This window comes from Kitasatospora sp. cg17-2 (genome assembly GCF_054031055.1).
On record NZ_CM132923.1, the window covers coordinates 5,474,985 to 6,391,077 of the forward strand.

The 916,093-nt window shown below is 73.3% G+C and carries 766 protein-coding genes, 12 tRNA genes, 6 pseudogenes, 1 CRISPR repeat array and 4 riboswitches (1 of these 789 running past the window's edge); of the genes and pseudogenes, 485 read left to right on the top strand and 299 right to left on the bottom strand.

The features are described 5' to 3' along the window. From ACW14Y_RS23085 to ACW14Y_RS23120, 8 genes are all read left to right on the top strand, one after another. Positions 1-11,282, top strand: partial view of a non-ribosomal peptide synthase/polyketide synthase gene (locus tag ACW14Y_RS23085; protein WP_456983291.1) — the final stretch only. 16,420 nt of this gene lie to the left of the window's left edge; only the last 11,282 of its 27,702 coding nucleotides appear in the window; the start codon falls outside the window, past its left edge; it ends in the stop codon at positions 11,280-11,282. Between the two features lie 72 nt (positions 11,283-11,354). Beyond that, positions 11,355-12,251, top strand: a complete 897-nt coding sequence (locus ACW14Y_RS23090) for a diiron oxygenase (RefSeq protein ID WP_340631308.1) — start codon at positions 11,355-11,357, stop codon at positions 12,249-12,251. Between the two features lie 4 nt (positions 12,252-12,255). Continuing rightward, on the top strand, positions 12,256-13,119 hold the full coding sequence (locus ACW14Y_RS23095; RefSeq protein WP_380435941.1) for a class-II aminoacyl-tRNA synthetase family protein: 864 nt from the start codon (positions 12,256-12,258) through the stop codon (positions 13,117-13,119). Between the two features lie 4 nt (positions 13,120-13,123). Beyond that, positions 13,124-13,852, top strand: a complete 729-nt coding sequence (locus tag ACW14Y_RS23100; protein WP_266270947.1) for a holo-ACP synthase — start codon at positions 13,124-13,126, stop codon at positions 13,850-13,852. After that, positions 13,852-14,325 (top strand): MaoC family dehydratase, encoded by a 474-nt coding sequence (locus ACW14Y_RS23105; RefSeq protein WP_456983294.1) that lies wholly within the window; start codon positions 13,852-13,854, stop codon positions 14,323-14,325. The genes ACW14Y_RS23100 and ACW14Y_RS23105 overlap by 1 nt, the downstream gene beginning before the upstream one ends. After that, positions 14,322-15,374 (top strand): pyridoxal-phosphate dependent enzyme, encoded by a 1,053-nt coding sequence (locus ACW14Y_RS23110; RefSeq protein WP_402722943.1) that lies wholly within the window; start codon positions 14,322-14,324, stop codon positions 15,372-15,374. The genes ACW14Y_RS23105 and ACW14Y_RS23110 overlap by 4 nt, the downstream gene beginning before the upstream one ends. Continuing rightward, the gene (gene epsC, locus ACW14Y_RS23115) at positions 15,355-16,002 is read left to right on the top strand and encodes a serine O-acetyltransferase EpsC (RefSeq protein WP_456983296.1); all 648 of its coding nucleotides are present in this window, start codon (positions 15,355-15,357) and stop codon (positions 16,000-16,002) included. Before ACW14Y_RS23110 ends, epsC begins: the two co-directional genes overlap by 20 nt. Continuing rightward, positions 15,980-16,375 carry a carboxymuconolactone decarboxylase family protein gene (locus ACW14Y_RS23120; RefSeq protein WP_266270951.1) on the top strand — a complete coding sequence of 132 codons (396 nt, stop codon included), beginning with the start codon at positions 15,980-15,982 and terminating at the stop codon, positions 16,373-16,375. Before epsC ends, ACW14Y_RS23120 begins: the two co-directional genes overlap by 23 nt. Here the strand turns inward: ACW14Y_RS23120 and ACW14Y_RS23125 are convergent, their stop codons facing one another. The 5 genes from ACW14Y_RS23125 to ACW14Y_RS23145 all read right to left on the bottom strand — a co-directional run bounded on the left by ACW14Y_RS23125 (position 16,376) and on the right by ACW14Y_RS23145 (position 20,595). Next, positions 16,376-16,921: a DUF4097 family beta strand repeat-containing protein gene (locus tag ACW14Y_RS23125; RefSeq protein ID WP_380299553.1), complete on the bottom strand. Its 546-nt coding sequence runs from the start codon at positions 16,919-16,921 to the stop codon at positions 16,376-16,378. A 265-nt stretch (positions 16,922-17,186) separates the two neighbouring features. Further along, positions 17,187-17,831, bottom strand: a complete 645-nt coding sequence (locus ACW14Y_RS23130) for a response regulator transcription factor (RefSeq protein WP_266270953.1) — start codon at positions 17,829-17,831, stop codon at positions 17,187-17,189. Continuing rightward, positions 17,822-19,108 (bottom strand): sensor domain-containing protein, encoded by a 1,287-nt coding sequence (locus ACW14Y_RS23135; RefSeq protein ID WP_456983299.1) that lies wholly within the window; start codon positions 19,106-19,108, stop codon positions 17,822-17,824. The genes ACW14Y_RS23130 and ACW14Y_RS23135 overlap by 10 nt, the downstream gene beginning before the upstream one ends. A gap of 150 nt (positions 19,109-19,258) precedes the next feature. Next, on the bottom strand, positions 19,259-19,465 hold the full coding sequence (locus ACW14Y_RS23140) for a hypothetical protein (protein WP_380385301.1): 207 nt from the start codon (positions 19,463-19,465) through the stop codon (positions 19,259-19,261). A 194-nt stretch (positions 19,466-19,659) separates the two neighbouring features. Then, the gene (locus ACW14Y_RS23145; RefSeq protein ID WP_380299550.1) at positions 19,660-20,595 is read right to left on the bottom strand and encodes a TauD/TfdA family dioxygenase; all 936 of its coding nucleotides are present in this window, start codon (positions 20,593-20,595) and stop codon (positions 19,660-19,662) included. A gap of 181 nt (positions 20,596-20,776) precedes the next feature. On the opposite strand from ACW14Y_RS23145, the gene ACW14Y_RS23150 reads away from it, so the two are divergent. Then, positions 20,777-22,036 (top strand): MFS transporter, encoded by a 1,260-nt coding sequence (locus tag ACW14Y_RS23150; protein ID WP_380385304.1) that lies wholly within the window; start codon positions 20,777-20,779, stop codon positions 22,034-22,036. Positions 22,037-22,177: 141 nt separating this feature from the next. Here ACW14Y_RS23150 and ACW14Y_RS23155 read toward each other — a convergent pair whose 3' ends face one another. The 12 genes from ACW14Y_RS23155 to ACW14Y_RS23210 all read right to left on the bottom strand — a co-directional run bounded on the left by ACW14Y_RS23155 (position 22,178) and on the right by ACW14Y_RS23210 (position 36,893). Further along, positions 22,178-24,028 (bottom strand): BTAD domain-containing putative transcriptional regulator, encoded by a 1,851-nt coding sequence (locus tag ACW14Y_RS23155; RefSeq protein WP_456983302.1) that lies wholly within the window; start codon positions 24,026-24,028, stop codon positions 22,178-22,180. Positions 24,029-24,192: 164 nt separating this feature from the next. Then, positions 24,193-25,167, bottom strand: coding sequence for a LuxR C-terminal-related transcriptional regulator (locus tag ACW14Y_RS23160; protein WP_380299547.1), 975 nt, complete (start codon positions 25,165-25,167; stop codon positions 24,193-24,195). Positions 25,168-25,505: 338 nt separating this feature from the next. Beyond that, a complete protein-coding gene (locus ACW14Y_RS23165; protein WP_266270960.1) occupies positions 25,506-25,994 on the bottom strand; it encodes a YbaK/EbsC family protein in 489 nt (162 codons plus the stop codon). 27 nt (positions 25,995-26,021) lie between these two features. Continuing rightward, positions 26,022-27,113: a zinc-binding dehydrogenase gene (locus ACW14Y_RS23170; RefSeq protein ID WP_266270961.1), complete on the bottom strand. Its 1,092-nt coding sequence runs from the start codon at positions 27,111-27,113 to the stop codon at positions 26,022-26,024. Between the two features lie 32 nt (positions 27,114-27,145). Then, the gene (locus ACW14Y_RS23175) at positions 27,146-27,415 is read right to left on the bottom strand and encodes an acyl carrier protein (protein ID WP_340631321.1); all 270 of its coding nucleotides are present in this window, start codon (positions 27,413-27,415) and stop codon (positions 27,146-27,148) included. A 52-nt stretch (positions 27,416-27,467) separates the two neighbouring features. Continuing rightward, on the bottom strand, positions 27,468-28,460 hold the full coding sequence (locus tag ACW14Y_RS23180; protein ID WP_456983308.1) for an alpha/beta fold hydrolase: 993 nt from the start codon (positions 28,458-28,460) through the stop codon (positions 27,468-27,470). Beyond that, on the bottom strand, positions 28,453-29,904 hold the full coding sequence (locus ACW14Y_RS23185) for a condensation domain-containing protein (protein ID WP_456983310.1): 1,452 nt from the start codon (positions 29,902-29,904) through the stop codon (positions 28,453-28,455). Before ACW14Y_RS23185 ends, ACW14Y_RS23180 begins: the two co-directional genes overlap by 8 nt. A 73-nt stretch (positions 29,905-29,977) precedes the next feature. After that, the gene (locus ACW14Y_RS23190) at positions 29,978-30,763 is read right to left on the bottom strand and encodes an enoyl-CoA hydratase/isomerase family protein (protein ID WP_380299544.1); all 786 of its coding nucleotides are present in this window, start codon (positions 30,761-30,763) and stop codon (positions 29,978-29,980) included. 39 nt (positions 30,764-30,802) lie between these two features. Further along, a complete protein-coding gene (locus ACW14Y_RS23195) occupies positions 30,803-32,524 on the bottom strand; it encodes an acyl-CoA dehydrogenase (protein WP_380299543.1) in 1,722 nt (573 codons plus the stop codon). After that, entirely contained in the window at positions 32,521-34,293 is a 1,773-nt protein-coding gene (locus ACW14Y_RS23200) for an acyl-CoA dehydrogenase family protein (RefSeq protein ID WP_456983313.1), read from the bottom strand. Before ACW14Y_RS23200 ends, ACW14Y_RS23195 begins: the two co-directional genes overlap by 4 nt. Next, positions 34,290-36,053, bottom strand: a complete 1,764-nt coding sequence (locus ACW14Y_RS23205; RefSeq protein ID WP_456983315.1) for a fatty acyl-AMP ligase — start codon at positions 36,051-36,053, stop codon at positions 34,290-34,292. Before ACW14Y_RS23205 ends, ACW14Y_RS23200 begins: the two co-directional genes overlap by 4 nt. A gap of 48 nt (positions 36,054-36,101) precedes the next feature. Beyond that, positions 36,102-36,893 carry a thioesterase II family protein gene (locus ACW14Y_RS23210; RefSeq protein ID WP_380385319.1) on the bottom strand — a complete coding sequence of 264 codons (792 nt, stop codon included), beginning with the start codon at positions 36,891-36,893 and terminating at the stop codon, positions 36,102-36,104. A 210-nt stretch (positions 36,894-37,103) separates the two neighbouring features. Between ACW14Y_RS23210 and ACW14Y_RS23215 the strand changes: the two genes are divergently transcribed. The 6 genes from ACW14Y_RS23215 to ACW14Y_RS23240 all read left to right on the top strand — a co-directional run bounded on the left by ACW14Y_RS23215 (position 37,104) and on the right by ACW14Y_RS23240 (position 52,333). Next, the gene (locus tag ACW14Y_RS23215) at positions 37,104-37,379 is read left to right on the top strand and encodes a hypothetical protein (protein ID WP_456983317.1); all 276 of its coding nucleotides are present in this window, start codon (positions 37,104-37,106) and stop codon (positions 37,377-37,379) included. Between the two features lie 99 nt (positions 37,380-37,478). After that, positions 37,479-38,357, top strand: coding sequence for a sterol desaturase family protein (locus tag ACW14Y_RS23220; RefSeq protein ID WP_380299538.1), 879 nt, complete (start codon positions 37,479-37,481; stop codon positions 38,355-38,357). Between the two features lie 201 nt (positions 38,358-38,558). Continuing rightward, entirely contained in the window at positions 38,559-48,107 is a 9,549-nt protein-coding gene (locus ACW14Y_RS23225) for a non-ribosomal peptide synthetase/type I polyketide synthase (RefSeq protein ID WP_456983320.1), read from the top strand. A gap of 91 nt (positions 48,108-48,198) precedes the next feature. Continuing rightward, positions 48,199-49,389, top strand: coding sequence for a cytochrome P450 (locus ACW14Y_RS23230; protein ID WP_380299536.1), 1,191 nt, complete (start codon positions 48,199-48,201; stop codon positions 49,387-49,389). 95 nt (positions 49,390-49,484) lie between these two features. After that, entirely contained in the window at positions 49,485-51,278 is a 1,794-nt protein-coding gene (locus ACW14Y_RS23235) for a phytoene desaturase family protein (protein WP_456983322.1), read from the top strand. Further along, positions 51,275-52,333: an MDR family NADP-dependent oxidoreductase gene (locus tag ACW14Y_RS23240; protein ID WP_380385325.1), complete on the top strand. Its 1,059-nt coding sequence runs from the start codon at positions 51,275-51,277 to the stop codon at positions 52,331-52,333. Before ACW14Y_RS23235 ends, ACW14Y_RS23240 begins: the two co-directional genes overlap by 4 nt. Positions 52,334-52,409: 76 nt before the next feature. Here the strand turns inward: ACW14Y_RS23240 and ACW14Y_RS23245 are convergent, their stop codons facing one another. The 3 genes from ACW14Y_RS23245 to ACW14Y_RS23255 form a co-directional block, all read right to left on the bottom strand. Continuing rightward, the gene (locus tag ACW14Y_RS23245; RefSeq protein WP_340631335.1) at positions 52,410-52,991 is read right to left on the bottom strand and encodes a TrmH family RNA methyltransferase; all 582 of its coding nucleotides are present in this window, start codon (positions 52,989-52,991) and stop codon (positions 52,410-52,412) included. Continuing rightward, positions 52,988-53,632, bottom strand: coding sequence for a class I SAM-dependent methyltransferase (locus tag ACW14Y_RS23250; protein WP_380299533.1), 645 nt, complete (start codon positions 53,630-53,632; stop codon positions 52,988-52,990). The genes ACW14Y_RS23245 and ACW14Y_RS23250 overlap by 4 nt, the downstream gene beginning before the upstream one ends. A gap of 118 nt (positions 53,633-53,750) precedes the next feature. Next, positions 53,751-54,218 carry a carboxymuconolactone decarboxylase family protein gene (locus tag ACW14Y_RS23255; protein ID WP_380299532.1) on the bottom strand — a complete coding sequence of 156 codons (468 nt, stop codon included), beginning with the start codon at positions 54,216-54,218 and terminating at the stop codon, positions 53,751-53,753. 211 nt (positions 54,219-54,429) lie between these two features. Between ACW14Y_RS23255 and ACW14Y_RS23260 the strand changes: the two genes are divergently transcribed. Then, positions 54,430-54,621 carry a hypothetical protein gene (locus tag ACW14Y_RS23260; RefSeq protein WP_380299531.1) on the top strand — a complete coding sequence of 64 codons (192 nt, stop codon included), beginning with the start codon at positions 54,430-54,432 and terminating at the stop codon, positions 54,619-54,621. Between the two features lie 31 nt (positions 54,622-54,652). Here the strand turns inward: ACW14Y_RS23260 and ACW14Y_RS23265 are convergent, their stop codons facing one another. Then, entirely contained in the window at positions 54,653-57,286 is a 2,634-nt protein-coding gene (locus ACW14Y_RS23265) for a lysylphosphatidylglycerol synthase domain-containing protein (RefSeq protein ID WP_456983326.1), read from the bottom strand. 77 nt (positions 57,287-57,363) lie between these two features. On the opposite strand from ACW14Y_RS23265, the gene ACW14Y_RS23270 reads away from it, so the two are divergent. The 3 genes from ACW14Y_RS23270 to ACW14Y_RS23280 all read left to right on the top strand — a co-directional run bounded on the left by ACW14Y_RS23270 (position 57,364) and on the right by ACW14Y_RS23280 (position 59,199). Then, on the top strand, positions 57,364-57,630 hold the full coding sequence (locus ACW14Y_RS23270) for a UBP-type zinc finger domain-containing protein (RefSeq protein WP_030393619.1): 267 nt from the start codon (positions 57,364-57,366) through the stop codon (positions 57,628-57,630). A gap of 144 nt (positions 57,631-57,774) precedes the next feature. Then, a complete protein-coding gene (locus ACW14Y_RS23275; RefSeq protein ID WP_402722953.1) occupies positions 57,775-58,038 on the top strand; it encodes a hypothetical protein in 264 nt (87 codons plus the stop codon). Between the two features lie 180 nt (positions 58,039-58,218). After that, the gene (locus ACW14Y_RS23280) at positions 58,219-59,199 is read left to right on the top strand and encodes a sigma-70 family RNA polymerase sigma factor (RefSeq protein ID WP_380299528.1); all 981 of its coding nucleotides are present in this window, start codon (positions 58,219-58,221) and stop codon (positions 59,197-59,199) included. Here the strand turns inward: ACW14Y_RS23280 and ACW14Y_RS23285 are convergent. Further along, positions 59,104-59,454: an STAS domain-containing protein gene (locus tag ACW14Y_RS23285; RefSeq protein ID WP_456983329.1), complete on the bottom strand. Its 351-nt coding sequence runs from the start codon at positions 59,452-59,454 to the stop codon at positions 59,104-59,106. The two genes, ACW14Y_RS23280 and ACW14Y_RS23285, sit on opposite strands and share 96 nt — an antisense overlap. A gap of 168 nt (positions 59,455-59,622) precedes the next feature. On the opposite strand from ACW14Y_RS23285, the gene ACW14Y_RS23290 reads away from it, so the two are divergent. After that, positions 59,623-60,060: an SRPBCC family protein gene (locus tag ACW14Y_RS23290; protein WP_380299526.1), complete on the top strand. Its 438-nt coding sequence runs from the start codon at positions 59,623-59,625 to the stop codon at positions 60,058-60,060. Between the two features lie 64 nt (positions 60,061-60,124). Then, entirely contained in the window at positions 60,125-60,616 is a 492-nt protein-coding gene (locus ACW14Y_RS23295) for an NUDIX domain-containing protein (protein WP_051740454.1), read from the top strand. 84 nt (positions 60,617-60,700) lie between these two features. Here the strand turns inward: ACW14Y_RS23295 and ACW14Y_RS23300 are convergent, their stop codons facing one another. The 4 genes from ACW14Y_RS23300 to ACW14Y_RS23315 form a co-directional block, all read right to left on the bottom strand. Continuing rightward, on the bottom strand, positions 60,701-61,462 hold the full coding sequence (locus ACW14Y_RS23300) for a Clp protease N-terminal domain-containing protein (RefSeq protein WP_380299525.1): 762 nt from the start codon (positions 61,460-61,462) through the stop codon (positions 60,701-60,703). Positions 61,463-61,530: 68 nt separating this feature from the next. Next, the gene (locus tag ACW14Y_RS23305) at positions 61,531-62,271 is read right to left on the bottom strand and encodes a tyrosine-protein phosphatase (protein WP_456983333.1); all 741 of its coding nucleotides are present in this window, start codon (positions 62,269-62,271) and stop codon (positions 61,531-61,533) included. Between the two features lie 130 nt (positions 62,272-62,401). Next, complete coding sequence (locus tag ACW14Y_RS23310) at positions 62,402-63,133, bottom strand: VC0807 family protein (RefSeq protein ID WP_456983335.1); 732 nt, start codon at positions 63,131-63,133, stop codon at positions 62,402-62,404. 211 nt (positions 63,134-63,344) lie between these two features. Beyond that, on the bottom strand, positions 63,345-64,037 hold the full coding sequence (locus tag ACW14Y_RS23315) for a hypothetical protein (RefSeq protein ID WP_456983337.1): 693 nt from the start codon (positions 64,035-64,037) through the stop codon (positions 63,345-63,347). Between the two features lie 361 nt (positions 64,038-64,398). On the opposite strand from ACW14Y_RS23315, the gene ACW14Y_RS23320 reads away from it, so the two are divergent. The 3 genes from ACW14Y_RS23320 to ACW14Y_RS23330 all read left to right on the top strand — a co-directional run bounded on the left by ACW14Y_RS23320 (position 64,399) and on the right by ACW14Y_RS23330 (position 68,561). Continuing rightward, positions 64,399-65,250, top strand: coding sequence for an RNA polymerase sigma factor (locus ACW14Y_RS23320; RefSeq protein ID WP_380299563.1), 852 nt, complete (start codon positions 64,399-64,401; stop codon positions 65,248-65,250). Continuing rightward, on the top strand, positions 65,247-66,527 hold the full coding sequence (locus ACW14Y_RS23325; RefSeq protein WP_456983339.1) for a hypothetical protein: 1,281 nt from the start codon (positions 65,247-65,249) through the stop codon (positions 66,525-66,527). The genes ACW14Y_RS23320 and ACW14Y_RS23325 overlap by 4 nt, the downstream gene beginning before the upstream one ends. 486 nt (positions 66,528-67,013) lie before the next feature. Further along, positions 67,014-68,561 (top strand): protein kinase domain-containing protein, encoded by a 1,548-nt coding sequence (locus tag ACW14Y_RS23330; protein ID WP_380385340.1) that lies wholly within the window; start codon positions 67,014-67,016, stop codon positions 68,559-68,561. A gap of 27 nt (positions 68,562-68,588) precedes the next feature. Here ACW14Y_RS23330 and ACW14Y_RS23335 read toward each other — a convergent pair whose 3' ends face one another. The 4 genes from ACW14Y_RS23335 to ACW14Y_RS23350 form a co-directional block, all read right to left on the bottom strand. Continuing rightward, positions 68,589-69,581, bottom strand: coding sequence for an ABC transporter substrate-binding protein (locus ACW14Y_RS23335; RefSeq protein WP_456983341.1), 993 nt, complete (start codon positions 69,579-69,581; stop codon positions 68,589-68,591). A gap of 88 nt (positions 69,582-69,669) precedes the next feature. Continuing rightward, entirely contained in the window at positions 69,670-70,512 is an 843-nt protein-coding gene (locus ACW14Y_RS23340) for an ABC transporter ATP-binding protein (protein WP_380299518.1), read from the bottom strand. Positions 70,513-70,527: 15 nt separating this feature from the next. After that, positions 70,528-71,574, bottom strand: a complete 1,047-nt coding sequence (locus ACW14Y_RS23345; RefSeq protein ID WP_380299517.1) for a FecCD family ABC transporter permease — start codon at positions 71,572-71,574, stop codon at positions 70,528-70,530. Next, a complete protein-coding gene (locus tag ACW14Y_RS23350) occupies positions 71,571-72,599 on the bottom strand; it encodes a FecCD family ABC transporter permease (RefSeq protein WP_380299516.1) in 1,029 nt (342 codons plus the stop codon). Before ACW14Y_RS23350 ends, ACW14Y_RS23345 begins: the two co-directional genes overlap by 4 nt. Positions 72,600-72,752: 153 nt before the next feature. On the opposite strand from ACW14Y_RS23350, the gene ACW14Y_RS23355 reads away from it, so the two are divergent. Beyond that, positions 72,753-73,382, top strand: a complete 630-nt coding sequence (locus ACW14Y_RS23355; RefSeq protein WP_380299515.1) for an HAD family hydrolase — start codon at positions 72,753-72,755, stop codon at positions 73,380-73,382. Between the two features lie 69 nt (positions 73,383-73,451). On the opposite strand, the gene ACW14Y_RS23360 is transcribed toward ACW14Y_RS23355, so the two are convergent. Continuing rightward, positions 73,452-73,706: a hypothetical protein gene (locus tag ACW14Y_RS23360; RefSeq protein ID WP_380299514.1), complete on the bottom strand. Its 255-nt coding sequence runs from the start codon at positions 73,704-73,706 to the stop codon at positions 73,452-73,454. A 503-nt stretch (positions 73,707-74,209) separates the two neighbouring features. On the opposite strand from ACW14Y_RS23360, the gene ACW14Y_RS23365 reads away from it, so the two are divergent. Beyond that, entirely contained in the window at positions 74,210-74,593 is a 384-nt protein-coding gene (locus ACW14Y_RS23365; RefSeq protein ID WP_030393600.1) for a cold-shock protein, read from the top strand. A 39-nt stretch (positions 74,594-74,632) separates the two neighbouring features. Here the strand turns inward: ACW14Y_RS23365 and ACW14Y_RS23370 are convergent, their stop codons facing one another. From ACW14Y_RS23370 to ACW14Y_RS23385, 4 genes are all read right to left on the bottom strand, one after another. Next, positions 74,633-75,478, bottom strand: coding sequence for a 1,4-dihydroxy-6-naphthoate synthase (locus ACW14Y_RS23370; protein WP_456983346.1), 846 nt, complete (start codon positions 75,476-75,478; stop codon positions 74,633-74,635). Next, on the bottom strand, positions 75,471-76,376 hold the full coding sequence (locus tag ACW14Y_RS23375; protein ID WP_456983348.1) for a futalosine hydrolase: 906 nt from the start codon (positions 76,374-76,376) through the stop codon (positions 75,471-75,473). The genes ACW14Y_RS23370 and ACW14Y_RS23375 overlap by 8 nt, the downstream gene beginning before the upstream one ends. 10 nt (positions 76,377-76,386) lie before the next feature. Beyond that, a complete protein-coding gene (locus ACW14Y_RS23380; protein WP_380306856.1) occupies positions 76,387-76,920 on the bottom strand; it encodes a hypothetical protein in 534 nt (177 codons plus the stop codon). A 113-nt stretch (positions 76,921-77,033) separates the two neighbouring features. Next, a complete protein-coding gene (locus ACW14Y_RS23385; RefSeq protein ID WP_380306864.1) occupies positions 77,034-78,428 on the bottom strand; it encodes an MFS transporter in 1,395 nt (464 codons plus the stop codon). A 636-nt stretch (positions 78,429-79,064) separates the two neighbouring features. On the opposite strand from ACW14Y_RS23385, the gene ACW14Y_RS23390 reads away from it, so the two are divergent. Then, the gene (locus ACW14Y_RS23390; protein WP_380306862.1) at positions 79,065-79,949 is read left to right on the top strand and encodes a DUF3027 domain-containing protein; all 885 of its coding nucleotides are present in this window, start codon (positions 79,065-79,067) and stop codon (positions 79,947-79,949) included. 177 nt (positions 79,950-80,126) lie between these two features. Further along, complete coding sequence (locus tag ACW14Y_RS23395) at positions 80,127-83,471, top strand: sacsin N-terminal ATP-binding-like domain-containing protein (RefSeq protein ID WP_456983350.1); 3,345 nt, start codon at positions 80,127-80,129, stop codon at positions 83,469-83,471. Between the two features lie 99 nt (positions 83,472-83,570). Here ACW14Y_RS23395 and ACW14Y_RS23400 read toward each other — a convergent pair whose 3' ends face one another. From ACW14Y_RS23400 to ACW14Y_RS23410, 3 genes are read right to left on the bottom strand one after another with little or no spacing between them, the layout of a single operon-like run. Continuing rightward, the gene (locus ACW14Y_RS23400) at positions 83,571-83,807 is read right to left on the bottom strand and encodes a hypothetical protein (RefSeq protein WP_045937668.1); all 237 of its coding nucleotides are present in this window, start codon (positions 83,805-83,807) and stop codon (positions 83,571-83,573) included. Positions 83,808-83,846: 39 nt separating this feature from the next. Then, positions 83,847-86,492, bottom strand: a complete 2,646-nt coding sequence (locus tag ACW14Y_RS23405; RefSeq protein ID WP_456983352.1) for an HAD-IC family P-type ATPase — start codon at positions 86,490-86,492, stop codon at positions 83,847-83,849. Between the two features lie 52 nt (positions 86,493-86,544). Beyond that, positions 86,545-86,880: a DUF2530 domain-containing protein gene (locus tag ACW14Y_RS23410; protein WP_456983354.1), complete on the bottom strand. Its 336-nt coding sequence runs from the start codon at positions 86,878-86,880 to the stop codon at positions 86,545-86,547. Between the two features lie 245 nt (positions 86,881-87,125). Here ACW14Y_RS23410 and ACW14Y_RS23415 point away from each other — a divergent pair, with 245 nt between their 5' ends. After that, the gene (locus ACW14Y_RS23415) at positions 87,126-88,589 is read left to right on the top strand and encodes an NCS2 family permease (RefSeq protein WP_380306848.1); all 1,464 of its coding nucleotides are present in this window, start codon (positions 87,126-87,128) and stop codon (positions 88,587-88,589) included. Positions 88,590-88,872: 283 nt separating this feature from the next. Here ACW14Y_RS23415 and ACW14Y_RS23420 read toward each other — a convergent pair whose 3' ends face one another. Together ACW14Y_RS23420 and ACW14Y_RS23425 are read right to left on the bottom strand one after the other, a co-directional pair. Next, on the bottom strand, positions 88,873-89,040 hold the full coding sequence (locus tag ACW14Y_RS23420) for a hypothetical protein (RefSeq protein WP_380306846.1): 168 nt from the start codon (positions 89,038-89,040) through the stop codon (positions 88,873-88,875). A 120-nt stretch (positions 89,041-89,160) separates the two neighbouring features. Beyond that, positions 89,161-89,538: a hypothetical protein gene (locus tag ACW14Y_RS23425; RefSeq protein WP_380306844.1), complete on the bottom strand. Its 378-nt coding sequence runs from the start codon at positions 89,536-89,538 to the stop codon at positions 89,161-89,163. A 159-nt stretch (positions 89,539-89,697) separates the two neighbouring features. Here ACW14Y_RS23425 and ACW14Y_RS23430 point away from each other — a divergent pair, with 159 nt between their 5' ends. Further along, a complete protein-coding gene (locus ACW14Y_RS23430; RefSeq protein WP_380306842.1) occupies positions 89,698-90,684 on the top strand; it encodes a LuxR C-terminal-related transcriptional regulator in 987 nt (328 codons plus the stop codon). 134 nt (positions 90,685-90,818) lie between these two features. On the opposite strand, the gene ACW14Y_RS23435 is transcribed toward ACW14Y_RS23430, so the two are convergent. Both ACW14Y_RS23435 and ACW14Y_RS23440 read right to left on the bottom strand, forming a co-directional pair. Beyond that, complete coding sequence (locus ACW14Y_RS23435; RefSeq protein WP_456983356.1) at positions 90,819-91,304, bottom strand: SitI3 family protein; 486 nt, start codon at positions 91,302-91,304, stop codon at positions 90,819-90,821. A 31-nt stretch (positions 91,305-91,335) separates the two neighbouring features. Further along, a complete protein-coding gene (locus tag ACW14Y_RS23440) occupies positions 91,336-91,779 on the bottom strand; it encodes a VOC family protein (protein WP_380306860.1) in 444 nt (147 codons plus the stop codon). A gap of 124 nt (positions 91,780-91,903) precedes the next feature. Here ACW14Y_RS23440 and ACW14Y_RS23445 point away from each other — a divergent pair, with 124 nt between their 5' ends. Then, complete coding sequence (locus tag ACW14Y_RS23445; RefSeq protein WP_266271024.1) at positions 91,904-92,827, top strand: DUF4231 domain-containing protein; 924 nt, start codon at positions 91,904-91,906, stop codon at positions 92,825-92,827. A gap of 62 nt (positions 92,828-92,889) precedes the next feature. Here ACW14Y_RS23445 and ACW14Y_RS23450 read toward each other — a convergent pair whose 3' ends face one another. After that, positions 92,890-93,297 carry a VOC family protein gene (locus ACW14Y_RS23450; protein WP_045937644.1) on the bottom strand — a complete coding sequence of 136 codons (408 nt, stop codon included), beginning with the start codon at positions 93,295-93,297 and terminating at the stop codon, positions 92,890-92,892. A gap of 236 nt (positions 93,298-93,533) precedes the next feature. Here ACW14Y_RS23450 and ACW14Y_RS23455 point away from each other — a divergent pair, with 236 nt between their 5' ends. The 7 genes from ACW14Y_RS23455 (at position 93,534) to ACW14Y_RS23485 (ending at position 100,687) form a co-directional block, all read left to right on the top strand. Then, entirely contained in the window at positions 93,534-94,250 is a 717-nt protein-coding gene (locus tag ACW14Y_RS23455) for a WXG100-like domain-containing protein (RefSeq protein ID WP_380306837.1), read from the top strand. Continuing rightward, positions 94,247-95,221 (top strand): nucleic acid/nucleotide deaminase domain-containing protein, encoded by a 975-nt coding sequence (locus ACW14Y_RS23460; RefSeq protein WP_456983359.1) that lies wholly within the window; start codon positions 94,247-94,249, stop codon positions 95,219-95,221. The genes ACW14Y_RS23455 and ACW14Y_RS23460 overlap by 4 nt, the downstream gene beginning before the upstream one ends. Positions 95,222-95,246: 25 nt before the next feature. Then, positions 95,247-95,798 carry an SUKH-4 family immunity protein gene (locus ACW14Y_RS23465; protein WP_402722968.1) on the top strand — a complete coding sequence of 184 codons (552 nt, stop codon included), beginning with the start codon at positions 95,247-95,249 and terminating at the stop codon, positions 95,796-95,798. Further along, positions 95,795-96,640 carry a nucleic acid/nucleotide deaminase domain-containing protein gene (locus tag ACW14Y_RS23470; RefSeq protein WP_456983361.1) on the top strand — a complete coding sequence of 282 codons (846 nt, stop codon included), beginning with the start codon at positions 95,795-95,797 and terminating at the stop codon, positions 96,638-96,640. The genes ACW14Y_RS23465 and ACW14Y_RS23470 overlap by 4 nt, the downstream gene beginning before the upstream one ends. A gap of 69 nt (positions 96,641-96,709) precedes the next feature. Continuing rightward, positions 96,710-98,473, top strand: a complete 1,764-nt coding sequence (locus ACW14Y_RS23475) for a hypothetical protein (protein ID WP_456983363.1) — start codon at positions 96,710-96,712, stop codon at positions 98,471-98,473. A gap of 112 nt (positions 98,474-98,585) precedes the next feature. Then, entirely contained in the window at positions 98,586-99,020 is a 435-nt protein-coding gene (locus tag ACW14Y_RS23480; protein ID WP_045937638.1) for a MarR family winged helix-turn-helix transcriptional regulator, read from the top strand. 122 nt (positions 99,021-99,142) lie between these two features. Then, positions 99,143-100,687 (top strand): MFS transporter, encoded by a 1,545-nt coding sequence (locus ACW14Y_RS23485; RefSeq protein ID WP_419931239.1) that lies wholly within the window; start codon positions 99,143-99,145, stop codon positions 100,685-100,687. 141 nt (positions 100,688-100,828) lie between these two features. Here ACW14Y_RS23485 and ACW14Y_RS23490 read toward each other — a convergent pair whose 3' ends face one another. After that, positions 100,829-101,347: a GNAT family N-acetyltransferase gene (locus ACW14Y_RS23490; protein ID WP_380306827.1), complete on the bottom strand. Its 519-nt coding sequence runs from the start codon at positions 101,345-101,347 to the stop codon at positions 100,829-100,831. 45 nt (positions 101,348-101,392) lie between these two features. Here ACW14Y_RS23490 and thpR point away from each other — a divergent pair, with 45 nt between their 5' ends. Continuing rightward, positions 101,393-101,983 carry a 2'-5' RNA ligase family protein gene (gene thpR / locus ACW14Y_RS23495; RefSeq protein WP_456983366.1) on the top strand — a complete coding sequence of 197 codons (591 nt, stop codon included), beginning with the start codon at positions 101,393-101,395 and terminating at the stop codon, positions 101,981-101,983. A 37-nt stretch (positions 101,984-102,020) separates the two neighbouring features. On the opposite strand, the gene ACW14Y_RS23500 is transcribed toward thpR, so the two are convergent. Beyond that, positions 102,021-102,617, bottom strand: coding sequence for a TetR/AcrR family transcriptional regulator (locus tag ACW14Y_RS23500; protein ID WP_380385379.1), 597 nt, complete (start codon positions 102,615-102,617; stop codon positions 102,021-102,023). A gap of 111 nt (positions 102,618-102,728) precedes the next feature. Here ACW14Y_RS23500 and ACW14Y_RS23505 point away from each other — a divergent pair, with 111 nt between their 5' ends. After that, complete coding sequence (locus ACW14Y_RS23505) at positions 102,729-103,493, top strand: SDR family NAD(P)-dependent oxidoreductase (protein ID WP_456983369.1); 765 nt, start codon at positions 102,729-102,731, stop codon at positions 103,491-103,493. A gap of 237 nt (positions 103,494-103,730) precedes the next feature. On the opposite strand, the gene serC is transcribed toward ACW14Y_RS23505, so the two are convergent. After that, positions 103,731-104,849 carry a phosphoserine transaminase gene (serC, locus tag ACW14Y_RS23510; protein ID WP_380385382.1) on the bottom strand — a complete coding sequence of 373 codons (1,119 nt, stop codon included), beginning with the start codon at positions 104,847-104,849 and terminating at the stop codon, positions 103,731-103,733. 141 nt (positions 104,850-104,990) lie between these two features. Then, complete coding sequence (locus ACW14Y_RS23515) at positions 104,991-106,091, bottom strand: citrate synthase 2 (RefSeq protein WP_030393571.1); 1,101 nt, start codon at positions 106,089-106,091, stop codon at positions 104,991-104,993. Between the two features lie 416 nt (positions 106,092-106,507). Here ACW14Y_RS23515 and pdxH point away from each other — a divergent pair, with 416 nt between their 5' ends. The 5 genes from pdxH to ACW14Y_RS23540 all read left to right on the top strand — a co-directional run bounded on the left by pdxH (position 106,508) and on the right by ACW14Y_RS23540 (position 115,553). Then, positions 106,508-107,140: a pyridoxamine 5'-phosphate oxidase gene (gene pdxH, locus ACW14Y_RS23520; protein WP_380307132.1), complete on the top strand. Its 633-nt coding sequence runs from the start codon at positions 106,508-106,510 to the stop codon at positions 107,138-107,140. A gap of 232 nt (positions 107,141-107,372) precedes the next feature. Next, positions 107,373-108,896, top strand: a complete 1,524-nt coding sequence (locus ACW14Y_RS23525; protein ID WP_456983372.1) for a TIR-like protein FxsC — start codon at positions 107,373-107,375, stop codon at positions 108,894-108,896. Then, positions 108,893-112,993, top strand: a complete 4,101-nt coding sequence (fxsT, locus tag ACW14Y_RS23530; RefSeq protein ID WP_456983374.1) for an FxSxx-COOH system tetratricopeptide repeat protein — start codon at positions 108,893-108,895, stop codon at positions 112,991-112,993. The genes ACW14Y_RS23525 and fxsT overlap by 4 nt, the downstream gene beginning before the upstream one ends. Before the next feature lie 53 nt (positions 112,994-113,046). Beyond that, the gene (locus tag ACW14Y_RS23535; protein ID WP_456983376.1) at positions 113,047-113,214 is read left to right on the top strand and encodes a hypothetical protein; all 168 of its coding nucleotides are present in this window, start codon (positions 113,047-113,049) and stop codon (positions 113,212-113,214) included. Between the two features lie 41 nt (positions 113,215-113,255). Continuing rightward, the gene (locus tag ACW14Y_RS23540; protein ID WP_456983378.1) at positions 113,256-115,553 is read left to right on the top strand and encodes an FxsB family cyclophane-forming radical SAM/SPASM peptide maturase; all 2,298 of its coding nucleotides are present in this window, start codon (positions 113,256-113,258) and stop codon (positions 115,551-115,553) included. Positions 115,554-115,576: 23 nt separating this feature from the next. Here ACW14Y_RS23540 and ACW14Y_RS23545 read toward each other — a convergent pair whose 3' ends face one another. The 4 genes from ACW14Y_RS23545 to amcB all read right to left on the bottom strand — a co-directional run bounded on the left by ACW14Y_RS23545 (position 115,577) and on the right by amcB (position 118,379). After that, positions 115,577-116,296 carry a hypothetical protein gene (locus tag ACW14Y_RS23545; RefSeq protein WP_380391837.1) on the bottom strand — a complete coding sequence of 240 codons (720 nt, stop codon included), beginning with the start codon at positions 116,294-116,296 and terminating at the stop codon, positions 115,577-115,579. 22 nt (positions 116,297-116,318) lie between these two features. Then, positions 116,319-117,005 carry a pentapeptide repeat-containing protein gene (locus ACW14Y_RS23550; RefSeq protein ID WP_380391833.1) on the bottom strand — a complete coding sequence of 229 codons (687 nt, stop codon included), beginning with the start codon at positions 117,003-117,005 and terminating at the stop codon, positions 116,319-116,321. Positions 117,006-117,066: 61 nt separating this feature from the next. Beyond that, the gene (gene amcA, locus ACW14Y_RS23555; RefSeq protein ID WP_375995634.1) at positions 117,067-117,240 is read right to left on the bottom strand and encodes a multiple cyclophane-containing RiPP AmcA; all 174 of its coding nucleotides are present in this window, start codon (positions 117,238-117,240) and stop codon (positions 117,067-117,069) included. Then, on the bottom strand, positions 117,237-118,379 hold the full coding sequence (gene amcB, locus ACW14Y_RS23560) for a cyclophane-forming radical SAM peptide maturase AmcB (RefSeq protein ID WP_456983381.1): 1,143 nt from the start codon (positions 118,377-118,379) through the stop codon (positions 117,237-117,239). The genes amcA and amcB overlap by 4 nt, the downstream gene beginning before the upstream one ends. A 154-nt stretch (positions 118,380-118,533) precedes the next feature. Between amcB and ACW14Y_RS23565 the strand changes: the two genes are divergently transcribed. The 3 genes from ACW14Y_RS23565 to ACW14Y_RS23575 all read left to right on the top strand — a co-directional run bounded on the left by ACW14Y_RS23565 (position 118,534) and on the right by ACW14Y_RS23575 (position 121,806). Continuing rightward, the gene (locus ACW14Y_RS23565) at positions 118,534-119,739 is read left to right on the top strand and encodes a helix-turn-helix domain-containing protein (protein ID WP_456983383.1); all 1,206 of its coding nucleotides are present in this window, start codon (positions 118,534-118,536) and stop codon (positions 119,737-119,739) included. A gap of 181 nt (positions 119,740-119,920) precedes the next feature. Next, the gene (locus tag ACW14Y_RS23570) at positions 119,921-121,168 is read left to right on the top strand and encodes a sensor histidine kinase (RefSeq protein ID WP_456983385.1); all 1,248 of its coding nucleotides are present in this window, start codon (positions 119,921-119,923) and stop codon (positions 121,166-121,168) included. Next, positions 121,156-121,806: a response regulator transcription factor gene (locus ACW14Y_RS23575; protein WP_380435870.1), complete on the top strand. Its 651-nt coding sequence runs from the start codon at positions 121,156-121,158 to the stop codon at positions 121,804-121,806. The genes ACW14Y_RS23570 and ACW14Y_RS23575 overlap by 13 nt, the downstream gene beginning before the upstream one ends. A 57-nt stretch (positions 121,807-121,863) precedes the next feature. Here ACW14Y_RS23575 and ACW14Y_RS23580 read toward each other — a convergent pair whose 3' ends face one another. Further along, entirely contained in the window at positions 121,864-122,058 is a 195-nt protein-coding gene (locus ACW14Y_RS23580) for a DUF397 domain-containing protein (RefSeq protein ID WP_380391813.1), read from the bottom strand. Between the two features lie 2 nt (positions 122,059-122,060). Beyond that, positions 122,061-122,930, bottom strand: coding sequence for a helix-turn-helix domain-containing protein (locus tag ACW14Y_RS23585; RefSeq protein ID WP_380307111.1), 870 nt, complete (start codon positions 122,928-122,930; stop codon positions 122,061-122,063). A gap of 211 nt (positions 122,931-123,141) precedes the next feature. Here ACW14Y_RS23585 and ACW14Y_RS23590 point away from each other — a divergent pair, with 211 nt between their 5' ends. Further along, positions 123,142-123,519, top strand: coding sequence for an ATP-binding protein (locus ACW14Y_RS23590; RefSeq protein WP_380391810.1), 378 nt, complete (start codon positions 123,142-123,144; stop codon positions 123,517-123,519). Between the two features lie 183 nt (positions 123,520-123,702). After that, positions 123,703-124,665, top strand: coding sequence for a 2-hydroxyacid dehydrogenase (locus tag ACW14Y_RS23595; RefSeq protein ID WP_456983388.1), 963 nt, complete (start codon positions 123,703-123,705; stop codon positions 124,663-124,665). 48 nt (positions 124,666-124,713) lie between these two features. Here the strand turns inward: ACW14Y_RS23595 and ACW14Y_RS23600 are convergent, their stop codons facing one another. Further along, positions 124,714-125,406, bottom strand: a complete 693-nt coding sequence (locus ACW14Y_RS23600) for a TetR/AcrR family transcriptional regulator (RefSeq protein ID WP_456983390.1) — start codon at positions 125,404-125,406, stop codon at positions 124,714-124,716. A 108-nt stretch (positions 125,407-125,514) separates the two neighbouring features. Here ACW14Y_RS23600 and ACW14Y_RS23605 point away from each other — a divergent pair, with 108 nt between their 5' ends. After that, entirely contained in the window at positions 125,515-126,735 is a 1,221-nt protein-coding gene (locus ACW14Y_RS23605; protein WP_456983392.1) for a Rossmann-fold NAD(P)-binding domain-containing protein, read from the top strand. 348 nt (positions 126,736-127,083) lie between these two features. Here ACW14Y_RS23605 and ACW14Y_RS23610 read toward each other — a convergent pair whose 3' ends face one another. Together ACW14Y_RS23610 and ACW14Y_RS23615 are read right to left on the bottom strand one after the other, a co-directional pair. Next, a complete protein-coding gene (locus ACW14Y_RS23610; protein WP_380391801.1) occupies positions 127,084-128,031 on the bottom strand; it encodes a DUF4231 domain-containing protein in 948 nt (315 codons plus the stop codon). A 437-nt stretch (positions 128,032-128,468) separates the two neighbouring features. Then, positions 128,469-129,233 (bottom strand): SIS domain-containing protein, encoded by a 765-nt coding sequence (locus ACW14Y_RS23615; RefSeq protein ID WP_380307125.1) that lies wholly within the window; start codon positions 129,231-129,233, stop codon positions 128,469-128,471. Between the two features lie 221 nt (positions 129,234-129,454). On the opposite strand from ACW14Y_RS23615, the gene ACW14Y_RS23620 reads away from it, so the two are divergent. Further along, complete coding sequence (locus ACW14Y_RS23620; protein WP_380307127.1) at positions 129,455-130,147, top strand: metal-dependent transcriptional regulator; 693 nt, start codon at positions 129,455-129,457, stop codon at positions 130,145-130,147. A 660-nt stretch (positions 130,148-130,807) separates the two neighbouring features. Here ACW14Y_RS23620 and ACW14Y_RS23625 read toward each other — a convergent pair. After that, positions 130,808-131,515 (bottom strand): bifunctional DNA primase/polymerase, encoded by a 708-nt coding sequence (locus ACW14Y_RS23625; protein WP_380307129.1) that lies wholly within the window; start codon positions 131,513-131,515, stop codon positions 130,808-130,810. Positions 131,516-131,841: 326 nt separating this feature from the next. Here ACW14Y_RS23625 and ACW14Y_RS23630 point away from each other — a divergent pair, with 326 nt between their 5' ends. Beyond that, positions 131,842-133,218, top strand: coding sequence for a tetratricopeptide repeat protein (locus ACW14Y_RS23630; protein WP_030393555.1), 1,377 nt, complete (start codon positions 131,842-131,844; stop codon positions 133,216-133,218). A gap of 180 nt (positions 133,219-133,398) precedes the next feature. After that, positions 133,399-134,568 (top strand): hypothetical protein, encoded by a 1,170-nt coding sequence (locus ACW14Y_RS23635; protein WP_456983396.1) that lies wholly within the window; start codon positions 133,399-133,401, stop codon positions 134,566-134,568. A 109-nt stretch (positions 134,569-134,677) separates the two neighbouring features. On the opposite strand, the gene ACW14Y_RS23640 is transcribed toward ACW14Y_RS23635, so the two are convergent. Then, the gene (locus tag ACW14Y_RS23640) at positions 134,678-135,973 is read right to left on the bottom strand and encodes an ABC transporter substrate-binding protein (RefSeq protein ID WP_402722982.1); all 1,296 of its coding nucleotides are present in this window, start codon (positions 135,971-135,973) and stop codon (positions 134,678-134,680) included. A gap of 174 nt (positions 135,974-136,147) precedes the next feature. Here ACW14Y_RS23640 and ACW14Y_RS23645 point away from each other — a divergent pair, with 174 nt between their 5' ends. Continuing rightward, positions 136,148-136,663, top strand: coding sequence for an SCO4402 family protein (locus ACW14Y_RS23645; RefSeq protein WP_380384687.1), 516 nt, complete (start codon positions 136,148-136,150; stop codon positions 136,661-136,663). Positions 136,664-136,818: 155 nt separating this feature from the next. Continuing rightward, entirely contained in the window at positions 136,819-137,685 is an 867-nt protein-coding gene (gene purU, locus ACW14Y_RS23650) for a formyltetrahydrofolate deformylase (protein ID WP_375995611.1), read from the top strand. A gap of 67 nt (positions 137,686-137,752) precedes the next feature. On the opposite strand, the gene ACW14Y_RS23655 is transcribed toward purU, so the two are convergent. Continuing rightward, positions 137,753-138,973, bottom strand: coding sequence for a zf-HC2 domain-containing protein (locus ACW14Y_RS23655; protein ID WP_380384690.1), 1,221 nt, complete (start codon positions 138,971-138,973; stop codon positions 137,753-137,755). Then, on the bottom strand, positions 138,970-139,626 hold the full coding sequence (locus ACW14Y_RS23660) for an RNA polymerase sigma factor (RefSeq protein WP_456983399.1): 657 nt from the start codon (positions 139,624-139,626) through the stop codon (positions 138,970-138,972). Before ACW14Y_RS23660 ends, ACW14Y_RS23655 begins: the two co-directional genes overlap by 4 nt. Positions 139,627-140,188: 562 nt before the next feature. Between ACW14Y_RS23660 and ACW14Y_RS23665 the strand changes: the two genes are divergently transcribed. The 5 genes from ACW14Y_RS23665 to ACW14Y_RS23685 all read left to right on the top strand — a co-directional run bounded on the left by ACW14Y_RS23665 (position 140,189) and on the right by ACW14Y_RS23685 (position 145,045). After that, a complete protein-coding gene (locus ACW14Y_RS23665; protein ID WP_380302893.1) occupies positions 140,189-140,758 on the top strand; it encodes an ATP-binding protein in 570 nt (189 codons plus the stop codon). Between the two features lie 588 nt (positions 140,759-141,346). Continuing rightward, entirely contained in the window at positions 141,347-142,762 is a 1,416-nt protein-coding gene (locus ACW14Y_RS23670) for an MFS transporter (protein WP_456983402.1), read from the top strand. A gap of 74 nt (positions 142,763-142,836) precedes the next feature. Further along, entirely contained in the window at positions 142,837-143,364 is a 528-nt protein-coding gene (locus ACW14Y_RS23675) for a GNAT family N-acetyltransferase (protein ID WP_380435852.1), read from the top strand. 110 nt (positions 143,365-143,474) lie between these two features. After that, positions 143,475-143,849, top strand: coding sequence for a DUF4229 domain-containing protein (locus ACW14Y_RS23680; protein ID WP_380302887.1), 375 nt, complete (start codon positions 143,475-143,477; stop codon positions 143,847-143,849). An 11-nt stretch (positions 143,850-143,860) separates the two neighbouring features. Next, entirely contained in the window at positions 143,861-145,045 is a 1,185-nt protein-coding gene (locus ACW14Y_RS23685; protein ID WP_456983405.1) for a LacI family DNA-binding transcriptional regulator, read from the top strand. Positions 145,046-145,303: 258 nt separating this feature from the next. On the opposite strand, the gene ACW14Y_RS23690 is transcribed toward ACW14Y_RS23685, so the two are convergent. Beyond that, a complete protein-coding gene (locus ACW14Y_RS23690) occupies positions 145,304-146,542 on the bottom strand; it encodes an MFS transporter (RefSeq protein WP_380302883.1) in 1,239 nt (412 codons plus the stop codon). A 436-nt stretch (positions 146,543-146,978) separates the two neighbouring features. Here ACW14Y_RS23690 and ACW14Y_RS23695 point away from each other — a divergent pair, with 436 nt between their 5' ends. Beyond that, positions 146,979-148,334: a dicarboxylate/amino acid:cation symporter gene (locus tag ACW14Y_RS23695; RefSeq protein ID WP_380302881.1), complete on the top strand. Its 1,356-nt coding sequence runs from the start codon at positions 146,979-146,981 to the stop codon at positions 148,332-148,334. A gap of 347 nt (positions 148,335-148,681) precedes the next feature. Here the strand turns inward: ACW14Y_RS23695 and ACW14Y_RS23700 are convergent, their stop codons facing one another. Further along, positions 148,682-148,885 carry a cold-shock protein gene (locus tag ACW14Y_RS23700; RefSeq protein WP_030393541.1) on the bottom strand — a complete coding sequence of 68 codons (204 nt, stop codon included), beginning with the start codon at positions 148,883-148,885 and terminating at the stop codon, positions 148,682-148,684. A gap of 356 nt (positions 148,886-149,241) precedes the next feature. Between ACW14Y_RS23700 and ACW14Y_RS23705 the strand changes: the two genes are divergently transcribed. From ACW14Y_RS23705 to ACW14Y_RS23735, 7 genes are all read left to right on the top strand, one after another. After that, a complete protein-coding gene (locus tag ACW14Y_RS23705; protein ID WP_380384705.1) occupies positions 149,242-150,180 on the top strand; it encodes a menaquinone biosynthetic enzyme MqnA/MqnD family protein in 939 nt (312 codons plus the stop codon). Positions 150,181-150,322: 142 nt separating this feature from the next. Continuing rightward, positions 150,323-152,137, top strand: a complete 1,815-nt coding sequence (locus ACW14Y_RS23710) for a serine/threonine-protein kinase (protein WP_456983408.1) — start codon at positions 150,323-150,325, stop codon at positions 152,135-152,137. Positions 152,138-152,313: 176 nt separating this feature from the next. Next, positions 152,314-153,537, top strand: coding sequence for a cyclic dehypoxanthinyl futalosine synthase (gene mqnC, locus ACW14Y_RS23715; RefSeq protein ID WP_380302875.1), 1,224 nt, complete (start codon positions 152,314-152,316; stop codon positions 153,535-153,537). A gap of 102 nt (positions 153,538-153,639) precedes the next feature. Next, positions 153,640-154,338: a hypothetical protein gene (locus ACW14Y_RS23720; protein ID WP_456983410.1), complete on the top strand. Its 699-nt coding sequence runs from the start codon at positions 153,640-153,642 to the stop codon at positions 154,336-154,338. Positions 154,339-154,656: 318 nt separating this feature from the next. Next, positions 154,657-155,244 carry a hypothetical protein gene (locus ACW14Y_RS23725; protein WP_266271088.1) on the top strand — a complete coding sequence of 196 codons (588 nt, stop codon included), beginning with the start codon at positions 154,657-154,659 and terminating at the stop codon, positions 155,242-155,244. Between the two features lie 248 nt (positions 155,245-155,492). Then, on the top strand, positions 155,493-156,185 hold the full coding sequence (locus tag ACW14Y_RS23730) for a demethylmenaquinone methyltransferase (protein ID WP_266271089.1): 693 nt from the start codon (positions 155,493-155,495) through the stop codon (positions 156,183-156,185). A 235-nt stretch (positions 156,186-156,420) separates the two neighbouring features. Beyond that, complete coding sequence (locus tag ACW14Y_RS23735; protein ID WP_380302902.1) at positions 156,421-157,704, top strand: geranylgeranyl reductase family protein; 1,284 nt, start codon at positions 156,421-156,423, stop codon at positions 157,702-157,704. Between the two features lie 158 nt (positions 157,705-157,862). On the opposite strand, the gene ACW14Y_RS23740 is transcribed toward ACW14Y_RS23735, so the two are convergent. Next, positions 157,863-158,192: a MazG-like family protein gene (locus ACW14Y_RS23740; RefSeq protein WP_380435843.1), complete on the bottom strand. Its 330-nt coding sequence runs from the start codon at positions 158,190-158,192 to the stop codon at positions 157,863-157,865. A gap of 71 nt (positions 158,193-158,263) precedes the next feature. Next, positions 158,264-158,941 (bottom strand): peptidylprolyl isomerase, encoded by a 678-nt coding sequence (locus ACW14Y_RS23745; protein WP_380384712.1) that lies wholly within the window; start codon positions 158,939-158,941, stop codon positions 158,264-158,266. 291 nt (positions 158,942-159,232) lie between these two features. On the opposite strand from ACW14Y_RS23745, the gene ACW14Y_RS23750 reads away from it, so the two are divergent. Beyond that, positions 159,233-160,171 (top strand): DMT family transporter, encoded by a 939-nt coding sequence (locus ACW14Y_RS23750; RefSeq protein ID WP_456983414.1) that lies wholly within the window; start codon positions 159,233-159,235, stop codon positions 160,169-160,171. A 55-nt stretch (positions 160,172-160,226) separates the two neighbouring features. Here the strand turns inward: ACW14Y_RS23750 and ACW14Y_RS23755 are convergent, their stop codons facing one another. Further along, a complete protein-coding gene (locus ACW14Y_RS23755; protein ID WP_380302864.1) occupies positions 160,227-160,895 on the bottom strand; it encodes a hypothetical protein in 669 nt (222 codons plus the stop codon). 185 nt (positions 160,896-161,080) lie between these two features. Here ACW14Y_RS23755 and ACW14Y_RS23760 point away from each other — a divergent pair, with 185 nt between their 5' ends. The 20 genes from ACW14Y_RS23760 to ACW14Y_RS23855 all read left to right on the top strand — a co-directional run bounded on the left by ACW14Y_RS23760 (position 161,081) and on the right by ACW14Y_RS23855 (position 185,226). Continuing rightward, positions 161,081-162,154: a sensor histidine kinase gene (locus ACW14Y_RS23760; protein WP_456983416.1), complete on the top strand. Its 1,074-nt coding sequence runs from the start codon at positions 161,081-161,083 to the stop codon at positions 162,152-162,154. Positions 162,155-162,290: 136 nt separating this feature from the next. Then, complete coding sequence (locus ACW14Y_RS23765) at positions 162,291-163,013, top strand: response regulator (RefSeq protein ID WP_456983418.1); 723 nt, start codon at positions 162,291-162,293, stop codon at positions 163,011-163,013. A gap of 671 nt (positions 163,014-163,684) precedes the next feature. Further along, positions 163,685-164,044: an NADH-quinone oxidoreductase subunit A gene (locus tag ACW14Y_RS23770; protein WP_014137597.1), complete on the top strand. Its 360-nt coding sequence runs from the start codon at positions 163,685-163,687 to the stop codon at positions 164,042-164,044. A gap of 125 nt (positions 164,045-164,169) precedes the next feature. Then, positions 164,170-164,724 (top strand): NuoB/complex I 20 kDa subunit family protein, encoded by a 555-nt coding sequence (locus ACW14Y_RS23775; protein ID WP_355374348.1) that lies wholly within the window; start codon positions 164,170-164,172, stop codon positions 164,722-164,724. Further along, complete coding sequence (locus ACW14Y_RS23780) at positions 164,721-165,434, top strand: NADH-quinone oxidoreductase subunit C (RefSeq protein WP_380384724.1); 714 nt, start codon at positions 164,721-164,723, stop codon at positions 165,432-165,434. The genes ACW14Y_RS23775 and ACW14Y_RS23780 overlap by 4 nt, the downstream gene beginning before the upstream one ends. Continuing rightward, on the top strand, positions 165,434-166,789 hold the full coding sequence (locus ACW14Y_RS23785; protein ID WP_380302856.1) for an NADH-quinone oxidoreductase subunit D: 1,356 nt from the start codon (positions 165,434-165,436) through the stop codon (positions 166,787-166,789). Before ACW14Y_RS23780 ends, ACW14Y_RS23785 begins: the two co-directional genes overlap by 1 nt. Next, positions 166,786-167,616 carry an NADH-quinone oxidoreductase subunit NuoE gene (gene nuoE / locus ACW14Y_RS23790; protein WP_380435835.1) on the top strand — a complete coding sequence of 277 codons (831 nt, stop codon included), beginning with the start codon at positions 166,786-166,788 and terminating at the stop codon, positions 167,614-167,616. The genes ACW14Y_RS23785 and nuoE overlap by 4 nt, the downstream gene beginning before the upstream one ends. Further along, positions 167,616-168,977 carry an NADH-quinone oxidoreductase subunit NuoF gene (nuoF, locus tag ACW14Y_RS23795; RefSeq protein ID WP_380302851.1) on the top strand — a complete coding sequence of 454 codons (1,362 nt, stop codon included), beginning with the start codon at positions 167,616-167,618 and terminating at the stop codon, positions 168,975-168,977. The genes nuoE and nuoF overlap by 1 nt, the downstream gene beginning before the upstream one ends. Beyond that, positions 168,974-171,475 (top strand): NADH-quinone oxidoreductase subunit G, encoded by a 2,502-nt coding sequence (locus ACW14Y_RS23800; RefSeq protein ID WP_456983424.1) that lies wholly within the window; start codon positions 168,974-168,976, stop codon positions 171,473-171,475. Before nuoF ends, ACW14Y_RS23800 begins: the two co-directional genes overlap by 4 nt. Continuing rightward, complete coding sequence (nuoH, locus tag ACW14Y_RS23805) at positions 171,472-172,848, top strand: NADH-quinone oxidoreductase subunit NuoH (RefSeq protein ID WP_380302847.1); 1,377 nt, start codon at positions 171,472-171,474, stop codon at positions 172,846-172,848. Before ACW14Y_RS23800 ends, nuoH begins: the two co-directional genes overlap by 4 nt. A 6-nt stretch (positions 172,849-172,854) precedes the next feature. After that, the gene (gene nuoI, locus ACW14Y_RS23810; protein ID WP_380302845.1) at positions 172,855-173,466 is read left to right on the top strand and encodes an NADH-quinone oxidoreductase subunit NuoI; all 612 of its coding nucleotides are present in this window, start codon (positions 172,855-172,857) and stop codon (positions 173,464-173,466) included. After that, on the top strand, positions 173,463-174,392 hold the full coding sequence (locus ACW14Y_RS23815) for an NADH-quinone oxidoreductase subunit J (protein ID WP_380384730.1): 930 nt from the start codon (positions 173,463-173,465) through the stop codon (positions 174,390-174,392). Before nuoI ends, ACW14Y_RS23815 begins: the two co-directional genes overlap by 4 nt. After that, complete coding sequence (nuoK, locus tag ACW14Y_RS23820; RefSeq protein ID WP_030300898.1) at positions 174,389-174,688, top strand: NADH-quinone oxidoreductase subunit NuoK; 300 nt, start codon at positions 174,389-174,391, stop codon at positions 174,686-174,688. The genes ACW14Y_RS23815 and nuoK overlap by 4 nt, the downstream gene beginning before the upstream one ends. 13 nt (positions 174,689-174,701) lie before the next feature. Next, positions 174,702-176,597 carry an NADH-quinone oxidoreductase subunit L gene (gene nuoL, locus ACW14Y_RS23825; protein ID WP_456983427.1) on the top strand — a complete coding sequence of 632 codons (1,896 nt, stop codon included), beginning with the start codon at positions 174,702-174,704 and terminating at the stop codon, positions 176,595-176,597. A gap of 37 nt (positions 176,598-176,634) precedes the next feature. Next, entirely contained in the window at positions 176,635-178,284 is a 1,650-nt protein-coding gene (locus tag ACW14Y_RS23830; protein ID WP_380302839.1) for an NADH-quinone oxidoreductase subunit M, read from the top strand. Beyond that, on the top strand, positions 178,281-179,918 hold the full coding sequence (nuoN, locus tag ACW14Y_RS23835) for an NADH-quinone oxidoreductase subunit NuoN (RefSeq protein ID WP_380302837.1): 1,638 nt from the start codon (positions 178,281-178,283) through the stop codon (positions 179,916-179,918). Before ACW14Y_RS23830 ends, nuoN begins: the two co-directional genes overlap by 4 nt. 257 nt (positions 179,919-180,175) lie before the next feature. Beyond that, entirely contained in the window at positions 180,176-181,186 is a 1,011-nt protein-coding gene (locus ACW14Y_RS23840) for a polyprenyl synthetase family protein (RefSeq protein ID WP_380302835.1), read from the top strand. A gap of 114 nt (positions 181,187-181,300) precedes the next feature. Then, positions 181,301-181,963, top strand: coding sequence for a response regulator transcription factor (locus tag ACW14Y_RS23845; protein WP_380302833.1), 663 nt, complete (start codon positions 181,301-181,303; stop codon positions 181,961-181,963). 234 nt (positions 181,964-182,197) lie between these two features. Further along, a complete protein-coding gene (locus ACW14Y_RS23850) occupies positions 182,198-184,177 on the top strand; it encodes a 2-oxoacid:acceptor oxidoreductase subunit alpha (protein ID WP_456983431.1) in 1,980 nt (659 codons plus the stop codon). Continuing rightward, positions 184,174-185,226 carry a 2-oxoacid:ferredoxin oxidoreductase subunit beta gene (locus ACW14Y_RS23855; protein ID WP_380302829.1) on the top strand — a complete coding sequence of 351 codons (1,053 nt, stop codon included), beginning with the start codon at positions 184,174-184,176 and terminating at the stop codon, positions 185,224-185,226. The genes ACW14Y_RS23850 and ACW14Y_RS23855 overlap by 4 nt, the downstream gene beginning before the upstream one ends. 113 nt (positions 185,227-185,339) lie before the next feature. On the opposite strand, the gene ACW14Y_RS23860 is transcribed toward ACW14Y_RS23855, so the two are convergent. After that, on the bottom strand, positions 185,340-185,726 hold the full coding sequence (locus tag ACW14Y_RS23860; protein WP_456983433.1) for a VOC family protein: 387 nt from the start codon (positions 185,724-185,726) through the stop codon (positions 185,340-185,342). A gap of 113 nt (positions 185,727-185,839) precedes the next feature. Beyond that, positions 185,840-186,040, bottom strand: coding sequence for a DUF6011 domain-containing protein (locus ACW14Y_RS23865; RefSeq protein ID WP_380313042.1), 201 nt, complete (start codon positions 186,038-186,040; stop codon positions 185,840-185,842). Between the two features lie 52 nt (positions 186,041-186,092). Here ACW14Y_RS23865 and ACW14Y_RS23870 point away from each other — a divergent pair, with 52 nt between their 5' ends. Then, complete coding sequence (locus ACW14Y_RS23870) at positions 186,093-186,860, top strand: TetR/AcrR family transcriptional regulator (RefSeq protein ID WP_456983436.1); 768 nt, start codon at positions 186,093-186,095, stop codon at positions 186,858-186,860. Here the strand turns inward: ACW14Y_RS23870 and ACW14Y_RS23875 are convergent. Further along, a complete protein-coding gene (locus ACW14Y_RS23875) occupies positions 186,847-187,248 on the bottom strand; it encodes a winged helix-turn-helix transcriptional regulator (protein ID WP_380313037.1) in 402 nt (133 codons plus the stop codon). The genes ACW14Y_RS23870 and ACW14Y_RS23875 overlap by 14 nt on opposite strands. Before the next feature lie 139 nt (positions 187,249-187,387). Between ACW14Y_RS23875 and ACW14Y_RS23880 the strand changes: the two genes are divergently transcribed. Further along, positions 187,388-188,236 carry an SDR family oxidoreductase gene (locus ACW14Y_RS23880; RefSeq protein ID WP_456983438.1) on the top strand — a complete coding sequence of 283 codons (849 nt, stop codon included), beginning with the start codon at positions 187,388-187,390 and terminating at the stop codon, positions 188,234-188,236. A 170-nt stretch (positions 188,237-188,406) separates the two neighbouring features. After that, positions 188,407-189,447 carry an EamA family transporter RarD gene (rarD, locus tag ACW14Y_RS23885; RefSeq protein ID WP_456983440.1) on the top strand — a complete coding sequence of 347 codons (1,041 nt, stop codon included), beginning with the start codon at positions 188,407-188,409 and terminating at the stop codon, positions 189,445-189,447. Here the strand turns inward: rarD and ACW14Y_RS23890 are convergent. The 3 genes from ACW14Y_RS23890 to ACW14Y_RS23900 all read right to left on the bottom strand — a co-directional run bounded on the left by ACW14Y_RS23890 (position 189,437) and on the right by ACW14Y_RS23900 (position 192,629). After that, positions 189,437-190,333 carry an ABC transporter permease gene (locus ACW14Y_RS23890; RefSeq protein ID WP_380311649.1) on the bottom strand — a complete coding sequence of 299 codons (897 nt, stop codon included), beginning with the start codon at positions 190,331-190,333 and terminating at the stop codon, positions 189,437-189,439. The genes rarD and ACW14Y_RS23890 overlap by 11 nt on opposite strands. After that, a complete protein-coding gene (locus ACW14Y_RS23895) occupies positions 190,320-191,252 on the bottom strand; it encodes an ABC transporter ATP-binding protein (protein WP_380311651.1) in 933 nt (310 codons plus the stop codon). The genes ACW14Y_RS23890 and ACW14Y_RS23895 overlap by 14 nt, the downstream gene beginning before the upstream one ends. A gap of 105 nt (positions 191,253-191,357) precedes the next feature. Next, complete coding sequence (locus ACW14Y_RS23900) at positions 191,358-192,629, bottom strand: LolA family protein (protein WP_380384752.1); 1,272 nt, start codon at positions 192,627-192,629, stop codon at positions 191,358-191,360. A gap of 188 nt (positions 192,630-192,817) precedes the next feature. Between ACW14Y_RS23900 and ACW14Y_RS23905 the strand changes: the two genes are divergently transcribed. Together ACW14Y_RS23905 and ACW14Y_RS23910 are read left to right on the top strand one after the other, a co-directional pair. Continuing rightward, positions 192,818-195,409: a bifunctional FO biosynthesis protein CofGH gene (locus ACW14Y_RS23905; protein ID WP_456983443.1), complete on the top strand. Its 2,592-nt coding sequence runs from the start codon at positions 192,818-192,820 to the stop codon at positions 195,407-195,409. Between the two features lie 214 nt (positions 195,410-195,623). Beyond that, positions 195,624-196,739 (top strand): ADP-ribosylglycohydrolase family protein, encoded by a 1,116-nt coding sequence (locus ACW14Y_RS23910; RefSeq protein ID WP_030393503.1) that lies wholly within the window; start codon positions 195,624-195,626, stop codon positions 196,737-196,739. Between the two features lie 139 nt (positions 196,740-196,878). Here the strand turns inward: ACW14Y_RS23910 and ACW14Y_RS23915 are convergent, their stop codons facing one another. From ACW14Y_RS23915 to ACW14Y_RS23925, 3 genes are all read right to left on the bottom strand, one after another. Further along, positions 196,879-197,088, bottom strand: coding sequence for a DUF397 domain-containing protein (locus ACW14Y_RS23915; protein ID WP_030393502.1), 210 nt, complete (start codon positions 197,086-197,088; stop codon positions 196,879-196,881). Further along, complete coding sequence (locus tag ACW14Y_RS23920) at positions 197,085-197,948, bottom strand: helix-turn-helix domain-containing protein (RefSeq protein WP_030393501.1); 864 nt, start codon at positions 197,946-197,948, stop codon at positions 197,085-197,087. Before ACW14Y_RS23920 ends, ACW14Y_RS23915 begins: the two co-directional genes overlap by 4 nt. 629 nt (positions 197,949-198,577) lie before the next feature. Then, positions 198,578-199,333: a GOLPH3/VPS74 family protein gene (locus ACW14Y_RS23925; protein WP_030393500.1), complete on the bottom strand. Its 756-nt coding sequence runs from the start codon at positions 199,331-199,333 to the stop codon at positions 198,578-198,580. Between the two features lie 298 nt (positions 199,334-199,631). Here ACW14Y_RS23925 and ACW14Y_RS23930 point away from each other — a divergent pair, with 298 nt between their 5' ends. Beyond that, positions 199,632-202,016: a hypothetical protein gene (locus tag ACW14Y_RS23930; RefSeq protein ID WP_456983447.1), complete on the top strand. Its 2,385-nt coding sequence runs from the start codon at positions 199,632-199,634 to the stop codon at positions 202,014-202,016. Positions 202,017-202,089: 73 nt separating this feature from the next. Here ACW14Y_RS23930 and ACW14Y_RS23935 read toward each other — a convergent pair whose 3' ends face one another. Both ACW14Y_RS23935 and ACW14Y_RS23940 read right to left on the bottom strand, forming a co-directional pair. Continuing rightward, entirely contained in the window at positions 202,090-203,028 is a 939-nt protein-coding gene (locus ACW14Y_RS23935; protein ID WP_380308141.1) for a YhjD/YihY/BrkB family envelope integrity protein, read from the bottom strand. A 147-nt stretch (positions 203,029-203,175) separates the two neighbouring features. Continuing rightward, positions 203,176-204,741, bottom strand: a complete 1,566-nt coding sequence (locus ACW14Y_RS23940) for a glycosyltransferase family 39 protein (RefSeq protein WP_380439749.1) — start codon at positions 204,739-204,741, stop codon at positions 203,176-203,178. 201 nt (positions 204,742-204,942) lie between these two features. On the opposite strand from ACW14Y_RS23940, the gene ACW14Y_RS23945 reads away from it, so the two are divergent. Next, positions 204,943-205,015: transfer RNA gene (locus ACW14Y_RS23945), tRNA-Arg, on the top strand. Positions 205,016-205,079: 64 nt separating this feature from the next. On the opposite strand, the gene ACW14Y_RS23950 is transcribed toward ACW14Y_RS23945, so the two are convergent. The 16 genes from ACW14Y_RS23950 to ACW14Y_RS24025 all read right to left on the bottom strand — a co-directional run bounded on the left by ACW14Y_RS23950 (position 205,080) and on the right by ACW14Y_RS24025 (position 216,200). Next, on the bottom strand, positions 205,080-206,258 hold the full coding sequence (locus ACW14Y_RS23950) for a tyrosine-type recombinase/integrase (protein ID WP_456983450.1): 1,179 nt from the start codon (positions 206,256-206,258) through the stop codon (positions 205,080-205,082). After that, positions 206,258-206,500: an excisionase family DNA-binding protein gene (locus tag ACW14Y_RS23955; protein WP_456983452.1), complete on the bottom strand. Its 243-nt coding sequence runs from the start codon at positions 206,498-206,500 to the stop codon at positions 206,258-206,260. The genes ACW14Y_RS23950 and ACW14Y_RS23955 overlap by 1 nt, the downstream gene beginning before the upstream one ends. A 495-nt stretch (positions 206,501-206,995) precedes the next feature. Beyond that, a complete protein-coding gene (locus tag ACW14Y_RS23960; RefSeq protein ID WP_456988231.1) occupies positions 206,996-208,471 on the bottom strand; it encodes an ATP-binding protein in 1,476 nt (491 codons plus the stop codon). 2 nt (positions 208,472-208,473) lie between these two features. Further along, positions 208,474-209,328, bottom strand: coding sequence for a bifunctional DNA primase/polymerase (locus tag ACW14Y_RS23965; RefSeq protein ID WP_456983454.1), 855 nt, complete (start codon positions 209,326-209,328; stop codon positions 208,474-208,476). A gap of 88 nt (positions 209,329-209,416) precedes the next feature. Continuing rightward, positions 209,417-209,623 (bottom strand): hypothetical protein, encoded by a 207-nt coding sequence (locus tag ACW14Y_RS23970; RefSeq protein WP_456983456.1) that lies wholly within the window; start codon positions 209,621-209,623, stop codon positions 209,417-209,419. Between the two features lie 109 nt (positions 209,624-209,732). Next, positions 209,733-210,446: an SAM-dependent methyltransferase gene (locus ACW14Y_RS23975; RefSeq protein WP_456983458.1), complete on the bottom strand. Its 714-nt coding sequence runs from the start codon at positions 210,444-210,446 to the stop codon at positions 209,733-209,735. A 9-nt stretch (positions 210,447-210,455) separates the two neighbouring features. Further along, the gene (locus ACW14Y_RS23980; protein WP_456983460.1) at positions 210,456-210,722 is read right to left on the bottom strand and encodes a hypothetical protein; all 267 of its coding nucleotides are present in this window, start codon (positions 210,720-210,722) and stop codon (positions 210,456-210,458) included. After that, the gene (locus ACW14Y_RS23985; protein WP_456983462.1) at positions 210,719-210,928 is read right to left on the bottom strand and encodes a hypothetical protein; all 210 of its coding nucleotides are present in this window, start codon (positions 210,926-210,928) and stop codon (positions 210,719-210,721) included. Before ACW14Y_RS23985 ends, ACW14Y_RS23980 begins: the two co-directional genes overlap by 4 nt. A gap of 229 nt (positions 210,929-211,157) precedes the next feature. Next, positions 211,158-213,257 (bottom strand): FtsK/SpoIIIE domain-containing protein, encoded by a 2,100-nt coding sequence (locus ACW14Y_RS23990; RefSeq protein ID WP_456988233.1) that lies wholly within the window; start codon positions 213,255-213,257, stop codon positions 211,158-211,160. A gap of 239 nt (positions 213,258-213,496) precedes the next feature. After that, entirely contained in the window at positions 213,497-213,691 is a 195-nt protein-coding gene (locus ACW14Y_RS23995) for a hypothetical protein (protein WP_402723171.1), read from the bottom strand. A 13-nt stretch (positions 213,692-213,704) separates the two neighbouring features. After that, complete coding sequence (locus ACW14Y_RS24000) at positions 213,705-214,106, bottom strand: hypothetical protein (RefSeq protein WP_456983464.1); 402 nt, start codon at positions 214,104-214,106, stop codon at positions 213,705-213,707. A 19-nt stretch (positions 214,107-214,125) separates the two neighbouring features. Continuing rightward, positions 214,126-214,455: an RRQRL motif-containing zinc-binding protein gene (locus ACW14Y_RS24005; RefSeq protein ID WP_456988235.1), complete on the bottom strand. Its 330-nt coding sequence runs from the start codon at positions 214,453-214,455 to the stop codon at positions 214,126-214,128. A gap of 50 nt (positions 214,456-214,505) precedes the next feature. Next, a complete protein-coding gene (locus ACW14Y_RS24010; protein ID WP_456983466.1) occupies positions 214,506-214,820 on the bottom strand; it encodes a hypothetical protein in 315 nt (104 codons plus the stop codon). Continuing rightward, complete coding sequence (locus ACW14Y_RS24015; RefSeq protein WP_456983468.1) at positions 214,817-215,770, bottom strand: DUF2637 domain-containing protein; 954 nt, start codon at positions 215,768-215,770, stop codon at positions 214,817-214,819. The genes ACW14Y_RS24010 and ACW14Y_RS24015 overlap by 4 nt, the downstream gene beginning before the upstream one ends. Then, the gene (locus tag ACW14Y_RS24020) at positions 215,767-215,916 is read right to left on the bottom strand and encodes a hypothetical protein (protein WP_402723175.1); all 150 of its coding nucleotides are present in this window, start codon (positions 215,914-215,916) and stop codon (positions 215,767-215,769) included. Before ACW14Y_RS24020 ends, ACW14Y_RS24015 begins: the two co-directional genes overlap by 4 nt. Beyond that, on the bottom strand, positions 215,913-216,200 hold the full coding sequence (locus tag ACW14Y_RS24025) for a hypothetical protein (protein WP_456983470.1): 288 nt from the start codon (positions 216,198-216,200) through the stop codon (positions 215,913-215,915). Before ACW14Y_RS24025 ends, ACW14Y_RS24020 begins: the two co-directional genes overlap by 4 nt. A 446-nt stretch (positions 216,201-216,646) precedes the next feature. Between ACW14Y_RS24025 and ACW14Y_RS24030 the strand changes: the two genes are divergently transcribed. After that, positions 216,647-217,417 carry a GntR family transcriptional regulator gene (locus ACW14Y_RS24030; RefSeq protein ID WP_456983472.1) on the top strand — a complete coding sequence of 257 codons (771 nt, stop codon included), beginning with the start codon at positions 216,647-216,649 and terminating at the stop codon, positions 217,415-217,417. After that, a complete protein-coding gene (locus tag ACW14Y_RS24035; RefSeq protein ID WP_456983474.1) occupies positions 217,414-217,968 on the top strand; it encodes a GNAT family N-acetyltransferase in 555 nt (184 codons plus the stop codon). The genes ACW14Y_RS24030 and ACW14Y_RS24035 overlap by 4 nt, the downstream gene beginning before the upstream one ends. 142 nt (positions 217,969-218,110) lie before the next feature. Beyond that, a CRISPR array of direct repeats spans positions 218,111-218,566; the repeat unit is 28 nt; unit sequence ATCGGCCCCGCACACGCGGGGATGGCCC. A 364-nt stretch (positions 218,567-218,930) separates the two neighbouring features. Here ACW14Y_RS24035 and ACW14Y_RS24040 read toward each other — a convergent pair. Further along, positions 218,931-219,815, bottom strand: a complete 885-nt coding sequence (locus ACW14Y_RS24040) for a phosphatase PAP2 family protein (protein WP_380308145.1) — start codon at positions 219,813-219,815, stop codon at positions 218,931-218,933. 396 nt (positions 219,816-220,211) lie between these two features. Here ACW14Y_RS24040 and ACW14Y_RS24045 point away from each other — a divergent pair, with 396 nt between their 5' ends. Then, positions 220,212-221,183: a sigma-70 family RNA polymerase sigma factor gene (locus ACW14Y_RS24045; protein WP_030393495.1), complete on the top strand. Its 972-nt coding sequence runs from the start codon at positions 220,212-220,214 to the stop codon at positions 221,181-221,183. Positions 221,184-221,388: 205 nt separating this feature from the next. After that, on the top strand, positions 221,389-221,655 hold the full coding sequence (locus ACW14Y_RS24050) for a hypothetical protein (RefSeq protein WP_456983477.1): 267 nt from the start codon (positions 221,389-221,391) through the stop codon (positions 221,653-221,655). A 105-nt stretch (positions 221,656-221,760) separates the two neighbouring features. Here ACW14Y_RS24050 and mscL read toward each other — a convergent pair whose 3' ends face one another. The 4 genes from mscL to ACW14Y_RS24070 all read right to left on the bottom strand — a co-directional run bounded on the left by mscL (position 221,761) and on the right by ACW14Y_RS24070 (position 226,470). After that, positions 221,761-222,180, bottom strand: a complete 420-nt coding sequence (gene mscL, locus ACW14Y_RS24055; RefSeq protein WP_266271134.1) for a large conductance mechanosensitive channel protein MscL — start codon at positions 222,178-222,180, stop codon at positions 221,761-221,763. A gap of 626 nt (positions 222,181-222,806) precedes the next feature. Next, the gene (locus ACW14Y_RS24060; protein ID WP_380308149.1) at positions 222,807-223,133 is read right to left on the bottom strand and encodes an FmdB family zinc ribbon protein; all 327 of its coding nucleotides are present in this window, start codon (positions 223,131-223,133) and stop codon (positions 222,807-222,809) included. A 115-nt stretch (positions 223,134-223,248) separates the two neighbouring features. Beyond that, positions 223,249-224,589, bottom strand: a complete 1,341-nt coding sequence (locus ACW14Y_RS24065; RefSeq protein WP_456988237.1) for an MFS transporter — start codon at positions 224,587-224,589, stop codon at positions 223,249-223,251. A 390-nt stretch (positions 224,590-224,979) separates the two neighbouring features. After that, on the bottom strand, positions 224,980-226,470 hold the full coding sequence (locus ACW14Y_RS24070) for a potassium/proton antiporter (RefSeq protein WP_380308151.1): 1,491 nt from the start codon (positions 226,468-226,470) through the stop codon (positions 224,980-224,982). A 331-nt stretch (positions 226,471-226,801) separates the two neighbouring features. Here ACW14Y_RS24070 and ACW14Y_RS24075 point away from each other — a divergent pair, with 331 nt between their 5' ends. Further along, a complete protein-coding gene (locus ACW14Y_RS24075) occupies positions 226,802-229,522 on the top strand; it encodes a penicillin acylase family protein (protein WP_380384766.1) in 2,721 nt (906 codons plus the stop codon). A gap of 77 nt (positions 229,523-229,599) precedes the next feature. Here the strand turns inward: ACW14Y_RS24075 and ACW14Y_RS24080 are convergent, their stop codons facing one another. Next, positions 229,600-230,256: a 5-formyltetrahydrofolate cyclo-ligase gene (locus ACW14Y_RS24080; protein ID WP_456988239.1), complete on the bottom strand. Its 657-nt coding sequence runs from the start codon at positions 230,254-230,256 to the stop codon at positions 229,600-229,602. Positions 230,257-230,361: 105 nt separating this feature from the next. Between ACW14Y_RS24080 and ACW14Y_RS24085 the strand changes: the two genes are divergently transcribed. From ACW14Y_RS24085 to ACW14Y_RS24120, 8 genes are all read left to right on the top strand, one after another. After that, complete coding sequence (locus ACW14Y_RS24085; protein WP_380384771.1) at positions 230,362-231,171, top strand: GGDEF domain-containing protein; 810 nt, start codon at positions 230,362-230,364, stop codon at positions 231,169-231,171. Between the two features lie 161 nt (positions 231,172-231,332). Further along, complete coding sequence (gene galU, locus ACW14Y_RS24090) at positions 231,333-232,253, top strand: UTP--glucose-1-phosphate uridylyltransferase GalU (protein ID WP_380308157.1); 921 nt, start codon at positions 231,333-231,335, stop codon at positions 232,251-232,253. A 27-nt stretch (positions 232,254-232,280) separates the two neighbouring features. Next, positions 232,281-233,636, top strand: coding sequence for a molybdotransferase-like divisome protein Glp (gene glp, locus ACW14Y_RS24095; protein ID WP_456983482.1), 1,356 nt, complete (start codon positions 232,281-232,283; stop codon positions 233,634-233,636). Positions 233,637-233,756: 120 nt separating this feature from the next. Next, a complete protein-coding gene (gene moaC, locus ACW14Y_RS24100) occupies positions 233,757-234,281 on the top strand; it encodes a cyclic pyranopterin monophosphate synthase MoaC (protein WP_380308161.1) in 525 nt (174 codons plus the stop codon). Further along, positions 234,278-234,781 (top strand): MogA/MoaB family molybdenum cofactor biosynthesis protein, encoded by a 504-nt coding sequence (locus tag ACW14Y_RS24105; RefSeq protein ID WP_380308163.1) that lies wholly within the window; start codon positions 234,278-234,280, stop codon positions 234,779-234,781. The genes moaC and ACW14Y_RS24105 overlap by 4 nt, the downstream gene beginning before the upstream one ends. A 38-nt stretch (positions 234,782-234,819) precedes the next feature. Continuing rightward, positions 234,820-235,404, top strand: coding sequence for a GNAT family N-acetyltransferase (locus ACW14Y_RS24110; protein ID WP_402723004.1), 585 nt, complete (start codon positions 234,820-234,822; stop codon positions 235,402-235,404). A gap of 150 nt (positions 235,405-235,554) precedes the next feature. Beyond that, positions 235,555-236,652, top strand: coding sequence for a divisome protein SepX/GlpR (gene sepX / locus ACW14Y_RS24115; RefSeq protein WP_456983485.1), 1,098 nt, complete (start codon positions 235,555-235,557; stop codon positions 236,650-236,652). Positions 236,653-236,811: 159 nt separating this feature from the next. Beyond that, positions 236,812-236,885: transfer RNA gene (locus ACW14Y_RS24120), tRNA-Ala, on the top strand. 214 nt (positions 236,886-237,099) lie between these two features. Here ACW14Y_RS24120 and ACW14Y_RS24125 read toward each other — a convergent pair. Next, positions 237,100-237,972: a peptidase gene (locus tag ACW14Y_RS24125; RefSeq protein ID WP_380384776.1), complete on the bottom strand. Its 873-nt coding sequence runs from the start codon at positions 237,970-237,972 to the stop codon at positions 237,100-237,102. Between the two features lie 2 nt (positions 237,973-237,974). Continuing rightward, positions 237,975-239,291, bottom strand: a complete 1,317-nt coding sequence (locus ACW14Y_RS24130) for a VWA domain-containing protein (RefSeq protein WP_380384779.1) — start codon at positions 239,289-239,291, stop codon at positions 237,975-237,977. Between the two features lie 200 nt (positions 239,292-239,491). Here ACW14Y_RS24130 and ACW14Y_RS24135 point away from each other — a divergent pair, with 200 nt between their 5' ends. From ACW14Y_RS24135 to ACW14Y_RS24150, 4 genes and pseudogenes are all read left to right on the top strand, one after another. After that, positions 239,492-240,823 (top strand): FtsW/RodA/SpoVE family cell cycle protein, encoded by a 1,332-nt coding sequence (locus ACW14Y_RS24135; RefSeq protein ID WP_456983488.1) that lies wholly within the window; start codon positions 239,492-239,494, stop codon positions 240,821-240,823. Positions 240,824-240,903: 80 nt separating this feature from the next. Continuing rightward, a pseudogene (locus tag ACW14Y_RS24140) lies at positions 240,904-242,365 on the top strand (penicillin-binding transpeptidase domain-containing protein). A gap of 252 nt (positions 242,366-242,617) precedes the next feature. Continuing rightward, a complete protein-coding gene (locus ACW14Y_RS24145; protein WP_380306495.1) occupies positions 242,618-244,105 on the top strand; it encodes an amino acid permease in 1,488 nt (495 codons plus the stop codon). A 196-nt stretch (positions 244,106-244,301) separates the two neighbouring features. After that, entirely contained in the window at positions 244,302-245,714 is a 1,413-nt protein-coding gene (locus tag ACW14Y_RS24150; protein ID WP_380306493.1) for a glycosyltransferase 87 family protein, read from the top strand. 61 nt (positions 245,715-245,775) lie between these two features. Here the strand turns inward: ACW14Y_RS24150 and ACW14Y_RS24155 are convergent, their stop codons facing one another. Then, positions 245,776-247,539 (bottom strand): penicillin-binding transpeptidase domain-containing protein, encoded by a 1,764-nt coding sequence (locus ACW14Y_RS24155; RefSeq protein WP_456983491.1) that lies wholly within the window; start codon positions 247,537-247,539, stop codon positions 245,776-245,778. Between the two features lie 191 nt (positions 247,540-247,730). Continuing rightward, positions 247,731-249,662, bottom strand: coding sequence for a phospholipid carrier-dependent glycosyltransferase (locus ACW14Y_RS24160; RefSeq protein WP_456983493.1), 1,932 nt, complete (start codon positions 249,660-249,662; stop codon positions 247,731-247,733). Between the two features lie 106 nt (positions 249,663-249,768). Here ACW14Y_RS24160 and rsmI point away from each other — a divergent pair, with 106 nt between their 5' ends. From rsmI to ACW14Y_RS24200, 8 genes are all read left to right on the top strand, one after another. Continuing rightward, positions 249,769-250,629 carry a 16S rRNA (cytidine(1402)-2'-O)-methyltransferase gene (gene rsmI / locus ACW14Y_RS24165; protein ID WP_266271156.1) on the top strand — a complete coding sequence of 287 codons (861 nt, stop codon included), beginning with the start codon at positions 249,769-249,771 and terminating at the stop codon, positions 250,627-250,629. A 368-nt stretch (positions 250,630-250,997) separates the two neighbouring features. Further along, on the top strand, positions 250,998-251,447 hold the full coding sequence (locus tag ACW14Y_RS24170) for a hypothetical protein (RefSeq protein WP_380306486.1): 450 nt from the start codon (positions 250,998-251,000) through the stop codon (positions 251,445-251,447). A gap of 52 nt (positions 251,448-251,499) precedes the next feature. Then, positions 251,500-253,119: a methionine--tRNA ligase gene (gene metG / locus ACW14Y_RS24175; RefSeq protein WP_380306484.1), complete on the top strand. Its 1,620-nt coding sequence runs from the start codon at positions 251,500-251,502 to the stop codon at positions 253,117-253,119. A 32-nt stretch (positions 253,120-253,151) separates the two neighbouring features. Continuing rightward, entirely contained in the window at positions 253,152-254,030 is an 879-nt protein-coding gene (locus ACW14Y_RS24180) for a TatD family hydrolase (protein WP_456983496.1), read from the top strand. 70 nt (positions 254,031-254,100) lie between these two features. Continuing rightward, positions 254,101-254,724, top strand: a complete 624-nt coding sequence (locus tag ACW14Y_RS24185; RefSeq protein ID WP_380384791.1) for a Uma2 family endonuclease — start codon at positions 254,101-254,103, stop codon at positions 254,722-254,724. 28 nt (positions 254,725-254,752) lie between these two features. Next, positions 254,753-255,622 carry a 16S rRNA (adenine(1518)-N(6)/adenine(1519)-N(6))-dimethyltransferase RsmA gene (rsmA, locus tag ACW14Y_RS24190; RefSeq protein ID WP_456983498.1) on the top strand — a complete coding sequence of 290 codons (870 nt, stop codon included), beginning with the start codon at positions 254,753-254,755 and terminating at the stop codon, positions 255,620-255,622. A gap of 11 nt (positions 255,623-255,633) precedes the next feature. Continuing rightward, entirely contained in the window at positions 255,634-256,569 is a 936-nt protein-coding gene (locus ACW14Y_RS24195) for a 4-(cytidine 5'-diphospho)-2-C-methyl-D-erythritol kinase (protein WP_456983500.1), read from the top strand. A gap of 137 nt (positions 256,570-256,706) precedes the next feature. Then, a complete protein-coding gene (locus ACW14Y_RS24200) occupies positions 256,707-258,554 on the top strand; it encodes an ABC-F family ATP-binding cassette domain-containing protein (protein ID WP_380306476.1) in 1,848 nt (615 codons plus the stop codon). 79 nt (positions 258,555-258,633) lie between these two features. Here ACW14Y_RS24200 and ACW14Y_RS24205 read toward each other — a convergent pair whose 3' ends face one another. Then, a complete protein-coding gene (locus ACW14Y_RS24205; protein ID WP_456983502.1) occupies positions 258,634-260,682 on the bottom strand; it encodes an FUSC family protein in 2,049 nt (682 codons plus the stop codon). A gap of 475 nt (positions 260,683-261,157) precedes the next feature. On the opposite strand from ACW14Y_RS24205, the gene ACW14Y_RS24210 reads away from it, so the two are divergent. The 9 genes from ACW14Y_RS24210 to ACW14Y_RS24250 all read left to right on the top strand — a co-directional run bounded on the left by ACW14Y_RS24210 (position 261,158) and on the right by ACW14Y_RS24250 (position 271,247). Beyond that, complete coding sequence (locus tag ACW14Y_RS24210) at positions 261,158-261,613, top strand: hypothetical protein (RefSeq protein WP_380306472.1); 456 nt, start codon at positions 261,158-261,160, stop codon at positions 261,611-261,613. 43 nt (positions 261,614-261,656) lie between these two features. Continuing rightward, positions 261,657-263,315 carry a hypothetical protein gene (locus tag ACW14Y_RS24215; RefSeq protein WP_456983504.1) on the top strand — a complete coding sequence of 553 codons (1,659 nt, stop codon included), beginning with the start codon at positions 261,657-261,659 and terminating at the stop codon, positions 263,313-263,315. Positions 263,316-263,413: 98 nt separating this feature from the next. Further along, entirely contained in the window at positions 263,414-264,688 is a 1,275-nt protein-coding gene (mycP, locus tag ACW14Y_RS24220) for a type VII secretion-associated serine protease mycosin (RefSeq protein ID WP_456983506.1), read from the top strand. 97 nt (positions 264,689-264,785) lie between these two features. Next, positions 264,786-266,120: an MFS transporter gene (locus tag ACW14Y_RS24225; RefSeq protein WP_380306466.1), complete on the top strand. Its 1,335-nt coding sequence runs from the start codon at positions 264,786-264,788 to the stop codon at positions 266,118-266,120. 65 nt (positions 266,121-266,185) lie between these two features. Further along, positions 266,186-266,258 (top strand) — tRNA-Thr (locus tag ACW14Y_RS24230). Positions 266,259-266,428: 170 nt separating this feature from the next. Then, the gene (locus ACW14Y_RS24235; protein WP_380306464.1) at positions 266,429-267,097 is read left to right on the top strand and encodes a LuxR C-terminal-related transcriptional regulator; all 669 of its coding nucleotides are present in this window, start codon (positions 266,429-266,431) and stop codon (positions 267,095-267,097) included. A gap of 116 nt (positions 267,098-267,213) precedes the next feature. Beyond that, positions 267,214-268,176, top strand: a complete 963-nt coding sequence (gene galE / locus ACW14Y_RS24240; RefSeq protein ID WP_340631454.1) for a UDP-glucose 4-epimerase GalE — start codon at positions 267,214-267,216, stop codon at positions 268,174-268,176. Positions 268,177-268,513: 337 nt separating this feature from the next. Further along, positions 268,514-269,551, top strand: coding sequence for a LuxR C-terminal-related transcriptional regulator (locus tag ACW14Y_RS24245; RefSeq protein ID WP_456983509.1), 1,038 nt, complete (start codon positions 268,514-268,516; stop codon positions 269,549-269,551). 64 nt (positions 269,552-269,615) lie between these two features. Then, positions 269,616-271,247: a polysaccharide biosynthesis protein gene (locus tag ACW14Y_RS24250; protein WP_380311778.1), complete on the top strand. Its 1,632-nt coding sequence runs from the start codon at positions 269,616-269,618 to the stop codon at positions 271,245-271,247. Positions 271,248-271,296: 49 nt separating this feature from the next. On the opposite strand, the gene ACW14Y_RS24255 is transcribed toward ACW14Y_RS24250, so the two are convergent. After that, on the bottom strand, positions 271,297-271,791 hold the full coding sequence (locus tag ACW14Y_RS24255; RefSeq protein WP_030398043.1) for a MarR family winged helix-turn-helix transcriptional regulator: 495 nt from the start codon (positions 271,789-271,791) through the stop codon (positions 271,297-271,299). Positions 271,792-271,900: 109 nt separating this feature from the next. Between ACW14Y_RS24255 and ACW14Y_RS24260 the strand changes: the two genes are divergently transcribed. Next, positions 271,901-272,695, top strand: a complete 795-nt coding sequence (locus tag ACW14Y_RS24260; protein WP_456983512.1) for a methyltransferase domain-containing protein — start codon at positions 271,901-271,903, stop codon at positions 272,693-272,695. A gap of 81 nt (positions 272,696-272,776) precedes the next feature. Here the strand turns inward: ACW14Y_RS24260 and ACW14Y_RS24265 are convergent, their stop codons facing one another. Together ACW14Y_RS24265 and ACW14Y_RS24270 are read right to left on the bottom strand one after the other, a co-directional pair. Further along, the gene (locus tag ACW14Y_RS24265; RefSeq protein ID WP_030398041.1) at positions 272,777-273,379 is read right to left on the bottom strand and encodes a TetR/AcrR family transcriptional regulator; all 603 of its coding nucleotides are present in this window, start codon (positions 273,377-273,379) and stop codon (positions 272,777-272,779) included. A 173-nt stretch (positions 273,380-273,552) separates the two neighbouring features. Continuing rightward, complete coding sequence (locus tag ACW14Y_RS24270; RefSeq protein ID WP_380384816.1) at positions 273,553-274,602, bottom strand: acyl-CoA desaturase; 1,050 nt, start codon at positions 274,600-274,602, stop codon at positions 273,553-273,555. A gap of 245 nt (positions 274,603-274,847) precedes the next feature. On the opposite strand from ACW14Y_RS24270, the gene ACW14Y_RS24275 reads away from it, so the two are divergent. The 8 genes from ACW14Y_RS24275 (at position 274,848) to ACW14Y_RS24310 (ending at position 281,538) form a co-directional block, all read left to right on the top strand. Continuing rightward, positions 274,848-274,921 (top strand) — tRNA-Gln (locus tag ACW14Y_RS24275). A 172-nt stretch (positions 274,922-275,093) separates the two neighbouring features. Beyond that, positions 275,094-276,563 carry a bifunctional UDP-N-acetylglucosamine diphosphorylase/glucosamine-1-phosphate N-acetyltransferase GlmU gene (gene glmU / locus ACW14Y_RS24280; protein WP_456983514.1) on the top strand — a complete coding sequence of 490 codons (1,470 nt, stop codon included), beginning with the start codon at positions 275,094-275,096 and terminating at the stop codon, positions 276,561-276,563. A 203-nt stretch (positions 276,564-276,766) separates the two neighbouring features. Further along, on the top strand, positions 276,767-277,744 hold the full coding sequence (locus ACW14Y_RS24285) for a ribose-phosphate diphosphokinase (protein WP_045941401.1): 978 nt from the start codon (positions 276,767-276,769) through the stop codon (positions 277,742-277,744). A gap of 283 nt (positions 277,745-278,027) precedes the next feature. Then, complete coding sequence (locus ACW14Y_RS24290; RefSeq protein ID WP_380384821.1) at positions 278,028-278,627, top strand: 50S ribosomal protein L25/general stress protein Ctc; 600 nt, start codon at positions 278,028-278,030, stop codon at positions 278,625-278,627. A 187-nt stretch (positions 278,628-278,814) separates the two neighbouring features. Beyond that, positions 278,815-279,396 carry an aminoacyl-tRNA hydrolase gene (gene pth, locus ACW14Y_RS24295; protein WP_380309727.1) on the top strand — a complete coding sequence of 194 codons (582 nt, stop codon included), beginning with the start codon at positions 278,815-278,817 and terminating at the stop codon, positions 279,394-279,396. Between the two features lie 228 nt (positions 279,397-279,624). After that, on the top strand, positions 279,625-279,918 hold the full coding sequence (locus ACW14Y_RS24300; protein WP_380309729.1) for a hypothetical protein: 294 nt from the start codon (positions 279,625-279,627) through the stop codon (positions 279,916-279,918). A gap of 134 nt (positions 279,919-280,052) precedes the next feature. Further along, the gene (locus ACW14Y_RS24305; RefSeq protein WP_380309731.1) at positions 280,053-280,589 is read left to right on the top strand and encodes a SigE family RNA polymerase sigma factor; all 537 of its coding nucleotides are present in this window, start codon (positions 280,053-280,055) and stop codon (positions 280,587-280,589) included. Further along, on the top strand, positions 280,576-281,538 hold the full coding sequence (locus ACW14Y_RS24310; RefSeq protein WP_456983518.1) for a hypothetical protein: 963 nt from the start codon (positions 280,576-280,578) through the stop codon (positions 281,536-281,538). The genes ACW14Y_RS24305 and ACW14Y_RS24310 overlap by 14 nt, the downstream gene beginning before the upstream one ends. A gap of 69 nt (positions 281,539-281,607) precedes the next feature. On the opposite strand, the gene ppc is transcribed toward ACW14Y_RS24310, so the two are convergent. After that, positions 281,608-284,406, bottom strand: a complete 2,799-nt coding sequence (gene ppc, locus ACW14Y_RS24315) for a phosphoenolpyruvate carboxylase (protein ID WP_380309735.1) — start codon at positions 284,404-284,406, stop codon at positions 281,608-281,610. 346 nt (positions 284,407-284,752) lie between these two features. On the opposite strand from ppc, the gene ACW14Y_RS24320 reads away from it, so the two are divergent. After that, a complete protein-coding gene (locus ACW14Y_RS24320; RefSeq protein ID WP_380309737.1) occupies positions 284,753-286,024 on the top strand; it encodes a histidine kinase in 1,272 nt (423 codons plus the stop codon). A gap of 16 nt (positions 286,025-286,040) precedes the next feature. Here ACW14Y_RS24320 and ACW14Y_RS24325 read toward each other — a convergent pair whose 3' ends face one another. Continuing rightward, positions 286,041-286,583 (bottom strand): SUKH-3 domain-containing protein, encoded by a 543-nt coding sequence (locus ACW14Y_RS24325; RefSeq protein WP_380309750.1) that lies wholly within the window; start codon positions 286,581-286,583, stop codon positions 286,041-286,043. A gap of 80 nt (positions 286,584-286,663) precedes the next feature. Then, positions 286,664-287,128, bottom strand: a complete 465-nt coding sequence (locus ACW14Y_RS24330) for a YwqJ-related putative deaminase (protein WP_380309739.1) — start codon at positions 287,126-287,128, stop codon at positions 286,664-286,666. 426 nt (positions 287,129-287,554) lie between these two features. Here ACW14Y_RS24330 and ACW14Y_RS24335 point away from each other — a divergent pair, with 426 nt between their 5' ends. The 7 genes from ACW14Y_RS24335 to ACW14Y_RS24365 all read left to right on the top strand — a co-directional run bounded on the left by ACW14Y_RS24335 (position 287,555) and on the right by ACW14Y_RS24365 (position 298,286). Continuing rightward, a complete protein-coding gene (locus tag ACW14Y_RS24335; protein WP_380309741.1) occupies positions 287,555-288,790 on the top strand; it encodes a Gfo/Idh/MocA family protein in 1,236 nt (411 codons plus the stop codon). Continuing rightward, positions 288,787-289,767 carry an NAD-dependent epimerase/dehydratase family protein gene (locus ACW14Y_RS24340; RefSeq protein WP_380309742.1) on the top strand — a complete coding sequence of 327 codons (981 nt, stop codon included), beginning with the start codon at positions 288,787-288,789 and terminating at the stop codon, positions 289,765-289,767. Before ACW14Y_RS24335 ends, ACW14Y_RS24340 begins: the two co-directional genes overlap by 4 nt. A gap of 218 nt (positions 289,768-289,985) precedes the next feature. Next, positions 289,986-291,098 carry a DegT/DnrJ/EryC1/StrS family aminotransferase gene (locus ACW14Y_RS24345; RefSeq protein WP_380309744.1) on the top strand — a complete coding sequence of 371 codons (1,113 nt, stop codon included), beginning with the start codon at positions 289,986-289,988 and terminating at the stop codon, positions 291,096-291,098. A gap of 139 nt (positions 291,099-291,237) precedes the next feature. Next, positions 291,238-292,353, top strand: a complete 1,116-nt coding sequence (locus tag ACW14Y_RS24350) for a DegT/DnrJ/EryC1/StrS family aminotransferase (RefSeq protein ID WP_380384830.1) — start codon at positions 291,238-291,240, stop codon at positions 292,351-292,353. Between the two features lie 234 nt (positions 292,354-292,587). Then, on the top strand, positions 292,588-293,589 hold the full coding sequence (locus ACW14Y_RS24355) for an SMI1/KNR4 family protein (protein ID WP_380309748.1): 1,002 nt from the start codon (positions 292,588-292,590) through the stop codon (positions 293,587-293,589). Positions 293,590-293,691: 102 nt separating this feature from the next. Continuing rightward, positions 293,692-296,592, top strand: a complete 2,901-nt coding sequence (locus ACW14Y_RS24360; RefSeq protein WP_456983523.1) for an SUKH-4 family immunity protein — start codon at positions 293,692-293,694, stop codon at positions 296,590-296,592. A gap of 266 nt (positions 296,593-296,858) precedes the next feature. Continuing rightward, positions 296,859-298,286: a hypothetical protein gene (locus ACW14Y_RS24365; protein ID WP_456983525.1), complete on the top strand. Its 1,428-nt coding sequence runs from the start codon at positions 296,859-296,861 to the stop codon at positions 298,284-298,286. A gap of 113 nt (positions 298,287-298,399) precedes the next feature. Here ACW14Y_RS24365 and ACW14Y_RS24370 read toward each other — a convergent pair whose 3' ends face one another. Continuing rightward, positions 298,400-299,716 carry a nucleotide sugar dehydrogenase gene (locus tag ACW14Y_RS24370; protein ID WP_380306027.1) on the bottom strand — a complete coding sequence of 439 codons (1,317 nt, stop codon included), beginning with the start codon at positions 299,714-299,716 and terminating at the stop codon, positions 298,400-298,402. Positions 299,717-300,433: 717 nt separating this feature from the next. On the opposite strand from ACW14Y_RS24370, the gene mfd reads away from it, so the two are divergent. Continuing rightward, entirely contained in the window at positions 300,434-304,063 is a 3,630-nt protein-coding gene (gene mfd / locus ACW14Y_RS24375; protein ID WP_380306029.1) for a transcription-repair coupling factor, read from the top strand. Positions 304,064-304,195: 132 nt separating this feature from the next. Here the strand turns inward: mfd and ACW14Y_RS24380 are convergent, their stop codons facing one another. Then, complete coding sequence (locus tag ACW14Y_RS24380; protein ID WP_380306031.1) at positions 304,196-304,870, bottom strand: DUF4352 domain-containing protein; 675 nt, start codon at positions 304,868-304,870, stop codon at positions 304,196-304,198. Positions 304,871-305,084: 214 nt separating this feature from the next. Between ACW14Y_RS24380 and ACW14Y_RS24385 the strand changes: the two genes are divergently transcribed. From ACW14Y_RS24385 to ACW14Y_RS24405, 5 genes are all read left to right on the top strand, one after another. Then, a complete protein-coding gene (locus ACW14Y_RS24385; RefSeq protein WP_456983528.1) occupies positions 305,085-307,286 on the top strand; it encodes an N-6 DNA methylase in 2,202 nt (733 codons plus the stop codon). A gap of 222 nt (positions 307,287-307,508) precedes the next feature. Then, on the top strand, positions 307,509-308,330 hold the full coding sequence (locus ACW14Y_RS24390; protein WP_380306035.1) for a hypothetical protein: 822 nt from the start codon (positions 307,509-307,511) through the stop codon (positions 308,328-308,330). Next, positions 308,327-310,015: a protein kinase domain-containing protein gene (locus ACW14Y_RS24395; RefSeq protein ID WP_456983530.1), complete on the top strand. Its 1,689-nt coding sequence runs from the start codon at positions 308,327-308,329 to the stop codon at positions 310,013-310,015. Before ACW14Y_RS24390 ends, ACW14Y_RS24395 begins: the two co-directional genes overlap by 4 nt. 102 nt (positions 310,016-310,117) lie before the next feature. Next, positions 310,118-311,548: a sensor histidine kinase gene (locus ACW14Y_RS24400; protein ID WP_456983532.1), complete on the top strand. Its 1,431-nt coding sequence runs from the start codon at positions 310,118-310,120 to the stop codon at positions 311,546-311,548. A 7-nt stretch (positions 311,549-311,555) separates the two neighbouring features. Further along, positions 311,556-312,284: a response regulator gene (locus tag ACW14Y_RS24405; protein ID WP_380306041.1), complete on the top strand. Its 729-nt coding sequence runs from the start codon at positions 311,556-311,558 to the stop codon at positions 312,282-312,284. Positions 312,285-312,476: 192 nt separating this feature from the next. Here ACW14Y_RS24405 and ACW14Y_RS24410 read toward each other — a convergent pair. Further along, positions 312,477-312,698 (bottom strand): annotated as a pseudogene (locus ACW14Y_RS24410) (phosphatase PAP2 family protein); the annotation flags it as partial. On the opposite strand from ACW14Y_RS24410, the gene ACW14Y_RS24415 reads away from it, so the two are divergent. From ACW14Y_RS24415 to ACW14Y_RS24425, 3 genes are all read left to right on the top strand, one after another. Then, complete coding sequence (locus ACW14Y_RS24415) at positions 312,601-312,915, top strand: hypothetical protein (protein ID WP_456988423.1); 315 nt, start codon at positions 312,601-312,603, stop codon at positions 312,913-312,915. The pseudogene ACW14Y_RS24410 and the gene ACW14Y_RS24415 sit on opposite strands and share 98 nt — an antisense overlap. A gap of 352 nt (positions 312,916-313,267) precedes the next feature. After that, a complete protein-coding gene (locus tag ACW14Y_RS24420) occupies positions 313,268-313,936 on the top strand; it encodes a hypothetical protein (RefSeq protein WP_456983535.1) in 669 nt (222 codons plus the stop codon). Positions 313,937-314,025: 89 nt separating this feature from the next. Further along, positions 314,026-315,105 (top strand): MazG family protein, encoded by a 1,080-nt coding sequence (locus ACW14Y_RS24425; protein ID WP_456983537.1) that lies wholly within the window; start codon positions 314,026-314,028, stop codon positions 315,103-315,105. A 76-nt stretch (positions 315,106-315,181) separates the two neighbouring features. Here ACW14Y_RS24425 and ACW14Y_RS24430 read toward each other — a convergent pair whose 3' ends face one another. Beyond that, positions 315,182-315,604: an SDR family NAD(P)-dependent oxidoreductase gene (locus tag ACW14Y_RS24430; protein ID WP_380306047.1), complete on the bottom strand. Its 423-nt coding sequence runs from the start codon at positions 315,602-315,604 to the stop codon at positions 315,182-315,184. Positions 315,605-315,868: 264 nt separating this feature from the next. Between ACW14Y_RS24430 and ACW14Y_RS24435 the strand changes: the two genes are divergently transcribed. The 7 genes from ACW14Y_RS24435 to ACW14Y_RS24465 all read left to right on the top strand — a co-directional run bounded on the left by ACW14Y_RS24435 (position 315,869) and on the right by ACW14Y_RS24465 (position 324,136). Next, positions 315,869-317,155: a cytochrome P450 family protein gene (locus ACW14Y_RS24435; protein WP_402725029.1), complete on the top strand. Its 1,287-nt coding sequence runs from the start codon at positions 315,869-315,871 to the stop codon at positions 317,153-317,155. Positions 317,156-317,386: 231 nt separating this feature from the next. Next, positions 317,387-317,535, top strand: a riboswitch (cyclic di-AMP (ydaO/yuaA leader). A gap of 5 nt (positions 317,536-317,540) precedes the next feature. Continuing rightward, complete coding sequence (locus ACW14Y_RS24440; protein WP_456983540.1) at positions 317,541-318,503, top strand: LysM peptidoglycan-binding domain-containing protein; 963 nt, start codon at positions 317,541-317,543, stop codon at positions 318,501-318,503. A 318-nt stretch (positions 318,504-318,821) separates the two neighbouring features. Further along, positions 318,822-320,108 (top strand): phosphopyruvate hydratase, encoded by a 1,287-nt coding sequence (gene eno, locus ACW14Y_RS24445; RefSeq protein WP_380306053.1) that lies wholly within the window; start codon positions 318,822-318,824, stop codon positions 320,106-320,108. Between the two features lie 126 nt (positions 320,109-320,234). Beyond that, the gene (locus ACW14Y_RS24450; RefSeq protein WP_456983542.1) at positions 320,235-320,741 is read left to right on the top strand and encodes an FtsB family cell division protein; all 507 of its coding nucleotides are present in this window, start codon (positions 320,235-320,237) and stop codon (positions 320,739-320,741) included. Continuing rightward, positions 320,713-321,393 carry a DUF501 domain-containing protein gene (locus tag ACW14Y_RS24455; RefSeq protein WP_380306063.1) on the top strand — a complete coding sequence of 227 codons (681 nt, stop codon included), beginning with the start codon at positions 320,713-320,715 and terminating at the stop codon, positions 321,391-321,393. Before ACW14Y_RS24450 ends, ACW14Y_RS24455 begins: the two co-directional genes overlap by 29 nt. After that, the gene (locus ACW14Y_RS24460) at positions 321,390-322,331 is read left to right on the top strand and encodes a Ppx/GppA phosphatase family protein (RefSeq protein WP_380306057.1); all 942 of its coding nucleotides are present in this window, start codon (positions 321,390-321,392) and stop codon (positions 322,329-322,331) included. The genes ACW14Y_RS24455 and ACW14Y_RS24460 overlap by 4 nt, the downstream gene beginning before the upstream one ends. Positions 322,332-322,759: 428 nt before the next feature. After that, positions 322,760-324,136, top strand: coding sequence for an NAD(P)/FAD-dependent oxidoreductase (locus ACW14Y_RS24465; RefSeq protein WP_360021343.1), 1,377 nt, complete (start codon positions 322,760-322,762; stop codon positions 324,134-324,136). Between the two features lie 174 nt (positions 324,137-324,310). Here the strand turns inward: ACW14Y_RS24465 and ACW14Y_RS24470 are convergent, their stop codons facing one another. Further along, positions 324,311-326,869: an ABC transporter permease gene (locus tag ACW14Y_RS24470; RefSeq protein WP_456983545.1), complete on the bottom strand. Its 2,559-nt coding sequence runs from the start codon at positions 326,867-326,869 to the stop codon at positions 324,311-324,313. Between the two features lie 54 nt (positions 326,870-326,923). After that, positions 326,924-327,793, bottom strand: coding sequence for an ABC transporter ATP-binding protein (locus ACW14Y_RS24475; protein WP_456988242.1), 870 nt, complete (start codon positions 327,791-327,793; stop codon positions 326,924-326,926). A 304-nt stretch (positions 327,794-328,097) separates the two neighbouring features. Between ACW14Y_RS24475 and ACW14Y_RS24480 the strand changes: the two genes are divergently transcribed. From ACW14Y_RS24480 to ACW14Y_RS24490, 3 genes are all read left to right on the top strand, one after another. Beyond that, positions 328,098-328,179: transfer RNA gene (locus ACW14Y_RS24480), tRNA-Leu, on the top strand. A 138-nt stretch (positions 328,180-328,317) separates the two neighbouring features. Next, a complete protein-coding gene (locus tag ACW14Y_RS24485; RefSeq protein WP_380313140.1) occupies positions 328,318-329,226 on the top strand; it encodes a Bax inhibitor-1/YccA family protein in 909 nt (302 codons plus the stop codon). Between the two features lie 103 nt (positions 329,227-329,329). Further along, the gene (locus ACW14Y_RS24490; protein ID WP_456983548.1) at positions 329,330-329,734 is read left to right on the top strand and encodes a hypothetical protein; all 405 of its coding nucleotides are present in this window, start codon (positions 329,330-329,332) and stop codon (positions 329,732-329,734) included. 118 nt (positions 329,735-329,852) lie between these two features. On the opposite strand, the gene ACW14Y_RS24495 is transcribed toward ACW14Y_RS24490, so the two are convergent. The 3 genes from ACW14Y_RS24495 to ACW14Y_RS24505 all read right to left on the bottom strand — a co-directional run bounded on the left by ACW14Y_RS24495 (position 329,853) and on the right by ACW14Y_RS24505 (position 333,523). Further along, positions 329,853-330,824 carry a hypothetical protein gene (locus tag ACW14Y_RS24495; protein WP_456983550.1) on the bottom strand — a complete coding sequence of 324 codons (972 nt, stop codon included), beginning with the start codon at positions 330,822-330,824 and terminating at the stop codon, positions 329,853-329,855. A 291-nt stretch (positions 330,825-331,115) separates the two neighbouring features. Then, the gene (locus ACW14Y_RS24500; RefSeq protein WP_402725023.1) at positions 331,116-332,336 is read right to left on the bottom strand and encodes an acetyl-CoA C-acetyltransferase; all 1,221 of its coding nucleotides are present in this window, start codon (positions 332,334-332,336) and stop codon (positions 331,116-331,118) included. A 62-nt stretch (positions 332,337-332,398) separates the two neighbouring features. Continuing rightward, positions 332,399-333,523 (bottom strand): SGNH/GDSL hydrolase family protein, encoded by a 1,125-nt coding sequence (locus ACW14Y_RS24505; protein WP_456983552.1) that lies wholly within the window; start codon positions 333,521-333,523, stop codon positions 332,399-332,401. Positions 333,524-333,910: 387 nt separating this feature from the next. On the opposite strand from ACW14Y_RS24505, the gene ACW14Y_RS24510 reads away from it, so the two are divergent. The 6 genes from ACW14Y_RS24510 to ACW14Y_RS24535 all read left to right on the top strand — a co-directional run bounded on the left by ACW14Y_RS24510 (position 333,911) and on the right by ACW14Y_RS24535 (position 339,773). Continuing rightward, positions 333,911-335,314, top strand: a complete 1,404-nt coding sequence (locus ACW14Y_RS24510; RefSeq protein ID WP_380309760.1) for a cystathionine beta-synthase — start codon at positions 333,911-333,913, stop codon at positions 335,312-335,314. A gap of 496 nt (positions 335,315-335,810) precedes the next feature. Further along, positions 335,811-336,149: a hypothetical protein gene (locus ACW14Y_RS24515; protein WP_380309762.1), complete on the top strand. Its 339-nt coding sequence runs from the start codon at positions 335,811-335,813 to the stop codon at positions 336,147-336,149. A 173-nt stretch (positions 336,150-336,322) separates the two neighbouring features. Then, positions 336,323-337,657 carry a L,D-transpeptidase gene (locus ACW14Y_RS24520; protein ID WP_455583955.1) on the top strand — a complete coding sequence of 445 codons (1,335 nt, stop codon included), beginning with the start codon at positions 336,323-336,325 and terminating at the stop codon, positions 337,655-337,657. A gap of 90 nt (positions 337,658-337,747) precedes the next feature. Beyond that, complete coding sequence (locus ACW14Y_RS24525) at positions 337,748-338,308, top strand: SigE family RNA polymerase sigma factor (protein ID WP_380309766.1); 561 nt, start codon at positions 337,748-337,750, stop codon at positions 338,306-338,308. Then, positions 338,305-339,144 carry a hypothetical protein gene (locus ACW14Y_RS24530; protein WP_456983556.1) on the top strand — a complete coding sequence of 280 codons (840 nt, stop codon included), beginning with the start codon at positions 338,305-338,307 and terminating at the stop codon, positions 339,142-339,144. The genes ACW14Y_RS24525 and ACW14Y_RS24530 overlap by 4 nt, the downstream gene beginning before the upstream one ends. A 113-nt stretch (positions 339,145-339,257) precedes the next feature. Then, positions 339,258-339,773: a DUF1203 domain-containing protein gene (locus ACW14Y_RS24535; protein ID WP_380309770.1), complete on the top strand. Its 516-nt coding sequence runs from the start codon at positions 339,258-339,260 to the stop codon at positions 339,771-339,773. Positions 339,774-339,809: 36 nt separating this feature from the next. Here the strand turns inward: ACW14Y_RS24535 and ACW14Y_RS24540 are convergent, their stop codons facing one another. Continuing rightward, the gene (locus ACW14Y_RS24540; protein WP_266271238.1) at positions 339,810-340,178 is read right to left on the bottom strand and encodes a cupin domain-containing protein; all 369 of its coding nucleotides are present in this window, start codon (positions 340,176-340,178) and stop codon (positions 339,810-339,812) included. A gap of 119 nt (positions 340,179-340,297) precedes the next feature. Beyond that, entirely contained in the window at positions 340,298-340,969 is a 672-nt protein-coding gene (msrA, locus tag ACW14Y_RS24545; RefSeq protein WP_380393356.1) for a peptide-methionine (S)-S-oxide reductase MsrA, read from the bottom strand. Between the two features lie 131 nt (positions 340,970-341,100). Between msrA and ACW14Y_RS24550 the strand changes: the two genes are divergently transcribed. Continuing rightward, positions 341,101-342,258, top strand: a complete 1,158-nt coding sequence (locus tag ACW14Y_RS24550) for a cystathionine gamma-synthase (RefSeq protein WP_266271241.1) — start codon at positions 341,101-341,103, stop codon at positions 342,256-342,258. An 18-nt stretch (positions 342,259-342,276) separates the two neighbouring features. Here the strand turns inward: ACW14Y_RS24550 and ACW14Y_RS24555 are convergent, their stop codons facing one another. Further along, complete coding sequence (locus ACW14Y_RS24555; protein ID WP_380309776.1) at positions 342,277-342,756, bottom strand: MarR family winged helix-turn-helix transcriptional regulator; 480 nt, start codon at positions 342,754-342,756, stop codon at positions 342,277-342,279. Positions 342,757-342,878: 122 nt separating this feature from the next. Between ACW14Y_RS24555 and ilvA the strand changes: the two genes are divergently transcribed. The 3 genes from ilvA to ACW14Y_RS24570 all read left to right on the top strand — a co-directional run bounded on the left by ilvA (position 342,879) and on the right by ACW14Y_RS24570 (position 346,110). Next, positions 342,879-344,090: a threonine ammonia-lyase gene (gene ilvA / locus ACW14Y_RS24560; RefSeq protein ID WP_456983560.1), complete on the top strand. Its 1,212-nt coding sequence runs from the start codon at positions 342,879-342,881 to the stop codon at positions 344,088-344,090. A gap of 135 nt (positions 344,091-344,225) precedes the next feature. Beyond that, the gene (locus ACW14Y_RS24565) at positions 344,226-345,251 is read left to right on the top strand and encodes an ATP-binding cassette domain-containing protein (protein WP_266271244.1); all 1,026 of its coding nucleotides are present in this window, start codon (positions 344,226-344,228) and stop codon (positions 345,249-345,251) included. Between the two features lies 1 nt (position 345,252). Continuing rightward, complete coding sequence (locus tag ACW14Y_RS24570; RefSeq protein ID WP_380309780.1) at positions 345,253-346,110, top strand: ABC transporter permease; 858 nt, start codon at positions 345,253-345,255, stop codon at positions 346,108-346,110. A 97-nt stretch (positions 346,111-346,207) separates the two neighbouring features. Here ACW14Y_RS24570 and greA read toward each other — a convergent pair whose 3' ends face one another. Continuing rightward, positions 346,208-346,708: a transcription elongation factor GreA gene (gene greA, locus ACW14Y_RS24575; protein WP_030397059.1), complete on the bottom strand. Its 501-nt coding sequence runs from the start codon at positions 346,706-346,708 to the stop codon at positions 346,208-346,210. Between the two features lie 339 nt (positions 346,709-347,047). After that, positions 347,048-347,458, bottom strand: a complete 411-nt coding sequence (locus ACW14Y_RS24580; protein ID WP_380309599.1) for a DUF4307 domain-containing protein — start codon at positions 347,456-347,458, stop codon at positions 347,048-347,050. Between the two features lie 237 nt (positions 347,459-347,695). On the opposite strand from ACW14Y_RS24580, the gene mca reads away from it, so the two are divergent. From mca to ACW14Y_RS24605, 5 genes are all read left to right on the top strand, one after another. Further along, positions 347,696-348,601, top strand: coding sequence for a mycothiol conjugate amidase Mca (gene mca, locus ACW14Y_RS24585; RefSeq protein ID WP_456983564.1), 906 nt, complete (start codon positions 347,696-347,698; stop codon positions 348,599-348,601). 49 nt (positions 348,602-348,650) lie between these two features. Beyond that, positions 348,651-348,842 carry a hypothetical protein gene (locus tag ACW14Y_RS24590; RefSeq protein ID WP_380309597.1) on the top strand — a complete coding sequence of 64 codons (192 nt, stop codon included), beginning with the start codon at positions 348,651-348,653 and terminating at the stop codon, positions 348,840-348,842. Between the two features lie 42 nt (positions 348,843-348,884). Continuing rightward, positions 348,885-350,951 carry a thioredoxin domain-containing protein gene (locus ACW14Y_RS24595; protein ID WP_380384854.1) on the top strand — a complete coding sequence of 689 codons (2,067 nt, stop codon included), beginning with the start codon at positions 348,885-348,887 and terminating at the stop codon, positions 350,949-350,951. A 43-nt stretch (positions 350,952-350,994) separates the two neighbouring features. After that, on the top strand, positions 350,995-351,855 hold the full coding sequence (locus ACW14Y_RS24600; protein WP_380309593.1) for a GNAT family N-acetyltransferase: 861 nt from the start codon (positions 350,995-350,997) through the stop codon (positions 351,853-351,855). A 114-nt stretch (positions 351,856-351,969) separates the two neighbouring features. Next, positions 351,970-352,734, top strand: coding sequence for a sterol desaturase family protein (locus ACW14Y_RS24605; protein ID WP_456983567.1), 765 nt, complete (start codon positions 351,970-351,972; stop codon positions 352,732-352,734). A gap of 55 nt (positions 352,735-352,789) precedes the next feature. Here the strand turns inward: ACW14Y_RS24605 and ACW14Y_RS24610 are convergent, their stop codons facing one another. Beyond that, positions 352,790-353,722 carry a hypothetical protein gene (locus ACW14Y_RS24610; RefSeq protein WP_266271253.1) on the bottom strand — a complete coding sequence of 311 codons (933 nt, stop codon included), beginning with the start codon at positions 353,720-353,722 and terminating at the stop codon, positions 352,790-352,792. Between the two features lie 264 nt (positions 353,723-353,986). Here ACW14Y_RS24610 and ACW14Y_RS24615 point away from each other — a divergent pair, with 264 nt between their 5' ends. Then, positions 353,987-354,649, top strand: coding sequence for a papain-like cysteine protease family protein (locus ACW14Y_RS24615; RefSeq protein ID WP_456983569.1), 663 nt, complete (start codon positions 353,987-353,989; stop codon positions 354,647-354,649). A gap of 8 nt (positions 354,650-354,657) precedes the next feature. Continuing rightward, positions 354,658-355,527, top strand: coding sequence for a hypothetical protein (locus ACW14Y_RS24620; RefSeq protein WP_456983571.1), 870 nt, complete (start codon positions 354,658-354,660; stop codon positions 355,525-355,527). A 64-nt stretch (positions 355,528-355,591) separates the two neighbouring features. Here the strand turns inward: ACW14Y_RS24620 and ACW14Y_RS24625 are convergent, their stop codons facing one another. Further along, on the bottom strand, positions 355,592-356,248 hold the full coding sequence (locus ACW14Y_RS24625; RefSeq protein ID WP_456983572.1) for a TetR/AcrR family transcriptional regulator: 657 nt from the start codon (positions 356,246-356,248) through the stop codon (positions 355,592-355,594). An 8-nt stretch (positions 356,249-356,256) separates the two neighbouring features. Further along, a complete protein-coding gene (locus ACW14Y_RS24630; RefSeq protein WP_456983573.1) occupies positions 356,257-357,864 on the bottom strand; it encodes an MFS transporter in 1,608 nt (535 codons plus the stop codon). Between the two features lie 307 nt (positions 357,865-358,171). On the opposite strand from ACW14Y_RS24630, the gene ACW14Y_RS24635 reads away from it, so the two are divergent. Beyond that, positions 358,172-358,759: a hypothetical protein gene (locus tag ACW14Y_RS24635; RefSeq protein ID WP_456983574.1), complete on the top strand. Its 588-nt coding sequence runs from the start codon at positions 358,172-358,174 to the stop codon at positions 358,757-358,759. On the opposite strand, the gene trhA is transcribed toward ACW14Y_RS24635, so the two are convergent. Beyond that, on the bottom strand, positions 358,730-359,404 hold the full coding sequence (gene trhA, locus ACW14Y_RS24640; RefSeq protein ID WP_380309583.1) for a PAQR family membrane homeostasis protein TrhA: 675 nt from the start codon (positions 359,402-359,404) through the stop codon (positions 358,730-358,732). The two genes, ACW14Y_RS24635 and trhA, sit on opposite strands and share 30 nt — an antisense overlap. Positions 359,405-359,688: 284 nt before the next feature. Here trhA and ACW14Y_RS24645 point away from each other — a divergent pair, with 284 nt between their 5' ends. After that, positions 359,689-361,515 carry a phosphoenolpyruvate carboxykinase (GTP) gene (locus ACW14Y_RS24645; RefSeq protein ID WP_380309581.1) on the top strand — a complete coding sequence of 609 codons (1,827 nt, stop codon included), beginning with the start codon at positions 359,689-359,691 and terminating at the stop codon, positions 361,513-361,515. Positions 361,516-361,711: 196 nt separating this feature from the next. Here the strand turns inward: ACW14Y_RS24645 and ACW14Y_RS24650 are convergent, their stop codons facing one another. Both ACW14Y_RS24650 and ACW14Y_RS24655 read right to left on the bottom strand, forming a co-directional pair. Further along, complete coding sequence (locus ACW14Y_RS24650; RefSeq protein WP_380309579.1) at positions 361,712-362,926, bottom strand: pyridoxal phosphate-dependent aminotransferase; 1,215 nt, start codon at positions 362,924-362,926, stop codon at positions 361,712-361,714. Between the two features lie 111 nt (positions 362,927-363,037). Further along, positions 363,038-363,820 (bottom strand): hypothetical protein, encoded by a 783-nt coding sequence (locus ACW14Y_RS24655; protein ID WP_380384868.1) that lies wholly within the window; start codon positions 363,818-363,820, stop codon positions 363,038-363,040. A 151-nt stretch (positions 363,821-363,971) separates the two neighbouring features. On the opposite strand from ACW14Y_RS24655, the gene ACW14Y_RS24660 reads away from it, so the two are divergent. Continuing rightward, complete coding sequence (locus tag ACW14Y_RS24660) at positions 363,972-364,691, top strand: prepilin peptidase (RefSeq protein WP_456983575.1); 720 nt, start codon at positions 363,972-363,974, stop codon at positions 364,689-364,691. 181 nt (positions 364,692-364,872) lie between these two features. On the opposite strand, the gene ACW14Y_RS24665 is transcribed toward ACW14Y_RS24660, so the two are convergent. Continuing rightward, the gene (locus ACW14Y_RS24665) at positions 364,873-366,510 is read right to left on the bottom strand and encodes a chitinase (protein WP_380312793.1); all 1,638 of its coding nucleotides are present in this window, start codon (positions 366,508-366,510) and stop codon (positions 364,873-364,875) included. 418 nt (positions 366,511-366,928) lie between these two features. Here ACW14Y_RS24665 and ACW14Y_RS24670 point away from each other — a divergent pair, with 418 nt between their 5' ends. The 4 genes and pseudogenes from ACW14Y_RS24670 to ACW14Y_RS24685 all read left to right on the top strand — a co-directional run bounded on the left by ACW14Y_RS24670 (position 366,929) and on the right by ACW14Y_RS24685 (position 372,559). Next, positions 366,929-367,723, top strand: a complete 795-nt coding sequence (locus ACW14Y_RS24670) for an isoprenyl transferase (protein WP_266271265.1) — start codon at positions 366,929-366,931, stop codon at positions 367,721-367,723. 312 nt (positions 367,724-368,035) lie between these two features. Beyond that, a pseudogene (locus tag ACW14Y_RS24675) lies at positions 368,036-369,372 on the top strand (PhoH family protein). Between the two features lie 474 nt (positions 369,373-369,846). Further along, positions 369,847-370,617: an aggregation-promoting factor C-terminal-like domain-containing protein gene (locus ACW14Y_RS24680; protein WP_327074096.1), complete on the top strand. Its 771-nt coding sequence runs from the start codon at positions 369,847-369,849 to the stop codon at positions 370,615-370,617. A gap of 457 nt (positions 370,618-371,074) precedes the next feature. Further along, positions 371,075-372,559: an AI-2E family transporter gene (locus ACW14Y_RS24685; protein WP_456983576.1), complete on the top strand. Its 1,485-nt coding sequence runs from the start codon at positions 371,075-371,077 to the stop codon at positions 372,557-372,559. Between the two features lie 73 nt (positions 372,560-372,632). Here ACW14Y_RS24685 and ACW14Y_RS24690 read toward each other — a convergent pair whose 3' ends face one another. Beyond that, positions 372,633-373,175, bottom strand: coding sequence for an alkyl hydroperoxide reductase (locus tag ACW14Y_RS24690; protein ID WP_266271271.1), 543 nt, complete (start codon positions 373,173-373,175; stop codon positions 372,633-372,635). A gap of 3 nt (positions 373,176-373,178) precedes the next feature. Continuing rightward, positions 373,179-373,730: a peroxiredoxin gene (locus ACW14Y_RS24695; protein ID WP_266271272.1), complete on the bottom strand. Its 552-nt coding sequence runs from the start codon at positions 373,728-373,730 to the stop codon at positions 373,179-373,181. Between the two features lie 192 nt (positions 373,731-373,922). On the opposite strand from ACW14Y_RS24695, the gene ACW14Y_RS24700 reads away from it, so the two are divergent. Further along, positions 373,923-374,876 (top strand): LysR substrate-binding domain-containing protein, encoded by a 954-nt coding sequence (locus ACW14Y_RS24700; RefSeq protein ID WP_380311967.1) that lies wholly within the window; start codon positions 373,923-373,925, stop codon positions 374,874-374,876. Positions 374,877-374,940: 64 nt separating this feature from the next. Here ACW14Y_RS24700 and ACW14Y_RS24705 read toward each other — a convergent pair whose 3' ends face one another. Continuing rightward, positions 374,941-375,564 carry a TetR/AcrR family transcriptional regulator gene (locus ACW14Y_RS24705; RefSeq protein WP_380311970.1) on the bottom strand — a complete coding sequence of 208 codons (624 nt, stop codon included), beginning with the start codon at positions 375,562-375,564 and terminating at the stop codon, positions 374,941-374,943. Positions 375,565-375,724: 160 nt separating this feature from the next. Here ACW14Y_RS24705 and ACW14Y_RS24710 point away from each other — a divergent pair, with 160 nt between their 5' ends. Next, on the top strand, positions 375,725-377,923 hold the full coding sequence (locus ACW14Y_RS24710) for an MMPL family transporter (protein ID WP_456983577.1): 2,199 nt from the start codon (positions 375,725-375,727) through the stop codon (positions 377,921-377,923). Positions 377,924-378,003: 80 nt separating this feature from the next. Here the strand turns inward: ACW14Y_RS24710 and ACW14Y_RS24715 are convergent, their stop codons facing one another. The 3 genes from ACW14Y_RS24715 to ACW14Y_RS24725 form a co-directional block, all read right to left on the bottom strand. Continuing rightward, a complete protein-coding gene (locus tag ACW14Y_RS24715) occupies positions 378,004-379,917 on the bottom strand; it encodes a SpoIIE family protein phosphatase (protein ID WP_380442361.1) in 1,914 nt (637 codons plus the stop codon). Positions 379,918-380,035: 118 nt separating this feature from the next. After that, a complete protein-coding gene (locus ACW14Y_RS24720) occupies positions 380,036-380,764 on the bottom strand; it encodes a class I SAM-dependent methyltransferase (protein WP_380311976.1) in 729 nt (242 codons plus the stop codon). 647 nt (positions 380,765-381,411) lie between these two features. Continuing rightward, entirely contained in the window at positions 381,412-384,390 is a 2,979-nt protein-coding gene (locus ACW14Y_RS24725; protein ID WP_380311451.1) for an AfsR/SARP family transcriptional regulator, read from the bottom strand. Positions 384,391-384,607: 217 nt separating this feature from the next. On the opposite strand from ACW14Y_RS24725, the gene ACW14Y_RS24730 reads away from it, so the two are divergent. Further along, entirely contained in the window at positions 384,608-384,862 is a 255-nt protein-coding gene (locus ACW14Y_RS24730) for a hypothetical protein (RefSeq protein WP_380311449.1), read from the top strand. A gap of 515 nt (positions 384,863-385,377) precedes the next feature. Here ACW14Y_RS24730 and ACW14Y_RS24735 read toward each other — a convergent pair. Beyond that, positions 385,378-385,665 carry a hypothetical protein gene (locus ACW14Y_RS24735; protein WP_380384890.1) on the bottom strand — a complete coding sequence of 96 codons (288 nt, stop codon included), beginning with the start codon at positions 385,663-385,665 and terminating at the stop codon, positions 385,378-385,380. Positions 385,666-385,884: 219 nt separating this feature from the next. Between ACW14Y_RS24735 and ACW14Y_RS24740 the strand changes: the two genes are divergently transcribed. Continuing rightward, entirely contained in the window at positions 385,885-386,646 is a 762-nt protein-coding gene (locus ACW14Y_RS24740; protein WP_266271281.1) for a GntR family transcriptional regulator, read from the top strand. Positions 386,647-386,808: 162 nt separating this feature from the next. Here ACW14Y_RS24740 and ACW14Y_RS24745 read toward each other — a convergent pair whose 3' ends face one another. Further along, positions 386,809-388,500, bottom strand: a complete 1,692-nt coding sequence (locus ACW14Y_RS24745) for a fumarate hydratase (protein WP_456983578.1) — start codon at positions 388,498-388,500, stop codon at positions 386,809-386,811. A 222-nt stretch (positions 388,501-388,722) separates the two neighbouring features. Between ACW14Y_RS24745 and ACW14Y_RS24750 the strand changes: the two genes are divergently transcribed. Both ACW14Y_RS24750 and ACW14Y_RS24755 read left to right on the top strand, forming a co-directional pair. Next, positions 388,723-389,448 (top strand): DUF1707 SHOCT-like domain-containing protein, encoded by a 726-nt coding sequence (locus ACW14Y_RS24750; RefSeq protein ID WP_380311453.1) that lies wholly within the window; start codon positions 388,723-388,725, stop codon positions 389,446-389,448. Between the two features lie 441 nt (positions 389,449-389,889). Then, positions 389,890-390,243 (top strand): WhiB family transcriptional regulator, encoded by a 354-nt coding sequence (locus ACW14Y_RS24755; protein ID WP_266271827.1) that lies wholly within the window; start codon positions 389,890-389,892, stop codon positions 390,241-390,243. 182 nt (positions 390,244-390,425) lie between these two features. Here ACW14Y_RS24755 and glpX read toward each other — a convergent pair whose 3' ends face one another. Further along, positions 390,426-391,466 (bottom strand): class II fructose-bisphosphatase, encoded by a 1,041-nt coding sequence (gene glpX, locus ACW14Y_RS24760; RefSeq protein ID WP_266271283.1) that lies wholly within the window; start codon positions 391,464-391,466, stop codon positions 390,426-390,428. Between the two features lie 225 nt (positions 391,467-391,691). On the opposite strand from glpX, the gene ACW14Y_RS24765 reads away from it, so the two are divergent. Continuing rightward, the gene (locus ACW14Y_RS24765; RefSeq protein ID WP_380442367.1) at positions 391,692-392,228 is read left to right on the top strand and encodes a DUF4245 domain-containing protein; all 537 of its coding nucleotides are present in this window, start codon (positions 391,692-391,694) and stop codon (positions 392,226-392,228) included. 160 nt (positions 392,229-392,388) lie between these two features. Here the strand turns inward: ACW14Y_RS24765 and ACW14Y_RS24770 are convergent, their stop codons facing one another. The 4 genes from ACW14Y_RS24770 to ACW14Y_RS24785 form a co-directional block, all read right to left on the bottom strand. Continuing rightward, positions 392,389-392,988 carry a malonic semialdehyde reductase gene (locus ACW14Y_RS24770; RefSeq protein ID WP_380312534.1) on the bottom strand — a complete coding sequence of 200 codons (600 nt, stop codon included), beginning with the start codon at positions 392,986-392,988 and terminating at the stop codon, positions 392,389-392,391. 121 nt (positions 392,989-393,109) lie between these two features. Continuing rightward, positions 393,110-393,370, bottom strand: a complete 261-nt coding sequence (locus ACW14Y_RS24775) for an exodeoxyribonuclease VII small subunit (RefSeq protein WP_380312532.1) — start codon at positions 393,368-393,370, stop codon at positions 393,110-393,112. Between the two features lie 56 nt (positions 393,371-393,426). Continuing rightward, positions 393,427-394,653: an exodeoxyribonuclease VII large subunit gene (gene xseA / locus ACW14Y_RS24780; protein ID WP_456983579.1), complete on the bottom strand. Its 1,227-nt coding sequence runs from the start codon at positions 394,651-394,653 to the stop codon at positions 393,427-393,429. A gap of 10 nt (positions 394,654-394,663) precedes the next feature. Then, entirely contained in the window at positions 394,664-396,034 is a 1,371-nt protein-coding gene (locus ACW14Y_RS24785) for an APC family permease (RefSeq protein ID WP_380442369.1), read from the bottom strand. Between the two features lie 87 nt (positions 396,035-396,121). On the opposite strand from ACW14Y_RS24785, the gene ACW14Y_RS24790 reads away from it, so the two are divergent. Together ACW14Y_RS24790 and ppgK are read left to right on the top strand one after the other, a co-directional pair. Then, positions 396,122-397,099 (top strand): 4-hydroxy-3-methylbut-2-enyl diphosphate reductase, encoded by a 978-nt coding sequence (locus tag ACW14Y_RS24790; protein WP_456983580.1) that lies wholly within the window; start codon positions 396,122-396,124, stop codon positions 397,097-397,099. A gap of 165 nt (positions 397,100-397,264) precedes the next feature. After that, positions 397,265-398,011, top strand: a complete 747-nt coding sequence (ppgK, locus tag ACW14Y_RS24795) for a polyphosphate--glucose phosphotransferase (protein WP_266271289.1) — start codon at positions 397,265-397,267, stop codon at positions 398,009-398,011. Positions 398,012-398,065: 54 nt separating this feature from the next. Here ppgK and ACW14Y_RS24800 read toward each other — a convergent pair whose 3' ends face one another. Beyond that, positions 398,066-398,509, bottom strand: coding sequence for a DUF6542 domain-containing protein (locus tag ACW14Y_RS24800; protein ID WP_380312473.1), 444 nt, complete (start codon positions 398,507-398,509; stop codon positions 398,066-398,068). A 353-nt stretch (positions 398,510-398,862) separates the two neighbouring features. Between ACW14Y_RS24800 and ACW14Y_RS24805 the strand changes: the two genes are divergently transcribed. The 5 genes from ACW14Y_RS24805 to ACW14Y_RS24825 all read left to right on the top strand — a co-directional run bounded on the left by ACW14Y_RS24805 (position 398,863) and on the right by ACW14Y_RS24825 (position 402,573). Next, a complete protein-coding gene (locus ACW14Y_RS24805; RefSeq protein WP_380312471.1) occupies positions 398,863-399,255 on the top strand; it encodes a VOC family protein in 393 nt (130 codons plus the stop codon). Positions 399,256-399,332: 77 nt separating this feature from the next. After that, the gene (gene ychF / locus ACW14Y_RS24810; protein WP_380312469.1) at positions 399,333-400,406 is read left to right on the top strand and encodes a redox-regulated ATPase YchF; all 1,074 of its coding nucleotides are present in this window, start codon (positions 399,333-399,335) and stop codon (positions 400,404-400,406) included. 125 nt (positions 400,407-400,531) lie between these two features. After that, positions 400,532-400,813, top strand: coding sequence for a type II toxin-antitoxin system Phd/YefM family antitoxin (locus ACW14Y_RS24815; protein WP_380312467.1), 282 nt, complete (start codon positions 400,532-400,534; stop codon positions 400,811-400,813). Then, positions 400,810-401,064 (top strand): Txe/YoeB family addiction module toxin, encoded by a 255-nt coding sequence (locus ACW14Y_RS24820; protein ID WP_328955342.1) that lies wholly within the window; start codon positions 400,810-400,812, stop codon positions 401,062-401,064. The genes ACW14Y_RS24815 and ACW14Y_RS24820 overlap by 4 nt, the downstream gene beginning before the upstream one ends. A 171-nt stretch (positions 401,065-401,235) precedes the next feature. After that, positions 401,236-402,573, top strand: a complete 1,338-nt coding sequence (locus ACW14Y_RS24825) for a M20 metallopeptidase family protein (RefSeq protein ID WP_380442373.1) — start codon at positions 401,236-401,238, stop codon at positions 402,571-402,573. Positions 402,574-402,637: 64 nt separating this feature from the next. Here ACW14Y_RS24825 and ACW14Y_RS24830 read toward each other — a convergent pair whose 3' ends face one another. Together ACW14Y_RS24830 and ACW14Y_RS24835 are read right to left on the bottom strand one after the other, a co-directional pair. Next, entirely contained in the window at positions 402,638-403,291 is a 654-nt protein-coding gene (locus ACW14Y_RS24830; protein WP_380312463.1) for an HAD-IA family hydrolase, read from the bottom strand. Between the two features lie 95 nt (positions 403,292-403,386). Beyond that, a pseudogene (locus ACW14Y_RS24835) lies at positions 403,387-404,627 on the bottom strand (dihydrofolate reductase family protein). Positions 404,628-404,798: 171 nt separating this feature from the next. Here ACW14Y_RS24835 and ACW14Y_RS24840 point away from each other — a divergent pair. The 23 genes from ACW14Y_RS24840 to ACW14Y_RS24950 all read left to right on the top strand — a co-directional run bounded on the left by ACW14Y_RS24840 (position 404,799) and on the right by ACW14Y_RS24950 (position 436,171). Continuing rightward, complete coding sequence (locus tag ACW14Y_RS24840) at positions 404,799-405,614, top strand: methyltransferase domain-containing protein (RefSeq protein WP_380441436.1); 816 nt, start codon at positions 404,799-404,801, stop codon at positions 405,612-405,614. Positions 405,615-405,814: 200 nt separating this feature from the next. Continuing rightward, a complete protein-coding gene (locus ACW14Y_RS24845) occupies positions 405,815-407,197 on the top strand; it encodes a DUF4190 domain-containing protein (protein WP_456983581.1) in 1,383 nt (460 codons plus the stop codon). 187 nt (positions 407,198-407,384) lie between these two features. Next, a complete protein-coding gene (locus ACW14Y_RS24850; protein ID WP_456983582.1) occupies positions 407,385-407,567 on the top strand; it encodes a hypothetical protein in 183 nt (60 codons plus the stop codon). A gap of 38 nt (positions 407,568-407,605) precedes the next feature. Beyond that, a complete protein-coding gene (locus ACW14Y_RS24855) occupies positions 407,606-408,025 on the top strand; it encodes a (deoxy)nucleoside triphosphate pyrophosphohydrolase (protein WP_380306015.1) in 420 nt (139 codons plus the stop codon). A 289-nt stretch (positions 408,026-408,314) separates the two neighbouring features. Next, positions 408,315-411,062: a SpoIIE family protein phosphatase gene (locus ACW14Y_RS24860; RefSeq protein ID WP_380441428.1), complete on the top strand. Its 2,748-nt coding sequence runs from the start codon at positions 408,315-408,317 to the stop codon at positions 411,060-411,062. Between the two features lie 210 nt (positions 411,063-411,272). Continuing rightward, positions 411,273-413,876, top strand: a complete 2,604-nt coding sequence (locus ACW14Y_RS24865) for a SpoIIE family protein phosphatase (protein WP_380306011.1) — start codon at positions 411,273-411,275, stop codon at positions 413,874-413,876. 117 nt (positions 413,877-413,993) lie between these two features. Continuing rightward, positions 413,994-415,739: an ABC transporter family substrate-binding protein gene (locus tag ACW14Y_RS24870; protein WP_456983583.1), complete on the top strand. Its 1,746-nt coding sequence runs from the start codon at positions 413,994-413,996 to the stop codon at positions 415,737-415,739. A gap of 240 nt (positions 415,740-415,979) precedes the next feature. Beyond that, positions 415,980-417,848: a translational GTPase TypA gene (typA, locus tag ACW14Y_RS24875; RefSeq protein ID WP_030397120.1), complete on the top strand. Its 1,869-nt coding sequence runs from the start codon at positions 415,980-415,982 to the stop codon at positions 417,846-417,848. A gap of 441 nt (positions 417,849-418,289) precedes the next feature. After that, positions 418,290-419,924, top strand: a complete 1,635-nt coding sequence (locus ACW14Y_RS24880; protein ID WP_380306007.1) for a peptide ABC transporter substrate-binding protein — start codon at positions 418,290-418,292, stop codon at positions 419,922-419,924. A 90-nt stretch (positions 419,925-420,014) separates the two neighbouring features. Beyond that, the gene (locus ACW14Y_RS24885) at positions 420,015-420,959 is read left to right on the top strand and encodes an ABC transporter permease (protein ID WP_093860689.1); all 945 of its coding nucleotides are present in this window, start codon (positions 420,015-420,017) and stop codon (positions 420,957-420,959) included. Beyond that, positions 420,952-421,893 (top strand): ABC transporter permease, encoded by a 942-nt coding sequence (locus tag ACW14Y_RS24890; RefSeq protein WP_266271306.1) that lies wholly within the window; start codon positions 420,952-420,954, stop codon positions 421,891-421,893. Before ACW14Y_RS24885 ends, ACW14Y_RS24890 begins: the two co-directional genes overlap by 8 nt. Before the next feature lie 19 nt (positions 421,894-421,912). Further along, positions 421,913-422,962 (top strand): ABC transporter ATP-binding protein, encoded by a 1,050-nt coding sequence (locus ACW14Y_RS24895; RefSeq protein WP_380306004.1) that lies wholly within the window; start codon positions 421,913-421,915, stop codon positions 422,960-422,962. Further along, entirely contained in the window at positions 422,955-423,971 is a 1,017-nt protein-coding gene (locus tag ACW14Y_RS24900) for an ABC transporter ATP-binding protein (RefSeq protein ID WP_380306002.1), read from the top strand. Before ACW14Y_RS24895 ends, ACW14Y_RS24900 begins: the two co-directional genes overlap by 8 nt. Before the next feature lie 197 nt (positions 423,972-424,168). Then, complete coding sequence (locus ACW14Y_RS24905) at positions 424,169-425,794, top strand: peptide ABC transporter substrate-binding protein (RefSeq protein ID WP_380306000.1); 1,626 nt, start codon at positions 424,169-424,171, stop codon at positions 425,792-425,794. Between the two features lie 85 nt (positions 425,795-425,879). Beyond that, entirely contained in the window at positions 425,880-426,806 is a 927-nt protein-coding gene (locus ACW14Y_RS24910) for an ABC transporter permease (protein ID WP_380305998.1), read from the top strand. Positions 426,807-426,882: 76 nt separating this feature from the next. Next, complete coding sequence (locus ACW14Y_RS24915; protein ID WP_380306021.1) at positions 426,883-427,797, top strand: ABC transporter permease; 915 nt, start codon at positions 426,883-426,885, stop codon at positions 427,795-427,797. 15 nt (positions 427,798-427,812) lie between these two features. Then, positions 427,813-428,865, top strand: a complete 1,053-nt coding sequence (locus ACW14Y_RS24920; RefSeq protein ID WP_380305996.1) for an ABC transporter ATP-binding protein — start codon at positions 427,813-427,815, stop codon at positions 428,863-428,865. Then, positions 428,855-429,958: an ABC transporter ATP-binding protein gene (locus tag ACW14Y_RS24925; protein WP_380384923.1), complete on the top strand. Its 1,104-nt coding sequence runs from the start codon at positions 428,855-428,857 to the stop codon at positions 429,956-429,958. Before ACW14Y_RS24920 ends, ACW14Y_RS24925 begins: the two co-directional genes overlap by 11 nt. Positions 429,959-430,388: 430 nt before the next feature. Then, positions 430,389-432,035 (top strand): peptide ABC transporter substrate-binding protein, encoded by a 1,647-nt coding sequence (locus ACW14Y_RS24930; protein ID WP_380305992.1) that lies wholly within the window; start codon positions 430,389-430,391, stop codon positions 432,033-432,035. Between the two features lie 93 nt (positions 432,036-432,128). Continuing rightward, positions 432,129-433,073: an ABC transporter permease gene (locus tag ACW14Y_RS24935; protein ID WP_030397128.1), complete on the top strand. Its 945-nt coding sequence runs from the start codon at positions 432,129-432,131 to the stop codon at positions 433,071-433,073. Continuing rightward, positions 433,066-434,049 (top strand): ABC transporter permease, encoded by a 984-nt coding sequence (locus ACW14Y_RS24940; protein WP_380305989.1) that lies wholly within the window; start codon positions 433,066-433,068, stop codon positions 434,047-434,049. Before ACW14Y_RS24935 ends, ACW14Y_RS24940 begins: the two co-directional genes overlap by 8 nt. 15 nt (positions 434,050-434,064) lie before the next feature. Beyond that, on the top strand, positions 434,065-435,159 hold the full coding sequence (locus ACW14Y_RS24945; RefSeq protein ID WP_380305987.1) for an ABC transporter ATP-binding protein: 1,095 nt from the start codon (positions 434,065-434,067) through the stop codon (positions 435,157-435,159). Then, entirely contained in the window at positions 435,152-436,171 is a 1,020-nt protein-coding gene (locus ACW14Y_RS24950; RefSeq protein ID WP_043469151.1) for an ABC transporter ATP-binding protein, read from the top strand. The genes ACW14Y_RS24945 and ACW14Y_RS24950 overlap by 8 nt, the downstream gene beginning before the upstream one ends. Positions 436,172-436,243: 72 nt before the next feature. Here the strand turns inward: ACW14Y_RS24950 and ACW14Y_RS24955 are convergent, their stop codons facing one another. From ACW14Y_RS24955 to ACW14Y_RS24975, 5 genes are all read right to left on the bottom strand, one after another. Then, positions 436,244-437,962, bottom strand: a complete 1,719-nt coding sequence (locus ACW14Y_RS24955; RefSeq protein ID WP_380312970.1) for an ABC transporter family substrate-binding protein — start codon at positions 437,960-437,962, stop codon at positions 436,244-436,246. A gap of 115 nt (positions 437,963-438,077) precedes the next feature. Further along, positions 438,078-440,441, bottom strand: coding sequence for a hypothetical protein (locus ACW14Y_RS24960; protein ID WP_456983584.1), 2,364 nt, complete (start codon positions 440,439-440,441; stop codon positions 438,078-438,080). A 230-nt stretch (positions 440,442-440,671) separates the two neighbouring features. Next, complete coding sequence (locus tag ACW14Y_RS24965) at positions 440,672-441,136, bottom strand: DUF6113 family protein (protein WP_234325882.1); 465 nt, start codon at positions 441,134-441,136, stop codon at positions 440,672-440,674. Beyond that, entirely contained in the window at positions 441,133-442,059 is a 927-nt protein-coding gene (mshB, locus tag ACW14Y_RS24970; protein WP_380305279.1) for an N-acetyl-1-D-myo-inositol-2-amino-2-deoxy-alpha-D-glucopyranoside deacetylase, read from the bottom strand. Before mshB ends, ACW14Y_RS24965 begins: the two co-directional genes overlap by 4 nt. Positions 442,060-442,090: 31 nt before the next feature. Next, entirely contained in the window at positions 442,091-442,285 is a 195-nt protein-coding gene (locus ACW14Y_RS24975; RefSeq protein WP_030307746.1) for a DUF2304 family protein, read from the bottom strand. Between the two features lie 303 nt (positions 442,286-442,588). Between ACW14Y_RS24975 and ACW14Y_RS24980 the strand changes: the two genes are divergently transcribed. The 6 genes from ACW14Y_RS24980 to ACW14Y_RS25005 all read left to right on the top strand — a co-directional run bounded on the left by ACW14Y_RS24980 (position 442,589) and on the right by ACW14Y_RS25005 (position 448,922). Continuing rightward, positions 442,589-444,742 (top strand): prolyl oligopeptidase family serine peptidase, encoded by a 2,154-nt coding sequence (locus tag ACW14Y_RS24980; RefSeq protein WP_456983585.1) that lies wholly within the window; start codon positions 442,589-442,591, stop codon positions 444,740-444,742. A 332-nt stretch (positions 444,743-445,074) separates the two neighbouring features. Then, entirely contained in the window at positions 445,075-446,061 is a 987-nt protein-coding gene (locus tag ACW14Y_RS24985) for an ABC transporter ATP-binding protein (protein WP_380384936.1), read from the top strand. Next, positions 446,058-446,780 (top strand): ABC transporter permease, encoded by a 723-nt coding sequence (locus ACW14Y_RS24990; protein ID WP_380384939.1) that lies wholly within the window; start codon positions 446,058-446,060, stop codon positions 446,778-446,780. The genes ACW14Y_RS24985 and ACW14Y_RS24990 overlap by 4 nt, the downstream gene beginning before the upstream one ends. Before the next feature lie 8 nt (positions 446,781-446,788). Continuing rightward, entirely contained in the window at positions 446,789-448,030 is a 1,242-nt protein-coding gene (locus ACW14Y_RS24995) for a sensor histidine kinase (protein ID WP_380305271.1), read from the top strand. Positions 448,031-448,117: 87 nt separating this feature from the next. After that, the gene (locus ACW14Y_RS25000) at positions 448,118-448,246 is read left to right on the top strand and encodes a hypothetical protein (RefSeq protein WP_380305269.1); all 129 of its coding nucleotides are present in this window, start codon (positions 448,118-448,120) and stop codon (positions 448,244-448,246) included. A gap of 43 nt (positions 448,247-448,289) precedes the next feature. Next, a complete protein-coding gene (locus ACW14Y_RS25005; protein ID WP_380305267.1) occupies positions 448,290-448,922 on the top strand; it encodes a response regulator in 633 nt (210 codons plus the stop codon). Between the two features lie 44 nt (positions 448,923-448,966). Here ACW14Y_RS25005 and ACW14Y_RS25010 read toward each other — a convergent pair whose 3' ends face one another. Both ACW14Y_RS25010 and ACW14Y_RS25015 read right to left on the bottom strand, forming a co-directional pair. Further along, positions 448,967-449,848, bottom strand: coding sequence for a transglutaminase family protein (locus ACW14Y_RS25010; protein ID WP_380437631.1), 882 nt, complete (start codon positions 449,846-449,848; stop codon positions 448,967-448,969). A 68-nt stretch (positions 449,849-449,916) separates the two neighbouring features. Beyond that, positions 449,917-450,942: a GNAT family N-acetyltransferase gene (locus tag ACW14Y_RS25015; RefSeq protein ID WP_456983586.1), complete on the bottom strand. Its 1,026-nt coding sequence runs from the start codon at positions 450,940-450,942 to the stop codon at positions 449,917-449,919. A gap of 130 nt (positions 450,943-451,072) precedes the next feature. Here ACW14Y_RS25015 and fdxA point away from each other — a divergent pair, with 130 nt between their 5' ends. Continuing rightward, positions 451,073-451,399: a ferredoxin gene (gene fdxA / locus ACW14Y_RS25020; RefSeq protein WP_030061559.1), complete on the top strand. Its 327-nt coding sequence runs from the start codon at positions 451,073-451,075 to the stop codon at positions 451,397-451,399. A 22-nt stretch (positions 451,400-451,421) separates the two neighbouring features. Further along, on the top strand, positions 451,422-452,573 hold the full coding sequence (gene dapC, locus ACW14Y_RS25025) for a succinyldiaminopimelate transaminase (protein ID WP_380305261.1): 1,152 nt from the start codon (positions 451,422-451,424) through the stop codon (positions 452,571-452,573). A 120-nt stretch (positions 452,574-452,693) separates the two neighbouring features. On the opposite strand, the gene ACW14Y_RS25030 is transcribed toward dapC, so the two are convergent. Together ACW14Y_RS25030 and ACW14Y_RS25035 are read right to left on the bottom strand one after the other, a co-directional pair. Then, positions 452,694-453,479 carry a hypothetical protein gene (locus ACW14Y_RS25030; RefSeq protein WP_380305259.1) on the bottom strand — a complete coding sequence of 262 codons (786 nt, stop codon included), beginning with the start codon at positions 453,477-453,479 and terminating at the stop codon, positions 452,694-452,696. Positions 453,480-453,783: 304 nt separating this feature from the next. Then, positions 453,784-454,812, bottom strand: a complete 1,029-nt coding sequence (locus ACW14Y_RS25035; protein ID WP_456983587.1) for a hypothetical protein — start codon at positions 454,810-454,812, stop codon at positions 453,784-453,786. A gap of 200 nt (positions 454,813-455,012) precedes the next feature. Here ACW14Y_RS25035 and dapE point away from each other — a divergent pair, with 200 nt between their 5' ends. Continuing rightward, a complete protein-coding gene (gene dapE, locus ACW14Y_RS25040; protein WP_380305255.1) occupies positions 455,013-456,086 on the top strand; it encodes a succinyl-diaminopimelate desuccinylase in 1,074 nt (357 codons plus the stop codon). 133 nt (positions 456,087-456,219) lie between these two features. Continuing rightward, positions 456,220-457,029, top strand: a complete 810-nt coding sequence (locus tag ACW14Y_RS25045; RefSeq protein ID WP_380305253.1) for an LOG family protein — start codon at positions 456,220-456,222, stop codon at positions 457,027-457,029. A gap of 7 nt (positions 457,030-457,036) precedes the next feature. Here ACW14Y_RS25045 and folP read toward each other — a convergent pair whose 3' ends face one another. Beyond that, positions 457,037-457,849, bottom strand: coding sequence for a dihydropteroate synthase (folP, locus tag ACW14Y_RS25050; RefSeq protein WP_375921806.1), 813 nt, complete (start codon positions 457,847-457,849; stop codon positions 457,037-457,039). Between the two features lie 158 nt (positions 457,850-458,007). On the opposite strand from folP, the gene ACW14Y_RS25055 reads away from it, so the two are divergent. Next, entirely contained in the window at positions 458,008-458,454 is a 447-nt protein-coding gene (locus ACW14Y_RS25055; protein WP_380305251.1) for a DivIVA domain-containing protein, read from the top strand. Further along, positions 458,451-459,053 (top strand): DNA-3-methyladenine glycosylase I, encoded by a 603-nt coding sequence (locus ACW14Y_RS25060; RefSeq protein ID WP_380305249.1) that lies wholly within the window; start codon positions 458,451-458,453, stop codon positions 459,051-459,053. Before ACW14Y_RS25055 ends, ACW14Y_RS25060 begins: the two co-directional genes overlap by 4 nt. Positions 459,054-459,083: 30 nt before the next feature. Here ACW14Y_RS25060 and ACW14Y_RS25065 read toward each other — a convergent pair whose 3' ends face one another. Further along, positions 459,084-459,884, bottom strand: a complete 801-nt coding sequence (locus tag ACW14Y_RS25065; RefSeq protein WP_380384948.1) for an enoyl-CoA hydratase-related protein — start codon at positions 459,882-459,884, stop codon at positions 459,084-459,086. Between the two features lie 289 nt (positions 459,885-460,173). On the opposite strand from ACW14Y_RS25065, the gene ACW14Y_RS25070 reads away from it, so the two are divergent. Then, positions 460,174-460,341 carry a DUF3117 domain-containing protein gene (locus tag ACW14Y_RS25070; RefSeq protein ID WP_078880497.1) on the top strand — a complete coding sequence of 56 codons (168 nt, stop codon included), beginning with the start codon at positions 460,174-460,176 and terminating at the stop codon, positions 460,339-460,341. 141 nt (positions 460,342-460,482) lie between these two features. Here the strand turns inward: ACW14Y_RS25070 and ACW14Y_RS25075 are convergent, their stop codons facing one another. Beyond that, a complete protein-coding gene (locus ACW14Y_RS25075) occupies positions 460,483-461,115 on the bottom strand; it encodes an O-methyltransferase (RefSeq protein ID WP_093864916.1) in 633 nt (210 codons plus the stop codon). Positions 461,116-461,357: 242 nt separating this feature from the next. On the opposite strand from ACW14Y_RS25075, the gene sigE reads away from it, so the two are divergent. The 4 genes from sigE (at position 461,358) to ACW14Y_RS25095 (ending at position 464,713) form a co-directional block, all read left to right on the top strand. Beyond that, positions 461,358-462,212 carry an RNA polymerase sigma factor SigE gene (gene sigE / locus ACW14Y_RS25080; protein WP_340635704.1) on the top strand — a complete coding sequence of 285 codons (855 nt, stop codon included), beginning with the start codon at positions 461,358-461,360 and terminating at the stop codon, positions 462,210-462,212. After that, on the top strand, positions 462,209-463,216 hold the full coding sequence (locus ACW14Y_RS25085) for a zf-HC2 domain-containing protein (protein ID WP_380384951.1): 1,008 nt from the start codon (positions 462,209-462,211) through the stop codon (positions 463,214-463,216). The genes sigE and ACW14Y_RS25085 overlap by 4 nt, the downstream gene beginning before the upstream one ends. A gap of 140 nt (positions 463,217-463,356) precedes the next feature. Further along, positions 463,357-463,803 (top strand): sec-independent translocase, encoded by a 447-nt coding sequence (locus ACW14Y_RS25090; protein WP_380305244.1) that lies wholly within the window; start codon positions 463,357-463,359, stop codon positions 463,801-463,803. Positions 463,804-464,038: 235 nt separating this feature from the next. Further along, positions 464,039-464,713, top strand: a complete 675-nt coding sequence (locus ACW14Y_RS25095) for a hypothetical protein (protein WP_266271339.1) — start codon at positions 464,039-464,041, stop codon at positions 464,711-464,713. Between the two features lie 134 nt (positions 464,714-464,847). Here ACW14Y_RS25095 and ACW14Y_RS25100 read toward each other — a convergent pair whose 3' ends face one another. The 4 genes from ACW14Y_RS25100 to ACW14Y_RS25115 all read right to left on the bottom strand — a co-directional run bounded on the left by ACW14Y_RS25100 (position 464,848) and on the right by ACW14Y_RS25115 (position 468,889). Then, a complete protein-coding gene (locus ACW14Y_RS25100) occupies positions 464,848-466,086 on the bottom strand; it encodes a tyrosine-type recombinase/integrase (RefSeq protein ID WP_456983588.1) in 1,239 nt (412 codons plus the stop codon). A 209-nt stretch (positions 466,087-466,295) separates the two neighbouring features. Further along, positions 466,296-466,526: a helix-turn-helix domain-containing protein gene (locus tag ACW14Y_RS25105; protein WP_266274495.1), complete on the bottom strand. Its 231-nt coding sequence runs from the start codon at positions 466,524-466,526 to the stop codon at positions 466,296-466,298. Between the two features lie 1,142 nt (positions 466,527-467,668). Further along, positions 467,669-467,980, bottom strand: coding sequence for a helix-turn-helix domain-containing protein (locus ACW14Y_RS25110; RefSeq protein ID WP_456983589.1), 312 nt, complete (start codon positions 467,978-467,980; stop codon positions 467,669-467,671). Between the two features lie 483 nt (positions 467,981-468,463). Then, a complete protein-coding gene (locus ACW14Y_RS25115) occupies positions 468,464-468,889 on the bottom strand; it encodes a hypothetical protein (RefSeq protein ID WP_456983590.1) in 426 nt (141 codons plus the stop codon). Between the two features lie 172 nt (positions 468,890-469,061). On the opposite strand from ACW14Y_RS25115, the gene ACW14Y_RS25120 reads away from it, so the two are divergent. Both ACW14Y_RS25120 and ACW14Y_RS25125 read left to right on the top strand, forming a co-directional pair. Continuing rightward, a complete protein-coding gene (locus tag ACW14Y_RS25120; RefSeq protein WP_456983591.1) occupies positions 469,062-469,439 on the top strand; it encodes a GntR family transcriptional regulator in 378 nt (125 codons plus the stop codon). A 146-nt stretch (positions 469,440-469,585) separates the two neighbouring features. Continuing rightward, positions 469,586-470,821 (top strand): XRE family transcriptional regulator, encoded by a 1,236-nt coding sequence (locus ACW14Y_RS25125; RefSeq protein WP_456983592.1) that lies wholly within the window; start codon positions 469,586-469,588, stop codon positions 470,819-470,821. Between the two features lie 141 nt (positions 470,822-470,962). On the opposite strand, the gene ACW14Y_RS25130 is transcribed toward ACW14Y_RS25125, so the two are convergent. The 5 genes from ACW14Y_RS25130 to ACW14Y_RS25150 form a co-directional block, all read right to left on the bottom strand. After that, on the bottom strand, positions 470,963-471,931 hold the full coding sequence (locus ACW14Y_RS25130; RefSeq protein WP_456983593.1) for a Fic family protein: 969 nt from the start codon (positions 471,929-471,931) through the stop codon (positions 470,963-470,965). Between the two features lie 347 nt (positions 471,932-472,278). Continuing rightward, entirely contained in the window at positions 472,279-473,439 is a 1,161-nt protein-coding gene (locus ACW14Y_RS25135; RefSeq protein ID WP_380305242.1) for an Mrp/NBP35 family ATP-binding protein, read from the bottom strand. Positions 473,440-473,495: 56 nt separating this feature from the next. Then, positions 473,496-474,065, bottom strand: coding sequence for a DUF1003 domain-containing protein (locus ACW14Y_RS25140; protein ID WP_380305283.1), 570 nt, complete (start codon positions 474,063-474,065; stop codon positions 473,496-473,498). Positions 474,066-474,141: 76 nt separating this feature from the next. Next, positions 474,142-475,449, bottom strand: a complete 1,308-nt coding sequence (locus ACW14Y_RS25145; protein ID WP_380384954.1) for a magnesium transporter MgtE N-terminal domain-containing protein — start codon at positions 475,447-475,449, stop codon at positions 474,142-474,144. Positions 475,450-475,637: 188 nt separating this feature from the next. Next, positions 475,638-476,198 (bottom strand): hypothetical protein, encoded by a 561-nt coding sequence (locus ACW14Y_RS25150; protein ID WP_456983594.1) that lies wholly within the window; start codon positions 476,196-476,198, stop codon positions 475,638-475,640. A gap of 123 nt (positions 476,199-476,321) precedes the next feature. Between ACW14Y_RS25150 and ACW14Y_RS25155 the strand changes: the two genes are divergently transcribed. After that, on the top strand, positions 476,322-477,296 hold the full coding sequence (locus tag ACW14Y_RS25155) for a DMT family transporter (RefSeq protein WP_380384957.1): 975 nt from the start codon (positions 476,322-476,324) through the stop codon (positions 477,294-477,296). A gap of 74 nt (positions 477,297-477,370) precedes the next feature. On the opposite strand, the gene corA is transcribed toward ACW14Y_RS25155, so the two are convergent. After that, positions 477,371-478,495, bottom strand: a complete 1,125-nt coding sequence (corA, locus tag ACW14Y_RS25160; RefSeq protein ID WP_053652037.1) for a magnesium/cobalt transporter CorA — start codon at positions 478,493-478,495, stop codon at positions 477,371-477,373. A gap of 498 nt (positions 478,496-478,993) precedes the next feature. Here corA and ACW14Y_RS25165 point away from each other — a divergent pair, with 498 nt between their 5' ends. Continuing rightward, positions 478,994-479,635: a suppressor of fused domain protein gene (locus ACW14Y_RS25165; RefSeq protein ID WP_380305235.1), complete on the top strand. Its 642-nt coding sequence runs from the start codon at positions 478,994-478,996 to the stop codon at positions 479,633-479,635. A 133-nt stretch (positions 479,636-479,768) separates the two neighbouring features. Here the strand turns inward: ACW14Y_RS25165 and ACW14Y_RS25170 are convergent, their stop codons facing one another. The 5 genes from ACW14Y_RS25170 to ACW14Y_RS25190 form a co-directional block, all read right to left on the bottom strand. Continuing rightward, positions 479,769-480,629 carry a PHP domain-containing protein gene (locus tag ACW14Y_RS25170; RefSeq protein ID WP_456983595.1) on the bottom strand — a complete coding sequence of 287 codons (861 nt, stop codon included), beginning with the start codon at positions 480,627-480,629 and terminating at the stop codon, positions 479,769-479,771. A gap of 122 nt (positions 480,630-480,751) precedes the next feature. Then, positions 480,752-481,390 carry a DUF6758 family protein gene (locus ACW14Y_RS25175; RefSeq protein ID WP_375921661.1) on the bottom strand — a complete coding sequence of 213 codons (639 nt, stop codon included), beginning with the start codon at positions 481,388-481,390 and terminating at the stop codon, positions 480,752-480,754. 375 nt (positions 481,391-481,765) lie between these two features. Next, positions 481,766-481,912, bottom strand: coding sequence for a hypothetical protein (locus tag ACW14Y_RS25180; protein WP_266271346.1), 147 nt, complete (start codon positions 481,910-481,912; stop codon positions 481,766-481,768). A 373-nt stretch (positions 481,913-482,285) separates the two neighbouring features. After that, entirely contained in the window at positions 482,286-483,221 is a 936-nt protein-coding gene (locus tag ACW14Y_RS25185) for an alpha/beta fold hydrolase (protein ID WP_456983596.1), read from the bottom strand. A gap of 167 nt (positions 483,222-483,388) precedes the next feature. Further along, the gene (locus ACW14Y_RS25190; protein ID WP_456983597.1) at positions 483,389-485,236 is read right to left on the bottom strand and encodes a DEAD/DEAH box helicase; all 1,848 of its coding nucleotides are present in this window, start codon (positions 485,234-485,236) and stop codon (positions 483,389-483,391) included. Positions 485,237-485,799: 563 nt separating this feature from the next. Here ACW14Y_RS25190 and ACW14Y_RS25195 point away from each other — a divergent pair. After that, complete coding sequence (locus ACW14Y_RS25195) at positions 485,800-486,531, top strand: ferritin-like fold-containing protein (RefSeq protein WP_380311684.1); 732 nt, start codon at positions 485,800-485,802, stop codon at positions 486,529-486,531. A gap of 30 nt (positions 486,532-486,561) precedes the next feature. Here ACW14Y_RS25195 and ACW14Y_RS25200 read toward each other — a convergent pair whose 3' ends face one another. The 3 genes from ACW14Y_RS25200 to ACW14Y_RS25210 form a co-directional block, all read right to left on the bottom strand. After that, positions 486,562-486,909: a hypothetical protein gene (locus tag ACW14Y_RS25200; RefSeq protein WP_380311686.1), complete on the bottom strand. Its 348-nt coding sequence runs from the start codon at positions 486,907-486,909 to the stop codon at positions 486,562-486,564. A 202-nt stretch (positions 486,910-487,111) separates the two neighbouring features. Then, positions 487,112-487,339: a DUF3107 domain-containing protein gene (locus tag ACW14Y_RS25205; protein ID WP_030392940.1), complete on the bottom strand. Its 228-nt coding sequence runs from the start codon at positions 487,337-487,339 to the stop codon at positions 487,112-487,114. A gap of 131 nt (positions 487,340-487,470) precedes the next feature. Then, positions 487,471-488,133, bottom strand: coding sequence for a TetR/AcrR family transcriptional regulator (locus ACW14Y_RS25210; RefSeq protein WP_030392939.1), 663 nt, complete (start codon positions 488,131-488,133; stop codon positions 487,471-487,473). Positions 488,134-488,367: 234 nt separating this feature from the next. On the opposite strand from ACW14Y_RS25210, the gene ACW14Y_RS25215 reads away from it, so the two are divergent. The 5 genes from ACW14Y_RS25215 (at position 488,368) to moeZ (ending at position 495,251) form a co-directional block, all read left to right on the top strand. Beyond that, complete coding sequence (locus ACW14Y_RS25215; protein ID WP_456983598.1) at positions 488,368-489,330, top strand: alpha/beta fold hydrolase; 963 nt, start codon at positions 488,368-488,370, stop codon at positions 489,328-489,330. A 423-nt stretch (positions 489,331-489,753) separates the two neighbouring features. Next, positions 489,754-491,550 (top strand): DUF3492 domain-containing protein, encoded by a 1,797-nt coding sequence (locus ACW14Y_RS25220; protein WP_456983599.1) that lies wholly within the window; start codon positions 489,754-489,756, stop codon positions 491,548-491,550. After that, positions 491,550-492,677 (top strand): hypothetical protein, encoded by a 1,128-nt coding sequence (locus tag ACW14Y_RS25225; protein WP_380437609.1) that lies wholly within the window; start codon positions 491,550-491,552, stop codon positions 492,675-492,677. Before ACW14Y_RS25220 ends, ACW14Y_RS25225 begins: the two co-directional genes overlap by 1 nt. Positions 492,678-492,798: 121 nt before the next feature. Next, positions 492,799-493,800: an NAD-dependent epimerase/dehydratase family protein gene (locus ACW14Y_RS25230; protein ID WP_266271355.1), complete on the top strand. Its 1,002-nt coding sequence runs from the start codon at positions 492,799-492,801 to the stop codon at positions 493,798-493,800. A gap of 272 nt (positions 493,801-494,072) precedes the next feature. Next, on the top strand, positions 494,073-495,251 hold the full coding sequence (moeZ, locus tag ACW14Y_RS25235) for an adenylyltransferase/sulfurtransferase MoeZ (protein ID WP_380303208.1): 1,179 nt from the start codon (positions 494,073-494,075) through the stop codon (positions 495,249-495,251). A gap of 91 nt (positions 495,252-495,342) precedes the next feature. Here moeZ and ACW14Y_RS25240 read toward each other — a convergent pair whose 3' ends face one another. Then, complete coding sequence (locus ACW14Y_RS25240) at positions 495,343-498,093, bottom strand: flippase-like domain-containing protein (RefSeq protein WP_456983600.1); 2,751 nt, start codon at positions 498,091-498,093, stop codon at positions 495,343-495,345. A 134-nt stretch (positions 498,094-498,227) separates the two neighbouring features. Between ACW14Y_RS25240 and ACW14Y_RS25245 the strand changes: the two genes are divergently transcribed. From ACW14Y_RS25245 to ACW14Y_RS25260, 4 genes are all read left to right on the top strand, one after another. After that, positions 498,228-498,575 (top strand): MGMT family protein, encoded by a 348-nt coding sequence (locus ACW14Y_RS25245; protein WP_340635681.1) that lies wholly within the window; start codon positions 498,228-498,230, stop codon positions 498,573-498,575. Positions 498,576-498,722: 147 nt separating this feature from the next. Then, positions 498,723-502,208, top strand: coding sequence for an ATP-dependent helicase (locus ACW14Y_RS25250; RefSeq protein WP_456983601.1), 3,486 nt, complete (start codon positions 498,723-498,725; stop codon positions 502,206-502,208). A 116-nt stretch (positions 502,209-502,324) separates the two neighbouring features. Further along, entirely contained in the window at positions 502,325-505,573 is a 3,249-nt protein-coding gene (locus ACW14Y_RS25255) for a UvrD-helicase domain-containing protein (RefSeq protein ID WP_456983602.1), read from the top strand. A 190-nt stretch (positions 505,574-505,763) separates the two neighbouring features. Beyond that, positions 505,764-507,044 carry a PP2C family protein-serine/threonine phosphatase gene (locus ACW14Y_RS25260; protein ID WP_380303200.1) on the top strand — a complete coding sequence of 427 codons (1,281 nt, stop codon included), beginning with the start codon at positions 505,764-505,766 and terminating at the stop codon, positions 507,042-507,044. Positions 507,045-507,054: 10 nt separating this feature from the next. On the opposite strand, the gene ACW14Y_RS25265 is transcribed toward ACW14Y_RS25260, so the two are convergent. Then, positions 507,055-508,026 carry an endonuclease/exonuclease/phosphatase family protein gene (locus tag ACW14Y_RS25265; protein ID WP_380303198.1) on the bottom strand — a complete coding sequence of 324 codons (972 nt, stop codon included), beginning with the start codon at positions 508,024-508,026 and terminating at the stop codon, positions 507,055-507,057. A 136-nt stretch (positions 508,027-508,162) separates the two neighbouring features. Here ACW14Y_RS25265 and ACW14Y_RS25270 point away from each other — a divergent pair, with 136 nt between their 5' ends. The 6 genes from ACW14Y_RS25270 to ACW14Y_RS25295 all read left to right on the top strand — a co-directional run bounded on the left by ACW14Y_RS25270 (position 508,163) and on the right by ACW14Y_RS25295 (position 516,465). Next, entirely contained in the window at positions 508,163-508,810 is a 648-nt protein-coding gene (locus ACW14Y_RS25270) for a PadR family transcriptional regulator (protein WP_380303196.1), read from the top strand. 215 nt (positions 508,811-509,025) lie between these two features. Then, positions 509,026-509,796, top strand: coding sequence for an ABC transporter ATP-binding protein (locus ACW14Y_RS25275; protein ID WP_380303194.1), 771 nt, complete (start codon positions 509,026-509,028; stop codon positions 509,794-509,796). Further along, positions 509,793-512,669, top strand: coding sequence for an FtsX-like permease family protein (locus ACW14Y_RS25280; protein WP_456983603.1), 2,877 nt, complete (start codon positions 509,793-509,795; stop codon positions 512,667-512,669). Before ACW14Y_RS25275 ends, ACW14Y_RS25280 begins: the two co-directional genes overlap by 4 nt. 189 nt (positions 512,670-512,858) lie before the next feature. Next, positions 512,859-514,271 (top strand): dipeptidase, encoded by a 1,413-nt coding sequence (locus ACW14Y_RS25285; RefSeq protein WP_380303190.1) that lies wholly within the window; start codon positions 512,859-512,861, stop codon positions 514,269-514,271. Between the two features lie 90 nt (positions 514,272-514,361). Further along, positions 514,362-515,312, top strand: a complete 951-nt coding sequence (nudC, locus tag ACW14Y_RS25290) for an NAD(+) diphosphatase (protein WP_380303188.1) — start codon at positions 514,362-514,364, stop codon at positions 515,310-515,312. Between the two features lie 298 nt (positions 515,313-515,610). Beyond that, complete coding sequence (locus tag ACW14Y_RS25295) at positions 515,611-516,465, top strand: GntR family transcriptional regulator (RefSeq protein WP_266312798.1); 855 nt, start codon at positions 515,611-515,613, stop codon at positions 516,463-516,465. 69 nt (positions 516,466-516,534) lie between these two features. Here ACW14Y_RS25295 and ACW14Y_RS25300 read toward each other — a convergent pair whose 3' ends face one another. Further along, positions 516,535-516,792 carry a mycoredoxin gene (locus ACW14Y_RS25300; protein WP_030392921.1) on the bottom strand — a complete coding sequence of 86 codons (258 nt, stop codon included), beginning with the start codon at positions 516,790-516,792 and terminating at the stop codon, positions 516,535-516,537. A 336-nt stretch (positions 516,793-517,128) separates the two neighbouring features. On the opposite strand from ACW14Y_RS25300, the gene ACW14Y_RS25305 reads away from it, so the two are divergent. From ACW14Y_RS25305 to ACW14Y_RS25320, 4 genes are all read left to right on the top strand, one after another. Then, positions 517,129-519,396 (top strand): ATP-dependent DNA helicase UvrD2, encoded by a 2,268-nt coding sequence (locus ACW14Y_RS25305; protein ID WP_380303185.1) that lies wholly within the window; start codon positions 517,129-517,131, stop codon positions 519,394-519,396. 259 nt (positions 519,397-519,655) lie between these two features. Next, positions 519,656-520,126: a hypothetical protein gene (locus ACW14Y_RS25310; protein ID WP_380303183.1), complete on the top strand. Its 471-nt coding sequence runs from the start codon at positions 519,656-519,658 to the stop codon at positions 520,124-520,126. 180 nt (positions 520,127-520,306) lie between these two features. Beyond that, complete coding sequence (locus ACW14Y_RS25315; protein WP_380437651.1) at positions 520,307-520,660, top strand: WhiB family transcriptional regulator; 354 nt, start codon at positions 520,307-520,309, stop codon at positions 520,658-520,660. Continuing rightward, entirely contained in the window at positions 520,657-521,055 is a 399-nt protein-coding gene (locus tag ACW14Y_RS25320; RefSeq protein WP_323184997.1) for a hypothetical protein, read from the top strand. The genes ACW14Y_RS25315 and ACW14Y_RS25320 overlap by 4 nt, the downstream gene beginning before the upstream one ends. Before the next feature lie 221 nt (positions 521,056-521,276). Here ACW14Y_RS25320 and ACW14Y_RS25325 read toward each other — a convergent pair whose 3' ends face one another. From ACW14Y_RS25325 to ACW14Y_RS25335, 3 genes are all read right to left on the bottom strand, one after another. Further along, entirely contained in the window at positions 521,277-522,815 is a 1,539-nt protein-coding gene (locus tag ACW14Y_RS25325) for an ABC1 kinase family protein (protein WP_380443282.1), read from the bottom strand. 178 nt (positions 522,816-522,993) lie between these two features. Then, the gene (locus ACW14Y_RS25330) at positions 522,994-524,517 is read right to left on the bottom strand and encodes an FAD-binding oxidoreductase (protein WP_456983604.1); all 1,524 of its coding nucleotides are present in this window, start codon (positions 524,515-524,517) and stop codon (positions 522,994-522,996) included. Between the two features lie 179 nt (positions 524,518-524,696). After that, entirely contained in the window at positions 524,697-525,785 is a 1,089-nt protein-coding gene (locus ACW14Y_RS25335) for a ThiF family adenylyltransferase (protein WP_380384377.1), read from the bottom strand. A 255-nt stretch (positions 525,786-526,040) separates the two neighbouring features. Here ACW14Y_RS25335 and ACW14Y_RS25340 point away from each other — a divergent pair, with 255 nt between their 5' ends. Then, on the top strand, positions 526,041-526,748 hold the full coding sequence (locus ACW14Y_RS25340; RefSeq protein ID WP_380303173.1) for a M48 metallopeptidase family protein: 708 nt from the start codon (positions 526,041-526,043) through the stop codon (positions 526,746-526,748). A gap of 160 nt (positions 526,749-526,908) precedes the next feature. Here the strand turns inward: ACW14Y_RS25340 and ACW14Y_RS25345 are convergent, their stop codons facing one another. Next, the gene (locus ACW14Y_RS25345; RefSeq protein ID WP_456983605.1) at positions 526,909-527,529 is read right to left on the bottom strand and encodes an NUDIX hydrolase; all 621 of its coding nucleotides are present in this window, start codon (positions 527,527-527,529) and stop codon (positions 526,909-526,911) included. Beyond that, a complete protein-coding gene (locus ACW14Y_RS25350; RefSeq protein WP_456983606.1) occupies positions 527,526-529,085 on the bottom strand; it encodes a zinc-dependent metalloprotease in 1,560 nt (519 codons plus the stop codon). Before ACW14Y_RS25350 ends, ACW14Y_RS25345 begins: the two co-directional genes overlap by 4 nt. Before the next feature lie 209 nt (positions 529,086-529,294). Between ACW14Y_RS25350 and ACW14Y_RS25355 the strand changes: the two genes are divergently transcribed. The 4 genes from ACW14Y_RS25355 to ACW14Y_RS25370 all read left to right on the top strand — a co-directional run bounded on the left by ACW14Y_RS25355 (position 529,295) and on the right by ACW14Y_RS25370 (position 532,616). Next, positions 529,295-530,443: an NAD-dependent epimerase/dehydratase family protein gene (locus tag ACW14Y_RS25355; RefSeq protein ID WP_380303167.1), complete on the top strand. Its 1,149-nt coding sequence runs from the start codon at positions 529,295-529,297 to the stop codon at positions 530,441-530,443. A 157-nt stretch (positions 530,444-530,600) separates the two neighbouring features. Beyond that, positions 530,601-531,041: a molybdenum cofactor biosynthesis protein MoaE gene (locus ACW14Y_RS25360; RefSeq protein WP_380384372.1), complete on the top strand. Its 441-nt coding sequence runs from the start codon at positions 530,601-530,603 to the stop codon at positions 531,039-531,041. 245 nt (positions 531,042-531,286) lie between these two features. Then, on the top strand, positions 531,287-531,475 hold the full coding sequence (locus ACW14Y_RS25365) for a hypothetical protein (protein ID WP_266271379.1): 189 nt from the start codon (positions 531,287-531,289) through the stop codon (positions 531,473-531,475). Between the two features lie 64 nt (positions 531,476-531,539). Beyond that, complete coding sequence (locus ACW14Y_RS25370; protein WP_380303163.1) at positions 531,540-532,616, top strand: YlbL family protein; 1,077 nt, start codon at positions 531,540-531,542, stop codon at positions 532,614-532,616. 148 nt (positions 532,617-532,764) lie between these two features. Here ACW14Y_RS25370 and ACW14Y_RS25375 read toward each other — a convergent pair whose 3' ends face one another. Beyond that, positions 532,765-533,328 carry a PPA1309 family protein gene (locus ACW14Y_RS25375; protein WP_030392906.1) on the bottom strand — a complete coding sequence of 188 codons (564 nt, stop codon included), beginning with the start codon at positions 533,326-533,328 and terminating at the stop codon, positions 532,765-532,767. Positions 533,329-533,543: 215 nt separating this feature from the next. Here ACW14Y_RS25375 and ACW14Y_RS25380 point away from each other — a divergent pair, with 215 nt between their 5' ends. The 3 genes from ACW14Y_RS25380 to ACW14Y_RS25390 all read left to right on the top strand — a co-directional run bounded on the left by ACW14Y_RS25380 (position 533,544) and on the right by ACW14Y_RS25390 (position 538,976). Then, positions 533,544-536,510 carry a UPF0182 family membrane protein gene (locus ACW14Y_RS25380; RefSeq protein ID WP_456983607.1) on the top strand — a complete coding sequence of 989 codons (2,967 nt, stop codon included), beginning with the start codon at positions 533,544-533,546 and terminating at the stop codon, positions 536,508-536,510. Between the two features lie 67 nt (positions 536,511-536,577). Further along, a tRNA-Met gene (locus ACW14Y_RS25385) sits at positions 536,578-536,651 on the top strand. 357 nt (positions 536,652-537,008) lie between these two features. Continuing rightward, positions 537,009-538,976, top strand: a complete 1,968-nt coding sequence (locus ACW14Y_RS25390) for a tetratricopeptide repeat protein (RefSeq protein WP_380303159.1) — start codon at positions 537,009-537,011, stop codon at positions 538,974-538,976. A 37-nt stretch (positions 538,977-539,013) separates the two neighbouring features. On the opposite strand, the gene ACW14Y_RS25395 is transcribed toward ACW14Y_RS25390, so the two are convergent. Beyond that, the gene (locus ACW14Y_RS25395; RefSeq protein ID WP_045939097.1) at positions 539,014-539,433 is read right to left on the bottom strand and encodes a Fur family transcriptional regulator; all 420 of its coding nucleotides are present in this window, start codon (positions 539,431-539,433) and stop codon (positions 539,014-539,016) included. A 104-nt stretch (positions 539,434-539,537) separates the two neighbouring features. Here ACW14Y_RS25395 and ACW14Y_RS25400 point away from each other — a divergent pair, with 104 nt between their 5' ends. After that, complete coding sequence (locus tag ACW14Y_RS25400; protein ID WP_375915297.1) at positions 539,538-541,016, top strand: catalase; 1,479 nt, start codon at positions 539,538-539,540, stop codon at positions 541,014-541,016. Positions 541,017-541,247: 231 nt separating this feature from the next. Here ACW14Y_RS25400 and hisN read toward each other — a convergent pair whose 3' ends face one another. The 5 genes from hisN to ACW14Y_RS25425 form a co-directional block, all read right to left on the bottom strand. After that, positions 541,248-542,045 (bottom strand): histidinol-phosphatase, encoded by a 798-nt coding sequence (hisN, locus tag ACW14Y_RS25405; RefSeq protein WP_380304960.1) that lies wholly within the window; start codon positions 542,043-542,045, stop codon positions 541,248-541,250. A 70-nt stretch (positions 542,046-542,115) separates the two neighbouring features. After that, the gene (locus tag ACW14Y_RS25410; protein ID WP_380304962.1) at positions 542,116-542,439 is read right to left on the bottom strand and encodes a DMT family transporter; all 324 of its coding nucleotides are present in this window, start codon (positions 542,437-542,439) and stop codon (positions 542,116-542,118) included. 163 nt (positions 542,440-542,602) lie between these two features. Continuing rightward, on the bottom strand, positions 542,603-543,658 hold the full coding sequence (gene rsgA, locus ACW14Y_RS25415; protein WP_380304964.1) for a ribosome small subunit-dependent GTPase A: 1,056 nt from the start codon (positions 543,656-543,658) through the stop codon (positions 542,603-542,605). A 15-nt stretch (positions 543,659-543,673) separates the two neighbouring features. After that, positions 543,674-545,005 carry a 3-phosphoshikimate 1-carboxyvinyltransferase gene (gene aroA, locus ACW14Y_RS25420; RefSeq protein WP_380304966.1) on the bottom strand — a complete coding sequence of 444 codons (1,332 nt, stop codon included), beginning with the start codon at positions 545,003-545,005 and terminating at the stop codon, positions 543,674-543,676. Positions 545,006-545,126: 121 nt separating this feature from the next. Continuing rightward, on the bottom strand, positions 545,127-545,843 hold the full coding sequence (locus ACW14Y_RS25425; protein WP_380304968.1) for a M50 family metallopeptidase: 717 nt from the start codon (positions 545,841-545,843) through the stop codon (positions 545,127-545,129). A 117-nt stretch (positions 545,844-545,960) separates the two neighbouring features. On the opposite strand from ACW14Y_RS25425, the gene ACW14Y_RS25430 reads away from it, so the two are divergent. The 8 genes from ACW14Y_RS25430 (at position 545,961) to def (ending at position 554,074) form a co-directional block, all read left to right on the top strand. Next, entirely contained in the window at positions 545,961-546,719 is a 759-nt protein-coding gene (locus ACW14Y_RS25430; RefSeq protein ID WP_380304971.1) for an SOS response-associated peptidase, read from the top strand. Positions 546,720-546,810: 91 nt separating this feature from the next. Next, positions 546,811-547,467 (top strand): alpha/beta hydrolase family protein, encoded by a 657-nt coding sequence (locus tag ACW14Y_RS25435; RefSeq protein WP_456983608.1) that lies wholly within the window; start codon positions 546,811-546,813, stop codon positions 547,465-547,467. Positions 547,468-547,762: 295 nt separating this feature from the next. After that, the gene (locus tag ACW14Y_RS25440; RefSeq protein WP_380305009.1) at positions 547,763-548,506 is read left to right on the top strand and encodes a sigma-70 family RNA polymerase sigma factor; all 744 of its coding nucleotides are present in this window, start codon (positions 547,763-547,765) and stop codon (positions 548,504-548,506) included. Continuing rightward, positions 548,503-548,889, top strand: a complete 387-nt coding sequence (gene rsrA, locus ACW14Y_RS25445) for a mycothiol system anti-sigma-R factor (RefSeq protein ID WP_456983609.1) — start codon at positions 548,503-548,505, stop codon at positions 548,887-548,889. The genes ACW14Y_RS25440 and rsrA overlap by 4 nt, the downstream gene beginning before the upstream one ends. A gap of 305 nt (positions 548,890-549,194) precedes the next feature. Further along, complete coding sequence (locus tag ACW14Y_RS25450; RefSeq protein WP_380436507.1) at positions 549,195-550,712, top strand: HD-GYP domain-containing protein; 1,518 nt, start codon at positions 549,195-549,197, stop codon at positions 550,710-550,712. A gap of 80 nt (positions 550,713-550,792) precedes the next feature. Then, positions 550,793-552,070, top strand: coding sequence for an HD-GYP domain-containing protein (locus ACW14Y_RS25455; RefSeq protein ID WP_340634687.1), 1,278 nt, complete (start codon positions 550,793-550,795; stop codon positions 552,068-552,070). Between the two features lie 333 nt (positions 552,071-552,403). Further along, positions 552,404-553,393: a tetratricopeptide repeat protein gene (locus ACW14Y_RS25460; RefSeq protein ID WP_266271391.1), complete on the top strand. Its 990-nt coding sequence runs from the start codon at positions 552,404-552,406 to the stop codon at positions 553,391-553,393. 42 nt (positions 553,394-553,435) lie between these two features. Next, on the top strand, positions 553,436-554,074 hold the full coding sequence (gene def, locus ACW14Y_RS25465) for a peptide deformylase (protein WP_380304980.1): 639 nt from the start codon (positions 553,436-553,438) through the stop codon (positions 554,072-554,074). 126 nt (positions 554,075-554,200) lie between these two features. On the opposite strand, the gene ACW14Y_RS25470 is transcribed toward def, so the two are convergent. The 8 genes from ACW14Y_RS25470 to ACW14Y_RS25505 form a co-directional block, all read right to left on the bottom strand. Further along, positions 554,201-555,196 carry a ribonucleotide-diphosphate reductase subunit beta gene (locus ACW14Y_RS25470; RefSeq protein ID WP_380305013.1) on the bottom strand — a complete coding sequence of 332 codons (996 nt, stop codon included), beginning with the start codon at positions 555,194-555,196 and terminating at the stop codon, positions 554,201-554,203. Positions 555,197-555,216: 20 nt separating this feature from the next. Then, positions 555,217-557,637 (bottom strand): ribonucleoside-diphosphate reductase subunit alpha, encoded by a 2,421-nt coding sequence (locus ACW14Y_RS25475; RefSeq protein WP_380305016.1) that lies wholly within the window; start codon positions 557,635-557,637, stop codon positions 555,217-555,219. A gap of 185 nt (positions 557,638-557,822) precedes the next feature. Continuing rightward, positions 557,823-557,984, bottom strand: a riboswitch (cobalamin riboswitch). Between the two features lie 61 nt (positions 557,985-558,045). After that, positions 558,046-559,299: a GH12 family glycosyl hydrolase domain-containing protein gene (locus ACW14Y_RS25480; protein ID WP_380304982.1), complete on the bottom strand. Its 1,254-nt coding sequence runs from the start codon at positions 559,297-559,299 to the stop codon at positions 558,046-558,048. Between the two features lie 96 nt (positions 559,300-559,395). Beyond that, positions 559,396-560,799: a glycoside hydrolase family 26 protein gene (locus tag ACW14Y_RS25485; protein WP_456983610.1), complete on the bottom strand. Its 1,404-nt coding sequence runs from the start codon at positions 560,797-560,799 to the stop codon at positions 559,396-559,398. Continuing rightward, entirely contained in the window at positions 560,799-562,832 is a 2,034-nt protein-coding gene (locus ACW14Y_RS25490; RefSeq protein ID WP_380436509.1) for a glycosyltransferase family 2 protein, read from the bottom strand. Before ACW14Y_RS25490 ends, ACW14Y_RS25485 begins: the two co-directional genes overlap by 1 nt. 227 nt (positions 562,833-563,059) lie before the next feature. Beyond that, on the bottom strand, positions 563,060-564,076 hold the full coding sequence (locus ACW14Y_RS25495; protein WP_380304988.1) for a DUF2510 domain-containing protein: 1,017 nt from the start codon (positions 564,074-564,076) through the stop codon (positions 563,060-563,062). Positions 564,077-564,173: 97 nt separating this feature from the next. Further along, the gene (locus tag ACW14Y_RS25500) at positions 564,174-564,668 is read right to left on the bottom strand and encodes a GNAT family N-acetyltransferase (protein WP_380304990.1); all 495 of its coding nucleotides are present in this window, start codon (positions 564,666-564,668) and stop codon (positions 564,174-564,176) included. After that, positions 564,611-564,982: a hypothetical protein gene (locus ACW14Y_RS25505; RefSeq protein WP_380304992.1), complete on the bottom strand. Its 372-nt coding sequence runs from the start codon at positions 564,980-564,982 to the stop codon at positions 564,611-564,613. Before ACW14Y_RS25505 ends, ACW14Y_RS25500 begins: the two co-directional genes overlap by 58 nt. Positions 564,983-565,075: 93 nt before the next feature. Between ACW14Y_RS25505 and ACW14Y_RS25510 the strand changes: the two genes are divergently transcribed. After that, positions 565,076-566,047 (top strand): helix-turn-helix domain-containing protein, encoded by a 972-nt coding sequence (locus ACW14Y_RS25510; protein WP_030392877.1) that lies wholly within the window; start codon positions 565,076-565,078, stop codon positions 566,045-566,047. 47 nt (positions 566,048-566,094) lie between these two features. Here ACW14Y_RS25510 and ACW14Y_RS25515 read toward each other — a convergent pair whose 3' ends face one another. From ACW14Y_RS25515 to ACW14Y_RS25530, 4 genes are all read right to left on the bottom strand, one after another. Next, positions 566,095-566,904 (bottom strand): histidine phosphatase family protein, encoded by an 810-nt coding sequence (locus tag ACW14Y_RS25515; protein ID WP_266271404.1) that lies wholly within the window; start codon positions 566,902-566,904, stop codon positions 566,095-566,097. Positions 566,905-567,072: 168 nt separating this feature from the next. Beyond that, positions 567,073-568,686: a monocarboxylate uptake permease MctP gene (gene mctP / locus ACW14Y_RS25520; RefSeq protein ID WP_380436511.1), complete on the bottom strand. Its 1,614-nt coding sequence runs from the start codon at positions 568,684-568,686 to the stop codon at positions 567,073-567,075. Next, on the bottom strand, positions 568,683-568,964 hold the full coding sequence (locus ACW14Y_RS25525) for a DUF3311 domain-containing protein (protein WP_266312845.1): 282 nt from the start codon (positions 568,962-568,964) through the stop codon (positions 568,683-568,685). The genes mctP and ACW14Y_RS25525 overlap by 4 nt, the downstream gene beginning before the upstream one ends. Before the next feature lie 292 nt (positions 568,965-569,256). Then, positions 569,257-570,054, bottom strand: coding sequence for a GntR family transcriptional regulator (locus ACW14Y_RS25530; RefSeq protein ID WP_266271407.1), 798 nt, complete (start codon positions 570,052-570,054; stop codon positions 569,257-569,259). Positions 570,055-570,390: 336 nt separating this feature from the next. Here ACW14Y_RS25530 and ACW14Y_RS25535 point away from each other — a divergent pair, with 336 nt between their 5' ends. The 7 genes from ACW14Y_RS25535 to ACW14Y_RS25565 all read left to right on the top strand — a co-directional run bounded on the left by ACW14Y_RS25535 (position 570,391) and on the right by ACW14Y_RS25565 (position 580,290). Further along, positions 570,391-571,689, top strand: coding sequence for an extracellular solute-binding protein (locus ACW14Y_RS25535; protein ID WP_380304999.1), 1,299 nt, complete (start codon positions 570,391-570,393; stop codon positions 571,687-571,689). 89 nt (positions 571,690-571,778) lie between these two features. Continuing rightward, positions 571,779-572,807, top strand: a complete 1,029-nt coding sequence (locus ACW14Y_RS25540; RefSeq protein WP_380305001.1) for a carbohydrate ABC transporter permease — start codon at positions 571,779-571,781, stop codon at positions 572,805-572,807. After that, positions 572,804-573,631 (top strand): carbohydrate ABC transporter permease, encoded by an 828-nt coding sequence (locus tag ACW14Y_RS25545; protein ID WP_380305003.1) that lies wholly within the window; start codon positions 572,804-572,806, stop codon positions 573,629-573,631. Before ACW14Y_RS25540 ends, ACW14Y_RS25545 begins: the two co-directional genes overlap by 4 nt. Positions 573,632-573,638: 7 nt before the next feature. Further along, positions 573,639-575,192: a glycoside hydrolase family 3 protein gene (locus tag ACW14Y_RS25550; protein ID WP_380305005.1), complete on the top strand. Its 1,554-nt coding sequence runs from the start codon at positions 573,639-573,641 to the stop codon at positions 575,190-575,192. A gap of 447 nt (positions 575,193-575,639) precedes the next feature. Next, positions 575,640-576,932: an extracellular solute-binding protein gene (locus ACW14Y_RS25555; protein WP_380305018.1), complete on the top strand. Its 1,293-nt coding sequence runs from the start codon at positions 575,640-575,642 to the stop codon at positions 576,930-576,932. A 246-nt stretch (positions 576,933-577,178) separates the two neighbouring features. Further along, positions 577,179-578,231, top strand: a complete 1,053-nt coding sequence (locus ACW14Y_RS25560) for an SIS domain-containing protein (RefSeq protein WP_380305007.1) — start codon at positions 577,179-577,181, stop codon at positions 578,229-578,231. A gap of 538 nt (positions 578,232-578,769) precedes the next feature. Next, entirely contained in the window at positions 578,770-580,290 is a 1,521-nt protein-coding gene (locus ACW14Y_RS25565; RefSeq protein ID WP_266271414.1) for a sensor histidine kinase, read from the top strand. Between the two features lie 469 nt (positions 580,291-580,759). On the opposite strand, the gene ACW14Y_RS25570 is transcribed toward ACW14Y_RS25565, so the two are convergent. Together ACW14Y_RS25570 and ACW14Y_RS25575 are read right to left on the bottom strand one after the other, a co-directional pair. Continuing rightward, positions 580,760-581,011 carry a WhiB family transcriptional regulator gene (locus ACW14Y_RS25570; RefSeq protein ID WP_014138019.1) on the bottom strand — a complete coding sequence of 84 codons (252 nt, stop codon included), beginning with the start codon at positions 581,009-581,011 and terminating at the stop codon, positions 580,760-580,762. 368 nt (positions 581,012-581,379) lie between these two features. Continuing rightward, on the bottom strand, positions 581,380-582,351 hold the full coding sequence (locus ACW14Y_RS25575; RefSeq protein WP_266312852.1) for a diacylglycerol/lipid kinase family protein: 972 nt from the start codon (positions 582,349-582,351) through the stop codon (positions 581,380-581,382). A gap of 50 nt (positions 582,352-582,401) precedes the next feature. On the opposite strand from ACW14Y_RS25575, the gene ACW14Y_RS25580 reads away from it, so the two are divergent. Then, positions 582,402-582,830: a hypothetical protein gene (locus tag ACW14Y_RS25580; protein WP_380312481.1), complete on the top strand. Its 429-nt coding sequence runs from the start codon at positions 582,402-582,404 to the stop codon at positions 582,828-582,830. A gap of 80 nt (positions 582,831-582,910) precedes the next feature. Here ACW14Y_RS25580 and ACW14Y_RS25585 read toward each other — a convergent pair whose 3' ends face one another. The 7 genes from ACW14Y_RS25585 to sodN form a co-directional block, all read right to left on the bottom strand. Beyond that, a complete protein-coding gene (locus tag ACW14Y_RS25585; protein ID WP_266271417.1) occupies positions 582,911-583,978 on the bottom strand; it encodes an RNA polymerase sigma factor SigF in 1,068 nt (355 codons plus the stop codon). A 164-nt stretch (positions 583,979-584,142) separates the two neighbouring features. After that, positions 584,143-584,553 carry an ATP-binding protein gene (locus ACW14Y_RS25590; protein WP_320443374.1) on the bottom strand — a complete coding sequence of 137 codons (411 nt, stop codon included), beginning with the start codon at positions 584,551-584,553 and terminating at the stop codon, positions 584,143-584,145. 313 nt (positions 584,554-584,866) lie between these two features. Continuing rightward, positions 584,867-585,343, bottom strand: a complete 477-nt coding sequence (locus tag ACW14Y_RS25595) for a GNAT family N-acetyltransferase (RefSeq protein ID WP_266271418.1) — start codon at positions 585,341-585,343, stop codon at positions 584,867-584,869. Between the two features lie 70 nt (positions 585,344-585,413). Beyond that, entirely contained in the window at positions 585,414-586,409 is a 996-nt protein-coding gene (locus tag ACW14Y_RS25600) for an ABC transporter substrate-binding protein (RefSeq protein ID WP_380384341.1), read from the bottom strand. 121 nt (positions 586,410-586,530) lie between these two features. Continuing rightward, positions 586,531-587,325 (bottom strand): ABC transporter ATP-binding protein, encoded by a 795-nt coding sequence (locus ACW14Y_RS25605; protein ID WP_456983611.1) that lies wholly within the window; start codon positions 587,323-587,325, stop codon positions 586,531-586,533. Further along, the gene (locus ACW14Y_RS25610) at positions 587,322-588,413 is read right to left on the bottom strand and encodes a FecCD family ABC transporter permease (RefSeq protein WP_266271420.1); all 1,092 of its coding nucleotides are present in this window, start codon (positions 588,411-588,413) and stop codon (positions 587,322-587,324) included. The genes ACW14Y_RS25605 and ACW14Y_RS25610 overlap by 4 nt, the downstream gene beginning before the upstream one ends. Positions 588,414-588,538: 125 nt before the next feature. Further along, positions 588,539-588,601: riboswitch (cobalamin riboswitch) on the bottom strand. A gap of 162 nt (positions 588,602-588,763) precedes the next feature. After that, positions 588,764-589,159, bottom strand: a complete 396-nt coding sequence (gene sodN, locus ACW14Y_RS25615; protein WP_030392857.1) for a superoxide dismutase, Ni — start codon at positions 589,157-589,159, stop codon at positions 588,764-588,766. Between the two features lie 241 nt (positions 589,160-589,400). Between sodN and sodX the strand changes: the two genes are divergently transcribed. Then, a complete protein-coding gene (gene sodX / locus ACW14Y_RS25620; RefSeq protein ID WP_340634550.1) occupies positions 589,401-589,859 on the top strand; it encodes a nickel-type superoxide dismutase maturation protease in 459 nt (152 codons plus the stop codon). A gap of 36 nt (positions 589,860-589,895) precedes the next feature. On the opposite strand, the gene ACW14Y_RS25625 is transcribed toward sodX, so the two are convergent. The 5 genes from ACW14Y_RS25625 to ACW14Y_RS25645 all read right to left on the bottom strand — a co-directional run bounded on the left by ACW14Y_RS25625 (position 589,896) and on the right by ACW14Y_RS25645 (position 594,752). Continuing rightward, positions 589,896-590,483: a CGNR zinc finger domain-containing protein gene (locus ACW14Y_RS25625; protein WP_380308267.1), complete on the bottom strand. Its 588-nt coding sequence runs from the start codon at positions 590,481-590,483 to the stop codon at positions 589,896-589,898. 136 nt (positions 590,484-590,619) lie between these two features. Next, positions 590,620-591,432 (bottom strand): amino acid ABC transporter ATP-binding protein, encoded by an 813-nt coding sequence (locus ACW14Y_RS25630; protein ID WP_380308265.1) that lies wholly within the window; start codon positions 591,430-591,432, stop codon positions 590,620-590,622. After that, positions 591,429-592,340, bottom strand: a complete 912-nt coding sequence (locus tag ACW14Y_RS25635) for an amino acid ABC transporter permease (protein ID WP_375915220.1) — start codon at positions 592,338-592,340, stop codon at positions 591,429-591,431. Before ACW14Y_RS25635 ends, ACW14Y_RS25630 begins: the two co-directional genes overlap by 4 nt. Before the next feature lie 97 nt (positions 592,341-592,437). Then, on the bottom strand, positions 592,438-593,373 hold the full coding sequence (locus ACW14Y_RS25640) for an ABC transporter substrate-binding protein (RefSeq protein WP_030392852.1): 936 nt from the start codon (positions 593,371-593,373) through the stop codon (positions 592,438-592,440). Positions 593,374-593,828: 455 nt separating this feature from the next. Next, positions 593,829-594,752, bottom strand: coding sequence for an ABC transporter substrate-binding protein (locus ACW14Y_RS25645; protein WP_380384165.1), 924 nt, complete (start codon positions 594,750-594,752; stop codon positions 593,829-593,831). Between the two features lie 623 nt (positions 594,753-595,375). On the opposite strand from ACW14Y_RS25645, the gene ACW14Y_RS25650 reads away from it, so the two are divergent. After that, positions 595,376-596,572 carry an NAD(P)-dependent malic enzyme gene (locus tag ACW14Y_RS25650; protein ID WP_266271425.1) on the top strand — a complete coding sequence of 399 codons (1,197 nt, stop codon included), beginning with the start codon at positions 595,376-595,378 and terminating at the stop codon, positions 596,570-596,572. A 95-nt stretch (positions 596,573-596,667) separates the two neighbouring features. Then, positions 596,668-597,630 (top strand): zinc-binding dehydrogenase, encoded by a 963-nt coding sequence (locus tag ACW14Y_RS25655; protein ID WP_266271426.1) that lies wholly within the window; start codon positions 596,668-596,670, stop codon positions 597,628-597,630. Between the two features lie 163 nt (positions 597,631-597,793). Here the strand turns inward: ACW14Y_RS25655 and ACW14Y_RS25660 are convergent, their stop codons facing one another. The 7 genes from ACW14Y_RS25660 to ACW14Y_RS25690 form a co-directional block, all read right to left on the bottom strand. Further along, complete coding sequence (locus ACW14Y_RS25660) at positions 597,794-598,888, bottom strand: PadR family transcriptional regulator (RefSeq protein WP_456983612.1); 1,095 nt, start codon at positions 598,886-598,888, stop codon at positions 597,794-597,796. A 1-nt stretch (position 598,889) separates the two neighbouring features. Then, positions 598,890-599,819, bottom strand: coding sequence for a DUF4097 family beta strand repeat-containing protein (locus ACW14Y_RS25665; RefSeq protein ID WP_380311899.1), 930 nt, complete (start codon positions 599,817-599,819; stop codon positions 598,890-598,892). Positions 599,820-600,017: 198 nt separating this feature from the next. Next, complete coding sequence (locus ACW14Y_RS25670) at positions 600,018-600,197, bottom strand: DUF6104 family protein (RefSeq protein WP_030392846.1); 180 nt, start codon at positions 600,195-600,197, stop codon at positions 600,018-600,020. A 48-nt stretch (positions 600,198-600,245) separates the two neighbouring features. Next, positions 600,246-602,309: a serine/threonine-protein kinase gene (locus tag ACW14Y_RS25675; protein WP_402723479.1), complete on the bottom strand. Its 2,064-nt coding sequence runs from the start codon at positions 602,307-602,309 to the stop codon at positions 600,246-600,248. A 296-nt stretch (positions 602,310-602,605) separates the two neighbouring features. Beyond that, entirely contained in the window at positions 602,606-606,376 is a 3,771-nt protein-coding gene (locus ACW14Y_RS25680; RefSeq protein WP_380436521.1) for a multifunctional oxoglutarate decarboxylase/oxoglutarate dehydrogenase thiamine pyrophosphate-binding subunit/dihydrolipoyllysine-residue succinyltransferase subunit, read from the bottom strand. A gap of 351 nt (positions 606,377-606,727) precedes the next feature. Continuing rightward, a complete protein-coding gene (locus tag ACW14Y_RS25685; RefSeq protein ID WP_380309984.1) occupies positions 606,728-607,858 on the bottom strand; it encodes a sensor histidine kinase in 1,131 nt (376 codons plus the stop codon). Positions 607,859-607,947: 89 nt separating this feature from the next. Continuing rightward, positions 607,948-608,685, bottom strand: coding sequence for a response regulator transcription factor (locus ACW14Y_RS25690; RefSeq protein WP_093864899.1), 738 nt, complete (start codon positions 608,683-608,685; stop codon positions 607,948-607,950). 549 nt (positions 608,686-609,234) lie between these two features. On the opposite strand from ACW14Y_RS25690, the gene ACW14Y_RS25695 reads away from it, so the two are divergent. The 4 genes from ACW14Y_RS25695 (at position 609,235) to ACW14Y_RS25710 (ending at position 614,629) form a co-directional block, all read left to right on the top strand. After that, positions 609,235-610,050, top strand: coding sequence for a rhomboid-like protein (locus ACW14Y_RS25695; RefSeq protein WP_380309986.1), 816 nt, complete (start codon positions 609,235-609,237; stop codon positions 610,048-610,050). 212 nt (positions 610,051-610,262) lie between these two features. Next, positions 610,263-612,701 (top strand): endopeptidase La, encoded by a 2,439-nt coding sequence (lon, locus tag ACW14Y_RS25700; protein WP_380393939.1) that lies wholly within the window; start codon positions 610,263-610,265, stop codon positions 612,699-612,701. Positions 612,702-612,798: 97 nt separating this feature from the next. After that, positions 612,799-613,284 carry a GtrA family protein gene (locus ACW14Y_RS25705; RefSeq protein WP_380309990.1) on the top strand — a complete coding sequence of 162 codons (486 nt, stop codon included), beginning with the start codon at positions 612,799-612,801 and terminating at the stop codon, positions 613,282-613,284. 130 nt (positions 613,285-613,414) lie between these two features. After that, a complete protein-coding gene (locus ACW14Y_RS25710; protein ID WP_380310004.1) occupies positions 613,415-614,629 on the top strand; it encodes an ROK family transcriptional regulator in 1,215 nt (404 codons plus the stop codon). A gap of 16 nt (positions 614,630-614,645) precedes the next feature. Here the strand turns inward: ACW14Y_RS25710 and ACW14Y_RS25715 are convergent, their stop codons facing one another. Next, positions 614,646-615,743: an ABC transporter permease gene (locus ACW14Y_RS25715; protein ID WP_380436525.1), complete on the bottom strand. Its 1,098-nt coding sequence runs from the start codon at positions 615,741-615,743 to the stop codon at positions 614,646-614,648. A 111-nt stretch (positions 615,744-615,854) separates the two neighbouring features. Here ACW14Y_RS25715 and ACW14Y_RS25720 point away from each other — a divergent pair, with 111 nt between their 5' ends. Together ACW14Y_RS25720 and ACW14Y_RS25725 are read left to right on the top strand one after the other, a co-directional pair. Further along, complete coding sequence (locus tag ACW14Y_RS25720) at positions 615,855-616,328, top strand: MarR family winged helix-turn-helix transcriptional regulator (RefSeq protein ID WP_456983613.1); 474 nt, start codon at positions 615,855-615,857, stop codon at positions 616,326-616,328. A gap of 128 nt (positions 616,329-616,456) precedes the next feature. Further along, the gene (locus ACW14Y_RS25725) at positions 616,457-618,010 is read left to right on the top strand and encodes an MDR family MFS transporter (RefSeq protein ID WP_380393947.1); all 1,554 of its coding nucleotides are present in this window, start codon (positions 616,457-616,459) and stop codon (positions 618,008-618,010) included. Positions 618,011-618,384: 374 nt separating this feature from the next. On the opposite strand, the gene ACW14Y_RS25730 is transcribed toward ACW14Y_RS25725, so the two are convergent. Both ACW14Y_RS25730 and ACW14Y_RS25735 read right to left on the bottom strand, forming a co-directional pair. Next, complete coding sequence (locus tag ACW14Y_RS25730) at positions 618,385-618,639, bottom strand: hypothetical protein (protein ID WP_360014872.1); 255 nt, start codon at positions 618,637-618,639, stop codon at positions 618,385-618,387. Positions 618,640-618,668: 29 nt separating this feature from the next. After that, positions 618,669-619,853 carry an inorganic phosphate transporter gene (locus tag ACW14Y_RS25735; RefSeq protein ID WP_380309998.1) on the bottom strand — a complete coding sequence of 395 codons (1,185 nt, stop codon included), beginning with the start codon at positions 619,851-619,853 and terminating at the stop codon, positions 618,669-618,671. 413 nt (positions 619,854-620,266) lie between these two features. Between ACW14Y_RS25735 and ACW14Y_RS25740 the strand changes: the two genes are divergently transcribed. Beyond that, positions 620,267-621,934 carry an NlpC/P60 family protein gene (locus ACW14Y_RS25740; protein ID WP_456983614.1) on the top strand — a complete coding sequence of 556 codons (1,668 nt, stop codon included), beginning with the start codon at positions 620,267-620,269 and terminating at the stop codon, positions 621,932-621,934. A 1,515-nt stretch (positions 621,935-623,449) separates the two neighbouring features. Here the strand turns inward: ACW14Y_RS25740 and ACW14Y_RS25745 are convergent. Genes ACW14Y_RS25745 through ACW14Y_RS25755 form a run of 3 tightly spaced genes read right to left on the bottom strand, consistent with a single transcriptional unit; the run spans position 623,450 to position 624,251 of the window. Then, entirely contained in the window at positions 623,450-623,659 is a 210-nt protein-coding gene (locus ACW14Y_RS25745; RefSeq protein WP_456983615.1) for a hypothetical protein, read from the bottom strand. Then, entirely contained in the window at positions 623,656-623,889 is a 234-nt protein-coding gene (locus ACW14Y_RS25750) for a hypothetical protein (protein ID WP_456983616.1), read from the bottom strand. The genes ACW14Y_RS25745 and ACW14Y_RS25750 overlap by 4 nt, the downstream gene beginning before the upstream one ends. Next, positions 623,886-624,251 (bottom strand): ATP-binding protein, encoded by a 366-nt coding sequence (locus tag ACW14Y_RS25755; protein ID WP_340631300.1) that lies wholly within the window; start codon positions 624,249-624,251, stop codon positions 623,886-623,888. Before ACW14Y_RS25755 ends, ACW14Y_RS25750 begins: the two co-directional genes overlap by 4 nt. 312 nt (positions 624,252-624,563) lie before the next feature. Between ACW14Y_RS25755 and ACW14Y_RS25760 the strand changes: the two genes are divergently transcribed. Then, on the top strand, positions 624,564-625,427 hold the full coding sequence (locus ACW14Y_RS25760) for a helix-turn-helix domain-containing protein (RefSeq protein WP_380436535.1): 864 nt from the start codon (positions 624,564-624,566) through the stop codon (positions 625,425-625,427). Continuing rightward, positions 625,420-625,611 (top strand): DUF397 domain-containing protein, encoded by a 192-nt coding sequence (locus ACW14Y_RS25765; RefSeq protein ID WP_456983617.1) that lies wholly within the window; start codon positions 625,420-625,422, stop codon positions 625,609-625,611. The genes ACW14Y_RS25760 and ACW14Y_RS25765 overlap by 8 nt, the downstream gene beginning before the upstream one ends. Positions 625,612-625,915: 304 nt before the next feature. On the opposite strand, the gene ACW14Y_RS25770 is transcribed toward ACW14Y_RS25765, so the two are convergent. Beyond that, positions 625,916-626,323 (bottom strand): DUF3592 domain-containing protein, encoded by a 408-nt coding sequence (locus tag ACW14Y_RS25770; protein ID WP_456983618.1) that lies wholly within the window; start codon positions 626,321-626,323, stop codon positions 625,916-625,918. Between the two features lie 101 nt (positions 626,324-626,424). On the opposite strand from ACW14Y_RS25770, the gene ACW14Y_RS25775 reads away from it, so the two are divergent. Both ACW14Y_RS25775 and ACW14Y_RS25780 read left to right on the top strand, forming a co-directional pair. Continuing rightward, positions 626,425-626,562, top strand: coding sequence for a hypothetical protein (locus tag ACW14Y_RS25775; protein WP_456983619.1), 138 nt, complete (start codon positions 626,425-626,427; stop codon positions 626,560-626,562). A gap of 231 nt (positions 626,563-626,793) precedes the next feature. Next, entirely contained in the window at positions 626,794-627,279 is a 486-nt protein-coding gene (locus tag ACW14Y_RS25780; RefSeq protein WP_456983620.1) for a DUF6879 family protein, read from the top strand. 120 nt (positions 627,280-627,399) lie between these two features. On the opposite strand, the gene ACW14Y_RS25785 is transcribed toward ACW14Y_RS25780, so the two are convergent. Together ACW14Y_RS25785 and ACW14Y_RS25790 are read right to left on the bottom strand one after the other, a co-directional pair. Beyond that, complete coding sequence (locus ACW14Y_RS25785) at positions 627,400-628,002, bottom strand: CatB-related O-acetyltransferase (protein ID WP_380305639.1); 603 nt, start codon at positions 628,000-628,002, stop codon at positions 627,400-627,402. Between the two features lie 34 nt (positions 628,003-628,036). Next, positions 628,037-630,322, bottom strand: coding sequence for an FdhF/YdeP family oxidoreductase (locus ACW14Y_RS25790; RefSeq protein ID WP_456983621.1), 2,286 nt, complete (start codon positions 630,320-630,322; stop codon positions 628,037-628,039). Between the two features lie 231 nt (positions 630,323-630,553). Here ACW14Y_RS25790 and ACW14Y_RS25795 point away from each other — a divergent pair, with 231 nt between their 5' ends. Continuing rightward, the gene (locus tag ACW14Y_RS25795) at positions 630,554-632,389 is read left to right on the top strand and encodes a protein kinase domain-containing protein (RefSeq protein ID WP_456983622.1); all 1,836 of its coding nucleotides are present in this window, start codon (positions 630,554-630,556) and stop codon (positions 632,387-632,389) included. 22 nt (positions 632,390-632,411) lie between these two features. Here the strand turns inward: ACW14Y_RS25795 and ACW14Y_RS25800 are convergent, their stop codons facing one another. Beyond that, the gene (locus ACW14Y_RS25800; protein WP_456983623.1) at positions 632,412-634,397 is read right to left on the bottom strand and encodes an FAD/NAD(P)-binding protein; all 1,986 of its coding nucleotides are present in this window, start codon (positions 634,395-634,397) and stop codon (positions 632,412-632,414) included. After that, positions 634,394-635,449, bottom strand: coding sequence for an amino acid ABC transporter permease (locus ACW14Y_RS25805; protein ID WP_456983624.1), 1,056 nt, complete (start codon positions 635,447-635,449; stop codon positions 634,394-634,396). The genes ACW14Y_RS25800 and ACW14Y_RS25805 overlap by 4 nt, the downstream gene beginning before the upstream one ends. A 731-nt stretch (positions 635,450-636,180) precedes the next feature. Here ACW14Y_RS25805 and ACW14Y_RS25810 point away from each other — a divergent pair. The 7 genes from ACW14Y_RS25810 (at position 636,181) to ACW14Y_RS25840 (ending at position 643,186) form a co-directional block, all read left to right on the top strand. After that, a complete protein-coding gene (locus ACW14Y_RS25810; RefSeq protein WP_380305649.1) occupies positions 636,181-637,359 on the top strand; it encodes an LLM class flavin-dependent oxidoreductase in 1,179 nt (392 codons plus the stop codon). After that, positions 637,356-637,841, top strand: a complete 486-nt coding sequence (locus ACW14Y_RS25815; RefSeq protein WP_380305651.1) for a GNAT family N-acetyltransferase — start codon at positions 637,356-637,358, stop codon at positions 637,839-637,841. The genes ACW14Y_RS25810 and ACW14Y_RS25815 overlap by 4 nt, the downstream gene beginning before the upstream one ends. A gap of 120 nt (positions 637,842-637,961) precedes the next feature. After that, a complete protein-coding gene (locus tag ACW14Y_RS25820) occupies positions 637,962-638,915 on the top strand; it encodes an ABC transporter substrate-binding protein (protein WP_380305653.1) in 954 nt (317 codons plus the stop codon). Positions 638,916-638,943: 28 nt separating this feature from the next. Then, entirely contained in the window at positions 638,944-639,960 is a 1,017-nt protein-coding gene (locus tag ACW14Y_RS25825) for an amino acid ABC transporter permease (protein WP_380436553.1), read from the top strand. An 80-nt stretch (positions 639,961-640,040) separates the two neighbouring features. Next, positions 640,041-640,793 (top strand): amino acid ABC transporter ATP-binding protein, encoded by a 753-nt coding sequence (locus ACW14Y_RS25830; protein ID WP_380305682.1) that lies wholly within the window; start codon positions 640,041-640,043, stop codon positions 640,791-640,793. Positions 640,794-640,843: 50 nt separating this feature from the next. Continuing rightward, positions 640,844-641,833 (top strand): ABC transporter substrate-binding protein, encoded by a 990-nt coding sequence (locus ACW14Y_RS25835; protein ID WP_340637150.1) that lies wholly within the window; start codon positions 640,844-640,846, stop codon positions 641,831-641,833. A 138-nt stretch (positions 641,834-641,971) separates the two neighbouring features. After that, complete coding sequence (locus ACW14Y_RS25840; RefSeq protein ID WP_380305658.1) at positions 641,972-643,186, top strand: serine/threonine-protein kinase; 1,215 nt, start codon at positions 641,972-641,974, stop codon at positions 643,184-643,186. On the opposite strand, the gene ACW14Y_RS25845 is transcribed toward ACW14Y_RS25840, so the two are convergent. Further along, positions 643,142-643,843 carry an MBL fold metallo-hydrolase gene (locus tag ACW14Y_RS25845; protein WP_380305660.1) on the bottom strand — a complete coding sequence of 234 codons (702 nt, stop codon included), beginning with the start codon at positions 643,841-643,843 and terminating at the stop codon, positions 643,142-643,144. The two genes, ACW14Y_RS25840 and ACW14Y_RS25845, sit on opposite strands and share 45 nt — an antisense overlap. A 300-nt stretch (positions 643,844-644,143) precedes the next feature. Here ACW14Y_RS25845 and ACW14Y_RS25850 point away from each other — a divergent pair, with 300 nt between their 5' ends. Beyond that, on the top strand, positions 644,144-645,004 hold the full coding sequence (locus tag ACW14Y_RS25850; protein WP_380305662.1) for a fumarylacetoacetate hydrolase family protein: 861 nt from the start codon (positions 644,144-644,146) through the stop codon (positions 645,002-645,004). A gap of 134 nt (positions 645,005-645,138) precedes the next feature. Here ACW14Y_RS25850 and ACW14Y_RS25855 read toward each other — a convergent pair whose 3' ends face one another. After that, entirely contained in the window at positions 645,139-645,888 is a 750-nt protein-coding gene (locus ACW14Y_RS25855) for a TetR/AcrR family transcriptional regulator (RefSeq protein ID WP_456983625.1), read from the bottom strand. Positions 645,889-646,131: 243 nt separating this feature from the next. Here ACW14Y_RS25855 and ACW14Y_RS25860 point away from each other — a divergent pair, with 243 nt between their 5' ends. From ACW14Y_RS25860 to ACW14Y_RS25875, 4 genes are all read left to right on the top strand, one after another. Beyond that, entirely contained in the window at positions 646,132-646,821 is a 690-nt protein-coding gene (locus ACW14Y_RS25860; RefSeq protein ID WP_380305666.1) for a rhomboid-like protein, read from the top strand. Positions 646,822-646,905: 84 nt separating this feature from the next. Next, on the top strand, positions 646,906-648,630 hold the full coding sequence (locus tag ACW14Y_RS25865; RefSeq protein WP_456983626.1) for a DUF885 domain-containing protein: 1,725 nt from the start codon (positions 646,906-646,908) through the stop codon (positions 648,628-648,630). 297 nt (positions 648,631-648,927) lie between these two features. Beyond that, the gene (locus tag ACW14Y_RS25870) at positions 648,928-650,394 is read left to right on the top strand and encodes an MFS transporter (protein WP_456988250.1); all 1,467 of its coding nucleotides are present in this window, start codon (positions 648,928-648,930) and stop codon (positions 650,392-650,394) included. Between the two features lie 157 nt (positions 650,395-650,551). Further along, entirely contained in the window at positions 650,552-651,574 is a 1,023-nt protein-coding gene (locus ACW14Y_RS25875; protein WP_456983627.1) for a trypsin-like serine peptidase, read from the top strand. On the opposite strand, the gene ACW14Y_RS25880 is transcribed toward ACW14Y_RS25875, so the two are convergent. Next, positions 651,544-652,245, bottom strand: a complete 702-nt coding sequence (locus ACW14Y_RS25880) for a helix-turn-helix domain-containing protein (protein WP_380387721.1) — start codon at positions 652,243-652,245, stop codon at positions 651,544-651,546. The genes ACW14Y_RS25875 and ACW14Y_RS25880 overlap by 31 nt on opposite strands. Before the next feature lie 442 nt (positions 652,246-652,687). Here ACW14Y_RS25880 and ACW14Y_RS25885 point away from each other — a divergent pair, with 442 nt between their 5' ends. From ACW14Y_RS25885 to ACW14Y_RS25920, 8 genes are all read left to right on the top strand, one after another. Next, positions 652,688-652,957, top strand: coding sequence for a phosphopantetheine-binding protein (locus ACW14Y_RS25885; RefSeq protein WP_266271471.1), 270 nt, complete (start codon positions 652,688-652,690; stop codon positions 652,955-652,957). Next, a complete protein-coding gene (locus ACW14Y_RS25890) occupies positions 652,950-653,786 on the top strand; it encodes an SDR family NAD(P)-dependent oxidoreductase (protein WP_380305674.1) in 837 nt (278 codons plus the stop codon). Before ACW14Y_RS25885 ends, ACW14Y_RS25890 begins: the two co-directional genes overlap by 8 nt. Next, positions 653,783-654,316, top strand: a complete 534-nt coding sequence (locus tag ACW14Y_RS25895) for a hypothetical protein (RefSeq protein ID WP_380305676.1) — start codon at positions 653,783-653,785, stop codon at positions 654,314-654,316. The genes ACW14Y_RS25890 and ACW14Y_RS25895 overlap by 4 nt, the downstream gene beginning before the upstream one ends. Further along, on the top strand, positions 654,313-655,164 hold the full coding sequence (locus tag ACW14Y_RS25900; RefSeq protein WP_380387718.1) for an SDR family NAD(P)-dependent oxidoreductase: 852 nt from the start codon (positions 654,313-654,315) through the stop codon (positions 655,162-655,164). The genes ACW14Y_RS25895 and ACW14Y_RS25900 overlap by 4 nt, the downstream gene beginning before the upstream one ends. A gap of 40 nt (positions 655,165-655,204) precedes the next feature. Continuing rightward, positions 655,205-656,488 carry a beta-ketoacyl synthase N-terminal-like domain-containing protein gene (locus tag ACW14Y_RS25905; RefSeq protein ID WP_456983628.1) on the top strand — a complete coding sequence of 428 codons (1,284 nt, stop codon included), beginning with the start codon at positions 655,205-655,207 and terminating at the stop codon, positions 656,486-656,488. Continuing rightward, positions 656,485-657,795 carry a beta-ketoacyl-[acyl-carrier-protein] synthase family protein gene (locus ACW14Y_RS25910; RefSeq protein WP_380313078.1) on the top strand — a complete coding sequence of 437 codons (1,311 nt, stop codon included), beginning with the start codon at positions 656,485-656,487 and terminating at the stop codon, positions 657,793-657,795. Before ACW14Y_RS25905 ends, ACW14Y_RS25910 begins: the two co-directional genes overlap by 4 nt. Beyond that, on the top strand, positions 657,792-658,499 hold the full coding sequence (locus ACW14Y_RS25915; RefSeq protein WP_402723454.1) for an alpha/beta hydrolase: 708 nt from the start codon (positions 657,792-657,794) through the stop codon (positions 658,497-658,499). Before ACW14Y_RS25910 ends, ACW14Y_RS25915 begins: the two co-directional genes overlap by 4 nt. A gap of 354 nt (positions 658,500-658,853) precedes the next feature. Further along, positions 658,854-659,615, top strand: coding sequence for a ricin-type beta-trefoil lectin domain protein (locus ACW14Y_RS25920; RefSeq protein ID WP_456983629.1), 762 nt, complete (start codon positions 658,854-658,856; stop codon positions 659,613-659,615). Positions 659,616-659,693: 78 nt separating this feature from the next. Here ACW14Y_RS25920 and ACW14Y_RS25925 read toward each other — a convergent pair whose 3' ends face one another. Further along, positions 659,694-661,346 (bottom strand): FUSC family protein, encoded by a 1,653-nt coding sequence (locus tag ACW14Y_RS25925; RefSeq protein ID WP_456988252.1) that lies wholly within the window; start codon positions 661,344-661,346, stop codon positions 659,694-659,696. An 88-nt stretch (positions 661,347-661,434) separates the two neighbouring features. Between ACW14Y_RS25925 and ACW14Y_RS25930 the strand changes: the two genes are divergently transcribed. From ACW14Y_RS25930 to ACW14Y_RS25940, 3 genes are all read left to right on the top strand, one after another. Beyond that, positions 661,435-661,878, top strand: a complete 444-nt coding sequence (locus ACW14Y_RS25930) for a MarR family winged helix-turn-helix transcriptional regulator (RefSeq protein WP_456983630.1) — start codon at positions 661,435-661,437, stop codon at positions 661,876-661,878. 131 nt (positions 661,879-662,009) lie between these two features. After that, positions 662,010-662,693, top strand: coding sequence for a hypothetical protein (locus ACW14Y_RS25935; RefSeq protein WP_380311218.1), 684 nt, complete (start codon positions 662,010-662,012; stop codon positions 662,691-662,693). An 86-nt stretch (positions 662,694-662,779) separates the two neighbouring features. Further along, entirely contained in the window at positions 662,780-663,634 is an 855-nt protein-coding gene (locus ACW14Y_RS25940) for an LppX_LprAFG lipoprotein (RefSeq protein ID WP_456983631.1), read from the top strand. Between the two features lie 155 nt (positions 663,635-663,789). Here ACW14Y_RS25940 and ACW14Y_RS25945 read toward each other — a convergent pair. Further along, a tRNA-Arg gene (locus ACW14Y_RS25945) sits at positions 663,790-663,861 on the bottom strand. Positions 663,862-664,057: 196 nt separating this feature from the next. Between ACW14Y_RS25945 and ACW14Y_RS25950 the strand changes: the two genes are divergently transcribed. From ACW14Y_RS25950 to ACW14Y_RS26075, 26 genes are all read left to right on the top strand, one after another. After that, positions 664,058-664,495 (top strand): response regulator, encoded by a 438-nt coding sequence (locus ACW14Y_RS25950; protein ID WP_093860524.1) that lies wholly within the window; start codon positions 664,058-664,060, stop codon positions 664,493-664,495. A gap of 87 nt (positions 664,496-664,582) precedes the next feature. Further along, entirely contained in the window at positions 664,583-666,238 is a 1,656-nt protein-coding gene (gene argS / locus ACW14Y_RS25955) for an arginine--tRNA ligase (protein WP_380387698.1), read from the top strand. Positions 666,239-666,325: 87 nt separating this feature from the next. Next, positions 666,326-667,720, top strand: a complete 1,395-nt coding sequence (gene lysA, locus ACW14Y_RS25960) for a diaminopimelate decarboxylase (protein WP_376169744.1) — start codon at positions 666,326-666,328, stop codon at positions 667,718-667,720. Between the two features lie 139 nt (positions 667,721-667,859). Further along, entirely contained in the window at positions 667,860-669,152 is a 1,293-nt protein-coding gene (locus ACW14Y_RS25965) for a homoserine dehydrogenase (protein ID WP_266271486.1), read from the top strand. Positions 669,153-669,161: 9 nt separating this feature from the next. Beyond that, a complete protein-coding gene (gene thrC / locus ACW14Y_RS25970; protein WP_340635907.1) occupies positions 669,162-670,259 on the top strand; it encodes a threonine synthase in 1,098 nt (365 codons plus the stop codon). A gap of 381 nt (positions 670,260-670,640) precedes the next feature. After that, positions 670,641-671,576, top strand: a complete 936-nt coding sequence (gene thrB / locus ACW14Y_RS25975; protein ID WP_380300484.1) for a homoserine kinase — start codon at positions 670,641-670,643, stop codon at positions 671,574-671,576. Between the two features lie 604 nt (positions 671,577-672,180). Next, positions 672,181-674,304, top strand: a complete 2,124-nt coding sequence (rho, locus tag ACW14Y_RS25980) for a transcription termination factor Rho (RefSeq protein ID WP_456983632.1) — start codon at positions 672,181-672,183, stop codon at positions 674,302-674,304. 134 nt (positions 674,305-674,438) lie between these two features. Continuing rightward, the gene (locus ACW14Y_RS25985; RefSeq protein ID WP_380300482.1) at positions 674,439-675,602 is read left to right on the top strand and encodes an LCP family protein; all 1,164 of its coding nucleotides are present in this window, start codon (positions 674,439-674,441) and stop codon (positions 675,600-675,602) included. Between the two features lie 166 nt (positions 675,603-675,768). Continuing rightward, on the top strand, positions 675,769-675,990 hold the full coding sequence (rpmE, locus tag ACW14Y_RS25990) for a 50S ribosomal protein L31 (RefSeq protein WP_380300481.1): 222 nt from the start codon (positions 675,769-675,771) through the stop codon (positions 675,988-675,990). Positions 675,991-676,133: 143 nt separating this feature from the next. Beyond that, the gene (gene prfA / locus ACW14Y_RS25995) at positions 676,134-677,210 is read left to right on the top strand and encodes a peptide chain release factor 1 (RefSeq protein WP_380300480.1); all 1,077 of its coding nucleotides are present in this window, start codon (positions 676,134-676,136) and stop codon (positions 677,208-677,210) included. Positions 677,211-677,268: 58 nt separating this feature from the next. After that, entirely contained in the window at positions 677,269-678,135 is an 867-nt protein-coding gene (gene prmC / locus ACW14Y_RS26000) for a peptide chain release factor N(5)-glutamine methyltransferase (RefSeq protein WP_380387693.1), read from the top strand. A 115-nt stretch (positions 678,136-678,250) separates the two neighbouring features. Beyond that, on the top strand, positions 678,251-678,898 hold the full coding sequence (locus tag ACW14Y_RS26005; protein WP_380300479.1) for an L-threonylcarbamoyladenylate synthase: 648 nt from the start codon (positions 678,251-678,253) through the stop codon (positions 678,896-678,898). Positions 678,899-678,945: 47 nt separating this feature from the next. Then, positions 678,946-679,569, top strand: coding sequence for an arsenate reductase/protein-tyrosine-phosphatase family protein (locus ACW14Y_RS26010; protein ID WP_233290170.1), 624 nt, complete (start codon positions 678,946-678,948; stop codon positions 679,567-679,569). Between the two features lie 156 nt (positions 679,570-679,725). Beyond that, positions 679,726-681,000 (top strand): serine hydroxymethyltransferase, encoded by a 1,275-nt coding sequence (locus ACW14Y_RS26015; RefSeq protein ID WP_380387690.1) that lies wholly within the window; start codon positions 679,726-679,728, stop codon positions 680,998-681,000. A gap of 160 nt (positions 681,001-681,160) precedes the next feature. Beyond that, positions 681,161-682,567, top strand: coding sequence for an MraY family glycosyltransferase (locus ACW14Y_RS26020; protein WP_456983633.1), 1,407 nt, complete (start codon positions 681,161-681,163; stop codon positions 682,565-682,567). A gap of 282 nt (positions 682,568-682,849) precedes the next feature. After that, entirely contained in the window at positions 682,850-683,293 is a 444-nt protein-coding gene (locus ACW14Y_RS26025) for a hypothetical protein (protein WP_266271499.1), read from the top strand. 285 nt (positions 683,294-683,578) lie between these two features. Then, on the top strand, positions 683,579-684,391 hold the full coding sequence (atpB, locus tag ACW14Y_RS26030; RefSeq protein ID WP_380300476.1) for a F0F1 ATP synthase subunit A: 813 nt from the start codon (positions 683,579-683,581) through the stop codon (positions 684,389-684,391). Positions 684,392-684,487: 96 nt separating this feature from the next. Continuing rightward, on the top strand, positions 684,488-684,724 hold the full coding sequence (atpE, locus tag ACW14Y_RS26035; protein ID WP_030392786.1) for an ATP synthase F0 subunit C: 237 nt from the start codon (positions 684,488-684,490) through the stop codon (positions 684,722-684,724). A 34-nt stretch (positions 684,725-684,758) separates the two neighbouring features. After that, positions 684,759-685,316: a F0F1 ATP synthase subunit B gene (locus tag ACW14Y_RS26040; protein WP_380300475.1), complete on the top strand. Its 558-nt coding sequence runs from the start codon at positions 684,759-684,761 to the stop codon at positions 685,314-685,316. Then, positions 685,313-686,128: a F0F1 ATP synthase subunit delta gene (locus ACW14Y_RS26045; protein ID WP_380387680.1), complete on the top strand. Its 816-nt coding sequence runs from the start codon at positions 685,313-685,315 to the stop codon at positions 686,126-686,128. The genes ACW14Y_RS26040 and ACW14Y_RS26045 overlap by 4 nt, the downstream gene beginning before the upstream one ends. 155 nt (positions 686,129-686,283) lie before the next feature. Further along, complete coding sequence (gene atpA / locus ACW14Y_RS26050) at positions 686,284-687,858, top strand: F0F1 ATP synthase subunit alpha (protein WP_030392783.1); 1,575 nt, start codon at positions 686,284-686,286, stop codon at positions 687,856-687,858. A gap of 32 nt (positions 687,859-687,890) precedes the next feature. Next, positions 687,891-688,805 carry a F0F1 ATP synthase subunit gamma gene (locus ACW14Y_RS26055; RefSeq protein WP_380300473.1) on the top strand — a complete coding sequence of 305 codons (915 nt, stop codon included), beginning with the start codon at positions 687,891-687,893 and terminating at the stop codon, positions 688,803-688,805. 2 nt (positions 688,806-688,807) lie between these two features. Further along, positions 688,808-690,253 (top strand): F0F1 ATP synthase subunit beta, encoded by a 1,446-nt coding sequence (gene atpD / locus ACW14Y_RS26060; RefSeq protein ID WP_045941625.1) that lies wholly within the window; start codon positions 688,808-688,810, stop codon positions 690,251-690,253. A 186-nt stretch (positions 690,254-690,439) separates the two neighbouring features. Beyond that, positions 690,440-690,823, top strand: coding sequence for a F0F1 ATP synthase subunit epsilon (locus tag ACW14Y_RS26065; protein WP_266271507.1), 384 nt, complete (start codon positions 690,440-690,442; stop codon positions 690,821-690,823). Positions 690,824-690,971: 148 nt separating this feature from the next. Further along, a complete protein-coding gene (locus ACW14Y_RS26070; protein ID WP_030392779.1) occupies positions 690,972-691,472 on the top strand; it encodes a DUF2550 domain-containing protein in 501 nt (166 codons plus the stop codon). 152 nt (positions 691,473-691,624) lie between these two features. Beyond that, positions 691,625-692,197, top strand: a complete 573-nt coding sequence (locus ACW14Y_RS26075) for a cob(I)yrinic acid a,c-diamide adenosyltransferase (protein WP_380300472.1) — start codon at positions 691,625-691,627, stop codon at positions 692,195-692,197. A 76-nt stretch (positions 692,198-692,273) separates the two neighbouring features. Here ACW14Y_RS26075 and ACW14Y_RS26080 read toward each other — a convergent pair whose 3' ends face one another. Beyond that, positions 692,274-692,870 carry a hypothetical protein gene (locus ACW14Y_RS26080; RefSeq protein WP_380300471.1) on the bottom strand — a complete coding sequence of 199 codons (597 nt, stop codon included), beginning with the start codon at positions 692,868-692,870 and terminating at the stop codon, positions 692,274-692,276. 155 nt (positions 692,871-693,025) lie between these two features. Here ACW14Y_RS26080 and ACW14Y_RS26085 point away from each other — a divergent pair, with 155 nt between their 5' ends. From ACW14Y_RS26085 to ACW14Y_RS26105, 5 genes are all read left to right on the top strand, one after another. Further along, a complete protein-coding gene (locus ACW14Y_RS26085; RefSeq protein WP_380387676.1) occupies positions 693,026-694,237 on the top strand; it encodes a sensor histidine kinase in 1,212 nt (403 codons plus the stop codon). Beyond that, on the top strand, positions 694,234-694,884 hold the full coding sequence (locus tag ACW14Y_RS26090; protein WP_380300469.1) for a response regulator: 651 nt from the start codon (positions 694,234-694,236) through the stop codon (positions 694,882-694,884). Before ACW14Y_RS26085 ends, ACW14Y_RS26090 begins: the two co-directional genes overlap by 4 nt. A gap of 197 nt (positions 694,885-695,081) precedes the next feature. Next, complete coding sequence (locus ACW14Y_RS26095) at positions 695,082-695,951, top strand: 3-hydroxyacyl-CoA dehydrogenase family protein (protein ID WP_266271512.1); 870 nt, start codon at positions 695,082-695,084, stop codon at positions 695,949-695,951. Between the two features lie 446 nt (positions 695,952-696,397). Beyond that, positions 696,398-696,730, top strand: a complete 333-nt coding sequence (locus ACW14Y_RS26100) for an STAS domain-containing protein (RefSeq protein WP_380300468.1) — start codon at positions 696,398-696,400, stop codon at positions 696,728-696,730. 187 nt (positions 696,731-696,917) lie between these two features. Next, the gene (locus ACW14Y_RS26105; protein ID WP_456983634.1) at positions 696,918-699,371 is read left to right on the top strand and encodes an ATP-binding protein; all 2,454 of its coding nucleotides are present in this window, start codon (positions 696,918-696,920) and stop codon (positions 699,369-699,371) included. Positions 699,372-699,386: 15 nt separating this feature from the next. On the opposite strand, the gene nucS is transcribed toward ACW14Y_RS26105, so the two are convergent. Beyond that, positions 699,387-700,046 carry an endonuclease NucS gene (gene nucS / locus ACW14Y_RS26110; protein WP_045941615.1) on the bottom strand — a complete coding sequence of 220 codons (660 nt, stop codon included), beginning with the start codon at positions 700,044-700,046 and terminating at the stop codon, positions 699,387-699,389. Between the two features lie 509 nt (positions 700,047-700,555). Here nucS and ACW14Y_RS26115 point away from each other — a divergent pair. Further along, positions 700,556-700,948, top strand: coding sequence for an SCO5389 family protein (locus tag ACW14Y_RS26115; RefSeq protein ID WP_030392770.1), 393 nt, complete (start codon positions 700,556-700,558; stop codon positions 700,946-700,948). 254 nt (positions 700,949-701,202) lie between these two features. Here the strand turns inward: ACW14Y_RS26115 and ACW14Y_RS26120 are convergent, their stop codons facing one another. Further along, on the bottom strand, positions 701,203-702,510 hold the full coding sequence (locus ACW14Y_RS26120) for an LLM class flavin-dependent oxidoreductase (RefSeq protein ID WP_380300466.1): 1,308 nt from the start codon (positions 702,508-702,510) through the stop codon (positions 701,203-701,205). Positions 702,511-702,738: 228 nt separating this feature from the next. Between ACW14Y_RS26120 and ACW14Y_RS26125 the strand changes: the two genes are divergently transcribed. Then, positions 702,739-703,062, top strand: a complete 324-nt coding sequence (locus ACW14Y_RS26125; RefSeq protein ID WP_030392768.1) for a hypothetical protein — start codon at positions 702,739-702,741, stop codon at positions 703,060-703,062. 40 nt (positions 703,063-703,102) lie between these two features. Here ACW14Y_RS26125 and ACW14Y_RS26130 read toward each other — a convergent pair whose 3' ends face one another. Further along, the gene (locus ACW14Y_RS26130; RefSeq protein WP_380300464.1) at positions 703,103-703,867 is read right to left on the bottom strand and encodes an ABC transporter permease subunit; all 765 of its coding nucleotides are present in this window, start codon (positions 703,865-703,867) and stop codon (positions 703,103-703,105) included. A 1-nt stretch (position 703,868) separates the two neighbouring features. After that, on the bottom strand, positions 703,869-704,873 hold the full coding sequence (locus ACW14Y_RS26135) for an ABC transporter ATP-binding protein (protein WP_380300463.1): 1,005 nt from the start codon (positions 704,871-704,873) through the stop codon (positions 703,869-703,871). A gap of 92 nt (positions 704,874-704,965) precedes the next feature. Here ACW14Y_RS26135 and ACW14Y_RS26140 point away from each other — a divergent pair, with 92 nt between their 5' ends. Then, entirely contained in the window at positions 704,966-705,766 is an 801-nt protein-coding gene (locus ACW14Y_RS26140; RefSeq protein WP_380300462.1) for an alpha/beta fold hydrolase, read from the top strand. After that, positions 705,763-706,104, top strand: a complete 342-nt coding sequence (locus ACW14Y_RS26145; RefSeq protein WP_380300461.1) for a hypothetical protein — start codon at positions 705,763-705,765, stop codon at positions 706,102-706,104. Before ACW14Y_RS26140 ends, ACW14Y_RS26145 begins: the two co-directional genes overlap by 4 nt. A 70-nt stretch (positions 706,105-706,174) precedes the next feature. Here the strand turns inward: ACW14Y_RS26145 and ACW14Y_RS26150 are convergent, their stop codons facing one another. From ACW14Y_RS26150 to mce, 3 genes are all read right to left on the bottom strand, one after another. Further along, positions 706,175-707,104, bottom strand: a complete 930-nt coding sequence (locus ACW14Y_RS26150) for a coiled-coil domain-containing protein (RefSeq protein ID WP_030302799.1) — start codon at positions 707,102-707,104, stop codon at positions 706,175-706,177. A 107-nt stretch (positions 707,105-707,211) separates the two neighbouring features. Further along, the gene (locus tag ACW14Y_RS26155) at positions 707,212-711,966 is read right to left on the bottom strand and encodes a hypothetical protein (protein ID WP_456983635.1); all 4,755 of its coding nucleotides are present in this window, start codon (positions 711,964-711,966) and stop codon (positions 707,212-707,214) included. A gap of 556 nt (positions 711,967-712,522) precedes the next feature. Then, positions 712,523-712,966, bottom strand: coding sequence for a methylmalonyl-CoA epimerase (mce, locus tag ACW14Y_RS26160; protein WP_380439526.1), 444 nt, complete (start codon positions 712,964-712,966; stop codon positions 712,523-712,525). A 254-nt stretch (positions 712,967-713,220) separates the two neighbouring features. Between mce and ACW14Y_RS26165 the strand changes: the two genes are divergently transcribed. Together ACW14Y_RS26165 and meaB are read left to right on the top strand one after the other, a co-directional pair. Then, positions 713,221-714,414 carry an acetyl-CoA C-acetyltransferase gene (locus ACW14Y_RS26165; protein WP_380300458.1) on the top strand — a complete coding sequence of 398 codons (1,194 nt, stop codon included), beginning with the start codon at positions 713,221-713,223 and terminating at the stop codon, positions 714,412-714,414. Between the two features lie 86 nt (positions 714,415-714,500). Then, on the top strand, positions 714,501-715,457 hold the full coding sequence (gene meaB, locus ACW14Y_RS26170; protein ID WP_380300457.1) for a methylmalonyl Co-A mutase-associated GTPase MeaB: 957 nt from the start codon (positions 714,501-714,503) through the stop codon (positions 715,455-715,457). A gap of 67 nt (positions 715,458-715,524) precedes the next feature. Here the strand turns inward: meaB and ACW14Y_RS26175 are convergent, their stop codons facing one another. From ACW14Y_RS26175 to ACW14Y_RS26190, 4 genes are all read right to left on the bottom strand, one after another. Beyond that, positions 715,525-716,049: a MarR family winged helix-turn-helix transcriptional regulator gene (locus ACW14Y_RS26175; RefSeq protein WP_380300456.1), complete on the bottom strand. Its 525-nt coding sequence runs from the start codon at positions 716,047-716,049 to the stop codon at positions 715,525-715,527. Between the two features lie 112 nt (positions 716,050-716,161). Next, entirely contained in the window at positions 716,162-716,977 is an 816-nt protein-coding gene (locus ACW14Y_RS26180) for an AIM24 family protein (protein ID WP_380300487.1), read from the bottom strand. A 263-nt stretch (positions 716,978-717,240) separates the two neighbouring features. After that, the gene (locus ACW14Y_RS26185; protein ID WP_266271528.1) at positions 717,241-717,891 is read right to left on the bottom strand and encodes an AIM24 family protein; all 651 of its coding nucleotides are present in this window, start codon (positions 717,889-717,891) and stop codon (positions 717,241-717,243) included. Beyond that, positions 717,891-718,529 carry an AIM24 family protein gene (locus ACW14Y_RS26190; protein ID WP_078879803.1) on the bottom strand — a complete coding sequence of 213 codons (639 nt, stop codon included), beginning with the start codon at positions 718,527-718,529 and terminating at the stop codon, positions 717,891-717,893. Before ACW14Y_RS26190 ends, ACW14Y_RS26185 begins: the two co-directional genes overlap by 1 nt. A gap of 197 nt (positions 718,530-718,726) precedes the next feature. Between ACW14Y_RS26190 and ACW14Y_RS26195 the strand changes: the two genes are divergently transcribed. After that, the gene (locus ACW14Y_RS26195; RefSeq protein WP_380300486.1) at positions 718,727-719,050 is read left to right on the top strand and encodes a DUF3817 domain-containing protein; all 324 of its coding nucleotides are present in this window, start codon (positions 718,727-718,729) and stop codon (positions 719,048-719,050) included. A gap of 107 nt (positions 719,051-719,157) precedes the next feature. Here ACW14Y_RS26195 and ACW14Y_RS26200 read toward each other — a convergent pair whose 3' ends face one another. Next, entirely contained in the window at positions 719,158-720,765 is a 1,608-nt protein-coding gene (locus tag ACW14Y_RS26200; protein ID WP_380389973.1) for a M4 family metallopeptidase, read from the bottom strand. A gap of 456 nt (positions 720,766-721,221) precedes the next feature. Next, a complete protein-coding gene (locus ACW14Y_RS26205) occupies positions 721,222-722,859 on the bottom strand; it encodes a M4 family metallopeptidase (RefSeq protein ID WP_380300454.1) in 1,638 nt (545 codons plus the stop codon). 501 nt (positions 722,860-723,360) lie between these two features. Here ACW14Y_RS26205 and ACW14Y_RS26210 point away from each other — a divergent pair. The 3 genes from ACW14Y_RS26210 (at position 723,361) to ACW14Y_RS26220 (ending at position 726,216) form a co-directional block, all read left to right on the top strand. Then, positions 723,361-723,900, top strand: a complete 540-nt coding sequence (locus ACW14Y_RS26210) for a MarR family winged helix-turn-helix transcriptional regulator (RefSeq protein ID WP_030392752.1) — start codon at positions 723,361-723,363, stop codon at positions 723,898-723,900. A gap of 76 nt (positions 723,901-723,976) precedes the next feature. Further along, the gene (locus ACW14Y_RS26215) at positions 723,977-724,321 is read left to right on the top strand and encodes a DUF3817 domain-containing protein (RefSeq protein WP_380300452.1); all 345 of its coding nucleotides are present in this window, start codon (positions 723,977-723,979) and stop codon (positions 724,319-724,321) included. A gap of 209 nt (positions 724,322-724,530) precedes the next feature. Beyond that, on the top strand, positions 724,531-726,216 hold the full coding sequence (locus ACW14Y_RS26220; protein ID WP_380300451.1) for an acyl-CoA mutase large subunit family protein: 1,686 nt from the start codon (positions 724,531-724,533) through the stop codon (positions 726,214-726,216). A 71-nt stretch (positions 726,217-726,287) separates the two neighbouring features. Here ACW14Y_RS26220 and ACW14Y_RS26225 read toward each other — a convergent pair whose 3' ends face one another. Further along, entirely contained in the window at positions 726,288-726,848 is a 561-nt protein-coding gene (locus ACW14Y_RS26225; protein WP_045941595.1) for a TetR/AcrR family transcriptional regulator, read from the bottom strand. A gap of 538 nt (positions 726,849-727,386) precedes the next feature. Between ACW14Y_RS26225 and trxA the strand changes: the two genes are divergently transcribed. The 4 genes from trxA to ACW14Y_RS26245 all read left to right on the top strand — a co-directional run bounded on the left by trxA (position 727,387) and on the right by ACW14Y_RS26245 (position 731,885). Further along, complete coding sequence (gene trxA / locus ACW14Y_RS26230) at positions 727,387-728,382, top strand: thioredoxin (RefSeq protein WP_380300450.1); 996 nt, start codon at positions 727,387-727,389, stop codon at positions 728,380-728,382. 633 nt (positions 728,383-729,015) lie between these two features. Then, entirely contained in the window at positions 729,016-729,681 is a 666-nt protein-coding gene (locus ACW14Y_RS26235; protein WP_030392747.1) for a DUF6230 family protein, read from the top strand. Positions 729,682-729,807: 126 nt separating this feature from the next. Beyond that, positions 729,808-730,443: a DUF6114 domain-containing protein gene (locus ACW14Y_RS26240; RefSeq protein WP_456983636.1), complete on the top strand. Its 636-nt coding sequence runs from the start codon at positions 729,808-729,810 to the stop codon at positions 730,441-730,443. Continuing rightward, positions 730,440-731,885 (top strand): hypothetical protein, encoded by a 1,446-nt coding sequence (locus ACW14Y_RS26245; RefSeq protein WP_456983637.1) that lies wholly within the window; start codon positions 730,440-730,442, stop codon positions 731,883-731,885. The genes ACW14Y_RS26240 and ACW14Y_RS26245 overlap by 4 nt, the downstream gene beginning before the upstream one ends. Positions 731,886-731,959: 74 nt before the next feature. On the opposite strand, the gene pyk is transcribed toward ACW14Y_RS26245, so the two are convergent. The 8 genes from pyk to ACW14Y_RS26285 form a co-directional block, all read right to left on the bottom strand. Beyond that, positions 731,960-733,387, bottom strand: coding sequence for a pyruvate kinase (pyk, locus tag ACW14Y_RS26250; protein WP_380300447.1), 1,428 nt, complete (start codon positions 733,385-733,387; stop codon positions 731,960-731,962). A 94-nt stretch (positions 733,388-733,481) separates the two neighbouring features. Further along, the gene (locus ACW14Y_RS26255) at positions 733,482-734,714 is read right to left on the bottom strand and encodes an acetate/propionate family kinase (protein WP_402723443.1); all 1,233 of its coding nucleotides are present in this window, start codon (positions 734,712-734,714) and stop codon (positions 733,482-733,484) included. Then, positions 734,707-736,839 (bottom strand): phosphate acetyltransferase, encoded by a 2,133-nt coding sequence (gene pta / locus ACW14Y_RS26260; RefSeq protein WP_380300445.1) that lies wholly within the window; start codon positions 736,837-736,839, stop codon positions 734,707-734,709. The genes ACW14Y_RS26255 and pta overlap by 8 nt, the downstream gene beginning before the upstream one ends. A 152-nt stretch (positions 736,840-736,991) precedes the next feature. Next, positions 736,992-737,663, bottom strand: a complete 672-nt coding sequence (locus ACW14Y_RS26265) for a hypothetical protein (protein ID WP_456983638.1) — start codon at positions 737,661-737,663, stop codon at positions 736,992-736,994. Between the two features lie 146 nt (positions 737,664-737,809). Next, complete coding sequence (gene glgB / locus ACW14Y_RS26270; RefSeq protein WP_456983639.1) at positions 737,810-740,251, bottom strand: 1,4-alpha-glucan branching protein GlgB; 2,442 nt, start codon at positions 740,249-740,251, stop codon at positions 737,810-737,812. Positions 740,252-740,451: 200 nt separating this feature from the next. Continuing rightward, positions 740,452-741,942, bottom strand: coding sequence for a maltokinase N-terminal cap-like domain-containing protein (locus ACW14Y_RS26275; protein ID WP_266312965.1), 1,491 nt, complete (start codon positions 741,940-741,942; stop codon positions 740,452-740,454). A 242-nt stretch (positions 741,943-742,184) separates the two neighbouring features. Then, positions 742,185-743,909, bottom strand: coding sequence for a maltose alpha-D-glucosyltransferase (treS, locus tag ACW14Y_RS26280; protein WP_266271543.1), 1,725 nt, complete (start codon positions 743,907-743,909; stop codon positions 742,185-742,187). After that, on the bottom strand, positions 743,906-745,861 hold the full coding sequence (locus ACW14Y_RS26285; RefSeq protein ID WP_456988255.1) for an alpha-1,4-glucan--maltose-1-phosphate maltosyltransferase: 1,956 nt from the start codon (positions 745,859-745,861) through the stop codon (positions 743,906-743,908). Before ACW14Y_RS26285 ends, treS begins: the two co-directional genes overlap by 4 nt. 1,038 nt (positions 745,862-746,899) lie before the next feature. Between ACW14Y_RS26285 and glgP the strand changes: the two genes are divergently transcribed. Next, positions 746,900-749,563, top strand: coding sequence for an alpha-glucan family phosphorylase (gene glgP / locus ACW14Y_RS26290; protein ID WP_380388764.1), 2,664 nt, complete (start codon positions 746,900-746,902; stop codon positions 749,561-749,563). Between the two features lie 120 nt (positions 749,564-749,683). On the opposite strand, the gene ACW14Y_RS26295 is transcribed toward glgP, so the two are convergent. The 4 genes from ACW14Y_RS26295 to glgX form a co-directional block, all read right to left on the bottom strand. Continuing rightward, positions 749,684-750,436 carry a class I SAM-dependent methyltransferase gene (locus ACW14Y_RS26295; RefSeq protein WP_380388766.1) on the bottom strand — a complete coding sequence of 251 codons (753 nt, stop codon included), beginning with the start codon at positions 750,434-750,436 and terminating at the stop codon, positions 749,684-749,686. A 125-nt stretch (positions 750,437-750,561) separates the two neighbouring features. Continuing rightward, on the bottom strand, positions 750,562-752,415 hold the full coding sequence (locus tag ACW14Y_RS26300) for an ABC transporter ATP-binding protein (protein WP_380439539.1): 1,854 nt from the start codon (positions 752,413-752,415) through the stop codon (positions 750,562-750,564). Beyond that, a complete protein-coding gene (locus tag ACW14Y_RS26305; RefSeq protein WP_456983640.1) occupies positions 752,412-754,271 on the bottom strand; it encodes an ABC transporter ATP-binding protein in 1,860 nt (619 codons plus the stop codon). The genes ACW14Y_RS26300 and ACW14Y_RS26305 overlap by 4 nt, the downstream gene beginning before the upstream one ends. Before the next feature lie 110 nt (positions 754,272-754,381). Continuing rightward, positions 754,382-756,637 carry a glycogen debranching protein GlgX gene (gene glgX / locus ACW14Y_RS26310; protein WP_380299330.1) on the bottom strand — a complete coding sequence of 752 codons (2,256 nt, stop codon included), beginning with the start codon at positions 756,635-756,637 and terminating at the stop codon, positions 754,382-754,384. Positions 756,638-756,876: 239 nt separating this feature from the next. Between glgX and ACW14Y_RS26315 the strand changes: the two genes are divergently transcribed. The 5 genes from ACW14Y_RS26315 (at position 756,877) to ACW14Y_RS26335 (ending at position 763,066) form a co-directional block, all read left to right on the top strand. Then, the gene (locus ACW14Y_RS26315) at positions 756,877-758,232 is read left to right on the top strand and encodes a L,D-transpeptidase (RefSeq protein ID WP_456983641.1); all 1,356 of its coding nucleotides are present in this window, start codon (positions 756,877-756,879) and stop codon (positions 758,230-758,232) included. Between the two features lie 187 nt (positions 758,233-758,419). Continuing rightward, positions 758,420-759,709: a L,D-transpeptidase gene (locus ACW14Y_RS26320; RefSeq protein WP_380299328.1), complete on the top strand. Its 1,290-nt coding sequence runs from the start codon at positions 758,420-758,422 to the stop codon at positions 759,707-759,709. Between the two features lie 175 nt (positions 759,710-759,884). Next, complete coding sequence (locus ACW14Y_RS26325; protein WP_380439547.1) at positions 759,885-761,180, top strand: L,D-transpeptidase; 1,296 nt, start codon at positions 759,885-759,887, stop codon at positions 761,178-761,180. A gap of 178 nt (positions 761,181-761,358) precedes the next feature. Beyond that, the gene (locus ACW14Y_RS26330; protein WP_380299326.1) at positions 761,359-761,856 is read left to right on the top strand and encodes an ATP-binding protein; all 498 of its coding nucleotides are present in this window, start codon (positions 761,359-761,361) and stop codon (positions 761,854-761,856) included. Between the two features lie 439 nt (positions 761,857-762,295). After that, positions 762,296-763,066 (top strand): S1 family peptidase, encoded by a 771-nt coding sequence (locus ACW14Y_RS26335; protein ID WP_380299325.1) that lies wholly within the window; start codon positions 762,296-762,298, stop codon positions 763,064-763,066. A gap of 85 nt (positions 763,067-763,151) precedes the next feature. Here ACW14Y_RS26335 and ACW14Y_RS26340 read toward each other — a convergent pair whose 3' ends face one another. The 4 genes from ACW14Y_RS26340 to gcvT form a co-directional block, all read right to left on the bottom strand. Beyond that, entirely contained in the window at positions 763,152-764,519 is a 1,368-nt protein-coding gene (locus ACW14Y_RS26340) for an L-serine ammonia-lyase (protein WP_380299324.1), read from the bottom strand. 190 nt (positions 764,520-764,709) lie between these two features. Next, positions 764,710-765,978, bottom strand: coding sequence for a serine hydroxymethyltransferase (gene glyA / locus ACW14Y_RS26345; RefSeq protein WP_266271563.1), 1,269 nt, complete (start codon positions 765,976-765,978; stop codon positions 764,710-764,712). 78 nt (positions 765,979-766,056) lie between these two features. Continuing rightward, positions 766,057-766,440: a glycine cleavage system protein GcvH gene (gcvH, locus tag ACW14Y_RS26350; RefSeq protein ID WP_266312977.1), complete on the bottom strand. Its 384-nt coding sequence runs from the start codon at positions 766,438-766,440 to the stop codon at positions 766,057-766,059. 87 nt (positions 766,441-766,527) lie between these two features. Then, positions 766,528-767,649 (bottom strand): glycine cleavage system aminomethyltransferase GcvT, encoded by a 1,122-nt coding sequence (gene gcvT, locus ACW14Y_RS26355; RefSeq protein ID WP_045938960.1) that lies wholly within the window; start codon positions 767,647-767,649, stop codon positions 766,528-766,530. 215 nt (positions 767,650-767,864) lie between these two features. Next, positions 767,865-767,971, bottom strand: a riboswitch (glycine riboswitch). Between the two features lie 260 nt (positions 767,972-768,231). Between gcvT and ACW14Y_RS26360 the strand changes: the two genes are divergently transcribed. The 8 genes from ACW14Y_RS26360 to ACW14Y_RS26395 all read left to right on the top strand — a co-directional run bounded on the left by ACW14Y_RS26360 (position 768,232) and on the right by ACW14Y_RS26395 (position 777,431). Further along, positions 768,232-769,026 (top strand): enhanced serine sensitivity protein SseB, encoded by a 795-nt coding sequence (locus ACW14Y_RS26360; protein ID WP_380299321.1) that lies wholly within the window; start codon positions 768,232-768,234, stop codon positions 769,024-769,026. A 175-nt stretch (positions 769,027-769,201) separates the two neighbouring features. Next, positions 769,202-770,149 (top strand): enhanced serine sensitivity protein SseB C-terminal domain-containing protein, encoded by a 948-nt coding sequence (locus ACW14Y_RS26365; protein WP_380299320.1) that lies wholly within the window; start codon positions 769,202-769,204, stop codon positions 770,147-770,149. Positions 770,150-770,622: 473 nt separating this feature from the next. After that, entirely contained in the window at positions 770,623-771,612 is a 990-nt protein-coding gene (locus tag ACW14Y_RS26370; protein ID WP_045938975.1) for an ABC transporter permease, read from the top strand. A 56-nt stretch (positions 771,613-771,668) separates the two neighbouring features. After that, positions 771,669-773,450 carry an ABC transporter substrate-binding protein gene (locus ACW14Y_RS26375; RefSeq protein WP_456983642.1) on the top strand — a complete coding sequence of 594 codons (1,782 nt, stop codon included), beginning with the start codon at positions 771,669-771,671 and terminating at the stop codon, positions 773,448-773,450. Positions 773,451-773,551: 101 nt separating this feature from the next. Beyond that, positions 773,552-774,562, top strand: a complete 1,011-nt coding sequence (locus ACW14Y_RS26380) for an ABC transporter permease (protein ID WP_030392717.1) — start codon at positions 773,552-773,554, stop codon at positions 774,560-774,562. Then, the gene (locus ACW14Y_RS26385) at positions 774,559-775,629 is read left to right on the top strand and encodes an ABC transporter ATP-binding protein (RefSeq protein ID WP_380299318.1); all 1,071 of its coding nucleotides are present in this window, start codon (positions 774,559-774,561) and stop codon (positions 775,627-775,629) included. Before ACW14Y_RS26380 ends, ACW14Y_RS26385 begins: the two co-directional genes overlap by 4 nt. A 34-nt stretch (positions 775,630-775,663) precedes the next feature. Beyond that, positions 775,664-776,728, top strand: a complete 1,065-nt coding sequence (locus ACW14Y_RS26390) for an ABC transporter ATP-binding protein (protein WP_380299317.1) — start codon at positions 775,664-775,666, stop codon at positions 776,726-776,728. A gap of 43 nt (positions 776,729-776,771) precedes the next feature. Further along, positions 776,772-777,431 carry a trimeric intracellular cation channel family protein gene (locus ACW14Y_RS26395; protein WP_266271570.1) on the top strand — a complete coding sequence of 220 codons (660 nt, stop codon included), beginning with the start codon at positions 776,772-776,774 and terminating at the stop codon, positions 777,429-777,431. Here ACW14Y_RS26395 and ACW14Y_RS26400 read toward each other — a convergent pair. Continuing rightward, positions 777,367-778,122 (bottom strand): IclR family transcriptional regulator, encoded by a 756-nt coding sequence (locus ACW14Y_RS26400; protein ID WP_380299316.1) that lies wholly within the window; start codon positions 778,120-778,122, stop codon positions 777,367-777,369. The genes ACW14Y_RS26395 and ACW14Y_RS26400 overlap by 65 nt on opposite strands. A 294-nt stretch (positions 778,123-778,416) precedes the next feature. Between ACW14Y_RS26400 and ACW14Y_RS26405 the strand changes: the two genes are divergently transcribed. The 25 genes and pseudogenes from ACW14Y_RS26405 (at position 778,417) to cimA (ending at position 814,230) form a co-directional block, all read left to right on the top strand. Continuing rightward, entirely contained in the window at positions 778,417-779,598 is a 1,182-nt protein-coding gene (locus ACW14Y_RS26405; RefSeq protein WP_456983643.1) for a cysteine desulfurase family protein, read from the top strand. A gap of 97 nt (positions 779,599-779,695) precedes the next feature. Further along, positions 779,696-780,835 carry a tRNA 2-thiouridine(34) synthase MnmA gene (gene mnmA / locus ACW14Y_RS26410; protein ID WP_380299314.1) on the top strand — a complete coding sequence of 380 codons (1,140 nt, stop codon included), beginning with the start codon at positions 779,696-779,698 and terminating at the stop codon, positions 780,833-780,835. Between the two features lie 15 nt (positions 780,836-780,850). Beyond that, a complete protein-coding gene (locus tag ACW14Y_RS26415) occupies positions 780,851-781,408 on the top strand; it encodes a Uma2 family endonuclease (RefSeq protein ID WP_456983644.1) in 558 nt (185 codons plus the stop codon). A gap of 56 nt (positions 781,409-781,464) precedes the next feature. After that, positions 781,465-781,989 carry an LOG family protein gene (locus tag ACW14Y_RS26420; protein WP_380299312.1) on the top strand — a complete coding sequence of 175 codons (525 nt, stop codon included), beginning with the start codon at positions 781,465-781,467 and terminating at the stop codon, positions 781,987-781,989. Positions 781,990-782,002: 13 nt separating this feature from the next. Further along, positions 782,003-782,692, top strand: coding sequence for an SDR family oxidoreductase (locus ACW14Y_RS26425; RefSeq protein WP_340635851.1), 690 nt, complete (start codon positions 782,003-782,005; stop codon positions 782,690-782,692). A gap of 110 nt (positions 782,693-782,802) precedes the next feature. Beyond that, on the top strand, positions 782,803-783,831 hold the full coding sequence (locus ACW14Y_RS26430; protein ID WP_380299311.1) for a methionine synthase: 1,029 nt from the start codon (positions 782,803-782,805) through the stop codon (positions 783,829-783,831). Between the two features lie 24 nt (positions 783,832-783,855). After that, positions 783,856-786,339: an NAD-dependent DNA ligase LigA gene (ligA, locus tag ACW14Y_RS26435; RefSeq protein WP_456988257.1), complete on the top strand. Its 2,484-nt coding sequence runs from the start codon at positions 783,856-783,858 to the stop codon at positions 786,337-786,339. Positions 786,340-786,713: 374 nt separating this feature from the next. Further along, positions 786,714-788,369: pseudogene (locus ACW14Y_RS26440) on the top strand (putative bifunctional diguanylate cyclase/phosphodiesterase); the annotation flags it as partial. A gap of 187 nt (positions 788,370-788,556) precedes the next feature. Further along, the gene (gene gatC / locus ACW14Y_RS26445; RefSeq protein ID WP_030302932.1) at positions 788,557-788,853 is read left to right on the top strand and encodes an Asp-tRNA(Asn)/Glu-tRNA(Gln) amidotransferase subunit GatC; all 297 of its coding nucleotides are present in this window, start codon (positions 788,557-788,559) and stop codon (positions 788,851-788,853) included. Positions 788,854-788,856: 3 nt separating this feature from the next. Next, positions 788,857-790,350 (top strand): Asp-tRNA(Asn)/Glu-tRNA(Gln) amidotransferase subunit GatA, encoded by a 1,494-nt coding sequence (gene gatA / locus ACW14Y_RS26450; RefSeq protein ID WP_030392704.1) that lies wholly within the window; start codon positions 788,857-788,859, stop codon positions 790,348-790,350. After that, positions 790,347-790,607: a hypothetical protein gene (locus tag ACW14Y_RS26455; RefSeq protein ID WP_369826134.1), complete on the top strand. Its 261-nt coding sequence runs from the start codon at positions 790,347-790,349 to the stop codon at positions 790,605-790,607. Before gatA ends, ACW14Y_RS26455 begins: the two co-directional genes overlap by 4 nt. A gap of 82 nt (positions 790,608-790,689) precedes the next feature. Beyond that, positions 790,690-792,198, top strand: coding sequence for an Asp-tRNA(Asn)/Glu-tRNA(Gln) amidotransferase subunit GatB (gene gatB, locus ACW14Y_RS26460; protein ID WP_456983645.1), 1,509 nt, complete (start codon positions 790,690-790,692; stop codon positions 792,196-792,198). Positions 792,199-792,421: 223 nt separating this feature from the next. Beyond that, a complete protein-coding gene (locus ACW14Y_RS26465; RefSeq protein WP_266271584.1) occupies positions 792,422-792,583 on the top strand; it encodes a hypothetical protein in 162 nt (53 codons plus the stop codon). Between the two features lie 131 nt (positions 792,584-792,714). Next, the gene (locus ACW14Y_RS26470) at positions 792,715-795,750 is read left to right on the top strand and encodes a helix-turn-helix transcriptional regulator (RefSeq protein WP_380299309.1); all 3,036 of its coding nucleotides are present in this window, start codon (positions 792,715-792,717) and stop codon (positions 795,748-795,750) included. A gap of 600 nt (positions 795,751-796,350) precedes the next feature. Further along, positions 796,351-799,260 (top strand): putative bifunctional diguanylate cyclase/phosphodiesterase, encoded by a 2,910-nt coding sequence (locus ACW14Y_RS26475; RefSeq protein ID WP_380299336.1) that lies wholly within the window; start codon positions 796,351-796,353, stop codon positions 799,258-799,260. A gap of 310 nt (positions 799,261-799,570) precedes the next feature. Next, complete coding sequence (locus ACW14Y_RS26480) at positions 799,571-801,424, top strand: acetolactate synthase large subunit (protein WP_380299308.1); 1,854 nt, start codon at positions 799,571-799,573, stop codon at positions 801,422-801,424. A 35-nt stretch (positions 801,425-801,459) separates the two neighbouring features. Next, complete coding sequence (gene ilvN / locus ACW14Y_RS26485) at positions 801,460-801,984, top strand: acetolactate synthase small subunit (protein WP_030392698.1); 525 nt, start codon at positions 801,460-801,462, stop codon at positions 801,982-801,984. A gap of 130 nt (positions 801,985-802,114) precedes the next feature. Continuing rightward, positions 802,115-803,113, top strand: a complete 999-nt coding sequence (ilvC, locus tag ACW14Y_RS26490) for a ketol-acid reductoisomerase (RefSeq protein ID WP_043468805.1) — start codon at positions 802,115-802,117, stop codon at positions 803,111-803,113. A 256-nt stretch (positions 803,114-803,369) separates the two neighbouring features. Beyond that, positions 803,370-804,953, top strand: coding sequence for a phosphoglycerate dehydrogenase (gene serA, locus ACW14Y_RS26495; protein WP_380299306.1), 1,584 nt, complete (start codon positions 803,370-803,372; stop codon positions 804,951-804,953). 305 nt (positions 804,954-805,258) lie between these two features. Beyond that, positions 805,259-805,417, top strand: coding sequence for a hypothetical protein (locus tag ACW14Y_RS26500; protein ID WP_157855184.1), 159 nt, complete (start codon positions 805,259-805,261; stop codon positions 805,415-805,417). Positions 805,418-805,695: 278 nt separating this feature from the next. Beyond that, complete coding sequence (locus tag ACW14Y_RS26505) at positions 805,696-809,073, top strand: S8 family serine peptidase (RefSeq protein WP_456983646.1); 3,378 nt, start codon at positions 805,696-805,698, stop codon at positions 809,071-809,073. A 104-nt stretch (positions 809,074-809,177) separates the two neighbouring features. Beyond that, on the top strand, positions 809,178-809,756 hold the full coding sequence (locus tag ACW14Y_RS26510) for a Uma2 family endonuclease (protein WP_380299303.1): 579 nt from the start codon (positions 809,178-809,180) through the stop codon (positions 809,754-809,756). A 77-nt stretch (positions 809,757-809,833) separates the two neighbouring features. Next, on the top strand, positions 809,834-810,871 hold the full coding sequence (locus ACW14Y_RS26515; RefSeq protein ID WP_030392693.1) for a 3-isopropylmalate dehydrogenase: 1,038 nt from the start codon (positions 809,834-809,836) through the stop codon (positions 810,869-810,871). Between the two features lie 217 nt (positions 810,872-811,088). Then, a complete protein-coding gene (locus ACW14Y_RS26520; RefSeq protein WP_456983647.1) occupies positions 811,089-812,201 on the top strand; it encodes a branched-chain amino acid aminotransferase in 1,113 nt (370 codons plus the stop codon). 412 nt (positions 812,202-812,613) lie between these two features. Further along, on the top strand, positions 812,614-814,230 hold the full coding sequence (gene cimA / locus ACW14Y_RS26525) for a citramalate synthase (protein WP_456983648.1): 1,617 nt from the start codon (positions 812,614-812,616) through the stop codon (positions 814,228-814,230). Between the two features lie 102 nt (positions 814,231-814,332). On the opposite strand, the gene ACW14Y_RS26530 is transcribed toward cimA, so the two are convergent. The 8 genes from ACW14Y_RS26530 to ACW14Y_RS26565 all read right to left on the bottom strand — a co-directional run bounded on the left by ACW14Y_RS26530 (position 814,333) and on the right by ACW14Y_RS26565 (position 825,573). Then, the gene (locus ACW14Y_RS26530) at positions 814,333-814,917 is read right to left on the bottom strand and encodes a GTP-binding protein (RefSeq protein WP_266271593.1); all 585 of its coding nucleotides are present in this window, start codon (positions 814,915-814,917) and stop codon (positions 814,333-814,335) included. After that, positions 814,898-815,632 (bottom strand): DUF742 domain-containing protein, encoded by a 735-nt coding sequence (locus tag ACW14Y_RS26535; RefSeq protein WP_380299301.1) that lies wholly within the window; start codon positions 815,630-815,632, stop codon positions 814,898-814,900. The genes ACW14Y_RS26530 and ACW14Y_RS26535 overlap by 20 nt, the downstream gene beginning before the upstream one ends. A 161-nt stretch (positions 815,633-815,793) precedes the next feature. Next, entirely contained in the window at positions 815,794-816,207 is a 414-nt protein-coding gene (locus ACW14Y_RS26540) for a roadblock/LC7 domain-containing protein (RefSeq protein ID WP_043468791.1), read from the bottom strand. A 10-nt stretch (positions 816,208-816,217) separates the two neighbouring features. Further along, positions 816,218-819,655: a nitrate- and nitrite sensing domain-containing protein gene (locus ACW14Y_RS26545; RefSeq protein ID WP_380395205.1), complete on the bottom strand. Its 3,438-nt coding sequence runs from the start codon at positions 819,653-819,655 to the stop codon at positions 816,218-816,220. 406 nt (positions 819,656-820,061) lie between these two features. Next, entirely contained in the window at positions 820,062-820,646 is a 585-nt protein-coding gene (locus ACW14Y_RS26550; protein WP_266271593.1) for a GTP-binding protein, read from the bottom strand. Continuing rightward, entirely contained in the window at positions 820,627-821,052 is a 426-nt protein-coding gene (locus ACW14Y_RS26555) for a DUF742 domain-containing protein (RefSeq protein ID WP_030396694.1), read from the bottom strand. Before ACW14Y_RS26555 ends, ACW14Y_RS26550 begins: the two co-directional genes overlap by 20 nt. 161 nt (positions 821,053-821,213) lie before the next feature. Continuing rightward, positions 821,214-821,627 (bottom strand): roadblock/LC7 domain-containing protein, encoded by a 414-nt coding sequence (locus tag ACW14Y_RS26560; protein WP_043468791.1) that lies wholly within the window; start codon positions 821,625-821,627, stop codon positions 821,214-821,216. A 10-nt stretch (positions 821,628-821,637) separates the two neighbouring features. After that, the gene (locus ACW14Y_RS26565) at positions 821,638-825,573 is read right to left on the bottom strand and encodes a sensor histidine kinase (protein WP_456983649.1); all 3,936 of its coding nucleotides are present in this window, start codon (positions 825,571-825,573) and stop codon (positions 821,638-821,640) included. A gap of 628 nt (positions 825,574-826,201) precedes the next feature. On the opposite strand from ACW14Y_RS26565, the gene ACW14Y_RS26570 reads away from it, so the two are divergent. From ACW14Y_RS26570 to ACW14Y_RS26600, 7 genes are all read left to right on the top strand, one after another. After that, positions 826,202-826,420, top strand: coding sequence for a hypothetical protein (locus tag ACW14Y_RS26570; RefSeq protein WP_380299298.1), 219 nt, complete (start codon positions 826,202-826,204; stop codon positions 826,418-826,420). Between the two features lie 229 nt (positions 826,421-826,649). Beyond that, complete coding sequence (locus ACW14Y_RS26575) at positions 826,650-827,450, top strand: fumarylacetoacetate hydrolase family protein (RefSeq protein WP_360019107.1); 801 nt, start codon at positions 826,650-826,652, stop codon at positions 827,448-827,450. A 294-nt stretch (positions 827,451-827,744) separates the two neighbouring features. Next, positions 827,745-827,816, top strand: a tRNA-Gln gene (locus ACW14Y_RS26580). Positions 827,817-827,855: 39 nt separating this feature from the next. Further along, positions 827,856-827,928, top strand: a tRNA-Glu gene (locus ACW14Y_RS26585). 27 nt (positions 827,929-827,955) lie between these two features. Continuing rightward, a tRNA-Glu gene (locus tag ACW14Y_RS26590) sits at positions 827,956-828,028 on the top strand. Between the two features lie 26 nt (positions 828,029-828,054). After that, positions 828,055-828,127, top strand: a tRNA-Glu gene (locus tag ACW14Y_RS26595). 48 nt (positions 828,128-828,175) lie between these two features. Continuing rightward, positions 828,176-828,250 (top strand) — tRNA-Gln (locus ACW14Y_RS26600). 202 nt (positions 828,251-828,452) lie between these two features. Here the strand turns inward: ACW14Y_RS26600 and ACW14Y_RS26605 are convergent. Then, positions 828,453-829,166, bottom strand: a complete 714-nt coding sequence (locus tag ACW14Y_RS26605; protein WP_030306825.1) for an IclR family transcriptional regulator — start codon at positions 829,164-829,166, stop codon at positions 828,453-828,455. Positions 829,167-829,400: 234 nt separating this feature from the next. On the opposite strand from ACW14Y_RS26605, the gene leuC reads away from it, so the two are divergent. The 4 genes from leuC to ACW14Y_RS26625 all read left to right on the top strand — a co-directional run bounded on the left by leuC (position 829,401) and on the right by ACW14Y_RS26625 (position 832,836). Continuing rightward, on the top strand, positions 829,401-830,822 hold the full coding sequence (gene leuC / locus ACW14Y_RS26610; protein ID WP_380299296.1) for a 3-isopropylmalate dehydratase large subunit: 1,422 nt from the start codon (positions 829,401-829,403) through the stop codon (positions 830,820-830,822). A gap of 5 nt (positions 830,823-830,827) precedes the next feature. Beyond that, a complete protein-coding gene (leuD, locus tag ACW14Y_RS26615; protein WP_380299294.1) occupies positions 830,828-831,424 on the top strand; it encodes a 3-isopropylmalate dehydratase small subunit in 597 nt (198 codons plus the stop codon). A 265-nt stretch (positions 831,425-831,689) separates the two neighbouring features. After that, the gene (locus ACW14Y_RS26620; protein ID WP_455583953.1) at positions 831,690-831,956 is read left to right on the top strand and encodes an SCO5555 family protein; all 267 of its coding nucleotides are present in this window, start codon (positions 831,690-831,692) and stop codon (positions 831,954-831,956) included. Positions 831,957-832,089: 133 nt separating this feature from the next. Further along, positions 832,090-832,836, top strand: a complete 747-nt coding sequence (locus tag ACW14Y_RS26625) for an HU family DNA-binding protein (protein ID WP_380299292.1) — start codon at positions 832,090-832,092, stop codon at positions 832,834-832,836. 187 nt (positions 832,837-833,023) lie between these two features. Here ACW14Y_RS26625 and ACW14Y_RS26630 read toward each other — a convergent pair whose 3' ends face one another. Further along, complete coding sequence (locus ACW14Y_RS26630) at positions 833,024-833,245, bottom strand: hypothetical protein (RefSeq protein WP_266271602.1); 222 nt, start codon at positions 833,243-833,245, stop codon at positions 833,024-833,026. 40 nt (positions 833,246-833,285) lie between these two features. Then, positions 833,286-834,008, bottom strand: a complete 723-nt coding sequence (gene cofC, locus ACW14Y_RS26635; RefSeq protein ID WP_380299289.1) for a 2-phospho-L-lactate guanylyltransferase — start codon at positions 834,006-834,008, stop codon at positions 833,286-833,288. Positions 834,009-834,221: 213 nt separating this feature from the next. On the opposite strand from cofC, the gene ACW14Y_RS26640 reads away from it, so the two are divergent. The 3 genes from ACW14Y_RS26640 (at position 834,222) to ACW14Y_RS26650 (ending at position 837,285) form a co-directional block, all read left to right on the top strand. After that, positions 834,222-835,043, top strand: a complete 822-nt coding sequence (locus ACW14Y_RS26640) for a lysophospholipid acyltransferase family protein (RefSeq protein WP_380299287.1) — start codon at positions 834,222-834,224, stop codon at positions 835,041-835,043. After that, a complete protein-coding gene (locus ACW14Y_RS26645) occupies positions 835,040-836,041 on the top strand; it encodes an NAD(P)H-dependent glycerol-3-phosphate dehydrogenase (RefSeq protein ID WP_266271605.1) in 1,002 nt (333 codons plus the stop codon). The genes ACW14Y_RS26640 and ACW14Y_RS26645 overlap by 4 nt, the downstream gene beginning before the upstream one ends. Before the next feature lie 101 nt (positions 836,042-836,142). Further along, positions 836,143-837,285, top strand: coding sequence for a D-alanine--D-alanine ligase family protein (locus ACW14Y_RS26650; protein WP_380299285.1), 1,143 nt, complete (start codon positions 836,143-836,145; stop codon positions 837,283-837,285). Between the two features lie 78 nt (positions 837,286-837,363). On the opposite strand, the gene ACW14Y_RS26655 is transcribed toward ACW14Y_RS26650, so the two are convergent. Then, positions 837,364-837,876: a DUF3515 domain-containing protein gene (locus tag ACW14Y_RS26655; RefSeq protein WP_380299283.1), complete on the bottom strand. Its 513-nt coding sequence runs from the start codon at positions 837,874-837,876 to the stop codon at positions 837,364-837,366. Between the two features lie 20 nt (positions 837,877-837,896). Then, complete coding sequence (locus ACW14Y_RS26660) at positions 837,897-838,130, bottom strand: Lrp/AsnC family transcriptional regulator (RefSeq protein WP_380299281.1); 234 nt, start codon at positions 838,128-838,130, stop codon at positions 837,897-837,899. Between the two features lie 217 nt (positions 838,131-838,347). On the opposite strand from ACW14Y_RS26660, the gene ACW14Y_RS26665 reads away from it, so the two are divergent. From ACW14Y_RS26665 to thiD, 3 genes are all read left to right on the top strand, one after another. Beyond that, positions 838,348-839,313 carry a thiamine-phosphate kinase gene (locus tag ACW14Y_RS26665; protein ID WP_266271608.1) on the top strand — a complete coding sequence of 322 codons (966 nt, stop codon included), beginning with the start codon at positions 838,348-838,350 and terminating at the stop codon, positions 839,311-839,313. Positions 839,314-839,571: 258 nt separating this feature from the next. After that, positions 839,572-840,597, top strand: coding sequence for a 6-phosphofructokinase (locus ACW14Y_RS26670; protein WP_380299278.1), 1,026 nt, complete (start codon positions 839,572-839,574; stop codon positions 840,595-840,597). Between the two features lie 18 nt (positions 840,598-840,615). Next, positions 840,616-841,413: a bifunctional hydroxymethylpyrimidine kinase/phosphomethylpyrimidine kinase gene (gene thiD / locus ACW14Y_RS26675; protein ID WP_456983650.1), complete on the top strand. Its 798-nt coding sequence runs from the start codon at positions 840,616-840,618 to the stop codon at positions 841,411-841,413. Positions 841,414-841,546: 133 nt separating this feature from the next. On the opposite strand, the gene rpmB is transcribed toward thiD, so the two are convergent. Then, the gene (rpmB, locus tag ACW14Y_RS26680; protein ID WP_073813963.1) at positions 841,547-841,732 is read right to left on the bottom strand and encodes a 50S ribosomal protein L28; all 186 of its coding nucleotides are present in this window, start codon (positions 841,730-841,732) and stop codon (positions 841,547-841,549) included. A gap of 285 nt (positions 841,733-842,017) precedes the next feature. Here rpmB and ACW14Y_RS26685 point away from each other — a divergent pair, with 285 nt between their 5' ends. The 10 genes from ACW14Y_RS26685 (at position 842,018) to mutM (ending at position 852,065) form a co-directional block, all read left to right on the top strand. Next, positions 842,018-843,649, top strand: a complete 1,632-nt coding sequence (locus tag ACW14Y_RS26685) for a DAK2 domain-containing protein (protein WP_380299274.1) — start codon at positions 842,018-842,020, stop codon at positions 843,647-843,649. A gap of 85 nt (positions 843,650-843,734) precedes the next feature. Next, positions 843,735-845,969: an ATP-dependent DNA helicase RecG gene (gene recG, locus ACW14Y_RS26690; RefSeq protein ID WP_456983651.1), complete on the top strand. Its 2,235-nt coding sequence runs from the start codon at positions 843,735-843,737 to the stop codon at positions 845,967-845,969. Between the two features lie 151 nt (positions 845,970-846,120). After that, positions 846,121-846,654 (top strand): hypothetical protein, encoded by a 534-nt coding sequence (locus tag ACW14Y_RS26695; protein WP_266271614.1) that lies wholly within the window; start codon positions 846,121-846,123, stop codon positions 846,652-846,654. Positions 846,655-846,770: 116 nt separating this feature from the next. Next, positions 846,771-847,355, top strand: coding sequence for a 16S rRNA (guanine(966)-N(2))-methyltransferase RsmD (rsmD, locus tag ACW14Y_RS26700; protein WP_266271615.1), 585 nt, complete (start codon positions 846,771-846,773; stop codon positions 847,353-847,355). 51 nt (positions 847,356-847,406) lie between these two features. Continuing rightward, positions 847,407-847,898, top strand: a complete 492-nt coding sequence (gene coaD, locus ACW14Y_RS26705) for a pantetheine-phosphate adenylyltransferase (RefSeq protein WP_375927063.1) — start codon at positions 847,407-847,409, stop codon at positions 847,896-847,898. A gap of 226 nt (positions 847,899-848,124) precedes the next feature. After that, on the top strand, positions 848,125-849,330 hold the full coding sequence (locus tag ACW14Y_RS26710) for an ATP synthase F0 subunit B (RefSeq protein WP_380299268.1): 1,206 nt from the start codon (positions 848,125-848,127) through the stop codon (positions 849,328-849,330). A gap of 169 nt (positions 849,331-849,499) precedes the next feature. After that, entirely contained in the window at positions 849,500-850,144 is a 645-nt protein-coding gene (locus ACW14Y_RS26715; RefSeq protein ID WP_266271617.1) for a YceD family protein, read from the top strand. A 2-nt stretch (positions 850,145-850,146) separates the two neighbouring features. Continuing rightward, positions 850,147-850,320, top strand: a complete 174-nt coding sequence (rpmF, locus tag ACW14Y_RS26720; protein WP_030056747.1) for a 50S ribosomal protein L32 — start codon at positions 850,147-850,149, stop codon at positions 850,318-850,320. A gap of 20 nt (positions 850,321-850,340) precedes the next feature. Next, positions 850,341-851,129 (top strand): ribonuclease III, encoded by a 789-nt coding sequence (rnc, locus tag ACW14Y_RS26725; RefSeq protein WP_063772516.1) that lies wholly within the window; start codon positions 850,341-850,343, stop codon positions 851,127-851,129. 57 nt (positions 851,130-851,186) lie between these two features. After that, a complete protein-coding gene (gene mutM / locus ACW14Y_RS26730; protein ID WP_380299265.1) occupies positions 851,187-852,065 on the top strand; it encodes a bifunctional DNA-formamidopyrimidine glycosylase/DNA-(apurinic or apyrimidinic site) lyase in 879 nt (292 codons plus the stop codon). 100 nt (positions 852,066-852,165) lie between these two features. On the opposite strand, the gene ACW14Y_RS26735 is transcribed toward mutM, so the two are convergent. Then, positions 852,166-853,089, bottom strand: a complete 924-nt coding sequence (locus ACW14Y_RS26735) for a DMT family protein (protein ID WP_380299263.1) — start codon at positions 853,087-853,089, stop codon at positions 852,166-852,168. Between the two features lie 305 nt (positions 853,090-853,394). Between ACW14Y_RS26735 and ACW14Y_RS26740 the strand changes: the two genes are divergently transcribed. From ACW14Y_RS26740 to ftsY, 5 genes are all read left to right on the top strand, one after another. Next, positions 853,395-854,765: a hypothetical protein gene (locus ACW14Y_RS26740; RefSeq protein WP_456983652.1), complete on the top strand. Its 1,371-nt coding sequence runs from the start codon at positions 853,395-853,397 to the stop codon at positions 854,763-854,765. Between the two features lie 144 nt (positions 854,766-854,909). Further along, positions 854,910-855,209 (top strand): acylphosphatase, encoded by a 300-nt coding sequence (locus tag ACW14Y_RS26745; RefSeq protein WP_380299259.1) that lies wholly within the window; start codon positions 854,910-854,912, stop codon positions 855,207-855,209. Between the two features lie 414 nt (positions 855,210-855,623). Next, a complete protein-coding gene (locus ACW14Y_RS26750) occupies positions 855,624-855,827 on the top strand; it encodes a hypothetical protein (RefSeq protein ID WP_266271624.1) in 204 nt (67 codons plus the stop codon). A gap of 197 nt (positions 855,828-856,024) precedes the next feature. Next, positions 856,025-859,624, top strand: coding sequence for a chromosome segregation protein SMC (gene smc, locus ACW14Y_RS26755; protein WP_456983653.1), 3,600 nt, complete (start codon positions 856,025-856,027; stop codon positions 859,622-859,624). A gap of 111 nt (positions 859,625-859,735) precedes the next feature. Further along, positions 859,736-860,929: a signal recognition particle-docking protein FtsY gene (gene ftsY / locus ACW14Y_RS26760; RefSeq protein ID WP_380386503.1), complete on the top strand. Its 1,194-nt coding sequence runs from the start codon at positions 859,736-859,738 to the stop codon at positions 860,927-860,929. A gap of 103 nt (positions 860,930-861,032) precedes the next feature. Here the strand turns inward: ftsY and ACW14Y_RS26765 are convergent, their stop codons facing one another. Continuing rightward, on the bottom strand, positions 861,033-861,704 hold the full coding sequence (locus ACW14Y_RS26765) for a bifunctional DNA primase/polymerase (protein WP_380386500.1): 672 nt from the start codon (positions 861,702-861,704) through the stop codon (positions 861,033-861,035). 577 nt (positions 861,705-862,281) lie between these two features. Here ACW14Y_RS26765 and nsdA point away from each other — a divergent pair. The 7 genes from nsdA (at position 862,282) to ftsH (ending at position 872,882) form a co-directional block, all read left to right on the top strand. Continuing rightward, positions 862,282-863,736, top strand: coding sequence for a transcriptional repressor NsdA (nsdA, locus tag ACW14Y_RS26770; protein WP_030396728.1), 1,455 nt, complete (start codon positions 862,282-862,284; stop codon positions 863,734-863,736). 387 nt (positions 863,737-864,123) lie between these two features. Continuing rightward, a complete protein-coding gene (locus ACW14Y_RS26775; protein ID WP_380299250.1) occupies positions 864,124-865,494 on the top strand; it encodes an ammonium transporter in 1,371 nt (456 codons plus the stop codon). Next, positions 865,491-865,829, top strand: a complete 339-nt coding sequence (locus ACW14Y_RS26780; protein ID WP_380299248.1) for a P-II family nitrogen regulator — start codon at positions 865,491-865,493, stop codon at positions 865,827-865,829. The genes ACW14Y_RS26775 and ACW14Y_RS26780 overlap by 4 nt, the downstream gene beginning before the upstream one ends. A 132-nt stretch (positions 865,830-865,961) precedes the next feature. After that, complete coding sequence (locus ACW14Y_RS26785; protein ID WP_456983654.1) at positions 865,962-868,439, top strand: [protein-PII] uridylyltransferase; 2,478 nt, start codon at positions 865,962-865,964, stop codon at positions 868,437-868,439. A 123-nt stretch (positions 868,440-868,562) separates the two neighbouring features. Further along, complete coding sequence (gene ffh / locus ACW14Y_RS26790; RefSeq protein ID WP_380304945.1) at positions 868,563-870,128, top strand: signal recognition particle protein; 1,566 nt, start codon at positions 868,563-868,565, stop codon at positions 870,126-870,128. A 123-nt stretch (positions 870,129-870,251) separates the two neighbouring features. Further along, the gene (locus tag ACW14Y_RS26795) at positions 870,252-870,791 is read left to right on the top strand and encodes a GNAT family N-acetyltransferase (protein WP_053649738.1); all 540 of its coding nucleotides are present in this window, start codon (positions 870,252-870,254) and stop codon (positions 870,789-870,791) included. 174 nt (positions 870,792-870,965) lie between these two features. Next, positions 870,966-872,882 (top strand): ATP-dependent zinc metalloprotease FtsH, encoded by a 1,917-nt coding sequence (ftsH, locus tag ACW14Y_RS26800; RefSeq protein ID WP_380386494.1) that lies wholly within the window; start codon positions 870,966-870,968, stop codon positions 872,880-872,882. Between the two features lie 209 nt (positions 872,883-873,091). Here ftsH and ACW14Y_RS26805 read toward each other — a convergent pair whose 3' ends face one another. Then, positions 873,092-873,892, bottom strand: a complete 801-nt coding sequence (locus tag ACW14Y_RS26805) for a class I SAM-dependent methyltransferase (RefSeq protein ID WP_380437852.1) — start codon at positions 873,890-873,892, stop codon at positions 873,092-873,094. 220 nt (positions 873,893-874,112) lie between these two features. Here ACW14Y_RS26805 and proS point away from each other — a divergent pair, with 220 nt between their 5' ends. The 18 genes from proS to ACW14Y_RS26895 all read left to right on the top strand — a co-directional run bounded on the left by proS (position 874,113) and on the right by ACW14Y_RS26895 (position 891,292). Continuing rightward, positions 874,113-875,525, top strand: a complete 1,413-nt coding sequence (gene proS, locus ACW14Y_RS26810) for a proline--tRNA ligase (protein WP_030396736.1) — start codon at positions 874,113-874,115, stop codon at positions 875,523-875,525. A 560-nt stretch (positions 875,526-876,085) separates the two neighbouring features. Further along, on the top strand, positions 876,086-876,664 hold the full coding sequence (locus ACW14Y_RS26815; RefSeq protein ID WP_266271638.1) for a hypothetical protein: 579 nt from the start codon (positions 876,086-876,088) through the stop codon (positions 876,662-876,664). 521 nt (positions 876,665-877,185) lie between these two features. After that, complete coding sequence (rpsP, locus tag ACW14Y_RS26820; RefSeq protein WP_030396738.1) at positions 877,186-877,608, top strand: 30S ribosomal protein S16; 423 nt, start codon at positions 877,186-877,188, stop codon at positions 877,606-877,608. Between the two features lie 2 nt (positions 877,609-877,610). After that, entirely contained in the window at positions 877,611-877,850 is a 240-nt protein-coding gene (locus tag ACW14Y_RS26825) for an RNA-binding protein (protein WP_030056773.1), read from the top strand. A 132-nt stretch (positions 877,851-877,982) separates the two neighbouring features. Next, a complete protein-coding gene (gene rimM, locus ACW14Y_RS26830) occupies positions 877,983-878,576 on the top strand; it encodes a ribosome maturation factor RimM (RefSeq protein ID WP_380437854.1) in 594 nt (197 codons plus the stop codon). Positions 878,577-878,695: 119 nt separating this feature from the next. Then, positions 878,696-879,514 (top strand): tRNA (guanosine(37)-N1)-methyltransferase TrmD, encoded by an 819-nt coding sequence (gene trmD / locus ACW14Y_RS26835; protein ID WP_380386533.1) that lies wholly within the window; start codon positions 878,696-878,698, stop codon positions 879,512-879,514. A 154-nt stretch (positions 879,515-879,668) separates the two neighbouring features. Further along, on the top strand, positions 879,669-880,019 hold the full coding sequence (rplS, locus tag ACW14Y_RS26840; protein ID WP_030396741.1) for a 50S ribosomal protein L19: 351 nt from the start codon (positions 879,669-879,671) through the stop codon (positions 880,017-880,019). Positions 880,020-880,301: 282 nt separating this feature from the next. Further along, positions 880,302-881,054, top strand: a complete 753-nt coding sequence (gene lepB / locus ACW14Y_RS26845) for a signal peptidase I (RefSeq protein ID WP_456983655.1) — start codon at positions 880,302-880,304, stop codon at positions 881,052-881,054. A gap of 82 nt (positions 881,055-881,136) precedes the next feature. Next, positions 881,137-882,063: a signal peptidase I gene (lepB, locus tag ACW14Y_RS26850; RefSeq protein ID WP_456983656.1), complete on the top strand. Its 927-nt coding sequence runs from the start codon at positions 881,137-881,139 to the stop codon at positions 882,061-882,063. Positions 882,064-882,303: 240 nt separating this feature from the next. Continuing rightward, positions 882,304-883,311 (top strand): signal peptidase I, encoded by a 1,008-nt coding sequence (lepB, locus tag ACW14Y_RS26855; RefSeq protein WP_456983657.1) that lies wholly within the window; start codon positions 882,304-882,306, stop codon positions 883,309-883,311. 148 nt (positions 883,312-883,459) lie between these two features. Then, the gene (gene lepB / locus ACW14Y_RS26860; RefSeq protein ID WP_456983658.1) at positions 883,460-884,209 is read left to right on the top strand and encodes a signal peptidase I; all 750 of its coding nucleotides are present in this window, start codon (positions 883,460-883,462) and stop codon (positions 884,207-884,209) included. Between the two features lie 118 nt (positions 884,210-884,327). Next, positions 884,328-884,801: an NUDIX hydrolase gene (locus ACW14Y_RS26865; protein WP_380386472.1), complete on the top strand. Its 474-nt coding sequence runs from the start codon at positions 884,328-884,330 to the stop codon at positions 884,799-884,801. A gap of 55 nt (positions 884,802-884,856) precedes the next feature. Next, the gene (locus ACW14Y_RS26870) at positions 884,857-885,183 is read left to right on the top strand and encodes a DUF2469 domain-containing protein (RefSeq protein ID WP_030306725.1); all 327 of its coding nucleotides are present in this window, start codon (positions 884,857-884,859) and stop codon (positions 885,181-885,183) included. A 345-nt stretch (positions 885,184-885,528) separates the two neighbouring features. After that, positions 885,529-885,978, top strand: a complete 450-nt coding sequence (locus ACW14Y_RS26875) for a YraN family protein (RefSeq protein WP_380304955.1) — start codon at positions 885,529-885,531, stop codon at positions 885,976-885,978. Beyond that, entirely contained in the window at positions 885,979-887,826 is a 1,848-nt protein-coding gene (locus tag ACW14Y_RS26880) for a YifB family Mg chelatase-like AAA ATPase (protein ID WP_456983659.1), read from the top strand. It begins immediately after the preceding gene. Continuing rightward, positions 887,823-889,115 carry a DNA-processing protein DprA gene (dprA, locus tag ACW14Y_RS26885; protein ID WP_402725001.1) on the top strand — a complete coding sequence of 431 codons (1,293 nt, stop codon included), beginning with the start codon at positions 887,823-887,825 and terminating at the stop codon, positions 889,113-889,115. The genes ACW14Y_RS26880 and dprA overlap by 4 nt, the downstream gene beginning before the upstream one ends. Before the next feature lie 415 nt (positions 889,116-889,530). Beyond that, complete coding sequence (whiG, locus tag ACW14Y_RS26890) at positions 889,531-890,421, top strand: RNA polymerase sigma factor WhiG (protein WP_456988260.1); 891 nt, start codon at positions 889,531-889,533, stop codon at positions 890,419-890,421. Between the two features lie 298 nt (positions 890,422-890,719). Beyond that, entirely contained in the window at positions 890,720-891,292 is a 573-nt protein-coding gene (locus ACW14Y_RS26895) for a TetR/AcrR family transcriptional regulator (RefSeq protein ID WP_380304951.1), read from the top strand. Between the two features lie 178 nt (positions 891,293-891,470). Here the strand turns inward: ACW14Y_RS26895 and ACW14Y_RS26900 are convergent. Next, positions 891,471-892,184: pseudogene (locus tag ACW14Y_RS26900) on the bottom strand (peptidoglycan DD-metalloendopeptidase family protein); the annotation flags it as partial. 515 nt (positions 892,185-892,699) lie between these two features. On the opposite strand from ACW14Y_RS26900, the gene rpsB reads away from it, so the two are divergent. The 5 genes from rpsB (at position 892,700) to ACW14Y_RS26925 (ending at position 897,820) form a co-directional block, all read left to right on the top strand. Next, positions 892,700-893,623 (top strand): 30S ribosomal protein S2, encoded by a 924-nt coding sequence (gene rpsB / locus ACW14Y_RS26905; RefSeq protein ID WP_380386463.1) that lies wholly within the window; start codon positions 892,700-892,702, stop codon positions 893,621-893,623. Between the two features lie 129 nt (positions 893,624-893,752). Next, entirely contained in the window at positions 893,753-894,592 is an 840-nt protein-coding gene (tsf, locus tag ACW14Y_RS26910; RefSeq protein ID WP_340636522.1) for a translation elongation factor Ts, read from the top strand. A gap of 261 nt (positions 894,593-894,853) precedes the next feature. Then, the gene (gene pyrH / locus ACW14Y_RS26915; protein ID WP_030396754.1) at positions 894,854-895,618 is read left to right on the top strand and encodes a UMP kinase; all 765 of its coding nucleotides are present in this window, start codon (positions 894,854-894,856) and stop codon (positions 895,616-895,618) included. 97 nt (positions 895,619-895,715) lie between these two features. Next, a complete protein-coding gene (gene frr / locus ACW14Y_RS26920) occupies positions 895,716-896,273 on the top strand; it encodes a ribosome recycling factor (protein ID WP_030396755.1) in 558 nt (185 codons plus the stop codon). Between the two features lie 344 nt (positions 896,274-896,617). Continuing rightward, the gene (locus tag ACW14Y_RS26925) at positions 896,618-897,820 is read left to right on the top strand and encodes a phosphatidate cytidylyltransferase (RefSeq protein ID WP_402725000.1); all 1,203 of its coding nucleotides are present in this window, start codon (positions 896,618-896,620) and stop codon (positions 897,818-897,820) included. Between the two features lie 184 nt (positions 897,821-898,004). Here the strand turns inward: ACW14Y_RS26925 and ACW14Y_RS26930 are convergent, their stop codons facing one another. The 4 genes from ACW14Y_RS26930 to ACW14Y_RS26945 all read right to left on the bottom strand — a co-directional run bounded on the left by ACW14Y_RS26930 (position 898,005) and on the right by ACW14Y_RS26945 (position 902,073). Then, the gene (locus ACW14Y_RS26930) at positions 898,005-899,246 is read right to left on the bottom strand and encodes a tyrosine-type recombinase/integrase (RefSeq protein WP_456983660.1); all 1,242 of its coding nucleotides are present in this window, start codon (positions 899,244-899,246) and stop codon (positions 898,005-898,007) included. Positions 899,247-899,456: 210 nt separating this feature from the next. Then, entirely contained in the window at positions 899,457-899,687 is a 231-nt protein-coding gene (locus ACW14Y_RS26935) for a helix-turn-helix domain-containing protein (RefSeq protein ID WP_266274495.1), read from the bottom strand. Positions 899,688-900,888: 1,201 nt separating this feature from the next. Continuing rightward, positions 900,889-901,200 carry a helix-turn-helix domain-containing protein gene (locus ACW14Y_RS26940; protein WP_456983661.1) on the bottom strand — a complete coding sequence of 104 codons (312 nt, stop codon included), beginning with the start codon at positions 901,198-901,200 and terminating at the stop codon, positions 900,889-900,891. 447 nt (positions 901,201-901,647) lie between these two features. Further along, complete coding sequence (locus ACW14Y_RS26945) at positions 901,648-902,073, bottom strand: hypothetical protein (protein WP_456983662.1); 426 nt, start codon at positions 902,071-902,073, stop codon at positions 901,648-901,650. A 189-nt stretch (positions 902,074-902,262) separates the two neighbouring features. Between ACW14Y_RS26945 and ACW14Y_RS26950 the strand changes: the two genes are divergently transcribed. The 3 genes from ACW14Y_RS26950 (at position 902,263) to rlmN (ending at position 905,334) form a co-directional block, all read left to right on the top strand. Next, complete coding sequence (locus tag ACW14Y_RS26950; RefSeq protein WP_456983663.1) at positions 902,263-902,643, top strand: GntR family transcriptional regulator; 381 nt, start codon at positions 902,263-902,265, stop codon at positions 902,641-902,643. 245 nt (positions 902,644-902,888) lie between these two features. Further along, positions 902,889-904,094 carry a helix-turn-helix domain-containing protein gene (locus ACW14Y_RS26955; RefSeq protein WP_266274491.1) on the top strand — a complete coding sequence of 402 codons (1,206 nt, stop codon included), beginning with the start codon at positions 902,889-902,891 and terminating at the stop codon, positions 904,092-904,094. Between the two features lie 139 nt (positions 904,095-904,233). After that, positions 904,234-905,334, top strand: coding sequence for a 23S rRNA (adenine(2503)-C(2))-methyltransferase RlmN (gene rlmN, locus ACW14Y_RS26960; protein ID WP_045941285.1), 1,101 nt, complete (start codon positions 904,234-904,236; stop codon positions 905,332-905,334). A 134-nt stretch (positions 905,335-905,468) separates the two neighbouring features. Here rlmN and ACW14Y_RS26965 read toward each other — a convergent pair whose 3' ends face one another. The 4 genes from ACW14Y_RS26965 to ACW14Y_RS26980 form a co-directional block, all read right to left on the bottom strand. After that, positions 905,469-906,620: a hypothetical protein gene (locus ACW14Y_RS26965; RefSeq protein WP_456983664.1), complete on the bottom strand. Its 1,152-nt coding sequence runs from the start codon at positions 906,618-906,620 to the stop codon at positions 905,469-905,471. A gap of 13 nt (positions 906,621-906,633) precedes the next feature. After that, complete coding sequence (locus ACW14Y_RS26970; RefSeq protein WP_380304916.1) at positions 906,634-907,389, bottom strand: ABC transporter ATP-binding protein; 756 nt, start codon at positions 907,387-907,389, stop codon at positions 906,634-906,636. A 308-nt stretch (positions 907,390-907,697) separates the two neighbouring features. Then, positions 907,698-909,092 carry an aspartate aminotransferase family protein gene (locus tag ACW14Y_RS26975; protein ID WP_266274487.1) on the bottom strand — a complete coding sequence of 465 codons (1,395 nt, stop codon included), beginning with the start codon at positions 909,090-909,092 and terminating at the stop codon, positions 907,698-907,700. Further along, positions 909,089-909,562 (bottom strand): Lrp/AsnC family transcriptional regulator, encoded by a 474-nt coding sequence (locus ACW14Y_RS26980; protein WP_030396761.1) that lies wholly within the window; start codon positions 909,560-909,562, stop codon positions 909,089-909,091. The genes ACW14Y_RS26975 and ACW14Y_RS26980 overlap by 4 nt, the downstream gene beginning before the upstream one ends. A 270-nt stretch (positions 909,563-909,832) precedes the next feature. Between ACW14Y_RS26980 and ACW14Y_RS26985 the strand changes: the two genes are divergently transcribed. The 3 genes from ACW14Y_RS26985 to ACW14Y_RS26995 all read left to right on the top strand — a co-directional run bounded on the left by ACW14Y_RS26985 (position 909,833) and on the right by ACW14Y_RS26995 (position 914,171). Further along, positions 909,833-911,308, top strand: a complete 1,476-nt coding sequence (locus ACW14Y_RS26985) for a gamma-aminobutyraldehyde dehydrogenase (protein ID WP_266274486.1) — start codon at positions 909,833-909,835, stop codon at positions 911,306-911,308. 188 nt (positions 911,309-911,496) lie between these two features. After that, the gene (locus tag ACW14Y_RS26990) at positions 911,497-912,855 is read left to right on the top strand and encodes an aspartate aminotransferase family protein (RefSeq protein ID WP_380437872.1); all 1,359 of its coding nucleotides are present in this window, start codon (positions 911,497-911,499) and stop codon (positions 912,853-912,855) included. Positions 912,856-912,953: 98 nt separating this feature from the next. After that, positions 912,954-914,171 carry a polyamine ABC transporter substrate-binding protein gene (locus ACW14Y_RS26995; protein ID WP_380309531.1) on the top strand — a complete coding sequence of 406 codons (1,218 nt, stop codon included), beginning with the start codon at positions 912,954-912,956 and terminating at the stop codon, positions 914,169-914,171. Between the two features lie 84 nt (positions 914,172-914,255). On the opposite strand, the gene ACW14Y_RS27000 is transcribed toward ACW14Y_RS26995, so the two are convergent. Further along, complete coding sequence (locus ACW14Y_RS27000) at positions 914,256-915,905, bottom strand: PucR family transcriptional regulator (protein ID WP_380309533.1); 1,650 nt, start codon at positions 915,903-915,905, stop codon at positions 914,256-914,258. Between the last annotated feature and the right edge of the window lie 188 nt (positions 915,906-916,093).

Consider the following 916,093-nt stretch of genomic DNA (forward strand, 5'->3'; position numbering starts at 1 on the left):
GACCGCTGCTGCGGCTCTCGGTCCACATCGAGTCGGACACGGCCTGGCGGATGACGTTCAGCCACATTCACGCCATCACCGAGGGGTGGAGCTACCACACCCTGCTGATGGAGGTCCTGGCCTGCTACCGCAGTCTGGTCGAGGGTCGCGGCGTCCCCGCGTACGAGGTCCCGGCGGTTCGCTTCGCGGACTTCATCGCCGCCGAGCAGGTCTCGCTGAGCAGCGAGTCCGACCAGTCGTTCTGGCTGGACGTGGTGGACACCCACAGCCCGGCCCAACTCCCGGCAGCCTGGGCCGAGTCGGAGGCTCCGCGTGAGCCGCTGCACCTCCGCGTCCCCTACCTGGACCTGGAGGACGACCTCCGCCGGCTCGCCGTCGACGCGAAGACCTCGCTGAAGAGTGTGCTGCTGGCGGCGCATCTGAAGGTGCTGGGCATGCTGACGGTGGAGGAGTCCTTCCACACGGGTGTGGTCTACCACGGTCGTCTGGAGGCGCCGGGTGCGGACCGGGTGCTGGGCATGCACCTCAACACGCTGCCGTTCCCCGTGAGTCGGGGTGCGGCGCGGACGTGGCGCGAGCTGGTGGAGGGGGTGTACCGGCAGGAGACCGAGATCTGGTCGCACCGGCGTTACCCGCTGCCCGCGATCCAGCGGGCGGCCGGGAACTCGCGTGAGCTGCTGACGATCCTGTTCGAGTACCTGGACTTCCACCTGGTCGACACGGCGGCCGTGGACGTCGACGCGACGATGGTCGACGGCACCAACGAGTTCGCGCTCAACGTGGTCATCTCGCGTGGCAGCTTCGGACTCACCAGCGCGACCGACGTGGTCAGCCGGGAGAACCTGGAGCGGTTGGGCGGGATGTACCGCTCGGTGCTGGAGGCCATGGCGGCCGACCCGGACGGGGACGCCGGTGCGGTGTTCCTGGCGGACGCGGAGCGTTCGCTGCTGCTGGAGGGCTGGGCCTCGGGCGGTCGCGCGGAGCGGCCGGCGGGGACGGTGCTGGACCTGTTCGAGGCGCAGGCCGTCGCGACGCCGGACGCCGTCGCCGTGGTCGCGAGTGGCGTCGAGCTCTCCTACCGGCAGGTGGAGGAGCGGGCCAACCAGGTCGCGCACCACCTGCTCGCGGCCGGTGCGGTCGCGGACTCCCTCGTCGGTGTGTGCCTGGAGCGCGGTCCCGAGCTGGTGCCCGTCCTGCTCGGTATCTGGAAGGCGGGGGCGGCGTACCTGCCGCTGGACCCGACCCTTCCCGCGGAGCGGCGGGCGTTCATCCTGGAGGACACCCGGGCCACCATCCTGGTGACGGACACCGTGAGTGCGTTCGACGGGAGGACTCTGCTCGTCGGCGACCTCATTGGCGGCGACGTCACCGCCCCCGCTCGTGAGACCGACCCCGCGCAGCTCGCCTACGTCATCTACACCTCCGGCTCCACCGGCCGCCCCAAGGGCGTGATGATCCACCACGCCGGTCTCGCCAACTACCTGGCCTGGACGGTGGACACCTACGCCTCGCACGGCACCGGTGGCGCTCCGCTGTTCTCGTCGATCTCGTTCGACCTGGGTATCCCGGACCTGTTCACGCCGCTCATCTGCGGCCAGGCGGTCACGCTTCTCCCCGACGGCATCGACACGGCGTCGCTCGGTGCGGCGCTGGCCGAGGCGGGTCCGTTCAGCTTCGTGAAGCTCACCCCCGGCCACCTGGACCTCCTCACGCACCAGCTGTCCGCCGAGCAGGCCCGTGACCTGGCGGGTGTGGTCATCGCGGCCGGTGACAACTTCCCGGTGAGCTTGGCCGAGCGCTGGCAGCAGCTCGCCGGCGCCGAGGGCACGAAGGTGGCGACGGAGTACGGCCCGACGGAGATCACGATCGGCAACTCCGGTCTGATCATCGACTCCCTGCCGGTGACCGAGGCCATTCCGCTGGGTGCGCCGATCCCGAACACGGGCATGTACGTCCTCACCGAGGACCTGCGGCCGACCCCGATCGGTGTCGCCGGAGAGGTCTACATCGACGGCGCGGGTCTGGCTCGCGGCTACCTCGGCCGTCCGGACCTGACCGCCGAGAAGTTCCTGCCCAACCCGCACGGCCCCGCCGGCTCGCGCCTCTACCGCACGGGTGACCTGGCCCGTTTCCTGCCGGACGGCACCCTGGAGACCCTGGGTCGTATCGACAACCAGGTCAAGATCCGCGGCTACCGCATCGAACTCGGCGAGATCGAGGCCCGCCTGCGCGAACACCCCCACGTCCGCGACGCCGTCGTGGCCGTCCGTACCCTCGGCTCCGGCGAGAAGTCCCTCGTCGCCTACCTCGTCACCACCGACGACACCGCCGAGGCCACCACCCCCGACGTCCGCGCCTTCCTCGCCGAGTCGCTCCCCGACTACATGGTCCCGGCCGCCGTCATGGCCATCGGAAGCATCCCGCTGACCGCCAACGGCAAGGTGGACCACCGCGCCCTGCCGTCCCCCGACCTGGCCGCCTTCGCCGGTGCGGCGTTCGTCGCTCCGCGCACGCCGCTGGAGGAGCGCCTCGCCGCCGTCTGGTCCGAGGTCCTGGGCCTGGCCGAGGTCGGTGTCGAGGACAGCTTCTTCGACCTCGGCGGCGACTCGATCCGGGCTGTGCGCCTGGTCGGCGCCCTGCGCGCCGCCGGGTACGACGTCGCGATCCCGGACGTCTTCCAGCTGAAGACCGTCGCGGCTCTCGCGGGCCGCGTGGCCGGCCAGGAGGCGGGCGCCTCCCTCGTCGAGACCGTGGCGCCGTTCGCCCTGATCGGCGACCGCGACCGGGCCGCCCTCCCGGCAGGCGTCGTGGACGCCTACCCGCTCTCCCAGGTGCAGACCGGCATGCTGATCGAGATGCTGGCCGCCGGGGACGGCAACGTCTACCGCAACATCAACTCCTTCCGGATCCCGGACGCCGAGGTCTTCGACGAGGCCGCGATGCGTGCGGCCCTGGACACCGTCGTGGCCCGCCACGACATCCTGCGGACGACCATGCACCTGGACGGGTTCTCGCAGCCGCTCCAGCTGGTCCACGGGAGCACCGCGGTCCCGCTGGCCGTCCACGACCTGCGCGGTCTGTCGGCCGAGCAGCAGACCGACCGCAGCCTCGCCTTCGTCGCCGACGAGCACGCGGCGGGCTTCGACCTGGCCGCCGGTCCGCTGCTGCGGGTCGCCGTGCACATCGAGGCCGACGACGCGTGGCGGCTCACCTTCAGCCACATCCACGCGACCACGGACGGCTGGACGGTCAACTCGCTGCTGATGGAACTGGTCGGCGTCTACCGCGAGCTGCGCGACGGCCGCGAGCCGGCCGCCTACGAGGCGCCGTCGGTCCGGTTCGCGGACTTCGTCGCCGCCGAGCAGGCCTCGCTGAGCAGCGCGGACGACCAGGCCTTCTGGCAGGGGATCCTGGACACCCACGCCCCGATGGTGCTCCCCACCGCCTGGGCCGACAGCACGGGAGGCGCTGCCCAGCTCAACGAGCGGGTGCCGTTCGCGGACCTGGAGGACGGCCTGCGCAGGCTGGCGACCGCGACCGGGACGGCTCTCAAGAGCGTGCTGTTGGCCGCGCACCTCAAGGTGCTGGGTGCGCTCACGGCCGAGGAGTCCTTCCACACCGGCGTGGTCTACCACGGCCGGCTGGAGGCCCCGGGCTCCGACCGGGTGCTCGGCATGCACCTCAACACCCTGCCGTTCCCGGCCACCCGCGGTGCCCGGACCTGGCACGAGCTGGTCGAGGGCGTGTACGCCCGGGAGACCGAGATCTGGTCGCACCGCCGCTACCCGCTGCCCGCCATCCAGCGCGCAGCCGGGACCACCGGGGCGCAGGAACTGCTGTCGACCGTCTTCGAGTGCCACGACTTCCACCAGGTGGACGCCGGCTCCGTGGACGTCGGCGCGACGCTCGGCGACGGTGCCAACGAGTTCGCCCTCGCGGCGATCGCGGCCGGCGGGCGGATCAACCTCGGGACGTCCGGCGCCGTGATGGGCCGGGCCGAGCTGGCCCGGCTCGGGGCGATGTACCGCTCGGTGCTGGAGGCGATGGCGGCGGACCCGTTCGGTGACGCGACCGGGCCCGTGCTGCCGGAGGTGGACCGCGCGCTGCTGCTGGGCGCGTGGAACGCGCCGGTCGAGCGGCCGGTGACGGCGACCGTGCACGAGCTGTTCGCGGCCGTGGCGGCCGCCTCTCCGGAGGCGGTGGCGCTGACCAGCGGCGAGCTGCACCTGACCTATCGGGAGCTGGACGAGCGGGCCAACCGCATCGCCCACCACTTGGTGGCGGCCGGTGCCGGTCCGGACGTGATCGTCGGTGTCTCGCTGGAGCGCGGCCCCGACCTGGTCCCGACGCTGCTGGGTGTGCTGAAGTCCGGTGCGGCGTACCTGCCGCTGGACCCGGTGAACCCGGCCGAGCGCCTCGCCTACATGCTGGCCGACGCGCAGGCGCCGATCCTGGTCACCCACTCGGGCCTGCCGGAGCTGGACTTCGACGGCACCCGGGTCGTGCTGGACCGCGACGCCGAGGCGATCGAGGCCCGACCGACCACCGCCCCCGCCACGGCGACCGGGCCGGACAACCTGATCTACGTCATCTACACCTCCGGCTCCACCGGCCTGCCCAAGGGCGTCTGCCTCACCCACGCCAACGTGGCCCGCCACTTCGCGGCCACCGCCGGGCAGTTCGGCTTCTCGGCGGCCGACGTGGTCACCCAGTCGCACTCCTACGCCTTCGACGTCTCCGTCTGGGAGATGTGGAGCGCCCTGCTGCACGGCGGCCGCCTCGTGGTGGTGCCGCCGACGGTGAGCCGCTCCCCGGAGGACCTGCTGGACCAGCTGGTCCGCGAGCGGGTTACCGTGCTGCTGCAGACCCCGACGGCGTTCCGCGCGCTCTCCGCCCTGGCGGCGGACGGCGACCCGCGGACGGCCCGGCTGGCGCTGCGGCTCACCGGCTTCGGCGGCGAGCGGCTGGAGCCCTCGGAGCTGCGGCCGTGGGCGGCGGCGGTCGACCTGGACCGCACCGTCCCGGTCAACCTCTACGGTCCGACCGAGACCACCATGCACTGCGCCTACCACCGCCTCGGCGCCGCCGACCTGGCGCACACCGGCCGCAGCGTCATCGGCGGCCCGCTCGGCGACCTGACCGTCCACCTGCTCGACGCGGACGGCAACCTCGTGCCGGTCGGCGTCCCCGGCGAGCTGTACGTCGGCGGCCCGGCGCTGGCCCGCGGCTACCTGAACCGGCCCGGTCTGACCGCCGAGCGCTTCGTGCCGGACCCGTTCGGCCCGGCCGGCGCGCGGCTGTACCGCACCGGCGACCTCGGTCGACGGCTGGCGGACGGCGGCATCGAGTTCCTCGGCCGCGTCGACAGCCAGGTCAAGCTGCGCGGCTACCGGATCGAGCTGGGCGAGATCGAGGCGGCGCTGCGCGAGCACGCCTCGGTGCGCGACGCCGTGGTGACCGTGCACGGGACCGACGGGGGCGAGCGGCTCGCCGCGTACCTGGTCGGCGGGCCGGTCGCGGCGGAGGAGCTGCGCCGCCACCTCGGCAGCAGGCTGCCCGAGTACATGGTCCCGGCCTCGTTCACGGCGATCGAGCGGGTGCCGCTCACCGTCAACGGCAAGACCGACCTGCGGGCCCTGCCCGCGCCGGAGCAGGAGGCGTACGCCGCCGACCTGTTCGTGGCCCCGCGCACGCCGGCCGAGGAGCGGCTCGCGGCGATCTGGGCCGAGGTGCTGGGCCTGCCGCAGGTCGGGGTCGAGGACAGCTTCTTCGACCTCGGCGGCGACTCGATGCGGGTGGTCGGCCTGGTCGGCGCGCTGCGCGCGGCCGGGTACGACCTGACCGTGCCGGACGTGTTCCGGCTGCGCACGGTGGCCGCGCTGGCGGCCGAGGCGGCCGGGCAGGAGGCGACCGGCTCCCTGGTGGAGACGGTGGAGCCGTTCGCCCTGGTCGGCGCCCCGGACCGGGCCGCCCTCCCGGCGGACGTCGTGGACGCCTACCCGCTCACCCAGGTGCAGACCGGCATGCTGATCGAGCTGCTGACGGCCGAGGACGCGGGGCTCTACCACAGCATCAACTCGTTCCGGATCCCCGACAGCAGCCCGTTCTCGGCGGACGCGCTGCGCTGCGCGCTGGACCTGGTGACGGCCCGGCACGAGGTGCTGCGGACCTCCGTCCACCTGGACGGCTTCTCGCAGCCGACGCAGCTGGTGCACTCGGCCGCCGAGGTGCCGCTCGCGGTGCACGACCTGCGCGGCCTGGCCGACGCGGAGCGGGCGGAGCGCGCCGAGGCGTACGTGGCGGCCGAGCGGGCGGCGGGCTTCGAGCTCACGGCCGCGCCGCTGCTGCGGATCGCCGTGCACGTCGAGGGCGCGGACGCGTGGCGGCTGACCGCCAGCCACCTGCACGCCGTCACCGACGGCTGGACGCTGAACTCGCTGCTGATGGAGCTGCTGGAGGTCTACCGGGCCGTCCGGGACGGCCGGGAGCCGGCCGCCCACGAGCCGCCGGCCGTCCGCTACGCCGACTACGTGGCGGCCGAGCTGGCCTCCCTGGCCGACCCCGCCGACCAGGCCTTCTGGCAGCGGGTGGTGGACGAGCACAGCCCGCTGACGCTGCCCGCCGCCTGGGCGGGGGAGCCCGCGGAGGTCGCGGAGCGGCACGGCACCCGGGTGCCGTACGGCGACCTGGAGGAGGGCCTGCGGCGGCTGGCCGCCGGGGCCAGGACCTCGCTGAAGAGCGTGCTGCTGGCCGCGCACCTCAAGGTGCTGGGCGCGCTCACCACCGAGGAGGCGTTCCACACCGGTGTGGTCCACCACGGCCGCCTGGAGGCGCCGGGCGCGGACCGGGTGCTGGGCATGCACCTCAACACCCTGCCGTTCCCGTCCGACCGGGGTGCCCGGACCTGGCACGAGCTGGTGGAGCGGGTGTACCGGCAGGAGGCCGAGGTCTGGTCGCACCGCCGCTACCCGCTGCCCGCGATCCAGCGGGCGACGGGCGGCGCGGCCGGGTCCGGCGGTCCGGGCCGGCTGATCTCGGTGCTCTTCGACCACCAGAACTTCCACCAGGTCGACACCGGGACGGTCGACGTCGACGCCGGTCTCGGCGACGGCGCCACCGAGTTCCCGCTCACCGCGGTGGCCGGCGGCGGGTGGCTCACGCTCAACACCACCACCGAGGTGCTCGGCCGGGCGGAGCTGGCCCGGCTGGCCGCGATGTACCGCTCGGTGCTGGAGGCGATGGCCGCAGACCCGTTCGGCGACGCGGTGGCGGTCCACCTGCCGGCCGGCGAGCGGGAGCGGCTGCTCGCGCTCGGCACGGCCACCGCGCACCGCCCGGCGCTCGGCACCCTGCACGAGGCGTTCGCCGCGCAGGCCGCCCGGACGCCCGACGCGGTCGCGCTGACCGGCGGCGGCACCGAGCTGACCTACCGGGAGCTGAACGAGCGGGCCAACCGGCTCGCCCACCGCCTGGTCGCGCTGGGCGCCGGCCCGGACGCGGTGGTCGGTGTCTCGCTGGAGCGCGACGAGGACCTCGTCCCGACCCTGCTGGGCGTGCTGAAGTCCGGTGCGGCGTACCTGCCGCTGGACCCGGCGAACCCGGTGGAGCGGCTCGGCTACATGCTGGCCGACGCCCGCTCGCCGATCCTGGTGAGCCGGGGCGAGCCGGCGGCCCGGCTGGCGGGCTCCTTCGGGGGCGCGCTGCTGGACCTGGACGAGGAGGCGGCCGCCCTGGCGGCGCAGCCGGCCACCGATCCGGTCACCGCGACCGCGCCGGACCACCTGAGCTGCGTGATCTACACCTCCGGCTCGACCGGTCTGCCCAAGGGCGTGACGCTGACGCACGGCAACGTGCTGCGACTGTTCACCGCGATCCAGGAGCGGATGGGCTTCACCGCCGAGGACGTCAGCGCGCAGTCGCACTCCTACGCCTTCGACTTCTGCGTCCAGGAGATGTGGAGCGCCCTGCTGCACGGCGGCCGCCTGGTGATGGTGCCGCCGCTGGTGGGCCGCTCGCCGGAGGACCTGCTGGACCTGCTGGTCCGGGAGCGGGTCACGGTGCTCTGCCAGATCCCGTCGGCCTTCCGCGGCCTGGCCGGGCTGGCGGGCGCGGGCGATCCGCGGATCGACGAGCTCGCGCTGCGGGCCGTGGTGTTCGGCGGCGAGCGGCTGGAGGTCGCGGAGCTGCGGCCGTGGGTGGACCGGGTCGGCCTGGAGCGGACGATGCTGGTGAACCAGTACGGTCCGACCGAGATCACCGTGCACTGCACGTACCACGTGCTGCGCCCGGAGGACTTCGACCACCCCTCGCGCAGCCTGCTCGGCGCGAACCTGGACGACCTGTCGATCCACCTGCTGGACGCGGCCGGGCACCTGGTGCCGGTCGGCGTGCCGGGCGAGCTGTTCGTCGGCGGCCCGGGCGTGGCCCGGGGCTACCTGGACCGGCCCGGTCTGACCGCCGAGCGCTTCGTGCCGGACCCGTTCGGCCCGGCCGGTGCGCGGATGTACCGCACCGGCGACCTGGGCCGGCGGCTGGCGGACGGCAGCATCGAGTTCCTCAGCCGGGCGGACAACCAGATCAAGATCCGCGGCTACCGGGTCGAGCTGGGCGAGATCGAGGCGGCCCTGCGCGAGCGGCCCGAGCTGCTGGACGCGGTGGTCGTGGTGCGGGCCAACCCGCAGGGCGAGAAGTCGCTGATCGCCTACGTGGTCGGCGACGGCCGGGAGGCCGACCCGGTGCTGCTGCGCAAGCACCTGGCGGAGAGCCTGCCGGAGTACATGGTGCCGTCGGCCTTCGTGGTGCTGGACGCGCTGCCGCTGAACGCCAGCGGGAAGATCAACTTCAGCGCGCTGCCGCAGCCCGACCTGGCGGCCTTCGGGTCCGCCTCCTTCGTGGCCCCGCGCACGCCGGCCGAGGAGCGGCTGGCCGCGATCTGGGCCGAGGTGCTGGGCCTGGCCCGGGTCGGGGTCGAGGACAGCTTCTTCGACCTCGGCGGCGACTCGATGCGGGCGGTGCGCCTGGTCGGCGCGCTGCGGGCGGCCGGGTTCGACGTGTCGATCCCGGACGTGTTCCAGCTGCGCACGATCGCGGCGCTGGCCGGGAAGGCGGCCGGCCTCCCGGGCGGGGAGTCGCTGGTGCGGGCGGTGGCGCCGTTCGCGCTGATCGACGGGCGGGACCGGGCGAAGCTGCCGGCCGACGTGGTCGACGCGTACCCGATGTCGCAGGTGCAGACCGGCATGCTGGTGGAGATGCTGGCCGCCGGATCGCCGCACGGCCGGAGCCTGTACCACAACCTCAACTCGTTCATGATCCGCGACGAGCGGCCGTTCGACGCGGCGGCGCTCCAGCGGGCCGTGGACACCGTGGTCGCCCGGCACGACATCCTGCGCACCTCGATGCACCTGGACGGCTACGCCCGCCCGATGCAGCTGGTGCACGCCACCGCGCCGTACCCGGTGCGGACGGTCGACCTGCGCGGCCTGCCGGAGGCGGAGCAGCTCGCGACCAAGCGCGGATACCTGCGCCAGGAGCAGGAGTTCCGCTTCGACCTGGCCACCGCGCCGCTGATGCGGATCTCGGCCGTGGTCGAGTCGGACGCCGCCTGGCGGCTCAACTTCACCTACAACCACGCCATTTCGGAGGGCTGGAGCTACAACTCGCTGCTGATGGAGGTGCTGGAGTGCTACCGGAGCCTGCGCGACGGGGCCGAGCCGGCGCCGTACGAGGCGCCCGCCGTGCGCTACGCGGACTTCGTCGCCGCCGAGCTGGCCTCGCTGGCCGACCCGGGCGACCAGGCGTTCTGGCAGGAGCTGGTGGACACCCACACCCCGGTGGCGATCCCGGAGGGCTGGGCGCAGGCCGGGGACGCGCCGCGCGGCCACGCCGTGCAGGTGCCGTTCGAGGACCTGGAGGAGGGGCTGCGCCGGCTGGCCGGCGAGGCCCGCACCTCGATGAAGAGCGTGCTGCTCGCCGTCCACCTCAAGGTGCTGGGCATGCTGTCGGCGGAGGAGTCCTTCCACACCGGCGTCGTCTACCACGGCCGTCTCGAGGCGCCGGGCGCGGACCGGGTGCTGGGCATGCACCTCAACACCCTGCCGTTCCCGGCCACCCGGGGCGGCGCGGCGACCTGGCGCGAGCTGGTGGAGCGGGTGTACGCCCGGGAGACCGAGATCTGGTCGCACCGCCGCTACCCGCTGCCCGCGATCCAGCGGGCCGCCGGGAACAGCCGCGAGCTGCTGTCGATCCTGTTCGAGTACCTGGACTTCCACCACGTCGACACCGACACCGTGGACGTCGCGGAGGGCCTGAACGACGGCGTCAACGAGTTCACCCTGAACGTCGTGCCGAACCGGGGCCGGTTCAACCTGAGCACCTCGACCGCCGTCATCGGCGCCGAGCAGCTGGACCGGCTGGGCCGGATGTACCGGCTGGTGCTGGAGGCGATGGCCGCCGACCCGGACGGGGACGCCGCCGCCTCCTACCTGCCGGAGGAGCCCGCCCGGGCGGAGGCCGGGCCGGTCGCGGAGCCGCTCACCCCGGAGCTGTTCGCGGCCCGGGCCGAGGCCGCCCCGGAGGCGACCGCGGTGGTCGTGGACGGCGCCGCCGTCAGCTACCGCGAACTCGCCGACCGGGCCGGGCGGACCGCCCGGCGGCTGCTCGCCGCGGGCGTCCGGCCCGGGGACGAGGTCGGCATCCGCAGCGCCGAGCCGCTGTCCGCCCTGTACGGCATCTGGCAGGCCGGGGCGGTGTACACCGACGCGCCCGCCCCCGGCGGTCCCGTGGTGACGGACGACATCGCGGACGACATCGCGGACGACATCGCGGACGGCGCCGTGGACGGGGGCGCCCCGCTGCCGCCCACCGCGCCGGACCGCGCCGCCTGGACCGTCGACCGGGACGGCACCCGGGTCACGGTGAGCCACCGGGAGCTGCACGCGCTGCTGGAGGCCGGTCGCGGGACCGTCGGCTCCGGCGGCCGGGCGGCCTGGCTGGTGGCCGGGATCACCGGGGCGGACGCGCACCTGGCGCTCACCACCGGCGCCCGCGCGGTGCTGGCCCCGACGGCGGACGCCGCCGCGCTGGTCGACCTGGTCGATCGGCAGCGGATCACCCACCTGCTGGCCGCCCCGGCCGGCTGGGCCGGGCTGCTGGCGGCGGGCTTCGACCACTACGCGGTCACCGCGCTGGTCGACGGCGAGCCCTCGGAGGATCTCGCGGAGGAGCTGCTCGACCGCGCCCAGCGGCTGATCTCCGTGCGCGGCACGGTCGTCGAGGAGATATAGGACCTCTATAGTGCCGCTCCCGAAGATACCCGTGCATGGATTCTCCCCCAACGAATATGGAGCTTCGCGGTCATGAAGACTGCCATCGAAGGATCCGACCGGTTCCGCGAGATTCTGGATCGTCTGGGCCGGATGTCCATCGACGACTACTACAACCCGTACCGGATGTTCGAGTGGCCGGAGGAACTCCCCTCCGACCAGCTGTGGATGAGCAAGGAGCTGATCAGCCTCCACGGCACGCCGGCGTTCGACGAGCTCGACCGGGAGCAGCTGCTGCGGCTCGCCCGCTGGGAGAGCGTCAATTTCTACAGCCTCAATGTGCACGGAATCCGTGAGCTGCTGATCGAGGTCGTCAACCGGGTGCACATGCCCGGATTCGAGGCGCCCTCGGAGTTCTTCCACCACTTCATCGGTGAGGAGAACGAGCACATGTGGTTCTTCGCCGAGTTCTGCCGCCGCTACGGGAAGAAGATCTACCCGTTCCCGCGGGTCAAGACGACCGTCCCCGGCGACGAGGCGACCGAGAACTTCCTGGTCTTCGCGCGGATCCTGCTGTTCGAGGAGATCGTCGACTACTACAACGCCTACATGGCCGACGACGAGACGCTGCCGGAGACGGTCCGCCAGGTCAACCGGATCCACCACCGCGACGAGTCCCGGCACATCGCCTTCGGGCGCGAGCTGGTCTCGCTGCTGTACGCGGAGCTCAAGCGGACCAAGAACGAGGAGGAGCTGGCCGGGGTCGAGCGCTACCTCAAGGAGTACATCCAGTTCTGCCTGCACTCCTTCTACAGCCTCAACGCCTACGAGGACGCCGGCCTGGAGGACCCGCTGGCCGTGCGTGCGGCCGTCATGCGGGACCCGAACCGCCGTGCCTTCGAGCGCAGGATGGTGCGCAAGCCGGTCTCGTTCATGGTCAAGTCCGGCATCTTCAAGGACGCCGAGCTGCTCGCCCCGGCGGCGGTCTGACGCCATGCGGACCGAAACCCTGCACCCGCCGTACAGCACGGAGGGCGGATTCGCGACCCTCGGCCCCGAGCCGACCGAGCTGGTCCGGCTGCTGGACGAGACCTTCCGCGAGTGGGCCCTGCGGGACGGCGCCCGCCCGATGACGGCCCCGGCGCTGCTGCCGGTGGCCGGGCTCGCCAAGCTCGACTTCTACCAGAACTTCCCCCAACTCGCCCTGGTCGCCAGCAGCTTCGACCTCGCCGACGGCCGCCCGGCCCCCGCCGCGGCGGCCGCCGCCGGGGCCGTCCCGGGGGCGGACCTGGACCCGGCGGCGCTCGCCCTGCCCTCCACCGTCTGCTACGGCGTCTACCTGGGCCACGCCGGCACCGTGCTCGCCGAGGACACCTCGGTCACCCTGGTCGGCCAGTGCTTCCGCAACGAGGAGCACTACGACGGGCTGCGCCGGCTGATGTCCTTCCGGATGCGGGAGGTGGTGGCCCTCGGCAGCGCCGGGTTCGCCCAGCGGCACGTCGACCACTACGCGGACCTCACCGAGCGGTTCGCCCGCGCGATCGGCCTGCCGGTGGTCAAGGAGGCCGCGACCGACCCGTTCTTCGACCGGGAGGGCCCGCGGGCCCTGATGCAGCGGCTGATCCCGGTCAAGTACGAGTTCCTGTACGGCGGCACGGCCATCGCCTCGGTCAACACCCACCGCAACTTCTTCGGCGAGCGCTGCGACATCGGCGTCGAGGGGCAGGAGGGACCGGCCTTCACCAGCTGCGTCGGCTTCGGCTTCGAACGCTGGGTGCACGCGCTGGCCGACCACTTCGCCGGGGACTGGGACGCGGCCCTCACCGCCGTCGCCCGTGCGCGGGCCGATGTCGGCTAGGCCGATGTCGGCTGGGCCGAGGCCGGCCCGGGGCACCGACGGGATCCCCGCGGAGGGGGCCGTCCGGGTCGGCGTGGACATCGTCCGCACCGACCGGGTCCGGGACCTCCTGCGCGACCACGGTCCCGGCATTCTGACCACCATGCTGACCGCCCGCGAACTCGCGGACAGCGCCACCGCGGTGGGCCTCGACCTGCTCACCGCGAGCGGGCGGATCGCCGCCAAGGAGGCGGTCTTCAAGCTGCTGCGCGCCCGCGACATCGTGCTCCCGTGGCTGGAGGTCGAGGTCAGCCGGCAGCCCGGCGGCGCCCCCCGGGCGACGCTCAGCGGCCGGATCGCCGCGCTCGCCGAGGAGGCGGGCGTGCACGCCATCGACATCAGCATCAGCCACGACGGGGACTACGCGGTCGCGATGGCGGTCTCCAGCCCGACCCGACCCACCAGACAGGACCGTCCGGCCCCGGACGGCACCGAGAGCGAGGAGGACACCGTGCCGACGCCCATGCAGCGGCTGGAACAGTGGATCCTGGACAAGAATCCGCAGTACACCGAGATCGACCCGGACCTCGACCTGATCGAGAACCGGCTGGTCGACTCGCTGGCCTTCGCCGAGTTCGTCTACCTGCTCGGCCGGCTCACCGAGGTCCCGGTCGACGTCCAGAACCTGGACATCGAGGACTTCCGCACGCTGCGCCGCGTGGCCGACAAGTACCTCCTCGCCGGCGTCGACTGATGGGGGCCGAGATGCGCTACGCGGAGGACTTCGCCCCCGGCGACACCTTCGACCTCGGCAGCGTCGAGGTCGGCGCGGACGAACTGCTGGCGTTCGCCGCCGAGTTCGACCCGCAGCCGTTCCACCTCGGCGAGGAGCTCGGCCGGCGGCACGGCTTCGGCGGACTGATCGCCAGCGGCTGGCACACCGCGGCCATGTTCCAGCGGCTCTACGTCGACGGCCTGCTCAGCGGGGCCGCGGTCGCGGCCTCGCCCGGCGTCGACGAACTGCGCTGGTTCAGCCCGGTGCGGCCCGGCGACGTGCTGCGCGGCACCGCCACCGTGGTCGGCGACCCCGGCCCCTCGCTCAGCCGCCCGGACTGCTCGGTGCTGCGGCACCGCTGCGAACTCACCGACGCCTCGGGCCGCCCGGTGTTCCGGATGACCCTGCACGTGCTGTTCCGCAAACGGCCCCGCGAGGAGGCGAACGCATGACGCGGCTCGACGAGGCACCGGCCGCGGTGGCCGGCGGGCCGAGGATGACCGAACCGGTCACCTCCGGCGCCGCCGGCCTCCCGGACGACACCCCCGTCCTGGAGCGCCACCCGGAGCTGCGGTACTTCCGGGCCCGGCTCGGCGGCACCACCCTGCTGGACGTCCCGGCGCCCGCCGGCGGCGCCCGGATCGTGGCCAAGTGCGAGTTCGAGAACCCCACCGGCTCGGTCAAGGACCGGGTGGCGTACGCGCTGCTCTGCCGCGCCGTGCTGGAGCACGAGGGCCCCGGGCCGCTGAAGCTGCTGGACTACTCCGGCGGCAGCCTGGTCCGCTCCTTCGGGCAGCTGGGCCGGATCACCGGGATCCCGATGCGGTTCGCCGTGCCGAGCACGATCCCGGACAGCTGGCTGCGGCAGATCACCGCCAGCGGGGTGCGGGTCGACCCCGTCCCGGTGGAGCTCGGCATCGCCGGGATCATCGACCGGGCCTTCGCCGTCAAGGCCGAGGACCCGTCCTGGACCCTGCTGCACCAGATGCGCAACGAGGCCAATGTGGCCGTGCACGAGTGGACCACCGGCCAGGAGGTCCTGGCCCAGCTGGACGGCCGCCGGCCCACCCACTGGGTGGCGGCGATCGGCACCGGCGGCACCCTCACCGGTGTCGCCCGGGCGCTGCGCCGGGAGTTCCCGGACCTGGTCGTCCTCGGCAACACCCCCGGCGAGATGCCCTACGGCACCGAGGGCCCGCCCAACGGGCTCACCAAGTTCGCCGGCTCCGGCGGCCTCGGCCACGGGGTGCGCCAGCCCTTCGTGGCGGGACTGGCCGCCGACGCGGACCACCGCAGCGTCGAGTACGGCGCGGCCCTGGACGCGATGGTCCGGTTCGAGGCCCGCACCGGGCTGCGGATCGGCACCTCGGCCGCCGCCAACTGGCAGGTGGCCTGGGAGACGGCGGCGGCGCTCGGCCCCGACGACCTGGTGGTGACGGTGTTCCCGGACGCCGGCGCCGCCGAGGAGTGGGAGCGGGCGTATGCCCGGGCGGCGTCCTGAGCGGCTGCTCGCACGGGCGGTCGCGACCGCCCGCGAGGACCTGGGCGTGATCGTGGCCCGGGACCCGTCGGTGCGGCGGCGCCGGGAGGCGCTGCTGCATCCGGCGCTGCCCGCGCTGTGGACGTACCGGCTCGCGCACGGGCTGCACCTGCGCGGGCACCGGCTGGCCGCCCGGCTGCTCGGCAACCTGGGCCGGCTGGCGTCCGGCGGGGTGGAGATCCACCCCGGGGCGACGCTCGGCCGGCGGGTCTTCGTCGACCACGGTGCCGGGGTGGTGATCGGCGAGATGGCGGTGGTCGGCGACGACGTCACCATCTACCACCAGGTCACCCTCGGCGCCGTGGGCTGGTGGCGCGACAACGGCCGGGCCCCGGGCGCCCGGCGGCACCCCGTGGTCGGGGACCGGGTGGTGCTGGGCGCCGGAGCCACGGTGCTCGGGCCGGTCCTGATCGGCGACGACGCGCTGATCGGCGCCGGGGCCCTGGTCACCGAGGACGTCCCGGCGGGCGCCCGGGTGACCGCACCGCCCGGCCTGGTCACCGTCCGCCGCCCGGGACAGAGCCCGGGACCGACCGCGGAACCGGACCTCATCCTGGAGGAGAGCATTGAGTACGCCGCCGAGCACTGACGACCGGCTGGCCCGGGGCCTGGCCGAAATGGCCAGGATCACCGGCGGGCACACCCCGCACCTCGACGCGGTGGACGGCATCGCGCCGGACCTCGCCCGCTACGCGGTGGAGTTCGCGTTCGGGGACATCTACGCCCGGGGCGGGCTGAGCACCCCGGAGCGCCAGCTGATCACCCTCGGCGTGCTCGCCGCCCTCGGCGACGCCGAACCCCAGCTGGCCGCCCACGTCCGGGCGGCGTTCACGGTGGGCCTGACGGTCGAGCAGGTGGTCGAGGCGGTGATGCACATCGTGCCGTTCGCCGGCTTCCCGCGCGCCCTGAACGCCATGACCGTGGTCGAGCGCGTCGTCGCGGAGCGTGCTGCGACAGGGTGACTACCTGATCGTGATCGCGCCGGCGGCGGTGCGGACGGTGATGGTGCGGGTGGCGTCGCGGACGACCGGCAGGTTGATCTGCGGAGGGGTGCCGGCGGTGCTGCGGGCGTCGATCGAGTACTCGGCCCCGCCGGGCACCGAGAGGTCGGCGCCGCCGTCGCCGGTGGTGATCTCCACACCGGTGGGCGGAGCCGCGAAGGCGGCCCGGACCGTGCCGTTCCCGGTGCTGATCCGGACGCCGGGCGAGCGGCTGCCGGTCACCGTCACGCTGCCCGAGTCGCTGCGCAGCGCCAGCGGGCCGGCCGAGCCGACGACGCTGATCGCCCCGCTGCGGCTGGTCAGGTCCAGTGCCCCGCCGAGGCCGCTCGCGGTGATCTCGCCGGCGGCGGACTCGACCGAGGCGGCCAGCCCGGCCGGCACGGTGACCCGCAACTGCAGGGAGCACACCGTCCCGCACTCGGTCCGGACGAGCACCTCGCCGCCGACGCTGGTGACCGTGACGTCGGGCGCCGTCCCCTGGTAGCTGCCGGTGGCCGAGACCCGCACCACCGAGTCGTCGCCCGGGGTCAGGGCGACCCCGGCGCTGCCGGCCTCGATCCGCAGCCGGGTGCTGTCGGCGGCGTCGGCGCGCAGCGTCCCGGTGTAGCGGCGCTCGGAGGAGAGCAGCGCGACGATCCCCCAGGAGGCGGCGGCGACGGAGAGGGCCAGGACGGCGAGTCCGGCGGTGACGATCCACCGGGCGCGGGCGGGCGTCGTCCCGGGCGGGCCGGGCGGGCCAGGCGGGCCGGGTGGTCCGGGCGGGGTGGTGATCTCAGGCTCCCAGGTAGCGCAGGACGGCCAGCACCCGGCGGTGCCCGCCGTCCACCTTCGGCAGGTCGAGCTTGGTGAAGATGCTGTTGATGTGCTTGCCGACGGCGCTCATGCTGATCGTCAGGCCCTCGGCGATGTCGGTGTTGGACGCGCCCTCGGCCATCAGCTTGAGCACGTCCAGCTCGCGGGCGCTCAGTGCGGCCAGCGGGTCGCGCCGGCCGCCGCGGGCCAGCAACTGCTTGACCACCTCGGGGTCGAGCACGGTCTCCCCGGCGCCGATCCGCTCCAGGGCCGCGACGAAGTCGTCGACGTCGTCGACCCGGTCCTTCAGCAGGTAGCCGATGCCGCTGCCGCCGCTGCCGACGAGTTCGACGGCGTACCGCTCCTCGACGTACTGGGAGAGCACCAGCACCCCGGTCCCGGGCCGTTCGGCGCGGATCGCGAGCGCGGCGCGCAGCCCCTCGTCGACGAAGGTCGGCGGCATCCGGACGTCGGTGACGACGACGTCGGGGCGGTGCTCGGCGACGGCGCGCAGCAGGGCCTCGCCGTCGGCGACGGCGGCGACCACCTCCAGGCCGGCCTCGGTGAGCAGCAGCGCGATGCCCTGCCGCAGCAGGGTGGAGTCCTCGGCGATCACTACCCGCATTGCACATCCACTTCGATCAGGGTCGGTCCGCCCGCGGGGCTGGTCACCCGCAGCCGGCCGTCCACGGCGGCGACCCGTCCGGCCAGTCCGGAGAGCCCGCTGCCCCCGGCGGGGTCGGCGCCCCCGCGGCCGTCGTCGCCGATGGTAACGGTGAGCCGGTCGCCGGCCCGGCGGATCTCCACCCAGGCGTTGCGGGCCCGGGCGTGCTTGGCGACGTTGGTCAGCGCCTCGCTGACCACGAAGTAGGCGACGGACTCGACGGCGGCCGGCGGGCGCGGCTCGGCCCGGACGTCCAGCCGGACGGGGACGGGGGAGCGGGCGGCGACGGCGGAGAGCGCGGCCTCCAGGCCCCGGTCGGTGAGCACCGGCGGGTGCAGGCCGCGGGCGAGGTCGCGCAGTTCGGCGATGGCGGCCCGGGCGTCGGCACGGGCCTGTTCGACGATCTGCCGGGTGTCGTCGTCCCCGCTCTTCCGCAGCCGGGAGACGGCGCGGCCGAGGGTCATCGAGAGGGCTACCAGGCGCTGTTGGGCGCCGTCGTGCAGATCGCGTTCGATCCGGCGGCGCTCCTCCTCGACGGCGCGCACCAGTTGGGCCCGGCTCTCGGTCAGTTCCTCGACCCGGCGGGTGAGTTGCTGGTCCCTGGGCGGGGCGAGCAGGGTCCGGGCGAGGGCAGCGTCCAGGGCGCGCAGGGAGCGGACCGCGGGCGGGGAGAGGAAGAGCCCGGTGAGCGCCGCGGCGAGGGCCACGAGCAGGGCGGTCCCGGTGCTGTCCACGGTGAGCGGGCCGAGCACGGCGTGCCCGTCGGGCAGCCGGGACCAGTAGGCGGGGAGGGCGGTCAGGGTGAGCGGGACGGCCCAGGCGAGGACCGCGCCGCCGTTGGTGAGGACGGACAGCGGCAGCAGGGCGAGGAAGTAGCCGGCCTGCCGCCGGGTGCCCCGGTCGGTGGCGAGGGCCCGGGCGGAGCGCAGCGGGGCGGCGGCGGAGAGCCCGGGGAGCGGTGGGGCGGGGAGGTCGGGGCCGCCGGTGGCGGCGTGCCGGGCGCGTTCTGCGGCGGCGAGGAGGTGCAGGGCCCGGCCGGCCAGGAGGACCACCGGCAGGCCGGTCAGGGCGACGGGCAGCAGGCAGATCCCGACCACCAGGGTGAGCAGGACGGCGAGTCCGGCGAGTGCGGCGAGGCCGTCGGTGGCGAGGTGGGCGCCGGCGCGCCACAGGTCCGGTGCGACCGGTCCCCGGTACGGTCCCCGGGCCGGTCGCGCGGTCCCGCTCGCCGTCGTCACCCGGAATCCCCTCCCCGACCGTCGGCCGGGCGGGTGCCCGGGCCGTTCTCCGACCGCCTGCCGGACGGTGCCCGCGGCGTTCCCCGGGCGGTGTTCCGGGGCCGGGAGCCGTTCCCCCCGGCACACCGGACTCTACGGCCTTTCCGCAGGTCAGTCCCAGCCGTTGTTCATGGCGAGGACGAGGGTGCCGCCCGGGGCGGCGACGGTGGCGGTGACGCCCGGGCCGTCGGCGACGGCGGTGGCGGTCGAGGAGTGGGTGGCCGAGGTGACGGCGGCGGGCCCGGCGAGCACGGCGGCGGCGAGCAGGAGGCCGGCGGCCGGGAAGAGGCGGCGGGCGACGAAGGCGGTGCTGGTCACGATGGAACCCCCAGTGTCGGTGCGTCGGTGTCGTCGATGCACCAGATCCAATGTGTTTGCGGCGGTTTCGCGCGGTTCGGCGCGTTTCCTGCCGTCTGGAATTGATCCTCACACGGGGCGGAACGGGGTGTCAGCAGATCCCGGAGCCATGGTGCTGCCATGGCAGGGTGTTGCCAGGGGGGGCTTTCCGGGGGTCAGTCCGACATGGCCACCAGGACCCGGCGGGCCCCGGTGAACGGGCGCCGTCCGTGTGCGACCAGCACATTGTCGATCAGCAGGACGTCGCCCCGGCGCCAGTCGACGTCGACCGCCGCGGCGAGGCCCCGGTCGCGGACCTGGACCACGTCCTCGGCCGGGATCGGCGAGCCGTCGGCGAAGGCCACCGACTGCGGCAGCTGGTCGGCCGGCAGCAGCCGGGCCAGGGCGGCGGCGGTCTCGTCGCCGAGGGCGGCGGGGTGCCACTGGTCGGACTGGTTGAACCACACCTCGGCGCCGGTGCGCGGGTGGCGGACGGTGGCCGGCCGGTGCTGGGTGACCCGGAGGCCGCCGTCCCGGCGCCACTCGGCCTCCGCGCCGGCGGCGGCGAGGAAGGAGTCCACCCGGTCGCGCTCGTCGGTCTCGAAGGTGTCCTGCCAGCTCTTGCCGAGGCCGAGTCCGCCGTGCAGGTTCTGGGTGTAGCGGACGCCGCCGGCGAAGCGCTCGCGCACCGCGTCGTCCAGCGACTCCAGCCACAGCGCCGCGTCGACCACCGGGGTGGCGCCGCCGGTCTCCGCCGCGGTGACGCAGCAGAAGGCCAGCCGGGTCGGCCAACTGTGCGCGTAGGAGAGCTCGTTGTGCATCGAGATGGTGAACTCGGCCGGGTACTCGGTGGAGGTGTAGACGTTCTTGCCGACCTTGGTGCGCGGGGAGTTGCCGTGCACGTAGGCGAGCCGGTTGGGCAGCAGCCGGTCCAGCACCTCGTCGACCCGCTCCTCGGTCACGCCGAAGCCGCGGAACACCAGCGCCTTCTCCCGGTCGAGCAGCGCCTCCGGGTCGCCCTCGGCGTCGAGCCGGGACAGCAGCCCCTCGACGTCCGCCGCACCGGTCTCCGGGTAGATCTCGTACGGCTTCCAGCCAGTGCCCGTGCCCATCGTCGGGGGCCCCTTCGTTTCGCTCGGCGGCCACCCGGACCGGTGGCCGCCGGACAGGATCGCCGGGGGCCCTATACGCGGCCGATATTCGCGGCGCCGCCCCGGCCGGCGGACCCGGCGCGCCCCGCCCCGCCGTTCGGCCGTATAGGGACGGGATAGGCGGGACGGCCACACTCCGGACATGACCGACCTGATCGCCCCCGGGGCGACCGACGCCGACGGCCGAAACGATCCGCGACCCGATCAACCGCTGCGCGCGAACAAGGACTTCCTCCGACTCTGGATCGGCGCGGGCGTCTCCCGCTTCGGATCCACCGTCAGCATGGTGGCCTACCCGATGCTGGTGCTCTGGCAGACCGGCTCGGCGACCGCCACCGGTGCGGTGGGCTTCGCCGCGACCCTGCCCAATCTGCTGGTCCAGCTGCCGGCCGGGGCACTGGTGGACCGCTGGGACCGCCGCCGGGTGATGCTCTGGTGCGACCTGGTCCGGATGCTGGCCTTCGCCGCCGTGGCGGTGGCGGCCTGGCACGGGGCGGTGTGGCTGCCGCTGGTGCTGGCCGCCGCCTTCGTCGAGGGCACCCTGGGCATCCTGTACGGGACCGCCGAGCAGGCGGCCGTGCGCAGTGTCGTCCCGGTCGGCCAGCTGCCCGCGGCGCTGTCGCAGAACCAGGCCCGGGGGGCGGCGATCGGCCTGCTCGGGCAGCCGCTCAGCGGTCTGGTGTTCACCCTGGTCCGCTGGCTGCCGTTCGCCCTGACGGCGGCGCTCAACGCGCTCGCCGTGGTCTGTCTGCTGCTGATCCGCCGGGATCTGCGCCCGGTCCGGACGGAGCCGCCGAAGCGGCTGCACGTGGACATCAAGGACGGCCTGGTCTGGCTCTGGCGGCGGCGCTTCCTGCGGATCATGACGGGCGTCTTCGCCGGCAGCAACCTGGTGTTCCAGGTGCTGGGCCTGACCCTGATGGTGGTGATCAAGGAGAACGGCGGCACCCCGACGACGCTCGGCGTGGTGTCGGCGGTCGGCGGGACCGGCGCCCTGCTGGGCGCGCTGGCCGCGGGCTGGTGGTCGGCGCGGTTCCGGCTGTACACGACGGCGGTGCTCGGCCACGCGGTCTGGCTGGTGCTGATCCCGCTGCTGGCCGTCCAGCACGACGTGGTGGTGATCGCGGCGGTGGCGACGGTGGTGATGTTCGTCGCCAGCGTGTTCAACGTCTCCGCCGGCGTCTACATGGCGCGGACCACACCGGAGGAGCTGCAGGGGCGGGTGACGGGCACCTCGGCCTTCCTGACCTCGGGGGCGAACGCGCTCGGCTCGCTGCTGGGCGGCTACGCGCTGGCCCACCTCGGAGCCGCCCGGACCGGGCTGGGGATCGGCGTGCTGCTGCTGGTGCTGACCCTGACGGTCGCGCTGAGCCCGACGGTCCGGGCGGAGACCCGCGGCTGAGGTGCGGGCGGTCCGGGCGGCCCGGGAAGTCCGGGAAGGCCGGGGAGTCCCGGAAGTCCGGGAAGACCGGGTGGGGACACGCGGACGCGCCCGGGCCCGGCCGGGGGATCCCACGGCCGGGCCCGGGCGCGCCGGAGCTGCTCAGCCCGTCGGGCGGAGGTTGACCACCGCGCGGGCGAGGCCGCGCCAGGGGTCCGGGTAGTCGTGCCGGGCGTCGTCGCCGAGGCCGGTGGTGAGCAGCAGCACCAGCTCGGGCAGCCGGTAGGCGGACCCGCCGGGCCGCCCGGGGGCGGCGACGGGCTCCAGCAGCCGGGCGTCGACGAGCTCCTCCAGGGCGCCTTCGGCGGTGGCCCCGGGCAGCCGGAGCAGTCGGGCGGCGGCCTCGGCGGGGAAGGCGTCGGTGCCGAACGCGGCCAGCGCGGGCAGGATCCGCCGGGTCCGCTCGTCGACGCCGTCCAGCGAGCGCAGCAGGCTGTCGCGGACCCGGAGTTCGCCGAAGCTCAGCTCGTCGAGCCGGGTGCCGGGGTCGGCCAGCCGGTCGGCCAGCCGGGCGGCGGACCACTGCGGCCGGGCGGCCAGCCGGACCCCGGCGATCCGGACGGCCAGCGGCAGTCCGGCGCAGGCGGCGGTGATCTCCCGGGCGGCCCGGGGGTCGGCCCCGATCCGCTCCCCGGCGACGGCGGCGAGCAGGTCCGTCGACTCCTCCTCGGTGAACGGCGCGAGCACGGTGGTGTCGCGGGCCGAGGCGCCGGTGAGGTGCCGGCGGCTGGTGACGATGAAGGCCGCGTCGGGCCCGGTGGGCATCAGCGCGGTGATCCGGCCGGTGCCGGGCGCGTTGTCGATCAGGACGAGCAGTCGGCGGCCGGCGCTGTGGGTGCGGTAGAGCCGGGTGAGTTCGTCCAGGCCGAGGTCGCGGCCGGCCGGTTCGACGCCGAGCGCGCGCAGGAAGCAGCTCAGCACCTCGGCCGGGTCCTTGGCCGCGCCCTCGCCGTCGCCGAGGTCGGCGTACAGCTGCCCGTCCGGGAACCGCTCGCGCAGCAGGTGCGCGGCGTGCACGGCGAGCGCGGACTTGCCGATGCCGGCCGGTCCGGTGAGGAAGGCGCGCCGGGTGCGGGCGATCGGGTGCGGCTCCACCAGGCGCATCAGCTGGTCGAGTTGCTCCTGCCGGCCGGTGAAGTCGGGCAGGTCCGGCGGCAGCATGGCGGGGGCGGCGGGCCGCAGCGCGACCGGTTCGGCCGCCGGTTCGGGCGCGTTCCGCGCGAGGCTGCCGTCCAGGACGCCCATGTGGACGCCGGTCAGCTCCTCGCCGGGGTCGACGCCGAGTTCCTCCAGGAGGATCCGGCGGCCGGAGTGGAAGACGGCGAGCGCGTCGGACTGCCGGCCGCAGCGGTAGAGGGCGGTCATCAGCTGGGCCCGCAGCCGCTCGCGCATCGGGTGCTCGGCGGTCAGGCTGGTCAGGTCGGGCACCAGCCGGTGGTGCCGGCCGAGGGCCAGCTCGGCCTCGTACCAGTCCTCCAGGGCCGCGAGGTGCAGCTCCTCCAGGCGCGGCCGTTCGACGTCGGCGAGGTGCTCGGTGACATTGGTGAGGGCCGGGCCGCGCACCAGGTCCAGCGCGCTGCGCAGTTCGCGGGCGGCCTCGGCCCAGCGGCGGCCGGCCAGCGCCGTGCGGCCGGCCCCGGCGGAGCGCTCGAACTCGGTGAGGTCGAGCCCGGCCCGGTCGGCCCGCAGCAGGTAGCCGCGCGGGCGGCGGATCAGCTCGACGTCCGGGCCCAGCCGCTTGCGCAGCCGTGAGACGTAGGTGTAGATCTGCGCGCTCATCGTGGTCGGCGGGTCCCACGCCCACAGCATGCTGCTCAGCCGGTCGTCGGAGACGGTCTGCCCGTCGGCGAGGATCAGCGTGGCCAGCACGGTGTGCACCTTCGTGCCGGGCAGTTCGACCATCCTGCCGTCGTCGTCGTGGACCTCCACCGGACCCAGGACACCGAGGTGCATGTCTCCCCCTGCTGTTTGTGGACGATGAGCCGTCGGGCGGGGGGAGCCGGCACCGGTGTGCCGGCTTTCCGCCCAGCAGCGATTCTGTGCGCACATTTCGGCGGGGGGCAGGTGTGGCGACCGTCAGGACCTTGACGTGGCAAGGTGTGGCCACGGGGGGGAACTCAGCCCACGAGGCCCGGGTCGACCCAGCCCTGGAGCAGGGCCATCATTCCGGCCTGGAACTTCGTCCGGGCGCCCAACTGGGCTGCCAGGTCGGCGGTTTCCCGGCGCACGGTGCGCACCGAGACGTCCAGCCGACGGGCGATCATCTCGTCCGTGTAGCCCTTGGCGAGCAGGACCACGATCGCCTGGGAGCGCGGCGACAGCCCCGGTCCCGAGGTGGCGGGCGTGTCGACGGCCGGCTGGGAGCTCTGCCAGACCCGTTCGAAGAGTTCGCAGAGCGCGCTGACCACGCCGTGGCCGCGCAGCACCAGGGCGCCCTTGCGGCTCTCCTCCGGGTCGACCGGGACGATCGCGGTGGCGCGGTCGTAGATCACCATCCGCGGCGGCAGCGTCGGCGCGACCCTGACCTGGGCGCCCTGCTCGGTGAGCCGCCGGGCGTAGGCCATGGTGTCGTTGTCGTTCTTGATGCTCTCCAGGTAGATCGAGCGCATCCGGACGCCGCGGCTCAGCACCGAGGTGTCCAGCGGGCGGCTCGCCTCGATGTTGGCGGGGGACATCGCCCCGGAGGGGACGAAGCCCATGACCTCCTCGGCGCAGCCGGAGGCCAGCGACTCGATCCGCAGCCGGACGGCGTCGATCCCGGTGAGGACCTCGCTGTCCGGATGCTGCCGGGTGTTGGTGAGGTCGGCGTAGTCGGCGACCACTTGGGCCAGCTCGCGCCGGCCGTACTCGACCTCCTCCAGCCGGCGCTGGAGCTCGGCCTCGCGGCGGTCGAGCAGGGAGCGCAGTCCGGCCTCGGGCTCCACCGGCCGCAGCTCCCCGGGCTCCTGCCAGGACGGCCGGACCAGCAGCAGCCGTGCCAGTTCGTCCATGGCGGAGCGGACCTCGGCCTCGGGCCGGCCGAGCCGTTGCGCGATGGCGGCGGTGCCGCTCGTCGGCGCCTTGAGCATTTCCTTGTACACGGCTTCGGTCAACGCATCAAGGCCGAGCGATCTGAGCATTCCCTCGTCCAAAAGTCCGCGAAGTGGAGAAACGGGCGGATCGCCAGGGAATGCGCGGGCAGCATGAAATGGCCTTGCGCGAAGAGTGCGCACGGCGAATCAATCCCCCGGTTGAATCCTTGCCGACCTCGCTCTGAGTCTCTGGTACCGGGCGCTGGGTAGTCAAGCGGAGCGCGATCTCTTGGTTATTTCTTGGGAATCCGCGGCCAGGGCAAAGCGGGCGGGGCCGCGGCGGCGCAATGGTTAATGGGAATTGGCCGGTCGGCGCCCCCGGGGTGAAGGGGCGCCGACCGGCCGGATCCGCCGCCGGATCAGGTGATGGTGACCACCTGCGGGGCGGCGACGCGCAGGTAGTCCGCGGCCGGGATGGCGACCGACCGGTCCAGCCTGGCCGCGTTGAAGTACAGCTCCGGCTCCTCGAAGAGGGCCGGGTCGGCGAGCACCGCGAGCTCGGTGTGGAACGAGAAGGGGGTGATCGTTCCGCTCACCGTGCCGCCGAGTTGCTCGGCGGTGTCCTGGTCGGCGAACTGGGCCCGGCCGCCGCCGCAGGCCCGGGCCACCTGCTTGAGCTTCACCCGGCGGTCACCGGGGACGACGGCGAGCACGTGCCGGTGCGAGGGTGTCGCACCGTTCCTGGTCACGGTGACGACCATGCATTTGGCGGCGGCGGAGAGCTTGTGGCCCCGCAGCTCGCTGGCGTGGACGGTTCGGCCCTCCGGCGGATGGTCCATCAGCCGGTAGGGGACCCGGTCGCGGTCGAACAGGTCGAGCAGTCGCCGGTAGGTGGGTTCAGTGATCACTGGTCCTCCAGATGTGTCGGATCGCGTTCACCGAATGGCTGCACGGTCCAGCGAAGGATCCACGACGATCTTCGCGTGGCGGTCCGGCTCGCCGAGTTCGGCGATGGCTCCGGTCAGACCGTTCAGGCCGGTGGTGCCGGTGATGACGGCACCGGCGTCGATCCGGCCTTCCGCGATTTCGCGCAGGGTCTGCCGGTACTCGGCCGGACTGCTGCCGAAAGAGCCCCTGATGTCCAGCTCCTTGTTGGCGAGCAGTCCGGGGTCGATGGGGTCGGGGCGCAGGCAGACGCCGACCAGGACGATCCTGGCGGCGGCCGGGGCGCCCTCCACGACCCGGGCGAGCATGCCGGGCGCGCCGACACACTCGAAGACGGCGGCCTCGGTGGGGCGCAGGCCCCGGTACTCGGCGGCCATCCGGTCCATCATGCCGGGGATCACCCCGAGCGAGGTCCACCGGTCGTACGGGGACTCCACCGCGGGGTCGATCAGCAGGTCCGCGCCGAGCTGCGCGGCCAGCGCCCGGCGCCGGGGGGAGAAGTCGACGGCGACCACCGGAGCGTGGCCCCGGGCCTTGAGCACCGCGACCACGGCCAGGCCGACCGGGCCCAGGCCGATCACCATGGTGACCGTGCCCGGTGCGAGTTCGGCCCGCCGCACGGCGCGCGCCGCCACCGAGAACGGCTCGGTGAGCGCGGCGGTGTGCGGGTCGAGCCCGTTCGGCACCGGCAGGGTGAAGGCCTCGGAGAGGATCATGTACTCGCCGAAGCCGCCCGGGTAGGCCGGCGTGTAGCCGACGATCCCGGTGCCCTGCGGACCGGCGCCGATCGGCGGGCCGCAGACCACGGTGCCGACCGGCAGCGCCCCGACGGTGCCGGGACCGTAGTCGACGATCTCCGCGGCGAACTCGTGCCCGAGCACCAGCCCGTCGCGGATGTCGTGCGCCGTCCCGCCGGAACGCCGGACGACGTCGTTGAACGCCTCGGGGTCGTCGAGCGCGTGCAGGTCGGATCCGCAGATCCCGCAGGCCAGGGTGCGCACCAGCACCTGCCCGGCCCGGGGCACCGGGTCGGGGACCTCCTCGACGACGAGCTTCCCCGCACGGGTGACGGCTGCGCGCATGTGACCGGCCTCCTGTTTCCGTCGCGTCCGGGTCAGGCCGGGGTCGCCGAGGTGGCCAGGCGCTCCTGGAGCAGACCGACCAGCGCCTCGACGGTCGGGTAGTCCCAGGCGAGGGTCGGCTCGACCTCGATCCCGTACTCGTCCTCGACGTCGCCGCACAGGGCCAGCGCGTAGACGGACTCCAGGCCGTACTCGACCAGCTTGACGTCCGGGGCGATCTGCTCGGCCGGGATCTCCAGGTAGAAGGCGACCCGTTCGGTCAGCCAGGTGGTCAGTTCGGCGGCGGGCGCGGTGGTGCTCATGGTGGACATCTCCATCGGAAGGGGTGGTGATCGGGGTGGTGGTGGGTGCTGGTCAGTCGAGCGCGGAGGCGAACCCGACGAGTGCGGCCGTGACCTCCTCCGGCCGCTCCTGCTGGGTCCAGTGCCCGCAGCCGGGGAGGATCCGGGCCTCCCGCAGCCCGGGTGCCCACAGCCGGAGGTCGTCGGCGAGCCGGGCGTGGTCGAGGTCCCGGACGACGAAGTCGTGGTCCCCGGCCAGGTAGAGCGCGGGCGGTTCGATCCGGGCCCGGTTGAGCGGGGCGGTGAGATCCCAGTTGCGGTGCAGGTTGCGGTACCAGTTGAGGCCGCCGGTGAAGCCGGTGCGGGCGAACTCCCCGGCGTACACGGCGAGGTCGGCCGGGGTCAGCCAGTCGGGCCGCCGGCCGTCCGCCGGGAACAGGTCCAGGAAGCCGCCGTCGGCGGGCACGGCGGGGTCGAAGGTCGGTGCCTCCCCGGAGGTCCCGGCCAGCAGCCGGACCAGTCCGGCCGGCACGTCCCGGCCCAACTCGGCCTCGGCGCGGCCCGGTTCCTGGAAGTACAGCATGTAGAAGCGCTCGCCCACGGCGCGCCGCATCGCCGGCAGCGGCGGCAGGCCGGGCCGGGGCCGGTAGGGGATGCTCATCCCGGCCACGCCGCGGACCAGGTCCGGACGCATCAGCGCGGTGTGCCAGGCGAGTTGCGAACCCCAGTCGTGCCCGGCCAGCACCGCCCGGCGCTCGCCGAGCGCCCCGATCAGGGCGACGACGTCGCCGACCAGGTGGTGGATCGTGTACTGGTCGGCCCCGTCGGGGGAGTCCGTCCGGCCGTAGCCGCGCAGATCGGGGGCGACGGCCCGGAACCCGGCCCCGGCCAGCCCGGTCAGCTGGTGGCGCCAGGAGTACCAGAGCTCGGGGAAGCCGTGCAGCAGCAGGACCAGCGGTCCCTCGCCGGCCTCCGCGACGTGCATGGCGCGCCCGGCCACCCGCAGCGTCCGGTGGGTGACGCCGGGCAGCTCGGGGAACGGAGGCAGCTCCGCGGGCTCAGCCACGGCGGGCCCTCCGTCGCGGGGCGGGCTCCGCGCCGAGGCCCATCAGTCCGGCCAGTTCGGCGTCGTCGACCAGGCGCAGCCGGGCCACCGGGGCGTCGGGGTCGGCCAGCGCGGCGTCGACCGCCCGCAGGAAGTGGCCGGCGAAGCGCTCGACGGTGGCGGGGTCGAACAGGTCCACGTCGTAGCGGAAGTCCACCGCGAGCGAGGAGGCGCTCTGCCGCACGCTCAACGCAAGGTCCAACTGTCCTTCGGCCTGGGGGAGTTCGAACGGGGCGACGGTGAGCCCGGCGAACTCGGCCGGCCGGCCGCCGTCGGCGTCCAGCAGCAGCCGCAGCAGCGGTTCGGGGGTGGCGGTGCCGACCAGGTTGAAGGTGATCCGGCAGAGCGAGGAGCCGGCGCCGGTGCGCGGCCGGTTGACCGTCCGGGTCAGCAGCTCGAACGGGTAGACGGCGGCGCCGAGCCCGGCCTTCACCTGCCGGTCGGCGGCCTCGGCCGCCTGGCGGAAGGTCGTGCCGGGGTCGAAGTCCCCGCGGAAGACCAGGGTGTTGACGAAGTTGCCGACCACCTCGCGGACCGCCGGGCTCATCCGGGTGGTGGTCGGGCAGCCGATCAGGAAGCCGTTCTGCCGGGTGGAGCGGTGCAGCAGGCTCTGGAACGTCCCGAGCAGCACCGAGAACAACGAGACGCCGCTGCCGCGGGCGAGTTCGCGCAGCGCCTCGACCCGGCCGTCCGTCAGGTCGAGGTGGTGGGTGGCGCCGGTCCGGCTCGAACTCGCGGGCCGGGGGCGGTCGGTGGGCAGCTCGGCGGGCGCGGCGTCGGCGCAGACCCGGTGCCAGTGCTGCTCCATCCGCGCCCCGCGCGGCGAGTCCAGCACCATGCGCTCCTTGGCCACGTGGTCGGCGTAGCTGCCCTTCGGCGGCGGGGGCGCGGCCACCGCGAGGTCGTCCGCGGTGGGGCCGTCCGTGTCGCCGCCGGTCAGCCGGCGGTAGCCGTGCAGCAGGTCGCGCACGATGAGCCAGTTGGAGGTGGCGTCGGTGCCGATGTGGTGTCCGGCCATCAGCAGGACGGCGTCCGCCTCGCCCCGGCGCAGCAGGACGAAGCGGAAGGCGCCGTCCCGCTCCAGCCGGAACGGCTCGCGCAGCGCGGCCCGGGCCGCCGCGGCGAGGCCCTCGGGGTCGGCGCCGGGCAGCTCGCGGACCTCCAGGCCCAGCGGGTGGCGCTCCCCGACCAGTCGCACGGCCTGTCCGTCGACCTCCTGGAACACCGAGCGGAGCATGTCGTGCCGCTCGGCGAGCGCCTCGACGGCGGAGCGCAGGGCCGGCAGGTCGACGGCGGAGCGCACGGTCAGCGCGCAGCCGGTGTTGTACACCGCGGCGTCCGGGGCGAGCCGGTAGAGGAACCACAACGCCTGTTGGGCGTGGGAGAGTTGCTGGGGGTCGGTCATCGTCGTCTTCTGTTCCGGGGGTCGGTGTTTCCGGTGTCCGGGGGTCCGGTGGCGGGGGGTCCGGGGGCCGGCGTCAGCGGCCGAGGAAGGCGGGCCGGGCGCCGTCGAGCTGGGCCCGCATGCCGATCCGCTGGTCCTCGGTGGCGAACAGGGCGGTGAACTGCCGTCGTTCGAGGTCGAGTCCGGCGCCCAGCGGCAGGTCGAGGCCGTCGTCCACGGCCCGTTTGGCGGCGGCCAGGGCCGCCGTCGGACCGGCCGCGAACCGCCGGGCGGTGCGCAGCGCGGCCTCGTACACCTCGGGATCGGGCACGGTCTCGTCGACCAGACCGATCCGCAGGGCCTCGGCGGCGGTCAGCCGCGCGCCGGTGAGGATCAGCCGCTTGGCCGGTCCGGCGCCGATCAGCCGGGGCAGCCGCTGGGTGCCGCCGGTGCCGGGGATGACACCCAGCTCGATCTCCGGCAGTCCGAGCACGGCGCCCTCGCCGGCCACCCGCAGGTCGGCGCAGAGGGCCAGCTCCAGACCGCCGCCGAGCGCGTACCCGGTGATCGCGGCGACCACCGGTTTGCCGATCCGGGCCAGCGCGTCCAGGGCGGTGTGCAGCCGGCCGGTGTAGGCGTCCACCTCGGCCGGGCTCCGTTCGGCGAGGTCCTTGACGTCGGCGCCGGAGCCGAAGACCCGCCGCCCGCCGTACAGGACCACCGCGCGGACGGCCGGGTCGGCGTCCAACCGCTCGGCGGCGGCGGTCAGTTCCTCCGGGACCCGGGGGTCGGTGCCGCTGATCCGGGGCCGCAGCAGCCGGACGGTCGCCACCGCCCCGTCCGTCGCGGCGTCCGGTTCGATCCGCAGAAATGTGCCCATGTCTCTCCTCCTCCTCGGGTCCGGGTCCGGTGACGCGGCTCAGGCGAGCTGCCGGCCGACCAGGTCGAAGCCCCGGCCGTCCTGGTGGCGTTCGATCAGCTCGGCGAACACCTCGGGGTGCGCGGCGTCGGCCCCGGGCACCGGCGGGCAGCCGAGCCGGGCGGTCAGCCGGGCGAGCGCGGCGGCGAGCCAGCCGGTGCCGCGCAGGAACGTGCCCGGGTGGTCCGGGTTGTGCAGCCAGACGCCCAGGCAGCTGGCGGCCGCCAGCAGCACCCCGTACCGCTCGGCCAGCCGGAAGCTCACCGGGCCGGCCAGCGGCGTCCGGTCGCGCGGCGCCAGGTCCAGGCAGGACTGCCGCAGGGCGCGGAGCTCGTCCAGCAGCTGGGCGCAGAGCGGTCCGAGCACGGGTTCGGCGGCCAGCCGGGCGGCGGCGTCGACCAGGGTGCCGAGCAGCGGGTCCTCCCGGCCGGCGGTCACCCCGAGCCGGCCGAGGTCCAGCTCGGGCAGGTCCCCGGCCAGGTGGAACAGGGCGGCCGGGGCGGGGCCGTCGGTCAGCCAGCTCTGCCGGGCCAGCCGGGGCAGCTGCGGGATGACGGTGGCCTGGCAGACCGTGCCGCCGGCGTGCACCAGCGAGGCCACCGGCAGGTCCCGGGCGTGCTTCTGGAAGATCCCGTACGGGCCCTCGCGCAGGAACGACCGGGCGCCGAGCACCACCGCGAGCCGGTCGACGGACTCCCGGTAGAGCGTCGGCACCAGGTGCTTGACCGAGGCCGCGTACACGCTGGTGCGCTCGGGCAGCACGTGCAGGGCCCGGCAGACGGTGGTGGTGAAGCAGTCGGCGACCAGCAGGTCGAGGAAGGCCCCGGTGAGGACCGAGCGGGCGTGCGGGAGGTCGGCCACCGCGCGGTGGTAGAGCCGGCGGCCGAGCGCGAAGTCGGTGACGGTGCGCAGCTGCTGGTCCACCGCGCCGAGGGCGGCGGCGGGCAGCACGGCCCGGGTGATCTGGAAGGCGCGCAGGATGGTCTCCATCGCCTCGCCGGTGCCGCCGGCGATCGAGGTGACCGGCAGCGGGCAGTCCCGGAACTCCAGGCCGCCCAGGTACATCGAGCGCACGCCGGAGGTGCGGTAGCGGGGGAGGAAGCGCAGCCGGTCGCGCGGCGCGGCGGCCATGTCGACCAGCACCATCGAGTGGCTGCGGCTGCCCGGTTCCTCGCTGGTGCGGGCGAGCACGGTGACCGCCTCGGCGCGGGCCAGGTTGTTGATGATCTCCTTGCGGCCGTTCAGCACGAGTTCGTCGCGGCGCACCTCGGCCCGGAAGGCGGTGCGGGTCACGTCGTTGCCGGTGCTCAGGTCGGTGTAGGCGGCGGCGATCCGGCCGTTGCCGAGCAGCACCCCGGCCAGCCAGTCCTGCTGCTGGGCGCTGCCCTCGGACCAGACGTTGACCGAGCCGACCAGGTTGCTGGCGCCGTGGCCGAGGGCGAGCGCGCCGTCCCGGCGGAACAGCGGGCGCAGCACCCGGGCCAGCCGGTCGGCCCGGTCGAGCCGCCCGCCGAGCCGGCGCGGTACGAACTCGGCGCCCAGCCCGTAGGCGTCCAGGGCGCGTTCGCCGGCCTGCAGCAGGTCGCCGCGCTCGTCGGCGGCGAGGAAGGCCTCGAAACCGAGCGGGTTGTCCCGGTAGTCCGGGTCGCCGAGCAGGGCCTCCAGCGGGGCCGGGGTGTCCAGGGCGGCGTAGAGCGCGGGGGCGGTCGTGGCGGTGCTCATGCGGCGCCCTTCACCAGGGGGTAGGGGAGCAGGGACGGGAGGGTGCCGGCGCTCAGCTGCTCGGTCAGCGGCGGCACCAGGCGGTCCAGGACGTCGTCCTGCGGGTCGGGGCGGCGGCCGGGGGCGAGCCGCCCCAGCACCCGGGCCAGCGCGGCCTCCAGCCACAGGCCGTCGGCCCACAGTCCGGCGGCGGGGCCGGTGTCCGCCCCGGCGGCGGCGCGGTTGCGCAGCCACAGGTGGACCGCGGCCGAGGCGGCGTAACCGGCGGCGTACCGCTCGGCCAGGACGAAGGCCGCGGCGGGCACCTCGACCGGGGTCGGGCGGTGGGCGGCGAGTTCGACGGCGAGGCCGTCCACGGCGGCCCGGACGGCCTGCGCCCGGTGGGCCAGCGAGGCGGGGACGGTGCCGGCGGCGGCGAGCGCGGTGAGCTCCTCGACGCCGTCGGCCAGCGCCTGGAGCAGGCTGGAGCCGGTCCGGGGCAACAGGGACAGCCGGTCCCGGTCGAAGCCGGGCAGCGGGGCGGCGAGGTCGGTGGCCCCGGCCAGGCCCGCCGCGTCCACCGTGCGACGCTTCAACTGCCGTGCCAGCAGAGGGAACTGGTTGATCAGCGCGTGCAGGTTGACCAGGGTGTTGCCGTCGAAGATGCCGACGATCCGGTGGTCGCGCTGGACCTTCTGGAAGCGGCCGTGCCGGTGGGTGCCGTCGGCGAGCAGCGAGCGGGCGCCGAGCACCGTGCCGAGCCGGGTGATCGCCTCGTCCACCAGGGTGGGGACGAAGTACTTGGTGACGGCGGAGACCACCGCGAGCTCGCCGGTGAGGGCGTGGATGCTGCGGCTGGAGACCAGGGTGACGGCCTCGGCGAGCAGGACGTCGGCGTAGGACTCGCCCAGCATCCGCCGGGTCTGCGGCAGTTCGGCCAGTCGGCGGCCGTAGGACTCGCGCTCCAGGGCGAAGCCCGCGGCCAGGTCGAGCGCGTTGTCGGCGGCGCCCAGCGACAGCGAGGCGCACAGGATCCGGGTCAGCTGCAGGCTCTTGAGGACGGTCTCGGTGCCCGAGCCCTCCGCACCGACCAGGGTGTCGGCCGGTACCTCGGCGTCGGTGAAGGCCACCCCGCTGATGTCGGCGCCCCGGATGCCGTGCAGCCGCACCGCGGGCAGCGGCCGGTACCCGGGCCGGCCCAGCCGCTGCTTGTCGATCATCAGCAGGCTGAAGTCGCGCGCCCCGCCCTCGTCGGCGGTGCGGGCCAGCAGGCAGACCAGGTGGCCCCGGTTGGCGTTGTTGATCAGCCACTTCTCGCCGTTGACCAGGTAGCCGTCGGCGGTGCGGTCGGCCCGGACCTCGCCCGCGAGCAGGTCGCTGCCGTGGTCGCGCTCGGTCAGCCCCCAGGAGACGACCGCGCCGTCCAGCACCGCCGCGGCCAGCTGCTCGGCCTGCTCGCGGCTGCCGCCGACCCAGACCGAGACCGCGCCGAGGAAGGTCTTGCCGTGCGCGATCGCCACCGTCAGGTCGCGGCGGGCGACGGCGCGCATCAGCTGCAGCACCTGCTCGTAGCTGTCCAGGGTGCCGCCGTGCGCGGCGGGCACGTAGTGCGCGGGCAGGCCGAGCACGTCCAGTTCGCGGCAGATCTCGTGCGGGAACTCCTCGCGCTCGTCCAGCGCCGCGCAGCGGGCGTGGGAGAACAGCCGGCCGTCGTCCTCCGGGTCGCCCAGGCGGCGGTCCAGCGCGGCGGCGGTGCGGTGGGCGGCGTGGGTCGCCGCGGCGCGGGTCATTCCGCGCTCACCCCGGCCGGGGCGGCCGCAGGGGCGGCGGTGCGGTAGCGGGCGACGGTGGCCGGGTCGAGGTCCTCGAACAGCGGCTCCAGCTCCCCGGCGACGAACAGTTCGCGCATCAGCGTGCGCCGCACCTTCCCGCTGGTGGTCTTGCGGACCTGGCCGGGGCGCAGCAGCACCAGGTTGGGCACCCGCACCCCGAGCCGCGCCGACAGTTCGCCGCGCACCTGCCGGGCCAGCTCGGCCAGCTCCTCCGGCGTCGCCCTGGGCCGCCGGACCTCCTGGAGGACGACGATCTCCTCGCGGGGCGCCGGCACCGAGCAGACGCTGCCGCTCAGACCCTGGAAGCCCTCGTGCAGGCCGAGCACCTCGCGCTCGATGTCGTGCGGGTACAGGTTGCGGCCGTTGACGATCAGCACCTCCTTGATCCGCCCGGTGACGTAGAGGTGCCCGTCGTGCAGGGCGCCGGTGTCGCCGGTGCGCAGGAAGCCGCGCTCGCCCTCGGCGGTGACGGCGCGGAAGGTCTCCTCGGTGGCCTCCTCGTTGCGCCAGTAGCCGGCCGCGACGCTGCCGCCGCGCACCCAGATCTCGCCGACGCCGCCCTCGGGCAGGGTGGCCCGGGTCCGCGGGTCGACGATCCGCACGTCCAGGTCGTGCACCCGGCCGCTGCTCACCAGGGCCGGGCCCGCGCCGGGGCGCAGCTCCCCGGCGGCCAGGGCGTCGGCGTCGACGGCGGTCAGCACCGGCGGCTCGCCGGGCAGGGTGCCGGAGACGATCAGGGTGGTCTCGGCCATGCCGTAGCAGGGGCTGAAGTGCTCCTGGCGGAAGCCGGCCGGGGCGAAGCGCTCGGCGAAGCGGCGCAGGGTGTCGGCGTGCACGGGCTCGGCACCGCTGCCCGCGCTGACCAGGGTGGAGAAGTCCAGCCCGGCCAGCTGGGCGTCGGTGACCCGGCGGACGCAGAGGTCGTAGGCGAAGTTCGGGGCGACCACGGTGCGGATCCGCTTGGCGCCGATCAGCTCCAGCCACAGGTGCGGGCGGCGCAGGAAGTCCATCGGGGCGAGCTGGTAGGACACCGCGCCGTGGAACAGCGGGGTGAGCAGCATGCCGATCAGGCCCATGTCGTGGTGCTGGGGCAGCCAGGTGCAGGAGCGGCTGCCCGGGTCGACGCCGAAGGCCCGGGTCATCAGCCCGAGGTTGTGGTCGAGCGCGCCGCGGGTGACCATCACGCCCTTGGGCGCGCTGGTCGAGCCGGAGGTGTACTGGATGATCACCAGGGCGTCGGCGGGGACCTCCTCGGCCCGCCAGTGCGGGGCGTCCGGCAGGTCCAGCCCGTCGGTCGCCACGCACGGGACGTCCTCGGCGCCCGCGCGGGTCAGGAACCCGGCGGCGGTCTCCCGGTTGGCCTCGTCGGTCAGCACCAGCCGGACGTCCGCGTCCCGGACGATGCCGTCCGAGCGCGAGCTGTGGCCGCGCTGGGTGCTGGGCTGCGGGGCGGGCACGGCGACCACGCCCGCGTACAGGCAGCCGGCCAGCACGGTGACGAACTCCGGGCCGGTGCCGTACAGCAGCAGCACCCGGTCCCCGACGGCGCAGCGCTCGCGCAGCCAGCGGGCCACGGCCCGGGCCCGGCGGTCCAGTTCGCCGTAGGTCAGCGGCTCCTCGACGAGCCCGCCGGCGGCGGTCCGGACGAAGACCACCGCTTCCCGGTCGGGGATCTCGCGGCCGTGCCGGACCAGCCGGCTCACCAGGTCATCGGGCATCGGGGTGGGCGTCCTCTCGGGTCGTGCGGGGGCGGTCGGTGCGAAGGGTCAGGCGGTGCGGCGGCGGGCCGCGCCCAGGACGCGGTGGAGCCGCAGGTCCGACTGGAGGTGGCCGTTCACATGGGCGAGCAACTGCTGCTCCTGGGCCTGGAGGTAGAAGTGGTCGCCGGGCAGGATCCGCATCTCGAAGGCGCCGCCGGTGTAGTCCGCCCACGCGGACAGCACCTCGGAGGGGCAGCCCTCGTCCTCGGCGCCCGCGTACGCCACCATCGGCGCGCGGTGCCGGGGCGCGTCCGGCACCGCCCGGTAGTCGGCGGAGAGCCGGTAGTCGGCCCGGATGCTCGGCAGCACCAGCTCCAGCAGCATCGGGTCCTCGATCGCGGTGAGCGAGGAGTGGCCGAGCTGCCGCAGCTCGTCGAGGAAGTCGGCGTCGCTCTCGGCCTGGGTCTCCCGGACCCGCAGGTGCGGCGGCTCCGAGCCGGAGACGAAGATCCGCAGCGGCTGGATCCCGTACTCGGCGTCCAGCCGCAGCGCCACCTCGTGCGCGACGACCGAGCCCATGCTGTGCCCGAACAGCGCCAGCGGCACGTCCGCCAGCTGCCGCAGGGCGCCGGCGATGCCGTCGGCCATCGTGTGCACGGAGTCCGCGAAGGGCTCGCCGATCCGGTCCTGCCGGCCCGGGTAGCAGGCCGCCAGCACCTCGATGTCGGCGGGCAGCGAGCGGGCCCAGTCCCGGTAGGCGGTCGGGGCGCCACCGGCGTGCGGGAAGCACACCAGGCGGCAGCTCGGTGCGGCGGTCGCGCGGTAGGAGCGGAACCACCGGGCTGGGGAGTCGGTCATGGGCATCCTTCGGGACCGAGGGAGCGGGCGTCCTGACCACGGTTCCGCCCGCGCCTATATCCCCGCCATATCGGTCCGGGCCGACGGCGGTGTCGCGGTGCCGTGACCCGCACGGGGTGGCGTGATCCACTGCCGCGCGGCGAGACTGCCGCCGAAGGGGGAGGTCGTACGGGGGAACGGACGGAGTGGACCGCCCGGGACGGGAGGACGGTGGAGGTCGACTACCCGGTCCCGGCCCGGACGGTGGTGCTGACCGTGGCCGTGGACGGGCCGGCGGAGATCGCCGTGCTCGCGGGCGGGGCGGACGGCACCGAGCTGTACCGGGGCAAGGGGGCGTGGAGCGTGCTGGCACCCCCGGAGCGTCGAACGTGCCGGGATGATGATTCCGTCATCGAACAATCAATAAAGCCAGGCCCTGGCCGGATCATCGCCCATTCTGGCCAATTATTTGTCTACAGATCATCAGACAAATCGAGAATTCCATGATTCCCCTCGAAAATACCTCGCCATGACTTCGGGGCACCCTTAGTATCTGAACGAACACTTCTGGTGACCGTTCGGCCGTGCGCGGCGAAGGGGGGTGTCATGAGCGAACGGCTTCGAACTGTGCTGCGCCATGTCGCCTACCCGTTCCTGCTGGTCACCCTGGTCGGGATAGCCGTCGCGGCCCTGCGCCTGCGCTGGGACCTCGACCGGGTGAATCAGCTCTTCCTGATCGGCGTGATCGCTTTCATGGCCCTGCTCGAACGTTTGATTCCGTACGAACCGGAATGGTCTCCGAGCGTGCGCGAGTGGGGCTGGTACGGGGTCTACTTCCTGCTGACGATGATCGGCGGAGCACTGTCCCAGGTGCCCGTGGCGGCCCTCGTCGGCTGGTTGGCCCCGCCCCGGTCGGTGCTGCCGCCCTGGGTGGAGATCCCGGCCGCGCTGCTGCTCGGATCGCTGGCCAACTACCTGGTCCACCGCTGGTGCCACACCAGTCCGCGGCTCTGGCGGCTGCACGGCGTCCACCACGTCCCCGACAAGGTGAACGTCGGCAACAACGGGGTCAACCACCTGTTGGACGTGCTGCTCACCCAGGGCGCCGTCCAGCTCGCGCTGGCCGCGGCCGGGTTCTCGGTGCCGACGGTGTTCGTGGTCGGCCTGTTCGTCGTCGCCCAGGGCTACTTCGTGCACGCCAACATCGACGTCCGGATCGGCCCGCTCAACCATGTGCTCGCCGGTCCCGAGCAGCACCGCCTGCACCACAGCACCGATCTGGCGGAGGCCGGGCACTACGGCTCCGACCTGTCGGTGTGGGACCACGTGTTCGGCAGCTTCACCTGGCGGCCCGGCCGCCGGCCGCTCGCGGTGGGGCTGGCGAATCCGGCCGACTTCCCCGCCACCGGCCGGGTGGTCGCCAGCCATCTCCAGGCCTGGCGCCGCCCCGCCCGGGCCGAGGGGTCCCCGACCGGTACCACCTGAGCCGCCCCGTCCGTCCCCGCCCCGCCCTGCCCCGTCCAGCCCACTCCCGTTCCTCTTCCTGCCCCGACCGACTCGCCCCTTCGGCCGACCCGGCTTCCGGTCTGCCCGGACGCCGGCGCGCGGCCGCTGTCCCCCGGCGCGCGCGGCGCTACCGCAGCCCGCCCGCGCGCGCGAACGCAGCGACCCAAGGACTCGACTCCTATGACGGATTCCCGCTTCGTCAGCTCCCCGGACCTCCCCGAACCCTCAGAACGCTCCGACCGTCCCGACCGCTCCGAACGCCCAGCCCCCGGCGGCCCGTCCGCCGGGCCGGGCACCGGCCGGGAGAAGATCGCGATCATCGGGATCGGCTGCCGCCTGCCCGGCGGGGCCAGCGACCACCGCACCTACTGGCAGAACCTCCTCGACGGCAAGGACTGCATCACCCCGACCCCGCGCAGCCGCTACGACGTCGCCACCCTCGGCAGCCGGGACAAGGCCAAGCCCGGCCGGCTGGTCGGCGGCCGGGGCGGCTACATCGACGGCTTCGACGAGTTCGACCCGGCGTTCTTCGGCATCAGCGGCCGCGAGGCCGACCACATGGACCCGCAGCAGCGGAAGCTGCTGGAGGTGGCCTGGGAGGCACTGGAGGACGGCGGGCAGAAGCCGGCCGAGCTGGCGGGCCGTGAGGTCGGCGTCTACGTCGGCGCGTTCACCCTGGACTACAAGATCGTCCAGTTCTCGGACCTCTCCTTCGACACCCTCGCCGCGCACACCGCCACCGGCACGATGATGACGATGGTGTCGAACCGCATCTCGCACTGCTTCGACTTCCGCGGCCCCAGCGTCTCCCTCGACACCGCCTGCTCCTCCTCCCTGGTCGCCGTCCACCTCGCCGTGCAGAGCCTGCAGCGCGGCGAGACCGACCTCGCCCTGGCCGGCGGCACCCTGCTGCACATCGCCCCGCAGTACACGATCGCGGAGACCAAGGGCGGTTTCCTCTCCCCGCAGGGCCGCTCCCGCACCTTCGACGCGGCGGCCGACGGCTACGTCCGGGCCGAGGGCGTCGCGGTGGTCGCGCTCAAGCGGCTCTCCGACGCGCTGCGCGACGGCGACCCGGTGCACGCCGTCGTCATCGGCAGCGGCGTCAACCAGGACGGCCGCACCAACGGCATCACGGTGCCCAACCCGGACGCCCAGGTCAGTCTGATCGAGCGGGTCTGCGCCGAGGCCGGGATCGTCCCCGGCAGCCTCCAGTACGTCGAGGCGCACGGCACCTCCACCCCGGTCGGCGACCCGATCGAGGCCGGCGCCCTGGCCCGGGCCCTCGCCGTCGGGCGCCGCCCGGGCGACAAGTGCTACGTCGGTTCGGTCAAGACCAACATCGGGCACACCGAGTCGGCCTCCGGTCTGGCCGGGCTGATCAAGTCCGCGCTCGCCCTCAAGCACCGGACCGTGCCGCCGCACATCAACCTGGAGCGGCTCAACCCCGCGATCGACCGGGCCTCCCTGCCGTACGAGATCCCGACCGAGGTCACCCCCTGGCCGGACCACGAGGGCCCGGCCCGGGCCGGGGTGAACTCCTTCGGCTTCGGCGGGACCAACGCCCATGTCCTGCTGGAGGCCGCGCCGGAGCCGGTGCCCGCCCCCTTCGACGATGTCGTCACGACCGCCACCGCCGAAGCCGGAACCACCGCGCACGGACCGGCCGCCGGAGGACCGCCCGCCGGCCGCCCGCTCTGGACGGTGCTGCCGCTGACCGCCGGGGAGGCCGCCGCCCTGCCCGAACTGGCCGCCGGGGTCCAGGCCGAACTGGCCGGCGTCCGGGGCGGCAGCCCGGCCCGCCCGGCCGACCTCGGCCACACCCTCGCCCACCGCCGCCAGCACCACGACGCCCGGCTCTCGGTCGTCTACGACGCCCGCGAGCACGCCGCCCGCGCCTCGCTCGACGAGGCCCTCACCGCGCACCTGCGCGGCGAACCGCACCCCCGGGTCCTCACCGGCCACCGCCGCGAGGCCCGGCACCGCCGGCTCGCCTGGGTCTTCACCGGGATGGGCCCGCAGTGGTGGGCGATGGGCCGCCGGCTGTTCGCCACCGAGCCGGTCTACCGGGAGGCCGTCGAGGCGTGCGCCGAGCACCTCGCCGAGCTGGCCGGCTGGTCGCTGATCGACGAACTCACCGCCGACGAGGCGGCGTCCCGGATGGCCGAGACCTGGCTCGCCCAGCCCGCCAACTTCGCCGTCCAGACCGGCCTGGCCGCGCTCTGGCGCAGCCGGGGCGTGCGGCCGGACGCGATCGTCGGCCACTCCACCGGCGAGGTCGCCGCCTTCTACGAGGCCGGGGTCTACGACCTCGCCGACGCGGTCAAGGTGGTGTTCCACCGCAGCCGGCTCCAGCAGGAGCTGGCCGGCACCGGCGGCATGCTCGCGGTCTCGCTCACCGAGGCCGAGGCGCTGCGCCGGATCCGCCCGTACGGGGGCGGGGTCTCGGTCGCCGCCGTGAACAGCCCGACCGCGCTCACCCTCGCCGGGGACGCCCCCGCCCTCGCCGAACTGGCCGCCGCGCTCACCGCCGAGCAGGTCTTCGCCCGGCCGCTGACCGTCGAAGTCCCGTACCACAGCGCCCGGATGGAGCTGATCAAGGACGAGCTGCTGGAGTCGCTCGCCGACATCAAGGCCCGCCCGGCGCAGACCCCGCTCTACCTCACCGGCCGCGAGGGCACCGCACGCGGCACCGAGCTGGACGCCGGGTACTGGTGGCACAACGTCCGCGACAGCGTCCGCTTCCGGCAGGCCGTCGAGCGGCTCGCCGACGACGGCTACGGCGTGTTCCTGGAGATCGGCCCGCACCCGGTGCTCGGCCGCTCGATCCAGGAGACCGTCGAGGCCCACCCGGGCACGGCCGACCGGCCCGAGCCGAGGACCCTGCCCTCGATCCGCCGCCAGGAGGACGAACAGGCCACCTTCACCGCCTCGCTGGCCGCGCTCCACAACCTCGGCGTCGAGGTCGACTGGTCGGTGCTCCAGCCCGCCGGCCGGATCGTGCCGCTGCCCCGCTACCCGTTCCGGCGCGACCGGCACTGGGTCGAGCCGAGGGCGGTCGCCGAGGTCCGGCAGGGGCTGGTCGACCACCCGCTGCTCGGCCGCCGGCTGCCCGGCGCCGAACCGGCCTGGGAGGCCCGGCTGGACGCCGAGGCCCTGCCGTACCTGGAGGACCACCGGATCCAGGGCGACGTGGTGTTCCCGGCCGCGGGCTATCTGGAGATGGCCGTCCAGGCGGTCCGCGCCCTCACCGGCGGGACGGACGCCGCCCTGGCCGACATCGAGCTGCGCAAGGCGCTGCTGCTGCCGGACGACGGGAGCCGCGCCGTCCGGCTCACCCTCTGCGCCGAGCAGGGCACCTTCACCGTCGCCACCGGCGAGGGCGGCGACGGCGGCGAGCGCACCGTGCACGCCGTCGGCACCGTCCGCCCAGGCCAGCGCCGCCGGCCCGGCCGGCCGCTGGACGCGGAGGCGGTCCGCGGGCGGGCGCAACGCCGGCTCGCCGGGCCGGACTGCTACGCCGGACTCGCCGCGCTCGGCTACCACTACGGCCCCGCCTTCCAGGGCATCGAGGAGGTCTGGATCGGTCCCGGCGAGGCCCTCGCCCGGGTCCGCCCGCCCGCCCCGGTCGCCGGGCAGGGCGGGCAGCACCAGGTGCACCCGGTGGTGATGGACGCCTTCTTCCAGACCCTGCTGACGCCCCAGCTGCTGGCCGACCGGCCGGCGGAGGGCCGGGGGATCCGGCTGCCGGTGGCGATCGGGGAGGTCCGGCTGGACGCGGTCGGCGACCGCCCGCTCTGGGTGCACGCCACCGTCACCCGGGACGCCGGCGCCGAACTCCTCGGCGACCTCGCGGTGTACGAGGAGCAGGGCGCCCCGCTCGGCGGGGTCACCGGCTTCCGGGCCGCCGACGTCGAGCGGGCCGCCACCTCGGTCGGCCTCGGCACCATCGACGGCTGGCTCGCCGAACCGGTCTGGACGGAGCTGCCGGCCGCCGGCGACACCCCGGACCTGCTGGCCGAACACCCCGACCACTGGCTGCTGTTCGCCGACGGCGACGGGGTCGCGGACGCCCTGGCCGAGCGGATCGCCGCGCGCGGCGGCAGCTGCCTGCGGGTCCGCCCCGGCCCCGGCTACCGGGCCGCCGCCGACGGCCGCCCGGCCACCGTCGAGCCGGGCTCGGCCGAGGACCTCGCCCGGCTGCTCGCCGACCGGCGGGCCGGGGGCGCCCCCGACCCGGCCGCCGTGGTCCACCTGTGGAACCTCGACCGCCCCGCGCTCGCCACCGCCGACCCCGCCACCGCGGCCGGCCACACCGCCCCCGGGGCCTACAGCCTGGTCGCGCTCGCCGCCCTGCTGGCGGCCGAACTCCCGGACTGCCGCCTCCACGTGGTCACCCGGGCCGCGCAGGCCGCCGCCCCCGGCGAACCCGTCGAGCCCCTCGCCGCCCCGGCCTGGGGCATCACCCGGGTGCTGCGGCACCAGGAGCTCCCCACCCATCAGGGCAAACTCGTCGACCTCCCCGCCCCGGGCGCCGCCCCGGACACCGAGGCCGAGGCGCTGCTGCGCGAGTTCGCGCTGGCCGACGAGGACGAGATCGCGCTGCGCGGCGGCCGGCGACTGACCTGCCGGCTCCGGACCGCCGAGGGGCTCAGCCGCCCGCTGGCGCCGAGGCTGCGGGCGGACGGCGCCTACCTGGTGACCGGGGCGTTCGGGGCGCTCGGGCAGCTGCTCTGCCGCACGCTGGTGAAGCGCGGCGCCCGGCGGCTGATCCTGGTCGGCCGCAGCACGCCGCCGCCGCGCGAGCTGTGGCGCACCCTCGACCCGGAGAGCCGGGACGGTCGGCGGGCGGCCTTCCTGCGCGAGCTGGAGGAGCTCGGGGCCGAGGTCGTCCCGGCCGCGCTGGACGTCACCGACGAGGCCGCGCTGGCCGCCTGGCTGGCCGGGTACCGCCGGCTGGACCGGCCGCCGGTCCGGGGCGTCTTCCACCTCGCCGGGCAGGTCAGGGACACCCTGGTCGGCGAGCTGGGCCGGTCGGACTTCGACGCGGTGTACGGCCCCAAGGTGCTCGGCGCCCTCGCCCTGCACCGGCAGCTGGCCGGGGAGCCGCTCGACCACTTCGTGCTGTTCGCCTCGATCGCCTCCCTGCTGACCACCGCCGGCCAGACCAACTACGCCGCCGGGAACGCCTTCCTGGACGCGCTCGCCCACCACCGCCGGACGCTCGGCCTGCCCGCGCTGAGCCTGGACTGGGGCCCCTGGGCCACCGGGATGATCGAGGAACTCGGCCTGGTCGACCACTACCGGCACAGCCGGGGCATGAGCTCGCTCGCCCCGGAGACCGGTATGGCCGTGCTGGAGCGGGTGCTCGGCCAGGACCGGGCCCAGCTGCTGGTCGCCACCGTGGTCGACTGGCCGGTCTTCCTCTCCTGGTACCCGGCCCCGCCGCCGCTGGTGACCGAACTCGCCGCGGCCGCCCGGGAGTCCGCGCCGGCGGTCGAGCGGACCGGGCTGCTGGACACCCTGCGGACGGCCGGCGAGGAGGAACGGCGGTCGCTGCTCACCGGGCTGTTCGCCGACCTGGCCGCCACCGTGCTGCGGGTGCCGGCCGACCGGATCGACCCGGCCGCCGGTCTCGGCGGCCTCGGGCTGGACTCCCTGCTGGCGATGGAGCTGCGGGCCCGGCTGAGCGGCGAACTCGGGGTCACCCTCCCGGTGGTGGCGCTGCTCGGGAACGCGCCGGTGGCCGAGCTGGTCGCCCGGCTGCACGAGTCGCTGACCGAGCTGCTGGACGAGGAGCCGACCGGTCCGGGAGCGGCTGCGGTGGAGCGCTACGAGGACGAGTCGGCCCACCCGCTGACCCACAACCAGAAGGCGCTCTGGTTCCTCAAGCAGCTCAACCCGGACGGCTTCGCCTACAACATCGGCGGCGCGGTCGAGGTGCGGGTGGAGCTGGAGCCCGAGCTGATGGCGACGGCCTTCCGGGCGATGGTCGAGCGCCACCCGAGCCTGCGGGCGAACTTCGCGCTCGACGCCGGCCGGGCGGTGCAGCGGATCTCCGCCGAGGTGGAGCCGGACTTCGACGTCTTCGACGTCGAGCACCTGGCCTGGGACGACATCCACGCGATGATCGTCCGCGAGTACCGCAGACCGTACGACCTGGAGCGGGACCCGCTGGTGCGGTTCCGGCTGTTCCGGCGCGGCCCGGCCCGCTGGGTGATCATGAAGGCCGTCCACCACATCGTCTCGGACGCGATCTCCACCTTCACCTTCATCGAGGAGCTGCTGGCCGTCTACGAGGGGCTGCGCCGGGGCCGGTCGCCCGAGCTGCCCCCGGTCACCGCCCGCTACCTGGACTTCCTCAACCGGCAGAACGCCTTCCTGGCCGGCCGCGAGGCACCGAGGATGCTGGAGTACTGGCGCTCGCACCTGCCGGCCGAGGTGCCGCTGCTCAGCCTGCCGACGGACAAGCCCCGACCGGCGGTGCAGACCCACAACGGCGCCTCCGAGTTCTTCGTCCTGGACGAGGAGCTCAGCGCCCGGGTCCACGCGCTGGCCCGCGCGCACAACGTCACCGTCTTCATGGTGCTGCTCAGCGCCTACTACCTGCTGCTGCACGCCTACGCGGGCCAGGAGGACATCATCGTCGGCAGCCCGGTGACGGGCCGCACCGACGAGGAGTTCGCCGGCGTCTACGGCTACTTCGTCAACCCGCTGCCGCTGCACGTCTCGCTGGCCGGCGGGCCGACCGTGGCCGAGCTGCTGGAGCGGGTGCGGACCACCGTGCTCGGCGGGCTGGACCACCAGGAGTACCCGTTCGTGCTGCTGGTGGATCAGCTCGGGCTGCAGCACGACCCGAGCCGCTCGGCGGTCTTCCAGGCGATGTTCATCCTGCTGCACCACAAGGTGGCCACCGAGAAGTACGGCTACCACCTGGAGTACATCGAACTCCCCGAGGAGGAGGGTCAGTTCGACCTCACCATGTCCGCCTACGAGGACGAGGCGGAGCGCCGCTTCCACTGCGTCTTCAAGTACAACACCGACCTCTTCCTGCCCGCGACGACGGCGCGGATGGCGCGCCACTACGTCAATCTGCTCGACGCGCTGACCACGGCGGGGCCGGAGCGGGCGGCGACCGGTCTTGAGCTGCTCGGCGAGCGGGAGCGGGCCGTGGTGCTGCGGGAGTGGAGCGGGGCCGACCTGCGGGTGCCGTTCGCCGAGCCGGTCCACGAGCTGGTGCTGCGCGCGGCGGCGGCCGACCCGGCGGCGCCCGCGGTGGCGGTGCCGGCCGAGTCGGGCCCGACCGCCCGGCTGACGTACGGCGAGCTGGCCGGGCGCTCCCGGCGGGCCGCCGCCCGGCTGCGGGCACTGGGCGCGGGGCCGGGCACGGTGGTCGCGCTCTGCCTGGAGAAGTCGCCGGAGCTGATCGTGGCGCTGCTCGCGGTCCTCCGCACCGGCGCGGCCTATCTGCCGCTGGACCCGGGCCACCCGGTGGAGCGGCTGGCGTACCTGGTCGGCCACACCGGGGCCGTCCTGCTGGTCGGCGACGACCGCGAGCGGCTCGGTGGGCTCCCGGCGCGGCTGGTCACCACCGCCGAACTCGGTGCCGACGGGTCCACCGGGGCCGACGACGCCGACGGCGAGGGCTTCGCCGACGTTCCGGTGGGCCTCGACGACCCGGCCTACGTCATCCACACCTCCGGCTCCACCGGCCGTCCCAAGGCGGTGCGGGTCTCCCACGGCAACCTCGCCTCGGCGTACCGGGCCTGGCAGTCCGAGTACCGCCTGGACACCGACGCCAGGACCCACCTCCAGATGGCCGGCCCCGCCTTCGACGTCTTCACCGGCGACGTGGTCCGGGCGCTGTGCTCCGGCGGCACCCTGGTGCTGGTCGGCCGGGAGCTGCTGTTCAACACCGCCCGGCTGTACGAGGTGATGCGCACCGAGCGGGTGGACGCCGCGGAGTTCGTCCCGGCCGTGGTCCGCACCGTGCTGGACCACTGCGAACGCACCGGCCGGGACTTGGCGTTCATGCGGCTGCTGGTGGTCGGCTCGGACGTCTGGAAGGTCGAGGAGTACCGGCGGCTGGGCGCCCTGTGCGGCCCGCGGACCAGGCTGGTCAACTCCTACGGGCTCACCGAGACCACCATCGACAGCGCGTACTTCGAGGGGTCGACGGACGGGCTGGAGGCCAGTCGGATGGTCCCGATCGGGCGGCCGTTCCCGAACAGCTCGTTCCACCTGCTCGACGACCGGGGCCGGCCGGTCCCGCCCGGGGTGACCGGGGAGCTGTGGATCGGCGGCTCCGGGGTGGCGCTCGGCTACCTCGGCGACGAGGAGCAGACGGCCCGCCGCTTCGCCACCCTGCCGCTCGGCGGCGCCGACGGCACCGAGCCGGTTCGGCTCTACCGCACCGGGGACCTCGCCCGCTGGGACGCCGACGGCGGGGTGCACCTGCTCGGCCGGGCCGACTCCCAGATCAAGGTGCGCGGCCACCGGATCGAGCTGGGCGAGATCGAGACCAGGCTGGCCGAATGGCCCGAACTGGCCGGGGCGGTGGTCACCGTCCGGGCGGACCGCGACGGCGAGCACGTGCTCTGCGCGTACTGCGTGCCGGCGCCCGGCCGGACCTTCGACCACCGGGCGCTGCGCCGCCACCTGGCCGGGCAGCTGCCGACCTTCATGATCCCGACCCACTTCACCGAACTGCCCGCGCTGCCGCTCACCGCCAACGGCAAGGTGGACGTGGCGGCGCTGCCCGAGCCCCGGGCGGACGCCGCCGAGGCCGCCGAGCCTCCGGTCACCCTCTACGAGGTCCGGATGGCCGAGCACTGGCGCACCCTGCTCGGCATCGAGGAGCCGGGCCTCCAGCACGACTTCTTCGAGTCGGGCGGCTCCTCGATCCGACTGATCGAGCTGATCCACGGGCTCCAGGCCGAGTTCAACATCAGCATCCCGGTCAGCCAGCTGTTCAAGGTCACCACCCTGCACGGCATGGCGAAGACCGTGGAGCACATCATCACCGGCCGGATCGAGGGCGCCCAGCCCTACCTGGGATTCAACCAGGAGCAGCGGCAGACGCTGTTCTGCTTCCCGCCGGCCGGCGGCCACGGGCTGGTGTACCGGCAGTTCGCGGCGCACCTGCCGGAGTACCGCACGATCGCCTTCAACTACGTCTCCGGGGACGACAAGGTCGACCAGTACGCCGACCTGGTCGAGGCGCTCCAGCCGGAGGGCCCGTGCGCGCTGCTGGGCTACTCGCTCGGCGGCAACCTCGCCTTCGAGGTCGCCAAGGAGCTGGAGCGGCGCGGCCGGGCGGTGCCCAATGTGGTGATCATGGACTCGCACCGGATCCCGGAGTCCTTCGACCTCGCCGACGAGCACCTCCAGGCCTTCGAGACCGAGCTCGCCGAGCACCTGCACCGGCACACCGGCTCCGCCGCCGTCGCCCGGGAGACCCGCGAACAGGCCCGGGACTACCTGCGGTTCTGCAGCCGCACCCCCAACCACGGGGTGGTCGCCGCCACGCTCAGCGTGATCTCCGACGACGAGAAGGTGGCGCTGTACGAGGCCGGCCGGGACGGCGCCTGGCACGGCAGCTCGGCCACCGGGACGGCGGTCTTCAAGGGCTTCGGCACCCACGCCGAGATGCTCGACCGCGAGTTCATCGCCCACAACGCCGGGCTCGCCCGGTCGATCCTCACCGGAGCCGCCACCCATGCGTCCTGAGACGGCCCCCGGGCGGGCCCCGAGCCTGCCCGCCCCCGCACGAGAGCCGGCCCCCGCGGAGCCGGCCCCCGCACGAGAGACGGAACCGACCATGCTCCGGCAGCACCCGCCGCTGACCTACCCGTTCGAGCCCAACGGCCTCGAACTCGACCCCCGCTACGCCGAGTTGCGCGACCGGCCGCTGGTCCGGATCCGGATGCCGTACGGCGACGGCGCCTGGCTCGCCACCCGGTACGAGGACGTCCGGGCGGTGCTCGCCGACCCGAGGTTCAGCCTGGCCGCCGCGATGGGCGAGGACCAGCCCCGGATGCGCCCGGTCTCCCGCACCGGCGCCGGCCTGTTCTCCACCGAACCGCCCGAGCACACCCGGCTGCGCTCGCTGGTGGCCAAGGAGTTCAGCGCCCGCCGGGTGGAGCGGCTGCGGATCCGGGCCGGGGAGCTGGCCGACGAGCTGCTCGACGGCATCCTCGCCGCAGGCGCCCCGGCCGACCTGGTCGAGGACTTCGCGATCCCGATGCCGACCACCATCATCTGCGAGGTGCTCGGCATCCCCGCCGAGGACCACCGGATGCTCTGGCAGTGGGCCGAGACGGTGCTCTCCGCCGTCACCCCGGGCGAGGTGCTCGCGGTCGAGGGGCAGGCGTTCATCGACTACATGGCCGGGGTGCTGGAGCTGCGCGGCCGCGAGCCCGGCGAGGACCTCCTCACCACCCTGGTCCGGGCCTGCCGCGAGCAGCGGCTGATCGGGGAGGAGGAGCTCCTCTCCATCGCCTGCGACCTGCTGATCGCCGGCTTCGTCTCCACCACCAACCAGATCGGCAACTTCTTCCACCAGCTGCTGGTCAATCCCGAGGACCTGGCGCGGCTGCGCGAGCGGCCCGAGCTGATCCCCAGGGCGGTCGAGGAGCTGATGCGGTACGTGCCGCTGCTCACCGGCTTCAGCCTGCCCCGCTACGCCACCGCGGACGTCGAACTGGGCGGGGTGGTGATCCGGGCCGGTGAGGCGGTGATGATCGCGACCGCCGCCGCCAACCGGGACCCGGAGGTGTTCGAGGAGCCGGAGCGGCTGGTCCTCGACCGGCCGGGCAACCCGCACATCGGCTTCGGCCACGGCGTGCACTACTGCATCGGCGCGCACCTCGCCCGGCTGGAGCTCCAGGTGGCGATCGAGCGGGTGCTGACCCGACTGCCCGGCCTGCGGCTGGCCGTCCCCGAGCGCGAACTGCGCTGGAAGGAGGCCTCGATGGTGAACGGTCTGCAGGCGCTCCCGATCGCCTGGTGACCGCCGCCGCGGGCGGCCGGACCAGGCCGGACCGGGCCCGACCAGGCACCACCAGGCACCACCAGGCAAGGCAAGGACCACGAGGAAGGCCAGAAATGGCACGGCAGAAAGACACCGCACCCCGGCGGGAGTCGATGATCGTCATCGGCGGCGGTCTCGGCGGCCTGTCCACCGGGTGCTACGCCCGGATGAACGGCTACCGCACCAGGATCTTCGAGATGCACGAGATCCCCGGCGGCTCCTGCACCGGCTGGGACCGCAGCGACTTCACCTTCGACTGGTGCATCAGCTGGCTGCTCGGCAACGGGCCGGGCAACGAGATGTACCAGATCTGGCTCGAACTGGGCGCGCTCCAGGGCAAGGAGATGCGGCACTTCGACGTCTTCAACATCGTCCGGGGCCGGGACGGCCGGGCGGTCCGCTTCTACTCCGACCCGGACCGGCTGGAGGCGCACCTGCTCGGCCTCTCGCCGGCCGACGCCGCCCCGATCCGCGAGTTCTGCGCCGGGATCCGTACCTTCCGCAGGGCGCTCTCGGCCTATCCGTTCCTCAAGCCGGTCGGGCTGATGGGCCGGCTGGAGCGCTGGCGGATGCTGGCCTCCTTCGCCCCCCACTTCAACACCATCCGCAAGTCGATCACGCTGCTGATGACGGACTTCTCGCAGCGGTTCCGCGACCCGCTGCTGCGCGAGGCGTTCAACTTCATCCTCTACGAGAAGCACCCGGCCTTCCCGGTGCTGCCGTTCTACTTCCAGCTCGCCTCGCACGCCAACCACGCCGCCGGGGTGCCGGAGGGCGGGTCGCTGGCGCTGGCCCGGTCGATCGAGGAGCGCTACCTCGGGCTCGGCGGCGAGATCACCTACAACGCCAAGGTCGAGGAGATCCTGGTCGAGCGGGACCGCGCGGTGGGTGTGCGGCTCAGCGACGGCCGGGAGTTCCGCGCCGACATCGTGGTGTCGGCCGCCGACGGCCACACCACCGTGATGAAGCTGCTCAAGGGCCAGTACCTCAACGACACCTACCGGCGGCTCTACACCTCGCTGATCGACGAGCCGGGCCAGCTGTCGCCCGGGTACGTGTCGCTCTTCCTGGGGCTGCGCAAGCCCTTCCCCGAGGGCGACCCGTGCACCACCCACCTGCTGGGCGAGCGGGAGACGGCCGAGCTGACCGGGATCCGCTGCCCCTCGGTGAACGTGCAGTTCCGCACCCGGCACTACCCGGAGCTGGCGCCGGAGAACTCCACCGTGGTGTTCGCGACGTACTTCTCCGACATCGCCCCCTGGCGGGCGCTGCACGAGGGCCCCGAGCAGTCCTCCCGGGTGCGGCGCGGCGAGGAGCTGCACACCCTGCCGGTCAAGCACGGCCGGGAGTACATGGCGGCCAAGCGCCGGGTCCGCAACGGCATCGTCGGCTTCCTGGACGAGCGCTACCCGGGCTTCAAGGACGCGGTGGCCGTCGCCGACGTGTCCACCCCGCTGACCCAGGTCCGCTACACGGGCGTCTACGACGGCACCTTCCCCGGCTGGAACCCCTTCGTGGAGGGGGCCGAGACGGTGGAGGAGGAGATCAAGAAGAGCGGTCCGGTGCTGCCCGGGCTGTCGAACTTCTACCTCTCCGGGGTCTGGGCGACCATCGGCGGGCTGATCCGGGCGGCCGCCGCCGGACGGCACGTCATGCAGTTCGTCTGCCGGGACGACGGGGTGGAGTTCACCGCCGAGATCGACCGGAGCGCCCCGATGCCGACCCACCTGGTCATCCCGGTGGGCCGGCCCGCGGAGCCGGGGCGGCGGACGGTGCCGCCCGCGAGCAAGGCCGCGAACGGCAAGGACGGCAAGAACAGCGCGGACAACGCGGACAGCGAGAACGTCCAGACGGGAGCCCTGGCATGAGGATCGAGAAGTGGGTGGTCCGGGAGCACCTGGACGGTGTCCCCGACGTCAACCGCGTCTACGAGAAGGTCGTGGAGGACGTCCGGATCGACCTGCGGCCGGACGAGATGCTGTTCCGGACCAGGTACGTCTCGGTGGACCCGTACCAGAACGGCCTGGCACTGGAGACGCCGATCGGCCACCACATGGGCGCCGACTCGATCATGGAGGTGGTCGAGGCCGGTCCGGCGGCGGCGTTCGCGGTCGGGGACCTCGTGCAGGGCTTCGGCGGCTGGCGCACCCACGTCGTCCACAACGGCGCCGAGGAGCTGTGGACGACCGGCATCTTCCCGATGGTGTTCCCGGCCTACCGCCGGCTCGACCCGTCCTGGTACGACGAGCGGCTGCCGGTCTCCACCGCGCTCGGCATCATGGGCGCGCCCGGGATGACGGCCTGGGGCACGCTCACCCGCTTCCTGGAGGTCCGGCCCGGCGACACCGTGGTGGTCAGCGGCGCCTCGGGCTCGATCGGCACCCTGGTGGCCCAGTTGGCGAAGCGGGCCGGCGCCGGCCGGGTGGTCGGCACCACCGGCTCGCCGGGCAAGGCCGAGTACCTGCGCGAGCTGGGCTTCGACGAGGTGGTGCTCTACAGCCAGGGCGACGACGCGGAGAAGGCCCGGCAGGCGCTGCTGCTCGCCGCACCGGACGGCGTCGACCGGTACTTCGACAACCTGGGCGGCACGATCACCGACGCGGTGTTCACGATGCTGAACGTGGACAGCAGGGTGGCGGTCTGCTGGCAGTGGGCGACCACGGTGAACGGTGAGCTGAACGGGCCGAGGCTGCTGCCGTACATCATGTTCCCGCGCACCACGATCCGCGGCATCTTCGCCCAGGAGTGGTTCACCGAGCCGCTGTTGGCGCGGATGCACCAGGAGCTGGGCGGGCTGGTCCGGGACGGGGAGGTCCGCTTCCACCAGACCGTGCACAAGGGCTTCGACGGGATCCCGGCGGCCTACCGCAGCCTCTATCTGGACCGCGAGCACAACCGGGGCAAGGTCCTGGTCGAGGTCTGACCGGGCCGGGAGCCGGCTCGTGCCGAGTTCCGACCCGGTCCGCCGGCGGGAGGGGTGCCCTCCCGCCGGCGGCGGATCACTCGTCGTCGAGGTCGAGGTCGAACGCGCCGGCGTCCGAGCCGTCCGGGGTGCCGGCGATCGCGTACCCCTGGCGGCGCGCCTCGTAGCAGGCCACCGTGGCGGCGGCGGAGACGTTCAGCGAGCCGACCCGGCCCAGCTGGGGCACGAACACCACCTGGTCGCAGAGGGCGAGCGCGTCCGCCGTGATCCCCCGGTCCTCGTGGCCCAGCACGAAGGCGACGGCCGGGGTCAGCTCGGCGGCGAACATCGGCACCGCCTCGTCGGCGAGTTCGAGGCCGACCACCTTGAAGCCGTCGGCCTTGGCCGCGGCCACCGCCTCGGCGACGGTGGGGAAGTGCTCCACCTTCAGGTACTTGTCGGTGCCCATCGCGGCCTTCTGCGCGCCGGAGGAGCGCACCGACGGGGTGTCACCGGTGAGGTAGAGCTTCTCCGCGCCCATCGCGGCGCCGGTCCGGACCACCGAGCCGACGTTGAACGGCGACTGGAGGTTCTCCAGGATCATCGCGAGCCGGAACTCGTTGCCACGACGCCAGGAGCGGTGCAGCCGCTTCAGTTCGGTCCCGCGGAGCTGCTTCACGACGTCGTCCCTCGTCCACTCTCGGGGCCCTCGCCCGCCGTCGGGCGGGGCCGCGCTTCCAGAATCCGGAACCCGTTGACCGAGGTCAGCCGGGTGGTCGGCCAGCCGTGCTCGTTCAGCCACTTCTGCAGCGAGTCCGAGCCGAGGTGCTTCTGCACCACCAGGAAGGCCGAGCCGTCCGGGGTGAGCCGGTCCAGCCACTGCTCCAGCAGCCGCCGCAGCGCCGCCTTGCCGATCCGGATCGGCGGGTTGGAGTAGATCGCCGCGAACCGCAGGTCGGCCGGGACCTCCTCCGGCAGCGCGGCGTGCACATTGCCCAGGCCCAGCGACTCCGCGTTGTCCCGGACCAGGTCCAGGGCGCGGCCGTTGACGTCCACCGCCCAGACCGGGAGCCGCTTGCGGCGGCTCGCCCAGGTCAGCGCGATCGGGCCGTAGCCGCAGCCGATGTCCAGGATCGGGCCGCGCACCCGGGGCGGCGGCGCCTGCTCCAGCAGGATCCGGGTGCCCGGGTCCAGGCGGCTGCGGGAGAAGACGCCCGCGTCGGTGCTGAGCTCCAGGGTGAGGTCCGGCAGGGTGACCGTGATCGGCCGGCGCTCGCTGGCGACCTCGGGTGCACCGGAGAAGTAGTGCGAGCCGGACATGCGTTTCCCCGTCGTTCGTAAGGGCCTCGGGGCCACCGGGAGGTGTGGGTAAGCCCTGCTGGTACGGCTCCGATCGTACCCCGGTGCCCGGCGGGGCCCGTGTCCCGCGAGGCGGGGTTCAGGGCGTCCCGGGGGTCTTGCGGGTGGCGACGTTGATCCGGTTCCAGGCGTTGATGGTGAAGCAGAGCGAGATCAGCCCCGCCAGCTCCGGCTCGGGGAAGAGCTCGGCGGCCCGCCCGTACACCGCGTCGGAGACACCGTCGCCGATGCGGGTGATCTGCTCGGCCAGCGCGAGGGCGGCCCGTTCGCGCTCGCTGTAGACGCCCTCGGGGGCCTCGCGCCAGACCGGGAGCAGATAGATCCGCTCGTCGCTCTCTCCGGCCTTGCGGGCGTCCTTGACGTGCATGTCCAGGCAGTAGGCGCAGCCGTTGAGCTGGGAGGAGCGGACCTGCACCAGCTCGACCAGCGCCGGGTCGAGGCCCTCGCGGGCGGCGGCGTCCAGGGCGATCATCGCCCGGAACACCTTGGGGGCGGTGCGGGCGAAGTCGAGGCGGGCGGTGGGCCGGGGGGTGGCGGTGTTCGTCATGGGTACGAGCCTAGGAACGGGATGCACCCCGGACGTGGTGCATTCCCGGCCCGTTCTCCCGGGTCAATTCCCCGGCCGGACAACACGCCGGGGGTCCGTCGGCGCGTCGCGCCGGGCCGGTGGCCGACGGATACTTCGAGTACCCCGGCGAGCGGGACCCACGGGCCGGGGGAAGCCTCCGGGGAACCTTCGAGGAACGAGGACGGACACCATGCCGCAGAACCACGAGGACTACCTGGACGAGGTCGACGAGGCCGTGGAGTCCGGGAACGGGGTGGCGGAGGACGAGTACGACGAGCTGGCCGAGCGCCGCGCCCTGGGCGCGGACCCGGCCACCGAGGTCGCGGACGTCGCGGAGCAGAGCCGGACCGTCCCGCTGGACGAGGACGAGTACCGGGAGTAGCCGGCCGGGACTCCTGCCGATACCTCGGGGCCTAGAGCGCCTTGCGGCGCTGGAGCCAGGTGAACGCCGCCCAGCCGGGGAGCACCGGCAGGACGAAGGTGAGCAGCCGGAAGAGCACGACGGCGGCCGCCGCGCCGCCGGCCTCCATCGAGGGGGCCAGTTCCAGCAGGCCCACCAGCGCGCTGTCCACGAAGCCCGCCCCGCCGGGGGTCGGGGCCGCGTTCCCGGCCGCGTTCCCGACCAGGAACACCACCCCGACCGAGGCGAAGGACGGTTCCTGCCCGACCGCCCGGGCGCAGCAGTACAGACAGGCGACCAGGGTCAGCGACACCAGCAGCTGCCCGGTGAAGCCGACCGCCAGCCGCCCCGGGTTGCGCAGCAGCTCCACCAGCCGGGGCAGCACCTCGGCGGTCAGCGGGCGCAGCCGGGCGGTCAGCCAGCGCCGGGCCGGCGGCACCGCGGAGACGGAGGCCAGCAGGACGCCCGCCAGCGCGAGGCCGCCGACCACGGCCGGCAGGGCGTCCAGTTCGGAGCTGCCGGGCCCGACACCGGTCAGGTAGACGAACGCGCCGAGCTGGAGCAGGTGCAGGACCAGACCGAGCAGCTGGCCCACGCCGACGCTGGACAGGGCCTGCGCGGTCGGGATGCCGGCCCGCTGGAGGAAGCGGGTGTTCAGCGCGACCCCGCCGACCCCGCCGGGGGAGACCAGCTTGACGAAGGACCCGGCCACCTGGGCGAGCACGGCGTTGCGGAAGTCCAGCCGCTCGGGGACGAAGCCGACGAAGCCCATCGCCCCCGCGACATGGCCGGCGGCCGCGGCCAGCACGGCGAGGGCGAGCCAGAACGGGTCGGCGTCGGCGACGGCCGCGACCGGGTTCCGCTCGGTGGCGAACAGCTGCGGCAGCAGCAGCCACCCGGCCGCCAGGCCGCCGACGACGGCGAGCAGGGTGCGGGGGCGCAGCCGCTCCAGCCGGACCGGCCGGACGGGCGCCTGCGGGCGGCTGCGGAGCACCTCGGCGCGGATCCCGTCCAGCAGGTCGGGGGCCGGGCCCGCGGCGGTCGCGGGGGTGGTGGTCGCGGGGTCGGCGGGCGTCTCCGGGCCGGTGCGCTGCGGGGGCACCCGGGGCGCGGCCGCCGCGGCGTCGCGACGGGCGGCCTGCTTGAGCGCCGCCCGGGTGCCGGCGGTCAGCGCGATGGGCTGGAGCAGCGGCAGGGCGGCGGCGACCGCGTCCGGGCCGAGCACCGACACCGCCGCGCGGACCGAGCGCTCGGCCCCGGTGCGCAGCGCGAGCGTGGTGAGCAGCTGGGCGATGTCGCTGAGCAGCACCAGTTCCCCGGCCGCGATGTCCCCGTCCGCGAGGCCCACCAGGTGCACCGCCCCCGCCGGGTCGACCAGCAGCGCGGAGGGCACCAGCGCGCGGTGCGCGATGGCGCGCCGCTGGAGCAGGGCCAGCTGGCCCCAGACGTCGGCGAGCAGCGCGTCGGTGACCTCCTCGTCGGCCAGCTCGTCCAGGGTGCGGCCGGGCAGCCGCAGGTAGGCGACCAGCGCGGCGTCCCGGCCGAGCTCGGCGGTGGCGGCGACCGGGCGGGTGCGGACCCCGGCGGCGACGGCCGCGTAGGAGAGCAGGGCCTCGTGCTCCAGGCCGGTGCGCAGGGAGCGCAGCGCGCGCGGGTGCGGGGCGGTGCGCAGCCGCAGCCGGCGCCAGACCCGCTGCACCAGGGCGGCGGTGACCGCCTGCCGGTCGAGCAGCTGGACGTCCAGGTCGGGGCGGTCGCCGCGCTGGCGGACCAGGTAGCGGTCCGGGCCGTCCGGGGTGACGGCGACCGGGTGCAGACCGGCCTCGCGCAGGCTGTGCAGCAGCTGACCCGGCCGGGGCCCGGGGTCCGGGGCGCCGACGGCCCAGCGGGTGCCGTGGGCGGCCGTCCAGCCGATCAGCACGCCGAGCAGCAGCGCGGTCGGGGTGGCCGCCCCGGAGGCGATCCCGGCCAGCGCGGACAGGGTGAGCACGGTCCAGGGCACCCGGCGGTCGCGGGCCGCGGAGGCGGTGAGGAAGGCCAGGACGGGCGCCAGGTAGCCGTAGACCGGCTCGGTGTGGGCGAGCGGGCCGCCGGGCAGCGGCCGGGTCAGCGCGGAGACCAGGGAGAACGGCGCGGGGCCGTCGATCCACAGCGCGAAGAGGAGCGTGGCGCCGTACGCCAGGACGGCGGCCAGCACGCCGTCCGCGAGCTGCTGGAGCACGTGCCGCCGGTCGGTCCCGGGGGCGAGCAGCCTGCGGGCGGCCGAGCAGCCGGGCAGGAGCAGGACGGCGGCGGTGGTGAGGCCGGTGGCGACGCCGCCCAGCGGGTGCGGGACCAGGGCGGCGGCGCCGCCGACGTCCTCGGCGAGGCCGTTGGTGGTGGCGCGGGCGTAGTCGGCGGACAGCAGGGTCAGGGCGATCACGACGAGGCCCCCGAGCAGCCGGATCAGCGCGGCCGGCTGCCGGAGCCGGCCGGTGGCGGCTATGCCCGGGCGGTCGGGCGGGGCCGGGGGGTCGGGCGGGCCCGGGGCGGCGCCGGGCGGGCCGTCGGTCGTGCCGTCCGAAGTACCGCCCCCCGTGCTGCCGTCCGTGCCCTCGACCGTGCCGCCGGTCCTGCCACTTGTCGCGTTCCCCGTCGCATCCGCCACGGATGGCATGCTCCCACGAGCCCCCGGCAGCGTGTCTCGGGGCGCGGGGCGGGCCCGCCGTCACTACCCTGCGTCCCATGAGCGCCTGCGAAGACCTCGCCGCCGCACCCCGGGACCTCGCGCCCCTGCCACCCCTGGACGGCTGCGCCGACTGCCTGGCGCAGGGGCGCCGGGACTGGGTGCACCTGCGGCTCTGCCTGGACTGCGGCCGCATCGGCTGCTGCGACTTCTCGCCGCAGCGGCATGCCACCGCGCACTTCCACAACAGTTCCCATCCGGTGATCCGCTCCTACGAGCAGGGGGAGGACTGGCGCTGGTGCTACGTCCACGAGCTCATGGGGTGACGGCCGGGCCGGGTCGGGCTTCCGGCCGGGTTGACGCCCAGGGGCCCGTGGGTTGAGGTGTAACTCCCGACAGATCTGGACATAACGCCCGTACGGCCCTCGGTCGGTGCCTGTCCGGCCGGCGGCCGCCGAAGGGAGCCGACGATGACCAAGCAAACAGCGGGGAGCCCGCACAAGCTCCGCCGCGGCACCCAGGAGCTGCTGGAGCGCCGGGGGATGGCCACGATGCCGATCGCGCTCCCGCCCCGCCTCGCCGGTACCGCGCGGGCCGCCACCGGATCCGCGAGCGCCGCCTTCCGGCACGGCGGCCGGGACTCCGGGACCGCCGTCCCGCACTCCGCGCCCGCGCACCACGCCGAGCTCAAGGGCCACCGCCACCGCGGGGCCGAGAAGCACAGCGCGCACTGAGCCGCCGCGCGCACCGGGCCACCGCACGCACCGGGCAGCCGTGCGCGCCGAACCGCCCGTGCGCCCCGGCCTCCGTCCTGACGCGCGTTCAGGGCCGGTCCGGGGCGCGCGGCGGCGCTGTCGGTGGCCTGCGGTACGTTCGGGGCGATCGACGGCGACGGGCGAGTGGGGGCACGGGCGATGGCCGAGCTGATGACGGAGGAGCCGGTCGAGCTCCAGCTGGAGCGGTACCGGACGGAGTTGACCGGGTACTGCTACCGCATGCTCGGCTCGGTCTTCGAGGCCGAGGACGCCGTCCAGGACACCATGGTCCGGGCCTGGCGCCACCACCGCGGCTTCGAGGGCCGCGCCGCGCTGCGCTCCTGGCTCTACCGGATCGCCACCAACGTCTGTCTGGACGCGCTGAACGGCCGCAACGCCCGGGCCCGCCCGATGGACCTGGCCGGCCCGTCCACCGTGGCCACCGCGACCGACGCCCGGCTGCCCGAGGTCGCCTGGCTCGGCCCGGCGCCGGACGACCGGGTGCTGCCCGAGACGGCCGACCCGGCCGAGGTGGCCGCGCAGCGCGAATCGGTGCGGCTGGCCTTCGTCGCCGCGCTCCAGCGGCTGGCGCCCCGGCAGCGGGCGGTGCTGATCCTGCGCGAGGTGCTCGGCTGGCGGGCCAACGAGGTCGCCGAACTGCTCGGCGTCACCGTCGCCTCCGTGAACAGCGCGCTCCAGCGGGCCCGGGCCGCGCTCGCCGCCGACCCCGCCGCGAGCCGCCCGGCCCCGACCCTGGACGAGGACCACCGGGCCCTGCTGGCCCGGTACGTCGCCGCCTTCGAGGCGTACGACATGGACGGCCTGGCGGCGCTGCTGCACGAGGACGTCACGCTCAACATGCCGCCGTTCGCGCTCTGGCTGACCGGGCGGGCGGACATCCGGGAGTGGATGCTCGGCCCCGGGCACGGCTGCCGGGGCTCCCGGCTGGTGCCGGTGGTGGCCAACGGCAGCCAGGCCTTCGGGCAGTACCGGCCGAGCCCGGCGGGCGGGCACGAGCCGTGGTCGCTGATCGTGCTGGAGGTGTCAGCGGGCCGGATCACCGGGGTCACCAACTTCCTCGACACCGAGGTGCTCTTCCCGCTGTTCGGCCTGCCGCCCCGGCTGGAGGCCGGGGAGTAGCCCGACGCGCCCGCCGTCCTGCTCCCCGCCGTGCTCCTCGTCCGGTTCGACGAGGAGCACGGCGGCCAGCCCGCTGAACGCGAGCAGTTCGCGCAGCGGGCCGTTGGCGTTGCGCAGGACGAGCCGCACGCCGTGCCGGGCCGCGGCGCGCCGCAGCCGGGCCAGGGCGTCGACCACGGCCAGGTCGGGGGCGGCCAGCGCGCCCAGATCACAGATCAACGGAGGAGCGGCGGAGGTGCGGGTCTCGGTCTTCACCCAGGGGAGACCGCCCCGGCGCCCGGGGCTCATCGGCCCGCCGGGAAGTTCTCCGAAAAGTCCTCCGGAAAAACCTCGCCGGGGAGCGATGAGTTTCCGCCCGGCTCCCGGTCTACCTCTCCGGAAGCGCGGCACCGGGCCGCGCACCGAACAGAGGGAACCGCCACCATGACCGAGAACCTCGGCACCCTGTCCATCGTCCGCGAGCTGTCCGCCACCCCGGCCGAGGTGTTCCGCGCGTATGTCGAGCCCGAGCAGTTCGTCCGCTTCTGGGGCCCGGTCGGCACCACCGTCCCGCTGGACACCGTGACCATCGAGCCGGAGGTGGGCGGGCGCTTCGACAGCACGATGGTGCTGGAGGCCACCGGTGACCGCTACCCGGTGCGCGGCCGGTTCACGGCGGTCCGCGAGGGCGAGCTGCTGGAGTTCCTGGAGGAGGGCGTCGGTCTGACCGGCCGGATCACCCTCACCGACCTCGGCGACGGCCGGACCGAGGTGCGGATGGAGCAGGAGAACGTCCCCGCCATGTACCTGGGCCCGGAGGCCGAGGCCGGCCACAACTCCAGCTTCGACCGGCTGGTCGAGCACCTCGCGGCCCGTCGATGAGGCCGGCGGGGCCCGGCTGGCAGAGTGGGGCGCACATCGTCCCAGAGCCCGAGGAGGGCCCGCCGTGCCGGTCGAGCCGTTGAAGTCCCGTGAAGAGTGGTTGGCCTCGTTGCCGCGGATCTACGCGGCCGCGGGCTGCGTCCTGCGGGACGCGTCCGGGCGGATCCTGCTGGTGAAGGCCGGGTACCGGGAGCACTGGCAGTTCCCGGGCGGGACGATCGACCTCGGGGAGGGGCCGGCCGAGTGCGCGGCCCGGGAACTGCTGGAGGAGACCGGCATCGTCCGCGAGGCCGGCGAGCTGCTGGCCATCTCCTGGACCCATCCCTCGGGCGAACTCGACCACCCGGCCGAGCACTTCCTGTTCGACTTCGGCAGCGTCCCGGACGGCACCCCCGTGACCGTCCCGGCCGGCGAACTCGACGACCACCGCTGGGTCGAGGACCGGGAGGCGCTCGAACTCCTGGGCCCGGCGCGCTCGTTGCGACTGCGCGCGGCCCTGGAGGCGAAGGCCGACGGTCGGGTGCGGATCGTCACCACGCACGTGTCGGGTTTCTGACCACGACCGGTGTCCCGGCCGGGACGGTCGCCCCGGCCGGTGTCCCGGGGGCGCGCCCGTCCCGCGGCCCCCGGAACGGTCCGGTCACGCCTGCTCGGCGCCGGTGCCGTCGGTGCCCGGGGCGATGAACGCGGCGAGGATCTCGACGACGAACCGCTCGATCCCCTCCTTCCGCACGCCGAGGTCGTCCAGCACGCCGGCGCCGTTCTCCAGCTCCAGCAGGGCGAGCAGGATGTGCTCGGTGCCGACGTAGTTGTGACCGAGCTTCAGCGCCTCGCGGAAGGTCAGTTCCAGCACCTTCTTCCCCCGGGCGTCGTACGGGATCAGTGCCGGCACCTCGGCGGCCGGGGCGGGCAGCGCCGCCGTCGCGGCGGTGCGCAGCGCCTCCGGGGTGACGCCCTGGTCGACGAGCGCCCGCACGGCCAGGCCGTCGGGCTCGACCAGCAGGCCGAGCAGCAGGTGCTCGGCCCCGATCCCGTCGTTGCCGGCCCGGCGGGCCTCCTCCTGGGAGGCCATCACCACGTGCCGGGCCCGGTCGGTGAACCGGCCGAAGCCCTGGCTGGGGTCGAGGTCGTTGGGCGTGGCCGGGTCCTTGGGCACGAAGCGCTTCTGGGCGGCCTGCTTGCTGACGCCCATGCTGTGGCCGATGTCGGTCCAGGAGGCGCCGGAGCGGCGGGCCTGGTCGACGAAGTGGCCGATCAGGTGGTCCGCGAGCTCGCCGAGGTGGTCGGCCGCGATGACGGCGTCCGAGAGCTGGTCGAGCGCGTCCGGGTGGAGCTTCTTGATCGCGTCGATCAGGTCGTCGAGGCGCAGCGGAGTGCTCTTGGGAACGATCGGATTCTCCATGTCGTCAACCGTAGGTTGTCGATGCCTCTATCGTCAACCATCGGTTGACGATAGGGCGAGTTGGAGTCTCAGGGGGCCAGCAGTCGGCCGCGGACGGCGGTGAGGTCGGCGGTGGGGACGCCGGCGGCCGTCAGCCGGGCGACCGGGTCGAGGTCGACGAGGGCGGCGTGCACGGAGGCCTCGGCGGTGGTGCCGGCCTCGGCGAGGACGGCGTCGATGCGCCGGTACTGGTCCGGGAGGCCGAGCATGCCGTAGAGGGGGCGGACGTTGGGGGCGCTCAGCAGGTAGTCGGCGACGATCTCGGCGGGCTCGACCTCGGCGAGGGCGAGCAGCAGCAGTGCGGCGAGGCCGGTCCGGTCGCGGCCGGCGCCGCAGTGCACGACCAGTCCGCCGGGGCGGGCGCCGGCGATCGTCGCGATCAACTCGGCCGCGGCGTGCGGGCAGTGGTCCAGGTAGGGGCGCAGGGCGAGCGGGGTGCCGTCGAGGTGGCCGTAGGTCCGCCACCAGGCGGGGCCGGCGAGTTCGTCCAGCGGGACGCGGACCAGTTCGACGTCCCCGGGGAGCGGGAGGAGCGGTTTGTACTCCTCGATGTTGCGCAGGTCGACGACGGTGCGCACGCCGTGGTCGAGCAGGGCGTCCCAGCCCTCGGCGGTGAGGCGGTCGAGGTTGTCGGCCCGGGTGATCGCCCGGCGGGTGGTGCGGGCGCCGGTGGTGGTGGGCAGCCCGCCCAGGTCGCGGACGTTGAGGCAGCCGTCCCAGACGAGCGTGCGGTCCTCGGTGGCGGTGGTGCGCGCTTCTGCCCGGCTCATCAGGTTCCCCGTTTTCCTCGGCGAGGGGGTCCCGTTACCCCCTCGTGATGTGGACTACCGGTGGAGCGGGATGGTTCCTCGGATCGTCCGATGATCAGGGTGTGACGATCCGGCAGCGCCCTGTCGCCGCTCAGGCGGCGTCGGCCTCGGCGCGGACCAGCTTCTCCATCGGCTGCGCGGCGGCCTGGCCGAGCACCGAACCGGTGACGATCGCGCCGACCAGCAGCACCGTGGACAGCCACGCCATGGTCGCCACCGGCAGGGTGAAGGCGCCGGCCACCCGGGCCACGCACTCGGCGAGCAGCGCGGAGCCCCAGATCACGGAGAACAGCCGCTCGTAGCGGCGGAACGGCCGCGAACCGGCGGCGAGCCGGTCCCAGGCGGCCTCCCGGGCGGTCTCGCCCTTGGTGAGGAAGGGCCGCAGCGCGGCGGACATCAACGGCCGCGCGGTGAGCGCGGAGCCCAGGATCGCCAGCGCCATGAAGCCGCTGAGCACGGCCTCCTTCGCGAGCATCAGCCGGGCGTCGCCGCTGACGGCGGTGAGCACCAGGCCGACCAGGTTCACCCCGAGCATCAGGGCGGCGAAGCGGTTCAGCGTCCGGTCCTTGACCAGGCCGAGGACGGTCCGGGCGACCGGGAACGCGCTGCTCCAGGCGAGGGCGGCGAACTCGCTGGTCCCGAGGCCGGAGTGGAGGAGGTAGAAGGCGGCGAGCGGGCCGGCGATGTCGACGGCGAGCGGGCGGAGGGCCTTGGCGAGCGGGTGCGGGGCCTTGGCGGCGACGGCCTCGGCGGTGGCGGCGCCGGTGGTGACGGCGTTGGCGACGACGTCGGTGACGGCGCTGGTGGCGGCGATCTGGCTCATGGTGGGTCCTCCCCGGACTGGCTGCTCGGCCGGCGGGCCGTTGCCCGCTCCGCCGTGCCTCCAGTGTTCCGAGCGGGACCCCTCGCCCAGCAGTGCCGTCCGTTGCGGGATCCGCATGACAGTTGTCACGGTGCGCACCGTGACGGTGCCACCGAGCTGCGAAGGCGCCGGGCAGTTGCGCGAGTTGACGAAGTGTCGGCCGGACCGTCCGTCAGGGGCGCTCGAAGTCCCAGAGCGGCCGGCCCAGGGTGTCCGCGCAGTGCACGGTGGTGAAGCGCTCGTCCTCGGCCGACAGGAATCCCCGGGCGACGCCGCGCAGCACCGTGCGCGCGGCCGCGTCCGCCCGGGTCCAGGCGCCGGTCAGCACCAGCACCGCGCCGACCAGCTCCGCGCGCTGGATCCGGGCCACCGGGACGGCCAGCAGCGTGGTGTTGACCTGCTCCAGCTCGTCGGCGGACAGATAGGTCTCGCCGGTGCCGCCACCGCGCTCCCGGTCGAGCCGACGGCGCAGCTCGGGCAGTCCGTAGTGGCGGACGGCGGCCACCGAGTCGTCCAGCGCGACCTGCCAGCGCGGCCCGGGCAGCACCTCCCACCAGACGTCCTCCCGCACCGGGAGCAGCTCGCCGATCCGGGAGCGCCAGGACTCGATGCCGTAGACGGCGGACGGGTCCGGGCGCGGACCGGGGAAGGCCGCGGCGGACCAGTCGGCGCGGCTGACCAGGCTCAGGTCGAAGGTGTAGCGGATCCGCCCGTCGTCGAGCCGCTCGATCACGCCGACCATGGCCCAGTGGGTCGGGTCGGGGAGGGCGAAGGTCCGCCGCCCGCCGGTGAGGCCCAGGAGCCGGAGCGCGGGCGCGAGGTGGTCGCGCAGGCCGCGTTCGTGGAACTCGCGGGCGGTGGTCATGACGGTCCCTGGGGGTCGGGGCAGGCAGTGCTCGGCGGCACCCGGGGCGCGGGAGGGGCAGGGCGCGGGCGGCGGTGGCCGGAACGGATCGTTCACCTCCAACGTAGGCAGGCCGGTGTCCGCGCGGCCGTGGGCGAAGGCCAGCAGGTCACGGGACCTTCGCCCCGCGCGCGGGCCGCCCAAGGGCCCGGCGGCGCGTGCCCGCCGGGCCCGGTACCGCCCGCCGTGCGGCTCCGGCGGCGCGCGCTCGCCGACGACGCGGCGCGGGCTCCCCGCCCCGGCGGCGCCCGCGTTCCGGCCGGGGCCGGACCGGGCAACGGTCGGGCCCACCGGACCGGGGCGTTCGCCCGGATGGCCCATGATGTGGCGGGTGCAGAGTGCAGAACGCCCCGGAGCGGGCACCGACAGCCCCGTCGGCCGGTCCGGACCGGTCACGACGTCAGGCCCGCCCCCCGGCCCGCCCCCGCGCGAGGCCCCCGCCCCCGTCGATCTGACCGAGGCCGTCCGGGCCGCCCGGAGCGGGGACGAGGAGGCCTTCCGACTGCTCTTCCGCAGCGTGCAGCCGGGTCTGCTCCGCTACCTGCGGGTCCTGGTCGGCGGCCGGCCCGAGGACGCCCAGGACGCCGAGGACATCGCCTCCGAGGCGTGGCTCCAGATCGCCCGCGACCTGGGCTCCTTCTCCGGGGACGGCGACGGCTTCCGCGGCTGGGCCGCGACCGTCGCCCGCAACCGGGCCCTGGACCACCTGCGGGCCCGGCGCCGCCGGCCGGTGGCCGACCTGCCGTTCGAGTACCTGGCCGAGCTGGCCGGCGGCGACGACACGGCCGGGGCGGCCCTCGCCGCCGTCGGCACCTCGGACGCGCTGGCGCTGATCTCCAGGCTGCCCCGGGACCAGGCCGAGGCGGTCCTGCTCCGGGTGGTCATGGAGCTGGACGCGAACAGCGCCGCCCAGGTGCTCGGCAAGCGCTCCGGCAGCGTCCGGATGGCCGCGCACCGGGGGCTGAAGCGGCTCGCCGAACTGCTGGAGCAGTCCTTCCCGACAGGTGGGGGCGGTGGTGCGGCAGGTGCCGGGATCCCGGCCTCGCGGTCGGTCCCCGACAACGGTCCGGCGGGCAGCGGGACCGTGCGGCAGGGCCGTGGAAGATCCGCGAGAAAAAGTTCTCCCCAAGGTGTGACAGAACGCCGGGCCGCGACGCTGAAGGACATGAGATGAGCACCAACCGACCCCGTCGGATCGACCGTGACACCGCCGAGCAGCTGCTCGCCGGTGCCGTGGGCGGCCCGCCGGCCGGGCAGGACGCCTCGCTCACCGGCCCGGACGGCAGCACCGGGCGCACGGGGTCCCCCCGGTCCGAAGCCGGACCGGGAGACCGGGTCGCCCGTGTGCTCGCCGCCGCCGCGGCGCCGGCGACGGGTGGCGAACTGGCCGGGGAGGAGGCGGCCGTGGCCGCGTTCCGGGAGGCCCGTCTCGCGTCCGCAGCAGTACCCGCCGCACCCGCACCCGTCCGGAGACGTTCGATGGCCGCCGCCACGCTGACCAGGGCCTTCAGTACGAAGGCCGCTGCCGTCGTGCTCGGTGCCACGGCGCTGGGCGGGGTCGCGGTCGCGGCCGGCACGGGCAATCTGCCGGTGCCCCTGGGAGGCGGTTCGGACCAGCCGCACCGGGGTGTGGCCGCCCCGGACACCTCCGCTCCGTCGGCCACCGCGGCGACCCGGTCCGGGACACCGGCCGCCCGGTCGGCGAACCCGCCGTCCACCCCCGGTCCGACCGGTGGTGCCGGCGGCGGCGCGTCGTCCGCCGGTCCGTCCCGGCCCGGTACCGCCTCCGGCGGCCCGGCGGCCGCGGATCCGTCCGCCGCCGATCCGTCCGGGCCGGAGAAGCGGCCCAAGGAGACGCCCAGCCGCGTCCCGGGGGAGGGCCGGGGGACGTCGAATCCCGTGGTCCACGCGGCCCTGTGCAAGGTGTTCGCCGACCGGGCGGGCAAGGGCGAGCGCCCGAGGCTGCTGGTCGCCGATCCGCAGTTCGGCGCGCTGGTCGCGGAGGCCGGCGGTCCGGACAAGGTGGCGGACTACTGCGCGCGGGCGCTCCGCGGCCCGGGCGACGACGACCACCAGGACGCCCCCGGCCAGGGCTCCGGCTCCGGGGCCACCCGGCCGGGCTCCGGCTCCGGCTCGGGCTCGGGACGGTCCGGCGGCGGCTCCGGGCCGGGCGGCGACAGCCAGGGCGGCTCCGGGCAGGGCAGCAGCAGCCAGGGCGGCACCGGTCAGGGCGGCGACAGCCAGGGCGGCAGGAACAAGGACGGCGACTCCGCGGCCGGCGGCAGCGGTTCGGGTGTCGTTACGGGCAGCGCGGGCAGTAGCGGGAACGGCGACGGCGGCTCCGGCCGCGCGCCGAGGACCGCCACCGTCCCGCCCGCGGCGGACCCGCCCGCGGGACCCGGGCCGGACCGCACGGCACGACCCGACAGCACCCCGGGCAACCGGAGGTGACCCAGAACTCCGGATGAGCGGCGGGCGAATCCCCCCGGGCCCGTCGTTCATCCGGACCGCTCCACCCCGCACCACCGCGGTACCCGCTCCACCGCTCCACCGCAGTACCCGCAGTACCCGCTCCACCCGGACCCCGGGTGGCCGGTCGGCCCCCCCGTGCCCACCGTCCGCCCGGTCGGCCCGACCTGACCGACCGGCGCACCCCGGAACGCGCCGCCGGTCCGGAAGGGCCGGACCCCGCCGGCCCGCCCGCCCGCAGTCAGGGCGGGCCGGCACCCGCTCGACCCGCCGAACCGCACCGATCGTGGCCCTCCACCGGGCCCGACCACGAGCCGGCGGTCGGGGATCCGCTGCCCGGTTCCCCGGCCGCCACCCTTTCCCGGGCGGTCGGCGGCGGACGGGCCGGTCACCCCCGGGGGCTATCGTGCACACGTGCACGAGGCGGTCCGGGACCCCGGGCAGGGCCTCTGAGGGGAGCGGTGCCAGGTGATCGGACGCGCGCTGAACGGGCGCTACGAGCTCGTCGAGATACTCGGCGTCGGCGGCATGGCCACCGTCTGGCGCGGGGTGGACCACGTGCTGGGCCGCCAGGTGGCCGTCAAGGTCCTCAACGGGGGGCTCGCCGACGACCCGAGGTTCGCCGAGCGGTTCGGCCGCGAGGCCCAGCACGCCGCGATGCTGGTCCACCCGAGGATCGCGATGGTCTTCGACTCCGGAGTGGACCAGGGCTCGCCGTACATCGTGATGGAGCTGGTGCAGGGCCGGTCGCTGGCGGTACTGCTGGCGCAGCGCCCGGGGCTGCCGGTCGAGCAGGCGGTCGGGATCGCGGCGGCGGTCTGCGAGGGGCTGGCGCACGCGCACGCGGCGGGCCTGGTGCACCGGGACGTCAAGCCCGGCAACATCATGATCACCCACGACGGCGGGGTGAAGGTGGTGGACTTCGGCATCGCCCGCGCGGGCTCCTCGCACAACCTCACCCAGACCGCCTCGGTGCTCGGCACCGCCGCCTACCTGTCGCCCGAGCAGGCCACCGCGAGTCCGCTGGACGGCCGCACCGACCTGTACGCGGTCGGCTGCGTGCTCACCGAGATGCTCACCGGCGCACCGCCGTTCGAGGCCGAGACCCCGGTGGCGATCGCCTACAAGCACGTCGGCGAGCTGCCGCTGCCGCCCTCGGCCCGGCGGCCCGGCCTGCCGCCCGCCCTGGACGCGGCGGTGCTGCGGCTGCTCGCCAAGCACCCGGCCGACCGCCCCGCCGACGCGGCCGCCGCGCGGGCCGAACTGCTGGCCTGCGTCCCGGGGCTGGTGCCCGCCGATCCGACCACCGAGCTGCTCGCGGCGGCCTTCCCGCAGTCCGCGCAGCCCCTGGGCGACCAGCGGCACACCACCCTCCTGCCGCCGCAGCCGGCGCCGCCGGCCGCGACCTCGGTGATGGCGCCGATTCCGGCCACCGGTCCGGTCCCGGCCGCCGCCCCGTTCCCGGAGGCCGGTCCGGTCCGGGAGGGCCGCCGCCGGCCGATCGTGTTCGGGGCCCTCGGCCTGGCCGGTGTGGCCGGTGCCGCGATGCTCGCGATCACCGCCTTCGACGACCCGTCCACGCCCGCCGCCGCGCCGTCCGCCAGGCCCACCGCGACCGCGCCGGTCACCCCGGCGGCCGCCCCGACGCAGGCCCCGGCCCCGACCCCGACGGCCACCACCCCGTCCTCGACGCCCCCGGCCGCCCCGACCACCCAGCCGCCGCACAACCAGGCCCCGCTGGTGCAGATCAACGCCCTGCGCCAGAGCATCGCGCAGACCCAGGTGGAGAAGGACCGGGCCCGCCAGATCGAGCTGCTCCGCACCCTCGACGAGGCCACCGCCAAGCTCAACGAGGGCCGGCCCGACGACGCCGCGGCCAAGCTGAAGAGCGCCCAGCGCACCGTCCGCGACCTCGCCAAGCGGCACGCCATCGAGGGGCCGACCTACCAGAGCTGGAACTCCCGCCTCTCCTCCCTCATCACCTCCCTCAACGCCACCGCCGACCAGGACGACTGACCCGGCGGCCCCGGGAGGGCGGGCGGGTCAGGCGCCGAGGAAGCGCTGGAGTTCGTCGAGCAGGTAGTTGGCGCCGGTGCAGCCGATGCCCTGGAACCACAGCTGGTCGTCGACGGGGAAGGCGCGGTGGGCCCTGACGGCCTCCAGGGCCTGCCAGCCGGGGCTCGCGAGGGTGGCGGTGAGGCCGTTGCGCTCCGGGTCGCCGTAACCGGCGTAGAGGAGCAGGTCGCCGTCCGCCCGGGCGAGCTGGTCCGGCGGGAGCTCCAGGTCCGCCCGGTCGACGTTCTGGGAGTCCGGGCGGGGGACGCCGACGTCGGCGAGGACGGAGCCGGGGAAGGTCTGCCGGCCGTAGAGCCGGATCCCGCCGCCCTCGACGAAGCGGACCAGGCTGACCTTGCGGCCGCCCGCCCTGGCGTTCCCGAGGGCGGCCGTCACCTGGTTGACGTGCCGCTGGTACGAGGCCATGAACGCCGCCGCGGCGTCCTGCCGGCCGAGCGCCTCGGCGTGGGTCTGCAGGTTCGCCTTCCAGGGCGCGCCGGTGGTGGCGGTGAGGACGGTCGGGGCGATCGCCCGCAGCTCCTCGTAGCGGCCGCCGTCCCGGGACTGGTTGGACAGGACGAGGTCGGGCCGCAGCGCGCGGACGGCGGCGAGGTCCGGGGAGCCGATCGGCCCGACGTAGGCGATCGGGGCGAGCCGGGAGGCGGGCCAGTAGTCGGGGAAGGTCGGGTCCGCCGCCGCCCGGGCCGCGCCGACCGGGGTGATGCCGAGGGTGAGCGCGGAGTCCAGTTCGGCGGTGTCCAGGACGACGACCCGCGCGGGTGCCCCGGGCACGGTGACCGGGCCGTTGGCGGTGGCCACGGTGACGCTCGGTGGCGGGGTGGGGGAGGCGGCCTCGGCGGCGACGGCCCCGAGGTCCATCGGCGGGGGCGCGGCGGGCCGGTCGGTGCAGCCGGTCAGGGCGGCGCCCCCGAGCCCGCCGAGCAGTGCGGTCAGCAGGGTGCGGCGGGTGGTCGGGGACATCGGCACCTCGGGCGGCTCGGACAGCGCAGACGGGCGGAAGGGACACGGCAGCGCGTCGATTATGTCCGAATTGGTGCGTAAAACGTTGCTATGCGTCCACGGTGGCCGCCCACGGCGCGCCCGGCACCACCAGCGGCGTGCCGGTCACCGGGTCCGGCACCACCACCGACTCCAGCCCGAACACCTCGCGCACCAGCTCCGCCGTGACCACCTCGGCCGGCGGTCCCTGGGCGACGATCCGCCCGTCCTTCATCGCCACCAGGTGATCGGCGTACCGGGCGGCCTGGTTGAGGTCGTGCAGCACCGCGACGACCGTCCGGCCGCGTTCCACGTTCAGCCGCCGGACCAGGTCCAGCACCTCCACCTGGTGCGCGATGTCCAGGAAGGTGGTCGGCTCGTCCAGCAGCAGGATGTCCGTGCCCTGGGCGAGCGCCATGGCGATCCAGACCCGCTGCCGCTGCCCGCCGGACAGCTCGTCCACGCCGCGTTCGGCCAGCTCGGCGGTCGAGGTGCGGTCCAGCGCCTCGGCGACGGCGGCCTCGTCCTCCGCGGACCACTGCTGCCACCAGCTCTGGTGCGGCTGGCGGCCGCGCGACACCAGGTCGGCGACCGCGATGCCCTCGGGGGCGGACGGCGACTGCGGCAGCAGCCCGATCCGCCGGGCGATCCGCTTGGTGGGGACGCGGGCCAGCTCCTCGCCGTCCAGCAGCACCGCGCCGCGGACCGGCTTCAGCAGCCGCCCCAGCGCGCGCAGCAGGGTGGACTTGCCGCAGGCGTTCGGGCCGACGATCACCGTCACCCGACCGTCCGGAATCCGCAGGTCGAGCCCCTCGGCGACGGTGCGGGCCTCGTAGGCGAGGGTGAGGTCCCGCGCCTCCAGGCGGTGGGACACCCCCTTCACGGGGTCGGCGGACTCGGTGTCGGGCAGCATCGGGACCTCCACGACTCAGGAACCTCCACGGCGGGAGCGGATCAGCAGCCACATCAGGTACGGCGCGCCGACCAGTCCGGTCACCACACCGACCGGCAGCTCGACGGGCGACAGCAGTCGGCGGGCCAGCAGGTCGGCGAGCACCACGACCAGCGCGCCGGTGAGGGCCGAGCAGAACAGCGGGATCTGCGCCGACCGGGCCAGCCGTACGGCGATCTGCGGGGCCATCAGCGCGACGAAGTCCACCGGCCCGGCGGCGCCCGCCGCGCAGGAGGCGAGCACCACGCCGAGCAGGGCCATGCCGAGCCGGATCCGGTCCAGCCGCAGCCCCAGGCCGACGGCGGTGGCGTCGTCGAAGGAGATCGAGCGCTGGGCCCGCGCCGCCCACAGCGCCACCGGCACGGCGGCCAGCAGCACCCAGGCCAGCCAGCCGGCCTGGTCGTACCCGGAGCCGTTCAGGCTGCCGGTCATCCACACCTTGGCGGCCTGCGCCTGGAAGCCGTCGCCCTTGGTCAGGAACAGCGAGGTCAGCGAGGAGAGCGCGACCGAGACGCCGATGCCGATCAGGACGAAGCGCTGGGCGTGCAGCCCGCGCCGCCAGGCCAGCAGGTACACCAGCAGCCCGGCCGCCAGCCCGCCCGCGACGGCCGCGAACGGCACCTGGCCGGTGGAGTCGACCACGCCGTAGGCCAGCAGGCCGACCACGGTGGCGGTGGCGCCCCAGGAGACGCCGACCACGTCCGGGCTGGCCAGCGGATTGCGGGCGACGGTCTGGATCAGCGCCCCCGCCAGCCCGAACGCGGTGCCGGCCAGCAGTCCGACCACCACCCGGGGCAGCCGGAACTCGCCGACCACCAGCTCGTGCGGGCTCGGCTGCCCGAGCACCACCTTCAGCACCTCGCCGGGCGCCACGGTGGACTCGCCCAGGCAGAGCGAGGCGACGACGGTGACGGCCAGCGCGAGCAGCAGGCCGAGCGCGGCGAGCGCCGAGCGCCGGTGCAGCAGGAACGAGGCCGGTCCGGCCCGCAGCACGGTGTAACCGCGCAGGACGACGGTGCTCATGCCGCCACCACCTTCCGCCGCCGGACCAGCGCGACCAGCACCGGGACGCCGACCAGGGCGGTCATCACCCCGGCCGGCACCTCGGAGGGCGGGAACAGCACCCGGCCGAGCGTGTCGGCGAGCAGCAGCAGCGCGGGGCCGAGCACGGCCGAGAGGGCCAGCACCCAGCGGTGGTCGGCGCCGACCGCCGCGCGCGCGGCGTGCGGCACGGCCAGGCCGACGAAGGCGACCGGTCCCGCCGCCGCGACCGCCGAGCCGGTCAGCACGGTGGCTCCGAGCGCGCCGACCGCCCGGACCGGACCGGTCCGGGCGCCGAGGCCCTTGGCGGTGTCGTCGCCGAGCGCCAGCGCGTCGAGCCCGCGCGCCACCGACAGGACCAGCAGCGTGCCGACGGCCAGGAACGGCAGCAGCTGCCGGGCGACGTCCGCGTCCCGCCCGGAGAGCGAGCCGACGTGCCAGAACCGGAACTGGTCCATGGCGGCCGCGTCGGTGGTGAGCACCAGGGTGTTGAGGGAGGCGATGAACGCGGAGATCGCCGCCCCGGCCAGCGCCAGCTTGACCGGCGCCGTCCCGCCCCGGCCGCGCCCGGCCAGCCCGTACACCAGGACGGTGGCGAGCACCGCGCCGGCGAAGCCGAACCAGACGTAGCCGGTGAGCGTGGAGATCCCGAACACGGAGATCGCCACCACCACGCCGGCCGCCGCGCCCTGGCTGACGCCGAGGATGCCGGGGTCGGCGATCGGGTTGCGGGTGATGCCCTGCATGACGGTGCCGGCGAGGCCGAGCGCCGCGCCCACCGCGAGGCCGACGACGGTGCGCGGCAGCCGCAGTTCGCGGATCACCACGGCGTTGGCGGTGTCCCCGCCGTGCAGCAGGGCGTCGACGGTGTCGCCGAACGGGACGGTGCGGCTGCCGACCGCCAGGCTCAGCAGCACCGCACCGGCCAGCAGGGCCAGCGCGGCGGCGAGCCACAGTATTCGGCGGCGCAGCAGCCGGGCTCTTCCGGGTGCGGTGGTGTCGGTCATGGCTCTCTCTCGCAGATAGCTCAGGCAAACCTAAGTTCCGCGTCGAAGCCGGGGCAAATCCCCCGGCCCGTCCCCCGGCCCGTCCCCCGGCCGTCCCCCGGCCGACTTCCGCCCGGCACCGGCCCGGCCGGGCCGGTTGGATAGCCTGACGGCATGCCTGTGACCTCGGACGCCCCGCTGACCGTGGGTTTCGACCTCGACATGACGTTGCTCGACACCCGGCCCGGGATCCGGGCCACCTATCTGGCGCTGTCCGCCGAGACCGGCACCGCCATCGACGCCGACCTGGTGGTCACCCGGCTCGGGCCGCCGCTCCTCGACGAGCTGCGCAACTGGTTCCCGGCGGAGGAACTGGACGCGGTCGCCCACCGCTACCGCACGCTCTACCGGGACCACGCCTTCGCTCCGACGGTCGCGCTGCCGGGCGCGCACGCCGCCCTGGACGCGGTCCGCGCGCACGGCGGCCGGGTCGCGGTCATCACCGGCAAGTACGAGCCGAACGCCCGGCTCCACCTGGAGCACGCGGGTCTGCGCGCGGACGCGCTGGTCGGCGACCTGTGGGCGGAGACCAAGGGCGTGGCCCTGCGCGAGCACGGCGCCACCGTCTACGTCGGCGACCACCTCGGCGACATCCGGGGTGCCAAGCACGCGGACGCGGTGGCGGTGGGCGTGGCGACCGGCCCGTACGGCGCCGAGGAGCTGCTGGCGGCCGGCGCGGACGTGGTGCTGCCCGACCTCACGGCCTTCCCGGCCTGGCTCGACGGGCACCTGGCCGCCGGCTGAGTCCCGCCCCGACGCCCGGTGCCGAGTCCCGCGCCGACGCCCGGTGCCCAGGCCCGGCGGCGGCCGCCGTCAGGCCTCGGCGCGGACCCGGCGCCGCTGGGCGCGCGCGGAGAGCAGCAGACCGGTCAGGGCGAGCAGGAAGCCGAGCGGCATCAGCATGCTCAGCCAGTAGGCGGCCGACGGCAGCGGCGTCAGGTGCAGGAACAGCGGGACGAAGGTCACCAGGGTGGCGAGCGCGCCGAGTCCGAAGACGATCGTGCCTGCCTTGACGTAGGTCTCGCCTCGGTCGGCGCTCTGGCTGCCGACGCTGCTCGCGCTGCTCACGGGGCTTGCTCCTCTGCGGCGGGGTTCGGCCGCTGCGGCGGGTCCGGCGGCCGTCCCAGTCTCGCAGAGCCGGCCGGGCCGAGGTCCGCCGCGGTACCGCCGGGGCGGCCCCGGAACCGCTTCGCGGGCGAGCGGTCCCGTCACGTTGCGCAGTTTTCCGGGCGCTGGGAGTTTTGATCCCTGCTGGGCGGGGGTATGCAGGCTGTGCCGAGGGGTGCGATCAGTGCGCCCCGTTCTCCCCGACCGGAGGTGTGAGCCAGTGGACAGCGTCGAATCGCGCCCGGGTCATGCCGATTCCGGGTCGCGCGTGACCGTCGGGGCTCCGTACGGAACTTTCGCGGAACGCGGATGAGACAGTGACGGACCGTTAGTCTGCTCCTTACAGTGTGCTGATCGTGCGCGCCCCGCAGGGCGCGTCCCCCAGGGTCGGCCCGCTCTCCCACCACCCAGTGATCCCCGGCCAGGGCCGGGATCCCTCATACCCACATCGAGGACTGTTCGAGATGCCCACCGGCCAGGTCAAGTGGTTCAACGAGACGAAGGGCTTCGGCTTCCTGTCGCGCGACGACGGCGGCGATGTCTTCGTCCACACCAAGGCGCTGCCCGCCGGAATCACGTCGCTCAAGCCGGGGCAGCGGGTCGAGTTCGGCGTGGTCGCCGGGCACCGCGGCGACCAGGCGATGCAGGTCCAGCTGCTGGAGGCGCTGCCCTCGGTGGCCGCCGCCCAGCGCAAGAGCCCGGACGACATGGCGGCGCTGGTCCAGGACCTCATCACGATGATGGACGCGGTACTGCCCGGGCTCCAGCACGGCCGCTACCCGGCCAAGCCGGCCGGGCAGAAGCTCGCCGTCCTGCTGCGCGCGGTCGCCGAGCAGTTCGACGTCTGAGTCACCCGCCCGACCGGCGACGGTCGGGCGGGCGGCCGCTCAGAAGTCCAGCGCGCCCGGGCCGAGCGGGGGGACCAGGCCCTCCGCGGCGGCCCGGGTGAGCAGCGCGCGGACGGCCGCGTGCCCCTCCTCGCCGAGCTCCGCGGTGAATTCGTTGACGTAGAGGGCGATGTGCTGGTCGGCGACGTCCGGGTCCATCTCCTGGGCGTGCTCCAGCACGTACCGACGGCTGGCCTCGGGGTCGTCCCAGGCATGCCGGACGGAGGCGCGGATCGCCTCGGTGAGCGCCCGCAGCCGCTCCGCGCCGAGCGAGCGCCGGGCGATGATGGCGCCGAGCGGGATCGGCAGGCCGGTCTCCCGCTCCCAGGCCTCGCCCATGTCGGCCAGGCTGCGCAGACCGTAGTTCCGGTAGGTGAAGCGGGCCTCGTGGATGACCAGGCCGGCGTCCACCCGGCCGTCCCGCACGGCGGGCATGATCTCGTGGAACGGCAGCACCACGATCCGGCCCAGGCCGCCCGGTACCGCCTTCGCCGCCCACAGCCGGAACAGCAGGTAGGCGGTGGACCGCTCGGAGGGGACGGCGACGGTCTTCCCGCTCAGGTCGTCCCCGCTGTCCGGGCGGGTGAGCACCAGCGGGCCGCAGCCGCGCCCGAGCGCCCCGCCGCAGGGCAGCAGGGTGTACTCGTCCAGCACCCAGGGCAGGGCGGCGTAGCTGACCTTGAGGACGTCCAGCTCGCCGCGCTCGGCCAGGCCGTTGGTGACGTCGATGTCGGCGAAGGTGACCTCGGGGGCGTCGGCGCCCGGGACCAGGCCGTGCGACCAGGCGTGGAAGACGAAGGTGTCGTTGGGGCAGGGCGAGTAGGCGATGCTCAGCCGTTCAGCCACGGCCGGCCTCCTTCGGCGCTCGGCGCGGTCCGGGCGGGTCGGCCCGGTGGGACTGCGGGTGCCCGGCGGCCTGCGGCTCCGCCGCCGTGCCGGCGGACGTGCCGGCCGGCCGGGCCGGGAGAGGGAGGGCGGCGACGGGCAGGGAGGCGACGGGCAGGGCGGCGAAGGCCCGCTCCAGCGCGCCGAGGGCCTCGCCGATCCGCCAGGCGGACCGGTCGCGCGGGCCCACCGGGTTGGAGACGGTGCGCAGCTCGAACGCCGGCACCCCGTGCCGGGCGGCGGCCTCGGCGACCCCGAAGCCCTCCATCGCCTCCGCCACCGCGTCCGGGTGGCGGGCGGTCAGGGCGGCGGCGCGCCCGGCGCTGCCGGTCACGGTGGAGACGGTCAGCACGGTGCCGGTGACCAGGGCGTCCACCCCGGCGGCCCGCAGGGCCCCGGCGACCAGCGCCACGGCGGCCGGTGCCGGGGTGTGCCGGACGGTCCCGAAACCCAGCTCGGTGACGTCGGCGAAGCCCTCCGGGGTCTCGGCGCCCAGGTCGGCGGCGACGATCGCGCCGGCGAGCACGGTGGTGCCGATCGGCGCCCGCGGGGCGAAGCCGCCGGCGATCCCGGCGGAGACCACCAGGTCGTACCGGTCGCCGGTGCACGCGGAGAGCGCCGTGAGCGCGGTGGCGGCGGCGGCCGCCGCGGCGCCCGGGCCGACCCCGCCGGCCAGCACGTCCACCGTCGCGCCGGAGGGGTGCGCGACCCGGTCCAGCGCGCCGCCGGGCAGCGGCACCCGCCGGGCCGGGCCGCCGAGGCCGCGCAGTACGGCCTCGGCCTCGGCCGGTACCGCGACGACGACGAGCAGCCGGGCCCGCGCGGGGCCCGGCTGCTCGTCGGGACGTCGTACCGTCACCGGTCGACCGTCAGCTGTCCTGGGTGTTCAGCTGGAAGTACCACACGCCGTAGATCGCGTCCGGCTGCTTCGGGTCGCTCTCGACGACCGTGACCAGGGTCTTGCCGGAGGAGTTGAGCGCCTTGCTGGCCGGGACCGAGCCCGAGTAGGTGGCGTCCTTGGCCGCCGTGGCCAGGATGAACCGGCCGCCCTGCGCCTGCTGGCCACCGTTGGTGTTGGCCCACCAGCCGCGGTCGGCCACGTCGGGGCTCACGCCGACGCCGATCCGGTCGCTCATGGTGACGTCGGACTTGGGGAGGGTGCCCTCGTCCAGAGCCTTGCCGGCCTTGTCCTGGCACTCCTCCTGCTGCTGGTCGGTCAGCGGCTTGCCCTCGTTGAAGCAGAAGGGGTCCTTGACCGTCGAGGAGTTCCCGACGACCAGCGTGACGCGGTGGTCGCTGATCTCGTGCTGGCTCGACGCGAAGGCGATGGACCCGCCGACCGTACCGGCGGCGATGACGACGACGGCGCCGAGGCCGGCGATGACGCGGGTGCTGAGGCTCATGCGTCAGAGGCTACCGGGCTTTCGCGATCACGCTACGCGGGGGTCGGCAACCGCGTGTTGTGCTCCGGGCCCGGGCCGGACGCCGCCCCGGGCGAGGGCCGGCGGGGCGGCGCTCAGGCCACCCGGGGCGCGGCGGGCCGGTGGCGCACCCCCACCCGCAGGAGCGAGCGGAGCGTCCACAGCAGCACCGCGCCGAGCACGGCCGCGGCCACCGACAGGCCCAGCGCGCCGTTCAGCGGCAGCAGGATGCCGACCGCGCCGCCCGCCACCCACGACATCTGGAGCAGGGTCTCCGAGCGGGCGAAGGCCGAGGTACGCACCGACTCGGGCACGTCCCGCTGGATCAGCGCGTCCAGCGACAGCTTGCCCAGCGAGGCCGCCATACCGGCCACCGCGGCCACCGTCACCACGGTGACGGTGCCGTACCAGAGCGCGGCGGCGGCGGTGGCGCCGCCGGCCAGCAGCAGCATCGCGGTGACCGTCATCTCCGGACTGCGCGGGCGCAGCCAGGAACCGAGCGCCGAACCGATCGCGTTGCCCGTCCCCGCGGCCAGCGCCACCAGGCCGAGCGCCAGGGTCGGCTGCAGGCCGCCGATCGGCTCCTCGCGGAGCAGGAACGCCAGGAACATCACCAGGAAGCCGACCAGCCAGCGCATCGCCGCCATCGCCCGCAGGGCCAGGATCACCGAGGGCCCGACGGTGCGCAGCGAGGCCTTGGGCCGCTGCCCCGCGGCGGGCTCCGGCGCGGGCTCCGGTGCGGGGGAGCTCCGGCCGTGCAGGACGCCGTGGTGGCCCGGCGGGTGCTCCTCGGCGTGCAGCACGGCGCGCTGCTCGCCCTTGGCCGAGTCCACCTTGTGCGGCAGGTGGAAGGCCATCAGGGTGCCCGCCACGAAGACCAGGAAGGCGCCGCGCAGCGGCCAGCCGGGACCGATCAGGTGCAGCAGCCCGCCCACCCCGGCCGCGACCATGGTGGCCAGCAGCCCGGCCAGGGTGACCCGGGAGTTCGCCTTCACCAGCGACAGCCGGCTGGGCAGCAGCCGGGGCACCACGACGCTGCGCACCACCCCGTACGCCTTGGACGCGACCAGGACGCCCAGGGCCTCCGGGTAGAGCGCCAGTCCGCCGCCGGTCACCACGCCGGCCATGGTCCAGGCGAGCACCGCGCGGGCCAGCATCGACATCGCCATGGCGGCCCGGCGGCCGTGCGGCAGCCGGTCCAGCAGCGGGCCGATCACCGGGGCCAGCAGGGCGAACGGCGCCATGGTGACGAGGAGGTAGAGCGCCACCCGGCCGCGGGCCTCGCCGGTCGGCACCGAGAAGAAGATCGTGGAGGCGAGCGCCACGGTGATGAGCATGTCCCCGAAGGCGTTCAGGGCGTGCAGCTCGATCAGCTTCGCCAGGCCGGACTCGCCGGCGCCCTCGGCGGCGGTGGCCCGGCGGATCCGGCGGCCGGTGCCGTGCACCACCTTGCCGGTCCGGGAGCCGGCCGCGGAGGCGGTGCGGACCAGGAAGTGCCGGCGCGGCTCCTCGCCGTCGCCGTCACCGTCGTCCTGTTCGTCGCGCCCGTCCGGACCGCCCCGGTCGTCCGGCGGGTCCTGACCGCCGCCCGCCGCTGTCCCCGCGGGGGCCGGGACCTGGGCGTCCGGGCCGTCCGCGGGGGCGTCGGCCGGTTCTGCCGCGGGCAGTGACGAGGGGTCCACCGGCCGAGGTTCACCCGCGGCGTGGACCGGGGACTGCTGTCGCGGCACGGCGTTCGCTTCGTCGGGGCTGCCGGCCTGCGAGGCGTGCAGTGCGTGCTGCGACGGTTTCTCGTCCGCCACATGCCCATCCTGCCCCAGATTCGGGAGGACGACGCGGGATTCCGCTCCGCGCCGCGCGAGCGGGGGCCGCCGTTCCCGTCCCGGACGCCCCGGATCCACTCCGGAGCGCCCCGGACTGTGCCCGGTGGCCGACCGGCGGGTAGCCTGCCCAGAGTCCGCCCGAGTGCCCGACCGGCGCCGGCGGACCGGACCAGCGGCGCGGCCGGTATCCGCGGCAGGCCGCAGTCGCGCAGAATGGACGAGGGAATCCGAGCCGCGACGGAAAAGGCAACTCGCCGTGGGCGACAGAAGAAATGGGAGAGAATCGACGCCGTGAGTGCAGCGATGCGAAGCCGTACCCCTGATCGGCTCTGTGCCGAGGCCGTCGAACTCGCCCGCCAGGCCGCCGAGGACGCCGTCGGTGCCGAGACTGTCGGGGGGCACCTGGGTGTCCAGGCCGAGACCGACCGTGTCGTGACCCACACCTTCGAGTGCCTGGACGCGGCCTACCGCGGCTGGCACTGGGCGGTCACGGTGGCGCGGGCCCCGAGGGCCAAGAACGTGACGCTGGACGAAGTTGTACTGCTGCCCGGCCCCGACGCCGTCCTGGCCCCGCAGTGGGTGCCGTGGAGCGAGCGGCTGCGCCCGGGCGACATGGGCCCGGGCGACCTGCTCCCCACCGACGCCGACGACGTGCGGCTGGAGCCGGGCTGGACCGGCGAGGACGAGCCCGCGCCGAACTCCGCGGTGGCCCAGGCCGCCCAGGAGGACGTGCTGGTCAGCGACGATCCGGAGGTCCAGCCGGCCCCGGTCCGGGCCCAGATCCGCGCCGTCGCCGACGAGCTGGGCATGGGCCGCAGCCGGGTGCTGTCCCGGCTCGGTCTGCACCTGGCCGCCGACCGCTGGGAGAAGGCGCACGGCGCGCAGACGCCGATGGCGCAGTCCGCCCCGGCCGGCTGTGTCACCTGTGGCTTCCTGATCCCCATCGGCGGCTCGCTGGGCCAGGCCTTCGGGGTCTGCGGCAACGAGTTCGGTCCGGCCGACGGCCAGATCGTCTCCTTCGCCTACGGCTGCGGCGGGCACTCCGAGGCCGCCGTCATCCCGGCCCCGCCGGCCCCGGCCGCGCTGATCCTGGACGAGCTGGTGGTCGAACCGCTGACGCTGCACCCGGACCGGCTCTCCGGCTCGGTGGAGCCGGACGCCCCGGCCGAGGAGCTCGGCCACTCGTAGAGCCCCTGGAGATCGTCACCTTCGACGGCCCGTCCCACCCCGTGGGGCGGGCCGTCGTCGTCCCCGCCCGCCGGCCGGGCGCGCCGCCGGCTCCGGGGCGGTGTCCGGGGCTGTCCCCGCGGCAGGGAAGAATGCCCCCGGTAGGGCACAACAGGGCGGCGGAAGGCGGCAGGTCCAGTGGAACCTCGGATTCTCGGCAGCGGCACGGACGAGCGCCTCGCGGACCCCTTCGGCAGCGCCGAACTGCGCCGCCGGGTGCTGGACGCCTGGGCCGCCTCCCCGGCGAGGTTCCGGGAGGACGCCAACGCCGAGGAGGAGCTGGCCCTCGGCGGCTACCGCGACCGGCTGGTCGTCGAGCTGGCGCAGAACGCCGCCGACGCCGCCGTCCGGGCCGGGCAGGGCCCCGGCCGGCTCCGGCTCACCCTGGCCGACGGCGTGCTGGCCGCCGCGAACACCGGTGCGCCGCTGGACGCGGCGGCCGTCGAGTCGCTCTCCACCCTGCGCGCCTCCTCCAAGCGCGGCGACCGGGACAGCACCGTCGGCCGGTTCGGGGTCGGCTTCGCCGCCGTCCTCGCGGTCACCGACGAGCCCGCCGTGCTCGGCGCGGCCGGCGGTGTGCGCTGGTCCCTCGGCGAGGCCAGGTCGCTGGCCGAGGCGCAGCCCGCCCTCGCCGAGGAGCTGCGCCGCCGGGACGGCCATGTGCCGCTGCTGCGGCTGCCGTTCGCCGCCGAGGGCCCCGCGCCCGACGGGTACGACACGGTGGTGGTGCTGCCGCTGCGCGACGCGGCCGCCGAGGACCTCACCCGCCGGCTGCTGGCCGGCATCGACGACGCGCTGCTGCTCACCCTGCCCGGACTGGCCGAGGTCGTGGTGGAGACCTCGGACGGCACCCGCACCCTGACCCGCTCGGCCGCCGGTCCGCGTCCGGACGCGGCCCTCCCGGCGCCGGCCGGCGGGGTCCCGGGGGCGGAGATCAGCGAGGTCACCATCACCGACGACGCCGACGGGCAGCCGCGGCGCACCGTCTGGCAGACCGTCGGGGCGGCCGGGTCGCTCGATGCCGAGCTGCTGGTCGACCGGCCCACCGAGGAGCGCACCCGCCCGTACTGGACGGTGACCTGGGCGGTGCCGGTCTCCGACGGGGGCGACCCGCAGCGGCCCGCGATCGCCCCGGTGCTGCACGCGCCCACCCCGAGCGACGAGCCGCTCGACCTGCCCGCGCTGCTGATCGCCTCGTACCCGCTGGACTCCACCCGCCGGCACGTCGCCCCCGGCGCGCTCGCCGACTTCCTCACCGAGCGGGCCGCCGACGCCTACGCCGAGCTGCTGCGCGCCCGCGGCGGCGACCTCGGCTCGCTCGGCCTGGTCCCCGGGCCGCTGGGCCGGGGCGCGCTGGACAACGCGCTGCGCGCCGCCGTGCTCTCCCGGCTGCCCGGGACGCCGTTCCTCCCGCACCCGGCCCCGGTCGAGGAGGGCACCCCGGCGCTGCGGCCCCGGGACGCCACGCTGCTGGAGGGCGCGGACGGCTCGGTGGTCGAGGCGCTGGCGCCGATCTTCCCCGGCCTGCTGCCGGCCGGTCTGGAACGCCGCACCGAGCTGCGGGTGCTGAACGTGCGCCGGGTCCCGCTCGCCGAGGTGGTCGACCAGCTGGGCGGCCTGGACCGGGAGCCGGCCTGGTGGCGCAACCTGTACGCGGCGCTCGGCGGGGCCGACCCGGAGGCGCTCGGCGCCCTGCCGGTGCCGCTCGCCGACGGGCGGACGGTGACCGGGCCGCGCCGGGTCCTGCTGCCCTCCGACGCCGCCGACTGGGCGGCCTTCCCCGGCTACCCGGAGGCACTGGCCGACGCGCTCGCGGTGCTCGACCTGCGGCTCGCCCACCCGGAGGCCGCCCACCCGCTGCTGGCCAAGCTGGGCGCGGGCGCGGCCACCCCCACCGGGGTGCTGGACACGCCCGAGGTGCGGGCCGCCGTCCTCCGCTCCTACGAGCTGGCCGAGGACGACCCGGACGCCGCCGCCGACCTCGCCGAGGCCGTCCTGGCGCTCGTCCGGGCGGCCGCGCCGGCCCCCGGCGAGCACCCGTGGCTGGCCCGGCTGGCCCTGCTCGACGACGAGGGCGAGCCCGCCCGGGCCGGTGAACTCCTGCTCCCCGACAGCCCGTTCGCCGCGCTGGCGCGCGAGGACGACGCCGCCTGGGTGGACGACGAGCTGCTGGAGCGCTGGGGCCCCGAGGTGCTCGCCTCGGTCGGCGTGCTCGCCGAGTTCGCGCTGGTCCGGGCCGAGGACGTGGTGCTCGACCCGGACGACCTGGAGCGGCTCGACCCCACCGCGCCCGCCGACCGGGCGGCCGGCGGCCACCCCACCGGGCTGATCGACGAGGCCCCGGACGGCCTGGCCGACTGGGCCGAGGACGCGCTGGAGGCGCTGCACGCCGACGAAGGGGACGCGATCGGCGTCCCGCCGGTCGCCGCCGAGCTGCTCGCCGTCCGCGACCTGGACCTGGTGGACGACGACGCCTGGCCGCAGGCGCTGGCCACGCTGGCCCGCCCGCCGTACCGGGACGCCGTGGTCACCCCCGTCCGCACCCTGCTGCCGGACGGCTCGTACACCGACCTGCCGCCGTACACCGCCTGGTGGCTGCGCGACCACCCGGTGCTGGACGGCCGCGAGCCCGCCGGGCTGCGCGCGGCCGGCGCGGACCCGCTGCTGCGCGGCCTCTACGACGAGGCCCGCACCACCCTGGACGAGCAGTTCCTGCACGCGCTGGGCGTGCGCACCACGCTGACCGCGCTGCTCGCCGAGCCGCACGGCCCCGACGAGGTGCTGGACCGGCTCACCGACCCGGACGCCGAGATCGGGCACCGCCAGCTGCACGGCATCCACAGCGCGCTGGCCCGGGTCGGCACGGACCGGATCGAGGCGCTGGACGTGGTGCGGGCGGTCCCGCCGCTGGACCGGGCCACCGGGCGCCGGCCGGACCGGACCGTGGTGGTGGACGCTACCGAGGCGGTCGTCGCGGACGCCCCCGACCTGGTCGAGCTGCTGCACGACCACCCGCTGCTGCCGGTCGCCCCGGCGCTGGCCGCGGACCTCGCCGAGCGGCTGCACGTCTCGCTGGCCAGCGAGGTGGCCGGCGGGCGGGTGCTCTCCGAGGGTGCGCTGCACCGGGTGCCGGCGGTGGTGCGGGAGCTGCTGCCCGGCTGCCCGGTGGCGTACGAGGAGCACGAGGAGCTGCTGGTGGTCGGCCCGGGCGGGGAGGAGGCGGCCGTCGACTGGCGTTGGGACGGCGCGGCGGACACCCCGGAGGCGCCGTACGACCCGGAGTCGGCCGAGGAGGCCGACGAGGACGACGAGTTCGACCTGCCGCCGGTGCCCGGGCTGCTGCACGCGGCCACCCCGGAGGGCCTGGCCGCGGGCCTGGCCTGGTCGGTGGGGCAGTGGCACCGTCGGTTCGAGGTGCTGGCCGCGCTGAGCGAGCCGGACCGGGCCTACGAGCTGTCCGCGGCCCGGGACTTCGAGGGCTGACGGGGCGCCGGAGCCGGACCCGCCCTCCCCGGGTGTGTCCGGCTCCGGCGCGTCCGGATCCCGCCGCTCAGGAACGGCGTCGCTCAGGAACGGCGTCGGTCAGGACCGGGAGCCGGAGCGGGTCCGGCCGCGGGCGATCATCCGCAGGTAGAGCGCGAGCGTGCTCAGCACCCAGGTGGCGGTGAGCACCGCCGCCACGGCCTTGGTCAGCAGCGGTCCCGGTTCGATGTGCGCGAGCGCACCGGCCCCCACCATCACCCCGGCCAGCAGCCCGGTGGCCAGCAGTCCGCCCAGGAAGGCCGCGAAGGCCTCCAGTTCCCCGCCCCTGCGCCCCATCGCGGTACCCCCCGTCGTCCGAACCCCTCGGTTCGTGGCTCAATCATCGAGCCGGCGCCGCATGATCCGCCAGACCACTTCCAGCAGCAGCCCGGCGGTCACCGCGATGCCCACCCCGAGCCACGGGTCCCGGGTGCCGGACAGCGAGAGCTGGAAGAAGTCGGAGAGCCACGGCACGGTCATCACCAGCGCGAAGCCGCCGCACATGGTGGCGATCAGCAGCACCCGCCACCAGTTGTACGGGCGGGCCACGATCGCCAGCACCCAGATGGCGACCAGGAACAGCGTCAGGGTGGCCACGCTGGTGTCCGATTCGAGGTCGGTGGCGTGGTTGGCCCGGGCCAGCGCGTACGCGGTGAAGGTCGCCGTGCCGGCGATGACGCCGCCCGGGATCGCCAGCCGCAGTACCCGGCGCACGAAGCCGGTGCGGGCGCGCTCGTTGTTGGGCGCGAGCGCCAGGAAGAAGGCCGGCACGCCGATCGTCAGGGTGGACAGCACGGTGGAGTGCCGGGGCAGGAACGGGTACGGCGAGTGGGTGAAGATCACCAGCAGCGCCAGCAGCACCGAGTAGACCGTCTTGACCAGGAACAGCCCGGCCACCCGCTCGATGTTGCCGATCACCCGGCGGCCCTCGGCGACCACCGAGGGCATCACCGCGAAGGAGTTGTTCAGCAGCACGATCTGGGCGACCGCCTTGGTCGCGTCGCTGCCGCTGCCCATCGCCACGCCGATGTCCGCGTCCTTGAGCGCCAGGACGTCGTTGACGCCGTCGCCGGTCATCGCCACGGTGTGCCCGCGCGACTGCAGCGCGGCGACCAGTTCGCGCTTCTGCTGCGGGGTGACCCGGCCGAAGACGGTGGTGCGCTCGGCGAGGTCGGCCAGCGCCTCAGGCTCGCCGGGCAGGGTGCGGGCGTCCACCGGGTGGTCGGCGCCGGGCAGTCCGAGATGGGCGGCGACGGCACCGACCGAGACGGCCGCGTCACCGGAGATCACCTTCGCCGCGACCTGCTGGCTCTCGAAGTAGCGCAGGGTGTCGGCGGCGTCGTCCCGCAGCCGCTGCTGGAGCACCACCAGGGCGAGCGGGCGCAGCCCGGCCGCCGGGTCCGGGGCGTCCAGCGGGACGGGCGCGCGGCCGAGCAGCAGGACCCGCAGGCCCTGGGCGCCCAGCTCGTCGACCTCGGCCAGCGCCGGGTGGCCGGCCGGCAGCAGGACGTCGGGCGCGCCGAGCAGCCAGCTGGCCTCGCCGCCGCGCGGCTCCAGCAGTTGGACGCCGCTCCACTTGCGGGCGGAGGAGAACGGCATCGCCTCGATCACCCGCCAGCCGCCGCGGGCCCCGGGGGCTCCCCGGCCGGCCTCCGGGCCGTCGCCGTCGGGGTGCCGGCCGTCGGCGTACCGGCCGTCCGGGCGCGGGCCGTCCGGGTGCCGGGAGCCGCTGTCCGGGGCGTCCCGGCCGGTGGCGTCCCGGCCGTCGCCGTAGACGTCGATGACGGCCTGCATGGACGCGTTGGGGCGGGCGTCGGCCCCGGCCATCACCGCCAGCGCCTGTTCGACGGTCTCCTTGAGGGTGCCCCGGTCGTCCAGCCTGCCGCGCTCGTCGGTGGCCCCGGCGTCCCCGCCGTCCGCGTCGGCGCCGAGGATCCGCAGGTCCACCAGGTCCATGCCGCCCTCGGTGAGGGTGCCGGTCTTGTCCAGGCAGACGGTGTTCACCCGGGCCAGGCCCTCGATCGCGGGCAGCTCCTGGACCAGGCACTGCTTGCGGCCCAGCCGGATCACCCCGATCGCGAAGGCCACCGAGGTCAGCAGCACCAGGCCCTCGGGCACCATCGGCACGATCCCGGCGATCATCCGGCGGACCGCCTCGCGCCAGTCGCGGCCCTCGACCGCCAACTGGCTGATGATCAGACCGACCGCGGTCGGGATCAGCAGCCAGGTGATGAACCGCAGGATGCTGTCGATGCCGCTGCGCAGCTCCGACTTCACCAGCGTGAACCGGCTGGCCTCCTCGGCCAGCTGCGCCGCGTACGCCTCGCGGCCGACCTTGGTGGCGGTGAAGCTGCCCGCGCCGGCCACCACGAAGCTGCCGGACATCACCTGGTCGCCGGGCTGCTTGAGGACCGGGTCGGGCTCGCCGGTGAGCAGGGACTCGTCGATCTCCAGACCGTCCGCCTCGGTGACCTCGCCGTCGACGATCACCTTGTCGCCGATGCCCAGCAGCACGGTGTCGTCCAGCACGATCCCGCCGACGGCGATCTGTTCGACCGTGCCGTCCCGGCGGACCTGCGGCCGGGCCTCGCCGATCAGCGCGAGGCTGTCCAGGGTCTTCTTGGCGCGCAGCTCCTGGATGATGCCGATCGCCGTGTTGGCGACGATGACCAGGCCGAAGAGACCGTCCTGGATCGGGCCGACGACCAGGATGATCGCGAACATCACGCCGATGATCGCGTTGAAGCGGGTGAAGACGTTGGCCCGGACGATCTCCTGGGTGGAGCGGCTGGAGCGGACCGGTACGTCGTTGACGTCGCCCCGGGCGACCCGTTCGGCCACCTCGGCGGCGGTGAGACCGCCGCGCCGGCCGGGCAGCAGCCCGAGCGGGTGGGCGCCGTCGGGCCTCTCCCCGGCGGGCTTCTCCCCGGCGGTCGGGGCCGAGGTCGGCCGGTCCTCGGCGGGCTGCGCAGGCTGCGTCATGGCACCGACTCTACGGGTGCCTTATGTCCGATGCGTGCTACTAAAGGACTATTCAGTCCGACCGGGTGGCCGGGTCCCCGTCGTTCCCCTCCGGGGCCGTGCGCGCCGTCCCGGCGGCGTCCGTCGGGCCCGTCGCCGCCGCCTCGGCGGCCCGGCTCCGGGCGATGGCGTCCCGGCGGGCCCGGCAGTACCAGAGGCCGATCAGACCGAGGCCGCCGCCGGCCAGGCAGATCCACGGCCAGTTGCCGCGGTCGTGGTCGGAGAGGGTCCCCCAGAACGGGAGCAGGACGACGAACGCCACGAACCAGAGCACCGTCCCGCCGCCGACGATCGCGACATCGTTGGCCTCCAGCGGTGGCGGAGAGGGGTGCGTCGGCGTCTTGGGCATGGGCCCTAGGGTACGGGTGCGGCGGGCGTTCGATCGATTTCCTGTGCGGACTGTCCGGGGACGTGCCGGTCCACTCCGGTCTACGCGCGAAGATAGCGAACGGGCGATCGCGGAACTCATACTTGTCATTCCGGTTGGCCAGGGCATGCCCAGGACCTCGTGCTTCGTGCCCGTCCGATCGGATCGCCCGGCCGCCGTCGCTCGGGCGGCTCCCCCCACTCCTCCGCCCCCACAGAGGACGCAGCATGCCCGTGGCCCAGCCGACCACCGAGTCGCCCGAGCCCGCCCAGCCCGACGCGCCGAAGCCCCCGACCGGCGCCCTGGACCGCTACTTCCGGATCGGCGAGCGCGGCTCCACCCTGCCGCGCGAGATCCGGGGCGGCATCGCCACCTTCTTCACCATGGCCTACATCCTGGTGCTGAACCCGATCATCCTGGCCAGCGCCACCGACATGACCGGCGCCCACCTGGACAACACCCAGCTGGTCACCGCCACCGCCCTCACCGCGGGCCTGACCACGCTGCTCATGGGTGTGGTCGGCAACGTCCCGATCGGCCTGGCCGCCGGGCTCGGCGTCAACACCATCGTCGCCCTCCAGCTCGCGCCGAAGATGACCTGGCCGGACGCGATGGGCATGGTGGTGCTGGCCGGCTTCGCGATCATGATCCTGGTCGCCACCGGCCTGCGCGAGCGGGTGATGAACGCCGTCCCGCTCGGCCTGCGCAAGGGCATCGCCATCGGCATCGGTCTGTTCATCAGCCTGGTCGGCCTGGTCGACGCCGGCTTCGTCACCCGGATGCCCGACGCCGCCCACACCACCGTGCCGCTCCAGCTCGGCACCGGCGGTCACCTGCTCGGCTGGCCGGTCCTGGTCTTCGTGCTCGGCCTGCTGCTGACCCTGGTCCTGATCGTGCGCAAGGTGCCCGGCGCGATCCTGGTCTCCATCGCCGTGATGACCGTCGTCGCCGTCGTCATCGACAAGCTCGCCGACCTGCCCGACAGCGCCTGGGGCCTGACCGTCCCGGCCTGGCCCGGCAGCCCGGTCGCCAAGCCCGACTTCGGCCTGGTCGGCGAGGTCAGCCTGTTCGGCGGCTTCGAGAAGGTCGGCGTCCTGACCGGCGTCCTCTTCGTCTTCACCGTCCTGATGTCCTGCTTCTTCGACGCGATGGGCACCATCCTCGGCGTGGCCGACGAGGCCCACCTGCTGGACGCGAAGGGCGACCTGCCCGGCATCAACAAGGTGCTGATGATCGACGGCATCGCCACCGCGGCGGGCGGCGCGACCTCCTCCTCCGCCAACACCTGCTTCGTCGAGTCCACCGCGGGCGTCGGCGAGGGTGCCCGGACCGGGTTCGCCTCGATCGTCACCGGTGCCCTCTTCCTGGTGGCGCTCTTCTTCTCCCCGCTCGCCAAGATGGTCCCGGCCCAGGCCGCGACCCCCGCCCTGGTCGCCGTCGGCTTCCTGATCCTGGCCAACTCGATCAAGGAGATCGACTGGGCGGACTACACGATCGCGATCCCGGCGTTCCTGACCATCGTGATGATGCCGTTCACCTACAGCATCACCAACGGCATCGGCTTCGGCTTCATCGCCTTCTGCGTGCTGCGCCTCGCCGCCGGCCGCGGCCGCGAGGTGCCGGTCGCGATGTACGCGGTCTCGGCGGTCTTCGCCTTCTACTACCTGATGCCCGCCCTCGGCCTGCTCTGAGGCCGGACGCCGGTAGGTCCCGGGCCCTCTCCGCACCGCGGGGAGGGCCCTCGGCGTTCCGTCCTCCCGATCCCGGGGCGGTCAGGGGCGGGGACGCGGAGGCCGGAGAGCCGGACGGCGCGGACGGCGCGGTGGGTGGTGCCGATGACGCCGGCGGTGGCGGCGACCCGGGCCGGTGGGGTGTTCACGCGCATCGCCTGCGCGGGGCCGGTCCGCATCGGGTCGGGGCTCACGCCCGACGGGGCGGAGGATGTGCTCGGTGCACTGCCGACCGCAGGGCGGGTCAGCCCCAGATGAGGTTCTCGGACGGCGTGGCGGTGGGGGTCGGCGTGCTCAGGGTCGTGGGGGCGGCACCGGCGGAGGTCTGCGAGACGGTGGCGCCCAGGCCGATCACGGCGACGAGGGTGATGGTGGCGACCGCGGCGGTCTTGGCGACGAAGGTGTGGAACATGAGGGTGGTCCTCTCGGGTACGAAGCGGCTGGTTCCCGGAGGCCGCGTCCCGCGGTGGCGCCTCCTCCGGTTGCCGTCCGGGGCCTGGCCCCTTCCGGCTGACACCAGCTTCGTCGCAGCTCAGCGCGGGTGGAAGGGTCTGCCGGTGGACGGAAACGGCCCTGGACCGTTCCGGTCAGGAGTGCCGGAAGCGGCCAGCAGCCGGTCGTAGAACGGGGTGATCAGCGGCACGGCGGCCCGGGCGGCCCGCCACCCCCGCAACGCGGGGAGCGCCGCCAGCGCGCTCCGGCAGAACACGGTCGCCCGCTGCTCGGCCTCGGCGAGGGAGTCGGCGAGGACGTACAGACCGAGCACCGGTTCCGGGACGGCGTCGCGGTGGAGCACCAGGTGTTCGATCCCGTCGCCGGGGCGCACCAGGGCCGACAGGAGATCGCGGGTGTCGGGCGGCAGGGACGGCCCGGGGGCGGCCGACCGCAGGGCGGTGTGCACGAGATACATGGCGTCAAGCGTGCTGAACCGGACCTTCGGTGTGGAGGGTCCTAACCCGGACACATCCGGCCGTGGCCGGAAGCGTCCACCGGAAGGCCGTGGTCAGGGGCTTGATGCGTATGGAAGGATTGAGGACGCATCGCACACGATTTCGTTACGGGGAGCGGAATGCTGACGGCGCTGGGACTGGACGCTGCCTCGGAAGCCGTCTACCGGGCCATGCTGGCCCATTCGGGAGAGGGCGTCGCAGGTGTTGCCGCCCGGCTCTCCCTGAGCGAGGGGGAGGTCCGGGCCGCCCTCGACCACCTCAGCGAGCTGGCCCTGCTGCGCCCCTCCGCGGAGCGGCCCGGTTCCCTGCGCGCGGTCTCCCCGGACGTCGGGATGGAGATCCTGATGGCGCGGCAGCAGGCCGAGCTGGCCGCCGCGCAGGCCAGGATCGAGGCGTCCCGTGCGGCGGCCGCGCAGCTCATCGCCGACTACGCCGACCTGCGGCCGGAGGCGAACACGCCCGACGTCGAGCAGCTGGTCGGCCTGGACCGGATCCGGGACCGGCTGTCCCGCTTCTCCCGGGAGGCGCGCGACGAGATCATGACCTTCGCGCCGGAGGGCGGCCAGAAGCCCGAGCACATCGAGGCGGCCAAGCCGCTCGACCGCACCCTGCTGGAGCGCGGTGTGCGGATGCGCACCATCTACCTGGACAGCGTCCGCAACAGCCCGCACACCGTCGAGTACGTGAACTGGCTGGCGGCCCTGGGCGGCCGGGTGAGCACCGTGCCCGAGCTGCCGACCCGCATGATCATTGTCGACCGCTCGGCCGCCGTCATCCCGGTGCGCAGCGACGACACGGCGGCCGGCGCCGTCGTCCTGACCGGCCAGGGCATGCTGACCGTGCTGTGCGCGCTGTTCGAGAGCGTCTGGGCCGGTGCGCAGCCGCTGGGAGCGGCCGTGCAGCTCGACCGGGACGGCCTCACCGCCCAGGAGCGCACCGCGCTCACCCTGCTCGCGGACGGTCACACCGACGACGCCATCGCCAAGCGGCTGGGCGTCTCCCCGCGTACCGCCCGCCGGATCGCCACCGACCTGATGGAACGCCTGGAGGCCCGCAGCCGCTTCCAGGCCGGCGCCCGCGCGGCCCAGGCGGGCTGGCTGTCGTAGCGGAGCCAGCGGAGCCCGTCTGATCGGCCTGTCGGTCCTGCTCCTGGTGCCCGGCCTGCCGCCGACCCCGGTCCTGTTCGAGGCCCGCACTCCGATCGGAGTGCGGGCCTCGGCACTGCCGGAGAAGGTCGCGCTCAGTCCTCCTCGGAGAACGCGTGCGTCTCGCGGCGGTACGCCTGCGGGACCGCGGCCAGCCGGGCTGGCGTCCAGAGGTCGTCCCGTTCGTCGAGGCCGAGTTCGCCACCACGCCGCAGCAGCCGGACGACCTCGTCGTGGTACTGCAGCACCGCGTCGCCCGGAAGACGGGTCAGCAGGCCCGACACCAGCCGGACGATGTCGTCCTCCTGTCCGGACAGATCGTCGGTCTTGTCCGGCCGGAACGCCACCGAGACGGTCGGTACGACCGCGAGGTCGGTGATCAGCGGATTCCACGGCCTGGGGTCGGCGGCGAACACCCGGACCCAGGTGCCGGACCTGGTGCCGACGCCTTCGCCGAGCAACCGCTCCGGCCTCGTGGCCGAGTCGAACAGCCCGAGGCCCTGTGCGAGGCCGTTCAGCGCACGGGCCACCTGGGCAACGGGCGTCGGCGTGGCCAGATGGAAGCTGTGGGAGATCGACACGGCCGGGAATCCGTCCGGGTGCGCCGGGGGGTCAGTGGACGCAGTACTCGTTGCCCTCGGGGTCCTGCATGACCACCCAGGAACCGCCCGGTTCGGCGACCTCGCGGAGGGTGGTGGCGCCGAGGGATTCCAGCCGGGCGACGGTGGCGGCCCGGGCGTCCGGGCCGGGGTGGAGGTCGAGGTGGAGGCGGTTCTTGCCCTGCTTCGGCTCGGGGACGCGCTGGAAGAGGACACGGCGGCCGAGACCGGTGCCGGAGACGGGGTCGTGCGGGTCCTCCGGGTGGCGGACGGCGGCGAGGGTGAGCCAGGCGTGGCGGCCGTCGACCTCGGTGACCTGGTCCGGGGTGACCGCGCCGGCGGACAGCAGGTTGCCGATCAGGGTGCTGTGGTCCTCGACGGTGTAGTCGAGGGCGGCGCCCCAGAAGGCGGCCTGGCGGTGCGGATCGGCGGCGTCGATGACGAGCTTCCAGTGCATGGGCATGTAACCGGTTATAGGGGTTGTGGAGCCCCCGGGGCAAGAGGAGGTGTCAAGAAGCTCGCGGTGTAGCGGAGTTGACCGGGGGCATACTCCGGGCGAGACGGGGGAGGGGAGCGGTTCGATGGTGCGACAGGATCCGCCGACGGGGGTCGAGGCCCAACTGCTGCCGGAGCTGTTCCGGGCGACCGACCGGGCGTCGATCGCCGGACAGCAGGAGACGCTGCGCTGGTACCGGGGCTTGATCTCGATGCTGGTGGTGGCGGCGGTCGTGGGCTCGCTGCCCGGGCCGGACGACAAGGGCGCCGCCGACATCACGCCGCTGTTCTCGGTGGTGGCGTTCCTGGTGGCCGGGTACTTCTGGGCCCGGCTGCGCCGGGGCAACCCGCAGGCGCGGTGGTACGAGGCGAGGGCGGCCGCCGAGTCGGTGAAGACGCTGGCCTGGAAGTACTCGGTGCGGGCCCGGCCGTTCGAGGGTGACGCGGAGTCGGCGGACGTCGACCGGGTCTACCTGCTCCAGCTGGAGGACGTGCTGCGGGCCTTCGAGGACCCGGCGATCGTGCCGCCGGACGCGGTCGCCGAGATCACCCCGGAGATGCGGCGGGTCCGGGCGGAGTCGCTGACCTCGCGCCGCACGCTCTACCTGCGCACCCGGGTGGAGGGGCAGCGGACGTGGTACCGCTCGCGCGCCGAGTCCTGCGAGTCGCAGGCGGTCACCTGGGGGCTGGCCGTCGCGGCGCTGATCATCGTCGGTGCGGCGGCGGCCGTCGCGCAGGCGACCGGGGCGCTGCAGGTGCACGTCTTCGGGGCCACCTCGGCGGCGGCCGCGTCGGTGATCGCCTGGACCCAGCTGAAGCAGCTCCGCCCGCTGGCGGCGGCCTACCAGCTGGCGGCGCGGGAGCTGGAGAACGTCGGCAACCAGCTGTCCGACCTCGACCTGCGCGGGCCGGACGCCGAGCGGGGCTGGGCCCGGCTGGCGGCCGAGGCGGAGGACGCGGTGTCGCGGGAGCACACCACGTGGCGGGCCAAGCGGGCCTTCCCGCGCTGAGCGGGGCGGGCCTTCCGGCGCTGAGCGGCGCGCCGGTCGGGCCGGGCTGTCCGGTGCTGGGCTCAGGCGTCCAGGGGTGCTAGGCCGAACGGGTGGCCGGCCGGGTCGATCAGCACCTTGAGCGTGCGCCCGTGCTGGTACGTGGGCTCGGTCGCGCCCAGGGCCAGCGCGCGGGCGGTGGCCTCCTCCAGGTCGTCGACGTAGAAGTCCAGGTGGAAGTGCTTGCCGCCGTCCGGCTCCACCCAGGGCTCCGGCCGGTACCCGTTGACCCGGCCGAAGCCGAGCGGGCTGCCGCCCTCGGGGTTGTCCAGGATGGCGAACTGCTCGTCCACGTGCCGGGTCTCCCACCCGAGCAGCTCGCCGTAGAAGGCGGCCAGTGCGACCGGGTCGGCACAGTCGATGGTGACCATGGCGAGGCGGGCGAAGCCGGTGTCGGCCTGCGCGGCCTGCTCGGCGGCGACGTCGGTCATGTCTGCTCGGCCCTTCTGCTGAGGGGTGGTGCGGCGCCGGGGGTCCGCGTGGACCGGGCCCCAGATCCAGCATCGCACCGGGAGTCATCGGGGGCACGGCCAGAGATGTGGGCGAATCGGTCCGGAACGTACTGGATCGCTACAGAATCGGCACTTTCTGAGCATCGGAGCGGCAATGATCAGTTGTATAAACTTTTGATCCAATCGAGGGATTGTTGGTTACGGGGGGTTTCTCGATGGCGATCGAACTGCCCGACGAAGTCGCGACACTGCTGAACTTCATCGGTATCCGCTGGCCTTCGGTCAACGAGGACAGGGTCCGCGAATTCGGCGAGCACATCAAGGAGTTCGCCAAGGGCCTCGAAGAGGTCCACGCTGACTCGACCGCGACGATCCATCAGCTCGGCGGCGCCTACGAGGGCGCGTCCTACCAGGCGCTGGCCGCCAAGTGGGCGCTGATGTCCGACAAGCACTTCAACGAGGTCGTCCAGGCCGCGCACGTGGTCGCGCAGGCGATGGACATCGCCGCCGACGCGATCGTCGCGATGAAGCTGGAGGCGCTCGGCGAACTCATCGTGCTGGCCGCCACCTTCGTCGCCGCCCAGGCCGCCGCGGTGGCGACGGCGGGGCTGGCGGAGGTCGGTGCCGTCGCGGCCCAGCAGGCGGCGCGCAAGCTGATGTCCTACCTGGCGCACCAGTTGCAGGAATACATCGTCGCCCAGGTGGTCGAGGCCGCGCTCAACCCGCTGATCGAGATCGTCGCGGAGGCGGTGTCCGGGCTGGTCTTCGAGGCGGCCGAGGCCGCGGTCAACGGTGGCTCGGTCGGCGCCGCGTTCAAGATCGATCCGGCCGCGGTGGAGGCGCACGCCCGGGCCCTGCACGAGCAGGCCGAGAAGGTCGCCCACCATGCCCAGGTCTTCGGCACCCGGGTGTCGGCGGTGAACTTCGAGTGAGCGACCCCACGGTCAAGGCGCTCAAGAACGTCGCGACGAAGCTCGGCAAGACCCTGTCGGAGGACATGGGCAAGGCCGCCAAGAAGATGTACAAGCAGGCGGGCGACAACCTCAACAAGACCGCCAAGCACCACAAGGACAACGACCACCACACCGCCGGTGACTTCGACGGCAAGGCCAAGGACAAGGCCGCCGAACCGCCGAAGACGGGCAGCGGCGCGGGTGGTGACGGGCCGAAGCCGGCACCGCGGAAGTACTACATCCACGACGACGGCCGGGTCCAGGAGATCAAGGACGGCAAACTCGTCGACCTGCAGAACCCGGACGCTTCCCTCAAGACCGTTCTGGACGGGACCAACGTCAAGGACCCGACCAAGGCGGAGCTGGACAAGCACCACAACGCGAAGAAGTACAAGAAGTCCGAGACGGACGAGGAGGGGAAGCAGAAGCAGGACGAGAAGGTCGTCAGCCAGCGGATCGAGGAGCCGGACGAACTCTCCCGGGCGGTGGAGGAGGCCCGGCGGGCGCAGGGCGACTACGGCGGCAAGAACTACGCCTCGCTCCGGTACCGGGACGAGAAGGGCGAGTTCATCCTGGTCGGCCGGAGCGACTACAACCGGAGCCACTCGGAGCGCTCGATCGGAAAACCGCTGCTCGGGGACAAGGCGGCCAACGTCCGGGAGCTCTACACCGAGCGGGAGCCCTGCCAGGCGGGCCCGAACTGCCAGCGCTGGCTGGGCCGGCACTTCGAGTCCCAGAACCCCGATCTGAAGGTCACCCACGGCGTCGCCTACGACAACAAGATCCCGGCGAACGACCGGGACTGGGCGCACAAGGCCTACCTGAAACAGATCGAGCAGGACCACGCCGCAGGGCAGCACGGTGGCACGATGGGCAGCAAGGACTTCGACGCGCAGGGGCAGCAGGACAAGACGGCCTCGGCCGCGAAGAAGAAGGCCAAGGGTCTGTGACGGTCGAGAACGAAGGATGGACGAGGTGCTGGTAGGGATTGAGTGGCCGGTGGTCGTGGAGCGGGCCACGCCCGGCGACCTGCTGCGGTTCCGCCCCGAGGTGGCGGCGCGGATCTGGCCCGAGGGCGACGGCGCGCGCTTCGTGACCGAGATCGGGATCCCGTTCTCCAACGGGCTCTTCCGGATCCTGGAGGAGTTCGCGGACCGGGACCCGGCCACCCCGGCCCACGCCTTCGAGACCTGGGACTCCGCGCCGGTCGACACGGAACACGGTCGGCTGCAGCCACTGGGCAGCCTGTTCCAGGCGACCGTGTACGTGCACCTCGGCGACGGCACGATCTGGGTCTCGGACCCGGACGCCGAGATCGAGTACGAGCTGGTCCACGGGGACGTCTCCTCGCTGAGCTACCTCGTCTACAAGTTCGAGGTCGAGCGCCCGGGCCCCGACGAGCGCCCGGACCCGAACGACTGGGCCGCGGTGGAGGAGATCGTCCGGGAAGGCATGGAGCGTTGGGACCCGCTGCCGTTCAAGAGCGAGTTCTGGGCGATGTTCGTCGACACCTGGGCCACCCTGTGACCGCCGACGACGGCGACGGATCGGCCGCGCTGCTGGCGCACTTCGGGCCGCGCGGGCTGCGGGCCCTGCCGTTCGCGCCCGCCGGGCCGTTGCGGCACCCGGGGCTGCCGGTGCAGGTGGGGCCGTACTTCCGGGCGGCGGAGGAGGACGACCCGCTGGCGCTCGGGGAGTGGGCCGAGGCGGTCGGCGCGGACGCCGGGCCGGTGGCGGCCCAGCTGCGGATCGGGACGGACGGCGGGGCACAGCTGTACTTCGCGCCGGACCGGTCGGTCCGCGCCCTCCTGCTCGGCGCCGAGCCGCTGGACCTGCCGGTGAGCGGCAGCGTGGCGGCGTTCGCGGCGGGGCTGCTGCTGCTCGACCGGCTGCTGCCGGCGGTCGCCGAGGTGGACCGGCCGGACCGGGCCCTGGCCGCCTACCGGGAGCTGCGGCAGGGCCTGCTGGCCGCGGACCCGACCGCCTTCGACGACCGTGAGGGCTGGTGGCCGCGGGTGCTGGACGACCTGCGGCGGCCGTTGAACATCGACTCCTCGGCGGCCTTCGAGGTGGTCGACGAGCACGGCGCGAAGCGGATCGTCACGGAGGTGGGCGGCCCCGGTCTGCTGCACCCCGAGGAGGCGCTCTGGCACCGGCTGCGGGCCGAGGGCGTGGAGGCCGAGCAGGTCGTCCGGGTGTACTGCGAGCTGGAGCCGTGCCTGATGCCCGGCCACTACTGCGCGCGCTGGCTGGCACGGGAGTTCCCGCAGGCGGAGTTCACCCACAGCTTCGACTACGGCGACACGGCCGAGTCCCGGGAGAGCGGGATCAAGGCACTGATGATCAGCGTGGCCGAGCGGCGCGGCTGAGTCGGGCACGGCCCGGGCGGGGCACAGGTGGGCACGCGGTACGGGAGCACGGGGAGAGGGAAGCGGTCGATGGCGGGGAGCGGGCGGCGGATGCCGCGGCTGGGGGCGGGCCGCAGGCCGGCCGGGCTGGCGTTGCTGGGCTGGCTGGACGATCCGCGGGCGCCGCGGCTGTGCCGGGTGGCCGGGCCGCCCGGGGCCGGCAAGTCGCACCTGCTGGCCTGGCTGGTGCGCGGCTGCACCGGGGCCGACACTCCGGGCGGGCGGCGGATCCACGCCGTGCTGCTCGCCGACGGGGCCACCGTGCGGACGGCCGTCTGGTCGCTGGGACAGCAGCTCGACCTGGTCGCGCACGCCCCGGGACCGCTGATCGCGGCGATCGCGGCGGACAGCCGGCCGACCGTGGTCTGCGTGCCCGGGCTGGACCGGGCCGCGGATCCGGCCGCCCTGGTGACCGAACTGCTCGACCCGCTGCTCCGGCTGCCCGGGGTGCGGCTGGTGGTCGGGGCGGCGACGGACGGCCCGGCCGCCCGGGCCTTCACGGCCGTGCCCGCCCCGGCCGTGCTGGACCTGGGCGAGCCGCAGTGGACGGACCCCGCGCGGTTCGCCGCCTGGGCGGTGGAGCAGGGCGGCGACCCGGCCGCCTACCCGCTGCCGGGCCCGGTCCTCGGGGCGCCCGCCGCCCCGCCCGTCCCGCTGCCGCCGCCGCCCGGGACGGAGCTGCGCTCGCTCGGCGAGGAGGCCCTGTCGGCGCTCTGGACGACGGTGGCCGCGGACCCCGGCCCGCTGGCCGCCGACCCGCTGCTCTACGCGCTCGCCCGCCCGGTCCCGGTGACGGCGGCGGTCGAGCGGCGGGACGACGCGCTGGCCAGGGCCTGGCGGGCCGCGGGACCGGCGGTGATCGAGGAGCCGGACCCGGCGGTGCGGGCGGCGGTGCTGCGCACCCGGCTGCTGGGCGGGGACACCGTCGCCGCGGCGGCCGCGGCCGTGCTGGCGCAGCTGCCGGGGCCCTGGGCCGGGCGCTGGGCCCGCTGGGAGGGCGTCGACCGGGACTGGCCGGGGCCGGCGGTGGCGCTCACGCCCGGGGCGGGGCCGTACGCGGGGCAGGTGCTGGTGGCCGGTCCGACCGGTTCGGTGCGGACCTTCGACGCCGCCACCGGCCGTCACCAGGGCGTGCTGGTGGTGCCCGAGCCGCGCCCGTTGCGGGGGCTGGCGGTGACGGCGGGCGGTTCCGCGGTACTGCTCGACGCCTGGGGGCGGCCGGAGCTGGTGGTGCCGGCCGAGCCCCGGCCGGGCCTGGAACCGTACGGGCTGATGACGGCGCTGGACGCGGTGGGCGCGGTCTCCGGGGACCTCAGCGCGGTGGCGGCGGTCGGCGGGCTGGCGGACTCCGCGCCGGCCCTCGGCGACGCGGCCGGCGCGGTGCACTGGTTCGAGGACGGCAAGGTGCTGAGCGAGCGGCTGCACCACGGGCCGGTGACGGCGCTGGCCGGTACCGCGCTGGGCGGCGGGCCGCTGTCCGATCCGGAGATCCCGCTGCTGGTGAGCGGTGGCTTCGACGGCGCGGTGCGGCTCTGGGGGCCGCGTTCGGCGCCGATGCCCGAGCCCTCCGACCACCGGGGCTGTCCGGTGACGGCGGTGGCGGCCGGGGCGACGGCGGCCGGTCCGGTGGTGGCGGCGGCCTGGTCGGACGGGTTCGTCCGGGTGCGGGACCTGGGGACGGGCGGGGTGCTGGACCTGCGGACCGGCTCGGAGGTGTGGTCGCTGGCACTGGCCGGCACGCTGCTGGTGCTGGGCATGCCGGACGGTCTCGCGGCGGTGGACACCCGGCGCTGACCCGGCGCCGACCTCGGCCGGAACCCTCGCGCGTACCCCGGAAGCGGGGCGCTGAAGCGGCCGAGCGGAAACCAATTTTCTTTAGCGAGAGTAATGACGTAGGCTAAACAACATGCCCGAGATGTCCGAGCAGGACCTCGCAGCCATCAGTCAGCTGCGATCGTCCGCCATGCGCCTCTCCCGTCGACTGCGTCACCAGCGGGTCGAGGAGTCGCTCAGCCCTACCGAGATCGGGGTGCTGGGCACCCTCGCCCGGTGCGGCAGGGCCACGCCGGGCGAGCTCGCCCGGAAGGAGCACGTGCAGCCGCCCTCGATGACCAGGATCGTCGCGATGCTGGAGGAGAAGGGCCTGGTGCGGCGCGAGCCGCACCCGGAGGACCGCCGCCAGGTGGTCGTCAGCAGTACCGAGGAGGCCGAGGCGATCCTGGCCGAGTCCCGCAGCCGGCGCAACGCCTGGCTCGCCGAACTCGCCGAGGGACTCGACGAGGAGGAGTGGGCGAAGCTCCGCGAGGCCGCGCCCGTGCTCTACAAGCTCGCACATCTCTAGGCACAGCTGATTCCGGTAGCCGCCGGAGGACGAAGGAGAACCGCATTACCGCAGGACCGAGGACAGACACCAGGAGCGCGACGGCCGGAGCACCGGCCGCCGCGCCGCGAGGGGAGACCACTGTGACACCGCCGGCCGCCGCCACCGCAGCCGCCACCCGTATCCGGACCGACGAGCAGACCACCGACACCGCCGCGGCGAGCGCCGCGGCCGCCGACACCCAGGCACCCGCCCCGACGGGGCTGCCGGGCAACGGCGACGACGACCCCGACGAACGCACCGCGGCGGAGGACCCCGCCGCTCCCGGCCGCAGCCGCGCGGCCACGTCCCCGAGGACGGCGGATTCGCCGACCGGAGCCCGGTTCACCCGGCCCGGGGGGATGTTCAGCTCACTGAGCGTTCGCAACTACCGCTACTACTTCGCCGGCCAGGTGGTGTCCAACACCGGGACCTGGATGCAGCGCATCGCCCAGGACTGGCTGGTCCTGAGCCTCACCGGCAGCCCGCTCGCGGTCGGCATCACCACCGCGATGCAGTTCCTCCCGATGCTGCTGCTCGGTCTCTTCGGCGGAGTGCTCGCCGACCGGCTGCCCAAGCGCAAGCTGCTGATCGCCACCCAGGGCGCGATGGGCCTGCTGGCCGCCGGCCTCGCCGTGCTGACCGTGGCCGGCGTCGTGACGCCGTACTACGTCTACGCCTTCGCCCTGCTGCTCGGTCTGGTCACCGTGGTCGACAACCCGGCCCGGCAGGCCTTCGTCTCCGAGATGGTCGGCCCGAAGCACCTCGCCAACGCGGTCAGCCTGAACGCCGCCAACTTCCAGACCGCCCGGCTGGTCGGCCCCGCCGTCGCGGGCCTGCTGATCGCCGCGGTCGGCAGCGGCTGGGCGTTCGCGGTGAACGCGCTGTCCTTCGCCGCCGTCATCGGCGGACTGCTCGCCATGCGCGAGAGCGAACTGCGCCCGACCGAGCCGATCGCCCGTGAGAAGGGGCAGTTGCGGGAGGGGCTGCGGTACGTCAAGGAGCGGCCGGAGCTGTTCTGGCCGATGGTGCTGGCCGGCTTCATCGGCACCTTCGGCTTCAACTTCCCGACGCTGCTGTCCGGTTTCGCCACGGACTTCCACGTCGGCGCCGGGCAGTACGGCCTGCTGAACACCGCGATGGCGGTCGGTTCGCTGGCCGGGGCCCTGATCGCGGCCCGCCGGGGCGCGCCCAGGCTGCGCAGACTCGTCGGCGCCGCCCTCGGCTTCGGCGCGCTGGAGGTGCTGGCGGCGTTCGCGCCCGGCTACTGGACCTTCGCGCTGCTGCTCACCCTGATCGGGGTGTTCGGGCTGAGCTTCAACACCTCGGTCAACGCCGCCCTGCAGCTGGGCACCGAGCCCGCGATGCGCGGCCGGGTGATGGGCCTGCTGGTGCTGGTCTTCACCGGCGGAACGCCGATCGGGGCGCCGATCGTGGGCTGGGTCACCGCCTCGTACGGGCCCCGGCTGGGGCTGCTGGCCTGCGGCCTGGTCTCGGCGCTGGCGGCCACCGCGGTCGGTCTGGTGCTGGCCCGCAGCGCGGAGCTGCGGCTGCGTCTCGACCTGCACCCGGGGCGCGGCGGCCGCATCGTCGCCCTGGTGCCGAGGCCGACGGCGGGCGTCAAGCCGGCTCTGGCCACCGCCTGCTGACGGTACGTCAGGCATACTCACGACAGGTCTGGCCCGCCACGAGCGGGTCGGCCCCGGAGCGTCGGACGGCGCTCCGGGGCCGACGGCCGGTCGGCGCCGGCCAGGACTCGTCAGGGCCTGTCGGCGCCGGTCAGGGCCCCGTCAGAGCCGGATCGCCAGGATCTGCCCCTGCCAGAGCCCGGCCGGCTGCTCGACCTCGAAGGACTCGGTCTCGGTGAAGCCGAGCGCCCGGTACTGGCCGACCAGCTTGCGGTCGCCGCCGGCGAAGCAGTCCACCCGCAGCAGGCCGATGCCGCGCCGGCGCGCCTCGTCGAGGGCGTCGGCGATCAGCGCGGCGCCGATGCCGGAGCCCTTGCGGGTCCGGTCGGTCACCAGGTTGCGGATGTACAGCTCGGGCCCGTCCACCGGGGTGGCGTACTCGGGCCGCTCCTCGGACAGCACGCAGGAGCCGACGGCGCGGCCCTCCTCGTCGACCGCGAGCCGGATCAGGAACGGCTCCCGGCCGTACTTGCCGATGTGCTCGACCCGGGCCGGGGTGCCGCTGAAGGAGTGCTCGCCCCACTGGCGGGTGCGGCCCTGGGCGGCCAGCCACTCCACGGCGCCGTCGAGCAGGGACAGGATCTCGGGGATGTCTTCGGGGCCCCCGTTGCGGATCTTCATGAAAACCGTTCTAGTCCAAACCGTCGGCCGGTGGAAGATGTCCCCATGAGGCTCTTCGTGGCGGTACTGCCTCCGGCGGAGGCGTTGCAGGACCTGGTCGACGCGGTGGCGCCGGTGCGCGACCTGCCCGGGGCGGACCGGCTGCGCTGGACGGCGGTCGAGGGCTGGCACCTGACCCTGGCGTTCCTCGGCGAGGTGCCGGCCGAGCGGGTGCCGGAGCTGTCGGCCGGGCTGGCGGCGGTGGCGGCGGTGAATCCGGCGCACCCGTTGCGGCTGGCCGGGTCCGGCCGGTTCGGCGACAAGGTGCTCTGGGCCGGGGTGGAGGGCCGGACATGGGCACTGCGCGGGCTGGCCGAGGCGGTCGCCGGGGCCACCGCGGAGCTGGCCGGCGAGGCGGACGCGTTCAGCTTCCACCCCCATCTGACGCTGGCCAGGGCCGGGTCCTCGCGGGGGCAGCGGCGCGCGGCGCAGCGGGCGGCCGCGGCGGAGCTGGACGGGCTGGCGCGGGCCCTGGAGGGGTACCGCGGGCCGGAGTGGCAGGCCGCCGAGCTGCATCTGATGCAGAGCGAGCAGGGCGGCGGCTTCGCCCACTACGGCTCGCTGGCCTCCTGGCCGCTGGCCCGCTGGGAGGACTGAGCGGGCGGGGCGGGAGAAGCCGGTGGGGGAGGTCCGGTCAGGGCCAGATCCGCATGGCGTCCGCCGCGACCCGCTCCAGTTCGGCGCGGGTCGCGCCGTCGCGGGCGCGCTGCGACATGCCCTGGACCACGGCGGCGGTGAACTGCGCCAGGGCCGCCGGGTCCGTCCCGGCGGGCTCGTGACCGGCCGCGACGTCGGCGCGGATCAGTGATTCCAGGGCGCGGACGTTGGCGTTGCGCAGCTCCCGCACGGCCCCTGTCACCTCGGGCGAGGTGCAGTTGACGGTCGAGCTGATCAGCAGGCAGCCCCACGGGTGCTCGGGGTCGGTCGCCATGGCGGCGGCCTCGCGCAGCATCCGGGCGACGCCGGCCCGGGCGGTCGGCTCCTCGGCGAGCGCGCGGGTCGCGTAGGCGCCGTGGCCCTCCCGGTACCGGTCGACCACCTCGCCGAAGAGGGCGCTCTTGTCGCCGAAGGCCGCGTAGAGGCTCGGCGGGCGGATGCCCATCGCGGTGGTGAGGTCGGCGACCGAGGTCGCCTCGTAGCCGCGTTCCCAGAAGAGCCGCAGGGCCTGCTCCAGGGCGGCCTCGCGGTCGAAGGAGCGCGGGCGGCCGCGCTTCGCGGTGGTGGTGGCCATGCGCCGATTCTATATCGCCCACTACAGAAACCGTGCTACGGTCCTTTCATTAGTGATCACTACAGAAATGGGTGCCGCCGGACGGCCGGCGCCCGGAAGAAGGGGGCGGTCATGTCGAGGTTGACCGGGAGGACGGCGCTGGTGACGGGCGGCAGCCGGGGCATCGGACGGGGCATCGCCGAGCGGCTGGCCTGCGAGGGCGCGCTGGTCGCGGTGCACGGGCGGGACCCGGAGGCGGCCGGACGGACGGCGAAGGAGATCGAGCGGGACGGCGGCCGGGCCTTCGCGGTCGTCGCCGAGCTGGGGGTGCCCGGGGACGCCGAGGCGCTCTGGGCCGCCTTCGACGCCGGGCTGGCCGGGTACGACGGCGGCCACGGGCTGGACATCCTGGTGAACAACGCCGGGATCGGGCAGCCGGGGCGGATCCACGAGGTGGACGAGGCCGCCTACGACCGGGTCTTCGCCGTCAACGCGCGGGCGCCGTTCTTCGTCGTCCGGCACGGCCTGGACCGGCTGCGCGACGGCGGGCGGATCGTCAACGTCTCCTCGGGCGTCACCCGGGTGGCGTTCCCGGAGGCCGTCGCCTACGCGATGACCAAGGGGGCGCTGAACACCCTGACGCTGACCCTCGCCCAGGAGCTGGGGCCGCGCGGGATCACCGTCAACGCGGTGCTGCCGGGCATCGTGGCCACCGACATCAATCCCTGGCTGGCGGACCCGTCGGCGCGGGCCCGGGCGTCCTCGTACTCGGTCTTCGACCGGGTCGCCGAGCCGGCCGACGTGGCGGACGTGGTGGCCTTCCTGGCCTCGGACGACGCCCGCTGGGTCACCGGCCAGAACCTCGACGCCAGCGGCGGATCCAACCTCGGCGTCTGAGCCCGAACCGTGCGGGGGTACTCTCGTTGACCGTGGATCCCAAGACTCGCATGCGAATCGTGACCGGCGCGCTCGTCCTGCTGCTGGTGATCGTGCTGGCCAGCTCCCTTCTCAACCGGTAGCCGCCGGGGCCGGCGGAACGGAAGAGGGGAACGGAAAAGGGCCACCGCCCGGAGGCGGTGGCCCTTCACTTGTGCGGGTGCGGCCGGTCGGAGCCGCCCGGCCGGGTGCTCGGGGTCAGAGCCGCTCGACCACGTGGTCGATGCAGACCGTGAGCGCCTCGACGTCGGCCGGCTCGATCGCCGGGAACATCGCGACCCGCAGCTGGTTGCGGCCGAGCTTGCGGTACGGCTCGGTGTCGACGATGCCATTGGCGCGCAGCGCCTTGGCGACCGCGGCGGCGTCCACCGAGTCGTCGAAGTCGATCGTGCCGACGACCTGGGAGCGCTCGGCCGGGTTCGCCACGAACGGATTGGCGAACGAGGACTTCTCGGCCCAGCCGTACAGCCGGGACGAGGAATCAGCCGTACGGGCGACAGCCCAGTCGAGCCCGCCGTTGCCGTTCAGCCATTCCAGCTGGTCGGCCAGCAGGAACAGGGTGGCGATGGAGGGGGTGTTGTACGTCTGGTCCTTCGACGAGTTGTCGATGGCCGTCGGCAGGTCGAAGAACGGCGGGATGTACCGGCCGGAGCCGGCGATCTCGGCGGCGCGCTCCAGGGCGGCCGGGGAGAACGACGCCAGCCACAGGCCGCCCTCGGAGGCGAAGGACTTCTGCGGGGCGAAGTAGTAGACGTCCGTCTCGGTGATGTCCACCGGCAGGCCGCCGGCGCCCGAGGTGGCGTCGACCAGCACCAGCGAGCCCTGGTCGGCGCCGGCCGGGCGGGCGATCGGCATCGCGACGCCGGTGGAGGTCTCGTTGTGGGTGAGGCCGTAGACGTCCACACCGGCCTCGGCGACCGGCAGCGGGTGGGTGCCGGGCGCGGTCTTGATCACGCTCGGCTCGGCCAGCCAGGGCGCGGCCTTCACGGAGGAGGCGAACTTGGAGGAGAACTCGCCGAAGTCGAGGTGCTGGGACTTCTCGCGTACCAGGCCGAAGGCCGCGATGTCCCAGAAGGCGGTGGACCCGCCGTTGCCGAGTACCACCTGGTATCCCTCGGGCAGGGAGAACAGGCTGCTCACGCCCTCGCGCACACGCTTGACCAGGTTCTTCACCGGGGCCTGGCGGTGGGAGGTGCCGAGCAGGGAGGTCTCGGTGGCGGCGAGGGCACTCAGGGCCTCGGGGCGCACCTTGGAGGGGCCACAGCCGAAACGGCCGTCGGCGGGCTTGATGTCAGCGGGGATCTGGATCTGAGCCACGCGCCGCAGCCTACCGGCCGGGGCGCCCGCGGTTCGACGCCCGTCCGCCCGCTGAGATGCCTCCGACCCGCCCGCGAGCTGCGGAAACAGCGGGTCCGGTCGGTATCCGGACCCGCTGTCGGGGGAGCTGCGACGGGGCTGTCAGCCGCCGATGGCCTCGAAGCCCTCGATGTCGCGGGGGCTGCGCGGGCCGGGGCCGATGTAGCGCGCGGCGGGGCGCACGAGGCGTCCGGTGCGCTTCTGCTCCAGGATGTGCGCCGACCAGCCGGCCGTCCGGGCGCAGGTGAACATCGAGGTGAACATGTGCGCCGGGACCTCGGCGAAGTCCAGCATGATGGCGGCCCAGAACTCGACGTTGGTGGCCAGCACGCGGTCGGGGCGGCGGTTGTGCAGCTCCTCCAGCGCGGCCTTCTCCAGCGCCTCGGCGACCTCGAAGCGCGGCGCGCCGAGCTCCTTGGCGGTGCGGCGCAGCACGCGGGCGCGCGGGTCCTCGGCGCGGTAGACGCGGTGGCCGAAGCCCATCAGGCGCTCGCCCTTGTCCAGGGCGTTCTTGACCCAGGCGGTGGCGTCGCCGGTGCGCTCGATCTCCTCGATCATGCCGAGCACGCGGGACGGCGCGCCGCCGTGCAGCGGGCCGGACATCGCGCCGACGGCGCCGGACAGGGCGGCCGCGACATCGGCGCCGGTGGAGGCGATGACCCGGGCGGTGAACGTGGAGGCGTTCATGCCGTGCTCGGCGGCGGAGGTCCAGTAGGCGTCGATGGCCTTGACGTGCTTCGGGTCCGGCTCGCCGCGCCAGCGGATCATGAACCGCTCGACCACGGTCTCGGCCTTGTCGATCTCGCTCTGCGGGACCATCGGCAGGCCCTGGCCGCGGGCGGACTGGGCGACGTACGACAGCGCCATGACGGCGGCGCGGGCGAGGTCGTCGCGGGCCTGCTCGGCGTCGATGTCGAGCAGCGGCTTGAGGCCCCAGACCGGCGCGAGCATGGCGAGGGCGGACTGCACGTCGACCCGGATGTCGCCGGAGTGCACCGGGATCGGGAACGGCTCGGCGGCCGGCAGGCCGGGGTTGAACTTGCCGTCGACCAGCAGGCCCCAGACGTGACCGAAGGAGACATTGCCAACCAGGTCGTCGATGTCGACGCCTCGGTACCGCAGGGCGCCGCCTTCACGGTCGGGTTCGGCGATCTCGCTCTCGAAAGCGACGACGCCTTCGAGCCCGGGTACGAAGTCGGACATGCACGGCTCCTTCAGTTCTGCGATCGGCGGACCTCCGTGGTGGGGAGGCACACCCGTGACCGAATGGTGGTTGGCACTCGGTGCCAGGGTGACAGGCACGGGGTGCATTGCGCCATACACCACCGTGGTGATGTTTCCCTGGGGCCCGCTTGACTTTTCGCCCGAGGGCCGGTCGTGCCCGGGAAATCTCCGGAACCAAGGGTGCGGTTCAGGACAAATCACCGTACGACGGGCGGCCAAGCGGTGGCGAGTCACCTTATCTCCCACCGGGGTTTGTCCGGAGGTAGCGGTGCCGGTTGCTTGTCGTACGGGATGATGTTGACGTGCAGACCCCGGACCGCGCCCAGTCGACGCCCCTGCCCCCCGCCACCCGGATCCTGGCCGACGAGGCCCGACCCGGACCGGACCTCGCCGTGATGCGCAAGCACTACACGCACGAGGGCCTGGTCGAGGAGGGCCTCGCCGCCGAGCCGATGGGCCAGTTCACCCGGTGGTTCCACGACGCGGACGAGGCCGGGGTGGTGGAGCCCAACGCGATGGTGCTCTCCACCGCCGACGCCGAGGGACGGCCCAGCTCGCGCACGGTGCTGCTCAAGGGGTTCGACGCCCGGGGCTTCGTCTTCTTCACCAACTACGGCTCCCGCAAGGGCGCCGAACTCGCCGTCAACCCGCATGCGGCGCTGCTCTTCCCGTGGATCGCGCTGGCCCGCCAGGTGATCGTCCAGGGCCGGGTGGAGAAGGTCGGCCGGGACGAGACCGCCGCCTACTTCCGCACCCGCCCGCACGGCTCCCAGCTCGGCGCCTGGGCCAGCGAGCAGTCCAGCCCGGTCGCCTCGCGCGAGGTGCTGGAGCAGCGCTACGCGGAGCTGGAGCGGCGCTACCCGGAGGGCGAGGGGGTGCCGGTGCCGCCGTTCTGGGGCGGGTACCGGGTGGTGCCGGAGAGCGTGGAGTTCTGGCAGGGGCGGGAGAACCGGCTGCACGACCGGCTGCGCTTCCTCGTCGACCCGGCTGCCCCGGCGGGCTGGCGGGTGGAGCGGCTCTGCCCGTGAGTCCGGCCGGGCCGTGCCCGCGAGTCCCGCAGGGCGGTGCCCGCGCGCCGGGTCCGGACGTGCCCGCGCGCGCCTCGGTCCGGGCCGTGGCAGCACGCCTCCGACCAGGCCCGTAGCCCCGCCGGGTCGTACTTGTGACGACACCACGACACCTTCCTCCGCGCACCGGCTGACCTTGTGTCAGCCCGCCAGTAAGGTGGGGTCGTTCACCGGCTCGGTGGGGGGTAGTTGGGTGCGGCCGTACTTCTTCTTCAGCTACGCGCGGCGGGACCACCTGGCCGGGGGTGCCTTCGTCGACCAGTTCTTCACCGACCTGCGGGACGAACTGGCGCGGATCGAGCCCGAGGCCGGTCCGGGCGAACTCGCCTACCGGGACACCGAACGCCTCCGGATCGGCGACGACTGGGAGCGGCAGCTCTCCCGGATGCTCGGCGCCAGCCGCACCATGGTCGCCCTCTACTCGCCCGCCTACTTCGCCAGCCCGTACTGCGGCAAGGAGTGGACCGCCTTCGACCGCCGGACGCGGCGCCACGAGGAGCAGACCGGGGAGAGCGTCCCGGCCCTGATCCCCGTCCTGTGGGAGCCGCCGCCCGAGGACCTGCCCGCCGAGGTCCGGCGGATCCAGTACCTCCAGCACGACTTCGGCGCCGAGTACGCCACCGGCGGGCTGCGCCACCTGCTGCGGACCGACCCGCAGGGCACCGCGTACCGCAAGGTGGTGCGGGTGATCGCCGAGCGGATCCGGGAGGCCGCCACCTGGCGGGTCGCCGAGCTGCGGGACCTCGACCTCGGGCAGGTGGAGGGCTGCTTCCCGGTGGAGGAGGTCGCCCCGGTCGCGGTCCGCAGCAGCCTGGTCCGGCTCTTCGTCGCCGCCCGGCGGGCCGGCGACCCGCCCGCCCCGGTCGGCGGGGCCGGTGCGGTCAACGGCGACCGGTTCCCGGCGCAGCGCTCCGAGGCGAACGGCGGGCCGGGCGGTACGGGCGGCCCGGACGGGCCCTACCAGGGCGGCTGGTACGGGCCGCACCCGCGCGACTGGGCGCCGTACCACCCGCCCCGGCTGCCTTCGTTGGCGGTCCAGGCCCAACAGGTGATCACCCGGGCCGGGCACAGCACCAGCCTGGAGACCGTCGGCCCGGACCTCGCCGACGCGCTCGACCGGGCCCGGGAGAACAACGAGGTCAGCGTCCTGCTGGTGGACCCCTGGGCGGCCGGCGCCGAGCCCTTCCGGCAGGCGCTGCGCGACTTCGACCGGCAGAACCACCCGGTCACCGCCGTGCTGCTGCCCGACAGCACCGACGACCCGCCGGCCGGTCCGGCGCGCGCCCGGCTCTGGGAGGGGGTGCGCGAGGTGTTCGCGCGCACCTGGTTGCACCGTTCCGGGCCCGAGCCGCTCTTTCGCATCCACATCCGGCGGGAACGATTCGAGCGTGAGCTGCTCTCGACCGTGACCGTCGCCCAGAACCGCCTGCTCGACCAGCTGGACGACGACCCGGTCGCCGCCCGGGCCCAGTTCGGGCTCGGTCCGGACCCGCGACCGATGCCCGGCCTCACCATCCCGGCCTGGCCGCCCGTTCCGCCGGGGCCGCCCGTTTCCCCCGGGCCGCCCGTCCCGCGCCCGGGGAGCGCCCCCGGAGCGGGGGCGGGCTCCGGAGCGGGAGCCGGTACCGGGGCCGCGCCGGGGCCGAGGGGCACCCTGCGCGAGGAGACCGTGCCCCTGACCAACCGGGCGCCCAGTGAAGGAGAAGCGGACCGATGAGCGTTGAGCACGCCGCCCTCGCGGACCACGGGTCCGCGGCCCTCGCGACCCCCGGCACCGGCACGGTCGTCACCTTCTACTCCTTCAAGGGCGGCACCGGCCGCACCATGGCGCTCGCCAACCTGGGCTGGATCCTGGCCAGTCAGGGCCTGCGCGTGCTCGTGGTCGACTGGGACCTGGAAGCCCCCGGCCTGCACCGCTACTACCACCCGCTGCTGGTCGACCCCGAACTCCACGGCACCGACGGGCTGATCGACATGCTCCGGGCCTACGTCGACGAGGCGCTGCCCGGCCCGGACCGCCGCGGCCCGGGCCCGGAGCCCCGGGAGTGGCTGGCCGTGCCCGGCCGGCTGGAGCAGTACCTGTGCGGCCTGGCCCTCGACCTCCCGGACGGCGGCAAGCTCGACCTCATGCCCGCCGGCCGGCAGAACGCCGCCTACTCGGCCGCCGTCACCAGCTTCAACTGGCGCAGCTTCTACACCCGCGCCGACATCCGCGGCGCGGAGTTCCTGTACGCGCTGCGCGAGCAGTGGACCAGCAGCTACGACTACGTGCTGATCGACAGCAGGACCGGGGTCAGCGACACCTCGGGCATCTGCACCGTGCTGATGCCCGACACCGTCGTCGACTGTTTCACCCTCGGCGCCCAGAGCATCCGCGGCGGCGTCGACGCGGCCCGCGCCATCGTCGACGCCGACGAGCGCGAGATCCGCGTGCTGCCCGTCCCGATGCGGGTCGAGGACGCCGAACGCGCCGGACTCGCGGCCGGGCGCGACCTCGCCCACGACGCCTTCGACCCCTACCTGGAGCGCTGGCTGAGCCCCGAGCGGCGGGCGGAGTACTGGCGCGACGTCGAGGTGCCGTACAAGCCGTTCTACGCCTACGAGGAGGTGCCGGCCACCATCGTCGACCGGCCGCAGCAGGGCCGCAGCCTGCTCGCCGCCTTCGAACGGCTGGCCGCCTGGCTCACCGACGGCCGGGTCAGCGCCCTGCGCCCGCTGCCCGACCTGGCCCGCCGTCGGCTGTACGCCGCGTACCTGCGCACCGGCCGCACCCGCTCCCGCCAGGTGCACGTGAGCTACGCCCCCAAGGACCGGGTGTGGGCCGAGTGGATCTCCGAGACCCTGCGCGGCTTCGGTTACCTGGTCAGCCTGCACAGCGCCGCCGTCCCGCTCGATCCCGGCCCGGCGCACGGCGGCGCGCTGCCCGAGGCCGCCGGACCGCTGGACGGCGACGGCCGGCTGCTCGCCCTGCTCACCCCCGAGTACACCGCCCTGCCGCGCGCCCGGGAGATCTGGCGCCGGCTCACCGGCCAGGCGCCGGTCGGCGACTCCGGCGGCCTGCTCGCCGTGCGGATCGGCGGGGCGGAGGGCATGGAGCCGCCGCAGTTCTCCGGCCACCGGGCCCTGGACCTCGCGCTCGGCTCCGCCGAGCAGGCCGAGGCCCAGCTGTTCGAGCTGATCGGCCCGGCGCCCGGCGCCGGGCGCTGGATGGAGAGCGGCGGGACCGGCGAGACCGCGGTGCCGCACCCGGCCCGGTTCCCGGACGGCCGGCCCTCGGTCCAGGAACTCCCGCCCCGGCTGCCCACCTTCACCGGCCGGATGCGCCTGCTGGAGGCCGTCCGCGACGGCTTCACGGCCGACAGCGACGCCGCGCCCGTCCAGGTGCTCTACGGCATCGGCGGGGTCGGCAAGTCCCAGGCCGCGATCGAGTACGCGCACCGCTTCGCGGCCGGCTACGACGTGCTGTGGTGGGTCCCGGCCCAGCAGCCCGCGGTGATCCCGCAGAAGCTCGCCGAACTCGCCCCCGGCCTCGGCCTGGAGACCGACGGCGACGTCACCAGGACGGCCCGGGCCGTCCTCGACGCGCTGGCCAGCGGCCGGCCGTACCACCGCTGGCTGCTGCTCTTCGACAACGCCGAGGACCCGGAGCTGCTGGACCCCTGGCTGCCCGCCGCCGGACCGGGCGGCCACGTCCTGGTCACCTCCCGCGACCGGCGCTGGGCGCGCCGCCCGGGCCGCACCGAGGTCGAGGTGTTCGACCGGGCGGAGAGCGTCGAACTCGTCCGGCACTTCAACACCGGGGTCGAGCGGGCCGACGCCGAGCGGATCGCCGAACTCCTCGGCGACCTGCCGCTCGCCGTCGGCCAGGCCGCCGCCTGGCTGCAGGAGACGCCGATGCCGGCGGCCACGTACGCGGACCTGCTGGACGAGACGCTCACCGACATCCTCGACCGCTCGGTGCGGGGGGCGCCGGTGGCGGTGGCGGCGGAGGAGGACGTCACCACCGAGGCGGGGGCCGCCGTCACGGTCGCCACCGCCGCCACCTGGCGGATCGCCGGCTCCGACCTGCGCCGGATCAACGCCCCGGCCGCCCGGCTGCTGGAGGTCTGCGGCTTCCTCGGCCCGGAGGCGATCCCGATCTCGCTGCTCTACAGCCCGCCGGTGGTCGAGGCGATCGGTCTGGCTCCGGGCACCTCCGACCAGCGGCTCGCGGTCGGCGAGATCCTGCGGACCGTCAACCAGTACAACCTCGCCCGCTACGACCACACGGCGGGCACGCTGGTCGTGCACCGGATCGTCCAGGCCCTGCTGCGGGAGCAGGTCGGCGAGGCCGACCGGCCGCGGGTCCGCGGCGCGGCGCACCGCGCGCTGGCCCTCGCCGACCCCGGCGACCCGGACGCGCCGCACAACTGGCCCCGGTACGCCGAACTCCTGCCCCACCTGTGGCCGTCGGGGGCGGTCGACTCCACCGACCCCGGCGTCCGGCAGTGGATCGTCAACTCGGTCCGCTACCTGTGGCAGCGCAGCCTGCACGACGCCGGCCGGGAGCTGGCCGAACGGGTGCTGGCGCGGTGGCGCGAGGGGGGATCGCAGGGGGTCGAGGCCGACGTCAAGGTCCAGCTGCTGCGGGTCCAGCTCGGCAACATCCAACGCACCCAGGGTCTGGTCCGGGAGGCGTACGAGACCGACCGGGACGCCTTCGACCGGCTGACGGACCTGCGGGGGAGGGAGCACCGGGACACCTTTCCGGCCGCCACCAGCCTGGGTGGGGACCTCCGGCACCTCGGTCGCTACCAAGAGGCACGGGAGCTGGACGAGGGGACCCTGGTCGCCGCGCGGCGGGTGCTCGGAACCGACCATCCACGCACCCTGATGGCGGAGAACAACCTGGCCGTCTCCATCATGCTGACGGGGGACTTCCCCGAGGCCCTGGCCATCCACGAGGGGCTGTACCTGCGGAAGCTGGAGATCTTCGGCAAGCGCAGCCCGTACACGATCCTCGGCGGCGTCGTCTACGGGCACGTGCTGGGCGAGGTGGGTCGGCTGGACGAGGCCCTGGACCGGCTGGACAAGGCCGTGCGGCGGAGCCGGCAGGTGCTCGGCGAGGACCACGACGAGACCTTGCGCGCCCGTCGGTACCGGAGTGTCGTCCTGCGTCGGCTGGGCCGTCTCCCGACCGCGCTGATCGACGCCGAGGACGTCTACCAGCGCTTGGTGGAACGGCACGGCCCGGACCACCCGGGCGCCGCTTCCGCCGCGGCGAGCCTGGCCTCGGTGCTGGGCGTGCTCGGGGACACCGGACGTGCCGTCGAACTCGCCGAGGAGGCCTACCTGTACCACCGCGACCATCTCGGGACGGGTCACCCCGCCGAGCGTGTGGCGGCGGGCAACTTCGCGGTGGCACTTCGCCGCGCCGGCCAGATCGCGGAGGCCGAGGCGCTCTCCGGGAACGTCCTGGACGACCTGGGGGCGGTGCTCGGGGAGCGTCACCCGTACGTCGGGGTGGCCAGGCTCAATCGGGCCAGCGACCTGGCCCGCAGCGGTAGGTACCCCGAGGCGGTGTCCCAGGCCGAGGCGGCGGCGACGCTGCTCGCCGAGCGGTTCGGGCCGGACCATCCCGACGTCCTGGCGGCCTCCGCCAACGTCGTCCTGGCGCTGACCGCCGTCGGTGAGACGGCGCGGGCGGCCGAACTGCGGGTGAGGACGCTCTTCCGCGCGAGGGCGTTGCCGTACCTGACCGAGGGCCATCCGCTCGCCGAGGCGATCAGGGTCGGCGAGTGGCTGGAGGTGGAGATCGAAATGCCGCTGGTGTGACGGCCGGTCGCTTCGCCCCTCCGGCCACGGGACAGCGAACAGGGAGCGGATCAATGGAATCGCAGATCGCGAAGGAACCGGACGGGCAGGGCCGGGTCGCCGAGCGGCCCGCCCTGGCCGAGCTGGCCAGGCTCGACCCGGGCGAACTGGCCCGGCAGCTGGAGTTGGCCCTGCCGGGTGTGGGTGCCCGATCGGTGGCCTCCTTCAACTCGGCTGTCTGACGAAGTGATTAGTGGGCGTCGGATGCTGGAAATGTCCGGTCATGAGCCCTCATCCGCCGCCGATCACGCAGTTCGTCCTCAAGGTCCACAGCCGGTGCGACCTCGCCTGCGACCACTGCTACGTGTACGAGCACGCCGACACCGGCTGGCGGTCCAGACCGCGGGTCGTCGGGGACGCCGTGCTGGCGCGGGTGGCGGAGCGGATCGGGGAGCACGCGGCCGCGCACGGGCTGACCGCCGTCCGGGTGGTCCTGCACGGCGGTGAACCGTTGCTGGCCGGGCCCGAGGTGTTCCGACGGGCGGCCGGGCTGCTGCGGGCGTCGCTGCCCGAGGTGTGCGAGCTGGACCTGCGGGTGCACACCAACGGCGTCCGGCTGGACGAGGCGTACTGCCGGCTGTTCGACGACCTGGGCATCCGGGTCGGCATCTCGCTGGACGGCGACCGGGCCGCCAACGACCGGCACCGCCGGTTCGCGGACGGCAGGTCCAGCCATCCGCAGGTGCTGCGGGCCGTCGGGCTGCTGCGCCGACCGGGGTTCCGGCATCTGTACGGAGGGCTGCTCTGCACCGTCGACGTGGCGAACGACCCGGTGGCCGTGTACCGGGCGCTCGCCGAACTGGAGCCCCCGGCGGTGGACTTCCTGCTCCCGCACGCCACCTGGGAGCACCCGCCGGAACGCCCGCCCGGTGCGGGCGCGACGCCGTACGCGGACTGGCTGCTGGCGGTGCACGAGCGGTGGGAGGCGGACGGCCGTCCGTTCGCCGTGCGGACCTTCGACTCGGTGCACCGGACGTTGTCGGGGCTGCCCGGCCTGAGCGAGGCGCTCGGGCTGGAGCCGGTGGACCTGGTGGTGCTGGAGACGGACGGGACGTACGAGCAGGCGGACAGCCTGAAGACGGCGTACGACGGCGCGCCGGGGACCGGCATGGACGTCTTCCGGCACAGCCTCGACGAGGTGGCCGGGCACCCGGGCCTGGCCGCGAGGCAGTCGGGTGTGGACGGGCTCAGTGCGGAGTGCCGTGCCTGCCCGGTGGTGCGGTCCTGCGGGGGCGGGCTGTACGCGCACCGGTACCGGGAGGGGTCCTTCGACCATCCGTCGGTGTACTGCGCGGACCTGCGGGCGCTGATCGACGGCCTGGCGTCCCGGGCGGGGGCTGTCCGGCGGCCGGCCGCACCGCCGGTGGATCTCGCGGGGCCGGGGCTCACGGACGAGCAACTGGAAGAACTCGCGGTGGGGTTGGGCAGTCCGGAGACGGTTCGTGCGCTGGCCCGGTCCCAACTGGCGCTCACCCGCACGATGCTGGCCGCCGTGCACGGCTCCTCGGGGGTGGCGCGTTCGGAGGCGTGGGAGCTGCTGGCGGAGTTGGACGGTGCCGAACCGGCTGCCGTGGACGCGGTGTTCGCCCACCCGTACGTCCGGGCCTGGGCGGCCCGGAGGCTGAGCGGCGATCCGGGGGCGGGCCTCGGCACGCTGGCCGAACTGGCGGCGGCCGCGGCGGTGCGGGCGGGGCGGGGGGACGCGGTGGCGGTGCCGGTCCGGGAGGGGGTGCTGCACCTGCCGACGCTGGGGCGGCTGGTGCTGGGCGGGGGAGTGCGGGAGGTGTTGGTGACCGGCGGGCGGGGCGGCTGGACGGCGCGCGCGGATGACGGTGCGGTCGCCGGTCCGGGTGACCCGCGCTGGCAGGCGGTCCGGAGGGTCGGGAAGGGGATCGCGCTGGAGGACGTGGACCCGCAGCGGGGGGTGCACCGGTGGCCGGTGGAGGAGCGGTTGGGTGAGGCCGAGTACCTGCGCTGGGGCGACGATATGTCTCGGGCCGCCGACCTGCTCGACCGTGATCTGCCCGAGTACGCGGCCGGCCTGTGGGCCGGGCTGAGTACGGTCACGCCGTTGCAGCGGAGATCGGACGGGCGCGACGTCAGTTCGGCTGCCCGCCAGGCCTTCGGCGCGGTCGCGATCGCGCGCCCGGGCAGCGCGGAGACGTTGGGGCTGCTGTTGGTGCACGAGTTCCAGCACGTGAAGCTGGGCGCGGTGCTGGACCGGGAGGAACTGTACGACCGGGGTGATACGCGGTTGTTCGAGGCGTTCGGCCTGACGCCGAGGCCGATCGGCTCACTGTTCCAGGCGGTGTACGCGCATTTGGCGGTCACCGCGTTCTGGGGTACCCGCGCCGGTAGGGGGGCGGAGTCGGCCGTGGCCCGCTTCGCGCACTGGCGCGCCCTGACCGACGAAGCCGTGGATCTGCTGGCCGACAGCGGCGCGCTGACCCCGCTGGGGAAGCGCTTCGCCGATGGCGCAAGGGCGTCGGTGGATCCCTGGCTGCGGACCGCCGTGGGGTGACACGAGGCTCGGGGCGACAGGCATCAGACCAGCGATCGGAGGCCACCGCGTGCCCAGTGGCCGAGCCAGAACGCGGCAGTGGACGGCTCGGCTTGGTCCTCGGTGGAGCCGTCGTGGGGCAGCAACTCGGTAGGGGCGACATAGCCCTCCCCGGGGTCGATCCGGAACCGGTAGACGCGGAGCGGGAGTCCGCGGCTGATGTAGGCCCGTAGGTCATCCGTGTGCGGGTATCGCTTCTCGGGTTCGATGTGGAGCGCGGCGCAGATGGCGCGGATGTCGAGGTTGCCGAGCAGGAGGTAGCGGGTGCCGGGGCCAAGGTTGAAGCACAGGCGGCGACGTCCGGTGTGCTTGGCCGAGTAGGGCAGGCGGTCCCAGTTGTCGACGTGGAGGCCGATGCGGCGGCCGTCGCGGTAGTTCGGGGTGGTGGTGAGGGTCCCGGCCGCGCTGGTGGCCCGGCCGAGGTGGACCGCGTCCGGGTCGCCCAGCGGGTCGGCGAGGTTTGCCAGGCTGTCCACTGGGGCCGGGCCGTTGGGCAGCTTCACCAGCTCCACCAGCGTGCTGTCGGCGTGCTGTGCGGTGGGGCGGAAGCCGGCGGCCTCGGCGGTGGAGAGGGGGCGCCAGGGGCCGTCCGGGAGGACGGCCCCTGGCTCGTAGTCCACGTCGTCGTGGGTGGTGCGAACGGCGGCGCTGTCGCAGCGGGCTATGAGAGCGGCAGGGTCGGTGTGAGCGATGGCGAAGGTCACGCGGGTTTCCTCCGGGGCTGGTTCACCGGTCGTCGAGAGTGTCTGCGAAGGTCACGTCGAGTTCGGCGATCAGGGCTTCGGCGAGTTCGGCCTGCTGGGTACGGTCGATGACGACCTTGGCGAGGTGGGCGACGCCGCGAAGGGTGGTCAGGTCGTTGCCGCGAAGATCGAGGCCCTGGTACTTGCCGCGGCCGAACTCGGTCAGCCGCAGAGTGCAGGTGTCCAGGACGGAGCCGGTCAGGTCGCAGCCGGCGAAGGAAGCCTCTGTGAGCACGCATCTGGTGAAGGCGACCGGACCGGTGGCTCGGACCTGTTCGAAAGCCGAGTAGTCCAGCTTGCAGTTGTCGAAAAGGACGTTGTCGAGGGCCGTGCCGGTGATGCTGGCACCCATGATCCTGCAGTTGCGGAAGACGACGCGGGAGAGCTTGCTGTCGGTGACGCGGGCGGCTGCCAGGTCACAGCTGTCGAACTCGACGGAGTCGACACGTACCTGGTCGAGCTGGAAGCGGTCGGCCCGCAGACCGGTGACGCGGCCGGTGATCAGTCGGGTCTCGGCGAGGTCCAGGTCCCGGAGATCGGTGTCGCCGTACTGGAAGTCCTGGACCAGGCCGCGCGCTGACTCCAAGGTGGTGACATTGGACAGGTAGAGGCCGGGTTCGCTCAGGCGCGGCAGGGCCACGGTGACGCGGCCGAGGGTGATGCTGTCCACGGGTCTCCCATCTCGGGGGTGCCGGGCCCGCACCGCGCGGTGCGGGCCCGGCACTGTTCGGCTATTCCTTGTTCGGCCAGTTGTCCCAGGTCGGCCGGTTGTCGAACGACGATCCGGTGTTGTCCCAAGTGGGCCGGTTGTCGAACGGGTCGGCGCTGGGGCCGGCGACGGCGGCACCGGTGAGGTCGGCGATCACGGCGGTGTCGCTGGTGGCCAGGAGTTCGAGCAGGGTCATGCGGCTTGCTCCTCACGGACGGTATCGGACAGGGCGGTGACCAGGGCCTGCCGGGACACGCGGCAGTGGTTCGTCTCGGTGGTGTCCAGGCGGCCGTTCTCGAAGTAGCGATTGCCGGCTTGGGCTCCTCGGCAGAAGCCGAAGAACTGGCAGGTGGCCTCGCACTTGTCCAGGCCGGTCACGAACTCGCGCACGTAACGGAGGTGGTGTGCGCGGTCCAGCATGGAGCCGATGCTCTGCTCCAGGACGTTCCCGGCTCGGAAGTCCTCGTAGGCCGGGTCGGTGATCCCGGCGAGTTCGGGGGAGAGCAGGACGACGTCGCCGTTGGAGGCGACGGTCGGAATCGGGTCGATCAGGGTGCGGTCCCAGTCGGCCTGGCGGCCGTCGCGGACGGCTCGCAGGTAGGCACCGAGCCGGTCGACCTCGCGGACTGTCAGGCCAGGGTGGGCGCGTGACCAGGCGATGGTGCGGCGCCAGAACTCGTGGGCCTGTTCGACGGTCGGCACCGCGCGGTCGGTATTGACGCCCTCCCTCTCCTCCACGTTCAAGCCGACGGAGCGACAGCCGAGGTCGGCCATGAAGTCGAGCAGTGACTCCGGGGCACCGATGCTCTCAGCGCTGACGACCGAGATCGCGGAGAAGCGGACTTCGTGCTCGCGCAGCCGTCCGATGCCCTTCATGATCCGGTCGAAGGCGGGGCGGCCGGACCGGTCCACGCGATGCCGGTTGAGGGCGGCGGGGCCGTCGATGCTGACCCCGATGCGGAAGCCGTACTCGGTGAAGAAGTCGCACCATGCCGGGGTGATCATCACCGCGTTGGTCTGTATCGAGTGCTCGACCAACCCGGCCTGCCGCAGCGGCTCGAACGGGGCCAGCAGCTCGGCGAGCCTGGTCCGACCTACGGTCAGGGGCTCTCCGGCGTGCCAGACGACCTCGACCGGGCGTGGCGAGGTCGTGTCGGTGAACTCGGCGATCGAGCGAGCGACGGCCTCCGAAACGGGTACCGGCATAGGGGTTCGCCGCCTTCGGTGCGGCAGGTAGCAGTAGAAGCAGTTCAGGTCGCACAGGGTGTCGCCCTGGACGATGACCGTGCTGGGGCGGCGGGCGATGCGGTGCCGGTAGCGGGCGAGGGTGTGCATCGTGCGGTCCTCCGGGAGGTATGCGTGCGCACTGGTGCAGTGCTGGCCGGCGTGTTCCACGCCGGCCAGTGGCACCACCTTGGCCGGTGGTGTGTCGCCGAACCAGCTCCGCGTCCTATAGGTCGGCCCTATATTTCGAAGGGCGGCCGAGGAGTTGGACGTGTGGACCCACCCGGATCTGCGAGCCGCGGTGGCGGCCGGGGACTGGCCGGCGGTCCTCAAGAAGTGGCGGGTGCTGACCCGCAGCAGTCAGAGCAGGCTCGGCGCTCTGGTCGGGCTCGCCCAGCCGGATGTGTCGGCGATCGAGAACCGGCGCCGGGAGGTCACCTCGATCGAGGTGCGCCGACGGATCGTCACCGGGTTGGGAGTCCCGGCGGAGCTGTTGACGGGACGGGTCGAGGAGTTGCCGCTGCCCTCGTTGGTGCTCCCCGGGGTCGTGGCCGATCCCGAGGCGGACCGGCTGGTCAGGGTACGGGGCGGGATGCGGCTGGACGCCACCTCGCTGGACGCGGTGGAACGGCTGCTCGCCGAACACCGCCGGGCCGAGGACACCCTCGGAGCACGAGTGATGAACGGCGTGGTCACCGCGCAGTTCACGCAGGTGGCCACGTTCTACGACCAGGCGCGCGGACCGCTGGCCGACCGTCTGGTGAAGATCCTCGCGGAGTACGCGCAGTTCCTGGCGTGGCTGGCGCAGGACCAGGACAACGCCCCGGCCGCGCTCGGCTGGTTCGACCGTTCCTACGACTGGGCGCTGGAGTCCGGATACGGCGACATGGCGGCCACCACCATGAGCATGAAGGCCCACCTGGCATGGTCACAGGGGAACGGCCGTCGCTGCACGCGGCTCGGGGAAGCCGCCGCGGCCACACCGGGTGCGAGTGCGGCGACCAGGGCCATGGCGCTGCAGATGGCCGGCCGTGGACACGCCCTGGACGGTGACGCCGTGAGCGCCTACCGGCGCTTGGACGAGGCCCAGCGGATCATCACCGGCATCGTCGACGCCCCGCCCTGGCTGTACTTCTACGGCGAGTCCTGGTTCGCCGCCCAGCGGGGCATGGCCGAACTGCACCTGGGTCGATGGTCCAGCGCTGTCGACAGCCTTCGGGACGGGCTCGACGGCTTCGGCGCAGGTTTTCGTCGTGACCGTGCCTGGTACGGAGCATGTCTGGCGCACGCCTATGCGGGAGCCGGTGAAGCCGAGCAGGCCCTGGCCTGCGCGCTTGGTGTGCTCACCGACGCCAGTGAGGTCGGCCGACCGCATTCCTGGGGCGAACTGCACACCGTGGCCTCCGTCCTGCTCCGACGAGGTGCCCGGGAGGGGCGAGACCTGGTCGATGCGCTGGCGGTGCTGGACTGAAGCTCAGCGGGGTGTTCCGGGCTGCTCCCGCGCCAACGCGGGAGCAGCCCGGAGCAGCCTCCGAGGCTCCGACCAGGACCTGGAGCGACGGCAGATGGGCTCCTTGGTGGTACTGGTTTCACCATCGAATCGGGTCCTGGGCTCATGGCACCCGCCGGTCGTGGTGCTCTAGGTTCGAGCCGTGACGATTCCTCCCGGGCTGCGGCGCTCGGTCCTTCGGGCACGGCGGGACGCCGGGTTCCTGGCCGTCGGTGTCCTGCCGCACCTGGGGCTGGTGCCGGTGTGGAGCTGGGGCCTGACGACTTCTGTCGAGGCCGGGCACTGGCCGCTCGCGCTGCCCGTCTCGGCCGCCGTGATCCTGCTCTGCGTGCCGGTGCTGACGGCTGTGCAGCGGGCCCGGCACCGGGCGCTGCTCGGTGTGTTCCTCCCCCGGCCGACGCCCGCGCCGGAGCGGCGGTGGTGGTGGGCGGCGGCCGTCCGTTGGCTCCGCGCGCCGCGCACCTGGCGGCAGCTCGGCTACCACCTCCTGCTGGGCCCGGTCCTGGCGGTGTCGGAACTGCTGGTGCTCATGGCACTGCCCGTGGGCCTGGCGGGCGCCACCTGCTCCGCCTGGGCGTGGGCCCTGCCGGTGGAGGTGCGCCAGGAGTGGTTCGGCGTCACGACACAACTGCCGGGCTGGACGCTCGGCGGACTCGTCCTGCTCTGCGCCGTACCGTGGGCGTTGGGGGCGGTGGCCCGCGGCGAGTCGCGGGCGGCGACGGCTCTGCTCGGGCCCAGCCCGGCCCAGCAGCTCCGCGAACGGGTGGACGAGTTGGACCAGAGCCGCACCGACCTGATCGAAGCCGTCGACGCCGAGCGTCGCCGCATCGAGCGCGATCTGCACGACGGCACCCAGCAGCGGTTGGTCTCGCTCGCGGTCAACCTGGGCCTGGCGATGGCCACCCAGCCCGACCTGCCGGCCGGCGCCCGCGAAGCGCTCGCCGGGGCACATCTGGAGGCCAAGCTGGCGATCGAGGAGCTCAACGACCTGGTGCGGGGCTTGCATCCGGCGGTGCTCGACGACCGGGGCCTGGATGCGGCGCTGTCCGGACTGGCCGACCGGGCGCCCCTGCCGGTGCGCCTGCGGGTCGATCTGGCGGAGCGGGCGGCGCCCGCCGTGGAGTCGGTCGCGTACTTCGTGGTCTCGGAGGCGCTGGCCAACGTGACCAAGCACGCCCGCGCGACGCGTGCCGACGTGACCGTCCGGCGGGTCGGCAAGGTGCTGCGGCTGAACATCACCGACGACGGCCGGGGCGGGGCCGACGCCCGCGCCGGTACGGGGCTGAACGGGCTGGCCAAGCGCGTCGGTTCCATCGACGGCACCCTCCAGGTCAGCAGTCCGGTCGGCGGACCGACGACGGTGACGGCGGAGTTGCCGTGCGGGCGGTGATCGCGGAGGACTCGGTGCTGCTGCGGGTCGGCCTGGTCAAGGTGCTGGAGATGGGCGGATTCCAGGTCGCCACCGAAGTCGGGGACGGCGAGGCACTGTTGGCGGCTGTGGCGGAGCACCGGCCCGAACTCGCCCTGGTCGACGTCCGGATGCCGCCGGGCTTCACCGACGAGGGGGTGCGCGCCGCGGTGGAGATCCGTCGGCGCTGGCCGGGGACGGCGGTGGTGCTGCTGTCGCAGTACGTGGAGGAGCGGTACGCGGCCGAGTTGCTCTCCACCAACACCGGCGGCGTCGGCTACCTGCTCAAGCAGCGCGTCGCCGATGTCACGGAGTTCGTGGCGACGGTGCGGCGGGTGGCGGAAGGCGGCACGGCACTGGACCCGCAGGTCATTTCGCAGCTCCTGCTGCGCCGCGACCTCGACCCGCTGGAACGGCTCACCCCGCGTGAGCGCGACGTCCTCGGGGTCATGGCCGAGGGCCGCTCCAACGCCGGTATCGCGCAGGCGCTGGCGGTCGGCGAGAGCGCGGTGGCCAAGCACATCAACAACATCTTCGCCAAACTCGACCTCCCCGCCGCGGATGCGGACCACCGTCGCGTTCTGGCGGTGCTGAGGTTCCTGGCGGCGTCGGGAACGTGACCGGCTGTGCCTGGCGCTGCTCCCGCGCCGACGCGGGAGCAGCCCGGGGAGCGACGGTCAGTGGGTGAGGTGGTCGAATTCGCCGGCCTTGGCACCTTGGAGCCAGGCGGCGAGCTTGGCCTTGGTGGTGGCGATGGTGACTGTGGGGTCGTCGGATTCGCGGATACGGATGAGTTCGCCTTCGGATGCGACTTCGACGCAGTCGGCGGCGTCCCCGCTGTAACTCGACTTCTGCCAGTCGAGGTTTCCCATGGCTACCTCCCCAGGAGTTTGTACCGGATGTGCTGGATCATCCCCCACGAGTCGCGATGGGTGAGAGACGGCCCGGGGGTTGAAGCATCCAAGGACGGGAGTGCCATGCCTTTGAGGCGGTCGAACTTCCGGCGGAACGTGGCCACTGCCTCGGGATCGCCCAGGAACGTCGGACCGTGCGGGTTCTCCAGGAGGACAGTGTCCAGGCGGGTGTGGGGCCCATGCATCAGGAGGAACGCGGTATCGGTGGATGCGTAGACCGTGCAGTCGAACGGGAGGATCTGGATCGTGACGTGCGGCAGGCGTGCCATCTCGATCAGATGGCTCAGCTGTTCGCGCATCACGGCCGGACCTCCGTACGCCATGTGCAGGGCCGCTTCATGGATCACGGCATGGAAGGGCGGGGCGCTCTCCGTCGTGATCAACCGTTGGCGACGGCCCCTGAACTCGACCTTCCTTTCGGTGTATCCGAGGATGACCTCGCTGTATGCCTTGGTCTGCAGGAGGCCGGGAATCAGGTGTGTCTGGTAGCTGCCGAACGACGTGGAAGTGGCTTCGAATTCGGCCAGATCGAGGGATTCCGGCACCACGTGCGGTCGGTACTCGCTCCACCACCCTTTCCCGTTGCTCTGGCACATGGCGACAAGGCCGGCCCGGTAGTCGGGGTCGGTGACGCCGCACGTGTCGAGCCAGAGTGTGAGTCGCTCAAGGTTGAGGCCGAGTCGGCCCGCCTCGGTGTGACTGACGGCGGGGCCCTTCATGCCGAGCAGGTCGCCGATCTCGGCGGCGGACAGTCCTGCGGCATTGCGCAGTCGTCTGAGCTCATCGCCGAACCGGCGCTGACGTTCGCTGATGTCGGTCCTGAAGCCCATGTGCGTGCCTCCTGTGCGGATGAGTGACCTCGCATCCGAAGCGTACCGACTGTAGGGGGGTGAATACAGGGCGTGTTGCATAGTTGAGGTATTAGTGGCTACAGTTGCTATGCACAGCTCGCCGGACGGCTCGTCAGTGGGACGAGCTTGTAGGGCAGTTGATCGTGATCGGCCTCCGGTGAGCGCCCTCACACCCGCAGGGAGCTTCCCCGTGTGTAACCCCAACCTCAACTCCCCCTCCCTCATGCTCGCCCGTCAGTCGTTGCGCGACTCGATGTCGCGCGCCGGGTGGGACGACGCGCGCATCTTCGACGCCGAGCTCGCGCTCGCCGAGCTGATCGTCAACGCCTGGCGGCACGGCCGTACCGCCTCCCCCGTGGTCCTGATCGCCATCGACGGCCTCACCCTCCGGGTCTCGGTCGGCGACGAGAGCCACGACCTCCCCGAACAGCGACGATCCCCCGCGCTCGGCGAACTCGCCGAGTGCGGGCGGGGGCTCCAGCTCGTCGAGGGGCTGACCCAGCGCTGGGGTGCCGATCCCCAGAAGAGAGGCAAGCTCGTCTGGTTCGAGCTGGACTCGGCCGCGTGACCGTCGTCGCCGCCCTCCTCGTCCTCGCCTCGGCGCTGGTCGGAGCGGTGAGCGAGCTGCTGACGCGATCGGTCCGGGACCGGGTCGACCGGGCGGGCAGCACGGTCGACCGGTAAGTGCCATCTATGGCACCCAAGCCCTCGCCCGGGCCGGGCGAGGGCCCACCGCGTAAACTCCGGGCCTGTGAACGAGCAGCCTCCGGTCCTGGTCACCCGTCGTCTCGCGCCCGGTGTCGTCGAGCGCCTCTCCGCGCAGGTCGAGGTCTCCCTGCACGACTCCGAACTGCCGATGAGCCGTGAGGGTCTGCTCGAAGCCGTGCGCGGTCGTCGGGCCCTGATCACCACCCTCGACGAGCGGGTCGATGCCGAGCTGCTGGACGCCGCCGGCCCGGACCTCGCCGTCGTCGCCAACCATGCCGTCGGCTACCACAACGTCGATGTGGCGGCCTGCGCCGAGCGCGGCATCACCGTCACCAACACCCCCGGCGTGCTGACCGCCGCCACCGCCGACATGGCCTGGGCCCTGCTGCTCGCCGCCACCCGCCGGCTCGGCGAGGGGGAGCGGCTGCTGCGCTCCGGTGAGCCGTGGGCCTGGGCGCCGACCTTCATGCTCGGTCTGGAGCTGGCCGGTACCCAGCTGGGCGTGCTCGGTATGGGCCGGATCGGGCAGGCGGTGGCCCGTCGGGCCAAGGGCTTCGACATGCCCGTCCGCTACCACAACCGCAACCCGCTGCCGCCCGAGCAGGCCGACGGCGCCGAGTGGCTGCCGCTGGAGCAACTGCTCTCCACCTCCACCGTTCTGGTGGTGACCTGCCCGCTGAGCGAGGCCACCCGGCACCTGCTGGACGCCCCCCGGCTCGCCCTGCTGCCGCCCGGCGCGGTGGTGGTGTCGATGACCGCCGGGGTCGTCGACGAGGTGGCGCTCGCCGCCGCGCTGGACTCCGGCGCGCTGTTCGCGGCCGCCGTCGACAACTTCGAGCGCGAGCCGGCCGTCCCGCCCGCCCTGCTCGCCCAGGACCGCGCCGTCCTCGCCCCGCACCTGGGCAGCGCCACCGTCCGTACCCGCCAGGCGATGGGCAACCTGGCCGTCGACAACGTCGTCGCCGTCCTCGCCGGCAAGGACCCGGTCACCCCGGTGTCGCGGTAGCGGGGGCCTGTCGTCGGGACGCCCCGGCCTGCGGGCCGGGGCGTCCCCTCATGGGCCGGCGCGTCGGGCGATCAGTGCCTCCAGGCCGTCCAGGATGCGCTCGACCCCGAACGTCAGGGCCTGGTCCCGTCCTTCGGCCGGTGCGGTCATCGCCGCCAGGGTGGCCGGGTAGTCCTCGCCGTGCTCCCGCAGTACTCCGGCGAGGGCTGCGACGAGGTGGGCCTCGGCCTCCGTCCCGCTCGCCCGCGACTGCTGGGCGATGCCGCGGACGTGGCTGGTCAGCAGTACGACGGCGTCGAGCCGCTCGCCGCCGGTGAGGCCCTTGCCGTCCAGTGCGGTGAGGGCGCGTTCCACCCAGGACAGTTCCCCCGGGCCCATCAGGCGCGCGCCCACGGTCGCCTCCAGGAGCCAGGGGTGCCGTGCGAAGGCCAGGTACAGGGCCGTGGACCAGTCGGTCAGGTCCGCGCGCCAGTCGTCGCCCGTGAGTACCGGCGGGGCGGTGACCGCCCGGTCCGTCATCAGGGCGATCAGCTCCGCCTTGCCCGGTACGTACCGGTAGAGCGACATCTTCGTCTTGCCGAGCAGCTCGGCGACGCGCTGCATCGACAGGGCGGCCAGGCCCTCCGCGTCCGCGACCTCGATGCCCGCCCGGGCGATTCCGTCCAGGCTCAGCGCGGGTTTGGGGCCTCGCCGGGGCTGGGCCCGCGGACCCCAGAGCAGCCGTGCCAGTTCGTCCGCCATCGCTTCTCCCGCCCGCCGTCAGGCTTGCCACATCCCAAAACTGTGTCTACCGTACACAACAGCAAACAGCGTCCGCTGGACACAGTTTTGATCGAGGGGTGGAACTCCATGGGCACGAAGGTCCTGATCTCCGGAGCCGGCATCGCCGGACCGGCACTGGCGCTCTGGCTCGGCCGGTACGGCTTCGAGGTGACGGTGGCCGAGGCGGCCCCGCACCTGCGCGGCGGCGGCCAGGCCGTCGACTTCCGCGGCACCACCCACCTGACCGTGTTGGAGCGCATGGGCGTGCTCGACGACCTCCGCCGGATCCGCACCGGCGGCAGCCCGATGCGCTTCGTCGACGAGCGCGGGCGGACCAGGCTGCAACTGCCCTCCGAGTTCGCCGGCGGCGACGTCGAAGTCCTGCGCGGCGACCTCGTCCGCGTGCTGTACGAGCACAGCCGGCCGTTCACCGACTACCGCTTCGGCGAGTCCGTCGGCGAGCTCCGCCAGGACGCCGACGGCGTCCACGTCCGCTTCCGCGGCGGTGAGGCCCGCACCTTCGACCTTGTCGTCGGGGCCGACGGCCTGCACTCCAACGTCCGCCGGCTCGCCCACGGTCCCGAGGAGCGCTACGTCACCCACCTCGGCCACTACGCCGCCGGCTGGTCGTTGCCCAACTACCTGGGCATCGGCCCGGGGGAGGGCTCCGTCGGCCTCAACGTGCCCGGGCGGCTCGCCGCCGTCGGCACCAGCCACCGGGACCCGGAGAGGGCCGCGGCCTTCTTCGTCTTCTCCTCGCCCGCGCTGACGTACGACCGCCATGACCAGGAGCAGCAGAAGGCGATCGTCGGCGGGGCCTTCGCCGGAACGGGCTGGGAGGTGCCGCGGCTCCTGGCTTCCCTGGCCGAGGCCGACGACCTGTACTTCGACTCCATCAGCCGCGCCGACGTCCCGAACTGGTCCACCGGGCGCGTCGCCCTCGTCGGTGACGCCGCCTGCGGGGCCACCATCGGCGGCATGGGCACCGGCACCGCGATCGTCGCCGCGTACGTCCTCGCCGGCGAACTGGCCGCGGCTGCCGGGGACCACACCGCCGCCTTCGCCCGCTACGAGGGCCTCCTGCGCGGATACGCCCGGGGCTGCCAGAAGGGCGGCGACCGCGCGGGCAGGTTCCTCGCCCCCGGCGCCGTCGGGCTGCGGCTGCGCAACTGGTCGCTGGGCCGTCCCCGCATCCTCGACTGGATGATCGAGGAGGGTCGGAAGGCGACCCACCTCGACCTGCCCGACTACCGCCGGTTCGAGACCGCGCGGGGCGGGGGCGGGACGGGTGCCCGGCGGAGCGGTTGACCTCGCGACGGACCTGAGGCGGGCCCGGTCGGGGTGGCCGCGAGAGTCGTCGGGGCCCGGCCGGGGTGATCGCGAGCGGCGGCGGTTCCCGGCCGGGCCCCGGGTCAGGGGGTGGTCAGCTGCTGGACGACGACCGTCGTGGACAGGGCCAGGTTGACGGTGATGAGTACCCACAGTGACCCGAAGAAACAGGGGTGTTCGCCGGATCCGGCGTCCGGCAGGGCGAAACTCTGCCAGGCGGAATGATCATGAAGAGGGGGAATCCGCCGCAGGAACCTGCACATCCGACCTGCAGGAATTCCGCGGCTCCGCCCCGCTCGCCGTCGGCGCGGGCACCCCGGCGCGGCCTCAGTACTCCCGGTCGGCCGCGCCGTTGACCTCGCGACGGGCCTGCCAGGTGGTGTGCTCGCGGGAGACGGCGTCCTCGGCGTCGCGGGAGAAGCGGGCCCAGAGCTCCTCGGCGTCGGGGGAGCCGAGGTCGAGGTGGGCGAGCTGGGCGCGGATCTGGGCCAGTTCGTCGGCGGCCAGGCCGTACGCGGCGGCGAGCGGGCGGTACTGGCGCAACTGGGCCCAGGCGGTGACGGAGGCGGCCACGGCGGAGACGGCGCCGAGGGCGTCGAAGGAGAAGAGCCCCAGCGCCCGCAGCACCGCGAGCACCAGGCCGAGCAGCGGCAGCACCACGCCCGCCACCCCGGTCCAGAAGCCGGCCCGGGCGCAGTAGCGGGACTTGGAGCGGTACCAGTCCTGCTGCACCTGGATCCGTTCGCGCAGGTAGACGTCCCTCCGCAGGGCCAGCGGCTGTTCGCGCAGGGCGCGCATCGCGGGGGTGATCTGGCTCTCGGCGGGCCGGCCGGCCAGGCCGGGGCCGACCGCGCGGCTGCCCCGGAAGGCGTGCAGCACCCGGCCGAGCTGGAGGCCGTACAGACCCTCGGCGTCCGGCAGCGGCCGGGGCGGCGGCTGGACCGCGTCGGCCCGGACGGCGAACTTCCAGGCCAGGGTCTTCACCGACTCGGCGGCGGCCCGGCCCTCGTACCAGAGGCCCTGCGGGTTCTGCCGGCTGGTGACGGCGGAGAGGCCGATCGCGCCGAGGTAGGCGACGGCGGCGAGCCAGGCCCACGGCCGGCCGTCGGCGGAGCCGGCCGTGGCGGCCGCGACCAGCAGCAGCAGTTCGGCGGCGGAGAGCCGGACGGCCCTGTGCTGCCCCTGCTGGGAGGCCGAGTCGGCCGCCCAGAACAGCTCCGGCAGCAGCTCGCGCTCCCGCACCACCCGGTCCGCCCCGCCCGTGCCCGACGTCATCCCGTCCCCCCGCTCGCAGCTCCACCACCCGCCCCGGCGGTTCTGCCCCGGCGGACGGCCCGGTACGCCTGGGCGGGCAGGCCGGTGCGCCCGGGTGGACGGGCCGGGACGGGGTGGGTGGGGCAAGGGCGGCGCGGGTGCGGGGCGCGTCGGCCGGCCCTCCGGCGGACGGGGTGTGCCGCGGGCACGCCGTGGGCACGGCACGGCGGGCCGCGCCGGACGGTCGGCCGGTGCGCCCCCGCGGGCCCGGGCGGCCCCGGCCGTCGCCGCGCGGCGCGCCCCGACGGCCGACGGCGTCCAGGCCGGCCGGCGGGACGGTCGGCCGGGCGGCGTAGCGGGCCCGGTACCGGCCGCCGCGCCCTCCTACGTCGAACGGGCGGGGCGGTGCGGAGAAGTCCCGGAAGGAGGGGGAAGACCCCGGAAGGTCCCGGAAGGAATCAGAACGTGTAGAAGATCCGGTCGGCGTTGTCGGTCATCTGCTTGGCGTTCCACTCGGTGCCGCCGGGCACGTTGCCCGAGCGGAACAGCGGCGGGGCGGCGCCCTCGCCGGCGAGGGCCGCGTCGGCCAGCCGCTCGACCGCCGAGGCGACCACGGCCTGCATCAGCGCGCTGGTGACGATGGTCGAGACCGGGCCGAAGGTGGTCTCGGCCCCGGGGTGGGTCAGCTCGCCGTCGCCGACCGCGATCTTGTTGTCCAGGACGACGTCGCAGTGGTCCTTGAGGTAGGTGCCGGAGGAGTGCCCGGAGGGGACGGCGCCGGGGTAGGCCAGCGAGGTCAGTCCGATCACCTTCAGGCCGCGCTGCCGGGCGTACTGGGCCAGCTCCACGGGCATGGTCTGCCGGCCCGAGAGCGAGATCAGGAAGAGCAGGTCACCGCTGGTGGCGGGGGTGAGGTCCAGGGTGGTGGTGGCCAGTCCGGAGACCCGCTCCAGGGCGCTCGACAGCGGCGCCGGCATCACCGTGACCCCGGCCATGCCGGGGACCTCGAGCAGGTTGATCGGCACCAGCCCGCCGGCCCGGTAGACCACGTCCTGGGCCGCCAGCGAGGAGTGGCCGGCACCGAACGCGAAGACCCGGCGGTTCCCGGCGATCGCCTCGGCGAGCAGGGCGGCGGCCGCGTCGATGTTCTCCGCCTCCTCCGTCCGCACCCGCTGGAGGTGGGCGATCGCGGCCTCGAAGTACCGGCCGACCAGCTCGCTCATCTGCTGCCTTCGCTCTCTGCCGGTGGGGGGCCCGGCCGGGTGGCGCGGCCGAGATGGTCCGGACCGCTGGTGGAGAAAGCTACGGCCAGCACCGTGCTGCCTCACCGGTGCCGCTGTCAACAGGCACGAAATGCCGCCCCCCGAGGGCTGGGGCGGGCCCGGTTGTCGTCGCGGTACGTCAGAATTGGCGATGAGGACCCCGAGGAACGGAGCCAGCGGCGATGTCTGGGCTGATCGACACCACTGAGATGTACCTTCGCACCATCCTGGAGCTGGAGGAGGAGGGCATCACCCCGATGCGCGCCCGGATCGCCGAGCGCCTGGAGCAGAGCGGTCCCACGGTCAGCCAGACGGTAGGCCGGATGGAACGCGACGGGCTGCTCCGGGTCGCGGGCGACCGCCACCTGGAGCTGACCGAGGAGGGCCGACGGCTCGCGGTGCGGGTGATGCGCAAGCACCGCATCGCCGAGTGCCTGCTGGTCGACGTGATCGGGCTGGAGTGGGAGCAGGTGCACGAGGAGGCCTGCCGCTGGGAGCACGTGATGAGCGAGACCGTCGAGCGCAAGGTGCTCGCGATGCTCGGCCACCCGACCCAGTCCCCGTACGGCAACCCGATCCCGGGGCTGGACGAGCTGGGCGACGCCAAGGCCGAGGGCGAGGGCTTCGACGCCGAGCTCGTCCCGCTGGACACCGTGCTGCCGGGCGAGAACGGCGCCGACGTGGTGGTCCGCCGGATCGGCGAGCCGATCCAGACCGACGGCGAGCTGATGCGCACGCTGCGCCGGGCCGGGGTCCGCCCCGGGTCCACGGTGCGGGTGACCGCCGGTGTGGGCGGGGTCATGGTGGGCTCCGGCGACAGCGCGGCCGAGCTGGGCAGGGAGATCGCCGCGCACGTCTTCGTCGCGCAGGCCTGAGGAAGGCGAGCGCGGCCCGGGCGACCGCAGGCCGAGGAGGGCGACCGCGGGCCCGAGAAGGCCCGCGCGGGCCCGCAGCAGGCCCGCAGCAGGCCCGAGCCCCGCGTGCGAACGGCCGCGCGAGAACGGCCGGAAGGGCCCGGTGCTCCCCGTGCACCGGGCCCTTCCGCCTCCCCGCTCCCTCCCGCTCCCGCGCCACCGGCCTCCCCGAACCCGGCCGGTACCGCGGCCCCGCCCTTCCCTCCCGTCCCCTCCGGTTCCCCTCCGTCCCTCCCGTCCGCCTCGCCCGGCTTCCCCGACCGAGCGCCCCGTCCGGCGGCCCCTCACATGGGAATTCCTCCCACTCGGCCGATCATGGCAATCCTTGAGCGTTGTCACTCGTACGAGGGGCTTTCGCCGTTGACCAGCGGGTACACCGAACCCTTATCCGCACATGCGTATGACGGGCCCGGCCTCCGGTGGGAGACAAGGCCCGTCACTCGCGCGCGGGGTCTCGCGCGGCGCACACCCCTCACCCGATCGGCGTAGGGCGGCAGTCCTCGGAAGGGTCGGCCGTCCGGCGGTGCGGCCGTTCGGCCGTTCAGCGGGTCGGCACGGCGGCGGTCCACCGGGCCGGGAGTCGGCCGTCGGTCGCCGCCGGTGCGGCGGTCCGGAGCGCGGTCAGCGCACCGCCGCGGGCTGGGCCGCCTGCGCCGCGGCCGACGGCGCCTCCCGCCCGCAGGCGTAGGCCAGCGGATTGATCAGTTCGGCGGCGTCCGGCAGCCAGCGGTTGAGCGCGGAGGGCGAGCGGGCCCACTGGGCGAAACCGGTCGGGCCGACCCGGGACGGCGGGGCCACCGTCCAGTCGCCCTCGCCCCGGGCCACCAGGTCCAGGCGGGCCGGCGGCCAGCCCAGCTTGCGGAGCATCTCCGGCAGCTTGGCCGCCACCCCGGGCAGCACCAGGAAGTGCAGCCGGCGCCCCGCCCGGCCCTGCGCCGTCGGGACCACCGCCACCGGGCCGAGCTGAAGGCCCATCCGCTCCATCCGGGCCAGCGCCAGGCAGCCCGCCACCTCGGGCACGTCCAGGACGTCGAAGGACCGGCCGGTCGGGAGCAGGATCGACGCCTCCGGGCGCTCCGTCCACCAGCGCCGCACCGCGCCCGGCCCCGCGCTCGCCTTGCGCGCCCAGTCCGCGTCGATCGGGTGGGCGCCGGGCAGCGCGCAGCGGGGCTCGCCGCACGAGCAGCGGGCGGGGCCGTCGCCGTCGATCAGCCAGGCGCCCGGGGCGACCTCCCAGTGACGGGTCTCGGCGTAGCTGACGGCTTCGACGAGCAGCGGGGGCAGTCCTGCGTCGGAGCCCTGGTCGGGGGAGTCGGGGGTGTCTTCCACGGGCTGCTCAACTACCGTGCGTGAGGCGGGTTACGGTCGGGTGCGGGCCGTTCCGCCACGCGGTGGCAATTCACCCGAACCGGTGAGGCGGACCGTGCGGAAGCGCGCCGGGGGGAGGCGGGGTGGGCGCAATGGGGGCGCACGGGAGCATTCTGCCGGGCGCGTGGGGGGTGGGGATCGTCACCGTGGGTATCCCGCTGGCGTTGCTGATCGCTAACCTGGTGTCAGTTTCCTTGAACGGTAGGACAGTCGGCAACTCGGCAACAGAGATCAGCAGAAAGCGTCGCCCGCCGGCCGGGACCGGAGGGTGTGGGGAGGCGAAGCCCATGGCCGCGAGACCACTTGTCGCACGACAGCCCAACGAACGCCTGCAGCAGCTGATCCAGGAGGCCAGCTGCTCCAACGCCGGTCTGGCACGGAGAGTGAACCTCTGCGGTGCCGAGCACGGTCTTGACCTGCGGTACGACAAGACCTCCGTCGCACGCTGGCTCCGCGGCCAGCAACCGCGCGGACAGGCACCGGCGGTGATCGCCGAGGCGCTCGGACGCAAACTGGGGCGCAGTGTGTCGGTCGAGGAGATCGGCATGGCGGACGGCAAGAACCTCAGCTCCGGCATCGGGCTGCAGTTCGCGCCGACGCTGGGCGCCGCACTCGAGCAGGTCTGCGAGCTCTGGCGCAGCGACGTCGGACGCCGGGACTTCCTGACCGGGGCGACGGTGGCGGCCTCCGCCCTGGTCGAGCCCAGCCGGGACTGGCTGATCACCCCGCCGGACCCGGTGGTGGCCCGCAGCGGCGGCACCCGGGTCGGCCCGACCGATGTCGCGGCGATCAAGGCGACCACCGCGATGCTGGTCGACCTGGACCACCGGTTCGGCAGCGGCCACGTCCGCCCGGTCGTGGTGCACTACCTCAACAGCGTGGTCTCCGGACTGCTCGGCGGCTCCTACCGGGAGGAGACGGGCCGCCAGCTCTTCGCGGCGGTCGCGCGGTTGACCGAGCTGGCGGGCTACATGGCGGTGGACACCGGCCAGCCCGGCCTCGCCCAGCGGTACTACATCCAGGCGCTGCGCCTGGCCCAGGCCGCCGACGACCGGGGCTACGGCGGGTACGTGCTGGCGGCCTCGATGAGCCACCTGGCGGCGACCCTGGGCAACCCGAGGGAGATCGCCCAGCTCGCCCGGGCCGCCCAGGAGGGCGCCAGGACGGTCGCCACCCCGACCGCGATGGCGATGTTCTACGCGGCCGAGGCGCGCGGCCACGCCCTGCTCGGCGACGCCCGGGCGTGCGAGGCGGTGGCCGCCAAGGCCCTGGAGATGATGGAGAAGCGCCGCCCGGAGGACGACCCGGACTGGATCGTCCACTTCGACGACGCCTACCTCGCCGACGAACTGGCCCACTGCCACCGGGATCTCGAACAGGCGGGCCAGGCCGAGCACTACGCCCGCCGGGCGCTCGACCTGCACCCGCCGACCCGGGTGCGGCGCCGCGCGGTGGACCTCGTGCTGCTGGCGACGGCTCAGCTCCAGCAGCGGGACGTGGAACGCGCCTGCGAGACGGGCGCGCAGGCGGTCCGGCTGCTGAGCGGTCTGCGCTCCAACCGGGGCGTGGAGTACCTGGACGAGTTCCGCCGCCGGCTGGAGCCGTACCGGGAGCAGCGGGTGGTCCGCGAGTTCCAGGCCAGGGCGGAGGCGGAGGCCGCGTAGGCGCTGGTGGCACGGCGGTACGGAGCGTGCGGGGACGGTGAGGGGCGGACCGCCCACGTGGTCGGCCGGTTCGGTGAACCGGTAGCGTGGGCGCGACGTCCAAGGAACTGTGATGCTCCCAAGAACCGACGAGATGTGGTCCGCCGTCAGCGCGCGGTCGTGCACAGGTGAGGAATCGCGTTGAGCCAGCGCCGCTCGTACCCCAACTCCGGTGACTTCAATCTGGACGACCTGTTCCGTCCGGAGCCGGGGCAGCAACCGGTCCAGCAGCCCGGGCAGCAGCCGGTCCAACAACCGGGCCAGCAGCCGGTCCAGCAGCCCGGGCAGCAACCGTTCCCGCAGCCCGGGCCGCCGCACGGCCAGCAGCCCGCCGCGCCGCCGTACCCGGGACCGCCGTCGGGCCCGCAGCCGGGGCCCTACCCGGGCCAGGCGTCCGGGCAGCCCGAGTACTTCGGTGACAGCGTGCTGCCCACCCAGGCCATGCCGGTCCAGCAGCAGGGGATGCCGGCGCCCGGCTGGGGCGGCGCGGCGCACCCCGGCCACCCGGCCGACCCGGGCCAGGCCACCCAGTACCTGCCGCCGTACCCGGGGGCCGACCCGCAGGGCGCCGGCGGCTACCCGCCGGCCCACCCGGGATACGCCGACGGGCCCGCGGCGGACTACCCGGACCGGTCCGGCGCGGCCCCGGCCGGGCGCGGCGGCGGCCGCTCCTCCAACAAGCTGGTGATCGGCGGCGCGGTGGTCGGCGGTATCGCCGCGGCCGCCCTGGTCGCGGTGCTGATGAGCGGCGGCGACGACAAGCCCGGCACGAAGCCCCAGGCCGCCCCGGCGACCACCGGCGGCGGCACCACCGCCGCCACCTCGCAGCAGGCCCCGGGCCCGACCACCGCCTCCGTCAGCCCGGAGGTCAAGGCGCAGGCCCAGGCGCTCTCGGACCTGCTCGGCACCGCCAACGACAGCCGGCAGGCGGTGATCGGCGCGGTCGCCTCGGTGCAGAAGTGCGAGAAGCTCCCGGAGTCGCAGCAGGCGCTGACCGCCGCGGCCGGCCAGCGGCGGGAGCTGCAGAGCAAGCTCTCCGGGCTGAAGACGGACAAGCTGACCGGCGGTCCGCAGCTGGTCGAGCAGCTGAACGCGGCGTGGGCGGCCTCGGCGACCGCCGACGACGAGTACGCGGCCTGGGCCGGGGACGCGCAGAGCGGCTGCGACCCCAAGAAGAACGACAACCAGCACTACAAGAACGCCGTCGCCGCGAGCGGCACCGCGACCACCGCCAAGAAGCAGGCGGCCGGTCTCTGGAACACCGTCGCGGGCCAGACCTCCCTGCCCACCCGCACCGACGGCGACCTCTGAGTCCACCGCCCTGCCGGGACCGGCGGGGCGACAACGGCGGAGGGCCCGACCACGGACAGTGGTCGGGCCCTCCGCCGTTCCCGGAAGTCCTCCCGGGCAGCGGGTCCGCTCAGGCCGGCGGCTTGCCGCCGGTGAGCACCCAGCGCACATCGACGAAGCCGGGCCGCTGCAGGGTCATCTGGCCGCCCTTGACCACCTGGAAGGTGACCCAGGTGTTCACCAGCCGGGGCGACTCGGTGCTCGGCAGCATGTTGGTGGTGGCCCAGTTCAACGGCGGGGTGAGCCCGACGTCGATCGGCTCGCCGCCGTCCAGCAGGGTGGTCGCGGCCTTGCTGGTGATCGTCTGCCCGGCCGCGGTCAGGCGCTCGGAGATCTGCTTGAACACCTCGTAGGCGACCCAGGTGGTCTGCACCCCCGGGTCGGCCGCGTCGATGTGCCGACCGGAGTCGGCGCGGATCACCGCGCGCAGTCCGTCCCAGATCTTGGCCGACTCCGGCGGGTACCAGCCGGTCACGAAGGCACCGGAGAGCGGGCCGCTGTCGCCGCCGGTGGAGTCGACCACCGACTGCTGCACGCTGCCGATCACCGAGGCGATCCTGGTGTTCTTCGCACCGGTCCGGCGGAAGGCGTCGAGCAGGTTGCCGGTCGGCTCGGCGCCCAGCGCGCTGGTGACGCAGTTGCCGGCCTGGTCGGTGCCGATGGCCTTGCGGACCACCGGGCTGTAGTCGTTGGACTTCTCCGGCGCCTTGACGTCCAGCAGCTTGATCCCGGCCGGCTTGAGCGCGTTGCCGAGGTAGCCGAGCAGGTTGTCGCCGGCCGGGGTGTCCGGGCGGATCAGCGAGACGGCCTTGCAGCCGGCCTCCACCAGCTGGCGGCCGCTGCCGCCGATCAGGGCGGGCATGCCGCCGCCCACCGGGTAGGACAGCGGGCTGCTGAACTCCGGCTGGGACAGTCCGTAGCCGCCGATCAGCGGGATGCCGGCGCGCTCCAGGACGGGCATGAAGTCGTCGCCGAACTGGCTGTAGGAGCCCAGCACCGCGACGGCCTTGGCGTCCACCGCCTGCTGGGCGCAGGCCTTGGCGCCGTCGGCGGTGTTGTGCTCGTTGCAGGTGATCACATTGAGCCGGCGGCCGCCGAGGCCGCCCTTGACGTTGAGGTCCCGGCCGATGGCCTCGGCCAGGGCCGTCATGCCGGGACGGTCGGCCGAGCCGGTGCCGGACGGTGCCCAGGTCATGACGGTGAGGTCGCCACTACCGGTGGCGGCGTCGGCCGGTCCGCCGCACGCGGAGGCCGAGAAGAGGGTGGGAAGCAGCGCCGCGGCGGTCGCGACGGCAGCGATCGGGCGTCGGTTGCGCCGTCCTGCGATCGGGTTCATGGCCTGGGACGAGCCCCTTCGGCTGGTCATGGGTCTTTCCCTCCCGGGGCGCTCTGCTGCGCACCGGTTCCAGCCAATCCCCGGTGCCGCAAGCCGAGAGGGCGGTAAAGCCAACAAACGACCAACGGCGGAGGAACTCCGGGCGTGAACGCGTGTAGATCGGGAGTGGAGCACGAACGGTCGGGGAACGTACGATCGTTGTCCATGTCCGCCAGCACAGAATCTTCGTATCGGTCTGCCCGAAACCCTTCTCGTCCGGGCCACCGCTCCAGCACGATGGGCGGCATGCCGCTCAACGACCTGCCCTGGTGGCGCTGGCGGGCCCGACTCCGCTCGGCCCTGCACATGCTCTCCGACCCCGGGTTCCAGCGGGAGGCCTGGCTGGCCGGCCGTGAGGGGTACGGCGATGTGACCGACGCCGTCTACCGGCTGGTCGAGGACACCTGGCTGGACCGCTGGTCCGCCGAGAAGTACATCGGCACGATCTTCCGGGACGCCGCCGAGGCCACAGTGGTGGACCTCGCGGTGCTGCGGGTCGTGCAGATCCTGCACGAGGTCGGTGCGGACGCGCCGGCCGCCGCCTACCTGGGGCACCAGGACTGGCCGGAGGCGGTCCGGGCGGCCCGGGAGGCGCACGTCCTGCTGGCGGCCAACGACGGCGAGGACCCGGACGCGCCGCCGCGCTCGCTGGACATCCTGCGGATCCTGACCCAGGTCTGACCGGCCCGGGGGCCGGTGGGTGACCGGTCGGCCCGGGCCGGTGCCCGGTGCGGGCCGGTCCGTCCCGGAGTGCGGGCAGCCCGGCTGGGGGCGTCCCGGAGTGTGAAACGCTGGAGCATTCACACCAGCACGAGCTCAGGACGGGATACCCCCACGTGGAACAGCAGCCGGCCAGCGCCCAGTACGTCCTCACGCTGTCCTGCCCCGACAAGCAGGGCATCGTCCACGCGGTCTCCAGCTACCTCTTCATGACCGGGTGCAACATCATCGACAGCCAGCAGTTCGGTGACGGGGACAGCGGGCTGTTCTTCATGCGGGTGCACTTCTCGGCGGTCGAGCCGGTGACCGTCGACAAGCTGAGGGCCAGCTTCGCCGCGATCGGCGCCTCGTTCGGGATGGACTGGCAGATCCACCCGAGCGAGCAGAAGCTGCGGATCGTGCTGATGGTCAGCAAGTTCGGCCACTGCCTGAACGACCTGCTGTTCCGCACCCGGATCGGCGCGCTGCCGGTGGAGATCGCCGCGGTGGTCTCCAACCACACCGACTTCCGCGACCTCACCGAGGGCTACGGCATCCCGTTCCACCACATCCCGGTGACCAGGGAGAACAAGGCCGAGGCCGAGCAGCAGCTGCTGGACCTGGTGGCCAAGGAGAACGTCGAGCTGGTCGTGCTGGCCCGCTACATGCAGGTGCTCTCGGACAACCTCTGCACCGCGCTGTCCGGCAAGGTGATCAACATCCACCACTCCTTCCTGCCGAGCTTCAAGGGCGCCAAGCCGTACCACCAGGCGCACACCCGGGGCGTGAAGCTGATCGGTGCCACCGCGCACTACGTCACCGCCGACCTCGACGAGGGCCCGATCATCGAGCAGGAGGTGGCCCGGGTGACCCACGACGTCACCCCGGACCAGCTGGTCGCGCTCGGGCGGGACGTCGAGTGCCAGGCGCTGGCGCGCGCGGTGAAGTGGCACAGCGAGCACCGGGTGCTGCTGAACGGCAGCCGGACGGTCGTCTTCGCCTGAGCCGGCCGGGCCGTCCGTCCGGTCGGAGCCGTCCGTCCTGTCCGTCCGGTCCGGGCCGTCCGGCTCGCTACGGCCGGGAGAGCAGGGGCGTCGCGCGCAGCACCTCGCGGATCGCGGCCCGGTCGCCGTGCTCGCCGACCGGTACCCGGTCCGGGTCGCGGTGCGCGGCGGCCAGCTGGCAGAACTCCAGCCCGTCCAGCACCATCGCGGCCACCGGCTCGCCGCCGGGCGGACCGGCGTCCGGGCCGTCCAGCGGTATCAGCCACTCGCCGGCCGCCGGGCCGTCGATCACCAGCCGGATCCGTCGGCCGGTCCGGCGCCCGGCACCGGTCCCCGAGCCGTCCGGCCGGGCGTCGTCGGCGCCGCCGAGCGTCGCGCCGGCCGGTTCGGGGCGCGCCGCCCGCTGCCCGGCCAGGGCCAGCGGCAGCATCCGCACCGCCAGGTCGATCATCTGCCGCAGGTGCTGCGGGGCCGGCGGGTCGTACGGATAGGCGACCGCCCGGGCGATGTCCTCGCCGTGCACGTAGCACTCGAAGGCCCGGTCGACGAAGGCGTCCCGCAGCGGGACGGTCGCGAAGCCGAAGTCCACCGGGGTGTTGCCCTGCGGGGCGAGCGCGGCCGAGCGGACCAGTTCGTGGCAGTGCCGGCGCCACCGGGCGCGGATCCGCTGGGGCGGCTGCCCGGACTGCTCGGCGGTGAGCCGGGCGGTGCGTTCGGCGATCCGGGCCCAGGGCGGGCCCGCCTGCGGCGGCACCCGGGGGACGGCGGCGGCCTCCTGTGGCGGGACCCGGCGCACGGCGGTCGGCCCACCGGCGGGGAACGGGCCGCCCGGCACCGGGTCGGGCAGGCCGAGCGCGACGGCCAGGTAGCCGTCCACGGCGGCGAGATGGCACAGGACCTCGGCCGGGCGCAGGTACTCGGTGCCGCCGTGCCAGGGGAGTTCGGCCACCTCCTGCCACTCCTCGGGGCCGAGGTCGCGCAGCAGGGCGTCGAGCTTGGCGGTCTCGGCGGTGTACGGCATGCCCCAGGTGGGCACCGGAAGGTCCGCCGGCCGACGGGTCAGGCACCAGTCGAGCACCTGCTGGCGCAGCGCGCCGGGCTGGTCCAGCGGCTCCTCGACGGAGAGCCAGCCGGCCGCCTCGCGGAGCCGTCCGGCCTCCTCGGCGCACTGCGGGCAGTCGGTCAGGTGGAGTTCGAGTTCGGCGGCCTCGGCGGAGGGGACGGCGCCGAGGGCCCAGGCGCCGAGCAGTGAGCGCAGCGCCTCGTGCCGCTCGTCGGTGGTCGTCACGTCCCTCCGCCCTCCGTCCGTTGCCCGTTCCCGCCGGCCCCCGGCCCCTCCGTGCTCCCGGCGTCCGGGAGCCCGGCGCGCGGATCGCCGGCCGCCGGGGCGGAGGGCCGGTGCCGCTCGCGCTCCTGCTCCAGTTCGGTGGCCAGCAGGGCCAGCCCCAGTCGCATCCGCTGTTTGGCGGCCTGTTCGCTGATCCCGAGCCGACGGGCCGTCTCCTGGTAGGTGCGGCCGTCGTAGTAGGACTCCGCGATCGTCTCACGCAGCGGTTGCGGCAGGGCGGAGACCACGTACTGGACCCGGGCGGCGGTGGCCACCGTCCGGATCTCGTCCTCCTCGGCGGGCCCGGCGTATCCCGCGGCCTCGGCCCGGCGGGCGCGCAGCCGGTCCACCGCGCGACGGTGGGTCAGTGCGCCGAGCCAGGAGCGGAGCGAGCCGCGGGACGGGTCGAACGCCTCGGGGTGCTCCCAGACGTGGGCGAAGACCTCCCGGGTGAGTTGGGCCGCGGCGGACTGGTCGGCCAGTATCCGGCCCGCCAATCCGTGCACCATCGGGGCGAGTTGGTCGTACAGCTCGCCGAGGGCGGTCTCCTCGCCGCGGGCCAGGCGCCGTTGCAGCTGCTCGTCCCGGCGCGGGGCGTCGTCGGTGGTGGCCACCGGTCACCACCCCTCCTGCCGGACCGACCGCTGACGCGTCCACGGTATCCCGGGGTGTTCGGGCGGCGGAGCGATTCGGGGAAGAACGGAGCCCGGTGCTTCGGATGGTCGGATCGTGGGATCTGCCGCCGATCCCGCCGTTGTGCTGTTCGAAGCTGGTTGGACATATGTCGCACGGGTGGTTCGCGAGTGGCGGGCGCGGCGCGAGGGGCGGACGGCGGTAGGTTCGCCTCTGCGTCCGGGGCCGGTCGGAGCGGCCGGGCGATCACCGGTCCGAGGCTCGTCGGAGTGAGCGGGACAGTATGCCCTGCCCCGTCCCCCGATCGCTGGAATATGCCCGAAGCGCTTGCTGCGGTCCGCCGGCCGACTCATCCTGAGGCGTATTCGCGTCGTGGTCGATGAGCGACGGACGAGCCGGTGCGGGCGCACCGCACCGGGCGTGACGTGCGGTGACCCGGCGGACAGCGGCCCGGAGGACGGTGGCCCGGTGCGTACCCGGGCCGGCCGGGCGACCAGGGCCCGGTCGAGACGGTGCCGAACTGCGAGTGCGGGTGGTGGAGCGGTGCAGGTTCTTCAGGTACAGCTGGCGGTGCAGGCGGACCCCGCCGAGGTCGGCCGGGCCCGTCGGTGGGTCCGCTCCCGGCTGCTCAACCACGGCGTGGACCCGGACGCGCCGATCGCCGAGACGGTGGTGCTGGTGGTCTCCGAGCTGGTCACCAACGCCGTGGTGCACACCGGGTGTCCGGCCGTGCTGCGGCTCTGCTTCCCGCTGGGCGACTTCCCCGGCGCGCCACCGGACGGCTCGGCGGCCGGTTCGCCGGGTGCCTGCGCGAGCGGCTTCCCGTCCTCGACCGGTGCCCCGGACGGGGGCGGTGAGGTGCGCGAGGCGGCGACGGTCGGTCCGCTGCGGGTCGAGGTCGCCGACGCCAGCCAGGTCGCCCCCGCGCCCCGGCACGCGGGCGCGGACGTCGACGCCACCAACGGGCGCGGGCTGGAGCTGGTCGAGCTGCTCTGCGACCGCTGGGGCTGGTACCCGGACGGTTCGGGCAAGCGGGTCTGGTGCGAGATCAGCCCGGACGCCCGGCCGGTGGACCCGCTGGCCACCGTCGACTGGGCGGCCCTCGCGCAGTAGGGGCCGGGCCGGGGGAGGGCGTCGGCCGGGCCGGGGGAGGGGCGTCGGGCGGGCCGGGGGAGTGACGTCGGGCAGGCGTCGGCCGACTGCGGAAGGGCCCTGGACGGTCCGTCCGGGCCCCGGTGATCTCCGGGCCGAAAGCTGACGCAACCATTCCGAATTTCCGACAACCCATTGACGTGACGTATCCGACTGATCACGCTTGGGTGCAGCTCTCCGTCGCGAGGGGACGCCGAGGGACACCCGAACGCCGCCGCGGTGCTGCTGTCCAGGGGGATCACGTCAGCAGGGGGGCCGCAGGCAGGGCGGGTCGGGTGACCGTTCCTCGGCGAGTGCGGAGGGCGTCGCACGGGTTCAGGGGCCCGTGCACCGAGGTCGGATGGCGGCCGGCCGTGCCGTGCTCGGGGTGCGCGCGGCTCGCCGCCATTCGATCCACCCAGGGCGGGCGATCCTTTTCGGCCACCGGTCCCGCCCGTCGGAGTACGGACTCCGGGCGGCCGGTTCCCGCCCCCCGGTTGGCCCGATACCGACGAAAGCTGGCAGCCCCGCCCCTCGTCGCGCCACGGCCCCTTCGGGAGACTCGGCCGCGTGAACGAAGCGAACGCCCCCACCGGCACGGCGGCTCCGGCCGGATCCGTCGACCCTGCCGACCTCGCCGGACCCGACACGCTTGCCGACTCCGCCGACTCCGCCGACCCCGTCGGACTTGTCGGCCCGGCGAGCCCGGCCGACCCGGCCCGCGCCCCCCGGGTGCACTACGCCTGGGTGGTGGCCGGAGTCGCCCTGCTGGTACTGCTCGGCTCGGCCGGATTCCGCTCCACGCCCAGTCTGATGATGGACGCGCTGCACACCGAGTTCGGCTGGTCGATGGGCACGATATCCAGCGCCACCTCGGTGAACCTCACCCTCTACGGCCTCACGGCGCCGTTCGCCGCCGCGCTGATGGACCGGTTCGGCGTCCGGCTGATCGTGGTCTGCGCGCTGCTGACCATCTCGGTCGGCTCCGGTCTGACCATGCTGATGCGCGAGCCCTGGCAACTGGTGCTGTGCTGGGGCGTGTTGGTCGGCCTCGGCAGCGGTTCGATGGCCGGGGCGTTCGCCACCACCGTCACCGGCCGCTGGTTCCGGGCCCGGCAGGGACTGGTGACCGGGGTGCTGACGGCCGCCGGGGCGGCGGGCAACCTGGTCTTCCTCCCGCTCGGCGCCTGGCTGGTCCAGGAGCACGGCTGGCGCTCGGCGGTCGTGGTGGTCTCGCTGGCGGCCAGCGCGGTGGCCGTCCCGGTGCTGCTGCTGATGCGCGAGCGGCCCGCCGATCTCGGCCTGCTCCCGTACGGCGCGACCGAGCCCCCGCCCGCCCCGGCGGCCGAGGGGCGCGCGCTGGCCCGTTCGCTGCGGGTACTCAGGGACGCCGCCCGCACCCGGGCCTTCTGGCTGCTGGCCGGGTCCTTCGCGATCTGCGGCGCGACCACCGCCGGGCTGGTCGGCACCCACTTCATCCCGGCCGCCCACGACCACGGCCTCCCGGTCACCACGGCGGCGAGCCTGCTCGCGCTGATCGGCGTCTTCGACGTGATCGGCACCGTCGCCAGCGGCTGGTTCACCGACCGCTTCGACGCCGGACGGCTGCTGGTCGTCTACTACGCGCTGCGCGGGCTCTCGCTGCTCCTGCTGCCGCAGCTGTTCGCCGGCTCGCTGGAGCCGCCGATCCTGGCGTTCGTGATCTTCTACGGACTCGACTGGGTGGCCACCGTCCCGCCGACCGTCGCGCTCTGCCGGCAGTACTTCGGGGAGGACGCGCCGATCGTCTTCGGCTGGGTGCTGGCCTGCCACCAGATCGGCGCCGCGGTGGTGGCCGGCCTGGCCGGGGTCGCCCGGGACACGCTCGGCGACTACGACCTCGCCTGGTACGTGGCGGGCGGGCTCTGCGCCGTCGCGGTGCTGCTCTGCCTCGCCCTGCGGACACCGGGGCGGAGGACGGACCGCGCTGTGCCGGCCCTGAGCTGAGCTGAGCTGGGCAGAGCTGGGCTGGGCAGAGCTGGCCGCCGGAGTGTCGTAAGGGGTGGCTAGGCTCCGGGGACATGACGTTGAGTTTCACCCTGGACCCGGTGTTCGGCCCCGAGCTGCGTGCCGAGGTCATCAGCCTGTGGACGGCCGCCAGCAACGCCGGCGGGGCCGTCGGGTTCGTCCGCCGGGTGACCGAGGAGGAGGTCGGGGCCGCCGGGGCGGCGCAGTTCGCCGGGCTCGCCCCGGCCGGGCCGGACCGGCTGCTGATCGCCCGGGAGACCGGGACCGGGCGGCTGGCCGGACTGCTGGTCCTGCAGTCGATGCGGTTCGGGCCGATGGACCACTGGCGGCTGGTCTCCAAGGTCATGGTCCACCCCGAGCTGCAGGGGCGCGGGTACGGCGCGGCGCTGCTGGCCGAGGCCGAGCGGATCGGCCGGGAATGGGGGCTGGCCGGGCTGAAGCTCCAGGTGCGGGGCGGGCTCGGCCTGGAGTCCTTCTACCTCCGCAGCGGCTACGTCGAGGTCGGCCGGGTGCCCGGTGCCATCCGGGTCGTCCCCGGCGACGACCGGGACGATGTCATCATGTGGCGCGACCTGGGCTGATCACGGCCGCGCCGGGGCGGTCCGGGGCGGGACCCGTTCCCCGCCGGGCCCGTCGGGCATGCTTCACTGGGAGACCGGCCGGTCCCAGCGCAGTGAAGGATGTGTCCCCGGTGAGCAGCAATGTGAGCAAGAAGTCGCACGCCACACTCCGCTACACCTCGATGCGGGTCTCCGTCTTCCTGGGCTGCCTGCTGGTCGCGCTGATCCTCGGCCACTTCCAGGTGATCCCGGTCTCCGGCGAGGCCGGGGTGATCTTCCTCTTCCTGCTGGCCGCCGTCGTCTCGGCGCCGCTCAGCTATGTGCTGCTCAGCCGGCAGCGTGACGAGATGTCGGTCGAGATCTCCGGCCGGGTGGACGGCATCCGGACCCGGACGGCCTCCCGGATCGCCTCGCAGAACGCCGAGGAGGACGCGGTGGACGACGCGCTGCGCGCCGAGGCCGCCAAGGCGCCCGCGGGCCCCGCCGCCTCGGCCCCGCAGAACTGACCCGCGCCACCGTGCCGGAGAACGCCGCGCCGGAGGGCGCGGAGCCGGGGGACGTGGAGCCGGGGGACGTGGAGTCGGCGGACGTGGAGTCGGGGGACGTCGTGCCGGAGGGCGCCGTACCCGAGGGCGCCGCGCCGGGGGAGGCCGTGCCGCCGGGGCGTCCCGGACCGGCCGCCGGGACCTGGCCGGCCCCGGTCCGCCGCCCGACCGGTCGGGACGTCGCCCGTCTGGCCGGGGTCTCGCAGGCCACCGTCTCGCTGGTGTTCTCCGGCTCGGAGGCGGGCCGCCGCGTCTCCGACGCCACCCGTGAGCGGGTCCGGGAGGCCGCCCGCGGCCTCGGCTACCGGCCGCAGGCCGCCGGCCGTCAACTCCGGCTCGGCCGCAGCGGCATGATCCTGCTGGCCGTGCCCAACATCCTCGGCCCGTTCTTCGGCCGGGTGCTGGAGGGCGTCCACGAGGAGGCCGGCAAGCACGGCCTGGCCGTCGTGGTCAGCTCGGGCTGGGGGAGCGCCACCCTCGCCGAGGCCGCCACCACCAGTCGCTTCGACGGCCTGCTGATCTGCTCCCCGGACGACAGCCAGCTCGGCGAACTGCCCGCCGACACCCCCGTCGTCTTCCTGGACGCCGACCCCGGCACCGACCGGGCCCGTCCGACCGTCGAACTGGACGTCGGCGGCGGGATGCGGGCCGCCGTCGCCCACCTCGCCGCCCTCGGCCACCGCCGGATCGCCAGGCTCCGCTCCACCCACGCCGCGTACACCTTCCGGGTCCGCCAGGCGGCCTTCGAGGAGACGGTCCTGGCGCTGGGCCTGGACGCGGTCGAACTCGGTGTCAGCCTGAACGAGGGCCAGGCCGCCGCCCGCGAGGTCGCCCACCGGCTGCTGGAACTGCCGGACCGGCCGCACGCGGTGATCTGCGACGACGACGTGGTCGCCGCCGGCGTCTACCAGGCCGCGGCCGAGCGGGGCCTGCGGGTGCCCGCCGACCTCTCCGTGGTCGGGATCGACAACGTCCCGGTGGCCGCCCTGCTCACCCCGCCGCTCACCACGGTCGACCTGCCCGGTGAGGAACTGGGCCGGGCCGGGGTGGCGGCGCTCGCCGGACTGCTCCGGGGCGAGGCGGTCGCACCCGTGCCGCCGCTCGCCACCTCGCTGGTGCTGCGCTCCTCCACCGCCCCGGTCGCCCGGGAGCACTGACCCCGACGGCCACCCGCTCCGGTCCGCGCGGGCCCCTTCGCTCCCGCCGCCCGGGGCGCACGGGCGCGCGTGCGGGGCGGACGGGCGCGCGGTGCCGGCGCGGACCGGAGTGGTGCGACGAAGTGCCGGCGCGGACCGGAGCGGGCACGACGGCCCGACGACGCGGGCCGGAGCGGGCACGAAAAAAAAGTGGCTGCACCCGTCAGCCAGACCACCGGCCCGACAGGTGCAGCCACGTCCATGGGAATGCGGCGGGCCTCAGCCCACCGGCACCGGTACCGGCTCGGCGGCGGGCAGCGGGTGCGTCCCGGCCGAGGCCCCGCCGACCGGGCGGATCCAGCGGCGGGCGCCGAACAGCAGCAGCCCGCCCAGGCCGATCCCGCCGGCCGCGCAGAGCGCCACCGAGCGCAGCGACCCCTCCGCGAGGTGGCCGGAGACCGCGTAGCCCAGCGAGTTCCCGGTCGCGAAGAGCGTGACCAGCCAGGCGAACGCCTCCGTCACGGTCCCCTGCGGGGCCAGCTCGGCGACCAGCACGAAGGCCGCCGCCAGCAGCGGAGCCAGCGCGATGCCGGAGACGAAGGCGAGGACGGCCATCACGGCCGGGCCCGGGACCAGCACCAGCGGCAGGTAGCTGACGGCCATGCCGAGCGCCATCAGCCAGGTCCGGGTGGCCGTCGAGCTGCGCCACCGCACCGCGCCGTAGGCGAGAGCGCCGAGCAGGCCGCCGAGTGCCGCGAGGGCCAGCAGGCTCCCGGCGCCACCGGGCAGGCCGCTCCCGTGCTGGGCCTCGGCGTAGGCGATGAACAGCACGTTCTGCGCGCCGACCGCCCAGCCGGCGCCGGCCAGGCCGATCAGCAGCAGGACCAGGCCGGGGGAGCGCAGCGGTCCGAGCAGGCCCGCCGAGTGCGCGCGCGGCGGCGCCTGCCAGGCGCGGGCCGGTGCGGTGGTGGCGACCACGAGTGCCCCGGCCAGGCCGAGTCCGGCCGCCACCCAGAGCGCCGTGACCGGGCCGGCGGTGCCCGCGATGCCGGCCACCGCGAGCGGGCCGGCGACGTAGAGGATCTGCTGGGAGGCGGAGTCGAAGGCGTAGGCGGTGTCGAGCTGCTTCTCCTCGACGACGTCCGGCCAGAGCGAGCGCAGGCAGGGTTCGAGCGGGGGCATCGCCAGTCCGGCGACCGCGGCGCCGACGGTGGCGGAGACCGCGGAGGCCGGGGCCAGCGCCAGCAGGGCGTACCCGCCGCCGGCGATCACCGCCGAGACCAGCAGGACGCGCGGCTGCCCGGTGCGGTCCACGATCCGGCCGAGCACCGGCCCGCCGATGGCCGCCGCGATCGCGTACGCGGCGGTGGCCAGCCCGATCCGGCTGTAGGGCGCGCCGGCGTCGCGCAGCGCGAGGGCGATCACCAGGGCGGTCATGCCGGCCGGGAGGCGGCCGAGCAGGGTGCCGAAGAGCAGGCGGCCGACGTGCGGGGCGCGGAGCAGGGCGAGGTAGCCCATGGGCGGGATTCTCCGGTCTGGGCAGGGGGCGGGCGGGGATGCTCTCCAAGTTATACGTATAACTGCTGAGCGGTCAATCGGGCCCGTGCGGAGCGCCTCCCAGGCCCCCTCGGGGGCCCCCGCTGTCGCCCAGGGATCCTTCGCGTCCGGAACTCAAACAACTACTTTGAACATCTCAAACCTTTACTGCTAACGTGTCGCCCATGACCACCTCAGACGCACGTTCGGCGCACGGCCTGGGCTCGCAGCCCGGTGCCGCCCGCGGGCGTCTGTCCGGTGCTGTGGACAGCCCGCGCCGTTGTCGCGCCATGAGCTGTATTCAGGCGGCACGCCCCTGATCGGGGCCGGTTCCCTTCCCGTCCGGCTCCCGCCGTGCCGCCTTTCCCGCCCCCCACCGCCACACCGTCAGTCACGCCTCCCCCGGAGCCGCACCGTCATGTCCACAGCGCCCGAGGCGACCTCGTCGCCGTCCGTGCTCGCCAGAATCCGCAAGACGCCCTTCTGGGCCCAGATCGTCGCCGGCCTCGTGCTCGGCGTCGCCCTCGGTTACCTGGCCCGCGCGGCCGACATCTCCTGGCTGGCCACCACCCTGGAGACCATCGGCCGGATCTTCGTCCAGCTGCTGAAGCTCGCCGTCCCGCCGCTGGTCTTCACCGCGATCCTGGTCAGCGTCGCCAACCTGCGGAACGTCACCAACGCCGCCCGGCTGGCCGTCCGCACCCTGCTCTGGTTCGCGATCACCTCGCTGATCGCGGTGGCCATCGGCCTCGGCCTCGGCCTGCTCACCAACCCGGGCGAGGGCACCAACCTCAAGACCGAGGGCCTCAAGGCGCCGAAGTCCACCGGCAGCTGGATCGACTTCCTCACCGGGATCTTCCCGACCAACATCGTCACCGCCTTCACCGAGGTCGAGGTCCTCCAGATCGTCTTCCTGGCGATCGTGGCCGGCGCCGCGATCATCAAGCTCGGCGCCAAGGCCGAGCCGGTGCTCAAGCTCAGCGAGTCGGTGCTCGAACTGATCCAGACCGCGCTCTGGTGGGTCATCCGGCTCTCGCCGCTCGGCACCCTCGGCCTGATCGGCAAGTCCGTCGCCAAGTACGGCTGGGACCTGCTGGAGCCGTTCGCGACGCTGACCGTCGACGTCTACGTCGGTTGCGCCCTGGTGCTGTTCGGCGTGTACTCGCTGCTGCTGAAGTTCGCCGCCGGCCTCAACCCGGTCAACTTCTTCAAGGGTGCCTGGCCCGCCATCCAGCTGGCCTTCGTCTCCCGCTCCTCGGTCGGCACCCTGCCGGTCACCCGCCGGGTCACCGAGCGGCTCGGCGTCCCGAGCGAGTACGCCTCCTTCGCCGTCCCGTTCGGCGCCACCACCAAGATGGACGGCTGCGCCGCGATCTACCCCTCGCTGGCCGCGATCTTCGTCGCCCAGGTGTACGGCATCGACCTCGGCATCAAGGACTACCTGCTGATCGCCTTCGTCTCGGTGATCGGCTCGGCCGCCACCGCCGGTCTGACCGGTGCGATCGTGATGCTGACGCTGACCCTCTCCACCCTGGGTCTGCCGCTGGAGGGCGTCGGTCTGCTGCTGGCCATCGACCCGATCCTCGACATGGTCCGCACCGCGACCAACGTCGCCGGCCAGGCCCTGGTGCCGATCGTGGTCTCGGCCCGGGAGAAGACGCTCGACCTGGTCGCGTACAACAACCCGGCCGGTGACCTCTACGACGACGCCCCGGCCTCGGCCCGGGCCACCGTTCCGGCCCAGGCCGGCGGCAAGGCCCCCGCGACGGCCTGACGCCCGCCCCGCACGGACGCGGCCCCCTCTCCCGGTGAACGGGCGAGGGGGCCGTTGTCGTACGCGCGTTGTCGTACGCGCGTTGCGGTGCGGGTGTTGTCGTGCGCGCGTTGTCGTACGCGCGAGCGTTGTTGTGCGCGAGCGTTGCCGTGCGCGCGCCCCGGGCATCGCGGGGTGCGGGGCCGCGGGCGGCGGGGCCGTGTCCCGCGCCGGGCCCGGAAAAGGCAGGGGGCCCGCCGAAAGGCGGGCCCCCTTGGGTACTGCTGCTCTTGTGCTCACCGTGACGGCCCTGCGGCCGACGGCGGACCCGACGGGTCCCGAGCGATCAGATCCTCATCGAGGATGATTCAGACAAGGGTGACGTTCTCCGCCTGCGGGCCCTTCGGACCCTGGGTGACGTCGAAGCTGACCGCCTGGTTCTCCTCCAGCGAGCGGAAACCGCTCGCGTTGATGGCGGAGTAGTGGACGAAGACGTCGGGGCCGCCGCCATCCTGGGCGATGAAGCCGAAGCCCTTCTCAGCGTTGAACCACTTGACGGTTCCCTGAGCCATGCCGTTCTCCTTGCGAGGGACGTATCGGGGACCACACCGTGTGGCACCCGGTCCGCTGCGCTGATCGCCCTGCCTCCGGACGGGTCCGGAGTTTTCGATATTGCTGAAAAACTACAAAAAGCCTGCGGTTACATGCTCCGCAGGCTTCAAGTACTGCAAGGGGAATCAAACTGCAACTGAGGGCAACGCTAGCATGCGGCTGCTGTGACGACCAGGGGTGACTTGCGTGCTGGACACCGCGTGTCGTAAGGCGGTTGCGGTGATCGGCACGGTGCGTCACGGAAGGGTGGTGCGGACCTTCCCGACCAGCGGGCATACCCTGCGGGGAGGCGCACGAACAGTAAGGGAGCGGCGCGGTGGCAGTACCGGACGAGGAAACGCGGGAGGCCCGGGAGAACACCCCGGTCCGGCCCCGAGTGGGGCATATTCAGTTCCTGAACTGCGTACCCCTCTACTGGGGGCTGGCCAGGACCGGCAATCTGCTCGACCTGGATCTCACCAAGGACACGCCGGAGAAGCTCAGCGACCAGCTGGTCGCGGGTTCGCTGGACATCGGTCCGATCACCTGTGTGGAGTACCTGCGCCACGCGGACGAACTGCTCGTGCTCCCCGACATCGCCGTGGGCAGCGACGGCCCGGTGATGTCCTGCGTGATCGTCAGCAAGGTGCCGCTCGCCGAGCTGGACGGCCGGAAGGTCGCCCTCGGCTCCACCAGCCGGACCTCCGTCCGGCTCGCCCGCCTGCTGCTGGAGGAGCGGGAGGGGGTGCGGCCGGAGTACTACAGCTGCCCGCCCGACCTGGAGGCGATGCTCGCCGAGGCCGACGCGGCCGTGCTGATCGGCGACCCGGCGCTGCGCGCCTACCTGGGACAGGCGGCCGAACGCGGCCTGACCGTGCACGACCTGGGCGAGATGTGGAAGGAGTGGACCGGGCTGCCGTTCGTCTTCGCCGTCTGGGCCGCCCGCCGCGACTTCGCCGAGCGCCGGCCCGAGCTGACCTCGGCCGTCCACCGCGCCTTCCTGGAGTCCCGGGACCTCTCGCTGGTCGAGGCCCGCGAGGTGGCGACGCACGCGGCCCGCTGGGAGGCCTTCGACGCGGAGGTGCTGGAACGGTACTTCAGCGAGGCCCTGGACTTCTCGCTCGGCGAGCGGCAGTTGGCCGGGGTGGCCGAGTTCGCCCGGCGGGTCGCGCACGACAGCGGGTTCGCACCCGATGTGGCCGTCCGGCTGCTGGAGCCCGCGCCGGTGGAGCCGCTGGAGCCGGCGCTGCTGGAGCCCGCGCCGCTGGTGGTCTGAGCCCGACCCCGCTTCCTCCCGGGACGGCGGGCCGCCCCGGGAGGAAGCGGGTTGTGGCACGGCGTCCGCCCGCCGCCCGATAGCGTCTGCACCCGAGCGGGCCCCGGCGGCGGGCCGGGCGGGTGACGGGAGCGTGCGGGGGATGCAGGCACTGGGAGCGGACGACCCGCGGCAGGTGGGCGCGTACCGGCTGCTGCGCCGGCTCGGCGCGGGCGGCATGGGCCGGGTCTACCTCGGCCGGACGGCGGGCGGCCGCACAGTGGCGGTCAAGGTGGTCCGCGGCGAACTCGCCGAGGACGCCGAGTTCCGGGCCCGGTTCCGGCAGGAGGTGGCCGCCGCCCGCCGGGTCGGCGGGACGTGGACGGCCCCCGTCCTCGACGCGGACACCGAAGGGGCCCACCCCTGGGTGGCCACCGGCTACGTCGCGGGCCCCGCGCTGGGCGGAGCCGTCCGGGAGTACGGGCCGCTGACCGACCCCGCGGTCCGCACGCTGGGCGCCGTCCTGGCCCAGGCGCTGGAGCACGTGCACGGGCTCGGCCTGGTGCACCGGGACGTCAAGCCGTCCAATGTGCTGCTCACCCTGGACGGCCCGAGGCTGATCGACTTCGGCATCGCCCGCGCCCTCGACGCGGCCACCGGGCTCACCCAGTCCGGCTTCGTGGTCGGATCGCCCGGATTCATGTCGCCGGAACAGGCGAACGGCCGCCCGGTCGGGCCGCCCGGCGACGTCTTCTCGCTCGGCGCCGTGCTCGCGTACGCGGCCACCGGGGTGCACCCGTTCGGCGAGGGGGTGAGCGCGGCCGTCCTGCTCTACCGGGTGGTGCACGAGGCACCGGACCTGACCGGGCTGGCCCCCGGGCCGCTGCGCTCGATCGTGCTGGACTGCCTGGCCAAGGACCCTGCCGTCCGGCCGACGCCGCGGCGGCTGCGGGAGCTGCTGGACCCCGACGGCTCGGCGGTCGGCCGGCTGGGGCAGGGCGGCGGGTGGCTGCCGCCGGCGCTGGCGGCCGCGGTGGGGCGCAGTGCGGTGCAGCTGCTGGACCTGGAGGGGCTGGAGCCGGAGGGGGACGCGTCCGTCGGCGGGGTGGCGGTGGAGCGGACGCCGACCTTTGTGACGGGCGGCGGCGGGGCGTCGACGGGGGGCGGTGCTGGGGGCGGTGCCGGGGTCGGGGTCGGGGTCGGGGTGTCGGCCGGGGGCGAGGGGGCTTCGGGGACGGGGACGGGGTCGCGGGAGGTGCCGCCGGTGCCGTCGGTGGCGCCTCGGTCGGGGGTCGCGGACGCGACTCCCCGACGGCGACGGGGTGTGGCGGCGCCGGCGGCCGCCGCGGTGCTGCTGGTGCTCGCGGGAGGCGGGTACGGCGCGTACCTGGCGTGGGGACCGGAGGAGCCGGGCCCGGGGCCGACGGCGACGGCGTCGGGTGCGACCTCGGCCGCCGGTGGGGCGACGGGTGGGGGCACCCAGGCGCCGCCCTCGCCGGTCCGGTCCGTCGCACCGTCCTCGTCGTCCTCGCCGACCGGTTCGTCCTCGTCGTCCCCGTCACCCTCGCCGACCGGTTCGACCGGTTCGTCGGCGACGACCGCGCCGTCGGGGCCGAACGTGGTGCCCGAGGCCTTCCTCGGCACCTGGCGCGGGGACATGGTCACCCAGAAGGGGGTTCCCGCCGGCACCACCACCCTGGTCATCGGCCGGGCCGCGATCGGGCAGGAGGCCACCACCAGCCGCAACGAGCTGACCGGCCTGCTCTCGATCACCTGCGAGGGTGCCTGGACGCTCACCTCGGCCGAGCCGGAGAAGCTGGTCTTCACCTCCCGCCTCGTCCGCTCCTCGCTGCCCGGGGCGTGCACCGGCGGTGCCTACTCCGAGACGCTCACCCTGCAGAAGGACGGCACCGTCCGTTTCGGCTCCGCCGACCCCAACGCCGGGAACCCGTCCGGGACGCTGCGGCGGACGGGCTGACGCAGGGCTCCGAGGGCCCTGGCGTAGGCTGATCCGGATGCGACCCGGTGCCCCGGCACGGAGTCGCCGCACGTCGTAGTACCCGGAGCGGTCGGCACCGTCGAACGGCCCGGAGTACGCGGAGTACCGGTAGTACCGGAAGCACCGGATGTACCCGAGAGAGAGAAGGCCGCAAGGTGTCCGAGCTCGCAGCGACCACCCTCGATGCGCCCAGCACCGACCTGCAGGCCGTCCTCGACCGGGCCGCCGGCGGTGGCCGGATCAGCCCGGAGGAGGCGCTGGAGCTCTACCGCTCGGCCCCCCTGCACGCGCTCGGCTCGGCGGCCGACGCCGTGCGCCGCCGCCGCTACGCCGGTACCGAGCACATCGCGACGTACATCATCGAGCGCAACATCAACTACACCAACGTCTGCGTGACGGCGTGCAAGTTCTGCGCCTTCTACGTGCCGCCGAAGAGCGACAAGGGCTGGTCCCGCGACCTCGAGGAGATCCTGCGCCGCTGCGCGGAGACCGTCGAGCTGGGCGGTACCCAGATCATGTTCCAGGGCGGCCACCACCCGGACTACGGCGTCGAGTACTACGAGCGCGCCTTCTCGGCGATCAAGGCGGACTTCCCGCAGCTGGTCATCCACTCGCTGGGCGCCTCCGAGGTCGACCACATGGCGCGGATCTCGGGCGTCTCGATCGAGGAGGCCATCACCCGGATCCACAAGGCGGGTCTGGACTCCTTCGCCGGTGCCGGGGCCGAGCTGCTGCCCGAGCGCCCGCGCAAGGCGATCGCGCCGCTCAAGGAGTCGGGCGAGCGCTGGCTGGAGATCATGGAGGCCGCCCACAAGCTGGGTGTCGAGTCCACCTCCACCATGCTGATGGGCACCGGCGAGACCAACGCCGAGCGGATCGAGCACCTGCGGATGATCCGCGACGTGCAGGACCGCACCGGCGGCTTCCGCGCCTTCATCCCGTACACCTACCAGCCGCAGAACAACAAGCTCCAGGGTTCGACCCAGGCGACCGTCTTCGAGTACCTGCGGATGATCGCCATCGCCCGCCTGTTCCTCGACAACGTCGCCCACATCCAGGGCTCCTGGCTGACCACCGGCAAGGAGGCCGGCCAGCTGTCGCTGCACTACGGCGCGGACGACCTCGGCTCGGTCATGCTGGAGGAGAACGTGGTCTCGGCGGCCGGTGCCAAGCACCGCTCCAACCTCACCGAGCTGATCCACCTGATCCGGACCGCGGACCGTGTCCCCGCCCAGCGCTCGACCACCTACCAGCACCTGCGGGTGCTGGACGACCCGGCCAACGACCCGGTCGACCCCCGGGTCGCCTCGCACATCGCCTCCACCGCGATCGCGGGCGGCACGGCGCACCCCGAGCTGAAGATCCTCGACAACCGCTGACACCTGGTTGCCGGCACCTGAGCGCCGGTACCTGACCGCCGGCGCCTGACCGCTGGTACCTGACCGCTGACCGCTGATTCCTGCTGAGGCTCCCGCACCGCCGTGCTGACCCTGCACCGGGCCGCTCTCGTGCTGCCCGACCCGGCCGATCCCACCGCCCCGTCCCACGTCGACGGGGCGGTGCTGGTGCGCGACGCGCTGGTCGAGGCGGTCGGCCCGTACCCGGAGCTGGCGGCGGCGCAGCCGACGGCCCGGGTCCGGGACTGGGGTGACGCGCTGCTCGGCCCGGGGCTGCGGCACCCGGACGGGCACCGGCTGCTGGAACGGGCGTACCACCCCGACCCGCGCGAGGAACTCGGGGACGCGCCGGTGCCGGACGGCCTGGTGGGGGAGACGGACGAGGCGCGGTGCGGGGCGAGCGCGCGGCGTGGGCTGCAGCGCATGCTCGGGTTCGGGGTGACGGCGGTGGCCGGGCCGTTCGAGCGTGCCTCGGTACGGACGGCGGTGGCCCGTTCGGGGCTGGTCGCGCTGCCGGGGGCGGGCTCCGCCGAGCCGGTGGGCCTCCCGATGGTGGGCCTTTCGCCGGTTGGCCTTCCGGGCGCGGTGGGCGCGGTGGGGGCGGTGTGGTCGCTGGATCCGCTGGTGGGGCTGTCGTTCGCCGAGGCCGTGCACGGCCGGCTGGTGGTGGGCGGCCGGGCGGACTTCGCGGTGTTCGCGGTCGCCCCCGGTGGGGACGGTCCGAGGGCGGGCGGGTGCCGTGCGACGGTGCTCGGGGGGCGGCTGGTGTTCCGGCGCCGCTGAGCGTCGTCCGCGTCCGTTCGGGTTGTTGGTCCCGCTGTCCGTCGGCGGGCGTTTTCGCGGCGCGTGTCGCCTACTCGTCGGTAGGCGTCCGATTTTTCCCTGGTGGTCCGTACTCCCGTGCGACACAGGAGACTTGCTTCGTATGCCGTCGAACTTCGGCTCCGTCCCGGTGGCCTGATTCTCCCTCCGCCGTGACCTGAAGGCCCGCCAGCGGATAGCATCCGGCTCAGCTCAGTCCGTACCCTCACCACACCTCGCCCGTTCCCGCGGGCGGCGGGGCCCCGTCCCAGGCTCCGAACGCACGCCAGGACAGGAACCATGCGATCCGCGACCGTCCCCCCGCAGCGATCCCCGCGGTTGGGCCGTGGCTGGTACATCACCGCCGTGCTCAGCGCCGTGCTGGCCGTCGGGATGTGCCTGCTGGGGTGGCGTCAGGCCGAGCAGGCCGACCGGATCGGAGCCCACCCGGTGCGGGTCGAGGGCCTGGTGACCCAGCTTCCGGGCGGTGGTGGCTCCTACAGCACCGTCAGCTACCAGGCCGGGGGTCAGCATCACACCGCCACCGCGCTGCCGCTGGCCGACGGTGCCAAGGTCGGCGACGGGGTGTGTCTTGAGCACGCGGCCGACGACCCGCGCGCGGTGCGGATCTGCGGCGACACCTATCCGCAGCCGGTCGGCGTCGGCCTGGCCCGGTTCAGCGTGCCGGTGGCGGTGCTGCTGTTCGCGGTCTGCATGCTGCGGATCCGGCGGCACCGGCGGGCGGTGGCGGTGCGGAGCGGGCAGAACCGGTTCGCCACCACGGTCGCCCTGGCGACCGGTGCGCTGGCCGACGGGATGCCCGCGATAACCCAGGGCAAGCGTTCGCGCCGTCGGCGCCGCTCGGGCGGACGACGCGCCCTGCACTGAGGGCGCGTGGGCGATCCGGGCCCGTGGGGTCCGGGCCTGCGGGGTCGAGTGCTGTGGGGTCGGATGCTGCGGGTCGGGTCCTGTGGGAGTCGGGTGCTGGGAGAGTCGGGTTCTGGGGGCGTGAGGGTGGTTCCGCGCGCCCTCCGAGTGCTTCGAGAACGTGGCCATGGGGGGCCGGTGCTGTTCCCGGACTGTCCGGAAGGCGCCCCCTTGCCCGGATCGCCGGAGCCAGGGTGAACAATGGGGGCGTGACCCGAGCCTCCCTGGACAAGCAGCCGCACGAAGTCGCCGCCATGTTCGACGACGTCGCGGCCAAGTACGACCGCACCAACGACGTGCTCTCGCTCGGCCAGGCCCGCGCCTGGCGCCGCGCGGTGGCCGAGGCGGTGGACGCCGGGCCGGGGGACGTCGTGCTCGACCTGGGGGCCGGTACCGGCACCTCCTCGCTCCCCTTCGCGGAGGCCGGGGCCAAGGTCGTCCCGTGCGACTTCTCGGTCGGCATGCTCGCCGAGGGCAAGCGCCGCCACCCCGAACTGGCGCTGACCGCAGGGGACGCCACCCGACTGCCGTTCGCCGACAACATGTTCGACTCGGTGACGATCTCCTTCGCGCTGCGCAACGTCCACGACACCGAGGCCGCGCTGAGCGAGATGTACCGGGTCACCAAGCCCGGCGGCAAGCTGGTCATCTGCGAGTTCTCGACGCCGACCTGGACGCCGTTCCGGACCGTCTACACCGAGTACCTGATGCGTGCGCTGCCCCCGGTCGCCACTGCGGTGAGCAGCAACCCGGACGCCTACGTCTACCTCGCCGAGTCCATCCGGGAGTGGCCGGACCAGCCCGCGCTGGCCGCCCGGCTCCAGGAGGCCGGCTGGTCCAAGGTGGCCTGGCGCAACCTGACCGGTGGGATCGTCGCCCTGCACCGGGCCCACAAGGTCTGACCGGTCGCCGGCGGCTGGTCGCCGGTCGGCGGTGGCCGGTCGCGGCCGGTCGCGGGTGGTCCAGCCGGTCCGGTCGCCGGTCGGTCGGGCTGGTCAGGCCCGTCGGCGCCCCGCCGGGACCGGCCGAAGCGCCGTCCGCAGCTCATAGACTCGTCCAAGCCCAGCCGCGCCGGCCCCCGCCGGCCGGTCGACCCCCAGCAGGAGTGTGCCCACCGTGTCCGAGACCGCCGTTGACCTGAGCGCAAGCGTTGTGGAGAGCACCGCGGACGTCATCGTGGTCGGCGCGGGCCCGGCCGGCGCCACCACCGCGTACTACCTCGCGCAGGCCGGTCTGGACGTGCTGCTGCTGGAGAAGACCAGCTTCCCCCGGGAGAAGGTCTGCGGCGACGGCCTGACCCCGAGGGCCACCAAGCAGCTGGTGGACATGGGCATCGACGTGTCGACCGAGAACGGCTGGCTGCACAACAAGGGGCTGCGGATCATCGGCGGCGGGATCCGGCTGGAGCTGGACTGGCCCGAGCTGTCGGCCTTCCCGGACTACGGTCTGGTCCGCAAGCGGGCCGACTTCGACGAGCTGCTCGCCCGTCAGGCGGAGAAGGCCGGGGCCCGGCTCTACGAGCGCTGCAACGTCAGTGGCCCGGTGCTGGACGAGCGGACCGGCCGGATCGTCGGTGTCACCGCCAAGCTCGGCGACGAGAAGCGGCCGGTGACCTTCCGCGCCCCGCTGGTCGTGGCGGCCGACGGCAACTCCACCCGGCTCTCGCTCGCCATGGGCCTGCACCGCCGGGAGGACCGCCCGATGGGCGTCGCCTACCGCACCTACTTCACCTCGCCGCGCCACGACGACGACTACCTGGAGTCCTGGCTGGAGCTGTGGGACACCCGGGCCGGGGAGCGCAAGCTGCTGCCCGGCTACGGCTGGGTCTTCGGCATGGGCGACGGCACCTCCAACGTCGGTCTGGGCATCCTCAACTCCTCGCCCGCCTTCGGTGAGCTGGACTGGCGCGAGGTCCTCAAGGCCTGGTGCGCGAGCATGCCGGAGGAGTGGGGCTACACCCCCGAGAACATGACCGACCCGATCCGGGGCGCCGCGCTGCCGATGGCCTTCAACCGGCAGCCGCACTACACCCGAGGCCTGCTGCTGGTCGGCGACGCGGGCGGCATGGTCAACCCGTTCAACGGCGAGGGCATCGCCTACGCGATGGAATCCGGTCAGATCGCCGCCGGGGTGATCGTCCAGGCCCACGCCCGGGTGACCGAGGCCGGTCGGGAGCGCGCGCTCCAGGCCTACCCGCGGATCCTCAAGGACGTCTACGGCGGCTACTACACGCTGGGCCGCGCCTTCGTGAAGCTCATCGGCAACCCGAAGGTCATGCAGCTCGCGACCCAGCGGGGGCTGACCCACCCGATGCTGATGAAGTTCGTCCTCAAGCTCCTGGCCAACCTCACCGACCCGCAGGGCGGCGACGCGATGGACCGCGTCATCAACGGCCTGGCCAAGGTCGCGCCCAACGCCTGACCGACCGGCGGGGGCTCGGGCCCGGCTGCGGGTCCGGCCGCGGGCCCGGCTGCGGGCGCGTCCGGCGGCCTCCCGGCGGCCTCCCGGCGGGCCCGTGCGGGCCCGTGCGGGGGTCCGGGCGCCTGGGGGTGGCGCGGGCGGCCCGGTTCGTCCGGGGCCTACGGCTCGCGGCGGCTGGCGGCGGAGCGGTTCTCGACGTACGTGAGGCGGTCGGCGAAGACCTGGGCGGCGTCGGGGGTGAGCGTGCGGAGCGCGACCAGCGCGGAGAAGACCACGTCGCACAGCTCGTGCTGGACGTCCTCCCAGGTGTGGGTCACGCCCTTGCGCGGATTCTGACCGGTCGCACCGATCACGGCCGCGCTGACCTCGCCCACCTCCTCGGAGAGCTTGAGGATCCGGGCCAGCCGCTCCTCCTGCGGAGGGAGCGGGCTCTCCTGGTCGAGCCAGGCGACCATGTGGTCGACGCTTTCCCAGATCCTGCTGTCCATCGGCACGGCTCCCGTACGGCTCGCGGTCGTGCAGACCACCGTACGGGAGCCCGACCGGCCCCGAAGGTGGCTCAGCGGGTGGAGATCTTCACATTGCGGATGTTCACGGGCAGGGTGGGGAAGCCGTCGCCGGGGTTGTTCTGGTCGTCCTCGCCACCGGCGGCGATCTTCTGCAGGACGTCCAGGCCCGAGGTGATGCGGCCGAAGGGCGTGTAGGCGGGGGAGAGCTTGGTGTCCTTCCAGACGAAGAAGAACTGGCTGCCATTGGTGTTGGGGCCCGCGTTGGCCATCGCGACCGTGCCGGCGGGGTAGGTCGCGCCCTCCAGGTTCTCGTCCGGGAAGGAGTAGCCGGGCCCGCCGCTGCCGGTGCCCGTCGGGTCGCCGCACTGCAGGACGAAGATCCGCTGGGTGGTCAGCCGGTGGCAGTGGCTGCGGTCGAAGTAGTCACGCTCGGCGAGGAAGCGGAACGAGAAGGTCGTGCAGGGCGCCTTGTCGGTGAGGGCCTGGAAGGTGATCGACCCCTGGGTGGTCTTCAGGGTCGCGCTGTAGGGCTTGGCGGCCTTCCGGGCGTCGAAGACCGGGATGCCCTTGAAGTTGTCGGCGGGAACCGCCGGGCTGTAGGTGCAGGTGGTGCCGGCCGCGCCGGTCCCGGCCCCGGCCGAGGGGGTGTCCGCGACGGCGGTGCCGGTGCTCACCACGATCGGCAGAACGGTGGCTGCGGCGATCAACGCCCAGTGCTTCCGGGTCACTTGGCTGGCCTTCCGGGTCGTGAGGGGCGGCTGCATTGTCATGGCGACATCATCCATGTCGGGGTGGAGATCCGGTAGGGGTCGGTGGGAAGGGGTCGGTGGGAGGGGTTCGACAGACGGGGCTCGACAGGCGGGTGCGGGAAGAGCGACATGGCAGGCGCGGGGGAAAACCGTTGATCGGGAACGGCGCGGTGCGCGAGGATGACGGGCGCCTGCTCAACTCCGGGATCCGTCCGACGACGTGCGCGACTCTCGTGTGCCGCTTCCGTTCGCTTCGAGAGGGTCCCGCCCATGCGCGCATCGTCCTCCGCTCTTCTGCGTGATCTGCCGGTACTGCTGGTGGCGGTGGTCTGGGGGTCGAGCTTCCTGGCCGTACAGCGGGTGGCGGAGCCGGACACGGTGGTGGCCATGCTGGTCCTGCGGTTCGGTCTGGTCCTGCCCGTGCTCGGACTGTTCGCCTGGCGCGCGCTGCGGGGGCTGCGGCGTGCCGAGTGGTTGGGCGGGGCCGCCCTCGGGCTGGTGCTCGGTGCGATCTTCCTCCTGGAGACCTTCGGCGCGGTGCACACCTCGGCGACCAATGCCGGCCTGATCATCAGTCTCACGATCGTGTTCACTCCGCTCGCGGAGAGCGCGCTCGCCCGGACGCCACTGCCGCGACCCTTCCTCGCGGCAGCCGGTCTGGCGGTGGTGGGCATCGCGCTGCTGACCGGCGAGGGTGGGCTGCGGGCCCCTTCGGTCGGGGACCTGCTGGTGCTGGGTGCCGCTGTCGTGCGGACGGTCAATGTGCTGGCCACCGCGCGCGTCAAGGCGATCCGGGAGACCGACACACTGGCCGTCACCTGGGTCCAACTGGCGACCGCGACGCTGGTGTTCGCCGCGGTCGCGCCGTTCGTCGGCCCGTCGCCCTGGACGGTCGCGGCCGCGTACGGGCCGGCCCAGTGGGGCTGGCTGCTCCACCTGACGCTGCTCTGCACGCTGTTCGCGTTCTTCGTGCAGATGTGGGCCGTCCGCACCACCTCGCCCTCCAGGGTCAGCCTGCTGCTGGGCACCGAACCGCTCTGGGCCGCGGTGTTCGGCATCACCCTGGCCGGCAACCACCTCGGACCGCTCGCCCTGCTGGGCGGTGCCCTCGTCCTGGTCGGCACCGAGTGGGGCCGCCGGACCGCCTCGGCGCCGCCCCGGGAGGCCGAGTCGGCCGAGCCGGCGGAGCGGGCGTCCGTCCCGGCGTGACCCCGGTCCGGGCCACCTGCGCGGAGCACCCCGCCCCCGACCCTCGTCGGCCCGGTCACCGCCGCCGCCCCAGGGTGCGGCGGGCATAGGCGAAGGTGACCGCGGCGACCAGCGGACCCCAGACGACCATGGGCAGGTAGCAGAGGGTCATGACCACTGCGGCGAGGCCCTGAGGAGCCTCGGGATCGCTCAACTGGTCGGCCCAGCCGCCGAACAGCGCACTCGCCCCGAGGTAGGTCAGCACGGCCGAGCCGATCGCGGCGGGGACGATCGCGGCGATCGGCCGGACGGCGCGGCCGCCGATCAGCGGGATCCACGAAGGGACCACCTCGCCCCAGGGCCGGACCAGCCCCATGGTGAGGAAGGCCAGGAACTCGGCCAGCCCGCTCAGGGTGACGAGGTACACGGTGCCCCAGCCGGGGGTGTTGCCCTCGAAGACCGCGGCCAGCTCCCCGCTGAAGCCGACCGGGATGCCGACGCCGAGGGCGAGCCGCCAGAGCCCGGACGGCACGGTGGTCCAGACAGTGGCCCTGGCGGCCAGCTCGGCCCAGCGGGGGGTGCCGTCCGGACGGACGGCGCGCTTCCGGGCGGCGGCCCGGCGGGAAGCGGCGGCCGTGCCCGGGGTGCCGGTGCCCGGGCCGACTGCTCCGACGCCTGCGACGGGTGTGCTCGCGACGGGTGCGCCGGTGGCGGATGCGGTGGTGACGGATGCGGTGGTGGACATGGTGGCCGACTCCTTCCCGGCCGGCCCCCGTGGCCGGTCCGACGGGATCAAGACTGGCCGTCGGACCCGGGTCGCCATCAGTGCCGATCGGGCTGTTCTGGCTGCTCGAACCGGGTGCGGAAATGTGCCGATCGGCACAGGCGGAGACCTCAGACGATCCGTAGGCTGCTCGCAGGAAGGAGGCGATGATGAGTCAGGTCCTGGCGTTGGCCGCCCCGGCGGTGGTTCTCTGCGGGTGGTTCCTGCGTTCCCGGTTCGGGATCGCGGCGGTGTGCTTGGCGGCCGCTGTGGTCTCCATCGGGGCCACGTTCGGCGCCTGGGCGGCCGGCCGCTGGGCCGAGTCGGAGCGTTGGGCCGGCCTGGTCGGCATGCTCGAACTCGCCTCCCTGCTGGCGCTGGTGGTCCTGACGCTGCGGGCCGAGGGCGGTCGGCGCGGAGCCGTCGCGGCCTGGACGATCGGCGGCGCGGTTGCGCTCTGGCCGTCCCGGTTCGAGGACGCGTCCGGCGCGGTGGGCGCACTGACTCTCTTCGGCTTCGGTTCGGTCTTCTCGTTGCCGGCCGTCCTGATCGGGCTCTACCTGCGCGGGCTGGACGACAACCGGCGGCGCTCGGTGGCTGCGGCCCGGCGCACTCAGCGACTCGAACTTGCCCACGACCTGCACGACTTCGTCGCCCATGACGTCAGTGGCATGGTCGCCCAGGCGCAGGCGGGCACCGTGCTCGCGGCCTTCGACCCGGTGCGGGCCGCAGCTCTGTTCGAGCGGATAGAGCAGGCCGGGTTGCAGGCCCTGGCCTCGCTCGACCGGACGGTCCACCTGCTGCGCAGCGAGGACGGGGACGGTGCGGAGCGCACCCCGCAGCCCGGCCTGGCCGAACTGGTCGAGCTCACCGCGCGGTTCACGGACTCGGGCGACGTGGTGGTGCGACTGGACGCTCCGGCCGAGGAACCGACGGTTCCCCGGGAGGTGGCGGCCACCGCCTACCGGATCGTGGTCGAGGCCCTGACCAATGTGCGGCGGCATGCTCCCGCTGCCCGCGTGGTCGACGTCCGGGTGCGGAGCGAGGGGCGGCGGTTGACGGTACGGGTCCGGGACGACGGCGGTGGGGCCTCGTCGCCGTCCGGGTCGAGGCGGGGTGGTGGCGGCAGTGGCCTGGCAGGTCTGTCTGCCCGGGTGGAGGCCTTGGGCGGCACGCTGAGCGCCGGCCGCGAGGGCAAGGGTTGGCAGGTGGCGGCCACCATGCCCCTGAAGATCGGGTAGTTGCCCCGGGTCCGGGGGACCGGCACCGCCTCACGGGGCGAGGAGCGGCACCGCCGCGACGGCGGGGCTGACAGGTGGGACAGGAGCGGCAGGCGCGGGACAGACGCGCTACGGAGGAACGGAAGGAGGTCGGCCGATGAGCATCCGGGTGCTCCTTGCCGACGACGACGAGGCGATCCGCAGCGCGTACCGGATCATCCTCGACGCGCAGCCCGACATTGAGGTGGTCGACGAGGCCGCGGACGGTGAGGTGGCGGTCGCCCTGGCCGAGCGGCTGCGCCCGGACGTGATCCTCGCCGATATCCGGATGCCCAGGCTGGACGGTCTGGAGCTGACCCGGCGGTTGGGCGGGGAGTTCCGGGTGGTCGTGGTGACCACCTTCGACCTGGACGAATACGTGCACGAGGCGCTCCGTGCCGGGGCGGCGGGCTTTCTGCTCAAGCGCTCGGGGCCCGCGCTGCTCGCGGAGGCGGTCCGGGCCGCTGTGGCGGGGGACGCGTTGATCAGCCCGCAGATCACCGTGCGCCTGCTCCGCCAACTCTCCGGAGGCAGCAGCGGGAGCGGCATCGGAGGAGGCATCGGAAGCGGCAGCACCGGCGGTGCCGCAGGCCGGCGGGAGCGGCGGCCCCTGGGCGGACGGATCGCGGAGAGCGAGCGGATCGGCCCGGTCGAGGAGCTCACCGCACGAGAGAAGGAGATCGCGCGGCTCGTCGCCGACGGCGCCACCAACGGCGAGATCGCGGAGCAACTGTTCATCAGCGCCGGCACGGTGAAGAACCACCTGGCCTCGGTCCAGCGAAAGCTCGGTGCGCGCAATCGGGTCGGAATCGCCGCCTGGGCCTGGGAGAGCGGAGCCTGAGCCACTCCGCCCCGTCGCCCCACCGAGGGGAGGCACCCCAGCCCGCCGCCGACAGGTGACCCGATCAACAACTGCCGGGACAGGGCCGCCCCGGCCCACCGTCGAGAGGCGACCCGGCGCACCTCCGATACACACCCCGACCCACCTCCGAGAGGTGCCTCGGCCCACCTCCGATACGCACCTCTGCCCACCGCCGAGAGGTGCCCCGGTCCACCGCCGGGAGACGCTCCGGCCTGCGCTCGGCGTGCTTGTGAACGAAGGGTCAAGCGGGCGTTCGCGGGGCCGCCACCCCTGAGGGTGAGCCGGTATAACACGTCAACATGACGCCCGGAAATTTGCCTTCCGCTAGACGAAGTTGATATAGGACGACGGCCCTGACCAGCCGCTTCGCAGATAAATGCGACTGCTTGTGACCATTTGACTTCTTTGCGTTGACAACTCTCGTCATGCTCACCTTCATCATGATTCACAAGGTGGCGGAGATCACAAAGATCGTCTTGAACTGCGTGTCGCAGATCACAAGCCGACGGGCATAGGATGCGCTCGTTCCAGGCTTTGTGAACTGCCTCACATGGGGTGGATCCCGGGAACTGGAACGCCGGGTTCACCACAGTGTGACCCGACGGTTCCGATCTGCAGTCAAGGACGACTGGACGGAGGGAGCGGGGGCTATGAATGCCTACGCGCCGATCCTCGTACTCGGTGCCATCGCGGCGGCGTTCGCGGTCGGCTCCGTCGTGATGGCCTCACTGACCGGGCCCAAGCGGTACAACCGGGCCAAGTTGGAGGCGTACGAGTGCGGCATCGAGCCGACCCCGCAGCCCGTGGGCGGCGGTCGGTTCCCGATCAAGTACTACCTGACGGCGATGCTCTTCATCGTCTTCGACATCGAGATCGTCTTTCTCTATCCGTGGGCGGTGAGTTTCGACGCCCTGGGGATCTTCGGACTGGTCGAGATGCTCCTGTTCATCGCCACTGTCTTCGTCGCCTACGCCTACGTCTGGCGGCGCGGCGGCCTGGAGTGGGACTGAGCCGGGGGAGGGGCCGGGTACCGGGCGTCCGTCGGACCTTGTGAACGGGCGGACAAGCCCGAACCGGCGGACGGGCCCGAACGGGTGGGCGAACCACAGGACTTGAGGGCATTGAGAGGGATCTGATGGGAATCGAGGAGAAGCTGCCGAGCGGCTTTCTACTCACGACCGTGGAGACAGCGGCCGGCTGGGTACGCAAGGCGTCGCTCTTCCCGGCCACCTTCGGGCTGGCCTGCTGCGCGATCGAGATGATGACCACCGGCGCGGGCCGCTACGACCTGGCGCGGTTCGGCATGGAGGTGTTCCGGGGTTCGCCCCGGCAGGCCGATCTGATGATCGTGGCGGGTCGGGTGAGCCAGAAGATGGCCCCGGTGCTGCGCCAGGTCTACGACCAGATGGCCAACCCGAAGTGGGTCATCTCGATGGGGGTCTGCGCCTCCTCGGGTGGGATGTTCAACAACTACGCGATCGTGCAGGGCGTCGACCACATCGTCCCGGTGGACATCTACCTGCCCGGCTGCCCGCCGCGTCCGGAGATGCTGATGGACGCGATCCTGAAGCTGCACGACAAGATCCAGCACGAGCCGCTCGGCGCGAACAAGCGCCGTGCCGAGGAGTTGGGCGAGGCGCTCGCGCTGCAGGCCACCCCGGTGAGCGAGATGCGGGGGCTGCTGCGATGAACGAGCAGGTACCCGAGACCCGCCGCGAGCACCCGCACCGCGAGATCCCGGTCGAGGTGGTCGGCCGCCGGCAGGGCATGTTCGGTTCCCAGGGCAGCGGCGACACCTCCGGCTTCGGCGGCCTGGTCGCCCCGGTCGTCCTGCCGGGAGCCAGCGAGCGCCCGTACGGCGGCTGGTTCGACGAGGTCGCCGACGAGTTGGAGGGCGCCCTGGAGGAGCAGGGCCTCGACCCGGCCGAGGTGATCGAGAAGACCGTCGTCGACCGCGCCGAGCTCACCTTCCGGATCGCCCGCGAGCACCTCCTCCGCACCGCGCGCACCCTGCGCGACGACCCGGCGCTGCGGTTCGAGCTCTGCCTCGGCGTGAGCGGCGTGCACTACCCCGGCGACAAGGGCCGCGAACTGCACGCGGTCTACCACCTGCGCTCGATCACCCACGGTCGGCTGATCCGGCTGGAGGTCACCGCGCCGGACGCGGATCCGCGCATCCCGTCCGTGGTGAGCGTCTATCCCACCAACGACTGGCACGAGCGCGAGGCCTACGACTTCTTCGGCCTGGTCTTCGAGGGGCACCCGGCCCTCACCCGGATCATGATGCCGGACGACTGGCTGGGACACCCGCAGCGCAAGGACTACCCGCTCGGCGGCATTCCCGTCGAGTACAAGGGCGCCCAGATCCCGGCGCCCGACCAGCGGAGGTCGTACAGCTGATGAGCACCCAGCACTACGAGGAGACGAACCAGGGCGGCGCGGCCGAGGCAGGCGCCCGGGAAACCACCGAGGGCCGGGTCTTCACGGTCACCGGCGGCGACTGGGGCGAGGTGGTCGATGCGGTGGCCCGCGCCGACGACGAGCGCATCATCGTCAACATGGGCCCCCAGCACCCCTCCACCCACGGGGTGTTGCGGCTGATCCTGGAGATCGACGGCGAGACGGTGACGGAGGCCCGCTGCGGCATCGGCTACCTCCACACCGGCATCGAGAAGAACATGGAGTTCCGCAGCTGGGTCCAGGGCACCACCTTCGTGACCCGCATGGACTACCTGACCCCGCTGTTCAACGAGACCGCCTACTGCCTGGCGGTCGAGAAGCTGCTCGGCATCACCGACGACATCCCGGAGCGGGCCGACGTCATCCGGGTGCTGATGATGGAGCTCAACCGGATCTCCTCCCACCTGGTCTGCCTGGCCACCGGTGGCATGGAGATCGGCTCCACCACCCTGATGATCTACGGCTTCCGCGACCGCGAGCTGATCCTGGACGTCTTCGAGCTGGTCACCGGACTGCGGATGAACCACGCCTACGTCCGCCCGGGCGGCCTCGCCCAGGACCTCCCGCCCGGCGCGGTCGACCAGATCCGCGAGGCCGTGAAGACCATCCGCTCCCGGATGCACGAGTACGACAAACTCGCCACCGGCAACCCGGTGTTCAAGGCCCGCCTGGTCGACGTCGGCTTCCTCGACCTGCCCGGCTGCCTCGCCCTCGGCGCCACCGGCCCCATCCTGCGCGCCACCGGCCTGCCGCACGACCTGCGCAAGACCGACCCGTACTGCGGCTACGAGAACTACGACTTCGAGGTCGCGGTCGCGGACGGCGCCGACTCCTACGGCCGCTTCCTGATCCGGCTGGAGGAGATGAAGCAGTCCCTGCGGATCGTCGAGCAGTGCCTGGACCGGCTGCGCCCCGGTCCGGTCATGGTGGCGGACAAGAAGATCGCCTGGCCGGCCCAACTCGCGGTCGGTCCGGACGGCATGGGCAACTCCCTCGACCACATCCGGAAGATCATGGGCACCTCGATGGAGGCCCTGATCCACCACTTCAAGCTGGTCACCGAGGGCTTCCGGGTCCCGGTCGGCCAGGCCTACGTGGCGGTCGAGTCGCCCAAGGGCGAGCTGGGCGTGCACGTGGTGAGCGACGGCGGGACCCGCCCGTACCGGGTCCACTTCCGGGACCCGTCGTTCACCAATCTGCAGACGATGGCGGCGATGTGCGAGGGCGGCCAGGTGGCCGACGTCATCGTCTCGGTGGCCGGGATCGACCCGGTGATGGGAGGCGTGGACCGGTGACAGACGTCCAACTGGGGATGCCGGCGCTGCCGGCCAAGCCGTACCCCGAGGAGGTGCACGCCCGGCTGGCCGCCGACGCGGCGGAGCTGATCGGCCGCTACCCGGTGGCCCGGTCGGCGCTGCTGCCGCTGCTGCACCTGGTGCAGGCCGAGGAGGGTTTCGTCAGCCGGACCGGCATCCGGTTCTGCGCGGAGCAACTCGACCTCACCACCGCCGAGGTCACCGCCGTCGCCACCTTCTACACCATGTACCGGCGCCGGCCCGCGGGCGAGTACCACGTCGGGGTCTGCACCAACACCCTGTGCGCAGTGCTCGGCGGCGACCAGATCTTCGCCGAGCTCCAGGAGCACCTCGGGATCGCGAACAACGAGACCACCGAGGACGGCCGGATCTCGATCGAGCACATCGAGTGCAACGCCGCCTGCGACTACGCGCCGGTGGTGATGGTCAACTGGGAGTTCTTCGACAACCAGACGCCGGAGAGCGCCAAGCTGCTGGTCGACGACCTGCGCGCGGGCCGTGAGGCCGTCCCCACCCGGGGTGCCCGGCTCTGCTCCTTCAAGGACTCCGCCCGGATCCTGGCCGGCTTCCCCGACGAGCGCCCCGGCGCCGTCGACGAGTCCGGCGCGGGCGGCGCGGCCTCGCTGGCCGGTCTGCGGCTGGCCCGCGGCGAGGCCCTGCCCGGTACCGGCGGCACCCGCGTCGTCTCCCCCCGCCACGAAGGCACCCGCCACGAAGGCACCCGCCACGAGGAGCCGCGCCGCGAGGGCGGATCCGTCGAGGGCGGGTCCGCCGAGGGCACCGGCCAGGAAGGGACCGAAGCGTGATGACCTCCGCCGAGCCGGCCGAGAAGCTGCTCACCCCCGTGCTGTCGGCGTTCTGGGACGACAACCGCCCCTGGACGCTCGCCACCTACCGCCGCCACGCCGGCTACGAGGGACTCAAGGCCGCCCTCGCGATGCCCCCGGACGACGTGATCGCCCTGGTCAAGGACTCCGGTCTGCGCGGCCGCGGCGGCGCGGGCTTCCCCACCGGCCTGAAGTGGCAGTTCATCCCGCAGAACGACGGCAAGCCGCACTACCTGGTGGTCAACGCGGACGAGTCCGAGCCGGGCACCTGCAAGGACATCCCGCTGCTGTTCGCCAACCCGCACTCGCTGATCGAGGGCATGATCATCGCGTCCTACGCGATCCGCTGCGACCACGCCTTCATCTACCTGCGCGGCGAGGTCGTCCCGGTGCTGCGCCGGCTCCAGGCCGCCGTCGCCGAGGCCTACGAGGCCGGGCTGCTCGGCCGGAACATCCTCGGCTCCGGGCTCGACCTGGACATCACCGTCCACGCCGGCGCCGGCGCCTACATCTGCGGCGAGGAGACGGCGCTGCTGGACTCGCTGGAGGGACGCCGGGGCCAGCCCAGGCTGCGCCCGCCGTTCCCGGCCATCGCCGGTCTCTACGCCTGCCCGACCGTGGTGAACAACGTCGAGTCGATCGCCTCGGTGCCGCCGATCCTGGCCCGCGGCAAGGAGTGGTTCAAGGGCCTGGGTACCGAGAAGTCCCCCGGCTTCACGCTCTACTCGCTCTCCGGCCACGTCACCAACCCCGGCCAGTACGAGGCGCCGCTGGGCATCACGCTGCGCCAGCTGCTCGACATCAGCGGCGGCATCCGGACCGGCCACCGGCTCAAGTTCTGGACCCCGGGCGGCTCCTCCACCCCGATGTTCACCGACGAGCACCTCGATGTCCCGCTGGACTACGAGGGCGTCGGCGCGGCCGGCTCGATGCTCGGCACCAAGGCCCTGCAGATCTTCGACGAGACGACCTGCGTGGTCCGCGCCGTCACCCGCTGGACCGAGTTCTACGCCCACGAGTCCTGCGGCAAGTGCACCCCCTGCCGCGAGGGCACCTACTGGCTGGTCCAGCTGCTCAAGCGGATCGAGGCCGGCCAGGGCGTCGAGGGCGACCTGGAGAAGCTCCTCGACATCGCCGACAACATCAACGGCAAGTCCTTCTGCGCCCTGGGCGACGGCGCGGCCAGCCCGATCGTCTCCTCGCTCCAGTACTTCCGGGCCGAGTACGAGCAGCACCTCGCCGAGCGTCGCTGCCCGTTCGACCCGGCCGCCTCCACCGTCTGGGCCGACGGCCCCCGCCCCGGCCACCCGTCCGCCACCGAAAGGGAGGTGCACGCGTGACGATCACAGAGCCATCCACCTCCACGGGCGACAAGGCCGCGGTCGAGCTGGTCACGCTCACCATCGACGGCGTCGAAGTGCAGGTCCCCAAGGGGACCCTGGTGATCAGGGCCGCCGAGCAGATCGGCACCCAGATCCCGCGCTTCTGCGACCACCCGCTGCTCGACCCGGCCGGCGCCTGCCGGCAGTGCATCGTCGAGATCGAGGGCCAGCGCAAGCCGGTCGCCTCCTGCACGATCCCGGTCGCCGAGGGCATGGTGGTGCGCACCCACCTCAGCTCGCCGGTCGCGGAGAAGGCCCAGCGCGGCGTGATGGAGCTGCTGCTGATCAACCACCCGCTGGACTGCCCGGTCTGCGACAAGGGCGGCGAGTGCCCGCTGCAGAACCAGGCGATGTCCACCGGTGACACGGACTCCCGCTTCGAGGGGATGAAGCGCACCTACGAGAAGCCGGTGCCGATCAGCAGCCAGGTGCTGCTGGACCGCGAGCGCTGCGTGCTCTGCGCCCGCTGCACCCGGTTCTCCCAGCAGATCGCCGGGGACCCGTTCATCGACCTGGTCGAGCGCGGAGCCCTCCAGCAGGTCGGCACCGGCGAGGGCGACGACTTCGAGTCGTACTTCTCCGGCAACACCATCCAGATCTGCCCGGTCGGCGCCCTCACCTCGGCGGCTTATCGTTTCCGCTCCCGCCCGTTCGACCTGACCTCCTCGCCGAGCGTCTGCGAGCACTGCTCCTCCGGCTGCGCCCAGCGCACCGACCACCGCCGCGGCAAGGTGCTGCGCCGGCTGGCCGGTGAGGACCCGGCGGTCAACGAGGAGTGGAACTGCGACAAGGGCCGGTTCGCCTTCCGCTACGCCCAGCAGCGGGACCGGATCACCACCCCGCTGGTCCGGCGGGACGGCGAACTCGTCGCCGCCTCCTGGCCGGAGGCGCTGGCCCGGGCCGCCGAGGGACTGCGCGAGGCCCGCACCGGTGTGCTCACCGGCGGCCGGGTCACGGTCGAGGACGCCTACGCGTACGCCAAGTTCGCCCGGGTGGTGCTCGGCACCAACGACGTGGACTTCAGGTCCCGCCCGCACAGCGGCGAGGAGGCGGACTTCCTGGCCGCCGCCGTCGCCGGCCAGGGCGTGGACATCGGCGGAAGCCCCTTCGGCTACGAGGAGCTGGAGGCCGCTCCGGCGGTGCTGCTGCTGGCCCTGGAGCCCGAGGAGGAGTCGCCGATCGTCTTCCTGCGGCTGCGCAAGGCCAACCGGGCCCACGGCCTCACGGTCTTCTCGATCGCCCCGCACGCCTCCCGGGGCCTGGCCAAGCTGCACGGATCGCTGCTGCCGGCCGCCCCCGGCACCGAGGCCGAGTGGCTGGCCGCGCTCGCCGCCGACGAGCCGCTCAACGACGACGCCGGCCGCGCCGCCGAACTGCTCCGCACCCCCGGTGCGGTGATCCTGGTCGGCGAGCGGGCGGCCGCCGCCCCCGGCGCGCTCACCGCCGCTCTGCGGCTGTCGCACGCCACCGGCGCCCGGCTGGCCTGGATCCCCCGCCGGGCCGGTGAGCGCGGCGCGGTCGAGGTCGGCGCGCTGCCGGGCCTGCTGCCCGGCGGCCGTCCGGTCGCCGCGCCGGCCGCCCGGGCCGAGGCCGCCGCCGCCTGGGGCGTGGCCGAGCTCCCGGCCCGTCCCGGCCGGGACACCGAGGACATCCTGTCCGCGGCCCTCGGCGGTGAACTCGGCGCGCTCCTGATCGGTGGCGTCGACCCGGAGGACCTGCCGGACCCGGCCTTGGCCGAGGCGGCGCTGGCCGCCGTCCCGTTCGTGCTCTCGCTGGAGCTGCGCCCGTCCGCCGTCACGGCCCACGCCGACGTGGTGCTGCCGGTGGCCGCGGTGGCCGAGAAGGCCGGCACCTTCCTGGACTGGGAGGGCCGGGTGCGGATGTTCGAGGCCGCGCTCAAGCCGGACCAGCAGATGGGTCGTCATCTGCACCCGGACCTGCGGGTGCTGAACATGCTCGCGGACGCCCTCGGCCACCGGCTCGGCCTGCCCGACGTCCGGGCCGCCCGGCAGGAGCTCGACCGCTTCCTGCCCTGGACGGGAGACCGTCCGGCCGCGCCGGCCGCCCACCCCGGCCTGCTGCCCCGCCCGGCCACCGGCCAGGCCGTCCTGGCCGGGTGGCGGCTGCTGCTCGACCGGGGCTCGCTCCAGGAGGGCGACCCGCACCTGGCCGGCACCCGGCACCCCGCGGTCGCCCGGGTCTCGCCGACCACCGCCGCGGAGATCGGTGCCGCGACCGCGACCGCGCTGCGGCTGACCGGCCCGGCCGGTTCGCTCACCCTGCCGCTGGAGATCGCCGCGGAGATGCCGGACCGCACGGTCTGGATCCCGCTCAACTCCACTCCGGGCGGCGCCTACCGGACGCTCGGCACCACCATCGGCCACCTGGTCACCATCGCCGCCGCCGAGGCCACCGCGCCGGCCGGGACGGCCGGGCCCGAGGAGGAGGAGAAGTGACTCCGAACCCGCACCCGTTCGCCGGACACGGCCCGGCCGCGCTGGCCGAGCTGGCCGCGAACGAGACGCTCGGCTTCTTCGGCCGGGACCCGTGGTGGCTGGTCCTGCTGAAGGCGGTGTTCTGCTTCGGCTTCCTGGTCGGCACGGTCCTCGTGGCGATCGTCTGGGAGCGCAAGGTGGTGGCCTGGATGCAGCTGCGCATCGGGCCCAACCGGCACGGCCCGTGGGGCCTGCTGCAGTCGCTCGCCGACGGCGTGAAGCTGGCGCTCAAGGAAGACCTGGTGGTCACGGGCGCCGACAAGGTGGTCTACATCCTGGCCCCGATCGTCTGCGCCATCCCGGCGTTCATGGCCTTCGCGGTGATCCCCTTCGGCCCGGCCGGCGACGAGATCTCGATCTTCGGCACCCGGACGCCGATGCAGCTCACCGACTTCCCGGTGGCGCTGCTCTACATCCTGGCCACCGCCTCGGTCGGCATCTACGGCATCGTGCTGGCGGGCTGGTCCTCCGGCTCGACCTACCCGCTGCTCGGCGGGATCCGCTCCTCCGCCCAGATGATCAGCTACGAGATCGCGATGGGCCTGTCCTTCGCGGCGGTCTTCATCTACTCCGGCTCGATGTCCACCTCGGAGATCGTCTCCTCGCAGCAGCCGACCTGGTTCGCGGTACTGCTGCCGGTGTCGTTCATCGTCTACATCGTCGCGATGGTCGGTGAGACCAACCGGGCGCCGTTCGACCTCCCGGAGGCCGAGGGCGAGCTGGTCGGCGGCTTCAACACCGAGTACTCCTCGCTGAAGTTCGCGATGTTCATGCTGGCCGAGTACGTCAACATGGTCACCGTCTCGGCGGTCGCCTCCACCCTGTTCCTGGGCGGTTGGCGGGCCCCGTGGCCGGTCTCCACGTTCTGGGAGGGCGCCAACCACGGTTGGTGGCCGCTGCTGTGGATCACCCTCAAGATCCAGCTGCTGCTGTTCTTCTTCATCTGGCTGCGCGGCACCCTGCCCCGGTTCCGCTACGACCAGTTCATGAAGCTCGGCTGGAAGGTGCTGATCCCGGTCTCGCTGGCCTGGCTGGTGATGGTGGCCAGCGTCCGGGCCCTGCGCAACGAGGGCTACGGCTTCGGCGAGGTGGTGCTGTACGTCGGCGCCCCGGTCGGCGCGCTGCTGCTGCTCGGCCTGCTGCGGGACGTCCTGAAGCGCAAGCCGGAACCCGGGTCCGAGGCCCCGCAGGGGGAGTTCGACCCGATGGCCGGCGGCTACCCGGTGCCCCCGCTGCCCGGACAGCAGCTCCCGCCGGTCCCGCGCCGGCGCAGCCGCGCCCCGAAGCAACTGCAGGACGCCCTCAACGGGGCCGACCATTCCGAAGGGAGCTGAACCGAGATGTCGTCCGACCAGAACGCCCGGAACGACCGGTCCGAACGGGCCGACAAGCCGTCCATCCTCGGACCGGCCGCCGGCTTCGGCGTGACCTTCAAGGCCATGTTCAAGAAGCGGCTCACCGAGCAGTACCCGGAGCAGAAGAAGCCCACCGCCCCGCGCTTCCACGGCCGCCACCAGCTGAACCGGCACCCGGACGGCCTGGAGAAGTGCGTCGGCTGCGAGCTGTGCGCCTGGGCCTGCCCGGCCGACGCGATCTACGTCGAGGGCGCGGACAACCGCGACGACGAGCGCTACTCGCCCGGTGAGCGGTACGGGGCGGTCTACCAGATCAACTACGCCCGCTGCATCCTGTGCGGGCTCTGCATCGAGGCCTGCCCGACCCGCGCGCTCACCATGACCAACGAGTACGAGCTCGCGGACTCCTCCCGCCAGGACCTCATCTTCACCAAGGAGCAGCTGCTGGTCGGCCTCTCCGAGGGCATGGTCGACAGCCCGCACTCGATCTTCCCCGGCGCCGACGAGGGCGCCTACTACCGGGGCGAGATCACCGCGGCGGCGCCGGGCACGGTCCGTCAGGAGCCCACCGATCGGGAGAAGGAGGCCCAGTCGTGAGCGCCGCCACCTCGCTGAACCTCGCGGCCGTGACGGGCGCGACCTCCACCGGTGAGGCCGTCCAGTTCTGGGTGCTGGCGGTGATCGCCGTTGGCGGCGCGCTCGGGACGCTGCTGATGCGCAAGGCGGTGCACAGCGCGCTCTGCCTGGCCGCCACCATGCTCGCCCTGGCGGTCTGTTACATGGCCCAGGGCGCGGTGTTCCTGGGCGTGGTGCAGATCGTCGTCTACACCGGCGCGATCATGATGCTCTTCCTGTTCGTGGTGATGCTGGTCGGCGTGACCAGTGCGGACTCGCTGAAGGAGCAGCTGAAGGGCCAGCGGTTCGCCGCCGCGCTCTGCGGCCTCGGCTTCGGCGTGCTGATGGTCGCCGGGATCGCCAACGCCAAGCTGGACACCTTCGCCGGTCTCGGCGAGGCCAATGCCGAGGGCAATGTCCAGGGCCTGGCCCGACTGATCTTCACCAAGTACGTGTGGGCCTTCGAGGTCACCGGTGCGCTGCTGATCACGGCCGCGATCGGGGCCATGGTGCTGACCCACCGCGAGCACGTGAAGGCCCCGAAGACCCAGCGCGAGCTGGCCGCCCAGCGGGTCGCCGACAACATCCAGGTCCCGCCGCTGCCCGCGCCCGGCATCTACGCCCGGCACAACGCGGTGGACATCCCGGCGCTGCTGCCGGACGGCTCGATCGCCGAGGACTCGGTGATGGCGACCCTGCGCGAGCGCGGCCAGATCCGGGACGTCAGCCAGGAGATGCTGGCCCGGATGGCCGAGCTGGAGTCCACCACCGCCGACTGGCTGGGCCGCCCGCCGTCCGAGCGCCCGCCGGTGACCGGCCCGCGCAAGGCCCTGGAGCCGGTGGCCGCCCGTCACCCGGCGCCGGCGAACCGCCCGGCGTCCGACCACGACGAGGAGGGGGCGGAGTGAATCCGGTCAACTACCTCTATCTCTCCGCCCTGTTGTTCACCATCGGCGCCTCCGGCGTGCTGATCCGGCGGAACGCGATCGTCCTTTTCATGTGCGTCGAGCTGATGCTGAACGCCTCCAACCTGGCGCTGGTCACCTTCTCCCGGATGCACGGGAACCTCGACGGCCAGATCATCGCGTTCTTCACCATGGTGGTGGCGGCGGCCGAGGTCGTGGTCGGCCTCGCGATCATCGTCTCGATCTTCCGGACCAGGCATTCCGCTTCGGTCGACGACAGCAACCTGATGAAGCTGTAGGCGGAGGACCTCGGTGAACTCTCTCATTCCACTGCTGGTCGCGGCCCCGCTGGCCGGCGCCGTCCTGCTGCTGCTCGGCGGCCGGGCCTTCGACCGCCTGGGCCACTGGCTGGCCACCGCGCTCGCCGCGCTCTCCTTCGGCTTCGGCCTCACGCTGTTCTCGGACATGCTGGGCCGGGACGCGGAGGACCGTACTCTGACCAAGCACCTGTTCAGCTGGATCCCGGTGAACGGCTTCCAGGCCGACATCTCCTTCCAGCTCGACCAGCTCTCGATGACCTTCGTCCTGCTGATCACCGGCGTCGGCACCCTGATCCACCTCTACTCGGTGGGTTACATGGCGCACGACGAGCGCCGTCGCCGCTTCTTCGCCTATCTGAACCTCTTCCTGGCGGCCATGCTGCTGCTGGTGTTGGCCGACAACTACCTGCTGCTGTACTTCGGCTGGGAGGGCGTGGGCCTCGCCTCCTACCTGCTGATCGGCTTCTGGCAGCACAAGCCGAGCGCCGCCACCGCCGCCAAGAAGGCGTTCATCGTCAACCGCGTCGGCGACATGGGCCTGTCCATCGCGATCATGCTGATGTTCGTCGAGTTCGGCTCCTTCGCCTTCGAGCCGGTGTTCGGCGCCGCGGGCAGCGCGAGCGAGGGCAAGCTGACCGCGATCGGCCTGATGCTGCTGCTCGCCGCCTGCGGCAAGTCCGCTCAGGTGCCGCTGCAGTCCTGGCTCGGGGACGCGATGGAGGGCCCGACCCCGGTCTCCGCGCTGATCCACGCGGCCACCATGGTCACCGCCGGCGTCTACCTGATCACCCGTTCCGGGGCGATCTTCAACCTGGCGCCGGACGCCCAGACCGCCGTGGTGGTGGTCGGCGCGGTCACCCTGCTCTTCGGTGCGATCGTCGGTTGCGCCAAGGACGACATCAAGAAGGCGCTGGCCGGCTCGACCATGTCGCAGATCGGCTACATGATCCTCGCGGCCGGCCTCGGCCCGATCGGCTACGCCTTCGCCATCATGCACCTGGTGACCCACGGCTTCTTCAAGGCCGGGCTCTTCCTCGGTGCCGGGTCGGTCATGCACGGCATGAACGACGAGGTGAACATGCGTCACTACGGTGGCCTGCGGAAGTACATGCCGGTCACCTTCGTCACCTTCGGCCTCGGCTACCTGGCCATCATCGGCTTCCCGGGCCTGTCCGGCTTCTTCTCCAAGGACAAGATCATCGAGGCGGCCTTCGCCAAGGGCGGCACCGAGGGCTGGATCCTCGGCCTGTGCACCCTGGTCGGCGCCGCCGTCACCGCGTTCTACATGACCCGGGTGATGATCCTGACCTTCTTCGGCGAGAAGCGCTGGCAGCCGGACGCCGAGGGCCACGACCCGCACCCGCACGAGTCGCCGAGGACCATGACGATCCCGATGATCGTGCTGGCCTTCGGCTCGGTCTTCGCCGGCGGGCTGTTCGCCTTCCACGAGTCCTTCCTCACCTGGCTGGAGCCGGTCACCGGGCACGAGGAGGGCAACTCCCCGCTCACCCCGTTGGTGGTCACCCTGCTCACCACCGCCTGCATGCTGGTCGGCGTCGCGCTCTCGTACCTCATGTACGGCCGCTCCGCCGTCCCGGTGGTGCCGCCGTACGGCTCCCCGCTCACCCGGGCCGCCCGCCGGGACCTCCTCCAGGACGACTTCAACCACGCCGTCCTGGTCCGTCCCGGTTCGGCGCTGGCCGCGGCGCTGGTCTACTTCGACAGCCGCGGCCTGGACGGTTTCGTCAACGGCCTGGCGGCCACCATCGGCGGCGTCTCCAGCCGGCTGCGGCGGATCCAGAACGGCTACGTCCGCACGTACGCGCTCTCCATGTTCGGCGGCACGCTGGTGCTGGTCGCCACGACTCTCCTGATGAGGTCCGTCTGATGCACCCGGATTACACACATCGTGGGGAGGCCGAGGCATGAGCGTCCTCCTCACCGCCACCTGCGTCGTCCCGGCGGTCGGTGCGGTGGTCACCGCCGCCCTGCCCGCCGGGTCCACCGAGGCGCGGCGGCGGAACACCAAGATCGTGGCGATGGTCTTCTCCGCCGCCACCCTGGCCCTGGCCGGCGCGGTGGCCGCGCGGTTCGACCCGGACGGCGCCCGCTACCAGCTGACCGAGTCCTACAGCTGGATCCGCTCCTTCGGCATCACCTTCGCGCTCGGGGTGGACGGCATCGGCGCCGTCCTCGCCCTGCTCACCGCCGTCCTGGTCCCGGTCGTGCTGCTCGCCTCCTGGCACGACGCGGACCCGGCCCCCGCGCCCCCGGAGGGGTCGTTCGAGAACAGGCGGCGCACCCAGGCGTTCTTCGCCCTGGTGCTGGCGGTGGAGGCGATGGTGATCGTCTCCTTCTACGCCACCGACGTCTTCCTCTTCTACGTCTTCTTCGAAGCCATGCTGATCCCGATGTACTTCCTCATCGGCGGCTTCGGCGACCGGGCGGGCGGCCCCGAGTCGGCCCGCCAGCGCTCCTACGCGGCGGTCAAGTTCCTGCTCTACAACCTGCTCGGCGGCCTGGTCATGCTGGCCGCCGTGATCGGCCTGTACGTGATCGCGCAGGAGCAGGGCCTCGGCACCTTCGACCTGCAGACGCTCACCTCGGCGGTCGCCGACGGCCGGCTGCAGATCGGCGGCACCGCGGAGAAGGCGCTGTTCCTCGGCTTCTTCTTCGCCTTCGCGGTCAAGGCCCCGCTCTGGCCGCTGCACACCTGGCTGCCGAACGCGATGGGCGAGGCCACCGCGGGCACCGCCGTACTGATCACGGCCGTGGTGGACAAGGTCGGCACCTTCGCGATGCTCCGCTTCTGCCTCGGGCTGTTCCCGGACGCCTCGAAGACCTTCGCCCCGGCGATCCTGGTCCTCTCCCTGGTCGGGATCGTCTACGGCGCGCTGCTGGCCATCGGCCAGAAGGACATCAAGCGGCTGGTCGCCTACGCCTCGATCTCGCACTTCGGCTTCATCATCATGGGCATCTTCGCGATGACCAGCCAGGGCCAGAGCGGTGCCACCCTCTACATGGTCAACCACGGCATCTCCACCGCCGCGTGGATGCTGGTGGCCGGCTTCCTGATCTCCCGCCGCGGCTCCCGGCTGATCGCCGACTACGGCGGCGTGCAGAAGGTCGCCCCGGTGCTCGCCGGGACCTTCCTGATCGGCGGGCTGGCCACGCTCTCGCTGCCCGGCCTGGCGCCGTTCGTCAGCGAGTTCCTGGTCCTGGTCGGCACCTTCAGCCGGTACCCCGCGGTCGGCATCGTCGCCACCTTCGGCATCGTGCTCGCCGCGCTGTACGCCCTGCTGCTCTACCAGCGCACCATGACCGGCCCGGTCAAGGAGGAGGTGCGCGGCATGCCGGACCTCAAGGTCCGCGAACTCGCCGTGGTCGCCCCGCTGGTGGCACTGACCGTACTGCTCGGTGTCTATCCGAAGCCGCTCACCGACCTCGTCAACCCGTCGGTGAACGCCACCCTCTCGCAGGTGCACCAGACCGACCCGGCACCGGCGCACCCGGTGTCCGCCGACCACGGGACCGCCCAGGACGGGACCGCCCGCTCAGGAGGTGAGCACAAGTGAGCAGCACCGGATGGCTCGCCGCCGCCGGCGGCAGCACCCAGAGCATCCCCGCGCCGCACATCGAGTACGGCCAGCTGTCGCCGATGCTGGTGGTGTTCGGCGCCGCGGTGGTCGGCATCCTGCTGGAGGCCTTCCTGCCCCGGCGGGTGCGGCACTGGGCCCAGGTGGTGACCGCCCTGGTCGGCCTGGCCGGCGCGTTCGTCGCCGTCCTGGTGCTCGCCGCGCAGGGCTACGGCACCACCAAGGTCGAGGCGGTCGCGATGGGCGCGGTCGCCCTGGACGGCCCGACGCTGTTCCTGCAGGGCGTGATCCTGCTGGTCGCGGTGGTCGCGGTGCTGACCTACGCGGAGCGCCGGCTGGAGCCCAAGGCCGGCGGCGAGCCGGCCGACGCCTTCGCCGCCCAGGCGGCCGCCACCCCCGGCGGCGAGCAGGAGCGCAGCGCGATCCGGGCCGGCTTCACCACCAGTGAGGTCTTCCCTCTCACCATGTTCGCGGTCGGCGGCATGCTGCTGTTCCCCGCCGCCAACGACCTGCTGACCATGTTCGTGGCGCTGGAGGTCTTCTCCCTCCCGCTCTACCTGCTCTGCGCGCTGGCCCGGCGCCGCCGGCTGCTCTCCCAGGAGGCGGCGGTCAAGTACTTCCTGCTCGGTGCCTTCGCCTCGGCGTTCTTCCTGTTCGGCACCGCGCTGCTGTACGGCTACGCGGGCACGGTGCGGCTCGGCGAGATCGCCGAGGTCATCTCCGGGAACGCGCTGCTCAGCCCGGCGCTGGTCTCCTCGACCCAGAACGACGCCCTGCTGCTGGTGGGCCTGGCGATGCTGACGGTCGGTCTGCTCTTCAAGGTCGGCGCGGTGCCGTTCCACTCCTGGACCCCGGACGTCTACCAGGGCGCGCCGACCCCGGTCACCGGCTTCATGGCGGCGGCGACCAAGGTGGCCGCGTTCGGCGCGGTGCTGCGGCTGTTCTACGTGGCCTTCCCGGCGCTGCGGCTGGACTGGCGGCCGGTGCTCTGGGGCGTGGCGATCCTCACCATGGTGGTCGGCGCGGTCCTGGCCGTCACCCAGCAGGACGTGAAGCGGCTGCTCGCCTACTCCTCGATCGCGCACGCCGGGTTCATCCTCACCGGTGTGATCGCCAGCAACCGGCAGGGCGTCGGCTCGGTGCTGTTCTACCTGCTGGCGTACTCCTTCGTGACCCTCGGCGCCTTCGCCGTGGTCACCCTGGTGCGCGACTCCAAGGGCGAGGCCACCCACCTGTCCAGCTGGGCCGGTCTCGGCCGGCGCTCCCCGCTGGTCGCGGCGGTGTTCGCGCTCTTCCTGCTGGCCTTCGCGGGCATCCCGCTGACCTCGGGGTTCACCGGCAAGTTCGCGGTCTTCCAGGCCGCGGCGGCGGGCGGCGCCACTCCGCTGGTGATCGTGGGTGTGCTCAGCTCGGCGGTGGCGGCGTTCTTCTACATCAGGGTCATCGTGCTGATGTTCTTCTCCGACCCGCAGCCGGGCGGCCCGACCGTCGCCGTCCCGAGCGCCTTCACGGCGACCGCGATCGGTGTCGGCGTGCTGGTCACGATCGGGCTCGGACTGCTGCCGCAGTACTTCCTCGATCTCGCCTCGAAGGCAGTGTTCTTCGTCGGCTGACCGTCCGCCGACGGCCCGGCCGAACGCCCCGGCGGCGGCCCGGTCCGACCGCTCCGACGACCGTCCGGGTCGCGCCCCGCGCGCGGCCCGGACGCTTCGTTCGGGTATCCCCGCTGGCCAGCGGGGACGCCCCGCGCATGACAGAGCCGCACGCCCGTGCAGTGATCCACTCGTGACCGGATACCCTGCCTGTATGGCCAGCGGCGGCACTCAGGGACCGGGCCGCTAGATCGACCAGGGACAGAGGAGTGGTCTTCGTGACCGTCGTGGGACCCTTTGGGCTCAGCGTGCAGGACCGCGATCTGACCCGTGACGTCCAGGCCGGGATGGACGCGGTGGAGATCGCGCTCGCCGAGGCCGTCAAGAGCGACGTCCCCTTCATCACCGTCACCGCCAGCCATCTGATGGCCGCGGGCGGGAAGCGCTTCCGTCCGCTGCTGGTGCTGCTGTCCGCCCAGTTCGGCGACGCCGCCGCGACCGGCGTGATCCCGGCCGCCGTCGTGGTCGAGCTCACCCACCTCGCCACGCTGTACCACGACGACGTCATGGACGAGGCCCCGGTGAGACGCGGCGCGCCCAGCGCCAACTCGCGCTGGGACAACTCGGTCGCCATCCTGACCGGCGACTTCCTCTTCTCCCGGGCCTCCCAGGTGCTGGCCGACCTCGGCCCGGAGGCCGTCCGGCTGCAGGCCGACGCGTTCGAGCGGCTGGTCACCGGCCAGATCCTGGAGACCGCCGGCCCCGGCCCGGACGACGACCCGCTCGACCACTACCTGGGTGTGCTGGCCGGCAAGACCGGATCGCTGATCGCCGTCTCCTGCCGGATAGGAGCACTGGCCGCCGGCGCCGAGCCGTGGGTGATCGACATCCTCAGCTCCTTCGGCGAGCGGATCGGGGTCGCGTTCCAGCTGGCCGACGACGTGCTCGACATCGCCAGCGACGGGCACGAGTCCGGCAAGACCCCCGGCACCGACCTGCGCGAGGGCATCGAGACCCTGCCGACCCTGCTGCTGCGGCAGATGCCGGCCGACCCGTCCGACCCCTCCGACACCCGGCTGCGCGAGCTGCTCCACCAGGACCTCGCCGACGACGAGCTGCACGCCGAGACCCTGCGGCTGCTGCGCCGCCACCCGGCCCTGGAGCACGCCCGCCGGGAGACCCTGCGCCACGCCGAGGAGGCCCGCGCGATGCTGGACCCGCTCCCGGACGGTCCGGCCAAGGACGCGCTCCAGGCGCTCTGCGACTCGGTGGCGATCCGCACCATGTGACGCCCGCGGGTGGGCGGTGCGAATTGCCGTCCGGCGTCCCGGTGGTCACCTGGATGGGGGAGACTGACACCCGTCAGCACCGTGTCCGCAGCTCCGCCCATCCGGAAGGCCGCCATGCTTCGCGTCGTCATCGCCGAGGACTCCGTACTGCTGCGGGAGGGTCTGACCCGGCTGCTCACCGACCGGGGCCTGGAGGTCGTGGCCGGTGTGGCGGACGGTGACGCGCTGATCAAGACCATCCACGACCTGGCCGCCACCGACGCGCTGCCCGACGTGGTGGTTTCGGACGTGCGGATGCCCCCCACCCACACCGACGAGGGCCTGCGGGCCTGTGTCACGCTCCGTGCCCGCTATCCGCAGCTCGGCGTGCTGGTGCTTTCGCAGTTCGTCGAGGAGCGCTACGCCTCCGAACTGCTGGCCGGATCCACCCGGGGTGTCGGTTACCTGCTGAAGGACCGGGTCGCCGAGGTGCGCGAGTTCGTGGACGCGGTGGTCCGGGTCGCCGAGGGCGGCACCGCGCTGGACCCGGAGGTCGTCCAGCAGCTGCTCAGCCGCAGCCGCAAGGGCGACGTGCTGGCCGGGCTGACCCCGCGGGAGCGCGAGGTGCTGGGGCTGATGGCGGAGGGCCGGACCAACACCGCGGTGGCCAAGCAGCTGGTGGTCTCGGAGGGCGCGGTGGAGAAGCACGTCAGCAACATCTTCCTCAAGCTGGGTCTGGAACAGAGCCGCGGCGACCACCGACGGGTTCTCGCCGTGCTCACTTATCTGAATTCCTGACCGGCTCGCCGACGGGCCGCCCGCAGCCTCTATTCGCATTCGAACCAACCTTCCCCGGTCGGGTACGGTTCCGGTCGTCCACGGCGTTGTTTATGGGTGCGGCGGTGATTTTCCGCCGCATCGGGGAGTTCCGTCCAAGGCAATCCTTACCCGCATAGGATGCGAGAGGTGCACCAGGCGGACGGGGCACACGGCTCACGCCCGCGGCTGGTGCCCACGAGGAGGTCCGCGGCAGTGACCAGTCAGGTCGATCAGTCAGAAGCAGTGGACGGCTCGGACGGCGACGAGGGCGGGTCCGGGCCCGGCGGGGGCCGCTCCGGCCCTGCCGCGCCGGTCGGTCCGCAGCACCGTGGCGCCAAACCGATCCGCAGGCTGGACCGGGTGATCATCAGATTCGCCGGAGACTCCGGCGACGGCATGCAGCTCACCGGTGACCGCTTCACCTCGGAGACGGCGTCCTTCGGCAACGACCTCTCCACCCTGCCCAACTTCCCGGCCGAGATCCGCGCTCCCGCCGGAACGCTGCCGGGTGTCTCGTCCTTCCAACTCCACTTCGCCGACCACGACATCCTGACCCCGGGGGACGCGCCCAACGTCCTGGTGGCGATGAACCCGGCGGCCCTCAAGGCCAACCTTCCCGACCTCCCGCGCGGCGCGTCGATCATCGTCAACACCGACGAGTTCACCAAGCGCGCGCTGGCCAAGGTCGGCTACGGCGCGGACCCGCTGGGGGACGGTTCGCTGGAGGGCTACCACCTGCACAAGGTGCCGCTCACCACGCTGACCCTGGAGGCCCTCAAGGAGAGCGGCCTCGCCCGCAAGGACGCCGAGCGGGCGAAGAACATGTTCGCGCTGGGCATGCTCTCCTGGATGTACCACCGCCCGACCCACGGCACCGAGGCGTTCCTGCGCACCAAGTTCGCCAAGAAGCCGCAGATCGCCGAGGCCAACATCAGCGCCTTCCGGGCGGGCTGGAACTTCGGCGAGACCACCGAGACCTTCGCGGTCTCCTACGAGGTGCCGCCGGCCAAGCTGCCGCCGGGCCGCTACCGCAACATCTCCGGCAACCTGGCGCTGTCCTACGGCCTGATCGCCGCCTCCCGCCGCTCGGGACTGCCGCTCTACCTGGGCTCCTACCCGATCACCCCGGCCTCCGACATCCTGCACGAGCTGAGCCGGCACAAGAACTTCGGCGTGCGCACCTTCCAGGCCGAGGACGAGATCGCCGGCATCGGCGCGGCCCTGGGCGCGGCCTTCGGCGGCGCGCTCGGCGTGACCACCACCTCCGGCCCGGGCGTGGCCCTGAAGAGCGAGACGATCGGGCTCGCCGTCTCGCTCGAACTCCCGCTGCTGGTGGTGGACATCCAGCGGGGCGGCCCGTCCACCGGTCTGCCGACCAAGACCGAGCAGGCCGACCTGCTGCAGGCGATGTTCGGGCGCAACGGCGAGGCCCCGGTGCCGATCGTGGCCCCGGCCACCCCGGCCGAGTGCTTCGACGCGGCCCTGGAGGCGGCCCGGATCGCGGTCACGTACCGCACCCCGGTCTTCCTGCTCTCGGACGGCTACCTGGCCAACGGATCGGAGCCCTGGCGGATCCCGGAGGTGGACGAACTGCCTGCCATCGAGCCGGACTTCGCCACCGGGCCGAACCGCGAGGACGGCACCTTCTGGCCGTACCTGCGCGATCCGCAGACCCTCGCCCGCCCGTGGGCGGTGCCCGGCACGCCCGGCCTGGAGCACCGGATCGGCGGCATCGAGAAGCAGGACGGCACCGGCAACATCTCCTACGACCCGGCCAACCACGACTTCATGGTCCGCACCCGGCAGGCCAAGGTGGACGGCATCGAGGTACCGGACCTGGAGGTCGACGACCCCTCCGGCGAGGCCCGGGTCCTGGTGCTCGGCTGGGGTTCGACCTACGGCCCGATCACCGCGGCGGTCCGCCGGGTCCGGGCGGACGGCGGCGAGGTCGCCCAGACGCACCTGCGCAACCTCAACCCCTTCCCGGCCAACCTCGGCACGGTGCTGCGGAGTTACGACAAGGTCATCGTCCCCGAGATGAACCTCGGTCAGCTGGCGCTGCTGCTGCGCGGCAAGTACCTGGTGGACGCGCAGTCCTACAACCAGGTGCGCGGACTGCCGTTCAAGGCCGCGCAGTTGGCGGACGTGCTGTGGGCGGCGATCGGCAACCTGGACGAGGAGGACAACCGGTGAGCTCGCAGTTTCCCTCGTTGAAGCTGGTCCCGAAGGCCGAGGCGCCGCAGAGCGCCAAGGAGTTCAAGACCGACCAGGAGGTCCGCTGGTGCCCGGGCTGCGGTGACTACGCGATCCTGGCCGCGGTACAGGCCTTCATGCCGGAGCTGGGGATCAGACGGGAGAACACCGTCTTCGTCTCCGGTATCGGCTGTTCCTCGCGTTTCCCGTACTACATGAACACCTATGGAGTGCACTCGATCCACGGCCGGGCCCCGGCGATCGCCACCGGGCTGGCCTCCTCCCGGCGGGACCTCAGCGTCTGGGTGGTGACCGGCGACGGCGACGCGTTGTCGATCGGTGGAAACCATCTGATCCACGCGCTGCGCCGGAATGTGAATCTGAAGATCCTGCTGTTCAACAACCGTATCTACGGCCTGACCAAGGGGCAGTACTCGCCGACGAGCGAGATCGGGAAGATCACCAAGTCCACCCCGATGGGTTCGCTGGACGCCCCGTTCAACCCGCTCTCGCTGGCCATCGGCGCGGAGGCCACCTTCGTCGCCCGGACCATCGATTCCGACCGCCAGCACCTCCAGTCGGTGCTGCGGGCGGCGGCCGAGCACGAGGGTACGGCGCTGGTCGAGATCTACCAGAACTGCAACATCTTCAACGACGGCGCCTTCGAGGTGCTCAAGGAGCCCGGCACCCGGGACGAGGCGCTGATCCGGCTGGAGCACGGCCGGCCGATCCGGTTCGGGACGGACCTGGCCCGGGGCGTCTTCCGCGGCGCCGACGGCGAACTCACCGTCGGTGAGGTCACGGCCGAGAACGAGTCGGCGGTCCTGGTCCACGACGCCCACGCGGCCGGCCCGGCGACGGCGTTCGCGCTCTCCCGGATCGCCGACGCGGACACCCTGCACCACACCCCGATCGGGGTGCTGCGCGCGGTCCGGCGGCCGGTGTACGACGAACTGATGGCCGACCAGCTGGACACCGCCGTCGCCGACCGGGGCGAGGGCGACCTGGCCGCGCTGCTCGCGGGCGGCGACACCTGGTCGGTCGACTGACCCCGACCGACCGACGGAACGCCCGAACGACCGAACGACCGAACGGCGGCGCCCCCGGCCATTCCAGGCCGGGGGCGCCGCCGTTTACGCTGCTCCGGACGAGGTCGGCGCTGTCAGTGCTGCTGCTCCGCCCACTCCACCAGCTGGACCACGACCCCGTTCGGGTCGGTCACCTGGAACAGCCGCTCCCCCCACGGCTCCTCGCGCAGCGGCATCGTGATCTCCACCCCGGCGGCCCGCAGCCGGGCCTCCTCGGCGGCCACGTCGCCGACCACGAAGGCGAGGATCAGCCCGGCGGCGACCTGGTCGCGGTACTCCTCGGGCAGGACCTCGGTCCCGCGCCGCAGGAAGACGACGTTCACCCCGGCACTCCCGTGCCCGAGCGAAGCGAACCCGTCCGCCGCCATCTGCTCGGCGAACCCGAAGTGCTCCCGCAGGAACGAGGCGGACGCCTCGACGTCCTCGACGGTGAGTGAAACGGCGGAGGAAGTGATCTGCATGGTCGATGGCCCTCTCGTCGACTGTTATCCCGTACGCAGTACACTATACATAGTACGGAGAATGAGGATAGAGTGATGCCGATCACACCCGCAGGCGTTCGCGAAGCGGGCGGTCAGTCCAGCCCGGGCAGGGCCTCCTGGTCGACCTCGTGGCGGGCGACCCGTTCGGCCGGGTCCCGGCACTCGGGGCCGAGGCGCAGGATGCGCGACTCCGGGTCGTGCAGCGGGCGGTGGCAGCGGCGGCAGGTGACCCGGGGGCGGACGACCTCGCGGGTGTCGGTGCCCGGCAGCGGGTCGGGGTCGGCGGTGGTCATGGCTCCGACCGTACCGGCGGGGCCGGAGGGGCGGGCGTGAAAGGATCGGTCCATGGCCAGTGACCGCAGCAGTGCCGGAGACCCGGCGCGCACGCTCGCGCTGCTCTGGGGTGTGTCGGCGGAGGAGAAGCCCGGCCGGCGCGGGCCCCGGCAGGCGAAGTCCCCGGCGGAGATCGCCGCCGCAGCGATCGCGATCGCGGACGCCGAGGGGATGGACGCCGTGACCATGCGGCGGGTGGCCCAGGCGCTCGGCGTCTCACCGATGGCGCTGTACACCTATGTGCCCGGCAAGGCCGAACTGGTCGACCTGATGCTGGACACCGCCTACGCGGACATGCCCCGCACCGCGCCGGCCGGGGGTGGCTGGCGGGCCCGGGTCGCCGCCGTCGCCGAGGACAACCGTGCGCTCCACCGCGCCCACCCGTGGACCGCCGTCGTCGCCACCGGCCGGCCGCCGCTGGGACCGGGCCTGATGGGCAAGTACGAGTACGAGCTGCGCGCCTTCGAGGACTCCGGTCTGTCCGACCTCGACGTGGACGCCGCGCTCACCCATGTGCTCGGCTTCGTCCAGACCTGCGCCCGGATGGCCGCCGACCGGCGTGCCGCGCGGCAGGACAGCGCCATGACCGACGCCCAGTGGTGGGAGGCCAACGCCGAGCTGCTCGCCAGGGTCCTCGACCCCGAGCGCTACCCGGTCGCGGCCCGGGTCGGCGCCGCCGCCGGCGAGGCGCACGGCGCCGCGTACGACCCCGACCACGCCTACACCTTCGGTCTGGCCCGGGTGCTGGACGGACTGGCGGAGCTGGTCAGGCGCGGCTAGCCCGTCCGTCGTACTCCTCGCGCGCGTCACTGACCGCGCACATGCTGGCCTCCACCCAGTGGGCGAGCGCGGACACGTACTCGGCGGCCTCCAGGCCCAGCGGGGTGAGGCTGTAGTCGACCCGGGGCGGGATCACCGGGTGCGCCTCGCGGAGCACGAAGCCGTCCCGCTCCAGGGTCTGCAGGGTCTGCGCGAGCATCTTCTCGCTGACGCCCGACACCCGGCGGCGCAGCTCGCTGAAGCGGTACCCGCGCTCCCGCAGGGCGACCAGTACCAGCACCCCCCAGCGGCTGGTGACGTGCTCCAGCACGCCCCGGGACGGACACATGCGGTCGTAGATGTCGGGTGCGCGGTCGAGCAGGGGCGAGCCCTCTGTCATTACCTCCATGTCAGTACCCTACTTCAAAGTGCGTACTATCCAGAAGTTAGTGCCGTCCTTAGGGTGAGTGTCGAAGCCAACGCGGCTTCGGGACGCGGTATCGGAACGCGGCTCCGGAGCCATCGCCACACCCAAGAGGAGCAGGGACATGTACGTCGTCACCGGAGCCACCGGACAGCTCGGCCGCCTGGTCGTGGAGGGGCTGCTGGCAGCCGTTCCGGCGAACGAGGTCGCGGTGGTGGTGCGTTCCGCCGCCAAGGCCGAGGAGTGGGCGAAGCAGGGCGTGCGCGTCCACGAGGCGGACTACAACCGCCCCGAGACGCTCGCCGGGGTCTTCGCCGCCGGCGACCGGGTGCTGCTCATCTCCGGCAACGAGTTCGGCCGCCGGGCGGCCCAGCACGGTGCGGTGATCGACGCGGCGAAGGCCGCCGGGGTCGCGCTGCTCGCGTACACCAGCATCCTGGGCACGGCCACCTTCGGCCTGGCCGACGAGCACCGGGAGACCGAGGAGGCGCTGCTCGGCTCCGGCCTGCCGTACACCCTGCTGCGCAACGGCTGGTACACCGAGAACTACCTCGGCGACGCCGCCGGCACGGTCGAGCGCGGTGCGGTGGTCGGCAGCGCCGACGACGGCCGGGTGGCCACCGCCCCCCGCCGCGACTACGCCGACGCCGCGGTCGCCGTCCTGGTCGGCGAGGGCCACGAGAACAAGGTCTACGAGCTGAGCGGCGACGCCGCCTGGGGCCTGTCCGAGCTGGCCGCCGAGCTGGCCGGGGCCTCGGGCCGCCCGGTCGAGCACCGGAACGTCACCCCGGCCGAGCACCGGCAGGTGCTGATCGGCGCGGGCATGCCGGAGGGCTACGCCGACGTGTTCGTGGACGTGGACGCCGGTATCGCCCGCGGCGAGCTGGCCACCGCTCCCGGCGACCTGGCCCGGCTGATCGGCCGCCCGACCGTGCCGCTGGCCACGACCGTCCGGGCCGTCCTGGGCGCCTGATCCCCGCCTGCCCGACCCCGGCTCCCCGCCGGCTCCGGCCCCACCGGCGACGGTCCGTCGCGGGTGGGGCCGGGGCATGTCATGACCAAAAACCGAATACGGAGATGACAGGCGCGGCCGCGCCCGCTACCGTCGGCTCGACACTCGCGCGCGCGGAGGGCAGCCGGTCCATGCCAGAGACAACCCAGCAGGAGGTCGGACGCGGCCTCTGGAGCGGATTCGCCGCCTACGGCATATGGGGGCTCTTCCCCCTGTTCTGGCCGCTGCTGGAGCCCGGCGCCGCCGACGACATCCTGGCCAACCGGATGGTCTGGTCCCTGGTCGCGGTGGTCCTGCTGCTGGTCGCCCAGCGGCACTGGGGCTGGATCCGCCCGCTGCTCCGCCAGCCCCGCCGGCTCGCCATGCTGGGCGCCGCCGCCACGGTGATCTCGATCAACTGGGGCGTCTACATCTGGGGCGTCAACACCGGGCACGTGGTGGAGACCAGCCTCGGCTACTTCATCAATCCGCTGGTCACCATCGCCTTCGGCGTCCTGGTGCTCAAGGAGCGGCTGCGCCGGGCCCAGTGGGTGGCGGTCGGCATCGGCGCGCTCGCGGTGGCGGTGCTGGCCGTCGGCTACGGGCGGCCGCCGTGGATCGCGCTGACCCTGGCGTTCTCCTTCGCCACCTACGGGCTGCTGAAGAAGAAGGTCGGGCTGAGCGGGCTGGAGAGCCTGGCCGCCGAGAGCGCCTTCATGTTCCCCTTCGCCCTCGGCTACCTGGTGTACCTGGAGGTCGCCCACCGCGGCACCTTCGGCCACACGGTGGCCGGCGAGTACGGCTGGGGCCACACCGGACTGCTGATGCTCAGCGGGGTGATCACCGCCGTTCCGCTGCTGCTCTTCGGCACGGCGGCCGTCCGGGTGCCGCTGAGCGTGCTCGGGCTGCTCCAGTACCTGGCGCCGGTGTTCCAGTTCCTGATCGGCATCGCGGTCTTCCACGAGTCGATGCCGCCCGCGCGCTGGGCCGGCTTCACCCTGGTGTGGGCCGCGCTGGTGGTGCTCACCTGGGACGCGCTGCGGCGGGTCCGGGCCGACCGGGCCCGGATCGCCGCCGCTGCTGCCACTGCCGCCGCCGCTTCCGCCGGGGCCACCACGGCGACCGGGGCCACCGGGGCGACCGGGGCCACCGGGGCGGCCCCGGCGGCCGACGCCCTGCCGGTCAGGCCGTGATGTCCCGCGCGGTGAACCGCGACCAGGACGCCGAGCCGAACACCGCCACGTAGGCGGCCTGCAGCCCGAGGTTCTTCAGCACCCCGTCCCACTCCATCGGCGCCCGCAGCAGGTCGCCGAAGGTGAGCCAGTGGTGGGTGAAGAGGAACGGCTGGATCGCGTGCAGCTGCGGGAAGCTGTCCAGGATCTGCACGGTGATCACCAGCCCGACCGTCGCCGCCATCGCCGCGATGCCGCTGCCGGTGAGAGTGGAGATGAACAGCCCGATCGCGACCAGCCCGGCCAGTGACGCGGCCACCACCGCGGCCACCAGGACCGCCCGCAGCAGCGCCGACCCCAGGCCGATGGTCTCGCCGGAGATCAGCGTGACGTCGCCCACCGGGAACAGCGCCGCCCCGGTGATCACCGCCGCCGTGGCGACGGTGACCGTCGCCGCCAGGCAGAACACCAGCCCGGCGGTGAACTTGGCGGCCAGCAGCCTGGTCCGCCCGGCCGGCGCCACCAGCAGGTAGCGCAGGGTGCCGGTGGCCGCCTCGCCGGCCACCGAGTCCCCGGCGACCACACCGACCGTCATCGGCAGGAACACCGGCAGCGCCACCGCGAGGGCCGTGAACACCAGGAACAGGCCGTTCTGGGTGACCTGGGCGATGAACGCCGGACCCTCGCCGCCGCGCGGCCCGTCCGTCTCGATCCGGACCACCACACCGATCAGGACCGGCAGCAGGGCCAGGATCCCCAGCAGCACGATGGTCCGCAGTCGGCGGAAGGTCAGCACCAGCTCGCTGCGGAACAGCGCCAGGAACCCGGCCGCCGTCTGCGGGCGCCGTCCTTGCGCCGCCGCGACCGGGGGCACCGCCCCGGCCGGCACCGCCTCAGCCCGCGACATCGAAGCCCTCCCCGGTCAGCGCCACGAAGGCGTCCTCCAATGTGCCCCGCTCCACGCCGAAGCCGTGCACCCGGACCTCCGCCGCGACCAGCGCCGCGCAGAGCCCCGGCAGCGCGTCCTCGGCGAGCGCGCCCAGCTCGCCGTCCACCCGGTTCTCGGTGATCCGGAGTTCGGTGACCTTGTGTGCGAGCAGCACCTCGCCCGCCCGGTGGGTGTCGGGCGTCCGCACCACCAGCCGGCCCCGGGCCCTGGCGGCCAGCTCGGAGACGGTGCCCTGCACCAGCAGCCGGCCGCGCGACATCACGGCGGCGTGGGTGCAGACCTGCTCGATCTCGTCCAGCAGGTGCGAGGAGAGGAAGACCGTGGTGCCCTCGGCCGCGACCTCCCGGATCAGGGCCCGGATCTCCCGCATGCCCTGCGGGTCCAGGCCGTTGGTGGGCTCGTCCAGGACGAGCAGCTCGCGCGGCTGGAGCAGCGCCGAGGCCAGGCCGAGCCGCTGCTTCATGCCCAGCGAGTAGGCGCGGGCCTTCTTTCCGGCCGCGGCGGTCAGCCCCACCCGGTCCAGGGCCTCGGCGACCCGCCGCTGCCTGGTCCCCGGGTCGGCGGTCGGGTCGGCGGCGTCGAACCGGGCGAGGTTGTCCCGGCCGGAGAGGAAGCCGTACAGCGCGGGCCCCTCGATCAGCGCGCCGACCCGGGGCAGCACCGAGGACACCGACTGCGGCATCGGCTCGCCGAGCACCGAGGCGACCCCGGAGGTCGGGGCGATGAGCCCCATCAGCATCCGGATCGTGGTGGTCTTGCCGGAGCCGTTGGGCCCGAGGAAGCCGAAGACGGAGCCCCGGGGGACGCTCAGGTCCAGCCCGTCCACGGCGAGCTGGCCGCCGCGGAACCGCTTGGTCAGGCCCCGGGTGCTGATCACATCGTCGGACCGGTGGGAGGTCGAAGCGGCACGGGGGCCGGGCGCGTCACCGCGCCCGGCCCCCGGCCGGCTCCGTAACGTCCCCCGTTACGGAAGCCTGGGCCACTACTTCACCCCGGCCGCACTCTGCAGCACCGGCAGGGTCACCGCGCCCGCGAACACCCGGCCGTCGTCGGTGACGAGCACGTTCAGCACCTTGGTGCTGATCAGCGAGCCGCCGGCGACCGGCTTGCCGAGCGACTTGACCAGCGAGAGCGGGTTCTGCAGCTTGCCGCCGCCGCCCGGACCGTGCCCGCCCTTGCCGCGCGGGCCCTTGCCCTCGGCCGGGACGAACACGTCGTTGCCGGGCAGCTTGGCGGAGAGCACCGCCGTCCAGCCCTCGCCGATCACGTTCACACCGTCGGCGGCGGCCTTGGCCTCCTCCGGGGTGACCTCGGCGCGCGGCGCGGCGTCGGCCTTGCGCTCCGTCACCTTGGCGCCCTTGGGCACGGTGAACTCGAAGGTCTTCGCGGACGGCGCCGCGAACGAGACATCGGTGAAGTGGACGTCCAGCACGGTGCTGCCGTCCGTCCCCTTGACCACGACCGACAGCGGCACGCCGTTGTCGGCGGCCACCGCGATCCGGACCTCGCCGATCGTCGAACCGGACCCGGTGGGCTTCACGCTCAGCCGGTAGGCCTTCTGCCCGGCCACGTTCGCGGTGCCGTCCACGGCGACGGTGGTGGTGCCCGCGCTCGCGCTCAGGAACTGCTGGGCCGCCTCCTGCGGGGTGGTCGGCACCCCGGTCAGCGGGCCCTTGCCCGGGTGGCCGTCCGCCTTCGCGTCCGGCCGGGCCCCGGTCAGGTGCACGGCCTCGTTGCTGCTGCTGTCCCAGGTCCACACCTGGTCGCCGTTGCGGATCATCTCGTAGCCGGCCAGCTGCTCCAGCAGGCCGATCCGCTGCCGGTCGGGCCCGTCCACCGCGACCCGCAGCCGGTGCTCGCCACCGAGCAGGCCGGTCAGCTTCGCCGTCGGGTCGGCGCCCGACGACTTGCCACCGGAACCCCCGCCCGGGGCGCCGCCGGCGAGGCCGCCGGCCGCGGCACCCAGCAGCTGGCTCGGCACACCGAGGTCGGCCGAGACCGACACCGTGCCGGTCAGCGTCTCCGCCTGGGAGCCGAGCACCTTCGTCACCAGTTGCTCCGCCGTCAGCGCGGGCAGCTCCGGCGGCGAGGAATCCGCCAGCGCCGGTACCAGCCCCACCCCGGCGGCGATCGCGGCCGTGACCGCCAGCGGCACCGCGACGCGCACCAGCGTGCGTCGGCGGGACCGGTAGGGAGCCCCGTCCTGCCACTCGTCCGCCGGGCCGCTGCCCGCGGTCGCCCTGTCGTCCGTCATCCGTCCAACCCCTCCGTCAGTGACCGACTGTCCCTGGGTATCCATTAGACGGTCCCGCGTCGCCCGCGTCATCGCCCTGCAGGGTTGGATCCGGGTCGACCTCGCGTCGCAGCCGACCCTGATGTCCCCTCAGGGTCGTCTCCTCCGAACGTACGAGGAACGTACGTGAACTGGCGTAGGGTCGCGGCATGGACGCATCCAACACTCCGACCGCCAACGCGATGCGCCGCGCCCTGCGCCGCGCCCGGGACGGTGTCGCGCTGGACGCGACCGAGGCGGCGGTACTGCTCCGGGCCAGGGGCGAGGACCTGCGCGACCTCTGCGCCTCCGCCGCCCGGGTCCGCGACGCCGGCCTCGAAGCGGCCGGGCGCCCCGGCGTCATCACCTACTCCAGGAGCGTGTTCATCCCGCTCACCCGGCTCTGCCGGGACAAGTGCCACTACTGCACCTTCGTGACCGTCCCCGGCAAGCTCCGCCGGGCCGGGCACGGGATGTACATGTCCCCGGACGAGGTGCTGGAGGTCGCCCGCAGAGGCGCCGCGCTCGGTTGCAAGGAAGCGCTCATCACCCTCGGCGACAAGCCCGAGGACCGCTGGCCCGAGGCCCGCGAGTGGCTGGACGCGCACGGCTACGACGACACCGTCGCCTACGTCCGGGCCATGTCGATCCGCATCCTGGAGGAGACCGGGCTGCTCCCGCACCTCAACCCCGGGGTGCTGAGCTGGACCGACTTCCAGCGGCTCAAGCCGGTCTCCGCCTCGATGGGGATGATGCTGGAGACCACCGCCACCCGGCTGTGGAGCGAGCCCGGCGGCCCGCACCACGGCTCGCCCGACAAGGAGCCGGCGGTCCGGCTCCGGGTGCTGGAGGACGCCGGCCGCAGCTCGGTGCCGTTCACCAGCGGCCTGCTGATCGGCATCGGCGAGACGTACGAGGAGCGCGCCGAGTCGCTGTTCGCGCTGCGCCGGGTCTCCCGGGCCTACCACGGCATCCAGGAACTGATCCTGCAGAACTTCCGCGCCAAGCCGGACACCGCGATGCGCGGCATGCCGGACGCGGAGCTGGACGAGCTGGTCGCCACCGTCGCGGTGGCCCGGCACATCATGGGCCCCTCCGCCTGTCTGCAGGCGCCGCCGAACCTGGTGGACGGCGAGTACGAGCGGCTGATCGACGCCGGTATCGACGACTGGGGCGGCGTCTCCCCGCTGACGCCCGACCACGTCAACCCGGAGCGCCCCTGGCCGCAGATCGACAGGCTGGCCGAGCGTTCGGCGGCGGCCGGCTTCGAGCTGCGCGAGCGGCTCGCCGTCTACCCCGAGTACGTCCGGCACGGCGAACCCTGGCTGGACCCGCGGGTGCTGCCGCACGTGCGGGCGCTGGCCGACCCGGAGACCGGACTGGCCCGCCCGGACGCGGTGGTCACCGGACACCCCTGGCAGGAGCCGGAGGACCTGCCGGAGTCCTACGGCCGCACCGATCTGCACAGCACCATCGACACCGAGGGCCGGACCGGCGACCGGCGGGCCGACTTCGAGGACGTCTACGGCGACTGGGAGGTGCTGCGGGAGCAGGCCGCCGCCTCGGCCGCCCCCGGCCGGACCGGGGCCCCGGAGCGGCTGGACGACGAGGTCAGGGCCGCCCTCGCGGTGGCGGCCGACGACCCGACCCGGCTCACCGACGAGCAGGCGCTGGCGCTGTTCCAGGCGGACGGCCCGGCCCTGGACGCGCTGTGCCGGATCGCCGACGCCGTCCGCCGGGACGCGGTCGGCGACGAGGTCACCTACTGCGTCACCCGGAACATCAACTTCACCAACGTCTGCTACACCGGCTGCCGGTTCTGCGCCTTCGCCCAGCGCCGCACCGACGCCGACGCCTACAGCCTCTCGCTGGACCAGGTCGCCGACCGGGCCGCGCAGGCCTGGGAGGTCGGCGCCACCGAGGTCTGCATGCAGGGCGGCATCCACCCGGACCTGCCCGGCACCGCCTACTTCGACATCGCCCGGGCGGTGAAGGAGCGGGTCCCGGGGATCCATGTGCACGCCTTCTCGCCGATGGAGGTGGTCAACGGCGCGACCCGGACCGGTCTGTCGATCCGCGACTGGCTGCAGCGGGCCAAGGAGTCCGGCCTGGACAGCATCCCGGGCACGGCCGCCGAGATCCTGGACGACGAGGTCCGCTGGGTGCTCACCAAGGGCAAGCTGCCGGCCGCGACCTGGGTGGAGGTCGTCAGCACCGCGCACGAGCTCGGCCTCCGTTCCTCCTCCACGATGATGTACGGGCACGTGGACACCCCCGCGCACTGGGTGGGCCACCTGCGGCTGCTCGCGGAGATCCAGCAGCGCACCGGCGGCTTCACCGAGTTCGTGACGCTGCCGTTCATCCACACCAACGCCCCGGTCTACCTGGCCGGGATCGCCCGGCCGGGACCGACCGCGCGGGACAACCGCGCGGTGATCGCGATGGCCCGGCTGCTGCTGCACCCGCACATCCCCAACATCCAGACCAGCTGGGTGAAGCTGGGCGCCGAGGGCGCGGCGGAGATGCTCCGCTCGGGCGCCAACGACCTCGGCGGCACGCTGATGGAGGAGACCATCTCGCGGATGGCCGGTTCGGCGTACGGCAGCTACAAGTCGGTCCGGGACCTCCAGGCGATCGCCGAGGCGGTCGGGCGGCCGCACCGGCAGCGGACCACGACCTACGGGGAGGTGCCGGCCGAGCGGCTGGCCGCCGCGCTGGCCTCGGACGGGCACCTGCCCGACCTGCTGCCGCTGGTCGACTGAGCCCGTCCGGCCGCCCGCCGGGCCCCGGCGGGCGTCGGCCCGGCCCGGACCGGGCGAAACCCGGGGAGTCCGGCGGGTGGGCGAACGTCCGGTGGCGATCCGGTGGAGCGGGAACCCTGCCGGGCTGTTCGGGCATTCGAATACAGTGCGAGGGCGCGCGACCGGCCGTGCGTCGCGCGTCCCTCCCGCTCCCGGACGAAAGGCGCTTGCCGTGATGCCACTGTGGTCCCGCGCCCAGCAGCAGGACTTCCGCAGCCGGGTGCGGGGATGCCTGCTCGGCGGAGCGATCGGTGACGCACTCGGCGCGGGCGTCGAGTTCGAGTCCCTGGAGAAGATCCGCGCCGCGCACGGCCCGCTGGGCGTCACGGGGTACGTCCCCGCCTACGGGCGGCTGGGCGCGGTCACCGACGACACCCAGATGGTGCTGTTCACCCTCGACGGGCTGATACGCGCCCACATCCGCCGGGACACCGGCAGCTGGCACCCGCCCACCGACGTCCACCGCGCCTATCTGCGCTGGGCCGTCACCCAGCGGGACTGGGGCCCGGACGAGCGCCGGGACGACCTCGGCTGGCTCGGCCGGGAGGAGTGGCTGTACGCGCAGCGGGCGCCGGGACAGGCCTGTCTGTCCGGTCTCTCCGGGCCGGACGCCGAGCGGCTGGGCACCCTGGAGGCGCCGAAGAACCCGCACTCCAAGGGCTGCGGCACGGTGATGCGGGCGGCGCCGTTCGGGCTGCTGACCACCTGGGAGCCGGGCCTGGTGTTCCAGCTGGCCGTGGAGTGCTCGGTCCTGACCCACGGACACCCCACCGGCTACCTCTCGGCCGGGGCGCTGGCGGTGATCGTCCAGACCGTGGCCCGGGGCGGCACCCTGGAGGAGGGCGTGCACCTGGCGCTCGCGCTGCTGTCCGAGCGGCCGGCGCACGAGGAGACCACGGCGGCGCTGCGGGCCGCGCTGGACGCGGTGCGGGCGGGGGAGCCGTCCGCCGAGCGGGTCGAGGCGCTGGGGGAGGGCTGGGTCGCCGAGGAGGCTTTGGCGATCGGGGTGTACTGCGCGCTGGTCGCGCACGACGTCCGGTCCGGGCTGCTGCTGGCGGTGAACCACTCCGGGGACAGCGACTCCACCGGCGCGGTCTGCGGCAACCTGCTCGGGGTGCTGCACGGTGACACCGCGCTGCCGCCCGGTCTGGTGGCGGGTCTGGAGGGGCGCGGGGCGCTGCTGGAGCTGGCCGACGACTTCGTGCTGGAGCTGATGCACGGGCCCGAGCTGCACAGCCGGGACACCGCCGAGGGCGCGGCCTGGGCGGCCCGCTACCCGGTGCTCGGCTGATCCTCCGCCGCCGGGCCGGGGAGCTCTTGTCGCGGGCATGCCTCCGGACGCCCAGATGCCCGTAGCGGTGGCCGCCGCCCCGGGGGAGGGCGACGGACACCGCTACGGGCACCTGGGCCGGGAACCGGCACGAGGTCGATCAGAGGCTGCCGAACGCTCCGGCACCCGCGGCGGCGGCGAACGCGTTCCAGGCCTCGGGGGAGAAACTCAGCTGCGGTCCCTCCGGGTCCTTGGAGTCACGGACGGCCACCCGGTCGGCGGCCGGCACCCTGATCTCCACACACGCGCCGTTGCCGCCGCTGTGACTGCTCTTGCGCCAGCTCGTCCTGTTCTCGATGGTGGTGCTCATCGGTGGTATCCCTCTTCGATGTCGGCTATCAGTGAGCGGGTCTCCGCCACCCCGAGCGCGGCCGCCCGCAGGTGGTCGTAGAGACTGGTATAGCGGCGCACGTCGGCCTCCTTCTCCAGGTAGAGATCGCTCGTCACCCCTTCGAAGTAGACAACCGTCGAATCGGCTGACTCCGGGAACTCCAGCAGGGAGAATGTCCCGGTCATTCCGGGGTGGGCACCGTGCGAGAACGGTATGACCTGGATGGTGATGTTGGGGCGCTGGCTCAGCTCCAGCATGTGCTTCAGCTGGTGGGCCATCACTTCCTTGCTGCCGACCTCCCGGCGCAGCACGGCCTCGTCTATCACCGTCCACAGACTGCCCAGCGGGTTCTCGCCGTTGACCCGGTCCTGGCGCTTCATCCGGACCTGCACCCGGCGCTGGACGGAGAGGGCGTCGGTGTCCGGCTGGGTGCCCTCGACCACGGCCTGGGCGTACTGCTCGGTCTGCAGCAGCCCGGGCACGAAGGAGGACTCGTAGGCGCGGATCGACGAGGCCTCGGCCTCCAGGCCGATGTAGACGCTGTACGGGGTGGGCATGTCGTTGAAGTCGTGCCACCAGCCGCGCTGCCGGGACTCCCGGGCCATCTCCATCAGGCTGGCCCGCATCGCCTCGTCGGTGACGCTGTAGACGTCGCACAGGTCGCGGACGTCGCGCTGGCTGATGCTGCGGCGGCCGTTCTCCAGGCGGCTGATCTTCGACTGGGAGACCATCAGCCGGCCGGCGACCTCCTCCGCGGTCATCCCCGCCGCGTCCCGGAGCTTGCGCAGCTCCGAGCCGAGGCGTCGACGACGCACCGTGGGATTGATGTTCGCGGACACGTCGGCCTCCGGTCGGACCTCTGGTGATCGTTGGAACGGAAGTCCTCGGAACACGGTGGAAATCTGGATCAACCCCCTGACGTTGTGCAGCATGTCACCCCGGATCAGGTCGGCGCCGGGAAATCCCGCGAGCGCAGTAGAACAGATCATCGGAAAAGCGCTTCGGCGAGACAGTGGGCGCCTCCGGATGGTAGAGGCGCCGCGGTCCGGTCCGGTGGTGGGGCGACGGCGTGACGGATGTGGTGCGGATGCGGCTCGGGGCCGCGCAGGTGCTGGTGGCACGTGCGGGGGCGGTATGCGGCCGGGGGTCCGGGTGGGGGGTGGACCGACTCGGGGGGACGGCGGAGGGGCGGTCGCCCGGCGACTTCCGTCGCGGGCGACCGCCCCTTCTCACTGCCTGGTGATGCCGGGTGCTCGGCGCCCCCGAAGGGCGTGAGCGGTTCGGCGTGCGCTGACGTTCGCGCTGGTGCGCGCTCGGCGCGCGGGGTGGTTCGGGTGCCCGCGGGACCTCGGGCCGAGCGGGGGACCCGGACGGGGGCCCGGGTCCTGGTTCTGGCGGGGGCCCCGGTGCGGCCCCCGGTGTGCTGCCCGGTGCGGTTCCCGGCGGGCGTCCGGCCTCGGCGGGAGCCTCAGCGGACGCCGACGCGGGACGCCGCGACCCGTCCGCCGCCGCTGCCGCGCCCGGCCGCCGAGCGCTGACCGGCCCGGCCTCCCGAGCCCGACGGCGCCGCAGTTGCCTGGGCGGAACGGTTCTGCTGGCTCGGCAGGCCGTTCTGCACGTCCATCACGGCGTGCGCGACCATCCCGCCCAGCGGGTCGTAGCGGATCAGATCGCGCAACCGGGACCGCGAGGACCGGCCCTCGTTGCCCGGGTAGAGGTGCTTGCCCAGACCGACCGAGTGCGCCAGGGCGGCGAGTGCGGCCGTCCGCGGGTCCGGCGGCACGCCGGTGCGGATCGCGGTGTCCAGTCGCTGCTTGATCGCGGCGTTGGTGCAGTCGTCCGACGCCTGGTAGCGGATCGTCGGCAGCACCCCGCACACCTGACCGGGCACGGCGGTCACCATGCCGCAGCGCTCCAGGTGTGCCAGGTAGGTCTGCCGCAGCCCCAGCCGGGGCCCGCCGATCCAGTGCGTGGCGCGGACCGGGCTGCCGCGTCGTCGCAGCAGCTCGAGTGCATGGTCGAGTGTCGGATCACCGGTCGGCCGTGGAAGCACCACGGCGATCCGGTCACCCTCAGGAACGATCCGTCCGGCCAGGGACAGCTCGACGAGCTGTGCCCCGGCGAGTCCGAGGTCGAGGGTCTGCGGCTGCGCAGTGGTGCCCGTGGCCGGGTCCAAAGCGAGCAGCAAGAGTTCCTCGGGAACAGTTCTGCGGCTCTTGCCCATCCAAGCCTCCCCGCGTGGATGGGAAACAGCGTGACGCCTCTCACACGGGCTTGTCGAGTACGCCTCCGAATCGTGACCTTGCGATCGACCGGGGGAACCACCCGTGGCGGGCCCGGCGTCTGACCGTTGAACAGGCCGCGGTGCGGCCGCGCCGCGCTAATAACCGCCGGTCGGGCGGGGTGTGGGCGACCGGATCGGTCGCCGGTGGCGGAGACTGTACAGGTACACGGGGCGGGGTACCGGCTTCCCGAAATCGGGTCGGCCGGTGCCCCGCCGGGCGTTGAGGAGGCTGGGTTACGTGGGCGAGTCCCCCGACAGGGTGCTGCGGGACGGCGATCGGGCGCGGGAACGGGACGGCGGACCGGCCGGGTCCGGCGCGGCCGAGGAGGCGGCCGTGCCGGCGGTGGACCGGGCGGCGGACGAGGTGGCGGACGGGCCGGTGGAGCCGGAGCCGGGCACCGCCGCCGGGCCCGCGGACGCCGTCGACGCCCCGTCCGGCGACACCCCGTCCGGCGACTCGGGCGACGCCCGGGAGGCCGCCCCGGAGCCCGCCGAGGGTGGATCGGGCCGGCCCGCCAAGCCCGCCACGGTGCAGCTGCGCGTCCGGGATTCGGACACCCGGACGACCGCGCTGCGGATGCCCGTGGACCAGGCGACCACGGCGCTGCGCCTGCCGTCGGACGACGCGACCACGGCGCTGCGGATGCCGTCCGACGACGCCACCACCGCGCTTCGCCTGCCGAAGGAGTCGCGCAGGCTGTCCGGGGCCACCGCGATCGGCTCGGCCGAGCGGGCGGAGGAGGCCGACGGGGCCGGGTCCGACGCCCCGGACCGCCCGACCGGCACCGATCCCCGTCTCGCCATTCGGACGCCGCCGACGGTGGCGGCCGGGGCCACCGGGTCCGCCGCCACCGGCCGCACCGAAGCCGAGGCCGAGGACGAGGACGAGAACGAGGCCGAGAACGAGGGCAACGGCGAGGCGGAGCCTGCCGGGAGCGAGGCGGACACCGACGGGCAGCCGGCGTCCGCGGCCGCCCCCGCGTCCGCCGCCCCCGCGTCCGCCGCCCCGGCGACGGCCTCGACGGCCGCCGCGGAACCGGTCGCCCCGGCCGTGCGGGCCGAGAAGTTCGAGAAGCGGGAGGACGCCGAACGGACCCGGATGCTGCGCCTCCCCGCCGCCGCGGGCACCGTCCCGAAGCCGCCCGCCCCGAAGCCGCTCCCGGAGCCCGAGCCCCAGCCCGAACCCCAGCCCGAACCGGAGCCCGGGCCGACCCCGGAGCCGCGCCCCGCCCCGGCCCCCGTGCCGCCGCCCGCGCCCGCGCCCGAACCGCTGCCGCTGCCCGAACCCGCCCCCCTGCCCGACCCCGCGCCCCTGCCGGCCCCCGAACCCGCGCCGCTGCCCTTCCCGGAGTCCACCTCCGAGGCGATGGACGTGCTGGCCACGCTCAACGGCCGGCCGGTCTCGCCGCTGCGTCGCGCGCTCAAGCGGATCACCATCTGGACGGCCTTCCTCGCCGTCGTCCTCGGCGCGGTGGTCACCGCCCAGCTGCTCCGCCCACTGCCGGACACCAAGGTGCGGATGACCGCCGCCGGCGGCTTCGGCTTCGCCGGCGACCCGCTCGACCTGGCCTGGCCCGCCAAGGGCCAGTCGGCCGCCGGGGTGGTCGGGGTCGGCAGCCTGGGCAGCTCGGGCCCGGAGACCCCGGCCTCGATCGCCAGTGTCACCAAGGTCATGAACGCCTACCTCATCCTCCAGGCGCACCCGCTGAAGAAGGGCGAGGGCGGTCCGAAGATCACCGTCGACAAGCAGGCCGCCCAGGAGTCCGGCAACGTCGACGAGTCCCGGGTCACCCTGACCGAGGGGCAGCAGCTCAGCCAGTACCAGGCGCTGGAGCTGCTGATGCTGCCCTCCGCCAACAACGTGGCCCGGCTGCTGGCCCGCTGGGACGCCGGATCGGAGGAGGCGTTCGTGAAGAAGATGAACGACACCGCCGCCGGCTTCGGCATGACCAACACCACCTACACCGACCCGGCCGGCTTCAACGCCGAGACCAAGAGCACGGCCAAGGACCAGCTGAAGCTGGCCGAGCAGGTGATGCAGGACGAGATCTTCCGGCAGATCGTCTCGACCGCGGACACCACCTTCAACAACCAGAAGATCTCCAACACCAACACCCTGATCTCGCCCAAGAACGGCATCATCGGCGTCAAGACCGGCTCCAGCACCCCGGCCGGTGGCTGCCTGATGTGGGCCGCGTTCAAGGACGTCGCCGGTGTGCGGCGCCTGATCCTCGGCGTCACCCTGGGCCAGCCGGCGACCGCCGCCGAGCCCAGCATCCTCAAGGTGGTGCAGAGCGTCAGCGCCAAGCAGATCCAGGCGGCCCAGAACGGGCTCACCGGTCAGACCCTGGCCAAGCAGGGCGACGTGGTCGGCCGGGTCGACGACGGCCTCGGCGGTTCCGTCCCGGTCGTCGCCGCGCAGGACCTCTCGGTGGCCGGCTTCCCCGGCATCACCGGCACCCTGGTGCTGGACCCGCTCAAGGTGGGGCACCGGGTGACGGCCGGGACCCAGGTCGGTGTGCTGCGGTCCGGTGAGGGCGCCAACAAGGTGGAGGTGCCGGTCGTGCTGAAGTCCGACCTCGCCCCGCCGTCCATCCTGGCCCGGCTGACCCGGGCCCTCTGACGCCCTTCGGCCGGTCGCCCCGTCGGCCCGTCGGCCCGGACACCGCGTCCGGGCCGACGGGGCGGGGTCGCGCTCAGGCGCGCGTCCCGCCCCACCGGCCCGGCTCGGTGCGCGAGCCCAGGAACTCGGCGACCGTCTCCTCCTCGGCCACCACCCGGCCCAGCGCGATCGCCAGCGTCACCCCGGTGAACACCACGATCAGCCAGGACAGCGAGGTGAACACCACGCCGTAGGGGCCGAACTGGCCGATGCTGCGGGTCATCGCGTTCGGCAGGTAGATCCGCGAGGCCACGCCGACCCCGACCACCGCCACCCCGCAGAGCACCGCCCCCGGCAGCAGCGGCAGCCAGCGCACCCGGCCGCCCAGCAGCAGGTGCTGGGTCCACCACCAGAGCGCCGTTCCCCCCAGGAAGGTCAGCGGGACGCCGAGCCAGGCGCCCAGACCGAAGCCCTCCCGGACCGGGGTCTGGCACACCAGGCAGACCAGCCAGACCATCAGCCAGACCAGCCAGCGCCAGGCCGCCACCCTGGTGCCCGACTTGGGCAGCTCCCAGCAGCGTTCGCAGACCCGCTGCATGGCCCGGCTGAGCGCCGTCGCCGAGAGCAGGGTCACCAGCGCGCCGAGCACACCGAAGCCGGTGTCGTCCTGGTGGCCGGAGCCGAGCAGTTGCTGGACGGACTGCGCGGCCGCGCCCTGGAGCCCCAGCTCCTTGCGCAGCGAGTGCACCAGCCCGTCCCGGATGGCGGCGGGGGTGAACACCGAGATCACGAACAGTGCGGGCAGGGCGCTCAGGAAGGCCTGTGCCGCCAGCCGGGTCGCGCAGTCCAACAGGTTCACCCGGAACAGCTGGCGCAGGGCGCGGCCCACCAGCGGGACCTGGTGGGGCAGCTCGCGCGCCGTACCCGCCAGGGCCGTCGACCGCCGCTTCCACCGCTCGGTGCGCCGGGCCGCCGGACGTTCCTGCGGAGGCCCCCGCCGCTCGGGAGGCTGCTCGCTCGGCTGCTCGCTCACGGACGGTCCTCCCGACCTGGTCGCCGTGCTCCATGGTCGCCCGGGCCCCGGCGTGCCGCATCCGGGCCGCGCCCCGCAGGTCGGTGGTTCCGCAGGCCGGTGGCCCCGCGCGGGTCGGTGCCCGGCGGGTCGGTGCCCCGCCCGGGGTCAGCGACCGGCGCCGGCCCCCTCCAGCAGGGCGAGCGTCATCCCGCCCAGCGGCGTCACCTGCTGCGGCGGGCCGAACCGGTTCCGCAGGGCGGCCGCCTCGTCGCCGGGCACCTCGGCGAGCGGATCGGTGGTGTCGCCCAGCACGACCAGCCAGGTCCGGGTCCCGGAGCCGGTGCAGTCCGCGGGCCTCGGGCACGGTATCGGGAAGAGGTCCCCGGCCGGGACGGCCCCGCTCGCCACGAACAGGGGATACGGCCGCACCTCGTCCGGCAGGTAGTAGGAGACACCGGGGCCGACCATCGACCAGGCCTGGCCGCCGATCGGCACGGCCAGTCCGTCCCCGGGCCGGTAGCCGGCCGCTATCAGCCGGGCCACCTCCTGGTACGGCTCCTTGGACTGCGCGTGCGACCCCGGGTAGCGCACCAGCGACTGCCGGGGCAGCGCCGTCACCCCGGTCACCGCCACCACACCGACCGCGAGCACCAGCCCGGCCGCCCGCAGCTCCGGCCTGGTCCGGCCGGGCTTGGCCGCCGCCGTCACCGCCGCGTACACGGCGCCGACCCCGCAACCGGCCAGCGCCGCCCAGGCGGGGACCGTGAACAGCAGGTACCGGTCGAGGAAGTACGAGGTGGTGCCGCGCGACAGCACCCAGACCGCCAGTACGGGCAGCACCGCGAGCAGCAGCAACCGCAGCGCCGGACCGCGCCGTCCGGGCAGCACCAGGGCCAGCACCGCCAGCACCAGGAAGACGTGGAACACCCGGGCCGAGCCGAACAGCGGCTCGCCGAAGTGCCACAGCTGGTCCACGCTCGGCCGGGCGAGCCAGCCCAGCTGCCGCTCCGACTGCTGCCGGCCGAGGAGCGCGACCGGCAGCACCGCCACGACCAGGGCGACCAGCACCACCGCCAGGCGGCCGAGCAGCCGCCGCAGCTCCGGACCCCGCGCCCCCCACACGTGGGGCGCGACCAGCGCGGCCTGCCCGGCCAGGGCGCTCAGGGAGACCAGGTGCGCGGCGCCGGCCACCGCCATCGCCAGGCCGTACGCGATCCACCGCCAGGGCGTCGACCGGTCCAGCGCGCGCAGCAGGAACCAGGTCGCGGCCGCGACGGCGCAGGTCACCAGGGCGTAGGAGCGGGCCTCCTGCGCGTACCGGGAGACCAGGGGCACGGTCGCGAAGAGCAGTCCGGCACAGGTGCCCGCGACCCGGCCGCCGAACAGCCGCGCGGCGGTCAGCGCGGTGAACGCGGCCGCGCCCGCCATGGCCAGGACCGAGGGCAGCCGCAGCACCGTCACCGAGTCGCCGAACACCGTGATCCAGCCGTGCAGCAGGACGTAGTAGGTGCCGTTGCTGGCGTCGACGTGCTGCAGCATCCGGAGCAGTTCACCGAGCGGGCGGACGGCGGACGTCCAGGTCGCCACCTCGTCCCGCCACAGGGTGGGGGTCCCCAGCCGGTAGCCGCCGACCACCAGCATCGCCAGCGCCGGGACCAGCCAGGTCGCCGGTCCGGCCACCCGCGCCGCCCGGCGGACGGATCTGTCGTACCACCGCTCGCCCGCCACCATCTGCCGCCCCCGCCTCTGTCCACCGGCCGGACGGCCCCCCGGGGCCGAGGGCCGTCGAGTCCCGTCCTCCCAGGCTAACCGGCGCTCCTGCCGCAGGTCGGGCCACCCCCGGGACCGCTGACCCACCGTCGGCCCCGCCGCCCGGGGCCGTCCCCGCCCAACCCCCTCCACCGATCCGCTAGGCTGTCAGCGGTCTTCCCCGCCTCAGTAGCTCAGGGGATAGAGCACGGCTCTCCTAAAGCCGGTGTCGCAGGTTCGAATCCTGCCTGGGGCACAGCACGAAACGCAGAAAAGGCCCAGGCCAGAGGGTGAATCCCTCCGACCTGGGCCTTTGCCGTTCAGTCCTGCTGGTCACCCCGTGCCACGTCCGTGCCAGAACGCTCCGGTGGAGCCTCCTTCAACAGCTCCCGCTGCACCATCTCGCCCATCCGGTCGGCGATGGCCCGGTCCCGGTCGCTGGACATGTGCTGGTAGATCAACGCGGCCCGCGCGGTGCTGTGCCCCATGCGGATCATGAGTTCCCGGGTGCTCGCGCCGCTCTGCGAGGCCATGGTGTTCCCGGTGTGGCGGAGATCATGGAAGTGCACCTCCATCGGGATGCCCGCACGTTCCTTCGCGGCGGTCCAGTCGTCCCGGAAGTTGCTCCGGCGCAGCCGGCCGCCTCGAGGCCCGATGAACATGTGGCCGTCCGACTCTGCCCCCGCGAAGTGCTCCATGTGGTGCTGCAGGGCATCCACGATGGTGTCCGGGAACGCGACCGGGCGGAACCCCGCGCGGCTCTTCGGCGCCTTGTCGTACAGCTTCCCGTTGTACAGCTCGGCCTGATTCCGGCGGACCCGCAGAAGCCGGGCGCTCAGGTCGACGTCCCGCCGGCGGAGCGCGGCCAGCTCGCCGAACCGCAGCGTGGTGAACGCGGTCACCAGGACCAGCGCCCGCCACCGGGGCGCGATGGCATCGGCGGCGGCGAAGACCTCGGCGACGGACAGGACGGGGCGCTCGGGCACGTCGTAGGTGTCGGCGCCCTTGATCCGGCACGGATTGCGTCGGATCAGCTCATCGTCGTCCACGGCGGTGTTCAGCATGGCCCGAAGCATCTGGTACGCCTTGACCACGGTGGGCTCGCCGACGCCGGACTCCAGCAGGTGGGTCCGCCACGTGCGGACCCGGGCCGGGGTGATGTCCACGAGGAACCTCGGGCCGAGGGTCGGCATGATGTGCAGCCGAAGCGCCGTCTCGTACCGCTCCCGGGTTGTTTCCTCCAGCTTCCGTTCCTTGAGCCACTTGGTCGCGTACTCCCCGAAATTCACCTTCCCGGCGTCCGGGTCGACCCACTTCTCCCGGGTGATGTCGGCTTCGAGCTGGCTCAGCCGGACCTCGGCGTCGGTCTTGGTCGTGTAGGTCTTCTCGTCCGGCCGAAGCTCTCCGGTCAGCGGGTCGCGGTAACGGACCTGCCAGCGGCCGGACGGAAGCTGGCGGACGGAGCCGAAGCGGCGGCGACTGTTCTTCTTGGCGGTCATCAGGCGGCTGTCCTGTTCCTGGTGGAGCGACGGGCGCGGATGGGCTGGACGGTGTTCTCGGCGATGAACTCGGCGACGGCGGCCTCCGGGATGCGGACGTGACGGCCGACCTTCACGAAGGTGATCCGGCGTTCCTCGATCAGCCGGCGAGGGAAGCGTTCGCCGCTGCTCTCCCAGGTGCCGAGGATCTCCGCGACTTCCCGGACGGTGAGAAGCCGGGTCTTGAGCTGCGTTGTGGTCACTGCTGCCCTCCCTGGGCGGTGGCGGGGCGGGGGACGGGTGCTCGTCGCTGGGCGGCGCGGGGTGGATCTCGGGGCGACGGTGGGGCAGCCCCTGGACCGGTGTGCTGTCCGAGGTGGGGATTTCTGCGTCACGTCCGTCATCAGCGTCACGCGGGCTTCTGACCTGCGGGTTTGCCGTGACGCGGCGGTCGGGTGTGCGTCACGGGCTGCGTCACGGCGCGACGCAGCCCGTGACGCAGGTGACGCAGGATGACGCAGGGGCCGTCGTCTGCGTCACGGCCTTCGGTGCTGGCCAGGGGCCGTTTTCCGGCCCGCGTGACGCACGTGACGCAGCGTTCCCCTACTTAGGAAAAAGGTGGGGCTGCCTGTCGTACTTGGGCGTCCCCTCAGGGCGAATGAGGAGCCGCTGCGCGGCACGACCCTTGGGCGGCTTCGCCGAACAGCAAGAAGAGCACGCGGCGCGGAGACCGGTGCTCTTCTTGCTTGTCCCGGCGGTCAGCCCAACTCGGGCTGTTCGTGTGTCGGCGCGGGCGCGGGGCGAGCCATGAGGAGGTAGCGGCCGCCGTGGTCGCGGCCGCTGTCGATCAGGACGCCCCGGGCCGCGAGGGTGGGCTGAAGGCGCTTGAGCCGGTCGGACAGCACCTTGCCGGTGGTCGGCCAGCCCTTCGGCAGGGTGCGGAAGTCGTCGCCGCCGTAGAGGCGCCCGAGGCAGTGCAGCCACTCCGTGGACGTCATGCGCTGCGCGCCGCCCGGCTCGATGGTCTCGGCGTGCCGCAGGACGGTCTGCGCCAACAGGTCGCCCTCGATCACGTCGTCGTTCAGGTCGTCCAGGCTGGTCCGGTAGGCGGTCAGCGCCCCGAATCCGGTCGCGGCGTCGAGCTGGGCGCACAGGTGGGCGAAGTCCGCCATGCGCAGATCGGTCGGGGTCTCCGCGTCGGCGGCGCGGACCTTGACCGTGAGGTCGAGCAGCGACCCGAGCACCATCGGCAGCACCTCCGCGTACTCGGCCCACAGCTCCGCCTCGGTGCGCCTCACCTTCGGCCGCTCCAGCCGCAGCGGCAGCAGCCGTTCGGCGAGGTCGGGGCGAATGACGCCGACGTCGATGCCGGTCAGGAGCAGGGGACGGCGGTAGGCGGAGCGGTGGACGTCCCCGTCCGTGAACAGGGCCCGCTTGACGGACTCGGCGCCGGTCACGATGCAGCACATGGCGTCGGACAGGTCCGGGGTCATGTGGGAGAGGTTGTCCAGGGCAGTGACCCACCCGGCCGCGACGGCCGCGACCAGGTTCTCCTCGTCCTTCGGGGCCCGGCGCAGGTCACCGCTCATGCCTTCGACGATCCGCACCATCATCCGGCCGGCCGTCGACTTCCCGGCGCCCTGCGGTCCGGTGAGGAACGGGGCGGGGACGGGCACCCCGGGCCCGAGGCAGCCGATCAACCAGGCGATGGCCAGGCACTCGGTCTGGGCGTCGGTGAAGTTCGTCAGCCGCAGCAGCAGGTCGATGCCCTTGCCGTCGGTGTCCTTCACCGGCACCGGCAGCTCACCGGTGAGCTGGGTACGCCGCCAGCACACCTCACGCGGGTCCGGGACGACGGTGTCCCAGCCGGTGGGGTGGATGCGCACGGACAGGCCGTCCGAGCGCCCGAGGTCGAGCCACGTCGCCCCGTCGAAACCCGGGGCCACCCGGATGTGGACGGGCTGCACCTCCTCGGTCAGCGCCAGCGCCTCGATGAGGTCCAGCGCCTCCTTCATCGAGGTCCCGTTGAAGACGCCCCGCCCGTCCTTGTAGAGGCCGACAAGGAGTTCCTGGCGGTGGCTGCCGGTAGTGCCCTGGGAGCGGATCGGCCTGGCCACGGGGTGGCCGTTGCGCTGGGCGTAGACGGTGCCGTCGGCGGTGCGGAAGTACCGGAAGTGGGCCTTGGCGTAGTCGGTGATGATCTCGCGCGCGGGGTTCTTCTCGTCCTCGGCCACGGTCACAGCCCCAACCGGATCAAGGCGTTGGCCCACGCGTCGGCGCAGTGCCGGGGCGATTCGCCCTTGGCCTGCGCCACGGCGAACAGCCGCTCCGCGTGGGCCGTGGTCAGGCAGCCGCACCGGCCGTGCGTCGACAGCACCGCCAGGAACGTCCCGAAGACGGTGGCGTGGACGGCGCTGGCGGCCTCGGCGATGCGCTGCTCGGCCATGGCGATGCCCCGCTCCAGGAACGTGCGGGTACGGTGCGGGCACCTCCCGCCCCCGCCCGGGGCGGGCACCGTGACGGACGTCGGCCGGACCGGGGCGGGCTCCCTGACGATGAGGGCGCGCACGACGTCCGGCAGGGCCGCCATGGTGCCCGTGCCGGGGCCGAGCCACCGGGCGTAGGACATGGACGACTTGACGTCCACACCGGGCCGCACCGCGTTGGCGGACGCCATGGCGCCCCGGTAGAGCCAGTGCTCGCCCCGGGTGGTGGGCACGGTCCGGGTGGCGGGCAGGGTCTCGCGCGCCCACTCGATCGCCTGCGCGTTGTCGAGGTCGACGACGGTCACGCCCGCGCCGCCGGGGTGGTAGCCGACGGCGGCCGCTTCCCGCCACGCCCGCGCCCACCCGGGGCCGGTCAGGACGTCGGGGTCGGTGGTGGCGGCGGCCCAGCCGTGGCAGGGCGCCGGGCAGACGCAGGGGCCGGGGGTCTTCATGTTCGGCCGGCCGCCGCACGCGCCGTCGGTGCAGCGCGGGCAGTTGCCGAACGGCACCTTCCCGGCCCGCAGCGGCAGGACGGGCACGCCGGCAGCGGCGAGGGAGAGAGCGGCGAGCAGGTGCTCTCCCCGGATCACGGTCGGATGGGTCATGCTGGGTGGTCTCCTCATCTCGATTGAGCAGGGGAACCGGAGCGGCCGGGGTTCCTTGGCCGGGATGTGCCGGCCGCTCCGGGCAGGGTCAGTTCTCGTCGGGGGTGCCGTACTTGGCGTCCCAGCGGTCGAACGCCTCCTGCTGGATGCGGTCCGCGCGACTCTCCAGCCGCTTGGTGGACTTCCCGCGGCTTTCGGCGCGGACGACGCGCACGCCGATCAGGAACAGGCGGGCGGCGTCGCCCAGGTTGTCGGCGCCCATCTGGCGGGGGTCGAGGTAGGTGCGCTTGGTCATGCGGCCCTCCCGGGGCAATCAGGGGTGGGAGCGGGCTGTCCGTCCCTGGCACCGCCCGCACCCCGCCAGGGGGCGCGGTGCGGGCGGAACCGGGGTCGGCACAGGCCGGTCAGGCGGCCCGCGCGGCCGTGGCGCCGTGCTGGCGGGCGGCCTGGTGCCCGATGAACCGGGTGTAGGCCGGGGGGATGGCTTCGCGCAGGCCGTCGCGGGTGGCCCAGGGCATGCCCATCACGGCTTCGCTGCGGGCGAGGGGGACGTCGGAGAAGTTGCCGACGACGTGCATGAACTCGCCGTCCGCGACGGGGCGGCCCATCTTGGCGTTCGGGGCGGTGTGCTCGGGGTGCTGCGGCGGGGTGATGGTGAGGCCGCCGCCGGGTTCGAAGAGGCGGTGGCGGTAGGTGCGCAGGCCGAACATCGTGCCGCAGAGTGTCACGGGGTCGCGCAGGTCGTCGCGGGCCTCGGTGACGTTCTCGATCACCCACGGGCGCCCGGTGCCCTCCAGCGCGGTCCGGGTGGGGGCGATGAGGCGGGGGTGCTCGCGCTTGTTGATCCGCCAGGTCAGGGACTGGGCCTGGCACGGCGGGGAGGCGTGGACGAAGTCGAACCCGTGGCCGTGCTCGGTGATGAACGCGACGGCGTCGCCCTGCACGAAGCGGAACGGGTAGCGGGGCTGGCCGGTGAGGTCGACGCCGAGGACGTCGTATCCGGCGAGCCAGTAGCCCATGCCGGCGCCGCCCTGGCAGCAGTAGGCGTCCAGGACGGTCATGCCGTTCCACGGGCGGGCGGGCAGCCGGTCGGCGGACGGGCGGACGGTGAAGTCCATGACACCCCCTCAGGCGGCCCGGCGGGCGGCCGGGAAGGGCAGGACGGTGGCGAGCCGGGCGGGCTGGCCGTCGGCTGGGGCGGGAGCGCCTTCGCCGCCGTCGGGCGGGGCGATGGCCTGCCGGGCGGCGCGGTGGGCGGCGGACTCGGCGAGCACCTGCCGGACGGCGGCGGAGTCGGTCTTGTCGCCGCGCTGGGAGATGAGGGTGGCGGCGCCGAGGACGGCGCCGGGGCCGAAGAGGACGGCGGCGGTGATCGCGTCGGTGGTGAGGCTCATCGGATGCCTTCCCGGGTGGCGGTGGCGAGCAGGTCCAGGACCGAAGTGCCGAGGGCGGCGGCGCGCTGCTCGATGCCGGTCCAGGACTCGGGGTCGATGTGGAGCAGGGCCGCGAGGGCGGCGGCCGGCTCACGGTTGGCGGCGGCGGTGAGCGCGTCGCGCAGGTGGACGGCGGCCAGCGGACGGACGCGGACGGGGGTGTTCACGTGGTGGCGCTCCTCTCGTTGCTGGTGGCGGAGAGTGACGGCGTTCGGGCAGGGAGGGAGAGGGGCCCCGGGCCGAAAGGCCGGTTCTCGGGGCCCCCGAGGGGGTGGGGGTGGCGCCTCCCTGCCTCCCTGGCGCGTTGATCTGCGCTGATCAGGGATGGTGTGGGGGTTCAGGGAGGCGTTCAGGGAGAACTCCCTGCCTCCCTTCGGCCTCCCTCTGGCGCGTCGGTTACGCTCCGGCGTCCTCGGTGCGGAGCTGGAGGGCGGATTCGACCTTGGCGCGGGAGACGACCATCTGTCCGTCGGACTTGTAGGGGGCGGCGCCGACCGCGTCCAGCACGGTCTTCAGGTCCCCGAACGTCCACTCCCGGTACCGGCCCGGGTCCCGGGCCGCGAGAGCGGAGAGGACTTCCTGGGTGCGCATCCGCTTCTCGTCGCCGAGCACGGCGGCGACGTCGGCGAGCGGGTCCGCCTCCTCCGGCCGGTCCACGGAGGAGAGGGTGGTGACCCCGTTGCGGCGGGCCTTGGCCCGGCCGGCGATCTCGGCGGCGTGCCCGCCGTCGATGAAGTGCGTGCGGATGGTGATGCTGCTCTGCCCGGGGGCGAGCTTCACGCCGTCACCGGCCACCACCAGCGTGCCCTTGTCGAGCCCCTGGCGGAGCTTGTGCGGGGCGGCGCCGCCGTCCACGGCCTTCTCGCCCAGCGCCATGCGCGCCTGCTCCTCGGTGCCCAGCACGAGCGAGGCGCGGATGTGGGCGCCCTCCCGGACCATCTTGGGCAGGTTCTCGTTGGTCGGGTCCTGCGTGCCCTGCCACAGCAGCACGTTGACCACCCGGCCCTGGTTGTGGAGCTTGCGGGCCGCCATGTAGTACCGGCTGGTGGCCTTGGTCCCGCCGTAGGGGCGCTTGTCCTCCCCGACGGCCGGGCACATGAACGCCACCTGCGCTTCGTCGACCAGCAGGACGATCGGGCGGAACCGTTGGTCGGTGCGGGCCATCTCCCGGGTCACGCCGTCGGTGGCCCCGGACTGCTCCAGCAGCTCGATCCGCCGCTCCATCTCCGCGACGCCCTGCTCCAGCATCTCCGTGGCGGAGATGACGTGCTCGTCGGTCGGCCCCTGGATCAGCACGCTCGCCAGGCCGTCGAACATCCGCCAGTCGCCGGCGCCCTTGAGGTCGGCGACCCGGAACTCCACGCTCGTGTCCAGGGCCAGCCACAGGGCCAGCGCCCGGAGCGCGGCGGTCTTGCCCTGGTTGGACAGGCCCGTGATCAGCAGGTGGCGCTGCAGCAGGGACAGGGCGGCGGCGTCCCCTCGCAGATCCTGCCCCCACGGCGCGCGGCCGTTGTAGAGATCGGCGCTCAGGTCGGGGTCGGTGACCAGCGGCGAGGGGCCGATCGGCTCGTCCAGGGCGCCGCTGTCGGCGATCCACAGGCGCACGGTGCGGGCGGCCTGGGGGATGGTGACGAACACCTCGTGCTCGTGCCGGGCGAGGTTCTCGGCGAGCTTGCGGCGGCGCTTCTGCACCTCCTCCGTGGACACGCCCGAGGGCAGGGTGACGTCCACCTCGACCCCGCATCCGGCGATGCGGATCGGGCCGAGCATCCCGGCCCCGGCGTCGCCCATCTCCCGGATCGCCGACCTGAGCGGGGCGATGCCCAGGTCCCGCAGCGCGGTCACCACCACCGAGGGCGTGATCGGCGCCCCGGCGTCGTCCTTGACCGCGCCCGGCAGGGTCCAGGCCGGGGCGGCCTGGCGGTGCCGGCCGATCGACCACAGGGACAGCAGGACCAGGAACGGCCCCGCCACCACGGCCGGGCCCCACAGGATCCCGATCAGGATCGCGGCCCAGCGGATCAGCTCGATCACGGTCATCGTCGGCGCCACGACCTTGGTGATGTCCTGCTCGGCGATCGCCAGGACGATGCCGAGCAGCAGCAGGGCGCCCTGCGCGGTGCCGAGGGCGAACGCGGCGGCCTTGGCGGCCTGCTGCGGGGCCTTCAGGAGATCCATGCGGCGCTGGTGGCGGGCCGCGCGGAACGCGGCCGCCCTCAACTCCCATTCCATGGCCACCTCGTGCTGGCCGGCGGCCTCCGCCGTGCGCATCATCCGCTCGTAGCGGGCGAGCGTGCGCGCGTCCCACGCCCGCTTCGCGGCGATCACCCCACCGGCCGCGACGTAGGCGCCGTGACGCACGACCAGGCGGGTGGCGGTGCGGGTGCGGTCGTGGGTGAGCACGACCCGTACGGAGCGGCCCCCGCGCACCCACGCCGGCGCCCGCACCGGCCCGCCGTCGGCGGCAGGGGCGGGGGCGGTCTTCGGCAGGACCACGCCCTCCAGCGGGAGGGAAGCCGCGGGAACGGGCCCCGGCTCACTGGGGGCGGGCACGGTGGTGCGGGCGGCGCGGACCTTGGCCAGGTCCACCACCACACCCCCGGACGGGCTGTCCGTGGTGCTGTGCGGCTGGTTCACTGAAGTTCCTTCCTCACTGCGATGTGGTGCGGAAAGGGGCCCGGGACGGCCGGACACGCCGGCAAGCAGGACGGCCGTCCCGGGGTTGGAGCAGGTGGTCAGCGGCCCGTGCGCTTGAGCTCGTGCGCGTGGCACAGCACCGGGGCGTGCATCAGGCCGATCCGGTGGACGGTCCAGCGCCCGGCCGTCAGCGGGCCCGGCGGAACCCCGTCCACGATCCGGCCCGTGCGGCCGACCACGCTCGGGTCGTCCTCGCAGGACACGATCAGCACCTCGTCACCAGCGTTGAACACGGCGGCTCCCCGGTCAGTCGGTCGCGAGGATCGCAGCGAGGGCGGCGGCGGCCTCGGTGGTGGTGATGGGCTCGCCCTTGAGGTGGCCGCTGTACATGGCGCTGGCGCGGCGGGCGACGGAGGCCGGGGTCGCGGTCGGGGCCCCGTTCGCCCACTGGCCGTGGGCGACCAGCTCGTGCGCGGCGTGGCGGGCCATCCGGGCGCGGCTGTCGGCCCGGCGCTTGGCCCGGCGGCGCTCGTTGGCGGCGCGGACGCGCTGCTCGGCGGTCCAGGCGTCCTGCTTGGCGGCGAAGTCGTCGTGGAGCGGGTCACCGGCCGCGCAGGGCTCCATGGTCAGGCACGGCCCGCAGCCGGCGGTGTGCTTGACGGAGAGCTGGAACGCGGTCATGTAGGCGATGAACAGCTGGTCGGACACGGTGTTCTCCTTGTCGGAGTCAGGCAGCAAGCAGGGTGGAGTCGGCGCAGGGCAGGCAGGTGCCGAGGTGCGCGGGCAGGACGTACCCGGCGTCCGTGCCGCAGGTCGGGCAGGTGCGGCGCGCCGCGTTGGCGGCGGCCAGGGCCCGCCGACGGCCCGGCGTCATCGGCCGGACCGGCTTGGCCAGGGCCAGGCGGTAGAGGTAGGCGGGGCGCGGGTCCCTGGTGAGGCGGGAGCGCCACAGGAGCTGGGCGGCGACGGGCTGTCCGCCGGGCCGCAGGCCGAGGGCGCGGAGCTGACGGCGGGTGAGCAGGCCGGGCGGGGCCATGTGCCACGGGTAGGTGGGCATGCCGCCGTGCCGCTCACCGGCCGGGTCCCAGAAGCGGGGCCGGCTCACGGCTACTGGCCGGGGACGTCGGCGACGGCGATCAGCTCCACGGGCACCCCGTGGACCTCGCCGAAGGCGACCAGGCACGCGCCGTGGGGGCAGGCGCTGTAGGCGATCTCGCACGTGTGGAGGTCGAGGGCGGCGCGCCACTGCTCGAAGCGGGCGAGCGAGTCGTGGACCACCAGGGAGACACCCCAGTCCGGGGCCCCGTCGTCGGTCTCGAAGTCGCACACCTCGAACTCGGGCTGCGGCAGGTCCGCGTGCTCGGTGAGGGTCAGCATGAGCGCGTGCGCGGCGTCGGCCTGGTTGGCGGCGAGCGTGGTCATGATGCCTTCTCCTCGGTGGGTTCGGCGGTGGTCCCGGTGTCGTCCTGGCCGGGGTCGGGAACGGCGTGCAGCGCGGGCCGATCCGCCTCGGCGACGGTGGGCGCCGCCTGCTCGGCGCGGTCGGCCTTGAGGGCTTCGCGTACGGTGCGGGCCTTGACGCCCGACGTCCGCAGCTCCACCCGGATCCGGTCGGCGGTCAGCTCGGCGTCCGTCCAGTCGGCCGTGGCCGACCGCGCCTCGGCGAGCAGCTCGTCCGCCGTGCGCTTGGGTCGGATCGTGCGGGCCGCCGCCGGAACGGTGCCGGTCGCCCGTCGGGGCCGTGCCGCCCTCGGGGCGATCGGCTTGGGGGTCGGTGCAGTCGGCTCCGCCACGACGGGCGGAGCGGTCGGCTCGGCGGACGCGGTGGTCGGCGCCGGGGCCGGTTCGGGGTCGGGCGACCGGTACGCCGACCGGTCGGGATCGGCCGCAGCGAATTCGTGCAGCTCAGATACCGACCGTTTCGTCATGGTCTGGTCCGACTTGTCGGCCTTGGGCTTGGCATGCAGCACCTTCGCCACCAGGTCGGACCCGAAGTAGATCGACCCGACCGGCAGGCTGCTGGCGAGCAGGACCAGCGCCCAGTGGGCGGGCGCCCACTCGGCCAGTCGGGTCCGACCGCCCGCGTGGAGTCCGGGCACGAGTCCGTGCACGTAGTTGAGCACCAGCGACGCGGCCGTGTACCCGGCCAGCACCCGCAGCGCGAACCTGCGGTCCGCGTCGGTCAGCACTAGCGCGACGACCAGGGCCAGTGCCATGAGGCCGTCGACCACGAGCGGGTAGACGGTCGCGGCGGTCGGGTCGGCCCCGATCGCCGCCGCGACGTCCCGCAGCGCGTTCCACGAGACGCGGAAGGCCATGGCGGCCACCGCGAGCAGGCCGGAGATCAGCCAGACCTTCCCGGCCCGGCTCACCGCGCGTCTCCCGCCGGGGCGGCGAGCAGCGGGCGGGCGGCCTCACGGGTGATGCGGGCCGCCTCGGCGGCCACGGCGGCGGCGATCCGGGCGGCCTCGGCAGCAGCGGCCGCCCGCGCGGCCTCCGCCCGGGCCTCGGCCGTCACGCCGCCACCCCCGACCGCAGCCGGCGAGCGGCGGTACGCGGACGGGCCAGCGGGACCGGGGCGGACCGCAGCAGCTCGGCGGCGACCGCCGCCGACTCCGGGTCCGACTCCCACAACTCCGCCAGCACCTCACGGGCCACGTCCGTACGCGCCCGGTGCTCGTTCGCGCTCTCACCGGCCACGCCGCCGAACAGCGCCCCGAACGGGTCACTGTCGACGCCGAGCGCCAGCTCAGCGAACTCCAGCGGGGAGCAGGCACGCTGGCCTGCAACAATCGACTTCACGGGTCTACCTCTTCCAGAAGGTGAGGTGGGCCCCAGGGGCTGCCGCGCTCCGGCCAAGGAACGCGCGGCGGCCCCGACTCATGCGGGCCCAGCTACTCGCGATGTACGAGTAGCCATGACCCCCGACCCGCCACAGGCGGCACGGATCGGGGACCAAAGACACTCGTTCTCGTCGCACACTGTTGAGTTCTCAAGGAACAGCTCGTCATCGACAGTCCGTAGGGCGCGCGGCCAAGCCGCCTTCCCCCGACAACTGCCGGGCGTATCCATGCAGGTCACACCTCTTCGAGGCGCGACTCAGTACGAGCATCTTGTGCTCATTGAGCCTCTGGCTCAACTGGTAGGTACAAGCTGCTGAACATGATGCTGCACTCACGGAGCGCGATCGTCAAGCCTGTTGGTTCAACATGTAGGAACCAGTTGACTGGATGCGTCATCATTGAGGCATGAGCACCCAGCCGCTGTACCGTCGCGTGGCCGACAGCCTCCGGAGCGAGATCAGCTCTGGAGCCCTCGCCCCTGGGGCCCGTCTGCCGTCCGAGCGCGAGCTTTGCGACCGCTTCGACGCCTCCCGGAACACTGTCCGCAATGGCCTGAAGGTGCTCGTGTCCGAGGGCCTCATCGCGCCCAGCCAGGGGCTCGGCTACGAGGTCAGGTCGCGCGAGGTCTTCATCCTGAACGCCTCTCGCTTCGAGAACCTGACCTTCCCCCAGAACGGTGACGCCTACAACACCGATGTGACGCAGGCTGGGCGTCAGCCGCACCAGGAATTCCGCGTCGAGATGCAGCCTGCGCCCGTCGAGGTGGCGGAGCAGCTTCGGATCTCGGAGGGTGCGACGACGGTTCTGCGGTTCTGTCACCGCTACGTCGACGGAGTGCCGTGGTCGACCCAGGCCACGAACTACCCGATGTGGCTGGTCGAGAAGGCCCCACGCTTGGCCGAGCCGGGCGACATCGATGAGGGGACGACTCGGTACCTCGCCGGAGTCGGGGTTGAGCAGGTGGGCTACTTCGACGACATCTCGACTCGGATGCCCACGCCCGACGAGAGCAGGCTGCTCCAGACCGGTGACGGCGTTCCGGTGCTCGTCTGGCGTCGCACCGGCTACTCGGCGGACAGGCCGATCCGCTGTACGGTCACGACGCTCCGTGGAGACCTGAACCACATAAACTACGAGATCGGCGACCTGACTGCCCTGCTGGGAGGCGAAAAGTGATCATCGAGACCGCCAGTCCGGCCGACCTTGAGTACCTGCTCGCCGTTCGGCGCGAAGCGGCTGCTTGGCTCCGGACTCTCGGCAGCGACCAGTGGAGTCGCGACTACCCTGCCGACAAGCTGCTGGCCACGATCAAGGCCGGCACTGTCTTCATGCTGCGAGACGGCGCTGAGACGGCTGGCACGATAACCGTCACGCCGGAGGCTGAGCCGGGACTCTGGACTGACGACGAACTTGCTGAGCCGTCCCGATTCGTCAACAAGTTGACCGTGTCGCGCGCCTACGCCGGCCGTGACATTGGCGGACACCTGTTGAACTGGGCGAGCGAGCGAGCCGCCGTCGAGGGAGCCGCGTGGCTTCGGCTGGACGCCTGGACCACGAATGAACGCCTGCAGAAGTACTACCTGGATCACGGGTTCACCCATGTGCGGACAGTCCGCGAGGGCGGTGCTGTGAACGGTGGCCCGCGTGTGTCAGGCTGGCTCGCCCAACGTGCTGCCAGTCGGGCCGGACATGGGTTTACGGACCAGACTCTTCGCGTTGCGGCTTAGCTGACACTGTGCTGTTCAGCACAGACGTGCGAGGGTAGGGGTCATGGTGCTCGGCCTTCAGATCGGCAGGCTCGGCCGAACCGATTATTTTGGCTATGCCTTGCTAGTAACGTCGCAGGTCACGCAGTGCAGGTCACGCAGTATCGGCCCCGCACACGCGGGGATGGCCCGCGGGCCGTCCTCATCGCCTCCCGCACCCGCACATCGGCCCCGCACACGCGGGGATGGCCCTACGACCAGCGCGCCCTCGACTACCTTGCCGCCATCGGCCCCGCACACGCGGGGATGGCCCTGGCATCGCCGCGGAGCGGCGCCTGCGTCACTCATCGGCCCCGCACACGCGGGGATGGCCCCCACCCGATCCCGCAGGCGCCCCGCCCCCACCGATCGGCCCCGCACACGCGGGGATGGCCCCCACCCGATCCCGCAGGCGCCCCGCCCCCACCGATCGGCCCCGCACACGCGGGGATGGCCCCCGGCAGATGTTCGTCAAGTTCAGCCTTGACGGATCGGCCCCGCACACGCGGGGATGGCCCCCGGACCGTCGGCGAGTTGATCGAGGACGTCCGGATCGGCCCTGCATGTGCGGGGATGGCCCCTGGCTGGATCTCCAGGGCATGGACGGGGAGAGATTGGGCCCCGCGTGGCGGGGAGAAGCTGGCCCGTCTGGCGTCGGAACGGCCTAGAAGACCATCGCACTCCCATGCCACAACCGTGCCAGGACGGACGGGAATTCACGGGGAATTGCGGCTGGCAGCGGTACGAGTATGTGGTGGAACGCCAGCACCACTTCGCTGCAGGTCAGGGCAGGTAGGCGACAACTGTGCTCCTAAAGCCGGTGTCGCAGGTTCGAATCCTGCCTGGGGCACAGCGCCGGTTCCGGCGGACGACGCAGTACGCGGGCCCCCTCGGTGTCGACCGAGGGGGCCCGCGGCGTTCCGCCGAGCGGTTGCGGAAGGCGCTCAGCGCAGGAGGCCGTCGGGCCGGTCGGGGACGGGGTCGGCGGCGGGACCGGCCGCGGGGGTGTCCGGGGCCTCGGCCGGAGTGTCGTCGGAGCGGTCGTCCGGGCGGTCGTCCGAGAGGTCGGTGTCGCGGGGTGGGCGGGCGGAGGAGACGAGGACCCGCTGGACACGGGGGCGGGTGCGCCAGTCCACCCGGCGGAAGTCGCGGGCGAGGGCACCGGGGCGGGCGAGTTCGACGAGGACGGTGACGGCGCCGAGGACGATTCCGGCGGCGAGCCAGCCGGCCAGGACGTCGGTGGTCCAGTGGACGCCGAGGAAGACCCGGGAGGCGCCGATCGCGAGGAGGGTCAGGGCGCCGGTCGTGCAGGCGGTGGTCCGGCCGGCGCGGCGGGCCCGGGGCCAGAGCAGGCCGACCAGCACCGCACAGGTGATCGCGGAGGCCATCGCGTGCCCGGAGGGGAAGGCGGGACCGTCGGCGTGTGCGACCGGGTCGGAGAAGGCCGGGCGGTGGCGGCCGAAGGAGAGCTTCAGCACCCACTGGCCGCCCCAGCCGATCAGGGTCTGGGCCGCCACCCAGCCGGCCAGGGTCCGGGCACCGATCAGCCAGAGCCAGAGCGCGACGACGCCGAGGACGGCGCGCATGGTGATCGTCCCGCCGATGTCGGAGAACATCTGCACCGAGGCGGTCCACACGGTGTGATCGGCCGCGTAGCGGTGCAGATCGCCGGTCAGCTCGCGGTCGAACCGGGCGAGCGGGCCCCAGCCGGTCTGCACCAGGGCCGCGAGGGCGGCGAACAGTCCGGCACAACAGACCGCGAGTGCCGCGTGCCGGAGCAGGTGGCGATCACGCGCGGTGATGGTGGGCGAGCTGTTGGTCAGGTGCATGGCTGTCACCTTCCCAGTCGCCTGTGCCGAGCGTGCGCTGCGGTGATAGCGATTTGGCATCTTTTGTGAGGAGGACCTGCGTACGCCGGTGCGGGAGCGCGGGTCCGCGCGGGAACGCGCCCGGCGCCGGCGGGGTTGTGCCTGACGGGGGCCGTGCGCGGGATGCGCCGAAACGGTCCCGAACCGGCACCCGCGGTGCCCGTGCGATCACCCTCCGTTCAGGATCAGGGGCAAATCTCGCAGGATACTGCATCCCTGGAAGAATCTGAGCGACTTGGGAATGTTGTCCGGAATCTGTTCGTTGGATCGTTACGTGTGAGCCCCTCGGGGCCCGCACATCGTGCCCTCCTGGGGGCAGGCAGCCAGAGCTCGGCAACACCAGCAAAGGGAGCAAGCATGGCCACCCGTGCCGTCGTTCGCGACAGGGCCGACCGGACTCGCGCGGCCCGCCCGACCAACTTCGAGGCCGACCGTGACCTGGTCGGCATGTATCTCGACGAGATCGCCAGGACACCCCTGCTCGATGCCGCCGAAGAGGTCGAGCTCTCGCTGCGGATCGAGGCCGGCGTGTACGCCCAGCACCTGCTGGACGAGGGCGGGCTCCCCGAGGGCGTGCAGCGGGAGGAACTGGAGGCGATAGCCGAGGACGCCGAACGCGCCAAGGACGTCTTCATCCGGTCGAACCTCCGTCTCGTGGTCGCCGTCGCCCGGCGCTACCCGCGCAGCGGCCTGCCCTTGCTGGACCTCATCCAGGAGGGCAACGCGGGCCTGGTCCGCGCGGTCGAGAAGTTCGACTACGCCAAGGGCTTCAAGTTCTCCACCTACGCGACGTGGTGGATCCGCCAGGCCATCACCCGGTCGATCGCCGACCAGTCGCGCACCATCCGGCTGCCCGTCCACCTGGTCGAGGAGCTGGGCCGGATCCGGCGGGTGCAGCGGGAGAAGTCGAAGGAGCTGGGCCGTGAGCCCGAGCCGGCCGAGATCGCGGCCGAGCTCGACACCACCGAGACCCGGATCAAGGACGTGCTGGACTGGGCCCGGGACCCGGTCAGTCTGAACATGTCGGTCGACGACGAGGGCGAGACCCAGTTCGGCGACCTGGTCGAGGACACCGGGGCGACGTCCCCCGAGGACGCCGTGATGGTCATGCTCCGCCGCGAGGAGCTGGACGGTCTGATCGGGCGGCTGGACGACCGGACGGCCTCGATCATCCGCTCCCGGTACGGCATGGAGGACGGCCGCGAGCGCACCCTCACCGAGGTGGGCAAGCAGCACGGGCTGACCCGTGAGCGGATCCGCCAGATCGAGAAGCACGCGCTGGCGGAGCTGAAGAAGATCGCCGACCATGCGGGCTTCGAGGCCGCGTAGCGGAGGTGTGCGGAGACGTGGGGCGCGCGGGGTGGCGCGGACGGGGGCGGGCGGGAACGGGCACGGCCCGGTGGGTCCGGTGCGGAGCGGTCCGCACCGGGCCCACCGTCGTCCCGGGGCCGTCCTGGGGCGGTCCCGGGGCCTTCTAGGCTTGGTGGGCGGGGGCGGACGACAACGGGGGACGACGGGAGCGGTGGAGGAGACGATGGCGAAGGACACGACGGCCGGCCGGCCGGACACGGAGCCGGGCACGGAGTCCGGGACGGGGGCCGAGCCGGTACAGGCCGCCCCGAAGGCGCAGCCGGGTGCGGACGCGGCGGCGAAGGCCCGGCTGATCTTCGGCGACCCGCTGGACCGGCAGTCCCGGGACGACACCGACACCGGGTGGGGCGACCGCCCCGGAGCCGGTGAGGGCGGTGGACGGGGGCTGGACTGGTACCTGAGCCAGCGCCCGCCGCACCACGGGGGCTGACCCGGCACGCGGCCGACCCCCGCGGGACCGACCCACCACGCGGACCGGCCCGAGGGGAGCGGGGCCGCCGGGCCCCGGGCGGGTCGGGGCGCGGCGTGGCGGAGGTCAGCCGGCCCGGCTGACCAGGGCGTCGCGGATCTCGGTGAGCAGCAGGACCTCCTTGGCCTCGGCCTCCGCCTGCACCTCGGCCAGGGTCTTGCGCTTGGCGGTGAACCTGGTCATCGGCAGGATGAGGCAGAAGTAGACGACGGCGGCGGTGATCAGGAACTGCAGGGCCGCGCTGAGCACGCTGCCCCAGAGGATGAGGATTCCGGACGTGACCTCACCGGCGGCGGTCACCTCGCAGGGCCCCTTGATGCAGGAGCTGTAGGACGCGAGGTCCTTGGCCCCGAACGCGCCGACGATCGGATTGATCACGCCTTTGACGAAGGCGTTGACGATGCCGGTGAAAGCCGCACCGATGACCACGGCGACGGCCAGGTCGACGACGTTTCCGCGCAGCAGGAATTCCTTGAAGCCCTTCATGCCGCGTGAACGACGAAGTCGTCGGCCGGTTACGGGTGATTTCCTCCCCCCTCCGCCGGACAACCCGTTCGGCCGACGGCCGGTGCCGATTCCGCCGCCCGCGGGGCCGCCCGGGCCGGTCCGAGGGCGAGTGCGGCCGCCACCGCGAGCAGCAGTACGACCGGCACCCGGGGCCCGGACCCCAGCAGCCGCCGGAGCCGGGCGCGCGGCCCGGCCCGACCCCCGATCGGCGGGAACGAGGGCACCGGCTGCCGGGGCGGAACGGACGGCGCGGGGAGCGGCGGGATCAGCAGCGGACGGGGCGAAAGGGCGGACGAATCGGTACGCACGGGCACCTCCACGGTCGGGCTCGGGGCTTGCGGTGCCCACTCTGGGGTGCCTGCGCGGCCACCGGAACTCCCTTTTCCCCACCTGTGGAAAACCCGGGCCTGTGGACAGCGGGGCTCACCCGCAGGGGTGAACCGACCGGCCCGACGCTGACGGAACCCGCCCCCGGCGGAACCTGCCCCCGGCCGGACCCGTCCCCCGGCCGGACCCGCCCCGGAGTACGCGAAAGGCCCGCCGCACCCGTGGAGAACGGGAACGGCGGGCCGTCCGGAAAGCTGCTGCCGCGGCCCGGCAGAAGGTCAGCCGGCCGCCGGAGCGGGGCTGGCCGCCGGGGCCGAGGACCCCGAAGAGCCCGAGGAGCCCGACGAGGACGAGCTCGACGAGGAGCCCGAGGACGACGTCGACGAAGAGGACGACGACGAGCCGGAGCCCACCGAGCTGCTGGAGGAGGAGCGGCTGTCGGTCCGGTAGAAGCCGGAGCCCTTGAAGACGACACCCACCGCCGAGAAGACCTTGCGGAGCCGTCCCTGGCAGTCGGGGCACGTGGTCAGCGCTTCGTCGGTGAACTTCTGCACCGCCTCCAGGCCGTTGCCGCACTCGGTGCACTGGTACTGGTACGTGGGCACTTGTCTTCCTCCTGGCACTCTCGCCTGATGAGTGCTAACGATCCTCAATGATGCGGCATTCCGATGGATCAGTCCAGCGACTCGAATGTGAGATGAGTCGGTTCCGGCCCCGGGGTCAGCCCTTGACGGCCCCCACGAGTGCGGCGGGCGCACTCCGTTCCACCGAGCCGGTGACCACCGTGCTGCGGCTTCCGGCCGGTACCAGCAGCCTCCGCAGCGAGAGCAGGGCGATCAGGCCGAGACCGGCGCCGGCCACCGGCACCAGGAAGCCGACCGTCGGGCCCTGCGCGTCGATCAGCCGCCCGGCGGCCGTCGCACCGGTCGCCAGGCCCAGGCCGATGGCACCGGTCAGCCAGGTGAAGGCCTCGGTCTTGGCGCCGTCCTCGACCAGCGTCTCGACCAGGGTGTAGCCGCTGATCAGGGTGGGCGCGATGGCCAGGCCGCAGACCAGCCCGGCGATCGACAGCGAGACCAGGCCGGGCATCGCCCACAGGGTCGAGCAGCCCAGCACCAGCAGGCCGTAGCTCATGACCATCCGCTGCTGGACCGACCGCCGCCAGGCGACCATGCCGTACAGCACGCCGGCCAGCATCGAGCCGCCGGCGAAGATGCCGTAGACGGTGCCGGCGGCCCCCGGCTGCCCGACCGAGTCGGCGAAGGCGTTCACCGAGACCTGGAGGCCGCCGAAGACGGCGCCCACGCCCAGGAAGGTGCCGGCCAGCAGCCGGACGCCGGGGGAGGCGAGGGCCGAGGCCTGCCGGACGCCGGGCTCGCGCACCACCCGGGCGGGCGCGGTGCGGCGCTGGGCCGCGAAGGCCAGACCGCCGACCAGGGTCAGCGCGGCCTCGGCGATCAGCCCGGTCGAGGGGTTGACCGAGGTGGCCACGGCGGCGGCCAGGATCGGGCCGACGACGAAGGTGAACTCGTCGGTCACGGACTCGAAGGCGAAGGCGGTGCTCACCTTGGCGGCGGAGGACACGGAGGCGCCCTCGGCGGTGAAGGTGGAGATCCAGCGGGCGCGCACCATCGCGCCGATCTGCGGGACGCTCGCACCGGCCGGGGCGGCGGCCAGGAACAGGCTCCAGGCCGGCGCGTGCCCGAGGGCGAGCGCGATCAGGGTGCCGACCGAGGCCGCGTGCACCAGGACGGACGGGACGAGCACGGCGGCCTGGCCGTACCGGTCGGCGAGCCGTCCGGTCTGCGGGCCGATCAGCGCCTGGGCGACGGCGGCGACCGCCGCGACCGTGCTGGCGGTGCCGTACGAGCCGTGGGTGTCCTTGACCAGCAGCAGGATCCCCATGCTGAGCATCGCGTAGGGCAGCCGCGCGAGGAGCGCGGGGGTCAGGAACGTCCAGGCCCCGGGGGTGCGCAGCAGGGTCCCGTAGCCGACCCGGGCGGGCGCGGCGTCCGCGGTGCCCGTGGTGTCGGCGTTGCCCGCGGCGTCAGCCCCGGTCATGGCGTTCTCGGCGTCCTCGACGCTCTCGACCGTTCGGCGGGCCGTCACGGTCGGTCCTTCCTGCTGCCTGGTAGCGCGGCAGGGCATGGGGTGGCCCCGACGGCGCCGAGAGTCGTCCTCTCGCGCGTCGACCGGGGTAGTTACCGGGCCGGTCCGGCGGTGGGCCGGGTCCGGGCCGCGGCCGCCGAGCGGTCGCGCCAACTCTGCTTCAGGCAGATGCTGGGGTGTGGTGTGTCAGCAAAACATGGTTATACGCGCGTAGATGTCGCGCTGAACTCGACACTACAGGACGGATCCAAAGTTGTCCTGTTAAGTCAAGGTGAACTCCGGGCGAGACCTTCAGGTCCTGCGTCCGTTCGGCTCCCGCGTCCGTTCAGGTCCTGCGCCCGTTCAGGTCCTGCGCCCGTTCAGCCAGTCGGCCAGCTTGCCGCCCTTGTCCACGGCCCGCAGCCGCCGCTCGGCCGCCTCGCCGACCTCGTCCGTGGTGACGACCAGCAGTTCGTCCCCGCCGCGCAGCACGGTCGTCCTGTCGGGCACGAAGCTGCTCCCCTCCCGCACCACCAGGGTGACCGCCGCCCCGGTCGGCAGCCGCAGCTCGCCGATCTCCACGCCGGACATCCGGGAGTCCGGCGCCAGCGCGACCGACAGCAGGTGGCCGTGCAGCTTCTCCAGCGGCGCCGACTCGATGCCGAGGTCCTGCCCCATCGAGCCGTCGCCGATCCGCAGGCCCTTGGCGACCCAGGGCAGGGTCGGCCCCTGGAGCAGGGTGAAGACCACGACCAGGATGAAGACGATGTTGAAGACGTGCTGGGCCATCGGCGCGCCGGACACCAGGGGGATGGTGGCCAGCACGATGGGCACCGCCCCGCGCAGGCCGGCCCAGCTGAGCAGGGCCTGCTCGCGCAGCGGCAGCCGGAACGGGGTGAGCGTGAGCACCACCGAGAGCGGCCGGGCCACGAACACCAGCACCGCGCCGATCACCAGCGCCGGCACCACGGCCGAGCCCATCGACTCGGGGGCGCAGAGCAGGCCGAGCAGGACGAACATGCCGATCTGCCCGATCCAGGCCAGGCCGTCGGCGAAGCCCCGGACGGCGGGGCCGTGCGGCAGCTTGGAGTTGCCGAGGATCACCGCGGTGACGTAGACGGCGAGGAAGCCGGAGCCGTGCAGCAGCGCGCCGCCGGCGTAGGCGAGTACGGCGAGGGCCAGGACCGCGATCGGGTAGAGGCCGGAGGACGGCAGGGCGACGCGCTTGACGCCGTACGCGCCGAGCTTGCCGACCGCGAGGCCGACCGCGAGGCCGATCGCCAGCTCGGCGAGGATCGTGCCGATCAGGACGTACCACGGGTCCGGGTCGCCGACGGCGGCGAAGGAGACGACCAGGATGACCACCGGCGCGTCGTTGAAGCCGGACTCGGCCTCCAGCAGGCCGGTCAGCCGGCGCGGCAGCGGCACCGTCCGCAGGACCGAGAAGACGGCCGCGGCGTCCGTGGACGAGACGATCGCGCCGAGCAGCAGCGAGGTGCTCCAGTCCAGGCCGACCAGCCAGTGGGCCCCGGCCGCGGTGACGAAGACGCTGATCCCGACGCCGACGGTGGCGAGCACGGTGGCGGCCCCCATCACGGGTCTGGCCTCGCGCCAGTTGGTCTTGAGGCCGCCCTCGGCCAGGATCACCACCAGGGCCGCGTAGCCGAGTACCTGGGTGAGCTCGGCGTTGTCGAAGGAGATGCCGAGGCCGTTCTGACCGAGCGCCACCCCGATGCCGAGGTAGATCAGCAGACTGGGCAGGCCGGATTTCGTGGAGACGCGCACGGCGACCACCGCGACCAGGAGGATCACGGAGAACTCGAGCAGCAGCTGGTTCAGGTGGTCGACATTCACGCAGGGGCACCTCGGACGTGGCGGGGGCGGACGGGGTCCCGACAGGGGTGGCGACCAGGGGCGCCAATTACTCCCCTTGCGGATCGTTACTCAGTCTAACATTTTGCCATATCTTTAGGTTCACTGGCCACGCGTTTCCTCGGTCCGCGCTTCCGGCCCGTTCCCGGCTCGTTCCCGGCCTCCTTCCGACCGCCTTCTGACCTCCTCCGATCCCACCGTGAGCGTCCCCCGTGCACGGCCGCCAGCCGAGTCGGCCTAATGTGGTGCCCTGTCACGGCCCCGTGCCCTTGACATGTCCGCCCGCCCCCCAGTGAGGACCGCAAGGACCCAGATGCCCCGCTCGAAAAAGTTCCGGCGCGCCCGTCTGATCGTGATCGTGCTGGTCGTACTGCTGGTGGCCGGCGCCGGCTACGGCGGCTACCGAGGGGTGGCCGCGGTCCGCGCGTCCTTCCCGGAGGTCGACGGCAGCGTCAAGGTGGCGGGCATGAGCGCGCCGGTCGACGTGAAGCGGGACGCCAACGGCATCCCCCAGCTCTACGCCGACACCTCCGAGGACCTCTTCCGGGCCCAGGGCTACGTCCAGGCCCAGGACCGGTTCTGGGAGATGGACGTCCGGCGGCACATCACCGCGGGCCGGCTCTCCGAGATGTTCGGCGACAGCCAGGTCGACACCGATTCCATGATCCGCACCATGGGCTGGCGCCAGGTGGCCCAGAAGGAGTTCGACACCCTTCTGAGCGCCGACACCAAGAAGAACCTCCAGGCCTACGCGGAGGGCGTCAACTCCTGGCTCGCCGAGCACCCGGGCGGCTCCGCCGCCTCGGTGGAGTACGGCGTGCTCGGTGTCGTCAACGGCGACTACAAGCCCGAGCAGTGGACCCCGGTCGACTCGGTGGCCTGGCTCAAGGCGATGGCCTGGGACCTCTCCGGGAACCTCCAGGAGGAGATCGACCGCTCGCTGCTGGCCCAGGACTTCAGCCCGGAGAAGATCGCCGAGCTGTACCCGGACTACCCGTACGCGCGCAACGGCACGATCGTGAAGACCGGCACCGTCAACGGCACCACCTACAAGCCGGCCGACGGCTCGGCCCCGGCCGCCCAGGGGACCGCCGCCGGCACCGCCCAGGGCGCCGCCGCCACCTCGGCACTGCTCAAGGGCGTCACCGACCGGATCGACGCGCTGCCCGAGCTGCTCGGCCGCAACGGCCAGGGCATCGGCTCCAACTCCTGGGTGGTGGCCGGCAGCCACACCACCACCGGGAAGCCGCTGCTGGCCAACGACCCGCACCTCGGCCCCGGCCTGCCCTCGGTCTGGTACCAGATGGGCCTGCACTGCCGGGCGGTCTCCCCGACCTGCCAGTACGACGTCTCCGGCTTCACCTTCGCCGGCATGCCCGGTGTGGTCATCGGCCACAACAAGGACATCGCCTGGGGCTTCACCAACCTCGGCGCCGACGTCACCGACCTCTTCCTGGAGAAGGTGACCGGCCCCGAGACCTACCTGGTCGACGGCAAGGAGAAGAAGTTCGAGCTCCGCAAGGAGACCATCAAGGTCGCCGGGGGCGAGGACCGCACCATCACCGTCCGCACCACCGAGACCGGCGCCCCGCTGATCTCCGACCCGAGCACCGAGCAGCAGAACGTCGGCAAGTACGCGCCCAACGGCGCCTCCGCCCCCGACCGGGGCACCGGCGGCTACGGCGTCGCCCTGCAGTGGACCGCGCTGATCCCGGGCCGCACCATGGACGCCGTCTTCGCGCTCGACCGGGCGAAGAACTGGGACGACTTCCAGAAGGCCGCCGCCGACTTCACCGTCCCGTCGCAGAACCTCGTCTACGCCGACGCCAAGAACATCGGCTACCAGGCCCCGGGCTACATCCCGGTGCGCGGCAAGGGCGACGGCCGCTACCCGGCGCCGGGCTGGGACTCCGCCTACCAGTGGAAGAAGGACCCGGTCCCGTTCAGCGCGATGCCCTGGAGCCTCAACCCGAGCAGCGGCTACATCGTCACCGCCAACCAGGCCGTGGTCGACCCGGGCTACAAGCCCGCGCTGACCACCGACTGGGAGTATGGCACCCGGGCCAAGGAGATCACCGACCAGCTGGAGGCCCGGCTGAAGAACAACGGCAAGATCTCGCCGGACGACATGCAGGACATGCAGCTCGACAACACCAGCATCCTGGCCAAGACCCTGGTCCCGATGCTGCTCAAGGTCGAGATCGACGACCCCTACGTGCGCGAGGCGCAGGACCTGCTGAAGGACTGGAACTTCCACCAGGACGCCGATTCGGCCGCCGCCGCCTACTACAACGGCGTCTGGCGCCAGCTGCTCACCCTCGCCTTCGGCCAGAAGTTCCCGGCCGACCTGCGGGCGAAGGAGAACTGCCTGCTGGTCCGCGAGCAGATCGACCCGACCCGGCCGGACAGCAAGTCGAAGATCGTCACCGAGTGCGGCACCCGCGACCCGGGCAAGGCCCAGCCGGACGGCGGCGACCGCTGGAACGAGGTCGTCCGGCAGCAGCTGGAGAAGCCCGACAGCGGCTGGTGGACGTACATCGACTCCCAGCACAAGGAGCAGAAGGGCCTGGACAACCTGCTGCGCGAGGCGATGACCAACGCCCGCCAGGAGCTCACCTCGCTGCTCACCAAGGACATCACCACCTGGAGCTGGGGCCGACTGCACAAGCTGGAGCTGCGGGAGCGCACCATGGGCTCGGACAGCTCCTCGATCGCCTCGGGCGTCGTCCACCAGCTGCTCAACCGGGGCCCCTACCGGCTCTCCGGCGGTTCGGCGGCGGTCGACGCGGCGGGCTGGAACGCGGCCGCCGGGTACCAGGTCGACTGGATCCCCTCGATGCGCATGGTGGTCGACCTGAACGACCTCGACGCCTCGCGCTGGATCATCGTCGGCGGTGCCTCGGGCCATGCCTTCCACGACAACTACAACGACCAGACCGACCTCTGGCTCAAGGGCAAGCTGCTGAGCTGGTCCTTCTCGCCGGACGCGGTCGAGCGGGCGACCAAGCACAAGCTGACGCTGACCGCGGGCTGACGGCCCGCCCGCCCCGAAGCCCCGCGCCCCCGGATCCGTCCGGGGGCGCGGGGCTTCGCCGTGCCGTCCGGCCCGCCTCACCCCAGCCGGTGGGCGCCGGAGGGGGTCAGCGCGAGGTCCACCGGCCGGTCGTGCGGCTCGGCCGGCACCCGCTCCAGCAGCTCGTGCTCGTACAGCAGCACCGCCAGCACCGGCCGCGCGCCGGCCCGCTCCAGCCGGGCCAGCACCCGGTCGTACGAGCCGCCGCCCCGTCCCAGCCGCAGCCCCCGCCGGTCCACCGCCAGCCCCGGCAGCAGCACCAGCCCGGCGCCGGTGACTGCCTCGGGCCCGAGCCGCCCGCCGACCGGCTCCAGCAGGCCGCGCCCGGCCGGGGCCAGCGCCGCCGGTCCCGCGTACTCCGCCCAGTCCAGGTCGTTGTCGGCCAGCAGGACCGGGAGCAGCACCCGCAGCCCGCGCGCCCGCAGCGCGTCCAGCAGCGGGCGGGTGCCCGGCTCGGCGCCCACCGAGACGTACGCGGCCACCGTGGCCGCGGCCCCCGCAGCTCCTGCCCCCGCAGCTCCTGCCCCCGCAGCCCCCGCCTCCGCCGCCCCGGCCTCCCCGACCGGCACAGCGGCGGCCGCCAGCGCGCCGGCGTGCCCGGCCAGGGCCTCGGCGGCCCGCTCCCGGGCTTCGGCCGGAAGTGCTCGCCGCTCGGACAGCAGCCGTGTCCTCAGCTCGCCCTTCTCGTTGTGCATGGGATGGTCCACCGTTCCTCCATCGCTCCGACCACGACCGCTCCGGACCCCTGACGCCTGTGCGACCGGGCCGTCCAGAGCCTGACACGCGGAAGGCAGCCCCCGATGTCCACCCCGCTGCTGGTCCAGGCCCTGGCCGTGCTGAGCGCCCCCGCGCTGGCCGGCGCCGCCGTCCTCGGCGTCCGGCTGCGGCGCGTCGCGGCCCGCGCGGCCCGGCGCGAGACCGGGCTGAGCGAGCGCGTCGCCGAACTGGAGGAGCGCTGCGCCGAACTGGAGCGCACCGCCTCCTGCGACCCGGTCACCGGCGTCTGGAACTACCGGCACCTCCAGCTCACCCTGGACCGGGAGATCGACCGGGCCCGCCGGGCCGAGCAGCACGAGCCGCAGGACGGGCCGCGTCCGCTGGCCGTCCTGCTGCTGGAGATCAACGGCTTCGACGCGGTGGTCGCCGAGCACGGCCGGGTCCGGGCCGGGACGGTGCTGCGCGACCTCGCCCAGCGGCTCGGCATGGAGATCCGCCGCTCCGACACCCTGGGCCGGTACAGCGGCGAGGAGTTCCTGGTGGTGCTGCCGGACACCGGGGCCGAGGGCGCGGCCCAGGTCGCCGACCGCCTGGTCTGGTCGGTCCGCCGCCACCTGCTGCTGGACTGGTCCTCCGGCGAGCGGGCGGACCGCCGCCCGCACGGCAACGGGCTCACCGCCGCGATCGGCCTGGCGGTGCTGCCGGAGGACGGCACCCACGCCGCCGTCCTGCTGCGGTCCGCCGACCGGGCGCTCGCCGCCGCCCGCGCGGCCGGCGGCGACTGCTGGCGCCCGGTCGCCCCGGCGGCGCTTTCCGGAAACGTCCCGGTGGCCGGGGCGGCGGTCGATTCCCCGCAGCCGGACGGAGTCTTCGCAGCCGAACATGACCGTTAGGAAAAGCCGGGTAATCTGTCGCCCTGTGTCGGAGGGGACCCCCTCACCCCGCCCGGCACGTCCCCCTTGCCTGCCATCGCGGCCGGGCCCGGCGACGTGCTGCCCAAGCATCGGTCAACTGTGCCCGGCAGGCGAAATACGTGCCTTAGTAAGGTAAACGCATGACGACGACCAACTCCCGTATCCCGGTCACCAAGGCAGTGGTCCCCGCGGCCGGTCTGGGTACCCGATTCCTGCCGGCCACCAAGGCCACTCCGAAGGAGATGCTGCCCGTCGTCGACAAGCCGGCGATCCAGTACGTCGTCGAGGAGGCGGCCTCCGCGGGCCTGTCCGACATACTGATGGTCACCGGCCGCAACAAGCGTGCCCTCGAGGACCACTTCGACCGCGCCTACGAGCTGGAGGAGCTGCTCGCCCGCAAGGGTGACCAGGACCGCCTCCGCCGGGTCCGCGAGTCCGTCGAACTCGCCAACATGCACTACGTCCGCCAGGGCGACCCCAAGGGCCTCGGCCACGCCGTCTCGGTCGCCGAGCAGCACGTCGCCGGCCAGCCCTTCGCCGTCCTCCTCGGCGACGACCTGATCGACCCGCGCGACCCGCTGCTGTCCCGCATGATCGAGGTCCAGCAGGAGCTCGGCGGCTCGGTCGTCGCCCTGATGGAGGTCGACGCCTCCCAGATCCACCTGTACGGCTGCGCCGCCGTCAAGCCGAGCACCTTCGGCGACGACGTCTTCCAGGTGACCGACCTGGTCGAGAAGCCGGAGACCGCCGAGGCCCCGTCGAACTACGCCGTCATCGGCCGGTACGTGCTCGACCCGTCCGTGTTCGACGTGCTGCGGGACACCCCGCCCGGCCGCGGCGGCGAGATCCAGCTCACCGACGCCCTTCGTGAACTGACCACCCGTCCCTCGGACACCGGCGGCCAGGTCCACGGCGTGCTGTTCAAGGGCCGCCGCTACGACACCGGCGACCGCTCGGACTACCTGCGCGCTATCGTCCGTCTCGCCTCGGAGCGCGAGGACCTCGGGCCGGAGTTCCGCACCTGGCTGCGCGAGTTCGTCGCCACCGAGCTGCAGGACTGACACACCGACAGAGAGCGAGCGCGCCCCATGACCGGGTCCACGGAGAGCGGTACCACCCCCGCAGCCTGCTGCGACGACTCCGCGGACCCGGCCGCGGCCGCCCGCCCCGGCGCCCGTCCGGACGGCCTGTGGACCGTGGACGAGCACCTCGCCGACGTCCTGGCCGCCGTCGGCCCGCTCCCCGCGATCGAGCTCCAACTGCTCGACGCGCAGGGCTGCCGGCTGGCCGAGGACGTCGTCGCCGAGGGCGACCTGCCCCCCTTCGACAACAGCTCGATGGACGGCTACGCCCTGCGCACGCCCGACACCGTCGGCGCGGGCACCGCGTATCCCTCGGTGCTGACCGTGGTCGGCGACATCGCCGCCGGAGCCGGTGAACTCCCCGCCGTGGGCCCCGGCCAGGCCGCCCGGATCATGACCGGCGCGCCCGTCCCGCCCGGCGCCGGGGCCGTCGCCCCGGTCGAGTGGACCGACGGCGGCACCGGCAGCGGCCTGCCCGCCGACGCGATGGCCGCCGCGGTCGAGGGCGAGGAGGTCCGGGTGCTGCGCCCGGTCGCCGAGGGCGCCCACATCCGCCGCCGCGGCAGCGACGTCGCCGCCGGCAGCCGGGTGCTGACCGCCGGCACCCGGCTCGGACCCGCCCAGCTCGGCCTGCTCGCCGCGATCGGCCGGGCCACCGCCACCGTCCGCCCGCGCCCCCGGGTCGTGGTGCTGTCCACCGGCAGCGAGCTGGTCCAGCCCGGCGAGCCGGTCGGTCCCGGGCAGATCTCCGAGTCCAACAGCTTCACCCTCACCGCCGCGGCCCGTGACGCGGGCGCGATCGCCTACCGGGTCGGCGGCGTCCCCGACGACGCGGCCAGGCTGCGCGCCGTGCTGGAGGACCAGCTCGGCCGGGCCGACCTGATCGTCACCAGCGGCGGCGTCAGCGTCGGCGCGTACGACGTGGTCAAGGAGGTCTTCGCGGAGTACGGCGGGGTGGACTTCCGGCGGCTGCGGATGCAGCCCGGCAAGCCGCAGGGCTTCGGCCGGATCGGCCCCGGCGCCGGGGTGCCGCTGCTGGCCCTGCCCGGCAACCCGGTCAGCGCGTACATCTCCTTCGAGCTGTTCGTCCGCCCGGCGATCCGCACCATGCTCGGCGCCGAGGACGTCCACCGCCCCGTGGTCCGGGCGCACTGCCCGGTGGCGCTGCGCTCGCCCGCCGGCCGCCGGCAGTTCCTCCGCGGCCGCTACTCGGCCCCGGACGGCCTGGTGGAACCGGTCGGCGGCGCGGAGTCGCACCTGGTCGGCGCGCTGGCCCGGGCGGACTGCCTGATCACCGTTCCCGAGGACGTCACCGAGCTGCCCGCGGGCAGCCAGGTCGACGTGGTGCTGCTCGGCGGCTGAGCACGGCCGAACTCCCCGCCGCGGCGGGGCCGTCCTACCGTCGTGGCCCCTCCCGCGCCCGGACCGGGACGGGGGGTACGGTAGCGCGGTATTCGACCTGCGCGCCCCCTGGAGCCACCCGTGACCGCCTCACCCCCCGGCGACCGCCTCACCCATGTCGACGAGCAGGGCGCGGCCCGGATGGTCGACGTCTCCGCGAAGGACGTGACCGCCCGGACCGCCGTCGCGGCGGGCCGGGTCCGGGTGTCCCCGCGGGTGGTCGAGCTGCTGCGCGGCGAGGGCGTGCCCAAGGGCGACGCGCTGGCCGTGGCCAGGATCGCCGGGATCATGGGCGCCAAGCGGACGCCCGAGCTGATCCCGCTCTGCCACCCGATCGCGCTCTCCGGGGTGAAGGTCGAGCTGACCGTCGCCGACGACGCGGTGGAGATCACCGCGACCGTCAGGACCACCGACCGGACCGGGGTCGAGATGGAGGCGCTGACCGCCGTCGCGGTGGCCGGCCTCACCGTGATCGACATGGTCAAGGCCGTCGACAAGGGCGCCGCGGTGGAGTCCGTCCGGGTGCTGAGCAAGACCGGCGGCAAGAGCGGTGACTGGACTGCCCAGGAGACCACCCCGGAGACCGCCCCGGAGGGGGAGGAATGAGAGCCCTCGCGGTCACCGTCTCCAACCGCGCCTCGGCCGGCGTCTACGCCGACCGGGGCGGTCCGCTGCTGGTCGAGGGCCTGCGGACGATGGGCTTCGAGGTCGACGGCCCCCGGGTCGTCCCGGACGGCGAACCGGTCGAGGCGGTGCTGCGGGAGGCCGTGGCGGCTGGCTACGACGTGGTGCTGACCACCGGCGGCACCGGCATCTCGCCGAACGACCTCACCCCCGAGATGACCGCCCGGGTGATCGACCGGGAGATCCCCGGCATCCCCGAGGCGATCCGGGCGTACGGACGGGACACGGTGCCCACCGCCGCGCTCTCCCGGGGGCTGGCCGGCCTCGCCGGACGTACCCTGGTCGTCAATCTGCCGGGATCGACCGGCGGCGTCCGGGACGGTCTGGCCGTCCTGGCCCCGCTGCTCGCCCACGCCGTCGACCAGCTCGGCGGCGGGGACCACCCCCGGCCCGACACGGCAGCTTCCGGGAGCGCGCACTGAACGCCGGCTGGCCGGTGGAACTCCACGAGGGGGACGTCGTGCTGCGCCCGATCAGGGCCCGCGACCAGCGCGAGTGGCAGGAGGTCAGCCGTCGCAACCGGGACTGGCTGCGACGCTGGGAGGCCACCGTGCCGCCCGGCCCGGCCGGTCTGGCGGCGGGCCCGCGCCCGACCTTCCGGCAGATGGTCCGCTATCTGCGGGCCGAGGCCTCGGCGGGCCGGATGCTGCCCTTCGTGGTGCTGTACCGGGGCCGGCTGGTGGGCCAGTTGACCGTCGGCGGAATCACCTGGGGGTCGATGTGCTCGGCCAACGTCGGGTACTGGATCGACGAGGCGGTGGCCGGGCGGGGCATCATGCCGACGGCCGTCGCGCTCTCGGTGGACCACTGTTTCCGCACTCTCGGACTGCACCGGATCGAGGTGTGCATCCGGCCGGAGAACGGCCCGAGCCGGCGGGTGGTGGAAAAGCTCGGCTTCCGCTCGGAGGGAATGCGTCCGCGCTATCTGCACATCGACGGCGACTGGCGGGACCACCTGGTGTTCGCGCTCGCCGCCGAGGAGGTCCCGGAGGGGATGCTCGAACGCTGGCGTTCCCTCAGCTCGGGTCGGCGGCCACATAATTGAATGTATGTTCGAATGAAATATCGATATGGCATCGACGCGACGACGGACGGGCACAAATACCGGCAAAATAGTCGGAGAATCAGCTTGATCACACGACACGCCGTGCCAAATTGCTACCGGCCCCTCCTGCACGCCCGTACGGTGTGAATCGTGAGCAGTAGCGGCCTTATCTACGCCGTCATCGTAGGGGCCTGGGCCGCCTATCTGGTGCCGATGTGGCTCCGCAGGCAGGACGAGCTCAACGAGGCGCGCCCGACGGAACGCTTCAGCACCGCCATCCGCCTGCTGGCCGGGCGTTCGGCGCTGGAGCGGCGGGCGTCCCGGGCCCTGGGTGACGAACCGCGTGACGACGAGCAGAGCAATGACGGCCCCCCCGAGCGGGACGAGGCCGCCCCCGACGACCCCGCGGACGCCTCCGCCGGGCGGACGGACGCACCCGCGACCGCCCGGCCGGCGGAGCGCGACCGGGCCGAGCCGAGGCCGGCGCCCCAGGGCGGCGGCCCCGAGCGCCGGGCCCGGCTGCTGGCGCGCCGGCGCCGGATGGTCACCGCGCTGTTCCTGGCCTTCGCGCTGGGAGCGGTGGTCGCGGCCGTGGCCGGTCTGGCCTTCCTGTGGGTCCCCGCGGTCCCGGCCGCGCTGCTGACCCTCTACATCGGGCACCTGCGGCGCCTGGAGCGGCAGCGGTACGCGGTCAAGCTGGACCGCACCCGTGCGGCCCAGGCCGCCGAGCGGCTGCGCAAGCGCGAGCAGCAGCGGGCCGAGGCCGGCCGGGCGGCCGCCGCCCCGGAGCCGGCCCCGGCGGCCGGGCCGGAGCCCCGGACGCCCGCCCCCGGGCGCGGACGCCCGCACCTGCGGCTCGCCACCGAGGCGGACGCCGCGCGGGCGGCCTCCGCCGGGACCCCCGCGGCGAACCCGGTCGGGACCGCCGCCGGGAGGTCGACCGGGGTGTCGGCCGGGGCCTCCGCCGCCTCGGCCTCGGCCGTCGCGGAGGTCACCGAGCACGAGGAGTGGGTCGACGGCATGCGGGAGCGCGGCGCGGCCGGCCCGGACTCCTGGGAGCCGGTGCCCGTCCCGCTGCCGACGTACGTGACCGCGCCGGTGGCTCCCCGGGTCAACCGGGGGCTCGACCTGTCGGCGCCGGGCACCTGGACCGCCGGCCGCCCGGTGGAGTCCCGGAGCACCCCGCTCTTCGACCAGTACGCCGAGCCGTCCGCGCAGGAGCCCCGGCCCCGCGCCGCCAACGAGTAGCACCGACGGTCCCGCGACCGTCCGCCAGGAGGCCCCCGCCGAGCGGGGGCCTCCTCGCGTTCCGCCCCCGGTCCGCCGCCCGTTCCGCCCGGCCGCAGGGGCGTCACCAGGAAGGTGGTCACGGACCCCCTCCGGGAAGTGCTAAAGTTTCTTCTTGTTGGGGCTGTGGCGCAGTCCGGTAGCGCACCTCGTTCGCATCGAGGGGGTCAGGGGTTCGAATCCCCTCAGCTCCACCCAACGGAAGTCCCGCCCGATCGAAAGATCGGGCGGGACTTCTGCGTTGTGGGGGTGCGTCGGGCCGACGGGGGGTCAGCCGGGGTGCCGGGGCGGGCTTCCGGCGGGGTGTGAGACGGATCACATGCGGACCGGCACGGGGACGGGCGGCCGGGAAACGGGTGAGGGCCGGGCCGGAGAGGTCTCCGGTCCGGCCCTCGGGGTCCGGGCGGGTCAGGACTGGCCGGAGCCCGCGTACGGGCCCGGCTGCGGGGCGCCGGACTGCGGCGGCACCGAGCCGTAGCGGGCCGGCCGGCGGCCGCGCGGGTGGCGGGTCAGGGTGTAGCCCGCGACGCCCGCCAGAGCGGCCAGCACACCGCCGGCCAGGGTCCAGAACCAGCGGCTGTTCCAGCCGGAGAACCAGCCGGTGTACCAGTGCTCCTCGGACTCCTCCGGGGCCGCCGCCTTGGCGGTCGCGGCGCCGCCGCCGGCCGGCGGGACCAGCGGGGCCTTGAGCTCGCCGCCCTCCGGCTGGGCGTTGTCCTCGTCGCCCTTGGCCGTCACCCGGAGCTGCACCGAGGCGGCCAGGCCGAGGTCGGGCTGCGGGGCGTCGCCGACCGAGAGCCGGACGTAGTAGGTGCCGGGCAGCGGGTCGCCGGACCACGGCTCGGCCCAGGAGCGGACCTCGCGCAGGGTGCAGCTGAGCGCCAGCGAGCCGGCGGCCTGCTCGGCGGTCGCGTTCTGGGTGCCGTCGGTGCAGGACTGGCGGCGGCGCAGCCCGTCGAACACCTCGACGTTCCAGGTCTGCGGCCCGTGCCGGTCGGCGGACGGGGCCAGCGAGACCGTGAGGTCCACCTTGGCGGTCCGGCCCTCGGCGGCGCCGAAGGCCCAGTACAGGTAGTCGCCGGTGGAGACGTCCACCTTGGCGTCCTGGCCGGGTGCCAGGTTGACGGCGGTCAGGAAGGAGGTGCCGGCCTTGTTGGCCGGGGCCGGGGTGCCGCTCGCGCTCGGCGAGGGCGAGGCGGCGGAGGCGGCCGGGGCCGCGAGCAGGAGCGCCGGGAACACGGCCAGGGCGGCCGCGGCGGTGCGGAGGAAGGTCGTACGCATGGTCAGTTCTCCTGCCAGACAGCGATCCGCCAGCGCGCGATCCAGCCGAACAGCAGGCCGGTCAGCAGGCCGGCCAGGGTGAGCACCAGCAGCAGGATCCAGCCGCGGCCCAGACCCATCGCCGGGCCGTCCGGGGCGGGGGAGGCGGCGGTCAGGTCGACCGTCAGCTCCAGCGGCAGGCCGGGGTCGGCCGCCGCGCCGGCCTGCGGGGCCAGCGAGTTGGAGACGACCAGGCAGACGTTGGTCTCCGGCTTGCCGCTCGGCGAGGCCGACGCGGTGGCGGTGGCGTAGCCCTGGGAGGCGGCGGCCGACCAGCGCAGGCCGGTGGAGACCACGTCGGTGCGGCTGCTGCCGGCGTCGGTGCCGCGGACCAGCTCCTGGCCGGTGGTGCTGGTGGCCTGGAGCAGGACGCCGTAGTCGCGGGCCACCGGGCGGTCCAGGGCGACACTGACCGAGGCGCGCAGCTCCTGGCCGGCCTTGACCGGGACGCGGTAGACGCGGTGCTCGGAGAACTTCTCGCGGTCGCTGTAGACGCCCGGGGTGAGGACCGGGGCGGACTCGCACTTGTCGGTGCCGGCCGTCTTGACCGGGGCGACCGTGTACGTGTCGTTGGAGCGGTCGACCAGCTGCTTCACCTTCTCGGTGAGCTGCTCCTGGGTGCGCACGTCGGTGTAGGTGCCGCCGGTGGCGTTGGCGATGCAGAGCAGCTGCTGGCGGGTCTTGTCGTCGTGGGCCAGGCCCAGGGTGTCGACCACCAGGTGGATGCCCTGGGAGGCGAGTTCGCGGGCGACGTCGCAGGGGTCGGGCGGGGCGCAGGAGTCCTCGCCGTCGGTGATCAGCACCACCCGGCGGGTGGTCTCGCCCTTGCCGAGGTCCTGGGCGGCGCCGCGCAGGGCCAGGCCGATCGGGGTCCAGCCGGTCGGGCGCAGGGTCGCGACCGCGGTCTTGGCCTCGGTCTTGTTGGTCTTCCCGACCGGGAAGAGCTGCTTGGTGTCCAGGCAGCCCTGGGTCTTGTCGTCGCCGGGGTAATTGGCGCCCAGGGTGCGGATGCCGAACTCGGTCTCCGCCGGCAGGGCGTCGATGACGTCGTTCAGCGACTGCTGGGCCACCGCGATGCGGCTCTTGCCCTGGATGTCGGTGGCTCGCATGGAGCCGCTGACGTCCAGGACGAGGTCGACCCGCGGTGCTTCCTTGCCGGCTGCGCCGGCTGATGGTTCGTCGGCATGGGCGGGCAGGCCGCTGAGCAGCGCCCCGCCCGTTATCGCCAGGGCGGCCAGCAGGCTGCCGAGCCTGGCCTTGGGTCGTCGTCCGGTAATCACCCGTCGATCCTAGGGACCATCAGTTCGCCGTGGCCAACGCGAGATGCGGCGGGACACACCGGGTGAACCGGGCGGAATACCCGCACAGTGCTCGTTAGGGTGGCGAAGGTGATGGGGGCGCCGCCCGTCCTCCCCGGTGGTCGTCCCGGCGGCGCCCGCAGCCCCGAACCCCAGGACGGCCCGTGGCGACACCCTCCGCCGTGACGAGAACCGCCGGCCGGCCGCGCCGTACCGTGCCGACCCGGCGCAACACCGAGCTCGCGCTGGTCCTCGCCGCCGTGCTGACCGCCGTGCTCGGCTACGCCGAGGTGGGCCTCAACCTCGACGGCACGGTGCCGGCCGACGCCGGTGAGTACGGGGGCGCGCTGGGGGTGCTCGCGCTGCTGGCGCACGGCGCGGTCCGCTGGCGGGCGCCGTACGCGGACCCGCTGCCGCTGCCGATCGCGGTGCTGCTGAACGGCCTCGGACTGGTCGTCATCTACCGGCTGGACCGGGCCACCCCGGGCAGCGCGGCCCCCACCCAGCTGCTCTGGTCCACCCTCGGGGTGGGGCTGTTCGTCCTGGTGCTGCTCCTGCTGCGGGACCACAAGCGGCTCCAGCGGTACGCGTACATCGGGGCGCTGGTGGCGCTGGTCCTGCTGGTGCTGCCGATCTTCTTCCCGCCGGTGTACGGATCGCGGATCTGGATCACCTTCGGGCCGTTCTCCTTCCAGCCGGGCGAGTTCGCCAAGGTCCTGCTGGCGGTCTTCTTCGCCGCCTACCTGGCGGTGCACCGGGACGCGCTGGCGCTCACCGGGCGGCGGGTGTGGCGGCTGCGGCTGCCGCCCGGGCGGGTGCTCGCGCCGGTGCTGGCGATCTGGGCGGCCTTCGTCGGGGTGCTGGTGCTGGAGACCGATCTCGGCACGTCGCTGCTGTTCTTCGGCCTCTTCGTGGTGATGCTCTACGTGGCCACCGCGCGGACCGGCTGGATCGCCATCGGGCTGTTCCTGGCGGCGGTCGCGGCGGTCGGGGTCGGCTGGCTCTCGCCGCACGTGCACAGCCGGGTCGGGGACTGGCTGGACCCGCTCGGCTCGATCGCCGCCGGGCACGGGGCCAACCAGATCGCCCAGTCCCTGTTCGCATTCGCCTGGGGCGGCGAGCTGGGCGCCGGGCTGGGCGGCGGGCACTCGGCGCTGATCGGCTTCGCCGCGAAGTCCGACTTCATCCTGGCCACCATCGGGGAGGAGCTGGGCCTGACCGGGCTGGTCGCGGTGTTCCTGCTGTACGCGCTGCTGGTGTCGCGCGGGTTCCGGACCGGGATCGCGCTGCGCGACCCGTTCGGGCGGCTGCTGGCGATCGGGCTGGCGGCGCTGGTCGGGCTGCAGGTCTTCGTGGTGGCGGGCGGGGTGCTGGCGCTGATCCCGCTGACCGGCATGACCCTGCCGTTCGTCGCCCAGGGCGGCTCCTCGGTGGTCACCAACTGGGTGATCGTCGCGCTGCTGGTGCGGATGAGCGACATCGCCCGGCGGCCCGCCCCGGGGGAGGGCCGGTGAACGGGCGCGGGAGGGGAAGCGGGCGTCGCGGGGCCGCCGACGGGGGAGGGCCGGGCGGCGGGCCGCAGGGGCTGCCGGGGATCTCCGTGACCGGGCGCCGGGCCGGCACCTTCTGTCTGCTGCTGACCGTGGCGCTGTGCGTCCAGGCCACCCGGGTGCAGGTGTTCCGGGCCGACGAGCTGAACCACAACAGCGCCAACCAGCGGCTCGTCGTCGAGCGGTACTCCCAGCCGCGCGGCAGCATCCGGGTGGGCGCCGACAGCGTCACCGGCTCCGAGCCCACCGGCGGGCGGTACGACTACAAGCGCACCTACACCGACGGGCCGCTGTACGCGGCGGTCACCGGCTACTCCTCGCAGACCTACGGCAACAGCCAGCTGGAGGGGACGGAGGACGCGCTGCTCTCCGGCACCGACAGCCGGCTGGCGAGCTGGGCGGTGTGGGACGCGGTGGCCCGGCGGCAGAACCCCGGCGGGGACGTCCGCACCACCATCGACCGGGCCGCCCAGGAGGCGGCGGTGCGCGGGCTCGGCCGGCAGAAGGGCGCGGTCGCGGCGGTCGAGCCGGCCACCGGGCGGATCCTGGCGCTGGCTTCCACCCCCTCCTACGACCCGGGGAGCTTCGCCGGCACCTCCACCGACGACCGGGAGGCCTGGGAGCCGGCTCCAGGGCGACCCCGACCGGCCGATGCTCAACCGGGCGCTGCGGCAGGCGTACCCGCCCGGCTCGACCTTCAAGGTGGTCACCGCGGCGGCGGCGCTGGAGAGCGGGGTGGTCACCGACGTCGACGCGCCGACCGACACCCCGCACCCCTACCTGCTGCCGGGCACCTCCGTGCCGCTGGTCAACGACTCGGCGGCCTGCGACGAGCCGAACCAGTCGCTGGCCACCGCGATGGTGCTCAGCTGCAACAGCGTGCTCGGCCGGCTCGGGGCCGAGGTCGGCCTGCGGCGGATGGCGGCGGCGGCCGAGGCCTTCGGCTTCAACGAGGCCCGGCTGGACACCCCGGTGCGGGCAGCCAGGTCCAACTTCGACACCCGGATGGACGAGGCGCAGCTGGCGCTCTCCTCGATCGGCCAGTTCGACACCGCCGCCACCCCGCTGGTGATGGCGATGGTCGCGGCGGGCATCGCCAACAACGGCACCGTGATGCGTCCACAGCTTGTGGACGGCCTGACCGCCGCGGACGGCACGGTGGTGCGGTCGGTGCGGCCGTCGGTGTACCGGCAGGCGGTCGGCCCGGGCACCGCCGGGCAGGTGCGGCGGCTGATGGTCGACGCGGTGGAGAACGGCACCGGACGGGCCGCCCGGATCGACGGCGCGGTGGTCGGCGGCAAGACCGGCACCGCCCAGCACGGGGTGGACAACACCGGGACGCCGTACGCCTGGTTCATCGCCTGGGCGGCGCCGGCCGGCTCGGCCGGGGTGCCGCCGGTGGCGGTCGCCGTGGTGGTCGCGGACAGCGACGCGACGGAGGTGACGGGCGGAGGGCTGGCGGCGCCGGTCGCGCGCGCCGTGATGCAGGCGGTGCTGGCCCGATGAGCCCCTTACCGACTGCGGTGACCTGCTGCTTTATCCGCTCGACGAGAGATCCGCCGTTTGCGAAGTGTCCGGTTTGTACATGCCGATGCGACGGTTCGTACAATGCGCGCGCCGTGACTGTTCGTTTGCGACACTGGTGCTTTCGCGCGGTACTGTCCCATCTTTGTTCGGTTGGTCCCCGATGACACCCTTCGGTGTGTTGAGCGACCGGCCACTAGGACACCCTCCCCCGCCTAGAAGGACACCCCCGCTTTGGCCCCCAACACGCTCGGCGCACGCCTCCTCAGGCGCAAGCCCGTCTCCACCCTGATCGCCGAGAGCGAAGGCCGTGAGGGCCCGCCCGCCGGGGCGCCCGAGGAGGGCGGCCGTTCCGGCATCCACCTGCGTCGCTCGATCGGGCTCTGGCAGCTGTCCGCGATCGGCATCGGCGCCACCATCGGCACCGGCATCTTCTTCGTGCTGAACAGCGCCGTGCCGTCGGCCGGCCCGGCCGTCATCCTGTCGTTCGTGATCGCGGCCGTCACCGCCGGCCTCACCGCGCTCTGCTACGCCGAGATGGCCTCCGCGATCCCGGTCAGCGGGTCCTCCTACTCCTACGCCTACGCCACCCTCGGCGAGGGCGTGGCCTTCGCCGTCGGCATCTGCCTGCTGATGGAGTACGGCGTCTCCGCCTCCGCGATCGCGGTCAGCTGGGCCGAGTACCTGAACAAGTTCTTCGACCTGGCGTTCGGCTTCAGGATCCCGGAGGCGATCGCCGGCGCGCCCGACGACACCCACTGGTTCAACCTGCCGGCGCTGCTGCTGGTCGCCATGGTCTGCTTCCTGCTGATCCGCGGCGTCAGCGAGTCGGTCAAGGTCAACACGGCCATGGTGGCCGTCAAGATCCTGATCCTGCTGCTGTTCATCGGGGTCGCGCTGACCGGCTTCCACTCCGGCAACCTGACCCCGTTCATGCCGCTGGGCATCGGCGGCGTCCAGGTCGCGGCCTCCAGCATCTTCTTCTCCTTCATCGGCCTGGACGCCGTGTCCACCGCCGGCGAGGAGGTCAAGAACCCCCGGCGCACCCTGCCGATGGCGATCATCATCTCGCTGGTGGTGGTCACCGTGCTGTACATCCTGGTGGCCCTGGCCGGCATCGGCGCCCAGCCGTGGCAGCAGTTCGACGGCCAGGAGGCGGGCCTCGCCCAGATCCTCCAGGACATCACCGGCCAGAGCTGGCCCGCCATCCTGTTCGCGATCGGCGCCATTGTCTCGATCTTCTCGATCACCCTGGTGGTCATCTACGGCCAGACCCGCATCCTGTACTCGATGGGCCGCGACGGCATGCTGCCCAAGCGCTTCGCCGAGCTCTCGCCGCGCACCGGCACCCCGGTCTGGAACACCATCGTGGTCGGCCTGGGCGTCGGCGTGCTCGCCGCCTTCGTCCCGCTGGCGCGGCTGGCCGACATCACCAGCCTGGGCACCCTGATCGCCTTCTCGGTGGTCTCGATCGGCGTGATCGTGCTGCGCCGCACCCAGCCCGACCTGCCGCGCGGCTTCCGTGTCCCGGGCTACCCGGTCGTCCCGCTGGCCAGCGTCGGCTTCTGCGTCTACCTGATCACCGGGCTGCACGCGGACACCTTCATGGCGGGCGGCGTCGCCCTGGTGATCGCGGTGGCCGTGTACTTCGGCTACAGCATCAAGCACTCCAAGCTGGAGCGGGCCGCGGAGCGGGCGGACGCCGGCTCCACGGTCGGCTGACCGGCCGAGCTGTGGACGGGGCCGCCGGGGGAACAGCCTTCCCCGGGCGGCCCCGTCCATGTCCGCACGGGTGTTCCCGCGGCTGTTCCCGGGCGTTCTCCCGCCGCTGCCCCCGCAGCTGTCCGGGGCCGTGGCGCCGGACACTCGTGTCCTCCGCATGGCGACAGGGCACCGCCCCCGGCCCTAACCTTCCACCATGGTGAGCACCCGCACGCCCGGCTTCTCCCGCCCGCGCGGCCGCTCCACCGGCCGGAGCACGACGCCGACGGCGCCCGTTCCGGCCGTGCCCCCGATCGGAGCCGGACGACCGCCCGGCGACCGGGGCCACCCGCCGTTCCCCCGCCAGCGTGGCGAGGAGGGTCCACCGTCCCCGCCCGATCGGCTGAATCCGGCCCGGCTCGCCGGGCACCGGGGCGTCCAGTTGCTCGGCTGCCTGGTCGCGGCCGGCTGGGCGGCCGGATTCCCGATCGTCTCCGACCTCCCCAACCAGCGCCTGTGGGGCACCCTCGCGGCCCCCGCCTACCTGCTCGCCGGGCTGTTCTGCCTGCTCCTCCCGCGCCGGCTCGCGGCCCGGGCCGGCGCCGCCGCGGCCCTGCTCGGTGCCGTCCTGGTGCCGCTGGTGGTCCTCGTGCTGCAGGGGCGGCACCAGTCCGAGGTGATGGTGGTCGAGCGTTCCGCGCGGCTGCTCTTCAGCACCGGGAGCCCCTACCTGCCGGATCCGGTGGTGGTCACCGACTACAACCCCTACCTGCCGGCGATGTCGCTGTTCGGGGTGCCGAGGGCGCTGCTCGGCGACGGCAACGCCCTCGCCCGGCTGGCCGGCGACGCCCGGATCTGGTTCGCGTTGGCCTTCGTCGTCTGTCTGCTGGCGAGCTGGCGGCTGCTGCGGCCGAGCCGGGACCGCGCCCCGCTGCTGCCGCTGGCCGTGCTCACCGCCTCGCCGCTGGTCGCGCTGGCGCTCGTCGGCGGCGGGGTCGACCTGCCGCTGATCGGCCTCTGCTGTCTGGCGATGGCGCTGGCCGAGCGGGACCGGACGATCGCCGCCGGACTGGTGCTGGCCCTGGCCGGGACGCTGAAGTGGACGGTCTGGCCGGCGCTGCCGGTGGCCGTCCTGCTGCTCTGGCGGCTCTACGGCCGACGGCCCGCCGCCCGGGCCGGGCTGACCGCGCTCGGCGCGGCGTGCGCCGTGATGGTGCCCTACGTGCTGACCCGGGCCGAGCAGCTGCGCGACCAGGTGGTGCGCTTCCCGCTCGGGCTGACCGCGATCCAGACACCGGCCGGCAGCCCGCTGCCCGGCAAGGTGCTGGCCGGTTTCGGGCCCACCGGGCACACCGCCTCGCTGGTGCTGCTGACCGTGGGCGGGCTCGGGGTGACGATCTGGCTGCTGGCCCGGCCGCCGGTCTCCGCGATCGCCGCCGCCGATCTGCTGGCCACCGGGCTGGCGATCGCCTTCATGCTGGCCCCGGCCGGGCGGTTCGGGTACCTGGCGCTGCCGGCGGTGCTGGTGATCTGGCCCCGGCTGGCGGCCCGGCGGTGGAGCGGGGCCCGGCCGCCGCTCCGGCCGGCCTGCCTGCTCAACCGGGCCGGGCCCGTCCTGCCGGTGCGGTAGGACGGGCCCGGTCGGGCTCCGGCGTCCGTCGGCCCGGGGCCGCGGTCCGCCGTTTCGGGGGTCAGCGGTTGCCGGCCGCCTTGATGATCGCGGCGACGGCGGGGCCGGCCGCCTCCACGCCGTGGCCGCCGCCCTCGACCTCGGAGGCGACCGCGAGGTTGCCCCGGTAGGCGGTGAACCAGCTGTTGGTGGTGGCGATGCCGGTGGCCTCGGCCGAGCCGGTCTTGGCGCCCGCGTTGTCGGAGATCCCGGCCATCACGTCCTTGGCGGTGCCGCCGGTGGCGGTGGCGGCCATCATCTGGCGCAGCTTGCCGGCGACGTCGGGGCCGAGGTCCCGGGGGGCCTTCTGCTGCGGCAGCTCGGCGACCAGGATCGGCTGCTTGAAGGAGCCGCTCTGCACGGTGGCCGTGATCGAGGCGATGGCCAGCGGGTTCATCTGGACCTTGCCCTGGCCGATCGACTGCATGGCCTGCTCGTCCTTGTTGGTGCCGGCGTCCGGCACCACCGCGTCGAAGCTGGGCAGACCGGTCTGCCAGTTCAGGCCGATGCCGTACACGTCCTTGGCGGTGGTGGTCAGCGCGCCCGGCTTGAGGCTGGTCAGGCCCTGGTCGATGAAGGCGGTGTTGCAGGAGATCATGAAGTCCTGCTGCAGCGTGTTGTTCGGGTACGCGTCGGGGAACGAGTTCGGGATCTTCTTCGGGTTGCTGCTCAGGGTCGGGCAGGCCACCGGGGTGTCCGGGTTGACCCCGGCCTCCAGCAGGGCGGTGGAGGTGAGGATCTTCAGCGTCGAACCCGGGGCGAGCTGGCCCTGGAAGGCCCGGTTCAGACCGGTGACCGGCGCGTTGGCGAAGGCCAGCACCTGACCGGTGCTGGGCTCGATGGCGACGATCGAGCCCTTCTTGCCGCCCAGGTCGGTCATCGCCTTCTCGGCGGCGGCCTGCAGGGTGTTGTCGATGGTCAGCTTGAACGGCTTCGGGGGCTTCGGGTCGACGATGGTGAACAGCCGGTCGGGCACGCTGTTCTGGTCGGCCGCGTTGGTGATCACCACGCCGGTGCCGTTGTCGCTCTGGTCCTTGTTCTGGTCCGCGAGCAGCTTGGCGACCTTGGCCTGCAGGGTCGGGATCAGCGGGGTGATCGAGGCGCCGGTCAGCGGCTTGTTGTTGCGGTCCACCACGTTGCCGGCGATCGGGGGCAGCGGCTGCACGGCGATCGTCTCGCCGGGGGCCAGGTGCGGGTGGATCACCGAGGGCGCCCAGTGCACGGCCGGGGTGTTGTCGCTCATCTTCACGACGCTCAGGAAGCCGCTGTAGTCCCAGACCCGGTTGGTGCCCTCGAACTCGGCGCGGGCCTTGAAGCCCATCAGCACGCCGGTCGGGGCGGCCGGGGTGGCCGGGGCGGTGGCCGACGGCGAGTCGGTGGCGCCGGGGGCCGGGGTGGTGGCCGGGGGCTTGGCGGCGGTGCTCGGGGTGCCGGTGGCCGAGGCGAACGCCGCCGGGGTGGCCGGGCCGGCCGGGGTCAGGGTGAGCCCGCTCGGCTTCACCTGGTCCCGGAACGCGGTCAGCGCGGTGGTCGCGCCCGCCGGGTCGTCGGTCAGCGAGGCCGCCTTGGCGAGGTCGCCGGCCGCCCACGCGTCCAGGAAGTCCTTGGTGCCGGCGGTCGCCTGCTCGGCGCTCGGGGGCTCGGCGACCACCGTGCGCGCCTTCTTGGCGGCCGGGGCGTCCTTGTCGTCGGAGCCGCCGACGAGGCTGTACGCCCCGTAGCCGCCCGCGGCGAGCACGGCGACGGCCACGCCGGTGATGAGGCCGGTCTTCGCGCCATTGCGCATGGTGATGTTCCCCCAAGGGTCAGGCGGTCGGGCCGCAGCCGGACGTGGCCGGATGCGCGTTCGGGGTCCAGCCTAGGCAGGCCGACTCCGTGCCCCGGCGAAAGGACGGGGTCTTGTGACGGATCTGGTACGTGTCGCGCACCACTCCGGTACGCTCCGCCGCCCGGCACCGCCCCCGGCGCGCCCCGCCGTCAGATCCAGGTGTTGAACCACATCCGCTTGCGCCAGTCCTCCATCGGGATCGTCTCGCCGGTGTACAGGGGGTGGAAGAAGAGGAAGTTCCACATGATCAGCAGCACCACCAGGCCGGCCGCCGCCCCGCCGATGATCCGGCGGTCCCGGGAGGCCCCGGCGGGTCCGACCAGCGCGCCGAGCAGCATGGTCACCGCGAGCACCAGGAAGGGCACGAAGCAGACCGCGTAGAACAGGAAGATCGTCCGCTGCTGGTAGGCGAACCAGGGCAGGTAGCCGGCGGCCAGGCCGCAGAGCACCGCGCCGGCCCGCCAGTCGCGCCGGGCCGCCCACCGCCACAGGCAGTAGACCAGGGCGATCACACCGGTCCACCAGAGCAGCGGGGTGCCGATGCCGAGCACCTCGCGGGCGCACTCGCTCACCGTGCAGCCGGCCGTGCCCTGCTTCGGCGACTCGTAGAAGAACGACACCGGCCGGCCCAGCACCAGCCAGCTCCAGGGGTTCGACTGGTAGGTGTGCGGGTCGCTCAGGTGGGTGTGGAAGTCGTAGACCGTCGAGTGGTAGTGCCAGAGCGCGCGCAGGCCCTCCGGGATCCACGGGAAGTCGGTGGAGCGGCCGACCGCCCAGTCCCGGCCGTAGCCGCCCTGGTTCGGCACCGTGCTGCTGGCGAACCAGCCCCACCAGGAGGCGATGTAGACGGCCACCGGGACGACCACGAGCGAGACGAAGGCCGGCACCGCGTCCCGGACCAGGGTCCACCGGTAGGGGTGGTCGGCCCCGGCCAGCCGGCGCGAGCCCGCGTCCCACAGCACCGTCAGCAGGCCGAAGGCGGCCGCCACGTACAGGCCGCTCCACTTGGTCGCGCAGGTCAGACCGACGCAGACGCCGGCCGCGACGCGGTACGGGCGCCAGCCCAGGTTGAGCCGGTGGGCGATCCCCGCGTCCGGGCCGCCGTCGCCGAGCGCGGTCAGCCGGGCCGCGATCCGGGCCCGGGTGCGGTCGCGGTCCAGCAGCAGGAAGCCGAAGGCGGCGACGATCCAGAACATCACCACCAGGTCCAGCAGCGCGGACCGGCTCATCACGAAGTGCAGGCCGTCCACGGCGAGCAGCAGGCCCGCCACGCAGCCCAGCAGGGTCGAGCGGAACAGCCGGCGGGCGATCCTCGCCAGCATCAGGACCGACAGGGTGCCGAGCAGCGCCACCGCGAACCGCCAGCCGAAGGGGTTCATCCCGAACAGCTGCTCACCGGCGCCGATGATCCACTTGCCGACCGGCGGGTGCACCACGTACGAGGGGTTCGACCGGTAGGGGACCGGGCCGCCGGCCATGATCTGCTCGTTGGCGCCGTCCGGCCAGCTGATCTCGTAGCCGCCGTGCCAGAGCGCGTAGGCGTCCTTGGCGTAGTACGTCTCGTCGAAGACGATCGCGTTCGGCGAGCCCAGGTCGGTGAACCGCAGCACGCCGGCGAACAGCGTCACCGCGAGCGGGCCGAGCCAGCCGGCCCAGCGGCAGAGCCAGGACCACAGCGGCTCCGGAAGGGCGAGGCCGAGCCGGAGCAGCAGCGGGGACGGCGGCACCCGCTTCGGGGTGACGCCCGGGCCGTCCGGCATCGGCGGGACCAGGCGCTCGGCCGTCGTCGCGGCGGGGGCCGGGGCGTAGCCGAACCGGGCCAGGCCGCGCAGCCAGGCGGGGCGCGGCGGGGGCGGGGCGGGTATGGAGCCGTCCGGGGCGTCCGGGGCGGGGCCGCCGGGTTCGTCCGGGCCGCTGGGGCCGTCCGGAGCGTCGGGACCGCCGTCGACGGCCCCGCCGGCCGGGTCGCGCGGGCCCGGCAGGGCGGGCGACGGCTGGTCCGCCAGGACCGGCCCGCCGACGCCACCCCGCGCGGTGAGGTCTGTACCAGTGGGCGTCTGCGCCGCCGTGTCGCCGTTCATCCGCCACATGGTAGGGGTGCGTCATGACGCGGGGACCGCTCCCTCCGAAGCTGCCCGAAACATCACCAAAAGCGCCCGGCGGCCGGTTGCTGGAAGGATGGGGTCCGTGACAGGTGTACTCGTACTGGCAGGAACCCCCATCGGCGACGTCGCGGACGCCCCGCCCAGGCTGCTCACCGAGCTGGCCTCGGCGGACGTCATCGCGGCCGAGGACACCCGGCGGCTGCGCCGGCTCACCCAGGCACTCGGGGTGACCCCGGCCGGGCGGGTGGTCTCCTACTTCGAGGGCAACGAGGTCGGGCGCACCCCCGAGCTCGTCGAGGCGCTGCTCGGCGGGGCCCGCGTCCTGCTGGTCACCGACGCCGGGATGCCGTCCGTCTCCGACCCCGGTTACCGGCTGGTGGCCGCGGCCGTGGCCGCCGACCTCAAGGTGACCGCGGTGCCGGGGCCGTCCGCGGTGCTCACCGCGCTGGCGCTGTCCGGTCTGCCGGTCGACCGGTTCACCTTCGAGGGCTTCCTGCCGCGCAAGACCGGCGACCGGGCCCGGCAGCTGGCCTCGGTCGCCGCCGAGCCGCGCACCATGGTCTTCTTCGAGGCCCCGCACCGGATCGCGGAGGCGCTCGCCGCGATGGCGGAGGCGTTCGGCCCCGAGCGGCCCGCCGCCGTGTGCCGGGAGCTGACCAAGACCTACGAGGAGGTCAAGCGCGGGCCGCTCGGCGAGCTGGCCGCGTGGGCGGCCGAGGGTGTCAGGGGCGAGATCACGGTGGTCGTGGCGGGCGCGCCGCCGGCCGCGCCGAAGGAGCTGGGCCCGGCCGAGCTGGCCCGGCTGGTGGCCGTCCGGGAGGAGGCCGGGGAGCGGCGCAAGGAGGCGATCGCGGCGATCGCGGCCGAACTCTCGCTGCCCAAGCGCGAGGTGTTCGACGCGGTGGTGGCGGCCAAGAACGCCGCCGCGGGCGGGGCCGGCTGAGCGGTCGGCGGGGAGGCGGTCGGGAGGCGGTCGGGAAGGGTCGGGCAATCCGGTCGGGAACGGTCGACGAACGGCAGGGGAACGGTCGGAAAGCGCCCCGACACGCGCCTGAGCTGCGAGTACACACGGTTCGTGGGCGAGGTGCCGCCGGGCCCGCGGGCGCGTACCTTGGAGAGAAGGCCCCGGGTAAACACCCGTCGAGCTGAAGCTTCGGTCGAGGTTCTCGGACAGGACCCACCCTTTCGTATAGGGCTTCCCAACCCCCCTCCAATTCTTCACAAGGCGGGCATCGCCCGGGACGTTCCGGGCATTTCCTGGGATGGAAAGACCCAGCCGGGCGAGCGCCCGGCGGGCGCTGGGAGACGGCTATGAGCGAGACGATCGGTAGCCCCCGCGGTGGCAACGCCCTGAGCGACCCCGGCCCGAGCAGTGCCGGCCCGAGCGGCCCGGCGCACACCCCCGTCGAGACCGTCCGGGAGGCCTACTCCTTCGTGTGCCTGAGCTGCGGGTACGGGTGGGAGCAGGCGTACGACATCGAGCACCACGTGGCCCGGGACGGGCGCGTCGTGTTCGAGTACCACGCCAACGGAGTCCGGGTGCCGTCGCCGCTGCTCAAGCCGGCCTGCCCGGGCTGCGGCGGCCACACCGTCCGGATCATGCGCGAGGGCCGGGTCTCGGCGCAGGACCAGCCGTGGCAGCACGCCCCCGGGTACTCCTCGCACGCGGAGCCGGCCGTCCCGGCCGACGCGGCGCGGCCGGTGCGGACCGCCCCCTCGGGCGGGCGCTGGGCGCGGTTCTGGGCGCGGATGCGGGGCTGACGGTGGTAGCGGCGGTCGGGCCCGGACCCGGGCCCGACTAAGCTTGCCGACCATGGCGGCCACTGCAGACCACAGCACCAACGGGAGCACCACTCCCGCGTACTACGTCACCACCCCGATCTACTACGTCAACGATCGCCCCCACCTGGGCCACGCGTACACCACCGTGGCGGGCGACGTACTGACCCGCTGGCACCGCCAGCGCGGCGAGCGGGTGTGGTACCTGACCGGCACCGACGAGCACGGTCAGAAGATCCTGCGCACCGCGGAGGCCAACGGCGTCACCCCGCAGGAGTGGTGCGACAAGCTGGTCGAGGAGGCGTGGAAGCCCCTCTGGCAGCACCTGGAGATCGCCAACGACGACTTCATCCGCACCACCCAGGAGCGGCACACCGCCCGGGTGCAGGAGTTCGTCCAGGACCTGTTCGACAAGGGCGAGATCTACAAGGGCGGCTACTCCGGCCCGTACTGCGTCGGCTGCGAGGAGTACAAGCTCCCCGCCGAACTGCTCGACGGCGCCACCGAGGACGAGAAGCTCTGCCCGATCCACAAGAAGCCGGTCGAGTGGCTGGAGGAGGAGAACTACTTCTTCCGTCTCTCCGCGTACGGCCCGAAGCTGCTGGAGTTCTACGCCGAGAACCCCGGCTTCATCGCCCCCGAGACGGCCCGCAACGAGGTGCTCCGCTTCGTCGAGCAGGGCCTCCAGGACCTCTCCATCTCCCGCTCCACCTTCGACTGGGGCGTCCCGCTGCCCTGGGACGACAAGCACGTCCTGTACGTGTGGGTGGACGCGCTGCAGAACTACATCACCGCCGCCGGTTACGGCGCCGACCCGGAGCGGTTCGCCGAGCTGTGGCCGGCCTCGGTGCACCTGGTCGGCAAGGACATCCTGCGCTTCCACGCGGTGATCTGGCCCGCGATGCTGATGGCCGCGGGACTGCCGCTGCCGAAGCGGGTCGTCGCCAACGGCTGGCTGATGGTCGGCGGCGAGAAGATGTCGAAGTCCAACCTGACCGGCATCTCGCCCACCGATCTGACCTCGCACTTCGGCGTGGACGCCTACCGCTACTACTTCCTGCGGGCGATCCCGTTCGGCACCGACGGCTCGTTCTCCTGGGAGGACTTCAGCGCCCGGTACACCTCCGAGCTGGCGAACGACTTCGGCAACCTGGCCTCCCGGGTGGCGGCCATGGTCGGCAAGTACTTCGACGGCGTGCTGCCGGCCGCCGCGGCGCCGGGCGCCGCCGAGCAGGCCGTCAGCGAGGGCCTCGCGGCGGCGGTCGCGACCGCCGACCGGAAGATCGGCGAGGAGCTGGACTTCGCCGGCGGGCTCGCGGCGATCTTCGAGTTCGTCAAGCAGGTCAACGGCTACCTCACCGAGCAGGAGCCCTGGAAGGTCGCCAAGGACGACTCGGCCGAGGGCCGGGACCGGCTGGCCACCATCCTCTACACGGCGGCCGAGTCGCTGCGGGCCACCGCGGTGCTGCTCAACCCCGTGATGCCGGCCACCGCCGAGAAGCTCTGGCTCTCGCTCGGCGCGGCCGAGGGCCTGGGCGAGCTCGCCGGCCAGACCGTCGCCCAGGCGGCGCAGTGGGGCCTGCTGCCGGTCGGCTCCACCGTCACCAAGGGCGAGATCCTGTTCCCGCGTCTTGAGGAGAAGCCGGCCGCCTAGGGTTTCTCCCTGGGGCCGGAGGAGGACGACCGATGCCGAAGAAGGACGACGAGCGGTCCACCCCGCCGCCGCTGCCGGCCCCGCTGGCGGTGGCGGTGGCGGACTCGCACACCCATCTGGACATGCAGTCCGGCACCCCCGAGGAGGGCCTCGCCAAGGCCGCCTCGGTCGGGGTGGCCACCGTCGTCCAGGTCGGCTGCGACGTGCCGGGCTCGCGCTGGGCCGCCGAACTGGCGGCCCGGTTCGAGCAGGTGCACGCCGCCGTCGCCCTGCACCCCAACGAGGCGCCGCGGATCTTCCTCGGCGACCCCGACGGGTGGTCCGGGCAGCGGCGCGAGCCGGGCGGGCAGGCCGCGCTCGACGCGGCGCTGGCCGAGATCGACGCGCTCGCGGCGCTGCCGCACGTCCGGGCGGTCGGCGAGACCGGCCTCGACTACTTCCGGACCGGTCCGGAGGGCATGGAGATCCAGAAGGAGTCGTTCCGCCGCCACATCGCGATGGCCAAGCGGCACGGCAAGGCCCTGGTGATCCACGACCGGGACGCCCACGAGGACGTCGTCGCCGTCCTGCTGGAGGAGGGCGCGCCCGAGCGGACCGTCTTCCACTGCTACTCCGGCGACGCGGAGATGGCCAAGGTCTGCGCCGAGCACGGCTGGTACCTCTCCTTCGCCGGCCCGGTCACCTTCAAGGCCAACCAGCCGCTGCGGGACGCCCTCGCGGCCACCCCGCTGGACCGGGTCCTGGTCGAGACCGACGCCCCCTTCCTCACCCCGCACCCCTACCGCGGCCGCCCCAACGCGCCGTACCTGATCCCGGTCACGGTGCGCTCGATGGCGGACACCCTGGGGCTGCACGAGGACGAGCTCGCCACGGCGATCGCGGAGAACACGGCGCGGGCGTTCGGGTACTGAGCCGGTCGAACGAATATCTGGTTCAGGAGAAACGGTTCGGCACTCCTGGCGGCTTCCTAGGCTGGCTAGCATGAGTGCAGTGAGGGAGGTGGCCATGACCGCCATGCCGATCGACGGACCCGTTGAGGATCATCACGAATCGTCGCACCCGCTGTCCCAACTGCGGACGTACGAGCAGGCCAAGCACCTTGATCTGCCGTTCGACTGGGATCTTGTGGACGGAGTCATCGTGGTCCGGGGGCAGACGAATCAGTGGCACGACCAGGTGCGGGACCGGCTCTTCATGGCCATGTTCAACGCGCGGGTCGCGCCCTACGCGGCCAACGTCGAGCGCTGTGTGCTGCTCGACGAGGCCAACACGACCAAGCCGGACGTGGTCGTGTTCGACAAGACCGGCATCGACGTCTTCGAGCTGGAGTGCCTCCCGCCCCGGAACGTGGTGCTCACGGTCGAGGTCGTCTCGCACGGCACCCGGGCCAACGACCGCTTCCGCAAGCCCGGGCAGTACGCCGAGAAGAACATCCCCTACTACTGGCGGGTCGAGCGCGGCGTCGACGACCTGCCGATCGTCCACGAGTTCCACCGGGACGAGGAGAAGGGCGTCTACCTGCCCGTCGCCCAGCACGAGGGCGTGCTGAAGACTGCGGTGCCGTACCCCGTCGAGATCGACCTCGCGGCGGTCGTCGAGCTGTGAGGGGGCGGGGCGCCCGTATCCTTGGCGGGTGAGCACCACCGAACCCACCTCTGACAAACACCTGCTCGGCGCCGCGGACATCCGGGCGCTGGCGGAAGCGTTCGGCGTTCGGCCGACCAAGCAGCGCGGGCAGAACTTCGTCATCGACGGCAATACCGTGCGGCGGATCGTCCGGGCCGCGGAGGTGACCGGCGAGGACACGGTGGTCGAGGTCGGGCCCGGGCTCGGGTCGCTGACCCTCGCGCTGCTGGAGGTCGCCCGGCACGTCACCGCGGTCGAGATCGACCCGGTGCTGGCCCGCCACCTGCCGGACACCGTGGCCGCCCGGATGCCGGGCCAGGTCGACTCCTTCGACCTGGTGTTCAGCGACGCCATGCTGGTCACCGAGCTGCCCGGTCCGGCGCCGACCGCGCTCGTCGCCAACCTGCCGTACAACGTGGCCGTGCCGGTGCTGCTGCACATGCTCGCCACCTTCCCCAGCATCGAGCGGACCCTGGTCATGGTGCAGAGCGAGGTCGCCGACCGGCTCGCCGCCAAGCCGGGCAACAAGGTCTACGGCGTCCCCTCGGTCAAGGCCAACTGGTACGCCGAGGTGAAGCGGGCCGGCGCGATCGGCCGCAACGTCTTCTGGCCCGCCCCCAACGTCGACTCCGGGCTGGTCTCGCTGGTCCGCCACGACCCGCCGAGCACCACCGCGAGCCGCGAGGAGGTGTTCGCGGTCGTCGACGCCGCGTTCGCCCAGCGCCGCAAGACCCTGCGGGCCGCGCTGGCCGGCTGGGCCGGCTCCGCCGCCGGGGCCGAGCAGGCGCTCGCCGCCGCCGGGATCGACCACAAGCTGCGCGGCGAGATGCTCACCGTCGAGCAGTTCGCCGCCATCGCCGAACACAAGCCGGAGTAGAGGGTTTCCCAGTGACCGTCACGGTACGCGTGCCCGCCAAGGTCAACGTCCAGCTCGGGGTCGGCGGACTGCGCGCCGACGGCTTCCACGACCTGGCCAACGTCTTCTTCGCGGTCGCCCTCGGCGACGAGGTGACCGCGACGGCCGGCGAACCCGGCACGGGCGTCACCCTCAGCTGCGCCGGACCGGACGCCGACGCGGTGCCGCTGGACGACAGCAACCTCGCCGCCCGCGCCGCCCGGCTGCTCGCCGCCCACCACGGCCTCGCCGCGACCGACGTCCACCTGCACATCGCCAAGGCCATCCCGGTGGCCGGCGGCATGGCCGGCGGCAGCGCGGACGGCGCGGCCGCGCTGGTCGCCTGCGACGCCCTGTGGGAGCTCGGCACACCCGTCGAGGTGCTGCTGGAGCTCGCCGCCGAACTCGGCTCGGACGTACCGTTCGCCCTGGTCGGCGGCGTCGCCCTGGGCCGCGGCCGGGGCGAGATCCTGGAGCCGCTGCCCGTCGCCGGCAGCTACCACTGGGTCTTCGCCGTCGCCGAGGGCGGCCTGTCGACGCCCTCGGTCTTCCGCGAGTGCGACCGCCTGCGCGAGGAGGCCGGCACCGGCTCCGCCGACACCGAGGTGGCCACCCCCGAGGCCGACCCCGCGCTGCTCGCGGCCCTCGCCGACGGCGACGCCGTCGCCCTGGCCGCCGCGCTGACCAACGACCTCCAGCCGGCCGCCCTGTCGCTGCGCCCCGCCCTCGCCGCCACCCTGCGGGCCGGCACCGAGGCCGGCGCGATCGGCGCCCTGGTCTCCGGCTCCGGGCCGACCTGTGCCTTCCTGGCCAAGGACGCCGACGCCGCCGAGGCCGTCGCGGCCGCGCTGCGGGCCTCCGGCAACTGCCGGGCCGCGCACGCCACGTACGGGCCGGTGCCCGGCGCGGCGGTGACCGCAGCGGAGTAGCGGGGCAGCGGACCGAGCGGCGGGGCGGCGGCGGCCGCCGGCTCGGGCGGGAGGGGAGCCGGGGCGGGCCCACTAGGCTGGGGAGGATCCGGACCTCCGCCCGAGCCCGGACCGTCGAACCCAGGAGCGCAGCACACGTGGCCGTCAATCTCGCCACCATCGAGTCCGTCACGAAGGTGTACGGCACCCGGGCCCTTCTGGACGGGGTCAGCCTCGGCGTCAGCGAGGGGGACCGGATCGGCGTCGTCGGACGCAACGGGGACGGCAAGACCACCCTGATCCGGATGCTCGCCAAGCTGGAGGAGCCGGACGGCGGGCGGATCACCCACGTCGGCGGGGTGGAGATGGCCGTCCTCACCCAGCACGACTCGCTGGACCCGGACGCCACCATCCGGCACGAGGTGATCGCCGGCCGCGCCGACCACGAGTGGCTCGGCGACTCCCGCATCCGCGACATCATCGAGGGCCTCTTCGGCGGCCTCGACCTGCCCGGCTTCCCCGACGGCCTGGACACCGTCATCGGCCCGCTCTCCGGTGGTGAGCGCCGCCGGATCGCCCTCGCCAAGCTGCTGCTCGGCTCGCCCGACCTCATCGTGCTCGACGAGCCCACCAACCACCTCGACGTCGAGGGCATCGCCTGGCTGGCCCAGCACCTCCAGAACCGCCGCTCCGCGCTCGTCTGCGTCACCCACGACCGCTGGTTCCTCGACCAGGTCTGCACCCGGATGTGGGACGTCCAGCACGGCTCGGTGCACGAGTACGAGGGCGGCTACTCCGACTACGTCTTCGCGCGCGCCGAGCGCTCCCGGATCGAGGCCACCGAGGAGCAGAAGCGCCAGAACCTGGCCCGCAAGGAGCTCGCCTGGCTGCGCCGCGGCGCCCCGGCCCGCACCTCCAAGCCGCGCTACCGGATCGAGGCCGCCAACGCGCTCATCGCCGACGTCCCCGAGCCGCGCGACAAGAGCGAGCTGATGAAGTTCGCCAACGCGCGCCTGGGCAGGACCGTCTTCGAGGTCGAGAACATCACGGTGAAGGCCGGCCCGAAGCTGCTGCTGGAGGACGTCACCTGGCAGCTCGGCCCCGGCGACCGGATCGGCCTGCTCGGCGTCAACGGCGCCGGCAAGACCTCGCTGCTGCGGGCGCTGCGCGACGCCTACACCTCGGAGGGCGACGTCCAGCCCGACTCCGGCGTGGTCAAGGTCGGCAAGACGGTGCGGCTGGCGTACCTCTCCCAGGAGGTCGCCGAGCTGGAGCCGACCACCCGGGTGCTGCAGGCCGTCGAGCAGGTCCGCTCCCGGGTCGACCTCGGCAAGGGCCGGGAGATGAGCGCCGGCCAGCTGTGCGAGCAGTTCGGCTTCGGCAAGGACAAGCAGTGGACGCCGGTCGGCGACCTGTCCGGCGGTGAGCGGCGCCGGCTCCAGCTGCTCCGGCTGCTGATGGACGAGCCCAACGTGCTGTTCCTCGACGAGCCCACCAACGACCTCGACATCGAGACGCTGAACCAGCTGGAGGACCTCCTCGACGGCTGGCCCGGTTCGATGATCGTCATCAGCCACGACCGCTTCTTCATCGAGCGGACCACCGACGTGACGTACGCGCTGCTCGGTGACCGGCGGATGCGGATGCTGCCGAACGGCGTCGACGAGTACCTGCAGCGCCGGGCCGCGATGGCGGCCGCCGCCGCTTCGGCCGCGTCGGCCGCTGCCGCGGTGGCCTCCGGCGCGACCGGTGCCGCCGCGGGCGGCGCGGAGGACTCGGCGTCCGCGCTGTCGGGCGGCGACCTGCGGGCGGCGAAGAAGGAGCTGCAGAAGTTGGAGCGCCAGATCGCCAAGCTGGACCAGAAGGAGTCCAAGCTGCACTCCCAGCTCGCCGAGCACGCCGCCGACTTCTCCAAGGTCGCCGAGCTGGACAGCCAGCTGCGGGCGGTCCGGGAGGAGAAGGAGGAGCTGGAGATGACCTGGCTGGAGCTGGCCGAGCAGGTCTGACCGGGAGCGGGGTCTCCGGGGCTCGGGGTCTCCGGGGCCCGGGGGCCCGGGGGCCGGGGCCCCGGCCGGGGCGGTCGGTTCAGCGCGGCGGGCGGCCGGCGAGCAGGGTGTCCAGCTCGTCCGCCGCCCGGCCCAGCGCGCTGCGCGACGGGTCGTGCGGCCGGGTCGGCCGCGCCGCCGCCCCGGTCGGCGGACGGTGCGCGCGCGCCGCGGCCGTCAGTTCGTCCAGCGCCCGGCCGACCCGCTCCACCTCCGCCGGCTCCGGCACCCGCCCGCCGTACCGGCGCTGCGCCGCGAACGCCGCCACCGCACCGCTCAGCCGCTCCAGCGCGGCCGTCGCGGGCAGCCACTCGGCCGCGTGCCGGCCCGTCGGCGGCGGCTCGGCCAGCCCCTGCTCCACCTCCGCGCGGGCGTCCGCGAGCGCCCGGTAGGCCGTCCGCCGCAGCCACACCTCGGACCGGGGCTCCGGCCCGTCCTGCCGCACCACCGAGGCCAGATAGGCCTTCAGCGCCGCCGCCGCGGACACCAGCCGCGGCTCGATCCGGTGCCGCGGCCGTTCCGGCCAGAGCAGATGGCCGAACAGCAGCACGATCGCGCTGGCCAGCACGGTGTCCAGGACGCGGGGCCAGAACTCGGCCGCGCCGTCCTGCCCGCCCAGTTGCAGCAGGACCAGCGCCATCGGTGTCATCACCACGGTGTTCAGCCCGTAGTGCGCCGCCGTCGCGTACGGCAGCAGGGCCACGCAGAGCGCGGCGATCGCGACCAGCGCCCACGGACCGGGAGCCAGCGACAGCACCGCCGCCGTCACCGCCACCCCCAGCACCGTCCCCACCGCACGGCTCACCGAACGCAGGAACACCGAGCCGAGGTCCGGCTTCAGGACGAAGGCGATCGTCATCGGCACCCAGTAGCTCCGGCTCAGCGGCAGCGCGGCCGTCAGCGCCGCTCCCACCGCGATGCACAGCGCCAGCCGCGCCCCGTAGCGGGCCGCTCCGGGCGAGACCAGCCGCACCCGCAGCCGCCACGGGTCCGGCGGGGGCGCGGGAGCCGTGCTCAGTACGGCCTCCCGGCCCGCGACCGTCGCCGCGGCCGCGCGCAGTGCCGCGTCCAGGGCCTGGCGGGACGGCGTGTCCGGCGACCAGTCCGGCACCGGCACCGGTACCTCGACGGAGCCGCGCTCCACCGCGCGGGCGAGCAGGCCGGGCACGGCGGCCACCTCGGGCGGCACCGGCCGCCAGGCCCACAGCAGGCCGGTGGCGGCCTCGGTGGCGGCGAGCGCGGCCCGGTACATCGTGTGGACGCGGTGGGCGGCGGTGTCGGGTGCGGTGTCGGTGTCGGGCGCGGTGCCAGGTTCGGTGCCGGTGCCGGTGCCGGTGCCGGTGCCGGTGTAGGGCGCGGGCGGGTTCCGTGGGTGGCGGGGCAGGGGCGGGAGCACGTCCTGGAGCTGGTTCAGACGGGCGGTCAGCACTTGGCGAGACGCCGACCCCTGCGGAGTCCCCAGGTCCGCGAGCATCCGGCCGAGCGCGTCGTACACGGCGGCGAGCGCGCACACGGCCGGGTCGGCGCCGGGGGCCCGGCGGCGGCCGCGCAGGGGCACACCGAGCAGCAGCACCAGCACCGCACCCGCCGGCAGCACCGCCGCGGCGGCCCACCAGGGGTGCGGCAGCGGCATCCCGCTCCCGAGCGTGGCCGAGACGAGCAGCAGCAGCCCCGCCGCCGAACCGCGCGGGCCCGTCGCACTCAGCGCGCCGGAGACGAACGCCGTCAGCGTCAGCCCGGCGCCCAGGGCGAGCGCGCCGACCTGGGCGTGCTGGAGCGCGCTGCCGATCAGCATGCCGAGCGCCGAGGCCGGTACGGCGGTGGCGATCCGGCGGGCCCGCAGCCGGACCGGCTCGACGCGGTCGTTCATCGTCGCGTGCATCGCACCCAGTCCGGCGAACACCCCGAGGTCCACCCGGTGTGCCAGCAGTCCGGCGGCCAGCGCCAGCGCCATGGCGAGCGCGGCGCGGGCCATCGGCGCCCACGGCAGCGGCGGCCGGGCCGGGCGGGCGGCCCGGGCCCACCAGGGGGTGGCGGGGGTGACGGGGGTGGCGGAGGCGTTCGGGGTGTTGGGGGTGTTGGGGGACATGCGGGGCGTCCGATCCACGGCGGGGCCGGGCCCGGCGAGTGCGGGGCTGGGCGGCGGCCCGGGGCGCTGCTGTGCGACGCTGCGCGGCAGTGGAGGTCTCGTCCGGTCCGACCGGACCAGGTCAGTCTAACGGCGGCCGCCGATCCCCTCGGCGGGCCGTGCGAGGGTGCACGTGTCAAGTTCGTACCGATCGCTTGCAAGCGGGGCACGGGCCCTGCCGGTCCGTCGGGGGCGGTGGCTACGATGATTGAGGCGCCGTCCGTCCCGACGGGCGGACGGTTCTGCCGGACCGATCCGACCGACCTGATCGACGTGATCGACCTGTGCGGCCGGTAGGACCGAGTAGTTGACGGTGTGTGTCGCGGTGCGGCGACCTGCGGGGGCCGCGCCGTGCACGGGGGAGAGGTGGATTGCTGTGCCAGGCGAGGCTGGACCGGGCGGTGCGGGCTGGGCCGATGGCCCCGACGGTGAAGTGATGCCGTGGACGCTGAGCAACAGTTGGATCGGTCGCGTGGTCGGCCAGGTCCAGGTCGACGTCAGCGCCAACGCGCTGGTGGCGGCGTTCGGCTCCAAGGACGTCAAGATCGAGCTCGACACGCTGACCAACTTCAAGAAGAAGGTCGACGCGCTGCTGGCCTCGCTGGAAGGCTCCGAGGCGGCGCAGCACAAGATCAAGGAACAGAAGCTGCTCGCCGGCAACCTCGGTAGTGGGTTCCACGAGTCCGCGGACCTGATCGCCGCGTACGAGAAGACGCACGCGGCGATCGCGCAGCTCTCGAAGTCGTTCGCGGAGCAGATCGACAGGATGAGCAAGGCGGTCGCGCAGACGGCGGGCGGCTACGGCAACAACGAGGAGCACCAGACGGCGGCGGTCAACGCGGTCGCGAAGGGCGCGGACGGCGGCCCGGGGTCGAAGAGCGGTGACTACTGATGGTGCGCATGTCTGAGGGTTCGGCCGGGACGGGGGACAACTGATGGCGGGCGGAACGAATTTCGAAGGAATCAATCATCCGCAGCTCAAGTCCATGGTGGCCGGCAGCGATCCGTCCAAGGTGACCGGTCGCGGCAACCAGCTCAAGGCCGCCGGGCGCGTGCTGGACGAGCTCAGCAAGGCTCTGGCCGCCCATGTGACCCAGATCCAGTGGGAGGGGCCGGCCGCCGAGAGCTTCAAGTCGTGGGCCAGCGACCTGCACAAGTCGGCGTCCATGATCAGCGAGTACTCGAAGGGCGCGGGCGACGCCATGGTGCAGGCCGGGGAGGCTCTGAGCACCGCTAAGACCGGCGTGCCGGAGGTCCCGAGCAAGGACATCGACATGGTGAAGCGGCACGCCGCCCAGCCGTGCCTCAAGCCTTCGCCGTTGAGCATCGCCGGCTTCGGCAACCCGTCCGTGTCCACCGACGCGATCATGAAGAAGGAGGACCCGACCTGGGTCTCCTACATGGAGGCCACGGCGGCGCAGAAGCGGGTGGACACCGCGCACCAGGAAGCCATCCACCAGATGGAGAAGCTGGGGCAGGCGTACGAGGCTGCGACGACCAAGCTGAACTCGCTCACGATGCCCGAGCTTCCGGGAGCTTCCAGTGACGGGCCGAAGGCGGTCGACGGAGGAACGGCTGTGCCGGTGGGGTCCGGTGGCGGACGTTACGGCTCCGGTGGAAGCAGTCGAGGCACTCGCAGCGGGAACACCAGCAGCGGCTACAACCCGCCCTCCGGCGGTGACAGGAGCGGCGGCGGTACCGTGACGCCGCGTCCGCCGGTGCTGGTGACGCCCGGGCCGACGCCGCCGGTGAACGTCACGCCGACGCCGGTGCCGCCGCGGCACGGCACTCCGACGCCGCTGCCGGGCGACCCGAACACGCCGGGTCCGGTGCCGACGGGACCGACGCACCCCGGGGACCGGCCCGGCACGGGGCTCGACAGCCTGCCGACGGTACCGACGCTGCCCGGCCAGACCGGACCGGTGGGTCCCGGAGGCGGTCCCGCGCCGGTGTACCCCCAGGGCGGTGGTCCCGGGCACCCGGGTACGCCCGGTGGCGGGCCCGGCGGGTTCCCCGGCGGAGGGCCGATTCCGTTCGGCGGGACCACTCCGTTTACCGGTGGGACCGGCCCGCTGAAGAGCGGCGGGGGTCCTGTGCCCACTGGCCGGACCGGCGCCGTCGGGGGCAACCTGCCGACGAAGAACGGTGGTCCCGGCGCGAGCAACGGCGGCACGGTCTTCGGGGCGCGTGAGGCCCAGGGCCGGTCCGGCGGGTCGGCCGGCGGCGGCTTCGGCGGTCCGGGTGGCGGGATGCACCAGGGCGGCGGCCACGGCGGTGGTTCGGTCGGCGGTTCGCGTGGTCGGGGCTACAGCTCGACCGGCGGCGGCGTGGTCGGCGGGGCGAAGGGACCGGTGGCCGCCGGGGAGTTCACCCCGGGCGGCAGCGGCCTGCGCAACCGGGCCGCCGCAGCCGGTGCGGCGGCCGCCGAGGGCGCGGCGCGGCCGGGCCAGAACGGCATGATGGCCCCGGGCATGGCGGGCGGCGCGGGCGAGCGGCGCGAGCGCGACCGCCGCAACCGGGCCGACTACCTGCACGAGGACGAGGAGACCTGGACCAGCGGTACTCCGAAGAGCAACCCGGGCGTGATTGAGTAGTCCGGAACGACTGCCCGGCCACTGGAACTCCCGGTGGCCGGGCAGTCCTGCGCGGGGCGCGGTCCCGGCTCGATGGGGAAAGTGACGAGGGAGCAGCGATGCGGCGGACGAACGTACGGGCGCGGGGATTCGCCGCGGCGATGGTGGCGGGCGGGATCGTCGCCGGGCCGGCCGTGGGCCCGGCGCTCGCTGTTGACTCGATCCGCGAGCAGCAGTGGCACCTGGACACCATGAAGGCGCCCGAGATCTGGCAGACGAGCAAGGGCCAGGGGATCACCGTGGCGGTGGTCGACGGCGGCTTCCGGCTCGATCATCCGGACCTCGTCGGTCAACTGCTGCCCGGCAAGGACCTGAGCGGACTGCCCGGTGGGATCGGTGTCGACAGGAGTGGCCACGGCACGGGGATCGTCGGCCTGATCGCGGGATCCGGAAAGGGCCTTGGCGGGAAGGGCGCGTACGGCCTGGCGCCGGGTGCCAAGGTTCTCCCGATCAAGATCAATATCAACGACGACCCGGCGCAGCCGATCGATGCATCCGGCTACCTCAAGCAAGTGAGCCAGGGAATCACGTATGCGGCGGACCAGGGGGCGAAGGTCATCAATGTCTCCTCGGTCGCCGGTTCCTCCGGGGTCTCCGCGGGGGACATCGCCGAACTCGAGAAGTCCGTGCAGTATGCCAACGGCAAGGGGTCGCTGGTTGTCGCGGGTGCTGGAAACAGTGGGCAGGAAGGAAACCCCGCCCTGTATCCCGCCGCACTGCCGAGCATCGTCGCGGTAGCTGCGGCCGACCGGGCCGGAACGGCCACCGACGAGTCCGAGCACGGCCCGCAGATCGACATCGCGGCTCCCGGAGTGGACATCTACACGTCGTGTGTCGCCGAGTCCGGCTACTGCAAGAAGCACGGGACATCCGATGCGACCGCGCTCGTCTCGGCGTCGGCGGCGCTGCTCTGGGCCGCTCACCCCGACTGGGCGCCGAATCAGATCACCAGGGTGCTGATCGGAACGGCGGGGAAGCCGAAGGACGGTTCGAACCGAACGGACTTCATCGGCTACGGGATCGTTCGTCCTCGGGTCGCGCTGACGACACCGGGGGACCCGGGTCCCGCCGATGTGAGCCCGCTGGTCGAGCCCTCGGCCAGCGCGGCCCCGTCGGCGCCGACGCCCTCGGCACCCGCCTCGCCGTCGGCCGAGGCTTCGGCAGCGCAGCCCGCGCCCACCCCGCCGCCCTCCGCCTCCGCCGCGCCGGTGGCGGCGCAGGAGGACAAGGGCTCGCCCCTGGTCCTGGTGGCCGCCGTGGTCGGGGGGCTGGTGCTGGTCGCCGGTGTCGTGGTGCTGCTGCTGCGACGTCGGGGCGCCCCGCACACGCGGTGAGCGGGCGGCGCCGGGGGGCGTGGGGTGCGGGGCGGGGCGCGGGTGTCACCCGGGTGGGCGCTGTCGGGGGTGGGGCGGGGTCGCCAGGGTTGGGGGTATGGGTGCGACGGGGCAGATGCGGCGGGCCGCTGCGGCGGCGCTGATCGGTACGGCGATCGAGTTCTACGACTTCTTCATCTACGGGACGGCGGCCGCGCTCGTCTTCGGGGAAGTCTTCTTTCCCGAACTGGGCACGGTGGGTGCGCTGTTGGCGGCGTTCTCGGTGTACGCGGTGGCGTTCCTGGCGCGGCCGCTCGGGGCGGTGGTGTTCGGGCACTTCGGGGACCGGCTGGGGCGCAAGGCCACGCTGGTGGTGTCGCTGCTGCTGATGGGGCTGTCCACGGCGGTGGTGGGCGTGCTGCCGGGGTTCGCCACGTGGGGGTGGTGGGCGCCGGTGGCGCTGGTGGTGCTGCGGGTGTGTCAGGGGCTGGGGCTGGGCGGGGAGTGGGGCGGGGCGGCGCTGCTGGTGGCGGAGAACGCGCCGGCCGGGCGGCGGGGGCGGTACGGCGCGTATCTGCAGTTGGGGCCGACGACCGGGTTCGTGCTGGCCAACGGGATCTTCCTGGTGCTGCAACTCTGGCTGGACCAGGCGGCGTTCAGGTCCTGGGGCTGGCGGGTGCCGTTCCTGGCGTCGCTGGGGCTGGTGGCGGTGGGGCTGTTCGTGCGGCTGCGGCTGGAGGAGACGCCGCTGTTCCGGGGCGAGGTGCGGACGGGAGCCGAGCGGGCGCCGGTGGTGGAGGTGCTGCGGGGGCACTGGCGGACGGTGCTGCTGGGCTGCGGCGCGATCACCGTGGGGTACGCGCTGTTCTACCTGACCACGACGTACTCGCTGGCGTACGCGACGACGGGGCTCGGGGTGCCGAGCACGGTGGTGCTGTCGATGCTGCTGGCCGGCGCGGTGGGGAAGGGCGTGACGGTGTGGCTGAGCGCGCGGCGCAGTGACGCCTGGGGGCGCAGGCGGACGCTGCAGGGGGCGACGGGGCTGGCGGTGGCGTGGTCGCTGGTGCTGTTCCCGCTGCTGGAGACGGAGCGGCGCGGGCTGATGTTCCTCGCGCTGGCGGGGGCGATGGTGGTACTGGGCTGTCTGCTGGGGCCGTTGGCGGCGTTCCTGCCGGAGCTGTTCCCGACCCGGGTGCGGTACACGGGGGCGGCGCTGACCTACAACCTGGGCGGGGTGGTGGGCGGGGCGACCACGCCGTTGATCGCGACCAGGCTGACCGGGACGTACGGGACGGCGGAGCCGGTCGGCTGGTACCTGGCGGGGTGCGGGGTGGTGGCGCTGCTGTGCCTGCGGCTGCTGCCGGAGACCTGCGGGAGGGACCTCTCGGCGGTGTCCGGGCCGGTCGCGCGGACCGCCGGGACCGATTTCCCATTCCGCCCCCCTGCCGTGTAATGTCTTCCTTGTTCGAGCGAGCGGGCGGAGCGGAAGCGAAGCCGGGGAGTTCGGACAAGCAACAGGCCCCTATAGCTCAGTCGGTAGAGCGTCTCCATGGTAAGGAGAAGGTCTGCGGTTCGATTCCGCATGGGGGCTCGGTCAGGACCCCCGCCATCTAGGCGGGGGTCCTTTTCGTTGTGCTCGCCCGGTGGTGGCGGTGAGACGGTCTGGCAAGTCGGGTACGGAATGCGCTGTGATGGTGCGTCACCGGCCGCCCGGTCCCGCCGGGCGGGGCTGCGGGCGGGACGCCGACCTGGAGGGGTCTCATGGGTGTTCGCCTCGTGGTGGTCGACGACCACCGGTTGTTGGCCGAGGCGCTGGCCACCGCGCTCCAGCTGCGGGGCCACCGGGTGCTCGCGGTGGGTTCGCCGGCCGCGTCGGCGGCCGATCTGGTGGCGGGACGGCGTCCGGAGGTCTGTCTGCTGGGGGTGGCCGCGCCGGCCGACCCGGGGGCGTTCGACGGCTTGCGCAGGATCCGCCGGGAGCGGCCCGAGGTGGCTGTCATCGTGCTCGGCCCGGTGGGTGAACTCCGGGGCGTGGCAGCGGCGTTCGCCTCCGGTGCGGCCGGGTACGTGCCGAGCGACGAGCGGATCGAGGTGGTCGAGCGGGCGATCGCGCGGGCCCGGGCCGGTGAGGCGGCGGTCGCGGTGGAGGTGCTGCGGGGCGCGTTCGACCAGTTGCTGAGGCCGGCGGCGGAACCGGACGACGAGGCGGTCCGGCTGCTGCGGCTGCTCACCCGGCGCGAGGTGCAGGTGCTGGCGCGGATCGCGGACGGCGAGGACACCGCGGCGATCGCGGCGGGGATGCGGATCGCGGCGAGCACGGCCCGGACGCACGTCCAGCGGGTGCTGATGAAGCTCGGCGCGCGGACCCGGCTGGAGGCGGCGGCGGTGGCGGCGCGCACCGGTCTGCTGGACCGGATGGCGCGCGGTTGACGGACGGCCGTTCGATGGTCCGAGCACCCCCGGTGGACAGGGAGAATGGGCCCCAGTCGTACGAACGTCCCCGATGGTCCGCCGACCGCGGACCATCGCCCGCTGGAGGTCTCATCATGAGTAAGTACCTGGTCACGGGTGGCGCCGGCTATGTCGGCAGTGTGGTCGCCGCCCACCTGCTGGAGGCGGGGCACCAGGTGACCGTCCTGGACGACCTCTCGACCGGTTTCCGGGAGGGCGTGCCGGCCGGTGCCGAGTTCGTCGAGGGCCGGATCCAGGAGGCGGGCCGGGTCCTGGACGGGTCCTTCGACGGCGTGCTGCACTTCGCGGCCTCCTCGCAGGTCGGCGAGTCGGTCGTGGACCCGGAGAAGTACTGGCGCAACAACGTGGCCGGTTCGCTGGAGCTGGTCTCCGCGATGCGCGCGGCAGGGGTGCGCAAGCTGGTGTTCTCCTCCACCGCCGCCACCTACGGGGAGCCGGAGTCGGTGCCGATCGCCGAGACCGCCCGCACCGCGCCGACCAACACCTACGGCGCCACCAAGCTGGCCGTGGACCACCTGATCACGAGCGAGGCCGTCGCCCATGGCCTGGCCGCCGTCTCGCTGCGCTACTTCAACGTGGCCGGCGCGTACGGCGCCTACGGCGAGCGCCACGACCCGGAGTCGCACCTGATCCCGCTGGTCTTCCAGGCCGCGCTCGGGCAGCGCGAGCACATCGCGGTGTACGGCGACGACTACCCGACCCCGGACGGCACCTGCATCCGCGACTACATCCACGTCGCGGACCTGGCCGACGCGCACCTGCTGGCCCTGGACGCGGCGAAGCCGGGCGAGCACCTGATCTGCAACCTGGGCAACGGCAGCGGCTTCTCGGTCCACGAGGTGATCGAGTCGGTCAAGCGCGTCACCGGCCGCGAGATCCCGGTGGTGGTCTCCGGCCGCCGCGCCGGCGACCCGGCGGTCCTGGTCGCCTCCGCCGAGCGCGCCCACCAGGCCCTCGGCTGGACCCCGCGCCGCCCGAACCTGGACGACATCGTCGCCGACGCCTGGAAGTTCACCCTGGAGAAGAACGCCGGCTGAGGCACGGGCGACACGCCCCGGGCGCCGCTCCCTCCCGTACGGCGAGGGGGCGGCGCTCCGGCGTTTCCGCCGGGGTGCCCGGAGTCGGCGGGGCACCGTGCCAGGAGGCCGCGCCGAGCACCAAGTCACGCCAATTTCGCACCTCCTGACGAAACTTCACCAAACCCCCACCGAGCCCGCGCCCACCCCGTACGCTGATTCCGGTACCGGTGGGGGTCGGCACCTCGGCCCTTCCGGGCACCCGGGAGGTGAGCGGCGCAGGAGCGCCCGGACGGCGGCGGCGGGACCGGCGCGCCGTACCGGACGCGGGCCGGAGCTGAGCAGGGGGGAAGTGACGATGGGGCGGATCCGCGTCCTGGTGGTCGACGACCACCGGATCTTCGCCGAGGCGCTGGCCGCGGCGCTCGCCGCCGAGCCCGATGTCGAGGTCGGCGCGGCGGGCAGCGCGGCCGCCGCGGAGCGGGCGCTGGAGCGTGCCGCCACCGAGGGGCGGGTGTTCGACGTGGTCCTGGTCGACGCCGACCTCGGGGTGGCGGAGGCCGCGGCCGCCCGCAAGCCCCGCCAGCCGGGCGCCGACCCGCCGGAGGCACTCCGCCGCCGACCACCGGCGACGGTGCCCTCGCCCCGCCGACCGCCGGTGGCCCAGGCCGCCGGACCGCCCGCGACGGCCCTCCCGCCCGGGGCCTCGGGTCCGCCCGGGACCGCCGGCCGTTTTCCGACCGACCGTCGTCCGGCCGCTCATCCGGTCGGCCCGCTCGCGGCGGAACCGCATCCGACGGCACCGGTGATCCCGGTGACCGCCCCGGCGGTCCCCTCGGTCGCTCCGGCCGTCGGCCAGATTCCCGACGGCATCACCCTGCTGGCCCGGCTCCGGCGCCAGCACCCCGGCCTGCGGGCGATCGTCCTGGCCACCGCCGACGATCCGCACCGGGCCGCCCGCGCCCTGCACGCGGGCGCCACCGGCTGGGTGGCCAAGGAGAGTTCGCTGGCCCGGCTGCTGGCGGTGATCAGGGGCGTCCTGCGGGACGAGACCCATCTGCCGCCCGCGCTGCTGACCGGCGTGATCCGCGAACTCACCACCGCCCGCCGGGACCGCACCGAGAGCGAACGGCTGGTCGACACCCTCACCCCGCGGGAGAAGCAGATCCTGCGCTGCATGGTCGCGGGCCTCGGCCGGCAGGCCGTCGCCGAGCGGCTCTACCTCTCCCCGCACACCGTCCGTACGCACATGCAGAACGTCCTCGGCAAGCTCGGGGTGCACTCCACCCTGGCCGCCGTAGCGGTGGCCCGCCGGGCGGGCGTCAGCCCGTCCGAGCTCGCGGCTCCCGCTGTCCCGCCGTCCGTCGCCACGACCACCTCTCCCGGCCCCGGCTGATCCGCCCGTCCTCACCTCAGCACACCGGTTCGGCTCCGTCAGGTCAGGGAATTCCGGAGGACAGATGTCGCCGCACAGTACTTCCGCACGCCCGCACCCGACGCCGCAGGGCGCCGACGAGAGCTCGGACCAGCACGCGAACGCCGCCGCGGGCGCGGGCCCGGAGTCGCCGGAGGGCGCGCCGTCCCCGGCGGCCGTCGGCCGCGCCGCGCTGCCGACGGGGATGCGCACCCTGGTGGTCGGCGCCGGGGCGGCCGGGACCGCGCTGGTGCGCGACCTCGGCCGGGCCCCCGAGTTCGGCCTCGACCCGATCGGCCTGCTGGACGACGACCCGGCCAAGGCCGGGCAGTCGGTGGACACCGTGCCGGTCCTCGGCACGCTCGCCGATCTGACCGCGCTCGCGGTCGAGCACCGCGCCCAGGTGGTGGCGCTGGCGATCCCCGGGCTCGCCCCGCAGCGGGTCCGGGCGCTGGCCACCGCCGCCGCGGCGGCCGGGGCGGCGGTCCGCTACCTGCCGTCCTTCCTGGCCGCGCTGCGCCGCGAGGTGGTCGGCTCGGACATGCGCAGCCTGGACGTCAACCGGCTGATCGGCCGGCACGAGGTCCATGTGGTCTCCGCCGACGTCCGGGACGTGATCGAGGGCCGACGGGTGCTGGTGACCGGCGCGGGCGGCTCGATCGGCAGTGAACTCTGCCGCCAGGTGCACGCGTTCAACCCGAGCGCGCTCTACATGCTGGACCACGACGAGTCCAATCTGCACCGGCTCCAGCTGGAGATCTGGGGCGAGGCGCTGCTCACCGACGAGTCGCTGGTGATCGCCGACATCCGGGACCGGCCGCGGATCCAGCAGATCTTCCGGGACCTGAAGCCCGAGGTGGTCTTCCACGCCGCCGCCCACAAGCACCTGCCGCTGCTGGAGCGCCACCCCAGCGAGGCGGTGAAGTCCAATGTGCTCGGCACCGACCACCTGGTGGAGGCCGCGCTGGCCACCGGCGTCGAGCGGTTCGTGCTGATCTCCACCGACAAGGCGGCCGACCCGACCTCGGTGCTCGGCGCCAGCAAGCGGCTGGCCGAGCTGATCGTCCAGGCCAACGCCAGGGACGCCCGCAACCTGGGCACCGGGGTGTTCTCCGCGGTGCGGTTCGGCAATGTGCTGGGTTCGCGCGGCTCGCTGCTCTCGGTCCTGGCCGAACAGTTCCGCAGCGGCGGGCCGGTGACCGTCACCCACCCCGATGTCACCCGCTTCTTCATGACCATCGAGGAGGCGGTCGGCCTGGTGCTGGAGTCCGGCCGGATGGCGCGCGGCGGCGAGGTGTTCGTACTCGACATGGGCGAGCCGGTGCGGATCGTCGACCTGGTGCACAACTTCGCCGAGCAGGTGCAGCTGGCCCGGGACGAGGTGGAGATCCGCTACACCGGGCTGCGGGCCGGGGAGAAGCTCAACGAGGCGCTGTTCTCGGAGGACGAGGAGCGGCTGGCGACCGAGCACGCCCGGATCTACGCGACCGTCGCGGACACCGCGGGCGGGCCGGAGGACCTCGCCGGCGGGCTGACCGGGCTGTACGGGGCGGCGGCGGTGAACAGCGACGACGAGGTGCGCCGCCGGCTGGCCGAGCTGCTGCCGGGCTACCGGACGCCGGAGCCCGCGCCCGCCCCGGTGCCGGCGCTCAGCACGCCCTACCCGGACGGTTTCTGACCGGACGGGCTCCGGCCGGACGCCTTCCGGCCGGGGCGGGGCCGCTCGCTCAGGGGATGTTGTCGAAGGGGGCGACCAGCTGCCTGAGCAGTCCGGCGAGCTCGCCCTGCTGGGTGGAGGTCAGCTGGGCGAGCAGCTCGCGCTCGTGGGCGAGCAGCCCGGCGAGGGCCTGGTCGGCGCGGTCGCGCCCGTCGTCGGTGAGGCGGACCAGGACGCCGCGCCGGTCGTCCGGGTCGGGCAGCCGCTTGACCAGGCCCTTGCCGGTGAGCCGGTCGATCCGGTTGGTCATGGTGCCGGAGGTGACCAGGGTCTGGGTGAGCAGCTGGCCGGGGGAGAGCTGGTACGGGGAGCCGGCCCGGCGCAGGGCGGTCAGGACGTCGAACTCCCAGGGCTCCAGCCCGTGCTCGGCGAAGGCGGTGCGGCGGGCGCGGTCGAGGTGGCGGGCGAGCCGGCTGACCCGGCTGAGCACTTCGAGCGGTTCCACGTCGAGGTCGGGGCGCTCTCTGCGCCATGCCGCGACCAGCCGATCGACCTCGTCCTCCATGACGATCAGTGTATCGGGGGTTGTGTCGATGTGAAGTCTCTTGACATCGAGAAATCCAGGCTGAAAGCTGGCCGTATATCTTGATGTCGAGATACTTGCGAGGCCGATCATGACTTCCCCCGTCTGGGACCCGCGACAGTACCTGCGCTTCGCCAACGAACGGACCCGCCCGCTGCGCGATCTGCTCGCCCGGGTCCCCGCCCTCCCGAACGAACCGGCCGCCACCGTCCTGGACATCGGGTGCGGGCCCGGCAACTCCACCGCCGTGCTGCGCGAACGCTGGCCCGGGGCCGGGATCACCGGGATCGACAACTCCGCCGAGATGCTCGCCGCCGCCCGCGGCGGGGGCGAACCCAGCGCCGACTACCTGCTCGCCGACGCGGGCGACTACGACCCGGCCGGGGCGGCGCCCGACGCGATCGTCTCCAACGCGACGCTCCAGTGGATCCCCGGGCACCTCGGGCTGCTGCCGCGCTGGGCCGGGGCGCTCCGGGCCGGCGGGGTGATCGCCTTCCAGGTGCCCGGCAACTTCGACGCCCCCAGCCACCTGGCCCTCGCCGAGCTGCGCCGGTCCCCCCGCTGGCGCGGACCGCTCGGGGCGGACGCCACCCGGGCCGGCGTCCACGAGCCCGGCGTCTACCTGGACGCGCTCACCCGGGCCGGTTGCGCCGCCGACGTCTGGGAGACCACCTACAGCACCCTGCTCACCGGGCCGGACCCGGTGCTGGAGTGGGTCAAGGGCACCGCCCTGCGCCCGGTCCTCACCCGGCTCACCGACGAGGACGAACGGTCCGCGTTCCTCGCCGAGTACGGGGCGCTGCTGCGCGCGGCCTACCCGGCCGGGCCGCACGGCACGGTCTTCCCGTTCCGGCGGATCTTCGCCGTCGGGGTGAAGCGGGCCTGACCGCAGGGGTGGAGCGGGCCTGACCGCGGGGGTGGAGCGGGGTCCGGCGGGCCTGGCCCCGGGCGGCCCCGGCGCGGGGCCTCAGGCCTTGCGGTCGCCGACCAGCTTGGGGTGCCGCTCCATCCCCTCCAGGCCGTGCCAGGCCAGGTTCACCAGATGGGCGGCCACCTCGGCCTTGTCCGGCTTGCGCACCTCCAGCCACCACTGGCCGGTCAGCGCGACCATGCCCACCAGCATCTGCGAGTACATCGGGGCCAGCCGCGCGTCGAAGCCCCGGGCCTTGAACTCCAGGCCCAGGATGTCCTCGACCTGGGTGGCGATGTCGCTGATCAGGGAGGCGAAGGTGCCCGTCGACTGGGCGACCGGGGAGTCCCGGACCAGGATCCGGAAGCCGTCCGTCGAGGTGTCGATGTAGTCCATCAGCGCGAACGCCGCCTGCTCCAGCAGCTCGCGCGAGTGCCCCCCGGTCAGCGCCCCCGTCACCATGTCCAGCAGCAGCTGCATCTCGCGGTCGACGACCACGGCGTACAGCCCCTCCTTGCCGCCGAAGTGCTCGTACACCACCGGCTTGGACACCCCGGCCCGCTCGGCGATCTCCTCCACCGAGGTGCCGTCGTAGCCGCGCTCGGCGAACACCGTGCGGCCGATCTCCAGCAGCTGCTCCCGGCGCTGCTTGCCGGTCATCCGCACCCGGCCGCCCCGCCGGCGCGGCGTCGACGCAGCGCCGTCCGCCCCGGCGGTGGCACGCGGACGGCCCTGCGCCGGGTCGGGCGCGGCGTCCGTCCGCGTGCTCCGGTGGCCGCCTGTGCTGTCTGCGCTGCTCCCGTTCACCCCTACATCATGCTGCAGGTGCGCCCTCATGCGGCGCGGCGGGCGGCGATCCGCTGCGCGTCCGGCCAGCGGACGTCCCGGACCCAGCCCGCCAGCTCGAACCAGCGGATCAGCCGGGCCGAGGAGTCGATCTGACCGCGCAGGACGCCGTGCCGGGCCGAGGTGGGGTCGGCGTGGTGCAGGTTGTGCCAGGACTCGCCGCAGGAGAGCACGGCCAGCCACCAGACGTTCCCGGAGCGGTCCCGGGAGCGGAACGGCCGGCTGCCCAGCGCGTGGCAGATCGAGTTGATCGACCAGGTGACGTGGTGCAGCAGCGCCACCCGGACCAGCGAACCCCAGAAGAAGGCGGACAGCGCCCCCTGCCAGGAGAGCGTCACCAGACCGCCGACCAGCGGCGGCAGCAGCATCGAGACGGTGGTCCAGAGCCAGAACAGCCGGGAGATCCGCCTTATGGCCGGGTCGTCGATCAGGTCGGGCGCGTACTTGAGCTGCGGGGTCTGCTCCTCGTCGAAGAGCCAGCCCATGTGCGCCCACCACAGGCCCTTGAGCAGGGCGGGGACGGTCTCGCCGTAGCGCCAGGGCGAGTGCGGGTCGCCGTCCTTGTCGCTGTACCGGTGGTGCTTGCGGTGGTCCGCCACCCAGCGCACCAGCGGGCCCTCGATCGCCAGCGAGCCGGCCACCGCGAGCGCGAGCCGCACCGGCCGGTTGGCCTTGAAGGCGCCGTGGGTGAAGTAGCGGTGGTAGCCGACGGTGATGCCGTGGCAGGTGAGGAAGTACATGACGGTGGCGATCGCGAGATCGGTCCATCCGAGGCCCCACCCCCAGGCCACCGGGACGGCGGCGACCAGGGCGGCGAAGGGCACGGCGATGAACAGCCCCAGCGCGATCCGCTCGGCGGCGCCCTGCTGCTCCCCGCCGCGGGTGGCGGAGAGCAGCTGCGGGTCGGTGCCGCCGACCGGAGCGCCCGCGGCGGCGGGTGCGGCCGGGGCGGAGCGGTCGGGGGTGTCGGGTCCGGGGGGTGAGGTATCGAGGGGGCGCGCGGAATCGGCGTGCGCCTCGCCGGCCTGGATGGTCATGGGTGTCCCTTGAAGGGGGAGAGGACGGAGGCTACGTGTGCGTAACCTACGGAATCGTAGGTTGTTCGCCGCCGCCGAGGGAATACGCCGCCGGGCGGCGCTTGAGTGAATTCACCCGACTGGATGGATGACCTCCCGCGCGCGGGAGGGCCCCCGGGGGAGAGCCGCGAGGAGGTAGATGTGACGGCCCATACCCCGTAGTCTTGGCGCAGCGCGCCCCCCGATGACGGGAGCGGATGCGCCGGTCCCGGATCGTCTAAGGGCAGGACAGCTGGTTTTGGTCCAGCTTATGGGGGTTCGAATCCTCCTCCGGGAGCCATCTGCGGGCCGGTCGGCCCGGCCCGGTTCGTGGCGGCTCCGTGACGACTCCCGGGGCCGGGGGGCCGGAGATCCTCCGCGCACTATCCTCGAAGCCGCCGGGTCGCCGACGTGCGGGTCCCGTCCCCGGCTGCTCTGCCCTCCCCGTGTAACCGAATGAGGAGCCTCCCCCCGTGAGTGCCAATTCGCCTGCCGCCGTTGTCGTGCTCGCCGCCGGTGGCGGGACCAGGATGAAGTCGAACCGTCTGCCGAAGGTGCTGCACGAGGTGTGCGGGCGGTCGCTGGTCGGCCACGCGGTCGCGGCGGCGGAGGAGTTGACGCCCGGGCAGCTGGTCGTGGTGATCGGGCACATGCGGGAGAAGGTCGCCGAGCACCTGGCGGCGCATCACCCGGCGGCCCGGGCGGTGGTCCAGGCCGAGCAGAACGGCACCGGGCACGCCGTGCGCACCGCCCTGGAGGCGCTGGCGGCCGACGGGATCGAGCTCGACGGCACCGTGATCGTCACCACCGGGGACGCCCCGCTGCTGACCGGCGGGACGCTGCGCGCCCTGGCCGGGGCGCACGCGGAGCAGGGCAACGGCGTCACCGTGCTCACCGCCGTGGTTCCGGAGCCGTTCGGCTACGGCCGGATCCTGCGCGACGAGGCGGACGGCGCGGTCGCCGCGATCGTCGAGGAGAAGGACGCCTCGGACGCCCAGCGGGCGATCGACGAGATCAACTCCGGGGTCTTCGCCTTCGACGCCAAGCTGCTGGTGGACGCGCTCGCCGAGGTCACCACGGACAACGCGCAGGGCGAGGAGTACCTGACCGACACCCTGGAGATCCTGCGCCGGGCCGGCCACCGGGTGGGCGCGGTGGTCGCCGCCGACTATCGGGACATCCTCGGCATCAACGACCGGGTGCAGCTGGCGCACGCCCGCCGGCTGCTGAACGACCGGCTGCTGGAGCGGGCGATGCGGGCCGGCGTGACCGTGGTGGACCCGGCGACCACCTGGTTCGACGTCCAGGTCTCCTACGAGCCGGACGCCGTGGTACTGCCCAACACCCAGCTGCAGGGCACGACCCACCTGGGCGAGGGCTCCGAGGTGGGCCCGAACTCCACCCTCAAGGACACCCGGATCGGCGCCGGCGCCCGTGTGAGCAACACCACCGCGGACGGTGCCGAGGTCGGCGAGCTCGCCACCGCCGGCCCCTACGCCTACCTGCGCCCGGGGGCCCGGCTGGCCCGCAAGGCCAAGGTCGGCACCTATGTCGAGGTGAAGAACTCGGAGCTGGGCGAGGGCGCCAAGGTGCCGCACCTCTCCTACATCGGCGACGCGACCATCGGCGAGGGCACCAACGTCGGCGCGGCCTCGGTCACCGTCAACTACGACGGCGTCAACAAGCACCGCACGGTGATCGGGGCGCACTGCCGGACCGGCTCCGACAACATGTTCATCGCCCCGGTGACGATCGGCGACGGCGCCTACACCGCGGCCGGTTCGGTGATCACGAACGACGTGCCGGCCGGCAGCCTCGGGGTGAGCCGGGCGCAGCAGCGGAACATCGCCGGCTGGGTCGAGCGCAAGCGCCCCGGGACCACGTCCGCGCAGGCCGCCGCGGCGGCGGCGGAGACCGCCGCCGAGGTCCCCGCGGAGGGCTGAGCGGAGGGGCGGTGGGCCGGCGGACGGTCCCGGGGCGGACGGTTCGGGCGCGGGCGCGTAACCTTGGGGTCATACGTGCGCCATAGGGCCTACCGCCCCTGTCCCGGCGTACCGACCATTCCCCCGACCCCACTCGCCGGCTGGCGGAAGCCTGCCCTGGGTGCGGTCGGGACCGGTGTCAGCAACGCGAGGAGACGGTGGCAGTGAGCGGGATCACGACGTCGGGCGAGAAGAAACTGAAGCTCTTCTCCGGCCGTGCCCACCCGGAGCTGGCGAGGGAGGTGGCCGCGTCGCTGGGGACCGAACTGGTTCCGACCAAGGCCCTCGACTTCGCCAATGGTGAGATCTACGTCCGCTTCCTGGAGTCGGCGCGTGGCGCCGACTGCTTCGTGATGCAGAGTCACACGGCTCCGATCAACCAGTGGATCATGGAGCAGTTGATCATGATCGATGCTCTGAAGCGGGCCTCCGCCCGGAGCATCACCGCGATCCTGCCGTTCTACGGGTACGCCCGTCAGGACAAGAAGCACCTGGGCCGCGAGCCCATCTCGGCCCGGCTGGTCGCCGACCTGCTGCGCCAGGCCGGCGCCGACCGGCTGATGGCCGTGGACCTGCACACCGCGCAGATCCAGGGCTTCTTCGAGGGTCCGGTGGACCACCTGTTCGCGCTGCCGCTGCTGGCCGACTACGTGGGCGAGCGGGTCGACCGCGCCAAGCTCACCGTGGTCTCGCCGGACGCCGGCCGGGTGAAGGTGGCCGACCAGTGGTGCGACCGGCTGGACGCCCCGCTGGCGATCATCCACAAGCGCCGGGACATCACCCAGGCCAACACCATCCTGTCGGCCGAGGTCGTCGGTGACGTCCAGGACCGGGTCTGCGTCCTGGTGGACGACATGATCGACACCGCCGGCACGATCTGCGCCGCCGCCGACGCGCTGTTCGAGAACGGCGCCGCGGACGTCCTGGTCGCCGCCACCCACGGGGTGCTCTCCGGCCCGGCCGCGGACCGGCTGAAGAACTCCCGGGTCAGCGAGTTCGTGTTCACCAACACCCTGCCGACCCCGGCCTCGCTGCAGCTGGACAAGATCACCACGCTGTCGATCGCCCCGTCCATCGCGGCCGCGATCCGCGAGGTGTTCGAGGAGGGTTCGGTCACGAGCCTCTTCGAGGGCGTGCACTGATCCAGGCCCCAGGGCGGCGCCCCCGGTCCCCTCGGGGCCGGGGGCGCCGCCGATTTCGCGAGAGGCCGAGGTAGCGGTTAGACTCGTGAAACTGCTCGGCGAGGGATGCCGTGCGCCCGCTTCGCGGGGGCGCGATCCGTGATCGACGCGCTGTCGGCTCCGGTGACCCGGGCTTCCGACAGAGTCGTTGCGCCGCCGAGTGACCCCCGTTATGAGGGTGTGGTCCCGGCGGTTTTTCGCGTTGCCTGCACCCCCGCGCCAGCTTTTCACGAGGAGTGCAGTCGTGTCCGAGATCCGCCTTGCCGCCGAGTCCCGCAACGAGTTCGGCAAGGGTGCCGCCCGTCGCGCCCGCCGCGCCGGCTTCGTCCCCGGTGTCGTCTACGGCCACGGCCACGCGCCGGTTCACCTGAACCTGCCCGGCCACGAGCTGATGATGGCCCTGAAGACCCCGAACGCCCTGCTGGTCGTGCCGATCGAGGGCAAGGACGAGTACGTGCTGCCGAAGGCCGTCCAGCGCGAGGCCATCAAGCGCACCATCGAGCACGTCGACCTGCTGCTGGTCAAGCGCGGCGAGAAGGTCACCGTCGAGATCCCGGTCCACACCGAGGGCGAGCTGGCCCCGGGCGGCAACCTGCTGGAGCACGTCCTGCAGGCCCTCCCGATCGAGGCCGAGGCCACCCACCTGCCCGAGTCCGTGACCGTCTCGGTCGAGGGCCTGGAGGCCGGTGCCTCGATCACCGCCGGTGACATCGCGCTGCCCAAGGGCACCACGCTGGCCGTCGAGGCCGACGCCGTCGTGCTGCAGGTCATCGGCGCCCAGGCCTCGCAGGCCGACGCCGACGCCGAGGCCGCCGAGGCCGCCGAGGCCGGCGCCGAGGCCTGAGCCTCCCGCACAGCTTGGTACCGCTGCCCCGGCCGCTCCTCTGGAGCGGCCGGGGCAGCGGCGTGTCCGGGATGATGGCGGTGAACATGACCACGAGGAGCGGCGGTCCGGTGAGCGGGCGCGGCGAGCGGACGGTCGAGAGGTGCGCGCGGGCGGATGCCCTCGCCGAGCGGAGCGGAACGGGCGCATGAGCGACGAATCGTACGAAGGCCCCTGGCTGGTGGTGGGCCTGGGCAACCCCGGGGAGCAGTACGCCCGGAACCGGCACAACATCGGCTTCATGGTGGTCGACCTGCTGGCCGAGCGGATCGGCGCCAGGTTCAAGGCCCACAAGAGCCGGGCCCAGGTCGCCGAGGGCCGGCTGGCGGGCCGGCGCGTGGTCCTGGCCAAGCCGATGACGTTCATGAACCTCTCGGGCGGCCCGGTCACCGCGCTGCGCGACTTCTACAAGGCGCCGGCCTCCGCGCTGGTCGCCGTCCACGACGAGCTGGACATCGACTACGCGGCCCTGCGGCTGAAGACCGGCGGCGGTGACAACGGCCACAACGGGCTGAAGTCGATCACCAAGTCCCTCGGCCCCGACTACCACCGGGTGCGGTGCGGGATCGGCCGGCCGCCGGGCCGGATGGAGGTCGCCGACTTCGTGCTCAAGGACTTCTCCAGCACCGAGCGCAAGGAGCTGGACTGGTTCGTGGACCGCTCGGCGGACGCCGTGGAGGCGCTGCTGACGGAGGGGCTGGAGCGGGCCCAGTCGACGTACAACTCCTGAGCCGGGGTCACGGATCCGTTCGCCGGGGGGCCGGCGGTGGTCGGGCCGCACAACAGTCGTGCAACTTCTGGCCGTCCAAACCTGAACAGGTGTGAGAAGTCGGTACGCATCGGATAGCGTCGGGACAGTACGCGAACGGGGTCTGGGGAGTTCTCGATGCGGAGTTTGCGGCCGGTCCGGCGGTTTCGGCGGATCCGGGTGGTACGGCTGAGGAAGCTCGGACGGCGGGTGGGCAAGGCCGGTGCGCTGGGCACCGCGGGGGCGCTCGGCGCCGCCGGGGTGCTGCTGGGCGGGGCCGGTCCGGCCCACGCCGACCCGGTGTCCGAACCCGGACCGGGTGTGGTGTCCCCGGAGCCGGTCTCGGCGCAGCTCGACCTGGACCTCGATCTCGGCCCCGTGCTCGGCAGCTCGGTCGGCGGTGACGCGGGCCTGCTGGCCGTCGGCGGCGGCCTGGTCGTGGTGGCCGGCGGCGCGGCCCTGTGGGTCCGGCGCCACCGCGCGGGCGAGGCCGGGGAGCAGTAGGACGCGCTGAGCAGGACACCTGACGTGGGACGCGGTCCGGGGGGGCCGGGAGCCGGGACGACCGGATCCCGGCCCCTCCGGCTTTTTCCGCGGACCGTGTCACCCGTTTCCGTCCCGCCGTGCGTCCTGGTGGCATGAAGCGGGAATCGATGCGGTCGGGGGGCCCCGCCGAGGGCACCCGGCCGGACGCGTTCGACGAGTTCGTCTCGGCGCGGTACCAGGCCCTGCTCCGCGGCGCGTTCCTGATCACCGGGGACATCCACGACGCCCGGGACCTGCTGCACGACGCCCTGTCCCGGGTGTACGTGCGGCGCGGGGCGATCCGCGACCCGGGCGCGGTCGAGGGCTACGTCCGCCGGACGATGGTCCGCACCCATGTGTCGCGGTGGCGGCGGACCCGCAGGGAGGTGCTGACCCCCCTGCTGCCGGACGCCCCGGCGGTCGAGGTGGACCCGCGCGACGAGGAACTCGACGCCGCCCTGCGGTCACTGCCGCCCCGTCAGCGCGCGGCGGTGGTGCTCCGGTACTACGCCGACCTGTCGGTGGCCCAGGTGGCCGAGGAGCTCGGCTGCTCCCCGGCGACGGCCAAGACGCATCTGGCACGGGCGATGAAGACGCTTCGGCAGGAGCTGGCACCGGTGAAGGAGATGGTGGGTCATGACGGCCGATGACACGGGCAGGGAACCGGGAGCCGGGGGCCCGTCGGAGCGGGACCGGTTCGAGGACGAGCTGGTCGTCCGGCTCGGGGCGCGGGCGGGCCACGTCGACGGGGGCCCGCCGCTGTCCGAGCTGCGGCGGGCCGGCCGCCGCCGGGCCCGGCGGCGGCTGGTGGTGCGCTCGGCCACGGCGGCCGCGGTGCTGGCGCTGGGGATCGGGACGGTGGCGCAGTTCGGCGGTCCGGCCGACGGCACCGGGGCGGTGGGGCCGGTGGGGCGGCTGCCGACCGCAGGCGGTACGACGAAGCCGGCGACGGGAGTCGTGTCGCCGTTCCCGTCCCGCCCGTCGCGGCCGCCGACCTCCGGCTCGCCCTCGTCGTCGGGACCGGACTACCTGGGGGGGTTGTCGATCTGTCCGGAGGGCCCGGCCTCGCTCCGCCTGGTGCGCTGGGCGGACATGACGGCGACCCCCTCGAACTGGTCGCCCCCGCCCCCTCGGAGCACCCCGCCGACCAGGTCGCCGGATCCCTCGTCGAGCACCAGCGGGGGCCGGCCCAACCGCCACGCGGTCGACGTGCAGTCCGAAATCAGGACGGTCGCGGCGGCGAACTACCCGGACCAGTACTTCGGGACCTGCGTCGACCTCCTGACGAACGAACTGTGGGTGCAGCGCGTCCCCGGGGGCGACCTCGACCAGCAGGTGCTGGCCGCGGTGCCGCACCTGGGTGTGACCGTCCGCTTCGCGGACGTGCCGGCCTCGCGCCGGCACTACCTGGAACTGATGACCCGGATCTGGGAGACCGATCGGGACTACTGGGCGGCCAGGGGGGTGACCGTCCGGGAGGTCAGGCTCGCCGAGGACGGCGCCGGCGTGTCCGTGGTCACCGACCAGGCCGAGGTCGCCCGGGCCGAGATCGTGGCCCGGTACGGCGCCGAGGTCATCGAGGTGCGGCCGGTCGGCTGACCGGCACGGGGAGGGCCCCGCGGCGCGTGTGCACGCGCCGCGGGGCCCTGTGGTGTCCCGGGGGACCGGTCAGCCGGTGTTGCGCAGGCCGGCGGCGATGCCGTTGACGGTCAGCAGCAGCGCGCGGGCGCGCAGCGGGTCCTCCGTGCGGCCGGTGGCGGTCTCCTCGCGCTGCCGGCGCAGCAGCGCGACCTGCAGGTAGGAGATCGGGTCGAGGTAGGCGTCGCGGACCGCGAAGGTCTGCTTGAGCACCGGGTTGTGCTCCAGCAGCTCGCTCTCCCCGGTCAGCCGCAGGACCTCGCGCAGGGTGAGGTCGTGCTCGGCCTGGATCTGCTCGAAGACGTGCTGCAGCTCGGCGGGCACCAGCTGCTCGACGTAGTGGCGGGCGATCCGCAGGTCCGTCTTGGCCAGCGTCATGGCGACGTTGGAGAGGAAGTTGCGGAAGAAGTGCCACTGGCCGTACATCTCGTCCAGCACGTCGCCCAGGCCCGCCTCGCGGGCGGCGGCCAGACCGGCGCCGACGCCGTACCAGCCGGGGACGATCTGGCGGGACTGGGTCCAGCCGAACACCCACGGGATGGCCCGCAGACCGTCCAGGCCGGCGCCCGAGTCGGGGCGGCGGGACGGGCGGGAGCCCAGGTGCAGCGAGGCGAGCTGGTCGACCGGGGTGGCGGCGAAGAAGTACTTCGGCAGGTCCTCCTGCTCGACCAGGGCCCGGTAGGAGGTGTGCGCGGCCTCGGAGACCCGGTCCATCGCGGCGTCCCAGCGGGCCAGCTCCTCGGGGGCCTGGCGCGGGGAGGTGTGCAGCGCGGAGGCGGCCAGCGTGGCGGAGATGGTGAGTTCGAGGTTCTCCCGGGCCAGCGAGGGCAGCAGGTACTTGTCGGAGATGACCTCGCCCTGCTCGGTCACCTTGATCTCGCCCTCCAGGGTGCCCCAGGGCTGGGCCAGGATGGCCTCGTGCGAGGGGCCGCCGCCGCGGCCGACGGTGCCGCCCCGGCCGTGGAAGAGCCGCAGCCGGATGCCGTACCGGTGGGCGACGTCGCGCAGCCGGCGCTGGGCGCGGTGGATCTCCCACTGGGAGGTGGTGATGCCGCCGAACTTGGAGGAGTCGGAGTAGCCGAGCATGACCTCCTGGACGTCGCCGCGCAGCGAGACGAGCAGCCGGTAGGAGGGGTCGGACAGCATCTCGTCGAGGATCCGGTCGGCCTGCTGGAGCTCGTCGGTGGTCTCCAGCAGCGGCACGATGCCGATCTTGGCGATCCCGGCGTGCAGGTCGATCAGGCCGGCCTCGCGGGCCAGCACGGTGGCGGCGAAGACGTCGTCGGCGCCCTGGCACATCGAGATGATGTAGGACTCGACGATCTCGTCGCCGAACCGTTCGAAGCCCTCGCGGACGGTGGTGAAGACGCCGAGGGTCTTGGCGCCGGCGGGGTCCAGCGGGGCCGGGCTGGGGGCGAGCGGGCGGCGCGAGCGCAGCTCCTTGGCGAGCAGCCGCTGGCGGTACTCGCGCGGCATGTCGGCGTAGCGCCAGGCCTCCTCGCCGAGCCGGTCGAAGAGCTGGCCGAGCGCGTGGTGGTGGGCCTCGGCGTGCTCGCGGACGTCCATGGTGGCGAGCTGCAGGCCGAACGCCTCGACGGTGCGGATGGCGCGGGCGAGCCGGCCGTCGGCGATCAGCCCGCCGCGGTGGGCGCGCAGCGAGTCCTGGATCAGCCGCAGGTCGGCGACGAGCTCACGGGTGCCGAGGTAGTCGCGGCCCGCGATGTGCGGGGTCCCGGCGGCCAGCCGCTCGCGGGTGTTCTCCAGCTTGAGCCGGATGCAGGTGGCCTTGAGCCGGTACGGCTCCTCGGCGTTCATCCGCTTGTAGCGGGGGCTCAGTTCGGGCAGCAGCGCGAGGTCGGCGTTGAGCGAGGCGACCAGCTCGGGGGAGGCGCCGGCCAGCCGCTCCGAGGTGGAGAGGGTGCTGCGCAGGTCGTCGATCGCGGCGAGGGCGTCCTTGATGCCGTACTCGTGCTGGAGGTTGAGGACGTCCCAGGTGACCTGCGGGGTGACGTTGGGGTTGCCGTCGCGGTCGCCGCCGATCCAGGTGCCGAAGGTCAGCGGGCGGACGCCCTCGGGGAGCTCCAGGCCGACCCGGGCGAGCTCCTCCTGGAGCTCCTCCAGGACCTGCGGGACGGCGTCGCGGTAGAGCTCGTCCAGGTAGTAGACGGCGTTGCGGGCCTCGTCGGTGGGCTCGGGCCGGGCGATGCGCAGCTCGTCGGTCTGCCACAGCAGGTCGATCACCTCGGCGAGGCGCCGGTCGGCCTGGCGGCGGGCGGAGGAGGTGCGGGCCGGGTCGGCGTGCGAGAGGCCGGCGGCGAGTTCCTCGCGGTGGATGCGGTCGAGCAGCTCGCCGATCCGGCGGAGCTTGTTGAGGACGCTGCGGCGGGCCGCCTCGGTCGGGTGCGCGGTGAAGACCGGGCGGACGGCGAGGTGGGCCAGGGTGTCCCGGAGGTGCTTGGGGTCGGCCTCGGCCAGCTGGTCGGCGGTCTGCGCGAGCAGCGAGCCCTCGCGGGCGCGGCGGGTGGCGAACTCGCGGCCGCGGTGCACCTGCTCGGTGACGTTGGCGAGGTGGAAGTACGTGGAGAAGGCCCGGACCAGCTTGGCGGCGGTGTCCAGGTCGATGTCGGAGAGCAGTTCGGCGGTGGCCTCGCCGTTGGTGCGGCTGAGCAGTCGGACCTGTTCGACCAGGCCGAGCAGCTGGGGGCCTTCCTGGCGGACCAGGGTTTCGCCGAGCAGGTCGCCGAGGCGACGGATGTCCGCGCGCAGCGCGGCGTTGTCGGCGTCGACGGGGGTCGGGCTGTCCGCCGGGCTGGGGACCGGAGCGGTCACGGCTGGCTCCCTCGGGGTGGTGGGGTGTTCGGCAACGGCTCATCGTCACAGGGGCGTCCCGCGTGTGGCGGGTGTGACGCGTGCGGACCGCGCTGTCCGACGCGACCAGCATAGGTGTCGGGAGGTGCGCTGTCCGCGAAGTGGCCGGATGGCGGACAGCCATGCCCCGGGACCGTATGTGGTCTGGACCACTTGCGGTCGGGGTGAAGGTGGCCGGGAGGTGTCGGGGGAGCGGTCCGGCGACAGTCCGGGAAGGGTCGGGCGCGGCGCCGGGGGAGCCGTCGCGGGGCGTGTCCGGCCGCGACCCGGTGGGGTCGGGGCAGGGGCGCGCCGTAGTCTGTGGGGCATGAGCAAGTCGCCTGGGGAGCGCGCGCGGGGCCGGTCGTCGTTCTTGTGGTGGCCGAGGCGGCGCAGCGCCCTCCTGGACGCCGGACTCGCCGCCGTGGCGGCGCTGGAGTGCGCGGCCAGCTCGGTCACGTACATCGGCGGCCGGATCCACCTCAACCTGGCGGCCGAGCTCGGGATCGCGCTGTTCGGCGCGCTGGTCGGCGCCAGCCTGGTGGTCCGCCGGCGCTGGCCCGCCGTGCCGGTGGTGGTGGCGCTGATCGTGATGCCCGGGGTGCCCGGCATGGTGCTGCTGCTGGTGGCGCTGTACACGCTGGCCGCGACCTGGGAGTGGCCCTCGCGCCGCCGCCGGGTGGTGGCGCTCTCCGCGCTCGCCTACGCCGAGACCGCCGGGGTGATCCTGCTCTCGATGGTCGACCCCGGCGATCCGACGATCGAGCAGCCGCCGTTCTGGGGCCAGCTGGTGCTGGCGCTGCTGGTGGCCGCCGGCGCGACCGTGGCCCCGGTGGTGACCGGCCTCTACGTCGGGGCCCGGCGGCGGCTGATCGAGTCGCTGAAGGACCGCGCGCACGGCCTGGAGACCGAGCTGGACCTGCTGGCCGAGCAGGCCAGGGAGCGCGCCCGCCGGGCCCGGCTGGAGGAGCGCACCCGGATCGCCCGGGAGATGCACGACGTGGTCGCGCACCGGGTCTCGCTGATGGTGGTGCACGCCGGGGCGCTGGAGCGGATCGTGGCCAAGGACCCGGACCGGGCGGCGCAGAGCGCCAAGCTGATGGGCGAGGTCGGCCGGCAGGCGCTGAACGAGCTGCGGGAGATCCTCGGCGTGCTGCGGATGTCCGAGGAGAGCGCGGTCGAACCGGACTCGCTGACCGCGCTGCCGCGGCTGGTCGACCAGTCCCGGGCGGCCGGCATGGCCGTCACCCTGACGGTCAGCGGCAGCCGGCAGGAGTTCACCGGCGAGGCCGAGCAGACCGCCTACCGGGTGGTCCAGGAGGGACTGACCAACGCGCACAAGCACGCGGGCGGGGCCCAGGTGTCGGTGCTGCTCGCGTACGCGCCGAACGGCGTCCGGGTCAGCGTGGTGAACGCCTGCCCGGGCGGCGAGCGGGCCTCGGCCGCGCTGCCCAGCGGCGGCAACGGGCTGGTCGGGATGCGCGAGCGGGTGGTCGCGCTCGGGGGCACCTTCTCGGCGGGGCCGGAGCGGGACGGCGGCTTCCGGGTGGAGGCGGTCCTGCCGTCCCGGCTGGCGGTCCGCGAGGACCGCCTGGTCTAGCGCGTTCTCCGGGCCGTCAGGCGTCCTCGGCGGTGCGCAGCCGTTCCGGGGCGGTGCCCAGCACCAGGGCGGAGATCGCCCGGTCGACGCTGTCGCCGAGGTACCACTCGCCGGTGTGGTCCAGGCTGAAGACCCGGCCCTCCTCGTCGATCGCCAGCAGCGCCTGCCCGTACGCCTCCTCGCCCAGCGGGGCGATCCTGGTGTCCAGGGCGCGGCCCAGGTCGGCCAGGGTGCGGGGCTGGTGCAGGCCGCACAGCGGGTCGACCAGGAACGGGGTGCGGGCCAGCTGCCGGCCGGGCCCGGCCAGGTCGAAGGCGAGGCCGCCGAACTCGGCCCAGGCCTCCACCGCCGCCGGGAAGACCGCGTGCGGGACGTCCGTCGCGCCGCCGTGGCCGGCCAGGGTGTCGGCCCACTCCTCGGCCTGCCGGATCTGCCAGCGCCCGGGGTGCCAGCCGGCCGCCTTCAGCTCGGCGGCGACGTCGGCCGGGAAACGGGGACGGGTCCGCGGCGCGGGCGCGGCGAGGGTGGCCGGCGGCGGGGGCGGGCTGGGCGGATTCAGGACGGGCTCCGGTGGTTCGGGGACGGGGGACGGTCGGCGCGCCGGTCGGCCGGCGCGGGCCGGGTGCGGCGGCCGGCGGGTCAGCCGGCGGCGGCCGGGCCGACCGCGACGCTCTGGACGGTGAAGTGCTCCAGCAGCGGCGCGCAGGAGCGGCACGGCGGAGCGTGGGTGCCGTGGGCCGGATCGTGCTCCTCGCGGATCCGGACCGTGGTCAGCCGGGCGCCCTTCAGCGCCTTGCGGGCCTCGTGCAGGCTCATCGGCTTGCGGGCCGCGCGCTTGGAGCGCCGGCCGTCCACCGAGGCCAGGTACTGGGAGAGCAGGACCGCCTCGGGGCAGCGCCCGGTGAAGCGCTCGCGCTGCTCCAGCGGCAGCGCGTCGAGGAACTCGCCGACCAACGGGTGCAGGACGGGGCCGAGGTCCGACTTGGCGCCCGCCAGGGTGTGCACCTCGCCGCCCTTCAGCGACAGCGCGGCGGCGACGGCGGGCAGCAGGCTGTCGCGATGGTGGCGCAGTAGTGGCGGTCCGGCCGGTTGCCCCGTGCTCATGGCGTCGTTCTCCTCCTCGTCTTCCCGCCGGCGTTCCCGTACGTTCTCCCGCTCGCCCTCCGCGTGGTGCAGGGCCGACAGGGGTCAGCCTGTCAAACGACACTGACAACCGCACAACCGGGGTGCGGGACACGGCCGGTCGGACCCGGTCCGGAGGCTCTGGCGGTGGACGGTCACGCGACGTTGGCCGGATCCGCACGGCATCGTCACGACTCGTCCCCGGGTTTCCCGAATCCGCCCCCGGGCGACTGTGGCGGCCGGTAGCGTTCCAGCAGGCGGGCCGAGGGGACGGGCGGTCCGGTGGGGTCGCCGGTGGAAGTGGCAACTCCTTTGCCTGCCATGGTCGTTGTGGTCGGAGGGGCTGGGGGCCCGGGCCGTGCGCCCGCGAGCCGGTGCCCGGCTCCACACAGCAAGGGGGGTCTTGCGATGACTGACACGGAAACCGCCAACGAGGCGCCCGGCGAACACGTGCCCACACCCGGCGCGCCGCCGCAGCCCGCACCGGAGCGCCGGATCGGGATCGCGGTGGTCGGGGCCGGCTACTGGGGCCCGAACCTGGTCCGCAACGCGCAGCAGACGCCGGCGCTGCGCCTGCACTGGCTCTGCGACCTGGACCCGGCGAAGTCCCGCCGGGTGCTCGGCGAGTACAGCACCGTCCGGTCCACCACCTCCTTCGAGGAGGTGCTGGCCGACGAGCGGGTCGCCGCGGTCGCGGTCGCCACGCCGGCCGCCGCGCACTACCGGCTGGTCAGGGCGGCGCTGGAGGCCGGCAAGCACGTCCTGGTGGAGAAGCCGATCACCACCTCCGCCGCGGAGGCCGCCGAACTGGTGGAGCTCGCCGAGCGGCGCGGACTGGTGCTGATGTGCGACCACACCTTCTGCTACACCCCGGTGGTGCGCCGGATCCGCGAGCTCGTGCACGGCGGGGAGCTCGGCGACATCCAGTTCTTCGACTCGGTGCGGATCAACCTCGGGCTGGTCCAGCCGGACGTCGACGTGCTCTGGGACCTCGCCCCGCACGACCTGTCGATCCTGGACTTCGTCCTGCCGCCGGGGGTGGAGCCGGTCGGCGTCTCCGCCCAGGGCGCCGACCCGATCGGCGCCGGCCGGTCCTGCGTCGCCTATCTGACCGTCCGGCTGAGCAACGGCGCGCTGGCGCACTGCCACGTCAACTGGCTCTCGCCGACCAAGGTCCGCACCACCATGATCGGCGGCTCGCGGCGCACCCTGGTCTGGGACGACCTCAACCCGCAGGCCCGGCTGGCGGTCCACGACCGGGGGGTGGACCTCACCCCGCCGGACGAGCTGACCGACGCGATCCGCCACCAGGCCCTGATCTCCTACCGGGTCGGCTCGATGGTCGCCCCCGCGCTGGTCGAGCAGGAGGCGCTGCGCAACGTGATGGCCGAGTTCGCCGCCGCCATCACCGAGGGCCGGGCCCCGCTCACCGACGGCCGCTCCGGCCTGCGGGTGCTCCAGCTGCTGGAGGCGGCCTCGCTCAGCCTCGAACTCGGCGGCGCCACCGTCCCGGTGGGTGTCGGCCTGGACTCCGAGCTGTCCGGGCCGGGCGAGCCGGCAGCCGGCCACGAACCGTCCGCCGGGCCCGACCTGCCCGGCCCGTCCGCCATGTCCGAAGCTCAGGAAAGGGCCGCCACGCGGTGAACGCTGTACAGATCGAGGGCTCGCGCTGCCTGGTGACCGGCGGGGCCGGCACCATCGGCTCCACCGTGGTGGACCAGCTGATCGAGGGCGGCGCCCGCGAGGTGGTCGTGCTCGACAACTTCGTCCGGGGCCGGGAGGCCAACCTCGCGTACGCCCGCGGGATCGCCGCCCCCGGGCAGCTGCGGGTGGTGGACGGCGACATCCGCGACCGCGCCCTGCTGCGCGAACTCCTCGACCCCGGCACCGACCTGCTCTTCCACCTGGCCGCGATCCGGATCACCCAGTGCGCCACCGAGCCCCGGCTCGCCCTGGAGATCATGGTGGACGGCACCTTCGACGTGGTCGAGGCCGCCGCCGAGGTCGGCGTCGGCAAGGTGATCGCCTCGTCCACCGCCTCCGTCTACGGCCTCGCCGAGGTCTTCCCGACACCCGAGAACCACCACCCGTACAACAACGACACCCTGTACGGGGCGGCCAAGGTCTTCAACGAGGGCCTGCTGCGCTCCTTCCACGCCATGTCCGGCCTGGACTACGTCGCGCTGCGCTACTTCAACGTGTACGGGCCCCGGATGGACGTGCACGGCCGGTACACCGAGGTGTTCATCCGCTGGATGGAGCGGATAGCCGCCGGACAGCCGCCGCTGATCTTCGGCGACGGGACCCAGACGATGGACTTCGTCTACACCGAGGACATCGCCCGGGCCAATCTGCTGGCCGCCGCCGCGCCCGTCACCGACCGGGTCTACAACATCGCCAGCGCCAGCGAGGTCTCGCTGCGGGGCCTGGCCGACGCCCTGCTCACCGCGATGGACCGGAGCGACCTGGACGTCGAGCACGGCCCGGCCCGGGGGACCGCCGGCGGCGTGGTGCGGCGGCTCGCGGACATCGGCGCCGCCGAGCGCGACCTCGGCTGGAAGCCCGAACTGGGCCTCGACGAGGGCCTGCGGCGGCTGGTCGGCTGGTGGCGCGAGCAGTAGCCGTTCCGGGCCCGGCCGGGGTCCGCGCCCGGCCGGGCGTCCCGTCCACCGGTCCCGTCCACCGGTCCCGTCCACCGATCACGTCCACCGGTCACATCCACTGACCCGGTCGATCGCCCGCTGACCCGGTCCACCGACCGCTGACCCGGTCCACCGACCACGCCCACCGATCACGTCCGCGCCACGTTCGGAGCACGCCTGTGTCCAGCATCCCCGTCATGATCCCCTGGCTCGGCGAGGAGGAGGCCGAGGCCGCCGCCGAGGCGGTTCGCTCCGGCTGGGTGGCCCAGGGCCCCCGGGTCGCCGCCTTCGAGCGGGCCTTCGCCGAGCACCTCGGCGTCGAGCACGCCGTCGCCGTCTCCTCCTGCACCACCGCGCTGCACCTGGCGCTGATCGGCGCGGGCGTCGGCCCGGGGGACGAGGTGGTCGTCCCCTCGCTCTCCTTCGTCGCCACCGCCAACGCCGTCACCTACGCCGGTGCGGTGCCGGTGTTCGCGGACGTCGACCCGGCCACCGGCAACCTCACCGCCGCGACCGTCGAACCGCTGCTCACCGGGCGGACCAGGGCGGTGATCGCGGTCGACCAGGGCGGGGTGCCGGTCGACCTGGACGGCCTCCGGGCCGCCGTCGGGCCGCACGGCGTCACCGTGGTCGAGGACGCCGCCTGCGGGGCCGGCTCGGTGTACCGGGGCCGTCCCGTCGGCGCGGGCGCCGAACTCGCCGCGTACTCCTTCCACCCGCGCAAGCTGCTCACCACCGGCGAGGGCGGCATGGTCACCTGCCGCGACGGCGAACTCGCGGCGCGGCTGCGGCGGCTGCGCGAGCACGGGATGAGCGTCTCGGCGGCCGACCGGCACGCGGGGGCCGGCGGCGCGAGCGTGCTGGAGACCTACGACGAGATCGGCTTCAACTACCGGATGACCGACATCCAGGCCGCCATCGGCCTGGTGCAGCTGCGCAAGCTGCCCGCCATGGTCGCCCGTCGGCGCGAGCTCGCCGCCCGCTACCGGGAGCTGCTCGCCGGTACCGGCGTGCGGCTGGTCGACGACCCGCCGCACGGCACCACCAACTACCAGTCCTGCTGGGTGCTGCCGCCGGACGGCGCCCCCGACCGGGCCGAACTGCTGGTCCGGCTCGCCGAGGCCGGTGTCTCCGCCCGGCGCGGCATCATGGCCGCCCATCTGGAGGCCCCGTACAAGGGGACCGCCCGGGTCCCGCTGCCCGCCACCGAGCTGCTCACCCGGCGTTCGCTGATCCTGCCGCTGCACCACGCGCTGACCGAGGAGCAGCAGGACCGGGTGGTGGCCGCGCTGAGGTCCGCGCTCGGCTGAGACCGCTGTCCCGCCGCGCCCCCGTTCCACCGCTCCGTCCGTTCCGCCGCTCGTCCGTACCTCCGCTCGTCCGTACCTCCGTTCCGCTGCTCGCAGGTTTCGTACCGACAGGTTCCGACCGGCCCAGGGAGACCACAGGATGACCACCGACCAGCCCGTTCCGCTCGTCGACCTCGCCGCCGCGCACGCCGAGATCGAGGCGGAGGTCAGGGCCGGCTTCGACCGGGTGCTCGCGAGCGGCGGCTACATCAAGGGGCCGGAGGTGGCCGGCTTCGAGGAGGAGTACGCGGCCTTCTCCGACGCCCGGCACTGCGTCGGCGCGGCCAACGGCACCGACGCCCTCGAACTGGCCCTGCGCGCCCTGGACCTGCCGCCCGGCGGCGGCGTGGTGCTGCCCGCCAACACCTTCGTCGCCACCGCGGAGGCCGTCCAGCGGGCCGGTCTGCGCCCGGTCCTGGTCGACGCCGACCCCGACCACCTGCTGATCGACCCGGCCCGGGTCGCCGAGGTGCTGGCGGACGCGGTCGCGCTGCTGCCGGTCCACCTCAACGGCCAGCTCGCCCCGATGGCCGCGCTGCTCGACCTGGCCGGCGACCGCCCGGTGGTGGAGGACGCGGCGCAGTCCCAGGGGGCCCGGCAGGACGGCCGCGCCCGCCACGGCCGGATCTCCGCCACCAGCTTCTACCCCGGCAAGAACCTCGGCGCCTACGGCGACGCGGGGGCCGTGGTGACCGACGACGACGACCTGGCCGCCGCCGTCCGGCTGATCGGAGACCACGGCTCGGCGCGCAAGTACGTCCACGAGCGGTTCGGCTTCAACTCCCGGATGGACGCGCTCCAGGCCGTCGTGCTGCGCGCCAAGCTGCGCCGACTGCCCGCCTGGAACGAGGCCCGCCGGGCCGCCGCCGCCCGCTACGACGTGCTGCTGGCCGGTCTGGACGGCATCACCCCGCCGCGCACCGCGCCCGGCAACGAGCACGTCTGGCACCTGTACGCGGTCCGGGTCGGCGCGGGCGGCGCCCGCCGGGACGCGTTGCTCGCGGCGCTGAACGCGGCCGGGATCGGGGCGGGCGTGCACTACCCGGTGCCGGTCCACCTGCAGCCGGCCTTCCGGCACCTCGGCCGCGGCGAGGGGGCGTTCCCGGTCGCCGAGCGGGCGGCGGCGGAGCTGCTGACCCTGCCGCTGTTCCCGCAGATCACCGCCGGGCAGCAGGAGCGGGTGGTGGAGGCGCTGGCCAAGGCACTGGCGGCCTGAGCCCACCCCGGCCCCCGCTCCGCCCGCTTTTCCGCTCCGCCCCCCTTTCCCGCTCCGCCCGTTTTTCCGCCCCGCCGGTGACCGCTCCGTGCCCTGCCGGTGGCCGTCCCGTGTCCGGTCGGTGCCGGTCCGCGTCCGGTGCCACCGGGCGGGGGACCGGTCCGCGGGCGTACCCCCTACGCTGTTTCCCAACAAGCGCACCGAGAATTTGCAGCAGCCAGTGGGGGCTCCCAGATGACGACAGGTCGGCCCGGCGTCGCCGCCGCACCGAACGCGGCGTACGCAGGTCAGGTGGTGCAGTTCCCGGATCCGGTCCGCGCCGAGCGGCACCCCGCCGGGGTCCGGGTGGACGAGCACGGCCACCCGGACTTCGGCCCGTACGCCGCCGCGGCGGCCGAGGTCGCCGACCCGCCGGCCGGTTTCGGCGTCGACGAGCTCCGGCTGACCGACTACGTCTCGGCCAACGCCGCGCTGTTCACCCAGGGCCACCCGCTCTGGGCCGACCTGGACACCGCCGTCGCCACCCCGCCCGGCTGGACCTGGCACCACGTGGTCGGCCGGGCCGCGCCCGGCTGGCGGCGGATGGAGCTGGTCCCGGTCGAGGTCAAGGCGATGCTGCGGCACCACGGCGGACTCGCCACCTCCTCCGCCGACCACGGTCGGCGCGGCACCCGCCCGTTGCAGGAGAAGCGGGCGGTGCACTTCCCGCTCGCCCTGGACGGCGGCGACCCGATCGGTGTCCCCGAGGACCTCGTGCAGCGGGCCGAGCAGCGGCTGGGCTACCGGTTGCCCGGCGCCTACCGGACCTTCCTCAAGCTCGGCGGCGGCCGCGTCCCGGCCGGGGTGGCGCTCGACCCGGACCTCGGGCTGCTGGTCGACCAGCCCTTCCTGACGCTCACCGAGGAGTACGGCACCGAGGACGTCGTCTACGCCAACAAGTGCCTGCGGGACCACTTCACCAAGGACTACCTGGGCATCGCCTACGCCCAGGGCGGCATCCTGGCGCTGAAGGTGCGCGGCGACCGGATCGGCTCGGTCTGGCTCTGCCTCTACGACGACGCCCGCGACACCGGTGCCCCGGAGTCCCCCGAGGACCGGGTCGAGCGGCTGCTGCTGCCCTGCGGGGACGACTTCGACGCCTTCCTGCTGCGGCTGGCCGGGAGCCCGCCGGAGCTGGAGACGGTCGCCGAGCTGATGGTGAACGGCGGGTTCGCCCGGGCCGTTCCGGTGGGCTGACGTGGCGTTCGCGGTGGAACGCAGGACGGGCCGGGAGACGGACCGGCCGGTCGTCGACGGTGTGGAACGAGCGGGGACGATGGGGACAGGGGTGAACCGGGCGTGGTGACGTACGCGCAGGCGCAGGAGCTCGCCGAGGAGTGGATCAACGGCGGGGTGTCCCGGGAGCGGCAGCGCGAGGTGCGGGTCCGGGAGTTCGACCTGGGCTTCGTCTGCTGGGCGGTGCAGTCCGCCGAGGGCGGGACCGAGACCGAGGGCGAGGCCCGGCTGGTGATCGCCCGGGACTCCGGCGCGAGCACCCTCTGGCCCGCGCTGCCCGTCAACGAGGTGGTCCGGCAGTACGAGGAGACGTACGGGCGGCCGGTCGCGGCCAACCCGGCCGGGGCGGCCCGGCCCGCGCCGGGGCCGGTGGAGGCGACGTCCTTCCTGCTGAGCCCGCCGCAGTGGCTGCAGGAGGCCGGGGCGGCGGCGCTCGCCGCCGAGGCGGAGCGGCTGGGCGCCCCGGCGACCGCCGGGACGCCGGCGTCGGGGGTGCCGGTGGCAGGCGCCGAGCCCGCCGCTTTCACCGTGCCCGCCGCTCCGGCCGAGCCCGCCGCTTTCACCGTGCCCGCCGCTCCGGCCGAGCCCGCCGCTTTCACCGTGCCCGCCGCTCCGGCCGAGCCCGCCGCTTTCACCGAGCCCGCCGAGCCGGCCGTCCGGCCGGTGGCCCCGCCCGCGCCGCCGCTCGACCCGGCACCCGCCGCGCCGCCGACGCCGGGGGTCCGGTTCGGGCGCGCCGACACGCCCGGGCCCGCCGTGCTGACCACGCCGCCGGTCTCCGAGCGCCCCGCCGGGGACGCGCCGACCATGCTCGCCCCGCCGCCCGGCCACGACGAGCCGGCCGGTCCGCCCTCGTACGGCGCGGGCGTCGAGGCGGCGACCGTCCTGCTGCCCGACGGACTGCGCACCAACGGTGCCGGGCTGTCCGGCGAGCCGAGGGCCGGCTCCGAGGCGGCGACCGTGCTGCTGCCCGAGGGCGCTCGGCCGGGTCTCGCCGGTCTGCCGGGTGCGCCGGGTGGTCCGGGGACGCCGGTGCCTGGGACGCCCGTGCCGCCGTCGGTGCCGCCGATGGTGGAGCCCGCGCCGACGCTGCTGGCGCCGCCGGACGGTGTTCCGGGTCTCGCCGGTCTGCCGGGCGCGCCGGGTGGTCCGGGGACGCCCGTGCCGGGCACTCCGGTGCCGCCGTCGGTGCCGCCGATGGTGGAGCCCGCGCCGACGCTGCTGGCGCCGCCGGACGGTCTGCCCGGCCTCGCCGGTCTGCCGGGCGCGCCCGGCGGCCCCGGCACGCCCGCCCCGGGGACTCCCGTCCCGCCGCCCGCCGGCCCGGGGGTCGAGCACGCCGCCACCATGCTGGCCTCGCCCGACGGCCTGCCCGGACTGGCGGGCCTGCCGGGTGCGCCCGGGGCCCCGGTCCCGCCGCCGGTCGGCCCGCCCGCCGAGCCCGCGCCGCCCGGCGCGCTCGGCCGCGCCCCCGGCTCCGCCCCGCCGCCGCCCCCGCCCGCCGCACTGCGCGGTGGAGCGGCCGGTCCCGGCGCGGGCCCGGCGCCCGCCGCGCTCGGCCGCAACCCGGGTTCGGCCCCGCCGCCGCCCCCGCCCGCCGGGCTGCGCGGCGGCTCCGGCCCGGCGGCCTCCGCCGGTTCCGGTGGCCGAGGCGCCTCCAGCGCCCCGCCGCCCCCGCCGCCCGCCGGTCTGCGCGCCGCGGACGGTCCGGCGGCACCGCCCGCCGCCCCGGCCGCCCCCGCCCCCGGCGGGGTGGCGTACGAGCGCACCCAGCTGGCGGGCGCGATCGACCCGGGCACCCCGCCGTCCGGCGGCCCCGCCGTCCCGCCGCCGCCCGGCGCCGGTGCCTCCGGCGCGCCCGTGGCCGGCTACGGCTACCCGGCCGGGCCCGCGCCCGCCGCCGCCCCGGCGCCGGCACCGGTCGCCGCGCCCGCGCCCGTCCCGCCGGCGCCCGTCCCCGGACCGCCGCAGGGCGCCCCGGTGCCGCCCGGTGTGCCCGCGGTCGGCCCGGGCTACTTCGCCGCGCTCAGCTACCGGGGCCCGGACGGGTCGGAGCAGAAGCTGCTGCACCGCAGCGAGCCCGGCACCCCGCACCCGGAGTGGAAGATCCTCCAGGACCTGCGGCGGCTGAACGTGCCGCCGGAGCAGGTGCTGGAGCTCTACACCGAGCTGGAGTCCTGCGACCTGCCCGGCGGCTACTGCCACCGGATGATCGCCGCCTCCTGGCCGAACGTCCGGCTCACCCACACCGCCGACTACGGCCGGGAGCACCACTCCCGGCAGGCCGGCATGGCCCAGCTGCTGGACCACCTGGACGAGCTGCACCAGCTGGCCTCCGGTCCGCAGCGGGTCCGGCCGTTCCGGGTGCCGCTGCCCGCCCCGGGCACCGTCCCGGCGCCGCAGCCGGTCCCGCCGCAGCAGCTCGGCCAGGAGCTCGGCCAGGCCTTCGGGGCGAACGTGTTCCGCTTCGAGCAGCGCGCGGTGGCCCGGCAGGGCGTGCCCGAGCCGGTGGCGCAGACGCTGATGTGGGCGGGTCTGCCGCGCGAGTTCGGACCGTTCTTCTGGGCGCAGGCCCAGGAGGGCCGGCCGATCCCGACGCTCGCCGAGCTGGCGGCCGAACGGGGCCTGGCGGGCGGTCCCGACTTCGGCGGCTACCTGGTGCTGGGCAACGACTACGGCCGGCAGCTGTGTGTGCAGTACGGCACGGCGCACGTGGTCGCGGTGGATCTCGAAGGAACCGGGGAGCCGCCCCGGTTCGTCAACACAGGTGTACCGGAGTTCGTCCGCGCGCTGGCCCTGCTGGGCCGGATGTGGCGGCTGCGGTACGGGCTGACCCCGGACCAGGCCGGTCGCTGGACGACCGACTTCCAGGCTCAGCTGGCCGCGATCGACCCGGCTGCGCTCCAGTCCGCGGACACCTGGTGGGCCGTACTGCTGGAGCAGTTCTGGGACGGCCTGCTCTAGCGGGCAGCCCCGGAACCACGCAGGTGGCCGGGGGCCGTTCCGAGGTCCGGAACGGCCCCTTCGGCGTACCGGTGCGGCGGCGCCTCATTGGGGTTTCGCCATGATCTGCGCAAAATAGGTCAAGAGGATGGTCGCAATCGTCCATCCTCGACATGTTTCGATCCGTTCGACGTTCGAATCCTGACCGGGTTCGCCGACCCGGTTCCCGAGCGGACCGATCCGTCCGATCATGGGCTCCGCAGCCCGCGACACGAGGGGAAGAGCCCATGAGCGACGCCGTCCCCCAGCACGGCTTCACCGTTGCCCGGCGCGGTTACGCGCCCGAGCAGGTCGACCGCGCCCTGACCGTCTTCACCGCGCAGCGGGACGAGGCGTGGGAGCGGCTGAGCGTGCTCGGGTCCGGAATCCGGGAGATGGAACGCCGGCTGGCCGAGGTCCGACAGGCCGCCGCCGATGCCCCGGAACCGGACTACGAGGTGCTCAGCGAGCAGGCCGCCGGGCTGGCCCGGACGGCCGAGAACGAGGCCCGCGCCGTCCGCGACAAGGCCGAGCGCGCGGCCGAGGACCTCCGCGACGAGGTCTACGAGGCCGGACAGGCGGCCGACCGGGCCGCCAAGGAGTACGCGACCGTCACCCGGACCGAGGCCGACGCGGCCGCGCGCCGCACCGACGAGCGCACCCGGGCCGAGGCCGAGACGATCCGGGCCGACACCGACCGCGAGACCCGGTCCGTCCGGGACGCCGCCACCGCGCACGCGGCCCAGGTCCGGGTCGCGGCCGCCGAGGCCTCCGAGCGGGCCGAGGCCAAGCTGGCCGAGCTGCGCCGCAAGGCCGACGAGACCTTCGCCGAGGCGCAGACCACGGCCGACGCCGAGGACGCGGCGATCTCCTCCACCGCCGAGCGGCGGGTCAAGGAGGCCGAGCAGTTCCGGGAGTCGGTGCTCGGCCGGATCAAGCAGAGCGACGCCGAGGCGCAGGCCAGGGCGGACGAGCTGATCGAGCAGGCCCGGCGCGAGGCCGAGCGGATCAACACGGCGACCGAGCGCGAGCACCGCGAGTTCTCCGCCCGGCTGGAGACGGTGCAGCAGCACCTCGACCACATCAAGGCGACGCTGGCCTCGCTCACGGGTGCCGCGGTGGGCGCGATCGAGCCGCTGCCGGCCCCGGTGGCCGAGGGCCTGGTGGTCGAGGTCGGGGCCGACGAGGTCAGGTCCGTCCGGGAGCGGGCCGACGGTGCCCCGGTGGACGCCGCGCCCGTCGACGCCGCCCCGGTCGACGCGGCTCCCTCGGACGCGCCCCCGGTCGACCCGGAGGCGGACACCGGGGAGATCCCGCTGCCCCTCGCCGTCCCCGCCGCCCTGTCCGTCCCGGTGCCCGCGGCCGCCGACCCGAGGGCCGTTCTCCGCAAGGAGCCCGTCCCGGCCCTGCCCGGCGGCAGCGCGCCCGGTTCGGGCGAGGCGGCCACCGCGATGCTCCGGGTCACCCCCGGGCGGGTCGCCCCGGGCCTCGCCACCGGACCGGTCCCGCCGAGGCCGGCCACGCCCCCGCCGGTTCCGGCGGCGGACGGCGGCGAGGCGGCCGACGCCGAGCGCCCGGCCGAGGAGGAGACCAGGATCATCCCGAAGATCGTGATCGTGGACGACGGCGCCGAGTACGGCACCCCGAACACGGTCGCCTACCGCCGTCGGCGCTGACCGCCCGCAGGCGGTCCCGCGCACACCGGGCCCCGAACGCCGAGACGCGTTCGGGGCCCGGCGCGTCGGCGGACCGGACGGAGGCGGACCGGACGCGGACCCGGCGGGACGGCTCAGAGCACCTCGACCGAGGCGCCGCCCGCCAGCCGGCGCCGGCAGTCCAGCACGTACCGGGCGTGCTCGGTGACCGCCCCGTAGTCGAAGTCGTCGTGGTCGGCCAGCAGCACCACCGCGTCCGCCGCCGCCAGCTCCCGGGGGCTCGCCTCCACCCGGTGGACGGCGGCGAAGGGGTCGCCGTGCGGGTCGTGCTCGGCCGCCCGCTGGCCCGGGATCACCGGCTCGGGCACGTGCACCCCGACCACCACGTGCGGATCGGCGGCGCGGACCTCGGCGCCCATCCGGACCAGCAGCTCGGCGACCCGGGCGGCCGGCGTCTCCCGGGCGTCGCCGGTGTTCTTCTTGTACGCCAGCCCCAGCAGCAGCACCCGCGAGCCCTTGACCGAGCGCTGCCGCTCGTTCAGCGCCTCGGCGAGCCGCCGGACCACGTAGTCGGGCATGTGGCTGTTGACGTCGTTGGCCAGCTCGACGAAGCGGAACGACTGGCCGAGCGCCCGTTCCACCCGCCAGGACAGGTAGGACGGGTCGATCGGCAGGCAGTGCCCGCCCACCCCTGGGCCGGGGGTGAAGCGCAGGTAGCCGAACGGCTTGGTGGAGGCGGCGTCGATGGCCTCCCAGACGTCGATCCCCAGATCGTGGGCGAACATCGCCAGCTCGTTGACCAGGGCGATGTTCACATGGCGGAAGGTGTTCTCCAGCAGCTTGGTCAGCTCGGCCTCCTTGCAGGAGGAGACCGGGACGGTCCGGTCGATCAGCCCGCCGTAGAAGCCCTCGACCGCCGCCAGCGAGGCCGGGTCGATCCCGGAGACCACCTTCGGGGTGTTCTCCAGCCGCCAGGTCGGGTTGCCCGGGTCGATCCGCTCGGGGCTGTAGCCGAGGTGGAAGTCCCGCCCGACGGTCAGCCCCGATCCCTGCTCCAGCAGCGGCGCGAGCAGCTCCTCGGTGGTGCCGGGGTAGGTGGTGGACTCCAGGACGACGGTCGCCCCCGGCCGCAGGTGCTGGGCGAGCAGGGCGGCCGAGGCCTCGATGTACGACAGGTCGGGCACGCCGTCGCGCAGCGGCGTCGGCACGGTGATCACCGCGACGTCGAACTCCGCGACGTCCGACGGCTCGGCGGACGGCAGATAGCTCCCGTTCTCCAGCAGCGGCCGCAGCCGCTCGGCCGGGATGTCCTCGACGTAGGACTCGCCGACGGCCAGCCGTTTGATCCGGCGCTCGTCCACGTCGTAGCCGACCACCCGGTGCCCGACCTCGGCCGCGCGGACCGCGAGCGGCAGCCCCACGTAGCCCTGGCCTGCGATGACAACGCGCATGACGAAGAACCCCCTCCATCGCGACGCCCCTGGCCCCTCCGGGCGTCTCCACACGGTCTTCACCACAGGGTAGGGAGCGGGGCCGGACGGCGCGGGCTTTCCCGGGATTGCGCCGAAAGGGGCCGGAAAGGGACGCGGGCCCGCGGTCGGGGCCGGGCGGCACGCGATCGTGACACCGGGTGTGTGGACGGGGAGGGCGGGCGGGGAAAAGAATGAGGCCGAGACCCGTGGCGTCCTCCAGGAAAGGACGCCACGGTTCCCGGCGTGTGGGCGGGCGCCCCCACCCAGGGCCGCCCGGCCTCGCACTCCCGACCCCCATCGGGTGTGCGACCGTGCCCCTCGCAGCCATCCCCCACGGTTGGGTGCGGCGGGCACATTCACCATGGTGCGCGATCTCCATGGACGGGCAGTGACAGGAGTATGTCCAGATCGTGGCAGAACGCGACGATGGGGAAACGGCCCGGCGGAACGCCAGGACCGGCAGCGTGCGGGCGGTGGTTCGTCCGCACCGGATCGCCGGCGGAGCGCCCGCGGACCGTGCGGGTTCCCCGTGCCGGTCGCGCGCCGCCCCGCCCCCGGCCGTGTGCCGCGTGCGCGTCAGCCTCGCGGCGTAGGCTTGACACCCCCGGCCGCACGGCGTGCCGGGCCGTTCGCGCTGCCCCGACGGGCCCAGGGCCCCCGGGCAGCACCTTCCTCGGGACGAAGAAGAGACTCCAGATGAGCCTGACCGGACTGCTCGATGTCGTCGCGCGGGACGCGGCCCTCGCCGAGGCGATCGAGGCCGCGACCGCCACCGGTGCGGCGGCCGGGGGCCGCCGCCATCTCGACCTGGTCGGACCGCCCGCCGCCAGGCCGTTCGCGATCGCCGCGCTGGCCCGCGCGCTCGCCGGGCAGGCGGCCGGGGAGCGGGGCCGTCCGGTGCTGGCCGTCACCGCCACCGGCCGGGAGGCCGAGGACCTCGCCGCCTCGCTCCGCTCACTGCTGCCGCCGGACGCGGTCGCCGAGTTCCCGGCCTGGGAGACGCTGCCGCACGAGCGGCTCTCCCCGCGCTCGGACACGGTCGGCCGTCGGCTCGCGGTGCTGCGCCGGATCGTCCACCCGCGGGTCGACGACCCCGCGGCCGGGCCGGTGCAGGTGATCGTCGCACCGGTCCGCTCGGTGCTGCAGCCGCAGGTGAAGGGGCTGGCCGAACTGGAGCCGGTGGCCGTCCTGCGGGGCGAGTCGCACGATCTGGAGCAGGTCGCCCGGAAGCTGGCCGCGGCCGCCTACTCCCGGGTCGAACTCGTCGAGAAGCGCGGCGAGTTCGCGGTGCGCGGCGGCATCCTGGACGTCTTCCCGCCGACCGAGGAGCACCCGCTGCGGGTGGAGTTCTGGGGCGACGAGGTCGAGGAGATCCGGTTCTTCAAGGTGGCCGACCAGCGCTCGCTGGAGATCGCCGAGCACGGCCTGTGGGCGCCGCCCTGTCGCGAGCTGCTGCTGACCGACGAGGTGCGGGCCCGGGCCGCCGAACTGTCCGCCGAGCACCCGGGCCTGGCCGAGATCCTGGACCGGATCGCCGAGGGCATCGCGGTCGAGGGCATGGAGTCGCTGGCCCCCGTCCTGGTCGAGGACATGGAGCTGCTGGTCGACGTGCTGCCGCTGGGCTCGGTCGCCGTGGTCTGCGACCCCGAGCGGGTCCGCACCCGCGCCACCGACCTGGTGGCGACCAGCCAGGAGTTCCTGCACGCCTCCTGGGTGGCCGCCGCCTCCGGGGGCGACCGGCCCATCGATCTGGAGACCATCGACGTCTCGGCCGCCTCGCTGCGCTCGCTCGCCGAGGTGCGCGAGCACGCCGCCGAGATCGGCCTGCCGTGGTGGTCGGTCAGCCCGTTCGCGACCAGCGACGCCTCGGTGAGCGGGCTGCTGGAGTTCGACACCAACACCCTGACCCTCGGCATGCACGCGGTCGAGGCGTACCGGGGCGACACCGCCCGGGCGATCGCCGACGCCAAGGAGCGGCTGGCCGCCGACTGGCGGGTGGTCATGGTGACCGAGGGCCACGGACCGGCCTCCCGGCTCGCCGAGGTGCTCGGCAACGAGGGCATCGCGGCCCGGCTGGTCGCCGACCTGTCCGAGGCCCCCACCCGGGACGTCGTGCACGTCTCCTGCGGCTCGATCGAGCACGGCTTCGTCGACGAGGCGCTCAAGCTGACCGTGATCACCGAGACCGACCTGTCCGGCCAGCGGTCCTCCACCAAGGACATGCGGCGGATGCCGTCCCGGCGCCGCAACGCGATCGACCCGCTGGCGCTGGTGCCCGGCGACTACGTGGTGCACGAGGCGCACGGCGTCGGCCGGTACGTGGAGATGGTGCAGCGCACCGTGCAGGGCGCCACCCGCGAGTACCTGGTGCTGGAGTACGCGCCGGCCAAGCGGGGGCACCCCGGCGACCGGCTGTTCGTGCCGACCGACCAGCTCGACCAGGTCACCAAGTACGTCGGCGGCGAGGCCCCGACGCTGCACCGGCTGGGCGGCGCGGACTGGGCGAAGACCAAGCAGCGGGCCAAGAAGGCGGTCAAGGAGATCGCCGCCGACCTGATCAAGCTGTACTCGGCCCGGATGGCGGCCCCCGGTCACACCTTCGGCCCGGACACCCCGTGGCAGCGCGAGCTGGAGGACGCCTTCCCCTACGCGGAGACGCCCGACCAGCTGACCACCATCGCCGAGGTCAAGTCGGACATGGAGAAGTCCGTCCCGATGGACCGGCTGATCTGCGGCGACGTCGGCTACGGCAAGACCGAGATCGCGGTGCGGGCGGCGTTCAAGGCGGTGCAGGACGGCAAGCAGGTCGCGGTGCTGGTGCCGACCACGCTGCTGGTGCAGCAGCACTTCTCGACCTTCGCCGAGCGGTACGCCAACTTCCCGGTGAACGTGAAGGCGCTGTCCAGGTTCCAGAGCGACGGCGAGGCCAAGGCCGTACTGGAGGGGCTGTTCGAGGGCTCGGTGGACGTCGTCATCGGCACCCACCGGCTGTTCTCCTCGGAGACCCGCTTCAAGGACCTCGGCCTGGTCATCGTCGACGAGGAGCAGCGCTTCGGCGTCGAGCACAAGGAGCAGCTGAAGAAGCTGCGGGCCAACGTCGACGTGCTCACCATGTCCGCGACCCCGATCCCGCGCACCCTGGAGATGGCGGTCACCGGGATCCGCGAGATGTCCACCATCACCACCCCGCCGGAGGAGCGGCACCCGGTGCTGACCTTCGTCGGCCCCTACGACGAGAAGCAGATCTCGGCCGCGATCCGGCGTGAACTCCTGCGCGAGGGCCAGGTGTTCTACATCCACAACCGGGTCGAGTCGATCGACCGGGCGGCCGCCCGGCTGAAGGAGCTGGTGCCGGAGGCGCGGATCGCCACCGCGCACGGGCAGATGGGCGAGACCCAGCTGGAGAAGGTGGTCGTCGACTTCTGGGAGAAGGAGTTCGACGTCCTGGTGTCGACCACGATCGTCGAGTCCGGCATCGACATCTCCAACGCCAACACCCTGATCGTCGAGCGCGGCGACACCTTCGGCCTCTCCCAGCTGCACCAGTTGCGCGGCCGGGTGGGCCGGGGCCGGGAGCGGGGGTACGCCTACATGCTGTACCCGCCGGAGAAGCCGCTGACCGAGACGGCGCACGAGCGGCTGGCCACCATCGCCCAGCACACCGAGATGGGCGCCGGCATGTACGTCGCGATGAAGGACCTGGAGATCCGCGGCGCGGGCAACCTGCTCGGCGGCGAGCAGTCCGGGCACATCGCGGGTGTCGGCTTCGACCTCTACATGCGGATGGTCGGCGAGGCGGTGGCCGAGTTCCGCGAGTCGCTGGCGGGCGGCGGGGAGGCGGAGGAGGAGCCGCTGGAGGTGAAGATCGAGCTGCCGGTCGACGCCCATGTGCCGCACGACTACGCGCCGGGGGAGCGGCTGCGGCTCCAGGCCTACCGCTCGATCGCGGCGGTCAACTCGGAGGAGGACATCACCCAGGTCCGGGACGAGCTGGTCGACCGGTACGGCAAGCTGCCCGAGCCGGTGGAGAACCTGCTGCTGGTGGCGGCGCTGCGGCTGTACGCGCGGCGGTGCGGCATCGCGGACATCACGCTGCAGGGCTCCAACGTGCGCTTCGGACCGGTCGAGCTGAGGGAGTCGCAGCAGCTGCGGCTGAACCGGCTCTACCCGCGCAGCCAGGTGAAGGCGGCGACCAACCAGCTGCTGGTGCCCCGGCCGTCCACCGGGCGGATCGGTGGCAAGCCGCTGGTCGGGCGGGAGCTGCTGGCCTGGTCCAGGGAGTTCCTGTCGTCGATGTTCGACGACCTGGCGGGGGCGCGGAAGTAGCGGATCCCCCGGCGGTCGGGGGCCCCGGGAGGGGGCCTCGCCGGGTACGGCGGTCTCGGGCGGTGCTGCCCGGGGCCGCCGTCGGCGTTCCTGCGGGTGTTCCGGTGCCCGGCGGTGGGGGTGCCACCGTTGTCAGCCCAGCTTCCACTGGCCGACCTGGTCGGCGAAGCCGTTGTCCAGGGAGAACTGGACCTTGTCGAGCTTGGTGCCGTTCGGCACCTCGAAGACGACGAAGCCCTTGCCCGTCTCGCCGGAGGCGATGTTGGTCGGGGTCTGGAAGGACGGGCCGGCCTTGGTGTCGGCGAGCGTCGGGCCGTACGCCTGGCCCTGGTCGTCGATCACCTTGGCGGCGCTCCACGGGGCCTCGCTGTAGGCCTTGGCTCCGGTCGGCTTGATCTGGAACTGCACGGCGACGTAGTGCTTGCCGTCCGCCGCGGTCAGGTACTCGTTGGTGCTCTGGGCCGGGTCGACCACCTTCAGTGCGGTGACGTCGGCGGTGTTGCCCTTCTCCAGGGTGCTCTTGAGGGCGATGGTGTCGCCGACCTTCGCCGGGGCCTTGGCCGCCTCGGCGGGCTTGCTCTCGGCGGGCTTGCTGTCGGCCGGCTTGGCGGGGGCGGAGGTGGCGGCGCCGGCTGCCGGGGCGGTGGCGGCAGGGGCGGCGGGGGCGGAGGCGGCGGCGGTCTGCTTGGCCTCGGTGGAGACGGACGGGCCGCCGGTCGAGTCGCAGGCCGTCGCGGTGAGGGTGACGAGCGTGGCGCCCAGCAGCAGGGCGGCGGTGCGGCGGGTGCGGCGGGTGGTCGCGGACATCGGGGTCTCCTGTCGTGTCGCCGGGTACGGACCGGCTCTTCGTCCTGTGCGGTGTCGACCTGACCTGCTGTCGACAGGACAGATCACATCATCTGCTGTGAACGATGTCAACGGCTTCTCATGAAACATCTCTGTTCACGTGTGAACCGCCGGAACGGTGCCGCTGACTATGCTGTGTGGCCACACCAGTGCCGTCGCCGACGAAGGAGCCCCCATGCCGGACCGTCCCGAGGTGACCGCGGTCGAGATCGCCCGCCTCGCCGGGGTGGGCCGCGCCGCCGTCAGCAACTGGCGCCGCCGCCACCCCGACTTCCCGCGCCCCGTCGGCGGCACCGACAGCAGCCCGGCCTTCGCGCTCACCGAGGTGGAGTCCTGGCTCCGGTCCCAGGGCAAGATCGCCGAACTGCCGCTGCTGGAGCGGGTCTGGCGACTCGTCGAGACCCTGCGCGACCCGGCCGGCCACCCGGCCGCCCCGCTGGTCCGGGCCGGCGCCGTCCTGCTGCTGCACCACCGCGAACCGGAGCGCTGGGCCGTCCTCGCCGACCAGCCGGACACCAGGCTCGCCACCGCCCTGCCGCGCGCCCTCGCCGACACCGCCCGCACCGTGTTCGGCCCCGAGGCCGTCACCGGCCCCGGCCCCGGCATCGGTGCCGACGGCTCGGACGGCGCCACCGGCCCCGGGCGGCCCGGCCTGTTCGGCTCCACCGAGCTCGACCTCGCCCGGCTGCTCGCCCGGCTGGCCGCCGAGGCCGGCCCGGCCGCCGCCTACGAGCAACTCCTCACCCGGTACGCCGAAGCCAACACCCGCCAGCTCAGCCCCACCCCGCCGGAGGCCGCCGAACTGCTCGCCGCCGTCGCCGGCGTCCCCGCCACCGTGCTCGACCCCGCCACCGGCCTCGGCGCCCTGCTGCTCGCCCTGCCGCCCACCACCGACCGCTACGGCCAGGACACCGACCCGGTCACCGCCGCGCTCGCCCGGCTCAGGCTCGCCCTGCACGCGCCTGCCGACGACCCCACCCCGCTCCCGGTCGACCTCCGCCCCGGCGACGCCCTGCGCGCCGACGCCTACACCGGGCACACCTTCGACGCGGTGCTCTGCCAGCCCCCCTACAACGAGCGGGACTGGGGTCACGACGAGCTGCAGTTCGACCGGCGCTGGCCCGGCGGCCTCGTCCCGCCGCGCGGCGAGTCCGAACTCGCCTGGGTGCTGCACTGCCTCGCCCACACCCGTCCCGGCGGGCTCACCGCCCTGCTGCTCCCGCCGACCGTCGCCGCCCGCCGGGCCGGCCGCCGGGTCCGCGCCGAACTGCTGCGCTCCGGCGCGCTGCGGGCCGTCGTCGCCCTCCCGGCCGGCGCCGCGCCGCCCTACGGGGTGCCGCTGCACCTCTGGGTGCTGCGCGCGCCCCGCCCCGGCGACGACTTCCGCCAGGTGCTGATGCTGGACGCCGCCGCCACCTCGCCCGGCTCCGCCGACCTCGCCGAGGGCGGCCGCGACAAGGTCCGCTGGCCCGAGCTGCGCCGCACCGTCCTGGACGCCTGGCGCGCCTTCGACCTCGCCGCCCGCGAGGGCCTCCCGCTCCCCGAGGACCGGCCCGGCCGGTACCGGACCGTGGCGGCGATCGACCTGCTCGACGACGAGACCGACCTCTCGCCCGCCCGGCACGTCCCGCCGGCCGCCCCGCCCGGCGGCGCCGCCGGGCTCTCCCATCTCGGGGGCCGGCTGACCGAACTGCTGGACGCGCTCGCCGACCCCGGCACGCTGCTGCCCGGGCCGGTGGCCGACCCGGCGCCGGGTGCCGGCGGGGGCGCGGGCGGGGGCGCGGGCCCGGTCGTCACCCTGGGGGAGCTGGTCCGCTCCGGACTCCTGGAGGTGCACTCCTCGGGCGCCGGCGCCCCGGCCCGGCCCGCCGGCACCGACCCGGCCGGCACCCCCGTGCTGACGGACCAGGACCTGGTCACCGGCGCCGCGCCCGGCGCCGTCCTCGACCGGGCCGACGCCGAAGGCACCCCGCTGACCCGGCCCGGCGACGTGCTCGTCCCCGCCCTCGGCGGCGGCGTCGCCCGGGTGGTCGGCCTCGGCGGCCCGCCCGCCGGCGCCGCGCTCGGCCGCCAGCTCCACCTGCTCCGCCCCGACCCGGCCGCCCTCGACCCGGACTTCCTGGCCGGCCACCTGCGCTCCACGGCCGCCGCCCGCCGGGCCGCCAGCCACGCCTCGACGACCACCCGGCTGGACATCCGGCGGGTCGAGCTGCCGCGGCTGCCGATCGCCGAACAGCGCCGCCTCGGCGTTGCCTTCGCCCGGCTCGCCGCCTTCGACGCGATGCTGCAGCAGGCCGCCGCCCTCGGCCACGCCCTCACCCAGGCCGTCACCGATGCCCTCGCCGCCGGCACCGCCGAGCCCCCGTCCGCTCCCTGACGGTCCCTGACAATCGTTCCCTGGCGGCCCCGGGAGCCTGCCTGCACCCGTCGCCGACCGGCTCCGGACGTCGGACCGGCCGACTTCCCACTCCGCCCCGGTGCCGCCGGAGCGGTGCGGGCACGACGGAAGGACTCCGGCCCGACCGGTGCTGGCGGTACGGTGTGCGGAACCGGTTCCGTGATCCGGACGGCAGCCGTCCTCACCCGCTCAGGAGCGCGCATGTCAGGGCAGTACCCCGGGCAGTTCGGCCCACCGCCCGGTGGCGCGCCCGCCGGTGGCATACCCGGCGCCACGCCCCCGCCCTACGGCCGGACCCTGGTCGCCCGGCCCCCGGGCCCCGGTCGGCCGGTCGGCCCGTACGGCGTGGCCGGCCGGATCCTGGTGGTCCTCGCGCCGTTGCTGACCGTCGGTCTGCTCGGCATGGTGCCGTCGCTGCTGCTGGCCGTCCGCCGCCGCCGGGCGTACGACATCCTGGGCGCGGTGGTGTACGCCGGGCTCTTCCTCACCTTCTTCATCTGCGTCGGGGTGGCCGGCAGCTTCGGCAAGGGCGAGGCCCCGACGGCCGACGCGGTCGGCACCACGACGATGGTGCTGATGTGGTTCACCCCGCCGGTGCACTTCCTGCTGATGGACCGCAAGGTGGTCTGGTCGGCGGGTCGCCCCTCCGCACCGGCCGTGGTCGGCGGGCACCCACAGCCGGCCGGGTACGGCTACCCGTCCGCCCAGCCGTACGGCGCCGCGCAGCCCTACCCGTCCGCCCAGCCGTACGGGACGCCGCAGCCGTACGCCCCCGCCCCCGCCCCGACCTACGGCGCCGCTCCCGTCCAGCCCTACGGGACCCCGGCCCCGTACCCGGCACCCGCCCCGGCCTCCTATCCGCAGGCCGCCGAGCCCGGGCAGGCCGCGCAGCCCCCGTACCGGTCCCACCCGCCGGCCCCGGCCGCGGGCCAGGGGGCCTCCGGCGCCGGCCCCGCCACCTCCGACGAACTGCGCGAGCTCGGCGAACTGCTGCGCCGTCAGGCTCGCGAGGACCGCCCGTGACCCTCGCCCGGGTGATCGGCGGCCGCTACCACCTCACCGAGAAGATCGGCCACGGGGGCATGGGCCAGGTCTGGGCCGGCCACGACGAGCGGCTCGCCCGCCCGGTCGCCGTCAAGCTGCTGCGCACCGACCTCCTCCTCGCCGCCGTCGGCACCGACCCGACCACCGCCGACCGGCTCCGGCAGGGCGACGACCTGCGCCGCCGCTTCCTCCGCGAGTGCCGCACCACCGCCGCCCTCGACCACCCGGGCCTGGTCACCGTCTTCGACGCGGGCGAGGAGAACGGTGAGCTGTACCTGGTGATGCAGCGCGTCCCCGGCGTCAGCCTGGCCGACCTCATCGCCGAGGACGCGCCGTTCCCGGTCGAGCGCGCGGTCGCCGTGGCCGCCCAGCTCTGCGCCGCGCTGGCCGCCGTGCACGCGGTGGGGGTCGTCCACCGCGACCTCAAGCCCAGCAATGTGATGGTCCGGGAGGGCGGCCGGACCGTCCTGCTGGACCTCGGCATCGCCACCGCGCTCGATCCCGAGGCCACCCGGCTCACCCTCACCGGCGTCCCGATCGGCAGCCCGTCGTACATGGCGCCGGAACAGGCGCTGTCCGCCGTCGTCGACCCGCGCAGCGACCTGTACGCGCTCGGCTGCCTGCTGCACGAGATGCTGACCGGCGAAGGGCCGTTCCGGGCGCCCACCGCGCTGGGGCTGCTGCGGCGGCACGTCGACGACCCGCCGGTGCCGCTCCGCGACCTGCGGCCCGAGGTGCCGGCCGTGCTGGAGCGGCTCGTGCTCGACCTGCTCGCCAAGCGCCCCGGGGACCGGCCGGCCGACGCCCAGGAGGTGTACGGGCGGCTGCTGCCGCTGCTGCCCGCCGCCGTCGCGGTGCCGCAGCCCCGGTTCGGGCCGCTGCCGGACCCGGCCCGGCCGTACCGGTACCCGCTCCAGCCGCAGCCGCGTCCGGAGGGCGTCGCCCCGGCGGCGCCGCCCCGGGCCGAACCAGCGCCCTTCCTGATCGCCGCCGTGCCGGACCCGTCCGCCCGGGCGCTGCCGCAGGCTCCGCCGATCGCACCCGTACCCGTACCCGTACCTGTCCCAGCACCCGCCCCGCCCGCCCCGGTGGCGGAGGACTTCGCGGCGGCCTGCGCCCGGCTCTCCGACCTGGTCGACGCCGGCCGGCGCCCCGAGGTGCTCGACCTCGCCGCCCGGCTGCTGGCCCGCGGTCGGTCCGAACTCGGCGACGGCGCGGCGATGGTCCGCACTGTCCGGACCATCTACGCCCGCACCCTCCTCCAGGAGCGGCGCCACCACGAGGCCCTGGCCGAGTACCGGGCGCTCGCCGCCACCGCCGAGGGCGGGCCGCACGGCCGACGGGCGCTCGAACCGCGCCACCGGGTGGCCGAGTGCCTGGAACAGCTGGGCCGTGGCGCGGAGGCGCTGACCGAGTACCAGGCCCTGCTCGCGGTGTGGCCGGAGACCGAACCCGAGCGGCTGCTCGACCTCCGGGAACGGGTCGGTGTGCTGCTGGCCTCGCTCGGCGAGACGGAGGCGGCCTGGTCGTGGCTGCTCCAACTGCTCCTCGACCGCGAACGCCGCGACGGCCCGCACCACCCGGCGGTCCGCCGCCTGCGGCAGACCCTCGACACCCTCCGGCCGCACCGCACCGACGCCACCCCCTGGCCCCCGCGCGCCTGACCCTTGCACGCCTGAACCTCGCCCGCCGTCAGGCGACCGTTCCCCGACGGGCATGACTTTCGACAGATCCGCTGCACCGGTGAGGTCCGTAGGGTCGGGCGGATGTGGACGAGAACGTGGTGGGACCGGGGGCTGCTGGCGCTGGCGGCCGGGGCGTTCGGGCTGAGTGCGGTGTCCCTCTGGTGGACGGTGCCGGGCATCGGCGCGGCGTTCGCGGCCGGGGCGCGGACGGAGCGGGTGCGGGAGGCGGTCGCCCTGCTTGTGGCACTGGTCTCGGCCGGGGCACTGGTGACGGTGGTAGCCCCGGACCTGGCGGTGCGGGCGACGTCGGTCGTCTCCGTCCTGGTCTGCGCCGGAATGGCTCCGTGGATGGTGGGCCGGTTCTGGCGGCAGTCGCAGGAACTGGTGCGGGCCGGGTGGGAGCGGGCCGAACGGGCCGAGCACGAGCAGCGGCTGGTGGCCGAGCGGGCGAGGCTGCGCGAACGCGCCCGGATCGCGCAGGACATGCACGACGCGCTGGGCCACGACCTGAGCCTGATCGCCCTGCGGGCCGGTGCGCTCAAGCTGGCGCCCGACCTGGCCCCGCCGCACCGTGAGGCGGCACAGGAGATCCGGGCGGGCGCGGCCGCCGCCGTCGAACGCCTCGGCGAGGTGATCGGCATCCTGCGGGACGACACGGACCCCCGCGTCGACCGGGGCCCGGTCGACGCGGGCGTCCCGCACCTGGTGGCGGAGGCGGCCGCGGCGGGGCTGGACGTCCGGCTGACCGTCGACGGCCGGCCGGACGGGCTGCCGAGGGCGGCCGAGCACGCCGTGTACCGGGTGGTCCAGGAGGCGCTGACCAATGCCGCCAAGCACGCCCCGGCGGCGTCGGTCACGGTGCTGGTGGCCTACACGACGGACGGAGCTCGCGTCCGGGTGCTCGACGGTCCCCGATCGGCGGGCGAGCCGTCGGCCCGAGCCGGGGCGGGAACCGGTGTGCCGGGCCCGGGCGGTCACGGTCTGCTCGGGTTGGCCGAGCGGGTGCGGCTGGCGGGTGGCACCTTCCGCTACGGGCCCCGGGCCGACGGCGCCGGCTTCGAGGTGAGCGCCCACCTGCCCCGGACGAGCGCCCCGACCGTGGCCCCGGCGACGCCGGTCGCGGTGTCGCCGACCCGTGAACTGCGCCTGGCCCGCCGCCGGGTGGGCCGCATGGTGGTCGCGATCGTCCTGGTGCCGCTCTCCGTCGCGGTGCTGCTGACCGCCGTGCTGCAGGGCTGGACGATCCACATCGCCGGGCGGTCCGTGCTCGATCCCGCCGACTACGCCGAACTGCGGGTCGGCCAGGAGCGCTCCACCGTGCAGCGATTTCTGCCGGAACATCAGTTTCCGTACCATCCGTCCGTGGGCAACCCGCCACCCGGTGGAGAGGGAGTGACGTGCGAGTACTACGCGATGACGGCCGAGGCGTTCAACAACGACCGCTCGGGGGACGCGTACCGGCTCTGCTTCCGGGGCGGCGTGCTGATCTCCCTGGACGCCCTGGTCCAATGAGCGCCCGATGAGCGACGGGGGACTGGAGCACGGCGCCCCGGCGCGGATCCGGGTGCTGATCGCGGACGACGAACCGATGGTCAGGGCCGGGGTGCGCGCGGTGCTCGCCACCGATCCGGGCATCGAGATCGTCGCGGAGACCGGGGACGGGCGGGAGGCGGTCGAGCTGCTCCGTCGCCACCGGCCGGACGTCGCGGTGCTGGACATCCGGATGCCGGGCACGGACGGCATCACCGCCGCCGCCGAGATCCGGCGGGTGGGCGTCACCACCAGGACCGGAGCGGCTCCCGGGATCGTCATGCTGACCACCTTCGGTGAGGACGACTACATCCTGCGCGCCCTGAGCGGGGGCGCCAACGGATTCCTGATCAAGTCCGGCGAGCCCGAGGAACTGATCGCCGGGGTGCGTGCGGTGGCCGACGGGGCGGCCTATCTGTCACCCAAGGTGGCCGCCCGGGTGGTGGCCCACCTCGCCGCCACCCGGTCCGGCGGTCCGGCCGACCGCCGGGCCGCGGCCCAGCGGCAGGTGGCCGGGCTGACCGCCCGTGAACGCGATGTGCTGACGCTGGTCGCCGGCGGGCTGTCCAACGGTCAGATCGCCCGCCGGATCGGTGTGGTGGAAGGCACGGTGAAGGCGCACGTCAGCTCCGTCCTGGCCCGGCTGGGAGTGGCCAATCGGGCCGCCGCCGCCGTCCTCGCCCACGAGGCCGGCCTGGTGGCGGGCCCGGCCGGCTGAAACCGGAACCGGAACCGGGGCCGGGGCCGGGGCTGCGGCGCGGGCCGCGGCCGAGGGAGCCAGCAGCAACGGACCGAGCAGCCGAACCCGGCCCGCCGCGCCGACCGCGGCCGTCGCCGAGGGCAGCAGCGCCACCACCACAACCGCCGTGACAGCCCCGCCCAGCGCGGCCCCGGCGGCCACGTCGTGCGGGTAGTGCACGCCTGCGGCCACCCGGAGGGCGGCCGTACCGAGGCCGACCGGGACGACCAGCCACGCCCAGCGCGGCCGTAGCAGCACCAACCCGGTGGCCATGGCGACGGCGAGGGTGGCGTGGTTGCTGGGGAACGACCAGTCGCCCGGCGGCGGGCAGTCGGCGAGTGCGGTGGCCGGAAGGCCGGCCAGGGCCCGGCAGGGGCGCTCCTCGTCCAGCACCAGCTTCAACGCCTCGCTCGCCCCGTACGCGAGCAGGGTGCCGAGGCCGGTCAGCACCGCACCCGCGACGGTGTCGGCGGCCCGCCGCCCGCGTGCCGTCCACCAGGCCAGCGCCAGCAGCAGGCCCAGCACCAGCAGACCGGCCTCGGTGGCGGGCTCCAGCAGGGCGGCAAGGCGGGGCGGGGCGTCGGCGACGGCCTCGGCGACCCGGCGATAGCCGGCCGATGACCAGCCGTGGGCCGGTGGTCCCGCCCCGGCCGCACCACCGCCGGCCGGAGCCAGCCACCCGACCGCACCGGCGCCGATGCCGACGAGCGCCACCGCGAGGACTGTCCTGTTCCTGATCGTGTTCGTCATGACACGGACGGTAGGAGTCGGAGGTGGCTCCCGACCCGACCCGAAAGACAGGGTCCGACCTTGACGATCGTCAGGGTTGACGCGAGCCCGGCGCCGTGTCGGCACCCGCTCGGATGAGCCGTTCGGGGGACGGTCCGCGCTGCCCCGGGCACCCCGCCCTACGCTCGGGGGATCCGTGCCGCCCCGCACCTGCCCGCACCCGGAGACCCGCCATGCACCGTCGCCGGACTGCCACGACCACCACGACCACCAAGACCGCCAGGACCACCACGACCACCAGGACCACGCCCGCCGTCGCCGCCGCCGTCGGCGTCCTGTTCGCCGTCCCCGGGCTGGCCGGGTGCGGCGGGGGCGGCCTGACGCCGGGCACGGCGGCGGTGCTGGACGGGCGGCGGATCCCGGTGGAGGCGGTGGAGGCCAGGGTGGCGGCGCTGCGGAACGCCCCGGGCGGGGTGTCGGCGGACGCCCGGGGGGAGACGGAGGGCCCCGCCCGGCGGGCGGTCACCGAGCTGGTGCTCGACGCGGTGGTGGCCCGCGCGGTCGCGGACCGGGGGCCGGCGGTCGCGGACACCGAGGTGGCGGCCGCTCGGGCGGAGGAGGAACGGCGCCTCGGCGGTGCCGGGCGGCTGGCCCGGGCGCTGGCGGCGCAGGGCGTTCCGGCCGAGGCGATCGACGACCGCCTCGGGCGCGAGCTGGGGATCCGTCGGCTCGCCGCGACCGCCGGGGCGGACGCCGACACCCCGGCGGGCGACGCCGCCGTCCGCCGGATCCTGGCCGCCACGGCCACCGCCCTCCACCTGCGGGTGAACCCCCGCTACGGCACCTGGGACCCGGACCGCGCCGCCCTCGCCCCGGCCGTCCACTCCTGGCCCGCCGGCTGAGGGACCGGTCGCCGGTCCGGCCCCGCACCCGCGCCGACGGCGCGGAAACCCGGCGGCGGGGCCGTCGGACGGCCGGGTAGGTTCGAGGGGTGACGACGAATCCTCCGGGCGCGAAGCTGATCCTCCTCATCACGACCCACCGGGTGGCCCCCGGTCTGCTGTCCTGGCCGGCCTGGGAGGCCCTGCGCTCGGCCGGGCGGGTGCTGGCCGGTGACGCCGCTCACCCGCAGCTGCCGGCCCTGCGGCAGGCGGGTGTCGAGGTGGAGCTCGTGGCGCCGGGCTCCGCCCCAGCCTTGGCCCGGCTGCTGACCGGGGCTGCGGCGGACGGCGCGGCCGGGCACGGGAACCGGGACGCGGCCGGGGACGGTGACGGTGACGGTGACGGGACGACGGTCTGGCTGGGCAGCCCGGACGGCGACCCGGGCCTGACCGACGCGCTGGCCCGGCTCGCGGTCGAGCGCGCCGGCGAGGTGCCGGAGATCGAGGTGCTGCCGGGCTCGTACGACCTGCCGGGCTCCCGGCTGCTGGACCTGGTGTCCGTGATGGACCGCCTCCGTTCGCCCGGCGGCTGCCCGTGGGACGCCGAGCAGACCCACGCCAGCCTGGTGAAGTACCTGGTCGAGGAGGCCTTCGAGCTGGTCGAGGCGATCGAGGAGGGCGACCGCGACACCCTGCGCGAGGAGCTCGGCGACGTGCTGCTCCAGGTCTTCTTCCACTCCCGGATCGCCGAGGAGCACCCCACCGGGGCGTTCTCGATCGACGATGTGGCGGGCGACATCGTCGAGAAGCTGATGTACCGGCACCCGCACGTGTTCGGGGACACCGAGGCGGACGGCGCGGCCGAGGTGGAGGCCAACTGGGAGACGCTCAAGGCGGCCGAGAAGTCGGACCGCGAGTCGGTGCTGGACGGCGTCCCGGCCGGTCTGCCCGCGCTGGCGTACGCGGCGAAGCTGGTGTCGCGGGTGCGCCGGTCCGGGTTCGAGGGCGTGCCGGACGAGCCGTACGAGCTGCCCGCCGAGCTCACGGCGGAGTCCGCCGGCCGGCTGCTGCTCGCCGTGGCGCAGCGTGCGCACGACGCCGGGCTCGATGTGGACGCCGCGCTGCGGGCGGCGGCGCGGGGGTACCGCGACGCGGTGCGCGCCGCCGAGGGCCTGAAGCCCGCCGAGTGACCCGGCCGCCCGACTGACCGGGCGGCCCGCGACCGGCGGCCCGGGCAGCCGGAGCAGCCCCGACCGCCCTGGACCCTCAGGCCGCGGCGACGTCCGCCACCGGACGCCGCTGCGGCGGGACGACCTCGCCGATCGCCTCGCCGACCAGCGCGACGAGTTCGGCGAGCCGCTCCAGATCGAGGTGGTCGGGCAGGTCGGCGAGGGAGACGATCCGCTCGCCGTCCGGTCCGGCCACGCAGAAGAGGTCGATCGGGCCCAGGTGCTTCTCGGCGGTGTCGACCAGCGCGGCGACATCGCTGGGGCGGCGGACGTCGCCGCACACCCCGACGACCGGGCAGCCCGGCCGGTCGAGTTCGGTGGCGAGGTCCTCGGCGACCCCGCTCCGCTGGTCGGCGATCAGCATCCCGGCGGCTCCCGCCGCGGTGAAGCGGCGGGCGAGGCCCGCCCCCGACCCGCCGTCGAGTACCGCGATCACGATGACCGCACCGGTGACCCGCATGGCCCTGCTCCTCCCTGTGGGCGGCTCCGCACCGGCGCCCACGGACATCTTGCGGAGGATCGTAGGCACGACCGGATCCTCCGCAACAGCAATTACCCCTCAGGTGACCAGACTCACGCCTGCTCCGGCCCACCGTCACCGGAACGATGTCCGGAGCGATCGGCGGGCGGCGGGAACAGCGATCGGAACGGCGCCCGGAACGGCAGTGGGAACGGCGGCGCCCACGGTGCGCTGCCGGGGGTGCGCCCGGGATACCGTCGACCCATGCCAGCTCAGCCCGATTCCGCCCGTCCGCCCCTGTTCACCTGGGAGTTCGCCGCCGACCCGTACCCGGCGTACGCGTGGCTGCGCGAGCACCGACCGGTGCACCGGACCACCCTGCCCAGCGGGGTGGACGCCTGGCTGGTGACCCGGTACGCGGACGCCCGCCAGGCGCTCGCGGACAGCCGGCTCTCCAAGAACCCGGCGCACCACACCGAGCAGGCCCACCGCACCGGCCGGGTCGGCATCCCGGGCGAGCGCCAGGCCGACCTGATGACGCACCTGCTGAACATCGACCCGCCGGACCACACCCGGCTGCGCCGTCTGGTGTCGAAGGCCTTCACCCCGCGCCGGGTGGCCGCCTTCGAGCCCCGGGTGCAGCAGCTGACCGACCGGCTGATCGACGGCTTCGCGACGCGCGGATCCGCCGACCTCATCCACGAGTTCGCCTTCCCGCTCCCCATCTACGCGATCTGCGACCTGCTCGGGGTGCCGGCCGAGGACCAGGACGACTTCCGGGACTGGGCCGGGATGATGATCCGGCACGGCGGCGGCCAACGCGGCGGTGTGGGGCGGGCGGTGAAGCGGATGCGGGCCTACCTCGCGGAGCTGATCCACCGCAAGCGCGCGGATCCCGGGGACGACCTGATCTCGGGGCTCATCCGGGCCAGCGACCACGGCGAGCACCTCACCGAGAACGAGGCCGCGGCGATGGCCTTCATCCTGCTCTTCGCGGGGTTCGAGACGACGGTGAACCTGATCGGCAACGGCGTCTACGCGCTGCTGCGCAATCCGGGGCAGCGGGCCCTGCTCCAGGAGTCGATCGGGCGCGGCGAGAGCGCGCTGCTGGAGACCGGGATCGAGGAACTCCTTCGCTACGACGGCCCGGTGGAGATGGCCACCTGGCGGTTCGCGACGAGTCCGCTGACCATCGGCGGGGTGGAGATCCCGGTCGGCGACCCGGTGCTGGTGGTGCTCGCGGCGGCGGACCGGGACCCGGCGCGGTTCGCGGACGAGAACACCCTCGACCTGGCCCGGGCGGACAACCCGCACCTGGGCTTCGGGCACGGCATCCACTACTGCATCGGCGCCCCGCTGGCGCGCCTGGAGGGGCGGGCCGCGCTGACCACCCTGCTGTCCCGGCTGCCGGACCTCCGGCTCGCCGCGGATCCGGAGGAACTGCGCTGGCGCGGTGGTCTGATCATGCGCGGACTTCGTGAACTTCCGGTGGAATTCACGCCGGAAGCGACCTCGGTGACAACCTCCGCCGACCCCTCGGCAGTTCATTGAGGGGGGCTCACGACACGCTGACGCCGAGTCTCCACGGCCAGGAACCGACCGGCGTGAATCTCCATCAACCCGGACATACCTCTTCGGTTGGTAGGCAATCCATCACCTGACGTGATTTCCGTGTGATAGCGGCGATATGAGCTTGTGATTGCTCTGAAGATCTGTCTACTCTCCGGGGAGCCCGCGGAAGCGGGTCCCGTGCGCGGAACGCCGAGTCCTGCCCGCCGCGTCACCGGAAACCGACCAGAACCCTGGGCAGGGGCGGGGGAACCAGGTCTTGCGCCGTCTCCCACGGCTTGGGGTGAAGCCGCCTCCGCGCGGCCGGGCCACCTCCCGGTCCGAACCCGACAGCTCACCTCGCAGGCGTGCGGAGAGGGACTTCCTCATGCTGTTCGTCGGAACCGGCCGTCATCGTCGCCGCACCCAGACCGAGAAGGCCATCGCCGTCGCCGGTGTCGCCGGCGTCGGGCTGGCGATGCCGATCCTCACCGCCACCGGCGCCTCGGCCGCCCCGGCCTCGACCTGGGACGCCGTCGCCCAGTGCGAGAGCGGGGGCAACTGGGGCATCAACACCGGCAACGGCTTCTACGGCGGCCTGCAGTTCACCTCCAGCACCTGGAAGGCGTTCGGCGGCACCTCGTACGCGCCGCAGGCCAACCAGGCATCGAAGGCGGCGCAGATCACCGTCGCCGAGAAGGTGCTGGCCTCGCAGGGTCCGGGCGCCTGGCCGGTGTGCTCCAAGAAGGCTGGCCTGAGCAAGGGCGGTGCCCCGGCGGCGGTCGACACCTCGACGGACGCCGCCCCGGCCGCCCCGAAGCCGCAGGCCCCGCAGGCGCAGATCGAGCAGCAGGCCCCGAAGGCCGCGCCGAAGCACGCCGCCCCCAAGTCGCAGGCCCCGCAGGCCCAGCAGGCTCCGCAGACCCAGCAGTACGCGCCGAAGCACGCCGCCCAGCCGGCGCCGCAGGTCCAGCAGCAGGCGCAGCAGCAGACCCAGTCGCAGGCGCCGTCGTTCTCCGGCCGGTCCGGCTGGGACGCCGACGCCAAGGTGTTCTGGTACCAGAACAACGGCGCCTGGTACTGGACCAGCCACCAGGGCGTGTACCAGCAGTACGCGGGTCAGGGCACCGCCGCCGCACCGCAGCAGGCGCAGCAGACCCGGCAGGCCCCGCAGGTCCAGCAGGCGCAGGGCGGCCAGGGCTACACCGTCCGCGACGGCGACACGCTCGCCGGGATCGCGACCGCGCAGGGTGTCCAGGGCGGCTGGCAGGCCCTGTACGACGGCAACCGCGGCACCGTCGGCGGCGACCCGGACCTGATCGTCCCCGGCCAGGTCCTCGCCCTCGGCTGACGCCCGCGCCCACTGGCCGCCCGGCCGCCTGCCCTCCTGCCGGCCCGTCACCGGACAGGCGGACAGGCGGCCGGGCGGGCAGGTCCGTCGGACCGGCCCGTTCCGCCCCCGTTCCGCCGCCGGTCCGTCCCGCGGCGTCCGCGGCCGGGCAACCAGGTGAACTACCGGTGGGTAGCACGGCCACACGCTGAGACGGAGCCGAGGTCGACGTGGCCCGGACAGCCGGTGCGGTTAGGCTCTGGTCGTAACGACTCCGCAATCGTCCGGTCGACGGCACCCCACTGTCAGCCGGTACCTGCTTCCGCTAGGAGATGCCTCGTGCCGTCCATCGATGTCGTCGTAGCCCGTGAGATTCTCGACTCGCGCGGCAACCCCACGGTCGAGGTCGAGGTCGGCCTCGACGACGGCAGCACCGGCCGTGCCGCTGTCCCGTCGGGTGCCTCCACCGGTGCCTTCGAGGCCCTGGAGCTCCGCGACGGCGACAAGAACCGCTACTTCGGCAAGGGCGTGGAGAAGGCCGTCCTGGCCGTCATCGAGCAGATCGGCCCGGAGCTGGTCGGCTACGACGCCACCGAGCAGCGCCTGATCGACCAGGCCATGCTCGACCTGGACGCCACCCCGGACAAGTCCTCGCTCGGCGCCAACGCCATCCTGGGCGTCTCGCTGGCCGTCGCGCACGCCGCCTCCGAGGCCAGCGACCTGCCGCTGTTCCGCTACCTGGGCGGCCCGAACGCGCACGTCCTGCCGGTCCCGATGATGAACATCCTCAACGGCGGCTCGCACGCGGACTCCAACGTCGACATCCAGGAGTTCATGATCGCTCCGATCGGCGCGGAGTCCTTCTCCGAGGCCGTCCGCTGGGGCGTCGAGGTCTACCACACGCTCAAGGGCGTGCTGAAGGAGCGCGGCCTCTCCACCGGTCTGGGCGACGAGGGCGGCTTCGCCCCGAACCTGGACTCCAACCGCGAGGCCCTCGACCTCATCGTCGAGGCCATCCAGAAGGCCGGCTACGTGCCGGGCAAGGACATCGCGCTGGCCCTGGACGTCGCCGCCTCCGAGTTCTTCGAGGACGGCGCCTACCAGTTCGAGGGCAAGGGCCTGACCTCCGCCGAGCTGATCGAGTACTACGCCGGCCTGGTCGCCGCCTACCCGCTGGTCTCGATCGAGGACCCGCTGGACGAGTCGGACTGGGACGGCTGGAAGGCCATGACCGAGAAGCTGGGCGACAAGGTCCAGCTGGTCGGCGACGACCTGTTCGTCACCAACCCGGCCCGCCTGGCCCGCGGCATCGAGACCGGCACCGCCAACGCGCTGCTGGTGAAGGTCAACCAGATCGGTTCGCTGACCGAGACCCTGGACGCCGTCGAGCTGGCCCAGCGCAACGGCTACCGCTGCATGATGTCCCACCGCTCCGGCGAGACCGAGGACGTCACCATCGCCGACCTGGCCGTCGCCACCAACTGCGGCCAGATCAAGACCGGTGCCCCGGCCCGCTCCGAGCGCGTCGCCAAGTACAACCAGCTGCTGCGCATCGAGGAGATCCTCGACGACGCCGCCGAGTACGCCGGCCGCGGCGCCTTCCCGCGGTTCAAGCACGAGGGCTGACCCGCCCGGCCGCCCGAGTGGCGCACGCCTGACCGGTGCCCCGCCGTTCACCCCGTAGGGTGGACGGCGGGGCACCGTCGCGACCAGGAGGGGACACCGGAGATGGCAGGCTGGAGGATCCCGGGCTTGGCGGCCCGGCCTCGGTTCACGAGCCGGGCGACCGTCCTGGTCCTCGTGCTCTGCTCGCTGGTGGCGATCCTGGCCTACCCGACCCGGCAGTTCATCTCGCAGCGCTCCGAGATCACGGCGCAGCGCGCCCGGGCCGAGCACGCCCGGCAGCAGGTCGAGCAGCTGCGCCGGGAGAAGGCCCGCTGGCAGGACCCGGAGTACGTCAAGGCGCAGGCCAGGAGCAGGCTGCACTACGCGATGCCGGGGGAGACCCCGTACATCGCGGTCGACCCGGCCGCCCAGGACCGGGCGAAGTCCTCGCTGGGCGCGCCGCCGCCCGTGCAGGGCCCGGCCGCCGGGGCGGTCAAGGCCGCCAGGCCCTGGTACGCCAGTGTCTGGGACTCCGTGGACGCCGCTGCCGCCGCCCCTGCGACCCCCGCGACCCCCGCTGCCCCGGCGCAGCCCGCCCCTTCCTCACCACCCGCCCCCGTCCCCGCTGGAGACAGCTCCTCCCATGACCACTGAGAACCACCCCACCGTCTCCGACCAGGACGTCGCGGCCATCGCCGCGCAGCTCGGCCGGGTCCCGCGCGGTCTGCGCGGCGTCGCCCACCGCTGCCCGTGCGGCAACCCGGACGTCGTCGAGACGGCCCCCCGACTGCCGGACGGCACGCCGTTCCCGACGCTGTACTACCTGACCTGCCCCAAGGCCGCCTCGCTGATCGGCACCCTGGAGGCGGACGGCGTGATGAAGGAGCAGAGCGCCCGGCTCGCCGAGGACCCGGAGCTGGCCTCGGCCTACCGGGAGGCGCACGAGGACTACATCGCCCGCCGGGACGCCATCGAGGTGCTGGAGGGCTTCCCGAGCGCCGGCGGCATGCCGGACCGGGTCAAGTGCCTGCACGTGCTGGTCGGCCACTCGCTGGCGGCCGGCGAGGGCGTCAACCCGCTGGGCGACGAGGCGATCGGCATGCTGGAGGACTGGTGGGCCAAGGGCCCGTGCGTGTCCCCGGCGGAGGTCGAGGCGGCCGGTGGGCGGGTGCTCCGCAACCGGGCCAAGGCGCAGGACCACGAGGCCGTGATCGCGGCCAAGGAGCAGAAGACCGCCGACCGTGCCGCCAAGCGCGCGGCGCAGGAGGCGGGCGGGGCGGACGAGGCAGGGGAGGCCGGGGCATGAGCACGACCAGGGTGGCCGCGATCGACTGCGGGACCAATTCGATCCGGCTGCTGGTCGCCGATCTCGACCCGGGGACGGGGGAGATCACCGACCTGGACCGGCGGATGATCATCAACCGGCTGGGCCAGGGCGTCGACCGCACCGGCCGGCTGCACCCGGACGCGCTGGAGCGCACCTTCGCGGCCTGCCGGGAGTACGCCGAGGTGATCTCCGGCTTCGGCGTCGGCCCGGAGCGGATCCGCTTCGTCGCCACCAGTGCCTCCCGGGACGCCGAGAACAGCGCCGAGTACATCGACGGCGTGCGGGCGGCCCTGGGGGTCGAGCCCGAGGTGGTCAGCGGTGAGGAGGAGGCGCACCTCTCCTTCGTGGGCGCCACCAAGGAGCTCACCGGCGGCACCTTCGCCACCCCGTATCTGGTCTTCGACCTGGGCGGCGGCTCGACCGAGTTCGTGCTCGGGGCCGAGGACGTCGAGGCGGCCCGCTCGGTGGACATCGGCTGCGTCCGGCTGACCGAGCGGCACTTCGGCGGCGCCGAGCTGCCCTCGGACGAGCAGATCGCCGAGGCGCGGGCGCATGTGCGGGCGGAGCTGGACCGGGCCGAGGAGGCCGTCCCGCTGACCGGTGCGGCGACCCTGGTCGGCCTGGCCGGGACGGTCACCACCATCTCGGCGATCGCCCAGGACCTGCCCCGGTACGACTCGGAGGCGATCCACCACTCGCGGATCTCCCGTGAGCGGGTCGCCGAGATCGCGGACCGGCTGCTGCACGCCACCCACGCGGAGCGGGCGGCGATCCCGTCGATGCACCCCGGCCGGGTGGACGTGATCGCGGCCGGCGCGCTGGAACTGCTGGAGATCATGGCGCGGACGGGCGCCGCCGAGGTGGTCGTCAGCGAGCACGACATCCTGGACGGCATCGCCTGGAGTATCGCCCGCTGACCAGGCACGAGGCTTACCGTTCCGGCCCCGGAGGCCCCTCGGGGGTCCCGGGGCCGGGGCGCGCCCGGGGCCGTGCGAAAAACTTCGTGAATTTCTTCACATGGGGATCCGCCCGTTCGCCGCGCTGGACGGTCCGGTCCGTCCGATATGTGGGACCGAAGGCTCGCTCGGCGTGATAACCGCTGGATCGTAGGTTCTGACCCGTCAGGGGTTTGAAAATCGAAATCCCGTGTGGGAACCAGGCCCCGTCATGGATCGTTGCTGCTCAGCGGGGCCGTCGTCACGGGCGTGCCCACCGGGGGGCCGGGATGGCCGTGAAGTGTCGGCCGGGGGGTCGAAACGGGGGCGCGAAGTGTAGCAGAGGGGGTCCGTCCGCTTGTGAGCGGGCTCACGAAGGCTGCTCCGAACGGTGCTGGATACTTTCGGATATGAGCACCACGGAGCGTCCTCGCATCCTCATTGTCGGCGGTGGTTACGTCGGCCTGTATGCCGCGATGCGCATCCTCAAGAAGATGCGCTACGGCGAAGCGACCGTCACGGTCGTGGACCCGCGGTCGTACATGACGTACCTGCCCTTCCTCCCCGAGGCGGCCGGCGGCAACGTCGCGCCCCGCAACCTCGTCGCGCCCCTGCGCACCGCGCTGAAGAACGCGGAGGTGCTCACCGGTGCGGTCACCGGTGTGGACCACGAGCGCAAGATCGCGACCATCCAGCCGTCGGCCGGCGACTCGTACGAGCTGCCCTTCGACTACCTCGTCGTCGCGACCGGGTCGGTCTCCCGCACCTTCCCGATCCCGGGTCTGGCCGAGCACGGCATCGGCATGAAGACCGTGGAGGAGGCCATCGCCCTCCGCAACCACGTCATGGCGCAGCTGGACAAGGCCGAGTCCACCACGGACGAGGCCATCCGCCGCAAGGCGCTGACCTTCGTGATCATCGGCGGCGGCTTCGCCGGCGTCGAGACGATCGCCGAGATCGAGGACATGGCGCGCGACGCCGCCAAGATCTACAAGACGGTCAGCCGCGACGACATGCGCTTCATCGTGGTCGAGGCCGCCAACCGGATCCTCCCGGAGATGGGCCCGGACCTCGGTCTGTGGACCAAGGAGAAGCTCGAAGAGCGCAACATCGAGGTCTACATCGAGACCTCGATGGACTCCTGCGTCGACGGCCACGTCGTGCTGAAGAACGGCATGGAGACGGACGCCTCCACCATCGTGTGGACGGCCGGCGTGAAGCCGAACCCGGTGCTGGCCCAGTTCGGCCTGCCGCTGGGCCCGCGCGGCCACGTCGACACCGCGCCGACCCTCCAGGTCCAGGGCTTCGACTACGTCTGGGCCGCCGGCGACAACGCCCAGGTGCCGGACCTCGCCGCGGGCGAGGGCGCCTGGTGCCCGCCGAACGCGCAGCACGCCGTGCGCCAGGCCGCCGTCCTCGGTGACAACGTGATCTCCGGCATGCGGGGCTTCCCGCAGCAGGAGTACAAGCACAAGAACCTGGGCGCGGTCGCCGGCCTCGGCCTGCACAAGGGTGTCGCGATCCTCTTCGGCAAGTACAAGCTGAAGGGCCGTCCGGCCTGGTGGTTCCACCGCCTGTACCACGGCGCGATGGTCCCCACCGTCAACCGCAAGGTCCGCGTCTTCACCGACTGGACCCTCGCCGTCTTCCTGAAGCGCGAGATGGTCGGCCTCTCCCAGATGGAGAACCCGTACCAGCCGATCCAGGAGGTCACGGCGCCCACCAAGCGCCCCGCCGTCGAGGCCGCGAAGCCGGCCGCCGACAAGGAGCTGGCCACCAGCAAGTAGCGACTACGGATCCCGGTGTGGGAGCACCGGGTATGAGTCGGAGGCCCTCCGCCCGGCAGCGTTGCCGGACCACGACCTCCGTGGTGCTCAGCCGGCTGTAAGAGTCGGGCGGAGTACAGAAGCAGCAGAAGGCCCCTGCCGAACCCGGCAGGGGCCTTCGTGCTGTGTGCGAGGTCAGTCCGTCTTGATGCTGTCCAGGATGTCCAGCCCGGCGGCCCGGCGGGCCGGCCAGAAGGCGGCCACCACGCCGACCAGGCCGGCCAGGGCCAGGAAGAGCAGCAGCTGGCCGAACGGGAGCACCGTGGTCATGGTGGGCAGGGCGGACTTGAGGGTGCCGTTGATCGCCCAGGCCGTGAAGCAGCCGAGCAGGACCCCGATGCCGGCGCCGAAGACCGAGATCACCACCGACTCCAGCCGGACCATCCGCTTGATGCCGGAGCGGTCCAGGCCGATCGCCCGCAGCATGCCGATCTCGCGCTTGCGCTCGAAGACCGACATCGCCAGGGTGTTGATCACCCCGAGGACCGCGACCACCACGGACATCGCCAGCAGCCCGTACATCATGTTCAGCGCGAAGGTGATGTTCTGGCTGAAGCCGTCCCGGACGTCCTGGCGCGACTTGACCTCGATCACCGGGTTGGCGCCGGTGGAGTCCTTGAGCGCCTTCCGCAGCGCCTCGGTCTCCCCGTCGGTGCCCTTGACCAGGACGCTGTCCAGGTAGGGCTGGGGGTCGTGCTTGAGGATCTCGCTGTTGGCCAGCATGGCCCCGCCGAGCAGGTCGTTCGTCTCGTAGACGCCGCCGACGGTCAGGGTGCCCTTGGCGTCGCCGGGGTAGCCCACCTCGACGGTGGAGCCGGTGCCGACCCCGAGCTTCTTCGCGACGTCCTCGCCGAGCAGCAGCTTGCCCTGGCCGAACGAGGCGGAGGAACCGCTCTTCATCTTCACCGTGAGCAGCTTGTCCAGGCTGTCCGCGTTCAGGCCGGTGATCTGCCTGGACTTGCCGTTGAGGTCCCACTCGACCTGCGTCAGCGGTGAGGAGGCCGCCACTCCGGCGGCCTTCGCGGCCTCGGCGGGGACCTTGTCGGACAGGCTCATCCGGTTCGCCGCGGAGATCAGGTAGTCGGCCTTCATCGAGCTGGTGATGGCCCGGTCCACGGTGTCCGAGACCGAGGCGCCGATCACCGTCAGACCGCTGACCAGGGTGAGGCCGATGGTGATCGCGGCGGCGGTGGCGGCGGTCCGGCGCGGGTTGCGCACCGCGTTCTGCCGGGCCAGCTTGCCGGGCATGCCGAACAGCTTGCCGAGGGCCGGTCCGACCAGGGCGATCACCGGGCGGGAGAGCAGCGGCAGCAGGACGAACACACCGAGGACGGTCAGCACGGCGCCCAGCGCGACCGGCATCCGGCCGTCCGAGTTGCCCTTGGAGGCGCCGAAGGCGACCAGGGCGATGCCGGCGGCGGCCACCAGCGAGCCGATCACGTTCCGGACCACCAGGGACTTCTGGGTGGCGGGCTGGTCGCCGCTGCTCATCGCGGCGACCGGGGCGATCCGGGCGGCGCGGACGGCGGGCAGCAGCGCGGAGAGCACCGTCACCAGGACGCCGACCGCCAGGGTGACCACCACGGTCGCGGGCTTGACCACCAGGGGGCCGGTCGGGAGGCTGTCGTTCAGCGAGGCGATCAGGGACTGCAGGCCGGCGCCGATGCCCAGGCCGGCGACCAGGCCGGCCGCGGCCGCGACGGTGCCGATGACGAGCGCCTCGATCAGCACCGAGCGGGTCACCTGCTTGCGGCTGGCGCCGATCGCCCGGAGCAGGGCCAGTTCCTTGGTGCGCTGGGCGACCAGCATGGTGAAGGTGTTGGCGATGATGAAGATGCCGACGAAGAGCGAGATCCCGGCGAACGCGAGCAGCATCGTGCGCACGCTCTCGGTCTCCTTGGTGATCATCCGCTCTTCCTCGGCCTTGAGCTCGGCCCCGGTGCGGGTCTCGATCTGCTGCTCGGGCCGGATCTTCTGGTTGACCTGGGAGAGCAGGGTGTCCTGGGTGGTGCCGGGCTTGGCGGTGAGCACGACGCTGCTGTAGCGGCCGGGCTCCAGCAGGATCTGCTGCGCGGTCGCGCGGTCGAACAGGGTGAGCGTGCCGCCGCTGTTCACAGTCGGGTCGTCGGTGGTGAAGACGCCGGTGAGCCTGGCCTCCATGACCGGGCCGTTGACCGCGACGCGCACGGTGTCGCCGACCTTGTAGCCGCCCTTCTCGGCGGTCTTCCGGTCGAGGGCGACCTCCTTGCCGTTCTTCGGCCCCTGGCCCTCGGCCATCGGGTAGCGGGCGTCCTTGCCGTCCGGGCCGGGCGCGAAGTTGGCGCCCCTGGCCGTCCAGGACTGGCCGATCAGGTCGCCCTTCTTGTCGGCGACACCGGTGAAGCCGCTGACCACACCCCGGGCGCCGGCGGTGCCGGGCAGCGCGGCGAGCTGCTGGACGGTGGCGTCGGTCAGGGTGACCGCGTTCTTGTCGCTCTTCTCCCGGAGGGACGCGGTGGCACCGGCGGAGTCGTCGACGATCTGGACCGACACGTCGGAGTAGCTCTTGGAGTTGCTCTCCCGCATGGCCTTGGCGAAGGTGTCGGAGAAGACCATGGTGCCGGCCACGAAGGCGGTGCCCAGCATGACGGCCAGCGCCGTCATCAGCAGTCGGCCCTTGTGGGCCAGCACGTTGCGCAGTGCGGTGCGATACATGGGGTTTCCTGGGTCCTGGGGTCTGCGGAGGGACGGACGGCGGCGCGTGCTGCGTCAGCTGGTGCGGCCCTTGGCGTCGAAGCGGCGCATGCGGTCCAGGACGGTGTCGGCGGTGGGGTTGGTGAGTTCGTCGACGATGCGGCCGTCGGCGAGGAAGACGACGCGGTCGGCGTAGGCGGCGGCGACGGGGTCGTGGGTGACCATGACGACGGTCTGGCCGAGTTCGCGGACGGAGTTGCGCAGGAAGGAGAGGATCTCGGCGCCGGAGCGGGAGTCGAGGTTCCCGGTGGGTTCGTCGGCGAAGACGATGTCGGGCTTGGAGGCGAGGGCGCGGGCGCAGGCGACGCGCTGCTGCTGGCCGCCGGAGAGCTGGCTGGGGCGGTGGGAGAGGCGGCCGGAGAGGCCGACGGTCTCGACGACGCGGTCGAGCCACTGCTTGTCGGCCTTGCGGCCGGCGATGTCCATGGGGAGGGTGATGTTCTCCAGGGCGGTGAGGGTCGGCAGCAGGTTGAAGGCCTGGAAGATGAAGCCGATCTGGTCGCGGCGCAGCTGGGTGAGCTGCTTGTCCTTGAGGCCGACGAGTTCGGTGTCGCCGATGGTGGAGGAGCCGGAGCTGACGGTGTCGAGGCCGGCCATGCAGTGCATGAGGGTGGACTTGCCGGAGCCGGAGGGGCCCATGATCGCGGTGAACTCGCCCTGGGGGAAGGTGACGCTGACGTTGTCGAGGGCGACCACGCGGGTCTCGCCCTCCCCGTAGACCTTGTTCAGGCCGGTGGCGCGGGCGGCCGCCCGGCCGGTACGGACGGCGGTTGCGGTCGACGTGGTCACGGGGTGCTCCTCGGGTCGGGCATGGCGGACCGGGCCGTACGGCTCCGGAGGCTGGCCGGCCGGGGCCCTTCCAGGGGCGTCCGGCCGTGCCTCCATGCTCCTTCCGGTGATCATGGTTTCTCGTCGCTCCGCCGGACGGTTGGCCCGACCACCGCTGGGCGTACGCCCAGGTGGCGCCCTCCTCCTGCGGTATGACACCGACCCTGAGCGGAAGGCCGGTGGCCGGATCGAGCGGGTCGAGTGGCCAAATCACGAACTGTTCGTCAGATGGCAAGGAAACATGACAACTTCCCCGCCTCGGAACATGCGAAAGGGGATGTCGGGCGACTAGGCTCAGGGGTGGCTCGCACGGGGGCGGAGCGTTGCTCTCCGTTCCGTCGGCGGGGCCGGGTCCGCAGAAGCCCAGATGGTGGAACGCAGACACGGGCAGCTTAAAACTGCTTGGCCGAAAGGCCGTGCCGGTTCGAGTCCGGCTCTGGGCACCGACTCGCGGGGACGCCGACCGGCGTCCCCGCCGGACGTCAGCGGCCGAATCCTTCTCGCGGCGGATGCCGATCCCTTTGCCAAGCCATTACCCTTGTGCTGCGGGCGGTGCAGTGCCGCCACGGAGGGAATGAGCAATGAGAAGCAGCAACCCGGTCTTCTCGCGGGAGGGGTCCTTCACCCGCGAGTCCGGCTACGCGGGTTTCGGGACCACCCAGACCCCGTCGGCCGGGAGCCCGAGCGCAGGCAACCCCTACGGCAACAATCCGTACGGGAACAACCCGTACGCCAACAACCCCTACGGCCAGCAGCCCCAGGGCGGTGCGCCGCTGACCGACGAGCAGCTCGTCGAGATGTACAACGCGCCCTCCGCCGGTCCCGCGGCGACGGGCCGGATGACGCTGGACGACGTGGTCGCGCGCACCGCGATGACGCTGCTCACGCTGGTCGCGGCCGGCGGTCTCGCCTGGTTCGCGCTGCCGGACCGGAACTTCGGCCTGGCCGGCGTCGCCTCGCTGATCGCGTTCGTGCTCGGCATGGTGATCTCCTTCAAGCGGAGCGTCAGCCCGCCGCTGATCCTGCTCTACGCGGGCCTCCAGGGCTTCGCGCTCGGCGCGATCACCAAGGTGTTCAACACCATCTGGGAGGGCATCGCGATCCAGGCGGTGCTGGGCACCGCGGCGGTGTTCGCGGCGATGCTGATCGCCTACAAGACCGGGCGGATCCGGGTCACCCCGCGCTACACCCGGATCGGCATCGCGATCGCCATGGGCTTCGTGCTGCTGATGCTGATCAACATGGTCGCCTCGCTGTTCGGTGCCGACATGGGGCTGCGCAGCGGCCCGCTGGGCATCGTGGTCGGCCTGGTCGGCATCGGCCTGGGCGCGTTCTTCCTCTCGCTGGACTTCGCGGCGGTCGAGGAGGCCATCGCGCAGGGCGCGCCGCAGAAGGAGTCCTGGCGGGCGGCCTTCGGGCTCACCCTGTCGCTGGTCTGGATCTACATCGAGATGCTGCGGCTGATCGCGATCCTGCGCGGCGACGACTGATCCTCGGTCGTACGACCCGCTGTACCACCACTGCCGCCGGGCCCCGGAGCGACCGCTCCGGGGCCCGGCGGCTTTCGTGCCAGGTGGCCCGTATGCTCGCCGCATGTCCGAGACGTCCGATGAGAAGACCCTGGCCGAGGCCGTCGACGCGCTGGCCGACCGGTTCCGTGCGATGCCGCAGAGCCGGCTGCTCGGCGCCGTCCCCGGACACCCCTCACGGGCCGCGGTCGGACTGGCGCTGGCCCGCTGGCTGGCGGTGACGGCGCGGGCCGCCGAGGCGGTCCGGGCCGACGGCGGGGCGGAGGGCCCGCCCGCGCACGAGCTGCCGGACGCCGGGGCGTTCGCCGTCGGCGACCAGCTCGCCGTGGTCGGGCACGACCTGGCGGCGGCCCTGGCCGCGCTGCCCGGGGACGCCGCGGTGGCCCTGCCGGACGCCCCGGCGGTGGCGGCGGACGCGGTGCGGGTCCTGGCCGTGCGACGGCTGGCGGAGGCCTCGGCGGCGCTCTGACGGGCCCGGTGGTGCCGTGCGGAACAACTGGCGGAACGCCGAGGGCCGGCCGGATCGGGTAACCCCCTCGATCCGGCCGGCCCTCCGGCGTCGGCGCGCGCCCGTCGGCGCGCCCGGGTCAGATGCTGGCCACCACCCGGTCGGCGAGCACGTACACGGCGTCCTCGTCGGTGGAGAAGGTCAGCGAGTAGGAGCCGGAGAACCGGGAGCCGCCGAGCAGTCGGACGTTCTCACCGGCCCGGACGGCGTCGATCAGCCGGTAGGCGGCCTCGCGGTCGCCCGGGGCCACGCAGAGCGTGGTGCCGTCGGCGAAGGCGTAGACGTCCAGGGTGCCGAGCGGCCCGGGGCGGACGTCGATCAGCGCGGTGCCCTCCTCGGCCAGCGTGGTCAGCCGGGTGTCGGTCCACTCCCGGGACGGCGTCTGGCTGGGCACGAAGTCGGGGTGCGAGGGGTGGCGGCGCGGGTCGGGCGCGGTGGCCGGGGCCTCCTCGACGGCGGCGGCCTCGGCGTCCAGCAGCCCGGCCTCCAGGCCGGTGGCCAGCAGGTCGGCCTCACGGCGGGCCCGGGCGTCCCCGGTGCCCTCGCCGGCCGGGTGGCCGCCGGCGGGGTGGCCGGCCGGGTGGGCGGGGCGCAGCGGGCTGCCGCCCTCGGGGCCGGTCCCGGCGGGCCGGGTGCCGCCGTCGCCGATGAGGTCCTCCAGCGCCGAGCGCAGGGCCTCGCCGAACTCCGGGTCCATGGTGCCCGGGTGGTCGGCGTTGTCGGCGGCCTCGTTCGGCCCGGTGGGCCGGGGGAAGAAGAGCGGCCATTCGTCGGCGGTGCTGAAGACACCGGCGAACGGGGAGTCGAACAGCGGCGCGTCCTCGGCCGCGCGGGCCTCCTGCTCGGCCCAGAACGCCCGGGCCTCGGTGATCTCCCGCTCGCGGTCGGCGGCCAGGGCCTCGGCGACGGCCCGGCGTATCGCGGTCTCGTCGATGCTCGGGGCGACGGCGGCCCGTGCGTCCAACCGGCGGGAGATTCCGCGGAGGTGGACCAGCACGGCGGTCGACACGGCGATCAGGATCAGCAACAGGATGGTGTAGACGGCGCTCACGGAACGTACTCCTAGGGAGGAGTGGAACGGGGTTACCTCTCCACACTGCCCCATCCGGTGGTGTTACCGCAGTGGCCAATGTCCAATTTGTCGGTGACTTTCGCTCTTGTCCCCAAATTGTTAGGTAGGACCGCTCTACGCAGCGGAGTTGATCCGCTCCGCACCGTCGATTTCCGGTCCGGAAATGACAGAAAAGAGGGCCGGATCGACCTCGCGGTGTGATCCGGCCCTCAATTACGCTGCGTCACTCCAAATGGGTGGTCTGGACCCTTCGGGGTTGACAGCGCGAGGTCAGCTGAGGCGCTCCAGGACCATCGCCATGCCCTGGCCGCCGCCGACGCACATCGTCTCCAGGCCGAACTGCTTGTCGTGCCACTGGAGCGAGTTGATCAGGGTGGTGGTGATCCGGGCGCCGGTCATGCCGAAGGGGTGGCCGACCGCGATCGCGCCGCCGTTGACGTTCAGCCGGTCCAGGTCGACGCCGAGGTCCCGGTACGAGGGGATCACCTGGGCGGCGAAGGCCTCGTTGATCTCGACCAGGTCGATGTCGCCGATGGAGAGGCCCGCCCGCTTCAGCGCCTGCTTCGAGGCCTCGACCGGGCCGTAGCCCATGATCTCGGGGGAGAGCGCGCTGACGCCGGTGGAGACCACCCGGGCGAGCGGGGTGATGCCCAGCTCGCGGGCCTTGGTGTCGGACATGATCACCAGGGCGGCGGCGCCGTCGTTCAGCGGGCAGCAGTTACCGGCGGTTACCGTGCCGTCGGGACGGAACACCGGCTTGAGACCGGAGACGCCCTCCAGCGTGACGCCCGCGCGCGGGCCGTCGTCGGTCGAGACCACGGTGCCGTCGGGGGTGGTGACCGGGGTGATCTCCCGCTCCCAGAAGCCGGCCTCGATCGCGGCCTCGGCGAGGTTCTGCGAGCGCACGCCGAACTCGTCCTGCTCGGCGCGGGTGATGCCCTTGAGTGCGGCGAGGTTCTCGGCGGTCTGGCCCATCGCGATGTAGGCGTCCGGCAGCAGCCCGTCCTCGCGCGGGTCGTGCCACTCGCCGCCGCCTTCCTCCGCCCGCTTGGCGGTGCGCGCCTGGGCGTCGCCGAACAGCGGGTTCATGGTGCCGGGCATGCCGTCCGAGGTGCCGTGGACCGACCGGGAGACGGTCTCCACGCCGGCCGAGAGGAAGACGTCGCCCTCGCCGGCCTTGATCGCGTGCAGGGCCATCCGGGTGGTCTGCAGCGAGGAGGAGCAGTAGCGGGTGATGGTGGCACCGGGCAGGTAGTCCATGCCCATCTGCACCGCCACGATCCGGGCCAGGTTGTGGCCCTGCTCGCCGCCGGGCAGGCCGCAGCCGAGCATCAGGTCGTCGATCTCGCGCGGGTCGAGCTGCGGCACCTTGGCCAGCGCGGCCTGGATGACGTGCGCGGTCAGGTCGTCCGGGCGGACGTCCTTCAGGGAGCCCTTGAAGGCCCGGCCGATCGGCGAACGGGTGGCGCTGACGATGACGGCTTCGGGCATGGCGGGCTCCTCGCTGAGTGGCGGCGGACAGGCGTCCGGGAGGAAAGTTACCGTCTGGTAGCTCAGTCGTCACCCGCCCCGGTGTGTGAGCTGGCCGACGTGTTGCCGGGTCCCGGGCCGGCGCTCCCGGAGAGCCCCCCGGACAGGTCCCCGGCGGGCCCGCCGACCGGCTCCCCGGCGACCCAGGAGCCCGGCAGGCCGACCCGCAGCCGGTGGCGCAGCAGCGCCCAGCGCCCGGCCGCGCCGTCCTCGCCGCCGCCGACCGCCGCCACCTCGCTGCCGGACCGGTCGGCCGCGGCCGCCGCGGCCACCGCCACCGGCAGCACCGCCCCGCCGGGGACCGGCCCGTCGGCCGGCTCCTCCTGCGGCCAGAGGCCCAGCGCGGCGCAGACCGAGGGCAGGACGGCCATCGCGGCCGTCGCGTAGCCCTGGGCGGAGGGGTGGTAGCGGTCGGCGGCGAACATCTCCGGCCTGGCCGCGAACTCCGGGCCGAGCAGTGAGCCGAGCGAGACCGTCCGGCCGCCCGCCTCCACCACCGCGATGGTCTGCGCGGCGGCCAGCTGGCGGCTGACCCGGCGGGCCACCCAGCGCAGTGGCGGGCGGACCGGCTTGATGGTCCCGAGGTCGGGGCAGGTGCCGACCACTACCTCGCAGCCGGCGGCGCGCAGCGCCGCGACCGTTTCGCCGAGCTGGCGCACCGCGAGCTGGGCCGGGCTGTGCCGGGTCACGTCATTGGCGCCGATCATGATCACGGCGATGTCCGGGCGGCAGGCCAGGGCCTGTTCCAGCTGGCCGGCCAGATCGGCGGAGCGGCCGCCCGAGAAGGCCACGTTGACCAGCCGGACCGGGCGCTCGGCGACCGAGGCGAGGCCGGCGGCGAGCAGCGCCCCCGGGGTCTCCCGGGCCCGCAGCACCCCGAGCCCGGCCGCGGTGGAGTCGCCCAGGAAGGCCAGGACCAGCGGCGGCTGCGGCTCGGCCGCGCTGTCGGCGAAGGCCTCGCCGTAGACGCCGTCGGCCCTCGGCGGGTCGCCGTCCAGGATGCCGATGGCCTGGACGGCCAGTTTGCTCTCGGTCAGCAGCAGGCCGACCAGGCCCACCCCCAGGACCCCGAGCCCGCCGCCGCCGTACGCCGCCGCGGTGGCGATCCGCCGGGCCACCCGGGCCCGCGACTGCTGTGTTCCTGGCACCCGGTGCCCCCTTCGCGTCCTCGTGCCACCCCGACGGGTGCCGTTCCCGATGCGTGTACACCCCTAGTACCCGCCCGGGACGCGGCCTACGACGGGGGTGGGCCGTTCGTGGTGCGCACGGGCTCTCCGGGGCGCCCGGTACGTGGGGCGTGTCTTCCGGATCCCGCCGGGCGGTCGCCGCCGGGGCACGCACCTCGCCGGCTTCTCGTCGGTCGCCGATGGCCCCCAGCCTCCGGCCGGGAGGTGCCCCCACCGCATGGACTCCCTCCTCGGCACCGCCGATGCACGCACCCCAACGACGCCCGCCCATCCGACGGGATCCGAAAGACACGCCCTAGGCTTGCGGTACCGACAGCACTCGTATGCCCACACACCGGGAGGACCCCCGTGCGGTACCACAATTCGATCATCGACCTGGTCGGCAACACGCCGCTGGTCAAGCTGAACAAGGTCGCCGAGGGGATCAGCGCCACCGTGCTCGCCAAGGTCGAGTACTTCAACCCCGGCGGCTCGGTGAAGGACCGCATCGCCATGCGGATGATCGAGGCCGCCGAGGCCTCGGGCGCCCTCAAGCCCGGCGGCACCATCGTGGAGCCGACCTCCGGCAACACCGGTGTCGGTCTGGCGATCGTGGCCCAGCAGAAGGGCTACAAGTGCATCTTCGTCTGTCCGGACAAGGTGTCCACCGACAAGATCAACACGCTGCGCGCCTACGGCGCCGAGGTGGTCGTCTGTCCGACCGCCGTCGCCCCCGAGCACCCGGACTCGTACTACAACGTGTCCGACCGCCTGGTCCGGGAGACCCCGAACGCCTGGAAGCCGGACCAGTACTCCAACCCGGACAACCCGGCCTCGCACTTCCACTCCACCGGTCCGGAGCTGTGGGAGCAGACCGGCGGCCGGATCACCCACTTCGTGGCGGGCGTCGGCACCGGCGGCACCATCTCCGGCACCGGCAACTACCTGAAGGAGGTCTCCGGCGGCAAGGTCAAGGTGATCGGCGCCGACCCGGAGGGCTCGGTCTACTCGGGCGGCACCGGCCGGCCGTACCTGGTCGAGGGCGTCGGTGAGGACTTCTGGCCGACCGCCTACGACCGCGACGTCGCGGACGGCATCGTCGCCGTCTCCGACAAGGACTCCTTCCAGATGACCCGCCGCCTGGCCAAGGAGGAGGGCCTGCTGGTCGGCGGCTCCTGCGGCATGGCGGTCGTCGCCGCGCTGGAGGTGGCGCGCGGCCTCGGCCCGGACGACGTCGTCGTGGTGCTGCTGCCGGACGGCGGCCGGGGCTACCTCTCGAAGATCTTCAACGACGACTGGATGGCCGACTACGGCTTCCTGCCGTCCGCCACCGACGAGGCGCACATCGGCGAGGTGCTGGCCCGCAAGGACGCCATCGAGCACGAGGGCATTCCGCAGTTCGTCCACATGCACCCCAACGAGACCGTCGCCGAGGCGGTGCGGGTGCTGCGCGAGTACGGCGTCTCGCAGATGCCGGTGGTCTCGCCGGGCGCCGGCCACCCGGACATCATGGCCGGCGAGGTGATCGGCTCGGTGGCGGAGAAGCTGCTGCTGGAGGGCGTCTTCGCTGGCGACATCCAGCTGACCGACACGCTGGACCGGGTGATGTCCAAGCCGCTGCCGGTGGTCGGCTCGGGCGAGACCGTCACCAACCTGATGTCGGTGCTGGAGAAGGCCGACGCCGCGGTGGTGCTGGTGGAGGGCAAGCCGCAGGGCATCGTCACCCGCCAGGACCTGCTCGGCTTCCTGGCCGGCAGCCGCCTCGGCCACTGAGCCCCGCCGCGCGCCGAGCCGCGGTCAGCCGCCGCCCCCGACCCGGTGGCTGAGGAACCGTGCGGTACCGGTTCCGTTTCCGGGCGAACCGGTACACCGGCGTCATCTCCGTGCAGCACGGGCTTAACACGACTGCGGCATGGTTGTGCACACGGCAACAAGACGCCGAACGGGACGACAACGACCGGCCGGGAGCGGCTCCCCGGCGGTTCGTCCGTCCCGGGCACGACGGTCGGTCCTGACCCGGCCGGTGGTGTCCCTGTCCGCGGAGACGTCGTCGTCCCGCCCCTGCCCGGCTCCGGCCGGCTGCCAGGGTGAGGCGGCTCCCGGACACCCGCGCCGCTCGGCGCGTCCGCACGGCTCCCGGGTGGGGGAGCCGGGCGGAAGCGGTGGGGCCGGTCCCTCCTCGAAGGGGGACCGGCCCCGCTGCTTTTCTCCGGCGCCTCCCGGCCTTCTCCGGCGCCTCCGGGTGGGCGGGATCCCGTAGTCTCGGCGCATGACCAGCACTGACACGACCGGCCAGGACAGCCCGCGCTACGTCCGGCTCAGCATCGAGCTCATCGCCGAGATCACCGACGAGGGCGCCCTCAAGGCGGCCGCCCTCGAGCAGGTGACCGCGGACGAGTACCTCGACGACGAGGAGCGCGCGCAGTCCGTCGAGGCCATCGAGGTGGACCCGGCGGGTTCGCTCGCCCACTTCATCGACCCGGTGGCGCTGCTCGGCGACGTCCCCGGCGTCGAGCTCGCCTCGGCGACCTGGGAGTCGGCGAACACCGACTTCGACCCCGAGGACGCGGAGTGGGACGAGTACTCGGTGGAGGAGTCGGCCGAGTAGGGCTCGCCCGCACACTTCCGACGAAAGCCCGGCCTGCTGTCCGCAGGTCGGGCTTTTTGTCCATATTTGGCACTTGGTTTCGTCTTCTCATACGATCGCAAGCCGTTGGTGTTGGAACCGTGAACGTACGGATTGCGTTTTTGTATCCGTAATGCCCGGATGAGCAGCAGGGAGTGGGCGACGTGACGGCACGGGACGGTCAGGGCCGGTCGGCCGCGAGCAACTGGAGCCGACGCGGCGTACTCGCCGGGCTGGTCGGTGCCCCGGTGCTGCTGCTGGCGGCCTGCAACGACACCAAGAGCGCGGACAACGGCGCGGGCACCGGGACGACGGGCGCCGGCGGTTCCGGTGGATCCGGCGGCACCGGCACCGGCACCGGCACCGGTTCCGCGAGCGGACAGCCGACGGCCAGTGCCACCAGTACCCCGAAGACCTCCGTCGCCGTGATCACCGTCACCCCGGCCGACGGCACCACCTCGGCCGGCTTCAGTGACCCGGTCCGGGTCGCCGTCGCCGGCGGCACCCTCACCTCGGTCAAGGTCACCGACTCCACCGGCAAGGCACTGGCCGGCGCGCTGTCCGACGACGCCACCGTCTGGACCTCCGCCGCCTCCCCGGCCAGCGGCACCAAGTACACGGTGGCCGCCGCCGCCGTCGACAAGGACAAGCTGGAGGCCGACGCCAACGCGGTCTTCACCACCGCGACGCCGGCCAACACCTTCGTGGGCTACTTCACCCCCGAGGACGGCTCGGTGGTCGGCGTCGGCATGCCGGTCTCGATCAACTTCAGCAAGCCGGTCACCGACCGCAAGGCCGTCCAGCAGGCCATCACCGTGGTGGCCGAGCCGGGCGTCGAGATCGTCGGGCACTGGTTCTCCAGTACCCGCCTCGACTTCCGCCCGCAGCAGTACTGGGCCAAGGGCACCAGGGTCACGGTCAAGCTCCGGCTCAAGGACGTCCAGGGCGCCAAGGGCGTCTACGGCACCCAGTCCAAGGACGTCCGCTTCACCGTCGGCCGGGCCCAGACCAGCGTCGCCGACCTCGCCACCAAGAAGCTCACCGTCACCACCGACGGCCAGGTCAGCGCCGTCTACGCGATCTCCGGCGGCTCGCCCGAGTTCCGCACCTGGGGCGGGAAGATGGTGATCACCGAGCAGTACCAGCAGACCCGGATGAACTCGCAGACCGTCGGCCTCGGCAGCGAGTACGACATCCCGGACGTGCCGCACGCCCAGCGCCTCTCCACCTCCGGCACCTTCATCCACGGCAACTACTGGTCCCCCGCGTCGACCTTCGGCAGCCAGAACACCAGCCACGGCTGCGTCGGCCTGCGCGACGTCAAGGGCGGCCAGGACGCCAACGCCGACGGCTACAAGTTCTTCAAGAGCTCGATGGTCGGCGACGTGGTCGAGGTCACCAACTCCGGGGACAAGACCGTCGTCCCGTCCAACGGCCTCAACGGCTGGAACATGGGCTGGGCCGACTGGAAGGCCGGCAGCGCGGTCTGACGTCCCCGGGCGCCGCGGGCGGCCCCGCCCGCGGCGAATTCCCGGCCGCGGGGACAGAACCCCACCCGCCCCCCGAGGAGTCAGGGGGGTGTGAAACGCGAGCAGAGGGAGCGCCTGGACGCCGAGTTCAGCGCGTTCGTGGTCGGCATCGGGCCACGGCTGATCAGGCTGGCCGAGCTGCTGACCGGTGATCCGCACCGGGCCGGGGACATCGTGCAGTCGGCGCTGGAACGCGCCTACCTGCACTGGCCCAGGATCACCGCGAACGCGGACGACCCGTCCGCCTACGTGCGGCGGATCGTCGTCAACCAGCACCGCGACTGGTGGCGGCGGTCGCGCAACCGCGAGCTGCCCACCGACCGTGCCCCCGACCGGCCGGTGCCGGCGGACTTCGCCGAGCAGCAGGCCCAGCGGGCCCTGCTGCGCCAGGCGCTGGCCGCCCTCACCCGGCGCGAGCGGGCGGTCGTGGTGCTGCGGTACTACGGGGACCTGAGTGAGGCCGAGACCGCCGCCGAACTGGGCATCGCGCCCGGGACGGTCAAGTCCACGCTGCACCGGGCGCTGTCGAAGCTGCGCGCACGGCCCGAGCTCGCCGACCGCACCGGCGGTCCGGCGGGCCACGACCCGAGCGACATCGAGGTGGCGGTATGAACGGCGGCACGGAATTCGAGGACCGGCTCGGCGAGCTGCTGACCCGGGAGGACACCGCCTGGGGGGCGGGGGGACCCGACCCGGCGGCGGTCATCGCCGGGGCGCGGCGACGCCGGGCCCGGCGGCGGGTCGGCACCGGGGCGGCCGCGCTGGCGGTCGCCCTGGTCTGCGGGGGGGCGGCGCTGACCCTCGGCGACCCCCGGCCGGCCGGCGGCGCGACGGGCGTGGCGGGGGCGGCGGTCACCACGACGGCCGCCGTGCTGCCCGGCGCGGCCCCCGCGGCGACGGCGACCCCGGCGGCCTCCTCGGCGCCCGCGGCGCAGCCGGACTCGCCGGTCCGGCTGGTGGAGCCCGGCAAGCAGCTCACGATCGCCGACGGCTACCGGATGAGCGTCACCGCGACCCGGTCCTGCGTCGAGAAGTGGGAGCAGGCCACCGGAACGTGGGAGCAGCCGTTCGGCTGCCGCGACGCCACCAGCGACAACCTCGACCACACCGCGCCCACCGTCGGCGCGCAGAGCGTCGGGGACGGCGAGCGGACCGTGGTGACCGGCCTCTACCTGGGCCCGGCGCCGGCCCGGATCATGGTCGAGCTCAAGGGCGTCCAGGCCCTCGCCACCCTGGTCACCACCACGGAGATGAACGGCTGGACCGCCTACTACGCGGTGCTTTCCGGTGTCACCCGCTCCGCCTCCGGCCCGAACGGGCCCGAGGGCTCCCCGTCCGTCGCGGCCTGGGCCGCCGACGGGACGCGGCTCGCGGACCTGATCGACCCGCGCCGGTCCGACCCCTGGGCCACCGCGGGCGGCGGGACGGCCGCACCGGCCGCGCGCTGACGGCCGACGGCCGACGGCGCACGGAGGACGGAGGACGGGGCCGGCGGATCGCGGCCGAACGCGAGGGCCGAAATCCGCCGGACTCCCGGGGGCGGCGGCGGGAGGGTGGAGGCATGACGACCACCACTCCTCCCGCTCCGCCCGCCCCGTCCGTACTGACCGTCCGGGCGATCGACCCGGCCGTGCACCGCTCCCTGCTGGTGCGCGACGACGCCGGCCGCCCGCCGGTCCGCTCGGTCGACGAGACCGGCGGCGCCCCGCTGCGCTGCTGCCTGGCCCGGGCCGGGGCCGGGGAGCGGATCGCCCTGCTGAGCTACGCGCCGCTGCGGCGTTGGGCCGCCGAGACCGGGGCCGAGCCCGGCCCGTACGAGGAACTCGGCCCGGTGTTCGTGCACGACGGCCCGTGCGAGGGCCCGGCGGCCGGGGAGGGCTGGCCGGAGGGCTTCCACGGCGGGCAGCGGGTGCTGCGCGCCTACGACCGGCGCGGGCACATCCTCGGCGGCGTCGTGGTGCGACCGGAGACCGCCGAGGAGGGCGCGGCACACCTGCTGGCCGACCCGGAGGTGGCCGTGGTGCACGTCCGGGCGGTGGAGTTCGGGTGCTTCATGCACGAGGTCCGGCGGGCTTGACCGTGCACGCGCGGGGGGCCGGCGCCGGCCGGGTGCTCACGAGCGCTTGGCGTAGTCCCCGTAACCCTGCCAGTCCAGGACGACCGCCGGCTCGTCGCCGACCACCCAGGCGTCGTGACCGGGCGGGCAGACCATGAAGTCGCCGGGGCCGAACTCGCTCTCCTCGCCGTCGTCCATGACGATCTTCAGCCGTCCGGAGATCATGTACCCGACGTGCGCGGCCTGGCAGCTGTCGGTCTTCGCGATCGGCTTGACGTGCCGGGACCACTGCCAGCCCGGCCGGAACACCGCCCGCCCGACGCCCCCGGCGTCCAGGTGGACCAGGCGCAGCTCGCCGGTGTCCGCCTCGAACGGGCGGACCTCCTCGGGTTCGGTGTCGAAGTTCCTGCGGATGAGACCGGCCATGGGGTGCTCCTCGGGTCTCCTCGGGACAGGAGCGGCCGCGCCACCGGGGCGGGTGGCGCGGCCGCCCTCCTGGTCCCTCCAGTCTGCGCCTGCCGGGCGCGGGGCGGTACCCCGGCGGCTCAGCCCTGGGTACCCGTCCTGGCCACCCCGATCGGGCAGCTGGCACCGGTGCCGCCCAGACCGCAGTAGCCGTTCGGGTTCTTGGCGTCCGACAGGTACTGCTGGTGGTACGGCTCGGCCGCGAAGAACGGGCCGGCCGGGGCGATCTCGGTGGTGATCGGGCCGAGGCCGATCGCCGTCAGGGCCGGCTGGAAGGCGTCCCTGGTCGCGGTCGCGGTGGCCGCCTGGGCGGGGGAGTGGGTGTAGACCGCGGAGCGGTACTGGGTGCCCACGTCGTTGCCCTGGCGGTTGCCCTGGGTCGGGTCGTGCGCCTCCCAGAAGGTCTTCAGCAGCCGCTCGTAGGAGATCACCGCCGGGTCGAAGACCACCCGCACCGCCTCGGTGTGCCCGGTCAGGCCGCTGCACACCTCCTCGTAGGTCGGGTTCGGGGTGTGCCCGCCCTGGTAGCCGACCAGCGTCGTCCAGACACCGGGCAGCCGCCAGAACGTCCGCTCGGCGCCCCAGAAGCAGCCGAGGCCGAAGTCCGCGACCTCGAACCCGTCGGGGTACGGGCCGGTCAGCGGGTGACCGAGGACGGTGTGCGGATCGTCCAGGGTGAAGCCGGGGGCCGCCCGGCCGGGCAGTGCCTGGTCGGCGGGGACGAGCGAGGTCTTGTGGCGGTTGAACAGCACGGCCTGCTCCAACGGTTCGACAGGGGTTGCGGACGTTCCAACACCGTCGCCCGCCCGGGGATTCCGGCCGCTCCCCGGCGGCCGGACGCCTTCCGGGCGGCAGCCCGGCGTTCGCCGACTACGCTCGGAGCATGACCGAGCACCAGCTTCCCCAGGGCTTCGAGACCCTCGCCATCCACGCGGGTCAGGAAGCAGACCCCCAGACCGGGGCCGTCGTCACGCCGATCTACCAGGTGTCCACCTACAAGCAGGACGGGGTGGGCGGCCTGCGGGGCGGCTACGAGTACAGCCGCAGCGCCAACCCGACCCGCACCGCGCTGGAGGAGTGCCTCGCGGCACTGGAGGGCGGCTCCCGCGGCCTCGCCTTCGCCTCCGGCCTGGCGGCCGAGGACACGCTCCTGCGCACGATCCTCAAGCCGGGCGACCACATCGTGATCCCCAACGACGCCTACGGCGGCACCTTCCGGCTCTTCGCCAAGGTGCTGACCCGCTGGGGCGTCGAGTTCTCCGTGGCCAACACCCAGGACCTGTCCACGGTCCGCGAGGCGCTGCGCCCCAACACCCGCGCGGTCTGGGTGGAGACCCCGTCCAACCCGCTGCTGGGCATCACCGACCTGGCCGCGCTGGCCGACATCGCGCACGGCGCCGGCGCGCTGCTGGTCGTCGACAACACCTTCGCCAGCCCGTACCTGCAGCAGCCGATCGCGCTGGGCGCCGACGTGGTCGTGCACTCGACCACCAAGTACATGGGCGGCCACTCCGACGTGGTCGGTGGCGCCCTGGTGATCGCCGAGGCCGGACTGGCCGAGGAGGTCGCCTACCACCAGAACGCGATGGGCGCGGTCTCCGGCCCGTTCGACGCCTGGCTGGTGCTGCGCGGCATCAAGACCCTGGGCGTCCGGATGGACCGGCACAGCTCGAACGCCGAGAAGGTCGCCGAGCTGCTGGCCGGCCACCCCAAGGTCAGCCAGGTGCTGTACCCGGGCCTGCCCGAGCACCCCGGCCACGAGATCGCCGCCAAGCAGATGAAGGCCTTCGGCGGCATGGTGTCGTTCCGGGTGAACGGCGGCGAGGAGGCGGCGGTCGAGGTCTGCAACCGGGCCGAGCTGTTCACCCTCGGTGAGTCGCTGGGCGGCGTGGAGTCGCTGATCGAGCACCCGGGCCGGATGACCCACGCCTCGGTGGCCGGCTCGGCGCTGGAGGTGCCGGCCGACCTGGTGCGGGTCTCCGTCGGCATCGAGTCGATCGACGACCTGCTGGCCGACCTCCAGCAGGCGCTGGGCAAGTAGCGCCTTCCGGAACAGGTTTCAGGCGCCCTGCCGGCCCGCCGAGTACGACTCCATCGAGTGGTTGAAGCGGGCCAGCAGGGCGCAGAACACCTGCTGCTCCTCGGCCGGCCAGTCGGCGACCAGCTGGCGCGTCAACTCCGTCCGCCCGGCCCGGACTTCGGCCAGCCGGTCGGCGCCGAGCGGGGTCAGGGCGAGCCGGACGGCGCGCCGGTCGGCCGGGTCCTGCACCCGGCCGACCAGGCCGGCCGCGACCAGTGGGGCGACCTGCCGGGTGACGGTGGAGGAGTCGACCCCCAGCGCGTCGGCCAGGGCCTTGACGTTGGCGGGGCCGAGGCGCTCCAGCCGCTCCAGCAGCAGGTACGCGGCCCGGACCAGGGCGGCCACTCCGTCGGATCCGCGGACCTGTTCCATTCTGCGGGCGAACACCGCCAGCTGGTACTGGAGTTGCGTGTGCACGGGGTCGTTGAGGTCGGAGGCCAGGGGCGAGGTCGTCGTCATCGCGGCTCACGATCATCATGCGGTGAGAGAGGCTCAGAAGCAGCAGCGTACGCGGGCCGGGCGGGCCCGGGAACAGGGCCGACGTCCCCGGACGGCGCGCCGTCGACCCCTAGGCTGCTGTCATGCACAGCTGGCCGATCACCCTCGACGATGTCCGCGGCGCCCAGAAGATGCTCGCCGGGGTGGCCCGGACGACGCCGATGGAGGGCAGCCGCCACCTCTCCGCGCTGGTCGGCGCTCCGGTCCACCTGAAGTGCGAGAACCTCCAGCGCACCGGCTCGTTCAAACTGCGCGGGGCGTACGTCCGGATCGCGGGCCTCTCGCCGGTGCAGCGGGCGGGCGGGGTGGTCGCCGCCAGTGCCGGCAACCACGCCCAGGGGGTGGCGCTGGCGGCCTCCCTGCTCGGGGTGCGCTCCACCGTCTTCATGCCGCTGGCCGCGCCGCTGCCCAAGGTCGCGGCGACCCGGGAGTACGGCGCCGAGGTGCGGCTGCACGGGACCACCGTGGACGAGGCGCTGCAGGCGGCGCAGCGGTACGCGGAGGCGAGCGGGTCGGTGTTCATCCACCCCTTCGACCACCGGGACGTCGTGATCGGTCAGGCCACGGTCGGGCTGGAGATCCTGGAGCAGTGCCCCGAGGTGCGGACCGTGCTGGTCGGGGTGGGCGGCGGCGGTCTGCTGGCCGGGATCGCGGCGGCGGTCAAGCCGCTGCGGCCGGACGTCCGGGTGGTGGGGGTGCAGGCGGCGGGCGCCGCCGCGTACCCGCCCTCGCTGGCGGCGGGGCGGCCGGTCTCGCTGGAGCGGTTCGCCACCATGGCCGACGGGATCATGGTGGGGCGGCCCGGGGACGTGCCGTTCGAGCTCGTCAACACCCTGGCCGACGGGGTCCGCACGGTGTCCGAGGACTCGCTGTCCCGGGCCCTGCTGCTGGGCCTGGAGCGGCTGAAGCTGGTGGTGGAGCCGGCCGGGGCGGCGCCGATCGCGGCCCTGCTGGAGCGGCCGGACTCCTTCGAGGGGCCGGTGGTGGCGGTGCTCTCCGGAGGCAACATCGATCCGCAGCTGATGCAGCGGGTGCTCCGGCACGGCCTGGCGGCCGCCGGCCGCTACCTCTCGCTGCGGGTGCGGCTGGCGGACCGCCCGGGGGCGCTGGCGGGGCTGCTCGGGGTGCTGACCAGGGTCGACGCCAATGTGCTGGACGTGGCGCACGTACGGGTCGATCCCCGGCTGGGGCTGACCGAGGTGGAGGTGGACCTGCACCTGGAGACCAAGGGGCCGGAGCACTGCGCGGCGGTGCTCGGCGAGCTGCGGGACGCGGGGTACGTGGTCTCGGCGTAGTGGTCCCCGGGCGGGGCCCGGGGCTCCGGACTCGCTGGCCCACCGGGAATGGGGGCACAGTGGGACAGACCGCATTGTTGTCCCGCGCAGTCGTCCCCGCCCTTCCGTCCCTCCCCGAGGAGATGAGACAGGCCCATGGCGCCAGCCATCCAAGCCGAGAACCTGGTGAAGACCTTCGGCGACGTACGAGCCCTGGACGGCGTCAGCCTCGACGTCCCCGAGGGCACGGTGCTCGGGCTGCTCGGCCCGAACGGCGCCGGCAAGACCACCACCGTGCGCGTCCTCACCACCCTGCTCCAGCCCGACTCCGGCCGCGCCACGGTGGCCGGCGTCGACGTCCTCAAGCACCCGAACCGGGTCCGCAGCCTGATCGGCCTCTCCGGCCAGTACGCCGCGGTCGACGAGTACCTCACCGGCTTCGAGAACCTCCAGATGGTCGGCGAGCTCTACCAGATGCCGGTCCGCGCCGCGAAGGCCAGGGCGCTGGAACTGCTGGAGTGGTTCAACCTCACCGAGGCCAAGGACCGCATCGCCAAGACCTACTCCGGCGGTATGCGCCGGCGCCTCGACCTGGCCGCCGCCCTGGTGGTCCGGCCGCCGGTGATGTTCCTGGACGAGCCCACCACCGGTCTCGACCCCCGCAACCGGCTCGCCCTGTGGGAGGTCATCGAGACCCTCGTCGAGCAGGGCACCACGCTGCTGCTCACCACCCAGTACCTGGAGGAGGCCGACCGCCTCGCCCACGACATCGCCGTGGTCGACCACGGCCGGGTGATCGCCCGCGGCACCGCCGACCAGCTCAAGGCGCAGATCGGCGGCGAGCGGATCGAGGTCGTGGTGCACCGGGCCGACCTGGTCGGCGAGGCGGTGGCCGCGCTGTCCGGCTACGCGCTGGGCGAACCGGCGCTGGAGAAGAACACCCGCCGGATCACCGTCCCGGTCAGCGGCGGCGCCAGGGTGCTCGCGGACGTGATCCGCGAGCTGGACGCCCGCTCGATCGAGATCGACGACATCGGCCTGCGCCGGCCGACCCTGGACGACGTCTTCCTCTCGCTCACCGGCCACCACACCGAGGCCGACCAGGAGGAGGGCGGCGGCAAGGGCCGCGCCGACGGCTCCGGGACGGACGAGCGGGCCGTTCCGGCGGGGAAGGAGCGGTGACATGACCAGTGCCACCGAGCACGCCATCGGCGGGGCGGTGCCCAAGCAGCGCCGGGGCGCGGCCGCGATGCTGCACGACTCGTGGGTGGTCGCCAAGCGGAACCTGCGCCGGATGACCAGGATCCCCGAGATCGTGGTGTTCGGGCTCATGCAGCCGGTGATGTTCGTGCTGCTGTTCTCGTACGTCATGGGCGGCGCGATCCAGATCCCCGGGACGGAGTCCAGCTCCTCGACGTACATCCAGTTCCTGATGGCGGGCATCTTCGCCCAGACCGTCACCTTCGCGGTGGCCGGGGCCTCGGCCGGAATCGCCGAGGACATGTCCAAGGGGCTGGTGGACCGGTTCCGCTCGCTGCCGATGACCCGCTCGTCGGTGCTGGTCGGCCGCACCCTGGCGGACCTCTGTCAGACCGCCTTCACCCTGGTGGTGCTCGCGGTGGTCGCGCTGCTGGTCGGCTGGCGGATCCACCACGGGTTCTGGTCCGCGCTGGGCGCGTTCGGGCTGCTGCTCCTGCTCGGCTACGCGTTCTCCTGGATCGGGGCGCTGATCGGCCTCTCGGTGCGCAGTCCGGAGGCGGCCACCTCGGCCGGGCTGATCTGGCTGTTCCCGCTGACCTTCATCTCCAACGCCTTCGTGCCGGTCAGTTCGATGCCGGGCTGGCTGCAGGGGATCGCCTACTGGAACCCGTTCAGCGCCACCGTGCAGGCCTGCCGCAACCTCTTCGGCAACCAGGTCGGGCCGGTGGACGACGTCTGGCCGATGCAGCACGCGGAGCTGATGTCGGTGCTGTGGTCGCTGGTGATCATCGCGGTGTTCTCCTGGCTCTCGGTGCGCAAGTACCGCAGGGCGGCGGGCTGACCGGGACGCGGCCGAGCCGCCCGCGTACGCGAAGGGCGGCCGTGGCAGGTGCCACGGCCGCCCTCTTCGCCCGTCCGCCGGACCGGCGGGGGCAGGATCAGCCGGTGTAGGGCTTGACCTCGATGATCTTGACCATGGCCCGCTTGCCGTTCGGCAGCTCGTAGGTCGCCTCGTCGCCGATCGTCTTGGCGTCGATGGCGCGGCCCAGCGGGGACTGCGGGGAGTAGATCTCCAGGTCGTCGTCGCCGGCCACCTCGCGCGAGCCCAGCAGGAACTTCATGGTGTCGTCCACGTCGCCGTCGAAGGCGACCGTGACGACCATGCCCGGCGCCACCACGCCCGAGTCGGCCGGGGCCTCGCCGACCTTGGCGCGCTCCAGCAGCTGGGTGAGCTGGCGGATCCGCAGCTCGTACTTGCCCTGCTCCTCCTTGGCCGCGTGGTAGCCGGCGTTCTCCTTGAGGTCACCCTCCTCACGCGCGGCCTCGATCTTCTGCGCGATCTCGATCCGCCACGGGCCGGTCAGGTGATCCAGCTCGGCCTTGAGCTGGTCGTAGCCGGACTGAGTGAGCCAGGTCACGTTCTCGCTGGTCTGGGTCACGGGTGCTCCTCGTAGGTGCTGGGGCTGTGCTGAGGGTGTGAGTCGTCAGCGCGTAGGTGGATGCTGATAACGGTCTTAACTACAAAGCAACGCCCGCTCCCGTACCAGCTGGTGCGGAAGGGGCGAAACCACGAGCCTAACAACTCCTGCCGACAATCGGGAGGGTCGTTGGCGCGTCATTGACGGCGGCGTTGCGCCGGGGTGTACGGGACCGGTGGTCGGGACTCCCCTACGGATGCCCGTCCGTCCGGACGAATATGCGCCGACCACCGGGTCGGCCGCCACCGGATTCCCGGGCGGGCCGGTACCGGATTCCCGGGCGGGTCGTCGTTCCCCGCTCTACGCGGGGGTGCAGCCCAGCAGCTCGGCGGTGGTTCCGCGGGCGGTGGTCCGCAGACTGACCACCGCGTCGTAGCCGGTGCCCGCCGCGGGGACGGGGAAGTCGGCGACCCCCACCACCGCGCCGTCCTCGCCCTGCGAGCGGACGGTGCAGCTGCCGGCCGTGCCCTCGGTCTTGCGCACCGCCAGGTGCAGCTGGAGCTCGCTGTCCGAGACCGCCTGGAAGGTCGGCACGGTGCCGTTGATCCGGGTCTCCCGGATCAGGTACGAGCCGCCCAGCCAGGCGATCAGGCCCAGCAGCAGCACCCCGCAGGCCGCGCCGACCACCTTGAGCCGGCGGTCGGTCTCGCGGTCGCCGCGCCGCCCGTAGCGCCCCTCGGGGAGCTGCGGGGTCCGGGTGCCAGCACTCATGGGGCTCAGTCCTCTCGTGAGGAGGAGGCCGCGCGGGTGGTGCGGGGGAATGCGGGGCTCCTCCAGTCCGTCACTATAGGAGGGGCACGCCCGCGGCCGGTCCGGCGGGGGCGGGGCTCGGCCGTGTCGCGCCGTGCGCGGCGGCCGCTCCCGCGCGACGCGGCCCCGAGAGCGGCTCGGACGGTGGGCGGACCGGATAACGCGGGAAGCCCGGACATTGTGGAAGGAACGCACGCGTTGAGTGAGCAGTTGCGACTGATGGCGGTGCACGCACACCCGGACGACGAGTCCAGCAAGGGCGCGGCGACCATGGCCATGTACGTCGACCAGGGGGTGGACGTGCTGGTGGCCACCTGCACCGGGGGGGAACGCGGTTCGGTCCTCAACCCGAAGCTGCAGGGCAAGCCGGAGATCGAGGAGAACATCCACGAGGTGCGGCGCAAGGAGATGGACGAGGCCCGCGCGATCCTCGGGGTCAAGCAGGCCTGGCTGGGCTTCGTGGACTCGGGCCTGCCCGAGGGCGACCCGCTGCCCCCGCTGCCCGAGGGCTGCTTCGGCCTCCAGGACGTCAAGGAGGCGGCCGAACCGCTGGTCCGCCTGATCCGGGAGTTCAAGCCGCAGGTCATCACGACCTACGACGAGAACGGCGGCTACCCGCACCCCGACCACATCATGACCCACAAGATCACCATGGTGGCCTTCGACGCCGCCGGGGACCCCGACGCCTACCCCGAGGCCGGCGAGCCCTGGCAGCCGCTGAAGCTCTACTACAACCACGGCTTCCCGATGGGCCGGATCCGCGCCCTGCACAAGTACCTCAGCGAGAACGGCCACGAGTCCCCCTACGGCGAGTGGATCGCCGGCTGGGAGAAGAGCGGCCGCACGGAGCGCGAGATCACCACCCGGGTCCGCTGCGACGACTGGTTCGAGACCCGGGACCGCGCGCTGATCGCGCACGCCACCCAGATCGACCCGGACGGCCCGTGGTTCCGCGTCCCGCTGGAGGTCCAGCGCGAGGTGTGGCCCACGGAGGACTACGAGCTCGCCCGTACCCTGGTCGACGTGGACCTGCCGGAGGACGACCTGTTCGCCGGTCTGCGTACCCCCAGCCTGGCGGCCGAGTCGGCCGACACGCGGGACTGAAGCACCCCCCGACGGCCCGGCTCCCCGTGAGCCGGGCCACCATAGAGATATGAGTGCCCCCGTGAACCTCACCCACCTCGCCGCCGAGCTCGCCGTCGACGACGCCAAGGTCACCCCCGGCCTGCTGGGCTTCGTCGTCTTCGCCGCCCTCGGTGTGGCCACCTGGTTCCTGGCCAAGTCGATGAACCGCCAGTTCAAGAAGGTCGACTTCGCCGAGGAGGCGGAGGCCCCGAAGGAGTGAGGTACCGCCCCCTCCCGGGCGCCGATGCGCAAGGATGGGGGCATGCCGAACCGCCTCGCCGACGCGACGTCGCCGTACCTGCAGCAGCATGCCGACAACCCGGTCGACTGGTGGCCGTGGGGGCCGGAGGCCTTCGCCGAGGCGGAGCGGCGGGGGGTGCCGGTGCTGCTGAGCGTGGGGTACGCGGCCTGTCACTGGTGTCATGTGATGGCCCACGAGTCCTTCGAGGACGACGGGACGGCGGCGTACCTCAATGAGCGGTTCGTCGCGGTCAAGGTCGACCGGGAGGAGCGGCCGGACGTCGACGCCGTCTACATGGAGGCGGTCCAGGCGGCGACCGGGCAGGGGGGCTGGCCGATGACCGTGTTCCTGACCCCCGGCAAGGAGCCGTTCTACTTCGGCACCTACTTCCCGCCCGAGCCCCGGCACGGCATGCCCTCGTTCCGGCAGGTGCTGGAGGGCGTGCACGCGGCCTGGCGGGACCGGCGGGAGGAGGTCGGGGAGGTCGCCGGGCGGATCCGGGCGGACCTGGCCGAGCGGGCCTCCGTCTACGCGGTCGGCAGCGGGGTGCACACGCCGCCCGGGGAGGCCGAGCTGCACGAGGCGCTGGTCGGGCTCAGCCGTGACTTCGACGAGCGGCACGGCGGCTTCGGCGGGGCGCCGAAGTTCCCGCCGGCCATGGTGATGGAGTACCTGCTGCGCCACCACGCCAGGACCGGTTCCGGGGCGGCGCTGGAGATGGCCGTCCGCACCGGCGAGGCGATGGCCCGCGGCGGCATCCACGACCAGCTCGGCGGCGGCTTCTCCCGGTACGCGGTGGACGCCCGCTGGGTGGTGCCGCACTTCGAGAAGATGCTCTACGACAACGCGCTGCTGCTCCGCGCGTACCTGCACCTGTGGCGGGCGACCGGCTCCCCGCTGGCCCGCCGGACGGCGCTCTCCACGGCGGACTTCCTGCTGCGCGAACTGCGCACCCCCGAGGGCGCGTTCGCCTCCGCGCTGGACGCCGACAGCCTCGACGAGGAGACCGGCACCAGCAGCGAGGGCGCCTACTACGTCTGGGAGCCGGGCCAGTTGGTCGACCTGCTCGGCCCGGCCGACGCGGCCACCGCCGCCCGGCTGTTCTCCGTCACCGCCGCCGGCACCTTCGAGCACGGCACCTCCGTCCTCCAGCTCCTCACCGACCCCGAGGACCCCGCCGAGTTCGAGGCGATCAGGGCGCGCCTGCTGGCGGCCCGCGCGGAGCGCCCGGCGCCCGCCCGGGACGACAAGGTGGTCGCCGCCTGGAACGGCCTGGCGATCGCCGCCCTGGCCGAGACCGGCGCCCTGCTGGACCGCCCGGACCTCGTCGCCGCCGCCGAACGCGCCGCCGACCTGCTGCTCGCCGTCCACCTCACCTCCGACGGCCGACTGCTGCGCACCTCCCGCGACGGCCGCCCCGGCGCCAACGCGGGCGTGCTGGAGGACTACGCCGACACCGCCGAGGGCTTCCTCGCGCTGTACGCCGTCACCGGCGAGGCGGAGTGGCTCCAGCTGGCCGGCGGGCTGCTCGACACCGTGCTCAAGCACTTCGCCGACGAGTCGACCGGCGCCCTCTACGACACCGCCGACGACGCCGAGGAACTGATCCGGCGCCCGCAGGACCCGACCGACAACGCCACCCCGTCCGGCTGGACCGCCGCCGCGAACGCGCTGCTCGGCTACGCCGCCTACACCGGCTCGGAGCGCCACCGGACCGCCGCCGAGCGGGCGCTCGGCATCGTCGGGGCGCTGGCCCCGCGCGCGCCCCGGTTCGTCGGCTGGGGCCTGGCCGCGGCCGAGGCGCTGGCCGACGGGCCGCGCGAGGTCGCGGTGATCGGCCCGGCCGGCGACCCGGCGACGGTCGCGCTGCACCGGACCGCGCTGCTGGGCACCGCGCCCGGCGCCGTGGTCGCGTTCGGCGAGCCCGGCGCGGGCAGCGACGACGTCCCGCTGCTGACCGGCCGGCCGCTGGTCGACGGCGCGCCCGCCGCGTACGTCTGCCGCCACTTCACCTGCGACGCCCCGACCACCGACCCGGCCGTCCTCGCCACCCGGCTGGGCGTGCTCCAGGACGTGCCCGAGCAGTAGAAAAGCGGTGGTCGGAGGCGGCGCGGCCGGGGGAGGATGGGCCATGCCCTGGACCATCAGCAGTTCCCTCGACGACTTCCGCGCCCGGGCCGGCGGGTTCCTCGCCGCGCATCCGGCCGAGAACACCGTGCTGCTCACGATCACCGACCGGTTGGCGGCGAGCGGTCCGCACTACTACGGCGACGGCGTGCCGGTGTTCGGCTGGTGGCGCGCCGAGCCGGACGGGCCGGTCGTCGGCGCGTTCCTGTGGACGCCGCCGTTCGCCCCGCGGCTGGGTGCGATGCCGGAGTCGGCCGCGGCCGAGCTGGCCACCGAACTCGCTTCCGGGCCGGCCGGGTCCGCGGGGCTCACCAGTGCGGCCGGGGGCGCGACGGCGACGCTGGCCTTCGGGGCCGCCTGGGCCGCGGCCACCGGTACCACGAGCACCGTCGGGACGAACGAACGGCTCTACCGGCTCGGCGAGTTGGCCGATCCGCCGCGCCCGCCGGCCGGTCGGCCCCGGCTCGCCGGAGCGGCCGACCGCGAGCTGCTGATCCGCTGGTTCGCCGAGTTCGCCGAGGAGGTGGACATCCGGATCCCCAACGTCGCGACGGTGGTGGACGACCGGACCGCCGCCGGCCAGCTCCACCTGTGGGAGGACGGCGGGCGGCCGGTCGCGGTGGCGGGGGCCAGCGCGGTGATCGCCGGGATGTCGCGGATCGGTCCGGTCTACACCCCGGCCGACGCCCGGGGCCGGGGTTACGCCAGCGGCGTCACGGCGGCCGCCTCGGCCGCCGCCCTCGCCCAGGGGGCGGGGGAGGTGCTGCTCTACACCGATCTCGCCAATCCGACCAGCAACTCGATCTACCAGCAGATCGGCTACCGGCCGGTGGAGGACTGCGTGGAGCTGGTCTTCGGCGGCTGAGGCCCGCCGAGGGTGGAGGGACGGCGGTCGGCGGTCGGGGCCGCCGGGAACCGTCGGCGCCGGGCGGGCGTCGGACCGGTGGGGCGGGGCAGGGCGGCCGGAGGGGGCGCGAGGGTGGACGCGGTACTCGCACGGGCGGCCCGGCTGGGGCCGCTGGAGGTGGCGGCCGGAGCGCTGGCCGGCAATCTCGCGCTGTTCCTGGTGGCCCTGCTGGCCGGGGGCTGGCTGGTCCGCCGCTACGGCGACCGGCGGCTGACTCCGGCCCCCGCACCGCCGGACCGCCGGGAACGGCTGCTGACGGTCGTCGCCGTGCTGCTCAACTCGGCCCTGGGGGTGGTCGGCTGGCTGCTCTGGCGGGCGGGGTGGATCCGGCTCACCGCGGACACCGGGCCGAGGGTACTGGCCGACCTGCTGCTGTTCTCGCTGGTGATGGACGCGCTGATGTACGAGGGCCACTGGCTGGCCCACCGCCGCCGGCTCTACCGGCTGGCGCACGAGCTCCACCACGCCTACCCGGACCCGCGCCCGGCCACCCTGTTCGTGCTGCACCCGCTGGAGGTGCTGGGGTTCGGCGGGGCCTGGATCACGGTGCTCTGCCTCTGGCCGGGGATGTCCGCGGCGGCGCTGGCCGGCTACGTCGGCGTCAATCTGGTCTTCGGGCTGCTCGGACACCTCGGGGTGGAGCCGTTCCCGGTCCGGGTCCGGCGGCTGGCGGTGTTCCGCTGGGTGGCGCTGCCGATGTTCCACGTCGGCCACCACCGGGACCCCTCGGTCAACCTCGGCTTCTACACCACGGTCTGGGACCGGCTGTTCGGCACCGTCGACCCCCGCTACGACGCCCGCCGGCTGGCGGCGGACCCCGGCCGGTACGACCTGTAGCCGGTACGACCCGCAGGACCGGCGGCCGGTACCGCCTCCCGCCGGCGCGGTCCCGCTACTCCCAGTCCCAGCCGATGCCCAGGAGGCAGGGCCGCAGGGCGGTCGCGACCAGGTGGACGCAGTGGTGGCCGTCGAGGGTCAGCTCCTCGGTCTCGTAGGCCCGTTCGGCGGGGGAGTGCCGGGCGAAGCGGTGGCAGCGGACGGGAAGCGCCTCCGGGTGGAAGGTGACCTGGAGGACGTACTGCCCGGCGCCCGAGTTGAAGCCCCGGACGTACTCGCAGCTGGGCGTGGGGGACGGCGCGTCGTCGAAGCCGTAGCCGAGCAGATGGGTGTCGCCCGCGCGCAGCCGCCGGTCCAGCAGGAGTTCGGCGACCAGCAGGTCGTGGGCCTGGTCGCGGCGGATGCGGCCGGGGCGGCAGTTCTCCTCCGCGCGGACCCCGACCCGGGTGATGTCGCTGCCGGGGTCGCCCTGGTGGATGGCGAGGTAGCGGTCGATCCCGTCGCGGTGGGCGCGCAGGGCGTGCTGGGAGTCGCGGCGCCGCAGCTGGCGGTCGGCGCCGATCCGGATCCGTTCGATGTGGGTGATGGTGTGCAGGCCGGTGTCGCGCGGGCTGGACAGCTCGGTGAGCAGGTCGTCGACGGCGGTGGCCGGGCTGATGAGGTCGCGGTAGGGGCGGACGGGCGGGCCGGCCGGCTCGGCGGGTGCGCCGCGCCGGGGGCCCAGCAGTCTGGTGAGGGAGTGCGCGGGGAGGTCCAGGACCCGCTCCAACTCCCTGACGGCGCGCAGCGACTCGGGCCGCTCGGGGCGGCGGTGGCCCTGCTGCCAGTAGCTGAGGCTGGTGACCCCGATGTGGACGCCGCGCAGCGCGAGGTGGTCGCGGACCCGGTGCAGGGCGAGGCCCCGGACGGCGATGGCGGTGCGCAGGGCGAGGTGGAACGGGCCGGTCCGCAGCGCGGTGGCGAGGTCGGGGTGGTCGGTCCGCTGCATGCGGCCTCCTCGGGTGGCGGACGGGGCGGGCCCGGTCGGTCGTGAATATTCACATGTGGAGGGGGGTTTGTCACCGGTCGGGGCGTGACTGGCAGGGGTTCCCGGGCCGGCGTTCACAACGGGGGCGGGTGCGTTCACACCCGGCGGAAGGGGCGCCGAGGGGCGTTGACCGGCCATGTCAACAGCGCGATGCTCGGTGACGCGATCCGGACCGCACCCCCACACCTCTCGACTCCTCTGCCTGTCGCAAGGAGGAATTCCCCCATGTCAGTCGCACGGACACGCCTGCGGCGCACCGTCTCGGTGCTCGCACTCGGCGTCCTCGGCCCGGCGCTCAGCGTCGCGGCCGTCACCCCGGCCCAGGCCACCCCCACGGCCTCGTCCGTCTCCGTCCAGGCCCAGCGGGTACAGCCCGCCGCCGCGGGTGCCACGGCCGATCTGGCCGGCACCTTCAAGAAGCTCAACATCACGATGCAGCAGCAACAGCAGACCAACTGGTGCTGGGCGGCGAGCGGCAACACCATCGCCACCTGGTACGGCTACACCTACAGCCAGAACCAGTTCTGCAATGCCGCGTTCGGCCGTTCCACCAACTCCAGCTGCCCCAACAGCCAGGCCACGCTGGGTGATGTGCAGAACGGCCTGAGCTGGGTCGGCATCAACCCCGGCTCCTACGTCACCGGGTATCTGCGCTACACCACGGTGCAGACCGAGGTGAACGCCAACCGGCCGATCGAGACCCGGATCCAGTGGAGTTCCGGCGGCGGCCACATGCACGTGGTCTACGGGTTCGACACCTCCAACAACTGGGTCTACTGGGGCGACCCGTGGCCGTCCAACACCCGTTACAACTGGGCGGACTACAACTACTACGTGTCGAACGGCACGTTCTCCTGGACCCACTCCCTGTACCGGATCGGCGCGTGAGGGGCGACATGAGCAGCATGCGTGAGGCCGCGGCCGTCCGCGGCGCGACGGTCGTCCTGCTGGCGGCCGGCCTCGGTCTGGCCCTCGCCCCGGCCGCCTCCGCGGCCGGACCCGGCGGGGTGCCCGAGCCGGTGCCCGCGGCGGAGCTGGCCCAGGCCCGCGGCGCGGTGCAGAGTCCGGCGGTGCTGGACCAGGTGGGCCGGTTCTTCGCCCGCAAGGGCGCCCCGTCGACCGGGCAGCTCACGGTCGGGGCGGCCGAGGAGGCGTCGGGCGCGGCCGCCGCCGCACCCAGGCTGGCCGGTGACACCGTGCCGGTCTACCTGCTGGACGCGGGTTTCGTGTCCGGCTCCCCGGGCGCCCCGGTGGCCCGGGCCGAGTTCACCGCGAGCAAGGTGGTCGCGGCGGACGGTCAGACCGCCTCGGTCTGGACGGTCAAGCAGAACGGCGGCTGGCGGGTCGTCAACATCGCCACCGGCGGCGACGAGAGCGACTACGCGGCGCGGGCGGCGGCCGGCGGTGGCGGTACGGCGTTCCGCGAGCCGCAGATCAACGCCTGGTACGTGCTGCGGGACGGCCGGGTGCTGCCGCTGGACGACGAGGCGCGCCGCTCGGTGGGCGAGGCCGGGGTGAGCCTGGCCGCCTACCAGGGGCTGGTCCGGCAGCGCTACGGCGACAAGCTGCCCGGCTCGGCGTACGACCGGGCGGGCAAGGGCGGCGGCTACGAGCCCGGCGCCCCGCAGGCCGCCGGTCCGGTCAACGGCGGCAGCTCGTTGCCGGCCGTGACGGCGGCCGCGGCCCTGGGCGTCACCGCGCTCGCGGGCGCGGGCCTGGCGCTCCGGCGTCGGGTGGCGGTGCGCTCGGCGGATCCGCGCGGGTAGCGGATCGGGCCGGACGGCGGACCGGCGGCGGGGCGTTGAGCCCGGCCGCCGGTCCTGCCGTGCGTCACGCCTCGCTGAACCCGTCCTCCAGGATCGCGAAGGTGCGGTGGACGAGTTCGACGATGTCCTCGGTGCCGCCGCCCTCGGCCCACTGCAGCACGGTCTCGGTGGCGGCCCCGCCGATCGCGGCGGCGATGATCCGCATCGCGTAGGTGGGCTCCGGCACCCCGGCCCGCCGGGTCAGCGCGGTGAGGTAGAGCTGCTGGGACTCGTTGCCGCTGTCGATCATCCGGGCGCGCAGCGCGGGCACGTCCTTGGTCAGCCGCAGCCGGACGAGCAGTTCCTCGCGCTCGTGCTCCAGCAGTTGCCGCAGCAGCCCGATCAGGGCCTCCCGGCAGGACCGAAGGAACGGTTCGCCCTCGGGACGGGAGAGCAGGGCGTCGATCATCGCGGGGTCGTACTCGTCGGTGAGGACGAGGTCCTCCTTGGTGGCGAAGTACCGGAAGAAGGTGGACGGGGAGACCTCGGCGGCGGCCGCGATCTGGTCGACCGTGGTGTTCTCGTAGCCCTGTGCGGCGATCAGCCGGTAGGCCTCGCGCCGGATGGTCTGGCGGGTCTTCAGCTTCTTCCGCTCGCGCAGCGACAGCGGCGCCTCCAGCATCGCCTGGATCGGGTTGCCCGGTCCGGCCGGAGGTGCCGTTGCCGACTGCGGTGCGCTCATGTCTTCGATTATCCGTGATCGGTCGCGGGCACGACGGTCTGCCCGGGCTCTCCCGGTTCCCCGGCGGTCGCGGCCGGTCCCGCGGCGGCCCCGACGGCGGCCCCCGCCGGTTCGGCGGCCGGCATCCGCAGCGCCACCAGCACCGCCGACAGCACCGCGATCACCCCCGAGACCAGCAGCACGACCGTCATCCCGTGCACGTAGGCGCCGTGCGCCGAGGCGGCCAGGGCGGGGTCACCGGTCGCGGCGGCGACCGCGTCGGCGGCGACCACCGAGCGTCCGGCCCGCTCGGCCGCGCCCGCCGCGAGCCCGCCGGTGTCCAGCGCCCCCCGGTAGGAATTGGCCAGCAGGCTGCCGAAGACGGCCACCCCGATCGCGCCGCCGACCTGGCGGAAGGTCTGCAGCAGCCCCGAGCCGACGCCGGCCCGGGCGGGCGGCAGGGTGAGCAGGGCGGTGGCCTGCGCGGTGATCAGGGACAGGCCCATGCCGACCCCGAGCAGGGTGAGCCAGACCGCGGCGAGGGCGTAGCCGTCCGAGACCTCGGTGCGGCTGCCGAGGAGCAGCGCGCCGGCCAGCAGGGCCAGCCCGAGCACGATCACGGCCCTGGGGCCGGTCCTGGCGACGAGCCGGTCGCTGAGCCGGGCGGCCACCATCAGGCCGAGCATCATCGGCATCAGCCGCAGACCGGTACCGAAGGCGTCGGCGCCGAGGACGCTCTGGAAGTACAGCGGGAGGACGAAGAAGGCGCCGAACAGCACCAGTGAGACCAGCGTCGCGGCCACCGTCGACCAGCGGAAGCCGCCGTCGGCGAGCAGGTTCAGGTCGAGCATCGGGTCCTGCTGCCGTCGGCTGCGCAGCACCAGCGCGGTGAGCGCGACCAGCGCGCCGCCGACCGTGCCGAGCACCAGCGGGTCGCTCCAGCCGCGCTCGGGGCTCTCGATGATGCCGTAGGTGAGCGCGGCCAGTCCGCCCGCGCCGAGCAGGGTGGCGGACAGGTCGATCCGGGGCGCGGCCGGGTTGCGGGTCTCCGGCAGCAGCAGGGTGCAGGCGGTGATGCCGATCACGACCAGCGGCAGGTTGATCGCGAAGATCGCGCCCCACCAGAAGTGCTGGAGCAGGAATCCGCCGATCAGTGGGCCGAGCGGGGTGCCGACGGCCAGCGAGGCGGCCAGGATCGCGGTGGCGCGGCGCTGCTCGGCGGGCGGGAAGAGGCCGGGGATCACCGCCATGGACATCGGCATGACGAGCGCGCCGGCCAGGCCCATCGCGGCCCGGGCGGCGATCAGGGTGCCCGGGCTGTCGGCCAGCATGCCGACGGCGGAGGCGAGGCCGAACAGGGCGAGGCCCAGGGTGAGGGTGAAGCGGCGGCCGAAGCGGTCGCCGATCAGACCGGCCGGGAGCATCACGGCGGCGAACACCACGGTGTAGGAGTCGACGATCCACTGCTGCTGCCCGGTGGTGGCCTGGAGCTGCGAGGCGAGCGTGGGCAGGGCCACGTTCAGGACCGTCATGTCGAAGCTGATCACCAGGACGCTGAGCGCGACCGCGACGAGGGCGAGCCAGCGGCGCGGGTCCGGCCCGGGTGGGGCCGCCTGGTCGGTGGGTGGGGTGGACACGGGAACCTCCGGGGCCTGCGAAGGGAGTCACTGTCAAATGACAGTAACTCTCAAAAGATGGGCTCCGTCAATGCCGGATCATGGCAGCCGGTCGACTACTCTCCGTGATGTGTCCTGGAAGTGCGCGTTCCGCACGGGGAATTGACGCAACGTTGATCTGTCGTTCGCCGCTTTCGGGCGGTTACGGGTGACTGTCGGTAGATACCATGTGGCCGTCGGTCAGTGCTGGCCGGTGCGTGCCGAGAGCGGAGAAGGGGTGGGGCGGCACGGGCCGACCACGAGCCCGGCGCAGGAAGGGGAAGCCGAAATGGCCGATCGGGAGTCGGGCGCCCAGATCTGGGGCGCCGCAGTGGTGGTGGCCTCGGCGCTGGCCGTGGTCGCGGCCTATCTGATCAACGGCGCCGCGCTGGTGCTGGTGGTCGCCGGGGTCGAGGTGCTGCTGTTGATGGTGTACGTGGGCCGACGCTGGCAGCTGCTCCGGCAGCCGCCCCGGCCGGACCGCCGGACGGCGCCGAAGGGCCACCGGACGGCGAGCGGCACCGTGGACGCCGCGCACTGCGAGCGCTGCCGCCGGGCCAGGGAGGCGATCGACGCGCGGCAGGCCGGGCGCCAGCCGCGGACCCCGCACGCGCACGACCGTCACGACCACTACGACCACTACGACCGGTCGCGCGAGCGCCGGCGCGAGGGGCCGCGCGGATCGCACGAGCGCGGGTCCCACGAGCACGGGTCCCACGAGCGCGGCTCGCACGAGCACACGCCGCACGACCGGGCGCCGCACGAGCGCCCGGTCCGCGAGTGGACAGCGGAACGGGCGGCCGTCCGGTCGCACGACCGGTCGACCGCCCGTCATGGGGCGCCGGGCTCAGCCGGCCGCGCTGTAGGCCACCAGTGAGACGCCGACGTACTGGGTGACGAAGGCCCCGAGGGTGAAGGCGTGGAACACCTCGTGGAAGCCGAACCGGCTCGGTGACGGATCGGGCCGCTTGAGCCCGTACACCACGCCGCCGATGCTGTAGAGCACTCCGCCGACGATCATCAGCACGATCACCGCGACCCCGCCCGAGTGCAGGAAGTCCGGCAGGAAGAACACGGCGGCCCAGCCCAGCGCGATGTACACCGGCGTGTACAGCCAGCGCGGCGCGCCGACCCAGAAGACCCGGAACGCGATCCCCGCCAGCGCACCGCCCCAGGCCACCCAGAGCAGCACCTGCCGGGCGGCGCCGTCCAGCAGCAGGATGGTGAACGGCGTGTAGGTGCCGGCGATGATCAGGAAGATGTTCGCGTGGTCCAGTCGGCGCAGGATCGCGTCTCCGCGCGGACCCCAGGTGAACCGGTGGTAGACCGCGCTGACCCCGAAGAGCAGCCAGGCGCTGGCCGAGTAGATCGCGCACGCGACTCTCGCGGGCCCGGGTTCGGCCAGGCAGATCAGCACGATCCCGGCGGCCACGGTCGCGGGGAACATTCCGGCGTGCAGCCAGCCGCGCCACTTCGGCTTGAGCGGCGCACGCTCCGCGCTCTCCAGGAGCTCTGCAGTCATGAGCCGCATGCTACCCGCTACCTACGGATCCGTAGGTTACCCAGTCGTAGGAAGTGGCGCTCATCACGACTTGGACGTTTTGGAGTATTGGTGGAGGGGGTGAAGGGGGGTCGAAGCCCCTCGGGGTGCACTGATACTGGCTGGTAATCATCCTTACTGTAGTAAAAGATGCGTCAACTTTGCCTTCTTGCCGCGTTCCGGCCCGAGGTGCGGAGCTACGCTGCAAGCACCCTCAACCCCCGCTACGCCGTCTCCCCGCCGGGATGGCGTGAAACGGAGCGATCGTGTCGAACGAGAACTCGGCTGCTCTCAGCGCCGCGCCGACCCGCCACCAGCGCCTGCTGGCGTGGGTGCGCGAGATCGCGGAGATCACCCAGCCGGACCGCGTCGAATGGTGCGACGGTTCCGAGGAGGAGTACCAGCGCCTCGCGGACCTGCTCGTCGCCCAGGGCACTTTCAAGAAGCTCAACGAGGACAAGCGACCCAACTCCTACTACGCCGCCTCCGACCCGACGGACGTGGCGCGCGTCGAGGACCGCACCTTCATCTGCTCCGAGCAGGAGAAGGACGCCGGCCCGACCAACCACTGGAAGGCCCCCGCCGAGATGCGGGAGATCTTCCAGGGCGAGCAGGGCCTGTTCCGCGGCGCCATGAAGGGCCGCACCATGTACGTCGTCCCGTTCTCGATGGGCCCGGTCGGCTCCCCGCTGGCCGCGTACGGCGTCGAGATCACCGACTCCGCCTACGTCGCGGTGTCGATGCGCGTGATGACCCGCATGGGCCGCGCGGTGCTGGACCAGCTCGGCGAGGACGGCGACTTCGTCAAGGCCGTGCACACCGTCGGCGCCCCGCTGGCCGAGGGCCAGGCGGACGTGCCGTGGCCGTGCAGCAGCACCAAGTACATCTCGCACTTCCCGGAGAGCCGCGAGATCTGGTCCTTCGGCTCCGGCTACGGCGGCAACGCCCTGCTGGGTAAGAAGTGCTACGCGCTGCGCATCGCCTCGACCATGGCCCGCGACGAGGGCTGGCTGGCCGAGCACATGCTGATCCTCAAGCTCACCCCGCCGTCCGGCGAGGTCAAGTACGCGGCCGCCGCCTTCCCGTCGGCCTGCGGCAAGACCAACCTGGCGATGCTCCAGCCCACCATCCCGGGCTGGAAGGTCGAGACGATCGGCGACGACATCGCCTGGATGCGCTTCGGCGCCGACGGCCGCCTGTACGCCATCAACCCCGAGGCCGGCTTCTTCGGTGTCGCGCCGGGCACCGGTGTCGACACCAACGCCAACGCGATCGAGACCCTCTGGGGCAACACCGTCTTCACCAACGTCGCGCTCACCGACGACGGCGACGTGTGGTGGGAGGGCCTCACCGACGAGAAGCCGGCCCACCTGATCGACTGGCGGGGCGACGACTGGACGCCGGAGTCCGGCACCCCGGCGGCCCACCCGAACGCCCGCTTCGCCGTCCCGGCCGCGCAGTGCCCGACCATCGCCCCCGAGTGGGAGGACCCGGCGGGTGTGCCGATCTCGGCGATCCTGTTCGGCGGCCGCCGGGCCACCGCCGTCCCGCTGGTGACCGAGTCCCGCGACTGGCAGCACGGTGTCTTCCTGGGCGCCAACATCGCCTCCGAGAAGACCGCCGCCGCCGAGGGCACCGTCGGCGAGCTGCGTCGCGACCCGTTCGCGATGCTGCCGTTCTGCGGCTACAACATGGGTGACTACTTCGCCCACTGGCTGAAGATCGGCGCCGCGGCCGACGCCGCCAAGCTGCCGAAGATCTACTACGTGAACTGGTTCCGCAAGAACGCCGACGGCCAGTTCGTCTGGCCGGGCTACGGCGAGAACAGCCGCGTGCTCAAGTGGATCGTCGAGCGCCTGGAGGGCAAGGGCGAGGGCGTCGAGACCCCGATCGGCGTGCTGCCGACCGTCGAGGGCTTCGACCTCGACGGCCTGGAGCTGTCGAAGGAGGACCTCGACCTGCTCTTCACCGTCGACGCCGACATCTGGCGTCAGGAGGCCGCGCTCGTCCCGGCGCACCTGGAGATGTTCGGTGAGCACACGCCCACCGAGCTGTGGGACGAGTACCGAGACCTGGTCGCCCGCCTCGGCTGAGCCTGAGCCTCAGCAGGAGCGGTAGAGAGGCCGGTGTGCCGCACGAAACGCGCACCGGTCAGCGACAGGACGGCCGGAGACCCGACGGACGATCTTTCCCCGACCAAGGAGATCGCCCGACCGGGACTCCGGCCGTAGCGTTTTTCCGGGTGTCCCGGCACGCGCCGCGGCCGGGCGCGCTACGGCCGGGCGCGCGCTACGGCTGGGCGTAGCCGCTCAGGAAGACGCCGATCCGGGTCACCGCGTCGGTGATCTCCTCCGCGCGCGGCAGGGTGACCAGCCGGAAGTGGTCCGGCTCGGGCCAGTTGAAGCCGGAGCCCTGGACCAGCAGGATCCGCTCGGCCCGCAGCAGGTCGAGCACCATCCGGGCGTCGTCCTTGATCTTGAACACCTTCGGGTCCAGCCGGGGGAAGGCGTACAGCGCGCCCCTCGGCTTCACGCAGCTGACCCCGGGGATCTCGTTGAGCAGCCGGTACGCGGCGTCCCGGGACTCCAGCAGCCGCCCGCCGGGCAGCACCAGGTCCTTGATCGACTGCCGCCCGCCGAGCGCCGCCGCCACCGCGTGCTGGGCCGGCATGTTGGCGCACAGTCGCATCGAGGCCAGCACGGTCAGGCCCTCGATGTAGCTGCGGGCCCGGGTGCGCTCCCCGGAGAGCACCATCCAGCCCGAGCGGAAGCCCGCCACCCGGTAGGACTTGGACATGCCGTTGAAGGTGACGCAGAACAGGTCGGGGGCCAGGGTGGCCAGCGGGACGTGCTCGGCGTCGTCGTAGAGGATCTTGTCGTAGATCTCGTCCGCGTAGATCACCAGCTGGTGCCGGCGGGCGATCCCGACCAGCCCCTCCAGCACCTCGCGCGGGTAGACCGCGCCGGTGGGGTTGTTCGGGTTGATCACCACCATCGCCCTGGTCCGGTCGGTGACCTTGGCCTCGACGTCGGCCAGGTCCGGGTACCAGTCGGACTGCTCGTCGCAGCGGTAGTGCACGGCGGTGCCGCCGGCCAGCGAGACGGAGGCCGTCCACAGCGGGTAGTCCGGGGCGGGGACGAGCACCTCGTCGCCGTCGTCCAGCAGCGCGGTCATCGCCAGCTGGATCAGCTCGGAGACGCCGTTGCCGAGGAAGACGTCCTCGACCGTCAGACCGTGCAGCCCGCGCTCCTCGTACTGCATCACCACGGCGCGGCGGGCGGAGAGCAGCCCCTTGGAGTCGCCGTACCCGTGCGCGGAGGAGAGGTTGCGCAGGATGTCCTGGAGGATCTCCGGCGGTGCGTCGAAACCGAACAGCGCCGGATTGCCGGTGTTGAGCTTCAGGATGCGGTGGCCCTGTTCCTCCAGCCGCATCGCCTCGTCGAGGACCGGACCGCGGATGTCGTAGCAGACATTGGCGAGCTTGCTGGACTGGATGACCTGCATGCCTGCCTACTTTAGGGGCACGAACGGGCGGTCCGGCGCGTGTCGTGGGACACCCGCCGGACCGCCCGGACGCTGCTGTTCCGCTACCCCTTCGATCGGGAGGCGGAGACCTCAGCCGGCCTTCCAGATCAGCGGCTGGGTGTCCAGAACGCTACCGAAGACGAGGAACTGCGGCGGGGTGCCGTCCGGAACGAGATAGACGGCACACTGCTGCTGGGTCTCGCCGTCGGCCAGGGTGCCCGGCTTCTTGCCGGAGTCGCACTGCGGGATCGACCTCAGGATGGTGGGAGCGGACAGGATGCCGGTGCCCTTGGGCTCGGTCTGCACCTTGAACCGCATCATGAAGTACTCGTCCTGCAGCGGGGCGCCGGTCCGGTTGGTGAAGTTGACCGTCACGTAGTACGGGGTCTTGCCCGCGGTGTCGGCCGGCTTCCAGTTGTACGGCGCGATCTCCGCCGCGGTGCCCTTGACCACCGAGACCGGGGTGACGTCGGCCTTGGTCTTGCCGAGGTAGCTGCCGGTGGCGGTGGGCGCGAGCGGGTTCTCGAAGGTGATCTTGCTGCCGCCGCCGCCGGCCCCGCCGATCGGGTTGCCGCTGGTCGCGGCCGAGGGCAGGCCGCCGGCGGTCGGGCTGCCGCCGCCGGCCGCGCCGCCCGCCGCACCGGCCGCGGGGGCCGAGGTCGGGGCGGCGGCCGTCGGGGCCGCGGTGATCCCGCCCGCCGGGGCCGAGGTGGGCGCGGCGCCGGTCGGGGCCGCGGAGCCGCCGCCCGCCGGGGCGGAGGTCGGGGCGGCGGTGACGGCCGGGTCGTCGTTCTCCGGGCCGCAGGCGGTCAGCGCGAGTGCGAGCGCGGCCACCGGAACGGCCGCGCGCAGAGTGTTCCGAAGCTTCGTCAAGGTGTGTCTCCCCCGTGGATGATGTGGTCGGTGCGGCGCCGCGGGTCCGAGGATCCGGGGTGCCGTCAGTGTCGGACGCGGACGGTGTCCGGTCGGTTCCGGAGCGGAACCCGCCGGATCGTACCGTCACCGGAGGAGGAGAGGGCAAGCCGTGATCGCGATCGTGCTGGGGGCGGTCCTGGCGGGGCTGTTGGTGGCACCGGCCCTGCGCGGACTGGTGGTGCGGTACGCCGTGCCCGAGGAGCAGCCCTGGTGCCTGGCCTGTCCGGCCTGCGGGCGCGCCGTGCGCGGACTGCCGCCCACCGGCGGCTGCCCGGGCTGCCGGACCGGACTCGGCCCGGGCCCGTGGCGGGTGGAGGCGGTCACCGCCGCCGCGGCCGCCGCCGCGCTCAGCGCGGCCCACCCGGCGGACGCGGTGCTGCTGCTCTGGCTGGCCGGCCCCGGCGTGGTGCTCGGCTTCACCGACGCCCGGGTGCACCGGCTGCCGTACCCGCTGACCTGGACGCTGGCGGCGGGCCTCGCGCTGCTGCTGACGGTGCTGGAGCTGGTGGGCGGCAGCCCGTGGACGCTGCTGCGCTGCCTGCTGGTGGCGCTCGTCGCCGGGGTGCTGTTCGAAGTCCCGGTCCAGCTGGGGCGGATGGGCCCGGGGGACACCGTGCTGGCGCTCGGCCTGGGGGCGCTGCTCGGCCGGTACGGCTGGTCCGCCGCGCTGGCCGGCCTGGCCGCCTTCGTGCTGCTGGCCGGGCTCTGGTCGGTCGGCGTCCTGCTGGTGGCCCTGGTGCGGCGCCGGCCGGTGCGGGGCCGGGAGGTGCCGCTGGGTCCGTTCATGCTGCTCGGCACCCTGGTGGCGGTGCTCGGGCACTCGGGCTGAGTCACGGGGACCGGGGCCGGGTCGCGGGGCGGGTCCGTGCCGGGGCGCGGGGACCGGGCCCGCCCGGATCCACCGGGGAACGCGGACGGGCCCGCCGTACCGGTCGGGTACGGCGGGCCCGGCGCGGCGCGCCGGCCCCACCCTCAAGGGGAGGCGCGCCGTGGGGGTGCGGTCCTGGGTGTTACGGCATCTGGTGGACGAACGGGCCGACCGTGTTGGAGAAGGAGTTCCCGTTGACGGAGTCCCAGTTGGTGGACCAGGTCATCGCGCCGCGGATGGTCGGCCACTTGGCCGGCGGGACGAAGCTGCCGCAGTTCTTGCCGGTGGCCAGGCAGTCCAGCGCGTTGTTGACGACGCTCGGCGCGACGTAGCCGCCGCCGGCCGCCTTGCTGGAGGCCGGGACACCGATGCCGACCTGGTCGGGCCGCAGGCCGCCCTGGATCTGGGTGCAGACCTGCGAGGTGATGAAGTCGATGGTGCCCTGGGTGTAGACCTTGCCGTCGCAGCCGTTCATGCCGCCCGAGTTGTAGAACTGGGTGTTGACGACGGTCAGGATGTCCTTGGTGTTCAGCGCCAGCTGGAAGTAGGCGCCCGCGGTGGAGTACATCCCGATGGTCTCCGGGGCCATCGTCAGGACGAAGCCGGGGCCGACCTTGGACTGGAGGCTGTGCAGGGCGTTGCCCATCTGGGTCGGGTTGACCCCGTTCTCCAGGTCGATGTCGATGCCGTCGAAGCCGTAGTCCTTGATGACGGCGTAGGCGGTGTCGGTGAAGGCCTGGGCGGCGGCCGCGTCGTTGACCGAGATGGCGCCGTTCTGGCCGCCGATGGAGATGATGACCTTCTTGCCCGCCGCCTGCTTGGCCTTCACGTCGGCGCGGAACTGGGCGTCGGTGTAGCCGCCGAGACCGGCCGAGAGCTCGGCGTCCAGCTTGAAGGTGATGGCGCCGGGGCGGTTGGCGACGGAGTCGGCGAAGGAGACCGCGATGATGTCGTACGCGCTCTGGACGTCGCTCAGCTTCTGGAGGTTGTTGCCCTTGTTGTCGAAGTTGTGCCAGTAACCGGTGACGACGTGCTTGGGCAGGCCGGTGGTGGGGTTGCCGGTGCTGGTCGCGGTGGGGGTCGGCGTCGCGGTCTGGGTCGGCGTGGCCGTCGCGGTCGGCGTGGCGGTCGCCGTGGGGGTGGCGGTCGCGGTCGGGGTCGTGGTCGCCGTGGGGGTGGCGGTCGCCGTGGGCGTCGGCGTGGGGGTGACCGTCGGGGTGGCGGTCGGGCTCGGGGTGGAGGTGCCGCCCGGGCCGCTCAGCACCACGTCGTCGGCGAGGTAGGCGCTCTGGCCGTACCAGCCGTGCAGGTAGACGGTGACGCTGCGGGCGTTCGCGCCCGTGGTGAAGGTGGAGGAGAGCTGGTTCCAGCTGTTCTGGTTGGACCAGCTGCTCGGGTCGGTGCCGCCGGTGCCGCGGGCGCCGAGGTAGACGTAGGGGCCCTGGACCCAGGCGCTCAGGGTGTAGCTGGTGTTGGGCAGCACGCTGATGGTCTGCGTGCACTCGGCGGTGTCCGCCGCGCCCGGGGTGGCCTGCAGCGCGCCCGAACCGGAGTGGACCGGCGTGGTGACCGCGCTCGCCGAGCCGGTACAGGTCCAGCCGCCCAGCGAGCCGTCGAAGCCGCCGTTGGCGACGAGGTTCCCGGCGGCCGCGTTGGCGCCCCCGGCGAAGAGGGCGAGGCCGGTGCCGGCCAGGGCCAGGGCGGTGGCGCCGGCCGCGAGGGCCGGGACGGGGCCGCGGCGGCGCTTGTGCGACGCGGGCCGGTTCAGCGTACGGGCCATGGAGGTGCGCTCCTGTGGGGGAGGAGCGGCCGCCGCGGTGGGGGGCGCGGCGGCCGCGTGTGGGGGAGGGGAGGTCCGCAGTACTGCCTGGAGGGGGGCGGTTCCGGTACGGCGTTCCGCCCTGGCACAAAAGCTGGACTAGACCATTGGGGGTCGTCAAGCATTGAACCGTCGGCTTACGGATTCCTTAAGGAAGCAGAGACCGTTCCGTATCCGGCCGCCGGGCGTTCCCCCGGCCGCCCCCGGGGCGCCGCGCGGGTGCCTTCCGGCCACCCGCGCCCGGCCGGCGGCGACAGAGTCCGCACAGGACCGTGACCCTCCCGCGACCTGCGGCTTTCCCTGCCGCCACAGGGCGGGAGTAGGCTGCGCCGGGGGTTCTGAAGCACCCGCTGAAGTGAGCACGGAGGGGCCGAAAACCATGGGTCTGCGCGATGTCGTCGAACGCACGCCGGGTCTGCGCGTCCTGCTGGACGGGATGTACGGCCTCTACGGTCGCCGGGTCGAGGTGCACCTCGCCCGCACCCCGCACCACATCGGGGTGATCCTCGACGGCAACCGCCGCTGGGCCAAGGCGACCGGCGGCTCCACCGCGTACGGCCACCAGCGCGGCGCCGACAAGATCAGCGAGTTCCTCGGCTGGTGCGACGAGACCCACGTCAAGGTCGTCACCCTGTGGATGCTCTCCACCGACAACCTCTCCCGCCCGGCCGACGAGCTGGTCCCGCTGCTCGGCATCATCGAGGACGCCGTCACCGGCCTGGCCGCCGCCCGCCGCTGGCGGGTCAACCCGGTCGGCGCGCTGGACCTGCTGCCGCAGCACACCGCCGACGTCCTGAAGCGCGCCGCCGACGAGACCGAGGGCATCGAGGGCATCACGGTCAACGTGGCCGTCGGCTACGGCGGCCGGCACGAGATCGCCGACGCCGTCCGCTCGCTGCTCCAGGAGCACGCCGGCCGGGGCACCTCGATCGAGGAACTGGCCGAGGTCCTGGACGTCGAGCACATCGCCGAACACCTGTACACCAAGGGGCAGCCCGACCCGGACCTGGTCATCCGCACCTCGGGCGAGCAGCGGCTGTCCGGCTTCCTGCTCTGGCAGAGCGCGCACAGCGAGTTCTACTTCTGCGAGGCGTACTGGCCGGCCTTCCGCAAGGTGGACTTCCTGCGGGCGCTGCGCGCCTTCGAGCAGCGCAACCGGCGGCTGGGGCTCTGACGGGGGCGTCGGGGAGCCGACGCGGAGCGGCGTCCTCGCGTCGGGGAGCGGTGCCCCCGCGTTCGGGGAGCGCCGTCCTCGCGTTCGGGGAGCGGTGCCCTCCGGGGCGTCGGGATTGACCGCCGTAAGAGCTGGCCTACCCGGTGGCAGGGCGAGGCCAAACGTTCATCCGCAATGATCCGTCAGTTCTTCGGGGGCGCGAATGCACCGCCCCCCGCCTGGGAATACTCCGATCAGACCGGCTCCGAGGCCACCGGGGCAGCGGGGCCGGCTTGCCGCGGATGACGCAGGGTCATCCGCCCTGGAGGCCTAGTGGTCAGTTCCAAGAGCCGCCGGACACCAGACCGGCGGACGTACGTTCTCGACACCAGTGTGCTGCTGGCGGACCCGCTGGCGATGACCCGTTTCGAGGAGCACGAGGTCGTCCTCCCCGTGGTCGTGGTCACGGAGCTGGAGGCCAAGCGGCACCACCCGGAGCTGGGCTACTTCGCCCGCCAGGCGCTGCGGCTGCTCGACGACTTCCGGATCCGGTTCGGGCGCCTGGACGAGCCGATCCCGGTCGGCGAGCTCGGCGGCTCCATCCGGGTCGAGCTCAACCACTCGGACACCTCGATACTGCCGGTCGGCTACCGGGCCGCGGCGGCGGCGAGGCCGACACCCGGATCCTGGCGGTCGCCCGCAACCTCCAGGCCGAGGGCTACGACGTCACCGTCGTCTCCAAGGACCTCCCGCTGCGGATCAAGGCGTCCTCGGTGGGCCTGCTCGCCGAGGAGTACCGCGCCGAGCTCGCGATCACCTCCGGCTGGACCGGCATGGCCGAGCTCCACGTCGCCGCCGACGACGTCGACGCGCTGTTCGCCGCCGGCCACGACGCCGGCGTCGACGTCCCCGGCGTCGCCGACCTGCCCGTGCACACCGGCCTCGTCCTCACCTCCGAGCGCGGGAAGGCCCTGGGCCGGGTCGCCGGCGACGGCCGGGTGCGCCTGGTGCGCGGCGAGCGCGAGGCCTTCGGCCTGCGCGGGCGCAGCGCCGAGCAGCGGGTGGCGCTGGACCTGCTGCTGGACCCGGAGGTGGGGATCGTCTCCCTCGGGGGCCGGGCGGGGACGGGGAAGTCGGCGCTGGCGCTGTGCGCGGGGCTGGAGGCGGTGCTGGAGCGTCAGCAGCACCGCAAGGTGATGGTGTTCCGGCCGCTGTACGCGGTGGGCGGGCAGGAGCTGGGGTACCTGCCGGGGTCCGAGTCGGAGAAGATGAGCCCGTGGGCGCAGGCGGTCTTCGACACGCTGTCGGCGGTGACGACGCCGGACGTGGTCGAGGAGGTCATCTCCCGGGGGATGCTGGAGGTCCTGCCGCTGACCCACATCCGGGGGCGTTCCCTGCACGACGCCTTCGTGATCGTGGACGAGGCGCAGTCGCTGGAGCGCAACGTCCTGCTGACGGTGCTCTCCCGGATCGGCCAGGGCTCGCGGGTGGTCCTCACCCACGACGTCGCCCAGCGCGACAACCTCCGCGTCGGCCGCTACGACGGCGTCGTCGCCGTCGTCGAGAAGCTCAAGGGCCACCCCCTGTTCGCCCACATCACCCTCACCCGCTCCGAGCGCTCCCCCATCGCCGCCCTGGTCACCGAGATGCTGGAGGACGTCCAGCCCTGATCCGGACGTCCAGGACTTTCCGGACTTTCCGGAAACCAATGGACAGTGAGGGACAAAGCAGTCAATTCCCGGTATAGGGCCCGCTTCTGACGGAGCGGGCCCTTGTCCCTTTCATCACATCGAGTGCTTTCTGTCCGGTGAACGCCGGTACGGTGAATGTGACATCCGCCACGCAACAGGGAATTGCGTCGACAGTGCCCGGTGCGGCATGGTGAGGGTTCTGTCAGGCCCCGCGTACGGCATGGCAGGCCTTCCGGGAGACCGGAAGTCCGGCCCGGGCGGTCCACCAACTCCGGTCAGTGGACGCACAATTGAAGACCTGAGCCGTACGCCGCCCGATCACAACGCCCGGTCGCCTCACCTCGACCGGACGCCGGGTCAGTACCTCCCGTGACCAGCACCGTACGGAGGGCAGCGCCAAGGGGCATGTTGCGCCTGTACGGTCACGCGTGGGCGATGCTGGAAGGAATCCATGTGACTCGGATCTCGGTCCGGGGAGTCGCCGTCGCCTCCGCCACCGCCGTCACCGCTGTCGGTGCCGTGGTCGGTATGGGCGCGGGCAGCGAGGCGAAGACGACGCAGACGGTCGACGTCGCCGGCGCGACGCTGCTTGCCGAAGTCCCCTCCGGCGCCCAGGCGCAGACCATCAGCGACAACATCGGCTCGCAGGCGACCGCCCAGCAGGCCGCTGCCGACGCCGCCGCCAAGGCTGCCGCGGAGCAGAAGGCCGCCGAAGAGGCAGCGCGCCAGCAGGCCGCCGCCGAGGCGCAGGCCAAGGCCGACGCCGCCGCCAAGGAGGCCGCCGACGCTGCCGCCAAGGTCGAGGCGGACAAGGCCGCGAAGGCCGCCGAGGAGAAGCGGAAGGCCGACGAGGCCGCCGCCAACCGCTCCAAGGCGCGTTCGGCGATGGCCGCCACCGACAGTGCCCCGACGACTCCGCCGGTCTCGGTCAGCCCCGGTTCGGTGCAGGAGCTGGCCCAGCAGATCATCGGCAGTGACGCGCAGTTCCAGTGCTTCAGCCAGATCGTGAAGCGCGAGAGCGGCTGGAACTACACCGCCACCAACAAGAGCTCCGGCGCGTACGGCCTGGTCCAGGCGCTGCCCGGCTCCAAGATGGCCTCGGCCGGTGCCGACTGGCGCACCAACCCGGCCACCCAGATCCAGTGGGGTCTCGGCTACATGAACAGCCGCTACGGCAGCCCCTGTGGCGCCTGGTCGTTCTGGCAGTCGCACCACTGGTACTAGGAACGCCCGCCGCGGCCCCCCGATCACGATCGGGGGGCTGCGGCGTTTCGCTTGTCCGGGGCTGCGGCGCTCCGGGTGCCGTCGGTCCGGGAGCGGGCCGCGCCGCCCGGGTGGCGCTGACCATGGCGCCCACGGGCGGTGCGGTCCTGGTGCGGACGCGGGGACGGGGAGGGGTCCTGGTAGCTCCCCGCACCGGCCGGTCCGCCGACAGATGGCTCCTGGTTCCCGCCCCACTCCTCCCCGCTGTCCCGTGCCTGAAACCACCGGGGACATCCGGGTTTGCCCCGGAATCGCCCCCCGCCCGACCGGCCCCCCGCCGCAAGAACCCGGGCGGATCGCGCTCACCGGGCGGACTCACCGCACCGCGGCCGGGTAGCGTCTATCCCTGACGGCCGTGGCGGGACCCACGGCGTGCCGCCGCACCGGGCGGCTCCGGCGGGGAGAAGTGGTAACGAGCATGGCGCGGGGCGGAAAGGCCTTCAAGGCCGTGGCCAAGGGCATGGCCGTGGTGGCGAGCGCGGCCGCCGTCATCGAACGGCGCCGACGGGCCGCGATGGCGGCCGACTTCCACGAGACTCTCCATCCGCCGCACCCGGTGGACCAGCTGGACCGGGCGGATCCGGCGTCGGATCCGGCCGCCCGGCTGCTGCCCGGCCCGCTGCCCGGCCCGCGCGGTGCCGCCGTACCGGTGGCGGCGGCGGTCGCCGCCGCGCCCGTCCCGGTGACCGCACCGCCCGTCCCCGCCGCTGCGACCGCCCCCACCGCCGCGCCGGTGGCCGCCCCCGCCGCCGCCCCGCTGCCCCCGCACGGCCACTTCGGCCGGCCGGCCACCCCCGCCGAGGCGGTGCCGTGGGGCCTGCGGGTCGCCGCCGAGTCCACCTGGCGGCTGCTGCTGCTCGGTGCCGCGCTCTACGTCGTCTTCTACATCGTCGACATGCTGAGGCTGGTCGCCTTCGCGGTGCTCGCCTCGCTGCTGATCTCCGCGCTGCTGGAGCCCACGGTCTCCTGGCTGCGCCGGCACGGGGTGCCGCGCTCACTGGCCGCCGGTGGAGTGTTCATGAGCGGACTGGCCGGCATCGGGCTGGTCGGCTGGTTCGTGGTCTGGCAGGTGACCACCAACCTGGAGACCGTCACCAGCAAGGTCAAGGCCGGTGTCGACCAACTGCGGGACTGGCTGATCACCGGGCCGCTGCACCTGACCCAGCAGCAGATCACCGACTTCGCCAACCAGATCACCAAGGCGATCAGCACCAACAGCGAGCAGATCACCTCCGCCAGCCTCACCGGCGCGCAGATCGCGGTCGAGGTGCTGACCGCCGTCCTGCTGGCGTTCTTCACCACCTTCTTCCTGCTCTACGACGGCGAGCGGATCTGGAACTGGGCCCTGCGCGGGCTGCCCAGGCACTCCCGGTACGCGATGGCCGGCGCGGGCCCCAAGGCCTGGGCCACGCTCACCGCCTACGTCCGCGGCACCGTCTGCGTGGCGTTCATCGACGCGGTCTGCATCGGGGTCGGGATCCAACTGCTCGGCGTGCCGATGGCGCTGCCGCTCGCGGTGATCATCTTCCTCGGCGCCTTCGTCCCGCTGGTCGGCGCGCTGGTCACCGGCACCGTCGCGGTCCTGATCGCGCTCGTCACCACGACACCGTGGACGGCGCTGATGGTGCTGGTGGTCCTGATCGCCGTCCAGCAGATCGAGGGCCACGTCCTCCAGCCGCTGATCCTCGGCCGCGCCGTCCGGGTCCACCCGCTCGGCGTCGTCCTCGGCGTGGCCGCGGGATCGATCATCGGCGGCATCGGCGGCGCCATCGTCGCCGTCCCCCTGATCGCGGTCACCAACACCGTGGTCACTCACCTCCGCCGCCGCAACGAGGCCGGCCAGGCCGTCTTCACCGCCCTCGAAGCCGCCCGCGAAGCCGCCACCCGCCCCCCGACCCCCTGACCCACCACGAATCGGGCCCCTCGCCCCCGGACCGGAGTCCGGGGGCGAGGGGCCCGATTCGTGGTGGTGCGGGTCAGGCGGTGATGCCTGCCAGGGCGGCCTCGGAGTCGAGGACGCCGGCGACGGCCTGGAGGACGGCGGCGATCTTCATCGAGGCCTGGACGACCTCGCGGTCGACGCCGGCCTTGCGCAGGACGGCCTCGTGCGAGTCGAGGCACTGGCCGCAGCCGTTGATCGCGGAGACCGCGAAGCACCAGAGCTCGAAGTCGACCTTCTCGACGCCGGGAGTGCCGATGATGTTCATCCGCAGACCGGCCCGCATGCTGCTGTACTCCTTGTCGGAGAGCAGGTGCAGCGTCCGGTAGTAGACGTTGTTCATCCCCATGACCGCGGCCGCGCCCTTGGCGGCGTTGTACGCCTCCGGGGAGAGGTTGGCCTTGGCCTCGGGCTCCAGCTCGCGCAGCACGGCGGGGCTGCGGGTGGCCATCGCGCAGGAGAGCACGGTGCCCCACAGCTGCTGGGCGGGGAGGTCGGAGTTGCCGATGACCGAGCCCAGGTTGAGCTTGAGGTCCTTGGCGTAGTCCGGGAGGGCGGACTTCAGGTCGTCGAGGGCCATGGGTCAGCCGGCCAGCAGGGCCTGGGCGTCGAGGGTGTCCTCGCCCTTGGTCCAGTTGCAGGGGCACAGCTCGTCGGTCTGCAGGGCGTCCAGCACCCGCAGGACCTCCTTGGGGTTACGGCCGACGGAGCCGGCGGTCACCATGACGAACTGGATCTCGTTGTTCGGGTCGACGATGAAGACGGCGCGCTGGGCGGTGCCGTCCTCGGCCTCGACGCCGCAGGCGCGCATCAGGTCGTGCTTGACGTCGGCCAGCATCGGGAACGGCAGGTCGCGGAGGTCCTTGTGGTCCTTGCGCCAGGCGTGGTGCACGAACTCGGAGTCGCCGGAGACGCCGAGGATCTGGGCGTCGCGGTCGGCGAACTCGTCGTTCAGCTTGCCGAACGCGGCGATCTCGGTCGGGCAGACGAAGGTGAAGTCCATCGGCCAGAAGAAGACGATCTTCCACTTGCCCTCGTAGGACTTGTGGTTGATCTCGGCGAAGGCGTTCGCGGCGTCCAGGTCGACGCAGGCGTTGAGTTCGAACTCGGGGAACTTGTCACCGATCGTGAGCACGTTCGCTTCTCCTGAAGTTGAGACGAGGGGAGTTTGTCCGTTTTGCGGAACGGTCTCCACCATTCCACATCGTGGACTGATCAGGGAAATAGCTACACTCGATGTGATTGATCGGAGATGGTTATCAACAGTCCCACGCCCCCCTCCCGCCCCGCCCGTCGCGGGGCCCCCGCCCGTAAACCCGACGCGGCTGTGGGGAACGCCACCTCGCGCGCCCCCCGGGCGCCGACGGTCGCGCAGCTCAGGGCCTTCGTCGCGGTGGCCGAGCACCGGCACTTCCGGGAGGCCGCGGCGGCCACCGGTACGAGCCAGCCGGCGCTCTCCGGGGCGGTCGCGGCGCTGGAGGAGTCGCTGGGCGCGCAGCTCGTCGAGCGTACGACGCGCCGGGTCATGATCACTCCGCTGGGTGAGCGCGTCCTGGAGCACGCGCGCCGGGTGCTCGCCTCCGTGCAGGCGCTCACCGAGGAGGTGGACGCCGCCCGCCGGCCCTTCACCGGGCCGCTGCACCTGGGCGTCATCCCGACCGTCGCCCCGTACCTGCTGCCGACCGTGCTGCGGCTGGTCCGCGACCGCTACCCGGAGCTGGAGCTGCACGTCCACGAGGAGCGGACGCCCTCGCTGCTGGAGGGCCTGGCCGCCGGGCGGCTGGACGTCCTGCTGCTCGCGCTGCCGGCCGGCGGCGCCACGCCGACCCGGGACATCCCGCTGTTCGACGAGGACTTCGTCCTGGTCACCCCGCCCGAGCACGAGCTGGCCGGGCAGGTGGACGTGGCCCGCGACGTGCTGCTCGACCTGGACGTGCTGCTGCTGGAGGAGGGCCACTGCCTGCGCGACCAGGCCCTCGACATCTGCCGGGAGGTCGGCGCCGACCCCGGCGGCTCGACCACCAGGGCGGCCGGCCTGTCCACCCTGGTCCAGCTGGTGGCGGGCGGTCTCGGGGTGACCCTGCTGCCCGCCACCGCGCTGGACGTCGAGGCGGGGCGGGCCGACCGGCTGGCCGCCGTCCGCTTCGCCGCGCCCGCGCCGGGCCGCCGGATCGGGCTCGCCGCCCGGCCGGGCTCGGCCCGCAGCGGCGAGTACGACCGCTTCGCGGCCTCGCTGCGGGAGGTGCTGGCCGAGCTGCCGGTCCGGATCGTCCAGTCCTGACAGCGGCGGCCCCGCGTCGGGAGCGCCCGCCCCCGGCGCGGCCGCTCCGGTCCGCACGGCCCGCTCAGGACCGCGCGGCCGCGCCGAGGCAGAGGCCGACGGTGGTGGCCACGAGCAGGTCGAGCGCCCGGCGGGACTCCGCCTCTGGGTCCTCGCCGGCGGCCTTGAGGACCAGGTAGCGGTCGCTCAGGCCGTTGAAGCCGGCCAGGAAGTACACCGCGACCTCCCCGGCGGGCACCGGCAGCGTCAGCCCGTGCGCGGCGGCGAGCCCGGTGAGCAGCGCGGCGGCGGTGTCCTCGATCTCGTGCTGGAGCGCCCGCATGGTCTCCTGCAGGTCCGGGTCGCGCAGCGCCATCGCGGAGAACTCGGTGATCAGCGCGCACTTGCCGTCCTCGCCGACGACGCTGTCCCAGAGGGCGTGGACCATCGTCCGGACCTGCTCGCCGAACGGGCCCTCGGCGGGGGCCGAGGCCCGGACCTGGCCGATGAACTCGGCGGTCAGCTGCTCGACGACGGCCCGGTAGAGGTCCTTCTTGGTGCCGAAGGTGTAGTGCACCGTCGCCTGTGCCACGCCCAGCTCCGCCGCGATCGCGCGGGTGCTGCCGGCGGCGATCCCCTCGCGGGCCATCAGGTCGATCGCGGCCTGGATCAGTTGGGGGCGCCGCTCGGCGGCCGGGACATGAGCCATTGGGCCAGGGTATCGCCATGTTCGGACAACCGGATCGAATGATCTCGTCGCCTGTTCGCGTCACTCGACTTTGTCATGCGACAAGGTTGCGCGTACGGTGAGGAGCACGACCGCGCACCGCGCTCCCGCCTGCCCGAACGACCCGATCGAAGGTGCACGCATGGCCACGTACCTGTACCGCCTGGGCCGCCTCTGCTTCCGCCGGAGGAGAACCGTCCTCGCCGTCTGGCTCGCCCTGCTGATCGCGATCGGCGGCGGGGCCGCGGCCTTCGGCGGCGGGACCACCGAGGAGTTCAAGGTCCCCGGGACCGAGGCCCAGGCCACCCTGGACCGGATCAAGGACACCTTCCCGGCCCAGGGCCACGGCTCCGCCCAGGTGGTCTTCCGCAGCGACGCGGCCGGCGGCATCGCGGGCCCCGAGAACGCCCGGGCCGTCGGCGAGGCGGTCGCCCGGATCGCCGCCGTCCCCGGGGTCGCGGACATCCCCGACCCCTACACCACCGGCGCGGTCTCCCCGGACGGCACGGTCGCGCTCGGCCTGGTCTCCTTCGACAGCAAGCTCGGCGACATCACCGACCAGCAGCGCGACGCGGTCAGGGCGGCGGCCGACCCGGCCCGCGCGGCCGGTGTCACGGTGGCCTTCGGCGGCGACGCCTACAACAAGATGGCCCAGGTCGACGGCGGTGAGGTGATCGGCCTGATCGTGGCCGGGCTGGTCCTGGTGGTCACCCTGGGGTCACTGGTCGCGGCCGGACTCCCGCTGGTCACCGCGCTGGTCGGGGTCGGGATCGCGATGGCCGGGGTGTTCACCGTGGCCGGCTCCTTCGAGGTCATCTCGACCGCGCCCGTGCTGGCGCTGATGGTCGGCCTCGCGGTCGGCATCGACTACGCCCTGTTCATCGTCTCCCGGCACCGGCGCCACCTCGCCGAGGGCCTGGAGCCGGAGGAGGCCGCCGCCCGCGCCAACGCCACCGCCGGCAGCGCGGTGGTGTTCGCCGGACTCACCGTCGTCGCCGCGCTGGCCGGACTGGCCGTCGCCGGGGTGCCGTTCCTGACCGTGATGGGCCTGGCCGCCTCCGCCGCCGTGGTGGTCGCGGTGCTGGTGGCGATCACCCTGCTGCCCGCGGTGCTCGGCTTCGCCGGTCGGAGCATCGACCGGCTCCCGGTCCGGCGGCGCCGGACCACGGGGCGCACGACGCTCGGCGAACGCTGGGCGGGCTTCGTGGTGCGCCGTCCGCTCGCCGTGCTGCTGGTGGGCCTCACCGCCCTGGTCGCGCTCGCCGTGCCGGCCGCGAGCCTCACCCTCGGCCTGCCGGGCGGCGGTTCGCAGGCCAAGGGCACCGACGCCCGCACCGCGTACGACCTCGTCGACCACAGCTTCGGCCCCGGCTTCAACGCGCCGCTGGTCGTGGTGGTCGACGCCGCCGGGGCGGCGCAGCCGGAGCAGGCGGTCCAGGGCGTGGCCGGGCGGCTCGGCGCGCTGCCGGGGGTCCGGACGCTGCTCCCGCCGCAGTTCGACGGGCCCAGCGGCACCGCGCTCGTCCCGGTCATCCCGAGGACCGGCCCGGACCACGCCGACACCCGGCAGTTGGTCACCGACATCCGCGACCAGCGCGACGCCCTCCGGGCGGAGACCGGCGCGCGGATCGACGTCACCGGCACCACGGCCGCCAACATCGACGTCTCCGCCAAGCTGAGCGACGCGCTGCCGCCGTTCGTCGCGGTGATCGTGGGCATCGCGCTGGTGCTGCTGGCGCTCGCCTTCCGCTCGATCCTGGTGCCGCTGAAGGCGGTGGCGGGCTTCCTGCTCTCGATCACGGCCTCGCTCGGCGCCGTCGTCGCGGTCTACCAGTGGGGCTGGCTGGACGGTCTGATCGACGTGCCGAAGGTCGGCCCGGTGGTCAGCTTCGTGCCGATCCTGCTGATCGGCGTGCTGTTCGGGCTCGCGATGGACTACGAGCTGTTCCTGGTCTCCGGGATGAAGGAGCACCATGTGCACGGCATGGCGCCGCGCGAGGCCGTGGTGGCCGGGGTGAAGAACGGCGCCCGGGTGGTCACGGCGGCCGCGCTGATCATGGTCGCGGTGTTCGGCTCGTTCGTCTTCGGCCACGACCCGATCGTCCAGCCGATCGGCTTCGCGCTCGCGGTGGGCGTGCTGGTGGACGCCTTCGTGGTGCGGATGGCCCTGGTGCCGGCCGCGATGGCGCTGTTCGGACGGGCGGCCTGGTGGTTCCCGAAGAGCCTGGACAAGGTGGTGCCGCGGGTCGACATGGAGGGCGAGCAGCTGATGGCCCGGCTGGAGCCGGCGGCCGGGTCGCCCGCCGCCGACCCGGGGGCGAAGCAGCCCGAGCGGGTCTGAGCCGGGGTCGACCGAGCAGGACCCAGGGGCTGCCCCCGGCGTACCGCGCCGGGGGCAGCCGCTCTGCTCGGCCGCGAGTACTACGGCAGCCGCTGCTCGAACCAGACCACCTTGCCGGTGCCCAGCCGGGTCGCGCCCCAGCGTTCGGCGCACCGGGCCACGATCTGCAGGCCCCGTCCGCGCTCGTCCTCCGGCCCGGTCCGCCGCGGCCGGGGCAGCAGCGGGCTGTCGTCCCCGACCTCGCAGCGCAGCCGGGTGGTGCGGACCAGGCTCAGCGTCACCGGGCGGGTGGCGTGCTGGACGGCGTTGGTGACCAGCTCGCTGACCATCAGCTCGGTCGCCTCGGTCAGTTCCTCCAGCCCCCAGCGGCGCAGGGTGTGCGCGGCCAGCCGGCGCGCCCGCCCCGGCGTCTCGTTGCGCGGCTGGAGGTACCAGTGCGCGACGTCCCCGGCCGGGATGCCGTCGAAGCAGGCGGCCAGCAGGGCGATGTCGTCGCCCCGGTCGCCCGGCGGCAGGATCCGCAGCGCCTCCTGGCAGAGGTGCTCGGGGGCGTGCCGCAGGGTGCCCGAGAGCCGGGCGCGGAGCAGTTCGAGACCGTCGCTGAGCGGTCGGCTGCGGGTCTCCACCAGACCGTCGGTGAACAGCAACAGGGCCGATCCCGGCGGCGCGGGCAGTTCGACGGAGGAGAAGTCCACCCCGCCGACGCCGATCGGCGCGCCCGCCTCCAGGTCGAGCAGCTCGGCCGTGCCGTCCGGCTGGACGAGCACCGGCGGCACGTGCCCGGCGTTGGCGAGCACCACCCGGTTGGCGATCGGGTCGTAGACGGCGTAGACACAGGTCGCCAGGTGCTGTTCGCGGCCGAGCCGCTGGGCCTGCTCGTCCAGGTGGTAGAGCACCTCGTGCGGCGGCAGGTCGAGGGCGGCCAGGGTCTGCGCGCTGGTGCGGAGCTGGCCCATGATGGCGGCCGAGGTGAGCGAGTGGCCCATCACGTCGCCGACGATCAGCGCCACCCGGTTGCCGGGCAGCGGCACCGCGTCGTACCAGTCGCCGCCGACCTGGGCGCCGCGCTCCCCGGGCAGGTAGCGCTGGGCGAGCCGGACGCCGTGCGGCTGGGGCAGGCGCAGCGGCAGCATGCTGCGCTGGAGCTCGTTGGCTATCTCCCACTCGCGGGCGTACCGCAGCGCGGTGTCCACGGCCAGCCCGGCCTGGGTGGCGAGGTGGGTGGCGGTCGCGGTGTCGGCGGCGTCGAAGCCGGGCCGTCCGCTCTTCTCCTCCGGGCGCCGGATCAGCACCAGCAGTCCGAGCACGGCCTTGCGGCCGCGCAGCGGCAGGGCGAGCACCGAGGTGCCGGGGCTGAGCCTGGCCAGGCCCCGGGCGCCGTACAGCTCGCGCAGCAGCTCGGTGGTGCGGGCGCTGCCGCTGTCCTCGGCGGAGCCGAGCACGACCGGTTCGGCGGGGCGGCGGCTGAGCAGGGTGTGGGCGAGCGCGCCGCCGCGGGTGACCGGGGTGGCCGGGCCGGTGTCGGCGGTGGAACGCGCGCCGTACCGGCTGCCGTAGCGGTCCCCGTAGCGGTCGCGCCCGTCGTCGCCGGCCGGGCGGCCGCGCCGGCCCAGCCGGGTGCCCTGGCTGTGGTGGATCCGCAGCTGCTCGGGGAAGCCGGGCTCGCGTTCGACGTTGGGCAGCGGGTCGCGCAGGTGGACGACGGCGGCGTCGGCGAGGGCGGGGACCAGCACCCGGCCGACGTTGCGCAGGGTGGCGGCCAGGTCGAGCGCGCTGTTGATCCGCCGGGTCGCGGAGTCGAGGTAGGCGAGGCGCTCGGCGACCCGGTCCGGCGGCCGGGGCCGCTGGTCCGGCCGGTCCGGTTGCTGCGGCTGCTCCGGCTGCTCCGGCTGTTGGGACCCGGCCCGGGCCGGTGGTGGCGGGGGTGACGGCGGTCGGCGCGGGGTCGGCAGGGCAGGCGGCTGTCCGGCCTCGGGTTTGAGCTGGTCGCGCACGGGTGCCTGTCCTGGGATCGGTACGGTCTGGGGCCTGTTGCTGCTCTGTGGTGTGCGGTCGTGCTCCGGTCCGCCGCGCCGTCGGCGCCGCAGGGGTCCGGCGGGTGCCGACCGGTCGTCAGCCGACCCGCCGACAGCGGAGGAAGAGCTGCTCCTCCGGCGGCAGCGTGGTGCTGGCCGGCGCGTACGGACGCCCTTCCTGCTCCTCGATCACGAACCCGGCGTCCAGCAGGACCCGTTCGAGATCCTCCCGCAGGTACCCGCTGATCCGCAGCTCCCGCCCGAGGAAGGGCAGCGGAACGTGGTCCAGGTCCGCCTCGACCATACCCAGCGCCAGCAGTCCGCCGGGCCGCAGCAGGGCGCGCAGCCGGGCCAGCACGGTCGGGATCTCGTCCTGGGGGAGGAGGATCAGGGAGAAGAACGCGGTGACGGCGTCGAAGGTACCCCGCCCGGCGGGCCCGAGCTCCGGCAGGTTCCAGGCCGAGTCGGCGCGTTCGGTCGCGAGGTCGTACATGTCGATGCGGTGCAGGGCCGGCGGGTGCGGTCCGGGGTGGTGGGCCTCCCGGGCCAGGGTCAGCATGACGTCCGACAGGTCGACGGCGGTGACCCGCGCCCCGGCCGCGACCAGCTGGCGGACGGTCGGCTCGCCGCTGCCGCAGCCGACGTCCAGCACCGCGGCGCCCGGGTCCAGCCGGGCCAGCAGCCGCCGTCCGCAGGCCAGCTGGCCGTGCTTGGAGGGGAACGCCTCCGCGTATCCGGTGCCGATCGTGTCGAAGGCGACCGCCTGCAGGGCGCGCGCGGCCCGGCGGCGCAGGACGTCGGGACCGCCGCCCGCGTCCTCGTCGATGGGGAACGGATCCGATATCTGTCCGGTCGTCACGATTGAGAGGCACCTTTCGGCCGGGCCTCCGGTCGGCCGGTCGAGGCGCGAGGCAGGACCGCCGTCTCCTCCCGGCGCCCGCGCTGCCCCGCCGGCCCGCTGCCGGTGGCGGTACGTCACGCTCCCCGCGTCACACTGACTGCATTGCCACGCTGACTGCACTCTGACACTTTGCACAGACTCTTTGCACAGGGACACTCTGCACTGCGGGAGCGCCGCCGCGCTGCCTTTTGCCGGATGCTCCACCGGAGAAGTGCACTTGTGTGTGTACTGGAATCCGAGAATATGCGTGATCACTCCGCCGTGGGGTCCGTTTTCGGCCAACTCGTGGCGGTTGGCCGACGGCACCCCCCTCCCCGGAAGCACAGGGCGCGGGCGGAGGTGGTGCGTCCGGGGCGCGCACGCCGTACGGTGAGCCGGTTCGACCCCGCTGACCTGCGGTTCTGTCGATCGGCGGGCCGACAATCCGACGTTTATCGAACGTCAATCGGCGCGGTGCACAGTGGAGTCCAGCGCCGGGGAAGCGTTGAAGGTGCTCCCGCAGCCGGGGGGCTGCGGGAGCACCGAACGCTCACGGGGAGGGTCCCAGGGGGGAAGTACGGGGGAACGGGGCCCTACGGCGCGGGGGGAGGGAAGGGCTCGGTGTGCTGCTGGGAGATGAGGTCCGCCACGGGGGAGGCCTCGGGCACACCGAGCCGCGTGAAGACGGCGTGCGCCTCGCGCAGGCACGCCAGTCCGCGTGCCGGCTGGGCGAGGCCGAGCAACGCCTCGCCCAGTGCGGCGTTCGCCAGGCCCTGGCAGTAGGCGGAGTCCATCTCAAGCCCGATCGCCAGTGACTCCTCGGCCGTCTCCGCCGCCTCGGCCTGCTGGCCGGCGGCGAGCAGCGAGGAGGAGAGGCGGGCGAGGGTGTAGCCCTCCCGCAGGCGGTTCTGCTGCGACTGGTAGAGCCGGTGGGACTCGCGCAGGTGCCCGACCGCGCTGGTGGGGTCCTCCGCCGAGGACAGCACCACGCCGAGCTGGTAGAGGGTGTCGGCCAGGCACGGGCCGTTCTTCGAGGCGCGCGCGGTGGCGACCGCCTCGGTGACGGAGCGGACGGCCTGTTCGGTCTGCCCCAGCCCGAGCTGGGCCCTGGCCAGGTTGGCGAGCAGTCGCGCCTCACCGATCGGGGCACCCACGACGCGGCTGATGGTGAGGGCCTGTTCGAAGAACGGCGCGGCCTCCGCCGGGCGGCTGCCGAGGCTCAGGATGATGCCGAGGGTGTTCGCCGCCATCGACCGCATGACGGTCAGGTCCTCGGGGTGCAGCAGGCCGAGGCTCTTGCGCAGCGACTGTTCGGCGCTCTGGAAGTCGCCGGTGACGGACTGCAGGGTGCCGAAGGCGAAGTGGACCCGGGCCAGTGCCGCCGCGTCCCCGTGCTCCTCCGCGTGCCGTTCGGCCGTCTCCAGCAGGCGCCGGACCCGAGGCCCGTGCGTCGGATCCTCCACCAGGCTGTCCAGGATGATCAGCAGGTCGACGGCGGGCCGCAGCAGACCGCTCGGTCCCTGGACGGCCGCTTCGACGGAGCTGAGCAGCAGTCCGATCTCGGCCCGCAGCCACTCCTGGGAGTACTCGCTGGTGACGAGGGGGATGCCGAGCGAAGCCGGCGCGTTCAGCGGTGCGGGCAGCTGGTCGTCGGGCTCGATGGCGCGGGCCGCGTTGCAGACCGTCGCGAGCAGCAGGTCGAGCAGTCGCAGCAGGGCGGCCTGCTGCTCCTCGATGTCCCCCACCCGTTCGTTCTGCCGCTGGGCGTAGAGCCGGAGCAGATCGTGGTACCGGTAGCGGCCCGCGGAGAAGGTCTCCAGCATGTTGGCCTCGACCAGTGCCTCGGCGAGGTCCTCGGCCTCGGTCTCGGGGATGCCGAGCAGCGCCGACACCGCCGCCAGCGGCAGGTCCGGCGCGTCCACGACCGAGAGCAGGCGGAAGGCGCGGGCCTCGGCGGGGGACAGCTGTCCGTACCCGAGTCCGATGGTGGTCTCCACGGCGAGGTTGCCGAGCTGCAGCTCGTCCAGGCGCCGCCGTTGATCGGCTAACCGACGGGCCAGGTCGGAGACGCTCCACCGGGGGCGGCTGGCGAGCCGGGCGGCGGCGATGCGGACCGCGAGCGGCAGGAAGCCGCAGGCGGTCACCACGGCCATGGCCGCCTCGGGCTCGGCGGCGACGCGCTGCTCGCCCACGATCGCGGAGAAGAGCGCCAGCGCCTCCTCCGGGGTCAGCTCCTCGACGTCCACCAGGTGTGCGCCGGGGATGCCGGCCAGTCGGGAGCGGCTGGTGGCGAGCACCGCGCAGCTGGAGACCCCGGGGATCAACGGGCGGATCTGCTCGGCGTCCTGGGCGTTGTCCAGCAGGATCAGCATCCGCCGGCTGGCGAGCAGGGACCGGTAGAGGGCGGCGCGCTGCTCCAGCGAGTCCGGGTTGTCGGTGACGCCGAGCGCGTGCAGGAAGTCACCGAGCACCACGGCCGGGTCGGCCGGTGAGGCGCCCGCGCCGCGGAGGTCGACGTAGAGCTGCCCGTCCGGGAACTCCGCGCGGACCCGGTGGGCGACGTGCACGGCGAGGGTCGTCTTGCCGACGCCGCCGATGCCGGCCAGCGAAGTGACCACCACGGCCTGGCCGGTGGCATTCATGAGGACGGTGGAGAGGTCGGCCACCATGTCGGTGCGGCCGCTGAAGTCGGAGACGTCCGCCGGGAGTTGGGCCGGTGCGGGCGGAGCGGCGGGCCCCTCCTCGCGGGCGGCGGCCGGCGGCGCGGGGGCGGCCGGGAGGGCCAGCGCCGGGTCGGCGGCGAGGATCCGGGAGTGCATGGTGGACAGTCCGGCGCCCGGTTCGACGCCCAGTTCGTCGATCAGCAGCTTCCGGGTGTCGGTGTAGACGCCGAGCGCCTCCGCCTGCCGGCCGCAGCGGTACAGCGCGAGCATCAGCAGTTCGCGCAGCCGCTCGCGCAGCGGGTGTTCGGCGGTGAGCGCGTTCAGCTCGCCGACCACCTCGGCGTGCAGGCCGATGTCGAGCGCGACCGCGCAGCGTTCCTCGGCCACCGACACCTGGCGCTCGGCCAGCCGCTGCCGCTGGGAGTCCGCGTACGGGCCGGGGACACCGGTGAGCGGCCGGCCGGCGAACAGCGCCAGCGAGCGGACCAGCAGGTGGTGGGCGTTGTCGAGGTCCCCGGCGCCGCGGGCGGTCGCGGCCTCGACCGCGAGCTGCTCGAAGACGGTCATGTCGAGGGACTCGCCGGGGATCTGCAGGGCGTAGCCGTCGGCGACCGAGACCAGGAACTCGGCGGGGCGGCGTACCTCGCGGCGGGGCTCGATGACTGTGCGCAGCCGGGAGACATAGGTGCGCAGCGCCGCGACGGCCTGGGTGGGCGGTCGGTCGCCCCAGAGTCCGTCGACGAGGTCCTGGGTGGTGACCGGGCGGCCGGCGTGGAGCAGGAGCATGGTCAGGACGGCCTGCTGCTGCGGGGAGCCGAGGGCGAGCTGCCTGCCGTCGAGCCAGGCCTGGACCGGACCGAGTACCTGGAAGCGCAGCGCCGGAGCAGGCGGCGTCTCCCGAAACTCCATGTAGTCCCCCGATGGCCTGGTGTCGATTTCCCGGTAGGGCGCTCGGCGGTTCCGCCGTTGTGGTGGCTTCAGCTTAGGCGGGGGGCCGACTCTGCCGGACGGCACGGTCAGCCGCACGATGTTTATCGGACATTTAATCAACCCTACGATACTGACTCGGCGCCCGTGCCAAGCCGGTGGGGCGGAAGACACTTGATGACCGAAAGGCGGTCCGTCCGTGGCCAACAACCAGAGCGAGACCCCCGAGCCGATCCAGGCCGACCAGGCTGTGACGGCGGAGGCGGGCCAGGCCGTCGAGGGTGCCGTCGCCGCGACCGCGAACCCGGCCGAGTACGCCGAGCCGACCGCGGACCGCAAGGCGGACCTCGAGGACGACATCTTCGGCGACGAGGCCCAGTACGTGGAGGACTCGGCCCCCGTGGAGCCGGGGAAGGAGCGCCAGCCGCAGGGTGTCATCGCGAGCCACCCGTAAGGACCTCACAACAGCAGTTCCGGGGGGAACACGCGTGAAGAACCTTCGTCGCCTCGCGATCGTCGCCGTCTCGGCGATCGTGGTGACCACCGGCTACCTCGTGACGGCCACCGGCGCCTCCGCCGGAGTCATCGCCGGTCACCCGTAGCCCACACGGCACCGAGCGCCCCGCACCCCGCCACCGGCGGTGCGGGGCGCTCGCGCGTTCCGCGTCGGCCGGTCGTTCGGTGCGGGGAATCGGGGTCGCCAATTCCGGACTGATATCGGCGGAAATCGCCTATGTGTATACGAGTCGATCTCGCGCTGTTCGTCGCGGCGGCCGTTTCGGCCGGGGTGGATCCGCGAGTGATGTCCGCACCTCGGGCGCCGGGGGCATTTGCGGGAATTGACGGCACATGCCTCCGGCACATGTCCGCACGGTCCTCCCGGCGGCCCGCCCGCCGTCGCGGCGAGCGGCCCGTGCGTGTACCCGGTGGCCGGAATTCGCCGTCGGGCTTGCCCCGCCGGGTGAGGGGTCAGGCCGCGTGGGCGGGGGCGGTCGGTGCCGGGTCGGCGCGGCCGGCGGGTCTGGTGGGGTCGGCCGGGTCGGCGTCGGCGGCGCCGGCGCTCCCGCCGTCGGCCGGGCCGGCCGGGGTGACGTGTTCGGGGCGGGCGGTCCACTCGCAACCGCCCTCGGGCGGGCGGAGGTAGTGCTCCCCGCCGATGGTGTCCATGTAGATGCCGGTGCGTCCGGTCCTGGTGTCGAGGACGGATTCCCCCACGCGCGGCCGGTAGGCCGCGGCGGCGCGCTTTCGGATGCTCACCGCGCTGCTCCTTGCTGCTCCGGTGCGGGCGCGGCGACGGTGGTGGCCGGCCCTGGTCGCTGTCGTGGCTTGGCTTTTTGGTTCGGCTCTGCTCTGCGACTACCCAGCATCTCTAGAGAAGCTAATATCTCTAGAGATGTCAACGGTCCAGCCGGTCCTATCGGCTTACCGGCGGCCGCGGGCGCGCCTACGATTTCCGAGAGGACGAGGGAGAAGGCGATGGTCGGCAGCAGCAGCGGCGAGAAGCAGCCCAAGTACCAACGGATCGCCGACACGCTGAAGGCGGCCATCGACGCCGGCGAGTACCGGGCGGGCGACCGGCTGCCCGGCGAGAACGACCTCATGGACGTCTACGGCGTGGCCCGGATGACCGCCCGTCAGGCACTCGGTGTGCTGCAGAGCGAGGGCATCGCCGAGGCCCGCCGCGGGGCCGGCGTCTTCGTCCGGGACTTCCGGCCGCTGCGCCGGCGCGGGATCCAGCGGCTCGCCCAGGGCCAGTGGGGCTCGGGCCGCTCGATATGGTCGGCCGACATCGACAACCGCACCCTGGTCGTCGACCAGGTGTCGGTCACCGAGCAGGGCGCGCCCGAGCACGTGGCCCGGGTGCTCGGCGTCGACCCGGGCGAGCCGATGTGCGTGCGGCACCGGCGCTTCGTCCTGGACGGCAAGCCGGTACTGCTGTCGACCTCCTACCTGCCGGCCGGACTCGTGGCCGGTACCGCCATCACCCGTGAGGACACCGGCCCGGGCGGCACCTACGCGCGGCTGGCCGAGATAGGCGCCAAGCCGGTGCACTTCCGCGAGGAGGTCCGCTCCCGGATGCCGGCCGCCGAGGAGACCGCCCGGCTGGAGCTCTCCGCCGGGACCCCGGTGATCCTCATCTGCCGGACCGCCTTCGCCGACGAGGGCCAGGTCGTCGAGCTGAACGAGATGATCCTGGACGCGGCCTCCTACGTCCTGGAGTACGACTTCGACGCCTGACGCCTGACGCCTGACGCCTGACGCCTGACGCCCGACGCCCGGTGTCCGATACGCCTGACGCCCGACACCTGAGGCCCGGTGTCCGACACGCCACCGCCCCGGGCGCGGACGGCGGCCGGGGCGGCGGTTCGAGGGGAGCGGCAGGCCCGCCCCCGGTGTGCGCTACTCCTTCGAGCGGACCCGCAGGCTGGTGATCAGCGGGCCCTCGGTGGTCTCGCGGAAGAAGTCGTTGCCCTTGTCGTCGACCACGATGAAGGCCGGGAAGTCCTCGACCTCGATCCGCCAGACGGCCTCCATGCCCAGCTCGGCGTACTCCAGGACCTCGACCTTCTTGATGCAGTCCTGGGCGAGGCGCGCCGCCGGGCCGCCGATGGAGCCGAGGTAGAAGCCGCCGTGCGCGGCGCAGGCGTCGGTGACCTGCTTGGAGCGGTTGCCCTTGGCGAGCATGACCATGGAGCCGCCGGCGGCCTGGAACTGGTCGACGTAGGAGTCCATCCGGCCGGCCGTGGTGGGGCCGAAGGAGCCGGAGGCGAAGCCCTCGGGGGTCTTGGCCGGGCCGGCGTAGTAGACCGGGTGGTCCTGGAGGTACTTGGGCATGCCCTCGCCGGCGTCCAGGCGCTCCTTGATCTTGGCGTGCGCGATGTCGCGCGCGACGACCAGGGTGCCGGTGAGCGAGAGCCGGGTCTTCACCGGGTACTTGGAGAGCTCGGCGCGGATCGCGGACATCGGCTGGTCGAGGTCGATCCGCACCGCGCCGTCGACGCCCCCGGCGGAGCCGCTGATCAGCAGGGCCTCGTCGGTGGTCTCCGGCAGGTACTTCGCCGGGTCGGTCTCCAGCTGCTCCAGGAAGACGCCCTCGGCGGTGATCTTGCCCAGGGCCTGGCGGTCGGCGGAGCAGGAGACGGCCATCGCGACGGGCAGCGAGGCGCCGTGGCGGGGCAGCCGGACCACGCGCACGTCGTGGCAGAAGTACTTGCCGCCGAACTGGGCGCCGATGCCGATCTTCTGGGTCAGCTCGGTGACCTTGGCCTCCAGCTCCAGGTCCCGGAAGCCGTGGCCGGTCTTCGCGTCGCCGGAGGTCGGCAGCTGGTCCAGGTAGTGCGCGGACGCGTACTTGGCGGTCTTCAGCGCGAACTCGGCGCTGGTGCCGCCGATCACGATGGCCAGGTGGTACGGCGGGCAGGCGGCGGTGCCCAGCGAGCGGATCTTCTGCTCCAGGAACGAGAGCATGCTCGCCTCGTTCAGGATCGCCTTGGTCTCCTGGTACAGGTACGACTTGTTGGCCGAGCCGCCGCCCTTGGCCATGAAGAGGAACTTGTAGGCGTCGCCGTCGGTGGCGTACAGCTCGATCTGGGCCGGCAGGTTGTTGCCGGTGTTCTTCTCGTCCCACATGGTCACCGGGGCCATCTGGGAGTACCGCAGGTTGAGCTTGGTGTACGCGTCGAACACCCCGCGCGCGATCGCGGACTCGTCGCCGCCGGCCGTCAGCACGTTCTGGCCGCGCTTGCCCATGATGATCGCGGTGCCGGTGTCCTGGCACATCGGCAGGATGCCGCCGGCCGAGATGTTGACGTTCTTCAGCAGGTCCAGCGCGACGAAGCGGTCGTTGGGGCTGGCCTCGGGGTCGTCCAGGATGCGGCGCAGCTGGGCGAGGTGGGCCGGGCGGAGGTAGTGCGAGATGTCGTGCATCGCCTCGGCGGTGAGCAGCCGCAGGGCCTCGGGCTCGACCTGGAGGAAGGTCCGGCCGCCGGCCTCGAAGGTGGAGACACCCTCGGAGGTGAGCTTGCGGTAGGGGGTCGGGTCAGCGCCCAGGGGGAGAAGGTCGCTGTACTCGAAGTCCGGCGTGGGAGCCATGGGGGCGGTCCTTAGATGTCCAGTGTTGCCAGTGTTCCGGCTGCGTCGGCGAAGCACCCTGGAGGGCGAAAGCACCCTCAAGGGTAGGCCGCGCGCGAATCGCCCACGCGGGAAGGTCAGCCTGCGTGACCGGGGTCACCCACCGGTGGGGACGGGGCTTGCCCGGTTGACTAGGCTGGGCCCGTGGAGAACTCGCCGTCGAAGGACCCGCAGGACCAGCGGATGGACGATCAGGGCCGGGGGGCCGTACCGATGACCAAGCCTGCGGCGACGCCGCCCGCCCGACCCGCGCACGCCCCGGTGGCGGAGGCCGAGATCCGGGCCTCGGACGCCGACCGCGAGCGGGTGGCGGAACTGCTGCGCGACGCCTACGCCGAGGGGCGGTTGGACGTCGAGGAGCACGCCGAGCGGATCGAGGCGGCGTACGCGGCCAAGACCCTGGGCGACCTCGTGCCGCTGACCCGGGACCTTCCGGTGCACAGCGGGATCTCCTTCGAGAAGCCGCCGCTGGGCGACCCGGCCGCGGCCCCGCGTCCGGACGGCCCGGTGCGGCTGCCGGCCCGCAACGAGGCCCCGACCATGCTGGCGGTCTTCGGCGGCTCGTCCCGCAAGGGCCGGTGGCGGGTGGGGTCGAACCTGCGCGCGGTGGCGATCTTCGGCGGGGTCGAGATCGATCTGACGGACGCCGTGTTCGAGTCGCCCGAGGTGGTGATCGACGTGGTGGCGATCTTCGGCGGGGTGGAGATCAAGGTGCCGGAGAACGTCAGCCTGCACGGCGGCGGCGTCGGCATCTTCGGCGGCTTCGACGTCAAGGAGCAGACCGCGGCGGACCCGTACGCCCCGGTGGTGCGGGTCAAGGGCACCGCGGTGTTCGGCGGTTGCGAGGCCAAGCCGCGCCGGGGCAAGAAGCTCAAGGAGTGGGTGCGCAAGCAGCTCGGCGCCGACTGAGCCCGCGGGCCCGGCGGTCGGACGGAACGGTCCGGAGGGACGCCGGGGCGCATACGGAACGACGGACTCCGCCGCTCGGCGGCCGGTCCGGTGCCCGGCCGGGGACAACTCCCGGCCGGGCACTCGTCGTTGTGTCGGGTGCACGCTGTAGTCGGTTGCGTGCAGTGTGCATGAATCCTGGCGCCGTGGGGTAGTTCCTCTGGCACATCGCTTCTTGTACGGCTGCGTACCGGAGGCGGCCTGAGGCCGGCCCGGGTGTGAACGGGGACCCCGCAGCCGGGCAGGGGAGCGAGCATCCCCGTGTCCGAGAGCCTCGTCAGGAGTACGGCCGTGCTGCATCCGATCGAGTCCCGCACCACCTCCGCCGCCGCCCCGTCGCCGGCCGCCCCGTCGCCGGCCGCCCCGTCGCCGGTCGGGCGGCCGTCCGCCGCCGCCTCGCCGGTGGTCGCGGCGCAGTTGCTGGAGCGGCCCCCGGCGCAGCCCGCGGGCGAGGACAGTCCGTGGCACACCGCCGCGGCCTGCCGGCGGGACGAGGTGGGTCTGTTCTTCGCGCCGTCCAAGGAGCCGACCGCGGCCCGGCTGTCGCGCGAGGAGCAGGCGAAGCAGGTGTGTGCCCGCTGCCCGGTGCTGCTGGACTGCCGGGAGCACGCGCTGGCGCAGCCGGAGCCCTACGGGGTCTGGGGCGGGCTGACGGCGGCCGAGCGCCGGGTGGTGCTGGCCCGGCGCCGCCGGCGGGACGTCGAGCTGTGCGAGCCGGTCCGGGTGCCGGGGGCGAGGGGCCGGATCGCGGGGTGAGCGGGCGCCGGGCCGGGCGTCGGGCCGGGCGTCGGCACGGGTCCGACGGGCCGGCTGCACGCCCGCGGCACACGCCCGCGGCCTCGGCGAAGGGGGATTTCGCCGAGGCCGCGGGTTCGTCGTGGCTCCGTCGTGGTCCGGGCCGCCGGTGGGCGGCCCGGTCACGGGGTCGTTCGGGTCGTTCAGTTGGCGCGGTCGAAGTCGATCGCGCTGTAGGCCCGCAGCTTGGACAGCCGGTGGGTGGCGTGGACCTCGCGGATGGTGCCGCTCTTGGAGCGCATGACCAGCGAGCTGGTGGTGGCGGTCTCCTGGCGGTAGTGCACACCGCGCAGCAGCTCGCCGTCGGTGATGCCGGTGGCGACGAAGAACACGTTCTCGCCGCTGACCAGGTCGTCGGTGCTGAGCACCCGGTCGAGGTCGTGCCCGGCGTCGATGGCCTTCTGCCGCTCGGCGTCGTCCTTGGGCCAGAGCCGGCCCTGGATCACGCCGCCCATGCACTTCATCGCGCAGGCGGCGATGATGCCCTCGGGGGTGCCGCCGATGCCCATGAGCAGGTCGACGCCGGTGCCCTCGCGGGCGGCCATGATGGCGCCGGCGACATCGCCGTCGGAGATGTACTTGATCCGGGCGCCGGCCTCGCGGATCTCCTGGATCAGGCCCTGGTGGCGGGGGCGGTCCAGGACGACAACGGTGACGTCCTCGACGGCGATGCCCTTGGCCTTGGCGACCCGGCGGATGTTGACGGCCGTCGGGGCGGTGATGTCGACGAAGTCGGCGGCCTCCGGCCCGGTGACCAGCTTGTCCATGTAGAACACGGCGCTCGGGTCGAACATGGTGCCGCGGTCGGCGACGGCCAGGACGGCGACCGCGTTGTTCATGCCCTTGGCCGTGAGGGTGGTGCCGTCGACGGGGTCGACCGCGACATCGCACTCGGCACCGGTGCCGTCGCCGACCCGTTCGCCGTTGTAGAGCATCGGGGCTTCGTCCTTCTCCCCCTCGCCGATGACGACGACGCCGTTCATCGAGACGGTGGAGACGAGGGTGCGCATGGCCCGGACGGCGGCGCCGTCGGCGCCGTTCTTGTCGCCACGGCCGACCCAGCGGCCGGCGGCGAGCGCGGCGGCCTCGGTGACCCGGACGAGTTCGAGCGCGAGGTTCCGGTCAGGAGCCTCGGGCGCGACCTCGAGGGAGCTGGGGAGATGGTGCGGGTACTGCGTGGTCATCGTCGTTACCTCTCTGTACGCGACGGCCAGTAAGCGCCCGACTACTGCCTGGTCGAACGCCGTGGTGAGGGTCTTGCGATCGTATCTGCCCACGACATGACTGTCTGTGGCGCGGGTCCCCCCACGGACCGGCGGGGGCGGCTTTTGCCCCTCGGCGGGCCTCGGCACCCCGACGCGGCCACCCCGGGTGCGGGCGATCGCGTCGGCATGAGTCACCATGTGGGGGTGGCTGGAGAGAGCAAGGGCATGAGGGGCCGGCAGACCGTACGGGACATGGTCCTGTCGATGCTGGCCGTCGGCGTCGTGGTCTGGGTCGGGTACCTGTTCCTGCCGCACGACGCGGACGGCGACGGGGTGCGCCCGGTGGACTACAGGGTGGCCGCGGCCAGCGCCAAGCGCGCCGCGCCGTACCCGCTGCTCGTCCCGGAGGGCCTGTCACCGAAGTGGCGGGCCACCTCGGTGACGTACAACGCGGCGGCGACCAACAACGGCAAGGGCAACGCCTGGCACCTGGGCTTCGTCACCCCCTCGGGCCAGTACGCGGCGGTGGAGCAGAGCGACGTCGCGCGCGACGACGTGCTCAAGGCGACGGTGGCCGGCGGCAAGCCGGACGGCACCGAGGACGTCGCCGGGCAGGCCTGGGAGCGGGTCCAGGGTCCGAAGGCGCGGGCGATCACGGTGCAGACCGGCAGCGCCACCACGGTGCTGACCGGCACCGCCTCCTACGAGGAGCTGGCGGAGCTGGCGCGGGCGCTGAAGTAGTCCGGTTCCCGCTCCCGGAGCGGAGATCTCCGCTCCGGGAGCACCCGGCAGGAACGCGGAAGGGCCCCGCACGCGCTGCGTGCGGGGCCCTCGCGCCGTCCGGGTCCGGGGCCTCGGGGGCGGCCCCGGTCCGGGCGGAGGTGACTCGGGAGGCGGTGGCTCAGACGGTGGTGACGACCTCGTCGTAGGCCAGTCGCGGCGAGCGCGGGTACCAGGCGTTCTCGCCCGGCTTGCCGATGTTCACCACGGCCAGCACCGAGTGCTCGCCGTCGGTGAAGAACTCCTTGTTGATGCCCTCGGCGTCGTAGCCGGTCATCGGGCCGGCGGCCAGGCCGGCGGCGCGCACGCCGATGATGAAGTAGCCGGCCTGCAGGGCGCCGTTCATCGCGGCCGAGGCCTCGCGGACCGGGCGCTCGCTGAAGTAGCTCTTGGCGGCCGGGAAGTGCGGGAAGACGGTCGGCAGCTCCTCGTGGAACTCGTTGTCCACGGCGAGGATCGCGGTCAGCGGGGCGGCGGCGGTCTTGGCCTTGTTGCCCTCACCGAGGTGCTGGACCAGGCGCTCGCGGCCCTCGGCCGAGCGCACCAGGACGACCCGCAGCGGCTGCTGGTTCATCGCCGTCGGGCCGAACTTGACCAGCTCGTAGATGGCCTGGATCTGCTCGTCGGAGACCGGCTCGTCGGTGAAGGAGTTGGCCGTGCGGGCCTCGCGGAACAGCAGGTCCTGGGCGGCGGCGTCGAGAACCAGGGCGTCGGTGGTCATAATCAGTGCACCTCGGGGGAGGAAGAAGCTGGGGGGTCGTCGTGCCGACCGGCCGCAGCCGGTCAGACGTTCCCAACATGGGTGAACATTCAACTGTTCCCCGGGTCGCACGTGACCTGCGTCACCCCCGCGGCGGAGCGTCCTCCTCGGCGGCCAGCGCGGCGTCCAGCCGGGCCCGCGCGCCGTCCAGCCAGCGCTGGCAGACCTTCGCCAGCTGCTCGCCGCGCTCCCACAGCGCCAGCGACTCCTCCAGCGAGGTGCCGCCGTTCTCCAGCTGCCGGACCACCTCCAGCAGCGCGTCCCGGGCGTGCTCGTACCCCAGCGCGTCGTCCGCGGTCGGTGCCTCCACGGCCGCCGCCGTGCTCTGCTCCTCGTCTGCCATGGGAGCCAGCCTAGGGGGCCGGACCGACAGCCCGCCCGCCCCGCCCACCGCTGCCGCTACCGGCCGTCCGGGCCGCCGCCGTCCGCGGTGACGTCGAAGCCGCCGCCCGCCACCCGGGCGTGCAGCGCCTCGCCCGGCGCGACCTGCGCCGGATCGGTCACCACCGTGCCGTCCCGCCGCTGCAGCACCGCGTACCCGCGCTCCAGGGTGGCCGCCGGGGAGAGCGCGACCACCCGGGCCAGGGTGTGCCCGAGATCGCTCTGCGCGTGCTCCAGCCGGTGGTTCAGGGTGCGCCGGGACCGCTCCAGCAGCCCGGCCACCTCCTGGCCCCGACCGTCCAGCATCCGCTGCGGCGCGGCCAGCACCGGCCGGCTGCGCACCCCGTCCAGCCCGTGCCGCTCCCGCTCCACCCGGGCCAGGACGTACCGCCGCGCCCGGTCCCGCAGCTGCCGGACCTTGACCAGCTCCTCCCCGACGTCCGGAACCACCCGTTTGGCGGCATCGGTGGGCGTGGAGGCGCGCAGATCGGCGACGAAGTCCAGCAGCGGCTGGTCCGGCTCGTGGCCGATCGCGCTCACCACCGGCGTCCGCGCGGCCGCGACCAGCCGGACCAGGCCCTCGTCCGAGAACGGCAGCAGGTCCTCGACGCTGCCGCCGCCCCGGGCCACCACGATCACGTCCACCTCGGGGTGCTCGTCCAGCTCCCGGACGGCCTCGCTCACCCGCTCCACCGCGCTGACGCCCTGCACCGGGACGTTGCGGATCTCGAAGCGGACGGCGGGCCAGCGCCGCCGGGCGTTCTCCAGCACGTCCCGCTCCGCCGCCGAGCCGCGCCCGGTGACCAGCCCGACGCACTGCGGCAGGAACGGCAGCGGCTTCTTGCGGTCCGCCGCGAACAGCCCCTCGTCGGCCAGCCGCCGCTTCAGCTGCTCCAGCCGGGCCAGCAGCTCGCCCAGGCCGACCAGCCGGATCTCCGACGCCCGCAGCGAGAGCTGGCCGCGCGCCGCGTACCACTCCGGCTTCGCGTGCACGATCACCCGCGAGCCCTCCTGCACCGCGTCCGCGACCTGGTCGAAGACGGACCGGAAGCACGTCACCGTCAGCGAGGTGTCCGCCTGCGGGTCGCGCAGCGTCAGGAACACCACGCCCGCGCCCGGCCGCCGGCTGAGCTGGGTGATCTGTCCCTCCACCCAGATCGCGCCGAGCCGGTCGATCCAGCCGCCGATCAGCGCGGAGACCTTGCCGACCGGGAGCGGCGCTTCGGGGGAGCTGGGGTTGGCCATGCGTACGAGACTAGCGACGCCCGCGGACAGCGGAACCGCTCCGGGCGGCCACCACCAGCAGGCCGACCGCCAGCCAGACCAGCCCCACCACCTGCGCCGAGCCGGCCGCCTCGGCCACCACCGCGCCGATCACCAGCACGCCCAGCACCGGCACCACCAGGTGCCGGGCCCAGTCCCGCGAGCCGTGCCGCACCACGTACCAGCCGACCACCGAGGCGTGCAGCAGGGTGAACGCGGTGAGCGCGCCGATGTCCACCACCGAGGTCAGCCGGTCCAGCCCGTCGTCCCGGTCCGCCGCCCAGACCGCCGCCACCAGGGTGATCCCCGCCGACACCAGCAGCGCCCGGCGCGGCACCGCCGAACCCGGGTCGACCGCGCCGAGGAAGCGCGGCAGCCGCCCGTCCCGGCCCATCGCGAAGAGCAGCCGCCCGGCCGCCGCCTGCCCGGCCAGGGCGGCGAAGGCCGCGCCGACCGCCTTGCTCGCCGCGACCAGGACATGCAGCCAGTGCCCGACCGAGTCCTCCACCGTGTCGTAGAACGCCGACCCCTGCGCCGCCGGGTCCGCCGCCAGCTGCTCCGGGGAGAGCGGCTCCAGCAGCGCCGCCAGCCAGGTCTGCGCCACGAACAGCAGACCGGACACCACCAGGCACCACAGCACCGCCCGCGCCACCGCCGCCGAGGCGCCGACCGCCTCCTCGACGAAGGTGGCGATCGCGTCGAAGCCCAGGTAGGACAGCACCGCCACGGAGACCGCGGAGAGCACGGCGGACGCCGAGAAGCCGCCGACCGCCGTGAACGGCGTCGCCCAGCCGCGCTGCGCGCCGTCCCGCACCAGCACCACCGAGGCCGCGACCACGAACACCGCCAGCACCGCGAGCTCCGCCACCAGCACCGCGAAGCCCACCACCGCCGCCGTCCGCACCCCCGCCAGGTTCAGCGCGGTGGTCACCAGCACCGCGAGCGCCGTCCACACCCAGCGCGGCACGTCCGGCACCAGCGAGTGCAGCGCGATCCCGGAGAACAGGTACGCCACCGCCGGGATCAGCAGGTAGTCCAGCAGCGCCATCCAGCCGGCCAGGAAGCCCGCCCCCTCGCCGAGCCCGGCCCGCGCGTAGGCGTACACCGAACCGGTCCGCGGCACCGCCCGCACCATCTGCGCGTACGAGACCGCGGTGAAGCCCATCGCCGCGGTGGCCACCAGGTAGACCGCCGCGACCGCGCCGTGGCTCTTGGCGTCGAGTACCCCGAACACGCCGACCGGCGCCATCGGGGCGATGAACAGCAGCCCGTAGACCACCAGATCGCGGACGCCGAGGCTGCGCCGCAGCTCACCCCGGGGACCGCCGTCGTCGGGCCCGTCCGGCCCGGCTCGCTCGCTCATAGCTTCCACATTTGAGCACCCGGGACCGGTTCCGACGGGAACGCGACTCCCGTCGGCGCGGCTCCCCTCCGCCCGTACGATGGAGCCATGTCCTCCAACACCGCGCAGCGCCGTGTCCTGCTCGCCGCCCCCCGGGGCTACTGCGCGGGCGTCGACCGCGCCGTGATCGCCGTCGAGAAGGCCCTGGAGCAGTACGGGGCACCCATCTACGTCCGCAAGCAGATCGTCCACAACAAGTACGTGGTGCAGACCCTGGAGAAGAAGGGCGCGATCTTCGTCGACGAGACGGAGGAGGTGCCCGAGGGCTCGATCGTGGTCTTCTCGGCCCACGGCGTCGCGCCGTCGGTGCACGACGAGGCGCGGGCTGGCAAGCTCGCCACCGTCGACGCCACCTGCCCGCTGGTGACCAAGGTGCACAAGGAGGCCGTGCGCTTCGCCGACGAGGGCTACGACATCCTGCTGGTGGGCCACGAGGGCCACGAGGAGGTCGTCGGCACCATGGGCGAGGCGCCGGACCGGATCCACCTGGTCGACGGCGCCGAGGACGTCGCCAACGTGCGGGTCCGCGACGAGTCCAAGGTCGTCTGGCTCTCCCAGACCACCCTGTCGGTGGACGAGACCATGGCCACCGTCGGCGAGCTCAAGCAGCGCTTCCCGCTGCTGGTCAGCCCGCCCAGCGACGACATCTGCTACGCCACCCAGAACCGCCAGGTGGCCGTCAAGCAAATGGCCCCGGAGACGGACCTGCTGATCGTGGTCGGCTCCAAGAACTCCTCCAACTCCGTCCGCCTGGTCGAGGTCGGCCTGGAGTACGGCGCCAAGGCCGCCCACCTGGTCGACTTCGCCGAGGAGATCCACGAGGAGTGGCTGACCGGCGTCACCACGGTCGGCCTGACCAGCGGTGCCTCGGTGCCGGAGATCCTGGTCGACGGCGTGCTGGAGTGGCTGGCCGCGCGCGGCTACGACGAGGTCTCCACCGTCAAGACCGCCGAGGAGCACCTGATCTTCTCGCTGCCCAAGGAGCTCCGCCGCGACCTGCGCGCCGAGGCCGCGGGCAAGCTGTAACCCGTCCGAGCACGGGGGAGGGCCCGGTACCCCGACGGGGTGCCGGGCCCTCCGCTGTGCGGGGCCCGGCGGGCTCTCGTAAGTTTTGTGGACAGCCAGTTTTGTGGACAGCCAGGCACAGCCATGCACAGCCTGTGGACAACGTTCGGGCGGAGGGCGGTCGAGATGACGGCGGTATTCGGTGTGGACATCGGCGGATCGGGCATCAAGGGTGCCCCCGTCGACCTCGCCCGGGGGGTGCTCGCGCAGGAGCGGCACAAGGTCCTCACCCCGCAGCCCTCCGCGCCGGAGGCGGTGGTCGACGCCGTCCGCGAGGTGGTCCGCCACTTCGACCACCAGGGGCCGGTGGGCCTGACCTTCCCCGGCGTGGTCGTCGACGGGCACACCAGGACCGCCGCCAATGTCGACAAGGGCTGGATCGGCCTGGACGCGGCCGGCCTGTTCCGGGAGGCGCTCGACCTGCCGGCCGTGGTGCTCAACGACGCCGACGCGGCCGGCTTCGCCGAGACCGCCCACGGCGCCGGGCGGGGGCAGGAGGGCGTGGTGCTGGTGCTGACCTTCGGCACCGGCATCGGCAGCGCCCTGTTCGTGGACGGCACGCTGGTGCCCAACACCGAGCTGGGCCACCTGGAGCTGCGCGGCAAGGACGCCGAGCGGCGCGCCTCCTCGGCCGCCAAGGAGCGGCACGGGCTGAGCTGGGGGCAGTGGGCCGGCCGGGTGGACGAGTACCTGGACCTGGTGGAGATGCTCTTCTCGCCGCAGCTGATCGTGATCGGCGGCGGGGTGAGCCGCAAGCACGAGAAGTTCCTGCCGCTGCTGCGCGAGCGCGGCGCCCGGGTCGTCCCGGCGGAGCTGCGCAACGACGCCGGCATCGTCGGCGCGGCCATGGCGGCCGCCCGCGCCTCGGGCTGAGCCCGTCCGTTCCGCGCGCGCCGAGGGGAGGCCACCGGGAACGGCGGCCTCCCCTCAGCGCGCGCGGTGGATCCGGCGCTGGGCCACGAACCGGGCCAGCACGATCGCCGCGGCCAGCCCGGTGCCGGTGAACAGCCAGCCGGCCCGGGTGGCCAGGTTGGTCGCCAGCGCCACCACCTGGGCGGTCACCCCGGAGGAGGTGACCGGGCCGAACAGCAGCAGTGAGGCCGCGAAGGCGATCGGCCCGCTGATCGGCGCGGCCAGCAGGTCGGCGTACCGGACCCGGACCGCCAGTTGGAAGCAGACCAGCAGATAGCCGAGGCCGAACAGCGGCCCCAGCCCGCCGAAGAGCAGCCGGTCCAGGCCGGCCACCGTGATCGTGGCCGCCAGCCCGGCCACCCCGGCGCCGACGGCGGTCAGCCGGGTCGGCCGGCCGCTGCGCCGCCGCCCGTACAGCCGCCCCGCCATCCGGGCCCGCAGCACCGGCGGGCCGGACACGGGGCGTAGTCGGGAACCGGCTTCGGCGCCCCGCCCCGCCGGTCGGCCGGGGGCCTTGCCGCCCGACTTCCCGCCCGATTTGCCGGAGCCCTTGGCGGGGGCCTTCCCGGTGGGGCGGACGGCCGGTCCGCCGGTGCTCCCGGGGGCGCGGCCCGGCCCGGGGACGGCGGCCCCGGCCGCGCCGTTCGGCGGTCGGCGTCTGGGCCCTGGCGGCTGGGTACGGATGCTCTGCTCCACCCGCCCAACGTACGGTCCGATCATCGCCACACTGTGTAATGGGCCGTCGGGGCTTGTTCCGTGTCTTCGGACGGAGTATTGGTGTGACCGACGTCCGATCACACCCGGGGGAGCAGATGACCAGCGGATTCACCTTCGAACGCCTCCACCACGTCCAGCTCGACATCCCGGCGGGGGCGGAGGACGAGTGCCGGGCCTTCTGGCACGGCGTGCTCGGCATGACGGAGCTGACGAAGCCCCCGGTGCTGGCCGCGCGCGGCGGCTGCTGGTTCCGCGGCGGCGGGGTGGAGGTGCACCTCGGGGTGGTGCCGGAGTTCCGGCCGTCCCGCAAGGGCCACCCGGGCTTCCAGATCGGCGACCTGGACGCCCTCGCCGAGCGGCTGGCCGCCCACGGCCACGAGGTGGTCTGGGACGACCACCTGCCCGGGCACCGCAGGTTCCACTCCAGCGACCGGTTGGGCAACCGCCTGGAGTTCCTGGAGCCCTCGCCGGCGGCTGCGGAGGCCTGAGCCGCTGCCCGTAGACTGGGGGATCGGCCCGGCGAGCGGGCCGGCCCAACTCCTCCAAGCCCCCAGGACTGCGCTTCATGTCGCTCACGATCGGAATCGTCGGCCTGCCGAACGTCGGCAAGTCGACCCTGTTCAACGCCCTGACCAAGAACGACGTGCTGGCGGCCAACTACCCGTTCGCCACCATCGAGCCCAACGTCGGCGTCGTCGGCGTCCCGGACGAGCGGCTGACCAAGCTCGCCGAGATCTTCGGCTCGCAGCGCATCCTCCCGGCCACCGTCGACTTCGTCGACATCGCGGGCATCGTCCGCGGCGCCAGCGAGGGCGAGGGCCTGGGCAACAAGTTCCTCGCCAACATCCGCGAGTCGGACGCGATCTGCCAGGTCGTGCGGGCCTTCACCGACCCGGACGTGGTGCACGTGGACGGCAAGGTGTCGCCCAAGGACGACATCGAGACCATCCACACCGAGCTGATCCTGGCCGACCTCCAGACCGTCGAGAAGGTCCTGCCCCGGCTCCAGAAGGAGGCGCGCCTCAAGAAGGAGACCGCCCCCGTCCTGGCCGCCGCCGAGGCCGCCCAGGCGGTCCTCGAGACCGGCAAGACCCTCTTCGAGGCGGGCTTCGACACCACCCCGATCCGCGAGCTGCACCTGCTGACCGCCAAGCCCTTCCTCTACGTCTTCAACGTGGACGAGGCCGAGCTGGCCGACGAGGACTTCAAGCAGGCCCAGCGGGAGCTGGTCGCCCCCGCCGAGGCGATCTTCCTCAACGCCAAGATCGAGTCCGAGCTGATCGAGCTGGAGGACGACGAGGCCCTGGAGCTGCTCCAGTCCATGGGCCAGGAGGAGCCCGGCCTCGCCACCCTCGCCCGGGTCGGCTTCAACACCCTCGGCCTGCAGACCTACCTCACCGCCGGCCCCAAGGAATCCCGCGCCTGGACCATCAAGAAGGGCGCCACCGCCCCCGAGGCGGCCGGTGTGATCCACACCGACTTCCAGAAGGGCTTCATCAAGGCCGAGGTCATCTCCTTCGCCGACCTCGTCGAGACCGGCTCCCTCCCCGAGGCCCGCTCCAAGGGCAAGGCCCGCATCGAGGGCAAGGAGTACGTCATGCAGGACGGCGACGTCGTGGAGTTCCGCTTCAACGTCTGACCCGGCACACGCGTGGCTCCAAGAGGGCCGGACTCCCCTGGAGTCCGGCCCTCTTGTTGTCGGCCCGCCCGACGCCCCCCGAGTGGTACCGTATTCGGTACCACTCACTGAAGGGAGTGCACGCCGTGTCCATCACCGCGAGCGAGGCCCGCAAGGATCTGTTCCCGCTGATCAAGAAGGTCAACGACGATCACGACGCGATCGAGATCGTGTCCAAGCACGGGAATGCCGTGCTCCTCTCCGCCGAGGACTACGCCGCGCTGCGGGAAGGCTCGTACCTCCTGCGCTCGCCGGTGAACGCGCGTCGGCTGCTCAAGGCGTACGAGAACGCCCTGAGCGGTGCCGGGCTCTCCGAGCGCGCGCTCATCGACCCCGACTCCGCCGAGGCCGGGCGGGGCGCTGAGTGAGGCTCGTGTTCGAGGAGGGCGGCTGGGAGGACTACACGTCCTGGCTCAAGAGCGACCGCAAGATGCTCGCCCGGATCAACAAGCTCATCGAGGACGTCCTGCGCGACCCCTTCACCGGGATCGGCAAGCCCGAGCCACTGAAGTACCACCTGCCCGGGGCCTGGTCCCGGCGGATCGACGACGAGCACCGCCTCGTCTACCTGGTCACGGACCGGGAGATCATCGTCCTGGCCGCCCGTTACCACTACTGATCCGGCCCCGTCTCCGCATGCCGCCCGGCCCGCTGCACCAGCGGGCCGGGCGGTGGTGTCTTCGGTGGGGCTTGTGGGGCTGGGCTTGTCAATGGTGCTGGCGGGGCTTGACGGGTGCATGAGAGCAGCTGGTTGACTGACTGTCACATTGATCGACCGGGTGGGGGACTGATGGAGAACGTGGCGGGCAACAGGCCGAGTCGGCGGGCGGTGCTCGGTGGGGTGGCCGGGGCCGGGGCCGTGGTGATGGTGTCCGGGGCGAGGGCCTCGGCGGAGCCGGCGGGGCGGCGGAATCCGGTCGACCAGGCGGCGGTGGACGCCGCGGCGGCGCGGCTGGACGGCGAGCTGGTCGCGCTGCGGCGGGCGCTGCACGCGAACCCGCAGACCACGGGCCAGGAGACGTTCGCCGCCGGGGAGGTCGCGCGGCGGCTGCGGGCGGCGGGGCTGGAGGTGACCACCGGGGTCGGCGGGACCACCCTGCCGGACGGCACGGCGGTGCCCGGGAACGGTGTGGTCGCGGTGCTGCGCGGCGCGCGGCCGGGCCGGACGGTGGCCTACCGGGCGGACATGGACGCGGTGCCGGGCGACGGGATCATGCCGCCGAAGAAGGGGCGGCCGGCGGCGCACGCCTGCGGGCACGACATCCACACCGCGGTCGGGGTGGGTGTCGCGCTGACGCTGGCCCGGCTGCGGCAGCGGTTGAGCGGCACGGTGGTCTTCTTCTTCCAGCCGGGGGAGGAGGGCCTGGTCGGTGCCCGGGCGATGATCGCGCAGGGGTGGCTGGAGCGGACCGGGGTGGAGGAGATCCACGCCCTGCACACCGGCCCCTACCCGGTCGGCGGGTTCGCCGTGACGCCGGGCAGCGGGCTGCCGGGCCAGGACTGGGTGAACATCGCGTTCGGCGGCCCGGACGCGGCCGCGTCGGCGGCCCGGCTGGTGGGCGAGATCACCGCGCTCGGCACGGTTCCCCTGCCGCAGGACCCCGCCGCCCTGGAGGCCATGGTCCGGGACGTGCAGACGCCGGACGGGCCGCTGGCCCGGTTCCTGGTGACCGGCGCGCGGGTGGCGCCGGCCCCGGACGCCGAGGGGCGGCCGGTCGTCGAGGCGAAGTTCCGGTGCTGGCCGCCGGAGCGGGACGCCGAGGTGCGGGAGGAGATCCGCCGGCTGGCGCAGACGCACCCCGGGGCGGTGGTCGGCTACCCGCGGGACCCGTTCCCGGCGCTGCTCTGCCCGGCGGACGCGGCGAACGCGCTGGCCCGGCGGCTGCGGTGCGAGTTCGGCGCCGGCGCGGTCACGGTGAACCGCACCGCGTTCCCGTTCAACGGGGAGGACTACGCGCTGTTCCTGGAGCGGGTCCCGGGCACGTACACCTTCCTCGGCGTGCGCACGCCGGGGGCCGGGATCGAGACGAGCTACCCGCACTACGAGACCTTCGAGCCGGACGAGCGGGCGATCGGCGTCGGGGTGCGGGCGATGGCGGGCTGGCTGGCGGACCGCGCCCGCCGCTGAGACGGGGCGGGGCGGAGTCCGGGGCGGGGCCGGTGCCGGGCGGCACCGGCCCCGCCGTCCGTGATCAGGCGACGGTGACGGTGAGGGTGCCGTCCGGGCCCGGGGTGACGGTGACGGACTCCAGGGTGGCGGCGTGGGCCGAGGGGTGGTGGGCGACCGCGCGGGGTCCGATGCCGACGACCGGGACGCCGGCGGCGCGGGCGGCGGCGATGCCGGCCCCGGAGTCCTCGAAGGCGAGGCAGTCGGCGGGGGAGAAGCCGAGCGCGGCGGCGCCCTTGAGGAAACCCTCGGGGTCGGGCTTGCTGGCGCCCACGGACTCGGCGGTGATCAGGACCTGCGGCAGCGCGAGTCCGGCGGCGGCCATCCGGACCCGGGCGAGCGGGGCGTCGGCGGAGGTCACCAGGGCGTGCGGCAGACCGGCCAGGGCGGCGAGGAAGGCGGGGGCGCCGGGGACGGGGACGACGCCCTCGGTGTCGGCCCGCTCGGCGGCGAGCATCCGCTCGTTGTCCGCGAGGTTGAGCTCCGCGGGGCGGTCGGGCAGCAGGACCGCCATGGTGGCGTGGCCCTGGCGGCCGTGGGCCGTGTGCAGCACCTCGACCGGGTCGAGGCCGTGCTCCCGGGCCCAGCGGCTCCAGCAGCGTTCGACCACGGCGTCCGAGTCGACCAGGGTGCCGTCCATGTCCAGCAGCAGGGCGCGGGGGGTGAAGGTCGTGGGCACGGGGCGGCTCCGTCCGGGATGAGGGGGCGCGCGAAAGTGCGAGCCGATTGTTCAATAAGGATACAAAAGATGCCCCCGGATGCCGCCGCCGGGTCTCAGTCCGGCAGGTGCGCGTTGACCGCGCGGGCCTCCTCCGCCAGCTCCGGCAGCTCGACCACCTCGATGCCGGCCGCCTCCAGCAGCCCGGCACCCCGGGTCTCGGCGACGAAGGTGGACGGCTCGCGCCAGGCCACCACCACCCGGGGGACGCCGGCCGCGATCAGGAGTTCGGCGCACGGCACCGGACGGGAGGCCCGCTGCCCGCAGGGCTCCAGCGAGCTGTAGACGGTCGCGCCGCGCAGCCGGGGGTCGCCGGCCGGGAGCTTGGCGAGGGCCGCTTCCTCGGCGTGGTTGTGGCCGTCCACCTCGCGGCTGAAGCCCTCGGCCAGCACCGTGCCGTCGGCGGCGACCACCACCGCGCCGACCGAGAACGCCGTCCGCGAGGGCGGGCAGTGGCGGGAGAGCTCCACCGCCCGGCGCAGGAAGGCGAGGTCGGCGTCCGGCGCGAGGTCGGCGTCGGACGCGGGACCGGCGTCCGGCACGGGACCGGCGTCCGGCGCGGGGCCGGTGCCGGTCGCGGGGCCGGGCTCGTTCGCGGGGTGCGGCTCGGTCACGGGGCGGGCTCCTTCGGGGCGTACCTGAGCAGGACGACATCGCCCACCGTACGGGCCTCCAGCAGCCGCATCCGCCGGGCCGGGCCGCCGGGGAAGTCCGCCGGACCGACGAAGCGCGGCGCGTCCGGCTGCCCCACCAGCAGTGGTGCCACCACCAGCTGGAGCTCGTCGGCCAGGCCCTGGGCCAGGAACTGGGTGTGCACCCCACTGCCGCCCTCGACCATCAGCCGCCGCACCCCGCGCGCGCCGAGGTCGTCCAGCACCGCGCCCAGGTCCACGACCGGGCCGAGCGCGACCACCTCGGCCAGCCCGGCCAGTTCGGGGCGCAGCACGGCGGCGCCGGTGTCCGTGGTGTAGGCGAGCCGCTCGCCGCCGGTGTGCCAGAACCGCAGCGAGCGGTCCAGTCGGCCGCTCGCGCTGAGCGTCACCTTCAGCGGGTACGCCGGCCGGCCGGCCGCCGCCCGGGCCGCCCGCCGCCCGGGGTCGTTGACCAGCAGCCGCGGGTTGTCCGCGCGCAGGGTGTTGCCGCCGACCAGGACGGCGTCGGCGGCGGCCCGTTCGGCGTCCACCCGGTCGAAGTCGGCCGCGCCGGAGAGCAGCAGCCGCTCGGGCGAGGCGTCGTCGAGGAAGCCGTCCAGGGACATGGCGGCGCTCAGCAGGACGAAGGGGCGGGGGCCGGGCATGGGGCGAGCCCTTCACGGTGCGGTCGGTCGGGTGTGCCGTCCACGGTACGGCCCGGGACGCCCCGCGGCCGGTCGGGTGACCGTCATGTGAGACGAATCTTCTCGGGATGCGGGACAGGGAGTAGCGTCGGAGGCGTCGAGGAAACGGCCGATCCCGAGGGGGAGATCACCATGACCGCACCGAAGAACGCCGTCTACACCCATGGCCACCAGGAGCCGGTGCTGCGTTCGCACCGCTCCCGGACGGTCGAGAACTCCGCCGCCTATCTGCGCGACCACCTGCGGCCCGGTCAGGCCGTGCTGGACATCGGCTGCGGACCGGGCACCATCACCGCCGACCTGGCCGAACTGGTCGGTCCGACCGGCCGGGTGGTGGCCGCGGACGCCTCGGCCGAGGTGCTGGAGGAGGCCGCCCGGTACGTCGCCGGGCGCGGGCTGTCCAACGTCGTGTTCGAGGTCGCCGACGTGCACCGGCTGGCCTACGCGGACGGGGAGTTCGACGTGGTGCACGCCCATCAGGTGCTGCAGCACGTGGCCGACCCGGTGGGGGCGCTGCGGGAGCTGCGCCGGGTCACCGCCGAGGGGGGCGCGGTCGCCGTCCGGGACGTCGACTACGCCAGCATGACCTGGTACCCGGAGGTGCCCGAGCTGGACCGTTGGCTGGAGCTGTACGAGCGGATCGCCCGGCACAACGGCGGCGAGCCGGACGCCGGACGGCGGTTGCTGTCCTGGGCCCGGGCGGCCGGGTTCACCGAGGTCGCCGCCACGTCGAGCACCTGGACGTACGCGACGCCCGAGCAGCGCGCGTGGTGGGGCGGGCTGTGGGCCGAGCGGATCACGGACTCCGGCATCGCCCGGGCGGCGGTGGCCGAGGGGTTCGCGGACGAGGCCGAACTGGCCCGGATCGCGGCCGGGTGGCGGGAGTGGGCGGCGGCGGAGGACGGGTGGTTCGCGATGCTGCACGGGGAGGTGCTGGCCCGGCGCTGACGCCGTGGCCGGACCCGGTACGGGCGGTGCGGTGCGGGGGTCGTTCGTGGGGCGGGAAAACGCGGGTGGGTGTTCGACCCGATCCGGTAGAGTCGCGCGCCTGTTCCCGTACCCGACGGGCCACCGGGCTTCGTCCGCGGGCGCCTCGGGTCGTCCTGCCGAGTTGCCGCCCGCCGTCCGCGGGCCGGGGGAGATCGCACGTGTCCAAGCCCGAGTCCGACGCTGCCGTCGTCCCGGCGCCCACGCCCGAGTCGGGACCGGCGGCCGCGCCCGAGCCCGCGGCCGCGCCCGAGCCGGCCGCTGCCCCGTGGACGGCCCCCGCCCCGGCGGCCCCGCCCGTCGAGCCCGTCGCGCCCGCTTCGGCCGACGCCCCCGCCGCCGGCCCGGTGCCGCCGACCGCCGCCGACCCCTGGGCGGCCCCCGCCGACGGGCCGTCGCCGTACGTCCCCGACCCGGCCGACCCGGCCGCGCCCCAGCCGACCGGCTGGGCCGCCGTCAGCCCCGCCTCCCAGAGCGGCTTCCAGCCCGCCTTCCCCTACCCGGCCGCCCCCACCCGCACCAACGGCTTCGCGATCGCCGCGCTGGTCACCTCGCTGTTCTGCCTGTGGCCGCTGGCGCTCGTCTTCGCGGTGGTCGCGCTGGTCCAGATGTCCCGGCGCAACGAGAAGGGCCGCGGCCTGGCCGTCTCCGGCCTGGTCATCGGCATCCTGTCGCTGATCGTCTCCCTGATCGCGTTCATCGGGCTGGCCGCGCTCGGCTTCGACGAGGAGCGGTACGCCGACTCCCGGCACGGGCCGAAGGGCTCGGTGGCCGTCAACGACCTGCGGGTCGGCGACTGCTTCGACCAGCCGCCGCTCAGCGGTGACCCCGGGTCCACCAGCGTCTACTGGGTCCGGGTGGTGCCCTGCACCGCGCCGCACCACGCCGAGGTCGCCGGCACCGTGGTCCTCCCCGGCCAGGACGACCAGTACCCCAGCCGGAAGGAGTTCGGTGACGGCGCCGAGAAGCTCTGCGGCCCGGTGCGGGACGAGTACGCGCTCGACTCCTGGCTCGTCCCCGAGGGCATGGAGGGGTACTACTACTACCCGAGCGTCCGCGGCTGGACGACCGGCGACCACCGGGTGACCTGCACCTTCCAGGACGAGCAGCGGCCGCACACCGGCAGCGTCCGCACCGACCGGACCAAGCTCACCAAGGCCCAGCGCACCTACCTGGACGCGGTGCTCGCCTACAACAAGGCGCTGCTCGCCGAACCGGACCTGGACGTCGACGTGGCGCCCGCCAAGTACCGCGAGTGGGCGAAGACGATGGCCGCGGCCTGCCGCAAGGAGGTCGCCGAGCTGTCGGCCAACGGGACCGACTGGCCGGAGGCCGCACGGGCCAAGCTGATCGAGCTGGGCGCGCTCAAGCTGGACGCCGCCAACGCCTGGGACACCGCGGCGAAGACCATGGACCCCGACGCCCTGGAGCGCGAGGTCGGCAAGGCGGACGCGCTGTCCGTCAAGAGCGGCAAGCTGGCCGCGGACATCCGGCGCGCGCTGGGGCTGTCGACCGGCGAGCAGGCCGCGGACATCCGGGCCTGAGCCCGGCGCCTCCTCCGGCGCCGGAGGAGGCTGGTCCGACCACCGCCTAACCGGCTGTTAACAGCCCCCGTACCGGCCGGTAGTGAACGGGGCGTAGTGTCCCGTGCAGCCCCGCCCCGACCCGACCCCCACGCGGGCCGGGGCGGGGCCCCTCCACATCGGCGGGCACGGGTCCTAGCCTGGGCGCATGGACACCTTTCGGGTGATGCGGCAGGACGACAACGGTCAGCGCTTCCGGGTCGTCGGGGGGATCGGGCGGGAGGCGGCCGAAGCGCTCGCGGCCGAGTTCGAGGCGCGCGGCCACAAGCAGCTGTACTGGGTCGAGGCCGAGACCGCCGGGGACTCCCGGGCACGCGGACCGTACAGCTGAACCGCAGGCCCGAACCGCACGCCGTAGGGTCGGGGCCCATGGACAAGGCCATGGACCCCGCGGGGGAGAACCGGATCGTCGTCGGCGGCGCGCTCATCCACCGGGGGCGGGTGCTCGCCGCGCGGCGCAGCACGCCCGCCGAGGTGGCGGGGCGCTGGGAGTTCCCGGGCGGCAAGGCCGAACCCGGCGAGACCGAGACCGAGGCGCTGGAGCGCGAGCTGATGGAGGAACTGGGCGTCCGGGCCCGGGCGCTCACCCGGCTGCCCGGTGCGTGGCTGGTGCGGCCCGGTCTCGAACTGCGGCTCTGGGCGGCCGAACTGCTGTCCGGCGACCCGCTCCCGCTCCAGGAACACGACGAGCTGCGCTGGCTCGGCGCCGCCGAGCTGGCCGAGGTCGACTGGCTGGACCACGACCGCGAGGTCCTGCCCGAGGTCGCCCGCCTCCTGACCGCCTCCTGAGGCCCGCTTCCTGAGGCCCGCTTCCTGAGCCCCGCCTCCTGAGCCCCGCCTCCTGAGTCCCGCCGCCGGAGTCCGGGCGCGCCCCGCCGGCCCGTCTCCCGGGCCCCGTCGCGCGGCCCGAACCACGGCGCGACGCGTGGCGTGCTGCCCCGGCAATCCGAAAGGCCGAAGCGCCGGGCGGGATAGCCTTGGTCCTGCTGGGTATGTCACTTTTCGGCACTATTCGTCACCATCGGTGAGCCGCCCCAGCCGGCGACGCCGATCCCGAGCAGAGCCGGAGGCCGCGTCGGTGTCGAGGAGCGGGAACGGCGGCGGGGGAGCACGCCGGGCGGGCGCCGGGGGGAGCGCCGCCGCCCGCGCCCGGCTGCGCCGCGGCGCGGACCGCGCGACGGCGGCCACCAGGGACGGCACCGGGGGCGTGCACCCGCCCGCCGTCCGGCCCGCGCAGTCCTCGGCAGGGGCCGACCCGGCCGACCCGCCCGGCGCCCGGGGCCGCCCGGGCCGGCCGTTCCCCGGTGGGCCGCGCGCCCTCCCGGAGCCGGCCGGCCCCGGCTCCGCCCCCGGTCCCGGCGGCACCGCCGGCGGCAGCCTCTTCGACGTGGTCAAGGTGGCCATCGCGATCCTCGACACGGCCGGCCGGGTGGCGCTCTGGAGCCCGGCCGCCGAGGAACTGCTCGGCTGGCCCAACGAACTGCTGGTCGGCCGCCGGATCGACGAGCTGATCCCCGACGAGGACCAGGTGCTCCGGATCCGGGCCGCGATCCAGGACACCCTGCGGAACGGCCGCTGGTCCGGCCCGGCCGAGCTGCGCGACCGGGAGGGCGTCCCGGTGCTGGTGGACGCCCGGATCTCGCTCCTCGTCGACGGCGACGGCAATCCGTTCCTCCAGGTCAACCTGGCCGAGGCGGCGGCCGTCCGGGCGGTGGAGCGCGACCTCGCGGTCCGGGACGCGCTCTTCGAGCAGTCCCCGCTGGGCATCGCGATCCTCGACACCGAACTGCGCTACACGGCCGTCAACCGGACCCTCGCCGAGATGAACGGCGCCGCCCCGGAGGACCACGTCGGCCGCACCACCGGCGAGACCCTGCCCGAGCGCGCCGCCGACGAGATCACCGCGATCCAGCGCCAGGTGCTGGCCACCGGCGAGCCGGTCATCGACGTCACGCTCGCCTCGCCGGTCACCGCCCGCTCCGGGTACCGCTCGATCTCCTACAGCCGGATGACCGACCGCTCCGGGCGGGTCCTCGGCATCTCCGGCACCGTGATGGACGTGACCGAGCGTTACCGCGCGGTGGCCAAGGTCGAGCACGCCCGCCGTCGGCTGTCGCTGCTCAACGAGTTCGGCTCCCGGGTCGGTGACCTGCTGGACGCCTCCCGGATCGCGCAGGAGCTGGCCAGCGCGGTGGTGCCCAGGCTGACCGACCACGCCGCCGTGATCCTGCTCCAGGCCGTCGCGCACGGTGACGACCTGCCGCGGCACGGCCACGACCGCCGCACCTCGCTGCTCCAGCTCGGCACGGCCTCCGTGCAGGACGGCCCCGAGGTCGAGGTGATGCTGCGGCGCGGCGCCCGGATCACCTTCGCCGAGGACTCCGCCTGCGGCCGGGTGCTGCGCACCGGCGTCCCCGAGCTGCTCTCGGGCGCCGACCAGCTGAGCGACATCACCTACGCCGGCGACCCGAAGATGCAGGCGGCGTACGACCTGGGCGTGCACTCGATGCTGGTGGTGCCGCTGCGGGCGCGGGGCATCGTGATCGGACTGCTGCTGGTCAGCCGGGCCGGCTACCGCGAGGGCTTCGACCGGGACGACCTGGCGTTCACCGTCGAGCTGGCGGACCGGGCGGGCTCCTCGCTGGACAACGCCCGGCTCTACGCCCGGGAGCGCACCGCCGCCCTCACCCTCCAGCGCACCCTGCTGCCGCAGCAGGTGCCCCAGCCCACCGGCGTCGAGGTCGCCTACCGGTACGTGCCCGGCAGCAGCGGCACCGAGGTCGGCGGCGACTGGTTCGACGTCATCCCGCTGCCCGGCGACCGCACCGCGCTGGTGGTCGGCGACGTGATGGGGCACGGTCTGCGGGCCGCGGCGACGATGGGGCGGCTGCGCACCGCCGTCCGGGTGCTGGCCGCCCTGGACCTGCCGCCGGACGTGCTGCTGCGGCACGTCCACGAGCTGGCCGACGACCTCGCCCAGGGGCCGGACGAGGCCCTGCTCGCCACCTGCGTGTACGCGGTGTTCGACCCGGCCACCGCGACCCTGACCGTCGCCAAGGCCGGCCACATCCCCCCGGTGCTGGTGGTGCCGGGGGAGGAGTCGGACGGGCCGACCCGGACCGGCGGCCCGCTGCCCGGCGGCGCCGGCCGGATCCTGGAGCTGCCCTCGGGCGCCCCGCTCGGCGTCGGCGGGGTCCCGTTCGAGTCGGTCGAGCTGAAGATCCCCGAGGGCAGCCTGCTGGCGCTGTGCACCGACGGCCTGGTGGAGTCCCGGGACAAGGACCTGGACGTGGGCCTCGGCCGGCTGGTCACCGTGCTCCAGGAGCCGTACGCGTCGATCCAGGCGGCCTGCGAGGCGGTGCTCGGCACCATGGAGCAGGGCCGGGAGCCGGACGACGTGGCACTGCTGCTGGCCCGGCTCGGCCACGGGCAGGCCGGCACCCCGACGGCGGGCTGGACCCTGCCCGCCGAGCCGACCGCCGTCTCCCGGGCCCGCCGGCTGGTCCGCGCGACGCTGGCCGAGTGGGGCGTCGAGCAGCTCACCGACACCGCCGAGCTGTTGGTCAGCGAGCTGGTCACGAACGCCGTCCGGTACGCGAGCGCGCCGATCGGGGTGCGGCTGACGCTCGGGGAGACGCTCCTGGTGGAGATCTCCGACCCGTTGCCGGACCCGCCCCGGGAGCGGCACGCGGCCGAGGCGGACGAGGGCGGGCGGGGGCTGGAGCTCGTCGCCCGGCTGGCCCTGCACTGGGGTGCCAGGGCCGAGGGGATGGGCAAGGTGGTCTGGTTCGAGCAGGCGCTGCCCGGCACTCCGGGCGCGGAGTAGAACGCCCTGCATATGCCACCGGAGGGCCTCGGGGGAGCGCGCGCCCCGGTAGGGGGCGCGAGCGTGGCATTGTGGTTGCGCGGGCGGTAGGACAAAAACCTTCGCCCGATCTGATGTTGTGATGTTGAGGGCGTGTGAACGTACCCCTCGATGATGAATACTCGGTCTTCTCGACATCCGGACGGTCGCGGGTTTGGAGGGGTCGGTCCGTTGAACAGCACCCCGGCGCGCAATGCGCCGAGCAGCAGCGGTCATGCCGCTGTACCCGGGCAGGCCGGCGCCCAACACGTGCCGGCCCCCGCCCACCAGTCGCCCGTCCCCGTCCGGGCCGCCCGCCCGGCGGCCGAGGGGCAGCGCTGGGGCGCCGGGGATCCGGGCTCGATCTACGACTACATCCGGGTCGCCACCTTCGCCATCGGCCCGGACGGCCGGATCAGCCAGTGGAGCGAGCGGGCCGCCGAGTTCTTCGGCGTCACCGCCGTCGAGGCGGTCGGCGCCGACCCGGTGACCACCTTCGTGCCGCGCGAGCTCTGGCAGCGCGGCCGGACCAGGCTGGAGCGCACCCTCGCCGGCGAGGAATGGGTCGGCACCGCCCCGTACCGGCACGCCGACGGCGGGGAGGGCCTCGCCGAGCTCTACCTGATGCCGGACAGCGCGCTGCCCACCGCCGGCGCCACCTGTCTCGCGGTCGACCTCGGCCGGCTCCGCCGGATCGAGACGGATCTGGCCGCTTCGGAGGCGGTTTTCGGCCAGACTCCGACCGGCTTCGTCCTCTTCGACGACCGGCTCCGCCTCCAGCGGGTCAACGACGCCTTCGCCTCCGGAATGGGCCTGGCGCCCACCGACCTGGAGGGCCTCACCCCGCACGACATCTTCCCCGGCGCCGAGGCCGACCGCCTCACCGCCGCCCTGCGCAAGGTCCTCGCCAGCGGCGAGCCCGTCTTCGACCTGCGCTTCCACGCCGCTGTGCCGACCCGCGAGGGCAACCGGCTCTGGGCCGTCTCGCTCTACCGCCTCAACGGCGCCGCCGGCCAGCCGATGGGTGTCGCCGGACAGGTCTCCGACGTCACCAGCCGGCACGTCGCCGAGCGCGAGGCCGACGGCGTCCGCCGCAACCTCGCGCTGCTCAACGAGGCCAGCGCCCACATCGGCTCCACGCTCGACCTGGAGACCACCGCCAAGGAACTGCTGGACGTCGTCGTCCCGCCGTTCTGCGACCTCGCCACCGTCGACCTGTACACCGCGCTGCTCTCCGGCGAGACCGTGCCCAGCGCCGGCCGGCTCGGCGACACCGTGCTCACCGACGGCAGCGGCGAACTGCGCCGGGTCGCCGTCTCCAGCGTGGTCGGCGGCGCCTCCTCGGTGCTCGGCTCGGTCACCGGCCTGCCCATCGCCGAGGCCGGCGGCACCCTCTGCTACCCCCGCCGCTCCCCGCACGCCCGCGCCCTGCGCACCGGCCGCAGCGTCGTCCCCGAGCCCGGCCCCGACCCGCTGCTGCGCTCCACCCTGATCGTCCCGCTGGTCGCCCGCGACCAGGTGCTCGGCCTGGTCCAGCTCTCCCGGGCGATCGGCAGCGAACCCTTCGACGCCCGTGACGTCGCCATCGCCGAGGAGCTCGTCGCCCGCGCCGCCGTCTGCATCGACAACGCCCGGCTCTACCGCCGCGAGCACGAGCGCGCGCTGATCCTCCAGCGCAGCCTGCTGCCCCCGGGCAATCCGGCCGCCAGCGGCCTGGAGATCGCCTGCCGCTACCTGCCCAGCAACAACAACACCGAGGTCGGCGGCGACTGGTTCGACGTCATCCCGCTGCCCGGCAACCGCACCGCCCTGGTCATCGGCGACGTGATGGGCCGGGGCCTGCGCGCCGCCGTCGCGATGGGCCAGCTGCGCACCGCCGTCCGCACCCTCGCCATGCTCGACCTCGACCCGGCCGAGGTGCTCACCGCCCTGGACGAGATCGCCCGCGGCCTCGGCGACGACACCGCCCCGGCCGCCCGGTCCACCCCGTACGGACGGCTCACCTCGACCGCCGACGAGGAGGCCCGCGAGGTCTACCTGGCGACCTGCGTCTACGCGGTCTTCGACGCCGTCACCCGGCGCTGCGTCTTCGCCAACGCCGGCCACCTCCCGCCGGTGCTGCTCAGCCCCGGCGAGAGCGCCCGGATGCTGGACGTGCCACCCGGCCTGCCGCTCGGCGTCGGCGGCGAGCCCTTCGAGGAGGTCGAGCTGACCCTGCCGGACGGCGCCGTGCTCGGCCTCTACACCGACGGCCTGGTGGAGAGCCGCAAGCACCAGCTGGACGAGGGCCTCAAGGCCTTCCGCACCGCGCTGTCGGCCGAGGGCAAGGGCCTGGAGGACCTCTGCGACCACGTCCTCGGCGAGCTCAACCCGCACCACGGCGAGGACGACATCGCCCTGCTGATGGCCAGGGTGCACGCCTTCCCCGCGGACGCCGTCGGCCAGTGGTTCCTGCCGCCCGAGCCCACCTCGGTCGCCAAGGCCCGCGAGGCCGCGTGCAGCTGGCTGCTCGCCCGGGGCCTGGACGAGCTGGTCGACACCACCGAGCTGCTGGTCAGCGAACTGGTCACCAACGCGCTGCGGCACGGCCGGGGCGAGATCCGGCTGCGGCTGCTGCGCGACCGGACCATGGTCTGCGAGGTCTGGGACGACGGCTACGCCCAGCCCCGGCAGCGGCGCGCCCACGAGACCGACGAGGGCGGGCGCGGCCTGCAACTGGTCAGCCTGCTCGCCGAGCGCTGGGGCAGCCGCCGGACCCCCAAGGGCAAGATCGTCTGGTTCGAGCTGGGGCTGTAGGCCCCGGGGACGGGGCCGCCCGGGGCCCGGACGCCCGTACCGCCGATCGGGTGCCGCACCCGGTCGGCCGCCGTGTCGCCGCCGCCGGGGGCCGGCCGGCGGCGTTCCATGGCCGCCATGCGCGCCCGCCTCCCCGCCGCAGCCGCCGCGCTGCTGCTCGCCCTCGGTGCCACCTCCGGCTGCCTCGGCGGCCCCGGCCCGGCCGCCCGCACCGCCCGGACCCCCGACCCCGCGCCGCCCGCGCCCGCCGTCGTCACCGGCGACGTCCGCCCGGCCGACCGGGCCGCCGTCCGCGACGGCGGCGCCCTGCGCTGGGCCGTCGACGCCGTACCGGCCACCCTGAACGTCTACCAGCCCGCCGCCACCGCCGACTCCGCGCTGCTGGCGCACGCCCTCTACCCGGCGCTGTTCCGGCCGGACGCGCACGGCGGGTGGACCCCCGACGAGGACTACCTGACCGCCGCCGAGGTCACCCCGCCCGGACAGCTGCCCCAGGTGGTCACCTACCACCTCGCCCCGCGCGCGGTCTGGAGCGACGGCACCCCGATCTCCGCCACCGACTTCGTCGCCCAGCGGGCCGCGCTCTCCGGGCTGGACCCCGCCTACGGCGCCGTCCGGCCCGCCGGGTACGCGGACATCGACTCGATCGTCCAGGGCGCCGACCCGCGCGAGGTGAAGGTCACCTTCCGGCAGCCCTACGGCGAGTGGCGCGCCCTGTTCGACCCGCTCTACCCCGCCGCCGAGACCGCCACCGCCGCCGCCTTCGGCCGCCCGCTGCCCGGCGGCACCGCCCACCCGACGGCCGGCCCCTTCCGGGTGTCCGGCTACGACCCGGCCGCCGGCCGGGCCACCCTGGTCCGCAACCCCTCCTGGTGGGGCGAGCCGGCCAAGGTCGACCGGATCGACTTCCTGGCCACCCCCGCCGAACGGCGCGGCCCCGAGCTGGCCGCGGGCGCGCTGGACCTCGCCCCGCTCACCGCCGCCGTCGACCGCGCCGGCGCGGACGCCGCCGAGGCGGTCCGCCGGGCCGGCGCCCTGCCCGGCACCACCTTGCACCGGGCCGCCGGGACCGGCCTCACCCAGCTGACCCTCAACGCCGCCCGCGCACCGCTCACCGACCCGGCGCTGCGCCGCGCCCTGGCCCGCGCCGTCGACCGGCGGCACGCCGCCGACGCCGCGCTCACCCCGCTCGGCCTGCCCGCCGCACCCCTCGGCCACCACCTGCTGGCCGGCGACCAGGCCGGCTACCGGGACAACGCCGACGCACTGGGCACCGCCGACCCCGGGCGGATGCTGGACGCGGCGGGCTGGCGGCGGCCCGCCGACGGCGGCACCCGGGTCCGGGACGGCCACCCGCTGGCCCTCACCCTGCTGGTCCCGGCGGGCTCGGCGACCCTCCGGCGGGCGGCCGACGCGGTCGCGGCCGACCTGGGCACGGCCGGGGCGGCCGTCCGGGTCGCCGAGGCCCCGCCGGACGCCTTCGTCCGCGACCACCTGGCCACCGGGGACTTCGACCTCGCCCTGTTCTCCTGGCCGGCCGGCCCCGGCCCGGCCGGCGAGCAGCGGCCCGTCTACGCCAAGCCCCGGCCCGGCCCGGACGGCACCCCGGTGCCCGGCAGCAACTACGCCCGGGCCGGTACGGAGGAGATCGACCGCCTCTTCGAGCGCGCCGCCGCCGAGCCCGACCCGGCGGCCCGCCTGGCCCTGCTCCAGGAGACGGATGTGCGGATCTGGCAGCTCGGCCACTCGGTACCGCTGTTCCAGCGCCCCGAACTGATGGCCGTCCGCGACGGCCTCACCGGCGCCGGGGTGTGGGGCTTCACCCGCCCGCAACTGCGGGACATCGGCTGGTCGGCGGGCTGACCCGGGCCCGGGACCGAGGGGCCGGAGGGCGATCGCCTTGTGATCTTGCTCCCCCGGACAGCTCCCGTTTCGGCCGAGCTGGGCGGTTCCCCGTACGATAGGAGGAAGCCGTGGCATGTCCTGCCCGGCGGGTGGACCGGTAGTAGCAGGCGGAACGGGCGGCGGCGATCAACAGGGATCGCCGGTCGGCGTCACGCAGCCGGGCGCCGTAACCCACGATTCCGGGAGAATCCGCTCAGCATGCCCACGCGCAATGACATCCGCAACGTTGCCATCGTCGCTCACGTCGACCACGGCAAGACCACCCTGGTCGACGCCATGCTGAAGCAGGCCGGCGCCTTCGCCGCCCACCAGCACCTCGACGACCGGATGATGGACTCCAACGACCTGGAGCGCGAGAAGGGCATCACCATTCTCGCGAAGAACACCGCCGTCAAGTACCACCCCAAGGAGGGTGGCGCGCCGATCACGATCAACATCATCGACACCCCCGGCCACGCCGACTTCGGTGGTGAGGTCGAGCGAGGCCTGTCGATGGTCGACGCGGTCGTGCTGCTGGTCGACGCCTCCGAGGGTCCGCTGCCGCAGACCCGCTTCGTGCTCCGCAAGGCGCTGACGGCCAAGCTGCCGGTCATCCTCTGTATCAACAAGACCGACCGCCCGGACTCCCGGATCGACGAGGTCATCAACGAGACCTACGACCTCTTCCTGGACCTCGACGCCACCGAGGACCAGATCGAGTTCCCGATCGTCTACGCCTGCGCGCGTGACGGCGTCGCCTCGATGACCAAGCCGGAGAACGGCACCGTGCCGGCCGACAGCGACTCGCTGGAGCCGTTCTTCTCGACCATCCTGCAGCACGTGCCGGCCCCGATCTACGACGAGGACGCCCCGCTCCAGGCGCACGTCACCAACCTGGACGCCGACAACTTCCTCGGCCGCATCGCGCTCTGCCGCGTCGAGCAGGGCGAGCTGCGCAAGGGCCAGCAGGTCGCGTGGATGAAGCGGGACGGCTCGGTCCAGCAGGTGAAGATCACCGAGCTGCTGATGACCGAGGCGCTCACCCGCAAGCCGGCCGAGGTGGCCGGCCCCGGCGACATCTGCGCCGTCGCGGGCATCCCGGAGATCATGATCGGCGAGACCCTGGCCGACCTGGAGAACCCGGTCGCGCTGCCGCTCATCACGGTGGACGAGCCGGCCATCTCGATGGTCATCGGCACCAACACCTCGCCGCTGGTCGGCAAGGGCGGCAAGGGCCACAAGGTCACCGCCCGCATGGTGAAGGACCGCCTGGACCGCGAGCTGATCGGTAACGTCTCGCTCCGCGTGCTGCCGACCGAGCGTCCGGACGCCTGGGAGGTCCAGGGCCGCGGCGAGCTGGCGCTGGCCATCCTGGTCGAGACCATGCGCCGGGAGCTCTTCGAGCTGACCGTCGGCAAGCCGCAGGTCGTCACCAAGGTCATCAACGGCAAGACCCACGAGCCGGTCGAGCGGATGACCATCGACAGCCCCGAGGAGTACCTCGGCGCCATCACCCAGCTGATGGCGACCCGCAAGGGCCGTATGGAGACCATGACGAACCACGGCTCCGGCTGGGTCCGGATGGAGTTCATCGTCCCGTCGCGCGGCCTGATCGGCTTCCGGACCCAGTTCCTGACCGACACCCGCGGCACCGGCATCGCGCACAGCATCTTCGAGGGCCACGAGCCGTGGTTCGGCGAGCTGCGGATGCGCAACAACGGTTCGCTGGTGGCGGACCGCGCGGGCGTCGTGACGCCGTTCGCGATGATGGGCATCCAGGAGCGCGGCACGCTCTTCGTCGAGCCCACCACCGAGGTGTACGAGGGCATGATCGTCGGCGAGAACTCGCGTCAGGACGACATGGACATCAACATCACCAAGGAGAAGAAGCTCACCAACATGCGTGCCGCTTCCTCCGACACCACCGAGAACCTGGTGCCGCCGCGCAAGCTCTCGCTGGAGCAGTCGCTCGAGTTCTGCCGCGAGGACGAGTGCATCGAGGTGACCCCGGAGACCGTGCGTATCCGTAAGGTCGTCCTGGACCAGAAGGAGCGCGGGCGTACCGCTTCGCGCGCCAAGAAGGCCTGATTCCGGCCTTCTGAGCTTCTCCGGCCGTGCTTCGGCCGGAAACCGTCGCCCCCCTTTCCGATGGAGAGGGGGGCGAACTTTTTCAACAACTCGACGGTGCCGGCGCAGGTATAAACCGAATAGCGCTTACCACGTCAAGGTGTCCGCTGAGCGAACGTGACAGTCCGTCATTCATGACGACTGTCCGTTTGATGCCTGTCTGAGTATGTCTCTTATGTCCGATTTTCGAAACTTACCGACCGTTCATGTGACCTAATTGAGATCGGCAGTGGTCACTTTCGTGTCCATGGGTGACACATAGTGGGTGCAGTCAGGCTCGGGTCAAGGGTTAACGCGCAGGGGTGCGCGCCGAAACCACGAGCGCGGACGGCACAGCGGACCGGCGACAACCGACCGCGGTGCTCTCCTCGTTGGAAAGTCGAATTCAGGAGGCATCCCCCCATGCGTGGTGCAACCCAGACCAAGTGGCTCGTGGCAGCGACCGCGATCGCTCTCGCGGCGACCGCCTGCAGCACCAGCTCGAAGAGCACCGACAAGGCTGCCTCCGGCGGCGGCACCATCGCCGTTCAGCTCGGTGAGCCGCAGCACGGTCTGATCCCGCAGAACACCGCGGAGTCCGAGGGTGCCGAGGTGCTCGGCGCACTGTTCGCCGGCCTGATCGAGTACGACACCAAGACCAACGAGCCGAAGCTCCGCGTCGCCGAGTCGATCGAGTCTCCCGACAGCAAGCTGTGGACGATCAAGCTGAAGGACGGCTACACCTTCCACAACGGTGAGAAGGTCACCGCGCAGTCCTTCGTCGACGCGTGGAACTGGGGCGCCAACCAGGACAACGCGGCCGAGGGCCTGCCGTTCTTCGCCAAGATCGAGGGCTCCGAGGACCTGGCCCCGGGCAAGGACAAGAAGCCGACCACCGACAAGCTCAAGGGCCTGACGGTCGTCGACGACAAGACCTTCACCGTCTCGCTGAGCAACCCGTTCTCCCAGTTCAAGACCATGCTGGGCTACAACGCGTTCTACCCGCTGCCGAAGGCCTTCTTCCAGGACAAGAAGACCTTCGAAGAGGCCCCCATCGGCAACGGCCCGTTCCAGATGGACGGCAAGTGGGAGCACAACCAGCAGATCAAGATCAAGCGCTATGACAACTTCCCGGCCTCCGACGGCAAGGCGAAGCTGCAGGGCGTGACCTTCAAGATCTACGACAAGCTGGAGACGGCGTACAACGACCTGCGCGCCGACAACATCCAGGCGACCGACAAGCTCCCGATCTCGGCCATGGGCACGGTCAAGGGCGAGTTCGGCGACCGCTACATCTACAAGCCGGAGTCCGGCGTCGGCTACATCGGCTTCCCGATCGCCACCAACCCGGCGACCTACGGCAAGCCGGAGGTCCGCAAGGCGATCTCGATGGCGATCGACCGCGAGGCGATCACCAAGACCATCTTCTCGGGCACCCGCGTCCCGGCCGACGACTTCGTCAACCCGCTGATCCCGGGCTACCGCAAGGGCGCCATGGGCGACGCGGCGAAGTACGACCCGACCAAGGCCAAGGCGCTGTGGGACTCCGTCGGTGGCGTCCCGAACAACACCATCGAGCTGGGTTACAACGCCGATGGTGGCCACAAGGAGTGGATCGAGGCCGTCGCCAACCAGCTGAAGAAGAACCTGGGCGTCGAGGTCACCACCAAGCCGTTCGAGAAGTTCGGCAAGATCCTGGACGCGCTGGGCGAGAAGCAGTACTCCGGTGCCTTCCGCATGGCGTGGTCGATGGACTACCCGTCGATCGAGAACTACGAGCGTCCGATCTTCTCGAAGGTCGCGATCGAGAACGGCTCGAACTACGGCGGCTACGTCAACGAGAAGTTCGAGTCGCTGCTGGACCAGGCCGACCAGGCGAAGAGCCCGGAGGAGGGCCTGAAGCTGTACCAGCAGGCCGATGACGTCCTCATCGAGGACCTGCCGTACATCCCGGTCTACACCTACATGTCGTCCGCGGCGTACAGCAAGAAGATCAAGAACTTCGACACCGACGCCCAGGGTCGCATGAACCTGGACGAGGTCGAGCTCGCCGGCTGATCCGGTTAATCAGACGATCGGGGGCGGGCGGACCGGACTACAGTCCGAGTCCTCCCGCCTCCCTTCCTTGTCCGAAAGTGTGGAGGTCTGATGGGCCGCTATGTGATCCGCCGACTGATACAGGCGATCCCTGTCCTGATCGGCGCGACGTTCCTGATCTACTGGCTGTGCTTCAGCCTGCCCGGCGACCCGGTGCAGGCGCTGGCCGGTGAGAAGAAGGCCGACCCGATCGTGGCGGAGATGATCCGCCAGAAGTACCACCTGAACGACCCGTTCCTGCTCCAGTACTGGAACTACATCACGGGCGTCTTCCAGGGGAACCTGGGCGAGAGCCTGACGGGTCGCCAGGTCAGCGACATGATCAGCGAGGCGTTCCCGTTCACCGTGAACCTCGCCATCGTGGCTTTCGTCATCGAGGCGATCATCGGTGTGCTGGCGGGCGTCATGGCGGCCCTGCGCAAGGGCAAGTTCCTGGACCAACTGGTCCTCATCAGCACGCTGTTCGTGATCTCGATCCCGGTCTTCGTCACCGGCTTCGTGCTCCAGCTCGTCCTCGGCGTCAAGTTGAAGAACGACTACGGCATCGAGATCTTCTCCGTCTCGTTCAACGAGGAAGACGGGCTGCGCGGCTACCTGCTGCCGGCCTTCGTGCTGGCCTCGACCTCGCTCGCGTACGTGGCCCGACTGACCCGCACCAGCCTGATGGAGACGATGCGCGCGGACTACGTCCGCACCGCGGTCGCCAAGGGTCTGAAGAAGCGCCGGGTCATCGGTCGGCACGCCCTGCGCAACGCCCTGATCCCGATCGTCACCTTCCTCGGTGCCGACCTCGGCGGTCTGATGGGCGGCGCGGTCATCACCGAGAAGATCTTCAACATTCACGGCATCGGCGGTCTGCTCGCCCAGGCCGTGTACCAGAAGCAGGGCACCATCATCGTCGGCGTCGTCACGCTGCTGGTGATGATCTACCTGGTCACCACCCTGCTCGTGGACATGCTGTACGCCGTGCTCGACCCGAGGATCCGCTATGAGTGAGACCATCACCAAGGGCGCCGAGGCCCCTTCCGGGGACAACACCCCCAAGTCCTCGCCGGAGAAGAAGCAGAAGCCGGAGCGCGTCGCCAGCCTCTGGTCGGACGCCCTGCGCGACCTGCGCCGCAACCCGGTCTTCATCATCGGCGCAGTGCTGGTGTCGTTCCTGATCGTCCTGGCCGTCGTGCCGGGCTGGTTCACGGACGGGAGCCCGTTCGACAACAACGCGTGCGACCTGGCCGACTCGCTGAAGCGCCCGAGCGCCGAGCACTGGTTCGGCTTCGACGTCCAGGGCTGCGACATCTACACCCGTACGGTGTGGGGTGCCCGCAACTCGATCATCGTCGGTGTCCTGACGACCTCGATGGTCACGCTGGTCGGTGCCCTGCTCGGCCTGCTGGCCGGCTGGAAGGGCGGGATCGTCGACTCGATCCTGTCCCGCTTCACCGAGATCTTCTTCTCGATCCCGCTGCTGCTCGGCGGCATGCTGATCATGTCGATGCTCGGCAAGGGCAACGCCTGGACCGTCTCGGTCGTCATGACCGTGCTCGGCTGGCCGCAGATCTTCCGCATCATGCGTGCCTCGGTGCTGGCCAACAAGAACAACGACTACGTGATGGCCGCCCGCGCCCTCGGCGCCGGCGCCGGCCGGATCACCTTCCGGCACATCCTGCCGAACGCCATCGCGCCGGTGATCGTCGTGTCCGCGATCTCGCTGGGTGTCTACATCGGCGCCGAGGCCGCCCTGTCCTACCTGGGCATCGGCGTCCAGCCGCCGGAGATCTCCTGGGGCCTGATGATCAGTGACGCGTCGGTCCGCTTCCTCGACGCGCCGCACGTCCTGCTCTTCCCGTCGGCCGTACTGAGCGTCACCGTACTGGCCTTCATCATGCTCGGCGACGCGGTCCGCGACGCCCTCGACCCGAAGCTCCGCTGAGAGAAGAGGTGACGACCCGATGACCACCGTGATCGAGAAGAACCAGAAGAACGGCCGCCTGGAGGTTGGCACCCCGCTGCTGGAGGTCAAGGACCTCCACGTGGAGTTCCACACTCGGGACGGCGTCGCCAAGGCCGTGAACGGAGTCAACTACTCCGTCGCCGCCGGTGAGACGCTGGCGGTGCTCGGCGAGTCGGGCTCCGGCAAGTCGGTGACCGCCCAGACCATCATGGGCATCCTCGACATGCCGCCGGGCAAGATCAGCCAGGGCCAGATCCTCTTCCGCGGGCAGGACATGCTCGCGATGAGCGAGGAGGACCGCCGGCAGATCCGCGGCCAGAAGATCGCGATGATCTTCCAGGACGCGCTGTCCTCGCTGAACCCGGTGATGACCGTCGGCGCCCAGCTCGGCGAGATGTTCCGGGTGCACCGCGGCTCCTCCAAGAAGGAGGCCCGCGAGAAGGCCATCGAGCTGATGGAGCGGGTGCGCATCCCCGCCGCCAGGCAGCGCGTCGGGGACTACCCGCACCAGTTCTCCGGCGGTATGCGCCAGCGCATCATGATCGCCATGGCGCTCTCCATGGAGCCCGACCTGATCATCGCGGACGAGCCCACCACCGCCCTGGACGTCACCGTCCAGGCCCAGGTGATGGACCTGCTCGCGGAGCTCCAGGCCGAGTACAACATGGGCCTGATCCTGATCACCCACGACCTCGGCGTGGTCGCCGACGTCGCGGACAAGATCGCCGTGATGTACGCCGGACGGATCGTCGAGACCGCCCCGGTGCACGAGCTGTACGCCAACCCGGCGCACCCGTACACCAAGGGCCTGCTCCGCTCGATCCCGCGCCTGGACCAGAAGGGCCAGGAGCTGTACGCGATCAAGGGCCTGCCCCCGAACCTGCTCAAGGTTCCGGCCGGCTGCGCGTTCAACCCCCGCTGTGACGTCGCCACCGACCTGTGCCGCACGGACATCCCGAAGCTGCACCAGGTGAGCGACAAGGACGGCAAGGAGCTCACGGGCCGCCGCAGCGCGTGCCACCTCTGGAAGGAGACCCTCCATGGCTGAGCCCATCCTGGAGGTCAAGGACCTGGTCAAGCACTACCCGCTGACCCAGGGCATCCTGTTCAAGAAGCAGGTCGGCGCCGTCAAGGCCGTCGACGGCGTCTCCTTCGAGCTGGCTCGGGGCGAGACGCTGGGCATCGTCGGTGAGTCCGGCTGTGGCAAGTCCACGCTGGCCAAGGTGCTGATGAACCTGGAGCGGGCCACCTCCGGCCAGGTCCTGTTCAAGGGCGAGGACATCTCCAAGCTGTCCGGCGCCGGCCTCAAGGCCGTCCGCCGGAACATCCAGATGGTGTTCCAGGACCCGTACACCTCGCTGAACCCGCGCATGACGGTCGGCGACATCATCGGCGAGCCCTTCGAGATCCACCCCGAGGTGGCGCCCAAGGGTGACCGCCGCAAGGCGGTCCAGGACCTGCTGGACGTCGTCGGCCTGAACCCGGAGTACATCAACCGGTACCCGCACCAGTTCTCCGGCGGTCAGCGCCAGCGCATCGGCATCGCCCGCGGCCTGGCCCTCAAGCCCGAGATCATCATCTGCGACGAGCCGGTCTCCGCCCTGGACGTCTCGGTCCAGGCCCAGGTGATCAACCTGCTGGAGCAGCTGCAGGACGAGTTCGAGCTCTCCTACATGTTCATCGCCCACGACCTCTCCATCGTCCGGCACATCTCCGACCGCGTCGGCGTGATGTACCTCGGCAAGATGGTCGAGATCGGCACGGACGAGGAGATCTACGAGAACGCCACCCACCCGTACACCCAGGCGCTGCTGTCCGCGGTGCCGGTGCCGGACCCGGCGGCCCGTGAGTCCCGTGACCGGATCATCCTGACCGGTGACATCCCCTCGCCGGCCAACCCGCCGTCGGGTTGCCGCTTCCGCACCCGGTGCTGGAAGGCGGAGGAGCGCTGCTCGACCGAGGTCCCGCTGCTGGCGGTGCCCGAGGTGCTGAGCGGTGCGGCCAAGCACGAGTCGGCGTGCCACTTCGCCGCCGTCCGGGAGCCGGTCGCGGCCTGATCCCGCGTCCGACCCCGCCCGGAGGGGCCCGTAGCCGTTCGCGGCACGGGCCCCTCCGGCGTTTTCCGGCCGGGCCGGACGCGGCGTCAATCGGGCGGGGCGTCCGTGCACCCGTCCGGGGGTACCCGACTCGCGCCGCGACGGTGCCGCGCTTCTCATGGGGTGTGATGCGTCACACACCTTGAGGAGGGACCTCCATGCCCGTGGCCACCCGTGCTCGATGGGTCCTCGCCGCAGCGACGTCCGTGGCCCTGGTGGCCAGCGGGTGCAGCAGCAGTGGCGGGGGCGGCAGCAGCGGTTCGTCGGACAGCTCCAAGACCTTCAGCTACCAGAGCAGTGAGCCGCAGAATCCGCTGCAGCCGGCCAACGCCAACGAGACCGGCGGCGGGCGCATCATCCAGAACCTCTTCAAGGGGCTGGTCGACTACGACCCCTCGAACGCGAAGATCCGGATGCAGGTCGCGGACAAGATCGACACCAGTGACTCGCAGACCTACACCATCACGCTGAAGGACGGCTGGACGTTCCACGACGGCACCCCGGTGCACGCCAAGAACTTCGTGGACGCCTGGAACTGGGCCGCGACCACCGCCAACAACCAGATCAACAGCTCCTGGTTCTCCGACATCGAGGGCTACCAGGACGTCCACCCGGCGAGCGGCCAGCCGGCCACCGACAAGATGTCCGGGCTCACCGTCGTCGACGACCTGCACTTCACGGTCAAGCTGACCGGCAAGGTCTCGTACTTCGAGTACAAGCTCGGCTACATCGCCTTCTCCCCGCTGCCGGACGCCTTCTTCAGCGACCCCGCCGGGTACGGGCAGAAGCCGGTCGGCAACGGCCCGTACCAGTTCGTCAGCTGGGACCACAACCAGCAGCTGACCACCAAGGCCTTCGCGAACTACCAGGGCGTGGACAAGCCGAAGAACGGCGGCGTCGTCTTCAAGATGTACAGCACCGCCGAGGCCGCCTACGCCGACCTCCAGTCCAACAACCTGGACGTGATGGACCAGGTGCCGCCCTCCGCCCTGGCCACCTACAAGACCGACCTGGGGGACCGGGCGATCGACGCGCCCCAGGGCGCCATCCAGAACATCGGCTTCACGCTCTACCAGGCCGACTGGGCCTCCCCGGACAAGGCGAAGGTCCGTCAGGGCCTGTCGATGGCGATCGACCGCGACACCATCACCAAGACGGTGCTCCAGGGCTCGCGCAAGCCGGCCACCGCCTGGGTGGCCGAGGGCGTCGAGGGCTACAAGGACGGCCAGTGCGGCCAGTTCTGCACCTTCAACGCGGCCCAGGCCAAGCAGCTGGTCACCGAGGGCGGCGGCGTCCCCGGCAACCGGTTGACCATCACCTACAACGCCGACGGCGGCCACAAGGAGTGGGTCGACGCGGTCTGCAACTCGATCCGGCAGAGCACCGGCGTGGACTGCGTGGGCGACCCCAGGCCCGACTTCAAGACCGCCCGCGCGGCGATCACCGGCCACCAGATCAACGGCGCCTTCCGCACCGGCTGGGTCCAGGACTACCCGCTGAACGCCAACTTCCTGGCCGACGTCTACCGCACCGGCGCCGCGTCCAACGACTTCGGCTACAGCAACCCGCAGTTCGACCAGCTCTCCACCCAGGCCGACCAGGCCCCCAGCGTGGCGGACTCGGTGACCGGCTACCAGCAGGCCGAGGCCGTGCTGGCCAGTGGCATGCCGGCCATCCCGCTCTGGTACTACCGCACCAACTCGGGCTACTCCACCAAGGTCCAGAACGTGAAGTTCGACTCCTTCGGCAACCCGGCCTGGACCCAGGTCGAGATCAAGGGCTGACGAGCTCCCTCGCGCAGGCCCCGCCCTTCCCGCACGGAGGGCGGGGCCCCGGGCACTCGATCACATCCCTAGGAAGGAGGCTCGAATGGGCAGTTATGTGCTGCGGCGGGTGCTGCAGATGATCCCGGTGTTCTTCGGCACCACGCTGCTGATCTTCCTGATGGTCTACACACTGCCGGGCGACCCGGTCTCGGCGCTGTTCGGGGACAAGGCCGCGGACCCCGCCGTGGTGGCCAGCATCAAGCACAAGTACTACCTGGACCAGCCGATCTGGAAGCAGTACCTGCACTACATGGGGAACCTCTTCCAGGGGGACTTCGGGACCAGCTTCACCGGCCGTCCGGTCAGCGATATCATGGCGGACGCCTTCCCGGTCACCATCCGGCTGGCCCTGATGGCCTTCGCCTTCGAGCTGGTCTTCGGCCTGCTGCTCGGCCTGGTCTCCGGCCTCAGGCGCGGCAGCATCCAGGACACCCTGGTCCTGGTGCTCACCCTGCTGGTGATCTCCATCCCGGTCTTCGTGCTGGCGTACATCGCCCAGACGGTCTTCGCCACCAATCTGGGCTGGGTCACTCCGACGGTGCAGGACTCCACGGACCTGTCGCAGCTGATCCTCCCCGCCGTCGTGCTGGGCTCGCTCTCGCTCGCGTTCGTCGCCCGGCTCACCCGGACCTCGATCGGCGAGAACCTGCGGGCCGACTACATGCGCACGGCGGTCGCCAAGGGCCTGCCCCGGCGCACCATCGTCACCCGCCACCTGCTGCGCAACTCGCTGATCCCGGTGGTCACCTTCCTCGGTACCGACCTCGGCGCGCTGATGGGCGGCGCGATCGTCACCGAGGGGATCTTCAACGTGCAGGGCATCGGCAACGTCCTGTACCGGGCGATCAACCAGAAGGAGGGGCCCACCGTGGTCGGCATCGTCACCGTACTGGTGATCGTCTACCTGGTGGCCTCCCTCGTCGTCGACCTGCTCTACGCGGTCCTGGACCCGAGGATCCGCTATGCCTGACATGCACGACGAGAGTTCCTACGAGCGGCACCCCAAGCCGGGAGTGGACCACCTGGACTACGCCGGCGAGCAGGGCATGGCGGTCGAGCAGGAGACCCTGGTCGAGCCGGACCCGGAGAAGCGGGAAGAGGCCCGCAGCCTCTGGGGCGACGCCTGGCGGGACCTCCGGCGGCGCCCGATCTTCCTGATCTCGGCGGTGCTGATCGTGCTGCTGATCGTGATGGCGATCTTCCCCGGGGCGTTCACCGACGCCGACCCGCGCAAGGCCGACCTGGTCAACGACTACCTGAAGCGGCCGGACTGGACCGACTTCTTCGGCGCGGGCTGGTTCGGCTACGACGGCCAGGGCCGCTCCATCTACGCCCGGGTCGTCTACGGCGCCCGGGCCTCGATCACCGTCGGCATCTTCGTGACCGCCATCGTCACCCTGCTCGGCGGGCTGTGCGGCATGGTGGCCGGCTACTTCGGCGGCCCGGTGGACGCGCTGCTCTCCCGGATCATCGACATCTTCTTCGGCATCCCGCTGCTGCTCGGCGCACTGGTCCTGCTGAACGCCTTCTCCACCCGCACGGTGTGGACCGTGGTCTTCGCCCTCGGCGTGCTGGGCTGGACCCAGATCGCCCGGGTCATGCGCGGCGCGGTGCTGACCGTCAAGCAGGCCGACTACGTGATGGCCGGGAAGGCGCTCGGCGCCGGCACCGGACGGCTGATGGTCCGGCACATCCTGCCGAACGCGGTCGCCCCGGTGATCGTGGTGGCGACCATCGCGCTCGGCGGCTACATCGCCACCGAGGCGACGCTGAGCTTCCTCGGCATCGGCCTGCAGGACCCGACCATCTCCTGGGGCATCGACATCTCCTCGGCCCAGAAGGTGATCCGGACGGCGCCGTACGTGCTCTTCTTCCCGGCCGCGGCGCTCTCCATCACCGTCCTGGCCTTCATCATGCTGGGCGACGCGGTGCGCGACGCCCTCGACCCGAAGCTTCGCTGAGCGAGGGGACGCATCGTGACCACAGCAGTCGACACCGGCACCTCCCGCCGGGAGGCACCGTACGAGGGCCCGTTGCTCGACGTCCGCGACCTGCACGTCGAGTTCGTCACCCGGGACGGCGTGGCCAAGGCCGTCAACGGGGTGAGCTACTCGGTGGCGGCGGGGGAGACGCTGGCGGTGCTCGGCGAGTCCGGTTCGGGCAAGTCGGTGACCGCGCAGGCGATCATGGGCATCCTCGACATGCCGCCGGCCCGGATCCCCCGCGGCGAGATCCGCTTCCGCGGCGAGGACATGCTGGGGATGGACAAGGAGCGGCGGCGCCGGATCCGGGGCCAGAAGATCGCGATGATCTTCCAGGACGCGCTGTCCTCGCTGAACCCGGTGCTGACCGTGGGCTTCCAGCTCGGCGAGATGTTCCGGGCCCACCACAAGAGCTCGCGCAAGGAGGCCAAGGAGAAGGCCGTCGAGCTGATGGAGCGGGTGCGCATCCCGGCCGCCAAGGACCGGGTCAACGACTATCCGCACCAGTTCTCCGGCGGTATGCGCCAGCGCATCATGATCGCGATGGCGCTGGCGCTGGAGCCGGACCTGATCATCGCGGACGAGCCCACCACGGCGCTGGACGTCACCGTCCAGGCCCAGGTGATGGACCTGCTCGCGGAGCTCCAGGCCGAGTTCCACATGGGCCTGATCCTGATCACCCACGACCTGGGCGTGGTCGCGGACGTCGCCGACAAGATCGCGGTGATGTACGCGGGCCGGATCGTGGAGACGGCACCCGTGCACGAGCTGTACGCCCGCCCGGCCCACCCGTACACCCGGGGACTGCTGGACTCGATCCCGCGCCTGGACCAGAAGGGCCAGGAGCTGTACGCGATCAAGGGCCTGCCGCCCAACCTGCTGCGGATCCCGCCGGGCTGTGCGTTCAATCCGCGCTGCCCGAGGGCCCAGGACGTCTGCCGGCAGGACGTGCCGGAGCTGTTCCCGGTCACCGGTGACGACGGCACCGAACTGGCCGGGCGGGGCAGCGCCTGCTTCTTCTGGAAGGAGACCCTCCATGACCGTTGACGGGGCCGGCGCACTCGACTCGCCGGCGGAGGCCGCCTTCGCCCAGGAGGTGGCGAGCGGCGAGCCGATCCTCGAAGTCCGCGACCTGATCAAGCACTTCCCGCTCACCAAGGGCGTGCTGTTCAAGAAGCAGATCGGTGCGGTGAAGGCGGTCGACGGGGTCTCCTTCGACCTGATGCAGGGCGAGACGCTGGGCATCGTCGGTGAGTCCGGCTGCGGCAAGTCCACGCTGGCCAAGGTGCTGATGAACCTGGAGCCGGCCACCGGCGGCTCGGTGAAGTACAAGGGCGAGGAGATCTCCAAGCTCTCCGGGTCCGGGCTGAAGGCGGTGCGCCGGAACATCCAGATGGTGTTCCAGGACCCGTACACCTCACTGAACCCGCGCATGACCGTCGGCGACATCATCGGCGAGCCCTTCGAGATCCACCCCGAGGTGGCGCCCAAGGGCGACCGCCGCAAGGCGGTCCAGGACCTGCTGGACGTCGTCGGCCTCAATCCGGAGTACATCAACCGGTACCCGCACCAGTTCTCCGGCGGTCAGCGCCAGCGCATCGGCATCGCCCGCGGCCTGGCGCTCAAGCCGGAGGTGATCATCTGCGACGAGCCGGTCTCGGCGCTGGACGTCTCGGTCCAGGCCCAGGTGATCAACCTGCTGGAGCAGCTCCAGGGGGAGTTCAACCTCTCGTACATGTTCATCGCCCACGACCTCTCGATCGTCCGGCACATCTCCGACCGGGTCGGCGTGATGTACCTCGGCAAGATGGTCGAGATCGGCAGTGACCTGGAGATCTACGACCACGCCACCCATCCGTACACCCAGGCGCTGCTGTCCGCGGTGCCGGTGCCGGACCCGGCGGCGCGCGAGATCCGGGACCGGATCGTGCTGACGGGGGACGTTCCCTCGCCGGCCAACCCGCCGTCCGGCTGCCGCTTCCGCACCCGCTGCTGGCTGGCCCAGGAGCGGTGCTCGACCGAGGTCCCGCTGCTGGCCGTGCCGTCGACGCTGTCCGGGCTCGCCGCGCACGAGTCGGCCTGCCATTTCGCGGCCGAGCGCGGGGGGACGACCCCGAGCGAACGGTCGGAAAGCGGTTGACAGCGGGGCCCTGCCCCGTCGGCGGAGCGCGTCCTCCTTCTGGAGGGCGCGCTCCCTTTTTGTCCACCCGCCGACCTGCGGGAATTCCGGCGGGTGGAGACGAGTGATCATCGAAATTGATCATTACGCTTCGTAAATATTCGAATACCGGTGTTATCGGTTCGCTATTCGGAAAGCGGAACCGATGCTTCCGCGCGCGATTTGGCGGAATTTGCCGAGCATTGTCATGGCTTGATCCCGGCCTGTAATTGAAAAGAGATGTGACGGCGATTCCACCGAAGGGGTCGGGTGATCGATAGTTGCTCTGCGCGTATCAGTGGTCACCTCGCCGGCTGTGCGGATCGGCCCTGAGATGTCGACCCCCGCCGTGCGGCACACCGACTGGCGGGGCGCCGTTCGTTCCCAAGCCCCTAAAACGAGGAGCAGTTGAATGAGGCTCACCAAGACGATGCGCTGGACCGCGCTGGCCGCGTGCACCGCGCTCGCGATCTCCGCGTGCACCACCGGCAGCGGCAAGAAGGCCTCGGACGGGGCGAACGCGTCGGGCAAGAAGGGCGGCTCGATCAGCATCGAGTCGGGTGAGCCGCAGCACGGTCTGATCCCGCAGAACACCGCGGAGTCCGAGGGTGCCCAGGTGCTGGCGCAGGTCTTCGCCGGCCTGGTCGAGTACGACCGCAAGACGAACGAGCCGGGCCTGCGGGTCGCGGAGTCCATCGAGACCCCCGACAGCAAGGTCTGGACGATCAAGCTGAAGGACGGCTACACCTTCCACAACGGCGAGAAGGTCACCGCGCAGTCCTTCGTCGACGCGTGGAACTGGGGCGCCAACCAGGACAACGCGGCCGAGGGCCTGCCCTTCTTCTCCAAGATCGAGGGTTCCGAGGAGCTGTCCCCGGGCAAGGACAAGAAGCCGACCACGGACAAGCTCAAGGGCCTGAAGGTCATCGACGACAAGACCTTCACCGTCACGCTGAGCGCCCCGTTCTCGCAGTTCAAGGTCATGCTGGGTTACACCGCCTTCTACCCGCTGCCGAAGGCCTTCTTCCAGGACAAGAAGGCTTTCGAGGAGTCCCCGATCGGCAATGGCCCGTTCCAGATGGACGGGAAGTGGGAGCACAACCAGCAGATCAAGATCAAGCGCTACGAGAACTTCCCGGAGGCGGACGGAAAGGCCAAGCTGGATTCCGTCACGTTCAAGATTTACGACAAGCTGGAAACAGCCTACAACGACCTCCGGGCCAACAACATCCAGATCACCAACAAGCTCCCGATCTCGGCGATGGCAACCGTCGCCCAGGAATTCGGTGACCGTTACATCTACAAGCCGGAGTCCGGCGTCGGCTTCATCGGCTTCCCGATCGCGACCAACCCGGCCGCGTACGGCAAGCCGGAGGTCCGCAAGGCGATCTCGATGGCGATCGACCGCGAGGCGATCACCAAGACCATCTTCTCGGGCACCCGCGTCCCGGCCGACGACTTCATCAGCCCGATCATCCCGGGCTACCGCAAGGGCGCCATGGGCGACGCGGCGAAGTACGACCCGGCCAAGGCCAAGGCGCTGTGGGACTCCGTCGGCGGTGTCCCGAACAACACCATCGAGCTGGGCTACAACGCCGACGGCGGCCACAAGGAGTGGATGGAGGCGGTCGGCAACCAGCTGAAGAAGAACCTGGGCGTCGAGGTCACCTTCAAGCCGTTCGAGAAGTTCGGCAAGATCCTGGACGCGCTGGGCGCCAAGCAGTACTCCGGCGCCTTCCGGATGGCCTGGCAGATGGACTACCCGTCCATGGAGAACTACCTGCGGCCGATCTTCTCCAAGGTCGCGATCGAGAACGGCTCCAACTACGGCGGCTACGTCAACGAGCAGTTCGAGGCGCTGCTGGACCAGGCCGACCAGGCGAAGTCGGTGGAGGACGGCCAGAAGCTGTACCAGCAGGCCGACGACATCCTGATCAAGGAACTGCCGTACATCCCGGTCTACACCTACATGACCTCGGCGGCCTACACCAAGACCGTCAAGAACGTGGTCGTGGACGCCCAGAACCGGATCGACCTCGCCAACGTCGAGCTGGCCTGACCTCCGTCCAGTCCGAACGGCACGCCGGCGCGGGCGGCACGGGCAACCCCCGTGCCGCCCGGCACCGGCGTGCCCCGATCATGAGGAGACCGCATGGGCCGCTATGTGGTCCGCCGGATCATCCAGGCCATACCTGTGATCCTCGGCGCGACGTTCCTGATCTACGCACTGGTCTTCCTGCTTCCTGGTGACCCCATCGCGGCACTGGCCGGTGAGAAGAGGCAGGACCCCGCCGTCGTGGCCGTCCTGCGGGACCGGTACCACCTCGACGACCCGTTCTTCGTCCAGTACTGGGACTACCTGACCGGCCTGTTCAAGGGCGACTTCGGCGAGGACTACCGGGGCAACCAGGTGGTCGACGTGATGCAGCGGGCCTTCCCGTACACCATCAACCTGGCGTTCGTCGCCCTGGCCATCGAGATGGCGGTGGGTGTCACCGCCGGTGTGGTCGCCGCCCTGCGGCGCGGCAAGTTCATCGACAACGTGGTGCTGATCTCGACCCTCATGGTCATCTCGATCCCGGTCTTCGTGATCGGCTTCGTGCTCCAGCTGGTCATCGGGGTGAAGCTCAACACGGACTACGGCATCGACTTCTTCCCGGTCTCCTTCAACGAGGAGGCCGGTTTCCGTTCGTACCTGCTGCCCGGCTACGTCCTGGCCTCGACCTCACTGGCGTACGTCGCCCGGCTCACCAGGACCAGCCTGATCGAGGTCATGCGGGCCGACTACGTCCGGACGGCGGTGGCCAAGGGGCTCAGTCCGCTGCGGGTGGTGGTCCGGCACGGTCTGCGCAACGCGCTGATCCCGATCGTCACCTTCCTGGGCATGGACCTCGGCGGCCTGATGGGCGGCGCGGTCATCACCGAGGGCATCTTCAACATCCCCGGCGTCGGACACCAGCTCTTCCAGTCCGTCTACCTGCGGGAACGCACCATCGTCGTGGGCATCGTGAGCGCCCTGGTGATGGTCTACCTGTTCGCCAACCTGGTGGTCGACCTGCTGTACGCCGTCCTGGACCCGAGGATCCGCTATGAGTGAGCCGACGAAGAGCGAGAACACGGGCGCGGCGATCCCGGGGCAGTCCGGCTCCGGGTCGGCCGCGGGCGGTCCGGCCGCCGCGACCGCCAAGGGCTCCGGCGCGCCGGACGCCGGGGGCGAACGGGTCGCCAGTCTCTGGACCGACGCCTGGACGGACCTGCGGCGCAGCCCGCTGTTCCTGATCGGCGGGTTCCTGGTGCTGTTCATGGTCGTCCTGGCGGTCGCCCCGCAGCTGTTCACCGACGGGGACCCGCGGGCCGGCGGCTTCTGCAACCTGGCCGACTCGCTGAAGCGGCCCAGTGGTTCGCACTGGTTCGGCTTCGACGTCCAGGGCTGCGACATCTACACCCGCACCATCTGGGGCGCCCGCAACTCCATCATCGTCGGCATGGTGACCACCACGCTGGTGGTCCTGGTCGGCGGCAGCCTCGGCCTGTGGGCCGGCTGGATCGGCGGGATCGGGGACAGCGTGCTCTCCCGGGTCACCGAGATCTTCTTCGCGATCCCGCTGCTGCTCGGCGGCATGCTGATCATGTCCACCTGGGGCGAGGGCAACGCCTGGACCGTCTCCGCGGTGATGGCCGTGCTCGGCTGGCCGCAGATCTACCGGTTGATGCGCTCGGCGGTACTGGCCAACAAGCACAACGACTACGTGGTGGCCGCCCGGGCGCTCGGGGCGGGCACCGGCCGGATCGTCGGCCGGCACATCCTGCCGAACGCCGTCGCCCCGGTGATCGTGGTCTCGACGATCAACCTGGGCGTGTACATCGGCGCCGAGGCCGCGCTGTCCTACCTGGGCATCGGCATCCAGTCCCCGGCGATCTCCTGGGGTCTGATGATCAGCGACGCCCAGGCCCGCTTCCTGAACGCCCCGCACGTGCTGCTCTTCCCGGCCGCGGTGCTGAGCGTCACCGTCCTGGCCTTCATCATGCTCGGCGACGCGGTGCGCGACGCCCTCGACCCGAAGCTGCGCTGAGGAGGGCCGCGGACCATGACTGACATGACGAAACCGGCGAGGGACGGCGCCGGGCCGGGCCCGGACGCGGTACAGGTGCTCGGTGGGGGCCGGGAGCGGCTGGTGCCCGGAACGCCCCTGCTGGAGGTCGACGACCTGCACATCGAGTTCCACACCCGGGACGGCGTGGCCAAGGCCGTCAACGGGGTGAGCTACTCGGTGGCGGCGGGGGAGACGCTGGCGGTGCTCGGCGAGTCCGGTTCGGGCAAGTCGGTGACCGCGCAGGCGATCATGGGCATCCTCGACATGCCGCCGGGGAAAATCACCAACGGCTCGATCCGGTTCCGCGGCGAGGACCTGCTCACCATGAGCCCCAAGGCGCGGCGGGCGGTGCGGGGCCGGAAGATCGCGATGATCTTCCAGGACGCGCTGTCCTCGCTCAACCCGGTGCTCAGCGTCGGCTACCAGCTCGGCGAGATGTTCCGGGTGCACCAGGGGGCCGGCCGCAAGGAGGCCAAGGAGAAGGCCGTCGAGCTGATGGAGCGGGTGCGCATCCCCGCCGCCAGGCAGCGCGTCGGCGACTATCCGCACCAGTTCTCGGGCGGTATGCGCCAGCGCATCATGATCGCGATGGCGCTGGCGCTGGAGCCGGACCTGATCATCGCGGACGAGCCGACCACGGCGCTGGACGTCACCGTCCAGGCCCAGGTGATGGACCTGCTGGCCGAGCTGCAGGCCGAGTTCAACATGGGTCTGATCCTGATCACCCACGACCTGGGTGTGGTCGCGGACGTCGCGGACAAGATCGCGGTGATGTACGCCGGACGGATCGTCGAGACCGCCCCGGTGCACGAGCTGTACGCCCGCCCGGCCCACCCGTACACCAAGGGACTGCTCAACTCGATCCCCCGGCTGGACCAGAAGGGCCAGAACCTCTACGCGATCCAGGGCCTGCCGCCGAGCCTGCTGCGGATCCCGTCGGGGTGCGCGTTCAACCCGCGCTGCGACCGGGTCCAGGACGTCTGCCACACCGAACTCCCGCGCCTGGTACCGGTGCTGGACGCCGAGGGGGCCGATCTGCCGGGCCGCCGCAGCGCCTGCCACTTCTGGAAGGAGACCCTCCATGGCTGAGCCGATCCTGGAGGTCAAGGACCTGGTCAAGCACTACCCGCTGACCCAGGGCATCGTCCTCAAGAAGCAGGTCGGCGCGGTGCGGGCGGTGGACGGCGTCTCCTTCTCGCTGACCAAGGGCGAGACGCTGGGCATCGTCGGCGAGTCCGGCTGTGGCAAGTCCACGCTGGCCAAGGTGCTGATGAACCTGGAGAAGGCGACCTCGGGCCAGGTGCTGTTCAAGGGCGAGGACATCACCCGGCTCTCCGGGTCCGGGCTGAAGGCGGTGCGCCGGAACATCCAGATGGTGTTCCAGGACCCGTACACCTCGCTGAACCCGCGGATGACCGTCGGCGACATCATCGGGGAGCCCTTCGAGATCCACCCCGAGGTGGCGCCCAAGGGCGACCGCCGCCGGGCGGTCCAGGACCTGCTGGACGTGGTGGGTCTGAACCCGGAGTACATCAACCGCTATCCGCACCAGTTCTCCGGCGGTCAGCGCCAGCGCATCGGCATCGCCCGCGGCCTGGCGCTCAAGCCGGAGCTGATCATCTGCGACGAGCCGGTCTCGGCGCTGGACGTCTCGGTCCAGGCCCAGGTGATCAACCTGCTGGAGCAGCTGCAGAACGAGTTCCGGCTGTCGTACATGTTCATCGCGCACGACCTCTCGATCGTCCGGCACATCTCCGACCGGGTCGGGGTGATGTACCTCGGCAAGATGGTCGAGATCGGGACGGAGGAGCAGATCTACTCCCACCCGACCCATCCGTACACCCAGGCGCTGCTGTCCGCGGTGCCGGTGCCGGACCCGACCGGGCGCGAGCACCGCGAGCGGATCCTGCTCAGCGGTGACATCCCCTCGCCGGCCAACCCGCCGTCGGGCTGCCGCTTCCGCACCCGGTGCTGGAAGGCGGAGGAGCGCTGCTCGACCGAGGTCCCGTTGCTGGCCGTGCCGTCGACGCTGCGCGGGCCGGCCGCGCACGAGTCGGCCTGCCACTTCGCGGAGGTGCGGGACGTGATCGGTTCGGGCTGACCGCGTCCGGCACCGCACCGGGGGCCCCGGAGTCCGCGCGACTCCGGGGCCCTTCCGGCTGCCGGGCCGGGGTCACTTCTGGAAGCCGACGTTCTCCCAGACGATGTCGGACAGGCCCTGGGCGCCGATGTTGGCGAGGTCGGCGCGGCTCCCGTACAGCTGCGGGCGCTGGTAGAGCGGCAGCACCCCGGCCACCTTCCACAGTTCGGCGTCGGCCTGGTTGATGGCCTCGAAGGCGCCCGCCGCGTCGCCCGCGGCGGAGGCCCGGTCGAGGGCGGCGTCGACGGTGGGGCTGCCGGACTGGGAGTGGTTGGTACCGCCGTTCTGGACGAAGTTGGCCCGGTTGCCGCTGGCCGGGAACGGCGTGCCGAGCAGCGAGTAGGCGGCGATGTCGAAGTCCCGCCGGTTGACGTACTTGTCGAAGTACTCGTTGGGGTTGGCGGTGACCGTGGTGACCTTCACCCCGACGTCCTTGAGCATGCCGGTGGCGACGGCGGCCTCGTTCTGGGCCTGGGTGACCCCGGCGGGGATGACCAGCCGCAGATTGAGCTCCTTGCCGTCCTTGCGGCGGACGTCGCCGTCCAGCTTCCAGCCGGCCGCGTCGAGCTTGCGGACGGCCTCGGCCGGGTCGTAGCGGCTGAGGCCGAGGGAGTTGTCCCGGTAGGCGTTCTGGTTGGCCACCAGCAGGTGGTTGTTGAGGGTGACGGTCGGCCAGTCGAGCCCGGCCAGGTCGGAGCGGGCGATGACGTCCCGGTTGATCGCCTGGAACAGGGCCTGGCGCACGGACGGGTCGGTGAGCGCGGGGCTGCGGCCGTTCAGGGTGAACTGGCGGAAGTCCGGCCCGCCGGCCCGGCGGACGGCGGCGCCGGGGGTGCTGCGGATCAGCTGGTAGCCGGCCACGTCCGGGCCGTTGTTGAACAGGTCGATCTCGCCCTTGCCGAAGGCGGCGGCCATCGTGTTGGGCAGCATCGCGCGGAAGACGATCCGGTCCAGCAGCGGCTTGTCGCCCCACCAGGCGGGGTCGGCGACCAGGGTGACGGTCTGCGCCGCCCGGTCCATCCGCTCCACCTTGAACGGGCCCGCGGTGACCGGGATGGCGTCCAGGTAGGCGGTGTTGAAGAGCTCGGGGGTGGAGATCCGGCTCGCGGGCAGCAGCGGGGCGTTGGCGGCCCCGTTGAACATCGACTGCCACTCGGCGAACGGCCGCTCGAAGGTCATCACGGCCTGGAAGTCGTCCTTGCCGCGGTCGACCGCCGAGACCAGCTCGAAGCCGGTGCTGCTGGCCGACCGGTAGGCCGGGTCCTTGCCGTTCAGCGCCCGCCAGTTGGCCTCGATGTCGCGCCAGGTGATCGGGGCGCCGTCGGACCAGCGGGCCTTCGGGTTGAGCGTCCAGACCACCACCTGCCGGCCGTCCCGCTGCTCGCTGTGCGCGTCCTGGAGGTAGGCCGGGTTGGGGGTCTGGGTGCCGGCCGCGTCGGAGCGGAAGAAGGTCGGCAGCAGCGGCTTGGTGACGGCGATGGTGGAGGACTCGCCGCCGTCGGTCTGGACCGGCGACCACTGGGTGGAGTACTGGGCCACCGCGACCCGCAGGGTGCCGCCCTGGCGCAGCTCGGCGCGCTCGTGCGGATTGATGTCGACGGCGGTGAGCTTGGGCGTCTCGGCCGAGCTCGGGAGGGCCCGGGCGTCGGAGCCGGGGCCGTTGCCGGGGCCGCAGGAACACAGCGTCAGCGAGAGCGAGACGGCGGTGAGACCGGCGAGCAGGGCCGTGCGGCGGTACAGGGGGCGGCCCATGGTGGTTCTCCCGGGACGGATGCGGCGGACGAAGGACGTCACATCTTGCTGACCGGGGAGCCGAGTTGTCGAGGGGCGGGCCCGGATCCGGACCCGCCCCCCGGTAACGGTTCGATCAGGCCGGGAACTTGAAGGTCCGGTCCTTGTCGCCGCTCTTCTCGAACAGTGCCGTCACCTGGTCCGCGACGTCCTGCGGGGTGATCGGGACGAGCTGGCCGTTCTTCTTCGTCTTCACCTTGTCGAAGGCGCCGGCGAGCTGGCGGTTCAGCGCGTCGAGGTCCCACTTCGGCACGAGCTTGCCGTTGGCGTCCGGGACGAGGGTGAGCGCCGCGGCGGCGGTCTTCGGGCCGAAGTCGAACTTCTTGGTGCCGGCCAGGATGTGGATCTGGCCGTTCGTCACCGACTTGCCGAGGGTTTCCGCCGCGCCCTGGAGGGCCTGCGGGGAGGTCTTCGGCTGGGCGGCCGTGACGGCCAGGGCGACCGGCTGCTCCGACTTGCCCGCGGCGCGGTCGCGGTAGGCCGTGTCGACCAGGTCGACGGCGGCGGCGGAGTCCACCGCCTGGCCGGCCTTGCCCGGGACGACGACGGCGTCGCCGTTCTCGGCGAACTTGACGTAGCCCTCCTGGAGCCCCTGGCCGGAGCCGCCGGCCAGCGCCTCCAGCGCGGACTTGAGCTTGGCCCGGTCGACCTTGACCTCCGGCGGGACGGCCTTCTCGTTGCCCTTGAGCGACTTGAGGACGTCCACCGGGTTGTAGGAGTGCTGGGTGAGCCGGTCCACGGTGGCCGTGGTGTCGAAGGCGAGCCCGGCGGCGGTCGGGTCGAGGTCCACGGTCTGCTCGCCGACCTTCAGCTTGACCGGCTGCTGGCCGGCCTTGCCGACGCTCTCGTCGAGCTGGTGGATGGCCTGGTCGCGGTTGCTGCCGCCGATGTCCGTGCCGAGCACCACGGTGCCCTTGGGGATGTCGGACTGGTTCAGCATCAGCCCGGTGCCGTAGGCGGCGGCGCCGAGGAAGGCCACGCCGACGACCGCGTAGGTGGTCAGCTTGACCAGCTTCTTGGCGGCGCTCGGCCGGGGCTTGGCGGCCGCGGCGGGCGTGGCGGCCGGGGCGGGCTTCGGGGCGGCCGGGCCGTCCGCCGCCGGTGCGGTGGGCGGTGCGGAGTCCGCGCCGCCGGGGAACGGGTGGGCCTGGGGGGCACCGGAGTGCGGGCCGGCGGGCGCCCCCATGGCGTCGGGGACGCCGGGGAACAGGCTGCCGGGTGCCGGGGCGCCGTGCGGGCCGGCGGCCGGCGGGCGCTGGGCGGCGAACGGGTCGGCGCCGGCCGGGGCGGAGGCGAACAGGCCGGGCTGCGGGCCGCCGGCCGGGGCGGCCGGTCCGGCGGGGGCCCCGGGTATGGGACCGGCCGGGGCGTGCTCGCGGATCGGCGCGAAGCCGTCGACCGAGGTGTCCTCGGGGTCCGCGGTGCCGGGCCCGGCGGGGGCGGGGCGGCCGTGGCCCTGCGGGGCGCCACCGGGCCGGCCGGGGCCCGGGGCGAACGGGTCGCCGCCCGGGTTGAACGGGGCGGCGCCGGGGTTGAACGGGTCGGCCGGGGCGCCGGTGGCGAAGGGATCGGCCGGGGCGCCCGGCGCGAACGGGTCGGCCGGGCCGCCGGTACCGAAGGGGTCGACCGGGGCGCCGGGCGCGAACGGGTCGGCCGGGGCGTCCGTGTAGACACCGGCCTCGTCGGCGGGCAGCTCGCCGCCGGCGCCGTACGGAGAGGCGGGCGCGCCGGTCGGACGCGGACCGGGGGCCTGCGCCTGGGCCTGGGCGGGCACCGGGCGGCCGTTGGCCCGGGCCGCGGCGGGACGCTCGGCCTGCTGCGGGCGGCCACCCTCGGGGCGGGCGCCGTTGGGCCGGGCGGTGCCGCGCTGCGCCCCGGCGGGTGCCGGGGCCGACGCGGAGGCGGCGGCGGGAGCGGGAGCGCCGGCCGGCACCGTGGCCGGGGCGGAGCCCTCGCCGGGCGCGGCCTTCTTCTGCCGGGGGCGGAACCAGGCGCCGGTGGACTCGGCCTCGGAGGTGGCCGGCGGGATCTGCCACTCCGGCGGCAGGTCCGGCGGGGTGGAGCGGCCGCCGCCGTCCATCACGCCGAGCACCGGGGAGGCGGGCGCGGCGGACCGGTGGCGGGGCCCGGCCGGCTCGGCGGCGGGCGCGGGGGCCTCCTCGCCGGGGCCGTCCTCGTTCTTGACCGTGCTGCGCACCACCACCGGCGGGATCGGACGCGAGCCGGGGATGTTGATCCGGACGCGGGTGGTGAGGGTGGTCTCGGTCTTGGGACTCTCGTCCTCGCCCTCCGGGGCCGAGCCCTTGGCGGCGGCGCCGGCACCCGCGCGGTCGCCGCCGGGGAAACCCGGTGTGCCGTAGGGCGGGGTGCCCGACGGGTAGGCGTCCGGTCCCGTGCGCCGAGGCGTCGGGTGGGTGTTGTCAGATTCGCGGCTGCTCAATGCTGCTCTGCTCCGGGTTCGCGGGCCGGGCCGTGCGGCGCGACCGCGGTTGTCGGCGCCGGACCAGGCGGGCGGCGTCGGGTACGGCGTTCTGCGGCACCACCATACTGGGAAGAACCGGCCGGTGAACCGGTTCGGACAGATCCCGATACGTCCGGTTCCTCCGGTATGAGAGTACGACCGGACGGTATTGACTGCCCGTCGTACCGGCCACCGTACGCGGATCCCCCTCAGGGGCGGCGCGGCGGCCCCGGAACGCCCGGGAACCAGCTGGTGCGGGTCGGCAGGGTGGCGCAGATCACGCCCAGGATCGAGCCGACGAACAGCCAGCAGAGCGACGTGGCATTGGTCCAGAGGACGTTGTCCCCCTCCGGGCGGGGCACCATCACCAGCAGCAGGGCCAGGAACCAGCCGGCCGCCGGGACCCCCGCGCCGAGCCGGGTGCCGGTCACCCGCAGGCCGCCGTAGAAGGTCGCGGCGGTGGCGGCGAGCGCCAGCAGGACTCCCACGGGCGGCCACAAGGCCTGCACAAATGCTCCGCAGATCGACACCGCGATGCCCAGCAGGAAGAACAGGACATAAGCCGCGATCCGTGCGATGCGCGGGGGCTGGGACTCCTTCAGCCGCTCCTCCCGGCTGCCGAGCAGCGCCGCCGGGATCGAGCGGCGCGCGGGCCGGGCGTCGGTCGCGGTCATCGGGAGGGCTCCTCGGGGGTGGCGGTGGGGGCCTCGGTGCCTGCGGGGTCCTCGGTGCCGGCGAAGAGGTCCTCCTCCGGCAGTCGCGACCCGGCCCGGCCGCGGGCCAACTGGTAGTACTCGGTGGCGAGCAGCGGCTGGCCGAGGTCGTTGGAGAGCGCGAAGAACGCGCCGTCCACGGTGATCTGGGTCGCGTGCGCGGCCATCGCGGCGGCCTTGCGGTCGGTGTACGCGGTGCCGTCCAGCACGGTGGTGACCAGCTCGTCGGCCACCACGCCGGGGATGTCGGCGGCCTGTGCCACACCCGGGAACGGCGCCTTCTCGGCGGTCTCGGCGAGGCCCCGCTCGATCACCGACCTGGGCACCCGGTTCCAGTAGACCTTGGCGATCCGCCAGGCCGGGCCCAGCTCGGGCCGGTGGGCCGGGTCGGCGGCCAGCTCGTGGGCGCGCATCGCGACCCGGTGCGCCTGGATGTGGTCGGGGTGCCCGTAGCCGCCGTCCTCGTCGTAGGTGACCAGCACCTGCGGGCGCACCTCCCGGACCACCGCGGCCAGCCGGTCGGCGGCCTCGTCCACGTCGGCCCGCCAGAAGCAGCCGGGCACGTCGTTGTCGGGCACGCCCATCATCCCGGAGTCGCGGTAGCGCCCGGGGCCGCCGAGGAAGCGGAAGTCGGTGACCCCGAGCTCGGCCATCGCCCGCGTGAGCTCGCCGATCCGGTGGGCGCCGAGGGCGTCGTCCCGATCGGCCGTCAGGTGGGCCAGCTCGGGCGGGATCACCTCGCCGCCCTCGCCGAGGGTGCAGGTCACCAGGGTGACGTGGGCGCCCTCGGCGGCGTACCGGGCCATCGTGGCGCCGTTGTTGATCGACTCGTCGTCGGGGTGCGCGTGCACCAGGAGCAGGCGGCGGCCGGTAGTCGCGGTCATGGGACGAAGCCTAACGACCGCACGGCGGGGGTCAGAGCTTGAGGCCGTTGATCATCCCGGCGAGGTTGCTGGTGACCTGGCTGATCGAGGGGGCGATGGAACTGGACGCCAGGTAGAAGCCGAGCAGCGCGCAGACGATCGCGTGCGCGAGCTTCAGGCCGGAGCGGCGGATCAGCACCACCACGATGACCAGCATCAGCATGGCTGCGGAGATGGACAGGGCCATGGCGGCTCACACCCCTTCCGGGTGCGCCGCTCCTCCCGGGGAGGGGCGGCGGTCGTACCGTGCGGGACTTGCGTCGGGCGACCGGGGCCCGGGACGGGGCCTGACGATCACTCGTGGACCAGTCATACCCGATGAGTGAGGTGCGCATTACGTTGAGTGAGGCCGCACACCCCGGGGCACGGTCGCACTCGTGGGGCGCATGGGCCGGTCGGAGGGGGTGCGACCCCCTTCCGGGCGTACTTGCGCACGATGCTCCGAACGAGTGATCACCACCGGCGCGGCGGCGTCATAGGGTCTGGTGCCATGACCACCCACACCCCAGCGGACACCTTCCCGAGGCAGTACGCGCGCACCCTGCGCTACACCGTCGGCGCTCCCCGGTCGTTCTCCGTCGCACCCGACGGCTCCCGGGTCGTCTTCCTGCGCTCGCCCTCCGGCGGCGACCGCGCCAACCTGCTCTGGACCCTCGACACCGCCACCGGCGAGGAGCGGATCGCCGCCGACCCGGCCGTCCTGCTCGGCGGCGGCGAGGAGGACCTCTCGCCGGCGGAGAAGGCCCGCCGCGAGCGCAGCCGCGAGGGCTCGGCCGGCATCGTCGGCTACGCCCTGGACGGCACGGGCCGGCTCGCGGCCTTCGCGCTCTCCGGCCGGCTGTTCGTCGCCGACCTGGTCGCCGGCACCGCCACCGAGCTGCCCGCCGAGGGCCCGCTGGTCGACCCGCGGCTCTCCCCGGACGGCGTCCACGTCGCCTACGCCACCACCGGCGGCGAACTGCGGCTCACCCGTACCGACGGCACCGGCGACCGGGCCCTCGTCTCGCCCGACGGCCCGAACGTGACCTGGGGCCAGGCCGAGTTCATCGCCCAGGAGGAGATGGACCGCGACCGGGGCCACTGGTGGTCCCCCGACAGCGACCGGCTGCTGGTCGAGCGGGCCGACGACACCCCGGTGCACCGCTGGTGGATCGCCGACCCGGCGAACCCGGACCGCGAGCCCGCCGAGGTCGCCTACCCGGCCGCCGGCACCCCGGACGCCGAGGTCGGCCTCTGGCTGCTCGGCCTGGACGGCGGCCGCACCGAGGTGGTCTGGGACCGCGCGGCCTTCCCGTACCTGGCCCGGGTGCACTGGTCCCAGGGCGGCGTGCCGCTGCTGCTGGTCCAGTCCCGCGACCAGCGGGTGCAGCGGATCCTCGGCCTGGACACCGCCACCGGCGCCACCGAGCCGCTGCACGAGGAGCGGGACGACGCCTGGCTGGAGCTGTTCACGGGCGTCCCGGCCTGGACCCCGGACGGCAAGCTGGTCCGGATCTCCGACGAGTCCGGCGCCCGCGCCCTGGTGATCGGCGAGCACACCGTCACCGGCCCCGACCTGCACCTGCGCTCGGTGCTCGCGGTCACCGCCGAGGAGGTCCTCTTCACCGCCTCCGGTGGCGCCGCCGAGACCGACCCCGAGCCCGGCTGGGTCGCCGTCGGCCGGATCGGCCACGACGGCAAGCGGCTCTCCTGGGAGGCCGCGAACGGTCGCCCGTTCACCTCCGTCACCACCGCCGTGCACGCGGCCGGCATCACCGTGCGGGCCACCGCCGAGCCCGACCTGCCCGGCACCCTGGTGCGGGTCTCCCGGGACCTGCCCGAGGGCGTCGCGGTGGACGACATCGCCACCGTCGCCTCCTACGCCGAGACCCCGGTGATCACGGCCCGGCCGGTGTTCCGCTTCGCGGGCGAGCGCCGGATCCCGGCCGCGGTCTTCCTGCCCACCGGCTACGACCGGGAGCGGGACGGCCTGCTGCCCGTCCTGATGGACCCGTACGGCGGCCCGCACGGCCAGCGCGTCGTCCAGGCGCACAACCCGCACCTGAACTCCCAGTGGTTCGCCGACCAGGGCTTCGCGGTCGTCGTCGCCGACGGCCGGGGCACCCCCGGACGCGGCCCGGCCTGGGAGAAGTCGATCGCCTTCGACTTCGCCGGGGCCACCCTGGACGACCAGGTGGACGCGCTGCGGGCGCTCGCCGCGGAGTTCCCGCTGGACCTCGACCGGGTCGCGATCCGCGGCTGGTCGTACGGCGGCTACCTGGCCGCGCTCGCCGTGCTGCGCCGTCCGGACGTCTTCCACGCGGCGGTCGCTGGCGCGCCGGTCACCGACTGGCGGCTCTACGACACCCACTACACCGAGCGCTACCTGGGCCACCCGGACCAGCGGCCCGAGGTGTACGAGGCCAACTCGCTGACCGGCTACGCGGCCGGCCTGGAGCGGCCGCTGATGATCATCCACGGCCTCGCCGACGACAACGTGGTGGCCGCGCACACCCTGCGGCTCTCCTCGGCGCTGCTCGCCGCCGGGCGCCCGCACACCGTGCTGCCGCTCTCCGGCGTCACCCACATGACGCCGCAGGAGGAGGTCGCGGAGAACCTGCTGCTGCTCCAGGTCGACTTCGTGAAGAAGTCGCTCGGCGGCTGAGACCGGCTGCCGGTCCGGTCCGGGGGAGACGAGGGAGGGGGAGCGGAGCCGGAGCAGGGAACCCGGGCCCGCGGACGAGCGGTGCCGGGGCGTTCCCATCCCGCTCCCCCTGGGCCGCGTGTACCCGCACGGGGTCGATCTGTCCGGCCTCGATGGCTGCACGGTAGCCCCCGCCACCGACAGACCCCTGCCGGGCCGCCGCCCGGTGCGTGCGTTCGGCATGACATCCGTCATGCCGAACGCACGACAGCGGTTACTGCCGCCGGACCCCGGCCGCGCGGGACTCTGAGGTGGTGCGAAGGACACCGCCAGCAGGGGAGAGGACCGGGACGATGGACACGGGAGAGGTCGCCGCCTTCAGGGGCGTCGGCAAGAGCTACGGACGGGTGCGGGCCGTGGACGGCCTGGACCTGGTGCTGCGGCCGGGCGAGACGGTCGCGCTGCTCGGCCCGAACGGGGCCGGCAAGTCCAGCAGCCTCGACCTGCTGCTCGGCCTGCGCGAGCCCGACCGGGGCAGCGTCACGCTGTTCGGCGGCCCGCCGCGGGCCGCGATCGAGGCCGGCCGGGTCGGCGCGATGCTGCAGAGCGGCGGCCTGATGACCGACGTCAAGGTCAAGGAACTGGTGCGGCTCGCCTGCGAGGTCCACCCGCGCGGCCGGTCCGTCGCCGAGGTGCTCGACGACGCGGGTGTCACCGAGCTCGCCGAGCGCCGCGTGGACAAGCTCTCCGGCGGCCAGGAGCAGCGGGTCCGCTTCGCCCTCGCGATCGCCGGGGCCAACGACCTGATCGTGCTGGACGAGCCCACCACCGGTATGGACGTCTCGGTCCGGCAGTCCTTCTGGGCGAGCATGCGGGCCCAGGCCGACGCCGGCCGCACGGTGCTGTTCGCCACCCACTACCTGGAGGAGGCCGACTCGATCGCCGACCGCGTCCTCGTCCTGCACCGGGGCCGGCTGATCGCCGACGGCAGCTCGGCCGAGATCAAGGCCCGGGCCGGTGCCCGCCGGATCACCTTCGAGCTGCACGAGGCGGACGGCCCGCTCGACGAGGCACCGCTGCGCCGGCTCCCCGGGGTGCAGGGCCTGGAGGTCACGGGCCGCGTCCCGGGCGTGCGGACGGTGCGGATCCGCACCGCCGACGCGGACGCCGCCGTCGCCGCCGTCTACCGGGCGGGCCTGTACCCGCGCGGTCTGGAGGTCACCGGACTGGGCCTGGAGCAGGCCTTCCTGACCATCACCGGCGAGCAGGACGCCGCCGGGGCGGCCGAGTCCACCGAGTCCACCGAGAACGCCGAGAACGTGCTGGAGCGTGCGCGATGACCACCCTGATCCGGCTGGAGATCCTGCGGACCCTCCGCAACCGGCGCTACCTGCTCTTCACGATCGCCTACCCGGCGCTGATGTACTTCTTCTTCATCCACGCCTACAGCGCGGACAAGCTGGCCGGCGGCCTCCCGGTGAAGACGTACTTCATGGTCTCGATGGCCACCTTCGGCGCGGTCGGCGCGGTGCTGACCGGCAGCGCGCAGCGGATCTCGCTGGAGCGCAAGAGCGGCTGGGTGCGCCAGCTGCGGCTGACCGCGCTGCCCGGCCGGGCGTACACCATCGGCAAGATCGCCGCCGCCGCGGTGACCACCCTGCCCGCGATCCTGGTGGTCTTCGCGGTCGGCGCGAGCCAGGGTGTCTCGCTGACCGCCGGACAGTGGGCCGGACTGGTGGCCGCCCTGTGGCTGGGCAGCTTCGTCTTCGCGGCGCTCGGGGTGGCGCTCGGGTACGCGGCGGCGCCGGACTCGGTGCAGAGCATCGTGATGATCGCCTACATGGCGATGGCCCTGTTCGGCGGGACGTGGTTCCCGGTGAGCGGCTCGCTGGAGTCCTTCGCCCGGTTCAACCCGGTGTACCTGTACAACCGGCTGGCCACCTTCACCCAGCCCGGGCACTCCCTGGACACCGTCGCCGTCGCCGGGCTGGCGGCCTTCCTCGCCGTGTTCGTCGCCGCCGCGGCGGCCCTGTACCGACGCGACACCCGGCAGGCATGATGATCGACATGAGCGAGCCGCGCCGGACCCACCGCACCGACGAACAGCCGGAGGCGGGGCCGGCGCGCTCGTCGTTCATGAACGTCCCCGGCGCCTCGGTGGAGAGCCGGCGGCAGCTGCTGGTGAAGGTCGCCTGGATGCTGCTGTGGATGATCTACCTGGCCTACCCGGTGGGCGACCTGCTGAACGGCGGTCACAGCACGGGTGCCCGGGTGCTCGGCTGGATCTGCCTGGGGGCCTTCGTCGTCGGCTACGTCCTGCTGGTCGTCCTCCGCTCGACGCCCGGGATGCGCCCGCGGACCTGTCGGGCGGTCGTCGCGACGATGGTGGCGCTCGCCGTGGCGTCCACCTTCGTGCTCGGCACCGCCTTCCTGTCGCTGTTCATCTACGCCTCGGTGTGCGTCGCGATCATCAGCCCGGCCCGCCACGCCCTGCGCGCGCTGCTCGCCATGGCGGCGCTCACCGCCGGGGTCGGTCTGCTGGCCCACGCCGACATGGACAACGTGTGGACCTTCACGCTCAGCGCCTTCCTCGCGGGCGCCGCGATGAGCGGTCTGCAGCGCCTGGTCGGCACCATGAAGGAGCTGCGCGAGGCGAGGGCCGCGGTCGCGCACCTGGCCGCCTCCGAGGAGCGGCTGCGGCTCGCCCGCGACCTGCACGACCTGCTCGGGCACTCGCTGTCGCTGATCACCCTGAAGAGCGAGCTGGCCGGACGGTTCATGGACGCCGGCAAGGACGAGGCGGCGCGGGCGCAGGTCGCCGACATCGAGAACGTCGCCCGGCAGTCGCTGATCGACGTCCGGGAGGCGGTCACCGGCTTCCGCCGGCCCACCCTGCCGGTCGAGCTGGCGGCCGCCCGCACCGCGCTGGCCGCCGCCCAGGTCACCCTGGAGACCGCGCCGGAGCTGCTCGACGCCTGGCCGGGGCTGGCCGCCGAGGAGGCCGGCGCGCTGGCCTGGGCGCTGCGCGAGGCGGTCACCAACATCGTCCGGCACGGCGAGGGCGCCACCGTCTGCACCGTGCGGTCCGACGAGACCTGGGAGGGGAACGGCGAGCGCTACGCCGTCCTGGAGGTCACCGACGACGGGCGCGGTCCGGGCAAGTCCCAGCCCGGCAACGGCCTCTCCGGGCTGGAGGAGCGGCTCGCCCTGGTCGGCGGCCGGTTGGAGACCGGTCCGGGCGAGCGGGGCCGGGGCTTCCGGCTGCGGGCGCTGGTGCCGCTGCGGACGGCCTCCGTCCCCGCCCCGTAGCCGGGACTGGTCCGGGCGGCCGAACCCCGTCCCCCGGGGGCGTCGGCGCACGGGCGCCCGCCGGTGCCGGCGGGCAGCATGACAGTCATGCCGAAGCCGGTCCTGGCGGTCCTCGTCGTCCTGCTCCTCTCGCTGCTGCTCTGCGCCGCCTTCACCGAGGCCGCCGCCCCGGCCCCGGGGGCGGCCCCCGGCGGTACCCGGACCCGCTCCCGCTGACCGCCGTCCCCGTCCGGGCGGGGACGCCGTAGGGTCGGGCGGCATGAGTGACAATCAGGGCGACCGGCCCACGGTGCGGGTGCTGTTGGCGGAGGACCAGGGCATGGTCCGGGAGGCGCTCGCCGCGCTGCTCGGGCTGGAGGGGGACATCGACGTCGTCGCCCAGGTCGGGCGCGGGGACGAGGTGGTGGACGCCGCGGTGGCGCACGACGTCCAGGTGGCGGTGCTGGACATCGAGATGCCGGGGATGACCGGGATCGAGGCGGCGGCGCTGCTGCGTCAGCGGCGGCCGCAGACCAAGGTGGTGATCGCGACGACCTTCGGCCGCCCCGGCTACCTGCGGCGGGCGATGGAGTCCGGCGCGGACGCCTTCCTGGTGAAGGACGCGCCCGCCGCCGAGCTGGCCGAGGCCATCCGCCGGGTGCTGCGCGGCGAGCGGGTGATCGACCCGGTGCTGGCCGCGGCGGCGCTCGCCGAGGGGGCGAACCCGCTGACCGCCCGGGAGCGGGACGTGCTGGCGGCCGCGGCGGACGGCGCGGTGAACGCGGACATCGCCCGGCGGCTGCACCTGTCCGAGGGCACCGTGCGGAACTACCTCTCGATGGCGATCCAGAAGACCGAGGCCCGCAACCGCACCGAGGCGGTCCGGATCGCCCGGGAGAAGGGCTGGCTCTGAGGGCCCGTCCTCAAACCCGCGCCTGCGGACCGCGCCGCACCGGATCAGTTGAGCCGGTGGCGGGCGGCGCGGGCCTCCTGGCGGACCTTGGCGGCGGTGTCGGGGTCGAAGGCGTCCAGGATCGCGGCGTACTCGTCCATCTCCCCGGCCCCGCCCAGGAAGTCGCCGGTGCGCACCAGCAGTTCGGCGCGTTCGAGCCGGAGCTGGGCGGGGTGGCGGGGGAGCAGCAGGGAGAGTTCGGTGGCCCAGAGCTGGGTGCGGGCGTGCTCGGGCCGGTCGGCGGCCCAGCCGCGGATGTTGCCGAGCACCCGCAGCACGATGTCCAGCGGCTGCGCGGGGGTGAGCAGTTCGGGCGTGAACTCGTGCCCGGCGGCGCGCACCAGCTCGGCCACCCCGTCGAGGTCGAGCAGCCGTCCGCCGTGGAAGGGGTCGGCCAGCACGTAGTCCTCGCCGCCGGCCGGCCCGCCGACCGCGACCACGAAGTGGCCGGGCAGGGCGATCCCGTGCACCGTCAGCCCGGCCCTGCGGGCGACCGCCCACCAGACCAGCGCCAGCATGATCGGCAGTCCGCGGCGGCGCCGCAGCACCTCCGGCAGCAGCGAGGACTCCAGCCGCCGGTAGTCGGACTTCCGCCCGTGGAACCGCTCCCGCCCGCCGAGGACGGCGGCCAGCAGCGCCGCGGTCTCCTCCGGTCCGGCCGGGGCGCGCTCGGCGACGGCGCGCCGCACCGCGGCCGCGTGCCGCTCCAGCGCCGCCTCGCAGGCGGCGAGCAGGGCGTCGGGCGTGGGCGGACCGTCGGGGCCGGCCGGGTCCGAGGGGTCGGGGGCGGGGGTGTGTTCGGCGGCCGCGAGCACGCAGAGCAGCACCGGATCGGGGTGCTCGGCCCTGGCCTCGGTCCGGAAGCGTGCTCTGCTCTGCTCGGTCACGGCGGTGGCGGCGGCTTTCGTACGGACGGGCGGGGAGGAGGGGACGCGCGGGGGAGCGGCCGGGACTCCTACCCCTGCGGCAGGAGTGCGTACTGGTAAGTGTGACTGGTCGTGAAGCCCAGTCCGTCATAGAGCGCGATCGCCCCGGAGTTCTCCGCCTCGACCTGCAAGTACCCGCCGCTCGCGCCCTCCTCGGCGGCCCGGGCCGCGAGCACCGCCATGACCGAGGTGGCCAGTCCGGCCCGGCGCGCGTGCGCGGCGACCTCGACCGCGCCGAAGCCGGCCCACGGTCCGTCGATCACGCAGCGTCCGACGGCCAGCGGCGCCCGGTCGGGACCGGCGCCCGGCACGCTCGCGAACCAGACCGACGGTCCGCCGCGGACCACCCGGAGGGCGGCCTCCTCGACCGCCGGGCCGCCGCCCGCCCGCCGGTACAGCGACAGCCAGGCCGCGTCGGCGGTCCGGGAGAGCCGCACCCGGTCGAGGGCGGCGGGCGCGCCGCCGCGGGCGAGCCCGGCCAGCGGCGCGACCCGGACCAGGGTCCGCGCGAAGCCGGCGCCCAGACGGTCCAGCTCCTCCCGCAGGCCCTCCGGCGAGCCCGGGGCGCAGACCTCCAGCAGGGCCGGCAGCCCGCGCGCCGCGTACCAGGAGCGGACGGCCGCCAGCGCCCGGTCGAGCGGCAGGCCGGGATCGCCGAGCGCCAGGGCGGAGTTGGCCCGCCGGGTGAAGCCGGCCGAGGCCCGCAGGGTCCACTCGCCCAGCGGCTCCTGCTCGACGGCCGGCCAGCCGCGGGCGGCGGTCCGCTGGAGTCCGACCGGGTCGGCCGGCGGCAGCGGCGCGCGCCGGGCGGGGAAGAGCGGCACCGCCTTCCCCGCGACCAGCAGCCGCTCGTCGAAGGAGACCGGTCCGCCGGTCCGCGGCACCACCGTCAGGCCCTCGTTGTCCCAGGAGACGAGCACGCCGATCACGTCGCGGAAGACTGGCCGGTTGTCGTCGGCGAAGCCGGTGAGCCGTCGTACGGAGACTCTCCGGCCCACGTCGGAGCGGTCCAACCGGACCTCCGGACGGTCCTGAACCGGCCCTTCGACGGCCATCTGGGCACCTCCTGTGCATTTGCGGTCTCCGACCCGCGATACTAGGGGCGGGCATCGACGACACCGCGCTCACCCGCGCACGCGAGAAAACAGAATGGGCCGCCGAGCCCTTCCGAGGAGGAACGACAGCGTGACCTACGTCATCGCGCAGCCTTGTGTCGACGTCAAGGACAAGGCCTGCATCGAAGAGTGCCCGGTTGACTGCATCTACGAGGGCGAGCGATCGCTCTACATCCACCCGGATGAGTGTGTCGACTGTGGCGCATGCGAGCCGGTCTGCCCGGTCGAGGCGATCTTCTACGAGGACGACACTCCGGAGGAGTGGAAGGACTACTACAAGGCGAACGTCGAGTTCTTCGACGACCTCGGGTCGCCCGGCGGTGCCTCGAAGCTCGGCCTGATCGAGCGGGACCACCCCTTCATCGCCGCTCTGCCGCCGCAGAACGCCGACCACTGACCGGATCGGTGGCAATTCAGCTGTGACTACCAAGAACAGCACGCTCGCGCCGTTCCCGGGCCACCCGGGGGCGGCGCGCCGCGTTTCCGACCTCCTGCCGGTGTTCCCCTGGGACAAGCTGGAGCCCTACAAGGCCACGGCGCTCGCCCACCCGGGCGGGCTCTGCGACTTCTCCGTGGGCACCCCGGTGGACCCGGTCCCCGAGGTGATCCAGAAGGCGCTCGCCGCCGCGACGGACACCCCCGGCTATCCGACCGTGTGGGGCCCGGAGGAGCTGCGCGAGGCCGTCGCCGGCTGGCTGCGGCGCCGGCTCGGCGCGGAGATCGGCCCGCGGGCCGTCCTGCCGACCGTCGGCTCCAAGGAGCTGGTGGCCTGGCTGCCGACCCAGCTCGGCCTCGGCCCCGGCGACCAGGTCGCCTACCCGCGCCTGGCCTACCCGACGTACGAGGTGGGCGCCCGGCTGTGCGGCGCCGAGCCGGTCGAGTACGACTCGGTGGACGAGCTGGACGGCTCCCGGGTGCGCCTGCTGTGGGTCAACTCGCCGTCCAACCCGACCGGGCGGGTGCTCGGCGCCGACGAGCTGCGCCGCACGGTGGCGTGGGCGCGCGAGCACCGGGTGCTGCTGGTCAGCGACGAGTGCTACTTCGAGCTGGGCTGGGAGGCCGAGCCGGTCTCGGTGCTGCACCCGGACATCTGCGGGGACGGCCACGAGGGCCTGCTCGCGGTGCACTCGCTGTCCAAGCGCTCCAACCTGGCCGGCTACCGCGCCTCCTTCGTGGCGGGCGACCCGGTGGTGGTCAAGGAGCTGCTGGAGGTGCGCAAGCACGGCGGCATGATCGTGCCGGCCCCGGTGCAGGCCGCGACGGCGGCGGCGCTCGGGGACGACGCGCACGTGGCCGAGCAGCGGGAGCGCTACGCGGCCCGGCGGACGGCGCTGCGTGCGGCGCTGGAGGCGTACGGCTTCCGGATCGAGCACTCGGAGGCGAGCCTCTACCTGTGGGCGACCCAGGACCGGCCGTGCTGGGAGACCGTCGCCGAACTCGCCGGACTGGGCATCCTGGTGGCGCCCGGCGACTTCTACGGTCCGGCCGGCGACCGGTTCGTCCGGGTGGCGTTCACCGCGACCGACGAGCGGGTCGCGGCGGCGGTGGAGCGGCTGAACGCGGCGCGCTGACCGCGTGCGCGAGGCCGAAGGGGCCGGTGTTCCGAGGAGGAACACCGGCCCCTTCGCCGTCGTCGCACCGGGGTGCCCCCGTACCGGAGTACGGGAGCCCGGGCGGGAGCCGCGGCCGGACTAGAGGCCGAGGCCGCCGCCGTTGACGCCGCCCAGCAGGCCGCCGATCGGGCCGAGCGCGCCGGTGAGGCCGCTGAGGCCGTTCAGCGGGCTGTTCGGGCCGAGGTCGGCGCCGCCGAGGCGGTTGGCCGAACCGTGCTCGGCCAGGCCGAGCACGTCGGCGCCGGGCAGGCCGGAGGTCAGGCCGCCGGGGACGGCGCGGCCGACGGCGCCGAGCGGCAGCGCGTCGGTGACGGCGTTGGTGCTGGGGACGGCCTGGGTCAGCCCGCCCGCGCCCGGGACGGCGTTGGCGACCGCACCGGCCTGGGAGAGCCCGCCGACCGGGTTCGCCCCGCTCTGCGCGCTGCGCTGCGGGGCGGCGGCGCGGCCGGTGACGGCCTCGCCGAGCTTCCCGGCCAGGGTCTTGGCGACCTTCGGGGTGACGCCCGAGAGCTGGCCGGTGGTGGCGGCGGTCTGGTCCACCGGGGCGGTCAGCGAGCTGGCCTTCTCGTTCGCCTCGGGGAGCTGCTGGGCGACGATGTTGCCGGTGGCGTCGGCGGTGGCGGGCACACCCGCGGCCACGGTCGCGGCGCCGGTGGTCCCGGCGGCCTGGCCCAGCTCGTGGGTGGTGTGCTGCAGGGTGGAACCCGTGTCGGTGTTGGTCAGCTGGCCAAGTGGGGCGGCCAGGTCGCTCTTCGGCAGCAGGGCGTCGGCGGCGGACGCGGAGCCGGCCGCGACCAGCGGGGTCGCGCCGGCCGCCACGAGCAGCGCGGCCTGGGCGATCCGGCGCGTGAGGGGGTGAGACATGGGGCTCCTCGGAAGGGGTCTGGGTCCGTTCCGTCCGCCGGGCGGACGACGGTGTTACCGCTTGAGAAGCCAGAAGGTTTCGGCCGGTGCAAGGAAAACGTCGTACTGACCATCTGACGGTATGACCGCACGGAGAGCCGCTCCCGGGGCTGGACCGGGGGTGCGGGCGCGCGACGGGCCAAGGGGAGTGACGGTTCTGCGCCCGACCCGGCCCGGCCGCCCGCCCGTCCACCTGTGTTGACGCGAATCACTCGTACGGCGGCAACCCGTACACCAGTGCGTCAGCCGTCCCGACCCCCCGGTCTCAGCCCTTCGCGGGGGTCGCCAGCGAGACCAGCACCAGCTTGGTCGACGTCCCGGTCGACTGCGGCTTCCAGCCGTCCTCGGACTTCGCCTTCCGCCAGATCCGGCCGTCGTAGGCGACGGTCTCGATGCCCAGCCGCTGCGCCTGGGTGACCGCCCAGTGGGCCACCGCCCAGCCGTTCTGCCGTTCGGCCTCCGGCCCGGAGTCGGTGGACGCGGTCGGGTCCGGGGTCAGCGAGACGGCGTTCTCGGCGCCCTTCACCGTGGAGGTGTAGTCGGCCGCCGGGGTCACCGTCCGGCCGAACTCGCGGCGCACCCGGTCGCTCAGCACCTGCGTCCGGTCCGGGCGGGCCGCCGCCGTCGCGCCGGTGGTCGGCGCGGCCCCGGCCGGGGCCGTCGAGGAGTCCTCCTCGTCGGTCTCCGGCGCCGTGAAGTCGTGCACCACGCAGTTCAGCGCGGCCGCCTCCCGGCCGGTCAGGGCCGAGGCCAGCAGGGTGGCCTTGGTCTCGTGCTTGGCGTAGGCCTGCGGGTAGCCGCTCTTCTGCACCTGCTGGGCCGCGTCGGTCAGCGGCAGCCGGGTGTAGCCGGGCACCTTCACCAGGCCGTCCAGGAACTTGTTGGTCGCGTAGACCGGGTCCATGATCTGCTGCACGGTGCCCCAGCCCTGCGAGGGCCGCTGCTGGAACAGGCCCACCGAGTCCCGGTCGCCGCCGGGCAGGTTGCGGATCTTGGACTCCTGCATCGCGGTGGCCAGCGAGATGGTCACCGCCCGGTCCGGCAGGCCGCGGGCGTGCGCGACGGCGGCGATGGTGGCGGCGTTGGCGGCCTGCGGGAGCTCCAGGGTCCCCTCGCCGGCCGGGGTCTTCACCGAGCAGCCCTCGGGCGTCAGCAGCTTCTGGTCGCGCAGCCAGTACAGCCCCACGGCGACCACGGTCAGCACCAGCAGCACGATCAGCACCGCGCGCACCGGCCTGCGGCGTCGCGGGGGCGCCGCGTCCCCGTCCCCGCCGCCGCTCTTCCGCCTGGCCACCGCCGCCCCTCTCCACCGAGCACCTCGAACCGACACCGTACCCACTCGGACGGGTGTGCGGCGGCGGACGGTTGCCCCCGGACGGCACCGAAGCCGTCACGGAGCTGCCACGGCCCGGAGCCGTCGGGGACCCGTCGGGGACCCGACGAGGACCCGTCCGGGATCCGTCCGCGACCGGGACGGGACTACGCTGGACGACCATGAGCAGCTCGAAGACGCCCCTTGACCTCACCCTCGACGGCGGCGCGCTGACCGCCCAGCTGGTCGACTTCCCCTCCGTCAGCGGCGACGAGCAGGCGCTCGCCGACGCCGTGGAGCACGCCCTGCGGGCCCTCCCGCACCTGACCGTCGACCGCTACGGCAACAACGTCGTCGCCCGCACGAACCTCGGCCGCGCCGAACGGGTCCTGCTCGCCGGCCACATCGACACCGTGCCGATCGCCGACAACCTGCCCTCCTGGGTCGAGGGCGACCTGCTCTTCGGCTGCGGCACCTCGGACATGAAGTCCGGCGTCGCCGTCCAGCTCCGGCTCGCGGCCACCCTGCCCGAGCCCAACCGGGACCTCACCTTCGTCTTCTACGACTGCGAGGAGGTGGAGGCCCACCGCAACGGCCTCGGCCACCTCGCCCAGGCCCACCCGGACTGGCTGGCCGCCGACTTCGCGGTGCTCATGGAGCCCAGCGGGGCGGTCGTCGAGGGCGGCTGCCAGGGCACCCTGCGCGCCCAGGTCAGGCTCACCGGCGTCCGGGCCCACTCGGCCCGCAGCTGGCTCGGCGACAACGCCATCCACCACGCCGGCGAGGTGCTGCGCCGGCTCTCCGAGTACCGGGCGCGCAAGGTCGACATCGACGGTCTGGAGTACCACGAGGGCCTCAACGCGGTGCGGATCGACGGCGGCGTGGCCGGCAACGTGATCCCCGACGAGTGCGTGGTGACGGTCAACTTCCGCTTCGCGCCGGACCGCGACGAGGCCGAGGCCGAGAAGCACGTCCGCGAGGTCCTCGACGGCTTCGAGGTCACCGTCACCGACTTCGCCCCGGGCGCGCTGCCCGGCCTCAACCAGCCGGCCGCCAAGGCCTTCCTCGCCGCCACCGGCGGCACCGCCCGCGCCAAGTTCGGCTGGACCGACGTGGCCCGGTTCAGCGCGCTCGGCGTCCCGGCGGTCAACTACGGCCCGGGCGACCCGAACATGGCGCACAAGCGGGACGAGCACTGCTCGCTGAGCGCGATCGCCGAGACCGAGGAGCGGCTGCGGGCCTGGCTGACGGCCTGAACCCGGCGGACGGCCGGACCGGTCCCGAGGCCGGTCCGACCGTCCGACCATCGGCCGAACGCCATCTTCCGGTTGCCCAACCGACCTTCCACCGTTGCCTGAAAAAGGGGAGGCAGGGGCGTAGGGTTTCGTCATGACAGGCACTGGAGACGAAAAGCACTACGGCCACGGTCCTGAGCAGGTGGGCGAGCCGCGCCCGAAGAAGGCGTGGCCCGAGAAGCAGAAGGGCCCGGTGCTGGTGCGCCGGGACCAGGTCGGCGAGAGCACCACGGACCAGCGGCTGCTGGACACCACCGGCCCGACCGACTGGCTGCACACCGACCCCTGGCGGGTCCTGCGCATCACCTCGGAGTTCGTCGAGGGCTTCGGCGCGCTCGCCGAACTCCCGCCCGCGATCAGTGTCTTCGGTTCCGCGCGGACTCCGGTCGACTCGTCCGAGTACGCCGCGGGCGTGGCGATCGGCCGGGCCCTGGTCGAGGCCGGCTTCGCGGTGATCACCGGTGGCGGCCCGGGCGCGATGGAGGCGGCCAACCGGGGTGCGTCGGACGCCGGCGGCCTCAGCGTCGGGCTCGGCATCGAGCTGCCCTTCGAGCAGGGGCTCAACGAGTTCGTCGACCTCGGGTTGAACTTCCGTTACTTCTTCGTCCGCAAGACGATGTTCGTGAAGTACTCGCAGGGCTTCGTCGTCCTGCCCGGCGGCCTCGGCACCCTGGACGAGCTGTTCGAGGCGCTCACCCTGGTGCAGACGAAGAAGGTCACCCGCTTCCCGGTGATCCTCTTCGGCAGCGCGTACTGGGGCGGACTGGTCGACTGGCTGCGGAACACCCTGGTCGCCCAGGGCAAGGCCGCCCCGCACGACCTGGAGCTCTTCCACGTGACCGACGACATCGACGAGGTCATGAAGATCCTCGCCGACGCCCGCCGGCCCGTGAACGAGATCTAGGCGCCTCCTAGGCCAGCCCCCGGCGGGCCACGGCCGGCGGGCGGGTGCCGCGGATCGAGGCGACCATGTCGAGCACCTGCCGGGTCTCCGCCACCTGGTGCACCCGGTACACCTGGGCGCCCAGCCAGGCGGAGACCGCCGTGGTCGCCAGGGTGCCGAGCAGCCGCTCGTCCACCGGCCGGTCCAGCGTCTCGCCGACGAAGTCCTTGTTCGACAGCGACACCAGCACCGGGAAGCCGGTCGCGGTCATCTCCGGCAGCCGCCGGGTCGCCTCCAGCGAGTGCCGGGTGTTCTTCCCGAAGTCGTGCCCCGGGTCGATCAGCACCGCGTCCCGCCGCACCCCCAGCTCCACCGCCCGCTCGGCCAGCCCGACGGTGACCCGCAGGATGTCCGCCATCACGTCCTGGTAGCCGGCCCGGTGCGGCCGGGTGCGCGGCTCCGCGCCGCCCGCGTGCGTGCAGACCAGCCCGACGTCGTGGCGGGCGGCCACCTCGGCCAGCCGCGGGTCCACCCCGCCCCAGGCGTCGTTCAGCAGGTCGGCGCCGACCTCGCAGACCGCCTCGCCGACCTCGTGCCGCCAGGTGTCCACACTGATCACGGCCCCGGGGTGGCGCTTGCGCAGCTCCGCCACGAACGGCACCGTGCGCCGCAGTTCCTCCTCGACGGTCACCTCGTCGCCCGGCCCGGCCTTCACCCCGCCGATGTCGAGGATCGCCGCGCCCTGCGCCATCGCGCGGTCGGCGGCCTCGAACGCGGCCTCGTCGGCGAAGGTCGATCCCTTGTCGAAGAACGAGTCCGGTGTGCGGTTGACGATCGCCATGATCACAAGCTCGTCGTCGCCGAATTCCCGTGGTCCCAGGCGCAGTGCCACCGATCTCTCCTTAACAGCTGCCGCGGGTGCGATGATGGCCCCCCCGGCCCATCGGGACCATGATCCCACTCCTGTCGGGGCCGGCCGGAGAATCGGGAGGACCGCTCGTGTTCTGGGTGATCGTGGTGGCCATGGCCGTAGTGGTCGGCGGTGCCGCGCTGGTGGCGCTGGGCGGCGGCGGTTCGCTGCCCGAGGCCGTGCAGGACCGGATCTCCGCCCGGCTGCCGCAGGACCGCCCGCTGGGCCGCGCCGACGTGGACGCGCTGCGTCTGCCGATGGCCCTGCGCGGCTACCGGATGGACGAGGTGGACGACGTCCTCGACCGGCTGGGCGCCGAACTCGCGCACCGGGACGACCGGATCGCCGAGCTGGAGGCGCTGGCCGCCGTGCGCGGCGCCGTCGAGGCGACCGACGGCCCCGAGTCCGGGGCCGAACCGCTGCCCGGCCTGGAGGAGTTCGCCCTGGTGGTCGAGCCCGCCGTCGCCCTCACCAAGTCCGCCGCGGCCCCCGCGCCCGGCGGCCCCGAGGACGCCGTGCCGGGCGGGGAGCGGTGAGCGCCGGCACCGGTGCCGTCCTGGGGGCGGACGGGCTGCGCCGCTGCGCCTGGGGCGATTCGGCGGACGACTACCGGGTCTACCACGACACCGAGTGGGGCCGCCCGGTGCGCGGCGACGACGCCCTGTTCGAGCGGGTCTGCCTGGAGGCCTTCCAGTCCGGCCTGTCCTGGATCACCATCCTGCGCCGCCGTGAGGGCTTCCGGGCCGCCTTCGCCGGCTTCTCGATCGCCGAGGTCGCCGAGTTCGGCCCCGCCGACGTCGAGCGGCTGCTCGCGGACACCGGGATCATCCGCAACCGGGCCAAGATCGAGGCCTCGATCGCCAACGCCCGGGTCGCCCGCGAACTCGACGGCGGACTGGACGCGCTGATCTGGGGGTTCGCCGGGGACCCGGACCGGCCGGCCCCCCGCACCCTGGACGAGGTGCCGGCCGTCACGCCCGAGTCGACGGCGCTCGCCAAGACCCTGAAGAAGGCCGGCTTCCGGTTCGTCGGCCCGACCACCGCGTACGCGCTGATGCAGGCCTGCGGGCTGGTGGACGACCACCTCGCCGACTGCCACGTCCGCACCGCGCCCGCGGGCCCGGCCCGGGGCTGAACCGGGGCCGGACCGGGGGCACGTGCGGGGTCAGCGGCCCAGGTAGGCCGGCTTCTCCTTGGCGATGAAGGCGCGGACCGCGATCCGGTGGTCCTCGCTCTCGCCGGCCAGGGTCTGCAGCTCGTCCTCCTTGTCGAGCAGCTCGCTCAGCGAGTGCGAGGCGCCGTACGCCAGCGACTCCTTGATCGCGCCGTAGGCCACCGTCGGGCCCTCGGCCAGCTCCTTGGCGAACACCCGGGCGGTGGCGGCCAGTTCGTCGGCCGGCACGACCTTGGTGGCCAGGCCGAGCTCCATCGCCTCGGCCGCCTTCACGGTGCGCGGCAGCATCAGCAGCTCGGTCGCCCGGGCGTGGCCGACCAGCCGCGGCAGGGTCCAGGAGGCCCCGGAGTCGGCGGTCAGCGCGATCCCGGCGAACGCGGTGTTGAAGCCCGCGGTGTCCGCCACGATCCGGAAGTCGCAGGCGAAGGCCAGCGACGCGCCCGCCCCGGCCGCCACCCCGCCGACCGCGGCCACCGTCGGCTTGCGCATCCCGGCCAGCGCCCGCAGCAGCGGGTTGTAGTGCTCGGCCACCGTCCGCAGCGCGCCCTCGCCGGTCTCCTCGGCCCGCTTCAGCATCCCCAGGTGCTCCTTGAGGTCCTGCCCGACGCAGAACGCCCGGTCGCCCGCGCCGGTCAGCAGCACCGCGCGCACGGCCGGGTCCTCGGCGGCGGCCGTCACGGTGTCACGCAGCGCCACCTTGGTGGCGACGTCCAGCGCGTTCATCGCCCCGGGGCGGTTGATCGTGATGACGGCCAGGCCGCCGTCCAGCTCGTACAGCACCGAATCGGACATGGACGGGAGCTCCCTTGCTCGTGGTCGTGGGCTGCCAGGATGCCGGAGCGCCGGGCCGCCTGGGGAGTGTGAGGTATCGCACCTTCCGATGGCGTACGGACCGGCGCCGCGCCGGGGCTTATGCCGGTTATTGGGAGGGAATGCGGCGGTCCGGACGAGGTTGCACCGAGAGTGATGTTGGTCATCAGGCCGTGGCATGCGGGATAATGGCTTCCGATCAATGCGTTCGATACCGGCGGTGGACGGACTGCCGGTGCGTAGCTGAGCGGTTGCAGGAAGGGGAACGAGCATGGCGGCCATGAAGCCGCGGACGGGTGACGGCCCGCTCGAAGTCACCAAAGAGGGGCGGGGCATCATCATGCGCGTTCCGCTCGAAGGCGGCGGACGCCTCGTGGTGGAGCTCACGCCCGACGAGGCCCACGCCCTCGGCGAGGCCCTGAAGAAGGCCTGCGGCTGACCGCAGCAGGTGCTCGCCATCTCCTGGAGATGTGCCGCCGGGCCCGGGACCGACCATCGCGTCGTCCCGGGCCCGGTGCGTTCCGGCCCCGGTACCGCGCCCGTCCCTCCGGGCCCCGCGGCCCCGGGCTCCGCGCCGCGGCTACCGCTTCACGGCGCAGAGCAGCCCGTCCGACACCGGCAGCAGCGCGGGCAGCAGGGCGTCGCTCTCCCGGACGTCCCGGACGAGGTCGCGCACCGACCTGGTCCGAGGGTCCTGGAGCTCCGGTTCGGCCAGTCGGCCCTCCTGGAACACGCCCTCGAAGCAGACCATCCCGCCCGGCCGCAGCAGCCGCAGCGACTCCTCCAGGTAGGCGCCGGACTCCGCCGGGTCCCCGTCGCAGAACACCAGGTCGTACTGGCCGTCGGCGAGCCTCGGCAGCACCTCCAGGGCCCGGCCCGGTATGAACCTCGACCGGTTGGCCGCGAACCCGGCGGCCTGGTAGGCCTCCTTCGCCAACTGCTGCCGCACCGGCTCCGAGTCGACGGTGGTGAGCACGCCGTCCGACCGCATCCCGCGCAGCAGGTACACCCCGGAGACGCCCGTCCCGGTGCCGATCTCGGCCACCGCCTTGGCGCCCAACGCGGCGGCCAGCAGCCGCAGACAGGCACCTCCGCTGGGGCCGATCGCCCTGATGCCGGTGCGCGCGGACTGCGCCCGGGCGTAGGTCAGCACCGCGTCCTCGCCGACGAAGGTGTCGGCGAGCGCCGCACGCGCGGGCCCGAACTCGCTGATGGCTGCCTCTTTCGGAGCCCCGGGTGGCGGCCCGGCGCCGAGCGGATGTCGATATTTCCTGCCACAGATTACTGGCCGGGCGGGAACCGCGTACGGCGGCGGGCCGTTGAGGGAGCAGGGACCGGGCGAACAGGACGTCCCGGACACCCTCCGGGAGCCGCTTCCGCGGGCCGGGCGGTGCCGCGGATACCGGACGCGGTCCCGGACACACTTCTTATCCGGGCTTGACGGGCGAGGTGGATATGGTGGTGGCCCTGCTGGGCAGAAGAGCCGACCGAGGAGGTGTGGCCGAGGGCGACGTCCCCGTGCGGCGGCATCTCCGCGGCACCTCGTCGGCCCGTACGCCGAAGCCCGTGATGAACCAGCCTGCGCACTCCACCCTGGACCAGCCGGCCGCCGCGCCCGAGGCGCCCGCCGGCACTGCCGAGGCCCCCGCCCTCGCGACCTTCGCCGAGGGCCCCGACGCGCAGACCTGGACTCCGCCCAGCTGGGAGGAGATCGTCGAGGCCCACAGTGCGCGCGTCTACCGTCTCGCCTACCGGCTGACCGGTAACCAGCACGACGCCGAGGACCTCACCCAGGAGGTCTTCGTCCGGGTCTTCCGTTCGCTGTCCACCTACACCCCCGGCACGTTCGAGGGCTGGCTGCACCGGATCACCACCAACCTCTTCCTGGACATGGTCCGCCGCCGTCAGCGCATCCGCTTCGACGCGCTCGGCGACGACGCGGCGGAGCGGCTCGCCTCCCGCGAGCCCAGCCCGGCCCAGCACTTCAGCGACACCCACTTCGACGCCGACGTCCAGCAGGCCCTGGACACCCTGGCGCCCGAGTTCCGTGCCGCCGTGGTGCTCTGCGACATCGAGGGCCTCTCCTACGAGGAGATCGCCGCCACCCTGGGCGTCAAGCTCGGCACCGTCCGCAGCCGCATCCACCGCGGCCGTTCGCACCTGCGCGCCGCGCTCAAGCACCGTGCCCCCGGCTCGGCCCCCGGCCGTGAGCGTCGCGGCGGCGGCGCCGAGGAGCAGCCCGTCCCGGTCGGCGCCGTCGCCGGCGAGGCCCCGGCCGCGCCGGGCGGGCGCGGCCGGAGGCGATCGTGAGCGGAACCGGCCGGTCCGGGGCGGGTCACCCGGACACCCCCGGCCGCACGGCCGCCCGCCGGGCCGGCTGGCCCGCGCTGGGCCGCCGGGGCCAGGACGGGCCGGGTGCGGCCGACGGGCCCGCGCTGCCGGCCGAGCCGGCCCTGCGCGCCGTCGCCGTCCGGTCGGTCGACCCCGCGGAGGAGCACCACCTCGGGGAGCGGCTGTCCGCCTTCGTCGACGGTGAACTCGGCCACGACTCGCGCGAGCGCGTCCAGGCCCATCTGGCGACCTGTCCGCAGTGCCTCGCCGAGGCCGACGAGGGCCGCGCGGTCAAGCACCTGCTGACCCGGACCGGCACACCCGGTCCGTCCTCCGGTCTGATGGCCCGGCTGATGGCCGTCGGCGCGCTCCCGGAGGACGAGCCGCAGCCGCGGGCCGACCGCCCGCGCCGGGACGACGACGACTTCCCCGGCGGCGGCGTGGCCGGCACCGGGACCCTCGGCGGCAGCCGGTTGAACGGCGGCTCCTTCGGTCGTGGCGCCGGCGCCTCCTTCGGCGGCGGCGCGCTCGGCGCCGACACCCCGGTGCCCGGGGTCGACCCGCGGGCCTTCGGCCGGGGCGGCGCGGTGCTGCGCCCGCTGATCGGACGCCGCACGGTCCGTCCGGACGCCCCGGTCCAGCCGCTGGCCGCGGCCGCGGCCGCGATCACCCCGGTGCTGCGGCCGGTCCCGCCGCGCGGCCGGCGCTTCGTCTTCGCCGCCGCCGGGGCCTTCTCGGTGGCCGCGGTGACGCTCGGCGGGGTCGGCGGCATCGCCGGCCCGGGCGAGGACCAGCACGGCACCGTGGTCAGCCCGGCCGGCAGCGGCGGCCGGGGCGGCATGGTCCCGATGAACGCCCAGGTGCCGGCGGCCGACCTGCCGGTCCGCCCGGTGGCGGTCACCCGGGGCGCGATGCCGCCGCACGACCTCCCCGAGCGCACACCGAGCTCGGGCGTGGCCGGTCTGCACCACGAGAACAGATAGACCTCACCGGACCCTTCGGGGCCCCGGTCATCGGCGGGTCTTCACCACGGCTTCATCACACCGGGGGTCATGGACCCGCCGATGGCCATTACGCTGTGGGGAGCGTTTGTCCGATCCGCTCGCGACCGTAGGGAGCTTTGGTGTTCAGTGACGTGGGCACACTGGAGGTCCTGACCCTGGCCATCATGGCCATCGTGATCTTCGGTCCGGACAAGCTGCCGAAGCTGATCCAGGACACCATGGGGTTCATCCGGAAGATCCGGTCCTTCGCGGACACCGCGAAGGAGGACATCCGCAGCGAGCTGGGTCCCGAGTTCAAGGACTTCGAGTTCGAGGACCTCAACCCGAAGACCTTCGTCCGCAAGCAGCTGATGGGCGGCGAGGAGGACCCGCTGGGCCTCAAGGACATGCGGGAGTCCCTGGACATCCGCTCGGTGCTGGACGACAAGCCGGCCGCCCCGGCCAACGGGCACGGCCGCAACGGCAGCGTCTCCTTCGACAAGCCCGCCGCCGCCCCGGCCGCCGCGACCGCCGGCGCCCCCCTCACTCCGGGCGAGCGCCCCCCGTTCGACCCCGACGCGACCTGACCCCTCCGCGGTCCCGAGGCGCCCCCGGCGTCGTTCCGCCGCGTCCTTCTCGCCCCGCCGAACCGCACGGCTGAGCGGGTCCCGGGCGGGTGCGCCGCTATTGTGCTGATTGTTCCCGCTGTGCCGTCCGTCACTTCCGGTCCCTTCCGGGCCCGAGTCGGTCGGCGGGGGCGCCGGGGTACGCCACGATGGGAGCGCACCACGGCAGGCAAACGTCGTTGAGGAGGCCCCGGGGATGGACGCGACGAGTCAGGCGGTGGGAACGGCCAAGGCCGGCGGACCCATGGTCGGCGGACAGGCCGGCCCGGCGGACCCGCTGGTGCCGTACCTGTCCGCGGACTTCCCCTGGTACGGCCTGGACGACGGCTGGTCCGGCCGCCGCTTCCTGCTGCCGAGCGGCTTCGGCGGCCCGCGCTCCGGTGCCCACGGCACCGTCGACTACGGCAGCCTGGGCCACGGCGAGGAGCCGGCCCGTCAGTACGAGCCGCGCGACATGCGCAAGTTCGCGGTGGCCGTCACCGTCGCCCGCCGGGACAGCCGGCGCAGCGCCGACAACACCGGCACCCTGGAGGCCACCTCCGCCGCCTCGGCGGCCTGGCTGGCCGGCTCCGGCCTGCTGGCCGCGACCTGGCCGGGGCAGCTGGACCGCGCGCTGCGGCAGGACTGGCTGGACCAGCAGTCCTCGCTCGCCTGGGACCTCGCCGACGACCTGGACGGCCCCGGCTGGTCCACCCTCAGCCTCCCGGTGAACGGCCTGCCGCAGCCCTTCCGCTACCGCGAGTCCGAGTACGGCTGGGTCCTGGCCGGCGAGGCCCCCGGCGTCCTGCTGGGCGCCTACGGCCGCGGCATCAGCGCCTACGGCGCCGGCTTCGCCACCGTCCCCGACCTCACCGCCTACACCCGCCCGTAGGCAGCGCCCCGCGCGCACCACAGCGCCCCGCGCACACGACAGGGGCCCGCCGGTCCGAACCGGCGGGCCCCTGTCGTCGTGTCAGAACTTGTTCAAGTCAGCCCAGTTGGGCTCTGACCTGCCACGATGAGGCCCTAGCCGATCTCCTGGGCCGTCTCCGGGCCGTCAGCCGTCTCGGGGCCCTCCCCGAAGGCGGAGTCGACGGCCTCCTTGGTGCGCTTCTCGCTGCTGGGCATGAGGTGGGTGTAGGTCCGGAGCGTGAAGCCCGGGTCGTGGTGCCCCAGGTACTCGCTCAGGGCCTTGATGCTCTCCCCGGCGTCCAGCAGTACCGAGGCGTAGAAGTGCCGCAGCGCGTGCATCCCGTTCTCCCGGCCGGGCTGGGTGCCGGCCGTGGTGAGGGCCGGGTGCCAGACGTCCCGGTTGAAGCGGTTGCGGTTCAGCTGCCGGGCCTTGCCGTCGACGAACAACAGCTCCGCCGTGGTCGGAGGCCCGTCGATGTCGCGCCACGGGAGCGTGACGGGCACCGGGGCGTGCACCGAGAGGTGCGCCCGCAGGGCCCGCGCGACCGAGGCGGGCAACGGCACCTTGCGGGTCTTGTTGCCCTTCGGCAGGGAGAACACCGGGCGGTTCCGGATCAGCCGGACCTGCCGGTTCACATGCACCACGCCCTCGGTGAAGTCGACGTCGCCGACGGCCAGGCCGAAGATCTCCCCCTGCCGCAGACCGCAGCCGCCGGCCAGGTCGACCATCGGCCGGTAGTTCGCCGGGAACGTCGCCCGCACGGCCAGCACCCGTTCCCGGACCCACGGGACCAGGCGGCGCGGGGCCAGCTTCGGGGGCCGGACCGACGTCGACCGGCACGGGTTGTTCGGGATCAGCCGATCCTCCACCGCCGCCGTGAGCATGGTTCCGAGGTTGGCGAACACCACCCGCTGAGAGGCAGGGGAGAGCCCGTGCTCGGCAAGCGTCACCAGCCACTCGCGGATGTCCGACGGCCGGAGCGAGCTGAGCGGCCGGGTGCCGAGGTGCGGCACCACGTGCAGCCGGATCCGCTGCTCGGTGCTGACGAACGACTGCGGGTCCATGCTGAGCGACGCCAGCCACTTCTCCGCGTGCTGCTTCACGGTGACCCGCCCCGCGTTCGGGTCGATGAACTGGCCGCGCGCCATGTCCGCCTCGACCTGGGCGAGCCACTGATCGGCCTGCCGCTTCTGGCGGTCGGGGAAGCTCTTGCTCTTCTCGGTGCCGTCGGGGCCGATGTAGCGGGCGCGGTAGCGCTTGCCGGTGCCGTAGCGGTCGGTGCGGACGCGCTGCGGCTTTCCATCGGGGCCGGTCTCGGCCTTGTACCAGCGGTCTTGAATGTGGCCGGCCATGGGCCGCTCCTCGAGGTCGAAGGGTGGGTGTGGGCGGGCAGGGAGGGAGGCGCCCGGGGCGGTGGTGGGCGGTGGATCCGGGTGTGCGGGAGGGTGCGTGGGTGCCTCCCTGCCTCCCTGTGGCGGTGTTGCTGCTGATCAGGGGCTGTGTGGTGGTCAGGGAGGCGGGGAGGGAGTTCTCCCTGCCTCCCTGGCGGGTCCCTGGTGGTTCAGGCGGCGTCGCGGGTCTGTTCGGTGACCCATTGGGCGACGGCGTCGGGGTGGTAGCGGAGGTGGCGGCCGACGCGGAAGGCGGGCGGGCCGGTGCGCTTGCGGCGCCACTGGTAGAGGGTTTCGAGCGGGACGGCGAAGAGGGAGGCGACGTCCTCGGGGGTGAGGAAACGGGCGGGGAGGGCGGTCACGGCGGGTCGGGTGGCGGCGGGGGTGCTGCGGTTGGCCACGGGCCTCTCCTCGGGGCGGTTGCGGCGGGTTTCGGGCCGGGTGTCAGGGGGGTGGTGTCAGGTGCCGTCAGCGGCGGTCTGACACCGGGTCTGCCTAGGGGTTCGGGTGTCAGTGGGTGTCAGGTGTCAGGGGTGTCAGAGCGGCTGGCGGCGGCCGGGGCGGGGCCTGGTGCCTAGCGATCGGGAGCGGGGTGCCGGGCCGGGCTGCGGGCGTTTCCGGGGGTTCGGCCGACGGGGGCGCTAGACGCTAGGTGGCTGGTCGGGGGCGGCTTTGCTCGCTAGCGGGCTTGCTAGGTCTAGCGAGGGTGGACGCTAGGCGCGGCGGCGGTTCCGGGCCCGTCCGGTGTGCGGCGGGGCTTTGCGCGGTGGCTGTGCTGTCCTAGGCGCGGATTTCTGCGTCACCGCGACACCAGCGTCACGCAGGGCCTCTGACCTGCTGTTTTGCGGTGACGCAGCGCCTTTGGGAATCGAGCCCTGCGTCACCGGGTGACGCGGGCTGCGTCCATGCCCATGACGCGCGACGGCTCCCGTTGGCGTGGGTTGTCCGAGGTGCGGATTTCTGCGTCATTGCGACATCAGCGTCATGCGGGCCTGTGACCTGGGGTTTTGGATGACGCAGTGGCCGGGCTCTGCGTCATCGGTGCGTCATGGGCTGCGTCATGGCATGTCGCACATGTCGCACATGTCGCAGCGGCTGCCGTCTGCGTCATGGTCGTTGGTGCAGGTCAGGGGCCGTTTTCCGGCCCGCATGACGTACATGTCGCAGTGTTCCCCTACTTAGGAAAGAAGGAGGGGCTGTTGTAGGTGGGCGTGTCTTGCGGCGTGGTGCCGGGTGGTGACGCAGACCGCGTTGGCGGGTGACGCGGTGACGCAGAGGTGACGCAGGAGCGGCCGTCTGCGTCACCCTTGTTGTCGCAGGTCAGAGGCCGTCTTTGGGCCCGGGGTGACGCGGTGACGCAGAGCTTCCCTTCTTAGGAAAAAAGGAGGGGCTGTTCTGGTACTGGGCGCGCGCCTCAGGGCGTGATGAGGAGCCGCTGCGCGGCACGACCTTCGGCGGCTTCGCCGAACAGCAAGAGGAGCACCCGGCGCCGGGGAGCCCGGTGCTCTTCTTGCTTGTCCGCCTGCGCCGGACGGCGGTGGGCTCAGCTGCGGGGCGTGGTCCAGGGGGACCGCTCCCGGCTGCTGGACGGAGCTGCGGCGGCGACGGCGGACAGGCCGGCGGGCAGTCCGGTGGCGGCCAGGTAGGCGCGGAAGGCGTCGCGGGGGATGCGGACCTGGCCCCGGCCGGTGCCGACCCGGTAGGAGTCCAGGCGTCCGCTGCGGGCCATGCGCCACACGGTCTCCTGCGACAGCCTCAGGGCGAATGCGACCTGGGGCACCGTCAGATAGTCCGTCGGGTCCGGGTCGGGGTTCGCGAGCGGGGTCGGGTCGGCGGTCGTCGGTGGGGTGTTCATGTGGGTCTCCTCGGTCGGGTGGCGGGTCGGGAATGGGGGCGGGCTGGATGCTCACCGACGCTCACGGGTGCTCACGACGGTGGCGTCCACGGTTCACGTGGGTGCCGGTCTCGGGGCCGGGGGCGGCGGTTCAGGGGAGCGGGAGTCGGCCCCGCTCATGGGTCGGGAGTCGGGCTGGAAGTCGGGGTGTTCACCGGTGAACGGTCGGGTGGTTCGCCGGTGAGCGGGTCGGCTGTCGGTCGGGTCGTGGCCGCTGGTCAGTGGGCGACCGATGCAGTTCCGTAAAGGGTGGGAAGCGCTTCCGGGAACGTGGGAACGGTCGGCGGGAACGCCGGGAACGGTCCCGTGAGCGACGGTGAGCGGTCGGGTGTCCATCGGGCCGGTCGGGTGCCGGGGGGTCGGCCGACCGGGGGCTGAACCGCATGCCGCCGGTCGGCCAGGTGAGCGGTCGGTGAGCACCCGTGGGCGCTCACCTTGGGAGGTTCAGATGGTGGCGAGCCGGAGGGTGTTCGCCAGCGGCTCGACGGTCGGCTGCGGGGCGGTGGCGCCGAACGTGCGGGTCACGGCTTCGGCCACCAGTCGGGTGTAGGCGTGGAACGGCCGACGCGGGTGGGAGAGGGCGGTGCGGGCCAGCTCCGCGTACTCCTCGATCTGGCGCATGTCGGAGTTGATCAGCCCGAACTGCAGGGCCTCCGCCAGCGTGTCGGACTCCAGCAGGTCCGAGGCGGTCAGCATCATCTCCGGCTGGAAGGCCAGCAGGCCCACCATGTCGAAGAACCGCAGCGCCATCGACACCCGCACCGACAGGCGCGGCTCGGTCTCGCCCGGGTCCGCCTCACCGAACAGCGAGACGTTCTCCTTCACCGCGTCGATGGTCAGGACCGGCGGAATGGTGAGCGAAGCGTGCATGATGGAACTCCCTTCACTGGGGCATGGAGCGGCGACTGACTTGGCGGTTAGGGCGCCGCTCCCTGCATTTCTGCTTGGCTTCTGCTGAGACCTAGAGTGCTCTAGCTCGCTCTAGCATGTCAAGCGATCGGCCTAGGTGTGTTAGTGCACTTAGGGAGGTAGCCTGAGTGGCATGACTCTGGTTCATGACGAGAGGCCGCCGTATGTGCAGGTGGCCGACACCATCCGGGCCGAGATCGCCTCGGGGGAGCATCAGCCTGGTGGCAAGCTGCCATCGGTGAAGAAGCTGGCGGAGCGATTCGGCATCGCCGACATGACCGTGCAGTCCGGCCTTCGCGTGCTGCGGGAGGAGGGGCTCATCGTGTCGAGCCCCGGGCGTGGGACCTTCGTTCGTAGCGATGTGGACCTGTCGGCCGTCGCTGTTGGCGTGCCGCGCGCCGAGGATGACGTTCGCCTCCTGGTGGAACATCTCACCTCCCAGGTGGAGCAACTGGCGGCCCGGATAGAGGAACTTGAGCGGCGCGTACCTGCGTCGTCCGTTCCTGACTAACCATCGGATAACCGCGAGTGCGCAACCAGTGACAAGGGCAGGGGGTCACTGGTGACAGGGCTGGTGTCATTGCCCTGTCACCCCCTGCTGTCCAGGGCCTTTGCAGTGCAAGACTCAGTGCAGGCACCACCCTTAGGGAGGGCACCATGAGCTTGGACAGGCCCCCGTGGGCGCGACGCATGACGGCGGAGCGAGACGCGCGGGAGTGGTCGCAGACGGATGCGATCAAGGCCCTGCGGGCGCACACGCTCGAGGAGCTGCCCGCCAACGCGAGCTTGCTGCGGCAGTGGAAGCGCTGGGAGTCGGGGGAGGTCATGCCGAACGACTTCTACCAGCCGATCATCGCTGCCACCTTCGGCACGGTGACGCATGCGCTGTTCCCTCTCAGTGGCCGGCGGGATGGCAATGCGGAGATTGCCTTGGCCAGCGGCATGGAGACGCTCGACATCATCAGTCGACTGCAGGCGTCGGACGTGGACAACGCCACCCTGGACGCGCTCCGAATCACGACCGATCGGCTCTGCTCGGAGTACGCCCAGCTCCCTCCGGACCAACTGGCGATTGAGGGTCGCCAGTGGCTGAAGCGGGTCACGGCACTCCGATCTCAGCGGTTGACCCTTGCCCAACATCGGGAGGTGCTCGCTCAGGCCGGATGGTTGGCGCTGTTGGTGGGCTGCGTCGAGTACGACATGGGTGACCGTCGTGCGGCCGAGTCCACCCGCCGTGCGGCGCTGTCCCTCGGGGCCGAGGCTGAGCACGCCGGAATTCAGGGCTGGGCTCACGAGATGCGGGCCTGGTTCGCGGTCACGGCGGGGGACTACCGCGGCGTGCTCGCAGCGTCGAACGCGGGCTCCGAGGTGGCTGCCCGCCAGGGCGTCGCCGTGCAGCTCGCTGCACAGGAGGCGAAGGCGTGGGCGCGGCTGGGCGATCGCCGACAGGCCGAGGTGGCGTTGGACCGTGGCCGGCGCCTGCTCGAAGGACTGCCGTACCCCGACAACCTGGACAATCACTTCGTGGTGGACCCGGCGAAGTACGACTTCTACGCCATGGACTGCTACCGACTGCTCGGGGAGAACCGGCTTGCCCGGACCCTGGCAGAGGAAGTGATCCGGGCCAGCACCGACTACGACGGCACCGAGCGGTCGCCCATGCGGATCGCCGAAGCCCGGCTGACGCTCGGCGTGGTGGCGGCTCGGGAGGGGGACCTCGAGGGCGCCGTGAACTACGGGGAGTGGGCCCTCCGGGGAGAGCGCCAGTCGTTGCCGTCCATCCTTGCGGTCAGTCGGGAACTGGCCTCCGTGGTCAGCAAGCAGTACGCGGAGGCGCCCGAGACGCGCTCGTACTTGGACCACCTGAACACCCTGTCCAGGCTCGGCGGGTAGGAGTGAGACGGGCCGTCCCTGGGCTGTGAGAGGCCCGCAGGGGTTGACCACGTTGACCACTGGTGACAGCAAAAAGGCTGGTCAGCGGAGTGGGAAGATGCCCAGCCGCTGACCAGCCCGTTGCTTGATCGGAACTGGCTGCTACGAGTCCTTCGGCGTTCGTTGGTACCTGGACTTCTCGTACTGGTCCACCCAGTTGCGGCTACTTCGCCAGAGTCCGTCCTCGCCCCTAGTGGCCCTAAGACGGCCCCTGATCGCGGCGACACGCAGCGCGTTCTCGGTCATGGTCTCGGAGGCCAGGGCTGCCAGTGGCACTAGCTTGACTGGCCCCGCAACCGCTGGCACCACGAACTTGTAGAGGTTGGTGGTCACGCTTCGAGCGATCAACTCGCCTAGTGGGCCGTACTCTCCCCGGTCGGCGCGCCGCATCGCGGATAGGTACTTGTCTCGATCCCGCTTGTAGATGATCGCAGGCGGGTACCCCAGTCGTCCGAGTACGAGGTTGAGGACCAGCCGACCCGTTCGCCCGTTGCCGTCCAGAAACGGGTGGACCTGTTCGAATCGGTTGTGGAGTCGGGCGAGCGTCTCTGGGAGTGGCGCTTCCGAGCTCTCTTGCCTCAGTATGGCCGTCGAATCTACCCAGTCGCGGGTGAGGTGATCAACGTCGGTCCAGGATGGTGGGGTCATCCCATCGACGAACGCAGCGATTTCGTGTTGGCGGAAGCTGCCGGGGCCTTCGAAGTCATTCGCATCCGGGTGCGGCTCCACGGTCCAGACGGGCGTCATCAGGATGTGGTGGATGTGGCGGATCTCCTGAAGTGTGATGATCGAGCCGTCGTTCCAGTCACCCGGCTCCAGCGCCTGTCCGTAGACCCAGCGTGCTGCGTCACCATAGCCCCGCACCTCCATGTAGTCCCGAAGGGGCTTGGCTCCTACTGCCTTGCCTTCCTCAAGAAGCCTCTCGACCTCCCGACGGACTAGCGTGTTGCCCTCAAGGGCGGTGCTGTTGTGCGCTTCCTCGTGCCACAGGTCAGACCAGATGTCCTCGGCCTCTGCGGGCGTGGGAAGGCCACCCAGCCGCTCTTTCAGCTCTCGGATGGCTTCATCCATGCGTTGGTAGATGGCTGTTCGCGACAGGCGGCCCATCGTTGCACTCCGAAGTTGTACGACTGGAGGATGACAAACTGTACCGAACAACTTCCTGTGAAAGTGTTCGCTCTAGCGACCAGAAACTGTTCCGTACAACTTCCTGTGAAAGTGTTCGCTCTAGCGACCAGAAACTGTTCCGTACAACTTGTGCGCGAGAACGCAGAGACGGCCCGGACGGTAAGGTCTCGGGGCCGTCTCGGGGCCGTGCGAGGTCTGCCGGGGTCGACCAACGTTGACCACTGGTGACAGCAAAAAGGCTGGTCAGCGGAGTGGGCGGGTGCCCAGCCGCTGACCAGCCCAGTGCTTGATCAGAACTTGTTCTTCGGGGTGAGGCCGAGGGAGAGGCCGGAGAGGCCGCGCTGGCGGCCGCCGAGCTTGCCGGCGATGGCGCGCAGGGCCGCGCCGGCGGGGGAGTCGGGGGCGGCCAGGACGACCGGGCGCCCGTCGTCGCCGCCCTCGCGCAGCCGGACGTCGATCGGGATCGAGCCGAGCACGGGGACGGTGGCGCCGACGGTGCGGGTGAGCGCCTCGGCGACGGTCTGGCCGCCGCCGGTGCCGAAGACGTCGATCATCTCGTCGCAGTGCGGACAGGGCATGCCGGACATGTTCTCGATCACGCCGACGATCTTCTGGTGGGTCTGCACCGCGATGGTGCCGGCCCGCTCGGCGACCTCGGCGGCGGCCATCTGCGGGGTGGTGACGATCAGGATCTCCGCGTTGGGGACCAGCTGGGCCACCGAGATGGCGATGTCACCGGTGCCGGGCGGCAGGTCCAGCAGCAGGACGTCGAGGTCGCCCCAGTAGACGTCGGCCAGGAACTGCTGCAGCGCGCGGTGCAGCATCGGGCCGCGCCAGACCACCGGGGCGTTGCCCGGGGTGAACATGCCGATCGAGATGACCTTCACGCCGTTCGCCTGCGGCGGCATGATCATGTCCTGGACCTGGGTGGGCCGGCCCTCGACGCCCAGCATGCGGGGCACGCTGTGGCCGTAGATGTCGGCGTCCACCACGGCGACCTTCAGGCCGTCGGCGGCCATCGCGGCCGCGAGGTTGACGGTCACCGAGGACTTGCCGACGCCGCCCTTGCCGGAGGCGACGGCGTAGACGCGGGTCAGGGTGCCGGGCTTGGCGAACGGGATCTCGCGCTCGGGGGCGCCGCCGCGCAGCAGCTGGGAGAGCTCCTTGCGCTGCTCGTCGCTCATCACGTCGAGCTCGACCTCGACCTCGGTGACGCCGGGGACCCGGCCGACGGCCTCGCGCACCCGGGTGACGATGGTGTCGCGCATCGGACAGCCGGAGACGGTCAGCCAGACCGCGACCCGTACGGCGCCGCCCTCGCCGATCCCGACCGATTTCACCATGCCGATCTCGGTGATCGGGCGGTTGATCTCCGGGTCGTTGACGGTCGACAGCGCCTGGCGCACGGACTCTTCCGTGACGCCGGCCGCGACCTCTGTCTCGTTGGCCATGACTTGATGGTACGGCGCCGCGCGGGGGCCCCGTCCGGTCGGTGGCGTGCCGCCGGTCACAGCGTCCCGGAGGTCTCCCGGCGCTCGTCGATCTCCTTGAGCAGCGACTGGAGTTCGGAGCGGACGCTGCCCAGCTCGGAGGCGATGAAGGCCCGGGTGGCGACCTCGCCGAGGCCCTGGCGCAGGGCGGCGACCTCGCGGGTGAGGTACTCGGTGTCGGCGATGTTGCGGTCGCTGCGGGCCCGGTCCTGCTCCATGTTGACGCGGTCCCGGTTGTCCTGGCGGTTCTGCGCGAGCAGGATCAGCGGCGCCGCGTAGGAGGCCTGCAGGGAGAGCATCAGGGTGAGGAAGATGAAGGGGTAGTCGTCGAACCGGACCACGTCGGGCAGCAGGGTGTTCCAGACGACCCAGAGGATGATCACCACGGTCATCCAGACGATGAACCGTCCGGTGCCGAGGAAGCGCGCGATCCGCTCGGAGACCTTGCCGAAGGCCTCCGGGTCGTAGGTCGGCAGGTTGATCAGGCCGGAGCGGCCGGTGCGCGGCTGGTCCAGCCGGCTGCGGGCGGACGACGCGCCGGGGGCGGGCTCGGTCCGGCGGTCCTTGGCGCCCTCGCGGGCGCGCAGCTCGCGCAGCTGGCGCAGTTCCCGCAGCTCGCCCTGGAGCCGCTGGCGCGGGGACTCCTCGCGCCGGCCCTTGCGGTCAGCGTCCACCGGTCACCTCCGTCTCGTCCTGTCGGTCGGTGTGCTCCCCGTCCGGACCGCCGTGCAGCGCGGCCTCCCGCCAGTCCTCCGGCAGCAGGTGGTCGAGCACGTCGTCCACGGTGACGGCGCCGACCAGGTGGTCCGCCTCGTCGACGACCGGCGCGGCGACCATGTTGTACGTGGCCAGGTAGCTGGTGATCAGCGGCAGCGGGGTGTCCGGCGGCAGCGGGTCGAGGTCGTCGTCGACCAGCGAGCCGACCAGGGTGTACGGGGGTTCGCGCAGCAGCCGCTGGAAGTGCACGATGCCCAGGTACTTGCCGGTCGGGGTCTCGTTCGGCGGGCGGCAGACGAAGACCTGCGCGGCCAGCGCCGGCTTGTGGTCGGAGACCCGGACCCGGGCCAGCGCCTCGGCGACGGTGGCGTCGGGTTCCAGCACGATCGGCTCGGTGGTCATCAGGCCGCCGGCGGTGTTCTCCTCGTAGCTCAGCAGGCGGCGGACCGGCTCGGCCTCGTCCGGCTCCATCAGCTGGAGCAGGCGCTCGGCCTCGTCGCCGGGCAGCTCGGAGAGCAGGTCGGCGGCGTCGTCCGGGTCCATCGCCTCCAGGACGTCGGCGGCCCGTTCGTCCTGCAGCTTGCCGATGATCTCGACCTGGTCGTCCTCGGGCAGCTCCTCCAGGACGTCAGCGAGCCGTTCGTCGTCGAGCGCGGCGGCGACCTCGGCGCGGCGCTTGGCGGAGAGGTGGTGCATGACGCTGGCGAGGTCGGCGGCGCGCAGCTGGTCGAAGGTGGCGAGCAGGTTGGCGGCGCCCTGGTCCTCCTCGGGCAGGGTGAAGCCGGTGACGTCCTGCCAGTCCAGGGTGACGGTCTCGCCGCGGGCCTTGCGCAGCCGGCCGACCCGGCCGACCTGGACGAAGACCTTGCCGATCTCCCATTCGCGCAGCCGGGTCTGGGTCATCGCGACGTCCAGGACGGTGACCTCCTGGCCGGTCTTGGTCCAGGTGACGGTGCGGTCGAGCAGTTCGGCGAGGACGAGGGTCTCGGCGGGGCGCTGCTCGAAGCGGCGCATGTTGATCACGCCGGTGGTGATGACCTGGCCGGACTCCAGGCTGGTCACCCGGGTCATCGGCAGGAAGATCCGGCGCCGGGCGACCACCTCGACCAGCAGGCCGAGCACCCGGGGCAGGCGGCCGCCGATCCGCAGGGCGACCACGACGTCCCGGACCCGGCCGACCTGGTCGCCGTTCGGGTCGAAGACGGCGATGCCGGACAGGTGCGAGATGAAGACGCGGCTGCCTGGTCCTGCCATGGACTCCGGTCTCCCTCGCCTCGCTCGACGCGCCTCGTTCGACGCCGGTCGGGCGCGGCCACGCCCCGCGGCCAAGGCTACTCGGGCATCTCCGCCCGGGCTCGGTGAAATCGGGCGAATCGGGCGACCGGGGGAGGTGGACGGTCGGGGAGGCGGTCCGACCGGGAGGGGCCGGGTGTGGCGGCGCGTCAGCCCTTGCGGCGCTTCAGCAGCAGCTTCGGCAGCCCGGCGGGGACCGGCCGACGGGTGGTGGCCGGGGTGGGCATCGGTACCGCCGTGTGCGGGTCCTCCGGCATCGCCCCGGGCCGTTCGGTGAGCTCGGCACCGGCCGTCCCGGTCGGCTCCAGCCGCAGCACCCGGCACTCGCGGGCCCAGCGGTCGGTGATGGCGTCGGTGTCCGGCGCGTTCAGCCGCTTGCCCTTCAGCTCCTCCACGGCGCCCTGCCAGGCCTCGCTCCGCGGGGCCAGCTCGACCACCCGGGCCGGCCAGCCGGTCAGCCGGCCGCCCTTGTCCTTGCTCCGGACGGTGACGGTCGCGCCCGCCCCGCCGGTGAGCCCGTGCAGCGGCTGCTCGGCGCCGTCGCCGACCACCACCACCGCGCCGTCGTGCCAGGCGTGCCAGAGCGCCCGTCCGTGCTCCTGGCCGTCCGCCCGGACCCAGAGCAGGCCGGACTTCTTCGCGGCCTCCTCCAGCAGGGCCCGGTCGAGGAAGTCGTCGGCGGTCGCGGCTGCGGCAGGCGTACGGTCCATGGCGCACAGCGTACGGCCTGCGTCGCGGGGCGATGTCTCGCGGTTCGGGCGACAGTTCCATGGGCGCCGCACGGGCCTTACGGTAGGAGCCGCCCGTACCCCGCCCGGATCCAGAGGAGCGCCGTGCCCGCCGCCCGGCCCGAGAGCGACGCCGCCGCCGTCCCTGTCGCCCCCGCCCCCGTCACCGCTGCTGCCGCGGCGGCCGCCGCCGCGCGCCCGCTCCCCAGGGCCGACCTGCTGCTGCTGGCCGTCTCCGTCGGCGCGATCTCGCTCTCCGCCCCGCTGATCAGCGCCACCGCCGCACCCGCCCTGGCGATCGCCTTCTGGCGCAACCTCATGTCGGTCGGCGTGCTCGGCCCCTACGCGCTGCTGCGCCACCGGGCCGAACTGCGCGCCGTCCCCCGGCGCGCGCTGCTGCTGGCGATGGCGGCCGGGGTGCTGCTCGCCGTCCACTTCGGACTCTGGATGCCCAGCCTGCGGATGACCTCGGTGGCCTCCGCGACCGCGCTGGTCACCACCACCCCGCTGTGGACGATCGTGCTGATGCGGCTGCTCGGGGTGCGGGCGCCGCGGATGGTCTGGCTCGGCACGGTGACCGCCTTCGCCGGTGTCCTGGTGCTCACCGGCGTCGACCTCTCGCTCTCGCCGCGGGCCCTGGCCGGTGACGCGCTCGCGCTCGGCGCGGGTCTCGCCGCGGCCGGCTACATGCTGCTCGGGGCCGAGGTCCGGCGGACCGTCAGTACCACCGCGTACACCCTGGTCTGCTACGCCACCACGGCGGTCGTGCTGCTCGCGGTCTGCCTGGTCGCCGGGACCCCGCTGTCCGGCTGGTCCGCCGGCGCCTGGTGGCAGATCGTGCTGCTGATGGTCACCGCCCAGCTGCTCGGCCACTCGCTCAGCAACCGGGTGCTGCGCACGCTCGGGCCCTCGCTGACCTCCACCGCGATCCTGCTGGAGACCCCGGGGGCGGCGCTGCTCGCCGCGCTCTGGCTGGGCCAGTGGCCGCCGGCCGCCGCCTACCCGGCGGTGGTGCTGATCCTGCTCGGTCTGGTCGTGGTCGCCCGCGCCGGCCGGAAGCAGCCGGCCGACCGGACGTAACAGGCCGGACGTAGCCGATCGACGCAGCCGACCGGACGCAGCCGGCCGACCGGAAGCGGTCGGCCGGTCCGGGGCTACAGCCAGCCGTTGCGGCGGAAGCCCCGGTACATGCCGATGCAGATCAGCACCACGCTGCCGAGCACCATCGGGTAGCCGTAGCGGTGGTGCAGCTCGGGCATGTAGTCGAAGTTCATCCCGTACACGCCGGTGATCATGGTGGGCACCGCGAAGATCGCCGCCCAGGCGGTGATCTTGCGCATGTCCTCGTTCTGCGCCACCGAGACCTGCGCCAGATTGGCCTGGAGCAGCGAGTTCAGCAGCTCGTCGAAGCCGTGCACCTGCTCGGTGACCCGGGCCAGGTGGTCCGCGACGTCCCGGAAGTACTTCTGGATCTCCGGGTCGACCAGCCGCTGCAGCGGCTCCGACAGCTGCTGCATCGGCCGCAGCAGCGGCGCCACGGCCCGCTTGAACTCCAGCACCTCGCGCTTGAGCTGGTAGACCCGCCCGACGTCCGCTCCCCGGCCGCCCCGGTTGGAGAACACCTCGAACTCGATCTCGTCCACGTCGGTCTGCAGCTGGTCCGCGACCAGCATGTAGTTGTCCACCACGTGGTCGGCGATCGCGTGCAGCACCGCCGACGGGCCCTTGGCCAGCAGCCCGGTGCCGTCCGCGTCGGCCTCCAGCCGGTGCCGCAGCTCCTTGAGCGAGCTGTGCCCGCCGTGCCGCACGGTGATCACGAAGTCCCGCCCGGCGAACACCATCAGCTCGCCGGTCTCGACCACCTCGCTGGTCGGGGTCAGCTGGTCGTGGTCGACGTACCGGATCGTCTTGAAGACGGCGAACAGCACGTCGTCGTACCGCTCGACCTTCGGCCGCTGGTGCGCGTGCACCGCGTCCTCCACCGCCAGCGGGTGCAGCCCGAAGCGCTGGGCGATGCCCTCGAACTCCGCCTCGGTCGGCTCGTGCAGGCCGATCCAGCTGAACGAGCCCTCGCCCTCCGGCAGTTGCTTCGAGGCCTTGACCAGCCGGGCCGCCTCGCGCGGGCTGCAGGTCTCGCCGTGCCGCCGGCCGTGCTGGTAGACCGCGCAGTCCACCACCGCCGACGGGGTCTCACCCGGGTGGATGGAGTCGAACAGGCCCGCCGCGGTGCGACGGCGGTTGGTGCGGACGGCTGCGCGCAGGCTGTTGATCATCGACATGGCAGGCTCCCTGGGGCAGGAACCGCCGCACGACGGCGTGGTGACGAAAGGCCGCGGTGCGACGGCGGAGGAACACCGATGGAATCCGGCGCCTGCGGTCGCTCCCGGGCCTTGCTAGGGGCACACGGAACGGAACGACCGGACGTCGGTGGGGTGCTCTCCCGGCCGGACCGGAGGACCGTCGTGCCGCCCGCACGGAGGGACGGAACCAGGGTGCCGGTGGGGAAGCCGGTCGGCTGTCGCCGAGGCTCCCAGGGCCCGCTGTTTCAGTCCGCGTGGCGAGGGGTACGGGGAAGGCGTCCGGGCCGGGTAGAGCTGCCGGTACTGCATGGTCGGCTGGTATCCACCGCAACCACCTCCTTCGCGCCGCTGCCCCGGAGGAGGGAAAACTCCCCGGTGGCCAGTCGCTCACACTAACATCCGATCGGCCCTCGTCGCGCCCGCGTTCACGTAAAGGCCGTGCCAACGGCCCGGGGGCCGCGGGTTACGCTCACCGGCATGGCCCACGACTTCCCGCTCTTCGGCGACCCTTCCGGCGGCAGCGCGCACGGCCCCTCCCGGACGGCGGTCCTGGCCGCCGTCGAGGCCCGGCTGCTCACCACCTTCGGCGAGCCGAGCGGCCGCGCCGCCGTGACCTTCCTCGGCGCCGACCGGATCGAGGTGCTGCGCTTCGGCCCCGACGCCGAGGGTCTGGTCCGCTACGCCACGCTCGGCATGTCCGCCGCGCCGATGGCCGATCCGAGCGCCGCGGTCGCCGACCAGGTCCGGGGCCCGCGCGCGGAGCTCGTCCTGACGATCCGCGGCGGGCGCGACGGCGTGCTCCGTCCGCTGGCCACCTTCGCGGCGACGCCGCAGGTGGAGGGACTGGTGCTGGCCCCCGGCGGCTCGCTGGACCTCGGCGCCCCGCTGTGGGACGGCGCGCCGTTCACCTCCGTCCTGGCGGCCGAGCCCGGCGGGCTGGTCGAGGACCTGGAGCTGGACGAGCCGGCCGACCCGGTCCACTTCCTGCCGCTGCTGCCGATGACCCCCAACGAGGCGGGGTGGAAGCGGGTGCACGGCGCGGCGGCCCTCCAGGAGCGCTGGCTCCAGCACGGGACCGATCTGCGCGACCCGGAGCGGCGGGGCGTCGCCCTGGACTGACGACCGAGCCCCGCGACGACCGGGCCCGCGACGACCGGGCCCGCGACGACCGGGCCCGCGACGACCGGGCCCGCGACGACCGGGCGCGGAACGGCCGGCCCCGGCGCGACCGGGGCCGGGGGTGCCCCCGGGCTCAGCCGCCGATCGGCTTGGCGCCGGTCGCCTGCTCCACGAGCGCCTGGTACACCTGCGGATCGGTGGTGTGCTCGCCCAGCCGGACCGTCTTGCGGCTGCCGTGGTAGTCGCTGGAGCCGGTGGTGAGCAGTCCCAACTCGGCGGCGAGGCCGCGCAGATGGGCCCGGGTCGGCTCGTCGTGGTCGACGTGGTCGACCTCCAGCGCGGCCAGACCGGCCGCCGCGAGGTCGGCGATCACCTGGTCGGAGACGGTCCGTCCGCGCTTCACCGCCCCCGGGTGGGCGAAGACCGGCACCCCGCCGGCCGCCCGGACCAGCCGGACCGCCGTCACCGGGTCGGTCTCGTGCTTGCGGACGTCCGCCCGCCCGCCGTTGGCCAGCCAGTCCGCGGTGAACGCGTCCGACACCGAGGCCACCACGCCCGCCTCGACCAGTGCGCTGGCGATGTGCGGACGGCCCACCGAACCCTCCCCGGCGATCCGCCGCACCTGCTCCCAGCTGATGTCCGCGCCCAGCTCGCGGCAGCGCTCGACGATCGCCCGCCCGCGGCGGAACCGGTCGGTGCGCACCAGCTCGCGCTCCGCCGCGAAGGCGGGCTCGGCCGGGTCGAAGAGGTAGGCCAGCAGGTGCATTGAGATGTCGCCCGCCACGCAGGAGAGTTCCGCGCCCGGGACGAGCGTCAGCCGGGTGCCGGCGGGCAGGGCGTGCACCGCGTCGGCCGCCTCGGTGTGGCCGGCCACCGTGTCGTGGTCGGTCAGCGCCACCACGTCCAGCCCGGCCCCGACGGCCGCCCCGACCAGTTCGGCCGGGCTGTCCGTGCCGTCGGAGGCGTTGCTGTGGGCGTGGAGGTCGATGCGCACGGGCGGTGCTCCTCGGGATCGGCGCGGCGCGGGCCGGCGCTGGGGGCCGGCGCGGCGGGCCGGCGGGGTGCCGCCCAGGATAGTGCGGCGGCGGTGGCCGACCGTCCGCGGCGGACGGGGCGTCAGCCGAGCAGGTGCGGGGACAGGGCGCCGCAGGGCAGCAGGTCCAGCTCCGCGCCGGCCTCCCGCAGGTCCGTCAGGACCAGTTCGTCGTACATCACCAGCGCGGACTGCTCGGGCCAGGCGACGGCCCAGAGCCAGAGGCCGCGGGCCTCGCCGACGAACACCGCGCGGTCCGCCGGGGCGTCCGGCACGTGGAACATCGGGGTCGGCCGGCCGGCCGCCATCAGCTTGGCGTCGGCGGGCTTGTAGAGGGCCACCGACTCGCCCGGGTCGGGGCCGGACAGCCCGGCGTACCGGGCACCGAGGCCCACGCCCAGTTCCTCGGCCACCAGCACGAGTTCGCCGAAGCCGCCCAGCGGGGCCGGTCCCGAGCAGGCCACGGCGGTGGCCCGGGCGCCCGAGACGTCGTCGCCGACGTGCGCGATGCCGGTGTAGAGCCAGCCCACCGGGAGCGGCCAGGGCAGCCAGACGGGGACCTGGGAACGGGCGACGGCGACGCCGAGCGCCTCGATGCTCGGGGGCAGTACCGGCTGCATCGGATGCACGGCTCCGTGCCGGTCGCACTGCCAGGTGTCTGAGAACAGACCGGGAGCGCGGACCCGACCGGCGCACCTCGGGCAGCTTGGCTCGCCCCTCATAGCCGACAACGCTCCTCCCTCCGGGCCGCCGCGTCAAGGACGATCACCCGTACGGAGGGCGGCTCGGCGGCACCTGTCGGTGGCGGGTGCCCGTCCGGCGCGGGGTGGGCGCGGTGCGGGCGGCTCCCGTTGGGAAATGTCCAGCGGGGGGCGGCGGCAAACGTCGGTGGTGTGCGCCGGGGTGCGCCCCGACGGAGTTCGAGCCGTGTTCGACCGGCGATCGCGTCAGGAGGCCGGGCCGAGAGGCCGCCACGCGCTGACGCCCCGTGCTCGCTGTGGCGATGACGGGGCGTCAGTGGGGTATCGGAACGTCCGGATCGGACGCGTCGGGCTCGGCGGCGGGGGAGTCCGGGGACTCCGCGGCGGCCGGCCCGGTCAGACGGCCGGGCACGGGCGGATGAGCAGGCGTTCGCCGGTGCGGGCGGCGGCCTGGACGAGCTCGCGGACGGTTTCGGCGTCGGCGATCAGGCGGTCGGTGGCGGCACCGTGGGCGTCGTCCAGTCGGAGGATCTCGAAGCGCATGGGCGTCTCCTTTCCTGGCCCCGCGGTGCGGGGCGGTCGTGGCTGAGTGGGTATCAGCCCTTTCGGGGTCTGTCGGGTCGAGTCGTCGACCGGCTGCTGTCGCGGCAAAGAGGGCTCCCCCCTGATTGCCAAGGGCGCCGATGGCCCTCGTGAACCACACTGCGGTGGCGCTGCTACCGGGCCATTGCCCGTCCGTGACGTCCTGGTTTCGGATGGATCGCGTCGACCGCATGCCGACGTCGCTGTCGACGATGTTTCCAGGACCGAATCAAATATTACCGCAACTAACGAATTTTGTCGCCCCCTTGTACCAGGGGGCCGCGCAGGCCGGTGGGCCGGGGTCCCGCTCCGGGGTGGTGCGGGGTGCCGCAGGTCAGCCCCAGTGCGCCAGCAGGGCCTCGGCGGTGGCGGCCGGCTGCTCGGCGTTGGGGGAGTGCCCGGCGTCCGCGACGACCACCCGGTGGGCGCCGAGCCGCTCCGCCATCGCGGTCTGCTCCGGGACGGGCCAGGCGTAGTCCTGGACACCGGAGAGCACCAGGGCGGGCAGCCCGGCGGTGATCACGTCGGCCAGCTCGGTCACCCGGTCCGGCGCGGCGACCAGGTGGCTGCCGGTGGCGATCAGGGCCTGCGGCACGTTCGCCAGCCAGCGGCGGTGCAGGAACGCGGCCACCTCGGGGGACGGCACGCGGCGCGCCCGCTTCTCGTCGGCCTTCTCCATCTGCTGCATCACCTGCCAGATCTCCTCCAGGCCCATCGTGGGCAGGACCTCGACCAGCAGCCGGGTCCGCTCCGCCTCGGCCGGGTCGATCGGGCCGGGGCCGGTGGACATCAGCGTCAGCGAGGCCCACGGCAGCGGCGCGCCGCCGGGAGCCGTCGACCCGGCCGCCACCTCGGAGGCCGCCGCCTCGGAAGCCGCGGCCAGGACGGCCTCGCGGACCACCTGGCCGCCCAGGGAGTGGCCCAGCAGGTGCAGCGGGCCGGTGCCGCCCTCGGCCGCCAGGGCTTCGGTCAGGGCCCGGACGTCCGCGCCCAGGGCGGCCACCGCGTACGCGGCCGGGTCGTCGTGCGGCCCGCCGGTCTCGTACTGGCCGCGCTGGTCGACCGCGGTCACCCGGTAGCCGGCCGAGGCGAGCGGCTCCAGCAGCGCGATGAAGTCCTCCTTGCTGCCGGTGAAGCCGGGCACCAGCAGGGCCGAGCCCCGCACCGCGCCGACGGGCTCGGCCCGCAGTGCCGCGAACGGTCCGCGCGCCGTGACCACCCGCAGCGCACGGGCCGAGGGCGGGAGGGTGAGGAACGGCGGCGTGCTCATGGAAGGACCTCCGGCGACCGGTGCGAACTCGTGGGTGACCCGAGCATAGGGGCGCCCGGCCGGCCGTTCCCGGGCCCGCCGGACCGCCGCCGGACGGCTCCCGGGGCGCGCGGGGAACGCCGAAGGGGCGGTCCGGAGGTCCGGACCGCCCCTTCGGGGAACGCGGGTCAGCTCTCCGGGGTCGCCTCGGCGGCGGCCGGACGGCGGGCCCGGGTGCGGCGGCGCGGGGCCGGGGCCTCGCCCTCGGCGGCACCCTCGGCGGGAGCCGCGACGGCGCCCGCCTCGGCGGCGGCCTCGGCCGGAGCCGCGGCCTTGGCCCGCGAGCGGGTGCGGGCGCGCTTCGGCTTCTCCTCGGCGGCCGGGGCCCCGGCGGCCTCGGCCAGGACCGGGGCGGCGGTGGCCGGCTCGACCGGGGCGGTCTCCGCGACGACGGCGGCGGCCTCGGCGGCCGTGCCCTCGCCGGACGCCGCACCGCGCGAGCGGCGGCGACGGCGGCGCGGGGCGGCGCCGTCCTCGGTGCCCTCGACGGCCGGGGCCTGCGGCGCGGCGGGGGCCGCCGTGGCGTCCACCGCCTCGTCGACGAGGTCGCCGCGGCGGGTCCGCCGGCGCTCGCGGGTCTTGCGGGAGGCCTTCTCCTCGGCCGCGGCCGGCTCGGCGACCTCGGGACGGGCGGAGCCGCCCCGCCCGGCGGGGCGCGCGCCCCGTCCGCCGGAGCGCGAACCGCGCCCGCCGGTCTCGCCGAGGTCCTCGACCTCCTCCGCGCCGAGCCCGGCCCGGGTCCGCTCCGAGCGGGGCAGGATGCCCTTGGTGCCCGGCGCGATCTTCAGCAGCTCGTAGAGGTGCGGCGAGGTGGAGTAGGTCTCCTCCGGCTCGTTGAACGACAGCTCCAGCGCCTTGTTGATCAGCTGCCAGCGCGGGATGTCGTCCCAGTCGACCAGGGTGACCGCGGTGCCCGAGGCGCCGGCCCGGCCGGTGCGGCCGATCCGGTGGAGGTAGGTCTTCTCGTCCTCCGGGCACTGGTAGTTGATCACGTGCGTGACGCCCTCGACGTCGATGCCACGGGCCGCGACGTCGGTGCAGACCAGCACGTCGACCTTGCCGTTGCGGAACGCCCGCAGCGCCTGCTCGCGGGCGCCCTGCCCGAGGTCGCCGTGCACGGCGCCGGCCGCGAAGCCGCGCTGGGTGAGCTGGTCGGCGACATCGGCGGCGGTCCGCTTGGTCCGGCAGAAGATCATCGCCAGCCCGCGGCCGTCGGCCTGCAGGATGCGCGAGACCATCTCCACCTTGTCCAGCGAGTGCGCACGGAAGATGTGCTGCTCGGTGTTGGCGACGGTGGTGCCGGTGTCGTCCGGCGCGGCGGCCCGGATGTGCGTCGGCTGGCTCATGTAGCGGCGGGCGAGGCTGATGACCTGGCCCGGCATGGTCGCCGAGAACAGCAGGGTCTGCCGCTTCGCCGGCAGCATGGTGATGATCTTCTCGACGTCCGGCAGGAAGCCGAGGTCGAGCATCTCGTCGGCCTCGTCCAGGACCAGCGAGCGGACCTTGGAGAGGTCCATCTTCTTCTGGCCGGCCAGGTCGAGCAGACGGCCCGGGGTGCCGACGACGATGTCGACGCCCTTGCGCAGCGCCTCGACCTGCGGCTCGTAGGCACGGCCGCCGTAGACGGCGAGGACGCGGACGTCACGGACCTTGCCGGCGGTCTGCAGGTCGTTGGTGACCTGGGTGCAGAGCTCGCGGGTCGGGACCACGATCAGCGCCTGCGGAGCCTCGGTGAGCTGCTCCTCGGTGGCACGGCCGGCGTCGACGTCGGCGCGTACGACGACCCGCTCGATCAGCGGCAGACCGAAGCCGAGCGTCTTGCCGGTGCCGGTCTTGGCCTGGCCGATGACGTCGTGGCCGGTCAGCGCGACCGGCAGGGTCATCTCCTGGATGGGGAAGGGGTGGACGATGCCGACGGACTCGAGGGCCTCGGCGGTCTCCGGGAGGATCCCCAGGTCCCGGAACGTCGTCTTCATGGGTTCAGCGGTGGTGGACAGGGTGCTGCCTCTTCCGTGTGAAAGGGGCCGAGAGCGAGCGGCGGGCGGGCAGTCCGCGCGACTGTGTACGGGCCTGGACGGCCTCGAATACAGCTGCGCGGACGCACAACCGCGCCGGTCCCTGCGGCCGGCCGGTGCGCGCGGCCCGGTGAAGGGGCGCGTCGCCGGCGGCGTCGGGGAGGATTCCCGTGAGGGACCTGCGCGGGACCTGCGCCGACTGGCGCGGTCTCGGCGGCCCTCGCTCGGCCACTGATGCGGTGCCAAGGCTTGAAGTCCAAACCCTGGTCGGAGCCGATCGGCTCTCCGACCGGGCATCCGCGTACGTTGAGTTCCCGGCTTCCGTACGCCACGTCCAGGGGGACGGCGGCGTTTCGGAGCGGGCCTGCCCGGCACACCGAGACGGCGGTGACACCGTGCGAGCACGACGGGCCTCCGTACCACCATACAGTCACCCGACGACTCGAACACGTGACGCGGGCGACATCGCAGGTCGGAGAGGTGGGAGAGGTGCCCGGGGCCGGACCGGGACTAAGGTGCGGGTCATGGAGAACCGTGGTGGGACGCAGGACGACGTGGCGGCGGGCTCGATCGGCGACTGGGAGACCTGCTCGGCCGAGCCGGCGTACCGGGCCGCCGTACTGGACCTGCTCGGCGCCCTCGCGTACGGCGAGCTGAGCGCGTTCGAGCGGCTCGCCGAGGACGCCAAGCTCGCGCCCGGCCTCGCGGACAAGGCGGCGCTGGCCCGGATGGCCACCGCCGAGTTCCAGCACTACCAGCGGCTGCACGACCGGCTCGCCGAGATCGGGGCCGAGCCGGAGGAGGCGATGCGCCCGTTCGTCGAGCCGCTGGAGCTGTTCCACCGGATGACCGCGCCCTCGGACTGGCTGGAGGGCCTGGTCAAGGCCTATGTCGGCGATGCCATCGCGACCGACTTCTACCGCGAGGTGGCCGTCCGGCTGGACGACGACACCCGTGACCTCGTCCTCGGTGTGATGTCCGACACCGGTCACGCGCAGTTCGCGGTCGACAAGGTCCGGCAGGCCATCGAGGCCGATCCGCGCTCCGGCGGCCGGCTCGCCCTGTGGGGCCGGCGGCTGATGGGCGAGGCGCTCAGCCAGGCCCAGCGGGTGGTCGCGGAGCGGGACGCGCTGTCCAACCTGCTGGTCGGCGGCGTCCAGGTGCAGGGCTTCGACCTGGTCGAGGTCGGCAAGATGTTCAACCGGATCACCGAGGCGCACACCCGGCGGATGGCCGCCCTGGGCCTGGCCTCCTGACCCCCGGCCGCACCGGGCGGCCCCGGGCGTTCAGGCGGGCCGGTGGCGCCGGTGCGCGCCCGCGCGGTGGCCGCCGGTCCGGGGCCCGCCCGTCCGGTGCTGGCGGTGCCGGTGCGCCGGGGCCCGCCCGGCGGCGAGGTCCGGCCGGGCCAGGACCGAGGTGAGCAGGGCCGAGGCCACCGCCGAGATCGCGATGCTCGCCGCCGGGTACCGGCCGTCCATGGTGAAGTGCGCGATCACCCCGGTCAGCAGCGCCGATCCCAGGGCGGTGCCCAGGACCAGGACCCGGCCGGCCGGGAAGTACGCGGGCAGCGACAGCAGTGCGGCGGCGCCGACGATCAGGCCGACGAGGGCGAAGGCGACGGTCTCGACCAGCAAGGATGCCTCCCCGGGGTACCGGTGCGCGGCGTGCGGTCGGCCGCACTGTCGCCGTACCCCGGGCGTCCCGCCCGTACACCCCGTCCGCACCGCCCGCCCCGGCAACGCGGCCCGGGGCCGCCCTGCGGGCGCACGGTCCGGGAACGACGGTGCCCCGCCCCCTCGACCGAGGGAGCGGGGCACCGGGCGAGGCCCGTCGGGCTCAGAGCGTGCCGAAGCCGACCTTGCGCACGGCCGGCTCGCCGATCTCCACGTACGCCAGGCGGTCCGCCGGGACGATGACGCGACGCCCGTGCTCGTCGGCCAGGGTGAAGAGCTTCTCGGTGCCCTCCAGCGCCTTGGCGATCGCGTTCTGGATCTCCTCGGCAGTCTGCGAGCTCTCGATCACGATCTCGCGCGGCGCGTTCTGCACGCCGATCTTGACCTCCACGGCTTCCGTCCCTCCGGGGTTGCAGCCATCCACGCGCGGCACCGGACCGCCTGGGACAAGCGTTCACGTCTACCGCGCCGTACGGCTTCACCATAGAGCACCGGATCGGTGCCCAGACGAAGGTCAGTGGATCACCGGTCGGCGGAGGACCCGTCCGCGGACTCCGCGTGCGGGTGCATCGGGAAGCCCTTGAGCCCGCGCCAGGCCAGGCTGGCGACCAGCCGGACCGCCTCGTCGCGCGGGATCTCCAGACCCTGCGACAGCCAGTACCTGGCGGTGATCTGGGCCAGGCCGCAGACGCCCGCGGCGAGCAGCTTGGACTCCGCCTCCGGCAGGTCGGTGTCCTCCTGGATCACCGTGCTGACCAGCGTCGCACTGGCCTCGGCGGCCCGCTCGACGCGCTCGCGCACGGCCGGCTCGTTGGTCAGGTCCGACTCGAAGACCAGCCGGAACGCGCCGGACTCGCTGGAGACGTAGTTGAAGTACGCCTCCATCGTCGCCGCCACCCGGAGCTTGTTGTCGGTGGTGGTCTCCAGCGCCTCGCGGGTCGAATCGACCAGGGCGTCGCAGTGCTTGTCCAGCAGCGCCAGGTAGAGCTCCAGCTTCCCGGGGAAGTGCTGGTAGAGGACCGGCTTGCTCACCCCGGCACGATCGGCGATGTCGTCCATGGCGGCCGCGTGGTAACCCTGCGCGACGAACACCTCCTGGGCGGCACCGAGCAGTTGTTCACGGCGGGCGCTTCGCGGCAGGCGGGCACCGCGCGGGCGCTCCTGCGCCTCCTGGATGGCCGTCACGGCGCTCCTCACTTCACGGGTCGTACGGGGTCGGCAAGATGGCCGATTCTACTTTCGGGTAACCGCGTTCGCGCTCGCCAGGTGCGAGAAATGCGGCCGTCCCCCTTGTCAGGAGCCCACAATACGGCGCGCACCACGGCCGTCGGCAGTGCTGTGGACCGGTGAATGGGGAGACCTTCCGGTCCCGGGCCGTCGAGGGGCCGCGACGGCACCGGCTCACTACCATCGTCCACCATGAGCGGTGCTGAGCAGCAGATACTCCCGGAACCGGTCTCCCCCGGGCCCTTCCGGACCGTCGAGGTGCCCGGAGCGGTCCTGGCCGTGCACCGGCCCGCGACCGGTCCTGCGACCGGCCCCGGGGCCGGTCCGACCGCTCCCGTCCCGGCCGACGGACGGGCGCCGGCGCTGTTCGTGCACGGGCTCGGGGGCTCCGCCGCCAACTGGAACGCGCTGATGGCCCGGCTCGGCGGGGACCTGGACGCCGAGGCCGTGGACCTCCCCGGCTTCGGCGAGTCCGCCCCGCCCGCCGACGGCGACCTCGGCCTCTCCGGCCACGTCCGGGCCGTCACCGGCTACCTGGAGGCCGCCGGCCGGGGGCCCGTCCACCTCTTCGGCAACTCGCTCGGCGGAGCGGTCTGCGTCCGGCTCGCGGCCCTCCGCCCCGACCTGGTGCGCAGCCTGACCCTGGTCTCGCCCGCCCTGCCCGAACTGCCGCCGCAGCGCTCCGCCTGGCCGACCGCGATGCTCGCCGTCCCCGGCGTCCCCGCGCTGCTGCGCCGGCTGCCGACCGGTGTGCGCGAGCCCGAGCGGGCCGCCGACCGGCTGCTCCGGCTGGTCTACGGCGACCCGGACAGCCTGGGCCCGGCCGAACGGGCCGAGGCGGTGGCCCAGTACCGGCGGCGGACCGAGCTGCCCTGGGCGGCGGCGGCCCTGGTGGGCTCGGCGCGCGGGATCGTCTCGGCCTACACCGAGCGCGGCGAGCAGGCGCTCTGGCGGCAGGCGGCCCGGGTGACCGTGCCCGTCCTGCTGGTGTACGGGCTGCGGGACAAGCTCGTCTCCTACCGCTCCGCCCGCCGGGCCTGCGCGGCCTTCGCGGACTCCCGGCTGCTGGTGCTGCCGGACTCCGGGCACGTCGCGATGATGGAGCACCCCGACGCCGTCGCCAGGGCGGTGAAGGAGCTGCTGGGCCCGGCCTGACGCCCGCCCCCGTCGCGGTGGGGCGGGGGATACCCCGCGAGGGGGCGCCGTTAACGCCATGATCGGGAAGAGGTCACTCCGGTTCACTCGTTCAGGTGGCAACCAGGCATGTGACCGATGGATTTCCCCGGGCCGGTCCTACCTTTCTGCTGTCGGACCGAACAGGTGTGGGGGAGCCGCGGCCGCCGGAGAACCCGGAGGGCGGCCGCGCGAGGGACGCCGACGGCCGGTGGCGGCCGACGGCGGCCACCGGTCCGGGCCGCCGTGTCTGCGGCGGACCGCCTCCTCCGCCCCGGGCCGCCCCCACGTCGTACGCGCCGCACGCGTCGCCGTGGGGCGGTCGGGCGCCGACCGGCCCGCGCGGCCGGCACCGCCCGCTCGGCCCGGCCATCCGTCGATCCCGTTCTGTCCTGGAGGTCTCCCGTGCGCGTAGCACTGCTCACCGAGGGTGTGCGCCCGCGCTCCCCGCGTGGCGCCGGCGGCTGGTGCGACCGGCTGGTGGACGGACTGCGCGAGCACGACTTCGCGTGGTACGTCCTCGCCGGGACGGCCGGGGGAGCGGGCGCGGCCGACGCGGAGGACACGGCCAGGACCCCGGTCCACGAACTCGCCCTCTGGGGCCGCCGCCCGGCCGGACGCGCGCCCGGCACCCTGCGCGGCCGCCAGTACGCCGCCGCCTACGACCGGCTGGTCCGGTCCCTGCTGCGCCCCGGCGAACGGTCCGGCTTCGGCCCAGGCCTCTACCGGCTCGCCGAACTCGCCCGCGCCGACGGAGCGCTGCCCGCCTTCCTGGTCTCCGACCGGGCCCGGCGCGTCCTGGAGCGGGTCTGGCGCTCGCCCGGCGCCGACACCTCCGCCGGCCGGCCCCTGGTCTGCGACGTCCTGGTCGCCGCCGACCTGCTCGAACAGTGCCTGCGGCCGCTCTCCGCGCCCTGGTACGGCACCGCGCCCGGCGGCCTCGGCGCCGCCGACCTCTGCCACGTCGTCGGCGGCGGCCCGGCCGCGCTGCCCGCGCTGGTCGCCAAGCAGCTGCACGGGGTGCCGTTCGTGGTCACCGAGCACGGACTGCACCTGCGCGAGCAGTACCTCGGCTACCGCGAGGCCCCCTACCGCTGGCCGGTCCGGGCCCTGCTGCTGGCCTTCTTCCGGGCGCTCACCGAGGAGACCTACCGGCAGGCCGCGATACTGACCCCGGGCAGCGCCCACGACCAGCAGTGGCAGCGCCGCTGCGGGGCCGATCCGGCGCGCACCCGGGTCGTGTACGAGGGCACCCCGGCCGTCGAGCGGCCCGCCGCCGGCCCCGAACCGGTCGTCCCCACCCTGGTCTGGGCCGGGGCGCTGGAGCCGGGCCGCGACCCCGAACTCGCGCTGCACGCCTTCGCCCGGGTCCGCGCCGAACTGCCCGCCGCGCGCCTGGTCCTGCACGGGGAGGAGGCCGTCCCCGGCTACCGGGCGCACTGCGCGGCCGTCGCCGAACGGCTCGGGGTGGCCGACGCGGTCGAGTTCGCCGGGCGGCCGCGCTCGGTCGCCGAGGCCTGGGCGGACGGCACCGTGGTGGTCTTCTCCGCCCTCTCCCAGCGGCGGCCCCGCCTGCTGGCCGACGCGATGCTGAGCGGCCGCGCGGTGGTCAGCACCGATGTCGGGGTGGCGCGCGAGGTGGTCGGCCCGACCGGGCTGCTGGTGCCGCCGCGCGACCCGCAGGCCCTGGCCGGCGCCTGTCTCGCCCTGCTGCGCGACGGCGAGCGCCGCGCCCGGCTCGGGCTGGCGGGCCGCCTGCGGGCGCAGGAACGCTTCGCCGTCGAGCCGGTGACGGGTGCCTTCCGGGAGATCTACCTGGAGCTGGTCTCGCAGTGGCCGGCCTTCCCGGCCGCCGCGCCCGACGCCGGCGCGGGCCCGCGGCCCCGGCCGTTCGCCCGGCCCGCCGAGTACTGGATCACCGACCGCCGCCGCAGCGCGCCGCCGGAGGCCGCCCCGGCCGCTGACGCCGCCGTGACGGCGGAGCCGGTGCCGGCCGACGGCACCGGCGGCAACGGCGGCAACGGCACCGACCGCACCGACCGCACCGGCAGCAGCGACACCGACCTCACCGACCGCACCGACGAGGGCGGCACCGCCGACCGGGCGGACGGCGCCGCCGCCGTGGTGGCGCTGTCGCGGGGGCGGCTGCCGGCGGCCGGCGAGGCGCCGGACCGGTCCGGGTCGTTCGCGGAGGCGGTCTGATGGCGGGCGGCGGGGGAGCGGCGGCCGTCGGGCTCGCGGACGGGTCCGGTGACCCGGTCCGGGAGGTGATGGCCGAGCACCGGGTGCTCTGCGAACGCGCCGCGGACCCGCTGGAGATCGCCGCCGGGCTGGCGGAGGCCGGGCTGGGACCGGCCGCCGCCGCCCGGTGCCGGCACGTCGACCTGTTCTCGCTCGCCGAGGAGCTGTACGCCCGGGTGCCGCGCCGGCCGCCCTCGGCGGAGCCGGCCGGGCCCGCCGGGGGCCGGCCGCGGCGGGGCGGGGCGGTGCTGCGGACGGCGGGGCTGGCCGTGCTCCCGTGCGCGGCGGCGGTCGCGCTCGGCGGGGGCCGACCCGTCCTGCTGGCCGCGGCCGTCCCGCTGGTCCTGGTCCCGGCCGCCGCCGGCACGGCCGGAGCGGGCGGTGCGGCGGCCGCGCCGTGGGCCGGTCCGGGCCCCGGGGAGGGGCCGGAGGCCGAGCTGGGCCCGGTCGCGCCCGCCGTGCCGACCCCGCCCGCCGGGGCCCGCCGCTGGTGGGACCCGGCCGCGCGGGGGGCCGGGCTGGCCGCCCTGCTGCTGGTGCCGCTGGCCGTGACGGCCGACGGGCCGGAGCAGCGGCGGGTGACGGCCGCGCTGGTGCTGGCGGCGGCGCTGTCCACCGGGTCCGCGGAGTGGGCGGCCCGGTGGTACCGGCAGGTCGGCCGGGGGCATCTGGGGGAGGCGGCGACGCTGGCCGAGTTCAGGTCCCGGATGCGGCCGGTGCTCCCGGTGGCGCTGGCGCTGCACCTGGCGGTGCTGGCCGTGCTGAGTTTCGCGGCGCTGGCCGTGCTGACCGCGCTCGCGCCGCGCCCGGGCCCGGGGCACGGCGGCGGGCTGCTGCACCTGGCGGCCGAGCGTGCCGGGCCCGCGCAGTGGGCGGCGCAGGGTGTGCTCGGCCTGCTGCTGGTGCTGCCCGTGCTGCTGGCGCGCTGCGGCCGTCCCGCGGCGGCCGCGCTGGGCGCGCTGGCCGGAGCGGCGGGCACGGCGGCGCCGCCCGCGCCGTCCGCCGGACTGCTCGGCGGCGGCGCCGTGGCGCTGGCCCTGCTGCTCCACGCGTGGCCGGTGCTGGGCCGCCCCGATGCGCACCGCTGACCGCCGCCCGGGCGACGGCGCCCGGGGGCTGTCGGACGGCCCCTCGAACTCCCGCTTTCCCGTTGTTCACTCGGACCTGCCAGACCGTGCCCGGTCTGGCTTCGTGGAAGGACGCCCCCCGATGAGGGTGCTGCTGCTGGGCGCCGACGGCTTCATCGGCCGTCGGGTCACCGATCGCCTGCTCGTGGATCCGGAACTGCAGGTGACGGTACTCGGCCGGCGTGACTCCGCCGACATCCGTTTCGATCTGACCACCGGCAGTCCCGGGGCGCTGGCCCGGTTCCTGGACGCGGTCGCGCCGCAGGTGGTGATCAACTGCGCGGGAGCCACCTACGGCAGTTCGCGGACGCTGATCAGGGCCAACACGCTCGCCGTGGCGACCGTCTGCGAGGGGATCCGGCGCAGCCGGGAGCCGGCCCGGCTGGTGCACGTCGGTTCGGCGGCCGAGTACGGGCCGGTCCCGGGCGGGGTGCCGGTGTCGGAGAGCGCCGAGCCCCGGCCGGTGGGCCCGTACGGGGTGTCGAAGCTGGCCGGGACGGAGCTGGTGCTGGCCTCCGGGCTGGACGCCGCGGTGCTGCGGGTGTTCGACGTGGTCGGGCCGGGGGCGCCGACGGCCTCGCTGTTCGGGCGGCTGGCGGAGGGGCTGCGGCGGGCGCTGGAGCGCGAGGAGTCCCAGGTGCGGATGCCGGACCTGTCCGGATACCGGGACTTCGTGGATGTCAGGGATGTCGCGCGGGCGATCCAGGCGGCCGCGGTCTCGGCCGCGACCGGGGTGATCAACATCGGCAGCGGGCATGCCGTCCGGGCCCGGGAGGCGGCCCAGCTGCTGGTCCGGGCGTCCGGCTTCGAGGGGGCGGTGCTGGAGGAGAACCGGCAGGTCGTGCTGCCCGCGCAGGCCGGCGGCCCGGTCGAGCACGTGCCGGGGCACGTGCCCGCGCACCATCTGCCCGGCCACCGGCCGGCGGAGCCCCGCCCGGGCGAGGGGCGGGCGCCCGCGGGGGAGCCGGTGCCGTGGCGGCAGGCGGACGTACGGACGGCCCGGGACCGTCTCGGCTGGCGGACACAGGTGCCGCTGGAGGAGTCGCTGGGGGACGTCTGGCTGGAGACGGCCTGCCGGGTCTGAGCCGGAGGCGCCGCCGCGGCCCGGGCGGGTACGGGCCGCGGCGGCACCGGGAACCCGCTGCTTCCGGGTCCCGGGGCGGTCCGCGGCGACCGTTCCGGGGCCCGGTGCGTGGTCCCACCATCCGGTGCGGCCCGTCTCGTCCTTCGGACGGGCTGTCTCGGAATACCGGGGCGGCGTGACACTGTTGGCCTAGCAGAGCCACCGAGGTGGCGGAGCAACAAGCCCCAAGAGGTTGGCCCCGGCCACCCGAACCGACGAGCAACGGAGAACCCGTGTCGCTGCCACCCCTGGTCGAGCCGGCCGACGAGCTCACCGTCGACGAGGTCCGCAGGTACTCCCGCCACCTGATCATCCCCGACGTGGGCATGGCCGGGCAGAAGCGGCTGAAGAACGCCAAGGTGCTGTGTGTCGGCGCCGGCGGTCTGGGCTCGCCCGCGCTGATGTACCTGGCCGCGGCCGGCGTCGGGACGCTGGGGATCGTCGAGTTCGACGTCGTCGACGAGTCGAACCTGCAGCGGCAGATCATCCACGGCCAGTCGGACATCGGCCGCTCGAAGGGCGAGTCGGCGCGGGACTCCGTCAAGGAGATCAACCCGTACGTCGAGGTGATCCTGCACGACGAGCGCCTCGACAACTCCAACGTCATGGAGATCTTCTCCGGCTACGACCTGATCGTGGACGGCACCGACAACTTCGCCACCCGCTACCTGGTGAACGACGCCGCGGTGCTGCTCGGCAAGCCGTACGTGTGGGGCTCGATCTACCGCTTCGACGGCCAGGCGAGCGTGTTCTGGGCCGAGCACGGCCCCTGCTACCGCTGCCTCTACCCGGAGGCGCCGCCGCCGGGCATGGTCCCCTCCTGCGCCGAGGGCGGCGTGCTGGGCGTGCTGTGCGCGTCGATCGGCTCGATCCAGGTCACCGAGGCGATCAAGCTGCTGGCCGGGGTCGGCGACCCGCTGGTCGGCCGGCTGATGATCTACGACGCCCTGGAGATGAACTACCGCCAGGTGAAGGTCCGCAAGGACCCGAACTGCGCGCTCTGCGGCGAGAACCCGACCGTCACCGAGCTCATCGACTACGAGGCCTTCTGCGGCGTCGTGTCGGAGGAGGCGCAGGCCGCGGCCGCCGGTTCGACGATCACCTCGAAGCAGCTCAAGCAGTGGCAGGACGACCAGGAGGACATCTTCCTGATCGACGTCCGCGAGCCCGGCGAGTACGAGATCGTCAGCATCCCCGGCGCGGTGCTGATCCCGAAGAACGAGTTCCTGATGGGCAACGCGCTGGAGCAGCTGCCGCAGGACAAGAAGATCGTGCTGCACTGCAAGTCGGGCGTCCGCTCGGCCGAGGTGCTGGCCGTGGTGAAGTCGGCGGGCTTCTCCAACGCCGTCCACCTGGGCGGCGGCGTGCTCGGCTGGGTGAACCAGATCGAGCCGCACAAGCCGGTCTACTGATCGCACTGCGCATGACCGACCACCGGGAAGGGCCCGCTCCGGCGGGCCCTTCCCGCGTCCGGGGCCCCTTGCGCGCGTGCGGGGACGGTTTCTAGAGCGCGCCCTTGCGCTGGAGCACGTTGTAGGAGATCCAGCCCGGCACCACCGGCAGCCAGAAGGTGAGCGCCCGGTAGAGGAAGACCGCCGGGGTGGCGACCGCGGCCGGCACGTCGGCGACGGTGAGCGCGCCGATCAGGGCGACCTCGACCGGGCCGATGCCGCCGGGGGTGGGGATGGCCGAGCCGGCCGCGTTGGCGGTCAGGAAGACCACCGCGACCGCCGAGAAGGAGATCGAGCCGCCGAAGGCCTGCACCGAGGCGTCCAGGCAGGCGGTGAACGACAGCGTCAGCAGCAGGATGCCGCCGAAGCCGGTGACCAGCTTGCTGGGCGTCTGCATGAGGTCGAGCATCCGCGGCACCACACCGAAGAACAGCGAGCGCAGCCGGTTCAGCACGAACCGCCGCAGCGGGGCGACCGCCGCCACCACCAGCGCCAGCACGGCCGCGCTCAGCACGCCGATGATCACCGCGCGGGAGGCGGAGAGGTCGCCGTTGGTCTGGCTGCCGGTGATCAGGCCGAAGCTGAACAGCAGCAGCAGGTGCCCGGTCAGGCCGGCCAGCTGGGAGGCGCCGACCGAGGCGACCGCCTGGCCGGAGCGGATGCCCGCCTTCTGCAGGTAGCGGGTGTTCAGCGCGATGCCGCCGATCGCGGCCGGGGCGACCAGCTTCACGAAGGAACCGGCGATCTGGGCGGCCACGGTCCGGCGGAACGGCAGCTTCTCCGGGACGAAGCCGGTCAGGCTCATCGCCGCGGCCACGTAGGAGAAGCTCGCCGCGGCGAGCGCCACCGCCGCCCAGGCCCAGTCCATCTGGGAGAGCTTCAGCTGCGCCGGCTTGACCGTGGTCAGCGTCAGATAGGCGGCGAAGGTGAACGCGATCACCATGATCAGGGTCTTCGGCTTGAGCCGCTCCAGCCTGGCCGGCTCCATCGGCGCCTCGGGCGCGATCTGCAGGATCTGGCCGCGGATCCGGCTGAGCAGGTCCTCGCCGGCGACCGCGATGTCCTCCTCGGCCTGCTCCTGGGTGCGCTCGCCGGCGGCGACCTGCTCCAGGGCCTTGGCCTGGGCGGCGGTCTTGCGCTCCTTGCCGAGCTTCTTCAGGTCGACCCGGGTCGAGCGGCTCATCCCGACCGGCTGGAGCAGCGGCAGCGCCTGGGCGACCCGCTCGGCGCCGAGCACCGCGTTGGCGGTGGCGACCGTGCGCTCCGGGCCGATCCGCAGCGCGAAGGTGGTGAGCAGCTGGGCGACGTCGATGCGCAGGGTGAGGTCGGTGGCCGCGATGTCGCCGCCGGAGAGGTTGACCAGGCAGGCCGTCTTCCCGTCGACCACCAGCAGCGACTCGCCGGTGAGCCGGCGGTGCGCGATCCGGCGTTCGTGCAGGGCGGCGACCGACTCCCAGAGCGAGGCCATCACCCGGTCGGTCACCTCCTCGTCGGCGAGCTCGTCCAGGGTGCGGCCCTCGACGTTCTCGTAGACCAGGATCGCGGCGTCCGGGCCCAGCTCGGAGGTGGCGACCAGCTGCGGGGCGCGGGCGCCGGAGGCGGCGGCCGCGTACGCGATCAGGGCCTCCTGCTCCAGCGCCTGGCGCAGCGACTGCGGGCTGCGCCGGACGGCCACCGAACGCAGCCGCAGCCGGCGCCAGGCCCGGTAGAAGAAGCCGGAGGCCTGCTGTTCGCGGTCGACGATGTGGACGTCCAGCGGCGGACCGCTCTGCTGGGCGACCAGGTAGCGGCGGGTGCCGCCGGGGGCGTCGTGGGCGCGGTGGGCGCTGGCCGGGGTGAAGCCGACCTTGCGCAGGCCGATCATCAGGTGCTGCCCGGTGGGCCGGATGTTCGGCGAGCCGATCGTGTAGAGGGTGCCGTAGGCGACGGACCAGCCGATCAGCACGGTGAGCAGCAGGGACAGCGGGGTGGTGTAGCCGCCGAGCAGTTCGGTGATGCCGCTGAAGACGACCACCACCCACAGGGCGACCCGCCAGCGCGGTCTGCTCGACATGCCGACCGCCGTCATGTAGGCGATCACCGGGGCGAGGTAGCCGTGCACCGGATCGGTCAGGGTGCCGACGGAGTCCAGCGGGAAGCGGGTCAGCGCGTCCCGGATGTGGTCGGAGGCGCCCTCGGCCACCCACCAGTCGATGCCCAGCGAGACGCCGTAGGCCAGGACGGAGGCGAGCACGCCGTCGGCGACCCGTAGCCCGTCCCGTTTGATCAGCCGCTCGACCGCGAAGGCGAGCGGTACGGCCAGCACCGCGACGTTGGAGACCAGGCCGGTGATGGTGGACAGCACGGGGGAGAAGCGGGGCGCGTTCTCGGCGATGTCGATCTCGATGCCGGTGGTGGTCGAGGTCGCCACACCGGCGAGCACGAACACCGCGACGATGCCGAAGACGCCGGCCAGGAAGCGGATGAGGTCCGAGGGGCGGTGCGCGCGGGCGGCGAGCAGCGGTTCGTCGACATCCAGGTGCGGGGCGTCGTCCAGCGGATCGTGCTCGGGGCGCGGGGCCGGGGCCTGCGTGCCGTCGGTCACGGTGCCCGGCGCGGGCTCGGCCGCGGGGGGCTGGCTGGGTACGGCGGCGGGTGTCCCGGTCGTGGGGCCGGCCTGCTCGGGGCTCTTGATCGTCCGGTCCTTGATCAGGGAGACTGCCGGGGACGGCGCGGCGGCGGGCTGCCCGCCGCGACCTGCGGGCATGCTGTCGGAGGACTCGTCGGAGCCCTCGTCCACACCCACGTCAGCCGTCCCGGTCATCTGGTCTTGTCCTCGTATCACCACTCACCGCCCCGAAGATGGTGGCATGCCTCGGCGCCCCGCGCTGGACAGGGGCCGGATCGGGCGCGGCGGATCGTTCGCACGGGCCCCGCCGTCCGGCCGGATGCGGAAGAATGCCGCAGGTGACGGACGCCCCCGACGAGGCCGGCCACGGTGAGCTGCCTCCCTTCGCCGAACTCGTGCTCGACCTGACCGAGCGGATTCCACCCGGCCGGGTGATGACCTACGGGGACATCGCCGAGTACCTCGGCCAGGGCGGGCCCCGGCAGGTCGGCCGGGTGATGGCGCTGTACGGCGGCGCCGTCCCCTGGTGGCGGGTGGTCCGCGCCGACGGCCGGCTGCTGCCCGGCCACGAGCACCGCGCCCTGGGCCACTACGGCGACGAGGGCACCCCGCTGCGGGAGCTCGCCGACCCGCCCCGGGTCGACCTGCGGCGCGCCCGCTGGGACGGCGACGCTTAGCGTCCTCGCCTCCAGGGGGCCGGGCCCGGATCGGGCGGAATCACGTGCGCGGACGGGAATGACGGGGCAGGATCGTAGGCTCGATGTACGACGGGCCCCTCGACGGGGCCCGCCCGCAGTTGCCCGAGCACGACCCCCAGGACGTCCGTGAGCTCCCCCTACCGTCTGGTGCGCAGCCCCCTCGTACCGCCCGTACCGCCCGAACTCGACGCCTACCAGCGCGCCGTGGTCGAGCACACGGGCGGTCCGCTGCTGGTGCTCGCCGGGCCGGGCACGGGCAAGACCACGACGCTGGTCGAGGCCGTCGCCCGGCGGATCGAGAACGGCACCGACCCCGAGCGGATCCTCGTCCTCACCTTCAGCCGCAAGGCCGCCGTGGAGCTGCGCGACCGGATGGCCGGGCGGCTCTCCGCGACCGCCGCCGGTGCCCGCGCCGCCGCCCCGCAGGCCACCACCTTCCACTCCTTCTGCTACGCCCTGCTCCGCGCCCACCAGGACCCGGCCGAGTACGCCGAGCCGCTGCGGCTGCTCTCCGGCCCCGAGCAGGACGTCATGGTCCGCGAGCTGCTCGCCGGCGGCGCCGAGGACGCCCGGCGCGGCCGCTCCCGGATCGCCTGGCCGCTCGACCTGCGCGCCTGCCTGACCACCCGGGGCTTCGCCGACGAGGTCCGCGCCGTGCTCGCCCGCAGCCGCGAGCTCGGGCTGGGCGAGGCCGAGCTGGCCCGCTTCGCCGAGGGCGTGCGGCGCCCCGACTGGGCCGCCGCCGCGCACTTCCTCGCCGACTACCTCGACGTCCTCGACCTGCGCGGCGTCCTCGACTACGCCGAGCTGGTGCACCGCGCGGTGCTGCTCGCCGAGCGCCCCGAGGTCGAGCGGAGCCTGCGCGAGCGCTACGACGCGGTCTTCGTCGACGAGTACCAGGACACCGACCCGGCCCAGGTCCGGCTGCTGCGGCGGCTGGCCGGCGGCGGGCGCGAGCTGGTCGCCGTCGGGGACCCGGACCAGTCCATCTACGCGTTCCGGGGCGCCGACATCAACGGCATCCTGGAGTTCCCGCAGACCTTCCGGCACGCCGACGGCCGCCCCGCCGAGGTCAAGGTGCTGCGGGTGTCCCGCCGCTCGGGCGCCGTGCTGCTGGCCGCCGCCCGCGAGCTCGCCCGGCGGATGCCGATGGGCCGGCTGCCCAGCGACAAGCTCGCCCAGCACCGAGCCCCGCTGCCCGCCCGGGAGGGCGGCCGGGTCGAGGTCCGCACCTACCCGACCCCCGGCGCCGAGCTGGACTCGGTCGCCGACCTGCTGCGCCGGGCCCATCTGGAGGACGGCGTGCCGTGGGGCGAGATGGCGGTGCTGGTCCGGGCCGGCGCCCGGTCCATCCCCGGGGTGCGGCGGGCGCTCGGCGCGGCCGGGGTGCCGCTGGAGATCGACGGCGACGACCTGCCGCTGCGCGAGGAGCCGGCCGTCGCCCAGCTGCTGCTGGCGCTGCGGGTCTGCGCCGAGCAGGCCGTCCGCGACCGCCGGGACGACGTCGGGGACGCCGAGGACGACGGGGGCGGTCCCGGCACGCCCGACCCGCTCACCACCGAACTCGCGCACGCCCTGCTCACCGGTCCGCTCGGCGGCCTGGACGGCGCCGACCTGCGCCGCCTCGGCCGCACCCTGCGCGAGGAGGAACGCGCCGCGCTGCGCGCCGAGGCCGCCGAGCGGGCCCGGGAGGCCGAGCGGGCCCGCGCCGCCGCCGCCGAGGACGAGGACGAGGACGAGGACGGGGGCGAGGCCGCCCCGGCCGCCGTTCCCGCCGCCGCCCCGGCCGCCGCCGTTCCCGCCGCCGTCCCCCGCCCGGCCGGCGAACTGCTCCGCGAGGCCCTCGCCGAACCCGAGCGCCTCGCCGTCCTGGACACTCCCTACGCCCGCCGCGCGTACGCCCTCGGCAGCCTGCTGCGCAAGGTCCGCGAGGCCCTCGCCGGCGGCTGCACCGCCGAGGACGCCCTCTGGCAGCTGTGGGAGGGCTCCCGCCGCTGGCGCGAACGCCTGGAACGCGCCGCCCTGCGCGGCGGCGCCGCCGGCCGCAACGCCGACCGGGACCTCGACGCCGTCTGCGCCCTCTTCGAGACCGCGGCCCGCGCCGAGGAGCAGGTCACCGGCCACCGCGGCGCCCTGGACCTGCTCGCCGAGCTGGAGGCCCAGGACATCGCCGCCGACACCCTCACCGTGCGGGCCGTGCGCCCCGAGGCGGTCCGGCTGATGACCGCCCACCGCGCCAAGGGCCTGGAGTGGCGGCTCGTCGTCGTCGCCGGCGTCCAGGACGGCCTCTGGCCCGACCTGCGCCGCCGCGGCTCCCTGCTGGAGGCCGACCGGATCGGCCGCGACGGCCTCGCCGAGCCCCTCACCCCCGCCGCCCTGCTCGCCGAGGAACGCCGCCTCTTCTACGTCGCCGCCACCCGGGCCAAGGACCGGCTGGTGGTCACCGCCGTCAAGGCCCCCGCCGACGACGGCGACCAGCCGTCCCGCTTCCTGCGCGAGCTCTACCGCGAGGAGGTCGACCCCAGGACCGGCCGGGTGCTGCGCCGCACCCCGGCCGTCACCGTCGAGGACGTCACCCACCGCCCGCGCCGCCCGCTCGCCGTGCCCGCGCTGGTCGCCGAACTGCGCGCGGTCACCGTCGACCCCGCCCGCTCGCCCGAGCTGCGCCGCGCCGCCGCCGAACGGCTCGCCACCCTCGCCCTCGCCACCGACGAGGAGGGCCGCCCGCTCGTCCCCGCCGCCCGCCCCGAGGCCTGGTGGGGCCTGGACGACCCCACCGCCGCCCCTGCCCCGCTGCGCGACGCCGCGCTGCCGGTGCGGCTGTCCGGCAGCGGCCTGGAACAGTTGGAGAGCTGCTCGCTCCAGTGGTTCCTGGACAAGGAGGTCAAGGCCCGGGGCACCTCCTCCGCCGCGCAGGGCTTCGGGAACGTCGTGCACGCCCTCGCCGACGAGGTCGGCTCCGGCCGCACCCCCGCCGACCTCGCCGTCCTGATGGAGCGCCTGGACACGGTGTGGGACGCGCTCGCCTTCGACGCGCCGTGGAAGTCCCACCAGGAGAAGTCCGAGGCCCGCGACGCCCTGGAGCGCTTCCTCACCTGGCACGTGATGTCCCGGGGCCGGGACGTCGTCGCCACCGAGCACGGCTTCGACGTCACCCTCGACGCCGGCGGCGTCCAGGTGCGGATCCGCGGCTCGATGGACCGGGTCGAGCAGGACGAGGCCGGCCGCGCCTACGTGGTCGACTTCAAGACCGGCAAGCAGACGCCCACCGACAAGTCCCTGCCCGACCACAAGCAGCTCGCCGTCTACCAGCTCGCCGTCCGCTCCGGCGCGCTCAACGGGCTGCCCGGCTTCGACGCGGCCACCGCCGCCGAGTCCGGCGGCGCCGAACTCGTCCAGCTCCGCAAGCCCGACAAGACCGTGCCCGAGGCGCCCAAGGTGCAGCGGCAGGATCCGCCCGACGGCGAGCCGTGGATCGAGAACCTGCTCGCCGACGCCGCCGGGCGGATCCTCGCCGAACGCTTCGTCCCGCAGACCGGCGGCGGCTGCGACCGCTGCACCTTCCGGCGCAGCTGCTCCGCCCAGCGCGAGGGCGTCCAGGTGGTCGAGTAGGGCCCGTCCTTCCAGCCCCGTGACCGGGGCGGCGGCCGCGCCGGGTGGCGCTCGCAACACGTGGCCGTCGCCACAGCGGCGCCCGCGCTGTCGGCGGCCCCCGTTACCGTTGCGTGGTGACCGCCGTGCTCAGCCATCCCGACCAGCTCAAGGAGCTGCTGGGCATCCCCTTCAACCGGGAGCAGATCGCGGCCGTCGGCGCCCCGCTGCGGCCCGCCGTCATCGTCGCCGGCGCCGGGTCGGGCAAGACCACCGTGATGGCCGCCCGGGTCGTCTGGCTGGTCGGCTCCGGCGCCGTCCGCCCCGAGCAGGTCCTCGGCCTCACCTTCACCAACAAGGCCGCCGGCGAACTCGCCGAGCGCGTCCGCGCCGCCCTGCGCCAGGCCGGGGTCGGGCAGCCCCCGGCGGACGACGACCGGTACGCCGCCCCCGCCGACGAGGCCCTCGGCGAACCCGAGATCTCCACCTACCACGCCTTCGCCGGTCGCCTCCTCAAGGAGCACGGCCTGCGCATCGGCATCGAGCCGGACGTCCGGCTGCTCGCCGACGCCACCCGCTTCCAGCTCGCCGCCAAGGTGCTGCGCACCGCCCGGGGCCCGTTCCCCGCCCTCACCGGCACCTTCACCGGCCTGGTCGCCGACCTCACCGCCCTCGACGGCGAACTCGCCGAGCACCTCGTCACGCCCGAGCAGCTGCGCGCCCACGACGAGGACCTGCTCGACGCCCTGACCGGCGTCCGGCTCGGCAACGAGGACCTCCGGGCGGTGCCCGCCACCGCCCGGGCCCGGCTGGAACTGCTGCGGCTGGTCGAGGACTACCGGCGCCGCAAGAGCGCCGCCGGCCTGATGGACTTCGGCGACCAGATCGCCGCCGCCGCCCGGCTCGCCCAGCAGCGTCCGGAGGTCGGCGCCCTGCTGCGGGACCAGTACCGGGTGGTGCTGCTCGACGAGTACCAGGACACCTCCGTCGCCCAGCGGCTGATGCTGGCCGGCCTGTTCGGCGCCGGCCCGGACGGCCCCGCCCCCGGCCACGCCGTCACCGCCGTCGGCGACCCCTGCCAGGCCATCTACGGCTGGCGCGGCGCCTCCGTCGCCAACCTCGACGACTTCCCGCGCCACTTCCCCGCCGCCGACGGCACCCCCGCCGACCGGTACGCGCTCAGCGAGAACCGCCGCAGCGGCGGCCGGCTGCTCGCCCTCGCCAACGGGCTCGCCGCGCCGCTGCGCGCCATGCACGAGGGCGTCGAGGCGCTGCGCCCCGCCCCCGGCGCCGAACTCGACGGCCGGGTGCGGGCCGCGCTGCTGCCCACCCACGCCGAGGAGATCGACTGGCTCGCCGACGAGATCGCCCACCTGGTGCGCACCGGCACCGCCCCCGGCCGGATCGCCGTGCTGTGCCGGGGCGGCGCGGCCTTCCCCGACGTGCACGCCGCGCTGGTCGCCCGCGAGGTGCCGGTCGAGGTGGTCGGCCTCGGCGGACTGCTCCACCTGCCCGAGGTCGCCGACCTGGTCGCGGTGTGCGAGGTGCTCCAGGACCCGACCGCCAACGCCGCGCTGGTCCGGCTGCTGATCGGCCCGCGCTGGCGGATCGGCCCGCGCGACCTCGCGCTGCTCGGCCGGCGCGCCGCCGAACTCGTCCGCACCGCGCGCCCCGAGGGCGTGGAGCCGCTCGCCGCCGCCGTCGCCGAGACCGACCCCACCGAGGTGGTCTCGCTCGCCGACGCCCTGGAGAGCTTCCTCGACGGCGAGGAGCCCGAGGACCCGGACGCCCCGGAGTTCTCCGCCGAGGCCCGGATCCGCTTCGCCCGGCTCGCCCGCGAACTGCGGGAGCTGCGCCGCTCGCTCGCCGAGCCGCTGATGGACGTGCTGCACCGGGTGCTCGCCGTCACCGGGCTGGAGGTCGAACTCGCCGCCTCCCCGCACGCGCTCGCCGCCCGCCGCCGGGAGACCCTGCACGCCTTCCTGGACGTCGCCGCCTCCTTCTCCGACCTCGACGGCGACCCGGGCCTCGCGGCCTTCCTCGGTTTCCTGCGCGCCGCCCAGGAGCACGACCGGGGCCTGGACGCCGGCCTGCCCGGCGGCGAGGACACCGTCAAGGTGCTCACCGCGCACAAGTCCAAGGGCCTGGAGTGGGACGTCGTCGCGGTGCCCGGCCTGGTCAAGGGCGCCTTCCCGTCCGCCAGCCCGCGCGAGCGCTGGACCAGCGCCAAGCGGGTGCTGCCGCACGCCCTGCGCGGCGACGCCGCCACCCTGCCCGACGTGCGGGGCGGCTGGAACGCGAAGGCCATGAAGGAGTTCAGGGCGGCCCTGGCCGAGCACTCCGCCACCGAGGAACTGCGCCTCGGCTACGTCGCCTTCACCCGCCCCCGGGCGCTGCTGCTCGCCTCCGGCCACTGGTGGGGGCCCAGCCAGAAGACCCCGCGCGGTCCCTCCGCCTTCCTGGAGCAGCTGCGCGAGCACACCGAGCTCCCCGGCAACGGCGAGATCGACCGCTGGGCCGAGCCGCCCGCGGAGGGCGCCGAGAACCCGGCGCTCGCCGCGCCCGTCGAACGCCCCTGGCCGCTGCCGCTGGACCCGGCCGCCCAGCACGCCCGCCGCCGGGTCGCCGAGGTGGTGCACCGGCGCCTGGCCGGGCAGCCCGCCCCCGACCCCGGGCCGATGGCGCCCGAGGACCGCCGACTGGTCGAGTCCTGGGACCGCGACCTCACCGCGCTGGTCGGCGAGTTGGAGCGCTCCCGGGGCCGGGTGCGGGAGGTGCCGCTGCCGGCCTCGCTCTCCGCCACCCAGCTGATGCGGCTGGCCGCCGACCCGGACGGCTTCGCGCACGACCTCGCCCGCCCGATGCCCCGCCCGCCGCAACCCGCGGCCCGGCGCGGCACCCGCTTCCACGCCTGGGTGCAGTCGCGGATCGAACCGCTGATGCTGATCGGCCCGGGCGCGCTGCCCGGTGCCGACGACGACGGCATCGAGGACGAGCAGGACCTGGAGCGGCTCAAGGAGGCGTTCCTGCGCAGCCCCTACGCCGACCGCTCCCCGCTGCGGGTCGAGGCGCCGTTCCAACTGGTGCTGGCGGGCCGGGTGGTGCGCGGCCGGATCGACGCGGTCTATCGTGACGGTGACGGCGGGTCAGAAATGGGCGGCGCGTCACGCTACGAAGTGGTGGACTGGAAGACGCACCGCGAGGAGACCGCCGACCCGCTCCAACTCGCCGTGTACCGACTGGCGTGGGCCGAACAGGCCGGCGTTCCGCCGGAGCAGGTCACGGCCTCGTTCCTGTACGTCCGGAGCGGCCGGATCGAACAACCCGCAGGACTTCCCGACCGAAAAGAGTTGGAACGGCTCCTGATCGGGAACAGTGAAGAATGAGTCACAGAGAGCATTCAAGTCATCACGGCATCGGGCGAAACCTGTGCGTAGTGCACGTTTCGCGCCTATTGTGGGGTCGGTAACCGGTCAACCCCCGTGCTCCGGCCGCCAGCGAGGCCCGTATTCCCTAACCCTCAGTCATCACCGCAGGTGCCCTCGGGCATCCGCGTCTTCTGCTGGAGAACCGAAGTTGAGCGCGACCGGATGGATCAGAGAACGGTTCGCCGGGCCGACCCCGGGAACCGCACCCGGCGCGACCGGCACCTGGCCGAGGACGGCGCTGTCGCTGCCGTTCATCGGTATGGCGCTGGTCGTCGTCCTCGACTACTTCACCGACGCCGCGGTGACCGTCGAACCGGCGCTCACCGCCGTCCCCGCGCTGGCCGCCGTGGTCAGCCGACGCACCTGGTACCCCCTCGCCATCGGCGCCTGCACCGAGGTCGCCGCCTTCGTCATGGCCGTGCGCAACGACGTGCTCGCCGAGTCCGTGCACAGCGCCACCGTCTTCGCCATCGTCCTCGTCGCCGTGATCAGCTGGGTCAGCGCCACCCTGAGGCTGCGCCAGGAGCGCCTCCTCGCCGACGCCCAGCTGGTCGCCTCCATCGCCCGGCGGGTCCTGCTGCGGCCCGTCCCCGACCGGGTCGGCACCGTCCGCGCCGCCGTCCACTACGCCGCCGCCGCCGCCCACGCCCGCATCGGCGGCGACCTCTACGAAGTCGTCAACACCCGGCACGGCGTGCGCGCCGTCGTCGGCGACGTGCGCGGCAAGGGCCTCGGCGCGGTCGAGACCGCCGCCGCCGTGCTCGGCGCCTTCCGCGAGGCCGCCCACCAGGAGGCCGCCCTCGACAAGGTCGCCGGCTGGCTCGCCGACAGCCTCGACCGCGCCCTCCACGAGAACGACCACCCCGGCGTCGAGGAGGAGTTCGTCACCCTGGTCCTGATCGGCGTCGGCCCCGACGGCACCGCCGAGATCGTCAACTGCGGCCACCCCGCCCCGCTGCTGCTGCGCGGCGGCGAGGCCGTCCGTCCGCTCGAACTCGCCGAGACGGTGCCCCCGCTCGGCGTCCTCGACCCCGCCGACGTCCGGCCCCCGGTCCACCGGGTGCCGCTCCGCCCCGGAGACCGGGTGCTGCTCTTCACCGACGGCGTCATCGAGGCCCGCAACCGGGCCGGCGTCTTCTACCCGCTCGCCGAACGCTTCCCCCGGCACGCCGACGGCGGACCGGTCGAGGTGCTGCACCGCCTGCACGAGGACGTCGTGCGCCACGTCGGGCGCCAACTCGGCGACGACGCCGCCATGCTGCTCCTCCAGTACGACCCGCCGCCGGTCACCGACCGGCCCGTCACCGCCGTCACCGCCGCGGCCGCGCAGGCCCCGGCCGACCCCGGCGGGCAGCCCGCCCCGCCGGCCCCGCGCACCCCGTCCGTCCCGCACGTCCCGCAGCAGAACGCGCACCTCTCCCGGCAGTGAGGTCCGTCGGCTAGAGCGAGACCCGGACCACCAGCGGGCGGTGGTCCGACACCGCCGTGCGCGGCGCGGTCGCCGGGCCCACCGCCGTCCGCGGCACCCCGACCGCCAGCACATGGTCGAACTGCACCGCCGGCCGGTGCGAGGGGTAGGTGGGCGTGCGCGCCAGGTCGTACCAGCCCTGGAGCCGCGCCCGGGGCTCCCGCACCCGCCGCCGGCGCGGCTCCACCAGCGCCGGCCGGGCCCGCCGGGCCGCCCGCAGCTCCCGCACCCGCGCCCGGGGCGCCGACCGCTCCAGCGCGCTCGCCCCGCCCAATACCGTGCGCGGCACCGCGCCCACCAGGTTGAAGTCCCCCAGCACCAGGTACGGCTGCGGCAGGTCGGCGATCCACCGGCGGATCGCCGCCAGTTGCGCCATGTTCCAGCCCGGGACGAACGACAGGTGCGCCGCGACCACGGTGAACGGCCCCTTCTCGCCCTCCAGCACCGCCGCCAGCGCCGCGCGCGGCTCGTCCGGAACGGGTGTCAGTCCGCGCCGTCCGGCCACCCGCAGCGGGAGCCCGAACGGCGCCGGCGCGAACCGGCGGGCCCGCCAGTGCAGCACCGGCAGCCGGGTCAGCAGCGCGGTGCCGTAGGCGGGCGGCGCCTGCGCGCCGAGGTCGGCCGGCCCGTACACCTGGATCCCGGGCGGCGCCGAGGGCTCCGGCAGCCAGCCGGCCACCGGGGCGGGGCGGCCGTGCAGGGCCGCGGCGAAGCGCCAGTCGGCGGCGCCCATCGCGGCGGCGGCGACGGCGGTCTGGTCGGTGCCGCCGGAGCGGGCCTGGTGCCGGTCCACCTCCTGGAGGGCCAGCACGTCGGCGTCCAGCGCGGCCACCGCCTCCGCGAGCGGTGCCGCGGGGTCGGGCGGGAAGGGGCGCGGGGCGCCGTCGGGGGCCAGCGGTCGGCCGTGCAGCAGGTTGAAGGTGGCGATGCGCAACTGGCTCACGCGGTACGACGTTACCGGTCGCCGTCGACCGGCCCGCGCCGGCTCCCGTCCGGAGGTCCTCCGCTGCGGTTCTTCGTGGGGCGGCTCCTGGGGTCCCGGCTTGACCCGTCGAGCATACCGGGTATACATACTCGGTATGTCCATCCGCCACGGCCTGCTCGCCCTGCTCGACCAGGGGCCCCGCTACGGCTACCAGCTGAGAACCGAGTTCGAGGCGCGCACCGGCGCCACCTGGCCGCTGAATGTCGGCCAGGTCTACACCACCCTGGCCCGACTGGAGCGCGACGGCCTGGTCGTCCCCGCCGGGGAGGACGAGGAGGGCCACCAGTTCTACGAGGCCACCGAAGCCGGCCGCGCCGAACTGCGGACCTGGTTCGACACCCCGGTGCCGCGCACCAACCCGCCCCGGGACGAACTCGCCATCAAGCTCGCCATGGCCGTCACCGTCCCCGGCGTCGACGTGCCCGCCGTCGTCCAGGGCCAGCGCCGGCACAGCATCAAGGCGCTCCAGGACTACACCCGGCTGAAGGCCCGCGCCCTGGCCGGCGAGACCCGGCCGGGCGGGCCCGGGCAGCCCGGCGCCGACCTCGCCTGGCTGCTCGTCCTCGAACAGCTGATCTTCCAGACCGAGGCCGAGGTCCGCTGGCTCGACCACTGCGAGACCCGGCTCGCCCAGCACGCGGAGGCGGAGCAGGCCCGCGCGGCCGAGCGGAGCGCCGCCGGGGCGGGTGACGGTCCGGCGGCCGCGCCCGCCCGCTTCGGCCGCCGCCGCAGCAAGGCCTGACACCCGCCCGCAGCACCGGGCCGGACCCGAACCGGCCCGCACCACCCGGCCCGCGGCACTGGGCCCGAACCACCCGACCCGAACCACCCGGCCCGTACCACTGGGCCCGTACCACCGGGCCCGCAGCACCGGGCCCGCACCGAACCGGCTCGAACCCGAACCACCGGCCCGACCGCCGCCACCGCGCGACGGGCCCCACCACAGCAGGGGGAACCGTGTCCCACACCGATCCGACCAGGAGCGGCGACGCCGTCCTGCACCTGGACCACGTCACCCGTGTCCACGGCCAGGGCGCCGCCGAGGTCCAGGCGCTGCGCGGCGTCGACCTCAAGGTCCGCCCCGGCGAGTTCGTCGCCGTCATGGGCCCGTCCGGCTCCGGCAAGTCCACCCTGCTGACCCTCGCCGGCGGCCTCGACACCCCCAGCGCCGGCCAGGTCCTGGTCGAGGGCGTCGCCCTGGGCGGCCTCAGCCGCAAGCGGCTCGCCGAGGTCCGCCGCCGCTCCGTCGGCTACGTCTTCCAGGACTACAACCTGATCCCGGCCCTCACCGCCGCCGAGAACATCTCCCTGCCGCGCGAGCTCGACGGCCTGTCCGCCCGCGCCGCCCGCCGCGAGGCCCTCGTCGCCCTGGAGGAGCTCGGCATCCCCGAGCTCGCCGACCGTTTCCCCGACGACATGTCCGGCGGTCAGCAGCAGCGCGTCGCCATCGCCCGCGCCCTCATCGGCGACCGCCGCCTCGTCCTCGCCGACGAGCCCACCGGTGCCCTCGACTCCACCACCGGCGAGTCCGTGCTCGCCGTCCTGCGCCACCGCTGCGACGCCGGCGCCGCCGCCATGATGGTCACCCACGAACCCCGGCACGCCGCCTGGGCCGACCGCGTCGTCTTCCTCCGCGACGGCCGCATGGTCGACGAGAGCGCCAGCCAGGACGCCGGCAGCCTCCTCCTCGCCGCCGCCAGCAACGCGAAGGGCCCGGTGGCGGAGTGAAGCTCAGCTCCTGGCGGGTCGCCCTGCGCATCGCCCGCCGAGACGCCCTGCGCGCCAAGGGCCGCAGCGCCCTCGTCGTCGCCATGGTCGCCCTGCCCGTGCTCGGCGTGGCCGGCGCGGACGTGGTCTTCCGCAGCGCCGACCTCGACCCGGGAGAGAAGGTCGTCCGCGCGATGGGCCGGTCCGCGGCCGAGCTGCGGATGCTCGACCGGGGCGGCGTCGTCCTCCAGGCCCCGAACCCGGAGGAGGACTTCCACATCACCGACGCCTCGGAGACGAAGAAGGAGAACGGACAGCCCGCCTACACCCCCGAGCAGCGGCTCAGCCTCGACACCGAGCCCGGCGAGCTCGCCCGCCGGCTCCTGCCCGGCGCCACCCTGGTGCCGTTCCGCGAGGGCCCCTACACCGCCACCAGCACCGCCGAGGGCCTCACCAACGTCCGGATCACCGAGGCCGACCTCGCCGACCCGGTCTGGCGCGGCCGCTACGACATCGTCAAGGGCCGCGCCCCCAGCGCCGACCACGAGGTGGCCGCCAGCCAGGAGTTCCTGGACACCTCCGGGCTGCGGATCGGCGACCGCACCGCGCCCCGCGGCCTCGAAGCCACCCCGTACACCATCACCGGTGTCGCCGAGTACCCCGGCGACCTGCGCACCGCCGTCCTGTACGCCCGCCCGGGCGCCGTGCTCGACAAGCTGCCGAGCAACGGGACCCGCGGCGGCGTGAACTCGGTGAGCGAGGGCGTCAGCCACTGGCTGGTCAAGCTCCCCGCCGGGGCCGACGTCGACTGGCCCAAGGTGATGGAGCTCAACAAGTACGGCTTCACCGCCGCCTCGCGCGCCGTGCTCCTCGACCCGCCGGCCCGTTCCGAGGTGCCGTTCTACACCTACCAGGACAGCCAGGGCGGCAGCAGCGGCAGGACCGCCTTCTTCGACCGGACCGCCGTGGTCGTCCTCGGCACCGTGGTCGGCATGGCCCTGCTGGAGATCGTCCTGCTGGCCGGCCCCGCCTTCGCCGTCGGCGCCCGCCGCTCCCGCCGCCAGCTCGGCCTGCTCGCCGCCGGCGGCGGTGACCGCGCCCAGGTGCGGGCCGTCGTCCTCGGCGGCGGTGTCGTGCTCGGCCTCACCGGCGCCGTCGTCGGCCTGGCCGGCGGCATCGGCCTCGTCGCGCTGCTCCGCACCCGTGCCGAGGAGTCCGCCGGCCAGCGCTTCGGCCACTTCGACCTGCAGCCCCTCGACCTGCTGGGCATCCTGCTCATCGGCCTGATCACCGGTCTGCTCGCCGCCGTGGTGCCCGCCGTCCAGGCCTCCCGGCAGGACGTCGTCGCCGCCCTCACCGGGCGCGACAACCTCAAGCCGCCCAGCCGCAAGCTCGCCCTGCTCGGCCTGCTGATGCTCGGCGGCGGCTCCGCCCTCGCCCTGCTCGGCGCCACCGGCGGCTTCGGCAGCCGCTCCCTCGCCGTGCTCGGCGGCTCCGCGATCGCCGAGCTCGGCATGGTCGCCCTCACCCCCTACCTGGTCGGACTGTTCGGACGGATCGGCCGCTGGCTGCCGCTCGGACCCCGCCTCGCCCTGCGCGACTCCGTCCGCCACCGGGGCCGCACCGCCCCCGCCGTCGCCGCCGTCATGGCCGCGGTGGCCGGCAGCGTCGCCGTCGGCGTCTACGTCGCCAGCAGCGACGAGCAGCACCGCCGCGAGTACGTGGCCGCCGGGCCCGCCAACTCCGTCATCCTGTCCAGCGGCTGGGGCGCCGCCTCCGACGGCTCGATGCTGGCCCAGCAGCGCGGCGCCGTGCAGAACTCCGTCCCCGGCCTCGGCGTCCGCGCCGACGTCCAGCGGGTCAACTACCTGGGCGACTGCCGGGCCGCCGGCCAGAGCTGCGGCCGCGTCGAGGTGGCCCTGCCCGAGGAGCGGCAGTGCCCGATCTGGGGCAAGGGCCGCCGCAGCCTCAGCCAGGAGGAGATCGACCGGCTCGGCCGCGAGGACCCGCGCTGCAAGGAGCGCGTCATCACCCGCGGCAACAGCTTCGGCGCCGTCCAGTCCGGCGACGCCGCCCTGCTGCGCAACCTCTACAACGTCACCGACCCGGCCGCCGGGCAGGCGGTCGCCGCGGGCAAGGCCGTGGTCTTCGACGAGCGCTACATCAAGGACGGCAAGGTCGCCCTCGAACTCACCGAGCCCTACCCGGACGGCCCGATGGACGAGGGCTTCGAGCCCGCCTCGCGCACCGTCACCCTCGACGCCGTGCTCGTCGGCGGCCAGTCCAACGTCGGCGGGACCGCCGTGGTCAGTGCCGAGACCGTCCACCGGCTCGGCCTCACCAGCAGCGACGCGGGCTCCGTCTGGCTGCCCGACACCGCGCCCGCCGACGCCGCCGAGCAGCGGGCCCGGGCCGCCCTCGCCAAGCTGTCCGACGGCATCGAGTTCGACATCGAGCGCGGCTACCGGTCGCCCGGCGACCTGATCAGCCTCGGGCTCACCGCGTTCGCCGGCCTCGTCGCCCTCGGCGCCGCCGGTATCGCCACCGGCCTCGCCGCCGCGGACTCCCAGCGGGACCTCACCACCCTCGCCGCCGTCGGCGCCGCGCCCCGGATCCGGCGCACCCTCTCCGGGTTCCAGTGCGGGGTCATCGCCGCCATGGGCGCCCTGCTCGGAGCCGTCGCGGGCATCGTGCCCGCCGTCGCCCTGCGCAAGGTCGAGGCCGCCGGGGCCGTCTACCCGGGGATGAGCCTCCAGGAGGAGGCGGCCAAGGGCATCGTGGTGTTCCCCTGGCTCAACATCGGGGTGACGGTGGTCGTGCTGCCGCTGCTCGCGGTGGCACTGGCCGCGCTGCTCACCCGCTCGCGGATCTCGCTGCTGCGCCGCTCCGGCTGATCCGCGCCGCGCTTCCCGCTGTTCCGTCGACCCGTTCCGTCGGCCCGTTCCGCCGACTCCGTCGACCCGTCGCCCCCGGCCGCCGCTCCCCGCGCGCGTCCGGGGGTGACGGACGTTACAGGCCCCGGGGTGCCCACCCTGCGGGACCGGGGCCGCTGCGGGGTCCCCGGGCGAACTAAAGTCGTCGGCATGACGAGAACCCCGGACAGCGTCGTCCGCTCCTTCATCGACCAGCACCAGGCCGACTTCCTCGCGGACCTCGCCGACTGGCTGCGCATCCCCTCGGTGTCCGCCGACCCCGGCCGCGCCGAGGACGTGCGGCGCTCCGCCGAGTGGCTGGCCGCCAAGCTGCGCGACACCGGTTTCCCGGTGGCCGAGGTGTGGGAGACGGACGGCCTGCCGGCGGTCTTCGCCGAGTGGCCCTCCGGGGACCCGTCCGCGCCGACCGTGCTCGTCTACGGGCACCACGACGTGCAGCCCGCCGCCCGCGAGGACGGCTGGGCCACCGACCCGTTCGAGCCGACCGTGGTCGGCAACCGGCTGTACGCCCGGGGCGCCGCCGACGACAAGGGCCAGGTCTTCTTCCACACCCTCGGGGTGCGGGCCCACCTGGCCGCCACCGGCCGCACCGCGCCGGCCGTCAACCTCAAGCTGCTCGTCGAGGGCGAGGAGGAGTCCGGCTCGCCGCACTTCGCCGGGCTGGTCCGCCGCGAGGCCGACCGGCTGGCCGCCGATGTGGTCATCATCTCGGACACCGGCATGTGGTCCGAGACCACGCCGACCGTCTGCACCGGTATGCGCGGCCTCGCGGACGCCCAGATCGACCTGTACGGGCCGGACACCGACATCCACTCCGGCTCCTTCGGCGGCGCCGTGCCCAACCCGGCCGCCGTCGCCGCCGAGCTGGCCGCCGGCCTGCACGACGCCGACCACCGGGTCGCCGTCCCCGGCTTCTACGACGGCGTGGTCGAGCTGACCGACCGCGAGCGCGAGCTCTTCGCCGAGCTGCCCTTCGACGAGGCGGCCTGGCTGAAGGTCGCCAAGTCGTACGGCACCCGCGGCGAGGCCGGCTACTCCACCCTGGAGCGGATCTGGGCCCGCCCGACCGCCGAGGTCAACGGCATCTGGGGCGGCTACACCGGCCCCGGCGGCAAGACCATCGTGCCCGCCTCGGCCCATCTGAAGCTGTCCTTCCGGCTGGTCGCCGGGCAGGAGGTGGAGAAGGTCCGCGAGGCCGTCCGCGGCTGGGTGGCCGACCGGGTGCCCGAGGGCATCAGGTACGAGCTGGTCTTCCCGGGCGCGACCAGGCCCTGTCTGACCCCGCTCGACCACCCGGCCCTGCAGTCCACCGTCCGGGCGATGGGCCGGGCCTTCGAGCAGCGGATCCTGTTCACCCGCGAGGGCGGTTCCGGCCCCGCCGCCGACCTCCAGGACGTGCTCGGCGCGCCGGTGCTGTTCCTCGGCATCTCGGTGCCCTCGGACGGCTGGCACTCGGTGGACGAGAAGGTCGAGCTGGACCTGCTGGCCAAGGGCGTCGAGACCGCCGCCTACCTGTGGGCCGACCTCGCCGAGAACTGGCGGCCCGGCGGCGGGCAGGAGTGAACCGGCAGCGCGCGGCCGGGGCGGTGGGGGACGCCCGCCGCCCCGCCCGCGCCGCGCACCCGACCCGTCCGGAAGATTCATCACGTGGGGATGGAACAGTTGAGCACCGTGCCTGAGACCGAACACCCGTTGCACCTGGCGCTGGCCCGGGCCGGGGTGGACCGGGCGGCCCAGCACCGGGTCGACGAGCCCTGGCTGGCGGCCGCGTGGAGCCACCCGTCCACCAAGGTGCTGCCGATCGCCGGCGGCGAGGCGTTCGTGGTGGACAGCGGCCAGGGGACCGAGCTGGTCCTGCTGCCCTCCTTCGAGGCGCCGCAGACCGGTGACCGGTACTTCCTCGGCACCGACGAGGAGGGCGTCTCCTACTTCGCGCTGGCGGGCGAGAGCCTGCCGGGCCGGCTGGACGGCGACGCCCGTCCGGCCGGGCTGCGCGAGGTCGGCGCGCTGCTCTCCGACCGGGACGCCGGGCTGCTGGTGCACGCCGTCGCGCTGGAGCACTGGCACCGGCTGCACAGCTTCTGCTCGCGCTGCGGCCACCCGACCGAGAAGGCCGGCGCCGGGCACGTGCGGCGCTGCACCTCCTGCGCGGCCGAGCACTACCCGCGCACCGACCCGGCCGTGATCATGATGATCACCGACGAGCAGGACCGCTGCCTGCTCGGCCGCCAGGCGCTCTGGCCCGAGGGCCGCTGGTCGACGCTGGCCGGCTTCGTCGAGCCGGGGGAGTCGATCGAGCAGGCGGTCGTGCGGGAGGTGTTCGAGGAGGCCGGGGTCAAGGTCGCCGAGGTCTCCTACGTGGCCAGCCAGCCGTGGCCGTTCCCGTCCAGCCTGATGCTGGGCTTCCTGGGCAAGGCGCACCCGGACGGTACCGCGATCACCGTGGACGGGGAGGAGCTGGCCGAGGCGCGCTGGTTCTCCCGGGAGGAGCTGCGGGCGGGCATGGCGGCGGGGGAGATCCTGCCGCCGTCCGGGATCTCGATCGCCCGGCACCTGGTCGAGCTCTGGTACGGCGAGCCGCTGCCGACGGCGGCCCGCTGGTAGTTCCGGCGGCGGTCCGGCGGGGCCGGGGGTTCGGGCCGGAGGCCGGAACCCCGGTCGGAACTGCGGTCGGAACTGCGGTCGGAACTCGGGGGTCGGAGCGTTCCACGGATTGGGGGCGCGCGGAGTTGATTCGCGCGCCCCCAATTTCCATTCCGAACCCGTCTCCCCAGGATGTTCGTAACCGGAGCGGCCCTGCCCGGAAGGGCCCCGGGGCACCGGTCGAACACCGTCACCGATCCCGGGCGACTTTGCCGCAAACGCCTGAAAGCCGCTCACCCGTCTCGCTACATTCACTCGGGTGACAATCCCCCGGGGCACCGCCCAATCCCCCAAATACCAGCGCCTCGCCGCGGACCTGCGCCGCCGCATCGCCGAGGGCGAGTTCACCACCGCGGCCGCCCTCCCGGTCGAGAGCGAGCTGGAGCGCCAGTACGGCGTCGCCCGCAACACCGTCCGCCTGGCCGTCGACGTCCTCGTCAACGAGGGCCGGCTCGTCCGCCTCCAGGGCAAGGGCACCTATCTGCGCGAGCACCCCGTGCTCGACCACCGCGCCTACGGTCCCGCACCCCGCCTCGAACCGCAGGGCCCCGCCCCGCTGGACTGCCTGGCCACCCCCAGCGCCGTCTACCGGGGCGAGGCCGACGACAGCGGACGCGAACTCACCGTCGACTTCGAGATGATGATCGTCCGGGCCCGCGTCGACATCGCCGAGCGCCTCGGACTGCGCCCCGGCGAGGCCATCGTCGTCCGCCGCCAGCTGCGCCTGCTCGACCGCGAGCCGTACTCCATCGAGGAGAGCCACTACCGGGCCGGGCTCGCCGCCGGCACCCCGCTGATGGAACCCGACCAGATCGACGGCGGCGACGAGGCCGTGCTCGCCGCCCTCGGCCGCACCGAGGTCGGCGCCGTCGACCACCTGGTCGCCCGGATGCCGGGACCGGAGGAGGCCCAGTGGTTCCAGGGCGGCCCCGGGGTGCCGCTGGTGGTCCAGACCCGGGTCACCTACGACCGGCGCGGGCCGGTCCGGGTCATCGAGACCCGGTACTCGGCCGACCGCAGCCGGCTGGTCTACGGGGTCGGCGACCTGGCCGCCCGGACCACGCTGCCCGCGCCCGCCGCCCCCGTCGACCCGGCCCGGGCCGACGCGCCGTGACCCGCGGGGCGGGTGCGCGCCGGCCGGGGCCTCCGGGCGTCGGACCGTCGGACGCCGGGCCTTCGGGGGTCAGGACGCCAGGGCCTTCTTCACCTGCAGCAGGCTCGGGTTGGTCATCACGACCCGCTCGCCACCGGCGGTCGGCGTCACCAGCACGGTCGGCACGGTCTGGTTGCCGTTGTTCACCGACTCGACGAAGGACGCCGACGCCGGGTCCTCCTCGATGTTGATCTCGGTGTAGCCGATGCCCTCGCGCTCCAGCTGGCTCTTGAGCCGGTTGCAGTAGCCGCACCAGGTCGTGCTGTACATCGTCACGCTGCCGGACATCGAGGGGACTCCTTCGGATAGCGAATCGGGTGGAGAGGGGCGTGCGGACGCCGATGCGCGCGCGTACCGGTACCGCGTGCGTTCCACGGCTCCGGGGGGAGAACGTCCACCGCCCGGCGGTCATTCCACGACGTCCTCGGCGTCGTTCCGCGGCTCCGGCCCGTGTCGTTCCGCGGCTCCGGCCCGCGTCGGCCCACGTCTGCCCCGGCTCACCGGCGCGCACCCGCAGGCACACGCCCCGGGTATGCCACCACCCGCCGTCCGCGCCGCGATCATCCGTCGATCGCACCGGGCTTGTGGACAACCCTGCCCGGGATGTCCGCCCGGGCTGAGAGGATGGAACGCATGCAGGAAGACCTCTTGAGCGGCAGCCCGTTCGACGGACACCAGGACTCCCACCGGAGCGGCCACTCCGCCGCCGGCGGCCCCGACGCCGTCCTCGCCGGACTCGACCCCGAGCAGCGGGCCGTCGCCACCGCCCTGCACGGCCCCGTCTGCGTCCTCGCCGGCGCCGGCACCGGCAAGACCCGGGCCATCACCCACCGCATCGCCTACGGCGTGCGCAGCGGTGTCTACCAGCCCCAGCAGGTCCTCGCCGTCACCTTCACCGCCCGCGCCGCCGGCGAGATGCGCGGCCGCCTGCGCCAGCTCGGCGCCGAGGGCGTCCAGGCCCGCACCTTCCACGCCGCCGCGCTGCGCCAGCTCCACTACTTCTGGCCCCGCGCCATCGGCGGCCCCGTCCCGCAGCTGCTCGAACGCAAGGTCCAGCTGGTCGCCGAGGCCGCCGGCCGCTGCGGCCTGCGGGTCCAGCGCACCGAGCTGCGCGACCTCACCGCCGAGATCGAATGGGCCAAGGTCACCCAGACCGGCCCCGACGACTACCCCGCGGCCGTCGCCAAGTCCGGCCGCGAGGCCCCCCGCGACCCGGCCGAGACCGCCCAGGTCTACCGGGTCTACGAGGAGACCAAGAGCCGCCGCGGGAACATCGACTTCGAGGACGTGCTGCTGCTCACCGCGGCCATCCTGGAGGACCGCCCGGACATCGCGGACCAGGTCCGCGCCCAGTACCGGCACTTCACCGTCGACGAGTACCAGGACGTCTCCCCGCTCCAGCAGCGCCTGCTCGACCAGTGGACCGGCCCCGGCGGCGGCGCCAGCCTCTGCGTCGTCGGCGACGCCAGCCAGACCATCTACTCCTTCACCGGCGCCACCCCGGACTACCTGCTCGGCTTCCGCACCCGCCACCCCGAGGCCACCGTGGTCAAGCTGGTCCGCGACTACCGCTCCACCCCCCAGGTGGTCCACCTCGCGAACGGGCTGCTCGCCCAGGCCCGGGGCGAGGCCGCCCGCCACCGCCTCGAACTCGTCTCCCAGCGCGAGGCCGGCCCCGAGCCCCTCTACACCGAGTACGAGGACGAGCCCACCGAGGCCGAGACCACCGCCCGGCGGATCAAGGACCTCATCGCCGCCGGTGTGCGCGCCAGCGAGATCGCCGTCCTCTTCCGCACCAACGGCCAGTCCGAGGTCTACGAGCAGGCCCTGTCCGACCTCGCCGTCCCCTACCAGCTCAAGGGCGCCGAGCGGTTCTTCGAACGCCCCGAGGTCCGGGACGCCGGCGTGCTGCTCCGCGGCGCGGCCCGGGCCGGCTCCGACCCCGTCACCGACGGCGCCCCCGACCTCGCGGGGCAGGTTCGCGCCGTCCTCGCCGCCCGGGGCTTCACCCCCGAGCCCCCCGCCGGCTCCGGCGCCGTCCGGGACCGCTGGGAGTCCCTGGCCGCCCTGGTCCGGCTGGCCGAGGAGTTCGAGCGCGGCCGCGCCGCCGAGGGGCTGACCACCGACCTCGCCGCCTACGTCGCCGAACTCGACGCCCGCGCCGCCGCCCAGCACGCCCCCGCCGTCGAGGGCGTCACCCTGGCCTCCCTGCACGCCGCCAAGGGTCTGGAGTGGGACGCCGTGTTCCTCGTCGGCCTCACCGAGGGCACCCTGCCGATCATCTACGCGAAGACGGACGAGCAGGTCGAGGAGGAGCGCCGCCTCCTCTACGTCGGCGTCACCCGGGCCCGCAAGCACCTCACCCTCTCCTGGGCGCTCTCCCGCTCCCCGGGCGGCCGGGCCTCCCGCAAGCCCACCCGCTTCCTGGACGGGCTGCGGCCCGGCTCCAGCGCCCCCGGCAGCCGCCCCGCCGGGCGCGGTGGACGCGGCGGGGTCGAGGGCGGCGAGCGCTCCGCCGGGCGCCGGGTCCGCGGCCCGGTCACCTGCCGGGTCTGCGAGCGGGTCCTCACCGAGGCCGTCGAGCGCAAGCTCCGCCGCTGCGAGACCTGCCCCTCCACCATGGACGAGGCGCTCTACGAGCGGCTGCGCGAATGGCGCGCGGCCCAGGCCCGGGAGCAGGGCGCGCCCGCCTACGTGGTCTTCACCGACGCCACCCTGATGGCCATCGCCGAGGACGTCCCCGCGAACCGCCAGGAGCTGGCCACGATCTCCGGGGTCGGCGCCATGAAGCTGGACAAATACGGGGCGGCCGTGCTGTCGTTGTGTGCGGGGGAGGAGCCCGAGGGGGATCCGGCGGACGTCATGGACGGTCAGTCGGACGAACCGGCCTGAGCCGGTCCGGGGCGATCACAGCCGGCGCCGGAGAGTGCCGAGGAGACCGTCGGGAAACTCGCCGGAAAAATAGTTTGCGCGCCGTACCGGGAGCGCAATAGCCTGCCGGAGCGGTCAAGGGGACGCGAACGCACGGGGTGAAACCTGTCGCTGTGCCCCCCTGCCCCACCAGCTTCACCGAGACAGACATCCGAACAGTTCGGAGCCAGGGGAACCAGGCTCCGCGAGACGCCGAGAGGAGGCGAAGACAGTGGGAACCATGATCACCAAAATGACTGGCCAGACCGTCGACGCTGCCTCCGTGCGTGCCGCCGCCAGCCTGCGGATCACCGCCGAGCTGTGCGGAACCGGTCTGGGTTTCGACACCACCGGTGTCTCGGTTGCTCCCGCGTTCGCCGCCTCCGTTGTCAGTGGTCTTGGACACACTGGCTTCGGCAGCAATGGCGACGAGGGCGGCAACTTTGGTGCCACCCGTGTCGAGATTGGTCTGTCCGGCGACTGGGCGTCGGTCGACGAGTCCCGCTCCCCGCGTGACGAGCGACCGACCCAGGCACCGAAGACGGCCGTAGCCGCTGCCATGCATGGCGGTTATGCGCAGGTCATCGGTGCCGGAAACGCCCAGAAGCAGAACCAGCAGCAGATCGACCTGGCCATGGTCGTCCTCGCGGACGCCACGGCCGTCCGGATGCGGGCCTTCCGCGGGCCTGAACCCTGGAGAGAACGAACCTGAGCAACCTCAGGTCGGCGCCTCCAGGGCCGCGGAACCCCGTCACACCGGGATCCGCGGCCCTTCTGTTTTGTCCGGTACGCAAGACCACCCAGGCCCTTCGGGGCCTCCGGCCCAGCCCCACCAGTCGGCTGAGCCGGACCCACTGAAAAGACGAGGAAGACGCAAACAGTGTCCACGGTCATCACACCGCCCACCCCGTCCGTACCGCCGACAAGCCAGATCAAGGCCGACCAGGCCGACCCCCCGGAGGTTCTCCCCATGCAGTTCACCTCGATCGACCAGGCCGAGCAGCTCGGTCTCCCCATCCCGTGCCGCGCCTTCGACCCCGAGGTCTTCTTCGCCGAGACGCCCGCCGACGTCGAGTACGCGAAGTCCCTCTGCGGCACCTGCCCGGTCAAGGACCTCTGTCTCACCGGTGCGGTCGAGCGCCGCGAGCCGTGGGGCGTCTGGGGCGGCGAGCTCTTCGTCCAGGGTGTGGTCGTGGCCCGCAAGCGGCCGCGCGGCCGCCCGCGCAAGACCGAGGTCACGGCGTGAACCCCGCGTCCGGGGCCGAGGCCGTCCGCCGGGCAGAGCAGCCCCAGCCGGACAACTCCCTCCGCCGCTCCGTACGCCTCGCGGCCGCCAAGGCCGACGCCGCCCGCATCCGCCCCTTTCCGACGACACACCCCGAGCAGGACCACCACATGACCGCCGCCGCCATCGATCCGACCGTCCGCGCTGAGCAGACCACCGAACTTCAGATCCAGAACAGGACCCTCGAAATGCAACTCCTCCACGAATCCCTGGCCCGGGCCCATATGCAAGAGCGCCTCCAGGAGGCCGAGCACCAACGGCTCGTCGGCCGGGTCGCCCGGGCGCACCGGCTCAAGCAGAAGGCCGAGCGCGCCTCGCTGCGGGCCCGCAAGGCCATCGCCGTCGCCCTGATGTGACATCGCCCCGAGGTCGGACCGCCGAGAGGTGGGGACGACCCGAGGCGATGTCGCCATGCCCGGGCAGTGCCGCCGGGTGACCGGGACGCCGGCACCCGCCCGGCCCCGCCGGACCCCCGTCGCGCCGCAGGCCGCCCCCCGACACCGGGGGGCGGCCTGCGGCCGTTGCTGCGGTCGCCCGCCGTGGCGGCGGGGCGGTGGGGCGGCGGAGGGTGGGGGTGTCAGTCCCCGGTCGACGGGCCCCGGCGCCGCGGGGGCGCCGACCGCTTCGCCGCCGCGGCCTTCTGGGTCGTGGCCTTCGGAGCCGCGGCCTTCTGCGTACCGCTCTTCCGGGTGCTGCCCTTCTCCGTGCTGCCCTTCTCCGTGGTGGCCTTCTCCGTCGTGTCCTTCGGAGCCGCCGCCCTCGCCGTCGGACGACTGCCCGCCGATCCCGGCCCCGCGAACTCCGGCAGCCACTCCAGCATCTCGACCCGGAACGGCGCCTTCGCACCCAACTGGCACAGCACCCCGATGGTGCTCAGCGTCACCCGGTGGATCAGCAGGTACGACGGCGGCAGGTTCAACTGCTTGCCCAGGTTGTACGCGGGGGAGCGCGGATCCGCGATCCGCGCCGCCTGGGCCCGCATCCACGCCCGCGTGAAGTGGAACGACTCCACCGCCGCGGGCTCGATGATCGGCACCAGGTAGTCCAGCACCGCGTCCGGGTCCAGCTCGATCGAGGGCTTCACGAAGCCCTCCTCGCGCAGCATCGCCAGCACACCCGTCGCGTCCCCGGCCAGCGCCATCCGCAGGGAGGCCCCGATCGGCGCCGGCAACCCGCCCGGCAGCCGGTCCACCGTCCCGAAGTCCAGCACCCCCAGCCGCCAGCCCTCGACCGGGCCGTCGTCCTTCAGCAGCCGGAAGTTGCCCGGATGCGGATCCGCGTGCAGCAGCCCGGTCCGCGAGGGACCGGCGAACAGGAACCGCGCCAGCAGCTTCCCCGCCCGGTCCCGCTCCTCCTGCGATCCCGAGGAGATCACCTCGGACAGGGGCGTGCCGTCCATCCACTCCGACACCAGGACCTGGTCCGCCTGGGCGACCACCCCGGGCACCGCGATCTCCGGATCGTCCGCGAACTCCTCGGCATGACGGCGCTGGGCCTGGGCCTCCAGCTCGTAGTCGAGCTCCTCGGCGACCCGCTCCCGCAGCTCCGTGATCAAGGGCTTGATGTCCAGGCCCGGGATCAGCGGCCCCAGCAGCCAGGCCACCCGGCTCAGCTGCGACAGGTCCGCCAGCAGCGCGTCACCCGCTCCGGGGTACTGGACCTTGACCGCGACGGTCCGGCCGTCGTGCCACACCGCCCGGTGGACCTGGCCGATCGACGCGGCCGCCGAGGGCCGGTCCTCGAACTCCAGGAACAGGCTCCGCCAGTCCGCGCCCAGCCGCTCCGCCAGCGCCGCGTGCACCTTCGCGGCCGGCATCGGCGGCGCGGCGTCCTGCAGCTTGGTCAGCGCGGCCCGGTACGGTCCGGCCACCTCCTCGGGCAGCGCGGCCTCGAAGACGGACAGCACCTGCCCGAACTTCATCGCCCCGCCCTTGAGCTCGCCCAGGACCTTGAACAGCTGGTCGGCGGTCGCCTGTTGCAGCTCGGCGGTCACCACCTCGGCCGACCGGCCGCCGATCCGCTTCCCCAGCCCCAGGGTGGCCCGGCCGGCTATCCCCAGCGGCAGGGCGGCGAGTCTTGCCGTGCGGGTCATTGCCTTGCGCGGAAGATCGCTCACCCGGGCCTCCAAGTCGACATGCCCCAGGCCCCCGCGGCGGGGGCCGACCGTCATACGCCATTGTGCCCGCTCGACGGTGCGGCCCCGGCCGGAACCGGCCGCCCCGCCGGGGTGGTGCCGATCCCCGTCGGGCCCGGACGCCCGGGCTCGGACCCCCGGGCCCGACGGGCGGGTCGGCTCAGGCGCCGACGGCCTGGGCGAAGGAGAACAGCCGGTGCGGGTCGTACCGGCGCTTCACCGCGACCAGCCGGGGATAGTTCTCCCCGTAGTAGGCGCGCCGCCAGTCCGGCAGCCCGGGATCGACGAAGTTCTGGTACGTCTCGCCGGAGGAGTGCGGGTCGAGCACCGCGAACCCGGCGTCCGCCCAGCTCCGGGCCGCCGCGATCGCCGTCGCGTCCACCGGTCCGGAGGCGATCACCGCGCCGAGGCTCGCGTTGAACAGCGCGTTCCGGTGGACGTAGGCGGTGGCCGTGCGCGCCGGATCGTTGGCGGCGCCGCCGAGCGCGCTCAACTGCACCATCCGCTGCTGCCCGGCCAGCCGGTCCCGGTCCAGCAGGCCCACCGCGGCCTCCCAGACCGCGCGCGGCGGCGGGGCGTCGAACAGCCGGCCCCGGTCCACGGCGGCGGTCGGCCGGGGCAGTACGGCGGCCGGGCCGGTACCCGCCCGGTGGCACTGGTCCTGGGTGTAGGCGCCGCAGCCGTAGAAGCCCATCATGACGGACAGGTACGGGGCGGTGTACCCGCTCCGGGAGGCCGGCACCGCGCCCACCAGGTCGACCAACCGGCCGATCTGGGCGTTGAGTTCGGCCTCGGTGCCGACCGAGCCGACCAGTACCGAGACGAACGGGGTGGCGCCGGGCGCGGCGTCCCGCAGGCCGACCACCGCCCCGCCGCCCAGGGTCCGCGGGGCGTCGGGGAGCCAGTGCGCCCAGGCGTCCAGCACCTCCACCGCGCGGTCGAAGGGCCAGGTGAGGCTGGCCATGGACAGGGTCGTCACCGGTACCGGGGTCACCGTGTAGGAGGTGACGACGCCGAAGTTGCCGCCACCACCGCCGCGCAGCGCCCAGTACAGGTCGTCGTGCTCCTCGGGCGAGGCGGTGACGGTCCGGCCGTTCGCCAGCACCACCCGGGCCGAGGTCACCTTGTCGCTGGAGATGCCGACATGACGGGTCAGCAGGCCGATGCCGCCGCCCTGGAGGAAGCCGCCCAGGGACACGGTGGGGCAGAAGCCGCCGGAGACGGCGAGGCCGTGCGGGGCGACGGCGTTGGTCACGTCGACGAGCTGGGTGCCGCCGCCGAAGGTGGCGGACCCGGGTGTCACCGCGGCGCTGTTCAGCCGGGAGACGTCGACCACCAGGCCGGTGCCGGTGGACCAGCCGCCGCCGCTGTGGCCGCCGGCGCGGACGGCGATCGGCAGGTCCTGGTCCTGGGCGTAGCGGAGGCAGAGCGAGACGTCGGCCTCGTCGACGCAGTAGGCGACGGCGGCCGGTTCGACCGCGTCGAACCGGGCCTGGCCGATCTGCTTGGCGACGTCGTAGGTCGGGTCGCCGGGCAGCACCAGGGTGCCGTGCAGACGGTCGGACAGCCGGGACCAGCGTCGTCGTCGGGCCTCGGTCGCGGTGGCGACGGCGGGCAGGGCCGGGACGGCGGCCAGCGGGACGGCCAGGGCCCCGGCGCCGATGAGCGATCTGCGGGTGATCATGTCGATACCTCTCGGTGAGGTCGTGCACGAGCGTGGCGATCGTTGCGCGGGCCGCCCTCGGCATCGGCCGGGCGGCCGACGCCACAGTAGTAGCTCCAGGGCCCTGCGGTGCCCCCTTTTCCCGTGCGACTGACGAACGATCAAGACGGCTCCCCTTCATGGAGGTTGGCGCTCCGGCCTCAGTGCGGTGCGGCCGGTTGCCAGAGGCACCCGCACTCCGGGTGGCCCTTGAGGCGCAGGCGCCGGGAGGTGCCGTCGACGGCCGAGAGTTCGCACCAGCCGTCCAGGCTGGGCGGGCGGCCGCCGTCCAGGAACACCTGGACGTGCAGTGCGGCCAGCCCGGCGACCGCGGTGGCGAGCGCGGTGTCGCAGGCCGGTGTCGGGGCCTGCCCCGGCCCCCCGTCGGCGAGTTGGGCGAGGATCCTCGGCCAGGCGGCGTCCTGGTCCTCCCGGGCCAGGACCAGGCAGTGGCCGCAGGCGGACACCCCCGGCGCGACCAGGGGCCCGACCACCCCGAACTCCTCGACCACACCGACGTACAGGTGCGGGACGCCGGCCCGCAGCAGCTCCCGGGCCAGGGGGGTGCCGCCGGCGAAGGCCGCGCTGCCGTCACGGGGCGCGAGCACCACGAGGTCCGGCGGCCCCGGCCGCGGGCGTCGGTCGCGCCGGGCCGGGCTCCGGGCCGCGGCCCGGTCGACGGCCTCGCGGGCGGCGGTGGCACGGATCCGGCCGACGTCGGTCGGCGGGAGCCCGGCGGGGGAGCAGTCGCCCGGCGCGACCCGGCCGGAGTCGACCACGGTGACCGTGCCGAGGCCGCCCGCCGCGAGGACGGCGGCCACGGCCGCCCCGATCCGGCCGGCGCCGCGCACCTCGACGGCGTGTTCGGGCCGCCGGGACAGGACGGCGGGCGCGGCACCGGGGCCCGGGTGGATCAGCGACAGCGAGGCGAGGTCCGGGCCGAGCAGCTCGCGCTGCGGCTGCGGGAAGAGCGCGAGCGCGCCGGTCGCGGCCTCGGCGTCGTCGAGCACCCCGGCCTCCTCCAGGAGGTCGAGGAGGGAGTCGGCCGGCTCGCGCCCGAAGCCGATCCGCTCGCTCTCGGCCAGCAGGGCGGGCCGGTCGCGAGTCCCGTCGACGAGGTCGAGGAACTCGCGCAGCACCTTGCCGGAGGCGTGGGCGAGCACCCCCGCGTGCTGGGGGACGGTGCCGAACTGCAGGGTGTCCGAGTCCCGCCAGCTGCGGGAGAGGGCGGGCTTGAGGGCGAGGCGCACGGTGGTCTTCCTCCCGATCGTTTCCGGACGGCCGACGGCAGCATGCCCGGTCGGGGTGCCGCGGTGCGCCGGGTTGTCCACAGGTACGGAGCGATGACCGGATGATCCGTTCGCATGCCCTGTGGATAACTTGTCGTGCGGTCCGATGTCGGATTCCGGACACCTTCCGTCGGCCTTTCGTTCCCGATCGCTCCACGAAAGATTTCGGCCACGGCAGCGGACTTCTGTCAGGGGTAACGGGTAACGTCGTGTGCCATGGCAGCCGAACGGGACTCCCATCCCCCGGCGTCGCCTCGGCGTGCCCGTGCAGCGTCCGGGTCGCAAGTGGCGGCGCCGAGTACGCGTGGGCGTCCGGAGCAGCAGTGTCCGGAGCAGCAGCCGGCGCCCGCGCGGGAGCCCTTCGACCGCTCCCGGGTGGAGGTGCGGCGCAGTGCCCGCCGCAGCCGCACGGTGTCCGCGTACCGCGAGGGCGATCGCACGATCGTGCTGATCCCGGCCCGGATGTCGCACGCGGAGGAGCAGCGCTGGGTCGCGCAGATGCTGGAGAAGCTGGCGGCGCAGGAGAGCCGCCGGGTGCTCGGCGACGACGCGCTGGTGGCCCGGGCGCGGGAGCTCTCGGTGGCGTATCTGGCCGGTCGGGCCCAGCCCGCCCAGGTCCGCTGGGTGACCAACCAGAACTCGCGCTGGGGTTCGTGCACCCCCAGTGAGCGGACGATCCGGCTCTCGCACCGCCTGCAGGGGATGCCCGAGTACGTGGTCGACTACGTGCTGCTGCACGAGCTGGCGCATCTGCTGGTGCCGGACCACGGCCCGGACTTCTGGGCCCTGCTGGAGGCCTATCCGCGCACGGAGCGGGCGCGGGGCTATCTGGAGGGTGTGGTGTCGGCGGCCCGGCTGCCGCACATCCCGGGGGCCCGGCACGCGGATCCGGCGGAGCCCGATCCCGCGGAGTCCTGCGGCTGAGTCCCGCGGCCGAGGCGGCCGAGTACCGTCGCCGGTCCCGCCGGGGCGACGCAGTAGGACGACGGAGCACGACGACAGAGCACGACGACACAGCAGGACGGGAGGGGCGCGGGCCACTGTGGCCCGCGCCCCTCCCGTCGTGCTCGCGCCCCTGAACGCCTCAGCCGGTGAGCTCGCGTGCGCGGGCGACGAGGTCGCGCACCGACTGGTCGGTGAGCTCCGGCAGGCGGTCGTAGTCGAACCAGCGCAGGTCGAGCGACTCCTCGCTGATCAGCGCCTGGGCGCCGGGCGGCGCCACCGCGATGTACTGGACGTCGAGGTGGGTGTTCTCCGGCCGGTCCTTGCCGGTGCAGCGGACCTGGTGGCGGTCGAGCTTGACCGGGACGGGCGCGCCGTCGCGGGTGAGCAGCACGAGGTCGGGGATGCCGGACTCCTCGGTGGCCTCGCGCAGGGCGGCCGCGGCGAGGTCGCGGTCGCCGGGTTCGCAGTGGCCGCCCATCTGCAGCCAGCGGCCGACCTTGGGGTGCAGGGTGAGCAGCACGCGCCCGGCGGCGGGGTCGACGACGGCGGCGCTGGCGGTGATGTGGGCGGGCAGGCAGGAGCGGTACATGCCCCCGGGCTGCTCGCCGAGGTGGCGCAGGTAGTCGAGGCGGAGCCGGTCCTGCTCGGGATCGGCGGGCCGCCAGTCGGTCAGGGCGCGGACCGCGTCGGCGTGCAGGGAGCCGTCCCCGGGTGCGTCGTCCTGCCGGACCTCGGCGAGGTCCGTTCCGGTGGCCGTCATGCGGTGGGCTCGCCCTTCCCCTGGTCGCCGTCGCCGCCGTCGGCCTCGTCGTTCTTCGTCAGGTCGGGCTTGGCACCACCGGCGGCCCCGCCCGCGGCGGCCTCGCCGAGCAGCTTGTCGATGGCGTCGAAGTCGATGCCGCCCTCCAGGTCGTCGGCGCTGCCGCGGTGCACGAAGGCGTCCGGGTCGTCGAGGTCGGCCGCGGTGGGGAGCATGTCGGGGTGCTGCCAGAGGTCGTCCCGGCCCTCGGTGCCGCGGGCGTCGGCCAGCAGCGCCCAGAGGCGGGCGGCGTCGCGCAGCCGGCGGGGGCGCAGTTCGAGGCCGACCAGGGTGGCGAAGGTCTGCTCGGCGGGCCCGCCGGCGGCGCGGCGGCGGCGGACGGTCTCGCGCAGGGCGCCGGCCTGCGGCAGGTGGGGCTCGGCGGCGGCGTGCACGACGGCGTCGACCCAGCCCTCGACGAGCGCGAGGGCGGTCTCCAGGCGGGCCAGGGCGGCCTTCTGGGCGGGGGTGTCCTCCGGCTGGAGCAGACCGCCGGCGAGGGCCTCCTGGAGGGCCTCGGGGTTGCTCGGGTCGAGCTGGCCGACGAGCTCCTCCATCCGGGAGGTGTCGACCTTGATGCCCCGGGCGTACGCCTCGACGGCGCCGAGGAGGTGGGCGCGCAGCCACGGCACGTGGGCGAACAGGCGCTGGTGGGCGGCTTCGCGCAGGGCGAGGTAGAGGCGGACCTCCTCGGCCGGCACGTTCAGGCCCTCGCCGAACTCGGCGACGTTCTGCGGCAGCAGCGCGGCCTTGCCGGTGGGGGCGAGCGGCAGGCCGATGTCGGTGGAGCCGACCACCTCGCCGGCGAGGGCGCCGAGCGCCTGGCCGATCTGGGTGCCGAACATGGCGCCGCCCATGGACCGCATCATGCCCATCAGCGGGCCGGCCATGGCCTGCATCTCCTCGGGGAGGACGCCGCCCATGGCGTTGCCGACGCGTTCGGCGAGCGGGTCGACGAGGTCCTTCCAGACCGGGAGGGTGGCCTCGATCCACTCGGCGCGGCTCCAGGCGACGGCGGAGGCGGCGCCGGAGGGGAAGGTGGTGACGCCGTCGAGCCACAGGTCGGCGAGGCGGACGGCCTCGACGACGGCGGAGCGTTCGGCGTCGCCGACGGAGCGGTCCTTGCTCTTGCCCTCGGCGGGTTCGGCGACCACGGTCTGCCGGGCGATGTCCTTGGCGAGGTCCCAGTTCACCGGGCCGCCCTCGAAGGAGAGCATCTGGCCGAGCTGCTGGAAGGCGGCGCCGAGGTCGTTGGGGTTGAGGCCGCCGAACATCGCGGCGAAGGGGTTGTCGCCCGCGCCGGGGGTGCCGGGGCCGCCCGCTCCGGGGCCGCCGGGCATGCCGGGCAGGCCCATGCCGAACAGGGCGCCCAGCGGGTTGTTCCCGCTGAAACCGAAGGACTGCGGACCGGCGGGCTCGTCGCCCTGGTCCTTCTTCTTCCGGTCGTCGTCGGGCTTGGCCTTGCCGTCCTCGGGCTCCTCGGGCGGAACGCCGAATCCGAAGGGAAGGTCGCTCACGGGGTCCTCGATCCGGTCGGCCGTCATACGGGTGGTGGCGGTGATTCCTGCTGCCCGGGGCGGTCGGCGGAGCTGGGGGACTCCCCGCCGGCGGGCGGTTCCCGGACGGCTGGCCCGTGCCGGGTGCACCGCCGGGCCTCGGCCTCGGGCAGGATGGACGTACGTGACACACGTACGTACGCACATAAGCTAACCGTGGAGGATGGCCGGTGAGTTCCCCGCCTTCGGACGTTCGCTCTGGGCTGACCGGAGGAGAGGACGCCCCGGACACCACGGCGTCGCCGCCTCCAGCCTATGCCGGAAGACCCCTGACCGTGGCGGTCACCGGTGCCGCCGGGGTGCTCGGCGAAAGGGTCGCGGCCCGCCTGGTGGCCTCTCCGGGGGTCCGCAAGGTCCTGGCCGTCGACGACCGGCGCGGTGAGGTGCCCGGGGTGCAGTGGCGGGTCCTGGACGTCCGGGACCCGGCCGTGGCCGAGCGGCTGGCCGGGGTGGACGTGGTGGTCCACCTCGCGATGGACCTGGGCATGGAGTCCGACCCGAGGGCGCGCAGCGCCTACAACGTGCGGGGCGCGCAGACGGTGCTGACGGCGGCCGCGGCGGCCGGGGTGCACCGGGTGGTGCTGTGCACGTCGGCGATGGTCTACGGCGCGCTGGCGGACAACGAGGTGCCGCTGGCGGAGGACTCCGAGCTGCGGGCGACCGAGGAGGCCTCGCTGGTCGGGGACCTGCTGGAGATCGAGCGGCTGGCCCGGCGCGCGCCGAGGGCGCACCCGGGGCTGCAGGTGACGGTGCTGCGGCCGGCCGTGGTGGTGGGCCCCGGCGTGGACACGGTGCTGACCAGGCACTTCGAGGCGCCGAGGCTGCTGGTGGTGGCCGGGTCCCGGCCGTGCTGGCAGTTCTGCCACGTGGACGACCTGGCGGCGGCGCTGGAGTACGCGGCGCTCGGCCTGGTCGAGGGCGAGGTGACGGTCGGCTGCGACGGCTGGCTGGAGCAGGAGGACGTGGAGCGGCTGTCGGGGATCCGGCGGATGGAGCTGCCGGCCTCGCTGGCGCTGGGCACGGCGGCGCGGCTGCACCGGCTGGGGCTGACCCCGGCGCCGGCCGGGGACCTGGCGTACACGATGTACCCGTGGGTGGTGTCGGGGAGTCGGCTGCACGAGGCGGGCTGGCGTCCGACGCACACCAACGAGGAGGTGCTGGCGGAGCTGCTGGCGCAGGTGTCGGGCAAGCACGCGGTGGCCGGCCGGCGGCTGGGCGGCAAGGAGGCCGCGACGAGTCTGGGCGCGGCGGGCGCGACGGTGGCGCTGGTGGGTACGGCGGCCCTGGTGCGACGGGCGCGCAAGCGGCGCCGGTTCTGAGCGGATCGGTCCCGGGCCCCGGCGGCCCGGGGCCGGGACGCCGGCCGCGTCCCGGCCCCGGCGTCCGTGAGCACGCCGTTCTCACGATGCGAAATTTCGCAATCGTGATGCGGAAGGTACTTGCCCCCGCCCGCCGGGCATGGGCAATCATGGGGGCATGTCCGAGAACCACGACCCGATCCGCCTGCTCGCCATCCGCGACACCCCGCTCTCCCTCGACGAGGTGTACGAAGCGGTGGGGGACGACGCGGCCGGCGGGACGACCGTCTTCGTCGGGACGGTCCGCGACCACGACGGCGGCAAGCACGTCTCCGCGCTGGAGTACAGCTGCCACCCGACGGCGGAGAGCGAGCTGCGCCGGGTGGCCGAGAAGGTCGTCGCCGACTTCCCGGTCCGCGCGCTGGCCGCGGTGCACCGGGTGGGCCGACTGGGGATCACCGACAAGGCCGTGATCGTCGCCGTCTCCTGCGCGCACCGGGGCGAGGCGTTCGCCGCCGCCCGGCGGCTGATCGACGACCTCAAGCACGAGGTGCCGATCTGGAAGCACCAGGTCTTCGCCGACGGCGAGGAGGAGTGGGTGGGCGCCGGGAGCTGCTGAGCAGCCGTCCGCGCAGCCATCTCGCACAGCCACTCGTACGGTCGTCCGGGCACCCGCCCGGACACCCTTCGTGCCCCCGCGACACGCAGGCGCGCCGGTCGCTCACTCGAACGGGTGTGGGCCGCTGCGCCGGATACTCCCTGGCAGTGAGCCGATCGGCCGTGCCGTAACCCGGACGGCGCCCGCGGCGTTGTCCGTCGGGATGGTTAATCTGCTCATAGACACGACGAGCTGGGAGTACTGAGATGGCTGTGCTCGCCTGGTTGATCATTCCCTGCGTCGCCGCGGTGCTGGCCGCCGTGTGGGCGGGCTGGGCCCAGCGGGCCCCCAGAGCGACGGGGGACCCGGCCTCGCTGGCCGAGCACCAGCGGTTCATGGCCGCGATGCAACGCACCACCGCCGGCGGCGGCCCCGAGGAGCGCTCCGGCCGCTGACGCCGTCCCGCGGTCCCGACGACCCGCCGGGCGCACGGTCACCCGCGTCCCGTACTGTCGAGGCATGCCACGCCGCTCTGCGACGATGCTCGCCGCCACCCTGCTGCTCATAGCGCTGCTCTGTGCCTCGGTGCTGATGAAGGTGCCGTACACCGAGATGAGCCCGGGCCCGACGTACAACACGCTCGGGGTGCAGGACAAGACGGGCACGCCGGTGATCACCATCACCGGCCACGAGTCGTACCCGGCGAGCGGCCACCTCAACATGACCACCGTCCAGGTCACCGGCGCCAAGTACGAGCCGAGCCTGGTCAACGCGGTGGTCGGCTGGCTGCGCGACGACGTGCTGGTGGTGCCGCACGACAACGTGTACCCGAAGGGCCAGTCCGACGCCGACGCCAAGCGGCAGAACGCCGAGGAGTTCGCGCTCTCCGAGGACCACGCCCGCACCGCCGCGCTGAGCCAGCTCGGCATCCCGATGGGCAGCGAGCTGATCGTCCAGGCCGTCACCGCCGGCGCCCCGGCGGAGGGCCGGCTGCACGCCGGGGACCAGATCGTCGCGGTCGACGGCACCCCGGTGGCCGACGCGGACGCGGTCGCCAAGGCGGTCACCAGGCACCAGCCCGGCGAGCCGGCGGTCTTCACCGTGGTGCCCCGGGTCAAGGAGGGCTCGGCCGAGCCCGGGACCCGTACCGACATCAGCGTGCCGACCGTGAAGTCCCCGGACACCGGCGCCGCGATGGTCGGCATCCGCCCGGGCCTCCGGCACACCTACCCGTTCCGGATCGACATCGGGCTCCAGGACGTCGGCGGGCCCAGCGCGGGCCTGATGTTCTCGCTCGGCATCATCGACAAGCTGACCCCGGACGACCTGACCGCCGGACGGTTCGTGGCCGGTACGGGCACCATCGACGACGCGGGCCAGGTCGGGCCGATCGGCGGCATCTCGATGAAGCTGATCGCCGCCCGGGAGGCCGGCGCCGAGTTCTTCCTGACCCCCGCGTCGAACTGCGCCGAGGCCGCCAAGAACACCCCGTCCGGGCTGCGCCTGGTCAAGGTGGAGACGCTGGACGGCGCGCTGAAGGCGCTGGAGCAGGTCCGGTCCGGGCAGAACTCCGCACTGCCGTCCTGCGCCTCCTAGAACCTGCGTCTCCTGGAAACCTGCGTCTCCTGGAAACCTGCGTCTCCTGGAACCTGCGCCCCCTGGTCCCGCGCCTGCCGGACCCGGACCCGGCGCCGCCCGGACCCCGGGGCTCCCGGAGGAGCCCCGGCCGGGGAGTCCGTCAGGATCAGGAGAAGGTCGCCAGCAGTGCCTCGGTGAGGCCCGGCACCAGGTCGGGGCCGGTGAGCACCTCGCGCGCGACGTCCTTGGAGCGCAGCCGCAGCGCGACCTCGCGCTTGCCGCCGCGCAGCACCGCGGCGGTGATCCGCACCTCCTCGCGCTTGGGGTGGTTGGCCACCCACTCGGCGAGCTGGGCGTCGTTCGCGTTGCGCGGGCGGGACTGCTCGGCGCCCGGCGGCAGCATCAGGCGCTCGACGACCAGCGCGCAGCCGACCACCGCGGCGGGCCAGGCGATGGTGCCGAGGAACTTGTCCAGCTCCATGCCGGCGGGAAGCTCGTCCTGCTCGACCGGGGTGAGGCCCGGCTGGTCGCTGTCGGCGAGGCCGAGCTGCTCGGCGATACGGGGGTCGGCCTTGCGCAGCGCGGCGCTGTCGACCAGGGCGAAGAGGCGGGCCGGGAGGTCCCAGCCGAGGGTGGCGGCGTACTCGTCGATCTCCAGCGCGGCCCGGGTCAGCGGGCTGCCGGCCGGGAGGGTGGAGACGTCGTCGGGGAGGTTGGATCCATCGGACATGCCTCAATCCTCACACGGCGGACGGTGCGCGCGGCGCGGCGCGGCGCCGGGCCGGGGTGCCGGGGCCGGGGAGGGGGCCCCTGGGAGGGCCGGTGCCGGGCGGGCTTGTCGTAACCGTCTGCTAACGGTGGGAACTCGACCAAAGACTGGTTAAGTTGCACTGAAGACCGACCGACTCAAGACGACACAACTGAGGTGCCACCGTGGTGTTCCAGATGCCGGAACGTTCAGGGCCGGGGTTCCGGCGCAGGGTAGGCCCGCCCTCCCGGCGGGCGCGGGTGCTCCTGTTGACCCTGGGCGTACTCGCGGTGCTCTTCCTGCTGTTCGTCATGTTCGCGGGGTTCTGGACGGACTGGCTCTGGTTCAGGTCGGTCCACTACTCCTCGGTGTTCACCACCCAGTTGTGGACGAAGATCGGCCTGTTCGCGGTGTTCGGCCTGCTGATGGCGGTGATCGTCGGCTTCAACGTGTGGCTGGCGCACCGGCTGCGGCCGCCGCTGTCGGCGATGTCGGTCGAGCAGCAGAGCCTGGACCGCTACCGCTCGGGGCTGGCGCCGTTCAAGCGCTGGGCGCTGCTCGGGGTGTCGCTGGTGATCGGGCTGGTGGCGGGTGCCGCGGCCTCGGGCCAGTGGCGGACCTGGCTGCTGTGGACGAACGGGACCTCCTTCGGCGAGAAGGACGCGCAGTTCGGCAAGGACGTCTCGTTCTACGCCTTCGACCTTCCGTTCTACGAGTTCCTGCTGGGCTTCGCGTTCAGCGCGGTGATCGTCTCGCTGCTGACCTCGGCGCTGGTGCACTACCTCTACGGGGGGCTGCGGCTGCAGGGCCCCGGCCGGCGGGCGAGCACGGGCGCGCAGGGGCACCTGGCGGTGCTGCTGGGCGTGTTCGTGCTGCTGAAGGCGGTGGCGTACTGGCTGGACCGGTACGCGCTGGCGGTGAAGACCGGCGCCTACCGTGAGGTCTCCGGCTGGACCGGCCTGCGGTACGTGGACGCGAACGCGTTCCTCCCGGCGAAGACGATCCTGTTCTTCGTCGCGATCATCTGCGCGGTGCTGTTCTTCCTGACCCCGGTGCGGCGCACCTGGGCGCCGGCCCTGATCGGGCTGGGCCTGATGGTGCTGTCGGCGGTGCTGATCGGCGGGGTGTACCCGGCGATCGTGCAGCAGTTCCAGGTCAAGCCGAACGAGCAGGCCAAGGAGACGCCCTACATCCAGAAGAACATCGACGCGACGCGCCGGGCGTACGGGATCGCGGACAGCCAGACGACCCCGTACACCCCGAAGGGTTCGACCGACGCCGAGGCGCTGAAGCCGGACGCGCAGACCATCGCGGACATCCGGCTGATCGACCCGAACGTCGTCTCGCCGACCTTCCAGTCGATCGAGCAGCAGCGGTCGTACTACGCGTTCCCGCAGACCCTGGACGTGGACCGGTACGGCAAGGGCGAGAGCGCCCAGGACACCGTGATCGGCCTGCGCGAGCTGGACCTCAACGGTGTGCAGCGGAACTGGATCAACGACCACTTCAAGTACACCCACGGCTACGGCGCGGTCGTGGCCAAGGGCAACCAGGTCAACGACAAGGGCCAGCCGGTCTTCACCGAGTCCGGCCTGCCGGCGACGGGTTCGCTGGGCGACTACCAGCAGCGGATCTACTACGGCGAGAAGACCTCCACCTACTCGATCGTGGGCGGCTCCAACCAGGAGATCGACTACACCACCGACTCCGGTGAGAACAAGCAGTACAAGTACACCGGCGGCAGCGGCGTCTCGCTGGACAACCCGCTGACCCGGGCCGCGTACGCGGTCAAGTTCGCCGAGCCGCAGATCCTCTACGCGGGGGCGATCACCGACGGCGCCAAGGTGATCTACGACCGGACGCCCAAGGAGCGGGTGGAGAAGGTCGCGCCGTGGCTGTCGATCGACGCCGACCCGTACCCCGTGGTGGAGAACGGCCGGGTGGTCTGGGTGCTGGACGGCTACACCACCTCGGACGGCTACCCCTTCTCGTCGAAGACGACGCTGGGCACGGCCACCAAGGACTCGCTGACCAACCAGCGCGGTGAGCTGCTGACCGTCGCCAACCAGGTCAACTACATCCGCAACTCGGTCAAGGCCACCGTGGACGCGTACACCGGCGAGGTGACGCTGTACCAGTGGGACGAGAACGACCCGGTGCTGAAGACCTGGATGAAGGCGTTCCCGGACACCGTGAAGGCCAAGACGGAGATCCCGGGCACGCTGCTGTCGCACCTGCGGTACCCGCAGGACATGTTCAAGGTGCAGCGCGACCTGCTGGGCCAGTACCACGTGACGGACGCCGACTCGTTCTTCAACGGCAGCGACATCTGGCAGGTCCCGGTGGACCCGACCAGTGACACCAAGCAGTTCCAGCCGCCGTACTACCTGACGGTGCGGATGCCGGACCCGGCGGTCACGTCGGCGAGCTTCTCGCTGACCACCACCTTCGTGCCGCGCGGCCGGGACAACCTGGCGGCCTTCATGGCCGTCAGCGCCGACCCGGGGCCGGACTACGGCAAGCTCCGGATCCTCAAGGTGCCGGGGGACTCCAAGACCCTCGGCCCCAACCTGGTGCAGTCGCAGTTCAACTCGCGGCAGGAGGTCGCGCAGCAGATCACCCTGCTGAAGAGCGGCGGCGACTCGGAACTGGAGTACGGCAACCTGCTGACGCTGCCGGTCGGCGGCGGACTGCTGAACGTGGAGCCCGTGTACGTCCGCGGTCGGGGCGCCAAGTACCCGACGTTGCAGAAGGTGCTGGCGGTCTACGGCAACGACAACGTGGCGTTCGAGAACACGCTGGAGGAGGCGCTCCGGAAGGTGTTCGCGGGCGCGGCGCCGGCGACCACGCCGACCGCACCCACCGCACCGGGGACTCCGACGACGCCCAACAACCCGTCCACGCCGACGCCGGGGGTCACCCTCACGCCGGAGCTGCAGAAGGCGATCGGGGACGTGCTGAAGGCGCAGACCGACGCGGACGCCGCGGCCAAGGCCGGTGACTGGGTGGCGCTGGGCCAGGCGCAGAAGGCGCAGAGCGAGGCCGCCAAGGAGCTGGCGGCGGCCCAGCAGAAGGCGGGCATCCCGGCGACGCCCACGCCGACGGTGTCCGCCACACCGCCCGCGACCGGGGCGCCGACGCCGGCGCCGAGCGGCAGCCCCTGAGCTGCGCCGATCCCGCGCTGACCGATTTCGGCCCCACCCCGCGCCCGTGCTACAGTTCAACTACCGACGCGGGGTGGAGCAGCTCGGTAGCTCGCTGGGCTCATAACCCAGAGGTCGCAGGTTCAAATCCTGTCCCCGCTACTCAGTAGCAACGAAGGCCCGGAGGACTCGTCCTCCGGGCCTTCGTCGTTCGTCCGCACGGGTCGCCGGGAACGCTCCGGTACCATCGAGCGTCGCCAAGGACGACGGCAACGGGGTTTGTGAGGGGCGAGTGTCGGGAAATCGACAAAGCGCCGAAGCAATCTCGTCGGCTCAGGTCCGCCTCGCCGAATTCGGCCGGGGCAGGTGTACGCGGGTTGCGGGTGATGCGACGATGGGACACATGGGGGACGTTGCACGGCCGCTGAGCGGCCGTCGGGTCGATGCGGCCCCCGTCAAGTGCCCCCGGCCCAGGGCCGGAGGACGACGCCGCGACACTCTGGGGGAGCGGGAGTCGGCATGAGGCTGATCGGCAGGAACGGGACGGGAGCAGGGCCGGCGGCGACCACCGAGGCGGACACCGAGACCTGGGCGGAGAGCCCCGAACGGCGGCCCGGCGCCCTCCCCGCGCAGCGCACCAGCGGCCTGGCCGAGCGTCGGCCCGCGGGCGGCTACGGCCCGGACTCCCTGGTGCACGTCCCGGCCGGCGGCCTCGCCGCCGCGCTCGGCGCCCGCGGCGCGTCCGACGGCCAGTCCGGCCCGGACGTCGAGGGCGACCCCGGCTTCGACTCGGCGAGCTTCGAGACCGCGCTCGCCGCCCGCGAGCAGGCCGCCCTGGAGGCCCGGCACCGGCGCGCCGCCGACGACGGCGACCCGGACGCGGCCGCCCGGCTCGGCACCCTGCTGCTGCGCCGCGGGGACCTGGCGGACGCCGAACCCTATCTGCGCGCCGCCGCCGCGGCGGGCCTGCGCGCGGCCGCCAACAACCTCGGCGTGCTGCTGCACCAGCGGGGCCACCGGGCCGAGGCCGCCCAGTGGTGGCGCCAGGCGGCGGTGGCCGGCAGCGCGCCGGCCGCGCACGCGCTCGGCCTGCAGCTGCGCGACCAGGGCGAGGAGGAGGCGGCCGAGTACTGGCTGCACTTCGCCGCCGACCACGGCCACCCGCTGGGCGCCTACGCGCTGGGCGACCTCATGGAGCACCGCCGGGACGTCCGCGCCGAGCGCTGGTTCAAGGTGTCCGCGGACGCCGGGCACCGGGAGGGCGCCTACCGGCTGGCCCGGATGCGCGAGGCGGCGGGGGACAAGGAGACCGCCGAGGCCTGGTACCGGATCGCCGCCGCCCGCAGCCACGCCCGGGCGGCGCTGCGGCTGGGCGTGCTGCTGGAGGACCGCTCCGGCGGGGAGGCGCCGCTGCTGGACGAGGCGGCCCGCTGGTACCGGCAGTCGGCGCAGAACGGCGAGCCGCGGGCCGCGTGCGCGCTGGGCTACCTGCTGCGCGACTCCGGGGACCTCGGCGCGGCCGCCGAGTGGTGGCAGGAGGCCGCCGAGGCGGGCGACGGCAACGCCGCGAACGCGCTGGGAGCGCTGCACGCCTCGCGCGGCGCGGCCGCCGAGGCGGAGCGCTGGTACCGCAGCGCGCTGGAGGCCGGCGACCACAACGGCGCGTTCAACCTGGGGCTGCTGTGCGCCGGGGCGGGCCGCGACCAGCAGGCCGAGCAGTGGTACCGCCGGGCTGCGTACGCCGGGCACCGGGAGGCCTGCAACGCGCTGGCCGTGGTGCTGCTGCAGCGCGGCGACGAGTCGGGCGCGGAGCCGTGGTTCTCCAGGGCGGCCGAGGCCGGCAGCGTGGACGGCGCGTTCAACCTGGGCGTGCTGCACGCCGGGCGCGGCGAGCAGCGGCAGGCGCAGGAGTGGTACGCGCGGGCCGCCGCGGAGGGGCACGGCGAGGCGGCGCTGCAACTGGCGGTCGTGCAGGAGCAGCGGGGCAACGCGGCGGGCGCGCTGGAGCGCTACCGGCAGGCGGCGGCGGGCGGTTCGGCGGAGGGCGCGTTCCGGCTGGCCTCGGTGCTGGACCGGCGCGGGGACGCGGACGCGGAGGCCGAGCACTGGTACGCGTCGGCGGCGGACGCGGGGCACCGGCGGGCGCAGGTCCGGATGGGGGTGCGGGCGGCCGAGCGGGGGGCGCTGGAGATCGCGGAGAGCTGGTACCGGCGGGCGGCCGAGGCGGGCAGCCGCAGTGCGGCGTTCAACCTGGGCCTGCTGCTGGCGCGGCAGGACAGCGAGGCCGAGGCGATGCTCTGGTACACCCGGGCGGCGGACGCCGGGCACGGGCGGGCGGCGCTGCGGCTGGCCCTGCTGGCGCTGCGCCGGGGGGAGCCGGTGCAGGCGGAGGGCTGGTGCCGGCGGGCCGCGGACTACGGTCCGGCGGAGGTCGCCGAGCGGGCGGGCCGGCTGCTGGGCGCGCTGCACGCGGAGCTCAGCGCGTAGCGCTCGGCGCTGAGCGGTTCCGGTGCGACGGCTCCGTTCAGGGTCTGTTCGTACACTGCGGACAGAGGCCGCGGTAGGTGATCTCGGCGCCGGAGACGGTGAAGCCGAACCGCTCGGCCTCGGGCAGCGCGGCCAGCGGGTCCCCCAGCGGGTGGACGTCGCGGATGGCGCCGCAGCCGGAGCAGATCAGGTGCTGGTGCGCGTGGTGCGCGTTGGGGTCGTAGCGCTTGGCGCGGCCGTCGGTGGCGACCTCCAGCACCTCGCCGATGCACACGAGTTCGCCGAGCGTGTTGTAGACGGTGGCGCGGCTGATCTCGGGCAGCCGTTCCACCGCGCGCGCGTGCACCTCGTCGGCGGTCAGGTGCACATGCTCGCCGTCGAGCACCTCGGCCACGACCCGGCGCTGCGCGGTCAGCCGCCATCCACGTCCACGAAGTCGTTCCAGCAGGTCACTCATGGACCAAGGGTAAGTGAGACTCCGAGTTTGGTTCCAGTGTTGACTTGGACAAAGTCCAAGTTAGGATCGGTTCGTCACGACCGGATCACGCGGAGGCCCCTCACATGACTACCCAGGACGAGCTGCGCCCCACCCTCACGACGGAGGCGGGTGCCCCCGTCGCCGACAACCAGAACACCGAGACCGCCGGTGTCGGCGGTCCGGCGCTGATCCAGGACCAGCTGCTGTTCGAGAAGCTCGCGCACTTCAACCGCGAGCGCATCCCGGAGCGCGTGGTGCACGCCCGCGGCGCCGCCGCCTACGGCACCTTCACGCTGACGGCCGACGTCTCGCGCTGGACCCGGGCGGCCTTCCTCTCCGAGGTCGGCAAGCAGACCGAGACCTTCCTGCGGTTCTCCACCGTCGCGGGCAACCTCGGCTCGGCGGACGCGGTGCGCGACCCGCGCGGTTTCGCGCTGAAGTTCTACACCGAGGAGGGGAACTACGACCTCGTCGGCAACAACACCCCGGTGTTCTTCATCAAGGACGCCATCAAGTTCCCGGACTTCATCCACACCCAGAAGCGGGACCCGTACACCGGCTCGCAGGAGGCGGACAACGTCTGGGACTTCTGGGGCCTGTCGCCCGAGTCCACCCACCAGGTGACCTGGCTGTTCGGCGACCGGGGCATCCCCGCCTCCTACCGCCACCTGAACGGCTACGGCTCGCACACCTACCAGTGGCAGAACGAGGCCGGCGAGTACTTCTGGGTGAAGTACCACTTCAAGACCGACCAGGGCATCAAGAACCTCACCGCGGACGAGGCCAACCGGCTCGCCGGCGAGGACCCGGACAGCCACCAGCGCGACCTGCGCGAGGCCATCGAGCGCGGCGAGTTCCCGACCTGGACGGTGCAGGTCCAGATCATGCCGGCCGAGGACGCGGCGAACTACCGCTTCAACCCGTTCGACCTGACCAAGGTCTGGCCGCACGAGGACTACCCGCCGATCGAGATCGGCAAGCTGGAGCTCAACCGCAACCCCGACAACGTCTTCGCCGAGGTCGAGCAGTCGATCTTCTCCCCGGGTCACTTCGTGCCCGGCATCGGCCCGTCCCCGGACAAGATGCTGCAGGGCCGGCTGTTCGCCTACGCGGACGCCCACCGCTACCGCGTCGGCATCAACGCCGACCACCTGCCGGTGAACCGCCCGCACGCCACCGAGGCGCTCACCAACAGCCGGGACGGCCACCTCTACGACGGCCGCCACGGCCGCCGCAAGAACTACGAGCCGAACAGCTTCGGCGGCCCGGTCGAGACCGGCCGCCCGCTGTGGGCGCCGACCCCGGTCACCGGGGCCACCGGCAACCACGAGGCGCCCTCGCACGCCGAGGACGACGACTTCGTGCAGGCGGGCAACCTCTACCGGCTGTTCTCCGAGGAGGAGAAGCAGCGGCTGGTGGCCAACCTGGCCGGCTTCATCGCCAAGGTCTCGGCCGACCGCGACGACATCGTCGAGCGGGCCGTCGAGAACTTCCGCAAGGCCGACGCCGACTACGGCCGGCGTCTCGAGACCGCGGTGCGGGAACTGCGCAAGCAGGGCTGACGCACCGCGCGGCGGGGCCCGGTGAGGGGCTCCGTCGAGCGGCGGGCCCCGGGTGCCGAGGAGAACCGGCACCCGGGGCCCGCGCGGTTGCTCGCCCGCTCGCCTCCGGGGCGCTCTTGTCCGGTGCCGACGGTCGGCGCTCCGATGCCCCTTCGTTCCTCAGGGGCCTCCTCGCTTCTCCCTTTCGGCACCGGCGCGCCCCTTCGGCTCGGGGCGGGGTTGCTCGGGCGGTCAGACGCTCAGGCGGTCCAGGGCCTCCTGGTGGAGCAGGCCGTTGGAGGCGACCGCGTCGGCGCCGCCCGGGCCCGGGACGCCGTCCAGGCCGGTGAAGCGGCCGCCGGCCTCCTCGACGATGACGCTGTTCGCGGCCATGTCCCAGAGCGACAGCTCCGGCTCGGCGGCGATGTCCACCGCGCCCTCGGCGACCATCATGTACGACCAGAAGTCCCCGTAGGCGCGGGTGCGCCAGCAGGCCCGGGTGAGGTCCAGGAACGGCTCCAGCCGGCCGCGCTCCTCCCAGCCGGACAGCGAGGAGTAGGAGAACGAGGCGTCCTCGATCCGGGAGACGCCGGAGACGTGGATCCGGGAGGCCTTGGCGAGGCTGCGGCCCGCGTACGCGCCGAGGCCCTTGGCGGCCCACCAGCGGCGGTTCAGCGCGGGGGCGGAGACGATGCCGACGACGGGGCGCTCCACACCGTCCGGGCCGTCCTCCAGCAGCGCGATCAGGGTGGCCCAGACCGGGACGCCGCGGATGTAGTTCTTGGTGCCGTCGATCGGGTCGATCACCCACCGGCGCGGGCCCGTGCCCTGCAGGCCGAACTCCTCGCCGAGCACCGCGTCGCGCGGGCGGGCCCGCTGCAGGACGCTGCGCACCAGCTCCTCGGCGGCCTTGTCGGCGTCGCTGACGGGCGTCAGGTCGGGCTTGGTCTCGACCCGCAGGTCGAGTGCCTTGAAACGCTCCAGGGTGACCGAGTCGGCCGAGTCGGCGAGGACATGGGCGAGTCGGAGATCGTCGTGGTAGTCGGCCATGGCGGAAACCCTAGCGCGGACCCGCCCCCGGACCGGGGCTCAGGCCCCGACGGATGTCCGTCGGTGTCCGTCAGTGGGCGGAGCCGCTGAGCTGGAGGCCGATCACCCCGGCGATGACCAGGGAGATCGAGACCAGTTTGAGCACCGAGCTGGTCTCGTCCAGGAAGAGCATGCCGTAGATCGCGGTGCCCGCCGCCCCGATCCCCGTCCACACCGCGTAGGCGGGGCCGACCGGGAGCGTCTTCAGCGAGATCGTCAGCAGGCCGAAGCTGCCGAGGGCGAAGACGCAGAAGCTGACGGTGGGCCAGAGCTTGGTGAAGCCGTCGCTGAGCTTGAGGTTGATCGCGAAGCCGGTCTCCAGCAGTCCGGCCAGGATCACCAGGGCCCATGCCATCGCGTGCTCTCCCTGTCGCTCGGGGGACCGGTCGGAGATCGGTCGGGACCGGTCGGCGGGACCGGGTGCCGGGTGGACCGCGATCCGGCCCGACTTTCCTATGATCACCACGAGCGGGCACTCCGACACCTCGAACACCGGAACCGGTCCGCCGCACCGGCCGTCAGTCGCCCTCCCGGGCCTCCTTGCTGGCGAGCAGCCGGCGCAGCGAGTACAGCCGGGCCTGGTCGGCGTGGCCGTCGGCGACCCAGGCGTCCAGCGCGCAGTCCGGCTCGTCGTGGCTGCACGCGCGCGGGCACTCGACGGTGCCGGGCTCCAGGTCGGGGAAGGCCAGGATGACCCGGGACGGGTCGATGTGGGAGAGGCCGAAGGAGCGGAAGCCGGGGGTGTCGATCACCCAGCCGGTGTCCAGCGCCTTCTTCGAACCGGGCTTGGCCCCGGGCGGCGGCGGCAGCCGCAGCGCGAGCGCCGACACCGTGGTGTGCCGGCCCCGGCCGGTGACGGCGTTGACGTGGCCGGTGACCCGCTGCCGCTCCGGGACGAGCGCGTTGACCAGGGTGGTCTTGCCGACGCCGGAGTGACCGATGAACACCGTGCTCAGCCCGCGCAGGTGCGCCCGGACGGCCTCGGCGCCGGCGCCCTCCAGTTCGTCCCTGCGGGTGACCACGTAGTCGATGCCGAGCGGGGCGTAGGACTCCAGCAGCGGTTCGGCCGGGGCCAGGTCGGCCTTGGTCAGGACGAGCAGCGGCTCCATGCCGGCGTCGTAGGCGGCGACCAGGCAGCGGTCGATCAGCCGGGGCCGGGGTTCCGGGTCGGCCAGCGCGGTGACGATGGCGAGCTTGTCGGCGTTGGCGACGACGATCCGCTCGTACGGGTCGTCGTCGTCGGCCGTGCGCCGCAGCACCGAGGTGCGCTCCTCGACCCGGACGATCCGGGCCAGGGTGTCGGCGTCCCCGGAGAGGTCGCCGACGAGGGAGACGATGTCGCCGACGACCACGCCCTTGCGGCCCAGCTCACGGGCCTTCATGGCGAGTACCTGGCGCTCCTGCTTGGTGCCCGGGTCGACCAGGCAGGTGATCCGGCCCCGGTCGACGGTGAGGACCATCGCCTCGTCGGCGTCCTCGTGCTTGGGCCGGATCCGGGTCCGCGGCCGGGATCCCCGGCGGGCGGGGCGGTTGCGGATGTCGTCCTCGTCGGCGTCCTTGCCGTAGCGGCGCATGTGCCCAGTCCCCGCTCAGCCGCCCGCCACCGGTCCGGTGAGCAGCTCGTCCCACATGGCGGTGAAGTCCGGAAGGGTCTTGGCGGTGGTGGCCACGTTCTCCACCTGGACGCCGGGCACGGCGAGGCCGACCACGGCGGCGGCGGTCGCCAGCCGGTGGTCCTCGTAGGTGTGGAAGACGCCGCCGGTCAGCTTGCGCGGGCGGATCCGCAGGCCGTCCTCGGTCTCGCTGACGTCGCCGCCGAGGCCGTTGATCTCCTTGGCGAGCGCCGCGAGCCGGTCGGTCTCGTGCAGCCGCAGGTGGGCGATGCCGTAGAGGTGGGACTCGGAGTCGGCGAGGGCGGCGACCGCGGCGATCACCGGGGTGAGCTCGCCGACGTCGTGCAGGTCGGCCTCGATGCCGTGGATCCGGTCGCCGCCGGTGAAGCGCAGGCCCTCGTCGGTGAACTCGCAGCTGCCGCCCATCCGGGTGTACAGCTCGCGCAGCTGGTCGCCGGGCTGGGTGGTGTGCCGGGGCCAGTCGCGGACGGTGACCCGGCCGCCGGTGACCAGCGCGGCGGCGAAGAACGGCGCGGCGTTGGAGAGGTCGGGCTCGACCACCAGGTCGCGGCCGAGCAGGGCGCCGGGGGTGACCCGCCAGACGTCCTTCTCGCCGCCGTCCTCGGGGGCGTCGACCTGGACGCCGGCCAGGCGCAGCATGTCGACGGTCATCCGGATGTGCGGCAGCGAGGGGACGGGACCGCCGACGTGCCGGATCTCGACGCCGTTGTTGTAGCGGGCGCCGGAGAGCAGCAGGGCGGAGACGAACTGGGAGGAGGCGGAGGCGTCGAGCTGGACGGTGCCGCCGTCGAGGGCGCCGGTGCCGTGCACGGTGAGCGGGAAGCTGCCGCGGCCGCCGTCCTCGATCCGGGCGCCGAGCGCGCGCAGGGCGTCGATCACGCCGTGCTGGGGGCGCTCGTGGCTGCGCGGGTCGCCGTCGAAGTGGACCGGGCCGTCGGCGAGGACGGCCAGCGGGGGGAGGAAGCGCATGACCGTGCCGGCGTTGCCGACGTCGACCGAGGCGGGGCCGCGCAGCGCGGGCGCGGGGATGACCCGCCAGGCCTCGCCGCCGCCGGTGCCGCCGGTGTCGTTGTTGACCTGCTCCTCGATGGTGACGCCGAGGGCGCGCAGGCCGTCGGCCATCAGCTGGGAGTCGCGGCTGCGCAGCGGGCGGCGCACCCAGCCCGGTCCGTCGGCGAGCGCGGCCAGCACCAGGGCCCGGTTGGTGACCGACTTGGAGCCGGGGATGGTGACGGTGGCGTCCACGGGGGTGGTCGCGACGGGGGCGGGCCACAGGGTCTCGGTCATGCCGCCAGTCTAGGGGCCGTGGTGGGGCTCGCCCGTTCGCCTCCGATGCGCGGACCGGGGCGGACCGGGGCGGACCCGGGGCGGGCGGCGCGGGTCGGCGCGCGGAGGTCGGGCCCGGGGCTCAGAGCGGGCGCAGCAGCCAGTCGGCGCCCAGGGCGAGGGAGGCGAGGGCGGTGACGAGGAAGAGCGTGACCCAGGCGAGGCCGGGGACGCCGGTGAGCCGGGCGAGCTGGTCGGCGTCGGAGTCGTCGGCCTGGCCGTGCCGGCGCTGCCGCTGGAGTTCGAGCACCGGGCGGACGGCGCCGAACAGCAGGAACCAGGTGCCGAGGTAGGCGAAGCCGGCCTGGACCTCGGTCGAGCCGAACCAGCTGACCAGGAAGAACGCGCCGCCGGTGAGCAGCACGCTGAGGAAGCCGAAGGCGTTGCGGATCCGCACCAGCAGGGCCAGCAGCAGGGCGATGGCCAGCCACAGCAGCAGGGTGATCCGGTCGGCGGCGAGCAGGGCGGCGCAGCCGAGGCCGAGCAGGGCGGGGGTGAGGTAGCCGGCCGCGGCGGTGAGGACCATGCCGGGACCGGTGGGGCGGCCCCAGGACAGGGTGAGGCCGGAGGTGTCGGAGTGCAGCCGGATGCCGGCCAGCTTGCGTCTGGTGGCGAGCGCGGCGAGGCCGTGGCCGCCCTCGTGCGCGATGGTGACGGCGTTGCGGGCGATCCGCCACAGCGGGCGGGCGAGCACGGTGAGCAGCGCGGCGGCGCCGGCCGCGAGGACGAGCCAGCCGGGCGGGTCGGGCTGGGTGCCGGTGACGGCGGTCCACAGCTCGTCGAGGGTCCTGGCGTCCATGGGTCTCCTCCGCCTCGGTTCGGCCGCTCCTGCGGTACGGCAGCCTGTCATGGAGGGGACGGCGGTCCCGGGGCGGGTGGTTCTGGGCGGCGGCCGGGACCGTGGCAAGCTGACGGCATGTGTGGTCGCTTCGCCGCGAGTAACAGGCCCGAGGACATCGTCGAGCTGTTCGGCGTGCAGCAGTGGGATCCGGCCGAGACGCTGGACCCGAGCTGGAACGTCGCCCCCACCCAGAGCGCCCTGGTGGTGCTGGAACGGCTGCCGAAGGGGGCGGCGCGGCCGGTGCGGCAGCTGCGGGCGCTGCGCTGGGGGCTGGTGCCGCAGTGGGCGAAGTCGCCGGAGTCGGCGGTGAAGATGATCAACGCGCGTTCGGACACGGTGCACGAGAAGCCCTCCTACCGGCAGGCGTTCGCGGCCCGCCGGTGCATCCTGCCGGTGGACGGTTACTACGAGTGGCAGACGGTGCCCGGGGAGCGGGGGCGGCCGAGGAAGAAGCCGTTCTTCGTGTCCCGGGCGGACGGCGCGCCGCTGGCGCTGGCCGGGCTGTACGAGTTCTGGCGCAACCGGACGGTGCCCTCGGACCACCCGGAGGGCTGGCTGGTGACGTTCACCGTGGTGACGACGGAGGCGGAGGAGCTGCTGGCGCCGATCCACGAGCGGATGCCGCTGTTCCTGGACCCGGGGTCGTTCGACGCCTGGCTGGACCCGGGGCTCGACGACGGCGAGGCGCCGGAGCTGCGGCGGCTGCTGATACCCCCGCCGCCGGGTGCGCTGCGCGCGACGCCGGTGTCGCCGGACGTCGGCAGCATCCGCAACAACCACGCCGGGCTGACCGAGCCCTACGTCGAGGTCGAGTACGAGACCACCCTGTTCTGACCCCGCTCCGTACCGACCCCGCCCTGTTTCGACCCCGCGCGCACCCCGTTCCGCTGCGCGCCGCCGCCGATCCGAGAGGACCGCAGTCGCCGTGACCGCCGACACCGCCCCCGTCACCCGGGAGCTCGTGCCCACGCCCGCCGGGGACGCCCGGATCACCCTGCACCCGGCGGCCGCGCCGAGGGCGGTGCTGGCACTGGGCCACGGCGCCGGCGGCGGGGTCGAGGCGCGGGACCTGGCGGCGCTGGCCGCCGCGCTGCCGGCCCGGCGGGTGTCGGTGGCGCTGGTGGAGCAGCCGTGGCGGGTGGCGGGGAAGAAGGTGGCGCCCGCCCCGCGCACCCTGGACACCGGGTGGACGCCGGTGGCCGAGCGGCTGGCGGCGGCCGGTCCGCCGCTGGTGGTGGGCGGCCGCAGCGCGGGCGCCCGGGTGGCCTGCCGGACCGGCGCGGCGACCGGGGCGGTGGGGGTGGTGGCGCTGGCGTTCCCGCTGCACCCGCCGGGGAAGCCGGAGCGCAGCCGGGCGGAGGAACTGCTGGGCACGGGGCTGCCGACGCTGGTGGTGCAGGGGGCGGCGGACCCGTTCGGCGGCCCGGCCGAGTTCCCGGAGCTGCCGGCCTCGCACGGGCTGGTGGCGCTGGAGTACGGCAACCACGGCTTCGAGGTGCCGAAGCGGGCGCCGGTGGGGCAGCAGGAGCTGCTGGAGCTGATCGTCGCCGCGGTGGGGGACTGGGTGCTGCGGCTGGTGTGAGGCGGGTCGGCGTGTGCTGCGCGCGGAGCCGGCGCCCGGGTGGCGCGGATCCGCGCGTGGGGGCCGGGAATGCGCGCGGGGCCGGCGTGGTTGACGCCCTTGTCAGCATGAGTCCCGGTGGAAGGCAGGGCAGATGGGTTCGATCGCGTGCCCCGAGCGGCTTAAGCAGCACGAGGCCGAGTCGGCGTTCGTGCCCTCCTGGTCGGACTGGATCGCCGCGGGCGAGAAGCCCGTCGGCCCGATATCCTCGCTTTCGGGGCGGCCCGCCGTGGGCCGTGTCCGTCATGCCGAGGAGGTGGGTCCGGTCGTCGGGACCGAGCACGAGGCCGAGCCGGGCCGGGGCCCGGACGAGAGCCTGCCCACGGGCGAGGCGCTCACCGGTGAGGAGCTGGCCGAGGCGATCGGTGAGGACACCTTCCGGGTGTCGGCCGAGGAGACCGAGGAGGCCCGGCGGGAGCGCTTCGAGCGCGACGCCCTGGGCTACCTGGACCCGATGTACTCGGCGGCGCTGCGGATGACCCGCAACCCGGCCGATGCGGAGGACCTCCTCCAGGAGGCGTTCGCGAAGGCGTACGCGTCCTTCCACCAGTTCCGCGAGGGCACCAACCTCAAGGCCTGGCTGTACCGCATCCTCACCAACACGTTCATCAACTCGTACCGCAAGAAGCAGCGGGAGCCCCAGCGCACCGCCGCCGAGGAGATCGAGGACTGGCAGCTGGCCCGGGCCGAGTCGCACATGTCGACCGGTCTGCGCTCGGCGGAGACCCAGGCCCTGGACCACCTTCCGGACAGTGATGTGAAGGACGCCCTCCAGGCCATTCCGGAGGAGTTCCGCATCGCCGTCTATCTCGCGGACGTCGAGGGCTTTGCGTACAAGGAGATCGCGGACATCATGGGTACTCCCATCGGTACGGTGATGTCCCGACTGCACCGCGGCCGCCGTCAGTTGCGCGGCATGCTGGAGGACTACGCCCGTGAGCGCGGGCTGGTCCCGGCCGGTAGCGGGGCAGGGCAGGAAGCGAAGGGCTCGGGTTCATGAGCTGCGGCGATCCGCACGACACCGAGTGTGGCGAGGTCCTCGACCACCTCTACGAATTCCTCGACAACGAGATGGCCGAGGGCGACTGCGACAAGCTGCGCGTGCACTTCGAGGAGTGCTCGCCCTGCCTGAAGCAGTACGGGCTGGAGCAGGCGATCAAGGCGCTGATCAAGCGTTCCTGCGGCTGCGACGACACCCCGGCCGATCTGCGCGGCAAGGTGCTGGCCAGGATCGACTCGATCCGGGCCGGGCAGCGGACGGGAGAGGCGCTGGTGGTCTCGGTCGAGACGACGATCGAGGTGCACGCCGAAGCGGCCGCCGGGCCGGTGGAGCAGCCGGTGGCCGATCCGGACCGCGCCGCACAGGCGGCGGCCGGTACCTAGATCCTCGGACCCGCGCCCGTCGCGCGGCGAACGGCGTACATCGGGACGGCCCCGGGAGCATCCGCTCCCGGGGCCGCTCCGTGTCCGCGCCCCTTCCACCCGGATGCGCCGTCACTCGTTCGAGTGAGTTGGTGGTGTGCCAGCAGCGGCATTGCGCGATCATGCGTCCCCACGCCGGAACGGCGCCCTATCCTCCTGACGGACGCTCACCGTTGCCCGTCCGCCGCCCCTCCGGCGTGCGACCGGCCGACGGGCCAGGACGGCGCGGGCCAGGACGCGGGGAGGTCGAGATCGCTACCGACAGCGTGGACACGGACCTGCCGCGGGGCGCGGCGGGCTACCTCGTGGCGGTGCCGGTGGCGGCGCTCTGCTGCCTGCTGCCGCTGCTGCCGCTCCCCGCCCCGCTGGCCGGGCCGCACTGGCTGGGCGCCCCGGTGGACTGGCCCAAGGTCGGACTGCTGGCCTTCCTGCACGGCTGCTGGGAGTCGCTCGCCCAGGGGCTGCCCAGCCCCTGTCTGCGACTGGTCCGGCTGCTGCTGCGCCGCCCCCGGCCGCACGGCCGCCCGCCGGCCCGGCCCGATGTCAACGCCTTCTTCCCGGTGCTGTTCGCCGGGGTGCTGATGCTGCCGCCGGCCGCCGCCGCCCTGGTCGCGGCCCCGGCCGCGCTGCTCGGCGCCGCCGAGCCGACCTGCCGCCGCCGTCAGGTGTGGAACGGCGCGCAGCTCGCGCTGTCGGCCTTCGCGGCGTCGGTGGTGTTCCACCGGCTGGCCGGCCCGCAGCTGCTGCTCGGTTCCCGGTTCCCCGCCGCGCTGCTGCCCGGGTGTGCCGCGCTCGCCGCGTTCTGCCTGGTCAACGGGGTGCTGGTGGGCGTCATGCGGCTGCTGGCGGACGGCCCCCGACGATCCTCGGCGCACCGACCCTCCGGACACCGCCCGCAGGCGCACCGATCGCCGGCGCACCGCCGGACGGCCGCCGTGCCCGGCCTGCCGGTGCTGGTGCACGCGGCCGGCGGGCTGATGGTGGCGGTGCTGTGGCAGGGGCCGTACGGCGCCTTCGCGGCGCTGCTGGCCCTGCTGCCGCTGTCCATCTCGGCCTGGGTGTTCGCCCAGGGCCACCGGGAGCGCGACGCCCACCAGGCCACCGTCCAGGCGCTGGTCCAGGCGGTGGAGATCAAGGACGCCTACACCCGGGGCCACAGCGAACGGGTCGGCCGGGCCTCGGTGCTGATCGCCGGTCAGCTCGGCATGGAGGCCGAGCGGCTGCGCACCCTGCGGTACGCGGGCGTCCTGCACGACGTCGGCAAGCTCGGCGTCGCCACCGAACTGCTGCGCAGAAACGGTCCCCTCACCGAGGCCGAGCGGCGGGCGGTCGAGGTGCACCCGGTGCACGGCTACGAGCTGGTGCGCGGGATCGCCTTCCTCGGCGAGGCGCACGCGGGGATCCTGCACCACCACGAGCGGATGGACGGGCGCGGCTACCCGAGCGGGCTGGCGGGGGAGCAGATCCCCGAGTTCGCCCGGATCATCTCGGTCGCCGACGCCTTCGACTCGATGACCTCCACCCGCTCCTACCGGCGCGGCCGGCCGGTCACCGAGGCGGTCACCGAGCTGGAGCGCTGCTCGGGCAGCCAGTTCGACCCGGTGATGGTGCGGGCGCTGGTCGACGCGCTGGCCGTGCACGACTGGCAGCCGGTGCTGCCGCCGCCCGACACGATCAGGGCGGTGCCGGACATCCCGCTGGGCGTGCCCGAGCCGGTCCGGGCCGCGCCGCGCGGGGTGCCCGCCCAGGGCGGCGGCTCCGTGCCGACGGCCGGACCCTCGTGAGCGCGCGGCGGGGCGCGGGGCCGACGGCGGGCGCCGGGCGCGGTGGTGACCCCGAGGGGTGCGCCGGGGTGGTGTGCGCGGTGCACGGCGCGGCGCTCGCGCTGCTGGCCGCGTCCCTCGGGGCGGTCGCGGTGCGGGGGCTGTCCGCGCCCGGGGTGGCACTGGCGTTCATGGCGCTGATCGCGCTCGGCGAGTGCGTCCGGATCACCCTTCCGGGCGATCGCGAGCAGGCGCCGATCGGAGCGGCGGGGGCGCTGGCGTACGCGCTGCTCGGTCCGCTGCGCGGGCTGCCGACCGGGCACGGCGTGCTCCAGGTGGTGGCGGTGACCGGCGCGGGCCTGCTGCTGGCGCTGTTGCCCGGGGCGCTGGCGCCGGCGCTGGGGCCGCGGCACGGGGTCCGTCGGCGGGTGCGGGCGCCCTGGCGGGAGCGGGCCCGCCGGGACGGCGCGGCGCGGCGGCTGCTCGGGGCGGCGTTCGCGGCCGCCGTGTTCCAGCCGCTCTACAACAGCGGGGTGGTGGACCGGTTCTCCGCCGACGGCCCGGCGTACGGGGCGTTCCTGACCGCCGTGGCCGCGCTGGCCGCGTTGTGCGACGCGGTGCTGGCGGCGGTGCTGCGGCGGGCCCGCAGCGGGCTGCGGTTCCCGGCCGGGCTGGAGGACGAGCTGCGCTCGCTGTTCGGGATCGGCTCGGCGATCGCGGCCACCGGGATGCTGGTCAGCCTGGCCGCCGGGGAGGTGGGTCTGTGGGCGCTGCCGCTGTTCTGCGCGCCGCTGCTGCTGGCGCAGGTGTCGTTCCGGCGGGCGGCGGCGGTACGGGCCACCACCGGGCAGACCATCGCCAGTCTGGCCAAGGCCACCGAGGTGGCGGGCTACACGCCGCCGGGGCACGCCCGCCGGGTGGCCGACACGGCCTGCGCGGTCGGCCGGGAGCTGGGCCTGGGTACCAGGGAGCTGGCCCTGCTGGAGTACGCGGCGCTGATGCACGACGTGGGTCAGCTGTCGCTGGTGGAGCCGGTGCCGGGCGGGGCGACGGCGCTGCTGCCGGACGAGGAGCAGCAGCGGATCGCCCGGCTGGGCAGTGAGGTGATCCGGCGCACCGGGGTGCCCCGGCAGGTGGCCGAACAGGTCGCCCGGCTGGCCGATCCGCACCCCGGGCCGGAGGGCGGCGGGCGGGCGGTGCCGCTGGCGGCGCGGATCATCCGGGTGGCGAACGCGCACGACGACCTGCTGACGGCGGCCCGGGGGCGCGGGCTGGGGGAGGCGGTCGGGCGCCTGGAGGTGCTGGAGGCGCTGCGGCTGGGGCGGGGGCGGTTGTACGACGCCAGGGTGGTGGACGCCCTGGTCCGGGTCCGCGGCTGAGGCCGGGGCGGGCGCGGGGGCGTCGCAGGGGGCGCTCGCGGGCGTCCGCGGGCGCTCGTCGGGCGGCGGCACGGCGTGCGCGGGGCGGACCCGGAGCGGGCGGGAGCCCGGGCCGGACCGGTCCGGCCCGGGGTTGAGGAGCCGGGGCGGGGCAGGCAGGCTGGGGTGGGGGCGGGTTACGGGCAACCTCGGCGGTGGGGAGCGCGGGCGGCGGCCGTCGTGGTTGGATGCGGTCGTAGCGTGGAACACCGACCCGGGGCGCCGGGCCCGTGACGCGGGAGCGGACACGGATGCGGACACCGACTTGAGCGGACGACGACGGCAGGGACGAACGTGAGGATCTTCCACCGGGCACGGCACCGGCCGTCCGCCACCTGGCGGCAGACGACCGATCGGGCCTTCACGCTGATCGGCGACGGACGCTACGAGGACGCCGGCGCGCTGCTGGTCATGGCGGCCGACCTGGAACCGTGGCTGTCGGACTCGTGGTTCAACCTGGCGCTGCTGCACAAGTTCCGCCGCGACTGGGAGCAGGCCCGGGCCGCCGGGCTGCGGGCGGTGGCGCTGCTGGACCGCGAGCAGGGCGCCCCCGACTGGTGGAACCTCGGCATCACCGCGACCGCGCTCCAGGACTGGCCGCTGGCCCGCCGGGCCTGGCAGGCGTACGGGCTGAAGCTGCCGGGCGGCCAGGGCACGCACGGCGACGGCCCGGTCAGCCTGGACCTGGGCACCACCCCGGTGCGGCTCTCCCCGGAGGGCGAGTCCGAGGTGGTGTGGGGCCGGCGGCTGGACCCGGCCCGGATCGAGGTGCTGTCGATCCCGCTGCCGTCCTCCGGCAGACGCTGGGGCGAGGTGGTGCTGCACGACGGCGCCCCGCACGGCGAGCGGGTCACCGACGGGGTGGCGTACCCGGTGTTCGACGAGATCGAGCTGTGGGCGCCGTCGCCGGTGCCGACCTACGTGGTGCTGCTCCAGGCGGCGACCGAGGCGGACCGGGACGCGCTGGAGCGGCTGGTCGCGGACGCCGGCTACGCGGCCGAGGACTGGACGTCCTCGGTGCGGCTGCTGTGCCGGGCCTGTTCGGAGAGTCGGATGGCCACGGACGACGGGAACACCGCCCACCACGACCCGCACGACGACGGGGACGCCGCGCACCCGGGCCACCTCAGCCACCTGAGCACCGGCGCGGGCGGGATGTCCTGGCTGGCCGAACGCGAGTGCGGGATCGCCGCGCCCGCGCACCTGGTGCGGACCCTGCTGGACCGCTGGGCGGCGGCCGCCCCCGGGACCCGGGCGTACCGGGATCTCGAAGAGGTCTGCTGAGTACCCTGGTGAGGTACGCGTAGTCCTATGGAAGCGGAAGACATGGCCGAGCAGCACGACCACGAGCACGAGCACGACGTGGAGGGGGCGGCGCCCGAGGCGCCGGTGAAGGTGGTCGGAACGGAGCCGGACCTGACCAAGGGCACCGCGCGCCCGATCACCGTGTTCGGCAACCCCGTGCTGCACCGCGAGGTGAAGGACGTGACGGCGTTCGACGGCGAGCTGTCCGACCTGATCGACGACATGTTCCAGTCGATGTACGCGGCGGAGGGCGTGGGCCTGGCCGCCAACCAGATCGGCGTCGACCTCAAGGTGTTCGTCTACGACTGCCCGGACGACGAGGGCGTGCGCCACATCGGGCACATGATCAACCCGGTGCTGGAGGAGTTCCCGAAGGACCGCCAGCGGGTCCTGGACGACGGCAACGAGGGCTGCCTGTCGGTGCCGACCGCCTATGCCGAGCTGCCGCGCCCCGAGTACGCCGCGGTGACCGGCCAGGACAAGGACGGCAACCCGATCCGCGTCGAGGGCACCGGCTTCTTCGCCCGCTGCCTCCAGCACGAGACCGACCACCTGTACGGCTTCCTCTACATCGACAAGCTGTCGAAGCGCGACCGCAAGGACGCGCTGAAGCAGATGGGCGAGGGCACGCCGCGCTACGCGACCGTCCCGAACAACTGACGTCCCGAACAGCTGGCGTCCCGAACAACTGAAGCCCGTACGGGAACGGCGAAGGGCCGGGGAGCGGAAGCTCCCCGGCCCTTCGTGCGTCCGGACCCCGGTGTCCCGGGGCGGCCCGGCCGCGGTCTAGAACTCGTCGTCGAAGGCGACCGAGCCCTCGACCGCGACCTGGTACGCCGACACCCGGCGCTCGAAGAAGTTGGTCAGCTCCTGCACGTTCTGGAGCTCCATGAACCCGAACGGGTTGGTCGAGCCGTACCGGATCGGCATGCCGAGGCGGGCGAGCCGCTGGTCGGCCACGGCCTGCAGGTACTCCCGCATCGACGCGGTGTTCATGCCGGGCAGGCCGTCACCGCACAGGTCCTGGGCGAACTGGAGCTCGGCCTCGACGGCCTCCTCCAGCATCTCCGTCACCTGCTGCGCCATCTTCTCGTCGAAGAGGTCGGGCTCCTCCTCGCGGACGGTGTCGACCACCGACATCGCGAAGTCCATGTGCATGGACTCGTCGCGGAAGACCCAGTTGGTCCCGGTCGCCAGGCCGTGCAGCAGGCCGCGCGAGCGGAACCAGTACACGTACGCGAACGCGCCGTAGAAGAACAGCCCCTCGACGCACGCCGCGAAGCAGATCAGGTTCAGCAGGAAGGCCCGCCGGTCGTCCTTGGTCTGCAGCGAGTCGATGTGGTCGACCGCGTTCATGTACTTGAAGCAGAACTGGGCCTTCTGGTGGATGGAGGGGATGTTCTCCACCGCGGCGAAGGCCGCGTTGCGGTCCTCCGGGTCCGGAAGGTAGGTGTCCAGCAGCGTCAGGTAGAACTGGACGTGCACCGCCTCCTCGAACAGCTGACGGCTCAGGTACAGCCGCGCCTCCGGGGAGTTGATGTGCTTGTACAGGCTCAGCACCACGTTGTTGGAGACGATCGAGTCACCGGTCGCGAAGAACGCGACCAGCCGGCCGATCATGTGCCGCTCGCCCTCACTCAGCTTCGCCAGGTCGGCGACGTCCGAGTGCAGGTCCACCTCCTCCACCGTCCAGGTGTTCTTGATGGCGTCGCGGTACCGGTCGTAGAACGACGGGTAGCGCATCGGGCGCAGCGTCAGCTCGAAACCGGGGTCGAGCAGCATCTTCTCGCGGTCGGGGGTGCTCACTGGCAGGCCTCGCAGGACTCGGGGTTCTCCAGGGAGCAGGCCAGCGCGGCCTCCTCCTCCGGGGTGAGGGTCGGGGCGCCCACGGTGACGGTCTGGGCCGGCACCGGCGCGGCGGCGCGGGCGGTGCCCGACGCGGCCTGGGCGATCCGGGTCGCCGGGCGCGAACGCAGGTAGTAGGTGGTCTTCAGACCGACCTTCCACGCGTAGGCGTACATCGAGCTGAGCTTGCCGATGGTCGGCGCGGCCATGAACAGGTTCAGCGACTGGCTCTGGTCGATGTACGGCATCCGGGCGGCGGCCAGGTCGATCAGCGCGCGCTGCGGCAGCTCCCAGGCGGTGCGGTACAGCGAACGGACCTCCTCGGGCAGCCAGCCGAGCTCCTGCACCGAGCCGTTGGCGTCGCGCAGCGCGTCCCGGGTCTGCTGGTCCCAGACGCCGAGCTCCTTGAGCTCGCGCACCAGGTACGGGTTGACCTGGAGGAACTCGCCGGAGAGGGTCTCGCGCTTGAACAGGTTGGACACCTGCGGCTCGATGCACTCGTAGACACCGGCGATCGAGGCGATCGTGGCGGTCGGCGCGATGGCCAGCAGCAGCGAGTTGCGCAGGCCGGTCGCGGCGATCCGGGCGCGCAGCGCCTCCCAGCGGTCGGCCCACTCGGGCGCGGCGCTCGGGAAGTGGTCGATGTGCAGCTCGCCGCGGGCGGCGCGGGTCTCCTCGTACGCCTCGTGCCGGCCCAGCTGCTCGGCCAGGTCGGCGGAGCGCTCGTAGGCGGTGAGCATGATGCGCTCGGCGATCAGCGTGGAGAGCTGCTTGGCCTCGGCGGAGTCGAAGTCCAGGCGGAGCTGGAAGAAGACGTCCTGCAGGCCCATCACGCCGAGGCCGACCGGGCGCCAGCGGTTGTTGGACGCGCCGGCCTCGGGGGTCGGGTAGAAGTTGATGTCCACCACGCGGTCGAGGAAGGTGACGGCGGTGCGCACGGTGGCGTCCAGCCGGTCCCAGTCCATCGCGTTCAGCAGGTCGGCGGCGGTGGCGCCGGCGGCGACGTGGGCACCGAGGTTGACCGAGCCGAGGTTGCAGACCGCGGTCTCGGAGTCGTCGGTGACCTCCAGGATCTCGGTGCAGAGGTTGGAGCTGTGCACCGTGCGGCCGGGCAGCGCGGTCTGGTTGGCGGCGCGGTTGGAGGCGTCCTTGAAGGTCATCCAGCCGTTGCCGGTCTGCGCCAGGGTGCGCATCATCCGGGCGTAGAGGGTCTGCGCGGGGATGGTGCGGACGGCCTTGCCGGCCAGCTCGGCCTTCAGGTACGCCTCGTCGAACTCGGCGCCCCACAGGTCGACCAGCTCGGGGACGTCGGCGGGGGAGAACAGCGACCAGTCGGCGTTGGCGTTGACCCGGCGCATGAACTCGTCCGGGATCCAGTGCGCCAGGTTCAGGTTGTGGGTGCGGCGCGCCTCCTCACCGGTGTTGTCGCGGAGCTCCAGGAACTCCTCGATGTCCGCGTGCCAGGTCTCCAGGTAGACGCAGGCCGCGCCCTTGCGGCGGCCGCCCTGGTTGACGGCGGCGACCGAGGAGTCGAGGGTGCGCAGGAACGGCACGATGCCGTTGGACTTGCCGTTGGTGCCGCGGATCAGCGAGCCGCGGGAGCGGATCCGGGAGTAGGACAGGCCGATGCCGCCGGCGTGCTTGGACAGCCGGGCGATCTGCGCGTAGCGGGAGTAGATCGAGTCCAGGTTGTCCAGCGGCGAGTCCAGCAGGTAGCAGCTGGACATCTGCGGGTGCCGGGTGCCGGAGTTGAAGAGGGTCGGCGAGGAGGTCAGGTACTCCAGCCGGCTCATCAGGCGGTACAGCTCGGCCACCTCGCGCACCGACTGCTCGGTGTCGCCGACCGCCAGGCCACAGGCGACACGGAGCAGGAAGTGCTGCGGGGTCTCGACGACCTTGCGGGTGATCGGGTGGCGCAGCAGGTAGCGGCTCTGGACGGTGCGCAGGCCGAAGTACTCGAAGCGGTCGTCGCCCTTGGCGTCGATCAGCGCGTCCAGGGTGGCGGTGTGCTTGGCGACGAAGGCGGCGGTGGTGTCACCGATCAGGCCCTCGGCGTGGCCGACGGCGATCGAGGTGGAGAACGAGACCACGCCCTGGGTCGCCGCCTCGTCGACGATCTCCAGCGCGAGCAGCCGGGCCGCGAGCTTCGAGTACTGCGGGTCCTCGGCGATCATCGACGCGGCGGCGTCGACGGCGAGTCCGCGCAGCTCGGCGAAGTCCGAGCCGGCGTGGCGGCCGCGGAGCGCGGCGGCGGCGACGTGACCGGGGTCCACCTGGGGGAGGTCGGCGCTGCGGTCGGTGAGGATGCGCAGGAGCGCACCGCCCGGGTCGGCGACCGTCGGGTCGACGGGGACGGAGCTGGAACCCTGGGCGGGCAGGACGACTGAGGCAGCGGTGGTCAAGGCGCTTCTCTCCTGGCGGCGGTCGACGGCGGTGGATCGGGGGCCGGGCCGTTCGGGGCAGGGGAGTACGCCGCGCGGACCCGTGGGCGCCGCTCGCGATTCGTCCCCGGCCCGCCCGCGAGGCCCGGAAATGGTGCTGGTGCGCATGGCCTCTGCGGGGAGGCGCCGGCACGCTGTCGGCAGGTACTCGGACTCGCGGGCCCCCTCGGGAGGAGGCCGCACACCGCTGCGGGGCAGTCCCGGATTCGCACCGGGTTCCCCTGCTTCGACAGCAGGAGTGAGCATACATCTAGTGGCGCTCGTCCGACGAAGCCCCACATGTAGTGTCGCGGCGCTGCGTGTCGCGGGTCGGGTGCGATAGGCTGCGGGGGCTTTCGGCGCCCCTCAGACCGGCCTGTGCCACTCCTGGGCGGGCTTGGCGGCGCACAGCCGCATCCGTACCTGGGAGCCGTTCCCGGTGCCCGTGGGGCCGGTCGCGGGGTTCTCCAGACACTTCCCGGAGTCCTCGTTCAGCAGCTGCCCGCCGTCGGTGGAGCGCCACCGCTGATCGGGCCGGCGGGTGCAGCCGGTGAGGACCGGGAACCCGATGTCGGGGTCCTCCAGACAGCGTCCGGCCTGGCCGACCGAGCCGTCCTCGCCCATGGTCCAGCTCTGCGCCGGGGAGCCGTCGCAGGTGGCGGCGCCGACCGCGGCCGGGTCGCCGGCCACCCGGCTGTCCAGGCAGTAGCCGGGCACCGCGGAGGTGATCGCGCCGCTGGGGCGGCCCGCGGCGACCTCGAACGAGAACGCGTCGGTGCCGAGGCCCGCGCCGCCCTCCCAGATCTCGAAGCCGGCCTGGACGGCGCACAGGTACGAGCCGGCCGGGACGTAGCCGCGCTGGACCGCGTCGCGGGTGAAGGCGCGCAGGTCGAGGTCGGTGACGACGTTGGTGGCGGAGGCCGCCTCGTAGGTGATCAGGGTGTGGCTGCTCTTCTTCGGCGCCTCGTACACCCGGTAGGCCTGGCCGCCGCTGCGCAGCTCGCCGGACTGCTTGCCGAACGGCGAGGTGCCGTTGCCGCGCAGCCAGATCATCACCTCGGCGCTCTCGGTGAAGGAGCAGCTGCCCCGGGTGGTGCTGTACCAGAGGTCGTAGGAGGCGTTCCAGACGCCGCCGTCGACCTGGGTGGTGCGCCAGGTGCTGGTGGCGTACCGCAGGTTGTCGACGGCGATGGGCAGCGGGCTGACGCCGTCGCTGCCGAGCGGGGTGCTGATGTGGGGGTAGGCGCCGGGGCCGCGGGCCGGGTCGGTGAGGTTGCCGCGGGCGACGGCGCTGCGGGTGACGGTGAAGGCGGCGCCGTCGTTGCCGCCGTGCACGCACAGGCCGCCGGTGGCGTTCCACTCGTTGGGGTTGATGACGTAGCGCCCGGAGTCCACCGGCTGCGAGGGGTAGCGGTTCTGCGCGGTGGAGCACAGCTCGCCGGGCTCGGCCGAGCTCAGCGGCGGTGGGGGCGGCGGCGGGGCGACGGCGGCGGTCGAGGGGGCGCTCTCGCGCGGGATCAGCACGGCGCACAGGCAGAGCACCAGGAGGGCGGTGGGCGCGAGCCACCACCAGGCGCGCGGCCGGGGACGCCCGGGGCCGGGCAGGAACGGGCGGAGCATGCTCTTCGCCTCCCAACGGGGTACTGGTGTTCGGTGTGCGGGCCGGCCGGTGCCTGGCGGCCTTCGAGGGGCGGACGGGCCCCGGTCGGTCGGGGGCTAGCCCGCCTCGGCCGACGGGGAGCTCCGGGGCTTGGTGGTGGTCGGCTTCCGGGGCGGGACGGTGCCCCCGGACGGCTTGGTGCCGGTGCCGCCGGTCGGCCTGGCGCTCGGCGAGGTCGGGGCCGGGGCCGAGGGCGTGGACGTGGCGGCGGGCGGCGTGGCGGGCGGAGCGGGCGGCGGCACCGTGAGCAGCGGCTGCGAGCGGACGGTCCACTGCCCGGCGTACCGGGGCGCGGACACCCCGGCGGCGTACGCGGCGCTGGCCGGGCCGGACGCGGTGACCCGCCAGTCGACCTCCTTGACGGCCTCGTACCAGATCAGGCCGATGATGTCCGGGTGCCGGGGCAACTGCTCGAACATCTCGGTGATCCAGCGGGCCTTCTGGCCGGAGCTGTCGGTGGCGGCGGTCTCGGTGATCACCACGGGCTTCTGGCTGAAGGCCCGCAGCTTCTTCAGCGTCGGCTCGAAGATCTGCTCGAAGGAGGCGTACTTCTCCAGGCCGACGGTGCCGTAGTAGCCGGACAGGCCGATCCAGTCGACGTAGTCGTCACCGGGGTAGAGCGAGTCCAGCGGGGTGGCGTTCTCGTAGTCGATGTTCGGGCTCCACACCCAGACCACCTTGTCGGCGCCGGCCTGCCGGAAGAGGTCGTGGACGTGCTTCCATGCCTGGACGTACTGGCCGCGCCGGTTGCCGTTGGCCTGCTCGGCCCACGGGTACCAGTAGCCGTTCATCTCGTGGGCGAAGCGCAGGGCGATCGGGTAGCCGAGGTTCTTGACGCCCTCCGCCCACTGCTTGATGTAGGGGTCGAACTCGCCGCCGACGATGCGGCTCAGCGCGTAGTCGGGCTGTTCGCCGCGGAGCTTGTCGACCTTGGACTCCTTGTGGAAGTCCCAGGGCTCCCAGGCGACCATCGGCATGATGCCGCGCTCGGCCACGGTGTCGAAGACCCGGCGGTCGAACCGCTTGTCCCACCAGCCGACCGAGAACTCCAGCACGTTCGGGTTGTGCTTCACGGCGGTGGCGAACTCCTCGACCGGGGCGAGGTCGTAGGGGCCGGCCTTGGTCATGAGGCCCATGAAGGCGCCGCCGGGGGCCGGGAAGGGGGCCGGCGCCGGGGCCGGTTCGGCGGGGGCCGGGGAGGGGGCGGCCGTCTCCTCGCCGCCCGCCGTCGGATCGGGAGCGGGGGCGGGGGTGTCGGCGGGCGTAGCGGCGGCGGTCGGGGCCGGCGCGGCCAGCGCGGCGACCAGCCAGTCCGGCATCGCGGTCGGCGCCTTGCCGGAGAAGGCGTACGGCTCGGGCGCGTGGCGGGCGTTGTACTTCGGCGCCAGCACGAAGGCGTAGCTGGCCAGCAGCGCGAGCGCGAGCAGGCCGACGATCCGGGGCACGGTGATCCGCAGCATCAGCGGCCGCCCTTCCGGCCGCCGCCGGCCGGGGCCGGCTCCAGCAGTTCCGCGAGTTCCCGCTCGGGGCCCGTCCCGGGGCCTCCCGCGGCTGTTCCGTCCTCGTCCGGTCCGGCGGGTCCGGCGGGCTCGTCGTCCATGTCGTCCATGTCGTCCATGTCGTCATCGGCACCGACGGTGTCGGCGTCGGTGCCGACGGCACGGCGCGGGGCGGGCAGCCCGGCGGCGGCCCGGCGCTCGGCCCGGGCGATCCGCCGCGCGCTGACGAAGGAGATCACCGGCGGCGCGATGCCGGTGAACATGCTGAGGCCCGCCCAGAACCGCAGCAGCCAGATGCCGTGGTGCAGGGTGAAGCTCGCGGCGAGCAGCCCGGCCGCGACGGCGGCCCACAGCAGGTGCAGCCGGAAGGTCGACAGCCGCTCGGCGCTGCGCAGATCGCCCTTGGCGGTCACCGCGTAGGCCAGCGGGCGGCGCAGCAGCGCGGCGATCGCGGCCGCGAGGTAGACCGGTCCGGCGAACAGGGCCAGGCCCATGCCGGCCATGCCGATCTCGCGCCGCTCGTGGGCGGCCAGGTTGAAGCGCCGCAGCCAGAGCCAGAGCAGGAACCAACTGCCCATGCTGGCACCCCAGAGCGAGGTCCAGAGCACGGTGTCGAGCTGGATCGAGGTGATCCCGCAGGCCAGGTAGACGGCGGTGGCGAGGCTGCCGAGGACGGTGGTCACGGCCACGCTGGGGTAGTAGAACTGCACCAGCCCGTACAGCACCCGCTGGCGCGTGCGCAGCCGGATGCCCTTGCGCAGCCGGGTCCTGAGCAGGATCTCCCAGATGCCGAACGCCCAGCGCTTCTGCTGGTTGAAGTAGTCGGTCCAGGAGGTCGGGCCCTCGCCCACGGCCAGCACGTCGGGGGTGTAGACGCCCTTCCAGCGGCGTCCGGTGGCCGGGTTCTCGGTGGCCTGCACCCGCATGCTGGTCAGGTGGTCCTCGATGATCGAGTCCTGGTAGCCGCCGATCTGCTGCCAGGCGGCGGGCCGGTAGAGGTGGTTGGTGCCGATCAGCAGCGGCGCGTCCATGCCGTTGCCGCCGCGCTCGACCAGGCCGGAGAAGAGGTACTGCTGCACGGAGGCGCCGTGCGCGACCCAGTTGTCGTACATGTTGCCGTACACCTGGGGGGCGACCACGAAGGCGGTGTCGGGGTCGCGGAAGTAGCCGAGGGTGCGTTCCAGGAAGCACGGCAGGGGGACGTGGTCCGGGTCCATCTGGGCCACCACGTCGTACTTGTGCTCGTGCTCGGCCCGCCAGGAGTTGTGGTTGCCGGACTTGGTCTTCGCCCGGAACTCGCCCTCCGCCCGGTTGTACTCGGGGCGGCCCTTGCGGCTGAAGTGGTGCACGCCGAGCCGGGCGGCCATCGCCTTCACCCGGTCGTCGTCGCCCTCGTCGAGGATCCAGACGTCGACCTCGCCGTCGTACTCGATCTCCAGCATGGCCGCGAGGGTCTGCTCGACGATCTCGATCGGTTCCTTGGACGGCACGATGGTGGTGAGCACCGCGACCTTGAGGCCGGGCCGGGCGGTGACGGGTATCGGGTCCTTGGCGCGGAAGGCGAACACCCAGACCGCGAGGTTCTGGACCAGCCGCACCAGTTCGACGGTGACCACGGCGCAGAAGCAGATCCGGGCGACGTTGATCCGCCAGTCCGGGGACCAGCCGACGCCCGGCCCGGGTATGTGCGAGGGCAGCAGCAGCCAGCCGACGAACACCAGGCCGGCCACCGCGTTCAGGGCGACCAGCAGGGTCAGCACGACCTTGACGCCGGGCGAGGAGACGGCGCGGTAGCGGACGGTGTCGACGCCCTCGCCGTCCCGCAGCGGGCCGGTGGCCTCGGCGCAGGCCAGGTAGTTGCGCCGGGCCGAGGCGTTGCGGGACTGGCTGCGGGTCGCGCGCCGCTCGTGCGGGGCCTCGGGGAGGAGCCTGCTGTGGCGTCCTCGTCCGCGTCGGCCGCCGGTGGGCGCAGTCCGTTCGTCGGTGGAGTCCACCAGCCCAATCCCCCGTTGTGGGCCGTCCCGTGACCGGGTCGGCTGCGGTTGTCCTCGTCCTGGCCGGTGCGTTCGCGGTGCCCGCCGTGTGGGCGACGGGTCCGGTGGTCCCGCCGTGTGGGCGACGGGTCCGATGGCCGCTAGTGAGCATAAGGGCACCCCCCGGTGACGGGTCATCGGGGGGCCGGGGGGAGTGTCCGGACGCTGTTCGTCCGGATGTCTCCGGATCAGGGGGTGATCTTCACCGAGTTGGCGATCTGGTCCATCAGCGTCAGGGCCGGGGCCTCGGTGGCCTGGTCGAGGCAGATCTGCAGGACCGGCACGGTGGTGGCACCGGCCGCCGGGGTCACCTCCAGGACGCCGCAGTAGGCGTCGGGGGTGGAGGAGCCGCTGGACATCGGCACGTGCCAGAGCGCCAGGTAGCCGTCCATGCCCTGGATCTTGACGGCGGACTGCTTCAGCGGCTCGGGCGGCGTGGGCGCGTCGGAGCCGAAGCGGGTGTTGTAGAGCAGCTGGCCCATGCCGAGGACCATGGACTTCGGGTCGGCCCAGCCGCCGTTGAAGACCCGGAGGTTCTGGACCACCAGACCGCGGGTGCAGGCGCCGCTGCCGTGGCCGACGCAGGCGTACGGGGAGACCGCGTAGCGCACGTCGGTGGGGTTCTTGGCGTCGCTCTGGACCTGCCAGTCGGCCGGCAGCAGGAAGTTCATCTTCGACTCCTGGCCGGTCACCTGCTTCCCGCCGGGGAACTGCTGACCGCCGGTCAGGGTGGCGCCCATGAAGCCGTTGGGGCTCTTGGGGTCGGCGGTGGAGGTCGGGCCGGCGCTGCCGCCGGCCTGCGGGGTGGCGGGCTTGTCGGCGGTCCGGTGGCCGACGACGTAGCCGGCGCCGGCCATGACCACGGAGAGCAGGACGGCGCCGACGCCGAGCAGCAGCTTGCGGCGGCCGGTGTTGGGCTCGACGGTCTCGAACACGACGGAGGTCGGCGTGAACGGCTGCGGTGCGGCCGGGGCGGCGGCGGGCGTGACCACGGTGGGCGTCGCGGAGACCGAGGGAGCGGGGCCGAACGCGCCCGGCGCGCCCTGGCCGGCGGCGCCGCCGGCCGAGGAGCTCACCGTCGCGGCGTCGGCCGCGGACTTCGGCCGGGTACGGCCGCTCCATGCGGAACCGTCCCACCAGCGCTCCGTATTGGCCTGGCCGGAAGGATCGTCGTACCAGCCAGCCGGCGTGTTCCCCGTCGTCATGCGGCGGATCCTAGCAGCGCCCAAATCCGATCGTCATACCCTCCGGCGGATCGCAACCCTGGCCTCGGAAGTCGTCCGGCCGGCGCCGGACGGCCGCTCAGAACCGCATGCTGTAGACCATCAGATCGACGCCCGGCACCGGCGACCAGTCCCGCTCGGGGGCGCGGCCGAAGCCGACCCGCTCGTAGATCCGGTGGGCGGTGGTCATCGCCGGCTGGGTGGAGAACGCCATCCCGGCCAGACCGAGCTCACGGCTGCGGGCGAGCGCGGCGCGGACCAGCGCCTCGCCGACGCCGCGCCCGCGGGCGGCCGCCGCGGTGGCCAGCATCCGGATCTCGCCCTCCTCGGGGGTGGCGATGTCCGCCCAGGTGGTGCCGCCGACCGCGAAGGTGACGCAGCCGAGCACGGTACCGGCGGCCGCGTCGACCGCGACCAGCAGCTCGGCCTCCGCGGCCCGGCGGGCCGCGTCGCGCAGCCGGTGGACGTAGTCGCCGTCGGCCGCGGTGTGGCCGTCGCCGACGAACGCCTCGACGGTTATGCGGCCGGCTTCCTCGAACTCCTCGGACCGGGCCGGGCGGATGACGATGTCCATCCGGCCAGTCTGCCCGAGCCGCCGGGGAGGACGGTGAGCGGGGGTGCGGCATCGTCGCCGGTGGGGGCGGTGGCGGCGGTGCGGACGGGGTCGGTGGCGGGGTCGGCGGACGGGCGGAGCGAGGCGGCGGGCATGGTGCCGTAGAGCCGGTCGGGCAGGGCGGGGTCGACGGGGTAGCCCCCCTGGCGGTGCCAGTTGTCGCGTCCGGTGGCCTTCTGCGCGGTCACCTCGCGTCCGATCAGGGCACCGAGCAGGCCGAATCCCCCGACCGTCCCGAGCAGGGCCAGTGCGCTGGCGAGCGTGTCGGAATCCATGTCTCCACTCTCCCGTCGGCACTGGCGCGGGACGAGTGGCAGTAATGCCCGAATGCATCGAAAAACTGCCAACGCCGGGGCTACCCTGTCGGCATGCTCAAGAACGTGGTCGCGGTCGTGATGGAAGAGGTCCACCCCTTCGAACTCGGGGTGGCCTGCGAGGTGTTCGGCCTGGACCGGACCGAGGACGGACTGCCCGGCTACGACTTCGCGATCGCCGGCCCCCGCCCCGGCCCGCACCGCACCCACGCCGGCTTCACCATCGACGTCCCGCACGGCCCCGAGCGGATCGCCGCCGCCGACCTGGTGGTGGTCACGGCCACCACCATCAGCCGGGAGTACCCGGAACCGCTGCTGGACGCGCTGCGGGCGGCCCACGCCCGGGGCGCCCGGGTGCTGTCGATCTGCAGCGGCGCGTTCGTGCTCGGCGCCGCCGGACTGCTGGACGGCCGCCGCTCCACCACCCACTGGCGGTACAGCGCCGAACTGGCCGCCCGGTACCCGAGGACCACGGTCGAGCCGGACGTCCTCTACGTGGACGACGACCCGGTGATCACCTCCGCCGGTACGGCGGCCGGCATCGACGCCTGTCTGCACCTGGTCCGCCGGGTGCAGGGCGCCGAGGTGGCCCGGGGCATCGCCCGCCGGATGGTGGTGGCCCCGCACCGGGAGGGCGGGCAGGCGCAGTTCGTCTACCGGCCGCTGCCGGAGGGGGACGGCGACTCGCTGGCCCCGCTGCTCGACTGGATGCGCCACCACCTGGACGAGGAGTCGACCGTCGAGCAACTGGCCGCCCGGGTCCACATGTCGCCGCGCACCTTCGCCCGGCGCTTCCACCAGGAGACCGGCACCACCCCGCACCGCTGGCTGATCGGGCAGCGGCTGCTGCTCGCCCAGCGGCTGCTGGAGTCGACCAGCGAGCCGGTGGACACCATCGCCGCCCGCTGCGGCTTCGGCAACGCGGCCACCCTGCGGCACCACTTCGGCCGCCGGCTCGGCACCACGCCGCTGGCCTACCGGCGCTGCTTCGCCGAGCCCGCCGCCAGGGTCGCCGTCCGGGCCTGAGGGCCTCGGCGGGCCCGGGGCCCGGACCCCGGGCCCGCCGCCCCCGTTCAGTCCGCGCGTTCCAGGTGCCCTGTGCCGTTCCAGAGCTCCGGCCGCAGCCGGCCGGCCTCGGCGCGCCAGAGGCTGGTGGAGCAGTTGCGCACCGGCTCCAGCGCGACCAGCTGCTCCTCGGAGAGCCGGTCCAGCGCGTAGCGGAGCATGAGCACCGTGCAGTCGTGCGCGATCAGCAGCACCGGCCGCCCGGCGTCCTCGGCGCAGACGTCGCGCAGCACGCTGCGCACCCGCAGCGCCACGTCGGCCCAGGACTCGCCGCCGGGCGGGCGGTAGTACAGCTCGCCCATCTTCCGCCGCCGGGCCGCCTCCCCGGGGTGCTCGGCCTCGATGGCGGCCCGGGTCAGCATCTCCAGGACGCCGAGCTCGCGGTCGCGCAGCCGCTCGTCGTAGCGGACGGAGAGCGAGACCGGGACGGCGCCGAGGCCGGCGGCCTGGGCGAGCGCGATCCGGGCGGTCTCGGCGGTGCGCACGTACGGCGAGCACCAGACGCTGCGCGGCCGGTCGTGGCTGGGCAGTCCGGCCCACCAGCGGCCGAGGGCCTGCGCCTGCTGCTGGCCGTGCATCGAGAGCGGGATGTCCGCGTCCCGGCAGCTGATCGGGACGCTGAGCGCGCCGGCCGCCTCGGCGAGCTGGAACTCGACGTTGGCGGTGGACTCGCCGTGGCGGGTGGCGATCAGGACGGAGGGGACGGAGGACAGGCCGGGGGCCGCGGTGGCACCGGCGGGCCGGTGCGGGGCGGCCGTCCGGTGCCGTCCGTCGGTGTGGTGGTGCTGGCCGTTGAGGGTGGTGCCGAGTTCTGCCATTGCCGCCGCTCCCCGTGGGTCGATCAGTTGCCGGCCGACTGTCGGTCCGGTCTGGTTGGTGCCCTGGTGTGGTGCCCAAATCACGCGGCCGTTCATACATATGATCGCGCCGTCCCCTCCAGTGTTGACGGAGGGGACGGCGCGAACACAGGGCGCGCACAGCACGTATCAGTGCGCTGCCACGGGCTCCGGCGCGTTCTTCGGCTCCACGTCGCCGCTCTCGGCGCTGTAGTCGCCCGGCCGGGTCTCGTCCGGCCCGTCGGGCGCCTTGACGGCGCGCAGGACCACGGTGAGCACCACCGCCACCAGCAGGTTGAGGACGAAGGCGGTGAGGCCGATGTAGCCGAACTCGCCGATGCCGGGGATCTCGGCGGCGTTCCCGCCGAAGTGCTTGGTCTTGGGGCTGGCGATCCCGTAGGCCTGCCAGGTGCCGTAGACCATGCCGGCCGCCCAGCCGGCCAGCAGCGCCCAGTGGTGGAACCAGCGGGTGAACAGGCCGCCGACGATGGAGACGAAGGTCTGCAGGATCCACAGGCCGCCGAGCAGCTGGAGGTTGATCGCCGCCTGCTTGTCCATGCCGAGCACGAAGACCAGCGCGCCGACCTTGACCAGCAGCGAGACCAGCTTGGCGACCCGGGTCTCGTCGGCGGGGGTGGCGGTGGGCCGCAGGAACTCCTTGTAGACGTTGCGGGTGAAGAGGTTCGCCGCCGCGATGGACATGATCGCGGCCGGCACCAGGGCGCCGATCCCGATCGCGGCGAAGGCGACGCCGGTGAACCAGTCGGGGAACATGTTCTCGAACAGCTGCGGCACCGAGAGCTGGGTGTTGAAGCCCTTGTCGCCCTTGCCGACGCCGGCCGCGATCGCCATGAAGCCGAGCAGCGCCAGCAGGCCGAGCATCAGCGAGTAGGCGGGCATGATCGCCATGTTCCGGCGCACGGTGTTGCGGGACTTGCTGGCCAGCACCCCGGTCACCGAGTGCGGGTACATGAACAGGGCCATCGCCGAGCCGAGCGCCAGCGTCGCGTACGTCCACTGCTTGTTCTCGGGCACGGTGAGCGAGCCGCCGGACTTGGGCGCGGCGAACTTCTCGCCGACCGCGTCGAAGATGTGGCCGTAGCCGCCGAGCCGGATCGGGATGTAGATCACCGCGACGATGATCACCACATAGACGAGGGCGTCCTTGACGAAGGCGATCAGCGCCGGCGCGCGCAGCCCGGAGGAGTAGGTGTACGCGGCGAGCACCCCGAAGGCGATGAACAGCGGCAGGTCCTTGACGAACCAGTTCGCGTTCGCGCCGCCGCCGACGCCCAGCACGTCCAGCACCGCCTGGATGCCGACCAGCTGGAGCGCGATGTACGGCATGGTGGCGAGGATGCCGGTCAGCGCGACCATCAGCGACAGCGGCCGGGAGCCGTACCGCCCGCGCACGAAGTCGGCGGGGGTGACGTAGCCGTGCACCCGGGAGACCGACCAGAGCCGGGGGAGGAAGAGGAAGACCAGCGGGTAGGCGACGATCGTGTAGGGGACGGCGAAGAAGCCCGCCGCACCGGTCGCGTAGACCGCGGCGGGCACGGCCACGAAGGTGTAGGCGGTGTAGAGGTCGCCGCCGAGCAGGAACCAGGTGACCCAGGTCCCGAAACTGCGCCCGCCCAGGCCCCATTCGTCCAGGTGGTGGGCGTTGTCGGCGCGCCGCCACCGGGAGGCCAGGAAGCCCATCACGGTGACCAGCAGGAAGAAGAGGACGAAGACCGTCAGCGCGGGCACGTTGACCCCGTTCACCGGACCTCACCCGCCGTCCCGGCGCGGGCGGCCCGGCGGGCCTTCTCGTCGCGGTTGATCAGCAGGTAGGCCGCGACCGTGAAGACGGCCGAGGCCGGCACCCAGAGCAGCTGGTACCAGTAGAAGAAGGGGACACCGCCCGCCTCGGGGTCGAGCTTGTCGTACGAGCCCACCCAGAGCATCGCGACGATCGGCACCAGCAGGGCGAGCACGGCGAGCACCCGCTCGGGGGTCACCGCCGGCAGGGCGTGGCCCGGTGGCTCTTCTGGCTCGGGCATGACAGGTCGGTCGGTGTCGAGATCGGACGACATGGTTCGGCTCCGCTCCGGAGGGTCTCACCTCGCCGGCGCCGCAGCCGCGGGGGACCGCACAGCCCCGTGGCCCGCCGAGCAGCACCACTGGTGATCGGCAGTCAGTATGGATGCGGAATCTAGAGCATCGCGTGATCCATGTCACCGGATCGGTGCAGATTCCCGCCATCCGGACCCGCCGCGCGCCCCGGGAACACCGCGGGCCCCGGCGCGTACGCCGGGGCCCGGAAGCAGTGGGGGTGGTGCGGGAGCGCGTTCGCTACGCCGGCTCGGGCCGCTGGAGGCGGGTGATGAACTTGTAGCGGTCGCCCCGGTAGATCGAGCGGACCCACTCGACCGGGTCGCCCTCGGCGTCGAAGGAGTGCCGGGACAGCTGGAGCATCGGCAGGCCGAGGTCGGAGCCGAGCAGTCCGGCCTCGCGCGGGTCGGCCAGGGTGGTCTCGATGGTCTCCTCGGCCTCGGCCACGGTCACCCCGTAGACCTCGCGCAGGGCCGTGTAGAGGGAGTTGTGCTTGGCCAGGTTGCGGCGCAGGGCCGGGAAGCGCTTGGCGGACAGATGGGCCACCTCGATGGCCATCGGGTCGCCGTTGGCCAGCCGCAGGCGCTCGATCCGCAGCACCCGGCCGCCGGGCTTGATGTCCAGCAGCGGGGCCAGCCGGTCGTCGGCGGTGATGTAGCCGATCTCGATCAGCCGGGAGGTGGGCTCCAGTCCCTGGGCGCGCATGTCCTCGGTGTAGGAGGTCAGCTGGAGGGCCTGGGCCACCTTGGGCTTGGCGACGAAGGTGCCCTTGCCCTGGATGCGCTCCAGCCGCCCCTCGACGACGAGCTCCTGCAGCGCCTGCCGGACGGTGGTGCGCGAGGTGTCGAACTGCGCCGCCAGTGCCCGCTCGGGCGGTACCGGGGTACCGGCGGGCTGGGTCTCGGTGAGCTGCAGCAGGTGGCGCTTGAGGCCGTAGTACTTCGGCACCCTGGCGGTCGGGTCCGTGCCGCCCTGGGCGGCGAGGCTCTTCACCTGGGGGTCGTTGACCTGGGCCGTGCTGCCCCCGTCGCTGCTCATCGGACGTGTCTCCCGCTTCTCGCGGGGCCCGCGCGGGGCCTCGCCACTTCATTAACGGCTCACATCGTTGCATGTATGGCTACGGAACGAATACCTCATCACGCGATGAACGATGTGCGGTGTCGGCTTGATAACGGGTGGTCCGGATCGGTCGAACAGCCGTTGACAGGCCCATTGGTCTAGGCCAAGCTCCAGGCATCTGGTCTACACCACTAGGCCGGTCACTATGAATCCCCCCCACCGTTCGATGGAGTCCGCGGCACCATTCCTCCCACCTCGTGTGGGTATGCCGCTGCCACCCGACGGGGGTAACCAGGCATCCCTCAGGAGGATGGCGTGAAGCGTCAGCTCATCGCGGCAGTCGGCGTCGCGGCCATGGTTGTTGGTCTCGCGGCCTGTGGCTCGGACGCCAAGAAGGACGACAGCAACAACTCGGCGTCCGGCAAGTCGTCCGCCGCGGCCGACGGCAAGAAGGACTACAACGGCAAGACGCTCAAGGTGTGGCTGATGACCGGCTCGGCCCCCAAGGGCTGGGAGGACTCGGTGAAGGCCGAGTTCGAGTCCACCTACCCGGGCTCCAAGGTCGACTTCCAGATCCAGGAGTGGACCGGCATCGGCCCCAAGGTCACCGCCGCGCTCTCCGAGGGTTCCGTCGACGTCCTCGAGGTCGGCAACACCCAGACGGCGGGCTACGCCGCCACCGGTGGTCTGCTGGACATCACCAAGGACAAGGCCGCCATCGGCGGTGCCGACTGGGCCGCCAACCAGAGCGAGTCGGCGATCCTGGACGGCAAGCAGTACGCCGCCCCGTGGTACGTCACCAACCGCGTCGTGTCCTACAACAAGGACATCTGGGCCAAGGCCGGTCTGACCGTCCCGAAGACCCTGGACGAGTTCTACACCGCGCTGGAGAAGCTCAAGACCACCGAGGGCGTCGCCGACCCGATCTACATGCCGGGCCAGGAGTGGTACGTCTACTTCGGTCTGCTCACCAGCGAGGGCGGCAAGCTGGCGAAGAAGGACGGCGACAAGTGGACCGGCGGTCTGTCGTCCCCCGAGGCGCAGAAGGCCTTCGAGACCTACAAGAAGCTCCAGAGCTACTCGGCCACGGGTGCGAAGGACAAGGACGAGGCCAAGCCGCAGCAGAAGGACGTCTTCGGCAAGGGTGACGTCGGCTCGATCATCGGTCTCGGCTGGGAGCTCCCGGACGAGAAGGCCCTGGCCAAGGACAAGATCGGCTTCTTCCCGCTCCCGGGCAAGACCGCCGACAAGCCCTCCGGCGTGTTCCTCGGTGGCTCGAACCTGGCCGTCGCCTCGGCCAGCAAGAACACCGACATGGCCAAGGACTTCCTGAAGGTCGCCCTCAACGACAAGAACGAGGGCGCGGTCGCCGCCTCGGGTCTCATCCCGAACAAGGCCTCGCTGAACGACAAGGTCGTCGGCGACTTCGCCTCGGCCGCGAAGCTGGCCGCGGGCGTCGGTGGCATCACCCCGACCACCCCGAACTGGGCGAGCGTCGAGAACGACCCGAACCCGATCAAGGAGTTCCTGACCGCGGCCCTGACCGGCGACTACGCCGCCGCCGCCAAGAAGGCGGACGACGAGATCGCCAAGCGTCTCAACGCCAAGCAGTAGCAGTCGAGCGGCGTCGCTCACCGGCCCCCGGCGGGGGGCCGGTGGGCGGCGCCTGTCCGTCGTGGTCGGGTTGTCAGGAAGAGAGAACGATGGCTGTGCATTCGGAGCGGGTGCAGACACAGTCCCCGGAGTCAGGGAAGGCTGCTGTGGCCACTATTGAGAAGAGCGCCGCCCGTGGCAACGGCGCCGGCACCGCGAAGAAGAGCGCCAGACGGGCGGACGGGCCGAGCATCGGCTCCCGGTTCGCGCCGTACCTGCTGCTCCTGCCCGCCACCGTGGCCACCCTGGGCCTGCTGGGCTGGCCCCTGCTGAAGACCGTTCTGGTCTCGTTCCAGAACCTGAACGCGCGCCAGCTCGTCCAGCACCTGACCGAGTGGAACGGCTTCGAGAACTACACCGAGCAGCTCAAGGACGAGCAGTTCTGGGCCGTCACCGGCCGCTCGGTCGCCTTCACCGTGCTGAACGTCTTCCTGATCATGGTCGGCGGCGCGCTGGTCGGCCTGCTGCTGAACCGGCTCGGCAAGAAGATGCGGCTGCTGCTGTCGATCGGCCTGCTGTTCGCCTGGGCGATGCCGGTGGTCGCCTCGACCACCGTCTACACCTGGCTGTTCGAGACCAGGTTCGGCGTCGTGAACTGGCTCCTGGACACCCTGGGCTGGCACTCGATGGCCGCCTACAACTGGACCGGCAGCCAGTACTCGACCTTCTTCGTGATCCTCCTGCTGCTGGTCTGGGGCTCGATCCCGTTCGTGGCGTTCAACATGTACGCCGCGCTGACCACCATCCCCAAGGAGCTCTACGAGGCGGCCCGGATGGACGGCGCCGGGTCGGTGAAGATCTTCACCGCGGTGATGTTCCCCAACCTCAAGCCGTTCTTCCTGGCCACGACCTTCCTCGAGGTCATCTGGATCTTCAAGGCCTTCACCCAGATCTACGCGATCAAGGCCGGCGGTCCCGACGGCCTCACCCGCACCCTGCCGATCCATGCCTTCCTGGAGGGCTCCGGCCGCCAGCACTACGGCACCGGTGCCGCGATCGCGGTGCTCACCATCCTGATCCTGGGCGTCCTGATGGCGTACTACTTCCGGATCATTCTCAAGCAGGAGGACGAGCTGTGAGGCGCTCGCTCATCGGACGCACCTGGCCGAATGTCGTCGCGGTCGTCCTCTTCGTCTTCTTCGCGTTCCCCGTCTACTGGATGATCAGTACGGCCTTCAAGCCGACGAAGGACATCATCAGCAAGACGCCGGTGTTCATACCGTTCGACGCGACCCTGGAGCACTTCAAGACCGCGGTCAACGTGCCGAAGTTCTGGACGTACACCGCCAACAGCTTCATCGTCACCGTCCTCGCGGTGGTGATCTCGCTGGTGATCGCCACGCTGGCGTCCTTCGCGATCGCGCGGATGCGCTTCCGCGGCCGCAAGGTCTTCGTGCTGGTCATCATGGCCGCGCAGATGGCGCCCTGGGAGGTCATGACCATCGCGGTCTACCTGATCTCCCGCGACAACGAGATGCTGAACAGCCTCGTCCCGCTCACCGCCTTCTACATGATGATGGTGCTGCCCTTCACCATCTGGACCCTGCGCGGCTTCATCGCGGCGGTCCCGAAGGAGCTGGAGGAGTCGGCCATGGTGGACGGCTGCACCCGCACCCAGGCCTTCGTGAAGGTGATCTTCCCGCTGCTGGCGCCGGGCCTGATGTCCACCTCGCTGTTCGGCTTCATCACGGCCTGGAACGAGTTCCCGCTCGTCCTGATCATCAACAAGACCGACGGCCAGACCCTGCCGCTGTGGCTGTCCTCGTTCCAGACCGCCTTCGGCAACGACTGGGGAGCCACCATGGCGGCGTCGACGCTGTTCGCCCTCCCGGTGCTGATCCTGTTCGTCTTCCTGCAGCGCAAGGCGGTCGGTGGCCTCACCGACGGCGCCGTGAAGGGCTGATCCCATCGTGAGCATCCTCGTACCCACCCTCCCGGCCTCCGACCAGCTGCACCGCGACGCGCTGACCGTCCTCCAGCCCGGCTTCGTCGGCACCGAGCCGCCGGAGTGGCTGCGCCGGCACCTCGCGGCCGGCCTCGGCTCGGTCGCTCTGTTCGACCGCAACGTGGCCGACCTCGGCCAGCTGGCCGCCCTCACCGCCGCGCTGCGGGCCGAGAACCCCGATCTGCTGATCGCCATCGACGAGGAGTCCGGCGACGTCACCCGGCTGGAGGCGGGCTCCGGCTCGTCCTGGCCGGGCAACCTCGCCCTCGGCGCGATCGACGACCCGGCGCTGACCCGCGACGTCGCCCGCGAGCTGGGCCGGGCCCTCGCCGCCGCCGGCGTGAACTACAACTGGGCGCCCACCGCCGACGTCAACTCCAACCCGCGCAACCCGGTGATCGGCGTCCGCTCCTTCGGCGCCGACCCGGAGCTGTGCGCCCGCCACACCGCCGCCTGGGTCGAGGGCCTGCAGTCGGCCGGCGTCGCGGCCTGCTCCAAACACTTCCCGGGCCACGGCGACACCGCCGTCGACTCGCACCACGGGCTGCCGGTCATCGACGTCGACCTGGACGTGCTGCGCGCCCGCGACCTGGTGCCGTTCCAGGCCGCCATCGCCGCCGGGACCAAGGCCGTGATGACGGCCCACATCATGATCCCGGCGCTCGACCCGAAGCTGCCCGCCACGCTCAGCCCCGCCGTGCTGCGGGACCTGCTGCGCGCGGCCCCGCAGGACGGCGGCCTGGGCTACCAGGGCCTGATCGTCAGCGACGCGATCGAGATGGGCGCCATCGCCGACACCTTCGGCATGGGCGAGGGCACCGTGCTGGCCCTGGCGGCCGGCGCGGACGCGATCTGCGTCGGCGGCGGGCTGGCCGACGAGGCCACCGTGCTGATGCTGCGGGACGCCATCGTGGCGGGCGTGCAGGCCGGTCGGCTCCCGGAGGAGCGGCTCGCCGACGCGGCCGCCCGGGTGCGCGCGCTGGGCAGCTGGGGCCGGATCGCGGCCCAGGGCGAGCGGCCGGAGGCGGACCTCGCGGTCGGCCTGCGGGCGGCCCGCCGGGCGCTGCGGGTGGTCCGGGCGCCGGGCCGGGAGGTCCTGCCGGTGACCGAGCGCCCCTCCGTGGTCTCGTTCTCCGCCGAGCCCAACATCGCCGTCGGCGACGTCACCCCGTGGGGCGTGGCCGGCATGCTGGCCGACCGCTTCCCGGGCACCCGGACCCGTGAGGTCGGCCCGGAGGTCGCCGCGCCGCAGGTGCTGGACGCGGTGGTGGCCGAGGTGCTGGCCGAGGCCGGGGACCGCCGCCTGGTGCTGGTGGTCCGGGACGTCCACCGGCACGAGTGGATGTCGGCCGCGCTGGCCCGCCTGGTGGCGGCCCGGCCGGACGCCGCGGTGGTCGAGATGGGCCTGCCGCAGTCCGAGCCGGTCGGCGCGCTGCACATCGCCACCCACGGCGCGGCCCGCGTCTGCGGCCTGGCCGCCGTCGAGGTGCTCACCGGGCAGCCGGGGGCGATCGGCTGACTCCCCGCCGGACCGTGACACCGGGGGCCGCGAGGCACCCCGCCGACGGGCCCGTCATGCGCATGCCGCATGGCGGGCCCGTCGGCGTCCCCGGACCTCGACGGGCCGGGTGACCTGCCGGTTCGACCGATCTGACGGTGTTCCCTCAAATCCGTCTTAAGGCACCCTTAAGTTCTACTTAGGGTGACCGTCGCGCGACTGATCGCCCACGGGAGACAACAGGTCTGCAACGGCCCTTTCTGCCAGGCCATTTGGCGTTGACACCAGCAGTGGTCTAGGCCAGGCTCCAGTCCATCCGGTTCGAATTTCAATTTCCCCGGATGTGGTATTGGCCCACCCCGAAGCTCTTCGCCGCCCCTCCTCGGACACCGTCCCGACGGGCGCCAGCACGCTGCCGGCGGGTACAGCTCAAACACCTCGGAGGATGGCGTGGGAAAGCGTCGGTTCATGGCGTCGGTCGGCATCATGGCGCTGGCCGCGGGTCTGACGGCCTGTTCGTCGGCCGGTCCGGCCACTGACGGCAAGTCGGCCTCGGCGGACCCGCAGTCCGCCACCGGCACCGTCACGGTCTGGCTGATGGACGATGCCCAGAAGAGCTGGCCCGACCTCGTCCAGCGGGTCAACGACGAGTTCGCGGCCAAGTACCCGAAGGTCACCCTGCGGCTCGCCTACCAGGGCTGGGCCGACAAGGTCGCCAAGCTCGACAAGGCGCTCGGCGACGGCACCGCCCCGGACGTGGTCGAGCTCGGCAACACCGAGACCATGAAGTACGTGCTCTCGGGGGCGCTGGCCCCGGTCCAGCGGAACACCTTCGACAACTCGGACACCTGGATCAACGCGCTCGCCAACACCTGCACCTACCAGGACAAGCTCTGGTGCGTGCCCTACTACGCGGGCGCCCGGGTCGCGATCTACAACTCGGCGGCCCTCCAGCAGGCGACCGGCAGCGCCGACTTCCCGAAGACCGAGGACGAGCTGCGCACGGCCCTGGACCGGATCGCGGACAAGAACAAGGCCGACCGCACCTACTCGCCGCTCTACCTGCCCGGCCCGTACTGGTACGCCGCGATGAGCTACGTCTCCGCGTACGGCGGCGCCATCGCCCGGTTCGACAGCGGCGGCAACTGGCACGGCACCCTGAGCGACCCCAAGTCGCAGCAGGGCATCAACCACTTCGTCGACCTGGTGCGCAAGTACAACAAGGGCGATCTGACGCTCAACGAGCAGAACCAGTACGAGGCGATGGCCCGGGGCCACGCGGCGGCCTTCTACGGCAACGGCTACGAGGCCGCCAGCGTCGCCGCGCCGGTCACCGGCGACCCGAGCCTCAAGGACGCCGTCAAGGTGGCCACGATGCCCGGCCCGGGCGGCAAGCCGCTGCCCACCTTCATCGGCGGCTCGGCGCTCGCCGTCACCGCGAAGTCGCCCGCCGCGGCCCTCGCCACCGACTGGGTCCGGATGTTCACCAGCACCAAGTCCGAGCAGGCGCTCGCGGACAAGGACATCCTGCCGAACAACCTCACCCAGCTGAACCCGCTGAAGACCAAGCCCGTCACCGCCGCCGCGGCCAACGCGGTGCCGGACGCCTGGTTCACCCCGCTGGCCCCCGGCTGGGGCCTGGTGGAGAAGCAGAAGATCCTGCCGGACATGCTGACCGCCATCCTCAAGGGCAAGTCGGTGGACCAGGCCACCAAGGAGGCGGACGCCGCCATCGACCAGCTGATCAACAAGGCCGGCTGAGCAGCCGCCGCCCCGGATCCGGAGCCCCTCCCCGCACCGCCGGGAGGGGCTCCGTCCTCCCGGGAGCACCCCCGGCGGCCGCCCGGGCGGGCGCGACCACGTCCTCGGATGTGCCGCACCCCGGCGGCCCCCGTAGGATTGCCGCAGAAATCACCGGAGCGAGTGTGCGGACTCGCCGCCGTAGAGGTCCCCGCCGGGCATTCCCGCCCGGGCGGGGTGGAACCATCTCATCGGAGGCACCCCACGATGTCCGACACGCAGACCGTCCCTGGCCGGATCATGGCGGCGGAGATGGCCGAGCAGCCGGCCGTCCTGCAGCGCATCCTCGACGAGGGCGCCCCCAAGATCTTCGAGATCGCCGGACAGATCGCCGCCCGCAAGCCGCGCTTCGTCCTGCTGACCGGGCGCGGCACCTCCGACAACGCGGCGCTGTACGCCAAGTACCTGATCGAGATCCTGCTCGGCAAGCCGGCCGGTCTCACCTCGATGTCCACCACCACCGCGTACGGGGCCCAGCCGGACCTCACCGACGTGCTGGTGATCACCGTCAGCCAGTCGGGCGGCTCGCCCGACCTGGTCGCCTCCACCAAGGCGGCCCGCGAGGCCGGGGCCATCACCCTCGCCGTCACCAACAACGCGGGCTCGCCGCTGGCGGAGGTCTCCGAGTTCCACATCGACGTGCTGGCGGGCCCGGAGAAGGCGCTGCCGGCCACCAAGACCTACACGGCCGAGCTGCTCGCCCTCTACCTGCTGGTCGAGGGCCTGCGCGGCGGCGACGGCGCGGCCGCCAAGGACCTGCCGGAGCTGGCCTCCGGGATCCTGGCCCGCCAGGACGAGGTCAAGGCCCTGGCCGAGCGCTACCGCTTCGCCCAGCGCCTGGTCATCACCTCGCGCGGCTACGGCTACCCGACCGCCCGCGAGGCGGCGCTGAAGCTCATGGAGACCACCTACATCCCGGCCTCCCCGTTCTCCGGCGCCGACCTGCTGCACGGCCCGCTGGCCATGGTCGACAACGTCTCCCCGGTCATCGCGATCGTCCCGGACGGCAAGGGCGGCGAGGCCCTGCAGCCGGTGCTGGACCGCCTGCGCGGCCGTGGCGCGGACCTGGTCGTGGTGGGCCAGCAGGCGCAGGTCGAGTCCGCCTCGGCGGGCTTCGCGCTGCCGGCCGGCGTGCCGGAGGAGGTCCAGCCGATCCTGGAGATCCTGCCGCTGCAGCTGCTGGCCTACGAGGTCACCATCGCCCGGGGCCAGGACCCGGACGCCCCCCGCGCGCTCGCCAAGGTCACCGAGACCCACTGACACCGGCGCCGAAACGCCGAGACCCCCGTCCACAGCCTGTGGACGGGGGTCTCGGCGTTTCCGCGCCCTCGGGGCGGAACGGGCCTGGAAAGCACTACGGGCCACGGCGCCGACACGGGACCCTCAACCCTCCCTCCTTGCCCGCCAGCGGGCTGGGGGCACCGCCCGGCCGGAGGCTGGGGGAGAGGGGCCCATGGCACCGCAGCCCGGGCCTGGAAAGCACTACGGGCCACGGCGCCGACACGGGACCCTCAACCCATGCGGCACCGCAGCCCGGAGCTGTCGTCGGGCGCCGTGTATGACCGAGAACTGTGCGGGGTCCTCGCTCGGCGGCGTCCGACCGAGAAGGGGCCTCGCGCGGTCAGGGCAGTTGCGCGGTGGGCCTCTCCTTGGTGCTCTTTCATTGTGGACTAGACCAATCTGGCTTGTCCAGGCCGGTCCGAAAATTGGTCTGGACAACTTGGGGGAGCGGTCGCGGCGTCCGTCGGCCGGGGGTGGGCCCGGGCCGTCCGCGCGCCCCTGGAGCTACGCTCAGCCTGTGCCCTCGCTGAACGAACTCGTCCGCCGCCACACCACCCTGACCGGTGCCGATGTGGAGTGGCTGCACATGCTGGTCTCGGAGTGGCAGCTGCTCTCCGACCTGTCCTTCGCCGACCTGGTCCTGTGGATCCCCACCTGGGACGGCATCCGGTACGTCTCGGTCGCCCAGATGCGGCCCAACACCGGCCCGACCTCCTACCAGGACGACATGGTCGGCCACCTCGTCCCGCGCGGCCGCCGGCCCCTGCTGGACGCCGCCTACGACGAGGGCCGGATCGTGCGCGAGGGTGACCCGGAGTGGCGCGAGGAGGTGCCGGTCCGGGTCGAGTCCATCCCGGTGCGGCGCGAGGGCAAGGTGCTCGGGGTGATCGCCCGCAACACCAACCTGCTGACCGTCCGCACCCCCAGCCGGCTGGAGCTCACCTATCTCCAGAGCGCCTCCGACCTGGCCCAGATGATCGCCGCCGGCACCTTCCCCTACCCCGGGGTCGAGCAGACCGACATGGACGCCGCGCCGCGGGTCGGCGACGGCCTGATCCGGCTCGACGCGGACGGCGTGGTCACCTACGCCAGCCCCAACGCGCTCTCCGCCTACCACCGGCTCGGCCTCACCGCCGACCTGGTCGGCAGCCACCTGGGCCGGGCGACCGCCGAACTGGTGCCGCCCTCGCGGGCGGCCGTGCACGAGGCGCTGGTCAAGCTGGCGAGCGGCTGGGCGCCCAGACAGACCGAGGTGGAGGTCCAGGGCGGGGTGGTGACCCTGCGGGCCATCCCGCTCAAGCCCAAGGGCACCCTGACGGGCTCGCTGGTGCTCTGCCGGGACGTCACCGAACTCCGCCGCCGCGACCGCGAACTGATGACCAAGGACGCCACCATCCGGGAGATCCACCACCGGGTGAAGAACAATCTGCAGACGGTCGCCGCGCTGCTGCGCCTGCAGTCCCGCCGGATGGACTCGGAGGCCGGCCGGGCCGCCCTGGACGAGGCGGTCCGCCGGGTCGGCTCGATCGCGATCGTGCACGAGACGCTCTCCCAGGCGCTGGACGAGAAGGTGGCCTTCGACGAGATCGCCGACCGGGTGCTGGCCATGGTGGTGGAGCTGTCCCAGGACGGCCGGGTGGCGACCCGGCGCAGCGGCAGTTTCGGCATCCTCTCGGCCGAGGTGGCCACCCCGCTGGCGATGGTGCTCACCGAGCTGCTGCAGAACGCGCTGGAGCACGCCTTCGGGCCGAGCGCCTCCGGCAGCCTGGAGGTCAGCGCGCTGCGCGGCCGGGCGCCGGCCACCGGGATGGGCTGGTCGGACAGTTGGAACGGCGGGGCGCGGCCGGAGGAGTACCTGCTGATCACCGTGCAGGACGACGGCAAGGGCATGCCGGAGGGCTTCGACCCGCAGCAGGCGGGAAACCTCGGGCTGCAGATCGTCCGGACGCTGGCCACCGGGGAGCTGGGCGGCACCTTCGACATGGTGGCGGGCCCGAACGGCGGCACCAAGGTGATCCTGGAGATCCCGGTGCGCTGAGGTGCGCCGAGGTGTGCCGAGGCGGGCCGGCTGCGCTCAGGCGTACCGGGGTGTGGTGGGAGCGTGCGACCGGTGTGAGCGCCGGTGGCCCGCTCCTTCACCACCGTCCGCAGTGTGAGGACGGCGCGGCGCGGGGGCGCGAAGACAAAAACGAGGCCCTGTCGACCGGGGGGGGTGGGTCGACAGGGCCTCTCAACCCGTTCCGGCCGTCGGGGGGAGTCGGCCGGAACGGGGGCTCTAGTGATGCGCCACTCGCCGGTGCGTTGCACACGGTGAGCGCCACAGCTCCACAATATTGCTCTAAGTGAACAGTATCAAGTGGCTGGGCGGGCAAGTGTCGCGGGACCTTTTCGGGCAAGGCCCTTTGTACGGAAGGCTTCACCAGGAAGTGCAGGCGAAGCCTTTGATCATGTGTTGATCGGTACGGTGGTCACTGCTGGTACTACGGCGTGTGATCAGGCGGTGCGGGTCAGGCCGTGCGGGCGCGGTTGCGGGCGGCGCGACGCTTCATCGCGCGACGCTCGTCCTCGCTCATGCCGCCCCAGACGCCGGCGTCCTGGCCGGTCTCGAGGGCCCACTGGAGACACTGCTCCATGACCGGACAGCGGCGGCACACGGCCTTGGCTTCCTCGATCTGCAGCAGAGCAGGACCGGTGTTCCCGATCGGGAAGAACAGCTCCGGGTCCTCTTCGCGGCAGACAGCGCGGTGGCGCCAGTCCATGGTCGTCCAACTCCTCCTGCCGACGGGGGTCACCCGCACGGCACATCGATGGCTTGTGAATGTGAACGCTTTCACGAATCCCGCAACAGCAAAAGAGACCAAAGGCCCATCGGGCCCGGGAGGTCTGTGCTGGGGAGGGATTCGGCGATTCGAGGGACACCCCGCGGTCGGCACCCAACAGGTTCTGAGGTTGCCGTCGCTGCGATGCGTCCCGATCGCCATGTAGAGGTTCGCAAACCTCGGGCCCGGATACAACCCCCTTCAGGGAGGAATTTTTGATTCTTCGGTGTCGCCTAGCTCACAGCCAGTACTTCTATGGAGTGAAGGGGGCTTGTGCGTTCGAGAAGAAGGGTGAAGGGCCCTTCTAGTCACACAATCACACGCAGTGCCCGCCGTACGCCTGTGAAACTGACGCGACTCCTGGACCCAAGGTGGTCCCCGTCGACCTGGAACGGGGCCGGTTCCTCCGAAACCAAGGTGAAGTGACGGACGTCGTGATAGGAGACGACATGCTTCCCGGAAGGGCCCGGCGATGCGGCGCCGTCGCTCGAAGGCCCGTGCGACCGCAGGATCTGACGGACCGTTCGAGCAGTGCCGAACGCCGTCATCCGGGTGATGCCGAAGACGTCGAGGTCCGCGTCGAAGGAGGCCAGTGGCGAGGGGTAGACCGGGCGGTTGCCCAGGAACGTCCACGGTGAGGTGTTGCTGACTATCGCCAGGGCCAGGCCGGGCACCGGTCCTCGGCCCGCCATTTCCAAGGAAACCGGGCCTGATCTGCGCTGCTCACGCTGGGTGACGAAGTGGCGGAGCGCCTGGGTGACATAGAGCGCGTGCGTGGACTTGCGCCCCGCCCGGCGCTGTTCCTCGACCCGGCCGACCACGCCGGCGTCGAAGCCGAGCCCCGCGGTGAAGGTGAACCAGCGGTCCGGCAGCCCCTCGGTCATCGCCTTGCCCAGCCCGATCGGGCGCTCCCGCCGGCTCTCCAGGGCGTCCAGCAGCGCGCCGGTCGCCTCCACCGGGTCGTTCGGCAGGCCCAGCGCGCGGGCGAACACATTGGTCGAACCGCCCGGGACCACGGCCAGCCGGGGGACCTTCTCGCCCGGGCCGTGCGAGAGCAGGCCGTTGACCGCCTCGTTGACGGTGCCGTCGCCGCCCAGGGCCACCACCAGGTCGACCGTGCCGTCCTCGACCGCCTCGCGGGCCAGGTCGCGCGCGTGGCCCCGGTACTGGGTCTGCGCCACCTCCAGCTTGAGGTCGCTGCGCAGGGCGTGGATCAGGACGTCCCTGGTGCGACCGCTGGTGGTGGTCGCTTTCGGGTTGACGACCAGGAGAGCGCGCATGTGCTCAGCCTACGGGTCGGTACGGACCTCCCGGCGGCTACCCTGCTGGAGTGACCGCAGAATCCTCCGCACCCGTACCCGCGCCCGGTGCCGACCGTCCGACCGCCCTCACCGTGGGCGCCGCCATCACGGCCGTCGAGGGCGCCGCGCTGGCCGTCGTGGGCGTCTGGGACATGGTCGCCGCGCTGTCCGGCCAGTCCAAGCAGCTCGCCCTGAACGAGTTCGGCGGCCTGGTGATCGTGCTGCTCGGCGTGCTGCCGCTGTTCGCCGCCCGGGCCCTGCTCCAGGGCCGCCGCTGGGGCCGCAGCCCGGCCGTGCTGACCAACTCGATCTGCCTGCCGGTGGCCTACTACATGTGGCAGAGCGGCGGCGCGATGGCCGCCGTCGGGGTGGGCGTCGGCCTGCTCGGCCTGGTCGGCATCGGCGCTCTGCTCAGCCCGAGGTCGACGGAGGCCCTCTACGCTCCGCACGAGGGCTGAGCGCGGAGGGCCTCCGCCTTTCCGGTACCGCATCCGACCGACGGCCGCCACCAGGCGGCCGTCGGTCCTGCTTCTCCGGCCTACTCCTCCACCAGCAGCTTCTCCCGCAGCTGCGCGAGCGTCCGGGCGAGCAGCCGGGAGACGTGCATCTGGGAGATGCCCACCTCGGCGGCGATCTGGGACTGCGTCATGTTCCGGAAGAACCGCAGTACCAGGATCTTCTGCTCCCGGGGCGGCAGTTGGGCGAGCAGCGGCTTGAGCGACTCGCGGTACTCGACGCCCTCCAGGGCCTCGTCGGTGGCGCCGAGGGTGTCCGCGACGGCCGGCGACTCGTCGTCGTTGTCCGGCACGTCCAGCGACAGCGTGGAGTACGCGTTGGCGGACTCCAGGCCCTCCAGCACGTCCTCCTCGGAGATCCCGAGGTGCTCGGCCAGCTCGTGCACCGTGGGGGAGCGGCCGTGCCGCTGGGAGAGCTCGCTGGTCGCCGTGGTGAGCGACAGCCGCAGCTCCTGGAGCCGGCGCGGCACCCGGACCGCCCAGCCCTTGTCGCGGAAGTGCCGCTTGATCTCGCCGACGATGGTCGGCGTCGCGTAGGTGGAGAACTCGACCCCGCGCTCGTGGTCGAAGCGGTCCACCGACTTGATCAGCCCGATGGTGGCGACCTGGGTGAGGTCGTCCAGCGGCTCGCCCCGGTTGCGGAACCGCCGGGCCAGGTGCTCGACCAGCGGGATGTGCATCCGCACCAGCTGGTTGCGCAGCTCGACGCGCTCCGGGGAGCCGTCGGGCAGCGCGGACAGCCGGACGAACAGGGCCCGGGCCGCCTCGCGGTCCGGGGCACCGCTGCGCTGCGGACCCTGGGCGGGCACCGCGGCGCGCAGCGCCCGGGCCGCCTCGTCGGCGGCCCCGTCCTCCGGGCCGTCGCTGTCCGGACCCCCGTCCGGGCGGTCGGCCGGCGGGAGGTCCGCGGCCGACGGCACGGGCGGGGGCGACTGATCGGGCGACGACTCGGGCGTCGGCTCGGTCGGCTGGCTCATCCGGTGGGCGTCCTTCGGGTGCGCTTCGTCGTTGGCGGCGAGGCCGGGGACGCTCGCCTGGGTCGGTACGGCAGGGCCCGCCGTCGCGAGGCCGGTACGGTCCAGATCACTCACGGCCATTCCCCCGTTCCGTTCCGGGAGCACCGGGACCGCCGGTCCCGGTTCGTCTCGATGGTCGTACCGCCGGGTGGGGGCGGTACCGGGAGCCGTCCGTCCGGCCCGGTGGTGCCGGGCGGACGGCCCATGTCAGGTACTGCTGCCGCGCTGCCGCGGCCGACCTAGTGGGCGGCGGAGCCGCCACGCTTCTTGTGCAGGCTGATCGACACGGTCTTGTCCTCGGCGACCGTGGACTCGACCTCGCCGGCCAGCGCGGAGAGCACCGTCCAGGCGAAGGTGTCGCGTTCGGGCGCCCGCCCGTCGGTGGTGGGCGCCGAGACGATCACCTTCAGGGAGTCGCCGACCAGGCGGAACTCGCAGCAGAGGACCGAGCCGGGCACGGCCTGCTGGAGCAGGATGGCGCAGGCCTCGTCGACCGCGATCCGCAGGTCCTCGATCTCGTCCAGGGTGAAGTCCAGCCGGGCCGCGAGGCCCGCCGTGGCTGTACGCAGGACCGAGAGATAGGCCCCGGCCGCGGGCAGCCGGACCTCCACGAAGTCCTGGACTCCGGGCTCGCCGTCGATCTGGGACACCCTCACCTCCTGGGTGACGCGCTGTGCTTCCGGGCCGGTGGCCGCGGCACTGTCTGTTGCTTGGCTCAACTGCTTCGCCCCAACTGTCCAGAGGGGTGGTGCGGTACGTACCGGTCATACCCCTCGTGGGTCGCCCGGACGCCGCCGTCCGCCCGAGACGTTACCGCGTTCGTGCCCCGGAGCGGGAGTCACTCATGGTAAGGCATCGCGACTCAGGGTGGCAGGGGTCCGACGAGGACCTTGTGCGCCCTCCGCGTACGCCTCCGCGCGCCCGGTTCGGCGCGGCGGTCGGGCGTGCGGCGAGGCGCCCGGTTCAGCGCGTGCCGGCGGCGGTGAGCGCCTCGCCGGTGAGGCGGTAGACGGTCCACCCGTCCATCGGCACCGCGCCGAGCGCCTTGTAGAAGTCGATCGAGGGCCGGTTCCAGTCCAGCACCGACCACTCGACCCGGGCGTAGCCGCGCTCGACGGCGATCCGGGCGAGTTCCAGCAGCAGCGCCTTGCCGTGGCCGCCGCCGCGGGCGGTCGGGTCGACGTAGAGGTCCTCCAGGTAGATCCCGTGGCTGCCGCGCCAGGTCGAGAAGTTGAGGAACCAGAGCGCGAAGCCGACCGGCTCGCCGGTGGTGTCGTCCTCGGCGATCAGGCCGAACACGGCCGGCTGCTCGCCGAACAGGGCGGCCCGCAGCTGCTCCTCGGTGGCGATCGCCTCGTGTGCGGCCTTCTCGTACTCGGCGAGTTCGTGGATCATGCGGTGGATCACGGGGACGTCGGCGGGGACTGCGGTGCGGATCATGCCTTCGAGCGTACTTGGGCCGCCCGGTTGCCGTCCCGGGCCGGGTCCGGGACCCGGGACGGCCGGCGCCTCAGCGGGCCGGGACGGTCCGCAGGTAGGCCGCCAGCGCGGTGACCGCGGCCGGGTTGCGGGGGCTCTCGACCAGGTCGACGTAGTCCAGGACGAAGATCCGGTCGTTGCGGACGGCCGAGACGCCGGCCAGCGGCGGGAAGGACTTCAGGAACTGCCGCTTCGCCTCGGCGTCGGGGGTGCCGTAGTTGTTGATCACGATCACCTCGGGGTCGCGCTCGACCACGGTCTCCCAGCCGACGGTGGTCCAGGAGTCGGCGAGGTCCCCGGTCACGTTCCGCCCGCCGGCCTTGGTGATGATCTCCTCCGGGGCGGCGAACCGGCCGGAGGTGTAGGGCTTGTCCTCGCCGCTGTCGTACAGGAAGACGCCCGGACGGTACGCGGGCTCGGGGACGGCCGCGATCTCCGCCTTGAACGCGGCGACCAGCCGGTCCGCCCGGTCCCGGACGTCGAAGATCTCGCCCAGATTGGTGAGGTCCGTGTACAGCGCGTGCAGCGGGGACATCACCCCGCGCTCGGTGCCCTTGCCGCTGCGGCAGGACTCGGTGAGCACGTAGGAGCCGATGCCGAGGCCCGCCAGGGCCTGCGGGGTGACGCCCGAGCTCTCGTCGAAGCCGTAGTGCCAGCCGGCGAACACCAGGTCCGCCTTGGCCTCCAGCGCGATCTCCTTGGTGATCTGCTTCTTGGAGAGCCACGGGGCGCGCTGGTAGGCGTCCTTCCAGGCGACCTTGTCCACCTGGCCCTTGTCGTCCGGCATCACGTAGCCGGCCATCCGGTCCTCCAGCCCGAGCGCGAACATCAGCTCGGTGATGCCGACGTCGTTCGTCACCACGCGGGCGGGCTTCTGCTTGAAGGTGACCGGGGCGCCGCAGTTGTCGACGGTCACCGGGTAGTGGGCGGAGGAGGCGGCGCCGTCGCCGCGCGGGGCGATCTCGGCGCCGCAGCCGGTGAGGGCGAGGGCGAGCAGGGCGGCGGAGGCAACGGCCTTGGTGCGCATGGTGGGTCCTCGGGGCGGTGGGCGGTCGGTCGTACGAAGGTCGGTCGTACCGGGAGACGGTCCGGACCGGGGGATCGGACGGGCCTGGACGGGAGATCGGACGGGAGATCGGACGGGCCGGTCAGGACAGGCGGTCGAACAGCAGCTGGACGGCGCCCGTGACCGGGTGCCGGACCGGTGTCGCCCGGACCTTGAACACCTCGGCCAGCAGCGCCGGTTCGAGCACCTCGGCGGGCGGTCCGGAGGCGACGATCCGCCCCTCCGCGAGCACGTACAGCAGATCGCAGTGCCCGGCGGCCAGATTGAGGTCGTGCAGCGCGGTGAGCACCGTCGTCCCGGCCTCCCGGACCAGCGCCAGGACCTCCAGCTGATGGGTGATGTCCAGGTGGTTGGTGGGTTCGTCGAGCACCAGCACCCGGGGCTCCTGGACCAGCGCGCGGGCGATCAGCACCCGCTGCTTCTCGCCCCCGGAGAGGCTCAGGAAGCCCCGGTCGGCCAGGTGCCCGGCACCGACCCGGCCCAGCGCGGCGGCGCAGTGCCCCTCGTCGGCCGCGGACGGCCCGGCCAGGGCGCCGCGCCGGTGCGGCAGCCGGCCCATGCCGACCACCTCGGCGACGGTGAAGTCGAACTCGGCGGAGTGCTCCTGCGGCAGCGCCGCGACCCGCCGGGCGGCCTCGCGCGGGGCGAGCCGGTGGATCTCCTCGCCGCCCAGCAGAACGGCCCCGGCGGCGGGCCGCAGCGCCCGGTAGACGCAGCGCAGCAGGGTGGACTTGCCGCTGCCGTTCGGGCCGACCAGGCCGACCACCTGGCCGGCGGCGGCGGTCAGGGTGACCTCGTGGACCAGCCGGACGCCGGCCAGGTCGACCGAGACCCGGTCGACGGCGAGGTCCAGGGCCCCGGTGCCGACGGCGCTCACCGGTTGCCCCCGAAGGCGTAGCCGCGACGGCGCATCAGCAGCAGGAAGCAGGGCACCCCGACGGCCGCGGTGACCACGCCGACGGGCAGTTCGGCGGGGGCCAGCAGGGTGCGCGAGACGATGTCCACCCACACCAGCAGCAGGGCCCCGGCGAGCGGCGCGATCAGCAGCAGCCTGCGGTGGCCGGCGCCGACCAGCATCCGGGCCAGGTGCGGGACCATCAGTCCGACGAAGCCGATCGCCCCGCTGACCGCGACCACGGTGCCGGTGACGGCGGCGGTCACCACGAACAGCGCGCGCCGCAGCCGGTCCGGGTCCACGCCGAGCGAGGCGGCCGTCTCGTCGCCCATCGCCAGCGCGTCCAGCTGTCCGGCGGCGCGGGCCAGGTACGCCAGCCCGGCCAGCACGGTGACGGCGGCGATCGGCACCGAGCCCCAGGTGGCCCCGCCGAGGCTGCCGAGCAGCCACATCATGGCCGAGCGGGCGGCCTCGCCGCGGGCGGCGGCGAAGACCATCAGCGTGGTCACGGCGGAGAAGCCGTAGGACATCGCGGTCCCGGTCAGCACCAGTCGCAGCGGGGTGAGCCCGTGGGCGGTACGGGCTGTCAGATAGACCAGCACCATGGCCAGCAGGGCCGAGACGAAGGCGGAGGCGGAGAGCGCCCAGACGCCGAGCGAGGCGAAGGCGCCGAACATCAGCACGGCGTTGGCGCCCACCGAGGCCCCGGAGGATATGCCGAGCACGAAGGGGTCGGCGAGCGCGTTGCGGACCATCGCCTGGACGGCGACCCCGGTGGCGGCGAGTCCGGCGCCGACCACGGCGGCCAGGACGGCGCGCGGCAGCCGGATCTCCCAGACGATGGCGTACGCGGCGGCCTCGTCGGCCTCCAGTCGACCGCCCGTCAGGCCGGCGCCCAGGAGCCGCAGGACCTGGCCCCAGCCGAGGCCGGCGGAGCCCACCGCGACGGCGCAGACCAGCGAGCCGAGCAGGGCCGCGGCGAGTGCGGCGGCCAGGGGGAGGGCGGGGATCCGCCGGGGGCCCGGTGGGGCCGCGGCGGTGGCCGGTGCGGCCGCGGTGGTGCTGCTCACTGGTGGCACGCCTTGCCTCGGGCCGGGTACGGCGAGGGGCGGCGCGTCCGGGCGCGGGTGTGCCGGGGCGCCATCCCCTCGCAGTCCGCGGCGAGTTGTCGGGAGGTCGGCGCCCCCGGGCGATCGGGCTCACGGCCCGGTGGGCCGCTTACCGTTGCGGGTCAGCGCCGGATTCGCACCGGCTTCCCCCGCGGGACGCCCTGGCAGCATAACAAGCGCTCGCGGCCTACGACCCTTACTGTTCGAACGGCCTTGCCCGTTCGGCCCCGACCGCCCCCGTTCGGCCCCGAACGCACGACCGCCCCCGTCCGGATCCGGACGGGGGCGGTCGAAAGGCGACCGGGCGGGGATCAGCCCTGCTTGGTCTCCCAGAAGATCTTGTCGACCTCGGCGATGAGGTCGAGCAGCGCCTGGCCGGTGGCCGGGTCGGTGGACGCCTTGGCGGCCGAGGCGGCCTTCAGGGTGTCGTTGATGAGCTGGTGCAGCTGCGGGTACTTCTCGAAGTGCGGGGCCTTGAAGTAGTCGCTCCACAGCACCGAGATGTGGTGCTTGACGGCCTCGGCGCGCTGCTCCTTGATGATGACCGCGCGGGCGCGGAAGTGCGCGTCCTCGTTGGCCTGGTACTTCTCCTGGGTGGCCTTCACCGACTCGGCCTCGATCCGGGCCTGGGCCGGGTCGTAGACACCGCAGGGCAGGTCGCAGTGGGCGTGGGCGGTGGCGCGAGGTGCAAACAGACGAGAGAACATGGGAGTCCTTCCTTAGATCGTCTTCCCGCGCCCGAGATTACCTGCCGGACCGTCCGGTTTCCCGGCCGGGCGGTGTGCCTAGGGCAAAAGACGGAGCCGGAACCGGATCAATCCGGACATCGGCGGCCGGCGGCCGGTGCGGCAGACTGGTGCGCGACAGCGGAACGGCAGGACAGCAGGACAGCGGGACGCCGCGGGAGCCGGACGGGACACGGCGGGACGCGAGCCGGGAGGAGGAGCCGTGGCACGGAGCACGGAACCGGAGGACGGTCCGCCGGGCGGCGGCGCGCCGTTCGGGCTGATCGACGTGGCGGGGGACTCGATGGTGCCGACGCTGCGCGACGGGGACCAGCTGCTGGTCCGTTACGGCGCACGGATCAGGCCCGGCGCGGTGGTGGTGTTCCGTCACCCGTTCCAGCAGAACCTGCTGGTGGTCAAGCGCGCCGACGGCCGCCGCCCCAAGGGCTGGTGGCTGCTCTCCGACAACCGGCCGGTGGACAGCGACAGCCGCAGCTACGGAGCGGTGCCGGACGAGCTGGTGCTCGGCCGGGTGCTGCTGCGGCTGCGCCCGCGCCCGGCCTGGCTGGCCCCCGGGCGCCGGCTGGAGCGGCTGCTGCTGGCCGCCCCGCTGGCGCGGGTGCCCGGGCTCGCCCGCCGCCTCGGCGTCTGGATCCGGCCGGAGGAACTCCCGGTCCGCTAGGCCCGGCCCACCGGCCCCGGCCCGCGGGCGGCTCCGCTAGAGCCCGGCCGCCGCGGCCTCCTGGGCCTCCAGGCGCTTGCGGGCCCGGTAGGCGGCGACATTGGCGCGGGTGGCGCAGCGGTCCGAGCAGTACCGGCGGGACCGGTTGGTCGAGGTGTCCAGATAGGCGTTGCGGCAGGGCGCGGCCTGGCAGATGCCGAGCCGGTCGGCGCCCAGCTCGGTCAGGTGGACGGCCAGGCCCATGCAGGCGACGGCGCTGTAGTGGGCGGTGGCGGTCGGCGAGTTGTCGGCGAGGTGCAGGTGCCAGCGGGGCCGGCCGGCCTCGTCCAGGTGGTCGTGCCCGGAGACCAGCGGGCTGACCGGGAACTCCATCAGCAGGCTGTTCAGCAGGTCGACGCTGCGCACCTCCTCGCCCTCGGCGGCGGCCTCGAAGACCCCGCGCAGCCGGGTGCGGACGGCCCGCAGCCGGGGCACGTCCGCCTCGTCGGCGAGGTTGCGGGCGCGCGAGGAGTCCGAGAACAGGGCGCGCACTCCGTCCACCGAGGTCAGCGCGTCGGTGCCGCGCTCGGGCTCCTCGGTGTTCACCAGCCGGACGGCCAGTTCGGCGTACGAGGCGAGCTCCACGGTGGTCCTTCCAGAGATCGGTAACAGGCTGATTGCCTCCAGCCTATTACCCGCAGGGGGAAAGCGGGAAAAGCGCGGCGCCCGGCAGGTTCCGCCTGCCGGGCGCCGTCGACGGGTGCGCTCAGAGCACCCCGGGTCAGAGCACCTTGGAGAGGAAGGCGCGGGTCCGCTCGTGCTGCGGGTTGCCGAGGACCTCGCGGGGGCTGCCGGACTCGACCACCACACCGCCGTCCATGAACACCAGCGCGTCGCCGACCTCGCGGGCGAAGCCCATCTCGTGGGTGACCACGATCATGGTCATGCCCTCCTCGGCGAGCCCGCGCATGACGTCGAGGACCTCGCCGACCAGCTCGGGGTCGAGCGCCGAGGTCGGCTCGTCGAAGAGCATCAGCTTGGGCTTCATCGCGAGCGCCCGGGCGATCGCCACCCGCTGCTGCTGGCCGCCGGAGAGCTGGGAGGGGTAGTTCCCGCTCTTGTCGGCCAGGCCGACCCGCTCCAGCAGGGCCATCGAGCGTTCCCTGGCCTCGGACCTGGACTCTCGCTTGACCTGGACCGGCGCCTCCATCACGTTCTCCACCGCGGTCATGTGCGGGAAGAGGTTGAAGCGCTGGAACACCATGCCGATGTCCCGCCGCTTGAGCGCGACCTCGCGGTCCTTGAGCTCGTAGAGCTTGTCGCCCCGCTGCCGGTAGCCGACCATCTCGCCGTCCACCCAGAGGCGGCCGCCGTTGATCTTCTCCAGGTGGTTGATGCAGCGCAGGAAGGTGGACTTGCCGGAGCCGGACGGGCCGACCAGGCAGAACACCTCGCTCTGCTTGACCTCCAGGTCGATGCCCTTGAGCACCTCGACCAGGCCGTAGGACTTGCGGACGCCCTCGGACTTCACCATCGGGCCGCCGCCCGGGCCGCCACCCGGTTCGTCGGCGGGGGTCTTGGTCAGGTCGGTCATGCGTGGCCACCTCCCTCGAGTCCGGGGACCACGTCGTTCTTGGCCTTCGGGGTGGGCCTGCCGCCGAACAGCAGCCGCAGCCGCTGGATCGGCGTGGGCGGCAGGGTCCGGTTCGCACCTCGAGCGTAGTGCCGCTCGATGTAGTACTGCCCCACGGTGAGGATCGAGGTCATGAGCAGGTAGTAGATGCTGACCGCGACCAGGACCGGGATGGTCTGGAAGGTCCGCGAGTAGATGTCGTGGCCGGCCGTGAACAGCTCGGCCAGCGAGATGACCTGGACCAGCGAGGTGGTCTTGAGCATCGAGATGGTCTCGTTGCCGGTCGGCGGGATGATCACCCGCATCGCCTGCGGGAGCACGATCCGGCGCAGCGTGGCCGAGCGGCTCATGCCGAGCGCGTGGGCGGCCTCGGTCTGGCCCTCGTCGACGGACTGGATGCCGCCGCGGACGATCTCCGCCATGTACGCGGCCTCGTTGAGGCCGAGGCCCAGCAGGGCGGCGGTGAAGGTCGGGATCAGGGTGTTGGTCGACTCGGACCAGAACTCGGGTCCGAACGGGATGCCGATCGACAGGTTCGGCCACAGGGCGCCCAGGAAGTTCCAGAACACCAGCTGCACCAGCACGGGGGTGCCGCGGAAGATCCAGATGTAGAACCAGGCCGTCCCCGACAGCAGGGGGTTCGGCGAGAGCCGCATGATCGCGAGGAGCACGCCGCCGACCACGCCCATCAGCATGGACAGGGCGGTCAGTTCGAGCGTCACCCAGATTCCGTGGATGATCTGCTCGTTGGTGAGCGTGTCTCTGACGACGTCCCACTGGAACGCGGGGTTGAAGATGAGGGCGTGGAGCAGCATCGCCGCGAGAACGACGATGACTACTGCTCCGGCCCAGCGTCCGGGGTGGCGCACCGGGACGGCCTTGATGGTCTCAGGCCGTCCCGATTTCACCGCCCCCTGCTCGGAAGATTTCACCTTGGGGCCTCAGGGGGTGTGGTGGTGCGGAGGATCAGCTCTTGGCGGCGTTGATCTCGGACTTGTCGATCGCGCCGGCCTCGACGCCCCACTTCGCCAGGATCTGCTTGTAGGTGCCGTCGGCGATCAGCGACTGGACGGCGCCCTGGACGGCGGGGGAGAGCGGGGAGCCCTTGTCGACGACGACGCCGTAGGGCGCGCTGTCGTAGGTCCCGCCGAGCTTCTCCAGCTGGCCGTTGGTCTGCTTGATCGCGTAGTCGACGACCGGGGAGTCGGCCATCATCACCTGGTCGCGGCCGGAGACCAGCGCGGTGGTGACGTCGGTCTGGAGGGTGAACTTGTCACCGTCGTTGGGGATGGTCGGCTTGCCCGCCTTGGTGCACTCCGGGTTGCGGACGTCGGTGATCTCCTGGGCCTGGGTGGTGCCGGTCTGGACGGCGACCTTCTTGCCGCAGAGGTCCTTGGGGTCGATCTTGTCCGGGTTGCCCTTCTTGACCGCGATGGCGCTGCCCGCGGTGAAGTAGGTGACCATGTCGACGGTCTGCTCGCGCTCCTTGGTGTCGGTGAAGGAGCTCATGCCGAGCTGGTACTTCTTCGCCGTGATGCCCGGGATGATCGAGGTGAAGTCGGCGTTCTGCACGTCGGCGGTCAGGCCGAGCTTCTTGGCGATCGCGTCGGCCAGGTCGACGTCGAGGCCGACGATGTTGCCCTTGTCGTCCTTGAACTCGTTGGGCGCGTAGGAGGCGTCGGCGGCGACGATCAGCTTGCCGGAGGACTTGATGTCGGCGGGGACGAGCCCGGCGAGCGCGGGGTCGGCGGACACGGCGGCGACGCTGACGCTGGGGTTGGCCGCACTGCTGCCGCCGCTGGAGGAGGACTTGCTGCTGCCGCAGGCGGTCAGCACGAGCGACGCGGACGCGAGCACCGCCGCTGAGGCGAGGAGGCGGGTGCGCTGGGTACGGGCGATCATGGGGGATCTCCTCCTGAGGGAGAGGTCGGACGGGCGTGCCACGGGGGAGCGACGCGCCGGAGCAGCGGCCGTACGGCGCTGTACGGCCGGGGCAGCGAGAACACACGCAGGGGTGGTGCCGGGTACTGCTCTCCGCCACCGTCCGCCGAGGTGGGCGTTGACCGAACCGCCTCGACCAGTGGTCGGCTCGATCCGAGATGGGGGGAATCCTGCCATCTGATGACGCTCGGGTGGCCCTCATTCAGATCAAAATCGGATAACGGGGGGCCGTGCCGTCCGCTATTCGGACTAATACCGTGTCCCTGTCACCCTGCGTATAAGTATGCAGATCTCCCTGCGGTCCGCCCGGAGGCCCGGCCGCGCACTCGCCCGATCGTGCGCCCGCCCCGCGGCGGCCCGGATCCCGGCCCGGACCCCCGCCGGGCCCCCGGTCCGGCCCCCCGTCCGGACCCGGCTCAGATGCCTCCGTTGACCACCGCGTTCTGGGCCGCGCCGGCGGCGACGTTCCACTTGGTGAGGATCTTGTCGTACTCGCCGCTGCGGATCAGCTGGTCGATCGCCTTGGCCAGGACGTCGCGCAGCTCGGTGTCCTCCTTGCGCAGCGCGATCCCGTACGGGTTGGACCGGGACTGCGCGCCGGTCACCTCGAAGCGGCTGCCGCCGTCGGTGTTCTTCGCCGCGTAGGCGGCCACCGGGAAGTCGTTCAGGCCCGCCTGCGCCGCGCCGCCGGCGACCTCGGCCAGGGCCTTGGCGTCGCTGTCGAACTTGTGGACGGTGAGCGGCTTGTTGGCGCGGGTGCAGGCGGTCACCTGGCGGGCGACGATCTCGTCCTGGGTGGTGCCGCTCTGCACGGCGACGGTCCGGCCGCAGAGGTCGTCCAGGCTGTGGATGCCCTTGGGGTTGCCCTTCGGCACCACGATCGAGGTGCCGGCGATGAAGTAGTCCACGAAGTCCACCGCGAGGCCGGTCGACTTGCCCGCCTCGTCCACGCCGTCCCGGCGCTGGCGGATGTCGCTGAGCGCGGACATCGCGACGTCGTACTGCTTGTGGTGGAGATTCGGTATGAGCTTGTCGAAGGGGGTGTCGACGTACTCGATCCGCAGGTCCAGGATCCGGCCGAGGGCCGCGGCGATGTCCGGGTCCAGGCCGTCGGGCTTGCCGTCGGTGCCCCGGAACTCCACCGGCGGGTAGTTGACGTCCATCCCGATCCGCAGCACCTTGCCCGACTGCTGGGCGCTCGGGACCTTCGCCCGGAGCTGCTGGAGCGGATCCTCGGCGACGGTCTTGTCGCCTCCGCAGCCGGTCAGCAGAAGGGTTCCGGTGGTGGCGAGGGCGAGCGCGGCGGGGGCCCGGCGGGGGGACAGGGCACGGTGGTGCATCGGTTGCTCCTGAGGGAGGGAGGGGGAGGCGCCGCGGCATCCCGGAGGTGGACGCGAGATGGCGGAACAACGGATCCTCCCATCCCGACCTGCCGCGCCCGTGGGCGGGTGTGTCAGAATTCGGTACCGGGTGACCCCCGACGCTCGAACCGGACCGCCGGGCCGCAAACAGGCCCGGGGTGCACAGGAACGGAAGTCCAGAACGTCGACTCCGTATCCGGCGGCACCGGCCTCCATACCGTGTCCGTGTTCACTCCCGCGGGTGTGCGTACGTGTGCGCCATTGCCGCGGCCGGGGTCCGGTTCTCATGGTTCCTGGTGCCCACAGGTGGCCGTGAGGCGTACGACAACCATGTGACTTGGACGAAAAGGCATGGGTGCGATGCCCTCGTCCGACCTACGCTCGGCCCGGAAGCACAGCGCGGACCACACGCGGACAACTCCATAAACCCTCATTTCGAGGCGCTCGTCCGACGGCGGCGCCCCGACCCAGCCGTCCCCCGGGGGTGCTTCGGCGTTCCCGGGTTCCGCTGACCGGCCGCCGGTCACCGGATGCCGGGAACGGCCGGGTCGTCCGTCCCGTCGGCCGGGTGTCCTCGCTCGATCAATGACGAAGAGGTCATCGTGGCAGCGGAGATCATCCACAGCAGTACTCAGGACACCGACGATCCGGTCGACGCCGTGTTCGCGCTCCACCGCGGCGGCAAGATGGAGGTCAGGGCGACCGTGCCGGTGCGCGACGCGGACGACCTGTCCCTCGCCTACACCCCCGGCGTCGCCCGCGTCTGCACGGCCATCGCCGAGCAGCCCGAGCTCGTGAACGACTACACCTGGAAGGCCAACACGGTCGCCGTGGTCACCGACGGCACCGCCGTGCTGGGCCTCGGCGACATCGGCCCCGAGGCCTCGCTGCCCGTCATGGAGGGCAAGGCGATCCTCTTCAAGCAGTTCGGTGGCGTGGACGCCGTGCCGATCGCGCTCGCCTGCACCGACGTGGACGAGATCGTCGAGACCGTGGTCCGGCTGGCCCCGTCCTTCGGCGGCGTCAACCTGGAGGACATCTCCGCCCCGCGCTGCTTCGAGATCGAGCGCCGGCTCCAGGAGGCCCTCGACATCCCGATCTTCCACGACGACCAGCACGGCACCGCGATCGTCACCACCGCCGCGCTCTGGAACGCGGCCAAGGTGACCGGTCGCGAGATCGGCTCGCTGCGCGCCGTCATCTCCGGCGCCGGCGCGGCCGGCATCGCCATCGCCAAGATGCTGCTGGCGGCCGGTATCGGCGACGTGGCCGTGTGCGACCGCAAGGGCGTGGTGCACCAGGGCCGCGAGGACCTGACCGACGTCAAGGCGGAGATCGCCGGCCTGTCCAACCGGACCGGCCTCAAGGGCACCCTGGCCGACGCGATGGCCGGCGCCGACGTCTTCATCGGCGTCTCCGGCGGCACCGTGCCGGAGGAGGTCGTCGCGACCATGGCCGAGGGCGCGTTCGTCTTCGCCATGGCCAACCCGAACCCGGAGATCCACCCCGAGGTCGCGCACAAGTACGCCGCCGTGGTGGCCACCGGCCGCAGCGACTTCCCGAACCAGATCAACAACGTGCTGGCGTTCCCGGGCATCTTCGCCGGCGCGCTGCAGGTCCGGGCCACCCGGATCACCGAGGGCATGAAGCTGGCCGCCGCCAAGGCGCTGGCCGGCGTCGTGGCCGACGAGCTGACCCCGCAGAAGGTCATCCCCTCGCCGTTCGACGAGCGGGTCGCCCCGGCCGTCACCAAGGCCGTCGCCGAGGCCGCCCGGGCCGAGGGCGTCGCCCGCCGCTAGCCGGTACCCGTACCGGAACCCCGCCCGGGCCCGGGACACGCGTCACACTCACGCGTTGTTCCGGGCCCGGGGGCGTACTGGCTATCGTCCGGTGCATGTTTGCTGCCTACGCCGCACGAATCGACGCCGACGACCCGCTGAGCGGGCTGGAGTTGGGCGAACGCCCCGAACCCGTGGCCCGACCGGGCTGGAGCGTGGTCACGGTCCGGGCCGCCAGCCTGAACCACCACGACCTCTGGTCGCTGCGCGGGGTCGGGCTGCCCGCCGAGAAGCTGCCGATGATCCTCGGCTGCGACGCCGCCGGCATCGACGAGCACGGCAACGAGGTGGTCCTGCACTCCGTGATCGGCCAGAGCGGGCACGGGGTCGGCCCGGACGAGCCGCGCTCGATCCTGACCGAGCGCTACCAGGGCACCTTCGCCCAGCAGGTGGCCGTCCCGACCTGGAACCTGCTGCCCAAGCCCGCCGGGCTCTCCTTCGAGGAGGCCGCCTGCCTGCCCACGGCCTGGCTGACGGCCTACCGGATGCTGTTCACCAACGCCGGGGTGAAGCCCGGCGACACCGTGCTGGTGCAGGGCGCCGGCGGCGGGGTGTCGACCGCGCTGGTGGTCCTCGGCAAGGCGGCCGGCCTGCGGGTCTGGGTCACCGGCCGGGACGGGGCCAAGCGGGACCGGGCGGTGGAGCTCGGCGCCGACGCGGCGTTCCCGAGCGGGGCCAGGCTGCCCGAGCGGGTGGACGCGGTGATGGAGACGGTCGGCGCCGCGACCTGGTCGCACTCGGTGAAGTCGCTGCGCCCGGGCGGCACGATCGTCATCTCCGGGGCCACCTCGGGCCCCAGCCCGGCGGCCGCCGAACTGAACCGGATCTTCTTCCTGGAGCTGCGGGTGGTCGGCTCGACCATGGGGACCAAGGAGGAGCTGGCGGGGCTGCTGTCGTTCTGCGCCACCACCGGGGTCCGGCCGGTGATCGACTCGGTGCTGCCGCTGGAGGGGGCGCCGGACGCGCTCGCCCGGCTGGCCAAGGGCGAGGTGTTCGGCAAGCTCGTCCTGACGCCGTGACGCCGTGACGCCGTGACGCCGTGACGCCGTGACGCCGTGACGCCGTGACGCCGTGACGCCGTGACGCCGTGACGCCGTGACGCCGTGACGCCGGTGACCCCGTGACGCGCCGGCGCCCGGCTCCCTGTGCGGGGAGCCGGGCGCCGGTTGCCGGACGGGTCGGTCAGGAGCGGTCGAGCAGCCGCTTCAGCCGCTCGCCGGCGGTGCCGAGCACGGCGCGGGCCTCGGCCAGCCGGGCCGGGGTCACCCCGCCGTCCCTGGCCGCGTCGCGGACCTGGTCGCGGAAGCGGTCGAGCAGCCGCTCCAGCTCCCGGGCCGGGTCTCCGGCCGGGTCGACCGCGGTCCACCCGGGCAGCTCGGTCGGAACGGCGTCGGCCGGCCCGTCCGGATCGCTGCCGTCCAGGTCGTTCTTGTCCAGGTCGATCCGGGTGACGGTGACCCGCTCGGCGGCCGGGTCCTCCTTCGACTCCCCGGGCTGTCCCCAGCGGGCCGCGTCGGCCAGCCCGGCCAGGCCCTTGGTCAGCTCGGAGAGCCCCTCGGCCAGCCCGGTCGACCAGTCGCCGCGCGCCGCGTGCTCGCGGACCTGCTGCTCCACCCGGCGCTTGAGCCGCAGCGCCTCCTGCTGGGCCGCGGTCCGGGCCGCCCGGGACTGCTCGCGCAGCCGGCGGGCCTCCTCCTCGGCGGCCTTCGCCTTGGCCTTGGCGGCCTTCTCCTGCTCCTTGGCGCGCTTCGCCTGCTCCTTGGCCTGCCGCTTGAAGGCCGCGAACTCCTCCTTGGCGCGCTGCCAGGCGGCCTGGTCCCCCCACGGCCCGGCCCACGGGTTCCCGGTGTTCTCCCGGCCCTGCTCCCCGGCGTCCGGGGTGCCGCGCCCGGCCTGCTCGGCCGCCGCGCCCCAGAGCTGCTCGCGCAGGTCCTTCGCGCTGTCCCGGACGTCCTCGCGGATCGCCCCGGCGAGCTGGGTCACCGAGTCGTGGATCTCCAGCTCCAGCGCGTCCAGCTCGCCCTGCCGGGTGGCGAGTTCGGCCCGCCCGGCGTCGGTGAGCCGGTAGACCTTGCGACCGCCCTCGGTGCTGTGGGCGACCAGCCCCTCCTGCTCCAGCTTGGCGAGCCGCGGGTAGACGGTGCCGGCCGAGGGCGCGTACAGGCCCTGGAAGCGCTCCTCCAGCAGGCGGATGACCTCGTAGCCGTGGCGCGGGGCCTCGTCGAGCAGCTTGAGCAGGTAGAGCCGGAGCCGACCGTGGCCGAAGACGGGGGTCATGTCAGGCCTCCTTGGTGAGGTCGGGGCCGGTGCCGGGGGCGTCGGACTTGGTGAGGTCGGGGGCGGGCAGCTCCCGGGCGGCCCGGGTGTCGTCCTCGGCCTCCGGCCGCTGGAGCACGGTGACCGCGCCGGAGACGGTGGTGACCGAGAGGCTGCCGCTGCCGTCGCCGAGCTGGCCGGAGAGGCGCTTGGTGCCCCAGTTACCGGTGACGGTGAGCTCCTCGAAGCCGGAGGAGAGGTCGCCGCTGGTGGTGCCGGCCTCGACCTTGGTGCCGGTCAGCGGGGGCAGCCGGACGCCGACCGCGCCGCTGACCGTGTTGACCTTGATCTGCGCGGCGGCGGCGGCCGCGAGGTCCAGGGTGACCGCGCCGGTGACGGCGTTGGCGCTCACCTTCTCGGCGGTGCCGGCGAGCACGGTCAGCCGGCCGGAGACGGTGTTCAGCCGCAGCTGCCCGGCCACCGACTGGGCGTCCACGTCGCCCGTGACGGTGTTGGCGTCGGTCCGCCCGGTCAGGCCGACCAGGGTGATGTCGGCGTTGGCGGTCTGCGTCGAGACGTGCTCGTTGAAGCCGGAGACCGTCGTCGTGGCGGAGACGGTGCCGACCTTGACCTCGGTCCCGGCCGGGACGGTCACGGTGACGGCGGCCGTCCGCTTGCGCTTGAAGGAGGAGAAGAAGCCCTTCACCGACTCGACCGACTTGAGCACGTCGCCGAACTCGTTCCAGCTGCTGAGGTCCTTGTAGGTGACGGTGAGGACGCCGTCGACCAGGGTGACGTGCAGCGGCTCGCCCTTGAGCTCGGTGACCTCCAGCCGGGCGGGGCCCTCGGCGGCGACCACGTTGACCGTGCCGTCGATGGTCCGCACCTGGAGCGTCCGGACCGTCTCCTCGATGGTGATCCTGTCGGGTCCCTCGACCGTCCACTGGCTCATCTCTGCCGCCTCCCGTTGCCGTGACTCGCGATGTATCGCGTCCTCTTCCAAAGACGATATATCGCGTGACGGCGAAGTCAAGGGAGTCCGACCCCGAGGCCGACCCGGAGCGGACCCCGAGACGTGCCCCTACGGGGAGCACACGAGAGGGCCCGGAGGCGGTTGCCTCCGGGCCCTCACGACGACCGTTTCACCAGGTCACTCGTCGTCCTCGTCGTCGAGCCTGGCCAGCCAGGTGGCCAGCCGCTCGACCGGGACCTCGAAGTCCGGGTTGAGGTCGACGAACTCGCGCAGGCGCTCGGCCAGCCACTCGAAGGTGACCTCCTCGTCGCCGCGGCGGCTCGCCAGCTCCTCGATGCCTCGGTCGGTGAAATACACGGTTCGCTCCGGTCCGGTGGGGATTCGACCTGGTCAGGATAGACCGGGTCAGCTGGCGCGCCAGGTGCTCACGGTGAGCTTGACCGCGCCGGTGGTGACGTCCGCGACCTCGACCACCGCGACGGCGATGTTGCGGGTGATCCGGTCCCGGATGCAGAGCAGGCGGCCCGGCGAGACCCGGTTGAAGGACAGGTCGGTGTCCGGCCGGGAGTCGATCGCGACGGCGCACTGGTCGGGGGTCACGGTGGACTCGGTGATCACCGCGAAGTCCGACTTGTTGTCGCCCGCGGTGACGAAGGAGTTGGCCTTGCTGCTGCTGCCGGTGGCGTTCAGGCCCAGGCCCCACTTGAGGTCGGTGCCGCGCGGCACCACCGTCCCCGCGTCCAGGTCGATCCGGTAGGAGTCGTAGTACGCGTCGGTGCCGGGGATGGACAGCGGCTTCTGCGCCAGCAGCGGGGAGTAGCCGGTCGGCCGGGCCGGCGCGGTCACGCCGGGACCGGACGAGGCCGACGGGGGCGCGGTCACCGCCCCGACGGAGGAGCCGGAGGACGTGGTCGTGGGCGAGGTGGGGGCGGCCGAGGGGACGGCCGCGGGGGTGGTCGCGGCCGCCGAGGCGCTGCCCGCCGGCGGCGCGGCCGGCTGGGAGCTCCCCGAGCCCGCGCTCGACTGGTGGGCGGAGTTGTTCTTGTTGTCGTCCTTGTTGAACTTGGCCATCAGCGCGACCCCGCCGGCCGTGCCGCCGACCGCCATCACCAGGGCGACGGTCAGCAGGACCTTCCAGGAGACCCCGCCCCTGCTGCGGGCCTGCTCGGGCGCGGGCGCCGGGCTGTCGGTGACCACCGGGCCGGGCGGCGGGGTGTCGTAGGACGGCGGCTCCGGCCGCAGCGGGACGGTGGGCGGGGCGCCGAGCAGCGGGCCGGTGGGGGCCTCGCCGGTCGGCTGCGCGGCGCCGTACGCGCCCAGCGGCGGCGGGACGAAGCCGGGCGGCGGGGTGTCGGGCCGGGCGGGGCCGAAGCCGGGCGGCGGCGGGCCGAAGGACGGCGCGGTGGCCGCGTGGGTGGCGGGGGCCCCGGCCGGCGGCGGCGGGGCCACCGGCGGAGTGAGCGGGGACGACCCGGTCGGCGGACCCGAGGGCAGCGGGGGCGCGGCGGGCAGCGGGGTGGGCGGCGTCTTCGGCAGGTCCGAGCGGCGGGTGATCTCGGTGTTGACCTGCCGGGGCAGCCAGTCGTCGGCGAAGCGCAGCTGGCCGCCGACGCTCGGGTGGTTGCGGGCGAGGTCGATGATCTCGGCCGGCCGGGGCCGGTCCTCCGGGGACTTCGCGAGGCAGCGCAGGACCAGCTCGCGCAGGTCGGCCGGCACGGCGTCCAGGTCGGGCTGCTCGTGCACCACCCGGTAGAGCACGGCGGTGTCCGGGCCGTCGCCGAACGGCGCGCTGCCGGTGGCCACGTACGCGGCCAGCGCGCCGAGCGCGAACACGTCGGTCGCCGGGGTGACCGGGCGGCCCTGGGCCTGCTCCGGGGACATGAAGGCGGGCGAGCCGATCCGGTAGCCGGTGCCGGTCAGGGCGGTGGCGTCGGCGGCCCGGGCGATGCCGAAGTCGATCACCCGCGGGCCGTCGCCGGCCACCAGCACATTGGCCGGCTTGAGGTCGCGGTGGACCACCTCGACGCTGTGGATGGCCTGCAGTGCCTCGGCGATGCCGCCCATCAGCAGCAGCACGGTGCGCACCGGCAGCGCGCCGTTCTCGCGGACCACCTGCTGCAGCGAGGGCCCGGGGACGTAGGCGGTGACCAGCCACGGCGCGTCCGAGTCCAGACCGCCGGAGTCGATCACCTGGGCGGTGTAGAGGCCGTGGATGCGCTGGGCGTTGGAGACCTCCTGGGCGAACCGGCGGCGGAACTCGCCGTCCTCGGCGAACTCCGGGCGGACCACCTTGAGCGCCACCGGCCGACCGCCGGGCGTGTAGGAGAGGTAGACGCGGCCCATGCCGCCGGCCCCGAGCCGGGCGAACAGCCGGTAGCCGCCCACCTCCCTGGGGTCGTCGGGGAGCAGCGGCTGGAAGACCGGCGGGAGAGGCGTGTCGGCGGTGTCCCGTGGCGTGTCGGCGGTCATGCGGTTCTGATCCCCCTGGGAGAGCGGTGAGGTCCACCGGGCTCCGCCGGTGGGCGCGACGACGGGCCCCCGGCCGACGGTCCGGCGACGCTTAACCTATCGACCCGTCAGCTGCTCGCGCAGGTCGGTACCGCATTGGTTGCAGAGCTGGGACCTTCGCACACGGCGCGGCCGCGGTCCGCCGGGGCCGGTCCGGGCCGGGCCGGGGAACGACGGCGGCCCCCGCTCCCCTGGGATCCAGGGAGGCGGGGGGCCGTTGCCGTGCTCGCGCGCGACGACCGGTGGGAGCCGGTGCGTCAGATCGTGAAGATCTCCTCCAGCAGCGCCTGCTGCTCGGCGCCGTGACGCTTGGCCGAACCGACCGCGGGGGCCGAGGAGGCCGTGCGGGCGACGCGGCGCAGCCGCGGGCCGTCGGCGCTGCGGCCGATGACGACCTGCAGGTGGTCGACCAGGTTCATCGCGATGAACGGCCAGGCACCCTGGTTGGCCGGTTCCTCCTGCGCCCAGACGAACTGGACGTCGTTGCCGTACTTGGCCAGCTCCTCCTGGAGCTCGGCCACCGGCAGCGGGTAGAGCCGCTCGACCCGGACGATCGCCGTGTCGGTGACGCCGCGCTCGGTGCGGGCCGCCTCCACGTCGTAGTAGAACTTGCCGGCCGTGATGACGACCTTGCGGACGTTCGCCGGGTCGACGGTGGTGTCGCCGATGACCGGGCGGAACGAGCCGGACAGGAACTCCTCCGTGGCACTCGCCGCGGCCTTCAGACGCAGCATCGACTTCGGGGTGAAGACGACGAGCGGCTTGTGGTGCGGGTTGTGCGCCTGCCAGCGCAGCAGGTGGAAGTAGTTCGACGGCAGCGTCGGCATGGCGACCGTCATGTTGTTCTGCGCGCACAGCTGGAGGAAGCGCTCCGGGCGGGCGGACGAGTGGTCCGGGCCCTGGCCCTCGTAGCCGTGCGGCAGCAGCAGGGTGACGCCCGAGTGCTGGCCCCACTTCTGCTCGGCGGAGGCGATGTACTCGTCCACCACGGTCTGCGCGCCGTTGACGAAGTCGCCGAACTGCGCCTCCCACATGACCAGCGCGTTCGGGCGGGTCAGCGAGTAGCCGTACTCGAAGCCCATCGCCGCGTACTCGGACAGCAGGCTGTCGTACACGGTGTAGCGGGCCTGGTCCTCGGTGAGGTACTGCAGCGGGGTGTAGTCCTCGCCGGTGGCCCGGTCGATCAGGACGGCGTGCCGCTGGCCGAAGGTGCCGCGGCGGCTGTCCTGGCCGGCCAGGCGGACCGGGTGGCCCTCCATGAGCAGCGAGCCGATGGCGAGGGTCTCGCCCATCGCCCAGTCGATGGTGTTGTCCTCGACCGAGCCGGCGCGGCGCTGCAGCTGCGGCAGCAGTCGCGGGTGGACGGTCAGCCAGTCCGGCAGGTTGACCTGCGAGGCGGCGATCCGCTTGACCATCTCCTCGGAGATGCCGGTCCGGATGGTGACCGGGAAGTCGGCGACCGGCTTGCCGCTGGTGGCGGCGGCCGGGGCCTGGGCGGCGTCGCGGACCTCGGCGAACACCTTCTCCAGCTGGCCCTGGAAGTCCTGGAGCGCCTGCTCCGCCTCTTCCATGGTGATGTCGCCGCGACCGATCAGGCCCTCGGTGTACAGCTTGCGCACCGAGCGCTTCTTGTCGATCAGGTCGTACATCAGCGGCTGGGTGAACGACGGGTTGTCGGCCTCGTTGTGACCGCGGCGGCGGTAGCAGATGAGGTCGATCACGACATCCTTGTGGAACTCCTGGCGGAACTCGAAGGCGAGCCGCGCGACGCGGACCACGGCCTCCGGGTCGTCGCCGTTCACGTGGAAGATCGGGGCCTCGATCATGCGGGCCACGTCGGTGCAGTACATCGAGGAGCGGCTGGAGGCCGGGGCGGCGGTGAAGCCGACCTGGTTGTTCACCACGACGTGCACGGTGCCGCCGGTGCGGTAGCCGCGCAGCTGCGACATGTTCAGGGTCTCCGCGACGACGCCCTGGCCGGCGAAGGCCGCGTCGCCGTGGATCTGGATCGGCAGCACCGGGAAGGTGGTGCCGCCCTGGTCCAGGATGTCCTGCTTGGCGCGGGCGATGCCCTCGACGACCGGGTCCACGGCCTCCAGGTGGGAGGGGTTCGCGGCCAGCGAGACCTTGATGGTCTCGCCGTCCAGGCCGGTGAAGGTGCCCTCGGAGCCGAGGTGGTACTTCACGTCGCCGGAGCCGTGCATCGACTTCGGGTCGAGGTTGCCCTCGAACTCGCCGAAGATCTTGCCGTACGGCTTGCCGACGATGTTGGCCAGCACGTTGAGGCGGCCGCGGTGGGCCATGCCGATGACGGCCTCGTCCAGGCGGTGCTCGGCCGCCGAGTCGATGGTGGCGTCCAGCAGCGGGATGAGGGACTCGCCGCCCTCCAGCGAGAAACGCTTCTGCCCGACGTACTTGGTCTGCAGGAAGGTCTCGAAGGCCTCGGCCGAGTTCAGCCGGCGCAGTATGCGCAGCTGCTCCTCGCGCTCCGGCTTGGTGTACGGCTTCTCCAGGCGCTCCTGCAGCCACTTGCGCTGCTTCGGGTCCTGGATGTGCATGTACTCGATGCCGACCGTGCGGCAGTACGTGTTGCGCAGCAGGCCGAGGATGTCGCGGAGCTTCATCATCCGCTGGCCGCCGAAGCCGCCGACCGCGAACTCGCGCTCCAGGTCCCACAGGGTGAGGCCGTGGGTGGTGACGTCCAGGTCGGGGTGCTTGCGCTGCTTGTACTCCAGCGGGTCGGTGTCGGCCATGAGGTGGCCGCGGACCCGGTAGGAGTGGATCAGCTCGATGACGCGGGCGGTCTTGTTGACCTCGTCGTCGTGCGTGGTGGCGACGTCGGTGGCCCAGCGGACCGGCTCGTACGGGATCCGGAGGGACTCGAAGATCTCGTCGTAGAAGCCGTTCTGCCCCAGCAGCAGCTGGTGGATCGTGCGCAGGAACTCGCCCGACGCCGCGCCCTGGATGACGCGGTGGTCGTAGGTCGAGGTCAGCGTCATGATCTTGGAGACGCCGAGGCGGGCCAGGGTCTCCGGGGCGGAGCCCTGGAACTCGGCCGGGTACTCCATGGCGCCGACACCGACGATGGTGCCCTGGTTCTGCATCAGGCGCGGCACGGAGTGCACGGTGCCGATGCCGCCGGGGTTGGTCAGCGAGACCGTGACGCCGGTGAAGTCGTCCATGGTCAGCTTGTTGGCGCGGGCCCGGCGGACGATGTCCTCGTAGGCCTGCCAGAAGCCGAAGAAGTCGAGGGTCTCGGCCTTCTTGATGGCCGCGACGACGAGCTGGCGGTCGCCGTTCGGCTTGACCAGGTCGATGGCCAGGCCGAGGTTCACGTGCTCGGGCTTGACCAGGTAGGACTTGCCGTCCTCCACCTTGTAGCTGTGGTTCATGCCCGGGGAGGCCTTGACGGCCTGGACCAGGGCGTAACCGATCAGGTGGGTGAAGGAGACCTTGCCACCGCGGGCGCGCTGCAGGTGGTTGTTGATGACAATGCGGTTGTCGATCAGCAGCTTGGCCGGGACGGCGCGGACCGAGGTGGCGGTCGGCACCTCCAGCGAGGCGTCCATGTTGGTGGCGACGGCCTTGGCCGGCCCGCGGAGCTGCACCAGCTCGGGGCCCGCGCTCGCGGGGGCCGGCGCGGGCGCCGGGGCGGCGGCCTTGGGCGCCGGGGGCGCTGCCGGGGCGGCGGCGAGCGGCGCGGGCGCCACGGGGGCCGCGGGAGCCGTCGGGGCCTGCTGCACCGGCGCGGGGGCGGCCGGGGCGGCGGGGGCCTGGACGGCCGGAGCGGCGGCGGGCGCGGGGGCGGCGGCGGGGGTCGGCGTCACGCCGACCTGGGTCGCGGCCTGGGTCACTGGGGTCACCTCGGTACCGGGCTTGTAGTCGGCGAAAAAGTCCCACCAGGCTCGGTCGACCGAGTTCGGGTCCTGGAGGTACTGCTGGTAGATCTCGTCGACGAGCCACTCATTGGGGCCGAAGCCAGTGGAGCTAGCCGAGCTGTTGGGGTGTTCAGGGGACTGTGGCGACACGGCGGCAACCGCCCTCTTCCGCTTCCTTTTGGGATGTTTGGACAGCGGGGATTAAGGCTACGCCTCCGATCAGTGATCGCGCAGTCCCCGGGGGGCAGGCGTCGCCCAGATCACAGTCCTGACCTGCGGTTTGGCTGGAAATGTGCGTTAGAAAGCCACAACGGCGGGGAACCGACTGCTTCCGATCGCCATCCAAAGTGTGACAAAAACGGACAAAGATGGGCGTCGGTCCTCTTTGTGCACTGTGTCGGATCTGTGACATCCGTCCCGTGCCGCCGGTCCGTCCGTGTCCCGGGCCGCTGGTTCGTCCGCGTCGTGGGTCCGGGGCCGGACCCACGACGCGGAGCGCGGTCAGCGCGGTCCGGGCAGCCGGACCTCGATCCGGCAGCCGCTCGCCGCCTCGGCGACCTCGATCCGCCCGCCGTGCAGGTCCACCGCCCAGCGGGCGATGGCCAGGCCCAGGCCGGTCCCGCCGTCGGCGCCGGGCCCGGCCGCGGTCGCGGTGCCGCTGCGGCCGAACCGCTCGAAGACCCTGGCCCGGTCCGCCGCCGGGATGCCGGGACCCTCGTCCTCGACCTCCAGCAGCAGCGCCCCCGGGCCCTCGTCGGGCCTGGCCCGCACCGTCACGGTGCCGCCGGGCGGGGAGTGCTTGCAGGCGTTGTCGACCAGGTTGGCCACCACCTGGTGCAGCCGTTCGGTGTCGGCGACGCCGGTCAGCCCGGCCGGGCTGACCTCCAGGGCGAGCCGGACGTCGCCGCGCCGGGAGAAGGCCCCGCCGGCCGTGGCGCCGTCCACGGTGACCCCGCGCAGCACGCCGTCCAGGAACTCGCGCACCTCGAACGGGCGCGCGTCCAGGTCGACCACGCCGCCGTCGATCTTGGAGAGGTCGAGCAGGTGGGTGACCAGCCGGCCGAGCCGCTCGGTCTGTTCCAGCGCGGCACCCAGGGTCGCCGGGTTGGGCTGGACGACGCCGTCGACCACGTTCTCCAGCACGGCCCGCAGCGCGGCGATCGGCGTGCGCAGCTCGTGCGAGACGTTGGCGACCAGCTCGCGCCGGTGCCGGTCGGAGGCCTCCAGGTCGGACGCCATCTGGTTGAAGGTCGCGGCGAGCTCGCCGATCTCGTCGCGCGAGTTCACCTCGACCCGGCGGCTGTAGTCGCCGGAGGCCATCGCGCGGGCGGCGGCGGTCATGTCGCGCAGCGGGGCGGTCAGCCCGTGCGCGAGGAACTGCATGAAGAGCAGCGAGGCGATCATCGAGAAGATCATGATGATCCGGATCTGGGTCTCGGACCGGATCGCCACGACCACCATGCCGGTGGCCAGGAAGACCGAGACGATCACCAGGAGGGCGAGTTTGCCCTTGATGGAGCGGACCGGGTCGAGCGGCCGGATGTCGGCCCAGACCCGTTTCGCGGCGCGGGCGGCCAGGGTGGGCGGCCGACTGCCGTCGATGTCCCCGTTGCGTTGCTGTGGAAAGGTCATTGGTCCCCTGTGGTCCCCCGCGTGGGTCCGCCGCACGGCGGTTCGGGACAACGGGCCCCCCGGCGGCCCGGTGTCCGAGGGTGGTGCCGCTACGAGAGCGGTGCCTCCAGCGCGTACCCGACACCGTGCACGGTGCGGATCCAGCTGGCGCCGATCTTGCGGCGCAGTGCCTTGACGTGGCTGTCGACGGTGCGGGTGCCGGACGCGTCCGTCCAGTCCCAGACCTCGGCCAGCAACTGCTCACGGGTGAGCACGGCGCGCGGCTGGGCGGCCAGGCAGGCGAGCAGGTCGAACTCGGTCGGCGTCAGGTGGACGTCGCCCGAGGCCAGCCGGACCCGGCGCTGCACATGGTCGATCTCCAGCTCGCCGAAGCGCAGGCTGCCCAGCGCGGGCGTCCGGGCGGCCTGCTGGGCGCGCTCGACGCGGCGCAGCAGCACATTGACCCGGGCGGCCAGTTCGCGCATGGAGAAGGGCTTGGTCATGTAGTCGTCGGCACCGACGCCGAGGCCGACCAGCAGGTCCGTCTCGTCGTCCCGCGCGGTGAGCATCAGGACCGGCACCGGGCGTTGGGCCTGGATCCGGCGGCACACTTCCAGGCCGTCGAAGCCGGGCAGCATGATGTCGAGGACGACGAGGTCCGGCTGCCAGGTGTGGAAGCCGTCGACGGCGCCGGGGCCGTCGTGGGCCACCGCCACCTTGAAGCCCTCCGCGCCCAACCGGGCCGCGATCGACTCGGCGATCGTGGGTTCGTCCTCCACCACCAGCACTCTGCGCTGGCTGCTCACCGTGCCGCCGGTGTTCTGGTTGTCCTGCTGAATTTCTGTCACGGTCACGCCACCGCCCCCAGGGCTGCGGGCCGGCCACCTGTGGGGATGGCGAAGGCTCCGCTTCGTAGTCTTGTTCCGTCGTGGACTGTGCCGGGTCCGCCGTCCCGTCGCGTGCGGGGGTGACGGCGAGGGCGTGGGCCGCTCTCCGTCTCCCGTACACCTCGCAGCGTACGGACCGCAGGTGATTCCCGGCAGGTGGACCGGACATTTCCGGCCCACGGACCGGTCGCTCGGACCGGCTTTCCGGCCCACCGGGAAGTGGGCACGGGCCGATACCTTACCCGGCGTTTTTTCACTCTGTAACGGTACGTATGCACATGAGTTGACACCAAGCCGCCGGTCAGGGCGGAAAGGGGCCCCGAAAGGGGTGGAAGGTCTGGACCAATGCGGGCCCGTTCGGACCCCGGATCCTCACGGCGTTCTCCCAGCGGACTCCCAGCTGTCGGACGTACCGTGACCACGACAAATTCGTGGGGGTGGGATTTCCGGAACGCGCCGGTACGTTGGACACGCGCGGGTGACGGCTGCGGGCGTTGGAGCGGAGGCGGCATGACGGATCGACAGGTGCCCGCCGGGTACGGCGGGCCGCCGTACGGGATGCTCCGGGCCGGTCTGCGGACCGGGGCGGTCGACTGGGTCCTGGCCCGGGTGCCGACCCTGCGCCGCAATCCCTTCGCCCTCGGCTACCTCGCCGTGGTCGGCGCCACCACGACTTTCGCCGGACTGGCCGACCCGGAGCTCGTGCTCCGGCTCCAGGAGGCCTCCAGTTCGGACGGGCACAATCTTCTGCAGCACCCGCTGCGCGCGCTGCTGTTCAGCGGCTTCTGGGTGGCCGGACCGGTCTGGATGCCCTATCTCTGGGCCTTCGCCTTCACCGTCGCGCCGCTGGAGCGCCGGGTCGGCCCCGGCCGGGCGGCCGTGGTCTTCGCGGCCGGGCACGTCGCCGCCACCCTGCTCTCCCAGGGTGTGGTCGTCGCCGCGGTGGAGACCGGGCGGATGGAGCCGGCCGCCATGGACCACCTCGACATCGGTGTCAGCTACGGCGTGCTCGCCAGCCTCGGCGCACTGGCCGGGCTGCTCCGGCCGGCGGGGCGCGTGGCCGTGCTCGCGCTGGCGGTGGCGCTGATCGCGGACCAGATCGCCACCGAGCGGGACCTCGTCACCGGGATCGGCCATCCGGCGGCGCTGCTGGCCGGGGTGGCGCTCTGGCGGTGGCTGCGCCGCTGGGACGGCCACCGGCCGCGCCGGGCCCCCCGCCGTGCCCCGCTCGGGGTGCCCGCCGAGCTGTCGTCCCGGCCGGCCTCCGCGTCCGCGTCCGCGGTCCGCCGGGCCGCTCCCGGGTCCGCGTGGCCGGGCCGCTCCTGAGGCCGTGCGGGTGGGGCCGCCTCCGGGCCCGCGCGGCCGGGGTCCGTCCGCCGGGACCGCTTCCCGGTCCGCATACCGGGCCTTTTTGACGGCCCCGCGCCGGCCCGCGCCGACCCCGTTCCGTTCGCTCACGGCGAACAGGTGGTGGGGAACATCCGGGGGCCGCCAAGCCTTAGTCAGGTCGACTCAAGTTCACTGACTGGGGAGAGATCATGGCATCGACGTCCACACCGCTCACCCTGCCCGTGCTGCCGCTCGACGACGAGGTCGTCCTGCCGGGCATGGTCGTCCCGCTGGACCTGAAGGACGCCGAGGTCCGCGCCGCCGTCGAGGCCGCGCGCGCCGCGGCCACCGGCGGTGCCGGGAAGCCCCAGGTGCTGCTGGTCCCGAGGGTGGACGGCTCCTACGCGGCGGCCGGCACCCTCGCCACCGTCGAGCAGGTCGGCCGGCTGGCGGACGGCGACCCGGCGGCACTGGTCCGCGCGGTGCGCCGGGTGCGGATCGGCGTCGGCACCACCGGGCCCGGCGCCGCGCTCTGGGTGGAGACCACGCCGTTCCGCGAGTCCTCCGTCGGCACCCCGGTGGCCGGCCGGGCCGCCGAGCTGGTCAAGGAGTACAAGTCGCTCTCCACCCAGTGGCTGCGGCGGCGCGGTGCCTGGCAGATCGTCGACCGGGTGGCCGCGATCGAGGGCGTCGGCGAGCTCGCCGACAACATCGGCTACGCGCCCTTCGCCACCGCCGAGCAGAAGCTCAAGGTGCTGCTGGAGGCCGACCAGGTCGCGCGACTGGAGTACGCGCTCGGCCTGCTCCGCGACCACCTCGCCGAGGAGGAGGTCAACGACACCATCCGCAAGGACGTCGAGGAGGGCGTCGCCAAGCAGCAGAAGGAGTTCCTGCTCCGCCGCCAGCTGGAGGCCGTCCGCAAGGAGCTGGCCGAGCTGAACGGCGACCCGGCCGACGAGGAGGACGACTACCGCACCCGGGTCGAGGCCGCCGACCTCCCGGAGAAGGTCCGCGAGGCCGCCCTCAAGGAGGTCGACAAGCTGGAGCGGGCCAGCGACCAGTCGCCCGAGGGCTCCTGGATCCGCACCTGGCTGGACACCGTGCTGGAGCTGCCCTGGAACGAGCGGACCGAGGACAGCTACGACATCGCCGGCGCCCGCGCGGTGCTGGACGCCGACCACGCCGGCCTGGCCGACGTCAAGGACCGCATCGTCGAGTACCTGGCCGTCCGCAAGCGCCGGGCCGAGCAGGCGCTCCTGGGGCAGCCCGACGCCCCGGACGAGGCCGTCGCCCCGAAGGGCGGCGGACGGCGGGCGGGCGGCGCGGTGCTCGCGCTGGTCGGCCCGCCCGGCGTCGGCAAGACCTCGCTCGGCGAGTCGGTGGCCCGCGCCATGGGCCGCACCTTCGTCCGGGTCTCGCTCGGCGGCGTCCGGGACGAGGCCGAGATCCGCGGCCACCGGCGCACCTACGTCGGCGCACTGCCCGGCCGGCTGGTCCGGGCGCTCAAGGAAGCCGGCTCGATGAACCCGGTCGTCCTGCTCGACGAGATCGACAAGGTCGGCTCCGACTACCGGGGCGACCCGGCCGCCGCCCTGCTGGAGGTGCTCGACCCGGCGCAGAACCACACCTTCCGGGACCACTACCTGGAGGTCGAGCTGGACCTCTCCGACGTGGTCTTCCTCGCCACCGCCAATGTGCTGGAGTCCATCCCCGAGCCGCTGCTCGACCGGATGGAGCTGGTCCGCCTGGACGGCTACACCGAGGACGAGAAGGTCGTCATCGCCCGCGACCACCTGCTCCCGCGCCAGCTGGAGCGGGCCGGGCTCAAGGACGAGGAGGTCGCGGTCGACGAGCCGGCGCTGCGGAAGCTGGCGGGCGAGTACACCCGCGAGGCCGGCGTCCGGAACCTCGAACGGGCGATCGCCCGGGTGCTGCGCAAGGTCGCCGCGCAGACCGAGCTGGGGGAGCGCGAGCTGCCCGCCGCGATCGGCGCGGAGCAGCTGCGCGCCCTGATCGGCCGGCCGCACCACGTGCCGGAGGCGGCCCAGGAGCCCGCCGAGCGCCGCACCGCGGTGCCCGGGGTGGCCACCGGCCTGGCGGTCACCGGGGCCGGCGGCGACGTCCTCTTCATCGAGGCCTCGCTCGCCGACGCCGAGACCGGCGGCACCGGGCTGACCCTGACCGGCCAGCTGGGCGACGTCATGAAGGAGTCCGCGCACATCGCGCTCTCCTACCTGCGCTCGCGCGGGGCCGAGCTGGAGCTGCCGGTCACCTCGCTGCGGGACCGGGGAGTGCACCTGCACATCCCGGCCGGCGCCGTCCCCAAGGACGGTCCGAGCGCCGGCATCACCATGACCACCGCGCTGGCCTCGCTGCTCTCCGGGCGCAAGGTGCGCGCCGATGTGGCGATGACCGGTGAGGTGTCGCTGACCGGGCGGGTGCTGCCGATCGGCGGGGTGAAGCAGAAGCTGCTCGCCGCCGACCGGGCCGGGGTCACCACGGTGATCATCCCCCGGCGCAACGAGGCCGATCTGGACGACGTCCCGGCCGAGGTGCTGGAGCGGCTCACCGTGCACCCGGTGGCCGACGTCCGGGAGGTGCTGCGGCTGGCCCTGGAGCCGGCCGAGGTGCTGGCCGCGGTCGCCTGACCCCGGGCCGGGTCCGGCCCGGCAGGCCCCGCCCGGAGCCCGTCCCGCCCGGTTCGCCGGACGGGACGGGCTCCGTGCGCCGTGCCAGACTGCGAAGATGCCGTCCCTCACCCAGCGCGCCCTGGCCCGGGTACCGGGCCGGGTGCGACCGGCCCTGGTCCGGCACCGGCGGCTGGTGAAGTTCCTGCTGGTCGGCAGCGGCTGCTTCGCCCTGACGGTGCTGATCAACTACGCGCTGCGGCTGACCGTCATGCCGCACATGCCGGTGCTGGCGCTGACCGTGGCGACCGTGGTCGGCACCGTCCTCTCCTACCTGCTCAACCGGCGGTGGTCCTTCCGCTCCTCCTGGCGCCGGCGCGAACCGCTGCTGTTCGTCCTGGTGAGCGCCGTCGCCGTGGCGGTGAACGACCTGCCGCTGATCGCCTCGCGCTACCTGCTGAACCTGCGCGAGCCCTGGGTCAGCCCGTTCACCCAGGAGCTGGCGGACTTCCTGAGCGGGATGGTGCTGGGCACCTTCGTGGCGATGCTGTTCCGCTTCTGGGCCATGCAGCGCTGGGTCTTCACCCGGGTGGAGCAGACCTGAGCCCGGGCGGGCCGGGCCGGGCCGGGGCGCCCCGGGGCGGGCCGGGGCACCCTGGGGCGGCTCGGCCTAGGCTCGGAAGGGCTCCTCGGTTCGTCAGGGCCGGGAGCCGCGGCCGGAGCGGGTGAGGATGATGCGTGAGACGGACGGCGCCCCGACCGGGCCCGCGAGCCAGCAGGGGATGCGCCGGGCCAACCTGGCGCTGGTGCTCGGTGTGATCGCCCGCGCCCCGCGCTCGCGCGCCGAGGTGGCCGCCGGGACCGGACTGACCAGGGCCGCGGTCTCCTCGCTCGCCGAGGAGCTGATCGGGGCCGGACTGGTGGTCGAGGAGGGCCCGGCCGCGCCCAGCGGCAAGGTCGGCCGCCCCGGCACCGCGCTCGGGCTCAACCCGGACGGCCCCGGCGGCCTCGGCGCCGAGATCGGGGTGGAGCACCTGGGCGCCTGCGTGGTCGACCTGCGCGGCGAGGTCCGCTCCTGGCAGCGCCAGGAGATCCGCAACCGGGGCCGGCGCCCCGCCGCCGTGATGGCCGACCTCGCCGAACTGGTCCGCCGGGCCGCCGCCGAGGCCGGACCGCGTCCGGCCGGGCTGGCCCTGGCCGTGCCCGGGCTGGTCGGGATCGACGGCGCCCTGCTCCAGCGGGCCGCCAACCTGGGCTGGGAGGAGGTGCCGCTCGCCGCCGAGCTGCGGCTCGCGCTGCGCGCCGCCGGTGCCGGGGAGCTGGCCGAGCTGCCGCTGCGGGCAGACAACGAGGCCAACCTCGGCGGGCTCGCCGAACGCTGGCTCGGCGGGGGACCGGCCGACTTCCTGCACGTCTCCGCCGAGGCCGGGATCGGCTCGGCGATCGTCGTCGAGGGCCGGCTGCTGCGCGGTGCGCGCGGCTTCGCGGGCGAGCTCGGGCACGTCCCGGTGCGGCCGGACGGTCCGCGCTGCGCCTGCGGGGCGCACGGCTGCCTGGAGCAGTACGCGGGGGAGGCGGCGGTGCTGCGCGCGGCCGGGCTGGAGGGCCTCCGGGGCGACTGGGTGGCGCTGCTCGCCGAGCGGGCCGAGGCCGGGGACGAGGAGGTGCGGCGGGCGCTCGCCGGGGCCGGCGCCGCGCTGGGGATCGCCTCGGCGGGCGCGGTCAACCTGCTGGACCCGGCGGAGGTGGTGCTGGGCGGCGGCTACGCGCAGCTGGCGCCCTGGCTGCTGCCCGCGATGCGGGGCGAGCTGGCCGCCCGGGTGACCGTCCGGCCCTGGGCGGACGAGCGGCTGACGGTCTCCCGGCTGGGCCGCCGCGGCCCCCTGCTGGGAGCCGCGGCGGGTGTGGTGCGGTCGGTGCTCGCCGATCCGGGCCGACTGGAGGCCTGAGGGCCAGGAGCTGTGGTCAGCCCTCGACCAGCTCGCGGCTGCGGTGCGAAGGCCGGCGCAGCACGGCGGCGAAGGTCACCGCGATCCCGGCCAGGGCCCAGGCGAGCAGCACGAGCAGCGGCCGGGTCAGCGCGGTGCCGTCGAAGTAGGCGATGGAGCGGGTCGCGTCGGTGCCCGCGCCGTTCGGGAACCAGGCCCCGATCGCCCGCCAGAACGGCGGCATCAGCGGCGGCGGGAAGACGCCGCCCGCGCTGGGGTTGCCGAGCACCACGAAGAGCAGCACCGCGACGCCGATGCCGATGATGTCGAACAGGCACTGCAGGGCCATGGTGAACGCGCCCACCGCGAAGACCACCAGCGCGCCGACGGCGGACAACGACCAGAACGGCCCGGGCAGCGCGTCCAGCACCGACTGGACGATGATCGCGCCGCCGATGCCGGCCGCGACCGAGTAGACCGCCAGCGTGCCGAGGCGGATCAGCGCCCGGTTGGTGTTGGCGGGCTTCGCCCCGGCGCTGACGCCGAGGATGGAGGCGACCAGGTAGCCGCCGACGCACCAGCCGATCACCAGGTAGAAGGAGGAGAGGCCGTTGGCGTCGCCCTTGGCGAGCGGCACCACGTCCTCGACCTTCACGGTGCGGCCCTGGGTCTTCTCCAGGCCGGTGACGATGCTCTCGGCGGCCCGGGCGGCGGACGGGCCGCGCGCGTTGGCGACCAGCAGCACGTCCTCGGTGGAGGCCGGGTTCACCACCAGCGCGGCGTAGACCTTCTGGTCCTTGATCTGCTCGGTGGCGGTCTCCGCGTCCGGCGCGGTGACGGCCTTGACGGCCTGGTCCGGGACCGACTCCAGGCCCTGGACGAACTTCGGGGCGACCTGCGGCGGGGCGACCACCGCGATCGACAGCTCGTGCGGGACGGGGTGGTGCAGGGCGCCCACGTACGAGGTGACGAAGCCGAGCTGGAGCAGCAGCACGCCGATGACCAGCATCGCGGCGCGCGGGGTGACCGCGCCCTTCAGCTCGGCGACGAAGCCCTTCCGCGGCTCCGGCGCCGATGCCCGCGCGGGTTCCTGCGTCGGTTCCTGGCCTGCCTGTTGCCCGGGGGCGGAGGTCATGCACATCTCCTTGTGTATCGGGGGAAACCGGATACTTAATAGCATGAACTAGTTTCCTCTGTGTTTCTCCCGCGCCGCAGCGGCCCGGGGCGGCTGCGGGATACTGGCGCGGTGAAGGTGCCGAACGAGGAGCGCGACGAGCAGCCCCTGCTGGCCGTGGAGCGCGAGGTCGGGGTGCTGTTCCGGCGCGGCCGGGCCCGGGTGGCGGAGCTGTCCCGGCGGGTGCATCCGCAGCTGGAGGGCATGGCGTACAGCCTGCTGGGCCATGTCGAGCAGGCCGGTCCGGTGCGGGTGACCGATGTCGGCGTGCACTTCGCGGTCGGCAAGGCGACCATCAGCCGGCAGATCCGGGCGCTGGAGGAGCTGGGCCTGCTGGCCCGGGAGGCGGACCCGCTGGACCGGCGTTCGGCGCTGGTGTCGCTCACCGAGGACGGCCGGCGGCGGTTCCTGGCGGCCCGGGACGCGCGGATGGACCGGGTGCGGGAGCTGATGGCCGGCTGGTCGGAGGAGGACGTGGTCCGCTTCGCCGAGTTGCTGCACCGCTTCAACGATGTGGTGGGCGAGGCGGCCGTGCCGAGCTCCTGAGTGCCGGAGCGGTCCTTCGGGAGCCCGGGCCGTGGGTCGGTCCGGGCTTTACTTGTTCTTGAAGAATGTTGCCCAAGTCAACCATCTAGTCCTATGGTTGCGTCAGGCAACTATCCCGAAGGACCTTGATGACCGCCACCGCCACCCCGACTGCCTCGACCGGAGCCGCCGCCGCCACCGACCAACCGATGACGCACCGGCAGGTGATGGAGGCGCTCTCCGGCCTGCTGCTCGGCCTCTTCGTCGCCGTGCTCTCGTCGACCGTCGTCTCCAACGCGCTCCCCCGGATCCTCACCGACCTGCACGGCGGACAGTCCGCCTACACCTGGGTGATCACCGCGACCCTGCTCACCCTCACCGCCTCCACGCCGATCTGGGGCAAGCTCTCCGACCTCGCCAGCAAGAAGCTGCTGCTGCAGATCGCGCTGGTCATCTACATCGCCTCCTCCGCGCTGGCCGGCTTCTCCCAGAACACCGGCCAGCTGATCGCCTGCCGCGCCCTCCAGGGCATCGGCGCCGGCGGCGTCACCGCGCTCGCCCAGATCTGCCTGGCCGCGATGGTCCCGCCGCGCGAGCGCGGCCGGTACAGCGGCTACTTCGGCGCCGTCTTCGCCCTCGCCACCATCGGCGGCCCGCTGATCGGCGGCGTCATCGTGGACACCTCCTGGCTCGGCTGGCGCTGGTGCTTCTACGTCGGGATCCCGTTCGCGCTGGCCGCCATCCTGGTGCTGCAGCGGACCCTGAAGCTGCCGGTGGTCCGGCGCAAGGTGCGGATCGACTACCTCGGCGCGCTGGTGATCACCGGCGCGGTCAGCCTGCTGATGATCTGGATCACCCTGGCCGGCAAGAACTACGCCTGGCTGTCCTGGCAGACCGCGGCCATGGTCGGCGGCGGACTGCTGCTCGGCGCCCTCGCCGTCGTGGTCGAGCGCCGCGCCGCCGAGCCGATCATCCCGCCGCACCTGTTCCGGCACCGGACGGTCACCCTGTCCGCGCTGGCCAGCGTCCTGGTCGGGATCGGGATGTACGGCGCCACCACGTTCCTCAGCCAGTACTTCCAGCTCGCCCGGGACAAGTCCCCGACGGTGGCCGGCCTGATGACCCTGCCGATGATCCTCGGACTGGCCGTCTCGTCCACCGTGGCCGGCCGGCTGATCACCAAGTACGGCAAGTGGAAGGCCTACCTGGTCGCCGGCACCCTGCTGCTCGCCGTCGGCTTCGCCCTGCTCGGCACCGCCCGGGCCGACACGGCCTACGGCCTGCTCTCGGTCTACATGGCGATCACCGGTGTCGGCCTCGGTCTCACCATGCAGAACCTCGTCCTCGCGGTGCAGAACACCGTGCCGCGCGCCGAGCTCGGCGCGGCCAGCTCGGTGGTCACCTTCTTCCGCACCATGGGCGGCGCGATGGGCGTCTCCGCGCTCGGCGCGCTGATGAACAACCGGGTCGGCCACTACCTCGCCGAGAACCTGGCCGCCGCGCACGTGCCGGCCTCCGGCGGCGCGCTCGGTGGGGGCATCCCCGACCTGCACAAGCTGCCCGCGCCGCTGGTGCCGCTGGTCACCGACGCCTTCGGGCACGGGGTCGGGGTGGTGTTCCTGGTCGCGGCGCCGTTCGCGCTGCTGGCCTTCGTGACGGTGCTGTTCATCCGGGAGACGGTGCTGCGGACCGCTCAGGACTGATGCGCCCGGGCTGGTCCGCTCGGGACTGGTCCGGCCGGACGCCCGCCCGCTTGCCGGGCTGGCGTTCGGCGTTGGAAGCCCCGTGCGGTCGTGCGGCGCCCGGGTCGTGCGCGGCGCCCGGGCGGGCGCCCGGGACGGGTGCGGGAACGGCCCCCCGGCGTGCGGGTCCGGGGCCTGCGCGGGTCGGCATGCATGCGGGCGGGCGGGCGGGCGGACGTTCGGGCCGGGCCGGGAACGGGAGCGGAGGGGCAGGGCCGTCCGGCGGCTGTCGGGTCCGGCCGGGGCAGGTACGGAGAACGGCCGGAGGGCCGGGAGTGGTGGTCCACTCCCGGCCCTCCGGCCGTTCGGTGCTGCGTGGCTCCTGCGCCGCGGGGCTACTTGCCCGCGATCAGCGACAGCCCGTAGAGGACGGCCGCGCCGCAGACGGCGAAGCAGGTGTAGGCGCCGGCCAGGGCCAGCTTGCCGCCGTTCGCCGGGGCGCCCGGTCCGGCCGCCTCGCGCTGCGCGGTGAGCGAGGCCTCGCGGCGGGACAGGGCCAGGATGCCGAGCGCGAAGACGGCGACGACGGCGACGGTGATGCCGAAGCTGACACCTGCGGTCTGGGCCAGGGCGTTCCACTTGATGTGCATGGTGTTTCGAGCTCCTCAGCCGGCGGCGGTCAGGCCGCGACCGTGGTCGAGGCGGGGGTCGGGGTGGCGGACGCGGCCGGGCCGACCTCGACCGGGGTGACGTCGGTGACGTCGTCGGCGGTGACGTTGTCCGCCCCGACCGGCTGGCGGCGGGAGATGACCCACATCGCGCCCGAGCCGGCCACCAGGGCGACGCCGACCAGCGCCACGCCCCAGTTGCCCTGCTCGGCCAGGAAGGCCGCGAGTCCGCCCACGGTGGCGGCGGCGGGCAGGGTCAGGCCCCAGGTGTAGACCATGCGGCGGACCAGGCCCCAGCGCAGCTCGGCCTTCGGGCCGCCGAGACCGGCGCCCATGATGCCGCCGGAGCAGACCTGGGTGGTGGAGAGGCCGAAGCCCATGTGCGAGGAGGTCAGGATGACCGTCGCGGCGGCCGACTCGGAGGCGAAGCCCTGGCGCGGGGTGATGTCCGCGAGGCCCTTGCCCATCGAGCGGATGATCCGCCAGCCGCCCATGTAGGTGCCGACCGCGATCGCGGCGCCGGCCGAGACGATGACCCAGGTGGGGGGCAGCGCGCCCTTCGGCAGGGCGCCGACCGAGACCAGGGTCAGGGTGATGATGCCCATCGTCTTCTGGGCGTCGTTGGTGCCGTGCGCCAGCGAGATCAGCGAGGAGGAGAAGATCTGGCCGGTGCGGAAGCCCTTGCCGACGGTCTCGCCCTTGGCCTTGCGGGTGATCGCGAAGGCGAGCTTGGTGGCGCCCCAGGCGGCCAGGCCGGCCACCAGCGGGGAGGCGACGGCCGGGATGAGGATCTTGCTGACGACGGTGTCGAAGTTGACCCCGTTGACGCCGACGCCGACCACGGTGGCGCCGATCAGGCCGCCGTAGAGCGCGTGCGAGGAACTCGACGGCAGACCGCGCAGCCAGGTCAGCAGGTTCCAGAGGATCGCGCCGGCCAGTGCGGCGAAGATGATCTCCGGATGGATGCCGGCCTTCTCGTTGACGATGCCGCCCGAGATGGTGGTGGCGACCTTCACGGAGAGGAACGCACCCGCGAAGTTGAGGACGGCCGCGATGGTGACCGCGACCTTCGGCCTGAGGGCTCCCGTGGCGATGGAGGTGGCCATCGCGTTGGCGGTGTCGTGGAACCCGTTGGTGAAGTCGAAGGCGAGCGCCGTGATGATCACAACGGCCACCAGGAACGAGATGTGTTCCATACCCAAACAATCGTCGTAGTTGTCGCACAGACGTTGGCGTTGTTCGCGACGGTAGGGATCCTGGATGAACGGAAGGTGAACAGGCATCGGAATCGTAGTTCCGATGGTGACTTGGGGGTGGCCGGGACCTTTCCAGGGGGTGCTGCCCACCGTGCTGAGCTGGACATTAGTGGAGATCTGCCCCGGTTCGCCCGTTTTGCTGAGAGCTGCCTCACACCGGGGGCGAAAAATTCATCGAGCCGTACGGGTGCGGTCTGTTTCCCGTGAGTAACCCATGGCAGGATCTGCGGAGGTCCGGCGACCCCGGAGCGTGGGCTTAGGGGAGGACGGGACCTATGGGCGGCGGGGTACGAGGAACGGAACGGACGGACGGACGACGGGCGGGCAACCGCGGCGGCGGACGGCCGGCCTGGGTGCGGGCCGCACTGCGCTGCGGGGCCGTGCTCGCGGCCGCCGCGCTGGCGCTGCCGCTGGCCGCCGGCGCGGCCTGGGCCGACCCGGCCCAGCCCACCCCCGGAGCCACCGCGCCCGGCGCGCCCGTGAACGACCCCAACGGTGACCCGCTCGCCGCCGCCAAGGCCACCCTCGGCCCGCTGCTGGAGCAGCTGCAGTCCCTCTACCAGGGCGCCGAGGCCGCCACCGAGCAGTACAACGCGGCCGTCGCCAAGGTCACCGAGCAGCAGGCCTCGCTCGCCGAGCTCAAGTCCAAGGTGGACCGCCAGGAGAAGCAGGTCGACGCCGGCACCGACCTCGCCGCGCAGCTCGCCGCCGCCCAGTACCGCAACGGCTCCGCGTCCGCCTACGCCGAGCTGCTGCTCTCCAAGGACCCGTACGAGGCCGTCACCATCGCCGAGCTGCTCGCCACCGCCAGCCGCTCGCAGAACGAGTTCCTCGCCAAGCTGACCTCCGACCGCGACGCGCTGGGCGTGCTGCAGAAGCAGAACGAGGAGGCGCTCAGCACCTCGCAGACCCTGGTCGGCCAGCAGGACGCCGCCAAGGCCAAGGTCGCCGCCGACCTCGCCGCCGTCGAGCAGCTGGTCTCCTCGCTCACCGGGGCGCAGCGCGCCGAGCTGGAGCAGGTCGAGAAGGCCAAGGCCGACGAGGCCCAGCTTGCCCTGCTCGCCTCCGGGGTGCTCGGTCAGGGCGAGCGCACGCCGTCGCTGGCCGGGCGGGCCGCCGTCGCCTTCGCGCTGGCCCAGCTGGGCAAGCCGTACGTGTGGGGCGGCGCCGGTCCGGACGTCTTCGACTGCTCCGGGCTCACCTCGCAGGCCTGGCTGCACGCCGGCAAGCCGATCCCGCGCACCAGCCAGGAGCAGTGGGCGCAGCTCCAGCACATCCCGCTGAACCAGATGCGGCCCGGCGACCTCGTCATCTATTTCGAGGGCGCCACGCACGTCGCGATGTACATCGGCGGCGGGCTGGTCGTGCACGCGCCGCGGCCGGGTTCGTACGTCAAGGTCGGGCCGATCGGGGCGAACCCGGTCCTCGGCGCCGTCCGGCCGGACCCGAGCGGTGCCGCCGACGAGGCGGGCGGCTCCTGGAAGGTGCCGGACCTGCCGGCCGGCTGGGACGCGGTCACCCCGATCGCGTCCAGCCCGCTGAACCAGCCGCCGGTTCCCGAGGGCACCGTGGTGCCGCCGGTCGTGCCCGCCCTCCCGGGGACGCCGACCCCGCCGGTCACCACCCCGGGCACGCCGGTCACCCCGGGCACGCCCGACCCGACCAACCCGGGTACCTCGACGGGGACACCGACCGGGACGCCGACGGGCACCCCGACGGGGACGCCGACCGGGGTCCCGACCGACCCGGGCACCGGCACCCCGACGGGAACGCCGACCGGGACGCCCACCGGGACGCCTACGGGCACCCCGACGGGGACGCCGACCGGGACGCCCACCGGCACCCCGACGGGAACGCCGACCGGTACCCCGACCGGGACGCCCACCGAGACGCCGACGGGCACCCCGACCGGCACCGGCTCGCCCACGGCCTCCGGCTCCGCCGCGGCGACCGCCTCCGGCACCGCGTCGGCCACGGCCTCCGGCACCAGCACGGGCACCCTCCCGCCGAACCAGCACTGACACCCAGCACGGACCACGGCCGAGGCCGGGCTTCGAGAGACCCTCTCGGAGCCCGGCCTCCGTTGTTGTCAGGGGGCAGCCGTTCCGACTTCCCACTCCACCTCACCCGACCTGGGCCAGCCGCTCGCCGACGCCGTTCCTCCTGGTGATGAGCAGGCGGAGCAGGAAGTCGACACGGCTGACTTCCTGCTCCCGGGAGCCACCGGGGCCGAGCCGTGCCGCCGGGGGAGTGGGAAGTCGGAGCGGCCGACTTCCCACTCCACATCACCTGATCTCAGCTGGGCTGCCCCTCGCTCGGCGTGAGCGAGGGGCAGCCCAGCTGAGGTCGAAGGCCAGGCGGAGCAGGGAGTCGATGAGGCTGACTTTCTGCGCCTGGGTTCTTCTTCGGTGGCTCCCTTGCGAGAGGCAAGGGAGCCACCGCAACCGAGCCACTCCACATCACCCGACCGCAGCTGGCCGGCCCTTCACCCGGCCCGAGCGGGAGTGGGCGCTCAGGTCGAAGACGGGGCGGAGTGGAAAGTCGACGAGACCGACTTCCTGGTTCTGGGCCTTTCTTCGGTGGCGCCCTTGCTGCTCGCAAGGGAGCTACCGCAAGCGAGCCGCTCCACTTCACCCGACCTCGGTCGGTTGTCTCTCGCTCGGCCCGAGCGAGGGGTAGTTGCTCATGCCGGGGCCGGCCGGAGCAGGAAGTCGGCGGGGCCGACTTCCTGCGTCCGAGTCTTCTTCCGGTGGCTCCGTGCGCCGCGCAAGGAGCCACCGGAGCAGGGCGAGGGCTCTTGTCGGGCTTCGGGGAGGGCCATGAGAAGTCCTCCAAGCCCTGGGGACGGAGTGGGAAGTCGGCCCCCTCGACTTCCCACTCCGTCTTCGGGGCTGTCCGGCTTGGTCGGGTGCGTGTCCGGGCGAGCTTGCTACCTCCTCTTCTGGTGGCCCCCTTGCACGGCAAGGGGGCCACCGGAACACCGCTGTCCGCAGGCAGCCGTTCGCCGACGCCGTTCCTTCCGGCGAGGTCGGAGGTCAACGGGAGTGGGAAGTCGATGCCGCCGACTTCCCACTCCGGGGGCCTTCTTCGGTGGCTCCCCTGCTGTTCGCGAGGGAGCCACCGGGATTGAGCCGCGCCGCACGGGAACTGGGAAGTCGGACTGGTCGACTTCCCACTCCACATCACCCGACCTCGGCCGGCTGCCTCTCGCCCGGCCCGAGCGAGAGGCAGCTGCTTGAGGCGAGGGCCGGGCGGAGTAGGAAGTCGGCGGGGCTGACTTCCTACTCCGCCACGGTGGCCTCCTTGCGCGGCAAGGGGGCCACCGGAACGCCGTTGCCCGTGGGCAGCTGTTCGCTGACGCTGTTCCTTCGGGTGGGGCCGGAGGTCAGCGGGAGTGGGGAGTCGATGCCGCCGACTTCCCACTCCGGGGGCCTTCTTCGGTGGCTCTCTTGCTGCTCGCACGGGAGCTGCCGGAACTGGGCGGTGCTGTTGGTGGAGTGGGAAGTCGGTGGTCCGACTTCCCACTCCGGGGAGGGCTACTGGGGTATGCGACTGTCGGTCTGGTGGGCGGTCCAGGTGTGTTCGGTGGTGCCGTCGGGGAGGGTGTGGGTTTCCCAGTGGCCGTGGCGGGTGATCGGTGGCGGGGGCGGGCCGATCTTGAGGGCGGTGACGACGCCGGTGATCACGGTGGCGATGGCGAGGGCGAGGAGGACGGCGAAGGCGGCGCCGACGAGGAAACGGCTCATCCCGGGGCCGTCTCGCGGAGCAGGGTGAGGAGGTTGAGGAGGGTGGAGACGGGGGCGTCGCCGAAGTCGACGAGGAGGCGGCCGTCGATGGTGGGGTCCGAGACGGCGATGGAGCCCCAGCGCAGGCCGAGGGGTCTGCCGCGCTCGTGGAGTTCGAGGAGGAGGGCCGTGACCTCGGGTTCCGTGTAGGTGCGCAGGTAGGGGTCGTGGGGGTCGACGGGGGCGTTCACGCGGCGAAGTCCAGTTCGAACCAGACGACCTTGCCGGTCTTGGTGGGGTCGACTCCGAGGCGGTCGGCGAGGGCGCGCACGAGGTGGAGGCCGCGTCCGGAGACGGCGTAGGGGTCGGCGGAGATGCGGGGTTCGGGGAGGTCGGGGCAGTCGTCGCAGACGGCGACGCGGAGGATGGTCGGCCGCAGGGAGACCAGGACGGCCGGGGCGGGGCAGCGGCCGTGCTGCCAGGCATTGACGAACAGTTCCTGGAAGGCGAGTTCGGCGTCGGCGATGGCGTCCGGCCGCCAGCCGGCGGTGTGGAGGACGGAGCGGAGTTCGGCCCGGACGGCGGAGCAGTCGGGCGGGTTGCAGGCACGCATGGCGAACCTCCAGGGGGAGGGGCAGGGAGGGAGGAAACGTCGACGGATGCGCCACCGTGAACGAGGCCGGGTCCGGACCCGGCTGCTCTGCGGTGCAAAAGGGCAGCATGCGCCTACTGCCCGTATGAACAGGCGTTACTGACGATCCGTCGGATCGCTGTGAGGTAGACCATAGCCCACTGCAGTATCTATTTTTTACGCTCGCGAGATATTCACCCGTGAGGGGTAACGGCGGCTGGAACATCGCACTCTGGTGGACCATCGCCCGAACGGCGCGGCACACTTGGCCCGACCGCGCCCCGGAAGGAAGCCATGCCTCCACGCCCGAACCCGACCATCCGTCAACGCAGGCTCGGAACGGAGCTGCGGAGGATGAGAGAGCAGGCAGGCCTCGGCGGATCCCAACTCGGCCGTGCCGTCGGAATGAGCCCTGCCCAGGTCACGCAAATGGAATCCGGGCGGATCGGCATCAGTGCAGAGCGGCTGAACACCATCGCTGCAGCCTGCAACTGCGCCAACCGGCCGCTGATCGACGCGCTTGCCAGCATCATCGGTGAACGTGGAAAGGGCTGGTGGGAGAACTATCGCGAGGTGCTGACGACGGACTTCCTGGAGGTGGCCGAGGTCGAGGCGCATGCTCAGGAGATCGCCATCTGCACCACCACCTACATCCCGGGGCTTCTGCAGACCGGTACCTATGCCTCCGCTGTCTTCACGCGAATCTATCCGCCGTTGTCCCGAACCGAGATCGACATCAGGACTGCCTTCCGGGTCCAGCGGCAGCAGATCGTCCGCTCCGGCAGGACGCCGTTGCGGACGTATGTCCATGAAGCAGCTCTGCGTATGCAGTTCGGGGGTCCGAGGGTTCTCGCCCAGCAGCTTGAGGCTCTGATTGAGGACTCCACTCAGCCGGGGATCTCTGTTCGGGTGGTGCCGTTCGCACTTGACACCTTCCCGGGATCCGGCGAGAACCTCACCTTCGCCAAGGGGCTGGTACCCGAGCTGGACACTGTTCAGATGGACGTGTCTCAGGGGACGATCTTCTTCGACTCCCCGGCAGATCTGGCTAAGCAGCGGATCATCTTTGACCGGCTGGACTCCACTGCGCTCTCCGAGGACGGATCGCGCGACTTTATCCGTTCCCTCATGAAGGAAATAGAGGCCAGCTATGCCTGACGCAATATGGCAGAAGTCCAGTTACAGCGCGGCGAACAACGAGTGCATCGAGGTCCGCGTAGGCGTTGGGGCGGTTGAACTGCGCGAGTCCGATGACCCCAGCGCCATGGTTCACGCGTCTCCCGCTACCTTCGCCGACCTCCTCGAGGCCATCAAGGCCGGCGATCTCGACCAGCCCGCGTGATCTCGTTGGCCCCTCGCTCGGCGCGAGCGAGGGGCCACCCACCTACATGCCGCCGTCCCTGACGGCTGAGGCAGGGCGGGCGGGGAGTGGGAAGTCGACCCTGCCGACTTCCCACTGCCCGCTCCGCGAGTGCACGAAGTCGGTGGTTCCGACTTCCTGGGCCAGGCTGCTGCCTCTCGCTCGGGCCGAGCGAGAGGCAGCGGGACCCGGGCGCCCCGACGTGGGCAGAGCTGTAGTGGGAAGTCGGCCGAACCGACTTCCTGCCGAGTGATGCGCCACTGGGCGCTGTTCGGCCGATCGGGAGCTAAATGACCGCGGCGTACAGAAGCAGGGCGGAGAAGCCGGCCAGGAACAACGTGAGGCAGCCGTACAGCCACGGGTTGGCGGGCCCGTCGAAGTCGGGGATGACGATCAGTTCGGGTCGGCGGGGGTGGTAGGCGACCTCGACCTGTTCGCCCGGGCTGAGCGGGCTGAAGCCTGGCATCCCGGTGGCACTCTCCGCCAACACCGTCCGGCCGTCCGGAAGGGTGAAGCGGACCACCGGGTGGTGCTGGAGGGCTCCGTCTCCATCGGTGTCGGTTCGGATGTGGTCGACCTCGCCGACGGTGCGCACACCGTGATTCCGTATTCGGTACACCCGGCCGGTCTCCCGTGCGCCGTAGCAAGCACCGAGGCCGAGCAGGCAGCCGAAGGCGCCAGCCACAACGTTCATGGACCGGAGTCTAGGGTCCACGACTCGACTGATCGGCCGGACAAAGGCATAGGAGATGACAGGGGAGTCTGGGGTGGTCGGCCGTGGCCGGGGGTTAGTGCGTGGAGGTCCGTGTTCGCGGTGAGGTGGTGGAACTGCGGGAGTCCGATGAGCCCGGAACGATCCTCGGCGCGGATCCTGCGGCCTTCCCCAGCCTGCTCGAATCGATCAAGGCCGGCGGATGCGACCAGCCCGCGTGATCTCGCTGGCCCCTCGCTCGGTCCGAGCGAGGGGCCAGCCGTCAACTGGCCGCTGTTCCTCCGGGCGAGGGCAAGAGGCGGACTGGGAAGTCGGCCTGGCCGACTTCCTCTGGGCGGGAGTCGGTCGGGGCGCCTGCGGGTTGAACTGCTGCGGCTTCGCCCGGGGGTTGACCAGGGGAAGTGTCGGGCGGGATCGTCGTGCGCACGGTGGTCCCGCAGGAGAGGCTGGTCGTGTCGACCTCACCCGTTGTTCCCGGTGGTTGGCTCTCGGAGTTCGGCCGGGAGGCGTTCCGGCTGGAGATCCTCGGCGAACACGGCTCGGCCTGGCCGGACGAGTACCGCACCGGCACCTGGTCCAGAGTGGTGATGGCGGCCCGGCGGGCCGGAAAGCGCATGTACCGCGTTCACCTGCTGACGCGCCCGCTCGGTCCGTGCGTCGAGGCTGACCTCGAATGGGGATCGAACCGGCACATGGCCGCCGGTGAGGAGTACTACGTCCTGGACGTCACCGAGCAGGAGAACCCGATCGCGCAGGCGCCGGAGTTCTGGTTGTTCGACGACGAGACCGTGGCGGCGCCGCGTTACGGCGCCGACGGCGAGTACCTCGGCGTCGACTTCCCCGACGGCGGCCGGGTGGCAGAGTTCAGGGCCTACCGTGACACCGCGATGGCGCATGCGGTGCCCTTCGCGGAATGGTGGGCCAAGTACGGCACGTGAACCCGGCCTGGGACTTCCCGGTTGTGCCTCGCTCGGACCCGAGCGAGGCACAACCAGGAGAGTGCAGAGCTGTACGTGTTCGAGTACGTGCTGGCACAGGAAGTCGGACGGGCCGACTTCCTACGCCGGAGCCACGGCCTCCAACTCCTCCACCGTCCCGGACATGATCGTCCGCACATGGGCGGTGATGTGCTCAGCAGGCCAGTCCCACCAGGCCACGGCCACCAGGCGGGCGACGTCGCCCTCCTCGTACCTCCGGCGGATCACCCGGGCCGGGTTGCCGCCGACAACCGCGTAGTCCGGGACGTCCGCCGTGACCACCGAGCCCGTCGCCACGATCGCGCCGTGGCCGATGCGCACGCCCGGCATCACCGTCACACCGTTGCCGAACCAGACATCGCTGCCCACCACCGTGTCGCCACGGTTCGGGAGGCCGGTGAGCAGGTCGAAGTGATCGGCCCACGCGCCGCCCATGATCGGGAACGGGAAGGTCGACGGGCCGTCCGTCCGGTGGTTGGCGCCGTTCATGATGAACCTGACGCCGGTGCCCAGGGCGCAGTACTTGCCGATGACCAACCGCTCCGGGCCGTAGTGGTACAGCACGTTCCGCGTCTCGAACGCCGTCGGGTCGTCCGGGTCGTCGTAGTAGGTGAACTCGCCGACCTCGATCAGCGGCGAGGTCACCAGCGGCCGGAGCAGCACCACGCGGGGCTGCTCCGGCATCGGGTGAAGGACCGTCGGGTCAGGGCCGGAGGGATCAGGCACCGGCGCCGCTGTCCGGCTCGAAGCGGATCACGACGGCCTTCGACGTCGGGGTGTTGCTGACGTCCGCCGTGGAGTCCAGCGGCACCAGCACGTTCGTCTCCGGGTAGTACGCGGCCGCTCCGCCCCGCGCCACCGGGTAGTGGACGACGCGGAAGTGCGGGGCGCGGCGCTCCACGCCGTCCTTCCACTCGCTCACCAGGTCCACGTACTGCCCGTCGGACAGGCCGAACTCCTCCGCGTCCGCCGGGTTGACGAGCACCACCCGGCGCCCGCCCGTGATGCCGCGGTAGCGGTCGTCGAGGCCGTAGATGGTGGTGTTGTACTGGTCGTGCGAGCGCAGCGTCTGCAGCAGCAGCCGGCCCTCCGGCACCTCGGGGGCGGTGAGCGGGTTGACCGTGAAGTTGGCCTTGCCGGTCGCCGTCGGGAAGGTGCGGGTGTCGCGCGGGCCGTGCGGGAGGGTGAAGCCGCCCGGGCGGCGGACCTTGTCGTTGAAGTCCTGGAAGCCGGGGACGACCCGGGCGATCCGGTCGCGCAGGGTGTCGTAGTCGTCCGCGAAGTCCTCCCACGGCACGGTGTCCTGCGGGCCGAGGGCGGCGCGGGCGAGGCGGCAGACGATGGCGACCTCGGAGAGCAGCCCCGGGGCCGGCGGGCGCAGGCCGCCGCGCGAGGAGTGGACCTGGCCCATGGAGTCCTCGACGCTGACGAACTGGGCGCCGCGTGCGGTGACGTCCCGGTCGGTGCGGCCGAGGGTGGGCAGGATCAGCGCGCGGGCGCCGGTGATCACGTGCGAGCGGTTGAGCTTGGTGGAGACGTGCACGGTCAGCCGGCAGCGGCGCATCGCCGCCTCGGTGACCTCGGTGTCCGGGGTGGCGGCGACGAAGTTGCCGCCCATCGCGAAGAAGACGCCGATCCGGCCGTCCCGCATGGCCCGGATGGTGTCGACCGAGTCGAAGCCGTGCTCGCGCGGCGGTTCGAAGGAGAACTCGCGGCCGAGGGCGTCCAGGAAGGCCGCGGAGGGCCGTTCGAAGATGCCCATCGTCCGGTCGCCCTGGACGTTGCTGTGGCCGCGCACCGGGCAGACGCCGGCGCCGGGGCGGCCCACGTTGCCGCGCAGCAGCAGGAAGTTGACCACCTCGCGGATGGTCGGCACGGAGTGCTTGTGCTGGGTGAGGCCCATCGCCCAGCAGACGATGACCTTCTCCGAGGCGAGGACCATCCGGCCCAGCTCCTCGATCTGCTCCCACGGCAGGCCGGTGGCGGCGAGCACCTCCTCGCGGGAGGTGGTCCGGGCCTCGGCGGCGAACTCCTCGAAGCCGTGGCCGTGCTCGGCGACGAAGGCGTGGTCGACGGCGTCCTTCTCCAGGATCAGCTGGTTCAGGGCGCGGAACAGGGCGAGGTCGCCGCCGAGCCGGATCTGCAGGAAGAGGTCGGTCAGCTTGGTGCCGTGGCCGACCAGGCCGCGGGCCTGCTGCGGGTTCTTGAACCGCTCCAGCCCGGCCTCGGGCAGCGGGTTGACGCTGACGATGGTGGCGCCGGCGCGCTTGGCCCGCTCCAGGGCGGAGAGCATCCGGGGGTGGTTGGTGCCCGGGTTCTGGCCCGCGACGATGATCAGATCGGCCTGGTAGAGGTCCTTGAGGCTGACGCTGCCCTTGCCGACGCCCAGGGTCTCGGTCAGCGCCGAGCCGGAGGACTCGTGGCACATGTTGGAGCAGTCCGGCAGGTTGTTGGTGCCGAGCCGGCGGGCGAACAGCTGGTAGGCGAACGCGGCCTCGTTGCTGGTCCGGCCCGAGGTGTAGAACGCGGCGCCGTCCGGGGTGTCCAGGGCCCGCAGCTCCTCGGCGATCAGCGCGAAGGCGTCGTCCCAGGAGATCGGGGTGTAGTGGGTGGCGCCCTCGTCGAGGAGCATCGGCGCGGTGAGCCGGCCCTGCTGGCCGAGCCAGTAGCCGGAGCGCTCGGCCAGCTCGGCGACCGGGTGCGCGGCGAAGAACTCGGCGCGGATCCGGCGCTCGGTGGCCTCCTCCGCGACGGCCTTGGCGCCGTTCTCGCAGAACTCGGCGGTGTGCGTCTTGTCCGGCTCGGGCCAGGCGCAGCCGGGGCAGTCGAAGCCGTCGGGCTGGTTGACCTTGAGCAGGGTGCTGAGGGTGCGGCGGGCCCCCATCTGCTCGGCGGCCATCCGCAGGCTGTGGCCGACCGCGGGCAGCCCGGCGGCCGCGTGCTGGGGCGCGGACACCCGGGGGGCGTCCTGCGCCGGATCGCTCTGCGGGGCCTGCTTGGCCATGACTGCGCTCCTCGTCGTGCGTGCGGCCGACGCGTCGTCGCGGGGCCCGTTGCCATCCTCCCACCAGGGCACTCGCGGGCGGCAGGGGAGATGTGGCCGAAGGTGGGAAGCGGGGGCGGGAAGTGGAGGCGGGAGAAAGAGCGGGCGACGGGACGGCCGGAGCGGGCGGTCCCGTGGATAGAGTGCGGAGGCGGCACGAGTGCGGGGGTGGGGCGGGTGATGGTCGGCGACGTGCTCGACGGTCGGTACGAGCTGGTGGAGCGGCTGGGCCAGGGCGGCTTCGGTGTGGTGTGGCGGGCGTTCGACTCCCGGATGCGGCGCCCGGTGGCGGTCAAGGTGATCAACCACCACGGCGAGGACCAGCAGAAGGCCGCGCTCCGGTTCGTCCGCGAGGCCTGCGCGGCGGGCAACCTCTCGCACCCGCACATCGTCACCGTGCACGATCTGGGCGAGGGTGAGCTGGGCGGCCGCAGGGTGACGTACCTGGTGATGGAGCTGATCACCGGCCGCACCCTGACCTCGGTGCTCCGGGACGGCCCGCCCGGTCCGGAGCGGAGCGTGCGGTGGGGGCGGCAGATCTGCTCCGCGCTGGCCGCCGCCCACGACGCGGGCATGGTGCACCGCGACATCAAGCCCGAGAACATCATGGTCACCGAGGCCGGCACGGTGAAGGTGCTGGACTTCGGCATCGCCCAGCTCGACATCGGGGCGGGCGGGTTGACCACGACCGGGACGGTCGTCGGCAGCCCCGCGTACATGGCGCCGGAACGCTGGACCGGCGGCCGGGTGGACGGCCGGGCGGACCTCTACGCCCTCGGCTGCGTCCTGGTGGAACTCTGCACCGGGGCGCGGCCGTTCAGCGGCGACTCGACGCCGGTGCTGATGTACCAGCACCTGAACGCGCCGCCGCCGGCGCTGGACCCGGCGGAGTTCGGGCTGCCGGCGGAGCTGGCCGGACTGGTCACCGAACTGCTGGCGAAGGACCCCGAGCACCGCCCGGCGGACGCGCGGACGGTGGAGCGGCGGCTCGCGGAACTGGAGGGGGCGGGGGAGCGGGAGCCGGCGGCGGAGGTACCCGCGGAGGCACCTGCGGAGGCGCCCGCGGAGCAGCCGGGGTTCGGTCCGGTGGTGGTGCTCGTCCCGCCGGTCCCGGTGTTCCCGCCGCCCGTGGTGTTCGGCCCGGTGCCGGTGCTCCCGCCACCCGTCGTGTTCGCGCCGATGGTGCTGCCGCCGCTCACCACGCCCCCGGGCGCCCTGCCCTCGCCGTCGCCGCACGAGGCCGCCCGCGCCGCCCTGAGCGAGCGCCGGAGCGCCGCGCACCGGGCGGCGACGCCCGAGGAGGCCGCCGCCCAGCTCCACGCGCTCGCCCAGGAGGCGCTGGCCGTGCTCGGCCCCGGCGACCGCGAGACCCTCTCCGCCTGGCGCGACTTCGCCTGGTTCCTCAGCCGGACCGGGGACGTGGACGGCGCGATCCGGCTGCTGTCCACCGTCGCCGAGGACCTGCGGCTCGCCCTCGGCCCGTCCGACCCGGACACCCTCACCGCCCGCTACCACCTGCTCCGCTGCATCGGCGAGAGCGGCGAGACGGTCAGCGCGCTGCGCCGGCTCGCCGAGCTGCTGCCGGAGCTGCACGCCGCCTGGGGGCCGCACGACCCGCGGGTGCTCCAGGCGCGGCACGACCTGGCGGCGTACACCGCGGAGCGGGGCGACCTGGAGGGCGCCGTGCACCAGCTGCGCACCCTGCTGCCGGAGCTGGTCGCCGTCCTCGGCGAGCAGCACCCCCTGACCGTCCACGCCTGGCAGGACCTCGCCGCCCGCCAGCAGCGGCTGGCGGCCGCCCCGGCCGGGCGGCCGAAGCCGGGCAAGCGGCCGCGGATGCACCCGGCCGAGGCGCTGGTGCTGATCCGGCGCGTGCTGAGCTGGGAGTTCGCCTCGGAGAAGGAGGCGGACGCCTGTCTGGACGCGCTGGAGCGGGGCACCGGGATCAAGCAGATCGGCGAGTGGATCCTCGCCGCGCCGGACCACGTCACGGCCGAGGACCTGGTGGAGGAGATCTACGGGCCGTGACGCGGCCTGCGCGCCGGAGTGTTCAGACCGCCACCGTCACCTCCGTCGCCACCGTCACCTCCGTCGCCACCACCACCTCCGCCGCCGTCACCTCCGCCGCCGCCCCCACCTGGGCGAGCGCGCCCAGCAGCGCCCGCGCCGCCGCGTCGTTCTGCCGGAAGCCGGGCGAGTCGGTGCGCGGCCGGGCGAACGCCGCCGCCGCCCGCACGCTGGTGTGCGGGCCGAGCGCGGTGCGCCGCGGGTGCGGCTCCCCGCCGAGGGCCGGGTCCAGCACGCGGCCGTCCCGGGGCCGGATGGTGAGCAGCCCCGAGCGGTGGGTGTGCTCCGGGTCGCTGACCACCTCCTCGACGATCCGCCCGGCCCGGTGCAGTTCGCGCAGCAGCGGATCCCGGGTGCGGTCCAGCACGTGCTTGGGCAGGTACGCCTCGACCAGGGCGGTGGCGGCGACGGTGCGGCCGGGCACGGTGGCGCCGGAGGCCAGCCAGTTGCCCGTGCGCTCGTCCCGTTCGACCCGGACGCCCGCGCCGAGGAAGCGGACCACGCCCGCCTCGGACAGCGCGAGCAGCTGCCGCAGCCGGAAGCCGGGTGGGCCGGACGCCAGGTAGCTGAAGTAGCCGAAGAACCACTCGTCGACCTCCTCGCCCACCGACCGGGCGGTGAGCCGGCCGGAGGCGAGGATCCGGGGCAGCTGGCCGAAGAGCGAGAGCAGGGCGAGGAAGGCGCCGAGGTCGGCGCTGTGGGCGGGGTCGGCGCGCCGGTCGGCGTCCTCGGCGATGTAGCGGCGCAGGTAGTGCTGGAGTTCCTCGGCGGAGCCGAGCTCCAGGCCGGCCAGCGGGTGGTCGAGGCGTTCGAGGTCGAGCCGGTCGGCCGGGTCGGGGACGGCGCGTTCGACCAGCGCGCCCAGCTCCGGGGACGCCCAGGGGTGCGCGTCGAGGCCGTCGAGGAACTCCGCCCAGGGCAGCGCGGTGCGCCCGGGGTGGGCGTGGAACAGCTCGTGGTAGTGGCCGAAGGCGATCTCCTTGGCCATCAACGGCCAGGCGTCGCGCCGCAGTTCGATCGCTCCTGGCCGGTCCAGCAGGGCGTCGACGGCGGTGGCGTCGAAGTACCGGGGGAACGGCGGCGGCGGTCCGACCAGGCGGTAGCCGGTCTTGGAGTGGTACGGGACACCGCGCCGCGAGCCGACGTGGACGACCGGTTCGCGGCCCGAGGGCCGGTAGACCAGGCCGCCGTCGGCCGCCTGCTCGAAGCGGCCGCCGCGGCCCTCGGTGAGCAGCGAGACCAGGTCGACGAAGGCGAGCCCGAAGCCGCGCAGCACGGTGTGCTCGCCGGGGGCGATGCGCTCCAGTTCGGCGGCGACGTCGGCGGAGTGGGCGGGCGGCAGGTGGAAGCGGCCGTGCCGGGCGGCGAAGGCGGCGTCGGCGGCGTAGCGGGGGTCGGGGGTGGAGTCGAGGTGGCCGAGGGTGAGGAGGACGTGGTCGGCGGTGAGCACCCGGTCGGAGAGGTGGACCAGCTGCGGGCCGTCCGCCGGGCCCTCGATCCGCCGTGCGGTGTCCCGGTGGACGGTGACGGTGACGTGCGGCGGCAGGTCGGCGACGGCGCGCCGGAACACCCAGTCCAGGTAGGCGCTCTGGGCCCGCCGGGTGGGGAAGTCGGTGGGCGCGAGGGTGCGCAGTTCGGCCCGCAGCGCGGGGTCGGCGATCTCCCGGTGGGGGGCGAACTCCTCGGGGTGGGCGGCCCATTCGGCCAGCGAGGGGCCGGGGCGGACCGGCCCGTCGAGGGTCGAGCGCTCGTCGGTGAACATGGTGACGTCCTCCGCCATCGAGTTCATCCGCAGCAGCGGGGACTGCTCGTGGCGCCAGATCCGGCCGCCGCCGGGCGGGTGCGGGTCGACCAGGTGGATGTGCAACGGCCGGTCGGCGGGCAGCAGTTCGGGGGCGTTGGCGGCGATCCGCTCCAGCACCCCGGTGCCGCGCGGCCCGGCGCCGACGACGACCAGGACGGCGCTCATCGGGCGGCCTTCCCCGTGGTGGCCCCGCCGGTGGTGGCCTTCCCCGTGCCGGCCTCGTCCGCCGTGGCGCGCAGCCGCCGGTACGCGGCGCGGGCCCGGTGCAGCGGCGTGGGCGGCAGGCCCTCGCGGGTGGCGCCCTTCGCGAAGTGGCGTTCGACGTAGTACTGCCCGACCGAGAGCACGGTGGTGATCACCACGTACCAGAGGGTGGCGACCATCAGCATCGGGATGACCTGGTACGACTGCAGATAGACCAGCTGGACCGAGTAGAGCAGGTCGGAGACGGCCAGCACGCTGATGATGCTGGTCCCCTTGAGGGCGCTGATCAGCATGTTCCCGGCGGTCGGCACGATCGAGCGCATCGCCTGCGGGACGACGATCCGGCGCAGCACCCGCCACCGGCCGAGGCCGAGCGCGGCGGCGGCCTCCAGTTGGCCCCGGTCGACGGAGAGGATGCCGCCGCGCACCACCTCGGCGGCGTACGCGGCCTCCAGCAGGGTGAGCCCGACCACGGCGGTGAAGGTCGGGCCGAACAGGTTGACCGTGCGGACGGTGACGAACTCCGGGCCGAACGGGATGCCCAGGCCGAGGGTCGGGTACAGCGCGCCGATGTTGAAGAACAGCAGCAGCTGCACCAGGGCGGGGGTGGAGCGGAAGATCCAGATGTAGATCCAGCTGAGCGTGCGCAGCACCGGGTTGGCGGACAGCCGCATGGTGGCGAGGACGGTCCCGAGCACGAAGCCGAGGCCGAGGGTGACGGCGGTCAGCCAGAGGGTCAGGGTGAGGCCGTTCATCACCGAGGTGGCGGTGAACCACTCGGCGACCACGCTCCACTGGAACGCCTTGTTGTGGACCAGGGAGTTGACCGCCATGGCGAACAGCAGCAGGGCGACGGCGGCGGAGACCCACTGCCCGGTGCGGCGGCGCGGCACGATCCGGGCGGTGGCGGCCCAGGGGTCGGGGGCGGTGGCGGCGGCGGTGCCCTTGCGGGTCGGCACAGGGAGGAGCGGGGAGGCGGCGGGGGCGGTCAGGACGTCCGGCGGGGTGGCCATGCGGAGGCTCCAGGCGGGAGGGCGGAGATGCGGGATGCGCGCGGGCGCACACGGGGCGGGGTACGGCGTGGTCACGTACGGCCGTTGCGGCCGGCCCGCGTCCCTCAACGCGTCCGGCGGGGCACTGCACTCCGCTTTCGATCGTACGCGTGCGCGATCGGCGGGTGTCAAGGGTCGTCGGTGACGGGACGCCGGGGGCGCGGGAGGTGTCGCGTGGCGACAGGAGATCGCAACAGAGCGGTAATGGAGGACGGTTGACGGGTGCGAGGTTCACTGCTCAACTTGAGGCCATGTACGCCGAGCAGCCCCTGGTCACCCGCGACCACATCGACTTCGGTCGAGTGTGGTCCGCGGCGTGTCGCGGCTGACCCGGCAGCGGGCCGCTCGTCCGGCCCCGTCCTCCTCCGGAGCGACCTCCCTCGGTGCCCCGTCCCGGGCCGGGAGAGCCGTCACGTCCTGACGGCTCGTCGACCGCGCGCTGCCGCCCGTTCCGCTTCCTCCCCGCTCCGCTGCGCTCCGGCAGTCCTCCGCACCGCCCCGGGCCGTCACGTGCCCGTGGCCACCTCCCGTCGTCCCGCCCTGTACGGCTGACGCCCTCCGTTCCGTACCGCGCTCTGCTCCGTACCGCCCTCCGGCCGCCGGCCGGCGGTGCCCCGTGCCTTCCCCCACCCTTCCGCGCCACCGGCTGCCCGCCCGGCCGGCCCGCGGACGATCCGAAAGGTTCCGCCGCCATGCCCGTCGAATTCCTCGGCATCGCCGCCACCGCCGACGGTACGGAGACCACCGCGAGCACCACGGCCGCGTTCGACCGCGACTACACGCTGAAGCTGGCCCGCGCCCACGAGGACCACGACTGGGACCGGGTGCTGTTCGCCTACGGCTCCGGCTCGCCGGACCCGGCGCCCGCCGCCGCGTTCATCGCCTCCCGCCTCGACCGCCTGCAGATCCTGCTCGCCCACCGCCCCAACGTCTCGTACCCGACCTTCGCCGCCAAGACCTTCGCCACCCTGGACCGGATCAGCGACGGCCGGCTCACCGTCCACTTCATCACCGGCGGCAACGACCACGAGCAGCAGCGCGAGGGCGACTTCCTCACCAAGGACGAGCGCTACGACCGCACCCGGGAGTACATCCGGATCGTCAAGAAGGCGTGGACCAGCCGGGAGCCCTTCGACCACGAGGGCACCCACTACCGCTTCAAGGACTTCGTCTCCGACGTCTTCCCGGTGCAGGAGCCCCGGCCGGGCGTCTCCTTCGGCGGCTCCTCGGAGGCGGCGTACGCGGCCGGCGGCGCCGAGGCGGACATCTACTGCCTCTGGGGCGAGCCGCTGGCCCGCACCGCCGAGCAGATCGAGCGGGTCCTGGAGGCCGCCAAGCAGGCCGGGCGGACGGACGCGCCGCGGATCCAGGTGGCGTTCCGGCCGATCATCGCGCCGACCGAGGAACTGGCCTGGGAGAAGGCGCACCGCACGGTCGCCGCGATCAAGGCCCGGCGCGAGGGCGGCGACCTGATCCGCCGCGGCCGTCCGGCCGGCACCGGGCCCGAGAACGCCGGTTCGCAGCGCCTGCTGGAGATCGCCGAGGCCGGCGAGCGCTACGACCGGGCGCTGTGGACGCCGACCGCCGCCGCCACCGGCGGGGCGGGCAACTCCAACGCCCTGGTCGGCACCCCGGAGACGGTCGCCCAGGCGCTGCTGGACTACTACGACCTGGGCGTGGACATCCTCTCCGCCCGCGGCTACCACCTGGTGGACGACGCGATCGACTTCGGCCGGCACGTCATCCCGATCGTCCGCGAGGAGGTCGCCAAGCGGGACGCGGCCAGGGCGGCGGCCGAGGCGGCGGCGGAGGCCGAGCGGGCCGGGCGCGCCGAGCACGACCGGCACCAGCTGATCGCGGCCCAGGCGTGAGCGGCGCACCGGCGCTCGACGTCGAGGTCCGCCGGGTCGGGATCGACGACCCGCTCGCCGAGCCGCTGGTGCGCGAGCTCACCGAGGAGTACGTGCGCCGCTACGGCCCCGAGGCGCACGAGGAGATGACCCGCTACCCGGCGGACAGCTGGACCGCGCCGCACGGCCTGCTGCTGCTCCTGCTGGAGGACGGCGAGCCGGTGGCCGGCGGCGCGTACAAGCGGTACGACGAGCGGACGGCGGAGGTGAAGCGGATGTGGACGGCCTCGGCGCACCGCCGCCGGGGGCTGGCCCGCCGGGTGCTGGCCGAGCTGGAGCGGGCCGCCGCCGGGGCCGGCTACGACCGGATCTTCCTCACCACCGGTCCGCTCCAGCCCGAGGCCAGGGGGCTGTACCTGGCCTCCGGCTACACCGCGCTGTTCGACGTCGAGGCCGATCCGCTGACGATCGGACCGCTGCCGTTCGAGAAGCACCTCCTCTGAGCCCGCACCTCCTCCGAGCCCGCACCGCACGTCGAGCCCGCCGCACCGCACGTCGAGCCCGCGCCGCACGTTGGACCCGCCGTACCCGCACCGCCCCCGTACCTCCCGAAAGGCACCTCCGTGAGAACCACCACCGCCCGCCCCCGGCTGCTCGCCGCCACCGCCCTGCTGCCGGTCCTGGCCCTGGCCGCGTGCAGCTCGGACCCGAGCACCGGCACCGCGGCGGGCGGCTCCGCCCGGCCGGCCGCCTCCGCCGCCGCCGAGGACCTCGTCTCCGGCCTCAAGAAGTCGGACACCGCCGCCGCGCTGCTGCCCGCCGACGTCCGGGCCGCCGGGACGGTGAAGTTCGGCTCCTCGATCGGCGCCCCGCCCTCGGCCTTCTACGCCGACCAGGCCACCAAGAAGGCCGCCGGGGTGGACATCGACTTCGGCGACGCCGTGGGCCGCCTGCTCGGCCTGACCGTGCGGCGCGAGGAGGCGGCGTTCGAGACCATCCTGCCCGCCCTCGACAGCGGCAAGTACGACGTCGGCACCGGCAACTTCGGGGTGACCGCGGCCCGGCTGAAGACCATCGACTTCGTCACCTACATCGACGACGGCCAGGGCTTCGCGGTCAAGAAGGACAACACCGCCGTCAAGCCGATCACCGACCTGGTCCAGCTGTGCGGGCTGACCATCGGCACCGGCGCCGGCACCACCTTCGAGACCACCCTCAACGCCAAGAAGAACGTCTGCACCGACGCCGGCAAGCAGCCCTACGAGGTCAAGGCGTTCAGCGACAACGGCGCCACGCTGACCAGCCTCCAGCAGGGCCGGGTGGACGTCGTGATGTCGACCATCAACGGCCTGCGCTACCAGGCCGCCCAGGAGGCCTCCGGCACCAGGTTCCTGGGCGAGTTCCACCGGCTCGACGTCGGCTTCGCGTTCAAGAAGGGCTCGGCGCTGACCCCGGCCTTCCAGGCGGCCGTCAACGAGCTGATCAAGGACGGCACCTACGACCGGATCCTCAAGAAGTGGGGGGTGACGGACTCGGCCGTCAAGGAGTCCCTGATCAGCCCGCCCGAGCACGCGTGATCCCCTGTCCCTCCGGGAGGAGTCCCCCATGACCACCGCCACCGCCGACGCCACCGCCGCCGGCGCCCCGTCCCGCTCGAAACCCGACCGCGCGCCCGCCGCCGCCCTGCTGGACCTCGGCGAACTGCACGGACTGCGCACCGTCCCCGCCCGGTACCCCTGGCGCTGGGCGGCCGGCCTCGCCGCCCTCGTCGTACTGGCCCAGTTCGCCCACGGCCTGGCCACCAACCCCGGCTGGGACTGGGCCACCTTCCGGGTGTACTTCTCCGCCGACACCATCCTGCGGGCGGTCGGCCGCACGGTCGAACTCACCGCCTACGGCACCGTGCTGGGCTTCCTGCTGGGCGCCGTGGTGGCCGCGATGCGGCTCTCCCGCAGCGCGATCCTGCAGACCGTCGCCTGGGCCTACGTCTGGGTGTTCCGCTCGATCCCGCTGATCGTCCAGTTGGTCTTCTGGTTCAACCTCTCCTACCTCTACAAGCGCTTCGGCTTCGGCGTCCCGTTCGGGCCCACCTTCGGGGACTTCGAGACGATCGGGGTGCTGGGCGCGCTCGGCGCGGCCGTGCTCGGCCTCGGGCTGCACCAGGCCGCCTTCGCCGCCGAGATCATCCGCGGCGGCATCATCGCCGTCGACCCCGGCCAGCGCGAGGCGGCCGCCGCGCTCGGCGTGCCGCGCTGGCGGCAGGCCTGGCGGATCGTCCTGCCGCAGGCGATGCGCGGCATCCTGCCGTCCGCCGCCAACGAGGTGATCTCGCTGTTCAAGGGCACCTCGGTGGTCTACGTGATGGCGATCGGCGAACTCTTCTACCAGGTGCAGGTGGTGTACGGCCGGACCGGCCGGGTGGTGCCGCTGCTGATGGTCGCCACCGTCTGGTACGTGCTGCTGACCACCGTGCTGTCGATCGGCCAGTACTACGTCGAGCGGTACTTCGCCCGCGGGGCCGACCGCACCCCGCCGCCCACCCCGCTCCAGCGGGCCCGCTCCCTCGTCCGGGGCCTGCGCGCCCGCACCGCCACCGCCGTCGCCCTCGGAGGCCGCTCATGAGCACCGTCGTCAAGGAACCGCGCGTCCAGGACACCCCGGCCGGGGAGCCGTCCGCCGTCGGGCCGGCCGACGCGCCGTCGATGGTGCAGGTCCGCGGCCTCTGGAAGAGCTTCGGCCCGAACGCGGTGCTGCGCGGCGTCGACCTCGACGTCCCGGCCGGTTCGGTGACCGTGGTGCTCGGGCCGTCCGGCTCCGGCAAGTCGACCCTGCTGCGCGCGATCAACCACCTGGAGAAGGTCGACCGGGGCTTCGTCGCGATCGACGGCGAGCTGATCGGCTACCGCCGGGCCGGGGACAAGCTGCACGAGCTCAAGGAGCGCGAGGTCCTGCGCCAGCGGACCAACATCGGCTTCGTGTTCCAGAACTTCAACCTCTTCCCGCACCTCACCGTGCTGGAGAACATCGTCGAGGCGCCGGTCAGCGCCCTGCGCCGGCCGAAGGCCGAGGCCCGGGCCCGGGCGCTGGAGCTGCTGGAGCGGGTCGGCCTGGCCGAGAAGGCCGACGCCTACCCCCGGCAGCTCTCCGGCGGCCAGCAGCAGCGGGTGGCGATCGCCCGGGCGCTGGCGCTGGAGCCCAAGGTGCTGCTGTTCGACGAGCCGACCTCGGCGCTGGACCCGGAGCTGGTCGGCGAGGTGCTCGACGTCGTCAAGGACCTCGCCCGGGCCGGCACCACGATGATCGTGGTGACCCACGAGATCGGCTTCGCCCGCGAGGTCGCCGACACCGTGGTCTTCATGGACGGCGGCGTCGTGGTCGAGCAGGGCCCGCCGCAGGCCGTCCTGGACGAGCCGCGGCACGAGCGGACCAGGGCCTTCCTGGCCAAGGTCCTCTGAGTCCACCCACCCCCCCACCCTCTTCCCCCTTCACCCGCAGGAGTTCCGCCATGTCCCTACCCCGTCGCGCCCTCGTGACCGCCGCCGCGCTCGCCGCCTCCCTCACCCTGGCCGCCTGCGGCAGCTCCACGGACGCGGCGGCGGACCTCGCTCCCGCCAAGGGCAGCACCGCCCCGAACGGCACCGCGGTCAACCTCACCCCGCAGCAGAACCGGGTGACCACGCCCAAGGTGGACGCCCTGGCCGCCCTGGTGCCGGAGGAGATCAGGAGACGCGGGACGCTGACCGTGGTCGACTCGCTCGGCACCACGCCACCGCTGGACTTCTACGCCAACGACGACCGGACGGTGATCGGCGTGGAGCCGGACATCGCCTCGCTGCTCGGCAATGTGCTCGGCCTCAAGGTCGAGTTCAACCCGGTCTCCTGGGAGAACATCTTCGTCGGCCTGGACAGCGGCAAGTACGACGTCGGCATCTCCAACATCACCGTCACCGAGGCCAGGAAGGAGAAGTACGACTTCGCCACCTACCGGCTGGACATCCTCGGCTTCGAGGCGAAGAAGGGCAGCGGCTGGAAGGTCACCGGGCCCAAGGACATCGCCGGGAAGACCGTCGCCGTCGCCTCCGGCACCAACCAGGAGAAGCTGCTGATCGCCTGGAACGAGGAGAACACCAAGAACGGTCTGAAGGCGGCCGACATCAAGTACTACCAGAACTCCTCGGACTACTACCTGGCGCTCTCCTCCGGCCGGATCGACGCCTACGTCGGCCCCAACCCGGTGGCCGCCTTCCACGCTGTGCAGACCGGCGAGACCGAGGTGATCGGCACCTACTCGGGCGGCGGCGCCGAGGTGCTCGGCAAGATCGGGGCGACCACGAAGAAGGACAGCGGCCTGGTCGGGGCACTGAACGGGGCGATCAACGAGGTGATCAGGAACGGCAGCTACGCCCAGGTGCTGAAGCGCTGGGGCCTGGACGCCGAGGCGGTGCCCACCTCCGAGGTCAACCCGGTGGGCCTGCCCAAGCCCAAGCAGCCGTAGCGAGGTCCCGGGGGCGGCCCCGGGACCGCCGCGGGGGAGCGGTCCCGGGGTCGTTCACCCGGGTGCCGCTCCCCGCCGCTATCGTGACCCGGTCAGGATGAACGGTGTTCGATTCCGGCGGACTTGGTGGGGGAACGCATGCAGGCGGGCGATGTCGTGGGCGGCCGCTACCGGCTGGACCGGGAGCTCGGCCGGGGCGGGTTCGGTGTGGTCTGGGCCGCCCACGACGAGACCATCGGTCGGGCGGTGGCGCTCAAGGTGCTCTCCGACGAGAAGGCGGGGGACGAGGAGGCGGTCGGCCGGTTCATCCGCGAGGCCAGGACGGTCGGCCTGCTGTCCAATCCGCACATCGTCACCCTGTACGACTACGGGCGGGTGCAGGACGGCGCGCGGTCGACCCACTACCTGGTGATGGAGCTGGTCCGGGGCCGCTCGCTGGCGCAGGTGATGCGCGACGGCCTGCCGGAGCCGGCGGTCTCGCTGCGCTGGGTGCGGCAGATCTGCAAGGCGCTGGACGCCGCGCACCGCAACGGCGTGGTGCACCGGGACATCAAGCCCGAGAACATCATGATCACCGACGGCGGCGAGGCCAAGGTGCTGGACTTCGGCATCGCCCGGCTGCTCTCCCAGCCGGCCGCCGGCGGACTCACCTCCACCGACGTGGTCATCGGCACGCCGGTCTACCTGGCGCCGGAGTGCTGGGCGGGTCTGCCGATCGACGGCCGGGCCGACCTCTACGCCCTCGGCGTGGTGCTCTACCAGCTGTGCACCGGCCGCCGCCCGTTCGACGCCGACCAGGCCGTCACCATGATGTACGCGCACCTCAACGAGCAGCCGCTGTCCCCGGACACCGCGGACCCGGCCCTGGACCGGTTGATCCTCCAACTGCTCGCCAAGAAGGCGGCGGACCGGCCCGCCGACGCCGCCGAGGTCCGGCAGCGGCTGCGCGACCTCAAGGCGCTGCGGGACCGCAAGGGCGGCAGCGACCCGGAGGCGCTGCGGCAGAAGGCCGACGACGCCTGGCGGCGCGGCGCGGCCGGCTCGCCCGAGCGGGCCGCCGAGCAACTGGTCGGGCTGATCCCGCAGTTCGCCCGGGCCTTCGGGCCGGCCGACCCCCGGACCCTGCGCACCTGCCACGACCTGGCGCTGTGGCTGGCCCGCTCCGGCCGGCCGCGGGCGGCCGTCGCCCTGCTGCGCGAGCTGCTGCCCGCGCTGGACGGCCACCCGCGGGCCCGTGAGGACGTCGGGCGCGACCTGGAGCGGTGGGAGCGCGACAGCGCCGACGCCGCGCCCGACCCGGCCCGTCCGCTAGTGCTGGCCGAGCTGCTCGACGGCACGGCGCAGAGCGGCTGAGCCGCCCTCGGCGATCGGCACGCCGTGCCCGAACAGCACCGTGTCGGCCTCCAGTTCGGACAGTCGGCGGAAGGACTCCACGGCCAGCGCCGGATCGGCGTTGAAGACGCCGGGCATGGTGCGGTGCTCGACGTTGGCCGCGAGGTCGCCGGTGAACAGCACGCCCCGCTCGGGCAGGTGCAGCGCGATCGAGCCGTCCGTGTGGCCCGGCACGTGCACCACCACCGCGCCGCCGCCGAAGCCGAGCTTCTCGCCGTCCGTCACCTCGCGGTGGACCGTGCACGGCGGGGCGGGCGGCAGCTTCGGCAGGCTGTCCCAGATCTCCTGCTCGAAGGGGCTCAGCACCATCGGCCGGGGGAGCTGCTCGCCGCGGAGCACCGGGGCCTCCAGCCGGTGGGCGACCACCTCGGCGCCCAGCCGCCGGGAGAGTTCGGCGGCCGATCCGGCGTGGTCCTCGTGGTAGTGGGTGAGCACGATGGTGCGCAGGGCGGCGGGGTCGGCGCCGTCGGCGCGGATCGCCTCCTCGATGATGTCGGCGTGTCCGGCGGCGCCGGTGTCGATCAGGGTGAGCGAGCCGTCCTCGTCGCGCCAGAGGTAGACGGCGCCGAAGTCCAGGGTGACGACGGTCAGTTCGGGGCGGATCCGGGTGATCTCCATGGGACCGATCCTGCCCCGGGCGGCGGCCGTTCGAGCGGATGTTCGCCCCTGGCGTGACGACTCGGCGGGACGGTCGGCCGGCTGTCAACCGTACGGGCACCCAGCGCGGCCGGTACCGGGCTCGGACGGTTGGGAGGATTTCGCCGATCGGGACGGTCTGGTCCGGGGCGGCGCGCCGTTGATATACCTCGCAGCACAGGGGCCGGGCACGGTCCGGGCCGCCTCCGGGCGGCCCGGGTCCGGAGCCCGGCGAGCTGCGACGTACTCGACGAACTCGACGAACTAGGAGGTGGGGATCGGATGAAGCTTCTCCGTGTCGGCCCGCCGGGCGCCGAACGCCCGGTCGCGCTGGGCCAGGACGGCACCGCGTACGACCTCTCCGGGGTGACCGCGGACATCGACGGCGGCTTCCTCGCCGGTCTGGCCGGTGGCGGCGCGGCCGCGCTGGCCGGGCAGGTGGCGGCCGGCCGGCTGCCGGTGGCCGAGATCGGCGGGCAGCGGGTCGGCCCGCCGGTGCCGCGCCCCGGCAAGGTGGTCGGCATCGGCCTCAACTACCGGGACCACGCGGCCGAGGCGGGCGCGGCGATCCCGGACGAGCCGGTGATCTTCCTCAAGCCCGGCTCGACCGTGGTCGGCCCGTACGACGAGGTGCTGGTGCCGCGCGGCGGCGACAAGACCGACTACGAGGCCGAGCTGGCCGTGGTGATCGGCCGGACCGCCCGCTACCTGCCGGACCACGCGGCGGCGGCCGCGGTGATCGCCGGCTACACGATCGCCAACGACGTCACCGAGCGGGCCTTCCAGTTCGAGCGCGGCGGCCAGTGGGACAAGGGCAAGTCGGCGGAGACCTTCACCCCGCTCGGGCCGTGGCTGGTCACCCCCGACGAGGTGGGCGATCCGCAGCGGCTGCCGCTGCGGCTGTGGGTCAACGGGGAGCTGCGCCAGGACGGCTCCACCGAGCGGATGGTCTTCCCGGTGCTGGAGCTGGTCCGCTACGCGAGCCAGTTCATGGTGCTGGAGCCGGGGGACGTGATCGTCACCGGTACTCCGGCCGGGGTCACCCTGGGCCGCCCGGGTACGCCGTACCTGGCTCCCGGCGACATCGTCGAGATCGAGATCGACGGGCTCGGCCGGCAGCGGCAGGTGCTCGGCAAGGCGTAGGGCTCGGCCGTCCCGACCCTTGGCACGGGGGTCGGGCCGCGCGTCCGGCGCACCACTCGGCCGGATCCCGTCCGGCGCCGCGCGTCCGGCGCACCACTCGGCCGGATCCCGTCCGGCGCCGCGCGTCCGGCGCACTACTCGGCCGGGCCGCCCAGTGCCGCCCGCAGCCGGGCCGTCCGCGGCGAGTCCGCGCCCTCCAGGGCCAGCAGCCCGGCCAGCACCTCGGCGGTCTGCGGATCGTGCAGCGAGGTCGCCGCCGCCATCGCCACGAACTGGTCCACCAGCCACTCCCGCAGCTCGTCCGCCGGGACCTCCCGGTCCTCGTCGAGCCAGCTCAGCGAGGCCCCCTCGACCACCGCGATCCACGAGCGCACCAGCAGGGTCAGCCTCGGCCCGGCCTGCCGCACCCCGAGGTGGCGCAGCGTGCGCTTCAGCGCCGCCCGCCGGACGTCGTCCACGATCGCCGAGGTGCGGGCCGTCTCCACCACCGAGCCGCCGCGCAGCAGCGCCGAGTAGCCGGTGCCGTGCTCGGCGACGAAGGCGAAGTAACTCTCCAGGACGGCGGACAGCTGCTGGGCCGGGGTCCCGGCGAGCGGCACCACGAAGCGACCGGTGAGCTCCTCGGCCGCGCTGCGCAGCGCGGCCTCGTACAGCTGCTGCTTGCCGCCCGCGAAGTAGCGGTACACCAGCGGCCGGGAGGCGCCGGCGGCCTGCGCCACGTCGTCCAGCCCGACCTCCTCGGGCGCCCGGTGCGCGAACAGCTCCAGGGCCACCGCGATCAGCTGCTCGCGCCGCTGTTGCACCGGCAGCCGCCGGTACCCGGCGCGCCGCGCCCTGGGGGCCGGTTCGGGAGCTGGCGGTACGGGCGCTGAGCTGGCTTCCATGCCGGTCAGCGTAACGGCCCCGGGCCGGATCGGAGCCGGGCGTGCACCGATCTTCCGAACGGGCGTTTGCGCCTGTCCGGGCGGTCGCCCCGGGCCCCGGGACGGCCCGCCCGGCGGTCCGCCCGGGGCCGTGCCGGGGCGGCCCGGGGGCGACCCCGGGGGACGCCCCCGGGAGGCGCGCCACCGGCCCCCGGCCGAGGATGATGGGACGCACCCCGCCGCCCTGCCGAGGAGGCCCGCCGGATGGCGCACACGCTGGAACGGCCGCCCCGCGCGCGCCGCCTGCGCGGGGCGCTCCTGGCGTGGGTGCGCTCGGCGCCGGGCACGTACCTGTGGCTGTTCGTCCTCGGGGTCACCAGTCTGGTGGTGGCCCGGATGGACCAGCACACCCTGGACTGGTTCCTGGCCGCCCGCTCGACCAATCTGGAGCAGCTGCGCTCGCGTCCGGTGCACGCGCTGGTGGCGAGCGCGCTGTGGACCGAGACGTCCAGCTGGCCGCTGTACGCGGTGCTGTTCACCGTGTTCCACGCCAACGCCGAGCGCTGGCTGGGCACCGCGCGCTGGTTCGTGGTCGCCGCGACCGCGCACGTGCTGGCGACCCTGGTGAGCGAGGGCGTGGTCGCCTGGGGGATCGTCCGGGGGACCCTGCAGCGGAGCATGGCCGAGACGGTGGACGTCGGGGTCTCGTACGCGCTGGCGGGGGTGGTCGCGGTGCTCACCTACCGGTTCGCGGGCGGCTGGCGGTGGCTCTACGGCGCCGGGGTCGTCGTCTTCTACCTGGTGCCCCTGGTGGTCTCGCACACGTTCACGGACCTCGGGCACTTCAGCGCCGTACTGATCGGTCTCTGCTTCTTCCGCTTCGCGCACGGACGGTCCCGCTGGGACCCGGGTCGGGCGCTGCGGCGCCGGTGGCGGCGGTACTCGGGCGGGTGAGCGGGCGCCGACCCCAATGAATTGGCCGGTCCATGCCACCGGGTAGGGGCTTGCAAACGGCGCGCGCCACGAAATGATGTCCGGATGGTTGAACTGATCAGCTCCGACGGCACCACCCCCCGCCGTGTCGCCGACGCCTATGTGCGGGACCTTGCCGAGCTCGACCCGCTGACCGCGGTGTATCTGGGCCTGAACCCCGAGGACGACCGCCTCCCCGACCTCTCCCCGGCCGGGGCCGAGGCGATCGCGGACCTCGGACGCTCCACCCTGGCCCGGCTCGACGAGGCCGAGGCGGCACTCGACCAGGCCGGTACGGCCGACGCCGCCCGGGACGAGGCCGAACGGCGCTGCGCCCGCCTGCTGCGCGAGCGGCTCGTCGCCGAGCTCGCCGTCCACGACGCGGGCGAGCGGTTCCGGGCCGTCCACAACCTGGGCTCGCCGCTGCACAACCTCCGTGACGTCTTCACCCTCATGCCCACCGACACCGAGGAGCAGTGGGGCATCCTCGGCCGCCGGCTCGCCCGGGTGCCGGAGGCGCTCGCCGGGTACCGCGCGACCCTCGCCGAGGGCATCGCCCGCGGTCTGCTCTCCGGCCCGCGCCAGGTGACCACCGTGATCGGCCAGCTCGGCGAGTGGCTGGCCGTGGACACCCCGGGCGGCTGGTTCGGCGACCTGGTCCGCGAGGCCCCCGAGCCGCTGCACGCGGAGCTGTCGGGCCACGCCGCGGCCGCCGCCGAGGGCCTGGCGGCCCTGCGCGACTGGCTGGGCGAGGTCTACGGCCCGGCCGCCGCCGATGCCCCGGACACCGTCGGCCGCGAGCGCTACGGCCGCTGGGTGCGCTACTGGACCGGCGCCGACCTGGACCTGGACGAGGCCTACGCCTGGGCCTGGCAGGAGTTCCACGACCTGCTGGCCCAGATGCGCGTCGAGGCCGAGAAGGTCCGGCCGGGCGCCGACCCGATGCAGGCGATGAAGTGGCTGGAGACCGACGGCCCCGCGCGGTTCGGCGCCGAGGCCGCCCGGGAGTTCCTCCAGGGGCTGATGGACGGCGCGATCGCCGACCTCCAGGGCATCCACTTCGACCTGGCCGAGCCGATCACCCGGGTCGAGTCCCGGATCGCCCCGGCCGGCAGCGCCGCCGCGCCGTACTACACGGCCCCCTCGCTCGACTTCAGCCGCCCCGGCCGGACCTGGCTGCCCACCCTCGGCCGCGAGCGCTTCCCGGAGTGGGACCTCGTCTCGACCTGGTACCACGAGGGCGTCCCCGGCCACCACCTGCAGCTCGCGCAGTGGAACTACGTCGCGGACCGGCTCTCCACCTACCAGGTCAGCCTCGGCGGGGTGAGCGCCAACCTGGAGGGCTGGGCGCTGTACGCCGAGCGCCTGATGGACGAGCTCGGCTACCTCACCGACCCGGGCCACCGGCTCGGCTACCTCAACGCGCAGATGATGCGGGCGCTGCGGGTGATCGTCGACATCGGCATGCACGCCGGCCTGGACTTCCCGGCCGACTCGCCGTACCGCCCGGGGGAGCGGGTCGAGCCGGACGCCGCCCGGGAGTTCTTCGGCAGCTACTGCGGGCTGTCCGCCGACTTCCTGGACAGCGAGCTGGTCCGCTACCTGGGCCTGCCCGGCCAGGCGATCGGCTACAAGCTGGGCGAGCGGGCCTGGCTGCGCGGGCGGGCGGCGGCCAGGGCGGCGCACGAGGCGCGCGGCGAGGTGTTCGACCTCAAGGCCTGGCACATGGCGGCGCTGTCGCAGGGCTCGCTGGGCCTGGACGACCTGGTCGCGGAGCTGTCCGTGCTCTAGAGCCTCGACAGGGCCCGACGTGTGGCGCGAGGCCCCGGGCACGGTCCCGGGGCCTCGGTCCACTCGGGCCCTGGTCCCGGTCGATCTGGTTCTTTGGTCCCATTTCAACCGATTTGGTGAGCTTTTTCCTTGCCATTCGCCGCGAGGCGAGTTTGGCTTGAAGGCGACTGCGTGACCTCTCCGCTCCCCTCCGGAAAGGCTCCCGACGTGTCCTCCCAAGCCCAAGCTGCCACCGGTCATGGAACGGCGGGTTCCCGCCGCTGGTGGGCCCTGGCCGTCATCGCCATCGCCCAGCTGATGATCGTCCTCGACATCACCATCGTGAACATCGCCCTCCCGTCGGCCCAGAAGGATCTCGGGATCTCGGACGCCGACCGGCAGTGGGTGATCACCGCCTACACGCTGGCCTTCGGCGGACTCCTGCTCCTCGGTGGCCGGCTCGGCGACCTCTTCGGCCGCAAGCGGGTCTTCACCGTCGGCCTGCTCGGCTTCGCCCTCGCCTCGGCGATCGGCGGCGCCGCCAGCGGCCCCACCATGCTCTTCGCCGCCCGCGCCCTCCAGGGCGCCTTCGGCGCGCTGCTCGCCCCGTCCGCCCTGGGACTGCTCTCCACGACCTTCACCGATCCCAAGGAACGCAGCACCGCCTTCGGCATCTTCGGTGCCATCGCCGGCGGCGGCGCCGCGATCGGACTGCTCCTCGGCGGCCTCCTCACCGAGTACCTGAACTGGCGCTGGTGCCTGTTCGTGAACACCCCGATCGCGATCGCCACCGCCTTCGCGGCGTTCTCCGTGCTGACCCGCGACCACATCGGCAAGGACACCCGGACCAAGCTCGACCTGCCCGGCGCCGTACTCGGCTGCGGCGGTCTGCTCGCCATCGTCTACGGCACCTCCGAGGCCGTCACCCGAGGCTGGGGCGACTGGCTGGTGCTCGGCTCGCTGGGGCTCGGCGTGCTGCTGCTGGTGGTGTTCGTCCTGGTCGAGAAGCGCACCCCGCACGCGCTGCTGCCGCTGCACATCGTGGCCGAGCGCAACCGCGGCGGCGCCGCCCTCTCGGTCGGCCTGGCGATGATCGGCATGTTCGGCCTGTTCCTGTTCCTGACCTACTACCTCCAGGTCATCAAGCACTTCTCGCCGGTCATGTCCGGAGTCTCCTTCCTGCCGATGACGGCGGCCATCGTCATCAGCTCCACCGGCTTCGCGGCCCGGCTGATGACCAGGGTGCCGTCCCGCAACCTGATCGGACCGGGGCTGCTGCTGGCCGCCGCCGGCATGGCCTGGCTGACCCAGATGAAGGTGGACAGCCCCTGGGCCGGCATGGTGCTGCCCGCCGAACTGCTGCTCGGCTTCGGCATGGGCCTGATCTTCATGCCGTCGATGAGCCTGGCCACCCTCGGCGTCGCGCCGCACGAGGCCGGCGCCGCCTCGGCCACCATCAACTCGGCCCAGCAGGTCGGCGGCTCCTTCGGCACCGCGCTGCTCAACACCATCGCGGCCAGCGCCACGGCGAGCTGGATCGCCGCCCGGATCACCACCGCCGGGGACCCGGCGGTCCAGGCGCAGGGCGCGGTGCACGGCTACGTGATCGCCACCTGGGTCGCCATGGGCATCCTGCTGCTGGCCGCGCTGATCGCCTTCCTGATGATCGACCACCGGCCCGCGCCGGGGGAGGCCACCGGGGCGACCGGCACCGCGGCCGAGACCCCGGCGAGCGCCGGAGCGCCCGCCCGGACCGCGGCGCACCAGCAGCAACGGGCCACCTGACCCGAACCGTCGCCCCCGTCCGAGGACCTCCCGGACGGGGGCGAGCGGCTGAATTCTCATGCCGTTCCCAGCGACGCATCACGACCCTCCCAGCTCGGGGCGCCATAGTCGGGACCGACCCCGCACCGCCGCCGACCAGGGCAGGAGCCGACCGAGCATGGGCCAGCACCGCCGCCGTACCCCCCGCCGCCGCCGTCTCCTGGCGCCGACCCTGGTCACCACGGCGCTCTCCGTCCTCACCGTGGCGGTCGTGGTGGTGGGCACCCACAGCCTGACCCCGCGGGCCACCGCCGTGGCCTCCCCGGCCACCTCGGCCGCCGTCGCGCCGCCGGTCCCGGGCACCCCGACCGTGCCCGCCGCCGTCCCGGTCACCGGCACGGAGCCGTCGGCGGCCGCGCAGCCCTCGGAACCGACGGCGCCGGCGGAACTCTCGGAGCCCTCGGCCTCGGAACCGGCCGCGGCCACCCCCGCCGCCACGACGGCCCCGCCCGCGCCCACGACGGCGGCCCCCACCCCCGCCGACGGGCCGCTCGGCACCACCGCCACCGCCCCGGCCACCCCCGAGGCGGCCACCGTCGGCGCCCTGTTCACCGGCGCCGTCCGCCCGGGCAACCACTTCTGCACCGCCAGCGTGCTGCACAGCACCACCGGGAACCTGCTGCTCACCGCCGCCCACTGCCTGGACGACCCGAGCGGCGTCGTCTTCGCCCCGGGCTACCGCGACGGCAGGGCGCCGTACGGCACCTGGCGGGTCACCGCCGTGCACACCACCACCGGCTGGTCCCGCGGCGGCGACCCGGACGAGGACTTCGCCGTCCTGGAGACCGCCGCCGACGCCACCGGCCGCCGGGTCGAGGACGTGGTCGGCGGCAACACGCTCGGCACCGACGAGCCCTTCGGCGCCACCGTCCGGCTCTACGGCTACCCGGCGGGCGGCGAGTCGCCCCTGCTGTGCACCAACACCACCGGCCGTCAGAGCACCTACCAGCGTGTAGTCGACTGCCCCGACTACCCCGGCGGCACCAGCGGCGGCCCCTGGATCTCCACCGCCACCGGCCATGTCGTCGGCGCCATCGGCGGCTACCAGCAGGGCGGCGACACCGACGACACCTCCTACAGCGCCTACTTCGACCACACCGTCGCGGCGCTCTACGCCGAGGCGGCCGCGGCGGCCTCCTGACCGCCGTAGCGGGTCCGGTGCCGGGGCAGTGGGCGGACCCGGGCGACCGCGGCCGGAACCGCCGCCGGTCCGCAGCTGCCGACCGCCCGGAACCAGGCCGCGCGCCAGGCGGCGATCCGGTCCCCCGGGATGCCGCAACAGCGGACGTAGGTGACCAGCAGCGGTTCCGACGGCATCCGGAGCCCGGCCAGCACGTCCGCCAGGCTGCTGCGCGGCAGCGCCCCGAAGCCGCCGGTGCGGGCCCGCTCCTGGAGTTCGCGCAGCGAGGGCTGCCCGGCCGCCAGCCGCAGCCGGTGCATCGCCTCCAGCAAGTGGGCCGGCTCGTAGACCAGTTCGAGTCTTCGGGCCCTCCCGCCCGCGGCCGCCGCGCCGGGCCGCCGTTCGGCGCGGGCCGCCGCCGTGCCGGTGCCGGTGGCGGCCCGTTCCCAGCGCTGCCGCGCCTCGCGGACCGAGGCCCCGCAGGCCGCCGCGTACGCCTCGACCACCCCCAGCCGGGGCAGGGCGGAACCGCTGTCGGCCCGTGACAGGGTGGCCGGCGAGCACCCCGAGCGGGCGATCCGGTCGGCCATCTGCCGGTAGGTGAGGCCGGACTCCGCGCGCAGGGCGCGCAGCCAGTGGGCCAGTTCGTAGTGCGGTGCCGCCTGGGGCACCGCCTTCTTGCGTCGCGCCATTGCCGCCCTCCCCACGGCGTGCCGCCCGGTCGGCCGTCGTTCCCGGTAACGGCCGGAACCCGGTCCGACCGGTTCGGCCAGCCGACTGCGATGCGATGTCGTGAATCGCTTCGAATGACGTTCCGGGTGGTACACGTAAGGGTGCGACCACGGTAGTCATCGGGTTCTCCCAAGGTCAATCCCCTTTGCTTCTTCTTTGCATCCTCGGATGTTGTAGAAGTTGCCACCGCAGGGGCTTGTCGGGAGCGGTTGATTCAATTCGTCCGGAATGCGGTGGGACGGATTCCGCCGCCCTGGCCTGGGTGAAGGAAGGTCCGGGCGGTGTTCCTCCGAGGCGGTTGTCCGGCGCCGGCGGGGTGAGTGGCCCTTGCGGTGGGCTTTACCGGTCTGTTGGCATTGGCAGCGTCCGCAGCGGTATTTCGGAACTCTCGAAGGAGACATTATGTCGCCCACGGAAAACGCCGATTTCAACGTCCTGGTCGAGCTGCTCAAGGACGTCAAATCCGGGCTGGAAGGACAGTCGGTCACCCCGGACGACTCGGTGGTCGAGGACCTCGGGCTGGATTCCCTGGACCTTCTCCAGCTGGCCCGCAAAATCAACCGCCGGCTCGGCGTCGACTTCGACCTGGACCACTGGAACGAGACCGCGGCCGAGCACCGCCGCACGGTCGGCTCGATCCTGGCCGCGGTCGCGGCGGCCCAGCGTGTCTGAGCGGGCCGGTACGTCCGAGGAGCCCGGCGCGTCCGAGCGGCCCGGGGCCACGCCCGGCGCCGGCCGGGTCGCCCTGGTGACCGGCGGCTCGCGCGGCATCGGCGCGGCCGTCGTGCACCGCCTCGCGGCCGACGGACTGACCGTGCACCTGGTCTACCGCGAGGCCGAGGAGGCCGCCCGAAACGTCGTCGCCGCCGTCACGGCGGCCGGCGGCCGGGCGGTCGCCCACCGCGCCGACGTCGCGGACGAGAAGCAGGTCGTCGACCTGGTCGAGCGGATCGCCGACCGGGAGGGCGCACTGCACGTCCTGGTCAACAACGCGGCCGTGATCGACGACCGGCTGGTCGCCGCCACCCCGACCGCGCACTGGGAACGGGTGCTCCGGGTCAACCTGACCGGTCCCTTCCTGGCCTGCCGGGAGGTCCTCCCGCTGATGCTGGACCAGGGCTGGGGCCGGATCGTCAACATCTCGTCCAACTCCGTGCGGATCCCCGGCCCCGGCCAGAGCGCCTACGCCGCCGCCAAGGGCGGGCTGGAGGCGCTCACCCGGACGCTGGCCGTCGAGGTCGGCCGCAAGGGCATCCGGATCAACACCGTGGCCCCCGGCAAGGTGCGCACCGAGATGACCGACGCCGTCGCCGAACGGCTCGGCTCGGACGGCGCCGGCACCCGCTGGGGCCTGCCCGAGGACATCTCCGGCCTGGTCGCCTTCCTGGCCGGCGAGGAGGCCGACTACATCCAGGGCCAGACCTTCACGGTGGACGGCGGCCGGCTGGTGATGCGGGCCGCCGCCGGGGCCCGACCGCGCCGGGCGGGGGTGCCCGCGTGAAGTACTGGGAGGACCTGGTGGGCGCGCCGGACCACCGGTTCGGTCCGCTGGTCTTCGGCGGCGACCTGCTCGACCGGCTGCTCGACCTGATGGGCGAGAAGCACCCCGTCCACGACGACGACGCCTTCGCCCGGGCCCTCGACCGCACCCGGCGGATCGTGCCCGGCGGCTTCATCCACTCGATCACCTCCGGCTGGGTGGTCCAGCACGGCTCGCCGGCGGCCGTCGTCGGCCTGCGGACCCTGGCCTGGGACTTCGTCCGCCCGCTCTACCCCGACACCCCGTTCTGGTTCACCACCCGCACCGGCCGGTCGGTCGAGATCGACGACCGGCTCGGGCTGGTCGAGTCCACCCGGCGGGTGCACGACGACAACGACCGGACCTACGCGATCGGCCGGATGAGCGTGGTGGTGCTGCGCCGCGCGGCGGCCGTCGCGACCGCCCCGGACCCGGCCGCCCCGGGACCCGACACCGACCCGGCGCGGGCGGCCACCGCCGCCGCCCGGACCAGCGAGAGGACAGAACGATGACCGACGGCACCACGAACACCCCGCCGGCCGCCCCGCTGCCCGGCCCGCTGGCACCCCGACCGCTGGAGGGCCGGGTGGCCCTGGTGACCGGCGGCTCGCGCGGCATCGGCGCCGGCATCAGCCGCAAGCTCGCCGCCTGGGGTGCCACCGTGGCGATCAACTACGTCGACCGGGAGGGCCCCGCCAAGGAGCTCGCCGCCGAACTCACCGAGTCCGGCGCCGAGGTGACCCTGCACCGGGCCGACCTGTCCGAGCCGACGGCCGCCGAGGAGCTGCTCGCCGAGGTCGGCGAGGCCCACGGGGACCTGCACATCCTGGTCCAGAACGCGGCGGCCACCAAGTTCTCCCTGCTGGAGAACGCCACCCTCAGCCAGTGGCAGTTCGTCCAGGACACCAACGCCCGGGCCACCTGGCTGCTCGCCAAGCACGGGGTGCCGCTGATGAAGGGCCGCCCCGGCGCCCGGTTCATCACCATCACCAACTCGACCACCACCCGCATCGTGCCGCGGGCCGGCCTGCTCGGCGCCGCCAAGGCCGCCCTGGAGAACCTCACCCAGTTCCTCTCCTACGAGCTGGCCCCGCACGGCATCGTCGTCAACTGCGTCCGCCCGGGCCTGGTGCAGACCGGCGTCTTCAGCGTCCGGCCCGACTTCAACCACGGGGTGCGGCACGAGCAGTCGGTCTCCCCGTGGCCCGACGGACAGATGACCACCCCCGAGAACAGCGCCGACGTGGTCGCCATGCTCTGCCTCGACGAAGCCGCCTGGATCGCCGGGCAGACCATCACGGTCGACGGCGGCTACGCGCTCTGGGGCAACCTCAACAGCCCGCTCCGGGTCGGCGAGTGAGGCGGGGAGGGCGAGTGACGCGGGAAAGGGGAACCGCGCCGTGTCCGACGTGATCGTGACCGGCACCGGGGTGATCTCCCCGGCCGGTCCTGGCACCGAACCGCTCTGGTCCGCGATGACCGCCGGCCGGTCGCTCTTCGACCCGGCCGGGCCGCTGCCCTGGCCGGTGGCCGCGGTCGACCGCGACGCCGTGGAGTGGCCGCCCGGCCGGCCCTGGGTGGACAACCGCAAGTACGCCAACCTGGCCGCCCACTGGGCGGTCGGGGCGGCCCGGCTCGCACTGCGGCAGGCCGGCCGCGACCCGGACGCCCCCGACGCCCCCGGCTGGGGGGACCCGGAACGCGGCGGCACCGTGATGGCCGTCGGCAGCACCGGCGACGAACTGGGCGACGTCATGCCCAGGCTCGCCGGGATGGCCCTGGACGACCCCCGACCGCTCGCCACCCTGCTGTACGAGGAGGTGCCGGACTACTCCTACATCCGCGGCATCCCCTCCCAGCTCGGCCAGTTCGTCTGCATGACGACGGGCTTCCGGGGCTCCAACGTCGCCGCCTACGGCGAGGTGGCGGCCGGCGGCCTGGGCGCGCTGGCGCTCGCGCTGCGGCTGCTGGAGAGCGGCGAACTCGACCGGGTGCTGGTGGTCGGGGTGGCCCCGCCGTCCTCGGTCACCGCGCTGCACTCGTTCGACCGCGACGAGCCGATCGGCACCGAGGCCGCCCCCGGCCGCGGCCCGTTCGACGAGGAACGGGCCGGACCGCTGCTGGGCCAGGGCGCCGCCGCCGTCCTGCTGGAGCGGGCCGCCCCGGCGGACGCCCCGGCACCCCGGGCGCTGGCCCGGCTGCTCGCCTGCGAGACGGTGGTCGCCGCCGACCGGGCGAGCGCGACCGGCCTGGCGGTGCGGGCGGCGCTCCGCCGGGCCGGCGAGCGGCCGGACCTCTGGTGGGCGCACGGCTCGGGCTCGCCGGCCGCCGACCGGGAGGAGTGCTCGGCCGTCCTGCCCCAGATCGGCGCCGTGCCGGTGACCAGCAGCAAGGGCACCCTGGGCCTCGCCCTGGAGTGCTCGGCCCTGATCGACACCGCCCTCGCGGTCGAGTCGCTGCGCCGGGGCCAGCTGCCGCCGGTCGGACTGCTGCGCCGTCCCGACCCCCGGCTGGGCGGACCGGACACCGTGACCGGACAGGCCCGTCCGGTGCCGGCCGCGGGCATCGCCCTGATCACCGGGATCGACCACGGCCGGAGCAGCGCCTCGGCCGGTGCCCTGGTGCTCGGCGGCGTCACCGGCGGCCAGGGCGACCACCGGGCACGGCGGGAGGAGGAGCTGTGACGGACGAGGACATCGTGATCACCGGCATGGGTGTGGTCACTCCGATCGGCGGGACCGTCGAGGACTTCTGGGAGGCCAATCTGGCCGGCCGGTCGGGCGTGGTCGCCGAGGACCGGATGGACCTCGGCGGGCTGCCCTGCGGCTGGGCGGCCGGCCTGATCCCCGAGGACGTCAGGAAGGAGGTGTCCGAACGCTGGGGCGCCCCGGACCGCACCTGGGGCGACACCCTGCTGCACAGCGTCGTGGACCAGGCGCTCACCGACGCGGGCATCACCGGCCCGGTCGGCGGCGACGTCGCCGGACTGGTCTGGTCCCGGGTCTGGCCGGGGCCGAGCGGCTCCTTCCCGCAGGACTACGCGGTGCACTTCCGGGAGCTCGGCCAGCGGTACCGGCGGATCGGCAACGGCCCGGCCGAGGTGCTGGAGAACCTGCGCGGACGCCGGCTGTCGGCGGAGGCCTCGGACCACTCGGCCTTCCCGGTCGAACTCGCCGGGCGCCTGGGCGTGCCGCTGATCGCCTCCCGGGTGGAGGCCACCTGCTCCGGCGGCCTGCGCTCGATCGCCGAGGCTGTCCGGCTGCTGCGGCTCGGCCGGGTGGAGGTCGCGGTGGTCGCGGTCTCGGTCTCCCGCAACACCCAGTACGTGCTCTCCCAGTACGGGCAGCTGATGGCGCTGTCCCGCTGGAAGGGCGATCCGGCCCTCTCCTCGATGCCGTTCGACCGGCGCCGCTCCGGGATGGTGATCAACGAATCGGCCGGGGCGCTCGTCCTGGAGACCGCGGGCCACGCCGCCCGGCGCGGCCTCGACGGGTCGTACGCCGTGGTCGGCGGCTGGGGCCTGGCGGTGGACACCACCCACATCACCGCGCCGCAGGTCGGCATGGTCGAGCGGGTGATGCGCACCGCGATCGCCGGCTCCGGGCTGACCCCGGACGACATCGACACCGTCAACGCGCACGGCACCTCCACCAAGCTCAACGACATCACCGAGGCCCGGGCGCTGCACCGGGTGTTCGGCGAGCGGACGGCGGAACTCGACGTCTGCGCGGTGAAGTCGCTCACCGGGCACGGCTCGGCCGCGTCCGGGGTGGTGGAGACGGTGGCGGCGGCCCTCACCCTCGGGCGGGGCGTCGTGCCACCGGTGGTGACCTGCACCGAACCGGATCCGGCCTGCGCGGTGAAGACCTCGCTGACGCCGGTGGAGCGGCCGGTGGCCACGGTGCTGAAGAACTCCTTCGGCTTCGGGGGCCAGTACGCGTCGATGGTGTTCAAGCGCCCGGCGCGGCCCCGTCGGGCGCCGGTCCGGTGAGCGGCGGGAACGCGGTGGGTGCCGCGCGGCTGCCGGTCGAGGTGGTCGAACCGGTCGGCCGGCACCGGGCCACCGTCCTCTGGCTGCACGGCCTCGGCCAGGGCCCGGAGAGCCTGATGGAGGTGGCCGACCGGCTGGAGCTGGACCGGGCGGGCCTGCGCGGGGTCTTCCCGCAGGCGCCGCTGCGGGAGATCGGCCGGGTCTCCGGCGACCCGGTGCGGGCCTGGTTCGAACAGGATGTGTTCGCCCTGGAGAACCCCGGCCCGGCGTCACTGCCCGGCGTGCTCGCCGTCGAACGGCGGCTGCGCGCGGTGCTGGACGAGGAGACCGCGAGGGTGGGGGCCGGGCGGGTGGTCGTCGCCGGGTTCTCGCAGGGGGCGCTGATGGCACTGGTGCTGGCGCTGCGGTACCCGCAACGGCTGGCGGGGCTGGCCCTGTACGCGCCGTTCCTGCCGGACGAGGCCGTCCCACTGCTGGCCTCCCGCCGGTCGGCGGTCGCGCTGGACCTGCCGGTCTGGATCGGCCACGGCGCCTTCGACTGGATCATCCCGGAGAAGAGCGGAGCGAAGGTGCGGGACGTCCTGGCGGACTGGGGCCACCCGGTCGGCTGGCAGCGCTACCGCGCCGGCCACGAGGCCTTCGGAGGCGTGAAGCGCGCGTTGCCGGAGTTCCTGGACCGCGTCCTCGGCCCCGCCGGGGACTGACGGCGGGCCCGAACCTTGCGCAGGAAGTCGGCCCGGCCGACTTCCTGCGCAAGGCCTCTTCGTGAGCGGCCCTCGTCCGGCCGGGACTTCAGCACCGTCCGGGTCGACTACGACGCGCGGCGGAGCGCAATCCGGCCGGATCGGCCGGTCCTCCCGCCTGCTGTTCCGCAGGCGGCTGCCCGTTCTCCCACGCACCCTCCGTGGACGGACCGCTGGCGCGATCTTCGCCCCGCGTTGTTGACCATGCTCATTTCGCGCCCGAAGCTCTCACGCGACCCGCACAGTTGTCGTGTCGTCGCCAAGATTTCCCGGCGGGCGGGTCCTTCGGCTCCCCGTCCCCGTGAGGATCTTCGTATGCGCCGTACCGCCGCACTGTTCGCCACCGCCCTGCTCGCGGGAGCAGCCGCGCTCGTCGCGCCCGCTGCCGACGCCGCCGAGAGCCCCGCCCCCGCCTCGGTACAGTCCGCCGCCGCGGCGACCGTCCCGGGACCCGGCGGTGTCGGGAGTTGTGAAGAAGGGGGCCCGTCCGCCACCTGTACCGGCCTCGACCCGATGCAGACCTGGCGCGTCGTCGGCACCTGCGCGAGCTTCGACTCCAGTACCGGGTTCCTCGTCTTCTCGTCGACATGGAGCAGCACGGTCACCGGTGACGGCACCGTCTCCGCGTACTGCTTCGGCACGGCCGCGTGGTGGGGCGGCGGCGTCTCGTTCGGACCCGCCGTCCCGGCCGGCCAGGTCGGGCAGGTCACCGGCTTCGCGGGCAAGTGCCTGGACGTGCGTGGCGCCAGCACGGCCAACAAGACGCCCACCCAGATGTGGGACTGCCTCGGCAACGTCAACCAGAGGTGGCGGATCGGCACCGACGGCACCATCCGCGCCGTCGGTGTGTGCCTGGACATCTGGGACGGCCGCACCGGCAACGGCACCCAGGTGCACACCGGCCCCTGCAACGGCAACATCGCCCAGCAGTGGTCGGTCCGCGGCGACGGCGCGATAGTCAACACGAAGTCCGGCCGCTGCCTGGACGTCCGGGGCTTCGACAGCAACAACGGCGCCATCGTGCAGATCTGGGACTGCAACGGCACCTCGAACCAGATCTGGCAGGTGCCCGCCTGACCCGACCCGGCGGCCCGGTCCCGGGACCGGGCCGCCGCCCGCGGTCGTGGCGGTACCGGGGCCGGAACTGCCAAGGGCCTAGGAGGTCGCGGCTCCCTTGACGTCCTCCGCCTCGGCCTGCGGCGGGTCGCCGAAGACCGCGGCCATCGTGCCGAGGGCGTCGTCGACGGCGAGCAGTGCCGCCAGCATCCGCAGCTGCTCGGGGGAGCCCGCCGGAGTCGCACCCGGTTGCCGGGGGATCCGGGCCCGGATCCCCTGGTAGGCGGGTCCGGGCCGGCGGCCGATCGCGCGTCGGACCGCCGCGTTGTTCGCGGCCACCGCCCGGTTGAGGCGGGCCACCCGGGGGTCGGACCAGAGGGCGGGGTCGGCGACCGCCCCGTCGACCAGCACGCCCAGCGGGGCCTCGCAGGCGGCGACGGCGTCCACCACGTCGGCCCGGCTCGGCCGGGTGGAGGACGGAGCTCCGCCCGTGAGTCGCCCGGCCAGGCCGAGAGCGCGCCGCTCGGCCCGCAGTGGCCGGGCCAGCAGCTCCAGCTCCGCGGCCCCGTACGCGAACCGGGCCCGCCCGCGCAGCAGGGCGGGCCGGTCGGCGCCCGAAGCACCCAGCAGCTCGGTCAGCACCGCCAACGCGTCCGCGGTGCGCCGCCGCAGCACGTCCCGGGTGCGGAGCGGGAGGATCAGCCAGGAGGCCGCGATGCCGACGGCCGCGCCGAGGCCGATCGCCGCCAGCCGGGTGCGCAGCAGGTCGTCCGAGCTCTGCCCGAACCAGCCGTACAGCAGGGACAGCACGGCGGTGACGCACCCGGCCCAGTAGGCGTAGCTGAGTTCCCGCAGCCAGGTCGCGAGCGCCAGGACCGCGAAGATCAGCACGACGGCGGCGTCCTCGTGCGGGCCGAAGGAGCCCGCGACGGCCGTCGCGACCACCGTGCCCGCCGCCGCCCCGACCGCCCGCTGCAACCCCTTGAACAGCACGTCGCCCCGGCCGCGGGCGCCGCTGCAGACGATGAACGCGGTGAGCACCACCCAGGCCCAGTGGTCCGGCCAGGCGGCCCGCCCGGCGACGAACGCCCCGCCCACCGCGCCCGCCATCTGGAGGGCCGTCCGGGTGTGGACGCCCGGCCGCCGACGGGGCTCCGGTTCCGGTTTCGGCTGGGATTCCGGCGTGGGAGCGGGCGCCCGGACCGGAGCCGGAACCAGCCCGGTCCGGACCGCGGCGGTCTGGAGCAGGGCCACCCAGGCCCCGGACACGACGGCGATCAGTGCGACCCACAGCGTGTGCTCGTGGCCGGGGACCGGCCCGGCGTCGGGCGGCACGACCAGTAGCGCCACCAGCGGCAGCACCAGCAGCCCGCCGGCCCGGGCCGCCCGGGGGCCGAACCGGCGGAGCCAGACCGCCAGCGCCGTCCCGAAGGTGAAGAGGCCGTCGGCGAGGTTCGGGTGGAGGGTCATCAGCCGACCGATCTCGGCGGCGCCCGCGGCGGCGGCCGGCAGGACGGCGAGTCCGAGCAGCCGGTCGTACCGGTCGGCGGCGAGCTGGACCCGGGCGGCGGTGGCGGCCAGCACCACGGCCTGGACGACCACGTCGACCCGCAGACCGGCGACGTGCTCGATCAGCAGCGCGGAGCCGTACGCGGCCAGCATGGCGGCCGTGGTGACGGCCGTCCCGCGCAGCAGCCGGAGCCCGGGGTCGAAGCGCACGGCCCGGCGGAGCCAGGAGAAGTAGCTACTCATCACGTACGGATTTCTCCCTTGCCTGCTCACGCTGAACGAGGAAGTGCCGGTTCTCTGCTGCCAGAACAGTAAGTGTTAGCGTAGCAATATGGAGATTGATCAGCCGTGGCTTCCGGAGGCGGCGGAGATCCGGCAGGGCACCGTCCGGCTGGCCCGCCGGCTGCGTTCCGAGCGCGTGGGGGAGGGCCTCAGCCTCAACAAGCTGAGCGTGCTCGGGCACCTGCTTCGGCACGGCCCGATGTCCCCGGGGGAGCTGGCCGCCGCCGACCACCAGCAGCCGCAGTCGCTGACCCGGGTGTTCGCCGAACTGGAGCGGGACGGCCTGCTCCGGCGCGTCCCGGGCGAGCGGGACCGCCGGCAGTCCGTCCTCCACCTCACCGCGGACGGGCGGACCGCGCTGGACCGCGACATGGCCGGCCGGGACGCCTGGCTGGCGGAGGCGCTGGGGTCCCTCTCCGAGACCGAGCGCGAAGTCCTCCGTCTCGCCGCCCGCCTGATGGACCGCCTGGCGGACGCCCCCGCCCGTCGGTGAAGCCGCGCCCCTGAGGCCCCGTCGCGCCGCCGGGACGCGGGATCGAAATCCGGTTCGACCGTCGGCCGCGCCCTGTGGGAAGCTCTCCGCGCACTGACCATCGGTTTCCGCCTTGGGGGGCTTCCACCACCGTGCGCCGCAGCACCGTCCTCGCCGCCGCGACCACCGCCGCCCTCGTCCTGCTCACCGGCTGCCGGGGGGACGACACCTCCACCGCGTCGGGCGCCTTCGACCCCGCGCGGGCCGCCGCGACGGCGGGCGGCGAACCGTACGCGGCCACCGTGACGGCGACCCCGGCCGACGCCAGGGCGGTCGCCCTGACGGCGCGTTGCAACTTCGGCGCCGGCTTCACCGGCCGGTCGGAGGCGACGAGCGGGGACGGCTCCCGCCAGGAGAACGTCGTCACCGTGGACCACCAGTACACGCGGGGGGACGACCCCAGCGGGAAGTGGCTGAAGATCCCGAGGTCCACCGACTACTCGGTCCTCGGCTTCGACGGGTACGCCAAGCTGCTGCTGGCCCTGGGGCCGTCCGCCCGCAAGGGCATGGAGGTCCGGGACGGTGTGCCGACCTACCACCTCGCGGGTCACCTGGACGTCGAGCAGCTCGCCGCCGCCTCCCCGGTGGCGCACCGTGAGCTGAGGACGGCGGGAGCCCGGGGCATCGGCCTGGACCAGTGGATCGACGCCCGGGGCCGCACCCGCCGGGCCGAGCAGACGGTGTCCTTCCCCGGGGAGACGACCGCGACCACCTACGTCTTCAGCGACTTCGGCCCCGTCGAGACCTTCACCGAGCCCGGCCCGCTCGCCGACTGACCCCGCCGGGCGCGTACCGCCCCGCAGCCGTTCCACCGTTCACCTTCACCGGGCCACCGGCCCGTTCACCACGGAGTCCCATCACCATGCGCCGTACCACCATGCGCCGTACCACCGTGCTCGCCGCCGCCGCGACCGCCGTCGCCCTGACCGCGCTCACCGCCTGCAACGACACCGAGGACAAGAACGCGGCGGCGCCCGCCCCGGCGACCACCGCCGCCGCCGCGCCCGCGACCACCTCGGCGGCCCCCTCGCCCACCGCCACCGAGACCCCGACCCCGGTCGTCACCACCCCGGCGCCGGTCGCCACGACCCCGGCCGCCGCGGCCGGGGACTTCGACCCGGCGAAGGCCGTGGAGAACGCGAGCAAGGAGCCCTACGCGGTCTCCGTGAAGATGATCACCGAGGTCGGGGGCAAGGCCGCCGGGCTGACCACCGCCCGGCAGAACCTCAACACGGTCTACACCGGTCGCGGTGAGATGAAGATCGCCGAGGCCGGCCTCGTGGTGGAGACGGTCACCACCGCTGACGCCACGTACACCCGCATGGGCCCGGACGAGAAGTGGGTCAAGGCGCCGAGGTCCGCGGACACGGTGGCGCTCGACTACACGCAGTACGCCGGCCTGCTGCTGGCCCAGGGCCCGTCCGCCCGCAAGGGCGCGGAGACCCGCGACGGCGTCCCGACCCAGCACCTGTCCGGTCACATCGACCTGGAGCAGATCGCCAAGCTCGACCCGCGTACCTACAGTTCGTCGAAGGCCAAGGGCATCACCGGCTTCGACTTCGACCAGTGGATCGACGCCCAGGGCCGTACTCGTTACGTCGAGCAGACCGTGACCGTGAAGGGCGCCGCCAGCGTCAACAAGGTGACCTTCTCCGACTTCGGCCCCGCCGAGACCTTCGCCGCCCCCACCGGCGCGGGCGCCGCTGCCGCGAGCTGACCGTCGCACCCGTGGGGCCGGGCCCCGGCCCCGCGGGTTGACCGGGCATCACTGCCGAAAAGCGCGGAAAGCGAATCGGTGCCGGAAAAACGAATCAGGCCCAGTCCGGTGGCAACTCGCCACTGGCCTGGGCCTGTTCTGCACTTCTCGCGAAGTGCCCCCGGTAGGATTCGAACCTACGCACCCGCCTCCGGAGGGCGGTGCTCTATCCCCTGAGCTACGGGGGCTTGCTCGTTGTTGTCGTCGCGTTCGCTTCGACGTGGAGAACACTACCAGGCCCGCGCCGTGCTCCGTGCACGGGTTTCCCGGCGGGCCGGGACCCCGGGTCGGGACCGGGTCGGGGCGACCGGTCCGCGCAGCCGGTCCGGGCGGAAGTGGCCAAAGGCCGGACGGGGCGGCGGGCCCGCCGATACCCTCGGTGAGGTGTCGGGAGTGTCCGGGCGGGTCCTCGTGGTGGACGACAGCGAGGTGATCCGCCAGCTGATCAGGGTCAACCTGGAGCTCGAGGGCTTCGAGGTGGTGACCGCCGCCGACGGTGCCGAGTGCCTGGAGGTGGTCCGCCAGGTGAAGCCCGACGTGGTGACGCTGGACGTGATGATGCCGAGGCTGGACGGCCTGCGGACGGCGGCCCGGCTGCGGGCGGCGCCGGGTACGCGGCTGCTGCCGATCGCGATCGTCAGCGCCTGCTCGCCGGCCGATCTGGACCTGGGGGAGTCGGTCGGGGTGGACGGCTACCTCGGCAAGCCCTTCGATCCGGCGGACCTGGTCGCGCTGGTGCGGCGGCTGATGGAGCGCGACCGGGACGGCGGGGCGGTCGACGGGTTTCGCCCTGGGCGAACAGGTCGGAGTGATCGGGCCTGAGTGATCGGGCCCGAGCGGCCCGCCCCGGTGTCTCAACCGGCAAACCGAGTGGCGAGGGCCCTCCCCCTCTCGCCTACGCTTGGCGTCGTGACCCCCGCAGAGCTTTCCCAGGCAGTCCAGGCCGCAGTGAGCGCCGCCGTCGAGGCGGGCGAGCTGGCCGTCGCCGTGCCCGAGCACGTGACGATCGAGCGGCCCAAGAACAGGGACCACGGCGACTACGCGACCAACGTGGCCCTCCAGCTCGCGAAGCCGGCCGGCAAGCCGCCGCGAGCCGTCGCCGAACTGCTGGCCGAGCGCCTGCGAGGGATCACCGGCGTCACCAAGGTCGACATCGCCGGTCCGGGCTTCATGAACATCACCCTCGACGCGGCCACCCAGGGCGAGCTGGCCCGCACCATCGTCGAGGCCGGCTCCGCGTTCGGCCGCAACGAGGCCCTCAAGGGCCTGAGGATCAACCTGGAGTTCGTCTCCGCCAACCCGACCGGCCCGATCCACATCGGCGGCGTCCGCTGGGCCGCCGTCGGCGACTCGCTGGCCCGGGTGCTGCGCGCCTCCGGCGCCGACGTCACCACCGAGTACTACCTCAACGACGCCGGCGTGCAGATCTCCAAGTTCGCCAAGTCGCTCCAGGCGTCCGCCAACGGCAAGGCCGTCCCGGAGGACGGCTACGTCGGCGAGTACATCGCCGACATCGCCAAGGCGATCGTCGAGGGCGTCCCGGGCGTGCTCGACCTCTCCGAGGGCGAGCAGCTGGAGGTCTTCCGCACCGAGGGCCTCAAGCTCATGGTGGCCGAGATCCAGCGCTCGATGGAGGAGTTCGGCACCCACTTCGACGTGTGGTTCTCGGAGAAGTCGCTGCACGACTCCGGCGCCGTCGAGAAGGCCATGGAGCGGCTGCGCGAGCAGGGCCACGTCTTCGAGCAGGACGGTGCGATCTGGCTGCGCACCACCGACTTCGGCGACGACAAGGACCGCGTCCTGATCAAGGCCGACGGCGAGACCACCTACTTCGCCGCCGACGCCGCGTACTACCTGTCCAAGCGGGACCGGGGTGCCGAGGTCTCGGTCTACATGCTGGGCGCGGACCACCACGGCTACGTCAACCGCCTCAAGGCCATCGCGGCCTGCGCGGGCGACGACATGGACCGCAACATCGAGGTCCGGATCGGCCAGTTCGTGAAGATGCTTCGCGACGGCGAAGAGGTCCGGATGTCCAAGCGGGCCGGCAACATCATCACCATCGACGACGTGGTCGAGTGGATCGGCGTGGACGCGGCCCGGTACACCCTGGCGCGGTCCTCCACGGACTCCACCATCACGCTCGACATCAACGTGCTGACCAGCCAGACCAACGAGAACCCGGTCTTCTACGTCCAGTACGCGCACGCCCGGATGTGCTCGGTCCAGCGCAAGGCCGGCGAGCTGGGCATCACGCGCTCGGACGACTTCAAACCCGAGCTGCTCTCGACCGAGTGGGAGTCCGACCTGCTCGGCCAGCTCGGCGAGTTCCCCCGGGTCCTGGCGACGGCCGGCGAGCTGCGCGAGCCGCACCGGGTCGCGCGCTACCTGGAGGACCTGGCGGGCAAGTACCACCGCTTCTACGACAACTGCCAGATCCTGCCGAAGGGCGACGAGGAGGTCACCGACCTCACGCACGCCCGGCTCTGGCTGGCCGACGCGACACGCACGGTCATCGCCAACGGCCTCACGCTCCTTGGCGTGACGTCGCCCGAGCGGATGTAGGCACCACCCCCACGTGCACAGCGGGGGCGGCTGACGGTCAACGCGGACCGTCGCCGCCCCTCGCCATAGGTCGAGGAAACCGAGGACATGTCTCGCTCCGCACATCCCGCAGGCCCCCGTCACGGTGACGTACTGCCCGAGGGCCACTACCAGGCACCGCCGGCCGACCTGAACGCGCTCGACCCCAAGGTCTGGTCGGAGACGGTCGCGCGCGGCGCCGACGGCGTCGTCACCGTCGGCGGCCTGGACGTGAACCGCGTCGCCGCCGAGTTCGGCACCCCCGCCTACGTCATGGACGAGGCCGACTTCCGCTCCCGGGCCCGCGCCTGGCGGGACGCCTTCGGCACCGACGCGGACGTCTACTACGCCGGCAAGGCCTTCCTCTCCAAGGCGGTCGTGCGCTGGCTGCACGAGGAGGGCCTCAACCTCGACGTGTGCAGCTCCGGCGAACTCGCCGTCGCGCTGGCCGCCGGGATGCCGCCGGAGCGGATCGCGCTGCACGGCAACAACAAGTCGGTGGACGAGCTCGAGAACGCGGTGAAGACCGGCGTCGGGCACATCGTGGTCGACTCCTACGAGGAGATCGAGCGCCTGGCGGCCGTGGCCGGACGCCAGGGCGTGCGCCAGCCGGTGCTGATCCGGGTCACCGTCGGCGTGGAGGCGCACACCCACGAGTTCATCGCCACCGCGCACGAGGACCAGAAGTTCGGCCTCTCGCTGACCGGGGGAGCGGCCGCCGAGGCCGTCCGCCGGGTGCTGGCGCACCCCGGGAGCCTCGAACTGCGCGGCATCCACTCGCACATCGGCTCGCAGATCTTCGACACCGCCGGTTTCGAGGTGGCCGCCCGCCGGGTGGTCGGCCTGCTGGCGTCGATCCGCGACGAGCACGGCGTCGAGCTGCCCGAGATCGACCTCGGCGGCGGCCTCGGCATCGCCTACACCAGCGAGGACGACCCGCGCGAGCCGGCCGAGATCGCGGCCGCGCTGGCCGACATCGTGCGCCGCGAGTGCGCCGCCGCGAACCTCACCGCCCCCCGGCTGAGCGTGGAGCCGGGCCGGGCGATCGTCGGCCCGACCGCGTTCACCCTGTACGAGGTCGGCACCGTCAAGCCGCTCGAAGGTCTGCGCACCTATGTCAGCGTGGACGGCGGGATGTCCGACAACATCCGCACCGCGCTCTACGACGCCGAGTACACGGTCGCCCTCGTGTCGCGCACGAGTGACGCCGGACCGATGCTGGTCCGGGTGGTCGGCAAGCACTGCGAGTCCGGCGACATCGTCGTGCGGGACGCCTTCCTGCCGGCCGACCTGGCCCCCGGCGACCTGATCGCGGTGCCCGCCACCGGCGCCTACTGCCGCTCGATGGCGAGCAACTACAACCACGCCCTGAAGCCTCCGGTGCTCGCCGTCCGGGACGGTGCGGCCCGGGTGATCGTCCGGCGCGAGACGGAGGAGGATCTCCTGCGTCTCGATATCGGATGACGAAATCCTTGTCTCAGATCATGGAACGACCGTAGATCCGTACGGAAAGTCCCGGAGACTGGTAGAGACCGAAAGTCCGGCGGGACACCGAAATGCCCGCCGGAACGACCGAAGAACGACGAATGCAGAGCGGAGTCGGATGATGCGTACGCGGCCGCTGAAGGTGGCGTTGCTGGGCTGTGGTGTGGTGGGCTCCGAGGTGGCGCGCATCATGACGACAGACGCCGCCGACCTCGCCGCGCGCATCGGCGCGCCGGTCGAGCTCGCCGGCATCGCGGTCCGGCGCCAGGGGCGGGTCCGCCCCGGAGTGCCCGAGCACCTGCTCACCACCGATGCCGAGGCCCTGGTCACCCGGGGCGACATCGACGTGGTGATCGAGGTGGTGGGCGGCATCGAACCGTCCAAGAACCTCATCCTGGCGGCGTTCGCGCAGGGCGCCTCGGTGGTCAGCGCCAACAAGGCGCTGCTCGCCCAGGACGGCACCGAGCTGCACGCGGCCGCCGCCGCGGCCGGGGTCGACCTCTACTACGAGGCCGCGGTGGCGGGAGCGATCCCGCTGCTGCGCCCGCTGCGCGAGTCGCTGGCCGGCGACCGGGTGAACCGGGTACTGGGCATCGTCAACGGCACCACCAACTTCATCCTCGACAAGATGGACACCACCGGCGCCGGGTACTCGGAGGCGCTGGAGGAGGCCACCGCGCTCGGGTACGCCGAGGCCGACCCGACGGCCGACGTGGAGGGCTTCGACGCCGCCGCCAAGGCCGCGATCCTGGCCGGCATCGCCTTCCACACCGAGGTGACCGCCGCGGACGTGTACCGCGAGGGCATCACCGAGGTGACCGCCGCCGACATCGCCTCCGCCAAGGAGATGGGCTGCGTGGTCAAACTGCTGGCGATCTGCGAGCGGGCCGCCGACGGCGAGTCGGTGACCGCGCGGGTCCACCCGGCGATGATCCCGCTGTCCCACCCGCTGGCCTCGGTCCGCGAGGCGTACAACGCGGTGTTCGTGGAGGCCGAGGCGGCCGGCCGGCTGATGTTCTACGGCCCGGGCGCGGGCGGCGCGCCGACCGCCTCGGCGGTCCTCGGCGACCTCGTGGCGGTGTGCCGCAACAAGCTCGCCGGCGCCACCGGCCCCGGTGACTCGGTGTACACCCAGCTGCCGGCCAAGCCCATGGACGAGGTCGTCACCCGCTACCACGTCAGCCTGGACGTCGACGACCGCGCGGGGGTGCTCGCCCAGGTCGCCTCCGTCTTCGCCGAGCACGGCGTCTCCATCGACACCGTGCGCCAGCAGGGCCGCGACGGCGACGCCTCGCTCGTCGTGGTCACCCACCGTGCGACCGACGCCGCGCTGTCGGCGACGGTCGACAAGCTCCGCGCACTCGACAGCGTGCGCGACGTGGCCAGCACCATGCGGGTCGAAGGGGAATAGGAACAGATGATGAGCAGCGTTGCCGAGAACGCCGCCAGAGGCACCCACACCCACCAGTGGCGGGGTCTGATCGAGGAGTACCGGGACCGCCTGCCGGTCAGCGCGGCGACCCCCGTGGTCACCCTGCTGGAGGGCGGCACCCCGTTGGTCCCCGCCCAGGTGCTGTCCGAGCGCACCGGCTGCGAGGTCTACCTCAAGGTCGAGGGCGCCAACCCGACCGGGTCCTTCAAGGACCGCGGCATGACGATGGCCATCTCCAAGGCGAAGGAGGACGGCGCCCAGGCCGTCATCTGCGCCTCCACCGGCAACACCTCCGCCTCCGCCGCCGCGTACGCGGTGCGGGCCGGGATGGTGTCGGCGGTGCTGGTCCCGCAGGGCAAGATCGCCCTCGGCAAGATGGGCCAGGCGCTGGTGCACGGCGCGAAGATCCTCCAGGTGGACGGGAACTTCGACGACTGCCTCACCCTTGCGCGTGAACTGTCCGAGAAGTACCCGGTGGCGCTGGTCAACTCGGTGAACCCGGTCCGGATCGAGGGTCAGAAGACCGCCGCCTTCGAGATCGTCGACATGCTCGGCGACGCGCCGGACATCCACGTCCTGCCGGTCGGCAACGCGGGCAACATCACCGCGTACTGGAAGGGCTACCGCGAGTACGCGACGGACGGCCTGGCCTCCCGCACCCCGCGGATGTGGGGCTTCCAGGCCTCCGGCTCGGCCCCGATCGTGGACGGCGCCCCGGTGCTCAAGCCGCAGACCATCGCCACCGCGATCCGGATCGGCAACCCGGCCTCCTGGGACTTCGCGCTCGCCGCGCGGGACGAATCAGGCGGTCTCATCGACAAGGTGACCGATCGTCAGATTCTGTCCGCGTACCGGCTGTTGGCCTCCCAGGAGGGCGTCTTCGTGGAGCCCGCCTCGGCCGCCTCGGTGGCCGGCCTGCTGGCCAAGGCGGAGGCCGGTCTGGTCGACCCGGGTCAGCGGATCGTCTGCACCGTGACCGGCAACGGGCTCAAGGACCCGGACTGGGCGGTGGCCGGCGCGCCGCAGCCCCGGATCGTCCCGATCGACCCCGAGGCCGCCGCCCAGCAGCTGGGCCTGCTCGACTGACGGAGCGTCCGGCGGAACACCGCGCGGACGGCGGGTGGATGAACATCCCCCCACCCCGGGCCGACCCTTTCGGGGGTCGGCCCGGTCTCGTTCTCGACTGACACTTTTGTGTCAATTCAGTGGTTGATTCGGATCCGAATCCGGCATGAATTCCGGCCAGAACCGGCAACACACCAGATCGAAGACCCACGGGGTGTACCGCTGTGGAACCTGTCTTCGATACTCTGGGTGCGGCCGTGTGGCACATGCCCCGGGTCCGACCCCCTTCCGGGCCGCACCACCGAATGTGACCGCCCGCCCCGGCCGGGGCCCCGCGGCCCGCTCCCCACCCTCGCACCGACGCGCTTCGCGCCGCCCGATTTCCCCAGGAGAGTCCACCGCATGGCCGGTCCTGCGTTCCGTGCCGCCGCCGTCCGGGTCCGGGTCCCCGCGACCAGCGCCAACCTCGGTCCGGGCTTCGACGCCTTCGGCCTCGCCCTGGGCCTGTACGACGATGTGGTCGTCCGGGTCGCCGACTCCGGGCTCTCCGTCGACATCGCGGGCGAGGGCGCCGAGACCCTCCCGCGCGACGAGCGCCACCTGCTGGTCCGCTCGATGCGCGCCGCCTTCGACCTGCTCGGCGGCCAGCCGCGCGGCCTCGAAGTGGTCTGCGCCAACCGCATACCGCACGGCCGCGGCCTGGGTTCCTCGTCGGCCGCGATCTGCGCCGGCATCGTCGCCGCCCGCGCCGTCACCATCGGCGGCCCGTCCGCCCTGGACGACGACGGGCTGCTGGCGCTCGCCTCGGAGCTGGAGGGCCACCCGGACAACGTCGCGGCCTGCCTGCGCGGCAACTTCACCGTGGCGTGGACCGAGGAGGACCGGGCCCGGGCGATCGCCCTGGAGCCCTCCGCCGAGGTCGTCCCGGTGGTGTTCGTCCCGTCCACCGAGGTGCTCACCGAGACCGCCCGCGGACTGCTGCCGAAGACCGTCCCGCTGGCCGACGCCGCCGCCAACGCCGGCCGCTCCGCGCTGCTGGTCGAGGCGCTGACCCGGCGTCCCGACCTGCTGCTCACCGCCACCGAGGACCGGATCCACCAGGACTACCGGGCCTCCGCGATGCCGGACAGCGCCGCGCTGGTGGCCGCGCTGCGGGCCGAGAACGTGCCCGCCGTGATCTCCGGCGCAGGTCCGACCGTGCTCGCGCTCACCGACGAGGCGGGCGTGCAGAAGGTCCTGGACTTCGCGGCCGACCACGGCGGCAACGGCCCGGCGTTCGCCGCCCATCGGCTCGAACTCGACCGGACCGGAGCCTCGGTGCTCCCGCTCGACGTCTGAACCACCCCGTCCGCGGCGGTCCGGCCCGGTGCGCCGCCACCGGGCCGTCCGGACACGATTGGCAAGCGCAAGGCTGGGGAATGTCTGAGGGGGTCGGTAGTGTTAACCTCATTGCTGCACCAGGTGCCCTCCGGGGCTCGGTGCGCCGCGTCCCGATCCCAGCACTCCGCGTCAGCGGAGTCCAGGCGATGCACGGGGCGACGATTCTCCGGGAGCCCACCGCAGCGCGTACGCAGCCTGCCTGCGCGACTTGCGGCCGCATCCCGAAGCCGTGACGGCACCTGACTCCCACCCCGCGGCCTCCCACCTGGAGGAACAGGACGGGCGGAGCGCGGGCCACCGTCACGCGACGGGGGCCCGGGATTCGCAGGCAGCGTGGGGGCAGCTCCCGGCCGGCGGCCGGGGGGAGGGTCGGCACACGACCGTCCCACCACGCCACTCAGCACCACCGTGCTTCTAGCACCGCACCTCGCAGCTCTCCCCCGACCGGCACCGCCGTCCGGGGGAACACCGCCTCGGACCGACGCAGTCGAGCGTTGGTCAGGACAGCACAACCGGTCGCCGAGCCAGACAGGCCGACGTCCGCTCCAGGGAAGGACCCTTAGTGAGCGACACCACCGATCTGATGGGCGCGCGCCCGGACGCCGAGGCGTCGGACGCCGCCGCCGCCCCCGCGGCACCGGCGCGGCGCCGCCGCACCGCCGCCGCGGGCCTGGACGGCATGGTCCTGGCTGAGCTGCAGAAGCTCGCCGGCGACCTGGGCATCACCGGTACCGGTCGGATGCGCAAGAGCCAGCTGATCGAGACCATCAAGGAGAAGAGCGGGGGCGACCCGCTGCTCGCCGGCGCCACCGCCGCTCCGGCCGCCGCCAAGCGCGCGGCCAAGGCCGAGACCGCCGAGCCGGCCGAGAAGCCCGCCCGCCGCACCACCAAGGCCGCCGCCGCCCGGGCCGAGGCCCCGGTCGCCGCTGCCGAGGCGCAGGCCCAGATCGAGATCCCGGTCCAGGCCGCCGCCGAGACCGCCGCGCCGGCCCGTGCCGAGCGCACCCGCCGCCGGGCCACCTCGGCCGCCGGCGCCCCGGTCGCCGACGCCACCGAGGCGCCCGCCGCCGTGGCGACCGAGGCCAAGCAGGCCGAGGCCCGCCCCGAGGGCGCCCGCGCCCTGGAGGGCCGCGAGGAGGGTCGCACCGAGACCCGCCGCGACCGCCGGGACCGTCGCGACCGCCGCGAGGGCGGCGAGCGCGAGGGCCGCCAGGAGACCGCCGAGGCCCCGGCCGGCCAGGACGCCGACGGGCGCGAGTCGCGCCGCGACCGGCGCAACCGCCGGGACCGGACCGACCGCCCCGAGCGGGCCGAGCGTGCCGACCGCCAGGGCGGCCAGCAGCAGGGTGCCCAGGGCGAGGGCCAGCAGAGCCGCCAGCCCGCCACCCAGCAGGCCCAGCCGCAGTCGCAGGCGCCGCAGGGCGGTTTCGACGACGACGAGTTCGGCGACGGCCGGCGCGGCCGCCGCGGCCGCTACCGCGACCGCCGGGGCCGCGGCAGCCGCCGCGAGGGCTTCGAGGCCGGTGTCGTCGACACGCAGATCGGCGAGGACGACGTCCTGATCCCGGTCGCGGGCATCCTCGACATCCTCGACAACTACGCGTTCGTCCGCACCTCGGGCTACCTGCCGGGTCAGAACGACGTCTACGTCTCGCTCGCCCAGGTCCGCAAGAACGGCCTGCGCAAGGGTGACGCCATCACCGGTGCGGTGCGCCAGCCCAAGGACGGCGAGCGCCGCGAGAAGTTCAACGCCATGGTGCGGCTGGACTCCGTCAACGGCATGGACCCGGAGAGCGGCCGCGGCCGTCCCGAGTTCAACAAGCTGACCCCGCTGTACCCGCAGGACCGGCTCCGTCTGGAGACCGACCCGGGCATCCTGACCACCCGGATCATCGACCTGGTGTCGCCGATCGGCAAGGGCCAGCGCGGTCTGATCGTCGCGCCGCCGAAGACCGGTAAGACCATGGTGCTGCAGGCGGTCGCCAACGCGATCACCCACAACAACCCCGAGTGCCACCTGATGGTCGTCCTGGTCGACGAGCGTCCGGAAGAGGTCACCGACATGCAGCGGTCGGTGAAGGGCGAGGTCATCTCCTCGACCTTCGACCGCCCGGCGGAGGACCACACCACCGTCGCCGAGCTGGCCATCGAGCGCGCCAAGCGCCTGGTGGAGCTGGGCCACGACGTGGTGATCCTGCTGGACTCGATCACCCGTCTGGGCCGCGCCTACAACCTGGCGGCGCCGGCCTCCGGCCGCATCCTGTCCGGTGGTGTCGACTCGACCGCGCTGTACCCGCCGAAGAAGTTCTTCGGTGCCGCGCGCAACATCGAGAACGGCGGCTCGCTGACCATCCTGGCCACCGCGCTGGTCGAGACCGGCTCGCGGATGGACGAGGTGATCTTCGAGGAGTTCAAGGGCACCGGCAACATGGAGCTCAAGCTCGACCGGAAGCTCTCGGACAAGCGCATCTTCCCGGCCGTCGACGTGGACGCCTCCAGCACCCGCAAGGAGGAGATCCTGCTCGGTGCCGATGAGCTCGCCATCGTCTGGAAGCTGCGCCGGGTGCTGCACGCGCTCGACTCGCAGCAGGCGATCGAGCTGCTGCTGGACAAGATGAAGCAGACCAAGAGCAACGCCGAGTTCCTGATGCAGATCGCCAAGACGACCCCCGGGTCCAGCGACTGACCTTCCTCGGCACACGGACGAGCCCCGGCCCGCGCGAGCGGCCCGGGGCTCGCCGCGTTCCCGGCCGGCGTTTGTTCCAGACTTGGGACACTCTGGTCTCTTTCAAGCATCTTGTCCGATTTATTCTGGACCGTATGGCCGAACACAAGAGGGTCCCGAGCCGCCGCCGCAAGCTCCTGCGCGCGGCCGCCTGCGGGTCCGTCGCGCTCGTCGTCCTCGGCGCCGGGGCCGCCGGGTACGCGTACCTGCGGCTGGACGGCAACATCAAGAGCGTCGACATCGACGGCCGGCTCGGCACCTCCCGCCCGCCCACGGCCACCGACGGCTCGTTCAACCTGCTGGTGCTCGGCTCGGACTCGCGGGACGGCGGCAACGCGGACCTGGCCGGCGGCGACACCGGCGGCACCGCCCGCTCGGACACCGCGATGGTGCTGCACGTCAACCAGGACCACTCGCGCGCCGACGTGGTCTCCATACCGCGCGACACCCTCGTCCCGCGCCCCGAGTGCACCGACCGGCAGGGCCGGGCGGTGCCGGCCGCCAAGCGCGCGATGTTCAACAGCGCCTACGAGGCCGGCGGCGCGACCTGCGCGGTGAAGACCGTCGAGCAGCTCAGCGGGCTGCGGATGGACCACTACGTCGAGGTCGACTTCGCCGGCTTCGCCCGGCTCGTGGACGCCGTGGGCGGCGCCACCGTGACCACCACGGTGCCCATCCACGACAAGGACAGCGGCCTGGACCTCCAGCCGGGGGAGCACCACCTGGACGGCAAGCAGGCCCTCGCCTTCGTCCGCACCCGGCACGGCGTGGGGGACGGCAGCGACCTCGGCCGGATCGAGCTGCAGAAGCAGATGGTGCGCTCGCTGCTCAAGCAGGTCGGCGGCGTCGGGCTGATGACCAACCCGGTGAAGCTCTGGTCGGTCGGCGACACCCTGACCCGCTCGATCACCACCGACTCCGCGCTCGCCTCGGTGAACTCCCTGGTCGGCCTGGCCGAGCAGCTCAAGGGGATCGGGCCGGACCAGCTCGGCATGGTCACCCTGCCGGTGACGGCCGCCCCCGGCGACCCGGACCGGGTGGTCGAGCTGCAGCCGCAGGCGGACCAGCTCTGGGCGGCCCTGAAGGCCGACCGGCCGGTCCCCGAGGCGGTGGCCGCCGCCCAGCCGTCCAACCCCGCCCAGGCCACCCCCACGGCCCCCGCGAAGGCCACCCCCACGGCACCGGCGAAGGCGCCCGCGACGGCACCGGCGAAGGCGCCCACGACCGCACCCACCACCGCCCCCGCCCGGCGCGGCTGAGCCCCGGGCGGGCCCCGTACGAGCCCCGGCGGAGCCCGGAATATCCCGGAGCGCCCCCCGGTTTGGGAAGAAGCGGCCGGTCCTGGCAGACTGGTCCGTCGGTCCCGGTTCACGAGCGGCGTTCCCGCCGCCGACCCGGTGCCCTCCCGAACACTAGGAGAATCCCTTGAAGTCCAACGCCCACCCCGAGTACGTGCTCACCCACGTGACCTGCACCTGCGGTGCCGAGTTCACCACCCGGTCGACCGAGAAGAGCGGCGTGATTCGCGCCGAGGTCTGCTCGCAGTGCCACCCGTTCTACACCGGCAAGCAGAAGATCCTCGACACCGGTGGCCGCGTCGCCCGCTTCGAGGCCCGCTTCGGCAAGCAGCACAGCGCGAAGGCCTAGCGCTCCCTCGGCGCCGGTTCCCGGTGCCCCCGTACTCGTTCCGGGGGCATGGGGGACCGGCGCCGTTCGCGTCCCCCGCACCCTCCGCGCTCCGCGGTCCCCCTCAGATCCACCCACCGATCCCCGGGAAGAAGGCCACCCCCATGTTCGAGGCAGTCGAAGAGCTCCTCGTCGAGCACGCCGCCCTCGAGGCGAGGCTGGCCGACCCGTCCGTCCACGCGGACCAGGCGAACGCCCGCAAGCTGGCCAAGCGCTACGCCGAGCTGACGCCGATCACCCGGGCCTTCCGGGCCTGGCGGCAGGCCGGCGAGGACATCGAGGCCGCCCGCGAACTCGCCGCCGAGGACCCGGAGTTCCTCGCCGAGGTGAAGTCCGGCGAGGCCCGGCGCGAGGAGCTGACCGAGGAGCTGCGGCTGCTGCTGGTCCCGCGCGACCCGAACGACGAGAAGGACGTCATCCTGGAGATCAAGGCGGGTGAGGGCGGCGAGGAGTCCGCGCTGTTCGCCGGCGACCTGCTCCGGATGTACCTGCGGTTCGCCGAGCGGATCGGCTGGAAGACCGAGCTCATCGACGCCAACGAGTCCGACCTCGGCGGCTACAAGGACGTCTCGGTGGCCGTGAAGACCAAGGGCAACGTCGAGCCCGGCCAGGGCGTCTGGGCCCGGCTGAAGTACGAGGGCGGCGTGCACCGCGTGCAGCGCGTCCCCGCCACCGAGTCCCAGGGCCGCATCCACACCTCGGCGGCGGGCGTGCTGGTCACCCCCGAGGCCGAGGAGGTCGAGGTCGAGATCGTCGCCAACGACCTGCGGATCGACGTGTACCGCTCCTCCGGCCCCGGCGGGCAGTCGGTCAACACCACCGACTCCGCGGTCCGGATCACCCACCTGCCGACCGGTATCGTGGCCTCCTGCCAGAACGAGAAGAGCCAGCTGCAGAACAAGGAGCAGGCGATGCGCATCCTGCGTTCGCGGCTGCTGGCCGCCGCGCAGGAGGAGGCCGAGCGCGAGGCCTCGGACGCGCGTCGCAGCCAGGTCCGCACGGTGGACCGCTCCGAGCGGATCCGGACGTACAACTACCCGGAGAACCGCATCTCGGACCACCGGACGGGCTTCAAGTCGTACAACCTGGACCAGGTGCTGGACGGCGAGCTGAACGCCGTCATCCAGTCCTGCGTCGACGCGGACGCCGCGGCCAAGCTCGCCGCGGCCCAACAGAACTGACACCGGCGGCGGCGGGACCGACGTCGAGGCCGGAGAGCGGAAGCAAGAGGTCGTACGGATGAACCTGCTACTCGCCGAGGTGGCCCAGGCCACCCAGCGGTTGGCCGCGGCCGGCGTGCCGTCGCCGCGCTTCGACGCGGAGGAACTCGCCGCACACGTCCACAACGTCAGGCGCAGCCAGCTGCACACCGTCAAGGACGGCGACTTCGACGCCCGGTACTGGGAGGCGGTGGCCCGCCGGGAGGCCCGCGAGCCGCTCCAGCACATCACCGGCCGGGCGTTCTTCCGCTACCTGGAGCTGGAGGTCGGCCCCGGCGTCTTCGTGCCCCGTCCGGAGACCGAGTCGGTCGTCGAGTGGGCCATAGACGCCGTCCGCGACATGGACGTGGCCGAGCCGCTGGTCGTCGACCTCTGCTCCGGCTCCGGCGCCATCGCGCTCGCCCTCGCCCAGGAGCTGCCCCGCTCCCTCGTCCACGCCTTCGAGCTGGACGAGGGCGCGCTGCCCTACACCCGGCGCAACATCGGGTCCTCGCCCGACCGCGCCCGGGTCACCCTGCACGAGGGCGACGCCACCCGGGCCTTCGAGGACGACCGCGCCTGGGACGGCCGTTTCGACCTGGTCATCTCCAACCCGCCGTACATCCCGCTCACCGAGTGGGAGTACGTGGCGCCGGAGGCCCGCGACCACGACCCGCAGATGTCGCTGTTCTCCGGCGAGGACGGCCTGCACACCATCCGCGGCATCGAGCGCGTCGCCGCCCGCCTGCTGCGCCCGGGCGGCGCCGTGGTGATCGAGCACGCCGACACCCAGGGCGGCCAGGTCCCGTGGATCTTCAACGAGGAGGCCGGCTGGACCGACACCGCCGACCACCGCGATCTGAACAACCGCCCGCGCTTCACCACGGCCCGCAAGGCGTCGCTGTGACCGACCGGGCGACCGGCGGGCTCCGCGGCACGTCGGGGCGCCGTACCGGCGCCGGCACCAGCACCAGTACCACCACGAGCACCACCACGAGTTCGTCCGGAAGGGGACCGCACCGATGAGCCGCCGCTACGACTGTGCCGATGCCGGGGACCGCGCCACCGGTCTGCGTGAGGCCACCTCTGCCATCCGTCGCGGCGAACTCGTCGTGCTGCCCACCGACACCCTCTACGGGGTCGGCGCGGACGCCTTCTCCCCGGAGGCGGTGGCCGCCCTGCTCGCCGCCAAGGGCCGCGGCCGCAACATGCCCTCGCCCGTCCTGGTCGGCTCGCCGACCACCCTGCACGGCCTGGTGACGGACTTCTCCGAGCAGGCATGGGAGCTGGTCGACGCCTTCTGGCCGGGCGGGCTCACCCTGGTCGCCAAGCACCAGCCCTCGCTGCGCTGGGACCTCGGCGAGACCCGCGGCACCGTCGCGGTCCGGATGCCGCTGCACCCGGTCGCCATCGAGCTGCTGAACGCCACCGGTCCGATGGCCGTCTCCAGCGCCAACCGGACCGGCGGCCCGTCCCCGTCCACCTGCGACGAGGCCCAGCAGCAGCTCGGCGACGCCATCTCGGTGTACCTGGACGGCGGCACCGCCGACCACGCCCAGGCCTCGTCGATCGTCGACGTCACCGGCAAGGTGCCGGTACTGCTGAGGGCCGGCGCGATCTCCGTCGAGCAGCTGAGGGAGGTCGTCCCCGACCTGGAGGCCGGCAGTTGACGGCCGCCTCCCTCCATGCCGGGCCCGGCATATCGCCGTACCTGAGCGTGGGACCCAGGCCGCTGGACCACTTCCGGATCCTGTACGTGTGCACCGGCAACATCTGCCGCTCGCCGATCGCCGAGCGGCTCACCCGGCGTGAGCTGGACACCCGGCTGAACCCCCGGGTGGCCGGCCGGATCCTGGTCGAGTCGGCCGGCACCTGGGGCCATGTCGGCGCGCCGATGGAGGACCACGCCGCCACGGTGCTGGACGAGTACGGCGCCGACAGCGGCGGCTTCACCGGCCGCGAACTGCTGGACGAGCACGTGGTCGAGGCCGACCTGGTGCTCACCGCGACCCTGGACCACCGGGCCCAGGTCATCTCCATGGGCCACGAGGCCGGGCTGCGCACCTTCACCCTGAAGGAGTTCACCCGGCTGGTCCGGACGATCGACCCGGGGACCCTGCCGGACCCGCGCCGGGGCGCCGACGTGACCGAGCGCGCCCGGGCCCTGGTCCGGGCCGCCGCGGCGCTCCGCGGCTGGCTGCTGGCCGCCGACCCCGAGACGGACGAGTTGCACGACCCGTACGGCGCGCCGATCGGCATGTTCCGCAACTGCGGCGAGGAGATATTCCACGCCGTCGACCCCGTGGTCACCGCGCTCACCGGGGTCCGCGCACTGCACTGAGCGCCGGCCCGGTCGCCGGCCGGTCGCCGCGGCGCCGCCGGCCCCCTCGCGACGCTTCCTACGGCCGGGCGTACCCCGGCACGCGCCGCCGTGCCGGGGCGCCGGGGCGGTCCTACGCTGGAGGGATCCGACCCGACGCGCCCGGGAGCCCCCGCCATGACCGTCACCGATGCCGCGACCGGCCCCGTCGAGACCCCCGAGGCGCTCTCCGCCGCCCTGTTCCGGGCCGATCCCCAGCTGGCCGACCTGATGGCCGCCGAGGCCGAACGGCGGGCCGAGACGATCCAGCTGCTGGCGGGGGAGAACCTCACCGGCCCGGCCGTGCTGGCGGCCCTCACCGGCCCGCTGATCGACAAGTACGCCGAGGGCTACCCGGGCCGCCGCCACCACGCCGGCTGCTCGCTGGCCGACGCCGCCGAGCTGCTGGCGATCGACCGGGCCCGCGAGCTGTTCGCCGCCCCGCACGCCAACGTCCAGCCGCGCTCCGGCACGGCGGCGATGCTCGCCGCCTACGCCGCGCTGCTGCGGCCCGGAGACGTGGTGCTCGCGATGTCGCTGGAGCACGGCGGCCACCTCAGTTGCGGCTCGCGGGCCAACTTCTCCGGCCGCTGGTTCGACTTCGTCGGCTACGGGGTGCGCCGCGAGGACGGGCTGATCGACCTCGACCAGGTCCGCGAGCTGGCCCTGAAGCACCGGCCGAAGGCGATCGTGGCCGGCTCCATCTCCCACCCGCGGCACCCCGACTGGGCCGCCTTCCGGGCGATCGCCGACGAGACGGACGCCTATCTGGTGGCCTCCGTCGCGCAGACCACCGGCCTGGTCGCGGCCGGGGTCGCGCCGTCCCCGGTGCCGTACGCGGACGTCACGGTGGCGGCCACCCACAAGCTGCTCCGCGGCCCGCGCGGCGGTCTGCTGCTGTGCACCGCCGAGCTGGCGGAGCGGGTCGACCGGGCGGTCTTCCCGTTCAGCCAGGGCGGCGCCGCGATGAACGAGGTGGCCGGCAAGGCCGTCGCGCTGGCCGAGGCCGCCACACCCGCCTACCGGGCCTACGCCCACCGCACGGTGGCCGGGGCGCGGGTGCTCGCGGCCGGGCTCGCGGAGGCCGGCGCGCGCCCGTTGACCGGGGGGACCGACACCCATCTGGTGACCGCCGACGTCGGCGCGCTCGGCGTCAGCGGGGCCGAGGCGGAGCGCCGCTGCGCGGCCGCCGGACTGTTGTTCGGCAAGTGCGCGCTGCCGTACGACCCGGCGCCGCCGTCGGAGGCCTCCGGGATCCGGCTCGGGACCGGCACCGTGACCTCGCAGGGCATGGGGGAGACCGAGCTGGCGGAGATCGCCGCCCTGGTCGGACGGCTGCTCGCCGGGGGTACGGACGTCCGGGTGGCGGAGCGGGTCAGGGAGCTCGCGCGGGCCTTCGCCGGGCGGCGCTGACCGCGCTTCCGAATCTCCTACCCGGTAGGGCGAACCGCGATGCGTGCCCCCGGCGTCCGACTCAATAAGGTGTGTGCCGTGGCGACGCACCTCGAACCTCGGACAGGCACGGGAGTACCTTCGGTACCCAACCGTCGGACAACGCTGCGGGAGGCCAGTGGTGCGTGAGTATCTGCTGGTGCTGTTCTGCACCGCGGCGGTCACCTATCTGCTGACCGGCCCGGTCCGGAAGTTCGCCATCGCGGCGGGGGCGATGCCCCCGGTCCGCGCGCGTGACGTGCACCGCGAGCCGACGCCCCGGCTCGGCGGCATCGCGATGTTCGGCGGACTCTGCGCGGGCATCCTGGTCGCCTCCCAGCTCGACAACCTGAGCAAGGTGTTCTCCCAGGGCACCGACATCCGCGCGCTGCTCTCCGGCGCCGGCATCATGTGGCTGCTCGGCGTGCTGGACGACAAGTGGGGCGTGGACGCCCTGGTGAAGCTGGGCGGCCAGATGATCGCCGCCGGTGTGATGGTCTGGCAGGGCGTCACGGTGATCACCCTGCCGGTGCCCGGTTTCGGGCCGGTCGCGGTCAGTCCGACCCAGGGCATGGTCATCTCGGTGGTCCTGGTCGTCGTGATGGTCAACGCGGTGAACTTCATCGACGGCCTGGACGGTCTGGCGGGCGGCATGGTGTGCATCGCCGCGATCGCCTTCTTCCTGTACTCGTACCGGCTCTGGTACGGCTACACGATCTCCGACGCCGCCCCCGCGGTGCTGTTCAGCGTGCTGCTGATCGGCATGTGCCTGGGCTTCCTGGCGCACAACATGCACCCGGCCCGGATCTTCATGGGCGACTCCGGCTCGATGATGCTCGGCCTGATGCTGGCCGTCGCCGCGATCTCGATCACCGGCCGGGTCGACCCCGACCTGATCACCAGCGAGCTGGGGTCGCAGACCGCCACCGTGCACGCCCTGGTGCCGATCTACATCCCGCTGCTGCTGCCGCTGACGGTCATCGCGCTGCCGCTGGCGGACCTGCTGCTCGCGGTGGTCCGCCGCACCTGGGCGGGCCAGTCCCCGTTCGCCGCCGACAAGCGGCACCTGCACCACCGACTGCTCCAGGTCGGCCACTCGCACAGCCGCGCCGTACTGATCATGTACTTCTGGGCCGCGCTGATCGCCTTCGGGACCGTCGCCTTCTCGGTCACCAACACCGGCCGGACCGTCGTCCTCACGCTGGCCGGGCTCTGCCTGGTCGGCCTGGTGGTGCTGCTCACCCCGCGGTTCCGGCCCCGGGCCCCGCGCGCGGTGCAGGCCTTCGTGCCGCCGCGCTACCGCCGCCGTCCGGTGCGCCGGACCGCCGCCGCCCCGGTCGCGGAGAGCACCGCGAGCAACGGGAGCAACGGGAGTGCCGGGACCGCCGAGGGCACCGAGCTCACCGCCGAATCGGCCGGGCGTACGAGCTCCGAGCCGATGGCCGAACTGTCGGCCGAGGACAAGCGGCTGCTCGGCGGAGTGCCCAAGGGATCGTCGGCGGCCACCGGCCGAGGTCACGGCAACGGCCGCGGCCGTTGGGAGAGGTGAGGGTGTGTCAAGCGGCTCACCCGATCGGCGGCACCCTTGGGCCATCGGTGTGACAGGTACCACACATTCATGGTAAAGCTCTCATCAAATAGTTTGTGATACCGTTCACGAGTACCGAGAAGACGCCGAAAGACCTGACAGGTGGATGACTTCCGTCCCTGGCGGGTCCCACTCGACGGGCTCGCCGTCGAGAGACCGGCCCGCGGTGGTTTCGGTCCGGTACCACCCACCGAGTTCTGTGCCCGTCCCCCCGCCACTCGACATGCCGCCGGAGTTGCCGACATGCCGTCCAACGACGCCCGGATCCTCCGAGGCGCCGCGATCCCCACTGCGGTCGCCGGAGTCATCGCGATGGCGATCTCCTTCGCCGTCGCGGGAGGCAAGGGCCTGCTCGGGGCCCTCTTCGGCGCCCTGCTCGTGCTGGTCTTCTTCGCCTCCGGCCAGGTCGCCCTCGACCGGCTGACCAGGTCGAACCCGCAGATGATGATGGCCGTGGGGCTGCTGGTGTACACCACGCAGATCCTGCTGGTCGGCATCGTGCTGGCGGTCTTCAAGGACACCGAGCTCTTCAACCGGCAGGCCTTCGCCTTCACCCTGCTGGGCTGCGTGCTGATCTGGACGGGCTTCCAGGTGCGCGGCTTCCTCAAGGCCAAGACCTTCTACGTCGAGACCGACGCCTCCGAAAACAAGGCCGAGAAGCCCTCGGACAAGGGGCGTCAACAGTGACGACGGCCCACTGTCCCCCCAACGAGGGGGGCGGTGTTTATGCCGCACTGACGGACTGCTATCGTCCGTCGCAACAACGGAGTACGGGAAGAGGCCAGGTCCATCCGCAGCGCGGATCGATCGCCCCCCGGATCCGGGCAGTCTTCGATGATCCCGCTGTGGTGCAGTGCTCTGCCGCGCGGGGTCGGCGAGAAATCCATCAAGTTCCAGTGCCGCTCCGTGGCCGCAGGCCATGCCGACACACCGAGGTTGCCGTAACCATGCGTCACGACGAAGGAGTCCGTGGTGAGTGCTGAACTCACGTCCCTCGCCTCAGGCAGTTGCCACTTCGGGGACGCTGGCTGCGGCTTCCCGGCCCCCGGCCTGAACGAGTTCCAGTTCGAGCCGATTTTCACCATCGGCAGCTTCGAGTTCAACAAGCCGATGCTGCTGTCGATGATCGTGGCTGTCCTGGTCATCGGCTTCTTCTGGGCGGCCTTCGCGAAGCCGAAGCTCGTCCCGGGCAAGCTGCAGCTGGTCGGTGAGATCGGCTACGACTTCGTCAAGCGTTCCATCGTGCTGGAGACGATCGGCAAGCGGGGCGAGAAGTACGTCCCGATGCTCGTCTCGATGTTCTTCATCATCTGGCTGATGAACATCCTGTCGGTCATCCCCTTCGCCCAGTTCCCGGTGACCGCGGCGATCGCCTTCCCGGCCGGCCTCGCGGCCGTCGTGTGGTTCACCTACATGGGTCTGACGTTCAAGAACCACGGCTTCGTCGGTGGTCTGAAGAACCTCTGCTGGCCGTCGGGTATCCCGGGCTGGGTCATGTTCATCCTGGTGCCGATCGAGTTCTTCTCGAACATCTTCGTGCGCCCCTTCACGCTCGCGGTCCGAGCCTTCGCGAACATGTTCGCCGGCCACCTGCTGATCGTGATGTTCTCCATCGCCTCCTGGTACCTGCTCAGCCCGACCCTGGGCGCGCTGTACGGCTCGGCCTCGTTCGTCGTCGCCGTCGGCCTCACCGCCTTCGAGCTGCTGGTCCAGTTCCTGCAGGCCTACATCTTCGTGATGCTGGCCAGCAGCTACATCGCCGGTGCCCTCGAAGAGGCGCACTGAGCCCGGGCCCCTCACCGGGCCCGCCACGATCCACACCTCCCGGAATGCCCGGTGGCCAATCACCACCGGTTCACCACCCTGCAAAGGACAACTGCAATGAGCTTCCTCGCTGAGGGCACTGTCTACGGTTCCGTCGCCTCGATCGGCTACGGCCTCGCCGCCATCGGCCCCGGCATCGGCGTCGGTCTGATCTTCGGCAACGGCGTCCAGGCCATGGCCCGCCAGCCCGAGGCTGTCGGCCTCATCCGCTCCAACATGTTCATCGGCTTCGCGCTCACCGAGGCCCTCGCGCTGATCGGCATCGTCATGCCGTTCGTCTTCGGCAACAAGTAATCCCGCCGCAGACCCATTCGAGGAAGGTCCAGATATGAGCATCGCGGCTCAGTTCGCGGCCGAGGAGAAGATGAACCCTCTCCTCCCCGCTTGGCCCGAGATCATCATCGGCCTGCTCTGCTTCTTCATCGTCTTCGGTCTCCTCGGCAAGAAGATCCTCCCCAGCATCGAGAAGGTGCTGGCGGAGCGCCGGGATGCCATCGAGGGTGGCATGGAGCGCGCCGAGGCCGCTCAGAACGAGGCGCAGGCCCTGCTCGAGCAGTACCGCGCCGAGCTCGCCGAGGCGCGCCACGAGGCTGCTCGCATCGTCGAGCAGGCTCGTGAGCAGGGCGCTGCCCAGCTCGTCGAGATGCGCGAGGAGGGCCAGCGTCAGCGCGAGGCCATCGTCGCCGCCGGCCACGCCCAGATCGAGGCCGACAAGAAGCAGGCGACTGCCGCCCTGCGCCAGGACGTGGGCTCGCTGGCCACCCAGCTGGCGTCCCGCATCGTGGGTGAGTCCCTCGAGGACCAGGCGCGACAGAGCGGCGTCGTCGACCGCTTCCTGGACGAGCTGGAGGCCAAGGCCGCCGTTGCTCAGGGTGCGGCGAAGTGATCGGCGCCAGCCGTGAGGCCCTCGCCGCCGGGCGGCAGAACCTCGAGAGCCTGACCGACTCCACCTCGGTGGACGCGGCCCGGCTCGCCGAGGAGCTCACCGCCGTCACGGCCCTGCTGGACCGCGAGGTCTCGCTGCGCCGGGTTCTGACCGACCCGTCCCGGTCGGGTCAGGACAAGGCTCAGCTGGTCTCCTCGCTGCTGGCCGGCCAGGTCTCCGGCGAGACGGCCGACCTGGTCTCCGGCCTGGTCCGCTCCCGCTGGTCGGGTGGCCGTGACCTGGTCGACGCCGTGGAGGAGCTGGCCGCGTACGCGGAGGTCATCGCCGCGGACAGGGCCGCTGCCCTGGACGACGTCGAGGACGAGCTCTTCCGGTTCGGCCGGGTGGTGAGCGGCTCGCACGAGCTGCGCGCCGCGCTGACCGAGCCCAAGGCCGGCGCCGTCGCCAAGACGGCCCTGATCAAGAAGCTGCTCGGCGGCCGCGCCAACGCGGGCACCGTGCGGCTGGTCACCAGCCTCGTCAACAACCCGCGTGGCCGTAGCCTGGAGCAGGGGCTGGAGTCCTACTCCAAGCTCGCCGCCGCCCGGCGCGATCGCATGGTGGCCCAGGTCACCACCGCGGTGCCGCTGTCGGACAGCCAGAAGGAGCGCCTGTCGGGCGCCCTCGGCCGGCTGTACGGCCGCCAGGTCCACCTGAACATCGATGTCGACCCCCAGGTCGTCGGCGGTGTCCGGGTGCAGGTCGGTGACGAGATCATCGACGGCACCGTGTCGAGCCGCCTCGAGGGCGCTCGCCAGGTTCTCGAAGGCTGAGCACCGAAACAGCACATCCGACCCTCGGTCGGGAAACCGGCTCCACCGGAGTCGGCAAAACGTACGGCCGGTTCATACGACCCGGCCGAGAGTCGAGCACTTGCGGCCCTCAATGGCGGGCCGAGGATCGCAAACTAGGAGAGCAGGGAAGCCTGATGGCGGAGCTTACGATCCGTCCGGAGGAGATCCGGGACGCGCTGGCCGACTTTGTCCAGTCGTACCAGCCGGACGCCGCCTCTGTGGAAGAGGTCGGCACGGTCACTGACGCGGCGGACGGCATCGCGCATGTCGAGGGTCTGCCCTCGGTCATGGCGAACGAGCTGCTGAAGTTCGAGGACGGCACGCTCGGCCTCGCGCTGAACCTCGACACCCGCGAGATCGGTGTCGTCATCCTCGGTGAGTTCGGCGGCATCGAGGAGGGTCAGACGGTGCGCCGCACCGGCGAGGTCCTCTCCGTGCCGGTCGGCGACAACTACCTCGGCCGCGTCGTGGACCCGCTGGGCAACCCGATCGACGGTCTCGGCGACATCGCCGCCACCGGTCGTCGCGCCCTGGAGCTGCAGGCCCCGGGCGTCATGGCCCGCAAGTCGGTCAAGCAGCCGCTGCAGACCGGCATCAAGGCCATCGACGCGATGACCCCGATCGGCCGCGGCCAGCGCCAGCTGATCATCGGCGACCGCCAGACCGGCAAGACCGCGGTGGCTGTCGACACGATCATCAACCAGCGCGACAACTGGCGCTCGGGCGACCCGGAGAAGCAGGTCCGCTGCATCTACGTCGCCGTGGGCCAGAAGGGCTCCACCATCGCGTCCGTCCGCGGCGCCCTGGAGGAGGCCGGCGCGCTGGAGTACACCACGATCGTGGCCGCTCCCGCGTCCGACCCGGCCGGCTTCAAGTACCTGGCTCCGTACACCGGCTCCGCCATCGGCCAGGAGTGGATGTACGACGGCAAGCACGTCCTGATCATCTTCGACGACCTGTCGAAGCAGGCCGAGGCCTACCGTTCCGTCTCCCTGCTGCTGCGCCGCCCGCCGGGCCGCGAGGCGTACCCGGGCGACGTCTTCTACCTGCACTCCCGTCTGCTGGAGCGCTGCGCGAAGCTGAACGACGCGCTGGGCGGCGGCTCGATGACCGGTCTCCCGATCATCGAGACCAAGGCCAACGACGTGTCGGCGTACATCCCGACCAACGTCATCTCGATCACCGACGGCCAGTGCTTCCTGGAGTCCGACCTGTTCAACGCCGGCATCCGCCCGGCCGTGAACGTCGGTATCTCGGTCTCCCGCGTCGGTGGCTCCGCCCAGATCAAGGCCATGCGCTCGGTCGCCGGCCGTCTGCGCCTGGACCTCGCCCAGTACCGTGAGCTGGAGGCCTTCGCCGGCTTCGGCTCCGACCTGGACGCGGCCTCCAAGGCCCAGCTGGAGCGCGGTGCGCGCATGGTCGAGCTGCTGAAGCAGGGCCAGTACCAGCCGTTCCCGGTCGAGGAGCAGGTCGTCTCCATCTGGGCCGGCACCACCGGCAAGCTGGACGACGTCCCGGTCGCCGAGATCCGCCGCTTCGAGCGCGAGTTCCTGGACTACGTGCGCCTGCAGCACAAGGACCTGCTCGCGGGCATCGTCGAGACCGGTCTGCTCGCCGACGGCACCGTCGACGCGCTGACCGCCGCGATCGGCGAGTTCAAGCAGGGTTACCAGACCGCTGACGGCAAGCTGCTCTCCGAGCAGGCCTGAGTCCGGTAGCGAGGGAAAGGACGTAACGACCCATGGGAGCACAGCTTCGGGTCTACAAGCGCCGGATCCGCTCTGTCACCGCGACGAAGAAGATCACCAAGGCGATGGAGATGATCTCCGCGGCGCGCATCGGTAAGGCGCAGCGCGCGGTGGCCGCCTCCACCCCGTACGCCGATGAGCTCACCCGGGCGGTGACCGCGGTGGCCACCCGGTCCACCGCCAAGCACCCGCTCACCAGCGAGAACCCGAACGCCTCGCGTGCCGCAGTCCTGCTGATCACGGCGGACCGCGGTCTGGCGGGCGGCTACTCGTCCAACGCCATCAAGGCCTCGCTGGCGCTCGCCGAGCGTCTGCGGTCCGAGGGCAAGGACGTGGTGACGTACGCCGTCGGCCGCAAGGGCGTCTCGTTCTACGGCTTCCGTGACCTCGCGGTCGCGCAGTCGTGGACGGGCTTCTCCGACAAGCCGACCTACGCCGACGCCAAGCTCGTCTCGGCCGCGCTGATCGAGGCCTTCACGGCCGAGACCGGCGGGGTGGACGAGGTCCACGTGATCTCGACCAAGTTCGAGTCGATGCTGACGCAGACCGCCGTCGACGCGCGGCTGCTGCCGCTGAAGCTCGACGAGGTCAAGGTCAGCGAGGAGTCGTCGGCGAAGACGGAGATCTTCCCGCTCTACGACTTCGAGCCGTCGGCGGAGGGCGTCCTCGACGCGCTGCTGCCGCGGTACGTGGAGAGCCGGATCTACAACGCGCTGCTGCAGTCGGCCGCTTCCGAGCACGCCGCCCGCCGCCGCGCGATGAAGAGCGCGACGGACAATGCCGGCGAGCTCATCAAGTCGCTCACGCGGCTTGCCAACTCGGCCCGCCAGGCCGAGATCACCCAGGAAATCAGCGAGATCGTCGGTGGCGCGAACGCGCTCGCTGACGCGAGCCGCGGGAGCGAATGAGTATGACTACCACTGTTGAGCCGACCACGGCGACGGGCCGCGTCGCGCGGGTCATCGGCCCGGTCGTCGACGTGGAGTTCCCCGTCGACGCGATCCCGAACATGTTCAACGCCCTGCACGTCGAGGTGGACAACCCCGACGGCAGCGGCAAGAAGATCCTCACCCTCGAGGTCGCCCAGCACCTCGGCGACGGCCTGGTCCGCGGCATCTCGATGCAGCCGACCGACGGCCTGGTCCGTGGCTCGCAGGTCACCGACACCGGCTCCGCCATCTCGGTGCCGGTCGGCCAGATCACCAAGGGCAAGGTGTTCAACGCCCTCGGTGAGGTGCTGAACGTCGACAAGGACGAGTTCGAGTCGCAGGTCCAGGTCCGGTGGCCGATCCACCGCAAGGCCCCCGACTTCAAGGACCTCGAGTCCAAGACCGAGATGTTCGAGACCGGCATCAAGGTCATCGACCTCCTCACCCCGTACGTCACCGGTGGCAAGATCGGTCTGTTCGGTGGTGCCGGTGTCGGTAAGACCGTTCTGATCCAGGAGATGATCTACCGCGTCGCCGAGAACTTCGGTGGTGTGTCGGTCTTCGCCGGCGTCGGCGAGCGTACCCGTGAGGGCAACGACCTCATCGACGAGATGGTCGACTCGGGCGTTCTGGACAAGACCGCGCTGGTCTTCGGCCAGATGGACGAGCCGCCGGGCACCCGTCTGCGGGTCGCGCTCTCCGCGCTGACCATGGCGGAGTACTTCCGTGACGTCGAGAAGCAGGACGTGCTCCTCTTCATCGACAACATCTTCCGGTTCACCCAGGCCGGTTCCGAGGTGTCGACCCTGCTCGGCCGCATGCCCTCCGCGGTGGGCTACCAGCCGAACCTGGCCGACGAGATGGGCCTCCTGCAGGAGCGCATCACCTCGACCCGCGGTCACTCGATCACCTCGATGCAGGCGATCTACGTCCCCGCGGACGACCTGACCGACCCGGCCCCGGCCACCACCTTCGCCCACCTGGACGCGACGACCGTTCTGTCGCGCCCGATCTCGGAGAAGGGCATCTACCCGGCCGTCGACCCGCTGGACTCCACGTCCCGCATCCTCGACCCGCGGTACATCGCGCAGACCCACTACGAGACGGCCATCCGTATCAAGGGGATCCTGCAGAAGTACAAGGACCTCCAGGACATCATCGCCATCCTCGGTATGGACGAGCTGTCGGAGGAGGACAAGATCACGGTCCACCGTGCCCGTCGCATCGAGCGCTTCCTCTCGCAGAACACCTACGTGGCGAAGCAGTTCACCGGTGTCGAGGGTTCGACCGTGCCGCTGTCCGAGACCATCGAGGCCTTCAACTCGATCGCGGACGGCAAGTACGACGCGGTCCCCGAGCAGGCGTTCTTCATGTGCGGTGGCATCGAGGACCTCGAGCGCAACGCCGCCGAGCTCGCGAAGAAGTAGTCGCGGCCGGTAGCAGCCGAGCGTGATCGCGAGGGGTGGGCCCCAGCCCTGGGACCCACCCCTCGCGTCGCATCGGCTGTGATTCCGGTCAAATCCGTGCCGCCGGTTTCATGCCGGGGGCGCGGGCCCGTTATTCTTACCGAAACTCCCGAGTAATCGGGGGTTGCATGAGCCTAGGAGCCCACGTTGGCTGAGCTGCACGTCGAGCTGGTCGCAGCCGACCGCAAGGTGTGGTCCGGTGCGGCCACCATCGTCGTCGCCCGTACGGCCTCCGGTGACACCGGCATCATGCCGGGACACACCCCGGTGCTGAGCGTGCTGGAGACCGGTCCGGTCACCATCCGCACCACGGACGGCGGCACCGTCATCGCGGCGGTGCACGGCGGCTTCATCTCCTTCGCCGACAACAAGCTGTCTCTGCTCGCGGAGATCGCCGAGCTGGCGGACGAGATCGACGTCGCGCGCGCCGAGCGCGCACTGGACAAGGCCAAGTCCGACCTGGACGAGCACGCCGAGCGGCGCGCCGAGGTCCGGCTGCACGCGGCACGCGGCCTGAAGGCGCGCGCCTGATTGTGCCGGACCCCCGCCTGAGCGGGGTCGACCGACGGTCCCGGGGACGCGTGAGCGTGACCCCGGGACTGTCGTCTCAGTTGGTAGGTCAACGCGGTCGCCTGGTACGGCCGAACGGGGAACGCGGGTAGCGAGGAGGTAGGTGAGCATGGTCCTCGCCCTTGTGGTGTGTGCGGCGGTCGTGGCGCTCGGAGTGATCGGGTTGGTCGCGTTCGCGGTACGCCGCCGTGTGATCCAGCGGGTCGGCGGCACCTTCGACTGCAGTTACCGGCTCAAAATGCCCGTCGACGCCTCCACGCAGCCCGACCTCGACGAGAACGGCAAACCCACCTCGGCCCCGGTTCCCCAGACCGACGGCAAGGGGTGGGTTTTTGGTATCGGCCGGTACAGCGGCGACTCCATCGAGTGGTTCCGGGTCTTCTCCTACGCCCCGCGGCCCCGCAAGGTGCTGCCGCGCCGGGAGATCGAGGTGCTGGGCCGGCGCTACCCGGAGGGGCAGGAGGAGCTCGCCCTGCTCTCCGGCTCGGTCGTGCTGCGCTGCCTGCACGAGGGCGCCCCGCTGGAGCTCGCCATGAGCGAGGACGCGCTCACCGGCTTCCTCGCCTGGCTCGAAGCGGCCCCGCCCGGGCAGAGGGTGAACGTCGCGTAGCGGCGGACCCTCGGGGTGGGGGTCCCCCCGGCCGGAGGCTGGGGGAGGTCAACGTCGCGTAGCGGCGGACCCTCGGGGTGGGGGAGGTCAACGTCGCGCAGCGGCGTTTTCGGGGGCTAACGCCGCCTGAGCTGCCCGGCTAGGGTGGCCGCATGGTCAATCTGACGCGCATCTACACCCGTACCGGCGACGACGGCACCACGGCGCTCGGTGACATGAGCCGCACGAGCAAGACCGATCCCCGCCTGGTCGCCTACGCGGACGCGAACGAGGCCAACGCCGCGATCGGCGTGGCGATCGCGGCCGGCGCGCTGCCGGACGACGTGGTCACGGTGCTCACCCGGGTGCAGAACGACCTGTTCGACGTCGGTGCCGATCTGGCGACCCCGGTGGTGGAGGACCCCAAGTACCCGCCGCTGCGGGTCGAGCAGTCCTACATCGACAAGCTGGAGAAGGACTGCGACCACTACCTGGCGGAGCTGGAGAAGCTGCGCAGCTTCATCCTCCCCGGCGGCACCCCGGGCGCCGCGTACCTGCACCTGGCCTGCACCGTGGTGCGGCGGGCCGAGCGGGCCACCTGGGCGGCGATCGACACCCACGGGGACACCGTCAACCCGCTGACCGCCAAGTACCTCAACCGGCTGTCCGACCTGCTGTTCATCCTGGCCCGGGCCGCCAACAAGGAGCGCGGCGACGTGCTCTGGGTGCCGGGCGAGAACCGCTGAGACGACCGCGCGCGGACGCGGTGGACCGTCTCCCGTTCGGTCCACCGCATCCGCGCCCGCACCCGCCGCCGCTGTCCTAGGAGTGGCTCGCCCGCTCGGGGACGCTCCAGCCGACGATCCGCCCGTCCTCGACGATCGCGCCGGCCGGCGGCTGCTTGGGCCAGAGGGTGTAGGTGGTGGCGATGACGAGGTTCACCACCGCGGCGATGCCGAGCCGCCAGTACCACTGGTCGAACACCTCGGTCCCGGTGGCGTCGGTGAACAGCTTCAGTGCGGTGATCAGGGTGAGCGTGATCGCCACCGAGACCAGGGTGCGTCGGCAGATCGCCCACTCGTGGCGGGCGCGGGCGGTGCCGTACTTGGGCGCGGGCAGCGGCTTCGGGCCGCCGCCGAAGCGGTGCTGGAACCGTTCGTCGGCCCAACGGACCACGGACGGCCCGTAGCCGACCGAGAAGCCCAGGTAGCTCGCGGCGAGCGCGTGCGTCCAGGAGGCGGTGGCGCCGCCGTGCAGGTCGACGAAGGTGAGCAGGAACAGCGCCAGGTCGATCACGGGCAGCCCGACCAGCAGGACGGTGCTCACCTTCTGCCACCGCAGCAGGTAGCGGGCGGCCAGGCCCAGCGCGAGAACCACCCAGAAGGCGACCTCGGCGGCGAGGACAAGGGTGACGATCATGGTGCGCTCCAGTTCTCGACGACGCTCCCAGCCTCCCCGCGGCACCCCCGCGCGCGCGTCGTCGGCGAGGACGGACCGCCCTGCATCTTTCGATGTAGCGGCGCTCCTCCCGCCTCCGGAGTCGGCCGCGGGGCCGGAGATGATCTGATGGGGGCGTGCGCAGACCCACACCCACCCCACGGCAGGTCGATGCCTCGATCGCGCTGGCCGGGCTGCTCGGCGGACTGCTGCTGATCGCCTTCCAGGTCTACGACCACTCCTCGGCCATCCCCCGCTGGCAGGTCCTGCCCGCGCTGCTGGCGATGGCGGCCCTGGAACTGGTCCGGCGGACCAGGCCGATCACCATCGCCGTCCTCGGCGGGCTGGTCTTCGCCGGGAGCATCTTCTCCGGCGCCCTGCTGGCGACCACCATGATGTACACCGACCTGCTCTACGCGGCGGTGGTGTACGGGCCCCGGCGGATGTCGCCGGTCCTGCACATCAGCGGCATCGCCTCGGTCCTGGTGCTGAGCACCCTGAGCTTCGTCTACAGCGACACCGGTACGGCGGTCGCGGTGGTGGTGATCACCACCCTGGTCTTCCTGGGCCCGCTGTGGAGCGCCGACATCGTGCGCAAGCACCGGCAGGAGGCGGAGTCCCAGCGGCTGCGGGCGGAACAGACCGCGCTGCTCTCGGAGATGGACCGGCGCGAGGCGGTGGTCACCGAACGGGCGCGGATGGCACGCGAGTTGCACGACGTGGTGGCCAACCACCTGTCGGCGATCGCGATCCACGCGACCGGCGCGCAGTCGATGGCGCGGCGTCAGGGGCGGCCGGCGGACGATCCGGTGCTGGAGGTGCTCGGAGTGATCCGCGAGAACAGCGTCCAGGGTTTGGCCGAAATGCGTCGCATCGTCGGGCTGCTGCGGGACAGCGGCGGCGGCGAGGCCGACGAGTCGTACGCCGCGCCGGACCTGTCGGCGGTGGACGCGCTGCTCGCCAAGGCCCGGGCGGCCGGGCGGGACGTCGGACTGGACTTCGACCTGGCGGAGCACGGCGAGCGCGGGGTCCTGCCGGTGCCGGTCGGGCTGGCCGCGTACCGGATCGTGCAGGAGTCGCTGACCAACGCGCTCAAGCACGCCGGCCCGGGGGAGGTCCGGGTGCTGCTGGACTTCCGGGCCGAGGAGCTGCGGATCAGTGTGGACAGCCCGTTCCGGAGCGGGGCCGGGCAGGCGCTGCCGGGCGCCAGGGCGGGGCTGGTCGGCATGGCGGAACGGGCCTCGCTGCTGGGCGGCAGCTTCGAGGCCGGGCCGAGGGAGGGCAGCTGGAGCGTGCGCGCGGTGCTGCCGAGGGAGCAGGCGACGGAGGAAGGGGCGGGACGGTCATGACGATCCGGGTACTGGTCGCGGAGGACCAGGCGGCGGTCAGGGCGGCGCTGGTGATGATCCTGCGGGCCGAGCCGGACCTGGAGGTGGTCGGCCAGGCGGCGGACGGTGAGGAGGCCGTCCGGCTGGCGCTGGAGCTGCGGCCCGACGTCGTCCTGATGGACGTGCAGATGCCGCGGCTGGACGGGGTCTCGGCGACCCGCCAGGTGGTGGCGGCCGGGGCGGCGCAGGTCCTGGTGCTGACGACCTTCGACCTGGACGAGTACGTCTACGGCGCGCTGCGGGCCGGGGCGGCCGGGTTCCTGCTGAAGGACCTGGAGGCGGACGCCCTGGTCGACGGCATCCGGACGGTGGCGCGCGGGGACGGCATGCTGGCGCCCTCGGTGACCCGTCGGCTGATCGGGACCTTCGCCCGTCCGGAGCGGCAGGCCGGGCCGGAGGCCCGGGCGGCGGTGGCCGGGCTGACGCCGCGCGAGCGGGAGGTGCTGGCCTGCATCGGCGCCGGGCTGTCGAACGGTGAGATCGCCGGGCGGCTGGAGATGGCGGAGGCGACCACCAAGACCCATGTCAGCCGGATCCTGGCCAAGCTGGGGCTGCGCAGCCGGGTGCAGGCGGCGATCCTGGCCCAGGATCTCGGGCTGATGATCTGACCGGTCCGATCGATCCGATCAGCTGACCTTCTCGCATGCTCAGGTCTGTCGCAGATCACACCCCCGGATGCCACCACGGGCGCCGGATCGGCATTAAAGTCCCGCCCATGAGTGATGCGGCTCGGTGGGTGACCCCTGCCTTGAGCCGCCTTCAGGGCCCGCCCACCAGGGCGGCGACGGCATCGGGAGACCAAGCCATGAGCAGTGCGTCCAGCAAGCAGATCGCCGTGATCGGGGCCGGCCTGATGGGCGCCGGCATCGCCCAGGTCTCCGCGCAGGCCGGACACCCCGTGGTCCTGCGCGACGTGACCGAGGAGGCGCTGCGCCGGGGCCTCGACGGCATCCGCGCCTCGTACGACAAGTTCGTCTCCAAGGGCCGGCTCACCGCCGAGGACGCCGAGGCGGCGCTCGGCCGGATCACCACCACCACCGACCTCGGCGCGGTCGCCGAGGCCGACATCGTGGTCGAGGCGGTGTTCGAGCAGCTGGAGGTCAAGGAAGGCGTCTTCAGGGAGCTCGACAAGCTCGCCAAGGACGGCGCGGTGCTCGCCTCCAACACCTCCGCCATCCCGATCACCCGGATCGCCGCCGTCACCTCGCGCCCCGAGTCCGTGGTCGGCGTGCACTTCTTCTCGCCGGTGCCGCTGATGAAGCTGGTCGAGCTGGTCCGCGGCTACAAGACCAGCGACGAGACGCTGGCCACCGTCCGGGCCTTCGCCGAGGGCGTCGGCAAGGACGTCGTGGTGGTCAACCGCGACGTGGCCGGCTTCGTCACCACCCGCCTGATCACCGCCCTGGTCGTCGAGGCCGCCAAGCTCTACGAGTCGGGCGTCGCCTCCGCCGAGGACATCGACACCGCCTGCCGGCTCGGCTTCGGCCACGCGATGGGCCCGCTGGAGACCGCCGACCTGACCGGCGTGGACATCCTGCTGCACGCCGCGCGGAACATCTACAACGAGACCCAGGACGAGAAGTTCGCCGCCCCGGAGATCATGGCGCGCATGGTCACCGCCGGTGACCTGGGCCGCAAGAGCGGCCGCGGTTTCTACCCGTACCCGGGCAAGTGACCGCCGCCGGCTGAGTCGACGGACCGGACGGGCCGTGCGGTCGTGGGACCGCGCGGCCCGTTCTGCCGGGCCTGGTGAGTTTCCTCACGCCGGCGCCGCAGACGGGTGATTTGGGCGGTAATCGAGCGTAAGTGTGGAGAGTTCCTGCGTATATTCCCTCGGACGAGTGAAGTTGCTTCAGATCCGGCCGGAACCAGCAACCCGAGGGCCCGGCTCGCCGTCAGATGGATGACGGGGAACCCGGCATTCCGTCCGGGGCCGACGCGCGGGGCCGCAGGGCCCGCCCGGCGCCCGGAGCGCCACCGCCCCCGGTCCGGCACCGCCGGCGGCACCCGTACCCACCGACACCCACCCGGCCACCGACACCCGGCGGCACCGACCGTCAGGACCGGCGCCGAACCCGGTCCGCCCCGGCACGCCGGGCCCGCCCCGCGGAGGAGGAGAGCATGCGCATCACCGGCAACCACGTGGCGCTGGCCCTCGAAGGCCGCCTCGACGTGCGCACCGCCGCCGACGCGCGGGCGCGGCTGCACCAGGCCGTCGACGGCGGCCGCGGCGACCTCGTGCTCGACCTCGGCCGGCTGGAGTTCTGGGACGCCACCGGTCTGGGCGTGATCATGGGTACCCACCGCCGGGCCGGCCGGATCGGGCGCCGGCTGGTGCTCCGCTCCGTCCCGGCCCAGCTCCAGCGCCTCCTGGTGGCCACCCGGCTGCACCGCATCCTCGCCGTCGAGGGCGTCACCGTCGAACCCCTCGGCGCCACCCTGCCGGCCCTCTGACCGCCCCGGCCCGGTCCCGGGCCCCACGATCCCTTGCACCGGGCGGCCGGTGACGGTCCGACGCTGCGCGGGCGGGCGCCGATGTGCGAGAGTCTGGCGTCAGGAAACGGCCGCCGGGCCCGATTCCCGGCCGCGGACGACGCCGGCCGGTGCGGGGCGACGGCGCGAGCGTGGGGCGGAGCAGAACGTGGCACAGCCAACCGGGGACTTCCGGCAGGAGTCCGTGCGCACCCGGAACGGTGAACTCGTCTCCGGCGGACTGCTGGTGGGAGTCGGCGGCCCCGAGGGCTCCGAGGTCCGGCCGTGCCCCGAGGAATGGCGCCCCCGCCCCCGCCGGACCGGGCCTGGAGCGGCCGCCCGCGGCCCGGCCGGCGACCCCGGCGGCCAGGTCGGCCCGCTCGCGCTCGGCGCCGGCCCCGCCGACCTGCCGCTGCTCGACCGCGAGGCCGACGTCGCCCAACTGCTCGGCCTGCTCGCCGAGGGGCGCTCGATACGCCTGGTCGGCCAGGCCGGCTCCGGCCGCAGCGCCCTGCTGTCGGCCGTCGCCTCGGCCGCCGGCGACCTCGCCCCCGGCGGCGTGGTCCAGCTCCGCGGCCACCGGCGCACCGCCGCCGACCTGCTCCAGGAGCTCTTCGCCGCGACCCACCACGCCCCCGGCTTCCGCCCCGACCCCGGCCAGCTCGCCGAACACCTCGCGGGCGTCGGCGCGATCGTCGTCATCGACGAGGTCGAACCCGACGGCGCCGAGCTGGAGGCGCTGCTCGCCACCGCCCCCGACTGCGCCTTCCTGATCTCCTCCGCCGCCGACGGCCCGCTGCTCGCGGCCGACTCCCGGCTCCAGGACCACCTGGTGGCCGGTCTCTCCCGGCCCGCCTGCCTGGCCCTCGCCGCCCGGCTGGCCGGACGGCCCCTGGACGCGGCCGAGAAGGCCTGGGCGGTGGACCTCTGGTTCGAGTCGGAGGGCCTGCCGCTGCGCTTCGTCCAGGCCGCCGCGCTGCTGCGGCAGCGGGACGTCGCGGTGGACGCGCTGGTCGCCGCCGAGGAGGACCGGATGGACGTCTTCGGCGCCGTCCGGGAGCCCGTGCACGACCCCGACCCGGCGGTCCGCGAGGCGGCGCTGCGGGGCACCGTGCCGCTGCCCTCGGTCGCCGAGTCCACCCTCCCCGCCGTCCGGCTGGCCGAGGGGCTGAGCGAGACCGCGCAGGCCGTGCTGAGGCTCGCGGTGGCCCTCGGCGGCGAGTGCCCGACCGCCCCGCACCTGCCCGCCCTGATCGACGTCGGCCAGGGCGAGAGCGCGCTCGCCGAACTCGCCGACGCCGGGCTCGCGGTCTCGATCGGCGGCCACCACCGGCTCACCGCCGGGGCGCTGGAACTGCTCGCCCCGCACTGGCCGGCCCGGGACAGCGTGGACGGCGCCGCGCAGCACTTCTCCTGGTGGGTCGGGCACTCCTCGGTCTCGCTGCCGCAGATCGCCGCCGAGGCCGAGGTGGTGATCGGCGTGCTGCTCGCCGACCGGGCCGCCGGGCGGCACGACTCGGTGCGGCGGCTGGCCCGGGCGGCGGCCCCCGCGCTGGCCCTGGCGCTGCGCTGGGGGGCCTGGGAGCGGGCGCTGCGGCTCGGCCTGGAGGCGGCCCGGCGGACCGGTGCCGGGGCCGACGAGGCCTGGTTCCACCACGAGCTGGGCGTGTACGCCCTCTGTGTCCACGAACCCGGGCAGGCCGTCGTCGAGTTGGAGGCCGCGCTGACGCTGCGGTCCGCGCTCGGCGAGGTGCGCGGGGCGGCCGCGGCGCGGCGGATGCTCGACCTGCTGCGGGCCGAGGGCCGCGAGCTGTCGGCCGGGGCGCCCGCGGGCCCGGGGTCGGTCCGCCGGCCCGGTATCCGGGCCATCGCGCGGGTGCCGCTGCGGATCGGCGCCGCCGCGGCGGCCGGTCCGGGCCGGAGCAGACGGGCGGTCGTCGCCGCCTCGGCGGCGGTGCTGGCGCTGGGCGTGCTCGGGACGGCGGTCGGGCTGACGGTGACCGGGGACGAGCGGGGCAACGACCCGCACAGCAGCAGCGACGACGGCTCCACCCTGCCCGAGGCCTCGCCGCGGCCCTCCTCGCCCCGGCCGACGGCCTCCGGGGCCTCCTCGCCGGTCACCCTGCCGGCCACCGGACCGTCCGCGGCGACGGGCGGGCCGGTCCTGGAGCAGTCGGCGGCCCCTACCGTGCCGAGCGGTGGCACCACGGCCTCCCGGACGCCCTCCGGCTCGCCGTCGGCCTCGGGTTCGGCCTCGGCCTCGAAGAAGCCGAGCGGTTCGCCGAGCCCGGGGGCGAGCACCGGCACCACCCCGCCGCAGACCCAGGCCCCCAACCCGCCGCAGCCCCCCGGGGGCGGCACCGCGGGCGGTACGGGCGGCGGCACGGGCGGTGCGAGCGGGGGCGGGACCACCGGCGGGACCACCGGTGGGACCAGCGGCGGGACGACGGGTGGAACGACGGGTGGAACGACCGGGGGGGACCCCGGCCCGTCCCCGTCCACGACCTCCCCGACGGCGACCCAGCCCCCGAGCCCGACGCCTACCCCCACCGATACGACGACGACGCCGCCGGGCTCGGCGAGCCCGACGGCGTCCACTTCGGCGCCCAAGCCGACCGGTTGACCGGCCGGCCGGGGGTCAGAACAGCTTCAGCTTGTCGTCGTCGATGCCGCGCAGCCCGTCGTAGTCCAGCACCACGCAGCCGATGCCCCGGTCGGTGGCCAGCACGCGGGCCTGGGGCTTGATCTCCTGCGCGGCGAAGATGCCCTTCACCGGGGCCAGCAGCGGGTCCCGGTTGAGCAGTTCCAGGTACCGGGTGAGCTGTTCGACGCCGTCGATCTCGCCGCGCCGCTTGATCTCCACGGCGACCGTCGCGCCGTCGGAGTCGCGGCAGAGGATGTCCACCGGGCCGATCGCGGTCGGGTACTCGCGGCGGATCAACGACCAGCCGGCGCCGAGCACCTCCATCCGGTCCGCGAGCAGCTCCTGGAGATGCGCCTCGACGCCGTCCTTGATGAGCCCGGGATCCACCCCGAGTTCGTGGGAGGAATCGTGCAGCACCTCCTCCAGCGTGATGATGAGCTTCTCGCCGGCCTTGTTCTCCACCGTCCAGACCCCGTCGGCCTCCTTGAGGACGCACGGCGGGGACATCCAGTTGAGCGGCTTGTAGGCGCGGTCGTCGGCATGGATGCTGACGCTGCCGTCGGCCTTGACCAGGATGAGCCTGGTGGCGGAGGGCAGATGGGCGGAGAGCCGACCGGCATAGTCGACTGAGCAGCGGGCAATTACGAGACGCACGGTCGACCACGCTAGCCCACCGGGGCCAGTTGATGCGATTCCACGACGACGGGGTGAAGAATCCGCGAACCCCGCCACGATGGATGCCCTGCGATCCCGTCAAAGCCTGTCGGCACCCTGGCGGCCACCACCGGAGACAGCTACGGTGTGTGACGGCTTGCTTGCGGGAGCGCTGTCAACGGGGATGGAGACTTCAGATGAACGATCCGACAGGTTCCGGCCAATCCGGTGCACGGGGGCGTATTCCCGGAGGAATCCGCCGGAACCACCGGCCTGGTCCGTTGTTGGCTGCCACGCTGTCCTGAGCGGGCGGCGCCCCGGCCGCGTCCCTCGACGGACCAGCGGCGCCCCTGCCTGGGCGTGTTGCCGGAAACACGGTCGTCCGACGGCTTCACACCCGTCCGACGGTGTTCCGGACACAGACGCGCCCGCACCCTCACCCTCAGCTCTGACTTGGACTACGCATCACCGCCCGCGCGCCGCGCGGACGGACCGCGAGAGGAGAATCCATGTCGCTCGACGTCTCACCGGCCCTGCTGGAGAAGGCCGCGCGGGACGAGGTCGACGAGCGGGAGTTCGTCGACTGCGTCCGCGTCTCCCTGCCGTACGCCTGGGAGCTGATCAGCTCGCTGGTCGCCCGGGCCGAGGTCGACGGCACCGACTTCGCCGACAACCATGTACCGCCGCCCAGCGAGCAGGCCCGGGGCCAGCTCCTGCGGGCACTGGCCAGCGACGCCATCCGGGGGGCCCTGGAACGGCACTTCGGCGTCCGCCTGGCGTTCCAGAACTGTCACCGGGTGGCGGTCTTCCGGCCGTCCTCCGCCAACAAGAAGCGCTACGAGCGCTTCACCTCGGTCCGCGAGCAGCTCCTCAACCAGTCGGACGAACTCCGGGACTGTTAGTCGCCCGCTCGCCTCCGGGGCGCTCTTGTCCGGTGCCGACGGTCGGCGCTCCGATGCCCCTTCGTTCCTCAGGGGCCTCCTCGCGCTCTCCCTTTCGGCACCGGCGCGCCCCTTCGGCTCGGGGCGGGATGGGGTGGGACGGGGCGGGGGTCGCCCGCTCGCCTCCTTCGTGGGGGCTCGGGGCGGGAGTCGCCCGCTCACCCGTGCTTTCCGGGTGGCCGCCGGGTCCCTGACGGGGGCCCGGCGGCCGGGCCTCACCCCAGTTGCGGCAGGACCTCGGAGCCGATCCGGGCGATGTTGTGCAGGGTGGCCTCCCGGTCGCCGCTGCCCTCGGCCAGCAGCGCGAAGCGGCGGATGCCGGTCCGCTCGGCGGTGGCCAGCAGCCGGTCCGCGCACTGCCGGGGCGTCCCGACCGCGTGCAGGTCGCAGAGCAGCTCGGTGTACTGGCGCGGATCGCGCATCTTCCGCTCCCGGCCGTCCACCGTGCGGTGGGCGCCGAGCCCGAACTCGAACCAGCCGGGCATCGCGCCCAGCAGGGTGGCCCGCGCCGTCGAGGCGCGGTCGTCGACCTGGGCGACCCCGGCCGCGACGTGCTGGCGGGTGATCCGCCGCAGCTGCTCCTCGCCGCGCCCGGCCGCGAGCCAGGCGGAACGGTACAGCTCGAGCATGTGCAGCTTGTCCTCGTCGCCGGAGTGCATGCCCAGCAGCATCGGCAGGCCCCGCTCGGCGGCGGTGCGGACCCCGCCGGGCGAGGTGCAGGCGACCACCATCGGCGGGCCGGCCACCGGTCGGCCGGTGGCGGTGAGCTCCTCGGCGGAGCCGTCGACGTCCTGGCGCTGACGGGGGAACCGCAGCGTGCCGGTCCGTTCGTCGAGGCCCAGCCAGGCGCCGAGGTCGGGCTGCCGGGGCGGCTCGGTGGCCCGGGGCACCACGGCGACCTCGGGGAAGGTGAACTGCGGCCCGGCCGCGCCCACCCTGGTCCCGCGAAGCCAGCGCAGCAGCAGGTCGAGCCGCTCCGGGAAGCCCCGTTCGAAGGCGTCGACACCGCCGCCGAACACCTCCAGGTCGATCCACGGGCCGCCGCGCCCCACCCCGAGCGTGAAGCGTCCGTCGGAGGTGAGGTGGAGCAGTGCCGCCTGTTCGCCGAGGGCCACCGGGTGGGTGGTGGAGAGCACGCTGACCGCGGTGCCGATGCCGATCCGCCTGGTCCGGCCGAGCAGCAGCGCGGCCAGGGTGGCGGCGTTGGGGCAGACGCCGTACGGGACGAAGTGGTGCTCGGCCAGCCAGACGCTGTCGAGTCCCGCCTGTTCGGCCGCGACGGCGGCGCGCACGGTGCGGTCGAGCGCCTCCCCGTGGGTCTGGCCGGGGAACTGCGCCGAGAGCAGGAACGCGCCGACCTGGACGGGCGCGGTGTCCGCGGTGGCGGAGCCGGTCCGCCGGTCCGCCGGCAGTGGGGTGCCGGCGGCGGCCGTGACGGTGGTGGGGGTCAGCGCCGGGCCGGGTGCCGGCGGGCGGACCCCGACGGGCCGGCGGGTCTCGGCGCGGGTGCTGGTTCGGGTCATCGTGAGGCCTCCTCGGGTGCGCGCAGGGTCTGCGGGCCCCGCCTGTCCCCTCGTGAGTAGCCCATGTCATGTGCCAATGGCACGCCGAACCACCAATTTCCCAGAGAATCGGGTGGATCTCACGGGAAACAGCCGATCATCCTCCGATGCCGTGATAGTGGCCCGCCCGGGCGGTGTGCGGCCGTACGCTGGAACGGTTCCCGACACCCCGCAGAGAGGTAGCCCGACGTGTCGCCCCGACGCAACCGGATCAAGAGCGCCGCCGAACCGGACCGGGCGGAGCCGGCCGCCCCGATGGGCAGCTCGATGCGCCGGACCGAGAGCTACCAGGGCGACGACTGGGTGGTGCAGACGGTCGCCGGGACGGCCGGGCGGCACTACCGCTGCCCGGGCTGCGACCAGGAGATCCCGCCCGGGACGGGGCACTTGGTGGCGTGGCCGCTGCACGGCGCGGGCGTGGACGACCGGCGGCACTGGCACCGGGCCTGCTGGGGCGCGCGGGAGCGCCGGGCCTCGAACCTGCTCCGGGGCCGGGGCGCTCCCCGCTACTGACCTCCACCGGCCCGCGCGGACCGGTTCCGGCCCCCCGGGCTCAGGCGTCGCGGTTCTTCAGCACCAGCGCGCCGCCGGCCAGCGCGGCGACCGTCCAGGCCAGGCAGATCAGGAAGCCCGCCCACGGCCCGTACGGCTGGCCGCTCTGCTCGTAGACCAGCAGCATCCGGGAGCCCGCGTAGTCGGGGAAGTAGTGGGCGACGGTCTTGGCGCCCGGCACCGCCGAGAGGATCGGCGAGAGCAGGAAGAAGAACGGCACCAGCACGCCCAGCGCGAGGGTCTGGTTGTGCAGCATCGTGGTGACGCCGGCCGAGAAGAGGCACAGCATCGTGAGGTAGAGCGCGGCGCCGAACACCGCGCGCAGCACGTTCGGCTCGCCGAGCGAGGTGGAGTGGTCGCCGAGCAGCGCCTGGCCGGTGAAGAAGGTCAGGAAGGCCGTCACCAGCGAGACGGCCAGGGCGAGCCCCCCGAGCACCACGGCCTTGCCGGTGAGCAGGGTGCCGCGCTGCGGGACGGCCGCCAGGGTGACCCGGATCATTCCGCTGCTGTACTCGTTCCCGATCGCCAGTACGCCGAAGACGATGATGGCCAGCTCGCCCAGGAGGATGCCGGAGAAGGCGGTGCCGGTGGCGTCGAACGGGGTGTTGTCGCTGCGGAACTCCTCGAAGTTGTTGTTGGTCAGCAGCGACAGCAGGGCACCGACGCCGAGGGTGACCACGAAGGTCAGCGCGAGGGTCCAGATCGTCGAGCGGACGCTGCGGATCTTGGTCCACTCGGAGCGCAGGACCGCGGGGAAGGACGCCATCTCAGTTCTCCTCCGTGCCGGTGGCGGCCGGCTGTCCCGCCGCCCCGCCCTTCCAGTCGGCGCCCCAGACGCCGGGTGCGCCGGCCGCGTCCCGGCCCGGCCCGTCGCCGGCGTGGTACTCCACCGCGTCGGCCGTCATCTGCATGAACGCCTCCTCCAACGAGGCCTGCTGCGGGCTGAGTTCGTGCAGCACCACGCCGTTCGCGGCGGCCAGCTCGCCGAGCGCGGCGAGGTCGCCGTCGACCACCTCGACCGAGCCCGTCGGGCCCGCCTCGTGCCGCAGCCCGGCGCCGGCCAGCGCGTCGAGCAGCCGCTCGGGCTGCGGGCTGCGCAGCCGGACGGCGGAGCGGGAGTTGCGCCGGATGAATTCGGCCATCGGCAGGTCGGCCAGCAGCCGGCCCCGGCCGATGACCACCAGGTGGTCCGCGGTGACGGCCATCTCGCTCATCAGGTGGGAGGAGACGAAGACGGTCCGGCCCTCGGCGGCGAGGCGCTTCATGAGGTTGCGGATCCAGAGGATGCCCTCCGGGTCGAGCCCGTTGACCGGTTCGTCGAACATCACGATCTCCGGGTCCCCGAGCAGCGCGCAGGCGATGCCGAGGCGCTGGCCCATGCCGAGCGAGAAGCCCCGGGCCCGCTTGCGGGCGACCGGGGTGAGGCCGACCAGGGAGAGCGCCTCGTCCACCCGGCGCTCGGGGATCCGGTTGCTCTGGGCGAGCCAGAGCAGGTGGTCCCGGGCGGTGCGGCCGGGGTGGACGGCCTTGGCCTCCAGCAGCGCGCCGATGTACTTGAGCGGTTCGCTCAGCTGTCCGTACCTCCTGCCGTCGATGGTGACCCGGCCGCCGGTGGGGCGGTCGAGGTCGAGGATCATGCGCATCGTGGTGGACTTCCCGGCACCGTTGGGCCCCAGGAACCCGGTGACCACGCCCTGCGGCACCTTGAAGCTCAGCCGGTCGACGGCCAGGGTCGAGCCGTAACGTTTGGTCAGGTCGTGCAACTCGATCATCGCTGCTCCCTTACTCTCCGTCAGGCTATGACAAAGCGGACAAGGTGGCCCGCTGAGTGGGCCCGCCGGGCGCACCGGAATACGGTGGCCCCATGACCCAGCTCCCCTCCGCAGTGTCGGTCCGCGAGAGCGGTACCGGAACTCCCCTCGTGCTGCTGCACGCCTTTCCGCTCAGTGCCGCCATGTGGTCCGCCCAACTGGAGACGCTGCCCGGTCCGACCGGGGACCGGGCCCGGGTGGTGGCCCCGGACCAGCGCGGCTTCGGCGGTGCCGGGCTGGGCTCCGAGGAGCCCTCGCTGGACACCGTCGCCGACGACGTGGCCCGACTGCTGGACGCCGCCGGGATCGACCGGGCGGTGCTCGGCGGGCTCTCCATGGGCGGCTACGTGGCGCTGGCCTTCGCCGAGCGCCACCCCGACCGGCTGGCGGGCCTGCTGCTGGCCAATACCAAGGCCACCGCCGACCCCGAGGCGGCCAGGACCAACCGGGAGCGGATCGCCGCCGCGGTGCTGGCCCGGGACAGCGTGCGGCTGCTGCTCGACGAGCGGACGGCGGCCGGCCAGCTCGGGCCGGACTCCCAGCACCTGGTGGGCCGGGTGGAGGCGATGATCGCCGCCGCCCCGCCGGCCACCGTCGCCTGGGCGCAGCGGGCCATGGCGGCCCGTCCGGAGCGGCTGGACGTCCTGGCCGGGGTGCGGGTGCCGGCCGCCGTGCTGGCGGGCGCGGAGGACGCCCTGATGCCCGTCGGCGAGGCCGAGCTGATGGCACGGGCCCTGCCGGACGCCGAGCTGACCGTGCTGCCCCGGGTGGGGCACCTGAGCGCGATCGAGGCACCGGAGGCCTTCGACGCGGTCGTGCGCCGGCTGCTGGAGCGGGTGGTGGCGGCGGGATGAGGGAGGAACCTGGGGAGGCCGGCGGCTGGGACTTCTCCGCCCTGGAGGTGACCGGCCGGATCCCGTTGACGAACCGGGGCGAGGGGCTGCTCGAACTGACCCTGGAGCCGCTGGGCGAGGACTACTGGATGCGCCCGGGGGAGACGTTCATCGTCACCTCGTACGGCGACTACGGACCGGGGCACCCGTTCGAGGTGCAGTACTGGCCGGACTCGGTGTCGGTCTGGTGCACCTCGTGGTTCGGCACCGTCTCGGACGACGAGGGCAACCAGCTGAGCCACGGCCACCAGCGGCCCGACGGCGCCTACCCGCGCTACGGGCTGTCGGACAACTCCTGAAGCCCGTGCCGGGAAAGCCGGACGGCCCCCGCCCGGGAGGGGCGGGGGCCGTCGTGGCTCGCGGGGTGCGTCAGCGCGACTGCTGGGCGGGCACGCCCATGGTGTCGTCGTTCGGCAGCGAGGCGGCGGCCACGGCCGCGCCGGTCAGCGTCGCCAGCATCTCGCGGACGTTGGTCAGCTGGGCGTTGATGCTGTCGCGGCGGTTGGTGAGCGCCGCCAGCTCGCGCTCGGACTCGCTGCGGATGCGGTCGGCCTTGGCGTTGGCGTCGGCCACGATGTCCTCGGACTGGCGCTGGGCCGTCTCGACGGTCTGGCGGGCGCGGCGCTCGGCGTCGGTGCGCAGCTTCTCGGCCTCCAGGCGCAGCTGCTCGGCCCGGTGCTCGATCTCGGCCAGCCGCTTCTCGGCCTTGGCCTGACGGGCGGCCAGGTCGCGCTCGGACTGCTCGCGGCGCTTCGCCAGGTTGGTCTCGAACTCCAGCGCGGCCTGGGCGGCCTTGGTGCGGGTCTCCTCGAAGAGGGCGTCCGCCTCCTCGCGCTTGTTCTGCGCGTCCTTGTTGGCCTCGGCGCGCAGCTGGGCGGAGTCGCTCTTGGCCTTGTCGACGATCCGCAGACCCTCGTCCTCCGCCTTGGCCTTGCGGTCCTTGGCGTAGTTCTCGGCCTCGGTGCGGACCTGCTGGGCGGCGGCCTCGGCGAGCTCGCGGTGCTGCTCGGCGGCGCGGTGCGCCTCCTCGCGCAGGTCCTTGGCCTCCTCCTCGGCGAGGCGCAGGATCTTCTCGACCCGGGCGCCGAGACCGGCGTACGACGGCTCCGCCTCGGCGACCGCCGCCTGGGCGGTCTGGGTCTCCAGGTGGAGCTCCTCGATGCGCTTCTCGAGTGCGCTGATCCGGGTCAAGGCACTGTCACGGTCGGCCACCAGCTTGGTGATCCGCTCGTCGACCTGGGCACGCTCGTACCCACGGCGCACCAGGTCGAAGCCGTGAGGGGAGTGACTGTCGCTCATGGGGTTCTGGGCTTCCTGTCGTCAAACCGCTGAGGTGGTTGAGGGAATCCTGACACGGTACCGGAGTGTCGGCCGCGAAACGCCGTTGTCCTGCGGACAATGTCCGCTCAATCGGGTGGTGCGCTCTTGGAGCGATTGCCACCCGATCGGGGAGAGCCAATTCCGGCACCTGCCTTGGCACTCCCGTCCTTCTTGGTACTTCCCCCGTTTGCCTGCGCGACCGGTGACGGTGCCTCGAAGGCCTCGAGCGCGGACAGCACGTCCTGGACCCTGGAGATCTCGGTGTTGATGTCCTTGCGCCGGCGCACCAGTTCGTCCAGCTCGCGCCGGCCCTCGTCGGTGACCCGCTGCGCCTCGGCCCTGGCCTCGGCGAGCAGCCGCTCGGCCTCCGCGCGGGCGAGTTCGATCTGCTCGTCCGCGGTCCGGTCGGCGGCCCGCAGCCGCTTCTCGGCCTCGGCGGCGGCCGACTCCAGTCGCTCCTCCGCCTCGTCCTGGGAGGACTTCAGCTTGGCCTCGGCCTTGACGATCAGGGCCTCGGCGCGGTCGGTGGAGCTGGCGAGCTTGGTCTCGGCCTCCTTCAGCAGGCCCTCGGCCTTGCGGACGGCGGACAGCCGGACCTTGCTGGCCTCGCTCGACGCGACCGAGGTCAGCTCGTTGGCGCGGTCCTCGGCGCCCGCGACCAGCGCGGCCGCCCGGTCCTCGGCCTCGGCGACGGTGGCGACCGCCTGCTCCTCGGCCTCGGTCAGCTGGTCCTGGGCGGCCGTCACCAGCGCGTCCACCCGCTCGCCGGCCGACTTCATGGCCTGCGCGTTCTCCTTGCGGGCGCGCTCGTGCAGGGCCTCGACCTCGGCGTCGGTGCGCTCGCGCAGCTCCTCGGCGCGCTCGCGGATCGCGGTGGCGTCCCGGCGGGCCTCGGAGAGCAGCGCGTCGGCGTCCGAGCGGCCCTTCTCGACGGCCTCCTGCCCGGTGGCCTCGCCGGCCGCGACCAGCCGGTCGGCCTCCTTGCGGGCGGCGGCGACCATCGCGTCGGCCTGCTCCTCGGCGGCGGCGGTGGTGGCCAGGGCGGTGGTGCGGGCGTCCTCGCCGAGCGACTCGGCGTCCGCGAAGGCCTTCTCCAGGACGGACTTGGCGTGCTCGCGGGTGGACCTGTCGAACTGCTCGGCGGTCTCGCGGGTCTCCGCGTCGTAGGCGTCGGCGCGGGCGTGGGTGTCGGCGTCGTAGTCGTCGGCGAGGGTGCGGGTGGCGAGCGCGTACTCCTCGGCCTCGGCCCGCAGGGCGGCGGCGAACTCCTCCGCCTCGGCGATGCCGGCGGCGGCCCGGTCCTCGCCGGCGGCCACCGTCCGGGCGGCCAGCTCCTCGGACTCGGCGCGCTGACGCTCGGCGGCCTCCTGGGCGGCGCGCAGGGTGTCGTCCGCCCCGGCGCGCAGCTGCTCGTCCCAGGCCAGGGCCTCGGCCCGATGCCGGGCCAGCTCGGCCTCGACGGACTCGCGCTCGGCGGCCAGTTCCAGCTCGGTCTGCTCGCGCAGCGCGGTGGTCTCGGCGTCGGTGCGGGCCCGCAGGTCGGCGGTGTCCCGCTCGGCGGCGGCGCGCAGCTCCGCCACCTCGTGCTCGACCGTGTCGCGCAGCTCGGTGGTCTCGCGGTCGGCCAGCGCCCGCAGTTCGGTGGTCTCCCGGTCGGCGGTGTCGCGCAGTTCGGCGGCGGCCCGCTCGGCCTGCTCGCGGAGTTCCGCGGACTCCCGCTCGGCGGTGGCCCGGAGTTCGGCGATCTGCTGGGAGGCGGTCTCGTGCAGCCCGGCCACCGACTGGCGGACCTCGGCGGCCTCCTCCTCGGCGGCCTCGACCAGCGCGGCGGCCTCGGTCCCGGCCGCGGCGACCAGTTCCTCGCCGTCGCGCCGGGCCTGCTCCAGCTCCTCGCCGGCCTCGGCCCGGATCGTCGCGGCGGTGGCCCGGGCCTCGGACAGCTCGCGGCCGGCCTCGGCGCGGACGGTCGCGGCCTGCTCGTCGGCGAGCGTGCGCTCGGCCTCGGCCCGCTCGCGCAGCTCCGCCGCGGCGGCCTCGGCCTCGGCCCGGAGCCGGGCGGTCCCGGCGGCGGTGCGTTCGGTGAGTTCGGTGGCGGCGGTCTCGGCCTCGGTGCGGACGCGTTCGGCGTGGGTGTCGGCGGCCTCGCGGACGGCGGCGGCCTCGGCGGCGGTGCGTCCGGCCAGCTCCTCGGCGGCGGCCTCGCTGTCGGTGCGGAGCTGTTCGGCGGCGGCCTCGGTCTCGGCGCGGAGCTGCTCTGCGGCGGCCTCGCTGTCGGTGCGGAGCTGCTCGGCTGCTGCTTCGGTCTCGGTGCGGAGCTGTTCGGCGGCGGCCTCGCTGTCGGTCCGGAGCTGCTCGGCTGCTGCTTCGGTCTCGGTCCTGAGCTGTTCGGCGGCGGCCCCGGCGGACTCCAGGGCCCGCTCCGCCTCGGCCTGGAGCCGGGCGGTCTCGGCGGCGGTGCGTTCGGTGAGTTCGGTGGCGGCGGTCTCGGCCTCGGTGCGGACGCGTTCGGCGTGGGTGTCGGCGGCCTCGCGGACGGCGGCGGCCTCGGCGGCGGTGCGTCCGGCCAGCTCCTCGGCGGCGGCCTCGCTGTCGGTGCGGAGCTGTTCGGCGGCGGCCTCGGCCTGCTCCCGCGCCGCCTTGGCGGCGGCCAGCTGCTCGGCGGTCTCCTCGCGCTCCCGGAGCAGTCCGGCGGAGGCCTCCTCGCGCTCGCGGCGGCTCTCCTCGCGCAGCTCCTCGGCCGCGGCCCGGGCCTCGGCCCGGCTGCGGGCGGTCTCGGTGTCGGTCTCGGTGCGCAGCCGCTCGGCCGCGCCGACGGCGGCGTCCCGGACGGCGTTCGCCTCGGTCTGGGCGTCGGCCCGCAGGGCCTGCGCGGCGGCGTTCGCCGCGGCCCGCAGCTGCTGGTCGAACTCGGTCGCCTCGCGGCGCAGTTCGGCGGTCTCCCGCTCCGCGGCGGAGCGGTTCTCGGCGGCCGCGGCCTTGGCGGCGGTGAGCGCGGCCTGGCCCTGCTGCTCGGCCGTGGCGGTGATCTTCGCGGCCTCGGCGCGGGCCCGCTCCAGGGTCTGCTCGGCGCGTCCCTGGGTCTCGGCGGCCTGCTCCTTGGCCTGCTCGCGCAGCCGCTCGATCTCGGCGGCGGCGCCGGAGCGCAGCTCGTCCGCGTCGGACTTGGCCGTGGTGAGCAGTTCCTCGGCGGTCTTCGCCGACTCCTCGATCTGCACCACCGCCTGCCGGCGGGCCTCGCCGCGCACCCGCTCCGCCTCGGCGGCGGCCTGGGCGCGCAGCTCCTCCGCCTCGGCGCGCAGCCGGGCGGCCTCGTCCTGCATCTCCTGGATCCGCTCGCGGATCGCGGCGGCGTCGTCCAGGGCGGCGTTCTGGGCGGCCTCGACCGCGGCCCGGGCCTGCTCGCGCAGCCGCTCGGCCTCCTCGGCGGCCTCGCTCCGGATCCGCTCGGCCTCGGCGGTCGCCCCGGTGCGGGTGGCCTCGGAGTCCCGGCCGGCCCGGTCGAGCATCTCCTCGGCGTTCTTGGCGGCCTTGGCCAGGTGGGCGGCGGCCTCGGCGGCACCGGCGGCCCGGCCGGCCTCCTCGGCCTCGCCGCGCAGCCGCTCGGCGGCGCTCTCGGCCTGGGCCCGCAGTTCGGCGACGTCCTGCTCGGCCCGCGCCCGCATCTCGGCGATCGCGGCCTCGGCCTCGGAGCGCAGCTGGCCGGCCACCGACTCGGCGGTGGCGCGCAGCCGCTCGCTCTCCTCGGAGGCGGCGGCCTTGGCGGCGTCCGCCTCGGCCTGGCGGGTGGCGGCCTGCGCGCGGATCGCGTCGGCCTCCTTGGTGGCCTGGGCGACCATCCGGGCGACCTCGGCGCGGGCGGTCTGCGAGCGCTGCTCGCTGGCGGCCTCGCCGTCGGCGACCCGCTGCTCGGCGGCGGCCTCCGCCGCGGCCTGGAGCTGTTCGGCGGCGGCCTCGGCCCTGGCGCGCAGCTCGGCGGCCTCCTGCCGGGCCCGCTCGGCCTCGGCGGCGACCTCGGCGCGCAGTCGTGCTATCTCCGCCTGGGCGTGGGAGAGCTGCTGCTCGGCGCGGGCCTGCTCGGCGGCCGCGACCTCGGTGAGCCGGCCGATCTCGGCGCGGGCGGCGGCCAGCTCCTGCTCCGCGGCGGCGTGCGCGACGGCGAGCTGCAGCTGGGCCTCGCCGCGGGCGGCGTCCACGTCGGCGGCGGCCTGGGCACCGGCCTGCTGGGCCTGCTCGGAGGCGGCCCGCAGCAGTCGCTCGGCGTCGTTCTGGGCGCGGTGGAGGGCGGCCTCGGCGGCGGCCTGGGCCTCGCCGCGGGCGGCGTCCACGTCCGCGGCGGTCTGCGCGCGGGCGTGGTCGGAGAGGGCGGCGGCCTCGGCACGGGCCGCGGCCATCAGCCGGTCGGCCTCGCCGCGGGCCTCCTGGAGCAGGCGCTGGGCCTCCTGCTCGGTGCCGGCCCGGGCCTGCTCGGCCCAGCTGACGTTCTCGTTGACGTGCTGCTCGGCGCTGCGCCGCAGCTCGGCGAGCTCGTCCTCCAGCTGGCGGCGGCGGGCGGCCAGCTCGGCCTCCAGCCGGGCGGTGCGCTCGGCGGCCTCGGCCATGATCCGCTGGGTCGCGGCCTGGGAGTCGCGCAGCTGGCGCTCGGCGTCGGCGCGCAGCTGCTGGGCCTGCATCTCGGCCGTGCGGAGCATCTGCTCGGCCTGGCCGGAGACGGCGTCGAAGGCGCGCGGCTGGGCGAGCATCCGGCGGGATTCGTGCAGCTTGGCCCGGAGCACCTCCACCTGGTAGGCGAGGTCCTCGGCATGCTCGACTGACTTGTCCCGCTCCTTCCGAGTCCGATCCATCTCGGCCTCGAACTGGGAGAGGTGATCGTCAACCTCGTAGCGGTCGTAGCCCCGCACTCCGCGGTCCCATCCATCTCCTGGTCGCGTCCTCGACCCGGCCGGTCCGCTCCCGTGGTCCGGGCGCCGTTCCGACTGGTCCTTGCATCGCGGACGTCCGGACGCCCCCGTCGTACCGGGAACCTCCGCCGCGTCGTCGGAGTCCGGGGCGTGGGAGCGCGGTCGATCCGCATTCCCCCGTCCGGGTGGACTCCTGGGCGAACTCTTGCCTTGTGGAGAATGGTGACAGATCCGTCTTGCGACTGTTCAGCCGTGCCCGCGTAGTGGACTCCCCTGCGACGGGCCTCCCACCGGTGGCGGGCGGGCCTGTCTTCGGCCGTGCCCGTCGTCTCCGTCCCCCGGAGTCTTCGCGCACCTGGGCATTGTAGTGGGAGCGTGTGGCGGGGGAACGGTCGCGTGGGGGTTTTCCGGCCCGACCGCCGAGGTTACCGGCCGGTCATGGCCGCGGCGGGGCCCCGGAGGGCCGGGTGCCGCCCCGCGGCGGCACCCGGGGAAGGCGTCAGTGGGCCTCGTGAGCGCCCGTTCCGGCGGCGGTGACCAGCTCGGTCAGCACCCCGCCGCAGTCCTTCGGGTGCAGGAAGGTGATCCGCGAGCCCATCGAGCCGATCCGCGGCTCGTCGTAGAGGACCCGGACGCCCTTGGCGCGGATCTCCTCGGAGTCGGCGTCGACGTCGGCGGTGCCGAAGGCGATGTGGTGGACGCCCTCGCCGTTCTTGGCCAGCCACTTGCCGACCGGGGAGTCCTCCCGGATCGGCTCCAGCAGCTGGAGGAAGGAGGCACCGCCGTCGCCGGTGTCGTTGATCCTGAGCATGGCCTCGCGGACCCCCTGCTCCTCGTTGACCTCGCTGTGGAACACCTCGAAGCCGTAGGTGGCGCGGTAGAACTCGACCGTCTTGTCGAGGTCCCGGCAGGCGATGCCGATGTGGTCGATGCGGGTGAGCACGGATGGCCTCCGATGAGGTGCGGGCGCGACAGGACGGCAACAGTGCAGCGCATGACGGTCGGCGGCGCCACCGATCGGGATGCGAGTCTGCTCACACGGGCCCGGCAGGGTTCACCCGGGCCGGGTCGGCACGGTGTTGACCGGAGTGTGCCAGTGCGCTCGATCACACCATGGGTCCGGTGACGGGCGGGTAACAGGTCAGTAGATTGAGCGGAATCCTCCACCTGGCCACGACGTGCGAAGGGGCTCGTCCCATGACCAACACCACCTCTGTGATCGTTGCCGGGGCACGGACCCCGATGGGCCGGCTGCTCGGCTCCCTGAAGGGCTTCTCCGGCGCGGAACTCGGCGCCTTCGCCATCAAGGCCGCGCTGGAGCGGTCCGGCATCACCGGCGACCAGGTCCAGTACGTGATCATGGGCCAGGTGCTCCAGGCCGGCGCCGGCCAGATCCCGGCCCGCCAGGCCGCCGTCAAGGCCGGCATCCCGCTGAACGTCCCGGCGCTCACCATCAACAAGGTGTGTCTCTCCGGCCTGGACGCCATCGCGCTGGCCGACCAGCTGATCCGGGCCGGCGAGTTCGACATCGTGGTGGCCGGCGGCCAGGAGTCGATGACCAACGCCCCGCACCTGCTGCCGAAGTCCCGCGAGGGCTACAAGTACGGCGCGATCGAGCTGCTCGACGCGATGGCCCACGACGGCCTGACCGACGCCTACGAGAACATCCCGATGGGCGAGTCCACCGAGAAGCACAACGCCCGGCTCGGCATCCCGCGCGACGTCCAGGACGAGATCGCCGCCGCCTCGCACCAGCGCGCGGCCAAGGCGCAGGCCGACGGCATCTTCGACGCCGAGATCGTCCCGGTGGAGATCCCGCAGCGCAAGGGCGAGCCGGTCGTGTTCGGCCAGGACGAGGGCATCCGCGCCGACACCACGGTCGAGGGCCTGGCCCGGCTGCGCCCGGCGTTCACCAAGGACGGCACCATCACCGCCGGCACCTCCTCGCAGATCTCGGACGGCGCCGCCGCCGTGGTCGTGATGAGCAGGGCCAAGGCCGAGGAGCTGGGCCTGAGCTGGATCGCCGAGATCGGCGCGCACGGCAATGTCGCGGGCCCGGACAACTCGCTGCAGTCGCAGCCGTCCAACGCGATCAAGCACGCGGTGGCCAAGGAGGGCATCGCGGTCGAGGACCTCGACCTGATCGAGATCAACGAGGCCTTCGCCGCCGTCGCCCACCAGTCGACCAAGGACCTCGGCGTCTCCCCGGAGATCGTCAACGTCAACGGCGGCGCGATCGCGCTGGGTCACCCGATCGGGATGTCCGGCGCCCGGGTCGTGCTGCACCTCGCGCTGGAGCTGAAGCGCCGCGGTGGCGGCATCGGCGCGGCCGCGCTCTGCGGCGGCGGCGGCCAGGGCGACGCGCTGATCGTGCGGGTGCCCAAGGTCTGACCCGTACCGGCCCACCGACCGAACCACACCGGGGCTGCGCACCGCCACAAGCGGGGCGCGGCCCTTCGGCGCAAGGAGACCCACCCATGATCGATGTGCCGACCCTGGTCGAGCAGGCCCGGCAGGGCCGTCCGCGGGCCGTCGCCCGCCTGATCTCGCTGGTCGAGAACGCCGCGCCGGAGCTGCGCGAGGTGATGGCCGCGCTGGCGCCGTACACCGGGCACGCCTACACGGTCGGGCTGACCGGCTCGCCGGGCGTGGGCAAGTCCACCTCCACCTCGGCGCTGGTCTCCGCCTACCGGCGGCTGGGCAAGCGGGTCGGCGTGCTGGCGGTCGACCCGTCCTCGCCGTTCTCCGGCGGCGCGCTGCTCGGCGACCGGGTCCGGATGCAGGACCACGCCACCGACCCCGAGGTGTTCATCCGCTCGATGGCCACCCGGGGCCACCTGGGCGGCCTGTCCTGGGCCGCCCCGCAGGCGCTGCGGGTGCTGGACGCGGCCGGCTGCGACGTGATCCTGGTCGAGACCGTGGGTGTCGGCCAGTCCGAGGTGGAGATCGCCGCGCAGGCCGACACCTCGGTGGTGCTGCTCGCCCCCGGGATGGGCGACGGCATCCAGGCCGCCAAGGCCGGGATCCTGGAGATCGGCGACCTGTTCGTGGTCAACAAGGCCGACCGGGACGGCGCCGACGCCACCGCCAGGGAGCTGAACCACATGCTGGGCCTCGGCGAGGCCCGCGACGCGGGGGCCTGGCGCCCGCCGATCGTGAAGACCGTGGCGGCCCGGGGCGAGGGCGTGGACGAGGTGGTGGAGGCGCTGGAGAAGCACCGCGCCTGGCTGGAGGAGCACGGCGAGCTGGAGGTCCGGCGCCGCCGTCGGGCCGCCCAGGAGATCGAGGCGATCGCGCTGGCCGCGCTGCGATCCCGGATCGGCGACCTGCACGGCGACCGGCAGCTGGCCGCGCTGGCCGAGAAGGTGGTGGCCGGCGAGCTGGACCCGTACGGCGCGGCCGACCGGCTGGTGGCGGGCCTGACCAGGAGCTGAGCCCGCGCCGCGGCCCGGCACCCCGGTCGGGGGCGCCGGGCCGCGGGGACCGGTCGGGGCGGGCTGCTCAGCCGCGTCCGCGCAGGCCGCGCAGGTGCTCGGCGACCGGGGCCAGCGCCTCGTACATCGCGTCGAGCTGCTCGGGGGTGAAGCGGTCGATGAAGTGCGCCCGGACGCTGCGCACATGGCAGGGCGCGACCCGCTGCATGGTCTCCCAGCCCTGCTCGGTGAGGTTGGCGTAGAGGCCGCGGCGGTCGCCGGGGCACTCCTGGCGCAGCACCAGTCCGGCGTTCTCCATGCGGGTGATCTGGTGCGAGAGCCGGCTCTTCGACTGGAGGGTCGCGGTGGCCAGGTCGGTCATCCGCAGCCGCCGCTCGGGCGCCTCGGAGAGCACGACCAGGATCTCGTAGTCGTTGATCGCCAGGTTGTGCGGCTGGAGCTCGCGGCTCAGCTGGTACTCCAGCAGCTTGGCGACCTCCAGGTGGGCGCGCCACAGCCGTTGCTCCCGGACGGTCAGCCAGGGGGTCTCCTCCTCGGGCCCTCCGGGCTGCGGGGCCGAGGCGTCTGCCGGGTCGACGGTGTGCGTGTCCATGGTTCTACGATAGCGCACTTAGTTCAATGTTGTACGACTTTACCGGCGTTCACACGACCGGGGACGTCGCGGCCGGACCGGCGGCGGAACGGGTCGGTGCGGGCGGGGCGGGTCAGAGCCCGAAGCGCCGCCCGAGGTCGCCCAGGTTACCGAGACCGGGCACGTTCACGTTCGGCAGCTGGCTGTTGCCGTGCCCGGCGCCGTGCTGGCCCGGCACCCCGCCCATCGGCACCCCGGCCTCGGCGTGCACCTGGCCGACGGCGCGCTCGGCCATCAGCACCTCGCTGGACTGGAGCAGCACCTGGCCGGCGCCGATGAACTCGAACTGGTGCTCCTCGCCGGAGGCCCCGCCCAGCCCGGTGAGCCGGCGCAGACCGCCGATCACACCGTGCATGTAGTCGTGGTCGTAGTGGTGGCACGGCGCCGGGCAGTCCGCCCAGCCGACCAGCGCCTGCGGGTCCACCCGGATCGGCGGCTCGACGAAGTGCACCGGCCCGTTCGAGGCGGCGACGAACTTGCCGCTGCCGATCAGGGTCAGGAAGCCCGGGATGATCGACTGCTTGAGCCGCAGGGTGGGCTCGTAGGCCAGCAGGTTCCCCGAGCGGACCGTCAGGTTCCCCTCCTCCAGGTCGTAGGAGTTGAGGTCGAAGGCCCGGTCGGCCAGCAGCAGCTTGCCGCGGCCCTCGGCGACCACCCAGTCCGCCGCGTGCATCGGCGAGTTGAAGTGCTGCCCGAGCATCCGGTCGATCGCGCCGGCGCCGACGCCCTTGAAGGAGATGTCGCCGTAGTAGGCGACCATCTTGCCCTTCTGCAGGAAGTACGAGCCGTTGAGGTCCACCGAGAAGGCGTACGGGTTGACGTTGTCGTTGGACGGCAGGCTGTGCACGTCGTGGACGACCGGCCCGGTGCCGTCCTGCGCCTTGGGCAGCGGGGCCTGGGCGCCGCCGTACTGCTCCTGGGCGTACTGCTGCGGCGGCTGGGCCGGGTAGCCCTGCGGCGGGGGCGGCGGGTAGCCGCCCTGCTGCGGGTAGCCCTGCGGGGGGTACGGCTGCTGGCCCTGCTGGGGGTAGCCCTGCGGCGGGTAGCCGGGCGGCGGTGCGGCGGGGTAGCCGGGCTGGGTCGGCTGGCCGTACGGGGACTGCCCGTACGGGTCCTGGGGCTGCCCGTACGGGGGCTGCGGCGGGTAGGACATCAGAGCTTCTCCTCGCTCGCCTGCACGTACACCGTGCCGTGCCCCGACAGCTCCAGCTGGAACGCCTCGCCGGAGCCGCGGCCGATCATGTCGCGCCACCCCAGCGCGGTCGACAGCTTGTTCTGGACCTGGCCGCGGTGCGCGACGTAGGCCTGCGGGTCGACGTGCACCGGCTGGTGCGGGGTGATCGGCAGCTCGAAGACGCCGCCGTGCGCCATCACCGCGACCGCGCCGTGGCCGTCCAGCTTGGTGGTGAACAGACCCTGGCCGGTGACCTGGCCCCGGACCATGCCCATTACGCCGCCCTGCGAGCCCATGAACATGGTGGACTGCTGCAGCGAGCCCTCGAAGGCGAGCAGCCGGTCCGCCTCGACGTACAGGGTGTCGCCGGTCAGGTCGATCACCTGGACGTGGTGGCCGCCGTGGCCGAACATCACGGTGCCCTGGCCCTCGACGGTCATCAGCGGGGTGTCCTCGTTGGCCACCCGGCGGCCGATCATCGACATGACGCCGCCCTGGCCGCCGGTGATGTTCGGCGTGAACCGCACCTCGCCGGAGTACGCGAGCATCGCGCCGCGCTGGCTGAACAGTCGCTGGCCGGGCACGACCCGGGCCTCGATCATCTTGCTGTTGATCTTCGTGAACGCCATCAGACGTCACCCCCGACGGTCAGCTTCTCGGAGGGCTGCACGTAGACCAGTCCCTCGCCGGTGAACTCCACCTGGACGGCCTCGCCGCCGCCCTCGCCGATGAAGGTGCTCCAGCCGGCGCCGGACTTGATGGAGCGGTTGAGGTTGCCGGTGTGCGCCACGTACGCGCCGGGGTCGACCCGCAGCGGCATGCCCTGGGACACCCGGAGGATGATCGCCGGCCCCTTGGACGTGACGGCGGCCCAGCCGTGCCCCTCGACCTTGGTGGTGAACAGGCCGTTGCCGGACGAGACGCCGTTCAGGCCGGTGAAGCTGGTGCCGGTCTTGAGCGTGCCCTCGGTGCAGAGCAGATTGTCGGACTCGACGTAGAGCGTCTCGCCGTTCAGCCGCACCAGGTTGATCTCGGTGGCCTGGTCGGCGAAGTAGCAGGTGCCCTGTCCTTTCACCTCCATGACCGTCATCTGCTCGCCGGTGAGCCGACGGGTCACCATGCCGCGGATGCCGTCACCGCCACCGCTGAGCTTCTTGAAGTTCATCTGGCCGGTGTACGCGACCATTGAACCGTTCTTGGCCTTCACGAGGTCGCCGGTCATGTCGACGGCGAGCGTCTTGGACCCCTGGAGTCGAAACTGTGCCACGGCCGCAATGTAGCGGTCGGCGGGCCGGGCCGGGGAGGGGGAGGCCGGGTTCTGGTACGCGTCCGGTACAAAGCGGTCGCCCGGAGTCCGCTCCCCGTACCCCCGGGGGCGGGTTCGGACATGTGCTCGGTGATAATGGGGCGGATGCTTGTGAGCCGGTTCACAAGCGATCTCCGAACCCCCGTATCGAGGTACCCATCGTGAACAGCAGCGCCGTCCACCGCCTGCGCCTGGTCTCCGGCCCCGAAGGGGTCTCGTTCCTGCTCCTGCTGCTCTGCTCGGTGCTCAAGCGCACCACCAGCTTCAACGGCGTGCCGGTGATGGGCATGGTCCACGGGATCCTGTTCATCCTCTACGTGGTCTTCTGGATCATGGCCTGGCAGTCGCAGAAGTGGGACGTCAAGCGCGGCGCCGTGCTGTTCGTCCTGTCGGTGCTGCCCCTCGGCGGCTTCGTGGCCGAGCGGATGCTCGCCAAGGAGGAGCGCGCCGGCGTCGAGACCGCGGTGCCGGCCGCGGCCTGACCGGCCCGCGCGAGCCCTCCCGACGCCCGACGCCGACAGGCTGCCGGGGCCCCCTCTCCCAGTGGGCCCCGGCAGCCTGTCGCTTTCCGGGAGTGGTCCGGTCCCTCCTAGTTGACGTTCACCGCGCTCCAGGCCGCGGCCACCGTGTTGTACTCCACGCTGCCGGCGCCGTAGAGGTCCTTGGCGGCGTTCAGGGTGCCGGTGCGGGCGGCCTTGTAGTTGGTGCTGGAGGTGAAGTAGGTCGTCAGCGCGCGGTACCAGATCGCGGCGGCCTTGTCGCGGCCGATGCCGGTGATCGTGGAGCCGTTGGAGGTCGGGCTGTTGTAGGAGACGCCGTTGATCACCTTCGCGCCGCTGCCCTCGGACAGCAGGTAGAAGAAGTGGTTGGCGACACCCGAGGAGTAGTGGACGTCGATGCTGCCGATCCCGGAGTACCAGGAGTCCTTGGACGAGCCGTCCTTGGAGGGCTTGTCCATGTAGCGCAGCGGCTGACCGTTGCCGAAGATGTTGATCTTCTCGCCGATCAGGTAGTCCGGCACGTCCGAGGGCAGGTTGGCGTACCACTCGACCATGGTGCCGAAGATGTCCGAGGTGGCCTCGTTGAGGCCGCCGGACTCGCCGGAGTAGGTGAGGTTGGCGGTCGCCGCCGTGACGCCGTGGCTCATCTCGTGGCCGGCCACGTCGATGGCGGTCAGCGGGTTGGTGTTGTTGGTGCCGTCGCCGTAGGTCATGCAGAAGCAGGAGTCCTGCCAGAAGGCGTTGACGTAGGCGTTGCCGTAGTGCACCCGGTTGCTGGCGCCGACGCCGTTGTTCTTGATGCCGTTCCGGTTGAACTTGGCCTTGTAGTAGTCCCAGGTCGCCCCGGTGCCGAACTGCGCGTCGACCGCGGCGGACTGGGTGTCCGAGGCGGTGCCGTTGCCCCAGTTGTTGTCCGCGTCGGTGTACAGCGCGTTGCCGTTCTTGGCGTTGCCGGTCCACTGGTTGCCGCGGGAGGCGTCCTTGAGCTGGTAGGTGGACCCGCTCTGGGTGGTGGTCAGGGTCACCGTCCCGACGTGCACGCCCTTGCCGGTGCCGGTGGCGGTCTGCACCTCCTCGTGGGTGGAGAGCAGCTGGCCGGTGGCGGCGTCGGTGACCAGTCGCTGGCTGCTCGGGGTGCCGTCGGCGCGCTCGCCGTGGACCACGGTCTGGTACGCCAGCCGCGGGCTGCCCCCGCCCGCCCAGACCACCAGGGTCGGGCTGCTCGCGCCGTCGACCCGGGTGACCGGGGACGCGTCCTCGTCGGCCGGGGCGATGCCGACGGTGGCCCGGACCGAGTCGACGGCCTGGGTGGAGGCGGTGTCGGCGGAGAGCTTCGGGGTGAGGCTCGGCAGCGAGAGCCGGCCGTCGAAGGCGCGGTCCACCGAGGCGACGGTGCCGTTCGCCTTCTGGTGGACGATGAGGTCGCCGCCCAGGACCGGCAGGCCGGCGTAGGTCCGGTCGTAGCGCAGGTGGCGGGTGCCGTTGGCGTCCACGATCGCGTCCTTGACGACCAGCTGCTCCTGGCCGCCGAGGCCGAGGGCCTTCGCGACCGGCGCGGCCTGCTGGCCGGCCAGGGAGATGATCGCGTCGCGCTGCAGGACGGGGGCGGCCTGGGCGGGGGCGGCGGCGACCTGGATGGCGCCGGCCAGAAGTGCGGAGGCGGAGAGTACGGCGCCGGCTGTCAGCTTTCGCTTCACGTGCGGGGTTCCTTCCACGAAACCGCGGGTGCGCGGTCACGCCGCGTACCGGGGCGCCGGGGTTGGCGCCTTGGGGCGGTAGGGCGTTGACGTGCTGCTCCGTGCGGCCTGACGGTCCGTCGGTGGGTGGGGCGACGGACGTCCGGACGGGGCTTGGGCAGAAGCATGACAAGTCAGTTCGGCGAACAACAGGGAGCGACGGGGTATTGGCCAGGTCTCGCCACGGCCCGAACGGGTGGTGGCCGTGCGACGGTTGTGCCGGTTGTCCGCTTTCGTCCGCTGGCGTGATCCCGCCAGCGGCGGGCCTTGTCGGCCTCCGCCGGTCTTGCTACGCGGGCGGGGAAGGAACGGGTGGGGGCGGAAGGGGCGGGCGGGGGGACGGACGGGCGGGGAAACGGACGGACGTCCGGGGCCTCCCCTCCCAGTGAGGGCCCCGGACGTCCGTCGGACCGCGCGTCAGTTGACGTTGACGCCGCTCCACGCGGCCGCGACCGCGTTGTACTCGGTGCTGCCGGCGCCGTAGAGGTCCTTGGCGGCGCTCAGGGTGCCGGTGCGGGCCGCCTTGTAGTTGGTGGTCGAGGTGAAGTAGACCGTCAGCGCGCGGTACCAGATCGCCGCGGCCTTGTCGCGGCCGATGCCGGTGAGCGTCGAGCCGTTGGAGGTCGGGCTGTTGTACGCGACGCCGTTGATGGTCTTCGCGCCGCTGCCCTCGGCCAGCAGGTAGAAGAAGTGGTTGCCCACGCCCGAGGAGTAGTGGACGTCCAGGCCGCCGACCGAGGAGGACCAGGCGTCGGCCGAGCCGCCGTCCTTGGAGGGCTTGTCCATGTAGCGCAGCGGCGTGCCGTCGCCGTTGATGTCGATCTCCTCGCCGATGAGGTAGTCCGGCTTGTCGGCGGCGAGGTTGGCGGACCACTCGACCATGGTGCCGAAGATGTCCGAGGTGGCCTCGTTGAGGCCGCCGGACTCGCCCGAGTAGTTCAGGCCGGCGGTGGCCGAGGTGACGCCGTGGGTCATCTCGTGGCCCGCGACGTCCAGCGCGGTCAGCGGGTTGGTGTTGCCGCTGCCGTCGCCGTAGGTCATGCAGAAGCAGGAGTCGTCCCAGAACGCGTTGACGTAGTTGCGGCCGTAGTGGACCCGGCTGGTGGCGCCGACGCCGTTGTTCTTGATGCCGCTGCGGCCGAAGGTGTTCTTGTAGTAGTCCCAGGTGGCCGCCGCGCCGAACTGGGCGTCCACCGCGGCCGACTGGCGGTTGGCGGCGGTGCCGTCGCCCCACGCGTTGTCGGCGTCGGTGAAGAGGGTGCCGGAGCCGGTGGTCTTGCCCTTGAGGTCGCTGGTGGACTGGCCGCCGCGGGAGGCGTCCTTCAGCTGGTAGGTGGAGCCGCTCTTGGTGGTGGTCAGCGGGACGCTGCCGACGAAGACGCCCTTGCCGGTGCCGGTGGCGGTCTGCACCTGCTCGTGGGTGGACAGCACCTCGCCGCTGGCGGCGTCGGTGACCAGCAGCTGGCTGCTCGGGGTGCCGTCGGCGCGCACGCCCTGGACGGTGGTCCGGTACGCCAGCCGCGGGTTGCCGTCGGCGGCCCAGACGACCAGCTCGGCGGCGCCGGCCTGGTGCACCTCGGCGAGCGGGGACTCGTCCTTGTCGGCGGCGATGCCGACGCTGGAGGCGACCGCGCCGGAGGCCTGGGCGGCGGCCTTGTCGGCCGGGATCGCCGGGGTCAGGCTCGGCACCGCGATCGTCGCGGCGACGGCCTTGTCCACGGCCTCGACGGCGCCGCCGGCGGCCTGGTGCACGACCAGGTCGCCGCCCAGCACCGGGAGTCCGGCGTAGGTGCGCTCGAAGCGGAGGTGGCGGGTGCCGTCGGCGTCCACCACGGCGTCCTTGGCCACCAGGGTCTCCTTGCCGCCGAGGCCGAGCGCCTTGGTCAGCGGACCGGTCTCGCCGTTCGCCAGGGCGATCAGGCCGGCCCGGTGCTCGGCGGCCTGGGCCTGGACCGAGGGGGTCGGAGTGGCCTGGGCGGCGGTGCTCACCTGGATGACGCCGGTGAGGAGGGCGGTGGCGGAGAGTACGGCGCCGGCTGCGAGCGATCGCTTCACGTACAGGTCCTTCCGGGAAACCGCGTGCGCGGTCGCGCCTCGCTCCGGGGTGCCGGGGTTGGCACCTGAGGGGCGGAACGGGCGCTGACGTGCTGCTCCGTGCGGTCCACGGTGGTCACCGGTGAGTGGGGCGGTGGCCACCGGACGGGGCTGGCCGAAAGCATGACAATCCAACAAGTGAAATGACAGGTCTTGTTCATGGATTGGCCAGGTCTCGCCAATGTGGCGGAACGTGAACAGAGTGAGGAATGGGGTGAATCCCCCCGCCCCCGTCACGGGTTCCGGTCCGAACCGACGCCCGGTAGCGGCGCGGACGTCGTCCGACGGCCCGCCCGGGCCCCGCCCGCCCCGGCCGGCGGAACGGTTGGTACCCGTTCACACCCCCGCAACGTGCTGGTACGGACCTGACGGACCCGCTGGCGTGATCCCGCCACGTGTCGCGCTTGTCCATCCCTCAGGACGACTGGTAGCGGCGGCCGCTCCCGCCGGTACGGTTGGCGGGTGGCCAAGCCCCTCGCACTCGACTTCGACCCGATCGCCCGTGCCGACGAGCTGTGGACCCGCCGTTGGGGAGCCGTCCCCGCGATGGCGGCGATCACCTCGATCATGCGGGCCCACCAGATCCTGCTCTCCCGTGTGGACGCGGTGCTCAAGCCGTACGGGCTGACCTTCGCCCGCTACGAGGCGCTGGTCCTGCTCACCTTCAGCCGGACCGGGGAGCTGTCGCTCTCCAAGATCGGTGAGCGCCTGATGGTCCACCCGACCAGCGTCACCAACACCGTCGACCGCCTGGAGCGGGCCGGGCTGGTCGCCCGCCGCCCCAATCCGCTGGACGGCCGGGGCGTGCTCGCCACGATCACCGACCGCGGGCGCGAGGTCGTCGAGGGGGCCACCGGGGAGCTCATGGCGATGGACTTCGGCCTGGAGGAGTTCGACGGCGGGCAGTGCCGCGAGGTGTTCGACCTGCTGCGCCCGCTGCGGGTGGCGGCCGGCGACTTCGCCGAGCTGCCCGGCGAGGGGCCTGCGCCGGGCGGGGCGTGAGGACGGCTACCCTCGTGGGAGCGGTGCGCGGATCCGGACGTACCCCCCCGATGCTGACTCGCGAGGCGATGTAGAGATGAAGGCGACCCCCCTGCTGGGCTGGTACCGCGCCCTGGCCGTTGCGACCGGTGTGGCGCTGCTGGTCTTCTGCGGTTTCATGGTCGCGAAGTACGGCTTCGACGCGGCCGAGGACGTGACCACCTACGTCGCGATGCTGCACGGGTACCTCTACATCGGGTACTTCGTGGTGACCTTCCTGCTCGGCCAGAAGCTCAAGTGGCCGCTGGGGCGGATGGTCTTCTTCCTGGCCGCCGGCTGCATCCCGTTCGCCTCCTTCGTCGCCGAGCGCAAGGTGGTCGCCGAGGCCGCCGCCGCCGGGCAGGCCGCCGGTGACGCCGCCCGGCAGCCGGCCGGCGTCTGAGCGGAGCCGCCGCCGGCGCCGCGCCGAGGCCGCAGAGGTCGTCGAGGGCGCCCTTCCCCGTCCGGGGGAGGGCGCCCTTTCGCATGCTCCCGGTGCGCTTGGCCGGGTGTCCGTCGACAAATAGTAGGACGTCCGAGTAAATTGGTAGGACGTCCTAATAGCTGTGCCGCCCGTTGCTGTGGCGGCCGTACTGAGCGGAGTTCGGGGTCATGGACGCCGAGGAGATCGAGCGCGGACGGCAGCGCTGGCAGCAGCGGTACGACAGCTCCCGCAAGCGGGACGCGGACTTCACCACCCTCTCCGGGGACGACGTCGAGCCGGTCTACGGCCCGGCCCCCGGGCAGCCCGTCGAGGGCTTCGAGCGGATCGGCTGGCCCGGGGAGTACCCGTACACCCGGGGCCTGCACGCGACCGGCTACCGGGGCCGGACGTGGACCATCCGCCAGTTCGCCGGCTTCGGCAACGCCGAGCAGACCAACGAGCGCTACCGGATGATCCTGGAGGCGGGCGGCGGCGGCCTCTCGGTGGCCTTCGACATGCCGACCCTGATGGGCTACGACTCGGACGACGCGCGCTCGCTCGGCGAGGTCGGCCACTGCGGCGTGGCGATCGACTCGGCCGCCGACATGGAGGTGCTGTTCCGCGGCATCCCGCTCGGCGAGGTGACCACCTCGATGACGATCAGCGGCCCGGCCGTGCCGATCTTCTGCATGTACCTGGTCGCCGCCGAGCGGCAGGGCGTCGACCCGGCCGTGCTCAACGGCACCCTGCAGACCGACATCTTCAAGGAGTACATCGCCCAGAAGGAGTGGCTCTTCGCCCCCGAGCCGCACCTGCGCCTGATCGGCGACCTGATGGCCCACTGCGCCGAGGGCATCCCGGCCTACAAGCCGCTGTCGGTCTCCGGCTACCACATCCGCGAGGCCGGGGCGACGGCCGCGCAGGAGCTGGCGTACACCCTGGCCGACGGCTTCGCCTACGTCGAACTGGGCCTCTCCAAGGGCCTGGACGTGGACGTCTTCGCGCCCGGCCTGTCGTTCTTCTTCGACGCGCACCTCGACTTCTTCGAGGAGATCGCCAAGTTCCGGGCCGCCCGGCGGATCTGGGCCCGCTGGATGCGCGACCGGTTCGGCGCGAAGACCGACAAGGCGCAGTGGCTGCGGTTCCACACCCAGACCGCCGGCGTCTCGCTCACCGCGCAGCAGCCGTACAACAACGTGGTCCGCACCGCCGTCGAGGCGCTCTCGGCGGTGCTCGGCGGCACCAACTCGCTGCACACCAACGCCCTGGACGAGACCCTGGCGCTGCCCTCCGAGCAGGCCGCCGAGATCGCCCTGCGCACCCAGCAGGTGCTGATGGAGGAGACCGGCATCACCAACGTGGCCGACCCGCTGGGCGGTTCCTGGTACGTCGAGGCGATGACCGACCGGATCGAGCAGCAGGCCGAGGAGATCTTCCGGAAGATCCTGGACAAGGGCCGGGAGGACCACCCGATCGGCCCGATCACCTCCGGCATCCTGCGGGGGATCGAGGACGGCTGGTTCACCGGCGAGATCGCCGAGGCGGCCTTCCAGTACCAGCAGTCGGTGGAGAAGGGCGAGAAGCGGGTCGTCGGCGTCAACTGCCACCCCCGCAGCGTCACCCCCGAACTGGAGATCCTCCGGGTCAGCCACGAGGTGGAGCGGGAGCAGGTCCGGGTGCTGGGCGCCCGTCGGGCGGCCAGGGACGAGGCCGCGGTCCGGGCCGGGCTGGACGCGATGCTGGCCGCCGCGCGGTCCGGCGCGTCGATGATCCCGCCGATGCTGGACGCGGTGCGCGCCGAGGCGACCCTCGGCGAGATCTGCAACGCCCTGCGCGAGGAGTGGGGCATCTACCGGGAGACCGCCCGGTTCTAGTCTCCGCGAACGGTCGGGCCGTCCGGTGCCCTGCGGCGCCGGACGGCCCTTCGGCGTGCCTCCGGCCGCCCTCAGTCGCCGAGCAGGCTCGGGAACGGTCCGAGCAGCAGGCCGGTGAACCGGCGGGTCCACTCCGGGGTGATCGGCTCGCCGCTGACCAGCACCCGGTGCTCGACCGTCCCGGCGATGGTGTCGAAGATGATGTCGATCTCCTCGCGGGCGGTGGCCTCGTCGCAGTCCGGGGCCAGCTCGCCCCGGGTCTGGGCGGCGGACCGGCCCTGCCGGACCAGCCGCTTCTGCGGATCGACGATCGCCTCCCGGATCCGCCGCCGCAGCTGGCGGTCGCGGGTGCCCTCGGCGAACAGGGCGAGCAGCGCGGCCTGGGTCTCCGGACGGGCCAGCAGATCGGCGAACTGGGTCACCACCGCCTCGATGTCGGCCCGCAGGCTGCCGAGGTCGGGCATCACCAGCTCGTCGAAGAGGCTCGCGACGGCGTCGACCACCAGCTCGTTCTTGGACGGCCAGCGCCGGTACAGGGTGGTCTTGGCGACCCCGGCCCTGGTCGCGACGTGGCCCATGGTCAGTCCGCCCCAGCCGAGTTCGGCGAGGGCCTCGCGGGTGGCGTCGAGAATGGCGCGGTCGGCGGCGGCGCTGCGCGGCCGCCCCTTGGCCCGGGCCGCGCCCCCCTCGGGGGTCTCCGGGGAGCGGGCGGGGGGCGGGAGCCCGGGGCCCCGGGGGGCGTCCTGGGGGGCCTCGGCCGGGCGGACCTCGTGCGGCGGGGTCGCGGGTGGCTGGGGGGCCGGCACCGGGCCTCCTTGCGATTTACCGGTAAGTAACTTGGGTGGGACCGGTAACGGTAGCGACTCCTCCGCACCCAGGTCAGCCGGGGCGCCCGGGAAAGTGGCTCAGCTCACGTCGGGGGACTGCCGATAGGGGTTGCGGCGGGTGACCCCGGTCCAGTTACGCTACGACTCGTAGCGAAAGCGACGACCAGGCGCCGCGTCCCCGTGGGACGGGAGCGGCGCGGGCGCGGATGGGGATCCGCGCCGAACGGTTCAGGCTACCCGGAGGTGGGTCCGCCACCTCGGGAAACGGGACCGCGCAGCCCGCGCGGGGCGTTTTCCGGGAGGTTGGTGCCCACCGGCGGCGCGAGCGGGGGAGGATGGTGCCATGCAGCCACGGAATTCTCGTCTCAACAGTGCCGCCCTGCGTGGCGCGGTCGACCTCGCCGCAGTGAAGGCAGCCGGCGAGGCTGCCCAGAAGGCCGAGCAGGCCAGGGCCGAGCGGGCCCGCCAGTCGGCCGCCGCCGAGGAGGCCGGGCTCGCCCCGGCCGGGGTCGGCTACGAGCTCGTCATCGACGTCAACGAGGACACCTTCGAGACCGAGGTCGTCCAGCGGTCCACCGAGGTGCCGGTGGTCGTCGACTTCTGGGCCGAGTGGTGCGGGCCCTGCAAGCAGCTCAGCCCGATCCTGGAGCGCCTGGCCGAGGAGTACGCCGGCCGGATCGTGCTCGCCAAGATCGATGTGGACGCCAACCAGCTGATCGCCCAGCAGTTCGGCATCCAGGGCATCCCGGCCGTGATGGCCGTGGTGGCCGGCCAGTTGGTGCCGCTGTTCCAGGGCGCCGAGAACGAGGCCAACGTCCGCAAGGTGCTGGACCAGCTGATCCTGGTCGCCGAGCAGCGCTTCGGCATCGTCGGCGGTACCGGCGCTCCGGCCGAGGGTGCCGAGGCCGCCGCCCCGCAGCGGCCGGAGGACCCGGCGCTCTCCGCCGCCCACGACGCGCTGGACCGGGGCGACCTGGCGGGCGCCGTCCAGGCCTACAAGAACGTGCTGGTCGAGCAGCCGGGCAACACCGAGGCCAAGCTCGGCCTGGCCCAGGCGCAGCTGCTGCACCGGGTCGAGGGGCTGGACCCGCAGGCGGTCAGGGCGGCCGCGGCCGCCGACCCCAAGGACGTCGCGGCCCAGCTGGGGGCGGCCGACCTGGACCTGGTCGGCGGGCACGTCGAGGACGCCTTCGGCCGGCTGGTGGTGACGGTCGGCAAGACCTTCGGCGAGGACCGGGACGCGGTCCGGGTGCGGCTGCTGGAGCTGTTCGAGGTGATCGGCACCGAGGACCCGCGGGTCACCGCGGCACGTCAGGCGCTGGCCCGGGTGCTGTTCTGAGCCCTGTGCCGAGTCCGCCGGGCCGACGCTCCAAGTCCGGCCGGTGACACGGCGGATGACCTGCGGTGCCGCCTGGTGATTTGGCGACAATCCGGTCATCGCGTCTGAGGTTTACCAAATCTTGACAACACCCGTGGACGGTCACGACATGTGACCGTCCACGGGTGTTTCACTGATGTTTCCGAGGGATTTCGCCCTCACCAATCCTCCATTTCGTCACTCTGCGTGGTTTTCCGGCCGATTCCATGATCGTTTCGGCTCGTATGGGATTACCCGTCAGTAATGCGACCTCTTGTGCTCAGCCCGGGATTCGAGCAGCATCGGCACGCCCGGTCCCCACGATTCGACCTCCGCCGGCAGCCGGTCGGCGGACCCGACGCTGGGGATCCCCACCGGGCTGCCGACGGCCACGCCGTCGGCGAGAAGGCAGGGGGGTATCCGCTCCCACGGCGGTTCCTGTCCTTCGTAAGGCCGCGCTGCCCGCGCGGTCACTGGTTGTCGCTCGGGGGGATCGTCCGTGTTGCCACGGCGCTCTCCGCTACCGAGGACGTAGCTCTCTCCCATCCCAGGCCCCCATTGACGCGGGACGCGCCACCGGGGAGCCGGAGATGTACGTCCAGAAGGAGGACACGCATGTCCCAGACCCACGGCAAGACCCGCTGGAAGCGCTTCGCCCTGGTGATGGTCCCGAGCATCGCGGCCACCGCGATGGTCGGTGTCTCCATCGCCAACAGCGCGCTCGCCGCCTCGTTCAGCGTCTCCGGCCAGCAGTTCAAGGTGAAGACCTCGTACCTGAAGGGCGACAACTTCGCCCAGTTCGGCGCGGTCGACGTCGAGGCCAACGGCACGCTGCACCCGGTCGCGGTCTCGGCCTTCGACGACGCCGAGATCCACAACCTCTGCCAGTCGGTCGTCACCGACCTGTCGCGCCTCGGCCTCGGCAAGATCACCCTCCAGCTGAACGCCGGCAACGACGAGAAGAAGCCGGTCACCGCGCACAACCTGCTGATCGACCTGGAGCAGCTGGACGCCGACGCGACCTTCACCGACATCAACATCGGTCAGGACGCCTCCACCCTCACCGGTTCGGCCACCCAGGGCTGGCACGGCCACCCGGCGCTGAAGGAGGCCGGTGCGAAGCTCCCGACCGGCGCGGTGGGCTTCTCCCAGGCGGCCAAGCAGGCCGTGCTGACCGACGTCAAGCAGACCGCCCGGGCCACCTCGGCCGGCACCTTCGTGCTCAACGGTCTGAGCCTCAAGCTCAAGAGCGGCGACGGCGCGGGCAACGAGTGCTTCTGAGCCCCTGCTGAGGGCGTGCCCACCGGCACGCCCGAGTGAGGGTTCCCACGCGGGCCGGGGGCGGCGAACACCGCCCCCGGCCCGACCTCAAGTTCTTCCCTCGTAGAGACATCGAGGAGCTGCACCATGTCCAGCGCAACGGCCGAGGCTCGGCCCGAACATCGGAACCTGGCCGGGGCGTTCTGGCGGGGCTTCCGTAACTTCCGCCGCTCCAGGCCCTTCTGGGGCGGCCTGCTGGCCATGATCGCCGGCGTCCCGATCCTGTACTTCCCCTACGCGCACCTGTCGTTGGGCGGCGTGACCATCGCCATGTCGACCACGGCCGGCGCCGGTTCGCTGATCATCGGCGTGCTGCTGATCATCCTCGGGCTCACCGCCTGGTTCCAGCCCGCCGTCCGGATCTTCGCGGGCGTGGCCACCACGCTGCTGATCCTGGTGTCGATCCCGGTCTCCAACCTCGCCGGATTCGGCATGGCGCTGCTGCCGGGGCTCATCGGCGGCGGACTGATGATGGCCTGGGCCAAGCTGCCCGAGCCGACGGTCGCCGCCGGGGTCGAGGCGGCCGAGGGGACGACGGCCGAGTCCGTCGCCACCGAGCAGCCCGCCGCCGCGCCCGCCGCGGCGGAGCCGGTCACCCAGGAGCCGGTCACCCAGGAGCCGGTCACCCAGGAGCCGGTCGCCGAGCAGCCGGTCGCCGAGCAGCCCGCCGCCGGGGCGAGCGTTCCCGCGCAGCAGGCCGCGGAGCCCAAGGAGGTCCGGTGAGCGACCCGCGCGAGGAGCGTCCCGAGTCGGCGGAGCGCCGTGCGCCCCGGCACGCGGCGCCCCGCACACCCGTGCGGCTCCGGCTGCGCGGCCGGGCGCTGGCGATGGCCGCGGTGCCGACCGCGCTGCTGATGGCCGCGACCTACACGCCGAACCCGGCGATCGCGGAGACCGCGGCCAGCAAGCCGTGCGCCACCGCCCCGGACGCGCCGCCGAAGGTCGTCGAGACACCGGTGCCCAAGAGCGAGCTGCCGCCGCCGATACCGGGCCCGTCCGTCCCGCTGCCGGAGGCGCCGGCCACCGTCGAGCCCGAGCCGACGGCCGCACCCGGGACCGGTCCGACGACGGCGCCCGCGACGCCGCCCGCCGAGACCGCTCCGACCGCGTCCACCGCGCCCGCGCCCGCCCCGGCGGCCACCGCGGCCGCGCCGCAACCGGCCGCCACCAAGGCCCGCACGGCGGGCAGCGGCGGCGGGGTCGTCCAGGCCGGACTCATCGGCGACATCGTCGGCGGTGTCACCGACCTGCTCCTCCCGGGTGCCGCGCCGAGCCCGACGGCCACCGCGAGCCCGTCCGCCGGGACCCGTGCCGTCGCCCCGGCCGCCCCCGCGCCCACCGCGTCGGGCACCGCGCCGTCCACGGCCCCGGCCGGCACCGCCGCGCCGACCGCCCCGGGCACCACGGCACCCGTCACCACCGCGCCGGCCACCACCGCGCCGACGAGCCCGAAGCCCACCGCCGCGCCCTCGACCGGCGCCCCGGCCACCGGCAGTGCGGCGCCCTCCGCGTCGGCTTCCGCGAAGACGCCCGGCAAGGCGTCCGCGAAGCCCGCCGCCGGGAGCGCCGCGGCGACGCCGTCCGCCTCGGGCACCCCGTCGAAGGACCCGAACTGCCTGGTCGACAGCAAGGCGCTGAGCCCGGCCGGCAAGCCGCCGGACAACCCGATCCTGGTGCCGGACCAGAACTGGACCCTCCAGACCAGCCGGCTCACCCTGAACCACGCGGTGCTGCTGGGCGTGGTCAACGTCCAGACGCCGACCGGCACCAAGCGGGTGCTGAAGTTCGAGGTCGAGACGGTCGACATCGAGAACCTGCACATGACGACGCTGCAGGGGAACGGCAAGACCTTCCATGTGAAGGGCGCGCCGGGCTCGGTCTCGACGATGCGCAAGGGCCCGGTCACCATGTACGTCGAGCGGCTCTCCGGCCACCTGGCCAAGGTGCTCGGCCTGCCGATCCCGATCGACCTGGGCGAGCTGACCCTGACCCCGGACGGGCCGCTGCCGCAGTGGCTGTACGACCTGATCGGCCAGCTCCAGGTGCCGCTCTGGATCGAGCTGACCGGGGTCACCGCGATCCAGTCGGGCCAGTTCGGCGGGACCCTGAAGATCCCCGGCATGAAGCTCTACAACGACGACCAGCCGTACCCCGGGGCGGCCTGATCCCGGACCCGGGTACGACCGTGGGGCGGCCCCTCCGCTTGGAGGGACCGCCCCACGGGCGTTGTTCCGCGTGCTTACGCGCTGCGGGTGCCCAGGTGGTGGACCTGGACCATGTTGGTGTTGCCGGGGATGCCGGGGGGCGAGCCGGCGGTGACGATCACGGTGTCGCCCTCGTTCAGCTCGCCGATGCGCAGCAGCTCGCCGTCGACCTGGGCCACCATCGCGTCGGTCGAGCCGACCTGCTCGGTGACGTGGGCCTCGACGCCCCAGCTCAGCGAGAGCTGGTTGCGGGTGGCGTTGTCCGGGGTGAACGCGATCACCGGGATCGGCGAGCGGTAGCGGGAGAGCCGGCGCGCGGTGTCACCGGACTTGGTGAACGCGACCAGCGCCTTGCCGTTGAGGAAGTCGCCCAGCTCGCACGCGGCGCGGGCGATCGAGCCGCCCTGGGTGCGCGGCTTGCGGCCCGGGTTGAGCGGCTGCAGGCCCTGGGAGAGCAGCTCCTCCTCGGCCTTCTCGCAGATCCGGCTCATGGTGCGGACGGTCTCGATCGGGTACTTGCCGACGCTCGACTCGGCCGACAGCATGACCGCGTCGGTGCCGTCCAGGATGGCGTTGGCGACGTCGGAGACCTCGGCGCGGGTGGGGCGCGAGGCGTGGATCATCGACTCCATCATCTGGGTGGCGACGATGACCGGCTTGGCGTTCCGGCGGGCCAGGGTGATCAGCTGCTTCTGGACCAGCGGCACCCGCTCCAGCGGGTACTCGACGGCCAGGTCGCCGCGCGCCACCATGATCGCGTCGAAGGCGAGGACGATCTCCTCCATGGCCTCGACGGCCTGCGGCTTCTCGATCTTGGCGATGACCGGCACCCGGATGCCGACCTCGTCCATGACCGCGTGCACGTCCTTGACGTCCGCGGCGTTGCGGACGAAGGACAGCGCGACCATGTCGACGCCCAGCCGGAGCGCGAACCGCAGGTCGTCCTTGTCCTTCTCGGACAGGGCGGGCACGTTGACGGCCGCGCCGGGGAGGTTGATGCCCTTGTTGTTCGAGAGCACGCCGCCCTCGACGACCACGGTCCTCACCCGCGGGCCGTCGACGCTGACGACCTCCAGGGCGATGACGCCGTCGTTGATCAGGACCGGGTCGCCGGGCTTGACGTCGCCGGGCAGGCCCTTGTAGGTGGTCCCGCAGATGTGCTGGTCACCGGGGACGTCCTCGGTGGTGATGGTGAACTCGTCGCCGTTGTCGACGGTCACCGGACCGTTGGCGAAGGTCGCCAGACGGATCTTGGGACCCTGGAGGTCGGCCAGGACGCCGATGGCCTTGCCGGTGTCCTCCGAGACCTGGCGGACCTTGCGGTACCGCTCCTCGTGGTCCGCGTGGGTGCCGTGGCTCATGTTCAGTCGGGCGACGTTCATGCCCGCCTCGACGATGGCCTTCAGCTGTTCGTAGGAGTCCGTCGCGGGACCCAGGGTGCAGACAATTTTCGCTCGGCGCATATCGATCAGTCTATCCGTTCGTGTTATGGGTGCATTCGGCCCGAATGGAAAGGAATCGCCGACGAAGGATTTCGCGGAGCGAGACGACGGAGGGTCAGTTTTCGGCCGATCGGTGCACCAGGGCGAAGGTCTGCCGGGCGATCTCCAGCTCCTCGTCGGTCGGGACGACGGCGACCGCCACCCGGGCGCGGCTCCCGGACGTCAGCAGCGCGGGAGAGATGATCCTCGGCTCGCGCGAGCGTACCGAGTTGAGCTCCGGATCGACGGCGATGCCGAGTTCCTCCAGGTCGGCGGTGACCGCCGCGCGCACCGGCGCGGCGTTCTCCCCGACCCCGGCGGTGAAGGCGATCGCGTCCACCCGGCCGAGGACCGCGTAGTAGCCGCCGAGGTACTTGCGGGCCCGGTGGACGTACGCGTCGAAGGCCAGCCGCGCGTCCGGGTCGCCCGCGTCCGCGCGGCGCATGATCTCGCGCATGTCGTTGTCGCCGCACAGGCCCAGCAGCCCGCTGCGGCGGTTGAGCAGGTCGTCGATCGCGTCGACCGACAGTCCGCCGACCCGGTGCAGGTGGAAGACCACGCCGGCGTCGATATCACCCGAACGAGTGCCCATCACCAGGCCCTCCAGCGGGGTCAGGCCCATCGAGGTGTCGACGCAGCGCCCGCCGCTCACCGCCGAGGCGGAGGCGCCGTTGCCGAGGTGCAGCACGATCACATTGACCTCGGCCGGGTCCTTGCCCAGCAGCCGCGCGGTGGCCCGCGAGACGTACTGGTGCGAGGTGCCGTGGAAGCCGTAGCGGCGCACCCGGTGCTCGTCCGCCACCTCCCGGTCGATCGCGTACCGGGCGGCGTACTCCGGCATCGAGGCGTGGAAGGCGGTGTCGAAGACGGCCACCTGCGGCAGGTCGGGGCGCAGCGCGCGGGCCACCTCGATGCCGGTGATGTTGGCCGGATTGTGCAGCGGTGCCACCGGGATCAGCCGGCGGATCTCCCGCAGCACCTCGTCGGTGATCACGGTCGGCTCGGTGAACCGCAGCCCGCCGTGCACCACCCGGTGGCCGATCGCGGCCAGCTCGGGGGAGTCCAGGCCGAGGCCGTCGGCGGCCAGCTCCTCGGCGACCGCCTTGAGCGCCGCGCCGTGGTCGGGGAAGGGCTGGGCGGCCTCCCGCTCGGTGCCGCCGCGCGGGGTGTGCGCCAGCCGTCCGCCGGCCTCGCCGATCCGCTCGACCAGGCCGGAGGCCAGCCGGGCGCCGTCCAGCATGTCGATCAGCTGGTACTTCACCGACGAGGAGCCGGCGTTCAGCACCAGGACCCGGGTACCCTCACTCACCCCTGTGCTCCTTACGCTCCTGGGACTGGATGGCGGTGATCGCCACCGTGTTGACGATGTCCTGCACCAGCGCGCCGCGCGACAGGTCGTTGACCGGCTTGCGCAGTCCCTGGAGCACCGGTCCGACGGCGACCGCGCCCGCCGAGCGCTGCACCGCCTTGTAGGTGTTGTTGCCGGTGTTGAGGTCCGGGAAGATCAGCACGGTCGCCCGCCCGGCCACCGCCGATCCCGGCAGCTTGGTCGCCGCGACGTGTTCGTCCACCGCCGCGTCGTACTGGATCGGACCCTCGACCAGGATGTCCGGGCGCAGCTCGCGGACCAGCTCGGTGGCCTTGCGGACCTTGTCGACGTCCGCCCCGGAGCCGGAGGTGCCGGTCGAGTAGGACAGCATCGCGACCCTCGGCTCGACCCCGAACTGGGCGGCGGTGGCGGCCGACTGGATGGCGATGTCGGCCAGCTGCTGGGCGTCCGGGTCGGGGTTGACCGCGCAGTCGCCGTAGACCAGCACCTTGTCCGCCAGGCACATGAAGAAGACGCTGGAGACGATGGCCGCGCCCGGCGAGGTCTTGATCACCTCGAAGGCGGGCCGGATGGTGGCGGCGGTGGAGTGCACCGCGCCGGAGACCATGCCGTCGGCGATGCCCTCCTGGACCATCAGGGTGCCGAAGTAGGAGACGTCGGTGACGACGTCCAGGGCCAGTTCCACGGTCATGCCCTTGTGCGCCCGCAGCTTGGCGTACAGCTCGGCGAACTGGCGGCGCAGCGGGCTGGTGGCCGGGTCGACGATCCGCACCTGGGCGCGGTCGGCCCCGGCGTCCGGCTCCGGCAGCGCGATGCCCAGGGCGGCGGCCTTGCGGCGGACGGCGTCGACCTCGCCGAGCAGGGTGAGGTCGCAGATGTTGCGGCGCAGCAGGATCTCGGCGGCGCGCAGCACCCGCTCCTCGGTGCCCTCCGGCAGCACCACGTGCCGACGGGCCGCCCGGGCCCGCTCCAGCAGCGCGTGCTCGAACATCATCGGGGTCACCCGCTCGGACCGGCCGACCTCGATCAGGTTCGTCAACTCGGCGGTGTCCACGTGCAGTTCGAACAGTCCGAGGGCGATCTCGGCCTTCCGCGGGCTGGCCGAGGAGAGCTTGCCCTCCAGATGGGTCAGGGCGGCGGCGGTCAGCCAGCTGCCCTCCGGGACGACCGCCACCGGGGTGCCGGGGGCCAGCCGGGCGGCCAGCGCCATCACGTTCGGGCCGGGGTGCTGGCCGAGGGTGAGCAGTACCCCGGCGATCGGCGGGGCACCGGCGGCGTGCGCGGCCAGCGAGCCGATCACCAGATCGGCGCGGTCGCCGGGGGTGACGACCAGCGCCCCCTCGGTCAGCGCGTCCAGGAAGGTCGGCAGCATGGCGCCGCCGAAGACGAAGCCGCGCACGTCCCGGGCGAGGCCGGAGGCGTCGCCGATCAGCACCTCGGCGCCGGTGGCCTCGACCAGCTGGGCGACGGTCGGCGCGGCCAGCGCCGGCTCCTCGGGGATGACGTAGGCGGGGATCGGGAGCTTCTCGGTCAGCTTGCGCTGGACCGGCTGCTTGGCCGCCGGGGCGACCCGGTTGGCGACCATCGCCAGGGTCTCGCAGCCGAGGTCGGTGTACGCCCGGTGGGCGTTGCGGACCTCGGCGATCACCGCGTCCGCGTCCTCGCCGTGGCCGCCGACCACCGGCAGCACGGCGGCGCCGAACTCGTTCGCCAGCCGGGCGTTGAAGGCCAGCTCGTCGGGGATGTTGGTGTCCGCGAAGTCGGTGCCCAGCACCAGCACGGCCTCGCAGCGGCGCTCCAGCGCCCGGAACCGGTCCACCAGCACCGAGACCAGCTCGTCCTGGCCCTGGGCGGCCTGCAGCGCGGCGGCCGCCTCGTAGTCGAGGCCGTAGAGATCGGCCGCCGGCAGGTCCAGCCGGTAGCGGGCCCGCAGCAGCTCGACCACGTGGTCGGAGCCGGCGGCGCCCTGCGCGGAGGCGTGCACCAGCGGACGGAACACCCCGACCCGGTCCACCTGGCGGGTGAGCAGCTCCATGACCCCGAGCTCCACCGCCTGCCGGCCGTCGCCCCGGTCGATCCCGGTCACGTACACGCTGCGCGCCACGCGGTTCTCTCCGTCCCGTCGTCTCAGGAAGTGGTCATATCGACCATACATTCGCACCGTGAACACGCGTCGGCGAGCGGAGCGGTCGCGCGGGAGCAAGGGCCGAAGGTCACCGGGGCACGCTCCCGCGGGCGCGGGTCCGAGGGCCCGTCCTACGGGGAGCGGTCGGGGCCGGTGAGTCCGACGGCGACGCCGGCCGGCCGCTCGGTGATGGACAGCAGGGTGATCCGCTTGTCCAGCAGCCACCCGTGCCGGCGGGCCAGGACGAGATCCGGCCCGGTGCGCCAGCCCTCCGCCGTCAGCCGCTCCCGCAGCCGGCGGGCGACCTCGGCGGCGGACCGGCCCTCGGTGCTCACCACCGTCAGCTCGCGCACGCAGGTGTGCAGGCCGCAGTCGTGGTCGGGGCCGCTGTCGTGCGCGACGGCGAGGCCGGGCGGCAGTGCCAGCTCGGAGCGCTCGGGCGAGAAGGGCTCGTGGACGGCGAGCTGGTAGAGCAGGCCGACCACCAGGCCGAGCAGCGCGTGCGCGGCGGTCAGGGCGATCGCGGCGGTCGTCCGGCCGGACCCGCCGGCGGGCCGGTGGCCGCGCCGAAGGTGCTCGGCCAGGGCGCCGAGCAGCACGACCAGCCCGGCGGCGAGCGGATAGCCGGCCTGCGACTCCGCGACGGCCCGGCTGTGGAACCACCCGTACTCCAGGCCCACCGGGACGACCGCCAGCGCGGCCAGCACCGCGGCGACCACCGCCCCGACCGCCCTGGTCCGCGCCAGCACCGCCCAGCAGACCAGCGGCAGCAGTACGTACCCCCACCCCAGCACCGTCCCCACGAAACTCCCCCCGGTCCCCACCGACGTCCCCGGCGGTGAGCTTAGGGCGTGTCCTCGGATCGCGCCGGGCGGTCGCCGACGGTCCCCGCGGGCCGGTGAGGGCTTCCTGCCTCACCGGCCCGGGGCCCTGAGCCCGGAGCGGCCCGTCAGACCGGGCGGAGCCAGATGGTCGACAGCGGCGGCAGCACCAGCTCCGCGCTGCGCGGCTGGCCGTCCCACTCGACGGCCTCCGACTTCACCGGGTGGGAGTTGGCGATCCCGCCGCCGCCGTAGGCCGCGGCGTCGGTGTTGAGGGCCTCCTCCCACAGCTGGTCCCGTCCGCTCAGCCGGGGCAGGCCGACCCGGCGGCCGTGCCGGACGACGGGGGAGAAGTTGCAGACCGCGACCAGCGGCGTGCCGTCGGCGGCGTACCGGACGAAGGAGAGCAGGTTGTCCTCGGCGGCGCCGCCGTCGAGCCAGCTGAAGCCGGCCGGGACGCTGTCCTGCTCCCACAGGGCCGGGGTCTCCAGGTAGCGCCCGTTGAGGTCGCGGACGAGGCGGCGCACGCCGAGGTGGTCCCGGTGGGCCGGCCACTGCTCGTCGAGCACCCACCACTGCGGGCCCTGCTCGTGGTCCCATTCGGCGCCCTGGGCGAACTCCTGCCCCATGAAAAGGAGTTGCTTGCCGGGGTGGGCCCACATGAAGCCCAGGTAGGCGCGGTGGTTGGCGCGCTGCTGCCACCAGTCGCCGGGCATCTTGGAGACGAGCGCCTGCTTGCCGTGCACCACCTCGTCGTGGGAGATCGGCAGGATGTAGTTCTCCGACCAGGCGTACACCATCGAGAAGGTGATCTCGTTGTGGTGGAACCGCCGGTGCACCGGGTCCTTGCCCATGTAGACCAGCGAGTCGTGCATCCAGCCCATGTTCCACTTCAGGCCGAAGCCGAGCCCGCCCCGGTCGGTGGGCCGGGTGACGCCGTCCCAGGCGGTGGACTCCTCGGCGACGGTGATCACCCCCGGGCAGCGCCGGTAGACGGTGGCGTTCATCTCCTGGAGGAAGGCGGCCGCGTCGAGGTTCTCCCGCCCGCCGTACTGGTTGGGGGTCCAGGCGCCGCCCTCGCGCGAGTAGTCGAGGTAGAGCATCGAGGCGACGGCGTCCACCCGCAGGCCGTCGACGTGGAACTCCTCGCACCAGTAGACCGCGTTGGCCACCAGGAAGTTGCGCACCTCGACCCGGCCGTAGTCGAACTCCAGCGTGCCCCAGTCCGGGTGCTCGGCGCGCAGCGGGTCGGCCGGCTCGTACAGCGGCTCGCCGTCGAAGCGGGCCAGCGCGAAGTCGTCCTTGGGGAAGTGCGCGGGCACCCAGTCGACGATGACGCCGATGCCGTGCCGGTGCAGGGTGTCGACCAGGAAGCGGAAGTCGTCCGGGCTGCCGAGCCGGGAGGTGGGCGCGTAGTAGCCGGACACCTGGTAGCCCCAGGAGCCGCCGAAGGGGTGCTCCATCACCGGCATGAACTCCACATGGGTGAAGTTCAACTCCTTCAGGTAAGCCGGGAGTTCGGCGGCGATGGCGCGGTAGTCGGTGAGGTCCGGCCGCCAGGACGCCAGGTGCAGCTCGTAGACCGACATCGGGGCGCGGTGGTGCGCGGTGCGGGCCCGGCGGGCCATCCACTCGCCGTCCTCCCAGCGGTAGGAGGAGCTGGTGACGACCGAGGCGGTGCCGGGCGGCAGCTGTGCGGCCCGGGCCAGCGGGTCGGCCTTGTCCAGCACCCGGCCGTGCCGGGTGTGGATCTCGTACTTGTAGTGGTCGCCCTCGCCGAGGCCGGGGACGAAGAGCTCCCAGACGCCGGAGGAGCCGAGCGAGCGCATCGGGTGCCCGGTGCCGTTCCAGTGGTTGAAGTCGCCGATCAGCCGCACTCCGGCGGCGTTCGGCGCCCAGACCGCGAAGGCGGTGCCGGCCACCCCGCCGACGGTGCGTACGTGCGAGCCGAGGGCCTGCCAGAGCTGCTCGTGCCGGCCCTCGGAGATGAGGTGCAGGTCGAGTTCGCCGAGGGTGGGCGGGGTGCGGTAGCCGTCGTGCTGGCGCAGCGGCTCGGCGTCCGGGTACTCGACCAGCAGCCGGTAGTCGGGGGCCTCGGGGGCGGCCAGCAGGCCGGTGAACAGGCCGCCCTGCTGGTGGGTGAGCTCGACGGAGCCCTGGTCGGTCTCCACCAGGACCCGGTCGGCGAACGGGCGGAGCACCCGGATCGCGGTGCCGCCGTTGACGGGGTGGGCGCCGAGCAGGGCGTGCGGGTCGTGGTGCTGGCCGCCGACCAGCCGGTCCACCTCGCCGGGCGGCAGCGGGGCCTCGGGCAGCCGAAGCGCCCCGCCGGCCGCGGGGGCGGCCGCCTCGCCGACGGACTCGGACGCGGACACCGATGCGGGTACGGACGCCGAGGCGGGTGCGGGTGCGGGTGCGGGCGGGGGCACGGCGGCCGAGGGGGCGGGCCCGGTCGGCTCCGGCTCGGCCCGCCGGGCGGTCGCGGGGTCGCGCGCGGGGGCGTCCGGGCCGGCCAGGAAGGTGGCCGGCACGGTGCGGGTGGTGCGGCCTGGCGGGTCGAGCGGCGTCACGGCGAGGACCTCCTGGGGCGGGGCGCGGAATCGGGGGAGGGGCGGCGGATGCGGAGCGGCGGCGGGTCCGTCGGCGCCGGAGCGGGGAGGGGGAGGGGCTCCGGCGGCAGGACGGGAGGGGTGGAGGGGCGGAGGGGGCGGCCCCCGGTGGGGCGGGGACCGGACCGGCCGACGAGGGGGCGCGGCGGGCGGGACGCGGATCAGCCGGTGACGGCGAGCCGGTTGATCGCGGCCAGCGGGATCGGCAGCCAGCTCGGCCGGTGCCTGGCCTCGTAGACCACCTCGTACACCGCCTTGTCGATCTCCAGCGCGCGCATCAGCTCCGGCGAGGCCGCCGGGTCGGTGCCGCCGCCCGCGGTGTAGCCGGCGCAGAAGGCGGTGCGGTTGCGCTGCGCCCAGGCGGCGGCGAGGTGCGCGAGTTCCGGGTCGGACGGCCCGCCGGCCAGCAGGTGGGCGGCGGCGTAGTCGAACGAGCGGAGCATCGCGGCGACGTCCCGCAGCGCGGTCTGCGGTTCGCGCCGTTCCGCGACCGACTTGGCCGGCTCGCCCTCGAAGTCCAGCAGGACCCAGCCGTGCGGGGTGCGCATGGCCTGGCCGAGGTGCAGGTCGCCGTGGATCCGCTGGACCGCCAGGCCGTCCGGGTGGGCGTCGGCCATCTGGCCGAAGGCCGAGCGGAGGGCGCCCCGGTAGCGCATCAGCCCCGGGACGGCGGCGACCGCGCTGTCCAGCCGGTCGGCCATCGCGGTGGCCAGCTGCCGGGTCTGCCCCCGGTCCAGCCGGGCCACCGGCATCGACCGGGAGAGCACCCGGTGGACCTCGGCGGTGGCCCGGCCGAGCCGGTGCGCCTCGATCGCGAAGTTGCCGGGGGAGGGGTCGCCCTTCAGCCGGCCGACCTGGTCGAGGGCGAGCTCCCAGCCGTCCTCGGCCTCCGGGAGGTAGCGCTGGAGCAGCCCGAGGGTGGCCGGCTCGGTGCGCTCCAGCCGGCTCTCGAACCAGGCGGCGACCCGGGGGATGCGGGTCGAACCGGCCCGGGAGAGCGCGAGCGAGAGTTCCAGATCGGGGTTGGTGCCGGGGTGGACGCGGCGGAACAGCTTCAGGATGTACGAGGTGCCGTAGATGACGGAGCTGTTGGACTGCTCGGCGGTGGAGGCGCGCCCGGGCAGGTTGGTGGGCAGCCCGGAACCGGGGGTGCGGCGGAACGACAGCGCGCCGAACCGGTCGCCGGTGGCCAGGTGCTCCAGCAGCCGCCCGGTGAGCTCGGGGTCGTGCACCGCGTCGATCAGCGTCGCCCCGTCGTACGGGCCCTGGGTGAGCCGGCCGAGGACGGCGGTCGGCTCGATGCCGGCCGGGCCCTGCGAGCGGATGCCGAGCAGCAGTTGGTACAGGTCGCCGTGCGGCACACCGGCGGTGGCGGCGTGCTCGACCCGGAGCAGCAGGTGCAGCAGGGCGGGGTCGCCGACCTGGAGGGGGGTGCCGACCACGGGGGTCAGGCCGGTGATCGGGCGCCCCTTCCCGGCGTACCAGCGCTGGGTGGGTAGCCACTCGGCGATCAGCGGCAGCGCCGCCTGGACGAGTTCGCTCACCCCCAGGGCGGTCCTCCGGACCCCGGTACCCCGCGGGACGGCCGGCGCGGCGGAGCCGGCGGAGGCGTCCTGGTGCAGGGGGACTTGCGAACGGGAGGTTTCGGACATGACTCCCTTTCCCCGGAGGAGCTGGGCGGATCGCCCGACGGGTCTGGCCGGGTCCGTCAGTCTTCCGGATTGCGGCGGCGCGGCGGCGCGGCACGCGAGCGCTGGGCCCGGGTGTCACGCCTTCGTGTGGGTGGCCGTTGGGCTGTTCTCCGTACGCGGTGGTGCAGAGACGACCGGGGGCGCGGGGTACGAACTCGCGCCCCCGGAGGGTTCGGTGGGATCCGCCGGCGGCTGCCGGATCGTTACTTCGACCGCGGGATTCCGCTCGGCCGGGCGGGCCGGCGGAGCTGGAACCAGTAGAAGCCGTGCCCGGCCAGGGTGAGCAGGTACGGCCACTCGCCGATCGAGGGGAAGCGCACCCCGCCGATCAGCTCGACCGGATTCCGTCCGCCGTACCGCCGCAGGTCCAGTTCGGTCGGCTGCGCGAACCGCGAGAAGTTGTTCACGCACATGACCAGGTCCCCCTCGTACTCACGGACGAAGGCCAGCACCGCGGGGTTGCTGGAGGGCAGTTCGGTGTAGCTGCCGAGGCCGAACGCCGGGTTGAGCTTGCGGATCTCGATCATGCGACGCGTCCAGTGCAGCAGCGAGCTCGAACTGCTCTGCTGCGCTTCGACGTTGGTCACCTGATAGCCGTACACCGGATCCATGATGGGCGGCAGACTGAGCCTGCCCGGGTCGGCGGAGGAGAAACCCGCGTTGCGGTCCGGGGTCCACTGCATCGGGGTCCGGACGCCGTCCCGGTCGCCCAGCCAGATGTTGTCCCCCATGCCGATCTCGTCGCCGTAGTAGAGCACCGGCGAACCGGGCAGGGAGAGCAGCAGGGCGGTGAAGAGCTCGATCTGGTTGCGGTCGTTCTCCAGCAGCGGGGCGAGCCGTCGGCGGATGCCCACGTTGGCGCGCATCCGCGGGTCCTTGGCGTACTCCGCGTACATGTAGTCGCGCTCCTCGTCGGTGACCATCTCCAGGGTCAGCTCGTCGTGGTTGCGCAGGAAGATCCCCCACTGGCAGCCGTGCGGGATGTTGGGCGTCTTGGCGAGGATCTCCGAGACGGGGTAGCGGGACTCCCGGCGGACCGCCATGAAGATCCGCGGCATCACCGGGAAGTGGAACGCCATGTGGCACTCGTCGCCGCCGGAGGCGAAGTCGCCGAAGTAGTCGACGACGTCCTCCGGCCACTGGTTGGCCTCGGCGAGCAGCACGGTGTCCGGGTAGTCGGCGTCGATCTCCTTGCGGACCCGCTGCAGGAACTCGTGGGTCTCCGGGAGGTTCTCGCAGTTGGTGCCCTCCCGGGCGAACAGGTACGGCACCGCGTCCAGCCGGAACCCGTCGATGCCGAGGTCCAGCCAGAACCGCAGCCCGGCGATCATCTCGTCCTGGACCCGGGGGTTGTCGTAGTTGAGGTCGGGCTGGTGGGAGAAGAACCGGTGCCAGAAGTACTGCTTGCGCACCGGGTCGTAGGTCCAGTTGGAGGTCTCGGTGTCGACGAAGATGATCCGGGCGTCCGGGTACTGCTTGTCGTCGTCGGCCCACATGTAGAAGTCGCCGTACGGGCCGTCCGGGTCCTCCCGGGAGGCCTGGAACCACGGGTGCTGGTCGCTGGTGTGGTTCATGACGAAGTCGATGACCACGCGCATGCCGCGGGCGTGCGCGGCGTCGACGAACTCCATGAAGTCGGCGAGGTCGCCGAACTCCGGCAGCACCGACTTGTAGTCGGACACGTCGTAGCCGCCGTCGCGCAGCGGCGAGGCGAAGAACGGCGGCAGCCAGAGGCAGTCGACCCCGAGCCACTGCAGGTAGTCGAGCTTGGCGGTGAGCCCCTTGAGGTCTCCGACCCCGTCGCCGTTGCTGTCCTGGAAGGACCGCACCAGCACCTCGTAGAAGACCGCACGCTTGAACCACTCGGGGTCCAGGTTCTTCTTCGAGGTCTCGGGGAAGGTGTCGGGGACGGGCTCGTTGACTGTCACGCTGGGTTCCTCCGAACCGTGAGGAGGTGGGCCGGCTCGGCTGAGGGGTCGAGCCGGACGTAGTTGTGCCGGCCCCAGGTGTAGGCGGCGCCGGTGAGCTCGTCGTGGACCGCGTACGGCCCGTCCCCGTCCAGGGTGACGGTGGCCTCCTGGGTGCGGTGCGGATCCAGGTTGACCACGGTGATGAGGTGGTCGGTGAGGCCGTCGGGCGTCGGGGCGGTCTTGGAGTAGGCGAGCACCTGGTCGTTGTCGGTGGGGTGGAAGCGCAGTGAACGCAGCTGCTGGAGGGCCGGGTGACGGCGGCGCAGCCGGTTCAGGACGGTGAGCAGCGGGGCGAGGGTGTCGGTGCGGCTCCAGTCCCGGGGGCGCAGTTCGTACTTCTCCGAGTGCAGGTACTCCTCGGAACCGGGGTGGGCCGGCTCGTTCTCGTAGAGCTCGTAGCCGGCGTACACGCCGTAGCTGGGGGAGAGGGTGGCCGCCAGGACGGCACGGATCGCGAACGCGGCCCGGCCGCCGTCCTGGAGGTAGGCGTGCAGGATGTCCGGGGTGCTGGCGAAGAAGTTGGGGCGCATGTAGGCCGCCGCGTCACCGGTGAGCTCGGTGAGGTACTCGGTGAGTTCGGCCTTGGTGTTGCGCCAGGTGAAGTACGTGTACGACTGGTGGAAACCGATCTTCCCCAGGGTGTGCATCATCGCCGGACGGGTGAAGGCCTCGGCGAGGAAGACCACGTCCGGGTCGGTGCGCGCGATGTCGGCGAGCACCCGCTCCCAGAAGAGCACCGGTTTGGTGTGCGGGTTGTCGACCCGGAAGATCCGCACCCCGTGCGCCATCCAGAACCGGAGGACCCGGATCGTCTCCTTGACGATTCCGTCCATGTCCTGGTCGAAGTTGATCGGATAAATATCCTGATATTTCTTCGGAGGATTCTCGGCATAGGCGATGGTGCCGTCCGCCCGGTGACTGAACCATTCCGGATGCTTGTTCACCCACGGGTGGTCCGGCGAACACTGGAGCGCGAAGTCCAGCGCCACCTCCAGGTGCAGCGCGGTGGCCTCGGCGACGAAGTGGTCGAAGTCCTCGATCGTGCCGAGGTCCGGGTGGACGGCGTCGTGGCCGCCCTCCGGGGAGCCGATCGCCCAGGGCGAGCCGACGTCGTGCGGGCCGGCCGTCAGGCTGTTGTCCGGGCCCTTGCGGAAGGCTCGGCCGATCGGGTGGACCGGCGGCAGGTAGACCACGTCGAAGCCCATCGCGGCGACCGCCGGCAGGCGCTCGGCGGCGGTCCGCAGGGTGCCCGAGCGCGGCGGCTCCACCCCGGACGGGTCGACCACCGCGCCCTCGGAGCGGGGGAAGAACTCGTACCAGGAGCCGAACAGCGCCCGCTCCCGGTCCACCTGGAGCGGTACCGGCCGGGAGGCGCTCACCAGTTCGCGCAGCGGGAAGCGGCCCAGCAGCTCCTGCACCTCGGGGGCGAGGGCGGCGGCCAGCCGGGACAGCGGCGGCAGGGCCGGGTCGCGCAGCGCCTCTGCGGCCGCCAGCACCACCGCCCGGCCCTCCTTCTTCGGGACCCCGGCGGCGGCGCGCTCCAGCAGCTGCGCGCCCTCCTCCAGGACCAGCGCGGTGTCGACCCCGGCCGGCAGCTTGATCGCCGCCGCCCTGCGCCAGGTGGCCACCGGGTCCGACCAGGCCTCGACCAGGTACGACCAGCGGCCGGGGGCGGTCGGGGTGACGTGCGCGCCCCAGCGGTCGGAGCCCTCCGCCAGCTCGCGCATCGGGGTCCAGGGGCCGCCCCGGCCGCGCGGGTCGCGGAGCACCACGTTGGCGGCGACCGCGTCGTGCCCCTCGCGGAACACGGTCGCGGAGACCGGGAAGGACTCGCCCACCACCGCCTTGGCCGGGCGGCGGCCGGAATCGACCAGGGGGCTGACGTCCAGGACGGGGATGCGGCCGATCACGGTGTCGCTCTCTGTCGTCGTGCGGGCGGTCTTGCGGGTGGTGGCGGGCTTCGCGCGGGCCCGGCCGGCGGTGGGGCGCGCGGCGGACTTCCCGGCGGGTGCGGCGCCCCCGGCCCGGCCGGTGGCGGGTTCGGAGGCGCTCGCGCCGCGGGCGGTGGTGCGCCCGCGCGGGGTCGCGGCCCTGGTCGGGCCGGGGGCGGTCCGGCTGTCCTCGGCCCCGGGTTGTCGGGCCGGCTCGTCCGGTCGCTCCGTACGGTCTGCCCCGGCACCCCGGGGTCCCGGCATCGCCGCGTCCGTCCGAGCGTCAGAATCCATCCGTCCGGCGGATTCCGCGACCGCTGCGTCGAGGGTGTCGGCCACCGGTGTGGACTGGTCCCGCGTGTCGCCGTGCATGCCAAACTCCTGCCCGAGATCGGCGGCAGCTCCCGCGGGCCGGCAGGGCCAGGGGAGTACCGGGAGGACTGCTGGGTGGGGAGGACCTGCGACCGGAAGCCTGCCCGCGCCGCCGTTCCGGGCAACCTGCCCCGCTCCCGCCGAGCCCGTGGCGGAGGGCCCGAGAGCCCGCGCGCGTCCCGGCGCACGCCTCTCGGAGCGCGCCCCCGGTGGACCCGACCCACCCGTGAACGAGCGGGATGATCGCGAGGACACGCGGCGGTCCGCGATGGGCGCCGAATGGACCAATCAGGATGACGAACGATCAACACGAAAAGGATTCGGACGTGCTGCTTCGCGGGGGAACGCCACCCGTCTCCGCACTCCCCGCAGCATCGACGACCGCGGTTCATCCTCGCACCGGTGGCGCGGATTCCGCACCGGTCCGGCCGGAGTTTCGGAGGTGATCGGGCGCGGGCCCACCGACGGAAATGGATCTGTTCCGCCGTGTTCACGTATTGGTGGCGCGGCGCCCCGGAAAGTGCGCCTCGTGCGCCCCCCGTGCAGTCCAATGCGCCGAATGCGATCTCATCAATAGGCCGAACGGATGCCGAATAGCCCAACTGACGCACCATCATGCCATCGGGCGAGGCTACGCTTCACGCCGTGAAGGCAATCCGCAGATTCACCGTCCGCACCGTCCTGCCCGAACAACTCCAGCCGTTGCACGAGCTGGCTCTCAACCTGCGCTGGTCCTGGCACCCCGAGACCCGGGACCTCTTCCGGTCCGTGGACCCGGACGTGTGGGCCGCGACGGGCGAGGACCCGGTGCGGCTGCTCGGGGAGGTCCCGGCCGCCCGGCTCGCCGCGCTCGCCGCCGACCGCAGGTTCCTGCGCCGGCTCGGCGACCTCGCCGACGACCTGCGGGAGTACCTGGCCGGCCCGCGCTGGTACCAGACGGCGGGACAGCAGGCCGCCGCGCCGCTCCCCGCCGCCATCGCCTACTTCTCGCCCGAGTACGGCATCGCCGCCGCGCTCCCCCAGTACTCCGGCGGTCTCGGCATCCTCGCCGGCGACCACCTCAAGGCCGCCAGCGACCTCGGCGTCCCGATCATCGGTGTCGGCCTCTTCTACCGGCACGGCTACTTCCGGCAGTCCCTCGACCGGGACGGCTGGCAGCAGGAGCGCTACCCGCTGCTCGACCCGGACGAGCTGGCCGTCACCCTGCTGCGCGAGCCCGACGGCACGCCCAGCCGGGTCGACCTCGCCCTGCCCGGCGGCCGCACCCTGGCCGCGCACATCTGGAAGGCCCAGGTCGGCCGGGTCCCGCTGCTGCTGCTGGACTCCGGCATCGAGGCCAACTCGCCCGCCGAGCGGGACGTCACCGACCGGCTCTACGGCGGCGGCAGCGAGCACCGGCTGCTGCAGGAGATGCTCCTCGGCGTCGGCGGCGTCCGGGCCGTGCGGGCCTACCAGCGGCTCACCGGCCACCCCGCGCCCGAGGTCTTCCACACCAACGAGGGCCACGCGGGCTTCCTCGGCGTCGAGCGGATCCGCGAACTGGTCGCGGACGCCGGGCTCGACTTCGCGGCCGCCCTGGAGTCGGTCCGGGCCGGCACCCTCTTCACCACCCACACGCCGGTCCCGGCCGGCATCGACCGGTTCGACCGCGAGCTGGTGGCCCGGCACTTCGGCGGCGAGACCGCGCTCCCCGGCGTCCCGGTCGAGCAGGTGCTCGCGCTCGGCGCCGAGACCTGGCGCGGCGGCGACCCGAAGCTGTTCAACATGGCCGCCATGGGCCTGCGGCTGGCCCAGCGCGCCAACGGCGTCTCCACCCTGCACGGCGAGGTCAGCCGTTCGATGTTCAACGGCCTCTGGCCGGGCTTCGACGCCGCGGACGTGCCGATCACCTCGGTCACCAACGGCGTGCACGCGGCCACCTGGATCGACCCGGCGGTCGTCCGGCTCGGCGCCGCCGAGATCGGCGCCGACCGCGCCGAGGAGGCCATGACCACCGGCGAGACCAAGCGCTGGACCGGCCTGGAGCGGATCGGCAACACCGAGGTCTGGGACCTCCGCCGCACCCTGCGGGCCCAGCTGGTCGACGAGGTCCGCCACCGGCTGCGCGCCTCCTGGCACCAGCGCGGGGCCGGCGAGGCCGAACTCGGCTGGGTCTCCTCGGTGCTCGACCCGGACGTGCTCACCATCGGCTTCGCCCGCCGGGTGCCCTCGTACAAGCGGCTCACCCTGATGCTCCGCGACCCGGAGCGGCTGCGCGCCATGCTGCTGCACCCGACCAGGCCGGTGCAGATCGTGGTCGCCGGCAAGGCCCACCCGGCCGACGACGGCGGCAAGCGGCTGATCCAGCAGATGGTGGCCTTCGCCGACGACCCCGCCGTCCGGCACCGGATCGTCTTCCTGCCGGACTACGACATGGCGATGGCCCGGCACCTCTACCCGGGCTGCGACGTCTGGCTGAACAACCCGCTCCGCCCGCTGGAGGCCTGCGGCACCTCCGGGATGAAGGCCGCGCTCAACGGCTGCCTCAACCTGTCCGTGCTGGACGGCTGGTGGGACGAGTGGTTCGACGGCCAGAACGGCTGGGCGATCCCCACCGCCGACACCGGCGACGGCGTGCTCGACCCGGACAGCCGGGAGGCCGAGCGGCGCGACGACATCGAGGCCGCCGCGCTCTACGACCTGATCGAGGACCAGGTCGCCACCCGCTTCTACGACCGGGGCTCGGACGGCCTGCCGCACCGGTGGATCGCGATGGTCCGGCACACCCTGGTCACCCTCGGGCCCAAGGTGCTGGCCGGCCGGATGGTCCGCGAGTACGTCGAACGGCTCTACGCCCCGGCCGCGCAGGCCCAGCGGGAGCTGGCCGGCAGCGGGGCGCACCGCGCCGCCCGGGAGCTGGCCGGGTGGAAGGCCGGGGTGCGCGAGGCCTGGCCGGCCGTCCGGGTGGAGCACGTCGAGGCGGACTGCCCGGACGAGGCGCAGGAGCTGGGCAGCGCCCTGGCGCTGCGGGTGCAGGTGACCCTCGGCCCGCTGGAGCCGTCCGACGTCGAGGTCCAGGTGGTCTCGGGCCGGGTGGACGAGTCGGACCGGATCTCGGACGCCAGCCTGCTCGCCCTCAAGCCGGTCGGCGGGCCCGACCTCGACGGGCGGACCAGGTACGAGGGCTCCCTGGAGCTCGGCCGCACCGGGCCGTTCGGCTACACGGTGCGGGTGCTGCCCGCGCACCCCCGGCTGGCCTCGCCCGCCGAGCTGGGCCTGGTGGCGCTGCCGCCGGAGGTGCCGGGCATGGACGCGGTCCTGCTGCGCTGAGCGCGTGGGGCGGGGCGCCGGCCGGACCGGCGCCCCGCCCCGCGGACGACCTGTTCGGCGGACGGCCCGTCCGGTGGACGACCTGTTCGGCGGACGGCCCGTCCGGTGGACCGTCCGGATTCAGCGGACGGCCGCCACCATGGCGTCGGTGACCGAGCGCCAGGCCACCCCGGCCTCGGCGAAGCCGGACGCCACCAACCGCTCGGTGTGCCAGCCGGCCGGGTGGGACTCGCCGTCGGCGTGCGAGCCGTACAGCGCGTTGCGGGCGGCCACCTGGTCGGCGAGCAGCGGGTCGGCCGCGGCGGCGAGCCACCAGGACTCCCAGTCCAGGACCCCGTCGGCCTTCTCGCGCTCCTGCCGACCGTGCCGCTGGGCCCGCTCGGCGGCGTTGAGCAGCGGGACCTCCGGGTCCGGCATGTGGTCGGCGTTGAGGAACACCCCGCCGGGGCGGAGCAGCCCGGCCAGGTCGGTGTAGAGCCGGGTCAGGTCGGTGGCGGGCAGCCAGTGCAGGGCGGTGGCGGTCACCACCGCGTCGAAGGGTCCCGGCGGGAGGGCGCGGGCCCACTCCGGGTCCTTGAGGTCGGCGGTCACCAGGGTGAAGCGCTCGTCCTCGCCGAGCACGCCCCGGGCGATGGTCATCAGCGCCGGGTCCTGGTCCACGCCCACGCTGGTGGCGCCGGGCAGCCGGGCGAGCAGCCGCTCGGTGATGCTGCCGGTGCCGCAGGCGAGGTCGAGCACGCGCGGGGCCGGGCCGGTCACGGCCCCGACGAGGTCGATCATCACCCGGAACCGCTCCTCGCGGTCGGGCAGGTACCACTCCTGCTGCCGGTCCCAGCTGCGCTGCCACTGCTCCCAGTGCTGACGGTCGACCATGCTCGTTCCCCTTCGCGGACCCGGAGGCGGTAAGTCCCGAGAACGACCATAGACCCTTTCGGTAATGGACGAAAGGGTCTATGGACTGTTACTCGCGAAGGTGCGGGAAGGCCGCGGGCCGGGGGTCAGACCAGGCTGTCCCGCCAGGCCCGGTGCAGCAGGGCGAAGCGTCCGGCGCCGTCGATCAGCTCGCGCGGGCTGCCGTCCTCCACGATCCGGCCCTGCTCCATCACCAGCACCCGGTCCGCGATCTCCACGGTGGACAGGCGGTGGGCGATGATCACGGCCGTCCGTCCGGCCAGCACGGTGCGCATCGCCCGCTGCACCGCCTGCTCGCCGGGCACGTCCAGCGAGCTGGTGGCCTCGTCGAGGATCAGCACCGCCGGGTCGGCGAGCAGCGCGCGGGCGAAGGCCACCAGCTGCCGCTGGCCGGCCGAGATCCGCCCGCCGCGCTTGCGCACGTCGGTGTCGTAGCCGTCCGGCAGCTCGGCGACGAAGGCGTGCGCCCCGATCGCCCGGGCCGCCTCCTCGACCTCGGCCCGGGTGGCACCGGGCCGGCCGATCGCGATGTTCTCGGCGACGGTGCCGGAGAACAGGAAGGACTCCTGGGTCACCATCACCACCCCGCGCCGCAGCTCGGGACCGGCGAGGTCGCGCAGGTCCACCCCGTCCAGGGTGATCCGGCCCTCGGTCGGGTCGTAGAACCGGGCCAGCAGCTTGGCCACCGTCGACTTGCCGGCCCCGGTCGCGCCGACCACGGCGACGGTCTGCCCGGCCGGCAGCTCCAGGTCGAACGGCGGCAGCACCTCCTTGCCGGTGCGGTACGCGAACCGGGTCTTCTCGAAGCGCACCTCCCGGCCGGTCAGGGTCGAGGCCGGCAGCTCCTTCGGCTCCGCGGGCTCGGCGACGGTCGGCTCGTGGGCCAGCAGGCCGGCGATCTTCTCCAGGGCGGCGGCGGCCGACTGGTAGCTGTTGAGGAACATCGCCAGCTGGTCGATCGGGTCGAACAGCCGGCGCAGGTAGAGCACGAAGGCGGTCAGCACGCCCAGTTCGACGGCGCCGTCGGTGACCAGCCAGGCGCCGAGCAGCAGCACGCCGGTGCTCCACACATTGGCCGTCCCCCGGGACAGGCCGACGTACCGGGCGATCTCCAGCAGCCCGTCCGCGGTGGCGGTGGCCGACTGCCGGTTCACCACGCCGAACGCCGCGTCGTTGGCCCGCTCGCGGCGGAACGCCTTGACCGGGCGGATGCCGTTCATGGTCTCGGTGAAACGGACGATCAGCGAGGCCGCGGCGGTGCGCGAACGCCGGTAGACCCGGCGCGAGCGGCGCCGGAACGAGCGGGCGATCAGCCACAGCGGCAGGAAGGAGGCCAGCGAGGCCAGACCGAGCCGCCAGTCCAGCACCAGCAGGATGACCGAGATGGAGCAGACCGAGAGGAAGACCGTCAGCAGCTCCTGGAGGCCCTCGGAGAGCAGCTCGCGCAGCGCGTCCACGTCGCTGGTGGCGCGGGAGATGATCCGGCCCGAGGTGTAGCGCTCGTGGAAGTCCAGGCTGAGCCGCTGGGCGTGCCGGAAGATCCGCCCGCGCAGGTCCAGCAGGATGTCCTGGTTGACCCGGGCGCTGATCTTGATGAACGCCCACTGGAGCACGGTGCCGAGCAGCGCGCAGCCCAGGTAGGCGGCCACCACCGCGACCAGCGGTCCGGAGTCGTGCTCGCGCAGGGCGGGGATGCCCCGGTCCATCGCGAAGGCGACCAGCAGCGGTCCGGCCTGCAGCGCGGCCTGCTGGAGCAGGATCACCGCCATGGCGGTGGCGATCCGGCCCCGGTGCGGGCCCAGCAGCGAGCGCAGCAGGGCGCGCGGCGCGCCGGGCGGGACGGGGATGTCCTCCTCGTCGGTCGGCGGGGCCGGCAGCTCCTCCTCGTCCGGTGCGTCCGGATCGGTGCGCGCGGCGGCGGGTTCGACGGTGGTGGTCATCGGGCGGTGCTCCCCTCGGGGACGAGGGCGGCCTCGCCCGACATCAGTTCGCGGTAGCGCGCCGAGTCGCGCAGCAGCTCCTGGTGGGTGCCGACGGCCTCGATCCGGCCCTCGGCGAGGACGGCGACCCGGTCGGCGAGCAGCACGGTGCTCGGCCGGTGCGCGACCACCAGGGCGGTGGTGGCGGCGAGGACCTGGCGCAGGGCGCGCTCGACCAGCGCCTCGGTGTGCACGTCCAGCGCCGACAGCGGGTCGTCGAGCACCAGGAAGGCCGGGTCGCCGACCACGGCACGGGCCAGCGCGAGCCGCTGGCGCTGGCCGCCGGACAGGCTGAGGCCCTGCTCGCCGACCTCGGTGGCGACGCCTTCCGGCAGCTTCTCGACGAAGCCGGCCTGGGCGGTGGCGAGCGCGGTGCGCAGCCGTTCCTCGTCCGCGCCGGGGGCGCCCATCAGCACGTTCTCCCGGACGGTGGCGGAGAACAGGGTGGGCTCCTCGAAGGCGACCGCGACCAGCTCGCGCAGCCGGGTGCGGTCGAACTCGCGGATGTCCCGGCCGTCGAGGGTGATGCTGCCGCCGGTGGTCTCGTAGAGGCGGGGGAGCAGGGCGGTGAGGGTGGTCTTGCCGCTGCCGGTGGCGCCGACCAGGGCCATCGTCTCGCCGCTGCGGATGTGCAGGTCGACGCCGCGGAGCAGGTCGGGGGTGCCGGCCGGGGCGTCGGGGTAGCGGAACCGGACGCCGGTGAGCCGGATGCCGTCCTGGACGTCGGCGGTGCCGGCGGAGCCGCCCGCGGGGGCCTCGGCGGCCTCCGCCTCGGGCTCGTCCAGTACCTCGAAGAAGCGGTCGGTGGCGGTGGCGGACTCGTTGGCGTAGGCGAGCAGCCAGCCCAGCGACTCGACCGGCCAGCGCAGCGCGAGCGCGGTGGACAGGAAGGCGACCAGGGTGCCGGCGGACAGCTGGTCCTGGGCGACCAGGTGGACGCCGACCGCGAGGGCGCAGCCGAGGGCCAGCTCGGGCAGGCCGACGATGACCGACCACAGGTTGGCGAGCAGTCCGGCCTTCCGCAGCTCGGTGCGGCGCAGTTGCCGGGAGTGCTCGCGGAAACGTTCCGCCATGGAGCGGTGGCGGCCGAAGGCCTTGAGGATCCGGATGCCGAGCACGGACTCCTCGACCACGGTGGCGAGGTCGCCGTTCTGGTCCTGGGCGCGGCGGGCGGCGCCCGAGTAACCGGCCTCGAAGCGGCGGGTGAGGATCAGCAGCGGGACGGCCGGGCCGAGCACGATCAGTGCCAGCCGCCAGTCCTGGGTGAACATCAGCACGGTGCCGACCAGGAAGGTCACCGTGTTGACGATCAGGAAGACCAGCGGAAAGGCCAGGAACAGCCGCATGGTGTACATGTCGGAGGTGGCCCGGGAGAGCAGCTGGCCGGAGCCCCAGCGGTCGTGGAAGGACACCGGCAGCCGCTGGAGTTTGGCGAAGAGGTCGCCGCGCATCGCCGTCTCGACGCCGGACAGCGGCCGGGCCAGCACCACCCGGCGGGTGTAGAACAGGGCGGCCTCGGCGAGGCCGAGCACGAGCAGCAGGGCCGCCGGGGCCCAGAGGCCGTCGAGGTCGCGCTCGGCGATCGGGCCGTCCACGATCCGGCCGAGCACGGTCGGGACCAGCAGGGCGCAGAGGGAGGCGAGCATCGCGGCGGTGACCGAGACGGTCAGCCGGGCGCGGATCGGGCGGACGTAGGGCCACAGGCGCAGCAGCGAGCGCACCGTCGACCGGCGGGGGGCGGGCGGCTCACTGCCGGGCTCGGTCTCGGAGCCGGTCTCGGAGTCGGGGGCGGTGTCGGGGGCTTGGTTCTCGGCCATCGCGGTGAGAGTAGGCCGGGTACGCGTCATTTCTCATCCGGTTTTTCGGACCTGTCGTCGAGAACCGGCCAGCCGGGCGCGGCGGCCGCGGCCGCCGACGGACGGCCCGGTCAGGGGACGGCCCGGAGCAGGTGCAGGGCGCGGGCGCCGAGCGGGACCGGGTCGCCGGGGAGGTGCCGCCCTGCGGGGCCGCCGTCCGCCGCCGCCGTGTCGACCACGGTCTCGTAGCCGGCGCCGTCGCCCGCCCGGGGAGTGCCGGGCAGGACGAAGGGGACGGGTTCGGGGCCGGCGTTGAGCAGCAGCAGGAAGCTGTCGTCCAGCAGCGGTCGGCCGCGCGCGTCCCGTTCCGACATCGCGGTACCGGCCAGCAGCATGCCCACGGCGGCGGTCGGCGCGAACCAGTCGGCCTCGGTCATCTCCTTGCCGAGCGGGGTGAACCAGGCGAGGTCCGGCAGGCCGCCGGGCGCGGTGGCGCGGCCGGAGAAGAACGCCCGCTGCCGCAGCACCGGGTGGTCGCGGCGGAGCCGGACCAGCCGGGCGGTGAACTCGTACAGGCTCCGCCAGGCCGGGTCGTCGAGCAGCGACCAGTCCAGCCAGCTCACCTCGTTGTCCTGGCAGTAGGCGTTGTTGTTGCCGCCCTGGGTGCGGCCGAACTCGTCCCCCGCGGTGATCATCGGGACCCCGGCGGAGAGCAGCAGGGTGGCGGTGAGGTTGCGCAGCTGGCGCCGGCGCAGGGCGGTGACGGCGGGGTCGGCGCTCTCGCCCTCGGCGCCGTGGTTCCAGGACCGGTTGTCGTCGGTGCCGTCCCGGTTGGCCTCGCCGTTGGCCTCGTTGTGCTTGCGGTCGTAGGAGACGAGGTCGCGCAGGGTGAAACCGTCGTGCGCGGTGACGTAGTTGACGGAGGCGTACGGGCGCCGGCCGTCCCGCTGGTAGAGGTCGGAGGAGCCGGAGAGCCGGTAGCCGAGTTCCCGGACGTCCGGGCGGGCGCCGCGCCAGAAGTCCCGCACGGTGTCGCGGTAGCGGTCGTTCCACTCGGCCCAGGGCGGCGGGAAGCCGCCCACCTGGTAGCCGCCCGGGCCGACGTCCCAGGGCTCGGCGATCAGCTTCACCCGGCTGAGCAGCGGGTCCTGGGCGACGGCGGAGAGCAGCGGGTGCTCCATCGTGACCCCGCCGTCGGCGCCGCGGGCGAGGGTGGCGGCGAGGTCGAAGCGGAAGCCGTCCACGCCCATCTCGTGCACCCAGTAGCGCAGCGAGTCGGTGATCAGCCGGACCACCTGGGGGCGGCGGGTGTCGAGGCTGTTGCCGCAGCCGGTGTAGTCGGCGTAGCCGCGCGGGCGGTTGGGCGGCAGCCGGTAGTAGCCGGCGTTGTCGATGCCGCGCAGCAGCAGTGCGGGGCCGAGCTCGGCGCCGTCGGCGGTGTGGTTGTAGACGACGTCGAGGATCACCTCGATGCCGGCGGCGTGCAGCGCCCGGACCATCCGCTTGAACTCGCCGACCTGGCCGCCGCGCGAGCCGGCGGCGGAGTAGCCGGCGTGCGGGGCGAAGTAGCCGACCGTGTTGTAGCCCCAGTAGTTGACGAGGCCGCGGGCCTGGAGGTGGTCCTCGCTGACGTGGTGGTGGACCGGGAGCAGTTCGACCGCGGTCACGCCCAGGCCGGTGAGGTGGGCGATCGCCGCAGGGTGGGCGAGTCCGGCGTAGGTGCCGCGCAGCTCGGGCGGGACGTCGGGGTGGCGGCGGGTGAAGCCGCGCACGTGCAGCTCGTAGAGCACGGTCTCGGCCCAGGGGGTCTTCGGCCGGTGGTCGTCGGACCAGTCGTCGTCGTCCCGGACGACCACGGCTCTGGGCACGTAGGGGGCCGAGTCGCGGTTGTCCCGGACGGTGTCGGCGACCTCGGCCTCGGGCCAGTTGCGGGCGGCGGAGCAGACCGCGTCGTGCGCGGTGTAGCCGCCGTCGACCGCCCGGGCGTAGGGGTCGAGCAGCAGTTTGGCCGGGTTCCACCGGGCGCCGGTCCACGGGTCCCAGCGGCCGTGCACCCGGTAGCCGTACCGGGTGCCGGGCAGCACCCCGGGGACGAAGCCGTGCCAGGTGTGGGCGTCCTGCTCGGTGAGGCGCAGCCGGCTCTCCCGGCCGTCCTCGTCGAAGAGGCAGAGGTCGACGGCCTCGGCGCCGCCCGCCCAGAGCGCGAAGTTGGTGCCGGGGCGGCCGTCCGGCCCGGGGTGGAAGCGCGCGCCGAGCGGTAGCCGGCTGCCCGGCCAGGGCGGCTCGCCGTCCGGCCGCTCGCCGGGGTGTCCGTGCGCGCGGTGCCCGTTGACGGCCGCGGGGGCGTGCGCGCGCACGGCGGCCGCCGACTCCTGCCCTGACGCCATGGCGGTGCCCTCCCTGGCGGGGTGTCCCGGACCCCGTGCGGTGTCTCATTCCCTGATCGCACCGGACGGAAGCGGCTTAACACCGTGTTACCGGCGGATGGCGCCCGGGTACGGCCGGGTGGCTGGGCCGTCGGAGTGGGCGCTTCCGGCGTGTCGGCGTGTCCTGGCGGGGCCGTCCTCGTTGTGCGGGGTATCGGACGGCTACGGCGGGAGGCCCCGGGATGCGGCCCCGAGGACGGATGTGGGCACGGCGGCTGGCGGCGGTGGGCTGCTGCCTGGCCGTGCTGGCCGGGTGTTCCGGCGGTGGCGGCGGGCCGGGGAGCACCAGCGCGGACGCCGTCCGGGCGGAGCCGTCCGGTCCGCCGCCGGCCTCCCGGGCGTCGATCACCGCGCTGCCGGCCGACGACACCCAGAACCTGCCGCCCGAGGGCCCGGTCCGGGTGAGCGTCGCCCAGGGCCGGCTGGTGTCCGTGCGGCTGGCCGACGGCCGGGGCGGCGAGGTGCCGGGATCGCTCTCCGCGGACGGCACCGCCTGGGCGCCGGACGGCCCGCTGCCGCTGGGCACGAAGTTCACCCTGGACGCGGTGGCCGAGGACGACCAGGGGCAGCGGGCGGTCCAGCACGCCGACTTCTCGACCGTGGCCCGGGCGCACACCTTCGTCGCCTTCTTCACCCCCGAGGACGGCTCCACGGTCGGGGTGGGGATGCCGGTCTCGCTGCGGTTCAGCCGCCCGGTCACCGACCGGGCGGCGGTGGAGCGGGCGATCGCGGTGACCGCGGACCCGCCGGTGGAGGTGGCCGCGCACTGGTTCGGCGGCCAGCGGCTGGACTTCCGCCCCCGGGCGTACTGGGCGCCGGGCACCAAGGTGGCGGTCGCGCTGCGGCTCAAGGACGTCCAGGGCGCCCCGGGCGAGTTCGGCACCCAGAACAAGGACGTCCGGTTCACCGTCGGCCGGGCCCAGGTCTCCACCGTCGACCTGGACGCCCACACCCTCACCGTCCGGGCCGGCCAGGGCGGCCGGGTGGTGCGCACCCTCAAGGTGTCCGGCGGGGACGCCAAGCACACGACCTACCGGGGCGTGCTCGTGGTGTCCGAGAAGTACCGGGTGACCAGGATGAACTCGCAGACCGTCGGGATGGGCGACGAGTACGACATCAAGGACGTGCCGCACGCGATGCGGCTGACCGGCTCCGGCACCTTCGTGCACGGCAACTACTGGGCCGCTCCGTCGGTGTTCGGCACCGCCAACACCAGCCACGGCTGCATCGGCCTGGCCGACGCCAAGGGCGGGACGAGCGGGGAGACCCCGGCGGGCTGGCTGTTCGAGCACACGATCCCGGGGGACGTGCTGGAGGTCAGGGCCTCGACGGGGGACACGGTGCCGCCGAGCAACGGGCTGAACGGCTGGAACCTGCCCTGGGCGCAGTGGGTCGCCGGGAGCGCCCTCCAGCCGGGCGCGAGCCCCTCCGGCGCTCCGGCCGCCGGGCCGGGCGCCGGGCCGTCGCCGAGTGCGCCGCCCGGTGCGTCCCCGGGTGCGTCGCCGGTTCTGCCGCCGAGCCCCTCCCCGGACCCGTCCCCGGGGGCGAGGCCCTGACGGCCGGGTGACCGTCCCGTGCGGACGATCTTCACCCCCGTTCACCGGTAGCCCTCCCAGGATTCACCCGATCGGCCCAGCTATCCTGCTTGCCGCGCCGAAGCCCGGCGCGGAAGATCGCCGGTCCGGTGCAACCCGTTCGGGCACCAGCGCGTCCACAGTGATGGACACCGGGAGGGGAGAGACCGTGAAGCCGGTTAGGGCGGCCGACGCCGCGATACGTACCACCGTCACCAGCCGCCGTCTGCGCCAGAGCGCGGTGGCGTTGGCGATGGGTGGGGTTCTGCTGCTCACCGCGGCCTGCAACAGCGGGGGCGACGACAAGGCCGCCGGCAGCGGTGACGCGACCGCCAGCGCGGGCGCCGCCGACGCCGGAGCCGCGGGCAACGGCGGGACGCCGGCCCCCGGCCAGACCTCCGCCGCGCCGAAGACCTCCGCCGCCGTGCTGAACGTCGAGCCCAAGGACGGCTCCCAGGACGTCGCCCCGGACGGCGCGCTGAAGGTCGGGGTGACGGGGGGCAAGCTCACCACGGTCGAGGTGACCGACAAGGAGGGCAAGCCGGTCGCGGGCGCCATCGCCGCGGACGGCAGCGGGTGGAAGCCCAGCGCCCCGCTGGCCGTCGGCATGGCCTACAAGGTGAACGCCCAGGCCACCGACGCCGAGGGCCTGGTGGCCGCGTCGACCACCTCGTTCACCACCCTGACCCCGGCGAAGAAGATCTCCACCAACGACAACATCGCCGACAACGCCACCTACGGCGTCGGCATGATCGTCTCGGTGGTCTTCAACAAGGACGTCAAGAACAAGGACGCGGTCGTCCAGGGCATCACCTTCGAGGCCAGCGACGGCACCACCGTGAAGGGCCACTGGTTCGGCACCAAGCGGCTGGACTTCCGCCCCGAGAAGTACTGGGCCCCGGGCACCAAGGTCGTCATCAAGTACCGCCTGAAGAACGTCGAGGTGTCCCCGGGCGTCTACGGCGACATCGACAAGGACGAGCCGTTCACCATCGGCCGCTCCCAGGTCTCGGTCGCCGACTCGGCCACCCACCAGATGACGGTCACCCGGGGCAGCGACAGCCGCACCGTGCCGGTGACCCTGGGCGACGAGAAGAACCCCTCCTGGAACGGCACCATGGTGGTGATGTCCAAGGAGAAGGTCACCCGGATGAACTCGCAGACCGTCGGCCTCGGCGGCGAGTACGACATCCCGGACGTGCCGCACGCGATGCGGCTGACCAACTCGGGCACCTTCGTGCACGGCAACTACTGGGCCAACCCGTTCGGCAAGAGCAACGCCAGCCACGGCTGCATCTCGATGCAGGACGAGAAGGGCGGCAGCGACGCCTCGGTGGCCGGCAAGTTCTTCAACGATTCGATGATCGGTGACGTCATCACCATCAAGAACTCCAAGGAGAAGGTCGTCGCCCCCGACAACGGCCTGAGCGGCTGGAACATCGCCTGGGCGAACTGGTAGTCGTACCCGTCAGTAGTACCCGTCAGTCGCGGAACCGCCACGACCGGCCCGATCCTCACTCGTTGGGGTCGGGCCGGTCGCGTTTCCGGGGCCGATGCCCCCCGAACGGCGCAACCTTTCCGGTGCACGGCGCGTGTAAATGTCGAACACCGTGACACGAACGAGGGGGACGACGGTGAAGTCGATACGCAAGGTGGTGGCCGCGGGACTGGTCGGCGGAGCGCTGGTGCTGACCAGCGCCTGCGGCGGGAGCGGCGGGACCGGGGGCGGGACGGCGGCCAAGGCCGAGCTGGGGGCCGACGGGACCGCGGGGGTCCCGTCGTCCGCCGCCCCGGCCGGCGGGCAGGCCCCCGGCGCTCCGGCCGCCACGGGCGCCCCCGCCGGCGCCGCCACCACCGCCCCCGCCGCGCCCAAGGCCTCCCAGGCCGTGGTGGACATCCAGCCGAAGAGCGGCGCGGTGGACGTCGCCCCGAACGGCGCGCTCAAGGTCGCGGTGACGGGCGGGAAGCTCACCACGGTCAAGGTGAGCGACAAGGCCGGCAAGGAGGTGGCCGGCACCCTCGCCGCCGACGGGTCCAGCTGGACGCCGTCCGGCCCGCTGGCGGTCGGCACCGCGTACCAGGTGAACGCGCTGGCGGCGGACGCCGGCGGCGTGGTCACCGAGGCGGAGAGCGGCTTCACCACGTTGACGCCGGAGCGGGAGGCGAAGGCGAGCGACAACATCACCGACAACGCCACCTACGGCGTCGGCATGATCGTCTCGGTCTCCTTCGACAAGGACGTCAAGAACAAGGACGCGGTGGCCCGCGGCATCACCTTCGAGACCGACAACGGCACCGTGCTGAAGGGCCACTGGTTCGGCAACCGCCGGCTGGACTTCCGTCCGGAGAAGTACTGGACCCCGGGCACCAAGGTCACCGCGAGGTACCGGCTGAAGAACGTGGAGCTCGCGCCGGGCGTCTACGGGGGAGTGGACCGGGACGAGCCCTTCACTATCGGGCGATCCCAGGTTTCGACCGTTGACGCCAAGACGCACCGGATGACGGTGGTCCGGGACGGCCAGAGCTCGGTCCTGGACATCACCTCCGGCTCGTCCGAGTTCCCGACCTGGAACGGCACCATGGTCGTGATGTCCAAGGAGGGCGTGGTGCGGATGCAGTCCAGCACCCTGCCCGGCATGACCGGCGACCCCTACGACAAGCAGGTTCCGCACTCGATGCGGCTGACCGACAGCGGCACCTACGTGCACGGCAACTGGTGGCGTCCCGCCTCGGTGTTCGGCTCCCAGAACACCAGCCACGGCTGCGTGGCCCTCAAGGACGTCGAGGGCGGCGCACCGGGCACCGAGGCGGGCAAGTTCTACGACGGTTCGCTGATCGGGGACATCGTCACGGTGCAGAACTCCACCCGCGGACAGGTCAAGCCGGACAACGGCCTCAGCGGCTGGAACATGGACTGGAGCGCCTGGTAGGCACTCGGCGGGCCGGCGGCCCGGACCTTGCGAACGCGGGTTCGGGTTGCACCCGGCATATGCCGAAAGAGTAGTGATCGTTTGTTCATTGTCCGTACGCGGCCGCTTGCGTTCCGCAATGATGGGGCGCATGGCGGGTTGGGGCGAAACAGATCAGTCATCGGTTCCGGGTTCCAGCTTGGTCGCCGAAGCGTCGTGGGGGTCGTTCCAGGACTCCCTGGCGGCGCTGGAACGGCTCAGCTGCGACGAGCTGGAGCGGCTGTACGCCGGCAGGCTGTGCGACCGGACGACGCCGGGTGAGGTGCGGCTCCCGTCCCGGCCGGAGACCGGACCGGTGGCGCGCCGACTGGTGCTCGCGGTCCTGGACGCCTGGGAGCTGCACCAGCACCTGGAGGTGTGCGAGTTACTCACCAGCGAGCTGGTCGCCAATGCCGTGCGGCATGCCGCGGGGCGGACGATCGGGCTCCAGGTGGTGCGGAAACCGGGCTGGCTCCGGGTCGAGGTGCGGGACTCCTCGCGGGCGCTGCCGTGCATGATCCTGGCGGAGCCGCTGCCGGTCACCGAGCGCGGGCGCGGACTGCAGGTGGTCGACGACCTGGCGGACCGCTGGGGCGCCGACCTGATGCCGCGCGGCAAGGGTGTCTGGTTCGAGCTGAAGGTCCGCGAGCGGGTCTGAGCCGGGCCCGTCCGGTGCGGGCCGGGCCCGGGAAACACGCAGGGCCCCCGACATCGCCGTGGTCGGCGGCTGGGGGCCCTTGCAAGTCATCGCGCGGCCAAGGGGGTGCGTGCCGTGCGATGGGTGTCGGCCGTGCCGGGTCGGGCGGGCCGAAGTCATCGTTGCCCGGGGCTCCGTCAGTGGCTGACGTTCACCCTCGAACACTTCGACTATCGCATGGATCTCAGCATGTGGGCAAACCGGGTGGCTTCGAATGGAAGGTTTGTAACTTAGTTCACCTTCGGAATTTGCATAGGTTCACGTCAGCGCCTGAGATTATTCACGATCTCCCGGTTCCGATCATGCTCGACCTGAGGTCCGCCCCGGGGTGGTGGAACCGCTGACCGGACGGCCGTCGTCACGCTTGGTGACGTCCGGTCAGCAGCAGAGGAGCACCGCCATGAGCCGTCCGCACCACCGCACCGCCGCCCGCCGCCCGCTCGCCGTCCTGCTGGCCGCCGCCGGCCTGGTGGCGGTGGCCGCCGGACCCGCCGCCGCCGTCCGCGGCGGGTCGGACACGACGACGAAGCAGCACCCGTTCGTCGTCGCCCTGGAGACGGCGGACGGCCAGCAGTGGTGCACCGGCGCGCTGATCGCGCCCACCAAGGTCCTCACCGCCGGCCACTGCGTCGCCAACGCCGACGACCCGACCGCGCTCCGGGTGATCGCCGGCCGCACCGACCTCACCGGCACCGGCGGTCAGGAGCGGAGGGTGCGGAGCGCCGCGGTCGACCCCCGGTACACCCCCGGCCTCGACCACGACGCGGCCGTGCTCACCCTCGACCGGCCGCTCCCGCAGCGGACGGTCCGGGTGGCCGGGAAGGGCGACGAGAAGCTCTACCGCTACGGCGGCAGGGCCACCGTGTACGGCTACGGCCGCACCGGCGACGGGGCACCCGGAACGCACCTGAAGCAGGCCGTGCTCACGCTCGCGGCGCCGGCCGGCTGCGTCCCGTTCACCGAGCCGGACGCCTCGCCGCTGCTGAAGGTCTGCGGACTGCCGGGCCCCGGGACGACCGACAGCATCTGCCACGGCGACTCGGGCGGGCCGCTCGTCGTCGGCGGGGTGGTGATCGGCGTCGTCTCGACCGGCAACAAGTACTGCGACACCCAGTACCCGGTGTCGGTCTTCACCCGGGCCACCGACATCCCCCGCTCGCTCCTGAAGTAGCCCCGCGCCCCGGGGAGCGCACGGGGAGAACGACCCGCGCCCCCGCCCGGAGAGGGCGGGGGCGCGGGTACGGACGGGGCGGGTGTCAGCACTCGATGACGTTGACGGCGAGGCCGCCGCGCGAGGTCTCCTTGTACTTGATCTTCATGTCGGCGCCGGTCTCCTTCATGGTCTTGATCGCCTTGTCGAGGGAGACGTGGTGGCGGCCGTCGCCGCGCAGGGCCATCCGGGCGGCGGTGACGGCCTTGACCGAGGCCATGCCGTTGCGCTCGATGCAGGGGATCTGGACCAGGCCGCCGACCGGGTCGCAGGTGAGGCCGAGGTTGTGCTCGATGCCGATCTCGGCGGCGTTCTCGACCTGCTCGGGCGATCCGCCGAGGACCTCCGCGAGACCGCCGGCCGCCATCGAGCAGGCCGAGCCGACCTCGCCCTGGCAGCCGACCTCGGCGCCGGAGATGGAGGCGTTCTCCTTGAAGAGCATGCCGATCGCGCCCGCGGCGAGCAGGAAGCGGACGATGCCGTCGTCGTCCGCGCCGGGGATGAAGTTCAGGTAGTAGTGCAGGACGGCGGGGATGATCCCGGCCGCGCCGTTGGTCGGGGCGGTGACCACCCGGCGGCCGGAGGCGTTCTCCTCGTTGACCGCCATCGCGTAGAGGGTCACCCACTCCATCGCGTTGGCCGGGCCGATGCCCTCGGCGCGCAGCGCGCGGGCGCCCGAGGCGGCGCGGCGGCGCACCTTGAGGCCGCCGGGGAGTATGCCCTCGCGGGACATGCCCGCCCGGACGCACTCCTGCATGACCTGCCAGATCTCCAGCAGTCCGGTCCGGATCTCCTCCTCGCTGCGCCAGGCCTTCTCGTTCTCCAGCATCAGGCCGGAGATGGACAGGCCGGTCTCCCGGCTGAGCCGGAGCAGCTCGTCACCGGTGCGGAAGGGGTACTTGAGCGAGGTGTCGTCGGGCTTGACCCGGTCCGCGCCGATCGCGTCCTCGTCCACGACGAAGCCGCCGCCGACCGAGTAGTAGGTCTTCTCCAGCACGGTGGAGCCGTCGGCCCGGTAGGCCCACAGGGTCATGCCGTTGGCGTGGTACGGCAGCGAGCGCCGCCGGTGCAGCACCAGCTGGGTGTCGCGGTCGAAGTCGATGGCGTGGGTGCCGAGCAGGTTGAGCCGCTTCTCGGCGGTGATCCGCTCGACGTCGAGGTCGGCCCGGTCGACGTCCACGGTGCGCGGGGAGTAGCCCTCCAGGCCCAGCAGGACGGCCTTCGGGGTGCCGTGGCCGTGGCCGGTGGCGCCCAGCGAGCCGAACAGCTCGGCGCGGACGGACGTCACCTCGTCCAGCAGGGCCTCGGACTTCAGGCGGCGGGCGAACATCCGGGCGGCGCGCATCGGGCCGACGGTGTGGGAACTGGACGGGCCGATGCCGATGGAGAAGAGGTCGAAGACGCTGATGGCCACGGAGTGACGTCCTTGTCTGGTCTCGTGGATGGTGCCGGCAGGGAGGGAGGGACGGCAGTGGCGGAGGTGGTGGGTCGGTCGACCGACACGGGTCGGGGCACCGCGCGCACCTTCCAGTGTGCGCGGTGCCCCGGAATCCCCGGTGTCCGGGCGGCGTGAGCCCGGTCACCCGCGGCCGAACAGGAGGGACCTACAGGTTCGGGTACAGCGGGTACTTCTCGGCGAGGGCGGTGACCCGGGCCTTCAGGTCGGCGGCGACGGTCTCGTCGAAGGCCGGCTTCAGGGCCTCGGCGATGATGTCGGCGACCTCGCGGAAGTCCTCGGCGCCGAAGCCGCGGGTGGCGAGCGCCGGGGTGCCGATCCGCAGGCCGGAGGTGACCATCGGCGGGCGCGGGTCGTTCGGGATCGCGTTGCGGTTGACGGTGATGCCGACCTCGTGCAGCCGGTCCTCGGCCTGCTGGCCGTCGAGCTGGCTGTTGCGCAGGTCGACCAGGACCAGGTGGACGTCGGTGCCGCCGGACAGCACCGAGACGCCGGCCTCGGTGACGTCGGCCTGGAGCAGGCGCTCGGCCAGGATCCGGGCACCGTCCAGGGTGCGCTGCTGGCGCTCCTTGAACTCCTCGGAGGCGGCGACCTTGAAGGCGACGGCCTTGCCGGCGATGACGTGCTCCAGCGGGCCGCCCTGCTGGCCGGGGAAGACCGCGGAGTTGATCTTCTTGGCGTGCTCGGCCTTGGAGAGGATGACGCCGCCGCGCGGGCCGCCCAGGGTCTTGTGGGTGGTGGTGGTGACCACGTCCGCGTACGGCACCGGGTTGGGGTGCAGGCCCGCGGCGACCAGGCCGGCGAAGTGGGCCATGTCGACCATCAGCAGCGCGCCGGTCTCGTCGGCGATCCGGCGGAACTCGGCGAAGTCGAGCTGGCGCGGGTAGGCGGACCAGCCGGCGATGATCAGCTGCGGGCGGTGCTCCTTGGCCAGGCGCTCGACCTCGGCCATGTCGACCTGGCCGGACTTGTCGTCCACGTGGTACGGCACCACGTTGTAGAGCTTGCCGGAGAAGTTGATCTTCATGCCGTGGGTCAGGTGACCGCCGTGGGCCAGGTTCAGGCCCAGGATGGTGTCGCCCGGCTTGATCAGCGCGAACATCGCGGCGGCGTTGGCCTGCGCGCCCGAGTGCGGCTGGACGTTGGCGTGCTCGGCGCCGAACAGGGCCTTGATCCGGTCGATCGCGATCTGCTCGACCACGTCGACGTGCTCGCAGCCGCCGTAGTAGCGGCGACCGGGGTAGCCCTCGGCGTACTTGTTGGTCAGGACCGAGCCCTGGGCCTCCATGACCGCCACCGGGGCGAAGTTCTCGGAGGCGATCATCTCCAGGGTGGTCTGCTGGCGGTGCAGCTCGGCGTCGACCGCGGCGGCGATCTCCGGGTCGAGGGCGTGCAGGGACTGGTTCAGAACCGTCATGGTGGAGTCTTCCCGGAAGTGAGAGGGAGGAGGGCCGGCGGGCGGGGCGGCCACCGCGCTGCGGCCGCCCCGGGTGGCTCAGGCCGAGGGGTTGGTGAGCTTGGTGTACTCGTCGGCGCTCAGCAGCGCACCGGTCGACTCGATCCGGACCTTGAACAGCCAGCCACCCTCGAACGGGTCGCTGTTGACCAGGCTGTTGTCGTCGGCGACGGCCTCGTTGACCTCGGTGATCTCACCGGTCACCGGCGAGTACAGGTCGCTGACCGACTTGGTCGACTCCAGCTCGCCACAGGTCTCACCGGCGGTCACGGTGTCGCCGACCTCGGGGAGCTGCACGTAGACGATGTCGCCGAGGGCGTCCGCGGCGTGCTTGGTGATGCCGACCGTGGCGACCTCACCGGCCTCGGCGGTGGTCAGCCACTCGTGCTCCTCGGTGTACTGCAGGTGCTGGGGGTTGCTCATGGCGTCATTCTCCAGGATGGGAAGCGGGTACGGCGAAGCGGCCCGGGGGGCGGACGAGCCTCGCGAGGGAAAGGTGGGGGAGCGGGGTCAGCGGGCGCGCTTGTAGAACGGCAGCGCCACGACCTGCACCGGCTCGTGCTTGCCGCGCACGTCCACCGCGACGGTGGTGCCCGGGGCGGCGTGCGCCGCGTCCACGTAGGCCATCGCGATCGGCTTCTCCAGGGTGGGGGAGGGCGAGCCGGAGGTGATCCGGCCGATCGGGGCGCCCTCGGTGGAGACCACGGTGTACTCGGCGCGCGGCACCCGCTTGCCGTCGGAGACCAGGCCGACCAGGACCCGCGGCGGGTTGGCCTCGGCCTCGGCGGCGGCCCGCTCCAGGGCCTTGCGGCCGACGAAGGCGCCCTCGTTGGTGGTCTTGTCGAAGCGCACCACCCGGCCGAGGCCGGCGTCGAACGGGGTCAGCTCGGTGGACAGCTCGTGGCCGTACAGCGGCATGCCGGCCTCCAGGCGCAGCGTGTCGCGGCAGGACAGGCCGCAGGGGATCAGGCCCCGGTCGGTGCCGGCCGCGGTCAGCGCCTGCCAGATCTGCTCGGCGTCGCCCGGGTTGCAGAAGATCTCGAAGCCGTCCTCGCCGGTGTAGCCGGTGCGGGCGAGCAGCACGTCGCGGCCGGCCACCTGGGCCGGGAGGATCGCGTAGTACTTCAGGCCGGGCAGGTCGGCCTCGGTGGTGTCGGCCAGGATCGCGGTGGACTCCGGGCCCTGGACGGCGATCAGCGCGTAGGCGTCGCGGTCGTCGGAGACGACGGCGTTGAAGCCCTTGGCGCGGGCGATCAGCTCGTCCAGCACCAGCTGGGCGTTGGAGGCGTTGGCGACGACCAGGAAGGCGTCCTCGCGCAGGCGGTAGACGATCAGGTCGTCCAGGATGCCGCCGTCCTCGGCGCAGATCATGGTGTAGCGGGCGCGCAGCACGCCGAGCGCGGAGACGAAGCCGACCAGGGCGTGGTCCAGCATCTCGCCGGCCTGCGGGCCGGTGACGGTGATCTCGCCCATGTGGGACAGGTCGAACAGACCGGCCTTGGTGCGGACGGCGAGGTGCTCCTCGCGCTCGCTGCCGTAGCGCAGCGGCATGTCCCAGCCGGCGAAGTCGGTCATGGTGGCGCCGAGGGCGCGGTGCAGCGCGTCGAGCGCGGTGAGGCGGAGGGACGACATGGCCAGGAACTCCTCGGTCGGGGCACTCAGGGGTGCGCACGCCGGGACCGGCCCGGGCACGGGGCGGACCCTGCGCGCGGGCATGCGGCGGCTGGGTCTCCCCATCTGTCGTCGTACCTGAGAGCTTCACCGTCCACTGCCCTGCAAAGGACAGCATGGCGGCTTGCACCGTGGGTGGGCGGACGGCAGGGCCGTGCACCGCTTTCCAGATCTGCCTAACCCGTGCGGTAGGGGGGCCTGAGAGATTCCGGGGAGGACTTGCTCCTTCGGCGCCGGCTGTGCCGCCAGGACGGGGCACTCCGGACTCTCCCGCGCGGGTTCGAGCGGCCGGTATGGAGTTGGAGGGCCTGGGTGGATGCCACCGCAGACGCGCACATCATGGCACGTCCGCACCGATGGCGGGAGAGGGGGCTGCCTCACACGCCCGCTCCGCTCCCCGCGCCGCGCCCCGCCTTCCCCCGGCCTTCCCGCGCCTCCCCGCGCCTCCCCCCGGCCTCCTTCCGCTCCCGTTCCGCGTCCCGTTCCGTCCCGCCCGGGCGCTAGGCTGCGGGAATCGGCGAGCGGAGGGCGGTACAGGGGCGGATGGGCAACCCGGTGGAGCAGCAGGGCTGGGGCGGGGCGCAGTCGGCGCCGGCCGGCGGCGCGTGGCCGGCCAACGAGCTGGAGCAGGTGCTCACCGCCGCGCTCGGCGACCCGGGCGCGACCCCGCGGGTGATCGAGGTGCTGGCGCGCAGCCAGGTGTGGATCCCGCTGCCGTCCGGCGGCGACCCGCAGGGGCGGGCGCTGGACCTGCCAACCCTCGAACTGGCCGGCGGCCCCTATGTCCCGGTGTTCTCCTCCCAGGAGGTGCTGCTCCAGCAGGCGCCGGGGATGGCGTTCGCGGTCGCGCCGGTGTGGGAGTTCGCCCGCGGCCTGCCGCTGGGCGTCGGCATCGCCGTCAACCCCGAGGCCCCGGTGGGCATCCCGGTCCCGCCGGAGGGCGTGGCCGAGCTGCGCCGGGGGCCGCGCGAGGACCGCTGGGACGTCGCCCAGGACGCGCCGTCCGGGGGCCGGGTGGCGCTGCGCGAGCCGGTGCCGGGCGAGGACCCGGAGCTGTTCCTGGCCGCCTGCCGGGCCGAACTGGCGCAGTTGCCGGGGGTGCTGAGCGCCCGGCGGGCGCTGGCCAGTGTCGAGGGCGAGCCGACCGTGATGTTCGTGGGCGTCCAGTTGGACCCGGCGGCCCCGGCCGACCCGGGGGCGGTGAACGAGGCGCTGGGGCGCGCGCTGGGAACCGCGCCGCTGCCCGGTGGCGTCCACCTCGTACTGCTCGACCTCGCGGACGATCCGGTGGTCGAGTGGATGGTGAACCGGGTCGCGCCCTTCCACGTGCGGGGCTGAGCCGGTCCCCGGCCGTCCGTGCGGTGCCCTTCGGGCCGGACGCTCGGCGGGGGAGCGGCGGGGGCCCTGGCACGTCGGCGTGGCGGTGGTCGACGGTGCCCCATAAGGTGCGTGCTGACGGCCGCCGGGCCGCCGGTGACGGACGAGGAACGAAGAGGCGCAACGAGGTGGGCGCATGAGTGCGGGATCGGTAGCTGGCGGCGCACCGGGGCCCTGGGGCCAGGCGCCCACCGGACGCCCGGATCCGGGCGCGCTGGAACGCGCCCTGCGCGAGGTGGCGCCGGAGCGCTACGAGGCCTACGAGACGATGCTGAACGCGCTCGCCGAGGGCCGGGTCTGGATGCTGCTGTGGCACGGGACGCCGGGCAGCGCCGACGCCCAGTACGGGAACATGGAGATCAGCGGCCACGGCTACGCGCCGGCCGTCACCTCGCCCGAGCAGCTGGCGGCGTCCGGCTGGGCGCGGGCGCACGAGGTGATCTCCGGCCGGGAGATCGCGGCCTCGCTGTACCGGACCCGCTGGGGGCTGTGGCTGAACCCGCACGCCCCGGGCGGCGGGGTCGGGGTGCCGTGGGCGGACCTGCGCCGGGTGGCCGCGGGGCTGGACCGGCTGCCGGCCGGTCCGCTGCGGCTGAGCGAGCCGCAGGTGCCGGCCCAGCAGTTCTTCGCGCTGCTGGAGCGGCAGGCGGCCGAGGTGCGGGCGGTGCGGGCGCTGCGCCGGGCCTGGGTGCAGCCGTCGGTGGGCGAGCCGTACCTCGCCATCGGTCTCGAACTGTACGAGAGCTCGCCGCCCACGGTGGAGGCGGTGCGGGCGCTGATGCAGCGGGCGATCGCGGTCGCGCCGGAGGGGCTGGCGGTCTCGACGGTGGCGATGGCGGACGAGTTCGACCCGGTGGCGCTCTGGATGCGGGCCCACGCACGCCCGTTCTACGACCGGGAGGCGGCCGGGCACGGCCGTCCGCAGACCGGCCCGTACCCGCCGGTGCCCCCGCCGCCGTACGCCTCGCAGCAGGGCCCGGCCCAGGGGCAGGGCTTCGGTTACGGCACCCAGCCGCCGGCTCCGGCCTGGCCGGGGCAGCAGCCCCCGCCGCAGCAGCCGTGGCCCGGCTACCCCGGTCGCTGATCGCGCGAACCCCCGAAGCCCCTTCCACGAAACCGGCTTGACGCCACGTCAGGCCGGTTTCGGCGTTTTTTCGGACGTTCTCCCCGAATCGGATGGAACACATCTTGACATGGCTGTTACAGCTGTGTGAAGAGGGATATGCCGATGGTCGGGGAGGTGCATGCGCACAGATCACAGTTGGGCATCTGTCGGTGGTCAGGGCTGGCGTAAGCCAGTTCGGATGGCAGAGAGTTCTGCAACAGCCCGCCGCGCGTGGTTGGCGTCCCACAAGGGCGAACGCGCTGACGGACCGCATGATCCACGTGACGCCCATCCCGCGTGGCAGCAGTACTGAGCCAGTCGTACCGCTGGAAGCACTCCGCTCCTGTACCTCAGCACGTCCGCACCCAAGCACGTCCGCACCAGCCGCGCCGCCGATCCCGGTGCCCGGCACCCGTGGGCCGGCCACCGTCGGCGAGGGGACCGAACTGACCATGACCGCACCCATCAAGACCGCCGGCAACGCACCGGAGGCAGACGCCGCCGCGAGCCCGGCCAAGAAGATCGAGGGCCGCTCGCTCGGCCGCATCGCCTGGACCCGCTTCAAGCGGGACAAGGCCGCCGTCGCCGGCGGCGTCGTGGTGATCCTGCTGATCCTGCTCGCCGTGCTGGCCAAGCCGATCGAATCGGCCTTCGGCCTCGATCCCGACGCCCTCCACCAGGACCTCCTGGACGCCGACCTCGGCGGTCTGCCGTTCGGCGACTGGGGCGGCATGAGCTGGGACCACCCGCTCGGCGTCGACCCGCTGCAGGGCCGTGACCTGCTGACCCGCGTCATCGAGGGCTCCTGGGTCTCCCTGCTGGTCGCCTTCGGCGCGACCGTGCTGTCCAACACCATCGGCACCGTGCTCGGCATCATGGCCGGCTACTACGGCGGCTGGGTGGACACCCTGATCAGCCGGGTGATGGACGTCTTCCTCGCCTTCCCGCTGCTGCTGTTCGCGATCGCGATCTCGACCTCGCTGCAGGGCGGCGCGTTCGGCCTGCACGGCCTCCCGCTGCACATCATGGTGCTGATCTTCGTGATCGGCTTCTTCAACTGGCCCTACATGGGCCGGATCGTGCGCGGACAGACCCTCTCGCTGCGCGAGCGCGAGTTCGTCTACGCGGCCCGGAGCCTGGGCGCCCGCGGGCCGTTCATCCTCTTCAAGGAGCTGCTGCCCAACCTGGTCGGTCCGATCCTGGTCTACTCGACCCTGCTGATCCCGACCAACATCCTCTTCGAGGCCGGGCTGAGCTTCCTCGGCGTGGGCATCCAGCCCCCGCAGGCCTCCTGGGGCGGCATGCTCCAGGACGCGATCCGGTACTACCAGGTGGACCCCCAGTACATGGTGGTCCCCGGTGTGGCGATCTTCGTCACCGTACTCGCCTTCAACCTGCTCGGCGACGGGCTGCGTGACGCCCTCGATCCCAAGAGCAACTGACGCCGCGTCAGGATCCCTCGTTCGGCCAACACTTCCTCAAGGGGTTGATCTCACCCATGCGTAGGTCCCGTACCGTCGCACTGACCGCCACGGCTGCTGCCGCGGTCCTGGTCGTCACCGGCTGCTCGTCCAGCACGAAGAGCACCGACGCCAAGTCCACCGCCTCCGGCTCCGCCACCGAGGCCGCCGGCGGCACCGGTGCCAACGCGGCCACCAAGGGCATCGTCAACGCCTCGGACAAGAAGGGCGGGACGGTGACCTTCGAGATGAAGGGCACCCCCGACTCGCTCGACCCGGGCAACACGTACTACGCGTACATCTACAACTTCTCGCGTCTGTACGGCCGTCCGCTCACCACCTTCCAGCCGGGCGCCGGCGAGGCGGGCAACAAGCTCGTCCCGGACCTCGCCGAGTCGCTCGGCCAGGTCAGCGCCGACGGCCTGAGCTGGACGTACAAGCTGCGCAAGGGCCTGAAGTACGACGACGGCACCCCGATCACCTCGAAGGACGTCAAGTACGCCGTCGAGCGCTCCAACTTCGCGCCGGACGTGAACTCCAACGGCCCGACGTACTTCAAGGAGCTGCTGGTCGACAACCCCACGCCGTACGAGGGTCCGTACAAGGACAAGACCGGCGACCTGAAGTCGATCGAGACCCCGGACGACACCACCATCGTCTTCCACCTGACGCACGCCTTCGCCGACTTCGACTACCTGGTCAGCGCCCCGCAGACGGTCCCGGTCCCGCAGGCCAAGGACACCGGCGCCGAGTACGTCAAGAAGATCGTCTCCTCCGGCTCCTTCAAGTTCGAGTCCTACGAGGACGGCAAGCAGGCCGTCCTGGTCCCGAACACCAACTGGGACCCGAGCACCGACCCGATCCGCAAGCAGCTGCCGGACAAGATCGTGCTCCGGATGAACATCGACCAGGCCACCATCGACAAGGACCTGCTGGCCGGCAACGCCCAGGTCGACCTGGTGGGCGGCGGTGTCGACCCGCAGACCCAGGCGCAGATCCTGCAGAACCCGAAGCTGAAGGCCAACACCGACAACGCCTACGGCGGCCGTCTGGTCTACATGGCCATCAACACCGACGTCGCGCCGTTCGACAACATCGAGTGCCGCAAGGCCGTCCAGTACGCGGTCGACAAGGTCTCGGTGCAGACCGCGCTCGGCGGCCCCGTCCGCGGCCAGGTCGCCAACACCGTGCTCCCGCCCGACATCCCGGGCCACCAGGACTTCAACGTCTGGGAGACCAAGGACAACAAGGGTGACGAGGCCAAGGCCAAGGACGCCCTGAAGGCCTGCGGCAAGGACAGCATCACCACCGTGCTCTCCGCCCGCACCGAGCGCGCCACCGAGGTCGCCGCCGCCACCTCGATCCAGGCCGCGCTGAAGAAGGTCGGCATCAACGCCGAGATCCAGCAGTTCCCGCAGGGCAAGTACCTGGCCGACAGCGCCGGCGCTCCGAAGTTCGCCAAGGAGCACAACATCGGCCTGATGATGATGCAGTGGGGCGCCGACTGGCCGACCGGCTACGGCTTCCTGCAGCAGATCGTCGACGGCCGCGCGATCAAGGCCTCCGGCAACAGCAACCTGGCCTCGCTGAACGACCCCGCCGTCAACAAGCTGCTCGACGACGCCGCCACCAACCCGGACCGCGCGGCCCGCGAGAAGATCTACGGCGACATCGACAAGAAGGTCATGGAGGCCGCGGTCTACGTCCCGCTCACCGACTTCAAGGTCTTCCTGTACCGCCCGGACAACGCCACCAACCTCGCGTCCACGCCGGCCTTCTCGGGTGAGTACGACTACCTGAACATCGGCACCACCAAGTAAGAGCCTGGCTCTGCATCCCTGAAGGCAGGTGAAGGCAGCGGCAAAGCCCGCCGCCGTCCGGAGGATCCCGGACGGCGGCGGGCGGCCGGAGCCGACCAACTGTGTTTGCCTACATCATCCGCAGGATCCTCGCCGCCGCGGTGCTGCTGCTGGTCGTCAGCGCGGTCACCTTCGCGATCTTCTTCCTGCTCCCGCGCCTCGCCGGCGAGACGGTCGACCAGCTGGCCACCCAGTACATCGGGAAGAACCCCTCTCCCGACGCGATCGCGGCGGTCAAGAAGAACCTCGGCCTCGACCAGCCGCTGTACACCCAGTACTGGAACTTCCTCAAGGGGCTGGTCAGCGGCGCCGAATACAAGTTCGGCCCGGAACCGGCCACCTGCCACGTACCCTGCTTCGGCTACTCCTTCAAGAACCACCTGGAGGTCTGGCCCGAGCTGTCCAAGCGGATCCCGGTCACGCTGTCGCTCGCCATCGGCGCGGCCACGCTCTGGCTGGTCTCCGGCGTCGCCACCGGCGTCGTCTCCGCCCTCAGGCCGCGCTCGATCTTCGACCGGATCTCGATGGGCATCGCGCTCGCCGGCGTCTCGCTGCCGGTCTTCTTCACCGGCGCGCTGCTGCTCACGGTGTTCAGCTACGAGTGGCCGATCCTGGACAACCTCCAGTACGTCAACTTCACCGACGACCCGCTGATGTGGGCCCGCAACCTGATCCTGCCCTGGATCTCGCTGGCCTTCCTCTACTCCGCGCTCTACGCCCGGCTCACCCGCGCCGGAATGCTGGAGACGATGAGCGAGGACTACATCCGCACCGCCCGGGCCAAGGGCCTGGCCGAGCGCAAGGTCGTCACCCGGCACGGACTGCGCGCCGCGCTCACCCCGATCGTCACCATCTTCGGCATGGACCTCGGTCTGCTGCTCGGCGGTGCGCTGATCACCGAGCAGGTCTTCTCGCTCCAGGGCGTCGGCCAGTTCGCCGTCCAGGCGATCTCCGACAACGACCTGCCGAAGATCCTCGGCACCACGCTGCTCGCCGCCTTCTTCATCGTCCTCTGCAACCTCGTGGTTGACCTCCTGTACGCCGCTGTCGACCCCCGGGTGAGGCTGTCGTGACCGAGCTCCAGAAGACCCCGGCCCGCGCGGCCGCCCCGGCCGGAGGGGACCCGTACCTCTCCGTCCGGGACCTGCGGATCCACTTCGACACCGACGACGGCCTGGTCCGCTCCGTCGACGGCGTCAGCTTCGACCTGGCCAAGGGCCGCACCCTCGGCATCGTCGGCGAGTCCGGCTCCGGCAAGTCCGTCACCTCGCTCGGCATCATGGGCCTGCACCGCTCCAAGCGGGCCCGGATCACCGGCGAGATCCGGCTCGACGGCGAGGACCTCGTCGCGGCCGGACCGGACCGGGTCAGGGAGCTCCGCGGCCGCCAGATGGCGATGATCTTCCAGGACCCGCTGACCGCGATGCACCCCTACTACACGGTGGGGCAGCAGATCGTCGAGGCCTACCGGGTGCACCACCCGCAGGCGACCAAGAAGCAGGCCCGCGCCCGCGCCGTCGAGATGCTCGACCGGGTCGGCATCCCGCAGCCCGACCGCCGGGTCGACGACTACCCGCACCAGTTCTCCGGCGGCATGCGCCAGCGCGCCATGATCGCCATGGCCCTGGTCAACGACCCCTCGCTGCTGATCGCCGACGAGCCCACCACCGCCCTGGACGTCACCGTCCAGGCGCAGATCCTGGACCTCATCCGGGACCTCCAGGAGGAGTTCGGCTCGGCCGTCATCATCATCACCCACGACCTCGGGGTGGTCGCCGAGCTCGCCGACGACATCCTGGTCATGTACGGCGGCAAGTGCGTCGAGCGCGGCCCGGCCGAGACCCTCTTCGACTCGCCCGAACACCCCTACACCTGGGGCCTGCTGGGCTCGATGCCGCGTCTCGACCGGGAGCTCCAGGAGCGGCTCGTCCCGGTCAAGGGCACTCCGCCCAGCCTGATCAACGTGCCGTCCGGCTGCGCCTTCCACCCGCGCTGCCCGTACGCGGAGCTGACCGGCGGGCGCTCCGTCGAGGAGACCCCGGGGCTCACCGAGGTCGCGCCCGGCCACCACGCGGCCTGCCACCTCGCGCTCTCCGAGCGGCACCGCATCTTCACCGAAGAGATCGCGCCCCGGCTGTGAGCCCGGACTCGTACCACCTTTCTGGAGAGAACCGATGACGGACACCCAGGCGGCGACCATCCCCGCGCCGGCGCCCGCCCCGGATCGGCAGCCGCTGCTCCGGGTGACGGGCCTGACCCGGCACTTCCCCATCCACAGCGGCCTGATGCGGCGCCAGACCGGCGCCGTCCGGGCGGTCGACGGCATCGACTTCACGGTCAACGCCGGTGAGACCCTGGGCGTCGTCGGCGAGTCCGGCTGCGGCAAGTCGACGATGGGCCGGCTGGTCACCCGGCTCGACGAGCCGACCGCCGGGAAGATCGAGTTCGAGGGCACCGACATCACCCACCTGGGCGTCGGGGCGATGCGGCCGCTGCGCCGCGACATCCAGATGATCTTCCAGGACCCGTACTCCTCGCTGAACCCGCGGCACACCGTCGGCACCATCGTCGGCGCGCCGTTCCGGCTGCAGAAGGCGGAGCCCGAGGGCGGGGTCAAGAAGGCCGTCCAGGAGCTGCTGGAGCTGTGCGGGCTCAGCCCCGAGCACTACAACCGCTACCCGCACGAGTTCTCCGGCGGCCAGCGCCAGCGCATCGGCATCGCCCGGGCGCTCGCCCTGCGGCCCCGGATGATCGTCGCCGACGAGCCGGTCTCCGCCCTGGACGTCTCCATCCAGGCCCAGGTGGTCAACCTGCTCGACGACCTCCAGCGGGAGCTCGGCCTGACCTACCTGATCATCGCGCACGACCTCTCGGTGGTCCGGCACGTCTCCGACCGGGTCGCCGTGATGTACCTCGGCAAGATCGTCGAGATCGCCGACCGGGACTCGCTCTACCGCAGCCCGATGCACCCGTACACCACCGCGCTGATGTCGGCCGTCCCGGTGCCCGACCCGCGCCGGCGCCAGAGCGGCGGGCGCGACCGGATCCTGCTCAAGGGCGACGTGCCCTCGCCGATCAACCCGCCCAGCGGCTGCCGCTTCCGCACCCGCTGCTGGAAGGCCCAGGAGATCTGCGCGAGCCAGGAGCCGCCGCTCGTCGCGGCGACGGCCGGCCACCAGGTGGCCTGCCACTTCCCGGAGAACGCCGTCACCGGCGACGGGGCGAAGGCCTCCGTCTGACCGCGCGGTCGGAGGGGAGGGCCGGTCGGGTCACACTGGTGCGGTGACCTCGCAGATCTTCCCCTCCGACGTGCAGCAGTCGCTGGACCTCGTCGGCATCTTCGTCTTCGCCCTCTCCGGAGGGCTGCTCGCCGTCCGCAAGAACATGGACATCTTCGGCATCTGCGTCCTCGCCGAGGTCACCGCGCTCGGCGGCGGCGTGATGCGCGACCTCGTCATCGGCGCCACCCCGGTCGCCGCGTTCAGCAACCTCGGCTACTTCGTCACCCCGCTGCTCGCGGGCCTGGTGGTCTTCTTCCTGCACCCCGAGGTCGAGCGGATCAACCGCGCCGTGCAGACCCTCGACGCGCTGGGCCTCGGACTGTTCTGCGTCACCGGCACCGCCAAGGCGCACGACTACGGGCTCGGCGCGGTCTCCTCGGTCGCCCTCGGCATGGTGACCGCCGCCGGCGGCGGGGTGATGCGCGACGTCCTGGCCGGCGAACTCCCCTCGCTGCTGCGCTGGGACCGCGAGATCTACGCCGTGCCGGCCCTCGTCGGCGCCGCCCTGGTCGCCGTGCTGATCGCCCTCGGCAGCCTCACCGCCGCCACCGGCACCGCCGCCGCGCTGACCGCGTTCGGCCTGCGGATGCTCGCCCTCAAGTACGGCTGGCGCGCGCCGCGGGCCTGGCACCGCAACGGTTCTCGCACCAGCGAGGAGTAGGCGAGCCGCCGTACGCCAGCGAGACCGCCTCCGCGGTGCAGAGCAGCTCCGGCACCAGCCGCAGCAGCTCGGCCGAGGGCATCCGGTCGGCCGGCGCCGAGATCGCGCAGGCCGCGACCGCCCGCCCGTCGCTGCCCGCCACCGGCGCCGCCACGCAGGTGACCGCCTCCAGGTGCTCGGCCGACTCCGCGGCCCAGCCCCGGCGGTGCACCGCCGCCAGATCGGCGGCCTGGGCGTCGGTCGTCGCGCCGGTCGGGGGCAGTCCCGCCAGCAGCACCCGGCCGATCGCCGTCCCGGCCGCCGAGGCCCGCCGCCCGATCCGGGTCGGCCGCCCCGGATCGGTGCTCCAGCGGCCGGCCAGCTCGTCCAGGTACAGCACCTCGTCGTCCTGCAGCACGGCCAGCTGCACGGTGCAGCCGCAGCGCTCGTTCAGCGCGGCCAGGTACGGGGCGGCGACCTGCCGGACGTCGATCTCCTGGAGCGCCCGCTGGGCCAGCGACAGCACCCGGCCGCCGACCCGGTAGCGGCGGTCGGACTGCCGGTGCACGAAGCCGTGCTCCTCCAGGGTCCGCAGCAGCCGCAGGGCGGTGGACTTGTGCACCCCGATCGAGCCGGCGGCCTGTTCCAGGGTCACCGGTCCGTCGCCGAGCGAGCCGAGCAGGGTCAGCGCCCGATCGACCGACTGCGACATGGGGCTCCCCGTTCCTGGTTCCGGCCGGGCCGCGGGCAGGGGCCGTCGAGCCTGGTGGTGGCGGCCGTTCGGCCGGGTGGTGCCGGTGGCCGTCCGGCCGCCCGGCGATGGCCGTCGGGCCGCGTGCTGGTGGCCGTCAGGCTAACCGTTCGGGGGCCGTCCCCCGTACCTGGGCTGCCCCGAGGGGCACCGGCCCGGTGACCGCTGTCCGGTGGCCGGATCGGTGCGGTGCGCCCGGCCGTCCCGGGCACGCCGGTCCGGTGCAGGCCGGAGGGCCACTACAATCGCATGGTTATGCCATACCTGGACCATGCGGCGACCACGCCGATGCTGCCCGAGGCGATCGCCGCGATGACGGCGCACCTGGGGGTCGTCGGCAACGCCTCCTCCCTGCACGCGGCCGGACGCCGGGCCCGCCGGGTGGTCGAGGAGTCCCGCGAGTCGCTCGCCGAGTCGCTCGGCGCCCGGCCCAGCGAGATCGTCCTCACCGGCGGCGGCACCGAGTCCGACAACCTGGCGGTCAAGGGCCTGTACTGGGCCCGCCGCGGCGCCGACCCGGCCCGCACCCGGGTGCTGTGCAGCCCCGTCGAGCACCACGCGGTGCTGGACGCCGTGCACTGGCTCGCCGAGCACGAGGGCGCCACCGTCGACTACCTGCCGGTGGACGCGCTCGGCCGGGTGCACCCGGCGGCGCTGCGCGAGTCGATCGAACGCGACCCCGCCTCGGTCGCGCTGGTCACCGTCATGTGGGCCAACAACGAGGTCGGCACCGTCCAGCCGGTCGCCGAACTCGCCGCCGTCGCCGCCGAGTACGGCATCCCGATGCACGCCGACGCGGTGCAGGCGCTCGGCCAGGTGCCGGTCTCCTTCGCCGGCTCCGGACTCACCGCGCTCACCGTCACCGGCCACAAGATCGGCGGCCCGTTCGGCATCGGCGCGCTGCTGCTGTCGCGCGGCGCGACGCCCGTCCCGCTGCTGCACGGCGGCGGCCAGGAGCGCGACGTCCGCTCCGGCACCCTGGACGCGCCCGCCGCCGCCGGCTTCGCGGCCGCCGCGGCCATCGCCGTCGCGCGCCGCGAGGAGCACGCCCTCGCCCTCGGCGCGCTGCGGGACGAACTGGTCGCGACCGTGCTCGCCGCCGTCCCCGACGCCGTGCTCAACGGCGACCCGGCGGGGGAGGGGCGGCTGCCCGCCAACGCGCACTTCTCCTTCCCCGGCTGCGAGGGCGACGCGCTGCTGATGCTGCTCGACGCCCGGGGCATCGAGTGCTCGACCGGCTCGGCCTGCTCGGCCGGCGTCCCGCAGCCCAGCCACGTGCTGCTGGCGATGGGCGTCGACCCGCTGCTGGCCCGGGCCTCGCTGCGCTTCTCGCTCGGCCACACCTCCACCCGGGACGATGTCACCGCCCTCGCGGAGGCCATCGCCCCGGCCGTCCAGCGCGCCCGCAACGCCGGTCTCGCGGCCGTCCGGCGCTGAGCCGGAAGGCCGTCCGGCCCGGTACCGGAAGGCCGTCCGGCCGAGCGCCGGAACCCCGGCGGAATGCCGGGCGGCACCACGTACGCTTGTTGTCATCATGACTGACTTCCCGGGTGCCCCGACCGCTCCGTCCACCACCGGCCGCCTGCGTGTGCTCGCGGCGATGTCCGGCGGGGTGGACTCCGCCGTCGCCGCGGCCCGCGCGGTCGAGGCAGGCCACGAGGTGACCGGTGTGCACCTGGCCCTGTCCAGCAACCCGCAGTCCTTCCGCACCGGCGCGCGCGGCTGCTGCACCATCGAGGACTCCCGGGACGCCCGCCGGGCCGCCGACGTGATCGGCATCCCGTTCTACGTCTGGGACCTCGCCGAGCGCTTCCGCGAGGACGTCATCGACGACTTCGTGGCCGAGTACGCGGCCGGGCGCACCCCCAACCCGTGCCTGCGCTGCAACGAGAAGATCAAGTTCGCGGCGCTGCTGGACAAGGCGGTCGCCCTCGGCTTCGACGCCGTCTGCACCGGCCACTACGCCCGGATCGTCGACCTGGCGGACGGCTCCCGCGAGCTGCACCGGGCCGTCGACGCGGCCAAGGACCAGTCCTACGTGCTCGGCGTGCTCGACGCCGACCAGCTCGCCCACTCGCTCTTCCCGCTCGGCGACACCACCAAGGACGTCATCCGCGAGGAGGCCGAGCGGCGCGGCCTGGCCGTCGCCAAGAAGCCCGACTCGCACGACATCTGCTTCATCGCCGACGGCGACACCCAGGGCTTCCTGGCCCGCCACCTCGGCACCGCCACCGGCGACATCCTGGACGTCGACGGCACCAAGCTCGGCGAGCACGACGGCGCCTACGGCTTCACCATCGGCCAGCGCAAGGGCCTGCGGATCGGCCGCCCGGCCGCCGACGGCAAGCCCCGCTACGTGCTCGACATCTCGCCGGTGAACAACACCGTCACCGTCGGCCCGGCCGAGGGCCTCGACGTCACCGGCCTCACCGCGATCCGCCCCCGCTGGTGCGGCACCGAGCCCCTGGCCGACGGCCGCTACACCGCCCAGCTCCGCGCCCACGGCGAGGAGGTCCCGGTCAGCGCCTCCGTCACCGACGGCACCCTCCGCGTCGACCTCGACACCCCCGCCCGCGGCATCGCCCCCGGCCAGGCCGTCGTCCTCTACGACGGCACCCGCGTCGTCGGCTCCGCCACCATCGCCACCACGGAACGCCCGGCCGTCAACGTCTGAGGACGAGAGGACCGCATGAGCTTCTACGAGCGGCACCGCGACTTCGTCGAGGAGTTGGAGCGGATCGCCCCGGAAGGTGTCCGGGTCGAGTGGTCCGGGGACGTGCTGGTCATGCAGGCGTCGCCGCCGGACGCCCACCGGCTCGACGTCGCGGTGCTGCGCGGGCAGTTCGAGCGGCACGTTCCCGAGGGGTACGTTCCCCGTGAACGGACCAGGATCGTCAGTCCGGACGTCTCCAAGGGCCGCGAGCCGGACCTCACCTACCTGCCGGTGGAGGTGCTCTCCGAGCCGGGCAACCGGGCCCCCGCCGCCGAGGCGCTGATCGCGGTGGAGATCGTGTCGCCGTCCAACCCGGGCAACGACTGGATGGACAAGCTGCACGACTACGCCGTGATGCGGATCCCGCTCTACCTGATCGTGGACCCGCGCGAGCGGACGGTGACGCTGTTCTCCGAGCCCGGTCACGACCGCTACCACACCCGTACGGACCGGGAGTTCGGCGACGGGATCGGGATTCCGGAGCCGTTCGGCTTCACGCTGGACCTGGCGGTGCTGGTCCCGTACCGGGACTGAGGCGGCGGAGAAACCCGGTGGGCGGGTCTGCGGGGGCGTGATAGACCGGGGGCATCATGAATATCTCTGTCTTCTGCTCCGCGTACTCGCTCGACGACCGCTACTCCCTCCCCGCCGCCGAATTCGCCCGGCTCCTCGGGGAGGGCGGGCACACCCTGGTGTGGGGCGGCTCGAACGCCGGGCTGATGGGGCTGCTCGCCGACGGGGTGAAGGAGGCCGGGGGCCGGCTGGTCGGGATCTCCGTCGAGTTCCTGAAGCACAAGGCGTACGACGGGGCCGACGAGCTGGTCACCACCGCGGACCTCGCCGAGCGCAAGGCGAAGCTGCTGGCGCGTGCGGACGCGGTGGTGGTCCTGGTCGGCGGGCTCGGCACCCTGGACGAGGTGACCGAGGTGCTGGAGCTGAAGAAGCACGCGCTGCACGACAAGCCGGTGGTGGTGCTCGACACCGAGGGCTTCTACGCGGGGCTGCGCACCCAGCTGGAGCGGATGGACGCCGAGGGCTTCCTGCCCCGCCCGCTGGGCGAGCTGATCACCTTCGCCGACACCCCGGCCCAGGTCTTCGAGCAGCTCAAGGGCTGAGAGGATCACGGTCATGGCCTCTCATCTGATCACTGGCGCCGGCTCCGGCATCGGCGCCGTCCTCGCCGCCCGTCTCGCCGAGCGCGGGGACGAGCTCTGGCTGCTGGCCCGCGACGCCCGCCGGGCCGCCGAGCTGCGCGAGCGCTTCCCCGGCGCGCGGACCCTGGTCGGCGACCTCGCCGACCCGGCGAAGCTCTCCTGGGCCCTCGGGCACCAGGCGCCGCCGGTCGAGCTGGACTCGGTGCTGCACGTGGCGGGCGTGGTCGAGCTGGCCCCGGTCGGCGAACTGCCGGTCAAGGCCTGGCAGGAGACCCTGAACGTCAACCTGGTCGGCCCCGCCGAGCTGACCAGGCTGCTGCTGCCCTCGGTGCGGCTGGCCAAGGGCCATGTGGTGTTCGTCAACTCCGGTGCCGGGCTGCGGGCGAGCGCCGACTGGTCGGCGTACGCGGCGAGCAAGCACGGGCTGCGCGCCCTCGCCGACTCGCTGCGGCTGGAGGAGCACGGCAACGGCGTGCGGGTCACCTCGGTGTACCCGGGCCGCACCGCCACCGCGATGCAGGTCAAGGTGCACCAGCAGGAGGGCCGGGTGTACGACGCCGGTCAGTGGATCGAGCCGGAGTCGGTGGCGAGGGCGATCCTGGCGGCGCTGGACGCCTCCCGGGACGCGGAGATCACCGACATCACCGTCCGCCCGGGGCGGTAGGGCCCGCCCGGACCACCCGGACCGGACCACCCGGCACCCGACGGCCCCGTCACCGAGCCCCGCGCCCGGCGCCGGGGCCGTCGGCGTTCCCGACCCCATAGGCTTCGGCCGTGAGCAACCCACTGTCCTTCCCCGACCTGGTCGGCGCCGCCACCGGCGTCGGATCGCTGCCCGGCACCGACGCCCGGGAGGCCGCCAGGACCTCCACCGGGGCGCTGGAGCACCTGCCGTTCCTCCCCGAACTCCCCGCCCGGGGGCCCGGCGCCGACATGATCGGCCGGTCCGCCGGCCTGCTGGTGGAGCTGTTCGCGCAGACCGAGCCGAGCGGCTGGCGCTTCGCCGACCGTCCGGGCCGGGACACCCGCCGCGCCCACTCCTGGCTGGGCGAGGACCTCGACGCGATGGAGGAGTTCACCCAGGGGTACACCGGCGCGCTGAAGGTGCAGGCGGTCGGGCCGTGGACGCTGGCCGCCTCGATCGAGCTCAAGTACGGCGAGAAGGCGCTCGCCGACCCCGGCGCCTGCCGGGACATCGCCGGTTCGCTCACCGAGGGGCTGCGCCGCCACCTCGCCGAGGTCCGCCGCCGGGTGCCCGGGGCGGAGCTGGTGCTCCAGCTCGACGAGCCCTCGCTGCCCGCCGTGCTGGCCGCCGAGGTGCGGACGGCGAGCGGGTTCCAGCGGCTGCGCTCCGTCGACCGGCAGCGCGCCGAGGAGGCGCTGCGGGACGTGATCGGCGCCCTGGACGTGCCCGTGGTGGTGCACTGCTGCGCCCCCGGGGTGCCGCTGCCGCTGCTGCGCCGGGCCGGGGTCGCGGGTGTCTCGCTGGACTTCTCGCTGCTGACCGAGCGTGAGGACGAGGACTTCGGCGAGGCGGTCGACGCCGGCACCGTGATCCTCGCGGGCGTCGTCCCCTCCACCGAGCGGGCGCTTGCTCAATCAACGGCGCTGTCGGACCCGGCCGGTAGTGTCCAGGGTGTCAGGGCGTTGTGGCGCAGGCTCGGGTTCTCCCCGGAGCTGCTGGGCCGCCGCGTACTGGTGACGCCGACCTGCGGGCTGGCCGGGGCCTCCCCGGACCATGCGCGCCGGGCGTTGTCACTCAGTGTGAACGCGGCCCGGAGCCTGGTGGACAACCCGGAATGAGAGATTGACGGAGGGCTTGCGGTGGTGGCTGTCGAGGGCTGGGAGGACGTTCCGGCGGAGGTGCGCAAGCGGCACGCCGAGCTGGCCGCCGAGATCACTGACCACCGGGCCCGGTACTACGAGCAGGACGCGCCGGTCGTCAGCGACGCCGAGTTCGACGCGCTGATGCGCGAGCTGGAGGGGCTGGAGGCGGAGCACCCCGCCCTGGTCACCCCGGAGTCGCCCTCGCAGCGGGTCGGCGGCGCGCCGACCCTGCTGTTCGCCCCGGTCGAGCACCGCGAGCGGCTGCTCAGCCTGGACAACGCGATGGACGACGAGGAGCTCGCCGCCTGGGCCGAGCGGGTCGCCGGCGAGCTGGCCGGGATCGAGTACCACTACCTGTGCGAGCTCAAGGTGGACGGCCTGGCCGTCAACCTCACCTACGAGAACGGCCGGTTGACGCAGGCGGCGACCCGGGGCGACGGCCGGGTCGGCGAGGACATCACCGCCAACGTCCGCACCATCGAGGAGATCCCGCACCGGCTCACCGGCGACGACGTGCCCGAGCTGGTCGAGATCCGCGGCGAGGTCTACTTCCCGACCGAGGCCTTCGAGGCGCTCAACGCCTCCTTCGCGGCGGAGAACGAGCGCCGCCGGCTGGAGAACGAGGAGCGCGCCAAGGAGGGCAAGCGGCCCCGGGCGATGATCCGGCTGTTCATGAACCCGAGGAACGCCGCGGCCGGCTCGCTGCGCCAGAAGGACCCTCTGGTCACCGCCTCCCGCCCGCTGCGGATGGTGGTGCACGGCATCGGCGCCCGGGTGGGCTTCGACATCGACAACCAGTCGCACGCCTACGAGCTGCTGCGCGGGTGGGGCCTGCCCACCGCCCGGCACAACCGGGTGGTCGGCTCGCTGGCGGAGGTGCGGGAGTTCGTCGCGCACTTCGGCGAGCAGCGGCACTCGGTCGAGCACGAGATCGACGGCGTGGTCGTCAAGGTGGACGAGATCGCCCTCCAGGGCCGGCTCGGCTCCACCTCGAAGTCCCCGCGCTGGGCGATCGCCTGGAAGTACCCGCCGGAGGAGGTCACCGGGAAGCTCGCCGCGATCAAGGTCGGGATCGGCCGCACCGGCCGGGCCACCCCGTACGCGGTGCTGGCCGAGCCGGTGAAGGTGGCCGGTTCGATGGTGCAGTACGCGACCCTGCACAACCAGGACGTGGTCAAGGCCAAGGACGTCCTGCTCGGCGACACCGTGGTGCTGCGCAAGGCCGGTGACGTGATCCCGGAGATCCTCGGCCCGGTGTACGACCTGCGGGACGGCGGCGAGCAGGCGTTCGTGATGCCCTCGCACTGTCCCGAGTGCGGCACCGGGCTGCGGCCGATGGCGGAGGGGGACATCGACCTGCGCTGCCCCAACGCCCAGTACTGCCCGGCCCAGATCCGGGAGCGGATCGCCTTCCTCGGCGGGCGCTCGGCGCTGGACATCGAGGGCCTCGGCTACGTCGCCGCCACCGCGCTGACCCAGCCCCTGGAGCCGGTCGAGGCGCCGGTGGGGAACGAGGGTGACATCTTCGGTCTGACGGTCGAGCGGCTGCTGCCGATCAAGGTGCTGGTGCGCGACCAGAAGACGGGCATGCCGAAGCTGGACGACGAGACCGGCGAGGAGAAGGAGGTGTTCTTCTTCGCCACCACCGCCGGTGCGCCGAAGAAGAACACCGGGCTGATGCTGGAGAACATCGAGAAGGCCAAGGACCGCCCGCTCTGGCGTTTCCTCAACGGCCTCTCGATCCGGCACGTCGGCCCGGTCGCCGCCCAGGACCTGGCCCGGGAGTTCCGCGACCTGGACGCGATCTTCGCGGCGAGCGAGGAGCGGCTGGCCGCCACCGAGGGGGTCGGCGCGGGCACCGCGCGCTCGATCGTCGAGTGGTACCAGGTCGACTGGCACCGGGAGATCGTGGAGAAGTGGCGCGCCGCCGGGGTCCGCTTCACCGAGGAGGCCGCCGAGGAGGAGGGCGAGCGCCCCCTGGAGGGGCAGACCGTCGTCGTCACCGGCACGCTGGCCGGGCACACCCGGGACGGCGCCAAGGAGGCGCTGACCTCGCGGGGTGCGAAGGTGACCGGTTCGGTGTCGAAGAAGACCCACTTCGTGGTCGCGGGTGACAATCCGGGGTCCAAGTACGACAAGGCCGTTCAGCTCGGGCTGCCGGTCCTCGACGACGCGGGCTTCGCGATCCTGCTGGAGCAGGGTTCGGCCGCCGCCCGGGTCCACCTCGGGCTGCCGGCGGAGCCGCCGGAGGAGCCGGTGAAGAAGGCGCCGGCCCGGAAGAAGGCCGCCGCCAAGAACGCCGCCGAGGCCGCCGGGGACGCCGGGGACGCGGCCGGGAGTGCCTCCGGGGACGGCGCGGAGGCACCCGCCGGGGAGGCCGGGAGCACCGCCGCGGCGAAGGAACCCGAGGTGGGGGCCCCGGCCGCCGCCGAGGCCGCCGCGGAGCCCGCCGAGAGGGGCGCCGAGGAGCGCGCCCAGGGCTGACCCCGCGCGCGGAAGCCCCGAATCCGGCTTGTTATCGTCCTGATGCAACGTCATCGGGTGCCGCACAGTGTTAGCGGGCATCGTGACACTGTGCGGCACCCAGCGCGGTGGCGTATGTCCGGTTGTCCGAAAGTCTGCCCGTCGGGTGAAGCCGCGCATACCCTGGAGCGCAACAGAGTGTCAGCAGGGGTGGGGGTACCGGCCGAGCCGGACTCCGCGGGGCCGCTCCATGCCTGGCAGGCTGCCGGCACCGGTACGGTGCCTCACCGCTAGGCGGCCTGACGGGGCGGGCCCGACGGAGGACTGGGCTTATGGATCGTACGACCGGCGGTGCGCCCACACGCCCGCCGCAGGGGGTGGCGGGAGCGGTCCTGCTGCTCGGCGTGCTGCTGGCCGGCGCCGCGCCGCTCATCCCGCTGGCCGTGCTGGTCTACCGCTACGAGGCGGAGCTGCTGCCACTGTTCGCGGTGCCGCTGGCCGTCCTGGTCGCGGCCTGGCGGATCGCCCGCGACCGGGCGCGCGACCAGCTCACCGATCCGCTGACGGATCTGCCCAACCGCCAGGCGTTACTCCTCGCCGCCCAGGAGTCGATCGCGGAGCACACCGAGGGTTACAGCGTCGGTCTGATCCTGCTCGACCTCGATCGCTTCCGGTCGCTCAACGACACCCTCGGCCATACCGCCGGCGACCGTCTGCTCGTCCACATCGCCCGTCGGCTGCACCGGGCGCTGCGCTCCGGCGGGGCCGCCGGCAGCGCCACTCGCGAGTCCATCGACGACGTCTTCGCCGGCCTTCCCCGGCACTACCGGGGCCGCCCGATGGTGGCCCGGATGGGCGGCGACGAGTTCGCCGTCCTGCTGCCCGGCATCGGCTGCCCGGACTCGCTGGAGAAGGTGGCCAAGGCGCTGATCGCCGAACTCGCCGCCCCGATCCGCCTGGACGGACTGCTGCTGGTGCTGGAGGCCAGCGCGGGCGTCTGCGTCTTCCCCCAGCACGCCCAGGACGCCGAGTCCCTGCTGCGCCGCGCCGACGTGGCGATGGGGCACGCGCAGCGCGGCCGCACCTCGGTCGAGCAGTACGACGAGGCCCAGGACGCCGACACCCCGTACCGGATCGGACTGCTGGGCGATCTGCGGCGGGCCCTGGAGACCGGCGAGGTCCAGCTGCACTACCAGCCCAAGGTGGCCTTCGACGGCCGGGTGGTCGGCCTGGAGGCGCTGCTGCGCTGGGAGCGTCCGGGCCAGGGCCGGGTCTCCCCGGACGAGTTCGTGGGCCTCGCCGAGTCCAGCGGGCTGATGCCCCGGCTGACCGACTACGTGCTGGAGGCCGCCGTCGGCCAGCTCGCCAGCTGGCGCGAGCAGGGCCTCCAGGTGCAGGTCGCGGTGAACGTCTCGCCCCGCGACGTGCTCAACCCCGGCTTCGCCCAGCGGGTCGCCGGCCACCTCGTGCGCCACCAGGTGCCGGCCCACGCGCTCCAGCTGGAGATCACCGAGCGGCTGCTGCTGGACGACTCCCGCCGGGCCGCCGACACCCTGGCGGAACTGCGCGGCTACGGGGTCGGGATGTCCCTGGACGACTTCGGGACCGGCCACTCCTCGCTGGTGCGGCTGCGCAGCCTGCCGGTCGGCGAGCTGAAGATCGACCGCTCCTTCGTCTCCCGGATGGCCACCGACGACCACGACGCGGCGGTGGTCCGCTGCTCGGTCGAGCTGGCCCACTCGCTCGGCCTGACCGTGGTCGCCGAGGGCGTCGAGGACGACGAGACCTGGGAGCGGCTGCACGGCATGGGCGTGGACGCGGTCCAGGGCTGGCTGGTGTCGGCGGCGCTGCCGGCCGAGCAGGCCACCGCCTGGCTGCGGGTGCACCGCACCGGCGCCCCGCCGGTGGAGCGGCTCGGCTCCGCCGCCGCCGACCGGCTGCCGCCCGCGATCCAGCCCGTCCTGCCGCCGGTGATCCAGGCGGCGCAGGCGGCGAAGCTGGAGATCCAGGCGCCCAAGCAGCAGAGTTGGGCGCCGACCCGCCCGCAGTGAGGGCGCCGCGCGGCGAGGGTGACCCGGTCCCACCGCCGGTCGTCGGCCGGTGGCCGTCCCGTGCCCCCTAGGATGGGGACCACAGACCACGAGGACGGGAGCGCCGGACAGGCGGCTCCCGGCCCGGGCCCGGCGCCGCCGGAAGGCGGATCCGGGCCTCACCAGAACTCACCCTGAGGATCGCTGCATGCCTGGCATCACGCGCGAGGAGGTCGCCCACCTCGCTCGGCTGTCGCGTCTTGAGTTGCAGGCCGAAGAGTTGGACCACTTCGCCGAGCAGCTGGACGTGATCATCGGCGCGGTCGCCCGCGTTTCCGAGGTCGCCGGACAGGACGTCCCGCCCACCTCCCACCCGCTGCCGCTGACCAACGTCATGCGCGCGGACGAGGTCCGGCCGTCGCTCACCCCGGACCAGGCGCTGGCCGGGGCCCCGGCCGCCGAGGAGCAGCGTTTCCGTGTGCCCCAGATCCTCGGGGAGGACTGACCCATGACCGAGCTCATCCGTTACACCGCGGCCGAGACCGCCGCCGCCGTCGCCAAGGGCGAGGTGTCCGCCGTCGAGGTGGCCCAGGCGCACCTGGACCGCATCGGGGCCGTCGACAAGAAGGTCAACGCCTTCCTGCACGTCGACACCGAGGGCGCGCTGAGCGCCGCCCGGGCCGTCGACGAGAAGCGCGCCAAGGGCGAGGAGCTGGGCCCGCTGGCCGGCGTCCCGCTGGCGCTGAAGGACGTCTTCACCACCAAGGGCGTGCCGACCACCTGCGGTTCGAAGATCCTCGAAGGCTGGATCCCGCCGTACGACGCCACCCTGACCACGCGTCTCAAGGACGCCGGCGTGGTCATCCTCGGCAAGACCAACATGGACGAGTTCGCGATGGGCTCCTCCACCGAGAACTCCGCCTACGGCCCGACCGGCAACCCGTGGGACCTCTCCCGGATCCCCGGCGGCTCCGGCGGCGGTTCGGCCGCCGCGCTGGCCGCCTTCGAGGCGCCGCTGGCGATCGGCACCGACACCGGCGGCTCGATCCGCCAGCCCGGCGCCGTCACCGGCACGGTCGGCGTGAAGCCGACCTACGGCTCGGTGTCGCGCTACGGCCTGGTGGCGTTCTCCAGCAGCCTGGACCAGGGCGGCCCGTGCGCCCGCACCGTGCTGGACGCGGCGCTGCTGCACGAGGCGATCGCCGGCCACGACCCGCTGGACTCCACCTCGATCGACGCCCCGGTCCCGGCCGTGGTCGAGGCCGCGAAGCTGCGCGACGTGCGCGGCATGCGGATCGGCGTGGTGAAGGAGTTCTCCGGCGAGGGCTACCAGGCCGGCGTGATGCAGCGCTTCGACGAGTCGGTGGAGCTGCTGCGCGAGCTGGGCGCCGAGGTCGTCGAGGTCTCCTGCCCGTCCTTCACCCTGGCGCTGCCGGCGTACTACCTGATCGCCCCGAGCGAGGCCTCGTCCAACCTGGCCCGCTTCGACGCGATGCGCTACGGCCTGCGGGTCGGCGACGACGGCTCCCGCTCGGCCGAGGAGGTCACCGCGCTGACCCGCGAGGCCGGCTTCGGCCCCGAGGTGAAGCGCCGCATCATCCTGGGCACCTACGCGCTGTCCTCGGGCTACTACGACGCCTACTACGGCTCGGCCCAGAAGGTGCGGACGCTGATCTCCCGCGACTTCGACGCCGCCTTCGCGGGCGTGGACGTGCTGGTCTCGCCGACCACGCCGACCACCGCCTTCCCGATCGGCGAGCGCGCCGACGACCCGATGGCGATGTATCTGGCCGACCTGTGCACGATTCCGTCCAACCTTGCGGGCAACGCGGCCATGTCGCTGCCGGTGGGCCTGGCCCCGGAGGACAATCTCCCGGTCGGCCTGCAGATCATCGCACCCGCGATGGCGGACGACCGCCTGTACCGCGTGGGCGGCGCCGTCGAGGCCGCACTCAACGACAAGTGGGGGCACACCCTGCTGGAGGAGGCACCGGCACTGTGAGCAAGATCGAGAACGCCAAGGCCCAGTCGGCATCGCTGAAGGGGTGGAAGCACTCCAAGCCCGGGCTCTGGCTGTCCATCGGCACCAGCGCCTTCGGCGCGGTCTCCATCGTCAAGGACGTGCGCAAGGCCCGCGGCGAGAGCGACACGCTCAAGCTGGTCAACGCCCTGGTCGGCGCCGCCGCCCTGGTGACCGGCACCGCCCTGCTGGTCCGTGAGCTGCGCCGCCTCGGCGACGACGACGTCCTGCTGGGCTGACCCAGCCCGTGAGGCCCCGGCCCGCACTCCCACGTGCGGGCCGGGCCCGCACCACCGAAGACTTTTTAGTGAAGGGGACGCTGTGAGCGTCAAGAACCTGGTCTCCTACGAGGACGCGCTCGCGTCGTTCGACCCGGTGATGGGCCTGGAGGTCCACGTCGAGCTGGGCACCAAGACCAAGATGTTCTGCGGTTGCTCGACCGAGCTGGGCGCCGAGCCGAACAGCCAGGTCTGCCCGACCTGCCTGGGCCTGCCGGGCTCGCTGCCGGTGGTCAACGCGATCGGCGTGGAGTCGGCCGTCAAGATCGGCCTGGCGCTGAACTGCGAGATCGCCGAGTGGTGCCGGTTCGCGCGGAAGAACTACTTCTACCCGGACATGCCGAAGAACTTCCAGACCTCGCAGTACGACGAGCCGATCGCCTTCAACGGCTACCTCGACGTGCAGCTGGAGGACGGCTCGACCTTCCGGGTGGAGATCGAGCGCGCCCACATGGAGGAGGACACCGGCAAGTCCAGCCACGTCGGCGGCGCCACCGGCCGGATCCACGGCGCGACCCACTCGCTGCTGGACTACAACCGGGCCGGTATCCCGCTGATCGAGATCGTCACCAAGCCGATCGAGGGGGCCGGCGAGCGCGCCCCCGAGGTCGCCCGCGCGTACGTCGCCGAGCTGCGCGAGGTCATCCGCTCGCTGGGCGTCTCCGAGGCCCGGATGGACAAGGGCCAGATGCGCTGCGACGTCAACCTGTCGCTGCGCCCGAACGGCACCAAGACCTTCGGCACCCGCTCGGAGACCAAGAACGTCAACTCGCTGCGCAGCGTGGAGCGGGCCGCCCGCTTCGAGGTCCAGCGGCACGCCACGGTGCTGACCGACGGCGGCACGATCGTCCAGGAGACCCGGCACTTCCACGAGGAGGACGGCAGCACCACCGCCGGCCGGATCAAGGACAACGCCGAGGACTACCGGTACTTCCCGGAGCCGGACCTGGTGCCGATCGCCCCGGCCCGCGCCTGGGTGGAGGAGCTGCGCGCCGCGCTGCCCGAGCTGCCCCGGGTGCGCCGGGCCCGGCTGCAGGCCGAGTGGGGCCTGACGGACAAGGACATGCAGTCGGTGCTGAACGCCGGCGCCGTCGAGCCGATCCAGGAGACCATCGCCGCCGGTGCCCCGGCCGACCAGGCCCGCAAGTGGTGGATGGGCGAGCTGGCCCGCCGGGCCAACGAGACCGGCACCGAGCTGGCCGAGCAGCCGATCACCCCGGCGCAGGTCGCCCGGGTCGCCGCGCTGGTCGCCGAGGGCAAGCTGAACGACAAGCTGGCCCGTCAGGTCATCGAGGCCGTGCTGGCCGGCGAGGGCGAGCCGGACGCGGTCGTCGAGCAGCGCGGCCTGGCCGTGGTCTCGGACGACTCCGCGCTCGGTGCCGCCGTGGACCAGGCCATCGCCGAGAACGAGGCGATCGCCGCCAAGATCCGCGACGGCAAGGTCGCCGCGGTCGGCGCGCTGGTCGGCGCGGTCATGAAGACCACCCGCGGCCAGGCCGACGCGGCCCGGGTCAAGGATCTGATCCTTGAGAAGCTGGGTGTTTCTTCCTGAGTTTCCAAGGCGCCTAAGGCGTTCTTAGGGCTACTTAGTGGCCCAAGGCCCGGTCTTACCCTTCGTCAGGGGTAGGGCCGGGCCTTTGCCGTACCCGGGACCCCCGGCCTAAGGCGGTCGGGGCCCGGAACATCCGGCAGGCTGCCGATGCGGCCCACCCCCCTGGGAGAGGAATCTTTACCTCAGAACGAGAGAGACACCGAAACCCACGAGGGGAAACACCGTGATCGAGTACGAGCTCATCAAGCAGCAGGAGCTGGAACTCCGGGCCCAGGCCCAGCACGAGCGCCTGGTCCGCGAGGCGAAGGGGGCCAAGCGCACCGGCTGGCGTCCGAACGTCGGCTTCCGCTTCCAGCGCCGCGCCGTCCGTCCGCGCGAATGCTGACGGACCGGCACCGAGGTGCCGAGCAGGGACCGGAGGGGGAGGCGACACGGGGGTGCGCCTCCCCTTCCGGGCGTCCGGAGGGCGGGATAACCCCTCGGAGCGCACCCGACCTCTATGGCATGCTCGCCTCCATGCAGCAGATATCGGTGAGTCCCGTCTTCGTCGGCCGCGATCCGGAGCTCACCGTCCTGCTGGACGCCATGCGCAGGGCCGGGGACGGCCAGCCGCAGACCGTGCTGATCGGCGGCGAGGCCGGCGTCGGCAAGACCAGGCTGCTGGAGGAGTTCCTCCGCCAGGCCTGCCTCGACGGCGTGGTCACCACCGTCGGCGGCTGCCTGGAGATCGGCGCCGAGGGCCTGCCCTACGCGCCGCTGGCCACCGCGCTGCGCCGGCTGCACCGGGGCCTGGGCACCGAGCTGGAGGCGGCCGCGGCGGGGATGGAGGGGCACCTCGCCCGGCTGATGCCGGACTTCGGCGAGGCCGACGGCGAACCCAACGACGAGTACGGACGAGCCCGGCTGTTCGAGCACACCGCGAGGCTGTTCGAACGGCTCGGCACGGACCGTACCCTCGTGCTCGCCGTCGAGGACCTGCACTGGTCCGACCGCTCCACCCGGGAGCTGCTGGCCTACCTGGTCCGCACCCTGCACCGGGCCCGGGTGCTGCTGGTCGCCACCTACCGCAGCGACGACCTGCACCGCCGCCACCCGCTGCGGCCGTTCCTGGCCGAGCTGGAGCGGCTGCGCACCGTGCAGCGGGCCGAACTGGAGCGCTTCGGGCCCGGCGAGGTCGCCGCGCAGCTGGCCGGCATCCTCGGCACCGCCGCCCCGGACCGGGAGCTGGTCGACCGGATCCACCGCCGCTCCGAGGGCAACCCCTTCTTCGTCGAGGAGCTCGCCACCGCCTTCCGCGAGGGCTGCTCGGCCGGGCTCACCGACTCGCTCCGGGACATGCTGCTGGTCCGGGTCGAGGCGCTGGACGAGCAGACCCAGCGGGTGCTGCGGATCGCCGCCGAGGGCGGCTCCTACGTCGAGCACGCCCTGCTCGCCGCCGTCCTGGAGGACGAGGAGGAGCTGATCGCCTCGCTCCGGGTCGCGGTCGGCGCCAACATCCTGCGCCCGGACACCGACGGCGACGGCTACCGGTTCCGGCACGCGCTGGTCCGGGAGGCGGTCTCGGACGACCTGCTGCCGGGCGAGCGGCACCGGATCAACCGGCGCTTCGCCGCCGCGCTGGAGGCCGATCCGCACCTGGTCGGCTCCGACGTCCGCCCGGCCCGGCTGGCCAACTACTGGTACCACGCCCACCACCCGGCCCGGGCCCTGCCGACCGCGCTGGAGGCCGCCAGGGCCGCCCGCCGCCGCAACGCCTTCGCCGAGCAGCTGCGGATGCTGGAACGGGCCCTGGAGCTCTGGGACGAGGTCCCGGAGGAGGTGCTGGCGGGCACCCTGCGCCCGCACGACTGGGCCGAGACCTACCCGCCCTGCTCCTGCGACGTGGACCGGCACGACGAGCACTGCGACCGGCTCTGCCTGATCGACGTGCTGGCCGAGGCGGTGGTCGCGGCCCGCCGCAGCGGGGACCGCGAGCGCGGGCTGAGCCTGGCCAAGCGGGCGCTCAAGCTGGTCGACGAGACCGAGCACCCGGCCCGCGCCGCCTGGTTCCGGATCAACCGGGCCCGGATGCTCGGCCACCTGCGCCGCTCCGGCGACGAGGAGGAGATCGCCTACGCGCACCGGCTGGTCGAGCACCTGCCGCCGTCCGCCGTCCAGGCCGAGGTGTTCGCCCTCGGCGCCGGCAGCGGGATGCTCTCCAACCCCCGGCCCGAGCTGGTCGAACTCGCCGAGCGGGCGGTCCGGATCGCCCGCGAGGTCGGCGCGGACGCCGTCGAGCAGCACGCCCTGATGACGCTCGGCGGGCTGCGCAACGACCTCGACTCCGACCCGGAGGCGGCGGTCGCCCAGCTCACCGCGGCGGTGGAGGCCACCCGGCGGATCGGCGCCCCCGACATCCTGCTGCGCGGCATCAACAACCTGTCCTCGATGCAGCGCGGGCTCGGCCGGGCCGAGGAGGCGGCGGCACTCGCCCGGGAGGGGCTGGAGTCGGCCCGGGGCAACGGCCTCCAGCGCAACATCGGCACCATCCTGACCGGGAACCTCGCCGAGGCGCTGATGGACCTCGGGCGGATCGACGAGGCCGAGCAGGTGCTCGCCGAGTGCCAGCAGATCGGTGTCACCGGCACCCACGCCGAGTTCCTGGACCGGATGCGCGGCGAACTCGCCCTGCTCCGCGGCGACCTGCCCACCGCCGCCGCGATGCTGGCGCAGGCCAGGGCGGCCAACCGGGTCGGCCAGCTCCAGCACTCCGTCCCGGTCGCCCGCCTGGCGCTGCGGGTCGCCGTCGGGGTCGGCCGCCCGCTGGAGGCCCGCGCCGAGCTGATCGCCGCCCTGGACGAGGACCTCCGTTGCGGCTACCTCGCCGACCTCTACCCGCTGCTGGTGGACGGCGCCGCGGCCGAGGCGGACAGCCGGGGCCTGCCGGAGGCCGACCGGGGCCGGGCCGAGGTGCTGGCCAGGATCGCCGCGACGGCGGCCGGGCTGACCCCGACCGTGCCGCTGCACCACGGCTGGGCGCGCCTGCTGGAGGCCGAACTGGCCCGTGCCGAGGGCGCGGACACCCCCGAGTTGTGGGCCACCGCGGTCGCGGCGCTGCGCCCGACCGGGCTGCCGTACCCGCTGGCGGCCGCGCTGCTGCGGGCCGGCGAGGCCGAGGTGCTGGCCGGACGCCGCGAATCCGGCGCCGAACTCCTGCGCGAGGCACGGGAACTGGCGTCCGCCCGGTCCGACGCCGCACTGCGGGCCGAGATCGACGGCCTGGCCGCGCGGGCCGGACTCCCGCTCGTCGCGGACCGCCGGGTGCCCGCTCCGGCACTGCCGGCCGGTGAGTCCCTCGGCCTCACCCCCCGTGAGCGGGACGTGCTCCGATTGCTCGCCCGGGGGTGCACCAACCGGCAGATCGCCGAGGAACTGTACATCTCGCCGAAGACCGCGAGCGTGCACGTCTCCAACATCCTCGGCAAGCTCGCGGTGGCCGGCCGGGGCGAGGCGGCCGCGCTGGCCCACCGGCTGCGGCTGTTCCCCGAGGACCTGGCCCCGGCCGCCCGCTGACGGTCCGTCCGTCGCTCCCGACCGGTGCGCCCGTCCGACTCCCCGCCCGGCGTACCGCCGCGGTGGCCGGTGCCGGGCGGGCGCTGCCGTATGCTCCTGTGCGCGCTGCGTGAGCCCCCTTGTGCGCGCCCCCGTCAACCGGACCGATTCGGTGGAATCGGACGCAATTCCCCACCCCTGGACCATTACTCTAAGTTGAGTGTGCGTGTCATTGAGTGACCGAAGTGGTGTAGGGTCCCGAACGGGAACATCGGTGTGGCGGGACGGCCGGCAGGCCCCCCGCCCCCTGGGTCACCGCCCTGCCGGGGCGCCAGGACACCGCGCACGGCCACCGGGCGCGCGGCCGGTGGTCCGTGACCGGGGCGCGAGGCCCCGGGCCGGAGGGGGAGAGGCCGAGTGAGCTCCACCGACGCGGTGCTGCCCGGAGCCGGACGGCCCCAGGCACCGGACGCCGTCCTGCCCGCGGACGGTCCGCCGAGACCGGGCCCGCCGAGGCCCGGCCCGCCCCCGCGCGGCGTCCGCGCCGGTGGCCCGCCCCCGTACCGCCCGGCCCGCGGGGCGAGACCGGGGACGCTCCGCCGGGCGCTCTGCAGCCGCAAGCTGCCGGGCGCCGTCCTCGGCGTGCTCTGCCTCGCCTACACCCTCGGCGCCGCGCTCGGCTGGGGCTCGCGCCAGGTCGCCGTCTTCATGGGCGACTTCGGGCTGGCGGCGGCCGCCCTCGCCGCCGCGCTCTCCTGTCTGGCCTACGGCTGTACGGTCGGCGGTCACGCCCGTCCGGCCTGGCTGCTGTTCGGCCTCTCCTCGCTCATGGTCGCCTTCGGCAACGGCACCTGGGGCTGGTACGAGCTGGTCGAGCGGACCCAGCTGCCGCCCAACTCGCTGGCCGAGTACGCCTTCCTGCTGTTCGCCCCGCTGGCCATCACCGGCGTCCTGGTGCTGGCCCAGCGCCCGCGCACCGCCGCCGGCTGGCTCTGCCTGCTGCTGGACGGCTGGCTGGTGGCCGGCTCGCTGTTCACCCTCAGCTGGAGCCTCGCCCTCGGCCGCACCGCCGCCGGCGAGGACGGCTCGCCGCTGCGGCTGGCCCTCAACCTGGCCTACCCGGTGCTGGACATCCTGCTCGTCTCGCTGGTCGTCGGGCTGCGCTTCGGCGGCCGGGACGGCAACCGCGCCGCCGTGCACACCGCCATGGTCGGCCTCGCCGTCACCGTGCTCTGCGACGCCCTGTTCACCTCGCCGGAACTCCGCAGCAGCTACCACTCCGGCGAACTCCTGGACGCCGGCTGGTTCGCCGGCAGCCTGCTGCTGGCCTGGGCCCCGTGGTCCCCGCGCTGGCGCCGCCCGCTGCGCGAGCACCCGGCGCTCGGCGGGCTGCCCCGCCGCCGGGTCGCCACCACCTTCAGCGCGCTCACCCCCTACGCGGCCGCCGCCGTCTGCACCGCCGGGATCCTCTACAACGCCCTCGGCGGGCGCTCGCTGGACCGGGTGGTGGCCTCGGCGGCCTGCACCGTCGGTCTGGCGCTGATCCTGCGCCAGGGCATCATGCTGCTCGACAACCTCTCGCTGGCCCAGGAACTCGCCCACAAGGAGGCGCACTTCCGCTCCCTGGTGCAGGGCTCCAGCGACGTCATCATGATCGCCGGTGCCAACGGCGTGCTCTCCTACGTCTCCCCGGCCGCGCTCGGCGTCTACGGGCGCGACCCGGAGGAGCTCGTCGGCGGCAACCTGCTGGACCTCATCCACCCCGAGGACGTCGACCGGGTGCTGCTGGAGGTCCGCCGCTTCCTGGCCCGGGGCCGGCTCGCCGCGCACCGCGACCCGGGCGCCGAGCCGCTGCCCGCGGCCCGGGTGGAGTGCCGGATCGGCTCCGGCGGCGGCGAGTGGCTGCACGTCGAGTCGACCGTCGACCGGTACCGCGACGGCCTGATCCTGAACAGCCGCGACGTCACCGAACGGGTCATGCTGCAGGCCCAGTTGCAGCACAACGCGTTCCACGACCCGCTCACCGACCTGCCCAACCGGGCGCTGTTCACCCAGCGGCTGCGGGCCGCCCTGGCCGCCCGCGGCCCGCAGGACGAGGCGGGCTCCGGGGTCGCCGTGCTCTTCCTCGACCTGGACGGCTTCAAGGCGGTCAACGACACCGCCGGCCACCAGGTCGGCGACGAGCTGCTGGTCCAGGCCGCCCGCCGGCTCCAGGGCGCCGTCCGCTGCGGGGACACCGTCGCCCGGTTCGGCGGCGACGAGTTCGCCGCCCTGGTCTGCGGCCCGCTCGGCCGGCTCCAGGTCCAGGAGCTCGCCGAACGGCTGCGCGCCGCGCTCTCCGAGCCCTACTGGATCGGCGGCAGCGAACTCAGCGTCGCCGCCAGCATCGGGATCGCCTTCGGCACCCCGGAACGCGGTCCGGCCGCCGACCCGCGCGCCGCCGCCGACGAGCTGATGCGCAACGCCGACCTCGCGATGTACCGCGCCAAGTCCGAGGGCAAGGGCCGGGTGATGCTCTACACCCCGGCCATGCGCGCCGACCTGGAGCGCCGCACCGAGCTGGACGAACGGCTCCGCGCGGCCGTCCGCGAGGGCGGCTTCACCCTGCTCCACCAGCCCGTGGTGGACCTCACCACCGGCGCGGTCACCGCCGTCGAGGCACAGGCCCGCTGGCGCTCCGCGCAGGGCCTGCTGCTCACCCCCGCCGAGTTCCTGCGCTCCACCGAGCCGGGCGACGCCGCCGCGCGGTTCTCCCGCTGGCTGGTCCGCGAGGCGGTGACCGCCGCCGCGCTGCGCCGGGGCGTGCCCGTCCGGGGCCGCGCCGTCCCCCCGCCGGTCCCGGTGTCGGTCCGGCTGTCGGCCGAGCGGCTGTGCGCGCCCGGCCTGTACGAGGCGGTGGTGGCGGCCCTGCGGGACAGCGGACTGCCCGGCGGCCAGCTGATCGTCGAGGTGGCCAGGACCGGCCCGGACGACCTGGCGGACGAGCTCGGCCGCCGGCTCGACGCGCTGCGCCGGCTCGGCGTCGGCACCGCGCTGGCCGGCTTCGGGGCCGGCCGGGGCTCGCTCGGGACGCTGGTCCGGCTCCCCTTCGACGGCCTCAAGCTGGACCGCTCGCTGGTCCAGGACCTGGGGGAGTCCGCCCTCGCCCGGACCCTCGCCGGGCACGCCCTGCGGCTCGGCCGGGACCTCGGGCTGGTCACCGCCGCCGAGGGCGTCGACCTGCCGCGCCAGGTGGCCGTGCTGCAGGAGCTGGGCTGCCGCCAGGTGCAGGGCTCGGCGTTCTCCGCGCCGCTGGACGAGATCCGGCTCCGGCGCGAGCTGGCCCGCCGCGCGTACCCGGTGCCGAGGCCGCTCGGCCCGCTGCCCGCGCGGCGCGCCTTCCTGGCCGCGGACACCCGGACGAGTGGCCGCGGCGAGGCCGCCGGGGGGCGTGTGGTACCCCTCCACAACGGCTCCGACCTGCCCGAACACCCGGCTGTGGCCGGTCCGGGAGTCGGTCCGCATGGCGAGACGGCCGTCCCACCTGCTTGACAGCCGACCCTTGGCGGGAGGAAGGTCGTTGCCATGCGCACCCGAATTCTCGTACTTGGCGGGCGCGTCGGCTGAGCGGGCCCCGACCCGTTCGTGACAGACCGACGCGCCACCCCTCGCATGCCCTTGGGCACGAGGGGTTTTTTGTTGCACCGACGCTGTTCCACCACCGCAAGACCCCTGGCCCCGAGGCCCCGCGAAAGGGACGATTGGGGCAGAGCCGGCGATCGGCCCGCAAGCGGGACCCCACCCTCGACCCCCCGGGGCCCGCAAACCACCGGGCCGGCCAGAACCGAGAAGAGACAGGCAGATGACCGAGCACGCCGCATCCCCCCGCCGCGGGGACACCCCGGCCGCCCACGCTCCCGCTCCTCAGCACGTCGTCGAGACCATGACCGGCGCCCAGTCGCTCATCCGCTCGCTGGAGGCCGTCGGTGCGGACACCGTCTTCGGCATCCCGGGCGGGGCCATCCTTCCCGCGTACGACCCGCTGATGGACTCGACCAAGGTGCGCCACATCCTGGTCCGCCACGAGCAGGGCGCCGGCCACGCCGCCACCGGCTACGCGCAGGCCACCGGCCGGGTCGGCGTCTGCATGGCGACCTCCGGCCCGGGCGCGACCAACCTGGTCACCCCGATCGCCGACGCGTACATGGACTCGGTGCCGATCGTCGCCATCACCGGCCAGGTCACCTCCAAGGCGATCGGGACCGACGCCTTCCAGGAGGCGGACATCTGCGGCATCACGATGCCGATCACCAAGCACAACTACCTGGTCACCGACCCGGCCGAGATCCCCCGGGTGATCGCCGAGGCGTTCCACATCGCCGCCACCGGCCGCCCCGGCCCGGTCCTGGTCGACATCGCCAAGGACGCCCTGCAGGCCACCACCACCTTCCGCTGGCCGGTCGAGACCTCGCTGCCCGGCTACCGCCCGGTGACCAAGCCGCACGCCAAGCAGATCCGCGAAGCGGCCAAGATGCTGGTCACCGCCAAGCGCCCGGTCCTGTACGTCGGCGGCGGCGTCATGAAGGCCGGTGCCACGGCCGAGCTGCGCATCCTGGCCGAGCTGACCGGCGCCCCGGTGGTCACCACCCTGATGGCGCTCGGCGCCTTCCCGGACAGCCACCCGCAGCACCTGGGCATGCCCGGCATGCACGGCTCCGTCCCGGCCGTCACCGCGCTCCAGAAGGCCGACCTGCTCTTCACCCTCGGCGCCCGCTTCGACGACCGGGTCACCGGCAAGCTGGACAGCTTCGCGCCGTACGCCAAGGTCGTCCACGCGGACATCGACCCGGCCGAGATCGGCAAGAACCGCCCGGCGGACGTGCCGATCGTCGGTGACGCCCGCGAGGTGCTGGCCGACCTGATCGTCGCCGTCCAGGCCGAGTTCGACGCCGGCCACAAGGGCGACTACGCCGACTGGTGGGAGCGGCTCGACGAGTGGAAGACCACCTACCCGGTCGGCTACGAGGCCGCGCCCGGCGGCCAGCTCTCCCCGCAGCAGGTGATCGAGCGGATCGGCCGGCTGGTCGGCCCGGACGCCGTCTACGCGGCGGGCGTCGGCCAGCACCAGATGTGGAGCTCGCAGTTCATCCGGTTCGAGAAGCCGGGCACCTGGCTCAACTCCGGCGGCGCCGGGACCATGGGCTACGCGGTGCCGGCCGCGATGGGCGCCAAGGCCGGCCGCCCGGAGGCCGCGGTCTGGGCGATCGACGGCGACGGCTGTTTCCAGATGACCAACCAGGAGCTGGTCACCTGCGCCCTGAACGACATCCCGATCAAGGTCGCGGTCATCAACAACGGCTCGCTGGGCATGGTCCGGCAGTGGCAGACGCTGTTCTACAACCAGCGCTACTCCAACACCGTGCTGCACGCCGGCCCCGGCCACGACGGCATCGAGCCGCCGGCCCAGGGCACCCGGATCCCCGACTTCGTCCTGCTCGCCGAGGCGATGGGCTGCGTCGGTCTGCGCTGCGAGCGCCCCGAGGACCTCGACGCGGTGATCAAGCAGGCGATGGAGATCAACGACCGCCCGGTGGTCATCGACTTCATCGTCCACCAGGACGCCATGGTCTGGCCGATGGTCGCGGCCGGCACCAGCAACGACGAGATCCAGTTCGCCCGCGGCGTCCGTCCCGACTTCGGCGACGACCTCGACTGAGCCCCTTCCGGAACGACCAAGGGAACCCACGACCCATGTCCAAGCACACCCTCTCCGTCCTGGTCGAGAACAAGCCCGGCGTGCTCGCCCGGATCGCCGCGCTGTTCTCCCGTCGGGGCTTCAACATCGACTCCCTCGCCGTCGGCCCGACCGAGCACCCGGACATCTCCCGGATGACCATCGTGGTCAACGTCGAGGACCTCCCGTTGGAGCAGGTCACCAAGCAGCTCAACAAGCTCGTCAACGTGATAAAGATCGTCGAGCTCGACCAGTCCGCTGCGATCCAGCGGGAACTGGTCCTCGTGAAGGTCCGCGCCGACAACGACACCCGGTCGCAGATCGTCGAGATCGTCCAGCTGTTCCGCGCCAAGACGGTCGACGTGTCCCCGGACGCGGTGACCATCGAGGCCACCGGCAGCTCGGACAAGCTGGAGGCCATGCTCCGGATGCTGGAGCCCTACGGCATCAAGGAGTTGGTCCAGTCCGGTCTGGTCGCCATCGGACGCGGCGCCCGTTCGATCACGGACCGCTCGCTGCGCGCCCTCGACCGCAGCGCCTAGGACCGGCTCCGCCCCTCCGGGACGCGCCGCCGTCTCAAACCCTGAAGCACCGCCCCACCCCGACGCCGGATCCGCATACGGTAGGAACCACCGCAGACCCGGCAAACCACTCGCAAGGAGATGTGCCCCCGTGGCCGAGCTGTTCTACGAAGACGACGCCGACCTGTCCATCATCCAGGGCCGCAAGGTCGCGGTCATCGGCTACGGCAGCCAGGGCCACGCCCACGCGCTGTCCCTGCGCGACTCGGGCGCGGACGTCCGGGTCGGCCTGAAGCCGGAGTCCAAGTCCCGGGCCAAGGCCGAGGAGGCCGGCCTGCGCGTGGTCACCCCCGCCGAGGCCGCGGCCGAGGCCGACGTCATCATGATCCTGGTCCCGGACCCGATCCAGGCCGACGTCTACGAGGCGGACATCGCCCCGCACCTCAAGGCCGGCGACGCCCTGTTCTTCGGCCACGGCCTGAACATCCGCTTCGGCTTCATCAAGCCCCCGGCCGACGTCGACGTCTGCATGGTCGCCCCGAAGGGCCCGGGCCACCTGGTCCGCCGCCAGTACGAGGAGGGCCGCGGCGTCCCCGCGATCGTCGCGGTCGAGCAGGACGCCACCGGCAAGGCCTTCGACCTGGCGCTGTCCTACGCCAAGGGCCTGGGCGCCACCAAGGCCGGCGTCATCAAGACCACCTTCACCGAGGAGACCGAGACCGACCTGTTCGGTGAGCAGGCCGTCCTCTGCGGTGGCACCGCCGCCCTGGTGAAGGCCGGTTTCGAGACCCTGGTCGAGGCCGGCTACCAGCCGGAGATCGCCTACTTCGAGTGCCTGCACGAGCTGAAGCTCATCGTCGACCTGATGTACGAGGGCGGCCTGGAGAAGATGCGCTGGTCGGTCTCCGAGACCGCCGAGTGGGGCGACTACGTCACCGGCCCGCGGATCATCACCGCCGACACCAAGGCCGAGATGAAGAAGGTCCTCACCGAGATCCAGGACGGCACCTTCGCCAACACCTGGATCGCCGAGTACAAGGCCGGTCTGCCCAAGTACAACGAGTACAAGAAGGCCGACGAGGACCACCTGCTGGAGACCACCGGCAAGAAGCTCCGCAAGCTGATGAGCTGGGTCAAGGAAGAGGCGTAAGGCCTCGGGGAGGGCCCTCGCGGGTTTGTATCCCCCTTGTACAACAAGGCGGCTCCCGTCCGGGTGATTTTGCCGGACGGGAGCAGCCCGTTACCCAGCCCGTCGATACACTTCCGAGTGCGCGTCAGGCCCACAGCGTCGTGCGTCTAGCTACGCGGCATGCCACCTTCCCCCCGCCCGGCAAGGCCACCCTCGTGCCCGGATCCGGGGAGAACCGGACAGTTAAGGACACACTGTCGTGAGCGCTGCTACAACTGTGAAATCTGGCGTAGTACTGATCGCCGAAGAGCTGTCGCCCGCCACCGTCGACGCCCTCGGCCCGGACTTCGAGATCCGGCACTGCAACGGTGCGGACCGCGCCGAGCTGCTGACCGCCATCGCCGACGTGGACGCCATCCTGGTCCGCTCCGCCACCAAGGTCGACGCCGAGGCGCTGGCCGCGGCCCGCAGGCTCAAGGTGGTCGCCCGCGCCGGTGTCGGCCTCGACAACGTGGACGTCTCCGCCGCCACCAAGGCCGGCGTCATGGTCGTGAACGCGCCGACCTCCAACATCGTCACCGCCGCCGAACTCGCCTGCGGCCTGCTGATCTCCGTCGCCCGCAACATCGCGCCGGCCAACGCCGCGCTCAAGGGCGGCGAGTGGAAGCGCAACAAGTACACCGGTGTCGAGCTCAGCGAGAAGGTCCTCGGCGTCGTCGGCCTCGGCCGGATCGGCGTGCTGGTCGCCCAGCGGATGTCCGCCTTCGGCATGAAGATCGTCGCGTACGACCCCTACATCCAGGCCGCCCGCGCCGCGCAGATGGGCGTCAAGCTGGTCTCGCTGGAGGAGCTGCTGGAGGTCTCGGACTTCATCACCGTCCACCTCCCGAAGACCCCGGAGACCATCGGCCTGATCGGCGACGAGGCGCTGCACAAGGTCAAGCCGACCGTCCGGATCGTCAACGCCGCCCGCGGCGGCATCGTCGACGAGGCGGCGCTGCTCAGCGCCCTGCGCGACGGCCGGGTGGCCGGCGCCGGCCTGGACGTGTACGCCAAGGAGCCGTGCACCGACTCGCCGCTGTTCGCCCTCGACAACGTGGTCGCCACCCCGCACCTGGGCGCCTCCACCGACGAGGCCCAGGAGAAGGCCGGCATCGCCGTCGCCAGGTCGGTCCGCCTGGCGCTGGCCGGCGAGCTGGTGCCGGACGCGGTCAACGTCCAGGGCGGCGTGATCGCCGAGGACGTCCGCCCGGGCCTGCCGCTGGCCGAGAAGCTCGGCCGGATCTTCACCGCGCTGGCCGGCGAGGTCGCCGTCCGGCTCGACGTCGAGGTGCGCGGCGAGATCACCCAGCACGACGTCAAGGTGCTCGAACTGTCCGCCCTCAAGGGTGTGTTCGAGGACGTCGTGGCGGAGACGGTGTCCTACGTCAACGCCCCGCTGTTCGCCCAGGAGCGCGGTGTCGAGGTGCGGCTGACCACCTCCAGCGAGAGCCCCGAGCACCGCAACGTCATCACCGTGCGCGGCACCCTGGCGGACGGTGAGGAGATCGCCATCTCCGGCACGCTGGCCGGCCCCAAGCAGGTCCAGAAGATCGTCGGCGTGGACGCCTTCGACGTGGACGTCGCGCTCACCGACCACATGGCCTTCTTCAAGTACGAGGACCGGCCCGGCGTGGTCGGCGTCCTCGGCCGCCACCTCGGTGACGCCGGCATCAACATCGCCGGCATGCAGGTCGCCCGCGACGGCAGCGGCGCGCTCGCCTCCCTCACCGTGGACAGCGAGATCCCGCAGGAGGTGCTGTCGGCGATCGCGGCCGAGATCGGCGCCCGCTTCGCCCGCTCGGTCGACCTCGGCGCCTGAGCCCCGCACCACCCCTCACCAGGGCCCGGACCACCGTTCGCACGGCGGTCCGGGCCCTGGCGCGTTCCTCCGGGGGACGGCCGTCTCAGATAGTAGGAAATCCAAGTATTCGTGCAGACACCGCCGGGCGCGGGTCGTACCGTGGAGTCAGCCGCACGGTGTGCCGCCCCTGTAGCCAGGGCGTCCGGCCCGTGCGCGCGTCCGCACCCGATGGGCGGGAGACCCCTGCCCGGTGTACCTACCCCCCTCCTCCCCACCCCGCCGCGTCCGTTCCCACGGCGCGTATCGAACCAAGGAGCCCCGGTATGCCCCCGACCGCCGACCGCCACGCCGCTTCCGCCCCCGCCGCCCCGCAGACCCGCGCCCCCCGGCGCCGCCGGGCCGTCGAGCGGAACCCCTTCGCCGCCGCCGCGCTCCAGCGGGCGCTGGACCGCCGCGACAACGGCGGCGCGACCGGCCACTGACCGGCCGCGCCTCCTGCCGGCGGTCTTCGACCGGCGGCTCCTGACCGGCCGCCTCCGGCCCTCCTCGGCCCGTTCGGCGTTCATCCGCCGAATGGGCCGGACGGGCTGACGGAGGGTCACCCCCAGGAGTGCAAGTTGCCGCCGTTCGGTGGAAGTCGCTCGCCCCGACCGGCGCGATATTCCTAATTTGGGGCCCCCGGAAGGGTGATCGACGGCCGCGCGGGCGGACGTCAGCGGCACCGGATGCGGATCAGTTCCCCCGGCCGGGGGAGAGGACCATGCGCCGTCCCGTCGTCCGCCGACCGCTTTCCCGGCTCGGCCTGACGCTCACCCTGCTCGCCGGACCGGCCCTGCTCACCGGGGCCGCCCCGGCCACCGGCAGCCCGCCGACGTCCCCGGCGGCCCCGCCGGGCCGCTCCGCCACCGGCCCCGTCGCCGTCCTGCTGGAACTCGCCACCGAACCGGTCGCCCCCGCCTGGCGCCGGGCCGGTGACGAGGCCCGGCGGAACCGGCGCTCCCCGGAGGCCGTCCGGGGCGAGGCCGCCCGGGCCGGCGCCGCCCAACGCGGCCGCGCCTCCACGGCGCTGGACCGCCTGGCCGACGCCGTCCACGACGCCGTCCCCGCCGCCCGGGAGCTCTACCGCACCCGCACCCTGATCACCGGACTCGCCGTCAACGCGCCCGCCGACCGGCTGCCCGCGCTGCGCACCCTGCCCGGGGTCGCGGCCGTGCACCCGATCGTCCGCAAGCGGCGGGACAACGCCCACTCGGTGCCGGTGACCGGCGCGCCCGAGGTCTGGGCCGGTGGCTCCGCCGACGGCAACACCGGCGTCGGGGTGCGGATCGGCATCGCCGACAGCGGCATCGACTACACCCACGCCGACTTCGGCGGCCCCGGCACCGAGGAGGCGTTCCGCTCCGTCGACGGGGCGAAGCCCGCGCCGGCCGGCCTGTTCCCGAACGCCAAGGTGACCGGTGGCCGCGACCTGGTCGGCGACGACTACCAGCCGGATCCGACCTCCCCGCACTACCAGCCCGAGCCGCACCCGGACGGGAACCCGATCGACTGCGTCCGCAACGGCCACGGCACCCATGTCGCCGGTACCGCCGCCGGCCTCGGCGTCACCACCGACGGACAGCCCTACCGGGGCCCGTACCGGCCCGGCCTGGACCCGGCCGGCTTCCGGGTCGGCCCCGGCGCCGCGCCCGGCGCCCAGCTGTACGCGATCCGGGTGTTCGGCTGCGACGGCTCCACCGACCAGCTCGGCGAGGCCCTCGACCTGGCCGCCGACCCGGACGGCGACGGCGATCCGAGCGACCGGCTCGACGTCCTCAACCTGTCGCTCGGCAGCCGCTTCGGCGCCACCGACGACGCCGACGCCCTCGCCGTCGACCGGCTCGCCGCGCTCGGCACCGTGGTGGCCGCCGCGGCGGGCAACGAGGGCGACGTGTACGCCATCGGCGGCAGCCCCGGCACCGCCGCCAGGGCGCTCGCCGTCGCCGCCTCGGTCGACCCGCACAGCGACGCCGACGGCCTCACCGTGCTCGACCCGCAGCCGCTCGCCGGGGTCGTGCCGGCCCACTGGAGCGCCCGCTACCAGGACTGGTCCACCGCCGACGTGTCCGGTGAGCTCGCCCTGCCCGTCGACCAGCGGGACGGCTGCGCCGCCTTCTCCGAGGCCGACCGGCAGCGGATCGCCGGGCGGATCGCGGTGCTCGCCTGGAGCACCCGCGAGTCCGAGCGCGCCTGCGGCTCGGGCCCGCGCGCCGACCACGTCGCCGACGCGGGCGCGCTCGGCGCCCTGCTCGCGGCCGACGACGACCACCTCGCCGAGATCGCCGGCAACGACCGCGTCCCGCTGGCCCTGCTCGCCCGCGCCGACGGCGAACGGCTCCGCGCGGGCGCCGCCGCCGGTCCGGTCCGGGTCCGCCTCGCCGCGCCCGGCAACCCGCTGCACGGCGTCGTCGCCCAGGAGCAGCCGCAGCGGCTCGACACCCTCACCGACTTCACCTCCCGCGGCATCGGGGTGCCCGGGGTGGTCAAGCCGGACCTCGCCGCCCCCGGCGAGACCATCTGGTCGGCCCGGGTCGGCAGCGGTACCGACGGCCAGCGCGAGGACGGCACCTCGATGGCCACCCCGCACGCCGCCGGCCTGGCCGCACTGGTCCGGGCCGCCCACCCCGGCTGGACCGCCGAACAGGTCAAGGCCGCGCTGATGAACACCGCCGGGGACACCTGGCTCGGCGACGGCGGCACCGGACCGGTCTACGGGCCCGAGCGCACCGGCGCCGGCCGGGCCGCCGTCGACCGGGCCGTCCGCACCCCGGCCGTCGCCTACGCGGCGGGGGAGGGCGCGGTGGAGGGCGCCGTCGGCGTCTCCTTCGGCCCGGTCGCCGTCACCGGGCCGCTCGCCCCGGTGCGCGAGGTCGAGGTCCGCAACCTGTCCGCGGCCCCGGTCGCCTACCGGACCGGCTACGCGGCCGCCACCGAGCTGCCCGGCGCCCGCTTCGCGCTCTCGCCCGACCGGATCGAGGTGCCGCCCGGCGGCACCGCGCGGGTCCGGGTCACCCTGAGCGTGCCCGGCGCGCTCGGCCGCGCCCCGGACCCGACGATCGCCACCCTCCAGGGCGGCCGGGCCCGCAGCTACCGGGGCGAGCTCTCCGGCCGGCTGCTGCTGACCCCGGACGACCCGGCCGCCCCCGGCCTGCGGGTGCCGCTGTTCGCGGCCCCGCGCCCGGCCAGCGACCTGGCCGCCACCGCACCGGTCCGCACCACCCGCTCCGGGGCCGTGGTCGCGCTCACCGGCACCGACGCGCCCGGTGACGCGCCCGGACTGCTCAGCGCCTTCGCGCTCGGCGGGGAGGGCGCCCGCTGGGCCGACTGCCCGCCGAACAGCGGGGCGGCCGTCGGACCGGGCGCGGGCTTCGTGCCGGAGGGCAGCACGGAGGAGGCCGAGCACCTGCGGGACCTCTGCGTGGAGCGCCCCGGCGACCGCGCCGCCAACCTGCGGGCCGCCGGGGCCGCCAGCGACGCACCCGCCGTCGCCGGGGACCCGCTCGCCGAGGGCCGGCTCTACCTCGGCGCCCAGGTGTGGGCCCCGGCCGCCACCCCGGTCGGACTGTTCGGCGTCCGGGCCGTGCTGGACACCGACGGGGACGGCGTCACCGACGTGCTGGTCAAGGCCGACCGGATGCGCGGCAGCGACGTCCTGGTGGCCCGGACCCTGGACGCCCGCACCGGCGCCGAACTCGACGTCCAGCCGCTGAACGCCCGCTGGGGCGACACCGACACCGCCCTGCTGGACTCCGACACGGTGGTCCTGCCGGTCCGGCTGTCCGCCCTCCCGGGCGTCCGCGCCGGGCACAGCACGGTCCACTACGCGGTCTGGACCGGCCTGGCCGGCTCCGGACGGGACCCGGCCGACGCCTTTTCCGCGATCGGCCTGCGCGGCACCCGTCCCACCCTCGCCGTCGACGTCCTGCACCCCGCCGTCGACATCCGCACCGGCCCCGGCGGCCCCACCGCCCTGGCCGCCCCCGTCCACCCCGCCACCCTGCTCGACATCCGCCGCACCGACGGCGACCGGTCGCGCGTCCTCCTGCTCCACCACCTCAACCCGGAGGGCCGCCGCAGCCAGATCCTGACCCTGCCGTAACCACGCCCGAGGGGGCGCGCGACCACCGTCGGGCGCCCCCTCGAAGGGGTGGAGTGGGGGGAGAATCGTCCGAGTAGCCTGGGAACCGCCACGAGGATGCCCGCATGGGAGGAACCATGAGCGTCGCGCCGTACCCTGATTGGATCATTCCCCCGACCGAGGGGTACACCGCCGAGGACCTCGACCGGCTGCCGGATCTCCCGCCGCACACCGAGCTGCTCGACGGGAGCCTGATCTTCGTGAGTCCGCAGACCCTGTTCCACATGCGCATGCTCCGTAGGTTCGAGCGGGCCCTGGAGTCGGCGGTCCCGGAGGGTTGGCAGGCGTGGCGGGAAATGACGATCCGGCTCGACGCACGCAATCGCCCCGAGCCGGACCTCACGGTCGTGAACGAGCAGGCGGACACCGGCCCCGACGGCACCTACTGCGATGCACAGGACGTCCTGCTCGCTGTGGAGATCGTCTCCGAGGAGTCCCGGGACCGTGACCGCGAGGTCAAGCCGCGCAAGTACGCGGCTGCCGGTATCGCGCACTTCTGGCGGGTGGAGAAGGACGAACTCGGGCAGGCGATCGTCCACACCTACGAGATCGACCCGGCCACCCGGCTCTACGGGCTGACGGGGATCCACCACAAGCAACTGAAGGTCGACCGGCCCTTCCCGGTCGACATCGATCTCACCTGAGCACGTTCCATCAAGGCTCCTGTCCGGATGGTGGACGTCGGATGTCAGGCTCTGGGATGCCGGAGTAGCCTCCGAGCATGTCTCGCACGATTCGTCTCGCAGTCGTCCCCGGTGACGGTATCGGCCAGGAAGTGGTGGCCGAGGGCCTCAAGGTGCTGGAGGCGGCACTTCCCGCCGATGTGAAGCTGGAGAGCACCGAGTTCGACCTCGGCGCCCGGCGTTACCACCGCACCGGTGAGACTCTCCCGGAGAGCGTGCTCGCGGAGCTCAAGGCCCACGACGCGATCCTGCTCGGCGCCATCGGCGACCCGAGCGTGCCGTCCGGAGTGCTGGAGCGGGGGCTGCTGCTGAAGCTGCGGTTCGCCTTCGACCACCACATCAACCTCCGGCCGGGCCGGCTCTTCCCGGGTGTGAAGTCGCCGCTGGCCGGCGAGCCGGAGATCGACTTCGTGGTCGTCCGCGAGGGCACCGAGGGCCCGTACGTCGGCAACGGCGGCTCCCTGCGCACCGGTACCGAGCAGGAGGTGGCCACCGAGGTCAGCCTCAACACCGCCTTCGGCATCGAGCGCGTGGTGCGCGACGCCTACCGCCGGGCGCAGGCGCGTCCGCGCAAGAAGCTCACCCTGGTGCACAAGAACAACGTGCTGGTGCACGCCGGCCACCTGTGGACCCGGATCTTCGAGCAGGTCGGCACCGAGTTCCCCGAGGTCACCACCGACTACCTGCACGTGGACGCGGCGACCATCTTCTTCGTCACCCAGCCCGAGCGGTTCGACGTCATCGTGACCGACAACCTGTTCGGCGACATCCTGACCGACCTGGCCGCCGCCGTCACCGGCGGGATCGGCCTGGCCGCCAGCGGCAACATCAACCCGAGCGGTGCCTTCCCGTCGATGTTCGAGCCCGTGCACGGCTCGGCGCCGGACATCGCCGGGCAGGGCAAGGCCGACCCGACCGCCACCGTGCTGTCGGTCGCCATGCTCCTCGACCACCTCGGGTACGCCGCCGAGGCCGCCCGGATCGAGGCCGCGGTCGCCGCGGACCTCACCGAGCGGACCGGCACCCGTACCACGTCCCAGGTCGGCGACGCGCTCGCCGCCCGAGTATCCGCCTAGGAGGCCGGGACCCGACAAACGGTGTTCCGGCCCGAGGGCCGGACCCCATAACGGCAGCTTGCGGTTCTCCAAGGAGCCCGCGACTGTTCGGCACGGCCCTCTGGATGCGAGTATCGACAGTGGGCCGTGCCGTCGTGCGTCCGTACCGGAGCGAGAGTCCGGGACGAACACCGGCGGAGGCGGCCCGGACCAACCCCACGGTGAAGGACACACAGCCATGAGCACGCCCACCCAGGCGCCCATCACGTTCGACCTCAAGCCCTCCGCGCACCCGCTGCCCCAGGCGGAGCGCGAGGCCCGGCTGGCCAACCCGGGCTTCGGGCGCGTGTTCACCGACCACATGGTCACCATCCGCTGGACCGAGGGCGTGGGCTGGCACGACGCCCAGCTGGCGCCCTACGCGCCGATCGAGATGGACCCGGCCAACATGACCCTGCACTACGGCCAGGCGATCTTCGAGGGCCTCAAGGCCTACCGCCAGGCCGACGGCTCGATCGCGACCTTCCGCCCGGAGGCCAACGCCGCGCGCTTCCAGGCCTCCGCCCGCCGGCTGGCGATGCCGGAGCTGCCGGTCGAGGCCTTCGTCGAGGCCGTCGAGCTGCTGGTCCAGCAGGAGCAGGCCTGGGTCCCGAACGAGCCCGAGCAGAGCCTCTACCTGCGGCCGTTCATGTTCGCCACCGAGGTCGGTCTGGGTGTCCGGCCCGCGAACTCCTACCTCTTCATGATCATCGCCTCCCCGGCCGGCGCCTACTTCCCGGGCGGCGTCAAGCCGGTCTCGGTCTGGCTCTCCGAGGACTACGTCCGCGCGGCCCCGGGCGGCACCGGTGCCGCCAAGTGCGCCGGCAACTACGCCGCCTCCCTGGTCGCCCAGGCCGAGGCCGCCGCCAAGGGCTGCGACCAGGTCGTCTGGCTCGACGCCGCCGAGCACCGGTGGATCGAGGAGATGGGCGGCATGAACCTCTACTTCGTCCTCGGCGAGGGCAAGGACGCCCGGATCGTCACCCCCGAGCTGTCCGGCGCCCTGCTGCCCGGCATCACCCGCGACTCGCTGCTGCAGCTCGCCACCGACCTCGGCTACGCGGTCGAGGAGCGGAAGATCTCCACCGAGGAGTGGAAGCAGGGCAACGCCGACGGCACCCTGACCGAGGTCTTCGCCTGCGGCACCGCCGCCGTGATCACCCCGGTCGGTTCGGTGAAGTCCCGCGGCGGCGACTGGACCGTCGGCGCCGGCGAGCCCGGCCCGGTCACCATGGAGCTGCGCCGCTCGCTGCTCGCGATCCAGGGCGGCCAGGCCCCCGACACCCACCGCTGGCTGCACCGGATCGTCTGATCCCGCCGCGCCGGGCGGGCCGCCGCAGGCACCCGCCCGGCCGGTCCGCCGCGGCCGACCGCCACCCGCCCGTCCAGGCCCGCCCGTTCCGGATACCGAGACGGGCGGGCCGGGGCGCGGACGATGTGCCAGACTGCCGACGTGTCCTCGCTTTCGCTGATTATTAGCAGCAGGCGCGCCGGTCCGCAGTGACCGCTCCCGCACCACCCGATGCGGAGCAGCGACCACCAGCGTCCAGACCCGCGCGCAGACCTCTCGCACCCGCGAGGGGTCTTTTTGTTTCCCCCGGACCGGCCGGAGCCCCCACAAGGGGCCGAGGGACACCGGGCGCGCGCGGGATGCTGGACAGTGGAGCCGGGAATCAGAACCGGCAGAGCAGTAAACCGACCTCCCGGAACGGAGACCCAGGGTCATGACCCAGGCGAGCAACCTCCCCGACGACGCCTTCCACGTCTTCGACACCACCCTGCGCGACGGCGCCCAGCGTGAGGGGATCAACCTCACGGTGGCCGACAAGCTGGCCATCGCCCGGCACCTGGACGAGTTCGGCGTCGGCTTCATCGAGGGCGGCTGGCCCGGAGCCAACCCGCGGGACACCGAGTTCTTCGCCCGCGCCGCCGAGGAACTGGACCTCCGGCACGCCCGGCTGGTCGCCTTCGGCGCCACCCGGCGGGCCGGCGGCAGCGCCGCGGACGACCCGCAGCTCGCCGCCCTGGTCAACTCCGGCGCCCCGGTGATCACGCTGGTCGCCAAGGCCCACGACCGGCACGTCGAACTGGCGCTGCGCACCACCCTGGACGAGAACCTGGAGATGGTCCGCGACAGCGTCGCCCACCTGCGGGCGCAGGGCCGCCGGGTCTTCATCGACTGCGAGCACTTCTTCGACGGCTACCTGGCGAACCGGGACTACGCGCTGGCCGTGGTCCGCACCGCCCACGAGGCCGGCGCCGAGGTGGTGGTGCTCTGCGACACCAACGGCGGGATGCTGCCCTCCGGCGTGCGCGACACCGTCGCCGACGTCCTCGCCGCGACCGGCGCCCGGCTCGGCATCCACGCCCAGGACGACACCGGCTGCGCCGTCGCCAACACCCTGGCCGCGGTCGAGGCCGGCGCCACCCACGTCCAGTGCACCGCCAACGGCTACGGCGAGCGGGTCGGCAACGCCAACCTCTTCCCGGTGGTCGGCGCGCTGGAGCTCAAGTGCGACCGCCGGGTGCTGCCGCCCGGCAGCCTCGCCGAGATGACCCGGATCTCGCACGCGATCGCCGAGCTGGTCAACCTCGCCCCCTCCACCCACCAGCCCTACGTCGGCTTCTCGGCCTTCGCCCACAAGGCCGGACTGCACGCCTCGGCGATCAAGGTCGATCCGGACCTCTACCAGCACATCGACCCGGAGACGGTCGGCAACACCATGCGGATGCTGGTCTCCGACATGGCCGGCCGCGCCTCGGTGGAGCTCAAGGGCAAGGAGCTCGGCTACGACCTCTCCACCGACCGGGACCTGGCGGGCCGGGTGGTGGCCAGGGTCAAGGAGCAGGAGAGCCTCGGCTACACCTACGAGTCCGCCGACGCCTCCTTCGAGCTGCTGCTGCGCGACGAGGTGCGCGGCCGCCGCGAGCGCTACTTCGCCCTGGAGTCCTGGCGCACCATCAGCGAGCAGGGCCCGGGCGGCAGCGCGGGCAACGAGGCGACGGTCAAGCTGTGGGCCAAGGGCGAGCGGATGCTCGCCACCGGCGAGGGCAACGGCCCGGTCGACGCGCTGGACAAGGCGCTGCGCACCGCGCTGGAGCGGATCTACCCGCAGCTGGCCAAGCTGGAGCTGGTGGACTACAAGGTCCGCATCCTGGAGGGCCAGCACGGCACCGGCTCCAAGACCCGGGTGCTGATCGAGACCACCGACGGCACCGCGAGCTGGTCCACGGTCGGGGTGGCCGACAACGTGGTGGCCGCCTCCTGGCTGGGCCTGGAGGACGCCTACACCTACGGCCTGCTGCGGGCCGGACTGGAGCCGGACGCGCCCCAGGGCTGAGGGGCGGTCAGCCCGCCGCGGTGACACGACGGCGCGGCCCGGGGACCGGAGGGTCCGCGGGCCGCGCCGTTCGGCCGTGCGTCGTGGAACGGTGCTCCCGGGTCACCGCAGCCGGGCGAGGAGGGCGTGTTCGACGAGGGTGATGAGGGCGCTCTTGGCGCTGTCGCGGCGTCGGGCGTCGAGGGTGACGACGGGGGTCTCGGTGCTGAGCTGGAGGGCTTCGCGGACTTCGTCGGCGGTGTGGGGCTGGTGTCCGTCGAAGCCGTTGAGGGCGACGACGAAGGGGAGTCCGCTGTTCTCGAAGTAGTCGAGGGCGGGGAAGCAGTCGGCGAGGCGGCGGGTGTCGACGAGGACGACGGCGCCGATGGCTCCGCGGACGAGGTCGTCCCACATGAACCAGAAGCGGTCCTGTCCGGGGGTGCCGAACAGGTAGAGGATGAGGTCCTCGTCGAGGGTGATGCGGCCGAAGTCCATGGCGACGGTGGTGGTCGTCTTGCCGGAGACGTGGCTGAGGTCGTCGATGCCGGCGGAGGCGCTGGTCATGACGGCTTCGGTGCGCAGGGGGTTGATCTCGGAGACGGCGCCGACGAGCGTGGTCTTGCCGACGCCGAAGCCGCCTGCGACGACGATCTTCGCGGAGGTGGTGGCGCGGGTGGGGGCGGCCGCGTTAGAGCTTGCGAAGTCCACTGAGGACCCTTTCGAGCAGCGTGACGTCGGGCTGGTTTCCGGTTTCGCCGCCGGAAGCGGGCTGGTGGATGGCGACCAGGCCGGCCTCGGCCAGGTCGGCCACGAGGATCCGCGCCACTCCCAGGGGAAGGGAGAGCAGCGCCGAGACCTCGGCCACGGACTTCACCTCGGTGCACAGGGTGCAGATCCGCTGGTGCTCCGGCAGCAGGGTGGAGAGTCGCTGCGGATCCACGTCGGCGGAGACGAGCGCCTCCAGGGCGAGCTCGTACCGGGGCCGGGTCCGTCCGCCGGTCATCGCGAACGGGCGGATCAGCGGGCCGCTGTCCGGCTCGTCCTCGTAGTCGTCGTACCCGGACCGGGACGGTCCGCCGGGCTGCTGCCCGGCCGGCTGCCCGGCAGCAGGTCCGCGACCGCGGAGGTGACCGGGCTGCTGCCCGCCCTCCCCGCCCGGATAGCCGGCCGGAGGGGCGTCGTACGAGGGCTGGGGCCGACCGTACTGGTCGTACTGCCCCGGCTGGTACGGCTGGCCGTACGTCGGCCGGCCGTAGGACGGGCCTTGCTGCCGGTCGTCGTGCCGGCTCTGCTGCTGCTGGCCGGGGAGCGGCTGGCCGTACTGCTGACCGTGGCCGCCGACGCCGGGTGTTCCGAAGGCGTCGTGGCCCGTGCCAGGGTACGGAACGCCGTACTGGCCGCTGCGGTCGTCGGGCGGTGTCACGGTTCCTCTCCTCACAAGGTGCGGCGGTGCGGTGCGAGCTCGGGCACGAGTCCTGAGCCAGTGGTGCGAAGGCCGTACAACGTCCGAACCCGAGCCTGCCGAAGCGGGCCCGGGACGGACGTGGAGGTGCTTCGAATACCTGGACGGTATCCGACGAACCGTCAGTGCAGGAGACTGCCCTGGAGTTCTGCGCGGAGCGCGGGGGTGAGGACCGCGCCGGCGCGGTCGACGAGGAGGGCCATCTCGTAGCCGACCAGGCCGATGTCGGAGTCGGGGGCGGCCAGGACGGCGAGGGCGGAGCCGTCGCTGACGGCCATCAGGAAGAGGAAGCCCCGTTCCATCTCGACCACGGTCTGGTTGACCTCGCCGCCCTCGAAGATCCGGCTGGCGCCGGTGGTGAGGGAGGTGAGGCCGGAGGCGACGGCGGCGAGCTGGTCTGCGCGGTCGCGAGGGAAACCCTCCGACATGCACAGCAGGAGGCCGTCCGCGGAGACCACCACCGTGTGCGACACCCCAGGGGTGTTGTCCACGAAATTGGTGATCAGCCAGTTCAGGTTCTGTGCGGCCTGGCTCATCTGACTCAACTCAACGCTCCTGGTGGTTCGAGCCGCCGAAGAGATCGGTGCTGCGATTCTGCTGTCCGTTGCCGGACGGGTCTACCTGATCGGGGTCGATCCGGAAGCTTCCGGTACTGCCGGCGCTGCGGCCCTGCTCGACGCCGCGGCGCAGGTTGGTGAGACGGCCGCGGACCTCCTCGGGCGCGCGGGACACCTGCGGACCGTCCTGCGGGGTGGGCTGGGCGTTGCCCGGCACCAGGTTCTGCTTGGGCACCCGCCGGGGCAGGCCGGCCTGGGTGGTGCCGCCGGAGGAGGGCTCGCGGAGCTTCTCCGCCCGCTGCCAGTCGCCGTCGTTGGGCGACTGCCAGCTCTGGCCGCCGGCCGCGGTCGGGCCGGTGGGCCCGTAGCCGCCGAGGGCGGACACGTCGTGGCTGCCGCGGGGCTCGGCCGGGGCGGCCGAGGTGTCCTTGGCACCGGCGAACCAGTTGGGGGTCTCGCCGCTCTCCTGCGGGCCGGACGGGAACCCGCCGCCGGCCAGCTGCTGGCCGGGGCGGCGCTGCGGCAGCCCGGACGGCAGGGTGGCCGAGCCGTTGTCGGCCGCGGCCGGGAGGGCCGGCTGCTCCGGGGCGTACGGGTGGCCCGCGGGGGCCTCCTCGGCCCGGTCGCCGTAGGTCTCCCCGGCGTAGCCGCCCTGGCCGTACTCGTCCTGCCGGCCGTACTGGTCGTAGCCCTGCTGCGGGTACTGGCCGTACCCGTCCTGCTGGCCGTAACCGTCCTGCTGGTAGCCGTCCTGCTGGCCGTACCCGTCCTGCTGGTGGCCGGCGTCCTGGCCGTACTCGTCCTGCTGGTAGCCGTACTGGTCGTCGGCGTAGCCGGACTGCTCGTAGCCCTGCTGCGGGTACTGCGCGTCCTGGCCGTAGTCCTCGTCGTTGCGACGGCCGTACGCCGGGTACTCGTCCTCGACCTCGGCGTCCAGCACCGGCCGGTCGCCCTCCGGGCCGGACTCCAGCGCGGCGCGGCGGACCTGGTCCAGGCGCTGCGAGCGCTGGACGGCCTCCAGGGCCGGGCTGAAGCCGCTGGAACCGGTGCCGTTGTGGCCGGTGAGGTGGTCGTCGAAGCCGAGTTCGGCGGCGCTGCGGGCCTGGCCCCGGTCGGGGGCCCACTCGGCGGCCGGCTCCTGCTCGGCGAAGATCCGGGAGACGGTGAACTGCTCCTCGGGCTCCGGCGCCGCGGCCATCTGGGTCAGGAACGGCGGCAGCATGACCAGCGAGGTGGTGCCCGCGGACTCGCCGGAGGGGCGGAGCTGGACGCGGACGTCGTGCCGCTGGGACAGCCGGCCGACCACGAACAGGCCCATGCGGCGCGAGATCGTGGCGTCCACCGTGGGCGGCTCGGCCAGCTTCTCGTTGATCTCCGCGAAGTCCTCGGCGGTGAGGCCGATGCCCTTGTCGTGGATCTCGACCAGTACCCGGCCGTCCGGCAGGCGGGTCGCGTTGACCAGCACCCGGGTCTGCGGGCTGGAGAAGGTGGTGGCGTTCTCCAGCAGCTCGGCGAGCAGGTGGACGAGGTCGGTCACGGCGGCGCCGACGACCTCGGCCTCGGGGATGCCGGCGAGCTCGACGCGCTCGTACTGCTCCACCTCGGAGGCGGCGGCGCGCAGCACGTCGACCAGCGGGACCGGGGTGTTCCAGCGGCGGCCGGCCTCCTCGCCCGCGAGGACGAGCAGGTTCTCACCGTTGCGGCGCATTCGGGTCGCGAGGTGGTCCAGCTTGAAGAGGTTCTCCAGCTGGTCCGGGTCGGCCTCGTTGTTCTCCAGGTCCGTGATCAGCGCCAGCTGGCGCTGGATGAGGCTCTGGCTGCGGCGCGACAGGTTGGTGAAGATCGCGTTGACGTTGCCTCGCAGCAGGGCCTGCTCGGCGGCGAGTGCGACCGCCTGCCGGTGGACCTGGTCGAAGGCCCGGGCGACCTCGCCGATCTCGTCCTTGCCGTACAGCGGGATCGGGGTGACGTTGGTGTCCACCCGCTCCGGGTCGGTCTTGGAGAGCTTCTCGACCAGGTCGGGAAGGCGATGGTCGGCGATGTCGAGCGCGGCGCTGCGCAGGGTGCGCATGCCGAGGATCATCGAGCGGGCCACGTAGCCGGTGAGCACACCGGCGAGGATCAGCGCGACGATGACGATCAGCGAGTTGAGGATGGCGTCGAAGCGCGCGTTGTCGCGCAGGTTGGCGGCATCGTCGAGCACGTCGTCCAGCAGCACGACCTCGGTCGCGCGGAGGCTGGAGATGTGGGTGTTGGCGGCCTGGTTCCAGTTCTCCGGCGTCAGGCCGGACTCCTTGGCCTCCTTGTACGCGCGGTCGGCGGCCTCGCGGCCCTGCGACTGCCCGTTGGCGGCGGCCTGGGTGTAGGCGGCACCGATGTTGAGCAGACCGCCCATGGTCGGGGCGCTGCCGTTGGGCATCCGGTACGCGGTCCGCTGGTCGGCGTTGGCCTGGGCGACCTGGGCGTCGGCGTACTTCTTGGCGTCCTCGGGGGCGCTGCCGGTGTTGAACTCGGAGAGCGCGGTCTGCTCCAGGCGCTGGGCGACCAGCAGCTGCTGGATGAGGTCGACGTTCTCGTAGCGCGTGGTCTTCTGGGCGGCGATGCCGACCAGGAGCTGCAGCATCAGGGCGCGCTGGGTCGAGGCGGAGGCCTTGGCCAGCGACATCGCGTAGATCGAGCGGCCCTTGCTGGTGAGGTTGCTGGAGCCGAGGCCGACCGAGTTGTCGTAGGCGAGCAGCGGGGCGAACATCACCGAGTAGGCGCTGACGGTCGCGGAGGCGAACAGCGTGTCGCTGTAGGCGGTGGCGCGCAGCTGGGGCAGGAAGACGACCATCTGCTGGAACGCGTCGTGGCGCCGGGGGAGCTCGCCGGACTTGTCGCTCGCCTCGTAGGCCGCGTTGTACGCCTTGAGGGCGGCGTCGGTGGTCGAGCGCGCCTTGGTGACGTCGTTGTTCGGGTCCTGCTTGGTGATCAGGGGTATGAGCGTCTTGTCGCGCTCGCTCTCCAGTGCCTCGGAGAGCTCGGTGGCGGCCTTGGCGAGGGCCGCGGTGCGCTGGGCGCGGTCGGCCTTGACGAAGCCGTCGATCGAGGTGTTGACGCGGAGGCCGCCGAAGACCAGGGCGATGATGACCGGGATCAGCAGAATCGCGATCAGACGGGCCGGCACGCGCCAGTTGCGCGGGCGCACGAAGTCGTACCGGCTGCTCTTCGGTTCGGTGCCGTCCGTGCCCTGGCCACTGCCCGACCCGAGGACCGGGGCGCCCGTGGGGCGGTCCTTCCCGGTGCCGGGCGGCTGCGGTGACGGGGCGGCCTGGGGCCGCTCCTCGGTCGGGGTGAACGCCGAGAACCCGCCCGGGGCCGTGCCGTTCGGCTCGCTCTGGCGGGGCTCGGAGCGCCGCTGCGGGGCGACCTGCTGCTTACGCCTCACTCGACAACTACCTCTCGGCCGCTAGGGCGGCCATGGATCAATCCAGCGCTACCCCCGGTGGCCGCGCGTTCCGGGGAGCGGAACGACAGCCGTACGGGATCCAGGGGTAGCTGGAATTTCAGCACGTGCAGGGATGGGGGACAAACAGCTGCTGGTGGGCGCTGTGTGCGGTGCAATTTAGGACATTCGCCGACAACTTGGAGCAAAACTGTGGTCTTCTGGCGCTGAGCGACGCTGATTCGCTACAAACAGTCATTGTTGATCACGAAATGCCTACCGAACTGTTATCCGCTGCTTATGCGAGGGTCTTGCGCGCGGCGCCCGGACGACACCTCTCCGCAAGCGAACGCGCCCCGGCACCCCGTCGGTGCGACGGGGTGCCGGGGCCGCCGACCTGGGACTCCGCTCAGCGGAGCCGGGCGAGGAGGGCGTGTTCGACGAGGGTGATGAGGGCGCTCTTGGCGCTGTCGCGGCGTCGGGCGTCGAGGGTGACGACGGGGGTCTCGGTGCTGAGCTGGAGGGCTTCGCGGACTTCGTCGGCGGTGTGGGGCTGGTGTCCGTCGAAGCCGTTGAGGGCGACGACGAAGGGGAGTCCGCTGTTCTCGAAGTAGTCGAGGGCGGGGAAGCAGTCGGCGAGGCGGCGGGTGTCGACGAGGACGACGGCGCCGATGGCTCCGCGGACGAGGTCGTCCCACATGAACCAGAAGCGGTCCTGTCCGGGGGTGCCGAACAGGTAGAGGATGAGGTCCTCGTCGAGGGTGATGCGGCCGAAGTCCATGGCGACGGTGGTGGTCGTCTTGCCGGAGACGTGGCTGAGGTCGTCGATGCCGGCGGAGGCGCTGGTCATGACGGCTTCGGTGCGCAGGGGGTTGATCTCGGAGACGGCGCCGACGAGCGTGGTCTTGCCGACGCCGAAGCCGCCTGCGACGACGATCTTCGCGGAGGTGGTGGCGCGGGTGGGGGCGGCCGCGTTAGAGCTTGCGAAGTCCACTGAGGACCCTTTCGAGCAGCGTGACGTCGGGCGTTCCGCCCGACTCGCCCGCGGCGGCGGGCTGGTGGATGGCGACGAGACCGGCCTCGGCCAGGTCGGCCACGAGGATCCGGGCGACACCGAGCGGGACACCGGCGAGCGCGGAGATCTCCGCGATGGACTTGACCTCTCGGCAGAGGTTGACGATCCGGGCGTGCTCGGGCAGCAGGCCACCGGTCCGCTCGGCGGAGCCGGTGGTCGAGATCAGGGCCTCGATCGCGAGCTGGTAGCGCGGCCGGGTGCGGCCACCGGTCATCGCGTACGGGCGGACCAGCGGCTGCTGCTCGTAGCCGTCGGACTGCTGCCCGCCGTAGCCGCTGCCGTACCCGTTGCCGTACGAGCCGGCGGGATTCGAAGGCGGGGTCATGGGTCCTCCTTGTGCTGCAGCCTGGGGCAGCCGGTTCCAGCTGGGGCGATGCCAGCTGAGGCGAAATCAGCTGCCTGAGGGTAGCTGAGGGCGGGACGCCGGGTCCGGTCGGGTCGGACCCGGCGGGGAGGTGGGACGGTGGAAGTACCGCTCAGGGCGACTCAGTGCAGGAGACTGCCCTGGAGTTCTGCGCGGAGTGCGGGGGTGAGGACCGCGCCGGCGCGGTCGACGAGGAGGGCCATCTCGTAGCCGACCAGGCCGATGTCGGAGTCGGGGGCGGCCAGGACGGCGAGGGCGGAGCCGTCGCTGACGGCCATCAGGAAGAGGAAGCCCCGTTCCATCTCGACCACGGTCTGGTTGACCTCGCCGCCCTCGAAGATCCGGCTGGCGCCGGTGGTGAGGGAGGTGAGGCCGGAGGCGACGGCGGCGAGCTGGTCCGCGCGGTCGCGGGGGAAACCCTCCGACATGCACAGCAGGAGGCCGTCCGCGGAGACCACCACCGTGTGCGACACCCCGGGGGTGTTGTCCACGAAATTGGTGATCAGCCAGTTCAGGTTCTGTGCGGCCTGGCTCATCTGATTCAACTCAACGCTCCTGATGATCTGCGGCGTTGCCGTCGTTCCGGCCCCCGAAGCTATCGAATCCGGGCTGCTGGGCACCATGGTGGGAACCGGCCGGGTTGGCCGGAGGCTGGCCCGCGGCCTGCTCGGCACCGGCCCGGCGGCCCTGCTGGATGCCGCGGCGCAGGTTGGTCAGGCGGCCGCGGACCTCCTCGGGCGCGCGGGACACCTGCGGACCCGTCATCGGGGACGACTCGGCGGTCCCGGAGACCAGGTTGGCCTGCGGGGTGCGCCGGGGGAGACCCGACATGGTGACCCCGCTGGTCGAGGGCTCGCGGACCTGCTCGGCCCGGCGCCAGCGCTCGTCGTTGGCGGACGGGCGCCACGGGGCCTCGTCGGGCAGCTGCTGGCCGGGCGCCTGCTGCTGGGCCTCCCGCTGGGGGGCCTGCTGCTCGGGCCGCGACTGCGGAGCCTGGGCCTGCGGTGCCTGCTGCTGCGGTGCCTGTCGCTGGGGCTGCTGCTGCGGGGCCTGGGCCTGCGGCTGCCGCTGCGGTGCCTGCTGCTGCGGGCCCTGCGGTCGCTGCGGCCGGCCCTGCGGGGCCTGTCGCTGACCGTCCTGCGCCGGGAAGCCCGGGGCCGTGGTGCCGGGACGGCGCGGCTGGTAGGCCTGCTCGCCCGGACGGCCCTCCTCGCGGTACCAGCCCTGCTCGGCCGGCGCCCCGCCCTCGGACGGGCCGGACGGCAGCGCTATCGGCTCCTGCCGCACGGGCGGCTGCGGGGCCTGCTGCTGCGGGGCCTGCGGCTGCTGGACGTTCCGCTCCGGACGGGCCGGGTTCGGCACGGTCGGCAGCACCGGCTCCACCAGGCCGAGGCCCAGCGGGTCGCGCGGGTCGATGTCACTGGCCTCGAACCGGGGCCGGGCGAGCTGCTGGGTGCTCTCCATCGAGGAGGCGTCGGCCGCCGGCAGCGGCTGGGGCTGCGGGGCCTGCGGCAGCGGCTGCTGCTGGCCCGGCTGCGGACGGTTGCCCTGGACGGGCTGCTGCGGACGGCCGCCCTGACCCTGCTGCGGACGGCCGCCCTGACCCTGCTGCGGGCCCTGGGGGCCCTGCGGCGGCCGGCCCTGCGGACCGGGACGGCCCTGGCCGGGGCGCTGGCGCTGCGGCAGTCCGTCCTGCGGACGCTCGCCCGGGCGGGCACCCTGCGGTGCCGGCGCGCCGGGGCGGCCCGACTGGTCGGCCCAGCCGTGCTGCGGCTGATCGCCGCCGCGGGCGGCGGGGGCGCCGGCGCCCTGCGGACGCTCCTGGCCGGGGCGGCGTGCCCCCGGACCGCTCTGCTGCGGGCCGCCCTGCTGGGGGCCGTTCTGCTGGGGGCCGTTCTGCTGCGGACCCTGGGGGCCGCCGGGCTGCCGGTCGCGTCGGGGCAGGCCACCGGGGGCACCCTGCTGCGGCGGGCCCTGCCGGCCCGGGGAGCGCTGCGGGAGGCCGCCCTGCTGGTTCGGGCCACCCTGCTGCGGCGGGGCCTGTCGGCCCGGGGAGCGCTGCGGGAGGCCGCCCTGCTGGTTCGACGCCTGCTGGTTGGGGCCCTGCTGGTTCGGCGTACCCGGACGACCGGCCTGCGGCGGGTTCTCCCGCAGCGACTGGCCGATCTGGCGGGTCGGCAGACCGCCGGCGGGGGCGCCCGGGGCACCCTGGCCGCCGGACGGGCCGGGGCCGCCCTGGCCGAGCTGCGGCCGGCCCTGCGGGGCACCGCCCGCCGGAGCCTGGCCGAGCGCGGCCCGGTCGCCGCCGCGGCCGCCCTGGCCGGCCGGCATCTGGCGCTGTTGGCGCGGCGTCGGGGCGGCCCCGCGCTGCTGCTTGGGCTGCTGCTGGCCGCCGCCGGGGCGACCGGCGCCGCGACGGTCGGCGGAGTTGGTGACGTCCACCGGGAGCATGACCAGCGCGGTGGTGCCACCGGAGTCGCTGGGACGCAGCTGGATGCGGATGCCGTGTCGCAGGGACAGGCGGCCGACCACGAAGAGGCCCATGCGGCGGGAGACGGAGACGTCCACCGTCGGCGGGTTGGCGAGGCGCTCGTTGATGTCGGCGAGGTCGTCCGGGCTCAGACCGATACCGGTGTCGTGGATCTCGACCAGCACCCGGCCGTCCGGCAGGGCGTGGCCGGTGACCCGGACGCGGGTCTGCGGGCTGGAGAACGAGGTGGCGTTCTCCAGCAGCTCGGCGAGCAGGTGGACGAGGTCGTTGACGACGCGGCCGGCGACCTCGGCCGACGGCACGGCGGCGAGTTCGATGCGCTCGTACTGCTCCACCTCGGAGGCGGCGGCGCGGAGCACGTCGACCAGCGGGACGGGGCGGGTCCAGCGGCGGCCCGGGTCCTCACCGGCGAGGACGAGGAGGTTTTCGCCGTTGCGGCGCATACGGGTCGCGAGGTGGTCCAGCTTGAAGAGGTTGGCCAGCTGGTCCGGGTCCGCCTCGCGGCTCTCCAGCTCGGAGATGAGCGACAGCTGGCGCTGGATGAGGCCCTGGCTGCGGCGCGAGAGGTTGGTGAACATCGCGTTGATGTTGCCGCGGAGGAGGGCCTGCTCGGCGGCGAGGCGGACGGCCTCGCTGTGCACCATGTCGAAGGCGTGGGCCACGTGGCCGATCTCGTCCGCCGAGTCGACGCCGACCGGTTCGACGGCGACGTCGACGTCGTGCGGGTCGGTCTCGGAGAGCGTCTTGACCAGCTCGGGCAGTCGCCGCTCGGCGACGTCCTCGGCCGCGGCCTGGAGGCGGGTCAGCGAGCGCACCATCGAGCGGGCGATCAGACCGGCGCCACCGAGGGCGACGAGCAGCACCAGCGCGACGGCGGCACCGATGATCAGGGCCTCGGTGTCGGCCTGGGACTGGAGCTCCTGGGCCTTTCCGTCGAGGTCCTCGATGAGCTTGGACTCGATCCGGCGCTCGGCGGCGATCTTGGCGGTGGACTGCTCGTACCAGTCCTTGTAGCTGACGACCTCGCTCTGGTGGATACCGCTCTGCTGCAGGATCGACCGGGCGTAGCGGTCGGCCGCGGCGACGACCGAGTTGTAGCTCAGCTGGCCGCGCAGGTTGTCCAGGTCGTGCGAGGTGTAGATGTTGTTGAAGCCGGTCAGCGCGTTGTCGTAGGACGACTTCAACCGGATGCCGAAGGACTCGTCGCTCAGGCTGAGGTCCGGGCCGCCCGGGTTGGCGAGCGCGGCGCTGATCAGCGCGCGCTGCTGCGAGGTGGAGTTCTTGGCGAGCGAGAACTGCTGCAGGGCACGGGTCGCGCGGACCAGCTCGCGGTTGTTGGACGCGAGCGCGATGTCCTGGGTGATCGACAGCAGGTCGCGGATGATCACGTCGTAGGCGGTGATCGTCGCCTGGATGTTCTGGTTGTTCTGGTACGGGTTGCCACGCGCGTCGGAGACCGAGTTCAGGTCCTTGCGGATCTGGAAGAGCAGGGCCTTTCCGCCGGAGAGTTCGAGGTTCTCGAACTTGTCCGCGGACGCGGTGAAGGTGCGGCTGAGGTCGTCGGTGACCTTGCGGGCGGCGACGATGTCGTCGTCCAGCGGCGCGTTGGGCTTGTTGGTCATCGGCCCCGCGCTGACGTCCCGCTCGTTCTGCAGGGCGTTGGCGAGGTCGGTCGCCTTCTTGGCCAGGTCGGAGAGGTTGGCCATCTGGGCCAGCTGCTGCGACGTTTCGAGCGAGGTCTGGATGCGCAGGCCACCGAGGACCAGCGCGACCATGACCGGCAGCGCGAGCAGCGCGATCAGCTTGCTGCGGATGCGCCAGTTGCGCATGGCGAGCCGGCTCATGCCCTTGGCCCGGCGGCGGGTCAGCGAGGAGCGGAGCTTGCCCCGGGTCGACTTCCGCTCGGCACCCTCGTCCTCGGGTCGTCCGATCACGTCGGGCGTCGGTTCGGCCGGACCGCCGGGGGCCGCCGCCGGCTGGGGGGCTGCCACCGGCTCACGCGACTCAGGGTCACCCGCGCCGCCGCTACCCCTTTTGAAACGTCCCTGCACTGGCGTCGCAACCTCTGGACCGGGCGTCCCGCCGCGTCGCCGCAGCCTGGACGGTGTGGAGTTTCCATCCGCACCCCGGCCGGTCCGGGAGAGCGGGCACCGGGGTGGAGTACTCCCTACCCACGGTCCGTGGCATTCCAGCACAGCCGGGGAATCCCAACAAGGGCGAGCGGGGCACATCGGACGGCACTACCCACCGCGCGCGGAATCTCACGGTCTGTACGGCAACCGGACCTGAATACCGCCTTTTTCGGACACTCGTCAGATACATGCCAAGCAGCGGCGAGATCAACCTGATGCGCGGCGCTTCGGGTATGACCGATATATCCGATATGCCGGTAAAAACTGATGCAGCGACATGTCGGATATAGGCATTATGTTCCGTGATTTGTGACGAAAATCACAGATGAATGTGTAGCTTTGGTCACGGTGCCTGTGGAAAGAGATCCGTAACCTTGCGGTATCCGGAGCACGGCCCCGAATCAGCCTGCCCAGAATCCTCCCGAATCACTCAGGCCGGGGCCGATCGCGGTCGGTCGCCCGGCCACGACCTTGAGGTGCTGACGAGATGTCCCAGGCGAAGAAGGCCGCCGAGTCCACGCTGTCCGCCAACTCCACCGCGAACCCGCGCCGGACGACGCTGGCCTCGGTCGAGGACTTCGGCCAGATCCCCGGCGCCCGCCGGCCGGAGGCCGTGACCTACCCGACCGACCTGCCGACCTCCACCGCCAACCCGCGCCGTACCCGGCTGATGGTCGCTCCGGTGGTGAACGTCCCGCAGGACTGAAGCGTTCCGCATACGCCCCGAAGGGCCCCGCCACCCCGGTGGCGGGGCCCTTCGCGTACCCGGGCGCCCGCGCCGGCCTCCGGACACCCGGGCCGGTGGAGGGGCCGGTCCGGGGCCCGCGCGATAGCCTGGGCGGCGATTGAGCGGGGCCGGGACCGATGGCGGGACCGGCCTCCACCAGCGCCCGGGCGCGCCCCGGGCGGCCGACGACGCGAGGGGTGCCCGAGCCGTGCGCATTGCCAGGTTTTCCGTCCGGGAAGGGAGTCCTGCCGCCGGCAGCGTCTCCTTCGGTGTGGTCGAGGGGGACCCGGCGCGGCCCGAGTCGCTGGTGGTCCACGGGCTGGCGGGCCATCCGTTCGGCCAGCCCCGGCCGACCGGTGAGAGCTACCGCTTCCAGGACGTCCGGCTGCTGAGCCCGATCCTGCCCAACAAGATCGTCGCGGTCGGCCGCAACTACGCCGCGCACGCCGCCGAACTGGGCAACGCCGTCCCGGACGTCCCGCTCACCTTCTTCAAGCCCTCCACCTCGGTGATCGGCCCGACCGAGAACATCGCCTACCCGCCGTTCTCCTCGGACGTCCAGCACGAGGCGGAACTGGCCGTGGTGATCGGCCGGATGTGCCGCGAGGTGCCGCTGGAGCGGGTCCCCGAGGTGATCCTCGGCTACACCTGCGCCAACGACGTCACCGCCCGCGACGTCCAGCAGCGCGAGGGCCAGTGGGCCCGCGCCAAGGGCTTCGACACCGCCTGCCCGCTCGGCCCCTGGATCGAGACCGACCTCGACCCGTCCGACCTCGCCGTCACCTGCACGGTGAACGGCGAGCTCCGGCAGACCGGCCGCACCTCCCTGATGGTCCGCTCGGTCGCCGAGCTGATCGTCCACATCTCCGAGGCCATGACGCTGCTGCCCGGCGACGTCGTCCTCACCGGCACCCCCGCCGGCGTGGGTCCGATCCAGGTCGGCGACGAGGTCGCGGTCACCGTCGAGGGCATCGGCACCCTCGCCAACAAGGTGGTCAAGCGCGGCTAGGGCCCGTCCTGGCGAGGAGCTGCGGCCCGACCGCGGCAGCGCTCCGACCGGCCGCCGGACACCGGCGGCGCCCCCGCGGGCCCGGCCTCGGTGCCGGGCCCGCGGCGCCCCCGGAGGTCACCGGACGGCCCCCTTCCCGCTGCCTGGGGTTATCGATTTTGGAGCCGGGGCGGACGTCGGGTAATGTTCTTTCTGCGCCGCCCGGGAGGGCAACGACGAGGGAGTCAAAGCCCCCGCCGGAGCCGAGCGGGAGGCGCAAGCCCGAGAGGATCCCCGACAGGGGTTCAACTCTGGTGGGGTATGGTGTAATTGGCAGCACGAGTGATTCTGGTTCATTTAGTCTAGGTTCGAGTCCTGGTACCCCAGCGCAGTACCCGCGGTCCACACCGCGACAAGTGAAGACAAGCCCCCGTTGTGTAGCGGCCTAGCACGCTGCCCTCTCACGGCAGTAGCGCCGGTTCGAATCCGGTCGGGGGTACTGGTCCCGCAAGGGACCGCCTGGAAAGCCCCCGTTGTGTAGCGGCCTAGCACGCTGCCCTCTCACGGCAGTAGCGCCGGTTCGAATCCGGTCGGGGGTACTGATTCCGCAAGGAATCGCCAGGATGCCCCCGTTGTGTAGCGGCCTAGCACGCTGCCCTCTCACGGCAGTAGCGCCGGTTCGAATCCGGTCGGGGGTACTGAAGCAGGAAGCCGATGGGGTTGCTCATCGGCTGATTGCTTTGTGTTGGGGTATGGTGTAATTGGCAGCACGAGTGATTCTGGTTCATTTAGTCTAGGTTCGAGTCCTGGTACCCCAGCCAGAAAAGAAAGGCCCCGGTTCCCGGGGTCTTTTTTGATTTCCCGGCCCGCCGGGAATCCACCGGGAATCCCTCGGGAGCCCCGCCCGAAGGGCCCCGCTCGACAGCGAGCGGGGCCCTTCACGGTTCTTCGGCGGGGGAGTGGGGGAGTGGGGAGTGCGGGGGAATCCGGGGAAGGCGTGGGGGTGGGTGGGGGACGGGCGGGTCAGCTGCGGCGCAGGGCCTCGGTGAGGCGGTTGGCGGCCTCGATGATGGCCTGGGCGTGCAGCCGCCCGGGGTGGCGGGTCAGGCGCTCGATCGGCCCGGAGACCGAGACGGCGGCCACGACGCGGTTGGAGGGGCCCCGGACCGGCGCGGAGACGGAGGCGACGCCCGGCTCCCGCTCGCCGATCGACTGGGCCCAGCCGCGCCGCCGGACCCCGCTCAGCGCGGTGGCGGTGAACCGGGCGCCCTGGAGGCCCCGGTGCAGCCGCTCGGGCTCCTCCCAGGCCAGCAGGACCTGGGCGGCCGAGCCGGCCTTCATCGGCAGGGTGCTGCCGACCGGGACGGTGTCCCGCAGACCGGAGAGCCGCTCGGCGGCCGCGACGCAGATCCGCATCTCGCCCTGCCGGCGGTAGAGCTGTGCGCTCTCGCCGGTGACGTCGCGCAGATGGGTCAGGACCGGGCCCGCGGTGGCGAGCAGCCGGTCCTCGCCCGCCGCGGCGGAGAGTTCGGACAGGCGCGGGCCGAGGATGAACCGGCCCTGCATGTCCCTGGTGACCAGACGGTGGTGTTCGAGTGCGACGGCGAGTCTGTGGGCCGTGGGGCGCGCCAGACCGGTGGCGGCGACCAGCCCCGCCAACGTGGCGGGGCCCGACTCCAGTGCGCTCAGCACCAGAGCGGCCTTGTCGAGCACGCCGACGCCGCTAGAGTTGTCCATGCGCTAAGACTGCAGTCTCATTCCGCGAGACGCAAGTTCAATCTTCTGCGAAAAGCGCCACTCTGGATGCAGCAGCCCGGGAGACATCCAGGATGCGACCCCGCCGAGGTGTCCGCATCGTGGACACCGATCCGGTGTGCAGGTCGCTCGTCGCGTGCCGCACCACCGGGCCGCGACAGCTTTGACCTCGACGACACGAGAAGGCCGGCAACGCGGCCGGCTGGAGGGAATCCGATGGGACGGACACTCGCAGAGAAGGTCTGGGACGACCACGTCGTGCGGCGCGCGGAGGGCGAGCCCGACCTGCTCTTCATCGACCTGCACCTGCTCCACGAGGTGACCAGCCCGCAGGCCTTCGACGGCCTCCGGCTGGCCGGGCGCACGGTCCGCCGCACCGATCTCACGATCGCCACCGAGGACCACAACACCCCGACCCTGGACATCGACAAGCCGATCGCCGACCCGGTCTCCAGGGTCCAGCTGGAGACCCTGCGCAAGAACGCGGCCGAGTTCGGCGTCCGGATCCACTCCCTCGGCGACATCGAGCAGGGCGTCGTGCACGTCGTCGGCCCCCAGCTGGGCCTCACCCAGCCCGGTACGACCGTGGTCTGTGGCGATTCCCACACCTCCACCCACGGCGCTTTCGGCGCGCTGGCGTTCGGCATCGGCACCAGCCAGGTCGAGCACGTGCTCGCCACCCAGACGCTGCCGCTGGCCCCGTTCCGGACCATGGCGATCACCGTCGAGGGCGAACTGCCCGAGGGCGTCACCGCCAAGGACCTCATCCTGGCGATCATCACCCGGATCGGCACCGGCGGCGGCCAGGGCTACGTCCTGGAGTACCGGGGTTCGGCGATCCGCGGCCTCTCCATGGAGGCCCGGATGACCATCTGCAACATGTCCATCGAGGCGGGCGCCCGGGCCGGCATGATCGCCCCGGACGAGACCACCTTCGCCTACCTGAAGGGCCGCCCGCACGCCCCGCAGGGCGAGGACTGGGACGCCGCCGTCGAGTACTGGCGGACCCTGGGCACCGACGAGGACGCGGTCTTCGACCACGAGATCTTCATCGACGCCGCCGAGCTGACCCCCTTCGTCACCTGGGGCACCAACCCCGGCCAGGGCGCCCCGCTGGGCGCCTCGGTGCCGGACCCGGCCTCCTTCGCCGACCCGCAGGAGCGGATCGCCGCCGAGAACGCCCTCGCCTACATGGGGCTGGAGGCCGGCACCCCGCTGCGCGAGGTCGCGGTCGACGCGGTCTTCGTCGGCTCCTGCACCAACGGCCGGATCGAGGACCTGCGCGCCGCCGCCGACCTGCTGCGCGGCCGCCGGATCGCCGACGGCGTGCGGATGCTGGTCGTCCCCGGCTCCGTCCGGGTCGCCCTCCAGGCCGTCGAGGAGGGCCTGGACAAGGTGTTCACCGCGGCCGGCGCCGAATGGCGGCACGCGGGTTGCTCGATGTGCCTGGGGATGAACCCGGACCAGCTCGCCCCCGGCGAGCGCTGCGCCTCGACCTCGAACCGCAACTTCGAGGGCCGCCAGGGCAAGGGCGGCCGCACCCACCTGGTCTCGCCCCAGGTCGCCGCCGCGACCGCCGTCCTGGGCCGCCTGGCGGCCCCCGCCGATCTGGTGGCCGCCGCCGCCGTGGAGGTCTGAGCAGCATGGAGAAGTTCACCACCCACACCGGGCGGGCCGTGCCGCTGCGCCGCAGCAACGTCGACACGGACCAGATCATCCCCGCCCATTGGCTGAAGAAGGTCACCCGTTCCGGTTTCGAGGACGGCCTGTTCGAGGCCTGGCGCCGGGACGAGTCGTTCATCCTCAACCGGCCCGAGCGGCAGGGTGCCACGGTCCTGGTGGCCGGCCCCGAGTTCGGCACCGGCTCCTCCCGCGAGCACGCCGTCTGGGCCCTGCAGAACTACGGTTTCCACGCCGTGATCTCCTCCCGCTTCGCCGACATCTTCCGCGGCAACTCGCTGAAGAACGGCCTGCTCACCGTGGTCCTCCCGCAGGAGACCGTGGAGCGGCTCTGGGAGCTGACCGAGGCGGACCCGACCGCCCCCGTCACCGTCGACCTGGAGGCCCGCGAGGTGCGGGCCGAGGGCATCACCGCGCCGTTCGAACTGGACGACAACCTCCGTTGGCGGCTGCTCAACGGCCTGGACGACATCAGCATCACGCTGCGGAACGAGGCCGACATCGCGGCCTTCGAGGCGAGCCGTCCCGCGTTCAAGCCACGCACCCTCCCGGTGGCCTGACCGCCCGTTCTGAACAAGCATTCTGACGATCCGCCGGATGGCCCGCCTCCCCCCTCGGGGGGGCGGGCCATCCGCCGTTCCGGGGCGGAAGTTGTGCCCGTCCGCGGGGCCCGGATTGACGATTCGGTTTTGCGGCGGAGGGGCCCGCGCATGCACAACTGCGCGTAGATGGCACAATCAGTGCATGCACCGGCACCATGAACCTCCGTACGCGGGTGGCGAACCCGCGTCACCGGAGTCCATGGGCCGGGGATCCGAACGCCGAATTGACGATCGGCCGGACGCTGCCACCTCAGCTGCTGAGGGGCCGGACGACCCGGAAGTCGCAGCGCTCTTCGCGCTTGTGGCCGAGCGGTTGAAGCAAGCTCACGACCGCGTGCATGCGCTGAACGTGTCTGCCGATGCAAAGACCGCTCTCACCCGTCAACTGCTCATCGTCACCGAGACCGCCAAGCGCGATCTTCCGGGGGCGGCGCGGCGGTTGAGTCGCTTTGTGCAGGACCTCGACGAGGGGCGCCCGCCCGTCGTCTGAGGTCGCCGACGCGCAAATCCATTGCGACACTAGGGTGATTCGCGCGTTTGGTAATTGAAAGTCCGCAGATACATACCTAACGTGCGAAATGAACGGATGGAATCATCCGGCGCCCGTTTCTGAAGGGGAAGACGTGAACAAGGCTCAGCTTGTCGAAGCGGTGGCCGAGCAGCTGGGCGGTCGCAAGGCTGCCGCAGAGGCCGTCGACGCAGTGCTCGACACCATGGTGCGCGCCGTCGTGGCCGGCGACCGTGTTTCGGTCACCGGTTTCGGCACCTTTGAGAAGGTGGAGCGCTCCGCGCGCTTCGCCCGCAACCCGCAGACCGGCGAGAAGGTCAAGGTCAAGAAGACCTCCGTGCCGCGCTTCCGCCCGGGCCAGGGCTTCAAGGACCTGGTCAGCGGCGCCAAGAAGCTGCCGAAGGAAGGCCCCTCGGTGAAGAAGGCGCCCAAGGGCTCCCTCACCCCGGGCAAGAGCGGTGTCGCCGCCACCCCGGCCGCCAAGCGTGCCGCCACCAAGCGCGCCGCCACGGCCGCTGCCGCCGCCGCTGCCGCCACCCCGGCGAAGAAGGCCGCTGCCAAGAAGACGGCCACCAAGGCGACCGCCACCAAGGCGACCGCGACCAAGGCCGCCGCCACCAAGACGGCCGCCACCAAGAAGACGGCCGCCGTCAAGAAGGCGACCACCACCGCCGCCGCGAAGAAGACCACCGCGACCGCGACCAAGAAGACGGCCGCCGCCGCCAAGAAGGCGACCACCACCGCCGCCGCGAAGAAGACCACCGCGACCGCCAAGAAGGCGACCGCCACGGCCAAGAAGACGGCGCCGGCGAAGAAGACCGCCACCCGCAAGACCACCGCGCGCAAGACCACCGCCAAGTAGTCGGTGCGCGTCGCCGTCGGACGGCCTTCGCGAGCCGTGGCGCCGCCCTCCTCCGGGAATTCCCGGCAGGGTGGTGCCACGGCTTATCGCTTTTCCGGGATTTCCCCCCGTGAGCGGGGCTCCCGGTGGCTCCGCGGCTCCTGAGGGAGCCGCCGCCCCGGTCGGCCCGAGGGGTGAGCCCGAGGGGTCAGTCCGAGGCCGGGTCCGGGAAGGTCTGCAGCGTCAGGAAGACCACCCGCCGGGCGTCACCGGCGCCCTCGGTGCGGATCCGCACCCGCTGGCCCGGGCGCAGCAGGCGCAGCCCGCCGGCGTCGAAGGCGGCCGTGTCGAACGGCACCGGGGTCCCGTCGTCGAGCAGCACGGAGCCGGCCCGGGTGGCGGGGTCGTAGGTGAACGCGGTGGCCTGCATGCCAGCAGCATAGCGAGGGGCACCGACAGCCCCCGGTGCCCTAGCCGGGCAGCGCTGTGCCGGACTGCCGGCGCTCCCGCGGCAGGTACCCGAGCAGGGTGGCCAGGGCGAGGGTGCGCGGACCGACGCCGAGCGCCAGCGCCTCGGCCAGGTCCTCACCGGTGTCGACGTCCCTGCGGACCGACTCCACGCCGGACAGCCGGAGTTCGCGGGCCCCGCCGGCCGCGTGCCGGGCGCGCGAGCCGTCCCCGAACGCGGGGTCGAGCGGACTGCCCGGGGCGCAGGCCAGCAGGGTGGTGCCCAGCCCGGGCGCGTCCGGCAGGAAGGCCCGGCCGGTCGCCGGGACGGCGGCCAGCACCCGGCCCAGCTCGGCCGGGCGCAGGGCCGGCAGGTCCGCCGAGAGGGCGGCCAGCGGCGCGTGGGGCGCGAGGGCCAGCGCGGCCGCCGCGCCGTGCGCCAGCGCCTCGTTGAGGCCCTCGCCGGGTTCGTCGTCGACCACCAGGGCGCCGAGCGCGGCCAGCCGCGCCCCGGCCCCGGCGTCCCGGGTGACCACCAGCACCCGGCCGGTCCCCGGTGCGGCCAGCGCGGCCGCGACGGTGTCCAGGGCGAACGAGAGTGCGAGGTCGGGGCGGTGCGGGCCGGCGAACGGGGCCAGCCGGGACTTGGCCCCGGCGAGCCGCTTGAGCGGCACGACCAGCGACCAGTCGGCGGCGGGTGCGGCGGGCGCGACGGGCCTGCCGGGGCGTACGGTGTCCTGGGTCATCGGCGTCATTCTGTCGCCGGTCCCGGAGCCCTCGCCAGGCCGTCCGAGCTGTGCGGACGTGCGTTTGATCACGCCCGCCGGACGTCCGGGCGGGGTTGCTCGACAGCCGGCGAGCGGTCGGGCGACACTGTTCCGCGCCCGTGCCCCGAGAGGGCGGCGGAAGCGAGATCGACCGCGGCACCCCACGTGCCGCACGAATGAGGAGGACCTGGGGTGGCCCGCCGCTCGTACGCCAGCTTCGGCAACGCCGACTACGGCTTCTGGTACCGCTTCGCGGCCGTGCTGGTGAAGCCGGTGAACACCGCGCTGGTCAAGCCCGACTGGCGGGGCTGGGAGCACCTGCCCGAGCGGGGCGGCTTCATCGCCGCGGTCAACCACAACTCGATCATCGACCCGGTCGTGTACGCGCACTGGCAGTACAACAGCGGGCGGCCGCCCCGGATCCTCGGCAAGTCCTCGCTGTTCTCGATCCCGTTCATCGGGTTCATGCTCCGCAAGACCGGCCAGATCCCGGTGTTCCGCGAGTCGACCGACGCGGCGCAGGCCTTCCGGTCCGCCATCGACGCGGTCAACAGCGGCCAGTGCGTGCAGTTCTACCCGGAGGGCACGCTCACCCGGGATCCGGACCTGTGGCCGATGACCGGCAAGAGCGGCGTCGCCCGGGTGGCGCTGATGACCGGCGCGCCGGTCATCCCGGTGGCCCACTGGGGCGCGCACGAGATCATCCCGCCGTACGGCCGGGGCGGGGCGGGGCGGAGCCGGTTCAACCTGTTCCCGCGCCACCGGGTGGTCGTGGCGGCCGGACCGGCCGTCGACCTGAGCAAGTACCAGGGCCAGGAGCTGACCGCCCAGGTGCTCAGGGACGCCACCGAGGACATCATGACGGCGATCACCGCCGTGCTGGCCGACATCCGGGGCGAGGAACCGCCCGCGGAGCGGTACGACATGCGGGAAGCGGCCCGGCTGCGGGCCGCCGCCGCGGCCCGCCGTGAGGGCGGCCGTGGCACCGACGAAGCAGGGGAGGAAGCCAAGTGACCCGCTGCGCCGTGTTCGGCACCGGTTCCTGGGGCACCGCGTTCGCGATGATCCTCGCGGACGCCGGGTGCGAGGTGACCCTCTGGGGCCGCCGCCAGGAGTTGGCGGACGCCGTCAACGCCACCCACACCAACCCGGACTACCTGCCCGGGGTCCGGCTGCCGGACACCGTCCGGGCCACCACCGACCCCGCCGAGGCGCTGGCCGGCGCGGACTTCGCGGTGCTGGTGGTGCCCTCGCAGACGCTGCGCGAGAACCTCGCCGCCTGGGCGCCGCTGCTGGAGCCGCAGACCGTCCTGGTCAGCCTGATGAAGGGCATCGAGCTCGGCACCGCGAAGCGGATGAGCGAGGTCATCGGTGAGGTCGCCGGGGTCGGCCCGGAGCGGATCGCCGTGGTCAGCGGGCCCAACCTGGCCCGGGAGATCGCCAACCGGCAGCCCGCGGCCAGTGTGGTGGCCTGTACCGACGAGGCGGTCGCCAAGCGGCTCCAGGCGGCCTGCCACACGCCGTACTTCCGGCCGTACACCAACACCGACGTGATCGGCTGCGAGCTGGGCGGCGCGGTGAAGAACGTGATCGGCCTGGCGGTCGGCATGGCCAACGGCATGGGGCTCGGCGACAACACCAAGGCGACCCTGATCACCCGCGGGCTGGCCGAGACCACCCGGCTGGGGCTGGCGCTCGGCGCGGACGCGCACACCTTCGCCGGGCTCGCCGGCATGGGCGACCTGGTGGCCACCTGCTCCTCGCCGCTCTCCCGCAACAACACCTTCGGCACCAACCTGGGCCGGGGGATGTCGCTCGCGGAGACCATCGCGGCCACCCGGCAGACTGCGGAGGGCGTCAAGTCCTGCGAGTCGGTGCTCGACCTGGCCCGGCGCAGCGGCGTCGACATGCCGATCGTCGAGGCGGTGGTGGACGTCGTGCACAACGGGCGGCCCACCCAGGAGGCGCTGCGGGCGCTGATGTCCCGCTCGGCCAAGCCCGAACGGCGCTGACGGTCCGGTGTCCGCCCCGCTGCCCGGCGGGGCGGCGGACCGGGCCCGGGTCGGGTCGGTCACTGTCCCGAAACCCGCCTCGGGGTACCCTCTGTCGCGATATGAGCATCGAACAGACCTCCCAGAACCCGTCCGCGAAGCCGCGGGTCGCCGTCGTGTTCGGCGGCCGCAGCTCCGAGCACGCCATCTCGGTCTCCACCGCGGGCAGCGTGCTGAGGGCGATCGACCGCGACAAGTACGAGGTGCTGCCGATCGGCATCACCCACGAGGGCCGCTGGGCGCTGGCCAGCGACGAGCCGGCCCGGATGGCGATCACCGACGGCCGGCTGCCGGACGTCGAGCACGTCGCCGAGTCCACCGAGGGCCGGGTCGCGCTGCCGGTCGACCCCGGCAGCCGCGAGGTGGTCTGGAGCGAGCCCGGTGCCGCCCCCAAGGCGCTCGGCGAGGTGGACGTGGTCTTCCCGCTGCTGCACGGCCCGTGGGGCGAGGACGGCACGCTGCAGGGCCTGCTGGAGCTCTCCGGTGTGCCGTACGTCGGCAACGGCGTGCTGGCCAGCGCGGCGGGCATGGACAAGGAGTTCACCAAGCGCCTGCTGGCCTCGCACGGCCTCGGCGTCGGGCGGTACACCGTGGTCCGGCCGCGCGAGTGGGAGACCGAGGAGGGCCGGGCCGCCGTCCGCGAGCGCGCCGCCGGCCTCGGCCTGCCGCTGTTCGTGAAGCCCTGCCGGGCCGGCTCCAGCATCGGCATCAGCAAGGTCAAGGACCTCTCCGACCTCGACGCCGCGATCGAGGAGGCGCGCCGCCACGACCCCAAGCTGATCATCGAGGCGGGTGTCTCCGGCCGTGAGCTGGAGTGCGCGGTGCTGGAGTTCGAGGACGGCCCGCGGGCGAGCGTCCCGGCCGAGGTCCTGGTCGGCGGCGGCTACGAGTTCTACGACTTCGAGGCCAAGTACATCGACTCCTCCGAGGTCCGGATCCCGGCCGAGCTCACCGAGGGGGAGACCGCCGCGATCCGCCGCCAGGCGATCGAGGCCTTCGAGGCGCTCGGCTGCGAGGGCCTGGCCCGGGTGGACTTCTTCCTGCTGGACGACGGCAGCTGGATGGTCAACGAGGTCAACACCATGCCCGGCTTCACCCCGATCTCGGCCTACCCGAAGATGTGGGAGGCCAGCGGGATGTCGTACCCGGAGCTGGTGGACCGGCTGCTGGAGGCGGCGCTGCGCCGCTCGACCGGCCTGCGGTAACCGCGCCGACGTGTGAGGGGGCGGTCCCGGGTTCCGGGGCCGCCCTCGCGCGTGCCGGTCGGGGCCGGTCCTGTCCGGTCAGGGGATGTTGGCGGCGACCACGGGGGAGAGCGCGGCGACCACGTCCATCGGGTTGGCGAACGAGCCCTTGGGCACGGTGAGCTCCACGTACGCCTTGCGCATCGTGACGGTGTAGCGGTAGCCGCCGTCCCCCAACTCCTGCGGCCACCAGGTGACGTCGTCGATCATCGGCGAGACGTCCAGGGCGGCCGGGCCGTTCAGGGCCTCGGGCCGGTCCACGCCGCAGCGCAGCACCACCCTCGGCGAGCTGGCCCAGGCGGCCACGAACGGCGAGGCGGGGGTCGGGTCCTTGCGGGGGTGGCCGTACAGCTCCTGGGGGAGCGCGTCGGCGAGGGCCCGGCAGTAGCCGGCGGCCTTGGGGGCGGGGGTCGGCGTCTCGATCTTCTCTGGCGTGCTCCAGCTGCCGACCAGCACCACGACGGTGCAGGTGAGCGCGGTCGGCACCGCCAGCCACCGAACGGGGGCCGGCAGTGCCGCCAGGAAGCGGGGGGCGCGGAGTTCTCGGGTCACCCGCCGATGGTATGCGGGTCCTACAGGTGGACGACGGGACAGGTCAGGGTGCGGGTGATGCCCTCGACCTGCTGGACCCTGGCGACGACCAGACGGCCCAGGTCGTCCACGGTGTCGGCCTCGGCCCGGACGATCACGTCGTACGGTCCGGTGACGTCCTCGGCCTGCAGGACGCCGGGGATCTTGGCGATGGACTCGGCGACGGCGCTGGCCTTGCCGACCTCGGTCTGAATCAGGATGTAGGCCTGTACCACGGGGACCTCCGGGCGGCTGGGTACGGGGATCGCGGCCGTGCGGACCCGGTCGGGTGTCGGGTGGCGAACGGGTTCACGGCAGACTGATCACCACGCTACCCCCCGGTGGGCCGGGGAGGGGAGACCTCTGCGCCGTCGGAGGGCGTACGCTGCGCGCGAGGCGGCGTGACCGCAGGACGTAGGCGCCCGGGGCCGGGCGCGACCGGGAGGACGGCAGATGCAGGGGACCGTGGGCGAGCTCGGCGAGTTCGGACTCATCAGGGAGCTGACCGCCCGGGTGCCGCTCACCGACGCGGTCGACCTCGGCCCGGGTGACGACGCCGCCGTGGTGAAGGCCCCGGACGGCCGGGTGGTGGCGACCACCGATGTGCTCATCGAGAACCGGCACTTCCGCCGGGACTGGTCCACCGCGTACGACGTGGGCCGCAAGGCGGCCGCGCAGAACCTCGCCGACGTGGCCGCGATGGGCGCCGTGCCGACCGCGATCCTGCTCGGCCTGGTCGCGCCGGCGGACCTGCCGACCACCTGGGCCACCGAGCTGATGGACGGGCTGCGCGACGAGTGCCAGGTGGCCGGCGCGACGGTGGTCGGCGGTGACGTGGTGCGCGGGGACACCATCACGCTGGCCATCACGGCGCTCGGGGACCTTCAGGGGCGCGCGCCGGTGACGCGCGCCGGTGCCCAGGTGGGCGACGTGGTCGCGGTCACCGGCTGGCTCGGCTGGTCGGCGGCGGGCCTGACGGTGCTGCAGCGCGGCTTCCGCTCGCCGCGGGCCTTCGTCGAGGCCCACCGCCGCCCCGAACCGCCGTACCACGCCGGGCCGTCCGGCGCGGAGCTCGGCGCCACCGCGATGATCGACGTGAGCGACGGGCTGGTGGCCGACCTCGGGCACGTGGCGCTGGCCAGCGGGGTGGACATCGACCTGCGGGCGGCCGACTTCGACGTGCCCGCGCAGATGGCGGACATCGGCCAGGCGGTCGGGGTCGACCCGCTGGTGTGGGTGCTGTCCGGGGGGGAGGACCACGCGATCGTGGCGACCTTCCCGCGCGGGGTCCAACTGCCCGCCCGCTGGCGGGTGGTGGGTGAGGTCGTCGGCCGCTCCCGGGCGGCCAGGGGCGGCCGGGTGACGGTGGACGGCGAGCCCTGGGACCGGGTCGGCGGCTGGGACCACTTCTCGGAGTGACGGGCCGGGGTCGCGGCCGGGGAAGTGCCCGGGGACGCGGCAACGGGGCGGCGGGGAGCGGCGGTCGGCGCTCGGCGGGGAGCTGCGGGACGGGCCTCGGGGTGTGTGACGGGGGCGTGCGACGCTCCCGGGCGCTCGTGCGAACCGGTCCCCGGCGGGGTGTGCGCATAGGCTTGGCCCACAGCCCGGCCACCCGTCCTCGACAGGGGTGGTCTGGACCACTGTGGTCTGAACCACTTGGAGCGGGGAGGCGTCGGCATGCGCATCGGAGTCCTGACCAGCGGCGGCGACTGCCCCGGCCTGAACGCGGTGATCCGCTCCGTGGTGCACCGCGGCACCGATGTGCACGGCGACGAGATCGTCGGCATCGAGGACGGCTTCCTCGGGCTGATCGAGGGCCGCACCCGCCCGGTCTCGCACGACGACGTCACCGGTCTGCTCACCCTCGGCGGTACCGTCCTCGGCTCGGCCCGGGTGCAGCGCGAGCGGATCGCCTGGGCGGTGGAGAACGCCAAGACCCTCGCCCGGGACATCGGCATCGACGCGCTGATCGCGATCGGCGGCGAGGGCACCCTCACCGCCGCCCGGATGTTCAGCGAGGCCGGGCTGCCGGTGGTCGGCGTCCCGAAGACCATCGACAACGACATCGACGCCACCGACGTCACCTTCGGCTTCGACACCGCCGTGCACGTCGCGACCGAGGCGATCGACCGGCTCAAGACCACCGCCGAATCGCACCAGCGGGTGATGGTCGTCGAGCTGATGGGACGCCACACCGGCTGGATCACCCTCACCGCCGGCATGGCGGGCGGTGCGCACGGAATCCTGATCCCCGAGAAGCCGTTCGACATCGAGGGCGTGGCCCGGATGGTCGAGGACCGCTTCTCCCGGGGCAAGAAGTTCGCCATCATCGCGGTCGCCGAGGGCGCCTCCCCGATGCCCGGCACCATGCGCTTCGACCACGGCGAACTCGACCGGTTCGGGCACCGCACCTTCGGCGGGATCGGCAACCGCCTCGCCAACGAACTGGAGAACCTGCTCGGCAAGGAGGCCCGCCCGGTCATCCTCGGCCACGTCCAGCGCGGCGGCACCCCGACCGCCCGCGACCGCGTCCTCGCCACCCGCTTCGGCTGGCACGCGGTGGAGGCCGTCCACCGGGGCGCGTTCGGCCACTTCACCGCGCTGCGCCGGGGCGACATCAGGCTGGTGCCGATCGCCGACGCGGTGACCCGGCTCAAGACCGTCCCCGAGCAGCGCTGGGCGGAGTCGGAGGCCGTGCTCTGACCACGTAGGTTGGGGGCCATGTCCTCCACCGCACCCCCTCGTGTGCTCACCGTCGCCGGCTCCGACTCCGGCGGCGGCGCCGGGATCCAGGCCGACCTCAAGGCGATGCTCGCCCTCGGCGTCCACGGCATGAGCGTCGTCACCGCCGTCACCGCGCAGAACTCGCTCGGCGTCCAGGGTTACTGGGAGCTGCCGGCCGAGGCCGTCCGGGCCCAGTTCCGCAGTGTGGTCGACGACATCGGCGTCCAGGCCGTGAAGACCGGCATGCTCGCCTCGATCGAGCTGGTCGAGACCGTCTCCGAACTGCTGACCGGGGTCGGCGCCCCGGTCGTGGTGGACCCGGTGGGCGTCTCCAAGCACGGTGACGCGCTGCTCGCCACCGAGGCCGTCAGTACCGTCCGGGAGCGGCTGCTGCCGGTCGCCACCCTCGCCACACCCAACCTGCACGAGGTGACGCAGCTCACCGGCCGGACGGTCGAGGGCGAGGGCGACATGCTGGACGCGGCCAAGGCACTGCTCGACCTCGGGCCGCGCTGGGTGCTGGTCAAGGGCGGGCACCTGGCCGGCGAGGCGGCCGACCTGCTGTACGGGGGCGCGGGGGAGGAGCACTGGTACCGGGCGCCGCGCTACGACAACCGGCACACCCACGGCACCGGCTGCACGCTGGCCAGCGCGATCGCCTCGGGCCTGGCCAAGGGCGAGGAACTGCCGGCGGCGGTGGCCTCGGCCAAGGAGTACATCACCGGAGCGATCGCCGGCGGCTTCGCGCTCGGCGCCGGCATCGGCCCGGTGGACCACGCCTGGCGCTGGCGCTAGCCGCCCCCGGACACGACTGTGGGCGGGCCCGAGGGCCCGCCCACAAGAGGTCGGTCGGATACCGGAACAACAGAAAGCCGGTTCATCCGGGGATGAACCGACTCACTGGAGGACCGGCATACCGGTCTGCGCGTCAGCGCGAGACCTTACCGGCCTTGATGCACGAGGTGCAGACATTGAGCCGCTTCGGCGTCCGCCCAACCACAGCGCGCACCGTCTGGATGTTGGGGTTCCAGCGACGGGGGGTACGGCGGTGCGAGTGGGAGATGCTGTTGCCGAAGCCCGGCCCCTTGCCGCAGACGTCGCAGTTGGCAGCCACAGGAGTCACTCCAAGACTTCAGAATCATTTACGTGAGACAACCCCGCCGGACCAGCGGAGCACTCACGTGAACCGAACCGGGCCAAGGGGAGAGCCTGGACCTGTTCCAGGCAACCGGAAGAGCATACAACGCTTGCTTCCGTTCGACGAAACTACCATGACCAGCGGGGTGATCGCTCCGGCCGCCGTGTCCGCCGCCGCCGTCCGGGCCCCGATAACCTGCCCGTACCACCCCTCGCCGTTCACTCTCAGGCCATCACGGCGTCCCACTCCGGAGGAGACCTGGTGCTGCACACGCTCGACGCCCCGGCCGTGCGCAGCTGGTGCCAACTGGCGCTGCGGGCGCTCGGCCAGGCCCGCGAGGAGATCGACGCACTCAACGTCTACCCCGTCCCGGACGGCGACACCGGCACCAATCTGTACCTGACCGTGGAGTCGGCCGCCGCGGCCGTCGAGAGCCGCTTCGCCGAACCGGGCCCCGGTCCGGCGCCCGGCCTGGCCGAGACCGTCCGGGCGATGGCCCGGGGCGCGCTCGTCGGCGCCCGGGGCAACTCCGGGGTGATCCTCGCCCAGTGGCTGCGCGGCACCGCCGAGACCCTCGCCGGGGGCGGCGGCGCCGACCAGCTGCGGACCGCCCTCCAGCGGGCCGCCGACTCCGCCTACCAGGCGGTCGCCGAACCGGTCGAGGGCACCCTGCTGACCGTCGCCCGGATCGCCGCCCGGGAGGCCGCCCGGGCCGGCGACGGCCTCGGCCAGGTCGCCGAGGCCGCCCACCGGGCCGCCAGGGAGGCCCTGCGGCACACCCCCGAGCAGCTCCCCGTCCTGGCCGAGAACGGCGTGGTGGACGCCGGCGGCCGGGGCCTGGTCGCCGTCCTCGGGGCGCTCGCCGACGCGGTCGCCGGCCACCAGCCGATGGGTCCGGTCGCGCTGCGCGACGACCTCCGGCCGGTGGAGAGCTGCCGGCTCCATGTGCGCCCGCCCGGGCCCGGCCACCCCGCCTTCGAGGTGATCTACCTGCTGGACGCGCCCGACGAGGCGCTGCCCGCGCTGCGCGAACGGCTCGCCGGGCTCGGCGACTCGCTGGTGGTCGGCGGCGGCGACGGCCTGTGGAACGTCCACGTCCACGTCGACGACGCCGGTGCCGCCGTCGAGGCCGGGGTCGGGGCCGGGCGCCCGCACCAGATCCGGATCACCCACTTCGCCGAGGCCGCCGCCCGCTCCGGCGCCGCCGCCGGCCGGGGCGAGCCCGAGTGGCGGGCCCGCGCGGTGCTCTCGGTGGTCTCCGGCCCGGGCCTGGCCGAACTCTGCGAACAGGCCGGCGCGGTCGTGCTGCACGCCGAGCCCGGCCGCCCGCCGGCCAGCGCCGAGCTCACCGCCGCCGTACGCCGCGCCGCCGCCCGCGAGGTGGTGCTGCTGCTCAACGACCCCGAACTGCGGGCCGCCGCCGGGGCCGCCGCCGACCAGCTGCGCGAGGAGGGGGTGCGGATCGCGGTGCTGCCCACCCGCTCGCCGGTCCAGGGACTGGCCGCGCTCGCCGTGCACGAGGCCGGGCGGCGCTTCGACGAGGACGTGGTCGCGATGACCTCGGCGGCCGGGGCCACCCGGTACGCCGAACTGGCCGTCGCCGAGGGCGAGTCCTGGACCATGGCCGGGGTCTGCCAGGCCGGTGACGTGCTGGGGCTGATCGACGGGGACGTCGCGGTGATCGGCACCGGGCTGGCCGAGGTCGGCGCGAGCGTGCTGGACCGGATGCTCGGCGGCGGGGGCGAGCTGGTCACCCTGATCCTCGGCGAGGGCGCCCCCGAGGGCCTCGCCGAGCAGCTGGCCGCCCAGGCCCGGCACAGCCGGCCGGAGGTGGACGCGGTGGTCTTCCACGGCGGCCAGGAGTCGGCGCCGCTGCTCATCGGAGTCGAGTGAACACCCGGACCGGTCGAGCGACCGGTCGCTCGACCGGGCGGTGTGCGGGCCGGACTGTCGGTCCGGTGGTGTAGACAGGGGCCTGATGGGCGCTCTCGATGAACCACTGACCAAGCTCGTCGGCGACCGGACCGCCAAGGTGCTCGCCGACAGTCTCAAGCTGCGCACGGTCGGGGACCTGCTGCACCACTATCCGCGCCGCTACGTCGAGCGGGGCCGGCTCACCAGTCTGGACGAGCTGGAGGTCGACGAGCACGTCACCGTGCTGGCGCGGATCGACAAGGTCACCCTGATCCCGTTCCGCGGCCGCAAGGGCGACCGGCTGGAGGTGGTGGTCACCGACGACCGCAGCCGGCTCACGCTGGTCTTCTTCAACCAGGGCTGGCGGCAGAAGGAGCTGCGGCCGGGCACCCAGGGCCTGTTCGCGGGCAAGGTCGGGGTGTTCAACCGGGCCCGCCAGCTGGCTTCCCCCGACTACCAGCTGCTCGACGACACGGACGGCGGCGGCGCCGCCGCCGGATTCGCCAGCCGGCTGATCCCGGTCTACCCGGCCAGCGCCCAGATGCCCAGCTGGAAGCTCTCGCTCTGCGTCGAGACGGCACTCACCAAGCACCTGTCCGACGTCGGCGAGCCGCTGCCCGCCGAACTCCGCGACCGGCACGGCCTGATCGCGCTGCCCGAGGCGCTCGAACTGATCCACCGCCCGCAGAACCAGGCCGACCGCGAGCGCGCCCAGGACCGGCTCCGCTGGGACGAGGCCTTCGTCCTCCAGGTCGCCCTCGCCCGGCGCCGGGCCGCCGACTCCGCCCTGCCCGCCAAGCCGCGACCGGCCCGCCCCGGCGGCCTGCTGGACGCCTTCGACGCCCGGCTGCCGTTCACCCTCACCGAGGGCCAGCGGAAGGTCTCCGCCGAGATCTCCGCCGACCTGGCGAGCGACCACCCCATGCACCGGCTGCTCCAGGGCGAGGTCGGCTCCGGGAAGACCCTGGTGGCGCTGCGGGCCATGCTGGCCGTGGTCGACGCGGGCGGGCAGGCGGTGCTGCTCGCGCCCACCGAGGTGCTGGCCCAGCAGCACCACCGGTCGATCGTCGAGATGATGGGCGACCTCGCCGAGGGCGGCCTGCTCGGCGGCTCCGACCTGGGCACCCGGGTGGCGCTGCTCACCGGGTCGATGGGCGTGCCGGCCCGGCGGCAGGCCCTGCTCGACATGGCCTGCGGGGACGCCGGGATCGCGATCGGCACCCACGCCCTGATCGAGGACAAGGTGCAGTTCCAGGACCTCGGCCTGGTCGTGGTCGACGAGCAGCACCGGTTCGGCGTCGAGCAGCGGGACGCGCTGCGGGCCAAGGGCGAGCAGCCGCCGCACCTGCTGGTGATGACGGCCACCCCGATCCCGCGCACGGTCGCGATGACCGTCTTCGGGGATCTGGAGACCTCGGTCCTGGACCAGCTGCCGGCCGGGCGCTCGCCCATCTCCACCCATGTGGTGCCGGCCGTGGAGAAGCCCAACTTCCTGACCCGGGCCTGGGAGCGGGTCCGCGAGGAGGTGGCCAAGGGCCACCAGGCGTACGTGGTCTGCCCCCGGATCGGCGACGAGGAGCCGGAGCCGGCGAAGGGCGCGAAGCGCAAGCGCCGCCCTGCGGAGGACCTGGAGGAGCTGCTCGACGACGCGCCGGACGAGGGCGCGGCGGCCGACGGCGACCGGCGGCCCCCGCTGTCCGTGGTGGAGACCACCGCGAAGCTGGTGGCGGGCCCGCTGGCCGGGCTGCGGGTGGAGATCCTGCACGGCCGGCTGGCGCCGGAGGCCAAGGACGAGGTGATGCGCCGGTTCGCCGCCGGCGAGGTGGACGTCCTGGTCGCCACCACGGTGATCGAGGTCGGGGTGAACGTGCCGAACTCCACCGCGATGGTGATCATGGACGCGGACCGGTTCGGCGTCTCCCAGCTGCACCAGCTGCGCGGCCGGGTCGGGCGGGGCTCCGCCCCCGGGCTCTGCCTGCTGGTCACCGACATGCCGGCGGCCAGTCCGGCCCGGGCCCGGCTGGACGCGGTGGCGGAGACCCTGGACGGCTTCCGGCTGTCCCGGATCGACCTCGAACAGCGCCGCGAGGGCGATGTGCTGGGCCAGGCGCAGTCCGGGGTGAAGTCCTCGCTCAAGGTGCTCTCGGTGCTGGAGGACGAGGAGGTCATCGTGACCGCCCGGGCCGAGGCCACCCGGCTGGTCGCCGAGGACCCCGACCTCACCGCCCATCCGGACCTGCGCACGGCCCTGGCCAGCCTGCTGGACGAGGACCGCGCGGCCTACATGGAGAAGGGCTGACCGGTCCGGCGGAGGGCCGACCGGGCCCACCCGCAGGGCCCTCGGCCGAGCCCTCGGCCGAGCCCGATTGTCAGACCCCCGGGAGAGAATGAAGGTGTTCGGGACGCACCCCCAAGGTGCGTTCCCGGCACGACACTTGGGGGTTTAGCCAATGGCATTCCGTCATCTCAACGAGCTCCCGCTGGGCGACAAGGTCTTCCGGATCGAACTCGCCAGCGACGACGACCGCGAGGTCACCCTCACCCTGGCCGGCTGGCGCGAGGGGGCCGCCGCCACCCCGCTCGCCTCCGGCAAGCTGCGGCTCCCGGTCGAGGACGTCGCCTCGCTGCGGATCGCGCTCAACCGCGCGCTCCGGGCCCTGGCCATCGTCGCCGACGTCTCCGAGCCCATCCCCGACCGCGACGTGCTGCGCGAGCTCTACCCCGGCCACGGCGCCCCCTGGGTGCCGCAGCACGAGGAGGAGCTGGTCCGGCGCTTCCACGAGAACGAGACCGTCGCCCGGATCGCCGCCCGCTTCGGCCGCACGCCCGACTCCGTCCGCACCAAGCTGCGCGAGCTCGGCCACGACCCGCGCCGTCCCGAGTACTGCCCGCCCGACGGCTGCCTGTCCTGGTCCCGCTACGCCTCGCCGTCGCTGCTCGGCGCGGCCGTCCCGGAGCCGGCGGCCGGGTCCGAGGCGAGCTGACCCGACCGGGGGGTCGGCACCGGAGGGGCGTCCCGCGCGGGCGCCCCTCCGGCGTGAGCGGAGGGCGGTGATCGGGATAGCGTGGTCGGGCAGCGACGAAAGGACCCTCCACCACCATGACCCGCGTGATCGCCGGGGCGGCCGGCGGCCGCCGACTGGCCGTACCGCCCGGCCGGGGCACCCGACCGACCTCCGACAAGGCCCGCGAGGCGATGTTCTCCACCCTGGAGGCGCTGCGCGGCACCCTGCACGGCGCCCGGATGCTGGACCTGTTCGGCGGATCGGGCGCGGTCGGCCTGGAGGCGCTCTCCCGCGGGGCGGCGCACGTGCTGCTGGTCGAGGCGGACGCCCAGGCGGCCCGGGTGATCCGGGAGAACGTCCGGACGGTCGGCCTGCCGGGCGCGCTGGTGCAGGCGGCCAGGGCCGAGAAGGTCGTCGCCGGGCCGGCCCCGGAGGTGCCGTACGACCTGGTCTTCCTCGACCCGCCGTACGTGGTGACCGACGACGAGGTCCGGGAGATGCTGATCACACTGTCGGCCGGGGGCTGGCTCGCGGAGGACGTACTCGTCACCGTGGAGCGCAGCACCCGCGGTGGTGCGTTCGGCTGGCCGGAGGGCTTCGAGGAGCTGCGCTCCCGTCGTTACGGCGAGGGCACGCTCTGGTACGGTCGCGCCGCCGACGAGACCCGCGACCACCCCTAGCGGGCCCGGGCCCGCAGCAATCACGTCACCCCACGAGGGAGCACACACGCCATGCGCCGCGCCGTCTGCCCCGGGTCCTTCGACCCGATCACCAACGGTCACCTCGACATCATCGAGCGGGCCTCGAAGCTGTACGACGTGGTGCATGTCGCGGTCGCGATCAACCGCAACAAGCAGGGCATGTTCAGCATCGAGGAGCGGATCGCGCTGATCGAGGAGACCACCGCCCAGTACGGCAACATCGTGGTCGAGTCGCACCTCGGCCTGCTGGTGGACTTCTGCCGGGAGCGGGACATCCCGGCCATCGTCAAGGGCCTGCGCGCGGTCAGCGACTTCGACTACGAGCTGCAGATGGCCCAGATGAACCACGGCCTGACCGGCGTCGAGACGCTCTTCGTGCCGACCTCGCCGACGTACAGCTTCCTCTCCTCGACCCTGGTGAAGGAGGTCGCCTCCTACGGCGGCGACGTCTCGCACCTGCTGCCGGAGACGGTGCACCGCCGGCTGGTCGAGCGGATCGCCGAGCGGCGCGCCCAGCAGTAGGGAGCGGTCCCGGGAAGGGCGGGCGGTGACCGGCCGACGGTGACCGCCCGTCCGTTTCTGCCGGTTCGTCACGGTATGCCGGGCAGGTGGCGGGGCGGCCCGGTCCGGGCGTTGTGACCTCCCCCGGCGCTGGCCGTACAGTCTGTATTCCTGCCCTGCGGTGACGTCCACCGCGCCGGGCGCTGCCTCCGCCGGACCTCGGCGGCACACGGAAAGACGAATCCCCGTGGACGTGCAGAACAAGGTCGACGAGATCGTGGCGGCCGTCGAGAACGCCCGCTCGATGCCCATGTCGTCCTCCTGCGTGGTGAACCGTGCCGAGCTGATCAGCCTGCTCCAGGACCTCAGGTCGGCCCTGCCGGCCGAGCTGGCCCAGGCCCGGTCGGTGGTGGCCGACCACGACTCGATGGTGGCCGGCGCCCACGCGGAGGCCGATCGGATCATCCAGGGCGCGCACGCCGAGCGCGGTTCGCTGATCTCCGACACCGAGGTGGTCCGGCGCGCCCAGGCCGAGGCGGACCGGATCCTCGCCGAGGCCCGCGCCGAGGTCGACACCAAGCGCACCGAGGCCGACGACTACGTGGACAGCAAGCTGGCCAACTTCGAGGTCGTGCTCACCAAGACGCTCGGCGCGGTCGGCCGGGGCCGCACCAAGCTGCGCGGCGACGGCAGCGTCTTCGAGGTCGAGTACGAGGCCGAGACCGACGGCGAGGAGTTCCGCCCGCAGCGGATCAGCCCCAGCCCCGAGGTCGACGAGTACGTCGATGTGAAGCTCGCCACCCTGGAGAACGTGCTCAGCGCGACCCTGGAGGCGGTCGGCAAGGGCCGCGACAAGCTGCTCGGCAAGCGGCCGATCGACGAGCTCGGCGCCTACCTGGCCGCCGCCGACGAGGCGCAGCAGGCCAAGGAGCGCGCCGAGGCGGTCGCGGCCGGTTTCGCCGGGGACTCGGAGGGCAGCGAGCTGGCCTGGTACCGCGAGGAGGTGCCGCAGCAGCAGACCTGGCCGGAGCAGACCCCGGCCGCGGCCGGCTGGCAGGCGCCCGGCGCGGACCAGTACGCGGTGGCCCAGCAGGGCGGCGCCCAGTACGCCGAGGTGTACGGCGGCGGCTTCGACCCGGCGGCCGGCCAGGCCGCGGACCCCTACGGCAATCAGTGGGGCCACCAGGGCCCGGAGGCCGGCGGGTACCAGCAGCAGCACCAGGGCTACCCCGACGGCCAGCAGGCCGGCTACGGCTACCCGGCCCAGCAGCAGGGCTACGAGCAGCAGCAACAGCAGCAGCAGTACGGCGGGGGCGGTTACGACTACCCGCAGCAGCCGGGCAATCCGCCCGCGCCGGTGCCGCAGCAGAACCAGGCCGGACTGGACGAGACCAGCTTCTTCGACACCAGCATGATCGACATGACCAGGCTGCGGGAGCTCGGCGGCCGGTAGGAGGGCGCGCTCCCGGCTCCCGGCCCCCGCGGTCGGGAGCGAAGTTGGGCCTGACGGGAGACTCGGGTAGTCTGACCACTCCGGCCTCTCCGTGTCGGACCGCAGGTCTGCCCGCGAACCGCCCGACCGGCAGCGCCGCGCACCGATCCCCTCAGGAAGTCAGGACATCTTGAACCGCCTCGACCACCGCGACCCCCTCGTGTTCGACACGCACGAGCTGGGCCGTCGTCCGGGTGCGCTGCGCAAGGTGTCCCGCACCCTGGAGGCCCCCGAGGGCCTGGGGATCATCGATGTGATCGGTGTCCCGGAGAAGAGCGAGATCGAGCTGGAGCTCCGCCTGGAGTCCGTGGTCGAGGGCGTGCTGGTCACCGGCACCGCCGGGACCGTGGTCGAGGGCGAGTGCGTACGGTGCCTGGAGCCGGTCGAGTTCGACCTCGACGTGGACTTCCAGGAGCTGTACTACTACCCGGAGTCCGACGAGCGCCTCCGCGCCCGGACCCCCGGGGCCGAGGACCTCGACGAGGACCCGGAGAACGAGACTTACCGCCTGGAGGGCGATTTCTTCGACCTCCAGCCGGTGCTGCGTGACGCGGTGGTGCTCGCACTGCCGCTGCAGCCGGTGTGCCAGGAAGACTGCCTGGGCCTGTGCTCCGAATGCGGGGCGCGCCTGAGCGACGACCCGGCGCACCACCACGATGCCGCCGACCCCCGGTGGGCGGCTCTGCAGGGACTCTCCGCCGCCCCCGGCGACGAGGGTGACGGAACCAAGAACAGCGGTACCCGTGAGGGTCTCGCCGAGAACCAGGAGAAGTAGCCGTGGCTGTTCCGAAGCGGAAGATGTCGCGCAGCAACACGCGCCACCGCCGTTCCAACTGGAAGGCCGTTGTCCCGGCCCTCGTGGCGTGCGACCGCTGCCACGAGCCGAAGCTGGGTCACATCGCGTGCCCGAGCTGCGGCACGTACAACCGTCGCCAGGTCCTCTCGGTCTGATCGGCGGGGTGTACGGATCGATGTCGGACGGTAACTCTTCCCGCAAGGCGACCAGCGCCCCGAAGACCCCTTCGGGCGGTGGTAAGGCCGGCGGGCCGGCTTCGACCGAATACGACGTCCTGGAAGGGCGCCTCGGGTACACGCTCGAGCGCGCCCTTCTGGTGCGTGCCCTGACCCACCGCTCGTACGCGTACGAGAACGGTGGCCTGCCCACCAACGAGCGCCTGGAGTTCCTCGGCGACTCGGTGCTGGGCCTGGTGGTGACCGACACCCTCTACCGCGTCCACCCGGACGTCCCCGAGGGCACGCTCGCCAAGCTTCGCGCCGCGGTGGTGAACTCGCGCGCGCTCGCCGATGTCGGCCGGGGTCTCGACCTCGGTGTGTTCATCCGGCTCGGCAAGGGCGAGGAGGGCACCGGCGGCCGCGACAAGTCGTCGATCCTCGCCGACACCGTCGAGGCGGTCATCGGCGCGGTCTACCTGGACCAGGGCCTGGACGCCGCCACCGAATTCGTCCACCGCCTGTTCGACCCGCTGATCGAGGAGTCCTCTCAGCTGGGCGCGGGCCTGGACTGGAAGACCAGCCTCCAGGAGCTCACCGCCTCGGTGGGCATCGGAGTGCCCGAGTACGTGGTCGAGGAGTCCGGTCCGGACCACGAGAAGACCTTCACCGCGGCGGCCCGGGTGGCCGGCGAGGACTTCGGCAGCGGCGTCGGCCGCTCGAAGAAGGAAGCCGAGCAGAAGGCCGCCGAGAGCGCCTGGCGCGCGATCAAGGAGAAGCACGCCGACCGGCTGCCGAGCGGCGCCTGAGCACGCAGTAGCCTTCCTCCTGCAGAGCCGAGTCCGTTCCGCAGGAGGCGTGTTCCCGTGCCCGAACTTCCCGAGGTCGAGGTCGTCCGCCGAGGTCTGGCGAACTGGGTCGCCGGGCGGACGGTCGCCGGCGTCGACGTCCTGCACCCGCGCGCGGTCCGGCGCCAGCCGGCCGGTGCGGCGGACTTCGCGGCCCGGCTCACCGGCACCACGTTCGGCGCCGCGCAGCGCCGCGGCAAGTACCTCTGGGTCCCGCTGACCGGCCGGGGCCAGGGATTCTCGATGATCGGCCACCTCGGAATGAGCGGCCAACTGCTCGTCCAGGACCCGACCGTGCCGGACGAGACGCATCTGCGGGTCCGGCTGCGCTTCACCGACGGCGGGCGCGAGCTGCGCTTCGTCGACCAGCGGACCTTCGGCGGGCTGGCGGTCGAGGAGGCCGAGGACGACGACCCCGAGGGCACCCCGGTCTCCATCGCGCACATCGCCCGCGACCCGCTCGACGCCCGGTTCGACGACGCCGTCTTCGTCGCGGCGCTGCGCGCCCGGCGCACCACGGTCAAGCGGGCGCTGCTGGACCAGACGCTGATCAGCGGGGTCGGCAACATCTACGCGGACGAGGCGCTGTGGCGCTCCCGGCTGCACTACGACCGGCCGTCCGCGACGCTCACCCGGCCGCAGGCGGCGCTGCTGCTGGCGAACGCCCGCGAGGTGATGACGGCGGCGCTGGCGGTCGGCGGCACCAGCTTCGACAGCCTGTACGTCAATGTGAACGGCGAGAGCGGCTACTTCTCCCGGGACCTGGACGCCTACGGCCGGGAGGGCGAGCCCTGCCGCCGCTGCGGCACCGCGATCCGGCGGGCCGCCTGGATGAACCGGTCCAGCTACTTCTGCCCCCGCTGCCAGCGGGTTCCGCGGGTGCGCGACGGGGGCTGAAGGGGCGGGCGGCGCCCTCTCGCGCCGCCCGCCCCTCCGGCCCCGCTGTCAGCGGTCGGCCTCGGAGGTCCGTCTCGAAGGCCGGCCCCGGAGGCCGGTGTCAGCGGTCGGCGAGTTCGGGCCGGGCCGGTTCGCCGTCGGGGAGGCCGCCGTGGGTGTCCTGGCCGAAGTAGGCGACCCCGACCGCCGAGACCACCGCCAGCACGAAGCCGGCCACGCCGAGCCAGCCCAGCCCGGCCTTGGAGGAGTCGCCGAGCCAGAGCACGCCGACCGCGCCCGGCAGCACCGTCTCACCGACCACCAGGGCGGCCGTGGCGCCGTTCACCGAGCCGATCTGCAGGGCCACGGTGTGCACGTACATACCGCCGATGCCGCCGACCAGGATCGCGTACAGCGCCGGGTCGGAGAGCAGGCTGCCGAGGTCGAAGGGCTCGACGCCGTTCAGGATCCGCACGCCCACGCCGAGCGCGCCGAAGCCGAGACCGGAGAGCAGACCGGCGACGATCGCGCCGTTGGCCCCCATCCGGCGCACCAGCAGTGCGCCGCCCACCAGCAGCACGGTGGTGATCAGCAGCAGCCACCAGTGGAAGGCCATCTCGGTGTGGTGCCCGCCCTCGGGCCCGGCCGAGACGGCGAGCAGGACGAGCGCCGAGCAGAGCACGCCGATCGAGGCCCACTCCAGCTGCTTGAGCCGGATCCCGAGCAGCTTGATCGACAGCACCGCGGTGATCACCAGGTTGGCGCTGATGATGGTCTGGGAGAGGAACAGCGGCAGCAGCCGGGCGGCCAGCGCGCCGAGTCCGAAGCCGATGAAGTCCAGCACCGTGCCGAGGATGAACTCCCAGGTCACGGCGGCCTTGGCGGTGGAGGAGAGGCTCGGCCCGCCGTGTGCGGTGGTGCCGGTGGAGTCGCCGCCCTTGGCGGCCTCCTCGCGGGCGGAGCGCCGGGATCCCACGGCCTGGAGGACCGAACCGGTGCCGTAGCAGGCGGAGGCCGCCACAGCGGTGACGAGGCCGATGATCACACGTGCTCCGATCAGGAGGGACGGGGGAGGACGGTCGAGGCAGGGGGTGACCGTTCGGCCACCACTATGCCTGGTCGCGCGGTACGGACGGGACGCCCCGGGACGGGCTCCGCGCCCGCCGGGACACGCCGGGAGGTACGAGCGGGCCGGTGGCCGGGTTCCCGCCCGGACCGAGCTCCGGGGCGACCGGAGGAAAGATCATCCCGAGGAAGGGGACCGACCCCGGCGGACGGTGGGGGTGCCGGTCCGCCCCGTACCCGGCCGGTATGCCCTGCCGGGGGACCGGTCGCGGTAGCGTCGGTGGCATGAGAACCCTTGCTCGACGACGTTCCCGGGGTGCCGGGCCGCTGGCCCTGGTGGCGGCGCTGCTCGGGCTGCTGCTCCTGCTGGCGCCGGCCGCCTCGGCGGCGGGCGGCCTCGACGACGCGACCGCCGCGCTCAAGCAGGGCCGGGTGTACGTCGACCCGGCGATGACGGGCCGGTTCGGACAGGCCCAGGCCGACGCGTTGACCGAGAAGATCCGCAAGGCGGACAAGCCGGTCTTCGTGGCGGTGGTCCCGGCGGCCGACCCGTACGGCGCCTCGACCGTCTTCGACGACCTGCGCACCAAGGTCGGCATCACCGGCACCTACGCGATCTGGCGCGGCGACCAGTTCCAGGCCCGCTCGGACAAGGAGGCGCTGCCCACCGCGAGCGCCCAGCGGATCGCCGGCGCGTCCTTCCGCGCGCACCCCGGCGACATCGACGCCACCCTCAACGACTTCGTGGACACCGCCGCCCCGCAGGTCAAGGGGCACGGCGTGAACAGCACGGCGGGCGGCGTCTCCGCCGCCGCGGTCGCCGTCCCGCTGGCCCTGCTGGCGCTGGCCGGCACCGGGGTGTTCCTGCTGTTCCGCCGGTCCAAGCGGCGCAAGGAGGACCAGCGCCGGGCCGAACTGGCCCAGGTCCGCCGGGTGGTGGACGAGGACATCACCGCCTACGGCGAGGAACTGGACCGGCTGGACTTCGTCCCGTCCGCGCCCGACGTCGACGACGTGCAGCGCGGCGACTACACCCACGCCCTGGACTCCTACGAGCGGGCCAAGCGGCTGATGGACGAGGCCAAGGGGCCGGAGGACGCCAAGCCGGTCGCCGAGGCGCTGGAGGACGGCCGGTTCGCGCTGGCCACCCTGGCAGCCCGGCGGGCCGGGCACCCGCTGCCCGAGCGGCGTCCCCCGTGCTTCTTCGACCCCCGGCACGGCCCGTCGGTCAAGGACGCCGACTGGGCCCCGGCGGGCGGCGCCGCCCGCTCCGTCCCGGTCTGCCGGGCGGACGCGGACCGGCTGGCGGCCGGGCAGGACCCGGACATCCGGACCGTGCCCACCGAGCACGGCCCGCAGCCGTACTGGAACGCGGGTCCGGCGTACGGCCCCTGGGCCGGCGGCTACTTCGGGGGCTTCGGCGGCGGCGGTCTGCTGCCGGGCCTGCTGGTCGGCACCATGCTCGGCTCGATGATGGCGACCCCGGCCTACGCGTACGGCCCGGCGGACGGCGGCTCCGGCTACGAGGGCGGGGACCAGTCCGGTGCCGACTACGACTCCTCCGACTTCGGCGGCGGCTTCGACGGCGGCGGTGGGGACTTCGGCGGCGGTGGCGGCGACTTCGGTGGCGGCGGCGACTTCGGCGGGGGTTTCTGACCCCGTCGGCCCCGCTCCGCTCCGCCGCCCCCGGCCGGTCCCGCGACCGGCCGGGGGCGGCGTCGTACCGGCGGCGTCATCCCGGCGTCGTCGGGCTGGCTCCGCCGTGACGCGGGCCGCCGTCGCGGCGGATAGGGTCGGGACATGCACGGTCGCGACGCCCACAGTGACGAGCCCGTCCGCGTCACCGCCTGGGTACGCGGCAAGGTGCAGCAGGTCGGCTTCCGCTGGTGGACCAGGGCGCGGGCGCTGGAGATCGGACTGACCGGCTACGCGAGCAACCTCGGCGACGGCCGGGTGCAGGTGGTGGCCGAGGGGCTCGCCCCGGAGTGCGAGGAACTGCTCGCGCTGCTCAGGGGCCCCGACACACCGGGCCGGGTCAGCGGGGTGACCGAGATCTGGACCGCCGTCGGCGCCGGGTACGGGACCTTCGAGATCCGCTGAACACCCCCGTCGGCGGGGGCCGGGACGGGTCGATCGAAAACGATCGTCAACCGGCGGTGTCGTACGGTTGCCATCCGGGCAGACTCGTGGTTGACTCCGCATCGAACGATGATCCACGAGCATGTGAAGGACCCCCCTTCGTAGCCGTCGGGCGTGACGACACCGCCAGGCAGGTGACAGGGGCGCGGTAGCGTGCGGTGATCGTGTTGACCCGTACCGTCTTTGGTGAGACGCTGGAAACCCGCGCACACGACCGCGTTATTCCGGTAGGTGCATGCCCCCGTGAGCCCAGCTCACGGTGGTTGTGCCGTAGTGCCCAGCCAGCACTGCCGGTGCGACGCCGCGCGTGCGTCCCCCTTCCCCCTAGACCTGTACCGTTCCGGTTCGGTCACTCAGCGTGGAGGACCATTCATCATGGCAAAGGCGCTTCTCGGGTACGTCGGCGGCCCCGACCCGCGAATGCTCACCGAGATGCGACGGCTGCAGCAGCGCGTCCAGGATCTCGAAGCCGAGCTCATCAGGATGCAGGCTGTGAACGACGCACTCACCGCTGTCGCCGGCGAGCACTCGTTGCTCAACAGCATCGACCTGGATCAGCGGGAGCCGGCTCTCACCTGAGTCCCGCCCGATCTCTCGGTCGACGCCGCTGTGCACTGAGCCGCCCCGAAAGGGACGCAGCTTGCAAGGGACGCCCCGTGTGGCGTCCCTTCGTCGTGTCCGGCCGCGATCGCCGCAGGTCCCGGCCCTGCGGGCGGATACAGTCGCCGCAGGGCCCCGGCCAGGGCCCGGCGATCGAGGGGCGAGGAGAGCGGCGCGTGCACCTGAAGAGTCTGACGCTGCGCGGGTTCAAGTCCTTCGCCTCCGCCACCACCCTGCGCTTCGAGCCCGGCATCACCTGCGTGGTCGGGCCGAACGGCTCCGGCAAGTCCAACGTCGTCGACGCGCTCTCCTGGGTGATGGGCGAGCAGGGCGCCAAGTCGCTGCGCGGCGGCAAGATGGAGGACGTCATCTTCGCCGGCACCAGCGGGCGCGCCCCGCTCGGCCGGGCCGAGGTCAGCCTCACCATCGACAACACCGACGGCGCCCTGCCGATCGAGTACGCCGAAGTGACCATCACCCGGACGATGTTCCGCAACGGCGGCAGCGAGTACGCGCTCAACGGCGACACCTGCCGGCTGCTGGACATCCAGGAACTGCTCTCCGACTCCGGCATCGGCCGCGAGATGCACGTCATCGTCGGGCAGGGCCGGCTCGACTCCGTTCTGCAGGCCGACCCGATGGGCCGGCGCGCCTTCATCGAGGAGGCGGCGGGCGTCCTGAAGCACCGCAAGCGCAAGGAGAAGGCGCTGCGGAAGCTCGACGCGATGCAGGTCAACCTCAACCGGGTCCAGGACCTGGTGGCCGAACTCCGGCGCCAGCTCGGCCCGCTCGGCCGACAGGCCAGGATCGCCCGCCGGGCCGCCGGGATCCAGGCCGACCTGCGCGACGCCCGGCTGCGGCTGCTCGCCGACGACCTGCTCGGCCTGCGCCGGGCCGTCGAGGCGGAGATCGCCGACGAACTGGCCCTGCGGCTGCGCCGTTCCACCGTCGAGCAGGAACTCGGCCGGGCGATCCAGCGCGAGGCCGTGCTGGAGGCGCAGGTCCAGCAGCTCGGCCCCGGCCTGGAGGCGGCCCGGCAGACCTGGTACCGGCTCTCCGCCCTCGCCGAACGCACCCGCGGTACCGTCGGACTGGCCGGGGCGAAGGCCCGGCACGCGGCCGCCGACGGGCAGTCCGAGGAGCGGCGCGGCCGCGACCCGGAGGAGCTGGAGCGCGAGGCCGAACGGGTCAGGGAGGAGGAGGCCGCGCTGGCCGAGGCCCTGGAACAGGCCCAGGAGGCGCTGGACGAGGCGGTCGACACCAAGGCCGAGCTGGAACGCGCCCTCGTCGCCGAGGAACGCCGGCTCAAGGACGCCGCCCGGGCCATCGCCGATCGCCGCGAGGGGCTGGCCAGGCTCCAGGGGCAGGCCGCCGCCGCCCGGTCCAGGGCCGCCGCCGCCGAGGCCGAGATCGGCCGGCTCGCCGAGGCCCGGGACGAGTCGCTGCAACGCGCCGGGGCCGCCCGCGAGGAGTACGAGGAACTGAAGGCCAGGGTCGACGCCGAGGCGGAGGACGGCGAACGGGCCGACAGCGCGCACGAGGACGCCGGGGAACTGCTCGCCGCCGTCGAGCGGGAGCTCGCCGCGGCCCGCGAGGCGGCCGCCGTCGCCGAGCGCGAGCGGGCCGCGCTGACCGCCCGGCACGACGCCCTCGCCCTCGGCCTGCGCCGCAAGGACGGCAGCGGCGCGCTGCTCGCCGCCGGGGACCGGCTCGCCGGACTGCTCGGGTCGGCCGCCGGACTGCTGAGGATCGCCCCCGGCCACGAGACCGCCGTCGCGGCCGCGCTCGGCGCCGCCGCCGACGCGGTGGCCGTCGACTCGCCCGGCGCCGCCGCCGAGGCGCTGCGGCTGCTGCGCGAGCAGGACGCCGGCCGGGCCGCCCTGCTGATCGCCGGTGCCCCCCGACCCGACTCCCCGGCGGGGGAGTTGCCGCCGGGCGCCCGCTGGGCCGCAGACCTGGTCGACGGACCGCCCGAACTGCTGCCCGCCGTCGGCCTCCTGCTGGCCGGGACCGCCGTGGTGGACACGCTCGACGCGGCGCTCCGACTGGTCGCCGAGCACCCCGGGCTGAGCGCCGTCACCGCCGAGGGCGACCGGCTCGGCGCGGCCTTCGCCCACGGTGGTTCCGGCGCCGCGCCCAGCCTGCTGGAGACCCGGGCGGCCGTGGACGAGGCCGCCCGGAGCATCGCCGAACTCGACGTCCGCTGCGCCGAGTCGGCCGAACGACTGGCCGAACTCACCGAGCGGCGCCGCGAGTCGGCCGCCGCCGTGGAGCAACTCGCCGTCCGGCGGCGGCAGCTGGAACGCGAGCGGGCCGAGGTGGCGGGTACCCTCGGCCGGCTCGGCGGACAGTCCAGGGCCGCCGCCGGGGAGGCCGAACGGCTGACCGCCGCCGCCGGCCGCGCCGAGGAGGGCCTGGACCGGCTGCTCACCACCGCCGAGGAGCTGGCCGAACGGCTGGCGGTGGCCGAGGAGACCGCCGCCGACGGGGAGGACGAGCCGGACGCCGCCGAGCAGCAGCGGCTGGCCGGGGCCGCCACCGCGGCCCGGGCGACCGAACTGGAGGCCCGGCTCGCGGTGCGCACCCACGAGGAGCGGGTCCGCGCCCTGGCCGGGCGGGCCGACCAGCTGGACCGGGCCGCCCGCGCCGAGCGCGAGGCGCGGGCCCGGGCCGCCGAACGCCGCCGCCGGGCCGAGCGGGACGCCGCCGTGGCCGTCGCGGTCGCCGAGGGCGCCCGGCAGCTGCTCGCCTGTCTGGAGGTGTCGCTGGCCCGGGCGGACGCCGAACGGGCCGCGATCGAGCAGGCCAGGGCGGCACGCGAGGCGGAGCTGCGGGAGCACCGCGAGCACGGCCGCGAACTCAAGGACGAGCTGGACAAGTTGGTCGACGCCGGGCACCGCGACGAGGTGCTGCGGGCGGAGAAGCGGCTGCGGATCGAGCAGTTGGAGAGCCGCGCGCTGGAGGAGTTCGGCATCGAGGGCGGCGAACTGCTGGACTCCTACGGTCCCGACCGGCCGGTCCCGCCCTCCACCCCGGAGGAGGGGCAGGAGCCGGGCGAGCCCCGTCCGTACGACCGGGCCGAGCAGGAGAAGCGGCTGCGCGCGGCCGAGCGGGCGTACCAGCAGCTGGGCAAGGTCAACCCGCTGGCACTGGAGGAGTTCTCCGCGCTGGAGGAGCGCCACCGCTTCCTCGGCGAGCAGTTGGACGACCTCAAGCGCGGGCGGCGCGACCTGCTCGACATCGTCAAGGACGTCGACCAGCGGGTCGAGCAGCTGTTCACGGCCGCGTACCACGACACCGCCGCGCAGTTCGAGGGCGTGTTCTCCCGGTTGTTCCCGGGCGGCGAGGGACGGCTGGTGCTGACCGACCCGGACTCCATGCTCACCACCGGGGTCGAGGTGGAGGCCCGCCCGCCCGGCAAGAAGGTCAAGCGGCTCTCCCTGCTCTCCGGCGGGGAGCGTTCGCTCACCGCGGTGGCGCTGCTGGTCTCGATCTTCAAGGCCAGGCCCAGCCCGTTCTACGTGATGGACGAGGTCGAGGCGGCGCTGGACGAGACCAACCTGCGTCGGCTGATCGGGATCATGGAGGAGCTGCGGGAGAGTTCCCAGCTCATCGTGATCACTCACCAGAAGCTGACCATGGAGTCCGCCGACGCGCTGTACGGGGTGACCATGAAGGGCGACGGCATCTCGCAGGTGATCAGCCAGCGGCTGCGGGACGACCGGAAGGAGCGCCGGACCGGGCCCGTGCCCGTTCCGGAGGCGGTCCCGTCCTGAGCCGGCGGTGACCGGGCGGCGGTGCCGGCGGCGGTCCGTTCCCGATCCGTTCCGGATCCGGTCCGCCGCCTGCGGTCCGCGCGGACCGTCGTCACGGATACTGGGGGAGTTATGGAATACGTGATTCTTGCCGTAGTCATCGCGGTGGTCGCCGTCGGCGCGATCGCCGGACTCGTCGTTTCCGGCAGACGACGCCAGCAACTGCCCCCGAAGTCGCAGGCGCCGGTCATCACGGCGCCCCCGACCCCGCGCGAGCCCGCCGTCGGCGAGGAGTCCGCGCCGCCCACCGAGGAACCGCGCCGCACCGTCGAGGAGGTGCAGCTCCCCGAAGCCGAGGTCGTTCCCGAGGCCGTCGAGGAAGCCCCCTCCATCGAGGTCCCCGAGCCCACCGCCGGCCGCCTGGTCCGGCTGCGCTCGCGGCTCTCCCGCTCGCAGAACTCGCTGGGCAAGGGGCTGCTCTCGCTGCTCTCCCGCGAGCACCTCGACGAGGACACCTGGGAGGAGATCGAGGACACCCTGCTGACCGCCGACGTCGGCGTGGCCCCCACCCAGGAGCTGGTCGAGCGGCTGCGCACCCGGGTCAAGGTGCTCGGCACCCGCACCCCGGACGAGCTGCGCGCCCTGCTGCGCGAGGAACTGGTCGAGCTGATCGGCAAGGACGCCGACCGCACCGTCCGTTCCACCAAGCACGAGGAGGGCCCCGCGGTCGTCCTCGTGGTCGGCGTCAACGGCGTCGGCAAGACCACCACCACCGGCAAGCTGGCCCGGGTGCTGGTCGCCGACGGCCGCAGCGTGGTGCTCGGCGCGGCCGACACCTTCCGCGCCGCCGCCGCCGACCAGCTGCAGACCTGGGGCGAGCGCGTCGGCGCCCGCACGGTGCGCGGCCCCGAGGGCGGCGACCCGGCCTCGGTCGCGTTCGACGCGGTCAAGGAGGGCATCGCCGAGGGCGTGGACACCGTGCTGGTGGACACCGCCGGGCGCCTGCACACCAAGACCGGCCTGATGGACGAGCTGGGCAAGGTCAAGCGGGTCGTCGAGAAGCACGGCCCGGTGGACGAGGTGCTGCTGGTGCTGGACGCCACCACCGGTCAGAACGGGCTGGTCCAGGCCCGGGTCTTCGCCGAGGTGGTCGACATCACCGGCATCGTGCTGACCAAGCTGGACGGCACCGCCAAGGGCGGCATCGTGATCGCGGTCCAGCGGGAGCTGGGCGTGCCGGTCAAGCTGATCGGTCTGGGCGAGGGCGCCGACGACCTGGCGCCGTTCGAGCCTGGCGCGTTCGTGGACGCGCTGATCGGGGACTGAGGACCGCCGGTCCACCGATGAAGGGCCCGCCCCCCGCGAGGGGCGGGCCCTTCGGCGTTCCCGGCCGCCTGCGCCGCGCGGTGAGCGCGGGCGACAGTACCCCTCAGGCGATCCAGGCCGGTTCGGGGGTGCGCTCCCGGCCGCGGTGGCAGGCGTAGGCGAGGGTGCCCAGCAGCAGCCGGGCCTCGGGCGGGCAGCCCGCGTTGTCCCGGGTCGGCCGGCGCAGCCAGCGGACCGGGCCGAGGCCGGCCAGCACGGTGGGCGGCGCGGCGACGAAGCTGCCCTCGCCGTGGCAGGCGAGGTCGAGCGCGGCGTCGTCCCAGCCCATCCGGTAGAGCAGGTCGGGCAGCCGTCGCGCGGTACCGGCCGCGACCAGGAACTGGAGCCGCCCGGTGGGCGCGGCGAGCACCGGCCCGACCTGGGTGCCCATCCGCTCCAGCCGGACCAGCGCCTGGAGGCCGGCCTGCTCGGGGACGTCCAGGACGTCGAAGGCGCGGCCGGTGGGGAACAGTACCGAGGCGTCCGGTCCGGGGCCGCCGGCCGGGCCGGCTCCGGGGACGGGGTGCAGACCGGGGGCGGCGCAGCGCGGGGTGCCGCAGTGGCAGCGCTCCGGGGTGCCGGCGGCGCGGGCCGGCTCGCCGACGACGACGGCCCAGCCCCACCGGCCGGTGTACTCCGCGGCCGCCCGGCTCGTGGTGACGCGGGTGCGACGGCGCGCGCCCAGCGGCGCCAGCCGCAGGCTCCCCAGTCGAAGTTCGCCGAACAGGTTGTCCATGCCTCCCCCAACAGGTTCTGGTTGCCGATGGTTACGGGACGGTGACTTTGTGTTGATTGTCCGTTGCGTGGTGCGTTGTGCGGTGACGGCGCGCAGCGCCCGGTGTGCGCCAGTTGCGGTGATGTGCCTCGGGCGCCGCCTTGTGGCGGACGGTGCGGATGCCGGATCGTCTGGTGCGCGGGGCGGCCGGTGATCGGTGCGGGTGGCGAAATCCCCTGCGGTGGGTGGCGGTTCGCCCGAAGGGCCGGATATCCGTGGGGACTTGGCGGCCCGCATATGCCGGACCGTCGGGACTTCCTAGTGAACCGTCTGTCGACACGCTTCGGTTCACTCCTGGGGGTGGCGAAAGGTGGCGTTTCGCCAGGGCCGCTCCCCGGGGCAGTACGCGGGGCGTTACGTTCAGCACACGGACCTCGTCAGGGGACCGCTCCGGGCCCTGGGGAGCCGGGAGTTGGGGAACTGACGGTTCGTCTGCGGCGGCAGCGCCGCAGTTTCGTCAACGGCACGGCCGCAAGAGCCCGCAACCGTCGGGCGGTCACGATCGGGGCCCCGTGGGGGCCGGGCGGGATGGGGACCCATGGCAGAGAAGCAACCCAACGAGAAGCTGACCACGTGGTTCGCCCGCAGCGGTTGGTCCAAGGGGGAGTTGGCCCGCCAGGTCAACCGCCGGGCCAGGCAGATCGGTGCCCACCACGTCTCCACCGACACCTCGCGGGTGCGCCGCTGGCTGGACGGCGAGCAGCCGCGGGAGCCCATTCCCAAGATCATGTCGGAGCTGTTCTCCGAGCGGTTCGGCTCGGTGGTCTCGATCGAGGACCTCGGCCTGCGCGCCGCCGTTCCGGTCTCCACCGTGGGCGGCGGCGTCGACCTGCCGTGGAGCGCCCCGCAGACCGTCCAGTTGATCAGTGACTACTCCCGCAGCGACCTCATGCTCAACCGGCGGGGCTTCCTGGGCACCTCGCTCGCCCTGACCGCCGGCGCCGCGCTGATCGAGCCGATGCAGCGCTGGCTGGCCCCCGGCCCGAACGGCGCCCCCACGCCGATCCTGGCCGCCGCCAACGGCGGCGAGCCGTTCACCGGCCGGCTCTCCGAGCCCGAGCTGGAACTGCTGGAGCAGACCACGGTCATGTTCCGGCAGTGGGACGCGCAGAACGGAGGCGGCCTGCGCCGCAAGGCCGTGGTCGGCCAGCTGCACGAGGTCACCGACCTGCTCCAGGAGACCTACCCGGAGCAGACCACCCGGCGGCTGTTCCGGCTCACCGCCGAGCTCGCCCACCTGGCGGGCTGGATGTCCTACGACGTCGGCATGCACCCGAGCGCGCAGAAGTACTACGTGCTGGCGCTGCACGCCGCCAAGGAGGCCGGGGACCGCCCGTTCGGCGCCCTGATCCTCACCGACATGAGCCGGCAGATGATCCACCTCAACCGCGGCGAGGACGCGCTGGAGCTGATCCACCTCGCCCAGTACGGCAGCCGCGACACCGCCACCCCGCGCCAGCAGTCCCTGCTGTACGCGATGGAGGCGCGCGCGTACGCCACCATCGGCGAGGTGAACCGGTGCGCCCGGGCGGTCCGGCTGGCCGAGGACACCTTCACCGACATCCGTGAGGGCGACGCCGACCCGGACTGGCTGAAGTTCTTCTCGCCGGCCGAGCTGAACGCCGAGAACGCCCACTCCTTCCGCGACCTCGCGTACCACTCCGACAACGGCGCGCTCTACGCCTCGATGTCCGCGCCGGTGATGGAGCGCGCGGTCGACCTGTTCCGCCAGGACGGCGACCACGTCCGCTCCTACGCCTTCAACCTGGTCGGCATGGCCAGCGTGCACCTGCTCCAGAACGAGCCGGAGCAGGCGGCGGTCTTCGCCGAGCAGGCCGTGGACATCGCCACCAAGGTCCGCTCCGAGCGGCTCAACTCCCGGGTGCGCAAGACCACCGAGGCCGCCTCGTCCCGCTACCGGGGCGTGGACGCGGTGAGCCGGCTCAAGGAGCGGGTGGTGCAGGACATCCCCGAGTACGTCTCGGTGGTCTGAGTCCGGTCCGACCCGAGCACGACCCGAACCCCGATCGCGACCCCGACTCCGACCTCGGGCCCCGACCCGCCGACCGCGCCGTCCGCCGACGGCGCGGTCGGTGCCGTTCGGCGCCGTTCCGCGCCCGTGCTGTGCCGTTCCGTACGGTCCCGTTCCGTGCTGTCCCGGGCACACCCCGTACGGGGCGGCCGTACGGTAACCCCTCCGGCCGCGCGACACGGCCGGGGTTCACGCGGGTGTAACCCCGCTGTCGCCCTCGTCACGGCGGTGAAACAACCAGCGGCATCGGCCGAAACCGGCCTTCGGCACGCTCCTCCTCATCGCCGACGCCCCGGTGCACGGGACAGGAACCCGGGTGCGGATCGGCTCCAGTCAGGAGGTACGCCGATGCCGGACGGCTTCAGCGCGGGTGACACCGCCTTCGTACTCGTCAGTGCGGCCCTGGTCATGGTGATGACCCCGGGGCTGGCCTTCTTCTACGGGGGGATGGTCCGGGCCAAGAGCACACTGAACATGCTGGCGATGAGCTTCCTCTCGCTGGGCATCGTCAGCGTGCTGTGGGTCCTCTACGGCTACTCGCTCAGCTTCGGGCCCGACGCGGGCGCCGGTCTGATCGGGAACCTCGACTTCCTGGGGATGCAGGGAATCGGCCTCGACGACCTCGCCGGGACGATCCCGGTGACGGCCTTCTCCGCCTTCCAGCTGATGTTCGCCATCATCACCCCGGCCCTGATCAGCGGGGCGATCGCGGACCGCGCGAAGTTCACCGCCTGGGGCCTGTTCGTGGCGCTCTGGGTCACCGTGGTCTACTTCCCGGTCGCGCACTGGGTGTTCTTCTTCGACGGCGGCAACGGCGGCTGGCTCGGCGACCGCAACGGCGTGATCGACTTCGCCGGCGGGACGGCCGTCCACATCAACGCCGGTGTCGCGGGCCTGGCGCTCTGCCTGGTGCTCGGCCGACGGATCGGCTTCCGCAAGGACCCGATGCGCCCGCACTCGCTGCCGCTGGTGATGCTCGGCTCCGGGCTGCTGTGGTTCGGCTGGTTCGGCTTCAACGCCGGCTCGGCGCTGGCCGCCAACGGCGTCGCGGCGATGGCCCTGATCAACACCCAGGTCGCCACCGGTGCCGCGCTGATCGGCTGGCTGATCTACGAGAAGCTGCGGCACGGCGCCTTCACCACCCTGGGCGCCGCCTCCGGCGCGGTGGCCGGCCTGGTGGCCATCACCCCGGCCTGCGGCTCGGTCTCCCCGCTCGGCGCGGTGGCGATCGGCCTGGTCGCCGGCGCCGTCTGCGCGGCAGCGATCAGCCTCAAGTACCGCTTCGGCTTCGACGACTCGCTCGACGTGGTCGGCGTGCACGCGGTCGGCGGGGCGATCGGCTCGCTGCTGGTCGGCCTGTTCGCCACCGGGACGGTCGGCCAGACCGCCAAGGGGCTCTTCTACGGCGGCGGGTTCGAGCAGCTGGGCAAGCAGGCGATGGGCGTGGCGGTCGTCGCCGTCTACTCCTTCGTGCTCTCCTGGCTGCTGGCCAAGGCGATCGACAGGACGATCGGGTTCCGGGTCGCCGAGGAGGTCGAGGTGGCCGGTATCGACCAGGCGGAGCACGCCGAGTCCGCGTACGACTTCAGCGCCCTCGGCTCGGGCCTGGGCCGGTCCTCGGTCGCCGCGGCGCCGACACCCGCGACCGCCGTACCCGCCGCCGCAACCGTCGCCGCCGCGGCGAAGAGCACCGAGAAGACCGAGGTGGACGCCCGATGAAGCTCATCACCGCCGTCATCAAGCCCCACCGCCTGGACGAGGTGAAGGCCGCCCTGCAGTCCTTCGGGGTGCACGGTCTGACCGTCTCCGAGGCGAGCGGCTACGGCCGCCAGCGCGGTCACACCGAGGTCTACCGGGGTGCGGAGTACACCGTGGACCTGGTGCCCAAGGTCAGAGTCGAGGTCCTGGTCGAGGACGAGGACGCCGAGCAGCTGATCGACGTCCTGGTCGAGGCGGCCAGGACCGGGAAGATCGGCGACGGCAAGGTGTGGACCGTCCCGGTCGACACCGCCGTCCGGGTCCGTACCGGAGAACGCGGCCCCGACGCCCTCTAGGACCGCCGGCGCACCGCTCAGCAGCCCCTCCCGCGGGCCTGCGACCCCCCACGGTCGCAGGTCCGCCGACGGCGTTCCGGCGCCGGAACGACCGATCCGCACGACCCGCACGACCACGGACGGGGACTTCACATGGCCTCCCACACCGACGACTCCCACCCGGGCCCGGCCGGACCGGCCGACCCCGCCGCCGCCCGGGCCCGGCTGCTCACCGCCCCCGGGCCCGGCGGCCGCGACCGGCGCGCCGAACTGTCCGCGCGCACCGACGACTGGCTGGCCGCCCTGTTCGCCTCGGCCGGCGCCCCCGCCGGGACCGCCGTGGTCGCGGTCGGCGGCTACGGACGCGGCGAGCTCTCCCCGCGCAGCGACCTCGACGTGCTGCTGCTGCACGAGGGCCGGCTGGACCCGGCCCTGCCCGAGCGGCTCTGGTACCCGGTCTGGGACTCCGGCGCCGCCCTGGACCACGCCGTCCGCACCCCGGCCGAGGCCAGGGCGGTGGCGGCCGCCGACCTCAAGGCGCAGCTCGGCCTGCTGGACGCCCGGCACGTGGCGGGCGACCCGGCGCTCACCGCCGCGCTGCGCTCCACCGTGCTCGCCGACTGGCGGGCGGGCGCGGCGGGGCGGCTGCCGGAGCTGCGGGAGCTGGGCCGGGAGCGGGCCGAGCGGCACGGCGAGCTGTCCTTCCTGCTGGAGCCCGACCTCAAGGAGGCCAAGGGCGGTCTGCGGGACGTGGTCGCGCTGGACGCGATCGCCGCGAGCTGGCTGGCCGACGCGCCCCGGGAGGGCCTGGACGCGGCCGCGCTCCGGCTGGCCGACGTCCGCGACGCGCTGCACCTGGTCACCGGCCGGGCCACCGAGCGGCTCGCCCTGCAGGACCAGGACCAGGTCGCCGAGCGGCTCGGTGTGCTGGACGCGGACACCCTGCTGCGGCAGGTCTACGAGGCGGCCAGGACGGTCGCCTACGCCTCGGACGTCACCTGGCGGGCGGTGGACCGGGTGCTGGCCGCCCGCTCGGGCCGGGGCCGCCGCCCGCTCCGGCGCGGGTTCCCGTTCGCCGGTCCGTTCGGCGGCGCCTCCGGCGCGGCCCGGCGCGGCGCGGGCGCGGTGGCCCGGGGCGCGGTGGAGCGTCGGCCGCTCGCCGAGGGTGTCGTCGAGCAGGACGGCGAGGCGGTGCTCGCCCAGGGCGCCCGCCCGGTCTCGGACCCGGTGCTGCCGCTGCGCGCCGCGGCGGCGGCCGCCCAGAACGGGCTCACCGTCTCCCACGCGACGGTGCGCCGGCTGGCCGCCGAGTGCCGTCCGCTGCCGGTGCCCTGGCCGGACGAGGCGCGCGAGCAGCTGGTCACCCTGCTCGGCGCGGGCGAGGCCTGTCTGCCGGTCTGGGAGGCGCTGGAGGCGGAGGGGCTGATCACCCGGCTGCTGCCGGACTGGGAGCGGGTCCGCTGCCGGCCGCAGCGCAACGCGGTGCACCGCTGGACGGTGGACCGGCACCTGGTGGAGACCGCGGTGCGGGCCGCCGCGATGACCCGCCGGGTGGCCCGGCCGGACCTGCTGCTGGTCGCCGCGCTGCTGCACGACCTCGGCAAGGGCTGGCCCGGCGACCACAGCGAGGCGGGCGAGGTGATCGTCCGCGACGTGGCCGTCCGGATGGGCTTCGACCCGGAGTCGGTGGAGACCCTCGCCGTGCTGGTCCGCCACCATCTGACCCTGGTGGACACCGCGACCCGGCGCGACCCGGACGACCCGGCCACCGTCGAGGCGGTCACCAAGGTGGTCACCACGCTGCCCCGGCTGGAGCTGCTGCGGGCGCTGACCGAGGCGGACGCGCTGGCCACCGGCCCGGCGGCGTGGAGCGGCTGGCGGGCCTCGCTGGTGGACGGCCTGGCCGCGCGGGCCGCCGCCCGGCTGGCCGGGGACGCCGCCGCGGGCCCGGAGCCGGCCGCCGCGCCGACCGCCGAGCAGGAGCGGCTCGCGGTGGAGGCGGCCAGGACCGGCGGACCGGCGCTCTCGCTGCTGGCCCAGACCGGGGCGGAGACGGCCGGCACCGAGCCGATGGGCGTGCGGCTGCTGCTGGCCGTCCCGGACCGGCCGGGGCTGCTCGGCACCGTCGCCGGGGTGCTGGCCCTGCACCGGCTGGCGGTCCGCTCGGCGGGGCTGCGGGAGCTGGACCCGATCGGCGCGGGGCCGGTGCTGCTGCTGTCCTGGACGGTGGCGGCGGAGTTCGGCGAGCTGCCGGAGGCGGCGCGGCTGCGGGCCGACCTGCGCCGGGCCCTGGACGGCTCGCTGGACGTCGCGCGCCGGCTGGCCGAGCGGGACGCGGCGGCCCCGCGCCGGCGGGGGATCCCGACCCCGCCGCCGGTGGTCGCGGTGGCGCCCCCGGTCGCCTCGGCGAACGCGACGGTGCTGGAGGTGCGCGCCCACGACGCCCCCGGGCTGCTGCACCGGGTCGGCCGGGCCCTGGACGGCGCGGGGGTGCGGGTGCGGACGGCGCACGTCTCCACCCTGGGCGCGGACGTCGTCGACGCCTTCTACCTGACCGACGCGGAGGGTCGTCCGCTGTCCGCCCGGCGGGCCGGGGAGGTGGCGGCGGCGGTGCGCGCGGCCCTGGGCTGAGCGGCCCCTCCGGAGGCCGCCGGAGTTCCCCCGAACCCGGGTGGAGACCGTCCGTGGACCGGCCGGATACCCTTGGGGGCGACGACCGTACTCAGACCGATGCCGTAGAGGACCCGCGACGACGTGTTCGACACCCTTTCCGATCGCCTCGCAGCGACGTTCAAGAACCTCCGGGGCAAGGGCCGCCTGAGCGAGGCGGACATCGACGCCACCACCCGCGAGATCCGCATCGCGCTGCTGGAGGCGGATGTCGCGCTGCCGGTCGTCCGGGCCTTCATCAAGCGGGTGAAGGAGCGCGCGCTCGGCTCCGAGGTCTCCGGCGCGCTCAACCCGGCGCAGCAGATCATCAAGATCGTCAACGAGGAGCTCGTCGCCATTCTCGGCGGCGAGACCCGCCGGGTGCGGTTCGCCAAGAGCGGCCCGACGGTGATCATGCTCGCGGGCCTCCAGGGTGCCGGTAAGACCACCCTCGCGGGCAAGCTCGGCCACTGGCTGAAGAAGCAGAAGCACACCCCGCTGCTGGTCGCCTGCGACCTCCAGCGTCCCAACGCCGTCAACCAGCTGCAGGTCGTCGCCGAGCGCGCGGACGTCGCGTTCTACGGGCCGCAGCCGGGCAACGGCGTCGGCGACCCGGTCCAGGTGGCCCGGGACTCGATCGAGTACGCCAAGCAGAAGCAGTACGACGTCGTCATCGTCGACACCGCCGGCCGCCTCGGCATCGACGCCGAGCTGATGCAGCAGGCCGCCGACATCCGGGCCGCGGTGAACCCGGACGAGGTCCTGTTCGTCGTCGACGCCATGATCGGCCAGGACGCGGTCACCACCGCGCAGGCCTTCCTCGACGGTGTCGACTTCACCGGCGTGGTGCTCTCCAAGCTCGACGGCGACGCCCGCGGCGGTGCCGCGCTCTCGGTGGCGCACGTCACCGGCCGCCAGATCATGTTCGCCTCCAACGGCGAGAAGGTCGACGAGTTCGACGCCTTCCACCCGGACCGGATGGCCTCGCGCATCCTGGGCATGGGTGACGTCCTCTCGCTGATCGAGAAGGCCGAGCAGACCTTCTCGCAGGCCGAGGCCGAGAAGATCGCCGCCAAGCTGCGCGGCGGCCCGAAGGCCTTCACGCTGGACGACTTCCTGTCGCAGCTGGAGCAGGTCCAGAAGATGGGCTCGATCTCCAAGCTGCTGGGCATGCTGCCCGGGATGGGTCAGATCCGCGACCAGATCAACAACATCGACGACAAGGACGTCAACCGCGTCGGCGCCATCATCAAGTCGATGACCCCGGCCGAGCGGGCCGAGCCGGAGCTGATCAACGGCTCGCGCCGGGCCCGCATCGCCAAGGGTTCGGGCGTCCAGGTCGGCGAGGTGAAGAACCTGGTCGAGCGGTTCTTCGACGCCCGCAAGATGATGTCGGCGATGGCCTCCGGCAAGGGCATGCCCGGTATGCCGGGCATCCCGGGCATGGGTGGCGGCGGCAAGAAGAGCACCAAGAAGGCCCCGGCCGCCAAGGGCAAGCGCAAGAGCGGCAACCCGCTGAAGCGGGCGCAGGAGGAGGCCGCGGCCGCCGAGCGCCGCGCGCTCGGCCCCGGTGCCGACCAGTCGCCCGCCCAGGGCGGCGCGTTCGGCCTCGGCGCGGGCAAGGGCCCGGCCGACTTCGAGCTGCCCAAGGAGTTCAAGGACCTGCTGTAGTCCTGACCCGGTCCTGACCCGGCCCCGCTGCCCGCGGGTCCCGGGACGAACGGCCCGCCGCCCCGGTCCTCCCGGGGTGGTGGGCCGTTCGCCTGCCCGATGGTCATCCGAGATGATGGTCCGATGCGAGTAACGATCAGGGCCCCGCGGGCCGGGGACGAGGTGGCGTACGCCGAGGCGGTCCGGCGGTCCGCCGAGCACATCGGCCGGTGGAACCCGGTCGAGCCGGACGCGCTGCCGGACCTGCTGGAGCGCCAGGGGCCGGGCCTGCGGACCTTCCTGATCGTCGACCTGGAGACCGGCGGACTGGTCGGCAAGGTCAATGTGGCCAACATCGTGATGGGCCGCTTCTGCAACGGCTCGCTCGGCTACGACTCGTTCCTGCCGTTCGCCGGCACCGGGCGGATGACCGAAGGCCTGCGGCTGGTGCTGGACACCTGCTTCGCCGGGCACCCGGAGGGCGGTCTCGGGCTGCACCGGCTGGAGATCAACGTCCAGCCGGACAACGGGCGGTCGATCGCGCTCGCCAAGCGGCTGGGCTTCCGGCACGAGGGGTTCACGCCGCGGATGCTGTTCCTCCAGGGGGCCTGGCGGGACCACGAGCGGTTCGCGCTGACCTCGGAGGAGTGGCCAGGGTCGGCCGCGGCGGACGAGCGGGGCTGACGGCGTCACGGGGCCAGGGCCGGGGCCAGGACTGGGGCCGGGGACAGGACCGGGGCCGGGGCCGGGGCCGGGACCAGGACCAGGACTGGGGCCGGGGGCGTGCCGGGCGGGGGAGCGGGCGGGGAGCGGCGTTGCGGTTGGAGGCGCCGAGCAGATGTCCGTATTGTCCGACAGGTGACTGATCCCGTGCCGCCGCGCCAGACCCCCGACCAGCCATGGCGTTCGGAAGGGGCCCCGCCCCCGCCGCCGCGCCGCAGAATGCCCGGCGGCTGGATGGGCCTCGTCCTGACCGCGCTGGTGGTGTTCCTGATCAGCGACCTGCTGCTGTCCTTCTTCGGCCCCGGTGGCGCCACCACGATCTCCTACACCGAGTTCAACAACCAGCTGAACAAGGGCAACGTCACCAAGATCTACTCCAAGGGCGACTCGATCGAGGGCACCCTCAAGAACGCCGAGCCGAAGCCGGACGGCGGCAAGGGCACGTACACCGAGTTCGACACCCAGCGGCCGGTCTTCGCCGGGGACAACCTCTGGACCACCCTCCAGCAGCAGGGCGTCGAGGTCACCGCGTCGCCGGTCGTCCAGCAGCGCAGCTTCCTCGCCAACCTGCTGATCTCGCTGGCCCCGATGCTGCTGCTGATCCTGGTCTGGGTGCTGCTCGCCCGGCGGATGGCCGGCGGCCTCGGCGGCGGCGCGCTCGGCCGCAAGGCCCCGCCCAAGCCGGTCACCGCCGAGGCCGGCCGACGCACCACCTTCGCCGACGTGGCGGGCATCGACGAGGTCGAGGCCGAACTCAGCGAGGTGGTCGACTTCCTGAAGAACCCGCAGCAGTACCGCCGGCTCGGCGCCAAGATGCCGCGCGGCGTCCTGCTCAGCGGTCCGCCCGGCACCGGCAAGACGCTGCTGGCCCGGGCCGTCGCGGGCGAGGCGGACGTGCCGTTCTTCTCGGCCTCCGCCTCCGAGTTCATCGAGATGATCGTCGGCGTCGGCGCCAGCCGGGTGCGCGAACTCTTCGCCGAGGCCCGCAAGGTCGCCCCGGCGATCGTCTTCATCGACGAGATCGACACCATCGGCCGGCAGCGCGGCAGCGGCGGCGGGATGGGCGGCCACGACGAGCGCGAGCAGACGCTCAACCAGATCCTCACCGAGATGGACGGCTTCAGCGGCTCCGAGGGCGTCATCGTCATCGCCGCCACCAACCGGGCCGACGTGCTCGACCCGGCCCTGCTGCGCCCGGGCCGCTTCGACCGGCGGATCACCGTCAGCCCGCCGGACCGCGACGGCCGCGCGGCCATCCTGCGGATCCACTCCCGGCACGTCCCGCTGGCCGGCGGCGCCGACCTCGACCGGCTGGCCAAGGTGACCCCCGGCATGACCGGCGCCGAACTGGCGAACCTGGTCAACGAGGCCGCGCTGCTGGCGGTCAAGCGCCGCCAGGACACGGTGAACGAGCGCGACCTCTCGGACGCGCTGGAGAAGGTCCAGCTGGGCGCCGTCCGGCCGCTGGTGATGCCGCAGGCCGAACGCGAGCGGACGGCGTACCACGAGAGCGGCCACGCCCTGCTCGGCATGCTCCAGCCGGGCGCGGACCCGGTCCGCAAGATCACCATCGTGCCGCGCGGCCGCGCCCTCGGCGTCACCCTGTCCACCCCGGAGACCGACCGGTACTCCTACACCGAGCCCTACCTGCGCGGCCGGATCATCGGCGCGCTCGGCGGGATGGCCGCCGAGCAGGTGGTCTACGGGGTCATCACCACCGGGGCGGAGAGCGATCTGGAGCAGGTCACCAATATCGCCCGCGGCATGGCCGGCCGGTGGGGCATGAGCGAGCGGGTCGGCCGGCTCACCGCCGTGCCGTCGGACCCGCAGGGGGCGTACGGGCTCTCCGCCGCGCCGACCACGCTGGACGCGGTGGACGAGGAGGCGCGGCGGATCGTCGCGGAGTGCTACGAGGAGGCGGTGCGGCTGCTGACCGAGCAGCGGGACCGGCTGGACGCGCTGGCGGCGGCGCTGCTGGAGGCGGAGACGCTGGACGAGGAGGCGGCCTACCGGGCGGCGGGGGTGCCCCGGAAGACGCTCGACCAGGCCTGAGCCGGGGCCGGGGCCTGTTCCCGTCCCGGGTCCTGTCCCCGGTCCCGTTCCCGTCCTCGGGTGGAGGGGCGTGCGTCACGTGGCGCACGCCCCTCCGTCGTTGCCGCGCTGCGGTCGGTGCGGCGGTGGTCGTTGCGGCGCTGCGGTCGTTGCGGCGGCGGGGGCGCGGTGGTGGTCGGTGCGGCGGCGGGGGTGCGGCACGGCCGCTGTCAGCGGGGGCGTTCGGCGATCAGATAGCGGAAGACGTTCGCCATCCGCACCGTGCCGTCCGGCCGCAGGTGCGGCTGCAGCGCCTCCTCCAGCTCCTTCGTGACCAGCGGCGCCCCGGAGAACTCCGCCGCCGCGTCGTACAGCCCGGTGGAGAGCAGGCCGCGCACGGCGCTGTCCAGGTCCGGGTAGGCGAACGGGCAGCCGACCCGTCCACCGCCGGCCGGGCGCAGGCCGGTTCCGGCGAGCAGGTCCTCCAGCGCCCCCGGCGGGCTCAGCTCGAACGGGTCGCGCGCGCCGCTGCGCCGGGCCATCCGCCGGGCGACGTCCAGGACGGCCGCGCTCTCGCAGCGCTCCCTGGGCCCCCAGGCGGCCAGCACCACGTGCCCGCCGGGCAGCGCCAGCCGGGACGCGGCCGCGACCGTGCGGCGCGGTTCGCCCGCCGGTGGCGGCTGCTCGAAAACGGTGACCAGCGAATAGGCCGAGCGGGCGACATCCTCGGTCGGGCGGTGGCCGGCGCCGACCCGCAGACCGCGTCGGCCGGCCAGTGCCCGCAGCTCGCCGTCCTGCTCCAGGCCGGCCACCTGGGCGCCCCGTCCGGCCGCCAGCAGCAGGGCGAGACCGGAGCGGCAGCCCAGGCCCAGCACACTGGTCGCCGGACCCACCTCCAGCCGGTCGTGGACGGCCTCGTAGAGCGGTACCAGCATCCGTTCCTGGATCTCCGCCCAGTCCCGGGCCCGGGTGTTGTCCCGCCCGGTGCCGACGGGTCCTGCGGTCGTGCCGATCAACCCAGCTGAAGCCATCGCGGCCTCCCATCCGGTCCTTCGAGGTGCTGTTCCGAACCCCCCTCGACGTCCCGCCCCACTCCAGCGAACAGCGGCTCGGGCGCGGCGTCCAGAGGGGTGCGGGGTGGTGCGCGCGGGTCGGGGGCGTGCGCCCCGGTGCGGGACACCGGTGAGGGGGCCCGGACGGCGGCCCGTAACGGATTCGAAGTCGGGGGCCCGCTCCCCGTACGATTCGCCCATGGCTAAGGCACCCGTTCTCACCCCCCAGGCGGAAGACTTCCCGCGCTGGTACCAGGACCTCATCAACAAGGCCGAGCTGGCCGACAACGGTCCGGTGCGCGGCACCATGGTCATCCGACCGTACGGCTACGGCCTGTGGGAGCGGATGCAGCAGGAGATGGACGCCCGGATCAAGAAGGCGGGTGCCCAGAACGCCTACTTCCCGATGTTCATCCCGCAGTCGTACCTGACCAAGGAAGCCGAGCACGTGGAGGGCTTCGCCCCCGAGCTCGCGGTGGTCACCCACGGCGGCGGCAAGCAGCTGGACGAGCCGGTCGTCGTCCGGCCGACCTCCGAGACCATCATCAACGAGTACTTCTCGAAGTGGGTGCAGAGCCACCGCGACCTGCCCCTGCTGATCAACCAGTGGGCCAACGTGGTCCGTTGGGAGCTGCGCCCGCGCGTCTTCCTGCGCACCACCGAGTTCCTCTGGCAGGAGGGCCACACGGCCCACGCCACCTACGAGGACGCGCGCGACTACGCCTCGATGATCCACACCCAGGTCTACGGCGACTTCATGACCAACGTGCTCGGCATCGACGTCGTGCTCGGCCGCAAGACCGCCAAGGAGCGCTTCGCGGGCGCCATCAACACCCTCACCCTCGAGGGCATGATGGGCGACGGCAAGGCGCTGCAGATGGGCACCAGCCACGAGCTGGGCCAGAACTTCGCCAAGGCGTTCAACACCACCTACCAGCTGCAGGGCGCCGAGCGCGAGTACGTCTGGCAGACCTCCTGGGGCGTCTCGACCCGTATGGTCGGCGGCCTGATCATGTCCCACGGCGACGACAACGGTCTGCGCGTCCCGCCGCGGCTCGCCGCCGTCCAGGCCGTCGTGCTCGCCATCAAGGGCGACGACGCGGTGATCGCCAAGGTCCGTGAGATCGGTGCCGCGCTGGAGGCCGCCGGCATCCGCGTGGTCGTCGACGACCGCACCGACACCCCGTTCGGCCGCCGTGCGGTCGACTGGGAGCTCAAGGGCGTTCCGCTGCGGATCGAGGTCGGCCCGCGCGACCTGGAGAACGGCACGGCCATGCTGGCCCGCCGGATCCCGGGCGGCAAGGAGCCGGTCTCGATCGACTCGCTGGTGTCGATCCTCCCGGGCATCCTGGACGAGGACCAGGCCCTGCTGCTGCGTCAGTCGCGCGAGCGCCGCGAGGCCCGCACGGTGGACGTGACCAACCTCGACGAGGCCGTCGAGGCCGCCGCCACCGGCTGGGGCCGGATCTCCTGGGCCGAGCTGGGCCCGGAGGGCGAGGCCAAGCTGGCCGAGCAGGGCGTGTCGGTCCGCTGCATCGTCGCCGCCGACGGCTCGGTGCCGCAGACGGACGACCAGGACGGCAACATCGCGATCGTCGCGCGCGCCTACTGACCGTTCGGTGGCTTCTGCGGCGGCTTCCCCGGTCACTTCCGGAGCGCCTTCCGGAGCGGCTCCGGCGGTGACTTACGCGGTGGCTTGCGGGGCGGCTTGTGGGGTGGCTTCGGCGGTCGCTTCCGCCGCGGCTTCCCGTGCGCGAAGGATGGTGCCGTAAAACGACGCCCGGCGACGCGTTCTGACGGTTCTCGACCTGGCCGACAGGAAATTCGAACGTCCGATGAGCAGTGTTGTTCCACTGATGTCTCACCTGTCGACATCCCTACTGGTCGGTCAACTGCCGGTATTAACGGAATAGCGGTACGGTGTACGGCCCGTGGCCCTGTCAACTCGACAGGACCGCGGGCCGTACGTCCTGGGGGCGACAGCCCGTCCCCGGGCGGAATTGACGAGGCGCCCGTCGAGCTCGACGGGGCCCGAACCTGTAGGGGGTTGGTCTTGCGTCAGATCCGGAACGCGCATTTCGCGCGAGGTCGCACATTCCTGAGAGTTTCCTGGGAAATCCCGGGGAACGGGAACACGCGGAACATCGGCTCCTACTCCATCGTTGGTCTAGCGTGAGCACGACACAGCCCCTCGTTCTCGCGGCCGAACTGGCCGCCGCCTGGAGTGACATCCAGGCCCACCACCAGGACCTCCCCGACCTCGCCTCGCCCGAGGCGCTGATCGGCGAGTCCTCCTCGGCCTGTGGCACCCGGCTCGGTTTCGAGCGGCTGCTCCACGAGGCTGCCCACGGTCTGGCCGCGGCCCGGGACATCCGGGACACCTCGCGCGCCGGCCGCTACCACAACCGGCGCTTCCTGCTCCTGGCTTCCGAGCTGGGCCTGGCGCACCCGGTCGAACCGCACGCGAGTAGCGGCTTCTCCCAGGTGACCATGCTCAAGGAGACCCGCGAGCGGTACGCCGACACCATCGAACGCCTGGACCGCGCCCTCGGCGCGCACCAGGAGGCGGTGGCCGGTGAGGGTGCCTCGCGTGCCTTCCGCGGCCCGGCGGCCCGGCACGGCTCCTCCGGGGGCGGCGTCCGGGTGAAGGCGGTCTGCGGTTGCGGCCGCAACGTCCGGGTCGTTCCCTCGGTGCTCGCCCAGGCGTCCATCGTCTGCGGCGCGTGCCAGCAGCCCTTCAAGATCGCGTAACGCGGGTCGCGTCACGCGAGTGGTGCGGCGCGCGTCGCGCAGCTCGGGTCGGGTGACCCGGGTCGCGCAGTTCGCGTGGTCGCGCAGTTCGAGAAGTTCGGCAAGTTCCGGGATCCGGGGAGACCCAGGGGCCCGGGCAACCAGGAGAGCCGGCCGGCGACTGTGCGGGCAGTGGTCCGGCCGCAGTGACGAACGGTGGCCGCAGGGGATCCGCAGGGGGTCTGCGGATGTCCGCGGGCGATCGGCCGAAAGCCGGCCGGTGGTCCGGAGGCGGTCCACCGCGATCCGCCAGGGAGGTGCGCCGCGAAGGCGCACGTGTTGGGCTGACCGGGAGCGGGGGCTCCCGGTCGACCTGTTTTCGGGGGTAGGGCGCCCTTGTGGCAGAATGGACAGCTGAGTACCCGGCAGCCGGGCAGGACCCCTCTCTCCTACGGCTGGCGTGTCCCTTGAACGGCCCACCACGCAACCCCACGCGAGGGCAGGGCCGCTCACCCACGTCAACACCAGGAGAATCCACTCCCGTGGCAGTCAAGATCAAGCTGAAGCGTCTCGGCAAGATTCGCTCCCCGCACTACCGCATCATCGTCGCCGACGCCCGCACCAAGCGTGACGGCCGTGCGATCGAGGAGATCGGCCTCTACCAGCCGACCTACAACCCCTCGAAGATCGAGGTCGACAGCGACCGCGCCCAGTACTGGCTGTCCGTCGGCGCCCAGCCGACCGAGCCCGTGCTCGCGATCCTGAAGCTGACCGGCGACTGGCAGAAGTTCAAGGGCCTGCCGGCCCCGGCGCCGCTGCTGGTTGCCGAGCCGAAGGTCGAGGACTTCTCGCACCTGTTCGCGAAGGCCGTCGCCGGCTTCGAGGACGCCACCACCGGTGTCGCCATCACCCCGAAGGCCAAGAAGTCGGACAAGGCCGAGGCCGACGCCGACGCCGAGGCCTGAGCGTGATCGAGGATGCCCTCGACCACTTGGTGAAGGGCATTGTCGAGCACCCCGACGAGGTGCAGGTGCGCTCGCGCAACCTGCGTCGGGGCAACACCATCGAGGTGCGGGTGCACCCCGATGACCTCGGCAAGGTGATCGGCCGGGGCGGTCGTACGGCTCGTGCTCTGCGCACGGTCGTCGGTGCCCTCGGCGGTCGCAACGTCCGGGTCGACCTGGTCGACGTGGACAACATTCGCTGATCCGGCTGCTCGTTCAGCCGTCAGGGTTTCGAGGCCGGCCGGGACGCATGTCGTCCCGGCCGGCTTTCGCCGTTCCGGCGGCAAATCCGCAACTCCGCAACCCCGTAGCACTCACCCAGGAGAACGATCACCGTGCAGCTCGTCGTCGGCAAGATCGGCCGCGCCCACGGCATCAAGGGGGACGTCAGCGTCGAGGTCCGCACCGATGAGCCCGAGCTCCGGCTCGGGCCCGGCGCCGTCCTGTTCACCGACCCCGCCTCGGCGGGACCGCTGACCGTCGAGTCCGGCAAGGTCCACAGCGGGCGGCTGCTGCTGCGGTTCGCCGGCGTCAAGGACCGCAACGCCGCCGAGGAGCTGCGGGGCACGATCCTGATCGCCGAGGTGGATCCGGAGGAGCGTCCGGACGACCCGGAGGAGTACTACGACCACCAGCTGATCGGTCTGGACGTCGTTCTGCTCGACGGCACCCTGGTCGGTGAGCTCACCGAGGTGATCCACCTGCCGTACCAGGACCTGCTCACCGTGCGGAAGGCGGACGGTACGGACGCGCTGGTGCCCTTCGTCAGCCGGATCGTGCCGACCATCGACCTGGAGAACCAGCGCGCGGTCATCGACCCGCCGGTCGGGCTGATCGACCTGGGGCAGGCCGAGGTCGCCGCTGGTGAGGCGGCTGATGGCGGTGCTGACGACGCCGGTGACGCCGGTGACGCGGAGGAGTCGCGGTGAGCACCGAGGAAGGCGCGGCGGTCGTGACGGCGGACGCGGGGGAGTCGGTCGGGGCGTCCGTGGAGTCGTCGGAGGACTCGTCCGTGGAGTCGTCCGCGCTGCCGTCCGTGCGGGACGGGATGCGGATCGACGTCGTGTCGATCTTCCCCGAGTACCTGGAGCCGCTGAACATCTCGCTGGTCGGCAAGGCCCGCGCCCGGGGCCAGCTCGATGTGCACGTCCACGACCTGCGGGGCTGGACGCACGACGTGCACCGGACCGTCGACGACAGTCCGTACGGCGGCGGCCCCGGCATGGTGATGAAGCCCGAGCCGTGGGGCGAGGCCCTGGACGCGGTGCTCGGCCAGGGGCCGGAGGGTGAGGTCCCGACCCTGGTGGTGCCCACCCCCAGCGGTCGGCCGTTCACCCAGGAACTCGCGCAGGAGCTGGCCGGCCGGCCCTGGCTGGCGTTCACGCCGGCCCGGTACGAGGGCATCGACCGGCGGGTCATCGAGGAGGCGGCCACCCGGATGCCGGTGGTCGAGGCCTCGATCGGCGACTACGTGCTGGCCGGCGGCGAGGTCGCGGTGCTGGTCATGGTCGAGGCGATCGCCCGGCTGCTGCCCGGCGTGCTCGGCAACGCCGAGTCCCACCGGGACGACTCTTTCGCGCCCGGCGCGATGGCCGACCTGCTGGAAGGGCCTGTCTACACCAAGCCCGCCGAGTGGCGCGGTCGCACCGTGCCGGACATCCTGCTGAGCGGAAACCACGGCCGGATCGCCCGCTGGCGCCGCGAGCAGGCCTTCGCCCGCACGCTGGCGAACCGTGCGGACCTGGTGGCGCGCTGGCGGCACGCGGACTTCGACAAGAAGGACCGCGAGGCGCTCAGCGTGCTCGGTCTGGCCTGGGACGAGGACCTCGGCCGATTTCGGTCCGTGGCCGATGGTGTGGAAGAATAGGCCGCTGCTGTCTGTCGCTGGACTCCTCCCGTAGGGGTCACGTGGTCCGTCGCCCCCGCCACGGGGGGCTCGTCGGTAACCGGTGCGGCCCGCAGCGAACCCCATTTGTGACGACTTCCGTGGGCGGCCCGTGGCGCCTGCGATGGAGAGCAACATGAGCAACAAGCTCGCTGCTGTCGACGCGGCCTCGCTGCGTAGCGACATTCCGGCCTTCCGCGCCGGTGACACCCTGAAGGTTCACGTCCGGGTCATCGAGGGCAACCGCTCCCGTGTCCAGGTCTTCCAGGGCGTCGTCATCCGCCGTCACGGCGCCGGCATCGGTGAGACCTTCACCGTTCGCAAGGTCAGCTTCAACGTCGGTGTCGAGCGCACCTTCCCGGTGCACACCCCGATCGTCGAGAAGATCGAGGTCGTGACCCGCGGTGCGGTTCGCCGCGCCAAGCTGTACTACCTGCGTGACCTCCGCGGCAAGGCCGCGAAGATCAAGGAGAAGCGCGACCGCTGATCCACCGGCCCCCGGCACCGCCGGGGGATCGGGATCGCTCTGGGGGGCCGGACTGCCGCACGGTAGGCTCAGCCCCTGATGAGCACGCACGAACCACCCGCGGACCGCGACGGCTGTCCCGCACCCACCGGTGCGGACTCGCCGACGCGGTCCGCGGTCGTTTCCGCGCCCGGCGCCCGGGTGGCGCCCGATGCGGGAGGGGCGGTCGACCGGGGGAGGCAGGACGGCCCCGGCGTCGCGGGTCCGTCGGATGCCTCGGAGACCTCGGGCGGCGTGGGCGGCGTGGGCGATACGGACGACGCGCCCGATGCGCCCGACGCGGCCGCTCCGGACGACGCCCCGGACGAGGGTGGCCGTTCGCGCTCGCGCTCGCGCGAGCTGTTGCTGCTCACCGGTATCTGCCTTTTCGTACTGCTGCTGGTGAACGCCTTCGTGGCGCGCCCGTTCTCGGTGCCCTCCGGATCGATGGAGAACACCCTGCGCCCGGGTGACCGCCTGATCGTGAACAAGCTGTCCTACGCCTTCGGCGGTCACCCGCGCCGCGGTGACGTGGTCGTCTTCGACGGCACCGGCTCCTTTCTGCGCAAGCCCCTCGAACCCGCCGGCCTCGGGACCTCGCTGCGCTCCTTCGGCCGGGAGGTCGGACTGGTCCCGGCCGGTGACTCCGTCTATGTGAAGCGGGTCGTCGGTATCGGTGGCGACCGGGTCACCAGCGCCGGACCGGGCCACCCGATCACGGTCAACGGTGTGCCGGTCGACGAGTCCGGTCACCTCTACCCGGGGGACGAGCCGTCCAATGTGGCCTTCGACGTGGTGGTGCCACCCGGCAAGCTCTGGGTGATGGGCGACCACCGCAGTGCCTCCCGCGACTCCCGCGACCACCTCGGCGAACCGGGGGGCGGCTTCGTTCCGGAGTCCAAGGTGATCGGGCGGGCCGCCTGGGTGGTCTACCCGGTCGGACACTGGGCCGACCTGGACCGGCCGGACGCCTACGCCGCTGCAGAAGGGACGGGCGGCCATGGGGAGCAGGGGTAGGGGGCGGCTCGCCGACCGCCCGGACGCCGGCTCCGAGCCCTCGGCCGTTGCCGCCTCTGCGGTGGCGAGCGGGTCCGGGGCGGTGAGCGGGTCCGCGGAGGCCGCCGGGTTCGGGGAGGCCGCCGGACCGGCCGATCCCGCCGGGGCGGCCCAGGCCCCGGTGGTGCGCGGGCGTGCCGAGCGCCGCCGCACCGCCCGCAGGGCGGCCCGTCGCCGCAGACGCTCCCGTCTGCGGGAGATTCCGCTGATCATCGTGGTCGCGCTGGTCGTCGCGCTGGTGATGAAGACCTTTCTGGTGCAGGTCTTCGTGATCCCCTCGGGATCGATGGAGCAGACGATCCTGATCGGGGACCGGGTTCTGGTCGACAAGTTCACTCCCTGGTTCGGCGCCGAGCCTGAACGCGGCGAGGTCGTGGTGTTCAAGGACCCGGGCGGCTGGCTGGAGAACCAGCACGGGGCGTCGACGGACGGTGTGCTCCTGCGTGGCGCCAAGCAGGTGCTGACGTTTGTCGGACTGCTGCCCTCCGACAGCGAGCAGGACCTCATCAAGCGGGTGATCGGGGTCGGTGGCGACACGGTCGAGTGCTGCGACGATCAGGGCCGGATCCTCCTCAACGGCAAGCCCCTGGACGAGCCCTACGTCGCGTCGGGCAACCCGCCGTCGCGGCAGCCGTTCAAGGTGAAGGTGCCACCGGGGCGGCTCTGGGTGATGGGCGACCACCGGGACGTCTCCGCCGACTCCCGTTTCCACATGGGGAATCCGGGTCAGGGCACCGTTCCGGTGAGCGGGGTGCTGGGGCGGGCGTTCATGATTGCCTGGCCGGTCGGCCGGGTTCATCAACTTGATGTGCCGGTTTCACTCTCCTCGGTGGCGCGGGGTCCGACGGACCCCGGAACTGCGCGGAACGCGGTGGGTGTTGACCCGATCCCTGAGGAACCTCCGCTCGTTATGGGTGTGTTGGGCATCCTTCCGCTCGTCGGCCGCCGGGTGGGACGACCCGGGCGGTAGGCCCTGCCGGACCGGTGGACGGTCGGAAGGCGCGTGTGGGACCGCGAGCCGGATGTCCGGGAGTGATAGAGAAGTGCTGGGTGCGGCCGTTGCGACGAGCCGCGCCCGAAGGCTGTGCCGGTGTCGGACACCCCCGAGGGGGCAGTTCCGGCGGGCGCGGCCGATCGTGGAACGTGGTGCCCGCTGTGCGGCACTGTGAGCGCGGACGCGCAGGCGTCCGCACAGCAGGGAGGAGACGTTGTGGGGGATTTGGTGATCGGCGCCCGTTCGGGCGCCGGGGAGCCCGAGGGCTCAGGCGGCCGGGCTGCCCGGTCCGCGGATGCCGCGGCGCCTTCGGCCTCGGCCGAGGAGGCGGCGGCCCAGTCCGCGGACGAGCACGGCGACGGCACGAACGACGCCTCGAAGCCCACCCCGGACAACGCGGAGCCGGCGGACGGCACCGATGAGCAGCCGGACCGGAAGGAGCGCAAGCCGCGGTCGTTCTGGAAGGAACTGCCGATCCTCATCGGCATCGCCCTTGTGCTGGCGCTCGTGATCAAGACGTTCTTCGTCCAGGCGTTCTCCATTCCGTCGGAGTCGATGCAGAACACGCTCCAGGTCGGTGACCGTGTCCTGGTGGACAAGCTCACCCCGTGGTTCGGTGCCGAGCCGGAGCGCGGCGAGGTCGTGGTGTTCCACGACCCGGGCGGTTGGCTGGCGGACGAGCCCACCAACGAGAGCAGCAACTCCTTCGTCCGGGGCGTCCAGAATGTGCTGAGCTTCGTCGGCCTGATGCCGTCCGACAACGAGAAGGACCTCATCAAGCGCGTCATCGCGGTCGGCGGGGACACCGTCGAGTGCGAGGGCGAGGGCCCGGTGAAGGTCAACGGGATCGCTCTCAACGAGCCCTACGTCTACGCGGGCAACACCCCGTGCGGGACCAAGCCCTTCGGTCCGGTGAAGGTGCCGGACGGTCGGATCTGGGTGATGGGCGACCACCGCGCGGACTCGCTCGACTCGCGCTTCCACATGGACCAGCCGGGTGGCGGCACCGTTCCGGTGGACGATGTGATCGGGCGGGCCTTCGTGGTGGCCTGGCCGATCAACCGCTGGGCGACGCTGCCGGTGCCGGAGACCTTCGACCAGAAGGGGCTGGCGGCGGCGGCCCTGCCCGCGGTCCCGGCCGCGGCCGGTGCCCTGGGCGCCGTCGTACTGCTCCCGCTGGTCCGCCGACGGTGGAACGGGACGGACCGCGACGACCGGTCCTGACGACGACCGGGGACGCCCGGGTCTTGCGCGGGCCGTGGTACCGACGAGTAATCTGCTCGGACGTGCCACGGCCCGCCGGGTTTTCCGCCCGTCGTCCCGGCGCGGCGCCATGGGCGTTTCCGGGTCGGTCTGGGTTTGGACGGTATCGATGAGCAGTGTCGTGGAACGCGCGACCGACAATCCGCCGACCGCCGCCCGCCGTCGGCGCGGACCCGCGGCCGTGGTCCAGGGCGTACTGCTCGGCCTCGGGCTGGTCCTGCTGATCGGCGGCTTCGCGGTGATCGCCGTGAGCTACCGGCCCTACAACATCCCGACCGCCTCGATGGCACCCACCCTCCAGGCCCAGGACACCGTCCTGGCCAGGAAGTCCGACGGTTCGGACATCGGGCGGGGCGACGTGGTCGTCTTCCGGGACGTCGCCTGGGGCGGCGAGCTCATGGTCAAGCGCGTGGTCGCGGTCGGAGGGGACACCGTCGCGGTCGGCGAGGGCGACCGGCGGCTGACCGTGAACGGCAAGCCGGTGGACGAGCCCTACCTCGCCGGCACGGGTGCCCAGGGCGCCTCCTTCCGTGTGGAGGTGCCGCCCGGTCGGCTCTTCCTGCTCGGCGACAACCGGCTCGGCTCGCTCGACTCCCGGGTGCACCTGGAGACGGACGGCGGGACCGTCCCGGCCACCGAGGTGCAGGCCAGGGTGGAGGCCACCGTGCTGCCGTTCGGCCGGATGGCGCTGCTGGGCGGCACCTCGGCGTTCGAGGCGATCGACGGGCACCGGCCGGCGGGCCCGGGACCGCTGGAGCCCGCGTTCTGGGCGAGCGTCGCAGGCGCGGCGACGATCGTCGTGACCTCGGCGGTGGGTGGTGCGGCGGGCCTGGCGCGCCGCCGTCGCCGCGCCGTCTGACCCCGGCCGGTGCCGCCCGCGCCGGGACCGCTCTGCCGAACCTCGCCCCGGACGACCGCGCCGGGTGGCAGGATCGGGGGAACGACCGGGGCGGACGGAGGGAGCGTGGAGGCTCGTCATGGCGGCAGAACGGCGCAGGGCCTCGCGGATCCTGCTGCTCGACCGGCAGGACCGACTGCTGCTCTTCCACGGCTCGGACCCGGCGACGCCCGGCGTCACCTGGTGGTTCACCCCCGGCGGAGGGCTGGAGCCGGGGGAGAACGCTCGGGAGGCCGCCGAGCGGGAGCTCGTGGAGGAGACCGGGTTGCGCGGCGTGGAGCTGGGACCGGTGGTCGCGTACGGCAATGCTTCGTTCTCCTATCAGGGGCAGCGCTTCGAGCAGGAACAGTGGTTCCACCTGGCCCGGACGACGCGGACGGAGCTGGACCACTCGGGTATGGGCGAGGACGAACACGCCCAGTTGCTCGCGGTGCGCTGGTGGACGGTCGAGGAATTGCGGTCCACCTCCGAGACGGTCTATCCGGTCGGACTGGTGGACTTTCTGGAGCGGTTGTTGACCGAGGGGCCGCCGGTCGCCCCGGTACGGCTCTGAGGGTGAGTGCGGTGGTCCACAATGGGTGGACGTGACAAGTTGAGGGGACGCCTGGATGAGTGCCGAAGATCTCGAAAAGTACGAGACCGAGATGGAGCTCAAGCTCTACCGGGAGTACCGGGACGTCGTCGGCCTGTTCAAGTACGTGATCGAGACCGAGCGACGGTTCTACCTCACCAATGACTACGAGCTGCAGGTGCACTCGGTGCAGGGTGAGGTCTTCTTCGAGGTGTCGATGGCGGATGCGTGGGTCTGGGACATGTACCGGCCGGCCCGGTTCGTCCGAAAGGTCCGGGTGCTGACCTTCAAGGACGTGAACATCGAGGAACTCGCGAAGAGCGATCTGGAGCTGCCCTCGGACGAGCCCGGCTTCGGGAACTGACGTTGGACCGCCCGGTCCCCGGATGTCCAGGGGAATTTCGGATATTCCGGAATTCTCACTCCCGTGGGTGACATGAGTTATCCACAGGCCCGGGTTTTCCACAGGAAATAACAACCCTCTGGTCCGCTTCCGGATCGCACGGCAGCCTCCCCGTCGGAGGTGGTCACCGTGCAGGACATCGAGCGCGCCACGCGCCAGCAGACCGCGAAGGCCCGACGGGACGGGCAGCCACGCCGGCGGGCGGCCCGCACCCCGGCGGGAGGCCCGATCCCGTCGGCCGATCAGGGCTCCGTCGCGCCCGCGTCCACTCCGGTCGAGCCCGCCCCGCCCGTAACGGCCCTGCCCGTGCCCGGCGGGGCCGGACCGGGGCGGCTCGGCAACACCGGCCTCGGCCGCTACGGCGAACGCGTGGCCGCCCGCCGGCTCACCGAGCAGGGGCTGCGCATCCTCGACCGCAACTGGCGGTGCGTGGAGGGCGAGCTGGACATCGTCGCCCTCGACGGCGACACGGTGGCGGTCTGCGAAGTCAAGACCCGTTCGGAGCGGGGGTTCCAGCAGCCCACCGAGGCCATCGACGCCGTCAAGGCGGACCGGCTGCGCCGCCTGGCCGAGCGCTGGATGTCCGAGCGCTGGCCCGGCCACTTCGCCCGGCTGGCAGGCCCCGAGTACCGGCCCGGCTCCACCGACCCGCCGTGGGCGCCCGTCCCGCCGGGCGGCGTCCGGATCGACCTCGTCGCCGTCATCAACCGGGTCCGCGGCGCGGCCACGGTCGACCACCTGCGGGGGGTGGTCTAGATGGCCTTCGCCCGGACGTGTTCTGTGGCCCTGGTCGGGGTCGACGGGGTCATCGTCGAGGTCCAGGCCGACCTGGAGCCCGGGGTGGCGGCGTTCACCCTGGTCGGCCTGCCCGACAAGGCGCTCTCCGAGGCCCGCGACCGGGTCCGCGCGGCGGTCGTGAACAGCGGCGAGGCCTGGCCGCAGCGCAAACTGACCGTGGGGCTGAGCCCGGCGTCGGTGCCCAAGAGCGGCAGCGGCTTCGACCTCGCCGTGGCCTGCGCCGTCCTGGCCGCGGCCGAACGGCTCGACCCCACCGCGATCGCCGACCTGCTGCTCATCGGTGAGCTGGGCCTGGACGGGCGGGTGCGCCCGGTCCGCGGGGTGCTCCCGTCGGTGCTGGCGGCCGCCGACGCCGGCTACGAGCGGGTGGTGGTGGCCGATCAGACGGCCGCCGAGGCCGAGCTGGTCCCCGGAGTGAGCGTCATCGGCGTGCGCAGCCTCCGCCAGCTGATCGCCGTGCTCACCGGAGCCCCCGAGCCGGAGGAGCCCCCCGACCGGCTCGTCGGCCGCCCCGACCCGCTGATGGCGGGCCTCATGCTCCCCAGCGCCGGCGTGCGCGGCCTGCCCGACGAGGCGGCCGCCCGGATGGACCTCGCCGACGTGGCCGGCCAGTACGAGGCCCGCCGGGCCCTGGAGATCGCCGCCGCCGGCGGCCACCACCTCTATCTCAAGGGTCCGCCCGGAGCGGGCAAGACGATGCTGGCGGAGCGGCTGCCGGCGCTGCTCCCGAGGCTGACCCAGAAGGAAGCGCTGGAGGTCACCGCGGTCCACTCCGTCGCGGGGCTGCTCCCGGCCGGTCGTCCGTTGATCGACCACGCGCCCTACTGCTCCCCGCACCACTCGACCACCATGCCCGCCATCGTCGGCGGCGGCAGCGGCCTGCCGAGACCGGGTGCGGTTTCGCTGGCCCACCGCGGGGTCCTGTTCCTCGACGAGGCGCCCGAGTTCCCCGTCCGGGTCCTCGACGCGCTGCGCCAGCCGCTCGAAGCCGGCGAGGTGGTGATCGCACGGTCCGCCGGGTCGCTCCGGCTGCCCGCCCGCTTCCTGCTCTGCCTGGCGGCCAACCCCTGTCCGTGCGGGCGCCACTCGCGGCGGGGCGAGGGGTGCGAGTGCACGCCCGCCATGGTCAGCCGCTACCAGGGCAGGTTGTCCGGCCCGCTGCTCGACCGGGTCGACCTCCAGGTCCAGGTCGCCCCGGTGACCAGGGCCGAGCTGATGCAGCGGGACACCTCGGCGGAGACCACCGAGGTCGTCGCGGCCCGCGTACTGGCGGCCCGGGAGCGTGCGGCGGCGCGGCTCGCGGGCACCCCGTGGCGGACCAATGCCGAGGTCCCCGGACACGAGCTGCGCACCCGCTGGCAGCTGGCGCCGGGCGCGCTGAACGATGCCGCGCGCCAGCTGGAGCGCGGCCTGCTGACCGCCCGGGGTCTGGACCGGGTGCTGCGGGTCGCCTGGACCGTCGCCGACCTCGCCGGCCGGGACCGCCCCGAACAGCGCGACATCCGGACGGCCCTCGTGCTGCGCACCGGTGTGGAACAGGGGCTCCCGCTGACCGAGCAGTTCTTCCGAAGTCCGAACCCCGCCGTCGACCGCCCCCACCGCCCCGACCGCGCCGACGACCGAGCCGACGATCGCGCCGACGATCGCGTCGAGAACCGGACCGGCGACGGCTCTGACGAGCAGCCCGAGGGGCGGCCGGACGCCCCGACCGGACGCCGTCCCGCCCGCCCCCGGTCCGCCCGCCGTCCACCCGGTCCCACCCCCGCCCCCAACCCCACCGAGAAGCCCGAGGAGAGCGGCACATGAGCCTTTCCGCGAACGACCTCCCCCAGCACCCGCCCGCCGAACCGGGAGCCGTCCCCGAGCCCGGGCCGCAGGCCCCGTCGCGCGTCGCCGAACCGGTCGGCCCGGCGGCACCCCGGGCTCCCGGAGCGGAGGCCGAGGGGCCGCCGGGGCCGCAGGCCAAACCCCGGCCCGACCCGGAGCGCCTCGCCAGGGCGGCACTCAGCCGGCTCGGCGAACCGGGGGACGCCGCACTCGGCCGCTGGCTCGCCCGCCTCGACGCACTGGACGTCGTGAGGGCGATCCGGGGCGGCGCCCCGGCCGAGCAGCTGGGCGTGGACGCCGCCCGGCTGGCGGCCTACCGGGCCCGGATGCCCGGCCTCGATCCGGTCGCCGATCTGGAGCGGGTGCGCGCGGTCGGCGGGCGCTTCATCATTCCGGGCGACACCGAGTGGCCGAGCCAGCTGGACGACCTCGGGGAGGGCCGGCCCACCGGGCTCTGGGTGGTCGGGACGGGTTCGCTGCGCCTGCTCGCTCTGCGATCGGTCGCGGTGGTCGGGGCCCGGGCCTGCACGGCGTACGGTGCGCACGTCGCCGGGGACTTCGCCGCCCAGCTCGCCGAGCGCGGCTGGGTCGTCGTGTCCGGCGGCGCCTACGGGATCGACGCGGCCGCCCACCGCGGCGCGCTGGCGGTCGGCGGTCCGACGGTCGGTGTCCTGGCCTGCGGGGTGGACGTGGCCTACCCGCGGGGCAACACCTCGCTGATCCGCCGGATCGCCGAACAGGGACTGCTGGTGAGCGAGCTTCCGCCGGGGGAGCACCCGACCAGGTTCCGGTTCGTGCTGCGCAACCGGGTGATCGCGGCGCTGACCCGCGGGACCGTGGTGGTGGAGGCGGCGCTGCGCAGCGGGGCGCTCAGCACCGCCAGACGCGCCCGCGACCTCAACCGCCACACCATGGGTGTGCCCGGGCCGGTGACCTCGGAACTCTCCGCCGGGGTGCACGCGCTGGTCCGCAGCGGCGCTGCCACCGTCGTGACCGACGCGGCCGAGGTCGTCGAGCTGATCGGGGCGATCGGAGAGGACCTGGCGCCGCAGCGCAGCGGGCCGGTGCTGCCGAGGGACCTCCTGGAGCCGGAGGCGGCCCTGGTCCTGGAGGCCGTGCCCGCCACCGCGGAGGGCGCGCCGGTGGAGCGGCTGGCCCGGCAGTCGGGACTGCCGCCGGACGAGGTGCTCCAGCGGCTCTACGAGCTGGGCTCGCTGGGCCATGTGGAGCGGCACGGCGCGCACTGGCGCCTGGTGCGGAGGAGGTGACGGCCCGTCCGGACGAGAGCGGCGGAGCGGCTCGGGGGAGCAGCGGGGCGGAGCGTCAGGAGGACACGCGCCCGAGGAGCGACCGGGAGGAGGACGGGTAGGGGCGCGGTGTTGACGGGGCGGAGCGGCCGGGCGGGGCCGCCATCCGGTTCGTCCACCTCCGGTGCCCGGGTGGGGCGACACGAACGCCACCGGATCGGGGGACGACCGAGTGGCGGTAGCACTCTGCAGCGAGTCGGTCACGCTACGCTCGCCATGCCTTCCCTATCAGCACATGACTCGGCAGAACGGCGCAGACCAACGTATGCCCACACACATTCCCGGACACCGAGTGACCGGTGGCGCCCGGTCCTCGGGAGGGCCGCGCACCGAGCGGCGGACCGCGACCGAGTACCCGTCCAAGTCCACGGGTGCGATGGGGGCCCTGGCGCGGCAGGGCGGCCGTCCGGCGCTCACCGGGGCGCACGACGACCGCCCGGCCGCGCCCGGCGCTCCCGCCGGCCCGGCCGCCCCCGCGTCCACCGAAGCGCCGGCTCCCCGCCGGGAGCGCACGGCGCTCGAAGAGCTCTGGCGCGCCTACAAGGAGACGGCCGATCAGCGGCTGCGGGAGCAGCTGATCCTGCACTACTCACCGCTCGTCAAGTACGTGGCGGGCCGGGTCGGGGTCGGTCTGCCGTCCAATGTCGAGCAGGCCGACTTCGTCTCCTCCGGTGTCTTCGGGCTGATCGACGCGATCGAGAAGTTCGACATCGAGCGCGCCATCAAGTTCGAGACCTACGCGATCAGCCGGATCCGCGGCGCGATCATCGACGAGCTGCGCGCGCTGGACTGGATCCCGCGCTCGGTGCGGCAGAAGGCGAAGGCGGTCGAGCGCACCTACGCGACCCTGGAGGCCCGGCTGCGGCGGACGCCCACCGAGCCCGAGGTCGCGGCCGAGATGGGCATCGCGATCGAGGATCTGCACACCATCTTCAGCCAGCTCTCGCTCGCCAACGTGGTCGCGCTCGACGAGCTGCTCCACCCGGTCGGCGACGGCGGCGACCGGCTGAGCCTGATGGAGACGCTGGAGGACCACGGGGCCGACGACCCGGTCGAGGTGGCCGAGGACCGGGAGCTGCGCCGGCTGCTGGCGCAGGCGGTCAACACCCTTCCCGAGCGGGAGAAGACCGTGGTGACGCTCTACTACTACGAGGGGCTCACGCTCGCCGAGATCGGCCAGGTCCTCGGGGTGACCGAGAGCAGGGTCAGCCAGATCCACACCAAGTCGGTGCTCCAGCTGCGCGCCAAGCTGTCGGACATCCGGTAGCCGAACGCCCTCGGCCGGGCACCCTCCGGCCGACCGTCCTCCGACCGCCCTCCGACCGACCCCGGCCGAAAACCGCCCCCGGCCGGACGCCCCCCGACCGGACACCCCCCGGCGGGCGCCCCTCGGCCGAACGCCCCGGCCGGTCGTCACGCGGGCCGGTCGGTGCGCCGCGTACGCCGGGTCGGCGCTCCGCGCCCCGGAACGCATCCCTCCGTATCCGTTGCGGTACGCGGCACCGTACCGGCGGGATGTAGGGCTCCGTACAGTGGAGGGCGTGCCGAAGATCCGAGCAGCCAGTGTGGCCGAGCATCGTCAGATGCAGCGGGCAGCCCTCCTCGATGCTGCCCGCAGTCTCCTCACCGAGGGAGGCATGGAAGCCCTGACCTTCCCCGCGCTCGCCATGCGTACCGGGCTCGCGCGTTCCTCGGTGTACGAGTACTTCCGTTCCCGCGGGGCGGTGGTGGAGGCGCTCTGCGAGGTGGACTTCCCGCTGTGGGCCGCCGAGATCGAGGCCGGGATGGCGAGCCGGGACACCGCCGCCGAGCGGATCGAGGCGTACGTCCGGAGCCAGCTCGCGCTGGCGGCCGACCCGCGCCACCGGGCGGTCGCGGCGATCTCCGCACTGGAGCTGGACGACGCGGCCCGGGACCGCATCCGGGCCGCGCACGGGACGCTGGTCGGGCTGGTGGTCCAGGCGCTGGAGGACCTCGGCCACGAGCAGCCCCGGCTGGCCGCCGCGCTGCTCCAGGGCATCGTCGAAGCGGCGGTGCGGCAGGCGGAGCACCGGGCCGCGGGCGGCCGGGCCGAGAGTCCCGAGGTGATCGCGGACGCCGCCGTCGCCCTCGCCCTGCACGGCCTCGGCCCGAGCTGAGCCGCCGCCTTCCGAGGACGGCGCGCGGTCCGGTCAGGGTGACCGGCGCTGCGGCGACCGCTTCCGTCGTGCGGTCGAGCGGAAGCAGTCGGGCCCGGCCGGTCCCGAACAGGGCCGACGGGTCCAGATAGCGCTTCCCGCGAAGCAGGCCCCAGTGCAGGCAGGGGCCGTCGGAGCAGTGGCCGCCCCCGGGGGCCAGCCGTCCGATCACCTGTCCGGCCGCCACGGCGGTGCCGACCGGGAGCACGCCCTCCACCGGTAGATAGGTGGTCCGCAGTGGGGGAGCCGGCGGAGTCGCAGACGTTGCGGAACCCGCCCCCGGGTGGGTGACCGCGACGACCGGCCGTCCGGCCACCGGTCCGGCGAACGTCACCACCCCGGGCGCGGCGGCGCGGACCTCCGCACCTGCGGTGGCGGCCAGGTCGACGCCCCGGTGGCCCGCGCCCCACGGTCGCGCGGGCGGTTCGAAGCGGCCGATCACCGCACCCGGCCCCCCGCCCGGTCCGTCCACCGGCCACCGCCGCCCGCTTCCACCCGCCCCACCCACCCCGGGACCCCCGGAAGCGACCGGGCCAGGTCCGGCCTCCCCGGCCTCCCCGGCCTCCCCGGCGCCACCGACCGCCGCCACGCCCGCCCGGCCCACCCCGCCCGTCGGGCCCACCCCGTCCGCGGCGTGCCCGAGCGTCCCGGGCCGGCCACCGGTCAGCAGGACGGCCAGCACCACCGGCACGACCACCAGCACCCGCCGCCCCACCCGCGCCTCCGCCCCCGCCCGGCGGCCCCTCCCGCCCCGAGCGGCACCCGCACCCGCACCAACAGCCACCTCCGCACCCACCTCCGCACCCACATCCGCACCCACCACCCCCACGCCGAAAGCCACGCCGAAAGCCATGCCACCGAGGCTCCCCGGGCCGGTCCGACCCGGCCACCCGGTCCCCGTTTCCTGTGGACAACCGGCCCCTGGGGACAATGGCCGTCCCTCCAACGGGTGGACCCCGGCAGGTGCACGGGACCCCAACACGGTCGCCCGGGTGCCCCGGACCTGGCCGGTCCCCGCCCGCCCGCCTTCCGCGGAGTCGCTCCGCGCTCGGCGCTTCCCGTACACTTCACACGCGACCCGGTCCGCCGGGTCGACTTCGCACGCCCCGCCACCGGTGGTCGGACAGCGGCTCAGCCGCCGCCCCCGCCAGGTGCGAGTGCCGCTCGGTCCGCCGAGCCCGACCGGTCCCAGGACCGCCGGGGGAAGCGGCTCGGCACGTTCGGGGCGTCAGGCGTGGCTGTCACCTGGCCGCCACGGACAAAACCGAGCCTGACCCGGCCGTTCGCACCAGCCGAGCGGGAAGCGCCATCGCGCCTCCCGTGACGCCGCTGCGACGGAGCCGGGCGTAACACCTGAGGAGCACGGCTATGGCCGTCGTCACGATGCGGGAGCTGCTTGAGAGCGGCGTCCACTTCGGTCACCAGACCCGCCGCTGGAACCCGAAGATGAAGCGCTTCATCATCACCGAGCGCAACGGCATCTACATCATCGACCTCCTGCAGTCGCTGAACTACATCGACCGCGCCTTCGAGTTCATCAAGGAGACCGTTGCCCACGGCGGCAGCGTCCTCTTCGTCGGCACGAAGAAGCAGGCCCAGGAGGCCATCGCCGAGCAGGCCACCCGCGTGGGCATGCCCTACGTGAACCAGCGCTGGCTCGGCGGCATGCTGACCAACTTCTCGACCGTCTACAAGCGCCTGCAGCGCCTCAAGGAGCTGGGCGAGCTGGACTTCTCGGACGTGGCCGGTTCCGGCCTCACCAAGAAGGAGCTCCTGGTCCTCCAGCGCGAGCACGACAAGCTGGAGAAGACCCTCGGCGGTATCCGTGACATGCAGCGCGTTCCCAGCGCTGTCTGGATCGTGGACACCAAGAAGGAGCACATCGCGGTCGGCGAGGCCCGGAAGCTCAACATCCCGGTCGTCGCCATCCTCGACACCAACTGTGACCCCGACGAGGTCGACTACAAGATCCCGGGCAACGACGACGCGATCCGCTCCGTCACCCTGCTGACCCGCGTGATCGCCGACGCCGTCGCCGAGGGCCTCAAGTCCCGCGCGGGTGTCGCCAAGGGCGACGTCAAGGCCGAGCCGGGTGCCGACCAGCCGCTCGCCGACTGGGAGAAGGACATCCTCGAGGGCGAGAAGAAGGCCGAGGAGGCCCCCGCCGCCGACGCCGAGGCTGCTCCGGCCGCCGAGGCCGCCGCTGTCGAGGCCCCGGCCGCCGAGGCCGCTGCCGTCGAGGCCCCGGTCACCGAGGCCCCCGCCGCCGAGGCTCCGGCCGAGCAGGCCTGACGTACCAAGGGTGAGGGGCACCCGCCGGTACGACACCGGTCGGTGCCCCTCTCTCCCGTGCCGGGGCCGAACCATCGGCCCCGGCACCACTCCACGCAGACACGCGAGACGCGAGAAGAGATTCACACCATGGCGAACTTCACCGCCGCGGACGTCAAGAAGCTCCGTGAGCTCACCGGCGCCGGCATGATGGACTGCAAGAAGGCCCTGGACGAGGCCGAGGGCAACGTCGAGAAGGCCGTCGAGCTTCTGCGCATCAAGGGCCAGAAGGGCGTTGCCAAGCGTGAGGGCCGCGACGCCTCCAACGGTGCCGTCGCCGCGCTGATCGCCGAGGACAAGAAGTCCGGCGTCCTGGTCGAGCTGAACTGCGAGACCGACTTCGTCGCCAAGGGTGACAACTTCGTCAAGGTCGCCGACGCGATCGCCGCCCACGTCGCGAAGAGCGCCCCGGCCGACCTGGACGCCGCCCTGGCTTCCGAGATCGAGGCCGGGAAGACCGTCCAGCAGTTCGTGGACGAGGCCAACGCGACCCTGGGCGAGAAGATCGTCTTCCGCCGCTTCGCGCAGTTCGACGGCGAGGGCTTCGTCGCCGTCTACCTGCACAAGACCAGCCCCGACCTGCCGCCGGCCGTCGGCGTCCTGGTCGAGCTGGACAAGGAGAACGCCGAGGTCGCCAAGGACGTCGCGCAGCACATCGCCGCCTTCGCGCCGAAGTACCTGTCCCGCGAGGACATCCCGGCCGAGGACATCGAGAACGAGCGCCGCGTCGCCGAGGCCACCGCTCGCGAGGAGGGCAAGCCGGAGGCCGCCCTGCCGAAGATCGTCGAGGGTCGCGTCACCGGCTTCGTGAAGGAGAACTCCGTCCTGGAGCAGGCCTTCGCGAAGGACAACAAGAAGACCGTCGCCAAGGTCCTCGAGGAGAACGGCGTCGCCCTCAAGCGCTTCGCCCGCTTCCGCGTCGGCGCCTGAGCCACGTTCCACCGGTCCCCCCGGCCGTAGGCTGGGAACCGCCCCCGCCCGCTGACCAGGGCGACGGGGAACGCGCCGTACGGGCTCACCCAGCGCCATCCGTTCACGGGCGAGCCGCGTCGGCGACATGAACGACGAGGAGGCCATTGCCGTGCAGGACACCGAACCGGTTCCCGCGGCAGTGGCCTCCTCTCGTGTACGCGCAGACCGGGCACCCGCACACCCGCGTCTGTGAACCAGTAGGTGCAGAAGGAGAAGTCCATGCAGGAGACGCAGGAGACCGCGCGGGAGATCCAGGACGGCACACGCCGCCGGGTAATGCTGAAGCTGTCCGGTGAGGCCTTCGCCGGCGGCGGCGGGCTCGGCGTCGACCCGGACGTCGTGCACGCGATCGCCCGTGAGATCGCCACCGTCGTCCGCGCGGGCACCGAGGTCGCCGTGGTGATCGGCGGAGGCAACTTCTTCCGCGGCGCCGAGCTCCAGGTCCGAGGTATGGACCGGGCCCGCTCGGACTACATGGGCATGCTCGGCACGGTGATGAACTGCCTGGCGCTCCAGGACTTCCTGGTCAAGGAGGGCATCGAGACGCGGGTCCAGACCGCCATCACGATGGGCCAGGTCGCCGAGCCGTACCTGCCGCTGCGTGCCGTCCGGCACCTGGAGAAGGGCCGTGTGGTGATCTTCGGTGCCGGTATGGGCATGCCCTACTTCTCCACCGACACCACGGCCGTCCAGCGGGCGCTGGAGATCCACGCCGATGTGCTGCTGATGGGCAAGAACGGCGTGGACGGCGTCTACGACTCCGACCCCCGGACCAACCCGGACGCGGTCAAGTTCGACGCGCTGGAGTACTCCGAGGTCATCGCGCGCGACCTCAAGGTGGCCGACCTCACCGCGATCACGCTGTGCAAGGACAACAACCTTCCGATGCTGGTCTTCGAGCTGCTTGCGGAGGGCAATATCGCGCGTGCGGTGAAGAGTGAGAAGATCGGCACACTCATCAGCCAGGATTCTGTCCGGGCCTGAGCAGTAACCAGCCGTACCGGACGGCGCCGCCGCCGCGAGGCTCCGGCGCCCGACCCCGGTCGGGACACCAGCAGATGAACCGGACAGGGAGATCACAGTGATCGAAGAGACCCTCCTCGACGCCGAGGAGAAGATGGAGAAGGCCGTCGCCCACGCCAAGGACGACTTCGCCGCCATCCGCACCGGCCGCGCGCACCCGGCGATGTTCGCCAAGATCGTCGCGGAGTACTACGGCGCCGTGACGCCGATCAACCAGCTGGCCTCCTTCTCCGTGCCGGAGCCCCGGATGGCGGTCGTCTCGCCGTTCGACAAGACCGCGCTGAAGGCGATCGAGCAGGCGATCCGCGACTCCGACCTGGGCGTCAACCCGTCGAACGACGGCTCCATCATCCGGGTCGTGCTCCCCGAGCTGACCGAGGAGCGCCGCCGGGAGTTCATCAAGGTCGCCCGCGGCAAGGGCGAGGACGCCAAGGTCTCGATCCGCGCCGTCCGCCGCAAGGCCAAGGACGCGATCGACAAGCTGGTCAAGGACGGCGAGATCGGCGAGGACGACGGCCGTCGCGCCGAGAAGGAGCTCGACGACACCACGGCCAAGTACGTGGCCACCGTCGACGAGCTGCTGAAGCACAAGGAAGCCGAGCTGCTCGAGGTCTGATGAACGACGCCCCTGACGCCCCTGGCTATTGGGGCACGTCCGATCAGCAGTACCAGCCGTACCGTCCGTACGAGCCTGCGCAGGCCCCCGGCACGCCTGCGCAGGCCCCCGGCGGACCGGGCACGCCCGCTGCCCCCGGCACCTCCGCCGTCCCCGGCACACCCGGCGCAGCCGCCGCCGGCGGGTACCCGGCGCAGCCGCCGCACGGGCAGTACGACCGACCCGGGCAGTACGACCAGTACGGTCGGCCCGGGCAGTACGGCCCGGGTGACCCCGGCCACCGAACGGGTCACTCCCAGCAGCCTCCGGTGTACTGGGACCCCGACGCGGAGGAGACTCAGGTCATGCCTCCCGTACCGGCCGACCCGGGCCCGCAGCCCGCAGCCCCGCCCGGGCCCGACCCCGCCGAGGGGCCGTCCCGGGAGACGGGCCGGCTGAGCGGACCGCTGTTCCGCGACGAGCAGCCCGGGGTGTCGGAGCCCGGCGCGTCGGAGACGGTCGTGCTGCGCGCGATCACCGACGACGCCCGGTCCGCTCCGCCCGGCGGGCCGTACCCGGGCGCCGCGGCGTACCCGGGGCCGTCGGTGCCGCAGGCGCCGCCGGTCGCGGCGGGTCACCCCGGTGCGCCGGGCGGACCGGCGGCGGGGCAGCCGTTCCTCGTGCCGTCGTCCTACCCAGGGCAGGAGACACCCGTGGCCCAGCCCGATCCGCAGCCTCAGCCGGCGCAGCGCAAGCAGCGCGGTGGCCGCAACCTCCAGGCCGCGATAGGCGTGGGCGTCGGCCTCGGCGCGGTCATCGTCGCCTCGCTCTTCTTCGTCAAGGCCCTGTTCCTGGTCGTGGTGATCGCGGCGGTGTCGGTCGGCGTCTGGGAGCTGACCAGCCGGCTGGCCGAGCGCAAGGAGATCAAGGCGCCGCTGGTGCCGCTGGTCGCGGGCGGCATCGCGATGATCGCCACCGGCTACTGGTCGGGGATCCAGTGGGCGGCGGCCTCGCTCGCGCTCACCGGCCTCGCGGTGATGGTCTGGCGGATGGCCGAGCCGCCGGAGAACTACCTGCGGGACATAACGGCGGGCATCTTCACCGCCTTCTACGTCCCCTTCCTCGCCACCTTCGTGGCGTTGATGCTGGCGGCCGACGACGGTCCGCAGCGGATCGTGCTGTTCCTGATCGTCACGGTGTGCAGCGACACCGGCGCCTACGCGGTGGGCTACAAGTTCGGCCGGACCAAGCTGGCGCCGACGATCAGCCCGGGCAAGACCCGGGAGGGCCTGGCCGGCGGCATCGGCCTGTCGATGCTGGCGGGCGCGCTGCTGATGGAACTGATCATCGACGGCGGCAGCTGGTGGCAGGGCCTGATCCTGGGCGGCTGCGCGGCGGTCACCGCGACCCTGGGCGACCTGGGCGAGTCGATGATCAAGCGCGACCTCGGCATCAAGGACATGGGCACCCTGCTGCCCGGTCACGGCGGCATCATGGACCGGCTGGACTCGCTGCTGCCGACCGCTCCGGTGGTCTGGCTGCTGCTGGCGGCCTTCGTGGGCAGCTGAGGCCACTCGCCCCCGGCCCGGGCCCCGGACGCACGGCGTCCGGGGCCCTCGCGCGTCTGCGACACTGGTTGGACCATGCCTAAGCCCGGAGAACACTCACGGGCACGGCGACAAAGGGCCCCCTACCTGCGGCTTTCCCGCAGGTAGGGGGCCCTCGCGCGTCCGCCGGGCCGTCCCTGGGCCGTCAGGTGGTCGAATCACCTGGCAGGAACAGCCGGTCGACCGCCTTCCGGGCGCGGTCCTGGCTGTTCGGCATCAGGTGGGCGTAGACCCTCAGCGTCAGGGCCGGGTCGGCGTGGCCCAGGTAGTCGCTCACGGCCCGGATGCTCTCCCCGGCATCGAGCAGCACGGAGGCGTAGAAGTGCCTCAGGGCGTGCATGCCGTGTTCCCTCGCGGAGGCGTAGGTCTCGCCGGACCGAGGCGTCGGGATGAGGCCGGCCACCGCGAGCGCGGGCTTCCAGTCCTGCAAGTTGAAGTTGCTCCGCCAGACCAGCCCGTCGGCCGTGTTGCTGAACAGCAGCCGGAAGGTGACCAGTGGCCCGTCCGGGGTCTTCCACGGGAGCGTCACTGGTACGGGCTTGCGGGCGTCCATGTGGACCCGGACGGCATCGGCCACGGAGCTGGGGAGCGGCACATCACGCTCCTTGCCGCACTTCGGCGGAGCGAACACCGCCTTCCCCCGGATCTGCTTCACCTGGCGGAGCACGTGGACGGTACCCGTCTCGAAGTCGAGTGCGTCATCCTCCGCCAAGCCGACGATCTCACCCTGCCGGAGTCCGCACCCGGCGCCCAGGTCGGCCATCGCCCGGTACCGCTCCGGCAACGCGTCACGCACGGCGAACACCTGCTCCGGCAGCCAGGGCACGACCCGGCGGGCCTCGGCGGCTGGCGGGCGGACCGACGCCGCGCCACACGGGTTGCGGTTCAGCAGCCCGTCGTCCACGGCGGCCGACAGCACGGCCCGCACGTCCGAGTAGATGTTCCGGGCGTACCCGCCCGAGATCGGGCTCAGCTCCAGTTCCTTCACCAGCTCCTGGATGTGGGACGGCCGGAACGAGTCGAGCGGTCGGCGGCCGATCCGGGGGAACGCGTGCAGCCGCAGCCTGGTCTCTACCAGAACCTGACTGGCCGGGTCGGTGGTCTGGGCGTTGAGCCACCGTTCCGCGAACTGCTGGAAGGTGGTCCTGGACGCCTTCGGGTCGATGTACTGGCCGCGCGCCATGTCGGCCTCGATCTGGGTCAGCCAGTCCTCCGCCAAGCGCTTCTGGCGGTCGGGGAAGCTCTTGGACTTCTCGGTACCGTCCGGCGCGACGTAGCGGGCGCGGTAGCGCTTGCCGGTGCCGTAGCGGTCAGTGCGGGTGCGCTGGGGCTTTCCGTCGGGGCCGGTCTCGGTCTTGTACCAGCGGTCTTGGATGTGGCCGGCCATGGGCCGCTCCTTGGGTTCGAAGGGTGGGTGTGGCGGGGCAGGGAGGGAGGCGTCCGGTGCCGGAAGAGAGCGGATTCCGGGGCGTTCGGCGGTGCCAGCGGGGCGCCTCCCTGCCTCCCTGTGGCGGTGTCGCTGCTGATCAGGGGCTATTTGGTGGTCAGGGAGGCGGGGAGGGAGTTCTCCCTGCCTCCCTGGTGGGTCCCTGGTGGTTCAGGCGGCGTCGCGGGTCTGTTCGGTGACCCATTGGGCGACGGCGTCGGGGTGGTAGCGGAGGTGGCGGCCGACGCGGAAGGCGGGCGGTCCGGTGCGCTTGCGGCGCCACTGGTAGAGGGTTTCGAGCGGGACGGCGAAGAGGGAGGCGACGTCTTCGGGGGTGAGGAAGCGGGCGGGGAGGGCGGTCACGGCGGGTCGGGTGGCGGCGGGGGTGCTGCGGTTGGCCACGGGCCTCTCCTCGGGGCGGTTGCGGCGGGTGTCGGGCCGGGTGTCAGGTGCCGTCAGCGGTGGGCTGACACCGGTTCTGCCTAGGGGTTTGGGTGTCAGCGGGTGTCAGGTGTCAGGGGGTGTCAGAGCGGCTGGCGGCGGCCGGGGCGGGGCCGAGCGCGGGGCCCGGTGCCCTAGCGACCGGGAGCGGGGTGCCGGGCCGGGCTGCGGGCGTTTCCGGGGGTTCAGCCGACGGGGGTGCTAGACGCTAGGTGGCTGGTCGGGGGCGGTTTTGCCCGCTAGCGGGCTTGCTAGGTCTAGCGAGGGTGGACGCTAGGCCCGGTGGCGGTTCCGGGGCCCGGCTGGTGTGCGGCGGGGGAGGGGCGGGGCTTTGCGCGGTGGCTGTGCTGTCCTAGGTGCGGATTTCTGCGTCACCGCGACACCAGCGTCACGCAGGGCCTGTGACCTGGTGTTTTTTGGTGACGCAGCGACTTCGGGGATCGGGTCCTGCGTCACCGGGTGACGCAGGACTGCGTCCACGCCCATGACGCGCGACGGCTCCCCGTGGCGTGGGTTGTCCGAGGTGCGGATTTCTGCGTCATTGCGACATCAGCGTCATGCGGGCCTGTGACCTGGGGTTTTGGATGACGCAGTGGTCGGGCTCTGCGTCATCAGTGCGTCATGGGCTGCGTCATGGCATGTCGCACATGTCGCAGGATGACGCAGGGGTTGCCGTCTGCGTCATGGTCGTTGGTGCAGGTCAGGGGCTGTTTCGCGGTGCGCATGACGTACATGTCGCAGCGTTCTCCTACTTAGGAAAAGAGGAGGGGCTGTTGTAGTTGGGGGTGTGTCTTGTGACGCGGTGCCGGATGGTGACGCAGACCGCGTCTGCGGGTGACGCGGTGACGCAGCGGTGACGCAGGATCGGCTGTCTGCGTCACCCTTGTTGTCGCAGGTCAGAGGCCGTCTTTCGGTCCTGGGTGACGCGGTGACGCAGAGCTTCCCTTCTTAGGAAAAGAAGAAGGGGCTGTTCTGGTACTGGGCGCGCGCCTCAGGGCGTGATGAGGAGCCGCTGCGCGGCACGACCTTCGGCGGCTTCGCCGAACAGCAAGAGGAGCACCCGTCTGCGGGGTGCCCGGTGCTCTTCTTGCTTGTCCGGCCGCGCCGGGCGTCCAGCTTTCTGGACACCCGGCGGCCACTTCCGGGGTGGCGGTGGGGGTGGTCAGCTGCGGGGAGTGGTCCAGGGGGACCGCTTCCGGCTGCTGGACGGAGCTGCGGCGGCGACGTCGTGCAGGCCGGCGGGCAGTCCGGTGGCGGCCAGGTAGGTGCGGAAGGCGTCGCTGGGGACGCGGACCTGGCCCCGGCCGTTGCCGACCCGGTAGGTGGCCAGTCGCCCACTGCGGGCCATGCGCCACACGGTCTCCTGGGACAGCCGCAGGGCGAAAGCCACCTGGGGCACCGTCAGGTAGTCCGTCGGGTCCGGGTCGGGGTTCACGAGGGGGGTCGGGTCGGTGGTCGGCGACGGGGTGTTCATGCGGGTCTCCTCGGTCGGATGGTGGGGCGGGAATGGGGTCTGGCTGGATGCTCACCGACGCTCACGGGCGCTCACGACGACGCGTTCGCCGCCCACGTGGGCGTCGGGTTCGGGAAGCAGGAGTCCGCGCCGCTCATGGGTCGGGAGGCGGGCGGGAAGTCGGGGTGTTCACCGGTGAGCGGGTCGGCTGTCGGTCGGCTCGTTGCCGCTGGTCAGTGGGCGACCGATGCAGTTCCGTAAAGGGCGGGAAGTGCTTCCGGGAACGCGGGAACGATCGGCGGGAACGCCGGGAACGGTCCTGTGAGCGGCGGTGGGCGGTCGGGTGCTCACCGTGCCGGTCGGGTACCTGGGAGTCGGCCGACCGGGGCTGCACCGCATGCCGCCGGTCGGTCGGGTGAGCGGTCGGTGAGCGCCTGTGAGCGTCGGTGAGCGCTCGCCTGGGGAGGCTCAGACGGCGGCGAGCAGGAGGGGGTTCACCGCCGGGGCGGCGGGCGGCTGCGGGGCGGTCACGCCGAATGTGCGGGTGACGGCCTCGGCGACGAGCTTGGTGTACGCGTGGAACGAGCGGCGCGGGTGCGACAGCGCGGTGCGGGCCAGCTCCGCGTACTCCTCGATCTGGGACATGCCGGAGTCCACGATCGCGAACCGCAGGGCCTCGGCCAGCTCGTCGGAGCACTGGAGCTCCGAGGCGGTGAGCATCATCGACGGGTGGAAGGCCAGCAGGCCCACCAGGTCGAAGAACCGCAGCGACACCGACACCCGCACCGACAGGCGCGGCTCCGGCTCACCCCGGTCCGCCTCGCCGAACAGCGAGACGTTCTCCTCCATGCGGTCGGTGGTCAGGGGCTGCGGGGCGATGAGCGAAGCGTGCATGATGGAACTCCCTTGAGAGAGGGGTTGGGGAGCGGAACTGACTTGGCGGTTGGGGCCGCTCCCCATCGTTTGAAAGCCCGGGGTTCCCCCCTTGGGCTTGAACCTAGGTTACATAGGTCCAAGCCGGAGATGCAAGAGCTGACGCAAGCTCTCGTGATCTGGGTCAGCTAGTACAGCTAGGCTTGTGTCATGGAGACGAAGCGAAGCGAGTCACAGCCCCCCTACGTCGTGATTGCAGCCGATCTGCGCCGCCAGATCCTTGATGGCACATACGCCCCGGGGGCTCGCCTTCCGACGGCGAAGGACTTGGCCGCTCAGTACAAGGCGGCAGTCATGACCGTGCAGAGCGCCGTCCGTCTCCTCCGGGAGGAAGGTCTGGTGATCACCCAGCACGGCCGAGGGATCTTCGTGAGTGCGACTCCCGGAGAGGTGAGTGAGGGCGCGGAGCAGTCCCCGGGGTACGCCGAGATCATGCGCGGCATCGACACGGTGATTGCTGAGCTTGGTCGGCTCGACAACCGGATGCGCACGCTTGAAGAGACCGTTGAAGCCCTTCAACGCGGGCGCTGAGGCTTTCCGCGCGCCTGGCCAGACTGCCTAGCCCTTCGTGCAGCGCGGCCAGGCGCGCCGACACCACATCGAGTTCCGCCGTGGAAAGTCCCATGTCCCCCACATTCCTAACTTCCGTCTTGAGTTAAGGATGTGACGCATGTTCGACCGGTACACCGGGTTAGCTGTCTCCCACGTGGGCACCGACGAACCAGGCGACAGGGGGAGTGGAGACGGTGGGCCTTCAAGCAGGAACGATCGGTCCCATGAGGACCACCTTCAGTCGGCTCCTGGTGGAGCTGCGTGCAAGCCGCGGTAAGTCTCTGGCTGACCTTGCCCAGCTCATTCACTTCAGCCGTGGGTACATCGGCAACATCGAGAACGGCAGCAAGTTCCCCACCCGGCCGTTCGCAGAACTCGCAGACACAGCACTCCAAGCGCGCGGCGCCCTACTTGCTGCCTGGGTACTCGCCGAGGAGGAAGAGCGTGAGGCTGAACGTACGCGCCGGTTGCTGGCGACGTCCGTAAGGGAGTCGAACGCGCTCGACGCACTCTGCGGCAGCCGACCCGACTCCGGGTTTGTCAGCCAGTCGGTGAGAGAGCTTGCCATCGACTACCTCGGGACTCCGCCGGCGCCGATGCTGGCCCGTACGACCCAGGTCCGGACGAGTTTGGTCGACAGGCTCAAGAACGGCGGCATGCGGGCGGAGGATGAGAAGGACCTTCTCCTGGCCGTGGGGCAGTTGTCGGGAGTGCTTGCATACGCAGCGCTCGACCTGGGGAGCCCGGCGGCTGCGCTTGCTCATGCGCGGGCTGCCTGGCAGTGCGCCGATCGGGTGGGCGACAACGAGCTGAGGGCCTGGACCCGTGGCACGCAGAGCCTCATCTCGCGCTTCCAGGGCGACTACGACCAGGCCCTCGCGTTCATTCGGGACGCGGAGCAGTACGCGACGCAGGGAACCTCCAGGCCCCGGATTCTTTGCGGCCTGGCGCAGTGCATGGCGAACCTTGGAGACGCTGCGGAAGCCAACAAGGCCCTGAACGCGGCACAAGAGGCACGGGAGCAGGCGCGAACGCTGGACTCCGTTCCCGGGTTGTTCGAGTTCACACAGGCCAAGCAGCACTACTACGCGGGCAGCAGCCTCATCTGGTTGACCGGGCGCGAGAACGCCGAGCGGGCCCAGCGCGAGGCGAGCATGGCGATCAGGATGTGGGAGGGGGAGCCCCCCGAGGCGCGCTCCCTCGACGACGAGGCGCTCGCGCACGTCTACCTGGGGACCGCTCGCCTCCAGCTCGGCGAACTCGACGGCGGAATGGCTGCGATCAGGCCCATCCTGGACCTTCCGGAGGGACGCAAGATCTCATGGATCGGTAAGCGCCTCGACCGGTTCCACGCGATGCTGATTCAGTCGCCCTATCGCGGTTCAGTCCTGGCCCAAGAGGCTGCGGACGAGATCCATTCGCTGATGTAGGTCGGGAGTCGGGCGACAGCTCGGGCCGTCTGTGGGCCGTCCGGGGACGGCCGACAGTGACAAATGACGGCCACCGCTGAATCCCTCCGCCCTTGTGCGGCCTGGGTCACCCTGCGCGGTCTGCGACACTGGATGAACCATGCCTAAGCCCGGAGAACTCACCTTTGTCGCGCCGCGCGGCGCCAAGCCCCCGCGACACCTCGCCGACCTGAGCCCCGCCGAGCGCAAGGAGGCCGTCGCCGAGCTGGGCGAGCAGCCGTTCCGCGCGAAGCAGCTCTCCAACCACTACTTCGGCCGGATGTCGAACGACCCGGCGAGCTGGACGGACATCCCCGCCGCCAGCCGGGAGAAGCTCACCGAGGGCCTGCTGCCCGAGCTGATGTCCGTGCTGCGGCACGTGTCCTGCGACGACGACACCACCCGCAAGACGCTCTGGAAGCTGTTCGACGGCACGCTCGTCGAGTCGGTGCTGATGCGCTACCCGGACCGGGTCACCATGTGCATCAGCTCCCAGGCGGGCTGCGGCATGAACTGCCCGTTCTGCGCCACCGGCCAGGCCGGACTGACCCGCAACCTGTCGACGGCCGAGATCGTCGAGCAGATCGCCGCCGGGATGCGCTCGCTCCGGAGCGGGGAGATCCCCGGCGGCGAGGCCCGGCTGTCCAACGTGGTGTTCATGGGCATGGGTGAGCCGCTGGCCAACTACAAGCGGGTGCTGGCCTCGATCCGCCGGCTGACCGACCCGGCGCCGGACGGCTTCGGCCTGTCCCAGCGCGGCATCACGGTCTCGACCGTCGGGCTCGTCCCGGCCATGTACCGGTTCGCCGACGAGGGGCTCAGCTGCCGCCTGGCGCTGTCGCTGCACGCTCCGGACGACGAGCTCCGTGACGAGCTGGTGCCGGTCAACACCCGGTGGAAGGTCGCCGAGGTGCTGGACGCGGCGTGGAACTACGCCGAGAAGTCCGGTCGCCGGATCTCCATCGAGTACGCGCTGATCAAGGACATCAACGACCAGGCGTGGCGGGCGGACCTGCTCGGCCGGCTGATCAAGAACCACCGGGTGCACGTCAACCTGATCCCGCTGAACCCCACCCCGGGCTCCAAGTGGACGGCCTCGCGCCCCGAGGACGAGCGGGAGTTCGTCCGGCGGCTGCAGTCGCACGGTGTGCCGACGACCGTCCGCGACACCCGGGGCCAGGAGATCGACGGCGCCTGCGGCCAGCTCGCGGCGGCGGGCTGACCGTGTGAGCGCCTGACCGGACCTGAGCGCCTGACCGGACCTGAGCGCCTGACCGGACCTGAGCGCCTGACCGGACCGGTCGCCGACCCGGCCACCCGTACTGAGCCCGATCCCCTGTCGCAGCGGGGTCGGGCTCAGCGCAGTCCGGCGGCGGCCAGGGCCGCGGTCGCCCCACCGGTGACCAGCAGGACCGTGCCGGTCATCAGGGTCCGCAGCACGACGGCGCCGAACAGCAGCCGGGGCGCCGCCCCGAGCCGCAGCAGCGCGTCGGCGACACCCCGGCGGGCGGTGCGCAGCTCGGCCAGCCGGGCCACCACCGCCCCGGCCGCGCAGCCGAGCACCAGGCCGGCCTCGATCGCGGGCAGCACATCGGCGCTGCCGGGCTCGCCCAGCCAGTAGCGGACGGTGGTGAGTACCACCGCGAGTGCCAGGGTGAGGACGGCCAGCGGCGCCCCGAGCCGGCCGGCCTGGGCGGTGAGGCCCCGGCCGGCGAGCAGTCGCAGCGGGGTGGGCCGCCCCAGCGCCAGCAGCCGGCCGGCCCAGCCGAGCAGCGGGCCGGTGAGCAGGGCGAGGCCGATCGCGGAGGCGATCCAGCCGCCCAGCGCGGCGGTGCTGGTGCTGCCGAGTCCGGCCGGGAGGTGGATCGGGCGGCCGTCGGCGGCGGCGCCGGGGCGCAGCGCGATCAGTTCCAGGGCGAGGCCGATGACGGCGAGGCCGATCGGCAGGGCGAGCCGCCACACGCCGAAGCCGGTCGGTTCGGCGGCGGCGCGGCCGGGCAGGGTCTCGGCGGGCCGGACGGCCCCGGCGGCGGCGAGTCCGGCGGTCAGCGGTACGAGGGCGAGCAGGGTGACCGGTGCGGCGGCGGGGAGGGCGACGCCCATGCCCAGTTCGTCGGCGAGGGTCGGTCCGGCGATGTCGTTGCGCAGGACCAGGAAGAGCAGCAGGGTGAGTGCGGCGCCGGCCCCGCAGGCGAGCGCGACCTCGCCGGCGATCAGCGCGCGGATCCGGCCGGCCCCGGCGCCGGCCGTGGTGAGCCCGGTGATCCGGTCGGCCCGCCGGGCGGGTACGGCGCGGGCGGCGACGGCCGCGAACCAGGCGACCGCGGCCAGTGGGGGCAGGCACCAGAGCAGCCGGACGAGCGCGTCGTGGCCGTCGGCGGGGCCGCTCATCGCCCGGCCGAGGGCGCGCAGCAGGAACGCGGCGACGACCGCGCCGGCCAGGGCGGTCAGCAGCCAGCGGCCGAGGTCGAGGACCCGGTAGCCCCGGGCCAGGCGGAGATAGAACACGGCGTCGACTCTTTCAGCGGCCGGCGGCCGGGACGGCGGCGGCCCCGGCCGTGCCGGGGGCGGCGAGGCCGCGCGGCACGGGCGTGGCGGGGCCGGTCAGGCGGCCGTCGAGGAGGGCGACGGCGCGGTCCGCGTACCGGACGAGCTCGGGGTCGTGGGTGGCCAGCACGAGGGTGAGCTGGTGGGAGCGGGCCGCGCTGGTCAGTATCCGCAGGACCTGTTCGGCGGTCTCGCGGTGCAGCGGGGCGGTGGGGTCGTCGGCGAAGACGACCGGCGGGAGCGGTGCGAGGGCGCGGGCGACGGCGATCCGCTGGCGCTGGCCCTGGACCAGGCGTTCCGGCCGGAGCTTGGCGAGGTCGCCGATGTCCAGGCGTTCCAGCCACTCGTCGGCGGCGGTGTAGGCGGCCTTGCCGCCGGCGCCGGCCAGCAGCAGGGGCAGGGCGACGTTCTCCCGGGCGGTCAGTTCGGGCACCAGGTGCGGCTCGGAGCCGACGAAGCCGAAGCGGTCGCGGCGCAGCCGTTCGCGGCCGGCCCGGCCGAGGGTGTGCACGGGGGAGCTGTTGAACCAGACCTCGCCCTCGTCGACCGGGAGCAGGGCGGAGAGGCAGCCGAGCAGGGTGCTCTTGCCGGAGCCGCGCGGGCCGGTGACGGCGAGGACCTCGCCCTCCCGGACCCCGAGCGAGACGCCGCGCAGCGCGGGGGTGCCCTGGTGGGACTTGACGATCCCCCGGGCCCACAGCACGTCGTTGTCAGGAGGGGCCGCTGACATGAGGTTCCATCCTGGGTGGCCGCAGGGATATGACAGTCGTCAGATTAGAACGATCGGGCCTGGGCGCGGTTGCGGCACACTGGCCCATCCGGGGCAAATCACCCGTAATCAGGCGTGTTTGATCGACGGGCCGTTGGCGGAACGGCCGGGAACCGCCGTCCGGGGCGGTATCGGGGCGGTGTCGAAGCTCTGTCAGGGACGTTGTCGGGACGTTGTCGGGGTGCTGTCGGGAGCACGGGGAACGCCGCAGGGCGGCCCCGCCGAAGCGGGACCGCCCTGTGACGGAGGGTGGGGAGGAAAGTCCGGGGTCAGATCTTCGCCCACGCGTCGGTGAGGCTGGTCCGCAGGATCTGCTCGATCTCGTCGAAGGTCGACTGGTCGGAGATCAGCGGCGGCGCCAGCTGGATGACCGGGTCGCCACGGTCGTCGGCGCGGCAGTACAGGCCGTTCTCGAAGAGCGCCTTCGACAGGAATCCGTAGAGCACGCGCTCGACCTCGTCGTCGTTGAACGACTCCTTGGTGACCTTGTCCTTCACGAGCTCGATGCCGTAGAAGTACCCGTTGCCGCGGACGTCGCCGACGATCGGCAGGTCGCGCAGCTTGTCCAGGGTGCCCAGGAACTTCGACTCGTTGTCGAGGACGTGCTGGTTCAGGCCCTCGCGCTCGAAGATGTCGAGGTTGGCCAGCGCCACCGCGGAGGAGACCGGGTGGCCGCCGAAGGTGTAGCCGTGCAGGAAGGTGTTGTCACCCTTGTAGAACGGCTCGGCGAGGCGGTCCGAGATGATCGTGGCGCCGATCGGGGAGTAGCCCGAGGTCATGCCCTTGGCGCAGGTGATCATGTCGGGCTGGTAGCCGAACTTGTCGGCGCCGAACATGGTGCCGAGGCGGCCGAAGGCGCAGATGACCTCGTCCGAGACCAGCAGCACGTCGTGGCGGTCGCAGATCTCGCGCAGGCGCTGGAAGTACCCGGGCGGCGGCGGGAAGCAGCCACCGGCGTTCTGCACCGGCTCGACGAAGACGGCGGCGACGGTCTCGGCGCCCTCGTTGAGGATCGCGACCTCGATCTCGTCGGCGCACCAGCGGCCGTACGCCTCGGGGTCGACCGTGCCGTCGGGGCCGGCCAGGAAGGCCGGGGCGCGGTAGATGTTGGTGTTCGGGGCCTTGTGGGTGCCCGGCACCAGCGGCTCGAACGGGGCCTTCAGGCCCGGCAGGCCGGTGATGGACAGGGCGCCCTGCGGGGTGCCGTGGTAGGCGACGGCCCGCGAGATGACCTTGTACTTGGTCGGCTTGCCGGTCAGCTTGAAGTACTGCTTGGCGAGCTTCCAGGCGGTCTCGACGGCCTCGCCGCCACCGGTGGAGAAGAAGACCTTGTTCAGGTCGCCCGGGGCGTAGTTGGCCAGGCGCTCGGCCAGCTCGACGGCCTTCGGGTGGGCGTAGCTCCACACCGGGAAGAAGGCGAGCTCCTTGGCCTGCTTGGCGGCGGCCTCGGCGAGCTCCTCACGGCCGTGGCCGGCCTGGACGACGAACAGGCCGGCGAGGCCGTCGAGGTACTTGCGTCCCTTGTCGTCCCAGACGTAGGTGCCCTCGCCCTTGACGATCGTCGGCACGGGGGAGTTCTCGTACGACGACATGCGGGTGAAGTGCATCCACAGGTGGTCGTAGGCGGTCTTGGAAAGGTCCTTCTGCGCCGGGTCGGCTGTCATCGGGTGCCCCAGGTGTAGGTCTGTTTCCGGAGCTTCAGGTAAACGAAGCTCTCGGTGCTCCGCACGCCGGGAAGCGCGCGGATGCGCTTGTTGATCATTTCGAGCAGGTGCTCGTCGTCCTCGCAGACCAGTTCGGCCAGGAGGTCGAACGAGCCGGCGGTGCAGACGACGTAGTCGACCTCGTCGAGGGCGGCCAGCGCGTCGGCGACGGGATCGATGTCGCCCTCGACCCGGATCCCGACCATCGCCTGGCGGGTGAAGCCGACGGTGAGCGGGTCCGTGACGGCGACGATCTGCATCACGCCTTGGTCGAGCAGCTTCTGGACGCGCTGGCGCACGGCCGCCTCGGACAGGCCGACGGCCTTGCCGATGGCGGCGTACGGGCGGCGCCCGTCCTCCTGGAGCTGCTCGATGATCGCCTTGGAGGCGGCGTCGAGGGGAACGCTGGCGTTCCGGTCGCGGTTGGCCACGCCGCCACTGTGCCCGATCGGTCTCGTGTTCGCAAGCGCGGCTGCTGCTGATTTCGTCGAGATCTTGGAGAACGCATGCGGATTTCATCGTCGATGCGCGGTCGGCCTGTCGATAACGGCAGTCGTACGGCTACCCTGGCTACGGTACGCGCGCGGCTCCGCTGGGCCGCGCGCATTCCGCCAACCAGTGGACCGCGGCACGACCGACGCGGCCACTCGGCGCCCGCCGTCGGCCCCGGCGGCCGACGTACCATGGCGCCGGATTCTGCAATGCCGCAGGCCGAGACCGAGGAGACATCCGTGAGCGACCTTCGCACGCTGCGCAACTACATCAACGGAGAGTTCGTCGATGCGGCCGACGGCCGCACGCTCGACATCGTCGACCCGACGACCGGCGAGGTCTACGCGACGTCCCCGCTGTCCGGAGCCTCCGACGTCGACGCCGCCATGGACGCCGCGGCCGCGGCGTTCCCGGCCTGGCGGGACTCCACCCCGAGCACCCGGCAGAAGCTGCTGCTGAAGATCGCGGACGCGGTCGAGGCCCGGGCCGACGAGATCGTCGACGCCGAGGTCCGCAACACCGGCAAGCCGCGCGGGCTGACCCTCTCCGAGGAGATCGGTCCGATGGTGGACCAGATCCGCTTCTTCGCCGGTGCCGCCCGCCTGCTGGAGGGCAAGTCCGCCGGCGAGTACATGGACGGCATGACCTCGATCGTCCGCCGCGAGCCGGTCGGCGTCTGCGCCCAGGTGGCGCCGTGGAACTACCCGATGATGATGGCCGTCTGGAAGTTCGCCCCGGCCATCGCCGCCGGCAACACCGTGGTGCTGAAGCCCTCCGACACCACCCCGGCCTCCACCGTGCTGCTGGCCGACATCATCGGCGGCATCCTCAAGGACCTGGAGCTCCCGGCCGGCGTCTTCAACGTGATCTGCGGCGACCGTGAGACCGGCCGTCTGATGGTCGAGCACCGGACCCCGGCGATGGCCTCCATCACCGGCTCGGTGCGCGCCGGCATCCAGGTCGCCGAGTCGGCCTCCAAGGACGTCAAGCGCGTCCACCTGGAGCTGGGCGGCAAGGCCCCGGTCGTGGTCTTCGAGGACGCCGACATCGCCGAGGCCGTCGAGGGCATCTCGGTGGCGGGCTTCTTCAACGCGGGCCAGGACTGTACCGCCGCCACCCGCGTGCTGGTGCACGAGTCGATCCACGACGCCTTCGTCGAGGCGCTGGCCAAGGCCGCCGCCGAGACCAAGACCGGCGGCGTGGACGACGAGGACGTGCTCTACGGCCCGCTGAACAACGCCAACCAGCTGAAGCAGGTCTCCGGCTTCGTCGAGCGCCTGCCCGCGCACGCCAAGGTCGAGGCCGGCGGCCACCGGGTCGGCGACAAGGGCTACTTCTACGCCCCGACCGTCGTCTCCGGCCTGAACCAGGACGACGAGATCATCCAGAACGAGGTCTTCGGCCCGGTCATCACCGTGCAGAAGTTCTCCGACGAGGAGCAGGCCGTCGACTACGCCAACGGCGTCGAGTTCGCGCTCGCCTCCTCGGTGTGGACCAAGGACCACGCCCGCGCCATGCGGATGTCCCGCCGCCTGGACTTCGGCTGCGTCTGGATCAACACCCACATCCCGCTGGTCGCCGAGATGCCGCACGGTGGCTTCAAGAAGTCCGGCTACGGCAAGGACCTCTCCTCCTACGGCTTCGAGGACTACACCCGCGTCAAGCACGTGATGACCGCCATCTGAGCGTGACCGCCATCTGAGCGAGCGCCGCCACCGGAACACGGTCCGATCGGACGACGATCGTGTGATCCGACCATGGGCCCGGGTCCCCGCGACCCGGGCCCTGTGCCTTTGCACCCTGTCGGCCGTTGCGGCGACCGGCTGACAGGATGGCTCTCCACTTCGCCGCGGCGAGTCCCTAGCCTTGCCGCATGAGCATCCCCACCGCAGACTCGGCCGCCGGCCGGTCCGTCAAGGCCGCAGACCGCGCGCACGTCTTCCACTCGTGGTCCGCCCAGGCGCTGATCGACCCCCTCGCGGTGGCCGGCGCCGAGGGCTCGTACTTCTGGGACTACGACGGCAACCGCTACCTGGACTTCTCCTCCCAGCTGGTCAACACCAACATCGGGCACCAGCACCCGAAGGTGGTCGCGGCCATCCAGGAGCAGGCGGCGAAGCTCTGCACCATCGCCCCCGGCTTCGCGGTGGAGTCGCGCAGCGAGGCCGCCCGGCTGATCGCCGAGCGCACCCCCGGCGACCTCGACAAGATCTTCTTCACCAACGGCGGCGCCGAGGCCAACGAGAACGCCATCCGGATGGCCCGGCTGCACACCGGCCGGCAGAAGGTGCTCTCCACCTACCGCTCGTACCACGGCGCCACCGCCAACGCGATCGCCCTCACCGGTGACCCGCGCCGCTGGGCCAGCGAGACCGGTGTCTCCGGCATCGTGCACTTCTGGGGCCCGTACGCCTACCGCACCAACTTCCACGCCGAGAACGAGGCGCAGGAGTGCGAGCGCGCGCTGGCCCACTTGGAGCAGGTCATCGCCTTCGAGGGCCCCGGCACCGTCGCGGCCGTCATCCTGGAGACCGTGGTCGGCACCGCCGGCATCCTGATCCCGCCGCCCGGCTACCTGGCCGGCGTCCGGGAGATCTGCGACCGCTACGGCATCGTCTTCATCCTCGACGAGGTGATGGCCGGCTTCGGCCGCACCGGCGAGTGGTTCGCCGCCGACCACTGGGGCGTCACCCCGGACCTGCTGACCTTCGCCAAGGGCGTCAACTCGGGCTACGTCCCGCTCGGCGGCGTGGCGATCAGCGCGGAGATCGCCGCCACCTTCGCGGAGCGGCCCTTCCCGGGCGGGCTCACCTACTCCGGCCACCCGCTGGCCTGCGCCTCGGCCGTCGCCACCATCAACACCATGGCGGAGGAGGGCATCGTCGAGAACGCCAAGCACATCGGCGAGACCGTGCTCGGCCCCGGCCTGCGCGAGCTGGCGGAGCGGCACCCGTCCATCGGCGAGGTGCGCGGGCTCGGCGTCTTCTGGGCGCTCGACCTGGTGAAGGACCGCGCCACCCGCGAGCCGCTGGTGCCGTACAACGCGGCCGGCGCCGCCAACGCGCCGATCGCCGAGCTGGCCGCCGCGTGCAAGCAGCGCGGGCTCTGGCCGTTCGTCAACATGAACCGCTTCCACGTCGTTCCGCCGTGCACGGTGACGGAGGAGGAGGCGAAGGCCGGTCTCGCCGTCCTCGACGAGGTGCTGTCGCTGGCCGACGCGCACACCGTCTGACTTCCACCGGCCGACTCCCACCGACAGACCGACAGACCGAAAGGACGGCCCCGGGCGCCCGCGCGTCCGGGGCCGTCTCCCGCTCCGGAGGCTCCACCATGCCCAGCACCACCCCGGTCCGCCGCCCGAGCGGCCTCCTCCGTCCGTCCCGTCTCCGCCCGACCCGCCGCCGGGTGCTCGGCGCCGGCGCCGGACTGTTCGGCGCCGCCGCCCTGACCGGCTGCGGCATCCCGTCCGCCTACGTGGACGAGGGTCGCCGGTCCGCCCCCGACCGCTCGGAGAGCGAGAAGCGGCTGGGCTTCTCCAACTGGACCCAGTACATCGACGTCGACGACGACGGCGGGCGCCCGACCCTGGACGCCTTCACCGAGCGGACCGGCATCAAGGTCACCTACACCGAGGACATCAACGACAACGACGAGTTCTTCGGCAAGATGGGCCCGGTGCTGACCCAGGGCACCGACCCGGGCCGCGACCTGATGGTGGTCAGCGACTGGATGGCCGGCCGGTACGTCTCGCTCGGCTGGGTGCAGGCCATGGACCGGGCCAACCTGCCCAATGTCACGGCGCAGCTGGACCCGCAGCTCGCCGACCCGGCCTTCGACCCCGGGCGCCGGCGCAGCGTGCCCTGGCAGTCCGGGATCACCGGCATCGCCTACAACCGCAAGGAGCTCGGCCGGGAGATCAGGTCCGTCGCCGACCTCTGGGCGCCCGACCTGAAGGGCCGGGTCACCCTGTTCGCCGGGCTGGACGAGGCGCTCGGCCTGCTGATGCTCGCCCAGGGCGCCGACATCTCGGCCTTCACCGAGGACCAGGCCCGGCAGGCGATGGACCTGGTGCAGCGGATGGTCGACAGCCGCCACGTGCGCCGGTTCACCGGCAACGACTACACCAGCGACCTGGCCTCCGGCGCGGCGCTGGCCTGCCAGGCGTACTCCGGCGACGCCGTGCAGCTCACCGCCGAGAACCCGGACCTCGCGTTCGTGGTGCCCGAGGAGGGCGGCGAGCTGTGGGCGGAGAGCCTGCTGATCCCCAACCGGGCCGGGCACAAGCGCAACGCCGAGCTGCTGATCGACCACTACTACCAGCCCGAGGTGGCCGCCGAACTGGCGGCGGCGGTGCAGTACATCTGCCCCGTGCCGGCCGCCCGCGAGGTGCTGGCGGCCAGCGGGGACCGGGAGAAGGCGGAGCTGGCGGAGCACCCGCTGCTCTTCCCGACCGAGGAGATGCGGGCCCGGCTGCACACCATGCGGGACGTCGGCTCCGCCGAGCGGCCCGGACTGCACAAGGTCTGGACCCGGATCACCGGCGTCTAGGGCCCTTCCCCCGGGCTCCCCGCCCCCGCCCCCGCACCGGCGTCCCCGTGGCGTCGGTCGGGGCGTCGGTGCTTCGGGGCGGGGTCAGCGGCGGACGGCGTCCAGCGCGAGCAGCGCGACGTGCAGCGAGAGGCAGGACTCGACCTGGTCGAGGTCGACCCCGAGGATCCGCTCGACCTTGTGCAGCCGGTCGTAGAAGGACGGCCGGGACAGGTGCGCCGCGTCCGCCGCCGCCGACTTGTTGCGGCCCTGCTCCAGGTAGATCCGCAGCATCTGTACCAGCTGGCCGTTGTGCTCGGCGTCGAAGGCGAGCAGCGGCCCCAGCTCCCGTTCGACGTAGGTCTGCAGCCGGGCGTCGTCCCGCAGCAGGTGCAGCAGTCCGCGCAGCCGCACGTCGGGCAGCCGGTAGTAGGACGCGCCCCGGCCGCCGGGCGCGTCGTGCAGCGCGGCGTCGGCGACCTGGGTGGCCTCCAGCAGGGTGCGCCGGGCGTCGCGGACCGAGCCGACCGAGGAGCCGACCGCGACCACCGGTTCCGGCGCGGCGGCGTCCCGGGCCGCCTCGGCCGCCAGCCGGCGCAGCGCCGCGGCGAAGGCGTCCAGTGCCGCGTGCTCGTCCTGCTGCGGGCCGAGCGTGATCAGCACGCCGACGCCCTCGTCGTCCAGCGCCCCGACCAGGGCGGACAGTCGGCAGGCGCGGACGGCGCTGGCCGCGAGTTCGGTGAAGTCGCGCAGCCGGGCCTGTGCCTCCAGCGCGGCCGGGATCGGGCCGCGCCGCTGCCGCAGCACCGCGCCGACCAGCCGCCGGCCCTCCAGCGGGACACCGAGCGCCTGGGCGCGCAGGGCCACCTCGGAGACGGTCAGCGCATGGGTGAGGATCCCGGAGAGCAGCGTGCGGTGGGTCTGCCGCTCCAGGCTCTCCCGGTCGCGGACCACCAGCCGGTTGAGGGCCAGGGCGGAGGCGCCGCGCTCCAGCAGCATGGTGTTCGGGTGCGGGCCGCCCTCCGGCCGCGGACCGGGCTCCTGCATCAGCACCAGCCGCCCCCAGTCCTGGCCGCGGGCACCCACCGCGGTGACCAGCCAGCCGCTGCGCGGGTCGTACCCGGTGCGCCCGGGCGGGCGGACCCCGCGCGAGCGGCGCTCCCAGTCCTCCAGCAGCTCGGCCTCGGACCGGCCGGCGGACTCGTGGGTGAGCACCTGGTGGGCGAGGTTCTCCAGGACGACCGGGGCTCCCGCTATCCGGGACACCTGGCGGACCACCTCGGCCGGTTCGGCGCCCTCCACGACCAGCTCGTTGAACACCTGGTGGATCGCCTCGGAGGTGCGCAGCTGCTCCAGCTGGGCGTTGACCACCAGGGCGTGCACGGCCTCGGTGACGGAGACGAAGCGCAGTTCGCGGCGGAGCGCGATCAGCGGCAGCCCGCGCTGCTCGGCGGCGTGCACCAGGGCGCGCGGCAGGCTGTCGAAGTAGCGCCGGCCGTACTCGATGACCAGTCCGGCCACGCCGATGTCGGCGAGCTCGCGCACGTAGCGGGCCAGGCCCTCGCGGTCCTCGGGCAGCGCGATGCCGGTGCTCAGCACCAGCTCGCCGCCCTGCAGCATGCCGGCGACGTCGGGCAGCTCGCTGACGTGGACCCAGCGGACCGGGCGTTCCAGGTGATCGGCTCCGGCCACCACCTGGGGGAGGCCGCGGCGCATCACCTCCAGATCGAGCACATGGGCGACGGTGGGGAGCATCGCGGGGCCTCCAGGGTTCAGAGTGTCAAGGAAATCATCCATCGCGGCGACGACCTGTTGCCCTGCCCGAAGCCTTGCACCTTGTAAGGCGCTTTCCGTCGAGGTTGTCGCAGTGGTCCTTGTCACGCCCCGGCGCCAGCAGGCATGGTCAGCGGGTCGACCGTGACGGATCCGGCCCGGTGGCCGGA

What these genes read in the sequence shown, in the direction of transcription:
- ACW14Y_RS23090 (WP_340631308.1), top strand. Translation starts at nt 11,355, where the DNA reads ATGAAGACTGCCATCGAAGGATCCGACCGGTTCCGCGAGATTCTGGAT.
- ACW14Y_RS23095 (WP_380435941.1), top strand. Translation starts at nt 12,256, where the DNA reads ATGCGGACCGAAACCCTGCACCCGCCGTACAGCACGGAGGGCGGATTC.
- ACW14Y_RS23100 (WP_266270947.1), top strand. Translation starts at nt 13,124, where the DNA reads ATGTCGGCTGGGCCGAGGCCGGCCCGGGGCACCGACGGGATCCCCGCG.
- ACW14Y_RS23105 (WP_456983294.1), top strand. Translation starts at nt 13,852, where the DNA reads ATGGGGGCCGAGATGCGCTACGCGGAGGACTTCGCCCCCGGCGACACC.
- ACW14Y_RS23110 (WP_402722943.1), top strand. Translation starts at nt 14,322, where the DNA reads ATGACGCGGCTCGACGAGGCACCGGCCGCGGTGGCCGGCGGGCCGAGG.
- epsC (WP_456983296.1), top strand. Translation starts at nt 15,355, where the DNA reads ATGCCCGGGCGGCGTCCTGAGCGGCTGCTCGCACGGGCGGTCGCGACC.
- ACW14Y_RS23130 (WP_266270953.1), bottom strand. Translation starts at nt 17,831, where the DNA reads ATGCGGGTAGTGATCGCCGAGGACTCCACCCTGCTGCGGCAGGGCATC.
- ACW14Y_RS23145 (WP_380299550.1), bottom strand. Translation starts at nt 20,595, where the DNA reads ATGGGCACGGGCACTGGCTGGAAGCCGTACGAGATCTACCCGGAGACC.
- ACW14Y_RS23150 (WP_380385304.1), top strand. Translation starts at nt 20,777, where the DNA reads ATGACCGACCTGATCGCCCCCGGGGCGACCGACGCCGACGGCCGAAAC.
- ACW14Y_RS23155 (WP_456983302.1), bottom strand. Translation starts at nt 24,028, where the DNA reads ATGCACCTCGGTGTCCTGGGTCCGGTGGAGGTCCACGACGACGACGGC.
- ACW14Y_RS23170 (WP_266270961.1), bottom strand. Translation starts at nt 27,113, where the DNA reads ATGCGCGCAGCCGTCACCCGTGCGGGGAAGCTCGTCGTCGAGGAGGTC.
- ACW14Y_RS23175 (WP_340631321.1), bottom strand. Translation starts at nt 27,415, where the DNA reads ATGAGCACCACCGCGCCCGCCGCCGAACTGACCACCTGGCTGACCGAA.
- ACW14Y_RS23185 (WP_456983310.1), bottom strand. Translation starts at nt 29,904, where the DNA reads ATGACCGACCCCCAGCAACTCTCCCACGCCCAACAGGCGTTGTGGTTC.
- ACW14Y_RS23190 (WP_380299544.1), bottom strand. Translation starts at nt 30,763, where the DNA reads ATGGGCACATTTCTGCGGATCGAACCGGACGCCGCGACGGACGGGGCG.
- ACW14Y_RS23195 (WP_380299543.1), bottom strand. Translation starts at nt 32,524, where the DNA reads ATGAGCACCGCCACGACCGCCCCCGCGCTCTACGCCGCCCTGGACACC.
- ACW14Y_RS23200 (WP_456983313.1), bottom strand. Translation starts at nt 34,293, where the DNA reads ATGACCCGCGCCGCGGCGACCCACGCCGCCCACCGCACCGCCGCCGCG.
- ACW14Y_RS23205 (WP_456983315.1), bottom strand. Translation starts at nt 36,053, where the DNA reads ATGCCCGATGACCTGGTGAGCCGGCTGGTCCGGCACGGCCGCGAGATC.
- ACW14Y_RS23210 (WP_380385319.1), bottom strand. Translation starts at nt 36,893, where the DNA reads ATGACCGACTCCCCAGCCCGGTGGTTCCGCTCCTACCGCGCGACCGCC.
- ACW14Y_RS23220 (WP_380299538.1), top strand. Translation starts at nt 37,479, where the DNA reads ATGAGCGAACGGCTTCGAACTGTGCTGCGCCATGTCGCCTACCCGTTC.
- ACW14Y_RS23225 (WP_456983320.1), top strand. Translation starts at nt 38,559, where the DNA reads ATGACGGATTCCCGCTTCGTCAGCTCCCCGGACCTCCCCGAACCCTCA.
- ACW14Y_RS23230 (WP_380299536.1), top strand. Translation starts at nt 48,199, where the DNA reads ATGCTCCGGCAGCACCCGCCGCTGACCTACCCGTTCGAGCCCAACGGC.
- ACW14Y_RS23235 (WP_456983322.1), top strand. Translation starts at nt 49,485, where the DNA reads ATGGCACGGCAGAAAGACACCGCACCCCGGCGGGAGTCGATGATCGTC.
- ACW14Y_RS23240 (WP_380385325.1), top strand. Translation starts at nt 51,275, where the DNA reads ATGAGGATCGAGAAGTGGGTGGTCCGGGAGCACCTGGACGGTGTCCCC.
- ACW14Y_RS23250 (WP_380299533.1), bottom strand. Translation starts at nt 53,632, where the DNA reads ATGTCCGGCTCGCACTACTTCTCCGGTGCACCCGAGGTCGCCAGCGAG.
- ACW14Y_RS23255 (WP_380299532.1), bottom strand. Translation starts at nt 54,218, where the DNA reads ATGACGAACACCGCCACCCCCCGGCCCACCGCCCGCCTCGACTTCGCC.
- ACW14Y_RS23260 (WP_380299531.1), top strand. Translation starts at nt 54,430, where the DNA reads ATGCCGCAGAACCACGAGGACTACCTGGACGAGGTCGACGAGGCCGTG.
- ACW14Y_RS23270 (WP_030393619.1), top strand. Translation starts at nt 57,364, where the DNA reads ATGAGCGCCTGCGAAGACCTCGCCGCCGCACCCCGGGACCTCGCGCCC.
- ACW14Y_RS23275 (WP_402722953.1), top strand. Translation starts at nt 57,775, where the DNA reads ATGACCAAGCAAACAGCGGGGAGCCCGCACAAGCTCCGCCGCGGCACC.
- ACW14Y_RS23280 (WP_380299528.1), top strand. Translation starts at nt 58,219, where the DNA reads ATGGCCGAGCTGATGACGGAGGAGCCGGTCGAGCTCCAGCTGGAGCGG.
- ACW14Y_RS23290 (WP_380299526.1), top strand. Translation starts at nt 59,623, where the DNA reads ATGACCGAGAACCTCGGCACCCTGTCCATCGTCCGCGAGCTGTCCGCC.
- ACW14Y_RS23300 (WP_380299525.1), bottom strand. Translation starts at nt 61,462, where the DNA reads ATGGAGAATCCGATCGTTCCCAAGAGCACTCCGCTGCGCCTCGACGAC.
- ACW14Y_RS23305 (WP_456983333.1), bottom strand. Translation starts at nt 62,271, where the DNA reads ATGAGCCGGGCAGAAGCGCGCACCACCGCCACCGAGGACCGCACGCTC.
- ACW14Y_RS23310 (WP_456983335.1), bottom strand. Translation starts at nt 63,133, where the DNA reads ATGAGCCAGATCGCCGCCACCAGCGCCGTCACCGACGTCGTCGCCAAC.
- ACW14Y_RS23315 (WP_456983337.1), bottom strand. Translation starts at nt 64,037, where the DNA reads ATGACCACCGCCCGCGAGTTCCACGAACGCGGCCTGCGCGACCACCTC.
- ACW14Y_RS23320 (WP_380299563.1), top strand. Translation starts at nt 64,399, where the DNA reads ATGTGGCGGGTGCAGAGTGCAGAACGCCCCGGAGCGGGCACCGACAGC.
- ACW14Y_RS23325 (WP_456983339.1), top strand. Translation starts at nt 65,247, where the DNA reads ATGAGCACCAACCGACCCCGTCGGATCGACCGTGACACCGCCGAGCAG.
- ACW14Y_RS23335 (WP_456983341.1), bottom strand. Translation starts at nt 69,581, where the DNA reads ATGTCCCCGACCACCCGCCGCACCCTGCTGACCGCACTGCTCGGCGGG.
- ACW14Y_RS23340 (WP_380299518.1), bottom strand. Translation starts at nt 70,512, where the DNA reads ATGCTGCCCGACACCGAGTCCGCCGACCCCGTGAAGGGGGTGTCCCAC.
- ACW14Y_RS23345 (WP_380299517.1), bottom strand. Translation starts at nt 71,574, where the DNA reads ATGAGCACCGTCGTCCTGCGCGGTTACACCGTGCTGCGGGCCGGACCG.
- ACW14Y_RS23350 (WP_380299516.1), bottom strand. Translation starts at nt 72,599, where the DNA reads ATGACCGACACCACCGCACCCGGAAGAGCCCGGCTGCTGCGCCGCCGA.
- ACW14Y_RS23355 (WP_380299515.1), top strand. Translation starts at nt 72,753, where the DNA reads ATGCCTGTGACCTCGGACGCCCCGCTGACCGTGGGTTTCGACCTCGAC.
- ACW14Y_RS23365 (WP_030393600.1), top strand. Translation starts at nt 74,210, where the DNA reads ATGCCCACCGGCCAGGTCAAGTGGTTCAACGAGACGAAGGGCTTCGGC.
- ACW14Y_RS23380 (WP_380306856.1), bottom strand. Translation starts at nt 76,920, where the DNA reads ATGAGCCTCAGCACCCGCGTCATCGCCGGCCTCGGCGCCGTCGTCGTC.
- ACW14Y_RS23390 (WP_380306862.1), top strand. Translation starts at nt 79,065, where the DNA reads ATGCGAAGCCGTACCCCTGATCGGCTCTGTGCCGAGGCCGTCGAACTC.
- ACW14Y_RS23400 (WP_045937668.1), bottom strand. Translation starts at nt 83,807, where the DNA reads ATGGGGCGCAGGGGCGGGGAACTGGAGGCCTTCGCGGCCTTCCTGGGC.
- ACW14Y_RS23405 (WP_456983352.1), bottom strand. Translation starts at nt 86,492, where the DNA reads ATGACGCAGCCTGCGCAGCCCGCCGAGGACCGGCCGACCTCGGCCCCG.
- ACW14Y_RS23410 (WP_456983354.1), bottom strand. Translation starts at nt 86,880, where the DNA reads ATGCCCAAGACGCCGACGCACCCCTCTCCGCCACCGCTGGAGGCCAAC.
- ACW14Y_RS23415 (WP_380306848.1), top strand. Translation starts at nt 87,126, where the DNA reads ATGCCCGTGGCCCAGCCGACCACCGAGTCGCCCGAGCCCGCCCAGCCC.
- ACW14Y_RS23420 (WP_380306846.1), bottom strand. Translation starts at nt 89,040, where the DNA reads ATGTTCCACACCTTCGTCGCCAAGACCGCCGCGGTCGCCACCATCACC.
- ACW14Y_RS23425 (WP_380306844.1), bottom strand. Translation starts at nt 89,538, where the DNA reads ATGTATCTCGTGCACACCGCCCTGCGGTCGGCCGCCCCCGGGCCGTCC.
- ACW14Y_RS23430 (WP_380306842.1), top strand. Translation starts at nt 89,698, where the DNA reads ATGCTGACGGCGCTGGGACTGGACGCTGCCTCGGAAGCCGTCTACCGG.
- ACW14Y_RS23440 (WP_380306860.1), bottom strand. Translation starts at nt 91,779, where the DNA reads ATGCACTGGAAGCTCGTCATCGACGCCGCCGATCCGCACCGCCAGGCC.
- ACW14Y_RS23445 (WP_266271024.1), top strand. Translation starts at nt 91,904, where the DNA reads ATGGTGCGACAGGATCCGCCGACGGGGGTCGAGGCCCAACTGCTGCCG.
- ACW14Y_RS23450 (WP_045937644.1), bottom strand. Translation starts at nt 93,297, where the DNA reads ATGACCGACGTCGCCGCCGAGCAGGCCGCGCAGGCCGACACCGGCTTC.
- ACW14Y_RS23455 (WP_380306837.1), top strand. Translation starts at nt 93,534, where the DNA reads ATGGCGATCGAACTGCCCGACGAAGTCGCGACACTGCTGAACTTCATC.
- ACW14Y_RS23475 (WP_456983363.1), top strand. Translation starts at nt 96,710, where the DNA reads ATGGCGGGGAGCGGGCGGCGGATGCCGCGGCTGGGGGCGGGCCGCAGG.
- ACW14Y_RS23480 (WP_045937638.1), top strand. Translation starts at nt 98,586, where the DNA reads ATGCCCGAGATGTCCGAGCAGGACCTCGCAGCCATCAGTCAGCTGCGA.
- ACW14Y_RS23490 (WP_380306827.1), bottom strand. Translation starts at nt 101,347, where the DNA reads ATGAAGATCCGCAACGGGGGCCCCGAAGACATCCCCGAGATCCTGTCC.
- thpR (WP_456983366.1), top strand. Translation starts at nt 101,393, where the DNA reads ATGAGGCTCTTCGTGGCGGTACTGCCTCCGGCGGAGGCGTTGCAGGAC.
- ACW14Y_RS23500 (WP_380385379.1), bottom strand. Translation starts at nt 102,617, where the DNA reads ATGGCCACCACCACCGCGAAGCGCGGCCGCCCGCGCTCCTTCGACCGC.
- ACW14Y_RS23505 (WP_456983369.1), top strand. Translation starts at nt 102,729, where the DNA reads ATGTCGAGGTTGACCGGGAGGACGGCGCTGGTGACGGGCGGCAGCCGG.
- ACW14Y_RS23515 (WP_030393571.1), bottom strand. Translation starts at nt 106,091, where the DNA reads ATGTCCGACTTCGTACCCGGGCTCGAAGGCGTCGTCGCTTTCGAGAGC.
- pdxH (WP_380307132.1), top strand. Translation starts at nt 106,508, where the DNA reads ATGCGCAAGCACTACACGCACGAGGGCCTGGTCGAGGAGGGCCTCGCC.
- fxsT (WP_456983374.1), top strand. Translation starts at nt 108,893, where the DNA reads ATGAGCGTTGAGCACGCCGCCCTCGCGGACCACGGGTCCGCGGCCCTC.
- ACW14Y_RS23535 (WP_456983376.1), top strand. Translation starts at nt 113,047, where the DNA reads ATGGAATCGCAGATCGCGAAGGAACCGGACGGGCAGGGCCGGGTCGCC.
- ACW14Y_RS23540 (WP_456983378.1), top strand. Translation starts at nt 113,256, where the DNA reads ATGAGCCCTCATCCGCCGCCGATCACGCAGTTCGTCCTCAAGGTCCAC.
- amcA (WP_375995634.1), bottom strand. Translation starts at nt 117,240, where the DNA reads ATGACCCTGCTCGAACTCCTGGCCACCAGCGACACCGCCGTGATCGCC.
- amcB (WP_456983381.1), bottom strand. Translation starts at nt 118,379, where the DNA reads ATGCACACCCTCGCCCGCTACCGGCACCGCATCGCCCGCCGCCCCAGC.
- ACW14Y_RS23580 (WP_380391813.1), bottom strand. Translation starts at nt 122,058, where the DNA reads ATGGGAAACCTCGACTGGCAGAAGTCGAGTTACAGCGGGGACGCCGCC.
- ACW14Y_RS23585 (WP_380307111.1), bottom strand. Translation starts at nt 122,930, where the DNA reads ATGGGCTTCAGGACCGACATCAGCGAACGTCAGCGCCGGTTCGGCGAT.
- ACW14Y_RS23600 (WP_456983390.1), bottom strand. Translation starts at nt 125,406, where the DNA reads ATGGCGGACGAACTGGCACGGCTGCTCTGGGGTCCGCGGGCCCAGCCC.
- ACW14Y_RS23605 (WP_456983392.1), top strand. Translation starts at nt 125,515, where the DNA reads ATGGGCACGAAGGTCCTGATCTCCGGAGCCGGCATCGCCGGACCGGCA.
- ACW14Y_RS23610 (WP_380391801.1), bottom strand. Translation starts at nt 128,031, where the DNA reads ATGACGTCGGGCACGGGCGGGGCGGACCGGGTGGTGCGGGAGCGCGAG.
- ACW14Y_RS23615 (WP_380307125.1), bottom strand. Translation starts at nt 129,233, where the DNA reads ATGAGCGAGCTGGTCGGCCGGTACTTCGAGGCCGCGATCGCCCACCTC.
- ACW14Y_RS23620 (WP_380307127.1), top strand. Translation starts at nt 129,455, where the DNA reads ATGTCTGGGCTGATCGACACCACTGAGATGTACCTTCGCACCATCCTG.
- ACW14Y_RS23630 (WP_030393555.1), top strand. Translation starts at nt 131,842, where the DNA reads ATGGCCGCGAGACCACTTGTCGCACGACAGCCCAACGAACGCCTGCAG.
- ACW14Y_RS23640 (WP_402722982.1), bottom strand. Translation starts at nt 135,973, where the DNA reads ATGACCAGCCGAAGGGGCTCGTCCCAGGCCATGAACCCGATCGCAGGA.
- ACW14Y_RS23645 (WP_380384687.1), top strand. Translation starts at nt 136,148, where the DNA reads ATGTCCGCCAGCACAGAATCTTCGTATCGGTCTGCCCGAAACCCTTCT.
- ACW14Y_RS23675 (WP_380435852.1), top strand. Translation starts at nt 142,837, where the DNA reads ATGACGTTGAGTTTCACCCTGGACCCGGTGTTCGGCCCCGAGCTGCGT.
- ACW14Y_RS23690 (WP_380302883.1), bottom strand. Translation starts at nt 146,542, where the DNA reads ATGGGCTACCTCGCCCTGCTCCGCGCCCCGCACGTCGGCCGCCTGCTC.
- ACW14Y_RS23695 (WP_380302881.1), top strand. Translation starts at nt 146,979, where the DNA reads ATGTCCACAGCGCCCGAGGCGACCTCGTCGCCGTCCGTGCTCGCCAGA.
- ACW14Y_RS23700 (WP_030393541.1), bottom strand. Translation starts at nt 148,885, where the DNA reads ATGGCTCAGGGAACCGTCAAGTGGTTCAACGCTGAGAAGGGCTTCGGC.
- ACW14Y_RS23710 (WP_456983408.1), top strand. Translation starts at nt 150,323, where the DNA reads ATGCAGGCACTGGGAGCGGACGACCCGCGGCAGGTGGGCGCGTACCGG.
- ACW14Y_RS23725 (WP_266271088.1), top strand. Translation starts at nt 154,657, where the DNA reads ATGCGATCCGCGACCGTCCCCCCGCAGCGATCCCCGCGGTTGGGCCGT.
- ACW14Y_RS23740 (WP_380435843.1), bottom strand. Translation starts at nt 158,192, where the DNA reads ATGGACAGCAGGATCTGGGAAAGCGTCGACCACATGGTCGCCTGGCTC.
- ACW14Y_RS23750 (WP_456983414.1), top strand. Translation starts at nt 159,233, where the DNA reads ATGCGCGCATCGTCCTCCGCTCTTCTGCGTGATCTGCCGGTACTGCTG.
- ACW14Y_RS23755 (WP_380302864.1), bottom strand. Translation starts at nt 160,895, where the DNA reads ATGTCCACCACCGCATCCGTCACCACCGCATCCGCCACCGGCGCACCC.
- ACW14Y_RS23760 (WP_456983416.1), top strand. Translation starts at nt 161,081, where the DNA reads ATGATGAGTCAGGTCCTGGCGTTGGCCGCCCCGGCGGTGGTTCTCTGC.
- ACW14Y_RS23765 (WP_456983418.1), top strand. Translation starts at nt 162,291, where the DNA reads ATGAGCATCCGGGTGCTCCTTGCCGACGACGACGAGGCGATCCGCAGC.
- ACW14Y_RS23770 (WP_014137597.1), top strand. Translation starts at nt 163,685, where the DNA reads ATGAATGCCTACGCGCCGATCCTCGTACTCGGTGCCATCGCGGCGGCG.
- ACW14Y_RS23775 (WP_355374348.1), top strand. Translation starts at nt 164,170, where the DNA reads ATGGGAATCGAGGAGAAGCTGCCGAGCGGCTTTCTACTCACGACCGTG.
- ACW14Y_RS23780 (WP_380384724.1), top strand. Translation starts at nt 164,721, where the DNA reads ATGAACGAGCAGGTACCCGAGACCCGCCGCGAGCACCCGCACCGCGAG.
- ACW14Y_RS23785 (WP_380302856.1), top strand. Translation starts at nt 165,434, where the DNA reads ATGAGCACCCAGCACTACGAGGAGACGAACCAGGGCGGCGCGGCCGAG.
- nuoF (WP_380302851.1), top strand. Translation starts at nt 167,616, where the DNA reads ATGACCTCCGCCGAGCCGGCCGAGAAGCTGCTCACCCCCGTGCTGTCG.
- nuoI (WP_380302845.1), top strand. Translation starts at nt 172,855, where the DNA reads ATGTCGTCCGACCAGAACGCCCGGAACGACCGGTCCGAACGGGCCGAC.
- ACW14Y_RS23830 (WP_380302839.1), top strand. Translation starts at nt 176,635, where the DNA reads ATGAGCGTCCTCCTCACCGCCACCTGCGTCGTCCCGGCGGTCGGTGCG.
- ACW14Y_RS23845 (WP_380302833.1), top strand. Translation starts at nt 181,301, where the DNA reads ATGCTTCGCGTCGTCATCGCCGAGGACTCCGTACTGCTGCGGGAGGGT.
- ACW14Y_RS23860 (WP_456983433.1), bottom strand. Translation starts at nt 185,726, where the DNA reads ATGCAGATCACTTCCTCCGCCGTTTCACTCACCGTCGAGGACGTCGAG.
- ACW14Y_RS23865 (WP_380313042.1), bottom strand. Translation starts at nt 186,040, where the DNA reads ATGACCACCGCCGACCCCGACCCGCTGCCGGGCACCGACACCCGCGAG.
- ACW14Y_RS23870 (WP_456983436.1), top strand. Translation starts at nt 186,093, where the DNA reads ATGGCCAGTGACCGCAGCAGTGCCGGAGACCCGGCGCGCACGCTCGCG.
- ACW14Y_RS23875 (WP_380313037.1), bottom strand. Translation starts at nt 187,248, where the DNA reads ATGGAGGTAATGACAGAGGGCTCGCCCCTGCTCGACCGCGCACCCGAC.
- ACW14Y_RS23880 (WP_456983438.1), top strand. Translation starts at nt 187,388, where the DNA reads ATGTACGTCGTCACCGGAGCCACCGGACAGCTCGGCCGCCTGGTCGTG.
- rarD (WP_456983440.1), top strand. Translation starts at nt 188,407, where the DNA reads ATGCCAGAGACAACCCAGCAGGAGGTCGGACGCGGCCTCTGGAGCGGA.
- ACW14Y_RS23890 (WP_380311649.1), bottom strand. Translation starts at nt 190,333, where the DNA reads ATGTCGCGGGCTGAGGCGGTGCCGGCCGGGGCGGTGCCCCCGGTCGCG.
- ACW14Y_RS23900 (WP_380384752.1), bottom strand. Translation starts at nt 192,629, where the DNA reads ATGACGGACGACAGGGCGACCGCGGGCAGCGGCCCGGCGGACGAGTGG.
- ACW14Y_RS23905 (WP_456983443.1), top strand. Translation starts at nt 192,818, where the DNA reads ATGGACGCATCCAACACTCCGACCGCCAACGCGATGCGCCGCGCCCTG.
- ACW14Y_RS23910 (WP_030393503.1), top strand. Translation starts at nt 195,624, where the DNA reads ATGCCACTGTGGTCCCGCGCCCAGCAGCAGGACTTCCGCAGCCGGGTG.
- ACW14Y_RS23915 (WP_030393502.1), bottom strand. Translation starts at nt 197,088, where the DNA reads ATGAGCACCACCATCGAGAACAGGACGAGCTGGCGCAAGAGCAGTCAC.
- ACW14Y_RS23925 (WP_030393500.1), bottom strand. Translation starts at nt 199,333, where the DNA reads ATGGGCAAGAGCCGCAGAACTGTTCCCGAGGAACTCTTGCTGCTCGCT.
- ACW14Y_RS23940 (WP_380439749.1), bottom strand. Translation starts at nt 204,741, where the DNA reads ATGGTGGCGGGCGAGCGGTGGTACGACAGATCCGTCCGCCGGGCGGCG.
- ACW14Y_RS23950 (WP_456983450.1), bottom strand. Translation starts at nt 206,258, where the DNA reads ATGACCGCCAAGAAGAACAGTCGCCGCCGCTTCGGCTCCGTCCGCCAG.
- ACW14Y_RS23965 (WP_456983454.1), bottom strand. Translation starts at nt 209,328, where the DNA reads ATGACCCATCCGACCGTGATCCGGGGAGAGCACCTGCTCGCCGCTCTC.
- ACW14Y_RS23970 (WP_456983456.1), bottom strand. Translation starts at nt 209,623, where the DNA reads ATGACCAAGCGCACCTACCTCGACCCCCGCCAGATGGGCGCCGACAAC.
- ACW14Y_RS23975 (WP_456983458.1), bottom strand. Translation starts at nt 210,446, where the DNA reads ATGGACTTCACCGTCCGCCCGTCCGCCGACCGGCTGCCCGCCCGCCCG.
- ACW14Y_RS23980 (WP_456983460.1), bottom strand. Translation starts at nt 210,722, where the DNA reads ATGAGCCTCACCACCGACGCGATCACCGCCGCCGTCCTCTTCGGCCCC.
- ACW14Y_RS24005 (WP_456988235.1), bottom strand. Translation starts at nt 214,455, where the DNA reads ATGCCCACCTACCCGTGGCACATGGCCCCGCCCGGCCTGCTCACCCGC.
- ACW14Y_RS24010 (WP_456983466.1), bottom strand. Translation starts at nt 214,820, where the DNA reads ATGACCACGCTCGCCGCCAACCAGGCCGACGCCGCGCACGCGCTCATG.
- ACW14Y_RS24030 (WP_456983472.1), top strand. Translation starts at nt 216,647, where the DNA reads ATGAGCACCCAGCCGCTGTACCGTCGCGTGGCCGACAGCCTCCGGAGC.
- ACW14Y_RS24040 (WP_380308145.1), bottom strand. Translation starts at nt 219,815, where the DNA reads ATGCACCTGACCAACAGCTCGCCCACCATCACCGCGCGTGATCGCCAC.
- ACW14Y_RS24045 (WP_030393495.1), top strand. Translation starts at nt 220,212, where the DNA reads ATGGCCACCCGTGCCGTCGTTCGCGACAGGGCCGACCGGACTCGCGCG.
- ACW14Y_RS24050 (WP_456983477.1), top strand. Translation starts at nt 221,389, where the DNA reads ATGGCGAAGGACACGACGGCCGGCCGGCCGGACACGGAGCCGGGCACG.
- mscL (WP_266271134.1), bottom strand. Translation starts at nt 222,180, where the DNA reads ATGAAGGGCTTCAAGGAATTCCTGCTGCGCGGAAACGTCGTCGACCTG.
- ACW14Y_RS24065 (WP_456988237.1), bottom strand. Translation starts at nt 224,589, where the DNA reads ATGACCGGGGCTGACGCCGCGGGCAACGCCGACACCACGGGCACCGCG.
- ACW14Y_RS24075 (WP_380384766.1), top strand. Translation starts at nt 226,802, where the DNA reads ATGCCCCGCTCGAAAAAGTTCCGGCGCGCCCGTCTGATCGTGATCGTG.
- ACW14Y_RS24080 (WP_456988239.1), bottom strand. Translation starts at nt 230,256, where the DNA reads ATGCACAACGAGAAGGGCGAGCTGAGGACACGGCTGCTGTCCGAGCGG.
- ACW14Y_RS24085 (WP_380384771.1), top strand. Translation starts at nt 230,362, where the DNA reads ATGTCCACCCCGCTGCTGGTCCAGGCCCTGGCCGTGCTGAGCGCCCCC.
- galU (WP_380308157.1), top strand. Translation starts at nt 231,333, where the DNA reads ATGACGACGACCAACTCCCGTATCCCGGTCACCAAGGCAGTGGTCCCC.
- glp (WP_456983482.1), top strand. Translation starts at nt 232,281, where the DNA reads ATGACCGGGTCCACGGAGAGCGGTACCACCCCCGCAGCCTGCTGCGAC.
- ACW14Y_RS24105 (WP_380308163.1), top strand. Translation starts at nt 234,278, where the DNA reads ATGAGAGCCCTCGCGGTCACCGTCTCCAACCGCGCCTCGGCCGGCGTC.
- ACW14Y_RS24125 (WP_380384776.1), bottom strand. Translation starts at nt 237,972, where the DNA reads ATGCGTACGACCTTCCTCCGCACCGCCGCGGCCGCCCTGGCCGTGTTC.
- ACW14Y_RS24150 (WP_380306493.1), top strand. Translation starts at nt 244,302, where the DNA reads ATGGTGAGCACCCGCACGCCCGGCTTCTCCCGCCCGCGCGGCCGCTCC.
- ACW14Y_RS24155 (WP_456983491.1), bottom strand. Translation starts at nt 247,539, where the DNA reads ATGCGCAATGGCGCGAAGACCGGCCTCATCACCGGCGTGGCCGTCGCC.
- ACW14Y_RS24160 (WP_456983493.1), bottom strand. Translation starts at nt 249,662, where the DNA reads ATGAACGGCGACACGGCGGCGCAGACGCCCACTGGTACAGACCTCACC.
- ACW14Y_RS24170 (WP_380306486.1), top strand. Translation starts at nt 250,998, where the DNA reads ATGAGCGAGACGATCGGTAGCCCCCGCGGTGGCAACGCCCTGAGCGAC.
- metG (WP_380306484.1), top strand. Translation starts at nt 251,500, where the DNA reads ATGGCGGCCACTGCAGACCACAGCACCAACGGGAGCACCACTCCCGCG.
- ACW14Y_RS24180 (WP_456983496.1), top strand. Translation starts at nt 253,152, where the DNA reads ATGCCGAAGAAGGACGACGAGCGGTCCACCCCGCCGCCGCTGCCGGCC.
- ACW14Y_RS24185 (WP_380384791.1), top strand. Translation starts at nt 254,101, where the DNA reads ATGAGTGCAGTGAGGGAGGTGGCCATGACCGCCATGCCGATCGACGGA.
- ACW14Y_RS24205 (WP_456983502.1), bottom strand. Translation starts at nt 260,682, where the DNA reads ATGTCCCCCAACACCCCCAACACCCCGAACGCCTCCGCCACCCCCGTC.
- ACW14Y_RS24210 (WP_380306472.1), top strand. Translation starts at nt 261,158, where the DNA reads ATGCCGTGGACGCTGAGCAACAGTTGGATCGGTCGCGTGGTCGGCCAG.
- ACW14Y_RS24215 (WP_456983504.1), top strand. Translation starts at nt 261,657, where the DNA reads ATGGCGGGCGGAACGAATTTCGAAGGAATCAATCATCCGCAGCTCAAG.
- mycP (WP_456983506.1), top strand. Translation starts at nt 263,414, where the DNA reads ATGCGGCGGACGAACGTACGGGCGCGGGGATTCGCCGCGGCGATGGTG.
- ACW14Y_RS24225 (WP_380306466.1), top strand. Translation starts at nt 264,786, where the DNA reads ATGGGTGCGACGGGGCAGATGCGGCGGGCCGCTGCGGCGGCGCTGATC.
- ACW14Y_RS24235 (WP_380306464.1), top strand. Translation starts at nt 266,429, where the DNA reads ATGGGTGTTCGCCTCGTGGTGGTCGACGACCACCGGTTGTTGGCCGAG.
- galE (WP_340631454.1), top strand. Translation starts at nt 267,214, where the DNA reads ATGAGTAAGTACCTGGTCACGGGTGGCGCCGGCTATGTCGGCAGTGTG.
- ACW14Y_RS24245 (WP_456983509.1), top strand. Translation starts at nt 268,514, where the DNA reads ATGGGGCGGATCCGCGTCCTGGTGGTCGACGACCACCGGATCTTCGCC.
- ACW14Y_RS24250 (WP_380311778.1), top strand. Translation starts at nt 269,616, where the DNA reads ATGTCGCCGCACAGTACTTCCGCACGCCCGCACCCGACGCCGCAGGGC.
- ACW14Y_RS24255 (WP_030398043.1), bottom strand. Translation starts at nt 271,791, where the DNA reads ATGGAGGACGAGGTCGATCGGCTGGTCGCGGCATGGCGCAGAGAGCGC.
- ACW14Y_RS24260 (WP_456983512.1), top strand. Translation starts at nt 271,901, where the DNA reads ATGACTTCCCCCGTCTGGGACCCGCGACAGTACCTGCGCTTCGCCAAC.
- ACW14Y_RS24265 (WP_030398041.1), bottom strand. Translation starts at nt 273,379, where the DNA reads ATGACCGGCAAGCAGCGCCGGGAGCAGCTGCTGGAGATCGGCCGCACG.
- ACW14Y_RS24270 (WP_380384816.1), bottom strand. Translation starts at nt 274,602, where the DNA reads ATGACCATCCAGGCCGGCGAGGCGCACGCCGATTCCGCGCGCCCCCTC.
- pth (WP_380309727.1), top strand. Translation starts at nt 278,815, where the DNA reads ATGAGCGACGAATCGTACGAAGGCCCCTGGCTGGTGGTGGGCCTGGGC.
- ACW14Y_RS24305 (WP_380309731.1), top strand. Translation starts at nt 280,053, where the DNA reads ATGAAGCGGGAATCGATGCGGTCGGGGGGCCCCGCCGAGGGCACCCGG.
- ACW14Y_RS24310 (WP_456983518.1), top strand. Translation starts at nt 280,576, where the DNA reads ATGACGGCCGATGACACGGGCAGGGAACCGGGAGCCGGGGGCCCGTCG.
- ACW14Y_RS24320 (WP_380309737.1), top strand. Translation starts at nt 284,753, where the DNA reads ATGAGCAAGTCGCCTGGGGAGCGCGCGCGGGGCCGGTCGTCGTTCTTG.
- ACW14Y_RS24330 (WP_380309739.1), bottom strand. Translation starts at nt 287,128, where the DNA reads ATGAGCACGGGGCAACCGGCCGGACCGCCACTACTGCGCCACCATCGC.
- ACW14Y_RS24335 (WP_380309741.1), top strand. Translation starts at nt 287,555, where the DNA reads ATGACTGACACGGAAACCGCCAACGAGGCGCCCGGCGAACACGTGCCC.
- ACW14Y_RS24345 (WP_380309744.1), top strand. Translation starts at nt 289,986, where the DNA reads ATGATCCCCTGGCTCGGCGAGGAGGAGGCCGAGGCCGCCGCCGAGGCG.
- ACW14Y_RS24350 (WP_380384830.1), top strand. Translation starts at nt 291,238, where the DNA reads ATGACCACCGACCAGCCCGTTCCGCTCGTCGACCTCGCCGCCGCGCAC.
- ACW14Y_RS24355 (WP_380309748.1), top strand. Translation starts at nt 292,588, where the DNA reads ATGACGACAGGTCGGCCCGGCGTCGCCGCCGCACCGAACGCGGCGTAC.
- ACW14Y_RS24365 (WP_456983525.1), top strand. Translation starts at nt 296,859, where the DNA reads ATGAGCGACGCCGTCCCCCAGCACGGCTTCACCGTTGCCCGGCGCGGT.
- ACW14Y_RS24370 (WP_380306027.1), bottom strand. Translation starts at nt 299,716, where the DNA reads ATGCGCGTTGTCATCGCAGGCCAGGGCTACGTGGGGCTGCCGCTCGCG.
- mfd (WP_380306029.1), top strand. Translation starts at nt 300,434, where the DNA reads ATGAGCCTGACCGGACTGCTCGATGTCGTCGCGCGGGACGCGGCCCTC.
- ACW14Y_RS24380 (WP_380306031.1), bottom strand. Translation starts at nt 304,870, where the DNA reads ATGTCCGCGACCACCCGCCGCACCCGCCGCACCGCCGCCCTGCTGCTG.
- ACW14Y_RS24385 (WP_456983528.1), top strand. Translation starts at nt 305,085, where the DNA reads ATGCCGGACCGTCCCGAGGTGACCGCGGTCGAGATCGCCCGCCTCGCC.
- ACW14Y_RS24390 (WP_380306035.1), top strand. Translation starts at nt 307,509, where the DNA reads ATGTCAGGGCAGTACCCCGGGCAGTTCGGCCCACCGCCCGGTGGCGCG.
- ACW14Y_RS24400 (WP_456983532.1), top strand. Translation starts at nt 310,118, where the DNA reads ATGTGGACGAGAACGTGGTGGGACCGGGGGCTGCTGGCGCTGGCGGCC.
- ACW14Y_RS24405 (WP_380306041.1), top strand. Translation starts at nt 311,556, where the DNA reads ATGAGCGACGGGGGACTGGAGCACGGCGCCCCGGCGCGGATCCGGGTG.
- ACW14Y_RS24420 (WP_456983535.1), top strand. Translation starts at nt 313,268, where the DNA reads ATGCACCGTCGCCGGACTGCCACGACCACCACGACCACCAAGACCGCC.
- ACW14Y_RS24430 (WP_380306047.1), bottom strand. Translation starts at nt 315,604, where the DNA reads ATGCGGGTCACCGGTGCGGTCATCGTGATCGCGGTACTCGACGGCGGG.
- ACW14Y_RS24435 (WP_402725029.1), top strand. Translation starts at nt 315,869, where the DNA reads ATGCCAGCTCAGCCCGATTCCGCCCGTCCGCCCCTGTTCACCTGGGAG.
- ACW14Y_RS24440 (WP_456983540.1), top strand. Translation starts at nt 317,541, where the DNA reads ATGCTGTTCGTCGGAACCGGCCGTCATCGTCGCCGCACCCAGACCGAG.
- ACW14Y_RS24460 (WP_380306057.1), top strand. Translation starts at nt 321,390, where the DNA reads ATGAGCACGACCAGGGTGGCCGCGATCGACTGCGGGACCAATTCGATC.
- ACW14Y_RS24465 (WP_360021343.1), top strand. Translation starts at nt 322,760, where the DNA reads ATGAGCACCACGGAGCGTCCTCGCATCCTCATTGTCGGCGGTGGTTAC.
- ACW14Y_RS24470 (WP_456983545.1), bottom strand. Translation starts at nt 326,869, where the DNA reads ATGTATCGCACCGCACTGCGCAACGTGCTGGCCCACAAGGGCCGACTG.
- ACW14Y_RS24475 (WP_456988242.1), bottom strand. Translation starts at nt 327,793, where the DNA reads ATGGAGGCACGGCCGGACGCCCCTGGAAGGGCCCCGGCCGGCCAGCCT.
- ACW14Y_RS24485 (WP_380313140.1), top strand. Translation starts at nt 328,318, where the DNA reads ATGAGAAGCAGCAACCCGGTCTTCTCGCGGGAGGGGTCCTTCACCCGC.
- ACW14Y_RS24490 (WP_456983548.1), top strand. Translation starts at nt 329,330, where the DNA reads ATGTCCGAGACGTCCGATGAGAAGACCCTGGCCGAGGCCGTCGACGCG.
- ACW14Y_RS24500 (WP_402725023.1), bottom strand. Translation starts at nt 332,336, where the DNA reads ATGCCCGAAGCCGTCATCGTCAGCGCCACCCGTTCGCCGATCGGCCGG.
- ACW14Y_RS24515 (WP_380309762.1), top strand. Translation starts at nt 335,811, where the DNA reads ATGACCAGCACTGACACGACCGGCCAGGACAGCCCGCGCTACGTCCGG.
- ACW14Y_RS24530 (WP_456983556.1), top strand. Translation starts at nt 338,305, where the DNA reads ATGAACGGCGGCACGGAATTCGAGGACCGGCTCGGCGAGCTGCTGACC.
- ACW14Y_RS24535 (WP_380309770.1), top strand. Translation starts at nt 339,258, where the DNA reads ATGACGACCACCACTCCTCCCGCTCCGCCCGCCCCGTCCGTACTGACC.
- ACW14Y_RS24540 (WP_266271238.1), bottom strand. Translation starts at nt 340,178, where the DNA reads ATGGCCGGTCTCATCCGCAGGAACTTCGACACCGAACCCGAGGAGGTC.
- ACW14Y_RS24550 (WP_266271241.1), top strand. Translation starts at nt 341,101, where the DNA reads ATGACCGAGCACCAGCTTCCCCAGGGCTTCGAGACCCTCGCCATCCAC.
- ACW14Y_RS24555 (WP_380309776.1), bottom strand. Translation starts at nt 342,756, where the DNA reads ATGACGACGACCTCGCCCCTGGCCTCCGACCTCAACGACCCCGTGCAC.
- ilvA (WP_456983560.1), top strand. Translation starts at nt 342,879, where the DNA reads ATGCACAGCTGGCCGATCACCCTCGACGATGTCCGCGGCGCCCAGAAG.
- ACW14Y_RS24565 (WP_266271244.1), top strand. Translation starts at nt 344,226, where the DNA reads ATGGCGCCAGCCATCCAAGCCGAGAACCTGGTGAAGACCTTCGGCGAC.
- ACW14Y_RS24570 (WP_380309780.1), top strand. Translation starts at nt 345,253, where the DNA reads ATGACCAGTGCCACCGAGCACGCCATCGGCGGGGCGGTGCCCAAGCAG.
- ACW14Y_RS24580 (WP_380309599.1), bottom strand. Translation starts at nt 347,458, where the DNA reads ATGAGTGCTGGCACCCGGACCCCGCAGCTCCCCGAGGGGCGCTACGGG.
- ACW14Y_RS24590 (WP_380309597.1), top strand. Translation starts at nt 348,651, where the DNA reads ATGAGTGCCCCCGTGAACCTCACCCACCTCGCCGCCGAGCTCGCCGTC.
- ACW14Y_RS24595 (WP_380384854.1), top strand. Translation starts at nt 348,885, where the DNA reads ATGCCGAACCGCCTCGCCGACGCGACGTCGCCGTACCTGCAGCAGCAT.
- ACW14Y_RS24600 (WP_380309593.1), top strand. Translation starts at nt 350,995, where the DNA reads ATGCCCTGGACCATCAGCAGTTCCCTCGACGACTTCCGCGCCCGGGCC.
- ACW14Y_RS24610 (WP_266271253.1), bottom strand. Translation starts at nt 353,722, where the DNA reads ATGCAGCGGACCGACCACCCCGACCTCGCCACCGCGCTGCGGACCGGC.
- ACW14Y_RS24615 (WP_456983569.1), top strand. Translation starts at nt 353,987, where the DNA reads ATGTCAGTCGCACGGACACGCCTGCGGCGCACCGTCTCGGTGCTCGCA.
- ACW14Y_RS24620 (WP_456983571.1), top strand. Translation starts at nt 354,658, where the DNA reads ATGAGCAGCATGCGTGAGGCCGCGGCCGTCCGCGGCGCGACGGTCGTC.
- ACW14Y_RS24625 (WP_456983572.1), bottom strand. Translation starts at nt 356,248, where the DNA reads ATGAGCGCACCGCAGTCGGCAACGGCACCTCCGGCCGGACCGGGCAAC.
- ACW14Y_RS24635 (WP_456983574.1), top strand. Translation starts at nt 358,172, where the DNA reads ATGGCCGATCGGGAGTCGGGCGCCCAGATCTGGGGCGCCGCAGTGGTG.
- trhA (WP_380309583.1), bottom strand. Translation starts at nt 359,404, where the DNA reads ATGACTGCAGAGCTCCTGGAGAGCGCGGAGCGTGCGCCGCTCAAGCCG.
- ACW14Y_RS24650 (WP_380309579.1), bottom strand. Translation starts at nt 362,926, where the DNA reads ATGCAGGTCATCCAGTCCAGCAAGCTCGCCAATGTCTGCTACGACATC.
- ACW14Y_RS24665 (WP_380312793.1), bottom strand. Translation starts at nt 366,510, where the DNA reads ATGGCCCGTACGCTGAACCGGCCCGCGTCGCACAAGCGCCGCCGCGGC.
- ACW14Y_RS24670 (WP_266271265.1), top strand. Translation starts at nt 366,929, where the DNA reads ATGGGTCTGCGCGATGTCGTCGAACGCACGCCGGGTCTGCGCGTCCTG.
- ACW14Y_RS24685 (WP_456983576.1), top strand. Translation starts at nt 371,075, where the DNA reads ATGGCGCGGGGCGGAAAGGCCTTCAAGGCCGTGGCCAAGGGCATGGCC.
- ACW14Y_RS24690 (WP_266271271.1), bottom strand. Translation starts at nt 373,175, where the DNA reads ATGGCCCTCGACGACCTGAAGTCCGCCCTCCCGGACTACGCCAAGGAC.
- ACW14Y_RS24705 (WP_380311970.1), bottom strand. Translation starts at nt 375,564, where the DNA reads ATGGCTCATGTCCCGGCCGCCGAGCGGCGCCCCCAACTGATCCAGGCC.
- ACW14Y_RS24710 (WP_456983577.1), top strand. Translation starts at nt 375,725, where the DNA reads ATGGCCACGTACCTGTACCGCCTGGGCCGCCTCTGCTTCCGCCGGAGG.
- ACW14Y_RS24725 (WP_380311451.1), bottom strand. Translation starts at nt 384,390, where the DNA reads ATGGAGTTTCGGGAGACGCCGCCTGCTCCGGCGCTGCGCTTCCAGGTA.
- ACW14Y_RS24740 (WP_266271281.1), top strand. Translation starts at nt 385,885, where the DNA reads ATGGTCGGCAGCAGCAGCGGCGAGAAGCAGCCCAAGTACCAACGGATC.
- ACW14Y_RS24745 (WP_456983578.1), bottom strand. Translation starts at nt 388,500, where the DNA reads ATGGCTCCCACGCCGGACTTCGAGTACAGCGACCTTCTCCCCCTGGGC.
- ACW14Y_RS24750 (WP_380311453.1), top strand. Translation starts at nt 388,723, where the DNA reads ATGGACGATCAGGGCCGGGGGGCCGTACCGATGACCAAGCCTGCGGCG.
- glpX (WP_266271283.1), bottom strand. Translation starts at nt 391,466, where the DNA reads ATGACCACGCAGTACCCGCACCATCTCCCCAGCTCCCTCGAGGTCGCG.
- ACW14Y_RS24770 (WP_380312534.1), bottom strand. Translation starts at nt 392,988, where the DNA reads ATGACCACCGACGCCCTGGTTCTCGACGCCGCCGCCCAGGACCTGCTG.
- ACW14Y_RS24775 (WP_380312532.1), bottom strand. Translation starts at nt 393,370, where the DNA reads ATGGCAGACGAGGAGCAGAGCACGGCGGCGGCCGTGGAGGCACCGACC.
- xseA (WP_456983579.1), bottom strand. Translation starts at nt 394,653, where the DNA reads ATGGCCAACCCCAGCTCCCCCGAAGCGCCGCTCCCGGTCGGCAAGGTC.
- ACW14Y_RS24785 (WP_380442369.1), bottom strand. Translation starts at nt 396,034, where the DNA reads ATGAGCGAGCGAGCCGGGCCGGACGGGCCCGACGACGGCGGTCCCCGG.
- ACW14Y_RS24790 (WP_456983580.1), top strand. Translation starts at nt 396,122, where the DNA reads ATGTCCTCCAACACCGCGCAGCGCCGTGTCCTGCTCGCCGCCCCCCGG.
- ppgK (WP_266271289.1), top strand. Translation starts at nt 397,265, where the DNA reads ATGACGGCGGTATTCGGTGTGGACATCGGCGGATCGGGCATCAAGGGT.
- ACW14Y_RS24805 (WP_380312471.1), top strand. Translation starts at nt 398,863, where the DNA reads ATGACCAGCGGATTCACCTTCGAACGCCTCCACCACGTCCAGCTCGAC.
- ychF (WP_380312469.1), top strand. Translation starts at nt 399,333, where the DNA reads ATGTCGCTCACGATCGGAATCGTCGGCCTGCCGAACGTCGGCAAGTCG.
- ACW14Y_RS24825 (WP_380442373.1), top strand. Translation starts at nt 401,236, where the DNA reads ATGGAGAACGTGGCGGGCAACAGGCCGAGTCGGCGGGCGGTGCTCGGT.
- ACW14Y_RS24840 (WP_380441436.1), top strand. Translation starts at nt 404,799, where the DNA reads ATGACCGCACCGAAGAACGCCGTCTACACCCATGGCCACCAGGAGCCG.
- ACW14Y_RS24850 (WP_456983582.1), top strand. Translation starts at nt 407,385, where the DNA reads ATGGACACCTTTCGGGTGATGCGGCAGGACGACAACGGTCAGCGCTTC.
- ACW14Y_RS24855 (WP_380306015.1), top strand. Translation starts at nt 407,606, where the DNA reads ATGGACAAGGCCATGGACCCCGCGGGGGAGAACCGGATCGTCGTCGGC.
- ACW14Y_RS24870 (WP_456983583.1), top strand. Translation starts at nt 413,994, where the DNA reads ATGCGCGCCCGCCTCCCCGCCGCAGCCGCCGCGCTGCTGCTCGCCCTC.
- typA (WP_030397120.1), top strand. Translation starts at nt 415,980, where the DNA reads ATGCCCACGCGCAATGACATCCGCAACGTTGCCATCGTCGCTCACGTC.
- ACW14Y_RS24880 (WP_380306007.1), top strand. Translation starts at nt 418,290, where the DNA reads ATGCGTGGTGCAACCCAGACCAAGTGGCTCGTGGCAGCGACCGCGATC.
- ACW14Y_RS24885 (WP_093860689.1), top strand. Translation starts at nt 420,015, where the DNA reads ATGGGCCGCTATGTGATCCGCCGACTGATACAGGCGATCCCTGTCCTG.
- ACW14Y_RS24890 (WP_266271306.1), top strand. Translation starts at nt 420,952, where the DNA reads ATGAGTGAGACCATCACCAAGGGCGCCGAGGCCCCTTCCGGGGACAAC.
- ACW14Y_RS24895 (WP_380306004.1), top strand. Translation starts at nt 421,913, where the DNA reads ATGACCACCGTGATCGAGAAGAACCAGAAGAACGGCCGCCTGGAGGTT.
- ACW14Y_RS24900 (WP_380306002.1), top strand. Translation starts at nt 422,955, where the DNA reads ATGGCTGAGCCCATCCTGGAGGTCAAGGACCTGGTCAAGCACTACCCG.
- ACW14Y_RS24905 (WP_380306000.1), top strand. Translation starts at nt 424,169, where the DNA reads ATGCCCGTGGCCACCCGTGCTCGATGGGTCCTCGCCGCAGCGACGTCC.
- ACW14Y_RS24910 (WP_380305998.1), top strand. Translation starts at nt 425,880, where the DNA reads ATGGGCAGTTATGTGCTGCGGCGGGTGCTGCAGATGATCCCGGTGTTC.
- ACW14Y_RS24915 (WP_380306021.1), top strand. Translation starts at nt 426,883, where the DNA reads ATGGCGGTCGAGCAGGAGACCCTGGTCGAGCCGGACCCGGAGAAGCGG.
- ACW14Y_RS24925 (WP_380384923.1), top strand. Translation starts at nt 428,855, where the DNA reads ATGACCGTTGACGGGGCCGGCGCACTCGACTCGCCGGCGGAGGCCGCC.
- ACW14Y_RS24930 (WP_380305992.1), top strand. Translation starts at nt 430,389, where the DNA reads ATGAGGCTCACCAAGACGATGCGCTGGACCGCGCTGGCCGCGTGCACC.
- ACW14Y_RS24935 (WP_030397128.1), top strand. Translation starts at nt 432,129, where the DNA reads ATGGGCCGCTATGTGGTCCGCCGGATCATCCAGGCCATACCTGTGATC.
- ACW14Y_RS24940 (WP_380305989.1), top strand. Translation starts at nt 433,066, where the DNA reads ATGAGTGAGCCGACGAAGAGCGAGAACACGGGCGCGGCGATCCCGGGG.
- ACW14Y_RS24945 (WP_380305987.1), top strand. Translation starts at nt 434,065, where the DNA reads ATGACTGACATGACGAAACCGGCGAGGGACGGCGCCGGGCCGGGCCCG.
- ACW14Y_RS24950 (WP_043469151.1), top strand. Translation starts at nt 435,152, where the DNA reads ATGGCTGAGCCGATCCTGGAGGTCAAGGACCTGGTCAAGCACTACCCG.
- ACW14Y_RS24955 (WP_380312970.1), bottom strand. Translation starts at nt 437,962, where the DNA reads ATGGGCCGCCCCCTGTACCGCCGCACGGCCCTGCTCGCCGGTCTCACC.
- ACW14Y_RS24965 (WP_234325882.1), bottom strand. Translation starts at nt 441,136, where the DNA reads ATGACCGCGACCGACGCCCGGCCCGCGCGCCGCTCGATCCCGGCGGCG.
- mshB (WP_380305279.1), bottom strand. Translation starts at nt 442,059, where the DNA reads ATGACCGCGACTACCGGCCGCCGCCTGCTCCTGGTGCACGCGCACCCC.
- ACW14Y_RS24975 (WP_030307746.1), bottom strand. Translation starts at nt 442,285, where the DNA reads ATGGCCCTGTCCATCTCCGCAGCCATGCTGATGCTGGTCATCGTGGTG.
- ACW14Y_RS24980 (WP_456983585.1), top strand. Translation starts at nt 442,589, where the DNA reads ATGACCACCCACACCCCAGCGGACACCTTCCCGAGGCAGTACGCGCGC.
- ACW14Y_RS24985 (WP_380384936.1), top strand. Translation starts at nt 445,075, where the DNA reads ATGGACACGGGAGAGGTCGCCGCCTTCAGGGGCGTCGGCAAGAGCTAC.
- ACW14Y_RS24990 (WP_380384939.1), top strand. Translation starts at nt 446,058, where the DNA reads ATGACCACCCTGATCCGGCTGGAGATCCTGCGGACCCTCCGCAACCGG.
- ACW14Y_RS24995 (WP_380305271.1), top strand. Translation starts at nt 446,789, where the DNA reads ATGAGCGAGCCGCGCCGGACCCACCGCACCGACGAACAGCCGGAGGCG.
- ACW14Y_RS25000 (WP_380305269.1), top strand. Translation starts at nt 448,118, where the DNA reads ATGCCGAAGCCGGTCCTGGCGGTCCTCGTCGTCCTGCTCCTCTCGCTG.
- ACW14Y_RS25005 (WP_380305267.1), top strand. Translation starts at nt 448,290, where the DNA reads ATGAGTGACAATCAGGGCGACCGGCCCACGGTGCGGGTGCTGTTGGCG.
- ACW14Y_RS25015 (WP_456983586.1), bottom strand. Translation starts at nt 450,942, where the DNA reads ATGGCCGTCGAAGGGCCGGTTCAGGACCGTCCGGAGGTCCGGTTGGAC.
- ACW14Y_RS25030 (WP_380305259.1), bottom strand. Translation starts at nt 453,479, where the DNA reads ATGTCTCACCCCCTCACGCGCCGGATCGCCCAGGCCGCGCTGCTCGTG.
- dapE (WP_380305255.1), top strand. Translation starts at nt 455,013, where the DNA reads ATGAGCAGCTCGAAGACGCCCCTTGACCTCACCCTCGACGGCGGCGCG.
- ACW14Y_RS25045 (WP_380305253.1), top strand. Translation starts at nt 456,220, where the DNA reads ATGACAGGCACTGGAGACGAAAAGCACTACGGCCACGGTCCTGAGCAG.
- folP (WP_375921806.1), bottom strand. Translation starts at nt 457,849, where the DNA reads ATGGCGATCGTCAACCGCACACCGGACTCGTTCTTCGACAAGGGATCG.
- ACW14Y_RS25065 (WP_380384948.1), bottom strand. Translation starts at nt 459,884, where the DNA reads ATGTCCGATTCGGTGCTGTACGAGCTGGACGGCGGCCTGGCCGTCATC.
- ACW14Y_RS25070 (WP_078880497.1), top strand. Translation starts at nt 460,174, where the DNA reads ATGGCGGCCATGAAGCCGCGGACGGGTGACGGCCCGCTCGAAGTCACC.
- sigE (WP_340635704.1), top strand. Translation starts at nt 461,358, where the DNA reads ATGGTGGTGGCCCTGCTGGGCAGAAGAGCCGACCGAGGAGGTGTGGCC.
- ACW14Y_RS25095 (WP_266271339.1), top strand. Translation starts at nt 464,039, where the DNA reads ATGGACGCGACGAGTCAGGCGGTGGGAACGGCCAAGGCCGGCGGACCC.
- ACW14Y_RS25100 (WP_456983588.1), bottom strand. Translation starts at nt 466,086, where the DNA reads ATGGCCGGCCACATTCAAGACCGCTGGTACAAGGCCGAGACCGGCCCC.
- ACW14Y_RS25110 (WP_456983589.1), bottom strand. Translation starts at nt 467,980, where the DNA reads ATGAACACCCCACCGACGACCGCCGACCCGACCCCGCTCGCGAACCCC.
- ACW14Y_RS25115 (WP_456983590.1), bottom strand. Translation starts at nt 468,889, where the DNA reads ATGCACGCTTCGCTCACCATTCCGCCGGTCCTGACCATCGACGCGGTG.
- ACW14Y_RS25120 (WP_456983591.1), top strand. Translation starts at nt 469,062, where the DNA reads ATGACTCTGGTTCATGACGAGAGGCCGCCGTATGTGCAGGTGGCCGAC.
- ACW14Y_RS25125 (WP_456983592.1), top strand. Translation starts at nt 469,586, where the DNA reads ATGAGCTTGGACAGGCCCCCGTGGGCGCGACGCATGACGGCGGAGCGA.
- ACW14Y_RS25130 (WP_456983593.1), bottom strand. Translation starts at nt 471,931, where the DNA reads ATGGATGAAGCCATCCGAGAGCTGAAAGAGCGGCTGGGTGGCCTTCCC.
- ACW14Y_RS25135 (WP_380305242.1), bottom strand. Translation starts at nt 473,439, where the DNA reads ATGGCCAACGAGACAGAGGTCGCGGCCGGCGTCACGGAAGAGTCCGTG.
- ACW14Y_RS25145 (WP_380384954.1), bottom strand. Translation starts at nt 475,449, where the DNA reads ATGGCAGGACCAGGCAGCCGCGTCTTCATCTCGCACCTGTCCGGCATC.
- ACW14Y_RS25150 (WP_456983594.1), bottom strand. Translation starts at nt 476,198, where the DNA reads ATGGACCGTACGCCTGCCGCAGCCGCGACCGCCGACGACTTCCTCGAC.
- corA (WP_053652037.1), bottom strand. Translation starts at nt 478,495, where the DNA reads ATGTCGATGATCAACAGCCTGCGCGCAGCCGTCCGCACCAACCGCCGT.
- ACW14Y_RS25165 (WP_380305235.1), top strand. Translation starts at nt 478,994, where the DNA reads ATGGCCCACGACTTCCCGCTCTTCGGCGACCCTTCCGGCGGCAGCGCG.
- ACW14Y_RS25175 (WP_375921661.1), bottom strand. Translation starts at nt 481,390, where the DNA reads ATGAGGGGCGAGCCAAGCTGCCCGAGGTGCGCCGGTCGGGTCCGCGCT.
- ACW14Y_RS25180 (WP_266271346.1), bottom strand. Translation starts at nt 481,912, where the DNA reads ATGCGCTTCGAGATCCTCCGACTGGACGACGCCCACGGTGCCGCCACC.
- ACW14Y_RS25185 (WP_456983596.1), bottom strand. Translation starts at nt 483,221, where the DNA reads ATGAGCACGCCGCCGTTCCTCACCCTCCCGCCCTCGGCCCGTGCGCTG.
- ACW14Y_RS25190 (WP_456983597.1), bottom strand. Translation starts at nt 485,236, where the DNA reads ATGAAGACGACGTTCCGGGACCTGGGGATCCTCCCGGAGACCGCCGAG.
- ACW14Y_RS25195 (WP_380311684.1), top strand. Translation starts at nt 485,800, where the DNA reads ATGGAGAACCGTGGTGGGACGCAGGACGACGTGGCGGCGGGCTCGATC.
- ACW14Y_RS25215 (WP_456983598.1), top strand. Translation starts at nt 488,368, where the DNA reads ATGAGCGGTGCTGAGCAGCAGATACTCCCGGAACCGGTCTCCCCCGGG.
- ACW14Y_RS25225 (WP_380437609.1), top strand. Translation starts at nt 491,550, where the DNA reads ATGGCGGGCGGCGGGGGAGCGGCGGCCGTCGGGCTCGCGGACGGGTCC.
- ACW14Y_RS25230 (WP_266271355.1), top strand. Translation starts at nt 492,799, where the DNA reads ATGAGGGTGCTGCTGCTGGGCGCCGACGGCTTCATCGGCCGTCGGGTC.
- ACW14Y_RS25240 (WP_456983600.1), bottom strand. Translation starts at nt 498,093, where the DNA reads ATGACCGGGACGGCTGACGTGGGTGTGGACGAGGGCTCCGACGAGTCC.
- ACW14Y_RS25245 (WP_340635681.1), top strand. Translation starts at nt 498,228, where the DNA reads ATGCCGCAGGTGACGGACGCCCCCGACGAGGCCGGCCACGGTGAGCTG.
- ACW14Y_RS25270 (WP_380303196.1), top strand. Translation starts at nt 508,163, where the DNA reads ATGTCCATCCGCCACGGCCTGCTCGCCCTGCTCGACCAGGGGCCCCGC.
- ACW14Y_RS25285 (WP_380303190.1), top strand. Translation starts at nt 512,859, where the DNA reads ATGACGAGAACCCCGGACAGCGTCGTCCGCTCCTTCATCGACCAGCAC.
- nudC (WP_380303188.1), top strand. Translation starts at nt 514,362, where the DNA reads ATGGAACAGTTGAGCACCGTGCCTGAGACCGAACACCCGTTGCACCTG.
- ACW14Y_RS25300 (WP_030392921.1), bottom strand. Translation starts at nt 516,792, where the DNA reads ATGTCCGGCAGCGTGACGATGTACAGCACGACCTGGTGCGGCTACTGC.
- ACW14Y_RS25305 (WP_380303185.1), top strand. Translation starts at nt 517,129, where the DNA reads ATGGAACGCATGCAGGAAGACCTCTTGAGCGGCAGCCCGTTCGACGGA.
- ACW14Y_RS25310 (WP_380303183.1), top strand. Translation starts at nt 519,656, where the DNA reads ATGATCACCAAAATGACTGGCCAGACCGTCGACGCTGCCTCCGTGCGT.
- ACW14Y_RS25330 (WP_456983604.1), bottom strand. Translation starts at nt 524,517, where the DNA reads ATGATCACCCGCAGATCGCTCATCGGCGCCGGGGCCCTGGCCGTCCCG.
- ACW14Y_RS25340 (WP_380303173.1), top strand. Translation starts at nt 526,041, where the DNA reads ATGGCAGCCGAACGGGACTCCCATCCCCCGGCGTCGCCTCGGCGTGCC.
- ACW14Y_RS25345 (WP_456983605.1), bottom strand. Translation starts at nt 527,529, where the DNA reads ATGACGGCCACCGGAACGGACCTCGCCGAGGTCCGGCAGGACGACGCA.
- ACW14Y_RS25360 (WP_380384372.1), top strand. Translation starts at nt 530,601, where the DNA reads ATGTCCGAGAACCACGACCCGATCCGCCTGCTCGCCATCCGCGACACC.
- ACW14Y_RS25365 (WP_266271379.1), top strand. Translation starts at nt 531,287, where the DNA reads ATGGCTGTGCTCGCCTGGTTGATCATTCCCTGCGTCGCCGCGGTGCTG.
- ACW14Y_RS25370 (WP_380303163.1), top strand. Translation starts at nt 531,540, where the DNA reads ATGCCACGCCGCTCTGCGACGATGCTCGCCGCCACCCTGCTGCTCATA.
- ACW14Y_RS25375 (WP_030392906.1), bottom strand. Translation starts at nt 533,328, where the DNA reads ATGTCCGATGGATCCAACCTCCCCGACGACGTCTCCACCCTCCCGGCC.
- ACW14Y_RS25380 (WP_456983607.1), top strand. Translation starts at nt 533,544, where the DNA reads ATGCCGGAACGTTCAGGGCCGGGGTTCCGGCGCAGGGTAGGCCCGCCC.
- ACW14Y_RS25390 (WP_380303159.1), top strand. Translation starts at nt 537,009, where the DNA reads ATGAGGCTGATCGGCAGGAACGGGACGGGAGCAGGGCCGGCGGCGACC.
- ACW14Y_RS25395 (WP_045939097.1), bottom strand. Translation starts at nt 539,433, where the DNA reads ATGAGTGACCTGCTGGAACGACTTCGTGGACGTGGATGGCGGCTGACC.
- ACW14Y_RS25400 (WP_375915297.1), top strand. Translation starts at nt 539,538, where the DNA reads ATGACTACCCAGGACGAGCTGCGCCCCACCCTCACGACGGAGGCGGGT.
- hisN (WP_380304960.1), bottom strand. Translation starts at nt 542,045, where the DNA reads ATGGCCGACTACCACGACGATCTCCGACTCGCCCATGTCCTCGCCGAC.
- ACW14Y_RS25410 (WP_380304962.1), bottom strand. Translation starts at nt 542,439, where the DNA reads ATGGCATGGGCCCTGGTGATCCTGGCCGGACTGCTGGAGACCGGCTTC.
- rsgA (WP_380304964.1), bottom strand. Translation starts at nt 543,658, where the DNA reads ATGCGCCGCTACGGCAAGGACGCCGACGAGGACGACATCCGCAACCGC.
- aroA (WP_380304966.1), bottom strand. Translation starts at nt 545,005, where the DNA reads ATGACCGAGACCCTGTGGCCCGCCCCCGTCGCGACCACCCCCGTGGAC.
- ACW14Y_RS25425 (WP_380304968.1), bottom strand. Translation starts at nt 545,843, where the DNA reads ATGGACGCCAGGACCCTCGACGAGCTGTGGACCGCCGTCACCGGCACC.
- ACW14Y_RS25430 (WP_380304971.1), top strand. Translation starts at nt 545,961, where the DNA reads ATGTGTGGTCGCTTCGCCGCGAGTAACAGGCCCGAGGACATCGTCGAG.
- rsrA (WP_456983609.1), top strand. Translation starts at nt 548,503, where the DNA reads ATGAGCTGCGGCGATCCGCACGACACCGAGTGTGGCGAGGTCCTCGAC.
- def (WP_380304980.1), top strand. Translation starts at nt 553,436, where the DNA reads ATGGCCGAGCAGCACGACCACGAGCACGAGCACGACGTGGAGGGGGCG.
- ACW14Y_RS25470 (WP_380305013.1), bottom strand. Translation starts at nt 555,196, where the DNA reads ATGCTGCTCGACCCCGGTTTCGAGCTGACGCTGCGCCCGATGCGCTAC.
- ACW14Y_RS25480 (WP_380304982.1), bottom strand. Translation starts at nt 559,299, where the DNA reads ATGCTCCGCCCGTTCCTGCCCGGCCCCGGGCGTCCCCGGCCGCGCGCC.
- ACW14Y_RS25485 (WP_456983610.1), bottom strand. Translation starts at nt 560,799, where the DNA reads ATGCTGCGGATCACCGTGCCCCGGATCGTCGGCCTGCTCGCGCTCGCG.
- ACW14Y_RS25495 (WP_380304988.1), bottom strand. Translation starts at nt 564,076, where the DNA reads ATGACGACGGGGAACACGCCGGCTGGCTGGTACGACGATCCTTCCGGC.
- ACW14Y_RS25500 (WP_380304990.1), bottom strand. Translation starts at nt 564,668, where the DNA reads ATGGACATCGTCATCCGCCCGGCCCGGTCCGAGGAGTTCGAGGAAGCC.
- ACW14Y_RS25505 (WP_380304992.1), bottom strand. Translation starts at nt 564,982, where the DNA reads ATGGATTCCGACACGCTCGCCAGCGCACTGGCCCTGCTCGGGACGGTC.
- ACW14Y_RS25510 (WP_030392877.1), top strand. Translation starts at nt 565,076, where the DNA reads ATGCTCAAGAACGTGGTCGCGGTCGTGATGGAAGAGGTCCACCCCTTC.
- ACW14Y_RS25515 (WP_266271404.1), bottom strand. Translation starts at nt 566,904, where the DNA reads ATGGCAGAACTCGGCACCACCCTCAACGGCCAGCACCACCACACCGAC.
- ACW14Y_RS25525 (WP_266312845.1), bottom strand. Translation starts at nt 568,964, where the DNA reads ATGCCCGAGCCAGAAGAGCCACCGGGCCACGCCCTGCCGGCGGTGACC.
- ACW14Y_RS25530 (WP_266271407.1), bottom strand. Translation starts at nt 570,054, where the DNA reads ATGAGCAGCGACGGGGGCAGCACGGCCCAGGTCAACGACCCCCAGGTG.
- ACW14Y_RS25540 (WP_380305001.1), top strand. Translation starts at nt 571,779, where the DNA reads ATGGCTGTGCATTCGGAGCGGGTGCAGACACAGTCCCCGGAGTCAGGG.
- ACW14Y_RS25555 (WP_380305018.1), top strand. Translation starts at nt 575,640, where the DNA reads ATGGCGTCGGTCGGCATCATGGCGCTGGCCGCGGGTCTGACGGCCTGT.
- ACW14Y_RS25560 (WP_380305007.1), top strand. Translation starts at nt 577,179, where the DNA reads ATGTCCGACACGCAGACCGTCCCTGGCCGGATCATGGCGGCGGAGATG.
- ACW14Y_RS25570 (WP_014138019.1), bottom strand. Translation starts at nt 581,011, where the DNA reads ATGGACTGGCGCCACCGCGCTGTCTGCCGCGAAGAGGACCCGGAGCTG.
- ACW14Y_RS25575 (WP_266312852.1), bottom strand. Translation starts at nt 582,351, where the DNA reads ATGCGCGCTCTCCTGGTCGTCAACCCGAAAGCGACCACCACCAGCGGT.
- ACW14Y_RS25595 (WP_266271418.1), bottom strand. Translation starts at nt 585,343, where the DNA reads ATGATCCGCACCGCAGTCCCCGCCGACGTCCCCGTGATCCACCGCATG.
- ACW14Y_RS25600 (WP_380384341.1), bottom strand. Translation starts at nt 586,409, where the DNA reads ATGCGCACCAAGGCCGTTGCCTCCGCCGCCCTGCTCGCCCTCGCCCTC.
- sodN (WP_030392857.1), bottom strand. Translation starts at nt 589,159, where the DNA reads ATGTTCTCTCGTCTGTTTGCACCTCGCGCCACCGCCCACGCCCACTGC.
- ACW14Y_RS25630 (WP_380308265.1), bottom strand. Translation starts at nt 591,432, where the DNA reads ATGACCGACCTGACCAAGACCCCCGCCGACGAACCGGGTGGCGGCCCG.
- ACW14Y_RS25640 (WP_030392852.1), bottom strand. Translation starts at nt 593,373, where the DNA reads ATGATCGCCCGTACCCAGCGCACCCGCCTCCTCGCCTCAGCGGCGGTG.
- ACW14Y_RS25645 (WP_380384165.1), bottom strand. Translation starts at nt 594,752, where the DNA reads ATGCACCACCGTGCCCTGTCCCCCCGCCGGGCCCCCGCCGCGCTCGCC.
- ACW14Y_RS25655 (WP_266271426.1), top strand. Translation starts at nt 596,668, where the DNA reads ATGTTTGCTGCCTACGCCGCACGAATCGACGCCGACGACCCGCTGAGC.
- ACW14Y_RS25660 (WP_456983612.1), bottom strand. Translation starts at nt 598,888, where the DNA reads ATGACCCCCGTCTTCGGCCACGGTCGGCTCCGGCTCTACCTGCTCAAG.
- ACW14Y_RS25665 (WP_380311899.1), bottom strand. Translation starts at nt 599,819, where the DNA reads ATGAGCCAGTGGACGGTCGAGGGACCCGACAGGATCACCATCGAGGAG.
- ACW14Y_RS25675 (WP_402723479.1), bottom strand. Translation starts at nt 602,309, where the DNA reads ATGACCGCCGACACGCCACGGGACACCGCCGACACGCCTCTCCCGCCG.
- ACW14Y_RS25685 (WP_380309984.1), bottom strand. Translation starts at nt 607,858, where the DNA reads ATGACCTTTCCACAGCAACGCAACGGGGACATCGACGGCAGTCGGCCG.
- ACW14Y_RS25695 (WP_380309986.1), top strand. Translation starts at nt 609,235, where the DNA reads ATGACGGATCGACAGGTGCCCGCCGGGTACGGCGGGCCGCCGTACGGG.
- lon (WP_380393939.1), top strand. Translation starts at nt 610,263, where the DNA reads ATGGCATCGACGTCCACACCGCTCACCCTGCCCGTGCTGCCGCTCGAC.
- ACW14Y_RS25705 (WP_380309990.1), top strand. Translation starts at nt 612,799, where the DNA reads ATGCCGTCCCTCACCCAGCGCGCCCTGGCCCGGGTACCGGGCCGGGTG.
- ACW14Y_RS25710 (WP_380310004.1), top strand. Translation starts at nt 613,415, where the DNA reads ATGCGTGAGACGGACGGCGCCCCGACCGGGCCCGCGAGCCAGCAGGGG.
- ACW14Y_RS25715 (WP_380436525.1), bottom strand. Translation starts at nt 615,743, where the DNA reads ATGACCTCCGCCCCCGGGCAACAGGCAGGCCAGGAACCGACGCAGGAA.
- ACW14Y_RS25725 (WP_380393947.1), top strand. Translation starts at nt 616,457, where the DNA reads ATGACCGCCACCGCCACCCCGACTGCCTCGACCGGAGCCGCCGCCGCC.
- ACW14Y_RS25730 (WP_360014872.1), bottom strand. Translation starts at nt 618,639, where the DNA reads ATGCACATCAAGTGGAACGCCCTGGCCCAGACCGCAGGTGTCAGCTTC.
- ACW14Y_RS25735 (WP_380309998.1), bottom strand. Translation starts at nt 619,853, where the DNA reads ATGGAACACATCTCGTTCCTGGTGGCCGTTGTGATCATCACGGCGCTC.
- ACW14Y_RS25745 (WP_456983615.1), bottom strand. Translation starts at nt 623,659, where the DNA reads ATGAGCCGTTTCCTCGTCGGCGCCGCCTTCGCCGTCCTCCTCGCCCTC.
- ACW14Y_RS25755 (WP_340631300.1), bottom strand. Translation starts at nt 624,251, where the DNA reads ATGCGTGCCTGCAACCCGCCCGACTGCTCCGCCGTCCGGGCCGAACTC.
- ACW14Y_RS25760 (WP_380436535.1), top strand. Translation starts at nt 624,564, where the DNA reads ATGCCTCCACGCCCGAACCCGACCATCCGTCAACGCAGGCTCGGAACG.
- ACW14Y_RS25765 (WP_456983617.1), top strand. Translation starts at nt 625,420, where the DNA reads ATGCCTGACGCAATATGGCAGAAGTCCAGTTACAGCGCGGCGAACAAC.
- ACW14Y_RS25770 (WP_456983618.1), bottom strand. Translation starts at nt 626,323, where the DNA reads ATGAACGTTGTGGCTGGCGCCTTCGGCTGCCTGCTCGGCCTCGGTGCT.
- ACW14Y_RS25785 (WP_380305639.1), bottom strand. Translation starts at nt 628,002, where the DNA reads ATGCCGGAGCAGCCCCGCGTGGTGCTGCTCCGGCCGCTGGTGACCTCG.
- ACW14Y_RS25790 (WP_456983621.1), bottom strand. Translation starts at nt 630,322, where the DNA reads ATGGCCAAGCAGGCCCCGCAGAGCGATCCGGCGCAGGACGCCCCCCGG.
- ACW14Y_RS25800 (WP_456983623.1), bottom strand. Translation starts at nt 634,397, where the DNA reads ATGAGCGCCGTCCTGGTCGTCGTCGGCGCCGGGCCGCGCGGCACCGGG.
- ACW14Y_RS25805 (WP_456983624.1), bottom strand. Translation starts at nt 635,449, where the DNA reads ATGGCCACCCCGCCGGACGTCCTGACCGCCCCCGCCGCCTCCCCGCTC.
- ACW14Y_RS25810 (WP_380305649.1), top strand. Translation starts at nt 636,181, where the DNA reads ATGCCCGTCGAATTCCTCGGCATCGCCGCCACCGCCGACGGTACGGAG.
- ACW14Y_RS25825 (WP_380436553.1), top strand. Translation starts at nt 638,944, where the DNA reads ATGACCACCGCCACCGCCGACGCCACCGCCGCCGGCGCCCCGTCCCGC.
- ACW14Y_RS25830 (WP_380305682.1), top strand. Translation starts at nt 640,041, where the DNA reads ATGGTGCAGGTCCGCGGCCTCTGGAAGAGCTTCGGCCCGAACGCGGTG.
- ACW14Y_RS25835 (WP_340637150.1), top strand. Translation starts at nt 640,844, where the DNA reads ATGTCCCTACCCCGTCGCGCCCTCGTGACCGCCGCCGCGCTCGCCGCC.
- ACW14Y_RS25840 (WP_380305658.1), top strand. Translation starts at nt 641,972, where the DNA reads ATGCAGGCGGGCGATGTCGTGGGCGGCCGCTACCGGCTGGACCGGGAG.
- ACW14Y_RS25845 (WP_380305660.1), bottom strand. Translation starts at nt 643,843, where the DNA reads ATGGAGATCACCCGGATCCGCCCCGAACTGACCGTCGTCACCCTGGAC.
- ACW14Y_RS25850 (WP_380305662.1), top strand. Translation starts at nt 644,144, where the DNA reads ATGAAGCTTCTCCGTGTCGGCCCGCCGGGCGCCGAACGCCCGGTCGCG.
- ACW14Y_RS25855 (WP_456983625.1), bottom strand. Translation starts at nt 645,888, where the DNA reads ATGGAAGCCAGCTCAGCGCCCGTACCGCCAGCTCCCGAACCGGCCCCC.
- ACW14Y_RS25860 (WP_380305666.1), top strand. Translation starts at nt 646,132, where the DNA reads ATGGCGCACACGCTGGAACGGCCGCCCCGCGCGCGCCGCCTGCGCGGG.
- ACW14Y_RS25865 (WP_456983626.1), top strand. Translation starts at nt 646,906, where the DNA reads ATGGTTGAACTGATCAGCTCCGACGGCACCACCCCCCGCCGTGTCGCC.
- ACW14Y_RS25870 (WP_456988250.1), top strand. Translation starts at nt 648,928, where the DNA reads ATGATCGTCCTCGACATCACCATCGTGAACATCGCCCTCCCGTCGGCC.
- ACW14Y_RS25875 (WP_456983627.1), top strand. Translation starts at nt 650,552, where the DNA reads ATGGGCCAGCACCGCCGCCGTACCCCCCGCCGCCGCCGTCTCCTGGCG.
- ACW14Y_RS25880 (WP_380387721.1), bottom strand. Translation starts at nt 652,245, where the DNA reads ATGGCGCGACGCAAGAAGGCGGTGCCCCAGGCGGCACCGCACTACGAA.
- ACW14Y_RS25885 (WP_266271471.1), top strand. Translation starts at nt 652,688, where the DNA reads ATGTCGCCCACGGAAAACGCCGATTTCAACGTCCTGGTCGAGCTGCTC.
- ACW14Y_RS25900 (WP_380387718.1), top strand. Translation starts at nt 654,313, where the DNA reads ATGACCGACGGCACCACGAACACCCCGCCGGCCGCCCCGCTGCCCGGC.
- ACW14Y_RS25920 (WP_456983629.1), top strand. Translation starts at nt 658,854, where the DNA reads ATGCGCCGTACCGCCGCACTGTTCGCCACCGCCCTGCTCGCGGGAGCA.
- ACW14Y_RS25925 (WP_456988252.1), bottom strand. Translation starts at nt 661,346, where the DNA reads ATGAGTAGCTACTTCTCCTGGCTCCGCCGGGCCGTGCGCTTCGACCCC.
- ACW14Y_RS25930 (WP_456983630.1), top strand. Translation starts at nt 661,435, where the DNA reads ATGGAGATTGATCAGCCGTGGCTTCCGGAGGCGGCGGAGATCCGGCAG.
- ACW14Y_RS25940 (WP_456983631.1), top strand. Translation starts at nt 662,780, where the DNA reads ATGCGCCGTACCACCATGCGCCGTACCACCGTGCTCGCCGCCGCCGCG.
- lysA (WP_376169744.1), top strand. Translation starts at nt 666,326, where the DNA reads ATGTCTCGCTCCGCACATCCCGCAGGCCCCCGTCACGGTGACGTACTG.
- ACW14Y_RS25965 (WP_266271486.1), top strand. Translation starts at nt 667,860, where the DNA reads ATGATGCGTACGCGGCCGCTGAAGGTGGCGTTGCTGGGCTGTGGTGTG.
- thrC (WP_340635907.1), top strand. Translation starts at nt 669,162, where the DNA reads ATGAGCAGCGTTGCCGAGAACGCCGCCAGAGGCACCCACACCCACCAG.
- thrB (WP_380300484.1), top strand. Translation starts at nt 670,641, where the DNA reads ATGGCCGGTCCTGCGTTCCGTGCCGCCGCCGTCCGGGTCCGGGTCCCC.
- ACW14Y_RS25985 (WP_380300482.1), top strand. Translation starts at nt 674,439, where the DNA reads ATGGCCGAACACAAGAGGGTCCCGAGCCGCCGCCGCAAGCTCCTGCGC.
- prfA (WP_380300480.1), top strand. Translation starts at nt 676,134, where the DNA reads ATGTTCGAGGCAGTCGAAGAGCTCCTCGTCGAGCACGCCGCCCTCGAG.
- prmC (WP_380387693.1), top strand. Translation starts at nt 677,269, where the DNA reads ATGAACCTGCTACTCGCCGAGGTGGCCCAGGCCACCCAGCGGTTGGCC.
- ACW14Y_RS26005 (WP_380300479.1), top strand. Translation starts at nt 678,251, where the DNA reads ATGAGCCGCCGCTACGACTGTGCCGATGCCGGGGACCGCGCCACCGGT.
- ACW14Y_RS26015 (WP_380387690.1), top strand. Translation starts at nt 679,726, where the DNA reads ATGACCGTCACCGATGCCGCGACCGGCCCCGTCGAGACCCCCGAGGCG.
- ACW14Y_RS26025 (WP_266271499.1), top strand. Translation starts at nt 682,850, where the DNA reads ATGCCGTCCAACGACGCCCGGATCCTCCGAGGCGCCGCGATCCCCACT.
- atpE (WP_030392786.1), top strand. Translation starts at nt 684,488, where the DNA reads ATGAGCTTCCTCGCTGAGGGCACTGTCTACGGTTCCGTCGCCTCGATC.
- ACW14Y_RS26040 (WP_380300475.1), top strand. Translation starts at nt 684,759, where the DNA reads ATGAGCATCGCGGCTCAGTTCGCGGCCGAGGAGAAGATGAACCCTCTC.
- atpA (WP_030392783.1), top strand. Translation starts at nt 686,284, where the DNA reads ATGGCGGAGCTTACGATCCGTCCGGAGGAGATCCGGGACGCGCTGGCC.
- ACW14Y_RS26055 (WP_380300473.1), top strand. Translation starts at nt 687,891, where the DNA reads ATGGGAGCACAGCTTCGGGTCTACAAGCGCCGGATCCGCTCTGTCACC.
- atpD (WP_045941625.1), top strand. Translation starts at nt 688,808, where the DNA reads ATGACTACCACTGTTGAGCCGACCACGGCGACGGGCCGCGTCGCGCGG.
- ACW14Y_RS26070 (WP_030392779.1), top strand. Translation starts at nt 690,972, where the DNA reads ATGGTCCTCGCCCTTGTGGTGTGTGCGGCGGTCGTGGCGCTCGGAGTG.
- ACW14Y_RS26075 (WP_380300472.1), top strand. Translation starts at nt 691,625, where the DNA reads ATGGTCAATCTGACGCGCATCTACACCCGTACCGGCGACGACGGCACC.
- ACW14Y_RS26080 (WP_380300471.1), bottom strand. Translation starts at nt 692,870, where the DNA reads ATGATCGTCACCCTTGTCCTCGCCGCCGAGGTCGCCTTCTGGGTGGTT.
- ACW14Y_RS26090 (WP_380300469.1), top strand. Translation starts at nt 694,234, where the DNA reads ATGACGATCCGGGTACTGGTCGCGGAGGACCAGGCGGCGGTCAGGGCG.
- ACW14Y_RS26095 (WP_266271512.1), top strand. Translation starts at nt 695,082, where the DNA reads ATGAGCAGTGCGTCCAGCAAGCAGATCGCCGTGATCGGGGCCGGCCTG.
- ACW14Y_RS26100 (WP_380300468.1), top strand. Translation starts at nt 696,398, where the DNA reads ATGCGCATCACCGGCAACCACGTGGCGCTGGCCCTCGAAGGCCGCCTC.
- ACW14Y_RS26115 (WP_030392770.1), top strand. Translation starts at nt 700,556, where the DNA reads ATGTCGCTCGACGTCTCACCGGCCCTGCTGGAGAAGGCCGCGCGGGAC.
- ACW14Y_RS26120 (WP_380300466.1), bottom strand. Translation starts at nt 702,510, where the DNA reads ATGACCCGAACCAGCACCCGCGCCGAGACCCGCCGGCCCGTCGGGGTC.
- ACW14Y_RS26130 (WP_380300464.1), bottom strand. Translation starts at nt 703,867, where the DNA reads ATGGCGTCCTTCCCCGCGGTCCTGCGCTCCGAGTGGACCAAGATCCGC.
- ACW14Y_RS26135 (WP_380300463.1), bottom strand. Translation starts at nt 704,873, where the DNA reads ATGATCGAGTTGCACGACCTGACCAAACGTTACGGCTCGACCCTGGCC.
- ACW14Y_RS26140 (WP_380300462.1), top strand. Translation starts at nt 704,966, where the DNA reads ATGACCCAGCTCCCCTCCGCAGTGTCGGTCCGCGAGAGCGGTACCGGA.
- ACW14Y_RS26145 (WP_380300461.1), top strand. Translation starts at nt 705,763, where the DNA reads ATGAGGGAGGAACCTGGGGAGGCCGGCGGCTGGGACTTCTCCGCCCTG.
- ACW14Y_RS26150 (WP_030302799.1), bottom strand. Translation starts at nt 707,104, where the DNA reads ATGAGCGACAGTCACTCCCCTCACGGCTTCGACCTGGTGCGCCGTGGG.
- ACW14Y_RS26155 (WP_456983635.1), bottom strand. Translation starts at nt 711,966, where the DNA reads ATGGATCGGACTCGGAAGGAGCGGGACAAGTCAGTCGAGCATGCCGAG.
- ACW14Y_RS26165 (WP_380300458.1), top strand. Translation starts at nt 713,221, where the DNA reads ATGACCAACACCACCTCTGTGATCGTTGCCGGGGCACGGACCCCGATG.
- meaB (WP_380300457.1), top strand. Translation starts at nt 714,501, where the DNA reads ATGATCGATGTGCCGACCCTGGTCGAGCAGGCCCGGCAGGGCCGTCCG.
- ACW14Y_RS26175 (WP_380300456.1), bottom strand. Translation starts at nt 716,049, where the DNA reads ATGGACACGCACACCGTCGACCCGGCAGACGCCTCGGCCCCGCAGCCC.
- ACW14Y_RS26185 (WP_266271528.1), bottom strand. Translation starts at nt 717,891, where the DNA reads ATGGCGTTCACGAAGATCAACAGCAAGATGATCGAGGCCCGGGTCGTG.
- ACW14Y_RS26215 (WP_380300452.1), top strand. Translation starts at nt 723,977, where the DNA reads ATGAAGGCGACCCCCCTGCTGGGCTGGTACCGCGCCCTGGCCGTTGCG.
- ACW14Y_RS26220 (WP_380300451.1), top strand. Translation starts at nt 724,531, where the DNA reads ATGGACGCCGAGGAGATCGAGCGCGGACGGCAGCGCTGGCAGCAGCGG.
- trxA (WP_380300450.1), top strand. Translation starts at nt 727,387, where the DNA reads ATGCAGCCACGGAATTCTCGTCTCAACAGTGCCGCCCTGCGTGGCGCG.
- ACW14Y_RS26235 (WP_030392747.1), top strand. Translation starts at nt 729,016, where the DNA reads ATGTCCCAGACCCACGGCAAGACCCGCTGGAAGCGCTTCGCCCTGGTG.
- ACW14Y_RS26240 (WP_456983636.1), top strand. Translation starts at nt 729,808, where the DNA reads ATGTCCAGCGCAACGGCCGAGGCTCGGCCCGAACATCGGAACCTGGCC.
- pyk (WP_380300447.1), bottom strand. Translation starts at nt 733,387, where the DNA reads ATGCGCCGAGCGAAAATTGTCTGCACCCTGGGTCCCGCGACGGACTCC.
- ACW14Y_RS26275 (WP_266312965.1), bottom strand. Translation starts at nt 741,942, where the DNA reads ATGTCCGAAACCTCCCGTTCGCAAGTCCCCCTGCACCAGGACGCCTCC.
- ACW14Y_RS26295 (WP_380388766.1), bottom strand. Translation starts at nt 750,436, where the DNA reads ATGGTCGACCGTCAGCACTGGGAGCAGTGGCAGCGCAGCTGGGACCGG.
- ACW14Y_RS26300 (WP_380439539.1), bottom strand. Translation starts at nt 752,415, where the DNA reads ATGACCACCACCGTCGAACCCGCCGCCGCGCGCACCGATCCGGACGCA.
- ACW14Y_RS26305 (WP_456983640.1), bottom strand. Translation starts at nt 754,271, where the DNA reads ATGGCCGAGAACCAAGCCCCCGACACCGCCCCCGACTCCGAGACCGGC.
- glgX (WP_380299330.1), bottom strand. Translation starts at nt 756,637, where the DNA reads ATGGCGTCAGGGCAGGAGTCGGCGGCCGCCGTGCGCGCGCACGCCCCC.
- ACW14Y_RS26315 (WP_456983641.1), top strand. Translation starts at nt 756,877, where the DNA reads ATGTGGGCACGGCGGCTGGCGGCGGTGGGCTGCTGCCTGGCCGTGCTG.
- ACW14Y_RS26335 (WP_380299325.1), top strand. Translation starts at nt 762,296, where the DNA reads ATGAGCCGTCCGCACCACCGCACCGCCGCCCGCCGCCCGCTCGCCGTC.
- glyA (WP_266271563.1), bottom strand. Translation starts at nt 765,978, where the DNA reads ATGACGGTTCTGAACCAGTCCCTGCACGCCCTCGACCCGGAGATCGCC.
- gcvH (WP_266312977.1), bottom strand. Translation starts at nt 766,440, where the DNA reads ATGAGCAACCCCCAGCACCTGCAGTACACCGAGGAGCACGAGTGGCTG.
- gcvT (WP_045938960.1), bottom strand. Translation starts at nt 767,649, where the DNA reads ATGTCGTCCCTCCGCCTCACCGCGCTCGACGCGCTGCACCGCGCCCTC.
- ACW14Y_RS26360 (WP_380299321.1), top strand. Translation starts at nt 768,232, where the DNA reads ATGGGCAACCCGGTGGAGCAGCAGGGCTGGGGCGGGGCGCAGTCGGCG.
- ACW14Y_RS26365 (WP_380299320.1), top strand. Translation starts at nt 769,202, where the DNA reads ATGAGTGCGGGATCGGTAGCTGGCGGCGCACCGGGGCCCTGGGGCCAG.
- ACW14Y_RS26370 (WP_045938975.1), top strand. Translation starts at nt 770,623, where the DNA reads ATGACCGCACCCATCAAGACCGCCGGCAACGCACCGGAGGCAGACGCC.
- ACW14Y_RS26375 (WP_456983642.1), top strand. Translation starts at nt 771,669, where the DNA reads ATGCGTAGGTCCCGTACCGTCGCACTGACCGCCACGGCTGCTGCCGCG.
- ACW14Y_RS26390 (WP_380299317.1), top strand. Translation starts at nt 775,664, where the DNA reads ATGACGGACACCCAGGCGGCGACCATCCCCGCGCCGGCGCCCGCCCCG.
- ACW14Y_RS26400 (WP_380299316.1), bottom strand. Translation starts at nt 778,122, where the DNA reads ATGTCGCAGTCGGTCGATCGGGCGCTGACCCTGCTCGGCTCGCTCGGC.
- ACW14Y_RS26405 (WP_456983643.1), top strand. Translation starts at nt 778,417, where the DNA reads ATGCCATACCTGGACCATGCGGCGACCACGCCGATGCTGCCCGAGGCG.
- mnmA (WP_380299314.1), top strand. Translation starts at nt 779,696, where the DNA reads ATGACTGACTTCCCGGGTGCCCCGACCGCTCCGTCCACCACCGGCCGC.
- ACW14Y_RS26415 (WP_456983644.1), top strand. Translation starts at nt 780,851, where the DNA reads ATGAGCTTCTACGAGCGGCACCGCGACTTCGTCGAGGAGTTGGAGCGG.
- ACW14Y_RS26420 (WP_380299312.1), top strand. Translation starts at nt 781,465, where the DNA reads ATGAATATCTCTGTCTTCTGCTCCGCGTACTCGCTCGACGACCGCTAC.
- ACW14Y_RS26425 (WP_340635851.1), top strand. Translation starts at nt 782,003, where the DNA reads ATGGCCTCTCATCTGATCACTGGCGCCGGCTCCGGCATCGGCGCCGTC.
- gatC (WP_030302932.1), top strand. Translation starts at nt 788,557, where the DNA reads ATGCCTGGCATCACGCGCGAGGAGGTCGCCCACCTCGCTCGGCTGTCG.
- gatA (WP_030392704.1), top strand. Translation starts at nt 788,857, where the DNA reads ATGACCGAGCTCATCCGTTACACCGCGGCCGAGACCGCCGCCGCCGTC.
- ACW14Y_RS26470 (WP_380299309.1), top strand. Translation starts at nt 792,715, where the DNA reads ATGCAGCAGATATCGGTGAGTCCCGTCTTCGTCGGCCGCGATCCGGAG.
- ACW14Y_RS26480 (WP_380299308.1), top strand. Translation starts at nt 799,571, where the DNA reads ATGACCGAGCACGCCGCATCCCCCCGCCGCGGGGACACCCCGGCCGCC.
- ilvN (WP_030392698.1), top strand. Translation starts at nt 801,460, where the DNA reads ATGTCCAAGCACACCCTCTCCGTCCTGGTCGAGAACAAGCCCGGCGTG.
- ACW14Y_RS26500 (WP_157855184.1), top strand. Translation starts at nt 805,259, where the DNA reads ATGCCCCCGACCGCCGACCGCCACGCCGCTTCCGCCCCCGCCGCCCCG.
- ACW14Y_RS26505 (WP_456983646.1), top strand. Translation starts at nt 805,696, where the DNA reads ATGCGCCGTCCCGTCGTCCGCCGACCGCTTTCCCGGCTCGGCCTGACG.
- ACW14Y_RS26510 (WP_380299303.1), top strand. Translation starts at nt 809,178, where the DNA reads ATGGGAGGAACCATGAGCGTCGCGCCGTACCCTGATTGGATCATTCCC.
- ACW14Y_RS26515 (WP_030392693.1), top strand. Translation starts at nt 809,834, where the DNA reads ATGTCTCGCACGATTCGTCTCGCAGTCGTCCCCGGTGACGGTATCGGC.
- ACW14Y_RS26520 (WP_456983647.1), top strand. Translation starts at nt 811,089, where the DNA reads ATGAGCACGCCCACCCAGGCGCCCATCACGTTCGACCTCAAGCCCTCC.
- cimA (WP_456983648.1), top strand. Translation starts at nt 812,614, where the DNA reads ATGACCCAGGCGAGCAACCTCCCCGACGACGCCTTCCACGTCTTCGAC.
- ACW14Y_RS26540 (WP_043468791.1), bottom strand. Translation starts at nt 816,207, where the DNA reads ATGAGCCAGGCCGCACAGAACCTGAACTGGCTGATCACCAATTTCGTG.
- ACW14Y_RS26555 (WP_030396694.1), bottom strand. Translation starts at nt 821,052, where the DNA reads ATGACCCCGCCTTCGAATCCCGCCGGCTCGTACGGCAACGGGTACGGC.
- ACW14Y_RS26560 (WP_043468791.1), bottom strand. Translation starts at nt 821,627, where the DNA reads ATGAGCCAGGCCGCACAGAACCTGAACTGGCTGATCACCAATTTCGTG.
- ACW14Y_RS26570 (WP_380299298.1), top strand. Translation starts at nt 826,202, where the DNA reads ATGTCCCAGGCGAAGAAGGCCGCCGAGTCCACGCTGTCCGCCAACTCC.
- ACW14Y_RS26605 (WP_030306825.1), bottom strand. Translation starts at nt 829,166, where the DNA reads ATGGACAACTCTAGCGGCGTCGGCGTGCTCGACAAGGCCGCTCTGGTG.
- leuC (WP_380299296.1), top strand. Translation starts at nt 829,401, where the DNA reads ATGGGACGGACACTCGCAGAGAAGGTCTGGGACGACCACGTCGTGCGG.
- leuD (WP_380299294.1), top strand. Translation starts at nt 830,828, where the DNA reads ATGGAGAAGTTCACCACCCACACCGGGCGGGCCGTGCCGCTGCGCCGC.
- ACW14Y_RS26630 (WP_266271602.1), bottom strand. Translation starts at nt 833,245, where the DNA reads ATGCAGGCCACCGCGTTCACCTACGACCCCGCCACCCGGGCCGGCTCC.
- cofC (WP_380299289.1), bottom strand. Translation starts at nt 834,008, where the DNA reads ATGACCCAGGACACCGTACGCCCCGGCAGGCCCGTCGCGCCCGCCGCA.
- ACW14Y_RS26650 (WP_380299285.1), top strand. Translation starts at nt 836,143, where the DNA reads ATGAGCATCGAACAGACCTCCCAGAACCCGTCCGCGAAGCCGCGGGTC.
- ACW14Y_RS26665 (WP_266271608.1), top strand. Translation starts at nt 838,348, where the DNA reads ATGCAGGGGACCGTGGGCGAGCTCGGCGAGTTCGGACTCATCAGGGAG.
- ACW14Y_RS26670 (WP_380299278.1), top strand. Translation starts at nt 839,572, where the DNA reads ATGCGCATCGGAGTCCTGACCAGCGGCGGCGACTGCCCCGGCCTGAAC.
- thiD (WP_456983650.1), top strand. Translation starts at nt 840,616, where the DNA reads ATGTCCTCCACCGCACCCCCTCGTGTGCTCACCGTCGCCGGCTCCGAC.
- recG (WP_456983651.1), top strand. Translation starts at nt 843,735, where the DNA reads ATGGGCGCTCTCGATGAACCACTGACCAAGCTCGTCGGCGACCGGACC.
- ACW14Y_RS26695 (WP_266271614.1), top strand. Translation starts at nt 846,121, where the DNA reads ATGGCATTCCGTCATCTCAACGAGCTCCCGCTGGGCGACAAGGTCTTC.
- rsmD (WP_266271615.1), top strand. Translation starts at nt 846,771, where the DNA reads ATGACCCGCGTGATCGCCGGGGCGGCCGGCGGCCGCCGACTGGCCGTA.
- coaD (WP_375927063.1), top strand. Translation starts at nt 847,407, where the DNA reads ATGCGCCGCGCCGTCTGCCCCGGGTCCTTCGACCCGATCACCAACGGT.
- rnc (WP_063772516.1), top strand. Translation starts at nt 850,341, where the DNA reads ATGTCGGACGGTAACTCTTCCCGCAAGGCGACCAGCGCCCCGAAGACC.
- ACW14Y_RS26740 (WP_456983652.1), top strand. Translation starts at nt 853,395, where the DNA reads ATGAGAACCCTTGCTCGACGACGTTCCCGGGGTGCCGGGCCGCTGGCC.
- ACW14Y_RS26745 (WP_380299259.1), top strand. Translation starts at nt 854,910, where the DNA reads ATGCACGGTCGCGACGCCCACAGTGACGAGCCCGTCCGCGTCACCGCC.
- ACW14Y_RS26750 (WP_266271624.1), top strand. Translation starts at nt 855,624, where the DNA reads ATGGCAAAGGCGCTTCTCGGGTACGTCGGCGGCCCCGACCCGCGAATG.
- ftsY (WP_380386503.1), top strand. Translation starts at nt 859,736, where the DNA reads ATGGAATACGTGATTCTTGCCGTAGTCATCGCGGTGGTCGCCGTCGGC.
- ACW14Y_RS26765 (WP_380386500.1), bottom strand. Translation starts at nt 861,704, where the DNA reads ATGGACAACCTGTTCGGCGAACTTCGACTGGGGAGCCTGCGGCTGGCG.
- nsdA (WP_030396728.1), top strand. Translation starts at nt 862,282, where the DNA reads ATGGCAGAGAAGCAACCCAACGAGAAGCTGACCACGTGGTTCGCCCGC.
- ACW14Y_RS26775 (WP_380299250.1), top strand. Translation starts at nt 864,124, where the DNA reads ATGCCGGACGGCTTCAGCGCGGGTGACACCGCCTTCGTACTCGTCAGT.
- ACW14Y_RS26780 (WP_380299248.1), top strand. Translation starts at nt 865,491, where the DNA reads ATGAAGCTCATCACCGCCGTCATCAAGCCCCACCGCCTGGACGAGGTG.
- ACW14Y_RS26785 (WP_456983654.1), top strand. Translation starts at nt 865,962, where the DNA reads ATGGCCTCCCACACCGACGACTCCCACCCGGGCCCGGCCGGACCGGCC.
- ACW14Y_RS26795 (WP_053649738.1), top strand. Translation starts at nt 870,252, where the DNA reads ATGCGAGTAACGATCAGGGCCCCGCGGGCCGGGGACGAGGTGGCGTAC.
- ACW14Y_RS26805 (WP_380437852.1), bottom strand. Translation starts at nt 873,892, where the DNA reads ATGGCTTCAGCTGGGTTGATCGGCACGACCGCAGGACCCGTCGGCACC.
- proS (WP_030396736.1), top strand. Translation starts at nt 874,113, where the DNA reads ATGGCTAAGGCACCCGTTCTCACCCCCCAGGCGGAAGACTTCCCGCGC.
- trmD (WP_380386533.1), top strand. Translation starts at nt 878,696, where the DNA reads ATGCGGATCGACGTCGTGTCGATCTTCCCCGAGTACCTGGAGCCGCTG.
- rplS (WP_030396741.1), top strand. Translation starts at nt 879,669, where the DNA reads ATGAGCAACAAGCTCGCTGCTGTCGACGCGGCCTCGCTGCGTAGCGAC.
- lepB (WP_456983658.1), top strand. Translation starts at nt 883,460, where the DNA reads ATGAGCAGTGTCGTGGAACGCGCGACCGACAATCCGCCGACCGCCGCC.
- ACW14Y_RS26865 (WP_380386472.1), top strand. Translation starts at nt 884,328, where the DNA reads ATGGCGGCAGAACGGCGCAGGGCCTCGCGGATCCTGCTGCTCGACCGG.
- ACW14Y_RS26870 (WP_030306725.1), top strand. Translation starts at nt 884,857, where the DNA reads ATGAGTGCCGAAGATCTCGAAAAGTACGAGACCGAGATGGAGCTCAAG.
- ACW14Y_RS26880 (WP_456983659.1), top strand. Translation starts at nt 885,979, where the DNA reads ATGGCCTTCGCCCGGACGTGTTCTGTGGCCCTGGTCGGGGTCGACGGG.
- dprA (WP_402725001.1), top strand. Translation starts at nt 887,823, where the DNA reads ATGAGCCTTTCCGCGAACGACCTCCCCCAGCACCCGCCCGCCGAACCG.
- whiG (WP_456988260.1), top strand. Translation starts at nt 889,531, where the DNA reads ATGGGGGCCCTGGCGCGGCAGGGCGGCCGTCCGGCGCTCACCGGGGCG.
- rpsB (WP_380386463.1), top strand. Translation starts at nt 892,700, where the DNA reads ATGGCCGTCGTCACGATGCGGGAGCTGCTTGAGAGCGGCGTCCACTTC.
- tsf (WP_340636522.1), top strand. Translation starts at nt 893,753, where the DNA reads ATGGCGAACTTCACCGCCGCGGACGTCAAGAAGCTCCGTGAGCTCACC.
- pyrH (WP_030396754.1), top strand. Translation starts at nt 894,854, where the DNA reads ATGCAGGAGACGCAGGAGACCGCGCGGGAGATCCAGGACGGCACACGC.
- ACW14Y_RS26925 (WP_402725000.1), top strand. Translation starts at nt 896,618, where the DNA reads ATGCCTCCCGTACCGGCCGACCCGGGCCCGCAGCCCGCAGCCCCGCCC.
- ACW14Y_RS26930 (WP_456983660.1), bottom strand. Translation starts at nt 899,246, where the DNA reads ATGGCCGGCCACATCCAAGACCGCTGGTACAAGACCGAGACCGGCCCC.
- ACW14Y_RS26940 (WP_456983661.1), bottom strand. Translation starts at nt 901,200, where the DNA reads ATGAACACCCCGTCGCCGACCACCGACCCGACCCCCCTCGTGAACCCC.
- ACW14Y_RS26945 (WP_456983662.1), bottom strand. Translation starts at nt 902,073, where the DNA reads ATGCACGCTTCGCTCATCGCCCCGCAGCCCCTGACCACCGACCGCATG.
- ACW14Y_RS26950 (WP_456983663.1), top strand. Translation starts at nt 902,263, where the DNA reads ATGGAGACGAAGCGAAGCGAGTCACAGCCCCCCTACGTCGTGATTGCA.
- ACW14Y_RS26955 (WP_266274491.1), top strand. Translation starts at nt 902,889, where the DNA reads ATGAGGACCACCTTCAGTCGGCTCCTGGTGGAGCTGCGTGCAAGCCGC.
- rlmN (WP_045941285.1), top strand. Translation starts at nt 904,234, where the DNA reads ATGCCTAAGCCCGGAGAACTCACCTTTGTCGCGCCGCGCGGCGCCAAG.
- ACW14Y_RS26970 (WP_380304916.1), bottom strand. Translation starts at nt 907,389, where the DNA reads ATGTCAGCGGCCCCTCCTGACAACGACGTGCTGTGGGCCCGGGGGATC.
- ACW14Y_RS26975 (WP_266274487.1), bottom strand. Translation starts at nt 909,092, where the DNA reads ATGACAGCCGACCCGGCGCAGAAGGACCTTTCCAAGACCGCCTACGAC.
- ACW14Y_RS26985 (WP_266274486.1), top strand. Translation starts at nt 909,833, where the DNA reads ATGCCGCAGGCCGAGACCGAGGAGACATCCGTGAGCGACCTTCGCACG.
- ACW14Y_RS26990 (WP_380437872.1), top strand. Translation starts at nt 911,497, where the DNA reads ATGAGCATCCCCACCGCAGACTCGGCCGCCGGCCGGTCCGTCAAGGCC.
- ACW14Y_RS26995 (WP_380309531.1), top strand. Translation starts at nt 912,954, where the DNA reads ATGCCCAGCACCACCCCGGTCCGCCGCCCGAGCGGCCTCCTCCGTCCG.
- ACW14Y_RS27000 (WP_380309533.1), bottom strand. Translation starts at nt 915,905, where the DNA reads ATGCTCCCCACCGTCGCCCATGTGCTCGATCTGGAGGTGATGCGCCGC.